We start from the raw sequence: 920,253 nt of genomic DNA, 5'->3' as shown, positions 1-920,253 counted from the left end.
GGGCAACGCCCGGAAGTGACCGCCGCCGCGCAGCGCCTGCAGGCCCAGGTGGTCGAATGGCGCCGCGACTTCCACCAGCACCCGGAGCTGTCCAACCGCGAGGCGCGCACCTCGGCCGAGGTCGCCAAGCGCCTGCGTGCGATGGGGCTGAAGCCGAAGACCGGCATCGCCCATCACGGCGTGGTGGCGATCATCGAGGGCGGCAAGCCGGGCCCGAAGATTGCCCTGCGCGCGGACATGGACGCGCTGCCGGTGACCGAGCAGACCGGGCTGCCGTTTGCGTCCAAGGCCACCGACCAGTACCGCGGGCAGACCGTGGGCGTGATGCATGCCTGCGGCCATGACGCACACACCGCCACCCTGCTGGGCGTGGCCGAGGCGCTGGTGTCGATGAAGAAGGACCTGCCGGGCCAGGTGATGCTGATCTTCCAGCCGGCCGAAGAAGGCGCGCCGCCGCCGGAAGAGGGCGGCGCCGCACTGATGCTGAAGCAAGGCCTGTTCGCCGACTTCAAGCCGGAGGCAGTGTTCGGGCTGCACGTGTTCTCCAGTGTGCAGGCCGGGCAGATCGCGGTGCGCGGTGGCCCGCTGATGGCCGCCTCGGATCGTTTCGGCATCAAGGTGATCGGTCGCCAGACGCATGGCTCGGCGCCGTGGAACGGTGTTGACCCGATCGTGGCCACCGCCGATCTGGTCGGCACCGCGCAGACCATCGTCAGCCGCCGCGCCAACCTGTCCAAGCAGCCGGCGGTGCTGACCTTCGGCGCGATCAACGGTGGCATCCGTTACAACATCATTCCCGACGAAGTGGAGATGGTCGGCACCATCCGCACCTTCGACGAAGGCATGCGCCAGCAGATCTTCGCCGACCTGCGCAACGTGGCCGAGCACACCGCGGCCGCGCATGGTGGCAAGGCGGTGACCGACATCTACGAGTCGGAAGGCAACCCGGCCACGGTGAACGACCCGGCGCTGACCGCGAAGATGCTGCCGAGCCTGCAGGCGGTGGTGGGCAAGGACAACGTGTACGAGCCGCCGTTGCAGATGGGCGCGGAAGATTTTTCGCTGTATGCGAAGGAAGTGCCGGGCATGTTCTTCTTCGTGGGTTCGACCAGCGTGGGCATCGACCCGGCGACGGCGCCGGCGAATCATTCGCCGAAGTTCCTGCTGGATGAGAAGGCCCTGGATGTGGGATTGCGCGCGTTGCTGCAGGTGAGCCTGGATTATCTGCACGGTGCCGGCACTCCTGCTGGCTGAGGGTTTCCGGCAGGGCTTGCAGCCCTGCACCCGCCTAAATCAACGTCAACGACAAAAGCGGGCATTCCGTGGGATGGCGGGGTGGGTCCGGTTGAGGGGGACGCCGTAAACCCATCCCTGGGGGCTTGGCCGCGGCATCCATGCCGCGGACACCCCCTCAACCGGACCCACCCCGCCTTCGACAGTTTCCCGCGGCTGTCGGAACGACATCCTGCTTCTGGTGGGGGTCGACCTTGGTCGACACGGCAGGCGTCAGGAACGTCTGAAGGATCGGTTTTTGATTTTGATTTTCCTGATCTTTCCCGTGGTGGCGCGAGAAATTGTCCGTGGCCGGGAGGGTGGGTTGGCTGGGGGCGTGAGCCGCATGGATGCGGCGACCGAGCTTACATGGACGTACTTGCAGCGGCCCCCAGCCAACCCACCCTCCCGGCCGACCCCGAGATCGTGCCTGAACCACCACGGAGGGGCTCCGCCGTTGGCCGGTCCGGCCGAAGGCCCGCCCTTCGCGCGATACAATGCCCACCATGAACACCCCACAGGATTCCAGCCTCGGTCGCGAGGTCAGTTACCCGTCGCAGTACGATCCCGGCCTGCTGTTTCCCATCCCCCGCAGCGGCGCCCGCGCCGAGATCGGCCTCGACGATGCCGCGCTGCCGTTCGTCGGCCACGACCGCTGGCATGCCTTTGAGCTGAGCTGGCTCGACCCGCGTGGCAAGCCGCAGGTCGCCGTCGCCACCGTGCAGGTGCCGTGCACCTCGCCGCGGCTGATCGAATCGAAGTCGTTGAAGCTGTACCTCAACTCCCTCAACAGCACCCGTATCGACAGCGCCGAGGCGCTGCGCGCGCGCGTCGTGGCGGATCTGTCGGCCTGCGCCGGTGCGCCGGTCCAGGTCGAGTTCGGCCTGCCGGGCCTGCGCGAGACGCCGCTCGGTGAATCCATCGACGGGCTGGAGCTGGAGATCGACTGCTACGGTCCGCCGCAGGCCGACTTCCTCTCGGCCGATGCTGGTGAAGTGGTGGAGGAGACCTTGGTCTCGGCACTGCTGAAGTCCAACTGCCCGGTGACCGGCCAGCCGGACTGGGCGACAGTCAGCCTGCGCTACCGCGGGCCGAGGATCGATCGTGCTGGCCTGTTGCGCTATCTGGTCAGCTACCGCGAACACGCCGAGTTCCACGAGCAATGCGTTGAGCGGATCTTCAGCGAGGTGTCTGCGCGCTGCCAGCCGCAATGGCTGGAAGTGGAAGCTCGCTATACCCGCCGTGGGGGCCTGGACATCAACCCGTGGCGCGCCAGCCCCGGCATCGTCGCCCCGGCGGCGACGTACCGCGAGCTGCGCCAGTAACCGCCACAGGCGGTTACGGCTGGCGCCGGGCCACGCCCGGCAAGCGCAGCGGCCACCGTCCGCCCCGATTGTTCAGCCGCCCCCCGGGGCGGCTTCACATCCGCACCATCCCCGTTTAACAACCGCCATGGCACCGTGCGAGCCACGTAGTCATGCAGACGGGAGTTGTGGATGAGTACCGAGAAGAAAGCCGATTTCTCCGGCGTCAGTGCCAGCGTCGACAGTACCGCCGAGCAGGTGCCGAAGGCGGACTTCTCCGGCGTCAGCGCTTCGGTGGACAGCACCGCCGAGATCGTCAGCGGTGGCACCTACACCGTGCAGAAGGGCGACTCACTCTCGAAGATCGCCAAGCAGCATCTGGGCGACGCCAACGCCTGGAAAAAGATCTTCGAAGCCAACCGCGACGTGCTCGACGACCCGGACAAGATTTTCCCGGGCCAGACCCTGAAGCTGCCGCCGAAGTAAGCCGGCGATCGAACGCCGTCCGACAATCCCTGGGAGGAACCCCGAATGATCAAGACCACCCCGCTCCAGACCGCCCTGATCGCCGCCCTGCTGGGCAGCGTTGCCCTGGTCGGTTGCAAGAAGAAGGAAGAGTCGACCGACACCAACGCGGCTCCGGCCGCCACGGCCCCGGCCGAGCCGGCAGCGCCGGCACCGATGACCGGTGCACCGCCGCCGATGGCGGAAGCTGCTGCGGTCAGCGTCTCCACCGTCACCGTGGGCAAGACCGCGGCCGCCGACAAGTCGGTCGCTCCGGCTGCACTGTTCTCGCCGAAGGATGACGTCATCGTCTCGGTCAAGACCGATGGCGCCGCCAACAACGTCAATGTCCGTGCCAAGCTGACCTTCCAGGACGGCCAGGTGGCCGGCGAACAGACTGCGACCCTGAATGCCAGCGGCGCGGAGACCACCAACGTTACGTTCAAGAATGCAAAGGGCTGGCCGGCCGGCAAGTACCGCGCCGAGGTCATGGTCGATGGCAAGGCGGCTGGAACGCCGCAGGAGTTCGAGGTCAAGTAAGTCCTGCCGACTCTCTCCCGGCAGGACTCACGATGGACGCAGCCGCGAGGCTGCGTCCTTTTTTTATTGGGCGATGGCTGGCGTCATCATCCACGCCATGCGTGAATGCGTGAATGCGTGAATGCCTGGATGCGTGGGCAGGCGTGCATCCGATGCATGTGGCTGGATCACAGCGTTGCTGCCGTGCAGTACCGCCGCGTATGGCGCGGCTTTGCCCCGCGCGGCTGAAAACGCGACAATGCAGGGGTTTCCCCGCCGCGCGCCCACCCTGACCGCGGCGGGGGAAAGCGACACGGTTGCACGTGGCCCGGCGCTGGCGCCGGCCTTCCCCTGAGCATTGCTACAGAGTCCAAGTCCCCCATGTCCAAGATTCTCTACACGCTGACCGACGAAGCCCCGTTCCTGGCGACCCAGTCGCTGCTGCCGATCGTCGACGCCTACACCGCCACCGCCGGCATCGTGGTGGAAACCCGTGACATCTCGCTGTCCGGCCGCATCCTCTCGCAGTTCCCGGAACTGCTGTCCGATGCGCAGAAGGTCAGCGACGACCTGGCCGAGCTGGGCCAGCTGGCGACCACGCCGGACGCCAACATCATCAAGCTGCCGAACATCTCCGCCTCGGTGCCGCAACTGAAGGCGGCCATCAAGGAACTGCAGGACCAGGGTTACCCGCTGCCGGATTACCCGGAAACCCCGGCTGACGACCAGCAGCGCGACTACAAGGCGCGCTACGACAAGGTCAAGGGCAGTGCAGTGAACCCGGTGCTGCGCGAAGGCAACTCCGATCGCCGGGCACCGCTGTCGGTGAAGAACTACGCGCGCAAGCACCCGCACCGCATGGGCGCCTGGGCGTCGGATTCGAAGTCGCACGTCGCGCACATGGCCGCCGGTGATTTCTACGGCAGCGAGAAGTCGGCCACCCTGGCCAACGCCGGTTCGCTGAAGATCACCTTCCACGGCAAGGATGGCAGCGCCGTCGTGCTGAAGGAAAAGATCGCGGTCAAGGCCGGCGAGATCGTCGATGCCGCGGTGATGAGCCGCAAGGCGCTGGCCGCGTTCATTGGTGAGCAGATCGCCGATGCCAAGGCCCAGGGCGTGCTGTTCTCGCTGCACCTGAAGGCGACCATGATGAAGGTCTCCGACCCGATCATGTTCGGCGTGGCCGTCAACGAGTTCTACAAGGACGTGCTGGCCAAGCACGCCGACGTGCTGAAGCAGGCCGGTTTCGATGCCAACAACGGCATCGGTGACCTGGCCGCGCGCCTGCCGTCGCTGCCGGAAGCCACCCGCGCCGCCATCGAAGCCGACCTGGCTGCCGAGTACGCACAGCGTCCGGGCGTGGCCATGGTCAATTCGGACAAGGGCATCACCAACCTGCACGTGCCGAGCGACGTGATCGTCGACGCCTCGATGCCGGCGATGATCCGCGACTCCGGCAAGATGTGGAATGCCGAAGGCAAGCTGCAGGACACCAAGGCGGTCATTCCGGACCGCTGCTACGCCGGCGTGTACCAGGCCGTCATCGACGACTGCAAGGCGCACGGTGCCTTCGACCCGGCCACCATGGGCTCGGTGCCGAACGTCGGCCTGATGGCGCAGAAGGCCGAAGAGTACGGCTCGCACGACAAGACCTTCCAGATCGCCGCCGACGGTGTGGTCAAGGTCACCGACGAGGCCGGCACCGTGGTGTTCGAGCACGCCGTGGAAGCCGGTGACATCTGGCGCATGTGCCAGACCAAGGACGCGCCGATCCAGGACTGGGTGAAGCTGGCCGTCGAACGCGCCCGCCTGAGCAGCACCCCGGCCGTGTTCTGGCTGGATGCCGCCCGCGCGCACGACGCCCAGGTCATCGCCAAGGTCGAGACCTACCTGAAGAACCACGACACCAGCGGCCTGGACATCCGCATCCTGCCGCCGGTGGAAGCGACCGCGTTCTCGCTCGACCGCATCCGCAAGGGCGAGGACACCATCTCGGTGACCGGCAACGTGCTGCGTGACTACCTCACTGACCTGTTCCCGATCATGGAACTGGGCACCAGCGCCAAGATGCTGTCGATCGTGCCGCTGATGGCCGGTGGCGGCCTGTTCGAGACCGGTGCCGGTGGTTCGGCCCCGAAGCACGTGCAGCAGTTCGTCGAAGAGGACTACCTGCGCTGGGATTCGCTGGGTGAATTCCTGGCGCTTGCCGCATCGCTGGAACACCTGGGCAACCGCTACGACAACGCCGCCGCCCGTGTGCTGGCCAAGGCGCTGGACGAAGCCAATGGCCTGTTCCTGGACAACGACAAGTCGCCGTCGCGCAAGCTGGGCGGCATCGACAACCGTGGCAGCCACTTCTACATCGCGCTGTACTGGGCCCAGGCCCTGGCCGCGCAGGACGAAGATGCTGCGCTGAAGGCTCGCTTCGCACCGCTGGCCAAGGCACTGACCGACAACGAGCAGAAGATCGTCGACGAGCTGATCGCGGTGCAGGGCAAGGCCGTGGACATCGGCGGCTACTACCGTCCGGACCTGGCCAAGGCCGGCAAGGCGATGCGCCCGAGCGCGACCTTCAACGCCGCGCTGGAGCAGCTGCGCGGCTGATCCCCCGTCGCCCGCTTGACCCCGGAACCCGCGCTTCGGCGCGGGTTTCTTTTTTGCCTCCGGGGGGCGGACCCCGCTGCCCGCAGAGGGCTCCGACCCCATCCCCCCAGCGTCCAGAACCGTGAAATCCGTCAGCCGTCGTAATGCCGTCAAGAGGGCATGAAACTTGCCCGCGATGGCCGTCGCAGAACCGATAGGACACGGTCTGCAACCGCCCTCAATCTGAGCAGTCGATCACGACGGCTGCCGCTGGCGATGTCCTAGCCTTGGCGACGCGAGGCCACCGGGGAGGTGGCCGCACGGGGAACACCGATGGCACGCGTGCTGGTAGTGGGAACCGACATCCAGGGCGAGCAGGCCCTGCTGCAACGGCTGCGCGTGGCGTCGGCGCTGCCCGATGGGCAGATCCGCCGCAGCCAGGATCTGGATGACTGCGATCTGCTGGTCATCCGCGATACGCCGGCGCTGCGCAATGCGGCCCTGCGCATGCGCCAGCAGCGCCCGCGGTTGCAGTGCTGGATCGAGGACCTCGGCGGCCAGCTGCGCGACGGCGATGGCCACCAGGACGTACTTGATGACGGTGCCATCGGCCGCGCGCTGCGCGGCATGCAGTTGCCCACGGAGCCGCTGGCCATGCACGCACCTGCACCGATCCGCCTGGCCGATGGTGCACACGCCATCACCCGCCTTCTGCGCCAGCGGCTGCCGCTGCGCCAGGGCCAGGCATTGCTGGGTGACGCAGGCGAGCCGCTGCTGCTGATGGATCTGGAACAGGACCAGGCCGTGTTGCTGCAGGAGCCTGCCGCTGCGCTGGTGGAACGCTTGGCTGATGCCTTCGAGCGCCTGCAGCTCGATGCTCTGACAGCGGCGCGCCTGCAGGCCCTGGGTGGCGAACGGCCACGCCAGCCACTGCGGCCGTTGCTGTGGCAGTGGGCACAACGCAGCCGCCATTGGCAGGCGCTGGACGAGCGCCTGCGCAGTGCTGCGGTGAAGCTGCTGCGCTGGCCCGACTTCCGCGTGCTGGGCCATGACCACGATGGCTTCCGCCTGTGCTCGCTGCTGCTCAAGCGCGCGTGCACGGTGGACGAGTGCGCGATGCTGCTTGATCTGCCGCCTGCGGCCGTGCGCGACTTCATCCATGCCGCTTACCTGTGCGGTTACGCGCAGCTGCAGGCCGCCCCAGCGACGCCCATGGCTGTGCGCACCGCCGGCACGGAAAGCGGCCTGCTCGCCCGCCTGTGGCGGCACCTGCGCGGGAGCGAGCGCAATGCGTGAGCACAAGGTGGTGGTGCTGGGCGGCATGGGCAGCGGCAAGTCGACCCTGGTGCGCAGCATCGCGGCCGGCGCAGTGGTGGATACCGATGTGGCCAACAGCGATCGGTTCGGTGCCGACAAGGCCTCCACCACCGTGGCGCTGGACTATGCCGACATCGACCTGCCCAACGGCGAGCGGCTGCGCCTGTATGGTACGCCGGGCCAGCAGCGCTTCGACTTCCTGTGGCCGATCCTGCTGCAGGGCGCACGCGGCGCCGTGCTGCTGCTGGATGCGCGCCGCGCGGGCGTGGCTGCCGAACTGGAAGACTACCTGCAGGTACTGCGCCCGTTCGCATCGTCGTTGGCGCTGGTGGTGGCCATCACCCACCTGGACCAGGCGCCGCAGGCGGCCGTGGACGACTGGGCCGCACGTGCCCGCCTCGATGATCAGCCGCTGCCCTTGCTGGCGGTGGATGCCCGCGACCGCGAACAGGGATTGCTGCTGATGGATGTATTGATGGGCGAGATGGAAGCGCACGCACTGGTGGCCGCGCATGGCTGACGGGCAGGTGGCGGTACTGCCTGACGCCGGCCAGCGTGAGCGCCTGCAGCCGCTGCTGCAGGACCTGCGGCAGCGGGTCGAAGGCGTGCGCACGGTAGTGCTGGCCAGTGTCGATGGCTTTGCCCTGGTCAGCGCCGGTGCCGAGGGGCGCGGCGAGCGGCTGGCGGCGATGACCAGCGCGATGCTGGCTCTGGCCGCAGCGGTAGGGCGCGAACTGGTACTGGGCGATCTGCAGACGCTGATGCTGGAGGCCGCAGGCGGCAAGGTGCTGATGCTGGCGGTCCAGGCCGAAGGACGCGCGCCGCTGCTGCTGATGGCGGCCTGCGACCAGCGCACCGTGATCGGCCAGGTGCTGTGGCAGAGCAGGGAATGTGGCCAGGCGATCCTGGCCGAACTCGGCGGATCGTGAGCCCGTCCGCAGGGAAACGTGGGGCTCGAACCATTCCTGAAAGGGGAGCGACGTGGCTGGATTGACTGAATCGTTGAACGCACTGATGGGCATCGACGGCGCGCAGGCCGTGGCGCTGGTCGACTACGAAAGCGGCATGCTGCTGGGCGAAGCCGGTGCCGGCATGGACATGGAAGTGGCCGCCGCCGGCAACACCGAAGTGATCCGCGCCAAGATGAAGACTGCTGCATCGCTGAACCTCAACGACACGATCGAGGACATCCTCATTTCGCTGGGCAAGGCGTACCACATCATGCGCCCGGTGGCGAAGAAGAAGGGACTGTTCTTCTACATCGTGCTGGACCGTACCAAGTCCAACCTGGCATTGGCCCGGCGCAAGGTGCAGGACGTGGAGGCCGAGCTGGCGATCTGAGCCACCGGCTTCCGTAGAGCCGGGCCCACCCGGCTGCGCTTTGCAACTGTAGAGCCGAGCCATGCTCGGCTGCTCCTGCCTGGATCAGCCGAGCATGGGCTCGGCTCTACACAAGCCACCCCACGCCAGCGTATGGTGAAGCCGGTCCTACCGGGTGAGCCACGCATGTCCGAGCCTGACATCGCTGCCGAGCTGGCGACGCGCATTGCCAACGTCATCCGCGATGGTTTCGAGCAGTACCACGCCCGCTTCGCGGCGATCACCGCCCGTGCGCGGCAGCGCTTCGAGCAGCGCGACTGGGCCGGTGCCCGCCGGGATGCAGTCGAGCGCATCGCGCTGTACGACCTGTGCGTCGCCGAGCAGATGGATACGCTGCGCCGCCTTGCCGGCGAACGGATCGGCGAACGCACGCTCTGGCTGCAGGTGCATGCACAGTACAGCGCGCTGCTGCAGGGCCCGATCGATGCCGAGCTGTACAAGACCTTCTACAACACACTGTCACGGCGCCTGTTCGCCACCCGTGGCGTAGATCCGGCGCTGGAGTTCATCGCCTTCGATGTCGAGCCCTCGGACGCCATCACCCATCCGGTCGCGCGGCATACCTACGCCGTTTCACCGACGCGGCCGGTGGAGGCGCTGCAGCGGGTGCTGGCCGATTACCGGTTCGATATCCCCTATGCGCACCAGCTGCGCTGTGCCGCGGCGATCGCGGTGCGCCTGCAGGATGACCTTGCCCATTGGGGCGATACGCCGGTGCGCAGCATCGAGCTGCTCGACACCGTGTTCTATCGCGAGCGCCGCGCCTACCTGGTCGGCCGCGTGTTCGGCGAGCATCGCTTCTCGCCGTGCGTGATCGCGCTGGTCAACGACGAGCGCGGCCTGCGCGCCGATGCGGTACTGACCCGGCGCCGCGACGTGGCCCATCTGTTCGGCGTGTCGCGCAGCTATTTCCAGGCCAACCTGGCCACGGTCGGCGACGCGGTGGTGTTCCTGCGCAGTCTGCTGCCGGGCAAGCCCATCGATGAGATCTACACCGTGCTGGGCCGCGCCAAGCAGGGCAAGACCGAGCGCTACCGCACCTTCTTCCGCCACTTCAACGAGCATCCGCAGGAGCGGCTGGTGCATGCCGAGGGCACGCCGGGCATGGTCATGGCGGTGTTCACCCTGCCCAGCTATCCGCTGGTGTTCAAGCTGATCCGCGACCGTTTCGCGTGGCCCAAGGCGATGTCGCGGCAGCAGGTGGAAGAGAAGTACGCGCTGGTGTTCAACCTCGATCGCGTCGGCCGCCTGCTCGATGCACAGCCCTATCGCCACCTGCGCTTCCCGCGTGAGCGCTTCGCACCAGCGCTGCTGGAGGAACTGCTGCAGCAATGCGCGCAGAGCGTGCGCGTCGATGGCGATGAGGTGGAGATCGCGCTGTGCTATGTGCAACGCCGCTTTCGTCCATTGAACCTGTACCTGCGCGAGCAGGGCGGTGAGGCGGTGCGCGCGGCGGTACTCGACTACGCGCAGGCGATCACCGACATGGCGCGCAACAACATCTTCCCCGGTGACATGCTGCCGAAGAACTTCGGCGTATCGCGGCATGGTCGCGCTGTGTTCTACGACTATGACGAGCTGTGCCTGGTCAGCGACTGCGTGTTTCGTGCCTGGCCGCAGCCGCGCACGCCGGAGGAGGCGATGGCCGACGAGCCCTGGTTCCATGTGGGGCCGCGCGATGTGTTCCCCGAACGCTTCGGCCCGTTCATGGGCCTGCCTGCCGGCGAGCTGGCGGCGCTCCGCGAGCACTACCGGCACCTGTTCGACCCGGCCTGGTGGCAGGGTCTGCAGGGCCGTTTTGCCCGTGGTGACTATCCGGATACGCCACCCTATGCAGGCACGCACCGGTTGGCGTAGCCACGCCGAACTGTCCCGGATGTGAAGACTGCGCTACGCTCAGCACTCATCACCAAGGATCCGGCAATGATGCGTTCCCCCCTGTTCCTCGCTCTCGCGTTGGCCGTTGGTGCCGGCGCTCCGCTGCTTGCCGGCGATGCCAGTGCGCAGACCACGCGTGCCGTGCGTGCCACCGCAGAGATGAGCATGGTGCTTTCCGGCAGTATCGATGTCACTCCGGAGGGCGTGGTCAGCGCGCTCGTGCTGGACCAGAAATCGACACTCACGCCGAGCATCGCCTCCTTCGTCGAAGGCACCATCGGTGGCTGGCGCTTCGAGCCCACGCTGCGCGATGGCAAAGCGGTCGCGACCCGTTCGCCGATGCGGGTGCGCCTGCGAGGGAAGTCGATGGCCGACGGCGGCTACGAAGTCAGCATGACCAGTGTCGATTTCAGTGAATATGATCCGAAGGCCACCGACTCGGTGACCCGCAAGCGCATGACCCCGCCGCGCTATCCCGAAGACGCGTATCGCAACGGCGGGCAGGGCGAGGTGCTGCTGGCGCTCAAGGTGGCGCGTGACGGTACGGTGGCCGATGTGATCGCCGAGCAGGTGAACATGACCGTGGTCGGCCCGGAACGGACCATGGCCAAGATGCGCGACATCCTGGCCAAGGCCAGTATCAGCAGCGCCCGCGGCTGGACCTTCAATCCGCCGACCACCGGCGAGGACAGCACCCGCGACAGCTGGACGGTGCGCGTTCCCGTGAATTTCGCCCTGGGCGACGACCGCAACGCAGGGCTGGAGCGCTATGGCCGCTGGCGTGCCTTCATTCCGGGCCCGCGACAGACCGTACCGTGGCGCAAGGCGGACGCGATCGAACAGGCCGGCAGCGATCTGCTGCCCGAGGGCGGCGTCTACATGGTGGACGGTGCCAAGCGCGGGCTGCGCCTGCTGACGCCGCTGGAGCAGGGTTGACGATCATTGCAGGGCCGGGCAGCCCGGCTCTGCGTCAATCGGCGTAGGGGTAGACCACCACCCGGTTGCGGCCCTGCTCCTTGGCCATGTACAGCGCCTTGTCGGCCAGCCGCAGCGCCTGCTCGGCGTCGGTGTGGAAGCTTGGGAAATGGGCCACGCCCAGCGAGACGGTGATGGTGCCGACCGGTTCAAACGGATGGTCGGCAATGCGCTGGCGCAGGCGCTCACCGGCCTGTCGCGCCGACTCGGCGCTGATGCCCGGCAACAGCAGCAGGAATTCCTCGCCACCGGCGCGGCAGAGGATGTCGCTGTCGCGGGAGTAGCGGCGCATCTGGTCGGCGATATGGACGATGGCGGTGTCGCCGACATCATGGCCGTGGTTGTCGTTGATCGACTTGAAGCGGTCGATGTCCAGCGCCAGGATCGCGAACGGGATGCCCTGCACCTGCAGGGCGTCCAGCGCCTGCTGCAGGCCGCGGCGGTTGAGCAGGCCGGTCAGCGGGTCGGTGCGGCTGGCGCGGTTGAGCGTGCCGATGCGGTCCTGCAGCGCATTGAAGCTGTGCAGCACCGCCTGCTTGAGCTGGGCCACCTCGAAATACCACGCGCGGATGCCGCTGACGTGGCTGATCGCGTTGCCGGTATCCTCGCCGCCCTGCACGTTGCGTGCGAGCTGCCACAGCGGCATCGAGATGCGACGGGCGAACCACCAGGTGATCAGCAGCGACAGCAGGCCCAGCGGGATCGCGTTCCAGATCACGGCGGTCATCAGCCTCGAAAGCGGCTGCAGCGTGGCCTCGGTCGGCCGCTGGGCGATGATGCCCCAGCCGGTGGCCGCCACCGGTGCATAGCCGGCCAGCATCGATACGCCCAGGTTGTTGCGCACCTGCTGCGCGCCGCGCTCACCACGCACCACGGCCTTCACTGCAGGATTGCCGACCACGTAGTCGCCCACCCGCTTGCCATCGGCGTGGTACAGCAGCCGGCCATGACGGTCGACCACGTACAGGTAAGAGCCGTCGCGGTAATAGTGCTTGCCCAGCAGCGTGTGCAGCGCGCTGCGCTGGCGCAGGTACAGGGTGCCGCTTACATAGCCGCGATAGCGACCCTGGCGGTCGAAGATCGGGTGCGACAGCGACACCAGCAGCTTGCCGGTGGCCGACTGGTACGGGTCGCTGATCATCGGCTGGCGCGCGGCGAGCGCGGCGTTGTTGCCCACGCTGTGCAGCACCTCGCCCTGCAGCTGCAGGGTCTGCGGCGAGGTGGCGATGACCAGGCCATCGGCATCCACCACCAGCGAGGAATTGAAGCTGTTGGTCTGCAGCTGCAGGCGGCTGGCCTCGTCCTGTGCCTGCGCCGGATCGAGGTTGCCCTGGCCGAGCCGGGTGGCGGCGTAGGCCAGTTCCTGCTGGGCGGCCAGCAGGAAGTTCTGGGTGGTCTCGGCCAGCTTGGTGGCATAGACGCGGTTCGCTTCAAGGGTGTTTCCAACCAGCTGGTCGCGCTGTACCCGGTAGCTGGCCAGCAGGGTGTTGGCCAGCGCGATGATGGCACTGAGCAGGGCCAGGGCGAGGATCAGCTTGCCCAGGTTGAGGCGGGGAGACAGCGTTCGCATGCGTCGACGGATCCGGCAGGAGGCTGGACCCGACCGGTACTCCGGAAGGGGCGACAGCGGGAATCGGTGGCCAGGCCCTCGGGGCCGAACAGGGCATCGGGCGGATTATCGCCAAAACCGGGCGGCGGTGAAATGAAGTGGGTCACCCTGCAGGCAAAAAAAAACCTGCCGCACGCGGCGGCAGGCTTCTTCAAGCGCAGCGTTGGGTTCAGCGCTTCATCGAACCGAAGAACTCGTCGTTGGACTTGGTGTTCTTCATCTTGTCCAGCAGGAATTCCATCGCGGCCATTTCATCCATCGGATGCAGCAGCTTGCGCAGGATCCAGATCTTCTGCAGCAGCTCCGGTTCGATCAGCAGGTCTTCGCGGCGGGTGCCGGAACGGTTGATGTCGATGGCCGGGAACACACGCTTTTCAGCGATGCGACGGCTCAGGTGCACTTCGCTGTTGCCGGTGCCCTTGAACTCTTCGTAGATCACCTCGTCCATCTTCGAGCCGGTGTCGACCAGCGCGGTGGCGATGATGGTCAGGCTGCCGCCTTCTTCCACGTTGCGCGCGGCGCCGAAGAAGCGCTTCGGGCGGTGCAGGGCGTTGGCGTCCACGCCACCGGTCAGCACCTTGCCCGAGCTCGGCACCACGTTGTTGTAGGCGCGGGCCAGGCGGGTGATCGAGTCGAGCAGGATCACCACGTCCTTCTTGTGCTCGACCAGGCGCTTGGCGCGTTCGATGACCATTTCGGCCACCTGCACGTGGCGCGCGGCCGGCTCATCGAAGGTCGAGCTGATGACCTCGCCGCGCACGGTGCGCTGCATTTCGGTCACTTCTTCCGGGCGTTCGTCGATCAGCAGCACGATCAGGTGCACGTCCGGGTGGTTGGTGGTGATGGCCGTGGCGACCTGCTGCATCATCATGGTCTTGCCGGCCTTCGGCTGGGACACGATGAGCGAGCGCTGGCCCTTGCCCTGCGGTGCCATCAGGTCGAGGATACGGCCGGTGATGTCTTCCGACGAACCGTTGCCGCGCTCCAGGGTGAAGCGGCGGCGCGGGAACAGCGCCGTCAGGTTCTCGAACAGAACCTTGTTCTTCGACGCTTCGATCGGCTCACCGTTGATGGTGTCGACGATGTTCAGCGCGAAGTAGCGCTCGCCGTCCTTCGGGAAGCGGATGCGGCCGGAGATGTGGTCGCCGGTGCGCAGGTTGAAGCGGCGGATCTGGCTGGGCGAGATGTAGGTGTCGTCCGGGCCGGCCAGGTAGCTGGCTTCGGCCGCGCGCAGGAAGCCGAAGCCGTCCGGCAGGATTTCCAGCACGCCGTCGGCGGCAACGCCGTCACCATGGCGGGTCAGCACCTTCAGCAGGGCGAAGATCACATCCTGCTTGCGGGCGCGGGCCACGCCTTCGGAGATCTGCAGCTGCTCGGCGATTTCCAGCAGCTTCTGTGCCGGCATGCGCTTGAGGTCGCTCAGCGAATAGACCGGGAAGCCTTCCGGCACGTTGGCGTGCGGGCGCGGCACGAAGGGCTGCTGCTCGCCGCCGTCGTTGGGCATGCCGTCGTCGCGGAAGCGGTTGTTGTTGCGGTCACGGTCGCGACGGTTGCGGAAGCGGTCACGGCGGTTGCCCTGGCCTTGCCCCTGGCCCTGCTGGCCGTTCTGGTTGTACGGGTTCTGACCCTGGTTCTGGCCACCGCCCTGGTGGTTCTGCTGCCGCGGCTGGCCGGATTCGCGACCTTCACCACCTTCGCCGCCGCCACTGCTGGCAGGGGCCTCGGCGGCGGGCGCGCTCGGTGCGGGGGCGGGGGCTGGTGCCTCGGGCGCGGCGGCCAGCGGCAGGGTCGGCTGCGCCGGAGCGGCGCTGGTTTCGGCGGCTGCCGGGGCGGCGGCCTTGCTCACGCGGGGCTTGCGCACGCGCTTTTCGGCGGGCGCATCGGCGCTGCCGGTTTCGGAAGTGTTATCGGACAAGAGCGTTATTCCTCGCTTGAAGGTGCGAGCGCCCGGCTGGGGCGGCGAACGTTGGGAATGGGTCTGGAAGAAACTGCGTCCAGAGGGTGCGGCACGCGAACGCGGCCGGATGTGCCGACACTATCATCGGCCTGCGGCGCCGTGCAAGGGCTGCCGGGAACAACATTCATCATGGACGCGGGGCGTCCGCCGGCAGCCGCGGGCCGCGGCTGCCGGAAAACGGCAGGATCAGGCCAGGGCCTTGTCCAGCAGGCCGGCCAGCTGGGCCTTGCCCACCGCACCGATCTGCTCGCCGACCTTCTCGCCGTCCTTGAACACGACCAGGTAGGGGATCGAACGCACGTGGTACTTGGCGGCCAGCGCACGGTTGTGATCGACGTTGACCTTGGCGATCTTGGCGCGGCCCTGGTAGGCGTCGGCCAGTTCGTCCAGCGCCGGGGCGATCATCTTGCACGGGCCACACCACTCGGCCCAGAAATCGACCAGCACCGGTTCCTTGGAATTCAGCACTGCGCTATCAAAGTCGGCGTCGCCGACATGTACAACCTTGTCGCTCATCTTGGTTTCTCGTCTTGGATTGCACCCGGCCATGCCGGAGGTGGGTGAACTGGGCCATGCCCGGTGGCGCGACCCTCGTCGTTGCCTCGCGGCACACTGCCGCGGTGCGTTCGGCGTGATGCCTGGACGCTCACGGCCGGCAGTGTACCCCTATCGCAGGGCGGGGACAGGCGCCGGCTGGAACCCAGCGTATCGTGATCGCTTCGAAGCTCGGTATGTGTCGGATTTCACTGTCTTCCCGAAGATGGGGGTGGCAGCGGGCGACACCAGTAGGCCTGGCCAGACCGTTCAAGTCCGGTGTGGCTGGGTGAAGGCTAGGCGTCTCCTGGCCTGCTGAGACGCGCCATTCCGGTTTGCCGGCCCGAGTGCGTTAAACTGGGCCATTGTGCGGCGTGCGGACCGGGTGGTCCCAGCCTGCCAACCCGCCGCAGGGGCCGCAGTTTGCGACGGTGCCCCTAGACGATGAAGTGCCAGCCGCCCCACGGGCCGGCGGCCATACCAAGACGGACTCATGAGCGACAAACCGCTGACCGATTTGACCTTCTCCTCCTTCGAGCTGCATCCGGCCCTGCAGGCCGGCCTTGAAGGAGCCGGATTCACCCGCTGCACCCCGATCCAGGCGCTGACCCTGCCGGTCGCGCTGCCCGGCGGTGATGTTGCCGGCCAGGCCCAGACCGGCACCGGCAAGACCCTGGCCTTCCTGGTCGCTGTCGTGAACCGCCTGCTGACGCGTCCGGCGCTGGCCGACCGCAAGCCGGAAGATCCGCGCGCCCTGATCCTCGCCCCCACCCGCGAGCTGGCCATCCAGATCCACAAGGATGCGGTGAAGTTCGGTTCCGACCTGGGCCTGCGTTTCGCCCTGGTCTACGGCGGCGTGGATTACGACAAGCAGCGCGAACTGCTGCAGCAGGGCGTGGACGTGATCATCGCCACCCCGGGCCGCCTGATCGACTACGTCAAGCAGCACAAGGTGGTCTCGCTGCATGCCTGCGAGATCTGCGTGCTGGACGAAGCCGACCGCATGTTCGACCTCGGCTTCATCAAGGACATCCGCTTCCTGCTGCGTCGCATGCCGGAGCGGACCACCCGCCAGACGCTGCTGTTCAGTGCCACCCTCAGCCATCGCGTGCTGGAGCTGGCCTATGAGCACATGAACGAGCCGCAGAAGCTGGTGGTCGAAGCCGAGACCATCACCGCTGCCCGCGTGCGCCAGCGCATCTACTTCCCGGCCGACGACGAGAAGATCCCGCTGCTGCTGGGCCTGCTGTCGCGCAGCGAAGGCGCGCGCACCATGGTCTTCGTCAACACCAAGGTATTCGTCGAGCGCGTCGCCCGCGCGCTGGAAAAGGCCGGCTACCGTGTCGGCGTGCTGTCCGGCGACGTGCCGCAGAAGAAGCGCGAGAGCCTGCTCAACCGCTTCCAGAAGGGCCAGCTGGAAATCCTGGTGGCCACCGACGTGGCCGCGCGCGGCCTGCACATCGACGGCATCAAGTACGTCTACAACTACGACCTGCCGTTCGATGCCGAAGACTACGTGCACCGCATCGGCCGCACCGCGCGCCTGGGTGAAGAGGGCGACGCGATCAGCTTCGCCTGCGAACGCTACGCCATGGGCCTGCCGGACATCGAGGCCTACATCGAGCAGAAGATTCCGTCCGAGCCGGTCACCAAGGAACTGCTGACGCCGTTGCCGCGTCCGGAACGCCCGGCCCCGGCGGCAGGCGAGGAAGGCGAGGACAACGAAAGCGTCGGCCAGATCTTCCGCGAGGCGCGCGAAGCCCGCGCCGCCGAGGAAGAGCGTCGAGGCGGTGGCCGCAGTGGCGGCCGTTCCGGTGGCCGCGGTGGTCGCGACGGCGAGCGCAGCGGCGAGCGCCGTCCGCGTGGCCCGCGCAAGCCGCGCGTGGAAGGCGAACAGGGTGCAGCCGCGCCGGTCGCCGGTGCCGAAGGCGCCGCTGCCCAGGCCCCGCGTCCGCCGCGCCCGCCGCGTGCCGAAGGCGCACCGGAAGGTGCAGTGGACGGCGCGCACAAGCCGCGCAAGCGCCGTCGTCGTCGCCACGGCCGTCCGGTCGAGGGTGCCGAGGGCGTGCAGGCCAATACCGGCAACGGCGCCAGCCCGGTCACCCCGGTGCAGGTGGTGGCCAAGCCGGTGCGCACGGCCGCTGATACCGGCGATTCGTTCCTGACCCGCATCGGCCGCAAGATCCGCCGGATGCTGTCGGGCAGCTAAGCCGCCGGGGGTGGGTGCGGACCTTGGTCCGCACTGGGCCGAGCATGGGCTCGGCTCTACAGCCCCCATGCCGCCCTGCAGAGCCGAGCCCTATGCTCGGCTGCTCCTGCGGCTACCGCCAATCGCCCCACCATCTCCACGACGTCGCGCCGCTCCTGCATAATCGGGGCATGAGTGTCCTGCGCTTCGACAATGTCAGCAAACAGTACGCCGGTGGCCACGAGGCGCTGACCGATGTCAGCTTCGAGGTTGCGCCGGGCGAGATGCTGTTCGTCACCGGCCATTCCGGTGCGGGCAAGAGCACCCTGCTCAAGTTGATCCACCTCGACGAGCGGCCCAGCCGCGGCGCGGTGGTGTTCGATGAGCGCAACCTGCTGAAGGTGCGCGGCGGCGACATTCCGCGCCATCGGCGTGCGGTCGGCGCGGTCTACCAGGACCATCGCCTGCTGATGGACCGCTCGATCGCCGAGAACGTGGCGCTGCCGCTGATCCTGCGCGGCACCCGCCGTGGCGACATCGGCAAGCGCGTGCGCTCGGTGCTGGAGCGGATGGGCCTGGGCCATCGCGAGAAGGCGCTGCCCTCGCAGCTGTCAGCCGGCGAGCAGCAGCGCGTCGGCATCGCCCGCGCCATCGTCGGCGAACCCAAGCTGCTGGTGGCCGACGAGCCCACCGGCAACCTCGACCCGACCCTGGCGGCGGAGATCATGGCCCTGTTCGCCGAGCTGCCCTCGCGCGGCACCAGCGTGCTGGTGGTCAGCCACGACCTGCCGCTGCTGCGCCGCATGCGCAAGCGGGTGCTGATCCTCGACCACGGCCGGCTGGTGGATGACATCTCGCCGCAGGACCTGGCGGAGTAACACATGGCGAAGAACGAAAACAGCGAAGCCGCCGCCCCCTCGCGCGTGGGCGTCTGGTTCCAGCACCACGCGCACAGCGTGGTGTTCAGCCTCGGCCGTGCCTTCCGCAAGCCGTGGGCGACCCTGCTGACGGTGATGGTCATGGCGCTGGCGCTGGCCCTGCCGCTGGGCCTGTCGATCGCGCTGGACAACCTCAAGCAGTTCGCCGGCAGCGTGCAGCAGTCGCGTGACATCAACGTGTTCCTGAAGGGCAACGTCGATGGCCCCGGCGCGCTGCGTCTGGCCGGCCAGCTGCGCGACCGCGATGACGTGGCCGAAGTGAACGTGCGCACGCCCGAGCAGGGCCTGCAGGAACTGCGCGATGCCGGCCTCGGCGAGGCGATCGACGCCCTCAACGACAACCCGCTGCCCTCGCTGCTGGTGATCACCCCGGGCCAGGGCAAGGACGACGCACGCCTCGCGCGCGCGCTGGAAAGCCTGCCCGAGGCCGACCTGGTGCAGCACGATGCACTGTGGCGCCAGCGCCTGGATGCCTGGCTGGCATTCGGTGCACGGCTGGTGCAGGTGCTGTCGGTGCTGCTCGGCGTCGGCGCCGCGCTGGTGGTCGGCAACACCGTGCGCCTGGACATCCAGGCCCGCCGCGAAGAGATCGGCGTGCTGCAGCTGCTCGGCGCCAGTGATGGCTTCATCCGCCGCCCGTTCCTGTACCTGGGCGCGTGGTATGGCCTGGGTGCCGGTGCGGTGGCGCTGGCCCTGATCGGCGCCGCCGGTGCCGCGCTGCGCGTGCCGCTGGCCGAACTCTCGCGCAGCTATGGCAGCCCGTTCGTGCTGCACGGCCTGGACCTGCTGCATGGCGGCCTGGTCCTGCTCGGCACGCTGCTGCTGGGCTGGCTGGGTGCGTGGCTGGTGACCGGCCACTTCCTGCGCCAGACACGCCCGACCGACACCTGAGACCGGCATGCAACCGCAAGCGCTGAAGCACCTTGAAGGGCCCGCGACGCGGGTGATGGTGGTCGATGGCTCGAAGCTGGTGCGCAAGCTGATCGCCGACGTGCTGAAGCGCGACCTGCCCGGCGTGGACGTGATCGGCTGCGACAGCATCGAGGACGCGCAGCAAGCGCTGGCGCAGGGCCCGGTGGACCTGGTGACCACCTCACTGACGCTGCGTGATGGCGACGGCCTGGCGCTGGCGCGGATGGTCCGCGAAGCCGCTGGCCAGGCCTATGTGCCGGTGATCGTGGTGTCCGGCGACGCCCAGCAGCACCTGGAGCAGCGCCGCTTCACCGAGTACGTCACCGACTATTTCGACAAATCGCTCGGCCATGAAGCGCTGGCGACCTTCATCCGCGGCTACGTGCAGCCGCAGACCATTCCCGGCGCCACCATCCTCTACATCGAGGACAGCCGCGTGGTGGCCGAAGCGACCAAGCGCATGCTGGAACGCCAGCAGTTGAACGTGCTGCACGTGGTCAGCGCCGAAGAGGCGTTCACCCTGCTCACTGCCGAGTCGCTAGGCCGCAGCCGCCACCGCATCGACCTGGTGCTGACCGACGTCACCCTGAAGGGCGAACTGAGCGGCCGCGATGTGGTGCAGCGCGTGCGCGTGGACTTTGGCTACGGCAAGCGCCGCCTGCCGGTGCTGGTGATGACCGGCGACGGCAACCCGCACAACCAGACCGGGCTGCTGCAGTCCGGTGCCAACGACCTGGTGCTCAAGCCGATCGAAGAACGGCTGCTGGTCACCAAGGTGCTGTTCCAGCTGCGGCTGGCCCGATTGAACGATGGACCCCTGATTCGATGATGGATGAAGTAGCCGACACCCCGACGATCCAGCTGGAACCGAGCTGGAAGCAGCATGTCGGCGATTACCTGCTGCAGCCGCAGATGCGCGAGCTTTCCAGCTTCCTGCGCCAGCGCAAGGCCGCTGGTGCGGCAGTGTTCCCGCCTGGCCCGCAGATCTTTGCTGCGTTCGACGCCACGCCGTTCGAGCAGGTAAAGGTGGTCATCCTCGGCCAGGACCCGTACCACGGCCGAGGCCAGGCCCATGGCCTGAGCTTCTCGGTGCCGCCGGGCGTACCGGTCCCGCCGTCGCTGCTGAACATCTACAAGGAGATCGAGAGCGATCTCGGCCTCCCGCGCCCGGACCACGGCTGCCTGATCCCGTGGGCGCAGCGCGGCGTGCTGCTGCTCAACGCCGTGTTGACGGTGGAAGAGGGCAAGGCCGGCGCGCACCAGGGCCGTGGCTGGGAAGGCTTCACCGATCACGTGGTGGACGTGCTCAACTGCGAACGCGAAGGCCTGGTGTTCATGCTCTGGGGCGCCTATGCCCAGCAGAAGGGCAAGGTGATCGACACCCGGCGCCATCGCGTGCTGAAGTCGCCGCACCCGTCGCCGCTGTCGGCCCACCGTGGCTTCCTTGGGTGCCGGCATTTCTCGATGGCCAACGAGTACCTGCAGCGCCGCGGGCAGGCCCCGATCGACTGGTCGCTTCCGCCGCGCTCGGCGCTCTGAGCACGGGCGGGGGCCAAGCCTGAACACCGGGCAACGTTTCTGGTCCTGAATGGGCCTTCTGGACGGCCCGTTCAGCTCCGCTTGACCGGAATCGGCCGGTTTATGGTGGGTAATTGGTTGAATTCCAAGGGATTGTGAATCCCGAAAAGCGTGCTCGCCACTGTCATCAAATCGCGCTACGGTAGGGCTCTGTTTGGGACCAGTGTTGCATCAATAGGATGCTGGAACTTTTTCCTCCTTTAGCAGTCCAAATCCCGGACTGCTAAGATGGGTGCCTATGAGCCAGAACACCTCTACTGCCCTTGTGGCAAACAATCTCCCGATTCCCAGTGCGCTCGGTTCGCTGGACGCCTACATCGGTGCCGTGCACCAGATCCCGGTGCTGTCGGTCGATGACGAACAGGACCTGGCCCGTCGTTTCCGCGACGGTGACGATCTGGACGCCGCACGTGAGCTGGTGCATTCGCACCTGCGCTTCGTGGTGCACGTGGCCCGCGGTTACAACGGCTACGGCCTTGCGCTGGGCGACCTGATCCAGGAAGGCAACATCGGCCTGATGAAGGCGGTCAAGCGCTTCGACCCCGACATGGGCGTGCGTCTGGTGTCCTTCGCCGTGCATTGGATCCGTGCCGAAATGCACGAGTTCATCCTGAAGAACTGGCGCATCGTCAAGGTCGCTACCACCAAGGCGCAGCGCAAGCTGTTCTTCAACCTGCGCAAGTCGAAGACGCGCCTGGGCTGGATGAACGCGGCTGAAGTCAGCGCGGTGGCCAAGGACCTGAACGTGTCCGAGCGCGAGGTCATGGAAATGGAATCGCGCCTGTCCGGTCGCGATATCGGTTTCGATGCGCCCACCGACGAGGACAACGAACATGCGCCGCCGTCGCCGGCCGCGTTCCTGGTTGCCAACGACGAAGACCCGTCGATGGCCTATGAGCGTGCCGACAGCGAAGACAACCAGATGCAGCTGCTGCGCGAAGGCCTGGCCGAGCTGGATGCCCGTTCGCGCGACATCATCCGCCGCCGCTGGCTGGATGCCGACAGCAAGGTGACGCTGCAGGAACTGGCCGACGAATACGGCGTGTCGGCCGAGCGTATCCGCCAGGTGGAAGCGAACGCGCTGAAGAAGATGAAGGCGCTGTTCACCGCGTAAGGCGGGGTGGCGTTGAAGCAGAGAAAAGGCCCGGCACTGCCGGGCCTTTTTCGTTTGGTTGGGTTCATCCACGCATGGCGTGGGTCTAAGGTAGAGCCGCGCCATGCGTGGATGCCGGGCACTGATACTGCGTCATGGCATCGGCTTTCCCGTCGTTTGCATCAGAGCCCAGACCGGGATAGAGGCGTGCTGCCGGAAGTCGATCGTGTTGAAGGTCGCCAGACCCGCCAGCACCTGCAGTTCCCGGCTGAGCGCCGAGCGCTGAATGGCCAGAGTAGGGGTGGCAAAGCGCGCGTAGCCGCCGCGGTTCCAGTCGTACACATGGATGCCGCGCGAAGCCATGGCCACACCGTCATCGTCCCGGGGAACCTTCATGTGCGTGATGGCCCTGCCAACCACCGGCAGCTCCATCAACATCATTTCGATATCGAAGATGTCCACCGCCGCTTGACTCAGAAGCGCGGCAGGGATGTCTCCCTCGCCTGCGGTGACGAATGCCGCCACGGCGCCGGTCTGGTCCACGCCCAGCCAGACGCAATCAAAGCCATCCGGATATTCCTGATGTTGGCGCATTCTGCTTCCTCCCGTCCCTGAAGCCGCGACACTTCTAAACCTGATCGACCGGAAGGGTCTGGGCGCTGTTCTTTAGAGCAAAGGCCCGGCATTGCCGGGCCTTCTCGTCGGTGGAACTCACCCAGAGCCACGCCACGCGTGGCTGCACCCCACACCTCACCCCTCGCGTGCGATCGCGCGCCAACCGATGTCGTTGCGGTGGAACTCGTTGGCCCAGGTCACCTTGGCCACGCCGGCATAGGCATTGGCCTGTGCGTCGCGCACGCTGTCGCCCAGTGCCGCCACGCACAGCACGCGGCCGCCGGCGCTGAGCACTTGGCCCTGCGCGTCCAGCGCGGTGCCGGCATGGAACACCTTGGCGCTGGCCGGCACATCGGCCAGGCCGGAAATCACGTCACCGGTGATCGGCGATTCCGGGTACGGCTTGGCGGCCAGCACCACGCCAAGCGACGGGCGCGGGTCCCACTGCGCCTCCACCTGGTCCAGGCGACCGTCGATGGCCGCCTCCACCAGGTCGACCAGGTCGGACTGCAGGCGCAGCATCACCGGCTGGGTTTCCGGGTCGCCGAAGCGCACGTTGAATTCGATCACCTTCGGCGCGCCGCTGGCGTCGATCATCAGGCCGGCATAGAGGAAGCCGGTGAAGGGAATCCCGTCGGCGATCATGCCCTGCACGGTCGGGTTCACCACTTCGCGCATCACGCGGACATGCACCTCCGGGGTGACCACCGGGGCCGGCGAGTACGCGCCCATGCCGCCGGTGTTCGGGCCGGTGTCGCCGTCGCCGACGCGCTTGTGGTCCTGCGAGGTTGCCATCGGCAGCGCATGCACGCCGTCCACCATCGAAATGAAGCTGGCTTCCTCGCCATCGAGGAACTCTTCGATCACCACGCGCGCACCGGCGTCTCCGAAGGCATTGCCCGACAGCATGTCACGCACGGCGTCCTCGGCTTCGGCCAGGGTCATCGCCACGATCACGCCCTTGCCGGCGGCCAGGCCATCGGCCTTGACCACGATGGGGGCACCCTTCTCGCGGATGTAGGCCAGCGCCGCGTCCACGTCGGTGTGCACGGCATAGAACGCGGTGGGGATGTTGTGGCGGGCCAGGAAGTCCTTGGCGTAGGCCTTGCTGCCTTCCAGCTGCGCGGCGGCGGCGGTCGGCCCGAAGATGCGCAGGCCGGCGGCACGGAAACGGTCGACCACGCCGGCCACCAGCGGCACTTCCGGGCCAACCACGGTCAGCGCCACGCCTTCGGCCTGGGCCAGCGCCAGCAGGCCGTCAATGTCAGTCACTTTCACTGCCACGTTGCGGCACTTGTCTTCGCTGGCGGTGCCGGCGTTGCCGGGCGCCACGATCACTTCGGTGACACGGGAGGACTGGGCCAGCTTCCATGCCAGGGCGTGTTCGCGGCCGCCAGAGCCGATGACAAGTACGTTCATCACGAGATTCCAGATTGCGTGGGAAGGGAAGGGCGATGTCCCCGGCGGCGCGCGTGGTTCACTCGCAGCCTTCGCGTTGCAGCGCGTCGGGGAAGGAATAGGTCCAGGTCTTCGGGTCCAGCGTGAAGCGGTGCGTACGGCGCACGTTGCTGCCGCCACAGCTGCTGCCCGTTTCCTCGATCAGCAGCGGCCAGGTGCGCGCGCTGCGGTTGCTGTCGTCCATGCGCAGTTCGAAGTCGACGTCGAACATGCGGGTGCGGCAGTCTTCGGCCTGCTCGGCGTCGTCGCAGTCGTAGGCCGCGGTGTTGTCGATGTGGCTGCGCACGCTGCCGGCATCCACCAGACCGTTCGGGCCGGGCAGGATGAAGCTCTGCGTCTGCAGCGAATAGCCCTGGCCGTACCAGCCGCTGACGTTGCGGAAGCCGTAGAAATCGCTGCCGAAGCGCAGGATCTCGACGCTGCCCGGACGGCCGCTGCTGCCATAGGTGCCGCCGGTCAGCTCGGCCGCCACGTCGAAGCCATCGCCGGCCGGGCGCAGCACGTAGTAGTCGATGGTGCCCGCGTCGGCATGGCCAGCGTCGACCACTTCGCCGCACACCGCCAGCAGCTGCTGCCAGCTGTCACCGCTGACCACGGGTTGCTCGGCACAGACCGCCCAGTCAACCGGGCGGGTGTCGCCGCCCTGCGCCCAGTTGCCGCGCCAGCCGTCGGACAGCTGCGCGTCCTCGCCGTAATGCGCGGTCAGGAAAGCCTGCAGTCGCGCGGTGCGGCTGACATGCCCGGCCGCTGCGGTGCTGGTTGCGGCCGGCGCCTCTGCCTGCAGGGCAGCGGCGGGTGCCGGTTCGGCGGCCGGCTTGCAGCCGGCCAGCAGGGCCGCGCCCATCAGGGCGGGCAGAACGAGGGGCTTGATCGAAACTGCGGACATCCGTGTCGCTCCAGCATCAGTGGCGGAAGTGGCGCACGCCGGTGAACACCATGGCCAGGCCGTGTTCGTCGGCGGCGGCGATCACTTCGGCATCGCGCATCGAACCGCCCGGCTGGATGACCGCCTTGATGCCGGCGGCAGCAGCGGCATCGATGCCGTCGCGGAACGGGAAGAACGCATCGGAGGCCATCACCGAACCTTCGACCACCAGGTTCGCGTCAGCGGCCTTGATGCCGGCGATGCGCGCCGAGTACACGCGGCTCATCTGGCCGGCGCCGACACCGATGGTGCGGTTGTCCTTGGCGTAGACGATCGCGTTGGACTTCACGAACTTGGCCACCTTCCAGGCGAACAGCAGGTCGGTGAACTGCTTGTCGGTCGGTGCCAGCTTGCTGACCACCTTCAGTTCGTCGCGGGTCATGCCGCGGTTGTCCGAGGACTGCAGCAGGAGGCCCGAGCCCACGCGCTTGCTGTCGAAGTTGTTCAGGCCGTCGCCGTGCGGGATGCGCAGCACGCGCACGTTGGCCTTCTTCTGTGCGTACTCCAGCGCGGCCGGCTCGTAGTCCGGGGCGATCAGCACTTCCACGAACTGGCGGTCCAGGATGACCTTGGCGGTGGCGGCGTCCAGCGGCGTGTTGAAGGCGATGATGCCGCCGAAGGCGCTGGTCGGGTCGGTGGCGTAGGCCAGCTCGTAGGCATCGCCGTTGCCGGCACCGACGGCCACGCCGCACGGATTGGCATGCTTGACGATCACGCAGGCCGGCGCGCCGAACTGGCGCACGCATTCCCACGCCGCATCGGCGTCGGCCAGGTTGTTGTAGCTCAGCTCCTTGCCCTGCAGCTGCTGGAAGGTGGCCAGCGTGCCCGGCACCGGGTACAGGTCGCGGTAGAAGGCGCCGCTCTGGTGCGGGTTCTCGCCGTAGCGCAGGTCCATCACCTTCACGAAGGTAGAGTTCATCTGCGCCGGGTACTCGGCGCGGGCCGGCACGGCGGCGTCGGTGGCGGTCACCGCCGACAGGTAGTTGCTGATCGCGGCATCGTACTGGGCAACGCGATTGAACGCGGCCACCGAGAACGCGAAGCGGGTGGCAGCCGTCAGCTGGCCATCGTGGGCGTCCAGCGAGGCCAGCAGTTCGGCGTACTGCGACGGGTCGGTGGCCACCGCCACGCGGGCGAAGTTCTTGGCCGCCGAGCGCAGCATGGCCGGGCCGCCGATGTCGATGTTCTCCACCGCATCGGCCAGGGTGCAGTCGGCCTTGGCGGTGACCGATTCGAACGGGTACAGGTTCAGCACCAGCAGGTCGATGGCGCCGATGCCATGCTCGGCCATCACCGCATCATCCAGGCCCGAACGGCCCAGCAGGCCACCGTGCACCATCGGGTGCAGGGTCTTGACCCGGCCATCCATCATTTCCGGGAAGCCGGTGACCTCGGCCACGTCCTTCACGGCCAGGCCCACATCGCGGATCGCCTTGGCAGTGCCGCCGGTGGACAGCAGCTCCACGCCGCGTGCCGCCAGCGCAGTGGCCAGCTCGACCAGACCGGTCTTGTCGGAAACGGAGAGGAGGGCCCGGCGGACGGGCAACAGATCAGCAGTCATGGGACAGAATCGGCAGCGGAGCGGGGCCGATATTGTAGGCGGTGGGGGCCGGTGGCGGGCGCCGCGGGGCGAAATCGGCCGAGGGCAGGGGCCGGTGGCCGCCTTCGGCACAGCCCGGTCGGCCGCAGACGGCACACAATCCGATGGGGCGGCAGCGCCCTGATCGGGTAGGCTGTGCCCGGACTGCCAAGGATCAGCAGGTACAGATCGTGTCGATCTATGCATTGAAAGGACGTTTCCAGGACCTGTTGCGCCCGGCCGTAGGTGGCCTGTATCGCATGGGCATCACCGCCAATACGGTGACCGTGGCCGCTGCCGTGGTCTCGCTGCTGGTGGCCGCAGCCGTGGGGTGCTGTGCGCCTGCCCGGCCGCTGCTGTACCTGCTGCTGCCGCTGTGGATGCTGCTGCGCATGGGGCTCAACGCTGTGGACGGCATGCTGGCCCGCGAATTCGGCCAGCAATCGCGGCTGGGCGCCTATCTGAACGAAGTGTGCGATGTGATCGCCGATGCGGCGCTGTACCTGAGCCTGCTCAGCGTACCGGGCGTGCGCCCGGAGACGCTGTGGCTGCTGGCCTGGACCGCGGCGCTGAGCGAGTACGCCGGCGTGCTGGGGCTGATGGTCGGTGCCAGCCGCCGCTACGACGGCCCGATGGGCAAGAGCGACCGCGCCTTCGTGATCGGTGTGCTGGGCCTGTTGCTGGCCTTCGGCTGGGTCGGCGCGCTGACGGTCAGCGGCGTGGCCGCAGCCATGGCAGCGTTGTGCGTGCTGACGATGATCAATCGCGTACGGCGCGGGCTGAAGGAATCCGCGGCGACGCCGCAGCGATAGACACACCAAGACAACACGCCACATCAGTCAGGAGATTGCATGCGTCAGGCGCAGGAACGGGAATTCCACAGCTTCGACCAGGTACCGCTGTTCTACCGGTACTGGGCGGGCACCACTGCAACCCCGGCCACCAGGGCCATCGTGCTGCTGCATCGCGGCCATGAACATTCCGGCCGGGTCACCCACCTGGTCGATGAGCTGGACCTGCCCGACACCGCCTTCTTCGCCTGGGATGCGCGCGGCAATGGCCGGTCGCCGGGCGCGCGAGGCGATGCACCGGGCTTCCCGGCGCTGGTACGCGACCTGGACAGCTTCATCGCCCACATCGGCGCGGCGCATGGCATCGCGGTGGAAGATATCGTGGTGATCGCGCAGAGCGTGGGGGCGGTGGTCGCCGCGACCTGGGTGCATGACTACGCGCCGCGCCTGCGCGCGCTGGTGATGGCTTCGCCGGCGTTCAAGGTGAAGCTGTACGTACCGTTCGCGCGGCCGGGCCTGGCATTGATGCAGAAGCTGCGCGGCAACTTCTTCGTCAACAGTTACGTCAAGCCGCAGTGGCTGACCCACGATCCGGCGCGGGTGGAAAGCTACCGCACCGATCCGCTGATCACCCGGCCGATCTCGGTGCGCGTGTTGCTGGGCCTGTACGAAGCGGCAGATCGCATTGTCGCCGATGCGCAGGCGATCAGCGTGCCGGTGCAGCTGCTGGTGTCCGGTTCGGATTTCGTGGTGCACCGTGGCCCGCAGGATCGCTTCTACGAACGCCTGTCGAGTCCGATCAAGGAGCGCGTGCACCTGCCGGGCTTCTTCCACGACACGCTGGGTGAGCGCGACCGCGCACCGGCACTGGCGCGTATCCGCAGCTTCATCCAGGCGCGCTTCGCCGAACCGCTGCACGAGCTGTCGCGTCGTGACGCACATCGGCATGGGCCGACCTTCGAGGAATCGGAGATCCTGGCCTGGCCACCGGAGCGCAACAGCCTCGCCGACCTGCGCTGGCGCGTGGTGCGCGGCGGCCTGCGCGTCGGCGGCACGTTGTCCGAAGGCATCGCACTGGGCCTGCAGACCGGTTTCGATTCGGGCAGCACGCTCGACTACATCTATCGCGACCAAGCGCGTGGCAAGGGCCCGCTGGGCCGCATGGTCGACCGCAATTACCTGGACGCAATCGGCTGGCGCGGCATCCGCATCCGTGGCCAGCACCTGCAGGAACTGCTGCGCGATGCTGCCCAGCGCCTGCGCGGGCAGGGCACCCCGGTGCGCGTGCTGGACGTGGCCGCCGGCCATGGCCGCTATGTGCTGGAAGCGCTGGGCCAGGGCCAACAGCGCGCCGACCGCATCGTGCTGCGTGATTTCAGCGATCTGAACGTGACCCAGGGCCAGGGCTTGATCGAGCGCCTCGGTGCGGCCGACATCGCACGCTTCGAGCAGGGCGATGCGTTCGATCCGGCGCAACTGGCGGCGGTGGACCCGGCGCCGACGCTGGCGGTGGTATCGGGCCTGTACGAACTGTTCCCCGACAACGATGCCGTGCTGCGCTCGCTGAAGGGTATTGCCGCAACGGTGCCGGTGGGCGGCTACCTGGCCTACACCGGCCAGCCCTGGCACCCCCAGCTGGAATTCATCGCGCGCGCGCTGACCAGCCACCGCGGCGGCGCCGCGTGGGTGATGCGCCGCCGTACCCAGCAGGAGATGGATGAGCTGGTGCGCCTGGCTGGGTTCGAGAAGGTGGCGCAGCGTATCGATGACTTCGGCATCTTCACCGTGTCGCTGGCGCGCCGGACCGCGTGATGGCGACGCTCGCCGCCACCCCGCTGGCCGCGGAAGGGCGCCCCTGGCGGCGCGCCCTGCTGTGGCTGGCCCTGCTGGGCCCGTTCTTCTTCGCCAGCTATGGCTTTGCCAACTGGATGGCCGGTCGCCATGCCGAACTGCCGGTGATGGCGTTCGCCTGGGAGACCCGCATTCCGTTCGTGCCGTGGACGATCGTGCCCTACTGGTCGATCGACCTGTTCTACGCGGTCTCCTTCTTCCTGTGCAGGCAACGGTTGGAGCTGGACCGGCATGCGCTGCGGCTGTTCAGTGCACAGCTGATCGCCGTGAGCTGCTTCCTGCTGTGGCCGCTGCGCTTCAGCTTCGAGCGGCCGGAGATCGGCGGCGTGTTCGGTTGGCTGTTCGATGTGCTGCTGGGCTTCGACAAGCCGTTCAACCAGGCGCCATCGCTGCACATCGTGCTGCTGATCGTGCTGTGGGTGAAGTTCGCGCAGTACCTGCACGGCGTGTGGCGTTGGGTGCTGCATGTGTGGGCACTGCTGATCGGTGTCTCGGTGCTGACCACGTTCCAGCATCATTTCATCGATATCCCGACCGGGCTGCTGGCCGGGTGGCTGTGCGTGTGGCTGTGGCCGGAGCAGGGCACGCCACCGTTGCGGGCCTGGCGCACCGTGCGTGATGCCAAACGGTGGCGATTGGCAGCGCTGTACCTGCTGGGGGCCGCCGTATTGCTGGTGCCGGTGGTGCTTCTGCGTGGCGCGGCGTTGTGGCTGCTGTGGCCGGTGGTGTCGCTGCTGCTGGTGGCGCTTGCCTATGCCGGGCTGGGTACGGCGGTGTTCCAGAAGCGCGCCGATGGTCGCTTGACGATGGCGGCACGCTGGCTGCTGGCTCCATATCTGGCGGCAGCGTGGATCAACTCACGGCTATGGACCCGGCGCGCGGCGCAGCCGGTGCCGGTGCTGGATGGCGTGTGGCTGGGCCGGATTCCCTGCACGGCGTTGCCGACACCTTTGGGGGGCGTGGTCGATGCCTGCGCCGAGCTGTCCTGCTGCGCGCCGGGTGCGGCTTACGCCGGTGTGCCGATGCTGGACCTGGTGGTGCCGGAACCGGAGCAGCTGCGCGAGGCAGCCGAGGCCATCGCGCGCCTGCGGGCGCAGGGGCCGTTGCTGGTGTGCTGTGCACTGGGCTATTCGCGCAGTTCGGCCAGCGTGGCGACCTGGTTGCTGCGCAGCGGTCGTGCGGCGGATGCCGATGCGGCGGTGGCGATCGTGCGTGCCGCGCGTCCGGGCATCGTGCTGGGCAAGGCACACCTGCGCGCGATCACCGTTGCCGCCGGAGACCCTGCATGAGCACGACGCCTGACATTGCGACCATGCAGCTGCTGTTGCGGCAGGGGCGTTGGCCGGCAGGCCTGTCGCTGGGGCTGCTGCTGGTGGCATTGCTGCTGCTTGGCACCGAGCCGGGCCTGGCGATGATCGCTGCAGGGTTGCTGCTGGCCAGCATGTTTGCGGGGGTGGCACAGACGTACCACGCGTGGCGGGTGGCGCTGGACGCCAGCCTGCTGCAGCTGCTGCGCGATGAGGGCCTGGACGGCGATGCCGCCGCGCGCCGCACCGATCAGCTGCTGCGGGACAGCGGCCTGCGCCGCGCGTCGCCCGATGCGCCCCTGCGCGGCTGGGACGCGCGCTGGGCCGGCATGCGCCGCCTGCTGCTGCGCCAGTACCTGCTGACCGCGGTGCAGTTCGCGCTGCTGGTGCTGGCCGTGTTGTGGCCGCAGACGTGAACGGGAGGGACACATGTTCGCCGAACTGATTGCCCGCGCCTGCAGTGGCGCGATCCATGTGGTGACCGGCGCGCGTGCGCTGTGGATCGGTTGCGCGCCGTCCAGCGAGCGTCGCGTGTACTACGGCAACCACGCCAGCCATGGTGACTTCGTGCTGATCTGGTCGTCGATGCCGCCTGCGTTGCGGCGCCAGGTGCGCCCGGTTGCTGCTGCCGAGTACTGGCAGCGCGATGGCCTGCGTCGCTACCTGATCGATGCGGTGTTCAACGGCGTGCTGGTCGAGCGCGAGGCCGGGCATCGCCAGCAGGATCCGCTGCAGGCCCTGCGTGATGCCGTGGACGAGGACTGCTCGTTGATCCTGTTCCCGGAAGGCACGCGCAACGTGGGCGATGAGCCGTTGCTGCCGTTCAAGAGCGGCATCTACCACCTGGCCCGGCAACGCCCGGAGCTGGAATTCGTTCCGGTGTGGATCGACAACCTGAAGCGGGTGATGCCCAAGGGCCGCTTCCTGCCGCTGCCCTTGTTGTGCACGGCTACCTTCGGCACGCCGCTGCGGTTGCAGGCCGACGAGGACAAGGCTGCATTCCTGGCCCGCAGCCGCCAGGCGCTGCTGGACCTGGCGCCGAACGGAGGGCGCGCATGAGTTTTCTGATCGATGTGTCCGGCGACCTGGCAGCGCAGAGCGTGGGCCAGCAGACCGGGCTGCTGTTCGCCGGTGTCGGTGCGGTGCTGGTACTGGCCACGCTGGTGGCTGAAACGTTGCGCTGGCGCCAGCGCGGCCAGCCCAGCCCGGTGATCGCCAACCTGGTATCGCGCATCCGCGCGTGGTGGGTGATGGCGATCGTGGTCGGGCTCGCGCTGTTCTTCGGCCGTACCGGGGTCATCGTGCTGTTCGCGATCATCTCGCTGTTCGCGCTGCGCGAGTTCATCACCCTGGCGCCGACGCGCTCGGGTGATTACTACGCACTGCTGGCGGCGTTCTACATCGTGCTGCCGTGGCAGTACTACCTGGTGTGGATCGACTGGTACGGCATGTACACGCTGCTGATTCCGGTCTATGCGTTCCTGTTCCTGCCGATCCTGTCGACCATCGGTGGCGATACCACGCACTACCTGGAGCGCACGGCGAAGGTGCAGTGGGGGCTGATGATCTGCGTGTTCTGCATCTCGCACGTGCCGCTGCTGCTGAACCTGCACGTGCCCGGCCATGATCCGTCGCGCAACGTGCTGCTGTTCGCCTTCCTGGTGATCGTGGTGCAGTCCTCGGACGTGCTGCAGTACATCTGGGGCAAGCTGCTGGGCAGGCGTCTGATCGCACCGAAGCTGTCGCCGTCGAAGACGGTGGAGGGCTTCGTCGGCGGCGTGCTGAGTGCCAGCGCGCTGGGCGCAGCGCTGTGGTGGATCACCCCGTTCACGCCGCTGCAGGCGTTCGGCCTGTCGCTGCTGATCAACCTGATGGGGTTCTGGGGTGGCCTGGTGATGTCGGCGATCAAGCGTGACCGTGGCATCAAGGATTGGGGCCACATGATCGAGGGCCATGGCGGCATGCTCGACCGGCTGGATTCGGTGTGCTTCGCCGCGCCGGTGTTCTTCCACGTGGTGCGGTATTACTGGAAGGCGGGCGGTGTGGGGTGATCACCGCCGGGGGCGGATCCCTTCGCACAGCGAAGGGCTCTGACCCTGATTGCCATCGTTCATGCGGTTGCCGGCCAGCGGCCGGCACTACCCACACGCGCGTTTACGCGCTGATGCCGTATTCCTTCAGCTTCTTGCGCAGGGTGGCACGGTGGATGCCCAGCATCGCTGCGGCACGGCTCTGGTTGCCTTCGCAGTGGTTGAGCACTTCCACGAACAGCGGAATCTCCATCTCGCGCAGCACGATCTCGTAGACATCGTCCGCGTCGCAGCCATCGAGGTCACGCAGGTAGCGGCGCACGGACTGGGCGACATGTTCACGCAGCGGTGGCCGGGGAGCGCCACGACTGTTGTCAGGACGAGAAAGGACAGCGTTCAAGGAGGTTCCCGATTCGGTTGGCCCGTGCGCGCGGAGCGCGCGGCCGGACGAGGTGGTGGCGGCCAGTCTAGCGCGAGCGTGCCCGGCCTGCCACGGCCGGTCGCCTTTCCACGGTCAGAGGAAGTCGAAGGTGAATGCGACGGTGGATGCGGCGGGTTCCTGCACGCGGAAGGCGACGCGTGCGCTCTGGCCCGGGTCCAGCAGGCCCGCACCGGGGTTCTCGCCCAGATACTGTGCGGGGGTGAACACGCCGCTGCCGATCACCCGGCCATCGGCATCGGACAGCGACAGGCGGAGGTTCGGCCAGGCTTGTGCCCAGCGTGCATCGTTGCGGATACTGGCCTGCACCTGCAGCACACCGGCCTGCCCGGGCAACGGTCGGATTTCGCGGCTGGTCATGGTGAAGGCGGTGGGTTCATGCCAGGCCGGCAGGCTGCAGCGCAGGACGCCACAGAGCGTGCCCAGCCATGCACGGTTGCCGGCGTCTGCGGCGAGCCGCGCTCTATCGGCAAGCACGCTCTGCAGCACCAGCAGCAGCGCCAGCCCCGCGACCAGCAGCCAGTGCCAGCGGGGTGCAGGCAGCGTGCGGGCACGCGCGCTGCCGAGGAAGCTGGGAGCATCACTGGCGGCCGCTGCTGCCTGCACCGCGAGCGGCGCCGGCTCGATAGGCGCGGCGTCGTCAACGATGACAGCGTCATCGTCCTGTCGCGTCTTCGGCGTCCGCGGCAGGTCGATGGGCTCGACCGGCATCCGCTGCACAGGCGTTGTGTGCCCGGCGTCATCCTGCGTGCGCGCATCGGTCGCAGGCACGGGCTGACCTTCCGGCGCGGTGCGCAGGAAAGTCGCCAGGGGGCGTCGCGGTGGGTTCGGCTCGGACATGCTCAGGGTGCGGGCTCGGATCCAGCGGTCATTCAACCACGATCAGGCGCGGCGCACGCCGGTGATGCGCATCCAGTCGCCATCCTGGGTGGCCTGCAGGTCATCGAACCATGCGGCATAGCGCTGCAGCAGCTCACCTTCCTGGCCGTGCAGGATGCCGGACAGGGCAATGCGGCCACCGGCGGCCACGCGCGCGGCCAGCAGCTCGGCCAACGCGTCCAGGGCCGAGGCAAGAATGTTGGCGACCACGATCGGGTAGGTGGCGACCGGCTCGTCCTGCGGCAGGTAGACGTGCATGCGCGCCTGCTCGCCGTTGCGCTCGGCATTGTCGGCGGTGGCGACCAGCGCCTGCGGATCGTTGTCCACGCCGATGGCTTCGGCGGCGCCCAGCTTCAACGCGGCAAGTGCGAGGATGCCGGAGCCGCAGCCGAAATCGAGCACACGCTGGCCCTGCAGCAGGCCATCCACGGCCAGCTGGTCCAGCCAGCGCAGGCACAACGCGGTGGTGGGGTGGGTGCCCGAGCCGAACGCCAGGCCCGGGTCCAGGCGCACCACGGCGGCGTCGGCGGCCTGCGCGGCCTCCGGCAGTTCATGGTTCCACGGCACGATCCAGGTGCGGCTGCCGAAATCCATCGGCTGGAACTGGTCCAGCCAGGCGCGTTCCCAGTCTTCGTCCTCGACCGCACGGAAGCTGCCGCTGCTCCAGTCCAGCTCCGGATCGAAGGATTCCAGGGCGGCCAACAGCAGCAGCGCATTGCTGTCGGCCGGGAACAGCGCGCTCAGCACCAGGGTGTCCCACAGCGGGGTCTCGCCCACGCCCGGCTCGAGGATGGCCTGTTCGTTGCTGGTATCGGCCTCGGCATCAAGCAGCGTGACGGCCAGTGCGCCGACGTCCTCCAGCGCATTCTCGTAGCGGGGCTGGGTGGCTTCGGTGCAACGCAGGGTCAGTTCCAGGAACGGCATGGCGGTGGGGGCGATCGCGGGAAAGGGGCCATGCTAGACCATCGGAGCGTCTCCGTATTGCTTGAGATGCGGAGCCGAGATGAACGGAGCCGGTTCAGACAGCCCTGTCGGGCCTTGCTAAACTTGGTGCTTTACTGTGCGCCGCAAGAGCTCACTGCCGCGATGGCCTTCGCTCCTACCCTGAAAACCTGGTTGCTCGTGCTGCCGGCGGTGGCCGTGCTGGGCGTGGCCGGGTATCGGGCCAGCGGCCACGTGGGATCGGTACCGGTGACCGCCGGCGAGCCGCCGACGGCGCAGGTTGCGGCGGCGGACGATGCCGCGCCCCTGCCGGTCGTGCCGGAAGCGCTGGCGCGGCGCCTGGCGGCGTTCGAGCGTGGCAATGCGCTGCCTTCGGGCCTGCCATTGGACCTGCGCGCGGACATCGAAGATGCCACCGATCTGTATGCCTACGCCCAGCGCCTGCGCGTGCAGGCCGACGACGGCAACCACGAAGCCCGCTGGATGCTCAGCCGGGTCTATGACTACTGCGCGCAGTACGCGATCGATCCGGGCGGCTATCGGTTGGACAACAACGTGCTGGCCGGGCTGGGCCTGACCGCCGCGCCGGCCATGGTGCAGGCCCGCGAGCGCGTGGCACAGCGCTGCGGCGGCTTCGTACCCGGTGACAAGCTGGGGTCCGCGCTGGTGCTGGCCGAGCGTCGCAAGGCGGCCGCACAGGGCAACCTGGCTGCGGAAGCATCGCTGTTCGCCGAGGGCGAACCGCTGCATGACAGCCCCGAGTACCGCCGCGACCTGGTCGAGCGGGTGCGCACATCGCGCGATCCGGAGGCCTTCATGGCGATCGCGCCGGGCATGGGCGCGCGTGCGGCGGGGGACAGGGCGCTCGATGGCCTGGTGGCGGGCGAACAGCTCAGTGAACTGGCATGGCGGCTTGCCGCCTGCGAACTCGGTCTACCGTGTGGTGCCGACAGTGTGCTGGTCAACAGTTTTTGTGCGAACGGAGGGATCTGTTCGCAGGATGAGACACAGGATTTCCGGGATTTCGTGTATGACGCTGCGCTGTCGCGGCAAGGTGCGGGGAAAATGAAGCAGTGGATCAAGCGATTGGTTGGAAAGAGGGACGGGCAATGAATTACCGTCGATTCCTGCATGGGGCCAAGTTCTGGTTCTGGGTGGCGCTGTTCGTGGCCTATTCGGCCGGCGCGGTCGGCCTGCTGATGATCGATACCTACGAGGATCGCTATCGGCACCTGTCGAAGGTGGAACTGACCACGGTGAAGGCGCAGGAAGATGTGCGCCGCGTGGGTGCCAGCCAGGTCGCAGCGGTCTACCGCGCGCAGAGTGGCATGCCGTTCGCTTCGCTGCCGGCCGGCAGCACGTTCCAGGTGGTGTGGCCGGATGGTTCCACCGAAACCATGGTGATCGTCGACCCGACCTCGCCCAATGGTGTCCGCCCGCTGGCGAATTCGCAGATCCCGGCGCAGGCGGCCAGCAAGCGCTGAACCTGCATCTGTAGCGCCGAGCCATGCTCGGCTGCTTTTCCAGCAGGCCGGGCGTGCGCTCGGCTCTACAGCAACAGAAAAGGGCGGGGAGATCCCCGCCCTTTCCATGTCCAGCATCTGCTGCCGATCAGGTCAGTGCGATCGGTTTGTTCTTGCGCTCGGCAAGACGCTTTTCCAGGTAATGGATGTTCTGGCCACCGGCCTGGAAGCCCTTGTCGCGCATGATCCGCTGCTGCAGCGCGATGTTGGTCTTGATGCCGTCCACCACCATCTCGCTCAGCGCCACCCGCATGCGGGCGATGGCGGTTTCGCGGTCCGGGCCGTGCACGATCAGCTTGCCGATCATCGAGTCGTAGTTCGACGGCACGCGGTAGCCACTGTAGATGTGGGTATCCACGCGCACGCCAGGGCCACCCGGCGGATGGAAGCCGGTGATGGTACCCGGGCTCGGCACGAAGGTTTCAGCGTCTTCGGCGTTGATGCGGCACTCGATGGCGTGGCCGGTCAGCACCACGTCGCTCTGCTTGATCGACAGCTTCTGGCCGGCGGCGATCTTCAGCTGCTCGGCCACCAGGTCGATGCCGGTGACCATCTCGGTGACCGGATGCTCCACCTGGATGCGGGTGTTCATTTCGATGAAGTAGAAGCGGCCGTCTTCGTACAGGAACTCGAAGGTGCCGGCGCCGCGGTAGCCGATGCGCACGCAGGCTTCGGTGCACACCTTGCCGATCTGCTCGCGCTGTTCGGCGCTGATGCCCGGTGCCGGGGCTTCTTCCACCACCTTCTGGTGGCGGCGCTGCATCGAGCAGTCGCGCTCACCCAGGTGGATGGCATTGCCCTGGCCGTCGGCCAGCACCTGGATCTCCACGTGGCGCGGGTTCTCCAGGAACTTCTCCATGTAGACCTCGCCATTGCCGAACGCGGCCTTGGCTTCGCTCTTGGTGGTTTCGATCGAGGTCTTCAGGGAGGCTTCGGCGTGCACCACGCGCATGCCGCGGCCGCCGCCGCCACCGGCCGCCTTGATGATGACCGGGTAGCCGATCTCACGGGCGATCTTGGTGTTGGCCACGATGTCGTCGCCCAGCGGGCCGCCCGAGCCGGGCACGCACGGCACGCCGGCGGCCTTCATCGCGCGGATGGCTTCGACCTTGTCACCCATCATGCGGATGGTGTCGGCCTTGGGGCCGATGAAGATGAAGCCGGACTCTTCCACGCGTTCGGCGAAGTCGGCGTTCTCCGACAGGAAGCCGTAACCCGGATGGATCGCCTGCGCGTCGGTGACTTCAGCGGCGGCGATCAGCGCCGGGATGTTGAGGTAGCTCTGCGGCGACGGCGCCGGGCCGATGCAGACCGACTCGTCGGCCATGGCCACGTGCTTGAGGTTGCGGTCGACCGTGGAATGCACGGCCACCGTGCGGATGCCGAGGGTGTGGCACGCGCGCAGGATGCGCAGCGCGATTTCCCCTCGGTTGGCGATGACGACTTTGTCGAGCATGGCGTGCCCCTCAGCCGATCACGAACAGCGGCTGGTCGAATTCCACCGGCTGGCCGTTCTCGCCGAGGATGGCGACGATGGTGCCGGACGTGTCGGCTTCGATCGGGTTGAACATCTTCATCGCTTCGATGATGGCCAGGGTCTCGCCTTCCTTGACCTGCTGGCCCACGGTGACGAAGGCCGGCTTGTCCGGAGCGGACGAGGCGTAGAAGGTGCCGACCATCGGCGAGCGCAGCACGTGGCCTTCCGGCAGCGCCGGGCCCGGCTTGGCGCTGCCGCCGGTGGACGCTTCGGTCGGCGACTGCATCGGCATCGCCTGCGGTGCCGGGGCGGCCGGGGCGGCGTACACCGGGGCGGCGACCGGCGCGGCATAGCCAGCGACCGGGGCGCGCGACAGGCGCACCGACTCTTCGCCTTCCTTGATTTCGATTTCAGCCAGGTTCGACTCTTCCAGCAGGTCGATCAGCTTCTTGATTTTGCGGAGATCCATGGTGGCCTCTTTGCTCTTGATGTCAGTGTGGTGGGAAGCGCAGCGCGCTCGGGTCAAAGCAGTTCGTAGAACTCGCGCAGCTGCCGTGTGCGGTCGCGCGCGAGTGTGGTCAGGCAGCGCATCTGTGCGCCGTTGCGCGCCGTGCCATCGGAACTGAGGGCATAGACGGCGTTGCAGTCGTGGTCGCGCAGCTGCACCCAGGCGCGCTGCGCCAGCACCAGCTGCTGCTCGGCATCGCCGCAGTAGCTGCAGCTGCCGCCTTTGGCCGGCGAGCGCAGTTGCTTGCGCGCCAGGGCGTATACGGTATTGAGTTCGGCGTCAGCGGCCGCGGCCACGTCAGAGGCGCACAGGTCGCTCTCCATCGTGGTGGCAGGGTGCGCACAGTCGATGCCTTCGTCCTTGCGGTCGAAGGCCGCGGCGGCACCGCACAGGCCAGCCCACAGCAGGATGCTGGCAAGCACGTGCGGCAGCATCTTCACGCGGCGGCCGCCTGTACGCGCAGCAGAGCCGCATCCATCGCATAGCGGTAGCTGTCGGCACCGAAGCCGCAGACCACGCCCACCGCCTTGTCACTGAAGTAGCTGTGCTGGCGGAACGGTTCGCGGGTGTGCGGGTTGGACAGGTGGATCTCGATGAACGGCAGCGCCACCGCCGCCAGCGCGTCGCGCAGGGCAACCGAGGTGTGGGTGAAGGCGGCGGGGTTGATCAGGATGAACGCGGTTCCGTCGTTGCGTGCCGCCTGCACGCGATCCACCAGTACATGTTCAGCGTTGGACTGCAGGCTCTCCACGGTGTGGCCGGCGGCGGCGGCCTGCGCGGTCAGCGCCTGGTCGATGTCGGCCAGCATGGTGTGGCCGTAGACCTCCGGCTCGCGGGTGCCGAGCAGGTTGAGGTTGGGGCCGTGCAGGACCAGCAGCTTCGCCATGGGATCCGGAAGACGGGAAAGGGCGGCAGTCTGGCGGAACCGGCGGATGCTGTCCAGTTCGGCGAAGTTTGCTGCGTTTCAATCGATTGTTTGAAATCTGTCGAAGCGCTTGCGGCCCTATGCGGAGCGGCGGATCAAGGCGCGCTGAACGGCGTGCGGGCAGGGGATGCGTGCACGTAGGCCGACGATGGCGCCAAGCGCCTTGTCGGGGGACCCGCGCCATGTGCGGGTGAAGGGCCACCGATCGGTAGATCCACGCCACGCGTGGATGAAGGAAGTTCGGTGCGCAGCAAGCTACGCACCCTCGGACGGCGGGTCAGGTCTCCAGCGGCACCGTTGGCACCACGTTCGGGAACACTTCTTCCAATGCCTCGCGCTCGCCCGGCTTCGGCATCGGCCAGTTGTAGGCGTTTACCGGCTGCGCGCGGTTCACCCACAGCGCGTAGTACAGATGGTCGGCTCGGCCATCGCCGGTGTTGGGATGGACCAGGATGGTCAGCCCCAGGCTGTTGAGCTGCAGCCACGGCACCAGCACCGGCAGCAGATCGTTGTTGAAGCCGAAGTAGAACGACGGCGTGACATGCGGGCCGCGCGGCTCCAGGTTCCAGTTGCCCAGCTCCACCGGGAAGCGCTCGGCGGCCCAGCGCCGCAGCAGGGCCGCCTTCTCGAAGTTGTCCTCGTCGAAGTAGATGTGGGCGTGATAGCTCTTGATGTCGGTATAGGCGCGCGGCCTGGCCGGCAGCGTGGCCTCGCCGGGGCGCACGCTGGCCGGCCGCGGGGTGGGTTCGCTGGCCGTGGCCTCGCCCCAGGGGCTGCGACCCGTCGGCGCCGGCGGCACGATGGCTCGGAAGCCGGGACGTCCAGGCTCGGTGGTGTTCGCCGCGGCGTGCGGCGATGCCGTGGTCGTCGACGCACTGGCCAGGCCTCCGGCGGCCAGCCCGGCCGAGGCGATCAGGCGTCGCCGTGCCGGCGAAAGCAGGTCGGCCCAGTGGGCGTCATCATCGGCAGGAAGGTGTGGATCGGTGGGCATGCGGGGCTCCGTGGCAGGGTGTGGCAAGGGCAGACAGGCACGCTCGGGCAGTGCTGCCGGTGGCGTCCAATAAGCAGGCGGCATCACTTCATGCCGGTTTGCTCCCGTCGTCATTGAGCGCGTCCGCCGGGCGGGCTAGGGTGCAGGCCTGCCGCCCCGGAACCCGTCATGACCCCGCCCGACGCCGACACCCAGCGCAAGCGCGCAACCTTCCGCCAACTGCATGCGCAGGGCTGCTTCGTGCTGCCCAATCCGTGGGACGTGGGCAGTGCCCGCTACCTGCAGCGGCAGGGCTTCCTTGCATTGGCCACCACCAGCGCAGGCTGTGCCTGGAGTGAAGGACGACCGGATGGCGCGGTTTCGCTGCAGGCCACGCTGGCGCACCTGCGGCTGATCGCCGCGGCAACCCCGCTGCCATTGAATGCCGATTTCGGTGATGGCTTCGGTGCCACACCGCAGCAGGTCGCCGAGGCGGTGGCTGCCGCCATCGATACCGGCGTCGCCGCACTGTCGATCGAGGACGCCAGCGGCGTGGCCGATGCGCCACTGCGCCCGGTCGACCAGGCCGTCGAGCGTCTGCGTGCAGCGCGTGCGGCCATCGATCGGTCCGGCGGCGATGTGCTGCTGGTCGGGCGCGCGGAGAACTTCTTCGTTGGCGTGCCGGACCTGCAGGACACCCTGCAGCGCCTGCGTGCCTATGCCGAGGCTGGCGCCGACGTGCTGTACGCACCCGGTATCACGACCCCGGAGCAGATCCGCGCGGTGGTTGCCGCTGCGGGATCGAGGCCGGTGAACCTGCTGGTGGGTGGGCCGACGCCGCTGCGCCTGCAGGACATCGCGGCACTGGGCGTGCGCCGCGTCAGCCTGGGGGGTGCGCTGGCGCGCGCTGCCTGGGGCGGCTTGATGCAGGCCACCCAGCCGATTACGCAGGAGGGACGTTTCGATGGCCTGCAGCAGGCGGCCTCGGGCGCGGCATTGAACGCGTTGTTCCGCTAGCGGACAGCCGGTGGATTCACGCCATGCGTGGATGGAGGGGCCGGAGCGTACCGACGCCCAGCAATCGCGCTACAGCGTTTCCACTCCGCCCTTGGGCAGGGTCACGCCCGGCTCCAGTGCCGGCAGCAGTTGCCAGAGCAGCTCCGGGTTGTCGAGCAACCCGGCGCCATCCAGATAGCTCCATTGCGCGGTGCCGACGCGCCGCACGGCGACCATGAACGAGGTGCTGCGGATAGGGGATTCACGTACGCGCAGCAACGAGTAGCGCGGGACGAAGCAGACCTCCTCGTCGCCGGCGGCATAGGTACGGGTCGGCACCCCGGCTTCGTCGCTGATGATGGTGACGCCGGCTTGGTGCAACGCCTTGACCGTGTCGCGGGTCGATCGGGCGTAGACCTCATCACCGCCGGCCAGGCGTTTCAGGCTGGGATGCGTGCGGGCGATGATCAGCTCGGCATCGCCGCGCGCGAACGCGGCCAGCATCCCCTGCACGTCCTGGCGCAGGACGGCCGATTCGGATGGGGTGAGCGCGCCGGCCACGGCCGTCGGTGCCATCGTGGCCAGCAGCAGGAACAGCAGGGGAGCAAGCAGGCGTCGGTGCATCGTCGGGGACCTCCACGGGATGCGGCGCACTATACGGTGAACACAAAAACAGCGTCCCACCGGTGGCGCTGGTGATCCGTGAATCATTACTTACCATTGGTAGTTAATGGTTCCTGGAGAGTCACTCATGCACAGTCTCATCGTCACCACCCACCCGGAAACCGGATCGCTCACCCATGCCATCGCCCAGCGCATCGGCGACGCCATCCGGGCCACCGACGCCGGCAACACCGTCATCCACGCCGACCTGGTCGCCGAAGGCTTCGATCCGCGCTTCAACCGCGAGGACCAGGCCCTCTTCCGCGGGACCGGTCCGGTTCCGTCCGATGTGGCGGCCGAGCATGCGCGGCTGGATGCCATCGATACCCTGGTGCTGGTCTACCCGCTGTACTGGTGGTCGTTCCCTGCCCTGCTGAAGGGATGGATCGATCGCGTGTTCACCCAGGGCTGGGCGTACCAGGACGGCGCCGATGGCAAGGTGCAGAAGAAGCTGCAGCGCCTGCGCGTTCATCTGGTCGGCATTGGCGGTGCGGGCGCGGACATGATCGAACGGCGCGGCTATGGCACGGCGATGAAGACCCAGATCGACATGGGTATCTTCGACTACTGTGGCGCACGCGTGCTGTCGTCCGAACTGCTGCTCGACGCCGACAGCGATGCCGCGCAGGTGCATCTGCAGACCGCATTGGAAATCGGCCGTAAAATCGGTGCTCCAATGAGTTGATCACCGTGTTCCGCCGATGCCTGCCAACGCCGCTCCCACGCGCCGCCGCCTGACCCGAGCGCAACGCGCCCGCCAGTTGCTGGAGGTGGCATGGACGCTGGTCGGCGAGGAAGGCACCGATGCGCTGACGCTGGGGCGGCTGGCCGAAGCGGCGGGCGTGACCAAGCCGGTGGCCTACGACCATTTCGTAACCCGCAACGGTCTGCTGGCGGCGCTCTACGATGACTACGATGCGCGCCAGACCGTGGTGTTCCACGAGCGTATCGGCCGTGCCAGGGCGCAGCTGGCCGACCGCGCAGCTGCGATCGCGTCCGGCTACATCGACTGCATCCTCAGCCAGGGCAGTGAGGTGCAGGGCATCCTCGCCGCCCTGGTAGGCGCGCCGGAACTGCATGACGTGCGGCGGCGTTACCAGCAGGATTTCATCGACAACTGCGAGGTCTGGCTGGGACCGTTCGCTGCCGACGGCACGGTGCCGTTGGCCGGGCGCTGGGCAATCCTCGGTGCGGCCGAAGCCCTGTCCGAAGGCGTGGCCGCCGCGGCACTGGCCAAGGCCGACGCCGAGGCCGAGCTGCAGCGGCTGATCGTGGCGACCGTCAAACGACGTTGACCCACCTCACGCTTCGAGAGCGGAGCCGGCACGTGCGACGAAGCCGGCAGCCAGCTGCTCGCGCACCCGCGCATCGCGCGCTTCGCGGCTGTCCGAACCGAGCACGACCGTGATCAGGCGCACCGGCTGCGCCTGCCCGGGCAGCACCCGGCAGGCGGTGGCGGCCAGGCAGAAACCGGCAGCCTGGGTGTAGCCGGTCTTCAGGCCGTCCACGCCGTCATCGCCGAGCAGTGCGTTCTGGTTGTTGCGGCGGAAGCTGCCATGCGCGAACGCGCGCTGCGCGGTGATGGCCAGGACCTGCGGATGATCGGCCAGCAGGGCGGCTGCCAGTACGGCCACGTCGCGCGCGCTCGACGCATGCTGTGGCGTGGTGATGCCGGATACGCTGGCAAACCAGGTATCGCGCAGGCCGAGCAGGCGCGCGTGGTGGTTCATGCATTCAAGAAACGCGGGCTGCGATCCCCCCAGATGCCGCGCTATGGCCAGCGCGGCGTCGTTGCCGGAGACGATCATCAACCCTTCCAGCAGACGCCCCAGGGTGACGGTCTCTCCGGGGACAAGCCCCATGCGCGTTTCGTCATCGGCCACCGCATGCACATCATCGGCAGCGATGGTGACCGTTTCGTCCCACGAGCGCCCGCTCGCTCCGATGCATGCATAGGCTGCGTAGGCCGTCATCAGCTTGGTCAGTGACGCGGGTTGCCGTGCGATGTCGGCGTTGTGCTGGTGGATCACCGCGCGGGTCGCGGCATCGAGCGTGATGGACGACAGCGGTGCGCGCGCAGGCGGAGACGACGGCATGGATGCGGCGGTGGCGAAGGGGAGTGCGCAGGGTATCGCGCGCTGGCTGCATGAAGCTGCAATATTGCGATGCTATAACGTAACGAAATTCCGGCCCGCCGTCGGCCCGACAGGACCCCTGATGACTGCCCCCTCGAAGCGCCGCGGGTGTCTGCTGCCGTTGCTGTTTGCACTGTCCGCGCTCGCCGCCTGCCAATCGGACCTGCGCGCCGGCACGGCACCTTCCGACGAACGCGCGCCTTACAACGTGATCGTGATGATCAACGACGGGGCCGGCTGGGGAACCTGGGATGCCGCAGCCTTCTGGCAGTACGGCAGCCGCGAAGGCGCCCCCTATGCGGATTTCCCGCAGCGCCTGGCGGTCACCACGTTCCCGCTGAACGCCAGCAGCCAGCCGACCGGCGACAACGCGCAGACCCTCGGCTACGACGCGGGCAAGGCCTGGGATACCGAGCCGGTGCCGGCGCAGGACTTGCCGTTCGCGGGCTACCAGTACCTGGCCGCGGTGGCGACCGACAGCGCCGCAGCAGGCACCGCGCTGTCTTCGGGCATCAAGACCTACAACAACGCCATCAACGTCAACAACGATGGCGACGCCGTCGAGTTCAACACGCTGCGCGCCAAGCGCCTGGGCATGGCCACCGGCGTGGTTACCTCGGTGCCGTTCGCGCACGCCACGCCCGCAGCGTTTGCGGCGCAGAATGCATCGCGCAACAACTACCACGCCATTGCCCACCAGATGCTGTCGCAGGGCCACATGGACCTGGTGATGGGCACCGGCGGCCCCGGCTACAGCGTCGACGGCCGCGCCTGCACTGAAGGCACGGGCACACCACTGGAAGGCTGCGCGAACCCGTGGGAGTGGGTGTCGCAGCAGGACTGGCAGCAGCTGGAAGCGGGACGCACCATCGGGGAAAACCCGGCCGGTCCGTGGCGCCTGGTCCGCAGCAGGGAGGAATTCGCCGCATTGGCGCAGGGACGGTTGCCGGCTGATCGGCCCCTGATCGGCGTGCCACGCGTGGCCAACACGCTTCAGCAGGCGCGCCAGCTGCAGGTGCTGGGCAAGGACGCAGGCACCCCCTCCGGCGTGCGGAAGATCGACAGCGTGCCCGACCTGGCGACCATGGCCCGTGGCGCGCTGCAGTTCCTGCAGCAGCGTTCACCCCGCGGCCTGTTCCTGATGGTGGAAGGCGGTGCCACCGACTGGGCCGCGCACACCAGTGCCTGCGGTACCGAATGGCACTACGGCCAATGCACTGACCAGCCGCAGTATGGTCGGCTGATCGAGGAAACCGTGGAGTTCAACGACGCGGTAGCGGCGGTGGTCGAATGGATCGAACGCAACGGTGGCTGGGAACGCAACCTGCTGATCGTGACCACCGACCACGACAACAGCATGCCGATGGGCCCGGATGCGCAGAACGTGGCCTTCGATCCGGTAAGGAACCATGGACGCGGCCGCATGCCGGGGATGAGCTTCCGTCCAACCGGCAATCATTCCAATGCGCTGGTGCCGCTGTGGGCCAAGGGCGCGGGTGCGGAGCTGCTCGGCCAGCGCGTGCGTGGCGTCGATACGGGTTACCAGAAGCACGTGGGCTGGAATGACGGCAGCTACATCGACAACACCGATGTGGCGGCGGCGGTGCAGCAAGCCCTGCAACGCTAGGGTAGCGCCGGCCGCTGGCCGGCAGCCGCGGGATGCCGGGTCGGCGAGGTTGCCGGCCAGCGGCCGGCACTGCCAGCTGTACCGCTGGGCGACGGCGACGGCGACGGCGTCGGGGAAGGGCTGGCCAGTTGCCGCGCCAGCTCGGCGCTGGCGATGTGGCCGTGCAGGAACAACAGGCTGCTGAAGAGGTTCATGAGCGTGCCTCCACTTGAGTGGGTTGCACGATACGGGCAGCATGAGGTGGCAAAAAGCGACATTTCCGCAAGGTGGCCTTGAGAAGGATTCAAGTCTGATGTCTCGTCCGCCCCTCCACGCCCTGCAGGGCTTCGTCACCGCTGCCCGCCTCGGCAACCTGTCGCGCGCGGCGGCGTCGATGAACCTGACCGTCAGTGCGCTGAGCCATCAGATGCGTCAGCTGGAGGAGCGCCTCGGCCAACCGTTGCTGATCCGCCAGGCGCGTGGCGTCACCCTCACCCTGGAGGGCCAGCGCCTGCTCGATCAGGTCGGCCCGCACCTGGATGCGATCAACGAGGCGTTCCAACCCTATGCGGCGCGCGCCGAGCACGTACTGACGATCAGTGCGGTGCCGTCGATGGCCTCGGCCTGGCTGGTGCCGCGGTTGGGGCATTTCGTCGCCGCGCACCCGCAGATCGAAATCAACCTGCAGTCCAGCGAACGCCTGGTCGATTTCGAGCGGCAGCGGCAGTTCGACGCCGCACTGCGGCTGGGCACCGGCAACTGGCCGGGGCTGGTGGTGGAGCCGCTGTTCGACGAATGGCTGCTGCCGATGGCCAGCCCGGCCTTGATCGAGCGCATGGGCGGCATCGACCGCGTGCCGCTGGACCAATGGCCGCTGCTCGGTGACCCGGACGGTGCGTGGGGCGCGTGGTTCGCGTTGAGCGGGCAGAGGCCACCGTCGCGCTTCGTGGCGGTGCTGGATGATTCGGAGGCACACCACAGGGCCGCACTGGACGGGGTGGGCGTGGCGCTCGGGCGGATCACCCGCGCACGCCTGCTGCTGGACTCCGGCCAGCTGGTCGCGCTGTCCAGCCAGCGCCTGAAGACCGACTGGCCGCACTGGCTGGTGTACCCGCCACGCTCGGCCCGCCATCGCGGCTTCCTCGCCTTCCGCGACTGGCTGCACGCGCAGGCCGCCGAGCATGTGCGGCACATGGCAGGCGCGCATCTTTAGCATCGCGCCATGCCCGACGCTACCGTCACCGCACCAGCGTGACGGCCTGCCCGGCGCGTGCGAACGCTTCGCCCAGCAACGGGCCGGCCTTGATCGCTTCCACTTCATCGAACAGCGCCTGCAACGCCTCGACCGGGCGCGAAGCCGGCGCCGCTACCGCCTGCCGGATCGCTGTGAAGCGATCGGCCAGCACGCGGTGGCCAGGATGCGACCGCGCCCAGGCTTCCAGTGGCTGGCGTACACCGGCTGCGGCATCAAGATGGTGTTGCTCGAACAGGTCGATGGCCGCCGCAGACGTGTCCGCGCGCTCGATCGTGGCGTGGCGCAGCTCGCGGCTCAGGAACAGGTCGTAGGCTGCGCCACGGCCGACCGCGATGCGCAGGCCCTCGCGGTCAAGATCGGCCACCTGCTGCGCCGGGCTGTCCTCACGCACCAGGTAGGTGCCTTCGATTTCCACATAGGGCGCGCTGAAGGCGATACGGTCGGCACGCGCCGGATCGATCGCCAGGAAGGCCAGGTCCCAGGCGTCTTCGGCGGCCGCAGCAACGACCGAGGCCGCTGCGTCGTGGCAGGTGAAGCGGGCCTGCACGCCCAGTCGCTGCGCCAATGCGGTGGCCAGTTCCAGCGACGGCCCGCGCGGCGAGCGTGCATCGCCCTGTGCCAGTACAGGATTACCGAGGTTGATCGCCACGCGCAGGAAGCCCTGCGGTGCCAGCGCACTTCGATGGTCGGCCAGGGACATGCAGGGCTCCGCGGTGCAGGGGAGCTCCAGCATGCCTGCCAGGGTGTCCGCGCGGCGTGGACTCAGCCGCGCGCGGCGAAGGTGCCGTGGAAGCCCAGTGGCACGGCATACGGCAACCACGCCTGTGCCAGCGGGCCGTCATCCACATGGCACGCATCCAGCACCGCCAGGCCGCTGCGCTTGTTCACCGGGTCGAGCAGGGTGCCGACCAGCCAGCCGTCATCGGCGTTGCGGCTGCCCGGGCGCGGTACGAAGACGTGCTCCTCGGCCATGATGTCCGGCCCGTAGTGCCACAGCTGGCGACGCCCGCGCTCGATATCGAACGCGGCCACCGCGTTGAAGTACGGTGCATGAGCCGGGCCGTCGATGGTGGGGGCGTACAGCCGCGCGCCACGCGTGTTGGCGGAGCGCGGGTCGAACAGCGGGAACTCCACCGCGCTGATGCCCAGCGTCTCCCAGCGCGCGCGGCGCTGGCGCAGGTCCAGGTGCAGCTCGACCAGGCTGGCACCACTGTTCGCGGCGTGGGCGCCGTCCCCGGCCATCGCCTCCTTCATCGGCGAGCGCGCCTCGTTGATATCGTCGTGACGCACCGCACGCAGCACGATGCCGCCATCGCGGGTGAAGGCATCGCCGAAGTGGTAGATCGCCGCGAACGGTGCCTCGAACCATTGCGCCTTGTCCGGCGCGTCCTTGGCCACCACCGCGATGCGCGCGGGGCGCTGCGGCGCGAACTGCATGCGCTCGAAGAAGCTGCCGCCGGTGCCGGTGAAGTCGAACGGCATCAGCACGAACACCAGGTGCTGCCCGGTCATCGCGAACGCATGCAGGTAGCCGTGTTCCGGCGTTTCGATCACATTGGCGCTGCGCAGCTGGCCGTCCCCGCCGATGTGCCAGACCAGCAGGCCATGGCCTCCCATCAGGCTGATCGAGCCGAAGTTCCACACACTGCCATCGCGATCGGGCAACGGATGCGCGGAGAACGGCAGCGCCGCCAGGTCCGGGCGCCAGGTGACCGGGCCGAGCGTCTGCAGTGAATCGGGGTCCACTTCGAACGCCGAGCCGGATTCGCAGAGCGCGAACAGCCGGCCGTTGATCATCGTCACCGAGGTATTGGCCACGTTGGCGTCATCGTTGTTGCGCACGGCCAGTGCGCCGGGAACGCTGGTGCCGGCGGCCGGGTACTGGAAACGGCCGGCCTTCTGTTCGCGGGTGAACTTCGGCGTGGCGACCATGCGCCCGTGGTGGGTCAGGCTGCCATCGCCGTTGAAGCGCCAGCCATGCACCATGCCGTCGCCGTCGAACCAGTGGTCGTAGCGGAAGCCATCACGCTCGGTCCAGGCCGGGCCATTGCGGTACAGCGTTCCGGCGAGGCCGGCCGGCAGCCGGCCCTGCAGTTGCACGGTGGCCGGGCCGAGGCTCTCGCTGGTGGCGCTGCGCCAGCCCAGCAGCCACGGGTGCTCCTGCAGGCCCTGCGCGAAACGGGCCGGGTCACCGGCGAAGGCCGGCGCACTGCGCAGTGCGGTGGCGCCCAGGGCCAGGCAGGCGCTGCTGCTGAGCAGGGTACGGAGGAAGCGGCGACGGTCCATGATGGCCTCGGGTCTGGATGCAGGAATCAGCGCAGGGTGATGTCGATGGCAGCGCCGGCGGCCGGCACGTCGACGCGCGCCTCGTCGAAGGTCGGCTTGCGCATCACCTGCGGGTTGTTGCTGAAGCCGTAGCCTTCCACCGGCATGCCGACCAGGTTGGTATCGAGCTTGCCGTTGTCGTTCTCATCGTGGGTGAGCAGCACCGCGTAGCTGCCGGCGGGCACGCCCTTGAACACGAAGTGGGCGCTGTCGCCGCTGGGCTTGGCCTGCTGTGCCTGCACCGGTGCGGCCTTGCCGTCCCAGGCGGCCGTGCTGTTGACCAGAGCGACCCGCAGGGTGCCGGTCTGCACGCGGACATCGTGCACGGTCACCGCCAGGTCGGCGGCATGGGCACTGCCGGCCAGGGCCAGGGCAGTCAGGGCGGTGCTGAGCAGGGCGATTCGGATCATGGCAGTAGCTCCGGAAGAGGACGTGGTGGTGTGCCGCGGTGTGGGGCCAGTCTGCGCGGGGCACGGCGCCGGGTTCAGGGCCAGAGGTCATCGATCCGACGTGCCAGAAGTCACTTTCTGCATCGGACCCATTGCCGGTTGCAGTCGCGGCCGTCAGCATCGGGTCATGCCCAGCCTGTTCCGCCACCTGTTGCGTCCCCTCAGCCTCGCTGGCCTGGTCACCGTGCTGGTGGTGGGCCTGTCATTCGGCGTGCAGGGCCCCGTTGCCGGCCGCAGCCAAGCGTTGCTCGGCATGTTCCTGCTGCTGTTCGTGGTGCACGGATGGGCGGCAATGCCGACCCGCGTGCGTGCACTGGCTGCGGTGCTGCAGGCTGTGCTGGCGATCGCGCTGGTCGCCCTGCAGCCGCGTACCGGGACCGCGCCGGTGCTGCTGGTGGTGCTGGTCGCGCAGCTGGCCGAGCACTGGCCGCCGCGCTTCGTGCTGGGGATTGCACTGGTGGCCAACCTCGCCATGTATCTCGTGCTGCGCCACAGTGGCTTCACCCAGCCGTTGCTGGTGGTGCTGCTGTATGGCGGCTTCCAGGCGTTCGCGGCACTGACCGCACACTACGCACGCAGCACCGCGTTGGCCCGTGACGACCTGGCCCGCGTCAATGCCGATCTACTGGCTACGCGTGCGCTGCTGGCCGACAGTGCTCGCGACGCCGAGCGCCTGCGCCTGGCCCGCGAGCTGCACGATGTGGCCGGCCACAAACTCACCGCGATGCGCTTGAACCTGCGTGCGCTTGCGGCCGATCCGGTGCTGGCCGGGCGCGAAGGGTTGGTGCTGGCCGAGCAGCTGTCCGGTGAGCTGCTGGCCGACATCCGCCAGGTGGTGCAATCGATGCGTGACGACCGCGGCCTCGATCTGGCGACCGCACTGCACGCCCTGGCCGCGCCGTTCCCGCGTCCGACGCTGCAACTGCGTATCGGCGAGGGCGTGCGCGTGACCGACCCGCTGCTGGCAGAGACCGTGCTGCGCCTGGTACAGGAAGCGCTGACCAATGCCGCCCGGCATGGCAACGCAGACACCGTATGGCTGACGATCAACGAAGAGGACGCCCGGTTGCGTATCGACATCCGTGATGACGGCCAGCGCGCCGAGCGTATCCGCGAGGGCAACGGCATCGCCGGCATGCGTGAGCGCCTGGCGGCGGTGCGCGGCCAGCTGGAACTGGCCCGCACCGCACAGGGTGGCATGCACCTGACTGCCTGGGTGCCGGCATGAGCGGCGCCGCGATCCGCGTTGCCCTGGCCGATGACCAGGCGCTGGTGCGTGCGGGTCTGCGTGCGCTGTTGCAGGGGCTGGGCGTGGACGTGGTGCTGGAAGCTGAAGACGGCCAGGCGCTTTTGGATGCGCTGGCCACCCAGCCGGTGGACGTGGTCCTCAGTGACATCCGCATGCCCGGGATGGATGGCATCGAAGCGTTGCGCCAGCTGCGTGCACGCGGTGATGGAACCCCGCTGCTGCTGCTGACCACCTTCGATGAAAGCGATCTTCTGCTGCGCGCAAGCGAGGCAGGAGCGCAGGGGTTCCTGCTCAAGGACGCGGCGCCGGCCGACCTGCGCGAGGCGATCGAGCGCGTCGCCGCCGGCGAAACCCTGCTGTTGCCGGTCAGCACCGAGCCCGTGCGCGCGCGCTACCGCTTCCATGATGAAGCACCGCCCACCGACACCTTCGGCGAGCGCGAAGTGGCGATCCTGCGCCTGCTGGCCGGTGGCTACAGCAACAAGGAGATCGCGCGCAGCCTGTTCCTGGCCGAGGGCACGGTGAAGAACTATGTCTCGGCCATCCTCGACAAGCTCGGCACCCGCGACCGTACCCGCGCGGTGCTGAAGGCGATTACCCTGCGCATCATCTGAGTTGCCGGAACCTGGAAAGCGCGTGGACCCGATTCTGAACGCTGAGATCCCCGCCAGTGACCTGGCCCGTGCCATCGCGTTCTACCAGCAATGGCTGCGGGTGAACCAGGGCGTGCGCATCTACCTCGGCGTCGACAACCTTGAGACCCGCCTTGCGCGCGCACTGGAGGCAGATGCCGAACTGCGCTTCGGTGCCGAGATCCGCGACAGTGAAGGCAACCGCATCGCGCTGCAGGCCCGCGCAGTTCTGTAGAGCCGAGCCCACGCTCGGCTGCTGCTGGCCCCGCCGGCCAGGCTCAGCCGAGCATGGGCTCGGCTCTACAGGTCGGCTCTACAGGATCGCGGCACGCGAGCGCTGAGACCCGCTTTGCGCGCGCCCTGGACGCAGATGCCGAACTGCGCTTCGGTGCCGAGATCCGCGACAGTGAAGGCAACCGCATCGCGCTGCAGGCCAGCGCAGTTCTGTAGAGCCGAGCCTACGCTCGGCTGCTGCTGGCCCCGCCGCCCAAGCTCAGCCGAGCATGGGCTCGGCTCTACAGGATCGCGGCACGCGAGCGCTGAGACCCGCTTTGCGCGCGCCCTGGAGGCAGATGCCGAACTGCGCTTCGGTGCCGAGATCCGCGACAGCGAAGGCAACCGCATTGCGCTGCAGGCGCGCGCAGCTCTGTAGAGCCGAGCCCACGCTCGGCTGCTGTTGGCCCCGCCGCGCCAAGCTCAGCCGAGCATGGGCTCGGCTCTACAGGATCGCGGCACGCGAGCGCTGAGACCCGCCTTGCGCGCGCCCTGGAGGCAGATGCCGAACTGCGCTTCGGTGCCGAGATCCGCGACAGCGAAGGCAACCGCATTGCGCTGCAGACGCGCGCAGCTCTGTAGAGCCGAGCCCACGCTCGGCTGCTGTTGGCCCAGCCGCTCCAGCTCAGCCGAGCATGGGCTCGGCCCTACAAGGTCGCGGCGCGCGAGCGCTGCAGCCAGTCATTGATGGCCGGGTCCAGTCGCGGGTCGTCCGGCAGCTGCATGCCGAAGCGCTGCTGCAGTACGTCACGCACATCACCCACATCATGCAGCGGGCGCTTGTCCGGCGCCTGCCCGGGGCGGTACTCGGTGTAGTTGCCGCTGCCGATGGTGCGGCGCCAGTCCGGTCCGGTCAGCGACACGCGTAGCTGGCCCGGGAAGCTGGAATCGGGGTGGGTGCATACGTACCAGTTGCCCACCACGTTGTCGATCGGTGCAGGCGCCTGCAGATCGAAGCGGTACATCGCCCGCCAGCCGTCGCTGGATTCGGCTGACAGCACGAAGTCGCCCTCGTCAGGCAGACGCTGCAGCAGATAGCGCTCATGCGGCGTGGCCTGCGGCTGCGCATCGTGCAGGCGCAGCGGTACGGTCGGGGTCAGGCTGCCGAATCCGGCATCCACCAGCCAGTCGTCCCCATCCACATGCACGCGCAGCAGCAGATGGGTACGCGCGGTCAGTTCGCCGTCATGCGCTGCCAGCAGCACGCGCGCACTCAGAGGCTGCGCATCAAAGCCCAGTGCCTGCAGCAGGGCCAGCAGGCCGCCATTGAGTTCGAAGCAGTACCCACCGCGGCGGTCGTCGAGCAGCTTGCGCTGCACGCTGTCCAGGTCGATCGGCACCGCATCGCGCAACAGGCAGCTGAGGGTCTCGAACGGCAACAGTGCGTTGTGACGCTGCTGCAGCAGTGTCAGGCCCGCCAGCGTCAACGGTGGTGGCGCATCCAGCTGCAGGCGCTGCAGGTAGCGGGGGACATCAAGCGTCGTCATGGCGGCACCGGGCGGGGGAGGGAGGTCCACTGTGTTCCCCCAACCGGGGTTGAGGTCAAGCGCGGCGGCGATGTCATCCCCCCGTCGCCTGTGCCCGGTACAAAGGCCGTGTCCGCCAGCGATCGGCGCGGTCGAACCAAAGAATTCCTAAAGTTGCTTCAGATCTGGCCGATACAGATGCGTCTTTCCGCCTGGAGTCTGTCATGTCGGCCGTTGTTTTCCACCTCCGGTCCCTGCGCACGCGCCTTGGCACGTGGCGCTCGGCGTCCCCCGACCTGCTGTTGTGGCTGCAGCCGCACCGCCTCAGCGTGGCCAACAAGCTGAAGGCGACCCTGTGGGTATGCGGCCTGGGGCTGGTCGCGATCGCCGCCGTCTACGCCTGGACCGGCCACGCCAGCGCACAGGCTGCACGCGACCAGGCCAGCTACCAGCACGGCAGTGATCTGGCCGCCAGCCTGGCCACACGGGTGGCCGAAGCGCGCCGCCTGCAGACCCAGTATGCACGCAGTTTCAATGATGCCGACCGCGACCAGCTGCTGGTGACCCAGAACGCCCTGCAGGCCGACCTGCGGGCGCTGCGCGCGATGCCGATGGATGCCAGCCGGCGCAAGGCCCTGCAGGCGCTGACCGAAGCCGCCGATGCGTTCTCGCAGGGTGTGGTGGCGCTGTTCGAACGTGTCGATGAAATGGGGCGCGGTGACGCTGGCCTTGCCGCGCAGCTGCAGCAGGCGGCCGATGCCCTGCAGACCCAGGTGGACGCCCAGCAGCGGCCGTCACTGGCGCTGTCCCTGCAGAAGATGCGCCGTCAGGAAGCGCTGTTGCTGCTCGATGGTGATTCCACACATGCCGATCGTGCGAGCGAAGAAAAACTGCCGTTTGATCTGGCGCTGGCGGGCCTGTCCACCGATGTGCAGGACACCCTGCGCAGCGGAATGGACAGCTACCAGATCGCATTGCTGGGCTATACCGCGGCCCGTGTAGGCCTGGACGTGGAGGCACAGTCACTGCTGGAAACCGCCGCTGGCGTGGCACCGGCACTGGCCGCATTCCAGCAGGCGCAGGTCGCGGCGCTGGCCAGTGCGCAGGCACGGCAGCAGACGGGCGCGCGCACCATGAGCGTGCTGTTCGCACTGACGCTGCTGCTGGTTGCCGGTGTATTGATCACCAGTCTGGTGCTGGTCCTGCGCGCGGTGCGCCAGCCGATCCAGGACACCCTGCGCTTCGCCAGCGACATCGCTGACGACCGCCTGGACACCACCTTGCGCGTTTACAACACCAACGACGAGATCGGCCAGCTGGCCCAGCGCCTGGTCGACATGCAGCAGCGCCTGCGCGCGCGCATCGAGACCGAGCGCGCGGTGGCGCGCGGCAACACCCGCGTGCGCCGGGCATTGGACAGCGCGCAGACCGGCCTGATGGTGATCGATGCGGAAGGACAGGTCGCCTACGCCAACCCGGCACTGCTGCAGCTGCTTGGACTGCGGTACGAGGATCTGGTGGGCAGCGACGCGGTACACCTGCATCCGGCCCTGGCCGGCCTGGCCGGTGTGCGCCAGCGCGAGGAGCGCGAGATCGGCCATGCCGGCGTGCGCTACCAGCTGATCGCCAACGCCATCATCGACGAAGCGCAGTTCCTTGGCGTGGCGGTGGAATGGCGCAGCCGTGCGCTGGAAACCCTGTTGGAAACCGAAGTGGCCGCGCTGGTCGATGCCGCCGCGCACGGTGACCTGCACGGCCGCATCGCGCTGGAGGGCAAGCAGGGCTTCGTACGCACCCTGTCGACCAGCATCAACCGCCTGCTGGCGACGTTTGAAACCAATCTCGGCGACCTGCAGGCGCTGCTGGCTGCGTTGGCCCGCGGTGACCTCAGCGTGCGCATGGAGGGTGAACTGCAGGGGGTGTTCGCACGCATGCGCGACGATGCCAACGCCACCGTCGCACAGCTCGGCCGCATCGTCACCCGCATCCAGCACGCCACGTCCAGCTTGGATACCGGCGTCGGCGAGATCGTCGCCGGCCATCACGACCTCTCGCAGCGTACCGAACAACAGGCGGCCAACCTGGAAGAGACGGCCGCATCGATGCATGAGCTGACCGACACCGTTGGCCGCAATGCGGATGCCGCAGGGCGTGCCGACGCGCTGGTCAAGGGTGCCGCAGCGGTGGCGCAGCGCGGCGGCGAGGCGGTTGGCCAGGTGGTCGCGACCATGCAGGGCATCAGCGAGGCCTCGCGACGGATCGGCGACATCACCCAGCTGATTGATGGCATCGCTTTCCAGACCAACATCCTTGCGCTCAACGCGGCCGTGGAGGCGGCACGCGCGGGCGAGCAGGGCCGCAGCTTTGCCGTGGTGGCGGCAGAAGTACGCCTGCTGGCCCAGCGCAGTGCCGAGGCGGCGAAGCAGATCAGGGGATTGATCGAGGATTCGGTGGCGCGGGTCGGCCAGGGTAACCGGCAGGCCGAGCAGGCGGGTACCACCATGGGCGAGATCGTTGGCAGCGTGCAGCAGCTGGCCGAGCTGCTGGCCGGTATCCGCAGTGCATCGCAGGACCAGCATGCTGGCATCGCGCAGGTGAACCAGACCATCGTGCAGATGGAAGCCAGTACCCAGCGCAACGCCAGCCTGGTGGAAGAGGCTGGTGCCTCGACCGCGCAGATGCAGGTGCAGGTGCATGCGCTGGCGGAAGCCGTTGGCGCGTTCCGGCTGCAGCCGGAACAGCGGGCGGCACGCGCAGCGGCCTAGGCGGTGCTGTTCTGTGGGCCGGCGGGGAATCAGCCGAGCGCAGGCTCGGCTCTACATCATCAGGCCCGGGAAACGCTGTAGAGCCGAGCCCATGCTCGGCTCACGCCAATGCGCGCTGGCAGGAATCAATACACGTCGCGGCGGTAGCGGCCGTTCTCCAGCAGTGTTTCCACTGCTTCATCGCCCAGCGCTTCGCGCAGCACCTGGTCCACGCCTTCGGCCATGCCCTGCAGCGAACCGCACACGTGGATGACGGCACCACACTGCATCCAGTCGCGCAGTGCATCGGCCGCCGCACGCAGGCGATCCTGTACATAGCCACCGTCGCCATCGCGCGAGAACGCCAGGTCCACCCGCGCAAGATGACCCTTGGCCTGCCAGGCCTCGATCTCGTCGGCGAACAGGAAATCGTGCGCACGCTGGCGTTCGCCGAACAGCAGCCAGTGTCCTTGCTCGCCGGCGTGTGCGGCTTCGCGCAGCAGGCCGCGCAGGCCGGCGATGCCGGTGCCATTGCCGATCAGCACCATCGGTGCACCCGCAACGCGGTGGAAGCCGGGATTGCGGTGCACGCGGGCGACGATGCTGGCACCGATCGGTGCATGCAGCGACAGCCAGCCCGAACCGAGCCCGGCGCGTCCCGTGTCGTCGTGCACCAGCCGCACCACCAGTTCCACCGCGCCATCCTCGGTGCACGAGGCGATGGAATATTCGCGTCCGGGCAGCATCGGCAGCCCTGCCAGCCACAGGCACGGATCCTGTACCGCCAGCGCAGCATCGGCATCGGGCAGTTCGCGTTCGCTGGCCAGGGCCAGCAGCGTGCGTGCTGCGCCGTCGGCCAGCAGTGGCTGCAGCGGGTCCAGTCCATGTGCCTTCAGCACCGCACTGGCGTGCCGCGCATCGTGGCGGGGCGCGATATGCAGGATGTCGCCCGCCTGCCACCGCACCTCCGCCGGCGCCGCAAGGCGGATGCGCCAGATCGCACCGCCGACGCTGCCCGGGTTGAGGTGGTCGCGGCCGAGCAGGCGCCACTCGTGCATCTGCGTGGCGGGCGGCAGCACGCTGTCATCGGTGGCGATGCCGGTCAAAGCGCCCAGCTGTTGCTGCCACTGGCGCAGCGCCGGTACCGCAGCGGCATCGACATCGATGCGCTCGAACAGTGCACGCGCACCGTTGCCCTGCAGCCAGCCATCGACCTGGCGGCCAAAACCGCAGTAGTGCGGGTACTGGCGGTCACCGAGGGCGAGCAGGCCGAACTGCAGGCCCGACAGATCGGGCGCTTGTGCCAGCAGCCGTCGCGCAGCGCCCCGCGCCGCATCCGGAGGTTCGCCATCGCCAAAGGTGCTCAGCACGAACAAAGCCTGCGTAGTGCGCGCGAGCTGCGTGGCATCGACCCGGGCCAATGGCAGTACCTGCACGGCATGGCCAGCGGCCTGCAGCTGCGCGGCCGCACGCCAGGCCAGCTGTTCGGCCAGCCCGCTCTGGCTGGCATGCACGAGCAGCCAAGGCGCGCGGCCATCATCGGCGGCGGCAGTCGGCAGCGACTGGCGCAGCCCGCGCGCAACGCGCTGGCTGCGGCGACGGTCCAGGTACAGCATCCAGCCAGTGATGAAGAACAGGCTCATGCCCAGGCTGCTGAGCATCACCACCACGCGGCCGGGTGTGCTGAAGTAGCTGCCCGAGTGCAATGCGAACACGCTGGTGGCCAGCTGTGCGCCGGCGCCCTGTCGCGCGTAGGGGCGTGAATCAAGGATCGCTCCGCTGGCCGGATCCAGCTGCAGCAGGTCGTGTGCACGGTCATGGTGGCCGCCACGCTGCGACGGATCACCGGCCATCACCCGCACGTTGAGCGCCTGGCCGGGCTTTTCCGGCAGGCGCAGGTCGATGAAGCCGGTACGCACGCCGGGCAGCGCGTACAAGGTGGTTTCGACGCGGCGCAGGTCCAGCGTCGCGTCGGTGGCCACCTTGTGCTTGGCCGCCGGCGCGACGCCCAGCAGGATGTTGGCGGCGCTGCGGTACCAGTCAAACGACCACCACAGGCCGGTCAGTGCGCTCATCAGGTAGATCAGCAGTACCCAGGTGCCGACCACCGAGTGCAGGCTCCACAGAAACCCGCGGCCGCTGCGTTTCCACTCCACCGCCAACCAGCTGCGCCAGTGCCACCAGCGCCGCGGCCAGCGCAGATACAGACCGGACAGGGTGAAGAACAGCAGGGCGATCGCACAGCTGCCGGTGATCCATTTGCCGCGCTCGCCTGCGGCGAGGTGGCGATGCAGGTCTTCGACGAAATCGAAGAAGGCCTGTCCGCGCAAGGCGCTGAAGCGCTCACCGCTGTAGGGGTCGAAATACACCCAGTGTTCTTTGCCGCCGACGAAACGTGCCACTGACGGTCGCTGTCCGGTGGCATCGATGCGCAGGCGTTGCAGGGGGCGCTCGCTGCCTGCCTGCAGCAGCGGCACCAGTTCCGTGAGCGCCAGCGGATGCTGGCCTTCGGAATGGTGTTCGGCAATTTCGGCGAAGCCGGGGTTGGCGGCACGCAGCAGCTCGTCCTCGAAGGACAGCACGGCGCCGCTGAGGCCCATCACGGCCAGGACAGCACCGGCAGTGATGCCCAGCAGCCAGTGCAGTTGGAACAGGACGTTCTTGAACATCGAAGGAGAGGGGCCCGGACGGCTGCCGCCCGCATCCTGCGCAACAGCAAATGAGAATTAGTCGCGGAATTGTCCGGGGCGCCCTGCCTGCGGTCAAGCAGGGGTATCGGCCGGGCGCCGCCCGGCCGAACCCTCACTTCACCCAGCGTTCGATCTCACCGTGGGCGAACGGCCCCAGCTTCGCCTTGACCATCCGCCCCTGTGCATCGAACAGCACGCTGTAGGGCAGCAGGCCCTGCGCGTTGCCCAGCTGCACGCTCGCGTCGCGCGGGCCCGGTGTCTCGATCACGATCGGGTAATCCACCGGCACCTGCTGCAGGAAACGGCGCACGTCCTCCGGGGTATCCAGCGCCAGGCCCAACACCTGCACACCGTCCTCGTCCTGGACATGTGCGAAACGCGCCAGTTCGGGCATTTCTTCCACGCAGGGTGCGCACCAGCTGGCCCAGACGTTGACCAGCAGCGGGCGGCCGGCGAAGCGCTGGCGCAGGTCCAGCGGTTGGCCCTCGAGGTCGGGCAGTGAAAGTGCCGGCAGCGGGTCACCCACCTGCAGGGCCGGCGCCGCGGGAGCCGCTGCGGACGCATCTGGCGAAGCAGCCGGTACAGCTGGCGCCGGTGCCAGCCGATGCCCAGCCCACAGGCCGAGGCCGGCGGCCAGCACCGCTGTCCACAGCAGCGCTGGCCGTTGCCACTTCATCGTGCGGTGCGCAACAGCGCTTCCTCCACCACCGCCTGGGTCAGCAGGGTCGGCAGCACGGTCGGCGGTGCGCCGGGGCCGTACACCACGTACAACGGCACACCCACCGCCTTGTGCTCTTCCAGGAAGGTGGTGATCTGCGGATCGACGTTGGTGTAGTCACCGCGCATGTACACCGCATTGGTGCGCTTGAGCAGGTCCTTGAACTCCGGGCGCGACAGCACGGCGCGCTCGTTGGCCTTGCAGCTCACGCACCAGTCGGCGGTCATGTTGACGAACACCACGCGGTTGTCGGCGCGCAGGCGGTCAAGCAGTTGCGGCGAGTACTCCACCACGTTGTCGCTGGCCGCCTGTGCGGCGCGTGCCGGCGGTGCCAGCTGGGTCACGCCCCAGGCAGGCACCAGCGCGCCGATCGCCAGCAGCACGCCGAGCAGGGTCACTGCACGGGAGCCGGTCCAGCGGTTGCGCTCGAACAGCCACAGGCCGAAGGCGAGCAGCAGCAGGCCACCCAGCACCAGCGCCATGCCATCCACGCCACGCTGCTTGCCCAGCACCCACAGCAGCCACAGCGCGGTGGCGTACATCGGGAAGGCCAGCACGTGCTTGAGCGTTTCCATCCACGGGCCCGGCTTGGGCAGGCGGCGCGCCAGCGCCGGCACGAAGCCGATCAGCAGGAACGGCAGCGCCAGGCCCAGGCCGAGGAACAGGAAGACGGTCATCGCCTTCAGCGGCGGGGCAATGAAGGCGTAGGCGATCGCGCCACCCATGAACGGGCCGACGCAGGCACTGCCGACCACGCAGGCCAGTGCACCGGTGAAGAAGTCACCGGCCGGGCCGCTGCGGCTGGCCAGCGACTGGCCAAGATTGCCGATGCCGCCGCCGAGGGTGAACACACCGGACAGGCTCAGGCCCACCGCGAACATGATGTAGGCCAGCGCAGCCACCACACCCGGATGCTGCAGCTGGAAGCCGATGCCGACGGCGTTGCCGATTGCGCGCAGGCCGACCATCAAGGCGCCGATCACCGCGAAGGCGACCAGCACGCCCAGCGTGTACCAGAGCGCGTGGCTGCGCGCGCGCTGCGGGCTCTCGCCGCTCTGCGCCAGGCTCAGCACCTTCAGCGACAGGATCGGCAGCACGCACGGCATCAGGTTCAATACCAGGCCACCGGCCAAGGCCAACAACAGCACCCACACGAACGAGCGGTCCGGGTTCGGCGTGGTTGCCGGCGGGCGCGTACGCAGTGCGTTGTCACCCTGCGCATCGGCGGCGAATTCATTACCGCTTCCGGCGCCTGCAACGGCCGGGGTGGTCGCATCCGTATTGGGCACCGTCGGCATCAGGCGCAGGGGGGCGCCGTTGGCGCCTTCGCGTGGCGCCGCAGCCAACGGGCTGATCACCTCGTTACGCGGCGGTGCCTGGTCGGCGCTGGCGCTGACCTTGCCGGCGGGGATCGACAGCTTCACCCGGCGGGTCATCGGCGGGTAGCAGATGCCATCGGTCTGGCAGCCCTGGAAGGTCACCAGCAGGGTGCCGTCAACCGCGTCGGCAGCGGAACGACGCAGCGGCAGTGGTACTTCCACCTGGTTGAAGTAGACCGAGACATCACCGAAGTGTTCATCACGATGCGACTGCGCAGCCGGCCAGCGCGGCGTGCCGGCCTGCACGCCGGTGCTGCCTTCCAGCTTCAGCGAGGTGCGGTCGCGATACAGGTAGTAGCCCGGCGCCGGGCTGAAGCGCAGCAGCAGGGTGTTGCCGTCGCTGGCGATGGCATCGAAGCCGAATGCCTGCTCGGACGGAAGCGGCAGCGCCTGGCTGTTGCTGGCGGCACCCGGCAGGCGCAGCCCGCCGCTGTTGCCGGCACCGGCCAGCGGGTTGTTGAACGGGCTGGTGGCGCCGGCACGCGTGGCCGGAGCCGCGGCCTGGGCACCGCCACCGGGCAGGGTGACCTGAACCACGCGCTTCTGCGGTGGATAGCAGACACCGGCATCGGCGCAGCCCTGGTAACGCACTTCCAGGCTGATGGTGCCGGCGGCGTCGGTCGGCGTGCCGGGCAGGGTGGCCTGCAGGCGTTCGCGATAGGTTTCGACTTCGCCGAAGAAATCATCGTGGTGCCTGTCACCCTTGGGCATCTGCAGCGCGCCGGCATTGAACGCCGGATCGGCCTTGACGCTGGTGCGGTGGCGATACAGGTAGTAGCCGGGTGCGATCGTGAACTGCAGTTGCACCTGGCCGCGCTCGGGGGCAGTGGCGGTCAGCGCGAACGCCTGGTCCACCGGCAGCAGGTCCTTCTCATCCAGCGCGGACGCTGGCAGCGAGAACCACAACAGAGCGCACAGGGCGGCGCCACGCGCAAACAGAGTCTTCAATCAGCTTCCTCCCGGGTCTGTGCCCGGATCCAATCCAGATACGCCGGCAGGCCGGCCCGGGTTTCGACCGCGATGCACTCCGGGAGTTCATACGGATGCAGTTCGACGATCCGGGCAATCGCGTCATCGACGCGGCTTGCGGTGGTCTTCACCAGCAGCTGCAGCTCGGCGTCGGTGGTCACCTCGCCCTGCCAGCGATAGGTCGACTGTGCGCCCTCCAGGCGGGTCACGCACGCGGCCAGGCGCTCGCCGACCAGTGCGTGCGCGATGCGCTCGGCACTGGCCCGGTCCGGGCAGGTGGTCAACAGCAGCAGGACGGGATCGACGGTCGACATGGCCGTCGAGTATAGGGCCGCCGCCGGGTCAGGACCCGGCGGCGGCAGTGGACCGCTGCGTTGCGCGGTCAGTTGGCCAGCTGGCAGGTCGCCGGCCTGGCCGAGGTGAACAGGCCCGGGGTCGCCCACTCGGGGTGGTCGATGAACGGATTGCGGTTGCCCTGGAAGCTGTAGATCACGTCATTGCGCGCACGTTCGGCGTCATCCGGCGGGTCGGACAGGTGCCAGTCGATCAGCGTGGACAGCAGGCCCATATAGGCCGGCGAGCTGCTGGTCTTGACGATCTTGCTGCGGTCGTCGGTCAGCTCCAGGTCCGGCTCGGACTGGCCGGTGGCCGCATCCTTGCCGCCTTCATAGCGGATGGCCATGTACATCACCGCACGCGCCATGTCGCCCTTGCGCTTGCCCCACACCTCGAACGTGCCGGTGTTGCCGTCCGGCGTGCGCACCCAGTTGGAATTGCCCGGATAGCCACCGCTGCCGCCGCCCTGGCCGGTGTTGGCTTCGGTGGCGCGCTCGCCGCAGCTGGCGTCGCACTTGGCGAACGGCTTGTTGCCACGGTCGGCATTCCACTGTGCATCGGTCAGGTACAGCATGTGGGTGTCGGTGTACGGCGCGTACGGCAGGCCCTTGTCGCCGGTGGTGCTGGCGAAGCCCAGCGAGTTCGGCCAGGTGTGTTCGCGGTTGTACTTCAGGCCACTGCCGCTGCCGGCGCGATCGGTGACCTTGGCATAGCTGCGGTTGCGATACGCGTCGAGGATGCGGTTCGGGTTGTTAGGGTCCTCGTCGGCAATCTCCAGGATGGTCCAGGTGCTGGTGCCCGAGCCGCTGTACGGATAGGCGGTGTGGCCCTTGATGGTGGCGTGCAGCGAGCAGCGCAGCTGGCTGGGGCTGGAGGTGTTCACCTTCGAGTAGTAGCCGGCCGGCACGCCCGGGTTGCCCGGGTCCGGATTGCCGCCGGTGCTGGCCACGGTGAAGGCGATGCGGCTGTCGGCGGCCGGATGCGCGCCCTGCAGGTCGGTGATGCGCGCGGCGCGGATGTCGAAGCGGCAGGCCTCACCGGCCACCAGCGCGGTGTTGGTGGACAGCTTCACGCTGCGCCCGCTGGCCGGGAAGGTCAGCGGCACGCTGCCGGAAGTGCCGCAGCTCAGCGCGAACGCGCCGCTGGCCAGGTTCACGGTTTCGCTGAACACCACTTCCAGATCGGCGGCGGCCGGGAAGGTGCTGCTGCCCTGCGCCGGGGTGGTGGTGGACACCGAAGGTGGCGTGTTCGGGCCCGGGGTGCCGCCGCCGATGAAGGTCTGGCCGTTGTTGCAGCTGCCGAAGGTCTGCCTGGCCGATTCGGCCCAGGTGAAGTGGGCGTACTGGCTGCCGCTGCCGGTCAGCTGCAACGAGGTACCTGGCGCCGTGCTGTTGGTCTCGGCCACCGGGATGTTCTGGCTGGTCATGCCGGCGGCAGGGCCACCGGAGGCGGTGATGGCGCCCTCGTAGCTGAGGAACTGGACCACCTTGCCGCTGGCATCGACCAGGGCGATGCCGTCGTTCGGACCGTTTTGGATGCCGTTGGTCGGGTAATTGACCACGGCGATGGTGGCGCTGCCGCAGCCGGCGGCGCTGCCGGCCGGAACCGGGTTGTTGGCGTAGACCGTGGCGGCCGACGGAGTGCTGCCGTTGTACAGGTACAGGCGGTAGCCGGACAGATCCTCACCGGCGGTGGCGACGACCTCGATCGCTTCGCCGACGTCACCGGCGGCGGTGCTGTCGTCGTAGTGCAGTTCGTTGATGAAGACCTCGGCCTGGGCCGGCGCGGCGGCCAGCGCCAGCAGGCAGGCGGCGGCAAGCGGGGACAGCAATCGCATCGACAACTCCTTGTGATTGGGAATGCGCGGCCGAGCCTAAGGCCGATCCGATGACACTTTGTCGTAAATGAACGTCAGATATCTGACAGTGGGACATCTATCACTAAATGGCCCCCCTTCCCCCTTGGCTTGCCGCACTGCATCCCTATACAGCCGTCCACCCAGGGAGGGAGGTTTCCTGGCCCGGAGAAAAATTTCGGGATCAGCCCTTGAAAGGCCTGTGGAGGTCTCCATCTCTGTCGTGCTCCCGACTTGTCGGGCTTTTTCACGCGCGTTGCTGGCACTCGCCTGGTGCGACTGCTAACATCGCCGGACTTTTTTAGACCAATCAATAACTTAAGAGGTCTCTCATGAGCATCAAGCCGCTGCACGACCGCGTTGTGGTCAAGCCGATCGAAGCCGACGAAATCTCCGCCGGTGGCATCGTCATTCCGGATTCGGCCAAGGAAAAGTCCACCAAGGGTGAAGTCGTGGCCGTCGGCCCGGGCAAGCCGCTGGACAACGGCAGCGTGCGCGCTCCGTCGCTGAAGGTTGGCGACAAGGTCATCTACGGCCAGTACGCCGGCAGCTCGTACAAGAGCGAAGGCGTCGAGTACAAGGTCCTGCGCGAAGACGACGTGCTCGCCGTCATCGGCTGAGCCTCGGCGCGACCTGCTTTTCTGTAAGACATCCCTTTTCGTCGCCGGGCCCGGCCCGGCGCAAACATCGAGGTAATCGCAATGGCTGCCAAGGATATTCGTTTCGGTGAAGACGCCCGTTCGCGCATGGTGCGCGGCGTCAACGTTCTCGCCAATGCCGTCAAGGCCACCCTGGGCCCGAAGGGCCGCAACGTCGTGCTGGAAAAGAGCTTCGGCGCGCCGACCATCACCAAGGACGGCGTCTCCGTCGCCAAGGAAATCGAACTGGCTGACAAGTTCGAGAACATGGGTGCGCAGATGGTGAAGGAAGTTGCTTCCCGCACCAACGACGACGCGGGCGACGGCACCACCACCGCCACCGTGCTGGCCCAGGCCCTGATCCGCGAAGGCGCCAAGGCTGTGGCCGCCGGCATGAACCCGATGGACCTCAAGCGCGGTATCGACAAGGCCGTTTCGGCCGCCGTGGCCGAGCTGAAGAACATCTCCAAGCCGACCGCCGACGACAAGGCGATCGCCCAGGTCGGTACCATCTCGGCCAACTCGGACGAGTCGATCGGCCAGATCATCGCTGACGCGATGAAGGAAGTCGGCAAGGAAGGCGTCATCACCGTTGAAGAAGGCTCGGGCCTGGACAACGAGCTGGACGTGGTCAAGGGCATGCAGTTCGACCGCGGCTACCTGTCGCCTTACTTCATCAACAACCAGCAGTCGCAGACCGCTGACCTGGATGACCCGTTCATCCTGCTGCACGACAAGAAGATCTCCAACGTCCGCGACCTGCTGCCGGTGCTGGAAGGCGTCGCCAAGGCCGGCAAGCCGCTGCTGATCGTGGCCGAGGAAGTTGAAGGCGAAGCGCTGGCCACCCTGGTCGTCAACACCATCCGTGGCATCGTCAAGGTCGTGGCCGTCAAGGCGCCGGGCTTCGGCGACCGTCGCAAGGCGATGCTGGAAGACATGGCCGTGCTGACCGGCGGCACCGTGATCTCCGAAGAAGTCGGCCTGTCGCTCGAGAAGGCCACCATCAAGGACCTGGGCCGCGCCAAGAAGGTGCAGGTCTCCAAGGAGAACACCACCATCATCGACGGCGTCGGCGACAAGGCCAACGTTGATGCACGCGTGGCGCAGATCAAGACCCAGATCCAGGACACCTCCTCGGATTACGACCGCGAGAAGCTGCAGGAACGCGTGGCCAAGCTGGCCGGCGGTGTTGCCGTGATCAAGGTCGGCGCCTCGACCGAAATCGAAATGAAGGAAAAGAAGGATCGCGTCGACGACGCCCTGCACGCCACCCGTGCGGCCGTTGAAGAAGGCGTGGTTCCGGGCGGCGGCGTTGCGCTGGTCCGCGCGATCACCGCGCTGGCCGGCCTGAAGGGCGCCAACGAAGACCAGAACCACGGCATCCAGATCGCCCTGCGTGCGATGGAAGCCCCGCTGCGCGAGATCGTTGCCAACGCCGGTGACGAGCCGTCGGTCATCATCAACAAGGTCAAGGAAGGCACCGGCAGCTTCGGCTACAACGCCGCCACCGGCGAGTTCGGCGACATGCTGCAGTTCGGCATCCTGGACCCGACCAAGGTGACCCGTTCGGCGCTGCAGAACGCAGCCTCGATCGCTGGCCTGATGATCACGACCGAAGCCATGGTTGCCGAAGCTCCGAAGAAGGACGAGCCGGCCATGGGCGGCGCCGGTGGCATGGGCGGCATGGGTGGCATGGGCGGCATGGACTTCTAAGTCCCCGCGTTACCGATGCAATGAAAAACCCCGCCGGAAGGCGGGGTTTTTTTGGGGCCGGTCGGAATCGAAGCAGATCCACGCCATGCGTGGATACCGCTCCCAGGCGGGTATCTACGCGCGGTCCTCGCGCCGCTGCAGCCAGAGGTGGGCCGCCAGCAGGGCCAGCGCGCCACCCGCGATCATGCCCTGTACCCACGGCAGCTCCGTGATCGGCGCAAGCAGCAGGCCCGCCGCCATGCCGATCAGGCTGGCGCCGGCGCCCACCCGCTGCCGCCGCTGCCGATGTGCAGCCTGGCGATGGCGTGCGGCGATGCGCAGGCGCCGTGCATCCGGCTGCAACACCGCTTCGGCAATGGCATCGATCTCTGGGCGATTCATCCTGTCTCCTGCATTGCGTCCGTGTCTGCATGCTGCACGACTGCGGGACCTGTGTGCAATGGCAACGCTTCGATCATCTGACGAACGCCTTCGCCGCGCCGTACTCCCACTGCCACGGCACGCCGGTGTCGCCCAGCACAAACGCTACCAGGGCCGGGAAGGCCGCCTCTGCCCGCACATCGTTGCCCAGGATCACCACGCAGCGCTGGTGCTGCTCCACGCATACCAGCGTGTTGCCCACTGCATCGTCGTGGCCGCCCTTGTAGAAGCCTGCGCCCTGCGGGCCGAGAAACGTCACCACGCCCAGACCTGCCGCCAGGTCCTTGCGTTGCTGCGCCTTCGGCAACTCCGGTTGCAGGGTGGGGAACTGGCTGGCCGTGGTGATCGGCAGCTGCGGCCGCACCAGCTCCCTGCGCATCGGTGCGGATAGCCCGTCGCCACGCACGTAACCGGCGGCGAAGCGGGCCATGTCGGCAATGGTGGTATCCATGGACCCTGCCGCACGTACGCGGCTGCGCTCATCATGCGGTTCGGGCACACCTTCCACCGTCCAGCCATCGGCCAGGTTGGCGGCGAAATCCTCGCGCCACATCATGCTGGTGCGGGTCATGCCGAAGCGGTCGAACACCCGCTGCTGCATCAACGCGCCCACATCCTCGCCCAGCCGCCCGCGTTCGATCACGAACTGCAGCAGGATCAGTCCCTCTCCGGAATACCCATATCGACTACCCGGATCAAAGTGGAACTTCAGGCGCCCATCGGGCTCCAGGAAGCCGAAGTTGGCAAAGCCACTGGAATGGTTGAGCAGCAGGCGCGGGGTGAGCTGGCGCCAGCGCGCATCGTCGGCCAGCACACGGTAGTCGGCGTACTTCTTCGGCTCCGGCGGATATTCCGGCAGGGGCGTGTCCAGCGCCGCAGCAATGCTGGCATCCAGCTCGATCCTCCGGTCCTGCGCCAACTGTGCGACCAGATGGGCGAACGCCATCTTGGTCAGCGACGCGGCGTACATCACGGTATCGGTGCGCAGCGGTTCGCCTGCGGCATTTCGCTCGCCGTAGGCGGCCACATGCACCACCTTGCCGCCATCTATCACCGCCAGCGCCATGCCGCGCGCGTGGGCGGCATGCATCAAGCGCTGGGCTTCGGCGTCGATGTGGGCCGGGGTGGGTAACGGGGGCGGCGCGGCCAGCGGGAACAGCGTCAGCAACAACAGGGCAGCACGGTGCAAGCGTGAACCTCCTGGTGGGACGTGGCGCGATGCTACGCCGGCCCGCCGCACACGTCATGGCCCCAGGATCACGTGGCCGCTTGGCGGCGCAGGCAGATCCGCGCGGCACCCGTGCTGATGTCGACCTGGCCGCCACGCATGGCATCGGCGCCAAGGATCAGAGCCGGGCGGGTGTCCAGGCCAATAGCCTTGAACACGGGCAGCTCGCTGATCCTGACCTCCATGGCCGGTTGCCGCCAGGCGGTGCCGCGCATGCCGGGCAGCGTGTACAGCCAGGTCGGGTGCGGCTTGCCGCCGAGGCCTTCGGTGCCCTTGCTTCGCTTGCGCAGGCGGGGATCGCTTCCATCAGTACGCAACCCGAGCGCGTGCGCGGCGGCATTGTTGAGTACGGTCTGCGCCGCGCCGGTATCGACCACGGCAACAGCGGCGACGTTCGTTCCGTCCAAGGTGAGGGTGATGAATCCAAAATCGCGCAGGCCTTCAGTGCGGTCCTGCAGCGCGTTGGCCTGGCAGCTGTCATCGTCGAAGCGGAGAGTGCCGGTCCTCGACAGCGATAGCTCACCTCGAGCGAAGTCCCAGCGGGTGTCCCAGCGCGCGGTCAGGTCGTTGCCGACGAGGCCGTCGATGGCGGGGTCGTCGCCCCCGGACAGTGACCCCAGATCAGCCTGCAGTGCGCTGGCCCGCAGCTGCCAGCTACCCAGCTGCCAGGTGGTAGTGCGCGTGCGCCTCAGCTGTGCCCCCGAGGCACTGGCGCCTTGGGCAGTGGAAACGTCGGCCTTTCCATCGACCAGGCCGTAGCGGCGTGCCACACGCCCATCGATGAGCGTGGCCCCGGCTGCACTGTCGACCACGAAGCGCAGCGGCTCGGCTTGACCATCCAGCGAGAGCGCTACCGTCGGGTGGCCGCCCTGCATCCACATCGGCAGCACATGTTCGGGGGTGTCGGCGGCCAGCGTGGGGAAGGCGGCAGCAAACAGGGGCAGCAAGGTGAGGCGCACAGGAAACTCCAGAGTGAATGCGGAGGTCCATTGGCGCGCAGCGGCGTATCACCGGAACATCGGTGTTGATACCGTCCTGATACACGCCTGCACGATACTGGCCGCATGAACACTCCCGCCCGGGTCATCGTTGTCGATGACGATGCCAGCATCCGTGATGCCATTGCCGACTGCCTGCTGCTGCATGGCTACCACGTGCGAGTGGCTGCCGACGCGGCGGCGCTGGATGTGCTGCTGCAAGTCGAACGTCCGGACCTGATCGTGCTCGACTGGATGATGCCCGGCGAGGACGGCCTGTCGGTGTGCCGCCGGCTGCAGGCGCGGGCCATCCCCATCCTGATGCTGTCGGCGATGGGAACAGCACCGGACCGGGTGATCGGTCTGGAAATGGGAGCCGATGACTATCTGGCCAAGCCCTTCGACCCACGCGAACTGCTGGCGCGGGTCCGCGCCCTGCTACGCCGCCAGGACAAGCTGCGTACCCAGGTGGCCAGCGAGCTGCGCTTTTCCGGCTGGCGATTGCTGCCCGATCAGCGCCGCCTGCTTGCACCCGATGGCAGCGAACTGGCGCTCAGCCGCGGCGAGTTCGCTCTGCTGCTGGCGCTGGCCGAGCGCGCCGGGCGCGTGTTGGGGCGCGAGCAGCTGATGTCCCTGACCCGCGGTGAGGACAGCGAGAGCGTCGACCGTGCCGTTGATCTGGCGATCAGTCGCCTTCGACGCAAGCTGGGCCACGCCGCACCGGGTGCCGAGGCACTGGTACAGACGCTGCGCGGCGAAGGCTATCGCTTCGACGCTGAGGTGCAGGTGCTGTGAGGGCGCGCTGGTCCACCGCGCGCTGGATCGCGATGCTGGCGCTGGCAAGCCTGGTGCTGGCCACCTTGGTCAGTGTGGCGGTGGTCGGCTGGATGCCGCGGCCGCCACCGCCGCCGATGCGCCTGGACCAAGCCATTCAGGTATTGCGCGGTGAACGGTCGGCCGCGGCGCTGGGCCTGCATCTCGAAACCCGCGCGTCTGCGCCGGAGGGCACCAGCAATGACTGGCTCACCCACCTGGTTGCCGCGCAGCTGCGCCAGCCGCTGGAGCATGTGAAGCTGGTCTGGGGCAGGCGGAGCAAGGCGCCGGAGGTGCAGGTCATCGAAGGCGGGGCCGTGCTTGACGCCAAAGCGCGCGCGGACGCGTTGCAGGCACAGGTCGCGGTGCTGACCGCAATGCAGTGGACGCCGTTCGAACTGGCCGTGCGCCAGGCAGATGGTCGGTGGCAGGTGGTGGGCAGCGACCACAGCGATCTGGCGGCATGGCGCCGGCAGGTCGTGCTGGCGCTGGTGGCAGGAACCGTGCTGCTGGCACCACTGGCGGCATGGGCGTCAATCCGCCTCGGCCGGCCCCTGCGGCGGCTGGCCGAGGCCAGCGCCAACGTGGACCTGCAGGCCAGTACACCGCTTCCGGACGATGGTCCGTGCGAGGTGCAGGTTCTGGCCCGCGCGATCAGTGCCGGGCGCGAGCGGCTGCACGAACAGGCGCAGGAGATGACCCGCATGCTGGCCGCCGTCGCGCATGACCTGCGCACACCGTTGACCGGCCTGCGCCTGCGTGCGGAGTTCGCGCCACCGCAACAGGCGGCGCGGATGGTGGCCGACATCGAGCGCATGGACGCGATGATCGAGCAGGTTCTCGACTACGCGCGTGGTGAGCTGCAGCCCTTGCAGATGCATCCGCTGGATCTGGCCGTGTTGCTGGAGGAGTGCGTGCAGAGCGCACTGCTGCGGGGCATCGACATCTCCTTCGACGGGCCGGATACGTTGCGGTGGCAGGGGGATGCGCTACTGCTGCGACGGGCGATCGACAATCTCATCGACAACGCCGATCGCTACGCGGGGGCGGTACAACTGCGGGCAGCCGTGTGCGGCAACGTGGCGCACCTTGACGTGATGGATCGCGGTCCAGGCATCGATGAGGCCGACCGCACCCGCCTGCTGCAGCCCTTCCAGCGCAGCGAGAGCTCACGCAGCCGCGCCACGGGTGGGGCCGGGCTGGGCTTGGCGGTCGCCGCCAACGTGGCGCGGCGGCATGCGGGCGAACTGCAGCTGCTGCACCGGGAGGGTGGTGGACTGATCGCGCGCCTGCTGCTGGGAAGCGCTTGCTGAAACGCCTTCCCGGCTTGCCTGGATCAGATGTCCCGATTTATGATTAGGCGCCTAATCATACGTTGTTCATAGGATGATCGAACCCAAGCACCATGCCCTGATGGATGAGGCGCAGCGACGCGGGCAAGCCAACATCGCGCAGCTGCGACTGTGCTTCCAGCTGCTTTCCCTGTCCACGGCCATCGACCGCGACTGCGCCACCCGTCTCGCACCGCACGGGCTCAGTGAAGCCCGCTTCATCGTGCTGTTCCTGCTGCATGGTGCCGGCGGCACGTTGCCCCCGCACGAACTGGCCGAGCGCGCCGGCGTGACCCGCGCCACCATCAGCGGCCTGCTCGATGGCCTGCAACGCGAAGCCCTGCTGCAGCGGCGCAGCGATGCCGAAGATGGCCGTCGCCTCCAGATCGTGTTGACTACGCAGGGAACGCGCCTGGCTGGGACGTTGTTCGAGCAGCACACGCAATGGATCGGTGGCCTGTTCAATGGGTTGGATACGGATGAACAGCAACAGCTGTCGCAGTTGCTGCACAAGGTCTGGCAGCACACCGATGCTGGACGAGAACGTGCAGCATGAGCCCGGCGATCGCGGCGCAACGGCTGCATGCACTCAACACCGGCCATGCCCCCACCACCCATCTGGCCGAATGCCTGGCAGTGGATTTCGCCGCGCTGCTGCAGGTGGTGGCGCCTGCGCTTGCACCGGAAGCGCTGCAACGCATGCAGGATGCCTCAGGCAGGGGCATCACACTGCGCATGGCCTTGGCTGCGCAACTGCTGCGTGAGGCGGGGCACGGTGATCCCGTGCAATGGCAGGACCATGTGTCCGACACCGTGCGCGGCTGGGCCTGCTATCTGATCGGCAGCGATGTCCGCGCGACGTTGGCAGAGAAGCTGCAGCAGATGCGCGCGCTGGCCGATGATCCACACTTCGGTGTGCGCGAATGGGCGTGGCTGGCGCTACGCATGAACATCGTTGCCGCGCCGATGCAGGCGCTTGAGTACCTGCAATCGTGGACACAGGAAGTATCGCCGCACCTGCGACGCTTCGCCTGCGAAGCGCTGCGTCCACGCGGTGTATGGGCCACGCATATCGCACTCTTCAAGCAGCACCCGGAGCATGCATCCGCGCTGCTGGAAGCACTGGCTGACGACCCGGAACGCTATGTGCAGGATTCGGTCGGCAACTGGCTCAATGATGCCGGCAAGACGCAGCCGCAGTGGCTGCGTGAGCTGTGCACGCGTTGGCAGCACGAGCGCCACAGCGGCGCCAACGCCTACATCCGCCAACGTGCACTGCGCTCGCTGCGGTAGTGCAGGTTGCCGGCCGCCTCCGCCCAACTTCGTAAACCTCAAGGAAGAACCACCATGTCGCACACCTTCATCGAGCTCTATACCGCCACGCCTGCCTGGACCACACTCCCGCCCGAGCAGCGGAGCGCTTTCTTCGCCCGCATCGGAGCCGGCATGCAGCAGTTCGATCCAGTCCGCATCACTCCGCTGGCGATGGGCCGCATTGCCGCGGGCGTGCCGCACAGCAGCGATGCGCAGTTCTATGCGGTCTGGCGCTGCGCGGGCCGCGAGGAGGTCGATGCGCTGGTGGCTGGCATTGCCGCTACCGGCTGGCATGAGTACTTCACCACCACCCATGCGGCAGGCGCGATGGACAGCATGGCCCAGCACCTGGCCGACCTGGCCGCCTTGTAGCAGGATGGCAGATGCCGGTGGATGCCGGTCCTCGGCATGGGGGGGCACATGCGCCTGTCACCCGGACGCGGTAAACAGTGCATTCCCCCTGTCATCCGCGCGGAAGTCGATCATGCAGAGCACGCTCCAGATAACGCTGTACGGCCCGCTTGGCGACACCCCGGCACTGCAGCTGCCGGAGGCGGAAGGGCCGTCGGTGGCCATCCCTGAGCCCGTCCTGCGGCGGCTGGTGTCCGACCTCTACACCGCCCGGTCCCTGCTCAACCCGGAACAGCTGGAGGAAGCGCGGCAGGAACTGGGCCGCGTGCTGGAGCGTTGGGCTGACATCCATGAAGGCCTGCTGCTGGACGTGGAAGTGCATGGCAAATGAGCGACTTCGCGTGCCAGCTGCCGCAGGGATGGGCCGGGCGGGCCCCACGCTGCACCGCGTGCCCAGTTGCGGATGAAACATTTTGCACTGCGCAAAAGCTGTGCTATCAATACATCCCATGAACGCAGCCCCCACCAGCTTTTACTGGTATTACTTTCCGAAGCCACTGGCGGAGGAAGGACTGCGCTCACCCTGAAGAAAGCTTCAGACGCATTCCCGAAAGCCGCCAGCGAACCTGGCGGCTTTTTTCATGTCGCCACGCTGGGGACCCCCAACGTTCCGGAGATCTCCCCCAATGCCCCCGCACACCGACGACCTGCGTATCCGCACCATCGAACCCCTGACACCGCCGGCCCAGCTGCTGGCGATGCTGCCCTGTGACGATGAAGCCTCCGACACCGTCAGCGCCTCGCGCGCGGCTCTGCACCAGATCCTGCATGGCCGTGATGACCGCCTGGCCGTGGTGGTGGGCCCGTGCTCGATCCACGACCCGAACGCCGCCATCGAGTACGCACAGCGCCTGAAGCCGCTGCGCGATGCGCTGGCCGGCGAACTGGAAATCGTCATGCGCGTGTACTTCGAGAAGCCGCGCACCACGGTGGGCTGGAAGGGCCTGATCAACGATCCGGACCTGGATGGCAGCTTCAGGATCGACAAGGGCCTGCGCATCGCCCGTGGCCTGCTGCGCGACATCAACAAGCTCGGCCTGCCCGCCGGTGTCGAGTTCCTTGACGTGATCTCGCCGCAGTACATCGCCGATCTGGTGGCATGGGGTGCCATTGGTGCGCGCACTACTGAAAGCCAGGTGCATCGCGAACTGGCGTCGGGGCTGTCGTGCCCGGTCGGCTTCAAGAATGGCACCGACGGCAACGTGAAGATCTCCGCCGACGCGGTGGGTGCCGCTTCGAATCCGCATCATTTCCTGTCGGTGACTAAGCAGGGTGGCACCGCCATCGTTTCGACCACCGGCAACCCGGATTGCCATGTGATCCTGCGTGGCGGCAAGCAGCCGAACTACGACGCGGGCAGTGTGGCCGAGGCCTGCCAGGCACTGGCCAAGGCCAGGTTGCCGACGCGCCTGATGATCGACGCCAGCCACGCCAACAGCCTGAAGAACCCCGAGAACCAGCCGAAGGTGATCGAGGACATCGCCGTTCAGTTGGAAGACGGGGAACAGCGCATCGTGGGTGTGATGATCGAGAGCCATCTGGTGGGTGGCCGCCAGGAACTGGTGGAAGGCCAGCCGCTGGTCTACGGGCAGAGCATCACCGATGGCTGCATCGACTGGGACACCACCGTGACGGTGCTGGAGCGACTGGCTGCGGCCGTGCGCGCCCGTCGCGAAGTGAAGGTGTCCGAAGCGGCCTGATGAAAGCCGCCTCACGGCGGCACGAGTGTGGATGGCGGCCAGCGCCTGCGGGGGTGCGGCCGCGATCAGGGCCGGTCGGAGTTGGAGACCGGCCCATCTGCACCGGCGATGCGCCTGGCGCTGCGCATGAGCGACAGCGCCAGGTACATCGCCGGGGTGGTGCAGGGCGCGAAGGGTAGCGCCGGGCCATGCCCGGCGAACACGCTATCGTTCAATGCACTTCGTCGTGATACACGAACTTCGGCATTTCCCAGCGGTAGTGGATCGCCAGCAGGCGCAACGCGAAGCCGCCGCCCAGGCAGCACAGGATCGCGGTGGCGTCGGCCACGCCCCAGTGCAGCAGCAACAGGTACGCCGCGCCGGTCAGCAACGCGATGATCGCGTACAGCTCCTTCTGGAAGATCAGCGGCACCTCGTTGCAGAGGATGTCGCGCAGCACGCCGCCGAACGCGCCGGTCAGCATGCCGGCGATCAGCACGATCGGCATCGCATGGCCCGCTTCGCGCGCAATCGAGCAGCCGATCAGGGTGAAGGCGATGAGGCCCAGGCCATCGAGCACCAGGAAGGTACGGCGGAAGTGGTGCATCCAGCGAGCCACCCATGTGGCGATCAGCGCCGCGCACACGGTGAAGCCCAGGTACTCGGGATGCTTCACCCAGCCCAGCGGATAGTGGCCGAGCAGGATGTCGCGCAGCGAACCGCCTCCGAGCGCGGTGACGCAGGCGATCATGACCACACCGAACAGGTCCATGCGGCGGCGGCCGGCGGCCAGGGCGCCGGTCATGGCTTCGGCGGAAATGGCGATCAGGTAGATGATGGACAGCAGCATGGGGCAGGCTCCGGGCGCGGTGGGGCCGGCCATGCGCCTATACCGCCACTGCCTGCGCAATGACGGGATGACGATGACCGGTGCCGCTCCCGCTGTCCTTTTGCCTGAGAGTTCAGCGGCGTAGGCCGCGTGCCCCTTCGGCGGATCGTCCCGGGCGTGCCCGGTGACCTCTCTCCAGCTCGGCGAGTCGAATGCATGGTTGGTGGGATTCCAGCCCACCGGCCTGAGCGATCATGGGAGCCTGCGCCTTCGGCGGGCGCCAGCGCGGCGCCTCTCTCCTGCATTCGGGCGCCAGTATATCCGCTGCAGTGCAGCACGGCATAATCCGGCCATGGCCCCGTCCCTCCGCCCGTGGTTCCTGTACCTGCTCGAATGCCGCGACGGCAGCTTCTACGCCGGTATCAGCACCGACGTGGACGCGCGTTTCGCCGCCCACCAGGCCGGCAAGGGCGCCCGCTACACCCGCGCCCGGCCGCCGCTGCGCATCCTTGCCGTGCGCGAGTACCCGGACCGCGCCGCCGCCTCGCGCGCCGAATGGCAGCTCAAGCAGCAGCCGCGCGAACGCAAGCTGGCCTGGCTGCAGGCGCCGGATCCCGCGCTTCTGTAGAGCCGAGCCCACGCTCGGCTTCTGTTCCGTCTGCACGATGCGGGGCCCGGGCATGGACTGGGCTCTACGGTAGATCCACGCCGTGCGTGGGTAGGCCTTGTCCATGCCATGATCGCCACACCCATCGACACATGGATCCGTCCGATGAAGAACCGCGGGATACTGCAGTTGGCTGCCTGCGTGGCCCTTCTGGCCTGCACCCAGGAACCATCGCCACCGCCACTGCAGCAGGGGCAGATCGGCACCGCCGCTGAGCTGGCCGCGTATGGCCCGAGGACACCCGAACCGATCCACCTGCGTCGTGACCGGGTCCCTCCCGATCTGATCGATCTGATCCCGTTCGCAGAAAGGTGGGGGATCGGCGATGACGTGCTTCGCAACGAAATGCAGGAGCGCGCCACTGACGCGGAAAAGCAGGCATTGGCGGATGCGCTGGCGGGGCGCCATGCGCGCATCACCACCTGGTTGGACAGCTTCCCGCAGGGGCAGCCCATGTCTGTAGAAGCCGCTGCGTTCATGTACATGCAGCTGGGCACCGACGAAATGGGCCTGATGCCGTAGATCCACGCCATGCGGGGATGCGGCTTGCACATGCCACGATCGCCCAGCCCTCAGCGCTGGAGACCCGGATGTCCACGATCGCCCTGTTGTTCGCCCTTTCCGTAGCCACAAGTCCTGCCGCCGACCCAGCCACCCTCGCGCCCACCGAAGCCACCTGCCACGACTACGTCGATGGCCAGCTGGAAGCCGACCCGCAGCGCGTCGCCCGTTCCCTGCATCCGGACCTGGCCAAGCGCGCGGTGCTCGGCGATACGCCCGACGAGCGGCTCAGGCCTGCGCCGCATGTCGAAGGAGGAACTGGTTTCGCTGACAAAGCAGGGCGCGCTGAAGACGCCGAAGGATCAATGGGACCGTCGCTGCACGGTGCTGGACTTGACCGGCAACGCGGCCTCGGTGCGGTTGGAAACCCCATGGTTCGTCGATTACTTCCACATGGGGCGCTTTGACCAACGCTGGGTCATCGTCAACGCGTTGTGGTACCCGAAGCCGAAGGCACAGTGAGCGATGCGTGCCGCCGGCAAAGCATGGATCTCCGTCGTCGTGCTAATCGCCGGCATCGCGCTGCTGCCTGGCCTTCTGTACCTGCTCGGGCTGACGCTGGCCGAAGGCCGGCCGCAGCCGGCAGACCGTGTGCCGAGTGGTGTGGCTGCGTGCACCAGTGAACCACGAACGGGATACCAGCCGGTGGACCCGTGGCGTTTCATCGCCCGGTTCTTCGACAAGGACGTGATGAAGAAGAAGGTGCCTGAAGTGGAGCGGGAGGCCTTCTGGATTGCCCGACGCCACCTGTGGCGGCAACCGCAGCAAGACATGCTGCGCTGGCATCTCAGCAGCACCGCATTGACGATCTGGATCACCCGGCATTGGAGTACCGCGCAGATTGCCGACACCGCGAGAAAAGAGGATTTCTGCCGGGCATGGTCGAAACGGCGGGTGCCGGGCGGCCCGATGAGGAGGTAGAGCCACGCATGGCGTGGATCTACTGCAACAAGGGGTCAGAGCCCTTTCCTGCGGAAAGGGATCCGACCCCGTTGCGTGCAGCCCTACCGCTTCGGCCGCCGGTCGTCGCGGTCATCACCGAAGATGATGCGTGCGCTGCGCTGGTAGCTCCAGTACGCCACCGCCCAGTTCAGCAGCACCACGATGCGGTTGCGGAAGCCGATCAGGAAGAACACGTGCGCGGCCAGCCAGAACCACCACGCCAGCACACCGGACAGCTGCAGGCGGCCCAGGTGCACGATCGCGGCCATGCGGCCGATCGTGGCGAGGTTGCCATAGTCGGCGTACTTGAACGGACCGGGTTCGGGCTTGCCGTGCAGGCGAGCGCGGATCACCTCGGCCACGTACTTGCCCATCTGCTTGGCCGCGGGCGCCACACCGGGCACCGGCTTGCCATTGGCCTGGCTCAGCGCGGCCAGGTCGCCGGCCACGAACAGCTCCGGGTGACCGGGCAGGGTCAGGTCCGGTTGCACCTGTACGCGTCCGGCGCGGTCCAGCGGCACCTCCAGCGTGCGCGCCAGCGGTGAAGCAGCCACGCCGGCGGCCCACACCACGGTGCGCGCCGGCACGAACTGATCGCCGAGCGTGAAGCCGTGGCTGTCGATGTCGCTCACCGGGGTGCCGGTCAGCACTTCCACGCCAAGCTTTTCCAGCTGTCGGCGCGCCTTCAGCGAAAGCACTTCCGGGAACGAGGACAGTACGCGCGGACCGGCTTCGACCAGCCGCACCTTGGCACTGGCCGGGTCGATGTGGCGGAATTCATTGCGCAGCGTATGCCGCGCGATTTCAGCCAGGGTGCCGGCCAGCTCGACGCCGGTAGGGCCGCCGCCGACGATGGCGAAACTCAGCCACGCCGCCTTCTTTGCCGGGTCCGGTTCGGCCTCGGCGCGTTCGAAGGCCAGCAGCAGCTTGCGGCGCAGCGCGATGGCATCGTCCAGTGTCTTCAGGCCGGGCGCGTCATCGGCCCACTGATCGTTGCCGAAGTAGGCGTGGGTGGCGCCGGTGGCCAGCAGCAGGCTGTCGTAGTCCAGCGTGCTGCCGTCGGCCATGCGTATCTGCCGGGCCTGCTTGTCGATGGCCACCACTTCGCCCAGACGGACTTCCACATTGCGCTGGTGGCCGAGGATGTGGCGCAGCGGTGCGGCGATATCCGGCGCGGACAGGCCGGCGGTGGCCACCTGGTACAGCAGCGGCTGGAACAGATGATGGTTGCGGCGGTCGACCAGGGTGATGCGTATGCGTTCGCGGGCCAAGGCACGGGTGGCCCAGAGACCGGCAAAACCGCCGCCGACAACGACCAGATGCGGAACGCGCTCACGACTCATCGACTCACTCCAGTGGGGGCATTGGGGGAAGCGCCTGGCATCTTCGCACGCTGACCGCCTGTCACGTCAGCGCCCGCGTGGATCGGCGATACTCGGGTTCAGGCAACCGCCCTTGAGGAGCCCATGAGCGAACCGGAAAAGCGCATCGCCCTGTTGATCGACGCTGACAACGCGCCGGCCTCGAAGATCGACGAGGTGCTGGCCGAAGTGGCCCGCTACGGCGTGGCCAACGTGCGCCGCGCCTATGGCAACTGGAAGAGCCCGCGATTGAAGGGCTGGGAAGCCGTGCTGCACGAATACGCGATCCGGCCGATCCAGCAGTTCGCCTACAGCAAGGGCAAGAACGCCTCGGACATGGCGATGGTGATCGATGCCATGGACCTGCTCTACGCGCGCAACCTCGACGGCTTTGCCATCGTGTCCAGCGATGCGGACTTCACCCCGATGGTGATGCGCCTGCTGACCGATGGCGTGAAGGTGTATGGCTTCGGCGAGAAGAAGACGCCGGAACCATTCGTCAACGCGTGCTCGAAATTCACCTATCTGGAGGCACTGGGCCAGACCCACGCCAGCGTGCCGGATACCGAACAGGCGTCCAGCGAACAGGCCTCGAGCGAGTCGGTGGCCAACGACGATGCGCGGCCGCGCAAGAGTGGTGCGGAAATGCGCAGCGACACGCGGCTGGTGAAGATGCTGCGTCGCGCGGTGTCCGCGGCCGAGGGTGAGGATGGCTGGTCGCACCTGGGACCGGTCGGCAGCCAGATCGGCAACCAGGCCTCGTTCGACCCGCGCAACTACGGCTACGGCAAGCTCAGCGATCTGCTGGCGGCGATCGGCCTGTTCGAACTGAAGAAGGACGGCAAATCCTCCTACGTGCGCGCGCTGCCGAAGAAAAACCGGTAGTGCCGGCCGCTGGCCGGCACATCACCCAAACGGGTCAGATCACCCGTGCTTCCGAATTCGCATAGCCGTCGGCGAACCCGGCGGCGAAATCCTCAACGCCGTTGAAGGCCAGCAGCAACAGGCCCGCACACAGCAGCAGATTGCGATTGGAGCGGCGGTAGCCCAGCACCAGCATCCCCAGCCCTGCTGCCAGCAGAACGTAGTTCAAAGCATCCCATGCAGTCACGTCGTCTCTCCCTTTGGATGGGCGTATCGTAGCGTTTCCGCGCCACCGTGGCGCACCGCTGCAGGCAAGGAAATCCGCAATGTTGAAGATCTGGGGCCGCCGCAATTCCAGTAACGTCCGCAAGGTGCTGTGGTGCGCCGAGGAGATCGGCCTGCCGTATGAATCCATCGAAGTCGGTGGCAGCCACGGCGGCACGCAGACGCCGGAGTACCAGGCGATGAATCCCAACAGCCTGGTGCCGGTGATCGAAGACCATGGCCTGCCGCTGTGGGAATCGAACGCCATCGTGCGCTATCTGAGCGCACGCTACGCATTGGGCACGCTGTACGCCGAAGACCCGATGGAGCGTGCCCAGGCCGAGAAGTGGATGGACTGGAGCACCTCGCGGATGGCGCCGCTGTACAGCGACCTCATCTGGGGCATCATGCGCACCGCCCCGGCCGACCGCGACGAATCGCGGATCAATGCCGCGATCGTCCGCACCGGTGACTACCTGGCCATGGCCGACGCCACCCTGGCCAAGCAGCCGTGGTTGTCCGGCGACAGGTTCGCAATGGGCGACATCCCGCTGGGCTCGCTGATCTACGCGTGGTTCGAATTGCCGATCCAGCGCCCGGAGCTGCCGCACCTGGCCGATTGGTACGCCCGCCTGCGCGAGCGCCCCGCCTACCAGCGCGGCGTGATGTCGCCGCTGACGTAAGCGAAAGCATTCGGGATCAGGGCCATTTTCTGCGAAAAGGAGCCCGACCCCAGGGCATCGGGGTCGGATCCCGCCCGACGGGTGGGCTCTGACCCCTCAATACAGATCCGTCGGATCCACATCCAGGGACCAGCGCACCTTGCGTGCTTCCGGCAGCGCGTACAGCTGCGGTACCAACTGCCCGAGCATGCCGTGCAATGGCGGCCGCTGCGTCGCCGACAGCAACAGCTGCGTGCGCTGGTAGCCGGCCCGCCGCGGCATCGGCGCCGGCATCGGCCCATACGCCTCCACCACGTTCTGCTCGCCCAGCAGCTGCCGCGCAGCCAGCAGGAACGCGTTGGCATGCTCCACCTGCTGCGCTTCGGCGCGCATCAGCGCCAGGTGTGCGAAGGGTGGGAATCCGGCAGCCTGGCGCTGGTTCAATTCGGCCTGCGCGAACGGGTGGTAGCCACCGCTGACCAGGGTTTCCAACAGCGGATGCCCCGGATGATGGGTCTGCAGCCAGACCTCGCCAGGATCACGTGCACGGCCCGCGCGGCCCGCCACCTGGATCAGCTGCTGTGCCAGTTTCTCGCTGGCACGGAAGTCGGCCGAGAACAGCCCTTCGTCGATGCCGACCACCACCACCAGGGTCAGCTTGGGAAGATCGTGGCCCTTGGCCAGGATCTGCGTGCCGACCAGGATGCCGGGCTGGTCGCCCAGTTTCGCCAGCTGCTGTTCCAGTGCATCGCGACGAGACGTGGTGCCGCGGTCGATGCGCACCACCGGGAAATCGGCGAAGGCGGCGGTGAGATGTTCTTCCAGGCGCTCGGTGCCGATGCCCTGCGGTTGCAGCGCCAGGCTGCCGCACGCGGGGCATGCCAGCGGTGCCGGTTGCCGTGCGCCACAGTGATGGCACTGCAGGCGACGGCCGCCGCCATGCACGGTCATCGGTGCATCGCATCGGTTGCACGGTGCGGTCCAGCCGCAGTCGTGGCACAGCAGCACCGGCGCGTAGCCACGGCGGTTCTTGAATACCAGCACCTGCTGGCCACGCTGCAGATGCTCGCCGATGCCGGCCAGCACATCGGCCGACAGGCCGTCGTGCAGCGGTCGCTTGCGCACATCGAGGATGCGCACGCGCGGTGGCCGCGCATCGCCGGCGCGCTGCTTCAGTCGCAGGTGGGTGTAGCGCCCGGCATAGGCGTTGTGCAGCGTTTCCAGCGAGGGTGTAGCGCTGCCCAGCAGCACCGGGATGCCCAGCGCCTTGGCCCGCACCAGAGCGAAATCACGGGCGTGGTAGCGGATGCCGTCCTGCTGCTTGTAGCTGCCATCGTGTTCTTCGTCGACGATCAGCAGGCCGGCCTGCGGCAACGGCGTGAACACTGCCGACCGTGTGCCGACGATCACCCGTGCCTCGCCACGCGAAGCCGCCGCCCAGACCCGAGCGCGCTCGTTATCGTTCAATCCCGAATGCAGGGCATGCACGGCAATGCCGAGGCGGCCACGGAAGCGTGCCAGGGTCTGCGGGGTCAGGCCGATTTCCGGCACCAGCACCAGCGCCTGCTTGCCTTGGGCCAGGCAGTGGATGATGGCCTGCAGGTAGACCTCGGTCTTGCCGCTGCCGGTTACGCCATCCAGAAGGAACGGTTGGAAGCCCTCGACTGCGTTGATCGCCGCCACGGCCTCGGCCTGGTCCGGATTGAGCGTGGGGCCGGGCAGCGGCTGCGCGTGCTGCGGCGCCACGCTCAACGCGACGCGTTCGGCCAGCGCGCGCTTGGCCAGGCTGCGTGCGGCGGTGCGCCAGTCCTCCATGCGTTCGCCCAGTACGTCTTCATCGACGATGGCGTCGGCCAGCAACTCGGCCAACTGCCGGGGGCGGCTGCCGGCGCGCAGTTTTTCGCGCTGGGTGCGGCCTTCGGTCGTCAGCTGCCAGCCCCAGTGGTGGGTGTCGGGCAGGGCGTCGCCATGGCGCAGCGGGCCGGGCAGGGCGGTGCTCAGCACCTCGCCCAGTGGTGCATGGGTGTAGCGCGCCAGCCACTGCAGGCTCTGCCACAGCTCGCCCTGCAGCAGCGGTTGCGGATCGCACCAGGCCAAGGCCTGGCGAAGTCCCTGGCCGTCATCGGTCTGGCCGTGGCCGACCACCACGCCGACCAGCTCGCGGTTGCCGAACGGCACCTTCAGGCGGCAGCCGACCGCGACCGTGGGGCCATCGCCCTCCGGCGACAGGTAGTCGAACAGGCGCGGCAGCGGGACGGGCAGGGCGACCTGCAGGGTCGGAATGGGTGAAAGCATCGGGCCAGTGTAACGGGCCATGCGCGCGCCAATGGCAGGGGGCAAAGGCAGTCGGGGAGCCTCCGTTGAATCATAAATGTCACCTAAATATCGGTGTCCATTGGAGATTCAGTCTTATCCACATGTTCTGTGGATAACGTTGTGCGTTACCAGCTGGCGGACGCGCAGAAGGCCGATGGCGACGGCCTGCCACTTGAGTTGGTCAAAAAATAGCCACACATCAAAAGCAATTAAAATCAATAACTTGAGTGTGAAACAATGTTGAAACAGAGTGGATTCAGCCGGATGCCCCAGTTTTTCCCCCGGGGGGCGTGGTGCTGTGCACAACCTGCAGCACGAAGTGCCCGTGGGCGCAAGTCCTACGGGTGCCGATGGGCTGCCGCTATCATGCCGGCAGACCTTTGGAGTGACCGATGACGGCTGTGCCCGCCCCTGTTTCCTCGACCGCGGCCGGCGCGCTGTCGGCGTTCCTGCGTGGCGTCGAGCGCCGCGCCCTGGTGGTGGCTGAACTGCAGTGCGGCGATGCCGCGCGTGCCGAGCAGACCCTGGTGGCGGTGATGCGCGCCTTTGCCGCCGTCGCCAGCGACCTGCCGATGGCGCAGTGGCCGACCCGCTTCTGGACCCTGCTCGGCCAGCGCCAGGCACTGCGCGAACCCGCGGGCGGGCAGTGGGCCGCACCGTTGACCGCGCTGGGCGAGATGGGGCCGCTGCCGCGTCTGGCGCTGCTGCTGCGGGTGGGCGGCAGCCTGGACGAAGGCATTGCCATGCGCGTACTCGACCAGGACGAGGCCGGTTATCAGCACCTGCTGGCCGATGCCTGCCCGCGCGATGCACACGGCCAGCCCGATGCCTCGGCCTGGCGCCAGCTGGCCGAGCAGGTGCAGCTGCGCATCCGCGACCTGCCGGCCAAGCGTCTGCAGCAGCTGCAGCAGCCAGCCGCACCGGCCGCCAGCAATGAAGCGCCCACGACCAGCTGGCGCGCACCGCAGCGCGATGAACGTGCGGCCGCCCCTGCCAAGCGCCGGCGCGCGAATGCCAAGCCACGCTGGCGCGGCCCGCTGATCCTGCTGGTGACCGTGGCTGTGCTGCTGGTTGCCGCGCTGGGCTGGCGCCACTGGCAGGGCCGTTCGTTGGGCAGTGATGCACCGTTGCCGGAAGGCGTGGTGGGCGAGGCCGGTCCGGTGACCGTGGAAGCTCTTCCGCCAAGCAAGGTCAACGCCACGCCGGATGCGACCCCGGCCCAGGCCGCCGACGACGCCACCATGCTCGCAGACCGTGATTATCCCTTGGTGGCCGATGCCGATCTGTACGCCTGGACTGCCGCCGGCGGCCCGCTGCCGGTGGATGAATCCCAATCCAAGCCGAGCCGGCCGGAGCCGGCCAGCGCCACGCTGGAAACCGCTGCTGCCGATGAATAAGACCGTGTTCGCCAGCGTGCTGCTGGCCCTGCCGTTGTCGCTTTCGGCCGCGCCGCAGACCTTGAACGTGCCGTTGCCGCCGCCGGTGCCGGCCACTGCATCTGCCGCGCCAGCCCCCCCGGCCGCACCCACATCGTTTGCCCAGCTCGATGCCCCGCAGCAGCGTCAGCGCCGTGCCGATTACGCAGCCTGGCGCGCCCTGCCGGAGAGCGAGCGCGAGCGCATCCGACAGGCCGCGGCGCGATTCAATGCGTTGCCGACGGACCAGCAGCAGCGCCTGCGCCAGCAGTTCCAGGCGCAGGACCAGGCGTTCCGTGAAGGCTGGCGGCTGGGCCCGCAGCTGGGGCTGGAATTCCCCAAGCTGCACGGCCTGTTCGGCTTCGTGCCACCGGAACAGCGCGAGGCCGCGCTGGCCGTGCTGCGCCAGCTCAGCCCGGCGCAGCTGGCCCAGCTGACCCTGGTCGCGCAGCGCACGCCACCGCAGGAACGCGACGCGGTGCGCGGCGCGTTCCTCGCCGTCCCGGCCGCCGAGCGCGACACCTGGCTCAAGCGCCAGGCCGGTCAATAGACCCCGAGGCGTAGCGTCGACGGGTAGAGTCGACTTCCGCGCGCAGCGCGGGGTTTTCGCGGTTCTGTATGAAGCGCAGTCGACCCAAAGCGCAGTCGACTAACAGTCGACTCTACTGCACCGAGGTCTGCCGGGACCCGGTATTCACGCCATGTCATGGGAATGCGCGCGCGGCGCGCGTAAGATGACCGGCCGCAACCCGGTGTCTGTGCCCTTCGCGCGCAACCGTAGTTCGCGTCAAGCACCTTATGTCTACTGCAACCTCCACGCCGCGCTTCAGCAAGGAAGTCGGCGCCACCGGTCTGCTCGCCCTGCCGCTTGTGCTCGGGCACGTGTCCACCGGTCTGATCTCCTTCGTCGACAATGTGATTGCCGGCCACCACGCCACGGCGACCCTGGCCGCGGTGACCATCGGTACCGCGCTGTTGTGGCTGCCGATGCTGATCCCGATCGGCACGCTCATCTCGCTTACCGCTTCGGTCTCGCAGCTGCATGGCGCCGGCCGCGAGCGCGAGATCGGCCCGCTGTTCCGCCAGGCGCTGTGGTTGGCGCTGGGCCTGGGCCTGATCATGTTCACCTTCCTCACGGTGGTGCCGCCGCTGCTGCCGGCCTTCGGCATCGCGCCGGACATCGTGCCGGGCGCCACCGCGTTCCTGCATGCAGTGCGCTGGGGTGGCCCGGCGCTGACCCTGTACTTCTGCATGCGCTACCTCAGCGAGGGCATGCACTGGACGCTGCCGACCATGCTGCTCGGTTTCGGTGGCCTGCTGGTGCTGGCCCCGATGGGCTATGTGCTGGCCAACGGCAAGCTCGGCTTCCCGGAAATGGGCGCCGAAGGGCTCGGCATCGCCTCGGCGGTGATGATGTGGCTGCAGGCGATCGCCTTCGCCACCTACCTGTGGTTCACCAAGCGCTTCGCCCACCTGCAGCTGTTCTCGCACTTCGAGGGGCCGCGCTGGAAGGCGATCTGGGAATTGCTGCGCACCGGCCTGCCGATCGGCATTACCGTGCTGATGGAAGGCGGCCTGTTCATCGTCACCGCGCTGCTGATCGGCCGCCTCGGTGCCAATGAAGCGGCCGCACACCAGATCGCGATCAACGTGGCGCAGCTGTGCTTCATGATCCCGATGGGCGTGGCCGAGGCCACCACCGTACGCGTCGGCCATGCGGTCGGCCGCGGCGATGGTTTCGGCGTGCGCCGCGCGGCGTGGGCCGGCTACGCGATCATCATGGGCACGCAGACGCTGTCGGCGGCGGTGCTGCTGTTCGGCCACGACGCCATCGTCGGTGTCTACACCAATGACCTGGCGGTGGCCGGCCTGGCCTCGACCCTGCTGCTGTACGCGGCCACCTTCCAGTTCCCGGACGGCATCCAAGTGCTGTCGGCCGGTGCGCTGCGTGGCCTGAAGGACACCCGCGTGCCGATGTTCATCGCCATGTTCGCGTACTGGGGCCTGGGCATGCCGCTCGGCGCCGGGCTCGGCCTGGGCCTGGGCATGGGCCCGCAGGGCATGTGGATCGGCCTGATCGTCGGCCTGACTGCCGCCGCCATCCTGATGGGCTGGCGCCTGCGCCGCAGCAGCCTGCGCATCGGCCAGTCGATGCTGTCCTGATCCTCCCGCCTGCCATGCCGACCCATGGCGGGCGATCCCCTGACTTGTGTCCGATGCCGCATCACGCGGCACCGGCTATGCTGGTACCACGGCAAGAAGCCATCCGGAGCGCTCCATGAATCAACCCGTGCCCCCACTGCCCCCGGCGCGTCGCAATCCCGTCGCCAGTTTCTTCATCGGGCTGTGGGACGTCATGAACTTCACCCGCCGGTTGATCCTCAACCTGGTGTTCTTCGGCCTGCTGTTCCTGCTGCTGGTGATGTTCGTCATCGCCGCCGGCATGGGTGCCGGCGCCAGCAAGTCGCTGCAGGACCGCACCACCCTGGTGATCGCGCCGGAAGGCCGCCTGGTCGAGCAGTTCAGCGCCGATCCGGTCAGCCGTGCGCTGGCCAAGGCGGTGGGCGACAACGGCGCCGAAGAGATCCAGCTGCGCGACCTGCTGCGGGTGATCGAGTCGGCCAAGGAAGACAAGAAGATCGAGCGCGTGGTGCTGGAGCTGGACAAGCTGCAGCCGTCGGGCTTTGCCTCGCTGCGTGAAGTCGCCGCCGCGCTGCAGGACCTGCGCGCCTCCGGCAAGCAGCTGGTGGCCTACAGCGAGAGCATGGGCCAGTCGCAGTACCTGCTGGCCGCACAGGCCGACGAGGTCTACCTCGACCCGATGGGGTCGGTGGTGCTCGAGGGCCTGGGCCGCTACCGCCAGTACTTCCGCACCGGCCTGCAGGACAAGCTGGGCGTGGATGTGCACCTGTTCAAGGTGGGCGAGTACAAGTCCGCTGCCGAGCCGTACGTGCTCGACGCCGCCTCGCCGGCCTCCAAGGAAGCCGACCTGTTCTGGATGAACGACGTGTGGCAGCGCTACCTGGCCGACATCGCCAAGGCCCGCCGCTTGGATCCGGCGCAGCTGGCGGCTGGCATCGACACCCTGCCGGAAGGCATCGCCGCCGCCGGTGGCGACCTGGCCAAGTTCGCCCTGCAGCAGAAGCTGGTGACCGCGCTGAAGACCCGCGAGGAATTCGAGGATCTGATGATCGAGCGCGGCGTGGCCGACGACGATGCCGACGGCGGTTTCCGCAACGTCGACTTCGGTCGTTACCTGGCCCTGCTCGACGCGCGCCGCAACCCGGTGGACTCGCGTCCGCAGGTGGCGGTGGTGGTGGCCGAAGGCGAGATCAGCGGTGGCGACCTGCCGGCCGGCCGCATCGGCGGCGAGTCGACCTCGGCGCTGCTGCGTGCCGCGCGTGACGACGAAAACGTGAAGGCGGTGGTGCTGCGCGTGGATTCGCCGGGCGGTGAAGTGTTCGCCTCCGAGCAGATCCGCCGCGAAGTGGTTGCCCTGCAGGCTGCCGGCAAGCCGGTGGTGGTGTCGATGGGCGACCTGGCTGCTTCCGGTGGCTACTGGATCAGCATGAACGCCGATCGCATCTATGCCGATCCGTCGACCATCACCGGTTCGATCGGCATCTTCGGCATGGTGCCCAACTTCAGCCGCGCGCTGGACAAGATCGGCGTGCACACCGATGGTGTCGGCACCACCCGCTTTGCCGGCGCCTTCGACGTCACCCGCCCGATGGATCCGGCCGTCGGCCAGGTCATCCAGACGGTGATCAACAAGGGCTATGCCGACTTCACCGGTCGCGTGGCCGATGCCCGCAAGAAGCCGGTCGAGGCGGTCGATGAAGTGGCCCGTGGCCGCGTGTGGAGCGGTGCGCAGGCCAAGGAACGTGGCCTGGTCGATGCCTTCGGTGGCCTGAAGGACGCCGTGGCCGACGCCGCCAGCCGTGCCAAGCTGGGCAAGGCCGATGCCTACCGCGTGCGCTACATCGAGAAGGCGGCGACGCCGTTCGCGCAGTTCGTCAGCGGTTTCGCCGGCAGCCGTGCCGGCGCCTGGATGCTGTCCGATTCGGGCATGGCGCGGATGATGCTGGCGCGCACGATGCCGGAAGTGGATACGCAGCTGCGCTTCGTCGAGAACGCGGCCCGCGAGAAGGGCAACGGCGCGCCGGTGAAGGCGCTGGCGTATTGCTTCTGCGGATTCTGATCGGAAAGCATCCACGCATGGCGTGGATCTACTGGAAACGCCCGGCTTCGGCCGGGCGTTTTCGTTCATGGGGTAGGAGCCCTCTGCGTCGCAAAGGGCTCTGACCCCACAGGCCACCCGTCATTGCGTCGCGTCGGCCTCGGCCTTGCGCTCGCGTGCGGCCGCTTCGTCCACGGCCTTCTGCGCGCCCTTGGCACGGTCCAGCGGCTCCTGCATCGCACGCGAGATCGCTTTGGGCACCGGTGGCTTCTCCGGGTTCGGTGTCGGCGGACGCTGGCAGGCCACCAGCAGCACGCTGGCCAGCAGGGGCGAGGACAGGATCAGGATGCGCATGGCGGGTCTCCGCGGTGGGCGTACGTGCAGTGTCGCATCCCCGGCAGGGCGCGGCCGTGAGCGCGTATCCTTGCCGCATCGAAATGCAGCGGGCGCGGCCCCGGAGGACACATGACCCAGCAACGGTGGCGCCTGGATGGCCAGACGGCTCTGATTACCGGCGCCAGCGCCGGCATCGGCCTGGCCATCGCGCATGAACTGGCCGGCTTCGGCGCTGACCTGATGATCGTCGGCCGCGATATCGACATGCTGGAGACCGCGCGCGACGAACTGCTGGACGTGTATCCGCAGATGCAGGTACACGCGCTGGCCGCCGATGTCTCCGACGACGAGGACCGCCGGCAGATCCTGGACTGGGTGGAAGACCACAGCGATGGCCTGCACATCCTGGTCAACAACGCCGGCGGCAACGTCACCAGGGCGGCCACGGAGTATTCCGAGGACGAATGGCGCAAGATCTTCGAGACCAACCTGTTCTCGGCGTTCGAGCTGTCGCGCTACGCGCATCCGTTGCTGGCACGCCACGCATCGTCGTCGATCGTCAACGTCGGCAGCGTGTCCGGCCTGACCCATGTGCGCAGCGGCGTGGTCTACGGCATGACCAAGGCCGCGATGCACCAGATGACCCGCAATCTGGCCGTCGAGTGGGCCGAGGATGGCATCCGGGTCAATGCGGTGGCGCCGTGGTACATCCGCACGCGGCGCACGTCCGGGCCGCTGTCCGACCCGGATTACTACGAGGAAGTGGTCAACCGCACACCGATGCGCCGCATTGGCGAGCCGGAGGAAGTGGCCGCGGCCGTAGGCTTCCTGTGCCTGCCTGCCGCCAGCTATGTCACCGGCGAGTGCATCGCGGTGGATGGCGGTTTCCTGCGTTACGGGTTCTGATCTCGGGTGGTCTTTTCGCCGGGCATGGCCCGGCGCCACCGGGACCGTGCCCGGTCATGCCCGGCGGAGGTAGCGTAGATCCACGCCACGCGTGGAAGCGGTCACCCTGGTACCGGGCAGTTGCTCGCCTCCAGCACACCCTGCAGCCGTTCGCGCTCCCCGCGTGCGGCGTCGCGCTTCTCCGGCGTGGCGAACCGCTCGCGGCCGCGTGCGTCGCGGAAGCGTTGCTGCCAGCCGCCGCATCGCTGTGCTTCGGGCAATTCCTCGCAACGGTCGCGCACGACTTCGCAACCGGCCGCATTGGCCGGCGTGACACCGCCCAGCCCCTGCACCGTCATCGGTTCGCAGCGACCAGGCGCGGCCTCGTATTCGTACAGGTAACCACCGCCCTGGCTGTCGGTGCACTGGAAGATCGAGGGCAGCGGCGGCTTCGGTGGCCCGTTGCCCGCTTCGGCGCGGGCCTCGGCGTCTCGACGCAGGGTCGCGCTGTCGAGAATCTGGTTGCCGCCTTCGCGTTCGACCATTCCCGCTTCCATGATGGTGCGCCCTTCGTCCGCGCGCCTTGGAGCCGCTGCGGCCGCAGGCACTGCAGCGGACCTGGTCGGCGCTGCGGCGGGCATCTCGGCGACCGCAGGTGGTGGCGCCGCCGTCGGCACGACCACCGCTGGCTGCGCGTTGGACGGGTCGGGCACGCGCAGCACCTGCTGCTTGCTGCCGGACGGGCAGGGCGTACGTTGCAGGGTCGGAATGTCGCTGCTGCTGGACGTGCAGCGGTAGATCACACTCTCCTCAGCCAGTGCGCTGCCAGGCAGCAATGCCAGGGCCAGCCAGATCAGTCTCTTCATGCCTACAGCGTACAGGCTGCGATGCCGGGCTGCGCTCAGCGCTGGCAGTCGCGCGACAGGCGCGCGTCGATGCCACGCTGTTCATTGCTGATGGCGGTGCGCTCGCTCTGCAATGCGCTGTTGTAGCGACGATCCAGTTCCCAGCGGCGATCGCGCAGCCGCGCGCACACCTCCTGTGGCGGCAGCGCATGGCAGCTGTCGCGCACCAGCACGCTGCCGGCCGGGACCTGCACGCCTACGCCGACCGCAGGCGGCCGGTAGCCTGCGCCTTCGCCGACGGGTGGACCGATCGGTGTGCCGATGGCCGGGCGTGGACCAGGGTAGGCCGGGCCACGATGCCCGTGCGGCAGCCAGACGCTGGTCCACAAGGGCACCCAACGCGGATTGCCTTCGTTGTTGTCGCTGGTATAGCGCTGCCCGTCGTCGCTCACGCACTCGTACATCGGCTGCGGCGGCTGGATGTAGACGTGGCGGACTTCGCGATCGCGCACGGCCGGAACCGCGTCCGGCGGTGCGGGTGCCGCATCGCTGCGCACCACGCGCGGCGCCGGATCGCGTGGACGCTGCAGGTCGCGAACTTCCTGGCGGCCGCTGTTGCAGGGTTTGTCCTGCAGGGCGACGGCACCGTTGCTGGCCACGCAGCGGTACACGCGCACGTCCTCGGCGTCCGCAGCAGGCGCCATCCACGGCAGCAGCAGGCTGAGACTGAGGGCGGCGCGCAACAGGTTCATGGCGGCAGGGTGCGTGATTGTCCGGGGCAGCGCAATCGGCCGCTCAGGAGCGCAGCACGTTGCCGCTGAGGGCGTCGCGGATCGGCGTGGGTTGGGCCAGGCCGCCGGTCTCCCCATCGAGGATGCCGTCGAGCAGGCGCAGCAGGCGCGGATCAAGCTCTTCGCGGCTGCGTGCCGGGGGCTCGCCGGCCAGGTTGGCGCTGGTGGACACCAGCGGGCCTCCCCAGGCGCGGCAGAGTTCGGCCACCAGCGGGTGGGCGCTGATGCGTACCGCGATGCCGCTGTGTTCGCCGGTCACCCAGGGCCGCGCACGCGGGCCCGCCGGCAGGATCCAGGTATTGGCGCCGGGCCAGCTGGCCAGCACCGCGCGCTGGCGGGCATCTGGCAGGGCCTGCAGGCGCACCCAGCCTTCCAGTTGCGGCAACTCGGCGGCGACCAGGATCATGCCCTTCTCGATCGGACGCTGCTTCAGCCGCAGCACCATGTGCACGGCCGCTTCGTGCGAGGGATCGCAGCCCAGGCCCCAGACCGCTTCGGTCGGGTAGGCGATCACGCCGCCCGCGCGGAGCGTGGCGACGGCAGAGTCCAGGGTGAGTTCTTTCATGGCGGAGACCGGCCCGGCGTGGGCCTTCATTATCCCCCTGCAGCGTGCAGATGGGGTGGAACCCGCACCCCCGGTGGGTGCGGACCGTTGGTCCGCACACCTTGACCCTCATCCACGCATGGCGTGGATCTACTTCTTTGCAGCGGCCTTCTTGGCCGGCGCCTTCTTCGCGGCGGCCTTTTTCACCGCCTTCTTTACCGCTTTCTTGGCCGGGGCCTTCTTGGCAGCAGCCTTCTTCGGCGCGGCTTCCTTCTTCACTGCCGCCTTCTTGGCCGGTGCCTTCTTCGCTGCGGCCTTCTTGGCGCCGAAGCCCTTGCGCACCGGCTTGCCGGTTTCTTCCATCAGCTGCTGCACTTCAGCCAGGGTCAGCGATGCCGGCTCGCGATCCTTGGGGATCTTGCCGTTCATCCTGCCGTCGCTGATGTACGGCCCGAAGCGGCCGTTCAACACCTGGATGTCGCTGCCGTCGAATTCCTTGATGATCCGGTTGCGCGCGATTTCTTCCTTCTCTTCGATCAGGAAGACGGCGCGGGCCAGGTCGATGGTGTACGGGTCGTCTTCCTTCTTCAGCGAGGCATAGGTGCTGCCGCGCTTGGCGAACGGGCCGAAGCGACCGATGCCGACGCTGACTGGCTCGCCGTTGTCCTCGCCCAGCGCGCGCGGCATCAGGAACAGCTCCAGCGCGTCTTCCAGCGAGATGGTGTGCATCGACTGGCCGGGGCGCAGCGAGGCGAACTTCGGCTTCTCCTCGGCGTCCTCGGCGGTGCTGCCGATGGCGGCGTAAGGCCCGAAGCGGCCGAGGCGCACGCTGACCGGCTTGCCGGTCTTCGGGTCGGTGCCGAGCTCGCGCGCGCCACTGGCCTCGGCGCGGTCGACCGATTCCTTCTTGTCTTCCACCAGCTCCTTGAACGGTTCCCAGAAGCGGGCCATCAGCGGGATCCACTCTTCCTCGCCGCGCGAGACGGCATCGAGCTCGTCTTCCAGCTTGGCGGTGAAGTCGTAATCCACGTACTGGGTGAAATGGCTGGACAGGAACTTGGACACCGCACGGCCGACGTCGGACGGGCGGAAGCTGCGGCCTTCCATTTCCACGTACTTGCGGAACAGCAGGGTCTGGATGATCGAGGCGTAGGTCGAGGGACGGCCGATGCCGTACTCTTCCAGCGCCTTCACCAGCGCCGCTTCGGTGTAGCGCGGCGGCGGCTGGGTGAAATGCTGTTCGGCCAGGATGCGTTCCAGCGGCACGCGGTCGCCCGGCTTCATCGCCGGCAGCTTGCGGCCTTCGTCCTCGTCCTCGGCGCTCTTGTTGTCCTTGCCTTCCTCGTACACGGCCAAGAAGCCGGGCACCACCACGGTGGTACCACTGGCGCGGAACACGTGCTCGCTGCCGGCCGACAGGTCGACGCTGACGGTGTTGAGCGTGGCCGGGATCATCTGGCAGGCGACGGCGCGCTTCCAGATCAGCTCGTACAGGCGGCGCTCGTCGTCGGTCAGGAAGCGCGCGACCTGGGCGGGGGTGCGCAGGGCCGAGGTCGGGCGCACCGCTTCGTGCGCTTCCTGGGCGTTCTTCGACTTGGTCTGGTAGGTGTTGGGCTGGTCCGGCAGCGAGGCGATGCCGTAATCACGGGCGATCACGTCGCGGATCTCGGCCAGCGCGTCCTGCGACAGGTTCACCGAGTCGGTACGCATGTACGAGATCAGGCCGACGGTGCCTTCGTCACCGATCGCCACGCCTTCATACAGCTTCTGCGCCACCTGCATGGTCTTGCGGGTGGTGAAACCGAGCTTGCGCGAGGCTTCCTGCTGCAGGGTGGAGGTGGTGAACGGCGGCGCCGGGCGGCGCTTGCGCTCCTTGCTGGCCACGTCGGTGACATGCAGCGAGCCCTGCGCGGCCTGCTGGATGCGCAGGCGTGCCGCTTCAGCGGTGTCGCCGTCGGTGACGGTGAACTGCTCGAATTTCTGCCCGTCCAGCTTGATCAGCTTGGCGTTGAAGTGCTGGCTGGGGTGCGCGCACTCGGCGGCGATCGACCAGTACTCACGGGCGACGAAGGCTTCGATCTCTTCCTCGCGCTCGACGATCATGCGCAGCGCCGGGCTCTGCACGCGGCCGGCGGACAGGCCGCGCTGGACCTTGCGCCACAGCACCGGCGACAGGTTGAAACCGACCAGGTAATCCAGCGCGCGGCGCGCCTGCTGGGCGTCCACCAGGTCGCTGGCGATGGCGCGCGGCTGGTTGATGGCTTCCTTGATGGCGCGCGGGGTGATCTCGGTGAAGACCACGCGCTGCATCGGCTTGTCCTTGACCAGCCCACGCTCCTTCAGGATCTCGGCGATGTGCCAGCTGATCGCTTCACCCTCGCGATCCGGGTCGGTCGCCAGCAGGATGTCGTCGGCGCCCTTGGCGGCCTTGGCGATGGCATCGACGTGCTTCTCGTTCTTGTCGATGACGTCGTAATGCATCGCGAACCCGTTGTCCGGGTCGACCGCGCCTTCCTTCGGGATCAGGTCGCGCACATGCCCATACGAGGCCAGGACGGTGTAGTCCTTGCCGAGGTATTTGTTGATCGTCTTGGCCTTGGCCGGCGATTCGACGATGAGCAGGTGCTTGGGCATGTCGGGAAAGGTCTGTGGGCGGACCGGGGGAAGGGGCCGCTAGGGTGGAGCAAACGGCCGCATTAGTGAAGCGGCCACGGGCAAATCCATAAACTGAACGCCCGGTAGTGTGCCGGGCGTTCAGGTTTCACCTTGCTAGAGGAATCACGCCCGGCCCGCCCATGTCAAGCAGCGGGGCGTGAGGATGGTCGCTCAGGAGGCCATCTTGGCGATGAAGCCGACGGCGAAGACCAGCAGGGCCAGGCCTGTCAGCGTCAGCAGGCCGGTCACCACCAGGATCGCGATGGTGACCGCGCCCAGTTCGCGCCGCTGCAGCTGCGGCTGGTCGGTGAAGGCCCAGCGGTCGACCACCAGGGTGTCGCAGATCATGTCGTGCAGGCCCTGCTTGCGCTCGGTGAAGGCCGCCATCAGGAAACCGATGCCGAGGGTGAAGCTGCTCAGCAGCATGGCCCAGTAGCGACCGAACGCGCGGGCCTTGGTCAGGCGCTCGCCATTGCTGCGCACGACCTTGATGCCGACCGCCATCTTGCCCAGCGTGGCCCCGCCCTTCGACGCATGGAACCAGGTGTAGTACGCCATGCCGATGGCGAAGTTGATCAGCGCGCTGGACAGCTGGGCGACGACTTCGATGGTCGATTCACCACTGCCGATCGCGCCCATGCTGGCACCGAGCACCACGCCGATGATGGCGCCGATGATGCTGCCGGGAATGACCAGCACGAAGTAGTCGATCATGTATGCCGCGACGCGCTTCCAGAAGCCTGCGTAGACCACTTCGCCGCCCACCACCGGTTGTGCGTGGGTGCCAGCGCCAAGCGCCGCCGGGGCGCTGTAGGGCGAACTGCTGAGGGCGCCGGTGCCGGGCAGCGGCGCGGTGCCGTTGTCGATGGCCGCATAGTCGTTGCGCAGGTCGAAACCGCTGCTGCCGGCCGCTGTTGCATTGGCATCGGCCAGTGTCTGCAGGCCGAGCTCATCGACCACCTGGCGCAGTGCAGCCCACTGTGCCATGCCTTCGCGCCAGACCAGGGTGTCCAGGTTCAGCTGGCCGCGCTGGAAGCGCTGGCGGATCTCCTGGACCGGCAGCGGGCCCTGGCGTTGCTGTCCTTCGGCGTAGTACCACTCAGTCATTGCATGTTTCCTGTTGGATCGTCCTTGGAGGTACCGGCGTGCATGCGGCTCAGCCGCGGCACGACGGCGGCAGGTACTTGTCGTCGCTGGCGCCGCTGCATTCCCAGCGGCCACTGTCGCGGTCGTATTCCAGCCACAGCAGATCGCCGTCGATGCTCTTGCCCGGCACGGCCAGGGTCGCTTCGATGCCGCAGTGGCCGTTGTTGAAGCGGCCGATGTTCACTGCCGACAGGCCGGCATGGGCGAAATCGCCCGGGGCCGGGAAGCCGGCGTCATTGGCGCCCGGGCAGCGGCCTTCGTCATCGGCGAAATGCTGCACCTGGTCCTTCAGCGGCTGCAGCGCGGCTACGGCGCCGGCGACTTTGCTGCGCACGGTGTAGTCCTTGTACGCCGGCAGCGCGATGGCGGCGAGGATGGCCAGGATCGGCACCATCACCAGCAACAGGCCACCCCCGATGATGGCGGTCAATGCACAGCCGGACAGCTTCTTCTTCGGCGGCGGCAGCACGCCGGCCGATGCGCTGGTGGCATAAGGCGTGGGCGCCGGCAGTACCGGAGGCTGTGGCGGAGGCGGTGCGACTGGTTCGGGATCCGGTTCGACCGGAGGTACAGCGGCGTCCAGCGCCGGCACGATCAGGCCCAGTTCGTCAACGACGGTACGCAACGGCTGCCATTGCGGCAGGCCGTCGCGCCAGACCAGGGTGTCCAGGGAGATCTGGTTGTTGCGGAACAACTCCACCAACTGTTCCGCCGGCAGCGGACCTTGCTGCCGGTTGCCTTCTGCATGGAACCACTCGCTCACGGGGACGCTCCTGAATGCGCTATGCCCCCAAGTGTACGGTCAGTGCAGGGGTTCTGGCTCGTCCATGAACATCTGCGTCTCCATCCAGGCATACGCCGCCTCGGAGCCGGGCTGGTTGAACAGCACCATCAGTACGACCCATTTCAGGTCGTCCAGGTCCAGTTCGTCCTGGTCCAGGGCCATCGCCCGGTCCAGCACCAGCTCGCGCTGGTCGGCGTCGAGGATGCCGTGCTGTTCCAGGTACAGCAGGAAACCGCGGCATTCCACGTCCAGCTTGTCCAGCTCGGGGCCGTGGTAGACGCGCACGGGGCCATCGACCCTCGCCTGGGCCACGCTCGGCCGCTGCGCGGCCAGGGCATCGAGCCAGTCGAACGCCTTGTTGATCTCGGTTGGGCTGAAACCGGCCTGGATCAGGCCGTTCTGGAGCGAATCGCGGTCACGGATCAGGTCCGCATCTTCGCTGAAATAGTGTTCAAACAGGTACAGCAGTACGTCCAGGATGCTCTCTTTCATTGCCCCTCGGCCTGCGTCGCGCGACGCTGTGGAGGTGAAGAAACTAGGGAGTTCGACAGTAGCGGCCGTGTACGCACACCACGATTCCCGCCAGTTCCATGGCCAGCAGCATGGAGGACACCTGGGGCGCCGTCAATCCACAGCACGTGATCAGTGAATCCATACTGCTTGGGTTGTGGTCCAGGGCCCGCCACAAGCGCTGGTAGTCAGGGGCGTCGGCCCAGCGCGCCGGCAGGAGTGCCGGCGGTGCCTGTTCAGTGGGGGTGGCCAGCCGCGATTGCAAGCCCGGAAGCTGCTGGCGAAGGGCGGGGGCGAGCAGTTCCAGTACTTCCTCGGGGCGTTCGACCAGCGCGGCGCCTTCACGGATCAGCCGGTGGCAGCCGGCCGCGCGCGGATTGAGCACCGAGCCGGGCAGGGCGCAGACCTCGCGGCCGGCCTCGGCAGCCAGCCGTGCGGTGATCAGGGCGCCGGAGCGTTGCGCGGCCTCGACCACCACTGTCGCCAGCGCCAGCCCGGCCACCAGCCGGTTGCGCGCGGGGAAGTGGCCCGGGCGTGCCGGTGTGCCCGGCAGGTACTCGCTGAGCACCGCGCCTTCGGCAGCGATGCGTGCCTGCAAGCGGGCGTTGCTGTCCGGATAGGCGCGGTCAGGGCCGGTCCCGATCACCGCCACCGTACAGCCGCCGGCCTCCAGCGTGGCCAGGTGGGCGGCCGCGTCGATGCCGGCCGCCAGGCCACTGGTTACGGCCAGTCCGGCATCGACGAAGCAGCTGGCAAAGCGCGCGGCCAGCGCGCGTCCTCCCGGGGTTGGCGAGCGGCTGCCGACCAGCGCCACCGAGGGGCGCCAGGCCAGGCTCGGATCGCCCGCAACGAACAGCGCCAGCGGCGGGTTCGGGACGTCCAGCAGGGGCGGCGGAAAGGCTGCGTCGGCGAAGGACAGCAGATGGTGGTCGTCGTCTTCCAGCCAGTGCCGTGCCACGGTCCAGGCCCGGACGTCAGGGCGTTCCAGTGCAGCGCACTGCTCTGGCGTACAGCCGTGTGCGCGCCAGTTCGCAGCGCCCTGCGTGATCGCAATCTCTGCGTTGCCCGCGGCCTGCAGCAGGGCCCGCCGTGGCGCCAGCGCGCCGCCTGCCATCACCAGGCGCAGCAGCGCCTCATCCACCTGTCTGGTCATTCCCCCACTATCGGCCGGATACAACGAAGGCGCCCTAGGGCGCCTTCGCATGTGATTGTCAGGGTTTGCCGGAGACCGCCCGTGTAGGGTCGACTGTCAGTCGACCATCGCACGCAGTGCGGGCGTTTCCGGTGGCCGGGTGAAAAGCAGTCGACTAACAGTCGACTCTACCGAGAGCATGCAACAAAGGCGCCCTAGGGCGCCTTCGCATGTGATTGTCAGGGTTTGCCGGAGACCGCCCCTGTAGAGTCGACTGTCAGTCGACCATCGCGCGCAGCGCGGGCGCTTTCACGGGGAGGTGAAGAGCAGTCGACCAACAGTCGACTTTTTACCGCGCATCCGGGTGCAGTGCGTTGTACCCCACGCGCACCGGCTTCACGCCCTGCATCACCAGTGCGTAGCTGACGTTGTCGAAGGTGCGGAACACCATCGCGTGCGCGGCGTACTCGTCCGGCAGCACCACCCGGCCGACGCTGCCGGCGAGGGCATCATCCGTGCGCGACGATGTCGGGTACTTCAGGCGGTCCGCCACATGGCGGCCCGGCCGCCACAGCGAGAACACGGTGCCGTTGTCCACGCCCTGGATGCGGCCTGCCGAGATTGCGATCACGTCGCGCGGACCACCGGTTGTGAACATGTCGGTGACCGCCAGCACACGTACATCGACGCCTTCGACGCTGGCTGCCGGTACATGCGGCACGAACTGCAGGTCGTACGGCCTGGCCTCGATCGGGACCAGGCGGTCGCCCGCGCGGACTTCACGGCCGCCTTCGTTCTTGTCCAGCACCAGCGTGGACGCCTGGACCTTGCCGCCGGCGACCTGGGTGATGGTGCCGGTGGCGACCTGGGCAAGTTCATAGCCGAGCACGCCGCGGCGGTGGTTGGGGGCGTTGTAGTCCCGCCACAGGTTGCCGCTGCCCGGGGTGACGCTGCCGTTGGCGGTCAGGTCCTCGGTCGGCTTGGGCTGGGCGTAGCGCACGGTGGGACGGACCACGGCCCAGCGCTGGCCCAGCTGGGCCTCGGCCAGGCGCACGTAGACGGCGTGGCCGCTGGTGGCGCGCAGGCGTTCCTCTTCAAGGCCAACCACGGACGGCAGCTGCTCGATGCTGTCGACCACGCTCAGCTGCTTCAGGAACGGCTCGACCTGGGCCAGCGGAATGGCGTCGATCGGCGCCTCCTGGCGCGGGCCCGGCCGGGCAGCCACGGTCACCCGGTCCAGATAGGCCAGGCTGAGCACGTCACCGGGATAGATCAGGTGCGGATTGGCGATCTGCGGATTGGCCTGCCAGATCTCCGGCCACAGCCACGGCTTCTGCAGGAAACGTGCGGCGATATCCCACAACGTATCCCCTTTTCGGACCACATAGGTGTCCGGGTGCCCGCCATTCACTTCCACGGCGGTAGCATAGGCAGCCACGGTCAGCATCGCCGCGGCGACGACCGTACGAAAACGAAGCAACATAGGTGTGAAGCCCTGATTCCCCAACAGGTCCGCGCACTATAGTCCAGAAACCGGGGCGCAAGGCAAGCGTTGGAGCTAGAATCTGCGACGTATGCCGGCGTGCCGGCCCCCTATCCGGAAACAGCCATGGCCCTTCTCCCCATTCTCGAGTTCCCCGATCCGCGTCTGCGTACCAAGGCCGCGTTGATCGAAGCTGCCGAAGTCACCACGCCGGCCTTCCAGGAACTGATCGACAACATGTTCCTGACCATGTACGACGCCCCGGGCATCGGCCTGGCCGCCACCCAGGTGGACGTGCACAAGCGCTTCATGGTCATCGACGTCAGCGAAGAAAAGAATGAACCGCATGTGTTCATCAACCCGGAAATCGTCGCCAGGGACGGGGGCCGGGTGTACCAGGAGGGCTGCCTGTCGGTCCCGGGCATCTTCGCCGACGTCACCCGTGCCGACACCATCACCGTGAAGTACCTGGACCGCAACGGCCAGGAACAGCAGATGGAAGCCGGCGAAGTGCTGGCCACCTGCATCCAGCACGAGATGGATCACCTGGACGGCAAGCTGTTCATCGACTATCTGTCGCCGCTCAAGCGCGAGATGGTGCGCAAGAAGCTGGCCAAGCAGCGCAAGCACGTGGCGTGATCGCCCATCCGGGCCGCCCTCCGGGTGGCCCTTGCCCGCGCCGCACGCGTGGGCTGTACGGCGCCGGCCGACGGCGCCGTTTTCTTTCCTGCACGAATCCATCCTGCAAGTGGGGTAGCCATGAGGATTGTCTTTGCCGGTACGCCGGAATTCGCGGTGTCGTCGCTGCGCGCGGCTGCGCGCCACCATGAGGTCGTGGCGGTCTACACCCAGCCGGACCGCCCGGCCGGTCGTGGCCGTGGCCTGGCGCCTTCGCCGGTCAAGCTTGAGGCCGTGGCCCGTGGCATTCCGGTCTACCAGCCGGAGTCGCTGAAGGGCGAAGCCGCCCAGCAGCAGCTGCGCGAGCTGCAGCCGGACCTGATGGTGGTGGTGGCCTATGGCCTGATCCTGCCCAAGGCGGTGCTGGCCATCCCGACCCATGGCTGCTGGAACGTGCACGCCTCGCTGCTGCCGCGCTGGCGCGGTGCCGCGCCGATCCAGCGTGCGATCCAGGCCGGTGACACGAAGACCGGCGTGTGCCTGATGCAGATGGAAGCGGGCCTGGATACCGGCCCGGTGCTGCTGCACCAGGAACTGCCGATCGCTGCCACCGATACCGGTGGCCAGCTGCACGACAAGCTGGCCGAGCTGGGCGCACAGGTGCTGTCCGATGGCCTGGGCCTGCTGCGTGCCGGCATCAAGCCGATCGCGCGGCCGCAGCCGGAACAGGGCGTGACCTACGCGCACAAGCTGGACAAGGCCGAAGCCAAGCTGGACTGGGCGCAGGACGCCGGCGCGCTGGCGCGGACCGTGCGCGCGTTCAATCCGTGGCCGATCGCCGAGGCGACGCTGGCCGGCGAACGCGTCCGCATCCATGGTGCGGTGGCGCTGGAGGCGGACCACGGCCAGGCACCGGGCACCGTACTGGCCGCCAGCCGCGATGGCATCGACATCGCCTGTGGCCAGGGCGCACTGCGCCTGCGCGTGCTGCAGCGTGAAGGCGGCAAGGCGATCACCGCCGCCGACTATCTCAACGCTCGCCGCGACCTGCGCGTGGGGGCATAAGCGGTGTCCAAGCAGAACGATTTCTCCGTCGCCAGGGCGGCGCCGGGTGCGGCCACGCGCATGCTGGCCGCGCGCGTGCTGGCACAGGTGTTCACCCGTGGCCGTTCGTTGAAGGCCGAACTGGCCTGGGCGCTGCCGAAGCTGGCCGACAGCCGCGACCGTGCGCTGCTGGAAGCCCTGTGTTTCGCTGTACTGCGCCGTCGCAGCACCTACGACGCGGCCTTGCAGGCCTGGATGCAGAAGCCGCTGTCGGCGCGCGATGCCGACCTGCGTACGTTGCTGATGGTCGGCTTCGCCCAGCTGGACGTGCTCGAACTGCCTGCTCACGCTGCGCTTTCGGCTACGGTCGATGCGGCGCGCGCGCTGGGTCGTGAGCGCCAGGCCGGCCTGGTCAATGCGATCCTGCGCCGCGCCCAGCGCGAAGGGTTCCCCGAACAGCCTGCGCGCGACGCCTTCCCGGAATGGTTGGCTGATGCGATCGAACGCGACTGGCCGGCGCAGGCCGAGGCGATCTTCAATGCCAGCCTGCAGCCTGCGCCGCTGTGGCTGCGCGCCAACCGTCAGCACGGTGGCCGCGACAAAGCCATGGCGGCGCTGGCCGAGGCCGGCATTGCCGCTGAACCGAGCGCGCTCTGCACCGATGCATTGCGCCTGGCGGCTCCCGTTGCCGTCAACCAGCTGCCGGGTTTCGCCGATGGTGCACTGTCGGTGCAGGACCTGTCGGCGCAATGCGCGGCCGACGCGCTGGCGCCTGCAACCGGCGCGCGCGTGCTGGATGCCTGCGCGGCACCTGGCGGCAAGTCGGCGCACCTGCTGGAGCGCGACCCGAGCCTGCGCCTGCTGGCACTGGATATCGACGCGCGTCGCCTGGCCCGTGCGCGCGACACCTACACCCGCACCGGCGTGGGCGAGCATGCGCAGACCCTGGTCGCCGACGCCAGCGATCCCGGCGCGTGGTGGGATGGCATGCCGTTCGACGCGATCCTGCTGGATGCGCCGTGTTCGGCCACCGGCGTGATCCGTCGCCAGCCGGATGTGATGTTCCACCGCCGTGCCGAAGACATCGATGCACTGGTGGGCGTACAGGCGCGCCTGCTGGAGGCCTGCTGGTCGATGCTGCGCCCGGGGGGCGTGCTGCTGTATGCCACCTGCTCGATCCTGCGCGCGGAAAACATCGACCAGGTGCGCGCGTTCCTCAAGTGGCATCCGGACGCCGTGGCGCAGCCCCTGGGTGACGCATTTGGCGTGGATTGCGAGGGCGTGGCACGCCAGCGGCTGCCCGGTGACAACGATGCTGACGGTTTCTTCTACGCGCGTCTGATAAAAGCAGGCTGACCCCCGTTGCCGTTTCGAGTCCCATGCTGAAAACCCACGCGTCGCGCCAGACGTGGTTGTTCGTGGTGGTGGCCCTGCTGGTGCTGGGGGCCGGTCTCGGTCTCCGCGATCCGTGGCCCTCTGACGAACCACGCTTCGCGCTGGTGGCCCGGCAGATGGTCGACAGCGGTTACTGGTTGTTCCCGCACCGTGGCACCGAGCTCTACTCGGACAAGCCACCAATGCTGATGTGGTGGCAGGCCACGCTGTACGGCCTGGTCGGCCACTGGCGCGTGGCCTTCCTGCTGCCCTCGCTGCTGGCCGCGCTGGGCACGCTGTGGTGCGTGGTCGACCTGGGGCGCCGGCTGTGGACGCGCCAGGTCGGGCTCTACGCTGGATGGGCACTGCTGTTCGCGCTGCAGTTCACCTTCCAGGCGAAGAAGGCGCAGATCGATCCGCTGCTGGTGCTGTTCATCACCCTGGCCAACTATGGCCTTCTGCGCCACCTGCTGCTGGGCCCCGCCTGGCGCTGGTGGTGGCTGGGCTGGTTCTTCGCCGGCATCGGGGTGATCACCAAGGGCGTGGGCATGCTGGCGCTGCTGATGATCGTGCCGGCTGCCATCGCAGCGGCCCTGCACTGGCCCCGTGTCTGCCTGCATGCGCGCGACGGCCGCTTCTGGCTGGCACCGCTGGCCTTCCTGCTGGCGGTATCGCTGTGGCTGGTACCGATGCTGCTGGCCGGCTGGGGTACCGGTTCGGACGCGTACCGAGCCTACATCGACGACATCCTGTTCCGGCAGACGGCCCGACGCTACACGCAGTCCTGGGACCACCACCAGCCATGGTGGTATTTCCTCGGCGTGATGCCGTCGATGTGGATACCGGCGTTCCTGGCGTTGCCATGGGCGATCCCGGCGTGGCGCCGGCGCCTGAGCCGCCGCGACCCCCGTTACCTGCTGCCGCTGGCCTGGTGGGGGCTGGTCGTACTGTTCTTCTCGATTCCACAGGGCAAGCGCGATGTCTACATCCTGCCGGCGTTGCCGATGTTCTGCCTGGCGCTGGCCCCGCTGCTGCCCGGGCTGCTGAAACGGCGCGATGTGCAGGCGGTCCTGGCAGGGTTCACCGCGCTGCTGGCGATCGGCCTGGGCCTGGCCGGGGCGCTTGCACTGCTGGGTGATCCGCACTTCGAGGTGGGCCTTGCCCATGGGCGCGGGCTGCCGCCGGGCGCGACCGATACATTGGCGTGGGCGCTGTTGGCGATGGGGCTGTGGGGCGGGTTGAGCCTGCTGGCCTGCGGCCGTCGCCGGCATCATGCGCTGGTGTCGACCCTGGCCATGGTATGGGCGCTGTACAGCCTGGTCGGCTACCCCCTGCTGAACGATTCCAGTTCCGCCCGCGGCCTGATGCGCACGGTCGGAGCACGCCTGCGCCCGGATGCCGAGCTGGGGCTGGTGGCCTGGAAGGAACAGCATCTGCTGCTGGCCGACCGCCCCGCGGCGACCTTCGGCTTCGAGACCGCCTGGGACGAGCAGCTGATAGCCGCCACGCGCTGGCAGCGGCTGGCGCCCGGACGCCGTTGGCTGCTGGTCCACGAATACGCAATGCTGTCGTGCATCGATCGCAACCGCGCTGAACTGGCCGGCGTGGCCAACCGGCGGCGCTGGTGGCTGGTACCGGCGGCGGCGGTCACGGTGCCCTGCGTGGTTACCGCAGAAGAGCGCGAACGTGAACGGCGTTTACAGGAACATGACTAGCCACCGCGATTTCTCCTTGTCCAGTCTGCCCAAGCGTGGCCAAAGGCAGTAAAACAACAGGCTGGGACCGGCCTCGATGGGTCCCCCGTTTTCCAGCAGATCGCAGCGATACTTCCCGACGTGCCAGCTTCACCGGACAACCTGAACCGCATGGCCGGCGATCCGCTGGGCGTTCCCGTCGGTGGCCGCCACGGGGCCGCACACGCGCTGGCCCAGCTGGGCCTGTTCTGCCTGCCGGCACTCGTGCTGACCGTGCCGATCAACCTCTTGCCGTATGGGGTCCTGCTGCTGCTCAGCACCCTGCTGGCGCCGGAGCTGCTGTGGCGCGCGCGGGGCATGGCCGGTCAGCCGGTGAAAGTGCTGGCCTGGCTGATGCTGGCGGTGCTGGCGCTCGGCGTGCTGTCGGTGGTGTTGTTCGAGCAGGGCCTGCGCGACGTCGACAACCGTTCCCGGTTCGTGGTGATCCCATGGATTGCGCTCTGGGTCTGCGCGCTGCGCCCTAACCTGCGGTGGCTCTGGTACGGGTCATTGACCGGCCTGCTCGCTACCTTCGCGATGTCGCTGTGGCAGGTACTCGCTGGTGCCCCGCGCGCGGAACTGTTCACCAATGCCATCGTGCTGGCCGACATCGTGATGGTGCTGATGGTGCTGCTGGTGTTCTGCCGCCCGTCGCGGCGCTGGTCGCTGGTGATCCTGGGCATGGCTGCCGGCTGCGTCACCATTGTGCTGACCGGCAGCCGCGGCGTGTTCGCCGCCTTGCTGGCGCTGCTGGTGGTACTGGCACTGAGCCTGCGCTGGCGCACCGGCGCGGCGCGCCTGTCGGTGCTGGCCGGCATGCTGGCGATCGGTGCGACCCTGCTGCTGTCAGTACCGGAGCTGCGCCACCAGGTCCGCCTGAGCGAGCTGCACAGTGACGTGCAGCGGATGGAGCTGGGTGACAGTGATTCTTCCGCCGGCGCCCGCGTGGAGCGCCTGCAGGTAGCCTGGCAGACCTTCCTCGATCACCCGCTGGTGGGCGTTGGCATCGGTCATTTCGACAGTGCGATGGAACGCGTGCCGGTCTGCCGCGAGAACCCGGCAGAGGCGCGCTGCCACCTGGGGCATGCACACAATGACGTAGCCGAATGGGCAGCGACCCAGGGCGTCCCCGGCCTGCTGCTGTTGCTGGCGGTGTATGGCATCCCGCTGGGAGTGTTCGTGCGCCTGCACCGCCGCAGCGGACGGCCGACCTTCCGTGGGCCGGCCGCAGCCGGCATCATGCTGGTGACCACCTACGCGTTGTGTGGACTGACCCAGTCGATGTTCGCGCATCAGATGACCGCCAGTTTCTACGTGACTCTGGTCGGTCTGCTGACCGGCCTGTCGATCGTCGAAGGCACGCGCCACCGGGCCGTCACCGGGTCGTGACGCACCGGCGCGCCGGGCAGGCCCCGGCGATCACGGATTCGGCGGGTCAGCCACGGCCTGGCCGTTGCCCAGCATCCACAGCATGATGGTCTTCTGGCGCACGTAGTTGGCGCGAACATAGGCGTAGACCAGGCCGTGCCAGCCATCGCGGAAGCCGCCGCGGAACACGAAGCCGCGCCAGAACCGCCACGCCGGGGCCAGTACCAGCTTGCCCAGGGTGGCCCGCTTGCCACGTGCGAACTCGTGTTCGGCCATCATCCGTGCGTACTTCTCGGTCTTGGCCAGCTGCTGCTGCAGTGAGCGGTACGGGTAGTGGATGAGATCGCCGCGCAGGGTGCCGACGCTGCCGTCCACGCTGGCCGCTTCGTGGATCTCGCGCTTGCCGCGCCAACCGCCGTGGCGCCGGTCGAACAGACGCAGCACGCGGTCGGGGTAGGCATTGCCGTGGCGCAGGAACCTGCCGAAATACTCGGACAGGCGCGCGAAGCGGAAGCCTGCGTGGCCGCTGAATCCGCCGTCGCGCGCGGCCTCGATGGCCGCGCGCAGTTCCGGGCTGATGCGTTCGTCGGCGTCCAGGCACAGCACCCAATCGTGCTGCGCCTGCGTCACGCAGAACGCCTTCTGGCTGCGGAAACCCTCGAACGTGCGCTGCAGCACGCGGGCACCGGCGGCCTCGGCGATGGCCACGGTGGCATCGGTGGAATACGAGTCCACCACCACGATCTCGTCGCAGAAGGCCAGCGAGGCCAGGCAGTCGCCGATGCGTCCGGCCTCGTTGAACGCGATAATGCACGCCGAGATGCGAGGCCGTTCGATGGGAGCGGTCGTGGAGGACATGATGGCCGGGTACCTGTTGTTTGCGACGGAGCGTTATGCGCTGCCTATTCTCGCCCCGTTGGCGCAGGCCTTGCACGCCTCCGGGCAGGAGGTGGCGGCCTGGTTCGAGGGCGGCGCGGCCGGCAGCAGCCTTCCGGGGGTGCCCACGGTGGGCCTGAAACAGGCGCTGGCAATGCGCCCGCGCGCGGTGTTCAGCGCCGCCAACTGGGTGCCGACCTTCCTGTCTGGAGCCAAGGTACAGCTGTTCCATGGCTTCAACGTGGAAAAGCGCGACAGTGCGCGCGGCCACTTCCGGGTGCGCGGCATGTTCGACCTGTACTGCACGCAGGGGCCGGCCACCACCGTGCCGTTCCGTCAGATCGCCGAGCAGCAGGGCCATTTCGCGGTGGCCGAAACCGGCTGGCCGAAGCTGGACCCGCTGTTCCGCGATGACGGTGGCGAGAGCGTCGCACTGCGCGCGCCGGCCGGCGACCGCCCGGTGATCCTGTTTGGTTCCACCTTCACCGAGCGGCTGAGCGCGGCCCCGCACCTGCTGGAACCGATTGCCGCCGACATCGCTGCCGGCGAGCGCTACTGGCTGCTGACCCTGCACCCGAAGTGCCCGCCGGAACTGTTCGAGCGCTACCGCGCGCTGGCCGGTGCCAATGCGCGCTTCATCGAGCCCGAACAGGTGATGGCCGCGCAGCGCGCGGCTGACGTACTGGTGTCGGACACCTCGTCGATCGTTTCGGAGTTCATCGTCCAGCACAAGCCGGTGGTGACCTTCCGCAACCGCGTGCCGAAGCCGCACATGATCGACTTCGACGATGCCACTCAGCTGCCGGCGATGCTGCAGCGCGCGCTGCATCCTGACGCCGCGCTGCAGGCGGAGATCGTGCGCTATGCCGATGCGATCCACCCGTACCGCGATGGCCTGTCCAGCGAGCGTGTGATCACCACCACCGAGGATTTCCTGTCTGGCGAAATGGGAGCATTGCGCCGCAAGCCGTTCGGCAGCTGGGTGCGTGACCTGCAGATCCGGAAGGATCTGGGCTATTGGGGACCGTCGCGACGTTGACGGAAGGCGACAGGTCTACTGCGTGGCGTCCACCGGGTAGCGCCGGCTGGGTAGGGTCGACTGCACTTCCATCGGCCGCGGAAAACCCCGCGCTGCGCGCGCCAGTCGACTGACAGTCGACTCTACCGTCGGGCGTCCACGCAGGCAGTGATGTCCGGTAGATCCACGCCATGCGTGGATGCCCGCCTCACCAGCGCAGCTTGCGCCGCGCCAGCGCTGCCGCCAGCTGCTCCATCAGCTGCTGCGCCTGTGCCTGCGGAAGGTAGTGCAGGGTCAGCGCCACATCGCCATGTGCACCTGCGGTATCCAGCTGCAGGCTGCTGGTGCCCAGCAGCTTGTCCAGCGGCGAGCGCTGCAGGCGCAGCCCCTGCACCTTGTCCAGTTCGGCCCAGCGCCACCAGCGCTTCCACCAGCCGCCACGCACCGCCACATAGTGCGCATCCAGATACCAGCCCATGCGCGCCATCTGCTGGTATGCGACCCACAACGCCACCGGCAGCCATGCCAGCACGATCAAGCCCCACGTCCCCCATCGCCAATACGCGGCTGCAGCCAGCACTGGCACCAGCAGCAGTACGCCCAGGCACAGCCGCCACCAGCCGCGCTGCGGAACGGCCTGCCACTGCGCCGGGGGCCAGTGCAGCTGTGGGAGCAGGTGCTGCACCAGCTGTTCGCAGTGCTCCCGGGTTGCCAGCGGGGCCAGTTCGCGCAGGGCACGATCCTCATCGCGCGATGGACCACCGGCGGCGCTGTCGATGCGTAGCTGGCGCAGGCCGAACCAGCGCTGCAGGGTGCCTTCGCGCAGCGTCCAGGCCTGGATGCGGCGGCGCGCCACGCTGCTGCGGGTCCGGCTGAGCAGGCCGGCCGACACCGTCAGGCGGCGCTCCTGTTCGCTCAGGGTGAAGCCGTGATAGCGCAGCAGGGTCAGCACCACCGACAGTGCGCGCAGCGCCAGCCAGCCCAGCAACAGCGCCGCGGCCAGCAGCAGGGCGCCGCCAGTCACGCCCGGGTGCAGATTGCTGGCATAGCCGAAGATTTCGCGGCCACCGCGCTGGAGGGCGTCATCCATCACCGGCCGCGGCACGGTCTGGAACAACACGCCGAAGGCGGCGATCGCCAGCGCCCAGCCACGGTTGGACAACAGGCCCATGCGCACCACGTCCCAGCTGGACAGGCGCAGCAGCACGTGTTCGCTGTCGACATCGGCAATGGGCGGCGCATCCACCGCGTCGTCGGCGTGCGGCGCCTGCCCTCGCTGGCGGACCAGCCGTTCCAGTGCCAGCGCCTGGTCCAGCTTCAGCACCCGCATCTCCGCTTCAGGGCGCACACCGCCGGCCGATTCCAGGCGCAGCTCGGCCACGCCGAACAGGCGGTGCAGCGGGTTCTGCCGCACCTCGACGTTGTGGATGCGGGCGAACGGGATCTCGCGACGGTTGCGCGCCAGCAGGCCGCTGCGCACGGTGATCGCATCACGGCCGATGCGGTAACGGTAGCTGAGGTACTGCAGCACCGATACCAGCACCAGCGCCGCGATTGCGGTCAGCGGGATCAACTGCGCCCACATCGGGTCGCGGTCGCCGCGCTGGCCGAACACCAGCAGCGCGACCAGTGGCAGGAAGTAATGGCGCAGCTGCATCAGCAGCACGAACAGCCACGACCACGGGTGCAGACGTTGATCCTCGCCACCGGCAGGCGACGGTGCAGGCAGGGGAGGCGGCAGGCTCACAGGGCGTCGGCGTCCTGGTCCAACTGGTGCGAGAGGGTGTCGCGCAGACGCTCGGCGTCGGCTTCGTCCAGGCCACTGACGGTGACCGCGCTCATGCGGGTGCCGGCGGTGTGCACGATCAGCGTGGCCAGACCGGCGCGGCGCTCCAGCGGCCCCCGGCGCAGATCCAGGTGCTGCACGCGCGAAATGGGAATGCGCGTTTCCAGCTGCCACATCAGGTCGCGGCGCAGGCCCAGGCCCTGTGCGTCCAGCCGCCAACGGGTGCGGGTCAAACGCCGATGGCCCAGCCATGCACCGAAGGCGACGCCCAGCACCAGCCCGGCCGCAGCGGTCCACAGGCTGCCGGGCAGATCGAAGAACCATGCCGCCGCCGCCAGTGGCAGGCCCGGGACGAACAGGCCGCCAAGGGCGCCTTCCAGCGCGGCCAGGCGGGCGGCGCGTTGCGGCAGTGTCTGCCAGTCAGAGGGGGGCGGTGCAGGAATCGATGCGTCGGTCACGCGGGCTCCGTCAGGCGGCAGGGCGGGCTGGGGCGGCCGTGGCCACACCGCGCAGACGGTAGCAGGTCGGCTGCGTTACTGGGCAGCCTGGATCAGCGCATCGACATCCAGCATATGGCCGGCACGGTCGGCCTTGGTGCGCAGGTAGTGCTCATTCTCGGCGGTGATCTCGCCGGTGACCGGAATGCAGTCCAGCACCTCGATGCCGGCATTGCGCAGGCGCTGCGCTTTGGTCGGGTTGTTGCTGAGCAGGGCCACGCGCGAAATGCCCAGGCCGTGCAGCATCGCCACCGCGCTGCCGTAGCGGCGCTCGTCGGCACCGAAGCCCAGCTGGGCGTCGGCGTCGATGGTGTCCAGGCCGTCGTGCTGGTAGCCGTAGGCGCGCATCTTGGCGGCGATGCCGGTGCCACGGCCTTCCTGGTCCAGGTACAGCAGCACGCCGCCGCCCAGTTCCTTCAGCTTGCGCAGGCCGCGTCGCAGCTGGTCGCCGCAGTCGCACTTGAGTGAGCCGAACAGGTCGCCGGTCAGGCACGAGGAGTGCACGCGTACCGGCACCACCGCCGACAGGTCCGGCTCGCCGACGATGATCGCCACCTGGTCGCGCTGCGCCACGCCGCCGCGGAACACCGCGAAGGTGGTCATGCCGACGTCGCGCAAGGGCACCGGCGAACGCGCCACCAGTTCGTAGTCGTGGGCCGCATGTGCTGCGCCTTCGGCCAGGTCGCACAGCGCCACGTCGGCAGCGTCGTCGAAGGTGCGGTCATCGGCATCCAGGCGCACCGCAACCATGGCCGGCAGCAGCAGGCCCAGGCGGGCCAGCTCCACCGCGCCGGCATCGAAGGCGTCACCGGCGCTCCAGCCCTCCGGCATCGGGCCCGGTTCGCGCAGGTAGCCCAGCGAGGGCAGGGCATCGAAGGCGACGCCGGCCAGCGGCAGGCGCGCGCCCTCGGGAGCCTCCACCCCGAGCACGCGGGCACGGGTGGCGGTCAGGAACAGGTAGTGGCGCTCGCGGGCGGCAGTGGCGAAGGCGGCGAAGCTGCTGGCCGTGGCGCTGTCCAGCGCGATCACCGCCAGGCGCTGGCCCTGGCCATCGTGGAGCAGCACCGGGCGACCGGCGCGCAGTTCGGCAACCGCGCGCTCACAGCGGATCGCGGCCGGATCGCCGAACAGGGAAGAAGCAGACATGGCAGGACCGGGGGAGGCGGACATCGCAGTCTCTATGGGGGCGACGGCGTCGTATTCAACGTGGTGCGACCGCGGGTCGCAGGGACCGGGCGGCTTTGGGCGGGCGGCCGTCAGTGAGGATGCTCTTCGGTCGCGTAGGGGTCTTCCTCGTCGCTGCCCGGTGGCCGCAGCGTATAGCGCTTGTAGGTCCACTGGTACTGCGCCGGGTCGCGGCGGGCGATGCGTTCGATGCCGGCGTTGAGGGCGGTGGCCGCCACCAGCGGGTCCGGATCGGCCACGGCCGGGTCGGTCGGCTCGATGTGCAGGGCGAACTCCATGTCCGGCCCGATGCGCTCGCACCAGCCATAGAGCACGGTGGCACCGGTGCGCTCGGCCAGGCGGTTGACCAGGGTCATGGTCAGCGCCTGCACGCCGAAGAACGGCACGAATACGCCATCACCGGCCTTGGGCTGCTGGTCGGGCAGGATGCCGGTGGCACCGCCGTCCTTGAGCACCTTGAACAGCTGGCGCACGGCCGGGCCTTCGGCGCGCACCTGCTGCACGTTCTGCCCGCCGCGCACCAGCTGCAGGAAGGCATCGCTGGCCTCGTCCTCCGGCGGCTTGTAGACGATGGCGATCTGCCCGCGCGAGGCCAGCCACTGGTTCAGCAACTCCCAGTTGCCGAAGTGGGGCGCGGCCACGATCACGCCCTTGCCGCTGGCCAGGGCCGCGTCATACAGGGCCTCGCCATGGCGCTGCTTCAGGTGCAGGCGCAGGTTGTCGGCCGGCGCCTGGCTCCACAGCCGCAGGGTTTCGATGGCCTGCAGGGCGGTGGAGCGCAGCAGCTCCCGGTGCAGGCGGTCGCGGGCAGCGCCGTCCAGCTCGGGGTAGGCCAGCTCCAAATTGCGCCGGGTGACACGGCTCTCGCGGGCATTGAGGGCGATCCACGCCCACGCCAGGGCGCGCGCGAACGCCCGCAGGAGCGGCCAGGGCAGGCGGGCGAACAGGGTGGTGGCGCGGTAGACCAGCCGGGCTTTGCGTTGCGGATTCATCGGCGCCAGTTTAGCCAAGGGCGCTGCTATCGTGACCGGCCCTGTTCATTGGAAGCCTACGATGCTCGTCCTGATCCAGCGTGTCAGCCAGGCCGCCGTCCATGTCGACGATGAGGCCGTGGGGCAGATCGGGCCCGGCCTGCTGGCCCTGGTCGGCATGGAGCCGGGCGATACCGAGGCCCAGCTGCGGCGGATGGCCGAGCGCCTGCTGGGCTACCGGGTATTCGCTGACGAGGCCGGGAAGATGAACCGCTCGCTGCGCGATACCGGCGGCGGCCTGCTGCTGGTCAGCCAGTTCACCCTGGCCGCCGACACCCGTTCGGGCATGCGGCCGAGCTTCACAACGGCCGCGCCGCCCGACGAGGCTGAACGCGGGTTCAATCGTTTTGTCGAGATCTGTCGTGAAAATCACGCACCCGGGGTGGAAACGGGCCGATTTGGTGCCCATATGGTCGTCAGCCTGGTCAATGACGGTCCCGTGACCTTCCTTCTCCGGCCCTGAGCCTGCGGGACCACCGCCCGGCAGGCGGGGCCCCGGGCTGGTATAATGCTACGTTCCCTATTTCTCCCTAGCCGGTGGCGCGAGCACTACATGGCCAACGAACGTCCTGCCCAATCCGAAATCAAGCAACTGATCAGCAAGGGCCTGGAACAGGGCTACCTGACCTACGCCGAAGTCAATGACCATCTGCCCGACGACATGGTCGACCCGGAACAGATCGAAGACATCATCGGCATGATCAACGGCATGGGCATCGATGTCCATGAAGTTGCGCCGGATGTGGAAACCCTGCTTCTCAACGACGGCAACACCGGCAACCGCGAAGTCGATGACACCGCGGCCGAAGAAGCTGCCGCCGCGCTGAGCGCGCTCGACACCGAAGGTGGCCGCACCACCGACCCGGTGCGCATGTACATGCGCGAAATGGGCACCGTCGAGCTGCTGACCCGCGAAGGCGAAATCGCCATCGCCAAGCGCATCGAGGAAGGCCTTTCGCAGGTCCAGGCGGCCCTGGGCCAGTTCCCGGTCTCGGTCGAGTCGCTGCTGACCGACTACGAAGCCCACAAGGAAGGCAAGAAGCGCCTGGCCGAAGTGATCGTCGGCTTCAACGATCTGACCGATGAAGAGCCGGCTCCGCCGGCGGCCGCTGCCGATGACAGCAGCGATGCGGACGCCGAAGGCGACGAGGACGAGGACGACGATGTCGACGGTGCCGATGAAGAAGCCGCACCGACCGGTCCGGACCCGGAGGAAGTCGCTGCGCGCATGCAGGCGCTGAGCGATGCCTTCAACGCCTTCAAGAAGGCCGCGACCAAGGGCGACAAGAAGAACCTGCCGCGCCTGCGCGAAGAAATGTCGGCGGTGTTCGTCACCCTGAAGCTGCCGCTGCCGCTGACCGATGTGCTGACCAAGCAGCTGCGCGACACCATGGCGTCGATCAAGGCCCATGAGCGCCGCGTGCTGAACCTGGCCACCGTCACTGCCCGCATGCCGCGCAAGGACTTCATCCGTTCCTGGGAAGGCAACCAGACCAACCTGGAGTGGGTGGAAGACGCACTGAAGCGCAAGCAGAAGTGGTCCTCGGCCCTGCGCGAAGTGAAGGACCAGATCATTGCCGAACAGCAGGCGACGATCGACATCGAGACGCTGACCCAGCTGGACCTGGAAGAGCTGAAGGAAATCAGCCGTGCCATGGCCTACGGTGAAGCAAAGGCGCGCAAGGCCAAGAAGGAAATGGTCGAGGCCAACCTGCGTCTGGTGATCTCGATCGCCAAGAAGTACACCAACCGTGGCCTGCAGTTCCTCGACCTGATCCAGGAAGGCAACATCGGCCTGATGAAGGCCGTGGACAAGTTCGAGTACCGCCGCGGTTACAAGTTCTCGACCTATGCCACCTGGTGGATCCGCCAGGCGATCACCCGCTCGATCGCTGACCAGGCACGCACCATCCGTATTCCGGTGCACATGATCGAGACGATCAACAAGTTGAACCGCATTTCCCGCCAGATGCTCCAGCAGTACGGCCGCGAGGCTACGCCAGAGGAGTTGGCCAAGGAAATGGACATGCCGGAAGACAAGATCCGCAAGGTGATGAAGATCGCCAAGGAGCCGATCTCGATGGAAACCCCGATCGGCGACGACGAGGATTCCCATCTGGGCGACTTCATCGAGGACACCAACGTGGAGTCCCCGATCGAGAACACCACCAACATCAACTTGTCTGAAACCGTGCGCGACGTGCTGGCCGGCCTCACCCCGAGGGAAGCCAAGGTGCTGCGCATGCGCTTCGGCATCGACATGAACACCGACCACACGCTGGAAGAAGTCGGCAAGCAGTTCGACGTGACCCGCGAGCGCATCCGCCAGATCGAAGCGAAGGCCCTGCGCAAGCTGCGTCACCCGAGCCGTTCGGAGCAGCTGCGCAGCTTCCTGGATATCGATTGATATCCGGCGACCGCTGATGTGTTGAGGAAAACCCCGCTTCGGCGGGGTTTTTCTTTGGTCGCGCCGGGCCATGCCCAGAGGATTCGTCACGGGATTCGTATTGGTTACGTAACACTATTCCGGCGGCGGAACGCTCGGAGTTGGGAGAAATCCATTTCCAAGCAAAGGTTTGTGAAATGCTGCCGGCGTTGGGAAGGCGGTGACTGCTGGAAATTACGTAACACTATTCGTCCCATAACGCCCGCCCGGTCGCGCCGGGCCACGCCCGGCGAACTGCCCTGTGTCGCATCTGCCATTTGAACTCTCTCAATGGCGGACGCAGTCTGGACGGACAGATGCTCAACCATCCCGTAGGCGGGCCGGACATCACCGGCACCGATGCAGACGCGCAGTGCAACGCACATCGCGGGCGGCCTGCTGTACCGCCCCTTGTGCATCTGGAGTTACACCATGAACGATGTGGAGCACGACACACTTGAGATAGCGGAGGTGCGGCTGGAGCAGGTGGCCAAGGCACTGGCCGTTGATGCCTGAGTAGCCGGGCAGGGGCGCGCTCCACTACACTGTGGCGCGGCGCAGGGCCTATAGCTCAACGGTTAGAGCAGGGGACTCATAATCCCTTGGTTCCAGGTTCGAATCCTGGTGGGCCCACCATATTGACGTCCTTCAAAGTCCAAGGACGTCCGATGCTGCAGCATGAACAACACGTATGGCCCAAGCCCTGATGGCTCCCGGTTGTTGCATCAGCGGCAGCAAAGGGCAGCACCCTACGGCGATGCCCTTTCGTTGCAGTGCCCTCAGGATCGCGGAAGATTCTCGATCGGGCCCACGCGACCGGGCGGAGGCGGCTGACAGTTGCCGAAGCATCCGCCACCACCGGGGAACCAGCCGCCGATCCCGCCACCACCGCCAGTGCTGCCACCGCCGCCGCCGCCGCCTGACGGGGGAGTCGAGGCGAAGCTGTCTTCAGTGCCGCCAGACTCTTCTGCCGACTTCCCGCACGGCTTGCTGACGGTGATCATGCTTGAGCCGGTCATCATCATGATTTTTGTCTTGTACATGACGTTGCCGACGAAGGACGTATTGCGCCAGGCATCCGCACCGAAGGTCCTTTCAGCGGTCTCATCCAGCTTCTTCAGGAATGCCCGGTTGGGTGCCTCTGCGGACGAGGCCCCGGCTTGCTTGGCCGCCGCGATATCCTTCAGGTCGACCGATATCGAGAACGGGAGCATTGGAAGAACGGTGCAGGCCAGAGCAACACCGGTAACGGTGAAAGCTGCGGCGGCCAGGGCGAATTTACTTACAGGTTTCATTGCCATCCTTGCGAGTTGTCAACGGGGAACGGGCGGTAGTCGGGAACGAACGCGTTGCCGGTTCTTCCCTGGTAGAGCTGATTGAAAGTAGCGTTCAGACGAAGCGCTTCGGCCTCCCCCTGCATCCGCTCCTCGATAGTGAGTGGCGCAGAGAACATGATTTCCCTGCCAAGCGCAGCGGAAGGGTCTGCGCGCATCTCCAGGACGCGCGAAATCGCGTATGCGTTGATGTTTCCCGCTCGGCCGGTGGATGCAAAATGAGTCGCAAGCAACTGCAGCGCAAAGTAGTTGCCGTCCACTGCGGACGACATCATCTGGTCCAGGGCCGCTCGATCGGGGAGCCGTCGCGAGTCCAGCATCGTGCGGGCAAGCTTGTCGCCGTTATTGGCGGCCTGTTCCAGCAACGCATCGGGCGCGCTGGAGTAGGAAGCCCATTGCGCGGTATTCGGATAGCCGTGTTCGTCCAGCCAGCGCTGCTCTTCGCGGCTACGCCCATCAAATGGATCATCTTCCTTCGGTTCCATGGCGTCGCGATTCTGCGGAACACCAGGAAACAGCATGTTCGTGCTGCTTGCAGGCCGTGACGCGGTTGATGCCACTGGGGGGGTCGAGCTGACGGGGCCGCTGCGTTGCCTGCCGGCCTGTTCAACACCCGGTGCTGCCTGCGAGGACTGTGACGCAGGGCGGAAGAGAAGAAATGCCGTTGCTGCCCCCGTGACGAGCACGGCAACGATGAGCGCTGCGGCGAACTTCTGCGATGTACTTCGGTTTTCCATGATGCCGGGAGGAGTTCCTTGCGTTGAATTCGGATTGCGCATATCTGGATCGCCTGCAAAGAACGGACAAGGGGTGCACCCTCCCCCAGTCCCCCGTGGCCCGGATTCATTTTCTGTTTACATTGTTGTGGTCTGGTCATTCAGCTGACTTCGAAGATGCCCTGCGCACAGGTGCATTCCGGCACACTCTGCGGGCCCGATGGCGGGTGGCTCGCATGCAGGGATCGACCATGCCCAACACCGATACGCCGGTAGAAGACTTCACCACCGAGATCGAAGACAGCCGGCACCGGTTTGCCTGGTGCCTGATGCGCTACGGGCAGGTTGCCGAAGAACTGGCAATGGAACACGCGCGCCAACGCTATCCCGACCAGACCCCCGGCTGCGAGTACGAACACGCGCTGATCTTCCACGACGAGCCCTGGCACTGGGCGATGCTGCACGTGAAAGGCGAAGGGTATTGGCAGCAGCACCCGGAACTGGCGGAGCCGTCGCTGGACTACGAAGCCGAATCGGACGCACTGTCCCTGGCCCGCGGTGAGCAGGTGCCACTGCTGGATGAGGACGAGTACCTTGGCGCGCTCGCGCATGCACGCCACATGCGTGCATGGACGCTGGTCCATCAGGCGGGTCGCTCGCCGGATGAAGCACGCCAGGAGGCGCTTGGCCACTACGCGTATCATCCGCGCCATCATCGCGGACGACTTCAGGTTCACGATCCGCGTGACGGCTGGTGCCATGTGATGAGCACACTGCATGGCAACGATTACTGGTCACGACCAGAGCTGCGGGAACCGCCACAGGCCTATTGGAGCGAGTCCCGCGCCTTTGTTTCGGCGCAGGGAATCCGCTTGCCGGACCCTCCGGGCTGAGGCCTGCTCAGCCAGCGAAGGCGCAGCTCCATCGATCACCGCACTCTGTGCCGAATGACACATGCCGCGCCATTTCTGCTGGCGGGAAGATGGCGGCATCCTGAAGTGGAGTGATCTGATGCTTGGTACGCTCAGCCGTCGCACCTTCCTGGCCAATGCCGCGGCTGTTCCGGCGGCCGCGCTCATGCCCACCGGCGTTGCTGCGGTGGCGCAGCCAACCGTCACCACCGGGAACCTGATCGACGCGGAACGCGGCGTGATCCGCTCGGCCATGGCCGGCAGCGGCATCGGAGCCGCTGCCGTCTGCCTGGTCGAAGGCGGGCAGGTGCGCTGGACTGAAGGCTTCGGTCACGTATCAGGCCAGGGCAGCGTGCCCGTAGACGCCAGCACGATGTTCAGCATCCAGTCCACCTCGAAGAACTTCGCGGCGGTGGCGGTGCTGTTGGCCGTGCAGGACGGCATCCTTGATCTGGACGCGCCCATTACCCGCTATCTGCCGTCGTTCACGGTGCGCAGCCGCTTCGAGCATGCTCCACAGGAGCGCATCAGCCTGCGCCTGCTGCTTGCCAATCGCGCGGGATTCACGCACGAGGCGCCACTGGGCAACAACTACGAACCGGCGTCGCCGGGCTTTGATGCGCACGTCCGCAGCATCTCGCAGACATGGCTGCGCTTTCCAGTGGGTGCGCGCTATCGCTACTCCAACCTGGGCTTCGACCTTGCCGGTCATGTCCTTGAGCATGTTGCGGGCATCAGCTATCCGGCCTGGCTGCAGCGCCGGATCTTCGAGCCGCTGGGAATGCACGACAGTACAGCCGATGCGTCGGTCTACCTGGCAAGCAAGGGACGAGCACTGGGAACCCTGGAAGGGTTTGCGCAGGTGCCGCCAGTGACGCCGCTGTTGGTGTCGGGAGGCGTCTGGACCAGTGCCGCCGACATGGCGAAGTATCTTGGCTTCCTGCTCGGTGGCGGCCGATCCGGTGCGCAGCAACTGCTCGAGCCACACCTTTGGGACGAGATGCATGGTTTCGGCCTGGGCGGTGACTACGGGCTCGGTGTCATGCGCAGCGAACGCCTCTACGGCAGTACACCGGTGCGGCTGCTGCACCACCGCGGCGGGGGCTTCGGATTCGGGTGCGTATTCACCTACTGCAGGCAGGCAAACGCTGGATTTTCCGCAATGTTCAATCGCGCGACGTCTGCGGGGTACGGCATCGGCGAGCGTCTGCTCGATCAGCTGTTGTCGGCGCGTTTCGGGACCCGTCAGCCGCGTGTGCCCCTGTCTTCCCTGGCGCCGATCAGGTTGAACCAGGACCAGGTGCAGCGGATGGCGGGAAGCTGGATCGGGCGCAGCGGCAAGGCGAAGATCGGGGTTGCTGGAAACGGCGAGCTGCAACTGCATCGAGGGGCGCACGCCGAGGGTACCCGCTTTGCGGCCATCGACGGCGATCAACTGTTCACTGTGGACACCGATGGAGAGGTTGCGACGTATCGTTACCATGCGGCGACGGACATGCTGCCGGCGCACCTGGAATGCAGCAACGGCGAGGATGGCCTGGACCAGAACGATCCCATCGATGGGCCCACCGGGTCGCAGGCGCCCCATTGGCAACCCTGGCTTGGACGCTATCGCGTTGACCAATGGGGCAAACCATCGATGTTCGTTGTGCTGGAGCAACGACACGGCTGGCTGTACATCGATGGCATCCGCCTGGTTGCTGAGGTGGAGCCCGGCTTGTTGTTCACCAGCGATGGCGAAGCGGTGGATTTTCGCGGCTCCCAGCCGACATGGCGCAACCTGCGCCTGCAGCGCGTCGCGCCCGTGGGCCAGGGGTGATGGCGGCATGCCGCGTGCTCATCCGCGTCGCCCACGCCCATCAACGCTGTACCGCCCGGCCCCGGTGCAGGCCAGCAGCAGGAACCCACCGGCCAACCCCAGATTCTTCAGGAACATGATCTGCTGGGTCTGATCGGCGACGTTGTGGTGGAAGATGAAAGCGGTGACCAGGCTGAAGCCTGCCAGCACGATCGATACCAGCCGGGTCTGAAAGCCGAGCAGGATGCACAGGCCGCTGCCGATCTCGAAGGCGATGGTGGGCCAGAGCAGGATGCCGGGTACCCCCATGGCCTCCATGTAGCCCTGGGTACCGCTGAGATCGCCGAGCTTGCCCAGCCCGGAGACCAGGAACAGCGCCATCAGCAGGATGCGCGCAAGCAGGTAGGCGAGCGAATGCGGTGAGTTGCTCACGTCCGGTTCCTCGGAGACGGCTGGCGAAGGCGATCGGAGCCCACCGGCAGTGAAGCCCGTGTCTACGTACCGGGTGAGGCGCCTTGACAGCTGACCGCCCGCAGGAGACCTTTCCACCATGACGATCGATATTGAATCGCTCAGCCTTCGGGAGCTGGGCGCCTTGGTGGTTGCCGCTGAACAGCGGAAACAGCTCATTTCCCGCCGCCGTCCGGCCAGTGCGGTGCGGCGGATCTTGAAGGCCGCCGCGGCGGAAGCCGGTTACACCATTGAAGAACTCTTTGGTGACGAAACCCCGGAAGCACCTGCGCCGTCCCGCAAGCCCGCCCGCCGTAAATCCGGCAAAGTCGCGCCAAAATATCGCGATCCGGAATACAAGCGCCTGACCTGGACCGGTCGCGGCCGCATGCCGCGCTGGTTGGCGTCCAAGCTGTCGATGGGCCACAAGGTCACCGATTTCCTGATTCCTGGCCTGGCCAGGCCGACCGCTGGCAAGACCAGCACCATCGGCAAGCGGACCGTCATCAAGAAGGGATGAGGCTGCGGCACTGCTACCCTGCACGGGTCTTCCAACCAAGGAGCACGGGATGGCACACGAGGGCGGCGTGACGATCACGCCGAAAGTCCTGTACACCGCCGCAGGCGCGGCCGTGCTGATCAGCTTGCTGGCCTGGTCGGTGGAGTGGAGCGGGTTGGCCTACGTCTGCCCCTATTGCCGCGTGCAGCGCACAGCCATCGGCCTGCTGGGCCTGCTGACGTTGTTCGCGCGGCCGGGGGGCCTCATCGTGCCGTGGCTGGCGTTCACCACGGGCGGCTTCGCCTTCGTGGTCGCGGCAATGCAGCATTTCAACGGCTGGAAGCGCATTTCCGCCGGTGATTTCAGTTTCAACGCGCAATGGTATATCGACCCATGGCTGCTGTCCGGCTGCGCGATGCTGATCCTGGTGGCGCAGTTGATGCTGGTGCAGGCCGCCTGCCGGCGCAGGCTGCGCTGAGTGTTTCCACGCATGGCGTGGTGATTACGCATTCTGGAACACCGCCAACTGCGCCGCGAACGCTCGCTGATAGGCGGGACGCTGCGTCGCCCGTGCCACATAGGCCACCAGCAGCGGGTACTCATCGAGCAGGCCACTGCTCTTCAGGCGCAGCAGCACCGAGACCATCATCAGGTCGCCCGCGCTGAACGTGCCGTCCAGCCACGCCGCGGTGCCCAGCCACGCAGACAGCTGCGAGAGACGCATCCGCACGCGCTCGTCCAGCATCACCAATCGCTGTGCATACCAGGGCTGCTCGCGCTCCAGCACCCACGCCATGGAGCGCTCGACGATGGGCGGTTCCACCGTGTTCAGGGCGGCGAACACCCACATGATCGCGCGCATGCGCGCGTCCGGGTCGCGCGGCAGCAGGCCAGGGTGCAGCTCGGCCAGGTGCAGGACGATCGCTCCGGATTCAAACAGCACCTGGTCGCCATCCTGCCAGGTGGGAATCTGCCCGAACGGGTTCCGTGCCAGATGCGCGGGCTGTTTCATCTCGGCGAAGCTCAGCAGCTGCACGTCATAGAGCACGCCAAGTTCCTCCAGTGCCCAGCGCACGCGCATGTCGCGGGCCAGCCCCTGGCCGCGGTCGGGGGAGGTGGCGAAAGCAGTGAGAACCGGCGACATCGGGACGCTCCTGCAGGACGAAAGGCCTGCCTTTACTCCTCCGACGAATGACGGTCCTCGGAATCGACATCGCCGATATCGATGTACACGTGGCCTGCACGGACTCTGCACGCACACGCTGGCGCACATCCATCAGGCTGCCGGGGTCATCCGTACAGACAGGCAGGCAGACATGAATACTCCAGGCAAACCCACGCCCAGCTGGCGCCAGCGAAACGTACTGATGGGAGCGCTCGCCGCGGTACTGGTGATCGTGCTGATCATCCTCTTCGTGCCGTGGTGATGCAGGCAAATGTGAACGGCCCAACGCTATGGCGTGAAGCAGTCAGTGCGGGTTGGGTGAAGTGACGTGCGCATCAATCGGTACTCACCCGCGAACCACGCCGAGGTGTCCACAGTGGTCCCACAGGCAGCGTCGCGATGCTGCTTTTCTCCCCCGCATATCGATCACACAGGAGCAATGACATGAGCACCCAGTCGACCATCGAACATCGCCTCAACGACCTGATCGAGATCGCCCGCGATGGCAAGTCCTTCTATGAAGAAGCGGCGACCAAGGTCAAGGATGCCGAGCTGTCGGCACTGTTCACCCGCATCGCCGGCGTCAAGGGCCGCATCGTGGCCGCACTGAGTGGCTCGGTTGCTGCCAGCGGCGGCAAGCCGGCCGAGCACGGCACCGTGGTCGGTTCGATGCAGCAGTTCTACGGCAAGGTCCGCGCTGCGTTCGGTGATACCAACTACGGCTACGTGGCCGAACTGGAGGAGTCCGAGGATCGCCTGCTGGGCGCGTTCAAGGACGTGCTGAAGGACAACGAGCTGCCGCCGGCCGTGCGCCAGGAAGTCACCCAGCTGTTGCCCGAAGTGCAGGAATGCCATAACGTCATGCGCGCCCGCAAGCACGCCATGAAGGCGGCTTGATCAAACTGCACCGAGCATAAAGAAAAAAGGGGCGGCCGCGAGGCCGCCCCAAACCGTCAAGAGAGCACGCGCCCGGAAGGGCGCGCGTGTTCAGAAACGAACCGACCAGCGCACGTTTGCGGCGTGATCGCGGCTCTCACTGCCGAACTGGCCGCTGTAGCCGAGCTCCAGCTGCTGGCGCGGGGTCAGCCATGCCGACAGGCCCAGCTCGGCGACCACGGCGCCGTCGGCGATCGGCGCGCCTTCGACCCCGAACGTGTTGCTGCTGTTGGCGAAGGCGAGGTTGCCCACTTGGCTGCGGTCGCCCGAGGCGTGGCGATAGCCCAGGCCGCCGCGCAGGTGCAGCCAGCTGTCCTGCTGGAACGATGCCTTCAGGCCCTTGTCGAAGCGCACGCCGGCCGTGGCGACTGTGGTGGCAGTGTCCTCGACCTTGCCGTGCAACGCTGCAGCGCCGCCTTGTTCGTTGATCTGCTTCAGGTCCACCTCCACGCGTGCAACCTGCAGGTAGGGCTCCAACCCGGCCTCCGGGCCGCCGAAGCGGTAGCCGGCTTCGACGAAGGCCTGGCGGGTACGCGCGTCGTAGCGCGCACTCAGGCTGTCGCTGAACCCAGCAAAGGCGATATCACGCGTGCTCTTCACCTTGTGCTGGCTCCATGCCAGGCCACCGCGCAGTCCGAAGCCGCCCCATGCGTGGCTGGCATACGCACCGAAATGGGTGTTGTCGATCTTCGACTTTGCGCGACGTTCCTGCTGCTTCACGTCGGTGCGCCCCGTGCCGGCCAGAACGCCGATCTGCCAGCCACCAAACTCGCGGTCGATGCCGGCCAGCAGACCAGTGCTGTTGGCTTCGGTACGCGCAGTATTGGCGTTGCCGTCCAGCTTGCTGTTGCCGCCAAGGGCCTGCACCCACGCGCCGCTGGCGTCGCCCGTATCGGCCCCCGGTGACGCTGCACCGGCACGACGTGACAGTGCGGCATCGCGCACATAGCGGCTGCCTTCAACCAGGGCCAGGGCCGTGGCAGGATGCAGCTCGCCACCGAGGCCGTCCAGTACACCGCCAAGCTGCTGCGGGAACAGCTGGGTCAGCGGCCTGGGCAGGCCCTGGTTGATTGCCAGCAGGTCCGCCGCCGTGGCCACCGCGCGCTGGTTCGGCGTGGTGGCGGCGCTGGCCAGCGAGGCACCGCGTGCCACGTCGATACGGGTGCCATTGGCACCGTAGGCGAGGCTGAACTGCAGGAACGGCGAGAATGCACTGAAGTCGGTCTTGGCGAACTGGCCGCTGACACCGCCGTCGGCGCGGATGAAGTTGAACTGTTCGCCCAGATAGTAGGTGCCCGGTTCCGGCAACGCGACCAGCGTACCGCCGAGGGTGGCGGTACCGGTCACGTGCAACTGGTCACTGCGCCCGCCCGGAGCAAGTTCGGCGGCATAGACGCCGGTTGCACCCTGTACGTAGTTGCCGTTGATGGTCAGCGTGCCGATCGAATTGCCGGGCGCGATGATGCCGTCGACGTGGGTGCTGCCGAGCGTACCGACACCCTTCAGCAGGCCGTTGGCACCGACCGTGGTGGTACCGCCGGTCTGCGTGCCGTTGAAGGACACCACGCCACCGTTGACGGTCAGGTTGCTGTCCTTCAGCACGCCGCTGGCGCTGACCGTACTGACGCCACCGGTGGTGGTCAGTGCGGTGGAAACCAGGCTGCCGTTGAGCAGGAACTGCCCCGCCTGCACCTCGACCGCAGACGTGAGGGTGTTGGCGCCGTTCAACTCCAGCGTGCCCTCACGAAGCACTGCGCCGTTGAAGCTGTTGTCGCCGCTCAGGCGCAGCCAGCCGATGCCCGACTTTGTCAGTTTTCCGGGGCCACCGATGTCGTTGGTCCAGTCATCCCAGGCGTCGCCTTCCCAGACCTTCAGGCCACCGGCCTTCTGGTTCATCACCACGTTGGTATCCACGCGCAGCGAGCCGTAGCCTTCGATGGCCTTGCGCAGATCCATCAGGCCCCAGCCGTAGATCTCGTCGATACCCGGTGCGCCAAGGTCGCGTGCGGTGGTCAGCAGCACGTCGCGCACCTGCGCGCTGTCCAGGTAGGGGAAGCGTTCGAACAGCAGGCCGAGCGCACCGGTGACGTGCGGTGCGGCCATCGACGTGCCGCTGAGCAGCCCGTAGCTGTAGGTCGGCACGCGCTGGGTGACGTCGAGCGACAGGTTGCCGTTGGCATCAACGCCCAACGACGCCGCAACCGCGGAGTCATCGCCGTAGACCGTGGAGTTGATGTTGGAGCCCGGGGCAGCCAGGCACCAGTTGGCGCTGAGGCCGCACTTGTTGGAGGTCAGGCTGAGGGTGAAATCCTGTCCAACGTTGACTACGCTGAGCCAGTATTTTTCGATGTCGGCGAAGGCACGCGGCAGGGTGGCGTACATACCGGCGATAGGGCTGGCAGATACAGGAGCGGCAGCATCCCGTGCAGGTGAATTGCCCGCGGCCCAGACCTGGATCATGCCCCTGGCGCGGGACCCGTCTGCATAAGTGGCAAGGTAGTCGCGATAGTCTGGATCGTTGTAGATCTGATCCATCAGTACTGCATTGGGCTCCTTGGTCAGGCCCCAGCTGTGGTTGACCGCGCGAACGCCCTGGGCGTTCATCTGCGCGTACATGTCGACTACGGCGGACGAGTCGGGACCTACGCCGCCCAGCGAGACCACGGAATAGCCGGTCGCCGTACGCTGCCATTCGCTGGCGCTGTTGAAGAACAGGCGGGCGACGCTGAGATCTGCCCCGAAGGCGACGCCATGCATGCCGTTGCCATCGCGATTGGCGGCAATGGTGCCGGCCACATGGGTGCCGTGTACTTCGTAGCCGATACCGGGCTGTACATAGGGACCCGCCACGATCAGATCGCGGATGTTCTGGGGGACGTTTGCGTTGAACCCGACGTAGCTGACCTGCACGTCGTCGCCATCACTGGAGAAGCAGGCGCCGGGACCCGTGAGCTGTGCAGTGTTGGTGCAGCGCGTGCCATCAGCGAGCACGTCGGCGATGTGGATGCTGCGATGGTTCTTTCCGGCGAACTCCGGATGATCCAGGCCGGTGCCACTGTCGAACACGCCAAGGCGAATGCCGGTACCCGTCAGGCCGCGCGCGTAGGCGTCGTCGGCATGGGTCGCGGCCAGGCCCCAGTCGGCGTTGAATTCTTCCGTGCGCCAGCTGGCCGGATCACCCGGATTACCGAGGATCGAGGTGGTGCTGGCTGCTGCTGCGGGCGTTGCGGCCACCCGGTTCGCGCCGGCCGGCGAGCTTGCCAGCGACGCGGGCTGCGCCCACGCGGCCTGCAGTTGGCGCTGCTGCTGCCAGGCGTCGAGTGAGTCGCTGGCCATGGCGGGCAACGCGGCAGCCAGCAACAGGGAACTGGCTACGGCCAACGCCAGGCGGCTGTGCAGCGGGGAGCGGGAGTGGGACGAACGGCCGTGCAGCGGGTGATTCATCGGACAACATTCCTTGGTTGACGGACAACAACGCCGTTAACCCCGCAGCGCGCCGATCACCCCCAGTGATGTGAAGGAATTTTTATGAACGCGTTAAGGTGGCGTGACACGGGTATTCACCTGGCCTCCCGGCTCCCCGGCTACCGTGAGCCGGCCTGGGCTCACCAGGCTTATCAGGGAGTGATGTCGATGCGTGTTATCAGGAAGGTGATCGCAGTGGCGGTGTTCGCGTTGGCGTGTACCGGTTCGGTGGCAGTGGCGGGGCCGGTAGAGCCTTGCGACAAGCCGTGCTGGCGGGCCTATCAGATGTGCCTGGCCAGTAGCGCCGATGCTGGGGAATGCGAGCAGGCGTACAACACCTGCGTGGTCGATCTGTGCATGGGCGTGTGAGTCGCGCCGATTGAGCCGTGGGGGAGCCCCGCCATCGGCGGGGCTCTTCTGTTTCCGCCGAGGGTGCCAGCCTCGATACGGTAGGCTCGGCATGTCTTCATGGTGAGGAATGTCATGGCCGTCAAACGCATCGTTGCCAACATCGCCACACCGGAACCCGAACGGGCCGCTGCCTTCTACGGCGAGCTGCTCGGCATGCCAGTGGTGATGGACCATGGCTGGATCGTCACCCATGGCGGGCAGGGCAGTGCACTGGCGCAGGTCAGTTTTGCCAGTGAGGGCGGTTCCGGCACGCCGGTGCCGGACCTGTCGATCGAGGTGGACGACCTGCAGCAGGTGCTGGAGCGCATGCGTGCGGCTGGTGTCGCGCTGGAGTATGGCCCGGCCGACGAACCCTGGGGCGTGCGCCGCTTCTTCGTCCGCGATCCCTTCGGGCGGCTGCTGAACATCCTCGCTCACGCCTGAGCGGGAAGCGTCGCTTCAGCGTCGTCTGCCGCCGCGCGTTGGCGCTGCCGGAACGCCGACCATGCGCAGGCAATCGCCCACCACCGCTGCGATGAAGGCCTCTGCATCCTGCGCTGGCATGGCGATCAGGTCATCGGTGCCGCCGTGCACGCCGGCCTGGATCCTCGCCTTGCTGGGCAGCCTGATGGGTCAACACGCCGTGCAGCAGTTCGCCGCATCCGCGCAGGCCCCAGGTCAGCAGTGGCTTGTTGCGCAGGCGCGTGATCTCATCCTGCGCCCGGGCTCGCTGCACGCCGCGCCGCAGGTGCTTACCGGGTATCGCAGTGCCATGGCCGCCGGCTTCGCCTGGGCGATGGCAGTGGCAGGCACGCTGGTCCTGCTCGTGGCTGCGGAACTGTACCGTCGACGGGCCGCGGCCTGAGGGCGCGGTATCACCGCTGCTGGTGATGTGGATCCTCTGCGCCATGCCCGGCTTGCTGTTGCTGTTGCTGCTGGCGGGCATTGGCGTGGCGGGCATGCCCACCTTCACGTCCGATCGCGGCCATGTGCTGCCGATCACGGCTGATCGCCTCGCCGCCCTTGCGGCCTGCCGCGCGTGCCTCGTCGGGGCTGAACTCATGCGCATTGCCGGAAGCATGCGCGGCACGCCCGCCTTTGGCAGCGATCGCGCGCTGCTTGGCCTGGTCCATCGAGGCGAAGCCCCGGTTGGAGCGGTGATTCTGCTCAGTCATGGGAAGTCTCCTGCTGCATGGGTGGCGCCGTGGTCGGCGACGGCGCCCATGCTTGGCCAACGCGTGCTAAGTCCAGGTCGCCATCGCGGTCGTGGCCTTCACGCGATGTGCGCACCTGGTTGATGGCGGCGCCATTCAGGCGAACGCTGCGGCAGGCATCAGCGAAGACGCGGGGCGTCATCGAGACGGCGCTGTGTCAGCGCCGACGGGCGTCGCCAAGGCGTTGCGCGATCGGTCGTTGCTCCAGCGCCTGCAGTGCATCGCGCAGCACCTGCTCCAACGACTGTCCGAGATCCGCATCGAGGCTGCGTGCGGCACGTGCGGTGGCCTGCCATTGCGCCTGCAGCGCCGGCAGTGCCTGCAGGGCAAGCGGGCTCAACTGCAGGATGCGTTCGCGGCTGTCGCGAGGTGCGGGTGCTGGAGGGCAACATCGACTACCTGCGGCTGAGCACCTTCTATCCGCTCGATCTGGCTCGCCCCAAGCTGGCGGCGGCGTTCACCCTGCTGGCCGACACCGATGGCCTGGTGCTGGACCTGCGCCAGAACGGCGGCGGTGACGACGGCAGCGCGGACCTGCTGGTACGCACGCTGCTGCAGCCCACCGTCACCCAGGTGCAGGCCGTTGAGCATCGCGGCCAGCGCACGGCGGTACCCCTGCCGCCGGTGAGCCTGCCGCTGTACCTGAAGCCGCTGGTCGTGCTGATCGACCGCCGCACCGGCTCGGCGGCCGAGTTCGTTGCCTGTTCGCTGCAGGCCCTGGGACGTGCGCGCATCGTCGGCGGCCGCAGTGGTGGCGCCGCACATATGTTCGATGATCCTGTGCTGCTGCCGGACGGTTATCAGATCAGCATTCCGGACCGCCAGCCCATCAACCTGCGTACCGGCGGCAACTGGGAGCGCACCGGTGTGACGCCCGATGTTGCAGGTGGCGATGATCCGTTGTTCATCGCACGGCAGTTGCTGGCGCCCTCGAAGTCGTCAGGATGAACGCACATCTGCAACACCGCCCTATCGCAGATGACATGCAGCATGCCTAGAATCGAGGCATCCCGGTAGTTCCCGGGCGCTTCGAGTGAATGGACTCAATGAAGATTCTGTTGACCGGCAGTTCCGGGCGGATCGGGCGCGCGATCTTCGGTGCGTTGGCGGCTGCCCATGAAGTGGTGGGCCTGGATCGCAGCCCGTTTGCCACCACGCGCATCATTGCCGATGTCACCGATCATCAGGCCGTCGTACGCGCGGTGCAGGGCGTCGACGCGGTCATCCATACCGCGGCCCTGCATGCCCCGCACGTTGGCCTGGTACCGGATACGGTGTTCCAGCAGATCAACGTGGACGCCACTGCGCACCTGCTGCAGGCGGCGCGCGAAGCCGGTGCTCGGCGCTTCGTGCTGACCAGTACCACGGCGCTGTACGGCCATGCCGTGGTGGCGGGGGGGTGCCGATGGATCGACGAGGATACCGAGCCGTTGCCGCGCACGATCTACCACCGCACCAAACTGCAGGCCGAGGCCCTGGCTGAAGCCGCCGCTGCGCCGGAGTTCAGTGTGCGCGTGCTGCGGATGGGGCGCTGCTTCCCGGAACCGCCGGAGCGGATGGCGATGTTCCGCCTGCACCGCGGCATTGACGCGCGTGACGTGGCCAGCGCGCATGCGGCGTTGCTGCTCGATGAGGGCGCGGCCTTCGACCGCTACATCGCCTGCGCGGCGACACCGTTCCGGCGCGAGGACTGCCTGGAGCTGGCCACCCAGCCGCGCAACGTGTTGGCCCGGCGCGTGCCGCAGTTGCTGGCCGAGTTCGAGCGCCGTGGCTGGCCGTTGCCGCTGAGCGTCGATCGCGTCTACGACAGTGCCCGTATCCGCAGGGAGCTGGGCTGGCAGCCGCGCTTCGGGCCGGACGACGTGCTGCAGCAGTACGCCTCAGGCAGCATCGAAGTGTTGCCACGCGCGGAGTGGATCAGGGACCGGGTGGCCGAGTAGGGGAGACGGGACGGGTTTCTGGCCCGTCCCTGAGCGGATTCAGGAATGTGCACGCCAGGCGCCTCAACCTGGTGGGCTGGCGGCCGCTAACCCGGTGCGCTTCCAGCGCCGGGCGGTCCCCGGCGGCCGGCAGCCTGCGCGATGGATCGCGCGCCTGCGCGGTGCCCTTGCGGTGCCGGTTGTCCTGAACTGCCTTGCGGATCCTTCCATGCCTTCTTCCCGTTCCGCCGCTGCCCGCCGCCCGGGCAGCATCGCCCACAAGCTGATGCTGGGTACCGCCGTCATCGCGCTGCTGTGCTTCGGCCTGACGGCGTTCCTGATCTATCGCCAGGCCAGCGCCAGCCTGATCGATGCCTCGCGCCAGACCATGACCAGCGAGGCCAATGCCGAGGCGCGCCAGGTCGCGGCCGACCTGGGCACCGCCTTCGCCAGCAACGATGCGATGGTTGAAGCCGTGCTGGCCCAGCGCGCGCGCGGCGACGTTCCCGACCGCGCCAGCCTGGCCGCGGTGATTGGCGAGCAGCTGCGCACCCACCCCGAATGGCTGGGCAAGAGCACCATGTGGGAGGCCAACGCCTTCGATGGCAAGGATGCCGAGTTCGCCAATACCGAGATGCACGATGCCAGCGGCCGCTACATGAGCTACTGGGCCTGGCACGACGGCAAGCCGCAGCAGTCGACCATGACCGACTACACCGAAGCCGCCGACGGTTCGGCCGACTGGTACGTGGTGCCCAGCCGCGACAAGCTGCCCAAGGTCAGCGAGCCCTACGCCTACGACATCGCCGGCCAGCAGGTGCTGATGAGCACGTTGAGCACGCCGATCGTGGAGAACGGCACGTTCCTCGGTGTGTTCACCGTGGACTTCTCGCTGGCGGCGCTGCAGAAGCATCTGGCGACGCTGACGCCGATGGGCGCTGGCCGCGTCGAACTGCTCTCGCCCAAGGGCGTAGTGCTGGCATCGGCCAATGCGGCCGAGATCGGCAAGCCGCGCAGCGACGCATTGACCCGCAGCATGCTGGCCGACATTGCCGCCGACCGCAGGTTTGAAGCCTTCACCCCGGACGCGGCCGGCAACGTACGCGTGTACGTGCCGCTGCGCGTGGGCGATGCCCCGCAGCGCTTCGCGCTGGGCGTGGTGATGCCGCATGCGGTGATCGTTGCCGAGGCCCGCCAGCTGCTGTGGCTGACCCTGCTGGTTGGCGTGGTGGCCGCGCTGACCCTCAGCGCCGGTGTCTACGTGCTGCTGCGCCGCCTGGCGATCCGCCCGCTGGCCGAAGCCGTGCGCGTGGCGGGCGACGTGGCCGCCGGCAAGCTGGACAGCACGCTGCCGGCACGCAGCAACGATGAAGTGGGCCGCTTGCTGGAGGCGATGCAGGGCATGCGTGGCCAGCTGCAGGCCGTGATGGCCGCGCAGGCGGAAATGGCGCGCCGCCACGATGCCGGCGAGCTCAGCTACCGCATGGACGCCTCGGCGTTCCCGGGCGAGTACGGCCGCATGGTGGCCGACAGCAACCAGCTGGTGGCCTCCAGCAATGCGGTCACCCAGCGCCTGGTCGAGGTGATGCAGCGCTACGCCGTAGGTGACCTCAGCGTGGACATGGAAGCACTGCCGGGCGAGAAGGCAGTGTTCACCGCCGCCATGGCCACCACCAAGCACAACCTGGCCGCGATCAATGAGCAGATCCAGCAACTGGCGGCTGCGGCGGCCGCCGGCGACTTCGCGGTGCGCGGTGATGCGCTGCGCTTCGACCACGATTTCCGCCGCATGGTGCAGACCCTCAACACCATGATGGAGGTGAGCGACCACAACCTGGCCGAGCTGTCGACGCTGCTGCGCGCGATTGCCGCAGGCGACCTGAGCGCGCGCATGCAGGGCGACTTCCACGGTGTGTTCGCGGTGATGCGCGATGATGCCAACAGCACCGTGCAGCAGCTGACGGGGATCGTCGGGCAGATCCAGCAGTCGGCGGCCAGCATCCGCCTGGCGGCGGGTGAGATTGCTGCCGGTAACAGCGACCTGTCGCGCCGCACCGAACAGCAGGCGGCCAACCTGGAAGAAACGGCCGCGTCGATGGAGGAGTTGACCTCCACCGTGCGCCAGAACGCCGACCACGCGCTGCAGGCCAACACCCTGGCCGGCTCCGCAGCGGGCGTGGCCAGCGAAGGTGGCCAGGTGGTCAGCCAGGTGGTGCAGACGATGGAGCAGATCGAAGCATCGTCGCAGCGCATCGCCGAGATCATCTCGGTGATCGACGGTATCGCGTTCCAGACCAACATCCTGGCGTTGAACGCGGCGGTGGAAGCCGCGCGGGCCGGTGAGCAGGGCCGCGGCTTCGCCGTGGTCGCCAGCGAGGTGCGCGCGCTGGCCCAGCGCTCGGCGGGTGCCGCGAAGGAAATCAAGGAGCTGATCGATGCTTCGGTGGCCCAGGTCGGTGCCGGAGCGCAGCTGGTGCACGGCGCCGGCCGCACGATGCAGGAGATCGTCGGCCAGGTCGGGCGGGTCAACGAGATCATGGCCGAGATCTCGGCCGCCTCTCGCGAACAGTCAGCCGGCATCGAGCAGGTCAACCAGACCGTGGTGCAGATGGATGAGACTACCCAGCAGAACGCCGCGCTGGTGGAGGAAGCCAGCGCTGCGGCACGCGCGATGGAAGAGCAGGCCGAGCAACTGGCGGTGGCGGTCTCGCGCTTCCGCCTGCAGGCCGAGCCGGTGGCCGTGGCACGCCGCGCGGCCTGAGGTCCGCTACGCGCACACATGAAAACGCCCGGCCAAGGCCGGGCGTTTTCGTTTCAGCCGGTCACAGCGCACCGGATCCAGGTCCGGTGACGGCTTGGGTTCAGAACATCCCTTCGAAGGGGTTCCAGCTGGCGCGACCCTTCACCTGCTCCAGGTAGTAGCTGTAGTTGGTGCTTGAAGCAACCAGGAAGTTCATGGCGATGAACAGTGGACGCGCGACGACATCCGGCAGGAACAGCGAGACGATGGTCAGCACGATGCCGATGCCGATCACCACCAGTGCCTTGCGCCACATGCCCAGGATGAGCAGGTAGATGAAGCCGAAGAAGAAGGCGAAGAAGTTGATGTTGACCTTCAGGCGGTCGCCGAAGGACAACGCCTTCCAGGCCTGCTTGAAACCCGGTTCCTTGGGTGCGCCGTGCTGCTGGAAGAAGTTGAAGCGGAACTGCCACTTCGGGCTGAAGCGGGAGAGGTCGACTGTGTTCATTGACGTACACGTCCTTGTGGGAAAACGTTTACATGATACGGTGCGGCCGGTTCAGGAATCCACCCTGCAGCGTCGGAAATGTGACGCTCTATCCTGCATGGTGGTGCGGCGCAGGGGCGCACCGTCACCCACCCGCCTTGTTTTTAGGATAGGGTGCGCAGTTCCGCTGCCGCACCCGCTGAGTCCGTGCGGCGGCGGGATGTCCATGGAGGCTGCATGACCACACCTGCTACACCGGAAAACGCACCGGGACCGGTGCTCCTGCCGACACCTGAAGTGGTGCAGGCACAACAGCTGCTCGCACGCCAGCAACTGGCGGTAGCGATGGACCGTGCACGCACGGCGGCTGTGCAGAGCGCGGCGCCGGCCGCCGCACTGGAAAGCGAGTAATCCGCAACACCGCCGATCGCGCTGGCCCGTCGCCAGCGCGATCGCGGCGGATGCTGCTGGTCAGAACCGCGCGGTCATGCTGAGGAAGTAGCTGCGCCCGGCCACGAAGTAGTCGGTGGAGCCTTCCGCATACAGCTTCTTGTCGGCCAGGTTGCTGACACCGCCACGCAGGGTCAGCACCTCGTTGACGTTCCAGGCCGCGGTCAGGTCATACAGCGTGTAGGCCTTGAGGAAGGTCGTCGCCGTGCCGGTCTGCTTGCCGGTGTACTGCGCCGACAGGCTGCTGGAAAACACCGTGCCGGGCGTCCAGTCCAGCGACGAATAACCAGAGAATTCCGGTGTGTCGATCAGGTTGCGGCCGGTGGTCAGGTTCTTGGCTTCCTTCATCCAGGTGGCCGAGGTGCGCCAGCGCCAGTGCTCGCCGAAGCGGAAATTGAGGTTGCCCTCCATGCCGCTGGTGCGCGCGCGCTGCACGTTGCTCATGCGCGTCCACCAGATGCCGTTGAACCTGCCCAGCGGGGCGTACTCGATCTTGTTCCTGAAGTCGGTATGGAAGTAGGTCAGGCCGGCATCGACCAGGTCGTTGTCGAAGCTGATGCCGATCTCGCGGTTGGTACTGGTTTCCGGGTCCAGGTCCGGATTGCCGGCCATGTAGCAGCCGCCGCGCGTATAGCCCAGTGGGATCAGCGAGGTGCAGCCACGGCCACCGGACTGGGTGGCGGCGGTGGCGGAGTTCTCGGTCAGGCTGGGCGCGCGGAAGCCCTTGGAAATGCCACCACGGATCGTCCATTGTTCGGCCGGGTGCCAGACCAGGTAGGCGCGCGGACTGACATGGCCGCCAAACTTCCCATGATGGTCCAGGCGCGCGCCCAGGGTCAGCGCCAGGGTGCGGTGCAGTTTCAGCTCGTCTTCGACGAACAGGGCCCACGTATCCACTTCCAGATCGGAGCCGCTGACGGCATTGCCGGCATAGTCGATCGGCGCGCGGCCGATGGTGTCGGTGTTGGTCAGCTCCTGGCGCTTCCACTGGCCGCCCACGGCGAACTGATGTTCAACACCGAGGGTGAATGGCGTGGTCAGGCTGCCTTCGATGATCGTATCGGTCGCTTCGGAACGGCCGGTAGCACCGATGTCGTTCTTGTACTTGGTCCAGTACGCACTGATCTTCGAATTGCCGAAGCTCCACTTGCCATCGTGGTTGAGCGCCAGCGAGCTGCGCTTGAGTTCGCTGGCACCCCAGGCGCCTTCATCCTGCTTTTCCAGCGAGGCGTCGATGAAGGCCTGCTGCACGCCATGGCCGGCTTCCAGCGACAGTTCCTGCGCGTCGCTGAGCGTCCACTGCAGCAGCGCGTCGACATTGCGATCCTTCTCGCCGGCGTAGGCGTTGCCGTAGACACCACCGTTGGACTGGTCCGAGTCGCGGCGCATGCTGTTGGCACCGACGCGCAGGCCAAAGCGTTCGCCGAGCGGGCCGGAGAACGTGGCGCCGATCTGCTGGGTGTCACCGCGCTTGTCATCGGCGGGGCGGGTATAACTGTGCGTCGCGCTGCCGTTCCATTCATCGCCGATGCGCCGGGTGATGATGTTGATCACGCCGCCCATGGCATCGGAACCGTACAGCGACGACATCGGCCCGCGCACCACTTCGATGCGCTCGATCTGGTCGGGCGAAATCCAGTTCAGGTCCTGTCGGCCAAGGTCCGGCCGGTAGTGGGTCGACGCCGAACTGCCCATGCGCTTGCCGTCCACCAGCACCAGCGTGTAGTTGGACGGCATGCCGCGCAGCTTGATCTTGGACTGCTCGCCGACGGCGCTGAGGCCGCCGGTCACGCCCGGCACACGGCTGAGCAGGGTGGCCAGGTCGTGCACCGGCTGGCGCGCGATGTCCTCGCGGCTGATCACGCTGATGCTGGCCGGCGCATCCTTGATCCATTGCTGGTTGCCCGAAGCGGTCACCACCACGGTATCCAGGTCCTTGGTGGAGGCATCGGCGCTGGCCTCGGCGGCGGCAAGGCCGGGCACGGTCAGCAGGCAGGCGGTGGCCAGGGCACTGGCCAGGCGAGTGCGCGGCAGGCGCGCGGAACGGGAACGGGACAGCTGGGACATGACGGCTTCCATCGGATGAGAGGGACCGGATGGAAGCGACGGGCGCGCGCAGACAAGCAGGCAGGCCCCCCTTCCATGGGTCGTAGGGCGCTCGGTTCGGGCCGGCGCAGCTGGGTGGGTCTCAGCCGTCCGGAAGACGGTGACCTGCCTGGTTAATGAAATGATAACCGTTCGCGTTTGTTACGATCCAGTACGCCATGCAAAGAAGCGACATCGCGCCGCAGGGCGCGGCGTCGCCTGCTGTTTGCTGAATGGGGATAAATCCCGGCGTAGACCTTCGCACTCGGCTTACATCCGGCGCCCTAGACTGGGCCGCATTTTCGATTCCGCCCCGTTGGAGATCGTGTGGGTTCCGGTAGTGACAGACAGCGACTGTGCGGCCAAGGGCCGGCACAGCCAGGACAAGTGCGGGCGCCGGGAAGGCGCGCCGGGAACCTTCGTGCATGCAGCCCGGCCGGGACGGCCGGCCATGCCGACCGTGGGGAGTAAGCGGTGATGGGGGGGCAAACCATCCACGCAGAAGCGGATGCACCCCGGCTCGACGCCGGCTGGGCGCTGCTGCCCGCCGAATCACCGCTGCCGATGCCCGAGCAGACCCTGCGCGAGGGTGCGCTGAAGGTCCGTCGCCACCGAACCTCGCCACGCCTGATCGGCCTGCGCCGGTTCTACATCTTCGGCGGCACCCTGGCCATGACCGCCATCGCCACCCGCATGATGTGGCGGGTGCTGTCGGCCAATGGCATCAGCGTGCTGGAAGCGTGCCTGCTGGTGCTGTTCGTTGGCCTGTTCGCCTGGATCGCGCTGTCCTTCGCCAGCGCCCTGGCCGGCTTCCTGACCGCCGTGTTCGACCGTGGCTATCGCCTCGGCATCGACCCGGACAAGCCGCTGCCGACCGTGCACAGCCGCACCGCGCTGCTGATGCCCACCTACAACGAAGATCCGCGGCGCCTGCTGGCGGGCCTGCAGGCGATCTACGAATCGGTGGCGGCCACCGGCCAGCTCGAACGCTTCGACTTCTTCGTGCTCAGCGATACCCGACGCGAGGATATTGCCGCGGCCGAGGAACAGGTCTTCGCCGAACTGCGCGACCGCGTGCCGGACGGGCAGACGCGCCTGTTCTATCGCCGTCGCGGCGACAACAGCGGACGCAAGGCCGGCAACATCGCCGACTGGGTGCGCCGTTTCGGTGGCGCCTACCCGCAGATGCTGATCCTCGACGCCGACAGCCTGATGACCGGCGACAGCATCGTGCGCCTGGTGGCCGGCATGGAGCACAACGCCGATGTCGGCCTGATCCAGACCCTGCCGTCGGTGATCGGCGGCCGCACCCTGTTCGCCCGCATGCAGCAGTTCGGTGGCCGCGTGTACGGCCCGGTGATCGCCCGGGGCGTGGCCTGGTGGCATGGCGCCGAGAGCAACTACTGGGGCCACAACGCGATCATCCGCACCCGTGCCTTCGCCGACCACGCCGGCCTGCCGGCGCTGCCGGGGCGCAAGCCGTTCGGCGGCCACGTGCTCAGCCATGATTTCGTCGAAGCGGCGCTGATGCGGCGTGGCGGCTGGGCCGCGCACATGGTGCCGTACCTGGGCGGCAGCTACGAAGAAGGCCCGCCGACGCTGACCGACCTGCTGGTGCGCGACCGCCGCTGGTGCCAGGGCAACCTGCAGCACGGCAAGGTGGTCGGCAGCCGCGGCCTGCACTGGATCAGCCGCACGCACATGCTGATCGGCATCGGCCATTACTTCACCGCGCCGATGTGGGCGATGCTGATGCTGATCGGCATCGCCATTCCGTTGTTCCAGGAGGGCATCGACTTCAACGCCCTGCTGCACCTGTCCCCCAGCGTGTACTGGCGTGCCCAGGACGAGGAACAGGTGGTGCGCCTGTTCGCCGCGACCATGGCGGTGCTGCTGCTGCCCAAGGTGCTGGGCTACCTGGCGATGCTGCTGGACCCGGTCGACCGCCGTGGCTGTGGCGGCGCGATCCGCGCGTTCGTGTCGATGCTGGTGGAAACCGTTCTGGCCGCGCTGATGGCGCCGGTGGTGATGTACGTGCAGTCGCGCGGCGTGGCCGAAGTGCTGTCCGGGCGCGATTCCGGCTGGGACGCACAGCAGCGTGACGATGGTGGCATCTCGTGGATGGCCCTGGTCCGCGGCTACGGCGGGCTGGGCGTGTTCGGTGCCTTCATGGGCCTGGTGGCCTGGGCGGTATCGCCGTCGCTGGCGGCCTGGATGGCGCCGGTGGTGATCGGCATGGTGCTGGCGGTGCCGGTGGTCGCCCTGACGTCCTCGCGCGGCCCCGGTGCCTTCCTGCATCGCCTGGGCCTGCTCGACATTCCCGAGGAGAACATTCCGCCGACGGTGCTGGTGCGCGCCGCCCAGCTGCGCCGGGAAGCGGCCGAGCAACCGCCGCTGTACTGATCGCCCCGCGCCAGCGGCATAATGCGGCTCGAACTTGAAGGAGCCGCATCATGCTGCAAACGGTCGAACAGGAAACCGGCGTATCGCCGCAGTGGTCGGTGATCTGGCTGCACGGCCTCGGCGCCGACGGCAATGACTTCGCGCCGATCGTGCCCGAACTGGTACGCCCGCACTGGCCCGCGCTGCGCTTCGTGTTCCCGCACGCACCGGTGCGGCCGATCACGATCAACAACGGCGTGCCGATGCGCGGCTGGTACGACATCGTCGGCATGGATTTCCGCTCGCGCGCCGACATGGCCGGGGTGCGGGAATCGGTGGCACAGCTGGATGCGCTGATTGCGCGTGAGATCGAGCGCGGCATCGCGCCGGAGAAGATCTTCCTGGCCGGCTTCTCGCAGGGCGGCGCGATCATCCTCACCGCCGCACTGTCGCGCACTGCGCCACTGGCTGGCCTGATCGCACTGTCCACCTATCTGCCGGAAGCCGAGAGCGCCAAGCGCGTTGACGGTGCGGTGCAGGTGCCGGTGTTCATGGCCCATGGCAGCAGCGACCCGGTGATTCCGCAGGCGGTGGCCGTACACAGCGCGCAGGCCCTGCAGGCGCTGGGCCTGGACGTGGAATGGCACAGCTACCCGATGGCCCACCAGGTCTGCGCTGAAGAGATCCAGGCGCTGGGTGACTGGTTGCAGGAACGGCTGGGCGCCGCCTGAGCCATGCCCCCGGCCAGCACACCGCCGTGGATGCCGGAACTGTGCCGCCTGCCGCGGCTGGCGGCGATGCTCGGCCTGGCCGAGCTGGTGGTGGTGGTGCTGGCCCTGGCCCCGGATGGCAGTCGTCATTGGACCTTCGGCGAACTGTTGTCGGCCAGCGGCTTTGCGCTGTGGCTGGCGCTGGCGGTGACCGCCAGCCTGTGCCTGCTGCGGCAGGCGTTGTCGAGGCTGCCGCAGATGCTGGGTGCCATCGCGGCGATCGCGCTGGCGACCCTGATCGCGGTGGTCTGCGCCGGCATCGTGCACGCACTCTACGCGGTGCTGGGCGACAGCTTCGCCCGCGGCATCAGCTTCTGGCGCTTCACCCTTGGCAGTGCGGCGACCACGGCACTGATCGCCGCGCTGGCCCTGCGCTACTTCTACGTGAGCGATCGCTGGGCGGCGCAGGTGCAGGCCAACGCGCGCGCGCAGGCTGACGCGCTGCAGGCGCGCATCCGCCCGCATTTCCTGTTCAACAGCATGAACCTGATCGCCAGCCTGCTGCATCGCGATCCGGCGGTGGCCGAACGCGCGGTGCTGGACCTGTCCGACCTGTTCCGTGCCGCGCTGGGCGCGGGCGAGGGCGACTCCACCCTGCGCGACGAATGCGAGCTGGCCGAGCGCTATCTGTCGATTGAATCGCTGCGCCTGGGCGAACGCCTGCAGGTGCGCTGGCAACGCGACGAGCCGCTGCCGTGGGACCTGCCACTGCCGAGGCTGGTACTTCAGCCACTGGTGGAAAACGCCGTGCTGCATGGCATTTCACGCCTGCCCGAGGGCGGCACCATCGAGCTGCAGCTGCACCGCGACGGCAATGAACTGCGGATCCAGGTGCGGAATCCCGCGCCGGACCCGCAGGCACCGGGGCTGGCACTGGCGCGTGGTGCCGGACATGCCCAGCACAGCATTGGTCATCGGCTGGCCTGGCGCTTCGGCAGCGCCGCGCGGATGACGGCTGGCTGGAGCGAGGGCTACTATGCCTGCCAGGTGACAGTGCCGATCCAGTGAGGGAACGATCGTGAGGGTAGTCATCGCCGATGACGAACCGCTGGCGCGCGAGCGTCTGCGCAGCCTGTTGGCCGCGCAGGAGGGCGTGGATGTGGTAGCCGAGGCCGGCAACGGCGAGCAGGCCCTGCATGCATGCGCGGAGCTGCAGCCGGACCTGGTCCTGCTGGATATCGCGATGCCCGGGCTGGACGGCCTGGAAGCGGCGCGCCATCTGGCCAGCTTCGAGCCGCGTCCGGCGGTGGTGTTCTGCACGGCTTACGACGCGCATGCGCTGTCGGCGTTCGAGGCGGCTGCCATCGACTACCTGATGAAGCCGGTACGTGCCGAGCGCCTTGCTGCAGCGATCGCACGTGCACGCACGTTTCTGGCCGGCCGCGATGGCCAGCCGCAGGACAGCGGCGGGCAGCAGGCCCGCAGCATGCTGTGCGCACGCCTGCGCGGCAGCCTGCGGCTGATTCCGCTGGATGACATCCACTACCTGCAGGCCGAAGAGAAGTACGTGGTGGTGCACCATGCGCGCGGCGAGGACCTGATCGAGGAGTCGCTGAAATCGCTGGAGGAGGAGTTCGCCAGTCGTTTCATCCGCATCCATCGCAACTGCCTGGTGGCGCGCCACGAGCTGGTGGAGCTGCGTCGTGGTACGGGCGGGCAGGTACAGGCGGTGCTGCGGCATGGCAAGCAGCCGCTGGAAGTCAGCCGCCGCTGCGTGGCGACGTTGAAGCAGGAACTGCGGCATCTGTGAGTGTTCCGCGCGGCCTGCGGCCGCGACTGCTTCGAGATCAACAGCAACAGCAACAGCAACAGCGTTTCATGGCTCGGTGTTGCTACGTGCTGGGTCGGGCCGGGGTGGGGTGGCGGGACACGCTGCAAGTACATCCCTGTAAGCTCGATGGCGCCATCCATGGCGCCAACGGTCCCGCCACCCCACCCCGGCCCAACCCTCTTGTTGTCTACTGCGTCGGACAGCAAGATCATTGGTGTTATCGGGTGGGAAATAGGGTCAGAGCCCTTTTCCTGCGGAGAAGGGCTCTGACCCCGGAAGCCGCCGGCTGTTGCTCTTGCTTCTGCTTTTTTCTTTTGATCTTCCGTGGCTGACGCGCACGGAAACTGTCAGAGGTCGGGCGGGGTGGGTTCGCGGGGGTGTCCGCGGCATGGATGCCGCGGCCAAGCCCCCAAGGATGGGTTTACGGCGTCCCCCGCGAACCCACCCCGCCCGGCCAGGCCCATGGACCCAGCCGTTCGCGCCAGCCACGAGGGGCTCCGCCGTTGGCCGTATCCGCGCCGAAGGCGCGATAATGACCGGATGGAAACCGTCCGCATCGCCACACGCAAGAGCCCGCTCGCCCTCTGGCAGAGCGAACACGTCGCCGACCGCCTGCGCCAGGCCCACGCTGGCCTGCATGTGGAACTGGTGCCGATGAGCACCCGCGGTGACGAAGTGCTCGACCGCTCGCTGGCCGCCATCGGTGGCAAGGGCCTGTTCCTGAAGGAACTGGAGCTGGCGATGCTGCGCGGCGAGGCCGACTGCGCGGTGCACTCGTTGAAGGACGTGCCGATGGAACTGGACGCGCCGTTCGCGCTGCCGGCGATGCTGACCCGCCACGATCCGGCCGATGGCTTCGTCTCCAACCTGTACGCCTCGCTGGATGCGCTGCCGATCGGTGCGCGGGTCGGTACCTCGTCACTGCGCCGCCAGGCCCAGCTGCGCGCGCTGCGCCCAGACCTGGAACTGCTGGACCTGCGCGGCAACGTCAACACCCGCCTGGCCAAGCTCGACAACGGTGGCTACGACGCCATCGTGCTGGCGGTGGCCGGGCTGGAACGGCTGGGCCTGGGCGAGCGCATCGTCTCGCGCCTGCAGCCGCCGCAGTGGCTGCCGGCCCCGGCGCAGGGCGCAGTGGCGGTGGAGTGTGATGGCGGCAACGCGCGCCTGATGGCGCTGTTCACTGGCTTGGATGACGCCGCGACGCGTGCCTGCGTGGAAGCCGAGCGGGCGATGAACCGCGCGCTCCATGGAAGCTGCCACGTGCCGGTGGCGGCCATCGCGCAGTGGCAGGGCCAGGACCTGCACCTGCAGGGGCTGGTCGGCAGTGCCAGCGATGGCCGCGCGGTGCGCGCCGAGGCCGTGGGCCCGGCCAGTGACCCGGAAGCGTTGGGCCAACGCGTGGCGAAGCTGCTGCTCGATGCCGGCGCCGGCGAACTGCTGGACGTCTGAGATCCCGATTTCTGTAGAGCCGAGCCATGCTCGGCTGCTCTTGGTCGGGAAAACCCCGCGCTTCGCGCTCAAGTCGAGCATGGCTCGACTCTACAAAAACGAAACGGGCGCCCTGGGCGCCCGTTCTGCTTACTTGAACTTGTAGACCACGTTCATCGTGGTCAGCGTATCGGTCTTGCGCTTGTCCTCGGCCACGTCACTGTTGTAACGCGCCTGCCAGCCGGCCTTCAGCGCCAGGTGCTCGTTCATGCTCACCGAGACACCGAAGTCGTTCTGGCCGAAGGTGTTGTACGAACCGGATTCGACCAGCAGCGTGTTCACCAGGTCGGTGTTGTCGGTCAGCGAGTACTTCAGGTCGAACAGGCCACGGCCGATCATGCCGGTGCGGGTGCGGTCGTCCTCGGTGCTGTGGGTGCGGCGCACACCGGGGCCGATCTGCGCATCGAAGGAGAAGCGCTCGGTGTTCCACAGGCGGGTGCCGTAACCCAGACCGAACGAGCTCTGGCGGTCGTAGGTGGCGAAGTCGTCGCGCTCGGTACGTACCGTGGCGGTCAGCTGGCGGTGCTCGCCCAGCTGCAAGGCGCTGCCGGCGCTGCCGGTGTAGCGGTTGGCGGTGGTGTTGTTGCGGCGGGTGGTGGTGCCGTCATCGTTGGTCTCGGTCACCTTGGAGCTGGAGCGCAGGCCGAACAGGTCCATGCTGTGTACCCAGTCGCCATCGGTGTAGCGCAGGCGCAGGCGGCCGTTGAAGCTCTCGGTGCTGCTGTTGCCACGGGCCGACGCGAAGCCGAGTTCGCCACCACTGCCACTCCACGGCGAGGACATCGCCGCCAGTTCGGAGGCATCCTGCGCATACGCCAGCGGGGCGCAGAGCAGCAAGGGGACCAGCAGGGACACGCGCAGGGACATCGAGGCTTCTCCGAAGCGGTTGGCAGCCGGTGATGATACTGGAAGCGTGATGGCGGTCCGAATCGATCCAAAGCGCGCTTCAGCGAACGTTGCCGCGATCGCCCATTCAGGGCAGATCGACGCGCAATGCCGGGTCGTTGAAGCGCGAATAGCGCAGGCGCAGCTGGAAGCTGCGGCCATTGCTGCTGCCGCTGCGCACGATCTGCCGTGGCAGGCCCTGGGCGTCCACCCAGTAGTCCAGGCGCTCGCCCGGCTGGGCACCGCGCAGGCGATACCGGCGGGTCTCGACCCCGTCCAGCGACTGGCTGCCCAGGTCCTCGGCCTGCAGGTCGGCGGGCAGGGCATCGGCCGGCAGCGGGTTGCGCCACTGTTCGAGCAGGCCCGGCGGGGTCGGTACCTGGCGGACTGCACCGTCGGCCTGCAGGAACAGGGTGTCGCCGATGATCGTCTGCGGTCCCGCCGGCGTCTGCACCCGGAAGCGGTCGGGGGCGACGAAGTCCATGGCGCTGCGCACCGGCTGCGCCGCGCCCAGCACTTCAAGTTCGGCGTGGAAGCTGCGCAGGGCGGCAAACCGCTGGCTGGCGCCCAGCACCGCCTGTGCCGGATCGGCCGCGGGTACCGGGGCTTCGGTGCTGGCCGGCGCCGGTGCGCGATCGCAGGCGGCCAGCAGCAGGCAGGCCAGCAGGGACAGGGCGGGCAACCGGCGCATCGGGCGTTCCATGGGGTGGGGGCGACCACGATAGCCCAAACGTCCCACACAAGACCCGCGACTCGGACATAATCGGGGGTATGGACCGATACGAACGCATCACCGCCCTGCATCGTCTGCTCAAGTCCGCGCGCTATCCGGTGACGGTGGCGACCCTGCAGGACAAGCTCGGTTGTTCCCGCGCCACCGTCTACCGCGACTTGGCCTTCCTGCGCGATGCGCTGATGGCACCGATCGAGGGCGACGGCGAGGCCGGCTTCCGCTACCAGGCCGACGAGAGCGACCGCTTCGAGCTGCCCGGCCTGTGGCTCAGCTCGGAGGAGCTGCATGCCCTGCTGGCCTCGCAACACCTGCTGGCGCGTACTGGCGGCGGCGTGCTGTCCTCGGTGCTGGCGCCGCTGCAGCAGCGTATCGAGAGCCTGCTGGCGGCCCAGGCCGGTGTCTCCAACTGGCCGGTGGACCGCGTCCGGGTGATCCCGCACCGCGGCCGCAAGTTCGATGAAGGCAGCTTCCGCAGCGTGGCCTCGGCGGTGCTGGAGCGCCGCCAGCTGGCGTTCGAGTACCGTGCCCGCTCCACCGATGAGCCGACCAAGCGTACCGTCTCGCCGCAGCGCCTCACCCACTACCGCGACAACTGGTACCTGGACGCGTGGGACCATGACCGCGAAGCCCTGCGCAGCTTCGCCGTGGACCGCATCCACAAGGCGCGGGTCGTCGACAGCACCGCCCGCGACGTGGCCGACAGCGAGCTGGACGAGCAGCTGGGGGCCAGCTACGGCATCTTCTCCGGCGCACCGAAGGGCTGGGCGACCATCCTGTTCAGTGCCAAGGCGGCGCGCTGGGTGGCCGACGAGCACTGGCACTCCAAGCAGCAGGGCCGCTTCCTGGCCGACGGCCGCTACGAACTGAAGGTGCCGTACAGTGTCTCGCGCGAGCTGCTGATGGACGTGCTGCACTACGGCTCGGATGCCGAGATCGTCGAGCCGGTGATGCTGCGCGAGCAGGCCAAGGCACTGCTCGAGCTGGCCCTGAGCAACTACGACAACGCCTGACACTCCCCCACGAGAACCCCACCGCCCATGAAGAAGACCCTGTTGCTGCCCCTGCTTGCCGCTGCGCTCGCCCTGACCGCCTGTGGGACGTCCGGCGAACCCTCGCAGAAGCTGGTGGTGGCCGCCACGGCCGTGCCGCACGCCGAGATCCTCGAGGTGGTCAAGCCGATCCTCAAGCAGGAAGGCGTGGACCTGGACGTGCGCGTGTTCAATGACTACGTGCAGCCCAACGACCAGTTGGTGCAGAAGCAGGTGGACGCCAACTACTTCCAGACCGAGCCGTACCTGGATGCCTACAACCGTGATCGCAAGACCGACCTGGTCAAGGTGATCGGCGTGCACATCGAACCGTTCGGTGCGTACTCGCGCAAGATCAAGTCGCTGGCCGAGCTGCGCGAAGGCGCCGACGTGGTGATCCCGAACGACCCGAGCAACAACAGCCGCGCGCTGATCCTGCTGCACAAGGCCGGCGTGATCGCGCTGAAGGACCCGACCAACGCGCTGGCGACCCAGCGTGACATCACCGCCAACCCGAAGAACCTGAAGTTCCGCGAGCTGGACTCGGCGATGCTGCCGCGCGTGCTGGACCAGGTCGATCTGGCGCTTATCAATACCAACTACGCGCTGGACGCCGGCCTCAATCCGACCAAGGACGCACTGGCGATCGAGAGCAAGGATTCGCCGTATGTGAACTTCCTGGTCGCACGCCCGGACAACAAGGACGATGCGCGGGTACAGAAGCTGGCCAAGGCCCTGACCAGCCCGCAGGTGAAGGCCTTCATCGAGACCAAGTACAAGGGCGCGGTGCTGCCGGCGTTCTGATTGCGGCTGGTTTGTTGATTTGAATGGTGGGTGTTGACCTTGGTCGACACTGCCTTCCCTGTAGAGCCGAGCCCACGCTCGGCTCTGCTTTTCTGCGGCGCCCCAACAACGGCAGCCGAGCATGGCTCGGCTCTACAAGGTCAACCCAGATGTCGCAGCAGGGCGGGGGGACGCGGTTTCAATCGACGTGGAAGGCGAGGGTAGCGGCCACGGCCTGCTGCCAGCCCGCATACAGTTTTTCGCGCCGCGCCACCTCCATCTGTGGCTCGAAGCGGCGGTCCAGACCCCACTGTGCGGCGATCTGCTCGCGGCTGGACCAGAACCCCACCGCGAGCCCGGCCAGGTAGGCCGCGCCCAGCGCGGTGGTCTCGGTCAAGCGCGGCCGCAGCAGCGGTACGCCGAGGATGTCGGCCTGGAAGCCGGCCAGGAAGTCATTACCGATTGCACCGCCGTCGGCGCGCAGCTCGGTCAGCGCGATGCCCGCATCGGACTGCATCGCATCAAGGACGTCGCGGGTCTGGTAGGCCATCGCCTCCAGTGCGGCACGCACGAAGTGCGCCTTGCGGGTGCCGCGGGTCAGCCCGAACATCGCGCCGCGCACGTCGCTGCGCCAATAGGGGGCGCCCAGGCCGACGAACGCCGGCACCAGGTAGGCGCCACCACTGTCAGGTACCTGCGCGGCCAACGCCTGGCTGTCACCGGCACGCTCGATCATGCGCAGGCCGTCGCGCAGCCACTGCACCACCGAGCCGGCGATGAAGATCGAGCCTTCCAGCGCATATTCCACGCGGCCATCCAGGCCCCAGGCAATGGTGGTCAGCAGGCCGTTGCGGGATCGTACCGCCTGCGTGCCGGTGTGCATCAGCATGAAGCAGCCGGTGCCATAGGTGTTCTTGACCATGCCCGGTTGGAAGCAGGCCTGGCCGAACAGCGCCGCCTGCTGGTCTCCGGCGATGCCGGCGATCGGAATCGGGTGGTCGAAGAAGAACTGCGGCCGGGTGTGTGCATACACCGCGCTGGAATCGCGCACCTGCGGCAGCATCGCGCGGGGTATGTCCAGCAGGGCCAGCAGGTCGTCGTCCCAGTCCAGCGTGTGGATGTTGAACAGCAGGGTGCGCGCCGCGTTGCTGTAGTCGGTCACATGCGCCTGGCCGCCGCTCAGGTTCCATACCAGCCAGCTGTCGATGGTGCCGAACAGCAGCTCGCCACGTTCGGCGCGCTGCTGCGCACCCTCCACGTGGTCAAGGATCCAGCGCACCTTGGTTGCAGAGAAATAGGCATCGATCAGCAGGCCGGTCCGCTCGCGGATCAGCGCCTCATGCCCTTCCGATTTCAGTCGTTCGCAGATGGCGTGGCTCTGCCGCGACTGCCAGACGATGGCGTTGTGGATCGGCTGGCCGGTGGCCCGGTCCCAGACCACGGTGGTTTCACGCTGGTTGGTGATGCCCAGTGCGGCGATATGGCGCGGGTCGATCTGCCCGCGGCTGAGCAGTTCGGTCAGCGTGGCATAGACGCTGGTGAGGATCTCGCGTGGATCATGCTCGACCCAGCCCGGTTGCGGAAAGATCTGCGCGAACTCGCGCTGCGCACTGCCGACGATGTCGCCGGCACGGTCGAACAGGATCGCGCGCGAACTGGTGGTGCCCTGGTCGATGGCCAGCACGTAGCGGGGCGTCATGCAGCGTCTCCGGTAGCGATGGGGAAATCCTAAAGCGTCGGTAGGGCCGGGCCATGCCCGGCGCTACCGTTGCTCCATCCACGCCTGCAGCCGTGCCACCTGCGCAGCATCCAGCCGCAGGCCCAGCTTGCTGCGTCGCCACAGCACGTCGTCGGCGCTGCGCGCCCATTCGTGGTCGCGCAGGAAGGCTACCTCGCGCGCATGCAGGCCCGCACCGAAGTCCTCGCCAAGATCCTCCGGCCCCTGCACATCCCGCAGCAGCGTCGCGCTGCGGCTGCCGTAGGCCGCAGCCCAGCGTCGCGCGGTATCCAAGGGCAACCACGGTGCCAGTGCCCGCAGGCGCACGCAGGCCTGTGCGGCATCGCCCCAGTCGCTGCCGGGCAGCGGGTCGCCTGTGGCCGTCCACGCTGCTCCCATCTGTGGCAGGGCGGGGCGCAACCGTGCCAGTGCTTCCTCGGCCAGCACCCGGTAGGTGGTGAGTTTGCCGCCCAGCACGTGCAGTGCGGGTGCCGGGTCGGACTGCAGCTGCAGGCGGTAATCGCGGCTCAGCTTCGCCGCACGCGGGTCCGGGTCGGCCAGCAGCGGGCGAATCCCTGCGAACTGCCAGACCACATCGCCGGGGCTGATCGGTTCGCGCAGGTAGCGGTTGGCGGCCTCGCACAGGTAGGTCACCTCCGAAGGCAGCACGCTGCAACGCGCCGGATCGCCGTGGTAGTCGGTATCGGTGGTGCCGACCAGCAGATGGTCGTGGGCGAAGGGCAGCAGGAACACCACGCGGCCATCGGGCTGCTGCAGCAGGCACGCACTGTCGTCGGGCCAGGGCCGACGCAGTACGATGTGGCTGCCCTGCACCAGGCGCAGCGCGGAGCCACCGCTGCGCGCCTGCATCCGCTCCAGCAATCCGCCCGCCCACGGGCCTGCGGCATTGGCCACGGCACGCGCAGTCACGCTCTGCCGTCGGCCGTCGCAGGTTTCCAGCACGGCCTGCCAACGGCCCTGCACGGGGCGCAGTTCGATGCAGCGGCTGCCCACCTGCACCTGTGCACCCCGCTGGGCGGCATCCAATGCGTTGAGCACCACCAGCCGTGCGTCATCGACCTGCGCATCGGCGTAGCTGAAGGCTTGGCGCGACGTGGCGGAGAGCCAGTGGCCGAGCGGGTCACGCTGCAGGTCGACGCCGCGCGAGGGTGGAAAGGCGGGACTGCGCCGCCCCAGGTGGTCGTACAGCCACAGCCCGATGCGCAGCATCCAGCGCGGGCGCAGGTGCGGTTCCCAGGGCAGTACGAAGCGCAATGGGTGGACCAGATGCGGCGCCTGCCGGCGCACCACCTCGCGTTCCCCGAGCGCCTTGCGCACAAGGCCGAGTTCGCCCTGTTCCAGATAGCGCAGACCGCCGTGGATCAGTTTGCTGCTGGCGCTGGAGGTGTGCGCGGCCAGGTCGTGCTGTTCGCACAGGATCACCCGCAGGCCACGGCCGGCCGCATCACGGGCGATGCCGGCACCGTTGATGCCGCCACCGATCACCAGCAGGTCGACGTCGTCCATTGCGCCTCCGTGTCCTGTTTATGTAGAGCCGAGCCCATGCCCGGCTGCTTTCCGGGTGGCCGGGCAAGCTCGACTCTACAAAAAAGCAGCCGGGCATGGGCTCGGGCCTACAGGCGGAACGCGGGTGACGGAAACGACGACGGGCCCCGCAGGGCCCGTCGCGTTACATCAATGACGCATGTGCAGCCTGGATCAGAAGCGGGCGCCGATGCCGAAGCCGACGGTCCACGGATCCATCTTGGCTTCGCCGATCTTCTCGCCGCCCACCTTGATGTCCGGGCGGGCGCGCATGTAGCGGGCATCAGCACGGGCGAACCAGGTGGAATTGATGTTCATGTCGACGCCGACGGTGCCGATCACGCCCTTGGCATCCTTGAAGCGGATGTCGGTGTCGGCGCCGTTGCCCAGCTTCTCGTTGCTGAAGCTCGACTGGTAGTAGCCCACGCCCACGAACGGACGGAACACGTTGTCAGCCTGGCCGAAGTGGTACTGGCCGCTCAGCGCGATCGGCTGCTGCTCGACCGAGCCCAGGCGGGCATTGTTCGGGCCCTTGAACTTGTTTTCGAACTTGTCGGCAGCGCCCCACAGTTCAACGGCCCAGTTGTCGTTGATGTAGTAGCTGAAGCTGACGGTCGGCGCCGGGCCGCCATCGGTCTTCTTCACGCCGGTGATCGGGTCGTTCTTCGGTTCCAGCAGCGAGATGCCGCCAACAACGGCAAAATGCTTGCCCGAAGCGGTATCGGTGCTGCTGCTGTCCTGGGCGAAAGCGGCCGGCGCGAACGCGGCGGAGGTCAGCAGGGCGAGACTCAGGATACGGATGGAGCGCATGGGGGTATCTCCTAATGTTTCTTGTTTTGGGCCCCCGGTTGCGGGGCGAGCACACCGTAGTCGCCTCAACATGAATCGAATCCGACGCGCGTTAAAAATTGGTTTGCCTTGTTCAGCGAGCAGCGCGGGAAGCCTCTATTCATGGTGTTTTCGGCGATGGGTGACATTCATTCAGTTGGAGAAGATGTGAGCGCGGCGACGATGTGCATCGGCCTGCAAGCGCAGGTGAAACCAGATTGCCGGGTGCTGCTGCTGGGCTCGATGCCGGGCGCGGCGTCATTGCAGGAGCAGCGCTACTACGCCCATCCACGCAATCGTTTCTGGCCGTTGCTGGCCGATATCTGCGGGTTTGATGCGGCCCTGCCGTATGCACAGCGGCTGCAGGCATTGAACGCCGCGGGCATCGGCCTGTGGGATGTGATCGGCCGCTGCGAGCGACGCGGCAGCCTGGATGCGGACATCGTGCGTGGCACGGAAGTGGCCAATGCGTTGCCGGAACTGATCGCTTCCCTTCCTGAGCTGGAGCTGATCGGTTGCAATGGCGGCGCCGCATTCCAGGCCTTGCAGCGCTGGGTGCTGCCACGGTTGGACGCCGCGCCGCAGCTGCTGGCGCTGCCCTCCACCAGCCCGGCCAATGCGGCATGGTCATTGCCGCGCCTGCGCCAGGCCTGGCAGCCGGTGGCCGACGCACTGGCGACATGAAGCGGACATCGTCCGGACAATACGCCACCGACTGGTCGTGGCCGCACCCCATGGGCAACAGCGTGTCCCGGCTGCGTGCGTACTGAAAACACCTGTAACGGTTGGCGCTGGCCCCCGCTGGCCGCACAATAGACGTTTCCCTACACCAGATTGCCGGAGTTATCCCCATGGCCGAAATCAAGGAAGCACTTGTCCCCGATATCGGTGACTACAGCGATATCCCGGTAATCGAGGTGCTTGTCGCCGTTGGCGACACGGTCAAGAAGGACCAGGGCCTGGTGACGCTGGAAAGCGACAAGGCCACGATGGAGGTGCCGTCCTCCGTCGCAGGTGTGGTGAAGGAACTGAAGGTCAAGGTCGGTGACAGCCTGTCCGAGGGCAAGGTCGTGGCGCTGATCGAAGTGGCTGAAGGCGAAGCCGAAGCCGCCAAGCCGACGGCTGCCGCGCCGGCGCCGGCGCCGGCCAAGGCCGCTGCCCCGGCTGCCGCTACCCAGAGCGCGCCGGCCCCGGCCGCAGCTGCTCCGGCTGCCAGCGGCGGTGCCGTTGAAGCCCTGGTCCCGGACATCGGCGATTACACCGACATTCCGGTCATTGAGGTGCTGGTCGCCGTGGGCGACACGGTGAAGAAGGACCAGGGCCTGGTCACGCTGGAAAGCGACAAGGCCACCATGGAAGTGCCGTCCTCGGTTGCTGGCGTGGTCAAGGAGCTGAAGGTCAAGGTCGGCGACACTCTCTCGCAGGGTGCCGTGGTTGCCATCATCGAGGCCGAAGGCGCCGCCGCGCCGGCCCCGAGCAAGGCCGCCGCTGCCGCCGCACCGGCCGCTGCCGCCGCACCGGCCGCTGCCGAGACCGCCACCAAGGTCGAGCCGGTCGCCGTTCCGGCGCAGCCGGACAAGCTCGCCGCCCGCGAGATCGCCTCCGCCGGCGCCCCGTCCAGCCCGCCGGTGCAGTTCAACGCCGATGGCGTGCTGCCGGCCAAGGTGCCCTATGCCACCCCGGCCGTGCGCGTGTTCGCCCGCGAGCTGGGCGTGGACCTGCTGCAGATCAGCGGCACCGAGAAGGGCGGCCGCATCACCAAGGGTGACGTGCAGAAGTTCGTCAAGGCCGCACTCAGCGGTGGCGTGCCGGCTGCCGGCGGTGCTGCTGTCGCTGCCGGTGGTGGCCTGAACCTGCTGCCGTGGCCGAAGGTCGACTTCAGCAAGTTCGGCGAGACCGAAGTTCAGCCGCTGTCGCGCATCAAGAAGATCTCGGGTGCGAACCTGGCCCGCAACTGGGCGATGATCCCGCACGTCACCCAGTTCGAGCAGGCCGACATCACCGACCTGGAAGGCCTGCGCGTGGCACTGAACAAGGAAAACGAGAAGGCCGGCATCAAGCTGACCATGCTTGCCTTCCTGATCAAGGCCAGCGCCGCGGCGCTGAAGAAGTTCCCGGAGTTCAACGCCTCGCTCGATGCCAGTGGTGAAAACCTGACCCTGAAGAAGTATTTCCACATCGGCTTCGCCGCCGATACGCCGAACGGCCTGGTCGTGCCTGTCATCCGCGACGTGGACAAGAAGGGCGTGGTGCAGATCGCGCAGGAAACCGGCGAACTGGCCAAGAAGGCACGCGACGGCAAGCTGGGCCCGGCCGACATGAGCGGCGGCTGCTTCTCGATCAGCTCGCTGGGCGGCATCGGTGGCACCGCGTTCACCCCGATCGTCAATGCACCGGAAGTGGCCATCCTGGGCGTCTCCAAGTCGTCCATCCAGCCGGTCTGGAATGGCAAGGAATTCGCGCCGAAGCTGATGCTGCCGCTGTCGCTGAGCTACGACCACCGCGTCATCGACGGCGCTCTGGCCGCACGCTTCACCACGTACCTGTCGCAGGTACTGGCCGACATGCGCCGCGTGCTGCTGTAAGGCACCGCTTCGCCCCCCACCGTGCGGCCGCTGCCCCTGGCGCGGCCGCGTGAACAGATGCAGTGACAGCCCGCCGGCCACGTCGGCCGGGCACGAGGAAAACCACCATGGCCACGATTGAAGTCAAGGTTCCCGACATCGGCGATTACAGCGATGTGCCGGTGATCGAAGTGTTGGTCGCCGTCGGCGACACGGTGAAGAAGGACCAGGGCCTGGTGACCCTGGAATCGGACAAGGCCACCCTGGAAGTGCCGTCCTCGGCCGCCGGCGTGGTCAAGGAAATCAAGGTCAAGCTGGGTGACACCCTCTCCGAAGGCGCCGTGGTCGTGGTGCTGGACGCTGAAGGCGCCGCTGAGGCCCCGGCCAAGGCCGCTGCGCCGGCCCCGGCGGCAGCCGCCCCGGCCAGCAAGCCGCCGGTGACCCCGTCGCACCGCGCCCCTGCCGAGCCGGCGGCACCGAAGCCGGCGCTGTCCAGCGGCAAGCCGGCCGACATCGAATGCGAAATGGTCGTGCTGGGCTCGGGCCCGGGTGGCTATACCGCCGCCTTCCGCGCCGCCGACGTCGGCCTGGATACGGTGCTGGTCGAGCGCTACGCCAGCCTCGGCGGCGTCTGCCTCAATGTGGGCTGCATTCCGTCCAAGGCCCTGCTGCACGCTGCAGCGGTGATCGACGAAGTGGCCCATGCCGGTGATTTCGGCGTCGAATTCGGCAAGCCGACCATCACTCTGGACAAGCTGCGCCAGTACAAGGAAAAGGTCGTCAACCAGCTGACCAAGGGCCTGGCCGGCATGGCCAAGCAGCGCAAGGTCCGCAGCGTGCAGGGCGTCGGCAGGTTCGTGTCGGCCAACGAGCTGGAAATCACCGCCGCTGACGGCAGCACTCAGCTGCTGCGCTTCCAGAAGTGCATCATCGCCGCCGGTTCGCAGGCGGTGAAGCTGCCGAACTTCCCGTGGGACGACAAGCGCGTGATGGATTCCACCGACGCGCTGGAGCTGGCCGAAGTGCCGGGCTCGCTGCTGGTTGTCGGCGGCGGCATCATCGGCCTGGAAATGGCCACCGTATATGGTGCGCTGGGCAGCAAGGTCACCGTGGTCGAGTTCATGGACCAGCTGATGCCGGGTGCCGACAAGGACCTGGTCAAGCCGCTGGCAGACCGCCTGAAGAAGCAGGGCATCGAAGTGCACCTGAAGACCAAGGCCTCGGGCGTCACTGCCGATGCCAAGGGCATCACCGTCACCTTCGAAGCCGCCGAGGAAGGCCAGACGCCCGCGTTGGTGCAGGGCACCTTCGACCGCGTGCTGGTGGCCGTGGGCCGCTCGCCGAACGGCAAGAAGATCGATGCCGAGAAGGCCGGCGTGCAGGTCACTGACCGTGGCTTCATCCCGGTTGACCGCCAGATGCGCACCAACGTGCCGCACATCTTTGCCATCGGTGACATCGTCGGTAACCCGATGCTGGCCCACAAGGCCACGCACGAAGGCAAGCTGGCCGCTGAAGTGGCGGCTGGCCACAAGAAGGAGTGGGTGGCCCGGGTGATTCCGTCGGTGGCCTACACCAACCCGGAAATCGCCTGGGTGGGCGTGACCGAGACCGAAGCCAAGGCCAAGGGCCTGAAGGTGGGCGTGGCCAAGTTCCCGTGGGCCGCCAGCGGTCGCGCGATCGGCATCGGCCGTACCGAAGGCTTCACCAAGCTGATCTTCGACGAAGAGACCCACCGCATCATCGGTGGTGCCATCGTCGGCGTGCATGCCGGTGACCTGCTGGCCGAGATCGGCCTGGCCATCGAGATGGGTGCCGAAGCCGAAGACATCGGCCACACCATCCATGCCCACCCGACGCTGAGCGAATCGGTGGCGATGGCCTCGGAAATCTACGACGGCACGATCACCGATCTGTACATGCCGAAGAAGAAGTAAGGCGCCCGCGTGATGTAGACGAAAAACCCGGCGAAAGCCGGGTTTTTTGTGCGTGGCCTCGGCGGGATAGAGTCGACGGGGTAGAGTCGACTGTTAGTCGACTGCTCTCCCATCAGATCGCGAAACCCCCGCGCTGCGCGCGATAGTCGACTCTACCCAGAGCTCCGCGTTGCAAACAAAAAACGCGGCCCCGATGTTCCGGAGGCCGCGTCAGGAGAGAGAGTGCCGTGGAAGGGACGGGGATCAGAACACGAAGCTGATGCCGGCCACCGGACCCTTGAATTCCTGCTTCAGGCCGACGGTGCCGTCGCTGCCCTTCTTGTCCACGTCCAGCTTGAACCAGTCGTAGCCGGCGAACACGCCGAAGTTCTTGGTGAAGCGGTAATCGACGATGGCATTGGCGCGGCTCAGGTCGCCCTTGTAGTCATCGAAGCTGCCCCAGCGGGTGTTCAGGTACTGGCCCTGCAGCGTGATCATCCAGCGCTCGGACGGGGTGAAGGTCATGCGCGCACCCACCACAGGTGCGATGCCGTCGGCCTTCTCGTTGAGGAACTGGCCTTCGTACACGGTGCCCAGGTCGGCATAGCCCTTGGTGCTGACCTTGGCGTACTCACCACCGATCTGCAGGCCCAGGTCGAAGGTGTCGGTATCAACGACAGAGTAGTCGTAGACCAGGCTGGCCACCTGGTACTTCAGCTCACCCTTCACGAAGCTGCCGGCCGGTACGTTCTCACCGCCGAAGGAAATGCCCTGATCCAGCGTCTCCCGACGGTCCTTGTCGTACTTGAAGTAGTTGAACAGCAGGCGCTGGCGGTTGCTGATGCGGAACATGCCGTCGATGCGCGGCTCCCATTCCTTGCCCCCCAGCTTGAAGTCCTGGTCCAGGGCGATGTCCTGGCCGGCCACATTGGTCCTGCCGCGGAGCGTGTTGTCCGAGTCGATGTTCATCGCACCCAGGCGAATGGCGAAGCGGTCATCGCCTTCGGCGGCGTGGGCGGCACTGGCGAACGAAGCGCCGGCGGCAAGCAGGGAGAGGGCGAGCAGGGTGGGAACGGAGCGCATCGAAGAGTCCTTGCAGTGGTTCATCAGAATGAAATCCACTGTGCCGGACAGGCGCGTCCACCATCCGTGAACGTATGGTCCACGCGATGTGCACGGTTCAGCGCTGTCGCCACGATGCAAAAAGATGGCCCCGGAGCCGGGCTTCGGGGCCATCGTGGGACCTGCGGGGCGAAGCGTCGACGAGGTTGCTGCAGGCAGGTCGAAAGATCGGACCGGCGCACCCGGCGAAAGTTCCTCGGCCTGCGACCAAAGTTCAATACTGCACCGCAACATGGCGCGGACGTCATTGTCCCCCGGGTGGTACGCAAAAATGTAACCGTTACCGCAACTTGCGGCTTCCCGGGATGAACAGGCAGCGGTTGTCTCGCAAATTGTCCCATTGCTATAATTTGGCGGCTCGATGAGGCCCCCCTGCTGTAGCCGCCTCAGCCCTCCACTTGCAACCACGCGGGACGTCCTGTGCTGAACTCCGTTGATGCGGGTCGGCGACTGATGCTGCGCGCCGCGGTCTACCCGCTGGCCGCGGTCGCTGTCCTGGCCCTGGCCTTCCTGCTGGTGGGTCCGAAATATGCCCTCGGCGCGCTGGCGTCCGGTGTGGCCATTTCGGCCGGTGGCTGGGTGGCGGCGCGGATGGCACTGAGCGGGGGAGCGGTGGCAGCAGGATCGGCGATGGCTCGCCTGATCATTGCGATCGTGGCCAAGTGGGTCGTGGTATTCGGCGTCCTGCTGGTGGGGTTCCTGGTCTTCAAGCTGCCTGCGTTGGCGCTGTTGGCCGGTATCGCCGTCGGCTTGATGTTCCAGGTCCTGGCGATGGCCAGGCGTTGACAGAATTCAATTAACTAAGGTTCCGGACACATGGCGGGCGAGGCTCTAACCCCTACCAGCTACATCCAGCATCACCTGCAGAACCTGACCGCACCGGTCGGCAAGGGCGAGGGGATGTTCTGGCATATCCACGTCGATACCTTCCTCACTGCGGTCCTGATGGGCCTGGTGATCGTGGTCGCGTTCTGGCTGGGTACCCGCAAGGCCACCGCCGGTGTGCCGGGCAAGTGGCAGGCCTTCGTGGAAATCTGCCTGGAGTTCGTTGACCGCCAGGCCAAGGACACCTACCACGGCAAGAGCAAGCTGGTCACGCCGATCGCCATCACCATCTTCTTCTGGATTCTGCTGATGAATCTGCTGAAGATGATCCCGGCCGATTTCATCGCCAAGCCGCTGGAATGGGCGGGCGTGCACTACTGGAAGCCGGTGCCGACCGCTGACGTCAATGCCACCCTGGGCATGGCCATCAGCGTGTTCTTCCTGATGCTGTTCTTCGCGCTCAAGTCCAAGGGCCTGGGCGGCTTCATCAAGGAATTCCTGACGGCGCCGTTCGGCAAGTGGATGATGCCGTTCAACCTGATCCTCAACATCGTCGAGTGGCTGAGCAAGCCGATCTCGCTGGCGATGCGACTGTTCGGCAACATGTTCGGCGGCGAAATCGTGTTCCTGCTGATCTGGGTGCTGGGTGGTGCCGGTTTCTTCGGTGCCATTGCCGGTGGTGTGTTCGGCCTCGGCTGGATGCTGTTCCACCTGCTGGTGATCCCGCTGCAGGCCTTCATCTTCATGATGCTGTCGATCGTGTACCTGAGCCTGTCGGAAGACGCTCACTGAGTTTCAAGCTTCAACGCGTTTCAACCTTCATCCGTTTCATCACCCTTAGCAACTTAAGTTCCTGGAGATAACCATGTACTTCGCCGTCCTGACCAACTTCGCGCAGATTCAGAGCTCCACCGCCCTTGCCGTCGGCATCATGATCGGCCTGGCCGCGCTGGGCGCCGGTCTGGGTCTGGCCATCATGGCTGGTAAGTTCCTGGAGTCGGCCGCCCGCCAGCCGGAACTGATCCCGGTCCTGCAGGTCCGCATGTTCATCACCGCCGGCCTGATCGACGCCGCGTTCATCATCTCGGTCGCCGTCGGCCTGCTGCTGGCCTTCGCCAACCCGCTGTCGGCTGCCTTTGCTGGCGCCGTCACCAAGGCTCTGGCCGGCTGATACAGCGGTTTGAGACGACCGGGTGCTGATGCACCCGGTTTCGGATGAAGGCCGGATGCGCCGCTATGGCGGCGCGTCCACCCCGAAACCAGCGATCGAGCTAACCATGAATATCAATTTCACCCTTCTTGCGCAGGCGCTCGCCTTCGCTGGTCTGATCTGGATCATCGCGACCAAGATCTGGCCGCCGCTGATGAACGCGATCGAAGAGCGCCAGCAGAAGATTGCTGAAGGCCTCGCTGCTGCCGACCGCAGCCAGAAAGATCTGGCCCAGGCGCAGGAGAAGGTCAACGAAGCGCTGAAGGAAGCACGCACCAAGGCCAACGAGATCATCGATCAGGCCCACGCACGTGCCAACCAGATCGTCGATGCTGCCCGCAACGAAGCGATCACCGAAGCCACCCGTCAGAAGGAACTGGCCCAGGCTGAAATCGACGCCGCCGCCAACCGTGCCCGTGAAGATCTGCGCAAGCAGGTGTCCGCGCTGGCCGTGACCGGTGCCGAAAAGCTGCTCAAGCGCGAAATCGACGCCAACGCCCACAAGGCGCTGCTCGACGAGCTGGCCTCGGAGATCTAAGGATGAGCCAGGCCCTCACGCTTGCCCGCCCGTACGCCCGCGCCGCGTTCGCGACCGCGCGCGACGAAGGCGCGTTCGCGCCGTGGTCGGACGCCCTGGCGTTCTCCGCCCACGTCGCCGCCGACCCGCGCGTGGCGGCCCTGCTCGCCAACCCGGAGCTGGGTCGTGACGACGCCGTCGCCCTGCTGGCGCCGGTGTCCCACGGCGAGACCTACTCGCGCTTCCTGGCCGTCCTGGCCGAATCGCATCGTCTGCCGCTGCTGCCGGAAATCTCCGGCATGTTCGACGCCCTGCGCGCCGAAGCCGAGCACGTGGTCAAGGCCACCGTCACCTCGGCCGCAGAACTGTCGGCCGGTGAGCTGGACGCGATCAAGGCCGCGCTGCGCAAGCGCTTCAACCGCGAGGTCGACGTGACCACCGCGGTCGATGCCTCGCTGATCGGCGGCGCCGTGATCGACGCCGGCGACGTGGTCATCGATGGTTCGCTGAAGGGCAAGCTGGCCCGTCTGCAGACCGCGCTCGCTAACTGAATTCATTTAACGTCCGGCCCCGCTGCCGGCACTAGGACTTGACGATGGCAACCACGCTCAACCCCTCCGAAATCAGCGAACTGATCAAGAACCGCATCGAGAAGGTCAAGCTGGCCGCGGAATCGCGCAACGAAGGCACCGTGACCAGCGTGTCCGACGGCATCGTGCGCATCTTCGGTCTGGCCGACGTGATGCAGGGCGAAATGATCGAACTGCCGAACAACACCTTCGCACTGGCCCTGAACCTGGAGCGCGACTCGGTCGGCGCCGTGGTGCTGGGTGACTACGAGCACCTGCGCGAAGGTGACGTCGCCAAGACCACCGGCCGCATCCTGGAAGTGCCGGTCGGTCCGGAACTGCTGGGCCGCGTCGTGAACGCGCTGGGCGAGCCGATCGACGGCAAGGGCCCGCTGGGCACCGACCTGACTGCTCCGGTGGAGCGCGTTGCTCCGGGCGTGATCTGGCGCAAGTCGGTCGACCAGCCGGTGCAGACCGGTTACAAGTCGGTTGACGCCATGATCCCGATCGGCCGTGGCCAGCGCGAGCTGATCATCGGCGACCGCCAGACCGGCAAGACCGCGATGGCGATCGATGCGGTGATCAACCAGAAGGGCACCGGCATCAAGTGCGTGTACGTTGCGATCGGCCAGAAGGCGTCGACCATCGCCAACATCGTGCGCAAGCTGGAAGAGAACGGCGCGCTGGCCCACACCATCGTGGTGGCCGCGACCGCTTCCGAATCGGCTGCCATGCAGTACATCAGCGCCTACTCGGGCTGCACCATGGGTGAGTACTTCATGGACCGCGGCGAAGACGCGCTGATCGTGTACGACGATCTGTCCAAGCAGGCCGTCGCCTACCGCCAGATCTCGCTGCTGCTGAAGCGCCCGCCGGGCCGTGAAGCCTACCCGGGTGACGTGTTCTACCTGCACTCCCGTCTGCTCGAGCGCGCTGCCCGCGTGTCCGAGGAATACGTCGAGAAGTTCACCGAAGGCAAGGTCACCGGCAAGACCGGTTCGCTGACCGCGCTGCCGATCATCGAAACCCAGGCCGGCGACGTGTCCGCCTTCGTTCCGACCAACGTGATCTCGATCACCGACGGCCAGATCTTCCTGGAAACCGACCTGTTCAACGCCGGCATCCGCCCGGCCGTGAACGCCGGTATCTCGGTGTCGCGCGTCGGTGGCTCGGCCCAGACCAAGATCATCAAGAAGCTGTCGGGCGGCATCCGTATCTCGCTGGCCCAGTACCGTGAGCTGGCTGCGTTCGCGCAGTTCGCCTCGGACCTGGACGAAGCGACCCGCAAGCAGCTGGAGCGTGGCCAGCGCGTTACCGAGCTGATGAAGCAGAAGCAGTACGCGCCGATGTCGATCGCCAACCAGGCGCTGTCGATCTACGCCGTCAACGAGGGTTACCTCGACGACGTGCCGGTCAACAAGCTGCTGGCGTTCGAAGAAGGCCTGCACGCCCACTTCGCCAACACCCAGGGCGAGCTGGTCAGCAAGGTCAACGCCACCGGCGGTTGGGACAACGACATCGAAGGTGCCTTCAAGAAGGGCATCGCCGAGTTCAAGACCACCGGCAGCTGGTAATCCAGCGCTCGTAGAGCGGGGCTCGCCCCGCTCAGACGGTTGAACAACGCGGGGCATCAGCCCCGCGCCACGGGAAACAAGAGATGGCAAGCGGACGCGAAATCAAAACCAAGATCAAGAGCGTGCAGAACACCCGCAAGGTGACGCGCGCCCTGGAAATGGTCTCGGCCTCCAAGATCCGCAAGGCGCAGGATCGGATGAAGACCTCGCGTCCGTACGCGCAGGCGATGAAGCAGGTGATCGGCCACCTGGCCCAGGCCAGCACCGATTACCAGCATCCGTTCCTGGTCGAGCGCGAGCAGGTCAAGCGGGTCGGGTTCATCGTGATCTCCTCCGATCGCGGCCTGGCTGGCGGCCTGAACAACAACCTGTTCCGCAAGATGCTGGGCGAAGCCAAGGCATGGCAGGACAAGGGTGCCGAAGTGGACCTGGTGACCATCGGCCAGAAGGCATCGACCTTCTTCCGCCGCGTGAAGGTCAACATGGTCGGCAGCGTGACCCACATCGGCGACGTGCCGAAGCTGGAATCGCTGATCGGTGTGATCAAGGTCATGCTCGACGCCTTCACCGAAGGCAAGGTCGACCGCGTGTACCTGGTCTACAACCGCTTCGTGAACACCATGACGCAGAAGGCCAGCTTCGATCAGCTGCTGCCGCTGCCGCCGGCTGAGAAGCAGGTCGCTCACCACGACTGGGATTACCTGTACGAACCCGATGCCGCGACCGTGCTGGAGCACGTGATGACGCGTTACATCGAGTCGCTGGTGTACCAGGCACTGCTGGAAAACGTCGCCTCCGAGCATGCAGCACGCATGGTTGCGATGAAGGCGGCGAGCGACAACGCCAACAAGCTGATCGGCACCCTGCAGCTCGTCTACAACAAGGCGCGCCAGGCAGCGATCACCCAGGAAATCTCCGAAATCGTCGGCGGCGCGGCAGCAGTCTGACCGCGTTCGTTCAAAGCACACATTTAGAGGATGCAGCAATGAGTCAGGGCAAGATCGTTCAGATCATCGGCGCGGTCGTCGACGTCGAATTCCCGCGTGAGTCGGTGCCGAAGGTGTACGACGCACTGAAGGTCGACAACACCGAAATCACCCTTGAAGTCCAGCAGCAGCTGGGCGACGGCGTGGTGCGTACCATCGCCCTCGGTTCCACCGACGGCCTGAAGCGCAACCTGGTCGCCACCAACACCGGTCGTGGCATCTCGGTGCCGGTCGGCGCCGGCACCCTGGGCCGCATCATGGACGTGCTCGGCCGTCCGATCGACGAAGCCGGCCCGGTGGCTGCCAGCGACAACTGGGAAATCCACCGTGCGGCGCCGTCGTACGAGGACCAGTCCCCGGCCACCGAGCTGCTGGAAACCGGCATCAAGGTCATCGACCTGATGTGCCCGTTCGCCAAGGGCGGCAAGGTCGGCCTGTTCGGCGGCGCCGGCGTCGGCAAGACCGTCAACATGATGGAGCTGATCAACAACATCGCCAAGGCGCACAGCGGTCTGTCCGTGTTCGCCGGCGTGGGTGAGCGTACCCGTGAGGGCAACGACTTCTACCACGAAATGAAGGACTCCAACGTCCTCGACAAGGTGGCGATGGTGTACGGCCAGATGAACGAGCCGCCGGGCAACCGTCTGCGCGTCGCCCTGACCGGCCTGACCATGGCCGAGTACTTCCGCGACGAGAAGGACGAAAACGGCAAGGGCAAGGACGTCCTGCTGTTCGTCGACAACATCTACCGCTACACCCTGGCCGGTACCGAAGTGTCGGCACTGCTGGGCCGTATGCCGTCGGCCGTGGGTTACCAGCCGACCCTGGCCGAGGAAATGGGCGTCCTGCAGGAGCGCATCACCTCGACCAAGAACGGTTCGATCACCTCGATCCAGGCCGTCTACGTTCCCGCGGACGACCTGACCGACCCGTCGCCGGCGACCACCTTCGCCCACCTGGACTCGACCGTCACCCTGTCGCGTTCGATCGCCTCGCTGGGTATCTACCCGGCCGTCGATCCGCTGGACTCCACCAGCCGCCAGATGGACCCGCTGGTCATCGGCCACGAGCATTACGACACCGCCCAGCGCGTCCAGCAGACCCTGCAGAAGTACAAGGAACTGAAGGACATCATCGCGATCCTGGGCATGGACGAGCTGTCCGAAGAGGACAAGCAGGCCGTGTCGCGCGCCCGTAAGATCGAGCGCTTCTTCAGCCAGCCGTTCCACGTGGCCGAAGTGTTCACCGGTTCGCCGGGCAAGTACGTGCCGCTGAAGGACACCATCCGTGGCTTCAAGGCCATCGTCGATGGCGAGTACGACCACCTGCCGGAGCAGGCGTTCTACATGGTCGGCGGCATCGAAGAAGCGGTCGAGAAGGCCAAGAAGATGGCCGAGAAGGCCTGATCCGGGACGGGCGGGAGCGATCCTGCCCGACCTGACGCCGGCGCCGGGCAACCGCCCGCGCCGGTGGACCCCCACGGTGGCATTGCGCCGCCGCGAACAGCGAAGAGATTTGCATGAGCACGATCCGTTGCGACATCGTCAGCGCCGAGCAGGAAATCTTCCGTGGCGAAGCGACCCTGGTCGTGGCCACCGGTGAGCTGGGCGAACTGGGCATCGCGCCCAAGCACGCGCCGCTGATCACCCGCCTGAAGCCGGGCAAGGTGGTGGTGACCACGCCGAACGGCGAGCAGCTGGATTTCGCCATTTCCGGCGGCATCCTGGAAGTGCAGCCGCAGGTGGTGACCGTGCTGGCCGACACCGCGATCCGCGCGCAGGACATTGACGAAGCCTCGGTCCGCAAGGCCAAGGAAGAAGCCGAGCGCATCCTGGCCAACCGCGGTGAAGCCATGGAAGTGGCCGAAGCCCAGCAGAAGCTGGCTGAAGCTGTTGTCCAGCTGCAGGCCCTGGAACGCCTGCGCAAGACCCTCAAGCACTGAGGTTCACGCGCTGCATCCACGAAGACGCCGGCCTTGTGCCGGCGTTTTTGTTTGGAGCGGGGAAGAGCCGATTGGGTAGAGTCGACTGTTAGTCGACTACCGCGCGCAGCGCGGGATTTTCGCGACCTCACGGAAGAGCAGTCGCCCAACAGTCGACTCTACCGTTCCCGATCCCAATCCGGCATCCCGAATCCCGCCTCGTCTCAGCGATACACCACGTAGCGCATCAGCAGGAACGACACGAAGGCCAGCGCACCTTCCACCAGTGGCTTGGCCAGCCAGGTGTACTGCAGGCCCAGCGCATGATTGACCAGGCTCACCAGCAGCGTGCTTGCCGCCGTCATCAGCAGCCACAGCCCGAAGAAGCGTGCAAAGCGTTTCCAGCCCAGTTTGTGGGCGCCCGCCTCGGCAAAGGTATAGCGGCCGTTGAGCCAGAAGCCCAGCAGCATGCCGGCCAGGCGTCCGATCACGTTGGCGGGAGCAACCGGCATCCCCAGCGCGGTGGCGGCCACGAACACCAGCCAATCGAGCAGCAACTGCACGATTCCGATGGCGAGATAGGCGCTTCCCTGGCGGACGAGGCTCATCAGCTTGGCGAAGGAAAAGGGATGCCCATGTTAACGGCCCACGCTCTAGAATCACCGGCAACGAACCACGGACCGCCGCTCCCATGACCCAAGCCCTGCACGTCATCATCCTCGCCGCCGGCGCTGGAAAGCGCATGAAATCCGTGTTGCCCAAGGTGCTGCAGCCGATTGCCGGCCAGCCGATGCTGGCCCACGTGATCGCCGCGGCGCGCGAACTGCAGCCGGCCGCCATCCACGTGGTGCATGGGCACGGCGGGGAAGCCGTCCGCCAGCATTTCGCCGACCAGCCCGACCTGCTGTGGGCCGAACAGGTGCAGCAGCTGGGCACCGGCCATGCGGTGGCGCAGGCGATGCCGGAAGTGCCGGATGCGGCGCAGGTGCTGGTGTTGTACGGCGACGTGCCGCTGATCCGCGCGGACACGCTGCGCCACCTGCTGGCCCAGCCAGGCCGCCTGGCCGTGCTGGTGGCCGAAGTCGATGATCCGACCGGCTACGGGCGGGTGCTGCGCGATGCCGAAGGCAAGGTCGGCTCCATCGTCGAGCAGAAGGACGCCACCGACGACCAGCTGCGCGTGCGCACGATCAACACCGGCATCATCGCCGCCGAGTCGACTGCGCTGCGCCGCTGGCTGTCGCAGCTGTCCAACCACAATGCGCAGGGCGAGTACTACCTGACCGACGTGTTCGCATTCGCCGCGCACGAGTACACCCCGGCCGAGATGGCGCTGGTGGCCGACGCGCAGGAAGCCGAAGGGGCGAACGATCCGTGGCAGCTGTCGCAGCTGGAGCGTGCCTGGCAGCGTCGAGCGGTACGTGCGCTGTGCGCGCAGGGCGCACGTGTGCGCGACCCGGCGCGGCTCGACATCCGTGGCACCGTCACCGTCGGCAGCGACGTGCTGATCGATGTTGATGTCGTGCTGGAAGGCCACATCGTGCTGGGTGACGGCGTCACCGTCGGCCCGTTCAACCGGCTGAAGGACGTCAACCTGGGGCCCGGCACCGAGGTGCGCGCGCACTGCGACCTGGAAGGCGTGGTGACCGAAGGTGCCGCGCAGATCGGGCCGTTCGCACGCCTGCGGCCGGGTACCGTGCTGGCCGATGGCGTGCACGTCGGCAACTTCGTCGAGACCAAGAAGGTCACCCTCGGCGTCGGCAGCAAGGCGAACCATCTCACCTACCTGGGTGACGCGGTGATCGGCAGCAAGGTGAACATCGGTGCCGGCACCATCACCTGCAACTACGACGGTGTGAACAAGTCGACCACCACCATCGGCGACAACGCGTTCATCGGCTCCAACAGTTCGCTGGTAGCACCGGTGACCATTGGTGACGGCGCGACCATTGCCGCCGGTTCGGTCATCACCCGCAACGCGCCGGACGGCAAGCTGACGTTGGCCCGTGCACGACAGGACACCGTCGATGGCTGGAAGCGCCCGATCAAGAAGTCCTGAGCCACGGGTTCCAAGCGCCGATGAACTCGGCGTGCTGCCGGGGATCGAACAGCGCGCCGGTGAGCTGCTGAAGGGCCATGAGGCCTATCCGCTATTTGCCGGTCATGGCCTGGACCTGCCGACGCTGCAGGAAGGCCTTGAGCGCCGGCAGCTGTGGGTGGTGGATGCGGCTGGCGGTGGGATCGCCGGCTATCTGCTTGCCGGCGAACTGGCCGGTGAGTTCCACGTGCTGCAGATGGATGTGGATCCTGCGCACGCGCGGCAGGGTCATGGTCGCGCGTTGTTGCGCCATGCGTTGGCGCAGGCCAGGGCCGAGGGCTACGCGGCAGCGGTGCTGACTACCTTGTCTGACGTGCCCTGGAATGCCGACTTCTATGCCAGCGAAGGGTTCGTCACCGTGCCGGAGGCAGCATGGGGTGCCGGACTGCAGTCGGTGATGGCCGAAGAGGCCGTGCTGGGGTTTCCGATGCACCTGCGGGTGGCGATGCGGCAGGTTTGGTAGGTGCCGACCTTGGTCGGCACATCCACGCACGGCGTGGATCCACCCGATCGGCCCGCTCAGCCCACCGGCAGCAGGATCGACACGCACAACCCACCATCGCCGCGGTTCTGCAGCGACACGCGCCCGCCGTGTGCTTCCACGATCTCGCGGGTCAACGCCAACCCCAGCCCGGTGCCGTTGCGCTTGGTGGAATAGAACGGCATCAGCGCGTTCTGCAGCACCTGCTCGTTCATGCCCTTGCCGCGATCCAGCACGTCCAGGCGCAGCCACTGCGGCAGCCGCGTCAGCTGCACCTGCACATCGTCGTTGGGTGGATCGGCTTCGGCGCACGCTTCATGCGCGTTCTTGAGCAGGTTCAACAACGCCTGTCCGAACTGCGCGATGTCGATGCGACTGCTCAGCTCCTCGTCCGGCTCGCGCTCCATGGTGAACGGAATCTGCTGGCGCAGGCTGGACAGGAACGGTGCCCAGTGCACGGTCTGCAGTTGCGGCTGCGGCAGCTTGGCAAAGCGTGCGTAGCCGCGGATGAAGCCTTCCAGATGGCGCGCGCGGTCCTCGATGGTGGTGAAGATCTCCGGCAGCCGGTCGAAGCGTTCACGCTGCACCAGCACGCCGCCGGAGTGGGCGAGCGAGGCGATCGGCGCCAGTGAATTGTTGAGCTCGTGGCTGATCACCCGGATCACCTTCTTCCAGGTCTGCACCTCCTGGCGGCGCAGTTCGGCGGTCAGCAGCCGCACCAGCAGCAGGTCGTGCGGGCGGCCGTTGAGCTGGAAGGCGCGGCGCGAGAGGTGGTAGACCTGCTCGTCATCCTCATCGCCGTCCTCGCCCTCGGCATGCACCGCGAACAGGCTGTCGCCGCCGCGGGCGATGGCATCGCGCAGTTCCACCGGTACCTGTTCCAGCACATCTTCCAGACGCTGGCCTTCCAGCTTCCAGCCGCCGTGCAGCAGTTTGCGCGCGGCCAGGTTGGAGAACACCACGCGGGCGATGCCATCACCGCCGGAGGCGATCAGCAGCATGGCCACCGGCGTGTTCTGCACCATCGTGTCCAGCAGCAGCTCACGCTGCACCAGCCCCTGCCGCTGCTCACGCAGTACATCGCCCAGTTCGCGGTGTGCCTGTACCAGGTCGCCGAGCTCGTCATTGCCGGGCCAGTGCACACCGAAGTTGTATTCGCCGTCGCGATAGCTGCTGGTCGTGCCCGCCAGGGCCCGCATCAATGACCGCACCGGGGCGGTCGCCCGGCGCAGGGTCCACCACATCAGTGACAGCAGGATCAGCGCCGATACCGTGGTCACCACCCAGCCATGGTCCATCCAGTAGGCCAGCAGCCACGGCAGTGCCGCAGCCAGTGCCAAGACCGGCAGCAGGCGCAGGAACAGGCGGAAAGTGAACGAGCGCCGTTTCATTCGCGCGGAATACCGTGGCGGTCCATGCGCCGGTACAGCGCCTGGCGGCTCAGGCCGAGCTCGGCGGCAGCCTGGGCGATGACGCCATGGTTGCGCGCCAGGACATCCTCGATGCGTGCGCGGTCGGGATCATTGCCTGCGCTGGGTGCCGGGCGCGGAGCGACGGCCGCGCGCGGCAGGTTGAGATCGGCCACGTCGATGCGGTTGCCGGTGGCCAGCAGTTCGGCGCGCTGGATCACGTTGCGCAGTTCGCGCACGTTGCCCGGCCACGGGTGCCGCTGCAGCGCCGCGGTGGCAGCACTGGACAGGGGCTTGCCGGCGGTCAGGAAGCGCTCGGCCAGCGGCATGATGTCGCCCGGGCGTTCGGCCAGCGGCGGCAGCACCAGTTCCACCGTATTGAGGCGGTAATAGAGGTCTTCGCGGAAGGTTCCGTCGCGGATCATCGCTGGCAGGTCCGCATTGGTCGCGCTGACCACGCGGACTTTGACCTGGCGCTCGCGGTTGGAGCCCAGGCGTTCGAAGCGGCCGGTCTCCAGCACGCGCAGCAGTTTCATCTGGCCGCCCAGCGACAGGTTGCCGATCTCGTCGAGGAACAGCGTGCCGCCGTCGGCAGCTTCGAACTTGCCCTCGCGCGCCTTGTTGGCACCGGTGTAGGCACCGGCTTCGGCGCCGAACAGTTCGGCTTCGATCAGTTCGGAGGGCAGCGCGCCGCAGTTGACCGCGACGAACGGCCCCTTGGCGACCAGTGAGTTGGCCTGGATGATCTGCGCGATTTTTTCCTTGCCGGCGCCGTTGGGGCCGGTGATCAGCACCGGCAGTTCCGAACGTGCAACCTGGCAGGCCAGGGTGACCACACGCTCGCTGGCGGGGTCGGCGACCACCGCACCGCACAGGTCGTACTTCGCTTCCAGCGCATTGCGCTGGCGCAGTTCACGCGCGCGCCGGCGGTCCAGTTCGCGGCGTGCCTCGGACAGTTCCAGCAGGTTGTTGACCGTGGTCAGCAGCTTGCGGTCGTCCCACGGCTTGGCCAGGTAGTCGGCGGCACCGGCCTTGACCAGGTCCACGGCGCTGCTCAGATGGGTCCACGCCGTGAGCAGGATCACCGGCAGGTCCGGATGGCGCGCGCGGATCTGCGCGAACAGCGCCTCGCCTTCCTCGCCGGAGGTGGTGTCCTCGCTGAAATTCATGTCCTGGATGACCAGGTCGACCGGCTGTGATTCAAGCAGCGCCAACCCGTCGGCGGGCGTCTGCGCCTGCAGGGTGTCAATGTCGTGCAGGGAGAACAGCACGTCCAGCGCGGTGCCCACGCTGGCGTTGTCGTCGATGATCAGGATCGCAGGCATCAAGCGGTTCTGCAGAAAGGGAGGGGCGGCGCCGTTGGAGCCGTTCGTGTCCGTACGCCGGGAGAGCCCGGCGCCACCCATCAAGCATAGCCAAAGCCGTGGCCATGCAGGCGTTGCCGCTTCTCACGGGCGGGGCGGCGGCGGCGGCGGCGGCGGAGCGTCCAGTGCCTGGCGCCAGGCGTCCACATCCACCGCGACGCTCACCAGCCGTCGCTCCCGCCGCAGCAGCAGGTAGGCCCGCGCGGCGGGGGAATCGATCAGCGCCCGGGACAGGTGATCGATCTGGTACACGGGCGTGTCATCCACGCGCAGGATGCGGTCCCCGCGGCGGACACCGAATCGGCGCTCCGGGCGCGCGGCCTCCACCTGGATCTGCCCTTCGGTCGAGTTCAGCGCCAGCCGGGCCTCGCCCTGCTGCCACTGCAGGCTGCTTGCGCTGCCACCGCCGGCAACTGCCGGCAGTGGGAGGAGCATCAGCAGGGTCATCAGACGTGTGCGCATCTCAGGCTCCGCGCGTGGCGACTGCGGGGGGGACCGCCGCAGCGCGGCGCGCCGGGCCGAACACCGCGACCTGGCCCAGCGTCCACAGCAGCAGGGCGCCCAGCGGCAGGTACAGCAGCGGCATGCGCGGCAGCTCGTACAGGTTCATCAGTGCCAGGTTGATCGCGTAGGCGGCCAGCATGCCCAGCACGATGCCCAACGTGGCCAGCAGGAAGTTCTCGGTCTGGAAGTAGCGCAGGATCTGGCCACGGGTGGCGCCGAGTGCGCGGCGGATGCCGATCTGCTTGCTGCGCTGCTGCACCCAGAAGCTGGCAAGCCCGACGATGCCGAGCGCAGTAACCACCAGCAGCGCTACGCAGACGGTGATCAGCAGGCCGACCATTGCCCGGTCGTTCTTGAAGAAGTCCTCGCGCTGGTCGGTGAACGACTGCTTCTCGCGGATCAGGCGGTTGGGGTCGTTGCGGTCCAGGGCGGACAGTGCGGCCTTGAGCACCTCATCGCGGCGCGCAGGATCGGTGCGCAGCATGTAGATACCATCGCCGAAGACGCGGCGCACCGGCATGATCATGGTGTCATCCCAGTTGTTGCCCCAGCCATTGGGCGTGGCCAGCGTATCGACGATGCCGACCACGTTCACCGTCTGCTTGCCCATGTAGTACGTCTTGCCCAGCGCATTGCCGTCCGGCGCCATCTTGTGCGCGGCGGCCTGGCTGAGGATCACCGGCGTGCCGTTGGCCTTGCTCAGGTTGTCGAAGTCGAAGTACTCGGCCGGCTGGAAGTCGCGGCCGGCAACCAGGTTGAGGCCCAGCGTGCGCAAGGCATCTTCGGAGAACGTGTACATGCCGACGCTGGCCGTCGGCCGTTCCTGGTTCATTTCGCGCGAGATGCTGGTGTTGGACGAGCTGTTGCGGAACGGCACCTGGTTGATCACGCTGACCGCAGTGACCCCGGGGATGGCGCGCAGCGACGCCAGATCCTCGCGGGTGCGGGCGGCGGCATCGGTCTGCTTGCCGACGCCGGTCACGCGGACCAGGACCAGCTCGTTTTCGGCCATGCCGCTGGTCCGGCTGATGCGCTCCACGCGCTGGCTGACCAGGAACAGGGCATTGCAGACGATGGCGCAGGTCAGGGCGATTTCAAGCACGATCAGCGCGGCAGCGGTCTTGTGCCGGCGCAGGGTGCTGAGGATGGGGCGGATGTCCATGGGAGGTCCTCGTTCTCGTGCTTACTGCGACTTGAGCTGGATGGCGGGAGTGACCTGCATCGCGCGCCAGGCGGGCAGGAAGCCGGCGGCGAGGCTGGCGAGCAGCGTCAGCCCCAGCGCGAGCACCAGCATGCTGCCATCCAGGTGGGCCAGCTGCGCGTAGCTGACGGGCTGCTGGCGGACCGCGTACAGCCCCAGCAGGGCCAGTCCGATGCCGAGCACGCCGCCGACCACACCCACGGCACCGGCTTCGACCAGGCACTGCAGGAAGATCTGGCCGCGGCTGGCGCCCAGCGCGCGGCGCACACCGATCTCGCCGCTGCGGCGCAGGAACTTGGCCAGCAGCAGGCCGACCGTGTTGACCAGGCAGACGCCGAGGAAGCCCAGGGCCAGCCACAGCTGCAGCCGCACGTCGCTGGGTACCGCGCCCTTGAAGTCCAACCACTCCATCACGTTGCGCAGGCGGACGTTGACCGGGCGTTCGAAGCGGCCGGCCTGGCGCTGCAGGCTGGAGTAGTTCTCCAGATAGCGCCGGTAGTCGCCGGCCTTGGACGGATCCATCTCTGCCCAGTACTGCAGGTAGGCGCAGGGCGCGTTGACGGAGTAGCTGTTGGCGCCGTCGGGATTTTCACCGAAGCAGTTCATGTTGCCATTGCTGCCCAGCTGGAGATCGAACGAGGTGGAGATCGGCGCCAGCAGATCCTCTTCCTTGCCGAACGCGCCGGTGGTGAGGTCGAAGAAGTGTGGCTCCGGGTTCCAGGCATTCATGACGCCGACGATGCGCAGCGCATTGCCCTCGAGCCGGATTTCGCGACCGACGCTGTTCGCGCCCTGGAACAGCTTCTCGTTGAGCGCCTTGGAGATGACGGCCACGCGGGCCCGCCCGTTGTCGTCCTCGCGGGTCCACGGCCGTCCGTATTGCATGGGCACGTTGAACATCGGGAAGAAGTCGGCCGAGGTCCAGCGCGTATCGATCGAGAACGGCTTGAGCGTACTGTTGTCCGGTTCGATCGTTGCATCACCGGCAGTCATCATCACCTGGCGCTCGGCTTTCGCTTCGCGCAGCAGCGTTTCGGCGTCATAGCGCGTCATCTGCTCTTCCGGTTCCTCCTCAAGGCCGAAGCCGTTGCGGGGCCGTGGGTCGATCTGCGCGTAGAACAGGCGCTCGCTCTTGTCCGGAATGGGGTTGCCGGACAGGACGTGGAACACGGTCAGGGTGGTCATCGAGGCGCCGATGCCGAGCGCGATGGCGATCACCATGAGCGCGGTCAGGACCTTGTTGCGGCGGAAACTGCGCGCCGCCAATCGGGCGTAGTAGGCGAACATGGTCGGGCCCTCACTCGTTGACGGCGACGATGTGGCGCGGCGGCGTGGCCAGCACCGGCTCGCGCACCAGGTCGGTGACCTGGCCATCGACGATGTGCACGTTGCGCTGCGCGCGTGCGGCCAGTTCCGGGTCGTGGGTGACCATCACGATGGTGGTGCCGGCGGCGTTGATTTCCTCCAGCAGTTCCATCACACCGCGGGCCATCTGCGTATCCAGGTTGCCGGTCGGTTCGTCGGCCAGCAGCAGGCGCGGGCTGCCAGCCAGGGCGCGTGCGATCGCCGCGCGCTGCTGCTGGCCGCCGGACAGCTCGTTCGGGTAGTGCTTCATGCGCGAGCCGAGGCCGACCTGGGTCAGCGCCTTCTCGATGCGTTCGCGGCGCTCGTTGGCGCTCATCTTCCGATAGCGCAGCGGCACGTCGACGTTGTCGAACAGGTTCAGGTCGGGGATCAGGTTGAAGCCCTGGAAGATGAAGCCGATCTTCTGGTTGCGCAGGCGGCTGCGGGCATCGTCGCCCAGTGTGCTCACATCCTGGCCGTCGAGCATGTAGGTGCCGCTGGTGAAGGTTTCCAGCAGGCCGGCGATGTTGAGGAAGGTGGTCTTGCCGGAGCCGGACGGGCCGGTGACGGCGACGAACTCGCCTTCCTTGACCTGCAGTTCCAGTGAGCGCAACGCGTGGGTTTCCACCTGTTCGGTGCGGAAGACCTTGGCGACCGAACGCATTTCGAGCATGTACATGGGGTGTCCTCTCTCCAGGATTCAGGTATCAGGTATCAGTTGACGGAGACGCGTTCGGCGTCCTTGAACAGGTCGCTGCCGGAGACCACGATGCGGTCGCCTGGCTGCACGCCCGACTTGATTTCCACTTCGCCCAGGCTGCTGACGCCCAGTTCCACCGGACGCCGCACGGCGGTGCGGCCATCCATCACGTAGGCCACGCCATTGCCCTGTTCGACGAACGGGCCGCGCTCGACCTTCAGCACGTTCCTGCGGGTATCGAGCAGCACGCGCACCGACATCCGCTGGCTTTGGCGCAGGCCTTCCGGCTGCGCGCTGGCGAAGCGCACGCGGGCGGTGACCTCGCCGTTGACCACTTCGGGCGACACTGCGCTGATCTCGCCCGGGAACGGCTGGCCGTTGCCGCCGGTCAGCTGTGCCGGCATGCCGATCGCCAGGTCGCGGGCGAAGCTTTCCGGCACCTTGATCTCGACCTCGAACTTGGACAGATCGACCACGCCCAGCACCGGCGCGTTGGCGGCCAGATTGGTGGACTGGACCGCCTGCACCTGGCCGACCTGGCCGTCGAACGGTGCACGCAGGGTCAGTGCATCGACCTGGCGCTGCACTTCGGCCACCACGGCCTTCTGGCGATCGGCCAGCAGGCGCTTGTTGCGGGCATCCAGGTCTGCGCCCTGGCTCTGCAGGCGGGCATCGGTGGTGGCGTTGGCCAGGGTGATGTCGGCCTTCTTCAGCGAGTCCTTGGCCTTGGCCAGGTCGATCTGCGGCACCGCGCCGCCGTCGTAGCCGCGCTGGTAGCGCTGCAGGTCGCGGTCGGCGGCCTGCCGTTCGATGGTGGCCTGGTCGGTTTCCTTGCGCGACTTGGCGCGGGCGAGGGTGGCGTCCAGCGCGGCACGGCTGGCCTCGGCTTCCAGGCCGGCCAGGGTGGCCTGTTCCTGGGCCAGCTTGCTGCGCAGTTCGGGGCTGTCGATGATCGCCAGCTCCTGCCCCTTCTTCACCACATCGCCGGCGACCACCTTCAGGTCCACGGTGCCCGCGGAGATGGCATACAGGATCGGGCTGTTGGCGGCGATCACGCGGCCATCGGCGGCGATGTCACGGACCAGATCGCCACGCTTCACTTCGGCGATGCGCACGCGGCTGCTGTCGAAGGAGCGGCTGGCGTTGGACCAGGCGTGCACGGCCCAGCCGATGCCGGCGAGCAGGGCGATCGTGCCCAGCGCTGGCCAACGGTAACGGAGCCAGTTGGCGCGCGGGGCGCTGGCCGGGGCGGAGGAAACGATCTGGTCCTGGGCGGAAGTGTCGCGGATCATCGGGTGCGTGCCTGACGGTGGTAGCCAGTACCAAGCACGTAGCGTGCCAACTTTAATTCCTTATGGGTCAATGAGTTGGGCTGTTATGTGAAGTGTCCGGGTGTCCGCGGACACCTTTCCGGACACTTTCATTAAGCGGACAGGAGGGGGAAGGCGGACACGCACGCTAGAATGCCGCGATCGTCTTCAAGGAAACGCGTGACATGTGTGGAATCGTGGGTGCGATCGCCGATCGCGACGTGGTGCCGGTGCTGATCGAGGGTCTGAAGCGCCTTGAGTACCGTGGTTACGATTCCTCGGGTATCGCGGTGATCGACCATGCCGAGCGGTCGGAGGTGCGTCGCGTGCGTCGTACCGGCCGAGTGTCGGAAATGGCCACGGCGGCCGAGGCCGAGGGCTTCAACGCGGTGCTGGGCATCGGCCATACCCGCTGGGCCACCCACGGTGGTGTCACCGAGGCCAATGCGCATCCGCATATCAGCCAGGGCGTGGCGCTGGTGCACAACGGCATCATCGAGAACCACGAAGAGCAGCGCGAGAAGCTGCGCGCGATGGGCTACACGTTCGAGTCGCAGACCGATACCGAAGTCATCGCGCACCTGATCCACCATCACCTGAAGAGCGGCGACGACCTGCTGGTGGCGCTGCAGCACACGGTGAAGGAACTGACCGGTGCCTACGCGCTGGCCGTGGTCAGCCGCGCCGAGCCGGAGCGCTTCGTCTGTGCGCGCATGGGCTGCCCGCTGCTGATCGGCCTGGGCGAAGGCGAGAACTTCGTCGCCTCGGACGTCTCGGCCGTGATCTCGGCCACGCGCAAGGTGATCTTCCTGGAAGAGGGTGACACCGCCGAAATCCGGCGTGACGGCGTGCGCATCTTCGACGAGCACGACCAGCCGGTCGAGCGCGACGTGCATCTGTCCGACGTGTCGCTGGCATCGCTGGAGCTGGGCCCGTACCGCCACTTCATGCAGAAGGAAATCCACGAGCAGCCGCGTGCGCTGGGCGACACCATCGAGGCGGCGATCGATGCCGGTGGTTTCCCGGCCGAGCTGTTCGGCAAGAACGCCGAGGCCGTGCTGTCGGGCATCGAGGGCGTGCAGATCATCGCCTGCGGTACCAGCTATTACTCCGGCCTGACCGCGCGCTACTGGATCGAGGCCATCGCCGGCCTGCCGTGCAGCGTGGAAATCGCCAGCGAATACCGGTATCGCGCCGCGTTTGCCAACCCGAAGCACCTGATCGTCACCATTTCCCAGTCCGGCGAAACGCTGGATACGATGGAAGCGCTGAAGTACGCCAAGTCGCTCGGCCACAAGCACACGCTGTCGATCTGCAACGTGCCGGAAAGTGCGATTCCGCGCGCCAGCGAACTGGTCTGCTACACCCGTGCCGGTGCCGAGATCGGCGTGGCCTCGACGAAGGCATTCACCACCCAGCTGGCGGCACTGTTCCAGCTGACCATGGTGCTGGGCAAGCTGCATGGCCGCATCGACGCGGCGCAGGAAGCGGACTACCTGGAGCAGCTGCGCTTCCTGCCGGGCAGCGTGCAGCATGCATTGAACATGGAGCCGCAGATCGCTGCCTGGGCCGAGCGCTTCGCGCGCAAGAGCAGCGCGCTGTTCCTGGGTCGTGGCCTGCACTACCCGATCGCGCTGGAAGGCGCGCTCAAGCTCAAGGAAATCTCCTACATCCACGCCGAGGCCTACCCGGCGGGCGAGCTGAAGCATGGCCCGCTGGCGCTGGTGGACGAGGACATGCCGGTGGTGGTGATCGCGCCCAACGACAGCCTGCTGGAAAAGGTGAAGTCGAACATGCAGGAAGTGCGTGCGCGTGGCGGTGAACTGTTCGTGTTCGCCGACCAGGACAGCAACTTCAACGCGTCCGAAGGCGTGCATGTGATCCGCACGCCGCGCCATGCCGGCGTGCTCAGCCCGATCGTGCACACCATTCCGGTCCAGTTGCTGGCGTACCACACCGCGCTGGCACGTGGCACCGACGTGGACAAGCCGCGCAACCTGGCCAAGAGCGTGACGGTGGAGTAACACCCGTCGGCTTGTTTGGATGCTGCAAGCGAAGGGGCCCCGCGTGGGCCCCTTTCGTTTGCGTCGGTAGCGGTGGCAAGTGGGACAGCCGCCGGGTGTTCTGTCCGCGTTCGGCAGGACGCACTCAATCTTTAACGCGTGGCACCGCCAGTATTCAGCGGCGGTTTCAGCCACGGTGCCATTCTCTGGATCGTCGGTTGGTTCCCACGACGGACTGTCCCATCGATGCCGGTAGCGACCGAGGGACGCAGTCGTAGAATCGATTTGACCGAGATACGGGCTGTGCTGTTGAACCCGCCTCGTTCGCGTTGCAGCACGTCGCCTGTCGATGCATTCCACCGGCAGCCGGGTGCGCCAGACGTGCGCTGAAAGGTCTGTTCCCGGGGAGGGGGCGTATCGGAAGAGCACACTTTTTTGACTTCAGTGACCTGCACCAGGAAACAAGAATGAACGTCCGCGAACTCCTGCAATCCAAGAAAGAAGCTGTCATCACCATCGACGCCGAAGACACCATCGGTGCCGCCGCCCACAAGATGAGCGCGAACAGGATCGCTGCGCTGGTGGTGATGAAGGACGATGCCCCGGTGGGCATCATTTCCGAAAAGGACATCGTGCGCACGCTGGCCGACGACGGCCCTCAGGCTGGCCGTCGGGTGATTTCCAGCGTGCCGACCACCGGCCTGGAAGGTATCGCGCCGGAGGCCACCCTGAAGCAGGCCATGTCGCTGATGACGTACTCGCGGCGTCGCCATCTGATGGTCACTGAAGGCGCCCGCCTGGTCGGCATCCTCAGCCTGGGCGACATCGTGAAGAACCTGCTGGGCGAGCTGGAACTGGAAAAGGCCGTGCTGCAGGACATCTACATGGCGGCCCACTGAGGGCAGCATCGTTGGAAGCAGAGAGGCCGGGCATTGCCCGGCTCCTTCGTTCACGGCTTCGGTGATATCAGAAAGTGACCTTCACCGAGTCGGCGCTGTAGTTGGCCGGGCCGTGGTAGACCACTTCAATGTTGTTGCCGTCGGGATCGAGCACGAACGCACCGTAGTAGCCCGGGTGGTAGGGGCGTTCGCCGGGCGCGCCGTTGTCGATGCCGCCGGCGGCAATCGCGGCGCTGTGGAAGGCATCGACGGTGGCAGTGTCGCGGGCCTGGAACGCGAGGTGGTGGCGTCCGGTCAGCTGGCCGGCTGCGGCCTCGCTGCTGGCGCTGGAAATGAACAGCTCGTCGGCCCAGAAGTAGTCATCGCCCTCACCGGCCACCGGGATGCCGATGGTGTCGAACACCGCCTGGTAGAAACGGCGGCTGGCGGCCAGGTCACGCACCACCAGCTGGATGTGGTCGATCAGGCGGCCACGGTGCAGTTCCATCGTTTCCATACGAACCTCGCGAAAAAGGGGACGGAGTCGGTAGCGCCGGGCTGTGCCCGGCGAGCACGCAGCGCGGCCTGCTCAAGGCCGCCGGGCATGGCCCGGCGCTTCCGGAATTGTGCCCTTTTCCGGGTCAGGCGTTGGCGATGATCTCGACCCAGTAGCCGTCCGGGTCCTTGATGAAGGCCAGGTTCTTCATGCGGCCGTCGGTGAGGCGCTTCTGGAAGGTCACGCCGAGGTCCTCGAAGCGCTGGCAGGCAGCCTCGATGTCCGGCACCGACACGCAGATGTGGCCGAAGCCGCGCGGATCGCTGTTGCCGTCGTGGTAGACCGCGCCATCCTGGGTTTCGGTACCGTGGTTGTGGGTCAGTTCCAGCACGCCCGTCAGGCCGGCCATCCACAGGCGGCGGGCGTTGTCATCTTCCGGCACCGTGACGTTGGCCGGCACGTAGGCCAGGAAGTACAGGCTGAACTGGGCCTCCGGGAAGTCGCGCTTGTCGATCAGCTGGTAGCCGAGCACGCGGGTGTAGAAGTCCAGCGAGGCGGTGATGTCCTTCACCCGCAGCATGGTGTGGTTGAACACGAAGCCGGTGGTTTCGGCCGGGGCCTGGGCGGCGACGCCGGGGACATCGCGCAGGGCGGGAATGGTCATGGGGAGGTCCTTCAGACAGGGCCGTTGCCGGCCGGATGGCGCCATTCTACCGGCCAGCACCTGACGGCACTGCGACGTACAATGACCGGATCGCACCGTTCCGTCCTGACAACGATTGCCCGCCATGTCGCAGCGTGAATGGGTGGCCGCCGCCATCCGCAAGATCGAAGCCGATTTCAACCGTTCCGCCGATACCCACCTGATCCCGTTGGCGCTGCCCGGGTTCGAGGGCATCGATGTGTACCTGAAGGATGAATCGAGCCATCCCACCGGCAGCCTGAAGCATCGGCTGGCGCGCTCGCTGTTCCTGTATGCGTTGGCCAATGGCTGGCTGCGCGAAGGGCGGCCGGTGATCGAGGCGTCCAGCGGCTCGACCGCTGTCTCCGAAGCCTATTTCGCGCGACTGCTCGGTTTGCCGTTCATTGCGGTGATCCCGGCCACGACCTCGCCGGAGAAGATCGCGGCGATCGAATTCCATGGCGGTCGCTGCCATCTGGTCGAGCGTGCCTGCGACCTCAACTGTGATTCGGAAAAACTGGCCCGTGAAACCGGCGGCCACTTCATGGACCAGTTCACCTATGCCGAGCGCGCCACCGACTGGCGTGCCAACAACAACATCGCCGAATCCATCTTCAAGCAGATGGCCGAGGAGCCGAGCCCGATTCCGGAATGGATCGTGTGCAGCCCCGGCACCGGCGGCACCGCCGCCACGCTGGGCCGCTACGTCAGCTACCGCCGGCATGACACCCGCATCCTGTGCGCCGACCCGGAAGTGTCGGTGTTCTTCGATGGCTATCAGGCGGCGGTGGCCGGTGAGCAGGACTGGCGGGGCCTGACCTGCAGCGGTGGTTCGCGCGTGGAAGGTATTGGCCGCCCGCGGGTGGAGCCGAGTTTCATCCCTACCAGCGTGGATGCGATGGTGAAGGTACCCGATGCGCTGAGCCTGGCCGCGATGCGCCATGTCAGCCGCCAGCTGGGCCGCCGCGTCGGTGGCTCCACCGGCACCAACTTCATCGGCGTGCTGCAGGCCGCGCAGTGGATGCGCGAGGCGGGCCGCCAGGGCAGCATCGTCAGCATCCTGTGCGACAGCGGCGAGCGCTACGCGCACAGCTATTACGACCCGGCGTGGTACGTGCGCCAGGGCATCGACGTGGACGGCGCCGATGCGCAGCTGGCCGCGGCGGTGGCCGGGCAGGGGCTGCCCGAACTGCCGTGGCGCAGCCTGGAAGCGTTGTAGGACGGTCGACGTTGTTGCCGGGCCACGCCCGGCGATCACGATGGCGTCTCAATACCCCGCTGCGGTGAACGCATCCAGCACCGCATCACGCAGGGCATCGGGCAGCGCCTCGATGTCCATCGCGCGGTCATCAAGATGCAGGCTCGGGTCCAGCGTGCTGGCGCGGCCCTGCGCCAACGCCTGCAGCCACAGCAGCACGCAGATCACGAACTCGCGCTCATGGCCCAGCCTCAGCTGGCTGGCGCCGCGTTCGATCACTTCGAACGGGTACCACTCCTGGGCATCGCTGAACGTGCCGCCCTGCTGCAGCACTGCCTGCAGCTGATGCAGGTGACGCGGGGCGTCGTCGCCGGCATCGCACAATGCGGCGATCCAGGCCAGTTCGGCCGGGCTGGCGGACAATGCCAGTGACCGGGCAGGTGAGGCGGATGCAACTGCAGCCAGACCTTCCATGTAGGGCCTCGTTCGGTGCGTACCGCTGCGGACTCCCCCGCAGCCACAGCTTCGGTGCGCGACCGTAAGGCCGACGTGAATGCCGGGCCGAGACCCCTTGTCAGCCACGCCTGCCAGCGCCATATCTATCGGGCTGCCCGCCCGCCGGGCCCGTACCCTGGAGACCTGCCGTGACCGTTGCCAACCCCCTGCTCGATTTTTCCGGCCTGCCGCGTTTCGAGGCGATCCGCCCGGAGCACGTGGCGCCGGCGCTGGATGTGCTGCTGGCCGAGGCGGAAGCCGCAGTCAGCGCCGCCGAGCAGGTGCAGCCGGTCACCTGGCAGACCTTCGTGACCCCGCTGGACGATGCCACCGAACGCCTCTGGCGCGCCTGGGGCCTGGTCGGCCACCTGCAGGGCGTGGTCAACACGCCGGAACTGCGCGAGGCCTACAACAGCAACCTGCCGCGGGTGACCCGCTTTGCCAGTGCACTGGGCCAGAACCTGGCGTTGTATCGCCAGTACCAGGCACTGGCCGGCAGCCCCGAGGCGGCGACCTTCGACGAGGCCCAGCGCAAGGTGCTGGACAACACCCTGCGCGATTTCCGCCTGGGGGGCGCCGAACTGGCGCCCGAGGCCCAGCAGCGCTTCGCCACGATCAAGGAGGAACTGTCGGCGCTGTCGGCAAAGTTCTCGCAGAACGTGCTGGACGCTACCGATGCGTGGTCGCTGATCATCGAGGACGAAGCGCGCTTGGCCGGCCTGCCCGATGACGTGAAGGCCGCCGCGCACGCGGCGGCAGAAAAGGATGGGAAAGCAGGCTGGAAACTGACCCTGCAGATGCCGTGCTACCTGCCGGTGCAGACCTGGGGCGAGGACCGTGACCTGCGCGAGATCCTGTATCGCGCCAGCGCGCAGCGCGCATCCGAATTCGGCGACGACGCGCTGGACAACAGCGGCAATATCGACCGCATCCTCGCCCTGCGCGCGGAACTGGCGGCGCTGCTCGGCTTCGGTTCGTACGGCGATTATTCGGTGGCGACCAAGATGGCGCAGGACCCGGCCGAAGTACTCGGCTTCCTGCGTGACCTCGCTGCACGCGCCAAGCCGTTCGCGGACAAGGACCGCGCCGAGCTGGAGCAGTTTGCGCGCGAGCAGCTGGGTATCGAGTCTTTGCAGGCCTGGGACCTGGCCTTCGCCGCCGACCGCCTGAAGCAGGCGCGCTACAGCTATTCCGAGCAGGACGTGAAGCAGTACTTCACCGAACCGAAGGTGCTGGGTGGCCTGTTCTCGGTGATCGAGCAGCTGTACGGCCTGCGTGTGCAGGAGGACAGCGCACCGGTGTGGCATGACGACGTGCGCTTCTTCCGCCTGGTCGACGGACAGGGCGCGCTCGTTGGCCAGTTCTATCTGGATCTGTACGCGCGCGAAGGCAAGCGCGGTGGTGCGTGGATGGATGATTGCCGCAACCGCCGCGTGCGCGCAGACGGCAGCGTGCAGACGCCGCTGGTCTATCTGGTGTGCAACTTCGGTCGTGGTGCCAATGGCAAGCCGGCTACCTTCAGCCACAACGAAGTGACCACGCTGTTCCATGAGATGGGCCATGGGCTGCACCAGCTGCTGACCCGCATCGGCGAACTGGGCGTGGCCGGTATCAATGGCGTGGAATGGGATGCAGTGGAGCTGCCCAGCCAGTTCATGGAGAACTTCTGCTGGGAGTGGGATCACCTGCAGGCGATGACCGCGCACGTGGACAGTGGCGAGCCGCTGCCACGCGTGCTGTACGAACGGATGCTGGCTGCACGCAACTTCCATAGCGGCATGGCGACCGTGCGCCAGTTGGAATTCGGCCTGTTCGACATGCTGCTGCACAGCCAGTTCGAGCCGGCGCAGGACAGCGTGCTGGCGCTGCTTGATCGGGTGCGCGCGGAGGTGGCGGTGAACCATCCGCCGGTCTGGAACCGCTTCCCGCACCAGTTCAGCCACATCTTCGCGGGGGGCTATGCGGCCGGCTACTACAGCTACAAGTGGGCCGAGGTGCTGAGCGCCGATGCCTACGCCGCGTTCGAGGAAGCGCCGCAGGCGCTCGCGGAAACCGGTGCACGCTTCCGCGATGAGATCCTGTCGCGGGGTGGCAGCCGCCCGGCGGCTGAGAACTTCAAGGCCTTCCGCGGCCGCGCACCGCAGATCGACGCGCTGCTGCGCCATTCGGGCATGGCGTGAACCGCTCTGGTAGGTGCCAACCTTGGTTGGCACTTTCCGGCAATGGTGCGGACCAAGGTCCGCACCCACCGGAAAGCGGTGCTTATTCGGCGTAGATCATCTTCCGGGTCATGCCGCCGTCGACGATGAAGTCCTGTCCGGTGGTGAAGCCGGACAGCGAGGACAGCAGATACACCCCCAGTGCACCGATATCTTCAGGGCGGCCGACCCGGCCGACCGGATGCTGGGCGTGGTCGGTGGCCGAGTAATCGGGCTCGTGGCGGCGCGAGGGTGCCTGCCAGGCCGTGGTACCGATCCAGCCGGGGCTGATGCTGTTCACCCGCACCGCGGGGCCGGCGCTGATCGCCAGCGCATGGGTGAACGCGACCAGCCCGCCTTTGGCCGCCGCATAGGCCTCGCTGTGCGCCTCCGATTGCCAGGCACGGGTCGAAGCGATGTTGATGATCGCGCCGGCGGCACTGGCCGACAGCGCGGGCAGCGCGTGCTTGCTGCACAGGAAGGCGCCATGCAGCGACGACAGGCGGCGCTGCCACTCGTCCCACTCCATGTCCTGCAGCCGCGTGCCGTGTGGCCCTGCGATGCCGGCATTGTTGACCAGCCCGTCGATGCGGCCGAAGCGACGCAGCGCCACGGCGATGAACGCGCGCACGCTGGCTTCGTCAGTGATGTCCAGGCGCTGGAACGCGGCGTCATCACCGCGCTGCCATTCCACCAGACACGCTTCGCCGGCCTCCACGTCCAGGTCGCCGATCAGCACGCGGCCACCGGCACCGAGCACGGCCTGGGCGATGCCGCGGCCGATGCCGTTGGCACCCCCGGTGACAATCACCACCTTGCCCGACAGCGGCGCGGCCGGCCATGCGGCAATCGGCGGCACGCCGCTCATGACAGGTCGTCGCCACGCAGGCGGCGATGCCAACCGTCCACGCCGATGCGGTCCAGGGTCTGGATGTTGCGCTCGACGATCACGTCCGGGTCCGGATAGACGTCCACCGCGCGCGCCACGCTGTCCTCGCGCAGCAGGTGCAGGGTGGGGAAGGGGGCGCGGTTGGTGTAGTTGCTGGCGTCGTCGGCGGCCACGCCCTCGAACTGGTAATCCGGATGGAAGCTGGCCACCTGCAGGATGCCCTGCAGGTCCAGTGCCTCGATCGCGGCGTCGGCGTTGTCGAGGAAGTCGTTGTAGTCGAGGAAATCGGTCAGCACCTGCGGATGCACGATCAGCGTGGTATCGATCTGCTCGGCCGGCGTATCGCGCAGCAGCACCAGCTCCTCGGCCAGCTGTTCGACCAGCGCTTCGGGCGTGGTCGCATCGCTGAGCACGAGGCGGACCTGGTCCTTCACGTACACCGCCTTGGCGAACGGGCACAGGTTCAGCCCGATGACGATGCGCTCCAGCCACAGGCGGGTGGCGGCGATCGGGTCATCGGTGGGCAGGTGGGCATCGGTCATGGCGGGCACGTCGGCTGGCGGGGCGGACATTGTAGGCAGTGTGCCGCCGCCGCGCTGTTCACTGTGCAGGAACTGGACAGTCGTCATGCTGGAAATGCCCGCCGATTCAAGCCCTTGCGGGCGGCCGGTGGATGGCCGATTGCCTGCCGCGGACGGCGGGCGTGGAATGGGCGCACGACACAGGAGGACACCCATGACTGCATCTTCTCCGTGGCTGCCGGATGCCCTTTGGGCCGGCGCCTTCTTTGATGGTCACTGGCAGGTGGCCGCGCAACGGCAGCCGGTGATCGAGCCGGCCACCGGCCAGACGCTCGGCCAGATCGGGCTGGCCGACCCGGCGCAGGTGGCGCGCTCGGCGGCGACCGCTGCCCAGGCGCAACTGGCGTGGGCGTCAGCGCCCTACGAGCAGCGCGCTGAGGTCATGCGCAAAGCGGCGCGCCTGGCAGAAGAAAACATCGACACCCTGGTCGAGTGGCTGGTGCGCGAAAGCGGCTCGACCCGGCTCAAGGCCGGCTTCGAGGCCAAGGTCACCATCAAGGCGTTGCACGAGGCCGCCGCGCTGCCGTCGCGCAGCACCGGCGAGATCCTGCCGTCCGAGCCGGGTCGGCTGAACCTGGCGCGGCGCCGGCCGCTGGGCGTGGTCGGCGTCATCTCGCCCTTCAACTTCCCGCTGTACCTGGCCATGCGCGCGGTGGCGCCGGCCATCGCGCTGGGCAACGCCGTGGTGCTAAAGCCGGACCCGCGCACGGCGGTGTGCGGCGGCGCGGTGATCGCACGCCTGTTTGAACAGGCCGGTCTGCCGGCGGGGGTTCTGCACATGCTGCCCGGTGATGGCGCAGCGGGTGCAGCGCTGACCAGCGATCCGCACGTGGCGATGATCCAGTTCACCGGTTCCACCGCAGCTGGACGCAAGGTCGGCGAAGCGGCGGGCAAGCACCTGAAGAAGGTCTCGCTGGAGCTGGGCGGCAAGAACTCGCTGATCATTCTCGACGATGCCGACCTCGACCTGGCGGTGGCCAACACCGCATGGGGCGTGTACCTGCATCAGGGCCAGATCTGCATGGCGACCGGCCGCGTGCTGGTGCAGCGGAAGATCCATGCCGCGTTCTTGCAGAAGCTGGTGGCCAAGGCCAATTCGCTGAAGGTGGGCGACCCGGCGCGCGAAGACGTGGCGATCGGCCCGCTGATCAACGCCGGCCAGCGCGACCACGCCGCGCGCCTGGTCGAACAGGCGGTGCAGGCCGGTGCCTCGCTGGAGGCGGGCGGTACCCATCGCGATCTGTTCTTCGCGCCGACCGTGCTTGGCAACGTCTCTGCCGACAATCCGGCGTTCAACGAAGAGATCTTCGCACCGGTGGCGGTGGTGGTGCCGTTCGACGATGACGACGATGCCGTGCGCCTGGCCAATGACAGCGAGTACGGCCTGTCGATGGCTATCGTGTCCAGCAATGTCGGGCGCGCGCTGAAGCTGGGTGAGCGCCTGCGCACCGGCCTGCTGCACATCAACGACCAGACCGTGAACGACGACGTGATCAATCCCTTCGGCGGCGTCGGTGCGTCCGGCAACGGCACCAGCATCGGTGGCCCCGCCAACGGGGAGGAGTTCACCCAGTGGCAGTGGTTGACCGTCAAGGGCGAAGCGCCCGCTTACCCGATCTGATCGAAGGAGCCATCACGATGAACGACAAGACCACAACCCACGAGATCACCGCTGCCGTGGTCCGCGGCAAAGAACAGCCCTTCGTCATCGAGCAGGCCCGGCTGCGTGGCCCGCAGGACGACGAGGTATTGGTGAAGGTGGTGGCGACGGGCCTGTGCCACACCGACCTGATCGTGCGCGACCAGTACTACCCGGTGCCGCTGCCGGCAGTGCTCGGCCATGAGGGGGCTGGCATCGTCGAGGCGGTGGGCCCGAACGTGCGCGACCTCAAGGTGGGCGACCATGTGGTGCTGACCTATGGCGCCTGCGGTCACTGCAATCCCTGCCGGGGCGGCCACGGTGCCTACTGCAATGACTTCTTTGCGCTGAACTTCGGTGGCGATGATGGCCACGGCCATACCGCGATCACCGATGCGCAGGGCCAGCCGCTGCACGACCATTTCTTCGCGCAGTCTTCGTTTGCCACCTTCGCCATCGCGCGCGAGATCAACGCGATCAAGGTACCCGACGATGCGCCGCTGGAACTGCTGGGCCCGCTGGGCTGCGGCATCCAGACCGGTGCCGGTGCGGTGCTCAATTCGCTGCAGGTGCGGTCGGGCAGCAGTTTCGCCAGCTACGGTGCCGGCGCGGTGGGCCTGAGTGCGGTGATGGCGGCGAAGGTGGCCGGTGCCACCACCATCATCGCCATCGACGTGGTGCCCTCGCGGCTGGAGCTGGCGCTGGAACTGGGCGCCACCCACGTGGTGAACAGCCGCGAAACCGACGTGATCGAGGCCGTACGCGCGATTACCGGCGGTGGTGCGGACTTCGCGCTGGAATCGACCGGTCGCCCTGAGGTGCTGTCGGCGGGTATCGAGGCGCTGGGCGGCTTGGGCATGATGGGCGTGGTCGGCGCACCGAAGCTGGGCACCACCGCCAGTTTCGATGTGAACAACCTGCTGCTCGGTGGTCGCAGCATCCGCGGCATCGTGGAAGGCGACAGCGTGCCGCAGGTGTTCATTCCGCAGCTGGTCACGCTGTTCCTGCAGGGCCGCTTCCCGTTCGACAAGCTGGTGAAGTTCTATCCGCTGGAACAGATCAACCAGGCGGCGGAGGACAGTACGAAGGGAATCACGCTCAAGCCGATTCTGCGCATCGCGGCCTGAGCAGAGGGTGGGATTGCAGGGCTGCGCCCTGCACCCGCCGAAGCAACGGCAAAAGCAAAAGCGGGCATTCCGTGGGATGGCGGGGTGGGGCCGGTTGCGGGGGACGCCGTGAATACGTCCGTGTAGGCTCGGTCGCGCCATCCGTGGCGCTCACGCCCCCGCAACCGGACCCACCCCGCCTTCGACAGGTTCCCGCGGCTGTTGGTGGGTGCCGACCGTTGGTCGGCACGGGGTCGGATCCGTTTTCCAAAGGAAAACGGCTTTGACCCCTTGTTTGAACCGCTGGCGGAAACATTCCGTTGTCGGAACGTAACGTGGCGTTGCCGCCGACGGGTGTACGCTGCCTCCATGATGGCCACGACAGTCGGGCAGCAGCAGTTGATGGCGGCACGTGCCGCCTTCGCGGAGGGCGATCCGCGCTCATTGGGCGTGTTGCCGCTGCCACTGCAGCAGTCATGGCTGCGGTCACGCGCGGCAGGCCTGCTGCCCGGGCAGGAGCCGGAGTACCGTCCGTTGCTGGGCGATGGCCGGCATCTTTCCGATCCCGGCGACCGCCGGCTGGCGCGCTGCGTGCGGCCGGAGCTGGAACAGTTGTGGGCTGCCTTTGGTGGGCGTGGATGGACGATGTTCTGCGCCAATCGCGAAGGCGTGGTGATCGCGCAGCAGGCCCATGGCCTGGAAGATGCGCCCCTGCTGCGACCGATCCAGGTCGGTCGGCGGCTGGGGGAGACGGAGATCGGTACTACCGCCCCGGCGGTGAGCCTGGCTGACGACGTGCCGGCGCTGGTACGCGGCAACGAGCACTACCTGCAGCGCTTTGCGCCGGTGTTCTGCCTCAGCGAGCCGCTGCATGATCTTGAGGGGCAGGTATGCGGAGTGATCGATATCACCGGCCTGGGTGAGCGCGATCCCTCGTTGCTGCAGGGCTATTTCCGGCAGGCCGCTCTGGCCAGCGAGAACCGGCTGTTCCACACGCTTGCCGACGTGCACCTGTTGGCGCTGCAGCACGATCCACGTTGGCTGGCGTCACCGTTGCAGGGCCTGTTGGCGGTGCAGGAGGACGGCCAACTGCGCGCGGCCAACCGTGTTGCGCGGCGCCTGCTGGGCCTGCCGCGTCGGGGGCCGTTGCCGTTGTTGAACCTGGAAAGCCTGTTTGCCGGCGCCAGTGCCGCGCAGCGGCGAAGCCTGCTGCAACCCGGGGCGCCGCATCGGGTGCGGGTGGGCGAGGGCAGTGCGGTTTACCTGCAGCACCTGCAGGCGCCGCGGAAGGTCGCTGGCCGCAGTGCGCAACGGCCTTCAGCGGTGGCGATGGATGCACCGCTGCTGCGTGATCAGCAGCGTGACGCGGCGCGCCGTGCCGCGCAGGCGGCGGACGGCAATCTGAGCCTGGCCGCACGCCAGCTGGGTATCTCGCGCACCACGTTGTACAAGCTGCTGCGCGGTTGACGTTGCAGTCCGCCGGGCCATGCCCGGCGGGCAGATCAATCGCGGAAATTGTTGAACTGCAGCGGCAGCTCGAACTTGCCGGCCTTGAGCACGGCGATGGCGTCCTGCAGGTCATCGCGCTTCTTGCCCTGCACACGCAGCTTGTCGCCGTTGATCTGGCTTTCCACCTTCAGCTTCGCCTCCTTCAGCGCGGCGGCGATCTTCTTGGCGATCTTCTGCTCGATGCCCTGCTTGACGGTGATCTTCTGCCGGGCCTGGGCCAGGTTGGTCTCGATGTCGCCGAACTCCAGGCTGAGCACATCGATGCCGCGCGCGGCCAGGCGTGCACGCAGGATGTCGTTCATCTGCTTGAGCTGGAATTCGGTCGGCGCGAACTGGTTGATCACATCGCCATCGCGCTCGAACTTCGCGTCCACGCCCTTGAAATCGAAGCGGGTGGCCAGTTCGCGGTTGGCCTGGTCGATGGCGTTGGTCAGTTCGTGGGTGTCGACTTCAGACACGACGTCGAAGGAAGGCATGGGCGTGGCTCCGCGGAATTCAGTGGCGGCCATTCTATCGCGGCGCCCATGCCCGGCGCCCGGCGGGGCGCGCGGTCGGCGATAATGGGCCATGAACGTGCAACGCTCCCCTTCGCGCGCGGTGGCCTGGATGGTCGCGGCGGTCGCCTGTTTCTCGCTGATGGACGCTGGCATGAAGCAGCTGTCGGCCAGTTATCCCACGCTGGAAGTGACCTTCCTGCGCGGTGCGGCCTCTTTGCCGTTCGTGCTGGTGTGGGTGCTGGTCAGTGCCGGGCCACGCTCGCTGGTGCCGCGGCGCTGGGGCCTGCACCTGCTGCGTGGCGCGCTGGGCATGGCGATGATCGGCTGCTTCGTGTTCGCCCTGCGCGACCTGCCGCTGTCCACCGCCTACACCATCTACTTCGTTGCGCCGCTGCTGATCGCGGCGTTGTCGGTGCCGCTGCTGGGTGAGCGGGTCGGGCCGCGCCGCTGGGTGGCCATCGGCATCGGCCTGATCGGCGTGCTGGTGGTGCTGCGACCGGGCGTGGACGGCTTCATCTCGGTGCCCGGCCTGATGGTGCTGGCGGCGGCGACGGCCTATGCCGTGGCCGCGATCACGGTCAGCCTCCTGACCCGCACCGACACCTCGCAGTCGATGGTGGTCTGGTTCCTGGTGATCATGGCCATCGGTGCCGGGCTGCTGGCCCTTCCCCGCTGGGTGCCGCTGCAGCTGGCGCATGCGCCGCTGATCGCCGGCATGGGCCTGGCCGGGGCGCTGGGCCAGATCGCCCTGACCAAGGCCTTCCAGCTGGGCGAGGCGTCGATGATCGCGCCGCTGGAGTACAGCGGCCTGGTCTGGGTGATCGGCTGGGACTTGGCCTTCTGGGGCCAGCTGCCGGACGGCTACACCTGGGTGGGGGCGGCGATCATCGTGGCTTCGGGCCTGTACCTGCTGCACCGCGAGCGCATGAACCGGGTGCAGCCGCCGAAGCCCCTGGACCATCCCTGAATCTGCCCGGGATGGGGTCAGAGCCCCTTCGGGGATCCGACCCCGGGGGCAGACCCTCGCAGGGGCTCTGACCCCCACCGTCATCCCCGTTACACGCGACTTAGAACCAAAAGGAATAACATTCTGGCCCATGGCGCGGGCGCGCGAGCGCCGGCGCTGGTAGGCTGCACGCCCCCTTCCGTCACCCAGCCGGTGAGCCACGCCCGTGATCGAGTTCCAGCGCCTGCACAAATCCTATGCCGTTGCCGGCCGCGAAGTCAGCGCGCTGCAACCGCTGGACCTGACCATCGAAGCCGGTGAGGTGTTCGGCATCATCGGCCATTCCGGCGCCGGCAAGTCGACCCTGATCCGCATGATCAACCGCCTGGAAGAGCCCAGCGGTGGCCGTCTGCTGATCGGCGGCGAGGATGTCACCGCACTGGACGCGGATGGCCTGCGCACGCTGCGCCGGCGCATCGGCATGATCTTCCAGCACTTCAACCTGCTCTCCTCGCGCACGGTGGCCGGCAATGTGGCCTTCCCACTGGAGCTGGCCGGCACGCCGAAGGCGGAGATCGACGCGCGTGTGGCCGAGCTGCTGCAGACCGTTGGCCTGGAGGCGCACGCGCAGAAGTACCCGGCGCAGCTGTCCGGCGGCCAGAAGCAGCGCGTGGGCATTGCGCGCGCGCTGGCGACCCGTCCGCAGATCCTGCTGTGTGACGAAGCCACCAGCGCGCTCGACCCGCAGACCACGGCCTCGGTGCTGTCGCTGCTGTCGAAGATCAATCGCGAGCTGGGCCTGACCATCGTGCTGATCACCCACGAGATGGATGTGATCCGCCGCGTCTGCGACCGCGTCGCGGTACTCGACGCTGGGCAGATGGTCGAGACCGGACCGGTCACCCGCGTGTTCCTGCACCCGCAGCACCCGACCACGCGCCGGTTCGTCAGTGAATCGGAGCATGTGGACGAGGGTGCGCTGCACCGCGATTTCGACGTGGTCGGCGGCCGCATCGTGCGCCTGACGTTCCTCGGTGGCGACACCTACGAACCCCTGCTCGGCAGTGTCGCGCGGCAGACCGGCGTCGACTACAACATCCTGTCCGGCCGCATTGACCGGATCAAGGACACCCCGTATGGCCAGCTGGTGGTCGCCCTGGTGGGCGGCGACCAGTCCGCCGCGCAGGCCGCGTTCGTGGCCGCCGGCGTGCATGTTGAGGAACTGCGTCGATGATCATCGCTACTGCCGGCGGCTTCTTCCGCCACCTGGATGCGGGCAAGTGGGCCGACATCGGCCAGGCCACCATCGACACCCTGCTGATGCTGCTCGGTTCGCTGCCGCTGACCCTGGCCATCGGCCTGCCGCTGGGCGTGCTGCTGTACCTGTTCGGCGCACCGCAGATGAAGCGCCGTCCGTTCGCCTATGGCGTGCTGGCGCTGGTGGTGAACCTGCTGCGCTCGGTGCCTTTCATCATCCTGATGATCGTGCTGATTCCGGTCACCCTGTTCCTGATGGGAACCTCGCTGGGCGTGCGTGGTGCGATCGTGCCGCTGGTCATTGGTGCCGCACCGTTCTATGCGCGCCTGGTCGAGACCGCGTTGCGCGAGGTTGACCGCGGCGTGATCGAAGCGACCCAGGCGATGGGCGCCACCACCTGGCAGCTGGTTACCCGCGTGCTGCTGCCGGAAGCGCGCCCGGGCCTGATCGCCGGTGCGACGGTGACCACCGTCGCGCTGATCGGTTTCACCGCGATGGGCGGCGCCATCGGTTCCGGCGGCCTGGGCGATCTGGCGTTCCGCGACGGCTACCAGCGTTCGCACACCGACGTGGCGCTGGTCACCGTGGTCCTGCTGCTGGTGCTGGTGCAGCTGCTGCAGATGCTCGGCGACCGTCTGGTCGCACACTACAGCCGCAGATAACAGAATGCCGGGCGGCGCCCGGCATCTCGTTCGGGTAGTGCCGGCCGCTGGCCGGCAATCCCACGCGCGATCAACGCACGTTCGGCACTTCGTAGCCCAGCTTGCCGACCTGCTCGGGATGCTGCGGTACGCGCTTGAGCTTGTCGGTATTCACGCCGTACTCGTCGCGCAGGCGCTCGGCCAGCTCCTTGTACAGCGCCTTGTCCATGTCCGGCGTGCGCGAGAAGATCCAGGCCATCTCGCGGCCCGGGTACCCGATCAGCGCCCAGGAGTAATCCGGTGCCACTTCCAGCACCCGCGAATGGGTCGGCACTACGCGGTAGAACCAGGTGCGCCAGCCGTGGTTGCCGCTGTCCGGGTCGACGCTGGCGCGGGCACGCACTTCCTGCAGCGGTTCACCGAAGCCATCGCGATAGCGGTAGGTGATGCCGACCTTGTGCGCGTCGCGCAGCTCGTACTCGTTGACGCTGGCGACATGGCCACGTTCGATGAAGTTCGGCACGCGGCCGATCACATACCAGGTGCCCATGAAGCGCTTCAGGTCAATCGGTGCGTCCAGGGCGGCCGCACCAGAGGCGCTGGTACGGGGCGACGGCGGCTCACTGGCGGCCACGGCGGGGCCGGCCAGTGAAAGGGCCAGCAGCACGGCGCAGAACGGGCGGATCGAAGTCATGCGGGAGCGGGCTCGGATGGGCTTTGCCCGAGCATGGTCGACTGTGCGTGCGGGATCCGTCAATGGTGTCGCAACCTGTGAGAAGGGACAGGCCCAAGCTGTGTTGCATCGTCCACCGGAGAAGCCCCATGAACGCACGTTCCGTCCGCCGCCCTGCAACTGAACGCGTCAGCCTGGAGCGCACCGACCCGCGCCTGCTGCGCAGCGTGCGGCAGGTGGCCCTGGCCGGCCTGGCCCTGGTACTGGTATGGCCCGCCGCGCGTGGCAGCAACGCCTGGCTGGGCTGGCTGCCGATGTGGCTGGTGGGCATGCCGCTGGTGGCATGGTGGGCGCTGCTGCGCTTCCCGCTGCCACGCCTGTCGTGGTTGCGGCTGGCGCGTCGCACCGGTGGACAGGCGCGTCGCCGCAGCCGTGGCGCGGCCGGTGGCCGCCGCGGCTCCACGGCGGCGGCCTGACCTTCGACACGGGGGCGGCCGTGGCGATCCATGCTAGCGTTCCTCGGCTTATGACTGCCTGGAGCTGCAATGTCACGATTCGCTTCCGCCTGCCTGCTGGCCGGCATGATGACCGCTGCCTCGGTGGGGACCGCCGTGGCCGCTGAAGACACCGATCGCTACGCCTGGCTCGAGGACGTCACCGGCGACAAGCCGCTGTCCTGGGTCAAGGAACAGAATGCCAAGTCCGAGGCGCGCCTGGCGCAGACCCCGGCCTTCAAGCAGATGGAGGCCAGCATCCGCGAGGTGCTCGACTCCGACGCCAAGATTCCCGCCGTGCAGAAGATCGGCGACTACTACTACAACTTCTGGAAGGACCAGCAGCACGAGCGTGGCCTGTGGCGGCGCACCACGCTGGCCGAGTACCGCAAGGCCTCGCCGCAGTGGGAAACCGTGCTCGACCTGGATGCGCTGAACAAGGCCGAGGGCGAAAACTGGGTCTGGCACGGCGCCGACTGCCTGCGCCCGGACTACAGTCGCTGCCTGATCGCGCTGTCGCGCGGCGGTGCTGATGCCGACGTCACCCGCGAGTTCGACCTGGCCAACAAGACCTGGATCAAGGACGGCTTCTTCCGTCCCGAGTCGAAGGGTGGCCTCAACTGGATCGATCGCGACACCGTGTTCGTCTACACCGACTTCGGCGCCGGCACGATGACCACGTCCGGCTACCCGCGCGTGGCCAAGCTGTGGAAGCGCGGCACGCCGATGGCCTCGGCCAGCGTGGTCTATGAAGGCAAGCCGGAGGACATGTACATCGCGGCGATGCACGATGACACCCCGGGCTTCGAACGCAACCTGGTCAGCCGCACGCTGGCGTTCTACAACAACGAGATCTACCTGCGTGGCGACGATGGCAGGCTGACCAAGATCGACGCGCCGAACTCGGCCGAGAAGGGCCTGCACAAGCAGTGGCTGACCCTGGAGCTGCGTGATCCGTGGACCGTCGGTGGCAAGACCTATGCGTCCGGTTCGCTGCTGGCGACCCGGCTGGACGACTTCCTGGCCGGCAAGCGCGAGTTCGACGTGCTGTTCACCCCGACCGCGACCACCTCGCTGGCCAGCGCCACCTGGACCAGGAGCCACCTGGTGCTGAACGTGCTGGACGACGTCAAGAACCGCCTGTCGGTGCTGACTCCGGGCGCCAATGGTTGGCAGACCAGCCGCTTTGTCGGTGCGCCGGCCTTCGGCACGCTGGGCGTGGCGGCGGTCGACAGCAATGACAGCGATGCGGTGTGGCTGACCGCCACCGACTACCTGACCCCGACCACGCTGGCACTGGCTGAAATCGGCCAGGCCCCGGAAACGCTGAAGACCATGCCGGCCTTCTTCGATGCCAAGGGCAAGGTGATCGAGCAGCACTTCGCCACCAGCAAGGACGGCACCCGCGTGCCGTACTTCGTGGTGCACGACAAGGCGATGAAGCTCGACGGCTCCAACCCGACCCTGCTGTACGGCTACGGTGGCTTCGAGATCTCGCTGACCCCGAGCTATTCCGGTGGCATGGGCCGCGCCTGGCTGGACAAGGGCGGCGTGTACGTGGTCGCCAACATCCGTGGCGGTGGCGAGTATGGCCCGCGCTGGCACCAGGCGGCGCTGAAGCAGAACCGTCACAAGGCCTATGAAGACATGGCCGCGGTGGCGCGCGATCTGGTCAAGCGCAAGATCACCACCGCCAAGCACCTGGGCGTGCAGGGCGGCAGCAACGGTGGCCTGTTGACCGGCAACATGCTCACCCAGTACCCGGAACTGTTCGGTGCGGTGGTGGTGCAGGTGCCGCTGCTGGACATGAAGCGCTACAGCCACCTGCTGGCCGGCGCCTCGTGGATGGCCGAGTACGGCAACCCGGACACCAGCGACTGGGAGTTCATCAAGACCTTCTCGCCGTACCACCTGTTCGACGCGAAGAAGAACTACCCGCCGGTGCTGTTCACCACCTCCACCCGCGATGACCGCGTGCACCCGGGCCATGCACGCAAGATGGCGGCGAAGATGATCGACGCCGGCAAGGACGTGACCTACTACGAGAACATCGAAGGTGGCCACGGCGGCGCAGCCAACAACGCGCAGGCTGCACACATGTCGGCGCTGGCCTACAGCTTCCTGTGGGAACGCCTCGGCGGTAAGTGATGGAATGAAAAACGCCGCCTTCGGGCGGCGTTTTTCGTTGGGTCCGCGTATCCACGTGGCGTGGAGCCAGTAGATCCACGCCATGCGTGGATGCTGTTCGAGCAGGGTGATCAGGTGCCCCAGCTCTTCAACCCACGCGCGATCCGCTCCACCGCCTCCTCCAATCGCGGCACTTCCTGCGTATAGGCCAACCGCACGTGCTGGTTCGAACGGTGGAAACCGAAATCCAGCCCCGGCGTGAATGCCACGTGCTCGGTTTCCAGAAAATGCGCGCAGAACGCCTGCGCGTCGTCGGTGAACGCGCTGACATCGGCGTACAGGTAGAACGCGCCCTGCGGCTCGACTTCGATGCGGAAGCCCAGTTCACGCAATGCCGGCAACAGGAAGTCGCGGCGCTGGCGGAATGCCTCCCGGCGCTGTTCGAAGATCGCCATCGCTTCGTCGCTGAAACACGCCAGCGCCGCATGCTGGGCAATGCTCGATGCGCTGATGTACAGGTTCTGCGCCAGCTTCTCCAGATCCGGTACTGCCGCCGGTGGTGCCACCAGCCAGCCCAGCCGCCAGCCGGTCATGCCGAAGTACTTGGAGAAGCTGTTCAGCACGAACGCACTGTCATCCACCTGCAGCACGCTGGGGGCATCCACGCCATAGGTCAGGCCGTGGTAGATCTCGTCCACCACCAGATGGCCGCCGCGCGCGTGCAGTGCCTTCGACAACGCCGCCAGTTCGTCGGCGGACAACACCGTGCCGGTGGGATTGGCCGGTGAGGCGACCAGCGCGCCGACGCTGTCCGCGTTCCAGTGCTGTTCGACCAGCGTTGGGGTGAGTTGATAGGCGGTCTCCGGCCCGACCGGCACCAGCTGCGCGCCGCCTTCCACCAGGCGCAGGAAGTGGCGGTTGCACGGGTAGCCGGGGTCGGCCAGCAGCCAGTGGCGGCCAGGGTCCACCAGCAGGCTGCTGGCCAGCAGCAGTGCGCCCGAGCCGCCGGGGGTGACCAGGATGCGTTCGGGGTCGATGTCCAGCGCGTAGTGGCTGCGATAGAAGCCGCTGATGGCCTGGCGCAGGGTCGGCAGGCCGCGTGCCGCGGTATAGCGGGTGTGGCCGGCAGCCAGTGCGGCCTGGCCGGCGCGCACGATCGGTTCGGCGGTGGTGAAGTCCGGCTCGCCGATCTCCAGGTGGATCACATCGTGGCCCGCCTGTTCCAGCGCCTGGGCGCGGGCCAGCAGGGACATCACGTGGAACGGGGCGATTTCATGGCTGCGCCGGCTGTAGCCCGGCGTGTGGGGCAGGGTACTCATGTGCCCATGGTACGCCGCGCGCCGGGCGAGGATCCCGTTTGCATGCAAAAGGGCTCCGACCCCAGCAGGAACCGCACCATGACGATCCGCAGGGTTGCTGCATCGCCGCGATTGGGGTCAGATCCCTTTTCGGGAAAAGGGATCTGACCCCGTCGAAGACCATTGCATTGAAGCGCCTGGAGCCTTATTTCATGAAATCCACCCTCTGCCTGTTGCTCGCCAGCCTGATGACCACCACTGCCAACGCCGCCCCCCTGCCTGTTCCGCCGGACGCCGCCAAGCATCCGCATGTGGTCAAGGCGCCGTTTGGCGCGACCCGCAACGATGACTACTACTGGCTGCGTGACGACAAGCGCGAGAACAAGGACATGCTGGCCTACCTGCAGGCCGAGAATGCCTATGCCGACCAGCTGCTGGCGCCGCTGAAGCCGCTGGAAGACACCCTGTACAAGGAGATCGTCGGCCGTATAAAGCAGGACGATTCCAGCGTGCCGGCGCGCGAGCGCGGCTACTGGTATTACAGCCGCTTCGAGACCGGCCAGGACTACCCGATCCATGCGCGCCGCAAGGGCAGCATGGACGCGGCCGAAGAAATCCTGCTGGACGTGAATGCGATGGCTGCCGGCAAGGGCTACTTCAGCGTCGGCTCGATGGAAGTGAGCCAGGACAACCAGCTGCTGGCCTGGGCCGAGGATGACGTCGGCCGTCGCCAGTACACGATCCGCTTCAAGGACCTGGCCACCGGCAAGGTGCTGCCCGATGTGATCACCGGCAGTTCCGGTGACCTGGTCTGGGCCGACGACAACCGCACCGTGCTGTACGTCGAGAACGATCCGGAAACGCTGCTGACCGTGCGGGTGAAGAAGCACGTGCTGGGTACCCCGGCCAGCGCCGACACCGTCGTCTACGAAGAGAAGGACGACAGCTTCTACATGGGCATCGGCCGCACCCGCGACGATCGCTTCATCACCATCGGCGTGCACAGCACCGTGTCCTCGGAAGAGCGCTACGCACCCGCCAGCGACCCGACCACGTTCACCGTGCTGGCGCCGCGCCAGCGCGACGTCGAGTACGACGCTGACCACTACGATGGCCGCTGGGTGATCCGCACCAACGACGGTGCGAAGAACTTCAAGCTGGTCACCGCACCGACCGATGCGACCTCGCGCGCGCAGTGGAAGGACTGGATCGCGCACGACGATGCCGTGTTCATCGAAGGCTTTGAGCTGTTCGACAGCTACACCGCCATCGCCGAGCGTTCGCAGGGCCTGGAACGCATCCGCCTGCTGTTCAAGGATGGCCGCAGCGACTACGTGAAGGCCGACGAGCCGGCCTATTCGATGGGCCTGGGCGACAACACCGAGGCCGACACTCCGTGGCTGCGGTATGTCTATACCTCGATGACCACCCCGACCACGGTGTTCGAACTGAATACCGCCACCGGCGAGCGGCGCCAGCTGAAGGTGCAGCCGGTGATCGGCTATGACGCCTCGAAGTACGAGACCGACCGCGTCTGGATCACCGCGCGCGATGGGGTGAAGGTGCCGGTGTCGCTGGTCTACCGCAAGGGTTACCAGAAGGACGGCAAGGGCGCGCTGTTCCAGTACGCCTACGGCAGCTACGGCATGTCGATGGACCCGTACTTCAACCAGACCGCGGTGAGCCTGCTCGACCGTGGCGTGGTGTATGCCATCGCCCATATCCGCGGTGGCCAGGAAATGGGCCGCGACTGGTACGAGAACGGCAAGCTGCTGCACAAGCAGAACACCTTCAACGACTTCATCGACGTCACCCGTGGCCTGGTGGCGCAGGGCTGGGCGGCGAAGGATCGCGTGGCGGCCTCCGGTGGCAGCGCCGGTGGCCTGCTGATGGGCGCGGTGGCCAACCAGGCGCCGCAGGACTACCGCGTGATGGTGGCGCAGGTGCCGTTCGTCGACGTGGTCACCACCATGCTCGACCCGACCATTCCGCTGACCACCAACGAGTACGACGAGTGGGGCAACCCGGAGCAGAAGCCGTACTACGACTACATGCTGTCCTACTCGCCCTACGACAACGTCAGGAAGCAGGCCTACCCGGCGCTGTTCGTGGGCACTGGCCTGTGGGATTCGCAGGTGCAGTACTGGGAACCGGCCAAGTGGGTGGCCAAGCTGCGTGACGACAACACCGGCCATTACCCGATCCTGTTCCGCACCAACATGGAAGCCGGCCACGGCGGCAAGTCGGGGCGCTTCCAGCGTTACCGCGAACTGTCCGAGTCGTATGCGTTCGTGCTGCAGCAGCTGGGCATCGCCCAGCCGTGACGGTGAACGGGGTGCCGGGCGTTGCCTGGCACCCTGAACCGGTATCCTTGCGGCCATGAGCGCGCCAGATCCTTCCGCCCCTCGCGACGCCACCACGACGTCGCGCGTGGTGCGTTTCCGCTGGGCGTGGTGGCTGCTGGCCTACGTCAGCCTGGGCACCGGCATCGTCGGCATCTTCGTGCCGGGCCTGCCGACCACCGTATTCATCCTGATTTCGGCCTGGGCCGCTTCGCGCGGCTCCGAGCGCCTGCATGCCTGGCTGCTGCAGCATCCGCGCTTCGGCCCGGCCATCGCCAACTGGCAGGCCCATGGTGCGGTGAGCCGCTACGGCAAGTGGATGGCCACGATCACCATGGCGGTGTGCGCCGGCATCATGCTGTGGTGCGTGCCGATCGCCTGGGTGAAGTGGTTCTCGATCGGCAGTATGACCGTGGTGGCGATCTGGCTGTGGACCCGGCCGCTGCCGCCGCCAGAAGGCTGAACATGGCCCGCCGTGGGCGGCCCGTGGCGGGTGGTCAGGGAGGGTAGACTCGACTGTTGGTCGACTATCGCGCGCAGCGCGGGTTTTTCACGGCCGTTGCAAGAGCGGTCGACCAACAGCCGACTCTACCAACCGCTCAGCCGCCAATGGCTATACTCGGGGCATGAAGATCCCCCATCGAAACGCCATCCTGATTCCGCTGGCAGCGGCCTCGCTGCTGTTCCTTGCCGCCTGCGGCAACAAGGGCCCGCTGGTACTGCCGCAGAAGCCGGTGCCGGTGGAAGAAACCGTTGAACCGGCAGCTGCGCCTGAAGCGACCCCGGCGACCACCCCGGCCGCCACCCAGCCGACCAGTGACGGCAGCCCTTCGGTCACTCCGGACCCGATCAAGCCGGTGGACGGCGGGAATGAGTAAGGGCGGTTCCAAGGCCCTGCGTTTCAGCAAGATGCATGGCGCGGGCAATGATTTCGTAGTGATCGACCTGCGTGACGGTACCTTGCCGCCCACGCCTGAACTGGCCGCGCGCCTGGCCGACCGTCACACCGGCGTCGGTTGCGATCAGATCCTGACCATCGAAGCGCCGCGCGCGGAAGGCTCGGTCGCCTCGTACCGGATCTGGAATGCCGACGGCTCCAATTCCGAACAGTGCGGCAACGGCGCGCGCTGCATCGCGGCCTGGCTGGTGCGCGAGGGCAGTGCACAGGGGGAGCAGTTCGTCATCGACAGCCCGCTGGCCAGCCACGAAGTGACGGTGCTGGGCGATGGGCAGTACGCAGTGACCATGGGCGTGCCCGCGTTCGAGCCGGCCAACGTGCCGCTGATGGGCTTTGCCCATGCGCGCGAGGAATACCTGCTGCCGCTGCAGGGTGAGAGCGTGCGCTTCGCCGCGGTATCGATGGGCAACCCGCACGCGGTGATCGAGGTGGGCCTGATCGATGCTGCACCGGTCGAGCGCGTCGGTGCGCTGCTGCAGCAGCACGCGTCGTTCCCGCGCTCGGTGAACGTGGGCTTTGCCCAGGTCATGGGCCCGGAGCATGCGCGCCTGCGCGTGTTCGAGCGTGGCGTCGGTGAGACGCTGGCCTGTGGCAGTGGCGCCTGCGCCGCCGCAGTGACCCTGATGCAGCGTGGACGCCTGCAGCGCGATGCACGCATCAGCCTGCCCGGTGGCGACCTGCGCATCCAGTGGCCAGGCGATGGCCAGCCGGTGGTGATGGCCGGCCCGACCGCATTCGTCTTCGAAGGGGAGTGGATCGCATGACCGAAACCGTCGACAAGCTCGGGGCCCACGAAGTCGCTGCCTGGTTGCGGCGTCATCCGGGCTTCCTGAAGCAGTTCCCGGACCTGGCATTGACCCTGGTGGTGCCACGCGATGACGGCCCGACCGCGTCGCTGGCCAGCTACCAGCTGGAAGTGCTGCGCGAGAAGAACCGCGAGCTGTCGCGACGGTTGGCCGATCTGGGCGCGACTGCCCAGGTCAACGAACGCCTGGCGGTGCGCACGCACCAGCTGACCCTGGCGTTGATGAAGCAGGACAACGCCGCCGACACCCTGCGTGCGATGGCCGCGTCGCTGCAGGAAGATTTCGCCGGTGATCTGGTGCGGCTGGTGGTGCACACGCCGGTGGCCGGGCTGGAACAGGCCGACTGGCTGCAGGTGATCGCCGCCGATGATCCGCAGCTGGGTCCATTCCGCGATTGCCTGAAGGACGGCGAACCGATCTGCGGCCGCCTGCAGCCGGAAAAGAACGCCGTGCTGTACGGCGTGCGCAGCGAGGAAGTGCAGACCACCGCGCTGCTGCCGCTGCCGGGTGTGGGCCTGATCGCGGTCGGCAGCCATGACCCGAACCGCTTCTATCCGGGCATGGGCACGTTGTTCCTGCGCATGATGGGCGACGCCCTGGTCGCCGGCCTGAAGCGCTTCGCGGGCTGAGCAGGACACGACGATGAGCGCGGTGCAGGCCTTCCTGCAGCACCTGCAGGTGGAGCGGCGGATGTCGGCGCATACGCTCGACGCCTACCGACGCGACCTGGACGCGCTGTCGCTGTGGGCCGAGCCGCGCGGTGTGGCGGTCGAGGCCCTGGATGCCGACGCGCTGCGCCAGTTCGTTGCCGACGAGCATCGGCGTGGCCTGTCGGCCAAGAGCCTGCAGCGCCGCCTGTCCGCCTGCCGCAGCTTCTACGCGTGGCTGCTCAAGCATGGCCGCATCGAGGTCAGCCCAGCCGCGACGCTGAAGGCGCCGCGTGCGCCGCGCCGGTTGCCGGAGGTGCTCGATGCCGACGAAGCCGTGCAGCTGGTCGAGCTGGAGCCGGAAGGCGAGCTGGGCCGCCGTGATCGCGCGCTGCTGGAGCTGTTCTATTCGTCGGGCCTGCGCCTGAGCGAAGTATGCGCACTGACCTGGCGCGACCTGGATTTCGACAGTGGCCTGGTCAACGTACTGGGCAAGGGCAACCGCCAGCGGCGGGTGCCGTTCGGCCGGCCGGCGCGCGAAGCGCTGCAGGCGTGGCGCGCGGAAAGTGGCGGTGGCCCGGCCTCGCCAGTGTTCCCCGGCCGCAACGGGCCGATCAGCCAACGCGCGGTGCAGATCCGCATCCGCCAGCTGGCGCAGCGCCAGGGCCTGTTCAAGCACGTGCACCCGCACATGCTGCGACACAGTTTCGCCAGCCACATCCTGGAATCCTCCGGCGACCTGCGTGGTGTGCAGGAACTGCTCGGCCATGCCGACATCGCTACCACGCAGATCTACACCCACCTCGACTTCCAGCATCTGGCCAAGGTCTACGATGCCGCGCACCCGCGCGCCAAGCGCCGCAACGGCAACGTGGGCGGCGGAGAAAGCTGAACGTTGTCCCTGCGGCAGCCGGTTGCGGGTGGCTTGAAGGACGCGGGGCAGTCCCCACCTCTGGTTCTGTCACCCCGGAGGCACCATGGACCCCAGTCAGAACCCCAACGTTTTCCACGCCACCACCATCGTCTGCGTCCGTCGCGGCGAGCACGTGGCCATTGCTGGCGACGGCCAGGTCACGCTGGGCCACACCGTGATGAAGGGCAACGCGCGCAAGGTGCGCCGCCTCGGCCGCGATGGCCAGGTGCTGGCCGGCTTCGCCGGTGCCGCCGCCGATGCCTTCACCCTGTTCGAGCTGTTCGAGGCCAAACTGGAAAAGCATGGCCAGCTGCAGCGCGCCGCCGTCGAGCTGGCCAAGGATTGGCGTACCGAACGCCGCCTGGGCAAGCTGGAAGCCCTGCTGGCCGTGGCCGACAAGGAAACCTCGCTGATCATCAGCGGCACCGGCGATGTGATCGAGCCGGAGGACGGCATCATCGCCATCGGTTCCGGTGGCTCCTACGCCCTTTCGGCTGCGCGTGCGCTGATGGCACACACCGAGCTGGATGCACGCACCATCGCCAGCGAGGCGATCGGCATTGCCGGCGACATCTGCATCTACACCAACCGCAACGTGGTGGTCGAGGAGCTTTGACCGCTCTTCTGTAGTGCCGAGCCATGCTCGGCAGGGCTGCCCGTCAGCCGAGCATGGCTCGGCTCTACATGCATCTGAATTCGTGAGCACATCCATGTCGAAGATCGAAGTTTCCTCCGCCACCATGACCCCGCGCGAGATCGTGCAGGAACTGGACCGGCATATCGTCGGCCAGCACGACGCCAAGCGCGCGGTGGCCATCGCCCTGCGCAACCGCTGGCGCCGCATGCAGCTGGTCCCTGAGCTGCGCAATGAAGTGATGCCGAAGAACATCCTGATGATCGGCCCCACCGGCGTCGGCAAGACCGAGATCGCGCGCCGCCTGGCCACCTTGGCCAACGCGCCGTTCGTAAAGGTCGAAGCGACCCGCTTCACCGAAGTCGGCTATGTCGGCAAGGACGTGGAGCAGATCATCCGCGACCTGGCCGATACCGCAGTGAAGCTCTATCGCGAACAGGCCAAGGTGCGCGTGCGTACCCAGGCCGAAGAACGCGCCGAAGACCGCATCCTTGATGCGCTGCTGCCACGCCGCAGCGGTGGCATCGGTTTCGATCCGGAAGTGGCGCGCAACGAGCCGTCGGCGCAGGACAACGAGACCCGCATCAAGTTCCGCAAGATGCTGCGCAACGGCGAGCTGGATGAGCGCGAGATCGAGCTCGACCTGGCCGCGAACGTGAGCATGGACATCATGACCCCGCCGGGCATGGAGGAAATGGGCCAGCAGCTGAAGTCGATGTTCGCCAACCTCGGCGGCGGCGCCAAGGCGCACAAGCGCACGCTGACCATCAAGGCCGCGCGTCCGCTGCTGATCGAGGAAGAGGCCGGCAAGCTGGTCAACGAAGACGACATCCGCACCGCGGCGATCGAAGCCTGCGAGCAGCACGGCATCGTGTTCATCGACGAGATCGACAAGGTCGCCAAGCGCGGTGACAACGTCGGTGGTGGCGACGTGTCGCGCGAAGGCGTGCAGCGCGATCTGCTGCCGCTGGTGGAGGGCTCCAACGTTTCCACCAAGTACGGCACGATCAAGACCGACCACATCCTGTTCATCGCCTCCGGCGCGTTCCACCTGGCCAAGCCCAGCGATCTGATCCCGGAGCTGCAGGGCCGCTTCCCGATCCGCGTCGAGCTGGGCGCGCTGAGCAAGGGTGACTTCGTGCGCATCCTGACCGAGCCGAAGGCCGCGCTGACCAAGCAGTACGAAGCGCTGCTGGCCACCGAAGGCGTCAAGGTCAGCTTCACCGCCGACGCCATCGAGCGCTTGGCCGAGATCGCCTTCCAGGTGAACGAGCGCCAGGAAAACATCGGTGCGCGTCGGCTGCACACGGTGCTGGAGCGCCTGCTGGATTCGCTCAGCTACGAGGCACCGGACCGCGATGGTGAGACCCTGGCCATCGACAGCGCCTACGTCGATGCACACCTGGGTGAGCTGGTGCAGGACCCGGACCTGAGCCGCTACATCCTGTAATGCCAGGTTCCCCACAGAAGGCCGCCGAAAGGCGGCCTTTTTTGTTTGTCCGTTCGCATCAACGCATGGCGTGGATCTACCACGGCAGCGCCGGGCCACGCCCGGCGACCCTCACACCTCCGGCAGCGGCTCGGGCACCGTGCCCGGCACGAACACGCCTTCCTTCACGTAGGCGGCCAGGGTCATGTCCAGCGCGAGCATGCCGTCGCGCTTGAGGTCCATCAGCTCCGGCTCGACCATCGCGCCATGCAGCACGCCCAGGATGGTGGCGTGCAGCATGCGCGCAGCGATCTTCGGGTCGGCGCCGTCGCGCAGCTGGCCCAGATCACCCGCACGTCGCAGGGCGCGCTCCATCCGCTCAAGGGCGTCGCGGAATCCCGCCTGCTGCAGTTCGGTCAGTACCCGGGTATCGGCGGAGGCATCGCTTCGCAGCATGATCTCCATGGTCTTGCGCAGGCGCTCGTCCTCGGACAGCTCGATGAACGAGTGGATCATCACCGCGCGCAGGTCGTGCACGGGGGTATCGCGCTGGTCGGTCGAGGTGCGCTCCAGCTCCTGCATGAAAGGCAGGTGCACGCGTTCGACGATCGCGGCCAGCACCTCGCTCTTGTTCTTGAAGTGCCAGTAGACCGCGCCCCGGGTGTAGCCGGCGCGGGCACCGATCATCTCCAGCGTGGTACGGGCCACGCCGTGTTCATGGAAGCAGGCTTCGGCGGCGTCAAGGATGCCTTCCCGGGTTGCCTGGGTGTCCTCTTTGGTCTTGCGGGCCATGGGTGTGAGTACGAGTGCGGGTGAAACGTGGCTGAATTGTACCGATTTACAAACAAACAATCATGTATGTATATTTCGCACCCATCATTCCCGCCGTGTGCGTGGCAGGCCGTTGCCGGCTGCTGCTCCCCGCCGGTGAGCGTTGTCTGCTGGCGCTTTCGGCCTGTATCAGCGCGTTTTGAGATCCCTTCCCCCAAGAGCCTTTCCGTCATGTTGCTGAGCCGAATCCGACCCATCGCGCTGTCGCTGGCCATCGCCGCGACCGTGGCTGCCTGTGGCGGCCAACCCCAGGCCCCCGAGCAGGGACCTGGCGACGTCACCGTGGTCACGCTGAAGTCCGAGACCGTGGGCCTGACCCGCGAACTGCCGGGCCGTACCAATGCTTTCCTGGTGGCTGAAGTGCGCCCGCAGGTCAGCGGCATCGTTGCCAAGCGCCTGTTCACCGAGGGCGGCATGGTCAAGGCCGGCGAGCCGCTGTACCAGATCGAGGACGCCAGCTACCGTGCCCAGGCCAACAGCGCCCGCGCCCAGCTGGCCCGCGCCGAAGCCACCGCCAATGCCGCCCGCCTGAGCGCCAGGCGCATCACCGAGCTGGCGAAGGTCGATGCGGTCAGCCAGCAGGATCTGGAAAACGCCGTGGCCGCGCAGAAGCAGGCCGAGGCGGATGTCGGTGCCGCCAAGGCCTCGCTGGATGCGGCCAACGTCACCCTCGGCTATGCCCGCATTACTGCGCCGATCAGCGGCCGCATCGGCAAGTCCAGCGTTACCCAGGGTGCGCTGGTCAGCGCCGGCCAGGCCAATGCACTGGCCACCGTGCAGCAGCTGGACCCGATCTACGTCGACCTGACCCAGTCCTCGGCCGAGTTGCTGCAGCTGCGCCGCGAGCTGGCCGCCGGCCGCCTGCAGGACAACCAGACGTTGCCGGTCAGCATCCTGATGGAAGACGGCAGCACCTTCGAGCACAAGGGCACGCTGGAGTTCTCCGAGGTCAGCGTCGATCCGACCACCGGCAGCTTCAGCCTGCGCGTGAAGGTGGACAACCCGGACGGCCTGCTGATGCCGGGCATGTACGTACGCGCGGTGATCGGCGGCGGCGTGCGCAGCGATGCGGTGCTGGTGCCGATGCAGGGCATCGCCCGCGATCCGAAGGGTGATACCACCGCGATGGTGGTCGGCAAGGACAACAAGGTTGAGGTGCGCCCGGTCAAGGTCAGCCGCACGGTTGGCGACAAGTGGCTGGTCGAGGACGGTCTGAAGGCCGGCGACAAGGTCATCGTCGAAGGCCTGCAGAAGATCGGCCCCGGCATGCCGGTCAAGGCCACCGAGAAGGGCGCTGCTCCGGCCAAGCCGGCAGCTGCCGCCCAGCCTGCCGCCCCGGCCGGCGACGCGAAGTAAGCGGAGAACCCCATGGCACGCTTTTTCATCGATCGACCCATCTTCGCGTGGGTCATCGCCATCATCATCATGCTCGCCGGCGGCCTGGCCCTGTTCAAGCTGCCGGTCTCGATGTACCCCAACGTCGCACCGCCGGCGGTTGAAATCAGCGCCACCTACCCGGGTGCATCGGCCAAGGTGGTGGAGGACTCGGTGACGCAGATCATCGAGCAGAACATGAAGGGCCTTGATGGCCTGATCTACTTTTCCTCCAACAGCTCGTCCAACGGCCAGGCCACCATCACCCTGACCTTCGAGAGCGGCACCAACCCGGACATCGCCCAGGTCCAGGTGCAGAACAAGCTGCAGCTGGCCATGCCGCTGCTGCCGCAGGAAGTGCAGCGGCAGGGCATCAACGTAGCCAAGTCCAGCTCGGGCTTCCTGAACGTCATCGCGTTCGTGTCCGAGGACGGCAGCATGGACGCCAACGACATCGCCGACTATGTCGGTTCGAATGTCGTTGATCGTCTGAGCCGCGTGCCGGGCGTGGGCAACATCCAGGTGTTCGGTGGCAAGTACGCGATGCGCATCTGGCTGGACCCGAACAAGCTGCACACCTACGGCCTGTCGGTTGCCGAAGTGACCGCGGCGGTGAAGGCACAGAATGCCCAGGTGGCCATCGGCCAGCTCGGCGGTGCGCCGTCGGTGAAGGGCCAGCAGCTCAACGCCACCATCAACGCGCAGTCGCGCCTGCAGACCCCGGAGCAGTTCCGCAACATCATCGTGCGCGGCGCGCAGGACGGTGCCGAACTGCGCCTGGGCGATGTCGCCCGCGTCGAACTGGGTGCCGAGTCCTACGACTTCGTCACCCGTTACAACGGCCAGCCGGCCAGCGGCCTGGCGGTGACCCTGGCCACAGGCGCCAACGCGCTGGATACCGCCGCCGGCGTGGATGCGGCGCTGGAGGACATGAAGGGCTTCTTCCCGGCCGGGCTGAAGGCCGAGATCCCGTACGACACCACCCCGTTCGTGCGCGTGTCGATCAAGGGCGTGGTGCAGACCCTGATCGAAGCGATCGTACTGGTGTTCGTGGTGATGTACCTGTTCCTGCAGAACTTCCGCGCCACCCTGATCCCGACCATCGCCGTGCCGGTGGTGCTGCTGGGTACCTTCGGCGTGCTGGCCATGCTGGGCTTCTCGGTGAACATGCTGACCATGTTCGCGATGGTGCTGGCGATCGGCCTGCTGGTGGACGATGCCATCGTGGTGGTGGAGAACGTCGAGCGCATCATGTCCGAGGAAGGGCTGTCTCCGCTCGAGGCTACCCGCAAGTCGATGGGCCAGATCACTGGCGCGCTGGTGGGCATCGGCCTGGTGCTGTCGGCGGTGTTCGTGCCGATGGCCTTCATGAGCGGTTCCACCGGCGTGATCTACCGTCAGTTCTCGGCCACGATCGTGTCGGCGATGGCGCTGTCGGTGCTGGTTGCGATCGTGCTGACCCCGGCGCTGTGCGCGACCATGCTCAAGCCGCTGAAGAAGGGCGAGCACCATGTTGCCCATCGCGGCCTGGCCGGCCGTTTCTTCAATGGCTTCAACCGCGGTTTCGACCGCACCAGCGAAAGCTACCAGCGTGGCGTGCGCGGCATCATCCATCGTCCGTGGCGCTTCATGGGCATCGTTGCGGCGCTGTTCGTGCTGATGGGCGTGCTGTTCGTGCGCCTGCCCAGTTCGTTCCTGCCCAACGAAGACCAGGGCGTGCTGATGGCGCTGGTGCAGGCGCCGGTCGGTGCCACCCAGGAACGCACGCTGGAATCGATCGCGGCGCTGGAAAACCACTTCCTGCAGAACGAAAAGGATGCGGTGGACTCGGTGTTCTCGGTGCAGGGCTTCAGCTTCGCCGGCATGGGCCAGAACGCGGGCATGGCGTTCGTCAAGCTGAAGGACTGGAGCGAGCGTGACGCCAACAATGGCGTGATGCCGATCACCGGTCGCGCAATGGCGGCACTGGGCCAGATCAAGGATGCCTTCATCTTCGCCTTCCCGCCGCCGGCCATTCCGGAACTGGGTACCGCTTCGGGTTACACCTTCTTCCTGAAGGACAACAGCGGCCAGGGCCACGAGGCGCTGGTGGCCGCACGCAACCAGCTGCTGGGCCTCGCTGCGGGCAGCAAGAAGCTGGCCAACGTGCGCCCGAACGGCCAGGAGGACACGCCGCAGTTCCGCATCGACATCGACGCGGCCAAGGCGACCTCGCTGGGGCTGTCGATCGACCAGATCAACGGCACCCTGGCTGCCGCATGGGGCAGCTCGTACATCGATGACTTCGTCGATCGCGGCCGCGTCAAGCGCGTGTTCGTGCAGGCCGACCAGCCGTTCCGCATGGTCCCGGAGGACTTCGACCTCTGGTCCGTGAAGAACGACAAGGGTGAGATGGTGCCGTTCAGCGCGTTCGCCACCAAGCACTGGGATTACGGTTCGCCGCGTCTGGAGCGCTACAACGGTGTGTCGGCGATGGAAATCCAGGGCGAACCGGCCCCGGGTGTCGCCTCCGGTGACGCCATGGCCGAGATCGAGCAGCTGGCCAAGCAGCTGCCGGCAGGCTTCGGCATCGAGTGGACGGCGATGTCCTACCAGGAGCGCCAGGCCGGCTCGCAGACGCCGCTGCTGTACACGTTGTCGCTGATGATCGTGTTCCTGTGCCTGGCCGCGATGTATGAGAGCTGGAGCGTGCCGACCGCGGTGCTGCTGGCGGCCCCGCTGGGTATTCTCGGCGCGGTGCTGGCCAACACCTTCAAGGGCCTGGAACGCGACATCTACTTCCAGGTGGCGATGCTGACCACGGTGGGCCTGACCAGCAAGAACGCGATCCTGATCGTGGAGTTCGCCAAGGAGAACCTGGAGAAGGGCGCAGGCCTGATCGAGTCGATCATGCACGCCGTGCGCGACCGCTTGCGCCCGATCGTGATGACCTCGCTGGCCTTCGGCATGGGCGTGGTACCGCTGGCGATCTCCACCGGTGCCGGCTCAGGCGCCAAGCAGGCGATCGGCACCGGCGTGCTCGGCGGCATGATCGTCGGCACGGTACTGGGCGTGTTCTTCGTGCCGCTGTTCTTCGTGGTGGTGCAGCGCGTGTTCAAGCGCAAATCCACGACGTGATGAAATCCGGCAGCGCCGGGCCGTGCCCGGCGGATGCCTCACCGCGTAGCCGCCGGGCATGGCCCGGCGCTACCACCGTGACCCCCAAGGTGTCGCCATGAAATGCTCTTCTCTTGCTGTATCCCTGGCCGCCGCGCTTGCGCTGGCCGGTTGCTCCACCCTGGCGCCGAAAAACACCGCCGTTGCACCTGCCATCCCAGCGCAGTGGCCGGCCGAAGCTGCGCAGGGCCAGGTGGCCGATGTCGCCGCCGTCGGCTGGCGGGACTTCTTCACCGATCCACGCCTGCAGCAGGTCATCGAGCAGTCGCTGCAGAACAACCGCGACCTGCGCGTGGCCGTGCTCAATGTTGAACGCGCACGCGGCCAGTACCGCGTGCAGCGCGCCGATCGCGTGCCCGGCGTGGCCGTCACCGGCCAGATGGAACGTCGCGGTACCGATGCGGGCGTCACCGAGCAGTTCAGCGCCGGTGTTGGCGTGGCCGAGTTCGAACTGGACCTGTTCGGCCGCGTGCGTAATCTCAGCGAAGCGGCGCTGCAGCAGTACTTCGCCGTCGCCGCCAACCGCCGCAACGCGCAGCTGAGCCTGGTGGCCGAGACCGCCACCGCATGGCTGACCTACGGGGCCGACGCGCAGCAACTGAAGATCGCCGAGGCGACGCTGAAGACCTACGAGGATTCGCTGCGCCTGGCCGAAGCCCGTCACGAACGTGGCGGCAGTTCGGCGCTGGAGCTGAGCCAGACCCGCACGCTGGTGGAAACCGCACGTACGGATGCTGCACGCCTGCGTGGCCAGCTGGCCCAGGACCGCAATGCGCTGGCGCTGCTGGCCGGCGGCCAGCTTGATCCGGCGCTGCTGCCGGACAGCATCGAACCGCAGCTGCTGGCACTGGCCCCGCCGCCGGCCGGCCTGCCCAGCGACGTGCTGCTGCAGCGCCCGGACATCATGGCCGCCGAACACCAGCTGCTGGCCGCAAACGCCAACATCGGTGCGGCACGCGCAGCGTTCTTCCCGAGCATCTCGCTGACCGGCAGCATCGGCAGTGGCTCGAATGAACTGTCCAACCTGTTCGACAGCGGCACCCGCGTGTGGAGTTTCCTGCCGAAGATCACCCTGCCGATCTTCCAGGGCGGCAAGCTGCGCGCCAACCTGGCCATTGCCAATGCGGATCGCGATATCGCGCTGGCGCAGTACGAGAAGTCGATCCAGGTGGGTTTCCGCGAAACCGCGGACGCACTCGCGCTGAATGTCAGCCTGGATGAGCAGGTGAGCGCGCAGCAGCGCCTGGTGGAAGCCGCCGAACAGGCCAATCGCCTGTCGCAGGCTCGCTACGACGCCGGCCTGGACAGCTTCGTTACCCTGTTGGATGCGCGGCGTACCGCCTACAACGCGCAGCAGACCCAGCTGCAGGCGCAGCTGGCGCAGCAGGCCAACCGCATCACCCTGTACAAGGTGCTCGGCGGCGGCTGGCACGAGCGTAGCTGAGCAGCCATTCGATAACGGTAGCGCCGGGCTACGCCCGGCGGCGTTTCGTTCCTGCATGACTGACATCTGGGACGGACCGCGCTTCGTGCTCGCCGGGCATGGCCTGGCGCGAGCATCAGATCGCTTCATCATCGCGCGGGGCAGCGCGGCAGGCGCGCACGCGCAGAAGCGCGTCACCGGCCTCGCGGGCCATGCGCTCGTACTCGGCGCGGATCTCTTCCAGTCGCTCCTCGTCCAGCTCTTCCAGATCCAACAGTTCGTTGTTGGCTTCGGCCGTCGCCCGGATCAGCTCGTCCAGCTTGATCTGCATCGCGGCCGTATCTGCGTTCTGCGTGTGCTGGATCAGGAACACCATCAGGAAGGTGATGATGGTGGTGCCGGTGTTGATCACCAGCTGCCAGGTGTCGTTGAAACCGAACACCGGGCCAGTGATGCCCCAGATCACCACGATCGCGACTGCAGCCAGGAAGGTCCACGGCGAGCCGGTGGCGGCCGCGGCCTTCTTGGCGATCGTATTGAACAGGTTTCGTACTTTCATCGTCGTCGCCCCACTCAGGTGACGAGGATGATCGGCAGTGGCCCGTGCAGGCGCCGTGCAACGGCGATCAGGCGCGCATGCGCTGCAACCGCGGTGCCTGCAGGCTGCGCACCGGACTGCTCTGGTAGACGTGCTGCCAGCAACGGTCGACGAACTCGCGCGCCTGGGCTTCACTCAGTCGCGGCATGATCTGCAGGGCGTACTGGGTCTGGAACATCTCGTCACGTTCGGCCTCGCTGGCGCGCGGCTGGGTGATCAGCGAATCGCAGGCGAACTTGATCCACGGCACGTAGGAGCCGAACGAGTTGTGCGGCAGTGCGCCTTCGGCATGTTGGCGGCGCCAGTGGTCAAGCTCGGCGTCTACGTTGATGACCGGAGGAATGGTGGGAACTTCAGCGTGCATGACAATCCAGTTCGGTTGAGTGGAAAGGGAGTGGGGGTTCATCGGAGTGTGGCGTATGTGGCGGTGCATGCCGCGTCAGCGCGATGTGGAGCTGGCGTTGGCATGTCCGACCAACTGCGCATGCTCGACGGCACCGAGATCTTCGGCCAGGTTGGCCATCGCGTTGCACAGGCGCTCGTGGTCAAGCGGATGACGACGGACCAGCTCCAGCTGCATGCGCTGGTAGGCGGTCCAGAACAAGGCGCCGCGGCGGTGCAGCGCATATTGCCGCTGCAGGCGTTCGCGGATCGGGTCGATGATCGAGTCTGGCGTAGGTCGTACGGCGTGCGCGCACATGGCTGGCTCCGCCGGGGAAGGAAGTCCCGGTAACCCCACCCTAGGCGCGGCAGCCGGGCGGGGTGTTATCGCAGCGTGTGCGGGTTGCGCAGCTGACTGCGCACGAGTTCACGGCAATGGCCGCAAACGCTGCCGGCACTAGGGCGTGCCGGCACTGAAGCGTTCATTAAATGGGTTCAACAGGACACTGCGTGGTGATCATTCACCGATGTCTTCGTTCCAGATCTCCGGATGCTGCGCAATGAAACCGCCCAGCAGGTCCACGCATTCCTGGCTGTCCAGGTCGATCACGTTGACGCCGTTTCCGCGCAGCCAGTCGATACCGCCCTGGAAGGTGCGTGATTCGCCCACCACCACGGTGCCGATGTTGAACTGGCGCACCAGGCCCGAGCAGTACCAGCACGGGGCCAGGGTGGTGACCATGATGGTGTCCTGGTAGCGGCGCTGGCGGCCGGCCTTGCGGAACGCGTCGGTCTCGCCGTGCACGGACGGGTCGCCCTCCTGCACGCGGCGGTTGTGGCCGCAGCCGAGCAGGCGGCCGTCGTTGTGGTACAGCGCCGCGCCGATCGGCACGCCGCCTTCGGCCAGCCCCTGGCGGGCTTCGGCGATGGCGGTCTGCAGCAGGGCCTGGTAGTCGGGCGTGGTGATCATGCGGGGGCTCCGGTAAGTCGTGGCCCGCCATGATACGGGCAGGGGGTGCCGCTGGCCCCCGGCGGTGCGATAATCGGGGCCATGAGCGAATCCCCCTACAAAGCCGGTACCACCCATTTCGGGTTCCGCGACGTCGCCGCCAAGGACAAGCAGAAGCTGGTCGGCCAGGTGTTCACCTCGGTCGCGCGCAACTACGACCTGATGAACGACCTGATGAGCCTGGGCGTGCACCGGGCGTGGAAGCGTTACTACGTGGCCACCGCGCAGGTGAAGCCGGGCGACCGCGTGCTCGACCTGGCCGGCGGCACCGGCGACATCGCCGCCCTGTTGAAGGAGCGCGTGGGTGATGAAGGCTCGGTGGTGCTGGGCGACATCAACGCCGGCATGCTGTCGGTCGGCCGTGACCGCCTGACCAACCGTGGCCTGGTGCTCGGCCTGGACTACGTGCAGTGCAACGCCGAAGCCCTGCCGTTCCCGGACAACAGCTTCGACCTGGTGACGATTGCCTTCGGCCTGCGCAACGTGACCGACAAGGACGCCGGCCTGCGCGAGATGTACCGCGTGCTGAAGGTGGGCGGGCAGGCCCGTGTGCTGGAGTTCTCCGAAGTCACCGCCGACTGGTTCAAGCCGATCTACGACTTCCACTCGTTCAGGATCCTGCCGAAGCTGGGCAAGCTGTTCGCCAACGATTCGGACAGCTACCAGTACCTGGCCGAGAGCATCCGCAAGCACCCGCCGCAGGAAGAGCTGAAGGCGATGATGGGGCAGGCCGGTTTCGAGCGCTGCCACTACAAGAACCTGACCGGCGGCATCGTCTCGATCCATTCCGGCTACAAGCTGTAAGCCTTGCCCCTGGGGGCCGACCTTGGTTGGCACTCGGCCGCTGCGGTGATCCGCTCTGGTAGGTGCCGACCTTGGTCGGCACGGGCCTGCCACATGCGATGAGAGATTCGTGCCAACCAAGGTTGGCCCTGCCCGCGGCGCAGCCGCAGGATCGGCCTTGGCCGCATTACCCCGCACCGCGCAACGCCTGCGGGGCCAGAGGGAGGTACCATTGGGGTTTGAACCCCGTAACGGTCCCGATTCATGCGTAATCCGCTGATGCTCCTTCCGCTGGCCGTGGCCCTGGCCGCCGGCTGTTCCCAGGAGGCGGCCGCGCCCGCCGCCGCCCCGACTGCCGAAAAGGCCCCTGCCGCCCCCGTGAACGCCGAGAACCGCAGCCACGACGAAAGCTCGTACGCCGAGCCGGACAAGGTCGTCATCAAGGACATCGCGCTGGATCTGAAGCTGGACTTCGACCAGAAGCAGATCGGCGGCACCGCCACCTACACCCTGGAATGGAAGCAGAAGGACGCCAAGCAGCTGGTGCTCGACACCCGCGAGCTGACCGTGTCCAAGGTCGAGGCCGTCGCCGCCGATGGCGCACGCAGCCCGCTGAAGTTCGAGCTGGCCGCCGCTGACAAGGTGTTCGGCAGCAAGCTGACCATCGAGGCCCCGGAACAGCCGGCCAAGGTGGAAGTGACCTACCACACCGCACCGACCGCCTCGGGCCTGCAGTGGCTGGCACCGTCGATGACCGAGGGCAAGAAGCTGCCCTTCATGTTCAGCCAGTCGCAGGCCATCCACGCCCGTTCGTGGGTGCCGCTGCAGGACACCCCGAGCGTGCGCTTCACCTACAGCGCGCACGTGGTGTCGCGCCCGGACGTGATGGTGCTGATGAGCGCCGACAACGATCCGAAGGCCGCGCGTGACGGTGACTACACCTTCAAGATGCCGCAGCCGATTCCGTCCTACCTGCTGGCCATCGCCGCCGGTGACCTGGTGTTCGAGCCGATCTCCGGCCGCTCCGGCGTCTGGGCCGAGCCGACCATGGTCAACAAGGCCGCCAAGGAATTCGAAGACACCGAGAAGATGATCGGTGCCGCCGAGAAGCTGTACGGCGAATACCGCTGGGGCCGCTACGACATGCTGGTGCTGCCGCCGTCGTTCCCGTTCGGCGGCATGGAAAACCCGCGCCTGACCTTCGCCACCCCGACCGTGATCGTCGGCGACAAGTCGCTGGTCTCGCTGGTCGCGCACGAACTCGCGCACAGCTGGTCGGGCAACCTGGTGACCAACGCCAGCTGGAAGGACATCTGGCTCAATGAAGGCTTCACCACCTACGTCCAGGGCCGCATCACCGAAGCCCTGTACGGCAAGGAGATGGCCGAGATGGAGAAGCAGATCGACCAGACCGACCTGCTGGCCGAAGTGAAGGACATGAGCCCGGCCGACCAGGCGCTGGCGCTGCCGCCGCTGAACGAGCGCGACCCCGACGAAGCCCTCAGCCAGGTGGCCTACGTCAAGGGTTCGTGGTTCCTGGAGTTCCTGGAACAGCGCTTCGGTCGCGAGACCTTCGATCCGTTCCTGCGTGGCTGGTTCGATGACCACGCCTTCCAGAGCGCGAACACCGACCAGTTCGTCGACTACATGAAGAAGAACCTGCTGCCGAAGAACCCGTCGGCCGTGACCGAGGCCGAACTGAAGGCCTGGCTGGACGAGCCGGGCATCCCGGCGTTCGCGGTCAAGGCGCAGTCGCGCAACTTCAGCAGCGTCGATACCGCGCGCATCGCCTTCGTCAGCGCTGGCACGGTGCCGAGCAGCCAGGTCATCGCCGACTGGAGCACGCAGGAATGGGTGCGCTTCATTGACGGCCTGGGCGCGACCCAGCCGCTGGACAAGCTGGCCACGCTGGACAAGGCGTTCCACTTCACCGGCACCCCGAATGGCGAGATCGCCATGCGCTGGTACCCGCTGGCGATCCGCAGCGGCTACGAGCAGGCCAATGAAGGCGCGGCTGCGTTCATCGAGCGCGTCGGCCGTCGCAAGCTGATCATGCCGATCTACGCCGAACTGGTGAAGACGCCGAAGGGTCTGGAGCTGGCCAAGCAGGCCTTCGAAAAGGCCAAGCCGGGCTACCACCCGATCACCACGGCCTCGGTGCAGGACATGCTGGCCAAGGCGGAAGCCAAGTAAGCGGTCGTGCCGGCCGCCGGCCGGCAACCGGTCATTGCTTCACCACCAACGGCGGGGAAACCCGCCGTTGGTGTATCCGCTTTTCGCTGCCGATAGAATCGGGATGCACCCGCAAAGGACCTCCGCCATGAAACGACTGATCCTGCTCACCGCTTGCACCCTGGCCCTGGCCGCCTGCAGCAATCCCGAGGAAGAGCGCAAGGCGCAGGAAGCCGCCGCGGCGGCCGTGCAGGCGCAGAAGGAGGCCAAGGCCGAGGACGTCGCCAAGCAGTACGACATGGCCGTGGCCGCACAGGACTGGGAGCGCGCGCGCCTGCATGGCGCCTCGCTGCTGGACCAGTACAAGGACACCGCCGCCGCCGAGCGCATCGCCGCCGGTTTCGATGATGTAAAGGCCAAGGGCGATGCTGCGCACGACCTGCGCCGCATGCAGGGGCTGTGGCAATACAACCAGATTCCGGTCGGCAGCAAGGGCAACCAGGTCTCGGCGTCGATCTACAGCAAGGAACGGGTGGATGTGGACGGCAGTGGTGCCAAGCCGGTGCAGCTGGTGTTCCGCGATCACCCGGAGTGGAAGCGGCACGCTTACCTGGTGCTGCAGGCCGGTGATTTCCGCTGCCCGCAATGCACGGTGAAGGTGACCGTGGACGACGGCAAGCCGGTGTCGATGGCGGCGTGGCGCCCGAAGACCGATGAAGCCATCGCGATGTTCATCACCGACCAGAAGGCGCTGTGGAAGCTGGCGCGCAAGGGCAAGTCGATCAGCATCGAGTTCCCGGTCAAGGCGGGCGGCACGCGTACGGCCGTGTTCGAGACCGGGGGCGTCGACGCCAGCCGCATGCCGCAGTGGTGGCAGTGATGATCGCGACGGGCAGCGCAGTGCACGCGTTGTCCGCGATCCGGCACTGGGTGTTCGACATGGACGGCACGCTGACGGTAGCCGTGCATGATTTCGCCGCGATCCGCCGCGCACTGCAGATCGCCGCGGAGGAAGACATCCTCGACCATATCGCGGCGCTGCCGGACGCACCGGCGCAGGCCAAGCGTGAGTGGCTGCTGGATCACGAACGCGCGCTGGCCGAGGACGCGCTGCCGGCGCCGGGTGCGGTGAAGCTGCTGCGTGCGCTGGCAGCCGACGGTTGCCGGCTGGGCATCCTGACCCGCAACGATCATGCGCTGGCGAAGCTGACGCTGGACGCGATCGGGGTTGGGGAACTGTTCGACGATGCCGACATCATCGGCCGCGATGAAGCGGTGCCCAAGCCCTCGCCGGATGGTCTGCAGCAGCATCTGCGGCGTTGGGGCATCGGGCCTGCGGAGGCGGTGATGGTCGGTGACCACGCCTACGACCTGGAGTGCGGCCGCGCGGCCGGCACGCATACCGTGCTGGTCAACCTGCCGGAGAATCCGTGGCCGGGTCGCGCCGACTGGCATTTCGCTGATTGCCGCGCCTTGCTGGCTGCCTGGCAGGCCGCATGACCGTGTAGAGCCGAGCCCACGCTCGGCTACTCTGCGGTCAGATCGCGCTGGCGCGCGCAAGCCGAGCATGGCTCGGCTCTACGGAGCGCATGCAACGTGCCGGTGAGAAATTCCGGTAGTGCCGGCCGCTGGCCGGCAGTGTCGACCAAGGTCGACACCTACCAGGGCACAGCTCGCCGATTGCCGAGCGTTGCTGGCGGCCTGGCCGGGCGGCTGACGATGTGGAGCCGAGCCCACGCTCGGCTGCTCTCCGGTCAGATCGCGCTGGCGCGTGCGAGCCGAGCATGGGCTCGGCTCTACACAGCGCAGGCAACGTGCCGGTCGGAGGTCCCGGTAGTGCCGGCCAAGGTCGACACCCACCGAGCAGATGCGCGGGCAGTTCGGCTTACGCGCTCAGCGCGTAACCGAACTGCTGCTTGAACTGCTCGTTGAACTCATCAAAGGTGAAACGCTGGTTCTGCGTGCCCGGGTGCTCGACCTTCAGTGCGCCCATCAGGTTGCCCATGCGGCCGATGGTCAGCCAGTCGTAGCCCTTCTGGATGCCGTAGATCAGGCCGGCGCGGAAAGCGTCGCCACAGCCGGTCGGGTCGACCACGCGGCGCTCGTGCGCCGGCGGGATGTCGTAGCTCTTTTCCGGGGTGTGGATGACCGCGCCCTTCGGGCCACGGGTGGTGATGTAGGCCTTGACCCGGCTGACGATCTCCTTCTCGTCCCAGCCGGTGCGCTCCTGCAGCAGGTTCGACTCGTAGTCGTTCACCACCACGTAGTCGGCCTGGTCGATGAAGGCGCGCAGCTCCGGGCCGTTGAACAGCGGCATGGCCTGGCCCGGGTCGAAGATGAACGGGATGCCGTCTTCGTGGAATTCCTGCGCGTTCTGGATCATGCCTTCGCGGCCGTCCGGCCCGACCAGGCCCAGGGTCACGCCCGGCACGCCGCGCACGTGGTTCTCGTAGGAACGCATCATCGCGCCCGGGTGGAAGGCGGTGATCTGGTTGTTGTCGTGGTCGGTGGTGATGAACGCCTGCGGGGTAAACAGCTCATCGATCACGCGCACGCGCGACAGGTCGATGCCCAGGCCTTCGAAGTACTCGCGGTACGGGCCGAAGTCCGAGCCGACGGTGCCCATCGGGATCGGCTGGCCGCCCAGCAGGTGCAGGTTGTAGGCGATGTTGCCGGCGCAGCCGCCGAACTCGCGGCGCATGCGCGGGACCAGGAACGACACGTTCAGGATGTGCACCTTGTCCGGCAGGATGTGATTCTTGAACTGGTCCGGAAACACCATGATGGTGTCGAAGGCAAGAGAACCACAGATCAGAGCGGACATCGATGTAAGCCTATGCGGTGAATTTTGGGGTGGGCCGGCCCGGTTCGGCGGGCAAGCAAACGGCGCCCTTGGGCGCCCGACGGCGCAAAGGTTACCCGCTGGTGCCGCTCAGGGCCAGAACCGGGTGATGCCCGATCCGGCCGAAAGCCTGTCAAGACGCGGGTTCAGCTAGTTTTTTCCTTGCTCGGCGGCAGGCGGGTTGCTAGGCTTGTCGGCCTCGATTTCTGCCCATTTTTTCGCCATCCCGCGGCGGGCACGACACCCCTCAGGACTCCTTCCTCAGATGTTCAAGAAACTCCGTGGCATGTTCTCCAACGACCTGTCCATCGACCTGGGCACGGCCAACACCCTCATCTACGTGCGCGGGCAGGGGATCGTGCTGAACGAGCCGTCGGTCGTGGCCGTGCGCCAGGACCGTGCCATCGGTGGCACCCGCTCGGTGGCAGCCGTGGGCGCCGAGGCCAAGCAGATGCTTGGCCGTACCCCGGGCCACATCACCACCATCCGCCCGATGAAGGACGGCGTCATCGCCGACTTTACCTACACCGAGGCGATGCTCAAGCACTTCATCAAGAAGGTGCACAAGTCGCGCGTGCTGCGCCCGAGCCCGCGCGTGCTGGTCTGCGTGCCGGCCGGTTCGACCCAGGTCGAGCGCCGCGCGATCAAGGAATCGGCCGAGGAAGCCGGTGCCCGTGACGTGTACCTGATCGAAGAGCCGATGGCGGCCGCGATCGGTGCCGGCATGCCGGTCACCGAAGCCCGTGGCTCGATGGTCATCGACATCGGCGGCGGCACCACCGAAGTGGCGGTGATCTCGCTGAACGGCATCGTCTATTCGGCCTCGGTCCGCATCGGCGGCGACCGCTTCGACGAATCCATCACCAACTACGTGCGCCGCAACCACGGCATGCTGATCGGTGAAGCCACCGCCGAGCGCATCAAGGTCGAGCTGGGCTGTGCCTACCCGCAGGCCGAGGTGCAGGAGCTGGAGATCTCCGGCCGCAACCTCGCCGAGGGTGTGCCGAAGATGATCAAGATCAGCTCCAACGAGGTGCTTGAAGCCCTGCACGAACCGCTGTCGGGCATCGTCAGCGCGGTCAAGCTGGCGCTGGAGCAGACCCCGCCGGAACTGTGTGCCGACGTTGCCGAGCGCGGCATCGTGCTGACCGGTGGCGGCGCCCTGCTGCGTGACCTGGACCGCCTGATCTCCGAGGAAACCGGCCTGCACGTGCAGGTGGCCGACGATCCGCTGACCTGCGTGGCCCGCGGTGGCGGCCGTGCGCTGGAGCTGGTGGACATGCACGGCAACGAGTTCTTTGCGCCGGAATAAGCCGTCCCGGCCGTTCCTGCCCGCCGCGCCCTTCCGGGGTGCGGCCCGCCGTCATGGCGGGCCGGCACCGGCGGGGCGCCCGCGTGTTTCCCTCCCGCCTTCTGCCAGTTGAATCGTTGCCGTGCCGCCCTACGCCGGTCCTCCCGTTGCCTCCCGATCCGGTGATGCCGCCAGCCCCCTGCGGTTGCTGGCCTACCTCGCGCTGGCCATCACCCTGATCGTCCTTGACGACCAGGCCGGCTGGCTGGCGCGCCTGCGTGAGCAGGCCAACAGCCTGGTGCAGCCTGTGTGGGCGCTTGCCGGCCTGCCCGGCAAGCTCGGCAACCAGGTCAAGGATTCCGCGGCCAGCCATACCCAGCTGGTCACCGAGAACCGTGAACTGCGCAACCAGCTGCTGCTGGCCAACGCGCGCCTGACCCGTCTGCAGACCGCTGCGCTGGACAACGCCCAGCTGCGCGAACTGCTGAACGTGGCCGAGCGCAGTGGCCTGGACGTGCAGCTGGCGCCGATCCTGGACATCGACCTGGACCCGGTGAAGCAGCGCCTGGTGCTCGACGCCGGCAGCCGCGAAGGCGTGCACGTCGGCCAGGCGGTGATCGACGCTGGTGGCCTGATGGGGCAGGTGATCAGCGTCACAGGTGGTACCTCCACCGTGCTGCTGCTGACCGACCCTGACCACGCGGTGCCGGTCACCGTGGCCCGCAACGGCGTGCGCCTGATCGTCTACGGCCGCGGCGACACGCTGGAGCTGCGCGACATCCCGCTCAGCGCCGGCGTGGAAGTGGGCGATGAGATCGTCACCTCCGGCCTCGGTGGCCGCTTCCCGGCGGGCTTCCCGGTCGGCACCATCACCGGCCTGCGCCCGGACGACACCCATGCCTTCCTGGTCGGCGAACTGAAGCCGGCTGCCCAGCTGGACCGCGGCCGCGATGTGCTGCTGCTGCGCCCGGGTGCAGCGATCCGCATTCCGCCGGAGTTGCGCCTGCAGCTGGAAGCCGACGCTCCGGGTGGCCCGGCCACCGGTGCTGCTGTACCGGCGGCCACATCGCCCACTGCGGCCCCGGCTTCGGCGGTGGCAACGCCTGCGCCTGCAACGGCGACCCCGGCTGCGACCAACGCGCGCCGCCAGGCCGCGCCGCCGGCCCCATCGCCAGCCGAGGCCGCGTCAACCGTGCCGCAACCGACTGAACCGCCCCCGCCCGCGGCAGAGGCCCAGCGATGAGCCGCCTGCGCGACAACCCGTGGGTGCTGCCGGCCAGCCTGGTGGTGGCCCTGCTGCTGGGCCTGCTGCCGCTGCCTGCGTTGCTGCAGCCGCTGCGCCCGTACTGGCTGGCGCTGGTGCTGGCGTACTGGGTGATCGAGACGCCCGAGCGCGTCGGCCTGGGCATCGCTTTCGCCAGTGGCGTGGTGGCCGACCTGCTGTACGGCGGCGTGCTCGGCGAACAGGCGCTGCGGCTGGTGATGCTGGCCTTCATCCTGCAGCGTTTCCGCGCCCGCATCCGCTTCTTCCCGATGTCGCAGCAGATGCTGGCCATCGGTGGCCTGCTGTTCAACGATCGCATCGTCAGCGCACTGGTGCATATCCTGGTGGGCGAGCCGACCCTGCCGTGGTCGTACTGGTGGGCGCCCTTGCTGGGCATGGGCCTGTGGCCGCTGGTGTTCGTGCTGCTGGACGCAGTGCGTTTCGGCAAGCGCGGGCGCTGAGCCATGATCCCGCGCCGCCAGGTCAAGAATCCGCACGCGGAAGCCGAACAGTTCCGCCGCCGTGCGGCGCTGGGTTTCCTGGGCGTGCTGGTCTGCCTGCTGGGCCTGGGCGGTTGGTACTTCAAGCTGCAGGTGCTTGACCACGACGTCTACGCCACGCGCTCGGAAGCCAACCGCATCAAGCCGCGGCCGGTGGTGCCCGGGCGCGGCATGATCTACGACCGCAACGGTCGCCTGCTGGCCGAGAACGTGCCAGCGTTCCGCCTGGACGTGACCCCGGACAAGGTCAAGGACATGGACGCCACCCTGGAAGGGCTGGCGAAGATCATCAGCATCAGCCCGGAAGAGCTGGAAGCGTTCAACAAGTCGCGCAAGGCGCGCCGCAAGTTCCTGCCGGTCACGCTGAAGCTGCGCATGAGCGACGAGGAGATGGCGCGCTTCGCCGTCGACCGCTGGCGCTTCCCCGGCGTCGAGCTGGAGCCTTACCTGACCCGGCGTTATCCATACGGCGATCTGTTCGCGCACATCATCGGCTACGTCGGCCGCGTCGACGACAAGGATCTGGAGATCCTCGGCGAGGGCAATGCCGCGCTGACCCACATCGGCAAGTCCGGGCTGGAGCGCTATTACGAGCAGCAGCTCCGCGGCAAGGTCGGCTACGAGCAGGTCGAGACCAACGTGCAGGGCCGTGCCATCCGCACCATCGGCCGGGTGGCCGCGCAGTCCGGCGCCGACCTGCGGCTGTCGATCGACGCCGACCTGCAGCGCGCCATGGTGGCCGCCTTCGGCGATCAGGAAGGCTCGGCGGTGGCGATGGATCCGCGCACCGGTGAAGTGCTGGCGATGGTCAGCCTGCCGTCCTACGACCCCAACCTGTTCGTCAACGGCATTTCCCATGCCGACTTCAAAGCGCTGAACGAGAACCCGTCGCGGCCACAGTTCAACCGCCTGGTACTCGGTGGTGTCGCTCCCGGTTCCACGCTGAAGCCGCTGATCGGCCTGGCCGGCCTGGACTCGGGCGTGCGCCGCCCGGAAGACAAGGTGCTGTCCACCGGCATGTTCTACCTGCCCGGCACCAGCCGTGGCTGGGGTGATGCGCATCGCGGCGGCCACGGCTGGACCGACCTGCGCAAGTCCATCGCCGAGTCGGTCAACACCTATTACTACAAGCTGGCGCTGGACCTGGGCATCGAGCGCTTCGACCATTACATGGAGTACTACGGCTTCGGCCAGCCGACCGGTATCGACCTTACGGGCGAGATCGGCGGCATCCTGCCGTCGCCGGCCTACAAGCGGAAGAGCCGCAAGGAAGCCTGGTACCCCGGCGATACGGTCAACATCAGCATCGGCCAGGGTGACTGGAAGGTCACGCCGCTGCAGCTGGCGCGCGGTGTCAGCGGCCTGGCCGACGGCCAGCTGCGCACCCCGCACCTGGTGATCCAGCAGCGCGACGGTTTCGACAGCGACTGGACGGCGACGCCGCCCGGGGAGAGCAAGCCGGTCAGCCCCAACCCCAACAACGTGCAGGCGGTGCGCGAGGGCATGATGGCGACCATGCGGCCCGGCGGCAGCGGCTGGCGCGTGGCGGTCGGTGCGCCGTACGTGATGGCCGGCAAGACCGGTACCGCGCAGGTCATCAGCCGCAAGGGCACCGCAGCCGTGAACCCGAAGAGCCTGCCGATGCACCTGCGCCACCGCGCGCTGTTCGTCGGCTTCGCGCCGGTCGAAAACCCGGTTATCGCGATCGCGGTGGCTGTGGAAGGTGGCGGTTACGGTGGTTCGGCTGCTGCGCCGATCGCACGCAAGGTGTTCGACGCCTACCTGCTGGGCAAGATGCCCGAAGGCATGCAGCCGCTGGACAGCGAGCGTGGCACCACCGCCATCGGCGCCACCGCGTTCGACAACGAAGACGCCGGCGCACGCCAGGCCGGTGACCTGGCGGCCGCGCAGCTGGGCGAACACCCGGTGCAGGTGGGGGCACCCACGCCCGAACCGGCCCCTGTGCCGCAGCCGGGCGCGCCGGCCGCTGCCGCACTGCCGGCCACGCCACGCCCGACGGTTGCGGAGCCCGCCCGATGAAAGTGTTCCTGCGCTGGGCCGGCGACATGCTGCGCCGCTTCTTCAGCACGCTGGACTGGGTGCTGTGCCTGGCCCTGGGCGCGCTGATGGTGATCGGCCTGGCCACGTTGAAGAGCGCCGGTGGCGATGGCCTGGTGATGGCCCAGGGCGCGCGTTTCGCGGTGGGCATGGCGGCACTGTGGGGTATCTCTCGGGTGCCGATCCTGCGCATCCGCTCAGCCACGCCGATGATCTATGCGATCTCGATGATTCCGCTGCTGGCGGTGTTCGTGCTCGGCACCGGCAAGTACGGCCGGCAGTGGCTGGACCTGAAGTTCTTCTACCTGCAGCCGGCCGAGCTGCTGAAGGTCAGCCTGCCGATGATGGTGGCCTGGTACCTGCACAAGATGCCGCTGCCGCCGCGCTTCAACACGGTGCTGGTGGCCTTGGTCATCATCGGCGTGCCGACCGGCCTGGTGATGCTGCAGCCGGACTTCGGTACCGGCGTGCTGATCGCCGCCAGCGGCGTGTTCGTGCTGCTGCTGGCGGGCCTGCCGTGGTGGTGGGTCGGCCTGGGCGTGGGCGGCGTGGCCGCGGTTGCGCCGGTGGCCTGGTTCTGGCTGCTGCGGCCTTACCAGAAGGACCGCATCATGATGTTCCTGGACCCGGAGATGGATGCGCTGGGGGCCGGCTGGAACATCATCCAGTCGAAGATCGCGATCGGCTCCGGCGGCTTCGATGGCAAGGGCTGGGGCGAAGGCTCGCAGTCGCACCTGAACTTCATTCCCGAGCAGACCACCGACTTCGCGTTCTCTGTGCTGAGCGAGGAGTTCGGCTGGATGGGTGTGGCCCTGGTGCTGACCCTGTACCTGGTGGTGATCGGGCGTTGCCTGTGGATTGCCAGCCAGTCGCGCGATTCGTATTCGCGCCTGCTGGCCGGTGCCACCGGCCTGGCGTTCTTCGTCTACGTGCTGGTGAACGGCGGGATGATTTCCGGCTTGTTGCCGGTGGTGGGCGTGCCGATGCCGCTGATCAGCTACGGCGGCACCTCGGCCGTATCGCTGCTGGCCGGCTTCGGCCTGGTGATGGCGGTGCGCAGCCACAACCCGGTGCACGGCGGCTACGGCTAGCCGCCGCGCTTCCTGCTCCTGATTCTTGTAGAGCTGAGCCATGCTCGGCTGCTTCTGCTGTATGAAAAGCAGTCGAGCATGGCTCGACTCTACAAATGCGGCGCCGCGCTGACAGCTTCACGCAAGCACGCATTGCTACCGTGCCCGCGTGGAATGGAAACGACTGCTTGGCGGCTGCCGTGAGGCCGTGCGCACGATTGATCTGCCGTTGCTGGCCGCGCTGTTGATCCTGATGGCGGCGGGCCTGGCGGTGCTGCACAGCGTGTCCGGTCCGGTGGCCGGGCAGGCGGCGCGATTCGCCGGTGGCCTGGCCGCGATGTGGGCGTTGTCGCGTGTTTCGCTGCCACGCCTGCGCGCGTGGACGCCGGCAATCTATGCGCTGTCGATGCTGCCGCTGATGGCGGTGTATGTGATCGGTACCGGCAAGTACGGGCAGCGCTGGCTCAATCTGGGCGTGTTCTACCTGCAGCCGTCCGAGCTGCTGAAACTCAGCCTGCCGTTGATGATGGCCTGGTACCTGCATCGGCAACCGCTGCCACCGTCGGCGCGCACCGTACTGATCGCCGCCGTGCTGATCGGCGTACCGGCGGTGCTGATCCTGCTGCAACCCAACCTCGGTACCGCCACGCTGGTCACCGCCAGCGGCGTGTTCGCGCTGCTGTTGGCCGGGTTGCACTGGGGTTGGGTGGCCACCGGCGCGACAGGCCTGGCGGTGGCTGCGCCACTGGCCTGGTTCGGCCTGCTGCGGCAGTACCAGAAGGATCGCGTGCTGACCTTTCTCGACCCTGCGGCGGATCCGCTCGGCACCGGTTGGAACATCCTGCAGTCGCGCATCGCGATCGGTTCCGGTGGTTGGCAGGGGCGTGGCTGGGGGCAGGGCACGCAGGCCACGCTGGATTTCCTGCCCGAGTACACCACGGACTTTGCGTTCTCGGTGCTGGCCGAAGAGTTCGGCTGGATCGGCGTGGCGACCGTGTTCGCGTTGTACCTGTTCGTGGTCGGGCGCTGCCTGTGGATCGCGGTGCATGCGCGCGACACGCACGCGCGGTTGCTGGCCGGCAGCCTGGGGTTGGCGTTCTTCGTCTATGTACTGGTGAATGGCGGGATGATTTCCGGGCTGCTGCCGGTGGTGGGCATCCCGATGCCGTTGATCAGCTATGGCGGCACCTCGGCGGTGTCGCTGCTGGCGGGTATCGGGTTGGTGATGGCGGTGCGGGGGCACCGGCCCGTGCACGGAGGATAGGTTTCCAGCCAACGGCGCAGCCCCTCGTGGGTGGTTGGGCTGGTCGCTTAAAGCCGGATTGCTGAGGGCTGGCCGGGTGGGTGGGTCGTGCGGGGACGCCGTAAACCCCTCCATGGGGGCTTGGCCGCGGCATCCATGCCGCGGACACCCCGCACTACCCACCCACCCGGCCCCTGACAGTTCACGGGTGTTCTCCATCCACGGAGAAGAAAAAGAAGATCAAAGGCAAAAGCAGCTTGGCCGGTTGCTTCATTGCCTCCTGTAGAGCCGAGCCATGCTCGGCTCACGAGCAAGCGCAGCGCCGCGACCCGCTTTTGAATTTTCTTTTCTTTCCGTGGGGGAACGCGCTCGGCACCCGGCCCCACCCGTGAATTGCTTCTCGCGGGCACTCACGAGGGGCTGCGCCGTCGGCTGGAACCTTCCTGACTCTGCGCAACGCCTGTTGTGGAAGCGTTCTCACAACAACGCGCGCATGCCTGCCCACCGACCAAAGTCCATAAAAATTGTTAATGAGTTCACACTTTTACGCCGCGTTGATCCTGATCAATGGACTTGTCGTAATCGGCCTGCACAATGGCGGCCCGTTCGGCACGGCGCGCCGTCAATCGTTGCAGCGCGAGGGGGCGTCGGGCGGGAAGCAGTACTGATCCAACGGGTACAGGGAGCGCGGGGAACTGCCACTGGGGAGCGGCAGCCGCGCAGGTACCGACCGGATCCGGTCGCCGGTTGCGTCTGCGGGGATGGGGACGCAACCGGCCACCTCTATCTGAATGGGGAAGCCTTATCACGACGTCTTCACATTTCCCGCTGAACGCGGGCAAATCGTTGTGATTCATGGTGTTAGGGGTTTTAATTCATCCATGACCTGCTAACCTGCGACGATGATTCGACGCACTCTGGCCTGCATGCTCACCCTCGGCCTGGTCGCCTGCGCGACCCCGCCGAAGTCCCCACCGTCTTCGCCCCAGGCCAGCAGTACGCCGCGCCAGCCCGCCACCCAGGCCCATGGTCCGGCCGAGGCCGCACCTGAAGCCATCGCCGCCACCGCGCCGCCGGTCGATCTCACCCCGGTGCCGTTCGAGGTCGCGCGGGCCCGTTTCATCGCCGATACCGCCAAGCGCTATGGCCTGAAGCCGGAGCAGATCAGCAGCGTGCTCGACCAGGCGCAGGTGCGCCAGCCGATCATCGCCGCGATGTCGCGCCCGGCCGAGCGGGTCAAGCCGTGGAACGAATACCGGCCGATGTTCATCAGCAAGGCACGCATCGATGGCGGCCGTGCGTTCCTGGCCGAACACCGCGCTGAACTGGACCGCGTGCAGCAGCGCACCGGCGTGCCGGCCGAAGTGATCGTGGCCATCATCGGCGTGGAAACCAGTTACGGAAAGAATGCCGGCAGCCACCGCGTGCTCGATGCGCTGTACACGCTGGCGTTCTATTACCCGCGCAGCGGCGACCCGGCCAAGCTGGAACGCGAAGTGCGCCGCGAGCTGTTCTTCCGCGATGAACTGGCCAAGCTGTTCGAGCTGGGCCGCGAAGAGAAGCTGGACATCACCACGCTCAAAGGCAGCTATGCCGGTGCGATGGGCATGGGCCAGTTCATGCCCTCCAGCTACCTGGATTACGCCGTGGATGGCAACGGCGATGGCCGCCGCGACCTGTTCACCAGCTACGACGACGTGTTCTCGTCCATCGCCAACTACTTCGTCAAGAAGGGCGGCTGGGTGCGTGGCGGCCAAGTGGCTGTGTCGGCCACGCTGGCGCCGGGCCGCGAAGAGTTCAACCCGACCGAATGGATGCCCACCTGGTCGCTGGCCGACCTGGCACAGCGCGGCTACCAGCCCAGCGCGCCGGTGCAGCCGGGCGCCACCGCCACGCCAATCACGCTTGAAGGCAGCACCGGCAAGCAGTACTGGCTGGGCTTCCAGAACTACTACGCGATCACCCGCTACAACCTCTCGAAGATGTACGCGATGGCCGTGTTCCAGCTGTCCCAGGCCATCGCCGGACAGGAGCTGCCCCCGGCATGAACATCAGATGGCTGGTCCCGAGCTTGATCGTCCTCGCGCTTGCGGCCTGCAGCAGCGCGCCGAAGAAGCCGGCCACGGCTGGCCATGGTGGCAAGTCCAGCGGCACGCTGGTGCAGGGCCGCGGTTCGCGCCCGGCGCACTGCCCGGAAGGTTCGCCCTATGCGGCAGCCAAGGAAGACCTGAGCACCCGCGGCAACTACACCGCCGGTGGCCTGTACAAGCCCGGGGTGAAGGACAGCACGCCCACCTACATTCCCAACGTGGCCTGCATTCCCGAGCCTGAAGTAACCGCCGAGGAACGCTCGGCGATCGGCAACAAGTCGCCGTACGTGGTGCTGGGCAAGTCGTACAACGTGCTTGACGACACCCGCAACTACGTCGAGCGCGGCACCGCGTCGTACTACGGCGCCAAGTTCCATGGCCGCCTGACCTCCAACCGCGAGGTCTACGACATGTACCAGTTCACCGCCGCGCACAAGACGCTGCCGCTGCCCAGCTTCGCCCGCGTGACCAACCTGGACAACGGCGAGTCGGTGATCGTGCGCGTCAACGATCGCGGTCCGTTCCATGATGGCCGCGTGGTCGATCTCAGCTACGCCGCCGCCGTGCGCCTGGGCATCACCCAGCGCGGTACCGGCAACGTCGAGGTGCGCGCGCTGCAGCCGGGCGAGAGCAACCTGCTGGCGCAGAAGCCGTCGCGCCGCGAGCGTCGCGCGGCCGAAGCGGCCGCGACCACCGCCGTGGCCAGCGCGCGGCCGGTACCGGCCGCACGTGCGCCGGGCGACAGCGACATCGATCGCCTGGTCAACCGCCTGCCCACCGATGGCGCCCCGGCGCGTGGCCAGCCGGCCACCACCCAAGGCGTGGCCAGCACCGTGCCGGATGTGGCGATCAGCAGCCTGCCGCCGAGCGCGCCGCCGGTGCGCAGTACGGCACCGGCATCGGCCGTGGTGGCCAGTGCTGGCCCGCGCGCGGTGGTACCGCCACCGGTGCGTGCCACCCCGGCAGCACCCAGCCTGTCGCAGCAGATGGTCGGCGCGGTGATGGTGCAGGTCGCCAGCTTCTCCAACCGCGACAACGCCAACCGCGCGATGGGGCAGCTCAGTGCCGCCGGCATCGTCGGCGCGACCATCAGCGACATCGCCGCCGGTGGCCGTACCCTGTTCCGCCTGCGCGTTCCCGCCAGCGACCATGCCAGTGCCGCGGAACTTGTCGGTCGCATCGCCGGTCTGGGCCTGGGTTCGCCGCAGATCGTCAAGGATTGAACCGCCCGGGCCGGTGCTGCCGGCCCGTGCTCCCCCGGCCTTACAATGGCCATTACGTTCCACCCTCCATTCCCGGCCGTCCCCTGGAGCCTGCTGTCCAATGAATTTCCGTTCCGCCGCCACCGCCCTGGCCGCCACCCTGGTGGTGGGCCTGGCTTCCGCCCAGACGCCGCTGCCGACTCCGGCCACGCCGGCGCCCGCCGCCGCCGCTGCCGCCCCGGCCACCGTCGCCACTCCGCCGGCCCCGGTGCCGAGCGTGTCCAAGGCCTGGGTGCTGATGGATTACGCCACCGGCCAGGTGCTGGCGGGCCAGAACATCCACGAGCAGTTGGCCCCGGCCAGCATCACCAAGGTGATGACGTCCTACGTGATCGCCGCCGAGGTCAAGAACGGCAAGGTCCGTGCAGATGACCAGGTGATGATGAGCGAGCGCGCCTGGCGCGAAGGTGGCGCCGGTACCGACGGCAGCTACAGCGGCTTCCCGGTCAACCAGACCGCGCGCCTGGAAGACATGGAAAAGGGCATGGCGATCCAGTCCGGCAACGACGCCGCGATCGCCCTGGCCGAGCACGTGGCCGGCAGCGAAGAAGCCTTTGCCTCGCTGATGAACAGCTACGCCGCCAAGATCGGCATGAAGGACTCGCACTTCGTCAACGCCCACGGCCTGACTGCACAGGGCCACCACAGCACTGCCTACGACCTGGCGCTGCTGGGCCGCGCGATGGTGCGCGATTACCCGGAAACCTACGCGTACAACAAGATCAAGGAATTCCAGGTCGGCAACATCAAGCAGCCGAACCGCAACCTGCTGCTGTGGCGCGATGGCAGCGTGGACGGCATCAAGACCGGCCACACCTCCGAAGCCGGTTACTGCCTGATGAGCTCGGCCCAGCGTGGCGACCAGCGCCTGATCGCCGTGGTGCTGGGCGGTGAGTCGGAGAAGCAGCGTGCCGATGACAGCCTGGCCCTGCTGAACTGGGGCTTCCGCTTCTTCGAGACCCATCGCCTGTACGAGCCGGGCAAGGCCGTGGCCGAGCACAAGGTCTGGAAGGGCACCACCGACAAGGTGCAGCTGGGCGTGGCCCAGCCGATGCTGGTCAGCGTGCCGCGCGGTCGCTACAACGACCTGAAGCCGAGCATCGACGTGCCCAAGACCCTGGAAGCGCCGTTCACCGCCGGCCAGCCAATCGGCACCGTGAAGGTCACCCTGGATGGCAAGGTCATCGCCGAGGCACCGCTGGTGGCCGTGGCTGCCGTCGAGCAGGCCGGCTTCTTCAAGCGCCTGTGGGACAGCTTCTGGATGTGGTGGGAATCGGAATGATCCACGTATCCGCGTGCTGAAGGAAAAGGCCGGCGAATGCCGGCCTTTTCCGTTTCCGGGATGGCGGTTGCGGATGCGGGTAGTGCCCGCCGCTGGCCGACTCCTCATGGCCACAGCCGGATACGCCCGCTGCCGGCCAGCGGCCGGCACTGCCCTCAGCCCCTCGCTTACAGCGATCGATGCAAACCGGTGTGCCGACCAACGGTCGGCACCTACCCGCTTCACCATCAGCCCCTCGCTTACAGCGAGCGGCTGATGGTGAAGCTGCCGAACACCGGGGACTGGCGCTGGCCGTAGAACTCGCGGGTGCTGTGGTAACGCGCGACGGCGAACTTCCAGCGCCCGCGCATCACCGCAATACCGTAGCCGCCTTGGGTGACAACGTGGCGTTTGTCCACGCTGTGGCTGCTGCGGAAGGTGTTGCCGTCCAGGGTGATGTCGCGGATCACCCACGCCGCGTCGGTGGTCGCGAACAGGTGCCAGGACCAGGCGCTGGGGCGGCCGCCACGGGTGGGCGCGGTGTTCTCGCCGGCCGGGCGCAGCGGCGTGCTGCCGAAATCGTCCGGCAGCTTCCAGCCGAAGCGCACTTCGCCACCGGCGTTGGCCTTGGTTTCCAGGTTGCCGATCGCACCGCCGTAGTGGCTGATCGCATCCCAGCCCCAACCGCCGGCGTTGACGCTGGCATCGGCCGGCCAACGGCGCATGCGCTCGTGGGTCAGCATGAAGACCGGCTCGTTGTGCAGCTGGTTGTCCCAGCCCTCGAACTTCTTGTCGCCCAGGATGTTGTGCACCGCATCCTGCACCTGCCTGCCCTGTGCCCACGGCCCGACCACGCCCACCGCCAGCTGGGTGGTCTGCAGGCGGTCGCCGCTGCGTGCGTTGAAGCCGAAGCTGGCCAGCAGCACGCCGGCATACGGCCGGTCATCCTCGATCAGGTCGCGGCGGGTGGGGTCGCTCGGGGTGAAGATGCCCTGGCCGATGCTGAAGATCATGTTCTGCTGCTCGAACTTGCCCGGGTGCAGGCCTTCCAGATACCGGTTCACCCAGCGTGCCATGCGCGGCAGGCACGGGTCGTCGGTGTAGTCGACCAGGTTCGGCGAGACCAGTGTCAGCTGTGCGCCGTTGGTGTAGCCCTGGTCCTGGTGGCGGCCGCCGAACAGGTCGTTGTCGACGCGGAAGTTGACCTGCGGCGGGTGGTCGCGCATCGCGTCCGGGCCACATTGTTCGGCCGCCTGGGCGGCAAGGGGGAGGGCAGCGGCAAGCAGGCTGGACAGCCCGAAGGCTGCAAGGCAGCGGGGACTCATGGGGGGCGGATTCTTTTGTCGTTTTCAGCCGCGACACGGTACCCCCACGTGGCGGCCGAAACGACCACATGCCGCTCACTTGTCTGTTCCGAAAACAACATTGTCCCCCTGACACAATGTGAGACGTGGCGGGGGCGGCGGAAGCCACGGCGCCACGGCACCTGTGTGCCGAGCGTGCCGTCATCGACATTTTCAGTCAGCTGCGGTTGTGGTTGGGGGTGGGCATGCCCTATTCTCTGCGCCGACGCCTGGGGGGCGTCGCAAAGGATTCAGGTCCCAGACCCTTTCTCAACCATGGATTGTGCTTCGCCGTCGGCGAAGCGCTGGATGACTCAAATGAACAAATCGAATTCGCTCGCCCATGCGTTGGCTTGCGCGCTGCTGGGCGTTGGCATGGTGGCTGTCAGTGCCCCGGCGTCGGCTGGCCTGCGCGACAGCTTTGCCAACAGCCGTACGTCCGCCCAGGAGCAGAGCAAGAAGGGCCAGGCCGAGATTCCGGTCTGCACCAAGCCGCTGGGTTCCATCTCGGTGATCGAGCCGGAAGACGTGGTGAACTGGTGGACCGGCCAGCAGCTGCCGGCGCCTTCCAAGCTGATCAAGGTGTTCGTCAACAAGTCCAAGTGCTTCACGCTGGTGGACCGTGGCGTCGGCATGGCCGCTGCCCAGGCCGAGCGCGCGCTGGCCAGTGAAGGCCAGCTGCGTGGTCGTTCCAACATCGGCAAGGGCCAGATCCGCGCCGCCGACTACGTGCTGGTGCCGGACCTGATCTCGCAGAACAGCAACGCCGGCGGCAACGCCATCGGTGGCCTGCTGGGTGGCCTGATCGGCGGGAAGGCCGGTGCTGTCGTCAGCGGCCTGAACTTCCGCAGCAAGACCGCGGACGTGACCCTGACCCTGACCGACGTGCGCTCCTCCGAGCAGGTGGCGATCGTTGAAGGCAACTCCAAGAAGACCGACCTGGGCTGGGGCGCCGGTGGCGGCCTGTTCGGCGGGGGCGGTATCGGCGCGATGGGCGTGGGCGGCTATGCCAACACCGAAATCGGCCAGGTGATCACCCTGGCGTACCTGCAGGCCTACACCAACATGGTGGCCGAGCTGGGCGGCCTGCCGGCCAATGCCTCGGCCGCCAACGCGGGCCAGGCCGTGACCATGCTGAAGGCGGGCCGCCTGCTGGCCAATGCCAAGGGGACCGGCGCGCCGGTGCGCTCCCTGGAGCCGGGCATGCTGCTGTACCCCACCGGCGTCAAGGAAGGCACCATGTGGGAAGTAGAAGACGAAATGGGCAACAAGGGCTGGGTCAATTCCACCCTGATGGAAACGGCCAAGTAAGCCGACTGCGTGCCGGCTGCGTGCCGGCACGCGTCCGCTGCCCGGGCCGGCCTTCGTGGCCGGCCTTGTCGGTTGCGCGGCCCCCTGCAACGCAGCGGCTCGCCGGTGCCGCCTTTGACTTTGATGAATACTCTTGGGTTTGTTGGCCTGCGGCCCGATAATGGGTCCATGGAAATCAAGTCCGACAACCCCGACCACGGCTTCCAGTTCCCCGGCCAGTTCGAGCTCAGCGCCATGGGCCCGGCCAACCGTGGCCTGGAACATGAGCTTCCCCGCCTGCTGCTGGCCGCCGGCATAGATGTCGTGAATGAACGCATCAGCTGGAAGCACTCGTCCAACGGCAAGTACGTGTCCGTCCGCATCGTGTTCAAGGCCGAGAGCCGCGAACAGTACGACCTGGCCCACCAGGCGCTGCGCGACCACCCGGAAGTGAAGTGGACGCTGTAGCCGACAGCTGCCCGGCCGAAGCCGCCCCGGAAAACCGCGCGCCGCGCCCGGCCGTGGTCCGCGACCTTGGGCGCCAGGGCTATGAGCCGGTGTGGCGTGCCATGCAGCGCTTCACCGACCAGCGCTCCGACGAAGACGCCGACGAACTGTGGGTGGTCGAGCACGACTCTGTATTCACCCTGGGCCAGGCCGGCAAGGACGAGCATGTGCTGGCGCCGGGCGACATCCCGGTGCTGCATGTGGACCGTGGCGGCCAGGTGACCTATCACGGCCCCGGCCAGATCGTGGTCTATCCGCTGCTGCGCCTGCCGCGGCTGGGCATCGGTGTGCGCGACTACGTGTGCCGCATCGAACAGGCCATCATCGACACCCTGGCCGAGTGGAACATCGGTGCCGAACGCCGCGAGGGCGCCCCGGGCGTCTACGTGGGGGGCGCCAAGATCGCCGCACTCGGCATCCGCGTGCGCCGCGGCTGCACTTTCCACGGCCTGGCCTTCAATGTGGCCATGGACCTGGAACCCTTCCACCGCATCAACCCCTGTGGCTACCAGGGGTTGCAGGTGACCTCGGTGGTAGACTTGGGTGGCCCGTCCGGGATGGACGCCGTCAAGCCGGTGCTGCTGGACCACCTGGCCCGCCAGTTCGGCCTGCTGCTGCAGCCTACGCCCGAACTGCCCGATCTTTCTGCGGCCGCCTGACCGCCCCCCGGAACTGCCATGACTGAAACCACCGCCCGTTCCATTCCCCTGCAGATCGTGCAGGGCGACTCTCCGTCCGCCGCGCCGTTGCAGGTGGGTGTCAAGCAGATGGGCGGGGACAAGATCAACCGTTCGCCGGTTCAGTTCGCCGATGCGCCGGTGCTGCGCAAGCCGTCCTGGATCCGCGTGCGCATTCCCTCGGGCAATGCCGTGCAGAACCTGAAGGCCAAGCTGCGCGAGAACCGCCTGGTGACCGTGTGCGAGGAAGCCAGCTGCCCGAACATCCACGAATGTTTCAGCCACGGCACCGCCACCTTCATGATCCTGGGCGAGGTCTGCACCCGTCGCTGCTCGTTCTGCGACGTGGCCCACGGCCGCCCCAAGCCGCCGGATGCCAATGAGCCGGCCACCCTCGGCCAGACCGTGGCCGACATGGGCCTGAAGTATGTGGTGGTGACCAGCGTCGACCGCGATGACCTGCGCGACGGTGGTGCCCAGCATTTCGTCGACTGCATCACCGCCATCCGCGCCAAGTCGCCGGGCACCCGCATCGAGGTGCTGACCCCGGACTTCCGTGGCAAGGGCCGCATGGAGCGCGCGCTGGAGATCCTGGCGCAGAACCCGCCGGATGTGTTCAACCACAACATCGAGACCGTGCCGGACCTGTACCGCAACGTGCGCCCGGGTGCGGACTACCAGTGGTCGCTGAACCTGCTGAAGAACTTCAAGGCGCAGCATCCGGACGTGCCGACCAAGAGCGGCATCATGCTGGGCCTGGGCGAAGACTTCGAACAGATCAAGGCCACCCTGCGCGACCTGCGCGCGCATGACGTGGACATGATCACCATCGGCCAGTACCTGCAGCCGACTGCGCACCACCACCCGGTGCTGAAGTACTGGACCCCGGAAGACTACAAGGCGCTGGAAGACTACGGCTACGAGCTGGGCTTCAGCCACGTGGCCTCCGGCCCGATGGTGCGCTCGTCGTACCACGCCGACGTGCAGGCCAAGGGCGCCGGCGTTTCCTGACACCCTGCCGGTGGGTGGGAGCTGCTTCTCCTGTGGGTGCGGACCGTTGGTCCGCACACCTCTGCCTGCCGTAGAGCCGAGCCCATGCTCGGCTGCCTGCTGCCGGCCAGCCGAGCATGGGCTCGGCTCTACATGCATTCACAATTCGCTACACCGGCCCGGCTAGGCTGGTTTTCCACCGAGCGCGGCCGGGTGACAAACCCGGCAACTTTCGGCACTGTCGTGGTGTCTGAACACCACGCAGTCTCCCCCTTGGCAAGGCGCCTTCGAGCACGTCAATGAAATTCAAAGCCCCCGCATTCCTGATGGCCCTGGCGCTGGTCGCGCCGCTGGCGTTGGCGGCCAAGGCCGACTCGCCTGCGCTGCCCGCGGCGGCCACCGCCGACCAGGTGACCACCTCCAAGCTGGTGTACGGCCTGCTGTCCGACAGCCGCTACGCCTACCGCCCGCGCGCGCTGGACGAGGCCACCTCCAAGGACGTGTTCAAGCGCTATCTGGAAACGCTGGATGGCGGCAAGCAGTACTTCACCCAGGCCGACGTGGCGCGCTTCGCGCCGTTCGAGGCCAACATCTCCTCGGCCATCCGTGGTGGCGAGCTGGAGCCCGCGTTCCAGGTGTTCGCCGTGTACAAGCAGCGCGTCGGTGAGCGCGTGGCCTATGCGCGCAAGCTGCTCAAGCAGGAGCCGGACTTCACCACCGACGAGCGCTTCGAGTACGACCGCAAGAAGGTGCCGTGGGCGGCCAGCAGCGCCGAGCTGGACGAGCTGTGGCGCAAGTCGGTCAAGAACGACTGGCTGCGCCTGAAGCTGGCCGGCAAGAAGCCGGATGACATCCGCAAGACGCTGGACAAGCGCTACGCGACGCTGGAGAAGTCGGTCAATGAACTGAAGGGCGAGGACGTCTTCCAGTTCTTCATGAATTCGTACACCAGCGCCGTCGATCCGCACACGGATTACTTCACCCCGCGTACCGCCGAGAACTTCAACCAGGCGATGTCGCTGTCGCTGGAAGGCATTGGCGCGCAGCTGCAGCGCCAGGACGATGTGGTGGTGATCCGCGAGATCATCGCCGGTGGACCGGCGGCGGTGGACGGCACGCTGAAGCCGGGCGACCGCATCGTCGGCGTCGGCCAGGGCAAGTCCGGCCAGGTCGAGGATGTGATCGGCTGGCGCATCGACGATGTCGTGGCCAAGATCCGTGGCGCCAAGGACACACAGGTCAAGCTGGAATTCATCCCGGCGGCCGAAGGTGCCGATGGCAAGCACCACACGCTGGTGCTGACCCGGCAGAAGGTGCGCCTGGCCGAACAGGCCGCCAAGGGCGAGACCATGACCATCCCGGCCGCCAATGGTGAGCCGGCGCGCAAGATCGGCGTGATCAAGCTGCCGACGTTCTACCAGGACTTCGAAGGCCGTCGCCGCAATGCCGCCGACTATGCCTCGGCCACCCGCGACGTGGCCAAGCTGCTGGCCGGTTTCAAGAACGACAAGCTGGACGGCGTGGTGCTGGACCTGCGCAACAACGGCGGTGGTTCGCTGGATGAAGCGATCGAACTGACCGGCCTGTTCATCGAGCAGGGCCCGGTGGTGCAGGTGCGCGAGTCCGGTGGCCGCGTCACCGTCAACAGCGATCGCAACCAGGGCGTGGCGTGGGACGGCCCGCTGGCGGTGCTGATCAACCGCGGCTCGGCCTCGGCCTCGGAAATCTTCGCCGGCGCCATCCAGGACTACGGCCGTGGCCTGGTGATCGGTGAAACCAGCTTCGGCAAGGGCACCGTGCAGAACATCGTCGACCTCGACCGTTGGCCGAGTGGCGAGACCCAGCGCTTCGGCCAGGTCAAGCTGACCATCGCCCAGTTCTTCCGCATCAGCGGAAGCAGCACCCAGCACAAGGGCGTGGTGCCGGACCTGGCCTTCCCGGCCAGCGTCGATGCCACCGAGTTTGGCGAGAGCACCTACGACAACGCCTTGCCGTGGACCCGCATCGCGGCCGTGCCGCACACCCAGTACGGCAACTTCGCGCCGCTGCTGCCGAAGCTGGAAACCCGCCACGACGCCCGCATCGCCACCGACAAGGAGTTCCAGTGGTGGAACGAGGACGTGCAGCAGTTCCGCACTGAAGCGGCGAAGAAGTACGTCTCGTTGAACGAGGCGACCCGTCGCGCCGAGCGCGAGCGCCAGGACACCCAGCGCAAGGAGCGCCAGCAGCAGCGCAAGGAACTGGGCCTGGCCCTGGACCCGCTGGCCGATGACAGCAGCGATGACGGCCTGACCGGCAACGAGCGCGACATCGTCAAGGATGCCGCGCGCGAGAAGGCCGCCGAAAAGCGACCGGACCCGCTGCTGCGCGAATCGGCCTCGATCCTGGCCGACGCGGTGAATCTGCTGGCCAACGACCGCCCGCTGTCGGCGCAGGTGCTGCCGCAGTCCACCGGTGCCGGCCGCTGGGCCGACTGAACCGGCAGGTGCATGTGTAACGGGGGGGGCGGCATTGCCGGCCCTTTCCTGTTTGAGGGCCTCGTTCCCGGCGCTACCGGCGCATGAACCGTCAGCAACGGTGGCAGCTCGTGGCGCCGGTTTCGACCTGCTGCACACGGTGACAGGACTACCCTTGGCGGCACCGTCCTCGCAGGAGTACCCATGCGGGCCTCCCGTCTTTCCAGCGTTGTCGTGGCGCTCTCCGGCGCCCTGATCCTGTCGGCCTGTGGTGGCCGTGCCGCCGACAGCACCCTGCTGCGTGAGTCCTTCGACTCCGGCGACACCTTCTCGCGCACCGTCGATGGTCGCCCGGCAGATGCGTGTGAAGCGGCACGCCGCACCCTGCTCAGCCAGGGCTACGCCATTGCGCGTTCCGATGCGGCACAGGTGGAGGGCAACAAGAATTTCCAGCCCCGCGATGACGACCATGAGCAACTGGTGCTGCGCATCTCCTGTGCGCCGCGCGGCAGCCAGACGCTGGTGTTCGTCAGCGCGGTGCAGGATCGCTATGCGCTCAGGAAGAGCCCGACCTCGGCCAGTGTCGGTGTCGGCGCGTTGGGTTCGGTATCGCTGCCGTTCGGCAGCAACGACGACTCGCTGGTGAAGGTGGCCAGCAGCACGGTCACTGATGCCGAGTTCTATCGCCGCTTCTTCCAGCGCCTGCAGCAGTACCTGCCATCGGACACCGGCACGCTCGCGCCTCCTGCGGCTGCAACTCCCGAACCCGCACCGGCCAGCACGGACCAGGGTTGATCGTGCGCGGCAGATGGATGGGCGTGGCCCTGCTGCTGCCCGCGCTGGGCGCGGCAGCCGCGCCGCTGGACTGCACGCAGGGCCTGTTGCAGCGCCTGGGGTGGCACTTCGAAACACGCGCGATCAGTGCACCGCAGGTGCACGGCGGTCCGGTATGCACGCGCGCGTCACTGGCGCAGGCACAGGCGGCGGGTGATCTGCGCGTGCAATGGCCGGCGGAAATGCCGGCTGCCGCCCGCGAAGCGTGGCTGCAGCAGCTGCTGGACGATCCGGCCACGGTCTGCGCCTATGCCTTCCAGCTGGGCGCCGCCACGCAACGTGCCGCGACCGCACTGCAGGGCAACGAAGGCTTTCGTTTCTCCGGCCCCCAACTGGGCTGGATCGGCTTCGGCGTACGCGGCGCACAGGCGCAAGGCTGGCAGCGCACGCGAAGCTTCGGCCGTGGTTTCGTGCCCACTGCGGGCAACAGCCAGGCGCTGCAGGCGTTCTACAGCGGCAAGGTGCGTGCCGAATGCGGGGTCGGTCGCCAGGTCGCACAACTGGCCACCCAGCGCGAACTGTATGGCGACACGGCATTTGATGCCGAATTTGCTGCAGAGGAACTGTCGATCGGCACCTTCCTCGCACTGCACCAGACCGACAGCATCCTGCTCGGCGCGCATGCCGGTGATTTCTTCGCCGATGGCAAGGCGGTACGCACATCGGCGATGGGCCGGCAGGCCTTCGTCGGCGTGCCCGGTTTCATCGAACATGTCTACGAAAAGGGCACGCTGGACGACCTGAGCAACCAGGCCGAGAATTTCGTGGTGGTGTCGGTGGGCGAGGAGGCCGCGCAGGCCTTGGCTGCGCACGGCGGCCTGGCCTGGTACGACCAGCGCAATGCCGAGGTGTGGAAACTGGCGCAGGGCATTCCGCGCGTTGGCCAGCGCTATTTCGAGCGCCTGCTGTTCGAGCGCGATGCGCAGCTGCGCGCGACGCTGGCACCGCGCTACCGCGACACGCTGGCACGCATGGACCAGCTGCTGGACGATCCGTTCTACCAGCAGTTCGTGATCTACGTGCACCCGCGCGGTATACGTCCCATCGGTTACCACATCGCCCGCCTGCTCGACCGCAATCCGCGAACCCCGTTTTCGATCGATCTGGCGGTGCACAATCTGCATACCACGCTCTACCGGCGTTGGCGCGAGGCGCAGCTGCGCCACTGCGCGGCTACCGGCAGGCCAGGCAGCCTGACCCTAGACCCCAACTGAAGGTGAAACAATGGATATTGCAATGATCGGCCTCGGCCGCATGGGCGCCAACATGGCCCAGCGCCTGCATCGCGGCGGCCACCGCGTGGTCGGCTACGACCCGGGCGAAGGCGCCCGCCAGCGCGCCGCCGAGGCCGGCCTGGAGGTGGTTGATTCGCTGGCCGCGGCCGTGGCCGCGCTGCCGGTGCCACGCGTGGTGTGGCTGATGGTGCCGGCTGGCGAAACCGTCGACCAGACCCTGGGTCAGCTGACCCCGCACCTGGCCGAAGGTGACATCGTCATCGACGGTGGCAACTCCAACTACCAGGACTCGATCCGCCGCGCCAAGGCGCTGGCCGAAGACGATCTGGGCTATGTGGACTGCGGCACCAGCGGTGGCGTGTGGGGCCTGCAGGAAGGCTACAGCCTGATGGTCGGTGGCGAAGCGTCCGTGGTGGACCAGATCGCACCGCTGCTGCGCACGCTGGCACCGGCCGCCGATCGTGGCTGGGCACGTGTCGGACCGTCTGGCGCCGGGCACTTCACCAAGATGGTCCACAACGGCATCGAGTACGGAATGATGCAGGCCTATGCCGAAGGCTTCGCGCTGATGGAGCGCAAGCAGGAGATGGAGCTGGACCTGGCGCAGGTGGCCGAGGTGTGGCGCCACGGCAGCGTGGTGCGTTCCTGGCTGCTGGACCTGAGCACCGAAGCCCTCAAGCGCAATCCGTCGCTGGATGGCATCGCGCCGTATGTCGAGGATTCCGGCGAGGGCCGCTGGACCGTGGCCGAAGCGATCGCGCTGGACGTACCGGCGCCGGTGATCACCCTGTCGCTGCTGGAACGCCTGCGTTCGCGCGAATCCAATTCGTTCACCGACCGCCTGTTGTCGGCGATGCGCAACGAGTTCGGCGGCCATGCGATCAAGAAGTCGTAAGGCTTGCCGGGGTCGGATCCCTTTCCGCATGAAAGGGATCCGACCCCATGAGGCCTCACAAGTGCATTCCGATCATTGCCACGCCATCCCGCAGGAAACCAGCATTTGACGGTGATGTTGCCGTTGCTTCGGCAGGTGCAGGGCGCAGCCCTGCCGATCACCCCAACCGCACCCGCCGCCCCTCGCGCGAACTCTCCATGCCTGCCTGCAGCAACCGCATCAGCTGCAGCGCCTGTACCGGGCTGACCGTAGCTTCGCCATCACCATTCACCGCCGCCGCGAACTGCGCATACAGCCGCCGGTAGTCACCGGGCAGATTGTCGATGGTGCTGCGCTGCACGTTGTCCTCGGCATCACAGCGCACCAGCTCGCCATGCCGCGGGTCGATGCCCCATCCCGGCGCACCCGGGGCAACACCGCGCCGCAACTGTGCTTCCTGCACGTCCAGCCCATGCTTGATCCAGCTGGCCTGGCTGCCATGCACGCTGAAGTGTGGCGTCTGCGCCGCCACCAGCGAACCGGAATGCACGATGGCGCGATGCCGTGGGTAGTGGAGCACGGCGTGGAAGTAGTCGATGCCGGCACCGCCTTCGCGCTGCACGGCCAGATCCGCGTCGATCGCCTCGGGCCAGCCGAACAGCACCAGCATCTGGTCCAGCAGATGCGGGCCGAGGTCGTACCACAGGCCACTACCGGGACCGTCCTGCTCGCGCCAGCGGTCGCGCACCTGCGGACGGTAGCGATCGAAGTGCGCGTGGCATTCGGCTACCTCACCCAGCACACCTCCGGCCAGCAGCGCCTGCAGCGTGAGGAAGTCGGCATCGAAGCGCCGGTTCTGGAACACCGTCGCGATGCGTCCGGCATCGCGCGCCGCAGCCAGCACTGCTTCCGCTTCAGCCACGTCCAGTGCGAACGGCTTGTCGACCAGCACATGCTTGCCCGCCGCCAGGGCTGCGATCGCCAGCGGCGCGTGCTGTCCGTTGGGCGTGGCGATCACCACCGCATCCACGGCCGGGTCGTCGAACACTTCCTGCGGCGTGGCGCGAACGTGCACGTCGCTGAACGCGCGCAGCAGGGTGTCACGCTGCGAACTGACGATGCTGTGCAGTACCAGCCCGGGCGTGTGCTGGATCAGCGGTGCGTGGAAGACACGGCCGGCGAGGCCGTAGCCGATCAGGGCCAGTTGCAGGTCGGGGCGCATGACAGAGCTCCGGCAGTGGGAAGGGCAGGGTAAACGACGGGCCGTTGCAGGCCAAAACTGAACCGTTGCCGTTGGAAACGTTTCGATTCACGGCGGCATGACCGCAGCGCCACGCGTGCTCCACGCCTGCTTGTCCAGACTGGCAGCACATTCCGAAGGAGTACGACACGATGAGCAATACCACCCGCACGCTGATTGCTTCTGCCCTGACCCTGGGCCTGGCGCTGTCCTCCTCGGCCGCATTCGCCAAGGATCCGGCCGCGAAGAGCCCGCCGACCAGCGCACATCCGGCCACGCACGCCGATCGCCATGACTCCAACGAGCCGGTGACCGATACCTGGATCACCACCAAAGTGAAGGCCGACCTGCTCGCCAGCAGCAACGTTCCGGGCACTGAAATCAAGGTGGAAACCGTGAACGGCGTGGTGAGCCTCAGCGGCGCTGTGGCCACCCAGGCCGAGAAAGACAAGGCGGTCACCACCGCCAAGGGCATCAAGGGCGTGACCCGCGTTGATGCTGCCGCATTGAAGGTCAGCGCTGCCGCCAAGCGCTGAGCCCTATCGGGCGCCCCAAGCGGGGCGCCCGCCACCCTGTAGAGCCGAGCCCATGCTCGGCTGCCTTTGGGTTCCAGCCGAGCGTGGGCCCGGCTCTACAGGTGGGATTGCCAACCCGTTCAGCCAACCGGGCCGGAAAGCCCAGTGTTGTGATCGCCTGCGCTATATTGCCGGTTCCGCCGCAGCCGGGCAGGTCCCGGCCGACGCTCCGCGGCCGTGCTGAAGAGGAACTATGGCGCTGGTTTTCAGTGACGACATCTGGGACCGCTGGCGGTTGCCGGCCCTGGCACTGGCGGCTGCCGCGATCATCGTGGTGCCGTGGTTGACCCTGCGCAAACTGCAGCATGACAGCGAGCAGGCGATGGCTTGGGTGAACCATACCCAGGCCGTGAGTGTGGCCCTGCAGCAGCTGCAGGCCGATGTGCGTGACGTCGAGTCGGCGGCGCTGACCCTGTCCAAGGGCGTGGACGCACCGGGCCTGCGCGAGCGCATGGCCAGGGCCAACGAAATCCCCGGGCGCCTGGCCGAGCTGGGCCGGATGACCCGCGACAATCCCGACCAGCTGATCCGGATCGGCCGCATCGAATCGATGCTGGAAGGGCGCATGGCACTTGCCCGTGAGCTCGCCAGATCCGAGCCCAACAGCGACCAGCGCGAACTGGTGCAGGATCTCAGCACGCGCTACCCGATCCGTGGACTGGTTGAAGAATTGCAGGACAGCGAGCAGAAACTGCTGACATTGCGTGCCGAGCAGGCCGCGCGGCAGCGCAAGCAGACCGAGCTGGTGTCGTGGAGTTCGCTGGTGGTGCAGCTGGCGCTGCTTGGTCTCGTGCTGTGGCTGCTGCAGCGGCAGATCGGCCGCCGCCTGCATGCCGAACGGCAGTCGCTGCGCTCGGCCGCACGCGCCGCCTCGGTGCTGCAGACCGTTCGTGAACCCATCGTGCTGCTCGACGGCGACCTGCGCGTGCAGCTGCACAACCCGGCCTTCGCCGAGTTGTACGGGCTTCAGGACGAGCGTGCCGATGGCCTGTTGCTGGAAGCCGTCGGTGACGGCGCCTGGAAGGACGCCGTAGTGCGCCAGCGCCTGTCCGACGTGCTGCTGCGCGGTCGCGAACTGTGGGATTTCGAGCACGAACAGCGCACTGCCGATGGCATGGCGCGTTACATGCTGCTGAACGCGCGCCGCATGCCGTTGCCCGATACCGATGACGAAGTGGTGCTGATGACGGTCAGCGATGTCACCATGCAACGCGCAGTCCAGCTGCGCGTTGAAGAGCTCAACCGCCAGCTGGAAGGCAAGGTTGCCCAGGTGTCCGAGGTCAACCGCGAGCTGGAGGCCTTCAGCTACTCGGTTTCGCATGACCTGCGCGCACCGCTGCGCCACGTCGCCGGGTTCTCCGACAAGCTGTCGCGCCACCTGGGCGATGCTGCCGATGACAAGAGCCGCCACTACCTGGAAGTGATCTCCAGTTCGGCCCGGCGGATGGCGGCGCTGATCGATGACCTGCTGGTCTACTCGCGGCTGGGCCGAGCCGCGATGCGCCAGCAGGCGGTGGACATGCAGTCGCTGGTGGCCGATACCCGCGCCATGCTCGATGCCAACCTGCAGGCCGAAGCCGAGGGCAGCGGCCATGCGCACCAGGTGGAGTGGAGCATCGCGCCGCTGCCGATCGTGGTGGCCGACGAGAACATGATCCGCCAGGTCTGGCTGAACCTGCTCGGCAACGCGGTGAAGTATTCGGGCAACCGCGAGCCGGCAAAGATCCGCGTGGACTACCAGCCGCAGCCCGATGGCGGTCATCAGTTCACGGTCAGCGACAATGGCGCAGGCTTTGACATGGCCTACGCCGGGAAACTGTTCGGCGTGTTCCAGCGCCTGCACAAGGCCAGCGACTACCCGGGCACCGGCATTGGTCTGGCCAGCGTACGCCGCGTGCTGACCCGCCATGGCGGCCGTATCTGGGCGGAGGCCGAACCGGACGTCGGCGCCACCTTCCACTTCTATCTGCCTCCCGCGATCGACGCGGATAAACAAGGTCCCTCTGCATGACGACTCTGCGCACCATTCTTCTTGCCGAAGACAGCCCCGCCGACGCCGAAATGGCGATCGACGCTCTGGAAGAAGCGCGTCTGGCCAATCCCATCGTGCACGTCGAGGACGGCGTGGAAGTGATGGACTACCTGCTGCGCCGTGGCGCCTTCGCCAACCGCGAGGAAGGCCTGCCGGCGGTTCTGCTGCTGGACATCAAGATGCCGCGCATGGATGGCCTGGAAGTGCTGCGGCAGATCCGCGAGCACGAAGAACTCAAGCGCCTGCCGGTGGTGATCCTGTCGTCCTCGCGCGAAGAGAGCGATCTGGCCCGCAGCTGGGACATGGGCGTGAACGCCTACGTGGTCAAGCCGGTGGACGTGGACCAGTTCTTCGGCGCGGTGCAGACCCTGGGCAAGTTCTGGGCGTTGATCAACCAGGCACCGGAACTCGAGTGAGCCCATGCCCCTGACCGATCCCGCCCTGGGAGCGCTGCGCATCCTGCTGGTGGAGGACTCACCGGAAGATGCCGAGCTGATGTCCGAACAGATGCTCGATGCGGGCCTGGAGGCCCGCTTCGAGCGTGTCGAGAGCGAGGCGGAACTGCGCCAGGCACTGGCCGCGTTCCAGCCGGATATCGTGCTGTCCGACCTGAGCATGCCGGGGTTCTCCGGTGACGATGCGCTGCGCATCGTGCGTGAGACCTCGCCGGAAGTGCCCTTCATCTTCGTCTCCGGCACCATGGGTGAGGAGAACGCGGTGGCGGCGCTGCAGAAGGGGGCCAATGACTACATCATCAAGCATCTGCCGGCACGCCTGCCGTCGGCAGTGGCGCGTGCGATCCGCGATGCACGCAGTGCGATCGAGCGTGCACGGGTGGAAACCGAACTGATGCGCGCACAGCGCCTGGAAAGCCTGTCGCTGCTCGCCGCCGGCCTCAGCCACGACCTGCGCAACATCCTGCAGCCGTTGCTGATCATGCCGGACCTGCTGAAGGCGCGCACCGACGATCCGCAGCTGCACCACCTGGCCGATGTCATCGCCGAGTGCGGCCGCCGTGGCCATGAGATGGCCGAATCGATGCTGTCGTTCGTGCGCGGTTCGCGCAAGCCGAGCGAACGCATCGAGATCGATGGCCTGTTCGATGCGGTGGCGCTACTGTTGCGCAGCAACGTGCCCGACGCCGTGCGCCTGGAGCTGCAGGTGCAGGATGAAGGCCTGGTGGTCGATGCCAACTACACCGAACTGCAGCAGGTGCTGCTGAACCTGGCGCTCAATGCTATCCAGGCGATGCCCAACGGCGGTCGCCTGAGCCTGACCGCCAGCCATGCCGGCCAGCGCGATGGCGTGGACTGGATGCACATCCGTGTGGCCGACGAAGGCATCGGCATGGATGCGGACACGCTGTCGCACCTGTTCAATCCGTTCTTCACCACCAAGGCCGACGGCACCGGACTGGGGCTGATTTCCTGCAAGCGCATCGTCGAAGGTGCAGGCGGCAGCATCCATGTCAGCAGCCAGCCGGGGCAGGGCACCTGCTTCGAACTGCGCCTGCCGATGCACGAGGCCATCGATGGCAGCGAGCCGATCGAACAGCTGGTGGCACTGGGCAGTGGCCAGTCGATCCTGGTGGTCGATGGCGAAGCCACGCGTTTGTCGCTGCTTGGCAATGCGCTGTCCAGCCAGGGCTACCAGTTGCAGCTGGCCTCCGACGGCCCGGCCGCGCTGCGCTGGATGCAGCAGGAGGCGATGCCCGCGCTGGTGATCGCCGATGCCGGTTCCAAGCTGCTGCCGGCCAGCCAGCTGCTGGGCGAGATGGCCACGTTGGGCTATCGCGGCCCCGCACTGGTGCTGGAGGACGCCGCGGTGGCGGTGCCGGCCGACGCGTTCCCGGCCGGCGTGGAGATACACGTGCTGCACAAGCCGCTGCAGATGCAGCAGGTGTTCCGCGCGGTGGCCGAAGCGCTGGGCTGAGCAAGCGTCGCCGGGCATGGCCCGGCGATACCCCACCGCCTTCGGTAGTGCCGGGCCGTGCCCGGCAGGTCAGGTCGATCGATCCACGGATTCCCACGGGAACCGCGGCAGCGCGTCCACTGCCTGTTCCAGCCGCCGCGACCAGTTCTGGTGGATGTCCGCATACAACGCTGAATCCGCGCCGAGCCGCAGCTGCTGGCCGATGCGCAGTTCACCATCGCGCAGCAGCGCCAGGTCGATCGGCAGGCCTACCGACAGATTGGAGCGGATGGTCGAATCCAGCGACACGATTGCCGTGCGCGCCGCGTCCTCCAGGCGGGTGGCCGGGCTGAGGATGCGGTCGAGAATCGGCTTGCCGTACTTGGACTCACCGATCTGCAGATAGGGCGTCTCCGGCGACGCAGCGATGGCGTTGCCCAGTGGATAGACCATGTACAGGCCCGGCCGCTCGCCAGCGATCTGGCCGCCGAAGATCAACGTGGCCTGGGTGTTGACCCCGTCATGGCCGTGCTCGCTGTGGCTGCTGTGCACCTGGCTGTCCACGAGCAGCTGGCCGACATACTCGGCCGCCTCGAACAGGTGGGTCATGTCGCGCAGGTTGGGCGTGCGCCGTTCGCTGGCATCGCGCCCAAGGCGCGACACCAGCAGCTGGGTGGTGGCCAGGTTGCCGGCCGCCATCAGCACGTAGGCTGCCTGGCCGGGATACTCGAACACGTGCAGCTTGCGGTGCACGCGCACATCGTCCAGCGAGGCATTGGTCCGGGTGTCGGCAGCGAAGACCAGGCCCTCGTCCACCTCGATTCCAACGCAATAGGTCATGTCGGTGCCCTATCATGTGCGTCCCGGATTGTAGGCAGGCCGCCGTGACGACGGCATGTCCACGCCCCCCAAGCACTGTCACCTGAACCGCATGACCACCGTGCTCCTGAGCCTGGGCAGCAACGTCCAGCCCCGCCGCTACCTCCACGCCGCGGTGACGGCCCTGCGCGAGCGCTTCGGCGCGCTGCGGGTGTCGCCGGCCTACCGTACCGCCGCGGTCGGCTTCGACGGCCCGGCCTTCCTCAACAACGCCGTGGCGATCGACACCGACCTGCCGCTGGGGGAACTGGACGACTGGCTGCACGCGCTGGAAGACGCGCACGGCCGCGACCGCAGCGGGCCACGCTTCTCGGACCGGACCCTGGACATCGACGTGGTGTTCTACGGTGACCTGGTGGTGGAAGGCCCCGGACACCTGCGCATCCCGCGCCCGGAACTGAAGCACGCCTTCGTGCTGAAGCCGCTGGCCGACATCGCCCCGGACTTCATCGACCCCGTGAGCGGGTTGGACCTGGCCACGCTGTGGCGTGCGCACCGGCAGCATGGCGAAGCGTTTGAGATCGTTGATCTGGAATGATCAGGTTGCGTTGCGGTCAGATCCCTTTTTCCGCAGGGAAAAGGGATCTGACCCGGTCGTCCGTCCTGCCCGGTGTCAACTCACCGTGCGCCCGCCATCCACGCGCAATGTGTGGCCGGTGACGAAGCTGGCTTCGGCCACCAGCCAGTACACCGCTTCGGCAATCTCCTCGACCGTGCCGATCCGCGCCAGCGGCGTGCGCGCCAGCAGCGCCTCGCGGGCGAAATCGTCCTTGCCCTGTTCCGGCCACAGGATCGCACCCGGCGCCACTGCATTGACCCGCACCTTCGGTGCCAGCTCCAGCGCCAGCGAGCGGGTGGCCATTTCCAGCGCAGCCTTGGCCATCGTGTAGGCGATGTGGTCGCGCATCGGGTCGGTGCCGTGCAGGTCGGTCAGGTTGACGATGCAGCCCTGCTGGCGGCGCAGGTAGGGCGCTGCCGCCTGTGACAGCAGCAGCGGCGCCCGCGCGTTGACCGCATACAACGCGTCCATTGCTTCGGCGGTGACCTGGCCAAGCGGGGTGGGGAAGAAGTTGGAGGCGTTGTTGACCAGCGCATCCAGCCGCCCGAAGTGAGTGACGGCCTGTTCCACCAGGTCGGGCAAGGCGTCGGCGTCACGCAGGTCGGCCTGCAGGGCCAGCACGCTGCCGGGGCGCACGTTGTCGAAATCGAACGCGGCCTGCTGCAGCTCGGCGCTGGAGGTGTTGGCGTGCAGCACCACCGACCAGCCGCAGGCGTGGAACTGGCGGGCGATGGCCGCACCGATCCGGCGCGCGCTGCCTGTGATCAGGACCACGGGGTGGGTATCGCTCATCGAGGGTCCTCCAAGGCTCGGCTATCCTGTGCACCATTGTCACCGCATTCGAAGACGCCATGCAGCCCACCTTCCCCCAGCCCGAAGCCGATGCCCTGGCCCACAGCGACCAGCTGGCCGCCGCCCTGCGCGCCGAGATCCTTGCCCAGGGCGGGGCAATGCCGTTCTCGCGATTCATGGAACTGTGCCTGTATACCCCCGGCTGGGGCTATTACAGCGCCGGCGCCAGCAAGTTTGGTGGCGGCGGAGACTTCACCACTGCACCCGAGCTCGGCAGCCTGTTCGCCGGCAGCGTGGCCAACGCGCTGGCCCCGGTGTTCGGGCAGCTGGGCGCGCAGTCGCGGATGCTGGAACTGGGCGGCGGTACCGGCGCCTTCGCCGAAGCGGTGCTGCTGCGCCTGGCCGAGCTGGACGCTGTGCCGTCGCGCTATGCCATCCTCGAACCCAGCGCCGACCTGCGCGAGCGCCAGCAGCAGCGCCTGCGGCAGAACCTTCCGGCCGAGCTGGCCGCGCGCCTGGACTGGGTCGACCGCCCGTTCGAAGAGGACTGGGAAGGCGTGGTGTTCGCCAACGAGGTGATCGACGCGCTGCCGACCCCGCGCTTCCTGATCCGCGATGGCGAGGTCTACGAGGAAACCGTTGAACTGGATGGCGACGGCAATTTCATCCGCGGCGCGCAGCCGGCCGATATCCTGCTCAACGGCGCGGTGCGTCACATCGAGCGCTACCTGGAAAAGCCCTTTGCCGAAGGCTACCGTTCCGAAGTGCTGCCGCAGCTGCCGTACTGGCTGCAGGCGGTGGCCGGCGGCCTGCAGCGTGGCGCGATGCTGTTCGTCGACTATGGCTACAACCGTGGCGAGTTCTACCAGCATGACCGCGACGATGGCACGGTGCGCGCGTTCTACCGCCACCACGTGCACAACGATGTGTATCGCTGGCCGGGCCTGCAGGACATCACCGCCTCAGTGGATTTCACCGCGATGGCCGAAGCAGGCATGCACGGGGGCTTCGAGCTGGCCGGTTACTGCAGCCAGGCCAGTTTCCTGCTCGGCAATGGTCTGGACCAGGTGCTGCTGCTGGCTGAGGAACGCACCGATGAAGTCGGCCGCATCCAGCTGCGCGACCAGGTGAAGAAACTGACCCTGCCTACGGAAATGGGCGAGCGCTTCCAGGCCATCGGCCTGCAACGTGGCGTCGACTTCGAGCCAGCCTTCGAACTGGGTGACCTGAGCTGGCGCCTGTGAGCAGTGCGTTGCCGGTGATCAAGCCGCTGCGGCGGCCGCGGTTGTGGACCGTGCTGTGGATGCTGGCGGTACTGCTGGTGGTCGTGGTCTGCCTGATCCCACCGCCGCCGATTCCGCTGCCGGAAAACAGCGACAAGGGCGAGCACTTCCTCGCCTACTTCATCCTGGCCGGCAGCGCGGTGCAGCTGTTCCGTCGGGGCCGCCCGCTGCTGTGCGTAGCCGTGGGCCTGGTGCTGATGGGGATCGGCATCGAGTTCGCGCAGGGTGCGCTGACCAGCAACCGCACTGCCGACCCGATGGATGCCATCGCCAACACGATCGGTGTGCTGGCCGGCATGGCGACGACCCTGACCCCGCTGCGCGACCTGCTGCTGCGCTGGCGCGGCTGAGGTTCCTGTAGAGCCGAGCCCGTGCTCGGCTCCCTCCTGAAAGGCAGCCGAGCGTGGGCTCGGCTCTACAGTAGATCCACGCCATGCGTGGATGCCCCGAGAGCGCAACCTCCGTCACTTCCCCAGCGTCACCTCATCCAGCACCCACATCGCCGGACGCGTGTCGCCGGTGAAGTTGATGCACAGGTCCGCATTGCCCTGGGGGCCCTTCGGCAGCGTTGCACGCAGGGTCACGAAGCCATCGGCATCCGGCTTGGCCGGCAGCGGTACTTCAGCCAGCACCTTGCCGCTGCAGTCGCCGCGACGCACCAGCATCTCGCCATGCGCACGCCTGGCCTTCTCGAAGCGACGTTTGGGTTCGTCGTGGGCCAGCTGGAAGTAGTACGGAATGCGACCGGCACGTACCTGCACGCTGCCGATGCCGTCCAGCTGCGCCTGCGGCCAACGCCAGCACGGCTGGAAGATATCCACGTTGAACACTGCACGGGTACCCTCGCGCGGGCCATCGTCTTCCAGGCGCAATACCAGGCCCTTCGTGCCCACGCAGCTGAGCAGCTCATCGCTGCGACGGCTGAGCAGCGACTGCGCGGTGAATGCCGCCACCGTCGGCTTCGCCGCCAGCATCTGTCCCTGGTAGAACGCCGCTGCCTGCACGGTGGCGGGCAGCGGTGCGGTCAGCGGCTGCTGGTACAACGGCGACTGCGCGCTCACCGGCTGGCCGTCGGTGCTGTAGCGCACCTCATAGCCCAGCGGATTGGCCAGCGACACGGTCACCGTATTGGCAGCGCGGTTGTCGGTGTAGTCCACGCCCACTTCGAACGGGGTCTGCGCATAGGCGAGGCCCCAGGCACGGTAGCGCTGCAGCTGGGAAGGCAGGCGCGCGAGGAAATCGCGGAAGTCGCGATGCTCCGGTGTACTCCAGCCGGTCTCGGCCACGGCGGCCAGGCGCGGGAACAGGTTGTGCTGCAGGCGTGCGTAGGTGCGCGTGTGCTCGGTGAACATGTTGGCCTGCAGGCCGAGGATGTGCCCGCGCCTGTCGGCGGCCAGCTCGGCCGGCACCGGTTCGAAGTTGTACAGCTTGCCGAGGTTGACCTGGGTCGGGCGGCCCGGCGGCTCGTTCGGCGAGGCCGTCTGCAGGTAATCCAGATAGAGGTATCCGACCGGCGACATGACCACGTCATGGCCGGCGCTGGCGGCGGCCAGGCCGCCTTCGGTACCCTGCCACGACATCACCGTGGCCTGCGGCGGCAGGCCGCCTTCGAGGATTTCATCCCAGCCGATCAGGCGCCGGTCGTGCTCCTCCAGGAAGTTCTCCAGTCGCTTGATGATGTGGCTCTGCATGGCCATCTCATCCTTGATGCCCAGCGCACGCATGCGCTGCTGCACCTGCCTGGAGGCTTTCCACTGGTCTTTCACTGCCTCGTCGCCACCCACGTGCACGTACTTCGCCGGGAACAGCGCGATTACTTCTTCCAGCACGTTCTCGAGGAAGGTGACGGTGCTGTCTTCGGTGTTGAACAGGTTCGGGAACACGCCCCATTCGCTGATCGGCTTCAGCGGGGTATTGATCGAGCCCAGTTCCGGATACGCGGCGATCGCCGCGGTGGCATGGCCGGGCACATCGATTTCCGGGATCACCTGGATATGCAGCTTGGCCGCATGGGTGATCACCTCGCGGATCTGGTCCTGCGTGTAGAAGCCGCAGTACGGATGTTCCTGACCGCTGGCCGGATCGATGCCGCCATCGCCGGCGGGCAGCCGGCAGCTGCCCACGTCGGTCAGCTTCGGGTAGCGCTTGATCTCCATGCGCCAGCCCTGGTCATCGGTCAGGTGCCAGTGGAAGGTGTTGAGCTTGTGCGCGGCCATCGCGTCGAGCACGCGCTTGATCTCGTCCAGGCTCTGGAAGTGCCGGGCGGAATCGAGCATGAAGCCGCGCCAGCTGAAACGCGGCGCGTCCTGGATCTGCACGGCGGGCAGCACCCCGCTGCTGCCGCCGGTGGCGAGCTGGGCGAGGGTAGTCGCGCCATAGAAAAGACCGGTTTCGTTGCCGGCCTGGATCACCACGCCCTGCGCGGTGCTTTCCAGCGTGTAGCTTTCGCCGCTGTCGCGGAAGGTGGGCACGATCTCGAAGCGGATGCTGCCCGACTTGGCTGCCGCCGTGCCCTTGGCCGGCGCAAGGCGCGGGCCGCCGCTGCGGGCCAGCAGGTCGGCGAACTGGGCGGCGACGCGTTGCGCGGCTTCGCCTTCGGCCTGCAGCACGGTATCGGCGCGAACGGTGATACCGCTGCCCTGGCTGCGTTGCACGGTGGCCGGGGCGGGAATCAGCATCAGGCTGCCGGCGCGCAGTTGTGGGCCGGGGCGGGCATCCAGTGCCGAGGCCTCTGCGGCGCGGCCGGCGGCGGGAAGCATCGCCAAGCCCAGCAGCATACTGGCAAGGGGGAAGGGTCGCATCATCTCACTCCTGTGGTGGGCGGCTCGCTGTGCCGCGCGTGGCCGCCGCGCAGGCGGCGATTCCGATCTCCCATCGTACGACGGGCCCGGAAATCCGGGCCCGTCGCGATGTGCAGCTGGGTGCAGTCTTAGAACTTGAAGTGCAGGGTGGCCATGTAGCGGCGGCCGCTCTTGTACTTGCCAGCCAGGTGTTCCTTGTCGCCCAGGTACTGGAAGTAGGTCTCGTCCAGCAGGTTCTGCGCGTCCACCGTCAGCGACCAGTTGTCGTTGAAGGTGTAGCCGAAGCTGGCCCCCAGTTCCGCGTAGTCGTCCACGCTGGACGGGGCAGCACCGGCCACGTAGCCGCCGGCCAGGTAGCTGTCACGCCAGTTGTAGGTCAGGCGCGCGTTGATCGGGCCCTTCTCGTAGTACGGGCTGAAGGCGATGGCATTACGCGACTGGTACGGCAGCGGATCGCCGGTGTTGTTTTCGCCATTGGCGTAGGTGTAGTTGGCGGTCAGGCCGAATCCGCTTTCGCCGAAGGGCTGCTGGAAGCTGATGTTGAAGCCCTTGACGTGGCCGCTGCCGGCGTTGCGCGGGCGCTGGATGCTGTAGTCGCAGTAGCCGTCGGCGGTGCAGCCGTTGGTACCGACGAGGTTCGCCCAGGTGGCCGGCGAGGTATCGCGGATCGAGTTGTACTGACGCTCGATGGTGGCCGAGGTATCGATGTAGTTGTCGATCTTCTTGTAGAACACCGACCAGGCCACGACGGCCTGCGGCGCGTAGTAGTACTCGGCCGAGGCATTGAAGTTCCACGACTCATACGGCGACAGATCGGCGTTGCCGCCCGAACCGGTCAGAGTGGTGTCGTTGAGGAAGGTGTTGTTGACCATCTGGTTGTACGGCGCCCAGGCGATCACCTTGGCCGCGGCGAAGCGGAACACCCAGTCGTTGTCGGTGTCCCACGCGACGTTCAACGACGGCAGCACGAAGTCTTCCTTCTTGGTGCGGGTCTGCCACTTGCTGTCCAGATCGGTCAGGGTCGGCGTGCCGCCGTAGACGAAGCCGCTGCCTTCGGTCTTGGAATCGACGTAGCGCATGCCCAGGTTGCCGCGCAGCGGGCCGTTGGAGAAGTTCAACTGCGCGTAGGCCGCGTTGTTGGTCTGGGTCAACGCCCAGCTGTTGTTGAGGTAGCTGGCCGGATCGGGGTTGCTGTAGTCGATCGGGCTGTTGCGCACCCAGTTCAGCACGTTGTTGCGGCCGGCCTGAACGTGGTGGCCCTGGTCGTTGGTGAAGCCCTGGATGTCGGTCAGGCCGATGGTGCCGACGTCTGCCAGGGTGCCCGGGGTGACGCCGCCGTACACGTTGAGGGTGAAGGCTTCATCGTGCTTGCCGTGGCGCACGCCGAACTGCAGCTGGTTGAAGATGCTGTCGAACTGGACGTTGAAGTCGAGCTGGGCGTAGGTGTCCTTGCTCTCGGTGGAGAACACGCCGTTGTTGCCGAACCAGCCGCCGGCCGAACCCCAGTTGGCCGGGTCGCGGGCGCCTGCCGGGTCATCGAAGGTGATGCCCTTGTCCATGTTCCAGCTGTAGCCGCCGTTGTAGAACGGCTCGATGAAGTACTGGGCCAGGTTCTTGTTGTCGGACTTGCTCTGGCCGGCCTGACCGGTCACGCCCCAGCTTTCGCCCTTCCAGGCGCCACGCAGGTCCACGCCCTTGGTGACCACTTCGGACAGGCGCACGTTGTTGTCATAGATCAGCGTGCCGCTGTTGGCGATGGCGCTGGCGTTGGAATGGCCGCTGGTGGCCACACCGTTGCGCACATTGCCGAGCTGGTTGACGGCGTTGACGGTGCCCGGGTTCCAGGTCAGGAAGGAATAGAGCGACTGGTTGTAGTTGTCGAACTTTTCCTTGATGTACATGCCGCTCAGGTTGAACTCGAGCTCATCGGTCGGCTTGAACTGCAGGTTGACCACGGCGCTGTCGCGCTTGCGTTCCTGCTGGAACCAAGCGGCGTTGAACGAGTTCGGCACGTCCACGTCGGCAGCCACGCCGGTGGCATTGGGGAAGGTGCTGGCCTTGGTGTAGCCGAACACTTCCTTGCCCTGGCGGTCGACGGCTTCTTCGTAGTGCTGGGCCGAGACGGCCACGCCGAAGGTCTCGTCGTTGTTCTTCCAGCTGTACAGCATGGCCGCGTTTGGCTTGCCTTCGCTGGCCTGCTGGCTGTAGCTGTAGCCCACCGAGGCGGCCACTTCGTTCTGCTTCAGGTCCAGCGGCTGGCGGGTGTGCATCAGCACGGTGCCGCCGAGGCTGCCTTCGGTCAGTCGCGCTTCGGACGACTTGATGATCTCCGCCCGGCCCAGGATCTGCGGGGCCAGCAGTGTGTAGTCGAAGCCGCGGTTGGGCTGTTCGCCGTACAGCCAGATGGCCTGCGCCACCGGGTGGTTGTCCAGGAAGGACAGGTTGAGGCTGGGGTCGGTGCCGTCGATGCTGACGCGCTCGCCCTGACCGAAGCGGCGGTCCAGGGTCACGCCCGGGATCTGCGACAGCGCTTCAGCAACGTTGGTGCTCGGGAACTTGCCGATGTCCTCGGCGGTGATCGCTTCGGACACGCCGACGTTGTTGCGCTTGGTGTCCAGCGATTTTTCCAGACTGGCGCGGATGCCCACCACCTGCACGGTGTCCAGGTCCTGCGGGGTAGCCTGCTGGGCGTGCGCCGAGAAGGCGAGGCAGCCGACGATGGCTGCCGAAAGCAGAGTCTTGCGGGTGTTCATGATGTCTCTCCTCATCACTGATGTGCGTTGTCGGCGGCGAACGAATGGCGGTCATGCCTGGCGCCAGCAGGGGCTGCCGGGCGCGATGGTGCGATTCCAGTGCGTCGTGCGTACTGCGGTGCTGCGTACTGCTTGCTGCGTAATGCGGTTCAGGCGTTGGGCTGGAGCAGGAACCAGCTGGCGGCGCCGATGACGCCCAGCTGCCCGTGCTCGACCACCTTCACCGGGATGCGTGCCAGCGCTTCGCCCATCGGCCCCTTCTGCAGGTAGCGTTCGACGAAGGTGCTGGCATGCAGGTATTCGCGGATCTGCGGCAGGATGCCGCCGGCCAGGTACACACCGCCCTGCGCGCCATAGAACAGCGCCATGTCGCCGATGGTGCTGCCGAGCAGGCCGCAGAACACATCCAGCGCCTGGCGGGCGAGGGCATCGGTGCCGGCCATCGCTGCGGCGGTCACCGCATCCGGGCTGGCCAGCACCGGGGTCTGCCCCTGCAGGGCGCAGATGGCGTGGTACAGGTTCATCAAGCCAGGGCCGGACAGCGCATGTTCGATCGACACGTGCGCGCGGTCGCGCTGCATGTGGCGGACGATGGCCATTTCCAGTTCGGTGCTTGCGGCCAGCGTCGGCTGGCCGGCTTCGGTGGGCAGGACCACCGGGCCGTGCGCGGTGGGGATCCACAGCGCGGCGCCCAGGCCGGTACCGGGGCCGACTACCAAGGTCGGGCCGCGTGGCGCTGTGCCGGGGCCACACAGGTGGAGCACGCCGCTGGCGTCAACCTGCGCCGCGGCATAGGCCACCGCTTCGAAGTCGTTGACGATGTGCACGTGCTGCAGGCCGACCTCGGCTTCCACCTGCCGGGCCGACAGCGGCCACGGCAGGTTGGCGGTGATCACCGTACCGTCCTCGCGCGCGAAGCCGGCGGTGGCGACCACGCACTGGCTGGGCCGCGCGCTGTCACCGAGGAAGTCGGTGAGGATCGCACTCAGGCCGGCGTAGTCCGCATTGCGGTACTTGCGGTATTCCAGCAGCTGCACCGGGTGGGCCTCGTCGCCGCTGGCCTGTGCCCTTGCCACGCGCACATGGGTGCCGCCGACGTCGGCGGCCAGGAACGAGGGCGCGACGCGGGACAGGACATGGGCCGGGGCGGGATGGCTAGCGGTCACGCGGGCTCCTGCTGCAGGTGGGAAGCGGACCCACGAAAGGCCCGTCGATGGGGCGGAGTCTGTAACTGCGTTGACAACGATGTCAACGAGTTCGTGACACTTTCGTTGCTGCGCCGCAACGAACGAGAGACACCGTAAACGTTTACATGGTCTTGGCCCTGCTTTAACCCGCAAGCCGTTGCGCCATGGGCTTCTAGGGGCAGAGCGCATTCAGGCCAGATCGCGACGGTGCTGTTGCGCAGTGCAGCACGGCCGCATCGCGCCTGTGCAATCAAGTTGACAAACCGCGGCTGTCCATCGAAAGAATGTGACAACGTTGTTCCCAGCCACTCTCCGACGCCGCGTTCTGCGGCCGTCGCCGCAGGAGCCCTTCCCGATGTCCGCCGTCTCCGCTGCAAGCGTGCGCCCGAACGTGGCCACCTCCATCGCCATCGTCGGCGTGCTGTTCTTCCTGATCGGCTTCTTCACCTGGCTCAACGGCCCGCTGATCACCTTCGTCAAGCTCGCCTTCGAACTCAGCGAGGTCGGCGCCTTCCTGGTGCTGATGGTGTTCTACCTGTCCTACTTCTTCCTTGCGCTGCCTGCGTCGTGGATCCTGCGCCGCACTGGCATGAAGAAGGGCCTGAGCCTGAGCCTGCTGGTGATGGCCGGCGGCGCCGCACTGTTCGGCGAATTCGCCACCCAGCGCTGGTACCCCGGCGCGCTCGGCGGTCTGTTCGTGATCGGCAGCGGCCTGGCCCTGCTGCAGACCGCGATCAACCCGTACATCTCCATCCTTGGCCCGATCGAAACGGCGGCGCGCCGCATCGCGCTGATGGGCATCTGCAACAAGATCGCGGGCATGCTCGCGCCGGTGCTGATCGGTACCGTGGTGCTGCACGGCATCGGCGATCTCTCGGCCAGCGTGGCCGCGGCCGATGAGGCGACCAAGGCACAGCTGCTGAACGAATTCGCCGCCAAGATCCATGCACCCTACCTGGCGATGGCCGGCCTGCTGGTACTGCTGGCGGTTGCTGTGCTGTTCTCGCCACTGCCGGAAATCAAGTCGTCCGAAGCCAACGCCACCCCGGCCGCGGCCGGTGCCGCCGAGCGCCGCAGCATCTTCCAGTTTCCGCACCTGTGGCTGGGCGTGCTGTGCCTGTTCGTCTACGTCGGCGTGGAGGTGATGGCCGGTGATGCCATCGGTACCTACGGCCACGGCTTCGACCTGCCGCTGGACCAGACCAAGATGTTCACCTCGCTCACCCTGGGCGCGATGCTGGTCGGTTACGTGGTCGGCCTGCTGCTGATCCCGAAGGTGGTCTCGCAGTCGCGCTACCTGACCATCTCGGCGGTGCTGGGCGTGGTGTTCTGCCTCTGCGCCTGGGCCACCCACGGCTACGTCTCGGTGGCCTTCGTGGCCCTGCTGGGCTTTGCCAACGCGATGATGTGGCCGGCGATCTTCCCGCTGGCGATCCGTGGCCTGGGCCGCTTCACCGAAACCGGTTCGGCGCTGCTGGTGATGGGCATCGCCGGCGGCGCGATCATCCCGCAGCTGTTCGCGGTGCTCAAGCAGCACATCGACTTCCAGCTGGTGTTCGTGCTGCTGATGGTGCCGTGCTACCTGTACATCCTGTTCTACTCGGTGATCGGCCATCGCGCCGGCCTGCCGCAGGACAAGGCCTGATCGGCGATGATGGACGGCAGCCAACCCCAGGGAAAACCCATGCGCAGAGCGACCATCAAGGACGTTGCGGAGAAGGCCAAGGTCTCGCTGAAGACGGTCTCGCGGGTGATCAACAACGAACCGTCGGTGATGCAGGCCACCCGTGCGCGGGTGCTGCGTGCCATCGCCGAGCTTGACTACGAGCCCGATCCGTCCGCGCGCAACCTGCGCAGCGGCACCACCTTCGTGATCGGGCTGGTCTACGACAACCCGAACCCGTACCACATCATCGGCGTGCAGAACGGCGTGCTCGCCGCCTGCCGCGAGACCGGTTTCGGGCTGCAGATCCATCCCTGCGATTCCAGCTCGCCGCTGCTGGCCGATGAACTGGCCGACTGGGTGCAGCGTTCGCGTCTGGCCGGGCTGGTGCTGACCGCGCCGATGTCCGAGCGCCGCGACCTGATCCAGGCGCTCACCGCGCGCGGCATCAAGCTGGTGCGCATCATCGCCGCTACCGAAGACCCGGCCGACGGCGCCTGCGTGTTCGTCGACGACCGCGAGGCTGCCTATGAGATCACCGAGCACCTGATCCAGCTCGGCCACCAGCGCATCGGCTTCCTCTGGGGCGGCATCTCGCACCGCTCGTCGGGCGAACGCTACGCCGGTTACGAAGCCGCGCTGAAGGACTACGGCATGACCGTGGACAAACACCTGGTGGTGCAGGGCGATTACACCTTCGACGATGGTTTCCGCGGTGCGCGCCGCCTGCTGGCGCTGCGCGAGCCGCCCACCGCCATCTTTGGCTCCAATGACGAAATCGCTGCCGGCGTGCTGGCCGCCGCCAAGTCGGCCGGCATGAACGTGCCGTACGACCTGTCCATCGCCGGCTTCGAGGACAGCCCGTTCTCGCGCCAGTCGTGGCCACCGCTGACCACCGCCAAGCAGGCCACCGAAGACATTGCCCGCCACGCCGCCCGCCTGCTGATCGCACAGCTGCGCAGCGACGCCTACGACGATGCGCCGGCTCCGCTGCACAACCAGGGCTTCGTGCCGCAACTGGTGGTGCGCGGTTCGACCGCGCCGATGCGCCCCGCCGGTGCACGCCCCCTTCCTTCCGATCCTGCCTGAGCCTGCCATGTCGCTGTCAGACCCCACCGCCACCCTGATGTTCGCCGAGGCCGCTGAAGCGGCTGACGTGGTTGCCCGCCAGTTCTCGCGCAACCACGCCACCATGGAAACCCTGGCCGCCAGCCTGCGCGCAGCACCGCCGCCGTTCGTGGTCACCTGCGCCCGCGGCAGCTCGGACCATGCCGCCACCTACGGCAAGTACCTGCTGGAAACCCAGTTGGGCCTGGTGGTCGCCTCCGCGTCGCCGTCGGTGGGCTCGGTCTATGCCGCGCCGCTGCAGTTGCGTGGCGCGCTGTTCATCGTCATTTCGCAGTCGGGCAAGAGCCCGGACCTGCTGCGCAACGCCGAGGCCGCCAAGGCGGCGGGCGCGCGCGTGGTCGCGCTGGTCAACGTCGAAGACTCGCCGCTGGCGCAGCTGGCCGACACGGTCATTCCGCTGCATGCCGGTGCCGAGAAGAGCGTGGCCGCGACCAAGAGCTACCTGGCCTCGCTGGCCGCATTGCTGCAGCTGGCCGCGTACTGGAAGCAGGACAGCAGCCTGCGCAACGCGCTGGACCTGCTGCCCGATGCCATGCGCGAAGCGTGGCAGTGCGACTGGAGCGCGGTGACCGAGGGCCTGGTCGACGCCACCAACCTGTTCGTGCTCGGCCGTGGCCTGGGCCTGGGGGCAGCGCAGGAAGCCGCGCTGAAGTTCAAGGAAACCTGCAGCCTGCACGCCGAGGCCTACAGCTCGGCCGAGGTCAAGCACGGCCCGATGGCGCTGGTCGACCGCGGCTTCCCGGTGCTGGCCTTCGCCCAGCCGGACGAAACCGGCGCCGGTACCCGTGCGGTGGTCGATGAGTTCACCGCACGCGGCGCGCAGGTGTGGCTGGCCGGTGCCGGTGGAAACCTGCCGGTGGCCGCCGCGCCGCATCCGTTGTGCGCACCGTTGCTGACCGTGCAGAGCTTCTACCGCGCAATCAACACGCTGGCGCTGCGCCGTGGTTTCAATCCGGATCTGCCGCCGCACCTGAACAAGGTGACGGAGACCGTGTGATGGCGACCGTGCTGCACAACGCCCGCATCCTGGCGGGCGATGAGTTCCGCGACGACCTGGCGGTGGTGATCGAAGACGGCCGCATCAGCGCGCTGCTGCCCGATGCCGCGCCGCAGCTCGGCCACGCGGCCGAGCAGGTGGACCTGGCCGGCGGCTGGCTGCTGCCCGGCTTCATCGACGTGCAGGTCAATGGCGGCGGCGGCGCGCTGTTCAACAACACGCCGGACGTGGCGGCGCTGCGCACCATCGCGCAGGCCCATCGCCGTTTCGGTACCACCGCGATGCTGCCCACGCTGATCAGCGATGACGTGGCGGTGATGCGCGAAGCCATCGGTGCGATGCGCGAGGCCATCGCGCAGGGCGTGCCGGGGGTGATCGGCATCCACCTGGAAGGCCCGTACATCGCGCCGACGCGCAAGGGCACGCACGATGCCAGCAAGTTCCGCGTGCCGGATGAAGAAGAGATCGCACTGGCCGCGTCGCTGGACAACGGCGTGACCCTACTGACGCTGGCGCCGGAGCGCGTGCCGCTGGAGACCATCCGTGCACTGGTCGAGCGGGGCGTGATCGTCGCCGCCGGCCACACCGCAGGCACCTACGAAGAAATCCGCGCCGGCCTGGATGCGGGCGTGCGCGGCTTCACTCACCTGTACAACGCGATGTCGCCGTTGCAGGGCCGTGAGCCCGGTGCGGTGGGCGCTGCGCTGGAAGACCGCGATAGCTGGATCGGCATCATCGTCGACGGCGTGCATGTGCACCCGGCCAGCCTGCGTGTGGCACTGGCGGCCAAGCCGCGTGGTCGCCTGCTGCTGGTGACCGATGCGATGCCGCCGGTCGGTGCCGACGATCCCAGTTACGTGCTGTATGGCGAAACCATCACCGCCATCGATGGTGTGGTACGCAATGCCGCCGGTTCGCTGGCCGGTTCTGCGCTGGACATGGCCACCGCCGTCCGCAATACCGTGCAGCTGCTTGGCCAACCGCTGGCCGAAGCTGCACGCATGGCGTCGACCTATCCGGCGCAGTTCCTCAACGTCGACGACCGCCTGGGCCATATCGCCGAGGGCTACCAGGCCGACCTGGTGCTGCTGGACGAAGCCCTGCAGGTGCGCGGTACCTGGATTGCCGGACAGTACGAGGCCGCCTGATGAACAGTACGCCGCCACGCCGCCTGGGCTCGATCGATGCCCTGCGCGGCATCACCGTGGCGGCGATGCTGCTGGTCAACAACCCGGGAGACTGGAGTGCGGTGTTCGCACCGCTGCGCCATTCGGAATGGCACGGCTGCACGCCCACCGACCTGGTGTTCCCGTTCTTCCTGTTCCTGGTGGGCGTGTCGATGGCCTTCAGCGTGGCACCGCGCGCGCAGGATACGGCGGCGCGACCGGCGTTGGCGCGCGGCGTACTGGAGCGCGCGCTGCGCATCCTGGTGGCCGGTGCGCTGCTGCACCTGATGATCTGGTGGGCGCTGCATACCCATCACTTCCGCATCTGGGGCGTGCTGCAACGGATTGCGGTGTGCGCAGCGTTGGTGGGTGTGCTGGCGGTGTATGCGCGGCCGCGCGTGCAGGTGGGCGTGCTGGTCACGCTGCTGGTGGGCTACACCGCGCTGCTGCTGGGCATCGGTGACGTGGCGCCATGGACCAACCCGGCCAGCCGCCTGGACACCACGCTGTTCGCCCCCTGGATCTACCAGTGGCAGGCCGATACCGGGCTGGGCCATGACCCGGAAGGGTTGCTGAGCACGCTGGGTGCGCTGGCCAGTACCGTGCTCGGCCTGTTGGCCGGTGGTCTGCTGCGCAGCGGTCGTGCGGCGGCATTGGCTGGCCTGGGTGTGGCAACCGCCGTGCTGGGGCTGCTGCTGGCCACGGTGCTGCCGTTGAACAAGCAGCTGTGGACGCCCAGCTACGTGCTGTGGACCGGTGGCCTGGCCGCGCTGGCACTGTGGTTGGGCCACGTGCTGATCGACCAGAAGGGATGGCCGGCGCTGGGCCGGCGCTTCGGCGTCAATGCGATCACCGCGTATCTGGGGGCCTCGGTGATGTCGGTGGCGTTGATGGCCAGCGGTGCCTGGAGCTGGATCTGGCAGCAACTGGCCGCCGCGATGCCGCAGGCGCTTGAGTTGGCATCGATGCTGCAGGCGCTGGCGTTCGTCGCGCTGTGGTGGGGCGTGGCGGGGTGGCTGGACCGGCGGAAGATCTATCTGAAGATCTGACGGCATCTCATCCACGCCATGCGTGGATGCTTTCCGCGGCGGCCTGTGTTCGCCGCAAAGATGAAGAGTTTCAGCCACGTGGATGTGAGGTGATGCTCCATCAAGTTCGCAACTGAACTGTGATGGCCGCCACGAAATTTCACCTGTCGAAACCGTTCACCACACGGCAGACTGCCTGCGCAGTACCGCATATCCGCAGTTCCTGATCCCCTGTCCAGGAGTGCTGTATGCCCCGTGCCGTTCCGCGCGCTTTCCGTCCATGCCGCCTCACGGTTTCCGTGCTGCAGGCCCTGACCGTCCCGTCCATCATGCTGCTGACCGCCGGCGCCGCCTGGGCCGGCTGTGACACCGTCGCTCCGGTTGCGGGCCAGACCGTCACCTGCGATGCCAATGCACCGAATCCGCAGACGGTGCCGATCACCGCCACGGGCGCGGCCGGCGTCACCGTCAACGTCGACAGCGGAGCGCAGCTGCAGCAGAGCGGCGGCGCCAGCGCCATTGCGCTGGTGGGTGCTGGCGGGCACCTGCTGTCCAACCTGGGCACGATCAGTTCGGTGGGCGGCGTGGCGGTCCAGCTCGGTGGTGGCAGCCGCGTCGAAAATGCGGGCAGCATCAGTACCGGCAACAACACCGCGCTGCAGTTCGTCGGCGCGGGCGACAGCGTGCTGGTCAACCGCGGAACGATCAGCGGGCGCACCGGCGTGCAGTTCGGTGCCGGCAATGACCGCCTGGACATGCAGGCCGGCAGCATCAGCGGCGGCGTCCTGCAGGGCGATGGCAACGACGTGCTGGTGCTGGGCAACGGTACGATCGACAGCGTCGACCAGGGCAGTGGCGATGACCAGATGACCGTCACCGGTGGCACCGTCACCGGCGTGGTGGCGCAGGGCAGTGGCCGCGATGATTTCGTCATGAGTGGCGGCACGATCGGCGCGCTGCAGCAGGGCGACAACATCGATACCTTCCGCATGAGCGGTGGCCGCATCATCGGTGCGTTCGAGGATGGCGACCAGGCCTGGATGACCGCAGGCCGCATCGGCCGCGTCAACATGAAGCTGGACAAGAACCTGTGGGACCAGTCCGGCGGTACCGTGGATGGCAACGTGGTGACCGGCTTCGACACCGACACCATCATCATTTCTGGCACGGCCTATATCGGCGGCAACATCAGCGTCAGCGGCGGCAACGACAGCGTGACCATCACCGACGGCACCGTGCGCGGGCAGGTGCTGCTCAGTACCGGCGATGACACCTTCAACTGGAATGGCGGTGGCATCGTCTACGGTGCGATCGACATGGGGCCGGACAACGACGTGGCCACCCTCGGCAACCTCAACCAGGGCAACCTTGGCGCGGTGCCGCTGTTCGACGGTGGCAGCGGCATCGACCAGCTCAACCTCAGCAACGTCAAGACCGCCGGCGTGGGCCGCTTCCAGAACTGGGAGACGATCAACCTGGCCAACAGCACGGAGCTGAGCTTCGATGGCGACCTGGTGCTGGGCGACAGCAGTACCGGCACCGGCACGCTCACGGTGGATGACACCAGTACTGTGTACGCGGGCAGCGGCGGCCATGCCATCCGTCCGTTCAACAGTGGTGCACTGGTGGAGATGGTCAATGCCGGGCGCATCGACCTGACCGGCACCGGCGCTGGCGACGTGTTCACCGTGCGTGGTAACTACCGCGGAGACGGTGGTGGCCTGTACCTGCGCACTGTGCTGGGCGCGGACAACTCCACCAGCGACCGTCTGGTGATCGACGGCGGTACTGCCACCGGGACCACCGGCATCGGCGTGCTCAACGCCGGCGGCAGCGGCGCGGCCACGCTGGCCGACGGCATCCTGGTGGTGCAGGCCTTGAATGGTGGCCGCACCGCGCCGGGCGCGTTCTCGCTGTTCGCACCGGTCGCGGCCGGTGCCTACGAGTACTTCCTGTTCAAGGGCGGTGTCAGTGCCGGTACCGCAGAGAACTGGTACCTGCGTTCGACGCTGGTGACCGGGCCGACGCCAGCACCCAACGGTGGCGGCAGCGCGACACCGCCACCGCTGACGCCTCCCGTGGCCCCGCCGCCGCCGATCACCCCTGCGCCGCCACCGCCGCCCGAAGGCGCCACCGATCCGGACCTGACCGCGGGCGAGACCGCACCGCCGCCACCGCCGCCGGAACCGGTGCCGGTGGCGCCACCCAGCGATCCGGCCGTGCCGGACGTGCCGGTGGCCGGCGGTGCGCTGCCCGGCACCGGCGCGCCGCCTACGCCGGGTGCACGCCCCGCCGAGGGCACAGTGGTACCGCTGTACCGCGTGGAGACCGCCGCCTATGCGGTGGTGCCGCCGCTGCTGCGCGAGACCTCGCTGGCCAGCCTCGGTACCTTCCACGAGCGGCAGGGCGAGCAGCGCCTGCTGTACAACCAGGGCGCGTTCCGCACCGCCTGGGGGCGGTTGGTGGGGCAGAGCAGCGAGATCCATTGGAAGGAGGATGCGCAGCCGGGCTTCGATGGCGATGTGATGGGCCTGCAGGCGGGTCTGGACGTGTGGGCCGCTGCCTCCGACAACCATCGCAACCAGATCGGCGTGTTCGTCGGTCGCACCCGCGCGCAGGGCAGGACCACGGGTCTGGCGCTGGGCTGGGAGAACGTGCAGGTGGGCCAGAACCGCCTGGACGACAAGCACGTGGGCCTGTACTGGACCTTCACCGACAGCAGTGGCGGCTACATCGACGCCGTGGCGATGCAGAGCCGCTACGACGGCCGCGTGCGTTCCTCGCGTGGGCTCGGCTTCGGCATCAAGGGCGATGGCACCAGCGTGTCGGTGGAGGCGGGCAAGCCGCTGCTGCACGTCGGGCAGTCCGCATGGTGGCTGGAACCGCAGGTGCAGGTGATCTGGCAACGCACGTCGCTGGACGACCGCCGCGATGAGGTGTCGCGCGTGCGTTTCGACAACGACAACGCCTGGACCGGCCGCGTCGGCCTGCGCGTTGCCGGCGATTACCAGCTGGCTGACGACGGCTGGCAGCCGTACTTCAAGCTCAACTACTGGCATGGCCGTTCTGGAGAGGATCGCATCCGCTTCGACGACGACACGATCATCAATTCGCAGCGCTCACGCGCGCTCGAAGCCGGTGTGGGCGTGGTCGGGCGCTTCAACCGCACCATCAGCGCGTACGCGATGGCCGACTACACCCGCGAACTGGGCGGTGACCGCAACGAGAAGCGCCGCATCATCGAAGGCAACATCGGCCTGCGCGCGGACTGGTAGCGCCGGGCCATGCCCGGCGGCATGAACCGCTCTGGTGGGTGTCGACCTGAGTCGACACGAATCCTGCCACCGTCATGACTCTGTAGAGCCGCGCCATGCTCGGCTGCGTCAGTCGTGCTCCTCCAAAGCCGAGCATGGACTCGGTTCTACAACGGCTATCCGCGCAATGGCGAGCATGATCCGCCACGGCTATGCTGTAGATCTGACCCAACGACAAGGAAACGTCGCATGCAGATGCGCAAGGGACTGCGTGGGATTGGTGCACTGATGCTGATCCTTCTGGCAGCCAACGCAACGGCCGCCGCTGCGTCCACCACCGAAATACCTTCGCCGGATGCACAGGTGCAGATCCTGGATCTGCTCGAGCATGAAGCCTTGTATCGGGACAAGGTGGACTGGCCTGCCGCTCGAAAGCGCCTGGCGTCGTTGCAGGCGTACCCGGGTGCGTTGCATACCGCCCTGCGTGAGATCATCGTGGAGAGCACCGGGGGCCATGGTGTCTGGATGACGCTTGCACGCAAGCGTGAAGTCACGGAGCGCTCGAAGCAGGTCGGCGCTGAGGCCGTTGCCAAGGCGAAAGTGGCTGGTGCAGTCGATGCACGCATTGGCTGGGTGGTCATCGAAGGCTATGCCCCTACGCCACGGGCTACGCGGCAGGACGAGTTCAATCAGGACATCCAGCGCGCCCTGCAATGGCAGGATGTCATCCGTGGCAAGGACAGCGGCGATCGCTGTGGCTGGATTGTTGATCTGCGCAGCAACAGTGGGGGCAACATGTGGCCGATGCTGCTGGGTGTTGCACCGTTGCTGCGCACTTCGTCGACAGGCGTGGAAGAGGTCGGGTCGTTTGCTACTGCCCGCGGGCCGCAGCGCTGGAGTCTGACGCCGACCATGGTGCAGGTCGATGGTCGTCCCACGCTGGGATTCGGTCGACCGGGGTATTCCCTCAAGCAGCCCGGCGCGCCCGTCGCCGTTCTGGTCGGGTCGAATACCGCCAGCTCTGGCGAAGCAACGATGCTGTCGTTCAGGGGGCGGCCACAGGCGCGGAGTTTCGGGCAGTCGACAGCGGGCTTCTCGACAAGCAACGTCACGCGCACCTTGGTGGATGGCAGCGTGTTTTCGATGACGACCGCGGTGATGAAAGACCGCACTGGCGTTGGTGCCGGTGCCAGGATTACTCCGGATGAACCGACGACAGGCGATGCGGCCACCCTTGCCGCCGCCCAAGCCTGGCTGCTGGCCCAGCCCGCCTGCCAGGCGCGCTGATCCATGATCCTGATCGGCCAACAGGAACGGGTGCTGATCGTCGGCCCCACCGAAGCCCACCACTGCCTGCGCTGTGGGGCGGAAACCGAGTTCGCCCCGCAGCTGCGCTACAAAATGGCGCGCATCGACCTGCTGTTCGGCTTCACCTACCAGCGCCGCTACGAGCTGGCGTGCACCCGGTGCGAACACGGCTGGGTGCTGGACACCGAGTCCATGGACCAGCAGCTGGGCGGGGTGCCGATCCCGTGGCGGCACCGCTTTGGCCTGCCACTGATGCTGGTGGGCCTGGCTGGGCTGGCCTCCCTGGGCTGGCTGTGGCGGCACGGATTCCTCGGTTGAGGACCGGGCCTGTTAAAGTCTGCCCTGCAATCACGTACCGGAAGCGACCATGGACCACGACACCCCGTTCGACCCCCTCAACGACCTCGAGGTGCGCCTGCTGCAGGCCCAGGACGGCACGCTGACCGCGTCGCAGTTCCTCGACGGCCTGCTGACCTCGACGGCGTTCGTGCTGCTGGACAAGGCCATTGGCGAAGATGGCGCCTGGGACGAGAGCATCTCGCCGCTGGTGCTGACCAGCGAAAGCGGCGAACCGATGTTCGCGGTGTTCACTGCGCCCGAGCGCGCTGGCCTGTGGCATGAGCAGCTGCCGCAGTTCGCCCATGCCATGCCCATCGCGGTGCACGCGCTGCTGGCCGGTATCGGCGACGGCGTCGGGCTTGTGCTGAACCCGGGCCTGGACGTGGGCATGGAGATGATTCCCGATGCGGTGGCGCAACTGAAGCAGCGTGCTGCGGCGATTACCCGCGGCATGGCGCACTGATCCCGCGATTTTCTGGTTGCCGGCCAGCGGCCGGCACTACCAATAGCGGTGGCGACCGTTGCGGATCACCGTGCCGCCGCAATCGCCTTCACCCTCGCCTTGGCCAGCGCCTCGCCAATGGCCGGCCCCTTCAGGTGCGTGGTATCCAGATCCCGCGCCTGTACTGACAACGCCGCCTGGTGCAGGCGCTTCAGCGTCTCGCCCTGCGGGTAGTCGCTGTCCTCAAATCCCAGCCGTCCGCGCTTGTCAGCCTCGCAGCACAGCGCGATGCGGGCCACGCGCTCCGGCCGGCGCAGCGCATCGCAGCGGCCCAGCAGTTCCAGCACGGTGGCATCGCGCAGTTCGTCGATGCGGTGCACGTTCAAGTGCTCGCGGCAGACCGCCTCGGCCAGCTGCTGGTGCTCGGTGGGAACCTTCAGCCGCGCGCACAATGCCTTCAACGGCTTGATGCCGCGCTGCTCGTGCATGATGTGGCGCGGCCATTCTTCCGGTGGCGTCAGACCCTTGCCGAGGTCGTGGGTGAGCGCGGCGAAACCCACCAGGTCATCGCCCGGCGCCAGGCTGGCAGCCATGTCGCTGACCATTTCCTGGTGGATGCCGGTGTCGACTTCCGGGTGGAATTCGGCACGCTGCGGCACGCCGTACAGCGCTTCCAGTTCGGGCAGGATCGGGCCCAGTGCACGCGCATCGTGCAATGTGCGCAGGAACGCGGAGGGCCGCTGACTGACCAGCGCCTTGCGCAGCTCCTGCCAGACGCGCTCGGGCACCAGCGCGTCCAGCTCGCCGCTGGCGGCCACCTCGCGCATCAGTGCCATGGTCTCTTCGGCGACGCTGAAGCCCAGTGGCGCAAAACGGGCCATGAAGCGTGCCGCGCGCAGCACGCGCAGCGGGTCTTCGACGAAGGCGGGGCCGACGTGGCGCAGCACGCGCTGCTCAAGATCGCGCACGCCGCCATAGGGATCGACCAGCGTGCCGGTGTCCTCGTCGCAGGCAATCGCGTTGATGGTGAAGTCGCGGCGCTGCAGGTCCTCTTCCAGCGTCACCGCCGGATCGGCATCGACCACGAAGCCGCGATAGCCACGGCCGGATTTGCGCTCGGTGCGCGCCAGCGCGTATTCCTCGCCGGTCTTCGGGTGCAGGAATACCGGGAAATCACGGCCCACCGCGGTGTAGCCCAGCGCTTCCATCTGCGCGGGCGTGGCGCCGACCACGACCCAGTCGCGATCACCGGCAGGGCGCTGCAGCAGGCGGTCGCGCACGGCGCCGCCGACAAGATAGATCTTCATGGGGGGATGATCGCACGGTAGTGCCGGCCGTTGGCCGGCAACCCCGGAACATCGGCCGATGCTGGCCAGCGCCCGGCACCACCGCAGTGTGATCAGTCCCCGCCCTGGTCGGCGTTGGCGGCGCAGCTGAAATTCTTGCGCTTGTCGACCAGGCGGCCCATCAGGCGGTCGCTCAACGGCAGCGCATCACCATTGAGGCGCCAGTCGTAGATCACGCTGAATGCCAGCACGCGAGCCACGTACTCGCGGGTTTCCTTGTAGCTGATCGTCTCGATCCACAGATCCGGGTCAAAGCCCGGGCGCTGCCCCTGCCAGCGCGCGGTCGGGGTCGGGCCGGCGTTGTAAGCGGCGATGGTCACGTATGGCAGGCCGTCGTACTTGTTCATCAACTGGCGCAGGTAGGCGGTGCCGATGGCGATGTTGGTGTCCGGGTCGTACAGGCTGTCGGCGCCGCCATAGCCGGTCAGGCCGATGGACTTGGCCACGCTGGCACCGGTGGCCGGCAGCACCTGCATCAGGCCCATGGCGTTGGCTGGCGAGCGCGCGCGCGGGGTGAAGGTGCTTTCAGCGCGGATTTCCGCAGCCACCCAGGCCGGGTCGATCGCATTGCGTGCTGATTCACGGCGGATGGTGGCGTCGTGGTGCAGCGGGAAGCGCAGGTCGTACAGGCGCTGCTCCTGCGGCTGCTTGCCCAGTGCGAACACGGCGCGATCAAACCAGCCGTTGTCCTGCGCCACGCGCACGGCGAGCCGGCGCTGGGTGTCATCGAAGCGCGACAGCGCGCTGTTCCACTCAGCCACGGCCCAGCCGGTGCGGTCGATCTGGTACAGCGCCATCGCGCGCTGGATGGCCGGGTCACGCGCGATCACCGCCTGTGCCTGCGCACTGTCATTCGGCTTCCATGGACACAGCGTGTAGCCCTGCTGCAGCTTGTCGGCTGCAAGGAAACCGTGGAAGGTCGGTGCGCGCGCGGCCTCGCGGAACAGCGGCTGCGCCTGCTGGGCCTGGCCGGTCTTCTCCAGCATGCGGCCTTCGAAGTAGCGCCAGCGCGGGTCGCTGCGCTGCTTGCTGCCCATCTTGCGGATCGCGGTCAGCGCTGCGGGCCAGTCCCCGCGTGACATTGCTTCGCGAACACGCCACTCGTGCAGGCGTTCGTCATAGGCCGATTCGGGCACCGCATTGAGGCGGCGCGCCGAATCCGGCAGGTAGGAGGCCACGGTCCACAGGGCGATCTGGTACAGCACCTGGCCCTGTTGGGCCGCACTCAGGCCGAGGGCCTGTGCGTACTGTGGCAGCTGTTGCTCGGTGGCGCCCGGGTCGGCCTTGGCCAGCTTTTCCAGACCATCGGTGGCGATGCGCCGGCTGCGCTCGTTGCGTGGCCAGTTCAATGCGCTGGCGTTGGGCTTGTCAACGAAGGCGGCGTAGCTGTTGGCCTGCGCCAGGTCCGCGGCGGGCAGGCCGCGTGCGGCGCTGCGCATCACGGCCGGCTGCTGTGCGTCGGCGGCGGCATCGATGCGCTCCCAGCGCAGGGCGTCGCTCAGGCCGCCCTGTGCCTGCAGCACGGCGAATACCGCGTCGCAGCCGTCCGGCAGCGACTTGCCGTTCTTGCGCCACAGGTCCTGCGCCTCGCTGATCCACTGCGGATCGATCTTGCCGGTGACCTGGCGCGCGGTCAGCTGCGCACAGCGCAGCCCGACATTGTCGGTGGGCGCCCAGTTGGCCAGCAGGGTCGGCCAGTCCTGGCGGCGTGCGACCGAGGGCAGCCACACGCTGCGGAAGGTAGTAGCCACGGCCTGGCCGTCGTAGCGCTTGAGGAAGGCCTGGGCCTGCGCGGTATCGACGGTGTCGATGTTGCGACGCAGGTTCGCGTACTCCAGCCAGCCATAGGCCGGGTGGCGACTGAGCGCACCGGCCTGGCCGGGATCGAACTGGCCGCGTTCGGCGGCAGCGATCGCGGCTTTCAGCTGCGCGTTCTGGGCGTCGAGGGACTGGGCGTTGGCGCAACCGATCAGCAGCGTGGTGGCCAAGGGCAGCAGGGACAGGGCAGTGGGAGTGCGTCGGGTCATGGCGATGAGCATAGCGGGGGCTGGCTGAATTCAGTTTCGCATCGTGTGCACGCCGCGGATGGAATGGGTAGACGATGGATCCTGCCGGGACGGTGCGCATGCGGGGGGGGCGGCAGAAGCGACAACCCTGGCGCGGATCGCGATCGTGCGATGATTCCCGCACAGCGCGGTCTGCCCGACGTGGGCCGCTGTATCCGCGAAGGAGCGTGGTATGCGCTATTCATCCGTGCAGGCTCGTGCGCTGATGTCCGGGATCAATCTCGCACCGCTGGTGGATGTGCTGCTGGTAGTGCTGGCACTGGTGGTCACCACTTTGCCGATGGCGCAGACGACGGCGGTGCGCCCGTTCCACCAGCGCACTGTCTGTCCTCCGGGGCCCGGGCACACGCCACCGGCATCGATCGCGCTGCGCCTCGACGCGGCCGGTGCCGTCTACTGGAATGACCGCCCCTTGGACGACCCGTCACTGCAGCACGCCCTCGCTCAGCTCCAGCAGTTGCCGCCGGCGCTCCAGCCTTCGCTGCACCTGACCACCGCCGACAGCACCGATTACGGCGACATGGTGCGGGTGCTGCTCGCCATCGAGGGGCGTGGCCTTCGCGTCACAGCGCAGGGTTACTAGCATCGGCACTTGCGAGAGCGCTTGATGACCGCTGGCAAAGTTCGGCGTGTGCTGTCGTGCCCGGCATGAAACCCGTCGCCTCGAACAGTACCGTCCGGTATCCGGCGGCATGCATCTGACGCGATTGGTTGCCAACTACGTCAAATCTGCGTGAAAGAGTGTCGATCATCACGCCATGGCGTTTACCGTTTGTTTACAAAGGAGACGCTGCCGCCATGCAGGGGGGAGCGCGGCAGTCCATGTCCCGACATTCCTTTGGAGAGAGAGCGAATGATTCACCTGCACCACCGCCCGTTGGCGGTTGCCGTTGCGCTGTGCGTGACGGCTCTGGCACCGCTCGGTGCCGCTGCACAATCCACCACCAACCTGGACGCGGTGGAAGTGACCGGCACCCGCATCAAGCGCGCTGAAGTCGAAGGCCAGGTGCCGATCCAGACGTTGACGCGCGGTGACATCGAACGCACCGGCCTGACCTCGATCGGCGAGGTGCTGCAGCAGCTGACCGGCTCCGGCTCGGCGCTCAACGCCAAGTTCAACTCGTCCGGCAACTTCGGTTTCCCGCCCGATGGCAGTGGCGTGGGCGCCGGTTCGGCGCAGGTCGATCTGCGCCACCTGGGGGCCAAGCGCGTGCTGGTGCTGGTCGATGGCATCCGCTGGGTCAATGAATCCTCGGCGTCCGGCGTGGGCTCGGCCACCGACCTCAACACCATTCCGCTGGCCATCGTCGAGCGCATTGAAGTGCTGGAGGACGGCGCGTCGTCGCTGTACGGCTCCGACGCCATCGCTGGCGTGGTCAACATCATCACCCGCCGCGATTTCGATGGTGGCCAGGTGACGCTGAACTACGGCGAGTACAGCAAGGGCGACGGCACGCAGAAGGGCGTGGACCTGGCCTGGGGCAAGAGCGGTGATCGCTTCAGCCTGTTCCTGGGCGCCAGCTGGACCAAGCAGGACCCGGTCTTCGCCAAGGACCGCGAGCAGTCGCGCTTCCCGATTCCCGGTACCGGCCTGGCGTTCGGCAGCGGTGGCATCCCGCAGGGCCGTTTCATGTTCACAGACCCGAACACCGGCGCGGTGCAGAACATCGTGCCGAACACCGGCGTGAGCAATCCGCGTTACGACGGCAGTGCCGGTTGCAGCCGCACGGATGACTACCACTGCTTCACCACCGCCGACCGCTTCAACTTCGCCGAATACAACATGGTGCTGACGCCGTCGGAGCGCAAAGGCCTGTTCGGGCAGTTCCGCTTCGACATCACCGACAACGTGCAGTGGTACGTCAAGGCGCTTGGCAACCGTCGCGAGTCGACCAACCAGGCCGGCCCCGAGCCGCTGTTCTTCGGTCCCGATGGCGCCACCGGCAATCCGCTGGCCGACAACATCACCGTTTCCGCCCTCAACCCGTACAACCCGTTCGGCTTCGATCTGGTTTCCGGCGACAACATGAGCCTGATCGGTCGTCGCCCGGTGGAAGGCGGTGCGCGCGTGTTCAAGCAGAAGGTGGACACCACCTACTTCGCCACCGGCCTGGTGGGTGACTTCCACGCCGCTGACCGCAGCTGGTACTGGGACGTCAACGGCATGTACAGCAAGAACAAGGCCGAACAGACCAACTACGGCAGCTATGACATCTACAAGGTGAACATGGCGCTGGGCGACCCGGCGGTGTGCGCGGCCACGCCGGGCTGCGTGCCGCTGAACATCTTCGGCGGCGCTGGCTCGATCACCCCGGACATGCTGGAGTGGATCCAGCCGGTGGTGCGAGACCGCAGCCAGAACGAGCTGAGCCTGTTCACCGCCAACCTGTCCAGCGAGCTGTTCTCGCTGCCGGCCGGCCCGGTGTCTTTCGCCACCGGTTTCGAGTACCGCAAGTACAAGGGCTCCTACCAGCCCGATCCGCTGACGGTGATCGGCCATTACAACGGCGTGCCGTCGCAGCCGACCTCCGGTTCCTATGATGTCAACGAGGCCTACCTGGAGCTGAGCGTGCCGATCTTCGCCGACTCCCCGTTCGGCAAGAAGCTCGACCTGAGCCTGGCCGGCCGCTATTCGGACTACTCCACCTTCGGCGGCGAGTTCACGCCCAAGTACGGCCTGCGCTGGCAGGTGACCGATGACTTCGTGCTGCGCACCACCTACGCCGAGGGCTTCCGCGCGCCGTCGATCGGTGAACTGTACGGCTCGGCGGCCCGTGCCGACCTGCAGCTGTTCGACCCGTGCTCGGTGGGCCTGGGCGGTACGCCGCCGCGTGGCAGCGCGGCCAACTGCGCCGCGCTGGGCGTGCCGGCCGGCTTCCAGCAGGCCAACTCGCAGATCTCGGTGACCACCGGCGGCAACCGCGAGCTGGACCCGGAACGTTCGCGCAGCTTCAGTGCCGGCTTCGTGTGGAGCCCGTGGTTCGGCAACAACGCCTCGTGGTCGGAGCGCTTCGATGTGGAGGTGACCTTCTACCGCCATGCCATCGACGGCGCGATCCAGGCGATCAACGCGCAGACCCAGCTGGACCTGTGCGTGGATACGCTGGACCCGATCTACTGCAACGGCATTACCCGTGCCAGCACCGGTGCGGTCAGCAGCTTCAACAACCGCCTGACCAACCTGGGGTCGATCAAGACCGACGGCTGGGACGTGGATCTGTTCTGGACGCTGCCACAGACCGCCATCGGCCAGTTCAAGCTGGCGTGGAAGAACACCTTCGTCGGCCGTTACGAGGCCACCGGCGCGGCCGGGCAGAAGCAGCCGCAGAAGCCGGGCGTGGAAGTGGCTGACAGCTCGATTCCGGAGTGGACCAGCAACGCCAGCATCGGCTGGACGATGGACCGCTGGAGCGCCAACTGGACGGTGCGCCACATCTCCGAGCTGACCGAGAACTGTGGCGATGCTGCGGCCTTCCCGGTGTGCAGCAACCAGGCTGCGGGCACCAACACGCTGTCGGCCACCACCTTCCATGACATGCAGGTGGGCTACAAGATCGACTGGATGAAGGGGCTGCAGCTGACCGCCGGCCTGAACAACGTGTTCGACAAGGATCCGCCGATCTGCCTGTCGTGCTCGTTGAACGGCTACGACGCCTCGACGTACGACATCCCGCGTGGCCGTTACTGGTACCTGCGCGCGGATCTGCGCTTCTGATGAGCGAGTGGCGCCGGGCTCGGCCCGGCGCCGCCTTGCGGGTGTAGAGCCGAGCCACGCTCGGCTGATTCTCTGAGCCGAGCATGGGCCCGGCTCTACTGGTGCGGGGCCGATCGTGCCCTGCGCCTGCTCAGAACGACCAGGTGAACGTCAGCGAGCCGTTGCGGCCTTCGCCATAGCCGCCATAGCCGTAGATCTGCGCGTAGTACTTCTTGTCCAGCAGGTTGTTGAGGTTGGCCTGCACGCTGAACTGCGGTGCGATGCGGTAGCGCACGAAGGCACCGACCAGGGCGTAGGCATCCTGGTTGAAGCGGCCATACACCGGGTCGGTGTAGTAGATGCCGTTCTGCCAGTTCACGCCGCCGCCGAAGGTCAGCGCGGTCAGCGACTGCGGGGTGTAGCTGGTGTAGGCCTTGATCGCGGTCTGCGGCAGCTGGGTGTTGATGTCGCTGCCATTGATGTCCTTGGCCACGTAGCGCGAGGCACCGAAGGTGGCATTCCAGCCCGGGGCCAGTTCGCCGTTCAGTTCGAACTCCACGCCACGGCTGACGGTGCCGCGCGCGGCGACGTAGGCGTACTCGTTGGCCGAGCCGTCGACGAAGCCGCCGGTCTGCTGGGCGACGTTGTCCTGCTCGATGCGGAACACCGCCAGCGAGGCGTTCAGGCGGTTGTCGAACCATGCGCCCTTGACGCCCACTTCGTAGCTCTTGCCGTCCACCGGATCGAGGTAGCGGCCTTGCTGGTTGCGGTAGGTCTGCGGCTGGAAGATCTCGGTGTAGCTGGCGTAGGTCGACCAGGTGTCATTGATGTCGAACACCAGGCCGGCATACGGCGTGGTCACCTTGTGGCTGAAGCGGCTGAGGGTTGCGCCTTCGGTGCCGTCCAGGCTCCAGTCGGTGTAGCGCGCGCCAAGGATCAGCTTGAGCGGATCGGCCAGCGACAGGCGCGTGGCGGCGTAGGCGGCCTTCTGCTTGATGGTGCCCTGGCTCTGGGTCGGCAGCGTGGCCGCCCAGTTCGGCTCCGGGAAGCTGCCGGTCCAGGTGAGGTAGTTGTCCAGTGGCGCCCAGGCCGACTGGAAGTCGCCGGTGTTCACGTACTCGCGCTTGTTGTAGCTCAGGCCCGCCATGAACTGGTGCTCGCGGCCAAACAGCTGGAACGGGCCATCAACGTAACCATCGACGCCATCCACCTTGCGGTGGGTCTTGTAGTAGCCGGCCATCGGCAGCACGCCGGCGCCGGTGGTCTTGTTGAAGCCGCCGCCATAGAACGGATAGAACAGCTTGTCGTCGGCATCGGTGCGGTCGTGGGTGGCGCCGATCTTGAACTTCCAGCCGTTACCGAAGGCGTGCTGCAGGGTGGCGAACGCACGCTTGCTGGTGGTGTCCCAGAAGGTCCAGTCCGGCGACGGATTGAACGAGGTCGGATAGTTGGTTTCGGTGCCGTCGGAGAACCACATCGGGAAGCCACCCCAGGTGGGGGCGGTGGCCTTCTTGTGCTGGTAGTCGTAGCCTACGCTCAGCTGCGTGTCCGGGGTCAGGTCGGCGTCGATGACCGCATAGCCCAGCGTCTTTCGCTGGTTGTACCGGTCCATCTGGCCGTCGGTGTCAAGGTAGCTTCCGATCACGCGGCCGCGCACGGTGCCGCTGGCGTTGAGCGCGCTGCCCACGTCAACGGTGGTGCGGGTGCGGCCCCAGCTGCCGACGTTCACCGATACGCTGCCGGCCAGTTCGGCGCTGTCGGCGTGCTTGCGGATCAGGTTCACCGACGCGGACGGATTGCCGGCACCGCTGAGCAGACCGGTGGCACCTCGCACCACTTCCACCCGGTCGTACAGCGCCAAGTCCAGGCCGGAGTCGCCATAGCTCCAGTTCTGCACCATCTGCGTGGGCAGGCCATCGAACTGGTAGGCATCGATGTAGAAGCCACGCGCATAGAACTCGGTGCGCTCGCTGTCGGACTGGGTGCTGGTCACGCCGGTGGTGTTGGCCAGCACGTCGATGATGTCGTCCAGGTTCTGATCTTCGATGCGCTGGTGGCTGATGATGCTGATCGACTGCGGGATCTCGCGCGGGGCCAGGTCGAAGCGGGTACCGGCCGACGTGCGGCGCACCGAATAGCCTTCGGCGCGTTCGCCCTTCACCACCACCTTGTCGAGGGTGGTCGGGTCGGCGGCGGTTTCGGCGAAGGCGGCCGGGGCGACGGCGCAGAGAACGGCGAGCACGGCAACGGACAGCCGTTGCGGCTGCGGGGTACGGAAGGCGGAACGGATCATGGGGGTCCTGGGCGAGCACGCGCCATCAGCCGGCATCCAGGAGGCGAGGCGCTATGGGTAGCGAGAGGGCGGGCAGGCCGTCCTGGCGCTACCGGAAACGAAATAATCGTAATACGAACTATTCCTATTTACAAATCATGAGCACGCAGCCCATCGTTCACGGGACCGGTGGGTCAGCGCAGCAGCGGCAGCGGGTCGCGCGCGCCGTCGGTGCCGTAGATGCCCCAGTGCAGGTGGGGCGGGGTGCCCTTGGCGTTGCCGCTGTCGCCCACGTGGCCGAGAAGGTCGCCGGGCTGCACCACCTGGCCGCGCGCCAGGCCCTCGGCCCAATCCTCCAGGTGCGCGTAGTAGTAGCGCTCGCGGGCCGGACCGATCACCCACACCTGGCGGCCGCCCAGCCCGCCTTCACGGACGTCGGCGATGACCCCGGCGGTTGCGCTGCGCACCGGCGTTCCGCGCTTGGCGAAGATGTCGATGCCGGCGTGGGAACGGTCACGGCCACGCGGCGCACCGAACGTATCGGCGATCTGCCGTGGACGCACGCCGTCCACCGGCACCGGCAGCTGCGTGGCCGGCGGCATCCGGGCCAGCGACCAGAGCATTCTCGGCGCGACGGCCCACGGACTGTTCCACAACGCCATCGCCGCAACGATGGCGATGGCCAGGAACAGGCCGCGCAGCAACCAGCGGCGCAGGCGACGGGCGCGGGACGGTGTTGTGCTCATGGTTTTCGATTGTAGTGTCGAGCCATGCTCGACGGCTGTTGCCATGCAGTCCAAATGCCGTCGAGCACGGCCCGACGCTACAGCAGCGGCACCTCGAAGCTCCGCTTCAACGTGCCCAGCGCCACCGACGTGCGGAACCGCTCGATGTTGTCATCGCCGCCGAACAGGCGCTCGGTGATCGTCTCGTACTCCTCCATCGACGCGGCCGAAAGCAGCAGCAGGAAATCGCCGTCGCCGGTGATCGAGTAGCACTGCTGCACCGCCGGATCGTCCTGCACACGGTGCTTGAACGGTGCCACGCGTTCACGCTGCTCGCTGACCACGCGCACCTCGACGATGATGGTCAGTGGCCGCCCGACCTTGGCCGCAGCGACCACCGCCACGTTGGCGGCAATCACGCCACTGTCCTGCAGGCGCTTGATGCGGCGCTGCACGGCCGGGGTGGACAGGTGCACGGTCTCGGCGATCTCGCGCTGTGGCAGGGCGTTGTTCCGCTGCAGCAGGTCGAGGATGGCGCGGTCGAAGCTGTCGAGCACGGGGGCGGTGGCCATGGTGAGCAGAAGTTGCACGAACAGGCTGCCAATTGAGCCAAGTGCTCGGCGCGGGCGCAATAGACTTTGCGCATGCAGACCTCACGACTTGCGCCGATGTTGCCGGCGCTGGCGGTGCTCGGCTCGGTCACCTCGCTGGCCATCGGCACCTCCTATGCCAAACACCTGTTCCCGCTGATCGGTGCCCAAGGCACCAGCGGGCTGCGCGTGGGCTTCTCCGCGTTGTTGCTGCTGCTGTTCTGGCGGCCGTGGCGCTGGAAGACCAGTCGCGTGGATGCGATCACCATCCTGCGCTACGGCCTCACCCTGGGCCTGATGAACCTGCTGTTCTACATGGCCCTGCGCACCATTCCCTTCGGCATTGCGGTGGCCATCGAGTTCACCGGGCCGCTGACGGTGGCGATGCTGTCATCACGACGTCCGATCGACTTCCTCTGGGTGGGTTGCGCGGCAGTGGGGCTGCTGTTGCTGCTGCCGATCGGCGGTGGCCCGGCGCTGGACCCGGCCGGCGTGCTGTATGCGATGGGCGCAGCGGCGTGCTGGGGCCTGTATATCGTGTTCGGCAAGCGTGCCGGTCATCTGCATGCCGGGCACTCGGTCTCGCTGGGGCTGCTGGCGGCATCGCTGGTGGTGGTACCGGTGGGCGTGGTGCATGCCGGCGCCGCACTGCTCGATCCGACGATCCTGGCGGCGGGCCTGCTGGTCGCGCTGGTGTCGAGCGCGATCCCGATGTCGCTGGAGATGATGGCGCTCAAGCGCCTGCCGAAGGAGACGTTCGGCATCCTGATCAGCATGGAACCGGCGGTGGCCGCGCTGTGGGCGATGCTGCTGCTGCACGAGCACCTGCATGGGCTGCAGTGGCTGGCGATCGGCTGCACGGTGCTGGCGTCGGTGGGCAGCACGATGACGGCAAGGCGGTTGAAGGTGCCGGTGGTGCAGGCCGGGTAGCGCCGGGCCATGCGCGGCCGAGAGCGTGCGGACCAACGGTCCGCACCCACAAGAGCAGCTGTCCGCAGCCCTTGGGCAACATGCCAACCAAGGTTGGCACGCACCAGCAGTGGTCAGCGCAGGGCGTCAGCCGGGACGTCGATCTGCATCGCCAGGGCGAGGTGATCGGAGAACGCGGCCGGTAAGGCTTCCACGGTGCGGGTCTGCAGGCCGCTGCTGACCAGGATGTGATCGATGGCGCGGTCCGGGCGCCAGCTGGGGAAGGTCGGCACGATGCAGCCGGGCGGCTGCAGCCGGGTCTTCTGGTACAGCACCTGCATTTCCGGGCGTTCTGCCAGGCAGTTGAAGTCGCCCATCAGCACCGCGTTGGGGTGATCGGACAGCAGCTCGGCGATGAAGCCCAGCTGCGACATCCGCGAGCCCGCGCCCAGCGACAGATGGGCCACCGCCACGGCCAGGCCGTCGGCACCGTCACCGAACTTGGCCAGCAGCACGCCACGCCCGCCGATGCGGCCGGGCAGGGCGTGGTCCTGCACTTCCACCGGTTCAAGCTTGCTCAGCAACCCGTTCGCGCTGGAGGCGACGCCGCCCATACGCCGGTTCGGCTGGTGGCTCCAGTAGTTGAAGCCGGCGCGCTGGGCCAGGTAGTGGGTCTGGTTGGTGAAGCCCGAGCGCAGGCTGCCCGGGTCGGCCTCCTGCAGGCCGACGATGTCATGTTCGCGCGCCAGGGTGGCGATCGCGTCAAGGCTGCTGCGCTTGCGGCCCGCCGGCAGCGCATGTGACCAGCTGCGGGTCACATAGTCGCTGTAGCGGCGGGTACTTGAGCCGGCCTGGATGTTGGCCGTCAGCAAGCGCAGGGTCCGTGTACGGGGGGAATTCACGGCCGGGAAACGCTTCTCTTGGATCAGTGAGCCTGGGCCGCACCGCGTTCGCGGGCGATCAGGTGGTCGGCGATGCGCAGCATGTCCGGGAAGCTCTTGCCCTTCACCAGGTACTTGCCGTTGACGATGATCGACGGGGTGCCGCTGATCTGGCTGCGCTGCGCGAACTGCTTGGCCGAGTTGGTCTTGGCATTCACTGCGAAGCTGCCCATGGTGGCGGCGAACTGCTTCGGGTCCACACCGTAGGCGCTGTAGAACTTGGCGATGTCCTCCACCGAGTCACGGCCACGCTCGCCCTTCAGGGTCTTCTGCGAGTGAATGGCGGCGTACAGCGCTTCGTGGGTCTTCTCCTGCACGCCCAGGGTCTGCGCGGCGTAGAAGGCACGGGCGTAATCATCCCAGGTGCCGCCGAACATGGCCGGCACGTAGACGAAGTTCACGTCGCTCGGCAGGCCGGCCTTCCACGGGCCGACCAGCGGCTGGAACGCGGCGCAGGCCGGGCAGACGTAGCCGAAGATCTCGGTCACTTCGATCTTGCCAGCGGCCGGCTGGAACGGCTGGCCGTTCGGGATCACCTGGTAGTCGGCGCCTTCCACCGGGGCCGGGCCGGTCAGTGCGGCGGTGGTCGGGGCCGGTGCGGCGGCCGGTGCGGCTTCAGCCGCGGCCTTCTCGCCTTCGGCTGCGGCCGGGGCTGCGCCTTCGGTACCCGCGGTCGGAGCGGCCGGTTCGGAGGTCGCCGGAGCGGCAGCCGGTTGGGCCGGGGCTGCGGTGGTGTTGGTGCTGCCGTCGTCGGCCTTGCAGGCAGCCAGGATCGGCAGCAGCGCTGCGAGGGCGAGGGCGTAACGGATCTTCATGGAAACGTCTCCAGCATCTGGAATGGTGGGGCCGGCGTCATGCGCGGGCCAGGGGGAAATGATGACACGCGGCGGCGACAGCGCCGTGTCGGTGGTGGGTGTTGGTTCAGCGGCCGCGGGCGGCGCGGGCCTGGGCGATCAGCGCCGATGCGATGCGCAGCTGATCGTCGAAGCTGTTGCCACGCACCAGGTACTGGCCGTTGATGATGATGGCCGGGGTGCCCGGCACCTTGGTGCGCTGGGCGAAGGCGCGGGCGGCGTCGACCTTCTTCTGCACGGCGTCGCCGCGCAGGGCCTGCAGGTAACGGTCCGGGGTCACGCCGTAGGCCTTGTAGAAGGTGGCGAGCTCATCGGCCGAGACGTTCTGCATCGGCAGCGAACCCTGTTCGTGCAGGGCCTTGAACACGGCGGCATGGCTGCGCTTGGCCACGCCGACTTCATCGGCAGCGTAATAGGCCAGGGCCCAGGCATCCCAGGCACCGCCGAAGGCGGCCGGGACCGGGGTGAAACGCACGTCGGCCGGCAACTTGGCCGCCCAGGCTTCCAGCTGCGGTTCGAAATGGGCGCAGTGCGGGCAGGTGTAGCCGAAGACCTCGACCACCTCGATCTTGCCGGCCAGCGGCTGGAACGGGCCCGGCTGGGCGATGCGTTCGTAGTCTTTGCCTTCCACCAGCGGTGCGTTGGCAGGGGCGGCGGCACTGGCCGCCAGCGGCAGCACGACCAGCAGGGACAACAGCAGGCGGGAAATCAACCTCATCGACACGCATCTCCGTTGAAAAAAGCAACGCCGGCGCAGCCGCCGGCGTGAACGAAACATACCGCAGGCGAGGGCCGCGGTGGCGGCCCGGGCCGACCAGTGGCGGTCAGGGGGCGGCAGCCGGTTGCGTCGGCGCGACCGTGGCGGCCATGTCGTCGGCCTTGTTGTGCAGGCCCTGCAGGTAGCTCGACAGCGCCTGCACTTCCTGCTCGCTCAGCTTCTGCGCCACCGTGGCCATGATCTGGAAGTGGGCCTTGTCGGTCTCGTTGGTCTGGCCGGCCTGGTATTCCTGCAGGCGGCGCGCGACATAGCTGGCGTGCTGGCCGCCGATGTGCGGGTAGGCCGGGCCGGGATTGCCGGCACCGCTGGGGCCGTGGCAGGCCATGCAGGCCGGCAGGCCGCGCTTGGCATCACCGCCGCGGTACAGCTGCTGGCCGATCTCGTAGAACTTCATGCCCTTGTACGGGCCGTCGGTGACCGCCGTATCGTCGGCGATGCCGGCCGTGGCCTTCTGGGTGGCGAAGAACGCGCCGATATCGCGCATGTCCTGCGGCGTGAGGTTCTGCACGAACGGGACCATCGCCACCGCGGCGCCCGAGCTGCGCTGGCCGTTGGCGATCAGGGCCATCTGCTGGGCCACGTATCGCTCGCTCTGGCCGGCGATGGACGGATACATCTCGACCGTGGAATTGCCATCGGCGCCATGGCAGGCCGCGCAGGCCGAGGCCTTGGTCTGGCCGGCCTTGGCATCGCCCCAGTGGGTTTTGCTGAAGTCTACCTCCAGCGAGGCGGTTTTGATCGGCCCGTTGTCGGGCAGCGGGGTCAACGTGGTCTGCGCGAACGCAGCAGCGGCAACGACTACGGCAGTGGCAAGGGCGGATACGGCAAGAACGCGAGCGTGGCGCATGCTGAAGCTCCGTATGGACCGGGCCGGGCGGTGGCCGCCGGCATCGCCCGGATTATCAACGGCGTTTCCGCGCACGGTCAACGCAGCAGTGCAGCAAAATGCCCGCAGGGGGCCGCCGGCACGGGCGCGCGGCGCCGCAACATGCGATCCTAGGCACATGTCATTGCTCATCGAACGCGCCCGTTACCACCTCTCGGCCCACAACGTGCGGCAGCTGCCGCCCGACGAAGGTGCCGAAGTGGCCTTTGCCGGCCGCTCCAACGCCGGCAAATCCAGTGCGCTCAACGCGCTGACCCGCCAGAACGCGCTGGCCCGTGTCTCCAAGACGCCCGGCCGCACCCAGCAGCTGGTGTTCTTCCAGATCACCCCGGAAGCGCATCTGGTCGACCTGCCCGGTTATGGCTACGCCAAGGTGCCGCTGGACCTGCAGGCCCACTGGCAGGCCTTCATCGACCGCTATTTCCGCACCCGCGAGGCCCTGAAGGGGCTGGTGGTAGTGATGGACATCCGCCATCCGTTGAAGGACTACGACCGGCAGATGCTGTCCTATGCCGTGCAGCGTGGCATGCCCGCGCACGCGTTGCTGACCAAGGCCGACAAGCTCAGCCGCAGCCAGCAGATGCAGACCCTGCAGAAGGTGCGCAAGGAGCTGCAGTCGGCCTACGGCGACAGCGTCAGCGTGCAGGTGTTCTCCGGTGAGGACCGCACCGGCGTGGACGAAGCCCGTGGCGTGATCGGCGGCTGGCTGGGACTGGAATAAGGCTTCCGGTTTTCCTGTAGCGCCGAGCCCACGCTCGGCTGCCGCGCGCAGCGCGGCCAGGCCCCGGTAGCCGCGCATGGGCTCGGCCCTACAAGGGCTCATCGGCTCATTTCAACGGCGAATACTCCGCCGGCACCCACGCATAGGCCTCGCCCTCGGCACGCACATGGCCCAGGCCGGGGAACGGGAGGTGCGCACCGGCCACCCACCAGCCCCTGGTGGTGGCCTGCTGCAGCAGGCCGCGTCGGCTGGCGGTGGCCGCGTTGCGGTCAGAATCCGCTTCGAATGCGGCCTCCGGGTGCGCGAACTGCACCGCATGGAAGTGCAGCACATCGCCCCATACCAGCAGTGACTGGCCCTGGCTGTCGAACCGATAGGAGACATGGCCGGGCGTATGGCCATGGGTATCCATCGCCACGGCGCCGCCAGGCAGGGCATCGCCGGGGTTGAACGTACGCAGATGGCCGCTGGCCTGGTACGGCGCCACCGCGTTGCGCGCCAGCGGGAAGGCGAAGCGCACGCCCTGCGGCGCGGTGGCCTCGCTGGCCGGGTTGAGCCAGTAGTCGGCATCGGCCTTGGACAGCCACACCGTGGCGTTGGGATAGGCCGGCTTGCCCTGCGCATCGAGCACGCCGCACAGGTGGTCCGGATGGGCATGGGTCAGCAGCACGTCGTCCACCTCGGCCGGGTCCACCCCGGACGCGCGCAGGTTGCCCAGCACCTGGCCCAGGCCAGGGCCGAAGCACTGCGCGGTGCCGGTATCGACCAGGGTCAGGTGGTTGCCCTGGCGGATCAGGAATGCATTGATCGCGGTCTGCAGGCCCTTCTTGTCCTCCGGTACGTAGCGGCCATCCAGCAGGCGGCTGACCAGGGTGGGCGGCACGTCCACCACTTCCTGCCGGCCCAGCGCGACCACGCCATCGAACAGGGCGGTGACCTGCAGTGCGCCGACGCGCTGGTGATAGACGCCAGGCACCTGCTGGGTGGGGGCGGGTGAAGTAGCCTCGGCCAGCGCGGCCAGCGGCAGGGACGACAGGACCAGCAGCAGGGCGGAGCGCAGGGGCAGGTGGCGCAGGGTCATGGTGGTTCTCGGTGGATGACGGGTGGTTCCGTTGGCCTAGCGTGCCGTGGCTGGCGTGTGCGCGGCGCTCAAACCACTACGTGGAATGCTCAGGGAAGGGGGGGCTGCAGGGCTGCGCCCTGCACCCGCAGAGGCAACGGCAACGGCAACGGCCGAAGCAAAAGCTGGTTTCCTGTGGGATGGCGGGGTGGGTCCGGTTGCGGGAGACGCCGTAAACCCTTCCATGGGGGCTTGGCCGCGGCATCCATGCCGCGGACACTCCCGCAACCGGACCCACCCCGCCTTCGACAGTTGGCCGCGATCTGTCGGAACGACGTATTGCCTTAGTGGGTGTCGACCTTGGTCGACACAGTAGATCCACGCCATGCGTGGATGACTCATTCGATATCTGACAGATGTGTCGACCAAGGTCGACACCTACCAACAGCCGCGCGGAACAAAGCCGCAGTTGCCAACAGCCGAGTGAACCTGTCGAAGGTGGGGCGGTGTGGGTGGGCAGGACCGTTGGCGCCATGGATGGCGCCATCGAGCCCCCAGGGACGGGTTTACGGCGTGTCCTGCCCACCCACACCGCCCCCCGCCATCCCACGGAATGCATGCTGTTGCTGTTGCTACGGCTCTTGCACTCGCTTCGGCGGGTGCAGGGCGCAGCCCTGCCGAACCCCCTCAGATGTCTGTGGGCGCCAGCCCATACTGCTCGGCGAAGCGCTTGCTGAAACTCGCCGCAGACCGATAGCCCGCGCGTGCGGCCACGGTCTTCAACGGCAGGTCCGTGGTGTAGAGCAGCTGCATGCCATGCGCCAGCCGTGCCTCGGTGAGCAGCTGGCGCAGGCTGGTGTCCTCGGCAGCGAGCCGGCGGCGCAGGGTCGCGCCGCTCAGCGCGAACTGTTCTTCCACATCGCGCGACTGCCAGTCGCGTGCCGGTTCGGCGGCGATGCGGTCGCGGATCTGTTCGCCCAGGCTCGGCGCCTGCGGCAGCAGCAGGTTGCCGTGGCCCTGCCGGCACAGGGTCAGTACCAGCGAGGCCAGGGCCAATCGTGCTTCGCTGTAACGCCCGTCCTGCAGCGATTGCCGCCATTGGCGCAGTACCGCGCCATGTTCGATCAACGGCAACCGCGCCATCGCCTGGCCGGGCGCGGGAAGCCCCTCGCTCCACAGCGTGCGAGCGGCCGCCAGCACTTCGGCACGCAGCGGCACGATGGCGCTGAGGTAACGGCCACTGCGCGGGTCGGGTGTGTTGACCACATCGATGCGGCAACGCTGGCTCAGCAGCAGGATGTCGCCGGGCACGAACTCCAGCGACTGGTGCGCGGTGCGTACCTGCTTGCGGCCTTCCAGCAGGATCGCGAACTGCGGTTGCGGAATCTCCACCGAACTTGCGCCATGCTCGCGGCGTGCGGTGATGCAGGCATAGCCCTCGGCGCGTTCACAGCCGGCCAGGCTGGCCATCTCGGCCAGCAGCGCGGTGGCCGGGGGCAGCATGGCGGTCATGACACGTGGGCACCGAGCAGGCGACCGACGACTGCGGCCGCGGCCATCGCCAGCGCGCCCCAGAACATCACCCGGATCGCGCCGCGTACCGGCGGTGCGCCGCCGGCCTGGGCCGCCATCGCGCCGGTCAGGCACAGGCCGAGCAGGGTGCTGGCCGTGGTCATCACCGCGACCTTGTCCACCGGTGCGAGCAGGGCGGTCAGTACCGGCAGTACGGCGCCACAGGTGAAGGCGCCGGCCGAGGCCAGCGCCGCCTGCAGGGGGCGTGCGCGCAGGGTATCGGTAATGCCCAGTTCGTCGCGGGCGTGGGCACCGAGCGCGTCGTGCGCGGTGAGCTGTTCGGCCACCTGCCGTGCCAGCGCCGGTTCCAGTCCGCGGTGGCGGTAGATCGCGGCCAGCTCTTCCAGCTCGCTATGCGGGTCTTCGCGCAGCTCGCGTTTTTCCATCGCCAGGTCGGCGTCCTCGGTGTCGGCCTGGGTCTGCACCGAGACATACTCGCCGGCGGCCATCGACATCGCGCCGGCCACGGTGCCGGCCACGCCGGTGGCCAGGATCGTGCTGGCCGAGGCGCCGCTGGCGGCCACGCCAACCACCAGGCCAGCCACCGAGACAATGCCATCGTTGGCGCCCAGCACGGCGGCACGCAGCCAGCCGACGCGCTCGGAGCGGTGCAGTTCGGGGTGTCGTGAATGGCGGCTCATGACCCTGAGTGTACGAGGGTCAAGAGGGCGTCGGTAGGATGCTGAAACCCGTCACCGTCGCATGACGCAGCAGAGTGCCACGCTATAGTGCGCCCTTGCGATGGAAGGCCCTGGGCCCCACATCCCCTGCCACTGTCCAGCGAGCCACCCCCTTGTCGAGCCCCAGCCACGTCGCCGATACCCCCATTACCGACCGCTCGCAGCTGGTGGCGGAGATCGCCTCCGGCGAAAAGCCCCGCGCGCGGTGGCGCATTGGTACCGAGCACGAGAAGTTCGGCTTCCGCCTGGATGACCTGCGCCCGCCGACCTTCGAAGGCGAGCGGGGCATCGAAGCGCTGCTCAACGGCCTGGTCCGTTTTGGTTGGACGCCGGTGCAGGAAAACGGCAACACCATCGCCCTGCTGCGCGATGGCGCTTCGGTGACGCTGGAACCGGCCGGTCAGCTGGAACTGTCCGGTGCAGCGCTGGAGACCATCCACCAGACCTGCGTGGAGACCGGCACCCACCTCAATGAAGTGGCGCAGGTGGCAGGCGAATTGCAGCTGGGTTTCCTCGGCATGGGTTTCCAGCCGAAGTGGAAGCGCGATGAGATGCCGTGGATGCCGAAGGGCCGCTACAAGATCATGCGCTCGTACATGCCCAAGGTCGGCTCGCTCGGCCTGGACATGATGACCCGCACCTGCACGGTACAGGTGAACCTGGACTACGCCACCGAAGCGGACATGGTGAAGAAGTTCCGCGTGTCGCTGGCGCTGCAGCCGATCGCCACCGCGCTGTTTGCCGATTCGCCATTCACCGAAGGCAAGCCGAATGGCTACCTGAGCTACCGCTCGCACATCTGGACCGACACCGACGCCGACCGCACCGGCATGCTGGACTTCGTGTTCGAGGAGGGCTTCGGTTACGAGCGCTATGTCGATTACCTGCTCGACGTGCCGATGTACTTCTCCTACCGCGATGGCATCTACCACGACGCCAGCGGGCAGAGCTTCCGCGATTTCATGCAGGGCAAGCTCCCGGTGCTGCCGGGTGCGCTGCCGACGCTGCGCGACTGGTCGGACCACATGACCACTGCGTTCCCGGAAGTGCGCCTGAAGAAGTACCTGGAAATGCGCGGCGCCGATGGCGGCCCGTGGAGCCGCCTGTGTGCGCTGCCGGCGTTCTGGGTGGGCCTGCTGTACGACGACACCGCGCTGGATGCCGCCTGGGACCTGGTGCGCGACTTCACCCTGGCCGAGCGCCATGCGCTGCGCGACGGTGTACCGAAGCATGCGATGAACCTGCCGTTCCGCAACGGCACGGTGCGCGACCTGGCCCGCGAGGCGGTGAAGATTTCGGTGGAAGGCCTCAAGCGCCGTGCCGCGCGCAATGCCGATGGCCAGGACGAGAGCAAGTTCCTGGACGTGCTGCAGGAGATCGTCGAATCCGGCCTGACCCCGGCCGAGCGCAAGCTGGCGCTGTTCCATGGCCGCTGGCACGGCGATGTGGATCCGGTCTTCCGCGAGTTCGCGTATTGATCGCCTTGCGGTAGTGCGGGCCGCTGGCCGGCAATCCCAGAAGAAAAACCCCGGCATTGCCGGGGTTTTTCATTTTTTACATCTGCCCTGGATCAGGCTGCGTTCTTCATCGTCGCCATGTCGATCACGAAGCGGTAGCGCACATCGTTCTTCGCCATGCGCTCCCAGGCTTCGTTGACGTTCTTGATGTCGATCATCTCCACATCGCTGACGATGTCGTGCTCGGCACAGAAGTCCATCATTTCCTGGGTCTCGGCCATGCCGCCGATCGCCGAGCCGGTCAGGTGCTTGCGGCCGAAGATCACGCTGCCGCCGGTCAGCGGCGGGTCCAGTTCGGTCAGCACGCCGACCAGGCACATGGTGGCCTCGCGCTTGAGCAGGCCCATGTACGGGTTGGTGTCATGGCCGACCGGAATGGTGTTGAGCAGGAAGTCGAAGCTGCCGGCATGCGCCTTCATCTGCGCGGCATCGCGCGAGACCAGCACTTCGTCGGCGCCCAGGCGCTTGGCGTCGGCACCCTTTTCCGGGGTGGTGGTGATCATCACCACGTGCGCGCCGAGTGCCTTGGCGAACTTCACGCCCATGTGGCCGAGACCACCCAGACCGATCACGCCGACCTTCTGGCCCGGGCCGACCTTCCAGTGGCGCAGCGGCGACCAGGTGGTGATGCCGGCGCACAGCAGCGGGGCGGCCGCCTTCAGGTCGAGGGTGTCGGACACCTTCACCACGAAGCGCTGTTCGACCACCACGTGGTCGGAGTAGCCACCGTAGGTCGGTGCGCCGCTTTCGCGTTCACGGCCGTTGTAGGTCCAGGTCGCGCCTTCGGCGCAGTACTGCTCCAGGTCGTGCTCGCAGGCATCGCAGTGACGGCACGAGTCGACCATGCAGCCGACGCCGGCATGGTCGCCCACCTTGAAGCGGGTGACGTTGCTGCCGACCTCGGTCACGCGGCCGATGATCTCGTGGCCCGGCACCATCGGGTAGATCGAGCCACCCCAGTCGTCGCGGGCCTGGTGCAGGTCGGAGTGGCAGATGCCGCTGTAGAGGATCTCGATGCGCACATCGTCCGGGCCGACCGCGCGGCGTTCGAACTCGTACGGAACCAGCGGGTCGGTATGTGAATGGGCGGCGTAACCACGGGCGAGGGACATGGAGAATCCTTGGCAGGGTTTGTCGAAAGGCGTTTTACAATACGCCCCGTTCCCAGCGGCAAGAAGCGCGGATATCGGCATGATTCATCAAGTGGAACTGCACAATCATGGCCAGTGACAACCTCACCCATCTGGCCGCGTTCGCCGCGGTGGCCCGCCATCGCAGTTTCCGCCGTGCCGGTGCCGAACTGGCCCTGTCGACCTCGGCGGTGAGCTATGCGATCCGCGCGCTGGAGGAGCGGCTGGGCGTCGGCCTGTTCCATCGCACCACCCGCAGCGTGGCCCTGACCGAGGCCGGGCAGCGCCTGCTGGAGCGCCTGCAGCCGGCGCTGGGCCAGGTGCATGACGCGCTGGAGGAGATGAACCAGTTCCGCGCCGCCCCTGCCGGCCTGCTGCGGATCAATGCGACGCGCGCTGCCGTGGCGACCCAGTTGGGGCCGCGGCTGGCCCACTTCCTGCACGCCCATCCGGACGTGCGGGTGGAACTGACCGAGAACGATGGCCTGGTCGACATCGTCGCCGAGGGCTATGACGCCGGCGTGCGCCTGCACGAGTTCGTGCCCGAGGACATGGTGGCGGTGCCGATGGGACCGCCGCTGCGCGGGTTGATCGTCGGCTCGCCAGAGTATCTGCAGCGACGTCCGGCTCCCCAGCATCCGCGTGATCTGGCGGCACACGAGTGCATCCGTTTCCGCTTCGCCAGCGGGCATCTGTACAAGTGGCAGTTCGAGCGCGATGGGCAGGCGCTGGAAATCGACGTGCCTGGACGACTGACGCTGGGCGAGCAGGGCACCGTGGTCGGCGCGGTACTCGATGGCATCGGCCTGGCCTACGTGCTGGAAGACACCGCGCGGCCGTACATCGCCTCCGGGCAGATGGTGGCGGTGCTGGAAGACTGGAGTGAACCGTTCGCCGGCTTCGCGCTGTATTACCCCAAACAGCGGCAGATGCCTGGTGCGCTGCGCGCGTTCGTGGATATGCTGCGCGAGTGAGGTGCTGCAGGCGTGCCGACCAACGGTCGGCACCCACCGGGGCAGGCCATTGCCGACCAACGAATCGGGATCGGCCGGTAGATCCACGCCATGCGTGGATGGAGCAACCCTACGCCCCCTGCAACACCGGCCCCAACAACGCCATGCACTCACGCAGGTGCGCGTCCACCGGCGCATCCTCGGCCACCACGCCGATCACGCGTTCGCGCAGTGGCTCGGCCACGGCCATCGCGAGCAGCAATCGCGCCATGCGAACAGGATCTCCCTCGCGCAGCAGCCCGCGTTGTTGCTGTCGCGCCAGCCAGTCAGCCAGCAGCGCTCGGCCGCGTTCAATGCCGTTGTCCAGGTAGGCCTGCAGCAGCGCATCCTTGCCGGGGAAATCGGTGGCCAGCAGGCGGAACACCTGCACCGCCTGCGCCGACAGCGCCTGTGCGCACACCGCGTGCAGGATGTCCTGAAGCAACGGCAGCACCTCGTCGGTATTGCGCGCATCGCGCTGCAGTTGTGGCGCGAAGCCGTCCGTCCACTCACGCACCGCCAACCCGACCAGTTCCTCGCGGTTGCTGGCATGCCGATAGACGGTCTTCTTCGCCACCCCGGCATGCGCCGCCACCGCTTCGACGGTGGTGGCCTCGTAACCCTGCGCCAGCAGCAGCTCCAGCGTGGCCTGCAGCACGGCGTGGCGGACTTCGGCTTCCGGTCGTGCAGGGCGGCCGCGACGGCGGGTCGGTGATGTGGGTTCGGGCAGGGGGGTGCTGTTCATTGCGCCCATCTTACCGCACCCATCTAATTGCGAAACGATGTACGTTTCCGTATTGTCAGATCTCCCAACCCGTAGGACACCCCGATGGATACCGCTGTGAACGCTCGCGCCTGGCTGGACCACCACGATCTGCTGGACCCGGCGCCGATGCATCTGGAGACCGGCATCCAGCGCCGCGAAGACGGCACCCTGCTGGTGGCGGTGCGCACCGATCTGCACGGCTGCAAGGGCCGCATGCTGGACTGGTGGTTCACCTTCTTCGAGACCACCCAGCACATCCGCTGGTGGCATCCGGTCGATCATGTCGAGCATCGCGGCTGGGACGAGGCCTGGCAGCGCGGGCGCAGCTACCACGGCGCCAGCATCCATGCGGTGGAATCGCTGGCCGACATTCCGCCGGTGGCGGCGCGCCTGAAGTTCCATGACCCGCGCACGTTGCTGGCGCCCGAGCGACTGCAGGCGGTACAGGATGCAGGCGATGTATCGGCGGTGATCGCCGCGCGCATCGGCTTCGGCGACCACGTCCGCCTGGATGCAAACGGTGATCCCTGCGACGGGCAGATGCTGCACGTGGCACGCGATACGCCGTTTGGCTGCGTGCTGCGCAGCCGCTTCGTGCTCGGCCTGGACAGCACCGATCCGCACCGCGATGCCGGCGATGCGGTCGGGCTGGGCCTGCTCAAGCACTGCTACACCGAGTTCAGCTTCCTCTCGCGCCTGCTGCCGTCGCTGTACTACGGCGAGCGTGCCAACGGCGAAGCGGTGCCGTTGCCGTGGTGAGTGGTGCAATGGTCATTCGACCAGCACGTCGTAGCCTTCGCTGCTGAACTGGATCAGGCAGAAGCCATGGCCGAACGGATCGGCCAGCACGGCGATGCACCCCCAGCGACGCTCGCGCACGGACTGCTCGAGTGTCGCCCCGGCCGCAACCGCACGTGCCACTGCAGCTTCGATGTCATCCACCACCCAGTCCAGGTGCAGCGGCGTCCAATGGCGCTCGTAGTCGCGCACGTCGCCGTCTTCGGTGGCAGCGCTGCCGGCGTCGTTCTGCAGCAGGTACAACGGTGTTGGCCCGCCGAGCAGTTCCACGGCCTCCGGCCCGAGACGGCGGCCGATCCGCAGGCCGAAGGCTTCGGTGTAGAAGGTTTCAGCGGCAGCAAGATCGGGCACGTCGAGGTTGACGATGAACGAAGCGGTGACGGAGTTCATGGGGACTTTCGTCATGTTGTTGGGCACGGATGGACGCTCTAGGATCGAACTGTAGTTCAGGATCGGAGTGCCCTCCGTCGTTGCGACCGGCGGCCTCGTTGCCAGGGAGGATTCCATGCGGGATCTGGAAGTGGAAGCGCGCGTACGCAAGCTTGAGCAGCGGGCAGGCCGATGGCGCTCGCTGCTGGTGGCAACGCCCATCCTGTTGGTATCGACCTCACTGGCCGGTCACGGTTTTGCCAGCCCTGAGGCCGGCATCGTTCTGGAGATTCGCACCCAGCGCCTGATCATGCTTGATCACGAAGGACGCAAGCGCGTGGAAATCGGCGAGGACGCGCCGGACCTGGACATCAAGCGCAACGCCCGGGTGGCGGGGTTGATCATCTTCGATGGCAATGAACAGGAGCGCGGAGGCATGGTCACCGCCGACGATGGCAGTGCCACGGTTGCCTTGGATGCACCGCGCGGCGTTGGCTATCGCGTGTCTGATCGCGCCGGGATGAAGGTGGGAGCGGACGGTTCGGCACTCATCGGTGTCCTCTCCAACGCCGGAGGCTTTGCCGCCAGGCTGGTCGCGCAGGGCGCGGAAGGACAGCTGGAGCTGAGCCGCGTGGACGCCGCCGAAGGCGGAGCATCCACCCGTGTGATCCACGTGGAAGCGGATAGCAAGTAACGGAGCAACCACAGACTCAAACCGGGAGCGCAACATGCATGAGCAGGATATAGCCGTACGCTTGGAACGCCTGGAGCACAGGCTGCGCCACAGGAATCTGCTTGCTGCCTCGATGTTCGCGCTGGGCGCATCGTTGGCCCTGATCGGGACCAGTGTGGCCACGCCCGACGCCGGCGTGGTGCCGGAGATCCGCACCTATAAGCTGACCGTGCTCGACAGCGAAGGGCGCACGCGCGTGCAGATTGCCGAGGATGCCAGTGACATTGCCCGCAACTCACGCGCAACGGGCATGACCATCTACGACGCGAAGGGCGATGAGCGCGGTGGCATCGGCACCATGGCCAATGGCAGCGCGGTAATGGCGTTGGATGCGCCGGTTGGCGTGGGATACAAGGTGCGCGATCGGGTGGGCATGAGAGTCGCGCCCGATGGCACCGCCGTGATCACAGCACTGTCCAACGAGGGCAGCTTTGCCGCCAGCCTGGTGGCGCAGGGCAACCAGGGGCGGCTGGAGCTGAGTCGGAAGGACTCGGCCAGGGGCGAGATCAGCACCCGTGTGCTGACCTTTGATTCGGACTCGACCAAGGTAGAAAAGGCGCCGTGATGCGTTCCGCAGCGAGAGTTGCATCGCATCCATGCAGGGCGTGGCTCTACTGTGCGCGCGGGTAATCGAGGTAACCGGCCTCGCCGCCACCGTAATAGGTGTTGCGGTCCGGCGTGGCGAGCGCGACGTCCCGCTGCAGGCGTTCAACCAGATCCGGGTTGGCGATGAACGGCTGGCCGAACGCGGCCAGATCGATGGTACCGGCCTCGACCAGCTGCAGTGCACGTGCGCGCGTCATCCCGCCGGCCAGGATCAGCGTGCCGCCGTAGGACTGCTTGAACTGCTGCAGAAATGCCTCGCCCAGCACCGATTCGCCCTGCTGCAGGTTGTCGTTGAGGTGCACGTAGGCCAGGCCGCGCTTGCCCAGTTCCTCGGCCAAGTACAGATAGGTGGCCTCGTTGCCGTCATAGAACGGCATGTCGAAGGTGAGGTTGTTCGGTGCCAGGCGCACGCCGATGCGGTGCGAACCGATGCGCTGCGCCATGGCGTCGACGGTCTCCAGGATCAACCGCGCACGGTTGGCCAGCGAGCCGCCATAGCGGTCGTCGCGCTGGTTGATGAGTGGGTTGAGGAACTGTTCGAACAGATAGCCGTTGGCGGCGTGCAGTTCGATGCCGTCGAAGCCGGCGGCGATCGCGTTGTCGGCGCCGCGTGCGAAGTCGCCAATGATGCCCGGGATTTCGTCGGTGGCCAGCGCACGTGCCGGGGTTGGATCGGCGTGGCCGCGGCTGCCGTCGTCCAGGTACACGAACGAGGTGTTCTTCGGCGCGCTGGCGACCGGGCGGGTGCCGGCACTGACCGGCTGCCCGCCATCGGGCTGCAGCGAGCTGTGCGACATGCGGCCCACGTGCCACAGCTGCGCGAAGATCGTGCCCTGTGCGGCATGCACCGCCTCGGTGACGAGCTTCCAACCGGCGACCTGCTCGGCCGACCAGATGCCGGGCACATCGATGTAGCCCTGGCCCTGCGGCGATACCGGCGTGCCTTCACTGATGATTAGGCCGGCGCTGGCGCGCTGCCGGTAGTACTGTGCGGTGAGTTCGTTGGCGACCGCACCGGGGTTGCGGGCGCGGGTCATCGGGGCCATCGCGATGCGGTTGCGCAGGGCGGTGCCTGACAGGTCGAACGGCTGGAACAGGGCGGCGGTCATGTAGGTCATCTCGGTGCGGGGAGGCGCCAGCGGCGCGATGCACACAGGATGGCGTTGACAAGCGGGCGCATAAAGCGCTTCGATTTCCCGTAGCTGGGGACTATTTGTCCCCAATGGAGCATGAAAGTTGTTGCCACTGGAATCCTTGAATGGCCTGGTGACCTTCGTCACCACAGCGCGCTCGGGCAGCTTCACCGAAGCCGCCGATGCGCTGGGCATCTCGCGCTCGGCGGTGGGCAAAGCCATCGCCCGGCTGGAAGCGCGGCTGGGCGTGCGCCTGTTCCACCGCACCACGCGGCGCATCGCGCTGACCACCGACGGCGAGGCGTACTACGCATCGTGTGCGGCGGCGCTCGAAGAAATCTCCGCCGCCGAGGCCTGCCTGGGGTCGGCCGGGCTGCCCAGCGGGCGGCTGCGCATCGACATGCCGTCCTCGTTCGGGCGGCTGGTGGTGCTGCCGGTGCTGCTGCGGCTGTGCCGGCAGTACCCGGACCTGCAGCTGACGATGACCTTCACCGATCACTTCATCGATCCCGTCGAGGAAGGCATCGACCTGCTGATCCGCTTCGGTGGGCTGCACCAGGCCGAGCATCTGGTGGCACGCCGGCTGGGGCGCCAGCGGCTGGTCACCTGTGCATCGCCAGCGTACCTGCAGGCACATGGTACCCCGCACATTGTCGAGGAGCTGGCGCAGCACCGCAGCATCGTCGGCTTCCGCCACGGCCAGCCGGTGGCGTGGCGGATCGGTAGCGATGATGCGGAAGGAACCTTCATTCCGAATGCGGCCTACCAGCTCAACGACGGCGACGCGGTGATCGACGCGGCCATCGCTGGGCTCGGCATCTGCCAGATGCCCATCTCACTGGTGCGCCGTCATCTGGAGTCCGGCGCGCTGCACTCGGTGCTGGATGCGCACATGCAGCGGCATATCGACATCCACGCACTGTGGCCACCGACCCGCCACCTGCGACCGAAGGTGCGCTATGTGGTGGATGAACTGGCGCGGCTGGCGGGTCGGGGAGCGTTCGACTGAGGCCCCCCGGATTGAGTCAGGAAACCTGGAGTGTATACTATCCCCTAGTATAGTTCCGAGCTGCCTCCGTCATGCCGCACTCCCCCGAAGAGAAAAAGAAGGTCCTGGCCCGCGTGCGCCGCATCCGTGGCCAGTGCGATGCGCTGGACCGCGCGCTGGAAGCCGGTGCCGACTGCGGGCCGGTGCTGCAGCAGATCGCGGCCATCCGTGGCGCGGTCAACGGCCTGATGTCCGAGGTGATGGAGGCCCATCTGCGCGAGGAATTCGGCCAGCCCGCGGCCTCTGATGAACAACGCGCCGAACGCGTGCGCGACATGAGCGCGTTGATCCGCTCGTACCTGAAGTAAACGGTGGCGCAACATGGCGTCGCCCATCCTGTCATTGCCTGTCTCTGGAGAAACCACCATGAAGTCCCGTGCCGCCGTCGCCTTTGGTCCCGGTCAGCCGCTGCAGATCGTCGAGATCGACGTCGCCCCGCCGAAGGCAGGCGAAGTGCTGGTCAAGATCACCCACACCGGTGTCTGCCACACCGATGCGTTCACGCTGTCCGGCGATGATCCGGAAGGCCTGTTCCCGGTGGTGCTGGGCCATGAAGGCGCCGGCATCGTGCTGGACGTGGGCGAGGGCGTGACCAGCGTCAAGCCGGGCGACCACGTGATTCCGCTGTACACCGCCGAGTGCGGCGAGTGCCTGTTCTGCAAGAGCGGCAAGACCAACCTCTGCGTTGCCGTGCGCGCGACCCAGGGCAAGGGCGTGATGCCCGATGGCACCAGCCGCTTCAGCTACAACGGCGAGCCGCTGTACCACTACATGGGCTGCTCGACCTTCAGCGAGTACACCGTGGTGGCCGAAGTCTCGCTGGCCAAGATCAATCCGGACGCCAACCCGGAACACGTCTGCCTGCTTGGCTGCGGTGTCACCACCGGCATCGGCGCGGTGCACAACACCGCCAAGGTGCAGGAAGGCGACAGCGTGGCGGTGTTCGGCCTCGGTGGCATCGGCCTGGCGGTGATCCAGGGTGCGCGCCAGGCCAAGGCCGGCCGCATCATCGCGGTGGACACCAACCCGTCCAAGTTCGAACTGGCGCGCGAATTCGGCGCCACCGACTGCATCAATCCAAAGGACTTCGACACGCCGATCCAGCAGGTCATCGTCGAGATGACCACTTGGGGCGTGGACCACAGCTTCGAGTGCATCGGCAACGTCAACGTGATGCGCGCGGCGCTGGAATGCGCGCACCGTGGCTGGGGCCAGAGCGTGGTGATCGGCGTGGCCGGTTCGGGCCAGGAGATCTCCACCCGTCCGTTCCAGCTGGTGACCGGCCGCAAGTGGATGGGCACCGCCTTCGGTGGCGTGAAGGGCCGCAGCCAGCTGCCGGGCATGGTCGAGGACGCGATGAAGGGCGATATCGAGCTCGCCCCGTTCGTCACGCACACCATGGACCTGGACAAGATCAACGAAGCCTTCGACCTGATGCATGAAGGCAAGTCGATCCGTTCGGTCGTGCATTACTGAGCCACGGCATGGGCTGGCTGGATGCCCTGCGCGGGCCGCGTGCGGAAGACCCGCGCGCGGCCCTGGTCGCCCCGATTGAGCAGGTGCTGCGCGCGCTGGGCTGGGTCGAAGGCGAGGTCGGTGCCCCGCGCCCGGTGGATTCACCGTTCGGCATCGATGAGATGCCGTTCGAGCACTGGCTGGCGCAGGTCTTCCTGCCGCGGCTGCACGAGGCCCGCGCCGATGGCCGATGGCCACCGCGCAGCGATGTGGCGGTGGCCGCGTACCGCAACCTGGATGGCCAGCCCGGCGTCGAGCCGCTGCTGCGCCTGCTGTCGCAGCTGGATGAGTTGATCAACACACGTGACGGCTGACGCCGGCACGCAGGAGAGTCCCATGGAACGCATTGAACACCGCGCCTGTTTCGGTGGCTGGCAGGACGTCTACCGCCATCATTCGACCACGCTGGGCTGCGACATGCAGTTCGCCGTGTACCTGCCGCCGCAGGCGGATACTCAGGCGCTGCCGGTGCTGTACTGGCTGAGCGGCCTGACCTGCACCGAGCAGAATTTCATCACCAAGGCCGGCGCGCAGCGCTATGCGGCCGAGCATGGGGTGATCATCGTCGCACCCGACACCAGCCCGCGCGGTGACGATGTGGCCGATGCCGAGGGCTACGACCTGGGCAAGGGCGCTGGCTTCTACCTCAATGCCACCCGCGTGCCGTGGGCGACGCACTACCGCATGCACGATTACGTGGCGCAGGAGCTGCCGGCGCTGATCGAAGCGAACTTCGCGGTGACCGATGCCCGCGCGATCAGTGGCCATTCGATGGGCGGCCATGGCGCGCTGGTGATCGCGCTGCGCAACCCGGGGCGCTATCGCAGCGTGTCGGCGTTTTCGCCGATTGTCGCGCCCAGCCACGTGCCGTGGGGTCAAAAGGCCTTCCATGCTTACCTCGGCGACAACCCCGCCGACTGGGCTGCGTGGGATGCCTGTGCGCTGCTGGCCACCGCCGAAGAGCGACTGCCGCTGCTGGTCGACCAGGGCGAGGCCGACGAGTTCCTGCAGACCCAGCTGCAGCCACAGCGCCTGCAGGAGGCCTGCGCGGCCGCCGGCCATCCGCTGACCCTGCGCCTGCAGCCTGGTTACGACCACAGCTACTACTTCATTGGCAGCTTCATCGGCGAGCACATCGCCCACCACGCCCGCGCCCTCAACGCCTGAGGCGTCTGCGGTAGTGCCGGCCGCTGGCCGGCCCACCCAGGGAGACACGGAGCTGCAGGTTGCCGACCACTGGCCGGCACTACCGGGCGGTGCCCGCGGCGTGTTGTTTTGCCGCAGTGGATCACGCCGCTGTAGCGTGCCGGCGCGCTATCGTGCGCCCATACGGCCTTGCGGATGGGGGAAGGCATGCCGGTAGTGCTGGCGCTGCTGTATGTGCTGTGCCATGGCGTGGTGCTGGCCCTGTGGCCCGGTCCCGCCGGGGCGGGTTCCTTCGTTTTCCTGACCGGCGCCCCGTTGCTGGCTGCGGTCGCCTGCCTGTGGCGGGCCCGCCGCGACCGCGCGGCGCTGGGGTGGCGGGCCACGGCGTTGGCGCTGCTGCTGTGGGCCGGCGGCATGGCGTTCAACATGATCGACGCTCTGGGCGCCGGCCGTGCCGATTTCACCCCGCGGGCTAGCCTGTTCCTTTACGTGCTTTACGGTGTGCCCCTGGTGTTCATCCTGGCCCGGGCGCGCCGGGAACGGGTCAGCATCAGCCTGATCGATGCGGCGATGGCGGCGCTGCTGGGTGTGCTGTTCTTCGTGCACGCGCAGTCGTTTGCCGCCCGTGTTGACATCGACGACCACGCGTTGTCCAACATGCAGCGCATGTTCGATATCCAGAACCTGTGCATCGCCATGTTCGCGGTGGTGCGCTGGCTGGCCGGCGACGTTCCCGAGCGGCGCACCTTTTTCCGTGCGCTGGCGATGTATGCGGTCACCTACCTGTTGGTGGCGTACTACATCAACCACTACACCTCCGACGATGCGTTCGGTGCCTATGCCGACCTGCTGATCGATCTGCCGTTCCTGTTGTTGGCGCTGCTCGCACTCAGCCAGGCACCCGCGCGGATCCTTGCGCCGCATCCACGGATGGCGCGCACGGTGCAGGCGGCCGGCCCGATGATCCTGCCGTTGCTGCTGCTGGTGGTCGGCACCCTGGTGGTCGACCATGCGCGACCGCTGGCGGTCAGCGGGTTCGTGGTGGCGACGCTGGGCTTCGGCCTGCGCAGCATCCTGCTGCAGGTGGACCTGATGGAACGGCAGGCGTCGCTGGACCAGCTGGCGCGCCAGGATGGCCTGACCGGCGTGGCCAACCGGCGCGAGTTCGACGCGCTGCTGCTGGCCGAGTGGAACCGCGCACGGCGCAGTGGCACCGAGCTGGGCCTGCTGCTGTTGGATATCGACCACTTCAAGGCCTTCAACGACCAGCACGGCCATCCTGCGGGGGACCGCTGTCTGCAGGCGGTTGCTGCGATTCTGAAGGCAGGCGCGGGCCGTGCGGGCGACAGTGTTGCGCGGTACGGGGGCGAGGAATTCGCGGTGATCGTGCCAGGAAGCCCGTTGTCCAGCGTACTGGCGCTGGCTGAGCGCCTACGCGAGGCGGTGGAAGCGCTGCCACTGGCGGAAGGATCGGTCAGCATCAGCATCGGTGTGGGGTACCTGCATCCGCCAGCGATGGCCAGTGCCGATCAGCTGCTGGCCGATGCCGATGCCGGCCTGTATGCGGCCAAGCGGGCCGGCCGCAACCAGGTGATCCTGCATGCGCACGTGCTGGATGACGAAGGCAGCACGCACGGCACGATGGATTGCTGATCCGGATCCGTCGGTGACGCGCTGACGGCGCATTGCCTCCGGACCGCATCCTGCTCTCGTCGCTCAGAATCGACCTGCTTGAAGTGCCGTCCCCCAGCGCATCACGCTGGACACTCTGGCCGCGCCGGGTAGTGGCTGTGTGCACTCCGTGCAACCTGCATGGGCGGCGGCACGACAGCGCGCTCGACCGGAAGAGTCGAGCGCGCCAAATTTCACCGGCGACGCCGGCGGATGCCTCAACGCACGTCGCGCAGTTCCCAATGGTGGCCGGCCAGCAGGCGCAGGCGCTGCTTGAACACGTCGCTGTCGATGCGGGTGGTGGCCACCAGGTTGATGCGCAGATCCTTCTGCTCGCCGGTCACGGTGGCATCCGGATCGGTTGCCCCCCACTGCGGCTCCACCGCATCCGGGTCGGGCTGCTTGGCCTTCCAGCGCTCGAACAGCGTGCCGCTGCGCAGGGCGTCCTGCAGCTCTTCGGCGAAACCGGCGGCGCCCTGCGAATGGAAGGACAGGTCAGGATCGTTGCCGCGGGCCTTGGACGGGTCGGGCAGGCTGATGTGGTACTGCGCAGGCATGGTGTTCTCCTTGAAGTGCGGCAAGGCTGGCACAGTCGCGGTGGAATCGATGTGCAGATTCCCGCCACGGTCGGCCTTCATTCAAACCGATGCGGCCCATCGGCAAAGCCCACGGTGACCGCACCCTTGCCGACGTTGACCATGCCGGTCAGGCTCATCACCGATTCGTACACGGTCACGCCGTGGCCGGCGCAGACCTCCTTCAGCTGTGCGTAGCCAGGCAGGGTGCGCAGTTCGTCCAGTTCGCCGCCGTAGCTGACGCACACGGTCGGTGTCATCAGCCCCGCACGCACGCGTTGGCCGACCACCGCGAACAGCTTCTGCACGGCGTTGTCGAAGCCCTTGATCTTGGCCACCGGCCCGGTCTCGCCGCGGTAGCCGTGCAGCACCGGCTTGATGTCCAGCGCGCTGCCCAGCGCCGCGCTGAGCAGGCCGACGCTGCGGTCGCCCTTGTGCCGCGCACGTGCGCGCATGTAGTACAGGTCGCGGGTGACCATGTAGCCGTGTACGTTGCCGGCCAGTTCCTCCAGCCGTTCGCGGATCTGCTGCACGCTGGCGTTGCTGTCGCGCAGGCGCACCGCCTCCACCGCGGTCACGGCCTGCGCGGCAAACAGGTTCTGCGTGTCGAGCACGCGCAGCGCGAACGGCGAGTTGTAGCCCGCCGCCTGCCGCACCGGCTTGTAGTCGTTGAGGATGGCGAAACTGGCCTGCAGCGCATTGTCGTGGATCGGGCTGCGGGTCTTGGTGATGGTCATGCAGAATACGTGGTCGTAATCGATCACCAGCTGCTGCAGGAACAGGTCGCGGATCTGGTTGACGCTGAAGGGGATGGTCTCCGCTTCAGCCCCATGTTCGGCCACATGCGCGTGCAGGAAGCTCAGCGTGGCCTGCTCATCGCGGTGATCGGCCAGCACCGCTTCGCCGATGCGTACAGTGATCGGCAGCAGCACGATGTTGTGCTCGGCAATGAAGTCCTGCGGCAGGTCGCAGGCCGAGTCGACGACGATTCCGATGCGCATCCGCAGCTCCCCCTCCAGGGCGGTTGTAGGTTCGGAAATGTGAAAACTATCTCAAAACCTGGCCGGGCGCGCGAGGGAAAGGCGTCGCGCCCTGTTCAGCGATTGCGCTGCACCGCCACAGGCAGGCTGTCCAGGTGCTGCCAGGCGGGCTGCTGCAGCATGCCCGGATCGGCCAGCACCGCGGCCATCAGCGGATGTGCGTCGTTGCCCCAGAACAGTTCGTCGCCGATGGCCAGGGTGGGTACGCCGAACACGCCGGCCGCGATCGCGGTCTCCGTGTTGCGCCGCAGCTGCTCCTTCACCGCAGGCCCGGCAATGGCGGATGCGACATCCTCGATGCCCAGCCGTGCGCCGGGTTCGCGCAGGGCTTCGGCGCTGTCGCCGGCGTGGCCATCGCGCCAGATCCAGTCGAACAGCACGTCCACTGCCTGCGCGCTGGCACCCGCGGCCAGGCACAGGCGCAGCGCCGCCAGTGGATTGAACGGATGGCCGGGCGGGAAGCGCATCGGGGTGCCTTCGGCCTGCGCGGTCCATTGCAGGTGGCGGTAGGCGAAGCGACGCTTGGCCGGAATTTCCGCCGGGCCCAGGTTGCCCAGGTGATGCAGCACCGCACCGAAGGCGATCGGTACGGCCTGGATCTGCGCGAACTGCGGCAGCTGCTTCAGCTTCTGCCAGTGCAGGTAGGAGTAGGGCGAGACGAAATCGAAGTACCAGCGCAGTGTTGTCATGGGTGGGTCATCCAATGCGATCAGGGCTGCGCGTTGCGCTGCAGGTAGCGGTCGCGCAGGTCGGTCTGGCGCGAGCGCATCGGCATCGCGCGGCCGCCCAGCCAGACCTGTTCGGCATAGTGCGCTACATCCAGCGGGTCGCCTTCCCACAGCACCAGGTCGGCGCGCTTGCCCGGCTCGATGCTGCCGATCTGGTCGGCTACGCCGAAGGCCTGTGCCGGCACCCGGGTCAGCCCGGCCAGGCCGTCGGCCCAGGGCAGGCCGTTGGCCACGGCGTTGCCCGCCAGCTGGCGCATCTTGCGCGCGTTGTGGCTGGCATCACCCCGCTGCACGAAGGAAACCGCCACGCCTGCGCGTTGCAGTCGCGCCGCGTTTTCCAGGGTGGCGCCGATCTGGTCGAAACTGGCCGGCAGGTTGGCCAGCACATCGACGAACACCGGCACGTGGGCGGCGGCCAGCTCCGGCGCCACCTGCCAGGCTTCGCTGGCACCGGCGATGGCGATCTTCACCTTCTCGCGGGCGGACCAGCGCAGCAGCTGGCGGATGTCCGATGCGCGGTCCACCTCCACCACGACGCGGCCCTGGCCGGCCAGATAGCGGCTGAGCGTGCGACGCCCGGCCGGGGTCAGCAGCGCGTGCGGCGAATCCGCCGCAACCTGGCCGCGTGCTTCGTCCACCATCTGCTGCAGCAGCATCCATTGCGCGGCACGCGAATGACCGGTCAGTTCGGAAGCGGCTGCGCCGATGCGCAGGAACAGCGCGCGCGGACCAAGCGGGTCAACGCTGCCGTCCAGGCGCATCACGCCGCCCTGGCCGGCCACGAAGCCACCGCCGGTGGCCGCACCCAGTGCAGTGAAGCCGATGCCTTCCAGCCGCGTCACCGGAATCAGCACCGACGCCGGGTTGTAGGCCAGGGTGACGTCGAACTCGGGGCGCAACGGTTGTTCGCCCATCTTCAGGGTGCTGTCGACCGTGCTCGCTTCACCGGAAACCTCTTCGATGCCGATCTCGGTGATGCCCCCGAACAGCGCCGGCGTCAGTGGGCGGCCTTCGGCCTCGATCACGCTGGCCCCGGCCGGCGCGGACAGGCCGGGGCCGACCGCGCGGATGATCCCGCCCTGCACCAGTACATCGGCGTTCTGCAGGCTGCCGCGCGCGCTGGCGGTATGCACCGTGGCATTGCGCACCAGCAGGTCCTGCGCCGATGCCGTGGTTGCCAGCAACAGCAATGCCACTACGGTAGCGCCGGGCCATGCCCGGCGACGCTTGTTCACCGCGCCCATCAGTGCACCTCCTGGCCGAGCTGGAAATCGGAACGCGGCGTCGCTGCCGGCGCACTGCGGTCGTACAGGCGGCGACCGTCGATGAAGACCTGCTCGGCCAGCGCATACGAACTGAAGGGATTGCCGTTCCACACCACCACATCGGCCATCTTGCCGGCCTCCAGGGTGCCCGTCTGGCCTTCGATGCCCAGCGCCTTGGCGGCGTTGGCGGTCATCCAGGTGATGGCGTGCTCGGGCGTGATCTCCGGCATGCGCGCACGACGCGCGGAAGCCATCACCTTGGCCGCTTCCTGGTTCAGTCGCTGGATGCCCTCGGGCGAATCGGAGTGGACGATGGCACAGCTGTTCTTCGGGCGGTCGACCAGCGCGATGTTCTCCTGGATGCCGTCGAAGGCCTCCATCTTGAAGCCCCACCAGTCGGCCCAGAGTGCGCCGCAGACGCCGTCGGCAGCCAGTCTGTCGGCCAGCTTGTAGGCCTCCACGCCATGGTGGAAGGCGGCCACCTTGAATCCGAATTCCTTGGCCAGGTCGAGCATGGTGGCCATCTCGTCGGCGCGGTAGCAGTGGATGTGCACGCGGATGTCGCCTTGGATCGCGCCGGCCAGCGTGTCCAGCTTGAGATCGCGCTTGCCGCCGGCATCACCGGCGCTGTCGCCCTTGTCGCTGCCGAACCAGCCCTTGCGCTTGGCCGGCTTGGGCGTGTTCTTGGCGATGTAGTCGGCGGCATCGATGAAGGCGGCGCGGTAGCCGGCCACGTTGCCCATCCGCGTGGCCGGAGCCACGCCCTTGCCTTCGCCATAGACCCGCTTGGGGTTCTCGCCGCAGGCCATTTTCAGGCCCCACGGCGCACCGGGGAACTTCATCGCCTGGTAGGTGATGGCCGGGACGTTCTTCAGGGTCACGCCGCGACCGCCGACCAGGTTGGCCGAGCCGGGCAGCACCTGCATGCTCGTCACGCCGCCGGCCAGCGCGGTGGCGAAGCCCGGGTCCTGCGGCCACACCGAGTGCTCGGCCCAGACGTTGGCGGTGACCGGCGCGGTCATCTCGTTGCCGTCGCTGTGCGCGCCGACGCCCGGGCTGGGATAGACGCCCAGGTGCGAGTGCACGTCGATCAGGCCGGGGGTGACCCACTTGCCCTGCGCATCGATGCGGGTGACGCCGGCGTCGGCCTGCAGCCGGGGCCCCACGGCCACGATACGGCCGTCGCGCAGCAGCACGTCGGCGTTGTCCAGGCGCTGGCCGGTGCCGGTCAGCACGGTGGCGTTCTGGATCAGCACCGGCGCATCAGGATGGGCCTGGTAGGTGCTGGGGTACGGGTCGACGACGAAGCGCGAGGCCCCCACCGCCGGCACCGTGCTCAATGAAAGCAGTGCCAGTGCCACCCCGGCGCGCAACAACGTCGATGCCATGCAGTTCCCCTTGCAGCTTGGTTCAGCCGTCGACGCTAGCCGGGCGGCGGTGGGCTTGCCAAGTGACCTTCTTCACAGGCTGGCCGACGGCGGCTCGACGGCGCCTCCCGGCTGGCCGAAAATAGCCGCCCCCGCCGTACCGGACCGCCCATGAAGAGCAAGCAGGAAATCGTCGACAACTGGCTGCCGCGCTACACCGGCGTGCCCCTGGACCAGTTCGGCCAGCACATCCTGCTGACCAACTTCGGGGGCTACCTGCACACCTTTTCCGAACTGACCGGCGCCCCCGTCATCGGCCTGGACCGGCCGATGGCCAGTGCCACCATCGATGGCATCACCATGATCAACTTCGGCATGGGCAGCCCCAATGCCGCGATCATCATGGACCTGCTGTCGGCGGTGATGCCCAAGGCGGTGCTGTTCCTGGGCAAGTGCGGTGGCCTGAAGCGCAAGAACCAGCTGGGCGACCTGGTGCTGCCGATCGCTGCGATCCGTGGCGAGGGTACCTCGGGTGACTACCTGCCGCCGGAAGTGCCGGCGCTGCCGGCGTTCGCGCTGCAGCGGGCGGTGTCGACCATGATCCGCGACCTCGGCCACGACTACTGGACGGGCACGGTCTACACCACCAACCGCCGGGTCTGGGAGCACGACGAGGCGTTCAAGGAACGGCTGCGGGCGATGCGCTGCATGGCCATCGACATGGAGACCGCCACGGTGTTCGCCGCCGGCTTTGCCAACCATATTCCCAGTGGCGCGCTGCTGCTGGTGTCGGACCAGCCGATGATCCCCGACGGGGTCAAGACCGAGGCCTCCGATGCCAAGGTCAGCTCCCAGTTCGTGGAAAACCATATCCAGATCGGTATCGAGGCGCTTAAGCTTATCCGGCGCAACGGCAAGTCGGTCCGCCACATGCGCTTCGACGAATGATGATGGCCTGGCGCGGCGCGCCGGCCCTGGGGAGTAGGTGATGGACGTTGCCGCGCAAGTGGTGGAATTCTGGAAGGAAGCGGGCCCTGCGAAGTGGTTCGCCCGCGACGATGTGTTCGACGCGCAGTTCCGCCAGTTGTTTCTGGATGAGCATTTCGCTGCGGCGTCGCGCGCGCGCGAGCATTGGCTGGGCAGTGCCGAAGGGGCATTGGCGCTGATGCTGCTGCTGGACCAGTTCCCGCGCAACTGCTTCCGTGGGACCGCCCATTCCTACGCCACCGATGGCCTGGCGCGGCATTACGCCATGCGTGCGATCGAAGAAGGCCTGGACCTGCAGCTGGTCCCGAAGCTGCGCGCCTTCATCTACCTGCCATTCGAGCACTCCGAGGATCCGATGGACCAGGACCGTTCGGTGGCGATGTTCGACGTGCTGGGTGACAAGGAATACCTGCAGTACGCTGAACTGCACCGCGACATCATCCGCCGCTTCGGCCGTTTCCCGCATCGCAATGCCGTGCTCGGTCGCTTCCCGACGGCGGAAGAGCTGGATTACCTGGCCGAAGGTGGTTTCACCGGGTAGATCCACGCCAGGCGTGGATGCAGAAAACGCCGGCGAATGCCGGCGTTTTCTGTGGTGGGGTCAGAGCCCTTTCCTGCGGAAAGGGGATCCGACCCCATGCTGCGGCCGATCAGTACTTCGGCACGCCGTTATCGACATCTTCCGACCAGGCATTGATGCCGCCGGTGACGTTGAACACCTTGGTGAAGCCCAGTGCACGGAACTGCTCGGCAGCCTGTGCGCTGCGGCCGCCGTGGTGGCACAGGAAGGCCAGTGCGGTGTCCTTCGGCAGGGCTTCCAGCTCGGCGCGGCCATTGCCGTCGAAGCTCTTGAACGGCACGCCGACGGCGGCGATGGCGCGCTCGTCGGCCGGGCGCACGTCCACCAGGGTGATGTTGCCGGCGCGCACCAGGTCATCGGCATCACGCACGCTGATTTCCTGCACCGGCTTCGGCGCGTTCGGGTTGTCGATCGCCAGGCCCTTGCCGCGGATGTCGTCCACCCAGTCGATGGTGATGCCGTTGGCGCGACGGGCGCTGGACAGGTCGAACTGCACGCGCAGGCCGTTGGACTCGGCAGCGATCGCGCCTTCGTCATGCGGGGCCAGCTGGAAGTTCGGCTGGAAGCCGGCATCGATGGTCAGCTGCAGGGCGGCACCCGGGGCGTCGGCCAGCGCGCCCTTGAGCATTTCCACGGCAGCCGGGGTGACGGTGATGCTCGGCGGGGTGCGGTCCGGTGCGGCCAGGCCCAGCACGCTGCTCAGCTCGCCGCTGGCGGCCATCTGCAGCACGATGTCGCTGCCGCCGACCAGTTCGCCGTCGATGTACAGCTGCGGGATGGTCGGCCAGTCGCCGTAGGCCTTGATGCCTTCACGGATTTCCTGGTCAGCCAGCACGTTGACGTGGGCGAACTCGACGCCCAGGTCCTGCAGGGCGCCCACGGCCTTGGCCGAGAAACCACACTGCGGCATCGACGGCTGGCCCTTCATGAACAGCACGACGCGGTTGGCGTTGAGGATGGATTCGATGCGCGAACGCAGGGCGGGATCGAGGGACATGGACGTCGGGGTTCCGGGAATTCGAATCATCAATTCTACCCCCCATGGCATCATGGGGGATGAGCAACGCAGGAACATTGCATCGCATCCCCGGCCGGCCCTGGCGCTGGTTGCCCTGGCTGGTAGCGTCGCAGCTGGCCGTGATCCTGGTCTGGGCCCTGGCCGGTTGGGCCTGGGGGGTAATGCTGATGGTGGCCAGCCATGCACTGTTCATGGTGCCGGTGTTCCTGCCCAACAGCCGTTTCTATGCGCCGGTACTGAGCCGGGTACCGGACCCCGGCAAGAGTGTCTGGCTGACGATCGATGACGGCCCCAGCGCGGAAACCCCTGCCGTGCTGGATCTGCTGGACCGCCACCAGGCGCGTGCCACCTTCTTCCTCGTAGGCGAGCGCGCGCTGGCGCAGCCTGAACTGGTGGCCGAGATCCTGCGCCGTGGCCACGATCTCGGCAATCACAGTCTCAGCCACCCGCAGGCCCGATTCTGGCGCCTGGGTCCAGCGGCGATGCGGGCGGAGATCGAAGGCTGCCAGCATGCGCTGCAGGCCCTGAGCGGGCATCCGGTGCGCTGGTATCGCTCGGTGGTGGGCATGACCAACCCGTTCGTGGCGCCGGTGTTGAAGGCGCTCGGCCTGGTGCGCGTGGGCTGGAGTGCCCGTGGCTATGACGGCGTTGGTTGCACGCCGGAGGGTGTGCTGGCGCGGCTGTTGCCTGACCTGCGCCCCGGCGCGATCGTGCTGCTGCATGAAGGCGCCGCCCACGGCCACAACCTGGTGATCATCGCGCGCGTGCTGCAGGCGCTGGACGAACGCGGGCTGAAAGCGCAGCCGCCGGTCCCGTAACGCCGGCCCTGGTGATGTAGAGCAGTCGAGCATGGGCTCGGCTCTACAAGGGAGGCGCTACTGTAACGCCCGAGCCGATGCTCGGGTGGCGGTACGCAGCACCGGAAAAACGTCGCAGCCCGGCTCTACAGCGCGGGGCGTTCGGCCACCAGCAGCCAGCTGTTGAACGGCGTACGCCCATGCAGCGGCCGGGGGGCGGTCACCTGCAATCCAGCTTCGGCAAGCGTCGTCTGCAGCACGTCCGGATCGGGGTAGTGCCGCGGCCGCGTGCGCATCCAGCCGACCAGCCAGGCCAACCGGTCGGCCACCCGCGTGGTGCGGTCGCGGCCATCGCCGGTGGCCAGTGGCGTACGCAGCAGCAGACGGCCGCCGGGGCCCACCCGCGCACTGGCCACGCGCAGCAGTGCCTGCTGTCGGCCCGCGTCCAGGTAGTGCAGCACGTCCAGCAGCAGGACATGCCCGGCCTGCGCCGGCAGTGGCGCCTGCACGTCCGCGCAGTCGAAGCGCACGTCAGGCAGCTCGACGGCGGCACGTTGCGCGCGGGTGATCTTGCCGGCATCCACGTCCACCCCGACGTAGCCCCGGGTGCCGCCGCGCTGGCGCAGCACATGGGCGAACAGGCCCAGCCCGCACCCCAGGTCCAGTACCGGCTGCGCGTCATCCGGAAGGTGTCGCAGCACGCCGTCGTAGAGTGGGTCGCTGCAGAGCTTGCTGAGGGTGTAGTAGTAATCGCGACGGTTGCCCAAGGCGTGTGCCGGGCGGAACGCCTCGGCAATCGAACGGGCCTGTAGGGCTGACAGTGGCGTGCAGGGCAGGGGCGGGCCGTTCCGTGGCGTGCCGCCCATCGACTCAGTCCGTGCCGCCAAGCAGATGCGCGGCCACCGGCAATGCCCGCGCGCTCCACAACGCGTACATCCGCGCCGAGGGATGCAGGCCGTCGTCGGCGATCATCGCCGGATCGTCGCCCTGTGCACGGCTGATATCGGTGATGTCGACGAAGGCCACGCCCTGCTGGGTGCTGATCACCTCGGCGGCGGCGTTGAACTCGTCGGTTTCGATCTCGATCGCGGCCAGGTCGCGGCCGCTGCCGGCACCGAACGGCGTCGCACCCCAGTCGGGAAACGACAGCACCAGCACACGCTCGGGGCGGCCACCGGCGAAGCCGATTGCCCGCTGCAGCAGGGCCTGGAACTGGAGACGGTACTCGTCCAGCGGACGCCCGCGGTACTGGTTGTTGACGCCGATCAGCAGGCTGACGAAATCGAACGGGCCCTGCGCTGCGGCCGCGTCGATGCCGGCATCGAGCTCGTCGGTCGTCCAGCCGGTGGTCGCAATGGTCTGCGGATCGGACAGGTCGATGCCCTGCGCACGCAGCGCCGCGGCCAGCTGGTGCGGCCAGCGGCCTTCGATCGCAACCGCTTCACCGATGGTGTACGAATCGCCGAGCGCCAGGTAGGACAATGCCACGGCTCAGGCCACCGAACGGCGCGGCTTCAGCGGCACGACCTTGGTCGCATCCTCGGCACGGCGCGCCAGCACACGGTCGATGCGGGCGAACACATCGCGCATCACCGAAGCTTCCGGCATCAGGGTCACGCGGAAATGATGGCGGTAGGGCACGTTGAAGCTCGAGCCCGGCACCACCAGCACGCCTTCGTTGTTCATCAGGTCCAGCGCGAAGTTGTGGTCGTCGAAGCCCTTCGCAGCGGCACCGACCACGGCCGGGAACGCATACAGCGCGCCGGCCGGTGCGACCAGCGACAGGTGCTCGCTGGCTTCGCAGGCTTCGATCACCGCGCGGCGGGTTTCATACAGGCGGCCGCCTGGCGTGCACAGCTCGGAGATGGTGTCCGGACCGTTCACCGCCGCCTCGATGGCGTACTGGCCCGGCACGTTGGCACACAGGCGCAGCGCGCCCAACAGGTCCAGCGCGGCGCGGAAGTCGCCCAGCCGGGCATCGTCACCGCTGAGGTGGGCCCAGCCCACGCGCCAGCCGCAGGCGCGGTGCACCTTGCTCAGGCCGCTGAAGGTCAGGCACGGGTGGTCGCCGGCCAGCGGCGCGACCGGCTGGAACACCGCGTCGTCGTACAGGATCTGGTCGTAGATCTCATCGACCAGCAGCAGCAGGTTGTGGCGGCGCGCGATTTCCACCACCCGCTCCAGCAGCTCGCGCGGATAGCTGGCGCCGCTGGGGTTGTTCGGATTGATCAGCACGATGGCGCGGGTGCGCGAAGAGACCAGCGTCTCGATCTCGCTCGGGTCCGGCTGGAAGCCGTTCTCCGGCGCGCAGCGGTAGTACACCGGCCGTCCATCGTTGAGGATGGTCGAGGCCGACCACAGCGGGTAGTCGGGCGAGGGCACCAGCACTTCGTCGCCCGGGTTGAGCAGCGCGCGCAGCGACAGGTCGATCAGTTCGCTGACGCCGTTGCCGAGGAAGACACGGTCAGGGTGCGCATCGGGCGCGTCACGACGGGCGTAGTAGCTGGCGATGGCTTCGCGCGCCATCGGCAGGCCCTGCTGGTGGGTGTACGGGTCGGTGCGGCCCATGTCGTCGGCGATCGCGCGCTGCAGGTGCTCGGGCGCGCGGAAACCGAAAGCGCCCGGGTTGCCGATGTTGAGCTTGATCAGCTTGCGGCCCTGCGCCTCCAGCTCCCGGGCTCGCCGCGCCAGTTCTCCGCGGATTTCGTAGCGCACTTCGGAAAGGCGCTCGCGGATGGCCAGGGGCTTGGGCGAGTTGGTGGACATGGGCGCTGGGCCGTCAAAAGGCATGGGACTTCCATCCTACCGGAATTGCTGCACTGCATGGCAAGGGCGCAGGGCTTGCCGTTATTGGGCTGGCAGGGCATCGGCACAGGTAGAATGGTGGCGATGACCCAGACCCCCGATTTCACCGCCCTGCAGACCATCGGCTGGCCCTGGCCTGGCCCGGCGCAGCAGGCCGACTGGCAGGCCGCGATGGCCGCGCACCCGCAGGCCCGCCCGGCGCGGGTGATCGAACAGCACCGCACCCACTACGTGGTGGCCGATGGCCCGGACGCCTCGATCAAGGCCGAGTCGCTGCCCGAATGGCAGCGCCCGCGTTTCCCCAGCCATGAACGGCCGGCGGTGGGCGACTGGGTGCTGCTCGACGGCATCCGCATCGTCGCCCTGCTGCCGCGGCGTACCGCGATCAAGCGCGGTGCGGCCGGCGAGCATTACCACCAGCAGGTGATCGCGGCCAACATCGATACGGTGTTCATCGTCTGTGGCCTGGACGCCGACTTCAATCCGCGCCGCATCGAGCGCTACCTGCTGCTGGTCGGCGGTGGCGGCGCGGAACCGGTGGTGGTGCTGACCAAGGCCGACCAGACCGAATACAGCGAGGACGCACTGGCGGTGCTGGAAGAGCTGGAGATGCAGGGCATTGCCCTGCATGCGATCAACGGCCTGGATGCCGACAGCGTTGCCGTGCTGCAACCGTGGCTGGGGCCGGGCCGCACGGTGGTGCTGGTGGGTTCGTCGGGTGCTGGCAAATCCACGCTGACCAACACCCTGCTCGGCGAGCAGCGCATGAAGACCAACGCGGTGCGCGCCAACGATTCGCGCGGCCGCCACACCACTACCCATCGCGCGCTGATGCCGCTGCCGACGGGTGCCTGCCTGATCGACACCCCCGGCATGCGCGAGCTGAAGCCGACCGGTGAAGAAACGCTGTCCGAAGGTGGCTTCGCCGATATCGAAGCGCTGGCCGCACAGTGCCGCTTCAACGACTGCAAGCACCAGCAGGAACCGGGCTGTGCGGTACGTGCCGCGATCGAGGCCGGCGAGATCGAAGAGAGCCGCCTGCTGAACTACTTCAAGCTGAAGGAAGAAGTGGCCGCCGCCGCGGCCAAGCTGGCCGTGCGCCAGGCCGAGACCGCGCAGGAGCGTGGTGGCAGGAAGGGCAAGGGCCAGCAGTTCCGTCCGGCAGGCAAGCCGCGTAGGCGGTAACAAGGCAGCCGAGCATGGGCTCTGCTCTACACTTGGTTCGCGGTGGAATCATTCCCTGTAGCGCCCGAGCCGATGCTCGGGCGGCGGCGCACTGCGCCGGATACGGCAGGGCGCTATAGTCCGCCCATGGAACCGACCGCAACGCTGGATCGTGATGTGGCCCACCATGCAGCGCTCGACGCGCGCCTGGTCGAGGCCGTCGGGGGCATCCGCCTGCTCGGCCTGACCAGCTGGCCGGCCACGCTGCAGGCACCTTTCCTGGAAAGTGTGGCACGTGGGCAACCGGTGCTGCCGAAGGTGGACTACCCGCGACTGGATTTCAGCGAAGAGCGCCGCGCGCTGGCCGCGATCGCCGCCGACTGCGATGACACGCATCCGCTGGGCCACTACGTGCGGCAGTCGGCGCAGAGCTGGGACCTGGCCGCGCAGCTGCTGGAAGGTCTGGGAACCGCGGCGGTCGATACCTGTTCAGTACAGCTGTTCGGCGCGCCCGAGCAGCCGCTGCCGGGCAATGGCCCGAGCACGCGCGAAGCCGCGCGTCACTTCATCCAGATTGCTGCCGAACTCGATCACGAACTGCTGGCGCCGGAAGAGCAGGTGCCGGTCTCGGCCATTGCCCTGCAGCTGCAGCTGCAGAACGACCTCGATGCGTTCTTCGAATCGCGCATCATCCAGGTGCAGCTGGATCCGGAGCTGGTGTCCAAGGCCGCTGCCGGCCCGACCCGCATCCGCCTGCGCACCAGTGCGCGCTTCAGCGCCTACGACCGCGCGCAGCTGTTCCACCATGAAGCACTGGTGCATTCGCTGACCGCATTGAACGGTCGGGAACAGCAGGTGCTGCCCAGCCTGGCATTGTCGTCGCCGCGAGTGACCGCTACCCAGGAAGGGTTGGCGACGTTTGCCGAGCAGATCACCGGCAGCATCGACATCGAGCGCCTGAAGCGCATCAGCCTGCGCACCGAAGCGATCGCGATGGCCCGCGAAGGCGCCGACTTCATCGAGGTGTTCCACTACTTCTGCGATGCCGGGCAGAACGCCGAGGAGAGCTTCGCTTCGGCGCAGCGCGTGTTCCGTGGGGTACCGCCGAGTGGCGGCCTGGCCTTTACCAAAGACACGGTGTATCTGCGCGGCCTGGTGTCCGTGCACACCTTCTTCCGCCACATGCTGGCCGAGGACCGCCTGCAGGTCTGCCGCTGGTTGTTCGCCGGCAAGATGAGCCTGGCCGATGCGATCGCGTTCTCGCCGCTGTTCGAAGCGGGTGTGCTGAAGCCGCCGCGCTGGCTGCCGCACTGGGTGAGCCGGGCGAACGGCCTGGCCGGGATGCTGGCGTTCTCGCTGTTCGCCAACCGGATACGGATGGACCAGCTGGCGCCGGAATGAAATGCGTTGGCGGGATGATGCGCTGGCGCCTCGATTGATATCGCTGGGCGGCGGTGGCGCACCCTGGCCAGGACACGCCGTAAACCCATCCATGGGGGCTCGATCGGCGCATCCATGCGCCTCACGGTCCTGGCCAGGGTGCGCCACCGCCGCCAGACAGTTTCCCGCGCGGGCGGCAGCACATCACCGCGCCGAAGGAATTGCGCTTGAAGAGCTTGAAAAGCAAAGAGCCGGGCAATGCCCGGCTCTTTGCTTTTGCTCTTGCTTTCCATTGCCTCCGCGCCGGCGCAGGGAATTGTCGAGCGAGGTGGGACGGGCCGAGGCAGGACCGTGAGGCGCATGGATGCGCCGACCGAGCCTACATGGACGTACTTGCGGCGGGTCCTGCCTCGGCCCGTCCCACCTCGCCCCGCTGCGGTATTGATGCGCCGCAGCGCCCGCTTTTGATTTAGAACTCCGCCGCCACCGTCATGAACAACTGCCGCGGCGCGCTCGCATGGATCGCATACCGCGTGCCCTTCGGATCGGTCGGCGCGAACGAACTCAGCTGGCCCGCATAGCGCTTGTTGGTCAGGTTGGTCGCGTTCAACGACACCCGCACGTTGCGCAGGCCCAGGCCCGGGCCGAAGTCGTAGCCCGCGCCGGCGTCGAAGGTGGTCACGCCCGGCACCGACTGGTCGTTGGTGTAGGTGTAGTAGCGCTTGCCGGTGTACTTGGCACGCAGGCTGGCGAAGAAGCCGTCGCGGTTCCAGCTGATCTCGCTGGAGGCCATGCGCTGCGGCGTATCCACCGTGATCTTGCCGGCTACCGGCACGATCGCGCCGCCCGAGGTGTAGTCATCCTCGTAGGTGGTCTTGTTCCAGGACAGCGCGTTGTACCACTGCAGGCCGTCGATCGGCTTGAGGATGAAGGTCAGCTCCGCACCGTGGCTCTTCACCGAACCGACGTTGATGAAGCGCGTCACGCACTCCGGACGCGTACCGACTTCGATGCTCGAGCACGGGTTCAGCGACAGCAGGCGATTGTCAAACTTCACGTTGTAGGCGGCGATCGAGGCCTGGTACTTCTCACCGAAGGTGCGGAAGCCGGCTTCCAGGCTCTTGGACTTCTCCGGCTCCAGGCCGGCGCTGGCCGCAAACGATTCCGGCGACACCTGCAGCGGGCCACCGCTGCCACCACCGACGAACGCGGCGATGTTCTCGGCGTACGAGGCGAACAGCTCGTTGTTGGCGTTGAGCTTGAAGCCCAGACCCACCTGCGGCAGCACCGATTCCTTGGCGGTCAGCGTGCCCGAGGCGATGCTGGTTTCCACGCCAGGCTTGGCGGTGGCGCGCATGCGGGTGTTCGGGCTCTTGATGCCGACATCCACGGTCAGGCGCTGGTCCAGGAAGCGCATGCGGTCCTGCACGTAGAACTGGCGCGTGCGGATGTCGAAGTCCTGGTTGAACAGCAGGCGGTCCGGGTTCTTCAGGTACAGGTCGTCCAGGAACGGGCCGCTGATGTAGTAGAAGTTGCGGGAGACGTTATGGTCGTTCTGCTCGTACCACAGCCCGGCCTCCAGCTCGTGGATGCCCACCGTCCACGACAGCGCGGCGGTCAGGCCATCGCGGTTGATCGTGTAGTTGGTGCTGCGGATCGAGATCGGCAGCATTTTGTCGGTGCCCGGGTAGGACGGCTGGCCCGGGGCCCACCAGTGGCCCTGGCCACGGTTGTCATGGTGGTAGGCCAGCAGCTTCAGGCGGCCCTGCTCGCCGAGGCGCAGATCGGCATCGACCGAGTACAGGTTGTCGTCGCGCAGCGCACGGCTCTGGTAGTAGGCATCGTCGATGCTGTTGACGCCGCCGCTGAACTTGCAGCGTGCCTTGTTGTAGGTGCCCGGTGCGCAGTACGCGGCAGCGACGGCGCGGTCCCAGTCCGGTGCATAGATGTTCCAGTCGTAGCCCAGCCCGCGTGCCAGCATGTCCTTGGACAGGTAGGCGTAGTTGGCCTGGCTGGCGCGCGAGGTGGCCACGAACGCACCGAAGCGGTGGTCGCCGACATTCCACACCGCCTTGGCATTGAACTGGCGCGTGGTCTGGTTCTGGTACGGCGCGGCCCACATGTCCTGGTCCTGGTGCACGCCGGAGACATAGGCCGAGAAGCCGTTGATGTCGCCGGTATCCACGCGCAGGTAGCCGCGACGCTGGTTGTTGTCACCCACGGTGACGCTGGCCCGTCCACCGAATTCGGTGGACGGGTCCATCGAGAAGTACTGGATGGTGCCGCCCAGGTTGCTGGTCGACGCCACGCCCAGCGAGCCGATGCCCTGCGACAGTTCGGCGCCGGCCAGGTTCTCGGCGATGATCGCGCGGGCGATGCTCAGGCCGTTGTAGTTGCCGTAGCTGTTGTCACCCAGCGGAATGCCATCGAGCGTATAGCCCAGGCGGCTCTTGTCGAAGCCGCGCAGGCTGATGGTCTGCGATTCCTCGTTGGCGCCGAAGGCATCGTTGGACTGCACCGACACGCCCGGCAGGCGATCGAGGATCTTCTGGCCGCTGGTGCCCGGCGGCAGAACCTGCTTGTCGACGGCGGTGATGCGCTGCACCTGGCGGGTCTCGCCCTGGCCGATCACGGAGACGGTATCCAGCGTCTGCGCGCTCAGCGCGGCGTCGGTGCTGGCGTTGGCGCCGGTGTCGGACACGGTGGCGGCATGTGCGCTGGCGGCGGCGGAGAGCGCGATCGCCACGGCGATCGTCAGGTGTCGGGTCTGCATGGTGGTCCGTTGCATTGGGGGTGGTCACCGGCATGCGTGCGCGGTGCATGGCCACTATGCGAACGGAACATGAAACCTTCTTTACGAAAATCCAACGAACGAGGCACGGCAATCGTGAGAACCACCTGCGAGACGCAACGGTGATCCACGCCGGGGAACAGATAGCTGATCCAGCGATCAGCCTCGGCGTAGCTCAGCGTCAGTACCTGTTCCGGCGCATGACCACTGGGCGGACGTACGCGATCGGGGCGGCCGAAGCGCTGATTGACCTGCTGGCGGGTCACGCAGGCACCGCCGATGCCCAGGCGCACGGACTGCACGCGTTGATGGTCCGGGTGCAGCGTCACCACGCCGGCCGTGACCCGCAGCGGCGGTGAAAGCGGCATCGAAGGCAATGTCAGGTGCGGCGGCGCCGCGCGCGTTTCGATGGCCGCCGCTGGCGCAGGAATGACCGAATGCAGGTCGGCAAGCCGTGGTGTGCGCGGCCATGGCGCCGCCCAGCGCCGGCTCAGTTCCACCAGCCGGTCGGCCTGCATCTCATCAGCCATGGGCATCGCAGCCGGGGTAGCCGCCACGCACAGCGCGGGCAACAGCATCATCGCGATGGTCCACCCCCAGGGCTGCATGCGCACACTCCCGGTGCCTGGCTCGTCGCCGGTATAGCACGGGCGCAGTACAGGCAGAAAAAAGGGGCCGGATCCCCCTCGCATGCGAAGGTTCTCCGGCCCCGGCGCACTCCGTGGGGGAGGGCTTAGCCCATGTACAGGCCACCATTGACGGCGTAGTCGGCACCGGTCACATACGAGGCTTCATCCGACGCCAGCCAGGCGCACAGGCCGGCCACTTCCTCGGGGCGGCCCAGGCGACGCACCGGCACCGACGCCGCCAGCCGGTCCAGCACATCCGGCGGGAAGCTGCTGATCGCCTGGCTGGCGATGTAGCCTGGCGACAGCGTGTTGACGGTGACGCCGCGCGAAGCCACTTCGGCGGCCAGCGCACGGCTGAAGCCATGCATCGCGGCCTTGGCGGTGGCGTAGTTCACCTGGCCGATCTGGCCCTTGTGGGCGCTGACCGAGCCGATGTTGATGATGCGGCCCCAGCCGCGCGTGGCCATGCCGTCGACCACCTGCTTGGTCAGGTTGAACAGTGCGTTGAGGTTGGAGGCGATCACCGCGTTCCAGTCCTCCACCGTCATCTGCCGGAACAGCAGGTCGCGGCTGCCGCCGGAGTTGTTGACCAGTACATCGACCTCACCGACTTCGGCGCGGACCTTGGCGAACGCCGCGCTGGTCGAGACCCAGTCGGTCGCGTTGCCTTCGGAGGCGATGAAGTCGAAGCCCTGTTCGCGCTGCTCGCGCAGCCAGTTGGCCTTGCGCGGCGAGTTCGGCGCGCAGCCGGCAACCACGGTGTGGCCGCTGCGGGCCAGGCTCTGGCAGATGGCAGTGCCGACACTGCCCATTCCACTGGTGACGTAAGCGATTCGAAGCGTCATTGCAGAAGGCTCCTTGGCAAAGGGTCAGGCGGCGAGGGGATACAGGCCGAACAGCAGGCTGCCGATCATCAGCAGCATCGAGATGGCGATGGCCCACTTCAGGGTGAACTTCTGGTGGTCGGCGAATTCGACCTTGGCCAGGCCCACCAGCAGGTAGGTGGACGGCACCAGCGGGCTGAGCAGATGCACCGGTTGGCCGGCCAGCGATGCACGCGCCATTTCCACCGGGGTGATGCCGTAGTTGCCGGCGGCCTCGGACAGGATCGGCAGCACGCCGAAGTAGAAGGCATCGTTGGACATGAAGAAGGTGAACGGCATCGACGCCACAGCGGTGATCACCGCCAGGTACGGTCCCCACGATTCCGGGATCACGGCCAGGAAGCTGTGGGACATCGCTTCGACCATGCCGGTGTTGTTGAGGATGCCGGTGAAGATGCCCGCAGCGAAGATCAGCGACACCACCGACAGCACGTTGCCGGCGTGGTTGACCACGCGGCGGCGCTGTTCGGCCAGGTTAGGGTAGTTGATCACCAGCGCGATGGCGAAGCCGACCATGAACAGCACCGGCATCGGCAGCACGCCGATGATCAGCGCAGTCATCAGCGCTACGGTCAGGGCCAGGTTCACCCACAGCAGCTTCGGCCGCTTGATGTCTTCGGCGTCCTCCACCGACGGCAGCGCGTTGTTGTCATCGGACACGCTGTTGTCCATCCAGCTGCCACCCTGCGGCAGGGTTACCACGCCCAGGCGGCGGCGTTCCTTCAGGCCCAGGTACCAGGCCAGCAGCAGCACGCCGGCACAGGCGATCACCATCGAAGGGATCAGCGGCACGAACACATCGGCCGGGTCCACGTGCAGCGCGGTGGCCGCGCGTGCGGTCGGGCCGCCCCACGGGGTCAGGTTCATCACGCCGCCGGCCAGGATGGTCACGCAGGTCATGTTCAGCGCGTTCATGCCGAGGCGCTGGTACAGCGGCAGCATCGCCGAGACGGTGATCATGTAGGTGGTCGAGCCATCACCATCGAGCGAGATCAGCATCGCCAGCACCGCGGTGCCGAGTACGATCTTCATCGGATCGCCCTTGACGAAGCGCAGGATCACCCGCACCAGCGGATCGAACAGGCCGGCATCGATCATCACGCCGAAGTAGAGGATGGCGAACATCAGCATCACGCCGGTGGGCGCGATCTTCTTGATGCCCTCCAGCATCATCTCGTCGATGCCGGCGCCGAACCCGCCGATCAGCGCGAACAGGATGGGGATGGTGATCAGGGCGACGAGCGGCGACAGGCGCTTGCTCATGATCAAGTACATGAACGTAATGACCATGCCAAAGCCGAGGATGCTCAGCATCATCTGCGGACTCCTTGCGAAAACAGGACGTGGGTGAGTGGAAGGGGCCCGGGCGGCATGCCCGGGAATCCGGGCTTAGAAGTCGTACTGCAGGCGGCCGGTGACCGCGCGCGTGCGATCCACCGTCACCCCGGCCAGGCGGTCGCGGTTGCGGCTTTCGATCAGGTTGAGCATGAAGCGCAGGTTGTCGCGCAGGTACCAGTTGCCACCCAGCGTCCACGCTTCGGTGCTGCCGCGACGCAGGTCCGGTGCGCCATCGAGATGCTGCGCGCCCCACATCTGGTCATAGCGCAGCGCCACTTCGAAGGCGCCGGCCTTGTGGCGGATGTCCTTCACCCGCGCGAAGCGGCCGGTCTTGCGGTCGTAGGCGCGGCTTTCGCCGGTGACGAACCAGCTGACCATGCCGTAGGCGGCCATCACGTCGCCACGCTGCGCGCCGTCATCGAAGGTGGCGCCGCTGAACTCGCCCTGCCACGAGAGCGGGCCGCGCACCTGCGCGTACTCCAGCGACCACTTGTTGACGTCGGTATCGCGGCCGGTGGAGAAGTCGACCAGGGTCAGGCGGCTGTTGTCGGACAGGTGGCCGGCCGGGCGCGGGCGGATCTTCAGGCCCGGAACGCCGTTAGCGCCGGGGTTGTCATAGGCCTCGCGGGCCAGCGACAGGCCCAGGTGCAGCACGTCACCGTCGGCGGGCGAGGGCGCCCAGGTAACGCGACCACCGGCGGCGCGGCCCTTCACCTGCCAGGCATCGATGCTTTCCAGGCTGTAGATGCTGGCCGCCCAGGTGAAGTCACCCGGATTGGCCTGCCACGACGCGCCCAGGCGGTACAGCGGTGCCAGCGTGGTGCCGGCGTTGCCGCGCTCCAGGAAGCTGCCGTAGTTGGAGCTGGTGCGGTCATCCAGCGAGAAATACTGCTTGAACTGGCCGACGGTGAGTTTGCCGGCCTTGCCGAAGCTGCGCGCCAGGTATACATCCTTGGCCTCGACGCGGTCGCCGGAGAAATCGGCCTCCAGCTTGTAGTCGACTACGAAGAACTTGCCGGACACGTCAACCCACGCGCGGCGGATTTCGGTGTCGTCCTTGTTCGGGGCGCCGCGGTTGTCGTTGTCGAAGGTGGCGAAGTCCAGGTGCAGGCGGCCACCCAGGGTGGCGGTGACCGGACGATCGTCTTCGGCAGCGAAGGCCGGCGCCGACAGGGCCGCCAGCGCCATCATGGCGGCAGGACGCCGCCAGGCAAACGTGAATTCCACAAACCCTCCCAGGTGCGCGCCAGGCGCGCGGCAATCGTGGGCACCGGACGGTGCGCGGCCGCAGTCTGGGTCGCCGTAGCTGTCATCGTCCTGTCAGCGGTTTGTGCGGTGCAGCGTAAAAGGCCGCCGGGCACGCCCCGGCGCTACCCATGTGGTGTATCCCGGGAGCGCCGGTCCATGACCGGCGGGCGGACCCGGCGCCATGCGGTAGCATTCGCTTCCCCTCCCACCGTCGTGCCCATGCGCCTGCTGCTGGTCGAAGACAACCCGGATCTGGCCGATGCGATCATCCGTCGCATGCGTCGCAGTGGGCATGCCGTGGACTGGCAGGCCGATGGCCTGGCCGCCGCCAGCGTGCTGCGCTACCAGAGCTTCGACCTGGTGGTGCTGGACATCGGCCTGCCCAAGCTCGACGGCCTGCGCGTGCTGGCCGGCATGCGCGAGCGCGGCGACAGTACGCCGGTGCTGATGCTGACCGCGCGCGATGGCATCGAAGACCGCGTGCAGGCACTGGACGTCGGTGCAGATGACTACCTGGGCAAGCCGTTCGATTTCCGTGAATTCGAAGCGCGCTGCCGCGTGCTGCTGCGGCGCGCGCGTGGCCAGGCCAGCGAAGTGGTGCAGATCGGCGGCTTCCAGTTCGACAACGCAGCGCACCGGGTCACGCTCGACGGCGAGCCGATCGAGCTGCCCAACCGCGAATATCGGCTGCTGGAGATCCTGGTCGGCCGGCTGGGCCAGGTGGTGGGCAAGGACGAGATCGGCAACGGCCTGTTCGGCTTCGATGACGAGGCTGGGCCGAATGCCATCGAGCTGTATGTTGGTCGCCTGAGAAAGAAACTGGCCGGCGCACCGCTGCGCATCACTACCGTGCGCGGCGTCGGCTACCTGCTGGAAGCCAGTGATGGCAGCGCCGACGCCGATGGCTGACGTACGCGCTGCGAACGCGGCACCGGGCTCGCTGCGCCGCACGCTGCTGCTCTACCTCGGTGCATTGCTGGCAGTGTTCGCGGTGGCACTGCTGTTCGCCGCGCGCGACTATGGCCAGCGCGCGGCGAACCGTTCCTACGATCACCTGCTGGTGTCTTCGGCGCTGTCCATCGCCGATTCGGTGGCGCTGGTCGACGGCCAGTGGCAGGTCGATCTGCCCTACGCCGCGCTGGATCTGCTGGCGATGGCCCCGGAAGACCGCGTGTTCTATCGCGTGGCCGACAGCCGCGGCAACCTGATCACCGGCTATGGCGAGCTGCCGGCACCGCCGCGTCGCCCCGGCACGCAGCCGCAACTGTTCGATGCCACCTACAGCGGCGAGACCGTGCGCTTCGTGGTGGTCGGCCGCAGCTTCGCCGCGGCGTCGGCGCAGGGCGAAGTGCAGGTGCAGGTGGGCCAGACCCGACGCGCGCGCGAAGCGGTCGCGCAGGACATGGTCAATCGCGCACTGCTGGCGATCGGCGTGCTGTCCGGCCTGCTGCTGGCGCTGGTGGCCTTTGGCGTGCACCGCGCGTTCCGCCCACTGGTGCGGGTGGAACGCGAGCTGTCGCGCCGCGAACCGTCCGACCTGAAGCCCCTCGACGCGCGCGTGCCGCGCGAGATGGACCAGATGGTGGCAGCGTTGAACCGCTTCATGGAGCGCCTGTCCAGCAGCAACGAGACACTGCGCGCGTTCATGGCCGAGGCCGCGCACCAGATGCGCACGCCGTTGGCGGCGCTGCGTGCGCAGGCACAGCTGGCGCTCGATGATGACGATCCGGACGACATGCGCCGCAGCCTGCAGGCGATCGAGCGCAATGCCACCCATATGAGCCGCCTGCTCAACCAGCTGCTCAGCGATGCCAGTGTGATCCACCGTTCGCACCTGCAGCGTTTTGCCGCGGTGGACCTGGCCGATACCGTGCACCAGGCGTTGCATGAAGCCTTGCCGCAGGCCGGACCGGCGCCGCGCGTGCAACTGGCGATGACCGCCGAGCCGGTGCAGGTGCACGGCGACGCGCTGCTGCTGCGCGAGGCGATCAAGAACCTGGTCGACAACGCACTGAAGTACGGCGGCGACGGTCCGTTGCAGATCGCGTTGACCGTCGACGGCGGACAAGCGGTGCTGACCATCGCCGACCACGGTGCGGGGATCGCGGCCGCCGATGCCGAGCGCGTCTTCGAACGCTTCGCACGTGGCGACGGAGCACCGTCTGGAGGCGCGGGGCTGGGCCTAGCCATCGTCAAGCGCGTGGTCGACAGCCACGGCGGCCGTATCGATCTGAGCAATCGTCCGCAGGGGGGGCTGATCGCCACCATCCGCCTGCCCCGGAGTACGCCATGATCCGCCTGTTCGTCGCTGCCGTTGCCCTGCTGCTGGCCCTGCCGGTATTGGCCGCGCCCGGCGACGTGCGCCGTTTTCCTGCGAAGGGGGCCGCGACGGCGCAGCTGCGCATCCACGGCACCACCGATATCGAAGTGTTCGCGGTGGTGATCGCCGATTACCAGCGCCTGCATCCCGGCACCGAAGTGGTGTACGAGGACATCATCACCCAGGACCTGTACGCGCGTTACCTGCATGACCGCACCGGGCCGGCGTCGCCGGACCTGCTGATCTCCAGTGGCATGGACCTGCAGACCAAGCTGGTCAACGATGGCCACGCCCTGCCGCATCGCTCGGCGCAGACCGCTGCGCTGCCGGGCTGGGCGCAGTGGCGCAACGAGGCGTTCGGCATCAGCTACGAGCCGGTGGTGATGGTCTACAACACCCGCGCGATGGCCGCGGCGAAGGTGCCGCACACGCGCCGCCAGCTGCTTGACCGCCTGCGTGCCGAAGGCGCGCCACTGCGCGGCAGGGTCGGCACCTATGACATCGAGCGCAGCAGCGTCGGCTACCTGCTGGCGACCCAGGATGCACAGCGCGGCAGCATCGCCGGCGCGTTGCTGGGCGCACTCGGCGACAACGACGTGGTGCGCGAGGAACGCACCGGCGTGCTGCTGGACCAGGTTGCCAGCGGCCAGCTGTCACTGGTCTACAACGTGCTCGGCTCCTACGCGCAGGCGCGTGTCGATGCCGGCGCGCCGCTGGCCATCGTCGAGCCCGAGGACTATACGCTGGTGGTACTGCGCACCGCAGTGATCCCGCGTACCGGCCCACACCCGGAAGAAGCCCGGCGCTTCCTCGATTACCTGCTGTCGCCGCGCGGCCAGCAGGTACTGTCGCGCGAAGCGCGGCTGATGCCGATCGTGACCGGCAACGCGCGCGGCGACGATGCCCCCGGCCGCAGCCGCCGCCCGATCCAGCTCGGCCCGGGCCTGCTGGTGTACCTGGATGCGCTCAAGCGCCGCCAGTTCCTGGACGCCTGGCGCAGCAGCGTGGAGCCGGCCGGGCGCTGACCTATCGCTTCATGAATGGAGCTGTCGGCCGATATCCATGATCCTTCCCTTTGAAGCGGAACGAGGATGGATGCAAGCAGGTTGGCCACGATTGCCATCGAGTCCGGCAGAAGGTTCGATGTCCTTCTACGCTGGGCAGCGCTTCATCGTTGGCGGCGTCTGTGCATTGTTTTCGCGTTCGCATCGCTGCTGGTATCCGGCTACTGCGTGATTCTTCTGGTGTCATTCCACCAATCGACTCAGGAAGGGGCTGAAGGGGTAGAGCGGTATGAGCGAGCCTTGCAGGAGGATCTTGTAAAGGCGGGTATGGAATCTGCAGAACAGTGTTCCATCGCACGTCAGTCAGGATCGACAGATGCTGAAGTTCACTGCCCAGCTGCAGAACGTCTATACGCGGAGGCGCGTCTGGGGATACTCGAAGAACGTCGCCAAGAAGTACTGGCTGCGAAGGCTTACTCGGCAATGGTGCTGGACTATCTGCAGCAGTTGCGGCGGATCGAGATGGCGTGGGACAGGGATCACATTTCAGGGGTTCATGGGAAGTGGATGAAAGCCTTGGTAAGTCCTCTCGGTGTGGCTCTGGCAATGGCAGTGCAGCTGCTGCTCTATGTCGCTGTGGTTGTCCGCATTGAGCAGTTGGCGCATACCGCGAGCATGGCCATCTCTCGTCCTCCGGAAACTGATCAGCCGGTGGAGGACGACTTGGTGGTGGGAGACGTGCCAAACTTGCCTCATGAGCGAATACACCATCCTGATCGCCGATGACCACCCGCTGCTGCGTTCGGCGGTGGTGCAGTCCTTGCGGCAGAGCCTGCCGCTGGCGCAGGTGCGCGAGGTCGCCAGCGCCGAGGCATTGGCCGAAGCACTCGACGCGCACCCGGATGTGGACCTGGTGCTGCTCGACCTGACCATGCCCGGCGCACACGGTTTTTCCGCGCTGCTGCACGTGCGCGGCTCGCATCCGGACATTCCGGTGGTGATCCTCTCGTCCAACGATCATCCACGGGTGATCCGCCGCGCCCAGCAGTTCGGCGCCGCTGGCTTCATCCCGAAGTCGGCCCCCGCCGAGACCATCGGCGAGGCGGTGCAGGCGGTACTTGATGGTGGCCTGTGGTTCCCGGCGATGGCCGCTGAACGTTCCGAGGCTGATGCGTTGCTGGCCAGCCGCCTGGCGCAGCTGACGCCGCAGCAGTTCCGGGTGCTGCTGTGCCTGGCCGATGGCCTGCTCAACAAGCAGATCGCCTACACGCTGGGGTTGGCCGAGAACACGGTGAAGGTGCATGTCACCGCGATCCTGAAGAAGCTCGAATGCCACAGCCGCACACAGGCGGCGGTGCTGGTGAAGGCGCTGGAGCCGGAAGGCGACGCCGGCGCGGGGCTGTAGTTTCCAGCCAACGGCGCAGCCCCTTGTGGGTGGTGAGTCGATACAGTCGACTGTTAGTCGACTTGCGCCGTGCGTGGCCATGCCTGGCCGGTCGGGTTGGGTGCGCGGGGGACGCAGCGCTGACAGATTTCGGTGGCCCGTCACCCGCGGATAAGAAAAAGAAAATCAAAAGCAAAAGCAGCCTGGCAGGCCGCCTTTTGTAGAGCCGAGCCCACGCTCGGCTGCTTTGCGGCCGATCCGCGAAGCCGAGCATGGGCTCGGCTCTACACGAGCAAGCGCAGCGCGCGACCCGCTTTTGATCTTATTTTCTTCTTCGTGGGTGCAGGCCACCGAAATCTGTCGGAGGCTGGTCGGGTTGGGTGCGCGGGGGTGTCTGATCTGGCCCCCCGTCAGCGGACGCCAAGAAGCGATACTTTGATCGCACTTGGAGGTCCCTTATGTCCCGTCTCACCCGTCGTAGCTACACCGATGAGTTCAAGCACCAAGCCGTGGAGTTGGCCGAGTCGCTCGGGCCTGCCGCAGCGGCCCGTCAGCTAGAGATGTCGGTCAAGACGCTGGCAAATTGGCTTGACGCGGTCCGTGCTGGCCGGTCGTTGACCTCTGAGGCTCGCAGGCCGGCCACCGATCTGGAAAGCGAGATCAGCCGCCTTCGGGCCGAGAACGCCAATCTGAAGATGGAGCGGGAAATCCTAAAAAAAGCGGCGGCGTTCTTTGCCAGAGAGTCCAAGTGAGGTACGCCTTCGTCGCCAGTCAAAGGACTCACTACCCGACTAGGTTGTTGTGTCGGGTTCTTGGAGTTTCTATCTCTGGATTCCATGACTACCTGCGCCGGCAGTGTGCCCAAACGTGCGATGTCGATTCGGCCCTCCGTACCGAGCTTCGGGCCATTCATGTGACCAGCAAGCGCAGTTATGGGCGACGTCGGCTGGTCGAGGCCTTACGAGCCAGGAATCACCCGGTCGGCCACAAGCGCGTGGCACGGCTAATGGCCCAGGAGCGAATCCAGGGCAAGACCAAAGGCCGATCTCGACCCAAGTCCTCCGGCGGCTCATCTCAGCTCGCCCCCAACCTGCTGGATCGGCAATTTGCCCCCGGAACCGGACCGACGGCGTGGGTCGGGGATATCACGTATGTCCCCACCCGTCAGGGATGGCTGCATCTGGCCGTGGTCATCAGCGTCCAGACCCGGCAGGTGCTGGGCTACAGCGTTTCCAAGCGCCTGACTGAAGAGCTGGTGGTGAAAGCATTTGCCAATGCTTGGGCTCTGCATCCACAACGACCCGGCCTGATCTTCCATTCAGATCGTGGTGGGCAGTACTGGGGGAACCAGTTTCGCCAGCTGCTGCAGTCCCATGACGTGGTCCAAAGCATGAGCCGGCCTGGCAATTGCTGGGACAACGCGGTGGCCGAGAGCTTCTTTGCGACGCTCAAGACAGAAGAGGCTGCCGAGCCTTACGCCAGTAGGGAACAAGCCAGCCAATCCATCGCTGCTTACATCCACGGCTTCTATAATCCAGCCCGGCTACACTCGGCGCTGGGCTATCGCTCGCCTAACAACTACGCCCGGCAGCTCCCGGCTGTCGCATGAAACGGCTTCATGGCGTCCGTTTTCAGGGGGCCAGATCAGTCAGCCGCATGGATGCGGCTGCCAAGCCTCCAGGGACGGATTCACGGCGCCCCCCGCGCACCCAGCCCGACCGGTCCACCCACGGCTTTTGCTTTCCACGACCAACCAGACACCACCCACGAGGGGCTGCGCCGTTGGCTGGAAACTACCCGCGATGGCGGATCAGCAACTGACTCATCAGCGCCCGCAGCGCCGGCGGCTTCACCGGCTTGGCCATCATTCCCCAACCGCGCTCGGCGGCCATCTCGCGCAGCCCGGCATCGCGCTCTGCAGTGACCAGCACTACCGGCGGGCGCGCCCGCCACAGCTCCGCCAAGGTCTCGTACAACACCGGCCCGTGGTGATCACCCATGCGCACATCCAGCAGCACCAGCTCCGGCACCGTTTCGACACTGGCCAGCTGCAACGCGGCCTGCGGGCCATCGGCCAGCATCACCTCGCAGCCCCAGCGCTCCAGCAGTGCACGGCTGGCTGCGCAGACGTGCGGATCATCATCGATCACCCACACCCGGCGCCCGCGCAGTGGATTGTCCGCAGCCGGTTCCTGCACCAGCACCGGCGCCGGTGCCTTGGCAGGAATCGCGCTGGCCTCGCCGAACGGCACGCCCACCGCGAACACGCTGCCCTGGCCCAGCTGTGAACGCAGCCGGATCGGATGGCCGAGCAGGCGGCCGATGCGGTCGACGATGGCCAGGCCGAGACCGGCGCCGCGCTGCTGGCCGTCGTGCAGGCGGCGGAATTCCTCGAAGATTTCGCCCTGCAACGCGTCCGGAATGCCAGGGCCCTGGTCGTGCACTTCGATCCACAGCAACCCTTCACGGCGACGGCAGCCAAGCAGCACGCGACCACGCTCGCTGTAGCGCAGGGCATTGGACAGGAAGTTCTGCAGGATGCGACGCAACAGCGCTTCATCGCTGACCACCACCGCAGCGGTATCGACCCAGTCGACTACCAGGCCACGGGACTGTGCGGCGATGCCGAACTCGCGCGCCAGCGTCTGCAGCAGCGGGCCCAGCCGGAACGCCTGTACGCGCGTGGGCAGGCTGCCCGATTCCAGTCGCGCGATATCCAGCAGGCTGTTGAGGATGGCGTCCTGCGCAGCCAGCGCGGCATCAATGTGGTCGCTGGTCTGCTGCTGCGCCGGGTCGCTCAGCTTGCCGCGCAGCACCGAGACGAACATGCGTGCAGCGTTGAGTGGCTGCAGCAGGTCGTGCACGGCCGAGGCGACGAAACGGGTCTTGTAGCGGTTGGCCTGTTCGGCTTCACGGCGTGCTTCGTCCAGGTCACGGGTGCGCTCGGCGATGCGGTGCTCCAGCGCATCGGCCAGCGAACGCAGTTCGCGCGCGGCGTTCTTGTAGCTGGTGATGTCGGCATAGCTGGTGACGAAACCGCCGTCGGGCAGCGGATTGCCACGGATCTCCAGCACCGTGCCGTCGTCCTTCTCGCTTTCGCGCATGTGCGGGCGACCGCTGCGCAGGTGGTTCAGGCGACGCTCGATGGCTTCGTCCACCGGGCCGGGACCGAGCAGGCCACGGCGTGCATTGAAACGGAACAGTTCCTCGATCGGCCGGCCGACGCGAACCAGGTCTGCCGGGAACCGGAACAGTTCCAGATAGCGCGCATTCCATGCCACCAGCCGCAGCTCGCGGTCGATCACCACCACGCCCTGCGGCAGGTGCGCCAGGCTGCGGCTGAGGCCGCTGTCAGCGTCGGTTGCAGCCTGCAGCAGGCCATCCTGTGCGGTGCGCAGTTCCTGTGCATGCTGCTTGAGCAGGGTTTCGAGTTCGCGGCGGCTGCGCAGGCGGTGTTTGGCCAGGCGCCGGCGCTGCTGCACGAACAGCACCAGGAAGCCCAGCGCCAGCCATGCGGCACCGCCGGTGAGTGCGGCCGCGCGCCCGGCAGATGTGGCTGCACTGGCATCGTGCAGCAGGTGCAGGTTCCAGCCTTCGGCGGGCAGCGGCAGGCTCTGCCACAGCATCGGCTGCGGCAACGTCGGGTCCAGCAGGCGCACCATGCGGCCGCCATCGGCCAGCACGTCTTCGGTACGCGCACGCAGTGGTTGCAATGCGCGGTCGGCGTACTGGCGGGCATCGAGCATCTCGCGGCGCTCGTCGGCGCCCAGCGGGCGCAGCAGCCGGTAGCGCCAGCTGTCGCGATTGGCGAGGAAGACCACGTCGTGATCGTCGCTGGCCAGCACCACGTCCGGACTGCTCAACCATTCCTGTTCCAGTGCGGACAGCTCGACCTTGATCACCACCACGCCCAGCCGCTGGCCATCTTCCTCGATCGCCTGCGACAGGTAGTAGCCGGGCACACCGGTGGTCATGCCGATGCCGTAGAAGCGGCCACGGCCCTTGGCCAGCGCCTGACGGTAATAGGGGCGGTAGCTGTAGTTCTCGCCGACATTGGTGGTCGGCTGGTCCCAGTTGCTCGCTGCGACCGCCACGCCGTCGTGGCCGACCAGGGTCAGGGTCGAGGCCCGGGTGACCTCATTGGCGCGTTGCAGCTTGAGGTTCAGCCGCTGCCGTTCGGCAGGCGAGGGCGGTACGCGCAGGGCATGCAGCAGGTCCGGATCAAGCGCCAGCACCTGCGGCAGCGTGCCGAAGCGGTCGATGCGCTGTTGCAGGCCCTGGCCATACAACTGCAGTTGGCGTTGTACCTGGCTGCTTTCCTGGCCCAGTGCGCGGCGCCAGGCGTAGTGGCCTGCGGCGACGGCACACAGCACGGTGCCGCCGACCATCACCAGGACGGTCAGCAACAGCATCCGATGGCGGTTGAGCCAGTACATGGCGGCAGTCTACGCAGGGCCGGCGGGCGTGGCATGCACGCCCGCCGGGATCTGACGTGGAAGGGGTCAGAAGTGCATCTGCGCGCGCAGTTCGAAGATCTCCGGCGTGCTGTGCACGCCACGGCGGCTGGCGTCGACCTTCACGTAGTTGGCCTGGAACTTGAAGTGGCTGGTCAGGTACCAGTTCGCGCCCAGGGTCAGGTCGTGCTGGCGGCCACCGAGAATGCTGCCGTCGTCCAGGTCCAGGCGGCTGTAGCGGGCCACCAGTTCCAGCGCGCCGTAGTCGTGCGCCGGCTTGATGTTGGCCACGGCACCAGCGTTGTACGGGCGCGATTCACCGGTCAGCACCCAGCTGGCCATCGCGTACTGGCCGCTGCCGGTGTAATCCGGCAGGCCCTTGCGGGTGACGGTGGCCTGCAGCGCTTCGGCCTGCAGCGAGAACGGGCCGCGGATCCAGATGCCTTCCAGGCCGGTGCGACGGATCTGGTCGGCGGTGACCAGCGCGCCGGAATCGACGAAGCGGATGTCGGTCAGGCCAGCTTCCGGGCGTGCGCGCAGGCGTGCGCTGGCCTCATGGTGCACATCACGGCCATCGCTGTAGCCACGCGGATTTTCCTGCGAATAGGCCACGCCCAGGTGGATCACGTCACCCGGCGCCTTCACCGGCGTCCACACCGCACGCACCGCCTGGGTGGTGCCGGGGTTGTCGCCCTGCAGGTCCTTGCCACCGTAGGCGCCGGCCTGCAGCAGGTACTGCGGGCGCTCCAGCACCCATTCCACGCCGGTACGGCGGCCGGCATAGAAGGCCTGCACGGGCAGCGCGGTCTCCAGGAACGTGCCGGCGCGCGAGGACGTGTTCGCATCCAGACCGACCGGGGTCTTCATGTAGCCGAAGCGGAAGCGGCCGACGTCACGGCCGAAGAAGGCCTTGCTCTCGAAGCGCACGAACACGTCCAGCCAGGTGTCGGACTGGAAGTCGTAGTAGACCATTGCGTCATAGACGCCCTTCTTCTTCAGCGTCGCACCGAACTCCTTGCGGCGCACGGCGTCGTCGTCCTCAAGGCCGCTGCCCGAGGAGAAGTCGTTGTAGTCGTAGGCGATGTTGGCGGTGGCGGCCAGTTCGGTGCCGTTGCCGAAGGTGTACTTGGTCGGCCAGTTGTCGAAATCCGCAGCCGAAGCGAAGGCGGGAAGGGCGGCCAGGGACAGGGCCAGCAAGGTGGGAATCGGGCGCATGTTGGGTGCGGCTCTCTCAGATTGCGTGTGGACAGGACAACAACGGCCGTCGGGGCCGAAACTTTCGCAAGGACACGCCCGGCCGTTCAGCCTGGGCCACCGGCCTCCCCCAGGATCGGGCGGTGCGTCGCCAGTGTAGGCATCGCCGCCACCTGAACCGGGGGGCTAGTACCAATAGGTTATCTGCGCCGGCGTGCCCGGCGCGTACAAAGGCGTCCATTGGTCGCACCCGCTGCGCGTCGTGCACAGGGCCTGCGATCAGTTTCCACGGTAACGGTTCCCGCGCTGTCCCGGGTCCGTACGTGCCTGAAAACGCCCCTTCCGGAGTCCGCCATGCACATCCCGTCCGCAGCCCCGGCGCCTGCAAAGCCGTTGCCGATCTATCGCCAGCTGTATTTCCAGGTGATCGTGGCGATCGTCCTGGGCGCCATCCTCGGCCACTACGAACCGCTGATCGGTGAGAAGATGAAGCCGCTGGGCGATGCCTTCATCAATCTGGTGAAGATGATCATCGCACCGGTGATCTTCCTGACCATCGTCACCGGCATCGCCAGCATGACCCACCTGCGCACGGTGGGCCGCGTGTTTGCCAAGGCAATGGCGTACTTCCTGTTCTTCTCCACGCTGGCGTTGATCGTCGGCATGATCGTGGCGCACGTGGTGCAGCCCGGCGCCGGCATGAACATCAACCCGGCCGAGCTGGACCAGACCGCGGTGCACAGCTACGTCGAGAAGTCGCATGACCTGACCCTGGTCGGCTTCCTGATGGACATCATCCCGAAGACGCTGCTCAGCGCCTTCGTCGACGGCAACATCCTGCAGGTGCTGTTCGTGGCCGTGCTGTTCGGCATCGCACTGGCGATGGTGGGCGAGAAGGGCAAGCCGGTGCTGAACTTCCTGGAGGCGCTGGTCGCCCCGGTGTTCAAGCTGGTGCACATCCTGATGAAGGCCGCCCCGATCGGTGCCTTCGGCGCGATCGCCTTCACCATCGGCAAGTATGGCGTCGGCTCGCTGATCAACCTGGCCTGGCTGGTGGGCTCGTTCTACCTCACCGCCTTCCTGTTCGTGGCGGTGATCCTGGGCCTGGTCTGCCGCCTGTGCGGGTTCTCGGTGTTCAAGCTGGCCCGCTATCTGAAGGCCGAGCTGCTGCTGGTGCTGGGCACCTCGTCCTCGGAATCGGCGCTGCCGTCGCTGATGGAGAAGATGGAACGCGCCGGCTGCAGCAAGTCGGTGGTCGGCCTGGTGGTCCCCACCGGCTATTCGTTCAATCTGGACGGCACCAACATCTACATGACCCTGGCCGCGCTGTTCATCGCCCAGGCCACCAACACCGAACTGACTCTGGGCCACCAGATCGCCCTGCTGCTGGTCGCCATGCTCAGCTCCAAGGGCGCGGCCGGCGTCACCGGTGCCGGCTTCATCACCCTGGCCGCCACCCTGGCCGTGGTGCCGGAAGTGCCGGTGGCGGGCATGGCGCTGATCCTGGGCGTGGACCGCTTCATGAGCGAATGCCGCTCGCTGACCAACTTCATCGGTAATGCGGTGGCCACGGTGGTGGTGTCGCGCTGGGAAGGCGCGCTGGACCGTGACCGCCTGAAGCTGGCGCTGGACGGCCGCGAGAGCGAGCTGCCGCCGCCGGTCGATGCCGTGCCGGAGGCTCTGCCCGCCAAGGGCTGACACAGGTGTGTGGTACCGCGGGGCCGATCACGAAAGTGGTACGGCCCCGCGGCGTTTCAAGGCGTCCCACGGCTGTCACGGGAGGCGCCGAAGCTGGTCTCGCGGTACCGTCGCATACGGCACAGGATTGTGCGGTCGCAGCATGCCTGCGACAGGATAGCGACAGGTCCAGACGCTCCAACGGGGGTATCATCCCCTGTCCCTTCTGCCCATTCATGTAACCCACATCGATGTCCAACGAAGATTTCAAACAGGCCGCCCTCGATTACCACCGGATGTCTCCGCCCGGCAAGATCAAGGTTTCCGCTACCAAGCCCATGCTGACGCAGCGCGACCTGTCGCTGGCGTATTCGCCGGGCGTGGCGTACGCCTGTGAAGCGATCAAGGCCGACCCGCAGCAGGCCAGCGAGCTGACCGCGCGCGGCAACCTGGTGGCGGTGATCTCCAACGGCACCGCGGTGCTGGGCCTGGGCAACATCGGCGCGCTGGCCGGCAAGCCGGTGATGGAAGGCAAGGGCGTGCTGTTCCAGAAGTTCGCCGGCATCGATGTGTTCGACATCGAAGTGGATGAAACCGACCCGGACAAGCTGGTCGACATCATCGCCTCGCTGGAGCCGACCTTCGGCGGCATCAACCTGGAAGACATCAAGGCTCCGGAATGCTTTGTGGTCGAGCGCAAGCTGCGCGAGCGCATGAAGATCCCGGTGTTCCATGACGACCAGCACGGCACGGCGATCATCGTCGGCGCAGCGGTGCTCAACGCCATGGCGATCACCGGCAAGAAGATCGAGGACGTGAAGCTGGCGACCACGGGCATGGGCGCCGCCGGCATTTCCTGCGTGAACATGCTGGTGCAGCTGGGCCTGAAGCCGGAGAACATCCTGGCCTTCGACCGCGAGGGCGTGATCCATACCGGTCGTACCGACCTGGATCCGGAAAAGCAGCGCTATGCGCGCGACACCGACAAGCGCACCCTGGCCGAGATCGTCGACGGCGCGGACATCTTCCTGGGCCTGTCGGCCCCGGGCATCCTGACCGCCGAGATGGTCAAGACCATGGCGCCGGACCCGGTGATCTTCGCACTGGCCAACCCGACTCCGGAAATCATGCCGGAGGTGGCGCGCGCCGCGCGTCCGGACGCGATCATCGGCACCGGCCGTTCGGACTACCCGAACCAGGTCAACAATGTGCTGTGCTTCCCGTACCTGTTCCGCGGTGCGCTGGACGTGGGCGCGACCGCCATCAACGAGGAAATGAAGATCGCCTGCGTGCGCGCCATCGCCGCGCTGGCACGCCGTGCCGCCACCGACATGGGCTCGGCCTACGGCGGCGAGACCCCGAGCTTCGGCCGTGAATACCTGATCCCGCGCCCGTTCGACCGCCGCCTGCTGGTGGAGCTGTCGGCCGCTGTGGCCCAGGCCGCGATGGACTCGGGCGTGGCCTCGCGCCCGATCGAGGACATGGGCGCCTACCGCGACAAGCTGGCCCAGTTCGTCTACCGCACCAGCCTGATGATGAAGCCGGTCTACGACCGCGCGCGCAGCGACAAGCAGCGCGTTGTGTACGCCGAAGGTGAAGAGGAAGTGGTGCTGCAGGCGGTGCAGAACGTGGTCGACGACGGCCTGGCGCACCCGATCCTGATCGGTCGCCCGGAAGTGATCGAATCACGCATCGAACGCCTCGGCCTGCGCCTGAAGATCGGCGAGAACGTTGAAGTCACCAACATCAACGACGACCCGCGCTTCAACGAATACTGGCAGTACTACCACGGCCTGACCGGTCGTCGTGGCGTGACCGTGGCCGCGGCGAAGAACCTGATGCGTTCGCGCCCGACCCTGATCGCGGCGGTGATGGTGGCCCGTGGCGAAGCCGATGCGATGCTGACCGGCATCGTCGGCCGCTTCCACAAGAAGCTGGGTTACGTGCGCAGCGTGCTGCCGCTGGAGCCGAAGGTCACCTCGACCTCGGCGATGACCGGCGTGATCAACCAGCAGGGCGTGTTCTTCTTCGTGGACACCCACGTGCAGGAAGACCCGACCGCCGAGCAGCTGTGCGAAGCGACCCTGCAGGCGGCCTACCGCATGAAGCTGTTCGGCATCGAGCCGAAGGTGGCGCTGCTGTCGCACTCCAACTTCGGCAGCCATGATTCGAAGGACGCGCTGAAGATGCGCCAGGTGCGTGAGCTGCTGCTCAAGCGCAACCCGCGTCTGAACGTGGACGGTGAAATGCAGGGCGACACCGCGTGGGACGAAGCGCTGCGCCAGAAGCTGCTGCCGGGCTCGACCCTGCAGGGCCGCGCCAACCTGTTCGTGCTGCCGAATCTGGAAGCGGCCAACATCGCCTACAACCTGGTGCGCGTGTTCACCGACGGCGTGGCGATCGGCCCGATCCTGATGGGCGTGAACAAGCCGGTGCACATCCTGACCACCAGCGCGACCTCGCGCCGGATCCTGAACATGACCGCGATCGCCGCGGTCGATGCGCAGATCCGCAAGCAGATCGAAGCGGAGAAGAAGGCCTGAGGCCTTCTTCCCGATTCGATCTGCAGAAACGCGCCCCACGGGGCGCGTTTCTGTTTCCGCGCAGCGGAAACGGGTAGAGGCGACTGTTAGTCGACTGCTCTTGATTCGGACGCCGAAAACCCCGCGCGATCGCGCGATAGTCGACTAACAGTCGACTCTACCGGTCCCAACGCCGGTCCCAACGCCGGTCCCAACGCCGGTCCCAACGCCGGTCCCGATGCCGATGCCATCGCTGCCACACACGCTACGCAACCCGGTCATTTCCCTGCAACGCCGTTGCGGCCCAATACGCCCACGCGGCCCGGCCGTGGGAAGGGACCGGACCGGCCTTCCCACCCTGGGCCCGACCACCTCCCCATCGGCGAAAGTGTCATGCGCAATCGAGTGACGCGGCGGTATTTCCAGCAGCTTTTCGCGCTGTACGCAGGTTTCGTGCAGTCGCGCTGAGGCAGCGATGCGGTAGCGCCGGGCAATGCCCGGCGAATGCGTGGTGCCTGGGCGTCAGTGCCGCTTGCCGCGGCGTGCCGGGGCCGGCGGTGGTGCATCCGAACGCGGCTTGGCGTACTGCGACCACAATGCCGGGAGTGCCTTTCCGGTGTGCTTCTGCCACAGCGCAGGCGTATAGCGGCCATCACGCAGGGCCTTGTCCAGCGCCAGCACCAGGCCGGGATGCTCGCTCTCCGCCCACTTCAGGAAGGCGCCGGTCACCCGGTAGCCACTGTCGACGTTCTGCCCCTTCTCGACCTTGACCGGCAACGCCCAGCCGGCGGCGGCGTTGTCCATGCCATAGCGGTCGCGTGCGTAGTCGGCGATGCCTTCCACCAGCCAGCCCGGTACCCGTGCATCGCCGTAGCCGGGATAGCCCTGCACGATGTGCATCGCCTCGTGGGTGACCAGGTCGATGTCGTTCGGATGCTGCGCCAACCAGCCGGGATTGATGGTGATGGTTGCGGCCTGGTCCTTGTCGCCGACGAAGGCGATGCCGGTGTAGGCCGGATCGATCACGATGCGCACCCTCGACGGCGCGGTGGGATGGAAGTCAGCCCGCTCGCGCAGGTAGGCGAAGAAGAACGTATCGATCACCCGCTTGCGCTGCGGCGCCGACAGGGCGCCACGCGCGTCCTGGTAGTTCAGTGTCACGCCGTCGCGGGTCAGCTGCGTATCGAACGCCTGGGTCTGGCCGAAGCTGGAGAAGGACAGGGCAACAAGGGCCAGGGGCAGAAGACGGTAGCGCATGCGGCTCATTGTACGGTGCCGACCGCCAGCAGTTCGATCTCCGCCAGTGGCAGCCGCCCTGGGGCTGCCAAGCGCAGGCGGTACTCGCTGTAGCGACCGGGTTTGGCGATGCGGAACGGACGGGTCTGGCGGGCAGATTCGAAGTCTTCGCCACTGCGCTGGTCGAGCACGGTCCAGCTGCCGCTGCCATTGCGCGCCTCCAGCGTCCATTCACCGCCACGGATGCGGCCGTCACCACTGGTCAGCGTGTACATCGTCGCGGTGCCGTCGGCCAGGCCGGTCAGCGCGATGGCCGCGCCGCCGCCGAGGCCCACCGTCGTGGCCGCATCGTCATCGACAAGTGCCGCAAGGTCACGGCCATCGGCCAGCGTGGCCTTCGCGCCGCTGCCCAGCAGGTCGTGCAGCATCTGTGGGCGCTGGCCACGGGCAGTCAGCGAGCGCGGCACGTCATCCACGCCGCTGCCCCAGCGCGAAGGTTGCGGGCCCATCACGAAGTCCAGGGTCGCACCCTTGGCGATCAGCTCGTGCGGCACCCAGGTCTTGGTCCAGGGCTGGCCGTTGATCTTCAGCGACTGCACGTAGACGTTCTCACGCGAGTTGTTGGCCGCGTTCACGGTCAGCACGGCACCGCCCTGCAGTTCCACCCGTGCATGCTCAAATGCCGGCGAGCCGATCACATACTCCGGGGCGCCCATGCGCAATGGGTACAGGCCCAGCGAGGCCAGCACGTACCAGGCCGAGGTCTCGCCGTTGTCCTCGTCACCGGGATAGCCCTGGCCGATCTCACTGCCCACGTACAGCCGCGACAGGATCTCGCGCACGTGCTGCTGGGTCTTCCACGGCTGCCCGGCGTACAGGTACATCCACGGGATGTGGTGCGCCGGCTGGTTGCTGTGCGCGTACATGCCCATGCGCACGTCGCGCGCTTCGGTCATTTCATGGATGGTGCCGCCGTAGGAGCCGGCGAACGCCGCGTCGGCGGTTTCCGGTGTGGCGAAGAAGGTGTCGAGCTTGGCAGCCAGCTTGTCGCGGCCACCGTACAGGGCGGCCAAGCCTTCACCGTCGTGGGCGGCGGTGAAGGCGAAGGTCCAGCCATTGGATTCGGTGTAGTCGTGGCCCCACACGCGCGGGTCGTAATCCTTGGCATCCACGCGCCAGCGGCCGTCGGCCGTGCGGCCCTGGAAGAAGCCTGCCGCCGCATCGAACATCGTCGCGTAGCTGGCGGCGCGGTGGCGGAAGTAGTCGGCCTCGGTGCTGTAGCGTTCGCGTGCGGCGGGCGAGGTTGCGCGCTTGGCCAGGGCGTCGGCCATGTTGGCGATGCCGAAGTCGTTGAGCGCGCCTTCCATCGTCCACGACATGCCCTCGTGCACGTCGGCGCTGGCGTAGCCGCGGAAGGTCGAGCGGTCCATGCCCTTGCGGCCGACATGGCGGTCCGGCGGTACCACGGTCGCGTTCTTCACTGCGGCGGCGTAGGCTTCGGCCGGATCAAAGCCACCGATGCCTTTCAGCCACGCATCGGCAAACGCCACATCCGAACTGGTGCCGACCATCAGGTCGGCGTAGCCCGGCGACGACCAGCGTGCGATCCAGCCACCCGCGCGGTACTGCTCGATGAAGCCCTGAACCATCTGGCCGGCATCGGCGGGCGTGAACAGCGCGTAGGCCGGCCAGGTGGTGCGGAAGGTGTCCCAGAAACCGTTGTTGACGAATACCTTGCCATCGCGCACGGCGGCAAAGGTGCGGGTCGCGCTGCCATCGGTGTTGTCGTCGCTGGCGCTGGCCTGGTTGGCGTAGCGCCAGTCGGGTGCAGCCGCGCTGCCCACGTTCTCGTGGCCGGAGTTGGGGTACAGGTACAGCCGGTACAGGCTGGAGTACAGCGTGGTCTTCTGGTCGTCGCTGGCCGTGCCGATATCGAAGCGGGCCAGGCGCGCATCCCACGCATCCTGCGCGCGGCCGGCCACGCTCTCCAGCGTGTCGGCAGCAGCGATTTCCAGCGCCAGGTTATGTCGTGCCTGCTCCACCGAGATCAGCGACGTGGCGATGCGCATGGTCACCTGCCGCTGGCTGCCGGCCTCGAACTTGATGTAGCCCGTCGGGCGGCCGGTGTCGATGCGACCGCTGCTGCGCCAGGGTTTGTCGAAGCTGGCGACCACGTACATGCGGCTGGCACCGTTGGACAGGCCGCTGCGCGTGTCGGTGTAGCCGGACAGCGTCTGCGTGGCGGCGTCCAGGGTCAGGCCGCCATGTGCATCGACGTTGTCGAACAGCAGGTTGGCGTCGCCGCCCTCGGGGAAATCAAAGCGGAAAAGCGCGGCATGGTCGGTCGGCGCGATCGATGCCGCGACGCCGTTGTCGAAGCGCACGTCGTATCGGTAGGGGCGGGCGCTCTCGTGGGTGCGGTCGAACGACAGCGCGCGCTTGCGGCGGTCGGCCTCGGGTACGCCGCGGCTGGCCGAGGGCATCACCTGGAAGGTCTGGCGGTCGCCCATCCACGGGCTGGGCTGGTGGCTCAGCGCGAGCGCCTGCAGCTGCGGACGGTTCTGCGCATCGTTCTGCTCGTTCCAGCGGTACAGCCAGTTCAGCGCACCGGCATCGGTCACCGGGGTCCAGAAATTGAACCCGTGCGGCACCGCCGTGGCCGGGAAATTGTTGCCGCGCGAGAAGGTGCCGTTGGCCTGGGTGCCACGGGTGGTCAGCACCCAGTCGGAGACGCGCTGCGGTCGCTGTCGCGGCTGAGCATCCAGGCGTACGTCGTCGATCCAGCCGGACACTGGCGCACCATCGGCGCTGGCCACCTCCAGTTCGATCGCCACTACGCGGCGACCCTTCAGCGCGGGCACGTCGCCCAGTCGTACCGCCTTGCGCGCCCACTGCTGCGGGTACAGCGTCTTCGAATCGCCCTGCGCGCGTGCGCCGATCGCCACGCCGTGCTGGTCGCGTGCCGCACCGGCCGACACGCGGCTGCCATCGTCCAGCCGCAGGTCCAGCGAGACATAGGTCGAGGCCACGCTGTCCTTGCCGACGATTTCCGGCAGCACCAGCCACGACAGGGTGGTATCGGCCTCGATCGGCAGGTCGGTCTTGAACAGTTCGCGCCGCGCGTTGCCCCCTGCACTGCTGTAGCGAAGGGCATGCAGCCCGCTGTAGCCGGCGTTGCGCTTGGCGGTGTAAGGCGCGGCCGGACCGTTGCCGATGCTCACCTGCAGCGCGCCAGCGGCCTGCGCCGGTGCAGGTTCGCCGGGTTCGAACGAGGTCTGCAGTCCCTGTGCCAGCACCGGCATCGCAGTGGTTGCACAGGCCAGGGCCAGGGCAAGCGGAAGCAGGGCGCGGCGTGGATCGGACAGGGTCATGCAGGGGTCTCCCGGAAGGGCAGGCGGCGGGCAGAACCCGCATCGGCGGACACCACGGACAGCAACGCTCCGCCCGCCGGGATGGCAGTGGAAGAGACGATGCCGGTCCGGCGGGGGCGGGCCATGCGATCGGGTCGATTGGACGGGTCGCTGCACGACCCGGGCCCGATCCTGCAACAGCGGCAGCGACCTGACAAGTGCCATTTAGTTCGATCCAAATGCAGGAAATATCGCGGTCAGCCGTTTTTCGGCGTGAACCTGCGGGATTGGCCGGGCAATTCCCGTCGATGGCCCGTCTCGCGGTGCCAGCCAATGGCATGGGGAATCGCCCCTGCGCGCCCAAAGACCTGTCGTGGCGCCATGTCCGGGCGGCCCGGATGCTAGAATCACAGGCCTCGCAACCCGTTCATCGACATCTGCCATGAGCCATACCGCCACCGCGCCCGCCAACGCCGAGAAGCGCTACACCGTGCACCGCAGCGATCTTCCGCTGAGCTGCCCGACCCCGGAAATGGCGCTGTGGAACTCGCATCCGCGCGTGTACCTGCCGATCGAAGACGAGCCCAATGGCGAAGCGCAGTGCCCGTACTGCGGTTCCGTGTTCGTGCTGGCCGACTAAGCGGCTGCCCCCTCGATGCGCCGATTGACCGTGGTGCAGTTGCTGCCGGCGCTGCACTCCGGCGGCGTCGAGCGCTCGACCCTGGAAATCGCTGCGGCCCTGGTCGCCGCCGGCCATCGCGCGCTGGTAGTGTCGGCCGGCGGCCGGCTGGTACAGCCGCTGCTCGATAGCGGTGCCGAGCACCTCACTCTGGACATCGGCCGAAAGTCGCTGCTGACCCTGCGCCATCTGCCGACCCTGCGCCGCCTGTTTGCCGAGGTGGGCGCGGACATCGTGCATGCCCGCTCGCGGCTGCCGGCCTGGCTGGGGCTGTACGCGATCCGCGCCCTGCCCGCCGCGCAGCGCCCGCACTGGGTGACCACCGTGCACGGGCTGAATTCGCCCAGCCGCTACAGCGCGGTGATGACCAGCGGTGAACGCGTGATCTGCGTGTCCAACACCGTGCGCGAATACGTGCAGCGGCACTACCCGACCGTGCCCGAACAGACGCTGCAGGTGATCCCGCGTGGCGTCGACGTCGCCCAGTTCCCGCGGGTGGCGCGCGCCGACCGCCGGCCGCGTCTGGCGCTGGCAGCCGATTACCCGTGGCTGGCGCAGGTGGATGGCCCGCTGCTGCTGTTGCCGGGGCGGGGCACCCGCCTGAAGGGCCATGCACATGCGCTGCAGCTGCTGGCCGACGTGCGCGCCGCGGGTGTGCCGGCGCAGCTGTGGATGCTGGGCACCGATGAACCCGGTCGTGAAGCCTACGTGGCCGACCTGCGCCGGCAGGCCGCTGCCTTGGGCGTGACCGACGCCGTGCAGATCAGCACGCCAACCGCGCGCATCGCTCAGGCCTACGCGGCCAGCGATCTGGTACTGCAGCTGTCGGACAAGCCCGAAGCGTTCGGCCGCACCGTGGTCGAGGCGCTGTCGGTGGGCCGCCCGGTGCTGGGCTGGGACCACGGTGGCGTCGGCGAACTGCTGCGGCAGCTGCAACCCGCAGGTGCCGTGCCGCTGGGCGATGCGCACGCATTGGGTGAACGCGCGCTGGCCCTGCTGGCGCAGCCGCCGTCCTTGCCGACCCGCATCCCGTTTACCCTGCAGGCCATGCAGCGCGATACCCTCCGCCTCTATGCCGACCTCGCCGGCTGACCCTGCCGTCATCGTGCGCGACGACCGCGCCGGACGCTGGGCGCCCTGGTGGGTGCTGGCATACGTGGCGATGTGGCCGTTGCCGGGCATCGCCGAAACCATTCTCGGTCTTGGCGCGGTCTACGCCGCCGCGCGCATGGTCATGCGCCGACTGCAGCGTCGTCCGCATCTGTTGAGCACGGCAGCCTGGGCACTGACCTCGATCCTGTTCCTCGGCTACTGGCTGCCGCAGGCGTTTTCCGCGTTCGATGCGATCGATCCGGCGGCGTCGTGGACCAAAGCGGCCGCCGGTCTGCGCTACCTGCCCTTCATGTGGCTGGTGGCGATCGCGGTGGCCACACCGGAACGGCGACGGCTGACCTTCGGTGGCCTGGCGCTGATCACTGGCGCCTGGACGCTGGATGCACTGGTGCAGGCCGTGGCCGGTACCAGCCCATGGTTCTGGTCACTGGAACAGCTGAAGCTGGCAGTGAGCGGCCATGCACTGTGCCCGGCCGACGAGGCCGCCGTGGCCGACCGGCTCAGTGGCGCGCTGGGACCCTGCAACCTGAAGTTCGGCCAGGTGCTGGCCAGCCTGTCGCCGTTCCTGTTGCTGCCCGTGGCGCGCCGCTTCGGCAACGTCGGCTGGCTGCTTGCGGCTGCTGCGCTGGGCAGCGTGCTGCTGCTGGCCGGTTCGCGGGCCTCGTGGATCACCTTCGCGCTGGTGCTGGCCTACAGCGGCGTGCGCCAGTTCGGCTGGAAACGGCTGGCCGTGCTGGCGCTGGTGGCGGTGCTCGGCGCGGGCGCGCTGACCGCCAGCGTGCCACAGCTGCGCGAACGCTTCGCACGCACGGCGATGGCCTGGGATGACGGCGAGCGGAGTGTCGACCAGGCATTGTCCGGGCGCGCGCGGATCTGGGAAGCCGCGGCGTGCATGATCGAGGAACACCCGATCAACGGTGTGGGCGCACGTGGCTTCCGCGACGCCTATCCGGCCTGCGTGGCCGATGAAGGCCCCGCGGTGTGGGGCACTGCCCCTGCGCTGCACGCCCACCAGATCGTGCTGGAAATCCTGGCCGAAACCGGTGTGCTCGGCCTGCTGCTGTGGTTGGCGGCGGTGGCCCAGGCCTGGCGGGCCTGGCGTTATGCGCCGGCGGCTGCGCGTGATCGCGCCCGCCCGGCGATGCTGGCGCTGGCGGTGACCGTGTTTCCGCTCAACACCCACCTGGCCTTCTATTCGGCGTTCTGGGGCGGCCTGACCGTGCTGCTGGCCGCACTGTTCGCCGGCAGCCTGCTGGCGCGGGACGCGGATGACACACCGACGGAGACGTAACGGCACATCCACGCATGGCGTGGCCCTAGCGCCCGTGCCAATCGAACATTGCCAGGGTGAATCCACGCCATGCGTGGATGACGCACCCCGGTCCCACCGTTACTTGTAGAAATCGCTCCGCCCACCCGGCTGCCGCTTGAAGCGGCGGTGGATCCACAGGTACTGGTCGGGGGCCTCGCGCACCATCTCTTCGATGGCCTGGTTGACCCGCGTGGTATCGGCTTCCACATCCTCGCTGGGGAAATTCTCCAGCGGTGCACCGATCTTCAGGAAGTACTTCCCGCCTTCGCGGCGATGGAAATACGGGATCACCGCGCAGCCGGTCATCCGCGCCAGCTGGTGGGTGGCGGTGATGGTTGACGCCGTGTGCCCGAAGAACGGCACGAACACGGTGTCCTTGCCGCGCATGTCCTGGTCCGGCGCATACCAGAGGAACCCGCCCTTTTTCAGGTGGCGCACGGTGGCACGGATGTCCTCGTTGGCGAACATCGCCTTGGCATAGCGCAGGCGACCGAACTTCACCGCCCACTCGTACACCGGGTTCTTGTGCTTGCGGTACATGCCCGAAAGATCAACGTGGTCGCACAGCAGGCGGCCGCACATTTCCAGGGTCATGAAGTGACCCGACACCAGCAGCACGCCACGGCCCTCGGCCTGCATCTGCCGCAGGTGTTCCAGCCCTTCGATCTGCACCTGCGGGCGGATGCTGTCGATGCTGCCCCACCAGGCGCGGATGCACTCGAACACGCCCACGCCCAGCGCATCGAAGCTGTCGCGCACCAGGCGCTGGCGCCAGGCCTCGTCCTTTTCGGGGAAGCACAGCTGCAGGTTGACCTCGGCGGCGCGGCGGCGGCTGCCCAGCAGGCGCCAGGTGATCCAGCCAACGCCCCGGCCCAGCGCGCGCTGCAGCATCCATGGCAGGCGGGCGATGGCGAAGGCGCCGAACATGGCGGCGAACATCGGCCAGTTGCGGGGATCGCGCAGCGACGGGCGGACGGCAGTGGTGGCATCGGACATTGCCCCATTCTACCAAGGCGGCCGCGTGTCTTTCCCGGGGGGCTCCCGTATCCTTGCCGCATGCGTAAAGACCCTGTCGAATGGATCCTGCGCGGCCTGTACTCGGTCGTGCTCTACATCCTGCTGCCGATCACCGTGTACCACCTGGTCTGGCGCGGCTTCCGGGTCCGTGAATACTTCCGGCGCTGGGACGAACGTTACGCCTCCTATCCGCAGCCGACCGGGCAGCCCCGGGTCTGGCTGCACGCGGTTTCGGTGGGCGAGGTCAACGCCGCCGCGCCGCTGGTGAACGCCCTGCGCAAGCAGCGCCCGGACATCCGCTGGGTCATCACCACCATCACCCCGACCGGTTCTGAGCGGGTACGTGCGCTGTGGGGCGACGCGCTGGACCATGTCTACCTGCCGTATGACGTGCCCGGCAGCGTCAACCGCTTCCTCGGCCACTTCCAGCCCAGCCTTGCGCTGATCCTGGAAACCGAACTGTGGCCGAACATGCTGTTCGGCTGCCGTGGCCGTGGCATTCCGGTCTATATCCTCAACGCACGGCTGTCGGCACGTTCGCTGCGTGGCTACCGGCTGCTGGCGGCGCTGATCCGCCGCGCGCTGCGCACGGTGACCTGCGTGGCCGCGCAGTCGCAGGACGATGCCGACCGTTTCGTGCAGCTGGGCGCTGCGCCCGAGCAGGTGCAGGCGCTGGGCAACCTGAAGTTCGACATCGCCACGCCGGAGGTTCAGGACTTCGTCGAGCAGTTCCATGCCCGGGTGCCCGTCGGGCGAGCGGTGTGGATCGCCGCCAGCACCCATGATGGCGAGGAGCAGGCGGTGATCGACCTGCACCGGCGGCTGCGCCAGCAGCATCCGGATCTGTTGCTGTTGTGGGCGCCGCGCCACCCGGAGCGTTTCCCGAAGGTGGAGGCACTGGTGCGCGAGCAGGGCTGGAACGTGGCGACGAGGCGCGCGAAGCAGTGGCCGGACACGGACACCGACGTGTTCGTCATCGACACCCTGGGCGAGCTGATGCCGTTCTATGCGTGTGCGCAGGTGGCGTTCGTCGGTGGCAGCCTGCAGCCCATCGGCGGCCACAACCTGCTGGAGCCGGCAGCCATGGGTACCGCCGCGGTGACTGGTCCGCACCTGCACAACTTCTCCGAGATATCACGGCGCATGCGCGAAGCCGGGGCCCTGCTGATCGGCGAGAACGCGCAGGCGGTCGGCGACCTGCTGCAGCACCTGCTGGATGACCCGCAGGCACGCGAGGACATGGCGCGCGCGGGCTGCACCTTGGTCAGCAACGGCCGCGGCGCATTGCAGCGCACGCTGGCCCTGGTGGCACCGCATCTGCCGCCGCCCCGCAGCTGAGTCCACGGGCCGCACAAGCCTGCGGTCAAGCCGTCGACTGACGTGATCGACTGCATCAATTCTGCTTAGCGAGCGTATTCCTGTCGCGACAGGACCGGGCGCGCGCCATCAAGCGTGTCTGCGGTCACACCGCGGCGTGCGCGGCACCGAATCTGATACCGCCCCTTGGCGCAGGCTGCCAGCCTGCTGTCGACCGCGCTTGGACGGATATCAAGGGAGCTTGCGATGGATGGCGACAGCAGGCCGGAGGGCATCGATGATGTCCGGCCCGGCATGGATCATCTTGCGGTGGTGGCGCTGACCCTGCTGTTGGGGAGCAATGTGATCGCGCTGGTCGGCCAGCACACGGCGGCCGAGGCCGGGCCGGCCATCGTGCTGAGCCTGTTGCTGGCCGCGCTGGGTGCGATGCCGCTGCTGTATTGCCTGCATGCCCTGAGCCGGCAGCTGCCGGCTGCCGATGGCCTGCACGGAGTGTTGCGGGCGCGCTGGGGCCGGGTATCCGCCGGTCTGCTCGGCGGCGCGCTGCTGTTGGAACTGGTGGCGACCCTGGGGGGCGTGGCGCAGTCCCTGGCCCGTCATCTGCGCGCGCTGCTCGCCTGTTGCGACATCGATGCGGGCATCGCGGTGCCGGATCCGCTGATGGCCAGCCTCGCACTGCTTCTGATCGGTGTGGTCGGGTGGCTGCCGCCACGAGGTGCGGCTCTGGCGGCGTGTGCGCTGCTGACGGTGAAGCTCGGCACCGGTCTGCTGCTGGTGGCGCTGGCAGCCCGCCACGTGCAGTACGCGCATTGGATTCCCTGGCTGCCGGAGGCAACGGCACCCTATCGCTTCGGGCCCGGCGGGGTACTGGCAGCGAGCGTGCCGCTGCTGGGGGTGTTCGCCACCGTTGGCCTGGCACTTGGGTTTCCTGGCATGGACGGGCAGGCGAGGGCGCGACAGTCGCTGCTGCTGGCGGGTGTGCTGCTGCTGGCCATGCTGTTGCTGATCGTGGTTGCTGCCTTGCAGGCAGGTCTGGTCGAGTTCCCGGCATTGGGCAGCACGCGACCGCTGTCGGTAGCGCTTCAACAGCACCCGCAACTGCATTGGATGATGCCGTTGCTGCCGCTGGCCGGCGCAGCCGGATTGGCCGCGCTGCTGCTGGTCCTGCTGCGGGTGGCCATGTGCCTGGCGATGCAGCTGTGGACCGCGCTCCGCGAAGAAGCATTCGGCATGCGTGCGCGGACGGTGCCGGTCGCGTTGGTCCTGTCAGCGGCGCTGCTGGCGTTGGGCGTTCCTGTGGGCATCCTGCCGGTGCTGCCCGGCCCGGTCGTGCTGCTGGTGATGGTGGCCCTGTGCCTGGCCGTACTGCGCGGACAGTCACCGGTGGCAGGTGCCCGCGCGGTGCTGGCGCTTGTGGCCGCCGCACTCTGCCTGTTGGCTGCCGTGGCGCGGGTGCTGGCGTGGCCCGGCTGAGGGCCGTGCAGCGCCCACGAAAAAAGCCACCCTTGCGGGTGGCTTCTTCGTTGCCGGCAGGCTGACGACTCAGTGCGTGGTCGTGGCCGGGTTGCCCGCGTCCTGGGTCAGCAGGCGGTTGATGTCCTGCAGCTCGGCCACGTCCAGCGCACCCAGCGACTGGCTCAGCAGGAGGCGGTTCTGCAGGAAAGTGTAGCGTGCCTGGGCGTAGTCCAGCTGCGCCGAGAACAGGATGCGCTGGTTCTGGATCACGTCCAGCACGGTACGGGTACCGACTTCCAGGCCGACCTGCGAGGCGTCGTAGGCGCTCTGTGCCGAGACCACCGCCAGGCGGCGCGCTTCCACTTCGCTGATGCCCTGTACCAGGGTCTGGTAGGCATTGCGGGTGTTGCGGTCCAGGGCACGCTTCTGCTGCTCGTAGCCGTCCTGGGCGATGTCACGCTGGGCCAACGCCTGGCGCACGCCGGACTGGGTGGCACCGCCGGCGAAGATCGGCACGCTCAGGGTCAGGCCGATGCTGTTGGTGCGTGCATCCGGCGACAGCGAGCCGGCACCGGTGCTGTCACCCCAGGTGGCGGACTTGCCCCAGCTTCCGCCCAGCGACAGGGTGGGGTAATGACCACCCCGGGCGGCCTGCACGCCGGCTTCGGCCGCGCTGACCTTCAGTTCCTGCGCCTTCAGCGCCGGATTCTGGGTGGTGGCCTGGTGCACCAGCTCGTCGATGTTGCCGCGGTTGGCCGGCACTTCCGGACGGAAGTCGGCCGGCAGGCCGCGCAGGTTGACCACCGGCTGGCCGGTCAGTTCGGTCAGGGCCTGGTAGTTATCGGCCAGGGTGTTCTGCGCCACGATGGTGTTGGCGCGTGCCTGGTCGTACTGGGCGCGGGCTTCGTGCACGTCGGTGATCGGCGCCAGGCCCACTTCCAGGCGCTTGTCGGCGAAGTCGAACTGCTTCTTCGCGGCCGCTTCATTGGTCTGTGCGGCGTTCAGCGATTCGATCGCCACCAGCACGTTGAAGTAAGCCGCCGAGGTGCGCACGATCAGGCTGTCGTTGGCCGAATCGAGGGTGAAATCCGCCGCCTTGCTCAGCTCACGCTGCGAGCGCAGGTTGTTGATCTGGGTCCAGTTGAACAGCGTCTGGCTGCCATCGATCGTGTAGGTGCGGCGCTTGCTGGTGAAGGAGCCCGAATTGGCATCGGCGTTGGGCTCGCTGCGGGTGCGGTTCAGCGTGGCCTGGCCGTTGATCTGCGGCAGCAGGGCGGCGCGCGCCTGCACGGCACCTTCCTTGTCGACCAGCCGGGTCGATTCGGCGGCGGACAGCTGCGGATCGCCGTTGCGCGCCATCTCGTAGACCTGCAGCAGGTCGGCGGCATGGGCGGACAACGGCAGCAGGGCAGTGGCCAGCGCAACAGCGAGGGATCGGCGGATCATTGCGGCTTCCTTGGACTCAGAGGTGGAACTGGGGTGCCGGGGCGGCACCGCGCAGGTAATCGATATCGGTCTCGAACAGGGATTCGGTGCTGCCGTCGGCCTTGACCAGCAGGGCCTCCATCGCCGGCGAGCGGCCGTGGATCACGAACAGGCGACCCCCCGGACGCAGCCACGAGGCGAACTGTGACGGCACCACGTCGACGGCACCAGTGACACAGATCACGTCAAAGCGGCGTTCGGTCTGCCAGGAGAGGGCGTCGGCCACGTCCACGCGGACGTTGGTGCCCAGGCCGGAGGCGTCCAGGCGGGCACGCGCGGCGGCGGCCAGCTCCGGGTCGATCTCCAGGCTCAGCACGTCGCGCGCCAGCGCGCCGATGCAGGCGGACAGGAAGCCGCTGCCGGTGCCGATTTCCAGCACTTCGTCACCCGGCTGCAGATCCAGTGCCTGCAGGGTACGGCCCTCGATGACCGGCTTCATCATCTTCTGCCCGTTGCCGATCGGCAGTTCGACATCGGCGTAGGCCAGCGCACGGTGTGCATCGGCGACAAAGGCCTCGCGCGGCAGGCGGGCCAGGACGTCGAGCACCTTGATGTCCAGCACGTCCCAGGGACGGATCTGCTGTTCCACCATCAGTTCGCGGGCGTGGGCGTAATCAATCGTCATGAGGTTCAAATCCAGCGCAGTGGGCCGGCCATTTTACCGGTGCCGGAGGCCGGCGGCGCGCCCAGAGCATCAGCTGCCGGGGGGCCGGGGTCGCAGTGCCGGAAGTCATCGCGACCTCCGGTTCATTCAGGTTTGCCGTTTCAGCCGGTTCCCGCCCCTCGTGGCGCATAGGCGCGCAGGAAGAAGTCGATGCTGGCGGTCACATGGGCAAGAGGATCGCATTCCACCGGTGACAGTGGCATTCCGCACATCATATGCATGTGCACTTCGCCCTTCACCAGGGTCAGGAACTGCTGGCCAGCCAGGGAGTAGTCGGGGATCGCCAGCTCGCCGCGTTCGCCACGGGCGCGCAGGAAGTCGGCCAGGGCCTCGCAGGTGCGTTCCGGACCGGCCCGCCAGAACAGCTCGCGCAGGCGTTCGTCGGTCTCCGGCGCCATCATCATGCGCTGGATCGAGATCGCCGCATCGGAGGTGATCAGCTCGAAGAAGGCCAGGCCGATGCCGATCAGCTGGTCGCGCAGCGGGCCGTCCGCGTCGGCCACGAACAGGGCGTCGGGCAGCATTTCAATGCACTTGGACTGCACGGCCTCGGAAAACAGGGTTTCCTTGTCGCCGAAGTGGCTGTACACGGTCAGCTTCGAGACGCCGGCCTGGGCGGCAATGGCGTCCATGCTCACGCCGGTATAGCCCTGTTCGATGAACAGGGCCTTGGCTGCTTCAAGGATCGCCGCGCGCTTGCCCAGATCCTTGGGGCGCCCGGGTCCGGCGGCCTTGGCAGCAGGCTTGGCCGACGGCTTGCGGGAAGTGGAAGAACTCATCGCAACAATACTAGACCAAGCGGTTCGATATTTATACTATACCGGCCGGTTTATTAAATCGGGCCGGCAGTCGCGGCTCCCCCTTGTTGCAACCCTGCGTTTTCAGGACGTTGACCGATGAAGATCGTGCGCTGGATGGGCGGTATGGTGTGGGTGGCTGCGCTGGCAGCCTGTTCGGGACAGGAGCAGGCGCCGCAGGCGGCCGTGCCGGTACTGGTGGTTCACCCCGGCGAACAGGCCGGTCAGGCGCCGGCGGCGTTCCCGGGTACCGTGCGTGCCCGCCAGGAAAGCCCGCTGTCGTTCCGCGTCGGCGGCAACCTGGTCAAGCGCCATGTCGATGCTGGCCAGCGGGTGAAGAAGGGCGACGTGCTGGCCGAACTGGACGTGGCCGACTTCGCGCTTCAGGCGCGTGCCTCGCAAGCCCAGCTGGCGGCGGCGGAAGCCGACCTGGTGCGCGCCCGTGACGATCTCAAGCGCTACCAGGTGCTGGCCGACCAGCAACTGGTCAGCCGCTCGCAGCTGGACCAGCAGTCCGCGGCGTTCAAGGCTGCGCAGGGCCAGGCCAATGCTGCCCGTGCCAACCTTGATGTGCTGCGCAACCAGGCCGACTACGCACAACTGCGCGCACCGGCCGATGGCGTGATCGCCAGCCGCGAGGCCGAGGCCGGGCAGGTGGTGTCCGCCGGGCAGACCATCTTCAACCTGGCCGCCGACGGTGGCCGCGAAGTGCTGATCGACCTGCCCGAAGCCACCATCCGCGACTACGCGGTGGGCCAGCCGGTCGAGGTGGAGCTGTGGAACCGCCCGGGCCAGCGCTTGCCGGGCACGATCCGTGAGATCGCCGCCGCCGCCGATCCGCAGGCACGCACTTATGCCACCCGCGTCAGCCTGGCCGCCGATGCGCTGGCCGATGTCGAACTGGGCCAGAGCGCGCGCGTCTACAGCAGCGCCGGCCGCCACGGCACCCTGCAGCTGCCGCTGGGCGCACTGCAGCGCGGTGCCAACGGTACCGCCAGCGTGTGGGTGGTCGATCCGGCCAACAGCACGCTGAAGGCTGCATCGGTCACCACCGGTGCCTATGGCAGCGAATCGGTGCCGGTGCTGTCGGGCGTCGGTGCCGGTGACTGGGTGGTCGCCGCCGGTGGCCACCTGCTGCGCGCCGGCCAACCGGTGATTGCGGTGGACCGGCAGAACCGCCCGGTGCTGAAGCCGGCCGCGCCGGCTGCCGCCGCCAAGGCCAAGGAGTAAGCCGGTGCGCCGCTTCAATCTTTCCGAATGGGCGCTGGCCAATCGTCCGCTGGTGTTGTTTGCGATGCTCGCCTTCGCCCTCATCGGCGCGTGGTCGTACAAGCACCTGGGCCAGTCCGAAGACCCGCCGTTCACCTTCAAGGCGATGGTGGTGCGCACGCTGTGGCCGGGCGCCACCGCCGAGCAGGTCTCTCGGCAGGTGACCGAGCCGATCGAGAAGGCGCTGATGAACACCGGCGAGTACGAGTTCATCCGCTCGTACTCGCGCCCGGGCGAATCGCAGGTCATCTTCATGGCCCGCGACAGCCTGCGTTCCAGGCAGATTCCTGACCTGTGGTACCAGGTGCGCAAGCGCGTGGGCGATATCCGCGCGACGCTGCCGCGTGAGATCGTCGGTCCGTTCTTCAACGACGAGTTCGGCGACACCTACGGCAACATCTACGCGCTGACCGGCAAAGGCTTCGACTACGCGGTGATGCGTGACTACGCCGACCGCATCCAGCTGGAACTGCAGCGCGTGCCCGACGTCGGCAAGATCGACCTGGTCGGCCTGCAGGACGAGAAGGTGTGGATCGAGCTGTCCAACACCCGGCTGGCCACGCTGGGCGTGTCGATGCAGCAGGTGCAGCAGGCACTGGCCGACCAGAATGCGGTGACCGGCACCAGCTTCTTCGAGACCGCCACCGATCGCGTGCAGCTGCGCGTGACCGGCCAGTTCAACGACATCGAAGCGATCCGCCAGTTCCCGATCCGCGCCGGTGACCGCACCGTGCACCTGGGCGACATCGCCGAGGTCAAGCGTGGCTTCGCCGATCCCGCGTCGCCGAAGATGCGCTTCATGGGTGAGGAGGCGATTGGCCTGGCGGTGGCGATGAAGGATGGCGGTGACATCCTCAAACTCGGCGCCAACCTGGATGCCGAGTTCGAGCGCCTGCAGAAGACCCTGCCGGCGGGCATGCAGCTGCGCAAGGTGTCCGACCAGCCGCAGTCGGTGGAAGAGTCGGTCGGCGAGTTCGTGCAGGTACTGACCGAGGCGGTGGTGATCGTGCTGCTGGTCAGCTTCTTCTCGCTGGGCCTGCGCACTGGCCTGGTGGTGGGCGTGACCATTCCGCTGGTGCTGGCGATGACGTTCTTCGTCATGCACTACTTCGACATCGGCCTGCACAAGATCTCGCTGGGTGCGCTGGTGCTGGCGCTGGGCCTGCTGGTGGACGATGCGATCATCGCGGTGGAGATGATGGCCACCAAGATGGAGCAGGGGTATGACCGCCTGCGCGCGGCCAGCTTTGCCTGGGAATCAACTGCGTTCCCGATGCTGACCGGTACCCTGATCACCGCGGCAGGCTTCCTGCCCATTGCAACGGCGGCATCGAGTACCGGTGAATACACCCGCTCGCTGTTCCAGGTGGTGACCATCGCGCTGGTGGTGTCGTGGATCGCAGCGGTGCTGTTCATCCCGTACCTGGGCGACAAGATGCTGCCGGACCTGTTCAATCCGCAGCCGCCGAAGCCGGGCAGCCTGCCTGCGCGCTGGCACGCCAAGCGCCAGCAGTGGGCCGACCGTTACCCGGCGCTGGCCAATCTGATCGCGCCGCCGCAGCACGGGCATGACCATGACCCGTACCAGCGCCCGTTCTATCGCAGCTTCCGCCGCTTCCTCGATACCTGCCTGCGCCATCGCTGGTGGGTAATCGCGGCGACCATCGCGTTGTTCATCGGTTCGCTGATGCTGTTCCGCTTCGTGCCGCAGCAGTTCTTCCCGGATTCGACCCGGCCGGAACTGATGGTGGACATCGAGCTGGCCGAGGGCGCGTCGCTGCGCTCGACCCAGGCCCAGGCCGAGAAGCTGGAGAAACTGCTGTCCAGCCGCGAGGGCATCGCCAACTATGTGTCCTACGTGGGCACCGGTTCGCCGCGCTTCTACCTGCCGCTGGACCAGCAGCTGCCAGCCACCAACTTCGCCCAGTTCGTGGTGCTGGCCAAGGACATCAAATCGCGCGAAAGCACCCGCGACTGGCTGCTGCAGGAGGTGATCCCGAAGTTCCCGGACGTGCAGATGCGCGTGACCCGCCTGGAGAACGGCCCGCCGGTCGGCTATCCGGTGCAGATGCGGATTTCCGGCGAGCACATCGAGAAGGTGCAGGCGATCGCACGCCAGGTCGAGGCCAAGGTGCGCGGGAACCCGCACGTGATGAACGTCAACCTGGACTGGAGTGAGCCGAGCAAGGTGGTGCGGCTGGTGATCGACCAGGAGCGTGCCCGCGCGCTGGGCGTAAGCAGCGCACAGGTCAGCCAGTTCCTGTCCAGTTCGCTGGCCGGGCAGTCGGTGAGCGTGTATCGCGAAGGCAACCGCCAGATCGAGATGCTGCTGCGTGGCCCGGCCGACGAGCGCAACCAGCTGGAGCTGCTGTCGAGCCTGTCGATGCCCACCACCAACGGCGGCAGCATCACGCTGTCGCAGGTGGCGACGATGGAGTACGGCTTCGAGGACGGCATCATCTGGCACCGCAACCGCCTGCCGACGGTGACCGTGCGCGCCGACATCAGCGATGGCATGCAGCCGCTGGACGTGGTGCACCAGATCCTGCCGACGCTGGACGGCATCCGTGCCGAGCTGCCCAGCGGCTACCTGCTGGAAACCGGCGGTACTGTGGAGGATTCGGCGCGAGGCCAGGACTCGATCAAGGCCGGCATGCCGCTGTTCCTGGTGGTGGTGGCCACGCTGCTGATGCTGCAGCTGCGCAGCTTCTCGCGCGCGGCGATGGTGCTGGTGACCGCGCCGTTGGGCATCATCGGTGCGACGTTGTTCCTGCTGCTGTTCCGCGCGCCATTCGGTTTCGTGGCACTGCTGGGCACGATTGCGCTGGCGGGCATGATCATGCGCAACTCGGTGATCCTGATCGACCAGATCCAGCAGGACATCGATGCCGGGCATGACCGTTGGCATTCGATCATCGACGCCACCGTGCGCCGCTTCCGCCCGATCGTGCTGACCGCGCTGGCGGCCGTGCTGGCGATGATTCCGCTGTCGCGCAGTGCGTTCTACGGCTCGATGGCGATCTCGATCATGGGCGGGCTGATCGTGGGCACGGTGCTGACCCTGGTGTTCCTGCCGGCGCTGTACGCGGCGTGGTTCCGGGTGAAGCCGGACGAAGCCGGGGCGTAATACCCGACCGGGGTCGGATCCCTTTCCCTCGGGGAAAGGGCTCTGGCCCCACCCATGCCGGTTGGTCCCTTCCCGGGGGGGCCGACCTTGGTGGGCACGGGGGCATCCCGCCACGCATGGCGTGGATCTACTTCAATTGCAGGCCGGTTCGCAGCACCGGTAGCAGCCACTCCAGAAATACCTGCACACGTTGCGCACGGTGCTGCCGATGCGGCTGCAGCAGGGTTACCGGCAACGGCTGCGCCACATGCTGCGGCATCACCTCCACCAACGCGCCTGACTGCAGTTCGACCTGCACGTCGTAACGCGGAATCTGCAGCAGCCCCAGCCCGGCCACGCAGCACGCGATCGACGCTTCTGCGCTGTTCACCCGCACCCAGCCAGGCATCGGCAATGTGCGCAGCTGGCCGCCCTCCTGCCACTCCCACGGTTCCACCCGCGCGGTGGTCGGCGACGCATAGTTCACCGCACGGTGCTGCTGCAGGTCGGCAGGCTGCTGCGGCATGCCGTGTTCGCGTAGGTATGCCGGCGCTGCAACGTTGACGAAATCCAGCTGCCCCAGCGTGCGCGCCACCAGGCTGGAGTCACCCAGCTGGCCGACCCGCAGCACGGCATCGCAGCCGTCTTCGATCAGGTTCACCGCGCGGTCGGTCATGCCCAGGTCCACTTCCACCTGCGGGTAGTGGGCGAAGAAGTCGGGCAGGGCCGGGGCGATGATGCGGCGGCCGATGCGGCTGGGCACGTCGATCTTCAGCAGGCCCATCGGCTGCGCATCGTCCTGCCGGAACAGCGTTTCGGCGTCCTCGACTTCGGCGATCAGGCGCAGGCAGCGCGCATGGAACACATCGCCGTCGTGGGTGGTGGAGACGCGGCGGGTCGAGCGCTGCAGCAGGCGGGTGCCGAGCCGCTGCTCCAGGTCCGCCACCGCCGCCGAGACGGTTGAGCGGGGCAGACCGAGCTGATCCGCGGCGCGGGTGAAGCTGGCGCACTCCACCACCCGGGTGAAGATGCGGAAGCGATCGATCCGGTCCATTGTTCGCTGGCTCTGGAAAGTCAAGTCAATGTGGCGGGCTTTATCCGCCTTTTCTGCACGATATCGTCGTCAGGGCAGGGTTGCCACCCCGGGCAGCCCCCTTCCGAGACCTAGGCCATGACCGACCATTCCCTCAAGGGCAAGACCGTGCTGATTGCCGGTGGCGCCAAGAATCTGGGCGGACTGATCGCCCGCGACTTCGCCGCACAAGGCGCCAGGGCCATCGTGGTTCACTACAACAGTGCCGCCACCCACGCCGATGCAGAGGCGACCGTCGCTGCGGTGCAGGCCACCGGCAGCAAGGCGGTGGCCCTGCAGGGCGACCTGACGTCGGCGGCAGCGATGGAGCGCCTGTTCGCCGACGCCGTGGCCGCAGTCGGTCGTCCTGACATCGCCATCAACACGGTGGGCAAGGTATTGAAGAAGCCGCTGCTGGAGATCAGTGAGGCCGAGTACGACGAGATGAGCGCGGTCAACGCCAAGGCGGCGTTCTTCTTCCTCAAGGAAGCCGGCCGTCACGTCAACGACGGTGGCCGCATCTGCACCCTGGTCACCTCATTGCTGGGTGCCTACACGCCGTTCTACTCCAGCTACGCCGGCACCAAGGCGCCGGTGGAGCACTTCACCCGCGCGGCGTCGAAGGAGTTTGGCGAGCGCGGCATCTCGGTGACCGCGATCGGCCCCGGTCCGATGGACACGCCGTTCTTCTACCCGGCAGAGAGTGCCGACGCGCAGGCGTACCACAAGACCGCGGCGGCGCTGTCCGCATTCACCCGCACCGGCCTGACCGATATCGCCGATATCGTGCCGTGGATCCGATTCCTGGTGACCGATGGCTGGTGGATGACCGGGCAGACGATTCTGGTCAATGGTGGGTACACCACCAAGTAAGGCAGCCACGCATGGCGTGGCTGCCTCCTACCTGGCTGCCTGCTATCTGTAGCGTCGAGCCATGCTCGACTGCTGTTGAATGAGCCGAGCATGGCTCGGCTCTACAGGCGTTGCCCGACGGGTCAGCGCAGCTTGGCCAGCACCGCGTCGGTGGCTGCAGCGGTGCTCACGGCCTGGCCCTTGGCGGCCAGGTCGGCGGTGAACACCCCATCGTCCAGCACCGCATGCACGGCGGCTTCCACTGCGGCCGCTTCGGCCTCCAATCCCAGCGAGTGGCGCAGCAGCATGGCCGCGCTGAAGATCGTTGCGTACGGATTGGCGATGCCCTTGCCGGCGATGTCCGGTGCCGAACCATGGATCGGTTCGTAGATGCCGACCGCACCCGGCTCGCCCAGCGAAGCCGACGGCAGCAGGCCCAGCGAGCCGGCCAGCATCGAGGCTTCGTCGGTGAGGATGTCGCCGAACATGTTCTCGGTCACGATCACGTCGTACTCGCGCGGCTTGGCGAGCAGGTGCATGGCCATCGAATCGACCAGCTGGTGCTCCAGGGCAACGTCCGGGAACTCCTCGCGGCCGATGCGCGCGGCCACATCACGCCACAGGCGCGAGGTTTCCAGCACGTTGGCCTTGTCCACCGAGGTGACCTTGCCGCGACGCTGCTGCGCCAGGCGGAAGGCGCTGCGCAGCACGCGCTCGATCTCGGCCACGCTGTAGCGGCACAGGTCGCTGGCGCTGCCGGCATCGCGGGTCTTGTCGCCGAAGTAGATGCCGCCGGTCAGTTCGCGCACCACCACGAAGTCCACGCCCTGCAGCAGCTCGGCCTTGATCGGCGACGCGTGCAGTGCGGCCTCGTGGGTGCGCACCGGGCGCAGGTTGGCGTACAGGCCCAGCGCCTTGCGGATCGCCAGCAGGCCCTGTTCGGGGCGCACCTTGGCGTTCGGGTCGGACCACTTCGGGCCGCCGACCGCGCCCAGCAGTACCGCATGGGCGGCCTGGCAGGCGGCCAGGGTCGACGCCGGCAGCGGCTCGCCATGGCGGTCGATGGCGATGCCACCGATATCGTGCTCGCTGAACGTGAAGGTGTGGTTGAAGCGTCCGGCGACGGACTTCAGTACAGCAACCGCGGCGGCGGCCACTTCCGGGCCGATGCCATCACCGGGCAGGACAACAATTTCAGCGTGCATGCTCACTCTCGTAACGTTCGATTTCAGGGACACGGCCCAACAGATAACCCAATTGGTCGACACCTTCCAGCAGGCAGGTCTGCGAGAAGCCATCCAGCGGGAAGGAATACACCCGGCCATCGGGCGTGCGCAGCTCGCGCGCCGCCACGTCGATGGTCAGTTCATCGTCCGGGCACTGCATCAGCACCTGCACGTCGGCCTCGTCCAGCACGATCGGCAGCAGGCCGTTCTTCAGCGCGTTGCCGCGGAAGATGTCGGCGATCTCGCTGCTGACGATGGCGCGCAGGCCGAGGTCGGTCAGCGCCCACGGCGCATGCTCGCGCGAGGAGCCGCAGCCGAAGTTGCGGCCGGCCAGCAGGATGCTGCGGCCGGCGTTGTGCGGCTGGTTGAAGGCGAAGTCGGTCACCGGCGATCCGTCGGCCTGCCAGCGCCAGTCATTGAAGGCGTTGCGGCCCAGGCCGGCGCGTTCGGTGGTGGACAGGAACCGCGCCGGGATGATCTGGTCGGTGTCGATGTTGGTCTGGCGCAGCACCACACTGGCCGAGGTCAGGGTACGGAAACCGGCCATCACGCCACCTCCTGTGCGAACAGTTCGCGGGTATCGGCAACGTGCCCGTTCACAGCGGCCCACGCCGCGCTCATCGGCGACGCCAGCAGCGTGCGCGAACCGGGGCCCTGGCGGCCTTCGAAATTGCGGTTGCTGGTGCTCACGGCCAGCTGGCCGGGCGCGACCAGATCGCCGTTCATGGCGATGCACATCGAGCAGCCCGGCTCGCGCCACTCGGCACCGGCCGCGCGCACGATTTCGTGGATGCCTTCGGCTTCGGCCTCGCGCTTGACGATCTCCGAGCCCGGCACCACCAGCATGCGCACGCGGTCAGCGACGCGGCGGCCGCGCAGGACCTGCGCGACTTCGCGCATGTCGCTCAGGCGGCCGTTGGTGCACGAGCCGACGAACACCACGTCCACCGGCGTGCCGGCCAGCGCCTTGCCGGCCTGGAAGTGCATGTAGTCCAGGCCCTTCTGTGCGGCCGCATCGTTGGCGGCGGGAATCGGCGCATCCACCGCGATGGCGGTGCCCGGATGCGTGCCCCAGGTCAGGGTCGGGCGGATATCGGCGGCATCGATGTGCACTTCGCTGTCGAAGCGCGCACCTTCATCGCTGCGCAGCTTCTGCCAGCGCGCGACGGCAGCGTCGAAGTCGGCGCCCTTGGGGCCACGCGGCGTGCGGGCCACGAAGTCGAAGGTGACCTGGTCCGGCGCCACCATGCCGGCACGCGCGCCGGCTTCGATCGACATGTTGCACAGCGTCATGCGCTGTTCCATGTCCATCGCTTCGATGGTGCTGCCACGGAACTCGATGACGTGGCCGGTGCCACCGTTGACGCCGATCACGCCGATGATGTGCAGCACCACGTCCTTGGCACCGACGCCCGGCGCCAGCGGGCCATCAACGGTGATCGCGAAGGTCTTGGCCTTGCGCTGCAGCAGGCACTGCGTGGCCAGTACGTGGCCGACTTCGCTGGTGCCGATGCCGAAGGCCAGCGAACCGAACGCACCATGGGTGGAGGTGTGACTGTCGCCGCAGACGATGGTCATGCCCGGCTGGGTGAAGCCCTGTTCCGGCGCAATCACGTGGACGATGCCGCGGTTGTCCGAGGCCATGTCGAACAGCTCGATGCCATGCTCGGCGCAGTTGCGCGCCAGCGTGGCGACCTGTGCCTCGGAGGCGGCGCTGGCGTAGGGCAGCGTGCCGTCGGCTGCGGCTGGCAAGGTCGGCGTGGAGTGGTCCATCGTCGCCTTGGTGCGGTCCGGCCGGCGCGGCGACAGGCCACGCTCACGCAGCTCGGTGAATGCCTGCGGCGAGGTGACCTCGTGGATCAGGTGCAGGTCGATGTACAGCACGGCGGGCGCGCTGTCGGATTCGGGAACCACCACGTGGGCGTCCCACAGTTTGTCGTACAGGGTGCGGGGTGCGGAAGTCATGCGTGTGCCTGGCAGAAGTACGAAGGTGCGGACATCAGGAAAGATAGCGAAAAGTGTTGAGTCAGCGGCGACGGGCGAGGACCCGCAGCCGCACGTAGTCGGCCAGCGGCTGGCCGGCGGCGTTGCGCGGCAGATCGGCCAGCAGTGCAGTGGCGGCGTCGCGCACGGTGGCGCGAGCCTCGCTGGGCAGGTCATCCAGCAGCGGCGCGGCGAAGACGCGCAGCCAGCCGGCCACGCCGGTCGGCAGCGCCGTCGGGCGCGGCGTGCATTCGATCAGCTGCACGTGGAAGCCATGCTGGCGCAGGCGGTCGGCATAGGCATCGGCGGTCGGGAAGTACCACGAGAAGGCGCTGGCGCCATGACCGTGGGCCACACGTGCGGCCTGCACCGCGGCGATGATCGTGGCCACGTTGCCATGGCCGCCGAACTCGGCGACGAAACGGCCGCCGGGGCGCAGGGAACGACGCACGCCCTCCAGCACGCGGTCCGGGTTGCCCATCCAGTGCAGCGCGGCATTGCTGAACACCGCATCGAACTCGGCGTTGAAGGTCAGCGCGTGGCCATCCATCACCTGGGCATCGACGCCGCGCGCGCGGGCGGCATTGACCAGTTCCGGCGAGGCGTCCACGCCGTGGATGCGTGCGCCGCTCAGGGCCAGTTCGGTACTGAGTACGCCGTCGCCACAGCCCAGGTCGAGGATGCGCTCACCGGTGCGCGGGTCGAGCAGGCGCGCAACCGCACCGCCGAGCAGCGGCACGAAACCGGCATCGATTGCATAGTCCTGGGCGTTCCACTGCTGGCCGGCGGCCGTGGTGGCGGTGTCGAAGGCGCTCATCTCAGATTCCTCAGGCAGTGGCGGCGGTCGGGGTTTCGGTGCTGCTGGCGGCGGCCTGGCGCTGGCGCAGCAGGCGGTTGGCCACGTCCAGCCAGGCCAGCGCGGACGCTTCGATGATGTCCTTGCTGGTGCCGGTACCGTCGTACTCCACGCCTTCGTGGCGCACGCTCAGGTTGGCTTCGCCACGTGCATCGGCACCGATGCCGACGCTGTGCACCTGGTAGCTGTCCAGCTGCAGCTGCACGCCGGTGGCCGAGGACAGCGCGCCGAACAGCGCATCGACCGGGCCATCGCCCTGTGCGGTTTCGGCCACGCGGTTGCCTTCCGGGTCCGACAGCTCGACCAGCGCATTGGCGCGGCTGCCGACGTCGCTGATGGTCATCGAGGCCAGGCGGTAGCCCTGGGTGTTGGCGCCACCCTGCATCAAGGTCTGCAGGTCGGCGTCGGTGACCACGCGCTGCTGCTCGCACATCGCCTTGAACTGTTCGAAGACCAGCTTCAGCTCGTCTTCTTCCAGCCAGAAGCCCAGTGCACGCAGGCGCGATTCGACCGCGGCGCGGCCACTGTGGCGGCCCAGCACCATCTGCGAATCTTCCCAGCCCACGTCCTCCGGGCGCATGATTTCGTAGGTGCCGCGGTGGCGCAGCATCCCGTGCTGGTGGATGCCCGATTCGTGGGCGAAGGCATTGGCGCCGACGATGGCCTTGTTGCGCTGCACCGGCATGCCGACCAGGCGCTGCAGCAGCTGCGAGGTGCCGACGATGCGCGGGGTATTGATCGCGGTGTCCTGGTCGTAGAAGGCCTGGCGCACCTTCAGCACCATGGCGATCTCTTCCAGCGAGCAGTTGCCGGCGCGCTCGCCGATGCCGTTGATGGTGCACTCGACCTGGCGTGCGCCACCTTCGACGGCGGCCAGCGAGTTGGCCACGGCCAGGCCCAGGTCGTTGTGGCAGTGCGCGCTGAAGATCACGTTGGCCGCGTTCGGCACGTCGGCCACGCCGGCGATGACCTGCTGGAACATCGCGCGGATTTCTTCCGGCGTGGTGAAGCCGACGGTGTCGGGCAGGTTGACGGTGGTCGCGCCGGCGGCGATCGCCACGCGGGCCACTTCGATCAGGTAGTCCAGCTCGGTGCGGGTCGCATCCTCGGCCGAGAACTCCACGTCGTCCACATAGGTGCGGGCCAGGGTGACGTGCTTGCGTACCGACTCCAGCACCTGCTCGCGGGTCATGCGCAGCTTGTGCTCGCGGTGCAGCGGGCTGGTGGACAGGAACAGGTGCAGGCGCGGGTTGGCCGCGGCTTCCAGGGCACGTGCCGAGGTTTCGATGTCGGCCTGCAGGCAGCGCGACAGCACCGCCAGGGTCAGGCTCGGGCGGCGCAGCTCACGGCCGATCAGGGCCATCGCTTCGCGGTCGGACTGCGAGCTGGCCGGGAAGCCGGTCTCGATGATGTCCACGCCCAGTTCGTCCAGCGCACGCGCCATCACCAGCTTCTGCGGCGGGCTCATGCTGCAGCCGGGGGACTGCTCGCCGTCACGCAGGGTGGTGTCGAAGATGCGGATGCGCGGGGTGGTAATTCGTTCGATGGTGGTCACAGGGAAATCTCCTCGACAGCGGGCGTTGCGGCTTGCAGGTGGGAAGGGGAAGAGGTGGGGGAGGCGGGGGCGCTGGCCTTGCTGGGCGAGCGTGGGGTTTCACTGCGGCGCCGGCGCGGTTTGCGCGGCGGCCGCGGGCGGATATCGGTGAGCAGGCCGGCCAGGACACCGGCATCGATGTTGCCGCCGGAGACCACTGCGCATTTGCGGCGGCCGGCCACGCGGCGCCCGGCGGCCAGTGCCAGCGCACCGGCGCCTTCGGCGATGATGTGTTCTTCCAGCGCCAGCCGCACCAGCGTCTCGCGCAGTTCGGCTTCGCGCACGATCACCACGTCGTCCAGCAGCGAGGTGCACAGGCGGCGGGTCAGGAAGCCGGGAATCTTCACCCGCACACCGTCGGCCAGCGACGGCACCGGTGCGATCTCGCGCACGTCACCGCTGATCGCGCGGGCCATTGAATCCACGCCCTCGACCTGCGCGCCGATCACGCGCACGCCCTGCGATTTCAGTGCCAGCGCCACGCCGGAGGCCAGGCCGCCGCCACCGATCGGCACGATCACCACGTCCGGTGCATGCGGTGCCAGTTCGATGCCGACCGTGCCCTGGCCGGCGATCACGTCGGCATCGTCGAAGGCGGACAGGAAGCGGTAGCCATGGCGCTGCGCCAGTTCGACGGCGAAGGCGAAGGCCTCGTCGTAGCTGTTGCCGTGCTGGCGAACGGTGGCGCCCCAGTGGGCGACACCGGCGATCTTGGTCGCAGGCGCGCCATGCGGCATCACGGTGATGGCCGGCACGTCCAGGCGGTAGGCGGCCCAGGCCACGCCCTGTGCGTGGTTGCCGGCCGAAGCGCAGATCACCGGGCGGGTGTCGCCACGTTCGCGGCCGGCCAGCAGGGCGTTCAGCGCGCCGCGCACCTTGTAGGAACCGGTGCGCTGCAGGTTTTCCAGCTTCAGCCAGGTGCCGAAGCGTTCGGCATGGTGCAGCGGGGTAGGCGGCAGGAAGCGGCGCAGGCGGGCCTGCGCGGCCAGTACGTCGGCAACGCTTACGTCGCCGACATCGCTTTCCTTGCTGGCATCAGCGGCCGGCATGGGCCACCCGCGGGTTGCCGGACTGCGCCGGGTGCGGGCACGGGCGACGAAGAAGACGCCTCCGTGCCGGCACCGTGGTCGCTACGGTACGGGTGTTCATCATGCAGCTCCTTCCACGGGCGTCAGCTGTACCGACACGCAGTCGTAGATCTTTTCCATCTGCCGGCACAGGGTGTCCGGCGGCCGCTGGCCATCGACCACCAGCTGCAGGTGCCAGCGTCCGTCATCGGCGGCCACCGGCGCGCCGCTGATCGCGCGCGGGGCGAAGCCGCGGCGTTCGGCCATGCCGATCACGCGCAGCAGCGCGCCTTCGGCCGGGTGCAGCACCAGGTCAAGCCGGTATTGCATTGGGGGTCTCCTGGCGGGCGTGGGCGGGGTTGCTTTCCAGCATGGTGCTGTTGGCGGTGTTGGGCGGCACCAGCGGCCACACGTTGGCGCGTGCATCGATGGCCACGTGCAGCAGGGCCGGGCCCGGCTCGGCCAGCAGTGCGGCCAGGCCACCTTCGACGTCATCGCGGTTGTCGATGCGGGTGGCGGCAATGCCGAACACCTTGGCCAGGGCCACGAAGTCCGGGTTGTCGGACAGGTCGATCTCGCTGTAGCGCTCAGCGAAGAACAGCTCCTGCCACTGCCGCACCATGCCCAGCGAACTGTTGTCCAGCAGCACGATCTTCACCGGCAGCCGGCAACGCGCGATGGTGGCCAACTCCTGCACGTTCATCATGAAGCTGCCATCACCGGACACCAGCACCACGGTGCGGTCGGGGCAGGCGAACTGCGCGCCCATCGCCGCCGGCAGGCCGAAGCCCATGGTGCCCAGCGCGCCACTGGTCAGGTGGTTGCGCGGGTGGTTGAAGCGGCAATGCTGGGCCACCCACATCTGGTGCTGGCCGACATCGCAGGCGATGACCGTGTCGGCCGGCGCCACTTCGCTCAGGCGCTTCAGCAGCGCCGGGGCGTAGATGTGCTGGCCGGGTGCGTCGTAGCGGGCGGCGAAGCGGTCGCGGTGCTGGGCACAGCGCTTGCGCCATGCGTCCTGCTGGGCCTGGGGGGAGGGGAAGGCCGCACGCAGGGCGCGGATGGCATGGCTGACATTGCCCGGCACCGCGACATCGGCGCTGCGCAGCTTGGAGATCTCGTAGGCGTCGGCGTCGATGTGGACCACGCGGGCGAACGGCGCGAACTCGGCCAGCTTGCCGGTGGCACGGTCATCAAAGCGCGCACCCAGCACCAGCAGCAGGTCGCTTTCCTGCACCGCCATGTTGGCCGCGCGGGTGCCGTGCATGCCCAGCATGCCCAGCGACTGCGGGTGCTGCGGGGGCAGCGCGCCCAGGCCACGCAGGGTCATCACGGTGGGGATGGCGCTGGCCTCGGCGAAGTCGCGCAGGTCCTGCACGGCCTCGCCCAGGGCAATGCCACCGCCAGCGTAGATCACCGGCTTCTCGGCTGCCGCCAGTGCGGCGATGGCCTCGGCGATGGCCGCATCGGCGGCGGCCGCCGGCGGCTCCACGCTGGACGGCACGTGCACCGGCAGGTGGCTGGCATCGGCCAGCTGCACGTCCTTGGGCAGGTCGATCAGCACCGGGCCGGGGCGGCCCTCACGGGCAATGCGGAAGGCGTCGGCCACTACGCGCGGCAGGTCATCGACGCTGCGCACCAGCCAGCTGTGCTTGACGATGGGCAGGGTCAGGCCGAACACATCCAGTTCCTGGAAGGCGTCGGTACCCAGCAGTGGCGTGCCGACCTGGCCGGTGATGCAGACCATCGGCACCGAATCCAGCATGGCATCGGCGATGCCGGTGACCAGGTTCGACGCGCCGGGGCCGGAGGTGGCCACGCAGACGCCAACCTGGCCGCTGGCACGGGCGAAGCCATTGGCCGCCAGCGCGGCACCCTGCTCGTGGCGCACCAGGATGTGCTTCAGCGACGAATCCACCAGCGCGTCGTAGAACGGCATGATGGTGCCGCCGGGATAGCCGAACAGCGTACGGACGCCCTCGGCCTCCAGCGCCTGGGTCAGCCAGCGCGCGCCGTTCGGCGGCGCGCTGCGGTGTGTGGGAGAGTTCATGGGGGAACCTTGCAAAGCGGGTGGGGGAGGCTGCGTGGTTACGCAGCCTGTCCTTGCAACCAGACCATCTTGGCGCGCAGCTCCTTGCCCACCTTCTCGATCGGGTGCTCCAGGTCGGCCTGCTTGTACTTCTTGTAGTTCGGCAGGCCCGCTTCGTACTCGGCCACCCAGTTCTTGGTGAAGGTGCCGTCCTGGATGTCCTTCAGGACTTCCTTCATGCGCTCCTTGGTGCTGGCGTCGATCACGCGCGGGCCGCTGACGTAGTCGCCGTACTGGGCGGTCTCGGAGACGAATTCCAGCATGCGCGAGATGCCGCCTTCGTAGAACAGGTCCACGATCAGCTTCAGTTCGTGCAGCACTTCGTAGTAGGCGATCTCTGGCTGGTAACCGGCTTCGACCAGGGTCTCGAAACCGGCCTGCACCAGCGCCGAGGCACCGCCGCACAGCACGGCCTGCTCGCCGAACAGATCGGTCTCGGTCTCTTCCTTGAAGGTGGTCTGGATCAGGTTGGCGCGGGCACCGCCGAGGCCACCGGCATAGGCCAGGGCGTAGTCAGCGGCCTTGCCGCTCTTGTCCTGGTAGACCGCCCAGATGCACGGCACGCCGCGGCCGATTTCATACTCGCGGCGCACCAGCGCGCCAGGGCCCTTCGGTGCAACCAGCACCACGTCGAGGTCGTCGCGCGGCTTGATCATGTCGAAATGAACGTTCAGGCCGTGCGCGAACAACAGCACCGCACCCTGCTTCATGTTCGGCGCCAGCACGTCGTCGTACAGCTTCTTCTGCACCATGTCCGGGGTCAGCACGGCGACCAGGTCGGCATCCTTCACTGCATCGGCAGGGGCCTTGACGGTGAAGCCATCGGCCTGCGCCTTGACCTCGGTGGGGCCGCCCGGGCGCAGGCCTACCACCACGTCGAAACCGGATTCGCGCAGGTTCAGTGCGTGGGCGCGGCCCTGGCTGCCGTAGCCGATGACGGCGATCTTGGTCTGGGGCAGGTCGTTGGTGCTCATGGGGGAGGTTCCTTGCGGTGGGAAGAAAAAAGAACGGCCGGTCGTCGAGGTGACGTGCCGGCCGGTCAGGGGAAAGCGGTGGGGGAGGCGCCATGCATCGCACACGGACACCCGCCACGGGGTGCCGTGGTGGTGTGGGTCCGGGTTTTGAAGGTGGCGGTGTGCATGGTGGTTGCGTCTGAAACCAGGTCCTGAAATGAAAAAACCCGCACCGGGGCGGGTGCGGGTTTTGATGAGTTCCGGTGTATTTGTTGCTTACACGCTGGCTCGTCCCGCACCTGTTGGCTGGGTAATAAGTACGAGCACAAGAATCGAACGCAGCGAGGCGGCGCCGGTGTCGGCGGCTTCGATGTGGGTTCGCGGTGGCGTGTTGTGATGCAACATGTGATCGAGAGAAACACAGCCATTTCGGCGGTGTCAACCCTGGCGACAGATTTTTTATCGGTTTCCGCTGCATCCAGCGCAATCGCTTGTGGCACAAGGATGGTTGCTGCTGAAAGTGTTTCGGTGAACCCGAATTCACTCTTTTCAGCGCGTTTTTTGCGCGGGAATGAGGGTATCTCTACCGGTTCGCTCGCCGGGCATGGCCCATGACCTCTGCCCGATACCGCGTGAAGTCCGCAGCGGCGAAGATCGGGGAACCACCCTTCCATCGGAACCCGACCGTGTCCCGACGCCTTGCCCGTTCCCTGCTCGCTGCCGCCGTGCTCGCTGCCGTGCCTGCACTGTCCTTCGCCGCCGACCGCATCACCGGCCACACCTTCGCCACCCGTTCGGAGGTGATCGCCCCGCACGCGATGGCCGCGACCTCGCAGCCGCTGGCCACCCAGATCGCGCTCGATGTGATGAAAGGCGGCGGTTCGGCAGTGGACGCGGCGATTGCCGCCAACGCCGCGCTCGGCCTGATGGAACCGACCGGCAACGGCATCGGCGGCGACCTGTTCGCCATCGTCTGGGATCCGAAGACACAGAAGCTCTACGGCTACAACGGCTCGGGCCGCTCGCCGAAGTCGCTCACCCTGGCCGAGTTCCAGCGCCGCGGCCTGAAGGACATCCCGGCCACCGGTCCGCTGCCGGTGTCGGTGCCGGGCGCGGTCGATGGCTGGTTCGCGCTGCACGAGCGTTTCGGCCGCAAGCCGATGGCCGACAACCTGGCGCCCGCCATCCGCTATGCCCGTGAAGGCCACCCGGTCGCCGAGGTGATTGCTTACTACTGGGACCGCTCGGTGCCGAAGCTCTCGCAGTACCCGGGCTTCAAGGAGCAGTTCACGATCAACGGCCACGCCCCGCGCAAGGGCGAGATGTGGAAGAACCCGAACCTGGCCAGCACCCTGCAGAAGATTGCAGATGGCGGCCGCGATGCGTTCTACAAGGGCGAGATCGCCCACACCATCGGCGATTACTTCAAGGCCAACGGCGGCTACCTGAGCTACCAGGACATGGCCGACCACCTCGGCGAGTGGGTCGAACCGGTCAGCAGCAACTACCGTGGCTACGATGTGTGGGAACTGCCGCCGAACAGCCAGGGCATCGCCGCGCTGCAGATCCTCAACGTACTGGAAGGGTACGACTTCTCGAAGATTCCATTCGGCTCACCCGAACATGTGCACCTGTTCGTCGAAGCGAAGAAGCTGGCCTTCGCCGACCGTGCGCGTTTCTATGCTGACATGGCGTTCCAGCCGGCACCGGTGCAGAAACTGATTTCCAAGGAATACGCCGCGCAGCGCCGCGCGCTGATCTCGATGGACAAGGCGTTGAAGGAAGTACAGCCGGGTACGCCGAAGCAGCTGGAGGAGGGCGACACGATCTACATGACCGTGGCCGATGCCGACGGCATGATGGTCTCGCTGATCCAGTCCAACTACCGTGGCATGGGCAGTGGCATGGCACCGCCGGGACTGGGTTTCATCCTGCAGGACCGCGGCGAGATGTTCGTGCTGCAGAAGAACCATCCCAACGGCTACGCACCGGGCAAGCGCCCGTTCCAGACCATCATCCCGGCGTTCATCACCAAGGGCGGCAAGCCGTACGCCAGCTTCGGCGTGATGGGGGGGGCGATGCAGCCGCAGGGCCATGCGCAGATCGTGATGAACCTGGTGGACTTCGGGATGAACCTGCAGGAGGCCGGCGACGCACCGCGCATCCAGCATGAAGGTTCCACCGAGCCGACCGGGCAGGCGACGGCAATGACCGACGGTGGCGAAGTGAATCTGGAAACCGGCTTCCCGTATGAGACGGTGCGTGCGCTGATGCGCAAGGGGCATCGCATCGTGTTCGCCGATGGCCCGTATGGTGGGTACCAGGCGATCATGCGTGATCCGGAGACGGGCGTGTATTACGGCGCGTCGGAGAGTCGCAAGGATGGGCAGGCGGCGGGGTACTGAGTTTCCCGGCCATCGGGCTGAGCCCCCTCTGCGGTGGGGGGCGTAGAAGCTGGATCGCGTGATTGGGCCGGGCGGGTAGGCTGGGCGGGGGACGCCGTGAATCCGTCCATGGAGGCTTGGCAGCCGCTTGCTCGTGTGCGCTGTCCTGCGCACACGGCAAGACCGGGGTTGGGCGTCCTGCCCAACCCGCCCGAGGCATGCCTCGGGCCCATGCGGCTGACACCCCCGCCCAGCCCACCCGCCCGGCCCCTGACAATTTCATGCGGCCGCCACCGCAGGAACAGAAAGAAGAAGATCAAGAGCAAAGGCAACGGCAACAGCCGCGCGCTGTGAGTTGGGGTCGGATCCGTTTTCCGAAGGAAAACGGATCCGACCCCCCTCTTGTTTTCCGATACGCCACATCCACGCATGGCGTGGCGAACCAACCGTCACCGGAAAACTGTCGGAGGCGGGGAGGGGCAGATGGCGGGACCGTCCACGGCATGGATGCCGTGGCCGAGCCTACAGGGACGTACTTGCGGCGTGTCCCGCCATCTGCCCCTCCCCGCCAAGCCAAGTAGTAACCCAGAGCCGCTCTGGCTTTTGAACTTGCACTTGCCTGAAAAAGCGGTGCAGCCGCAGGCTGCAAAACACCCTCAATCCCGATCCTGCGCGCGCGCCGCCTCCGCCTGGGTCTCTTCCTGCGCCGCCATCTCGCGCGCGATCCACGCATCGATCATGTGCCGCTGGCGCTGCGCCTGCCGCCGCTCGCGCGTGTATTCCTGGTCCAGCACCCGGTGCAGCGACACCATCACCAGCACCATCAGCAACGCGAACGGCAATGCCGCGATCGTGATCATCCCCTGCAGCGCATCCAGTCCACCCGCCAGCAGCAGGGCGGCTGCGATCAGGGCCACCGCGATACCCCAGGCCAGCTTGCGCTTCAACGGTGGATCGCCGGCCTCGTCGGTGGACATGCTGGCCAGCACCAGTACCGCTGAATCGGCCGAGGTCACGAAGAAGATCATCAGCAGTACCAGCGCGATGCACGACAGCAACAGCGGCAGCGGCATGCTGTCGAACAGGGTGAACAGCACCGTCTCATAGCCATTGCCCAGCGCCTGCACCAGGTCGGCGTGGCCGAAGATCTGTGCCCACAGCGCGGTGCCGCCGAACACCGCGAACCAGAGGAAGCCCAGCAGCGTCGGGGCGAGCACTACGCCGATCACGAACTCGCGCACGCTGCGGCCACGCGAGATGCGCGCGATGAACGATCCCACGAACGGTGCCCACGAGATCCACCAGGCCCAGTAGAAGATCGTCCAGTCCGCCACCCACGTGCTGCCGGAGAACGGTGACATGCGCAGGCTCATCGTCACCAGCTGGTTGAGGTAGGAACCCAGCGTGGTAGTGAACGTATCGAAGATGAATCCGGTCGGCCCCAGCACCAGCAGGGTCGCCGCAAGCAGCGCGGCCAATGCCAGGTTGAAATTGGACAGCCATTTCACTCCGCGTTCCACGCCACTGGCGGTGGAGGCCATGTACAGCACGAAGGCAACGGCAATGATGATCATCTGCACTGCGACGGTGGCCTGCACGCTGAAGACGCGTTCGATACCGGCGGCAATCTGGATGGTGCCGAAGCCGAGCGTGGTGGCGACACCGATCGCGGTGGCAACCACCGCGGCAATATTGACCACGCGCCCGATCCAGCCGCGATGGTGGCGGCCGATGATCGGCTGCAGCATGTCACTGACCAGGCCGCGGCCATTGCGGTTGAACTGGAACCAGGCCATCGCCAGGCCGATCAGCGCATAGATCGCCCATGGGTGCAGGCCCCAGTGGAAGAACGCGTAGCGCATCGAGGCGCGCGCGGCGTCCATGCTTTGCGGTGCCAGTCCTTCCGGTGGCTTGCTGAAATGCGAGATCGGCTCGGCCGCGCCCCAGAACACCAGACCGATGCCCATGCCGGCGGCAAACAGCATCGACATCCAGCTGGCACGCGAGAATTCGGGCTCGGCATCTTCGCCACCGATGCGCAGGTTGCCGAAGCGGCCGAAGGCCAAGTACATCAGGAACACCAGGGCCAGGAACACCACCAGCAGGTACAGCCAGCCGACACTGCGGATGACCTCCGCCAGCATGGACTGCACCACGGTATTGAAGGGGCCGGGCGCGATGCCGGCCAGCAGCACCAGCAGCAGAACCAGTGCGATGGAAACGCGAAACACCATGAAGGAGCTTCTCCGATCAAGGGGATTGAGGGGAGCGAGCAGAGCTTGCAGCGAGGGGCCGGCGGCATGCAGCGCGAACCGGGCAGGGGCCGCGTCGGCGGCGAAGGAAGCATCGGTCGCGGCAGCGCTACGGACGTGCACCTTACTGAACGCGACGTCATGGTTCCGTTAACGAATGCGGTTTGGGGTCAGATCCGCTTTCTGCAGGAAAGCGGATCCGACCCCGTAGGCGGGCGGTCTATGCTCTAATGCGCAGCAAGAAGCGGGGGTACCGCGGCCATCCGGCCACGGTTGAGACAGTCCCTTGGAACCTGATCCGGCTCATACCGGCGTAGGGAAGCTTTGCAATGCAGCCGTGCCCGGACTCCGCCCAAGGACCGTCCGTGCGCGGGTGCCGTGCGCCGCCGCTTCGTCCCTGACCCTCCTGGACGATGCCCGATGAACGCTCAGCTCTCCGCCCTGCAGCAACAGGCCCAGCAACTCTCCGAATCCGTGACCCGGCCCATTCCCGGTTCGCGCAAGATCCATGTGCCCGGCTCGCGCCCGGACCTGCAGGTGCCGATGCGCGAGATCGCGCTGACCCGCACGCCCACGCTGTTCGGCGGCGAAGAGAATGCACCGGTCACCGTCTACGACACCTCGGGCCCGTACACCGATCCGCAGGCCCGCATCGATCTTTCCGCGGGCCTGCCGGCAGTGCGCCGTGCGTGGATCGAGGAACGCGGGGACACCGAACAGCTCGATGGCCTCAGCTCTTCGTTCGGGCGCGATCGCGAACACGACCCGAAGCTCGATGCCGTGCGCTTCCCCGCGCGTACCCTGCCGCGACGTGCGCGTGCCGGCGCCAACGTCACCCAGATGCACTATGCGCGGCGCGGCATCATCACCCCGGAAATGGAATTCGTCGCCATCCGCGAGAACCAGCGGCTGGACGCGATCCGCGATGCGGGCCTGCTGCAGCAGCATCCGGGTGAAGCGTTCGGCGCGTCGATCCAGAAGATCATCACGCCCGAGTTCGTGCGGGACGAGATCGCCCGCGGCCGTGCGGTGCTGCCGAACAACATCAACCATCCGGAAAGCGAGCCGATGATCATCGGCCGCAACTTCCTCACCAAGATCAACGCCAACATCGGCAACAGTGCGGTGTCCTCGGGCATTGCCGAGGAAGTGGAAAAGCTGGTGTGGGCGATCCGCTGGGGTGGTGACACGGTGATGGACCTGTCCACCGGCAAGCACATCCACGAAACGCGCGAGTGGATCATCCGCAACTCGCCGGTGGCGATCGGTACGGTGCCGATCTACCAGGCGCTGGAGAAGGTCGATGGCCGCGCCGAAGCGCTGACCTGGGAGATCTTCCGCGACACGCTGATCGAACAGGCCGAGCAGGGCGTGGACTACTTCACCATCCATGCCGGCGTGCTGCTGCGTTACGTGCCACTCACCGCCAAGCGGGTCACGGGCATCGTCAGCCGTGGCGGTTCGATCATGGCCAAGTGGTGCCTGGCGCACCACAAGGAGAACTTCCTCTACACGCATTTTGAAGAGATCTGCGAAATCATGAAGGCCTACGACGTGACCTTCTCGCTGGGAGATGGCCTGCGTCCGGGCTGCATTGCCGATGCCAACGACGCCGCGCAGTTCGGTGAGCTGGAAACGCTGGGTGAGCTGACGAAGATTGCCTGGACGCATGATGTGCAGACCATGATCGAAGGCCCTGGCCACGTGCCGATGCAGCTGATCAAGGAGAACATGGACAAGCAGCTGCGCGAGTGTGGCGAAGCGCCGTTCTACACGCTGGGGCCACTGACCACCGACATCGCGCCGGGCTACGACCACATCACCAGCGCGATCGGTGCGGCGATGATCGGTTGGTTTGGCACGGCCATGCTCTGCTACGTGACGCCGAAGGAGCACCTCGGCCTGCCCAATCGCCAGGATGTGCGCGATGGCATCATGGCCTACCGCATTGCCGCGCACGCGGCGGACCTGGCCAAAGGACACCCGGGCGCGCAGGTGCGCGACAACGCACTGAGCAAGGCGCGCTTCGAGTTCCGCTGGGAGGACCAGTTCCATCTTGGGCTGGATCCGGAGAAGGCCAAGGAATTCCACGACGAGACACTGCCGAAGGATGCGCACAAGCTGGCCCACTTCTGCTCGATGTGCGGCCCGCACTTCTGCTCGATGAAGATCACCCAGGATGTGCGTGACTACGCCGAGGCCGGCATGAAGGAGAAGTCCGCCGAATTCCGCGCCGCAGGTGCAGAGGTCTACCACCAGGGGTGATGCCGCGCAGGTAGCGCCGGGCACCGCCCGGTGGGCGCATCGGTCCCGGAAAGCCGCCGGGCGTGGCCCGGCGCTACCCGCTATGCTCCGGCCATCGCCCCGTGGAAAGGACACCATGCCCATTGCTCTGACCACCCGTTGGCTGGCGATCGCACGCCGCCATCCCTCGGCCTGGCTGCTGGGTGCGCAACTGCTGGCGGTGCTGTTGTACCCGGCGCTCGACGACACTGCCGCTGGCCGTGCAGCGCTGGGCATGTTCGGCATGGCGGTACTGGGCCTGGCGCTGTGGGTGGTCCAGCGCAGCCCGCTGGGCACTTGGCTGGCACTGCTGCTGGCCATTCCCTCGGTGGTGTTCTCACTGGCCGGTGCGCTGCTGGACCGCAGCGGGCTGCTGACCACCGCCCAGCTGCTGGAGAGCCTGCTGTACTTCTATACGGCGGGCGCGTTGATCGCCTACATGCTGCAGGACCATAAAGTCACCCGCGACGAACTGTTTGCCGCCGGGGCAACCTTCACCCTGCTGGCCTGGGCGTTCGCTTTCGCGTTCGCGGTGTGCCAGCAGTGGTATCCCGGCAGTTTCCACGGCGCCAGCGGCGGTGATCAGCGCAGCTGGATGGAGCTGCTTTATCTGAGCTTCAGCTTGCTGTCCGGGGTAGGGTTGAGCGACGTGGTGCCTCTCCATCCGCAGGCACGTGCTCTGGTCATGCTGGAGCAGTTCGCAGGCGTCATGTACATCGGCCTTGTCGTGTCGCGACTGGTCGGTTTGACCATGCTTCGGCGAATGTGAAAATGAACGCCAGATAAAAATTTCGCGCCCAAAGGGGCGCGAATAGTGATGCAGATTATGTGAATGCGTCGGCGAGAGAGAGCCTGAGTGTCGACCCCGTCATAGGCGGGGTAACCGGCTTAGGCTAATATCCGCGGGCGTTATTGTTTTTGCGGTATGCGCCGATGCTTTGTGCGGAATCTGGCTTTTTGTTGTCCCCGCAGGGGGGCGGTATTGCTGGTCAAACCTGCCCAGGCCCGTCCCTACTGTATATCGGAAAATGAACAGCAGCGAAATCCAGCCGCCCGACGCTGACCGTATCCAGGTTGGCGAATGCGTCGTCACTTTGTCCTCGCGAGAGGTCGAAGTTGCAGGTGCGCGTCGTCCGCGCCGGCTTACGCCGAAAGCGCTGGGTGTGCTGCGCGTTCTGCTGCGACAGCCGGGCCGCGTGGTCACCCGCGAAGAGCTCTTTGCCGAAGTGTGGCCTGACACGCTGCCGACCAACGACGTGCTGACCCAGGCCGTCACGCAGCTGCGCAAGGCGTTCGCCAACGACGACGACAACGGCCAGGCCTACATCGAGACCATCGCCAAGAGCGGTTATCGGCTGCTGGTGCCGGTACAGGCGCTGGATGCGCCCGAGGCTGCGGTGGACAGCGGTGAGCTGTCCGATCTTCCGCTGTCGCCCGCAGACGCCGGCGGCAGGGCGCAGGTCAATGCTGCGTTGCCGGCGCCGGTGCCGGGGCTTCGCCGGACGTGGCGACAGGTCCGGCGCCAGGTGCTGTTGGCAATCGGCGCGTTGATGCTTGTTACGGTGATCGTGCTGACGATGCTGTTGCTGCGGCGGGCTCCGGAAGTCAGTTCACCGGTCGATGCGGCCGTGGAGAACGGCGTTCGCGTGATCGGCAGCCCGCAGCGGCCTTACCGGCTGATCACCGCGACCAGTGGTTTTGAGACGTATCCAACGCTTTCGCCCGACGGCTCCCAGGTCGCCTACGAAGGTGCCAACGAGGACGGGGAGGGCGGCGGCGCGATCAAGGTGCAGACCTCGGGCAATGCGCCCGCGCGCCAGTTGCTGGCGCCTCCGGCCGGTGCCAACGACCGCTTCCCGAGCTGGTCGCCGGATGGGCGCGAGATCGCGTTTGCGCGGTTCAGCGCGGGTGGCGGCTGCCAGGTGCTGATCGCCAGTGCCACCGGCGGTGCCCTGCGCCAGGCAACCCGCTGCGACGGCACCGAGCTGCTCAGTTTCGACTGGACCCCGGATGGCCGCGGGCTGGTGTTCGGCAGCATGGTCGGACGCTACGCGCATCGCGGCATCCGCGTGCTGGACCTGGCCAGTGGCCAATGGCGTGAACTGGACTACCGCGTTGGTGCCGATGATTTCGACTATGCGCCGCGCTACTCGCCTGACGGCAAGTGGCTGGTGTTCGTGCGCAATCCACAGATGGGTGATCTGTGGCGGATGCCCGCTGGTGGCGGAACCCCCGAGCAGCTGACCAATGAAGCGGCGGAGCAGCGGGGCTGGGCCTGGCTGGGAGATGGACGCACCATCGTGTTCGGCCGTCGCGTGGACAGCGAAGTACGCCTGTATTACCTCGATGTCGAGCGCCGCACGCTGCGCGACGCCGGCCTGGATGATGCGCAGTGGCCCGCGGTATCCCGGCATGGCGATGTGCTGGCGTTTGTCCACCGGCGCGCGCAGTTCGGCGTGTTCAAGGTTCCCATCGAGGGAGGACCTGCAGAACGACTGTTTGCGTCCAGTGGCCGTGATGGTCAGCCGATGGCCGCGCCCGATGGACGCCAGCTGGTCTTCACCTCCGATCGTTCCGGCAGTTTTGCCTTGTGGTGGGCCGACATGCAGCGGCCGGATTCGCTGCGGCTGGTCGAAGGCCTGCGGCCGGAAGGCCGGCAGGCACCGGACTGGGCCGCCGACAGCCGGCACCTGCTGGTGGTTGGCCGCGATGACCACGGACGTACCGTGGTTTACGAGATCTCGCCGCGTGACGAGCGGCTGCAGCCGCTGCCGGTGCCCGCCGAACAACCGCTGCAGGCGCTGTACGGTGCCAGCGATGACCAGCTGCTGGTGGTCGAGCGCGATGCCGACCAGCGCACGCGCTTGAGCCTGTTTGATCGCACCTCTCAACCCTGGCGGCGGCTGGCCAGCATCGATGGCGTGTCGCAGGCACGCTTCGATCGCGCCGGCGGGCGGGTCCTGTTCACACGCCTCGCCGCGGGCGGGCTGTGGTCGGTCGATCCTGCACTGTCGCCGGGCAGTGTGCGACAGGTCACTGAAGACCTGCCGAGTCGCTGGCGCTATCGCACCTGGACCGTTGCCGGGAACGGTGGCATTGGTTACCTCGGCACGTCCACGCAATGCGGCACGACCCTGGTCCTGATCGAGGGCGGCACCGAAGTGCCGGAGCGCTGCCTCGATCCGCAGCGGCTCAGTGCAGGCAATGGACTCAGTGCCAGCGCCGACGGGCGCGATCTCTATGTGGCGCTGGCGGTCAGCGACGGCGCTGACATCGGCATCATGCCGTTGCCCGAGCAAGCCCCGGCACTGTTCCCGGCCTTCTCCAGGATATTGATTCTGAAGAAGAATTTCTCTTCGTAATTCTTTCGTGTGGTTCTCGCCGCGAATTCGTGGCGATCTCGGCAGTCTTTCCTGACGCAGTCCCGCCTGATTGGGCAAAACGGAGGCCTGTACTAGGCAAATCCGTGGTGCCCCCATGCGTCAACTCTCGCTGGCCGATCGCGGCCAAACCATCTCCCTCGACAAGGCCCTCGACGACGTCGCGCCGACCTGCCTTGGCGTTGCCCGGCTGGGCAGCCTGCAGACCGCAGGGACCCACTTCACCGTCTGGATGCAGGTGCGAGGCAGCTCCTGGGTGGAGGCCAAGGAAGGGCGTTTCCGGCTGCGCCAGGGGGAGTGGATCGCCTTCGAGAAGGAATCGCGGCCGCTGGTGCAGGCGGGTCGCAACGGACTCTGCGTGGGCCTGAACCTGAACGTCGAGGCGTTGCGGGTGCTGACCGAAATGGCCGACTGCGGCTTGTACGCGGGACGCGGTCGCCTGGGCCGCAGCGATGCACGGGTGGGCCTGCGGCTGTGGCGCGATGCACTGGCAAGCGGCCAGCCGGCGCATGTACTGCGACCGTTGCTGCTGTATCTGGCCAGCCTTCAGCGTGGCCTGGCGGACAACGTGCAGCGTTGCCCCGGGCGTTCGCGCAGCCGCAAGCGTCAGGTGTTCGGCCGCATGCAGCGCGCCCGCCTCTATCTGGAAGGCAACAGCCACCGCGTGGTGCGAATCGGCGAACTGGCCGAGCTGACCAACTTCTCCAGCTGGTATCTCTCCAAGACCTTCCAGAGCCTCTACGAGGAAAGTCCGCAGTCGCTTTCGGCACGTTTGCGCCTGGAACGGGCGGCCGACCTGCTGCGCGATACCGACATGATGGTCGGCGAAGTCGCCGCCGCCAGCGGTTTCGACAACTGCTGCAGCTTCGCCAGGGCCTTCCGCGCCCGTTACGGGCAGTCGGCGTCGCGATTCCGCGAGAACGGCGGCCTGCTGCCGCCACACTCTGCAAACTCTCCGGTTGGGTCGCGCAAATGCAGGGTCGCAACGCAATCGTAACGTGCTGGGGTGTTTTAACACGCTGCTAACACGTACCTTGGAGAGATAGATGAACGTTTGTAATCCCGCAGTGCGGCTCGGCCTGCTGCCTGCCGGCATCGCGCTGGCGCTGGCGCCGGCCTTTGCTTCCGCCCAGGAAGCAAAGGCGACGACCGACCTGGACCGCATTTCGGTCACCGGCTCGCGCATCCGCCAGGCGAGCATGGAAACCGCGCAGCCCGTGATCGCGCTGCAGCGTGCCGACATCGAGAAGCAGGGCTTCACCAGTGTCGGCGACATCGTGCAGAACCTGTCGGCCACTGGTTCGCCGGCCATCAGCCGCGCCGATGCCCTGAGCTCGGGCGAAGAAGTGGGCGGCCAGTACGTCGACCTGCGTGGCCTGGGCCCGGAGCGCACCCTGGTGCTGCTGGACGGCAAGCGCATGGGCGTCAGCACCGGCGGTTACACCGACCTGGCCTCCATCCCGACCTCGGTGGTCGAGCGCATTGAAGTGCTGACCGACGGCGCTTCGGCAATCTACGGTTCCGACGCCATCGCCGGCGTGATCAACATCATCACCCGCAAGAACTTCGACGGTCTGGAAGCCAGCGTCTACGGCGGCCAGTACAGCAAGGGCGACGGCGAAAAGCAGGTCTACAACTTCGTCTACGGCCAGACCGGTGACCGTGGTTCGATCACCTTCGGCGCCGAGTACAGCAAGGAAGATCCGGTCTGGGCGAAGGATCGTGCCTTCAGCCGCTACCCGAATGGCCCGTTCCACCCGAACCCGACGGATACGGATGCCAACGGCTGGTCGCCGGCATCCAACCATGGCGTGCTGATCGACAGCAACGACAACTGGTACACCCGCGCCAACAACGGCACGGGCAACACCATGGCCGATTTCCGCGAGTTCGGCCCGGCTGACTACACCAATGCCAGCCAGGAAATGTGGCTGCAGAACAAGCTGACCCGTCGTTCGGTGTTCGCCAATGGCAACTACGACCTGACCGACAACATCCGCGCCACCGCGAACGTGCTGTACACCAAGCGTACGGCCACCCAGCAGATTGCCGGCTACCCGTACCAGTCCGAGGTCTATGAGACCCCGCTGTCGGCCAACAGCATCTACAACCCGCTGGGCACGGACGCGAACTTCATCCGTCGTACCTCCGAAGTCCCGCGCCAGACCGAATCCGAGCAGGAGACCTTCCGCTTCTCGGCCGGCCTGGAAGGTTCGTTCGAGTTCGGCGACAAGTTCTGGGATTGGGACGTGGGCTACGTCTACAACCAGAACAAGGGCGTGAAGACCGGCACCGGCAACCTGTTCATTCCGAACGTGCAGAACGCGGTCGGCCCGTCCTTCATGGACGGCGACGTCGCCCGTTGCGGCACCCCGGGCCACGTCATCGCCGGCTGCACCCCGTGGAACCCGCTGGCACCGTACGGCTCGACCGGCAACGGCTCGCTGGCCGACCCGGCCCTGCAGGCCTACCTGTTCCTGCCGAGCCACGACACCTACACCAACACCACCAAGGCCTACAGCGCCAACATCGGTGGCTCGCTGTTCTCGCTGCCGGCCGGTGAGCTGGCCATTGCGGCCGGTTACGAGCACCGCGAAGAAAGCGGTGAGTACAACCCGGATGCGCTGCTGCAGTCGGGCCTGAGCACCGACCTGGCCGGCAAGCCGACCAAGGGCAGCTACAAGCTCGACGAGTTCTACGTCGAACTGAACGTGCCGGTGCTGGCCGACATGCCGTTCGCCAAGGAGCTGTCGCTCGACATGGCCGGCCGCTACTCGGACTACAATACCTTCGGCGATACCATCAACAGCAAGTTCGGCCTGAAGTGGAAGCCGATCGACGACCTGCTGGTGCGTGCGACCTACTCGACCGGCTTCCGCGCCCCGAGCATCGCCGACATGTACGGCGGCACCTCGCAGACCTTCGACGCCTACACCGATCCGTGTGACAGCAGCTTCGGCTCGGCCGCGCGCAACGCCTCGGTGGCGGCAGCCTGCCAGGCGCGCGGCGTTCCGGCCAACTTCCGCCAGATCACCTCCGGCGGTGCGCAGTCGACCGGCCCGGGCACCCAGTCCTACAGTGCTTTCGAGTCGGGCTCCAACCCGGAACTGAAGCCGGAAACCTCCAAGACCTGGACCGCCGGCCTGGTGTACAGCCCGAACTTCGTGCAGGGCCTGGACGTCAGCCTCGACTGGTGGAAGATCCGCATCAACAACGTGATCGCCGCCGAGTCGGTGACCTCGATCCTCAACCAGTGCTACGTGCTGGGCGTGGCATCGGCGTGTGAGCGTTTCGATCGCGGCACCGAAGGCCGTACCGTCAACCAGGTGGTCGACGTCACCCGTACGCTGATCAACGGTGGTTACCAGGAAACCGCAGGTTACGACCTGGGCGTCAAGTACCGTCTGCCGGAGTTCTCCTTCGGCAAGTTCGTCATCGACTGGAAGACCACCTACGTCGATTACCTCGAGTACAAGCGTGACAACGAAGCCGAAACCCCGGTCGAGCAGCACACCAGCTGGGCGACCGGCGATTGGGGTGCCAACTTCCGCGTCCGTTCGAACCTCAACGTCGACTGGACCTACGGCAACCTGGGCGTGAACTGGGGCGTGCGTTACTACTCGGGCATGAAGGAGCCGTGCTCCTACGATACCGAGTGCAACCTGCCTGACTTCAACTCGGCCTACACCCTGGCGCAGCCGACCCGCAAGGTGGGTTCGAACACCTTCCACGACGTGCAGGTGCGTTACAACCTGCCGTGGGAAGCCACTGTCTCGCTGGGCGCCAACAACGTGTTCAACCACGAAGGCCCGGTCATGTACAGCCAGCCGAACTCGAGCTTCTCCTACTACGGTGGCTTCGATATCGGTCGCTTCTACTACATGAAGTACACCCAGCGCTTCTGATTGTTCGAAGTGCGATAGCAGTACCGGGAGGGCGGACCGCAAGGTCCGCCCTCTTTTTTTTGTAAGGGAATTCCGAAATATCCTGGAAGGTGAGCGGAGTCACGTTCCTGTCGTGTCGCAATCAACACAGTTGCGAGGTCCACTTGCGGACACTTGCACATGGAGAGAGCGATGAAGAGCACGCTGTTGCACAAACTGTCTGCCGCTGCACTGATCTACGCAACATTGGTGGGGGCGGTGTTCGCCCAGACCGGTGGTGTCTGTGGGGGCGGGCTGTACTGCGAGGAACTGCGTCAGGAATGCCTGGCTGCAGGCAAGTCGAAGGTTCTGTGCGATCTGCAGTATCGCCACTGCGTGCAGGATGCCTGCGGCGCGCGCTGATGCAAAAAAGGCGCGCCCTTGGGCGCGCCTTCGAGGTTCTTCCTGCGTTGACGGTTCAGACCTCGCTGGGTACCCATCCCATCAACGCGTTGGCATGCTCGCGCCACTGCGGCAGCTTGTTGAGCACGCCCGCGCGCTGCAGGTAGTCCTCATCCACCGGGTCGCCATTGACCAGTGCCAGTGCCACGTGCACCGCGCCGGTCACCCAGAAGCTGCGGGTGTTGGCACGCTGCGGCTGCAGGTGGAACGCCACGGCCTCGATGATCGGCATCGGCAGGCCCCACAGGCCCAGCAGATAAGCGCCGGCTTCGGCGTGGCCGGGGCGCAGGTCGCCGTCCAGCGCCGGTTCGCTGCGCTCGTTGCGCACGCCCGGCAACAGCAGGCCGATGTCGGCCAGCAGCGCTGCCGTCGCGCCCAGTTCGGCACTCGATTCGGGCAGCAGGCGCGCAGCCAGGCGCGAGGCGAGCAGGGCACGCTGCTGCAGCGAGTTGCGTTCGGCGGCCGACAGCGTCGGTGCCGAGAACACTTCGCTGGCCAGGACCAGGTCGCGCAGCGTGGCCAATCCCAGCCGGGTCACTGCGGTGCGCAGGTCGGCGATGGTGCGGCCCTGGCTGAAGAACGCCGAGTTCGACAGCTGCAGCACCTTGGCGGCGATCGCCGGATCGGCGGCGACCAGCTTGGCGACATCGGCGCTGTCGGCATCGTCATCGTGCTCCAGCGCCTGGGTCAGGCTCAGGTACAGGTGCGGCGGCGACGGCAGTTTCTCGATGCGGCCGATGGCATCGCGCAGGCGCGGGCTGTCCAGCACTTCGCGCAGCTCTTCCAGGCTGGTCAGTGCTTCCAGCAGCACTTCCGGCGCCAGCGGCAACGGCAGGAAGCGGTGGGCAACGCCGATCAGGCGTGCCGGTGGCGGCCGGTTGCCATGCTGGGCGTCCACCAGCGCGATGCGGATGGTTTCCGGACGCAGGGTCCGGATCTGGCCGAGCAGCGTGGTGGCATTGAGGTCCGGCAGCTGCGGGCAGACGATCACCGCGTCCACGCCCTGGGTGGCCACCGCAGTCATCGCGGTGTGGCCGTCGGTGGCGGTCAGCGGCTGCCAGTCTTCCCCAAGATCGGCAATGAATTCGGTCAGCTCAGCCGGCAGGCTGGCTGCATCCCCTACAAGCAGAATACGCACGACACATTCCCCTGGCTGTCTCGACGGTGGATGTCGACGACGTGTGAAGTGACGCAATTTACCTAATACGACGGCAAGAGTGATGTGCCGTCATCATGAAACGTGACCCGCATCGCTCCGGCAGGGCATGCCGGAGCGATCCGGTTCAGGCTCAGGCCTTGCTGTCGAGATGGCGCTGGTGCGCCTCGATCAGGATCTGCTTGGCCTCAGCCGCGCCGCCCCAACCGTCCAGCTTGACCCACTTGCCCTTCTCCAGGTCCTTGTAGTGCTCGAAGAAGTGGCCGATGCGCTCCAGCCAGTGGCTCGAGACCTGGGCGATGTCTTCAACGTGGGCATAGCCACTGAAGATCTTCGAGACCGGCACGGCCAGGATCTTCTCGTCGCTGCCTGCCTCATCGCTCATCTTCAGCACGCCGACCGGACGGCAGCGCACGACCGAGCCCGGCACCAGCGGCAGCGGCAGCACCACCAGCACGTCGGCCGGGTCGCCGTCGCCGCACAGGGTGCTCGGCACGTAGCCGTAGTTGCAGGGGTAGCGCATCGGGGTGGACAGGATGCGGTCGACGAAGATCGCGCCGGTTTCCTTGTCCACTTCGTACTTCACCGGCTCCGAGTCCTTCGGGATCTCGATGATGACGTTGATTTCTTCCGGCGGGTTCTTGCCGGGCGAGACGAGTTCCAGACCCATGGTCGTGCTCCAGGTGGGGGATATAGACGGATAGCCCCCCATTTTATGCCTTTGCCGGGCGCTGTGCAGGGGAGGGGCTGACCGCAGGGCGAGGAAGGCGCCGACCTGGCGGGCCGGGGTTGACCGATGGGGCCGGGCGGCGCGCGCGCGCAGGCTGGATGCACCTACCCGAGGAGTTCCCGCATGAAGCCATCCGCCCTGTCACTCGGCCTGTTCTGCGCGCTGCTGATCGCGCCCGCCGCCCAGGCCTTCCCCTACGTTGACCTGATCGATTACCCGCGGCAGGAAGCCAACTGGGATCGCTTCTTTGCCCTGGAGGGCCGTCTGCAACACGGCTTCGACAGGATCTGCGGCGACACCTTCTGCGAGGGCGAGTACAGCGACATCCAGGCGCTGCGCCTGCGGTGTTCGGTGGATGCGGTGCGCGGCACGGTGCAGGAGTGCCTCTGGGCATTTGCCGCCAGTGATCTGGCCGTGTCGCGGCATGACGGTGCGATCGTGGCCCGGCAGCCGACCTGGCTGTGCCGGCTGCCACTGGTGCCTGGTACCCCGGTGGAGGACTTCCATGCGGCGCTGGCGGCCCGCAATCCGCTGCATGATCCGTTGCCTGGCACGTCGGAGAGCGTCTATGACGGGCTGACCGGCTGCATCCACTGATGCGAACGTGACTGATTCTCATTAACGGAGTAGCATGCGCGGCGCCTTCCGCCTGTCGTCCCGGTTCCGCGCATGTCCTCCAATGCCGCCTTCCTCACTGAACTGCTGATCCGCGAGCGCCCTGCGCTGCTGCGCCGGGTGCAGCGCATCCTCGGGGGCGACAACGGCGCCGAGGACGTGATCCAGGCCGTGTGGTTCAAGGCCCGCGGGGTTGACGACAGCCAGACCATCGACAACCCGCGCGCCTATCTGTACCGGCTGGCTGCGAATCTGGCGACCGACCATGGCAGAGAATCGACCCGGCGCAACCGCCTGCTGGCCGACCACTACCTGTGGGGGCCGGACGAGGTGATCTCGACCGAGGAACAGGCGATGGCCCAGGACGAGTTGCAGCGGGTGCTCGACGCGGCGGGACACCTGCCGGAGCCGACCCGCACCATCTTCCGGCTCAACCGCCTGCAGGGCCTGACCCAGGCCGAGATCGCGCGCCGCCTGGGCGTGTCGGTGACCACGGTCGAGAACCATGTGCGCGCTGCCCTGCAGCGCCTGGCCTGGGCGCGCAGCGGCCGATGATCGCCCCGGCTTGGGGCTGGCCCGCGCTGAAACGTCTTGATCACTGGACCGTGGATGCGGTCTAGTTTCCCCGCCCGCGCTTGAACGCGCCTGTCTGCCAGCCGATGAGCCCGCCGAACATGCTGCCCGCTGCCAATGACGATGCCCTGGCCGAACAGGCCCGGGGCTGGATCGCGTGGCTGGCCGCAGGCGATATCAGCGATGTGCGCATGGATGAGTTCGAATGCTGGCTGCAGCAGCCGGGGCACCGTCGCGCCTTCGAGCACGAGCGTGCGCTGTGGCGCAGCGTCGGGCCGCGGCCGCAGGCCGGGCGCGTCGAACGCCGGCCCCCGAAGCGGCTGCGATGGGCGATGGCTGCGGCGGCAGCGCTGGCGATGCTGGTGGCATGGCCGGAAGCCTGGTTGCGCCTGCAGGCCGATCACCGAAGTACGCATGCCGTGCAGCACGTACAGCTGCCCGATGGCAGCCGGGCGGTGCTGGATGCGGACAGCGCGATCGCTGTGCGCTTCGACGCGCACGCACGCCAGATCGAGCTGCTGCGCGGGCGCGCCTGGTTCGAGGTCAGCCCGGATGCGCAGCGGCGTTTCAGCGTGCGTGCGGGCGATGGCGTGGTCGAGGACATCTCGACCGCGTTCTCCGTCGCACGCGACAGCGACCAGGTGGAAACCCAGGTCGGACAGGGCAGGGTGCGCGTGGCCAGTCCGGCTGACGGTGGCTGGACGTATCTGCAGGCGGGCCAGCGTGCGATCTATGGCGAACACAGTGGCGTGACGCGCCTGCAGGACGTGGCTGCCGACAGTGTCGGCGCGTGGCGGCAGGGCGAGCTGCTGCTGGAGCAGGCCAGTGTCGCCGACGCCGTGCAGTGGGTCGGGCGTTACCGCGCCGGCCCGACCTTCGTGCGCGGCGATCTGTCGCGACTACCCGCAGTGAGTGCCGCATTGCGCATTGATCGCCCGGAGCAGGCGCTGGACGCGCTGGCAGCGACGGCCGGTCTCCAGGTCACCCGCCTTCCATTCGGCGTCGCCATCGTGCAGTAGATCCACGCCACGCGCGGATGATCATGGCCGCTGTGCCGACCAACGGTCGGCATCCACCGCTACAACCGGGCGACCAACGGTTGGCAACTGCCGCGACTGCAGATTCATCTTGGGGTTGTCGCGTGCCCAACCGTCTTACCCCGCGAACGTACCCGCCGCCGCCACGTACGTCGCCGTGTCCACGCCCCCCGTGGATGACGCCGCGCCTGCGGCACCGATTACCTGACAGGTTCCCCATGTTCGACTCCCACCGCCCGGGCCGCGTGCTGCGCCCGTCCCGCCTGTGCATCGCCCTGCTGGCCGCCGGCCTGGCCAGCGCCGCACCATCCGTGCTGGCACAGAGCGCCACCGGCAACCACGCTGCCGTGCAGCGCTTCGACATTCCGGCGCAGCCGCTGGACGAAGCACTGCGCAGCTTCATGCGCCAGTCCGGCGTGCAGGTCGTGTATCCGGCCACCCTCGCCCAGGGAGTGACCTCGCGAGCAGTCAACGGCAGCCTGTCGGCCAACGAGGCGCTGCAGCAGCTGCTGCAGGGCAGCGGGTTGGCGATGCGCCGGATCAGCGCCGACGCAGTCACCCTGGAAGCGGCAACGCCGGTACAGGCCGACAGCGGTGTGATCGTCACCGATACGCTCAGCGTGGCCGGCGACCGTGTCGACGGCGGCGCAGGCAGCGACGAAGCGCGACTGCTCGACAGCTATCGCAGCGTGGGGTCCACCACGACGCTCAACCGCACGCAGCTGGAGCGCTTCCGTGGCACCTCCAATGGCGACATCGTCAAGGGCGTGGCCGGCGTCACCGCCGGCGACCCGCGCGTGGGCAATGGCTTCGACGTCAACATCCGCGGCATCCAGGGCCAGGGCCGCGTACCGGTCATCATCGACGGCGGCCAGTCCAGCATGGACACCTACCGTGGCTATGCCGGCCAGTCGCAGCGCACCTATCTCGACCCGGACCTGATCTCCAGCCTGACCATCACCAAGGGCCCGAGCCTGCAGGCCAATGCCTCCGGTGGCATCGGTGGCGTGGTCGAGATGGAGACGCTGAAGATCGGTGACGTACTGCGCGAAGGCCGCGACTTCGGCGTGCGCGTGCGTGGTGGCCTGGCCAATGCCAGTGCCAACAACCTGCCGGCCTACGGTGGCGCACCACGCAGCGACCGCAGCGCCACCGGCAGCCAGTTCTTCAACGTGGCCGGCGCCGGCCACTGGGACCGATTCGATCTGGTCGCCGCCTATGCCTACCGCGACAACGGCAACTACTTCTCCGGCAAGCACGGCTACGATGATTTCCCACAGACCCGTCGCACGCTGGCACCGCTGAATCCGCCGCGTACCGAAGTGTTCAACACCTCGTCGCGTTCGAAGTCGGCGCTGCTCAAGGGCACCTGGCGCATCGATGACGCGCAGACGCTGGAAGCCGGATACCGCCGCTACGAAGGCACCGCCGGCGAGATCATGGCGTCGCAGATCATCCGCGTCGACCGCGATCGCATTCCGCAGTGGGACCCGGGCCATGTCGACATGGACAGCTACACCCTGCGCTACCGCTTCAACCCGGACAGCGATCTGGTGGACCTGCGTGTCAACGCTGCCTACACCGATACCGACAGCGTGATGTACAACAGCCTGACCGGTATCACCCCGTGGTACTTCGACCGCCGCACCGAGTGGTATGACGCCCCCAGCTTCAGCGGCGACCCCGGCTACAAGGATGCCTACCGCAACCCGCTGCGGCAGAAGCGACTGGATCTGGATGCCAGCAACACGTCGACGTTCGTCACCCGTGCCGGTGTGTTCACGCTGGACTACGGACTGTCCTACAGCGATGAAGACATCGCGCCGGGCAGCTCCGGCCCGGTCATGCACGATGACCTGGTCAACAACCGCTTCCTGCGCAACGCTGAGCGCAAGGAATACAGCGCCGTGGCGTCGCTGAAGTGGCAGCCCGACGAACACTGGGAGCTGCTGGCCGGTGGCCGCTGGAACCGGGTGGATGTGCATGACCGCAACCGACTGGCGACGCCGGATGCCTATGAGGTGCAGGGCCAGTACCGCTACACCGAACTGCTCAACGGCAACCCGGCGCTGCCGTCGTGGCGTGCCAAGCGCATCGCGCTGCTGAACTGGTACCCGGACGCCAACGGCAACTTCACCCAGGAATCGCTGCTGGCCTCGCCGTACAAGAAGGGCACGGTCGGTGACATCACCGGTTGGAACTTCTACGACGCCGGCAAGCCGCAGGACCTTGAAGTGCCGGTCAGCTGGACCTGGTCGCAGCCGATCCGCCGCCGCGACACCGCGTTCTCGCCGACCGCCAGCGTCGCCTACCGCTTCAGCGAAGACACCATGGTCTACGTGAAGTACGCCGAAGGCACCAAGCTGCCGAGCCTGTTCGAGACCACGCTGGGCCTGTTCACTGCCGCCAAGCCGGTGGGCGAACTGAAGCCAGAGCGTGCGCGCAGCTGGGAGATCGGTGCCAGCACCCTCCGCTACGACCTGTTCACCGCTGGCGATCGCCTGGCGCTGAAGCTGGCCTACTTCGATACCCGCATCGATGACCTGATCACCCGCGACTACCGCACGCTGTCGGCGGGCCTGATCCGCAATGTCGACCAGTTCAAGGTCTCGGGCATGGAGTTCCAGTCCAGCTATGACAGCGGCAAGCTGTTCGCCGATCTGTCCGCGCACTACTACTTCAAGGCCAAGACCTGTGCGCCGGACATCGCCGCCGAGCGCCGCGCCTATGGCGTGCAGCGCAGGAATGCGGAGCTGGCCGGCACGCCGGACTGCGTGGATGGCGGCTTCGAGGGCTCGTACACCAACACCCAGAACCCGCCGCGCTACATGGTCAACCTGACCCTGGGCTCGCGCCTGTTCGACGAGCGCCTGACCTTCGGCACCCGCGTGATCCACAATGCCGGCCCGATCAGCATGCTGGACAAGGAGTGGAACGTCGGCCTGTCGGCGATCCAGCAGCTGTACCGTCCGACCACGCTGGTCGACCTGTTTGCCAGCTGGAACTTCAACGACCAGTGGTCGGTGGAAGCGGGCGTGGACAACCTGACCGACCGCTACTACCTGGACCCGCTCGCCCTGGGCGTGATGCCGGCCCCGGGCCGCACCGCGCGCCTGGCGTTGACCTGGAAGTACTGATCGACGGGTGATCTGCCAGCGGGGTCGGATCCCTTTCCTGCGGAAGGGGCTCTGACCCCATCGGGCCTGGCCATCCACGCATGGCGTGGAGCTACGGGGTAGCGCCGGGCCATGTCCGGCAAGCGCTTACAGCCCGGTCGCGGCCTTCACCGCGTCTTCGTGCAGCGATTCGTTCAGCTCATCGACCACGGTCGTCCATGCCGCATCGGCCTGCAGCGATTCGGACAGGAACTGGCGCTGGGCGTCGTTCCAGTACGGCGCCTCGACCACTTCCACATCGGTGGCCAGCTGGTGCTCGCGGATGAAGCGGGCGATGCCCTCGGCGCTGGCATCCAGGCCCAGCTGCAGGAACAGGTTGGTCATGCGCGGTTCGGTGGTGATCATCGTCGGTTCCTGCGGGAAGAAGGGATGCCTCATTATCGGCACAGACGCGCTTGGGGAAAGCCCCGCGGCGAACGTCTACAGCACGACCACCCCTTTGGCATCCCCCATGAACGCACACATTGCCCCTGATGACAGCCGCAGCCTGCGGCTCAAGGCTGCCACCCGCGACAGCCACGGCGCCCTGGACAAGCGCATCATGGCCGGCGACATCTTCGCCGACCGCAGCAACTTTGCCCGTTTCCTGCGCGTGCAGTACCGCTTCCACCGCAGCATCGACGCGCTGTACGCCAACCCTGCACTGGACGCACTGCTGCCCGATCTCGGCAAGCGCCGCCGCCTGCCCCAGGTCGCGCGCGACCTCCAGGATCTGGAGCAGACCCTGCCGGGGGCGGACATCGCCGCGCTGCCGTCGGATCTCGCGTTGCCGGTCGCGCTGGGCTGGCTGTACGTGGCCGAAGGCTCCAACCTGGGCGGTACCATCCTGTACAAGATGGCGGCCAAGCTCGGCCTGGACCGTGACTTCGGTGCCCGCCACCTGGCCGCGCATCCGGATGGCGCCGCCCGACACTGGCGCGAGTTCACCGCCGCGCTGGACGCGGTGCCGCTGAGCGCCGAGCAGGAACAGCAGGTCATCGACGCCGCCGATGCCGCGTTCCGCAGCGTGCACGGCCACGTTGAAGTGGAATTCGCCTGATGAACGCCCGCCACCCGCCGGTGCAGTGCTGATGCGCTGGCTCTGGTTCGCGCTGGGCTGGGTGATGGTTGGCCTCGGGGTGATCGGTGCGTTGCTGCCGGTGATGCCGACCACCATCTTCCTGATCCTGGCCGTGGGCTGCTTCGCGCGCAGCTCGCCGAAGTTCGAGCAGCGCCTGCTGGCACATCCGCGCTATGGCCCATCGCTGCGGCTGTGGCGCGAGCAGGGCGCCGTTTCGCGCAAGGGCAAGGCCTTTGCCAGCGTCGGCATGGCGGTCGGCTTCGCGATGTTCTGCTGGGGCGCGCAGCCGTCCTGGCGCCTGCTGCTGGGGGTGGGCCTACTCTTCGCGGTCAGCGCCGGCTATGTGCTCAGTCGACCCGCACCACGCATTGAACCCACGCCGCTGGTGGAAGTGGACGACGCCAGCGATCCGCGCGCGGCCCGCCGCCGTGCCGCATCCCCCCATACCGATGGAACCCGAGACGATGCTGCCTGCTGACCTGGCCCCTGTGGCCGCCCCTGCACTGACCCCGTGGGGCATGTACCTGGCCGCCGACGTGGTGGTGAAGGCGGTGATGATCGCGCTGGCGTTGGCGTCGCTGGCCACCTGGACCGTGCTGCTGGCCAAGGGCTGGGAACTGGCCCGGCAGGCACGGCAGCTGCGTGCGGCGCGCGTGCTGTTGCTGCAGTCCGCACAGCTGCCGGCGCAGAGCGAAGCGGCAAGCCTGCAGCAGGGCACCGCGCGGGCGATGCTGGATGCCGCGCGTACCGAACTGCGCCTGTCGCAGGCGCTGGACGGCCGCGAAGGCATCAAGGAACGCGTGGCCTCCCGCCTGGACCGCATCGAACTGGAAACCGCGCGCGTGCAGCGACGTGGTATCGGCGTGCTCGCCAGCATTGGCGCGGTGGCGCCGTTTGTCGGCCTGTTCGGCACGGTGTGGGGCATCATGAACAGCTTCATCGGCATCGCCCACAGCAACACCACCAACCTGGCGGTGGTCGCACCCGGCATCGCCGAGGCACTGCTGGCCACCGCGCTCGGCCTGGTCGCCGCGATCCCGGCGGTACTGGTCTACAACCACTTCAGTCGCGTGCTGGCCGGTCTGCGTGGCCTGCTCGGCGATCTGTCGGCGGCCGTGCAGCAGCTGGTCTCGCGCGATCTCGACCACGCCGTTCCACGCGCTGCCGCGGCGTCGCTGCGTGCGGTGCACTGAGAGGCGGCGATGGCCATCAGGACCGCGTCCGACCGCGACGACACGCCGGAAGAATCGCACGAGATCAACGTCACGCCCTTCATCGATGTGATGCTGGTGCTGTTGATCATCTTCATGGTGGCGGCACCGCTGGCCACCGTGTCGGTACCGGTGCAGCTGCCGGCCAGCAGTGCCAGTGCCACGCCGCCGGAACAGGCTCCGGTGTATGTGACCGTGCAGGCCGATCTGTCGCTGCGCGTCGGCGAGCAGGCAGTGGCACGCGACGGGCTGGCCGCTGCGCTGCAGGCAGCCACCCACGGTGACACCTCGCAACGCCTGTTCCTGCGTGCCGATACCCGCGTGCCTTACGGTGAACTGATGGCAACGCTGGATGCGCTGCGTGCTGCGGGCTACCTGAAGGTGGCACTGGTTGGACTGGAGCAGGGCGCGCGATGAGCGGACTGCGGCGCTGGGCGACCAGCCTGGCGATCGTGCTGCTGGTGCATGCGCTGCTGGTCGGCGTGGCCTGTTGGTGGGCGGCGCGCGCACCGGCGGTGGCCGCCGCAGCGCCGCCCGCTGCATTGATGCTGGAGCTGGCACCGATGGAACAGGCGCCTCCGGTACCGCCGCGCGAGGTGGCAACCGGGCCCCTGCAGCAGCAACAGCAGCGGCAGGCGCCGAAGCCGGCCGTGCAGGAGCAACCCAAGGCACCGGTGCAACCTCAGGGTGATCTGCCGCCGCCGCGTGCGCCTGAGCCGACGCCCTCGCCGGATCCCGCCGACGCCAATGTCGCGCAGACCCACGCACCGCCACAGGTCGCTGCCGATGCGGCCACGCGCTATACCGCGCCGCAGACCACGGCCGGCGAGCGCAGCCGTGCCGAGGCCACCTGGGAAGGGCGCCTGCTGGGGCACCTGCAGAAGCACCGGCGCTATCCGCGCCAGGCCGAGCGGCTGCGCCAGCAGGGGGTGGTGTACGTGCGCTTCGCCGTCGCCCGCGATGGTGCCGTCTCCGCACTGGCGCTGGGCCGCAGCAGTGGCTTCGCGCTGCTCGATCAGGAGACGCTGGATACGGTGCAGCGCGCCAGCCCCGTACCGGCGCCGCCGGCCGAAGTGGCCGGCGACCCGGTGCAAGTGATGGTGCCGGTGTCCTTCTTCCTGCGCGGGCGTTGACCTTGTAGAGCCGAGCCGATGCGCGGCTGTTCTCCGATCCCGCGAAGCCCAAGAGCCGAGCATGGGCTCGGCTCTACAGAAGGCTTTTACAACAGCGGCACCAGCAGCAGCGCCACGATGTTGATGATCTTGATCAGCGGGTTGATCGCGGGGCCAGCGGTGTCCTTGTACGGGTCACCGACGGTATCGCCGGTCACCGCGGCCTTGTGCGCCTCGCTGCCCTTGCCGCCGAAGTGGCCGTCCTCGATGTACTTCTTGGCGTTGTCCCAGGCGCCGCCGCCGGTGGTCATCGAGATGGCCACGAACAGGCCGGTCACGATCGTGCCGATCAGCAGGCCGCCCAGGGCGCGCGGCCCGAGCAGCAGGCCGACCACCACCGGCACCGCCACCGGCAGCAGCGAGGGCACGATCATTTCGCGGATCGCCGAGCGGGTCAGCATGTCCACCGCTTTGTCGTACTGCGGCTTTCCGGTGCCCTGCATGATGCCGGGGATCTCGCGGAACTGGCGGCGTACTTCCTCCACCACCGCACCTGCCGCGCGGCCGACCGCCTCCATCGCCATCGCACCGAACAGGTACGGAATCAGGCCGCCGATCAGCAGTCCGATGATCACCGTGTGGTCGCTGAGGTCGAAGCGGAATTCCTGCCCGGGATGTGCCGCCTGCAGGTTGTGGGTGTAGTCGGCGAACAGCACCAATGCGGCCAGTGCCGCCGAACCGATCGCATAGCCCTTGGTCACCGCCTTGGTGGTGTTGCCCACCGCATCCAGTGGATCGGTGATGTCACGGATCTCCGAGGGCAGCTCGGCCATTTCGGCGATGCCGCCGGCGTTGTCGGTGATCGGCCCGTAGGCATCGAGGGCGACGATCATGCCGGCCATCGACAGCATCGCCGTGGCGGCGATGGCGATGCCGTACAGCCCACCCAGCGCGAATGCGCCCCAGATCGCCGCACACACCGCCACCACCGGCAGCGCGGTGGACTTCATCGAGATGCCGAGGCCGGCAATGATGTTCGTGCCGTGGCCGGTGGTCGACGCCTGCGCCACGTGCTGCACCGGCTTGTACTGGGTGCCGGTGTAGTACTCGGTGATCCATACGATCAGGCCGGTCAGCACCAGTCCGATCAGCGCGCAGCCGTACAGCGCCATCGGCCCGTGCACGTTGTCGCCCATCAGCCCGGTGGTGATCGGGTAGAACGCGATGGCGGCCAGCACGCCGGACACGATCACGCCCTTGTACAGCGCGCCCATGATCGAACCGCCGGGCTTCACCTTGACGAACAGTGCGCCGATGATCGAAGCGATGATCGATACGCCGCCCAGCACCAGCGGATACAGCACTGCATTGGCACCGGCTTCGGCCAGCATCAGGCTGCCCAGCAGCATGGTGGCGATGACGGTGACCGCATAGGTCTCGAACAGATCGGCGGCCATGCCGGCGCAGTCGCCGACATTGTCACCGACGTTGTCGGCGATCACCGCCGGATTGCGCGGGTCATCCTCTGGAATGCCGGCTTCCACCTTGCCGACCAGATCGGCGCCCACGTCGGCGCCCTTGGTGAAGATGCCACCGCCCAGCCGCGCGAAGATCGAGATCAGCGACGAACCGAAGGCCAGGCCCACCAGTGCGTGCAGCGCCTGCTCCATCGGCAGGCCCATGCGCAGCAGCAGTGCGTAGTAGCCGGCCACGCCCAGCAGGCCCAGCCCGACCACCAGCATGCCGGTGATCGCACCGCCACGGAACGCCACGTCCATCGCTGCGCTGATGCCGTGGCGAGCAGCTTCGGCAGTGCGTACGTTGGCGCGTACCGAGACGTTCATGCCGATGTAGCCGGCAGCACCGGACAGCACTGCGCCGACGGCGAAGCCGATCGCGGTGTACCAGCTGAGGAACGCCCCTACCAGCGCGAACAGCACCACGCCGGCCACGCCGATGGTCAGGTACTGGCGGTTGAGATAGGCACGCGCACCTTCCTGGATCGCGGTGGCGATCGCGACCATGCGTTCATTGCCGGTGGGTTGGCGCAGGATCCAGCGCGCCGAGACGATTCCGAACAGGATTGCGAGGATGGCGCAGCCCAGCGCCAATGACAGCCCGTGACGTTCCAGCATTAGACCCCTCCGCAGAATGGATGTAGGCATCCAGTGGCGATGAACGGCACCACGAGGGGGACGACGGGCTGCAGCCTGGAACCAACCCGTACCGACCTTGGCGGTCGTCCGACGTATGGCGGTGTTCAGCATTCCCTGGTGCCCGCAGTATGCGTGCGCCCGCGTCTGGATGGTAGGGCCGCGCCGCGCCCGGCGAGCACAGCGGCTGCTCGACCCACGCGCCTTTGCACCCCGTTAAGCCAATCTCTGCAAGCCTGCGCTCAGTCCTGAAGGAGATCCCCCATGCGCCTGTCCCTGCTGATGCTTGCCGCCCTGGTCCCGGCGCTGCCGGCCTTCGCTGCAGAAACCCCCGAGCTGCAGCGCGCAGTCGGTGCACCACAGGCGGTAGGCGCGGTGCACACGCTGCGGCAGATCCCCGAGGCCTGTGCGCGCCTGGAAGGTGCGTTCACCGGCCAGGCCGCCGAGCCGTATCGCTTCTCCGCGGTGCGCACCAGCGAACAGTGCCAGCCACGCGCGCGCTTCGTCGACTACGCCAAGGCGCAGCCGAGTGCCGACAAGGGCTGGAAGCTCAATGATGTGATCCGCGTGCCCAACGCCGCGTGCCCGGCGCAGCAGGCGGTGGTGCGCGTGTGGCGGCTGCCGTCAAGCAACAAGGTGGAGCTGGACGGGCAGGGCCAATCGCGGATCTACCTGGAAGAGGCGAAGAAGCAGGCGGCGGCCGGCCAGATTCCGCAGGTGACGATGTTTGCGGCGCAGTTGCAGGTGGAAGGCAAGGCCTGCAATTGAGCCCATGTGGCAGGGTGCATCCACGCGTGGCGTGGATCCATTGCAATCAATCCGCCAGCGTCGCTCCACGCGCCACCAGCAGCTCGCGCAGGGCCTTGCGGTGGCAGTGCGCCTCGTCCTCGCAATAGCACCCCACGCTGATGTCGCTGTGCTGTGACATCGCAGCCAGCAGGTCCAGCGCGTGGGCGGCATCAGGCGCCTTCATCTCGGCCGTGAAGTGGCGGAAGAACGCATGCCAGTCGGCGGCCGTCTTCGCTTCGTGCGCCTGCTTCACCAGTGCCGCGCTGGGTGACAGGGTCGGGAACCAGACGTCGTACCAGTCCTGCCGGGCGAACTCGCTGCGCGGCACACCGCGCGGCGGCCGCCGCACGGTGCCGATGCGCAGGCCCTCGCCGGGCGCACGCGGTGTACCCAATCGAACAACGCGCAGTGCCATGGTGTTCCTCCGTCCCCTTTTTCGGGTCAGCCCTCGAACGGCGGCAGCTTCTGCTTCACCGCCACGTTCTTCAGCGTGACGTACTTCGGCAGGCCGTCGGCGCCGTAGGGCAGCGGCGCTTCGCCCTTGATCAGCGGCGACAGGTAGGCGCGCGCCTTGGCGGTGATGCCGAAGCCATCGCGGCGGATGAAGCCGGCCGGCATCTTCTTCTCATGGTTGGCGATCTTCGACAGCGGCGCCGCTTCGATCTTCCAACGGTAGGGCGCGTCGCTGCTGCGCACGATCACCGGCATCACCCCGTTCTGGCCCTTCAGCGCAAGCTGCACGGCAGCCTTGCCCACCGCCTGCGCCTGCTCCCAGTCGGTCCTGCTGGCCAGGTGGCGGGCCGAGCGCTGCAGGTAATCGGGCAGCGCCCAATGGACCTTCAGGCCCAGCTGGTCCTTGACCCGGCCGGCCAGGTGCGCGGCCACGCCGCCCAGCTGCGAATGGCCGAAGGAATCCTTGCCACCACCGGCGTCGGCGACGAAGCGTCCGTCGGCGGTGGCGATGCCTTCCGAGGCCACCACCACGCAGTAGCCGACGCGCTCGACCACCGCCTTCACCCTAGCCAGGAACACCGCCTCGTCGTAGGCCCGCTCGGGCAGCAGGATGATGTGCGGAGCTTCGTCATCGCCGTTGCCGGCCAGGCCGGCGGCCGCGGCCAGCCAGCCCGCGTGGCGTCCCATCGCCTCGTAGATGAAGACGCGGGTGGAGGTTTCGGCCATCGCCGCCACGTCCAGTGCTGCTTCGCGTACCGACACGGCGGTGTACTTGGCCGCCGAGCCGAAGCCGGGGCAGGTGTCGGTCACCGCCAGGTCGTTGTCGATGGTCTTGGGCACGCCGATGCAGGTCAGGTCGTAGCCGGAGGCCCTGGCCAGCTGCGAGACCTTCAGTGCGGTGTCGGCCGAGTCGTTGCCGCCGTTGTAGAGGAACCAGCGCACGTCATGGGCACGCAGCACCTCCAGCAGGCGGTCGTAGCGGGCGCGGTCGGCGTCCAGCGATTTCAGCTTGACCCGGCACGATCCGAAGGCGCCGCCCGGGGTATGGGCGAGGGCACGGATGGCCGCAGCGCTCTCCCTGCTGGTGTCGATCAGTTCCTCGCGCAGCGCGCCGAGGATGCCGTTGCGCGCGGCCAGGACCTTGATGCCCTTGGCCCGGGCCTGCTCGATCACCGCCGCCGCCGTGGCGTTGATGACCGCGGTGACACCACCGGATTGGGCGTAGAGGAGAGTACCGTTGCGCATGCGTCTACCTGCTCGGGGGAAAGGACATTGCAGGGACATTACCCGGATGCGGTAAAGTGGCGCTATTGCGGTGCAGCGATACCGGTCCGTCCGGGACGCGAACCTTCTTTGTTTTCAACACGTTGGAGTCAGGTCAATGCGATTGGTTCTGTTGGGACCGCCCGGTTCGGGCAAGGGGACACAGGCGACGCGCCTGAAGGAAAAGCTGGGGATCGCCCATATTTCGACCGGTGACATGCTGCGCGCGGAAATCGCCGCGGGCACGGAGCTGGGCAAGCAGGCCAAGACGGTGATGGATGCCGGCAACCTGGTGTCGGACGACATCCTGCTGGGCATGCTGGAGTCGCGCCTCACCCAGGCCGATGTCGCCAAGGGCTTCATCCTCGATGGCTATCCGCGCAATGTGGCCCAGGCCAATGCGATGGACGGCCTGCTGGCCAAGATCGGCCAGCCGCTGGATGCCGTGGTGCAGCTGGACGTGGCCACCGAGCTGCTGGTCGACCGCATCGCCGGTCGCGCCAAGGAGCAGGGGCGCGCCGACGACAATCCGGAAGCGGTGCGTCAGCGCCTGCAGGTCTACAACGACCAGACCGCCCCGGTGGTCGACTTCTACGCCGGCCGTGGCACTCTGGCCCGCGTTGACGGCGTCGGTGAACTGGACGAGATCGAAGCCCGCATCCTGGCGGCGATCAAGGCCTGACCCGGCCGGGCCGGCCTGCTGCCGGCCCTTCGGGCAAAAAAGCACAGGCCTGGTCCGCGAGGATCAGGCCTGTGTCGTTTGATAGGCGCCAGCAGAGGGCTTGCTCAGGGCCCCGCAGCATGAGCTCCCTTGGGGATGGCCTCTTGGGGAGTAGGACCGGTTCGGGTACTGCGGCTGGCAGTTCGAATTGTGTCCGGGTTCACAGAACATCGCTATCGGGAATTCCCTGACAGAAGATTGGAGTTTTCTCACATCCCGTGTAGGACTTGTCTTACCCGGGAGCGGACATTGGCCCTATACAGCCGTCATCGGTCACAATCCTCGGTCATGAGCAGCGTACATATCCTTGCAATCGCCGGCACCTTCATGGGCGGCGTGGCCGCCCTGGCGCGGGAACTCGGCCATTCGGTCAGCGGCAGCGACCAGGCCATCTATCCGCCGATGTCGACCCAGCTCGAGCAGCTGGGCATCACTCTGGACCAGGGCTATCGCGCCGACAGCGTGCCGGCCGGGACCGATGAGGTGGTGATCGGCAACGCGCTTTCGCGCGGCAACGCGGCCGTGGAGGCCGTGCTCGATGCCGGCCAGCGCTACATTTCGGGTGCGCAATGGCTGTCCGAGCAGGTGCTGCCGGGGCGCGATACCCTGGCCGTGGCCGGTACCCACGGCAAGACCACCACCACCACCATCCTCACCTGGCTGCTGGAAAGCGCCGGGCGTTCGCCGGGCTTCCTGATCGGCGGCGTGGCCGAGGATTTCGGCGTTTCCGCGCGCCTGGGCCAGGGCCGCGAGTTCGTGGTCGAGGCCGATGAGTACGACACCGCGTTCTTCGACAAGCGCAGCAAGTTCGTGCACTACCGGCCGCTGGTGGCCATCCTCAACAACCTTGAATACGACCACGCCGACATCTTTCCCGATGTGGCGGCGATCCAGCGCCAGTTCCATCATCTGGTGCGCACGGTGCCGGCGCGTGGCCGCCTGATCGTCAACGGCGAGGATCAGCACCTGGCCGACGTGCTGGCGATGGGCTGCTGGACCCCGGTCGAGCGTTTCGGATTCGATCCCTCGCTCGAATGGCATGCGGAGCTGCTGGCCGCCGATGGCAGCGCGTTCCGCGTGCACCATCGCGGGCAGGCGCTGGGTGACGTGCAGTGGTCGCTGCTGGGCCGGCACAACGTGCTCAACGGTCTGGCTGCGCTGGCCGCGGCGCATGCCGTGGGCGTGGCGCCGGCCGAGGTGATTCCGGCGCTGGCGCGCTTCCGCAGCGTCAAGCGCCGCATGGAAGTGATCGGCAGCCACGAGGGCATCACCGTGTACGACGATTTCGCCCATCACCCGACCGCGATCGCCACCACGCTGGAAGGCCTGCGTGCCAAGGTCGGCGATGCGCGCATCGTGGTCGCGATGGAGCCCCGCAGCAACTCGATGCGTCTGGGTGCGCACGCGCAGGCACTGGCCCCGTCGCTGGCGCTGGCCGACGAGGTGGTGTTCCTGCACCGTCCGGAACTGGCCTGGGATGCCGCCGCTGTGATCGCCGCGGTGCGTGGTGAAGCGCACGCGGTGCCGGACACCGATGCACTGCTGGCGCAGCTGCAGTCCAGTGTGCGCAGCGGCGACCACGTGGTGTTCATGTCCAACGGTGGCTTCGACGGCGCGCCGCGCCGCTTCCTCGCTGCGCTGCAGGCCCGATGAGCGTCGATGGCGCGCTGCCGCTGTTTCCGCTGCACACCACGCTGGTGCCGGGTGCAGCGGTGGGCCTGCGCGTGTTCGAGCGGCGCTACCTGGATCTGGTGCGCGACTGCGGCCGCAGCGGCTCAGGCTTTGGTGTCTGCCTGATCCTCGACGGCGAGGAAGTGGGCGCCCCGGCAACGCCGGCGGCTTTTGGCGTACAGGTGCGCATCGAAGACTTCGATGTCGGCGCCGATGGTGTGCTGCAGCTGCGCCTGCGCGGCACCCGCCGCTTCCATGTCGAGCGTACCCGCGTGCGCGACAACGGCCTGGTGGTGGCGGATGTGCGCTGGTGCGAGGAAGACCCCGATGACGAACTGCGGCCGCAGCATGGCCTGCTGGCCACGGTGCTGGGGCACATCATCGAGCAGGCCGGTGAGGCCTATGCGCCGGCCAATCCGGCGTTGCTGGACCAGGCCAGCTGGGTCGGCTGGCGGCTGGCCGAGCTGCTGCCGCTGAGCGAGCAGCAGCGGCTGCAGCTGCTGCAGATGGACGACCCGCACCAGCGGTTGCAGCAGTTGCTGGGCTGGATGCCGTAGGGCCATCCACGCGCTGCGTGGATCTACTGTAGAGCCGAGCCCATGCTCGCCTTGCTGGACCGCGCGAAAATCAGCCGAGCACAGGCTCGGCTCTACACGCTCCGGAACGCGTTCCGGTAGCGCCGGGCCCTGCCCGGCGAAACCATCACCGCTGCGTCTTCAACCGCAGAACCGGCAACCCGGTTTCGCTGTGCACGTCCTCGCGCTGCGGCAGGTTCTGCACGGCGTCCTTCACGGCATTCAATGCCGGGTCGACGCCACGTAGCGGGTGCCACATGCCGATCCACTCGAAGTGGCGCTCGTAGCGCAGGGTCTGCGCACTGCCAAGCCACAGCGGCGTGTTGCCCGGCTGCAGTTGTGCAGGCGCCGGCCACAGCCGCAGCACGTAACGCTCATCCGGCTGCGCACCCTGGCGCACCATCAGCAGCGCTTCCACGCGCGTATCCAGGGTGGCCGGCAGCACCGGCAGTTCATCGGCGCCGGTGTTCTTGTCCAGCATCAGCAGCGCCTGCTGCCAGCCGGCCTGTTCCTGCCGCTTCCAGCCGCGCGCCTCCAGCTGCGCCTGCAGAGGTGCCAGCGGGCCGGCCACCTGCACGTCCAGCGGCCAGCGTTGATCGTCGTCGAATTCGTTGCGGCGTGCTGGCAGCTGCGCCCAGTCGTGCTGCCACCAGGCCTGCATGTCCATTGCCTGCGGTGCCGGCAGGGTCGGCTCGAAGCGTTCCAGCTTCACCGGGATGTTGCGCGGCGCGTACCACATCGCTGCCACGGCGAAGACGCCGTAGAACAGCCACGCCACCGGCTTCACCCAGAACGAGCGGTTGAAGCGGCGGCGATAGGCGATGCCCAGCACCAGCAGCCAGAACGTGCCGAACAGCATGCCGCCGATCACATCGCTCAGCCAGTGCGCGCCCAGGTACAGGCGCGAGAAGCCGATCAGGCTGACCACGATGCCCGACACCAGGTACGGCCAGACGCGGGTGCGGCCGGGCATCTCGCGCGCGATCAGCACCGCGAAGAAGCCGAAGGTGATGGTGGCCATGGTCACCGACACCGACGGGAAGCCGAAGCCACTGCTGGCATCGACCGGGCGCACCACGTCCACGGTGGCGCCGAGCAGCATGGTCAACGCCAGGCCGAAGGCGAGGGCGGCCAGCCAGTGTGCGGCCGCCATCCAGCGCCGGCGCCAGATCAGGTAGCCCATCGCTGCGGCGGTGGCCGGCAGCAGTACCTGCCACGCCCCCAGCGACGCCAGCGCGGCCATCGGGTAGTCGGCCAGCGGATTGCGCAGCGCCAGCATGGCCTGGTGCACCAGCAGGTCGATGGCCAGTGGCTCGCCGTGTGCGACCACCACGGTCAGCAGCGCGAACCAGCCCCAGCCCAGCAACAGCAGCATCAGCGCCAGCATCGCCAGCGGCACCGATTCGCGGCGCTTCGGGTCCAGCACGCCGACGGTGTAGCGGCCCAGCGTCGGGTGGCGGTTGGACCAGTCCAGCAGGCGTGCCAGCCAGTTGTCCATGCGCGCGGCCGACCAGCGGTAGCCGTACAGCACGATGGCCCAGACCAGGCCAAGGATCACCGCCAGCAGGCCGACCACCACCACCAGCCGCCCGGCCACGGCAGCCACCGCGTCATACGCTTCGCCGAGGATCCAGCCCGGGGCCAGGAACAGTACCGCCCAGGAAATGCTGGCGATGCCGCTGGCCTGCACGTAGCGGCTGGCGGGCATCTTCATCATGCCGGCGATGGCCGGTACGAACGGCCGGATCGCGCCGACGTAGCGCGCCACCAGGATGCTCTTGAACGCATTGCGGCGGAACAGGTTCTCGCCGCGGTCGAGCAGCTGCGGGTAGCGGCTGAACGGCCAGATGCCGCGCAGACGATCGCCCCAGCGGCGGCCGATCCAGTAGCTGATGCCATCACCGGCGAACGCACCCAGTGCCGCCGCCGCCACCGCGTACGGCCCGGAGATCTGGCCCAGGCCGATGAACACACCCACAGCGAACAGCAGCGGCAGGGCCGGCACGATGGCACCGAGAATGATCACCGCATCGCAGAAGGCGATGAGGAAGATAACGGCGCCCGCCAGCACGGGGTGGGCGGCAATCCACGCGAGCGTGGCGTCGATCCATGAAGAGTCCATTGCCCGATTATAGGGGCGTGAAGGTGACTGGTTCCCAGCCGCTTGGTGACCGTTTGCAACCGGCGCCATCGCCTAGAATGGAGCCATGCTGCATACACCAGACGCCCCCCACCGTGCTTTGAAGGCAGACAGTTTCGGCCGGATCCTTCTGGTTGAAGGGCCCAGCGGCCGGTTCGTGCGCCGCGATCTGGGCGCTACGCCGCTGTGGCTGCGGCTGCCCGCGTGGTGGCTGGCGCGGCGTGAAGCACGCGCGTTGCGCCATATCCACGGCATGGCCGACGTGCCGCAGTTGCTTGCATGGGATGGCCGCCACCTCGACCGCAGCTTCATGGCCGGCGATGCCATGTACCAGCGCCCGCCACGCGGCGATGTGGCCTGGTTCCGTTCCGCGCGCCGGCTGCTGCAGCAGCTGCATCGGAACGGCGTGGCCCACAACGATCTGGCCAAGGAGGCCAACTGGCTGGTCACCGAGGACGGCCGCCCGGCGCTGATCGACTTCCAGCTGGCAGTGATCGGCAACCCGCGCTCGCGCTGGATGCGCCTGCTGGCGCGCGAGGACCTGCGCCACCTGCTCAAGCACAAGCGCATGTATTGCCGTGAATCGCTCACCCCGGTGGAGAAGCGCGTGCTCAAGCGCACCTCGTGGGTGCGTGAGCTCTGGTTCGCCACCGGCAAACCGGTCTATCGCTTCGTCACCCGCCGCATCCTGCACTGGGAAGACAACGAAGGGCAGGGACCGAAGCCGTGAGTGCATCGCAGGTGATGAGCGCCCCGCCGAGCGCGGGCAGCGTGCTGCGTACACAGCTGCCCGGCGCCGACTTCGTGCACGCCTGCCAGGCCACCACCCGGCGCGACGGGCGTACCGCACTGCAGGCCTACCGCGACATGGCGGCAATCATTCCCGGCTGGTTCGACGGCCTGATGGCGCTGCGCAACCAGGGCATGCGCCTGCTCGGCATGAAACATCTGGGCTCGCTGCGGGCGGTGCAGGACAGCGTCGATCCGGCCCCCGGCCAGCGGCTGGGCATCTTCACCCTGCAGTCGCTGGATGACGATGCCATCGTGCTGGAAGACGATGATCGCCACCTTCGCGTACAGCTGGCCCTGCAATGGCAGGGCGACGTGCTGGAAGTGGCGACGGTGGTGCATACGCACAACGCGTTCGGCCGCCTTTACATGCTACCGGTCGCGCCCGTGCACCGGTTGATCGTGCCGCATCTGCTGCAGAAGCAGGTGCAGGCCTATCGATGACGCGACACTGCGTCCGCCGGGCCATGCCCGGCGATACGCGGTGTTTCCGGGTTACGGCGTCGCCGGCACCACCTGCTGGCCGATGAAGTTGCGCTTGGCATCGAAGTCATAGGCGATCTGCAGCTGGCCCACGTCCGGGCAGGCGTGGCAGTCTCGCAGCGGCGTGCGGTACAGCAGGCGGATGCCGCCGCCCTCCAGCGGTGTCGCTCCGGCCGACTGCGCAGGGGCAAACGGCGTCGCCTGCGGGTTGGCCTTCAGCAGCTCCTGCACGGTCGGGTCGGCACGCAGCGTGTCGTCCAGCTGCACGGCGTCCACATCGATGCGCTTGCCGCTGGCGTCGACCAGGCGGGTGCCTTCGTTGGTGTTGGCGCGGAAGGGATACTCGACCGTGGCAATGCCCAGCCCCTCGTTCTCATGCCACGCGGTGACATACGCCAGTTCCCCGGCGCTGGACAGTTGCTCGGCGGCGGTGATCGCATCGGCGCTTGCACCGCCGGCACGCATCGCATCGCGCAGGCAGTCACGGGTGGCCGCATTCTCACCCTGGCGGCACGCGTTCAGATCGCCATCCCAGACCACGGCCTCGCTCCAGCGCATCCTGCCGTCGGCGGCAGCCTTCTCCGCGCTGGGCGCGTCACCGGCGGGCGGCGCCTTTCCGGGTTCCGGCGAACGGCCCTGGCAGGCAGTCAGCAGCGCAAGCCCCAGGGCAGGCAGCAACAGGCGGGAACGGCGCATGGCGTGGACCTCGTGCGTTGGCTGGAGGCCAGAGTATCGTCAAGGCCGGGTGAACTCCGCGTCGGCGCGGCATACTAGCGGCTCATTGCATACGCTGGAGTGTGGATCGTGGGCAGTCTGCAGGGCAAAACGCTTTTCATCACCGGTGCCTCGCGTGGCATCGGCCTGGCCATCGCACTGCGCGCTGCGCGCGACGGCGCCAATGTGGCCATCGCGGCCAAGTCGTCGGTGCCGAATCCGAAGCTGCCCGGCACCATCCACACCGCCGCCGAAGCGGTAACGGCTGCTGGCGGGCAGGGCCTGGCGCTGAAGTGCGACATCCGCGAGGAAGAGCAGGTGCAGGCGGCCGTCGCGGCCACGGTCGATACCTTCGGTGGCATCGACATCCTGATCAACAACGCCAGCGCGATCTGGCTGCGCGGCACGCTGGATACGCCGATGAAGCGCTTCGACCTGATGCAGCAGGTCAATGCGCGCGGCAGCTTCCTGTGCGCGCAGGCCTGCCTGCCGTACCTGCTGCAGGCGCCGAATCCGCATATCCTCACCCTGGCACCACCGCCGAGCCTGGAACCCAGGTGGTGGGCACCACACACCGGCTACACGCTGGCGAAGATGGGCATGAGCTTCGTCACCCTAGGCCTGGCGGCGGAGTTCGGCCCGCAGGGCGTGGCGGTGAACGCGTTGTGGCCGCGCACGGTGATCGCTACCGATGCGATCAACATGATTCCGGGCGTGGATGCGGCCGGTTGCCGCACGCCGCAGATCATGGCCGACGCCGCGCACGCGGTGCTGGTGCGCGAAGCGGCCGGTTTCCACGGCCAGTTCCTGATCGATGATGAGGTGCTGGCGCAGGCCGGTGTCACCGACCTTTCGGGCTACGCGGTGGATCCGTCGCGGCCGTTGTTGCCGGATCTGTTCCTGGATTGATATCCCACTGCCGGAAGAGGCCGAGGGCTGCGACACTCGGCCTGCTGCGCTAGAATGCGCGGCTGTAATCGTTTCCAACAGGGATGTGAGCACATGTCACGCACTCTTTCCGTCGCAGCGCTGGCCGCTTCGCTGTCGTTGATCCTGACCGCCTGCGGTGGCAAGGCTCCCACAGCTGCGGGCGGCACCGATTCCTCCGGCACGCCGGACGCCAGCGCGGCCCCGTCCGATGCACAGCAGCAGTTGACCGCCAAGCTCAACGCCTACATCGGTTGCTTCAACGCGCTGGATTCGAAAACCCACGGCAGCATCCAGTCCTACACGCGCTGGATCAAGGATGTCGACGCTGGCCCGACCGGGCGCGAGACGCACGTGTACGGCCCGTTCGAGATCAGCGACTACGACATGAAGCAGTGCGACGCCCCGGTGACCGAGGCGATCGCTGCCAAGCCGGCGCTGGCCGATCTCGATGCTGCTGCGGCCCATTACCAGCAGGCGCTGAAGGCGCTGGTGCCGCTCAGCAAGGACGCGCACGATTACTACGATCGCCAGGACTACGAAGACGACCAGTTTGCCAAGGGCAAGCAGCTGCACGCGCCGCTGATGGCCGCCTTCAAGGATTTCGTGGCTGCAAGCGAAACGTTCAATGCCGAGCTGGAGCGTCAGAACGACGCCGCCCAGCGCGAGCAGCTCAAGGCGCTGGAGCAGGCCGAAGGCCGCACGCGCGCGTACTACCGTCTGGCGATGATGCTGGAGGCCAAGGCCATCATGGATCTGATGAGCGACGATGATTTCGATCAGGCCAAGGCCCGCGAGCGCCTGGATGCCTTCAATCGCATTTCCGATGAAGCGCATGCCAAGGTTGCCGACCAGGAGCCGGGCAAGTCGGACTGGGAAGGCTTCGAACGTGAGGCCGAGAATTTCCGGCGCGAAGGCAAGGAGCGGCTGCAGCGGGTCAGCAGCAAGACGCCCTACAGCGATTTCGAGCGACGCATGCTGGATTCGCCCTCGATGGCGCCGCGCGGTTCGGCTAGCAAGCTCATGCAGGAATACAACACGCTCGTTTTCCAGAGCAACCGCCAGTGACCGGCGCGCCAGCACCCATGCGAGGGACCATGACGACGTCCTGCCTGCGAATCGCGCCGCTGCTGCTGATCGGCGCTGTGGCGGGCCTGAGCGGCTGCAACAAATCGGCAGGGCTGGCTGTGGCCGACCCCAGCCTGGGAAAGGTGAACGCCTACATCGAGTGCTACAACGGCGTTGAACAGCCCGTCCACGAGGGCTTCCAGGCCTACACCCGCTGGATGAAGGACCCCGACGCCGGCCCGACCGGCAAGGAAGCGCAACCTCGTTCGCCCGGCAAGGTGCTGTCGCACCGCGTCGAGTCCTGCGGCCAGCCAGTGACCGATGCATTGGCGAAGACCCCGGCACTGCCGATGGATGGCGCCGCGCGAGACTACCAGCAGGCATTCCAGGCATTGAACACCCTGGTCGAGCGCGCCGATGGCTACTTCACCCGTGAGGACTATCGCCGTGATGGCGGTGAGGGGATGCGCAGCCAGCATGCCCCGTTGATGCAGGCCTATGCTGATTTCTTCAAGGCCAGCGAAGCGATGGATGTAGCGCTGGAAAAGAACGAAAACGAACGCCGGGTGGCGCAGCTGAAGCAGATCGAGGAAAGCGAAGGGCGTTCGCTGGCCTACTACCATCTCCGCCTGCTGGGCGATGGCAAGCAGCTCGCCATGGCGTTCCAGAGCGACGCACCGGATGTTGCAGCGTTGCGCGCGCAGCTGGCTGACTTCCAGGCACTGGTGACGGAGATCCAGAACGGTGGTGTCGGCAAGGATGACCCGATGTGGGGCCACGTGCAGCGTTCGGCGGACAAGCTGGTGCGTACCGCGGGACGTGGGGTCGAGCGCCTGGAACAGCACAAGCCGATCACCGCCGAAGCGCTGGCGGCAGAGCGGAAGGCGTCAGGCAGTTGGCTCACCACCGACCCGGAAGGGGCGCAGTCAACGATCCTTGCCGCATACAACGATCTGGTAACGACCAGCAACCGCATGCGATGAGCCGCGCGCGCATCCATGCGTAAGCGCCAAGAGGTCGTGCCGGCCGCTGGCCGGCATGTGCCTCAATGGCTGAACGCATCCGGCAGCTCACCGCCGCACTTGCGGCAGTGCCGTGCATCGGGCTCGTGGCCTTCCAATCCGCAATGCGGGCAGCCACGTGCGTCACGGCGCGCGGCCAGCTCGGCCTCGCGCATCGTGCTGGCCAGTTCGGCGGTGTAGATGCCGGTGGGCACGGCGATGATGCTGTAGCCGATCAGGATCAGCACCGAGGTGACGAAGCGGCCAAGCACGGTCTGCGGCACGATGTCGCCGAAGCCGACCGTGGCCATGGTCACCACCGCCCAGTACATGCTGGCCGGAATGTTGGTGAAGCCATGTTCCGGTCCTTCGATCACGTACATCAGCGCGCCGGCGATGATGGTGATGGTGATCACCGTGAACAGGAACACCAGCACCTTGCGCCGGCTGCGCCACAGCGACGTCATCAACACGCCGCTTTCCTCGATGTATCGGGTCAGCTTGAGGATGCGGAAGACGCGCAGGATGCGCAGGGCACGCACCACCAGCAGGCTCTGCGCGCCGGGGATGAACATCGACAGGTAGGCGGGCAGGATCGACAGCAGGTCGATGATGCCCCAGATGCTCACCGCATACCGCAGCGGGCGTTTGACCACCGCCAGCCGCAGCACGTATTCGGCGGTGAAGATGAGGGTGAAGGCCCATTCCAGGATGTACAGGCCGGTGGACCATTCGGCATGCAGGTGCTGCACGCTGTCGATCATCACCACCAGGATGCTGGCGATGATGGCCACCACCAGGATCAGGTCGAAATTGCGCGAGGGCCGGCTGTCGTGGCGGTAGATGATGTCGAACCACCGACGGCGCCAGCCGGTTTCGGTGGCGGGGTTCAGCTGGGGGGCGGAAAACGGTCGCATGGGCGCATTGTGCCGCAGGGGTTCCGGCGCGAGAATGGGCATTCCTGAACCCTGCCGACTGCCATGACTGCCGCGACCGATCCGCTGATCTCCCTTTCGCACTACTACCTGCCGGTCTACAAGCCCCGCCAGGTGGTGCTGGAGCGAGGGCAGGGCGCCCGCGTGTGGGACAGCCAGGGGCGTGAGTTCATCGATCTGGCCGCCGGCATCGCCGTGTGCGGCCTGGGCCACAACGATCCGGACCTGGTGGCCGCGCTGGTCGAGCAGGCCGGCAAGCTCTGGCACACCAGCAACGTGTTCTACAGCGCGCCGCCGCTGCACCTGGCCGAGGAGCTGGTGAAGGCCAGCCGCTTCGCCGAGCGCGTGTTCCTGTGCAATTCCGGCGCCGAAGCCAACGAAGTGGCGATCAAGATGGTCCGCAAGTGGGCCTCCAGCCAGGGTCGCCCGGCCGACAAGCGGGTGATCATCACCTTCCGCGGCAGCTTCCATGGCCGCACCATGGGTGCGGTGACCGCTACCGCCCAGCCGAAGTACCAGGAGGGCTACGAGCCGCTGCCCGGTGGCTTCCGCTACATCGATTTCAACGATGAGGTGCAGCTGGAAACCGCGATGGCCGCCGGTGACGTGGCCGCGGTGATGCTGGAGCCGATCCAGGGCGAGGGCGGCGTGATGCCAGCCAAGACCGGCTTCCTCAAGCGCGTGCGCGAGCTGTGCGACCAGCACAACGCGCTGCTGGTGCTGGACGAGATCCAGGCCGGCATGGGCCGCACCGGCACCCTGTTCGCGCACTGGCAGGATGACGTGGTGCCGGACATGGTCACCCTGGCCAAGGCACTCGGCGGCGGCTTCCCGATCGGCGCGATGCTGGCCGGCCCGAAGGTGGCCGAGACCATGCAGTTCGGCGCGCACGGCACCACCTTCGGTGGCAACCCCCTGGCCGCTGCGGTCGCGCGCGTTGCACTGCGCAAGCTGGCTTCGGCGGAAATCGCCGCCAATGTCAGCCGCCAGTCGAAGGCGCTGCGCGATGGCTTCGCGCGCATCAATGAAGAATTCGGCGTGTTCAGCGACGTGCGTGGTCGTGGCCTGATGCTGGGCGCGGTGCTGAGCGAGGGCTTCGCCGGCCAGGCCGGTGCGATCCTCGACCACGCCGCCGAGCAGGGCCTGCTGACCCTGCAGGCCGGCCCGGACGTGCTGCGCTTCGTGCCGTCGTTGAACATCACCGAGGAAGAAGTGGCCGAAGGCCTCAAGCGCCTGCGTGCGGCGATTGCCGCGTTCATTGCCGCGCGCTGACGCCAGCAGAGGCATCTGTAGAGCCGAGCCCATGCTCGGCTCCTGTTGCCTGATACGGCGGTGAGCCGAGCATGGGCTCGGCTCTACAGTGGTTCACGCAATCCGATAGCGCTTCAACACCTTGCCCAGCCCACGGCCATCGCGCACGGTTTCCGCATGCAGGCCGGCGGCGCGTGCACCGCGCACGTTGGCGAACAGGTCATCGACGAACAGCGTGTGCGCAGGCGCCACGCCCAGTGTTTCCAGCGTGCGCAGGAACACTTCCGGCGCCGGTTTGCGCAGGCCGAAATCGGCGCTGCAGAACACGCGACCCAGCAGGGCAGGGAACAGCTCCGGCAGCAGGGACGGCAAGGCCTGCTTCATCATCGCGCCATTGTTGGTCAGCACCGCCATCGGCAGCTGCAGGGCCTGCAGGCGTTGCAGTACTGCGGGCTGCGGATGGCTGGCGGCTTGCCGCGCTGCCGTCCAGGTGTCCACGTCGACGGTCCTGTGCAGAAGCTCTCCCACTCGCAACAGATAGGCCGGGCCATCCAGCGCGCCGCTGTCATGCGCCGCTTCCAGTCCGCTGTCGAACAGCGCGGCCTGCACTGCGGCAGGGGCAACCCCCAGCGCTTGCGCAAGACGCAGCACACGCTCCGCGCGCTGGTACTGCACCAGCACGCCGTCCACATCCAGCAGCAACAGATCGATCCGCATCGGCCGAGCATGCCATTGCAGTGAACACTCGGGAAACCCTGGAGCAGCCATGCGACAGACGGTCGCAGACGTGGCCACAGGGGGCTGCCTAGAATGGCGCTTGAATCCGCAGGAGACGCAACGATGAAGGGTTGGATGGTGGCAGTAGGACTGGGTGCGCTGATGCTGGCGCCGTCGGCGATGGCGCGGGTGTGTGCGGTGAGCATCGACAGCACCGACCAGATGAGCTTCAGCAGCCGCGAGATCAAGGTCGCCGCCGATTGCACCGCCGTAGACCTGACCCTGCGTCACACCGGCAAGCTGGCCGTCACTGCGATGGGCCACAACTGGGTGCTGACCCGCACTGCCGATTACCCGCCGGTGGCGATGGCCGGCATGCGCATGACCCTGGCCGACAGCTACCTGCCGAAGGCAGACAAGCGCGTGCTGGCCCACACCAAGGTGATTGGTGGCGGCGAGACCACGCGCGTGCGCTTCTCCACGCAGGGCCTGCAGAAGGGGGGTGACTACACCTTCTTCTGCTCGTTCCCCGGCCACTTCGCGATGATGAAGGGCAAGTTCGTCTTCGGTTGATGCCGTTTGTAGCGTCGAGCCATGCTCGGCCGCTCTGTGCCAACCAAGGTTGGCACTGCCGGGCGCGGGCTCAGCCCTTGGCAGCCTTGAACGCCACGCGTGCAGCGGCCAGCGTCGCTTCGATCACCGCATCGTCGTGCGCGCTCGACAGGAAGCCGGCCTCGTACGCCGACGGTGCCAGGAACACGCCCTGGTCCAGCATCGCATGGAAGAAGCGATTGAACGCCGGGATGTCACAGGCGGTGGCCTGCGCATAGGTTTCCACCTTTTCACTGGTGAAGAACAGGCCGAACATCGCACCCACGCGGGTGGTGGTCACGGCCACGCCGGCGTCGGCGGCTGCCGCTTCCAGACCGGCGCACAGGCGTGCGGTGCGCTCGGCCAGGTCGGCGTGGAAACCCGGCTGCTGGATCAGCTCCAGCATCGCCAGGCCGGCGGCCATTGCCACCGGATTGCCGCTCAGCGTGCCGGCCTGGTAGATCGGGCCGGCCGGGGCGATCTGCTGCATCAGCTCGCGACGGCCACCGTAAGCCCCCACCGGCATGCCGCCGCCGATGATCTTGCCGAACGTGGTCAGGTCAGGAGTGATGCCGTAGTGCGCCTGCGCACCGCCGAGGGCGACGCGGAATCCGGTCATCACTTCGTCGAAGATCAGCAGCGCGCCATGCTTCGTGCACAGCGCACGCAGGTGCTGCAGGTAACCCTCGCGCGGCGGGATGCAGTTGGCATTGCCGACCACCGGTTCGATGATCAGGCCGGCGATGTCGTCACCCTGCTGCTCGAACAGCGCAGTGGCGGCGTCGAAGTCGTTGTAGGGCAGGGTCAGGGTCAGTTCGCTCAGGCCGGTCGGCACGCCCGGCGAGGTCGGTACGCCCAGGGTCAGCATGCCGCTGCCGGCCTTGACCAGGAACGAGTCACCGTGGCCGTGGTAGCAGCCTTCGAACTTGACGATGCGGTTGCGGCCGGTGGCGCCACGGGCCAGGCGGATCGCCGACAGCGTGGCTTCGGTGCCGGAGTTGACCATGCGCACCATCTCGCACGACGGCACCAGCCGGGTGATGGTTTCGGCCATGGTCACTTCGGCCGCGCACGGCGCACCGAACGACAGGCCGTTGTCGATGGCCTTCTTCACCGCCTGGCGCACCGCCGGATGGTTGTGGCCGACGATCATCGGGCCCCAGGAACCGACGTAGTCGATGTAGCGGTTGCCATCGACGTCATACAGGTAGGCGCCGTCGGCGCGCTCGACGAAGAACGGCTCGCCGCCGACCGACTTGAACGCACGTACCGGCGAATTGACGCCGCCCGGCAGCAGCTGCTGGGCGCGGGAGAACAGGGCGTGGGACTGGTCGTGGTTCATGGGGAAATATCCTGGGCGTTACGCGAACTGGGCGAGGAAGGCGCGCTGGGTCGCGACCGGGTCTTCGGCGGCGAACACGCTGCTGACCACGGCGACCAGATCGGCACCGGCGTCGATGATGGGACTGATATTGTCCGGCGTCAGGCCGCCGATGGCCACCCGCGGCACGCCCAGTGCGGCGCTTTGCCGCAGCAGGTCGGTATGCGCGCGGCTGGTGGTGATCTTGGTGGTGGTCGGGAAAAAGGCGCCGAAGGCCACGTAGCTGGCGCCGGCGGCCACGGCCCTCACGGCATTGGCCAGCTGGTCATAGCAGGAGGCGCCGATGATGGCCTCGGGGCCGAGCAGGGCGCGCGCGCTGGGGATGTCGCCGTCGGTGCCGCCCAGATGCACCCCAGCCGCGCCAACGGCCTTGGCGAGCGCCGGGTCGTCGTTGACGATCAGCGGCACGCCGTATTCCGCGCACAGCGCCTGCAGCGCGATCGCCTGCTCCTGTCGCAGCGCATCGCTGGCGGTCTTGTTGCGGTACTGCAGCCAGGTGGCGCCGGCAGCCAGCAGCGGCGCGGTGCGGGCCAGCAGGCGCGCGGTATCGGGCTCGTCCGGGGTGATCAGGTAGACGCCGCGGGGCGCCGGGGAAGCAGAAGTCATCGATGGCTACCGGTGCGTGGGCCGCGATGGGACAATGGCGGCCCGTGAATCCAGACCTGATTATCCGATGAGCGACGCCACCCCCACCACCCTGCGGACCTGGATGTGCGTGGTCTGCGGCTTCCTGTACAGCGAAGCGGAAGGTCTGCCGGAAGAGGGCATCGCGCCGGGCACGCGCTGGGAGGATATTCCCGAGACCTGGACCTGCCCCGATTGCGGGGTGACCAAGGCCGATTTCGAGATGGTCGAAGTCGATTGAGCGGTGGGGCCTGCAGGCCTTTCCGTGGGTGCGGACCGTTTGCCCGCACACCGATAACCTCAATGCAACCGCGGCACCGGTCCACCCAGATCGATCAGTTTTTCGCGCAGCCACTGCGCGTCGCTGGCCTCGGGATGGCGCTTCAGATACTGCCCCAGGTCGTGGCGGGCACCGGCCAGGTACTCCAGCTGCAGGTAGGCCAGGCCGCGGTCGCGAAGGGCGTCGTCCTGCTCCGGGGCCAGCTTCAACAGGCGGTCGGCGCTGCGCGCGGCGCGGTCCCACTCGCCGGCTTCGGCATAGACACCGTGCAGGTTGCGCAGCATGCGCATGAGGATCGCGCGTGTCGGGGCCGGGTCGAGGATCTGCGCCAGCACCTGGTCATCGGGCATCTGCCCGCCCAGGTGTGACTTGGCGCGTTCACGCAGCTCGTCCACGTCCAACGGGCGGCCACCATTGAACGGGTCCATCACCAGCACGCCATCGTCCACCGGCAGGCGTACCAGGAAGTGGCCGGGGAAGGACACGCCATCCAGTGGGATGCCCAGCCGGCGCGCGACTTCCATCTGCACCAGCGCCAGCGAGATCGGGTTGCCCAGGCGCCGCTCGAAGACCTGGTTGAGGTAGCTGTTGCGCGGGTCGTAGTACTCGTCGTGGTCGCCGCTGTAGCCCAGCTCGTCGAACAGGTGGCGATTGATCGCCGCCATCTTCAACGGGCTGTTGTCGATGCTTTCCACTTCCGAACGGAGGTGGTCGACATGGCTCTGGATCAGCGCGTCGTAGGTGGACGGCTGCAGATCGGGGTATTCATCGCGCGCGATCAGCAGCGCAGTCGGCAACAAGGGCAGCGCCTCGTCTTCGAGGTCGGCCAGTGCATCCCAATCGGGGAGTGTGATCCGGTCCTGCATGGCCACAGACTGGCGGCAATTGCAGACGGTTTCAAGCAGTGTCGCGTGAAAAATTTCGGGGTCGGATTGCCGGCCAGCGGCCGGCACTACCGTTACTTTTACTTTTCGATGCCCGGGCCGAAGGTCAGCGCGGTGCCGTCCTTCAGCTTGAGCTTCTCGGCCTGGCCGGCGTTGAGCTCCAGCACGTACCGGGCCGGGCCACCGCTGGGATAGGGCGGGCACATGTCGCCGGCCGAGCACGGCGGTACGTTGCGCTGCTGGCTGACCAGCCTGCGCTCGCTGTCGAAGTACAGGATGTCCAGCGCGATCTTGGTGTTCTTCATCCAGTACGCCTGCATTTCCTCGCGGTCGTGGATGAACAGCATGCCGTGGTCGGCCGCCATCTGGTCGCGGAACATCAGCCCGCGTGCGCGGGTTTCATCGTTGGTGGCCAGCTCCACCTGGTAGCGGGCACCATCCAACTCGACCCAATGGCGGGCCGCGTCGGTGGCGCAGCCGGCCAGGGCCAGCAGCGGAAGCATCAGCAGCGAACGCAACAGCGACATCGTCAGGATCCTTCGAAAGGGTCAGAGCACGACCGGCGGCTCGCCGCCGACGATCACCACATCGGCGCGGCGGCGCGCGAACAGGCCGACGCAGACCACGCCCGGCAGCTGGTTGAGCTCGCGCTCCAGCTTTTCCGGGTCGGTGATTTCCAGATTGTGGATGTCCAGGATCTGGTTGCCGTTGTCGGTGACCACGCCTTCGCGCCAGGTCGGCTGGCCGCCGGTCATGTCGCGGATCTGGCGGGCGACCAGGCTGCGCGCCATCGGGATCACTTCCACCGGCAGCGGGAACTTGCCCAGCACCGGCACCTGCTTGCTCGGGTCGATGATGCAGATGAAGCGCTCGCTGGCCTCGGCGATGATCTTCTCGCGGGTCAGCGCGGCGCCGCCACCCTTGATCAGGCACTTGTTGGCGTCGCACTCATCGGCGCCGTCCACATACAGCGACAGGTTGCCGCTGTGGTTCAGCTCGATCACCTCGATGCCGTGCTGCTTCAGGCGCGCGGTGCTCTGCTCGGAGCTGGACACGGCACCCTTGATGCGGTGCTGGATGCGGGCCAGGGCATCGATGAAATAGGCCACGGTGGAACCGGTGCCGACACCGACGATCATACCGTCTTCGACGTACTCGATGGCTTTCTCGGCGGCCAGGCGCTTGGCTTCGGACATGGGAAGAACTCTCAGGCAGGGAATCAGGATTTCTTTTCCAGCGACAGCAGCAGCTTCCACTGCGCAGCGGTCACCGGGAACACCGACAGGCGGTTGCCCTTGGCAACCAGCGGGAAGCCTTCGCCGAGCTCATCGGCGTGCAGCTTGATCTCGTCCAGCGCGATCACCTGCTTGAGCTTGCGGTCGAAGGCCACGTCCACCAGCATCCAGCGCGGGTTTTCGCGCGTGCTCTTGGGGTCGTGGTAGTCGGATGTCGGGTCGAACTGGGTGTCGTCCGGATAGGCCGGGCTGGCCACGGTGGCCAGGCCAACGATGCCGGGCACCTTGGTATTGGAGTGGTAGAACAGGATGCCGTCGCCCACCTGCATGCCATCGCGCATGAAATTGCGCGCCTGGTAGTTGCGCACCCCGTTCCAGGGCTCGACCTTGACCTTGGCCAGATCATCGATGGAGAAGGCGTCCGGTTCGGACTTCATCAGCCAGTAGCGCTTGCGGGCGGTCATGCGTTCACGGGGGCAGCGGAGGGGAACAGGGGGCCGTCTTCGGTGCAGATCGCGTCCACCGGCACGTCCCACGACGCCACCGGCAAGGCCTCGACCTGCTGCACCGCGAACGCAGCACCGACCAGCCAGGGCGGCGCCGGCCGATCGTGGCGGAAGGCGAAGCTGCGATCATACCAGCCGCCCCCCATGCCCAGCCGCCGGCACTGGCTGTCGAAGCCGACCAGCGGGGTCACCACCAGCGCCATCTGCGCCGGTTCCAGGGTGTCTTCCAGCGCCACGTCCGGTTCGGGAATGCCGTAGCGGTTGCTGGTCAGCGGCTGCCCCGGCCGCCACGGTGCGAAGCGCAGCACCTCGCCGGCCAGCACCGGCAGGCAGTAGGTGAGTTGCTCGGGCAGCTGCAGCTGCCAGCGGTGCAGGGCGATCTCGCCATCCAGCGCCCAGTAGCCGGCCACGGCGCCTTCGCGCGGGGCGAACGGCAGGGCGAGCAGGGCGTCGGCAAGCGATTCGGCGGCGGCGATGCGCGCAACGGCGGAAAGGTCGCGGCGGCGTTGCCGCAGGTCGTGGCGCAGGGCCTGGCGCGGGTCGGTCATGGCAGCGTGCGGCAAGGATCAGCCGTCATTGTGCCGGAAAGAACAAGGGCGACGCCCGAAGACGCCGCCCTTGCTGGAATATTGCATTCTCCGCAATGTCGATGCATGCGAAACGACCTTGAACCCGGGGGCTCAAGTGGGAACGCTGGAGAACCATCGGGCTTCCCGCTACAAGGCGGACCTGCACTCCCGGCGCTGTCGCGCTCCCGGTGTCGTTCTTAAGGGACAAGGCGAATGTTTGCACATGCCGTCGAGTACCGCAGAGAACGCGTGGCCATTATAGCCAGCGTGCAGAATCTGGATAGGCCGTTCGTCGGCAACAGTCCGTGCCAATTCAGATATGAGAAGACGCGTTCTGCGCGATTTTCAGGCGCCGCCGTCGATGGCGCGGTCCAGGCGCCGGTTCAGGTCGGCCAGCGTCTGCTGCAGGGCCACGGCCTGGCGGGCGTTTTCGTCGCGCAGCAGCTGCAGCTCGTGGGCCAGGTTCAGCGCGGCCAGCACGGCGACGCGGTCGACGGCGGCCATGCGGTTGCTGCCGCGGATCTCGCGCATGCGCGCATCGAGCAGGCGCGCGGCGGCCATCAGGCTGTCGCGTTCGTCGCCACCGACGCCCACCGTGTATTCACGATCGAGGATGCGGACACTGACCGGTTCGGCGCTCATGTGTGCTGCTCCAGGGATTTGAGCCGGCTGATCATCGCTTCCACCCGCGAGCGTGCCTGCTCGTTCTTGGCCAGCAGCGTCGAACGCTCGGCCACCAGCTGTTCCTGCTGGTGGCGCAGGCTGCGGTTCTCCTCGGCCAGGCGCTGGTTGCGTTCAAGCAACGCCTCCACGCGGGCGGCGAAGTCCTGCAGCTGGGCAAGGGGATCGGCGGGTTCCATGCAGGCACGATAGGCAAGCCGGGTAAGGGCGGTCAAGCGTTGTCGCAGCAAGGCTGGACGGCCACGGAGAGGATGCCGTGGGGTTGCTACACTACGGGGTCTCACGGGCGCGCGCGTGCGCGCTCCGGGTTTCCTTTCCGAACGAGCCGCACGATGACCGAACTTCCCTCCGTCGACGACGTTTCCCACGCCAGCCAGGCGCTGGGCCTGGGCGCCACCGCTGCCGAGCTGCACGGTGCGCTGTGCGGCTGGTTGGCCGCCGGCGGCGCTCCCGGCAACGACTGGCCGGCGCGCGTACTGGCCGACGACAACCTGCCGCCGGTGGCCGCCGGCAGCGTGCTGGAGCAGCTGCTGCAGGCCACCATCAAGCAGCTGGAAGACCGCGATTTCGCCTTCGAGCTGCTGCTGACCGACAGCGACGACGTGTCCGCGCAGGCCGATGCCATGTTCAGCTGGACCCGCTCGTTCCTGGGCGGCTTCGGCCTGGGCAGCGGCGGCCGCCGCCCGACCCTGTCCGAGGAGGGCGAAGAAGCGCTGACCGACATGGCCAGCCTGGCCCGTGCCTCCAGTGAGGATTTCGAGGCCGGTGGCGATGATGATGATGAAGCCCTGTCGGAGATCGAGGAATTCATCCGGGTGGCGGTGCTGCTGCTGCATGGCGACGTGGTGCTGGCCTCGCGCCATCGGCAGCGCCTGAACTGATGGACATCAAGCAGCGCACCGGCATCGCGGCCGGCGAGTACAAGCGTCGCCGTCGCCAGCTGATGGACATGGCCGGCGAAGACGCGATCCTGGTGCTGCCGGCCGCGGCCGAAAAGGTGCGCAGCCTGGATACCCATTACCCGTTCCGCCAGGATTCGGACTTCCAGTACCTCAGTGGCTTCCCGGAGCCGGAAGCGGTGCTGGTGCTGATCCCGGGCCGTCGCCACGGCGAGGCCATCCTGTTCTGCCGCGAGCGCGATGCCGAGCGCGAGGCATGGGATGGCAGCCGTGCCGGGCAGGAAGGAGCGGTGGCGCAGTACGGCATGGACGATGCCTACCCGATCGACGATCTGGACGACATCCTGCCGGGCCTGCTGGAGGGACGCTCGCGCGTCTACTACCACTTCGGCCGCGATGCCGACTTCGACCTGAAACTGATCGGCTGGGTCAACCGCGTGCGTTCGCAGGTGCGCCACGGCGCGCAGCCGCCGCATGAGTTCCTCGAACTGGGCCATCTGCTGCATGAGCAGCGCTTGTTCAAGTCGGGCGCGGAGGTGGCGCTGATGCACCACGCCGCGCAGATCAGCGTGCGTGCGCACCTGGCGGCGATGCGGGCGGCCAGGGCGGGTATCCATGAATACGAACTGCAGGCCGAGCTGGAGCGCGTGTTCCGCGCCAACGATGCCGTGCCGGCGTACTGCAGCATCGTCGGCGCCGGCCGCAACGGGTGCATCCTGCACTACCGCGACAACAATGCGCGTTCGCGCGATGGCGAGCTGGTGCTGATCGATGCCGGTGCCGAGTACCGCGGCTATGCCAGCGACATCACCCGCACCTTCCCGGTGAATGGCCGCTTCAGTGCCGAGCAGCGTGCGCTGCACGATCTGGTCGGCGACGCGCAGGCTGCTGCACTGGCCCAGGCCAGGCCGGGCGTGCCGTACGAGGCCGGCCACCTCGCCGCGGTGCAGACCCTGACCGAGGGCCTGCTGCGGCTGGGCCTGCTGAAGGGCACGCTGGAAAAGAACCTGTCCGAAGGCCTGTACCAGCGCTTCTACCGGCACAAGACCGGGCACTGGATCGGCATGGACGTGCACGACGTGGGCGATTACCGCCTGGCGGGCGACTCGCGCCTGCTGGAGCCGGGCATGGCCTTCACCATCGAGCCGGGGCTGTATGTGGGCGTGGATGACACGACGGTGGAACCGCGCTGGCGTGGCATCGGCATCCGCACCGAGGATGATGTGCTGATCACCGACGACGGCCATCGGGTGCTGACCGAAGGCCTGGCGCGCAGCGCCGACGAGATCGAAGCGGTGATGGCGGGGTAAGGGGGTTCGGCAGGGCTTGCAGCCCTGCACCCGCTACAAGCCAGAGCAACAGCAGGCTGTCCGTGGGATGGCGGGGCACTGTGGGTGTGCGGGGGCGCCGTAAACCCATCCATGGGGGCTTCGTCGCGGCATCCATGCCGCTCACACCCCGCACACCCACAGTACCCCGCCTTCGACAGGTTCACGCGGCGGTGGGTAACGGCGGTAGTTGGGACGTGCGGCTGTTGGTAGGTGTCGACCTGGGTCGACACGGAGCGAGCGCAGCGGGCGACCCGCTTTTGCTTTTCTTTCTTTCTTCCGTGGTTGGACGCACACCGAAACTGTCAGAGGTGGGGCGGGGTGGGTTCGCGGGGGTGTCCGCGGCATGGATGCCGCGGCCAAGCCTCCAGGGATGGATTCACGGCGTCCCCTGCGAACCCACCCCGCCCCGCCAAGCGCGGCTTTTGCTCCAAGCGCCCAACCACGAGGGGCTCAGCCGTTCGCCGCCGCAAACACCGGCCGCGTCAGGTTGTCCGCCTCGCCCTCGGTGCACAGCACTTCGTCTTCGATGCGGATGCCGCCATACGGACGGAAGAAGTCCACGCGCTCCCAGTTGATCGCATCGCCGTGGCCGGCGGCCTTCACTTCGTTCAACAGCATGTCGATGAAGTACAGGCCCGGCTCGATGGTCACCACCATGCCCGGCTCCAGCAGGCGGGTCAGGCGCAGATAGGGGTGGCCGGCCGGGCGTTCGATGCGGCCGCCTTCGTCGCTGGCCGCGAAGCCGGCGACGTCGTGCACCTGCAGGCCGATCAGATGGCCGATGCCGTGCGGGAAGAACGCGGCGCTGACGCCGGTTTCCAGCGCAGTCTGCGGCGAGACCTTGATCACGCCGAAGTCCTTCAGCACGCCCATCAGCGAAAGATGCGCGTCCACGTGCAGCTGCTTGTAGTCGAAGCCCGCACGTACCGCCGCGCACATCTGCTGCTGGGCGGCATCCACGGCCTCGATCATCGCGGCGAATTCGTCATGCCCCTTGGCGGCGTAGGTGCGGGTGATGTCGCTGGCATAGCCGTGCGCGCTGGCGCCAGCATCGATCAGGAAGCTGCGCAGCGGCTGCGGTGCAGTGCGGCCCAGTTCGGTGTAATGCAGCACCGCGGCGTGCTCGTTCAGTGCCACGATGTTGCCGTAGGGCAGTTCGTTGGCATCCTGGCCCACGGCCTGGCAATACGCCATGTGGATGTTGAATTCATCGGCACCGTTGCGGAACGCGACCTCGGCGGCGCGGTGGCCGCGCACGCCCAGCACCTGCGCCTGGCGCATCAGCGCGATTTCATATGGGGTCTTGCTGCCGCGATGCCAGTCGAGATAGTTCACCACCGGCGCCGGGTTGTTCGGCACGAAGGCGCCCAGCGCGCTCTGCGGCTCGCCCAGGATCGCGCAGCGTGCTGGATCGGCCGGCAGCAGGGCCAGCGCCTCTTCGGGCGTGCGGATGATGTGGATGTCGAAGTGCTCCACCCACCAGCCGCTGGGCGCATCCGGCACCACGTGCCAGTAGTCGAAGGGCTGGTGGAAGATCACCGCCGGGCGCTTGCCGGGGGTGAACACGATCCAGCTGTTGGGCACGCGGGTCAGCGGCAACCAGGCCTTGAACTGCGGATTCACCGCATATGGGTAGTCGCGATCGTCGAACACCTGGTAGTGCAGGGTGCCGCTGGGCACCACCAGGTGGTCGAAGCCTCCGCGGGCCAGCGCCTGTTCGGCGCGTCGGCACAGCACGGCCAGGTGGTCGGAATACAGGGCGCCGGGGTCTTGCTGGATCATTGCGGTGGCTCGACACGGGAAACGGTCCTAGATTCTGCCGCATACCGCAGAAAACCGCTGTGCCGGAACCGGCACTCAGGCCGTCGAAACCGGTCCCTCGTCGCAGTCCTCACCCACCCACTGCCGTAGCAGCTGCCGATGTTCGCGCGACAGGGTCAGGAAGCGGAAGCCGGTCCAGCTCTGCCCGGGGGCGTGCGCAGGCTCGCTCCACAGCAGGTGCACGCCCACGTCGATGACTTCCTGGCGGCCGTCGACCATCGGCAGCGGGAAACGCAGCTGATACAACGCGTCCTCGCGCAATGGCGCACTGGCCAGCATCAGCATGCCGGTTTCGGACACGTTGCCAAGGCGACCCACCACGCATTCGCGCATCTGGTCTGTGACCGGCACCAGGTCCGAAACCTGGCGGCGGGGCGCGCGACGGGTGTCCTGTGGCGGTTGGGTGTTCATGCGGACGCCTCCCCGGCGTGGCCGTCGGCCAGTGCACGCAGTGCATCGAGGCTGGCCTGCCAGGCGCGATCGACCAGCCGGCCCTTGTCTTCGGTGACCAGTTGCGCGCGGCCCGCGCTGATCTGCCGGGCCAGCGTATCCAGGTCCGTATCGGCGATCTTCTGCCCGCGCGGATTGACGAACAGGGCATGGCCGGTCAGCAGGCTGTACCAGGACAGGCGCTGGCGGCGCAGCGTGCCATCGCCATTGTCGATGTCGAACCAGCTGCCGAACGGCAGGGCGGACAGTTGCTGGTAAGCGGCTTCCTCGGCAGCGTTGCGCGGGCTGGAGGGGGCCGTGTTGGTGAGGCCCGCGTGCTCTCCCAGCCGTGCGCGCGCCTTCAGGCGTGCACTGAGTTCGGTGCGCGAGGTGCTCTCATCCTCGCCGCCGGGCGTGGCCAGCCTGCGTGCGACCGCAGCGGCTTCCTCGGCGTGGTAGCCCACCTGCACCAGTGCAGCTTCCACATCGGCGGCCAGCGCGGCATCGGTGCCACCGGGGGTGTCCACGGCCTGCGCGGTCACCGCTGCAATGCGCTGGGTCTGCTGCAGGCGTTCCTGCCATTGCGGTGAATCATCGCCGTGGCGCAGGCGGGTGAGGGTGAGAGCATCGGCCCAGGCCTGGCGCAGCAGCGTCTGCACGAAGCGCGGCGGCGCCCGCGTATCGCAGCACTGGTCGATCTGCGCATTGGCCTGGCGCCGGGCGAGTTCCAGGCGCTCCTTGCCGCGCGCGGCTTCAACGTGGCGGCGCTCGGCCAGCTCCGCGCGATGAACCGCCGCACGCTGGTGCTGCTGCACGTCCTCGTTGGCGGTGGCAAAGACGTCCGGCGTGCGTACATCCTGGGCGAGCAGATCCTGCACGCTCTGCGCCATGCGCTGCAGCAGCTGCGGGTCAACGTCATCATCGTCCAGCCAGCTGGCGCCGGTTTCGGCGATCTGGTTGAGCAGCTCGCGGGCGGGATGTTCATCGCGCACGAAGAAGCCCGGGTCCGCCATCGCTGCGCGCGCCAGGGGGACCTGCAGCCGCGCCAGCAGGGCGGCGGGTACCGGGTCGGGGCGTTGCTGCTGCTGCACCTGCTGCATCAGCAGGCGCAGCAGGTCGAGGTTGTCGCGGTCGTGGTTTGCCAGCTGCGCCTGGTCGCCATGTTCGCTGCGAAGCTGGGCGACCACGGCTGTCTGCAGGTCGGCAACCCCGGTAGCGGCGCTGGACTGCGCCTGCAGGCGCGCGAGCACGGCATCCACTGCGGCGCTGGGCACGGCAGCACTGGGCGCCGCCGACGCGGTGGCATGCCGGGCCTGCTGCAGCAGCGTGTGCAGCGCACTGCCAGCGGACGTGGTCAGCCCCGGAACGGCGGGGCCGGTATCACTCACCGCCTCCTGCAGCAGGTTCGACCATGAGCCGGTGGGGGCGGGTCCTGTCCAACCCGTCAACGGCGCCGCGGCGCGCTTGGCCGGCTGCGTGGCGCGGCCACCGCCGACGGTCTGGGTGATGATGCGTCGCGTGCTCGACGAACGCGCCAGGTACGGCGTATAGACCAGGCCCGGCATTACGCCATGCTGGGCCAGCAGGGCATTGGCGCGGTCGAGTACATCGCCCAGGCGCTCCAGTACGTGGCGTTCGAAGCTGCGGTAAAGCGCCAGCTGGACGTCGATGCCGAGGGTGTCCTGCTCGGCCAGCCTGCGCACCATCGCGCACAGGGCCTGCGGAGCCAGGGGCAGCGTGTCGGTGTCGAATGCGGGTGCGGCCGCCAGCACCCCCAGCCGCTGCCCCAGCAGGTTCAGCGTGTTGGTCGAACGCAGGGTTTCGCGTCGCACCATCTCGGTCAGCAGCAGGTCGCGGTCGACGTCGTGTTCGGCGACCAGCGACAGACCCAGCATGCCGGGCAGCGGTGGCGGTGTGGAAATCGTCGGGGGGGCCGCCGCAGGGTCGCGCAGGCGCGTCAGGGCCTCGGCGATGGCATCGAGCATGCGGTCGGGAAAATGACCGGCGAAGGCTTGCAGCTGGCCACGCTGCGCCATCAGGTCCGCCTGCTGCGTGGGATTGCGCGCACGATCAGCGTCGTGCAGCAACGCCTGCTCCAGCGCTTCGACGGTGAGGATCAGGGGAGCGGCCAGCGTCTGCCGGCACAGACCGATCAACGCGCCCAGCAGCTCGCGCACCCGTGGCGGCAGGTCGGTTGTGGCCAGGCGGGCCTTGTCGGCAGCGGTGGGGGAAAAAACAGCTGACATCGGCGAGCGGTACCCGGATTCCCGCGGATCGATCTGGTGAATCTACCGTGTCGGCCGATGTCGGCGCTACTTTAGGCTGAACGTGAACCGCATCCGCCGGGCATGGCCCGGCGCTACCGGACGGGAGAACATGCCCGGCGGATGCAAGGCAGCAGGATCACTCCTCCAGGAACAGGCTCACCACATCGTTGGTGAAGCGGCGGCCCAGTTCGGTCGGGTGTACATGGCCGTCGGCCTCCTGCAGCCAGCCGCGTTGGACAGCCTCGGCGAGGGGCGCGTCCAGCACGCTGCGCGGCAGCCCGGTACGCGATTCGAAATCGCGCAGGCTGAAACCTTCGTGCAGGCGCAGCAGGTTCAGCATGTACTCGAACGGCAGGCGCTCGGCCGCGATCACATCGTCGCCACCGAACGAGGCCGGGGTACCCGCGCTGTCCAGGTAAGCCTGCGGGTGTTTCAGCTTCCAGCGACGCAGCACGTGTTCTTCGGCGCCTGAACTGATCTTGCCGTGGGCACCGGCACCGATGCCCAGGTAATCGCCGAAGCGCCAGTAGTTCAGGTTGTGCGCGCTCTGCCGGCCGGGGCGCGCATAGGCGCTGACTTCGTACTGGTCGAAACCGGCCTGCGCCAGCAGCGCCTGGCAGTGTTCCTGCATGTCCCAGGCGTTGTCTTCATCGGGGATGCCCTGCGGCGGCCGCGCGAAGAACACCGTGTTCGGCTCGAGCGTGAGCTGGTAATGCGAGATGTGCGCCGGCTGCAGCGCGAAGGCGCGCTCCAGATCGGCCTCCGCACCGGCCAGGGTCTGTTCCGGCAGCGCGTACATCAGGTCGATGTTGAAGTTGTCGTAGCCCGCGTCCTGCGCCATCTTCACCGCACGCTCGGCTTCGCCGCTGTCGTGGATGCGGCCCAGGCGCTTGAGCATCGCGTCGTCGAAACTCTGGATGCCGAAGCTGAGGCGGTTCACGCCGGCCGCGCGGTAGCGGTCGAAACGGCCGTGCTCGGCGGTGCCCGGGTTGGTCTCCAGGGTGATCTCGGCATTGGGCGCGAAACGCAGGCGCGCGCTGGCCTGCTGCAGGAAGCGGTCGATGGCGTCCGGCGGGAACAGGCTGGGCGTGCCTCCGCCGAAGAACACGCTGTGCACCACCCGGCCCCAGACCAGCGGCAGGTCCTGGTCCAGGTCGCGCAGCAGGGCATCGATGTAGGCATCGAACGGCAGCTCGCCCTTGGCCTGGTGCGAATTGAAATCGCAGTACGGGCATTTGCGCACGCACCACGGCAGGTGCACATACAGCGACAGCGGTGGCGGCACCAGCCGCGGTGGCGTGTCGTGGTCAGCGGAGCAGGCTTCGCCGGGCAGATGGTTGCAGTGGTCGTGGGCGTGCGGCATGGGCTTCTTCGGTAGTGCCGGGCGCTGGCCGGCTTCCCTGGTTCGATCGGGCAGGGCGTCAGTACAGCGTCGCCAGCTGCTGCTTGAGCTGCTGCAGGGCGAGGGCGCGGTGGCTGATGGCGTTCTTCAGCGCCGGCTCCATTTCCGCGGCGGTCAGGCCGTGGGTGGTGTCCAGGAACAGCGGGTTGTAGCCGAAACCATTCGTGCCGCGCAGCTCGCGGATGATCTGGCCTTCCCAGCGGCCTTCGCAGATCAGCGGCTGTGGGTCGGTGGCGTGGCGCAGCAGCACGATCACCGCATAGAAGCGCGCGCTGCGCTGGCCATCGGGCACTTCGGCCATGGCATCGAGCAGCTTGGCGTTGTTGGCCGCCGCGTTGGTGGGGTGGCCGGCGTAGCGCGCGCTGTACAGGCCCGGCGCGCCGCCAAGGGCATCGACGATCAGGCCCGAATCATCGGCCAGTGCCGGCAGTCCGGTCGCTTCACTGGCCGCGCGCGCCTTCAGCAGCGCGTTCTCGACGAAGGTCAGGCCGGTCTCTTCCACATCACCCAGGCCCAGTTCGGCGGCCGAGGTGATCTGCAGCGGCAGATCGGCGAGGATCTCCTGCATCTCCACCAGCTTGCCGGTGTTGTGGCTGGCCAATACCAGTTTCTTCATTGACGGGGCTCCAGCAGGTCCCAGGTGTTGCCATACAGATCGCGGAACACCGCGACCGTTGCATAGGGTTCTTCGCGCGGCGCTTCCAGGAACTCGACGCCGGCGGCCAGCATCGCCGCGTGGTCGCGGTGGAAATCGTCGGTGTTGAGGAAGAAGGCGACCCGGCCACCGGTCTGGTTGCCGATGCGGCTGCGCTGTTCCTCGTCGCTGGCACGGGCCAGCAGCAGGGCAGCGGCACTGCCGTCGGTCGGACCGACCACCACCCAGCGCTTGTGGCCCTGGTCGATGTTTTCCAGCAGCGTGAAGCCGAGCTTGCCGGTGTACCAGGCGATGGCTTCGTCATAGTCGGCCACCACCAGGGTGGTCAGGGCGATCCGGCGGTTCATGCCGACAGTGCCGCCTGCTGTGCGTCCAGCAGCTCGCGTACGCCCTTTTCGGCCAGGCCCAGCAGCGCGTCCAGCTCGTCGCGACGGAAGGCATGGCCTTCGGCGGTACCCTGCAGCTCGATGAAGCCGCCGCCGTCGTTCATCACCACGTTCATGTCGGTGTCGCAGTCACTGTCTTCGGCGTAGTCCAGGTCCAGCACCGGGGTGCCGCGGTACACGCCCACCGACACGGCGGCCACCGCGCCCAGGATCGGGTTGCGCTTGATGTCGCCCCGCTTCATCAGCACGTTCACCGCATCGACCAGGGCCACGTAGGCACCGGTGATGGCGGCGGTGCGGGTGCCGCCGTCGGCCTGCAGCACATCGCAGTCCAGGGTGATGGTGCGTTCGCCCAGCGCATTGCGGTCCACGCAGGCGCGCAGGCTGCGGCCGATCAGGCGCTGGATCTCCAGCGTACGGCCACCCTGCTTGCCGCGGGCCGCTTCACGGTCGCTGCGGGTGTGGGTGGCGCGCGGCAGCATGCCGTACTCGGCGGTGACCCAGCCCTCGCCCTTGCCGCGCAGGAAGCCCGGCACGCGGTTCTCGACGCTGGCGGTGCACAGCACGCGGGTTTCACCGAAGCACACCAGCACCGAACCTTCGGCGTGGCGGGTGAAGCCGCGTTGGATGACGACCGGGCGGAGCTGGTCGGGCTGGCGGCCGCTGGGGCGGGAATCGGACATGGTGCGGGTTCCGTAATGGCGAGGGAGTACGCCGCCACGCCCGCGGCCTTCACGGGGCGGGCGAGGGGGCTCTGGTGAGGTCGCTAGGGTACCATTCCCCCTTTGCACGCACCGGACACAATCCATGATTCGAAGCATGACCGCCTACGCCGGCGGCGAGCGGGTCACCCCGTGGGGCACGCTGGGCTGCGAGCTGCGCTCGGTCAACCACCGCTTCCTGGAGGTCGGCACCCGCCTGCCCGAGGAACTGCGCGCGCTGGAGCCGCAACTGCGCGAGCGCATTGCCGCGCGCCTCAGCCGCGGCAAGCTGGATCTGGTGATGCGCCTGCGCGCGCCGGAAGCGGCTGCCAACCTGCAGGTGGACGAGGCCCTGCTGGGCCAGCTGGGACGCCTGGCGCACCGGCTGACCTCGGATTTCCCCAACCTGCAGGTCAGCTTCACCGACCTGCTGCAGCTGCCGGGCGTGACCCGTGGCGAGGCCACTGATGCCGCTGCCCTGCAGGTCGAGGCACTGGCCCTGCTGGACCAGGTGCTGGACGGCTTCGTCGAGGCCCGCGAGCGTGAAGGCGGAAAGCTGTCGGCCGCCATCAGCGAGCGCGTGGACGGCATCGAACGCATCGCCAGCGAAGTGCGCACGCTGATTCCGGCCATTCGCGACGGCCAGCGCGCCAAGCTGGCCGCACGCCTGGCCGACCTGCCGCACCCGGTCGACCCCGGCCGCGCCGAGCAGGAACTGGTACTGTGGCTGCAGAAGCTGGACGTGGATGAAGAACTGGACCGTCTTGGCAGCCACATCGTCGAGATCCGCCGCGTGCTCAAGCAGCGTGAGCCGGTCGGCCGTCGCCTGGATTTCCTGCTGCAGGAGTTCAACCGCGAGGCCAATACGCTGGGCTCCAAATCGGTGGACAGCCGCACGTCCAATGCGGCGGTGGAGCTGAAGGTGCTGATCGACCAGATCCGCGAACAGGTGCAGAACATCGAGTGATGTTGCATCCAGCGCTACAGCAGGGGCGCCTTGGGGCGCCCCTGTCGTTTCAGCGCTTCAGCGCACGCTGATGCCCGGCGCTCCTTCGCCCAATCGCCCGACCACGGCCGCCTGGCCGAACCCCGCTTCGTGTAAGCAGGCGAGAACCGCCTCCACCGCTTCCGTGGCACAGGACACCAGCAGGCCGCCGCTGGTCTGCGGGTCGGTCAGCAGTGGTTGCCAGTGTGCTGGCAACCCGTCGGCGAAGCGCACCTCGGCGCCATACGAGGCCCAGTTGCGGTGGGAGGCACCGGTCACGCAGCCGCGCTGCAGCAGTTCCAGCGTCTGTGGCAGCAGCGGCACCTGGGCACTCTCCACTTCGGCGGAAACCCCACTGGCGCGGCACACTTCCAGCAGATGACCGAGCAGGCCGAAGCCGGTGACATCGGTCATCGCGTGCACGCCGTCCAGCGCAGCCAGTGGCACGCCCACGGTGTTAAGTCGGGTGGTCGATTCGAGCATCTGCTGGTAACCGTCGGCATCCAGCACTTCCTTCTTCAGTGCCGACGAATACACGCCTACGCCCAATGGCTTGCCCAGCACCAGCACATCGCCGGCACGGGCATCGGCATTGCGCTTGAGGCGTTGCGGATCGAGCACACCGATCGCGGCCAGGCCGTAGATGGGTTCCACCGAATCGATGCTGTGGCCACCGGCGACCACGATGCCTGCGTCGGCGCAGGCGCGTTCGCCGCCCTGCAGGATGCCGCGGATGGTGTCCTGCGGCAGGGTGTTGATCGGCATGCCGACGATGGCCAGTGCGAACAATGGCCGTGCGCCCATCGCATACAGATCCGACAGCGCGTTGGTGGCGGCGATGCGGCCGAAGTCGAACGGGTCGTCGACGATGGGCATGAAGAAATCGGTGGTGGCGACGATCGCCTGGCGGTCATCAAGGCAGTACACCGCCGCGTCGTCGCTGGTCTCGCGGCCGACCAGCAGCTCGGCCGGCGCGGGAAGTGCTGGAACGCCACGCAGCAGTTCGGTCAGCACGCCCGGCGCGATCTTGCAGCCGCAGCCGCCGCCATGCGCGAGAGACGTCAGTCGTTGCGGAGCGTCGGCCGTCGAAGGGGCGAGGGACTGCGCGTGCGTGGCCATGCCGACATCTCCTGCGGAAACACGAATGGCGGAAGGCAGCAGGAGTCGAACCTACCAGGGAACGATCGACGCCCCCTACTGGGTTTGAAGCCCAGCCGCATGCCCGGATGCGCATGCCTTCCGAAAGTACCGCGGTACCGGTCGACTCAGTCGCGGGCTGGGTTCCACAGCAGGTCGCCACGCGGCCGATGCTGGTCACCGACGCGTCGAGTGTAGCCAACGCGATTGAAGAACTCCAAGATCTGGATGCTGCGCTTGCGGCCCAGGCCGATGGCATCGCGGAATGCGGCCGCATCCACCGTGCCGGTGGCCTGCGACAGCTGCGCGACGATCGCGGCGAGTTCCGAAATGCGCGTGGGTGCATAGAACAGGTCCGGCACCACCTGGAACAGTTCACCGCGTGCAGCGGCCCGGCGCATGACCCCGCGGACCCCATCCTCGGTCAGTCCCAGGTCGGTGGCCAGGGTGCGCACCCATGGCGGATCGAAACCGCCGGCATGCAGCTGCGGCAGCACGCGTTCGAGCAGCAGGCGCTCGCGTTCCGGTGCCGCGTGGTCATGGCCGGGCAGGCGCCACCACGCGCCCACGCGCTGCACGCTGCCGCCGTCCAGAAGATTCTGGAGAAGCGCGTTCCACAGGCCCGTTGCCAGCGCGGGCAGGGTGCTGCGCTGCAGGCGCCCGCTGTCGACACCCGGTTCGTCCGGGCGTCGCTGATGCCAGCCGCGTAGCGAGGTGACTACCTGTTCGCGCAGCACCTGCCAGTGCGCGGCGAGGATGACCACCGTGTCGTCGCGGGTGACGATGCGCTGCGCGCCTGCAGGAAGATCGATCTGCTCGGTGGCGCGCCGACAGTAGCGCTGCAGTGCCGCCAATGGAATTCCGGCAGGCGCCTGCTGAAGCAGCGGGCCAATATCTGCGCTGGTGGCCAGCTGTTCCAGCGCCGCCAACCACGCCAGACGTGCAGGGCTGCGCCGACGCCGCTGGGGCGGGTCCGGATCGAGTACGACACCGCCACCCAGCGTACGGGTTGCTGCCGAATCGCGGGCAATGAAACGATCGCCGCACATCGCGCAGACCGGCGTGTCGAACACCAGCTGCACGAGCTGGCCATTGCCGTGGTCGCGGTCTTCCAGCAGTACCACATGGGCCTGCTGGTGCATCGTGCCCCAGTGGATGTGCAGCGGCGCCCAGTCCCGCAGCGGCGGTGCCAGCGCAGAGAGCCGCAGGCGCACATCAACGCGGGTGGTGGCCAGCAGTGCGCGTGGGTCGGCGATCCAGTCGCCGCGGTGGATGTCGTCGCGGGCGATGGCGGCCAGATTCAACGCGCAGCGTTGCCCGGCCATCGCGTGGTCGCTGGCCTGGTTCTGCGCGTGGATGCTTCGCACGCGTACGTCGGTGGCAGCCGGCATCAGCTGCAGATGCTCGCCAACAGTGGCGGTGCCACCGTGCACTGCGCCAGTCACCAGCGTACCGTGGCCGGCCAGCGAGAACACACGGTCCACCGGCATGCGGAACAGTTCGCCGCGCAGCGTGGCTTGCCGCGCGCCGGCATCGGCTGCGGCCCAGGCATGCAGGTGGGCACGCAGCGCGTTTATGCCGGCATCGTCGGGTGCGGTGCTGTTGCATGCGAACACGGAGGCATCCTGCAGCGGCGTGCCGGCCAGCAGGGCAGCGATCTCGATCTTGACCCGGGCCAGGCGCGCGGCATCCACGCGGTCGATCTTGGTCAGCGCCACCGCGCCGCGGTCCACGCCCAGCAACTGCAGGATCGCCAGATGCTCGCGGGTCTGCGGCATCACGCCGTCGTCGGCAGCGATCACCAGCAGGGCAACATCGATACCGGTCGCACCGGCCACCATCGTATGCACGAAGCGCTCGTGGCCGGGCACGTCAACGAAGCCCAGCGTGGTTGCAGGGCTTTCGCCATCCGCGGCTTCGACCGGCACATAGGCGTATCCCAGCTCGATGGAAATGCCGCGTGTACGCTCTTCCTGCAGCCGATCGGTTTCGATGCCGGTCAGCGCGCGCACCAGGCGGGTCTTGCCATGGTCGATATGCCCGGCGGTGCCGACGATCATGCCCGCAGCGTGCTCCACTGGTCGACGAAGCGCGCTTCGTCGTCGGCTTCCAGGCAGCGCAGGTCCAGCCACAACGCATCATCGGCGATGCGCCCCAGCACCGGCTGTGGCAGCTGGCGCAGGCGCTTGGCCAGGCTATCCAGGCCACCACGGCGCGCAGTTGTGATGTGCAGCCCGGCACTGGCCAACTGCGCCTGGGGTTGCGCACCGCTGCCGATCTGGCTGTGCATCACTGCGCATTCGACTGTGTAGTCCACGGGCAGCCCGGTGCGCACCGGCTGCAACAGGCGCTGGGCCTGTGCGGATACATCTCCCTGCGTACGGGACAGGGTGCGCAGCGTTGGCAGCCGTTGTGCCAACAGCTCCGGTTCGCGGTACAGGGCCAGCACGGCTTCCAGTGCGGCCAGGCCCATCTTGTCCATGCGCAGCGCACGCTTCAGCGGATTGCGGTTGATCCGCGCAATCAGGTCGGCGCGGCCGGCGATGACGCCGGCCTGCGGCCCTCCCAGCAGCTTGTCGCCACTGAACGACACGAGGTCGGCGCCAGCGGCCAGCGCTTCCTGCACGGTGGGCTCGCGCGGCAGGCCGAAGGCCGCCAGATCGCACAGGCTGCCACTGCCCAGGTCCACCACCAGCGGCAGACCGTGCTCGTGCGCGATCGCAGCCATCGCCGCAGTGTCGACCTTGGCAGTGAAGCCGGTGATCGCGTAGTTGCTGGCATGCACTTCCATCAGCAGTGCGGTGCGGGTGCCGATGGCGTCTGCGAAGTCAGCCGGGTGGGTGCGATTGGTGGTGCCCACTTCCCGCAGACGCGCGCCGGCGCTGCGAATCACGTCCGGGATGCGGAAGGCACCGCCGATCTCCACCAGTTCGCCACGCGACACCACCACCTCGCGACGGTTGGCCAGGCTGTTGAGCAGCAGCAGGACCGCCGCGGCATTGTTGTTGACCACGGTGGCGGCTTCGGCCCCGGTCAGCTCGCAGACCAGCGCCTGCACCCGCGCATCGCGGTCGCCACGGCGGCCCCGGCTGAGGTCGAATTCCAGATCGACCGGCGCGGTCATCACGCGGGTCACCGCCCGTAGCGCGGCCTCGGGCAACAGGGCGCGCCCGAGGTTGGTGTGCAGCACCGTGCCGGTGAGGTTGAACACCGGCTGCAGGTCCAGACACGCGTCGGCGGCAAGCCGGGCATCGAGCGCGGCGACCAGCGCCGGGCCGTCGATGGCCTGTTGGAGCTGCTCGGCCGAGAGCTGCGCGGTGCTGATACGTTCGCGCAGCGCCTGCAGGTGTGCGCGCAGCAACCGGGCGACGCGGCTGTGGCCATGGCCATCAATCAAGGCCGACAACGCAGGCAGGCGCAGCAGCCGGTCCAGCGAGGGCAGGGCAGCGGCCGATGCAGCGGTGGGAGGCGTGCGTGTCATCGCCCTACTCGCCGTCGGATTGCCACAGCAACGGATTCTGGCTGGCGCGCGCATAGCCTTCCTCGCCCAGCAACAGGTCCAGTGCCAGTGTGCCAAGGTCATCGGCCACCGGCTCCAGTGACGGGTCTTTTTCCAGATACAGGATCTTGCGATAGCTATGGCAGTGGTCGCAGGTCTCGGCACGCACCGCGCTCTCACGCACGGCCTCGCCGGCGTCGCCATCCACATCGGCCAGCGCGCGGTAGGCGATGTCCTTGCCGGCGGCGCCACACTGGCTGCACTGCACGCGCACGAAGTGCCACTGGCACGCGCACAGCGCGCACGACAGGTATCGGTAGGAGGCATACGGTGCGCGCGCCTGCACTACACTGGCCACCGGCAGCGTGCCGCACAACGGGCACAGCCCCGGTGCGTCGGCCAAGGGTTTCAGATCGGTGGCGCGGAAGCTGGCCGCGAGTACGGCCCAGTACACCTGCAGCGTGTTCATCACCAGCAGCGCAGCCACCGGGTCCACCGACGGCGCGTCATCGCGCTCCAGCACGGCATGGGCCTGCGCATCCAGCCAGGCATCGTCGCCAGCGGCAACGCGCAGCAGTTCCTGCCGCGTTTCCACCGGCAGCCCGGCTTCATCAGCGCAGTGCTGGCACAGCGTGCGCAGCCATCCACGCCAGCGCTCATCAAGATGAAGCGTGTTGGCCGGTCGCAACGGCATGCCGGCACCGGCCGCCGCACTCGACTGCTGTGCACGCGCCTGCGCCTGCAGTTCTTCGCGCTGCTGCGGCGTCAGTTCCTCGAGCACAGCCTGCTGCGCATCGGCCAACGCCGCCAGCAGCTGCAGGTAACCGCTGATGGCACTGCGCGCCGCCAGGCTGCGCAGGCGTGCGGCGCGTTCGGCGAACAGGGATGCCGCATCGGGGAGGATGATGCGCGGAACATCGCGCGAGGCGAGCGTCTCGATTTCACCGGGTTCAAGGATGCGTTGCGCCATGCAGGGCCAGCCGGAAGAACCAGGCTCCATCCTCGCCGTTGTCGGCGCTGGCGTCCAGCGTGTTCGAGGCAGAGCAGTCGAGCATGGTTCGACTCTACAAAAGTCGGTTTCGGTCGTTCCCGTGTTCATCGTGTCGACCAAGGTCGACACCCACCAACAGCGGCAGGAAGCCCGCGTTTGACGTTGACGTTGATTCTGCGGGTGCAGGGCCGCAGGCCCTGCAGCTACCCCTCTTCCCGCCGCCCGCGCAGGATGTCGCGGAACCACTGCCGGTGGTGCTTGTACGCCCACCCATAGGTCACCTTGCCCTGGGTCATCGCCCGCACTGACCCCTTGATCCAGAGCGCCGCATAGATGTGCACCACGATCGCGCAGATCAGCACCCAGCCGAACAGCGCATGGGCAAGCACCGAGAAGCGGATCACCCCGATCGGGAAGAAGTGGCTGAAGTACTGCCGCCAGATCACAAAGCCGGTCAGCAGCAGCGCCGAAAGGCAGCCGATGATCGCCCAGAACAGCAGCTTCTGGCCGGCATTGAAACGGCCCACCGGTGGCAGCCGCTCGTCCTCGTTGCGCAGCACGTCACGCATGCCGCGCATCCACGCGCGGTCATCGGCCGTCGGCAGATTGTCGCGCCACATGCGGAAGGCCAGCAACGCAAAGCCCACCACCATGGCCAGGCCTACGAACGGGTGCAGGATGCGCGTCCATGGCCCGCCACCGAACAGTTGGGTCAGCGGGAACAGGGCGGGGTGGAACAACGCCAGCCCGGACAAGGCCGTCAGCACGAAGCAGATCGCCACGATCCAGTGGTTGATGCGGGTCGGCGCACGGTAGCGGATGATCTGTCGCGGGTGCGGTGCGTACTTCATGGCCGCTGCTCCTCTTCGATCTTCTTCGCCTCGTGCTCGGCTTCCTCTTCTTCCTCGTCATTCACCGTATTGCGGCCGATGCCGATGTAATGCAGGAACCCCGCGAAGGCGGTGGCGGCGATCGCCAGCACGCCCAGCGGCTTGGCCACGCCCTTCCAGACTTCCACCATCGGGCTGATCCGCGGGTCCTTGGGCAGGTCGGCGTACAGCTCGGGCTTGTCCACATGCTGCAGCACGTACATCACGTGGGTGCCACCCACGCCCTGCGGGTCGTACAGCCCGGCATTCTCGTAGCCGCGTGATTTCAGGTCTTCCACGCGGCCGGCGGCATGTTCGGTCATCGCCTGCTTGCTGCCGAAGGTGATCGCGCCGGTCGGGCAGGTCTTCACGCAGGCCGGCTCCTGGCCCACCGCCACCCGGTCCGAACACAGCGTGCATTTGTAGGCCTTGTGGTCCTTCTTGGAGATGCGCGGCACGTCGAACGGGCAGCCGGTGACGCAGTAGCCACAGCCGATGCAGTTCTCCTCCTGGAAGTCGACGATGCCGTTGGCGTACTGGATGATCGCGCCGGGCGACGGGCAGGCCTTCAGGCAGCCCGGGTCGCTGCAGTGCATGCAGCCTTCCTTGCGGATCAGCCACTCCAGCTTGCCCTTCTCGTCCTCGTACTCGCGGAACTTCATCACCGTCCACGACTGGTCGCTCAGGTCCGGTGGATTGTCGTAGCTGCCGACGCAGCTGCCGACCTCGTCGCGCAGGTCGTTCCACTCCATGCACGCGACCTGGCAGGCCTTGCAGCCGATGCATTTGCTCACGTCGATGAGCTTGGCGACCTGTCCGGTGTGGGCGCTGCGCGCCTGTGGCGAGGGCGTGGTGGTGGCCGAGCGGCGGATGATGTCCAGCGATTGCAGTGACATGGCGTGTCTCCTACACCTTCTCGACCTTGACCAGGATGCACTTCGATTCGGGCGTCTGCGAGTTGCCATCACCGATGGCGTTGGTCAGCGTATTGGCGATATAGCCGGGCTTGGCTGCACCGAGGAAGCCCCAGTGGATCGGAATGCCCACCTGGTGCACGGTCTTGCCATCGATCTGCAGGGCCTTGATGCGCTTGGTCACCATCGCAACGGCTTCAATATGACCGCGCTTGGAACTCACGCGCACGCGGCTGCCGTTGTTGATGCCCAGCTCGTCGGCCAGTGCGGCGCCGATCTCGACGAACTGCTCGGGCTGGATGATGGCGTTGAGCTTGCCGTGCTTGGTCCAGAAGTGGAAATGCTCGGTCAGGCGGTAGGTGGTGGCCACATGCGGGAACTCGTCCGGCGACCCGATCTGCGCACGGTCGCTGGCGAACACGCGGGCGGCCGGGTTGTTCAGTGTCTGGGCCTGGCCGGGGCTGAGCGGATTGCTGCGCAGCGGGGTGTCGAACGGCTCGTAGTGCTCCGGGAACGGGCCTTCGGCCATGCCGGCCTTGGCGAAGAAGCGGGCGATGCCTTCCGGGTTCATGATGAACGGGCCCATGCCACCGGCCGGGTCTTCGTCGGCCTTGAAGTCCGGTACGTCCACGCTGCCCCAGTTCTTGCCGTTCCAGGCCAGCAACGTGCGCCGCGGATCGAACGGTTGCCCAGCCACGTCGCACGAGGCGCGGTTGTACATCACGCGGCGGTTGGCTGGCCACGCCCAGGCCCAGCCCAGCGTATTGCCGATGCCGGTCGGGTCGCTGTTGTCACGCCGCGCCATCATGTTGCCGGTCGGGCCCCAGGCGCCGATGTAGATCCAGCAGCCGGAGGAGGTGCTGCCGTCGTCGCGCAGGTCGCCGAACGCGGCCAGCTGCTCGCCGGCTTTGCGGACCAGCCTGGTCGGGTCCTTCGGATCGAACACATCCACCAGCGCCTTGCCGTTGTATTCCATCGCCAGTTCTTCCGGCGTTGGTGCCTCGGGGTTGGAATACTTCCAGGCCAGGTCGCGCACCGGGTCCCACCACGCACCGCCGTCCTTCTCGTACATCGCTTTGATGCGGTGGAACAGCTCGGACATGATCTCGATGTCGCTGCGCGCTTCGCCCGGCGGATTGGCACCCTTCCAGTGCCACTGCAGCCAGCGCGAGGAATTCACCACCGCGCCGTTCTCCTCGGCGAAGGAAGTGGTCGGCAGACGGAACACCTCGGTCCGGATCGCGCTGGGATCAACATCATTCAACGCACCGTGGTTCTGCCAGAACGCGATGGTCTCGGTTTCCAGCGGGTCCATGCTGACCATGAACTTCAGCTTGGAGAACGCGCTGATCAGCTTGCCCTTGTTCGGTGCCGAGGCCAGTGGGTTGAAGCCCTGGCAGATGTAGCCGTGGATCTTGCCTTCGTTCATCAGCTCGTACGCCTGCAGCATGTCGTACGGCTTGTCGAGCTTGGGCAGGTAATCGAAACACCAGTTGTTGTCGGCAGTGGCGGCGTCGCCCCACCACGATTTCATCAGACTGACGTGGAACTTCGGGTAGTTCTGCCAGAACGACATCTGGTTGGCGCGAAGCGGCTTCTGCGTGCGTTTTGCGATGTAGGCGTGGTAGTCCTGCTCGTCCTGTTTCGGCAGCGTGAGGTAGCCGGGCAGCAGGTCGGACATCAGGCCGATGTCGGTCAGGCCCTGGATGTTGGAATGCCCGCGCAGTGCGTTCATGCCGCCACCGGCCACGCCGATGTTGCCCAGCAGCAGCTGCACCATGGTGCCGGCACGCACGTTCTGCGCGCCGATCGAGTGCTGCGTCCAGCCCAGCGCGTACAGGATGGTCATCGCCTTGTCCTTGCCGGCGGTGGACGCGATCATGTCCCAGATCTGGCGGATGCTGTCGGCCGGCGTACCGCAGATGCGCTCGACCATTCCCACGGTGTAGCGCGCGTAGTGCTGCTTGAGCAGGGTGTAGACGCAGCGCGGGTCCTGCAGCGTCGGGTCGCTGCGGACGAAACCGTCATCGCCGTACACGTAGTCCCAGCTGGAGCGGTCGTAGCTGCGCTTCTCGGCGTTGTAGCCCGAATACAGGCCGTCCTTGAAGGCGAATTCGTCCTTCACCAGGAACGACATGTCGGTGTAGTTCAGCACGTACTCGTGCTGGATGCGGTCCTCGGTCAACAGGTAGTTGATCAGGCCGCCCAGGAACACGATGTCGGTGCCGGTGCGGATCGGCGCGTACACGTCGGCCACCGCAGCCGAGCGGTTGAACCGCGGATCGACCACGATCAGCCGGGCCTTGTTGTGTGCCTTGGCTTCGGTCACCCATTTGAACCCGCACGGGTGCGCCTCGGCGGCATTGCCACCCATGATCAGGATCAGGTCGGCATTCTTGATGTCGACCCAGTGATTCGTCATCGCACCACGGCCTAGCGTCGGGGCAAGACCTGCCACCGTCGGGCCGTGTCAGACACGTGCCTGGTTGTCGAATGCCAACATGCCAAGGGAGCGGACGACCTTGTGGGTCAGCACCGCGGTTTCATTGCTGGTGGCCGAGGCCGCCAGCATGCCGGTGGTCAGCCAGCGGTTGACCGTCTGCCCGGCTTCGTTCTTCTGCACGAAGTTGGCGTCGCGGTCTTCCTTCATCAGCCGCGCGATGCGGTCCAGCGCATCGTCCCAGCTCAGCCGCTTCCATTCGTTCGAGCCCGGCGCGCGGTACTCGGGGTAGAGCAGCCGCGACTTGCTGTGGATGATGTCGGCCAGGCCGGCCCCCTTCGGGCACAGCGTGCCGCGGTTCACCGGATGGTCCGGGTCGCCTTCGATATGGAAGATGCTGGGCTCGGCGTTCTTGGCACCATCGCCGAGGCTGTACATCAGGATGCCGCAGGCCACCGAACAGTAGGTACAGGTGTTGCGGGTCTCGGTCGCGCGGGTCAGCTTGTATTGCCGGACCTCCGCGAGCGCGATGCCGGGCGCGAAGCCCATCAAAGCCAGGCTGGAGCCCACCAGGGTTGTCCCGGTGACCTTCAGGAACTGGCGGCGACTCATCGAGGGCATGCCGTTCTCCTTGGATGGCGGGGCGGCACGCAGACCACCCGGCTGTCGGTAGGTACGGCCCGGTTATAGCACAGGCCCCCGGATGCCCATGTGGCACAAGGGCCGGCGCCCGCAGGACGGGCGCGCAAAGGGGCCGCTCTGGTAAAGTTGCGTGCCCGCACCCCGGGGAAGCGTCTGCCGGGCCTGGTTCCAGGATGTTCCGCGCAGCCCCCGCCATCCTGGCGCGATCCTCCGCGCCGGATCTGGAACACCGAGGAAAAATTTTGCGAAATCAACCCGTTGGATCCCCCGCATGAGCGCCCCGTCGAAGCCGTCGGACGCCGTTGCGCGCGGCACGCTGTACATCGTTGCCGCCCCTTCAGGCGCCGGCAAGAGCAGCATCGTCAACGCCACCCTGGCGCGTGATCCGCAGATCGCCCTGTCGATCTCCTTCACCTCGCGCGCGATGCGTCCGGGTGAAGTGAACGGGCAGCACTACCATTTCGTCTCTGCGGAGAAGTTCGAGGAAATGATCGCCGACGGCGACTTCTTCGAGCATGCCTGGGTGCACGGCGACTGGAAGGGCACCGCCCGGCAGTCGGTGGAGCCGCAGCTGGCCGCCGGCCAGGACGTGCTGCTGGAAATCGACTGGCAGGGCGCCCAGCAGGTGCGCCAGCTGGTGCCGGGCACGGTCACCGTGTTCATCCTGCCGCCGTCCAAGCAGGCCCTGCAGGACCGCATGCGCAAGCGCGGCCAGGACAGCGAGGCGGTCATCGCCCAGCGCCTGGGCGCGGCCCGCGATGAAATGCTGCACTTCAACGAGTTCGACTACGTCATCGTCAACGAGGTGTTCGACACTGCCGTGGACGAGCTGTGCGCCATCTTCACCGCCAGCCGCCTGCGCCGGGAGGCCCAGAAGGTCCGCCATGCCGGCCTGATCCAGGCCCTGTTGACCCCCGATCCGGGCGCAACTGACTGATTCCAAAAGAATCGGGTGGGGGTTGGCTTGATTTTGTCCAGCCCCTGCCAGTACACTCCGTCCCCTTTCCCTCATTCGACTGAGCGGCCGACCGGTCGCCGGGAGCCCGTATGGCCCGCATCACCGTAGAAGATTGCCTGGAAGTCGTTAACAACCGTTTCGAACTGGTCATGATGGCGTCCAAGCGTGCCCGCCAGCTCGCCAACGGCGTGCAGGCCACGCTGGACAACAGCGAGACCGAGGACAAGCCGACTGTGCTGGCGCTGCGCGAAATCGCCGCCCGCAAGATCGACAACGCGCTGATCGACGAAGTCGAGAAGGCCGAGCGTGAGCGCGCCGAGCGCGAAGCGCTGGAGTGGGCTGCCGCGGAAGTGGTCGCCGACGAAGACATGTCCAAGAACGACGATTGATCGCATCGATCAACGTAATCGTTGGATGTGCCGAACAGCCCGCCCCGTGCGGGCTGTTTCGCATTCAGGATTTGCCGTAAACGCCGCGCTGGAATAGGCTTCGGGCATGAACCCAGGCCCCACTGCCAAGGTCGCCGCAGCCCCCGCTGCCGCCGTACCCGACTACGTCCTCCAGCTTGAACGCGCCGCCCACTACCTGCCGCCGGAACAGCTGCCGCTGCTGCGCCGTGCCTGGGAAGTCGGAGCCGCCGCGCACGCCGGGCAGACGCGCAAGTCGGGCGAACCCTATATCACCCATCCGGTGGCGGTGGCGCAGGTGCTGGCCGAGCTGGGCCTGGACGTGGAAGCGCTGATCGCCGCGATCCTGCATGACACCATCGAAGACACCCCGCTGACCCGCGAGGCACTGGCCGCCGAGTTCGGCGAAGCCGTGGCCGAGCTGGTCGACGGCGTGACCAAGCTGGACAAGCTGAAGTTCCGCGATCGCCAGGAAGCGGCCGCCGAGAGCTTCCGCAAGATGCTGCTGGCGATGTCGCGTGACCTGCGCGTGATCATGATCAAGCTGGCCGACCGCCTGCACAACATGCGCACGCTGGGTGCGCAGAGTCGCGAAGCACGCGGCCGCATCGCCCGCGAGACGCTGGAGATCTACGCGCCCATCGCCCAGCGCCTGGGCATGAGCCTGGTCAAGAGCGAGCTGCAGAACCTGGGCTTCAAGGCGCTGTACCCGTGGCGCCACGCCATCATCGAAAAACACATCCGCAGCCAGCCGGTGGTACGCCGCGAGGCGATGGCGCAGGTGGAAGTGCAGCTGTCGCAGCGCCTGGCCAAGGAGGGCATCGAGCACCGCCTGGTCAGCCGCATCAAGACGCCGTGGAGCATCTACAACAAGATGCGCGACGAGAACAAATCCTTCGACCAGGTGATGGACGTGTTCGGCTTCCGCCTGGTCGTGCGCAGCGTGCCCAGCTGCTACCACGCGCTGGGTTCGGTGCATGCCACCTTCAAGCCGCTGGATGGCCGCTTCCGCGATTTCATCGCCATTCCCAAGGCCAACGGTTACCAGTCGCTGCATACCGTGCTGTTCGGGCCGTATGGCTCGCCGATCGAAGTGCAGATCCGCACCGAGGAAATGGACCTGATCGCCGAGCGTGGCGTGGCCGCGCACTGGACCTACAAGTTCGGCGGCGATTCGCCCAACAGCGCGCAGAGCCGTGCACATGCCTGGATCGTCGAACTGATCGACTCGCAGCGCGCCGCCGGTTCCTCGCTGGAGTTCCTCGACAACGTCAAGGTCGACCTGTTCCCGGACGAGGTCTACCTGTTCACGCCGAAAGGCAAGATCCTGGCCCTGCCGCGCAACTCCACCGCGCTCGATTTCGCCTACGCCGTGCATACCGACGTCGGCAACATGGCGGTGGCCTCGCGCGTGGACAAGAAACTGGTGCCGCTGCGCACCAAGCTGGTCTCGGGGCAGTCGGTGGAGATCATCACCGCGCGCTCGGCCACGCCGAAACCGCAGTGGCTGGAATTCGTGGTCACCAGCAAGGCGCGCACCGCCATCCGCCACCAGCTCAAGCAGCTGGAGCACGAAGACGCCGTGCAGCTGGGCCACCGCATGCTGGACCGCGCGCTGGAAGCGATGGATTCCTCGCTGGAGCGCCTGCCGAAGGGGCGCCTGGACGCGTTCCTTACCGAACACCGCTTCCCGCGCCTGGAAGCCCTGCTGGCCGAGGTCGCACTGGGCAACTGGATGCCGACCCAGGCCGCGCAGGCACTGATGGCCTACGCCGAACTGCGGGGCGGCCCGCATTCGCGCCACCATTCGCAGGAAAAGATCCTGATCAACGGCAGCGAGCGCGGCGTGGTCACCTTCGCCGGCTGCTGCCAGCCGATTCCCGGCGACGAGATCATGGGTTACCACACCGCCGGCAAGGGCATCGTGGTGCACCGCATGGACTGCCCGAACCTGGCCGAGCTGCGCAAGTCGCCCGAGCGCTGGGTGCCGATCGGCTGGGACACCACCGTTTCCGGCGACTACGACACCTCGCTGGTGGTGGAAGTGGAGAACGGCACCGGCGTGCTGGCGCAGCTGGCCGCGGCGATCGCGCAGAGCCACTCCAACATCGAGCGCGTGGATTACCTGGACCGCGACTTCAACGCCGCCGTGCTGGCGTTCAACATCCAGGTACGCGACCGCAACCACCTGGCCGAAGTGATGCGGCGCCTGCGCCGCCTGTCGGTCGTGCAGTCGGTACGCCGCCAGTAGAGCCACGCCATGGGTGGATGCTTTCTGTAGAGCCGAGCCCATGCTCGGCTGCTCCAGCCCGAGGCAGCCGAGCATGGGCTCGGCTCTACAGACGGCGCATCACATGACCGGATTGCCGTAGATCCACGCCATGCGTGGATGCACCCCCAGCCGGTACAATCACCGCTCTGTTTTCCCCCAACCCACCGGAGCGACCATGTCCCGCCAGATCATCAACACCGAAAAGGCTCCCGCCGCCATCGGCCCGTACTCGCAGGCCGTGCGCGCTGGCAACACCGTGTATTTCTCCGGCCAGATTCCGCTGGACCCGGCCACCGGCGACATCGTCGGCGTGGGTGACGTGGAAGCGCAGGCCCGCCGCGCCTTCGACAACCTCAAGGCCGTGGCCGAAGCCGCCGGTGGTTCGCTGGACAAGGTCGTGCGCCTGGGCCTGTACCTGACCGATCTGGGCGAGTTCGCCAAGGTCAACGCGGTCATGCAGGACTACTTCCAGGCCCCGTACCCGGCCCGTTCCACCATCGAAGTCTCCGGCCTGCCGAAGGGCGCCAACTTCGAGGTCGACGCGGTGATGGTCATCGACTGACCGCAACGTGGCACGCAAGGCGGCGGTCACCCCGGTCCTGTCACCGTCCGGCGAAGCATCCCTGGCGATGCTCGCTGGCGTCGGTCCGGCCGTGGCCGCCAAACTGCAGGCGCGTGGTCTGGCCACCCTGCAGGATCTCTGGCTTCACCTGCCGCTGCGCTATGAAGACCGCACCCGGCTGACCCGCATCGAAGACCTGCGCAACGGCGTGCCGGCGCAGGTGGAGGGGCGGGTGGTCGCGGTCGAGCGCGGCATGCGCTACCGGCCGATGCTGAAAGTGGCGGTGGAAGACGAAGGGCAGGGCACCCTGGTGCTGCGCTTCTTCCATTTCCGCCAGCAGCAGGTCGGCCAGTTCGCGGTCGGCAACCGGCTGCGCTGCTTCGGCACGCCCAAGCCCGGCCACCTTGGCCTGGAAATCGTCCACCCCAGCTACCAAGTGCTGGGCCGCAACGACGATCCCGAACTCGGCGACCGCCTCGACCCGGTGTATCCCACCGTCGAAGGCGTGGGCCCGATGACGATGCGCAAGCTGATCGGCCAGGCGCTGGACCGCCTGCCCGAGGAAAGCACGCTGGAACTGCTGCCCAGTGGCTGGCTCGATGGCCTCGGCCTCCCGTCGCTGCGCAGCGCGCTGCTGACCGTGCACCGGCCGCCGCCGGATGCCGATCTGGCCGCGCTGGCCGCCGGCACCCATCCGGCCCAGCGCCGCCTGGCGATGGAAGAACTGCTGGCCCACCACCTCAGCCTGCGTCGCCAGCGCATCGCGTTGCAGGCACACCATGCACCGCCGCTGGCGGGTCCGGGCAAGCTGGCCAAGGCGCTGCTGAAGCAGTTGCCGTTCGCACTGACCGGCGCACAGGCGCGCGTGTTCAAGCAGATCCGCGAAGACCTGTCGCGCCCCAGCCCGATGCTGCGGCTGGTGCAGGGCGATGTCGGCTCCGGCAAGACCGTGGTCGCCGCGCTGGCGGCGATGCTGGCGGTGGAGCAGGGCAAGCAGGTCGCATTGGCCGCACCCACCGAGCTGCTGGCCGAGCAGCACCTCAACAACCTGCGTGGCTGGCTGGAACCGCTCGGCGTGCGCATTGCGTGGTTGGCCGGCAAGGTCACCGGCAAGGCGCGCGCCAAGGTGATGGAACAGGTCGCCACTGGCGAAGCGCAGGTGGTGGTCGGCACCCACGCGCTGATGCAGGACGCGGTGGTGTTCCAGGACCTGGCCCTGGCCATCGTCGACGAGCAGCACCGCTTCGGCGTGCACCAGCGGCTTGCCCTGCGCGACAAGGGGGCAGGCGCAAACAGTGTGCCGCACCAGCTGGTGATGACCGCTACACCGATTCCGCGCACGCTGGCGATGTCCGAGTACGCAGACCTGGATGTCTCGGCCATCGACGAACTGCCGCCGGGGCGTACGCCGGTGCAGACCGTGGCATTGAACAACGACCGTCGCCCGGAGCTGATCGAACGCATCGCCCTGGCCTGCCAGGAAGGGCGGCAGGTGTACTGGGTGTGCACGCTCATCGAGGAAAGCGAAGAGCTGGATGCCACGCCGGCGCAGGCCACCTACGAATCGCTGCAGGCGCTGCTGCCCGGCGTGCGCGTGGGGCTGGTGCATGGCCGCCTGAAAGCCGCGGAAAAGCAGGCCACGATGGTGGCGTTCAAGGCCGGCGAGATCGATCTGCTGGTGGCGACCACCGTCATCGAAGTGGGCGTGGACGTACCGAATGCCTCGCTGATGGTGATCGAGAATGCCGAGCGCCTTGGCCTGGCCCAGCTGCACCAGCTGCGCGGCCGCGTCGGTCGTGGTTCGGCGGTGTCGCGCTGCGTGCTGCTGTATCAGGCCCCGCTCTCGCAGATGGCACGCGAACGCCTGCAGACCATGCGCGAAACCAACGATGGTTTCGTCATTGCCGAAAAGGATCTGGAACTGCGCGGCCCCGGCGAACTGCTGGGCACGCGCCAGACCGGCCTGGCTGGCTTCCGCATTGCCGATCTGGCCCGCGACGCTGGCCTGCTGCCCGGCGTGCACGATCTGGCCGAGCGCCTGCTGGCCCAGCAACCCGCGCTGGCCGACCGCGTGGTGCAGCGCTGGATCGGCACCGCCGTGCGCTACGCCTCGGCGTAACAGCCGAAGGGGTCAGACCTCTTTGCTGCGCAAAGGGCTCTGACCCCCTCCACGACGAAAGTGCACGCCCCGGTAGCGCCGGGCCATGCCCGGCGGCCGTTCGCGCAGGGGGGGCGCAACGGCGTGGATCTACGGCGCGGCCACCTTCGCTTCCGCATCGCGCGGGGTGCCGTAATCGTCCAGCCACTGGAACGCGACCGTCGCGGGGGTGCCCGCACCGGCCGGCAGCGGCAGCATGGCCTGTCCCCCCGGTGCGATCATGTCCACTTCCAGCGTGCGGCCATCCGGCAGCGTCAGCGTGCTCAGCGTCACGTGGTAGGCGCTGGGGTTGCTCACCTGAAGCGCATTACCCTCAGCACGCCACTGCAGCTGGCCCGCCGCCTCGCGGGCGCTGCCCGGCAACCCCGCCGGCCGATGGAACAGCTTCACCCGCGTGCGCACGGCAAACTGCAGCAGGTTCTTGCCGGCGGCGTCGCTGGGCTTGGGAGGAATATCCAGCAGATTGAAATAGAACACCGATTCGCGATCGGTTGGCAGCGGCTGTTCCGAAGGCCGCGGTGCATAGGTCACGCGGTAGGCCTGGCCCTGATGCGCCTGCAGCAGGCGCGGCTCGGCGGGCGTCAGCCGGAACGGCGTACGCACATTCTCCGGGCGGGCATGGCTGTCGCCATCATCGATCCAGACCTGCACCATGGCCGCCTGCTCGCCGCCGTTGGTGGCCTTCACCGTGACATCCCGGCCCTGCGCGGCGTCGTGCACGATACGCGTGCCCTGCAGCGTCACCGCTGCCGATGCCGGCAGCGCCAGTGCGCCAGCCAGCAGCGCGGTTGTCCACGTCATTGCACGGATCTTCATTCGATCATTCTCGGGTAATGAACGCGCCGCCGCGGCGGCGCGCGGGGGCTTACTTGTAAAGCACCACGAAATCGCCGGATGCGTTGGCGGTGCCGGCCTTCGCATCCTTGCCGGGCGAGGAGTACCAGGCGGTGTAGTCCAGCTGGCCCTTGCCGGCGGCCGGGATGTTCACCCACTGCAGCGGATCGTCGCCCAGCTTCTGGTGGTTGCCGGCAGCGTCGTACAGCGCCACGCCCACGTTGCTTGCGGTGGAGGCCGCCGTCAGTGCTAGGTTGCCGGTGCTGCCATCGGGCGTACCGCCAAAGCGCACCCCCACGTCCTGCGCGGCACCGGCACCGGTGCAATCCAGCACGATGCTGAAGTTCTTCATGCCGGCACGCTCAGCGCCATTCACCCACGCCACATCCACCTTGCCCATCGGCACGGTGATGGTGCCGCCGGTGGCATCCACCGCGCAGGTGCTTGCCATCAGTTCGCCGGTGATTTCCAGCTTCTCTGCGAACGCAGTGGGCGACAGGGCCAGCGCAAGCGTACCAGCGGTGATCAGGTTCAATCGCTTTGACATGGGAATGTCCTTAGGTTGGGAAACAGAAGGGCCACACGGGGTGGTCCAGTCACGGTGCACACTGTTCCCGGACGCTGGACGCGTTGAAATGCAATTAGTTGCAAAACGCTTGTGCGTTCATTGCATTCGTGCTTTCGGTAAAGCGGTGGGTCAGAAAACGACGTGTCGGGCCGGGTGCGTCACTAGCCTCAGGGTGCAAAGCAAGCTGCAAGTCATTCGATTGACAGCCGGATCTCGAGTGCACGAGCCTGAATTGCCCTGAAACAAGCGCATTGGTGAATTCCACGCGCCGCAGCGCCCCGCTGTCGTTTTGCAACAAATTGCATGTGATCATGCCAAGGCGCTGCCTACGATGCGGCCTCCTCGAACACGAGCGATGTCGGTTTTGCCCGCATCGAATGACCGCCGCCATGCTTCAGCGCCCCTTGCATCTCCATGCGTTGCACGCCCCTTCCAGCTGTCCGCTGGGGCTGGCCATTGCCATTGCCCTTGCGATGGCGATCGCCAGCCAGGCGGTTGCCAATGAAGTGGCGCCTCTGGAGTTCAGTGAGGGCTTCCTGATCGGTGGCAAGGCCATCGACATGCAGCGCTATGCGCACGGCAACCCGATGGAGCCGGGCGTGTATCCGTTGGACGTCATCATCAACGGCCAGTACCTGGACACGCGCGATATCACCTTCGTGCAGGCGCCGGAACCGCTGGGGGCTACCCCGTGCCTGCCGGCCGGGCTGGTGCGTGGTCTGCCGTTGAAGGCGGCCTATCTGGATGCGCTGGACCCTGACGATGAAAGCTGCGTCGCGCTGCCGGCGCTGGTCGAAGGTGCCACCGTCGAATTCGATGCCGGCAACCTGCAGCTGCTGGTGAACGTGCCGCATGCGGCGCAGGCGCGCAACGCGCGCGGCTACGTGGCGCCGGCGCAGCGTGACCATGGTGTCACGGCCGCTTTCTTCGATTACAGCCTCAACCACAGCCGCAGCCACGGCCAGCAGGACACCTATCTCGGCCTCAATACCGGGGTGAATCTGGGCGCATGGCGGCTGCGCCACCGCGCGTCCTTCAGCCAGGGCACCCATGGCTCGCGCCACGATGTCATCAGCAGCACCCTGCAGCGCGATCTGCCGGCATGGAATGCGCAGCTGCTGCTGGGCCAGGGCAATACCGGTGGCGAACTGTTCGAGTCACTGTCGTTCACCGGTGCACGCGTGGCCAGCGATGAGCGCATGCTGCCCGATTCGCTGCGTGGCTTTGCGCCGGTAGTGCAGGGCATTGCCGAGACCAATGCCGTGGTCACCATCCGCCAGAACGGCCACGTCATCCACGAGGTGAGCGTTGCGCCGGGTCCGTTCTCGATCGAGGACCTGTACCCGACCAACTTCGGTGGCGACCTGGACGTCACCGTCACCGAGGCCGATGGCCGCCAGCAGCAGTTCAACGTCAGCTTCTCGGCGGTGCCGCAGGCGCTGCGCCCTGGTGCCAGCCGCTTCAGTGCCACCGCCGGTGAACTGCGCGACGCACGCGGCACGCGCCAGGCCCTGCGCTTTACCGAAGCCACCTATGCGCGAGGCATCAGCAACCACTTCACCGCGCTGGGCGGCGTGCAGATCGCCGAAGGCTTCCAGTCCGCGCTCTTCGGCGGCGCCATCAACACGCCCATCGGTGCCTTCGGTGCCGACATCACCCATGCACGTGCGCACCTGGGTAACGGAACGCAGATGGCCGGCAACAGCTTCCGGCTGAACTACCAGCGCTACATCGCTGAAACCGGTACCAACGTCGGCCTGGCCGCGCTGCGCTACAGCACCCATGGCTACCTGGGCCTGAATGATTTCGCCCAGGTATACAACGATGACTGGGGGTTTGCCGGCCGCGCGCGGCAGCGCTTCCAGATCAACTTCTCGCAGCGTCTGGGCGAACGCAGCACGCTCTCGCTCAGCGGCGGGCACGTGCGCTACTGGGACGGCGCGCAGCAGCAGAACGATCTGCAGCTGCGCTTCCAGACCCGCATCGGCCGCGCCAACCTGGGTCTGTCGGCCATGCGCCTGCGCGTGGGCGAGGGCCGCCAGGACACCCGCTATGCCGCCACCCTCAGCCTCCCGCTGGGCACGGCACCGCGTGCGCCGCGCCTGAGTGCGCAGCTGGCCCAGTCCGACCGCGGTCAGCAGGCGCAGTTGGGTGTCAGTGGCAGCGCCGGCGCGGATCAGCAGTTCAGTTACAGCGTGTCCGCCAGTGAGGCCAGTGACGCTGCGGGCAGCACCAGCGCCTATGCGTCCTACCGCGGCGGCCATGGCACGGTCACCGCCGGCTACAGCCGCTCGGGTGATTACAGCTCCGTCAATGCCAGCGCTGCCGGCAGCGTGGTGATGCACCGCGGCGGCGTCAACTTTGGTGCGCCGGTGGGCGATGGCTTTGCCCTGGTGCAGGCTGACGGCGCGCAGGGCGCCCGCATCGGCTACGGCAATGAGGCACGCGTCGGCCGCAACGGCTATGCCCTGCTGCCGCATGTCAGCCCTTACCAGTGGAACCAGATCGAGCTGGACCCGTCCGGCCTTTCGATGGACGTGGAACTGTTGCAGACCTCGCAGCGGGTGGCACCCACGGCCGGCAGCATCGTGCGCGTGGCCTTCAATGCCACCCGCGAGCGCACGCTGTTCATCGATGCCACCGATGCCCTTGGCCAGCCGCTGCCGTTTGCCGCGCGAATCGAGGATGAGAGCGGCCGCAGCTACGGCGCCGTGGGGCAGGGCGGGGTGATCCAGCTGCGCGGCGCGCCCGAGCAGGGCCAGCTGATTGTCGATCCAGAGGGGCCGCACCGCTGCCGCCTGCACTACACCACGCCGGCTGCGCCCGATGCCTACGGCCTGTCGTGGAGCCAGTCGGTCTGCGCGCCGCTGCCAGCCCCCAGCCCTGCGTTGCAGGCCGCCCTGGACGCGGTTGAGCCCACGTCCTTCTGATGTCCTGACTTCATTCTTCTGATCCAAGGAGCACCTGCATGAACCTGTTCAATCGCCTGGCCCTGTGCACCGCGCTGCTGGCGGCTGCACCGCTGGCGCTGGCCGACACCGCCACCCTCACCATCAGCGGGCGGGTGCTGCCGGGCACCTGCACACTCACCGATGCGACGATCGCACTTGATGAGGTCAAGGCCAGCGACCTGACCCCGGGCACCGACAGCCAGATCAAGGCCGGCGCACTGGAATTCACAGGCTGCGTGGGTGTCAGCAAGGCGGTGCTGTCCTTCGCCGGCACCGCCGCCGATGGCGATGCTACACGTTGGAAGAACACCGCCACCGCAGATGCGGCCGGTGGCGTATCGATCTCGCTGCTGTCCGGCACCAGCGGCAGCACCTACCTGAAGGACGGCGACACCGGCATCGACGTGCCGGTTACCGGTGCCACGGCGCGCTACGACCTGCGCGCAGCGTACTTCCTCCCGACCGCGCAGGCGCCGAGTGCAGGCCTGGTCTCCACTGAAATCCTTGTTACGGCGGATTACGAATGAGCATCAGGGCAACAATCGCGGCGGCGGGAAGTTCAAGTCCGGCACGCCGCATTTCGCATCTGAATCGCATGCGCCTGGCTGCAGTGAGCAGCCTGCTGTGCCTGCTGGGCATCAGTGCCACGGCTGCGGCCTGCACGGGAGGCACCGCCCGCCCATTGAACTTCGTCAGGACTTACACATCCTCGCCACCGTACGAACGACGTGAGATGGATTATCGCGCGGGGGTTGCGTGGTACGACAACTGCGGTCCGAGGATGTCGGACATGATACTTACCCTCGACATGCCTGGACTGAGGGCCGCCGGTACCATCGTCTACCAAGGAAAGACGGTGCCGGTGTTCGATTTCGCAGATGATTCGCCGCTGTTCGGGTTCGTGTTTTTCCAGGCTCTGGCATGGCCAGAAGTGGCCCTCACGCCGGGTACTGCCACGGCCTACGTGCTGGATGCAGGCAGCGGCCCCATGACGGCCACGTTCAACCTGCGGGTGGTAGCGTTCTCGCGCAAGGCCCCGATGCGGACCTACGCGATGGCCGGGAGCCTGCAGATGGAGACGCCGGATTTTCCATCGCTCAACATGACAATGCCGATCCAGATCGAGCTGACCTTCCCGCACGCGACATGCCCCCTGCAGGACGCCACGGAAAGCCTGCGCGACGTCAACTTCGCCGAACTGACGTCGCCAGGCAGCACCGCAGCAGAAAAGGTGGTTGCGATACGCATGGACTGCGGCGCCAGCGTGCCCCGGGCGAGGATGTCGCTGCATGACGCTGCAGATGCGTCGAACACCGGTAGTCAGCTGACCCCGGTGGCGGGCTCCAGCGCCGGCGGCGTGCGTGTGCAGCTGCTGCGTGCCGGCAAAGAAGTGCAGTTCGGCCAGCAGTGGGATTTCGACCCCGGCGTCGGCGGCACCCATGATCATGCGTTCACCGCACGCTACTACCGCACGACCGATGCGCTTACGCCCGGCATCATCAACGGTGAGGCTGTGCTCGACGTCGACTACTGGTAGTGGGTGACCGTCTGGCATCCACGCATGGCGTGGATCTACCCCTCAGTAGCGCCAGGCCGCCCACGACGGCCTGACGCACCTGCTTCACCAAGCGTAGGAAACACTTATGCTGCCGCCAACCTCCCGGTAGCCATGGTCCCCGCGCATCAGGCCAAGGCCGCCCCAGGCACTCAGGCCGGATCGGAAGTCGAGCCGTGCGCCAGCTTTCAGCTCATAGCGGTTGCGCGGAATACCGGCCTTCAGCACTTCATCGTCGAAGGCCATGCCGTCGTTGGCCCCGTCGCGGTACCAGTTGGCCAGCAGATAGGGGCTGACCGAAGCGCCGGCCGTGCTGTGGCCCTGGCCCTGCAGACGCACGCCCAGCCGGCCAGACAGGCCGCTGTCGCCCAGGCTGCGGACCACCGTGCCATTGTCCTCTTCGTGGCGGTCGGTGCGGGCGTCGGTGTACACCAGCTGCACTTCCGGCTGCAGGCGCAGTGTGGTCGTACCGATCTGGCCGATATCGAAGCCATAGCCTGCTTCCAGAGACGACTGCCAGAGATCGGCGTCGTAGCGTTCTTCGGCCAGGCCGTCACCCTGCACACGGTTGCGGAACTGCCCGCGCTGCACGCTGGCATCCACATACAGGGCGTCGCTGGCCCAGTTGCCATACACGCCCAGCGCACCGCCTTCCACCTTGCCGCGTGCGCTGAATCCGGTAATGTCCGAGCGCGAAGTGGCGCTGCTGCGTGCAGCGGTGCCCATCACGCCGATGCGGCCACGGCTGTCATCGAACACGCCGATGTCCGCGCCCAGCTGCAGGCGCGAGCGGTGCACCCGCAGGTCAAGCTGGTCATCCACGGCGCCCAGTCGGCTCTGGGCAGACTCCACCCGTGCCCAGCCGCGGATGCCATCGGGCGCTGCAGCGTCGCCCTGGCGGTCGCGGTAGGTGTGGCGCAGCAGCCGGTCCAGCGCAAACTGGTTGGCCAGGTAGGCGCCGGTTTCCGGTCGCAGGATCGGCGGCGGAGGCTCGATCGGGTCCACCGGATCAATCGGCGTGCACTCGGGCAGGCTCGGGTCAATCACGCACGGGTCCGGCTTGGCGGTCAGTTCCGAGCGCAGATACCAGTTGCCATTGGCATCCTTGACCAGGAAGTACTCGTATTGCCCACCCACTGCGCGGCCGACCAGGTCGAACTGCGCATTGGAGGCACCGCCGATATCGATCAGTTCGATACCGCGGTCGGTCTTCGCGCCTGCACCGCCGGCATTGAGGACGCGCACGTTGGCCTGGCCGCTGGCATCGCCCGCGATCACCAGCCGGTCGGTGAGTGCGCTGTCGTCACCCAGCTGGGTATTGAACAGCAACGTGCCGCCATTGCCAGTGAAGGTATCCAGGCGCAGCGTGTTGAACGCGGTGCCGTTGCCCAGCGCCACCGTGCCGCCCGCACCGAGCGTGAGCCGGCCGACGGTGCTGTCGCCGGTCATCAGCCAGGTGCTCTCGCTGCCGATATCGGCCGAGGTCACATTGATGAAGCGGCCATCGATCTGTGCACTGTTGCGCAGGACGACATTGACGCTGGCGGCAACGTCGGCCGCATCAAAGCGCACGTTGCCCGCCAGGCGGGCGTCATCCACGGTGAAATTCACCGTGCTCTCGCCCGGCAGGGTGGCGCCGTTTTCCGTGTTGACCAGCAGCAGGTTGCCGTCTCCGCCACGCAGCTGCGAGTCATTGGCGACGGTAATATCAAACACGCTGGGCGCATCCACGGCAACGCGGATCGCGGCGCCGCGCCCCGATTCCACCGTCGATCCGTCCACGCCCAGGCGGATCACCGGCGTGGCGTAACGGGTACCCCACAGCAGCGCGCCAACGTTGGCCGCCTCGATCCGCGATCCATTGATGAGGTCTGCCTGGCCATGGGTCATGCGCAGGCCAAGACCACTGCCGATATCGCGGGGCGTCTCCGTATCGGCCACCCTGATCAGGGTGGAATCGATCCTCGCTTCGCCATTGAACGAGGCCGAGCTGGCGGCGCTGTATGCCATGTCGACGCCGATGGACAGCAACTGTCCCGGCCGCATGCCGTCGGGCGCAACCAGGATCTGGCTGTCAACCAGATGTACCCGCGCACGATCATTTACATGGATCCCGCCGCCGCGGAACGTGGTAGAAATTGCCTGCAGACCCGCATCTCCGTTGAGGCTCACCGCATGCTGGGAGGTGCCGCTGCGGTTGACGATGGCGCGCTCCAGATAAACGCGTGACGTGTCCTGGGCGCTGATTGTGTTGGCTTCGCCGCCCAGCACTTCCAGCAGGGAGTCATTGATCAACCGCCATTCCTCGACCGGGTCTCCCGGCTGCACCCGCGCGAAACCATCGTCCAGGTCACCGGCCCACGCGGCAGTGATCGGCGTCAGGGAAAGGGCGGTAATCAGGCTGCGTACCAGCAGGCGGACTGAAGGGGCGTGGGCCCCGCCGTTGTAGACGCGCATGGATCTCTCCTCTATCCCAGAAATGGCCAGACAGTGGTGCTGGATGGTCGCAAGCGTGCGTTCAGGCGCGTTCAGGCTTGTGACGTATACCCTGACCGTGTGAAAAAAATGAAAAATGATGCCCGCTGATCCCCAACAGATACGGGTTGAACCCGCCGTGGCATGTCTTGATCGGCACGAAGTCTGGGCTGACGGGAGGCGCCTGCCCATGCAAAAAGTTGCAAACCTCCGGTCACCCGGCTGCCGGGTAGGGGGATGTTCAGAGCATTGAACCCGGTAGCGCCGGGCCATGCCCGGCGGCATTTCACTGCCATCCCTGTAGAGCCAAGCCCACGCTCAGCTGCGTTTCGCGCAGGGGTCGGATCCCTTTGGGCAGCAAAGAGCTCTGACCCCATCTCCGTCGCATTTGCCCCCGGGGCAGGGTGGTCTTGCAACGGTCATCAACCCGGTCCACACTTCGTTGCCGATCTGAAGACGGCAACGATGACCCACAAGATCCCGCTGTTGATCGACACCGACCCTGGTGTGGACGACGCCCTGGCCCTGCTGATGGCCTTCGCTGATGAACGGCACGACGTGGTCGCCCTGACCATCGCCGCCGGTAATGTCGGCCTCGAGTACACCGTCCGCAACGCCCTCAAGCTCTGCGACATCGTCGGCCGCACCGACGTCCCGGTGTTTGCCGGCAGCCCCGATCCGCTGCTCCATCCCTCCGTCGACGCTGCCCACGTGCATGGCCGTGATGGCTACGGCGACGTGGACCTGCCGCCGCCCAGCCGCCAGGCCGAAACCGAGCACGCCGCGCTGGCCATCCTGCGCCTGTCGCACGAGCACGCCGGCGAACTGATGCTGGTGATGCTCGGCCCGCTGACCAACCTGGCGCTGGCGCTGAAGCTGGATCCGACCCTGCCTCAGCGCATCAAGCGCATCGTGGTGATGGGCGGTGCCGTCACCTGCCACGGCAACATCACCCCGGCCGCCGAGTTCAACATCGCCTTCGACCCGGAAGCGGCGCACGTGGTGTTCACCTCGTTCAAGCACCTGCTGGTGTCGGACTGGGAAGCCACCGTCGCCCACGGCCTGCCGCTTGAGCAGGCCGAGCAGTGGCTGCAGGCCGATTCCGATCGCGCCCGCTTCTACGAGCTGATCTCGCGCAAGACCCGCGCGCTGTCCGAAGACGCCAAGGGCGGCCGCTGGTACACCGCCGATGCGGTGGCCATGGCCTGGGCGCTGAACCCGGAAGGGCAGCTGCAGGTGGAATCGCGTCCGCTGAACGTGGAACTGAACGGTACGTTCAGCCGCGGTGCCACCATCGTCGACTGGAACCGCCAGACCGGCCAGCCGGACAACTGCGATCTGCTGATGGCCTACGACCAGCAGCGTTTCGAGGCGCTGGTGCGCCAGGCCCTGGGCGCGGACTGAGGTCGATTGACCGGCAACCGGTTGCCCCGGGCGGCAACCGGTGCTTATAATGCCGCTCTTGACCACCAGCCCATTTACGGTGTGAGCCCATGAAGGCCGATATCCATCCGAACTACCGCGACGTCGTCTTCCATGACGTCACCTCCGATTTCAAGATCCTGACCCGCTCGACCATGGCGACGAAGGAAACCATCAAGTGGGAAGACGGCAACGACTACCCGCTGGTGAAGGTTGAAATTTCCTCGGCTTCGCACCCGTTCTACACGGGCAAGCACAAGGTCATCGACACCTCGGGCCGTATCGACAAGTTCCAGAAGCGCTACGCGCGCTGATCTGTCGATCCAGCTTCGAACCGACGGCCGCGCTCTGCGCGGCCGTTTGTTTTTCCCCAACGCCAACCCAACGGGCGTTTGGATGGACGGAACACTGCGTTCGTGTGACAACGCGTTTGCCGATCCGGGCCGCTCAACGGCCGGCGTCTGGCCGCCTGTCGTATACGACTTCTGTCTAGCGCCGGGCAAATGCTGCTGTGCGATAATGACCTGATCCCCGGCACAGGCCGAGGACGTCATTCACGTGCCTGACCAATGCGCTTGGGCAGGCGCCTTCCCATGAAGGAGCGCACACAGTGTCCGATCTTGATCAGGTCACGCTCAACGCCGGCGATAAGTCGGTCGTTCTGCCCGTCATCAAACCCACCCTTGGCAACGACTGCGTCGACATCGCGAAGCTGACCAAGGAAACGGGGTATTTCACCTACGATTCCGGCTTCACCGCGACGGCCAGCTGCAAGTCCGCCATCACCTACATCGACGGCGACAAGGGCGTGCTGCTGTACCGCGGCTACCCGATCGAACAGCTGTCGGAAAAGTCGAGCTACGTCGAAGTGGCCTACCTGCTGATCAACGGCGAGCGCCCGAGCGCCGAGCAGCTGAAGGCCTTCACCGATGAGCTGGCTGCCGAAGCCAACGTCGACGATTCGATCAACACCCTGATCGGCAGCTTCGCCAAGGATGCCCATCCGATGGCGATCCTGGCCGCTGCGATCGCGCAGCTGTCGGCCATCTACCACGACTCGCTGGACCTGTCCGACGCCGAACAGCGCCGCCAGGCTGCCGTGCGCCTGATCGCCAAGGTGCCGACCCTGTCGGCGCTGATCTATCGCCACGGCAAGGGCCTGCCGGCCAACAAGCCGGACACCTCGCTGGACTACGTCAGCCGCTTCCTGAAGCAGACCTTCGAGTCGGCTGACGGCCAGTACGATCTGAACCCGGACGTGGTCAAGGCGCTGGACCTGCTGTTCATCCTGCACGCCGACCACGAGCAGAACGCCTCGACCTCGACCGTGCGCCTGGTCGGTTCGACCGGTGCCAACCCGTACGCGTCTGTCGCCGCTGGCGTCACCGCGCTGTGGGGTCCGGCCCACGGCGGTGCCAACGAAGCCGTGCTGAAGATGCTGGAAGAGATCGGCACTGCCGACAACGTCGAGTCCGCCGTGGTCAAGGCCAAGGACAAGACCTCCGGCTTCCGCCTGATGGGCTTCGGCCACCGCGTGTACAAGAACTTCGACCCGCGCGCCAAGGTCATCGGCGAGATGACCAGCAAGGTGCTCAAGCAGCTGGGCGTGCAGGATCCGCTGCTGGACGTGGCCGTGAAGCTGGAACAGGCCGCGCTGCAGGACGAGTACTTCGTCGCCCGCAAGCTGTACCCGAACGTCGATTTCTACAGCGGCATCATCTACAAGGCGCTGCAGATCCCGACCGAGATGTTCACCGTCATGTTCGCCCTGGGCCGTACCTCCGGCTGGGTGTCGCATTGGCTGGAACAGCAGGTCGACCCGGAAATGAAGATCGGCCGTCCGCGCCAGGTCTACACCGGCAGCGACGTGCGCGACTACCAGGGCTGATCGCCCGAGGTCATTCGTGAGAAGAACGCCCCGCATCCGCGGGGCGTTTTTTTTTTTGCCGCCACCCCGGTGGGTGCCAACCTTGCTTGGCACGCGCTTCACCGCGCAAAGACCGCGTGATTCAAGGGTCTCGCCAGCTTCACAACCGCTCGCGCAGCCTCAGGACGCCAGCTGCATCCGCAGCACCTGAAATGGAGCGTCCACCCCATGAGTACCCGATTCGACCCACCCGAGCGCGGCCCGCTCGGTCCCGATGTCGCCACTGTCGTCACCGCCCCCATCGTCGCCCCTCCCAGCGAAAGCGCCGTGTCCTGGGGCGCGATCTTCGCCGGTGCCGCCGCTGCCGCCGCACTCTCCCTCATCCTGCTCATCCTCGGTGTCGGCCTTGGCCTGTCCTCGGTATCGCCGTGGTCCTTCGAGGGGGTCAGCAAGGAAACCTTCGGCTGGTCCAGCATCGCCTGGCTCACCTTCACCGCGCTGGCCGCCTCCGGCCTGGGGGGCTATCTCGCTGGTCGCCTGCGCACCAAGTGGACGCAGATCCACGGTGATGAAACCTACTTCCGCGATACCGCACACGGCTTCGTGTCGTGGGCCGTCGCCACGCTGTTGACTGCGGGCCTGCTGACCTCGGCCATCGGCGGCGTGCTCGGCACGGGCGCGAAGGTGGCCGGCGCCACTGCAGGCGCCGCTGCGTCCACGGCCGGCGTAGCCGCCGCAGGTGCCGGTAGCGCCGCCGCGGCCGCACCGGAAGGCGACCTCAACTATTGGGTGGATTCGCTGTTCCGCAACGCCACCCACCCGGGCGCGGATGTCGCAGATGCACCGCCGGCGCCGCCCGCACCCGGCACGGCGCCAGGCAACGGCCCAATGGACCCGGCCGCGCCGCCGCCGGTCGCCAGCCCTGGCCCGCGCGATGCGCGCATGGCGCAGCCGCCGCGCCCGATGCCGGGCGGCGGCCCAATGGGCGACCGTCGTGAGGTGCGGGCCGAAGTGAACCGCATCATCGTCAACAGCCTGCAGGGCGATGGCCTCGATCCGGCCGACACCCAGTACCTGTCGCAGCTCATCGCGCGCGAGACCGGCATGAGCCCGGCCGAAGCGCAGGCCCGTGTGACCGATGTGCAGACGCGCATGCGTGCCGCGCTGGAGAAGGCAAAGACCACCGCCAAGCAGGCGGCCGATGATGCGCGCAAAGCAACGGCTTACGCCGCACTGTGGCTGTTCATCACCCTGCTGATCGGCGCGTTCTTCGCCAGCCTCAGCGCCACCTGGGGCGGCCGCCGCCGCGACCTGTAACCCGCATTCCATGCAAGGAGACCTGCCATGAAAATGATTCTGCTCTGGCTGTTGGGCGTGCCGATTCCGCTGCTGATCCTGTACGCGATTTTCTTCTGATCGCACGTGTTTGAATGCTCTGACCATCAGGCCGCCGCAAGGCGGCCTGATGCGTTTGGCATCCGTGTAAACAACCCACGCATGGCGTGGATCTACTGGGCGCTCGCTCTCCATCCGGTAGCGCCGGGCCATGCCAGCCGGTTGTTGGCGCAATCGACCACTCTCCACGCCTTCCTCGCAAACGCGCAATGCATCTTCTTGCATTCTGTAGTGAGGCAAGTTGCATTCAGTCGGATCATTGAGCCGCGTCGAGGAATGCGCTTAACAATCCGCGATTTAGGAATCGTTGAATGGATTCGGAATAGGGCGGATTTCTACCATTGTCTCCGTCGCCACTTTCCCACCCGGAAGTCGCGGCGCTTCCCTCCCTCCTCCTCCTCCTCCTGGGAGGGAAGCTCTCCCTTTACTGTCCGAGAGAGACAACCCGATGAACGCCATTCTGAAGAAGGCCGCGCTCGCTGCAGCGCTGGTCACCGCGTCGCTGTCCGCGCACGCCGCTGAATCCCACATCCAGGTCTACGCCGATGTCGACCTGACCCTGGCCCTGCTGAAGGAAGACGGCAGCGCGCTGCCCACCGAAGTGCGCCTGAACCATGTGCCGGGCCTGGGCCTGACCCCCTACACCGAGCGCGTGCGCATCTACACCAACGACGAAGACATGGACGTGGGCGTGCGCTTGATCACCGCGCCCAGCTTGGTCCGTACCACCGGCGCGGCACCGGCCGTGCCGCTCACCGTCAGCCTCATGGGGCGCGCGCTCACCGTGGCCGAGCAGGACTTCCTGGCTTCGGATCTCTATAGCGGTGCGCTGGAAGGCCATTCGGTTGTGCTGGATCTCACTATCGGCCAGACCAGCCAGGCCCCGTTGACCGTGGCTGGCAAGTACGAAGGCATGGTCAGCATCGCGATGGTGCAGAAGGCCGGCACCCCGTAACACCCTGTGCCGGCCCGCACGCCGGGCCGGCCTTTCCAGGCCATTCCCCATGAAAGCCCACGCACCCGCCGTCACCCGGCTGGCGATGGCGCTCGCCTTGTCGATGGCCACGCCGCTGGTCGCGGCACGCGGCGTCCCCGCCGGTTTCGAAGATCTGGTCGAAGGCCAGACCGAACAACTCGACATCCGCCTGTTCGGCCGCAGCGCCGGGCTGTCGCCCGTGCGCGTCACTCTGGAACATGTGCAGGTGGAAGATCCCGCACGCGTGTTGCAGGCGCTCGATCTTCCCGCCGAGGCGCAGGCCGTGCTGCTGCCGGCGCTGTCGCAGCCGCTGCCGCGCAACAGCCACCTGGCCTGCCGCTACGGCAGCGGCACCGCCGGCTGCGGCTATCTGGATCCGCCGGAAGACCCCGCGGCCGTGCGCGCGCTGTACGACGAAGGCGAGGGCGCATTGCGTCTGTTCGTGGCCCGGCAGTGGATCCGCGGCGAGCCCGCCAACGATCGCTTCCACCAGATCAGCCGCAACGCCGAAAACGCCTTCCTGCACCAGCAGACCCTCAATTTCAGCGGCGGCCGCGGCTATCAGGCGCTCACCGCGCAGGGCGCCGGCACGCTGGGATTGTTCCAGCGCGGCCACGCCAAGGTCGATTGGAACTTCAACAGCCAGCAGTACCGCGGTGGCCGCCGCCGCCAGGATTTCCAGTTCGACAATGCCTATTACCGCCACGACCTGGGCCAGCAGCACTACCTGCAGGCCGGGCGCATGGACCGCCGCAACCTGTCCAGCCCGCAGGGCGGCACCTTCAGTTTCAGCATGCTGCCGATGGACCGCTTCCAGGGCCTGCGTGTGGGCACCACCCAGGCCTACGTGGATGCTGACGCTGCCGTGCAGGCTACGCCGCTCACCGTGCTGCTGGCACGCGATGCCCGCGTGGATGCCTTCGACGGCGAACGCCTGCTGCAGACCTTCTACCTGCAGGCCGGCATCAACGAACTGGACACCCGCCGCTTTCCGTTCGGCAGCTACACCGTGATGCTGCGCATCTACGAAGACGGCGTGCTGGTGCGCAGCGAAGACGCGCCGTTCGACAAGGGCGGCAACTGGGCCAACGGCAGCGTGCAGTGGTTCCTGCAGGGCGGCCGCCGCAACGAGCGCCGCGATGATCGCTTCAACGATGAACTGGCGGCCATGGCCGGCCTGCGCGTGCCGCTGGGGCGCGATGCGGCAGTGACCGCTGGTGTGGCTGACCTCGGCGGCTTCAGCTATGGCGAGCTGCGCCTGGACCTGCGCCGGCAGTTTGAGACCCAGGATATACGCGCCACCTTCAGCGGCCTGCGCGGCAGCGATGGCAGCAGTGGCCAGCAGCATCAGCTGTCGTACCGCCGCCATGCGTCGTGGAATGTTTACCACCAGCGCCTGCGTGGGCAGGCCTGCCAGTTCAACGATGATGCGCGCGACCGCCTGGGCTGCGCCGATTCACTCAGTGCTTCGGTGTCGCTGCCACTGGCAGGCGGCAGTGCCTACTTGGCCTACACCAAGCGCCAGACCTGGAGCCGTGGCGCGCTGCTGCGCGACGAATGGGACGACCCCATGGCCGGCCTTGACCCGCTGCTGTCGTGGCAGCCGCGCTACCAGCGCGAACCACGGCAGAGCCGCACCTGGCAGGCCAGCTACAACCGCATGCAGCGCTGGCAGGAATTCAGCGTGTCCGCGCGCGTGGGCGTGTGGCAGCAGCACAGCCGCAGCCGCCTTAATGGCGATCGCGACCGTGGTGTGTTCCTCAGCCTGTCCTTCAGCCGCCTGCAGCGCCGCGATATCGGCTCATCGCAGCGGCGCTACAGCGTGGACATGCGCCAGCCGCAGCACGCGCGCCCGGAAGTGAACTACAGCGCCTCGCAGACCCTGCGCCAGGAAGTGGATACGCAGTTCCGCGAGGCCACGCTGGAAGTGCGCGGCAACAACAACGAACGCTACAGCGCATCGCTGGGCGGGCAGCTGCAGAACCGCCTGGGCCACACCTCGATGGCGGTGGCGCACTACGCGCAGCACGGCCGCGATGAACTGTCCTACAGCGCCACGCACAGTTCCGGGCTGGCGCTGGGTCGCCACGGCTTCTACTGGGGCGGCGGCGTGGGCGCCGATGCCGGCCTGGCCGTGCAGGTGGATACCGTGGACGACCTGGAACTGACCGGCGTGGCTGCCGAACTGCAGGTGGGCGGCATGCGCCGGCAGAAGCTGGCGCTGGGCGAGCGCCGCCTGCTGCCGCTGTCGGCCTACCAGTCGCACCGCGCCGAAGTGCAGGACGCCAGCGCCCTGGGCAGTGATGCCGCCATCCGCGTGAGCGGCGTGGGTGGCGCGCGCCCGCTGTTCCTGGCGCCCGGCCGCCTGCTGCGCCTGCCGGTGCCGATCGAGGTGACCTACACCTTCATCGGCAACGCCCGCGACGTGGCCGGCGTGCCGCTGGGCGGCGCCCGCATCCTCAACGCACCGGTGCCCGGCACCGGCGCCAACGGCGGCTTCGTCGCCGATTTCCCGCGTCGCGAACGCACGCTCTACCTGCTGCAGGACGACCGCCTGCTGCACTGCCCACTGCAGGTGCGCGAGCGCCGCAGCGTGGTGATGCTGGTCGGCGCCGTGCACTGCGAACCGCTGGCCGTGGCCCAGCTGCCGGCGGAAATCCGCCAGCAGGCCCGCGTGACCCGGTTGCTGCAGGAACAGGCGCTGATGGCCGCCACGCCGCAGACCGCAGCAGCAGGAGGTACGCCATGAACCGGCGTGGAGTGTGGGTGGTGATGGTGATGAGCGCACTGATGGTGCTGGTGTGCGTGCCGAAGGCGTGGGGGCAGAGGCCGGCGGACGTCGAGCCTCTACGAGGCACCGTCGAGCAGAAAGTGGTGCAGGCATGGGACAGAGCTTCAATCCCTGGCGAGATAGTGCTGCTTCCCGCAAGAACAGTCCTGGGTAATGACTTGGACGTGACCAAGCACTATCGCTCGCTACATCTTGTTTGTGACTCCGAACATGACTCGCGTAATGGTCGATGCTTGGCGGCAGGTAATGATGAGAACGGATCTGGGCACAGTCGCGTGCTGCTTGAGTTCGTTGAGCAGAGAAGTGGGTTGACCACGGCCATAGATGTTGTCGGATACCTGCAGCGAATTGAATCGGTCAATCGTTGTGAGCCGAGCTTCTGGAGCAGATACGAGCGCCCTATTTGGACTAGGTACGGGGCCGTCTGCGGAGCTTCACTTCAGTCCGGCACGGGAGTAGCCCTATCTGTGCCCGCAAGTTCGCTTGAAGCGCTTGTTGCTGGGCGTTGGACGGCTTCGTTGCGATTGAATCTGCGCAGTTCAATCGAGAGCTTCGCCACATACATCTTCAACTTTGACTTCACCATCACCGACCACAATGCCGCATCCATCTATTTCCCCCAATTCGAAAGCACCACCCCGCTCGTAAACCTCGACGCCCGCTACGACCCCATCCAACAAACCGTGGGTGGTCGCACGGTCGTGGACATGTGCCTCTACGACGGACTCGGCTCGCAAGCCTCCTACCTGGCCGTAACCGCGCGCGATATAAGCCCGCGCTCGGCAGGCAACAGCGGCTTCTCGCTCTGGCACGACAGTAGCGGCAGCGACCCCAGCCAACGCCTGGATTACACCGTCACGCTGGATCACAACGGCGCACGCGTACCGCTCAACAACGGCGTCGAAGAACAACTGACCGGTATCGACAGTTCGCAACTGCGGCTGGTGATGCTGCCCGGCATGAGCCAGCCGGTGTTCTGCGTGAACACGCCGATGACGCTGGACATGCCGCGCGTGCCGTCGACCTCCAAACGCTCAGGCATCTATTGGGGTGACCTGCAGCTTGAACTCCGTGTGCCTGCCGGCACGCCCTGATCCCAAGGAGATTCCATGAAAGCCCTTGCCCTCTTCCTGTTGCCGCTGTCATTGCTGCTGGCGCTGCCTGCGCAGGCCAATCTGACCGTGCACCCCATGCGTTCGTCGGTGGACGCCAAGCGTGGCACGCAGATCCGCATCTACTCGCAATCCACAAAGCCGCAGTACATCCAGGCGTCGCTGAAGCGCATCGACGACGCGGCCGACCCCGGCGAGCACGAAGTAGACGTGGAATCCAGCGAAGCCGCCATCGCCATTACCCCCGGCAAGTTCGCGCTGGCCGGTGGCGGCAACCGCCTGATCCGGGTCATCCCGCTACAACCGGTGCAACAGGAAACCGCGTACCGCGTGTACTTCGAAGGCGTGCGTGGCCCGGAGGAATCTGGCGTGGATTCCACCGAGAGCGCGCAGGCCAACGTGGGCGTGAATCTGGTCTGGGGCGCACTGGTGAATGTGCTGCCCGCCGACGGCACCGTGCTGCCGCGCGTGCACGGCCGAACCCTGCGCAACGAAGGCACCCTGCGCCTGGGCATCACCAGCATCTCCGACTGCGAAGGCACGCGCTGCACCGCCCATGCGGTGTCGCGAAGCCTGTACCCGGGAAGCGAACTGACCCTGCCGTTCGAAGTGTTGCCCGGCCATAGCGTGCAGCTGCGCTACCGGCTCAGCCGCGATGGCTACCGCGAGCACGTACAGACCCTTTCCCCCTGATCCCCACACCCCGCCGCGCGCAACGGTGCCGGCGGGTCGCTTTTCCTTCCATTGTTAAGGAGAACCACCATGAACAAGATCTACCGCAAACTCTGGTCCACCGCCCGGCAGTGCTGGGTGGTTGCCAGCGAACTGACCACCGCGCGTGGCAAGGCCGCACCTGCAATCCGCGTCGGTGCCAGCCCGATCCTGCTGGCGGCCCTTGCTGGTGCACTCGTGCTGCCAGGTGCACAGGCCTCGCACTTCCTGGGCTGCGACACAAGAGCCGGGGGCCAGCTGGTTCGCTGCGCGCCGTTCGCAGGACATACCGATGGCGTGAACTACGCCGATGCTGCCAACGGTAGCGAGAACTACATGGGATTCGGCGCGGGCAACTACACTGACGGTTCCTACTCGACCAGCTTTGGCAACAGCAGCTATGCCAAGGGTGACTACGTGGCAGTGTTTGGTCACGGCGCCCGTACTACAGACGGCTATTCGGCCGTGTTTGGTGCCCGTGCGCTGGGTGACGGGTTGGGCACCAGCGCATTTGGCAACGATGCCAAAGCGCGCGGAAAGAACAGCCTTGCTTTCGGCAGTGGCGCGCAGACGGCCGATGGTGGGGGGGAAGATCGCATTGCCATCGGCGGCGATGCCCATGCTGGCAACAGCGGCTATACCGGTGCTATTTCCATTGGTGGCAGGGCCAGATCGGCCTATGATGGTGTCTCCCTTGGCTTCCAGGCGAACGCACAGGCAGCTGGCGCCGTAGCACTGGGCAAGGGCGCGCAGGCGCAACAGACTGGATCGGTAGCCTTGGGCCGCGATTCGATAGCCACGCAGACCGACACAATCTCCGTTGGCAATGCAACGAAGAAGCGCAGGATCGTCAATGTCGCCGATGGCGCAGTGAGCAGCAGCAGCTACGACGCGGTCAACGGTCGTACGCTGCAGCGCGAGAAGGACACGCTGAACGCCAGCATTGGAACGGTGCGCACCGCTGCCAGCACCGCCAAGACGGCTGCCGACAACGCACGGTCGGTCGCAGACCGCGCGCTGGCGCAGGCCACCACCAACGGCTATGCCGTGGCCACGGGCTCGCCCATCACTGATACCAACAAGGCTACCGCCAGCGGCGACGTGTCGGTGGCGATGGGGCATTCGGCACGCGCCGAGGGTTTGGCGGCCGCCGCATTCGGCAACGGCGCAAAGGCGCTGGCCAACAATGCCATCGCCATGGGTAGCGTGGCCGAGGCCAGCGGCGCCCATGCCATGGCACTGGGTGGCAACAGCAAGGCGACCCACGACAATTCCGTCGCGCTGGGTGAGCGTTCGGTTACCACCGGGACCGACCAGATTTCGGTGGGCAACGCCACGTTGAAGCGCAACATCGTCAATGTGAAGGATGGCCGCCTGGCCGCTGGCAGCAGCGAGGTTGTCACGGGCAACCAGCTGCATGCCACCAACACGCAGGTCAATGCGGTGAAAGCCCGCTTGGACGCCGCTGCCGTGGCATTGGGCAGTGCCGCGGCCGCTGAGGGCGGTGGTGCAAGTGCCAGTGCCGCGCTCGGATCCGGCGCCAAGGCGTACAACAGCAACGGCATCGCGCTGGGTGCCGACGCACGTGCCAATGTCGATGCCGCAGGCAACAAGAGCACGGGCACCGGGGGCGTGGCGTTGGGCGCAAACAGCCGCAGCGGGAATGGGGCTGTCGCTGCCGGCCTGCGTGCATCTGCGGTTGGCGACCGCGCTGTGGCGATGGGTAACGGTGCTGCAGCCGACGCCACGCACGCCACTGCCGTGGGACACAACGCGGTGGCCAGTGCCAACCAGTCGACCGCAATCGGTAGGGAGTCAGCTGCTTCAGGTTCGTTCTCAACCGCACTCGGAAACATTGCCAAAGCAAGCGGTGCCAGTGCGGTCGCCTTGGGAGACCGTGCCCAGGCAACGCATGCTGGCAGTGTGGCCCTGGGCAATGGCTCAGTCACCACAGGCAACAACCAGGTGTCAGTTGGCACCACCACCAGCCAGCGGAAGATCGTCAATGTGGGCGATGGCGCGTTGAACGCCACCAGTACCGATGCGGTGACCGGCCGCCAGTTGCACGACACCAACCAGCGCATGAGCGGTCTGGTGAAGCAGGCATCGGCCAGCGGTAACCTCTACCTGGGTGCGGAGAACACCGGCAATGTACTGACGGTGAGCAACAAGGACGGCGGCAAGCGCTATCTCAATGGCGTGCAGAACGCCACGCTCAGCGCATCCAGCAGCGATGCCGTGACCGGCCAGCAGCTGTTTGCCACCAACAACAACGTAACCACCGCACAGAACACCGCGACGGCAGCGCGGACCGCCGCTGGTAACGCCCAGACCACGGCCAACTCTGCCGTGGCCAAGGCCGATGCGCTGGGCGGCTTGGTCAGCCAGGTGTCGGCCACGGGCAATGTGCGCCTGGGCGGCGAGAACACCGGTACTACCTTGGACATGCGCAACAAGTCCAATGCCAACCGCAAGCTGAGCGGTGTGGCAGATGCCACGCTCAATGGCACCAGCACCGAAGCAGTGACCGGCCGCCAGCTCAACACCACCAACACCAACGTGACCACGGCGCAGAACACCGCCACGGCGGCACAGACGGCCGCAGGTACAGCACAGACCACGGCCAATTCCGCCGTGGCCAAGGCCGATGCGCTGGGCGGGTTGGTCAGCCAGGTGTCTGGCAGTGGCAATGTGCGCCTCGGCAGTGAGAACACGGGCAATGTCGTGGATGTGGCCAACAAGAACGGTGGTAAGCGGCGGGTCTACAACATCGCCGATGGCGTGGTGTCGCGCGGTAGCACCGATGCGGTGACCGGAAGCCAGTTGTTCGCGACGAACGAGCTGGTGCGGGTGCAGGGCGAGACCCTGGCCGCGCATGACGGGCGCATTGCTGACAACCGCAACGAGATGCAGAAGCTGCGTGGTGAGTTCGACAACTTCGACCCGGATCTGGATGGGGTGGTGAAGTTTGATGCCGATGGCCATGTGGATGTGGCAGGCGGCAAGGTGAAAGGTGTTGCTGCGGGGGATATCAGTTCTGCGGGGAGCACGGATGCGGTAAATGGTGGGCAGTTGTTTGCGACGAATGAGCGAGTGGCGGCAGTGGAACGCAAGGCCGTGTTCCTGTCGGTCGGCTCAGGAGTGGGAGCAACCCCCGCAGTCGCAGGGCAGGCTGGCCTTGCTTTGGGGGATGGAGCCATTGCAGCAGTCAAATCGGATGGTGCTACTGCAGTTGGCAACTATGCAGAGGCGCTGGCATCAAATTCAGTTGCTGTAGGTCGAGCTTCCTTTGTGGACGAGCATGCTGACATGGGATTCGCTATGGGAGCACGGTCTCGAGTCTTGGAGAAGAATGGCGTTGCCATCGGTGCGGCCAGCGTAGTGGAGGTTGGGGCAGTTAACTCTCTTGCCCTCGGCAGCGAGTCTGTTGCTCGGGACGCAAACGCTGTGTCGTTCGGCAATGACACTTTGAAGCGAAGGCTGACTAATGTCGGTCTTGGGTTCAGATCGGACGATGGCGTCGTTGTCGAACAGCTTTCCGAATCAATCGCTGCGCTCGGTGGAGGGGCACGTCTTGATGGAGGTGGAAAGCTCGTTGCGCCTTCCTACAAAGTCCAAGGCGGGACGCAGAACAACGTTGGCGATGCTCTGGCGGCACTGGACAGTGCCGTCGTAACTGGTGGTGCACGCGTAGACCGCGTGGAGGATCAGCTCCGCTCAGTGTTCCAGGATAGGCCATCCGTACGCGCTGATGGCTTGGGCCAGCTCAACCTCTCCGGTGCCAATGGCATGGTGCTGTCCAACCTGGCTGACGGCCGCGTTGCAGCGGGTAGCCGTGATGCGGTGACTGGCAATCAGCTGTTTGATGTCAAGCAGGACATCGAGAGGAATCGTGCGGGTCTTGAGGACCTCCGGGCTGGTAGTGGCGGAAATCCGTTGTTCGGTTCCGTGTCTACAGCACAGGGGGGCGTGATCGACTTCGGAGATTCGCGCTTGACGGGGGTTGCTGATGGTTCGCTTTCAAGCGAAAGCCGCGATGTGGTGAATGGCCGGCAGCTGTTCTCGGCAAACCAGCGAATCGATGCTTTGGCCAGAGATCAGAAGTACGTCGCATTTGGCGATTCCTTCGATAAGGTGGCTGCGAGGGCTGGTCAATTTGCCGTGGCAATCGGTGATTCTGCGGAGGCATCGTTGAAGAGCGAGGGTGCGGTTGCTGTCGGTGCCTATGCTTTGGCTCGCGGCGAGAACTCTGTAGCGCTCGGCAGAGGCTCTCACGTCCACGAAAGCGCGGCGAGAGGATTTGCGTTGGGCGCTGAGTCGCAGGTGAAGGCGACAGGAGGTGTCGCACTAGGAAGTGGGAGCGTCATTGAATCCGGTGCGAACAATGCGGTGGCTATTGGCATTCTGTCCGTCGCCAAGGAGGCAAACACTGTGTCGTTTGGTAACGACGGCCTTCGCCGGCGTCTCGTTGGTGTCGCCAACGGCCGCAACGCCACAGACGCCGCCACCGTCGGCCAGCTCCGCGGGGCGCTCGCCTCGCTCGGCGGCGACGTCGACGCCAACGGCAACATCATCAATCCCACCTTCAACGTGCAGGGCGGCCAGCAGTCCACGCTCAACGATGCCCTGGCCACGCTCGATTCGGCCGTCATCACCGGTACCCAGCGCGTGGACCGCGTGGAATCGCAGCTGCGCTCGGTGTTCCAGGATGGCCCCTCGCTCCGATCCGATGGCCTGAACCAGCTCAACCTGGCCGGTGCCAACGGCATGGTCCTGTCCAACGTGGCCAACGGCTACGTCGGTGCCGGCAGCCGCGATGCGGTCAACGGCGGCCAGCTGTACTCGTTGCAGCAGCAGCTCAATGGCCGCGTGGATGGCCTGGAGCAGCGTCTGGACGGCCAGCCGCAGGCACCGCAGTCGCGTGCGCTCACCATCGCATCGGCTGATGCCGGTGCGCCGGCCGCCGTACCTGCTGCATCGCCCGAGCCGGAGACCCCCGCCACGCCGCCGCCGTCTGCCGCCGACAACAAGGTGGCCGACAACGGCGCGCCGCCGCCGCCCACCCCGCAGGCCGATGCACCGAAGCCGGAAGCGCCCACCCCGCAGGTGGACACCGCGGAGCTGGAGAAGATGCTGGCCCGTGCCAACGAGTACAGCGATGGCATCAGCCGCGAGGTCGACCGCCGCCTGGACAAGATGGACAGGCGCTTCAACCGCATGGCCGCGATGAGCAGCGCGCAGAGTGCGATGGCGATGAACACCGCCGGCTTGAACACCTACAACCGCCTCGGCGCGGGCGTGGGCTACAGCGAGGGTGAATCGGCCATGGCCGTGGGTTACCAGCGTGTGTTGAACGACAAGGGCTCGGCCACCTTCAGCCTCAATGGCGCGTTCACCAACAGCGGCGAACGTACCGTGGGCGTGGGTGTGGGCATCGGCTGGTAAGCCATGACGCCCCGGCGTGGTGCGCGTAACGAGCCCCGCCGCGCCGGGGCACTGGCCGAGGAGATGGCAATGTACGGTTGGGTACGTCGATTCATGAGCTACCGCAGCTTCTATCTGTGGCGTGCGCGGTACTACTACTACACCCGGCACCTGAACGGCTGGATGCTGGCCAGTCTGCTGTGCCTGTCCGGTGTGGTCATGCTGCTCTGGTACTACTGGCGGTTCACCAATGTGCCTCCGCCGCGCATCCACCCGCAGGCGGCCGCGTTGCGGGTGGAGGGCATCGGCAAGGAAGCGATTCACCGCATCGTGCTGGTGCGTCATGGCAGCAACACGCCCGGGCAACCGTATGTCACCGCGGAGGAGATCCGTGCCAGCACGCGGAGAACCATGCGGGTACGGCAGGCGATGGAAAGCGAAGTGGCGTGGCGGTTGAAGGCCAACCTGCTGGCGGACATCGCCGACTACATCGAGACCACGGGCGGCTGTGCGCCCTATCGCTGCACGCGTGTGGTGGACCACATCGCCTCCCTGCGTGAGGCGGCCGAGGAGAACGCCGGCATCAACCGCGCGCTGCAGACCATTCTGGATGGGCCCCACGATCTGGTGCCGAGCCTGGAAAGCAGCGATCGCCAGCGGGTGAAGAGCGGCTGGTCTGATTCGTTCAGCGATATCTATCACCAGGCGTGGTTGTTGAATGACCTGCAGACCATGCACGCGCAGATGATGGACGAGTATCCGAAGCGTGCCGCTGCACCCTGGCTGGCCGAATGGATGAGTGACCCCGAGCCGCTGCGCGGCACCGGATTGCCACTGTAGCGCCGAGCCAGGCTCGGCTGCTCTTCGGCCAGGCATCCGCACCATCTGAAGCACAATGCGGACCAACGGTTCGCACCCACCCAGGGAAGGTGCCGCTGCGCTCGCCGGCCAAAGGCCGGCGCGGCCGTCGTCATCCGCCGATGTACGCGGTGATCTCCGCTTCCGCCAGCACCTGCCGCAACTGCGCGACAGACGCGCGCCGCATCGGCTTCTCATCCACCGGCGACAACGGTGCCTGGCGCAGGGCGTCGTACGGCAGTACGGCCAGGTCGAAGGTCAGTTCCTCGGCACTGAACACCCACACCGGCACGTCCAGGCTGCGCTCGCGGTCCATGCGCAGGCGGCGTACCCGCGATTCTGCAGGAATGCCATGCTCGTCCAGGAAGCGATGCACGGCCTCCGGGTCGTCGCTGTGCAGGTGCAGCTGCACGGGGCTGTTGGCGTCGGCGGTGCCGTCCAGCACCGGGCCGGCCAGGCGCGGGGAGAAGCCGTGCAGGAACTCCAGCGCACGCATTGCAGCCTCGCGACGACGCTGCAGTTCGTTGCCGTGCTGGGGCCCGGAGAACAGCCGCTGGTACTCGCGCAGGGCGTCTTCGATCTCGGTGTTGCGGGGCAGGGAGGCATCGTCGTGGATGCCGAGCCGGCTGGCGGCCTTCAACTTGGCCTGGTGGTAGTCGCGGATGCCGCCTTCGGCCATCAGGCGGGCGGCTTCGTGGGCGAGGCGGTGGCGCCGCTCGCGGGTCTGGCTGGCAGCATGCTGACGGGCGCGGTGCATGCGATGACTCCCTGTTGCGACCTGGCTACAGACTAGCGCACGGATGTGACATCGGCGTGGGTATGACCAATGTTGCTGCTCTGGCAGGTGCCGACCAAGGTTGGCCGCTACCGGGGCAGGGCAGGCCGTTGATCCTGTGGAGCCGAGCCGCTCGGCTCCGGGCCCCGCGGTAGAGCAGCCGAGCATGGGCTCGGCTCTGCAAAGGCGGGGCCAACCAAGGTTGGCACCCGCCCCACCTGCCTCTTAGAAGATATCGAACGCGGCGGCGTCGGCCTGCGGCGTATTGAGGTTCAGGTCGTAGTCGGTCAGGCGGTCCATGTCTTCCACCTTCACCCACTCGGTCGCGCCGTTGAGGGTGGCCTGGACCATGCCGCTGGGCGGATCGTTCTGCGCGATCGGGGTGTCCTTCAGCGCGGTGCGCATGTAGTCGATCCAGATCGGCAGGGCGGCCTTGCCGCCGTATTCGCGGTAGCCCAGCGAGCGGAAGTCGTCGCGGCCCACCCACACGGTGGTCACGTACGGGCCACCGAAGCCGGAGAACCAGGCATCGCGGTGGTCGTTGGTGGAGCCGGTCTTGCCACCCACGTCCTCGCGGCCAAGTACCTTGGCCTGCACGCCGGTACCGCGCTGCACGACGTCGCGCATCATCGACACCAGCTGGTAGGCGGTGCGGGCGTCGATCGCGCGCGGGGCGGTGCGGGCGTCCGGGTTGGCCGGCGCGGCCGGGGTTTCGGTCTTGGCTTCGGCCTTGGCCGCAGCGGCCGGGTCCACCTTCGGGGCCGGGGCGCCGAAGTTGAAGCCGTCCACCACCTGGTTGACCGGCTGGTCGCTGCTGCCGGCGCACTCGCGGCAGGCCAGCGCCGGGTTTTCCTTGAATACCAGGTTGCCGTCGCGGTCGTTCACCTGGTCGATCAGCCAGGTGTCCACGCGCGAGCCGCCATTGGCGAACACGGCGTAGCCGCGGGCCACCGACAGCGGGGTGAGCGACGCGGTACCCAGCGACATCGACAGGTTCGGCGGCAGTTCCGATTCGGCAAAGCCAAACTCGCTGATGTACTTGCGCGCGTAGTCCACGCCCATGCCGTCCAGCAGGCGCACCGAGACCAGGTTGCGCGACTGCACCAGCGCTTCACGCAGGCGCATGGGGCCGCGGAAGCCGCCGCCGTCGTTCTGAGGTGCCCAGGTCTTGCCGCGGCGGTCGCGGAACACGACCGGGGCGTCGAGCACGATCGAGGCCGGGTTGTAGCCCTTGTCGAAGGCGGCCGCGTAGACGAACGGCTTGAAGCTCGAACCCGGCTGGCGACGGGCCTGGGTGGCGCGGTTGAACTTGTTGCCGGAGAAGCTGAAGCCACCGACCAGCGCCTTCAGCGCGCCGCTGTGGGCATCCAGCGAGACCAGCGCGGACTGGCCGCGCGGGATCTGGTCCAGCAGCCACTCACCTTCCTTGGCACCGGCCCGCACGCGCACGATGTCACCGCGCTGCACCAGCTTGCCCGGGGTCTTGTTGGTCCACTTGGCGGCACCGGCCGGCAGCACGATCTCGGTGCGGTTGGCCAGCACCACGGTGGCGCTGCCATCGGCGCCGGTGCTGGCGACGATCGCGGGCAGCAGGCCGGCTTGGCCGAACATGCCGCGCAGGTGCTCGGCCAGGGCGGCGGCGTCTTCACCGGGGCCCACCTGCACCTGCTTCTCCACGCCGTGCCAGCCGTGGCGGTGGTCGTACAGCAGCAGGCCGTCGCGCACCGACTGGTTGGCGGCGGTCTGCAGGGTGGAGTCGATGGTGGTGGTGACGTGGTAACCCTTGTTGACCACGTCACCGCCGAAGCGGGCGATCATTTCCTGGCGCACCAGCTCGGCCACGTACGGGGCATCGACCTGCACCGGCGGCTCATGCGCGGTGGCGTGCATCGGCACGGCCTTGGCCGCGTCGGCCTCGGCCTGGCTGACGAACTTCAGGTCGGCCATGCGCTGCAGCACGTAGTTGTCGCGGCGCTGGCGGGCACGTTCCGGGTTGGAGATCGGGTTGCCCGACGAGGGGAACTTGGGGATACCGGCCAGCGAAGCCATTTCATCCAGGTCCAGCTCGTTCAGCTTCTTGCCGTAATAGAACTCGGCGGCGGCGGCCACGCCGTAGGCGCGGTTGCCGAAGAAGCTCTTGTTCAGGTACAGCTCGAAGATCTCATCCTTGCTCAGCTCGGACTCGATCTTCCGCGCCAGCAGGATCTCGGCCAGCTTGCGGGTGTAGCTGTACTCGGAACTGAGGAAGAACTGGCGGGCCACCTGCTGGGTGATGGTGGAGCCACCCGGCACGCGCTTGTCGCTGGTGGTGGCCAGCAGCCACACCGCACGGCCGATGCCCATGTAGTCCACGCCGCCATGCTCGTAGAAACGGGCGTCCTCGGTGGCCAGGAACGCCTGCTTCAGCTTCTCCGGCACGTCCTTCATGGTGATCGGGGTGCGTCGGGTCTCGCCGAACACCGCCATCAGCTTGCCGTCGGCAGCATAGACGTACATCGGCTCCTGCATTTCCACGTCGCGCAGGGTCTGCACGTCGGGAAGCTTGGAGGACACAGCGTAGTACAGACCGCCCACGGCGGCCGCGCCGATCAGCGCCAGGACCAGGACAATCAGGAAGATCCAGCGCAGCCAGCGGCGGAGTCGAGTCATCGGGTTCAGATTCCGATTGCGAATTTCGTGGTCGCAGAGTATAGATTACGCAAGGTGGCGGCTGGGGTCGGCACCGGGGAGCGCAAGGGGAACAGTCAGGGGCTGCATCGTGAATCCGTGAGGAACTTCACAGCAGGGCCGTTGCCATTTGCTAAGAATACGTTATTAATGCTCGGACGCAGGTCTTGCGTCCAAGTGCCCGTCGGCAGGGGAGAAACCGTGGGGCTCATCCCAAAAAGTCAGTCGCCGCTTGTAGGCGTCGACATCAGTTCGACTGCGGTAAAGCTTTTGCAGCTGTCCCGCAGCGGCAATCGTTTCCGTGTGGAACACTACGCTGTGGAACCTCTTCCGCCGAATGCGGTGGTGGAGAAGAACATCGTGGAAGTGGAGGCCGTGGGTGAGGCCATCCGCCGTGCGATGAACCGTTCAGGCAGCAAGGCCAAGCTGGCCGCTGCCGCCGTCGCCGGGTCGGCGGTGATCACCAAGGTGATCCCGATGCCGGCCGAGCTCGACGAGAACGACATGGAAGCCCAGATCGAGCTGGAAGCGGTCAACTACATTCCGTACCCGATCGAGGAAGTGAACCTGGACTTCGAGGTGATCGGGGCGATCCCGAACAACCCGGAGATGGTCCAGGTGCTGCTGGCCGCGTCGCGTTCGGAGAACGTGGAACTGCGCCAGTCCGCGCTGGAGCTGGGTGGCCTGCAGGCCAAGGTGATGGACGTGGAGGCCTTCGCGGTCGAGAACGCCTACGCCCTGGTCGCCAGCGAGCTGCCGGTATCCATCGACGGCGTGGTCGCGCTGGTCGACATCGGCGCCACCATGACCACCCTCAATGTCCTGCGCGGTGGCCGCAGCCTGTACAGCCGCGAACAGGTGTTCGGTGGCAAGCAGCTGACCGACGAGATCATGCGCCGCTACGGCCTGAGCTACGAAGAGGCCGGCCTGGCCAAGCGCCAGGGCGGGTTGCCGGAAAGCTACGAGATGGAAGTGCTGGAGCCGTTCAAGGAGGCGACGGTCCAGCAGATCAGCCGCCTGCTGCAGTTTTTCTATGCCGGCAGCGAATTCAACCGCGTCGACCACATCGTGCTGGCCGGCGGCTGCGCCGTGCTGGGGGGGCTGCCGGAGATGGTCGAAGAACAGCTGGGCGTGCCGACCGTGGTCGCCAACCCGCTGGCACAGATGACCCTGGGCCCGAAGGTGAACGCCCATGCGCTGGCCCAGGATGCCCCCGCGCTGATGATCGCCACCGGTCTGGCGCTGAGGAGCTTTGACTGATGGCACGCATCAATCTATTGCCCTGGCGCGCCGAGCGGCGCAAGCAACGCCAGCGCGAGTTCTACGCAATGCTGGGCATGGCCGCCATCGGTGGCCTGCTGCTGTCGCTGCTGATCTGGTTCTACTACGACCGGCAGGTGAGCGGCCAGATGGACCGCAACACCTATCTGGAAGCCGAGATCGAGAAGGTCAAGGAACAGAACAAGGAGATCGACCGCCTCGATGCGCAGAAGGACCGCCTGCTGGCCCGCAAGAAGGTGATCGAGGAACTGCAGGCCAAGCGCTCGCAGATGGTTCACCTGTTCGACGCATTGGTGCGCACGATTCCCGACGGTGTGGTGCTGACTGCGCTGAAGCAGGAAGGTGACGTGCTGACCCTGGAAGGCCGCACCCAGTCCAATGCCCGCGTTTCGGCCTACATGCGCAATCTGGAGACGTCCGGCTGGATGACCAACCCGGAGCTGTCGATCATCGAAGCGCGTGACCCGGAGAAGGACAAGGACGGCAAGGCCGGCCCGCTGGCCGACACCAAGGCGCTGCCGTATGTGTTCGTGGTGAAGGTGAAGCTGCCGGCACAGAGCGAGGAAGTGGCCGGCACGCCAGGCCTCAATGCCGATGGCTCGGTTGCGACGGCCCCACCGGCGCCGGTGGCACCGCTTGCCGCTGGCCCGGATGCCGCCACGCCTGCCGTACCGGCGGCTCAAGCCGCTGGCCCGGCAGCGACCCCGGCGGCACCGACGCCGGCAGCACCGGCAGCGGCCCCTCCGGCGGCTGCCCCGGCCAAGCCGAACCAGCCGGCGGCACCGGCCGCACCGGCTGCCAAGCCCGCTCCGAGACCTGAGGGCAGCCGCCTGGCGCAGCCGCCGCAGGCCCTCCATGCCCCGCTGCAGGGGGATCGCGCATGAGCCAGAAAATCGATCTGAAGAACCTGGATTTCAACGACATCGGCAACTGGCCGCAGAAGGCCAAGATCGTCTTCTGCTCGTTGCTGGCCCTGGTCATCATGTTCGTTGCGTGGATGCTGCTGATCAGCGGCAAGCGCGAAGAGCTGGCCGGCCTGGAATCGAAGGAAACCGAGCTGCGCGCCGAGTTCTCCAAGCAGCAGGAACGCGCGGTGAACCTGGGGCCGCTGAAGCAGCAGCTGGCACAGATGGAGCAGGTACTGCAGCAGATGCTTCGGCAGCTGCCCAGCAAGACCGAAATGCCCGACCTGATCATCGACATCTCGCAGACCGCGCTGTCCAGCGGCCTGACCAGCCAGCTGTTCGAACCGGAACAGGAGCAGGTCAAGGAGTTCTACGCCGAGAAGCCGATCAAGCTGAAGATGGTGGGCAGCTACCACCAGTTCGGCGCGTTCGTCAGTGGCGTGGCCTCGTTGCCGCGCGTGGTGATCCTGACCATGCACGACATCAACCTGAAGCCAGCGGACAAGACCGGCGGCAGCGTGCGCGCCGGTGCGCTGGAGCTCTCCGGTACGGTCAAGACCTATCGCTATCTCGACGAAACCGAGGTGCAGGAACAGCAGAAGGCTGAAGCCGGCAAGGAGGGCAGCAAGTGATCCGTTCCTTCTTTGCACGTTGCGCAATGGTTGCTGCGGTGTTGCTGCTGGCCGCCTGTGGGCGTGGCGTGACCAGCACGCCGGGCGACGCGCCGAATCTCGAGAAGTGGGTGGAGGGCGAACGTGCCCGGCCGGCGCAGCCGCTGGAGCCGTTGCCTGTGATGCAGCAGTTCGAGACCTTCGAGTACTCCGCGCAGGGCCTGCGTGATCCGTTCACCGATGCCTGGACCAATCCGCAGGGGAATGGCGGCTTGCGGCCGGATCCGAACCGGCGCAAGGAGCCCCTGGAGGGCTTCCCGCTGGATGCGCTGGACATGGTCGGTACCATCGGTACCGGCGCCGGCACCGTGGCGCTGGTGATGGGGCCGGACAAGGTGACCTACCGGGTGCGCCCGGGCGGTTACCTGGGGCAGAGCGACGGGCGGGTCACCGCGGTCTTCGAAGACCGTGTGGAGCTGATCGAACTGGTGCCGGATGGCGCGGGTGGCTGGCTGGAACGGCCGGCAACGCTCTCGCTTGAAGATCAATGATCGTTTACTGGGGATAGCACGATGACCTTTCACCAAGCCAAGGGGCTGCGTCCCATCCGGCGCTCTACCTTGAACCGTGTCAGCGCGCTGGGAGTCGCGCTGATGCTGGCCTGCGCTCCGGCGCTGGCCGCCGCACCGGCGGAGAAGCCGGTGGGCACCACCGTCGCACCGGCCGCGGCACCCGCCGGCCTGTCGGTGGCCAAGATCGATTTCAAGCGCGGCGATGATGGTGCAGGCCGCCTGATCGTGCAGTTTGATGGCCAGGGCGCGATGCCGGACCTGCGCACGCAGGGCAACAGCGTGGTGGTGGACGTCGGCAACGCCCGCCTGCCGGCCAACCTGCAGAAGCCGTTGAACGTGGTCGACTTCGCCACGCCGGTGCAGCGCATCGACGCCAAGCCGTCCGGTGCCGGCACCCAGCTGGTGCTGAGCACCGGCGGTGCCGTGGAGTCGCTGGCCTACCAGAGCGGCAACGAGTACGTGGTCGAGATCAGTCCGCGGCAGGCACCGGCCGCCGTCGGTGCAGTCACTGCCGGCAGCGTCACCCAGGCGGCCAAGGCCGTCGGCCAGCGCGGCTTCACCGGCAAGCCGGTGACCTTCAACTTCCAGGACGTGCCGGTGCGCACCGTGCTGCAGTTGATCGCCGAAGAGTCCAACCTCAACGTGGTCGCCTCCGATTCGGTGCAGGGCAATGTGACCCTGCGCCTGGTCAATGTGCCGTGGGACCAGGCACTGGACATCGTGCTGCGTGCCAAGGGCCTGGACAAGCGACGCGACGGCAGCGTGATCTGGGTCGGGCCGCAGGCCGAACTGGCCAAGTTCGAGCAGGAGAAGGAAGACGCGCGCATCGCCATCGAGAACCGCGAAGACCTGGTGACCGATTACGTCCAGATCAACTACCACAGCGCGACCCAGATCTTCAAAGCGCTGACCGAAGCCAAGGGCATCGGTGGTGGTGGCGCTGGCGGTGCAGGTGGCGGGGGTGGTGGTGGCTCATCGCAGGAGGAAAGTGGCTTCCTGTCCGGCCGTGGCCGCATCGTCGCCGATGAGCGCACCAACACGCTGATGATCAGCGACATTCCGAAGAAGATCGCGCGCATGCGCGAGCTGATCAACGTGATCGACCGCCCGGTCGACCAGGTGCTGATCGAGAGCCGCATCGTCATCGCCACCGATACGTTCGCACGTGAGCTGGGTGCGCGGTTCGGCATCAGCGGCAGCCGCGACAACGCGTATTTCAGCGGCAACCTGGAGGCCAATGAGGCGACCCGCAAGTCGCAGGTCGAAGCCAATGCGACCAATGCCAAGGCGTATCGCGACTGGGTAGCCGGTGGCAGCACGGGCCCGGCGCCGGTCCCGGTCGGCTCGGCGATCACCCGTGGCCTGAACTGGGCCATGCCGGCGGCGTCCACCAACCCGGCGGGCTCGCTGGCGCTGTCGATCCTCAATGCCGGCTACCTGCTGGACGTGGAGTTGTCGGCCATGCAGGAAGAGTCGCGTGGTGAAGTGATCTCCAACCCGCGCGTGGTGACCACCAACCAGCGCGAAGCCCTGATCAAGCAGGGCAAGGAAATCGGCTATGTGACCATCAGTGCCGGTGCGGGCGGTGTCGCTACGCCGAACGTGCAGTTCAAGGAAGTGGTGCTGGAGCTGAAGGTCACCCCGACCATCACCAACGACAACCGCGTGTTCCTCAACATGCAGGTGAAGAAGGACGAAGTGGATCGGCTGATCCAGCTGGAAGGCTACGGCACCGTGCCGTCGATCAACCGCCGCGAAGTGAATACCGCGGTGCTGGTCGAAGACGGGCAGACCGTGGTCATCGGTGGTGTGTACGAGTTCACCGACCGCAACAGCATCAGCAAGGTTCCGTTCCTGGGCGACGTCCCGTTCCTGGGCAACCTGTTCAAGAAGCGTGGCCGCAGCAAGGACAAGGCCGAGCTGCTGGTGTTCGTCACCCCGAAGGTGCTGCGCGTGGCCAAGCAGAACTGAGCCAACGCCACCTGCAACACGAAGGAGGGCCGCCATGTGCGGCCCTTCTTCGTTCATGCAGGTAGATCCACGCCATGCGTGGATGGAATAGCCGTTCAGCCGTCCTTGATGCCAATCGCAAGGCACCCTGCGATGATGTCGGGAACCCGTGCCGTCCTGCGCCGGTCAAAGGCCCCCATGAACCTGCCACCGCCGATGCCCGAAAACGTCTCGCCGCCGCCCGCGCCGGCCACCTCCCGCCTGCATGGCGCCTTCAACCAGTTGCGCGACGCGCTGTCGGCCGAAATCGTCGGCCAGGCGGCCTTGGTCGAACGCCTGTTGATCGCATTGCTGGCCGACGGGCATCTGCTGGTGGAGGGCGCCCCGGGCCTGGCCAAGACCACGGCCATCCGCGCGCTGGCCTCCCGCCTGGAAGCGGAGTTCGCGCGCGTACAGTTTACCCCCGACCTGCTGCCGGCCGACCTGACCGGCACCGAGATCTGGCGCCCGCAGGAAGGCCGCTTCGAGTTCGTACCCGGCCCGATCTTCCATCCGATCCTGCTGGCCGATGAAATCAACCGTGCGCCGGCCAAGGTGCAGTCGGCGCTGCTGGAAGCGATGGGCGAGCGCCAGGTCACCGTTGGCCGACACACTTACGCATTGCCGCCGCTGTTCCTGGTGATGGCCACGCAGAACCCGATCGAGCAGGAAGGTACCTTCCCGCTGCCGGAGGCGCAGCTGGACCGTTTCCTGATGCACGTGCGCATCGGCTACCCGGACCAGGCGGCCGAATCGGAGATCCTGCGCCTGGCCCGCGAGCGCGCCCGCGGCGCGTTGGGCGAGGCCGCACCCGCACCGGAAAAGATGCCGATGCAGGATGTGTTCGATGCGCGCCGCGAGGTGCTGGACCTGCACATGGCACCGGCACTGGAACGCTATCTGGTCGAACTGGTGCTGGCCTCGCGCGACCCGTCGCGCTACGACGCCGGCCTCGGCCGCCGCATCGCGTGGGGTGCCAGCCCGCGCGGTTCCATCGCACTGGAACGCTGCGCGCGCGCGCGGGCCTGGCTGGCTGGCCGCGACTTCGTCACCCCAGATGATGTGCGCGCGGTGGCCGCCGACGTGCTGCGCCATCGCGTGCTGCCCAGCTACGAAGCCACCGCCGAGGGCTGGGACGGCGAGCGCCTGGTGCAGGAGCTGCTGGCCCGGGTGCCGGCACCCTGAGCCTGCGCATGACCGATCCGTCCCTGGAACCGGCGTCCACCGTCAGCGATGGCGACGGGCTGCGCCCACAGCTGTCCGAACTGGTCGCCCTGCGCCGCCTGGCGCAACGTCCGCCGCCGCCGCGCCGTGGCCGCGCCGGCAACGCTGGGCAGGCGCCATCGCCATTGCGTGGCCGTGGCATGGAATATGCCGAGTCGCGCGAGTACGTGGCCGGTGACGACGCGCGCCATATCGACTGGCGCGTGACCGCGCGCACCGGCCGTGCCCATACCAAGCTGTTCCAGGCCGAGCGCGAGCGGGTCAGCCTGATCGTGGCCGACACCTCGCCGGCGCTGTACTTCGGCACCCGCGTGCGCTTCAAGTCGGTACAGGCCGCACGCGCCGGCGCCGTCGCCGCGTGGTCGGCGCAGCGTCGCGGCGATCGTGTGGGCGCGTTGCGTGGCAGTGATCGCGAGGCACCGATCGCACCGGCGGGTGGTCCGCGCGGCGTACTGCGCGTGCTCGACGCGCTCACCCGCTGGTACGCGCAGCCGCCCGCCGACGATCTCGGCCTGGAGCGCGCGCTGGACCATGCCGCCCGCGTGCTGCGTCCCGGGGCGCGCATGCTGGTGCTGGCCGATCCGCAGCAGGCGGCGCGGATTCCGCCGGTGCGCTGGAGCGCGCTGGCCCAGCACCATGACCTCAGCCTGGTGCTGCTCGTCGATCCGCTCGAACTGCAGCCGCCCTCGGCGGCCCTGCAGTTCCAGGCCGCGCAGCAGCGCATCGGCCTCGACCTGCGCCGCAGCGACGTGCAGGCGCACTGGCAGGCGCACTTTGTCGAACCGCTGCAGGCACTGCGCCGCCAGCTCGGTGCACGCCGTGTCGACGTGCAGGTGCTGTCCACCGATGCGCCCAGCGACGCGTGGCTGGCAGCGTCACCGACCGAGGTGCCGGCATGAGTGCCACCCTGCCGCTGCGCGATGTGCAGCTGCCGCCGGCACCGTCGTGGTGGCCACCGGCACCCGGCTATCTGATGATCGGCGGCGTGGTGCTGCTGGTGGTGCTGGTGCTCGCTGTCATCGGATGGCAGCGCCGCCGCCGTCGCCAGCGTTGGTTGCAGGCATTCGACCAGGAACTGGCCACCACCACCGATGCCACCGCGGAACTGGCGGTGATCGCCGGCCTGCTGCGCCGCGCCGCGCGGCAGGCGCAGCCGGGCAGTGAATCCCTGCGCGACGCTGCGTGGTGGCAGCGTGTGGATCCGAAGGGCACGTTGCCCGATGCGCGGCGCAGCCTGTTGGCCGAAGGCGCCTATCGCCCCCGCGTGGACGCCAGCGAAGTGGCGGCCGTGCGCTGCTGGGCCCGCGAGCGCTACCTGGCGATGCTGCTGGAGCGCCGCCGATGAACCTGCTGGCAAGTTACTGGCCGTGGCCGGACCTGCAGCTGGCGTGGCCGCTGGCCCTGCTGGCGTTACCGCTGCCGCTGCTGATGCGCTGGTGGAAGCGTCGCGCCGATGCGGGTGCGGCATTGCGCGTGCCGTATGCCGCCAGCGAGCTGGAAGCGTTGTCCGGTGGTGGCCGGGTGGACGTGTCGTGGCTGCGCACGGTGCTGCTGTGGCTGGCGTGGTGTGCGCTGTGCATCGCGCTCGCGCGCCCGCAGCAGCTGGGTGAAGCCATCACTCCACCGCAGCAGGGCCGGCAGATGATGCTGGCGATGGACGTGTCCGGCAGCATGGGCGAGGGCGACATGGTGCTGGGTGGGCAGGCGGTCGATCGACTCACCGCCGCCAAGGCGGTGCTGGCCGATTTCCTCGACCGCCGTGTGGGGGATCGAATCGGCCTGCTGATCTTCGGTGATCGCGCCTACACGCTCACGCCGATCACCGCCGATCTGGCCAGCGTGCGCGACCAGCTGCGCGACAGCGTGGTTGGCCTGGCCGGCCGCGAGACCGCCATCGGTGACGCCATCGGTCTGGCGGTGAAGCGCCTGCGCAGCCAACCCGAAGGCCAGCGCGTGTTGATCCTGCTCACCGATGGTGTGAGCAACGCGGGTGTGCTGGAGCCGCTGCGCGCGGCCGAAGTCGCGCAGGCCGAGGGCGTACGCATCCACACGGTCGCGTTTGGTGGCGATGGCAGCATGCGCTTCCTCGGCATTCCCATTTCCGCCGACCAGGACCCGGTCGACGAGGCCACGCTGAAGAAGATTGCCAGCTTGACCGGCGGCCAGTTCTTCCGTGCACGCGATACCGCGCAACTGGCCGGCATCTATGCCGAACTGGACCGGCTGGAGCCGATCGCGGCGAAGGGGCCGAGCCTGCGCCCGCGCGAGGAACGTTATGCGTGGCCACTGGGGCTGGCAGTGTTGCTGGGTGCGTTGGCCTGGCTGTGGCCGGAGCGTCGCCGATGATCGCCCTCGCTTCGAATCTTCCCGACTGGAACGCGCTGCACTTCCTGCGCCCGGAGTGGCTGTGGGCACTGCTGGCGTTGCCGGTGATCGTCGCCGTGGCGTTGTACCGGCAGCGGCGCAGCGACGCGTGGCGTCAGGCGGTGGATGCACACCTGTTGCCGCATCTGCTGGCGGCCGGTGTGCGCCGTCGCGTGCGACTGCCGTGGGCGATTGTGCTGGGCTGGACGCTGGCATCACTGGCCATGGCCGGACCGAGCTGGCGGCAGCAGGCACAACCGATGTTCCAGCCCAGCGCACCGCTGCTGGTGGTGCTGGATCTGTCCAGCCGCATCACTGCCACCGACCTGCCACCGTCGCGCCTGCTGCAGGCACGGGCCAAGGTCGGTGAGCTCCTGCGCGCACGCAAGGGCGGGCAGGTCGGTCTGGTGGTGTACGCCGAAGATGCCTACACCGTGGCGCCGTTGACCGATGACGGCAGCAACGTTGCGCTGTATCTGGATGCCTTGTCGCCGGATGTGATGCCGCGTGACGGCCAGCGTGCCGACCGTGGCATCGACTGGGCCACGCGGCTGATGCGGCAGATCGCTGCACCGCAGGGACAGATCCTGCTGGTCACCGATCAAACCGATGGCGAAGCTGCGCTGGCTGCAGCGCAGGCGCGCGGTCTTGGCCTGCAGGTGTCGGTACTGGGCCTGGGCACGCCCGCGGGCGCGGCCTACCGTGATGGCAGTGGGCAGATCCGCCAGGCCGCGCTGGATGAAGGCAGCCTGCGCGCGGTGGCCACCGCAGGCGGCGGCCGCTATGTGCGCATCGCCGCCGATGACAGTGACCTGCGCGCGCTGGGCGTGCTTGATGCGCGCGAAGGCAGCGCCGCGCAGCGGCCCGGCGAGGGCAAGCAGTGGCGCGATGAAGGGTTCTGGCTGCTGCCACCGGTGATGCTGCTGGCGCTGCTGGCCTTCCGACGCCGCGCGGTGCTGGCGGCGCTGCTGGCGGTGGGCCTGCTGCCGTGGATGAGTGACGTGCACGCGCAGATGCCTGCGGCGCCCGCCTCGCCGCCGGTGCAGGGCTCGCTGTGGAAGCGTGCCGACCAGGTACAGCACCAGCGTTTGGCCGAAGGCGTGCAGGCCTACCGTAACGGCCACTTCGCCACCGCGCGCAGGCAGTTCGAAGGCATCGACAGCGATGCCGGTTGGTATAACCTCGCCAACACGCTGGCGCGCCAGGGCAACTACGACGACGCGATCGCCGCTTACGATCGCGCACTCGCGCTGCATCCCGGCATGGCCGATGCGGTTGCCAATCGTGCGGTGGTCGATGCCGCGCGCAAGCGCAAGCCCCCGGGTGGCAAAGGCCAGGATCAGCAGAAGCCACCGCAGAACGGGCAGCAGAAGCAGCAGAACGATCCGCAGGGCCAGCAGAATCCGCAAGGCCAGCAGCCGCAGCAGGGCCAGAGAGACCCCGGGCAGGGCCAGCCTTCGCCGGGTCAGCAGGGCCAGCCCAAGCCGGGTGACGACAGCACGCAATCGAAGCCGCAGTCTGGCGAACGCAGCCGCGATGGCCAGCAGGCGCCGCCGCAGGTCGAGGATGCCAAGGCCCAGGCGCAGGCCGATGAGCAGCAGCGCCAGCGCATGCAGCAGGCGATGCAGCAGGCGCGCGAAGGCGAAGCGGACAAGGACGGCAAGCCAGTGCCGGCCGGTGACGGCCGCACACCGCGCCAGCGCGAAGAACAACAGGCCGTGGAGGCCTGGATGCGACGTGTGCCGGATGATCCGGGTGCGTTGCTGCGGGCCAAGTTCCAGCTGGAAAACGAACGCAGGAAGAGGGAAGGGCGATGACGCGGGCGATCAACATGCACGGGCACTGGCCACGGCGGGTGCTGGCAACACTGCTGTTGTGGCTGCCATTGCTGGCCTGGGCGCAACCGCGCGCCTGGCTCGACCGCGACCGCATCGCGATGGGCGATACGGTCACCCTCAATGTCGAGAGCGACCAGGGCGCGCCGGACTTCACGCCGCTGCGCACCGACTTCGACCTCAGCGGGCAGACCAGCAGCCGCCAGGTGGAGTGGAGCAACGGCAGCATGCAGCAGCGCAATCTGTATGGCGTAGCGCTGACGCCGCGACGCAGCGGCGCGCTGGTGGTGCCTGGCCTGCAGGTCGGCAGTGTGCGCACCGCGCCGCTGACCCTGCAGGTGGACGCCGCTGCCGTCGCCGGCCCTGACAGCAATGCGATGGCCTTCATCGAGACCGTTGTCGACGATGAGACGCCCTATGTGCAGCAGAGCGTGGGCGTGGTGGTACGGCTGTACTTCGCATCGCAGCTGGCGTCGGGTGAACTGGTGCTGGATACCCCGGCCGGTGCGTCGTTGCAGCGGGTGGGTGATGACCGCACCGACGTGCGGCAGGTCAATGGCCGCCGCTACAACGTGGTCGAGCGGCGCTTCCTGCTGATTCCTGAGCGCAGCGGTGCACTTCGGCTGGCCGGTGCGCGTTTCAGTGGGCGCAGTGCCGGTGGCTTCTTCGACGACTTCTTTGGCGGCGGCGACGGGCGGATGAATGCCACCGGCGCCGACCGCACGTTGCAGGTACAGGCACAGCCGGCACAGGCGCCGCAGCCGTGGCTGCCGTTGCAGGGCCTGCAGCTGCGCTACACCAGTGCACCGACCAGCGCCCGTACGGGCGAAGCGGCCAATGTGGTGGTCGAAGCGATTGCCGAAGGGGCGACCCGCGCGCAGTTCACCGACCTGCCGGTGCCCGACGTCGGCAGCGCCGCACAGGTGTTCGCCGAACCGGCGCAGTACGAAGAGACCTTCAACGGCAGCACGCCGCGGCTGAAGATCACCCGCCGTTATTCGATCGTGCCGCGCCAGCCGGGTTCGCTGGTGGTGCCGGGGCCGCGCCTGCCGTGGTGGGATGTTCGTGCGGGCAAGCCACAGGAAGCGAAGCTGCCGGACCTGACACTCGCCGTCGCAGCCGGTAATGGCGGCGGCAGTGCTTCACCTGCGCCGCTGCCGCCGATCGACACCGATGCCGCGCTGCCGGGGGGCGATGGCCAGGACAGCCGTATCGCGGCCACCGATCCGCGCGCCAGCGGCCTGGCCGAGCGTCCGTGGCCATGGATGGGCGCCACCATCGGCCTGGCGATGCTGTGGCTGCTGACCCTGCTGTGGGGCTGGCAGCGTGGCCGCCGCCCCCGTGAAACTGCGCCGGTGGCAGGCACGCCGGCTGTGCCGACTGTGGCGAGCGGACGTGCCGGCCTGGCCGACCTGCGCCGCGCACTGGATGGCGAAGGCTTCGATCAGGTAGAAGCGCAGTTGTGCGCGATGGCCGGTGTTGAGCGCATCGAGCAGGTCATCGCGCGGTTGGATGACCCGGCCCAGCGCCAGGTGCTGCAGGACCTGCAGCAGGCCCGCTGGGGCGGGCAGGGCGATCTGGCATCGCTGCGTTCGCGTCTGCGCGAGGTCTTCCGTGACGGACCGCACTGGTCGGCAGCTGCCGGCCCCGCCGACACTGGCCTGGCGCCGCTGTATCCACCGCGGCGAACCTGAACCGGCGTCGCTTGCGCGCTTTGTTAGAGTGCATTCATTTTTCGAGGAAACCCGCGTATGACAGCAGCTGCTGCCGACAAGAAGAAGTTGCCCCTGCATTGGAAGATGGGCATCGGCTTTGCGATCGGCCTGGTCCTGGGACTGATCGTGCACGCCCTGGGCGGCAGCGTCGATGGTCTGCAGGCCGGTGCCAAGTGGGTCATGGACTACGTCACCACCCCGGCGTCGGGCCTGTTCCTCAACCTGATCTTCATGCTGATCGTGCCGCTGATCTTCTCGGCGCTGATCATGGGCGTGTCGGAGATGGGCGACATCCGCGCCCTCGGCCGCATCGGCTGGAAGACCCTGGCCTACACCGTGCTGCTGTCCGGCATCGCCGTGGGCATCGGCCTGGTGCTGGTGAACGTGCTCAAGCCCGGCGCGGGCGTCGACCCGCAGACCGCGGCGCTGATGCTGTCGGAGAACGCCGAGCGCAGCAAGGAGATCGTGGCTGGCATCCATGGCACGCCGAAGGGCATGGACATGCTGCTGTCGATCGTACCGAGCAACGTGCTGCAGGCGGCGTCGGACAACGGCGCGATCCTGTCGCTGATGTTCTTCGCGCTGATGTTCGGTATCGGCATGGTGCTGACCGACAACGAGAAGGTCGCCCCGCTGCGTCGCGCCATCGAAGGCGTGTTCGAAATCTCGATGACCCTGATCAACCTGGTCATCCGCCTGGCCCCGTACGCGGTGGCCTGCTTCATGTTCAACCTGGCCGCACTGTTCGGCTTCGAGCTGATCATCCGCCTCGGTGCCTACGTGGGCGTGGTGGTGCTGGCGCTGGGCCTGCACATGATCGTGACCTACGGCACCGCCGTGTGGCTGTCCGGCCGTTCGCCGCTGTCGTTCTTCCGCGATACCCAGGAAGCGACGGTGATGGCGTTCTCCACCGCCTCCAGCAACGCGACCCTGCCGACCGCGTTGCGCGTGGCCGACCAGATGGGCCTGCCGCAGCGCGTGTCGCGCTTCGTGCTGACCGTGGGCGCCACCGCCAACCAGAACGGCACCGCGCTGTTCGAGGGCGTGACGGTGATCTTCCTGGCCCAGTTCTTCGGCGTGGACCTGAGCATCGGCCAGCAGTTCATGGTGATGGCGGTCTGCATCCTCGGTGGCATCGGTACCGCTGGCGTGCCATCCGGCTCGCTGCCGGTGGTGGCGATGATCTGCGCCATGGTGGGCGTGAACCCGCTGGGCATCGGCCTGATCCTGGGCGTGAACCACTTCCTGGACATGTGCCGTACCGCACTGAACGTGACCGGCGACCTGGCCCTGACCACCCTGGTGGCCAAGGGCGAGCCGCACGACGGCCCGGCGCTGGCACCGCACCAGGACTGAGCCGGGCGCCACTGCTGGCGACCCGATCGGGGTCGGATCCCATTCCGCACGGAATGGGCTCCGACCCCTTTTCACATGCGGCATCGAGCGGAAATCCTCACGTTGCCGTCCAGCGGCCGCCACGACCGGGCAGAGTGGGCTGACCCCCCGCCCGGCGACTATGGGACAATAGGCCGCCCGCACGTCCGCGGCCGCCTCCCGATTCCGACAGAACCATGACGCAGCCTACCCGTCGCCAGTTGGCCAACGCCATCCGCTTCCTTGCCGCCGATGCGGTTGAAACCGCAAAGTCCGGCCACCCCGGCATGCCCATGGGCATGGCCGACATCGCCGAAGTCCTCTGGAACGACTACCTCCGCCATAACCCGAGCAATCCGCACTGGTTCAACCGCGACCGTTTCGTGCTGTCCAACGGCCACGGTTCGATGCTGCAGTACGCGCTGCTGCACCTGAGCGGTTACGACCTGCCGATCGAGCAGCTGAAGCTGTTCCGCCAGCTGGGCAGCCACACCGCCGGCCACCCGGAACGCCACGAGACCCCGGGCGTGGAAACCACCACCGGCCCGCTGGGCCAGGGTTTCGCCAATGCCGTGGGCTTCGCCCTGGCCGAGAAGCTGCTGGCACAGCGCTTCAACCGCCCGGAGCTGGAAGTGGTCGACCACCGCACCTGGGTGTTCATGGGCGATGGCTGCCTGATGGAAGGCGTGTCGCATGAAGCCGCGTCGCTGGCCGGCACCTGGGGCCTGCACAAGCTGGTCTGCTTCTGGGACAACAACCACATCTCCATCGACGGCAATGTCGAGGGCTGGTTCACCGACAACACCCCGGAGCGTTTCGAAGCCTATGGCTGGAACGTGGTCCGCGACGTCGACGGCCATGATCCGGAAAGCATCAAGGCCGGCATCGAGGCCGCGCTGTCGCAGAGCGACAAGCCGACCCTGATCTGCTGCCGCACCACCATTGGTTTTGGTTCGCCGAACAAGGCGGGCAAGGAATCCAGCCACGGCGCGCCGCTGGGCAAGGACGAGCTGGAAGCCACCCGCAAGCAGCTGGGCTGGGAATACGGTCCGTTCGAGATCCCGCAGGCGATCTACGACGGCTGGCGCGCCAATGGCGCCGGCACCCTGCGCCAGGCCGAGTGGGAACAGCTGTTCGACAAGTACGCCAGCCAGTACCCGGCCGAAGCGGCCGAACTGACCCGTCGCTCGCACGGCGAACTGCCGGCCGACTTCGTGGCCAAGGCCGATGCCTACATCGCCCAGGTGGCCGCTGAAGGCCCGACGATCGCCTCGCGCAAGGCCTCGCAGCTGGCCATCGAAGCCTACGCCCCGCTGCTGCCGGAAATCGTCGGCGGCTCGGCTGACCTGGCGCACTCCAACCTGACGCTCTGGAAGGGCAGCACGTCGGTCGCCAGCGACGACGCCAACGCCAACTACGTGTACTACGGCGTGCGCGAGTTCGGCATGACCGCCATTGCCAACGGCCTGGCCCTGCACGGTGGCTTCATTCCGTTCGACGCCACCTTCCTGGTGTTCAGCGACTACGCCCGCAACGGCGTGCGCATGAGCGCGCTGATCCCGGCCCATGCCATCCACGTCTACACCCACGACTCGATCGGCCTGGGCGAAGACGGCCCGACCCACCAGCCGGTGGAGCACCTGGCCTCGCTGCGCTACATCCCGAACAACGACGTGTGGCGCCCGTGCGACGCCGTTGAATCGGCAGTGAGCTGGAAGGCCGCGATCACCCGCCAGGACGGCCCGAGCTGCCTGGTGTTCAGCCGCCAGAACCTGCCGCACCAGCCGCGCAACGCCGAGCAGATCGCCCAGATCGAGCGCGGTGGCTATGTGCTGGCCGATGCCGCCGGTACCCCGGACGTGATCCTGATCGCCACCGGTTCGGAAGTCTCGCTGGCCACCGAAGCCAAGGCCCAGCTGGATGCGGCCGGCCTCAAGACCCGCGTGGTCTCGATGCCGTCCACCGACGTGTTCCTGCGCCAGGATGCGGCCTACCGTGAATCGGTGCTGCCCAACGCCGTGCGCAAGCGCGTGGCGGTGGAAGCCGGCGTGACCGGTTTCTGGCGCCAGTTCGTCGGCCTGGACGGCGCGGTGATCGGCATCGACACCTTCGGTGCTTCGGCCCCGGCCGACCAGCTGTACAAGCACTTCGGCATCACCACCGCCCACGTGGTGGAAGCGGCCAAGGCGCTGTAAGCAGCATCGCAAAGCAGAAAAGGGAAAGGCCGGCGCAAGCCGGCCTTTCTCGTTTTCCTGGGTAGATCCACGCCATGTGTGGACGAGGAAAGGGGACGGCATGTTCCGCCCGGCGGCGGCGCTGTCGCGTTGGCCTCTTCATCTGACCTGCGTTCCTTGCGAAAAGGAGAGTCTGCCGAGGCACCCTCTATAGTAAAAATGGTCAAGAAGCGCGGCGTAGAAACCTGTACTGGATTTGCGGAGTGTAAGGTGTTGCCTTACACTGATGCTGCATGATCGTCAGCTTCAGGCATAAGGGTCTGAAAGCGCTCTATGAGCGGGGCGATATTTCAGGAGTTCGTGCCGATCATGTGGCTCGGTTGCGGCGTTTGCTTCTGCAGTTGGATCAAGCCCGGCTGCCTGGAGACATGGGGCTGCCCGGAAATCGCCTGCACCCCCTGCGCGGAAGCTACAGCGGCTACTGGGCTGTAAGTGTCTCGGCGAGTTGGCGATTGGTGTTCCGCTTTCGCGGGCTGGACGTCGAACTGGTCGATTACCTTGATTACCACTAGGAGGCCGTTCGATGCCGTTGCATGATCCGCCGCACCCCGGAGAATCGCTGCGCGAAGACATCCTGCCGGCGATCAGCATGTCGATCAGTGCGCTGGCGCAGCATCTTGGCTATTCCCGCGGACAGCTGTCGACCATCATCAACGGGCACGCCGGCATCTCCGCGGAGCTGGCATTCCGCCTCGAGCTTGCGGGTCTGGGCAATGCCCGCATGTGGCTGGCGATGCAGGCGGCATACGATCTGTGGCAAGTCGAGCATCGAGCGCATCCACCCATTGCCCGCCTGTACCTTGAGGATGCAGTGAGGATGGAGCGGTAGATCCACGCCATGCGTGGATGAGCGCCGGTGCGTCGGGCGCGTCTCGGAAGCTGTTTCAGCTGGTACGCGCCAACGCCAGGCGCAGCAGGCGCGCATCCAGGCGCTCTGCGAAATCCTTGGGCGCCTGCAGGCCCATGCGCTGCAGGTACACCGCATCGCCGTCGCCGGCCGGTTGTCGCAGCGCGGCCCAGACCGTGCGCAGCTTGTCGCCCCGGGTCTGCGTGTTGGCCTTCAGCCAGCCCAGTGCCTTCACCAGTACCTGCTCGATCTCGTTGAAGTCGCTGCCGAGCGGGTAGTCCGGCAGGCTGCCATCGGCGCGGAACGGGGCCAGTGCCGCGGCCAATGCCTGCGGCGTATTGCGCTGGAGGCGCTGCGGGTCCGGCTGGGACACCGCCAGAAGCTTGCGCGCGGCCTGCGCCTGCTGCAGCAGGCCACCCTGGAACGGGGCTTCGGCGATCGCGGTCATCGCCTGCACGCAGTCCTCGTCGGTCAGCCCGCGCAGATCGGCGATGCCGTACTCGTTGAGGTAGATGTCGCGCAGGTGGCGTGGGATGGTGGTGTGCCCGTAGTTCCAGCGCACGTTGGATTCGCGGCGCCCCTTGTCATCGCGCGCGGCGCGGAACATCAGCACGCTGCGCGCTTCCGGCAGGGCATGTGCCATCGCCACGAAGTTGTACTGGCCACCCACGCCGGACACCACGCGGCCATCGTCCAGCGCATCCGACACCGCCGCGCCCAGCGCGGTGGCCATCATGCAGGAATTGAAGAAGCGCGCGTGCCGGCGCTGCAGGCGTTCCAGCGTCTCGTTGCCACCGTACAGCTGGTTGATCTCGCTGATGCGGCGCATGCCGATCGCACGGCATTCGTCTTCCGGCAGCGTGCGCAGCCACTCGTAGAACTCCGGGGAGCCCAGGTAGAACGCGCCGTGCAGGTACTCGCCCTCGGCGGCCAGGGTGGCGTGGTCGATGGACAGCGTGCTGCCGTTCTCGATGCGCTGCATCAGCGCCAGGTCGTCGTGCACCTTGCGCTTGATCACCCCAGTCTGCACCAGCCGGCGGAAGCCCTCGTTGAGCATTTCGCTGCAGCCGTACAGGCCGACCTCGAACGGATCCAGCCCGCCGATTTCCTTCACCAGTGGGTGGCTGGCCAGCTGCGGATCCAGCGCGTGCAGCACGCGGCGGTAGCGCGCGTTGTCGGTGTGGCGCAGCACCAGCGCATGGCTGAGCGCATCGGCCAGCGTGCCGATGCCGATCTGCAGGGTGCCGCCGTCGCGGACCAGGGTGCTGGCATACAGGCCGATGGCGTAGTCGGCATCGCCGACCGGCTGCCGCGGCAGGCCGAACAGTGCCGGGTACGGCGGTTGCGGAGTGATCACCAGATCGAAGAACGACACATCGACCGTGGCCGAGCCACCCAGGTAGGGCAGCTGTGGGTCGATCTCGGCGATCAGCAGGGGCCGCGGCAGGCCACGCGCTGCGATGGCATCGAGCGTGTCCTGGGTGATGTCGTTGTTGCACGACAGCGACAGCCGGCGATCATCCGGCCGCATCGCCACCTTCTGCACGATCACCTGCGGCGCGCGCTGGGCGACCGCATCGGCGGCATGGGTGTAGTTCAGGCTGGTATAGCTGGACTGCGCCTGGCGCGAACCGAGCAGAGCGCCGGACTGCATGTAGAACTCTTCCACCTGCACATGTGCCGGTAGCGCGTCGCGTGCGATCGCATCGGCATAGGCCAGGCGCGGGAAATCGTCGCCGAAGTGGCGCTGCGCGAACGGTGCCATGAAGCGCGCTTCCAGGCCGTTGCCACGCGCCTTGGGCGGGTTCAGCGACAGCGCGGTGTAGAGCTGCAACGGCCGCGACGGGTCGTGCTCGACGCGCGCGTACAGGGCATTGAGCAGCCGGTGCGGCTTGCCCAGCGCCAGCGGTGCCCCGATCCGCAACGGCCCGTCCACGCGCGCAAACAACCAGTCGACAGCGGCGTCCAGGTCGGTGAGGTGTTCGGTCATGCGGGGCGGTCCTGCGTGTGGGGGAGTGCTGGCATTACAGCATGTCGGGCTTGAACCGCCGTCGACGCGAGACTTCGGCGCCGGCCACCATGAACTGCCCATCGCCGCGGTAGTGCACCGTGCGCGGCAGCTTCGGCCGTGGCGCTACGTGTGCGTGCACGATTTCCCATATGAACAGGTTGTTCGATGCCACCTGGCTGTCGTCGTACAACCGGCATTCGAAGTTCGAGTGACATTGCCCGACCAGTGGTGCGCCGACCTCGCGTGCGGGCAGCGCGTCAAGCCCGAACCGGGCGAACTTGTCGACCTCGCGACCACTGCAGTTGCCGATGTCCACCACGGTATCGAGCAGCTCCACGCCGGGTACGTTGATCACGCACTCGCCGCTGCCGACGGCCAGTGCATGGCTGTGGTTCTCATTCCACAGGTAGGTTGCGACCAGTGAGGGCGAGAAGCCCATCACCATGTGCCAGCCCATCGTCATCAGGTTGCGCTGGCCGCGCCAGGCGGTGCTGACCAGCACGATCGGGCCGGGTTCGAGGAAGCGGCGGGCCTGCTCGACCGGGAAGTCCTTCTTGGGCAGTGCTTTCATCCGAAGCCTGGGGCGGGAGGAACCGATGCTGGCGCAGCCGGGATGAACCGCGAGTCGAGGGGCTTGACAGGAATGTCGATTACGCGCGTAATCAAACCGTCGATTACGGATGTAAACCATGACCCCGATCAGCGAAGCCGAAGCCGTTGTGATGGAGGTGCTGTGGCAGCAGGCACCGCGCAGTGCCGACGACGTGGTGGCCGCGCTGGCCCATCGCGACTGGGCCGAGCCGACCATCAAGACCCTGCTCAACCGCCTGCTGACCAAGGGCGCGATTGCCGCCGAGCGCGATGGACGACGCTATCTGTACCGGCCGCTGCTGCAGCGCCAGGCCTGGGTGGAGGCGCAGAGCCAGGACTTCATCGGGCGCGTCTTCGAGGGCCGCGTGGCGCCACTGGTGGCGCACTTCAGCGAACGTGGGCAGCTGAGCGCGCAGGACATTGCCGAACTGAAGAAGCTGATCCAGGAGCTGGACCATGACTGAGCTGCTCGACGGACTGTGGCGGGCCAGCCTGTGGCTGGCGGTGGGCGTGCTGCTGCTGGCGGCGCTGCGACCGGTGCTGGTGAGCCTGGGTGGCGCCGGGCTGGCCTATCGCAGCTGGTGGCTGCTGCCGTTGCTGCTGGTGACCTTGCTGCTGCCATTGCCACAGGCTGCAGTGTTGCAGCACGTGCCGACAGTGCCGCTGAAAGTGGTGCCTGGGGCCGTGGATGGACTGACCGGGCAATCACTGCCGTGGACCCTGCTGTTGCTGCTGGCATGGGTGCTGGGGACAGGCATCTGCCTGCTGCGCGACCTGCGTGCGCAGCGCCGTTTCGAACGCAGCATGGGCCCACTGCGTGCGCGTGCCGATGGCAGCTGGCAGGCCAGCGGCGATCCCGGGTTGCCGGCACTGGTCGGCCTGTGGCGACCGCGCATCGTGGTCGGCCCGGCATTCGACCAGCGGTTCACCGCACAGGAGCAGAACCTGATCCTGCAGCACGAGCGCAGCCATCGCCGCCATGGCGACCACTGGGCCAACGGCGCGCTGCTGCTGGTCCGCGCGGTGTTCTGGTTCCACCCGCTGCTGCCGTGGGCCGCACGCCGCTTCCTGCGCGACCAGGAACTGGCCTGCGATGCCCGCACCATCGGCCCGCAGCCTGCGCTGCGGGGCCTCTATGCCAGCACGCTGCTGAAGGCGCAGCTGGTCCACCCGGTTGCGCCAGCGGTCTGCCATTGGCGCAGCCAACCCGTGTTGAAGGAGCGTATCGCCATGTTGAAGCAGTCCAAGCGGAAGGCATTGCCGTGGGTGTCGGGGCAGGTGCTGGTGGTCGGGTTGTGCGTGGGAATGGGCGCGGTGGCGTGGGCCAGCCAGGGCGGTGCGGCCGGTGGCACCCGGATCGGTGTCGAGCCGTTCGAACATGCGCAAGAGGATGCGGCAAAGGCGGGGCTGGACCGTCCCATCCAGGTGGACAAGATGCCGCCACCGTCCTACCCGAAGTCCGCCTTCGAGCAACGCCAGGTAGGCGTGGTCAATCTGCGCATCGAAGTGGATGCACAGGGCCAGCCGACCGATGTGCAGGTGCTCAGTGCGACCAATCCGGGGGTGTTCGACGCCGTCTCCATCGCCGCCGCGCGCAGCTGGACCTATCGCCCCGCGGTGAAGAACGGCAAGGCGGTGGCGGGTGCCGTACGCATTCCGATCACCTACGCCATGGATGACACCGAGGACGCGAAGTGAGGTCCGCGCCGCTGTTGATGATGGCGGCGCTGCTGATGGGGTGTGCAACCCAGGATCGCCTGACCACCGTCGATACCCGCAGCGAGAATGTCGGTCACCAGCGCCTGCGGCCCGATGCGGGGGGAGGGGGCGGCCAGATCCAGCCCTACACGCTGGCCGCCAGCGAAGGCTACCGCATGCCGCAGCTGCATACGGCACCTGACCCGGTGGTGGGCGAGCGCGATCCACGTACGTCGTTGCCGCCGACCACGGTCTGCCTGCAGGTGGTGGTGGATGCGCAGGGCAGCGTTGAGCGCAGCATGCCGCTGACCGACCGCAGCGAATGCAGTGCGGGTCGGGCGCCGGAGAACGCGCCCCTGCTGCAGGCCGCGCAGGAGGCGGTTGCGATGTGGAAGTACTCGTCCGCCGCGGTCTGCCACTTCGCAGCGGGCAAGGTACCTGCCGATCGCGGTGACTGCCGCGGCGCCGAGCGGGTCGAGCCGGTGGCCGTTACCCTGCAGTACGCCTTCACCTTCGAGGTCGTGAAGGGCCAGCATGTGGTGCGTGCACAGGGCCGGTAGTGCCGGGCCATGCGCGACCAGGCAGGCGCCGTCGCCCGCACAGGCGTACAGTGCGGGCGTCACGGCAACGGAAGCTGGGGATGAAGATCTGGACAGTCATGCTGGCCGGGCTTTCCTGTGTACTGGCCGGTTGCACGCCGCATGGGCAGGACAACCACGACCTGGACGCATATCGAAATGGTCCACCGGCCTGCTCGGCCGGCAGCTACCTGGCAGCGCTGGGCGAGCCCGCACGCGTGGCGTATCTGCGGGGAGCGCTGCAGGTCCGCCCGCGACCGCCCTGCATCGCCGAACTGCTCGCCGCCCAGCCGCCGGCCTTCCTGCCGGTTGCACGGCAGGCGATCCTCGATGGGGGAGAGCGCAGTGATCTTTCGCTTCTGGCCGGCGCGGTGGCAATGAAGGTCGATCGCGGCGAAATCACCGCTGCACAGGTGGAGGCGCTGCAGCTGCAGGCGGTCTGTACCGATTCCCCAGGGGCACCGGCGAAATGCGTGGAACAGCTGCAGCGCCTGCGGCAGGCCTTGCAGGAACTGAAGGACCCCTCCTCGCGTGTATTGACGCAGAAGTCGAAGGTACGCCTGTCAGATGCGTCTGCCACCAGGCGGGTGGAAGCCACGCTTGCCATGCGCACGGCCGATGCACCGGCCGCAAGCGGCGTTGCGTGCGGCGGGACCACCGCGCCATGCCGTGAGGTCACGCATCTGGAACTGCGCGTGGACGGCCAGCCGGTTCCCGTGGCGTACTCGGTGTACCGCGATCTCTTCGATCTGCATCGCGGAACCCTGAAGGCAGATGCTGGCGGCGGTGTGCTGGACCTGCAGGGCGGCGACGCATCGGAGAGTTACAACGTGCGCATCCGCTTCGCTGCGCAGCGCGTGCTGTCACGGCAGATGTATGTGGGCACGACGCAGGATGACCTGCTGCAGGAAACCGTCTATCACGAGGTGATCTACGAATGATCAGAGCGCTCGGTACCATCGTCCTGGTGTACCTGGGGCTGCATATGACGCCTTGCCTGGCCATGGAGCGGGACCAGGGCGCCGATATGGTGGTCATCGCAACCCGGTTCATCGCCGTCCTCGACGCGCGTGCCGACACAGCGCGCAATGCAGACGAACCCTTCATCGAAGACCGTGTGATCCCTGCTGTACACGCGATGGTGGAACGCGATGGTGGTCGACTGACGCGGGCGCAGCTGCAGGCACTGATCGATTTCATGATCGTGGCCGATGGCATGGCCAGTGAAGAAATCAGCGAGATGGCTGCGACGCTCTACCGCAGGCAGGGGCCTGCAGTGTGCACCTTGCTGAAGAACACGCCTGCAACCCGCCGCAGCGTCGTCATTGCGCGCATTCGCAGTGGCATTGCGCCCACTGCAGCACGGAACAGCCCTGCAGTGTGCGGGTGATGTCCGGCTCCGGGGCGAAGGCTTACGCCCCGCCCTGGATGTTGGCCTTCACCGCCGGCTGCATCAGCGCCGGCTCGGCCAGCGTGGCATCGCGGGCCTGGCGCACGCTGACGAACTCCGCTTCGGCCACGCCGTCATGCACGTGGATGTTGTGCGCGCGCTGTTCGCCGATGGTGGTTTCGTTGGCGAAATCACGACCGCCCGGACCGTAGTCGTGGCAGACGAATACGCGGGTCGCATCGGGCAGGGCCAGCAGACGCTGGATCGAACGGTACAGCTGCGCGGCATCGCCGCCCGGGAAGTCGCAGCGGGCGGTGCCGCCGTCTGGCATGAACAGCGAGTCGCCGGTGAACAGTGCATCGCCGATCAGGTAGGCGACGCTGTCGCTGGTATGCCCGGGCACGGCGATCACGCGTCCATCCAGTCCGCCAAGGGCGAAGGTTTCGCCATCGCTGAACAGGTGGTCGAAGATGTCATCCGCAGCAGGAAGCCGCAGGCCATAGCGCGGTGCAAACGTCGCCTGCACCGCACGGATGCCTTCGCCGATGGCGAGCGTGGCCTGCGGGAAGCGCTGCTTGAGCCGACGCCCCGCCGACACATGGTCGGCGTGGGCGTGGGTTTCCAGCAGCCAGCGCAGCTGCAGGCCCTGCTGTTCGATGGCCTGCAGCACGTCGCGCAGCGGTGACTCGCTGCTGGCGTCGGTGTCCGGGTCGTAGTCCAGGACCGGGTCGATCAGCGCTGCCTCGCCGCTGGCCGGATCGCTGGCCAGGTAGCTGAAGGTATTGCTGTCACGGTGGAAGAACGACTGCACCTGGACTGACATTGGAACGCTCCTCAGCGCGTGCCGAGCACGCGGTTCAGCAACTGCGCCAGGTTCTCGCCGGCCAGTCGCAGCTGCGCTTCGGCCAGCGGCCGGTAGCGCTCGGTGTATTCATCACCGATCTTACGCGTGGCCGGATAAACGCCAGCTTGCATGGAAATGCGGCAGCTGGCCTCGGCCCAGGCCTGCGGGTCGCGCTGCGGGTTGGACTGGCGTGCCAGCTTCGGCGCGCGCTGGCTCTGCAGCAGCGGCAGGTAGCCGGCATCGTCCAGCTTGCGGGTGTTGAGCATGCCGCTGTCCCACAGCGAGTGCAGGTTCGTACCGCGGTTGCCGAACTGCAGCTGGAAATCGTTGCCGCCCTTGTCATGGGCGTAGCCGGCGTGCATCGGCTGGTGGATGTCACCCACCAGGTGCACGACGAACTTCAGCGCCTGCAGGCGCTCGCCGTCGGTCAGGCTGCGCTCGCCGAGGATGGCACTCTGTGCTTTCAGTGCCTCGACAATGCAGTTGCCGCTCTTGCAGTGCTTCGGTGCTTCGTAGTGGCAGCTGTCTTCGGCGATGTTGACGTAGTGCCAACCGGCCGAGCGACGGCCCAGGCCGGGGTCCTTGGCGCGCAGCTGATCGGCCCAGGGCGCGATGCTGGCCAGGGTGGCGTCTGGCTCGGTGGCCAGCAGACGGTCCACTTCGGCGCGGGCGGCGGGGTTGAGGCGGGCGTCGGCGACTTCGGCAACCAGGCGGTGGCCTTGTGCGCCCCAGGCATGGGCCGGGGCGGAAGCGGACAGCAGGGCCGGCGCCAGGGCGGCGGCGAGGAACAGGGAGTGCAGGGCTTTCATGCGCACATTCTAGCGGGCCTCGGCAGGCCCGGGCTTGATCACGCCTGGTGTTCGCCACGCGGCCTTGATGCGGCGGGCGCTAGGGTGGCCCGTGCACATGCGGGGAGGGGCCGATGGCGATCACGGACAGGCGCATCATGGCCGGGCATCCCGATGACGACGGGTTCGCTGCCGCGTTCGATGCCCAGGTGGTCTGGCGCATGCGCTGGGCCTGCGCCGTGGCCGGGGCGTTCTCGCTGGGCTTTGCCGTGCTCGATACCTACTGGTTGCCGCCGGACGTGCACGCGCCGGTGCTGCGCTGGCGGCTGGGCGTTCTGCTGCCGGCACTGCTGCTCGGCGTCGCGCTGACCTTCGTGCCGGTGCTGCGGCGCCACCTGCAGTGGCTGGGCGGCAGCGTCGTGCTGGTCAGCGGGCTGGCGCTGGTGACCATGATCTGGACCGCGCACCGTGCCGGCGTGGACTACCCCTACGAAGGCATCAGCCTGTTCCTGTTGTTGAACTACTTTCTGTGCGGGCTGCGCTTCGGGGTAGCGACGCTGACCGGAACCCTGATCGCGCTGGCCTTCGTGCTGGCCGAGCTGCAGGTGGGCCGGCACTGGGCGCAGATGCTGCAGAGCGTGATGTTCGTGCTGGCCAGCAACCTGGCCGGCATTGTCGGCAGCTACATTTCCGAACGGCAGGCGCGTGCAACGTGGCGGGCCGAGCAACGCCTGGATGCATTGGCCAACCACGATGGGCTGACCGGACTGCTGAACCGGCGCGCCTTCGATCGCCAGGCCAACCAGATCTTCCAGCGCTATCTGCGTACACCGCATGCGCATGGCGCACTGCGCATCGCCATGATCGATATCGACTACTTCAAGCGCTACAACGACCACCACGGCCATCCCGCCGGTGACACCGTGCTGCATGCGGTGGCGACGACCCTGGCTGCTCAGCTGCGTGGTAGCGACTCGGTGGTGGCGCGCTACGGCGGCGAAGAGTTCGTGGCGCTGGGGCACTGGGCGCCGGGACAACCGGAATCAGCGCCGTTCGAGCAGCTTCGGCAACAGGTGCAGGCGCTGGCGATCGCACATGCCGATTCGGATGCGGCCCCGGTGGTGAGCGTGAGCATCGGTGTGGCACGCTGGCATGACGATGGTGGCGATACGCTGGAACAGGCATTGGCGCGGGCCGATGCAGCGCTGTACCGCGCCAAGGAAGGCGGCCGCAACCGGGTGGAAGTGGCGCCGGATCAATAATCGACTGAAAGCGAGCCGTGCTCGGCTGCTCTTCTTCGGGTACCTGCGCGCTCCGCGCGATAGCCGAGCATGGCTCGGCTCTGCAGATGAGCGCGCCTCTGCATGCTTTCCAAAAAAAAGCCCCGGCAAAGACCGGGGCAACATGCTGCGAGGGTTTTGCGTTCAGCGGGGGAGCGGGGGGAAGCCCCCGCGCCCGGCACACGCTTAGAACTTGAAGACGTACGACGCGCCGTAGACCAGCGGATCGATGTTGACTGTGCCGATCTTCTCGCCGTTCAACTTCACCTTGCTGTCGATGTCGATCCAGCGCATGTCCACGCGCAGGGCGACCTTCTCGCCGATCGCGAAGTCGATGCCGGCATGCGCGGCCAGGCCCCACGAATCCTGCAGCTTCAGCTTGCTGCCGGCCAATGCGCCGGTGGTGTCTTCGCTGAAGAAGGTCGTGTAGTTCACGCCGGCGCCGACGAACGGCGAGACCTTGCCCTTGCTGTTGAAGTGGTACTGCAGGGTCACCACCGGCGGCAGCTGCTTGGTGCTGCCCACGCGGCCCAGGCCGTTGATGTTGATGTCGTGCTTGAACGGCAGCGCGGCCAGCACTTCGATGCCCAGGTTGTCGGCGATGAAGTACTCGCCGGTGATGGTCGGCTTGACGTCGTTGTCGACGTCGACCTTCAGGGTGTGGCCGGCCAGCCAGCCGTTGTTCGACTTCGGCGCCACCTGGTGGACGCCGGCCGAGACGGTCCAGTCACCCTTGGACTGGGCCATGGCCGGGGCGGCGGCGAGGGTCAGGGCGGCGGCCAGGCCGGCCAGGATCAGGGGGGAGGTCTTGCGCATGGGGGTGATCTCGTTGCTGGGTGGATGGCGACAGTCTCGGCCTCACGCCGCGCTAACGCTTTGATCCGGATCAAATCCTGTCCGCCCGCCCTCTGGCGCGGCGGCTGGCCCACGGTGGCCAGCCCCGGTTTGCTAGACTTGTGGGCCCTATCCATCCCGCCGCACCCGTCGCGGCCGCAGGAGCTTGAGAACATGGCAATCAAGGTTGGTATCAACGGTTTCGGTCGCATCGGGCGTAACGTCCTGCGCTCGGCGGTGCTGAACTTCGGCGACGACATCGAAATCGTGGCCATCAACGATCTGCTGGAGCCGGATTACCTGGCGTACATGCTCAAGTACGACTCCGTGCACGGCCGCTTCAAGGCCGACGTGGCCGTGCAGGGCAACGACCTGCTGGTGAACGGCAAGAAGATCCGCCTGACCCAGGAACGCGACCCGGCCAACCTGAAGTGGGACGAAGTCGGCGCCGACGTGGTGCTGGAAGCCACCGGCCTGTTCCTGACCAAGGAAACCGCGCAGAAGCACATCGATGCGGGCGCGAAGAAGGTCATCATGTCGGCCCCGTCGAAGGACGACACGCCGATGTTCGTGTTCGGCGTGAACGACAAGACCTACGCCGGCCAGGCCATCATTTCCAACGCGTCGTGCACCACCAACTGCCTGGCCCCGCTGGCCAAGGTCATCAACGACAAGTGGGGCATCAAGCGTGGCCTGATGACCACCGTGCATGCGGCCACCGCCACCCAGAAGACCGTCGACGGCCCGTCCAACAAGGACTGGCGCGGCGGCCGTGGCATCCTGGAAAACATCATTCCGTCGTCCACCGGTGCGGCCAAGGCCGTCGGCGTGGTCATCCCGGAACTGAACAAGAAGCTGACCGGCATGAGCTTCCGTGTGCCGACCTCCGACGTGTCGGTGGTCGACCTGACCGTCGAGCTGGAAAAGGAAGCCACCTACGCCGAGATCTGCGCCGAAGTGAAGGCACAGAGCGAAGGCGCGCTGAAGGGCATCCTGGGCTACACCGAAGACAAGGTGGTGGCCACCGATTTCGTCGGTGAAACCCACACCTCGGTGTTCGACGCCGACGCCGGCATCGCCCTGGACGGCACCTTCGTCAAGCTCGTGTCGTGGTACGACAACGAGTGGGGCTATTCCAACAAGTGCCTGGAAATGGCCAAGGTTGTCGCCGCCAAGTAAGGCCGGCGAAGATCGCACGCGGACCCCGGCCTGGCCGGGGTTCGTCGTTTATGGGGCCGGCCCTGTCGTAGCATGGCCCGGTCGACCGCTGCCGCTGGGGCGCGGGATTGCAATGGAAGCATGCAATGGAAGCATTGATAGCCCTGGTGGTACTGGTTCTGCTGGCCATCCCGCTGCTGCTGGTGGTGGCGCTGGTGATGATTGCTGGCCTGCGCCGCCGTGTGGCCGCGCTGGAAGGTGCCCTGGCCACCATGCCGGCCGCCCGGCCTCCCGCTGCGGCCACCGCCACCGAAGCGGCGCCTGCTCGGCCGGTGGCGACGCCTTCGGCCAGCGCCGATCCGCCGTTCCTGCGGCCGGTGGCGGCGACACCACAACCGCCGCCGGCGCCGCCGGCGCCGCAGCCGCCGGCGCCGGAAGCCCCGCCTGCCGACACGCCTGCGCCCCGTGCCGTCACGCCGCCGCCGGTACCGGTGGCGCCACCGCTGCCGGCCGAACCGGCATTGCCGAATTTCATCGAACGCGGCATCGGCGCGGTCAAGCGCTGGTTCACCGAAGGCAACGTGCCGGTGAAGATCGGCATGCTGGTGCTGCTGGCCGGTGTCGCCGCGCTGCTCAAGTACGTCAGTGACCAGGGCTGGCTGGTGCTGCCGATCGAACTGCGCCTGGCCGGTGTCACCGTGGGTGCACTGGCACTGTTGGCGTTCGGCTGGCACCAGCGCGAGCGCCGGCGCCTGTTTGCACTGGCACTGCAGGGCGGTGCCATTGGCGTGCTGCTGCTGACCATCTTCGCCGCGTTCAAACGGTTCGAGTTGCTCAACCCCGGGTTTGCCTTCGCCAGTTCGATCGCGCTGGTGGCAGGCCTGTGCGTGCTTGCGGTGGTGCAGAACTCGCGAACGCTGGCGGTGCTGGGCATCCTGGCCGGCTTCATGGCGCCGTTGTGGCTGTCCACCGGCCGCGGCAATCACGTGGGGTTGTTCAGCTACTACGCGGTCCTCAATGCCGGCGTCTTCGCCATCGCCTGGTTCCGTCCGTGGCGCGCGCTGAACCTGCTGGGCTTTGCCTTCACCTTCGGCATCGGCACGTTCTGGGGCGTGCTGCAGTACGCGCCGGACAAGTTCAGCAGCACCGAGCCGTTCCTGCTGCTGTTCTTCGCCTTCTACCTGCTGATCCCGCTGCTTTACGCACGCCGGCAACCGGCCGGCCGGCGCGACCTGGTCGATGGCAGCCTGGTGTTCGGCACGCCGCTGGTCGCGTTCTCGCTGCAGGCGGGCATGCTGCATGAGGCGCCGATGACGCTGGCACTGTGCGCGCTCGGCCTGGCCGCGGTCTACGCGGTGCTGGCGTGGGCGTTGATCCGGCGCGCGTCGTACACCGTGCTGGCGCAGTCGCATGCCGTGCTGGCGGTGGGCTTTGCCACGCTGGCGGTGCCGCTGGCGCTGTCGGCACGCGCCACCGGTGCGGTGTTCGCGCTGGAAGGTGCCGGCCTGGCCTGGTTGGGCCTGCGCCAGAAGCGCTGGTTGCCGCAGGTGTCCGGTGCACTGTTGCAGATCGGCGCCGCGTTCGCCTTCGTGGCCGGCGGCGACCACTGGCACGAGGACCTGCGCTTCCTGATCAATCCGACCGCCATCGGCGCGCTGCTGCTGGCGCTGGCAGGTTTCGCCTCGGCATGGAGCTACCAGCGCCGGCCGCGCCATGAGATCGCACTGGTCTACTACCTGTGGGGCCTGCTGTGGTGGCTGGGCGGCCTGGTACACGAGATCACCCGTTTCTTCCCGTACCGCATCGAAGTGGATGCGCTGCTGGTGCTGGCTGCGGTCACGGCCTGGCTGGCCGCCGAAGTGCAGCGCCGCCAGCCGGCCCGTGCGCTGGGCGTGACTGCGCTGGCGATGCTGGCGCTGGGCTTCCCGCTGGCGCTGATGCAGAGCGACGCGCACCAGCAGCCGTTCGCCGGCTACGGTGCGTTGGCCTGGGCGGTATTCGCCGTGCTCGGTGTGCGCACGCTGCTGTGCCTGCGCCAGGGCGGTGACAGCGTGGCGCGCATCGCGCAGTTCCTGTGGTGGCTGCTGTGGCCCTCGCTGCTTTCGTTGCTGGCCCTGTGGGGCGGCGGCGAGGCCGGTCTGGCACAGGGCTGGACGACGCTGCTGGTGACGCTGCCGTGGCTGCTGATGGCGTCGCTGTCGCTGTGGCGCTGGAATACGCTGCGCTGGCCATTGGGTGAAGCGTTCGATCCCATGCGCACGCCGCTGCAGTGCGTGCTGTTCGGCCTGCTGTCGATCGGCTGGCTGCTGGGCCAGCTGTTGCCGGGCGATGCTTCCCCGTTGCTGTGGCTGCCGGTGCTGAACCCGGCCGAGCTTGGACAGTGGCTGAGCCTGTTGCTGCTCGCGCGCTGGCTGTACAGCGATCAGGCGCCGAAGGCACTGCTGGGTATCCGCATGCCGCTGCTGTCACTGGCAACGTTCGTTGCGCTGACCAGCGTGGTGCTGCATGGCGTGCACCAGTGGGGCGGCCTGTCGTGGAACGCGTCGATGATGCGCTTCAGCCTGGCGCAGACCAGCCTGACCGTGCTGTGGAGCGTGCTCGGCGTGATCGCCTGGGTTTGGGGCTCGCGCCGCGGCCAGCGCGTGTTGTGGATGGTCGGCGCCGTGCTGATGGGCGTGGTGCTGGCCAAGCTGGTCATTGTCGATCGCCAGCACCTGGGCAACCTGCTGGGTATCGCATCGTTCATCGCCTACGGCCTGCTGTGCACGGTCGTGGGTTATCTGGCACCGGCACCGCCCAGCGCGGCGCCGACCGTGGAGGAAAAGCAATGAAGACGTGGAGCAGGGTGCTGCTGCCGGCGATGTGCGGCCTGCTGGCCGCCGTCGCGGTGCAGGCCGCCGATTACCGCACGCAGTACGCCGAACAGTGGCCGCTGACGTTGTCCAGTGCACAGTCCGGTGCTTATCGCGTCGTGCTGGAACCGGCGATCTACCGTCGCGCCGGTACCGCGGACCTGAGCGATCTGCAGGTGTTCAATGCCGCGGGCCAATCGCTGCCGTCGGCATTGCTGGCGCCCGATCAGCCGCTGGCGCAGCCACCGGTGCAACGTGAACTGCCCTGGTTCGCACTGCCGCCGCTGGCCGAAGCGCAGCGCAACGATCTGCAGTTGCTGACCGAGCGCGATACCGATGGCCGCGTGCGTCGCGTCGAAGCACGCGTGAGTGGCGGTGCGGCGGCGAGCGGGCAGGGGGGCTGGCTGATCGACGCCAGCGTGCTCGGCCAGCAGCCGGTGGCGGCGCTGGTACTGGATTGGGCCGACAGCGGACAGCCGCTGCAGGCACAGGTGCAGCTGGATGCCAGCGACGACCTGCAGCACTGGCGCCCGATCGGGCGCGATATCCCGCTGGTCGATCTGCAGCGTGCCGGCAAGCGCCTGCTGCAGCGCCGCCTGCAGGTGGACGGCGAGGCCCGCTACCTGCGCGTGCTGGCGCAGGGCGATGCGCGCCTGCCGACGCTGCGCAGCGTACTGGCCGAGCTGCCGCCGGCGCCGGCCACACTGCCGTGGGAGTGGCTGTCGCTGGAGCCGACCTCGCAGGGCAAGGGTGAATACACCTTCGAAATGGATGGCCGGTTCCCGGTTGCGCGTGCGGACGTGGCCAGCACCGACAACAGCCTGGTGCAGTGGACATTGTTCAGCCGCGACGACGAGAGCGCGGAGTGGCAGCGCCGCAGTGCGCCTTGGATTGCCTACCAGCTGCAGCAGGGTACGCAGGGCCCGCGCCAGCAGTCGGCGGCACAGCCGCTGGGGGGCGTGCATCGCGACCGCTACTGGAAGCTGGTTGCGAATCCTGCCGAAACCGCGACTGCGCCGTCCCTGCGCCTGGGCTACCAGCCGGAAGTGCTGGTGTTCCTGAGCCAGGGCGCGGCGCCCTATGCGCTGGCGGTGGGCAGCACCACTGCACGCAGGATGGAGGCGCCGATCGGCGTGCTGATTGAAGAGCTGCGCCAGCGCAATGACCCGTCATGGCAGCCGACGCTGGCGCGCCTGGAGGGCAGCCCGGAGCCGCTGGCGGGTGACGCGGCGCTGCAACCGCAGCGTGACTGGAAGGCGTGGTTGCTGTGGGCCTTGCTGGGGCTGGGTGTGCTGGTGGTGGGTGGCCTGGCGGTCAGCCTGCTTCGGCAGAAGCCGGCGCCTTCGGCGTAGGTTCCGGCGAACGGCGCAGCCCCTCGTGGGTGGGCGGTTGGTCGCGTAAAGCAAAAGCCGTGCTTGGCCGGGCGGGGTGGGTTCGCGGGAGACGCCGTGAACCCACCCCGCCCGGCCTCTGACAGTTTCCGGTTGCTTCCACCCACCGAAGAGAAAGAAGAAGAGCAAAAGCAAAAGCAAAAGCAGCTTGGCTGCGCGCTTCTTGTAGAGCCGAGCCCACGCTCGGCTGCTGTTCGCGGTAGATCCAGCCGAGCATGGGCTCGGCTCTACAGAACAGCTGACCCCTTCCTCCTTCATCCGACACCGTCCCGGCCCACCCCCAGCATCATGAAGCGCCAGCGCTTTGGCAGTTGCTGTTGCCGTTGCCGTGCGCCTCTGCCTGCCGCAGGCATCGCCCCCCCCCACCACCCGCACCCGATACAATGGCCGTCTGCCGTAGCCCGGCATCCCGTCCCTGAGCCAAAGAGTTGCCCATGTCCATCGTCCGCATGACCGACCTCGACCTCTCCGGCAAGCGCGTGCTGATCCGCCAGGATCTGAACGTGCCGATCGAGAATGGCCGCATCACTTCCGAACAGCGCATCACCGCTTCGCTGCCGACGCTCAAGCGCGCACTGGAGCAGGGCGCCGCAGTGATGGTCACCTCGCACCTGGGGCGCCCGAAGGAAGGCGTGTGGAGCGAAGCCGAGTCTCTGGCGCCGGTCGCCCAGCGCCTGTCCGAGCTGCTGGGCCGCGAGGTTCCGCTGGTGCGCGACTGGGTCGACGGCGTCGACGTGCAGCCGGGCCAGCTGGTGCTGCTGGAAAACTGCCGCATGAACGTCGGCGAGGGCAAGGACGATGAAGCCCTGTCGAAGAAGTACGCGGCGCTGTGCGATGTGTTCGTGATGGATGCCTTCGGCACCGCGCACCGTGCCCAGGCCTCCACCCACGGCGTCATCCGCTTCGCCCCGGTCGCTGCCGGTGGCCCGCTGCTGATGGCCGAACTGGACGCGCTGGCGCAGGCGCTGGATGCACCGGCCAAGCCGCTGCTGGCCATCGTGGCCGGCAGCAAGGTCAGCACCAAGCTGGAACTGCTGGCCAACCTGGTCGGCAAGGTCGATCAGCTGATCGTCGGTGGCGGCATCGCCAATACCTTCATCGCCGCCGCCGGCTACAACGTCGGCAAGTCGCTGTACGAACCGGACCTGCTGGATACCGCGAAGAAGATCGTGGCCGATGCCAAGGCGCGTGGCGCCGACATCCCGCTGCCGGTGGACGTGGTCACCGCCAAGCAGTTCCTGCCTGATGCCGCTGCGGAAGTGAAGGCGGTCGACGCCGTTGCCGAAGACGATCTGATCCTGGACATCGGCCCGCAGACCGCCGCGCAGTACGCGCAGCTGATCGAAAAGGCCGGCACCGTGGTCTGGAACGGTCCGGTCGGTGTGTTCGAGTTCGAAGCTTTCAGCAAGGGTACCGAAGCACTGGCCCGCGCCATCGCCAGCTCGCCGGCCTTCTCCATCGCGGGCGGTGGCGATACCCTGGCGGCGGTCGACAAGTTCGATATCGCCAAGGACGTCAGCTACATCTCCACTGGTGGCGGCGCGTTCCTGGAGTTCCTGGAAGGCAAGACCCTGCCGGCAGTGGCGGCACTCGACGCGCGCGGCGCATGAGTGCCGACCACGGCAAGGATGTCCTGTTCTTCGACCTGGACGGCACGCTGATCGATTCGCAGGTGGGCATCACCGCCTGCATCGCCTATGCGCTGCAGAAGATGGACCATCCGGTACCGGCGCAGGAAACGCTGCTGGGCTGGATCGGTCCGTCGCTGCGCACCACCTTCGCGCCGCTGTTCGGTGAACCGGCGCGGGTGGAGCAGGCGGTGGACTATTACCGCGAGCGCTTCGACGCCGAAGGTTGGCGCGAGCACACGGTGTACCCGCTGATGGAAGACACGCTGCGCACGCTGCATGGTCGTGGCCACCGCCTGGCGGTGGTTACGGCCAAGAACGAGCCGCACGCGCGGCGCATCCTCGCCCATCTGCCATTTGGCGGATTGTTCGAGGAGATCGTCGGTTCGACCCTGGATGGCTCGCGCAGCCACAAGCCGGAGCTGGTCGGTGAAGCGCTGCGTCGGCTGCAGGTGCAGCCCGCGCAGTGCTGGATGATCGGTGACCGCCGCATGGACATCGAGGGCGCGCGCCACCACGGTCTGCGAAGCGTGGGCGTGCTGTGGGGTTTCGGCGGTGAAGCCGAACTCACCGAAGCCGGTGCCGGCCAGCTGGCCCGTGAGCCGGCGCAGCTGACCACGCTGTTGGCCTAGGCGCCTGTAGAGCCGAGCCCATGCTCGGCTGCTTCGGCGTGTGGCCAGCCGAGCATGGGCTCGGCTCTACAGAATGCCCTGCGCCAGCGTATGTCCGGACCATGTCCTCTCGATGACCCGCGGAGTCAGGCAGCACAAGGCTGTAACCGTATACATGCGGCGTGAAGGATGTGCTAATTTCCGTTCTTTATCGGGAGAGGCCCATTCACCATGTTCGAGCGTCAGCGTCGCACCAAGATCCTTGCCACCCTCGGTCCGGCCACCGATCCGCCGGGCGTGCTGGAGGATCTGTTCCGCGCCGGTGTCAACGTGGTGCGCCTCAACTTCAGTCATGGTGACCCCTCCGGCCAGGCCAAGCGTGCCGCCGAAGTGCGTGCCGCCGCCGCCCGCGTGGGCGTGGAAGTGGGCATTCTGGCCGACCTGCCGGGCCCCAAGATCCGCATCGAGCGCTTCGCTGAAGGCAAGGTGCAGCTGAAGGCGGGCGACCGCTTCGACCTGATCGCCAGCGAGAACGCCGGTCCGGGCAATAGCAGCCAGGTCGGTGTCAGCTACCTCGGCCTGCCGCAGGACGTGGGTCCAGGCGACGTGCTGCTGCTCGACGACGGCCTGATGCAGCTGCAGGTGGTGGAAGTACAGGGCGATCGCATCGTCAACACCGTGCTCAACGATGGTGTGCTGTCCGACCGCAAGGGCCTGAACAAGCAGGGCGGCGGCCTGTCGCTGGGCGCGCTGACCGAGCGTGACAAGGAACTGATCGGCATCGTCGCCAAGATCGGTGTCGACTTCATTGCCGTGTCGTTCTGCCGCAACGCGCAGGACATGAACGATGCGCGCGACATCGCACGCTCGCACGGCTGTGATGCGGCCCTGGTGTCGAAGATCGAGCGCACCGAGGCGATCGAGAACCTGGAAGAGATCGTCGAGGCCAGCGACGTGGTGATGGTCGCGCGTGGCGATCTGGGCGTGGAAATCGGCGATGCCGAGCTGCCGGGCCTGCAGAAGAAGATCATCAAGGCCTCGCTGGCGCAGAACAAGGTGGTGATCACCGCCACGCAGATGCTGCAGTCGATGGTGGAAAGCCCGATCCCGACCCGTGCCGAAGTGCTGGACGTGGCCAACTCGGTCATCGATGGCACCGATGCGGTGATGCTGTCGGCCGAAACCGCCGCCGGTGCCTATCCGGTGAAGGCCGTGGAAGCGATGGCGCGCATCTGCCTGGGCGCCGAGCGCCAGTTCCAGACCGAGACCGACTTCAACGCCTCGCCGCGCAACCTGGAACGTGCCGACCAGGCCATTGCGATGGCCACCATGTTCCTGTCGCAGCACGTGGGCGTGCGCGCGATCGTGGCGATGACCGAATCCGGTGGTACCGCGCGCTATCTGTCGCGTTTCCGCGCCAAGGCACCGGTGTTCGCGGTGACCCGCCATGACGGTGCACGCCGACAGATGGCGCTGATGCGCGATGTCTACCCGATCAACTTCGACAGCCGTGGCCTGACCCCGCGCGAAGCCGCGCGTGGCAGCATCCGCCTGCTGGTCGAATCGGAACTGCTGCAGTCTGGCGACCGCGTGGTGTTCACCAGCGGCGAACACATGGAAACCCTGGGCGCTACCAACACGCTGCGCCTGCTGGAAGTAGGCGACGACGGCCGCGCCATCGGCCTGGGCGACCTGTAAGCGGAACCGCCGGGCCAGGGTCAGAGCCCCTGCGGGGATCTGACCCCGGGGCCGGATCCCCGCAGGGGCTCTGATCCCATGGCACAGGACACACGGTGTCCTGTGCGGACATTGGAATCGTTTCCATCCTGACCTCGACACCGGGGCAACGGGTGGCGGGGCTATACTTACGTTTTTCCCGCACCCGCCACAGGAAATACATGAGCATCGAACAGCTGGCCGAAACCGCCCAGGCCATGGTCGCCCCGGGCAAGGGCATCATCGCGATCGACGAATCCACCGCTACCATCGCCAAGCGTTTCGCCGGCGTCGGTATCGAGAACACCGAGGAGAACCGTCGTGCCTACCGCGAGCTGCTGCTGACCACGCCGAAGCTCAACGAGCACATTTCCGGCGCCATCCTGTACGACGAAACCATCCGCCAGTCGACCAAGGACGGCGTGCCGTTCGCCAAGTACATGGCCGACCACGGCATGATTCCGGGCATCAAGGTGGACAAGGGTGCGCACCCGCTGGCCGGCTGCCCGGGCGAGCTGGTCACCGAAGGCCTGGACGGCCTGCGCGAGCGCCTGCAGGAGTACTACAAGCTGGGCGCCCGTTTCGCCAAGTGGCGTGCGGTCATCAACATCGGCGAGAGCATTCCGTCGGGCACCTGCATCGAATCCAACGCGCACGCGCTGGCCCGTTATGCCGCCCTGTGCCAGGAATGCGGCCTGGTGCCGATGGTTGAGCCGGAAGTGATCATGGACGGCGACCACGACATCGAGACCTGCTACGAAGTCACCGAAGCCACCCTGCGTTCGCTGTTCGACGCGCTGTACCAGCAGAACGTGCTGCTGGAAGGCACCATCCTGAAGGCGTCGATGGTCATCTCCGGCAAGAACTGCGATGAGCAGGCCGACGTCGAGGAAGTGGCCGAATCGACCGTGATGTGCCTGAAGAGCACCGTGCCGGCGATCCTGCCGGGCGTGGTGTTCCTGTCCGGTGGCCAGAGCGACGAGCAGTCGACCGAACACCTGAACGCGATGAACCAGCTGGGCAACCTGCCGTGGCCGCTGAGCTTCTCCTATGGCCGCGCCATGCAGCAGGCCGCACTGAAGCTGTGGGCCAAGGACATGAAGGGCAACTACGCCGCTGCCCAGAAGACCGTGTACGAGCGCGCCAGGGACAACGGCCTGGCTGCGCTGGGCAAGTGGAACGGTTGATCCGTCCCATCGCTGGATGAACAGGGCAACGCCGGCATCACGCCGGCGTTTGCTTTTGCGGGTATCGTTTCCGGCCCCGCGCGCCTGGCCGGCACGCGGGAACTACATGGAAGGCCAAGGAGAAACAACATGCGTTTGGCAGCACTCACACTGACCGTTGCTGCGGTCCTGGTCGCCGGCGGTTGCAACCGCATCGGCAGCAGTGGTGACGCAGGCAAGGCCGCGTCCCTCGATTTCGACAAGCCGGTGTCTGGCGAGATCACCTCGCGCAGTGGCATCAACTTCAACGACGGCAGCCATCACCAGCTCTACCAGATCAAGCTGGAAGACAAGGACCTGGTCGGCCTGAAGCTCACCGGTGCGCTCAGCGGCTCGATCGCCGTGTTCAACAACGGCAGCCTCGTTTCCACCAGCAACACCGGTTACGAGCGCGAAGGCGACGTCTCGCTGGCGTTCCGTGCCAATGGTGGCGGCACCTACCAGGTAGCGGTCAATGCCGATGGCCCGACCGCCTTTGGTCCGTATCGCCTGCGCGCCGAGAAGCTGAAACCCTACGACGGCAAGCCGTTGGCGGGCAGTGGCGAAATCGTGGACATGCTGGCCAGTGACTCGCAGGACTACACCCTGCAGGTGGACAAGGCCGGCCTGTACGAAATCCGCCTGGTGTCGGATGTGTTCGATCCGGTGCTGAAGCTGTCGGGCCAGGGCGTTGAAGCAGAAAACGACGATGGCAACGACAGCACCAACTCGCGCCTGAGCCTGTCGCTGAAGCCGGGCAAGTACACCCTGACCGCGCGTGGTCTCGGCAACGGGGTCAATGGCATGTTCACCCTGTCGGCCAACCGCATCGAGCTGCCGGGCAACCTGGTTGAGCGCGATGGCACTGCGCTGCCGAAGTCGGGCAGCGTGTACACCATGCTGGACAACGAAGGCCGCCGCCGCTTCCTGCTGACCCTGGATCGTCCCGCCGACGTGCGCATGGATGCGATCTCCAGCCAGGTCGATACCGTACTGCGCGTGGTCGGTGGCGATGTCGAACTGACCGACGACGACGGTGGCAACGGCACCAATGCGCGCCTGGAAGAGACCCTGCCAGCCGGTCACTATACCGTCGACGTGTCGAGCCTGAACGACGCCGCCGGCCTGGTGGAAGTGCGCGTGCAGGTGGATGGTGCCAGCGCTGACGGTGCTGCGGCCTCCGCGGCCCGCGCTGCTGCCGACGCTGCAGCCGCCTCGGCCGATGACGCTGCTGCGGTGGAGGCTGCCAGCCGTTGAACGTGATCCACGCCACGCGTGGATGACATCAACGGTGCAACGCAAAAAGGCCGGGCAATGCCCGGCCTTTTCTTTTCCATGCTGCGTCGGATTTCAATGCGCAGCGGCAAGGCCTGCATCGCTGAGCGGCGGCAGCATCGTGCCGCGTGGCTCGTTTTCCGTGCTCTGGCCGGCGACGGCCAGCGCCTGCTGGTAGGCCTTGGCGGTGGCCGTGTTGAACGCGACCAGCACGATGCGCATCGGTTGCGCGTGGCTGCGCTGCCATGCCAGCGTTTCCGTCACTGCGATCTGTGCGGCCTGGTACAGCGGATAGCCATACACGCCGCAGCTGATGGCCGGGAATGCGATCGACTGCACGCCCAGCGACTCGGCCAGCTGCAGCGACTTCCAGTAGCAGTTGGCCAGCAGTGCCGGTTCATCGCGCTGGCCGTCGTGCCAGACCGGCCCGACCGTGTGCAGCACATGGCGTGCCGGCAGTGCATAGGCACCGGTGGCGCGCACTTCGCCGGTCGGGCAACGCACGCCCGGGCGCAGCTCCGGCAGCCGCTCGCATTCGGCCAGCAATGCGCGGCCGGCTGCACGATGGATCGCGCCGTCGACACCGCCACCACCGAGCAGTGTTTCGTTGGCCGCGTTGACGATCGCATCCACCGCCAGGGTCGTGATGTCGCCCTGCCAAACTTCGATCTTCATGCGTCCGTCTCCTGCCTGTGAGGTGATCCGCGCAGCATCTGCGCCGGCTGTTCCCACGGTAGGGGACAGGGCATCGATACTGCGTCATGACCGTCTCACGCGCTGCGATCCGACGGCTTCCAGGCACGATGGCGGGCGGCGCCTTCACGCAGGCTGAAGCAGAACGGGGTCAGAGCCTTTTCCGGATGGAAAAGGCTCTGACCCCGGGTGTCACGGCAGGCCGGCCAGCCAATCGTCGTCGGAGCCCTCATTCACATCAGCAAACAGCGGCGTGGAGAAATAGCGTTCACCGGTGTCCGGCAGCATCGCCAGGATCACCGAGCCCGGTTCAGCGCGGGCAGCGACGTCCAGCGCGCTGGCCACGGTGGCGCCGGCGGAGATGCCGACGAAGATGCCTTCCTCCGCGGCCAGTCGACGTGCCGTAGCGATCGCGCGGTCATCGTCCACCGACACCAGCTCGTCCACCACATCGCGGTTGAGTACATCCGGCACGAAGTCCGGCGTCCAGCCCTGGATCTTGTGCGGCTTCCAGTCATCGCCCTTCAGCAGTGCGGCGCCGGCCGGCTCGGTGGCGATGATGCGGGTCTGCGGGCGCGCAACCTTCAGTACATCACCGACGCCGGTGAGCGTGCCGCCGGTGCCCCAGCCGCTGACGAAGTAGTCCAGCCGCTTGCCGGCGAAGTCGCGCAGGATTTCGGCGGCGGTGGTGTTGCGGTGATACTTCGGATTGGCGGGGTTGGCGAACTGGCTGGCCAGGAACCAGCCATGCTGCTCGGCCAGTTCGCGCGCCTTGCGCACCATGCCGCTGCCGCGTTCGGCGGCCGGGGTCAGGATCACCTTCGCGCCATACGCGCGCATCAGCTTGCGGCGTTCCACCGAGAAGGTCTCGACCATCGTCGCCACGAACTTGTAGCCGCGCGCGGCGGCCACCATCGCCAAGGCAACGCCGGTGTTGCCGGAGGTGGCCTCCACGATCGTGTCGCCCGGCTTGAGTACGCCGCGCGCTTCGGCGTCGAGGATGATCGCCAGCGCCAGGCGGTCCTTCACCGAGCCGCCCGGGTTGAACGACTCGACCTTGGCGTAGAGGCTGACCTGCGGCGGCGCCAGGCGCTGCAGCTTGACGATGGGGGTGTTGCCGACGGTATCGAGGATGGAGTCGTACAGGGCCATGGAAGCGCTCCGGAAACGGGGCCGCGCCGGGCTTCGGCGGGCGAAGGGGGAGGGCTGGCTGTTCAGGCCAGCGGCTGCCGGCTGACCGTAGCGCCGGCATATGACGCCCGGAAATGACCAGATACCTTTCTTAAACAACCTTTGGTTATAAGCTGGTGACGGCAATTGACCCTAGAGTGGACCTCCGCCCCACGCCGCCCGCCTGCCCATGACGCTGACCCAGCTGCGCTACCTGGTTGCCATCGCCGACGCCGAGCTGAACATCACGCTGGCCGCCTCGCGCGTGCACGCCACCCAGCCCGGCCTGTCCAAGCAGCTCAAGCAGCTGGAGGACGAGCTCGGCTTCCTGTTGTTCGTGCGCAAGGGCCGCAGCCTGGAGTCGGTCACGCCGGCCGGCACCGAGGTCATCGCCCGCGCCCGCGCGGTGCTGGCCGAGGCCAACAACATCCGCACCTATGCCGCCAACCAGCGCCGTGAAAGCCAGGGCCAGCTGATCCTGACCACCACCCACACCCAGGCACGCTTCGTGCTGCCGCCCGCGGTGGCAGCAATCAAGCAGGCCTACCCGCAGGTGAGCGTGCACCTGCAGCAGGCCGGCGAAGCCGACGCGCTGGACCGCCTGAACCAGGGCGATGCCGATATCGCGATCATCAGTACTGCCGGTGGCGAACCCACCGATGGCATCGCGGTACCGCTGTTCCGCTGGCGACGGCTGGTGGTGGTGCCCAAGGGCCATCCGCTGGATCGCGCCGGTCGTGCACCGGACCTGGCCGCGCTGGCCCGCCAACCGTTGATCAGCTACGAATCCTCGACCCGCCCGAACTCGTCGTTGCAGCGCGCCTTCGCTGCTCACGGTCTGGTGCCGGACCTGGCACTGACCGCGCTCGACGCCGACCTGATCAAGACCTACGTGCGCACCGGGCTGGGCGTGGGGCTGCTGGCTGAGATGGCGGTCAGTTCCAACGACGAAGACCTGAGATCGTGGCCGGCGCCGGACCCGATCAGCGAGTGCATCGCCTGGGCGGTGCTGCCGCGCGACCGGGTGCTGCGTGATTACGCGCTGGAACTGGTGCATGTGCTGGCGCCGCAGATTGATCCGCGCGACCTACGGCGGGTGCTGGATGGCAACCAGACCGCCGCGTGGCCGGTGCCGCCGACGTGGGAATCGCTGACCCAGACCATCACGGTGTGATGGGTTGGTCGAGCAGGGCTTGCAGCCCTGCACCTGCTGCGGACCAAAGCAACAGCAACAGCAACAGCAGAAGCGGCATTCCGTGGGTTGGCGGGGCGGTGTGGGCAGGCAGGACACGCCGTAAACCCATCCATGGGGGCTCGATGGCGCCATCGGTCCTGACTGCCCACACCGCCCCACCTCTGACAGATTCCGGCGGCTGTTGGCATGTGTCGACCTTGGTCGACACATCTGTCAGATATCGAGATACATCTGGGGTCAGATCCGTTTTCCTTCGGAAAACGGATCTGACCCCGAGAGTCGTTCTGACAGATCGCTGAAAACTGTCAAAGGCGGGGTGGGTCCGGTTGCGGGAGTGTCCGCGGCATGGATGCCGCGGCCAAGCCCCCAAGGACGGGTTTACGGCGTCTCCCGCAACCGGACCCACCCCGCCATCCCACGGATTGCCCGCTTTTGACGTTGACATTGACGTTGATTCGGCAGGTGCAGGGCTGCAAGCCCTGCCGACAAACCTCCTCCTGCGACGGTTCGTCGCACGGGCAACCCTGCACCCGCCTCTACACTAGCGGGGTGACCCGCCAGTCCCGCCCGCAGCGCCTTCTGCTCCAGCTCGCCATCCTGGCGACGCTGCTGATGGTGCTTGCGCCACTGGTCAGCCGCGCGCTGCAACCGCAGCCGATGGATCACGCGGCGATGGCGGGCATGGACCACGCCGCGATGGGCCATGACATGCACGACATGCCCATGGCCGGGCACGATCAGCACGGCGCTGCGCCGGCAGCGCCCAACCGCCCGGCCGATCCGCACGCCATGCACGGCGAAGCCTGCGAGTACTGCGTGCTGGCGATGCGCCTGCTGCCGTGGCTGGCGGTGCTGGTGCTGCTGTTGCCGCTGTTGTGGCGGCCGCGCCTGGTGTTCCCGTGGTCGCAGCAGGTACTGCCCGCGCTGCACTGGCCAGCACATGCGGCACGTGGGCCACCACGCGTCTCCATCGTCCGCTGATATTCCCGTGAATCTGTCGCACGACGCCTGACCGGGCGCCATGCGCGCGTGCGTACCTTGGAGCTGTTCCGATGAAGATGACTTCCCGCCCTGCGGGCGCCTGCGTGCGCCTGCCGGTTGCCTTTGGCCTGGCCGTGGCCACGTCACTGGCCCACGCTGCGCCCGCCGAAGAAGCGCGCACCCTCGACACGATGGTGGTCACCGCCGCCGCACCGTCCTCGCCGCTGCACTGGGTGACCGATCCGCGCCTGCCGCGGCAGCCGGTGCCGGCCAGTGATGGCGCCGATTACCTGAAGACCGTTCCCGGCTTCTCCGCCATCCGCAACGGCGGCACCAATGGCGACCCGGTGCTGCGCGGCATGTTCGGTTCGCGCCTGAACATCCTCAGCAACGACGGCAACCTGATCGGTGCCTGCCCGTCGCGCATGGACAATCCGCTGTCCTACATCGCGCCGGAGAGCTTCGACCGGCTGACCATCATCAAGGGGCCGCAGAGCGTGCGCTGGGGTGCAGGTGCGTCGGCCGGTACCGTGCGCTTCGAGCGCGACACGCCGCGCTTCGAAGAACCGGGCCTGCGTGCCGATGCCAGTGCGCTGGTCGGTTCGCGCAACCGCAACGACCAGGTGCTGGACCTGACCCTGGGCAACCCGACCGGGTACGTGCGTGCCAGCGGCAACCGTTCCGAAGCCGATGACTACAAGGATGGCCACGGTGACGTGGTGCCGTCGAAGTGGCGCAAGTGGAACGGTGACGTGGCCATCGGCTGGACGCCGGACGCCGATACGCTGCTGGAAATCTCCGCCGGTGCCGGCGATGCGATCGCGCGCTATGCCGGGCGTGGCATGGACGGCGCCGCGTTCGAGCGCACCAGCTACGCGGCACGCTTCGAGAAGCGCAACCTGCCGGGCGCGTGGGACACGGTGCAGGCCAACGTGTACTACAACGAAGCCGACCACGTGATGGACAACTACACGCTGCGCACGCCGAATCCCGACAGCATGATGCCGATGCCGATGGCATCGAACGTGGACCGCCGTACCCAGGGCGGCCGGGTCAGTTCCGAGTGGCGTTGGCAGGACGTGCAGCTGGTGGCCGGTGTGGATGGCGAGGACAGCCGCCATCGCGGGCGCATGGGCATGGGCCGCGATACCTACCGCCAGGCCGCGTGGGCGACCGATGCCGACTTCCGCCGCTATGGCGTGTTCACCGAACTGACGCTGGGCGCCGGCACCGACCAGCGCTGGATCAGTGGCCTGCGCATCGATCGCGCCAGCGTGCGCGATGAGCGGCAGTCGATCCGCGGCATGATGGGGAACATGCCCAATCCGACGTCGGGCCAACGCCGCAAGAAATGGCTGGGCAGTGGTTTCCTGCGTTACGAACAGGACCTGGCCGATGGCTTGACCGGGTATGCCGGTCTCGGCCACAGCCAGCGCATGCCCGACTACTGGGAGCTGTTCTCGCCCGATCACGGCCCGGCCGGTGCACCGAACGCGTTTGCCGGCATCCAGCCGGAGCGCACCACCCAGCTGGACGTCGGCCTGCAGTACAAGGGCCCGCGCGTGCAGGCCTGGGTCTCGGCCTACGCCGGGCAGATCCAGGACTACATCCTGTTCACCTATCACGGCAGCGGCATGATGGGCATGAGCCAGGCCGGCAACATCGATGCGCGCATCGCTGGTGCCGAGGCGGGGCTGGAAGTGAGCCTGGCCGAACAGTGGAAGCTGGGGGGCACGCTGGCCTACGCCTGGGGCGAGAACCGCGACCAGCAGCGTCCGCTGCCGCAGATGCCGCCGCTGGAAGCGCGTCTGAGTGCGAACTGGGAAGGCCAGCGCTGGAGTGCCGGGGCACTGCTGCGCGCGGTGACCCACCAGCACCGCGTGGCCGACGGGCAGGGCAACGTGGTCGCGCAGGACCTGGGGCCCAGTGCCGGCTTCGCCACGTTCGCGCTCAATGCGGCGTACCGTTTCAGTTCGCAACTGCAGCTCAGTGCGGGCGTGGACAACGTGTTCGACCGCGCCTACAGCGAGCACCTGAACCTGGCCGGCAGTGCCGACTTCGGCTTCCCGGCCGACCCGCTGCGCATCAACGAGCCCGGGCGCAGCCTGTGGATGAAGGTGAACTACCGGTACTGATCCGCCGGGCATGGCCTGGCGCTGCCCACGCGCCGGGCAAAAAAACGGGGCCGGATCCCCGCCAGGATCCGCCCCCTGCCCAACGCCCTCGGTCGGGCAGCTTCGACTCTACGACGGCAATGCCTGCGGTGCACGGCTGGATACACCCCGACACACGCCGACACCGCCGCCATCAGCCTTGCATGGAACGGGTTCAAGGCGCCATCGCGGTGCCGGCTCCACGCCGGTAAACGCTTGGCACATACCGCTTTTGCAGGCCCTTGCCTACACTCGGCGGCCGTGGATCAATCAGGACCGTTCATGTTGGCTCGTATCGCTTCGACCCTGGCCCTTGGCCTCAGCCTGGCCGTGCTGGCCGGGTGCGCAGGCAAACAGGAGGCCGCCGCGCGTCGGCAGGGCGAAGCAGTGCCGGTTACCGCGCAGGTCGTGCAGCCCACGCAGTGGAACGACACCCTGCAGGCACTGGGCACCGCCAAGGCGCGCGAGTCGATCAGCGTCACCGCCAAGGTCAGCGAGATCGTCGAGAAGGTGCATTTCGAAAGCGGCCAGCACATCGCCGCCGGTGCGCCGATCGTGACCCTGCGCGGCCAGGCCCAGGAAGCGGCGCTGGTGCAGGCGCAGGCCACCTTCCACGAGGCCGACCAGCTGTACAAGCGCCAGCGCGAGCTGGCCTCCCAGCGGTTGGTGTCCAGCGCCACGCTGGATACGCAGAAGTCGATCCGTGATGCCGCTGAGGCGCGCGTGATGCAGATGCAGGCCGACATCGGTGATCGCCGTGTGCGCGCACCGTTCGCCGGCGTGCTCGGCATCCGCCAGGTCAGCCCTGGCTCGCTGGTGACCCCGACCACGGTCATCGCCACGCTCGACGACATCGAGCACATGCACATCGATTTCCAGGTGCCGGAAGTGGAACTGGCCGCGCTGGGCGTCGGTGACAAGGTCAGTGCCACCAGCGTGGCGTGGCCGGGCCGTACCTTCGAGGGCGTGGTCAGCACCATCGACGCACGCATCGATCCGGCCACCCGTGCGGTGACCGTGCGCGCCGACTTCGCCAACGGCGACCACGCACTGCGCCCCGGCATGCTGCTGGACGTGCGCCTGTTCCGTCCCGAGCGCCCGGCGCTGGTGGTGCCGGAAATCGCCGTGGTGCAGGTCGGCCGCGATACCTTCGTGTACCGCATCAAGAACGACGACAGCGTCGAGCGCGTGGACGTGGTGACCGGTGCGCGCCGTGCCGGCGTGGTCGAGATCAAGCAGGGCCTGGAGGCCGGCCAGCGCATCGTGGTCGACGGCACCGGCAAGCTGCGCCCGGGCCTGAAGGTCGCGGCCAAGGATGCGGCACCGGCCAGCGGCGCGAAGCCGGCTGACGCGCCGGCACCGGTCGCGGCCGAGGGCCACGGCGGATGAAGCTGTCCGACGTCTCCATCCAGCGGCCGGTGTTCGCCGTGGTGATGAGCCTGCTGTTGCTGGTGCTGGGCGTGATGTCCTTCACCCGGCTGACCCTGCGCGAACTGCCGGCCATTGATCCGCCGATCGTGTCGGTGTCGGTGGACTACACCGGCGCGTCGGCGGCGGTCATCGAAAGCCGCATCACCCAGGTGCTGGAAGACGCACTGGCCGGCATCGAAGGCATTGATACGATCAACGCGCGCAGCACCAACGGCCGCTCGCAGGTCAGCATCGAGTTCACTTCCAACCGCGATATCGAAGCGGCGGCCAATGACGTGCGCGATGCGGTCAGCCGTGTCGCCGACCGCATGCCGGAAGAAGCGCGGCCGCCGGAAATCGCCAAGGTCGAAAGCGATGCCGACCCGATCATCTGGTTCAACATGGTCTCCTCGACCATGGACACGCTGGAACTGAGCGACTACGCCGACCGCTATGTGGTCGACCGCTTCTCCAGCCTCGACGGCGTGGCCCAGGTCCGCATCGGTGGCCGCCAGCGCTACGCGATGCGCATCTGGCTGGACCGTGACCAGCTGGCCGCGCGTGGGCTGACCACCGGCGATGTGGAAACCGCACTGCGCAACGAGAACGTGGAACTGCCGGCCGGCCGCATCGAGTCGACCGACCGCGATTTCACCCTGCGCGTGGAGCGCAACTACATCAAGCCGGAAGACTTCGCGACCATCCCGCTGGGCAAGGGCCGCGATGGCTATGTGGTGCGCATGGGCGACGTGGCGAAGATCGAGCTGGCCTCGGCCGAGCGTCGCGCTTACTACCGCAGCAACGGTGAGCCGGGCATCGGCCTGGGCATCGTCAAGACCTCCACCGCCAACTCGCTGGATGTGGCGCGCACCGCGCGTGCTGAAGCCGAGCGTGTGGCGCTGTCGCTGCCCAAGGGCACGCAGATCTTTGTTGCGTTCGACAACACCACCTTCATCGAAGCCGCCGTGGACCGCGTCTACGCCACGCTGGTGGAGGCGATGATCCTGGTGCTGGCGGTGATCTGGCTGTTCCTCGGCAGCTTCCGCGCCGCACTGATTCCGGCGGTGACCGTGCCGGTCTGCCTGGTGGCCGCGTTCATCGCACTGTATGCGTTCGACTTCTCGATCAACCTGCTGACCCTGCTCGCTCTGGTGCTGTGCATCGGCCTGGTGGTGGACGACGCGATCGTGGTGGTGGAGAACGTGCAGCGCCGCATCGATCTGGGCGAGCCACCGCTGGTGGCCTCCAAGCGCGGCACCACGCAGGTCGCCTTCGCGGTGATCGCCACCACCGCAGTGCTGGTTGCGGTGTTCCTGCCGGTCGGTTTCCTGGAAGGCAATACCGGCCGCCTGTTCCGCGAACTGGCGGTGGCGCTGGCGGCAGCGGTGGCGCTGTCCGCGTTCGTGGCGCTGACGCTGACGCCGATGATGGCGTCCAAGCTGCTCAAGCCGCACACGGGTCAGGCACCGCGTGGCCTGCATGGCTTCATCAACCGCAATCTGGAACGTCTGGCCTCGGGCTACGGGCGCGTGCTCGACCATCATGTGGACCGCACCTGGATCTACCTGCTGGTGATGGTGGCCGCGCTGGCTGCCAGTTGGGGCCTGCTGAAACTGCTGCCGTCGGAGCTGGCGCCGGCTGAAGACCGCGGTTCGTTCCAGATCATGATCGACGGCCCGGAGGGCGCCGGCTACGACTACACCGTGCAGCAGGTGCAGCAGGTGGAAGCGCTGCTGGCCCCGCATGTCGGCCCGGACAAGCCGATCGTGCGCGCCAACCCGCGCGTGCCGGGTGGCTGGGGGGCCAGCGAGGAAATGCACACCGGCCGCGTCAGCATCTTCCTGCAGCCGTGGCGCCAGCGCAGCGAGGCCACGCCGGATGTGGCCAATGAACTGCAGAAGGAACTGGACACGATCCGCGGCGTGCGTGTGCGTACGCAGGTGGGCGGCGGACTGGTGCGCAGTGGTGGCCAGCCCTTCCAGATCGTGCTGGGTGGGCCGGAATACGCGGAAATCGCCCAGTGGCGCGACCGCGTCCTGCTGCGCATGGCCGACAATCCGGGCCTGGTCGGCCCGGATTCGGACTACAAGGAAACCCGGCCGCAGATGCGGGTGAACATCGACCGCCAGCGTGCGGCGGATCTCGGCGTGCCGGTCACCGCGATCGGTTCGGCGCTGGAAACCATGATGGGCTCGCGCCGCGTCACCACCTTCGTCGACAACGGCGAGGAGTACGACGTGCTGGTGCAGGCCGGCCGCGATGGTCGCGCCAGCCCGGCCGACCTGGCCGCGATCCGCGTGCGCGCCACCTCCGGCGAGCTGGTGCCGCTGTCCAACCTGGTCACGCTCAGTGAAGTGGCCGAGGCGGGCACGCTGAACCGCTTCAACCGCCTGCGCTCGATCACCATCACCGCCGGCCTTGCGCCGGGCTATCCGCTGGGCGAGGCCATTGCCTGGGCGCAGAACGTGGCCCGCGAAGAGCTGCCGCAGTACGCGCAGGTGAACTGGAAGGGCGAATCGCGCGAGTACCAGAGCGCCGGTGGCGCGGTGCTGCTGACCTTCGCGATGGCCCTGCTGGTGGTGTACCTGGTGCTGGCCGCCCAGTTCGAAAGCTTCATCCACCCGCTCACCATCATGCTGACCGTGCCGCTGGGCGTGCTCGGCGCGCTGGTCGGCCTGTGGGTGAGCGGGGGCACGGTGAATCTTTTCAGCCAGATCGGCATCGTCATGCTGGTCGGCCTGGCGGCGAAGAACGGCATCCTCATCGTCGAATTCGCCAACCAGCTGCGCGACGACGGGCGCACCGTGCGCGAGGCGATCATCGAATCGGCGATGGTGCGCCTGCGCCCGATCCTGATGACCTCGATCGCCACCGTGGTGGGTGCGATCCCGCTGGTGGTGGCCGGTGGCCCTGGCTCGGCCAGCCGCGGCACCATCGGCATCGTGATCATCTTCGGCGTGACCCTCTCGACGTTCCTGTCGCTGTTCGTGGTGCCGGCGTTCTACGCGCGGCTGGCCCCGTACACCCGCTCGCCGGAAGCAGTGAAGCGCGAACTGGAGAAGCAGGAAGCCGAGTCGCCCTCGGTGGGCGGGCATGCCTGACCCTCGCGCCGACAGGATCGGACCGGGGGGCGGATCCCTTTCCCAACGGGAAAGGGCTCTGACCCCAGACCTCGACGGCAATGGCTTCCGATTGCGCCCCTGGCACCCAGACGACCTCGCGTCCCTGCTGCGCCACGCCAACGACCCGGACGTTTCGCGCGGCCTGCGTGACCGCTTCCCTTACCCGTACACCCGCGAGGACGGCGAGGCCTTCCTGGCCGGCCGCGTGCTCGCCCCCGGCACCCTCAACCTGGCCATCGTGATCGATGGCCACGCCTGCGGCAGTATCGGCGCGCAGCCGGGCACGGCCGAGCGCGGGCATGCAGCCGAATTGGGATACTGGTTGGGTCAGGCCCATTGGGGCCAGGGCGTCATGACCCGCGTCGTGGCCCTGTTCGCCCCCTGGGTGATGGACGAGCTGCGCCTGTTCAGGCTGCAGGCCGAGGTCCTGGATTTCAACGAAGGCTCGGCCCGCGTGCTGCTGGCCAACGGCTTCAGTGAAGAGGGCACGGCCCGCTGCGCGGTGTACAAGCGCGGCCAGCTGCACGACCTGCGCCGCTTCGCCCGGGTACGCACGCAGCTGCCCTGAGCGCGCAGGCTGGTCGCTGTAGAGCCGAGCCCATGCCCGGCTGCCCTCGGGGGCCCAAGCCGAGCATGGGCTCGGCTCTACAAGACAGCGCTACCGCAGCGGCCTTCGATCAGGGAGAATCGACCGGTCCCCTCCAGCCGACGGGACGTCCTTACAACCCGCCGACTGGAGAGAGCGCGCGTGGAAGCTACCGTACATTTCATCAACAGCATCATCTGGAGCAAGGCACTGATCTTCATGTGCCTGGCCGCCGGCCTGTTCTTCAGCCTGCGCACCCGCTTCATGCAGATCCGGGGTTTCCTCGAGATGTGCCGCCTCACCGTCAGGGGTGAGAAATCCGATGCCGGCGTGTCCTCGTTCCAGGCCCTGGCCATGTCGATGGCCGGCCGCATGGGCATCGGCAACATCGCCGGCGTGGCCACCGCCATCGCCTTCGGCGGCCCCGGTGCGATCTTCTGGATGTGGGTGATGGGCTTCCTCGGCGCGTCCACCTCGTACGTGGAATGCACCCTGGCGCAGATCTACAAGACCAAGGATGCCGAAGGCCGCTACCGCGGTGGCCCGGCCTACTACATCGAAAAGGCGATGGGCCTGAAGTGGTACGCGCTGGCCTTCGCCATCGCCACGATCATCGCCGCCGGCTTCCTGATGCCGGGCGTGCAGGCCAATGCCATCGCCGACAGCATCATCAACGCCTGCCGCGGCACCGCCCTGTGCGGCCCGCTTGATGGCCAGGCCTTCGGTATGGAATCGGTGCAGGCGCTGAAGCTGGGCATCGGCATCGTGGTGGCGCTGCTGCTGGGCGTGGTGATCTTCGGTGGCGTCAAGCGCATCGCCAACTTCGCCGAAGTGGTGGTGCCGTTCATGGCCGCCGGTTTCATCCTGACGGCCATCGTCATCATGATCATCAACTACGACCGCGTGCCGGACATGTTCGGCATCATCTTCAAGAGCGCCTTCGGCACGCACGCGGCGTTCGGCGCGATGATGGGCCTGGCAGTGGAGTGGGGCATCAAGCGCGGCATCTATGCCAACGAAGCCGGCCAGGGTTCGGGCCCGCACGCGGCGGCCGCCTCGGAAGTCTCGCACCCGGCCAAGCAGGGTTACGTGCAGGCCTTCGCCATCTACTTCGACACCATGATGGTGTGCACCGCCACCGCGTTCCTCATCCTGGCCAGCGGTACCTACAACGTGTACTCGCCGGTGCCCGGCGCCGCGCCGATCTTCCAGGGCCTGGCCGGCATTCCGGAAGGCGCGGGCTACGCGCAGGCCGGCGTTGAAGCGGTGCTGCCGGGCTGGGGCTCGGCGTTCGTCTCGATCGCCATCTTCTTCTTCGCCTTCACCACCATCATGGCGTACTACTACATGGCCGAGACCAACCTCAGCTATGTGAACCACAACAAGAAGCGCCCGCTCACCGTGCTGCTGCTGCGCCTGGGCATCATCGGCATGGTCGTGTTCGGGGCGTTCCACAATGCCACCCTGGCCTGGGCGCTGGGTGACATCGGCGTGGGCCTGATGGCCTGGCTGAACATCATTGCCATCCTCATCATCCAGAAGCCGGCCATGCTGGCCCTGCGTGATTACGAACGACAGAAGAAGCTCGGCCTCGATCCGACCTTCGACCCCGATGCCCTGGGCATCAAGAACGCCGATTTCTGGCGTCAACGCAAGCTGGAGTTGTCCCGTAGTGAATGATCCCTGGAAGAATGCCCGCCGCCCGTCGTCGCGACCGCCGCGGGCCACCCCGCTGCCACCGCGTGAGGGCGGCACCCCGCCGCCGCCGGGGCGCGGCAACGACGAACTGCGCCTGTATGGCTGGAACGCCGTGCAGGCGCTGTTCGCCAAGCGCCCGCAGGCGTTGCGCAAGCTGTACCTGGTGGACGCGCTGATTCCGCGCATGCAGCCGGTGCTGAAGTGGTGCGTGGCCAACCGCGTGGGCTACCGCGTCGTCGAGGAAGGCGACCTCAACAAGCTGGCCGCCACCACCCATCACGAAGGCCTGGTGGCCGACGTGCTGCGCGCGCCGGTGGTGCCGCTGGCACAGTGGCTGGCCGATCTGGGCGAAGGTCCGGCGCTGGCGTTGTGGCTGGACGGTGTCGGCAACCCGCACAACTTCGGCGCGATCCTGCGCTCGGCCGCACACTTCGGGGTCAAGGCGCTGCTGCTGCCGGCCGGCAGCACGCTGGCGCTGTCCGGTGCCGCCGCACGCGTGGCCGAAGGCGGTGCGGAATCGGTGCCGCTGGTGCAGTTGCCGGAGGCCGCGGAGGCGATGGCACAGCTGCGCGCTGCTGGCTTCGGCCTGGCCGCAACGCTAGTCGACGGTGGTGATGACGTGTTCCGCGCGTCCCTGCCGGACCGGCTGGTGTACGTGATGGGCGCCGAAGGCGAGGGCATGGACCGTGGCCTGGCGAGCCAGTGCGATCTGCAGGTCTCGATCCCCGGCAGTGGTGCGGTGGAGAGCCTGAACGTGGCCTCGGCCACGGCCGTGCTGCTGGCGCAGTGGGCCAGTCGACGCGATTGAGCCTCTGAGCGGTCAGATCCCTCGCCTGCGCGAGGGTTCTGACCCCGCCGGTTCCGGATTCAGGACCCGCCGTGGTGGGTGCGAACCTTCGTTCGCACCGCTCCTGCCGCTGCGCTCGCCGGGCAGCGCCCGGCGCTACCGCATCATTCGTTCGGCGGCGTGGTCGCCTTGGCTTCGCTGCCGAAGTTGCCATCAGCCTCCGCCGCCAGATACGCGAACACGGTGTAGGCGGCCACATTCTGCGCAAGCGCCTTCGGGTCGATCTTGTCGAGCGTGTCGTCGGCGGTGTGGTGCAGGTGGAAGTAGTCCGAGCCGTCCTGCGCCAGCCACGCCCACGCACCGCCCTTGGCAGCCAGCGGGCCGACGTCCGGGCCCGGGCCCCCCTTGTCGGCCTGGTACTCGATGCCCAGCGGCTTCATCACTTCGGCAATCTGCTTCGTCGCTTCACGCGAGCCTTCCGGGTTCGGCGAACCGGTATTGAAGGCGTAGATGCGGCCGGCGCCGAAGTCGCTCTCGGCGGCCAGCTGGTGCAGCGCCACGTCCTTGGCGTGTGCCTCGGCGTAGGCCTTGCCGCCATACAGGCCCTGTTCTTCGTTGGCGAAGGCAATCACGCGGATGGTGCGCTTCGGTGCCTGCTTGAGCTGGCCGATCAGATGGCCTGCGGCCATGGTGATGCCCACGCCCGCGCCGTCATCCACCGCGCCGGTGCCCAGGTCCCACGAATCCAGGTGGCCGCCGATGACGACCACTTCCTTCGGCAGCGTGCGGCCGGTGATCTCACCGATCACGTTGTACGAGGTGGCGGTGCCATCCCAACCGCAGTCCAGTGCTACCTTCACGGTGGTCGCGCCACGCGCCAGCAGGCGCGCCAGCTGGTCGGCATCGGGTACCGACAGCGCCGCCGACGGCACCGGGGTCAGGCCCTCATCGAAACGGGTGATGCCGGTATGTGGCACACGGTGCGAGTCGGTACCGGCTGAGCGCATCAGGAAGCCCACCGCGCCCTTGCGGATCGCCTCGGACGGGCCCTTGCTGCGGATCGCGCCGCCACGGCCGTAGTCGCGGCCATCGCGGAACGGCAGCATCTGGTAATCGACAAAGGCGATCTTGCCCTTCAGCGAACCGGCCGGTGCGGCCTGCAGCGCGGCCAGGTCGGCGAAGCGCACCACCTCGGCTTCCACGGTGCCGCCCGGGCTGCCCCCCAGTGCGGTGATCTGCAGCGGCTGCGGGTTCCTGCCGGTCACAGCGGCGTGTTCACTGCGGCGCTCCCACTTCGGGAAGGTCACCGGTTCTTTCCACACCTTGTCGAAGCCCAGCGCCTTGAACTTGGCTTCGGCCCAGGCCACCGCACGGGCGTCGGCTTCGCTGCCGGCAATGCGCGGACCGATTTCGGTGGTAAGCGATTCGACCACCTTCCAGCCAGTGTCGTCGGCCAGCGCCTGGTCGCGCAGCTGCGCGGCCGTGGCCAGCGAGGCCGGGGGCAGGGTGGTGGTGTGCGGTGCTGCAAAGGCCGGAGCGGCCAGCAGGGCAAGGGACGATGCGATGGCAAGGACGCGGCGACGCATGGGCAACTCCGGAAGGGACCAAGCCTTGGAGCTTAACAGTCGTTCAGGCCCGCGCATGGGCGGGAGGTCATGGCTGGCGCGCACGCAGTTTTCCGCCACGTCCGGCAAAGCGAAAGCCGCGCCGGAGCGGGGCTTTCGCCTGCTTCTGTAGAGCCGAGCCCATGCTCGGCTGCCTTGCAGATCAGCCGAGCGTGGGCTCGGCTCTACAGGTGGGAGGGGCGCCGATGGCGCCCGGTGCCCTTATTTCTTCAGGCTGTCGCGGATCTCCCGCAGCAGCACCACTTCCTCGGCCGGCGCTGCCGGTGCCGCTTCCTTCTTGCGCGACAGGCGGTTGATCACCTTGATCACCAGGAAAATGGCGAAGGCCACGATCACGAACTGGATCAGCGTGTTGATGAAGTCACCGTAGCCGATCACCACCGCCGGAATCTCCTTGCCGTCCGGCCCGATGCGGGCCGGCGACAGCGTCCACGCCAGCTGCGAGAAATCCACCTTGCCGATCAGCAGGCCCAGCGGCGGCATGATGATCTTCTCCACCAGCGCGGTCACGATCTTGCCGAAGGCTGCGCCGATCACCACGCCGACGGCGAGGTCGATGACGTTGCCGCGCATCGCGAATTCCTTGAACTCGGTGAGCATTCCCATTGTTGTTGTTCTCCGGTGGGGAAGTGGACAGCGCGCAGGGTAGCGCAGGTGATGTCAGCCCGCGATCACGCCATGGCGTTCGGCCACGTTTTCCAGGCGCGCACTGAAGCGATCGCCCGGCTTCAAAGCGGCGACCCCGGACGGCGTGCCCATGAACACCAGATCGCCCGCGCGCAGCTGCCACAGCTTGGACAGCTCGTGCAGGATCTCCGGCACGTTCCAGATCATCTGGTCCAGCAGCGCCTGCTGGCGCACCTCGCCGTTGACCTCCAGCGACAGGTTCAGCGCGGCCAGGTCGCCGACTTCCTCGGCGTGGACGATTTCGCTGATCGGCGCGGAGGCATCGAAGCCCTTGGCGGCGTCCCACGGATGGCCCTTGTCCTTGGCCGCGGCCTGCAGGTCGCGGCGGGTCAGGTCCAGGCCAACGGCGTAGCCGTAGACCAGCGCATCGGCATCGGCCACGGCCAACTCGCCCGCGGGCGCATCACGGCCGATCGCCACCACCAGCTCCACTTCGTGGTGCAGGTTGGCGGTTGCCGGCGGGTAGGGGATCACGTCGTCGTGGCCGACCACGATGGCATCGGCCGGCTTGCTGAAGAACATCGGGCGGCCGCGGTCATCGTCCGCCGGTACCGCCGCGCCCATTTCACGGGCGTGGTCAGCAAAGTTGCGGCCGACGCAGTAGATGCGGTGCACGGGGAAGCTGCCGCCACCGGCTACCGGCACACGCGGCAGGGCTACGGCAGGGATCACATCGGAGACATCGGACATGCGGGCATCCAGGAAGGGCGTGCCCGCAGTCTAGAACGCATGGCGCCCGCCGTCAGCGGGCGCGGAAGACGTGGATCAGCGCGAGGCCGGCAGCACCGGCTTGCGCACTACGCGGTACTCGCCCTCGACCACGGTCGGGTCGACCGGACGCGCGGCGCCGGGCTTGCGCGAGGCCAGCAGCTTCCACGCCAGGCCGACCAGGATCATCGCCGCACCGACGAACACACCGATGAACACCATCGCGGCCAGGATCGCCAGGCCGAGCAGGCCCACGGCAACGCGCACCAGCGGGTGGCGCGGCTTGCGCGGCGCGAACAGGGTGCGGAACTGGGTGAAGGCGGATGCGCGATTGAACATGGCGGCTCGATAGGCTGGGATCAGCGAAACCAGAGTATCGGGACGCGCCACCGTCATTGAGTGAAAAACTCGTTAAATATAGCCTGTGCTTATTACGGATCAATGACTTGTGTTCATGTCGCAGCCAGTCACCTGAGCAGGCATGCGACAATTCCGGTTTACCGTCCGAGCCTTCGCCATGACTACCGCCGCTGCCCTGATCGCCCTTGATGCCATTGCCGATGGCGCCTTTGCCGAGGTCGAAGCGGTGGTCGAGGGCGATGCCGAGTCGCTGGTGCTGTACCGCGACGGCGCGCAGGTGCGGGCGTTCCTGAACATCTGCCCGCACGCCGGCCGCCGCTTGGACTGGGCCCCGGGCCAGTTCCTGAAGAGCCGCGAGGGCCACCTGGTCTGCGCCGCGCATGGCGCCTCGTTCGCGCTGGACAGCGGCGACTGCATTGCCGGCCCCTGCAAGGGCGACCGCCTGCGCGCAGTGCCGTTGGACGTGCGCGACGGGCAGGTGTACCTGGCCTGAGGCCGGGCGATGTTGCCTGAGGTGGGTGCGGACCGTTGGTCCGCACGCTCCGCTGCAGGGAAGCTTCGTGCGGACCAACGGTCCGCACCTACCGATTGCAATCCCGCAGGTGCAGGGCGCAGCCCTGCCGATCAACTCACTCAGAACATCAGGTTGATCATCAACACCACCACGCAGGTGTAGATCAGCGACAGCGGCCCGCCCACCCTCCACATCTCGCGCGGGGTGTAGTTGGCCGGGCCGGTGATCATCGAGATCACCGGGTTGGAGGCCGTCATCAGGTTGTTGGACGCCGACAGCGCCACGATCAGCGCGAACGCGGTCGGGTTGCCGCCCGCTGCCAGCGCCAGGTTCACCGCAATGGGCACCATCACGATGGTCGCGCCCACATGGCTGATCACCAGCGAGAACGCCGTGGTCAACAGCGCCAGCGCCACTTCCAGCACCCAGATCGGAATGCCGGTGGGCAGCTTGTCGATGGTGTGGCCGGCTACCCATGCCGCCGCACCGCTGGAATCCATCGCCCAGCCGAGTGGAATCAGCCCGGCCATCATGAACACCGTCTTCCAGTTGATCGAGGCATAGGCCTCGTCCATGCGCAGCACGCCGGTCAGCAGCATGCCGGCCACGCCGGTCATCAGCGTCAGCGCCACCGGCAGCTTGCTGGTCAGCGCGATCAGGATGGTCAACGCGAAGATCGCCATCGCGATCTTGAACTTGTGCGGGCGCTGTTCGCCCGTCGGGTAGTCGGTGACCACCACGAAATCGCGGCTCTTGGCGGCCTGCGCCAGGTCGGTCCAGATGCTGTGGAAGACCAGCATGTCACCGGCGCGCAGCTGCACGTCGCGCACGTCCTCGCGGATCACCTGCTTGTCGCGGTTGATCGCCAGCAGGCTGATGCCGCGCTCCTTGCGCAGGCGCAGGTCGGCCGCGCTTTTGCCGATCACGTTCGAGGTCGGCGGCACCACCGCCTCGGAAATACCGGCCCGGCTCGGGTTGAACAGGTCGCCCAGGTGCTTCAGGCGCGAAGACATGCGCAGGAACTGGTTCTGCGCGAAATCGTTGATCTGCTGGCGCGGGCCCATCGCACCGAGCACGCTGCCGACCCAGATGCGCATTTCCGCCGGCGGCGCCAGGCGGGTGTCGTTGCCGGTCTTCAACGCCAGCAGCAGCGGGGCATCGTGCAGGTTCTCGGCCTCGCCCAGCGTCATCCCCACCAGCGGGCTTTCGGCGGTGACCACCAGTTCGAATACATCACCTTCAATGCCGTAGGTCTTGGCGAAGTAGCTCTCGGTGCGCGCCGGGGTGACACCGTCGTTGACCAGGCTTTCTTCTTCAACCAGCTTGCGGTCGCCGTAGTAGCGGAAATACAGCAGCGAGGCGATCAGCAGGGCCACGCCGATCGGCAGCGGCGCGAACATGCGCAGCGGCTCGATGGTGGCCAGGCCCGAGGGCAGGTTGTTGTTGGCCGAGGCCAGCAGATCGTTCAGCAGGATCAGCGGCGAGTTGCCGACCATGGTCAGCGCGCCGCCCATCACGATCGCCGCCGAAATCGGCAGCAGCAGGCGCTGCATCGTCAGCCCGGTGCGCGCCGCCAGCCGCGAAGCAACCGGCAGGTACAGCGCCATCACCGACGGGTTCTGCATGAAGGACGAGTTCAGACCGGCGATGGCGGTGGTCATCATCAGCAGCCGCTGCTCGACCCCATGGCCACGCCGCAGCAGCCACGCGGCCAGCCGGTTCAGTGCCCCGGTGCGGTCCAGGCCCGCACCGAGGATGGTGGTGGCGATGATGCTCATCACCGCGTTACCGGAGAAACCGCCGAAGATTTCCTCCGGCGCGATCAGGCCGGTGACACCCAGCACCACCAGCACCACCAGCGCGACCACGTCGGCGCGGATGCGCTCGAACAGGAACATCGCCATCGTGAAGCCGACCAGCCCGAGCACGAGCTTCATGTCGTTGGTCAGCGTCAGCGCGGTGTCCATGTGGGGCGCGGTGTCCTCAGGCGATCGTCAGGTGCGGTCGTACAGCAGGTCCCAGACGCCATGGCCGAGCTTCTGGCCGCGGGTCTCGAAGTGGGTCTGCGGGCGCCAGTCCGGGCGCGGCACGCTGCCACGCGGGCCGGCACGATTGACCAGCCCGGCGGTGGCATCGAGCACGTCCCACATCTGCTCGGCGTAGTCTTCCCAGTCGGTCGCGCAGTGCAGGCGGCCGCCCGGGCGCAGCTTGCGCACCAGCAGGTCGGCGAACGCCGGTTGCAGCAGGCGGCGCTTGTTGTGGCGCTTCTTGTGCCACGGGTCCGGGAAGTAGATGCGCACTTCATCCAGCGCGCCGTCGGCGATCTCGTTCTGCAGCACCTCCACCGCGTCGTGGTGGTACAGGCGCACGTGGTCGGCGTTGTCCTCGGCCAGCGCGTTCAGCAGGCGGCCCACGCCTGGGGCGTGCACTTCAATGCCGATGTAGTCGCGCGACGGGTCGTGCTGGGCGGCGAAGCGCAGCGCGGCACCGTTGCCGAAGCCGATTTCCAGCACCTTGTGCGCCGGGCGGCCGAAGGTGGCGTCCAGGTCACGCGGCTGGCCGTTGTAGTCGATGCCGAAGCGCGGCCAGCGTTCGTCGAACGCGCGCTGCTGGGCGGGGGTGAAGCGGCCCTGGCGCAGCACGAAGCTGCGCACCTCGCGGCGGCCCTCGCTGACGGTGAAGGGCTTGGGCGGAGCCTTGGAGCCGGCGCTGTCAAAAGGATTGGTCATCAGCCGATCAGCCCATCCACCGGAGAGGAGGCGCTGGCGTAGCGCTTGCGCGGGATGCGCCCGGCCAGGAAGGCCTCGCGGCCGGCCTCGACCGCCTTGCGCATGGCGCTGGCCATCAGCACCGGGCTGCGTGCGCCGGCAATGGCGGTGTTCATCAGCACGCCGTCGCAGCCCAGCTCCATCGCAATGGCGGCATCCGACGCGGTACCGACGCCAGCGTCGACAATGATCGGCACCTTGGCGTCTTCGATGATCTGCAGCAGGTTGTACTTGTTCTGGATGCCCAGGCCCGAACCGATCGGCGCGGCCAGCGGCATCACCGCGGCGCAGCCGATCTCTTCCAGGCGCTTGGCCAGGATCGGGTCGTCGGAGGTGTAGACCATCACCTCGAAGCCGTCCTTGACCAGCTGCTCGGCAGCCTTGAGGGTCTGTACCACGTCCGGGTACAGCGACTTCTGGTCGCCCAGCACTTCCAGCTTGGTCAGGTTGTGGCCGTCCAGCAGCTCACGGGCCAGGCGGCAGGTGCGCACGGCATCTTCGGCGGTGTAGCAGCCGGCGGTGTTGGGCAGGATGGTGTAGCGCTCCGGCGGCAGCACGTCGAGCAGGTTCGGCTCGCCCGGGTTCTGCCCGATGTTGGTGCGGCGGATCGCCACGGTGACGATCTGGGCGCCCGCGGCCTCGGTGGCCAGGCGGGTTTCTTCCAGATCCTTGAACTTGCCGGTGCCGGTCAGCAGCCGCGAGCCATAGGTCTTGCCGGCGATCACCAGCGAATCGGGGGAGACATGAACGTTCATGGCGCGATTATCGCTTATCCGCCTGAAGATGGGGTCACGCCGGAAACGGGTTCGGATCCCTTTGCCAGCGGCAAAGGACTCTGACCCGTGGCGCGATGCGTGGGGTCAGAGCCCCTCGCGGTGCGAGGGGATCCGACCCCTTGGCCTCAGCCCCCACCCAGCGCGTGCACGATCTCCACCACGTCGCCTTCGGCCAGCACATGCTCGCTGTGGCGGCTGCGGCTGACGATCTCGCCGTTGACCTCCACCGCCACACGGCGCTGCAGCAGCTGCTCGGTTTCGAGCAGGTCATGGAGGGTCGCCGAAGCGGGCAGGGTACGGGGTTCACCGTTGAGCTGGATGTTCATCCCTGCATTGTCGCTGATGGCCCGCCAGGATCGGAACCTTTGCAATCTGCGCCGGATGCCAGCTCCAGCACAGCAGGGCCAGGCGGGATGAGGCGACAATCCATGCGGCGGCGCAGCGTGAGCAAAAGGCGGCACGGTGAAACCATTCACCGTGCGCCGGCGTACGTGTGCCGGGTCCTTTTCTATTTTTCCCCACAGGAGTTTCCAGATGCAGCTCAGCAAACACCCGATCCGCTCCCTGATGGCGGCCGCGATCGCGCTGGCCGCGCTTCCGGCCATGGCAGGCGAGTCCCCGTTCACGCGCACCGTGTTCTTCGGCGACAGCCTGACCGACAGTGGCTACTACCGCCCGCTGATCCAGCCGGCCGACGCCCGCCCGGTCTCCGGCCAGTTCACCACCAACCCCGGCCTGGTCTGGGCCCAGTTCGTGGCTGACTACTACGGCACCAACGCCAATCCGAACGGCAACGGCCAGAGCGGCGACAACTATTCCGTGGGCGGTGCCCGCGTGGGCGTCGACCTCACCCAGCCCGCCTTCGGCAACGTGCCGGTGCCGTCGCTGAAGACGCAGACCGCCCAGTACCTGGCCGCCAATGGCGGCAAGGCTGACGCCAATGCCCTGTACACCGTCTGGGGCGGCGCCAACGATCTGTTCTCGATCACCGCGCCGGCGCAGGCACCGGCGGTCATCGGCGCTGCCGTGACCAACCAGATCGGCATCGTGGCGTCGCTGAAGCAGGCCGGCGCCCAGTACGTGATGGTGCCCAACCTGCCGGACGTGGGCACCACCCCGGGCTTCATCGATCGCGGCGCAGCCGGCCAGGCGCAGGGAACCGCCCTGTCCACGGCCTACAACAACGCGCTGTATGGCGGCCTGAAGCAGGCCGGCATCGATTTCATTCCGCTCGATACCTATACCCTGCTGCACGAGATCATCGCCAACCCGGGCATGTACGGCTTCAGCAACGTCACCGGCCGCGCCTGCCTGGTGCCGTCGTCGCTGGCCTGCAGCCCGTTGGCCTATGTGCGCCCCGATGCGGCAAGCAGCTACCTCTTCGCCGATGACGTGCACCCGACCACGGCGGCCCACCAGATGCTGGGCCAGTACGCCATCTCGATCCTGGAAGGCCCGCGCCTGCAGCAGGTGCTGAGCCACTCGGCACAGACCATCGGCCGTTCGCGCGCCGACCAGGTCAGCCTGCACCGCAGTGGTCGCCCGGCCGACGGCCTGTCCTGGTGGGGCGGCGTGCGCGGTGATCTGCAGCGCTACGACCATGCCGACCTGTACGACGGCATGGCGCCGGCCGGCCTGTTCGGCGTTGACTGGGCCCGCGACGGCATGGTCTTCGGTGGCTTCGCCGGCTTCGGCCGCCTCAATGCCGACTTCGGCAACAGCCGTGGCGATTTCACCCAGAAGGACACCACCGCCGGTCTGTTCGCCGGTTGGTACGGCGACCGCATCTGGGTCAACGGCCAGGTCAGCTACACCTGGCTGTCGTATGACGTGAACCGCAAGGTCCAGCTGGGCCCGGCGACGCGCGAGCACAGCGGTTCGCCCGACGGCAGCAACCTGACCGCAGCACTGAACGCCGGCTATGAGTTCGGCACCGAAGGCGGCTTCCGCCACGGCCCGATCGCTTCGGTGATCTGGCAGAAGGTGAAGATCGACGGCTACACCGAAGGTGCCAGTGCCGGCACGATGGCCACCGCTCTGGGCTACGGCAAGCAGGACGCCGATTCCACCGTCGGCCGCATTGGCTGGCAGGCGCGCTTCGATGGCGGCACCTTGAAGCCGTATGTGCAGCTGACCTACGACCACGAGTTCGAGGACACCAAGCAGGCCAGCGCCTGGGTGCAGAGCCTGCCGGCCGTCGGCATGTACCGTGTGCCGGGCATGGACTTCGACAAGAACTACGCCACCGCCATCCTCGGTGCCCGCATGGAGCTGTTCGGCCTGCAGAGCAACGTGGGCCTGAGCGCCACGGCCGGGCAGAAGCGTGCGCAGGACGCGACGCTGTTCGCCAGTTTCAGCGGCAGCTTCTGATCCAGGACGGGGTCAGCGCCCTTTCCTCGCGGAAAGGGATCTGACCCCATTGCGCCAAGGGGTCGGATCCGTTTCCGCCAGGAAGCGGCTCTGCCCCCATTGCGGCATGCCGCCATTGCACAACACCGGCAGCTCCGCATAGACTTTCACCCTGCAACGCGGGCGTAGCTCAATGGTAGAGCTGTAGCTTCCCAAGCTACTGACGTGGGTTCGATTCCCATCGCCCGCTCCAATCAACACCGAGATCCGCGCTAAGTGTCTGGAGGCGCGAGGGTTTCGGGATTGGATAACGGCCTCTCAAACGACCTTCCTGGGTATCGTTTGAGGTATCGCCAAAATCGCCAAACATGCCAAAGCCATTGCTTTTGGCCAGGCCAAGCGGGGTCTACGCCCGTTTTCTCGTCCCAAAAGACTTGCTAGCATTGGTCGGCTCGCGCTTCCTCGTTCGTCCGTTGCACGCTCCTTTCGGAGACGTGGCCAGGCTGGTCGCTGCCCGCATGGGCATGGCACTCTCTCAGGCATTCCAAGCATTGAGACAGGGGCAGGCGGTGGACATCGACGAGGTGTTACGCAGGGTGCGGCGGAATGGTGTTCAGCAGCTGATCTTGAAAGGGATCACCTTCCCCAACGGCGCGGGCGTGACCGAGGTGGAGATCAGAACGCCGGAAGACATGGCGTTCTGGCGCGAGACCCTCGAAAAGATGGCCAGCGCCGATCCAGTAGAAAGCATCGGCCTGCTTCCTGAGCATTTTCTGCTCAAGCAGCAGGAGGCGCATGCGAAGAGGGAGGCGACAGGTCGTTCGGTTGGACTGTCGCTGTCTAAAGCCATCGAGAACCACCTGACGGATTTGACCAACGCGAAGTTGCAGCCAAAGACGGTTCTGGAGAGCCGTCACACGTTGCGGCTGTTTGCTGGCGTGGTAGGGGAAAATCTGCCTGTGTCCGAGCTTTCGCAAGATCACGTGCGCGAGTTCTTCGGTGCAATTCGATGGTGGCCTTCGAATGCATCCAAGCGGCCTGCTTACCGAGGAATGCCGGTGCTGGAGGTGATGGCCCTGGCAAAGGCCAACGATGAGCCCGAGCCGGCCGCCTGGACCATCAAAAAGCACCGCCAGCGTCTGTCGGTGTTCTTTATCTCCTTGGTCGAGGCCAAACGGCTGGACGTCAACCCCTTGGCAGGCGTACGAGCGGTGGCGACCCCGGACGAAGAAGACAGGGGATCTCCCTTCACCGACAGCGAGTTGGGCGCCATTTTTGGAAGCGCGTTTGTTCCCTGAGCGTCGAAGTATCCGCATCGGTGGTTTGGTCCGATGCTCGGGCTCTACAGCGGTGCACGGGTCAACGAAGTGGCTCAGTTGCAAGTGGATGACATCGCAACGGTCGATGGCGTTCCCGGATTCTACGTCCGGGTGGTGGCCAGGGGTCAGCGGATCAAGGGCAAGCATTCGCGCGGTTTTGTTCCCTTGGCGCAACCCGTGCTGGAGGCCGGGTTCCTGGACTACGTGGAGGAGGCCAAGGCCGCAGGCCATGTGCAGTTGTTCCCCAATCTACCGAACAGCACCGGCCTGGGATTTGGCAGGCAGCTGTCACGCCAGTTTTCCACCTACATCAAGCGGCAAGGCGTCGAGGAAAAGGGGCAGGGCTTTCACGGTTTTCGCCACACCTTGGCCGATCGCCTCGACGCCGCAGGTGCGTCGAGGCGATCGGCGCGGTCACCGGCCATGCTGCGGGGCAAACGGTTTTGGAGAAGCACTACATTCACCGCTCCACCCTGCCGGACCGCGTGGCGACGTTGGGCAGGTTCTCGCCTCCGGTTGTGTTGCCGCGCTATCAACCGGGGCAGTTTGACTTGGCGTTGCGCTCGGCCGAGCAGAAGCTGCGGGAAGTTGGTCGGCGTGGAGGAAAGAAAAAGGCCCCCCAGGTGAGTGGGGGCCTTCCCGAAGCTGCACTGGAGCTTCTACTCACTTGCTGGCGTTGGCGGTGAGCAGAGCGGTTACCGCTCTACAAGCCCATGCTTACTCCAGCGGGCGAGGAGAACGTTCCACGCCGCCTGAGAACGTCTCTAGCAGCCCTGCCGCTCGCTTGTCTGCTGACAACAGTTCAGCGGTGCCAAGTTTCGGACGATCCAGCAGTTCCGACGCCCTTGAGTCACCCAGTAGGTAGGCGACCTTGAGATACGCGGCGCTGTCCACCAAGGAGCCATGGCTGGGGTCGTCGTAGTAGATCTTGGAAAGCCCATAGTAAGCGAACAAATTGCCTGACTTGGCTTGCTCATAGAGAAGCACGGAGCCTTCCGTGAACTTCCCGGCCTCCAGGGCAATTCTCTCCGCGTAGACAACGGCGGCCGGTCTGTTGCCAGACGCTGCCATCTCTTGGAGGGATTGCAGGCTAGCTGCATGCAACTTGGCGTTCTCCTGTTCGGAGGGATAGCCATGCTGAATCAACCACTGGGCCTCGGCCGGAGAGCGAGCGCTCAGCGGGCCGGCGCTCGCACAGGACGGATCCACCGCAGGGCACAGCCTCTGCTGAACTTCAGCAGAGCGCTCGGCTGCGTTTGCGCCGGCGTTGGAGGATTGCGTGGGGCGTGGGGTCCCGCTTTTGGGTGTATGGTCGTCCCGCTGGGCTTTCTGTTCGGTCGTTTGAACGTCCGCTGCGGGGGGGGACTTATCCGCGCAAGCGGAGAGTGCGCAGGCAAGCATGGCCACGATTGCGAAGTTTTTCATGCGCTCACCTGTCAAGGAATTGAACATTGCTGTTGGTCCAGTTGCGTCCACCATGTTGAGCACTGGGCATCTTCAGAAACAAATTTCCATTTCTCTTTCAGGGATTTCTCCAGCTCAACCGCACCTGCCCCTTGCGGGGTGATGTATTCCTCCACGGGCACGCCGTAGCGACGTGCCCATTCTACGAAGGTCTCGACGAGGCCTGGTGCCCCCACCTCATCGTCTATCGCCTTAAGGATGCCGAGACAGTATGACTCAGGAATGGTGATGTTTATGCCCGCCCTGGTCGCGCTTGATGCTTGAAGCTGCTGTTCGCATGCATGCATAACCGCGTAGCGAAACTCCCCGGTTGCGCTGTTGAAGTCCTTTGTCAGGTTGGCGTAATTCTGGGTTTGGCGTTCCAGGGCGTCCTTCATGGAAGCCTGAGCGTTCGGATCAGGCGGCACGGTTCGACCAAACCCGTGCGTTCGGCCTTCGCTGAAGGAAATCGCCATCAGGACAGTAGACTTTGCCCCCCAAGAAGCGCCAGGCAAGCGATCTTTCGCGTAGCTGGCCCCCGACGGGAACGGGATGCGTGCAGGGCAGGAGGCGGGCTTCCTGGCAATGTGTTCTGCGCAAACCCGCTGTTTCCAAGTGTCTGCCGAGGGGGGGGAGGAACTGCCCCCCCCACCACCTCCCTCGCCTGGATCGTAGCCCCCAATTCCGGGAACCGAAGGAGGATCCATGGGGGGGGTGTAGGGGGGGACGTAGGGAGGCGGTATCGCATCAACGGGGGGAAGGTTGGTCGTTCCTCGATCGTTGGTGGTGTCGGCCATGCCTGATTGGGCTGCGAGCAAGGACCCGCCCACGATCAGTGAGATGCGAAGGATGTCGCGGATCTGGCGTTTGAGGTTCTGCGATCTAGAGATGTCTTCGGGAGTTAATGTCGGTTTGTTCTTCATGAATCACCATCAGTCCTTGGGGGCTTCAAAGCGGGCGATGCGAGCTTCTTGCACGTTCCAATGCATGTTTGAATGGCTTCTTCGAGGTCTCTTTTGGAGGGGAGGGGGGATGCGGCGTAGGTCGAGGCAATTCGCCGGGCCAGCGGTGGGGAACAGTTCTCGCTGACGGCGCGCACGGCGTCTTCGGTCACGGCTCCTGTGAACAGCAGGGCGTCAGTTGCCCTGACGTCCAATTCTTTTCGTGCTTCTCGCCACGCGGAGACTAGGGCGCGCGCCGCTGCCAACCACCGCTCCATCCTTGCGGGCTCGGGCGTGTGCTGCCCGGTGAGGGAGGCATCGTTCCACGAAGCAACGGTTGCCAACTTGTCAAACATCAGCAGCCAGCAAATGTAGAGCGGGAACAAACAGCGTTTGCGAGCGGCGAGCTTGATCAGCAAGGAACGTGTGATCCGTCCGTTTCCATCGGCCAATGGGTGGATCGTCAGCAGTTGGTGCGTCAGCGCCTCGTCGAGGTGCTCATTGCAGTTGGATTGGTGCTGGGAGAGGGTGGTCAGGAGATTGGCGAGCAGTGGAGCGACGACCGCGACCGGTGGCAGCACGAGCACCGCCTCCTTGGGGCCTCGTCCTGCCACCCATGCGCGATCTGATCGAAGCGAGGGTGCCTGGAGGCCTGCTGCGGACGTCAGTGAGGCGATCAAGGCGTCGGTTGTGCGCAGATCCGCTGGGCTCAGGGGCGCGATTGCCTTGTGGGCTTTTTCAACGGCGCTGACGGGCAGCAGGAAGTCCCCGTTGTAAGCTTGGCAGTGAACCCGATTCAGTCGTGACGAAAGCAGCAGGAGCGGGTGAAGGTCCGGCTCCAGGAGCTTGGGCTCGTAAGCCTGCCTCAGCTCAAATGCTTCGGAGCGCAGTGGTTGGGGTTGCGAGACCACGACGCCGTGGGTGCCCCAGATCTGTGCTTCGCCCGCAGATCGAATCAGGGGAGGAGGAATGTAGTGCAGTGTCACGGCGCGTTCCAGGCGAGTGAGGTCCAGCGCGTGAGCGTGCACTGCCGTTCGTTACAGTCGTCACCGTCTTGGCTGAGGTGTCAGTGGTTTGCTTCTCCGCGCAAGAGATCGCAGACCTCGGCGTTCAACATTCTGTCCAAAGCAGTGAACATCCTCACGCCGGGCGGGGCCGACGGCTTTGAGCTGACCAATGGTTACCTGCGTGTTTGGGCAGGTAACTCTCAGCGCACAATCGGCAACAACTTCGGTGCTGATGGCTTGGTCGACTACTTCGGACCGAATGTGGGTGCTTCCAACGCGAGCAAGGCCAGCGCAACCATGTGGATGGATCGCGACGGCAACGCGTATTGGGGCGGGGCGATCGCTGCTGGCATTCTGCGCAACGCGGCGCAGTCCACGACTACGCAAACCATCGGTACCAGCGTGCTGGTCGGTCCGTTCGATACCAACGGGCGCAGCAAGCAAGTGGTGGTCGGCTACAACCGACGTCATACGCGCATCAAGAACGGCTTTGGCTCTGACGGTTTCGTCGCAGGTGTTGGTAGCAACAGCGGTGTGATCAACCTGTATCGCCAGTTGATCGGTCAGAACGAGACGTTGTGGCAGCAGATCCCGATCAGCGGCCGAGTAAAAATTTTCAACGAAACTGACTCGAATGATCGGGCCGTGTCGTACTGGACGGCGTCGGTCACGCTTAACGACAGCGGCGACGGAGCCGCGCGCCGCAGCTACCGTGCCGAGATCGTCAGCTACTCCGAGCAAAGTGTCACTCACCAGTCGGGATCGTTCACGAGCCAAACGATCACCCTGAGCGTGGTGACCGTGCCGTATGAGGACGCGGTTGCGATGCGGGCCGGGCGCTACTGCCGGCTCACCGCGACCGAAGAGGCGGCAGAAGCCACCGGCGGGCGATGCTTTTAGGGGGGGGCGAGCCGCTACTTGGACGCAAGGATGGGTCGGAGTAGCGACAAGCGTCAACGGATGCTTGCCCATCACGTTGGGAAAACGCCAGCTGTGGTCAGACTGCGCCCATGCGCTATTCCGCCCAGATCTCCGCCGCGTATCAGAAGCTGGCCCGCATGATCGGCGCCACGCTGTCTCTGCAGGAGTTCGCCGCACCCTACGCCTACGATCCTAGGAAGAAGCGGCCCCAAGACACCGAAGGGGGTGGACGACGCCATCCGAGCGGGCTGCTTTAGCCAAACGGAGCTAGCAATGTTTTCTGAGCTAGAGCAGTGGAAACGGGCCGAGGTCGCGGTGCTTTAGTAATTAAGGGACGGGTCTATGAGCCACACTACTAGCAAAGCCCCAAGCCGGCGGATGCCGGCCTGGAGATGTGCTATCGACGAACCTATCGCTGCATGCGTCGGACAGAGCACTTCGACGAGGCGCATACAACCTCAGTTATATAATTCCCAACGCCGACATTCTCGACAGGTACTCCGAGCTGGCTCAAATAGTCGACCAGCTGGCCCAGGTTCTCGCCAGTGCCATTCCATACGCCTCGTATGTTTGACTGACTTGCTGGAATCAGCTGTCCTGTCGGTGTACGTGCAGATTCCTCTTTTGCGTCGGCAGTCGTATCCTCAATCTGCAACGAGTAGTCCATGTACGAGCCGTCAGACATCACTACGCGGAATAGCAGAAAACTCTTTTCCTTTAGCCCGAGCACGTTTGTCGCATTTTGCGCCACGTCGATCAAGGACGAAAGAACGTTCGCATTGACGATTGAGTTTAGGGTTCTGGTGTCACCCAGTGCTGACTCGATCTGCGCTTTCAGATTGTTGTCGAGTAGCACGTCATAGGTTGACTTGCCATTCGCAGCGGGAAGAGAGAGATGTTGGACGGGAACGTTGTAAATGGGGCGAAGGCTATTGCCACCGATCACATAGAGTTTGTGGGCCTTGTCTACCTCGACCCTTACGTGGCTCTCCACCGGCGACTGAGTTGCTGTGGCTGCTGCGGATAGAGCACGGGGCTTGACGCCACCTCCTCCCCCGCCACTACTTCCATTGATCCACCACTTTTGAACAACATTCGCTCCAAGGTTGTACACGTAGAAAAAGCCGCCACCTCTACCGTTCAACGCCGCGATGTCGCGAGCCTTTGCTTGAAACTGCGCGTCAGTCACGCACGTCTCGCACTGTATCGAATAATCATACGCGTGTGCGTTGTTTGCGAACGCTGCTCCGATTAGAGCAGACACCAATGCAATTGTCTTCTTCATGTGGCTCCTCCTTGAGTCTGGGATCGTAACACGCCCCCGCCAATCAACAGAGGAGCAGATGCATGCTCGCAGGTATCTAGATCTTCAACCCTGCCGGATCGTTGGAGATTGATTGCGCGACCCGCTTAGGGTTGTTCATCGGCGCGGTTCAGACCGACGCTGTGCACGGAAATTCGACTTGGGGAGAGTCGCTGCCGCCAAGGGATTTCCTTTCTACGTGGTGCATCCGCCAACACAGTCTGGCCGCACGCCAGCGGTTTGGTATGGTTCGTGCCAGCGGATCGAGCGTGGTGTGGGGTTCCGGTTGACCGGACCGCAGGTGGATGGGACGGGCTCAAAGGGTTCGGGGCGCTTCTATTATTCCCCCGCCACTGCCCGGTCTGCCGCCGACCCGCGAGCAGCAGCAACAGGTCCGGCGCCTGGCTGAGGCTGGCGCGAAGGAAATCGAGCGGATCAAGGCAGCGCTGGAGCCGCGTAAGCCGCCGGCGGAGACCAAGCCCCGAGCGAGGGACGCCCGCAGCAAGGCGTGGCTGAGGCCGGGAGCTGCAGCAGCTGCGTCGCGGTGTTTAACCGCTTAGCCTCCAGAGAGCTTCTGCATAGCTCCTTGCGACACAAGGGCTACGTCATGTCTGCTCCAGAAATCAGTTCAATGCAAGCCTTTGATTCGCCTCCACAGTCAGGCAGGCTTTTAAGCCGCCCCTTCGTCAGGCGGCGAGGTGGTCCTTTCAGGCTGAGAAAGCCTAACTTTCAACTCTCCTTCCGAGACCAACTCACTCAGCCGCCTCGATAGCTCTGTCTGAGCGCTCTGTGCGTCTTCGTCGATGGGGAAGCTGGCAACGTTCATCGTGATAGGGTTCCTTACCTCAAGCACCCCAATAGCTAAGCGGCGAAGTTGCTTTTGCTCGTGTTCTTCGACGCCATGGGCTTCCGGGTTATATGCGCCCTTACGGAGCACGACTCGATCAAATTTGTAGCCCACGTCATCCGCGATCGCCATCATTAGTTCGACATGGGAGTCCTGCAGCTTAGTGATCCAGGTGTCAATGTCTCGGTCTTGAAGAGCTCGATCCGATAGTAGGTCGAGATGCTCTTTCCAGAGATCCAGGACCCGCGCCCGCTCCACGTTGTCCCACGGATTCGGGCTCGCCCGCGCCACTGCCGCACGCCATCGCCTGTTCCGATACGGAATTCCCCTGCGGCACGTGTCCAGCCCCGAATGCGTTTGCACCGGATGCCTGTCTGTTTTCGGTCCTGCATGTCGTGCCGCGAGACGAAGGCGCGCCAACGGACGCCTGCGCTAGACTCCGCTGAACCCAACACGGAAGTTCTCGCATGCGTCGTCCGATTCTACTGATGGCTGTATTCCTGGCGGGGTGCGCGACAAGTCCCAAAGGGCTTGAGCGCCCGGAATACGCCTCTGTGTTTACGGTGGAGCAGGGATATCAGCTGACGCTGAAGCGGATTGTTGCGGCCACCGAGGAATGCCGGCCTGTGCAGCTCCTGCCCGTCGGTCAGCTGATCAACGATGTGCAGAACTACAACGACCTGAAGGAAGCCAGGATTGTCCATGGGGCATCCGGCGTCGGCACCCAGATCTACAAGGTGATCGCACTCAAGGAAGTGGAGGGCGTCACAACCGTCACCTTGTACACCAAGGCGCGGGCAGGCGAAGAGCTCACCAGGCTGAAGAAGTGGGCGGCTGGAAGCACCGAGTGCAAATGACGCTGTTCCTGATGCGCTCAGGCCTGCGCGGTCGCCAGTGACTGCGCATACCCTTCGGTAAAGAACTCCGACAACGCCTGCCGCTGCTTAGTGCTGATCGCGCACGACGCATTGGCCGCATAGTCGAAGTGCACCATCACGCAGCGCCCGCTGGCGACCAGCACGTCGTGCTGAAACGCCTGCTGCACGATCGACAGCGAGGAGCGGCCGATGTTCTCGATGCGGGTCTCGATGCACACGTCGTGGCCCGGCTGGATCTGCTGCAGGAAGTCGATGTCGTAGCGGCGCAGGATCAGCGTCAGGTCCCGCATGCTGGCCTCCCGGCTGAAATGCCGGAAGATCTCCTGGCGGCCTTCTTCGAACCAGACGGGCAGGGCGGTGTTGGTCACGTGACCCAGTACGTCCACTTCGGAAAAGCGGGGAGTGACCTTCAGCGGCATGGGGCCTCCTGGAGCGTTGCGGGTGAAGTCCCCGGCGACGGCATTTCCATCGCCGGAGACAGGACGGCGGCTCCCCGCTGTCAGTCGGAGTAGAAGCCGTTTCCGAGCGTGCCGGGCAGGCTGGTTTCCGGCCACGGCATCAGTGACGTGCAGGCGTCATACAACGTGCAGAAATCCTGTCGCAGCTGCGCAGGTACCCAGCTTCCGTAGGAAACGTCAGTGGAATCTCCCACGCAAGCGTAGGACACATCGATCCAGCGCGTATTGGCATGTGAGGCAATGCCCTGGTGCTGGGTCTTGCCCGTGCAATAGCGCAGGCCCTGGCCGATCAGCGTGTTGTTGGCGTCGAAGTAGAGCCGGGAGACTGCATGGGTCGGCGCAGCCTGCACTTGGGCAGCGCCTCCCACCAGGCCAAACAGCAACAACAGCGGAATTCCCATTCGCATCTGTGGTTCTCCTTGGATTGTGTAAGCCGGCCGTGTCCTGTCCTGTAGCCGGCAGGGCATCTTCGCACAGCCCTGCGCAGCCCGCAGATATGGGCGCCGGCACGGCATCATCCACCCGCCACACGCCCGCGCTATGCTGCGCGCCTGCCGTCCGATCCCGCCGCGATGAAGCTCGCCATCCTGTCCCGCAACAGCTCCCTGTACTCCACCCGCCGGCTGGTCGAGGCGGCGCGCGCGCGCGGCCACACCGTGCGCATCCTGGACCCGCTGCGCTGCTACATGCGCATCGCCGCCGATGGCTTCTCGATGCACTACAAGGGCCGGCCGATGACCGGCGTGGACATGGTCATCCCGCGCATTGGTGCCTCGATCACCCGCTACGGCACCGCAGTCCTGCGCCAGTTCGAACTGATGGGCGCGCGCACGCCCAATCCGTCCGATGCGATCCTGCGCTCGCGCGACAAGCTGCGCGCGCACCAGCTGCTGGCGGCCAAGGGCATCGACATGCCGGTCACCGTGTTCGGTGACAACCCCGATGACACTGTCGACCTGCTGTCCATGCTGGGCCCGCCGCCGCACGTGGTGAAGCTCAACGAGGGTACCCAGGGGCGCGGCGTCATCCTCACCGAGAAGGCCAGCGCCTCCCGTGGCATCGTCGAGGCGCTGCGTGGGCTGTACGCCAACTTCCTGATGCAGGAGTTCATCGGCGAGGCCAAGGGCGCCGACCTGCGCTGCTTCGTGGTCGGCGACCAGGTGGTGGCTTCGATGCAGCGCCAAGCACCGGAGGGCGACTTCCGCTCCAATCTGCACGCCGGAGGTACCGCCGTGGCGGCCAAGGCCAGCCGCGCCGAGCAGCAGGTGGCGGTGCGATCGGCCAAGGCACTGGGCCTGTCGGTCTGCGGGGTGGACCTGATCCGCTCCACGCGCGGCCCGCTGGTGTTGGAAGTGAACTCCACGCCGGGGCTGGAGGGCATCGAGGCCGCCTGCGGAGTGGACGTGGCCACGCGCATCATCGAGCACGTCGAGAAGCTTAAAAAGCCCTGACTAATCAATGTCTTGAAATTCTCATGGGTGGATGAGGCGGCACTTAACATGCCTTTAATCGGCCCGGGCGTAGGCTTCAGCGAACCGCAGCTCTGCCTCTCAGCAGGATCGGTATCGGGATACAACTTCAGACCCAGGCGGGGGCACCGCCTGGGTCTTTTTTATGCCGGTCTGTGGTCCGCGCCATCCCTGCCGGAAGTCCCTTGTGGTGAAACAGGCGGACTCGTAGAGTTGGGCCTTCGTTCCGGGATGGATCGGGAGGTTGGCGATGTACCGCATCACGATGATCGCGCTGTTGCTGGGCCTGTCTGCTGTAGCCCAGGCCAAGTCTGAAAAATCCGTGGTCCAGATGGACCGGCAGGCCCCGGTGGCCGAGCAGGTACGCAAGGTCGAAAAGGCCCTGGACGACGGTGATTACAATGAAATCTCCGCCGATGACCGCAATACAGTACGGCAGGCACTGGCGCGCATCAGCCAGCGCATGGGCGACCGCCAGACCGTGCAGGAACTGCCCGGCGCCTCGCAGAACGAAGTCTTCAACGACCAGGAACGGATCAACACCATTCTGGCCCGCGCCCATGATGACAGCCGGCAGATCTGCCAGTACACGCGTGCGACCGGCAGCAACATGCCCAAGAGCCGCTGCCTGACCGTGGCCGAGCGCCGTCGCATCGAGGAGAAGGGCAAGGCGCTGATCCATGACCAGCGGACCTTCAACAACCTCAGTCCGCCCGGCAACCGCTAGGCCGTCCGCCGCCCCGGCGGTTGGCACTTGCTGGCGTGAAGGCGGTGCGAATACAGTCGGCATTCAACCCAAACAAGGATTCGTTTGTCATGAAGCCTCTTCTGATACCTGCAGTCCTGATCCTGGGACTGACCCTGGCCACCACCACCACCAACGCCGCCACCAAGCGGGCCGGTGAGGTCTTCATCCCGGGCAAGCCACTCCAGCAGCAGATCGAGCGCATCGAAGTCGAGCTCAATGATGGCGAGACCTACAGCGAACTGAAGCCGACCGAACGCACCCGTGTGCGCGAGGCGCTGGTACGCATGCGCACCGCTGTCGAGCAGCATCCGAACCGTGATTCGATGCCTGAACAGGTGCGAACCGATGTCTTCAACGACCAGGAGATCGTGAACACGGTTTTGACACAGGCGCGTGAAGATAGTCGTCTAATATGCCAACGTGAAAAGGTCATCGGTTCGAACCGATCCACGACACAGTGCATGACCGTCGCCGAGCGTGAGCGGCAGAAGGACAGGGCACAGCACGATCTGAGCAAGGCTCAGCACGTCGGCAAAATCGTCAATTAGAGGTGACAGTGAGAATCCTGGTAATCGAAGACAACAGCGACATTGCGGCCAACCTGGGCGACTACCTGGAGGACCGGGGGCACACCGTGGACTTCGCGGCTGACGGGGTTACCGGTCTGCACCTGGCCGTGGTGCACGAGTTCGACGCGATCGTGCTGGATCTCAATCTGCCAGGCATGGACGGCATCGAGGTCTGCCGCAAGTTGCGCAATGAAGCGCGCAAGCAGACCCCGGTACTGATGCTCACTGCCCGCGATTCGCTGGACAACAAGCTGGCCGGCTTCGATTCCGGTGCCGACGACTACCTGATCAAGCCGTTCGCGCTGCAGGAAGTGGAAGTGCGTCTGAACGCCCTGTCGCGCCGCGGCAAGGGCGTGCAGACCCGCGTGCTGGAAACCGGCGATCTGGAATACAACCTGGATACGCTGGAAGTGCGCCGCCAAGGCAAGTTGCTGCAGCTCAACCCGACCGCGCTGAAGATCCTGCAGGCGCTGATGGAAGCGGCCCCTGCCGTGGTGACCCGCCAGGAACTGGAAACCCGCGTGTGGGGCGAAGAGCTGCCCGACTCGGACTCGCTGCGCGTACACATTCATGGCCTGCGTGCGGTGGTCGACAAGCCGTTTGAAGTGCCGCTGATCCAGACCCGCCATGGCATCGGATACCGTATCGCCACCCCGGAAGCCTGATTCCGTGGCAGCCAAGGGGGAGCGCCGGCGCACGCCCTATCGGCGGCGCCTGCGCAGCCGCATCATCGTGTCGTTCGTGTTGTTGGGCTTCTGCCTGACAACACTGTTCGCGTTCGCCACCAACTGGGCCCGCCTGCGCGTGGAAAACCAGCTGGTGGAAGAGCTGATGAACCGCAACATCGATGAGTACGCGCGGCGCTACTACGAACACCCGGGCCACAACCCGGACGCACCGGTGCTGCAGATCCGTGCGTATGCTTATTCCAAGGACAAGTTCGACCGTGTGCGCGAAGAGCGCGCGCAGTGGGCGGGCTTTTCCGATGGCATCCACAGCGTCAGCGGCGACGAACACGGCGAACCCTATTCCTACAAGCTGGCCGTGCGGAAGACGCCAGACGCCTGGTTCTTCCTCGCCTATGACATGACCGACAGCGTGCGCGGCGGCAAGCAGCTCAACCGCGCGCTGGTGTTGTCGGTGCTGGTGTTCAGCGTGCTGTCGCTGGTGCTGGGCTGGTGGTCAGCGTCGAAGGTGATGAAGCCAGTGTCGGATCTGGCCGCGCGTCTGCGTGCCTATCGTGGCGGCACCAGCGATCCCGAGCCGTTGGCACCACGCTTCCCGGACGACGAGGTGGGCCAGCTGGCCCAGGCGCTGGACGACTATTCGTCGCGGCTGACCGAAGTAGTGCAGCGCGACCGCGAGTTCAACGCAGACGTCAGCCACGAACTGCGCACGCCGCTGGCGGTGATCCGTGGCGCCACCGAGCTGCTGCTGACCCGGCCCGGCCTGGACGAAAAGGTGCTGCAGCGCCTGCAGCGCATCCAGCGTGCCGAGCAGCAGTGCAGCGACCTGATCGGCGCGTTGCTGCTGCTGTCGCGCAACGAGCGCGGGCAGGGCACCAGCAACGTGGCCCGTGTGGCAGAACAGCTGCTGGACGCGCACCGCGCGCAGCTGGGCGGCAAACCACTGGAACTGGCGCTGGAGGGTGAGCGTGATCTGGTGATCGATGCGCCGGAAGCGGCGTTGTCGGTGGCGCTGGGCAACCTGATCGGCAACGCCGTGAAGTACTCGCAGGATGGCGAGGTTCGCGTGCACGTGGGCGCCAACGCGGTGTCGGTGACCGACAGCGGCCCGGGCCTGAGCGAAGAAGACGCTGCCAAGCTGTTCCAGCGCGGCTATCGCGGTACCCACGCCGGCCATTCGCAGGGTGGCGGCATCGGCCTGTCGATCGTCAGCCGCCTGTGCGATCTGTACGGCTGGCAGGTGAGCGTGCGCCCGGGTGGCGAGCGCGGCGTGATCGCCACCCTGACGTTCTCGCCGAAGCCCTTGTAAGCGCCTGCCTCGTGTAGAGCCGAGCCTACGCTCGGCTGCCTTGCATTGCCTTGCCTTTCCGGAGCCGAGCATGGGCTCGGCTCTACAGTAGATCCACGCCACGCGTGGATGAGCACACCAGTAGATCCACGCCACGTGTGGATGAGCGCACCAGTAGATCCGCGCCACACGTGGATGCATTCCGGTGATGCCGGCCGCTGGCCGGCAACCCGGCCTCAGCCCCCAGCCAGCCCCAGGTACCGTGCGTGCAGGGCTTCCACCTGTGCCTGCAGGTCCTCCGGCTGCCCATCATTGACCACCACGTCATCGGCCAGCGCAAGCCGCTGCGCGCGGCTGGCCTGGGCGGCAATCATCCGGTCGGCCAGCGCGGCATCAATGCCGTCGCGCTGCATCAGACGGGCGTGTTGCACGGTTTCGGGCGCATCCACCAGCAGCACCCGGTCCAGCCATGGGTAGGCCATTCGCCCACCGACCTCGGTCAGCAGCGGAATCGCGGCAATCGCATAGGCGCTTTCAGCCTGTTCGCACTGCTGCTGCATCAGCAGGCGGATGGCCGGGTGGGTGATGGCTTCCAGCGCCGCGCGTTCGGCCGGGTCGGCGAAGACGTGGGCGCGCAGGCGGGCCCGGTCAAGGCCGCCATCGGCCAGCAACATATCGGCGCCGAAGCGCTCGGCGATACGGGCCAGGGCGGGGCTGCCGGCGGCGACCACGGCCCGGGCGGCCAGGTCGGCGTCGGACACCACGATCCCCAGCGCCTCGAAGCGCCGGGTCACCTCACTCTTGCCGGCGGCGATGCCACCGGTCAGGCCAACCACATAGCGGCTCATGGGGACTCCCCTCAGCGCAGCCCGCTCATCACCATGTACTGCTCTACCAGCGGTGCACCCCACATGAAGTACAACCAGCCGGCAATGGCCAGGTAGGGGCCGAACGGAATCGGCGTGGCACGGTCACGGCCGCGGCTGTACAGCCAGATCGAGCCGATGATGGCGCCCAGCACCGACGACAGCAGGATGATCGGCAGGATGCCCTTCAGGCCGCACCAGGCGCCGAGCGCCGCCAGCAGCTTGAAATCGCCGTGGCCCATGCCTTCCTTGCCGGTCAGCTGCTTGAACAGCCACCAGACCATCCACAGCGACAGATAACCCACCGCCGCACCGACCAGTGCGGGCTTGGCCGGCATGTACAGATTGTCGATGTTGCCTATCAGCCCCAGCCACATCAGCGGCAGGGTGAGCTGGTCGGGCAGCAGCTGCGTGCGCAGGTCGATGCCGGAAAGGGCGATCAGGAAGCAGGTCAGCACGATGGCGCCGAAGCCCTGCCAGCCGAAGCCGAACTGCCACACGCAGGCCAGCACCAGCACCGAGGTCAGCGCCTCCACCAGCGGGTACTGCAGCGAGATCGGTGCCTTGCAGTGACGGCACTTGCCACCCTGGATGATCCAGCTGAACAACGGGATGTTCTCGTACCAGCTCAGCTTGTGCTTGCAGTGCGGGCAGTGCGACGGCTCGACCACGATCCCCGGTGGGGGCGGTTCATAGAAGTCCGGTTCCTCCAGGACCTCGCGCGCATCGCGCTTCCACTGCCATTCCAGCCGCTTGGGCAGGCGCAGGATGACAACGTTCAGGAAACTGCCCAGCAGCAGTCCCAGGGCGGCCGCGGCAGGGTAGCCGAGGCCGGGATGCTGGTCGAGAAAAGCCATGTATGTGTTATCCGACGACGGCGCCGAGTTTGAAGATGGGAAGATACATGGCAATCACCATGCCGCCCACAATGGTACCAATGAACACCATGATCATCGGCTCCAGCAGGCTGCTCAGGGCATCCACCGAATTGTTGACCTCCTGCTCGTAGTACTCAGCCACCTTGAACAGCATGGCGTCCAAGGCGCCGGCTTCTTCGCCGATGCCGGTCATCTGGATGACCATGTGCGGGAACAGGTTGGTCTGCTTCATCGACATGTTCACCGGGTAACCCACCGAGACGTCGTCGCGCATGCGCAGCACCGCCTCCTCGTACACGGTATTGCCGGTGGCGCCGGCCACGATGCCCAGCGCCTCCACCAGCGGGACGCCGGCCTTGAAGGTCACCGCGGTGGTACGCGAGAAGCGGGCGATGGCGCTGTTGTGCATGATCTGCCCGATCACCGGAACCTTCAGCACGAACCGGTCCATCGCGTGCTGCATCTTCGGTGAGCGCTTGTAGGCCATGATCGCACCGACCGCGGTGCCGATCGCGATCAGCAGCATCAGCCACCACCACGACACCATGAATCTCGACAGGTTCACCACCATCTGGGTGAAGGCGGGAAGGTCAGCGCCGAAGCTCTTGAACACGTCCTCGAACTGCGGCACCACGAACACCAGCATGATGCCGCTGACCAGCATGGCCACCACCACCACCATGATCGGGTAGAACAGCGCCTTCTTGATCTTGCCCTTCAGCGCTTCGATGTTTTCCTTGTAGGTGGCCACCGTGTCCAGCACGGTTTCCAGCACGCCAGCGCCTTCGCCGGCCCGCACCAGGTTGCGGTACAGCTCATCGAACTGCACCGGATGCTTGCTGACCGCCTCGTACATGGAGGAGCCGCCCTCGATGTCGGTGCGGATGGTATCGACCATCTTCTTCATCCGCGGGTTCTTGTGCCCGCTGGCGATGATGTCCAGCGCCGACACGATCGGCACGCCGGATTTCATCATCGTGGCCATCTGCCGGCTGAAGAAGGCGATGTCCTTGGGCTTGACCGGGCTGCCGGCGGCACCGAACAGCGGTTTCGACTTGGGCTTGACCTGGCCCGGGTTTATGCCCTGGCGGCGCAGTTCGGCGCGCAGCAGGTTGGCGTTCTTGGCCAGCTGCTCGCCCTTCATCTTCACGCCCCGCTTGTCGGTCCCCTCCCAGACAAACGGCTGCAGCTCCATGGTGGCGCGCGCCACCGGCTCTTTCTTGATCGCACTGCGACTGACAGACATGTTGGCTCCCCAAGACCCGCCATCCCCAGGCGGGTAACTAGCCATCGATGGTAGCGGGTTCAAGGCCGGATGGGCAGTTGGCAGGCGGCCCAGCGTGCGATTTCGTGCCGGGTGCCGACCAAAGGTGACGCACTGCGTCACATTGCCGCGTCCATCGCAGATTCGGAAGCGGGGGGTTCCCATCCTCGAAATTGCTGCCATCATGGGCGCGGGGAAATCCAGGGGGAGGCGTGCCGGGGTTGGCACGCAACCTGCGTTGATCCACCCGCAGGGCATGGGGCCCGCTCAACCGGCGCTGTCCGGTCCGATCCCGTGCACTGAACTCAACCACCACTATCTTGGGGATGTACCAATGAAGAACCAGAAGGGCTTCACCCTTATCGAACTGATGATCGTCGTCGCGATCATCGCCATCCTGGCCGCCATCGCACTGCCGGCTTACCAGGACTACACCTCGAAGTCGAAGGTCACCGCTGCGCTGGCCGATCTGGCCTCGCACAAGACCCAGTTCGAGATGGTCGTCAGCGACGGTGGCACCCCGACCGTGGCCAACTCTGGCTTCCAAGCCGACAACACTGGCGCGTGCTCGAAGATCGCTGTTGCCGCGACGGGTATGACCTGCACGATCCGCGAGCCGGGCCGTATCGGTGATGCTTCCAGCATCGCGCTGAACTACGCAGAAGCCTCTGGCTCGGGCGCAACAGCTACTGCAGGTGGCTTTACTTGCGTCACCACCGACGTCAAGGAAAAGTTCAAGCCGAAGGGCTGCAGCTGATCCATACCATTGACGAAAGGCATGTGGGCTATTGGTCCTGGGTCTTTCGTACGATGAACACAGGGCCCGCTTCGGCGGGCCTTGTGCTGACTGGAGCACGAGGTCCAGTCATGACGCAGCAATGGGGATTGCTGGATCAAACAGGGGGAGTCATGAACACACAGAAGGGCTTCACGCTCATCGAGCTGATGATCGTGGTGGCCATCATTGCCATACTTGCCGCGATCGCAATGGTGGCATTTCAGCCTTACATCGTTCGCACCCAGTTGACGGCCGCGCTGGCCGACATCAGCCCTGGCAAGACGCTGGTGGAGATCGTTGTCTATCAGGGACGTCCTGTCAGTGAGGTCACACCTCAACTTATCGGCGGTGCCCAGAACGCCCACTGCTCCAAGGTCGAAGCCGAGCTCAGCGAATCCGGCGTCGGCCACATCAGCTGCACCTTGAAAGGCCACAGCGCGCTGGACGGCAAGGACCTGATCCTGCGCCGCTCCGCCGAGGGCATCTGGAGCTGCGATGGCAGCGCGTTCGAAGCGCGCTATCGTCCGACCGGCTGCTGATCACATTTCAGCGCTTCAATGGGATGCTGGCCGGCCCTTGACGGGGCTATCATCCCCGGGGGAGTCAGGATCGTGCCTGCCAGGCCGGGAATGCCGGGCAAGGCAGTGTTGCTCATGGATTGGCGATGCCGGTGGCCGTTGGGTCGCGGCGGGTTCTGCTGCCCCGTGCGGTGTCCGTGCAAGACGCACGGCATGGCATGACCCCATGAGCCAAGGATTCATATGAACGCTGTCACCACCGCCAATCTTGTCGGCATCACCGGCCTGGCCCGTCGCCTGGTGCAGGACGGGGCCCTGGACGAGGCCTCCGCCCGCGACGCCATGGCCAAGGCCGCGGCCGCCCGCCAGCCACTGCCAACGTGGTTCGCGCAGAACAAGCTGGTCAATGCCTCGCAGCTGGCCGCCGCCAACGCGGTCGAGTTCGGCATGCCGCTTTTCGACGTGTCCACCTTCGACGCCAGCCAGAACGCGATGAACCTGGTCAGCGAGGAGCTGCTGCGCAAGCACAACGTGCTGCCGCTGTTCAAGCGCGGTGGCAGGCTGTTCGTCGGCACCAGCAACCCGACCCACTCGCTGGACGAGATCAAGTTCCACACCAATCTGGTGGTCGAGCCCATCCTGGTCGATGAAGACCAGATCCGTCGCACGCTGGAGCAGTGGCATGCCAGCCACGACGCGATCGGCGACGCGCTGGGGGGCGACGACGAGGGCATGGGCAATCTGGACGTGGCGGCCGGCGACGAGGATCTCGGTGCCAGCAGCGACGCCGGCATCGACGCCAAGGGCGACGACACCCCGGTGGTGAAGTTCGTCAACAAGGTGCTGGTGGACGCGATCCGCAAGGGTGCCTCGGACATCCATTTCGAGCCCTACGAAGACGACTACCGCGTGCGCCTGCGCATCGACGGCCTGCTGAAAATGGTGGCGCGCGCGCCGGTGAAGTTGAACCAGCGCATTGCCGCGCGCCTGAAGGTGATGGCGCAGCTGGACATCGCCGAGAAGCGCGTGCCGCAGGACGGGCGCATCAAGCTCAACCTGTCCAAGACCAAGCAGATCGACTTCCGCGTCAGCACGCTGCCGACCCTGTTCGGCGAGAAGGTGGTGCTGCGTATCCTCGATGGCAGTGCGGCCAAGCTGGGCATCGACAAGCTGGGTTACGAGCCGGACCAGCAGAAGCTGTTCCTGGATGCCATCCACAAGCCCTACGGCATGGTGCTGGTGACCGGCCCGACCGGTTCGGGCAAGACCGTGTCGCTGTACACCGCGCTGGGCATCCTCAACGATGAGACGCGCAACATTTCCACTGCCGAAGATCCAGTGGAAATCCGCCTGCCCGGCGTCAACCAGGTGCAGCAGAACAACAAGCGCGGCATGACCTTCGCTGCGGCACTGCGCTCGTTCCTGCGACAGGATCCGGACATCATCATGGTCGGCGAAATCCGCGACCTGGAGACCGCCGAGATCGCGATCAAGGCGGCGCAGACCGGCCATATGGTGCTGTCCACGCTGCATACCAACGACGCGCCGCAGACCATCGCGCGTTTGATGAACATGGGAATCGCGCCCTACAACATCACCAGTTCGGTGACGCTGGTGATCGCCCAGCGATTGGCGCGCCGGCTGTGCGGCAACTGCAAGAGGCGTTCGGAGTTTCCCGCACATGCCCTGCTGGCCGAAGGCTTCACCCAGGCGCAGCTGGATGCGGGTATCGAACTGTACGAGGCCGTTGGCTGCGACGAATGTACCGAGGGCTACAAGGGCCGAACCGGCATCTACCAGGTCATGCCGATGACCGATGAGATCGCCACCATCGTGCTGGCCGGGGGCAATGCGCTGCAGATTGCCGAGGCGGCGCAGCAGATCGGGGTGAATGACCTGCGCCAGTCGGCATTGAAGAAGGCCGCGGCAGGTATCACCAGCCTGGCCGAGATCAATCGCGTGACCAAGGATTGAGGTGGAGCCGGGCCATGCCCGGCTGATGGCCCGGAGAGCAGCCGAGCGTGGGCTCGGCTCTACAGTAGCTCCCCATGCGTGGATGCCCCGCAGTGCAAAGCAGATCCACGCCATGCGTGGATGGCGCGGCGGCGCAACCCCAAGCAGGGTTGGCGCCTGCCCGGGCCGTTCGGCCCTTACTCCATCCCCAGTTTTTTCAGCTTGTAGCGCAGCGCACGGAAGGTGATGCCCAGCTGCGCGGCGGTACGGGTCTTGTTCCAGCGGTTCTCTTCCAGCGCACGCTGGATGGCGCTGCGTTCAAGCTGCTCGATATACGAGGGCAGGGCGGCGCTGCCCGGCTGCAGGTCCGCTACCGCTTCGGCGGGCGCGGCACTGCCCGGCGTACGCGGCGCGTGCTGCGGCAGGCGCAGGTCATCGGCACCGATGCGGTCTTCTTCGGCCAGTGCCAGCGCGCGTTCCAGGATGTTCTCCAGCTCGCGCACATTGCCCGGGAACGCATAGTGGGCCAGCGCCTCCAGCGCGGACGGCGCCAGCAGCGGGGTGGCGCGGCCGTGGCTGCGGGCCAATCGGGCCAGCACGGCGGCGGCCAGTTCCGGCAGGTCCTGGCGGCGCTCGCGCAGCGGCGGCACTTTCAACTCGATCACGTTGATGCGGTAGTACAGATCGTGGCGGAAGCGCCCGTCCTCGACCAGTTCGGCCAGGTCCTTGTGGGTGGCCGAGAGGATGCGGACGTCCACCGGCTCTTCGTTGGCCGCGCCCACCGCGCGCACCGACTTCTCCTGGATCGCGCGCAGCAGCTTCACCTGCATCTGCAGCGGCAGTTCGGCCACTTCGTCCAGGAACAGGGTGCCGCCGTGTGCCGCCTGGAACAGGCCGGGCTTGTCGGCGTGGGCGCCGCTGAAGCTGCCCTTGCGGTGGCCGAAGAACTCGCTCTCCATCAACTCGCCGGGAATGGCGCCGCAGTTGACCGGCACGAACGGCCCTGCCGCACGCGCACCCTGGGCGTGGATCGTGCGAGCGACCAGCTCCTTGCCAACCCCGGATTCACCGAGGATGTAGACCGGCGCCTGGCTGCGCGCGACCTTGCTGATGGTGGTGCGCAGTACGTCCATGGCCGGCGAAGCGCCGAGCAGGCGCGCTGCCTGTTCGGTGGCGGGGCCGGGCGCAGGGCGTTCGCTGTTGTTGAGTTCCAGCGCGTGCTTGACCAGCCCACGCAGCACCGAGATGTCCACTGGCTTGCTGACGAAGTCGAAGGCACCGGCCTTCAGCGCCTCCACCGCCAGATCCATGCTGCCGAAGGCGGTGATCATCGCCACCGGCGTGCGCGGGTAGTGCTGGGCGATTTCGCTGACCAGCTCGATCCCGTTGCCGTCCGGCAGGCGCATGTCGGTGATGCACAGGTCGTACGGATTGCTAGCCAGCAGCTCACGTGCCTCGGCCAGGTTGGCGGCGGTACTGATGCGCAGCCCCATGCGGCCGAGGGTCAGCACCAGCAGTTCGCGGATGTCGCGTTCGTCGTCGACGACGAGGGCGCTGCGGGTTTCATTCATGGGCGTGAAAGATAAACGAGGCGGTTGGAAGCGACAAATGTTTGACGCACAGAGTGGGAATCAGCTGGGCAGCAGCGTATGCGGGCCGGGTAGCACCAGGCGGAAGCAGGAGCCACCGGCCGGCACCGCGATGTAGTCCAGGCGGGCCTGGTTGGCGCGGCACAGCTCGCGTGCGATGTACAGGCCCAGCCCGGTGCCATGCTCGGACGTGGTGAAGAAGGGCCGGAACAACTGCGCGGCCACGCTCTCGGGGATGCCCGGGCCACGGTCCATCACGTCGATCACCGCGCTGCGTTCGTGCTGGGCCACGCGCAGCCGCACCCGCGCCGGTTGCTGGCCGATGCGGCCGTACTTCAGTGCGTTGTGCACCAGCACGGTCAGCACCTGGTAGAGATGCTTCGCGTCAACCTGGGCCATCACCGAACTGTCATTGATGATCGGTTCGATGCTGTCGGTCTCCAGGGTCTGGCCCTGCTTGTACTCCAGCACGAAGCGGCGCACGAAGGCGGCCAGGTCCACGTTCTCGGGCGTGGCGCGTTCGCGCCGAGCCAGGCCCAGCACGCTTTCGACGATGCCGTTGGTGCGCTGGCACTGCTGGCGGATGATCTGCAGCAGGCGGCGGTCACTCTCGTTGAAGCCGGTACCTTCCTCAAGCAGCTGCACGGCATAGTTGATCGCCGCCAGTGGGTTGCGGATCTCGTGGGCGAGGCTGGCCGAGAAGCGGCCCATGGCCGACAGGGTGAGCGATTCGGCGCGGCGCGACACCACGCTGGAATCATCCAGGAACACCAGCGCAAGGTCGCTGCCTGCCAGCAGGCGGGCGAAGCGCGGCTGCACTTCCGGCTGGTCGGGGTTGAGCTGCAGCGGCAGTTCGTCCTGCGCCCAGCCATTGCGCCAGCGCTGCAGGCGGCGCGCCAGTTCCGGCGCGGCGCTGGCCAGGTCCAGGCGTCCGCTTTCGCCGTTGCCCTCATTGTCGCCCAGCAGCATCGAGGCGGCTTCGTTGGCCAGGGTGATGCGGTTGTCGGCGTCCACCACCAGCACGCCGGTGCGCATGCGGCGGATGATCAGTTCGTTGATCTGGAACAGATTGGCCACTTCATCGCCGCGCTGATTGGCCAGCTGCTGGTTGCGGCGGGCGCGGTTGCCCACCTGGTAGCTGATGAAGGCCAGTGCCAGGTAGCTGGTGGCGAACATCGCCAGTTCGGCCAGGGTGCGGGTGGGGTCGCCGCCTTCCAGCAGCTTCCAGGTGTACTCCACGCCGGTGGCCAGGCTGGCGGCCAGTGCCAGGCCCAGCCCCAGGCTGAGCGGCAGCAGGGTGGCGGCCGCGGCGATGTTGAACAGCAGCGACATCGAGATGCCGGCACTGGCGCCGGGCAGGGCGTGCGACAGCAGGGTGGCGGCGACGATATCCACCAGTACGCCGCTGACCACGATCGGGCGCAGCCAGCGTTCGTTGCGGCCGACCACCAGGGCCAGCAGCGACAGGGCCAGGTAGATGACCGCAACGACATCGGCCAGCCGCGGGTGATGAGCTTCCCCGACAAGGGCCGACAAGGGGCTGTAGAGCAGGGCGGCGATGACCGTAGCGATCAGCACCCGGTACAGCGCGAAGAAATACAGCTCACGCCGCGGAATCGATTCGATGCGGTCGATCAATGAAGCACTGGGTGACACGCCGGAACTCCCCTTCTGGCTGCCTGGGTGTGGATTCTGCGGCGGGCCTGGCCGGCGTCCCCTGATGCCGGGCCGGCACGTCGCGTTTGCGAAGGCCAGTATAGGGCCCCCGGCCGGGTGCCGCCGACGTGAGCCGGATCGCGCATTTGGCACGGTGCGGACACTGGTGGCCAGCCCCGGCCTGGGCGCAACTGCCTGAATGACCGCGAAAATCCGCCCGCGTCTGGCGTTTTGTACAGACTTCTTTGCGCCCCGGCGCTGGCTCGGCCACAATAGTGGGCCCGCCGCGGTCCATGCCGGCGCCCCGCCGGGGCCCTGAGGAATTGCGTGCGGTCGTTCCTATTCCCACGGTGACGCATGAATTTCCACGAATACCAGTCAAAACAACTGCTTGCCGAGTACGGCATCCCGGTCCCGGCCGGCAAGGTCGCTGCGACCCCGGACGAAGCGGTTGCCGCTGCCAACTCCCTGGGCCAGGGCCCCTGGATGGTCAAGGCGCAGATCCACGCTGGCGGCCGCGGCAAGGCTGGCGGCGTCAAGTTCTGCAAGACCACCGACGATGTGAAGGCCGCTGCGGCCAAGATGCTCGGCACCAAGATGGCCACCTACCAGACCGCAGGCGTTGAACTGCCGGTCAACCTGGTGCTGGTGACCACCGCCGGCGAGATCGTCAAGGAACTGTACCTGTCGGTGCTGGTCGACCGTGGTACCAAGACCATCACCTACATCGCCTCTTCGGAAGGCGGCGTGGAAATCGAGCAGGTCGCTGCTGAAACCCCGGAGCTGATCCACTCGCTGAACGTCGACTTCGTCGAAGGCGTGCAGGGTTACCACGGCCGTGATTTCGGCTTCAAGCTGGGCCTGACCGCCAAGCAGGCCGGCCAGTTCGCCAGCATCATGGTGAACCTGTACCGCCTGTTCAACGAAAAGGACCTGGCCCTGGTTGAAATCAACCCGCTGGCCATCCTGGACGACGGCAACCTGTACGCGCTGGACGGCAAGTTCGACAGCGACGACAACGCCGCGTTCCGCCAGAAGGCCCTGGTCGCCATGCGCGACAAGACCCAGGAAGATCCGACCGAAGTGATCGCTTCGGAGCTGGACATCAACTACGTCACCATGGACGGCAACATCGGCTGCATGGTGAACGGCGCCGGCCTGGCCATGGCCACCATGGACGTCATCAAGCTCAACGGCGGCGAGCCGGCGAACTTCCTGGACGTGGGCGGCGGTGCCAACAAGCAGCGCGTCATCGAAGCCTTCAAGCTGATCCTGTCCTCGGACAAGGTCGAAGGCATCTTCGTCAACATCTTCGGCGGCATCGTCCGCTGCGACATGATTGCCGAAGGCATCATCGCCGCCGTGAAGGAAGTGGGCGTCAAGGTTCCGGTCGTGGTGCGCCTGGAAGGCACCAACGTGGAAGAAGGCAAGCAGCTGCTGCGTGACAGCGGCATGGCCATCATCCCGGCTGACAACATCAACGATGGCGCCAAGAAGATCGTTGAAGCTGTCAAGAACGCCGCCTGATACCGACACCAAGGAATTCCAATGTCTGTTTTGATCAACAAGAACACCAAGGTGATCGTGCAGGGCTTCACCGGCCAGCAGGGCACCTTCCACGCCACTCAGATGATCGAGTACGGCACCCAGGTTGTCGGCGGCGTGACCCCGGGCAAGGGTGGCACCACCCATATCGACCTGCCGGTCTTCAACACCGTGGCCGACGCCGTGCAGAGCACCGGCGCCAATGCCTCGGTCATCTACGTGCCGCCGCCGTACGCGGCTGACGCGATCCTGGAAGCCGCTGCTGCCGGCATCAAGGTCATCGTCTGCATCACCGAAGGCATCCCGGTGCTGGACATGCTGCGCGTCAAGAACGTGCTGACCCGTTCGCATCCGGACACCGTGCTGATCGGGCCGAACTGCCCGGGCGTCATCACCCCGGGTGAGTGCAAGATCGGCATCATGCCGGGCCACATCCATCAGCCGGGCAAGATCGGCATCGTGTCGCGTTCGGGCACCCTGACCTATGAAGCGGTCAAGCAGACCACCGAAGTCGGCCTGGGCCAGTCCACCTGCATCGGCATCGGTGGTGACCCGATCAACGGCCTGAACTTCGTCGACTGCCTGAAGCTGTTCAACGAAGACCCGCAGACCGAAGGCATCATCATGGTTGGCGAAATCGGCGGTGACGCCGAGGAAGCCGGTGCCGAGTACATCAAGAACCACGTGAAGAAGCCGGTCGTCGGTTTCATCGCCGGTGCGTCGGCTCCGGCCGGCAAGCGCATGGGCCACGCCGGTGCGATCGCCTCGGGCGGCAAGGGCACGGCCGAAGGCAAGTTCGCCGCCATGGAAGCTGCCGGTGTCGTCACCGTCCGCTCGCCGGGCGACCTGGGCGCTGCCATCGCCAAGCTGGTGAAATAAGAACGACTGCCTCTGGCAGCCGATTCTGTAGAGCCGAGCCCACGCTCGGCTTGCTTTGGAAAAGCCGCCCTCGGGCGGCTTTTCTGCGTCTGGCGGCCGCCTGGTCGGCCCATCCACGCACGGCGTGGATCTACTGAGCCGGGGCTGTCCACGCAGTGAACGCCCCCGGCGGGCGCATGGCGCAGCGTTACAATGGCGGCATTGCAACCACAGGCTGGATTCCCATGGCTTCGATCCGCATCGCGATGGCGCAGTTCGACTTCCCGGTCGGCGATGTCGCCGGCAACACCGAGCGCATCATCGAGATGATCGGCCAGGCGCGCGATGAGTACGGCGCCGAGCTGGTGATGTTCCCCGAGCTGGCGGTGAGTGGTTATCCGCCGGAAGACCTGCTGCTGCGCCCGGGCTTCCTGTACGAGTGCGAGCAGGCGATGACCCGCATCGCTGCGGCCTGCCGTGGCATCACCGCCGTGGTCGGCTGGCCGCAGGCGGCTGGCGCGGTGGTCTACAACGCGGCCAGCGTGCTGCGCGATGGCCTGGTCGAGCAGACCTACCGCAAGCGTGAGTTGCCCAATTACGCCGTGTTCGACGAACGCCGCTACTTCGATATCGATCCGGACGGCGGCAGCTGCGTGTTCGAGGTCAATGGCATTCCGGTCGGCCTGCTGATCTGCGAAGACCTGTGGTTTGCCGAGCCGCTGGCCGACACCGTGCGCGCCGGTGCGCAGCTGGTGGTGGTGCCCAACGCCTCGCCTTACGAGCGCGGCAAGCACGCCCAGCGCGACGCGGTGCTGGCCGCACGCACCCGCGAGAGCGGGGCGGCGATCGCCTACCTCAACGTGGTGGGCGGCCAGGACGCGCTGGTGTTCGATGGCGCCTCGGTGGTGGCCGATGGCGACGGTACCGTGCATCCGGCGGCGGCGGCGTTCGTCGACCAGTGGCTGGTGGTGGAGTACGACGGCGAAACCCGCCGCTTCATGCCGCATGTGTGGATGGACGACGGCGACGAGAGCATGGACGCGCTGGCCTGGCGCGCCGTTACCCGTGGCATCCAGGACTACTGCCGCAAGAATGGCTTCAGGAAGGTGTGGCTGGGGCTGTCCGGTGGCATCGATTCGGCGCTGGTGCTGGCGTTGGCAGTGGACGCGATGGGCGCCGAGAACGTCACGGCCGTGCGCCTGCCGTCGCGCTACACCGCCGGCCTGTCCAATGATCTGGCCGCCGAGCAGTGCCGGGCGCTGGGGGTGAAGCTGGAGGCGGTCTCGATCGAGCCGGCGTTCAAGGGCCTGATGGAATCGCTGGCGCCGATGTTCGAAGGCACCGCGCCGGACGTGACCGAAGAAAACCTGCAGTCGCGCAGCCGCGGGGTGATCCTGATGGCGTTGGCCAACAAGTTCGGCGGCCTGTTGCTGACCACCGGCAACAAGAGCGAGTACGCGGTCGGCTACGCCACCATCTACGGCGACATGTGCGGTGGCTATGCGCCGCTGAAGGACCTGTACAAGACCGAAGTGTTCGGCCTGTCGAAGTGGCGCAATACAGTGGGTGGTGCACCGGTCATCCCGCCGGCGGTGATCAGCCGCCCGCCGTCGGCCGAACTGCGCGAGAACCAGCTGGACCAGGACTCCCTGCCGGCCTATGACGTGCTGGACGGCATCCTGTACCGCTACATCGATCAGGAACAGTCGCGCGGGGAGATCGTCGCCGCCGGTTACGACGCGGCCGTGGTTGACCGCGTGCTGCGCCTGGTGCGCATCAGCGAGTGGAAGCGGCACCAGGCCGCACCGGGGCCCAAGGTCTCGCGTCGCGCGTTCGGCCGCGAGCGTCGTTACCCGATCAGCAACGGCTACAAGGGGTAAGGGTGGCCCGGCCCCCCTTCCCGGGTAGGTGCGGACCTTGGTCCGCACGGTGTTCGACGATCATCCACGCAGGGCGTGGAACTACTGCGCGGCGTCCAGCAGTTTTTCCAGGCCGATGCCTTCGGCGGCTTCGTCGAAACGGGCATCCGCCAGGCGAGCGCGTACGAACGCCAGCCCATCCGCAGCCGCTGCATCCAGCGTGCCTCGATGGTCAACCGGATATCGACGGAATGCTACCGGCTCGCCTCGCAGGGTCAGGCCTGCGGCATACAGCAGGGTGGTCAGATAAGGCACATCGCGGTCTTCGCTGCCATGGCCCAGCATCAACGGCTGGCTGAAACCGCGGCGTGGTACGCCCAGATAGTCGTAAAGCAAAACCCAGATGCCGGGCACGCTGGTCAGTGGTGCGCTGAACATCGACCCGGTATCGGCCCCCTCCAATGTGGCCGCCAGCTCGCCCAGGCATTGCTGGCGCGCCAGCGCAACCCGCGCGCGGCCTTCATCGCTGAGGACGCGGTCGACCTGCGGTGCAACCTGCAACAGGCCGTCGAGCAGATAAGCGTGATACGCGTTGAGCGCGCCGGGATTGGCGACGCGGTTGTCCGGCTTCATCACCAGGGCGGTCAGCTCCACGGCGGTGGGTGTTCCCGTGGTGAAGCTGCCGCGGTAACGCAACGACGCCCCACCGTAGGTGGGCGCGAGGTAGCCTGCAGTGAGCGCGGCGGCGCCGCCCTGTGAATGACCCACCGAGACCCAGCGGGGGGAAAGGCGGTTGCCGAGTAACTGGTGGCTGGCCTTGACGAGATCGATGGCGTTGCGCGCGGCAGTGCGCACGTGCAGGTAGGCATGGTCGCCTGGAGTTCCGAGGCCTTGGTAGTCCGCGGCGACGACGGCGTAGCCCTGTGCCAGGAACTGATCGAGGAAGCGCCCGTCGCGTTCGGGTTGGTAGGGGCCGGAGACCGAGGGCGCGCAGTGATCGGCGATGCCCTGGGTGCCATGTGCCCAGGAAACAACCGGCCAGCCGCCCGCTGGCGCCGTGCCTGCCGGCAGGTAGAGCAGACCGGTGCCCTGCGCCAACCGGCCGTGATGATCGGGCGTGCGGTAGCTGAGCAGGTACGCCTGGGATGCCTTGGAGGGCACCCAGGCGGCACGATAGGGCGCTGCGCTGAGCAGCTCGCCCGGCTCTGCGGCCTGGACGGCGATGGGCAGGCCCAGCAGGGCAGCGGTGACGGCGGCCAGCAACGGGCGGGTGCGGAAAACGGATGGGGACATGTGGACTCCAGACAGGCGGAAATGGCCGTGCGCCGGAGTGTGGAGGGCGGTGCGCGTGCGGTCTGGGAACGGCATCGCAACGGCAGGGAATTCGTAGTATTCCTAGCGCCAGCGAACCATTCACGCATGGCGTGGACCTACCCACAAAGAAAGGGCCCCTTGCGGGGCCCTCTGCTTTCTTATTTCTTTTCCAGTCGCGCGTTGCGCTGGCCGGTGCTGGCGGACTTCTCGCCGGCGAACGGGTTCAGCTTGCGGATCATCCACGGGTACTTCGGCCACTTGCCTTCCAGCCACGGGTGGTCCGGCTGGTTCAGCTGCAGGACGCGGCGGGCGTCGTCGGCCAGGGTCTTGTTGCCCAGGTGGGTGTAGGAATCGGCCAGGACGGCCACGGCGTCGTACTGGAACGCGCTCTGCGGATAGGTTTCCAGCAGGTAGTTGGCGCGGCCGACGGCCGAGACCCAGGCGCCGCGGCGCATGTAGTACAGGGCGTTGTCCAGCTCGTGCTGGGCAAACACGTCACGCAGTTCCAGCATGCGCTGGCGTGCATCGGCGGCGTAGCGGCTGTTCGGGTAACGGTCAACCACAATGTTGAAGTCCGAATACGCCTGGTGCGGCGTGGACAGATCACGGCGGCTGGCGTCCAGGGACCATACGCGACGCAGGAAAACCGTACTGCGGTTGGAGTTGGCCAGGCCGCGCAGGTAGTACATGTACGCGATGTTGCGGTGGGTCGGGTAGGTACGGATGAAGCGGTCGATGCTGGACACCGCATCATCGTGCTTGCCGGCCTTGTACTGCGCGTAGGCGGTTTCGATCATCGCCTGTTCGGTGTACGGACCGTACGGATACTGGGCCACCAGGCGGCGGAAACTGGATTCAGCCCCGCTCCAGTTGCCACCCTGCATAAGCTTGTGGCTCTTCTCGTACAACTGTTCGACCGGCGTCCCTTCATCGGGCCGATCGCCCTTCTTGGCGCCACGGTGGCAGCCGGTGGCGGCGATGACCAGCACCAGCAGCAGGGCGGTGAGGCGGACGGGCGCGGAGAGCATGGAGGAGCGTCGGATCATGAGGTCGAGGCGGGACGCGGCTGGAATACGAAGGGTCGATGATAGCCTAGTGTCCTGTCCAGCGACTGAAACCGGCCGCCGGGACCCCAAAATTTCAAAGAATGCCCCCTGCCATGTCTGAACAACCCTCTGAATCGGCCCGCCAGGCCATCGTCCCCGACACCGCTGCCGGCCGCCGTTTCGACGCCGTCGTGGCCGAACTGTTCCCCGAATACTCGCGTTCGCGCCTGACCGAGTGGATCAAGGCCGGGGAGGTGCTGCTGGATGGCGCCCAGGTGCGCCCGCGCGATCCGCTGCGCGGCGGCGAGGTGGTGACCCTCAACGTGGTGCTGGAAACCCAGACCGACGCCCAGCCGGAGGACATCCCGCTGGACGTGCTGTTCGAGGATGAGCACCTGCTGGTGATCAACAAGCCGGTCGGCCTGGTGGTGCATCCGGGGGCCGGCAACCACAGCGGCACCCTGGTCAATGCCCTGCTGTTCCGCGACCCGTCGGTTGCGGTGCTGCCGCGCGCTGGCATCGTGCATCGCCTGGACAAGGACACCAGCGGCGTGATGGTGGTGGCCAAGACCCTGGAAGCGCAGACCGCGCTGGTCGAGCAGCTGGCCGCACGCGACGTGCATCGCCAGTACCTGGCGATCGTGATGGGTGCGCTGGTGGCCGGTGGCACCGCCGATGCCCCGATCGACCGCCATCCGCGCGACCGCCTGAAGATGGCGGTGCGCGAGGACGGCAAGGAGGCGATCACCCACTACCGACTGCGCGAGCGCTTCCGTGCGCACACCGCGCTGGAGTGCCGCCTGGAAACCGGGCGTACCCACCAGATCCGCGTGCACATGGCGCACGTGCGCCATCCGATCATCGGTGACCCGCTGTACGGCGGTGCGCTGAAGCTGCCCAAGGGCGCAAGCGACGAGCTGGTGGCCGCGCTGCGCGGCTTCAAGCGCCAGGCCCTGCATGCCGAGACCCTGGAGTTCACCCACCCGATCACCGGTGAGCCGGTGCGCAATACCGCGCCGGTGCCCGAGGACATGCTGCACCTGATGAAGGTGCTGCGCGAAGACAGCGAAGCCTTCGCCGCGCGCGAGCGGGACCGCTGGTGACCACCGCGCTGCCGTTGCTGCAGGCCGACTGGCCGGCGCCTCCGGGCGTCCACGCGCTGACCACGCGCCGGCATGGCGCGGGCATCTCGCCGGCACCGTTCGCGCAGTTCAACCTGGGCAACCGGCACGCGGCCGAGGGTGACACCCCGGCCAACGTCGAGCACAACCGCCAGCTGCTGCAGCAGGGGCTGGCGTTGCCGTCGGCACCGCACTGGCTGCGCCAGGTGCACAGCAGCACCGTGCTGCGCTTCAACGCGCCGCCGGTGCCGGGTGCCGCCGAGCCGGTGGCCGACGCCGCGGTGACCTCGGTGCCCGGCGTGGTGCTGGCGATCCTGACCGCCGACTGCCTGCCGGTGGTGTTCGCCGCCGCCGATGGCAGTGAGGTGGGCGCGGCGCACGCCGGCTGGCGTGGCCTGGCCGACGGCATGCTGGAGGCCACCGTGGCGGCCATGCAGACGCCGCCGGCGCAGTTGCGCGCCTGGCTGGGACCGGCCGCCGGGCCGGCCGGTTACGAGATCGGTGAAGAGGTCTACCACGCCTTCGTCGGACACGATCCGGCCGCCGAGGTGGCGTTCGCAGCGACCCGCGCAGGTCATTGGAAGGTGGATCTGTTCGCGTTGGCCCGCCAGCGCCTGCAGGCGGCGGGCATGGACCCGGCGCAGGTATACGGCGGCACGGTGTCGACCATGGCCGATCCGGACCTGTACTCGCACCGGCGCGACCGCCGCACCGGACGCATGGCGACGTTGGCCTGGATCGCACCCTGACTACGCCCCTGTTTGCACGGGTGCTGGGGCCGGCCTTCGCCACCCTGGCACCGCCGGTGCAGGCGCTGCACGCCGCACCACAGCCGTGCCGCTACGTGGGGAAGGCGCGGATCCAGCGCGGGCGTCACGGGCTGGTGCCGCTGCTGGCCGCAGTGGCACGGTTGCCGAAGAGCGGCGACGCGCTGCCAACCGAAGTGGTATTCAGCACACACGGGCAGGGCGAACAATGGGCGCGGCGCTTTGGTCGCTTGCCGATGGTGTCGCGGCTGTGGGCGCATGAGGGATACCTGCGCGAGCATCTGGGCGCGGTGCGCTTCGAATTCGACCTGCAGGCCCGCGAGGGTGGCATCGACTGGTCGGTGCGCCGGGTCTGGGCGTTCGGGCTGCTGCCGCTACCGGGGCGCTGGTTTGGTGGCGTGCGCTGCCGTGAAGCCTGGCAGGGTGAGCGCTACACTTTCCTGGTCGATGTGACTTTGCCCTGGGTGGGAGCGCTGATCCGCTATGAAGGCTGGCTCGAACCGCAGTGAGGCGGCTGCCGATGGCGGCAGCGCGGTGATCGTGTTCGACGGCGTCTGCGCGCTGTGCAGCCGATGGGTGCGGTTCCTGCTGCGTTTCGACCGCAACGGGCGCTACCGCTTCGCAGCGATGCAGGGCGCGCAGGGCAGCGCACTGCTGCGCACGCACGGGCTGGACCCGCAGGACCCGGCCTCGTTCCTGCTGCTGGATACGCAGGGCGCGTGGACCGATACCGGTGCGATCCTGCGCGTGTTGGCGGGACTGGGCGGTGCCTGGCGCCTGACCTGCGTGCTGCGGTCAGTGCCGCGCGGCTGGCGGGATGCCGCGTATCGCGTGCTGGCGCGCAACCGCTACCGCTGGTTTGGCAGGCATGATGCGTGCCACCTGCCGGCGCCGGAACACCTCGCGCGGCTCCTGGATTGATCGCCTGTCTTCTGTAGCGTCGAGCAAGCTCGACGCTACAGGGGCGGCCTCGTCAGCCCTCCAGCACGTCCAGATAGCTGCGCCGCCAGTGGTTGATGTCGTAGGTGCGCAGGTGCTCCATCATTGCGTGCCAGCGTTCCTTGCGCCTGTGCAGCGACATCGTTGCGGCCGTGGCGATGGCGTCGGCCACGCCGTCCAGATCGTGCGGGTTCACCAGCAGCGCCTGCTTCAGTTCGTCGGCGGCGCCGGCCAGCAGCGACAGCACCAGCACGCCGGGATCGTCCGGGTCCTGCGAGGCCACGTATTCCTTGGCCACCAGGTTCATGCCATCGCGCAGCGGGGTGACCAGGCCCACCGCCGCCGCCCGGTAGAAGCCGGTGAGGGTGGCATGGGTGAAGTTCTGGTTGACGTAGCGCAGCGGCGTCCAGTCCGGCTCGGCGTGGCCGCCGTTGATGTGGCCGGCGATCTGCTCCAGCTGGCTGCGCAGTTGCCGGTACTCGGTGACATCACCCCGCGAGACCGGGGCGATCTGCAGGTAGGTCAGCGAACCGCGCTGGTCCGGATGGCGCTCCAGGTAGCGCTCGAAGCCGAGGAAGCGTTCGGGCAGGCCCTTGGAATAGTCCAGGCGGTCGACGCCGATCGCCAGCTGGCGGTCGCGCAGGCTGGCGCGCAGGTTCTTCACAGCCGCCTTGGCCGCGGCGGTACCTGCCTGCCGCGCGATCAGCTCGGTGTCGATGCCGATCGGGAAGGCGGCCGCACGGAACCGGCGCCCACCGGGCGCTTCCAGTTCGCCGTTGTCGAGCACGCGGCCGCCGCCGAACAGGCGCAGGTAAGTCTGGAAGCGATCGGCATCGCGCTGGGTCTGGAAGCCGACCAGATCGTAGGCGTACAGCGCGGAGAACAGCCGCAGGTGATCGGGCATGGCCTGCAGCAGGTCGGCCGAGGGCATCGGGATGTGCAGGAAGAAGCCGATGCGGCAGCCGATGCCACGCTCGCGCAGCAGCGCGCCGAGCGGGATCAGGTGGTAGTCGTGGATCCAGAGGATGTCGTCTTCGCGCAGCAACGGTGCGAGCTTGTCGGCGAACAGCGCGTTGACCTTGTGGTACGTCTCGCGGGTACCGCGGTCGTAGTCGACCAGGTCGAGGCGGAAGTGCAGCAGCGGCCACAAGGTGCGGTTGGCGAAGCCGTTGTAGTAGCCATCCACCTCGCGCTTGCTCAGGTCCAGGGTGACGAATTCGATGTCGCCGTCCTTCTGCGTGTGCAGCGTGCCACTGCCATCGCGCACGCTCTTGCCGCTCCAGCCGAACCACATCCCGCCGCGTTCCTTCAGCGCGGCAAGCAGGCCGACCGCCAGGCCGCCGGCACGGTTTTCGCCGGGCACGGCTACACGGTTTGAAACCACAACCAGACGGCTCACGACGCCTCCTGCCAGGATCGCGACAGGCGCATCGCGGCGGTGATCAGGCCGACGTGCGAATAGGTCTGCGGGAAATTGCCCCAGGCCTCGCCGCTGTCGAAGGCCAAGTCCTCCGACAGCAGGCCCAGGTGGTTGCGCTGCTTCAGCAACGTCTCGAACATCTCGCGTGCCTCATCCAGACGCCCGATCGCGGCCAGCGCATCGATGTACCAGAACGTGCAGATGGTGAAGCTGGTTTCCGGTTCGCCGAAGTCATCCGGTGCCACATAGCGGTACAGCGAGTTGCCATGCTTGAGGTCGCGGCCGATGGCTTCGACGGTCGCGATGAAACGGGCGTCCAGTGCATCGATGAAGCCGATATCGGCCAGCAGCAGCAAGGAGGCGTCCAGTCGGTGACCACCGAAGGTATCGGTGAAGTGGCCAAGCTCGTCGCTCCAGGCTTCAGCCATGATGCGCGCGTGGATGGTGTCGGCGCGCTCGCGCCAATAGTGCGCCCGGTCGTCGCGCTTCAGGCGCACGGCGATCTTGCACAGACGGTCGCAGGCCGCCCAGCACATCGCGCTGGTATAGGTGTGCACCTCGGTACGGCCGCGGAACTCCCACAGGCCTGCATCGGGTACGTCATGCAGGGCGAAGGCCTGCTCGCCGAGCGGTTCAAGGCGGGCGAAGGTGTGTGCGTCACCCGGGTCCTGCAAGCGGCGGTCGAAGAACAGCTGGGTGGAGGCCAACACCACGCTGCCGTACACATCGTGCTGGCGCTGCACCCAGGCCAGGTTGCCACGGCGCACCGGGCCCATGCCGCGGTAGCCGGACAGCGTGGGCACCTCGTCCTCGTCCAGCTTGGCCTCGAAGCCGATGCCATACAACGGCTGCAGCGTGCCGTCGGTGGTAGCCAGGTTGAAGATGTAGCCGAGGAACTGCTCCATCGTGCGCGTGGCGCCAAGACGGTTCAGTGCACGCACCACGAAGGCGGCATCGCGCAGCCAGCAGTAGCGGTAATCCCAGTTGCGCACGCTGCCGGGCGCTTCCGGAATGGAGGTGGTCATCGCCGCGATGATCGCGCCGCTGTCCTCGTACTGGCACAGCTTCAGCGTGATCGCACTGCGGATCACCGCGTCCTGCCATTCCAGCGGAATGGACAGGTAGCGCACCCATTCGCGCCAGTAGTCGCGGGTGCGCTGGAAGGCTTCCTGCACATAGCCGCTGATCGAACGGTTGAGCGATTCGTCCACGCCCAGGATCAGATGGATCGGATGGTTGAGCACAAACGGCAGGCCATCACGCACGAAGCGCACCGGCACGTCGGTGGTGAGCCGCAATACGTGTTCGGGCAGGATCCAGCGCACATGGTTGCTGCCCCAGGTCGACTCGGGAACGCGTGCGCCCCAGTCCGCCAGCGGTCGCGCACGCACGGTGATGCGTGGGCTGCCGGACAAGGGGCGCACCTGGCGGATCAGACTGACCGGCCGGTAGAAGCGGTCGTTCTGGCGCCAGCGCGGGGCGAAGTCCAGGATTTCCAGTGCGCCGCCGTGCGTGTCACGCAGCACGGTGCGCAGGATCGCGGTATTGGTGAGGTATTCCTGCTCGCTGTCGGCGAAGTCCTCCAGCTCGATGGCGAAGTCACCACCGGTCTGCTGGTTGGGACCCAGCAGGGCGCAGAACGTCGGGTCGCCGTCGAAGGTGGGCAGGCAGCTCCAGACAACACGGGCATGTTTGTCGACCAGGGCGCCGAAGCTGCCGTTGCCGACCACGCCCAGATCAAGATCGGGTTGGGTCATCACGCGGTACATCTCGGTTGCGGCCGTGGGGGGGGGGGGCCGGGTCAATAGGCATTCTCACGCAGCCAGGCGTGCACGCTGCGTATGTCGGGCAGTGCGAACACCGCCGCGCTGGGTTCACGTTCACCCACCAGCACGCTCCAGCCATGCTGGCCGTTGGCAGCATCGAAGCCGAATTCATCGGTGAGGTCATCGCCCATGAACACAGGCAGGCGGCCGCGGAACGGCAGGTATTGCATCATCCTTCGTATCGCGCGGCCCTTGTCGGTGCCGACGGGAACGAACTCGACCACGTGGTCACCGGGCTGCAGGCGATAGCTGGTGCGGCCGCGCACGTGGCGGTCGGCGAATGCGCGGACATCGCGGGCGGCGTGTGGCGCACCGCGCCAATGCAGGGCCAGGCCCACGCCCTTGTCCTCGACCAGTACGCCAGGATGCCCATGGGCGAAACGCATCGCTTGCTGGTGCAGGGCGTGCAGCCATTCGGCGGTGTCGTCGTCGTGCTCGTCGCGCAGGACGCGGCCATCCTGGCCACGCAGTTCGTGGCCATGCAGGCCGGCGGCGGGCAGCTGCAGCGGAGCGAACAGCTGGTCCAGCTGTTCAAGCGGGCGACCACTGACCAGTGCCACGGCACCTTCCAGGCGGTCGCTGATGCGGCCGATGGCTTCACGCACATCCGGCAGCAGCTGCACGGCATCCGGGCGCGCAGCAAATTCGATCAGGGTGCCATCGACATCGAGGAACAACGCGCAGGCGTCGTCCAACAAGGGCGGTGGCGGACGCAGGGGGAGCGGTTCAGCCATGCCCCCACCTTGCCAGCGTGGGCGTGTAGGGCAGGTCGAGGCAGGGCGACAGTTCACTGACCTGTCGGCCCTGGACCCGGCGGCGGGGTAGTGCCGACGGGGTAGAGTCGACTGTTAGTCGACTATCGCGCGCAGCGCGGGATTTTCGCGATCTGCGCGAAGAGCAGTCGACTAACAGTCGACTCTACCCCGCCGGCTCTACCGGGTCGATTCTGTGAATCAGAACGTATAGCGGACGCGGCCGTAGTAGTACGCGCCGTTGCTGCCGATCGGCGACAGCACGTCGTACGGCAGGTTGCCGAAGTAGTGGATATCGCTGTTGGATCGATCCGGGTAGTTGTCCGTCAGGTTCTGGCCGCCAATGGCCACGCTCCACTGCGGGGTGATGCGGTACTCCACCTCGGCATCCAGCTGCCATTCGGCCTGGTAGGTCTGGCGAGGGATGTAGCCGTCACCGAAGTTGAACACGCGGGTGGCGCTGCCATAGCGGTTCACGCGGGTGCTCAGCGACCAGTGGTCGTTGCTCCAGGCTGCCGAGAAACTACCGCGCGTACGCGGCGTGGCATCGGTGAGCGTGTTGGTCTCTTCGATGCCGAACAGCACGTAGTCCGGGTTCAGTGCGCGCAGCTGCGCCGGCGTGGCCAGCACGTTCTTCAGGGTGGTCCTGGTGTAGGCGTAGGTGCCGGTCAGGAGCAGCTGGCCATCGCCCAGCGACTGGCGCCAGTTGGTCACCAGTTCGGCGCCACGGGTGCGGGTGTCGGCGGCGTTGACGAAGAAGCTGGCGCTCTGCAGGCCGGTGACGCCGTAATTGGCCGCCACATAGTCGGTCAGCGCATCACCGGTGATGCTCTCCGACAGCGCGATGCGATCGTCGATGTCGATCTGGAAGAAGTCCAGCGACAGGTCGAAGTGCTCGCCGATGCGGCTGGTGAAGCCCAGCGAGGTGTTGATCGACTTCTCAGGCTTGAGGTTCTGCGCACCCAGGCCACGCGCGATCGGATTGTTGACCGACAGCAAACGGCCCTGCACCAGCTGGCCGCCGGCGTTGTAGCCGGTGGAGGTGGATTCGTAGCCGATCTGCGCCAACGACGGTGCACGGAAATTGTTGGAAATGGCACCGCGCAGCGCGAAGGCCGGCGTGAACGCGTAGCGCAGGCCGAGCTTGCCGGTCAGTTCGCCACCGAAGTCGTCGCTGTGCTCGTAGCGTGCGGCCAGATCGGTGGAGAACGTTTCGCCGAACTGGCTGGACAGGCTGGCATAGGCACTGGCCACATCGCGCGACAGGCGCGCCGCATCCTGCGGGGTCAGGCCGCCACCGGCCTGCGAGCCGGTCGGGCGATCGGTGTACGGGCCAGCGGCGAAGCTGGCCGGGTCACCCGGACGGGTCTGGTAGCGCTCGTGGCGCGCTTCTGCGCCCAGTCCCAGGGTGTGGCTGATGCTCTCGCTCTGGGTGAACACGCGGCTCAGATCGAGGTTGCCCACGGTCTGCGCGTACGCGTAGTCGGCAGTCTTGAAACGGGTCGGGCTGGTTGGGCCCAGCGAGGCGTTGAGCGAGTCGCGCAGGCGGTAGGTGAAGTCGTTCTGGCCGTAATCCACGCTGCCGTCGTAGCTCCACTCGCCCCACTGGCCGCGCACGCCGGCCACGGCCTGCACGTCGCGGTTCTCGCCTTCGGAGATCGGGCGGTAACCGTTCGGATAGACCTGCTTCCAGTTGGCATCGCCATCGGGGTAGCGGAAGTAGTTCGCGCCTTCGGTATCACGCTGGTTGAAGGTGCCGAACGCGTAGAACGTCGAGGTCTGGCCGACCGGGATCTCGGTGTTCAGCCACAGGTTGATGTCCTTGCTCTTGCCATCGCCCAGCACGTAGTTGCGCTTGCCCTGCAATGCCAGGTTGTCGGGGGTCTGGTCCCACGGCGGAATCTGGTCGAAGCCGGCGCGGTTGGTGCCGTTGCGGTGCTTGTATTCCAGGCCGACGCGCAGGAAGCCGCCGTCCTCGCCCAGCGAGGTGCCGACCTTGGCACTGATGTTGCCGGTCTGGCCGTCGGTGAGGGTGCGGCCGATCGGCTTGAGGTCGGTGTGGTTGGCGCCGTAGCTGGCCTCGATCTCGCCGCCGTCGCCGCCGTTGTCGAGGATCACGTTGATCACACCGGCGACCGCATCGGAGCCGTACAGCGCACCGGCGCCATCGCGCAGCACTTCGATGCGCTTGATCGCGCTGACTGGAATCGAGTTGAAGTCGACCGGCGTGGTGCCCTTGCCGATCTTGCTGTCGGTGTTGACCAGCGCGGTGTGGTGGCGGCGCTTGCCATTGACCAGCACCAGCACCTGGTCCGGCGACAGGCCGCGCAGCTGCGCGGCGCGCACATGGTCGGCGCCACCGGAGTTGGACTGGCGCGGGAAGTTGAACGACGGCAGCAGTGCCTGCAGCGCGCTGCCCAGCTCACCGTTGACCACGCCGGCCTTGCGGATGTCCTCGGCGGTGAGCACATCCACCGGCGAGGTGGATTCGAGCACGGTGCGGTCGGCGGCACGGGTGCCGGTGACGATCACCGTGTCCAGGTTGGTGGCGTCCTGGGCCAGGGCCGGGACGGCGGCGGAGGAAAGCGTGAGGGCGATGGCGAGGCCGAGCGGCGACGCGGGCAGGCGGGCGGACATGGGGGCTCCAGCAACAACGACGACGGGGAAGGGGGAGATGGTTTCACTTACATCCATCCGGATGAAGCGATATATTATCTTCGCGTGATGGCCGGTGCCGATGCAAGCCCCTGCCGGTCCGGCATGAGTTGATGCCCTGTTGGCATCAGCACGCCGGGCCGGTGGCGCTGTACGCTGCCGGCTCGCCCTGTCCCCCTTCCCCGGAGCTGTACCGATGAAACACCTTGGTCTCGTCTTTGCCGTGCTGCTGGCCACCAGCGGCTGCGCCAGCCTGTCCTCGCAGGCGCCCAGCGCCTATGCCACCGCCACCACCGCCGACCTGAAGGGCGATGCCGCACGCCCGTCCGATGGCCACGGCTGGGTACGCAGCGAGCTGTACTTCGGCGTGGGCGAGGAGCAGGGCGCGGGCAACCGTCCGCAGGCCGACACCATCAGCGAGGCGCAGTGGCGCGCCTTCCTGGACAAGCAGGTGACCCCGCGCTTCCCGGATGGCCTGACCGTGTTCGATGCCTACGGCCAGTGGCTGTTCCGCGGCGATGCCGCGCCCAACCGCCTGCGCACCAAGGTGCTGGTGGTGCTGCATGAGGACACCCCGCAGCGTCGCGCCGATATCGAAGCGATCCGCCTGGCGTGGAAGCAGCAGACCCAGCATCAATCGGTGCTGTGGTCGCGGCAGCCGGTCGAGGTATCGTTCTGAGTTGAAGGTGCCGCCGCGGTGCCGCAGGAAGCGATGATGAAACTCAGGGAATGCGTGCTGGGCCTGGTGCTGGCAGGACTGCTGGCACCGTCGGCGCAGGCACATGGCGACGACGGCGAAACGCTGCGGTTCCAGGTGGCCGCGCACGTGCAGGCGCATGCCGATCCCCAACTGGATGGCAGCATCGCAGTGCAGCTGTCGCCGTCAGGCAAGCGCCAGACGCTGGCGGGCGCGGCGGATGCAGACGGCAATTCGCGGTGGGGTCTGGAGGACGTCGATTTCGATGGCTACCCGGAACTGGTCGCGCGCGCATCGGTGGGCATGGTCAACGAAGCGGTGGCGGTATACCGGTTCGATCCGGCCAGCGCTTCGTATCGCGTGCTGCAGGCCGAAACCCACGGCAAGGACAGCTGCGGTGACCTGATGGGGCTGAGCGTGGACGTTGCCACCCGCACCCTCAGCAGCAGTTGCCGCAGCGGGCCGATGTGGTACGCAGACCAGTACCGGTTCGCGGGTGCGAAGCTCTACCTGTACCGCGCCGAGAGCCTGTTGATGCTGGGCGATACGTTGAACGCCGCGCTGCAGTGGGAACAGACCGAAGAGCAGGGCCCTCTGGCGGTCTGGCGCACCTATGATCCTGCCGGCCGTGTGCTGGAGAGCGCGATTGCCGATGGCCTGGGTGCACCGCCCGATGGTCCGCTGCGTGGCCAGCAGGTCACCGTGATTCCAGCACGCCTGTTCCTGTTCGACCGCCCGGGCGCGCCCAGCACCAAGCGTTACCTGGTGCAGGGCGACCACGTGGAAATGCTGGATGAACAGGACGGTTGGATGAAGCTGCGCTACCGCAACCCGAAAAGCGGCGCGGTGGAAGGCTGGATCAACGCCAATGATTGACGAGACGCCTGCCCTCGGTTTGCACATCGTGGCGACGGGCGGCGTGCCCACGGGGGCATCACTTCATCAGGTCTAGCCTCGGACGTTCCCCCGTTCGAGGATGTATCCAATGAGCAAGCGCGTGGCCGAAATCGTGGTGGACGCCCTGCAGCAGGCGGGAGTCCGCCGTTGCTACGGCATCGTGGGCGATACGCTCAACCATGTGACCGATGCGATGCATGGCAGTGACATCGCCTGGGTGCACGTGCGCCATGAAGAAGTGGCGGCGTTTGCCGCCGGCGCCGATTCGCTGGTGAGCGGTGAGCTGACCGCCTGCGCCGGTTCCTGCGGCCCCGGCAGCCTGCACTTCATCAACGGTGTGTTCGAGAGCAACCGCAATCGTGCGCCGATGGTGCTGATCGCCAGCCAGGTGGTGACCAGCGAGCTGGGCATGGAATTCCCGCAGGAAGTGGACTTCAAGGCGGTGTACGCCAGCTGTTCGGTGTTCTGCGAGCAGGTGCACAGTGCCGAGCAGGCGCGGCGCGTGGTCACCCTGGCCTGCCAGGCGGCGATCAGCCGCCGCGGCGTGGCGGTGGTGATCCTGCCGGCCGACATCAGCCAGGCCGAAGTGAAGCACGATGTGCCGTTCTCGGTGCACTACACCCAACCGGTGCTGCGTCCTTCCGACGCCGAGCTGCAACGCATCGCCGAACTGCTGGGGCAGGGCAGGCGCATCGGTATCTACGCGGGTGCCGGTTGCCAGGGCGCGCACGCGCAGCTGCTGGAACTGGCCCGGCGCCTGCAGGCGCCGATCGCGCACACCTCGCGCGCCAAGGACTTCGTCGAGCCGGACAACCCGTACAACATGGGCATGACCGGCATCTTCGGCATCGAGTCCGGCTTCCACACACTGATGGAGTGCGACACGCTGCTGCTGCTCGGCGCCGATTTCGCCTGGGGCCAGTTCTACCCCGACAAGGCCACGATCATCCAGGTCGACCGCGATGGCAGCCACCTCGGCCGGCGCCATCCGGTGAACCTGGGCGTGGTGGGCGATATCGCGCCGACGCTGGATGCGCTGCTGCCGATGCTGCCGCCGCGCGAGGACAGCACGTTCCTGGACGAATGCATCGAACGTCGCGACAAGGCGCTGAAGAAGCGCGAGCAGGAAGAGCAGCCGGGCGAAGGCGAGCTGATCCATCCGCAGCACCTGACCGCATTGCTGTCGAAGTATGCGACGGACGATGCGCTGTTTACCGCAGATGGTGGTTCACCGATGGTCTGGGTGCTGCGGCATATCCGCGTCAATGGCCGCCGCCGTACGCTGACCAGCCTGCTGCACGGCACGATGGCCAACGCGATGCCGCAAGCACTGGGCCTGCAGAAGGCGTTCCCGGGCCGACAGGTGATCTCGCTGTCCGGCGATGGCGGCCTGGCGATGCTGCTGGGTGATCTGCTGACCGCAGTGCAGGAAAACCTGCCGATCAAGGTGGTGGTGTTCAACAACGGCTCGCTGAACTTCGTCGAGCTGGAACAGAAGGTGGAAGGCCTGCTGGACAACTACACCGATCTGAAGAACCCGGATTTCGGCCGCCTTGCCGAAGTGATTGGTTTCCACGGACGCACCGTGACCCGCAGCGAGGATCTGGAAGAAGCGGTGCAGGACTTCCTGTCGCAACGTGGCCCGGCATTGCTGGACGTGCATACCAGCCGCGCCGAACTGGTGATGCCGCCACAGATCGAGGCCAAGCAGGTGGCCGGTACCGCGCTGTATGCCGCCAAGGCGGTGTTGAACGGCCGCTTCGACGACGTGAAGCATCTGCTGGTGGACAACTTCCTGAAGAAGTAGGGGTTGGTCGATGCAGGGCTGCGCCCTGCACCCGCTACGAGCCAGAGCCAGAGCAGAAGCGGGTTTCCTGAGGGATGGCGGGGTGGGTCCGGTTGCGGGGGACGCCGTAAACCCGTCCCTGGGGGCTTGGCCGCGGCATCCATGCCGCGGACACCCCCGCAACCGGACCCACCCCGCCTTCGACAGCTTCCTGCAATCTGCCGGAACGGGATATTGCACTGGTGGGTGTCGACCTTGGTCGACACGGTAGATCCACGCCATGCGTGGATGAACGAAAGAATGATCGGAATGATCTTCTGTAGAGCCGAGCCATGCTCGGTTCGGAGGTTTCGCGTACAGCAGCCGGGCATGGGCTCGGCGCTACAACGAGAGCCTGCCTTTGCCTTTGCCTTTGCCTTTGATCTTTTGATTCTCTTCCGTGGCTGGCACGCGCAGGAAACTGTGGGAGGCCGGTCGGGATGGGCTGCGCAGGACCGTTGGCGCCATGGATGGCGCCATCGAGCCCCCAGGGACGGGTTTACGGCGTGTCCTGCGCAGCCCATCCCGACCGGCCCAACTCGCAATGCCATTCGACTAACAGTCGACTCTACCCGCGCCCAGCCACGAGGGGCCCCGCCGTTGGCTGGAACCCATCATTCCACCGCGGAATTGGCGCCCGGGCCCCGCTGGGCCTACCATCGGCGGTCCCCACCCCCACCGCCCCTTCCATGTCCGCTCCCGCTTCCGCCGCACCGCGTCGCTGGTTCGTCTCCGGCGACTTCAACGGCTTCTTCGGCCTGGTCGTCGACAACCTCTCCATCCTCGGCTTCATCGCCATGGCCCTGGTCGGGATCTTCCAGTTCCCCGCCGACGTGGTGTTCGGCCGCATGTTCCCCGGCACCGCTTTCGGTGTGCTGGTCGGCAACCTGCTGTACACGCTGATGGCGCGGCGCCTGGCGGCGCGCACCGGCCGCGACGATGTCACCGCCATGCCGCTGGGCTTGGATGCACCGACCAGCATCGGCATGGCGCTGCTGGTGCTCGGCCCGGCCTTCCTCGCCTTCAAGCAGCAGGGCATGGACCCGCACGCGGCCGGCATCGCCACCTGGCAGCTGGGCATGGCCGCGCTGGTCATCATGGGCGTGCTCAAGTTCGTGCTGTCGTTCTTCGGCGAAGCGGTCACCCGCGCGTTGCCGCGTGCGGCGCTGCTCGGTTCCATCGCGGGCATCGCGCTGGTGCTGATGGGCCTGCTGCCGCTGCTGGAAACGCTGCGTTCGCCGCTGGTGGGCTTCACCACGCTCGGCCTGCTGCTGTACGTGCTGATCGCCAAGGGCAAGCTGCCGGTGCGTGGCCCGGGCGTGCTGCTGGCCTTCGTGTTCGGCACCGTGCTGTATTACGGCCTCGGCGTGGCCGGACTGGGTGCACCGGGCTTCCATGTGCCGGAATGGGTGCCGCCGCAGGTGGTGCTGCCGCTGCCGACGCTGGGCTTCCTTGAAGGCCTGCCCACGGCGATGACCTACCTGCCGTTGCTGCTGCCGTTCGGCCTGCTGATGGTGGTCGGTGGCATCAACGTGTCCGAGAGCGCACGTGCGGCCGGCGATGACTATCGCACCCGCGACATCCTGCTGGTGGAAGCGGTGGCGACGCTGGTGGCCGGTGTCTGCGGCGGCGTTGCGCAGACCACGCCGTACATCGGCCAGCCGGCCTACAAGCACATGGGCGCACGCAGCGGCTACACGCTGCTGACCGGCCTGTTCGTTGGCATCGGCGGCATGCTCGGCATCATCTCCGGGCTGGTGCAATGGCTGCCGCTGGCGGTGCTGGCTCCGATCATCGTCTACGTGGCCATCGACATCACCACCCAGGCATTCCAGGCCACGCCGCGCCACCACGCCGGTGCGATGGTGTTCGGCTTCCTGCCGTCGGTGGCCTACCTGCTGGCGATCAAGGCGCCGGGCTGGATCGCACCGGACCAGCTGCCGCAGCTGCTGACCAAGCTCGATGGCCATGGCCTGCCGGAACTGGCGGTGATCTTCACCCTCGGCAATGGCTTCATCATCACCTCGATGCTGTGGATTTCCGCCGTGGCAGCGATGGTCGATGGCCGCCTGCGCCGCGCCTGTGGCTTCCTGCTGGTGGCGGCGCTGCTGACCCTGTTCGGCCTGATCCATTCGGTGGACCCGCGCGGCGGCATCTACCTGCCGTGGGATCTGGAAGGCCTGGCGCGCATCATCAGCTGGCAGTTCGCGGGCGCCTACGTCGCACTGGCGGTGCTGCTGGGGTTGTTGTCGCTGCAGAAGCAGCCGGTGAAACCGCTGGGTGACGGCACCGATCATTGACCGGGGACGCCGCGCATGGCCCGGCGCTACCGTTTTCTTTCCGCCTCGGGATGTTGTAGAGCCGAGCCTGCGCTCGGCTGCTCCGAGCCGAGCATGGCTCGGCTCTACAACAGGAGTTGCAGGCGGCGGTATCAGCGCGCTCCATCCAGCTCGGGGTAGTGGCGGAAGATGCCTTGGGTGTTGAACGCCAGCCGCCGTTCCGAGCGCAGGTAGGCGGCGATGTTCGGCCGCTTCGCCACCCGCTCCTGCAGCGCACGCAGCAGGGGCAGGGTGGGGCCGAGGGCCTGCATGCGGCGCGGGAACATGTAGTCCAGCCCGCTCAGCAGCTGGAACAGCGACAGATCCACATAGGAATGCTCGCGCAATGCATGTCGGCCTCCGTTGGCGGCCAGTACCTGTTCGAAGTAGCCAAGGAACTTCGGCAGGCGTTCATCGCGCAGCGAGACCGCCCGCGCCTTGGCTTCGGTCTTCTGTTCTTCGTAGTACTTCGAGGCCGCGATGGGGTGGTGGGTGTCGTGCACCTCGGCCACCAGGTCGGCGATGGTCAGCTGCAGCTGCAGCGCCTGCATCCGGCGTGAGGCCGCCTGTGGCACCAGGTCCAGCGTCGGGCCGAGGAAATCCAGGATCGCCGCAACCTGCGCGATGACCTGCCGGCCGGCCTTCAGGAACGGCGGCGCGAACGGTTGTGCGCCTTCGCTGCCACCGTCGAGGAACGGCTGCATCACCGCATCGCCGTGCACCCGTGCCATGTCGATGTAGTCCGCCTTGGCATCTTCCAGGGCCAGGCGCACGAATTCGCCACGGCCCTGGATGCCGGTCCAGTAGAACAGCGCGTACTGCATGCCCGTTTCTCCAGAAGACGAGGGCACAGCCTCGCGCGTGCGGTGCAAAGCGGGCGTGAGCGTTGCCTGCGTGCAGGCTCCAACCCCAACGGTAGCGGAACAGACCGGGAACCCGCTGCAATCAGCGAGGTCACACCTTCTCCATGCGTGTGAAACGAGGTGCTGCATCATGCAGACTGGCAAGGCGGTATGGCCCTGGGTGTTGGGTGTGGTGGTGATTGGTGGCGCGGGCGGTTGGTTGTTCCGCGATCAGCTGAAGAGTCTGGCAGACGGTATCCCGGTGCCGGTGCAATCAACTCCCGCCAGTACCAGCGCACCGCCACAACCGCAGGCGGCAGCGGAACCCGCGCCAGCGCCGCCGCCGATCAAGCATCCGCTGGATACCGAAGCCGCCGCCGACCCGGCGCTGCCGAAACTGGCTGACAGCGATGCCGCTGCCTGGGGTGCACTGAGCCAGCTGTTCCAGAGCGAGGGGCCGCTGACCCTGCTGCTGCGCGATCACCTGATCCAGCGCCTGGTCACCCAGGTCGACAATCTGGACAAGCCCAGTGTGCCGTCCACCGCGCTGGCCGCACGGCCGCTGCCGGGCAGTCTGCAGGTCGAGTCCGCTGAGGACGGCGAGCGGATCGCTGCCAGCAACGGGGCACGCTACGCGCCCTATGTGCAGGCATTCACCGCGGTGGACCCGGCGGCGACGGCTACCGCGTACAAGCGCTTCTATCCGCTGATCCAGCAGGCCTATGTGGACCTGGGGCGGCCTGAGGGTTACTTCAACGACCGCCTGGTCGCGGTGATCGATCACCTGCTGGAGACCCCGGACCTGGCGCAGGCGCCGCTGGTGCAGCGCGATGAGCGCGGCCGCTACCGCTTCGTCGATGCGACCCTGCAGTCGCGATCGATCGGCCAGAAGGCGCTGCTGCGCATGGATCCGGCGCAGGCGCGGGCGGTCAAGCAGCAGCTACGGGCAATCCGCAGCGCGATCACCCACTGAACCCGTCCACCGCACGCAACTGATCGGGATCAACGCGCCGACCACACCCGTTCCGGCATGCTGGCCACTGGCTGACTGGCCTCGGAGTGCCGTCGCAGCCACCCTTGAAACCGGGTGGGGCAACCGCATCTTTCCAGCATCGCCGGCACCGGCCGGCACTGATGACCGATGAGGATTCGCAATGCGGATGGACAAGCTCACCTCGCGTTTCCAGCAGGCGCTGGCAGACGCACAGTCGCTGGCCGTGGGCCGCGACAACAGCATCATCGAACCGGTTCATTTGTTCAGTGCGCTGCTGGACCAGCAGGGCGGCAGCACGCGCCCGCTGCTGGCCCAGGCCGGCGTGAACGTACCGGTCCTGCGCGAGCGCCTGACCGAAGCACTGGACGCGCTGCCGAAGGTGTCCGGCCAGGCCGGCAATGTCTCGATGGGCAACGACCTGGGGCGCCTGCTGAACCAGACCGACAAGCTGGCCCAGCAGCACGGTGATGCCTTCATTGCCAGCGAGTGGTTCGTGCTCGCGGCGCTGGACGATGGCGGCACGCTGGGCATGGCACTGCGCGCCGCCGGTGCCGACAAGACCCGCCTGCAGGCTGCGATCGACAAGCTGCGTGGCGGCGAGAACGTGCAGTCGGAGAATGCCGAGGAACAGCGGCAGGCGCTGGAGAAGTACACCATCGACCTGACCGCGCGTGCCGAGAGCGGCAAGCTCGATCCGGTGATCGGACGTGACGAGGAGATCCGTCGCACCATCCAGGTGCTGCAGCGCCGGACCAAGAACAACCCGGTGCTGATCGGCGAACCCGGCGTGGGCAAGACTGCCATTGTCGAAGGGCTGGCCCAGCGCATCATCAACGACGAAGTGCCCGAAGGCCTGCGCGGCAAGCGCGTGCTGTCGCTGGACATGGGCGCGCTGATCGCCGGTGCCAAGTTCCGCGGTGAATTCGAAGAGCGCCTGAAGGGCGTGCTGAACGACCTGGCCAAGAACGAAGGCCAGATCATCCTGTTCATCGACGAACTGCACACCATGGTCGGCGCCGGCAAGACCGACGGCGCGATGGATGCCGGCAACATGCTGAAGCCGGCACTGGCACGCGGCGAGCTGCACTGCATCGGTGCCACCACGCTGGATGAGTACCGCAAGTACATCGAGAAGGATGCTGCGCTGGAGCGCCGCTTCCAGAAGGTGTTCGTGGGCGAGCCGTCGGTGGAGGACACCATTGCGATCCTGCGCGGTCTGAAGGAGAAGTACGCGCTGCACCACGGCGTGGAGATCACCGACCCGGCCATCGTTGCCGCCGCCACGCTGTCCAACCGCTACATCACCGACCGCCAGCTGCCGGACAAGGCCATCGACCTGATGGACGAAGCCGCCTCGCGCCTGCGCATGGAGATCGACTCCAAGCCGGAGGAACTGGACCGCCTGGAACGCCGGGTGATCCAGCTGAAGATCCAGCGCGAGATGCTGAAGAAGGAAAAGGACGAAGCCTCGCGGCAACGCCTGGCCGACCTGGAAAACGACATCGATGGGCTGGAGCGCGAGTTCTCCGACCTCAATGAAATCTGGAAGTCGGAGAAGGCCGCGCTGCAGGGCGCGACGAAGATCAAGGAGCAGGTCGAACAGGCCAAGCTGGAGCTGGAGGCCGCGCAGCGCCGCCAGGATTTCGCCAAGATGAGCGAAATCCAGTACGGCCTGCTGCCGCAGCTGGAAAAGCAGCTGGCCGCCGCCCAGGAAGCCGAACACAAGGACTTCAAGCTGGTGCAGGACCGGGTCACCGACGAGGAGATCGCCGAAGTCGTGTCGCGCTGGACCGGCATCCCGGTCAACAAGATGCTCGAAGGTGAGCGCGACAAGCTGCTGCGCATGGAAGAGGTGCTGCACAACCGCGTGGTTGGCCAGGAAGAAGCGATCAAGGTCGTCTCCGATGCGGTGCGCCGCTCGCGTGCCGGCCTGTCCGACCCGAACCGTCCGGCCGGCTCGTTCCTGTTCCTCGGCCCGACCGGCGTCGGCAAGACCGAACTGTGCAAGTCGCTGGCCGAGTTCCTGTTCGACAGTGCCGACGCGATGATCCGCATCGACATGAGCGAATTCATGGAGAAGCACAGCGTCGCCCGCCTGATCGGTGCGCCCCCGGGCTACGTCGGCTACGAGGAAGGTGGCTACCTGACCGAGGCCGTGCGTCGTCGCCCATACTCGCTGATCCTCCTGGACGAAGTGGAGAAGGCGCATCCGGATGTGTTCAACATCCTGCTGCAGGTGCTGGACGATGGTCGCCTGACCGATGGCCAGGGCCGCACCGTGGACTTCCGCAACACCGTCATCGTGATGACCTCGAACCTGGGCTCGCACCAGATCCAGGACATGAGCACCGACGACAGCCCGGAGGCCTACACGCAGATGAAGGCGGCGGTGATGGGCGTGGTGCAGGCGCACTTCCGCCCGGAGTTCATCAACCGCCTGGACGACATCGTGGTGTTCCACCCGCTGGACAAGCAGCAGATCAAGCAGATCGCGCGTATCCAGATGCGCGGGCTTGAGAAGCGCCTGGCCGAGCGCGGACTGAAGCTGGCGGTGTCCGATGCGGCGTTCGACCTGCTCGGCAACGTCGGTTTCGATCCGGTGTATGGCGCCCGCCCGTTGAAGCGTGCGATCCAGTCGCAGTTGGAGAATCCGCTGGCGCAGCAGATCCTGTCCGGGGCCTTCGTCAACGGCGACACCATCGAAGTCGGCAACGACGGCGGCCACCTGGTGTTCGCCAAGGCGTGAATCATGCGGGGCGCTGCCTGATCGCAGCGCCCCGTTTTCTCCGGTAGCGCCGGGCCGTGCCCGGCGATTTCTCAAAAGCGGTGCGTGTACCCGCTCATCAAGCCGAACTGGTTCGCCTTCTGCACGATCGGGCTGTCGGCGGCATCGCCAAGCAGGCGCGTGCCTTCGGCCGAGATGTACCAGTTGCCGTTGCGGCCCACGCGGTGGCTCCACTTCAGGCCGATACCGGCACTGACCAGGCCGGCCTTTGGCTTGTGCTGGGCAAAGCCGGTACGCGCCGCCTGTTCCGGGCTGACGCCGTACCAGGTCTGCATGTAGCCGCGGTTGCCGTAGTCGGTGCACACGCTGCCGCTGACCACACCGCCTGCCAGGTCGAACAGCGGCATGCTCAGGTTCAGATGGATCTGCTGGGTGGCCAGGCCGTTCTCGCCCTTGTCCTCGTCCTTGCGGGTGAACTGCCAGGAGCCGCTCAGCACGGCTTCGCCCAGCGTATAACCAGCCGAGACGCCGACCAGGGGACGGGTATCGATATCACCCATGCCGCGCAGGAAGTCGGAACCGCCGAGCAGCGAGTCCTTTTCCTTGCGGATGCCGCTGGCGCCGACATACGCGCGCACGCGGGTGTGCTCGCCGATGGAGGTGCCCCAGCCGATGCCACTGGTGCCCAGAAACCATCCCCCCGGCGAGGTGACATCAAAGGACAACGACGGCGTCGCACGATACTCATCGCTGCCGCTGTAGCGCGGCGCCACGCCACCGCCGGCAGCGACCTCGAAGGTCCAGTGGTCATCCTTGGCGTGGGCGATCGGGGTGGCAAACAGCGGCAACAGGGCCAGGCAGAACAGGGCGGGGGAACGGCGATGCTGGGGCATGGAAACTCTCGACAATGGGAGGAAAGCAGCGCGCGCATCCGGCGAGTGCTGCAGGGTCGCTAGCGTGGCGATACGCCGGCGACCGATCCGTCCGCAGTTGTGCGGGAGTTGTAATCAACTGTAATCGTGCCCGTGGGCGTTCAGCTGGCAGCCAGCGGCCAGTGCATTTCCAGGCGCGCGCCACCCAGCGGGGCGCGGCTGATACGCAGCTCGCCGCCGTGTCGGGCGGCGATGCGGTTGACGATGGCCAGGCCCAGGCCAAAGCCACCGGTATCGCGGCTGCGACTGTCGTCCAGGCGGGTGAACGGACGCATCACCTTCTCGCGATCGGCGTCGGCAATGCCGGGACCGTCGTCATCCACGCGCAGGCAGGCGCGGCCGCTGACATCGACCAGCGAGACGTCCACCTGCGAACGTGCATGGCGCAGCGCATTGCCCACCAGGTTGCTGAGTGCCAGCTGCAGCAGGCGCGGCTCGGCATCCACCCGTGGCAATGCACTGGGGTGCACGCGCAGGACCACTCCGGCACGTTCGGCATCACGGCACGCATCGGCCAGGCAGGCCTGCAGCCAGTCGTTGGCTTCAATCCGCTGCATCGGCTCGCCTTCGCTGGGATGCTCCAGACGTTCATACGCCAGCAGTTCGCTGACCAGCCGGTTGAGCTCGGCGAGGTCTCCGTGCAGGCCTAGCGCCAGGCGCGCACGGCGCTCGGCGTCATCGCTGTCCTGCATCAGGTCCAGGCCGAAGGCCACGCGTGCGATCGGCGTGCGCAGTTCGTGCGAGATCGCATGTGTGAGGTCGCGCTGGCGCTGCACCAGCTCGGCCACGCGTGCCGCCATGCGGTTGGAATGGTCGACGATGACCCGGATCTGCGAACGTGGCGAGACTTGCGCGCGTGCCTGCAGATCGCCGGCGCCGATGCGGTCGGCGTGCAGGCGCAGCGCTTCCAGGTCGCGCCAGAGCAGGCGCACCCACGCATACAGGCTGGCACCGACCAGCAGCAGGATGCTGAGGTAGGCGGCAATGGTCATGTACGTTGTCATCTGCACCGCGCCAGGCAGGCGCAGGTGCAACCAGCGCCCATCGATGCCCTCGATGGGCAGCAGGACCTGCTGGTACTGATCGCGCACGATGAAGCCATCGGCCTTTACGGCTGCCTGTTCCTGCGCGTCGAGCGCGGGAGGCGTGGCGAGCAGCGTCAGGGCGATGCCATAGTGGGGCTGCCACTGCTGCAGGCGCTCACGCTGCTGGCCGGCGTCCAGGCCAGCCAGGCCACTGCGCAGGGCGTATACCTGTCCGCGCACCTGCTCGACGAACACGCGATCCTGCACGGGCGTGTAGATGCCGTCCAGGATGTGGTTGAGGAAAAACACCGACACCAGGAAGCAGGCACCGGTGACAAACCACAACCACAGGAACAGCCGCTTCATGCCGTCCAGGCCGACGGATTGAACTGGTAGCCACGGCCCCACACGGTCTTGATCCGCCGCGGTTCGCGCGCATCATCGCCAAGCTTGCGGCGCAGCTTGCCGATGCTGACATCGACGCTGCGGTCCAGGCCGTCGAAACCGATACCGCGCACCGCCTGCAGGATCTGGTCACGCGACAGGATCTGCCCGGGCTGGCTGGCCAGCAGCCACAGGATCTCGAACTCGGTGGTACCCACATCCACCGCCGCACCATGCAGATGGACTTCACGCTGCATGCGATCGATCAGCAGTTCGCCATGCATCAGCCGGCTGGGCGTACCGGTGTTGCCGCTGCCATGGCGACGGCGCAGCAGGGCGCGCAGGCGCGCCAGCAGCAAGCGTGGTTCGATCGGCTTGTGCACGTAATCGTCGGCACCCGATTCCAGGCCCAGTACCTGCTCGATGTCGTCCTCGCAGGCGGTCAGCATCAGGATCGGCACATCGGAGAAGCTGCGGATCTGCCGGCACACATCGATGCCGCCCAGGCCGGGCAGCATCAGGTCCAGCACCACCAGCTCCGGGGCATGCTGGCGGCAGGCCGCGCCGGCAAGGTCACCGCGGGCCACATGCTGCACGGCGAAGCCGTGTTCGTGGAGATAGTCGCTGACCAGTTCGGCCAGGCGACGATCATCTTCCACCAGCAGGACCGGTGTCGGCGTGCCGTTGGCGGTGGGTGTCCAAGGGGATGGCTGCATGCGCGTAGGGCCTCCGTGCCCGGGCAGGAGCGCCCGGCGGCGCAGCCTAGCAACGGCCCATGACGGCTGCCTGAATCGCGGCCAACCTGATAACCGGCGGTACGGACGTCATCGCCAGCGGCTCTCAGCGCCACGCCGAGGCTGGCCTATCGTGGCGGTTTCCCCGGATGGAGCCTGGTGCAATGAGCGACCCGCAGTGGCAACTGGAAACCCTGGCCGTGCACGGCGGCTATCGTCCCGACCCGACCACCCGCGCGGTGGCGGTGCCGATCTACCAGACGGTGGCGTATGCCTTTGATGACACCCAGCACGGCGCCGACCTGTTCGACCTGAAGGTGCCCGGCAACATCTACACCCGTATCATGAACCCCACCACCGACGTGCTGGAGCAGCGCCTGGCCGCACTGGAGGGTGGCATCGGCGCGCTGGCGCTGGCCTCGGGGCAGGCCGCGATCACCTACGCGATCCAGACCATCGCCGAGGCCGGTGACAACATCATCGCCTCCGGCGCGCTGTATGGCGGCAGCCTCAACCTGCTGGCGCACACGCTGCCGCAGTACGGCATCCAGGCGCGCTTTGCTGATCCGGCCGATCCGGCCGCGTTCGCTGCGCTGATCGACGACCGCACCAGGGCGGTGTTCGTCGAATCGATCGGCAACCCGCGCGGCAACGTCACCGACATCGCCGCCATCGCCGAAGTCGCTCACGCGGCCGGCGTGCCACTGATCGTCGACAACACGGTGGCCACACCGTTCCTGCTGCGCCCGTTCGAGTACGGCGCCGACATCGTGGTGCATTCGCTGACCAAGTACCTGGGCGGCCACGGCAACAGCCTGGGCGGTGCGATCATCGACTCGGGGCGTTTCGACTGGGCTGCGCAGCCGAAGCGCTTCGCCCGCCTCAACCAGCCCGACCCCAGCTATCACGGCGTGGTCTACACCGAAGCCTTGGGCCCTGCCGCCTACATCGGCCGCGCGCGGGTGGTGCCATTGCGCAATACCGGCGCGGCGCTGTCACCGTTCAACGCGTTCCTGATCCTGCAGGGCATCGAGACCCTGGCCCTGCGCATGGAACGCATCAACGCCAACGCACTGGCCGTCGCGCAGTTCCTGAAGGCGCACGCCAAGGTGGCCTGGGTGCGTTACGCCGGGTTGGCCGGCGATCCGGAACATGCTGCTGCACAGCGCTATCTTGGCGGGCACGGCTCGGGCGTGTTGACCTTCGGCCTGCCGGGCGGCCGCGAGGCAGGCGCACGTTTCCTGGATGCGCTGAAGCTGTTCACCCGGCTGGTGAACCTGGGTGACGCCAAATCGCTGGCGACCCATCCAGCGTCCACCACCCATCGCCAGCTGGATGCCGCTGAACTGGCCAAGGCGGGTGTGAGCGAGGACACCGTGCGGCTGTCGATCGGCATCGAACACATCGGCGACCTGCGCGCGGACCTGGAGCAGGCCCTGGCCGGTGCCTGATAGCCGCGCGCTTGGTGCATATCGCCACAGGCGATCACCATCGGCGGCGCGATGCGCTACGGTGGAACTGCCTCTCCAAGGCGTGGCAACGTGGCGATCCAGATCCCCGGTCGATGCGGGTCGACCGGGGATTTTTTTGTTTCGGGGTCGGATCCGTTTTCCTGTGGAAAACGGATCCGACCCATGCGCCGACGTGTCGACCCAGGTCGGCACCTACCAGAGCAGAACGCCGTTCCGACAGATCGCAGGAATCTGTCGAAGGCGGGGTGGGTCCGGTTGCAGGGGCGTGAGCGCCATGGATGGTGCGACCGAGCCTCCATGGACGGATTCACGGCGTCCCCTGCAGCCGGACCTACCCTGCCATCCCACGGATAGTCAGCTTTTGCCTTTGCCTTTGCTTTTGCCTTTGCCTTTGCCGTTGCCTTGGCAGGTGCAGGGCTGCAAGCCCTGCCGCACCCACACCCCTCACACCACCGGAATGCTGTGCTGCCCCAGGTTCCGGTACGGCGGCGTGGACATGATCATCTCCGCCAGCGAATAGGCCAGCTCGCGCTCGGCCATCACCGTGCCATCGGCACCATGTTCCAGCAGATGCTTCACTTCCGCATCGCTGTGCGCGCGCGCCAGCAGGGTCAGGTCCGGGTTGATCGCCCGCAGCTTCGCCAGCGCCTCACCGGCCTCCAGCGGCTGAGGAATGGCCAGCACCGCGATCTTGGCGCGCTCCGGATGGGCCTCGGCCAATACCCGGTCGGCGGCGGCGCTGCCGCGGATCGCCGCCAGGCCCTTGGCGTGCGCCTGTTCGACGTGTTCCTTGTTGTCATCGATCACCAGCACCGGCACGCCACGGTCGCGCAGCACCTGCGCCAGTTCGCTGCCGACCCGGCCGTAACCAATGACGATGGCATGGTCATGCAGGTCGCGCGAGGGACCGGTGGCCTCTTCGGGTTCGGCGGCCTGGGGCGATTGCTCCTGTTTGGCCTGCCAGCGATCGAGCAGGCCGAACACCAATGGGTTGAGCATGATCGACACCAACGCACCGGCCAGCACCAGCGACTGGCCTTCCTTCGGCAGGATCTGCAGCGCCACGCCCAGGCCGGCGATGATGAAGGCGAACTCGCCGATCTGCGCCAGGCTGGCCGAGATGGTCAGCGCGGTGCTGGTCGGGTGACCGAACGCACGCACGATGAAGAATGCGGCGGCCGACTTGCCGAACATGATGATCAGCACCGTGGCCAGCACCTGCCACGGGTGCTGGATGAGGATGTTGGGATCGAACAGCATGCCGACCGAGACGAAGAACAGCACCGCGAACGCATCGCGCAGCGGCAGCGAATCGTGCGCGGCCTTATGGCTCAGCTCTGATTCGTTGAGCAGCATGCCGGCGAAGAACGCGCCCAGCGCGAAGGAGACGCCGAACAACATGGCCGAGCCGAACGCCACGCCCAGCGCGATCGCCAGCACCGACAGGGTGAACAGCTCGCGCGAGCCGGTGCCGGCGATACGCTCCAGGATCCACGGAATGACCCGGCGTCCGACCACCAGCATCACCGCCACGAACAGGCCCAGCTGCACGAAGGTCCAGCCGATGTCGGCCAGCACGCTGCCCAGCGAGTGCGATTCCTTGGCTGCATCGGGGCCGAACACGCCGGCCATCACCGGCATCATCACCAGTGCCAGCACGCAGGCCAGGTCTTCCACGATCAGCCAGCCGACCGCGATCTTGCCGCGCATCGTCTCCAGCAGACGGCGTTCCTCCATCGCCCGCAGCAGCACCACGGTACTGGCGGTGGCCAGCGAGAAACCGAAGATGACGCCATGGATCGCCGGCCAGCCCATCAGCGAGGCCACGCCCCAGCCGAGCAGGGTGGCCACCGCGATCTGGCCGATGGCGCCGGGGATGGCGATGGCCTTGACCGCCATCAGGTCCTTCAGCGAGAAGTGCAGGCCGACGCCGAACATCAGCAGCATCACGCCCAGCTCGGCCAACTGGTTGGCCAGCGCCTGGTCGGCGACGAAGCCGGGGGTAAACGGGCCTACGCAGATGCCAGCAACCAGGTAACCGACCAGGGGAGACAAGCGGAGCTTGTTGGCCAGCGCGCCGAAGATGAAGGCGAGCCCCAGGCCAACGGCAACGATGTTGATCAGGTCGGTGTCATGGTGCATCGGCACTCGCAGGAAATCGGGGGTGTCCCGATTTTCACCGATGAGGCCAGATACGGCAAACCCTAAATGCGAATGGGGTCAGATCCTTTTTCCCGAAGGAAAAGGGATCTGACCCCACCAGGGAGTTGCCGGCCAGAGGCCGGCACTACCAAGGAACCGCCCGCCAGCACTTACCAGGTGTACTTGATCCGCCCGTACACATACGCGCCGTTGAAGCCGAACGGCGAGTAGTTGCTGTACGGCAGCATGCCGAAGGTCGAGTTCTGCAGGTCTTCGGTACGGTCCGGGTACTTGTCCAGCAGGTTGTCTGCGCCCACGGTCAGCGTCCAGTTGCTGCTCGGCTTGTAGCTGGCCGAGGCATCCACCACCCAGGCATCGCCGTAGGTCTGGTCGCGCAGCGCGGTGGCCGAGTTGCGCACGGTGAACTTGCCGTAGCGGGTGGCGGCCAGGCCGAGTTCCCAGTGGTCCGAACGCCAGGTGCCGCTCAGGATCGCCTTGTCGCGCGGATAGCTGTCCTCGATGCGGCCGATCTCATCACGGCCGATCAGCGACTGGGTCAGGCCCAGCGTGCCAAACACCGCCGGGGTGCCGCCGATGCGGCGCACTTCGGTGTCGTTGTAGCTGTAGGCGGCGGTCAGTTCCAGGCTGCTGGCACTGAAGGGCACCGTGTAGCTGGACACGAAGTCGACGCCACGGGTGCGCGTATCCAGGCCGTTGGTGAAGTAGGAGAACGCGGTCACCTGCGGCAGGCCGAGGGTGCCCAGCAGCGCGCTGGTGGCGGCGTTGGTGGTGATGCTGGACGACAATGCGATGCGGTCATCAATGTCGATCTGGTAAGCATCGACGGTGATGTACAGGCGGTCGACCGGCTGCAGCACCAGGCCCAGGCTGTAGGAGGTGGAGGTCTCGGCCTTCAGCGGCGAGGCGCCCAGCGCCTGAGCGGCCGGGCTGGTGGTCGGGAAGGTGCCACGCTCGACGAACACGCCGTTGAGGAACTGGCTGGTGACCGCCTGGTAGCCCTGCTGCGCCAGCGATGGTGCACGGAAGCCGCTGGAGGCAGTGGCCCGCAGCGCGACCTTGTCGGTGAGTGCGTAGCGCGCCGACAGCTTGCCCGAGAAGCGGTCGCCGAAGTCCGAGTAGTCCTCGTAGCGGCCTGTGATGCCGGCGGAGAACTTCTCGGTCAGGTCCGCTTCCAGGCCGGCATAGACCGCGTAGTTGTGGCGGTCGGCATGCACTTCATTGGTCGGGGTGAAGCCCGCGAAGCCCTGCGCGCCACTGCCGGTGTACGAGTTCAGTTCGCCCGGATTCTGGTCCCACTTCTCCTTGCGGTACTCACCGCCGAAGGACAGCGTGACCGGGTAGGCCAGGCCCCAGTCCAGCGACTTGGTCAGGTCGGCGTTGAAGATGTCCTGCTGGTACTTCAGCGTGCCGTCGTAGAACGAGCGCGGGCTGGTCGCGCCGAGGCTGTAGTTGATGCTGTTGCGGGTGTGGAAATCGAGGGTGTTCTCGCCATGGTTCAGGCTCAGGTCCCAGGTCCAGCCGTTGTCGGTGTTGCCCTTGACTCCGGCCACCAGCGAACGGTCCTTGGAATACTGGTTGATCTCCGGCACGTAGCCATCCGGGTAGGTCTGCGCCAGCAGTGCGCTCTGCCCGCTGTGGTTGCGCGAGCGGTAGAACGCGAACGAGGTGATGTCGCGGTTGCTCAGCAGCGCGCTGGCGTAGCCTGTCACGTGGTCGCTGAAGTCGAAGCTGGCGTTGGCCGAAGCGGCGGTGGCATCCACGCGCGGGTCGCCGACGATGAAGGTCTTCTGGCCGATGCTGGGGAAGTTGCCGGTGTTCGGCGTGGCGCCGCGGTACGGGCCGGCGCGGTTGCTCTCGTCCTGCTGGCTGATCTGGCCAGCCACGTGCACGCGACCACGGCCGTTGCCGAACTCGACGCCGGTATCGCCGGAGAGCTGGTACTTGTTGCCGTCACCGGCCGAGTACTGGCCGTAGTCCACGGCCAGGCTGCCGCCACGGCCGCTGCCCTTGAGCACGATGTTGATGACGCCTGCAATGGCGTCCGAGCCGTACTGTGCCGACGCACCGTCGCGCAGCACTTCCACGCGCTCGATGGCGGCGATCGGGATCGCATTGATGTCCACCGCCGACGAGCCACGGCCGATGCTGCCGTTGACGTTGATCATCGCCGAGGTGTGGCGGCGCTTGCCGTTGACCAGCACCAGCACCTGGTCCGGCGACAGGCCGCGCAGCTGCGCCGGGCGCACGCCACTGGTGCCGTCGGTCAAGGCCGGGCGCGGGAAGTTCAGCGAGGGCAGGGCGCGCGACAGTGCGGTGGCCAGCTCACTGGTGCCGGTGGACTGCAGCACTTCAGGGGTGATGATGTCGATCGGCGACTGCGATTCGGCGACCGTGCGGTCGGCCACGCGGGTGCCGGTGACGATCACCGTGTCCAGGGTATTGGCGGCGGTGCCGGCCTGCTGGGCAGCGGCAAGGAACGGAGAGCCACCGAGTGCGACAGCGACGGCGGCGGCGATCAGGCTGGTCTTGCGGGTCATCGGGATGGGGCTCCGGTTGGCGGGGGCGGCACCGGACTCGACATCACGGGGGTGAGGCGGACGGCGGTTGTTGCGGTGCGCAATACAGCAATTAACGGGATATTCAGTGCCTGTCAAATGCCGGTCACCGAAAAAAACGTTGCAGCAGCAACAATTTAGCCAGGACCGGCACCGGCGGGGAGGAGACCCGGGACGCGCGCGGCGAGGACGTGGGAGAGAGGAACGTCGGCCACTGCGCATCCCGGGGCGCGTCAAGTATTCGTTAACGTTAGAATTGCGTCGCAGGAACAGTGCTCACCAGCACATTCCATTCGGTTATATGGACGCCTCCCCCGATGATCTCCCTTCGTAATTTCGCCTTGCGCCGCGGCGAGCGGCTGCTGTTGTCCAATGTCGACCTGACCCTGCACGCCGGTTACCGGGTGGGTGTAGTCGGCCGCAATGGCGCTGGCAAGTCCAGCCTGTTCGCGGCGGTGAAGGGCGAGCTGGAGGCCGACAAGGGCGACGTCGACCTGCCCGGCAAGGTCCGTATCGCCAGCGTGGCGCAGGAAACCCCGTCGCTGCCGGACCCGGCGCTGAGCTTCGTGCTGGGCGGCGATATCGAGGTGGCCGCGGTGCTGGCCGAAGAGGCGGAGGCGACTGCCCGCGAAGACTGGGAGGCGGTGGCCAACGCGCACACGAAGATGGCCGAGATGGGGGCCTACGACGCCGAAGCGCGCGCCGGCAAGCTGCTGCACGGCCTCGGATTCCCGGCCGAGACCCACCAGCGCGCGGTATCTTCGTTCTCCGGTGGCTGGCGCGTGCGCCTGAACCTGGCGCGCGCGCTGATGATGCCCAGCGACCTGCTGCTGCTGGACGAACCGACCAACCACCTCGACCTGGACGCGGTGTACTGGCTGGAACAGTGGCTATTGAAGTACCCGGGCACCCTGCTGCTGATCTCGCATGACCGCGAGTTCCTCGACAACGTGGCTACCCACACCCTGCACCTGCACGGTGGTGGTGCCAAGCTCTATCCGGGCGGCTACACCGATTTCGAGCGCCAGCGCGCCGAGCAGCTGCGCCAGCAGCAGATCGCGCACGAGAAGGAACAGGCCGAGCGCGCTCACCTGCAGAGCTTCATCGACCGCTTCAAGGCGCAGGCCAGCAAGGCCGCGCAGGCGCAGAGCCGCATGAAGCGCCTGGCCAAGCTGGCCGGCACCGAGGCGGTGCGTGCCGAGCGCGAGTTCCGCATCGAGTTCGCGCCGCCGGCCAAGCTGCCGTTCTCGCTGATCCGCCTGAACCACGTCGAGGCCGGCTACGGCAAGGACGCGGTGATCCTGCACAATGTCGGCTTCGGCCTGGAAGCGGGCCAGCGCATCGGCCTGCTCGGCCCGAACGGCGCCGGCAAGACCACGCTGGTGAAGACCCTGGTGGGTGAACTGGCACCGATCGTCGGTGAGCGCATGGCGCACCCGGACCTGAAGATCGGCTACTTCGCCCAGCACACGGTGGAGTCGCTGCACGAAGGCCAGTCGCCGATGGAGCACTTCCGCGAGATCGCCCCCGATGCGCCGAACCAGTCGTTCCGCGACTTCCTCGGCAAGTGGAATTTCCCGGGCGATCGCGCGTTCGAGCCGGTCGATGGTTTCTCCGGTGGCGAGCGCGCACGCCTGGCGCTGGCCCTGATCGCCTGGCAACAGCCGAACGTGCTGCTGCTGGACGAACCGACCAACCACCTTGACCTGGAAATGCGCGAAGCGCTGGCCGAAGCACTGGCCACCTTCGAGGGCGCGATCGTGATGGTCTCGCATGACCGCCACCTGATCGGCCTGGTCTGCGATACCTATTGGCGCGTGGCCGATGGCGTGGTCGAGCCGTTCGACGGCGACCTTGACGCCTACGCCGCGTGGCTGCGCACCCGCCCGCAGGCGCAGGGCACCAAGGCCCGCATGGAGCAGGTGGAAGAGCCGGTGGTGGTCAAGACCGCGCCGGTGGCGCAGGTGGTGCAGAAGAAGCCGGTGAACCCGCACAAGCTTGCTGCGGCTGAAGCCAAGGTGGCCGAGCTGGAAGGCGCGCTGGCCGAGCTGGACCGGCAGTTGGCCGACCCGGCCAACTACGCCGATGCCTCGCGCATGGCCGTGATTGGCCGTGACCGCGAAAGCGCTGCCGCGCAGCTGGAAAAGGCCGAAGCGGCGTGGATGGAACTGCTGGAGTCCTGACCGGTAGTGCCGGCCGCGGGCCGGCTGGCTTTCTTGTAGAGCCGAGCCATGCTCGGCTTGCGCGCGCAGCGCGGCATTGAACACGAAGCAGCCGAGCGTGGGCTCGGCTCTACATCACCCCTGCGCCTGCAACCATTCGCGAAAGCGCTTTGCCGGCTCGCGCTCGGCGCGCGAGCGCAGCCGCGTCAGCCAGTAGCGCCCCAGATCCAGCGTGGTGCTGAACGGCTGCAGCAAACGACCTTCGGCAAGTTCCTGCTCGAACATGCACAGCGGCAGCAGCGCTACCCCAGCTCCGCCAGCGGCGGCCATCGCCACCGTCAACGAGGAATCGAACACCGGCCCGCGCGCTTCCACGCCACTGACCCCCGCCGCCTGCAACCAGCGCGGCCATTCGTCGCTGCGGTAGGAGCGCAGCAGCGGCAGCGTGCCCAGGTCACGGGGCTGCTTCAGGCGCCGTGCCAGTGCCGGTGCGCACAGTGGCGCGAACGGCGCATCGAGGATCGCGGTGCAGGCCTGGCCCTGCCAGTCGCCATCACCGAAGCGGATCGCCAGGTCCAGCCCTTCACCGGCCAGGTCGATGCGGTTGTTGTGGGTCTGCAGGCGCAGCTCGATGTCCGGATGCGCGCTCTCGAACGCGGCCAGCCGTGGCAGCAGCCAGCCGGTGGCGAAGGTGCCGACCACGCCCAGGGTCAGCACCTCGCGCGCCGGGCCACCGGTGTAGCGGGCGATGCTGGCCGAGATGCGCTCGAACGATTCGTTGAGCACCGGGTACAGCGCGGCACCTTCATCGGTGAGGGCAACGCCACGTGGCAGCCGATGGAACAGGCGGATGCCGAGCCGGTCCTCCAGCCCGCGGATCTGGTGGCTCAGCGCGGCCTGGCTGACGCACAGCTCCAGCGCGGCGCGGGTGAAATTCTGGTGGCGTGCAGCCGCCTCGAAGGCGCGCAGCGCATTCAGGGGCAGGGTAGGGTGCAGCATGGGTGAGTCGTGAGCCAGGATGATGACGGATCGTACTCTCTGCAGCGGGTTGTCTGGAATCTCAATGGATTGATTGCCAAAGGCATGAGATTTCCTGATGGCTCCCGCTGAAATTTCGTGCTGGTCACCCCGGTAACCGATTTCAATAATCGAGCGGTCATCAGGAGAACCCCGCATGCTTGCCCGTCGCCGATTCCTGCACTCCAGTGCTGTTGCCGTTGCCTCTTCGCTTGCCCTGCCATTGCTGGCGCGCGCGGCGGTCACGCCCCCGGCCGCCGCCTCGGCCGATACCGCCATCACTGCCGCCACCGACTTCGCGGCGCTGGAAAAGGCCTGCGCCGGTCGCTTGGGCGTGACCCTGCTCGACACCGCGAGCGGTCGCCGCGTCGGCTATCGCCAGGACGAGCGTTTCCCGATGTGCAGCACCTTCAAGAGCATGCTGGCCGCCACGGTGCTCAGCCAGGCCGAGCGCGCGCCGGCGCTGCTCGACCGCCGCGTGCCGGTGCGAGAGGCCGACCTGCTCTCGCATGCGCCAGTGACCCGGCGCCACGTCGGCAAAGACATGACCGTGCGCGACCTGTGCCGGGCCACGATCATCACCAGCGACAACACTGCTGCCAACCTGCTGTTTGGTGTGATCGGTGGCCCGCCTGCGGTGACTGCCTTCCTGCGCGCCAGCGGCGATACGGTGAGCCGCAGCGATCGTCTGGAGCCGGAAATGAACAGCTTTGCAGAAGGCGATCCACGCGACACCACCACGCCGGCGGCGATGGCTGGTTCGCTGCAGCGCGTTGTCCTGGGTGAGGTGCTGCAGCCGGCATCGCGACAGCAGCTGGCTGACTGGCTGATCGACAACGAGACCGGCGATGCCTGCCTGCGCGCGGGCCTGGGCAAGCGCTGGCGGGTGGGCGACAAGACCGGCAGCAACGGCGAGGATGCACGCAACGATATTGCCGTGCTGTGGCCGCGGGCAGGCGGCGCACCATGGGTGCTGACTGCCTATCTGCAGTCCGTTGCGATCAGCAACGAGCAGCGCGCCACGGTGCTGGCCCAGGTGGGCCGGATCGCCGATGGGCTGATCGGATGAGGTAACCGGGGGCCATTCATGGGCGGCTTGCCGGATCGGTTCGGCGCGCGCATCCTGCGCGCGTTCGAAACCCACGGAAGACCCCGATGAGCCATGAGTTGATCTACCTGCTGCTGATCTTCGCGCTGCTGGTGATCCCGCGCGCGCTGCAGCGCTTCAGCCTGCCCGCACCCCTGACCTGCCTGCTGTTCGGCATCATCGGCATGCTCTGGCTGGGCGACCAGGCCCACGATGCTGTGATCGGCCTGCTGGCCACGCTGGGTATTTCCTCGCTGTTCCTGTTCGCTGGCCTGGAAGTGGACCTGCAGGCGCTGCGCCGGGGCATGTGGCCGCTGCTGGCGCACCTGGTGATCCGCAGCGCGACCTTGTTCGGGGTCGGCTGGCTGGCCTGGCGCTACGCAGGATTGCCGTGGCAGGCTGCCGGCCTGTTGGCGCTGGCGCTGCTGACGCCCTCCACCGGTTTCATCATGGATTCGCTGTCACGGCTGGGCCTGAGCGAAGACGAGCGGTTCTGGGTGACCAGCAAGGCCATCGCCGGCGAACTGCTGGCGCTGGCGGCGTTGTTCATCGTGCTGCAGGCCGGTGACCCGGGCCACATGGCGCTGTCCAGCCTGGCCCTGCTGGCGATGATGGTCGGCCTGCCCCTGCTGTTCATCGCACTGGGGCGTTGGGTGGCGCCGCACGCCCCCGGCTCGGAATTCTCGCTGCTGGTGATGGTAGGCATGGTGGCGGCCTACATCACCTATCTGCTGGGCGTGTATTACCTGGTCGGCGCGTTCATCGCCGGGCTGGTCGCGCGCCTGCTGCACCAGCGCATGCCGCTGCTGGCCTCGCACGAGAACCTGCACGCGCTGCGCCTGTTCGCGTCGTTCTTCGTGCCGTTCTACTTCTTCAACGCCGGCACCAAGGTGCCCAGTGAAGCGCTCAGTTTCGAGGCGCTGGGGCTGGGCATCGTGGTCACCCTGGTGGTGCTGCCGCTGCGCATCGGCGTGGTCTGGTTGCAGCGCCGGGTGATGTTCGGCGAGAGCTTCCGCAGCAGCCTGCGGGTCTCGCTGGCGCTGGCACCGACGCTGATCTTCACCCTGGTGCTGGCGGCGATCATGCGCGAACGCTTCCAGATTCCTGCAGTGCTGTTCGGCGCGCTGCTGCTCTACGCGGCGTTGACCACGCTGCTGCCGTCGCTGGTGTTCCGTACCCCGTTCGATGTTGATCCGGTGGAACAGGAGCCGGCGGGTGAGGGCGCGGCTGCGCCGGTGGCGGCGACCGAGGTCATCCCCGCCGATCCGCAGAAGGCACCGCTACCACCGCAGGCGTGAGCCGCCACCACGTGCAGCGGCTTGCACTTGCCTGCGGCAACGCAGACACTGCGCGCCCGTGAAGCGCGCCCTGTGAGCGGCCGCCACCGTCAGGAGCAACAGGCGTGACCCAGGAAACCCATCCAGACCGCCGCGTGCTGCCGGGCAGGATCCTGCTGTGGTTTTCAGCGTTCGCGCTGTTGATCCTGCTGGTCTGCAGCTGGTCGATGCCGCCGGTCGATGCGTCTGGCTTCCGGCAGACGCAGACCGCGCTGTCGATCGACTGGCTGCTGCGCGGTGGCCCCTGGCTGGACTACATGACCCCCGTGCTGGGCGCGCCCTGGTCGATTCCCTTTGAATTCCCGTTCTACCAGTGGCTGGCAGCACTGCTTTCCAGTCTCACCGGCATGAGCGCGGACAACAGCGGGCGGCTGGTCTCCACGCTCTTCCACGCCGGCTGCATCTGGCTGGTCTACCGTGCGCTGCTGGCGTGGCGTCCTGATCGCACGCTGGCGGTGTGTGTCGCCGGTGCGTTCGCGGTATCACCGTATGCCCTGTTCTGGGGCCGCTCGGTAATGATGGAATCCAGTGCGGTGTTCTTCGGCCTGCTCTTTGTCTGGGCGATGGCACGTCTGAGCAGCCAGCCGCGCGTGTGGGTGGGACTGGTCGCCGTCGTCGCAGCGGTGCTGTCGGCGGCGATCAAGGTCACCTCGTTCTTCGGCTTTGCCGTGTTCGTTGCACTGGCGTTCGCGTGGCTTGCCGTGCGCGAGCATGGCTGGCGTCCGCAGTGGCTGCGGCGGCACTGGCGGCTGATGTTCTGGGGTGGCCTGTCCGCGCTTGCCGTGCTGGCCACGCTCAGCCTGTGGCTGCAGCATGCCGATGCCCTGAAGGCACAGTCGGCGCTGGGGCGGCAGATCACCTCCGATGCGCTGTCCACCTGGAACTATGGCACGCTGCAGCAGCGCCTGGATCCGGCCACCTGGTGGGGCACGGTGTTCAAGAAGCGCTTCTCCGGTGCGATCGGCTCCAACTGGATTTTCCTCATCTTCCTCATCGCCGGGCTGTGGCAGGCACGCACGCGCACGGCGGTGGCGGTGCTGCTGCTGGCCTACCTGGCGCCGTTCCTGGTCTTCACCAACCTGCACATCGCCCATCCGTACTACCAGGCGGCCAACATCGTGTTCGCCACGTCGATCATCGGCCTGGTGCTGTGGTCGACGGTGCTTGCGGCCGAGGCGGCGGGCAGGCCGCGCCGCGGTGTCTTGCTGGCGATCTTCCTGTGTGTGCTGTCGCTGGGTTTCGGTCTGGTGAAGTCGCTGAAGGACATCAGGGAAGCGCGCGCGCTCACGCCGGTTTCGCAGATTGCCGAGGCCATCCGCAATGGCACGACAGCGCAGGGGGTGGTGGTTGCATTCGGCCAGGACTGGTCCTCCGAACTGGCCTATTTCTCTGGCCGCCGCGCCTTGATGGTTCCGGATTGGGCATCGGACGAGGTGCTTGCATCGTTGGCTGCCGATGATGCCGCGCTGGGGGGGCTGCCGCTGGCCGCGCTGGTCAACTGCCCGAACCACTTGGGCAGCACCGCGCAACGCATGCAGTGGCAGGCCATGATCACGGCGCGTTACGCCGCCGGTGGCCAGAAGCAGGATGTGGGAGGGTGCGAGGTCTGGTTGCATCGCTGACGAGCCGTGGCCGATCCGCACGGTTTGCGCGCGCCGGCCATGGCCGTTAGGGTTGGGGCATGAGACCCATTGCCGTTGCCACTGCTTCCGTCCTCCTGCTCAGCCTTGCTGCGTGCACGCAACCCGCCGAGACGGTCACCCATGATCTGGCCACCGCGCCGGCCGATGCGTTCATGGCGGCAATCGCCGCGCACTGCGGGCAGGCCTACGCAGGCAAGGTGGTGGAGGACACGCCTGCACCGACCGGCGAGGATCCGTTCGCCGGGCAGCGCCTGGTGATGCATGTGCGCGGCTGCGCCGATCCGGCGCATGAGCTGCGCATCCCGTTCCATGTCGGCGATGACCACTCGCGGACCTGGGTGCTGACCCGCACACCGAACGGGCTGCGCCTGAAACACGACCATCGCCACGAAGACGGCAGCCCCGACGCGATCACCCTGTACGGTGGCGACAGCACGCCGCCAGGAACTGCCGAACGCCAGCAGTTCCCGGCCGATACCGATTCAGTGGCGATGTTCCGCCGCGCCGACATGCTGGCCTCCACGCACAACACCTGGGCGATGGAGATCGATCCGGACCAGACGTTCGTCTATGAACTGACGCGCCCGGAGGGCCGGCGGTTCCGCGTGCAGTTCGACCTGAGCAAGCCGGTCGACCTGCCGCCGCCACCGTGGGGCGACGACAAAGCGCCCGCACCGTGATCGCGGGGTCGGATCCCTCCTGCGGAGGGCTCGGACCCCGGAAAGACCCCCAGTAGATCCGCGTCATGCGTGGATGCGGAATACCTGATCGGGGGCAGAGCCGTGGCCGCTGGCCAGGGGGCCTCCCCCGCAACTCAACGCGTACCGAAGCGCGCGCGGCAGCCGTTGCTCACCCACACCTGGCCGCGTGAGTAGCCCCAGCTGCGGCCTTCCTGGCAGGCGCTGCCGGACAGCTGCTGCTGCAGCACCGGCCGGCCCTGGCGATCATCCCAGTCGCAGGTCTGCGAACGGTTGTTGTTGCTGCTGCAGGTGACGGAATAGTTGCTGTTGCCACCGCCCCAGCCGCCACCGCCACCGCCCCAGCCGCGGGCCTCGGCGAATTCGGCGCGGCAGCCATTGCTGACCCAGACTGCGCCGTTGCGCACGCCCCAGGTGCGGCCTTCCTGGCAGGGGCTTCCAGACAGCTGGCGGACCAGGCGGGCGTTGCGCCAGCCGACCGGGCAGCTGCGCTCGCGGTTGTTCTGGCTCTCGCAGCGGATGGTCTCGCCGGGGCGGCCGTTGTTGCCACCCCAGCCACCGCCGTTGCCGCCGCCCCAGCCGCCACGGGCCTCGACGAACTCGGCACGGCAGCCATTGGTGACCCAGATGCTGCCGTTGCGGCTGCCCCAGGTGCGGCCTTCCTCGCAGGCCGAGCCGGACAGCTGGCGGACCAGTTGCGCGTCGCGCCAGCCGGTGTTGCAGACCCGTTCGCGGTTGCTCTGGCTCTCGCAGCGGACCACGCCGTTCTGCGCGTGTGCAGTGGGCGCGGGCAGGGCCACGCTGGCAAGGCAGCCCAGGCTGAGGGTCACGGCCAGGCTGGCCAGGGACGGCAGGTTCATGGCAAATCCCCATACGGTAGGTGGTGCGCGACTATAGGGGCCAGGCAGATAAAGCCGGTGTGACTGACCACATTTGCCCCGGCCGGGGCCTCGGCCGCAGAATACGAGGCTTTCCGGCCCCCATCCGGTGCCGGCGTTCTCCAGCGGAGCTTCCCCCCATGCGTACCCACTTCTGCGGCCTGGTCGACGAGACCCTGATTGGCCAGACTGTCACCCTCGCCGGCTGGACCGACGTGGCCCGTAACCAGGGCGGCGTCTGCTTCATCGATCTCCGCGATCATGAAGGCATCGTGCAGGTGACCGTTGAGGTCGACAACGCCGAAGTGTTCGCCGTGGCCGCCTCGCTGGGTTACGAGGACGTGCTGCAGGTGGAAGGCGTGGTGCGCGCGCGCCACGCGGTGAACGACAAGATGCGCACCGGCAAGGTCGAGGTGATCGCCACCTCCATCACCGTGCTGAACAAGGCCGCGCCGTTGCCGTTCCACGCCCACGAGAACCCGGGCGAGGAAACCCGCCTGAAGTACCGTTACCTGGACCTGCGCCGCCCGGAAATGCAGCGCATGCAGCGTACCCGCATCAAGCTGGTGCAGGCCCTGCGCCGCCACCTGGACGAGCGCGGCTTCCAGGACATCGAAACCCCGATCCTGACCAAGGCCACCCCGGAAGGCGCCCGCGACTTCCTGGTGCCGGCGCGCATGCACCCGGGCGAGTTCTACGCCCTTCCGCAGAGCCCGCAGCTGTTCAAGCAGATCCTGATGGTGGCTGGCTTCGACCGCTATTACCAGATTGCGCGCTGCTTCCGCGACGAGGCCCTGCGTGCCGACCGCCAGCTGGAATTCACCCAGCTGGACATGGAGTTCGCCTTCGTGCGCGAGCGCGACGTGCAGGATTTCGTCGAGGACATGATCCGCGCCATCTTCAAGGAAGTGGTGGACGTGCAGCTGGACGCCAGCTTCCCGCGCATGACCTGGGCCGAGGCCATGCGCCGTTACGGTTCGGACAAGCCGGACCTGCGCATCGCGCTGGAACTGGTGGACGTGGCCGAGCTGGTCAAGGACAGCGAGTTCGCCGTGTTCACCGGCCCGGCCAATGACGCCGAAGGCCGCGTGGCCGCGCTGCGCATCCCGGGGGGGGCGTCGCTGTCGCGCAAGCAGATCGACGAGTACGCCGCGCATGCCGCCAAGTACGGCGCCAAGGGCCTGGCCTACATCAAGATCGCCGACAACGGCGAAGTCAGCTCGCCGATCCAGAAGTTCTTCAGCGAAGAGCGTTTCGCTGCGCTGGTGGCCCACGTCGGCGCCGGCAACGGTGACATCGTGTTCTTCGGTGCCGGTGGCTACAACAAGGTCTCCGACTTCATGGGCGCGCTGCGCCTGAAGGCCGGCAAGGACTTCGGCCTGGTCGCCGACGGCTGGGCACCGCTGTGGGTCACCGACTTCCCGATGTTCGAGTGGGACGAGGAAGAACAGCGCTACGTCGCCCTGCATCACCCCTTCACCGCACCGGCCGTGGACGACATCGCCGACCTGCGCGCCAATGCCCGTACCGCCGTGTCGCGCGGCTACGACATGGTGCTCAACGGCAATGAAATCGGCGGCGGCTCGATCCGTATCCACCGTCCGGACATGCAGAGCGCGGTGTTCGAGCTGCTCGGCATCGGTGCCGAAGAAGCCCGTGCCAAGTTCGGCTTCCTGCTCGATGCGCTGAACTACGGCGCGCCGCCGCACGGTGGCATCGCCTTCGGCATCGACCGCATCGCCGCGCTGATGGCCGGCACCGAGTCGATCCGCGACGTCATCCCGTTCCCGAAGACCACCGGTGCACAGGATCTGATGACCGACGCGCCGTCGCCGATCGTCGACGCGCAGCTGGCCGAAGTGCACATCCAGGTTCGCCCCAAGACCAACTGATCAGGAGATCCAGGCAATGACCGAGTTCGCGTTTTCGCTGGAGTGGGAAAAGCTGGGCAATGAAGGCGCCGAGGCCAATCTGGTCACCGAGCGTGCACGCGTGTTCGGGGGGTGGCTGGTCCGCGTCGGTACCAACCCGGCGGCGATGGCCCTGACCTTCGTCGCCGACGGCGAAGGCCGTTGGGACGGTGAAGACTTCGGCGTCGAGGATTACGAAGACGACGAAGAGGAAGAGTACGACGAGGACGAGGAAGGCGAGGAGGAAGAGGACGAAGAGGAATACGAGGAAGAGGACGAGGAAGACGAAGAAGCGGAATCGTCGGAAAAGGCTTGACCGCCCCTTCGCGCTGACGTCAACTTCCTGCATGTATTCGATCCGCCGCGCCACTGTGGACGACGCGCCGACCCTGTCGGCGCTGGCCGCCCGCACGTTCACCGAAACCTTCGGCCATCTGTATCCGCCGCAGGACCTGCAGGCCTTCCTCGATGAGGCTTACGCGGTCGAGCGCCAGCGCGTGATCCTGGCCCACCCGGATTACGCGGTGTGGCTGCTGGAGCTGGACGGGGAGGCGGTCGGCCATGCCGCCGCCGGCCCCTGTGGCCTGCCGCACCCGGACGTGAAGCCCGGTGACGGCGAACTCAAGCGCCTGTACCTGATCAAGACCCAGCAGAGCTGTGGCTGGGGCAGCCGCCTGCTGGAAACGGCGCTGGCCTGGCTGGAACACGAAGGCCCACGCACCCTGTGGCTGGGCGTGTGGTCGGAAAACTTCGGCGCACAGCGCTTCTACGCCCGCTACGGTTTCGAGAAGGCCGGCGAGTACCTGTTCCCGGTGGGCGACACCAACGATCTTGAGTTCATCCTGCGCCGCACACCGCGCGCTGCCTGACGTTCACCGCCGCTTGCTGCGCGCGCGTGTTCAATCACCGTACGTTCCTGCCCCGCTGACTGCCAGGCTGTTTGCATGACTCCCCCCGTATTGCTGCTGCACGGCATCTGGAACGCCCGCGCCTGGGTCGGGCCCCTGGCCTGGCGCCTGCGCGCGCGTGGCTTCCAGGTGCACGCATTTGGTTATTCCTCGGTCTTTGGTGGTCCGGACGTGGCCGTACCGCAGCTGCTGGAGCGGCTGGCCGATGCCGGCCCGCTGTCGCTGGTCGGGCACAGCCTGGGCGGGCTGCTGGCACTGGAAGCCCTGCGGCGGCAGCCGCAGCTGGATGTGCAGCGCGTGGTCTGCCTGGGCTCGCCGCTGCGCGGCAGCGGCACCGCACGCTCGTTGTCCGATCATGGCTGGGGCCTGGCGCTGGGCCGTAGCAGCGAGCTGCTGCTGGACGGCCTGCCGGACTGGCAGGGCAAGGCCGAGGTTGGGCTGATCGCCGGCTCAGTGCCGCATGGGTTGGGCAGCCTGCTGGGTGCGATGGACGAGGCCTCCGATGGCACGGTGGCCCTGGCCGAAACCCGCCTGCCGGGCTTGGCCGACCACTGCGTGGTGCGTACCAGCCACAGTGGCCTGGTGGTGTCGCCAGACGCCGCCCGGCAGACCGCGCATTTCCTGCGCCACGGCCAGTTCGACCACAGCCGCGACGCCGCCGCCGCGTAAGGTCCGGCGGTGGGACCGTTTTGTAGAGCCGAGCCCACGCTCGGCTGCTGTTCGGTCAGGCACCGCTGAGCCGAGCATCGGCTCGGCCCTGCAACAATGCTCCCCTAGACACGGTTGCAGCGCCTGATCAGGTAGAATCCGCGCCTTGATCCTGAAGCAGCCAGACGGTAGCACCCATGGGTAGAGGCCCCTCCATCGAAGCCCGCAAGAACGCGTCCGACGCGAAGCGTGGCAAGATTTTCACCAAGATCATCCGTGAGATCGGCGTTGCCGCGCGCGGCGGTGGAGGCGACCCCAACAACAACCCGCGCCTGCGCACGGCGATGGACAAGGGCCTGGCCGTGAACATGTCCAAGGACGTGATCGAACGCGCCATCAAGAAGGCCACCGGTGAACTGGAAGGCGTCGATTACGAGGAAATCCGCTACGAGGGCTACGCCCCGGGTGGCGTGGCCGTGATCGTCGACTGCCTGACCGACAACCGCGTGCGCACCGTGGCCGATGTCCGCCATGCGTTCAGCAAGTGCGGCGGCAACATGGGCACCGAAGGCTCGGTGGCCTTCATGTTCAAGCGCCTGGGCGTGCTCAGCTTCGCCCCCGGCGCCGACGAGGAAGCCATCACCGAAGCGGCCATCGAGGCCGGCGCCGATGACATCGTGGTCTACCCGGACGACGGCTCGATCGACGTGGTCACCAGCCCTGACGCGTTCAACGCGGTGAAGGATGCGATGGTCGCCGCCGGCCATGTCGCCGACCACGCCGAAATCACCTTCCGCGCGGACAATGACATCAAGGTGGAAGGCGACGTCGCCCTGCAGGTCAAGAAGCTGCTGGACATGCTGGAAGACCTGGACGACGTGCAGGACGTGTACTCCAACGCCGAACTCGGCGCCGACGCCTACGCCTGAGCCGTCTTCGACGGCCTGGGCGCGGGCCGTTGAACGGTCACCGCGGACAGTCATGAGCCCATACGCCTGCCAGCGCATCCCGTTCCGCCCCGCCAGGAGTGCAGCATGACCCGCATCCTCGGCATCGATCCCGGTTCGCAGCGGACCGGGGTCGGCATCATCGATGTCGACGCCGCCGGCCGCGTCAGCCATGTGCATCACCAGCCGCTGGTGCTGCTGGGTGCCGACGACTTCCCGCAGCGCATGAAGCTGCTGGTGCTGGGCCTGGCCGACCTGTGCCGGGAGTACCAGCCCAATGAAGTGGCCATCGAACGCGTGTTCATGGCCCGCAACCCCGATTCGGCACTGAAGCTGGGCCAGGCCCGTGGCGCGGCGATCTCGGCCGTGGTGCTGCGCGACCTGCCGGTGCACGAATACGCTGCCAGCGAGATCAAGCTGGCGGTGGTCGGGCGCGGTGGCGCCGAAAAGCAACAGGTTCAACACATGGTCGGGCTCATGCTCAACCTGAAAACCAAGCTGCAGGCCGACGCGGCCGACGCGTTGGCGGTGGCGATCACCCATGCCCACGTAAGGGCAACGGCCAACCGCCTGGGGCTCAGTGCCCGCCAGGCGTGGGGCCGCAAATGAGGAGCTGCACGCGATGATCGGTCGACTGCGCGGCATCGTCGCCTACAAGGCGCCGCCGTGGCTGGTGGTGGACGTGAACGGAGTGGGCTACGAGCTGGAGGCGCCGATGAGCACCTTCTACGACCTGCCCGAGCTCGGCCGCGAGGTCACCCTGTACACCCATTATTCGCAGAAGGAAGACAGCGTCTCGCTGTATGGCTTCCTGCGCGAGGGCGAGCGGCGCCTGTTCCGCGACGTGCAGAAGGTCAGCGGCATCGGCGCCAAGATCGCGCTGGCCGTGCTGTCCGGCGTCACCGTCGAGGAGTTCGCGCGCATGGTCCAGGCCGGTGACATCACCGCGCTGACCCGCATTCCGGGCATCGGCAAGAAGACTGCTGAACGCATGGTGCTGGAGCTGCGCGACCGTGCGGCGCAGTTCGGTGCCGGCGGCGCGCTGCCCACCGGCAGTGGCCCGGCCCCGGCCGACCCGCTGTCCGATGCCACCGTGGCGCTGCAGCAGCTGGGCTACAAGCCGGCTGAAGCCGCCCGCATGGCCCGCGACGCTTTCAACGAAGGCGATGAAGTGGCCACCGTGATCCGCAAGGCGCTGCAGTCGGCGCTGCGCTGATCCGCCTTCCTTTCCTTCAACAAACCCCCTGAGCTTCGCCAGGAGTCCCATGTCCAGCAGTCAAACCCCGCACGCAGCTGCCCCCGGCGGCCACGGTCACGCTCCTCCAGCCGGAGGCATGGCGCTGATCATCGGTGCGATCGGCGTGGTCTTCGGCGATATCGGTACCAGCCCGCTGTACACCCTGAAGGAGGCGTTCTCGCCGCACTACGGGCTCAACAGCGACCACGACACCGTGCTGGGCGTGCTGTCGCTGGCGTTCTGGGCGCTGAACATCGTGGTCACCCTGAAGTACGTGACCATCATCATGCGCGCCGACAATGACGGCGAGGGCGGCATCATGGCGCTGATGGCGCTGACCCAGCGCACGCTGCGTAACGGCTCGCGCTCGGCCTATGTGGTGGGCATCCTCGGCATCTTCGGCGCCTCGCTGTTCTTCGGCGACGGCGTGATCACCCCGGCCATTTCGGTGCTGGGCGCGGTTGAAGGCCTGGAGGTGGCCGCCCCCGGGCTGCATGCGTTCATCGTGCCGATCACCGTGGTGGTGCTGCTGATGGTGTTCGCCGCGCAGCGCTTCGGAACCGAGAAGATCGGCAAGGCGTTCGGCCCGATCACCTCGGTCTGGTTCATTTCGCTGGCGGCGATCGGCATCTACAACATCGTCGACGCCCCGGAAGTGCTGAAAGCCTTCAACCCGTGGTGGGCGATCCGCTTCTTCATGGAGCACAGCTGGCACGGCATCTTCATCCTCGGCGCGGTGGTGCTGGCAGTGACCGGCGGCGAAGCGCTGTACGCCGACATGGGCCATTTCGGCGCCAAGCCGATCCGCCATGCCTGGTACTTCTTCGTGCTGCCGTGCCTGGTGCTGAACTACCTGGGGCAGGGCGCGCTGGTGCTCAACCACCCCGAGGCGCTGAAGAATCCGTTCTTCGAAGCCGTGCCGTCGTGGGCGCTGTACCCGATGATCATCCTGGCCACGATGGCAGCGGTGATCGCCTCGCAGTCGGTCATCACCGGTGCGTTCTCGGTCTCGCGCCAGGCCATGCAGCTGGGCTACATCCCGCGCATGCGCATCAAGCACACCTCGCACGACACCATCGGCCAGATCTACATCCCGGGCATCAACTGGGGCATCGCGGTGATGGTGATCGGCCTGGTGCTGGCCTTCCGCAGCTCGTCCAACCTGGCCGTGGCCTACGGCATCTCGGTGTCGGCCACCATGCTGATCGACACCCTGCTGCTGGCCCTGGTCGCCCGCTCGCTGTGGCCGAAGGCGCGCGCCTGGATCCTGCCGCTGTGCGTGGTGTTCTTCATCATCGATCTGGGCTTCGTCATCGCCAACGGTGCCAAGCTGCTGCAGGGTGCCTGGTTCCCGGTGGTGCTGGGCATCTTCCTGTTCACCATGATGCGCACCTGGCGCCGTGGCCGCGAGCTGCTGCGCGACGAGATCCGAAAGGACGGCATCCGCCTGGATACCTTCCTGCCGGGCCTGATGCTGGCGCCGCCGGTGCGCGTGCCGGGCACCGCCGTGTTCCTCACTGCCGACCCGACCGTGGCCCCGCATGCGCTGATGCACAACCTCAAGCACAACAAGGTGCTGCACGAGCGCAACGTGTTCCTGCACGTGGAAACCCTGCCGATCCCGTATGCGATGGAAGGGCAGCGGTTGAAGATCGAATCGGTGGGCGACGAGTTCTATCGCGTCTACGTGCGTTTCGGCTTCATGGAAACGCCGGACGTACCGCTGGCGCTGATGCGCTCGTGCGACCACGGCGGCATCTACTTCGACCCGATGGACACCACCTTCTTCGCCAGCCGCGAAACCATTGTGGCCACCGCCAACCGCGGCATGCCGATCTGGCGCGACAAACTGTTCGCGCTGATGCATCGGAATGCCGCGCCGGCCACGGGCTTCTTCCGGATTCCAGGCAACCGTTTGGTCGAGCTGGGCGCGCAGGTGGAGATCTGACGTGCGCGGGGTCGGATCCCTTTTCCACAGGAAAAGGGCTCTGACCCCATGTCTTGAGCCATCCACACATCCATCCACGCATGGCGTGGATCTACCGTGTCGACCAAGGTCGACACCCACCAACAGATCGCGGCGATCTGTCGAAGGCGGGATGGGTCCGGTCGAGGGGGTGTGAGCGGCATGGATGCCGCGACCAAGCCCCCAGGGATGGGTTCACGGCGTCCCCCTCAACCGGACCCACCCCGCCATTTCACGTAATGCCTGCCTTTGCTTCGGCCTTTGACGTTGCCGTTGCCTCTGCGGGTGCCGGGCGCAGCCCGGCCGAAACCCGTACTTTTGCCGCATAATCAGCGCATGACCGACGACCGCATCATCGGCGCCGGCGCCACCCGCGAGGATGACGCCGCCGACGCCAGCATCCGCCCCAAGCGCCTTGCCGATTACCTCGGCCAGGTGCCGGTGCGCGAGCAGATGGAGATCTACATCCAGGCGGCCAAAGGGCGTGGCGACGCGCTCGACCACGTACTGATCTTCGGGCCGCCGGGCCTGGGCAAGACCACCCTCAGCCACGTCATCGCCAACGAGCTGGGCGTGGCGCTGCGGGTTACCTCCGGCCCGGTGATCGAGAAGGCCGGCGACCTGGCCGCGCTGCTGACCAACCTGCAGCCGCACGATGTGCTCTTCATCGACGAGATCCATCGCCTGTCGCCGGTGGTGGAAGAAGTGCTGTACCCGGCGATGGAAGACTTCCAGATCGACATCATGATCGGCGAGGGCCCCGCGGCGCGCTCGATCAAGATCGACCTGCCGCCGTTCACCCTGATCGGCGCCACCACCCGCGCAGGCCTGCTGACCGCGCCGCTGCGCGACCGCTTCGGCATCGTCCAGCGCCTGGAGTTCTACAGCGTCGAAGAGCTGACCCGGATCGTGCGCCGCTCTGCCGCCATCCTGGGCATCGACTGCACTGCCGATGGCGCCGGCGAGATCGCGCGCCGCGCGCGGGGTACCCCGCGTATCGCCAACCGCCTGCTGCGCCGCGTGCGCGACTACGCCCAGGTCAAGGCCGGTGGCCACATCGACGAGCCCGTGGCCCAGGCAGCCATGAAGATGCTCAAGGTCGACCCGGAAGGCTTCGACGAGCTCGACCGGCGTCTGCTGAAAACGATGGTGGACTACTTCGACGGTGGCCCGGTCGGTATCGAATCGCTGGCTGCGGCGCTGTCCGAAGAGCGCGGCACGCTGGAAGACGTGGTCGAGCCGTACCTGATCCAGCAGGGTTTCCTGGTGCGCACCGCGCGCGGCCGCATGGCCACCCACAAGGCCTACCGGCACATGGGCCTGAAGCCGAAGAACCCGCCGCAGGACCTGTTCGCGGAGGTTCCCGATGTCGGTTGAGCCGCGATTCAGTTGGCCGACACGCATTTACTGGGAAGATACCGACGCAGGTGGCGTGGTCTACCACGCCCGCTACGTGGCCTTCATGGAACGGGCCCGGACCGAATGGATGCGTGCGCTGGGCTACGGCCAGGAGCGCATGCGCGCCGAGCACGGGATGGTCTTCGCGGTGCGCTCGATGCAGATGGATTTCATCAGGCCGGCACGGCTGGATGACACCCTGCAGGTGAGCGCCCGCCTGGTCCAGCTGAAGAAGGCCAGCATGGTCTTCGACCAGCAGATCCTGCGCGACGGCGAACTGCTGCTGTCGGCCCAGGTCCGCATCGCCGCACTGGAAGCGGCCAGTTTCCGACCGAGTGGCATGGACGACGCCGTCCTTGCCATGCTGCAACCCCACCTCCACCCCGAATCCGAACTTTGAGGAACAACGGATGATCGCAACGCTCCTGGCCCTGCAGGCCACGGTCACCGAGGCACTGCCGGCCGATGTCAGCAACGCCGCGACCCAGACCCTTGCCCAGGCCACCACCGGCGGCGGCATCAACTACCTCGAACTGATGGCCAAGGCCAGCCTGCCGGTGAAGATCATCGTGCTGCTGCTGCTGGTCGGCTCGTTCGTCAGCTGGGTGATCATTTTCCGCAAGGCCCGCGTGTTCAAGCAGGCCACCCGTGAAGCCGACGAGTTCGAGAACCGCTTCTGGTCCGGTGCCGACCTGGGCAAGCTGTACAGCTCGGCCACCGACCGCAGCCGCAACGTCGGCGGCCTGGAAGCCATCTTCGAAGCCGGTTTCCGCGAGTACACCCGCCTGCGCGACAAGCGCCGGCTGGACGGTCGTGCGCAGCTGGAGGGCGCGCAGCGTGCCATGCGCACCACCTACACCCGCGAAGTCGACCAGCTCGAGCGCAACCTGGAACTGCTGGCCAACATCGGCTCGACCGCCCCGTACGTGGGCCTGGTCGGTACCGTGTTCGGCATCATGGTGACCATGCACGACATGATCAGCAGCGGTGCGCAGGCCGGCATCGCCGCCGTCGCGCCAGGCATCTCCGAAGCGCTGTTCGCCACCGCCATCGGCCTGTTCGTGGCGATTCCGGCAGTGTGGGCCTACAACCGCTTCACCACCCGCGTGGAACGCATGTCGGTGCGGTTCGAGACCTTCGCCGAAGAGTTCAGCTCCATCCTGCAGCGCCAGAGCGCTGGCGACGAGTAAGCGCCTGACCCGGGAGTCCAAGCCATGTCCGCTGCCATCGGTCGCCGCAAGCGCCGCAAGCTGAAATCGGAAATCAACGTCGTTCCCTACATCGACGTCATGCTGGTGCTGCTGATCATCTTCATGGTCACCGCGCCGCTGCTCACGCTGAGCTTCGACGTCGACCTGCCGCAATCCAACGCCAAGGCGCTGGAGAGCAAGCAGGACCCGGTGATCGTCTCGGTGCGCCAGGACGGCCAGCTCAGCCTGAAGCTGCCCGATGCCAAGGAACCGACCGCCGTGTCGGCCGAGGAACTGGAAGGCCGCTTGGCCGGGATCGCCGCCCAGGACAAGGGCGTGCGCGTGATCGTCGCCGCCGACCGTGCCGTGGCCTATGAAAAGGTCATCGCCGCGATGGATGTGATCAAGCGCGCCAAGGTAGACAAGGTAGGCCTGGCCACCGATGCACGCTGACGCCCTGCCACCTCCACAGCAGCGCGAACCCGGCTGGGGCCTGCCCCTGGCGCTGGCGTTGCTGGTGCACCTGCTGGTTGCGCTGGTCTTCATCGTGGCCTGGTTCTGGTCGCCCGAGCGCAACACCGATGCCGCCGCCGGTGATCCGTCGGTCGAGGCCAGCCTGGCGCTGTCCGCGTCCGAGGCCTCCGCCGCGCGCCAGGCCCTGCGCCAGTCGGAAAAGCTGGAGGACCTGCCGCCGCCGGTGGCCGAGCCGGTCCCGGTGCCGGAAGACACCATTCCGCCGCCGCAGCCGATCCCCGAGCCGCGCCCGCAGGACGCTCCCACGCCGCAGCAGCAACAGGCGCAGGAGCGCGTCGCGCAACCGGACACCAAGGACCAGGAAGCGGTCAGCGCGCTGGCCATCTCGCAGGAGAAGGCCAAGCAGGAGCAGGAAGCCAAGCGTCGCCAGGAGCAGATCGACCTGACCGAACGCAAGCGCCAGGAAGAAGCGGAGCAGAAGCTGCGCCTGGCCAAGCAGCAGGAAGCGGACGAGAAGAAGAAACAGGCCGAGCAGGAGCGCGTGGCCGCTGACAAGGCCGAGGCCGAGAAGCAGAAGAAGATCGCCGAGATCCGTGCCCGCCGCGAGCAGGCCGAGAAGGAAGCCAAGCTGGCCGAGCAGAAGCTGCGCCAGGTGGCCGCCGCGCGCAACGCGGCCGGCAGTGCCGCAGCCGGTGCCAGCGGTGCGTCCCAGCCGGCCGCCGGCGGGGGTGGCAACAGCGACGATCTTTCGGCCAAGTACGCCGCCGCGATCCAGGCCAAGGTGCTGTCGCAGTGGGTGCGCCCGGATACGGTGCCGCTGGGCCAGCGCTGCCAGATCACCATCACCCAGATTCCAGGTGGCACGGTGATGCAGGCGAAGGTCAGCCCGAATTGTCCGTACGACGAGGCCGGCAAGCGTTCGATCGAGGCCGCCGTGCTCAACGCGCAGCCGCTGCCGTATCGCGGCTTTGAATCGGTGTTCGCGCGCACGCTCAACTTCACTTTCACCGCCCAGGATCGCTGAGGCGGCCGGGCAGGGCGGCCAGCATGGCCGCCTGCTCCCGTGGATGCCGGGCTTGCCTCTGGCAGGCCTGGATATGGCGAGGCAGTCTGTGGGCTGCTGTCGAACGCTACCCAGCTGGAGGCGTGACGGGGCCGGCGGGCGCGATGTTAGCCACGACGTTAACGGTGCGTGAGAGGACGGGCTGGAACTGACCCGGAATTCACGTACCCTTGGTTCATGATTGCGAAGCGGTTCACTTCCGCTTTGCTATCCCTCGTTCCGGTTTCCCCCTATTGAGCGCTCCATGAAAAAGATGCCTCGCTGGCTTGCCGTGTTTGCGGCCCTGTTGCTGCCCTTTGCTGCCGTCGCGCAGCAGAAGGGGCTGGATATCGACATCATCGGCGGCAATGCCTCCGCGCTGCCGATCACCATCGTGCCGATGCCTTACCAGGGCTCGGCGGCTGCACCGCAGACCGACGTGGCCGGCGTGGTCCGCGCCGACCTCGAGCGCTCCGGCCAGTTCCGTACGCTGCCCGAAGCGCAGATCGTCGAGAAGCCGGTGCGCGGCGGCGACATCCAGTTCGCCACCTGGCGCGCGCTGAAGCAGAACTACATCGTGGTCGGCCGCGTGCTCGATGCAGGTGCTGGCGCCTATCGCGTCGAGTACGAACTGTTCGACGTGCCGAAGGGCGAGCGCCTGCTCGGCCTGGCGATGACCGCCCGTGGCAATGCCATGCGCGACGTCGCCCACCAGATGGCCGACGCCATCTACGAGAAGATCACCGGTGTGCGCGGCGCCTTCTGGACCCGCATCGCCTACGTGACCGCCAGCGGCAAGGGTGATGCCATGCGCTACGCGCTGATGGTGGCCGATTCCGACGGCTTCAACCCGCAGACGATCGTGCGCTCGGCCGAGCCGCTGCTGTCGCCGTCGTGGAGCCCGGATGGCAGCAAGCTGGCCTACGTCAGCTTCGAGCGTGGCAATTCGGCCATCTACATCCAGAACATCGGCACCGGCGCGCGTGAGCTGGTCACCAGCTTCCGTGGCATCAACAGCGCCCCGGCATTCTCCCCGGATGGTCGCAAGCTGGCCCTGACCCTGTCGCGTTCGGGCAATCCGGAAATCTACGTGATGGACCTGGGCAGCAAGCAGCTCACACAGCTGACCAACCACTTCGCCATCGATACCGAGCCGACCTGGGCGCCGGACGGCAGCGCGGTGTACTTCACCTCCGACCGCGGCGGTCGTCCGCAGGTCTACAAGGTCGGCGCGGGCGGCGGCAGCGCCGAGCGTGTCACCTTCCAGGGCAATTACAACGCCAAGCCCTCGGTGTCCTTCGACGGCAAGAAGATCGCCGTGGCCCAGGGCTCGGGCAACAGCTACAAGATCGCGATGATGGACAGCTCGCTGGGTTCGCCGCGCTGGAGCACGCTGTCCCCGGGTTCGCTGGATGAATCGCCGAGCTTTGCGCCCAACGCAAGCATGGTGCTGTATGCCGCCCGCGAAGGTGGCCGTGGTGTGTTGTATGCCGTCTCGGCCGATGCGCGGGTCCGTCAGCGCCTGGTCCTGGCCGATGGTGATGTGCGCGAACCGGCATGGTCCCCATACCGTACCCAGCGCTAAAAGAGTGTTAATATTTTCGTTGTCTTGAACCCCTCATCGGCCTAGGAGCCACAAAGGTATCGCCATGAACAAGTCCACCCGCGTTCTGCTTGTTTCCCTGCTGTCTGTGGCCGTCCTGGCCGGTTGCTCGAAGAAGGTGAAGGAAGAGCCGGCAGCGCCGGTTGACACCGGCACCTCGACCACCACCCCGACCGGCCCGTCGACCTCCGGCCTGTACGGCCCGGGCGACCTGGACACCGACGCTTGCCTGCGCCAGCGCGTTGTCTACTTCGACCTGGACAAGGAAGACGTGAAGCCGGAATTCCAGGCCATCATGGCGTGCCACGCCAAGTACCTGCGTGACCGTCCGTCCTCGCGCATCACCCTGCAGGGCCACACCGACGAGCGCGGTTCGCGCGCGTACAACCAGGCCCTGGGCGAGCGTCGTGGCAACGGCGTCAGCTCGGCCCTGCAGGCCAACGGTGGCTCGGCTTCGCAGCTGACCGTCGTGTCCTACGGTGAAGAGCGTCCGGTCTGCACCGAGTCGAACGAGTCCTGCTGGTCGCAGAACCGTCGCGTCGAAATCGTCTACACCGCGCAGTAATCCATGCGCATTGGCATCAAACTGATGCTGGTCGTTGCGGCAGCCCTCGTGGCTGCCGCACCGGCGCATGCACAGCGACAGAGCCTGGCCGACCGTGTCGGCGCGCTCGAGCAGCAGATGTACAACAACAGTGCCAACCAGGACCTGTTGAACCAGATCAACCAGCTGCGGCAGCAGGTCACCAGCCTGCAGGCCTCGATCGAGCAGTTGCAGCACGACAACGCCCAGCTGAAGCAGTCCGCCCAGGACCAGTACCTGGATCTGGACAGCCGCCTGAACCGGTTGGAAGGGGGCAACGCCGCCCCGGCCCTGCCGCCCGTTCCGGCGAGCGCGCCGAAGGCCGCCCCGGCCCCGGCAAAACCTGCAACGGCGGCCACTTCCGAGCGGCCGCCTTCCGTCCATGGTGACGCCGGCAGCCTGGCCGCCACCGGCGACGAGCGCACCTCCTACAACGTCGCCTTCGATTCGCTGAAGGCTGGCAAGTACGATGATTCGGCGCAGCTGTTCCTGAGCTTCCTGCAGCTGTACCCGAACGGCGTCTACGCGCCGAACGCGCTGTACTGGCTGGGCGAGAGCTACTACGCCACCCGCAATTTCCCGATGGCCGAGACCCAGTTCCGTGAACTGCTCGCGCGCTATCCGACCCACGACAAGGCCGCTGGCGGCCTGCTCAAGGTCGGCCTCTCGCAGTATGGCGAGGGCAAGGTCGACCAGGCCCAGCAGACGCTGGAGACCGTCGTGGCGCAGTACCCGGGCTCGGACGCCGCCCGCACCGCCCAGGACCGCCTGCAATCCATCCGCCTCGGCAAGCAGATCCGCTGATCCGCTGACCCGGCGTACAATAGATGCCCTGTAGAGCCGAGCCCATGCTCGGCTGCTTTCGTTTCCGGATCGGCAAACCCGCCCGGATCCGGTAGAGCCGGGCCATGCCCGTCCGGTTGCTGTTGTAGAGCCGAGCCAGGCTCGGCTGCTTTCGTTACCGGCCACGGTAGCCCACCTGCCACGTGTCCCACCAAGAAGTGCCCGCCATGACCGCCGTTACCCCGTCCAACGCCGTCGCCACCCCCAGCGACATCGTGCAGTCGCCGCTGCCGCGCCTGAAGATCACCGAGATCTTCACCTCGCTGCAGGGCGAAGCCGATACCGCCGGCTGGCCGACCGTGTTCGTGCGCCTGACCGGCTGCCCGCTGCGCTGCCAGTACTGCGACACTGCCTATGCGTTCCATGGCGGTACTTGGTGGGACATCGACGACATCGTGGCCGAAGTGCTGGCCCAGGGCGTGCGCCACGTCTGCGTGACCGGCGGCGAGCCGCTGGCGCAGAAGCGCTGCCTGGTGCTGCTGCAGAAGCTGTGCGACGCCGGCATGGACGTCTCGCTGGAGACCTCCGGCGCGCTGGACGTCAGTGCGGTGGACCCGCGGGTGTCGCGCGTGGTCGACATCAAGACCCCGGGTTCGGCCGAAGTGGCGCGCAACCGATGGGACAACCTGCCGCTGCTGAGCGCCCGTGACCAGATCAAGTTCGTCATCTGCAGCCGCGAAGACTACGACTGGGCCAAGGCCCTGCTGGCCGAGCACGATCTGGTCAAGCGCTGCACGGTGTTCTTCTCACCCAGCAAGGGCGAGATCACCGCACGCCAGCTGGCCGACTGGATCGTCGAAGACCGGCTGCCGGTGCGCTTCCAGATGCAGTTGCATAAAATCCTGTGGAACGACGAGCCGGGCCGATGAGCCCAGGCAACGTTCCCTGATGTAACTCCGGCGCGGGACAGCGTGCTGGCTTTCCCCCTCCCAACCGGATGTTTTACCCATGAAGAAGGCAGTCGTGCTTCTCTCCGGCGGCATGGATTCAGCCGCCGTCATCGCCATGGCCCAGGAACAGGGCTTCGCCGTGCATGCCCTGAGCGTGCGCTACGGCCAGCGCCACACCTCCGAACTGGACGCCGCCGCCCGCGTGGCCAAGGCCCAGGGCGTGGTCGCGCACAAGACCGTGGACGTGGACCTGCGCAGCATCGGCGGCTCGGCACTGACTGACGACATCGACGTGCCCGAGGCCGGCGGTGCCGGCATCCCGGTCACCTACGTGCCGGCGCGCAACACCATCATGCTGTCGCTGGCCTTGGGCTGGGCCGAAGTGCTCGGCGCCAACGACATCTTCTGCGGCGTCAACGCCGTGGACTACTCCGGCTACCCGGACTGCCGTCCCGAGTTCGTAGCCGCGTTCCAGGCGCTGGCCAACCTGGCCACCAAGTCGGGCGTGGAAGGGGCGGGCATCAAGGTGCATGCCCCGCTGCAGTTCCTCAGCAAGGGCCGGATCGTCAGCGAAGGCGTGCGCCTGGGCGTGGACTTCGGCCTGACCGTGTCCTGCTACAACGCCGACGCCAACGGTGCCGCCTGCGGCCACTGCGACGCCTGCCGCCTGCGCGCGCAGGGCTTCGCCGAAGCCGGCGTGCCGGATCCGACGCTGTACGCCTGAGGTGATGGGGGGGCGATGTCCCCATGGTAGGTGCCAACCGTGGTTGGCACTGAGCGCCGGGCACGGCCCGGCGCTACCGTTGCCGCAACCACCCCGACGCTTCAATAAACACCCGCACCGCCTCGGCATCGTCATAGTCCAGCTCGATCATCCGCGCGATCCCCGCCTTCTCATCCGGCTGCTGCCGCATGTACTCCTGCGCGATGCGATACCCGGCGTAGTACCCCACATCACTCACCCCGAACGCATTGCCGGCGTTGTTGTACAGCCAGTTGTCGAGGTCGGCCCCGTCCATCTCGGCAATGAAGCGTGCGCGGATATCCGCCTCGTGCGCGGGCCCGTAGGTGTATAGCGGCAATGCCGGCCGACGCCCGCTCAGCCGCTCGGCCACATACTCGGCCACACCCTCGCGCACCGCATACTGGGCCAGGCTGCCGGTGGTCTCGCGCTGCTGCGTGTGCACGTATTCGTGCAGGTTGTTCTGCGCGTTGTTCGCACCTGGCCGGCTGTCGTAGAAGATCCGCAGGCGCCCGCGCATTCTCTCCGGCAGCTCGCTCACGTCCACGCGCGCGTCGCCCAGCGCCATCTCCGCCCCGATCAGTACCTTGTCGCCCAGCGTGGTGCCGCCGGTGCGCAGCACGCCCACTGCGTAGGTGATGGTGGCCGGTCGCAGCGCCGGGTAAAGCGCACGGAAAGCGGCCAGATCGCGCTCCAGCGTGGCACTGGCCTGCTGTGCGTTGGCGGTGAGCGGCCGCACCGAGGTCCAGAAGCGCGGCCACGCCTGCATGGCCTCTGCGTACTCGCGGGCGGTGTAGTGGCGCACCTGCATCAGAGCATGCAGTCCGGGGCTGCCCGGATCGATGTAGCGCTGCTGCACCAGCGTCACGCGGCGCTCGGCATCGGGCTCGGCGCGCACCGCATCGTAGGTGGCCCAGAAGCGGGCAATGTCGTCGGTGACGACCTGGGACGGGGCGGCCAGGGCCGCACAGGGCAGCAGGGCGGCAAGCAGGCTGACGATCAGACGCATCCATGGCTCCAGGAAAGGATCGCAGATGGGATGCGCCAGTGGCCCGAAAGGTTTAAGCGCATTGCCGGGATCGGGGGCGGGCCGGTCGCTGGCCGGCAATCTCGACACACCGGGGTTTCACGCGGCCGGCCAAAGTAGGGTAGAATGCCCACCCCGCCGAAAGGCTGGGGCAGTGCAATGGGCCGTTAGCTCAGTCGGTAGAGCAGAAGACTTTTAATCTTTTGGTCGAAGGTTCGAATCCTTCACGGCCCACCAATTGCATCAACGACTTAGGCGCCCCTGTGGCGCCTTTTTCGTGTCTCCGGAAAAATTGCCGGAAAAATTAAGTGGTTCCACGCTCAAGTGCGTTCCTCCTTCCGGGCGGTTGAACGACCGGCAGTTCATGGTCGTAGCGCTGCCGCATCGTTTCGGTAACGTGGCCGCCTGCAGCCTTGTTGTCTCCGTCCGTGATGCCCCGGTGTTTGAGACCGTGCAGTGCGAAGCGCTCGCTCTTGGAGATCAGCCGCTTCCCGGCGTGCGGATCACACGGGCAACAGGTGATCAGCACCGCTACAGCGTCGCCGACCGCGAGAAGTTCACCGGCGTTCGTGCCTACTGGGGTGATCGCAAGGCAGCGCGCCGCACGGGCGTGCTGGTTGGCACATCCGACAACGAGAAGAAGCTGCAGGCGACGTATGCCAGCGCAGACGAGGCACGGCAGCACGCCGAAGCCGAGTTCAAGCGGCTGGACCGTGGCACCGCGCAGCTGAGCTACCGGCTCGCCGTTGGACGCGCCGATATCTACCCGGAGCAGACGGTTAACGTCAGTGGCTTCAAGCCAGAGATTGATGGCACCGACTGGTTAGTAACCAAGGCGACCCACACCATCGACGGGAGCAGCGGTTTCGTTACCGCCTTGGAACTTGAGTGGGACACATGATCAACCACTGAACGTGTACTCAGTGCGTCCGGCGTTCAAGAAGTGGCCGACGAATACCTGGGGCGCCACGGTCTGAAGATCCAATCCCTCAGCCAACGAGCGGGCGGTTTTCAATGCATGAGCCATGAGCTCGGGCTGGTTCTTTGGAAGTATCACGTACAACTCAAGACCACCGATCTCGTCGAAGAGACTCAAGAGGTCAACCGAACTCTTGAGATCATCCAGCAAGGCCATCCCCCTAGTCAGAATGGCTTGAGGATCGATCGCGACAATACCAGTAACGCCCTTGCCTTGTGCGCGCGCCAATCCAATTCCAATGTGTCGACCAACACTTATTAGATCATCCGCCTGCCCCGCAACAACTGTGCGGAGATCATCGTTTCCAACCCGACGCAGCCTCGCATCAGCTGGGGTTGCGGCTGGAGCCTCACGGCGCGGGCCGGACTCCGCTTGGCGCGCATCGGAAATTGCACGCTGAGTTACCTTCGTGCGAAGGAATGTTCCCGCGTTCTTGATGAAGTCCGACAGCGTGTACATCCAGAAGCATTCCACAGCCGCCTCACGCAACATCTCCATTACCAACTCAGGCTGAGGGCGCTTCCCAGAAAATGTTCTCGAGTCAAGCCACCAATCAGGCTTGACATCCGATGTAACGAACATTACCCGTTTCGTCTTGGTCTCTCTGCTGTGGGCAATAAGTTCACGCCACACCATGTAGTCTCCGTACTGACGGTCGTAGATCAGCCCATCAAAAACGTACTTATCACCAGCCTTTTCCTGATCGTAGTAACCCGGCCCAATCTTCGCCTTGAATCTCTCAGCCGCAAGCTCTTCGGCACTGTCAACGATGGCCTGGCTTCCTGGCCGTGAACCTATCCGGCCTTCAAGTAAATTCTCCACAAAACTGAGTACCGAGTCGGGCGCATTTGGGGAGATGTAATGACCGCTTTCGGAATTAGTTACCTTGAAGAGTTCCTCTGCCTTCTTTTCAATTTCCGCAAGCTTTTCCGCAATTTGTGGCCAACATGCTCGGTCACGAACACGATCATTCGAGATTGTCGCCTTGAAGACGTCATAAGCGTTTCTCGCATCCTTGCCCAATTGCTTGGCGGCCGCGAACTCCGCTTTCATGGCCTGCTGCCTATTCCGATGGAACTCCAACAGGACGTGATATGGAACCCATAGCCGGTCTTTCAATCGAGTAAGAAGCTCGACGACCTCTTCTCTTGTGGCCGCAGGCATGCGGTACAGACCCAACAGAACGTTGGTATCGAGTGCGATCATACTGTCATGCCCCCCCCACAGCGCCTCCAGCTGATCGGGGGTCGGATCGAAATAGCCAGAGAACTGTGCCCGCATATCTGTCACTCCTTTGCGCTCAACTTGGCGACTAGCAACCATTGCATTTCTACGGTACTGGAAGTGTCTTGGAGGACCATCGAGAAATATCTGCACGTCACCCGTAAACACCTGGCCAATTACGGCCCCTTCAAACACGGTCTGACCCTTGCACACGCACATCGCCGCTCCACGCTTCACACCATCACCGTAGCTCATAAGCCATCACACCGTATAACGCGCCACACCGGCGCCTCTTGCGATGTGACTTAGCGGCCTGAATACAGCGCGGCGTAAGCGTTATCGGCTGGGTTTCTTTGATGCTTTAGGCGGCTTGACAAAGATCTTTTGCCCACGCAGATCCACATCGCCGCTGATCTGCTGGCCGATGCTGGTGTTCTCGAACGAGGTGCGGGGCGCTGCTGCTGTCGTCGCAGGTGCAACGCCGCGCAATGCCGCCATGACAGCCGCGCGTGCCGAAGCCGACGCCGAGCGCCAAGCATCAAGTAGATCCGCGTCCGCCTCGGCCAAGCGATCACGCCGGCCGACTAGCACATAGGTCACATCAACGCCGAGTTCATCGGCCGCAACGAAGTAGGCGCCACCGGGCAGGTGTGCGTCTTGCTCGAACAGGATCTGCGTGCGCTTGGCAACACCGCAGGCCAGTCCCATGGCCTCCTGGGTCAGACCCAGCCGCTTCCGTTCTTCTTTCAGGCGAATACCTACAGACACGCAATTTCCCCCTTGACAGGTGCAGTTAACTTCACCACCATTCCACCTAGAAATACACAGGGGAAACGGAATGAAAGCCCAACGACGTACCACTGCGCTGCGCACTGCCGAACAAGCCCGGCAGTGGCTCATCGACAACGGCCTGTCCGTTCCCGCGTTTGCGGAGTTGCATGGACTGGACCGGCACGCCGTCAACAACGCTCTGCGCAGCACCAGCAAGTGCCGGATCGGAAAGACCCACGATGCTGCCGTCGCGCTCGGCATGAAGGCCGCCAGTGATTCTCACACAGATTCACCCGTTTCCACCCGTATTCGCACGGTCAAGAAGACTGCCGGCAAAGCCCCGGTTAAGTCGAAGGCTACGAAGAAGGCGCAGGGTAAGGCATGAGTGCCACAGTCGGACAACGCGCTGTGTTCTGCTGCCCTGCCTGCAAGGCCCGGCTGGTAAAGCGCACCAGTGCGTTGCAACACCCCTTCCTGCGCACTGACGCCTATGTCTGCCCGAACCCCATGTGTGGTGCTACGTACACCGGCAGTTCCGAACTGACCAACGTGGCCAGCCCCAGCGGCCTCCCCAGCGCTCCGGCCTGCGAACTGCCGCCTACACCCGGATATCAGCGGACGATGCTGCAGACGCGTTGGAAGCAAGACCAGGGCGAACTGCAAACCGACTGGATCGACGCAATCGAGTCCTGTCCCCCTGACGGCGAACAGCCCTCGGTCTGATCCACCTTTCCCCTTCCACCACCAACTGACCTGGCGCCATCTGGCGCCAGCTAGGGAGTGCTGCGCCTGTGATGCGCCACAAGACACAATTTGACGGCTGGTCCTCGGCAATGGAGCCGAGTTTCGTCACTGCTCCGGTGCGTATCGAGTACGTGCCCTATGCGCAGAAGCAGGGGGCGCCATCAGTGCACCGCCTTGTCGTCGGTGCTGGGTGCGCTGCCGTTGGCATCACACGTGGCGTAGTAGGCGGCAAGCACGTCACCCAGGGTGATTGCGAGCGGGCACACGCCGACGGCGAGCAGGCGGGCGATGAATGCCTGATACGCATCGTGGGGCCATTCGAGGGTGTCGGCGACCAGGCCGAAGGAGAGCGAAAGCTGACGCGCGGCAGAGTTACCGGGCGTGGAAGGGGCACCGTGAGGCACGGAGACGTCTCCTGTTGACGAGATTGGAAACCTCGGCGAGACGTTTCTACGCGACGCACCGAGGGTGTCGGGAGGGTAGAAACCGGTCAACAGTCCGGCGGGCAGTTTTCCCCTTGCGGGTGTTGTATGGCTGCCGCCCTCCCGACGCAGGAAAGCGTCGGTGCGCTCGAAAAGCAGGCGCAAAAAAACCGCGATGCTGACGGGCGCGGATACCGCTGTTGACTCGGAGTTTCTACGCTCCTTGCGGCAAATCCTGCTCCCCGTCCTTGGGGAAGTCAAGTAAAACTGTGTAGAAGTGTGCAGATTGGTTGCAGCTGCGGACAGGTTCATGCGGACACCTGTGCAGCGGTGTGCGAAGTCAGCACCTCATAGGCGCCGCCACGTGCAATGTGGGCCTTGACCAGTGCGCCAAGCTCTGCAGCGTCGCGCTGCCGACCTTGCCGGCCAACAGCTTCGACGCCCTCATCACTGACCCGCCGTATGCAAGCGGCGGCGTCCATGCGTCTGCTCGCCAGCGCAGCCCCAACGAGAAGTACATGCAGAGCAGTGCGCCATATCTGCATGCTGACTTCCCCAGCGATGAACGCGACCAGCGCTCGCACCTCGCGTGGATGCAGCTGTGGTTGGCGCAATGCAACCGCGTGCTGCGGGATGGTGCGCCGGTGTTGCTGTTCAGCGACTGGCGGCAGCTGCCGCTGACCACCGACGCGCTGCAGTGCGCCGGCTTCACCTGGCGCGGTGTGGCGGTGTGGGACAAGACGGGCGGCGTGCGTCCTCAGCGCGGCCGTTTCGCCAACCAGGCCGAGTACGTCGTATGGGGTAGCAAGGGCGGGATGCCGCTAAACCGCGCGGCACCAACGCTGCCGGGCGTCTTCCGCGAGGCCGTGCGCAAGTCTGACAAGCACCACCTTACCGGTAAGCCGACCGACCTCATGCGCCAGCTGGTGCGGATCTGCGAGCAGGGCGGGCGCATCCTCGATCCGTTCGTCGGCTCCGGCACCACGTTGGTAGCCGCGGACGCTGAGGGCTACAGCTGGACGGGGATCGAGATGACCGGGCACTACCATGACGTTGCCCGCTCGCGTTTGGTGCGTCACACCGAGTGACTGATGCTGTTCCGTGTCCCACAAGGCCGCCCACGAGGCGGCCTTTTTTCGTTACATAGCGGGTGAGTGATCAGACGTCGTACTTGACTTCAGCCTTCACGGATGTCACCGCCGTGCAGGCTCTAGCGTCGGGCCACTCCAGCGCGATCCTTTTTGGGTCATGGTTCACGCCGGTCACCTGAAGGACTAGTCGAACTTCCGCTGCGCCACCTGCAAGTATTGATTCGAGGCGATCAAAGGTCTGTGCCGAAGCAGCGTACGTCACCCCGACGTACTCCGGTTTACCAGCATCCGGAAGGGCGCAAGCGGAGCCTCGGTCCTCCGGATGGGTATCGATCTTCTCGAGACTTTCATCCTCGTCCTGACGGTCGATGGTGATCTTCCATGGCAGCTTGGTCAGATCCTCGCCATGTTCACCATGCAGTGTACGGCCGTTATCGAGCTCCCCCTGGAGTTCCAATTGGGGTTGATTGCCAGGTTCCAGAGGCATCAGGAGTGAGGCAGCGCTGATCTTTACGGTGAGTCGGTTGGCCAAAGGTGAGGTCTTCATGCGGCTCCTTGCCGGGGGTGTGAGTCCATCGTACGACGACGGGCGCGTTTCTGGTACAGACAATACGATGGTCAGCGCCAGCGTATGTCTATGATGACCATCACCCTGCGCGCGCACACGTCTCCCCGCCACGCCTGCGCACTTCATCGGGTGCTTTTTCTGCACCCCCTGCGGAGAGGCCCAAGCTCGGCCCTGTATGGCGTTCTCCGGGCGTCGCTGGCACCGGCTGGCCCTGCGGTTTCCTGCGCGGTAAGGGGGTGCTGCGAGGCGTCAGGTGCGTCATCTGGGAACCATCGGCCGGCGCTGATTTTTCAGGTGACCACGGGAAGAGGGTAACCAGGTAACACGCATCCCCAAACTATCGGTAAGTGATTGCCAGAAAAGGAAAAGTGAAGGTTACCTTTTGGGGTGATCTGAGGTAATTTCCTGACCCCGGCAGAGTAATGGCATTGATTTATCAGGAAATTTTGCATTGCTGATGTTACCTCTGGAAAAGGTAATGGGATTACTCGCAGATTACCCTATTGTTACCTTTAAATATCTCATGTAACCCATTGATTCTATGTATTTATTCGGTTGATTTGTCGGGGGGTTGCCTTTATTACCTCTTCCCCGTGGTCACCTCAAAATTTGCATCTAATCGCGTGTAAGAGGGCCATCAGCATGCCCGCCGCCGCACACGCTCACGCCTGCGGCCCGCTCCCTTGTCGCAGCGTTTGCGACGCCCAGCCGTATCCTGCCGGCCATGCCGCTGCCCCCCGACTTCTGCTGGACGACGCGCTCTGCGAGCCTCCCCGACGATGCTCCCACGGTCATCGCCTGCGGCGGCGTGTGGGTGGTCGTCCTGATGCAACGGGTGAACGACGGGATCTGGATCGCCAGTCTCGACCGGCACCGGCATGGCCCTGGCGGGCCGTTCCGCTGGTGTACCAGCTACGAGCAGGGTCGCGTCGGCGCCGAGATGTGGGTGACCAGGCAGGAGACCCGCCTGCGCGAGGATGTGGCCAAGATCGAGGCCTATCGAGAGGCGGTGCGGGCGAACAGGTTGGCTAGGCTGCACCTCAAGCCACCGTTCGGCTGGGAGGAGTAACCGCCTGCCGGCACTCGTTCAGCTGGCAGGCCGCAGCAGCTGTTCGGTGTTTACGGCTCGGCTGACGAGATACGCTTCCATGGCAGAAGTCTTGGACGCCAGGAGCATGGCCATCGCGTCCTCCGGCTCGGCGGCGAGCCACGCATCGAGCTGGCTAAGGTCGATCCAGACAGGCATCCCGTCGTGGATCTCGGCCGACACGACGCTGCTGTCGCCGTTGATGATGGTGAACGTGCCCAGGTTGCCGTCCGGCAGCAGCGGGGTGGCGTCCTCCCGCAGTCGTGCAGACCATAGGGGCCATCGGCGTGGATGAACCAGGGGCCCTTCTTGCAGTCCACGTCGCTGATCGGCCACTCGTAGAAGCCTGCAATCGGCACCAGGCACCTTCGCTTCTTGAACGCGGCGCTGAAGCTGTTCTTAGTGGCAACCGTCTCAATGCGGACATTGATGGCGCAGCCCTGCAGATTCTTGGCCATGGCCCAGAATGGCAAAAGGCCCCGCCCGAGCCAGGATACCCGGCGGCCTGTTCGCCGATCGAGGATTGCCGACGCTTATTGCGTGGGCGCCAGGTTGTAGCTGGGCGGGATCTCGGCCAACGCCGGCGCAAGGTCAATCAACGACGGCGTTCCGGAGTCGAGGACGGGACGTTGGACGAAACGACCACACATACACTCAGGCTAGGGGCGGCGCGCGTCGCAGAAGTGTGTAGAGACGCGCCCGCGTTCATCATGCAGCCCTGCCCAAGAGGGATTATTGAACATTGCTAGAACGGGAAGTCTACCCATTCGGCGTACTCACGTAGCTCGGTCGCGTATTTGGCATTTCCTCGCTTCTCTTGCAGATCGGCGAGACGCAAGAGGTGCTTCTTCGCCTCGGGCTGGACATCCTCAGGAAGAGAGATCAGGTCGACACTAAGGTGATTTCTAGCCAGTTTGGACGGTCGACTCGAAAGCACATGGCGCAAAAGCGGTGCCAAGAACTGACCGAAGTTTTGCACTGTTAGGAACGGCCCAATTCCCAGTGTTTGAGCGAAATCATCATCTTCATCTTGGACGGGTAGTACGCTGCAGATGAGGTAGTCGACGACCGCAGCCCTTTCGTGGGCTTCCAGGTGCTTGGCGTCTGGAGCGCGGAAGAATGCCTTGCTGTGCCGATAAATCTCCGCTGAGTCGCCGCTTAGCAGCAGCGTGTAGAACATTCTTGCAGCGCTTGCCGCATGCTCAGGGGCTTCGCTGAACACAAGGCGGTAAGCCGCTGAAATGCGAGAAAGAAGGGATTCATCAAAATAGATGTCGTCATACGCGCTGTGTCTGGCATAGGCGGCGGGCAGAACATCAAGGAGCAGTCGCGCCTTCTCTTGCGTCCGAACTCCGCGCAGCATGTGCGGAAGAATTGCGATGGCACCGGTGTCGCGCTCGACCTTGCGGAGTAGCTGCTCCGCCGTGAAGCCACTTCGGGCACTGCGTTTTGCCGCGACTTCTTGCGTGATCTTTCCAACAAGTGCCGTCACGATCACGGCGTTGTTCTGATCTGGGGCTGCTACGCTATCTCGCACGACCTTTCCAGGGTGGATTAGGTTTCGATAGTCCTTCACGGCACTGCAGAGCTTCGCTGCTGTTTCGCTGATTTCCTCAGCCGCCTCGCAGCGAGCGATGGCTTCGGTCAGCATGATCTTACGCAGCCGTTCTTCATCGCCCGGTGACGAAAGCCATTCCAGATGCTCGACGAGAATGGCCTCAATCAGGCTGCCGGCCATCACCATTGCAGCTTTCCATGCGCCTGCCTGCAGACAGATCTGCATTTCTGCGAAGTCCGCCTCAAGAATGGCGCGATAGTGGGGAGCGGTGATGTAGTCAAACGGTGGAGCTTGGGTCGCAGATTCCATGCCTGTCGCCTGAGATGCCGGAAAAATTGTTGGTTGAGCATAAGGCAACCAAGGGTTTCACGCTTCGTGGCCGGAAAAATTCCCTGGCTTAAGTCTCTGTATATAAAGGTATCGGCAGTGTTCTTTTAATCTTTTGGTCGAAGGTTCGAATCCTTCACGGCCCACCATTGCACTCAAGGACACCAGCGCCCATTGGGCGCTTTTTTTTTGCTCCGCAGAACACCGGTTGCTGCGCAATGCAACGCAACCGGATGAACCGCAGGGGCTCAGCATTCACGCCACGTGGTTCTTTGGCCCGGCGCTCTTCTTCTTTCGCGTCGAGGGCCCTGCGGCCTTGGGCGCCACCAGATCCACTTTGATTCGATAACCCAACGCCGTAGCCGTCCGGCTGAGCGTATCGAGCGTGAGACCGGTATCGGCTTCATCCAATACTCGATCCAGCTGTGAGCGACTGGTATGCATGCGCTTGGCCAATGTTGCCTTGCTGATGTTGACGGCCTTCATCGCCTCGGCCACCTGCCAGGCAATCACGCGCTTGACCGCCAATGATGCCGACTCCTGCAGCAGGCCTTCAGACTCAAGGAAGTCATCAAAGCTTGATCCAACGTGTTTGTTCTTGCTCATCTGATTACCTCATCCCGGCGCTTCCTGGCCAGTTCCAGGTCTGACGTGGGCGTCTTCTGTGACTTCTTCACGAACCCGTGCAACAGCACCATGTCCCGCTGTACGGTCGTGAACATGACGCGTGCGATGCCCTCAGGGATTGAACTTCGAATCTCCCACAACCGGTCATCCATCTTTCGCACCAGTGGCATACCCAAGGGCCAACCCAGCTGAACGGTCTTGATGTCTCCGCCGATAGCTTTGCGGGCGTCGGCGGAAACCTCCTCCTTCAGCCAGACCCGGACCGGCTCATCGGCCGCGGATGAGCGGTAGAACTTCACATTCAGGATCGCTTCCATGCGCATACCTGTTGACCTCGCGTTGCTGGCTTGGCAGCAACGGCATCAGTGTACCAATGTGTACATAAATTTGTACATATCCCGGGCAATCCACTGGGGCTGGCGCTACTGCCGGTGCACTTACTCCGGCCGGACATCCCGGCACACCAGTTCCGCCAGCCCGCGGCAGGCGAAGAACAGCCCTTCAACAACGCCGGCATCCAGATGCCGGTCCGGCGTGGCCATTGCCCGGCAGCGGTCGGCGGCGTGCAGCATTTCCGCCACGGTCAGCATGCCGATGGCGGCCCGTTCCACCCGCGACAGGGCAACCCCGCGCCCTGAGGAAACGTTCGTTTCAGGCCAGGGCAAGCCATCGGCGCCTTCGCCCGCGCGGATGCGTCTGAGGCAGCCCAGAAACGTGCTCAGTTCGGGTGAAGGGTTGTCGTCGTCATCGTTCGTGCTGGCGGCGTATGAAGCATAGGGCGGACGGTCGGTCATCTCGGCTTCCTCGGCTCTGGAGTGGGCGTGCCACCGCGCAGGGCGGGTGGCGGGCGATGCGTGGCTGCAAGCCGGGATGACGGTAAGCAGTTAACCGGCGGGCCAGAAGGCCCCCACGCAGCGCCCGCCATGAAGGCCGACGGATCACCCGCCGGCATGGTCCAGTGACAGTGCCGACGGGTGAGCGCAAACAACATGCCTACAGTCATCACGGGCTTGCAGGCCCGCTGCCACCTGTTGTCGGCGGCGCTGCATGGTGTTTACGCCTGCGCTTGGAACTCAATGAGGATTTTCCGAAGAACAATGCGGAACCCAGGCGCGCGACGATGGTGGCGCAGGCTGCGCCGATGCAGCAAGCGACAGGGCGCGACGCATGTGCTCATGCGCTTGGTCAATCGCGTTGGAGAATGTCGGAATTTACTGGCGACGGTGAGTACTTCGTGATGTGATACGTGGGAAATGAGCTCCACTCTCTTCAGCCGTGGTGGCTCGGAACAGCGGTTCATGCGCTAAAAGAGCGGTGCATCTGCGACGGCCAAGGTGTTGTAGAGCCGAGCCATGCTCGGCTGCGGTTTGCACCAAGGCCTAGCCGAGCGCGGGCTCGGCTCTACAGTGATCCATCCGCGCTTGGCGTGGATCTACGCATTTCGCAGGGGTGTTGGGCGTGCCGAAGCCGCCAATGCCTGCGGCAGGGCGGTATCCTCGGCATCTTTCCCAGGATGGGTTTTCCCATGCGCTTGATCATGCTGTCGCTGTTGTTGTCCGCCGCGTCCGCTACGCCGTTGATGGCTGCCGAACCGCCGCCGTCCGCGCAGACAACGCCGGCCACGCCGCTGGTCATCGGCGAAACCTTCACCATCGAATCGAAAACGCTGGGCGAGACCCGCCGCATCAATGTCTACCGCCCGCAGCCGTGGGGCCTGGACCCGAAAGCACCGCTGCCGGTGCTCTACATGCCCGACGGCGGCATCGGCGAGGACTTCCTGCATGTGGCCGGGCTGGTGCAGGTGCTGAGCGGCAACGGCAGCATGCGTCCGTTCCTGCTGGTCGGCATCGAGAACACCGAGCGCCGCCGCGACATGACCGGCCCCAGCAGCGATCCGCAGGACCAGAAGATCGCGCCGCGCATTGGTGGCTCGGCGGCCTACCGCACCTTCCTGCGCGATGAACTGATGCCGCAGGTGCGCCAGCGCTACCCGACTACCGACGAGCGCGCGTTGATCGGCGAGTCGCTGGCTGGCTTGTTCGTGGTCGAAACGCTGCTGCAGGAGCCGACGCTGTTCGACAGCTACATCGCGCTGGACCCCAGCCTGTGGTGGAACCGGGGTACCATGCTGGCGGGCGCGGCCAAGCAGCTGCCGGCGGTGACGCGCGCACAGCCGCGCGTGTTCCTGGCCAGCAGTGGGCAGCCGGAGCTGGCTGCGTCCGCCGCGCAGTTGGCCACGCTGCTGCAACAGGCGTCGCCGTCGCCGCTGGTGAAGTACCTGCCGCTGCCGGAGGAAACTCACGCCACGATCTATCACCCGGCCGCGCTGCAGGCGCTGCGGACGCTGTTCCCGGCACCGCCGCCGGCCTCGCCCTGAGAGTGGCTTGGCGTACGGCAACGCGGCGTGTGAGGATGCGGTAGCGGCGCCACCTGCGTGCGCCGCCCGCAACGGGAGAGCGAACGGATGCAGCGTGTGCATGGATGGAGTGTGGCGGTCTGCCTGGCCGTGAGTGGCTGTGCGATGTCGGTGGCACCGCCGGCAGCGCACAGTGAAGCGAAGGAGCGCCCGGCCGCCGCCGTGCCGGGCGTGGTACTGCCGGATACCGAAGCGCTGCGCGTGCACGATCCGGTCGGCCGCGATTACCCGGTCTGGGTGGCGTTGCCGGCCGACTACGCCGCACATCCGGAAAAGCGCTATCCGGTGCTGTACGTGACCGACGCGCTTTACAGCTTCCCGCTGGTGCGCAGCGTGCGCAACATGGTGGGCCAGAAGGGCGTCAACCTCGAGGATTTCATCCTGGTCGGGCTGCCTCCGCAGGAGGGCCTGACGTCCAAGCAGAGCCGCTCGCGTGATTACACGCCCAGCGACCCGGCGCGTACCGATCCGCGTGACTACAGCGATGACGTCAGCTACGGCGGCGCGGCGCACTACCGCGATTTCCTCGCCGAGCGGGTGCTGCCGGTGATCGATGCGCGCTACCGCACTGATCCGGCGCGGCGTGCCTATGCGGGGCATTCCTATGGCGGCCTGTTCGGCGCCTATGTGCTGACCACGCGCCCGGACATGTTCCGCACCTACATCCTGTCCAGTCCGTCGCTGTGGTTTGACGGTCATCGGGTGCCGCGCATGCAGGCCGAGGCCAAGGCGCCGACGCAGCCGACCACGGTGGTGCTGTCGGTGGGCAGCTTTGAAACGGTCAAGCCGGAGCCGCGCTATTTCACCCGCAACGATATGCTGCGCCACAACGCCGAATTCGCCGAGCAGCTGCGCAACAGTGGGCGATCCTTGAAGGTGGAGAGCATGGTGATCGATGACGAGGACCACTTCACCGTTTACCCGGACATGATCACCCGCGCGCTGCTGAAGGTGTTCCCGGGTACCGGGCCGTACAGCAGCGGTTGATGGAGGATTCCATCCACGCCATGCGTGGATGAGTGCATCAGGCTGCCTGCGCATCCGGCCCGGTCAATACGCCGACATCGGCATGCCGGAAGCACAGCCGGATGGCGTCGAGCAGCTCGCTCATGTTGTAGGGCTTGGGCAGGAAATGGATGCCGTCGCGCAGCTGCGGCAACACCTGGTGCTGGTCCATGCCCGAGGTCACCAGGATCGGCAGGTGCGGGTACAGTCCGCGCACTTGGTTGGCCGCTTCAATACCGCTGATCGCACCCAGGTTGACGTCGGTGAACAGCAGGTCAAAACGCTCACCAGCGGCCAGCAGGCCCAATGCTGCTTCGGCAGAGCTCACGCCCACCACGTGGCAGGCCTGGCTTTCCAGCGCAAGACGGCTCAGCTCGCGGGTTTCCTCGGCATCCTCGATCAGCAGGACGCGGGGTTCAACGTGGCGCTTGGACAGCAACATGACGCTACAGCTCCGGAAAGCAGCAATGAAAAGGCGCGCAAGTATGCGCAAGCCGGGGGTGATCCCGGCGTGCACGCCAGGCTAAGCGGGCGTTACAGCGGGCGTGGGCGTCGCGGGCGTACCTGCCAGGCCAGCACTGCCACGGCCAGCAGCGCGGTGCCGATGCGCAGGCTGGTGGCTTGCCAGCCGAGCGCGACGGCGTCATCGAGGCTGAACACATTCCAGGCCAGGTTCATCGATACATGCAGGACCAGGCCACACCACAGGGTGTCGCCGTCCAGGTGATCCAGCCAGGCGAAGATGAAACCGCCCAGGGCAATCACCGCGCCGACGAACAGGGCGGTCCCGCCACCGTCGAAGCCGCCAAAACCCAGCCAGTGCACCCAGCCGAACAGCAGCGCCTGCGGCAGCGCGAGCAGGGGCCATGGCCCGCGCATGAGTTTCACCAGCAGCACGAAGCCGAGGCCGCGGAACAGCACTTCCTCGGCCAGCGGGAACAGCACGGCGAGCATCGTTGCATCCAGGGGGGTCAGTGCGGTGTTGGGCGTGCCCAGCAGCGCCAGGCCCAGCCAGCACGGCAGGCTGGCCAGCAGTACCCACATTGGGCCACGCCAGCCGTTGCCGCGCAGTCCCAGGCTGGCCATCAGGCCCGTCCCGCGTGGACGCATCAGCGCGGCCAGCAGCAGCGCCACGAGTGCGGCCAGTGCGTTGTCGAGCAGGCTGCCGCCATAGGCAATGGGCAAGGCGGGAATGGGCGTGCCGGCGGCCGCCGCGATATCGCGCAGATTCAGGCCAACGCCGACGCCGAGCAGCACCAGCACCCCTCGCACGGCGTTGGGCAGGCGGGAAAGAATGGTCATGCGCGCACTCCCTGCGGAACCAGCGCGCAGTGTGGATGGTGGCGAGGGACGCTGGCACGCGCCGGAAGTCCCTGTGCCATCGGTCATGTGTTGCCGCACAGTCATCGCAGTGCAGGTAGAGTCGAAACCGGACCGAGAGGAGCAATGCCGATGCTGTGCCCCGTGTGCAAGACCCAGACCCTGCAGATGGCCGAGCGCCATGGCATCGAGATCGATTACTGCCCGAGCTGCCGCGGCGTGTGGCTGGATCGTGGCGAGCTGGACAAGATCATCGAGCGCGCCGGTGCCGGTGCAGCGGTGCCGCCGCCTGCACCTGTGCAGGCACAGCCGGCTGCCGCGCCGCCGCCGCCGGTGATGCACCGTGACACCCGCCATCTGGGCCAGCGCTACGAAGACAGCCGTGGCCAGCAGTACGGCCACGGCTACAAGAAAAAGAAGAAGGACAGCTTCCTGTCGGAGCTGTTCGACTTCTAGCCGCTTCGCTCTTTGTAGCGTCGAGCCATGCTCGACGCTACAGGCGCGGCATGATCACGGCCGGCGCAGAATGAACTCGCGGTCGTGGGTATCGCCGACGATGAAGTCGTACTCGCCAACCTTGCTGCAGCCATAGCGCGCGTAGAAGCGCTGCGCGCCGAAGTTTTCTTCCCATACGCCCACCCACAGGGTGCGGCGCTGCGGCTGGTCCAGCCACTCCATGAACGCATCCATCAGGCGTGCGCCGTGGCCACCGTTCTGATAGTCGGCCAGGATATAGAACCGCTTCAGTTCGATGTCGCCCTCGCATGCATCCGTGTGCGGCAGGGTGTTCGCACCGGCGGCCAGATAGCCGACCACGGCGTCACCATCCATCAGCAGCCAGACCGCACTGCGGGGGTCGGACAGCTCGGCGCGCTGCGGTTCGCTGCTGTAGTGCGCCTGCAGGAAATCCTGCAGCTCCTGCGCCGGATACGAGTCACCCCAGGTTTCGTTGTAGGTGGCGATGGCGATGGCCGACAACGCGTCGACGTCGGCGAGGGTGGCGCGGCGGATCTGCAGCGACATGGCGGGGCCTGCAATGGAACGAGGCGCAGTCTAGCCGGCCCCGGCGGCTGCCGGGGCTGGCAGTTGCTCACGATCCGCTGCTCAGAACCACATCCGCACGCCGGCCATCCAACGCGTGTCGCGTGCGTGGTCGCCAGCATAGTCGGCGGTGTCGCCGAAACTGCGTTCGTGGCTGATGCCGATGTATGGCGCGAAGCGGCGGCTGAACTCGTAGCGCAGGCGCAGCCCGGCCTCGAACTTGTTCAGGCCGCGGCCGATGCCGTACTCCGGTTCATCCTTGGCCGCGACGGTGGCTTCCAGCAGCGGCTGCAGGATCAGGCGGTTGGTCAGCAGCACGTCGTACTCGACTTCGGCCTTGGCCAGCACCTGGCCACCGGAGCCCATGTACAGCGTGGCCGAACTTTCGAACTTGTACGGCGCCAGGCCCTGGATGCCGATTGCCGCCCAGGTGCGCGAGTCGGCGGGGCGGAAGTCCTGGCGCACGCCGACCAGCACGTCCCACCACGGCGACACGCTACGGCCGTACAGGGCCTCCAGCGATGACGACTCGGTGCGGCCACGGCTGCGCTCACCATCGGTGCGCAGCCACAGGCGATTGATGTTGCCGCCGATCCAGCCGGTGGCTTCCCAGGCCTGGCCGTTGCTGCTCTTGCCATCCCAGTGTTCGAGGCGGTCGATCAGCAGCAGGCTGTTGATCTCCGGCGCGTGTTCCATCGCGCCATGCGCGATCGGGGGGAAGGCGGCAGCGCGGTCGGCGTCGGTCGGGACCGGGATCGGCTCGCGCGGCTCGGTGGGTGCGGGCGTGCCGTGACCCATCGCCGCGTGGTCCATGCTGGAGTGATCCATCGTGGAATGGTCCATCGTCGCTGGCTGCATTGCGGCGTGGTCCATCTTCGAGTGATCCATGGTCGAGTGGTCCATCTTCGAATGATCGACCGGTTCGGCAGGCGTCTTCGCGGACTTCGTGGCCTTCTCAGGCGCGTTCATGGCGCGCATGTCATGGCCCGCGTGCGACTGCGCGAACACCGGCAACGCGGCGGCCAGGCCCAGGGCCAGCAGGCTGGGGGAAAGCAGTGAGCGGCTCATTCTTCGATCCTCACTTCGCGCATCATGCCCGCTTCCATGTGGTACAGCAGATGGCAGTGGTAAGCCCAGCGACCGAGTGCATCGGCGCGCACGCGGTAGCTGCGGCGGGTGCCCGGCGGCATGTCGATGGTGTGCTTGCGGACCTTGAACTCACCTTGCGCGTTTTCCAGATCGCTCCACACGCCGTGCAGGTGGATCGGGTGCTGCATCATCGTGTCGTTGACCAGCACGATGCGCATGCGCTCGCCGTAGTTCAGCCGGAGCGGCTCGGCGCTGGCGAACGGGATGCCGTCGAACGACCAGGAGAATTTCTCCATGTGGCCGGTCAGGTGCAACTCGATCTCGCGGCTCGGCTCGCGGCCATCCGGGTCTTCGAACAGGCTTCGCATCGCGCCGTAGGTCAGCACCTGCCGGCCGTTGTCGCGCAGGCCGATGCCGGGGTCGTCCAGCTTGGGGTCGGTGGCCGAGCTCTGCATGTCCACCAGCGGGTTGCTGCGCTCGCTGGCCGGATGTTTCGGTGCCTTGCTGGCGGTTGTGCCGCCGCCATGTGCGCTGTGATGCATGCTGCCGTGGTCCGTGCCCATCATCGTGGACATGTCGTGCCCGCCATGGCCGCCCGCGCCCATGTCATGCCCCATGTCGCTCATCGTCAACAGCGGGCGCGGGTCGCGCGCGGGAATCGGCGCCTGCAGGCCGTGGCGTACCGCCAGCGTGCCGGCGGCAAAGCCGGTGCGGCCCATGTCCTGGCAGAAGATGGTGAACGCGTCCTGCCCGGTCGGCTCCACCAGTACATCGTAGGTTTCGGCCGGGGCGATGCGGAACTCGTCGATGCTGACCGGATGGATGTACTGGCCATCGGCGGCCACCACGGTCATCTTCAGGCCGGGGATGCGCACATCGAAGTAGGTCATCGAGGCGCCGTTGATGAAGCGCAGCAGCACCTTTTCGCCGCTGCGGAACAGCCCGGTCCAGTTGCCGGCCGGGGCGGTGCCGTTCATCAGGTAGGTGTAGGTGTGCGCGTTGATGTCGGAGATGTCGGTCGGCGTCATCCGCATCCGGCCCCACATGCCACGGTCCGACAGCGCGGCCGACCAGCCCTCGCGCTTCACGTCACGCAGGAAGTCGGGCAGGGTGCGCTTGTAGTAGTTGTCGTGCTCGGCGAGCTTCTTCATGCGCCGGAACAGCGCGCCCGGGTCCATGTCGGTCCAGTCCGAGAGCATGATCACGTGCTCGCGGTCGTGGTGGTACGGCGCCGGTTCGGCCGGGTCGATGATGAGCGCGCCGTACAGGCCGGCCTGCTCCTGGAACATCGAGTGGCTGTGGTACCAGTAGGTGCCCGACTGCTTGAGGTCGAAGTGGTAGTGGTAGGTCTCGCCGGGGCCGATGCCGTTGAAGCTCAGCCCGGGCACGCCGTCCATGTTGGCCGGCAGCAGGATGCCGTGCCAATGGATCGAGGTCGGGTGGCGATCGAGCGTGTTGCGCACGAACAGATCCACGGTCTGGCCTTCGCGCCAGCGCAGGATCGGTGCCGGCAGCGATCCGTTGACGGTGATCGCCGGGCGGGTACGGCCGGTGAAGTTGGCCAGCGATTCGCCGATGGACAGTTCCAGACGGGTATCGCTGAGTACGGCAGGGGCGCCGGCCAGGCGTGGGGTGGCAGTGGCCGCGGCAAGCGCGCGCTGCGGCACGCCGACGGCGGTGATGCCGGCGACCACGCCACCGGCGGACAGGCCTTGTACGAACAGGCGGCGCGACGGCATGGGCAGGGCGCCCGGGCCGGGGGGAGTGCGGGTATTCATGGTGGAGACTCCAGACACGGAAAGACGCCGGCAGGCGGCCGGCTGTGGTGCGCAGGGCGCACGGTGCGTGTGGAATCAGCCGATGGGAGGGCGTGAGATGGGTGGCAGCGCCGGCGCCGGGCGGCCATTGGCCGGCATCGGCTGCGGTGCCAGCGACAGGCCTGGACCCGTCAGGTACGGCAATGGCTGCACCGCCAGCAGCGGGTGCTGCGCGCAACTGCGCACGCAGTCCTTGATCTGGCAGTGGGCGTCGTGGGCGGGGGCCTTGGCCTGCGGGGCCTCGCCGGCCTGCATGGCGGCGTGGTGGTGGCAGTCGGCATCGCCGCCTCCAATCGTGGCGGCCATCGCATGGGCCATCCGCCCCATTTCCTCATGACCGCTGGCCATGGCCGCGTTCAGCCCGTTGAGCAACAGGCTGAGCATGAGCACGACACGGAGCAGGGTCGAGGCGAGGGACATGGCGTCAATTTAGCCGCAAGTGGGCGCGGATGCACTTCTTGCTGAATGGCGTGTTCAAGGTTGGAGCGGCATCAATGTAGAGCCGAGCCCACGCTCGGCTGCCGCTCGCGTAGAAGCAGCCGAGCGTGGGCTCGGCTCTACAGGGGGCGCCCGCGCGCCGTTGGGGCCACGCCCGGCGAGCGCGCAGCGCGGCCGATCAGCGGGCCGCCGGGCATGGCCCGGCGCTACCCCTCTTCGCGCACGATCTCCACCAGGCGTGGGCCGTAGCGGCTCAGCTTGGTGCCGCCGATGCCGCCGACCCGGGCTAGTTCGTCCAGGCTGGTCGGGCGTTGTTCGGCGATGTTGCGCAGGGTGCTGTCGTGGAAGATCACGAAGGCCGGCACATTCTGTTCGCGCGCCAGTTCGGCACGCAGGCCACGCAGGGCGTTGAACAGGGCCAGATCCTGCGGCAGCACCGACAACCCGGTGCGCTGCGCACTGCGCTCGCGCCCGCTGGTGCTGCTGGCCGGGTCGCGGCGCATGCTGATCTGGCGGCGGCCGGTCAGCACCTCGCGGCTGGCATCGGTCAGGCGCAGGCCACCGTGGCCCTCGCTGTCCACTTCCAGCAGGCTGGCGGCGACCAGCTGGCGGAACACGCTGCGCCAGGTGCGCGCATCCAGGTCGCGGCCGATGGCATAGGTACTGAGCTTGTCATGGCCCTGCTGCTTCACCTTCTCGTTCTCGCTGCCACGCAGGACGTCGATCAGGTGACCGACGCCGAAGCGCTGGCCGCTGCGGTAGACGCAGCTCAGTGCCTTCTGCGCCGGAATGGTCGCGTCCCACGAGGCTGGCGGCGTCAGGCAGTTGTCGCAGTTGCCGCAGGGTTGGGGATAGGTCTCGCCGAAACCGGCCAGCAGCACCTGGCGGCGGCACTGCATGGATTCGCAGTAGCCCAGCAGGTGGTCGAGCTTGCCCCGCTCCAGCTGCTTGCGTTCTTCGCCGGCCTCGGACTGCTCGATCATTTGTTTGAGCAGGACCACGTCGCCCAGGCCGTAGCACAGCCATGCTTCAGCGGCTTCGCCATCACGGCCGGCGCGGCCGGTTTCCTGATAGTAGCCTTCCATCGACTTGGGCAGATCGGTATGCGCCACGAAGCGCACGTCCGGCTTGTCGATGCCCATGCCGAAGGCGATGGTGGCGCACATCACGATGCCGTCCTCACGCAGGAAGCGGCGCTGGTTGTTCGCGCGCACTTCCGGCGGCAGGCCGGCGTGGTAGGGCAGGGCATTGAAGCCCTGGCCGCAGAGGAATTCGGCGGTCTCCTCGACCTTGCGCCGCGACATGCAATAGACGATGCCGGCCTCGCCACGGTGGCCGCGCAGGAAATCGGTCAGCTGCTTGCGGGCATTGTCCTTCTGCACCACGGTGTAGCGGATGTTGGGGCGGTCGAACGAGCTGACGAAGTGGCGCGCTTCCTGCAGATCGAGGCGTTCGGCGATCTCGCGCTGGGTCGGCGGGTCGGCGGTGGCGGTCAGCGCGATGCGTGGAATCTGCGGCCAGCGCTCGTGCAACACGGTCAGCTGCCGGTACTCCGGGCGGAAATCATGGCCCCACTGCGACACGCAGTGCGCTTCGTCGATGGCGAACAGGGCAATCTGACTGCGCGACAGCAGCGACAGGAAGCGGCCGGTCAGCAGTCGCTCGGGGGCGACATAGAGCATGTCCAGTTCGCCGGCCAGCAGCTCGCGCTCGACGCGACCGGCGGTCTCGGCATCCAGGGTGGAGTTCAGATATTCAGCGCGGACGCCGAGCTGGCGCAGGGCTTCGACCTGATCCTGCATCAGCGCGATCAGCGGCGAGATGACGATGCCACAACCGTCACGCAGCAGGGCCGGCACCTGGTAGCACAGCGACTTGCCGCCGCCGGTGGGCATCAGCACCAGGGCATCGTGACCGGCAGCCACATGCTCCACGATGTCCTGCTGGGGACCACGGAAATCGTCGTAACCAAAGACGCGTTGGAGCAGGTCGTGCGCGGGACGGGAAGCCATCCGCTTAGTTTACCCCGGCGGGGGAGTCGGCAGGGCTGCGCCCTGCACCTGCTACAAGCCAGTGCAACGTCAAAGGCAACAGCCGGCTCTGGGGTGACTCGTGGTTTGGCGGGGCGCTGTCGGATTGCGGGGACGCCGTGAACCCGTCCATGGTGGCTTGGCAGCCGCATCCATGCGGCTGACACCCCGCAATCCGACACCGCCCCGCCTTCGACAGTTTCCCGATGACGGTGGGGCCATCCACGCCATGCGTGGATGAAATCTGTCAGATATCGACAAGCGAAATGGGGTCAGATCCGTTTTCCTGCGGAAAACGGATCTGACCCCAATGGCCTTGCCGGCAGATCGCGGGGACCTGTCGAAGGCGGGGTGGGTCCGGTGGCAGGGGTGTCCGCGGCACGGATGCCGCGGCCAAGCCCACAAGGACGGGTTTACGGCGTCCCTGTCACCGGACCCACCCTGCCACCCCACAGGAAACCAGCTTTCGCTCTGGCTCTGGCCTTGGCTTCAAGGCCTCTGCGGGTGCAGGGCGCAGCCCTGCCGAACACCCCCAACCCTTACTGGAGCAGGGAACGCAGCATCCAGGCGTACTTCTCGTGCGTCTGCAGCCGCTGGGTCATCAGGTCCTCGGTCGGGGCGTCGTCGCCCTTGGCCGCCACATCCAGCACTTCACGTGCCGTACGGCAGACCGCTTCGTTGGCGACCACCAACTGGCGTACCATTTCACGCCAGTCCGCACTGTCGGTCAGGCCCGGTTCCTCGACGATCGAGGTCAGCGCAGCGAATTCCCGGTAGGAGCCCGGGGCATTGAAGCCCAGCGCGCGGATGCGCTCGGCCACGTCGTCCAGTGCCGCCCACTGCTCGGTGTACTGCGTCTCGAACATGGTGTGCAGCGAGTTGAACATCGACCCGGTCACATTCCAGTGGAAGTTGTGCGTCTTCAGGTAGAGCGTGAACGCATCAGCCTGGAAGCGCGACAGACCGTCGGCGATCTTCTTGCGGTCGCCCTGGGTGATCCCGATATCGATGTTCGGCGCCGACGGTGCCGCCGCTGCAAGCTTCTGCTTGCCGGTCTTGGCCTTGGTCGTGCTCTTGGTCTTCGCCATGGGGTTCCTCCTTGTGGAATCGTTGGCCTTCACAATAAACCGGTCGTGATGACTGGTCGCTTTCAAAGTTTTGAACGAACCGATTGATGAACTCTATCGATAAAAATCCATCGCCCCGCCTGCGCCAACAGCGCGCCGCCATCGACGGCGCCATGAGCCGCGACCGGGGCCGTTTGCTGGGGATGCTCTCGCGGTGCCAGTCCAAGCCGCAGGATGCGGCGCTGGCCGCCACCTTCGAGCAGGCCTTGCAGGCGTCGGTGCAGCGCCGGCAGGCGCGGGCGCAGCAGCAGCCGTCCATTACTCTGGACCCGCAGCTGCCGATTGCGCGTGAAGCCGACGCGATCATCGATCTGATCCGCAACCACCAGGTGGTGGTGATCGCTGGTGAAACCGGCTCGGGCAAGACCACACAGCTGCCGAAACTGTGCCTGGCCGCCGGTCGTGGCCAGGCCGGCATGATCGGCTGCACCCAGCCGCGACGGATTGCCGCACGCGCAGTGGCCAGCCGCGTGGCGCAGGAACTGCACAGCGAACTGGGCCAGCTGGTGGGCTACCAGGTGCGCTTCAACGACAAGGTCAGCGACGACAGCCGCATCAAGTTCATGACCGACGGCATCCTGCTGGCGGAGACCGCCAGCGACCGCTGGCTGTCGAACTACGACACGATCATCGTCGACGAGGCGCACGAACGCAGCCTCAACATCGATTTCCTGCTGGGCTACCTGAAGCAGCTGCTGCGCAAGCGCCCGGACCTGAAGTTGATCGTCACTTCGGCAACCATCGACACCGACCGCTTCGCCCAGCATTTCGACGATGCGCCGGTGATCAGCGTCGAAGGCCGTACCTACCCGGTGGAAGTGCGCTACCGCGCGCTGGAAGGCGAGGGCGAAGACCAAGGCGAACGCACCGTCAACGATGCCATCGTGTCGGCTGTCGACGAGATCACCCGCTTGGACGCACGCGGCGACGTGCTGATCTTCCTGCCGGGCGAGCGCGAGATCCGCGATGCGCACCAGTCGCTGGAACGGCGCAAGTACCGCAACACCGAGGTGCTGCCGCTGTACGCGCGCCTGTCCAACCAGGACCAGGACCGGGTGTTCAATCCCGGTCCGAACCGACGCATCGTGCTGGCCACCAACGTGGCCGAGACCTCGCTGACGGTGCCGCGCATCCGCTACGTGGTCGATCCCGGTTTCGCCCGCGTCAAGCGCTACAGCCCGCGCAACAAGCTGGACCGCCTGCACATCGAGCCGATCTCGCAGGCCAGCGCCAACCAGCGCAAGGGACGCTGCGGCCGTATCGCCGAAGGCATCTGCTACCGCCTGTACGCCGAGGCGGATTTCCAGGCGCGGCCGGAGTTCACCGATCCGGAAATCCGCCGCTCCAGCCTGGCCGGGGTGATCCTGCGCATGCTGCAGCTGGGCCTGGGCCGCATCGAGGACTTCCCGTTCCTGGAAGCACCGGACGAACGCGCCGTTGCCGATGGCTGGCAGCAGCTGACCGAGCTGGGCGCGATCGACGCCGAGCGGCGCATGACCACTATCGGCAAGCAGATGGCGCGCTTGCCGGTGGACGTGAAGCTGGCGCGCATGCTGGTGGCCGCGCAGGCCGCTGGCTGCCTGCGGCCGATGCTGGTGATCGCCTCGTTCCTGGGCATCCAGGATCCGCGCGAACGCCCGCCGGAGGCGCGCGGTGCGGCCGACAGCGCGCATGCGCAGTTTGCCGATGGCCGCTCCGAATTCGTCGGCGTGCTGCGCCTGTGGGATGCCTACCGGCAGGCCCACGAGGACCTGACCCAGTCCAAGCTGCGTGATTGGTGTGGTCGCCACTTCCTCGGCTTCCTGCGCATGCGCGAATGGCGCGAACTGCATCGCCAGCTGCGCCTGTTGTGCGAGGAACTGGGCTGGAAGGAAGAGGCTGTCGATGCGTCGATGGCACCCTTGCTGGCCGGCAGCAGTGCGCCGGCCCCGGCGCGTGATGACGCGGCCGCAGTAAAGGCCACCCGCGGCCAGTTGCACCGTGCTGCACGCCTGGCCCGCGAAGGCAAAGCGGACGCGGCCCCCGCACCGGTGGCGGTGCGCGCGCAGAAGGAACAGGCGCCCGCCGGAGGCGGCTTCAGCGAACGCGTGCGCGCCGCCGCCTACCAGACCCTGCACCGGGCGCTGGTGGCGGGCCTGCCGACGCAGATCGGCCACCGCACCGAAAAGGGCGATTTCCAGGCACCGCGCCAGCGTCGCTTCCTGCCATTTCCAGGTTCGGCGCTGTCCAAGCGGCCGCCGCCGTGGCTGCTGGTGGCCAACCTGCTGGATACGCAGAAGGTGTGGGGCATGACCCTGGCCGCCATCGAACCGGACTGGGTGATCGCCGAGCTGCCGCACCTGTTGCTGCGCAAGCATTTCGATCCGCACTGGTCGCGCGCACAGGGCCAGGTGCTGGCGTCCGAGCAGATCAGCCTGTTCGGCCTGGTGCTGGCGCCGAAGAAGCCGGTGCACTACGGCCGCATCGAACCCGTTGAAGCGCACGACATCTTCGTGCGCCAGGCGCTGGTGACCGGGGAGATCAACACCCGCGCCAGCTTCGTGGCCGACAACCAGAAGCTGCTGGAAGTCGCGCGCGAGGAAGAGGCCAAGCTGCGCCGCGCCGGAATCGTTGCCGACGAGGACTGGCAGGCACGCTGGTACCTGGACCGCGTACCGCCGCAGATCCATTCGGCCGCGGGCCTGGATACCTGGTGGAAGGGACTGGCGCCGGAACAGCGCAAGACCCTGCACTGGTCGCTGGCAGACCTGCTGCCCGGCGAGGGCAGCGAGCAGGAGCGCTACCCGAAGTACCTGGCGCTGGGCCAGGCGCGCTTGCCGTTGCACTACCGCTTCGAGCCGGGTGCCGACGATGACGGCGTGACCCTGGACGTGCCGCTGCACCTGCTCAATGCACTGGATCCGGTGCAGCTGGGCTGGCTGGCGCCGGGCTTCGTGGCCGACAAGGCCTCGGCACTGATCCGCAGCCTGCCCAAGGCGATGCGCCGCAACTACGTGCCGGCGCCGGATTTCGGCCGCGCATTCTACGAGGCGTTCCCGCAGCCCAGCGCCGACGCCATCACCGGCGAACTGGCGCGTTTCCTGTCACGCGCGACCGGCGCCACGGTGACCGCGCTCGATTTCGAACCCGGCTCGATCGAACCGCACCTGCACATGAACCTTCGCCTGCGCGACGAGCAGGGCAAGGTGCTGGCCACCTCGCGTGACCTGGACGCGCTGCGCGCAAGGTTTGGTGGCCGTGCCGGTGATGCCTTCGCGGCGCGTGCCGGGCGCGAGATGGCGGCCGATGGCCTGCGCACGTTCCCGGCCACGCCGATTCCGCTGCAGGTGCCCGGTGAAGCCGGCGTTCCGGCCTACCCGGCGCTGCTGGACGAGGGCGACAGCGTGGCGTTGCGCATCTTCGCCGACCGCCAGCAGGCACAGGAGGCGCACCCGCTGGGCGTGCGTCGCCTGTTGGAAATCGCCCTGGCCGAGAAGGTCAAGCAGGCACGCAAGCAGCTGCCAGTGGGTGCCAAGACCGGTCTGCTGTATGCCGCGATCGAATCGCAGGAACGCCTGCGCGGGGACCTGGTCGATGCAGCGATGAACGCGGTGCTGGCCGAAGGCCTGGACGACATCCGCGATGCGGCGGCGTTCGAGCAACGCCGCGAGCATGCCGCCAAGGCCCTGTTCGGTGAGGCCATGTCGCGGCTGAAGCTGGCCGAAACCATCCTGGCACTGGTAGCGGAACTGAAGCCGATGCTGGAAGCGCCGTTGATGGGCTGGGCGCGCGGCAACCTGGACGACATGGAAGCGCAGCTGGCCGGCCTGATCCATCCCGGCTTCCTGCGCGATACGCCGGCAGATGCGCTGGCGCAGTATCCGCGCTACCTGAAGGCGATGATCCTGCGCACCGAGCGTGCCAAGCGTGATCCGCCGCGTGATCAGGCGCGCATGCTGGAACTGCATCCGTTCCTGGAGGCGCTGGAGGTGGGCGAGCAGCAGGGGCTGCGCGATCGCCCGCAATGGCAGGCCCTGCGCTGGGATCTGGAAGAACTGCGGGTATCGCTGTTCGCGCAGGAGCTGGGAGCACGCACCGGCATCTCGGCCAAGAAGCTGGCGCAGCGGGTGACGGCACTGCGCCAGGCCTCGTAATCCCGGCCCGACCCCGCCGGAACGATGACCGGCGGGGTGCGGTGGAATGTCATCCACGCGTGGCGTGGATCTACTACTTGGTACGCTGAACCTTCGGCTGGGTGTTGACGCCGTCGACCTTCATGTACCAGACGCCCATCACGCCGGGCTTGATGCTGACCCTGGGCGACTGCTTGCGCACGCCGACGACACTGGTGGCGTCGGTCTGTTCCCACTCCTGGCCGTTGTCCAGCACGTAGACGCGGCCCTTGCTGAAGCCGCGGAATTCGCCCTGCAGCACGCCGGTGATCGGCTCGTTGCTGCCGAAGTCGAAGAAGCCGCGGTTCTTCACGATCACTTCCTGGCGGCCTTCCTCGCGCGCCTGTTCGCGCACTGCTGCCACCGCCTCGGTGGTTGCCGCTTCGACCTTGCCCTGCAGCCAGCGGTTGAGCGTGGCCAGTTCCTGTGCGCTCAGCTTGTCCAGACCGGCCGCCTTGAATTCGGTGGGCGACATCTGCTGTTGCAGGTCACCGCCGACCACGCGCTGTGCCAGCGCAGGCGTCGACAGGGACAGCAGCAGCGCGGCGCAGGCCAGCAGCCGTGGGCGGAAATGCGGGGCGATCGAGGGCATGGCGGGACTCTCCAGGGTTTGCCGGCGAGTGTAGCGGCATGTCTTCATGCCGGGTGATGGTGGCCGTGGTGATTGTCCCTGAACGACGCCGGCGCTAGTGTAGGAACCTCTGTCTTGCCTGCTCGATGCTGTGAACCGCGCTTCCGTCCCCGGCCTGGATGCCTTGTTGAACCGTCCTTCGGCAGCCGTGCTGCCTGCTCCGCTGCGCCAGGCCCTGCGCGAGCACTGGGAAGCGCCGGAGTGCGATCAGCAGATGCGCGCCACCTGGTCGGTGCTGGGTGACACCCTTGATGCCCTGTCGATGCTCTCGGCCGACGAAGGTGCCGTGGTCGCCGCGCTGCTGTTCGACCTGCCCGGCCTGCGCGCAAGCCTGGACCAGCTGCCGTTGGGCAACCACAAGGCGGCGGTGCTCGGCCTGCTCGATGGCCAGGACGCCGCCGACCCGGTGTGGGCCCTGCATGCCGGTCGTGAGGCCGGACGCAACAGCGAAGGCCTGCGCCGGCTGCTGCTGGCGATCATCCGCGACCTGCGCGTGGTGCCGATCCTGCTGGCGCGGCAACTGGCGCGGATGCGCGCAGCCGACAAACTGGACGACGAGCAGCGTCGCGCGCTGGCGCAGCTGACCCGTGACATCCACGCACCGTTGGCCAACCGCCTGGGCATCTGGCAGCTGAAGTGGGAGCTGGAGGACCTGGCCTTCCGTCACCTGGAACCGGAGACTTACCGGCGCATTGCCCGTGAGGTGGACGAAACCCGTATCGCGCGCGAGCGCTACGTCGAGAACGTCAAGAAGGTGCTGTCGCGCGAACTGGTCGCACAGGGCATCAAGGCCGAGGTGAGTGGCCGCCCGAAGCACATCTACAGCATCTGGCGGAAGATGCAGAAGAAGCGGCTGGCGTTCGACCAGCTGTACGACATCCGCGCGGTTCGCGTGATGGTGGACGACGTCGCGGCCTGCTACGCCGCGCTGGGTGTGGTGCATGCGCTGTGGGCACCGGTGCCCAGCGAGTTCGACGATTACATCGCCCGGCCCAAGGCGAACGACTACCGCTCGCTGCACACCGCCGTGGTCGGCCCGGAAGGCCGCACCATCGAAGTGCAGATCCGTACCCACGAAATGCATTCGCAGGCCGAGCTGGGCGTGGCCGCGCACTGGAAGTACAAGGAAGGCGGCAAAGGCGCGGAAAAGTCCTTCGACCGCAAGATCACCTGGATGCGCCAGCTGCTGGAGCAGGCCCAGGACGGGCAGGGCAACGAGCTGGCCGGGGCGCTCGATGCCGAGCTGACCGAGGACCGGGTCTATGCGCTGAGCCCGAAGGACGAGGTGCTGGACCTGCCGCAGGGCGCCACCCCGCTCGATTTCGCCTACCAGGTGCACACGATGGTCGGCCACCGTTGCCGTGGCGCCAAGGTCAACGGCCGCATCGTGCCGCTGACCTACCGCCTGCGCAGCGGCGACCGGGTCGAGATCCTGACCGGCAAGGAGGCCGACCCGCGCCGCGACTGGCTGATGCCGGCCAACGGCTTCCTGGCCAGCAACCGCTCGCGCGAGAAGGTGCGCAGCTGGTTCCACAAGCTGGACCGCGCACGCAACGTGCAGGCCGGCCGTGAACTGCTCGAGCGCGAACTGAAGCGCCTGGGCCTGCAGCATTCGGACCTGGCGGTGGCGGCGAAGAAGTTCCACGCCGACAGCGTCGATGATCTTTACATCCAGGTAGCGCTGGGCGATACCGGCCCCAACCAGGTCAGCCGTACCCTGCTGGAAGCGGAACGTGCGGCCAGCCAGCCGGCCCCCGCGCCGACCCTGCCGCGCCCGACCGCGCGCCGCGAGAACCTGGGCAAGTCCAAGTTCACCGTGCAGGGCGTGGGCAACCTGCTGGTGCAGCTGGCGCGCTGCTGCCAACCGGTGGCCGGCGAACCGATCGTCGGCTATCTGACCCGTAGCCGCGGTGTCACCGTGCATCGTGCAGACTGTGCCGCGCTGGCCCGGCTGGCGGCCACCAGCCCGCAGCGGATCCTGCCGGTGGAGTGGGGCCAGGCCGGTGGTGGCTACGAAGTGGACGTGGTGGTCACGGCGGTCGACCGCCGCTGGCTGCTGAAGGACATCACCAACCTGATTGCCCAGGAAGACGCCTACGTGCTCGACATCCACAGTGACAACGTGCGCAACAGCGGTCGCGCCCATCTGCGCCTGCGCCTGAAGGTGAGCGACTATGGCCAGCTGTCGACCCTGCTGGGCAAGCTGGACGCGCTGCCGGGCGTGAGCGAGGCGCGTCGCCTCGGCTGAGCTTCACGCTGCCCCGGCTACCCTGCACGCATGGAACGCGAGCCCCCGCATCGCCTGCATGGCGCTGAACATCCAGCGCTGGACCGCGTCCGCCGTGAAGGCCGTTGGTGGTGGCTGCAGGCCCGCCATGCGCGCCGGGTCTGGCGCTGGGCGCTGGTCGCGGCGGTGGCGGTGTTCGTGCTGCTGGTGCTGCTGCGCAAGCCGCTGGCCGACTGGTTCTGGGATGAGCCGCAGATTGAACAACTGCTGGCGGAAGGCGATCGCGCATTGGCGGCGGGCCGGCTGAGCGAAGCCGATGGCAGTGGTGCACGCGAGCGCTACCAGGCGGTACTCGCGCTGGACGGGGATCGTCCGCAGGCCCGGGAGGGCCTGGCACGCACGGCGGCGGCGGCGCTGCAGCAGGCACGCGACAGACTGCAGAACGACGACCTCGACGGGAGTGCACAGGCGTTGGCCCTGGCCCGCGACCTGCAGGTACCGCAGGGCGATGCCGATGCCGTGGCGCGCCAGCTGCAGGCCCGGCGCAGTGCCGGGGCGGGCATCGGTATCTTGCTGGCGCAGGCACGCAATGCCTTCGCCGCGGGTCGCCTCGATGAGGGTGACAGCAGTGCCTTGCCGCTGTTCCAGCGCATCCTGGGCCTGCAGCCAGACAACCTGCCGGCGCTGGAAGGGCGCGAGGATGCCCTGAGCGATCTGCTGCAGCGTGCACGAGAGATGGCCGCGCGCGGCGAGCTGGCACAGACCGCCGCCCTGCTGCAGCGTGCGCGCCAGTTCGATGCCGGGCACACCGATCTGCCGGCCAGCCAGGAGGCACTGGCGCGCGCGGTTGACCAGCGCCTGCGGCAGGGCCAGCGTGCGCTGAAACAGCAGAAGCTGGAGGCCGCCTCGGAAGCATTCGAGGCGGTGCTGGCGGCGGCCCCCGATGATTCCAGTGCCTTGCGCGGTCGCGAGCAGACTGCGCAGGCGCTGCTCGCGCGCAGCCAGCGCCATGCGGCTGATTTCGAGTTCGAGGCGGCCGAAGCCGATCGCGCACGGGCGGGCGCGCTGGGCGCATCTGCGGCAGCGATTCAACAGGCGGCCCAGCGCATCCAGCGCGCCCAGCAGATGCAGCAGGCCCAGCAGCATCCGGCAGTGAGCGTGGCCCAGCGCGAACGGCAGCTGCGCGACCGCCTGCGCCAGATCGACCGCGCCGAGCGCGAAGGACGATGGATCAGCCCGCCCGGCCACAGCGCCTTCGACGCGCTGCGCGAGGCACAGGCGCTGGCCCCGCGTGATGCACGGGTCAGGGCGGCAGCGTCGCGCCTGTTGCCGGCCAGCCGGCAGTGCTTCGATGACAACCTGCGGCAGAACCGGGTGCAGGCCGCCGGCGCCTGTCTGCAGGCCTGGCAGACGTTGGCGCCGACCGCACCGGGCCTGCCCTCGTCGCGGGTGCGGCTGGCGCAGCGCTGGCTGGCCATCGGCAGCGAGCGGCTGGGCCGCGGTGACGTGGCCTTCGCCGAGGCGGCCGTGGCCCAGGTGCGCCAGCTGCAACCGGACCTGCAGGAGCTGGCCGCGTTCGAGCAGCGCCTGCGACAGGCCGGCGGGCGGCTGGATTAGTCGAAGAACACCCGCTGCACCGTGGCCCGCGCCGCATCCAGCGAGAAGTGCAGGGCGACGTTGGCCAGGCCGGCATCGGACAGCTGCTGCCATAGCTGCGGATCCTGGTACAGGCGCACCACGGCGGCCGCGAACGCGGCGGCGTCATCGGCCACCAGCACGTCCTGGCCAGGCTGCAGGTGCATGCCCTCCACCGCACAGGTCGTGCCGACCACCGGCTGGCCGTGGGCCATGCTCAGGTTGATCTTGCCCTTCACCCCGGCGCCGAAGCGCAGCGGCGCGATGGCGATGCGCGCACCGTCCATGTACGGCACGATGTCCTCGACGAAGCCATGCATCTCCACCCCGGGCTGGCCGGCGGCCAGTGCCAGCAGGCTGTCCGGCGCGGCCGCGCCGATGCAGTGCAGGCGCACCTGCGGCAGCTGCGCGCGGATGCCGGCGAAAACGTCGCCGATGAACCATTCCATGGCGTCCAGGTTCGGCGGGTGGCGGAAGCCGCCGACGAAGACCAGGTCGTGGCGCTGTGCATACGGTGCGCCGGCACCGGCCACTTCATGCAGGTTGGAAATCAGCTCCACCCGTACACGCGGTGCATCGGCCTGCAGCTGTTCGCGCTCGGCGGCACTGACCAGCACGGTGACATCGCACTGCTCCATCACCGCCAGTTCGCTGCTGCGGGTGCGATCTGCCGCGCGCAGCAGGCTGGCGTCGCCGGCCACTTCGGCGCCGCGGCGCTCGCGCAGGTAATGCAGGTCCACCGTATCGAACACGGTGCGTGCCTGCGGCGCGTAGCGCTTGAGCAGGGGCAGGCATTCGTTGGCGACGTGGTGCCGCACCAGCAGGGCGACATCGAAGCGCGCACCGTGGCTGCGCAGCCAGCCGGCCACGCCCTCCAGGAACGGCGCGTACCAGACTTCCACGCCCATGCGCTGCAGGGCCTCGGTGGCCGCGCCGCCGTGCTCGCGCCGGGTCGGCACGAACACCACGTGGGCACCGCCCTGCAGCAGCAGGCGGATCAGGTTGACCTGGCGCAGCGAGGCGGAATCACGCTCCGGGCGCGGCACTTCCTCGTCCAGGATCAGCACCTGGCGGCGGCTGCGGCACAGCAGGGCGGGCGAGGGCACTTCACCCACGGCCGGATGGCGGGCCAGCTCGGTGGCCCATTTTGCGGCGAAGATGCCCTGGTTGCGCACCTGGTAGGCCTTCACCCCGCTGCCGGTATCGGTGCCGTTGCTGGTGCCTTCATCGTGGATCACCCGGCTGGCAGGCTGCACCACCACGCGGCGGCCCAACGCACGCACGCTGAAGGCCAGGTCGGTATCTTCGTAGTAGGCCGGTGTGTAGCGGGTATCGAAGCCGCCCAGCTGCTGCCACAGGGCACGCGGCAGCATCAGCGCCGCACCGGAGCAGTAGTCGACATCGCGCAGGCTGGCATAGCGCGGGTCGTCGGCGGCCTCGAAGCGGCCATAGCTCCAGCCGCTGCCGTCGGCGAAGATCACCCCGCCCGATTCCTGCAGGCGGCCATCGGGGTAGAGCAGCTGGCTGCCGACCAGGCCCGCTTCCGGCACTGTGTCGAACGTCTCCAGCAGCGCGTCCAGCCAGCCTGGCTGCGGCACCGTATCGTTGTTGAGCAACACCACGTAGCGGCCGCGTGCGCGCGACACACCATCGTTGCAGGCTTCGATGAAGCCGCCGTTGCGTTCGCGCACTTCGTAGCGCAGGCCGGCGATCTGCGGCATCCACTGCACGGTGGCGTCGCTGCTGCCATCATCCACCACCAGGATCTCGCAGGCGGTCGCCGGCGGATGCGCCGCCAGGGCACGCAGGCAGGCCAGGGTGTGATCGGCGTGGTTGTAGACCGGGATGATGATGCTCGCCACCGGCGATTCGCTGAAGGGCACGCTGAACGGCGCGAACGCCTGCGCCGCCGGAAGGTACAGCGGGGCGCGCGGGGCAGGCACCGCGCGCTGGGTGTGCACCCGGATGCGTTGCCACGTGGCCCGCCAGCCGCGGGTACGCAGGCTGGCCAGGCTCCGGCGGGCCAGGCCCGTGAGGCGGTTGATCAGGTATCGGATCTCGGCCAGGGACATCGCCATCCGGTTGCAACTCCAGCTTAAGCAGGGGAACCCGGGAGAATTCGCCAGCCACGGTGGCTGGGGTAGACTCGCCAGACTCTACATTCTCGCATTCCCGTGCCCCGACGCTACGATTCCGACGACATCGACGATTTCGACGACGACGACCAGCAGGACAACGGCCCGCTGTGGCGGCGCCGGCTGATCACCTGGAGCATGGCTGTGGTCGCGTTGGGATTGGGTTTCCTGATCCCCTATACGCTGTACCTGAACCAACAGGTGACCCAGCGCTTCGGCGAACTTCGCTGGCAGATCCCGACCCGCGTGTACGCACGCCCGCTGGTGCTCACGCCCGGCAAGGCGATGGACGCGGCGACCCTGAAGACCGAGCTCGCCGCATCCGCCTACCGCGATGACGGGCAGGGCAAGGAGCCGGGCACCTACGCGGTGAACGGCGGGCGCTTCGTCATTTCCAGCCGTGGCTACAACGATGTGGATGGCCGGGTTGCCCCGCGCCGGCTTGAGTTGTCGTTGTCCGATGGAGCGGTCGGCTCGCTGCGCGACGCCGGCGACCGCAAGGCGCTGAAGGCCGCGCGGCTGGACCCGGCCCGCATCGCCACCCTGTACGGCCAGAAGCAGGAAGAACGCCGCCTGATCCGCATGGATGAGGCGCCGGACCTGCTGGTGACCGGCCTGCAGGCGGTGGAGGACAAGGACTTCAATCGCCACCACGGCATCGACCTGTCCGGCATTGCGCGCGCGGTGTGGGTGACGATCCGCTCCGGTGGCCAGAGCCGCCAGGGCGCCTCCACGCTGACCCAGCAGCTGGCCCGCAGCGGCCTGCTCGGGATCGGCAAGGAGCAGACGATCACCCGCAAGTTCAACGAAGTGCTGTACGCGCTGATCATGGAAGCGCGCTACGACAAGCGCACCATCTTCGAGGCCTATCTCAACCAGGTGTACCTGGGCCAGCGCGGCAGCCAGGCGATCCACGGCATGTCCTCCGGGGCCGAGTTCTGGTTCGGCCGTGACCTGCAGTCGCTGGAAACCGAGCAGATCGCGCTGCTGATCGGCCTGGTCAAGGGGCCGTCCTTCTACGACCCGCGACGGAACCCGGAACGGGCGCTGGACCGCCGCAACTTCGTGCTGGGCAAGCTGCACGAGGCTACGCTGATCGACGATGCCGAGTACCAGCGTGCGCTGAAGGCACCGCTGGGCGTACCGAAGACCCCGGGCCTGGTCGCAGCCAACCGCTTCCCGGCCTATGTGGACCTCGTCCGACGCCAGCTTGGCCATGACTATCCGGAATCGGCGCTGCAGGGCGCGGGCCTGAGCGTGATGACCGGTATGTCGCCGTCCGCGCAGGCCTATGCCGAAGGCGCGGTGACCCGCACCATCAAGTCGCTGGAAAGCAAGCGTCGCCCTGAACTGCAGGCCGGCATGGTGCTGACCGACGTGCACAACGGTGACGTGCTGGCGGTGATCGGCAGCCGTGAAGTTTCCGAGGTGGGCTTCAACCGCGCGATCGAGGCACAGCGGCCGGTCGGCTCGCTGCTGAAGCCATTCGTGTACCTGCTCGCGCTGGCGCAGCCGGACCGCTACTCGCTGGCCAGCTGGGTCGACGATTCACCGGTGACCGTGCAGCTCGGCCGTGGCCGCAACTGGAGCCCGGGCAATGCGGACAACCGCAGCCATGGCACGGTGCGCCTGATCGACGCGCTGGCCCATTCCTACAACCAGGCCACGGTGCGCGTGGGCATGCAGGTCGGCCCGGAGCGGGTGACCCAGCTGATCCATGTGCTGGCCGGCATCAAGGCCGAAGCGAATCCGGCGGTGATCCTCGGGTCGACCGACCAGAGCCCGTATGCGATGGCGCAGCTGTACCAGTTCCTGGCATCCGGTGGTGAGATCCAGCCGTTGCATGCGGTGCGTGGCGTGCTTGATCCGCAGGGCAAGCTGCTCAAGCGTTATGACAAGACCCCGGCACCGGCGCAGGAGGGCGATTCGATTGCCGCCAACCTGATCAGCGTCGGCCTGCAGCAGGTGGTCGCCAGCGGTACTGCCCAGCGTTTGAATGCTGATGGCCTGGGTCGCCTGCAGCCCGCTGGCAAGACCGGCACCACCAACGATGGCCGTGACAGCTGGTATGCCGGTTACACCGGTGATCACCTGGCAGTGATCTGGATCGGCAACGACCAGAACGAGCAGGCCGGCCTGTACGGCGCCACCGGTGCGATGCGGGTCTGGTCGGGCATCTTCCAGCGCCTGCCAAGCGCACCGTTGCGTGTCAGCAACAAGGGGCTGGACTGGCAGTCGGTGGCGCCCACCGGCCTCAACACGACCGATGAAGGCTGCCCGGGCGCCCGCCGCTTCCCGTTCGTGGTCGGTTACGCGCCAGCGTATGCGCCGTGCGCGCCGGCGGTGCCGCCGGACGGGCAGGGCGGTGCCGAAGGTGAAGGCGGTGGCTGGCGCAGCTGGTTCGGCCTGGACCGCAAACCGGATACACCCGCCGAACCTGCCGCCGCCACTCCTCCCCCAAGCCGATGATGCCGATGAACATGCGATCCCTGCTGCAGCCCTTGGCCCTGACCGGCCTCAGCCTGGCCCTGGCCGCCTGCGTGACCAGCGCGCCGCCGGTGGTCAAGCCGGTCGATACCACCACGCCGGCGCAGCGCCTGGCCGCCGTGGACGCGGCCGCTGGCCCGGACGACAAGGAGTTGTCGGTGCAGCCGTTGCGTGACTCGCAGGTGGAAGATCTGCGCGTGACCGCGCAGGCGCAGCGCCAGGCCGGCGATCTGGCGGGTGCTGCCAGCAGCCTGGACCATGCGCTGGAGATCGTGGCCGGTGATCCGGCGGTGCTTCAGGAACGTGCCGAGCTGGCGCTGCTGCAGGGGCAGTGGGCGCAGGCAGAGACGTTCGCACGCAAGGCGGTCGACCTCGGCTCGAAGACGGGGCCGCTGTGCCGCCGGCACTGGGCGACGATCGAGCAGTCGCGCCTGGCGCGGAGTGAGAAGGAGAATGCGGTGTCGGCGCATGCGCAGATTGAAGGCTGCACCGTGCCGGGGATCAAGCGGTACTGAGTTTTCGGCCAACGGCGCAGCCCCTCGTGACTGTGGGTGGGTCGCTGAAGCCAGAAGCAAAAGCCGCGCTTGGCCGGGCGGGGTGGGTTCGCGGGGGACGCCGTGAACCCGTCCCTGAAGTGACCCCCGCGAACCCACCCCGCCCGGCCTCTGACAGTTTTCGTGTGCGTCCAGCCACGGAAAAGAAAAAGAAGATCAAAAGCGGGGCGCGCGCTGCGCGCACTTGCCACTTTCCTTTTCCTTCCCCGTTCCACCAACCGCTTCTGAAATGGCAGTTGAGCAAGCTCGACGCTGCGCCGCGCGCGCATCCGTCACTGGGAAACTGTCGAGGGTGGGGCGGGAGGGGCAGGCAGGACCGTTGGCGCCATGGATGGCGCCATCGAGCCCCCAGGGATGGGTTTACGGCGTGTCCTGCCTGCCCCTCCCGACCCGCCCAGCACGTAGAAACCCAGAGCCATGAACCAAGCTGTTGCTGTTGCTGTTGCTTTTGCTTTTGCGGGTGCTCTGGCTTGAAACGGGTGCCGGGCAGCGCCCGGCCGGGTATCCTTTCCCTCTGATGTCCGACCTCGTTCATGCCAGCCGCGAAGCCCTCAGCGACGGCGGCGCGCTCGCCTCGCACCTGGATGCCTTCAACCCGCGTCCCGCACAGCTGCGCCTGACCGAGGCCATCGCCGACGCGCTGCAGCAGCGCGATCTGTTGCTGGCCGAGGCCGGTACCGGCACCGGCAAGACCTTCGCCTATCTGGTGCCCGTCCTGCTGTCCGGCCTGCGTACCATCATCTCCACCGGCACCCGCGCGCTGCAGGACCAGCTCTACCACCGTGATCTGCCGCGCGTGCGCCAGGCGCTCGGTGTCGGCCTGCGCAGCGCGCTGCTGAAGGGGCGGGCGAATTACCTGTGCCGCTACCGCCTGCAGCAGGCACGCGGCGAGCCGCGTTTTTCCAGCCCGGAACAGGCCGCGCAGTTCCAGCGCATCCTGGCCTGGTCCGGTCGTTCGGAATTCGGTGACATCGCCGAACTGGACGGCCTGGCCGATGATTCACCGCTGCTGCCGATGGTCACCTCCACTGTCGACAACTGTCTGGGCACCGACTGCCCGTTCTGGGAAGACTGCTTCGTGGTGCGTGCGCGGCAGCGCGCGCAGGCGGCAGACGTGGTGGTGGTCAACCATCACCTGCTGCTGGCCGACCTGGCACTGAAGCAGGATGGCTTTGGCGAGTTGCTGCCGGGGGCGCAGGCCTTCGTCATCGACGAAGCGCATCAGCTGCCCGAGTTGGCTGCGCAGTTCTTCGGCGAAGGTTTCGGCATGCGCCCGTGGCAGGAACTGGGTCGCGACTGCCTGGCCGAAGCGCGCGGCGTAGGCGGCGCGCAGTCGGCGCTGCAGGAACCGGTCGACCAGCTGCAGCAGTCGCTGCTGGCGCTGCGCGCGGCGATGGAAGGGCTGCCCCCGCGTGGCACGCAATGGCGAGCGCTGGCGATGCCACAGGTGCGGGACGGATTCGATGCGGTGATGGCGGGGTTGGTGACCCTGGAGCAGGCGCTGCAGCCGCTGCGCGAGGCGGCTGCCGGCCTCGATGCCTGCCATGCGCGTGCGCGCGAGGCCGTTTCGCGGCTCAGCCGCTGGCTGGGGGAAGACGAGCCCACACTGGATTTCGATACCGATCCTGCAGAAGCGGCAGGTGCTGCCGATGTGCTCTGGTATGAGCTGACACCACGCGGGTTCCGTTGCCAACGCACGCCCATGGATGTGTCCGGCCCGCTGCGCGAACACCGCGAGCGCAGCCGGGCAGCATGGATCTTCACCTCGGCGACGCTGACCGTTGGCGGGGGCTTCGATCACATCGCTACGCGCCTGGGCCTGGATGATCCGCATACGCTGGTCCAACCCAGCCCGTTCAACTGGCCGGAGCAGGCGTTGTGCTATCTGCCCGAAGGCCTGCCTGATCCGGCCGCGCGTGGTTTCGGGACCGCGCTGATCCAGAGCCTGCGCCCGGTGCTGCAGGCATCGCAGGGCAGGGCGTTCCTGCTGTTCGCTTCGCATCGCGCCCTGCGTGAGGCTGCCGAGGCACTGCGCGATGGGCCATGGCCGTTGTTCGTGCAGGGTGAGGCACCGCGCGCGACGCTGCTGCAGCGCTTCCGCGAATCGGGCAATGGCGTACTGCTGGGCTCGGCCAGTTTCCGCGAGGGCGTGGACGTGGTCGGCGAAGCGCTGAGCGTGGTGATGATCGACAAGCTGCCCTTTGCCGCCCCGGACGACCCGGTGTACGAGGCGCGTCTGGAGGCGATCCGCAGCCAGGGCGGCAACCCGTTCCGCGACGAGCAGCTGCCACAGGCGGTGATCGCGTTGAAGCAGGGGGTCGGCCGCCTGATCCGCAGCGAGAGCGACCGTGGTGTGCTGGTGCTGTGCGACCCGCGCCTGCTCAATCGGGGTTACGGCCGGGTCTTCCTCGATTCACTGCCGCCGTTCCGCCGCACCCGCAGCCTGGCCGATGTGCAGGCCTTCTTTACGCCACAATGGGCGCCCGTGGCCGATGATGCCGTTCCAGCCACCGCCCCGCCGGCGGGCCCGGAACCGGCGCCCGGTGCCACGTTCCCCCTGTTCTGACCTGATCCGATGAAACTGCTCGCCTTTGAAACCGCCACCGAAGCCTGTTCCGTTGCCCTGCATGTCGATGGGCAGGTGCTGGAACGCTTCGAGATCGCCCCGCGCCGGCATGCCGAACTGAGCCTGCCGTGGGCCGAGGCGCTGCTGGCCGAAGCCGGCATCAGCCGCCGCCAGCTGGACGGCATCGCGCTCAGCCGCGGCCCTGGTGCGTTCACGGGCGTGCGCCTGGCGATCGCCATCGCGCAGGGCATCGCACTGGCGCTGGACCGTCCGCTGCTGCCGGTATCGACGCTGCAGGTGCTGGCGCTGCGGGCACCGGCAGAAGAAACGCAGATCCTGTCGGCGATCGACGCACGGATGGGGGAGTTGTACGTTGCGCGCTTCGAGCGTGTTGACGGCCTGCCGGTCGCGCGCGACGGCGAGCGTGTGTGCGCACCGGATGCAGTGGCGTTGCCGGAAGGTTTGTCGGCCTATGGCGTGGGCACCGGCTTCGGTGCGGCCGACGGCGCGCTGGTGGCGCAGCTGGGCAGCGGCCTTCGTGGATTCGATGCCACGGCATTGCCGCGGGCGTCGGACGTGCTGGCACTCGCGGTGCCGGCGTTCGCGCGTGGCGAGGCGATTGCGCCGGAGAAGGTCGAGCCCGCGTACCTGCGTGACAACGTGGCACTGACCCTGGCCGAGCAGCAGGCCGCGCGTGAGGCGAAGGCGAAGGCCAACGGCTGAGCCCCTCGTGGCGGGGCGTTGATCGCGGATTCGTGAGGTTGTCCGAGCGGGTGGGCTGCGCAGGGGGCGCTGCAAGTCCCCCTCTGGGGTCCGGCCCAGCCGCCAGCGGCTGGGCCGGACCCCAGAGGGGGGTTTACGGCGTGTCCTGCAAGCCCACACCGCCCCGCCAAGCCCAACATCCCGACCGCTGCTTTGGCTGTTGCCGTTGCTCTGGCTTTGCAGCGGGTCCCGGGCCGCAGGCCCGGGCAACGAACCCCTACCGGTCGTCGTGCAGGGTGCCGCCCGGCAGGAACACCCAGGTGCGGGTCACCTGCAGGATGTCGATCTCGTCTTCGGTCTTCGGCAACGGCGGGAACGGCTGCGCCAGTTTCACCACCCGCAGCGCCGCCTCATCCAGCAACGGCGTCCCGCTCGAACGCAGGATCCGGCTGCTCTCCACGCTGCCATCGCGGCGCACTCCCACGCTGATCACCACCTGGCCACCGAGGCGGCGCTGCCGCGCCTCGTCCGGATAGTTCAGGTTGCCCACCTTCTCGGCACGGTCCACCCAGGCGCGCAGGTAATTGGCATAGGCATATTCGCGCGTGCTGGCCGACACGAACTTGCGGTTCGGACGCTTGGCGTACTGCGCCGAACGCAGGTGCACTTCAGCCGCCAGCCGCGCCATCTCCACGTCGCGCTGCTCGCGTGCGGTCAACGGTGCGTCCGGCTCGGGGCGTTCCGGGGTGGGCTGAGCCTGCGCCTGTGCCACCGTGTCCTGGCCGTTGCGGCTGCTGACCACCCGTGCCTGCGGCGGCGGAACCGGCGCGGCCGATTGCTGTTGCTGCGGAACCGGGCTCAGCCCGGACTGCGCCTGCGGCACGATGCCGGCCTGGTTGTCGCGCGGGCGCTGCGCGCGGTCATCCTCGCCACCGCCTTCCTGGCTGGCGGCGGCAAGAAAATCAGCCTGCTTCGGCGTCAGCGCGGTGCGGGTCTGGCTGAAGATCACCTCCAGCGTCGGCACCAGCGGCGCATCGCCTTTCACCGCAAAGCCCACGCCCAGGATCAGTAGGGCGTGGACCAGTACCGACAGCGCGATGGTCGCCCCCAGCCGTTGCGCTTCGCGCGGCGCCGGGGGCAGGACGGCAGGTGCGGCTTCCATCAGCGCAGGCCGGCCTCGAGCGCGTCGAACAGGGTGCCGGCAATGTTCAGGCCATACTGCGCGTCCAGTTCGCGCACGCAGGTCGGGCTGGTCACGTTGACCTCGGTCAGGTAATCGCCGATCACGTCCAGGCCGACGAAGCGCATGCCGCGGCGCTTCATCTCCGGGCCAACCTGGGCGGCGATCCAGCGGTCGCGCTCGCTCAGCGGGCGGCCTTCGCCGCGGCCGCCGGCGGCGAGGTTGCCGCGGAACTCGTCGCCCTGCGGAATGCGGGCCAGGCAGTAGTCCACCGGTTCGCCGTCCACCAGCAGGATGCGCTTGTCGCCGGCGGTGATGTCGGGGATGAACTTCTGTGCCAGGGCCAGCTTGCGGCCGCCGTCGGTCAGCGTTTCCAGGATCACGTTCAGGTTCGGGTTGCCCTGGCCGCTGCGGAAGATCGAGCGCCCGCCCATGCCGTCCAGCGGCTTCAGCACGGCCTGGCCATGCTCAAGGGCGAAGGCCTTCAACGCCTTGGCGTCGCGGCTGACCAGGGTGGGCGGGCAGCACTGCGGGAACAGCAGCGCGGCCAGCTTCTCGTTGTAGTCGCGCAGCCCCTGCGGGTTGTTGACCACGCAGGCGCCGGCCGCTGCGGCCACATCCAGCACCTGGGTGTCATAGATGTACTCGGCGTCGACCGGTGGGTCCTTGCGCATCAGTACGATCTGGCCGGGGCCGAATTCGGTGCGGCTGAATGCGCCCAGCTCATACCAGCCGGCCGGGTCGTCGCGCACCTGCAATGGTGCGGTCTGGGCCACCGCCACGCCGCCCTCCAGGGCCAGGCCGCCCGGGCGCACATAGTGCAGGGCATGGCCGCGGCGCTGGGCTTCCAGCAGCATGGCGAAGGTGGTGTCCTTGGCGATCTTGATGTGGGCGATGGGGTCCATCACCACGATGACGTTCAACGGCATGGGCGCACCTGTCAGGCAAGGCGTTGATGGTAGCGGCAACGCCGGTCGCGCGCCTCCCCGCCGTACTGCAACGCTGCGTCCGCCCGGCGCCCGCGCACTCATTGCGAAACCCGTCACGTTCAGGAGGGTGCCATGCCCTGCGCCATGGGGCGGCCTTGAAGCGGGCGCGGAAAGTGCGATATAGATACGCTTTCGTAGCGGCCCCCGCCTGAGATCGGGCCGTGCGCTTGGGGATAGGCAATGACTGAAAACACGACTGCGGGCGGGGAACTCGCAGGACTCCGGGTGATGGTCATCGATGATTCGAAGACCATCCGCAGGACTGCGGAAACGCTGCTCAAGCGCGAAGGCTGCGAGGTGGTCACCGCCACCGACGGCTTCGAAGCGCTTGCGAAGATCGCAGACCAGCAACCGCAGATCATCTTCGTCGACATCATGATGCCGCGCCTGGACGGGTACCAGACCTGCGCGCTGATCAAGGGCAACCAGCTGTTCAAGGCGACCCCGGTCATCATGCTCTCGTCCAAGGATGGCCTGTTCGACAAGGCGCGGGGACGCATCGTCGGCTCGGAGCAATACCTGACGAAGCCTTTCACGCGTGAAGAACTGCTGGGTGCCATCCGCACATACGTCAACGCCTGACCAGGGGGGAAAGGCACAATGGCTCGTATCGTTCTGATCGAGGATTCACCGACCGACCGCGCGGTGTTCACCCAGTGGCTGCGCCGTGCCGGCCACGAGGTGCTGGAAGCGGACAACGCCGAGGATGGACTGCAGCTGGTGCGCGACCAGGTGCCGCAGCTGGTGCTGATGGACGTGGTCCTGCCCGGCATGAGCGGCTTCCAGGCGACCCGGGCGATGGCCCGTGACGCAGCGATCAAGCACATCCCGGTGATCATCGTCAGCACCAAGGCGATGGAAACCGACAAGGCCTGGGGCCTGCGCCAGGGCGCGGCCGATTACATCGTCAAGCCGCCGCGCGAGGATGAACTGATCGCGCGGATCAACGAGCTGGTGGCCTGATGCGCTCGCCCTTCGACATCCTCGAAGCCTACGAGCGGCGCAGCCTGGCCCACGCGGTGCAGCTGCCCGAGCGGCAGTTCGCGCAGGACCTCTGGCGTGGCGTGGGTTACCGCGTCGGGCAGCGTCGGCTGGTGTCCGATTTCCGCGAAGTGGTGGAAATCGTGCCGATGCCGCCGGTCACCCCGGTGCCGTGCGCTCAGCCGTGGCTGCTGGGCGTGGGCAACCTGCGCGGCAACCTGTTCCCGGTGGTCGACCTGAAGTACTTCCTGGAAGGCACGCGTACCGTGCAGCAGGAAGGCCAGCGCGTGCTGATCATGCGCCAGGCCGGCGGCGACGTCGCGCTGACCATCGATGAGCTGTTCGGCCAGCGCAGTTTCGAACTGGACCAGCAGATCGAAGCCGGCATGCTTGCCGAAGGGCGCTACGGCCATTTCGTTGACCGCGCCTTCCATGCCGACGGCCATGACTGGGGCGTGTTCTCGCTCTCGCTGCTGTCGCGCACCCCTGAATTCCGGCAAGCCGCGGCCTGAGGCCGGGCATCGCCCCCTGCATTGAAGATCGAGGTTGAACGATGAGTACTGCTTCGGACGCCACCAAATCCGGCAAGCTGCGGCTGGGCGGCAGCAACCTCTGGCTGTTCCTGCTGCTGGCATCGATGATCCTGTTCGGCGTCAACACCGGCGTCGCCACCTGGCAGGGCAGCCGCTTGGCCGATGCCGGCTCCAAGGCCGCCGACCTCCAGGTGCTGTCGCAGCAGCTGGCCAACCAGGGCCGTGATGCCGTCGGCGGCAACGCGCAGGCGTTCACCGCTTTCAAGGCGACCCGCAACGCGATCGAACAGAACGTATCGATCCTGCAGGGGCGCTACGGCAAGGAACCGGGCGTGTCCGGCGCGATCACCACGCTGGCTGAAACCTGGGCGCCGCTGGGCAAGCAGGCCGGCCAGCTGGTCGCCAGCGAGCCGGCGGTGCTGGCGCTGGCCGGCAACGCCAACAACTTCAGCGGCGCGGTGCCGGGCCTGCAGGCCCAGCTGAACGAGTTGGTGCGCGCGATGTCCGCCTCCGGCGCACCGTCGGCGCAGGTGTACAGCGCACTGCAGCAGGTCGTGGTAGCCGGTTCGATGGCGCGCCGCGTGACCGAGATGCGTGCCGGTGGCAGTGCCGCAGCGACTGCCGGCGATGCGCTGGCGCGCGACATCACCGTGTTCTCGCAGGTGCTCGACGGCCTGCGCAACGGCAACGAGGAACTGGGCATCACCGCCGTGCGCGGCGCCGCCGCCATTGCTGCGCTGGAACAGTCCCAGCAGAAGTGGCAGGCGATGAAGCAGGACGCCGATGCGATCCTGGCCAGCTCGCGCCAGCTGTTCGCCGCGCAGTCGGCCGCCACCGCGCTGGGCCAGGGGTCGGCGCACATGCTTGACGACAGCCGCAAGCTGTTCGAAGCGTTCTCCTCGTTCGGCTCGGTGTCCGATACCCGCCTGTTCCCGAACTTCTGGATCGGCGTGGTCTCTGGTGCGCTGTCGCTGATCGCGATCATCGGCTTCGTCTCCACCAACGTGCGCAGCCGCTCGCGCGAGCAGGAACTGCGTTACCAGACCCAGGTGGAATTCAACAGCCGCAACCAGCAGGCGATCATGCGGCTGCTGGACGAAATTTCCTCGCTCGGTGAAGGTGACCTGACGGTGAAGGCCTCGGTGACCGAGGACATGACCGGCGCCATCGCCGACGCAATCAATTACGCGGTCGACGAGCTGCGCCACCTGGTGACCACCATCAACGACACCTCGGCCAAGGTTGCGGTGTCCACCCAGGAAACCCAGGCCACCGCCATGCAGCTGGCAGAGGCGGCGGGCCACCAGGCCAACCAGATCACTTCGGCTTCGGACCGCATCGGCGAAATCGCGGCGAGCATCGAACAGGTGTCGCGCAACTCGGCCGAGTCGGCCGACGTGGCACAGCGCTCGGTGGTGATCGCCGCCGAGGGTGCAGGCGTGGTGCGCGAGACCATCCAGGGCATGGACCAGATCCGCGACCAGATCCAGGAGACCTCCAAGCGCATCAAGCGCCTGGGCGAGTCGTCGCAGGAAATCGGCTCGATCGTGGAACTGATCAACGACATTTCCGAGCAGACCAACATCCTGGCGTTGAACGCGGCGGTGCAGGCGGCTTCGGCCGGTGAAGCGGGCCGCGGCTTCGCGGTCGTGGCCGACGAAGTGCAGCGACTGGCGGAACGTACCTCCGGCGCGACCCGACGCATCGAAAACCTGGTGCAGGCGATTCAGGCCGATACCAACGAAGCGGTCACCTCGATGGAACAGACCACCGCCGAAGTGGTGTCCGGTGCACGCCTGGCCGAGGACGCCGGCACCGCGCTGACCGAAATCGAGCGCGTGTCCAATGCACTGAACACCCTCATCAAGAACATCTCCATCGCCGCCCAGCAGCAGTCGGCCGCCGCCTCGGACATCACCCGTACCATGGGCGTGATCCGGCAGATCACCGGCCAGACCTCGCAGGGTGCCGGGCAGACCGCCGAATCGATCGGCCACCTCGCGCAGCTGGCGGCGGACCTGCGCCGTTCGGTCGCCGACTTCAAGCTGCCGGCGTGACGCGGGCAGGCGGCGAGCAAGGAACCCCTCGATGAAGCATTTCCATTCCCCACGTCAGAACTCGCGCGGCCTCCGCGCGGCGGCGAACGGAGCGCGTCCATGAACAGTCTGCGCGATGCGATGAGCCACGCAGCGCTGGGCTGGGTCAAGCCCGAGCTGGACGAGACCCTGCGCCAGGTGCGCAACGAGGTCGAGTACTACGCGGAAGACCCGACCGACGCCAGCCGCATGCGCATCTGCGCCGGCTACCTGCACCAGGTGCAGGGCACCCTGCGCATGGTTGAACTGTATGCCCCGGCGATGGTGGCCGAAGAACTGGAGCAGCTGGCCAACGCCATTGGCGGCGGACGCGTGTCCGATCGCGATGAAGCGTGCGCGACCCTGATGCGCGGCAGCGTGCTGCTGCCCGACTACCTGGAGCGCCTGCAGAACGGTCATCGCGACATTCCGATCGTGCTGATGCCGCTGCTCAACGAGATCCGCGCCGCGCGTGGCGAGGAAGGCGTGCATGACAGCGTGCTGCTGGCCTTCGCGCCGGACAGCGTCACCGCCACCGAGGCCGAGCTGGACCACGCGCGTGGCAGCCTGAGCGGGCGCAACCGCGAGCTGCTCGATACCGTGGGCAGTGCGGTGAAGGAAGAACTGCTGCGCATCAAGGATGCGCTGGACCTGCACCTGCGTACCGGCGGTGCCCCGGAACAGCTGCAGACCCAGGCCAACGAACTGGGGGCGGTGGCCGATACGCTGGGCATGATGGGCCTGGGCGTGGCCCGTGGCGTGGTCGTGCAGCAGCGCGACGCGCTGCGTGGCGTGGTCGAAGGCCGCCAGCAGATCGACGAGAACCTGCTGCTGGATATCGCCGGTGCGCTGCTCTACGTGGATGCCTCGCTGGATGACCAGGTGGCCCATCTGGGCGCTGGCGGCAGTGGCGAGGACGATCCGAGCGCCGTGGAGAACCGGCGCACGGTAGAGGTGCTGGCCCATGAAGCCATCGCCAACTTCGCTGCGGCACGCGAGCACTTCGTCGCCTTCATCGAAACCAGCTGGAACCATGCCGAGCTGCAGGACGTGCCGCGCCTGCTGGGTGACGTTGCCGGTGCGCTGCGCATGCTCGACCTGGGCACCGCGGCCGATTACCTGCGCGGCGTGCAGCAGTACATCGAGGCCGAGCTGATCGGCCGCCAGCGCGTGCCCAGTGGCCGCCAGCTGGACACCCTGGCCGATGCCATGGCCAGCCTGGAGTACTACCTGGAAGCCCTGCGCGACCGCCGTCCTGGGCGCGAGGACATCCTTGAAATCACGCGCAGCAGCCTTGAGGCGCTGCGCTACTGGCCGCTGCCGGACCGCGATGCCGCCGAGCCGGCCGCGTCTGCGCCGCCGTCGATCGAGCGCGAGCCGGTCGTGCTGCAGGTCGAGGCACTGCAGCCGGAGCCCATCGAGATCGCGGTACGGCCGGCCGCGCCGGCACCCGGCGATGTGCCGGTACCGCTGCCGGACTTCACCTTCGATCCGCCACCGGCCACGCCTTCGCCGGCAGCGGCGGACAACAGATTGGTGTTCGGTGGGCTGGGATCCGTCGCCTCCGCGCCGCTGTCGCTGCGTGACGAGTCGGATGCACCGCTGGTCTTTGCCGCTTCCAGTGCACCTGCACCCGAGGTCCCGCAATGGGATCTGGCATCGTTCCATCCGGAGGCCGATCCGCTCGATCCAGCGGACGATGAGCGCAGTCCGACGTTTGCCAGCTTCGATCCGGTCAGTTTCGAACAGCTCGATGCAGGGCAGGGGGCCGCCACACAGTGGACGCTGTCGGAGGCAACTCTGCCAGTGCAGTCCGATGCGACAACCGGCCTCGACGTCGGGGACGCCGTCGACGCGACGCTGGCCATCGATACCGGGACGGATGCCGCGCCGGTGTTCGACCCCGTGGCCGCCGAACATGATGCGGTTTCTGCAAACGACGACGTCGTGTTTCGTTTCGACGCCGATGCGCTGGACAATGCCGACGACGTGCTGTCGCTGCATGCGATGGAAACGTTGTCGCTGGACGCCGCCGCGCTGCATCCCGCGCTGGAGCTCGATCATGCCACCGCGCCGGCGGCGGTGGATGACGCGCCGGTGGCTGCAGAAGCGGACACCCCCGCAGTGGATGCGGCGCTGGACATGCCCGTACCGCTTGCCGATGCGCCGGCAGCGGCAGTATCGGTGATCGACATCGACACCATCGCGCCGATTGATTTCAGCGAAGCCGACGCGCAGTTCTTTGCCGAGCTGAGCGCGGCCGCCGCGGACTTCAATCCGCAGGCAACCGCGACGCCGGCCGATGCGGAAGCGCCGGTCGCCGTGGGCGACGCGGACGGTGCAGAAGCAGGCTTCGAGGCGGGGTTCGACGACGATGCCGAGAACATCGACGAGGACATCCGCGAGGTGTTCCTGGAAGAGTTCGACGACGAACTGGCCAACCTCGGAACGCTGCTGCCGGCATGGCGCATGCAGTCGGACAACATGGACCGGCTGCGGCCGATCCGCCGTATCTTCCACACGCTCAAGGGCAGTGGCCGACTGGTCGGTGCACGCACCCTGGGTGAGTTTGCGTGGAAGATCGAGGGCATGCTCAATCGCGTGCTCGACGGCAGCCGCCCGGCGACACCGGCGGTGCTGGCCATGGTCGACAACGCGCATGCCGCGCTGCCGCAGCTGAACGCCGCACTGCGCCATGGCCAGCGGATCAGCGTGGACCTGCAGGCGATGCAGGCCATTGCTGATCGCGTCGGTGCGGGTGAGGAAACCTATTACGTACCGTTGCCCGCTGCGGCCGCCCCCGCCGCCCCGCTGGTCGAAGCCGACGGCGAGGACGAGATCAGCCGCATCCTCGAAGCCGAAGCCGTCGCATCGGTGCAGGCCGAAGATCACGCTGCGCCCGAGCTGCCGGGCACGCCGGCCAACATCGACAGCGTGCTGCGCGAGATCCTGGAAGCTGAAGTGGAAGTCCACCAGGCGACCCTGCAGGACTGGCTGCGCTCGGCGCAGCAGGCGCCGCAGCCGGTGAGCGATGCGCTGCTGCGCGCGGTGCACACCATGAACGGCGCCTTCGCGATGACCGAAGTGCCGGAAATCACCGCGGTCACCGGCGGTGCCGAGTCCTACATCAAGCGTGCGCTGGCCGCCGATGTGGTGCCTGGTGACGAGGGCGTGGCTGCACTGGACGCGACCGCGCAGGCGATCACCGCGACCATGGAAGCACTGCAGGCCGAGCAGCCGCGGATCGCGCCGCAGGAAGCACTGGTTCAGCGCCTGCAGGCGCTGGCCGGGGAACTGCCGGAAGCGCGCTGGCCGATGGTCGGGCTGGAAGAGGACGAAGAGGATCTGGCGCTGGAAGCCGAACCCGCGTTCGACGCTGCGCCCGACGCAACCGATGCCCTGTCACCGGCACCCGACGATGCAGTGACCGGATTTATTGGGCCGGAGCCGGAGCCAGAGCTGCGCGCGGCCGAGGTCCGGGTACCGGAGGCGACCGACGCCGGGCGTGATGTGGGTGAGCTGACCGCCAGCGATGATCTTTCGCGCTACTTCGATGCCGGATGGCCGTTGGTGCCGGGCGAGGGCGAACCCTCGACGCCGGATACCGGATCGGTTGAATCGATCCAGCCGGACGAGCGCGCGCCGGGTGTCGCAGCGGACGACGGTGCTGCTGAGCCGTCGAGCGCGGTGCTCGACAGCGCCGATCTGACCGTGGCTGACGACCTGTCGCCGTACCTCGATGCCAGCGCGCTGCCGGTGGACGACCGCGACGCGGATGAGATGCCGGTATCCGCGGAGTTTGACGCGATCGACCTGAATACGCTGCAGCCCTTGGACCTGGACGATGCCGACGGCAACGTCTTCGACGACGCTGCTGCACTGCCACTCGACAGCGGGCTGTCGAGCCTGCAGGATGAAATGGCTGCGCCGGGCTTTGCAGAACCGGTCACGCTGGCAGCCGCGCTCGAGGCCGGCCTGCACGTGATCGACGAAGAGCAGGCCCCGGCCGACGACGGGCAATGGCCCGTGCTCGGCCTGCAGGCCAGCGAACTCGCGCCGGGCGAGGCGGAAGCCTTCGCCATGGATGCGGACGTCGGCGGGGAGGCGGCGGTCGGCGAAGGAGAGAGCGCTGGCCAGCCGTCCCCGGCGACGGTGGATGAGGAGATCGCTGCGGACGCGCCGCAGGCCTCCAATGAGCCGATGCGCTTCTTCGAACTCGAAGACGCACCGGGGCAGGGCACGGCGCATGCCGATGCAGCGCCCATCGAGCCCGAAGCCGCCGCCAACGCGCCGACCCACGATGAAGCCGGCGCTCTGGAAGACAGCGCGGACGGTGCCGATGCGCTCGACTTCAGCGTGTACGACCGCGAGCTGGTCGACATCTTCGTCGAGGAAGGCAAGGACCTGCTCGACCACTGCGATGGCCTGATCAGCGAGCTGCGCGATGCGCCGCAGGATCGCGAAGTACTTGCCGGCCTGCAGCGTGACCTGCATACCCTGAAGGGTGGCGCACGCATGGCCGGCATCAACGCCATCGGCGATCTGGGCCACAGCATCGAATCGCTGCTGGAAGCGGTGGCCGCCGGGCGCACCGAAATCGAACGCCGCGATGTGCAGCTGCTGGAGCGCGGTTTCGATCGCCTGCACCAGCTGCTGACGCGCACCGGTGCGCACCGCGTGGTTGAACCGGCGCAGGATCTGGTGGAGGCCTTCGAGGTACGCACCGCCACCGATATCGCGGTTGCAGCCAGGGCGGCGACCGGCGCGGCTGACGTGGCGCCGGTGCAGGCCGCCGCGCCGCCGCCGCTCGCCGTGGCCGACGCACCGTTGTCGGCGCCGTTGCCGGCCGAAGGTGCGGTCGAAGAAGACCCGCTCGCCCGTCCGCAGCAGGAGCAGGTGCGCGTGCGCGCCGACCTGCTGGATCGCCTGGTCAACCATGCCGGTGAAGTGGCGATCTACCGCTCGCGCCTGGAACAGCAGCTCGGCGCATTCCGCGGCGCGATGGGCGAACTGGAGCGCACCAATGCGCGACTGCGCGACCAGCTGCGCCGCCTCGACCTGGAAACCGAAGCGCAGATTGTCGCCCGCTACCAGCGCGAGCAGGACCAGGCTGACCAGAAGTTCGACCCGCTGGAGCTGGACCGTTTCTCCACCCTGCAGCAGCTCAGCCGCGCGCTGAACGAGTCCGCCGCCGACCTTGGCGGCCTGCAGGGCGTGCTGGACGATCTGTCGCGCCAGTACGACTCCCTGCTGCAGCAGCAGTCGCGCGTCAGCTCGGAACTGCAGGACGGCCTGATGCGCGCGCGCATGGTGCCGTTCGATGGCCTGGTGCCCCGCCTGCGCCGCGTGGTCCGCCAATCCGGCATGGATACCGGGAAGCAGGTGCACCTGACCCTGGAAGGCACTCACGGGGAACTGGACCGCAATGTGCTCGACCGCATGGTCGCGCCGCTGGAACACATGCTGCGCAACTCGGTGGCTCATGGCCTGGAAGCGCCGGAACAGCGCCGTGCCGCCGGCAAGCCGGAGGAAGGCGAGATTGCCATCCGCCTGCACCGCGAAGGCTCGGAAATCGTGCTGGAAGTGGCCGACGACGGTGCCGGCCTGGACCGCGAAGCGATCCGTCGCCGCGCCATCGACCGTGGCCTGCTGGCGGCCGATGCACAGCCGGGCGAGCAGGAACTGGACAACCTGATCTTCGCCTCCGGTTTCTCCACCGCCGACCAGGTCAGCCAGCTGGCCGGCCGCGGCGTGGGCATGGACGTGGTGCGCAACGAAGTGCGCCAGCTCGGTGGTTCGGTCGACATCCAGTCGGTGCGTGGCCAGGGCGTGCGCTTCACCCTGCGCCTGCCGCAGACGCTGGCCGTCACCCAGGCGGTGTTCGTGCAGATCGGCGAAACCACGTTCGCGGTGCCGGTGGCCTCGGTCAGTGGTATCGGCCGCCTGTCGCGCGAACGTTTCGAAGCCGCCGACAGCAGCTATCGCTACAGTGGCGAGGACTATCCGCTGTACGACCTCGGCAGTCTGGTCGGGCAGGCGCCCGCCCGTGCCGATGGCCAGGACCAGGTGCCGCTGCTGCTGGTCCGCGCCGGTGACCTGCGCGCCGCCGTGGCGATCGACCAGGTGCTGGGCAACCGCGAAATCGTGGTCAAGCCGGTCGGCCTGCAGATCGCCTCGGTGCCGGGCATCTATGGTGCGACCATCACCGGCGATGGCCGCGTGGTGGTGATCCTGGACGTGGCACCGCTGGTGCGTCGCTTCCTGGCCAACCCGACACTGCCGGTGCTGGCCAGCACGCCGCGCCAGGAGCGCCAGGTGCCGCTGGTGATGGTGGTCGACGACTCGCTGACCATGCGCAAGGTCACCGGCCGCATCCTCGAACGCCACAACTTCGAGGTCAGTGTCGCCCGCGATGGCGTGGAAGCACTTGAGCGTCTGGAAGAGCGCGTACCGGATCTGATGCTGCTGGATATCGAGATGCCGCGCATGGATGGCTACGAGCTGGCCACCGCAATGCGTGCCGACCCGCGCTACAAGGATGTGCCGATCGTGATGATTACTTCGCGCAGCGGCGACAAGCACCGCCAGCGCGCCTTCGAGATCGGTGTCCAGCGTTACCTGGGCAAGCCGTACCAGGAACTGGACCTGATGCGTAACGTGTACGACCTGCTGGGGATCGCCCGTGTCCGTGAGTGAAACCCATCCGGCCCCGGCCGTCGCCCTGCTGGCCCGCCCCGGTGCAGCGCGCGAGCGACTGCGCGAAGCGCTGTCGCATGCAGATGTGCAGCTGGTGCTGGAAGATGACCCGAACGGGCTGGAGCCGCAGCTGCTGCAGGACGCCCAGCCGCAGATCGTGGTGATCGCGCTGGAGGCGGCCATCGAAGACGCGCTGGAACGGCTTGAGACCGTGCTGTCCGCGCCAGGCCTGACCCTGGTCTTCGACGAAGCCGAACTGGCGGCCCGCCGTGATGGCTGGGAGGCGCAGCGCTGGGGCCGTCATCTGGCCGCCAAGCTGCATGGTCACCAGCAGGTGCTGCCGCCGGGTGCCGAAGACGAACCCGCCCTGCAGCTGGAACCGGGGCACCCGGCACCACCGCCGGCCCCGCAGGAAGAAGCGCTGCGGCCGCATCTGGACCAGGCATTGAGCTGGGCTGACGAGGTGCCGGCGGACGGCCTGTACGCGCCGCCGGCGCAGCTGCACGAACCGATTGCCCTGGAGCAGGCGTTGGCCGCACTGCAGCCGGTCGTGCCCGAGCCGCTGGAGGCCGCGCCGCGGCCCATGCCGCCCGAAACCGCTCCGGCACCGCCGGTCTCTTTCGATCACACCGCGTGGTCGCTGGTCGAGGACGCTGCCGATGCGCCGGCGCCCGCCGCCCATATCGCGGCGATGGAAGCACCGCTGCCGTCGTTCGATACCGATCACCTGAGCCTGGTCGATCTGGATGCCGCCGCGCCTGCCGGTGCACGCGCAGGATCGCTGCTGGTGTTGGCAGGTATTGGTGGCCCGGATGCGCTGCGTCGCCTGCTCGGTGCGCTGCCGTCGTCGCTGAGCGTGCCGGTGCTGGTGCACATGCGCCTGGATGGCGGCCGCTACGGCAACCTGGTCAAGCAGATGGCCCGCGTGTCGCCGCTGCCGGTGCAGCTGGCCGAAGCCGGCCAGCGTGCGGTTCCCGGCGAGGTACATGTGCTGGCCGACGACATCGGCGTCAGCGTGGCCAGCGATGGCCTGCATTTCCTCACCGATGCACAGGGCATCTCGCTTGCCGCGCTGCCTGCCGAACACACGGCACTGGTGCTGCTCAGCGGCGCCGACCTGGCCCATGTCGGGCCGGCACTGGACCTTGCGGCGGCCGGTGCCTGGGTGGCCGGCCAGGTCGGGGAAGGCTGCTACGACCCCGCCGCGGCGACGGCCGTGGTGGCTGCCGGCATGGTGGCCGGCGAACCGCAGGACCTGGCGCAGGCCATCGCCGCGCGCTGGGGCGAGCAGGACGACAACGGAGACGCACCATGAGCTATGCCAGCAATGACGAAATCCGCGGCGTCCTGATCCAGGCCGGCAACGAGCGCGTGCTGCTGCCCAATGCCACCGTGGCCGAAATGATGTCGCGCGTGCCGGTGCAGCCGGTCGCCGATGCGCCGCGCTGGCTGGTCGGCGAGATCGGCTGGCATGGCTGGCAGGTGCCGTTGGTGTCGTTCGCGCGCCTGTCCGGACTGGGTGAGGAAGCGGCAGGCGGTCACAACAAGGTGGTGGTGCTGAAGGCGCTCAGCGGCAACGCGCAGCGCCCGTACTACGCGCTGCTGACGCAGAACTTCCCGCAGTTGATCTCGGTGCCGCGCGATGGCCTGCTGGCTGATGCCTCCGAGGAAACCCTGCCGCAGATCGTGCACATGCGCGTGCTGCTGGGTGAGCAGAGCGCGCTGCTGCCGAACCTGGACGCGCTGGAAGCCGCACTGGATTCGCTGGCGGCCTGATCTACCAAACGGTAGTGCCGGCTGCCGACCGGCACCGAGCCGAGCATGGCTCGGCTCTACAAGGAAACTGCAATCTGGCGCGGGCCCTGTAGAGCCGAGCCTAGGCTCGGCTGCTGCCCTGGACGCGCTCGTCGCGGTAGTGCCGGCCAGCGGCCGGCACCACCACGAATCAGCCTTATCCCAGATCTCCCAACCGCGCCTGCAACGCCGCGATTGCAGCCAGGCCTGCCGTCTCCGTACGCAGGATGCGCGGGCCGAGTTGCAGGCCCTGGAAGCCTGCTGCCGCCAGCTGATCACGGTCGCGCGGCGACCAGCCGCCTTCCGAGCCGATCGCGATCACGATGCCGCCTGCCGGCGCCGCGTCCAGCGTCGACAGGCGATGGGCACCGAGCGGGTCCAGCGTCAGCCGCAACGTGTCGGCCGGCAGTACCGCCGCTGCCTGCGCCAGTGACAACGGCGATCCCACCTGCGGAATGCGCGCGCGACCGGACTGGCCGCAGGCCGAGGTCACCACGTTGTTCCAGTGCGCCACGCGTTTCTCCGCGCGCGCGGCATCCAGCTTCACTTCGGTTCGCTCGGCGTTGACCGGAATGATCGCGGCCACGCCCAGTTCGGTGGCCTTCTGCAGGATCAGGTCCATCTTCTCGCCGCGCGCGATGCCCTGCAGCAGGGTGATCGCCAGCGGCGATTCGTTGCCCACAACCTGCACGGCGGCGATGCGCACCTGTACCTCACGCTTGCCGGCTACGGTCAGCGTGGCGCTGTAGTCGTTGCCGTCGCCGTTGAACAGCACGCAGGTATCGCCTTCGCGCAGGCGCATCACCCGCACCAGATGGTTGGCGGTCTCTTCCGGCAGGGTCACGGTCTGGCCGCTGTGCAGCGCCAGGTCGATGGGGCAGCGGGTCACGCGCATGCAATCGCCTCGTCGATGGCTGCCAGCGTGGTATGTGCCAGCAGCTCCAGTTGTTCGTCATCCACGCAGTAAGGTGGCATCCAATACAGCACGTCGCCCAGCGGGCGCAGTACCACGCCACGCTTCAGCGCGGCCTTGTAGGCGTGTAGGCCCAGTCGCAGCGCCGGGTCGAACGGGGTGCGCTTGTTGCCACCACGCGACAGCTCGAAGGCCACCACCATGCCGGCCTGGCGCACATCGGCCACATGCGGATGGTCGCTGAATGGCGCTGCCAGCGTGCCCATCACCGAGGCGATGCCACGGTTGCGGGCGATCACATCGTCGTCACGGAAGATGTCCAGCGTCGCCAGCGCAGCCGCACAGGCCAGCGGATTGCCGGTGTAGCTGTGCGAATGCAGGAAGGCGCGCTCGCGCGAATCGTCAAGGAAGGCGTCGTACAGTGCCTGCGTGGCCAGTACGGCGGCCAGCGGCAGGAAGCCGCCGGTCAGACCCTTGGACAGGCACATCAGGTCCGGCATCACGCCAGCCTGCTCGCAGGCGAACAGCGTGCCGGTACGGCCGAAGCCGGTGGCGATCTCGTCGGCGATCATGAATGCGCCGTGTGCGTCACACAGCTCGCGCACCCGCTGCAGGTACACCGGGTCGTGCATGCGCATGCCACCGGCGCACTGAAGGCGCGGTTCCAGGATCACCGCGCAGATCTCGCCCGGATGCTGGTCGAACAGGGTCGCCAGGCCATCGGCGGCCTGGCGTGCACGATCAGCCGCACTCTGGCCCGGCTCGGCCAGGTAGGCATCGGGCGAGGGTGCGAACAGGCTCTCGGCCAGCAGCGGTGCGTAGACGCGGCGGTACAACGGGATGTCCGCCATCGCCAGCGCACCCAGGGTCTCGCCGTGGTAGCCGTTCTCCAGCGCGACGAAGCGGGTGCGCCGGGGTTCGCCACGGTTCTGGAAATACTGGAAGGCCATCTTCAGCGCGACTTCCACGCCGGCCGAGCCGTTGTCGGCGTAGAACACCTTGGCCAACGGCGCGCGGCCGGGCTGGCGTGGCGCCAGCGCCAGCAGGCGCTCGGCCAGGGTGATCGCCGGCTCGTGGCCGAAGCCCGCCAGCATCACCTGTTCCAGCTGCCCGGCCTGCGCCGCGATGGCGCCGCCGATGCGCGGCTCGGCATGGCCGAACAGGTTGGTCCACCAGCTGCTGACGGCGTCCAGGTAGCGGTTGCCGTCGTGGTCGATCAGCCATGCGCCTTCACCACGGGCGATCGGTACCAGCGGCAAGGTGTGCGGGTGCTCGCGCATCTGCGTGCACGGGTGCCACAGCACCTGCAGGTCGCGTTGCCGCCAGTGCTGGGCCAGCGGGGAGGGGGTTGGGTCTGCTAGCATTTCGGGCTCATGAACATGTTGCTGCCTGCACATTCTATCGGCCCCGGCGCTGGCGCCGGCCGCCGCGGAGATTCCGCATGAACGATGACCGTGCCGGCCGTCGCTTGCCGATCATCCATCGGATCACCGATGAGGAAAACGGCCCCTTCCAGCGCCAGCACCTGGACCTGGAGTTCTCCAACGGCGAACGCCGCCGCTTCGAACGTCTGGTCAGCCGTGGCCATGGCGCGGTGGTGGTGGTACCGATGCTCGACGACGAGACCGTGCTGCTGGTACGTGAATACGCCGCCGGCATGCACCGTTACGAACTGGGCCTGGTGAAGGGCCGGATCGACGCCGGCGAGAGCCCCGAGCAGGCCGCCGACCGCGAACTGAAGGAAGAGGCCGGTTATGGCGCGCGCCGGATCGACGTGCTGCGTGCGATGACCCTGGCCCCCACCTACATGAGCCATCAGTCGTGGCTGGTGGTGGCACGCGATCTGTACCCGGAAAAGCTGGCCGGCGATGAGCCGGAGGAACTGGAAGTGGTGCCGTGGAAGCTGGCCGACCTGGACCAGCTGATGCTGCGCGAGGACTTCTCCGAGGGACGCTCGCTGGCGGCGCTGTTCATTGCTCGCCAGTGGCTGCAGGGAACGCGATGATCAAACTGACCACGGACCTGCGCGAGACCGCCATCGCCATCGCCCAGGAAGCCGGACAGGCCATCATGCAGGTCTATGCCGATGGCTTCGAGGTGCAGATCAAGGGTGACAACAGCCCGGTCACGGCCGCCGACCTGGCCGCCAACCAGGTCATCGAACAGGGTCTGCAACAGCTGACCCCGGACCTGCCGATCCTGTCCGAGGAATCGGTGCAAGTGCCGTGGGAGCAGCGCCGTCACTGGGGCGCCTACTGGCTGGTCGATCCGCTCGACGGCACCCGCGAGTTCGTCAAGCGCAATGGCGAGTTCAGCGTCAACATTGCCTTGATCTACCAGGGCGCACCGGCCTTCGGCGTAGTGTTGGCACCCGTCACCGGCATCGTCTGGCATGCCATGCGTGGCGAGCTGGCCTATCGACGGCAGGGCCTGCACGACACCGTGCTGCGCACCCGTACGCCGGCCACCGCCCCGCTGCGCGTCGCTGCCAGCCGCTCGCACCGCTCGCCGGAAACCGAGGCGCTGCTGGCGCGCATGGGCCGCATCGAGACCATCGCGCAGGGCTCGTCATTGAAGTTCTGCCGGATCGCCGAAGGCGGCCTGGATGTCTACCCGCGCTTGGGCCCGACCTCCGAATGGGATACCGCCGCCGGCCAGTGCGTGCTGCATGCCGCCGGCGGCGCGGTGCTGTCTGCCGCGACCGGCAAGCCGTTCCGCTACAACCGCCGCGAAACCCTGTTGAACGGCGATTTCATTGCCCTCGGCGACACCAGCCTGCCGTGGCGCGACTGGTTGTCCGATTGACCCTGGAGGCCGCATGAGCGCGCACGACACCCCCATCACCGGCAGTGCCGCAAGCAGCGAACTGGAGCGCCTGCTGGCGATCATGGCGCGCCTGCGCGACCCGCAGGGCGGCTGCCCGTGGGATCTGGAGCAGAACTTCGCGACCATCGCGCCGTACACCATCGAGGAAGCCTACGAGGTGGCCGATGCGATCGACCGCGGCGACCTCGACGACCTGTGCGACGAACTGGGCGACCTGTTGCTGCAGGTGGTGTTCCATGCGCGCATGGCCGAAGAGCAGGGCAGCTTCGCCTTCGCAGACGTGGCCCGCGCGATCAGCGACAAGATGCAACGCCGCCACCCGCACGTGTTCGCCGAGGTCAGCGTCGATGATGCCGACGGGGTGATGCGCAACTGGGAGGCGATCAAGCGCGCCGAGCGTGCCGCCAAGGGCGAGCAGGACACCTCCGCGCTGGCCGGCATCTCGCGTGGCCTGCCTGAATGGCAGCGGGCGGTGAAGCTGCAGTCGCGCGCGGCCAAGGTCGGGTTCGACTGGCCGGGCCCGCTGCCGGTGCTGGACAAGGCAGCCGAGGAACTGCAGGAGCTGCGCGAGGAGTTCGAGCGCGGCGACATCGCCGGCAACAAGGCGCGCCTGCAGGAGGAGCTGGGTGACCTGCTGTTCGTCTGCGCCAACCTGGCCCGCCATGCCGACATCGACCTGGGCGCGGCGCTGCGCGGTGCCAACCACAAGTTCGAACGCCGCTTCCGTGCGATGGAAGCGCAGGCCGACGCGCAGGGTGAGGCGTTGGCCGCGATGGACCTGGAGGCGCAGGAAGCGCTGTGGCAGCACGCCAAGGCAGCGGAGAAGGCGTGAAGACACTCGGCCTGTTCCTGCTGACCGCGCTGGCCGAGATCGTCGGCTGCTACCTGCCGTGGCTGTGGCTGCGCAAGGGCGGCAGCATCGGGTTGCTGCTGCCGGCGGCCGCCAGCCTGGCGCTGTTCGCCTGGCTGCTGACCCTGCATCCCACCGCCAGTGGCCGCGTCTATGCCGCCTACGGTGGCGTTTACATCGGCACCGCGCTGTTCTGGTTGTGGCTGGTCGATGGCATCCGGCCCAGCCGCTGGGACATGCTGGGTGCGGCGCTGTGCCTGGCCGGCATGGCAGTGATCATGTTCGGGCCGCGCACCTCATCGGTGTAGGGCCGGGCTTGGCGGTTCTGTAGAGCCGAGCCCACGCTCGGCTGCGCTTGCTTCCGACCACGCTGGCACGCGCAAGCCGAGCATGGCTCGGTGCTGCAAGGCAGCGCAGCGCCCCCCGAAAGGCGCATGATGGGCCCGACCATGGCCCCGGAGCACGCGCATGTCCAGCTTCGCCAGCTTCCGCGAGTTCTATCCGTTCTACCTCAGCGAGCACCGTCATCCGGTGTCGCGCCGGCTGCACTTCGTCGGCAGCTGCGGGGCGCTGCTGCTGGTTGCGGCGGCGATCCTGCGCGGGCAACCCATCCTCGTGCTTGCCGCCCTGTTCTGCGGTTACGGCTTCGCCTGGGTCGGTCATCTCTTTTTCGAGAAGAACCGTCCGGCGACCTTCCAGCATCCCCTGTACTCGTTCATGGGCGACTGGGTGATGTTCACCGACATCCTGCGCGGGCGGGTGCCCTGGTAGCGTCGCTGTACCTGCCGGCTTCACGCGCTATGCTGGGGACTGGGCGACATAGATAAGGAAAGCGCGATGTTCCCGACCATGTTCTTTACCGTGGTACTGGCCTTCGTGGCCGTGGTGATCCTGTTCAAGGCGGTGCGGATGGTGCCGCAGGGGTACGAATGGACCGTCGAGCGCTTCGGGCGCTACACGCACACCATGACCCCCGGCCTGCACTTCCTGATCCCGATCGTGTACGGGGTGGGACGCAAGGTGAACATGATGGAACAGGTGCTGGATGTACCCAGCCAGGAAGTGATCACCAAGGACAATGCCGCCGTGCGCGTGGATGGCGTGGTGTTCTTCCAGGTCCTGGATGCTGCCAAGGCGGCCTATGAGGTGGCCAACCTGGAAGTGGCGATGATCGCCCTGGTGCAGACCAATATCCGTACCGTGATCGGCTCGATGGACCTGGACGAATCGCTCAGCCAGCGCGAGGTGATCAACGCCCAGCTGCTGAGCGTGGTCGACCATGCCACCAACCCGTGGGGCGTGAAGGTCAACCGCATCGAGATCCGTGATATCCAGCCGCCGCGCGACCTGCTGGATGCGATGGCGCGGCAGATGAAGGCCGAACGCGAGAAGCGCGCGCAGATCCTGGAAGCCGAAGGCTCGCGGCAGTCGGAAATCCTGCGCGCCGATGGCGAGAAGCAGGCCACCGTGCTGGAAGCCGAAGGCCGCCGCGAGGCTGCGTTCCGCGATGCCGAGGCCCGCGAGCGCCTGGCCGAGGCCGAAGCCAAGGCAACCCAGATGGTGTCGGCGGCAATTGCCGAAGGCGACGTGCAGGCGATCAACTACTTCGTGGCCCAGAAGTATGTGGAAGCATTCAAGGAGCTGGCCAGTTCGCCGAACCAGAAGCTGGTGCTGATGCCGATGGAGGCCAGCGGTGTGATCGGTTCGATCGCCGGCGTGGCCGAACTGGCCAAGCAGGCACTGGGCGACCAGAACAACAAGGCCGCGGGCAAGCGACCGCCGCCGATCGGAGGCTGACATGCGCTGGGAGGTCGTAGGCTGGGGCGCGCTGGCACTGCTGCTGTTCGCCGCCGAGGCGCTGGCGCCGGGTGCGTTCATGCTGTGGATCGGCATCGGCGCGGCGGCGGTGTTCGTGCTGGTGGCGGTGTTCAGCGGCATTCCATTGCTGTGGCAGGTCGTTGCCTTCGTCGTGCTGAGCGTGGTCGCGATCCAGTGCTATCGGCGCTGGGGCAAGGCAAGGGCGCGGCCCAGCGATGCGCCCTTGCTCAACCGCCGTGCCGAGCAGCTGGTCGGCCGGGTGGTGCCCTTGCAGCAGGGCATCGTCGATGGGCTGGGCCGGGTCAGCATCGATGATGCGTACTGGCTGGTCAGCGGCCCGGAACTGCAGGCCGGCAGCCTGGTGCGGGTGGTGGCGGTGCAGGGCACGGTGCTGGTGGTCGAGGACGCAGGCCGCCCCCTGTAGAGCCGAGCCCACGCTCGGCTCCCCCACGAAAAGCAGCCGGGCATGGGCTCGGCTCTACAGCGCCGGCGCTGCGCTGCGGCACGCCTGCGGCCGACCGATCTGGGATAATGGGGATTCTTGTTTCCTCTGCTGCCGGACCCGGTCATGACCCAGAAGACGCTGCTCAACGATACCCACCGCGCCCTCGGCGCCAAGATGGTCGATTTCGGGGGTTGGGACATGCCCATCCACTACGGCTCGCAGCTGGACGAGCACCACCTGGTGCGTCGCGAGGCGGGTGTGTTCGACGTCAGCCACATGACCGTGGTCGACCTGCGCGGTGACCAGGTCAAGCCGTTCCTGCGCCGCCTGCTGGCCAACTCGATCGACAAGCTGAAGGTGCCGGGCAAGGCGCTGTACTCGTGCATGCTGAATCCGCGCGGCGGCGTCATCGACGACCTGATCGTCTACTACCTGGGCGACGATTTCTTCCGCATGGTGGTCAACGCCTCCACCCGCGAAAAGGACCTGGCCTGGCTGCGTGAGCAGGCCGCGCCGTTCGGCGTCAGCGTCGAGCAGCGCCCGGACCTGGCCATCCTGGCCGTGCAGGGCCCGCAGGCGCGCGACATCGTGATCGGCCTGGCCCGCGAATCCGAGCGCGAGGCGCTGACCAAGCTGGGCCGCTTCGCTGCCCTGCAGGTGCAGTCCGACGACGGCATCGAGCTGTTCGTTGCCCGCACCGGCTACACCGGCGAGGACGGTTTCGAGATCCTGCTGCCGCAGGATGCCGTGGTCGCGTTCTGGAACCGCCTGCTGGCAGCGGGCGTGAAGCCGGCCGGCCTCGGTGCGCGCGACACCCTGCGCCTGGAAGCCGGCATGAACCTGTACGGCCAGGACATGGACGAAGAGATCAGCCCGTACGAAGCGGCGCTGGCCTGGACCGTGTCGCTGGACGAAGGCCGCGACTTCATCGGCCGCGACGTGCTGGAAGTGCAGAAAGCCGCCGGCACCGCGCGCCAGATGATCGGCCTGGTGATGGACGAGAAGGGCGTGCTGCGCCACGGCCAGGCGGTGACCACCGCGGGCGGCCAGGGCGAGATCCTGTCCGGCACCTTCTCGCCGACCCTGGCCAAGGGCATCGCTTTCGCCCGCGTACCGGCCGGTGAACTCGGCGAAGTCACCGTCGACATCCGCGGCCGGCAGGTGCCGGTGCGCGTGGTCAAGTTCCCGTTCGTGCGCGAAGGCCAGGCCCAGCCCGGCGTGCTCGCCGACGCCTGATCCGAACATGCCGGTCGTCACTGACAGCAGTGACGGCCGGTTGGTTACACTAGCCCCGTTTTTTCCACCCCTGCATATCTCTGGAGCAGTCCCATGAGCGAGATCCCCGGCGACCTCAAGTTCCTCAAGTCCCATGAGTGGGCCCGTGTCGAAGGCAATGGCCGCGTCACCGTCGGTATTTCCGACCACGCCCAGGGCCTGCTGGGTGACCTGGTCTACGTCGAACTGCCGGAAGTCGGCGCCGACGCCAAGGCCGGCGAACAGATCGCCGTCGTCGAGTCGGTGAAGGCCGCCTCGGACGTCTACAGCCCGGTCAGCGGCAAGGTTGTCGAGGTCAACTCGGCCCTGTCCGACAAGCCGGAAACCATCAACGAAGATGCCTACGGCGAAGGCTGGATGTTCGTGGTCGAACTGACCAACGCCGAAGAGGTCAACGAGCTGCTGGATCCGGACGCGTACGCCGAAGCCCTGGAGAACGACGACCACTGAGTCGTCGTTTCCGGGTTCTGCAACGGCCACCATCGGGTGGCCGTTTTTGTTTTGGCGAGTACGTTGGACTCATGACGCAGGGTTTGCTGCGCGCCCTCGACGCGGCATCAGCAGACCCGCGAACGGTACCGAGGAATGTGCGCAGTTTTGCGCAAATCCGCGTTTCCACCCCGCGCCGGCGCGTCCGGATGTGAAAACTTTCCGCCCCCCGTTGCGGTGCCGTTGTGCTGGCGTTGGTGCGGGCGGCGACCGCTGCTGGCGATGCGTGCATGCAGTGGCTGCCAACATGCATGCATCTGCGCGGAGTGCTTATTTCAAGTGCTTTTTGTTCAACGCGTGCGTTGTTGTTGTTGCAGGCAACGTGCGTGCGTGGCGCTTTGCTGGTCGTCGAACGCGGAGCGTGGCGACCGTGCGGGCACCACCGTGGATGGCGCGGATGTGAAAATTTTTCGCGGGGGTTGTTGACAGTAAAAAAAACCGTGATTAGGTTTCGCCTCAGCAGACCTTGCCTGCCCAACCGAGTGCGCAGAATCAATCGTCCGATGCGAAGCAGCCCCTTCAAGACCACCGCGACCCAGATGACGGTGGACATGGCCCCGCTTCCCCCGGAGAAATGCAAGGCACCTTCCGTTCCGATGCCCGCTCCGCCGATCGAGGCGGGCATTGCCGTATCCGTAACGGCGCGCCTGACGCGCCGGCGGTCCCCGCACGCAGCATCCGCGGGTTTGATCCACCTGGGCGTTTCAACTCCCTATCACTGACGAGGAGCCATCCCATGGCAACCAAGAAAGCTGCGAAGAAGAAGCCCGCCGCCAAGAAAGCGGTGAAGAAGGTCGCGAAGAAGGCCGCTGCCAAGAAGGCAGTGAAGAAGGTCGCGAAGAAGGCGACCGCCAAGAAGGCAGTGAAGAAGGCTGCGAAGAAGGTCGCCAAGAAGACCACTGCGAAGAAGGCAGTGAAGAAGGCGGCAAAGAAGGTAGCCAAGAAGTCCACTGCCAAGAAGGCCGTCAAGAAGACCGCGAAGAAGGCCGCCAAGAAGGTAGCCAAGAAGGCCACCAAGAAGACTGCCAAGAAGGCAACGGCCCGCAAGCCGGCAAAGAAGGTCGCCAAGAAGGCCACTGCCAAGAAGGCCGTCAAGAAGACCGCCAAGAAGGCAGTCAAGAAGACCGCGAAGAAGGCCACCAAGAAGGCTGCCCCGAAGAAGGCAGCGAAGAAGGTTGCCAAGCGCAAGCCGGCCGCCCGCAAGAAGAAGGCCGCTCCGGTCGCTCTGCCGGCAACCCCGGCGCCGCTGATCTAAGTACTTCCCGATAGCCGCATCCTGAAACCCCCTTCCCTGGCTGCCCAGCGGGGAGGGGGTTTTTTTATGGGGTGATTTCTGGCGTCGAGCCATGCTCGACGGCCTTTCTGATGATTGACGCTAGCGGTGCGGCACCGGTGGAAAGCGCTCAACCAGGAAATCGATGAAGCTGCGCAGGCGGGTCGAGCGATAGCGGTCATGGGCGTAGACCACGTGCATCGGCCGCCCAGCCTGGCCGTGCTCCGGGAACAGCTGCACCAGACGCCCGGCACCGACGTCCTCGGCCAGGAGCAGCGCCGACTGCAGGACGATGCCCATGTCACGCAACGCCGCTGAGCGCAGCGCTTCGCCGTTGTTGATCCGCAGGCGACCCGAGGGCACATGGTCGAGCCCGCCAGCATCGGCGCGCAACCACTGCGCCAACGCGCTGGGTTCGAAGGACAGGCATTGATGCCGGGAAAGTGCCTGCAGGTCGGAAGGCGTACCGTGCCGGGCGAGGTATCCGGGCGAGGCGCACATCATCAATCGATACGGCGTCAGCGCACGTGCGACCAGCGCGCTGCTGTCGGCCAACGTGCCGATTCGCAGGGCGGCTTCGAAACCTTCCTCGGCGAGGTCGACGACGCGGTCGGTCAGCTCCGCGTCGACACGCACGTCGGGATGGCGCGCCATGTAATCGGCCAATGCCGGTACCAGCGCATGCGTGCCGAAGATCACCGGTGCGCTGATGCGCAGCGTGCCTGCCGGTGCCAGGTGCTGGTGCTGGGCCTGCGCATCGGTTTCCTCCACCAGCCGCAGGATCTCCCGGCAGCGGGCGTAGTAGTCCTCGCCGAACGGCGTCATGTGCTGGCGCCGGGTGGTACGACTGAGCAACTGCATGCCGAGCCGCGCCTCCAATGCACGCAGGTGTTTGCCGGCCATCGTCGCGGAGATGTCCAGTGCTGCTGCCGCAGCGCTGAGACTGCCCTTGTCCACGATCAGCACGTAGACCTGCATGCTTTCCAGCAGGTTCATCTGACACCCCAGGTGTTGAATGCTGGAACCTGTGCGGAGTTTATCAATCAGGGGTGATCAAACAGCATGCATCGCACGGGCCGGAGGCACCGGCCGTGCTGACAGGAGAGCACCATGGATCTGAAACTTGAGGGACGTACTGCACTGGTCACCGGGGCGGGCAGCGGCATCGGTGCCGCTGTCGCCAGGCAACTGGCCGCACAGGGCGTGCGTGTCGCCCTCTCGTCACGGCGGCAGCCACCGCTGCAGGCGCTGGCGGCAGAGATCGAAGCGACGGGCGCACCCGCGCCGATCATCCTGCTGGGCGATGTCACCGACGCCGGGGACGTGCGCCGCATCGCCGACGCCGCGCTGGCAGCGTTGCAGCGGGTGGACGTCCTGGTCAACGCAGCTGGTGGCTCGCGGCCAACAACCGTCGATGCCGCCGACATGATCTGGGAGGAGGCAATGGCGCTGAACTTCTCTGCCGCACGACGGCTGACCCAGGCACTGCTGCCGGCGATGCAGGCGCAGGGATGGGGGCGGGTGATCAACTTCAGTGGCTCGATGGAGCCGCGCGCAGTGAACGCGGCCACGGCGGCCAAGGCGGCACTGCATCTGTGGAGCAAGGGTCTGTCGTCCGAGGTGGCCGGGCAGGGCATCACGGTGAACGCAATCGCGCCAGGACGGATCAACAGCCCGCAGATTCTTGATCGCCTGCATCCCACCGAGGACAGCCGGCGCGAATTCATTGCGCGCAACATTCCGATCGGGCGCTTCGGCGAGCCGGATGAAGTGGCGCCGCTGGTGGCCTTCCTGGCTTCGCCGCTGGCCGGCTACATCACCGGTGCGGTGATTCCGGTGGACGGCGGCATGCACTACTTCGCGCACTAGCCCTGCGGAGCTGTAGAGCCGAGCCCATGCTCGGCTGCCTTGCGCCAGAATTCCGCTCAGCCGAGCACGGCTCGGCTCTACACAACAACAAAAAGGGCGGCCCATGGGCCGCCCTTCATGCTTACGGTCGAGCCCGCCTGATCAGCGCGGGGACGCCACCGCGCGGTTGCTCGAGGCACCCTTGCCCTTGCGCTTGTCCTGCTGCGCCGGGGTTGCGCCTTCGGCCATCAGGTTGTCGCTGCCGAAGTCGGTGTCCACATCCAGCCAGCGCTGCGCCGGCAGGCCGAGCGCGGAATCGAGCACGGTCGGCAGCAGGCCGCTGGGCAGGCCGCTTTCGCCGTTCCACAGGATGGCGATGCCGAGATCGCGTTCCGGCACCAGTGCCACCAGGCCGCGGTAGCCCTGCACGGCACCGGCATGGAACACCACGTCGTGGCCGGCGTAGTCGAAGGTGCGCCAGCCCAGTGCGTAGCCGGCCGAGTGCAGGCGCTCGCGGCGCCAGCCCGAACGCATCTCGCCGGGAGTGTTGATCAGGCTGGAGTGCAGGGTGGCCAGCAGCGGCGCCGGCAGCACGTCAGGGCGGTGCCCGGTGTGGGCGAGCAGCCACTGCGCCATGTCGCTGGCGCTGGCATTGACGCCGGCCGCCGGGGCGACGCGGTAGTAGGTCGGCTTCGGCGTCAGCGACACCCAACCGTTGCGGCTGCGCACGTGCGGACGCGCCCAGCGCGAGCTGGCCTGGATGCCAGCCAGGCCGAGGCTGGCGTCGTTCATGCCCAGCGGCTTGAAGATGCGGCGCTCGACCGACTGCTCGTAGAAGCTGCCGGAAGCGGCGTAGACAACGTCGCCGATCAGGCTGAAGGCCACGTTCTGGTAGGCGTAGCAGTCGCCCGGCAGGCATTTCAGGCTGGTGTTGGCCAGCTTCTGGGTCAGCGAGTAGTACTCGGCGTTGCCTTCGATGTCGCGGTCGTAGGCGTTGTAGGGCAGGCCGACGCGGTGGCTGAGCACATCGGCCACCGTCAGGCGGTCGGTGGCTTCGGGCGAGTTCAGGCGGAAGCCCGGTACGTAGTCGGTGACCTTGCTGTCCCAGCGCAGGGTGCCGTCGTTGACCAGCAGGCCGGCCATGGTGCCGGCGAAGGCCTTGGACAGCGACGCCAGGCGGAACACGGTGTGCGCATCGACCGGCAGCGGATTGTTGACGTCGGTAACGCCATAGCCGCGCGCGCTGAGAATGCGGCCGCCCTGCACGATCGCCACCGCCATGCCCGGCACGCGCTCGCCATAGGTGAGCTGCTGCGCCATCGACTCGATGTTGGCGACGTTGAAGCCGGCAGCCGGCGCCTGCACCTGCGGTACCAGGCCGGTGCGGTAGGCCGCGGGCTGGGTGTGGGCAACGGCGGTGGCGGCAGCGGACTCGATGTTGGCCGGCATCGGCGGCAACGGCGGCGGGGTCTGCGCGGTGGTGGACAAGGCAACAGGCATCAACATGCCCAGCAAACCGGTGGCCGCCGAACGGATCGGACGACGCAGGCTGTTCTTTTTCATCGGTTGGACCCGTGCGCGACTGCTTATGGCGATTCTAGCGCCGCTTTTCCTCTATGCACAAACAAAGCGAAGATGAATGCGCATCTCGTTGAAAAAGTTGGAATTTTGACGCTCCGGAAGCGTGTGTCGGAACGTGTCATCCGGGCCCGGTCATGACACTGCGTTGCAGCCTTCAGACGGCCACCTGCTGGCGATGTTGCAGTGCATTGGATAACGTACGCGCTTCACCGCCCCCGGAGCCTGCCATGCCGCTGTCCAACCGCCGTCTTCTGGCGAGGGACACCGCGTGAGCGCGGTGAAGGGCAAGGGGCCGCTGCGTGGGCTGATGGCGGCACTGCGCGAGTCACCGGCGCTGTGGTGGTCGTTCCTGTATTTCTTCTGCCTGCTCAGCGGCTACTACGTGCTGCGCCCGGTGCGCGAGGCAATGGCCGCATCGGCCGACCTGGAGACGGTGTTCCCACCGCTGCTGATCGCCTGGTTCGGAAGCCATGGCATCGCACTGAAGGACTTCGTGCTGCAGTTCCTGTTCACCTGCGTGTTCGTGATCATGCTGGTGCTGCAGCCGGTCTATGGCTGGTTGGTCAGCCGCTTCCCGCGGCGGGTGTTCCTGCCGGCGGTGTACGGCTTCTTCATCGTCACCCTGCTGGGTTTCTACGCGTTGTTTGATAGCGACGTGCCGGGGCGAGGCATGGCGTTCTTCTTCTGGATCAGCGTCTTCAACCTGTTCGCGGTGGCCGTGTTCTGGAGCTTCATGGCCGATGTGTTCTCCAATGCGCAGGCACGGGCCTATTACGGCTACATCGGCGCAGCGGGCACGATCGGTGCCTTCCTCGGTCCGTTCATCACCAGCGTGCTGGTGCAGCGGGTGGGTATTGCCAACCTGATGCTGGTATCCACCGGATTCCTGATGGTCTGCCTGTTCTGCATCTGGCGCCTGCGGCACTGGGCGGTGCTGCGCGAGCGTGAGCAGCGGCTGATGTCGGGAGAAAAGCCGATGGGCGGTAGTGTGCTCGATGGCCTCAAGCTGATCGTTCGCGAACCCCTGCTGCGCTGGCTGGCGATCATGGTGCTGTTCGGTGTGGGCATTGGCACCCTCCTGTACAACCAGCAGGCCACGATCGTGCGTGCCTCATTCAATGATGCAGGCGCCGCCACCGCGTTCTTCTCGCGCATCGACCTGGCCGTGAACGCGCTGGCGCTGTTGATGCAGCTGGGGCTGACCCGCTGGCTGCTGTCGCGCCATGGCATTGCACCGGCGCTGCTGATTCCCGGCTTCGCGATCCTGATCGGCTTCTCGGTGCTGGCCGCTTCGCCGATGCCCTTGCTGGTGGCGGTGGTGCAGGTGATGACCCGCGCCAGCGAGTTCGCCCTGGCCAAGCCGGCACGCGAGACGATCTACACCCGCGTGGACCGCCAGTGGCGCTACAAGGCCGGTGCGGCGATCGACACCGTGGTCTACCGCGGTGCGGACCTGAGCTTTGCCTGGGTGCACAAGGGCCTGTCATTGTTCGGCTCGCACGTAGTGTTCATCGGCGGCATGCTGGTGGCCGCGTGCATGACCGCCGCCGCGTTTGGCGTGCTGCGCGAAGAAAAGAAACTGCCACGCGACCGCTGATTTTCCGGGGTCAGATCCCTTTCCCGCGGGGAAAGGGATCTGACCCCATTCTTCTTCCCCGTCCAAGGAACCGCCCATGTACTGGATCGCACTCGCCCTGACCTTGCTGGTCGCACTGCTGCACGTCTATTTCCTGGTGCTGGAGATGTTCCTGTGGACCCGCCCGCTGGGCCTGAAGACGTTCCGCAACACAGCGGAGAAGGCCGAGATCACGCGCGTGCTGGCGGCCAACCAAGGGCTGTACAACGGCTTCCTGGCGGCGGGCATCGTGGTGGGACTGGTGATCGACCAGCCGGTGCTGGTGACGTTCTCGCTGGCGTGCGTGGTGGTGGCCGGGTGTTACGGCGCGTACAGCGTAAGCCGCCGCATTTTCATGATCCAGGCGCTGCCGGCGATCCTGGCGCTGGTTCTTCGCGCGGTGGCGTAGTTTCCAGCCAACGGCGCAGCCCCTCGTGGGTGGTCGCGGAATGCGGGTCATGGGTTGGGTGTGGCGGATGGGCCGTGCAGGGGACGCTGCAAGTACGTCCCTTTAAGCTCGATGGCGCCATCCATGGCGCCAACGCCCCTGCACGGCCCACCCGCCACACCCCTGACAGGTTCCGCGTGCGGCCAGCCCACGGAGAAGAAAAAGAAGAGCAACAGCAACAGCGGATCGCTGCGCTCGTGGGTTCTGCGCGCATGAAAAAGCGGCCGGTGGGCCGCTTTTGCTTTTGCTTTTGCTCTTCTTTTTTCTCTTGCGTGGGTGGACGCCACAGAGATCTGTCAGAGGTCGGAGGGGTGGGGCCGGGCGGGGTATCCGCGCCATGGATGGCGCGGCTAAGCCTACAGGGGTGAGGGCGCTTTGCTTGCGAAGCATTGCTTCGCAAGCGACCGAACGCACAGCCGCCAGCGGCTGGGCCGGGCCCCGGAGGGGTACTTGCGGCGTCCCCGCATGGCCCCACCCCTCCGGCCCAACCGATAAACCGCTTTCGCCGTCCACCCACGAGGGGCTGCGCCGTTCGCGGGAACTTACTTCGCCGGCGACATCCACATGTCGATGACCGCGCTGAACACTTCCGTCTCCGCGCGGTCGCGCACGCTCACCGTCACCGGCAGCGCATAGCCCTCGGCCGCGACGACAATCGGTTGTGCCGGCAACGCCACCGCCTGCAGCGTGCCACGTGCCTTCGCCAGGTACTGCACCTGCATCCCCTTCGGAATCCAGCGCATGCCCTTCGGCAGCGATGCATCCACCATCAGCCCGGCGGTCAGCTCGGCCAGGTTGCACATCGCGATCGCGTGCACCGTGCCGATGTGGTTGCGCACCTTGCGGCGGTCGGCCAGCGTGCCTTCGCAGCGGCCGTGTTCCAGGCGGGTGATGCGTGGCGCGATGCTGGCGAAGTAGGGCGCCTTGAAACACACCGCGCGCGAGAACAGCCAGGGGCCAGCGGGCCAGCGCTGCAGGCGGTGATAAAGCGAAAGCAGGGGCGTGGACATGATCGGTTTCCGGTCGGCGGATAGAACGACGGCGGGCCGAGGCCCGCCGTCGAAGGCAACGCGTGTCGCGGGCGATCAGGCCGCCTGCGAATGCGGGTCCTTGTGCTGGCGGTCGTAGTAGCTGGCCGCGCGCAGTTCGTGGGTGTCGAAGTCGTCCACGGTGATGGTGTCCAGGGTCAGCGTGCGCAGCTCTTCCAGCAGGCTGCGCTCGTCCTGGGTGATCACGCCTTCAGCCACGGCCTCGTCCAGCTGCGCCTTGAAGTCCAGCGCTTCGATGCCCTTGCTCTTCAGCGCCTTCAGGAACTTGCGCTCCACCGGCTCGGCCATGATCGCCTTGCTCAGGTAGCTGTTGATGCGGCCACCCGGGTTGTTCTCGCACGGGGTCAGGAACACGCCACTGGCCAGGCGGTCGCGGGCTTCGTTCGGCGCCATCAGCAGGGCGGCGACGCGGCGGCTCAGGCGGTCGCCCGGGGCTTCGGCACGACGGCCCAGCGGGAAGATCAGCGCCCACATCAGCCAGCCGATCGGACGGATCGGGAAGTTGCGCAGCGCCGCCGACAGCGACTCTTCGATCTTGTGCACGCTGTCATGGAACGCCCAGGCCAGCAGCGGCTGGTCGGCCTGCGGTGCGCCTTCGTCGTGGTAGCGCTTGAGCATGGCGCTGGTCATGTAGACATGGCTCAGCACGTCGCCCAGGCGCCCGGACAGCGATTCCTTGAACTTCAGCTTGCCGCCGAGGGTCATCATCGAGATGTCGGCCATCAGCGCCAGGTTGGCCGAGTAGCGGTCCAGCTTGCGGAAGTAGCGGCGGGTGTAGGCGTCGCCCGGGGCGGCACCGAAGCGCGCACCGGTCAGGCCGAACCAGAACGAACGCACCGCATTGGAGATGCCATAGCGGATGTGGCCGAACAGGCTGCGGTCGAAGTCCTGCAGGCCGGCACGGGTGTCCGGATCCTGCGCGGCCTTCATTTCCTTCAGCACCCACGGGTGGCAGAGGATCGCACCCTGGCCGAAGATCAGCAGGCTGCGGGTCATGATGTTGGCGCCTTCCACGGTGATCGCGATCGGCGCGGCCTGCCAGCTGCGGCCAGCGAAGTTGCGCGGCCCCAGGATGATGCCCTTGCCGCCGATCACGTCCATCATGTCCGAGATCACTTCGCGGCTCATGCTGGTGCAGTGGTACTTGGCGATCGCCGAGGGCACCGACGGCACGTCGCCACGGTCGACCGCTGCAGCGGTGGCCTGCGACAGCGCGCTGATCTTGTAGGCCTTGCCGCCGATGCGGGCCAGCGCTTCTTCCACGCCTTCGAAGCGGCCGACCGACAGGCCGAACTGCTTGCGGATGCGTGCGTAGGCGCCGGTCACGGCAGCACCGGCCTTGGCACCGCCGCTGGCGGTGGAGGGCAGGGTGATCGAACGGCCCACGGCCAGGCACTCGTTGAGCATGTTCCAGCCCTTGCCGGCCATGGCTGCGCCACCGATCAGCTGGGTCAGCGGAATGAACACGTCCTTGCCGCGGATCGGGCCGTTCTGGAACGTCGAGTTCAGCGGGAAGTGGCGACGGCCGATCTCAACGCCGGCAGTGTCACGCGGCAGCAGGCCCAGGGTGATGCCGATGTCGCGGGTATCGCCGATCAGGCCGTCCGGATCGTACATGCGGAAGGCCAGGCCGATCAGCGAAGCGACCGGGGCCAGGGTGATGTAGCGCTTGTCGAAGGTCAGCTTGACGCCGAGCACCTGCTCGCCGTGCCACTCGCCCTTGCAGACGATGCCGTAGTCCGGAATGGAGGTGGCGTCGGAACCGGCGAACGGACCGGTCAGGCCGAAGCACGGCACTTCGCGGCCATCGGCCAGGCGCGGCAGGTACTGGTCCTTCTGTTCCTGGGTGCCGTAGTGCACCAGCAGTTCACCCGGGCCCAGCGAGTTCGGCACGCCGACGGTGGAGCTGACCACCGAGGACACCGAGGCCAGCTTCTGGATGACCTTGTGGTGGGCCAGCGCGGAGAAGCCGAGGCCGCCGTATTCCTTCGGGATGATCATGCCGAAGAACTTGTTCTTCTTGATGAAGGCCCACAGCTCCGGCGGCAGGTCGGCATGGACGTGGGTGATTTCCCAGTCGTTGACCATCGCGCACAGCTCTTCGACCGGGCCATCGAGGAAGGCCTGCTCTTCAGCGGTCAGCTGCGGCTTGGGGTAATTCAGCAGGATGTTCCAGTCCGGGTCACCGGTGAACAGCTCGCCTTCGAAACCGACCGAGCCGGTTTCCAGCGCGATGCGCTCGGTCTGCGACAGCGGCGGCAGCACCTTGCGGAACACCTTCATCATCGGACCGGTCAGCAGCGGCTTGCGGATGAACGGCAGCAGCAGCGGCACGGCGATGACCGCCAGCACGGCGGCCGCAACGATCGTGGCGGTCTGGTTGACGTAGGGCACGAACCAGCAGACGGCCAGCAGGGCCAGGCTGATCAGCGTCCAGGTCAGCAGGCGCATGCGGTGGTAGGCGACGAACGCGCCTGCCAGCAGCAGGGCGAGGAAGGGAAGAACGATGCTCATGAGCGTGCTCCGGTGACGTGCTCGTTTGTGGCGGACGAAGCTGCAGCATCCGCTGCGGGCAACACGTCCAGATAGTCCAACACAGTAGCGGTAAAGGCGTCGTTGTCATCGCCTGCGACCATGTGCGTGGCCTGCGGCAACTGTACGTGGCGCGCGTGCGGCGCCAATGCCAGGAATTCGGCGACGGTCTGCGGGGTGACCAGATCGCTGCGGCCACCACTGACCAGCAGCAGCGGGCACTTCACCTGCCGTGCGGCCTCGGCCAGCGCGTCCTGGTGCTGCTCGCTGTCGCGGGCCAGTTCGGCCACCAGGCGCGGATCCCAGTGCCAGCGCCAGCGGCCGTGGCCATCCTCGTGCAGCAGTGCACGCAGCGACTGCTCGGACTTGCGCGGGCGGTGCGGCATGTACGCGGAGATGACATCGGCGGCCTGGGCCAGCGAGGCAAAGCCATCGGGATGGGCGGTCATGAAGGCGAGGATGCGCTCGACGCCGGCGGTATCCCAGCGCGGGGTGATGTCCACCAGCACCATTGCCGAGAACAGGCCCGGCCAGCGCGATTCGGCCAGCAGGCCGAACAGGCCGCCCATCGAGGCTGCGACCAGCACCGGCGGACGCGGCTGTTCCCCGGCCAGCACGATCAGGTCATCAGCGAACTGTTCGCCGTGATAGGGCAGTTCGGCGGCATTCCAGTCGGAATCGCCGTGGCCGCGGGCGTCGTACGCCAGGGTCTGCAGCCCAGCGGCGTTCAGTGCGCGCGCAGTGGCATTCCATGCGTGGCGGGTCTGGCCGAAGCCGTGCGCGAACAGCACCCGGCCACGTCGGCCATGGTCGCTGACGGTCGCGGCCAGGCGCGCGCCATGGGCGGCGTCCAGGCGCAGATCATGGAACGCAGCGGGAGTAGGGGACGTAACCATACTTGATAGTATGGATTGCTTGAAGGGGAAGTCAATACTGTACGGTATGGTGCAATGCGGCAGGCGGTCGGCAGGGGGCGCGACGGTTTCGGCCGTAACCGCGTACTGCAACGAACCCCTGCGTATGGTTAAATCAGCGCATGAATCAACCTGACGCTTCCGCCGGCGAACCGCGCGCCGGCCGCAACAGCCGCCTGAGTGCCGAAGACTGGGCCCAGGCCGCTCTCGATCTGATTGCTGAACAAGGTGTGGGTGCCGTCGCGGTGGAACCGTTGGCGCGGCGCCTGGGCGTGACCAAGGGCAGCTTCTACTGGCACTTCCCTTCGCGGGATGCCTTGCTGCAGGCGGCCCTGGAACGCTGGGAGCTGTTCGAACAGGAGCAGGTGTTCGGCAGCCTTGAGGATGTGCCGGATCCGCGCGTGCGCCTGCGTCAGCTGTTCCAGATGGTCGCGCATGAAGTGCAGCCGCACATCATCTACAGCGAGCTGCTGAAGGCGCTGGACCACCCGATGGTGCGCCCGGTGATCGACCGGGTGTCGCAGCGCCGCCTCGACTATCTGATCGCCTCGTTCCGCCAGGCCGGGCTCAGCTCGACCGATGCGCGCCACCGTGCACGCCTCGCCTACGCCGCCTATGTCGGCTTCCTGCAGTTGTCGCTGCAGTTGCAGCAACCCAAGCAGGCGCGCGAGGATTTCGAAGCCTACGTCGAGCACCTGATCGAGACGCTGATTCCGAACGGTTGAGGCCGCCGCACGGGAACATGCAAAAGGCCGCAGCCCAGCTGCGGCCTTTTTGTTTTTGCATTGCGCTGATCCTGGCTGCCGGCCGCACAACGGAAACGGGGCCCCGAAGGGCCCCGTTTGCAGTTCTGCTGCTTACACCCGTGCTTCCATCAGAAGCGCTGGCGGTACTCCATGTACATGTAGCGCCCCGGGGTGTCGTACTGGTAGTCGAAGGAGTTGGCGAAGGCCTGGGTGGCCACCGGCGGTTCCTTGTTGAACACGTTGGTCAGACCGACCGAGACGGTACCGTTCCACGGCAGGTTATAGCGCACCTGCAGGTCGTGGTAGGTGGTAGCGGCCAGGTGGTTTTCCGGATCCGCACGGCCTTCCAGGCCGATCTTGTCCGGATTGCTGCACAGCTCAGCCACGCCCGGGAACTTGCAGTTCTCGTTCAGGCCCGAGAAGTAACGCACCGTCCAGCTCACGCCGAAATCACCGTAGGTCCAGTTGGCGGTCAGGTTCGAGCGGATGCGCCACACCGGCGTGTCGCGGGTGTAGGTGCCGACTTCAGACGGATCCCAATCCGAGTCCGGGGTGGCCTTCTGGCGGTAGTTGCTCATGTAGACGCTGTCCCACACGAACGAGAACGAGCCATAGCGGGTATCCGGCAGCTGGTAACGCATGGTCAGGTCGTAACCTTCCACTTCCAGCTCACCCAGGTTCTGCAGGTAGCGGGCCATGTAGGTGATCTGGCCGAGTGCATTACGGGTCAGGCCCGAGTTGCCCAGCACGTTGCACCAGCCGGCGTTGCCCTGCACATAGCACTGCTCGAGCATGTAGTCGGCGGTCGGACGGCTGATCACGTCCTTGATGTTGATCTTCCACCAGTCCAGCGACACGTCGAAGCCGCGCACGAAGCTTGGGCTGTAGACGATGCCCAGGCTCTTGGAGGTCGAGGTTTCCGGGCTCAGCTCCTGGTTCGACTTCCACTCGAACGGCCATGCGGTCTGGCCGCCGTAGCCCTCGCGCTGCTGGTAGCTGGCCGGAATGCCTGCTGCGGCACAGCGGGCAGCAACGGCGGCGTTGCTGATGTACGGGCTGCCGATCGAGCACGGATCGCCGTAGCTGTCGTAGGCCTCACCGGCACCACCGAACAGGTTGGAAATGGACGGGGCACGGAAGCCCTCGGCCCAGTTGCCGCGGACCATCAGGTCTTCGATCGGCTTCCACTTGAATCCGAACTTGCTGTTCAGGGTCGAACCGAAGTTGCTGTAGTCCGAACGACGGGTGGCGGCGCTCAGTTCCAGCGACTTGGCACCCGGCAGGTCCTTCAGCAGCGGCACGGCCAGTTCCAGGTAGACGTCGGTCAGGTCGTAGGCGCCGGAGGTCGGCTTGCGGCCATTGCCCGAGCTCAGACCGGCCGCCACGAACGCGTCGGGCATGTCGTAGCCCGATTCCTTGCGGCGTTCCACACCGGCGGCGAAGCCCATCATGCCGCCCGGCAGTTCGACGATGTCGCCGGACAGGTTGGCGGTGAACGACTTGGACTTGTTCTGGAACTTGTCCTTGGCGTTGAACAGGATGTAGTCGAGCTGGTCCTGCGGCATGGTGCCGGCGCTGGTGAACGGGTTGAACGGCACGCAGCCTGCGATGACAGCACCCGGTGCGCCGCACTTGACCACGCCGTCGGTATCCAGGAAGGACGCACCGGTGGCCTGGTACAGGTTGCCCATGTTCACGTCGCCAACCTGGGTGTCGACCTGGTCGGACACGTTGTAGGCGGCACCCGCATCCCAGTTGAAGTAGCGGCCGGCCACTTCGAACGAACCTTCAAGGCCACCATACCAATGGAAGGTCTTGACGTCCTGCTCGTAGTAACGGTCCTGTTCGACCAGACGACGGTTCCAGTTCAGTTCGCGCGGATTGTCGGTCAGGCGGGTCGGGTTGTAATAACTGTCGGCCGACAGGCCCTGGTTGCCACCGAGGTAGCTGCCCGCGCTCAGCGGGTAACCAGCCAGCTGCTGGGCCGACAGGCGCTGGTTGTACAGCGCGTCGGTGCGCAGGGAGATCGAATCGGTCAGGTCGTAACGACCCTGGATGTAGATCGACTTGCGCTCCTGCGGCGTGCGCAGGTAGTTGTCCTTGGCGTAGTTGTACGAGTCGGCCGAGCTGAAGTTGTGGAAGTTGGCCAGATTGGTGCCGTCGGCACCCGCATTGATCACGCGGCGGTTGAGCCCCGCACGCGCAGCGGTAGCCGGGTCGTCGCTGCCGGCCAGGTCGCTCCATGCATCGTAATTGTCGGTGCCGACGCCATCGATGGTCAGGTCCCACAGGCCGCCGGAAGAGGTCTGGCTGCTGTACTGCGAAGCGCCCAGGCCGTACACCGGATCGCGCGAGATCTTGCGCGCACCGGCCATGACGGGTTTTTCCTTCACGTAGCTGGCGCCGAACACCAGGCTGCTGCGGTCGTTGCTGCTGCCCAGGGTCAGGTCCAGCGCCTGGCGCTCGCCGTCACCCTTGCTGAACTGGCCGTAGTAGACGTGCGCTTCGCCACCGTTGAAGTTGTCGCGGGTGATGATGTTCACCACGCCGGCGATCGCGTCCGAACCGTAGATCGAAGAGGCGCCGTCCTTCAGCACTTCAATGCGCTCGACGATGGCGGTCGGGATGGTGTTCAGATCGACGGTACCGTCCAGGGCCTGGACCCAACGACGGCCGTTGACCAGCACCAGGGTGCGCGAGGAACCCAGGTTGCGCAGGTCGACACCGGCCGAGCCGTCGCCACCGTTGTTGAACTGGGTGTTGATGGCTGCACCGTTGGTGGCGATCTGCTGCAGCACTTCGGCAACGTTGGTACGGCCGGTCTGCTGGATCGTTTCGCGGGACAGGGTCAGGACCGGCTGCTGCGTTTCCAGGTCGACCGAGCGGATGCGCGAACCGGTGACCTGGATGCGATCCAGGTTGGTCGCACCTGAGGCGGCCTCCTGGGCCTGGGCGGTCGCGATGGAGGCACCGGCGACCAGCGCGATGACAACTGCATCGCGCAGCGTGTTGGACTTCAAATTCATTGGCTCTCTCTCTCCAAGGAAATCTTGGCTGGGTGATTGCCTGCGTGCGGAGCGAAAAAAGTGGCTCCAAAAAACGCGAGGCTGAACCGATAGTAACGGCGCCCCTTGGAAAATTAAAGCTGCGTTAATTTTGGGTGTTGACTATCTTTACACCGCACTGAATCGTTGCGATTCAATGATTTGCACGGCCTGCTTGGCACCGTTTCGTGATCACGACCGTGTTTTGTGATCATATTCGTTTCTTTTGATACATTTCGCTGTGTTTCGGAATGTATCAAATCGGGTGTATTCCGCCGCCTGCGGTACCTGCAGAAACAGGAAAGGCGCCCGGAGGCGCCCTGCGTCGGTTGCAGTGATGCTGCGCGCTGATGGCCCGATTACAGATCCTGCTCGTAGCGCACGTACGGCACGGTGCCGTCGTCGTTGCTTTCGTTGCGCGGCGAGAACGGGTTCTTGCCGCGGCTGATCACGTTTTCGGCGCCCACCGTCAACTGGCCGGACCACGGCGTGCGCCAGGTCAGGCCAATACCCAGCCCTTCCCATTTGCCGGGCTTGCCGGGCACGTCGATGACGCGGCCGATGATGCTGCCGGTGAAGTTGCCGTAGCCGGCGCCGATGCTCAGGCTCTTGCTGTCCCAGCGATCAGCGATCGCCGGCGAAGCATCGGCCAGCGGCACCAGGCGCGCCTTGGCGTAGGTGCCGGCAATGGACACGAAGCCTTCGCGACCGATGTTCTTCTGCGCGAAAACCGTCAGGTCATTCTGTTCGGCACGCAGGGCCGGCGTCTTGTTTGGACCGGCCAGCCAGGCCGGCAGGGTTTCACGGCCGGTGCCAGCGGTGATGCCCAGCCGGTTGTTGCCACGGTTCAGCGCGGCGGTGCCGGTGAAGCGGCGGCTGTTGAGGTCATCGTCGTCGCCGAGGCTGGCCAGCATGCAATGACTGGCCAGGCCGCTCATGCTGGTTCCGCTGCTGCTGTTGCAGAGCAGGCCCAGCGAATCGCCGGAGGACAGGCCGAAGGCCGCATCCAGCGAGTTGCGGCCGAAGTGCCAGCGGGCGCCGGCGGCCTGTTCGCCGGTGGGCTCCAGGTACAGCAGGGCCTCGACCTTGCCGCTGCCCTTGTTCCACACCGGCAGGACGGTCCGGGTGTCCTTGCTCTGCGCGTGCACGCCCGTGATCGCGCCAAGGGCGATCATCAGGGCCAGCGGTAGACGCAGGAAGGTACGCATCGGACCAGTTCAGACAGGGACGGACAACGGAAGTTCCCGCAGAAACGGGAACCTGATCGTAGGGTGTTTATGAATTCTTAACAAGCCTTGATCCCCCCAGATGCAAGACAAGCCGTTACTGAAGCCGTTCAGGCGCCGGTACAGTCCCCTCGGCACCGTGGAACAGTATGCCGAACTCCGTCAAAGGAAAGTGATACTCCCGCCCGCAGAATTCGCAACGGACCTCGACGGCGCCGGTGTCCAGCGCCGCGGCACGGGCCTCGTCCTCGCCCAGCGACTGCAGCATCGATGCGACCCGCTCGCGGGAACAGGAGCAGGCGAAGGACAGCGGCTTGTCGCCCATCAGTTCCGGCTTCTCTTCGTGGAACAGGCGGTGCAGCAGCTGCTCGGCCGGGGTGGCCAGCAGCTCGGCCTTGGCCAGGGTCTCGAACAGGGCGCTGGCACGTGCCCAGCCGTCCTCGTCGCCCTCGTCGCCCGGCAGCTTCTGCAGCAGCAGGCCCGCGGCACCGTTGCGGTCGGCGGCCAGCAGCAGGCGGGTCGGCAGCTGTTCGGACTGGCGGAAGTAGTCCTCGAAGGCTTCGTCCAGCTCCGGCGCGGTCAGCGCGACCAGGCTCTGGTAGCGCTGCGGCTCGCGCGGGTCCAGGCCCGGGTTCTCGATGGTGATCGCGAGCAGGGCGTCATCACCCAGGCTGGACAGGTCGCGCGGCGCATCGGCGCCCTCGCTGAGCTGGGCGATGCCGCGCAGGGTGCCGGCGGCGGTGCATTCGGCGAACAGGGTGCGCAGGGCGGTGCTGCTGCGCAGCTGGATCGACAGGCGCCCATCGATCTTGGTATGGCCAGTGAACAGCGCCGAGGCAACACAGGCCTCGCCGAGCAGTTCGGCAGCGGTGTCCGGGTACGCGGCGTGGGACAGGATTTCCTGCCAGGTGGCCTGCAGGCGCACGTGGACGCCACGGACGCCAGCGTCGGGCAGCAGGAAGCGGATCAGGGAATCGGGGTTGGCGGTCATCGGCTCACATCGCGCGTAAACGGGGGCGGTTGCCGGATAATGCGCCGACAACCAGATAGAAGAAGGATGCACCAGTAATGGGGGCAGGGGGAGAGCAGCACAAGGTGGAAGCCGTAGCAGAAGGCCCACGCCGCAGGCGCTGGCGCTGGAAACGGCTGCTGTGGCTGCCGGTGCTGCTGGCTGCTTTCAGCTGCCTGCAGGTCCTGGTGCTGCGGTTCATCGACCCGCCGGTGTCCACGGTGATGCTGTGGCGCTATGGCGAGGCGCTGGGCGAGGCCGATTGGTCCTATCGCCTGCATTACCAGTGGCGCGACCTGGACCAGATGGCGCCGAGCCTGCCGATCTCGCTGGTGGCGGCCGAAGACCAGCGCTTCCCCGACCACAACGGTTTCGACCTGCAGGCCATTGAGAAGGCCCGCGACCACAATGCCAAGGGCGGGCGCCTGCGCGGTGCCAGCACGATCAGCCAGCAGGTGGCCAAGAACCTGTTCCTGTGGCAGGGCCGCAGCTGGATCCGCAAGGGCCTGGAAGTCTGGTACACGGTGCTGATCGAAGCGTTGTGGCCGAAGGAGCGTATCCTGGAGATGTACGCCAACATCGCCGAGTTCGGCGACGGGGTGTACGGCGCGCAGGCGGCGGCCCGGAAATTCTGGGGCAAGGACGCGGCGCGGCTGAGCCCGGCCGAGAGCGCGCGGTTGGCGGCGGTGCTGCCGGCACCCCGGCGCTACAACGCGGCCGCGCCCGGGCCTTACGTGCAGCGGCGTGCCGCCTGGATCCAGCGCCAGGCGTGGCAGCTGGGTGGCGCCGCGTACCTGTCGGACGAGTGAGCGCGCGCTGCCTGATCTGCGGGCGGCGGCAACGTACAATCCGGGCATGACCCGCGAACGGCTTACTTTCGTCATCGCCGCCTACAACGAGGCCCTGGCATTGCCGTTGCTGCATCCGCGGTTGTGCGCGGTGCTCGATGCGCTGCCCGACATCGACGGCCACATCCTGTACGTGGACGACGGCAGCCATGACGGCACCTGGGAGGTGATCGCCCGCCTGGCCCAGTCCGATGCGCGGGTTTCCGCACTGAAGCTGTCGCGCAATTTCGGCAAGGAAGCGGCACTGACCGCTGGCCTGGACCTGGTGCGCGAGGGTGCGGCGATGATCCTCGACGCCGACGGCCAGGATCCGCCCGAACTGGTGCCGCAGTTCGTCGCGCGCTGGCGCGAGGGCCATGACAACGTCTATGGCACGCGCATGGCGCGCGACGGCGAAGCCTGGGTGAAGCGTGCCACGGCAGCGATGTTCTACCGGGTGATGGGGCGCCTGTCGCGTACGCCGATTCCGGCCGACACCGGGGATTTCCGCCTGCTGTCGCCACGCGCGCTGAGTGCGCTCCGCGAGATGCGGGAGCGCCACCGCTTCATGAAGGGGCTTTTCAGCTGGGTGGGTTTCAAGCGGATCGCGGTGCCCTATCACCGCCATGCGCGCGTGGCCGGCACCAGCAAGTTCAGCTTGTGGCGGCTGTGGAACTTCGCGCTGGAGGGCATTACCGGCTTCTCCACCGTGCCGCTGCGGGCGGCGACCTACCTGGGGCTGGCAACGGCGGCGGTGGCCTTCGTGTTCGGCGTGTGGGTGATCGTCAAGGCCGCGCTTTACGGCGACCGGGTAGCAGGCTGGCCGACGATGATGGCGGTGATCCTGTTCCTGGGCGGCGTGCAGCTGATCGCGCTGGGCCTGATCGGCGAGTACCTGGGGCGGCTGTACGAAGAGTCCAAGCAGCGGCCGTTGTACCTGGTTGACGCGTGGCTAGCATCGTCCGTGGCAGACTCGGCGCTGCAACCCACCCTCGGAGGGCAGGCGGATGACCACGGTACGGCAACTGTTGGACGGCAAGTCTCCTGAAGTGCATGCGGTCGCGCCGGATGCGGCGGTGATCGATGCGATCCGGTTGATGGCGGAAAAGGGCATCGGTGCGGTGCTGGTGATGGACGGGCCGAAGTTGGTCGGCATCCTGTCCGAGCGCGATTACGCGCGCAAGATCGTGCTGCGTGATCGCTCCTCACGCGATACGGCGGTGGCGGAGATCATGACGGCGCAGGTGGTGACGGTGTCGCCGGGTGAGCAGGTGGAGCACTGCCTGCAGCTGGTGACCGACTACCGCATCCGCCACCTGCCGGTGGTGGAGGGCGCGCAGGTGCTGGGGGTGATCTCGATCGGTGACCTGGTGAAGTCGGTGATCGATGCGCAGCGGCGCGAGCTGGATCAGCTGCAGCAGTACATCGTCGCCGGGTGAGGGTATCGCTGGCGGGCCTGCGGCCCGCCGGCCCGCTTTTTGAAGCCAGAGCCAGAGCTGAGAGCAGCGCCTTCCTGATACGTTGGGAGGCGAAGGGTGCGGCTGGGCAGGACACGCCGTAAACCCATCCATGGGGGCTCGATGGCGCCTTGCTCGTGTGCGCTGTCCTGCGCACACGGCAAGACCAGGGTTGGGCGTCCTGCCCAACCCGCCCGAGGCATGCCTCGGGCCCATGGCGCCAACGGTCCTGCCCAGCCGCACCCTCCGCCTCTGGACACATTTCTGCGAGCGCGGTGCGTACATGCGCGGTGCCTCGCCCTTGGTAGCTGCCAACCTTGGTTGGTAACAGCTTTTGACTGTGCTTTTTTCTTTTGACTTTGAATTTCCGCTCTCGTTCCGCGCGCGGGAGACTGTCCGGAGCCGGAGCAAGGCGGCAGGCAGGACCGTGAGGCGCATGGATGCGCCGACCGAGCCTACATACAGGGACGTATTTACGGCGTGTCCTGCCTGTCGCCTTGCTGCGGCTCTATGCGCGGAAAAAGAGGCGCCGCGAACAACGCTGTAACCCTACTTCGCATACTGCCCACCGCAGTCGGCATCCTTCCCCGGCCCCAGCTCGATCGTTGCCAGCAATGCCGCCGGCGGGGCAATGCTGCCCAGCGCCAATGCCACGGCGCCTCGAATGCCCAGCGCCTTGAAGTCCGGACGGAACGAGGGGTCCTTGAACGTGCCCGTGATGTGCAGCGGCGAGCGCAGCACCAGGATGCTCTTGTCCTTCGGGCGGGGCTTCAGCAGCAGATCCAGCGTCTCGTCGTGCAGGCTGACCGTGCCTTCACCGATGAGGATCGTGTCGGTGGTATCCACCGCCAGTGCCTGGCTGGTCATCAGGCCGTCGCGCACGCCGAAGTCGGCGAAGGCACAGCGCAGCGGAATCTGCTTGTCGCCGGTCACCAGGAATTTCAGCGACTCGGTGATGTCCAGCCCGGCCAGTTCCATCACCAGGTTGCCGACGTGGCCGCGACCCATCGCCAGGCCGACCTTGCCACTGCTGCTGCCCAGCATCGCGGCGATCGAGTTGCCACGTCCGCTCAGGTCCACTTCACCGCCGATGCCGCCCTTGGCCTGCTCGGCCAGCTTCGCATCGGGGAACAGCTGGCCCAGCTGCACGCCGCGCACGGATGCCTTCAGCGCGGTGCGGATCTGCGGCTGGCGTGCATCCATGCGGATCGTGCTGCGGATATCGCCGCCGGCCACGCCGAAGTTCAGCGGGTCCAGCCGCAGCACGCCGTCATCCAGCAGCAGGTGCGCGTCCATGTCGTCCAGCGGCAACGAGGGTGCGTTGATACGGTGGGCCTTCCAGCGCACGTCGGCGTCCATCGCGCGCAGCTTGCCCAGGTTGTAGGGCGTGTCGGGCAATACCCGGCTGCTGGCGGCGACACGCGCGGCCTGCGCCTTTTGTTCGGCATTGGCGGTTTCACCGCTGCCGGTCTTCGGTGGCGCGCCGACGAAGCCGGCCAGGTCATCGAAGTCCAGACGCTTGGACTCCAGCGTCGCGGTCAGTCGTGGACGGTCGCGTCCCACCTCGAACTGCAGGTTGCCACCCAGGTCGCTGTCGCCAACCTTGCCGGTGAAGCTGTCGTAACGCCAGACGTTGTGGTCGCGCTTCAGGCGTCCGTCCAACGCATAGGGCGGTGAGGGCGGGATGGCGATGCCGAGCAGCGGGTAGAGGTCGGCCAGATCCTGGCCGCTGAGCGCGAACTGCAGGTCGAACACGCGCAGCTGGAACGGATTGGTCAGCGTGCCGCGGGCTACTGCGTGGGTGGCACCGGCGCGGCCGTCGAGGTGGATGCGGAACGGGTGATCGCTGTCGGTCAGTTCCAGCGGTGATTCGGTACCGCCCTGCAGGGTGAACGGGTTGCCTTGCCAGTGGCCCTTGCCCTGCACCAGCAGCGGCGGCGAGGCATCGGCCTGTTTCGGTTGGCCGCTGCGCACGCCCACGCGGATGTCGGTGCGGCCGAGTGCGTCGAGGAACTGCAGCCGGCCGTCGTCGATGCGCAGCCGCTTCAGCTGCGGGCTTGTTCCGCCGCTGCCGTCACCCAGGAAATCCCAGTTGCCCGGCTCGCCCTTGCGCGGGGCGGTTTCCAGCAGCACGTCCGGTCGGGTCAGGCGCACTTCCGGCAGCTGCACGCTGCCGCGCAGCAGGGGCCACACCCGCACGTCGATCTCGACGCGGTCGGCCGTGGCCATGTTCGGCTGCTTCGCCCAACCGGCGTTGGCGAAGGTGATCGCATCGGCGCGGATGGTGCTGGTGCGACCGAGGTCGACATCCAGGTGGCCGATGTGCAGTGCACGACCGGTGCGTGCCTGCACCGCGCGCTCGACCGGACCCTTGAACCAGTTCCAGTCCCACAGCGCGATCACCACCAGGATCACCGCCAGCACGAAGACCAGGACCGTCAGCCAGTGCCGGCCGCGCGGGCCAGGTCTGCGGAGGCGCCAACGGGAAGCGCGCGTTGTGGCAGGGGAAGCGGCAGCATTCACGCCGCCATGGTTGCCCCTTCATCGTGGACAGGGCGCGAAGCGTCCATGTGCGCGGTGTGCACAACCCGCGCGCCGTTACAGCACCTGCATGGTCACCGCGACGAAGTGGCAGACGCTGCCGCCGATCACGAACAGGTGCCAGATCGCATGCGAATAGGGGATCGATTCGCGGTGATAGAAGTAGGTGCCCAGCGTGTACGACAGGCCGCCGGCCAGCAGCCAGCCCAGCGTCCAGCCGTCGATCGAAGCCAGCATCGGCTTGATCGCCACGATCACCAACCAGCCCATGGCGATGTAGATGCCGGTGGAAAGCGCCTTGAAGCGGCCGGTGTAGAACAGCTTGAACACCACCCCGGCCAGGGCCAGGGTCCAGATCGCGGCGAACAGGCCCCAGCCCCACGGGCCACGCAGGCCGATCAGGGTGAACGGGGTATAGGTGCCGGCGATCAATACGTAGATCGCGCAGTGGTCGAACACCTTCAGCCGGCCCTTGGCGACCGGGTGCTGGATGGCGTGGTACAGGGTGGAGGCGGTGTACAGCAGCAGCAGCGCAATGCCGAATACGATCGCGCCGGCCAGCTGCCAGCCATCGCCGTAGATGGCGGCCAGCGTGATCAGTACCGCACCGGCGCCCAGGGCGAGCACGGCACCGAGGCCGTGGGTCAGGGCGCTGGCGATTTCTTCGCGGATCGAAGCAACGGAAGTCGTGGACATGGCGTAGGCATCGTTCGCGGGGAGGGGGACCCGCGCCCCCCTATCATCGCCGCGATGGGCGGCCCGTGCACGCCGGTCACCGTATCGTGGATGAATCCCCGGGTCGCACGGATGAACCGGCGACGGGTGCTGGGGTCAGAGCCCTTTACTGCGGAAAGGGATCCGACCCCGTGGCATCAGCCCACCGAAGCCGTATGCGCCGCTTCGCGGGTGGCCGAGAAGCGCACGTCCGGCGAGCGTTCCTGCGCCAACTGCAGGTTGACCCGGGTCGGTGCGAGATAGACCAGGTGTCCGGCCGCATCCAGTGCCAGGTTCAGCGCGTTCTTCTCGCGGAACTCTTCCAGCTTCTTCTCGTTGCTGCAGTGGACCCAACGCGCCGTGGTCACGCTGACCGGCTCGAAGGTGGCTTCCACGCCGTACTCGTCCTTCAGGCGGTAAGCGGCCACGTCGAACTGCAGCACACCGACCGCACCCAGGATCAGGTCGTTGCTGGTCAGCGGGCGGAAGAACTGGGTCGCGCCCTCTTCGGACAGCTGGGCCAGGCCCTTCTGCAGCTGCTTGAGCTTGAGCGGATCGCGCAGGCGTGCGCGGCGGAACAGCTCCGGGGCGAAGTTCGGAATACCGGTGAAGGTGACCGCTTCGCCTTCGGTGAAGGTATCGCCGATGGAGATGGTCCCGTGGTTGTGGATGCCGATCACATCGCCTGGCCACGCCTCGGCGGCGATCTCGCGGTCGCTGGCCATGAAGGTCAGCGCGTTGGCCAGCTTCATTTCCTTGCCGGTGCGCACGTGGAAGGTCTTCATGCCGGCGCTGAAACGGCCCGAGCAGACGCGCATGAACGCCACGCGGTCACGGTGCTGAGGATCCATGTTGGCCTGGATCTTGAACACGAAGCCGGTCAGCTTGTTCTCTTCCGGGGCAATCTCGCGGCCGGTGGTGGAGCGTGCCTGCGGCGACGGCGCATGCTCGACGAAGAAGTCCAGCAGCGGCTGCACGCCGAAGTTGTTCACGCCCGAGCCGAAGAACACCGGGGTCTGCTTACCGGCGCGGTAGGCCTCCAGGTCGAACGGGTGGCTGGCGCCCTGCACCAGTTCCAGTTCGTCGCGCAGGTCGGCCAGCATCTGTGCACCGATCTTCTCGGCCAGGCCGGGCGCATCGATGGACGGGAAGATGGTCGAGTCCTGGCGGGTGAAGTTGCGGCCCGGTTCATACAGGTGCACTTCGCCGGTGAGCAGATGCACCACGCCCTTCAGGCGCTGGCCCATGCCGATCGGCCAGGTGACCGGGGCGCACTGGATGCCCAGCACGGTTTCCACTTCATCCAGCAGCTCGATCGGGTCCTTGCCCTCGCGGTCGAGCTTGTTGATGAAGGTCATGATCGGGGTGTCGCGCAGTCGGCAGACTTCCATCAGCTTGATGGTGCGCTCTTCCACGCCCTTGGCCACGTCGATCACCATCAGCGCCGAGTCCACCGCAGTGAGCACGCGGTAGGTGTCCTCGCCGAAGTCGGCATGGCCGGGGGTGTCGAGCAGGTTGACGATCTTGCCTTCGTAGGGGAACTGCATCACCGAGGAGGTGACCGAGATGCCGCGTTCCTTTTCCAGCGCCATCCAGTCGGACGTTGCATGGCGGGCGGCCTTGCGGCCCTTGACCGAACCGGCCATCTGGATCGCGCCTCCGAACAGCAGCAGCTTTTCGGTCAGCGTGGTCTTGCCGGCGTCAGGGTGGGAGATGATGGCGAAGGTGCGGCGACGCGACGCTTCGTTGGCGACTTCGGACATGGCAGTGGCGCCCGCCCGGGGCGCTTTTCAAAGAGATAAGCGCCCGATTATACCGGCCGGGGCCGGTCAGCGCCCGGTGCCACCGTCGGCCTCGCCCTGGCGGGCGAACTGCAGCTGGCCCTGTTCGGTGAAGATGCGCGCCGGCACCGAGCGCAGGCCCATGCCGCGGTTGACCTGTACCACGAAGTGCAGGTGTGGGGCGCTGCTGTAGCCACTGTTGCCGGACAGGCCGAGGGGTTGCCCGGCTCCCACCGCCTGGCCACGGCGCACGCGCATGCCGCCCGCCTGCAGGTGGCCGTACAGGGCCATGCTGCCGTCGCTGTGCAGCACGCGGATGAAATTGGCACGGGCGCCATCGCGTTCGCGGTCCTGGCCGTTGCCACGGAAGCCATCCTGGATCTGCATCACCGTGCCCTCGCGTGCGGCCATCACCAACGTGCCTTCAGGCAGCGCGAAGTCGACCGCGTCGCGGTTCTCTTCGTCATCGTGGCTGAACCGGCCTTGCGGGGCCTGGTCTACGCGCGGGCGCGCATCATCGAAGGGCAGGCGATAGGCCACGTCCTCGGCCTGTGCGGCAGGGTTGCCCGGCACCGACTGCAGGCGCAGGTCCAGCATCCGGCCGTTGACCGGCGCGGGCAGGTGGCCGACCACCAGGCTGCCGTCACCCTGGATCAGCGTCTGCACCGGCAGGCCGTCGACCGGGTGCCCGGGGGCCGCGCGCAGCTCGACCTGCAACGGGCCGGCCAGGGTGTTGTCCACGCGGGCCTGCCATTGCTCGCCGATCGGCTGCAGGCGCAGGTGGGCCATCGGTGCGGCAGCCTCGGAATCGCCTGCGCGGGCGGCAGAAGCAGGAGGAGGCACCAGTCCCCAGCCCTGTCGCCAGTCGCCGGCGCTGGCCGTCGCACTCGCCAGCAGGGGCAGCAGCAGGCAGGTCAGGGGCAGGCGTGGCATCGGCGGTTCCAGCGGCAGGGACCGCCGGGACTGTACCGGATCCTGAACGGAACGACCGCGACGCCCCTCGCATACCTGGGATGAAAATATTCATCGCTTTATCCGCATGAAGGGATTGACAGTGCCCGGAAGGGCTGGCATCGTGGCCTCACCATCGAGACCGGCAGAGGGACAGGCCCTTTGAAGCCGGGGCAGCCCGCGGATGCGCAAGCGTCCGCGTAGGTGCCAAATCCTGCGGGGACCGTGGCGTCCACCGAAAGATGGTTCGAACCATGCACCACACGTGCATCTCGAACGCGGGCCCCGCGAAGGCTCGATGGCCGATTCCCCAACCGGATCCCGCCATGAGCTTCGCCGCCAGTACTGCCGTTCGCCCCGAACCCTTTGTCCCCGTCAGCGTGCCGGTCGAAGACCGTGTGCATGCCGAGCGCGGTGAGTTCGCCGCGGTGCTGTCGATGCGTCATGCCGGCCCCAGCCCGGTGCGCCTGCGCTATGAGTGGGTCGGCCCGGCCAACGCGCCGGTGGTGGTGCTGGCCGGCGGCATCTCCGCGCATCGCCATGTGGCCTCCAACGCACAGTTCAGCGAGAAGGGCTGGGCCGAAGAGCTGGTCGGCAGTGGCCGCACGCTGGATCCGCAGCAGCTGCGCGTGCTGGCGTTCGATTTCATCGGCGCCGACGGTGCGCTGGACGTGCCGATCGATACCGCCGACCAGGCCGATGCGCTGGCACTGCTGCTGGATCATCTGGGCATCCGCACGCTGAAGGCCTTCGTCGGCTATTCGTATGGCGCCCTGGTCGGCCAGCAGTTCGCGATCCGTCATCGTGCCCGCGTGCGCCAGCTGGTGCTGGCCAGCGGTGCACACCGACCGCACCCGTATGCCGCCGCCTGGCGCGCCCTGCAGCGCCGCGCCGTCGCGCTGGGCCAGCTGCAGTGCGGTGAAGACCATGGCCTGGCGCTGGCCCGGCAGTTCGCCATGCTCAGCTACCGCACTCCGGAAGAGTTCGGCGAGCGCTTCGACGCCGCGCCGGAAGTGATCAACGGCCGCGTGCGCGTGGCCGCCGAAGACTATCTCGACGCCGCCGGCGCGCAGTACGTGGCGCGCACACCGGTGACCGCCTACCTTCGCCTGTCCGAATCGATCGACCTGCACCGCGTCGACCCCGCCGCCATCCTGCCGCCGACCGTGGTGGTGGCCGTGGAAGGTGACCGCCTGGTGCCGCTGGCCGACCTGGTCGGCCTGGTCGAGGGGCTGGGACCGCGCGGCAGCCTGCGCGTGCTGCGTTCGCCCTACGGCCACGACGCCTTCCTCAAAGAAGCCGATCGCATCGACGCGATCCTGGCCACCGCCTTCCGCACCTCTGGAGAGTCCGCATGAGCCTGCACGCCAACGAGCCGTCCTGTAGCCGCACCACTGCCGCCGTCCGTGCCGGCATCGATCGCGACACCGCGCATGGCGCGGTCACGCCGCCGATCGTGCTGTCGTCGAACTTCAGCTTCGCAGGCTTCGGCAACAAGCGCCAGTACGACTACACACGCAGTGGCAACCCTACCCGCGACCTGCTGGGTGAAGCGCTGGCCGAGCTGGAAGGCGGCGCGGGTGGCGTGATCACCGCCACCGGCATGGGTGCGATCAACCTGGTGCTGAACGCACTGCTGCAACCGGGCGATACCCTGGTGGTGCCGCACGATGCCTATGGTGGCAGCTGGCGCCTGTTCAATGCGCTGGCAAAGAAGGGCCACTTCGAACTGGTCACCGCCGACCTGACCGATCCGCGCGCGCTGGCGCAGGCGCTGGCCACCCAGCCGAAGCTGGTGCTGGTGGAAACCCCGTCCAACCCGCTGCTGCGCATCACCGACCTGCGCTTTGTCATCGATGCCGCGCACAAGGCCGGTGCCCTGGTGGTGGTCGACAACACCTTCCTGTCGCCGGCCCTGCAGCAACCGCTGTCGTTCGGTGCGGATCTGGTGCTGCATTCCACCACCAAGTACATCAACGGCCACAGCGATGTGGTGGGCGGCGCGGTAGTCGCGCGCGATCCGGCAGTGCACGAGCAGCTGGTGTGGTGGGGCAACGCGCTGGGCCTGACGGGTTCGCCGTTCGATGCCTTCCTGACCCTGCGCGGCCTGCGCACGCTGGATGCGCGCCTGCGCGTGCACCAGGAGAACACCGCGTCGATCGTTGCGTTGCTGGACCAGCATCCGGCGGTCGGCCGCGTCCATTATCCGGGTCTGGTCGATCACCCGGGCCACGCCATCGCTGCCCGCCAGCAGAGTGGTTTCGGCGCGATGCTGTCGTTCGAGCTGGCTGACTGCGAAGGCGACGATCCGTATGCCGCAGTGCGTGCCTTTGTCGATGGCCTGCGCTGTTTCACCCTGGCCGAATCGCTGGGCGGCGTCGAAAGCCTCGTCGCGCATCCGGCCACCATGACCCATGCGGCGATGACGGCCGAAGCGCGTGCCGCCGCCGGCATCAGCGAAGGCCTGCTGCGCCTGTCGGTGGGCATCGAGGCCGAGCGTGACCTGCTGGCCGATCTGGGCGCCGCGCTGCAGCGCGCCGAAGCGGTGATTGATGCGGCTGCGCGCCGCAAACAGGTGGTGGATGCATGAGCGCGCTCGCCGCTGACATTCCTGCGCTGGGCGTGGGACGCCTGGCGCTGCTCGGTACTGGCACGGTCGGCTCGGCCTTCGTGCAGCGTTACCAGGCATTGCGGGCGCGCGGGCTGGAACTGCCCAGCGTGCAGTGGCTGGCCAATTCACGCACTGCGCTGGAGATCGATCGTGATCTGGCGTTGCCGCTGGAGCTGGCACGGCGTGCACCACGCGATGGCCAGAGTTCGCCGCCGTGGGCGAGTGCCGAAGGACTGGAGCGTGGCGACGTGGTGGTCGACGCCACCGCCAGCGAGGACGTGGCCGCGCGCCACGTGCAGTGGCTGGCGCGCGGCGTGCACGTGGTGACCGCCAACAAGCTGGGCCGTGGTGCGCAGCTGGCACGCGCGCAGGCGATTGCCGAAAGTTGCGCCGACAGTGGCGCGCGTTATGGCGACAGCGCGACGGTGGGCGCGGGCCTGCCGCTGTTGAGCAGCCTGCGTGCACTGGTGGCCGGGGGCGATCACATCCATGCCATCGAGGGTGTGCTGTCCGGTTCATTGGCATGGCTGTTCCATCGTTACGACGGCCAGTCGCCGTTCTCGGCGGCGGTGCGCGAGGCGCTGGCAGCCGGCTACACCGAGCCCGATCCGCGCCTGGACCTGTCCGGCGAAGACGTGCGGCGCAAGCTGCTGATCCTGGCGCGCAGCAGCGGGCTGGCGCTGGATGCCGCGCAGGTGCAGGTGGATTCGCTGGTACCCGCGGCGCTGGCAGCATTGCCGCTGGAGGAAGCGGTGGGCGCGCTGGAACAGCTGGATGCGCCGCTGCAGGCACGTTGGCAGCAGGCGCGCGACAACGGCCACGTGCTGCGTTTCGTTGGTCGTGTCGATGGCGAGGGTGCGCAGGTGGGCCTGCGCGAGCTGCCGGCCAATCATCCGCTGGCACAGGGCGCAGGCACCGACAACCGCGTGGCCATCCACAGTGATCGCTATCAGCGCCAGCCGTTGTTGATCCAGGGCCCGGGTGCGGGCGCTGAGGTGACTGCGGCTGCGTTGCTGGATGACGTGCTGCGGATCGTGGGATGAGCGCACCGCTTCTGTAGAGCCGAGCCCATGCTCGGCTGCCCCTGACAGAATCCCCCTCCTGCCGGATGAGCCGAGCATGGGCTCGGCTCTACAGGGGGGCTGCCGTTCAATGCGCCTTCAATGCCTTCAGCAACGCGGCATTGAACTGCTTCGGGTCCTGCACCTGCGGCGAATGGCCCAGTTCGGCGAACTCGACCAGCGTTGCGCCGGGAATGGCGGCCGCTGCGGCCTTGCCGAGCACCGGGTAATTGCCCAGCGTCGCCTTCACCGTCGGCGGCGCCAGGTCCCGGCCGATCGCAGTGCGGTCCTTCTGGCCGATGAACAACGTGGTCGGTACCTGCACGTTCTTGAGTTCGTAGACCACCGGCTGGTTGAACACCATGTCCGAGGCCAGTGCCTGGCTCCACGCAACGGCCTGTTTGCCTGGGCCTTCGTACATGCCTGACTGCATGCGTGCCCACGGCTCGTAGGCTGGCTTCCATTTGCCATCGTAGTACACCTCCAGCTGGTAGCGCCGGATGCTGTCATAGCTGATGTTCAACTCGCCGGCATACCACGTATCCACGCTGCGCCATGGCACACCCAGCGCTTTCCAGTCTTCCAGTCCGATCGGGTTGACCAGCGACAGGCTGCGCAGGTCCTGCGGGTACATCAGCGCGTAGCGCACCGCCAGCATGCCGCCCATCGAGTGGCCGACCAGGTGCACCGGCACATCACCCAGCTGCAGCTGCTGCAGCAACGCATGGGTGTTGGCGGCCAGCTGCGCGAACGTGTACTGGTAGCGCTCGGGCTTGCTGGACTTGCAGAAGCCCACCTGGTCCGGGGCAATCACCCGGTAGCCGGCGGCGATCAGTGGCTTGATCGATTCCTTCCAGGTGGCCGCACAGAAGTTCTTGCCATGCAGAAGCACCACGACGCCGGCCGGTGCCTTTTTCGGCGCGATATCCAGGTAGGCCATTTCCAGCGACTGCCGCTGCGACTCCAGTGCGAAGGTCTTCACCGGATAGCCGTAGTCGAAGCCCTCCAGGCGTGGCCCATAGGTGGGCGCGGCGAGGGCGGACAGCGGAAGGCAGGCAAGCAGGGCGGCGGCGATCACGCGCATGGGGCAATCCGGGGCGGGGGAGCCCCGAGCCTAACCGGAACGCAGTGACGGTGTTGTCCGACCCGGCAAGGGCGACTGGGTAGCGTCGACTGTTAGTCGGCTACCGCGCGCAGCGCGGGATTTTCGCGGCCTGAGGGAAGAGCAGTCGACCCACGGTCGACTCCATCTGCGGCCCGGCGCCATTGCGCCGGGGCCCGCCACCCTCAGCACTCGATGACGTTCACCGCCAGGCCACCACGGCTGGTTTCCTTGTACTTGTCCTGCATGTCACGGCCGGTATCGCGCATGGTCTTGATCACCTTGTCCAGCGACACCTTGTGCTTGCCGTCGCCACGCATGGCCATGCGCGAGGCGTTGATCGCCTTCACCGCGCCCATCGCATTGCGCTCGATGCACGGAATCTGCACCAGGCCTCCGATCGGGTCGCAGGTCAGGCCGAGGTTGTGCTCCATGCCGATTTCCGCGGCGTTCTCGATCTGGCTGGGGTTGCCGCCCAGCGCGGCGACCAGGCCGCCGGCCGCCATCGAGCAGGCCACGCCCACTTCACCCTGGCAGCCCACTTCGGCGCCGGAGATCGAGGCGTTCTCCTTGTAGAGGATGCCGATCGCTGCCGAGGTCAGCAGGAAGTCGAACACGCGCTGCTCGTTCGCACCCGGGCAGAAGCGATCGAAGTAGTGCAGCACCGCCGGCAGCACGCCGGCCGCACCGTTGGTCGGCGCGGTGACCACGCGACCACCGGCGGCGTTTTCCTCGTTCACCGCCAGCGCATAGAGGTTGACCCAGTCCAGCGTGGTCAGCGGATCGCGCATCGCCGCTTCCGGCTTCGATGACAGCTCGCGGTACAGCGCCGGCGCGCGGCGGCCCACCTTCAGGCCACCCGGCAGCACGCCTTCCTCGCGGATGCCCCGTGCCACGCACGACTGCATGGCGCTCCAGATCTCGCGCAGGTTGGCGCGGATCTCGTCTTCGCTGCGCCAGCACTTCTCGTTCTCGAACATCAGCTGGGCGATGCTCAGGCCGCTGCGCGCGGTCTGCGCCAGCAGCTCGTCGCCGCTCTTGAACGGATAGGGCAGCGGGGTCTCGTCGGGCACGATGCGGTCATCGGCCGCGTCGTCCTGGTTGACCACGAAGCCACCACCGACGGAGTAGTAATCGCGGGTGGCGATCACTTCGTCCTCGGCGTTGTACGCGGTGAAGCGCATGCCATTGGTGTGGTACGGCAGCTTCTGGCGCTTGTTCATGCCCAGGTCGCGCTTCTCGTCGAAGGCGATCTCGTGCTGGCCCATCAGCTGGATGCGCTTGCTGCTGCGGATGCGCTCCAGCGTGGCCGGGATGATGTCCGGGTCGATCAGGTTGGGCCGCTGGCCTTCCAGGCCCAGCAGGATCGCCTTGTCGGTGCCATGGCCGCGGCCGGTCAGCGCCAGCGAGCCATAGACATCGGCGCGGATGCGCGCGACCTCGTACAGGCGACCCGGGTCGAGCAGCCAGCGGTGGATGAATCGCTCGGCGGCCTTCATCGGCCCGACGGTGTGCGAGGAGCTCGGGCCAATGCCGATCTTGAAAACGTCGAACGTGCTGACAGCCATGGTTGCCGTACTGCGGGTACCGGAAGAGACCGCTATTCTAGCGGTTCATGCCGCACTTCCATGGCTGCGGCGCAGCATTTCGGCAGAGGGAGCCAAACCGGTGTTGACCCTGTTCCAGCGCGACGACTGCCATCTGTGTGACATGGCCCTGGCCGAGCTGGCCAAGGCGCGGGCACCGGAGTTCGAATCGGTGTTCCTGGATGACCAGCCGGCGCTGGAAGCACGCTATGGCGCCCGCGTGCCGGTGTTGCGCGACGAGGCAGGCGGCCGCGAACTGGACTGGCCGTTCGACGCGGCCCGCGTGCGGGCCTGGCTGGCCGCGGGTTGAATCCGCCGGGCAGGGCCCGGCGGCAGATGCGGTCGCGGCGCGCGCAGCAGCCGAGCGTGGCTCGGCTCTACAGAATGCGGCCGGGGCGGTGCCCCGGCCCAGTGCTCATTTCGCGTCAAACTTCACGATCGTGCTGATCGCGGTTTCGTCCGGGATGGTCTTGGTGTCGGCCCAGTCGCCGCCGCCGACGCCGAAGTCCAGGCGCTTGACCGTGGCCTTGCCGGTCAGCACCGGCTGGGTGCCCGGCTTCCAGGTGAAGGTGAGGGTGACCGGCTTGCTGACGCCACGCAGTTCCAGGGTGCCATCGGCGGCGAACTGGTCATTGCCCACCGCGCGGAAACCCTTTGCGGTGTAACGCGCGGTGGCGAACTTGCCGACGTTGAAGAAGTCGGCACCCTGCAAGGTCGAGTCACGGTCGCTGTTGCCGCTCTTGGCGCCTGCAAGCGGGATCACCACGTCCAACGAACCAGCGGCCGGATTGGCCGGGTCGAAGCTGAGCTTGGTGGCAAAGCCCGGGAAGCTGCCGGTGAACACTTCGCCGTCGTACTTGGTGGCGAACACCAGGATCGAGCCCGCGCCGGGGGCCTGCGCATAGTCGGCGGCGAGCACCGGGGCGGTGGCCAGCATGCCGGACAGGGCGGCGGCCACGGCGGCCGGAGTGGTCAGTTTCAGGTTCATCGGTCAGTCCTTCTGAGGGGAGGCGAGCCAGCCGCGCGGCAACATGCGGGACAACGTCGCATCGCGCTGGAAGAGGTGGTGGTAGAAGGCAGCGCCGGCATGGGCCAGCACCACCGCGATCAACAGCCAGAAGCCGTATTCGTGGATGGCATGCGATACCGCCACCACCTGCGGATCGGGGCCGCTCAGCTTGGGCACGTCGACCAGGCCGAACCAGCGGAACGGGCGCAGGCCACTGGCCGAGTCGTACAGCCAGCCCGACAGCGGGATGGCGAACATCAGCACATACAGCAGCACGTGGGTGGCACTGGCGATGCGTTCCTGCCAGCTGGGCACGCCCGGCACCGGCTTCGGCGCGCCGGCATACAGGCGCCAGCCGAGGCGGAACAGCACCAGCGCCAGCACGGTGATGCCGATCGACTTGTGGGCGGTGTAGACCCAGAAGTACTTCGGGGTCTTGGGCAGTTCACCCATGGTCAGGCCGACCACGCCCAGGGCGAGGATCAGCAGTGCGATCAACCAATGCAGGATCTGGCTGACACTCCCCCAGGCGGCGGGGGTGTTCTTGGCGGTCATGAAGGGTCCTCTAGCGGGCCGTCTTGGGGTCGGAGTGCGGAACGGGAGCGGGAGTTCCCGGGGCGTCGCTGCGGTCGAGGGTGGCTTCAGCCTCGATCCTCAGCTGTACTGCATCACCGATGACGCCCGGCCAGGCGGTGATGCCGAACGCGCGCCGGCTCAGCGTGGTGCTGGCGGAAAAACCGGCGGTGCGTCGGAACGGTGGGAGCGGGTAGCGCTTGATGGCATTGAGGGTCACCTCCAGCGTGACCTCCTGGCTGACCCCGCGCAGGGTCAGCGTGCCGATCACGTGCGCGCGCCTGGCATCGATCGGTTCGACCCGGCTGGAGACGAAGCGCGCGTTGGGGAAGCGCTCGCCGTCCAGGAGGCTGCGGGCCAGGGTGGCCTCGTTCCACTTTGCATCGCCCAGGTCCAGTCGCGACACCGGTACGCTGACGTCCAGTGTGGCGCCGCGCCAGTTGTCGGGATCGAACTGCAAGCGGCCCTCGCTGCCGGAAACCGTCCCCATGGCCTGCGAATAGCCGGCATGGTCGATGCTGAACAGCACCCGCGTGTGCACCGGATCGATGCGATAGGTATCGGCGTCCGCCCAGGCAGGGGCGGTGGCGAGCAGCATCGGCAGCAGGGCCAGGCAGGGACGCATCGATGGCGGGCTCCGGAAAGGGACGCTGTGATCATACGCACAGGCCCCTGCCAAGGATGCGTGCATGGCTGCAACAGTTCGTGGTGGCCTTGCGCCGGCAACAGGCTGTTGCAGCCATGGACCCGGCCTGTGTGACAATCGGGCCAGGACAGGGGGTTCAGGATGACGAGCGGCTGGCGCCTGTGGTGCCTGGGCATCGCGGGAACGGGGCTGCTGCTGTTGGCGTCCGCCACAGCGGCTGCGGCCCTGGACATGGCAGAAACACCGCGCCTGCGGCGCTTCGGTGCCGCCGAAGGCATGCCGTCGCGCATGGTGCTGGCGCTGGCCGAGGACCGCCAGGGCCATATCTGGGCTGCAACCGATGGTGGCCTGGTGCGTTACGACGGCAGCTCGCTGCGGGTCTGGGAGCACGATCCGGAGCAGCCTGGCTCGTTGCCCGGCAACGAGATCGAGACCCTGCTGGTCGATCCGCTGGACCGGGTATGGGTGGGCATCAATGGCAAGGGCGTGGCCCGCCTGGATGCCGACCGCGAGCGCTTCAGGACCTTCGATGCGGTCAATGGCCCCTGCATGAGCCAGTTCTGGACACTGGCGTATGCCGCGGACGCGTTGTGGATCGGCACCAGCAGCCAGGGCATCTGCCGGTTCGGCGAGGACGGCAGCCTGCGTTTCTTCAAGCACGACCCGGCCCGCGCCGACGGCCTGCCCAGCAACACCATCTACAGCAGCCTGGTCGATGCCCGCGGCCGCCTGTGGATCGGCACCGAGGCCGGGGTCGCGCGCTGGAACGGCGTTGGCTTCGAGCCGGTGGCACCGCACGAACTGGGCGCGCTGAGCGTGCTGCGGATGAGCCGTGATCCGGACGGTTCGATCTGGCTTGGCAGCCAGAACGACGGCCTGTACCGCATCGATGCGCAGGACCGGGTCAGCCGTCCGCGCTGGAGCGACAGCGCCCGCCTGCGCTCGGCGCTGGTGCTGGCCGATCGGCGGGGTGGCTACTGGGCCGGCACGTCCGACGGCCTGCTGCGCGGCGACGCCAGTGCGCTGTGGCGCCTCGAGGGCGACCGCGGCAGTGGTTTCCTCACTGCACAGAGCGGTGTGCTCGACATGCTGCAGGACCATGAGGGCGGACTTTGGGTGGCGTTGTTGACCCAGGGCCTGGCTTACCTGCCGCCGGACTGGCGCCGCTTCTCGATCTGGAACCAGCTCGATGGCAAGCCGCTGGACAGCCAGTACCTGCTGGGCGCGGCCAGTGATGGCCACAACTACTACGTGGGTTCGGCGCATGGCGTGTATCAGCTGGATGCGAAGGGCACGCTGCGCCTGCTCGCCAGCGACCGCCAGATTGGCAGTGGTGCGGTGTGGTCTGTCCTGCCGCGGCCGGACGGGCGCCTGTGGCTGGGGCGTGCCGGCCGTATCAGCGTGTATGACCCGGCCACCCGCGCGCTGCACGATTGGCATATCGATGGAGGCGCCGACCTGCGCCAGCGCATCGACCTGATGCGGCAGGCACCCGATGGCACGGTCTGGCTGTCGGTGATGAATCTGGGCCTGCAGCAGCGCAGTGCGGATGGCCGGGTGCTGCGCAGCTATCCACTCGATGATTTCCGCAAGGCGGCCGATTCACCCATCGAGCAGATCCGCTTTGATGCCCATGGCAAGGCGTGGGTGATGGGCGACATGGGTATCTGGCGCGAGCAGGCCGGACGCTTCGAAGCGGTGCCGGGTGTCTCGCGTGGTCTGATCTACGACCTGGTGTGGGTGGATCCGCAACAGTTGTGGCTGGCCCGCCAGGGCGCGCTGGAGCGCTACCAGTGGGATGGCATGAGCCTGCGCCTGATCCAGCGCATTGATGGAAGCGCCGGAGTGCCGCCGGTCAGCATGGGCGGCCTTGCATTGGCCGACAATGGCCGGGTGTGGGCAACCACGCCGCGCGGCCTGCTGCGCTGGGATCCGAAAGCACGGCGCCTGCAGTTGTTCAACGAACGCGACGGCCTGTCCGATGCCGAGTTCACCAGCCGTCCGCCGGCGGTGAATGCCGATGGCCGCGTGCTGGCCGTGGCCCAGACCGGCCTGGTCGCTTTCGACGTGAATGCCGACGACGTCGTGCTGCCCGGGTCGTCGCTGGTGATTGCCGAGGTGCGCGTGCGCCGCGACGACGCGCGCGGCTGGCAGCCGCTGCCGAACACCGGCACCCTGCTGCTGGGACCGGATGATCGCGATCTGCAGATCGATGCGCGGCTGCTGTCGTATGCCAACCCCCAGGGCAACCGCTACCGCTTCCGGGTACGCGGGTATGACCAGAACTGGGTGGAGCAGGGCGGCGACGGTCAGCGCACACTATCGAGACTGCCCACCGGCAGCTACGTCATCGAAGTGCAGGCGGCCACCGCCAATGGTGCGTGGACGCCTTCGCAGCAGCTGCAGGTGAAGGTGCTGCCACCGTGGTGGCGCAGCGGCATGGCGATCTTCGGCTACATCCTGATCGGTTCGCTGCTGCTGCTCATCCTGGTCTGGTCGATCCGTGCGCGCCTGCGCCGTCGCCAGCAATGGCAGTTGACCGTGCACAAGCAGGAGCTTGCCGAACAGGCCTCGCAGGCCAAGAGCCGGTTCCTGGCCACGCTGGGGCACGAAGTGCGCACGCCGATGACCGGCGTGCTCGGCATGAGCGAGCTGCTGCTGGCCACACCGCTGGACCCGGTGCAGCGCAGCTATGCCGGCTCGATCCAGCAGGCCGGCAGCCATCTGCTGCGGTTGGTCAACGATGCGTTGGACCTCGCGCGCATCGAGGCGGGCCGGCTGGAGCTGGATCTGCGCCCGTTCGACCTGGCCGGCCTGCTCGACCAGGTGCAGGCGCTGATGCAGCCCATGGCGAGGCAGCGCAGGCTGGATTTCCAGCGTGGCGACGATCCGCCTGGCCCGATCAGCGTCAGTGGCGACGAGATGCGTGTGCGGCAGATCCTGCTCAACCTGCTGGGCAATGCGATCAAGTTCACCGAGCGCGGTCATGTCGGCCTGGCCGTGCACCTGGAAGCGAACGGCGGCGGGCTCTGTTTCGAAGTGCATGACAGTGGCCCGGGCATCAGTGCCGAGCAGCAGGATCGCCTGTTCCATCGCTTCGAACAGGCCGATGGTCCGCGCACGGCATCGCGTTATGGCGGCAGCGGGCTGGGCCTGGCGATCTGCCAGGAGCTGGCCGTGGCGATGGGTGGGGGCATCGAAGTGGACAGCCAGCCAGGCAAGGGCGCGCGCTTCCGGGTGCGGTTGCCGCTGCCGTGGACCCGGCAGGCAGCGGCCGCTGCAGGCGAAGCGACGGCGCCGCTGGTGCTGCCGCCATTGCGCATCCTGCTGGTGGAGGACGATGCCACCGTAGCCGAGGTCATCGCAGGCCTGCTGCGTAGCCGTGGCCATGACGTGGTGCATGTGCTGCACGGCCTGGGAGCCTTGTCGGAGATCGCGACCGACGGCTTCGATGTCGGCCTGCTCGACCTCGACCTGCCGGCGCTGGACGGTACTGCGATTGCACGCCAGCTGCGCACTCTGGGCTACGAGCTGCCACTGGTGGCGGTCACCGCACGCTCCGATGCCTATGCTGAATCGCAGGTGCTCGCTGCCGGTTTCGATGGCTTCCTGCGCAAGCCGGTCACCGGCGACATGCTGGTGACAGCGATCATCCAGGCGCGCACTAAACGACAGACCACGACTTGAAAACGTCGGCGCCGGGCGTGAACGGCGCGACTTTCGGTTTACCATGCCGACGCCCGCAGCGCGGGAATCATCAGGGCAGCGTGAGGAGGCAATCGGTGGCGTATCTGCGGGCGGCGATGCTGCTGCTGATCCTCCTGTGCTGCCTGTCACCCGCTGCCGCGCAGCCGGTGCCCCCGAGCCCGCGCCAGGTGACGGTGTTCGACGGCCTGCCCTCCAATACCGTCAACCGCATGGCCGAAGACCGCTACGGCTACCTGTGGATCGCCACCAACGACGGTCTGGCTCGTTACGACGGGCGCAACTACCGGATCTGGCGCTCGGAGGATGGCCTGCGCGACAACCGCATCTGGACGGTCCTGGTCGATGCGCGCAACCAGCTCTGGATCGGGACCGAGAACGCGGGCCTGGTACGGATGTCGGCCGACCGCCGCCAGCTGCATTTCTACGACCGCAGCAGCCAGCCACTGATGGGGACCAACACGGTCTGGAGCCTGGCCACCACCCCCGACGGTGCGATCTGGTTCGGCACCCACGAAGGTGGCCTGTACCGGCTGGACAGCCAGGACCGCCTGCAGCGTTTCCTGCCCGAGGCCAACAATCCGCGCAGCCTGCCCGCCGCCTCGGTGCCGTACCTGGCCACGCTGGCCGATGGCAGCCTGTGGGTCGGCACCAAGCATGGCGTGGCGCGCTGGACCGGCACCGACTTCGAGCGGGTCGGCACGGATGTCATTCCCAGCCTGCTGATCAATGGATTGACCAGCGAACCCGATGGCAGCCTGTGGATCAGTACGACGGCCGGCGCCACGGTGCGTCGCCCCGACGGGCGTTTTGAATCGCCGCCATGGAAACTACCGTCGGGCGAGCAGGTGCTCGGCATGATGCTGCGCGATGAACAGGGCGGCCATTGGCTGGATACCCGTACCGGGCTGGGTCGGGCCGTGGATGGGCAGTACCAGACCGTTCCGCTGTACAGCGCCGTTGCGCGCGGGCCGGTGCGGCCGAACTGGACTGGCGCCTACGAGGACCGCGAAGGCGGCATCTGGCTGGCCAGTACCAATGCCGGCCTGTGGCACCTGCTGCCGCGCTGGTGGCAGTTCTCGGTGCTGTCGCGGCTGGAGGATGACGCCGGTTCGCTGCGCAATGCCTTCGTGCTGGGCACCAGCCCTTCCAGCAATGGTGGCATCTGGACGGTCGGCAGCCACGGCGCGCTGGACCGGTTCGATCCCAGGACCGGCAGGATCGAGCAGCACCGCACCTGGGTCAACGGCATGTACTGGCTGTCCTCGGTACGCGAGGATCGCCGCGGCCAGGTCTGGATCGGCTCGACCGATGCATTGCTGCGCTATGACCCGAAGCGACGTGAGCTGCGTCGCTGGGGCCGTGATGCAGGGGCCGACGCGGCCATGGAAGGGGTCATCGAGTCGATGATGACCTGCGACGGCGACAGTCTCTGGTTGATGTTGCCTGCAGGCCTGCAGCAGCGTGACCTCGACGGTCGCCTGCGCCGCCAGCTGGAAAACGGCCAGCGCGGCCTGCAGCAGGGCCAGCTCAACCTGGATGTGGAATGCGGGCCGCAGGACCACATCTGGCTGGCCAGCAGCCGTGGCCTGCTGCAGTGGCTGCCGGAAAGCGAGCGCTTCCAGCCGGTGCCGGGTGCGCCGGCGACCGCGATCCATGCGTTGCACGTGGGCCGCGATGGCCAGGTCTGGCTGTCGGAGGACGGCCGCCTGTCGCGCTACCGCTGGAGCCACGGCCGGTTGGAGCGGCAGGCCGTTGTCGGCGCGGAGCAGGGCTACCCGGCGATCTCCGCCTCCGGGCTGGTGGTCGATGCACAGGGCGTGGCCTGGGCCACCAGTGCGCGCGGCCTGGTCCGGGTGGGCGCCGACGGGCAGAGCGTGCGCCTGTACGGCGTGCACGACGGCCTGCCCAGCCAGGAGTTCCGCGAGCACACGTTGGCGATGTCCGGCGATGGCCATCTGGTGGCCGGTACCCCGGCCGGCGTGGTGGTGTTCGACCCGGAACAGGTGCGGCCGTCGGTGCGGCGCGCGCCGCTGGTGATCGAGCGGGTTGAAGTCCGCCGCAACGAGCAGGTACTCGACCTGACCCACGACACGCCCCTGCAGATTGCCGATGGTGATCGTGACCTGCGCATCGTCGCGCGGTTGCTGTCATTCGCCGATTCGGCGTCCAACAGCTATCGCTACCGCCTGGCGGGCTACGACCCCGATTGGGTGGAAGTAGGCCCGGCCGGTGAGCGCCTGTTCTCGCGCCTGCCGCCGGGCAGCTACCGCCTGGAAGTACAGGCGCGCTCGGCCGACCACGTCTGGTCGCGGGTGCAGAGCCTGGAATTCCGCGTGCAGCCGCCATGGTGGCGCAGCCTGTCCGGACTGCTGGTATTGGCTTCGATCGCACTCCTGTTGACCAGCTGGTTTGCCTGGCTGTACCGCCGCCGCCTGCAGCGGCGCCATGCCTATCAGCTGGCATTGCACAAACAGGAACTGGCCGAACAGGCCTCGGCGGCCAAGACCCGCTTCCTGGCCAATCTCGGCCACGAAATCCGCACGCCGATGACCGGCGTGCTCGGCATGAGCGAACTGCTGCTGGCCTCGCCGCTGGACCCCCAGCAGCGCGGCTACACGCAGTCGATCCGGCATGCCGGCGAACACCTGCTTCACTTGGTCAACGATGCCTTGGACCTGGCACGGATCGAGTCCGGACGGCTGGAACTGCAGTCAAGGCCGTTCGCGCTGAGCTGCCTGCTGCAGGATCTTGCCGCCCTGATGGGACCGCTGGCAGCACAGAAGGGCCTGCGCTTCACCCTCGACAACCAGCTGCCGCCGGGCCTGCAGGCCACCGGCGATGCAATGCGGGTACGGCAGATCCTGCTCAACCTGCTCTCCAACGCGGTCAAGTTCACCAGCCGCGGCACCATCACCCTGCATGCGCGCAGCGACGGCGAGCTGCGCGCGCTGCATTTCGAAGTGCGCGATACCGGTCCGGGCATCAGCCAGGAACAGCAGCAGCGCCTGTTCCGCCGCTTCGAACAGGCCGACGGCGCCCGCACCGCCGCGCAGTACGGCGGCAGCGGCCTGGGCCTGGCGATCTGCCGCGAACTGGCGCAGGCGATGCAGGGGCGTATCCAGGTAGAGAGCCAGCTGGGTCGCGGCACGTGTTTTGGCGTGACCCTGCCGTTGCCGCTGGTGGTCGATGCAAGTACTGAAGCAGACGGCCAGGCGCACCGTGAAGAGGCGGCCAACATGCCGCCGCTACGCGTGCTGCTGGTCGAGGATGACGCGACCGTGGCCGACGTGGTACGCGGCCTGCTGAGCGCGCGTGGGCATGAGGTGGTGCATGCGGGGCATGCGCTGGCGGCGCTGCGCGAGATCAGTGCCGGTGATTTCGATGTCGGCCTGCTGGATCTGGACCTGCCGGGCCTGAGTGGTTTCGAGCTGGCCCAGCACCTGCGCAACCAGGGCTACATGCTGCCGCTGCTGGCGGTGACGGCGCGGACCGATCCGGACCTGCAGCAGCAGGTGGAAGCAGCCGGCATCGGTGGTTTCCTGCGCAAGCCGGTGACCGGTGAGCTGCTGGTGGAAGCGATCGCCCGGGTGATGGGGCGGTAGGGTTCATTGCAGGACTTGCAGCCCCACCACCCACGGAATGCTCGCTGTTGCTGTTGCTTCGGCCTCTGCGGGTGCAGGGCCGCACGCCCTGCAGAACCCCCTCACTCCGCGACGTGCTCGACCTGCCGTGGCTCAGGCTTGGTATCGGGCAGCTGCCAGAAGATCATCGTCGAGGTCAGCGTGATCGCGCCCACACACAGGAAGGTGGCATGCAACGCCGCTGTGGCATCGGTGCTGTCCAGATGATTTCCGAATGCGGCCAGCAGGCTGCCGGCGGCAGCAGCACCGAAGCCGGCCGCGAGCATCATCACCATCGACAGCAGGCTGTTGCCGGAGCTGGCGAACTCGCGGTCCAGATCACGCAGGGTCACGGTGTTCATGACGGTGAACTGCAGCGAATTGACCGCGCCGAAGAACGCCAGCTGCAGCAGGCGCCAGGCCAGGTGCTGGCCCGGTGTCATCAGGATGAAGCTGGCCATCGCAAGGCCCACCAGCACGGTGTTGACCATCAGCACGCGGCGGTAGCCGAAGCGTTCGACCAGCTTCACCGCCAGCTGCTTGGAGACCATGCCAGCGGCGGCCACCGGCACCATCATCAGGCCGGCGTTCATCGGGCCCAGGCCCAGGCCGACCTGCAGCAGCAGCGGGATCAGCATCGGCATGGCGCTGCTGCCGATGCGCGAGAACAGGTTGCCGAGGATGCCGATGCGGTAGCTGGGCACGCGGAACAGCGCCAGCGAGAACAACGGTGCGGTCGAATTGGCCGCATGCAGCCAGTACCCGACCAGCGCGGCCAGGCCGGCCACGGTCATCAGCATGATCAGTGCGTGCGGCGTGCCCAGTCCGGAGATGCCATCCAGTGCCAGCGACAGCACCACCATCGCGAAGGCCAGCATGATGTAGCCGCGCAGGTCGAAGCGGGTGCGATGGCTGGCGTAGTGGTCCGGCATGATCTTCATCGCAGCGATGAAACCGATCACGCCGATCGGCAGGTTGATCAGGAACACCCAGTGCCACGAGGCGATTTCCACCAGCCAGCCGCCGAGGGTGGGGCCGATCAACGGGCCGACCAGGGCGGGGATGGCGATGAAGCTCATCGCGCGCAGGAAATCCTCGCGCGGCACCGAGCGCATCACCGCCAAGCGGCCGACCGGCAGCAGCATCGCGCCACCGATGCCCTGCAGCACGCGCGCGCCGACCAGCTGGTGCAGGTGCTGGGCCAGCGCGCAGGCCAGCGAGCCGAGGGTGAACAGGATGATCGCTACCAGGAAGGTGCGGCGGGTGCCGTAGCGGTCGGCGATCCAGCCGGAGGCGGGGATGAAGGTGGCGACCGCCAGCGCGTAGCTGAACACCACCGACTGCATCTGCAACGGGCTTTCGCCCAGGCTCTTGGCCATCGCCGGCAGCGCGGTGTTGACGATGGTCGAATCGAGCATCTGCATGAAGATCGCCAGCGAAACCAGCCAGAGAAGCGGGCGGAAACGGGCGTATTCGGCGGCGGATGCGGCGGTGTCGGGTGCGGGCGCGCCTGCGGGCGACGGTTCGGACATGGCGTGGGGGCCGGTGCAGCGTGGGGCGCCATGATCGCGCAATGCGGGTCACGGCGCGATCAATGCCGCGCCGTGGCCCGTGCCGGGGTTCAGCGCTGGCTGTGCGCGTGCACTGCGTCGACCAGCACCTGCACGTGCGCCGGGTCCATGTCCGGCGACATGCCGTGGCCGAGGTTGAATACATGGCCCTCGCGCGAACCACCATTGCCCGCGGCATAGGTATCGAGCACGCGCGCGGCAGCGGCGGCGATCGCATCCGGCGATGCGTACAGCGTGGTCGGGTCGAGGTTGCCCTGCAGGGCGACGCGACCACCGGTGCGGCGCATGGCCTCGTCCAGGTCCAGTGTCCAGTCCAGGCCCAGCGCATCGGCGCCGGTCTGCGACAGCGCTTCCAGGTGCAGGCCGGTACCCTTGCCGAACAGGATCAGCGGCGTGCGCTCGCTGCCTTCGCCGCGTTCCAGGCCTTCGGCGATGCGCTGCAGGTAGCGCAACGAGAACTCGCGGTACATCGCCGGCGACAGCACGCCGCCCCAGGTGTCGAACACCTGCAGGGCCTGCGCGCCAGCTGCGCGTTGCGCGCCGAGGTAGGCGATGACCGCGTCGGTGGTGACCTCCAGCAGGCGGTGCAGGGCCTGCGGGTGGTTCAGCGCCATCGCCTTGATGCGCGCGAAATCCTTGCTGCCGCCGCCTTCCACCATGTAGCAGGCCAGCGTCCACGGGCTGCCGGAGAAACCGATCAACGGTACCTGGCCGTCCAGCTCGCGGCGGATCAGGCGCACGGCGTCCATCACATAGCCCAGGTCCTGTTCCATGTCCGGCACCGCCAGCCTGGCGATGGCGGCTTCATCGCGCACCGGGTGGCGGAACTTCGGGCCTTCGCCCTCAACGAAGTACAGCTCCAGGCCCATCGCATCGGGAATGGTGAGGATGTCCGAGAACAGGATCGCGGCGTCCAGCGGGAAGCGGCGCAGCGGCTGCAGGGTGACTTCACAGGCGATCTCCGGGTTCTTGGCCATGGCCAGGAAGCTGCCGGCCTTGGCCCGGGTCGCGCGGTACTCCGGCAGGTAGCGGCCGGCCTGGCGCATCAGCCAGACGGGGGTGCAGTCCACCGGTTCGCGGCGCAGGGCGCGCAGCAGGCGATCGTTGCGGAGAGGGCTGGTCACGATGGGCATTCCTTGGACGAAAGTTGGCAGCGGCGTCAGTCGCCGTGCGAAAGGATCTGGAAGCCGCGATGCAGTTCGGCATCGCGGGCTTTCTCGAAGGCATGGCGGGCTTCGTCGGCCTGCAGGAACAGCTCGCGCCGCAGCTGCGAGCGGCTGCCGACACGGCCGCTCTCGCGCAGCAGCTCCCAGCCGCCGAACAGGTCCGGCTGCAGGCTCAGGCGCAGGAAGCGCGGTGCCTGCGCACCGGCGTCGGGATGTTGCAGGTAGACGTGCATGGCGCCGATTGTATCGCCCCGGGGCGGCACGGACCTGTAGAGCCGAGCCCACGCTCGGCTGCGCTTCATGCCGCGGCACAATCCGTTAGCGCCGGGCCATGCCCGCCGAACGCGGAAAGGTCAGCCCGCGCCCAGCACCTTCAGCACCGCCGCCTCATCCACGTCCGGCACCACTTCGGCGCGGCCCATGCCCCGCCACAGCACCAGGCGCAGGCGGCCGGCCACGTTCTTCTTGTCCAGCCGCATGCGGCCGAGCAGGGCCTGCGGGTCCAGTCCGGCCGGGATCGCCACCGGCAGGCCGAGGCGTTCCAGCAGCGCCTGCAGGCGCAGGCGGTCGGCATCCTCGGCCAGGCCCAGGTGGGTGGACAGCTTCGCCGCCAGCACCATGCCCACCGCCACGGCTTCACCATGGTTCAGTGCATCGCGGCCCGGGGCCGAATAGCCCTGTTCGGTTTCGATGGCATGGCCGAAGGTGTGGCCCAGGTTGAGCAGGGCACGCTCGCCCTTCTCGAAGGGGTCGCGTTCGACAATCGCGGCCTTGTGCCGGCAGCTGCGCGCGATGGCTTCGGAAAGCACGTGGTCTTCACCGGCGACCAGCGCATCGGCATGCTGCTGCAGCCATTCGAAGAACACCGCGTCGCCCAGCGCACCGTACTTCACCACTTCGGCCAGGCCTGCACGCAGTTCGCGCGGCGGCAGGGTGGCCAGCACGCGGGTATCGGCAATGACCGCACGCGGCGGATGGAAGGCGCCGACCAGGTTCTTGCCGGCCGGGATGTCGACGGCGGTCTTGCCGCCCACCGACGAATCGACCATCGCCAGCAGGGTGGTCGGCAGCTGCACGCAGTCCACGCCGCGCATCCAGCAGGCGGCAGCGAAACCGGCCAGATCGCCAACCACGCCGCCGCCAAGGGCGAACACGCAGGCGTCGCGGGTGGCGCCGAGCGCCGCAAGCGCTTCGATCGCGCGGCCGAATTCGGCCAGCGTCTTGGAGGCCTCACCGGCGGCCAGCACGTGCTCGCCGATGATCAGGTCGGGGCGCGCGGCCAGCAGGGTCTGCTTCACGGCATCCAGATAGCGCGTGGCTACTTCGCTGTCGCTGAGCAGCAGCACATGGCGGCCACGAACGTGCGCGGCCAGCGCGGCGCCATCGGCCTGCGCACCGGCGCCGATGGTGATGGTGTAGGGGCGGTCGCCGCCAACGGCGACCTGCAGCAGGGCGGGGGAAGTCATGCAGTCAGGTCCTGGCGCTGCCATTGCGTGGCCAGCTTGACCACCAGCTGGGCAGTCGCATCGGCAGCCGTGTACGGGTCGGTATCGAGGGTGAGGTCGGCCAGTTCGCGGTATAGCGGGTCGCGGTGTGCGGCCAGGTCGTGCAGCACCTGCTCGCGGTCCGGGCGTTGCAGCAGCGGCCGGCCCTTGTCGCGGGCCAGGCGCTCCAGCTGCGCGGCTACGCTGACACGCAGGTAGACCACGAAGCCTCGCTGGGCGATCAACGCCCGGTTGTCCGCATCCAGCACCGCGCCGCCACCGGTGGAAACCAGTTGGCCGCGACCGGCCAGCACCTGGGCCAGGGCTTGGCGTTCATGGCTGCGGAAGCCGGCTTCGCCGGAGTGCTCGAAGATGGTCGGAATGCTCGCGCCGGCGGCATCGACGATGGCCTGGTCGACATCGACGAAGTCCAGCGTGAAGCGCTCGGCCAGGCGGCGGCCGATGCAGGTTTTGCCGGCGCCCATCGGGCCGATCAGGATCAGGTTCGGAGCGGGATTCATGCCCTCTGATGCTAACACCTCCGTGCCCCGGCCTTTACGTTCTTCACGTCAGGGTGGGCGTTCCTGCGGGGTTTCCCGCGCCAGCCGGAGTACAGGCCATGACGGTCGCCAAGGTCATCGAAATCACCGCCTCCTCGCCGAAAAGCGTAGAGGACGCGGTACGCAGCGGGTTGAAGAAGGTCTCCGAGACGGTCAAGGGCATCCAGGGTGCCTGGGTGAACGAGACCAAGGTGGTCACCAACGGCAGCGGCGAGATCACCGAATGGCGGGTCAACCTGCGGGTGACCTTCCTGGTGGAGTAGGCGTGCTCAACGCACTGCCTGCACCTGTCGCTGTCCGTCCAGCATCACCACGTGGTCGGCGAGGGCGGGCAGGGCACGCAGCGCCTGGCGGCTGACCCGCTCGTAGTACTGCACGAACCGCTCCAGCTGTGGCCGGCTCATGCCGTGCCGGCCCGGCTGCGCGGCCTGCAGGTTCTGCTCCTGCTGCCAGCGCCAGCGCGGCACCACTGAAAAATCCGGCGGCTGCAGGAACCACAGGCGGTCGCAGCGCTGCCAGAGCGCGGGGTAGTCACGGGCCAGCGCCTGGTTGCACCAGCGACGCCAGCGGCCGTCGGCGTCGGCTTCGCGTTCCAGCGCGTTCAGTGGGCTGTCCAGTGCGTCGTCGTTCTGAGCGGGCGTGCCCAGGAACCAGCCTTCGAACACCAGCAGGTCGAGGGGCTGCTCGATACGTGGCCATTGCGCTTCGGGCAGTCGTTCGTCGGCCAGCTTGTCGAAACGGGGCAATGCGAAGGGGTGGCGCGCGGCTACCGCGTCCAGCACGCTGTGGGCCAGCGACAGGTCATGGGTGCCGGGTGGGCCGCGGGTGATCAGCAGCGGGTGCACCTGTCGGGCCAGCCGCTGGCGCTGTGCGCGGGTCAGGTAGACGTCATCGATGGACAGCGTCGCCGCGTTCAGGCCGCGCGCCCGTGCACGTGCCACCACCTGCGCGGCCAGCGTCGATTTGCCGCTCCCCTGCAGGCCGCTGATCGCCAATACTGGAACCGCTGCGCCGCTGCCCAGCGCATCGTCCAGCGCCTGGTCGGCCAATGTTTCCGGGAATCCTTTCACCTGGGGCATATACGCAGCAGCGGCCATGAAGCCACAATAGCCCAATACGTGTGAGAAGAACGCAATCATGAGCGACCTGTACGCCGAAGCCCTGTCCACCTTTGCCGCCCTGTTCGACGAGGCCAAACAGAGCCGCGAGGTCGAGCCGAATGCGATGACCGTGGCCACCGCCGATACGCACGGTCGTCCCTCGGCGCGCACCGTGCTGCTGAAGGCGTTCGACGAGCGTGGCTTCGTGTTCTACACCCACCTGGACAGCCACAAGGGGCGGGAACTGCAGGCCAATCCCCAGGCTGCGCTGTTGTTCCTGTGGCGCAGCCTGCGCGAGGCCGGCATCCAGGTACGCATCGAAGGCCGCGTCGAGCAGGTCGCCGATGCTGAGGCCGACGCCTATTTCGCCAGCCGGCCGCGCATGAGCCAGATCGGCGCCTGGGCTTCGCAGCAGTCGAAGACGCTGGCAACGCGCGAGGAATTCGACGCGCGCGTGGCCGAGGTCGAAGCGCGCTTCCAAGACAAGGACGTGCCGCGCCCGCAGGGCTGGAGTGGCCTGCGCGTGGTGCCCGACCGCATCGAGTTCTGGTACGGCGCGCAGTTCCGCCTGCACGAACGCTGGTGCTATGAAGCCGGCGCCGAAGGGCACTGGAGCAAGCGCCTGCTGTATCCGTAAGGCAACCCGATGCAACGCCTGCCGCTGTACCGCGTGGTGGTGTTCGTGCCGCCGGCAGCACTGGACGCGGTGAAGCAGGGCATCCTCGCAGTGGACGCACTGGCGGCCGGCGACTACGAGCACGGTATGTGGTGGTCGGCGCCGGGGTTCGAGCAGTTCCGCCCGCGGGTGGGGGCGTCGCCCGTCCAGGGGGAGGAAGGACGCACCGAAGTGGTCGACAGCGTGCGCCTGGAGTTCTGCCTGCCTCGGGATACGCAGCGGCTGCAGCGGATCTTGGAGCAGGGCATCGTGCCGCATCATCCGTGGCGAGTGCCGGTGGTGCAGGTGGAGGAGATCGAGCTGCTGCTGGCCGGCGGGCTGCCGTTGTAGAGCCGAGCCCATGCTCGGCTGCTTCCGCGGGAACATCAGCCGAGCATGGGCTCGGCTCTACAACCCCTCCGCGCGCAGCCAGCGCCACAGCGTGGTGCGTGATACGCCCAGTGCCTGCGCCATGCCCTCGCGGTCATTGCGGTGTTCCTGCAGCAATGTTTCCAGCTGCACACGTGGCGGGCGCTTGCCGTTGCTTTCCAGTGGCAGTGCTGTCGCGCCTTCGCTTGTCAGCTCGGGCGCAAGCTGCAGCAGTCGCGCGGCATCAATAGGCCCTTCAGCCGGCTGCCAGTGAATGCGCAGGCGATCCACCAGATTGCGCAGTTCGCGCACGTTGCCGGGCCACTCGGCGGCGGTCAACACTGCCATCGCAGCGTCATCCAGTGGCGCGTCGATACCGCGCAGTTGGCGGAAGAAGTGCTGTGCCAGCACTGGAATGTCGCCACGCCGCGCACGCAGCGAGGGCAGGGCGATGCGCAGCGCGGCCAGGCGGTAATACAGATCGCGGCGGAAGCTGCCAGCCGCTGCGCGCTGTTCCAGCGATTGCAGTGTCGCGGCAACCACGCGCAGGTCCACCGGCGTCGGTTCGGTGGCACCCACGCGCAGGACTTCGCGCTCCTCCAGCACCCGCAGCAGGCGGGTCTGCAGGGGCAGCGGTAGTTCGCCGATCTCATCCAGGAACAGGGTGCCGCCGTCGGCGGCTTCAACCAGGCCGACGCGTCCGCCACGGCGGGCACCGGTGAAGGCGCCATCGCTGTAGCCGAACAGCTCGGCTTCCAGCAGCGATTCGCTGATCGCGCCGCAGTTCAGCGCGACGAAGCGCCCACGACGACCACTTGCGGCATGCAGCTGGCGCGCGACCAGTTCCTTGCCAGTGCCGGTTTCGCCGGTGACCAGTACGGTGCTGTCATGCGGCGCGTACAGCGCGATCTGCGCGCGCACCTGCGCCATCGCGTCGCTGTCGCCGAGCAGATCGTGAGCATCGTTGCGCGGTGTGGCGCGGCGACGCGGCGCCAGTCGGCTGCCGCCGGAGCGGGCCAGCGCCTGCGTCAGTTCCAGCGCATGTTCGAACGCCTGCCGCACCGAGTCGGCCGAGTACAGCAGCACGCCGGGCAGGCCGGCCTGTTCGGCGTGGTCGATGGCCATGCCGGTGCCCACGATCACTTCGATGCCATTGGCGCGCAGGTCAGCGATGCAGTCGCGCGCATCCTCGCGGGTGACGAAACGGCGATGCTCGATGTCCAGGCCGAAACTCTGCTGGAAGTTGCTGAACACCGGTACGTCGCTGGCGTGGGTGACCAGGCCGATGCGGCTGGCGATCCGTCGTGCCCGGGCCAGCGCTTCCATCAGGTCGAAGCCGTTGGCCTGGATCGGCACCAGCGGCAGTTCCAGCCGCCCGCGCAGCCAGGCGGCATTGGAGCCGCCGGCGATGACCACGTCGCAGTGCTCGCGGCGTAGGCGCTGGCCGATCACATCCACCGCTTCCTCGAAACCCAGGTTGATCTGCTCGATGCGTGCGCGGCGGTCGAATTCGGGGATGACATCGCCGAGCAGGCCGGTCAGGCGCGAGACGCTGACGGTCCAGATGACCGGGCGTCCGGGGTCGGCATCGGCATGGCGCAGGGGCGAGCGGGGCAGGTACATGGCAGCCGCAAGGGGTAGGGGTGTTTCATGATACATCTGTTTCAGTGTTTCATTTGTTTCATCGTTGCAATGCGGTCATGCCTTTGAAATCAACCGCTTGCAGCTTGGCATGGTGCTTGCGCCCTCTATCCCGTTCCCAACCTGGATTGCCGCATGACCGCTTCCACTCCTTCTTCCGCCGGTGCCCGCTTCCGTGAGGCACTGGCTGCCGAATCGCCGCTGCAGGTGATCGGCGCGATCAACGCCAACCACGCCCTGCTGGCCAAGCGCGCCGGCTTCCGCGCCATCTATCTGTCCGGCGGCGGTGTTGCCGCCGGCTCGCTGGGCCTGCCGGACCTGGGCATCAACACGCTGGAAGACGTGCTGGTGGACGTGCGCCGCATCACCGATGTCTGCGACCTGCCACTGATGGTCGACATCGACACCGGCTTCGGCCCGAGCGCCTTCAACATCGCGCGCACCGTGAAGTCGCTGATCAAGGCTGGCGCAGCGGCCTGCCATATCGAAGACCAAGTCGGCGCCAAGCGCTGCGGCCATCGCCCGGGCAAGGAAATCGTCTCGCAGGGCGAAATGGTCGACCGCGTGAAGGCCGCCGCCGATGCCAAGACCGATCCGGACTTCTTCCTGATCGCGCGTACCGACGCCATCCAGGTGGACGGTGTGGACAAGGCCATCGAGCGCGCCATCGCCTGCGTCGAGGCCGGTGCCGATGGCATCTTTGCCGAGGCCGCCTACGACCTGGAGACCTACCGCCGCTTCGTCGACGCGGTGAAGGTGCCGGTGCTGGCCAACATCACCGAGTTCGGCGCCACCCCGCTGTTCAGCCGCGATGAACTGGCTTCGGCCGGTGTTGCGATCCAGCTGTTCCCGCTGTCGGCCTTCCGCGCCGCCAACAAGGCGGCCGAGAACGTCTACCAGGCGGTGCGCCGCGATGGCCACCAGCGCAACGTGGTGGAGACCATGCAGACCCGCGAAGAACTCTACGACCGCATCGGCTACCACGCGTTCGAGCAGCAGCTCGATGCACTGTTCGCCGCCAAGAAATAAGCAGTACCCTGCACCATCAAGTTTTCGGAGGGAAACATGAACGATACGACCGCAACCCCGACCTTCAAGCCGAAGAAGTCCGTCGCCCTGTCCGGCACCGCCGCCGGCAACACCGCGCTGTGCAGCGTCGGCCGCAGTGGCAACGACCTGCATTACCGCGGCTACGACATCCTGGACCTGGCCAACACCAGCGAATTCGAGGAAATCGCCTACCTGCTGGTGCACGGCAAGCTGCCGACCCGCGCAGAGCTGGTTTCTTACAAGGCCAAGCTGAAGTCGCTGCGTGGCATTCCGGCGGCGGTGAAGGCGGCGCTGGAAGAACTGCCGCCGTCGGCACACCCGATGGACGTGATGCGCACCGGCGTGTCCGTGCTCGGCTGCGTGGCGCCGGAAAAGGATGACCACAACCATCCGGGCGCGCGTGACATCGCCGACAAGCTGATGGCCTGCCTCGGCTCGATGCTGCTGTACTGGTACCACTGGAGCCACAACGGCCGCGCCATCGACGTGGAGACCGACGACGACTCCATCGGTGGCCATTTCCTGCACCTGCTGCACGGCGAGAAGCCGCAGGATTCGTGGGTGAAGGCGATGCACACCTCGCTGATCCTGTACGCCGAGCACGAGTTCAACGCCTCGACCTTCGCCTGCCGCGTCATCGCCGGCACCGGCAGCGACATGTACAGCGCGATCTGCGGTGGCATCGGCGCGCTGCGCGGCCCCAAGCACGGCGGCGCCAACGAAGTCGCGTTCGAAGTGCAGAAGCGCTACGACAACCCCGATGAAGCCGAGGAAGACATCAAGGCCCGCGTCGAGCGCAAGGAAGTGGTGATCGGTTTCGGCCACCCGGTCTACACCGTGTCCGATCCGCGCAACAAGGTGATCAAGGACGTGGCCCGCGAGCTGTCCGAAGAACAGTCCAGCATGAAGATGTACGACATCGCCGAGCGCCTGGAGACGGTGATGTGGGACATCAAGAAGATGTTCCCGAACCTGGACTGGTTCAGCGCCGTCAGCTACCACATGATGGGCGTGCCGACCGCGATGTTCACCCCACTGTTCGTGATCGCCCGCACCGCCGGGTGGAGCGCGCACATCGTCGAACAGCGCATCGACGGCAAGATCATCCGACCGAGCGCCAACTACATCGGTCCGGAAGATCGCGAGTTCGTCGCCATCGACAAGCGCGCCTGATCCACCTGCTGTACCCATCCGGCCGGCCGCGCGCCGGCCGGATGCCTTCGTTGCCGCTTCGACGGCACCCGGCCCGCCTCAAGTACTCCGCCAGCCCATGAATACCGATTACCGCAAGAACCTCCCCGGCAGCACGCTGGACTATTTCGATGCGCGCGCCGCCGCCGACGCGATCCAGCCCGGCGCCTACGCCACGCTGCCGTACACCTCGCGCGTGCTGGCCGAGAACCTGGTGCGCCGCTGCGACCCGGCCACGCTCAGTGACTCGCTGGCGCAGCTGATCGAGCGCCGCCGCGACCTGGATTTCCCGTGGTTTCCCGCACGCGTGGTCTGCCATGACATCCTCGGCCAGACCGCGCTGGTGGATCTTGCCGGCCTGCGTGATGCGATCGCCGACAAGGGCGGCGACCCGGCCAAGGTCAATCCGGTGGTGCCGGTGCAGCTGATCGTCGACCACTCGCTGGCGGTGGAATGCGGTGGTTTCGACCCGCAGGCATTCGAGAAGAACCGCGCCATCGAAGACCGACGCAACGAAGACCGCTTCCACTTCATCGACTGGACCAAGCTGGCGTTCGAGAACGTGGACGTGATTCCGCCGGGCAACGGCATCATGCACCAGATCAACCTGGAGAAGATGTCGCCGGTGATCTACGTGCAGGACGGCGTGGCCTTCCCGGATACCTGCGTGGGCACCGACAGCCACACCCCGCACGTGGATGCGCTGGGCGTGATCGCCATTGGTGTTGGCGGTCTGGAAGCAGAGAACGTGATGCTGGGCCGCGCCTCGTGGATGCGCCTGCCCGACACCGTCGGCGTCGAACTGAGCGGCCGCCCGCAGCCGGGCATCACCGCCACCGACGTGGTGCTGGCCCTGACCGAGTTCCTGCGCAAGGAGCGCGTGGTCGGCGCCTGGCTTGAATTCTTCGGCGAGGGTGCGGCGGCACTGACCATCGGTGACCGCGCCACCATCTCCAACATGTGCCCCGAATACGGCGCCACCGCCGCGATGTTCTACATCGATGCGCAGACCATCGATTACCTGCGCCTGACCGGCCGCGAGGAATCGCAGGTGGCGCTGGTGGAGAACTACGCACGCACCACCGGCCTGTGGGCCGATGACCTGGCCACCGCGCAGTACGAGCGCGTGCTGCGCTTCGACCTGTCCAGCGTGGTGCGCAACATGGCCGGCCCGTCCAACCCGCACAAGCGCGTGGCCACCGCCGAGCTGGCCGAGCGCGGCATCGCCGACGAAGCCAAGCTGGAAGCGGGCAGGGCCGAGCAGGCGCAGGGCCTGATGCCTGATGGCGCGGTGATCATCGCCGCCATCACCAGCTGCACCAACACCTCCAACCCGCGCAACGTGATTGCCGCCGCACTGCTGGCACGCAACGCCAATGCGCGCGGCCTGCAGCGCAAGCCGTGGGTGAAGTCGTCGCTGGCGCCGGGTTCGAAGGCCGTGCAGCTGTACCTGGAAGAATCCGGCCTGCTGCCTGACCTGGAGCAGCTCGGCTTCGGCATCGTGGCGTTCGCCTGCACCACGTGCAACGGCATGAGCGGCGCGCTGGACCCGAAGATCCAGCAAGAAATCATCGACCGTGACCTGTACGCCACGGCGGTGCTGTCGGGCAACCGCAACTTCGACGGCCGCATCCACCCCTACGCCAAGCAGGCCTTCCTGGCCTCGCCGCCGCTGGTGATCGCCTACGCCATCGCCGGCACCGTGCGCTTCGACATCGAGAAGGATGTGCTGGGCCTGGACGCTGACGGCAACGCGGTGCGCCTGAAGGACATCTGGCCGAGCGACGCCGAGATCGACGCGGTGGTGAAGGCTTCGGTGAAGCCGGAGCAGTTCCGCAAGGTCTACAACCCGATGTTCAATGTGCGCGTGGAGCACGGCACGGCGGTCAGCCCGTTGTACGACTGGCGCCCGCAGAGCACCTACATCCGCCGTCCGCCGTACTGGGAGGGCGCACTGGCCGGTGAGCGCACGCTGGCCGGCATGCGCGCGCTGGCGGTACTGCCGGACAACATCACCACTGACCACCTGTCGCCGTCCAACGCGATCCTGGCCTCCAGCGCCGCCGGCGAGTACCTGGCGAAGATGGGCCTGCCGGAAGAGGACTTCAATTCCTACGCCACGCATCGCGGTGACCACCTGACTGCGCAGCGCGCCACCTTCGCCAATCCGAAACTGTTCAACGAGATGGTGCGCAACGACGACGGCAGCGTGAAGCAGGGTTCGCTGGCGCGCGTGGAGCCGGAAGGCAAGGTCATGCGCATGTGGGAAGCGATCGAGACCTACATGGAGCGGAAGCAGCCGCTCATCATCATTGCCGGTGCCGACTACGGCCAGGGCAGCTCGCGCGACTGGGCCGCCAAGGGCGTGCGCCTGGCCGGCGTGGAAGCGATCGTGGCCGAGGGCTTCGAACGCATCCACCGTACCAACCTGATCGGCATGGGCGTGCTGCCGCTGGAGTTCAAGCCGGGCACCACCCGCCTGACCCTGGGCATCGATGGCACCGAGACCTTCGACGTGGTGGGCGAGCGTACCCCGCGCGCCGACCTGACCCTGGTCATCCACCGCCGCGACGGCCAGGACCTGATCGTGCCGGTCACCTGCCGCCTGGACAGCGACGAGGAAGTGGCCATCTACGAGGCCGGCGGCGTGCTGCAGCGCTTCGCACAGGACTTCCTGGAAGGCGCCAAGGTAGCGTGACGCAACCGACGGCCCGGCAACGGGCCGTCTTTCATTGCAAGGGATCTTTCATGGCATTTCTCCCCCAACTCCGCATTCCCGCCACCTACATGCGCGGTGGCACCAGCAAGGGCGTGTTCTTCCGCCTGCAGGACCTGCCCGAAGCCGCGCAGGTGCCGGGCGCCGCACGCGATGCGCTGCTGATGCGCGTGATCGGTTCGCCCGATCCGTATGGCAAGCAGACCGACGGCATGGGCGGCGCCACCTCCAGCACCAGCAAGTGCGTGATCATCTCCACCGCCTCGGTGCAGGACCACGACGTGGACTATCTGTACGGCCAGGTCTCGATCGACACCGCTTTCGTCGACTGGAGCGGCAACTGCGGCAACCTCAGCACTGCGGTAGGCCCGTTCGCGATTGCCAATGGCCTGATCGATCCCGCCCGCGTGCCGCGCGATGGCCTGTGCACCGTGCGCATCTGGCAGGCCAACATCGGCAAGACCATCATCGCCCACGTGCCGATGCGCGATGGCGAAGTGCAGGAAATCGGCGATTTCGAACTGGATGGCGTGACCTTCCCGGCTGCCGAGATCCAGCTCGAATTCATCGATCCGTCCGATGACGGCGATGCGGGCGCGATGTTCCCGACCGGCAATCTCGTCGATACCCTGGAGGTGCCCGGCGTGGGCAGCTTCGAGGTGACCATGATCACGGCCGGCATCCCGACCATCTTCCTCAACGCCGCCGACCTGGGCTACACCGGCACCGAGCTGCAGCCGGCGATCAACGAAGACAAGGCAGCGCTGGAGCGCTTCGAGAAGATCCGCGCCTACGGCGCCTTGCGCATGGGTCTGATCAGGAACCTGGAAGACGCGGCGACCCGCCAGCACACGCCGAAGGTCGCCTTCGTGGCGCCGGCGCAGGACTACGTGTCGTCCAGCGGCAAGGCCATCCCGGCCTCGGCCATCGACCTACACGCGCGTGCCCTGTCGATGGGCAAGCTGCACCACGCGATGATGGGCACTGCCGCCGTGGCGATCGGTACCGCGGCGGCGATTCCGGGCACCCTGGTCAATCGCGCGGCCGGTGGTGGTGAACGCGAAGCGGTGACCTTCGGCCATCCCTCCGGCACGCTGCGCGTGGGTGCGCAGGCCGCGCTCGTTGACGGCCAGTGGACGGTGACCAAGGCCATCATGAGTCGCAGCGCCCGTGTGCTGATGGACGGCAAGGTGCGGGTGCCGGCCGAATAGCGCTCTGGTAGATGCCAACCTTGATTGGCACGGTGCACGGGCAACCGTGCACCCCCGACGAGGAGACCTGCGATGCCCGACAGCCACACCCCATCCAACGAACGTGCAGCGTGGGATGCGCTGCTGGTGGACATCGTCGATTACGTACGCGACGCCCGCATCGACTCGCCGCTGGCCTTCCAGACCGCACACCATTGCTTGCTCGACACGCTCGGTTGCGGGCTGGAGGCGCTGTCCTTCCCGACCTGCAGCAAGTTGCTCGGGCCGCTGGTGCCTGGCATCAGCGTGGTCAATGGCGCGCGCGTGCCCGGCACGCATTACGTGCTGGACCCTGTGCAGGCCGCCTTCAACATCGGCGCAATGGTGCGCTGGCTCGACTTCAACGATACCTGGCTGGCCGCCGAGTGGGGCCATCCTTCCGATAATCTCGGCGGCATCCTGGCCGTCTGCGACTGGCTGGGGCGCAACGCGCCGGCCCTGCGTCGCCCGCCGCCGACCGTGCACGACGTGCTGCTGGCGATGATCAAGGCGCACGAGATCCAGGGCGTGCTGGCGCTGCAGAATTCCTTCAACCGGGTCGGGCTGGACCACGTGGTGCTGGTCAAGGTCGCCACCACTGCGGTGGTCTCGCAGCTGCTCGGTCTGGACCGCGAGCGCATGCTCAATGCACTGTCACTGGCCTGGGTCGATGGCCAGGCGCTGCGCACCTACCGGCACGCGCCGAACACCGGTTCGCGCAAGAGCTGGGCGGCCGGTGATGCGACGAGTCGAGGCGTGCGCCTGGCGCTGATGGCGGCCAGCGGCGAGATGGGCTATCCCAGCGTATTGAGTGCACCGACCTGGGGTTTCGAGGCCGTATCCATGCGCGGTCAGGCGTTGACGCTGGGGCGGCCGCTGGGCAGCTATGTGATGGAGAACGTGCTGTTCAAGATCAGCTATCCGGCCGAGTTCCACGGCCAGACTGCGGTGGAGGCAGCGATCAGGCTGCACCAGCAGCTGCGCGCGATGGGGCGACGGGTCGAAGACATCGCGCATATCGCGATCCGGACCCAGGAAGCCTGCATCCGCATCATCGACAAGCAGGGCCCGCTGCACAACCCGGCCGACCGCGACCACTGCGTGCAGTACATGGTGGCCATCGCGTTGCTGCACGGGCGGTTGACGGCGGAGGACTACGAGGATGACGTCGCCGCCGACCCGCGCATCGACGCACTGCGCGCGAAGATGGCCTGTCATGAGGATCCGCAGCTCAGCGCCGATTACCTGGACCCGGACAAGCGCAGCATCGCCAACGGCCTGAGCGTGCGCTTCAGCGACGGCACTGAGCTGACCGAGGTACTGGTGGAATACCCGCTGGGCCACGCCCGTCGCCGCGCCGAAGGCATTCCGTTGCTGATGGACAAGTTCCGCCGGCACCTGGCCCACCGCTTCCCGACCACCCAGCAGCAGCGCATCCTGGCGGCATCGCTGGATCCGGTGGCGCTGGCGGCGATGCCGGTGACCGATTACGTGGACCTGTTCCTGCCAGGGTAGGGAGCGCTTGGCTGGGGACCGGCCCGCCGGGCATGGCCCGGCGCTACTGCCCCGATGCATTCCTGCCGAATCCGCGTCAACACCTTGACGCGGCCTGCCTATAATGGCCACTTCGATCAAGGAGTGACGACATGAGCGGTCCGGCACGGCGGAAGCGGTGGGGATGGGCGGCGGCGGTACTGGCAGGAGGCCTGTTGCTGGGCCTGGCCGGCTGCCGCAACGACAGCGGGCAGCTGCCCAAGGCCAGTGGTGAAGCGATCACCACCAAGGCCGAACAGGTGAAGGAGTTCACCCTGCTGCGCGCCTACCCGGACCAGAAGAATGACGGCCTGTCGCTGGCGCTGGAGTTCTCGCGCCCGCTGGTCGGCACCCAGGACTTCGACACGCTGGTGCGCTTCGAGGAAAAGGTCGGCACCGACGACAGCAGCTGGACGCTGTCCGATGACGGCCTGACCCTGCGCTACCCGTTCGTTGAGGCCGGCAAGGAGTTCAGCCTGGTGGTCTCGCCGGACCTGCTGGCCGCCGATGGCAGCCGCCTGGGCAAGGAACTGAAGCAGAAGGTGTTCAGCGGCGAGCTGAAGCCGGTGGTCGGTTTCGCTTCGCAGGGCAGCGTGCTGCCCGCCAAGGACAGCCGTGGCCTGCCGGTGGTGTCGGTGAACGTGCCGGAGGTCGACGTCGAGTTCCTGCGCGTGCGCGAGAAGGACCTGCCAACCTTCTTCAGCCAGTACCAGCGCGGTGGCCGCCGCGGCAGCTGGGAGCTGAGCAGCGACTACGAGCGCACCCCGATCAACAAGCTGGCCGAGCCGGTCTACGTCAACCGCTTCATCCTTGGCGGCAAGCAGAACGAGCGGGTGCTGACCTACCTGCCGACCCAGGACATCAAGGAACTGCAGGAGCCGGGACTGTACTTCGCCCTGCTCAAGCGCACCGGTGACTACGAGGGCGAGTTCGATACCGCGTTCTTCTCGGTCAGTGACATCGGCCTGCATACCCGTGCGTACAAGGACAAGCTGTTCGTGCACACCGCCGGCCTGAAGGACGGCGCGCCGCTGAAGGGCATCGACCTGCGCGTGCTCGACGCCAAGGGCGAGGTGGTGCTGAAGGGCAGCACGGATGGCAATGGCAACGCACTGCTGAACTACACCCTGGACGCCACCCACGTGCTGGTCGCCAGCAGCGGCAAGGACACCAGCTTCCTGCCGTTCAACCAGCCGGCGCTGGACCTGAGCGAGTTCGCCGTGGCCGGCCGTGACAATGCCTGGTTCGACGTCTACGCCTGGTCCGGCCGCGACCTGTACCGCCCGGGCGAGACCGTGCGCCTGTCCGCGCTGCTGCGTGACAACGATGGCAAGCCGGTCAAGGCGCAACCGGTGTTCCTGCGCCTGAAGCAGCCCGACGGCAAGACCTTCCGCGAGACGCGCCTGCAGCCGGGCGACCAGGGCTACATCAACTTCGAGCAGGTGATCCCCGCCGAGGCGCCGACCGGGCGCTGGCAGGTCGAGTTCCGCACCGAACCGGCCAGCAAGGAAGCGATCCAGGGCATGACCCTGCGTATCGAGGAGTTCCTGCCCGAGCGCATGAAGCTGGACCTGGACAGCGCGCAGAAGACGCTGAAGCCGGGCGAGGAGCTGCGCCTGCAGGCCAATGGCGCCTATCTGTATGGTGCGCCGGCCGATGGCAACCGCTTCACCGCGCGCATGGCAGTGGCGGCCGAGCAGCAGCCGGTGGAGGGCCTGCCGGGCTACTTCTTCGGCGACCCGACCCTGCAGCTGCCGCGCGAAGCCAAGGACGTGATCGACACCACGCTGCCGGCCAACGGCCAGTTGCGCGAGGACGTGGCCCTGCCGGAAGAGGCCGCCAAGGCCAAGGCGCCGATCGCGGTGGTGCTGTCCGGCAGCCTGTACGAGACCGGCGGCCGTACCGTCACCCGCACCCTGAAGCGGGTGATGTGGCCGGCCAATGCGCTGGTGGGCGTGCGCCCGCTGTTCAATCCCGAAGACGGTGCCGATGCCAACGGCAATGCGCGCTTCGAGCTGATGCGCGTGGATGCAGCGGGCAAGCCGCAGCCGGCCAAGGGCTTGAAGATCACCCTGGTGCGCGAACTGCGCGATTACCACTGGACCTTCAACGACAATCGCTGGGACTACGACTTCACCCGCCGTTTCGAGAACAAGGAAACGCGCACCGTCGATGCCGGCGGCAGCGCGGTGGCCTTCGATGTGCCGGTGGAGTGGGGCGAGTACCGGGTGGACGTGTTCGATCCGTCCACCGGCCTGACCAGCCGCTATCCGTTCCGCGCCGGCTGGAGCTGGGGTGATGACAACCGGGGCCTGGATGCACGCCCGGACAAGGTCAAGCTGGGCCTGGACAAGACCGGCTACAAGGCCGGTGACACGCTGGAGGTGACGGTGACCCCGCCGCATGCCGGCAAGGGCATCCTGATGGTCGAGACCGACCGCATGCTGTACGTGCAGGACATCGAGGCCAAGCCGGGTTCGACCTTCAAGATTCCGGTCACCGCTGACTGGGAACGCCACGACGTCTACATCACTGCGCTGGTGTTCCGGGGCGGCAGCGCGCCGAGCAAGATTACGCCGGCCCGTGCCGTGGGCGTGGTGCATGTGCCGATGGACCGCAAGGGCCGCACCGTGGCCGTCGGCCTGGCCGCGCCCAAGCAGATGCGCCCGGAGCAGGATCTGCCGGTGACGGTCAGCGCACCACAGTTGGCCGGCAAGATGGCGCACGTCACCGTCTCGGCGGTGGACGTGGGCATCCTCAACATCACCCGCTTCCCGGTGCCCGACGCCGGTGCGCACTTCTTCGCCCAGCGTCGCCTCGGCATCGATGCCTACGACATCTACAGCCGGGTCATCGAGAGCTTCGACGGCAGCAGCGGCAAGCTGAAGTTCGGTGGCGACATGGCGCTGCAGGCGTTGCCGCAGGCCAAGCGCCCGACCGCGCGCGTGCAGACCGTGGACCTGTTCTCCGGCCCGGTGCCGCTGGATGCCAAGGGCAATGCCCGCATCCGCCTGAAGGTGCCGGACTTCAACGGTACACTGCGCGTGTCGGCGCTGGTCTACAGCGATGACCAGTACGGCAAGCGCGACGTGGAAACCATCGTGCGTGCGCCGATCCTGGCCGAAGCCAGCATGCCGCGCGTGCTGGCCCCGGGCGACCGCAGCACCGTGACCCTGGACGTGCAGAACTTCACCGGCAAGCCGGGCCAGTTCAACGTGAAGGTGGAAAGCGAGGGCCCGCTGAACCTGGGCGAGGGCAGCCGCAGCGTGCAGTTGAATGCCGATGCCAAGACCACGTTGAGCTTCCCGTTGTCCGCACGCGAGGGCCACAGCGTGGCCAAGGTGCGGGTGCGCGTGGACGGCAACGGCTTCAAGGCCGACCGCCGTTACGACCTGCCGGTGCGTGCTGCGTGGCCGCAGGTGCTGCGTTCCCAGGTGCGCACGCTGGATCCGCTGGCGGCGGTCAGCCTCGACAACAGCCTGACCGAGGGCCTGATGTCCGAGTCGGTGAACGCACGGCTGCTGGTCAGCCCGTTGCCGCCGATTCCGTTCGCCAGTGCCCTGCAGGGCGCGTTGAACTACCCCTACGGCTGTGCCGAGCAGACCACCAGCAAGGGCTACGCCGCGCTGATCCTGGACCAGGCGACGTCGTCGATGCTTGGCGCCGATGGTCTGGATGCCAAGACACGCCGCGAACGCATGGAAGGCGCGTTTGGTCGGTTGGCGTCGATGCAGGTAGCCAATGGCAACTTCTCGATGTGGGGTGACGACGGTTACGTGAACCCGTGGCTGACCCCGTACATCACCGAGTTCCTGCTCGATGCCAAGGACGCCGGCTTCGCCGTGCCCGACAACGTGCTGCAGAAGGCGCTCAACCGCCTGAGCGAGGATCTGCTGTCCGGCGGCAACCAGTTCTACGGCCAGGATGACCGCGAGAAGCTGAAGTTCGCCAACCAGGCGTATTCGGGTTACGTGCTGGCGCGGGTCAACCGCGCACCGCTGGGCACCCTGCGCACGCTGTACGACAACGAGCGCAGCAAGGCGGTTGGTGGCCTGTCGCTGGTCCATCTGGGGGTGGCGCTGTCGCTGCAGGGCGATGCCAAGCGTGGCCAGGCGGCACTGGCGGCGGCGTTCGCCAAGTCCAGCAGCGAGCGCCCGTCGTACTTCGGCGACTACGGCAGCGCGATCCGCGATGACGCACTGATGATCGCGCTGACGCACGAGAACAAGCTGGCCAAGCCCGCCTGGGACGCGCGTGCTGTCGATCTCGGCCGTGGCCTGGATGCGCGCCGCAATGCCGGCTGGATGTGGCTGAGCACGCAGGAACAGATGGCGATCGCCCGCCTCGGCAAGGCGCTTGCTGCCAATCAGAAGGCGCTGGTGGCCGGTGAGCTGGTGATCGGCGCCAACAGCGAAGCCATCGGCGAGCGCAAACTGTTCGGCCGCAACTTCAGCGCCAGCGAACTGGCCAGCGGCGTGCGCTTCACCCCGCAGGGCCAGCCGCCGATGTTTGCCAGCATCGACGTGGCCGGCATCCCGCGCAGCGCACCGGCGCCGGACAACAGTGTGCTGGGTGTTGAACGCAGCTACTTCGGCACCGATGGCAAGCCGTGGACGCCGCGCCCGCTGAAGGAAGGCGAAGCGCTGATCGTGCGCGTGACCGTCACTGCCGACACCACCATGCCGGATGCGCTGCTGACCGACCTGCTGCCGGCGGGCCTGGAGATCGAGAACTTCAACCTCGGTGATGCCAAGCAGTGGGCCGACGTGGTGGTCGATGGCATCACCATCAGCGACCGCAGTGAAGCGGCCGATACCAAGCACGAAGAGTTCCGCGACGATCGCTACGTGGCCGCGCTGAAACTGTCGCGTGGCAGCAAGGCCAACGTGTTCTACCTGGTGCGTGCGGTGACCCCGGGTACCTACTCGGTGCCGCCGCCGCAGGTGGAGGACATGTACCGGCCGCAGCTGCGTGGCGTTGGCCGCAGCAACCCGACCACGATCACGGTGGTGCAGCCGTGATCCCACGGATGGGCCGCGCAGGCGCGGCCCGTCCTGCGGGCAATGTGCGATGAAAGACGCAATGAAAAACCGGCTGGCGGCCCTGCGCCGCCGGCTGCAGCCGCTGTGGCCGTGGCTGCGCTGGGGTACCGCGGCGCTGCTGGCGCTGCTGCTGGTGCTGGATTTCGCCTTCCCGCCGCCCTTGCCGAAGCAGCGCGACACCAGCACTCTGGTGGTGTCGGCGGACGGCACGCCGCTGCGCGCGTTCGCCGATGCCGAGGGCGTGTGGCGCTATCCGGCCTCGATCGACAGCGTGTCGCCGCTGTACCTGCAGGCGCTGCTGACCTACGAAGACCGCTGGTTCTGGAATCATCCGGGCATCAATCCGCTGGCGATCCTGCGGGCAAGCGGCCAGCTGCTGCGCGGCGGCCGCATCGTGTCCGGTGGCTCGACCCTGACCATGCAGGTCGCGCGCATCCTCGACCCGCATACGCGTACGCCGTGGGGCAAGCTCAAGCAGATGCTGCGCGCGGTGCAGCTGGAAGTGCACCTGAGCAAGCGGCAGATCCTGGCCCTGTACCTGGAGCGCGCGCCGTACGGCGGCACCATTGAAGGCGTGGAAGCGGCCAGCTGGGCCTATCTGGGCAAGCCGGCGGCGCAGCTGTCGCATGCCGAGGCCGCGCTGCTGGCGGTGCTGCCGCAGGCGCCGAGCCGGCTGCGCCCGGACCGTCATCCGGAAGCGGCGCAGAAAGCGCGCGACAAGGTGCTGTCACGCATGGCCGAACTGGGCGCGTGGACACCGGGAGAGGTGGACGACGCGCGCATCGAGAACGTGGTGGCACGCTCGCTGCGTCCGCCGCTGCACGCCGCGTTGCTGGCGCAGCGCCTGCATTCGGCGCATCCGGGCCAGGCACGCATCCAGAGCAGTATCGACATTGGGCTGCAGCGCACGCTGGAGGAACGCGTGGCCAGCTACTTCTCGACGCTGCCCGAACGCACCTCGGCCGCGCTGCTGGTGGTCGACAACCAGACCCTGCAGGCGCGTGCCTACGTCGGCACGCTGGCGTTCGGCGATCGCCAGCGGCTGGGTCACGTCGACATGGTGCAGGCCTGGCGCTCGCCGGGGTCCACGCTCAAGCCGTTCCTGTATGCGATGGCGCTGGACGATGGCCTGATCCATTCGGAAAGCCTGCTGGTCGATGCGCCGCAGAGTTTCGGTAGCTACCGCCCTGGCAACTTCGACATGGCCTTCAACGGTCCGATCGGCGCTTCCAGTGCGTTGCGCCTGTCGCTCAACGTGCCCTCGGTGGACCTGCTGCAGCGGGTCGGTGCGGCGCGCTTTGCTGCGCGGCTGTCGCACGCCGGCATCCAGCTGCGCTTCCCGCCGGGCAGCACGCCCAACCTGTCGCTGATTCTGGGGGGTACCGGTGCGCGGCTGGAAGACCTGGTCGGTGCATTCGCTGCACTCAACCGCAATGGCATCGCCGGGCGCGTGCGCTACTCCGATGACGAGCCGATGATCGAGCGGCGCCTGGCCTCGCCGGGTGCCAGCTGGATCGTGCGCGAGATGCTGGAGTCGAATCCACGCCCGGGGTACAGCATGGGAACCTTCGATGTCGGTGGCCGCCCGCGCGTGGCGTGGAAGACTGGCACCAGTTACGGGTACCGCGATGCATGGGCCATCGGCAGTACCCGACACTACACCGTGGGCGTGTGGGTAGGCCGGCCGGATGGCACGCCACTGCCGGGCCAGTACGGTGCGGTCACCGCATTGCCACTGATGTTTGAAGTGGTGGACAGCCTGCCGCGCCAGCGCGGCGATTCGGCGGCCGCGCCGATGCCGGCCACTGTCAGCCAGGAGGATGTCTGCTGGCCCACCGGCGAACGTGCGGAAGGGCTGCCAGCGGCACTGTGCCAGCGGCGGATGTCAGCGTACCTGCTGGATGGCGCAGCACCGCCGACCTTCCCTGAACGCGAGGCGCGGCGCTGGCAGCCAGGCCGGCAGCGCTACCTTGCCGACGCGCATACCGGGCTGCGCGTGTCGGCCGATTGCCGCTTGCCGCACGACGAAGTCGCGCGTGAGATCGCGCGCTGGCCGGCGTTGCTGTCACCGTGGCTGCCCAAGGCCACACGCGAGGCCTCGCAGCTGCCCGCGCTGTCGCCGGATTGCCGTGATGATGGACGCGAGGCCAGCGTCGCGTTGCACATTGATGGCCTCAATGATGGTGCCGCACTGGCGCGCGCACCCAACTCCGAACATGGCGTACGCCTGCAGCTGCGCGCGCTGGGCAGCGAGCAGACTGTGGACTGGTTGCTGGATGGTCGCTGGATCGCGCAGACCCGTGGGGCGCAGCTGATGCAGCGCGAGTTCGCCGAACCGGGCGCGCACACCCTGACTGCGTTGGCCGCTGATGGCGCGTGGACGCAGGTGCGGTTCACCGTACTCCGGTAGGTGCCAACCTCGGTTGGCACGTTCCGTATGTTTGCCACGCTGTTGTAGAGCCGAGCCCATGCTCGGCTGACCGCTGCACGCACGTCGCAGGAGCAGCTGAGCATGGGCCCGGCTCTACAGGGAGCGTCAGGCCGTCATTCCCCGATCCACCCATCCAGCAGATCGGCGAATTCATCAGCGTGTTCCTCTTCCTGCGCCAGGATTTCCTCAAGGATGCGCTTGGTGGTGGTGTCGCGGTCGCCGATGAAGTTGATCATTTCGCGATAGCTGTCGATGGCGATGCGCTCGGCCACCAGGTTCTCGCGGACCATGTCGCGCAGGTCGCTGCCTTCCTTGTACTCCGCATGCGAACGCGCGGTCAGCGTATCGGGGTTGAAATCGGGTTCGCCGCCGAGCTGGACGATGCGCTCGGCCAGCTTGCCGGCGTGTGCCTGCTCCTGCTGTGCGTGCTCCAGGAACTCGGCCTTGACCGCGTCGGCCAGCATGCCCTTGGCCATGAAGTAATGCCGGTAGTAGCGCAGTACGCAGACGTACTCGGTGGCCAGCGCGTCGTTGAGCAGCTTGATCACCACCTTGCGGTCGGCGCTGTAGCTGTCGGTGATCGCGCCGTCCTCGATGTTGCGCCGGGCGCGATCACGCAGGGTCTTGCGGTCGCTGATGCCGGGAACCTTTTCGGCGGGCGTGGGGGTTTTGGCTGGCTTGCTGGACATGGCTGGCCGTTTCCTTTTGCGGTGGAAAATCAGGTGGGCAGATGCTCCAGCACGTACTCGGCTGAAGAGACTTCGAATTGGCCGGCTTGTTCAACCCAGGCTGCGCGCACCACGCCATCGACCACGTACAGCGCGAAGCGACGCGAGCGGATGCCCATGCCCGAGGCGCTGGCGTCGAGCTCCAGGCCGAGCGCGCGGGTCAGTTCGGCATTGCCGTCGGACAGCATCAGCAGCCCGTCGGGCACGTGCTGGTCGGCGGCCCAGGCCTTCATCACGAACGGATCGTTGACAGCCATGCAGTAGACGTCGATGCCGCGCTGGCGGAATGCCTCGAACTTTTCGACGTAGCCGGGCAGGTGACGGGCCGAACAGGTGGGGGTGAACGCACCGGGCACGGCGAACAGCACCACCTTGCGCGCGTCGAACAGCGAATGCGTATCGAGCGTTTCTATACCCTCGCGGATGCGCTTGAGGGTCACTTCCGGAATGCGGTCGCCAACGTGGATGGTCATGGTGGACTCCTTGCAGGGGCAGGCTAGAGGCCGGCGTGGGACAGGGGCGTCAAGACATTGGAAAACGGGCGTGCAGGCCCCATCTTCAGGCCTGGCGGGGCAGGCTTCCAGTCACAGCCTGGGGCATGGGGATGGCAGCCGCATTGCGCAGGATCAGTCGGCCTCACCAGGGCCGCACGAGGGGCGGCGTAGCATCGCCGGCGCGTAGAATGAACCCGGGGCGGCGCCACCGGCGCGGCCGAAGCGAATCGAGGTAGCTGGATGGAATTCAAGGATTACTACGCCACCCTGGGGGTGGAACCGAGCGCGGGCGAGGCGGAGATCAAGACCGCCTACCGCCGGCTGGCACGCAAGTACCACCCGGACGTCAGCAAGGAGGCCGGGGCCGAAGACAAGTTCAAGGCGGTCAACGAGGCCTACGAGGCGCTGCGTGACCCGGAAAAGCGCGCGGCCTACGACCAGCTGCGCGCGCAGGGCTATCGCCCGGGCGAGGAGTTCAACGTGCCGCCGAACTACGGCGGCGCCGGGGGCTTCAATTTCGAGGAAGTGTTCGGGGGTGGTGGCCCCAATGGCGGCTTCAGCGACTTCTTCGAAAGCCTGTTCGCGCGCCAGCGTGGTGGCGCCGGTCCGGGCCCGGGCTTCAGCAGCCAGGGCCATGCGCCCAACCGCGATACCCGCGCCAAGCTGTCGGTACCGCTGGAGGCGGCCTACAACGGTGAGAGCCTGCGCATCACCGTCAACGGCAAGCAGCTGGACGTGCGCGTGCCCAAGGGCATCCGTCCGGGCCAGGTGATCCGGCTGGCCGGGCAGGGCAACCATGGCGGCAACCTGCTGCTGGAAGTGGAGTACGCCGCGCACCCGCAGTTCGAGGTCGATGGCCGCAACATCCTCTATACGCTTCCGGTCACCCCGTGGCAGGCCGCATTGGGCACCAGCATCAGCGTGCCGACCCTGGGCGGTGCGGTGGAGCTGAAGATCCCGGCCGACTCCGACGCCGGCCGCAAGCTGCGCCTGCGCGGTCGTGGCCTTCCGGGCAATCCGGATGGCGATCAGATCGTCGAAATCGAGATCGTGGCCCCGGCCGCAACCGACGAGGCGCAGAAGAAGGCGTACCGGAACCTGGCCAAGGCGTTTGGCGAGACGATCTGAGACCGATTGTGGTGGGTGCGGACCTTGGTCCGCGCGCCTTTTGGCCGTTCAAAGCGTGCCAACCAAGGTTGGCACCCACCGGAATGTTTCAGCCCTGCCCGGCGAACACGCGCTCCAGCACCTCGGACAGTTCGTCTTCCGAGAATGGCTTGGTGATGTAGGCCTTGGCGCCCTGGCGCATGCCCCACATGCGGTCGGTATCCTGGTCCTTGGTGGTCACCAGGATCACCGGAATATGCCGGGTCGCCTCGTCGCGGGCGAGGGTGCGGGTGGCCTGGAAACCGTTGAGGTTCGGCATCACCACGTCCATCAGGACCAGGTCGGGCAGCTCGGCCTTTGCAGTTTCGACCCCGGCGGCGCCATCGGTGGCGGTCAGGATCTGGTGCCCGAGCTTCTCGACGATGCGCTGTATCCCCAACAGCTGCGACGGTGAGTCGTCGACGATCAGAATGCGTGCCATGTTGTTCCCCATGTAATGCCCGCAGTGTAGTGCGGGCACATTACCGGCGGGAGGGGCGCATCTGCCGTCCGTCGCCTGCCTGCGACGTTCAGTCGATCCGCACCACCGTGCGCCCCAGCGAGCCGCCGGCCAGCATCCGCTGGAATACAGCGGGCAGGCCATCAAGGCCGACTTCGGCAGTGCAGATGCGTTCCAGGTGCTGCGGCTTCCATTCGTTGCCCAGCCGCGCCCAGACTTCCTCGCGAAGTCCGCGTGGCGCATTGGCTGAGGACACGCCCAGCAGTGAGACACCGCGCAGGATGAACGGCATCACGGTCATGTCCAGCGTCGGGCTGGCGGCCAGGCCTGCACTGACCACGCTGCCGTAGGGCACGGTCTGCGCCAGCAGGCTGGCCAGCATGTCGCCTCCGGCATTGTCGAGGCCACCGCCGAAGCGCGCCGACTGCAGCGGGCCGGTGTCGGCCAGCGCGTCGCGCGGCAGTACCTCAGTGGCGCCGATGCCGCGCAGGAAATCGGCCTGGTCCGGCTTGCCGCTGACCGCGTGCACGCTGTAGCCGGCACGGCTGAAGATCGACAGTGCCAGCGCACCGACACCGCCGCTGGCACCGGTGACCGCCAGCGGGCCGAGTTCCGGGGTCTGCCGGTTGTCCTGCATGCGCAGCAGGGCCAGTGCCGCAGTGAACCCAGCAGTGCCCAGCACCATCGCCTCGCGTGGGGTCAGCCCGGCCGGCTGTGCGATCACCGCGCGGGATTCCAGCCGCACGTACTGGCTGTAGCCGCCGTCGCGGGTCTCGCTGAGGCCGCAGCCCGTGGCCAGCACTTCGTCGCCTTCACGCCAATCCGGATCGGTGCTGGCGACCACGGTGCCGGCCACGTCGATGCCCCCGACCAGCGGGAAGCGGCGCAGGATCTTGCCTTTGCCGGTGCCGGCCAGGGCGTCCTTGTAGTTGACCGAGGACCAGTGGGCGCGGATCAGCACCTGGCCGGGGTTGAGGTCGTCGACACCCAGCTGGGCCAGGCCGCTGCGGTAGCCTGCGTCGTCGTTTTCGATGCGGAAGGCGGTGAACGGGGTGGTGGGGGCCATCGGCGTTGCCTGACTTCGAGGAAAACGTCACCTTACCCCGTTGCCCCCCTTTCGATCCTGCCGATCCGCCCCATCTTGTATGATCGGTGATGGTTTCACGGCTGGCGGTGCGGGAAGGGCCCGCGCCGCAGCCCACATCTTGATGGAGCGTGCATGGCCTGGAATACACCCGGCGGCAACAAGGGCGGACAAGGCCCCGAGGACAATCGACGCGGGCCGTTCGGGTCACGCGGCGGTGGCAATGGTGGTGGCTGGGGCGGACTGCCCGGACCACTGAAGGACCTGTTCGACGGCGGCATCGTGCGTTGGGTGGTGGCGGCCGTGGTGCTGCTGGTGCTGTTCTCCAGCTTCCAGCTGATCGGCGAACAGCAGCGTGGCGTGGTGCTGCGCTTCGGCCAGTTCTCGCGCATCCTGCAGCCCGGCCCGAACTTCAAGCTGCCGTGGCCGATTGAGTCTGTCACCAAGGTCAACGCCACCGAGATCAAGACTTTCTCGATCCAGGTGCCGGTGCTGACCCGCGACGAGAACATCGTCAATGTCTCGCTGAACGTGCAGTACCGCATCGACGACCCGCAGCAGTACCTGTTCGGCACCGTGGATGCCGACCAGGTGCTGGAGCAGTCCGCGCAGAGCGCGGTGCGCGAGGAAGTCGGCCGCGCCGACCTCAACGCCGTGCTGAACAACCGTGGCCCGCTGGCCGTGGCCGCCGAAGAGCGCCTGCAGGCGCTGCTGAAGGCGTTCAAGACCGGCCTGACCGTGACTGGCCTGACCCTGCAGGACGCCCGTCCACCGGAAGAAGTGAAGCCGGCCTTCGACGAGGTCAACGGCGCCCAGCAGGTCAAGGAACGCCTGATCAACGAAGCCCAGGCCTACGCCGCCAAGGTCGTGCCGGAAGCCCGAGGCCAGGCCTCGCGTGCCCGTACCACCGCCGAAGGCTACAAGCAGGCCGTGGTGTCCAAGGCCGAGGGTGACGCGCAGCGCTTCAGCCTGTTGCAGGCCCAGTACAAGGACGCCCCGGAAGTGACCCGCAAGCGCCTGTGGCTGGAGACCGTGCAGCAGGTGCTGAGCGAGAACCGCAAGGTGATTGGTGGCGATGGCCGCCAGCTGATCTACGTGCCGATGACCGGCGATACCCGTCCCACCACCTCGGCCCCGCCGGGGGTGACCAACCCGGAGGTGGTGATGCCGTCGCTGCCGGGCGCAGCGGTGGAACAGTCCCGTGATCCGGGCCGGCCGGTGGGCCGCCCGACCGGGCGACCGAGCGGCCGTGAGGAGGGCAGCCGATGAAGAGTCCTATCTGGATCGCCGTGATCGTGGCGGTGGTGCTGGGCCTGCTCGGCTCGGTGTACGTGGTCCGTGAGGACCAGACCGCCATGGTGCTGAACCTGGGCAAGGTGGTGCGTTCGGACATCAAACCGGGCCTGCACTTCAAGGTGCCGGTGGTGGAAACGGTGAAGGTCTTCGACCGCCGCTTCCAGGTGCTCGACACCGCGCCGGCGCGGTACTTCACCGCCGAGCAGAAGGACGTCAGCGTCGACTTCTTCGCCATCGGCTACATCTCCAACGTGGGTGACTACTTCCGGGCCACCGGCGGCGATCCGCGTATCGCCAACGCTCGCCTGGCGCCGATCATCACCGACTCGCTGCGCAACCAGATCAACTCGCGCACCCTGCAGCAGCTGGTGTCCGGCGACCGCAGCGAGCTGATCGCCGAGCAGCTGAAGGGGATCAACGAAGCCGTGGCCGGCCTGGGCATGCAGATGATCGACCTGCGCATCAAGCAGGTGGACCTGCCGACCGACAGCCAGGTGATCAACGACGTGTACGAGCGCATGCGCGCCCAGCGCAAGCAGGAAGCCGCCAAGCTGCGGGCAGAGGGCGAGGAGCAGTCGCTGACCATCCGCGCCCAGGCCGACCGTGACAGCACCGTGCTGATCGCCGAAGCCGAGCGAGATGCCCAGCGTCTGCGCGGTGAAGGCGATGCCGACGCCGCCCGCATCTACGGCAAGGCCGGCTCGGCCGACCCGTCGTTCTATGCGTTCTACCGCAGCCTGGAGGCCTACCGCGGCTCCATGAGCGACGGCAATGGCGTGATCGTGCTGGACAAGAACGACCCGTTCCTGCAGTACCTGAAGAACGACCGCTGAGGTCGCAGGGCATTACCCCACGGGGCCCGGCTGAATGCCGGGCCCCGCGCTTTTTCTGGAGTTCCCCCATGAAAGATCTGTTCGCCGCCGTCTGCCTGGTCGCGGTGCTGGAAGGCCTGTTCCTGTTCGCCGCACCGTTCGCCTGGAAGCGCATGGCCGAACGCCTGCTGGACCTGCCCAGCCCGGCCCTGCGCAGCTTCGGCGGGCTGGTGCTGCTGGCCGGCCTGAGCCTGCTGTGGTGGGCACGGCACTGAACCCCGCCCTGTAGCGTCCGAGCCCATGCCCGGGCGGCGCCGCGCAGCGGCGGGAAGGCAGCCGAGCGTGGGCTCGGCTCTACATGAGACGCCTGACCGGCCGGTGAAGCCGCCCGTCGGAAAGGTGGCACCGGACCCCGGAAACCCGGATAATGCACAAAAGCCGGACGGGCCTCCCCGTTCGGCTTTTTCCGTGTCTGGGCCTTCCATCACCGGCCGCTCCCCGTTTGGAGCCGCCCTCCAGGTGCTGGCCAGCCCCGCCACGGTTTACCCGTCCGCGGCCCCGATGGCCGCAACATATGAGGAGCCCGTCATGGGTCAGTCTGTCGTAGTGCTTGGTGCCCAGTGGGGCGATGAAGGCAAGGGCAAGATCGTCGATCTGCTCACTGAGGAGATCGGCGCCGTCGTGCGCTTCCAGGGCGGTCACAACGCCGGCCACACCCTGGTCATCAACGGCAAGAAGACCGTCCTGCACCTGATCCCGTCGGGCATCCTGCGTGACGACGCGCTGTGCCTGATCGGCAACGGCGTGGTGATCTCGCCGGCCGCGCTGCAGAAGGAAATCGCCGAGCTGGAAGCCTCCGGCGTGGAAGTGCGTTCGCGCCTGAAGATCTCCCCGGCCGCCCCGCTGATCATGCCGTACCACATCGCCCTGGACCAGGCGCGCGAGCGCGCTGCCGGCGGCAAGGCGATCGGCACCACCGGCCGTGGCATCGGCCCGGCCTACGAAGACAAGGTGGCGCGCCGCGGCATCCGCATCGCCGACCTGCACTACCCGAAGCAGCTGGAAGAACTGCTGCGCACCGCGCTGGACTACCACAACTTCGTGCTGACCAAGTATCTGAACACCGATGCGGTCGACTTCCAGAAGACCTTCGACGAAGCGCTGGCCTTCGGCGAGTACGTGCAGCCGATGAAGTCCGACGTGGCCGGCATCCTGCACGACCTGCGCAAGCAGGGTAAGCGCGTGCTGTTCGAAGGTGCGCAGGGCGCGCTGCTGGACATCGACCACGGCACCTACCCGTATGTCACCAGCTCCAACACCACCGTCGGTGGTGCGCTGGCCGGTTCCGGCGTCGGCGCCGATTCGATCGACTACGTGCTGGGCATCGCCAAGGCCTACGCCACCCGCGTCGGTGGTGGCCCGTTCCCGACCGAACTGGACGACGAAGTCGGCCAGGGCATCCGCGATCGCGGTGCCGAGTACGGCGCTTCGACCGGCCGCCCGCGTCGTTGCGGCTGGATGGACATCGTCGCACTGAAGCGCGCCGTGGCCATCAACGGCATCAGCGGCCTGTGCATCACCAAGCTGGACGTGCTCGATGGCATGGAAAAGCTGAAGGTCTGCATCGCCTACGAATACAACGGCAAGCGCACCGAGTACGCGCCGCTGGACGCGCAGGGCTGGGAAGAGTGCACCCCGGTGTACCTGGAGTTCCCGGGCTGGAGCGAGAACACCCACGGCATCACCCACTGGGACGACCTGCCGCCGGCTGCACGTGCCTACCTGCGCTCGCTGGAAGAGCTGGCCGGTTGCCCGATCAGCATCGTCTCCACCGGCCCGGACCGCGACCACACCATGGTCTTGCAGGATCCGTTCGCCTGAGTGCGTGACCGGTAGCGCTGGGCCACACCCGGCGTCGCTGCAAGAAGAAGCCCCGCGAAAGCGGGGCTTCTTCGTTACTGTGTCAGCGGGGCCGGCGAGGAAGCAAAGCGATGACCAGGATGTCAGCGTGAAAGGCGAGACCGTGGTTCGGATCACCCTGTGGGTGTTGTGGAGCCTGTGGGGCATCGCCTGCGTGGTTCTGGCGCTCGGCGCCATCGCCAACCAGCTGGCCTCGCGCACCCAGACCCTGCCGCTGCTGCTGAGCCCGGGCGCGACGGCCGAGGTGACGGTCTACCGCTTCATCGATGACCATCTGAGGCTGCGGCTGCGGTATGCCGCAGACGGTGCTGAGGCTGACCCTGACGTGCTGCTGCGCATCGATACTCCCACCAATCATGGAGATTTCCGCGCGGGGGAGCGTTCGGGCGTGGCCGGGCAGGGCATCGATCGCAGGCTGGCGTCGGTTGAATCCAGCGACCTCATGGCGTCCTACTTTGGTTATGGCCGCGGCGATGCGTTGCCACGCGGACGCTCATGGCTGCGGGTAACCGTGCTGGAGGTGGACCCGGCGCTGGCGGGCAGGGCGGCCGTGATCGAACTGCAGCCCCCACTGGACCTGTTGAAGCTGACCGACCTGGACTACGTCTGGCTGTGGCCGTTCTTCTTCTGGAAGCCGGTGGCGATGTTGCTTGTGATATTCGGTGTCGGGCTGGATGTGGCCAGCGTTGCGCTGCGCCGTATCCCCGCCCGGTAGCTGGCGAAGGCACTTGCGGAATACCCAATATGGGCACAATAATGCCCAGTATGGGTATCTCTACCGCCACTGCATCTTCGTCCAGCCCCATCGGCCTGACCGATGCACTGTTCACCCAGACCCAGCAGCGGGTGCTGGCGCTGCTGTTCGGCCAGGACCGTCGAGATTTCAGCATCTCCGAGCTGATCAGTGGCAGCGGTGCCGGCTCTGGCGCCGTGCAGCGGGAAGTGGCCAAGCTGGTCGCAAGCGGCTTGGTGGAGCAACGAAAAGTCGGTAACCAGAAACGTTATCGGGCATTTGCCGGCTCCCCCATCCATGCCGAACTGGTGGCGCTGGTGCACAAGACCATCGGCCTCGCGCAGCCGCTGCGCGAGGCGTTGCAACCGCTGCAGGACCAGATTGCGCTGGCCTTCGTCTTCGGTTCGGTGGCCAAGCGCACCGACAGCGCGCACAGCGACATCGATCTGATGCTCGTGTCCGATACGCTGGGTTATGCTGAGTTGATGGCGGTGCTTGATCCTTTGGAGGAACGTCTGGGACGGCCGGTTAACCCGACGCTGTACACGCACGACGAATTGAATGATCGCCTGCGCAAGGGCAATGCCTTCCTGCAGCGTGTTCTCGAACAACCCAAGGTGTGGGTGATTGGAGGAAAGGATGACCTCGCCATTGCAGAATCTGGTCGGGGCGGGTAAACCGCTTACCGCCGAACCGCCCGATCCGCGGGAGATTGAAGGGCTGCAGCGCTCGGGCCTTGCGCGGCTGCGTGACGCACGCAATGCCACGTTGTCGCTGGAAAGCCGCTTCGACCTTGCCTACAACGCCGCGCACGCCTTGAGCCTGGCCGCGCTTCGCGCGAAGGGATTCCGGCCCAGCAACCGCTACATCGTGTTCCAGTCGCTCAAGCACACGCTCGGCGTTGGTCCCGAGGTGTGGCGCGTACTCGACAAGTGCCACCAGCAGCGCAACATCGCCGAGTACGAGGGCGAACTCGATGTCAGCGGGCGCCTGGTGGAAGACCTGATCACAGCCTGTGAAGCGGTGCGTGTTGCCTCTGGCCTCTGAGCAAAGCGAGGGCTGACGCGTCAGCGTTCGGCCGCCCGCAGCAATGGATAGGGATTGATCGATTCCCCCTTCCACCACTGTTTTTCAGGCCCCAGCACGTGCACCTCGAAGTGCAGGTGCGGCGCGTCCGCACTGGCATTGCCGGTGCTGCCTACATAACCGATCACCTCGCCGCGCCTGATCACCTGCTTTTCGGCCAGGCCATCGGCATAGCGCTGCAGATGCGCGTAGTAGTAGCACCAGCGTCCGCTGGGCTCGAACTGGTAGATCGTCAGCCCACCGCGCTTGCTGTCGAACAGCTTCTCCACCGTGCCGTCGGCCACCGCCAGCACGGGCGTCCCGGCATCGGCCATGATGTCGATGGCATCGTGCACGCGTCCTTCGCTGCGGGCGTCGGTGAAGGTGTCGCGCAGCTGCGAGGGTAGTACGCCCTGCACCGGCAGCAGCAGACCGCCCGGTGCTGCGTCCAGGCTGGCCGGCAGCGGCGCGCTCGGTGTGGTCGGTTCCGCCGTCGGCGTTGCCGACACGGTGGAGGTCATTGCTGGCGAGGACGCCGCCGTGGGTTCGGCGGCATCGCGGCGCAGCCACCAGCCCAGTCCCACACCCAGCAGCACGCCCAGCACGATCAGCTGCGAAAGACGCATGGGCTTACTCCTGCATCACCACGGGGACGGAGGTATCCACCGCATCGGCCACGCGCAGCGCATCCCAGTTGGTCATGCGCACGCAGCCATGCGATTCGGTCTTGCCGACATGGCCGGGCACCGGCGTTCCATGCAGGCCATAGTGGGGCTTGGACAGATCAATCCAGACCCTCCCCACCGGGTTGTTCGGACCCGGAGGCAGCGTAGCCTTCTTGTCGCCCCTGCGCGCATCCCAGAACAGCTTGGGGTTGTAGTGGAACGGCGGGTCACGATACACGCCAAGAATTTTCCATTCACCGATTGGCAGCGGATCGTGTTGGCTGCCGGACGACACTGGCACCTGTGCGATCACCTTGCCCTGCGCATCCAGCAACTGCAGGGTGGAATCGGACTTGTCGACTACGATCTTCGCCGCCTTCAGCAATGCAGCCGGTGCGATGTTGGGTACCTGGATGCGGTTGCCGGCCTTGGCCAGATCGACGCCGGGGTTGAGCGCCTTCAGCAATTCCGGCGAAGCATGGAAACGCTCGCCCAGTGATTCCTCGACGCTGCTGTAGCCCAGTGCCCTCAGCTTTGCCTGCGCGGCGGGCGTCTTCGGTACGGCGACGAACGGCCCGGCCACGTCCTCGGCGGTCAACGTGTAACTGGCAAGCGGTGTGGTCGCATCGGCCTGCAGCGCCTTCCAGGTGCTGTCGTCCAGCTCTCCGCTCACCGTCAGGCCGTGAGCGGCCTGGAACCCGGCCACGGCGCGTCGCTGGTTGCTGCCGACTTCACCGTCGATCTCGCCCGGGGAGAAATTGGCCCGGTCCAGAAGCACCTGGGCGTGCAGCGGCGAGCGCGCCGCCGTATCGGGGCCGGCCTTCTCGGCAATGGGCTCCGGCAGCTGGGCTGGCGGCGGCACCTGCGCGAAGGCGGGGGACACCAGCAAGGACAGGGCGAGCAGGGCGGGGCGGTGTACGGGCATGTAGATCTCCGGCAGATGGCCGCTCCACCCTGCCCGCAGAGGCTGCGCAGCCTCCGTGAAAGCAACCTGATGCCGGCATGAGCAGGGCGGCCCTGGCGTGGCCCGGGCCCTTGTCGCAGAAGCACCGTGCATGGTCTCACCAAGGTGAACGGCTACCGACGCCCATGCATGTTGCCAGTCAAGATTGCCGGTGGCACGGCCGATACGGCCACATCCCCCCGTTTTGGATGAACCCATGAACTACTTGAGGAATGTCAGGGTTGCCTGGCGTCTTGGGCTGGGCTTTGGCCTGTTGCTGCTGCTGGTTGCCGCCGTGGTGGCCACTGGCGCCACCGCCAGTGTCGTGCAGAAGCGCGCGATGCAGCAGGTGGTCGACATCAGCGTGGCCAAGGTGCGGCTGCTGTCGCAGATGCTCGATGCCAACAACCAGATGATGGTGGTGCGCCGCGAGATGCTGATCCGCCAGGGCGAAGACCGCGGACACGACGAGCAGCGCATCGCCGATCTGGTCAAGCGCTACGAGGCCAGCTGGACCGCCTACCAGGCGCTGCCCAGCGACGCCCAGGGCAAGGCCATCGCGGAAACCATCGCGGCCAAGCGTGCCGTCGCGCGCCCGCTCAACAAGCAGACCAGCGCACTGATGGAGCAGGGTGACTATCCGGGCGCCGTGGCGCTGACCCTGGGCCCGGTGCAGGAAGCCGCCAATGGCTGGAACAAGGCGCTGTCGGACGGCGTGGACTTCGAAGAGAAGGAAAGCCGCACCGCCGCAGCCGAAGCGATCCGCCTCGGCGAACGCAGCCTTCTGCAGCTGCTGGTGCTGGGCGGTGTTGCATTGCTTGTCGGCATCGGTGCCTCGGTGATGATCGGCCGCAGCCTGACCGGCCCGCTCGCGCGCGCGGTGAACCTGGCCGAGCGCCTGTCCAAGGGCCAGCTGGACCAGGAATTCCGCCTCGGTGGGCGCGATGAACTGACCCAGCTGGGCGAGGCGATGGCCAGCGTGCGGCAGAGCGTGCAGGCAGCGATCGGCGCGCAGCTGCAGATGGCCGAACAGCATGAGGCCGGCGCGATCCGCTATCGCATGGACGCCAGCGCATTCCCCGGTGATTTTGGGCGCATGGTGCAGGCCACCAACAGCCTGGTCGAATCGCACGTACAGGTGGAACTGCTGATGGCCGAGATGATGCAGCGCTACGCCATCGGTGATCTGAGCCACGATCTGCCGGACTATCCGGGCGAAAAGGGCACGCTGACCCGCACCCTGGCGGCAGTGAAGCAGAGCCTGATGGCAATCAACGCCCAGATCGATGAACTTGCCCGCGCCGCGCGCGCTGGTGATTTCAGCATGCGCGGCGATGCTGCTGCGTTCCAGTACCAGTTCAAGGCGATGGTCGAGCACCTCAACGGCATGATGGCCAGTTCGCAGGCCAGCATCGCCGATGTCTCCGACGTGCTGCGTGCGATTTCGCACGGCGACCTGACCGCACGCATGGATGGCGAGTACGACGGTGTATTCGCCCGCATGCGTGACGACGCCAACACCACCACTGCGCAGTTGACCGGCATCGTGCGGGGCATCCAGGTGGCTGCCGACAGCATCAACAACGCGGCGCAGGAACTGGCTGCCGGCAACAACGACCTGTCGCGCCGCACCGAGCAGCAGGCCGCCAACCTGGAAGAAGCCGCGGCATCAATGGAGGAACTGACCTCCACCGTGCGCCAGAACGCTGAACTGGCGCGGCAGGCCGACAGCGAAGCGCATGCCGCCGGTGCCGCCGTGCGCGAGACCGAGCAGGCGATGGCGCAGATGGCGGCGGTGATGGGCGAGATCGATCAGTCCTCGGCCCGTATCTCGGAGATCTCCACGGTGATCGACGGCATCGCGTTCCAGACCAACATCCTGGCGCTGAACGCTGCCGTGGAAGCCGCCCGTGCAGGCGAGCAGGGCCGTGGTTTCGCCGTGGTCGCCAGCGAAGTGCGCACGCTCGCGCAGCGTGCCGGTGTCGCCGCCAAGGAGATCAAGGAGCTGATCGAAGACGCCGCTGCCAAGGTGAAGAGTGGCCTGGCGGTGACTGTTGAATCCGAAGCCGCGATCGCACGCGTGGCCCAGGCCAGCTCGCGCACCACCCAGCTGATGAGCGACATCGCCGCAGCCAGCAAGGAACAGGCCGCCGGCATCGAGCAGGTCAACGAGGTGGTGGTGCAGATGGACCAGGTGACCCAGCAGAACGCTGCGCTGGTGGAAGAAGCGACCGCGGCCAGTCGCGCGCTGGAGGAGCAGGCGCATGCACTGAGCACATCGGTGGCGGTATTCCAGATCGAGCAGGACGGTGCGGCCCGCGCCGTGGTGGCGCGCGCGGCCTGATCGTCACCGCGTCGGCGCGGCGAAGTGCCGTGCCGACTGAAAAGACCTCAGCGCTTGAACAAGCGCTCGTGCATCCAGCCGTCGTTGGTCAGCACGAGCGTTGCTTTGCCATCGATTTCGTCCTTGGCTTGATCCGCGAGGTTACGGTAGCTGGCCTGGACATCTTTCGATCTGGCCCAGCTGTCCGCATCTTCGACCTTGTAGCGGAAGTTCACCTGAGACAATTTCACGCCCATCATCTCGCTGGGCTCGGTAAAGGTGTGCACCTCTGTCACCCTGAACTTGCCGGTGCAGAACGCTGCTTGACCTGCAAATGTTTCTGCGCCGCCTTCTACGAGGAACTTCTTTCCTTTGGATGTAAGCGCGTACTCGCCAGCCGGTACGGTCGATGTGCCAAACATCGATTTCATTTCAGATGCTTGGCGGTTCAGCAACCCGGCCTCGACCAAGGCGTTGGCCTGCAGGCGCGCGCGCTCTCCCAAGCTGCCATCGTTGGCCAGTTTGAAGGGGAGTTCCCGAGCGGGCAAAGCAGCGCAGAGCCCGTTCTTGGTATCAAGATATTTCTGAATAGCCTTGCCGAAATTGCCCTTGTTGGCGGTCTGGGAACTGCTGCATGCCGCCAGTACAAGCATCAGCGCGCTGGTCGCCAGAACTCGGTTCACATTCTTCATCTCAACTATCCCTGTCAGTGGGTCAATCAACGTAGCCGCTACCACCGAGCGAAGCTACAGGGGGGTGGAAGTCGATGATCTGTCCTTGAGGGAGCCCAGCGAAGAGGCCCTGACGGCGATCAGCAGTGCCAGATGACTTCCGGATTGCTCTGCACGGGATGTAGCCGTTTACGACAAACTGCGCGACGTGCACTGCCTTCATCGGTGTGCCTGAGCCATGAGTGGCTCTGGATGGCAGAGCAGGTGAGTCGCGCTGTCGCCGATGTCGTACGGCCGTTGGGACCGATCCAGCGAAAGTAGGCGCTGCGCCACACATCCCGCGCCTGCGATGCGGGCGCGGGTTGCTCCCCGTTTTCGGGGACGATCAATCTCTGCTCCGCGTTCGGGCAGCCTTTTTCGCTGCGGTCTTGCGTGTCGCTGCCTATCGGGCACGGGTAGCCGCCGCCTTCTTGGCGGCGGCGCTGCGGGTTGCGGCGGTAGCCTTCTTGACCGGTGCCTTTCTGGGAGCGGATTTCTTCCCCGTGCTGGATGCAGGAGCCCTCACGGCAACCGTCCTTTTCGCGGCCGATTTATCGGCGGCCGCTCTGTTCGCCGCAGACTTCTTCGCAGGCGACTTTTTCACGGACGACTTTTTCTCAGCCGGTTTCTTGGCAGTCGACTTCTTTGTAGCAGTCTTCTTCACAGCGGCCTTCTTCGCCGGTGCCTTCTTCGCCGCCTTGCGCCCACTGCCACCGCGCTTGCCTCCACCATCCTGCTTGTTCACGGTGGCCCAGGCGATGCGTTCGGCGGTGCTTTCGCTGGCACCGCGTTCGCGCTCGCTGTCCTCGATATGCTCGGCCTGGCGCTTCTGCTTTTCGGTGTAGGCGGACTTGTCACCACGTGGCATGGCCGGATCTCCGGTAGGGGCTGGGCTCCACGGTGGGCCTGGCGGCGTTAAGCGCAAGTCCCGCAAGGGTGATCGCACCGGCAAGGGGCCTCGGCTATGCTTGCCGCATGCGAGTCGAGCCCGCCGACATCGAAGCCCTGTTCGACGCCATCCCGGATGTGCTGTTCTTCATCAAGGATCTTCAGGGGCGTTACACCCACGTCAACCAGACCATGCTGCGGCGGCTGGGCCTGCGCGCGCGCAAGGACGTGATCGGGCGCACGGCGGCCGAAATCTACCCGACCGGACTCAGCGCGGACTACGTTGACCAGGACGCGCGGGTGCTGTCCGGCGAGGTGATCGAGAACCTGATGGAGCTGCACCTGTTCGCCAACCGCGAACCGGGCTGGTGCCTGACCTGCAAGCGCCCGCTGGTGGTTGATGGGGCCATCGAAGGGCTGATCGGCATTTCCCGCGACCTTGGCCAGAAGGACAGCCTGGGCACCCAGTACGAACAGCTGCGGCTGGCGCTGGCCCACCTCAATGCGCACTACGCCGAGAACGTGCGCATGCAGACCCTGCTGGACATCACCGGCTTTTCGCTGTCCAAGCTGGAGCGCAGCTTCCGCAAGGTGTTCCAGATGACCCCGCAGCAGGTGCTGACCCGGCTGCGGATCCAGATGGCCATGCACCTGCTGCACGGTGACGAGAGCATCGCCAGCATCGGCCAGGCCTGCGGTTTCAGCGACCAGAGCGCCTTCACCCGCAAGTTCAAGGCTGAAACCGGTTTCTCGCCGCGCGCCTATCGCGCCCGTATCGGCGGCAGCGTCGGCGAGCCGGCACTGGCCTGATCCGCCTGCTGCGCTGTGCCTATCCCCGCGGGCATGGGACAGGGTAAGGTGTCGCCCCTGTAGCCCGCCGCCAGCCCCGCCGATGCCCAACTCGATTCCGACCGCTTCGCCGTCCCGCCTCGGACATTCGCTCAAGCCCCGCCAGCTGATCATGATGGGCCTGGGCAGCGCCATCGGCGCCGGCCTGTTCCTCGGCTCGGGCGTGGGCGTGCAGGCGGCCGGCCCGGCGGTGCTGGTGTCCTACCTGGTGGCCGGCGCGCTGGTGATCATCGTGATGAACGCACTGGGCGAGATGGCGGCGGCCAAACCGACCAGCGGCGCGTTCTCGGTGTATGCAGCCGATGCCATGGGGGCTACCGCCGGTGCCACCGTCGGCTGGCTCTGGTGGGTGCAGCTGGTGATCGTGATCGCTGCCGAGGCGGTGGGCGCGGCCGGGCTGCTGGCGACGGTCTGGCCGTCGGTACCGGTACCGATGGCAGCGTTGGCCTTCATGCTGTTCTTCACCGCGATCAACCTGCTCGGCGTGAAGAACTTCGGCGAGTTCGAATTCTGGTTCGCCATCCTCAAGGTGGCGGCAATCCTGGCCTTCATCGCCATCGGCGTGGCGCTGCTGATGGGCTGGCTGCCGCAGGTGACCTCGCCCGGCCTGAGCAACTTCACCGAACACGGTGGCTTTGCACCGAAGGGCCTGGCCGGCATCGGCGCGGCGCTGCTGGTGGTGGTGTTCGCCTTTGGCGGCACCGAGATCGTGGCCGTCGCTGCTGCCGAGACCGAAGACCCGGAACGCAGCATTGCCCGTGCGATCCGCACCGTGGCCTGGCGCATCCTGGTGTTCTACATCGGCTCGCTGAGCGTGATCATCGCCGTGGTGCCGTGGACCAGCGAGGCGCTGAAGTCGCCGTTCGCCGCAGTGCTGGATATCGCCCGTATTCCGGGTGCCGGCACCGCCATCACCCTGATCGCGGTGATCGCGCTGCTGTCCGCACTCAATGCCAACCTCTACGGTGCCTCGCGCATGATGTATTCGCTGGCGCAGCGTCGTGAAGCACCGGCCGTGCTGGGTTGGACCGACCCGCGCCAGGTGCCGGTGATCGCCGTTCTCGCCAGCGTGCTGTTCGGCTTCGCCGCCACGGTGATGGAACTGCTGTTCCCGGACCGGGTACTGCCGGTACTGCTGAACATCGTCGGTTCCACCTGTCTGCTGGTGTGGACGCTGTCGCTGGTCTCGCAGCTGGTGCTGCGCCGCCGTGCTGATCGACTGGGCACCCGACTGCCGTTCCGCATGGCCGGTTTCCCGTGGCTGACGGTGTGCGCGCTGGGCATCCTGGCGCTGATCTTCGGCCTGCTGCTGAGTGAATCGCATACCCGCCTGCAGTTCCTGTCGATGGTGGCGCTGACCGCTACGATCGCCGCAGGCAGCGCCATCGCACGGCGCATGCGCGAAGCATGATCGGGTAGAGCCGACCCCACGGTCGGCTGCGGTTGCCGGACCTTCTGTAGAGCCGACCCTATGGTCGGCTGCCGTTCGCGTGGTCGCCAGGCGAACACGGGCTCGGTTCCACAGCAGGCATACATCCGCCGTGCCATCCTGAGCGCGTAGGCCGTCATCGGCCCGTCGACCGGGAGTACCGCATGCTGCGCAGCCGTCCGTTCCTGATGTTCACCGGCCAGGCCGAGGCCGCCCTGGCCCTGTACGCTGAAGCCTTCGCCGATTTCCGCCTGCTGGCCCTGCAGCGCCACCCGGAGGGCGCCGGTGCCGGTGTGCCCGGGCAGGTCCGCCAGGCCATCTTCCTGCTCGGCGGCACCCACTACCTGTGCTTCGACAGCCTGGACGTGCACGACTTCACCTTCAGCCCGTCGATCTCGCTGTTCGTCGAGTGTTCCGGTGCAGAGCAGTTCGAGCGCGCGGCGCGCGTGCTGGGCGAGGGTGGGCACTGGCTGATGCCGGTGGGCGATTACGATTTCAGCAACCGCTACGGCTGGGTGCAGGACCGCTTCGGCGTATCGTGGCAGTTGAGCCTGGGGCAGATGCCGGACCCGTGATTATTGTGGGTGTGGGCCTTGGTCCACACGCCCTTATGAAAACGGCCCGCTTGCGCGGGCCGTTTTCATTTCCGATGGAGCGAGGAATCACGCCTCGACTTCATCATCCTTGTAGGCATCGACCGGGATGCAGGCGCACATCACGTTCTTGTCGCCGTACACGTTGTCCACGCGTGCCACCGGCGGCCAGTACTTGCTCTGCTTCAGGCTGGCCAGCGGGAAGGCGGCCAGTTCGCGCGGGTAGGCGTGGGTCCACTCGCTGGCGGTCACCGCGGTCGCAGTGTGCGGCGCGTTCTTCAGCGGGTTGTCCTCGCGGTCCAGGCGGCCGTCTTCGATCGCGGTGATCTCTTCGCGGATCTGGATCATCGCGTTGATGAAGCGATCCAGCTCGTGCAGCGATTCGCTTTCGGTCGGCTCGACCATCAGCGTGCCAGCCACCGGGAAGCTCAGGGTCGGGGCATGGAAGCCGAAGTCGATCAGGCGCTTGGCCACGTCTTCGGCGCCGATGCCGCTGGTCTTCTCCAGCGGGCGCACATCCAGGATGCACTCGTGCGCGACCAGGCCGTTGCGGCCGGTGTACAGGGTCTTGAAGTGCGGGGCCAGGCGCTTGGCGATGTAGTTGGCGTTGAGCTGCGCGACCTGGGTGGCCTTGCGCAGGCCTTCGCGGCCCATCATCGCGATGTACATCCAGCTGATCGGCAGGATCGAGGCGCTGCCGAAGCTGGCCGCGCTGACCATGCCGACCGGACCGTTGTCACCCAGCTTGCCCGGCAGGAACGGCGCCAGATGCTCCTTGACCGCGCACGGGCCGACGCCCGGGCCGCCGCCGCCGTGCGGGATGCAGAACGTCTTGTGCAGGTTCAGGTGCGAAACGTCCGACCCCCACTTGCCCGGCTTGGCCACGCCGACCAGCGCGTTCATGTTGGCGCCGTCGGTGTACACCTGGCCGCCGTGCTGGTGGATGATCTCGCAGATCTCGACCACCTCTTCCTCGAACACGCCGTGCGTGGACGGGTAGGTCATCATGATCGCGGCCAAGCGGTCGCTGTACTTCTCGGCGTTGACGCGGATGTCTTCGACGTCGACGTTGCCGTTGGCATCGGTCTTGGTCACCACCACCTTCATGCCGCACATCTGTGCCGAAGCCGGGTTGGTGCCGTGGGCCGAATCCGGGATCAGGCAGATGTCGCGGTGGCCTTCGCCGCGCGAGCGGTGGTAGGCGCGGATCGCCAGCAGGCCGGCGTACTCGCCCTGCGCGCCGGAGTTCGGCTGCAGGCTGACCGCGTCGTAGCCGGTGCATTCCACCAGCATCGCTTCCAGCGTATCGATCAGTTCCTTGTAGCCCAGCGCCTGGTCGGCCGGCACCAGCGGGTGGATCTGCGAGAACTCCGGCCACGTCACCGGAATCATTTCGGCGGTGGCGTTGAGCTTCATGGTGCACGAGCCCAGCGGGATCATCGTGCGGTCCATCGCCAGGTCCTTGTCGGCCAGCGAACGCAGGTAGCGCAGCAGTTCGTGCTCGCTGTGGTGGGTGTTGAACACCGGATGGGTCAGGAACGCGGACTGGCGCAGCAGGCCGGCCGGCAGCGCGTCGGCGGTGCTGGCGTCCAGCGCGTCGACGTCGGCCTGGGCACCGAACACCGCAGCCAGCGCAACCACGTCGGCGCGGGTGGCGGTTTCGTCCAGGCTGATGCCGACCGAGTCGCTGTCGATCGCGCGCAGGTTGTAACCGGCAGCGCGTGCCTTGACGTGGATCTCATCGGCGTGCACGCCGGTGACATGCAGGGTGTCGAAGAAGTCGCCACCGACCTGCACGCCGGCATTGCGCAGCGCTGCGGCCAGGATCGAGGCCAGGCGATGGGTGCGGCGGGCGATGCGGGTCAGGCCTTCCGGGCCGTGGTAAACGGCGTACATCGAGGCCATCACCGCCAGCAGCACCTGCGCGGTACAGATGTTGGACGTCGCCTTCTCGCGGCGGATGTGCTGCTCGCGGGTCTGCAGGGTCAGGCGGTAGGCCGGGTTGCCCTGGGCATCGACCGAAACACCGATCAGGCGGCCCGGCATCGAACGCTTGTAGGCATCGCGGCAGGCCATGAACGCCGCATGCGGGCCACCGAAGCCGAACGGCACGCCGAAGCGCTGGCTGTTGCCGACCACGATGTCCGCGCCCCATTCGCCCGGGGCGGCCAGCAGGGTCAGGGCCAGCAGGTCGGTAGCCACGGCCACCAGGCCGCCACGTGCGTGCACGGCATCGACCAGCGCCTTGTAGTCGCCCACCTGGCCGAAGGTATCCGGATACTGCAGCAGCAGGCCGAAGGCTTCCGCATCCAGCGCTTCGGCCGGGGTGCCGACACGCAGCACGATGCCCATCGGCTCGGCGCGGGTGCGCAGCAGTTCCAGCGTCTGCGGATGCACGGCGTCGTGCACGAAGAAGGTGTCCGACTTGGACTTGGCCGAGCGCTTGGCCAGGGTCATCGCTTCAGCAGCGGCGGTGGCTTCGTCCAGCAGCGAGGCGTTGGCGATTTCCATGCCGGTGAGGTCGGCACACAGGGTCTGGAAGTTGATCAGCGCTTCCATGCGGCCCTGCGAGATTTCCGCCTGGTACGGGGTGTAGGCGGTGTACCAGGCCGGGTTTTCCAGGATGTTGCGCAGGATCACGTTCGGCGTGTGGGTGCCGTAGTAGCCCTGGCCGATGAAGCTGCGCAGCACGGTGTTCTTGTCGGCGATGGCACGGATCTTCGCCAGTGCCTGCACTTCGGTCATCGACTCCGGCAGCGCCAGCGGCGCCGGCGACTTGATCTTGGCCGGCACGATGGCATCGGTCATCGCATCCAGCGACGCGTGGCCGACGACATCGAGCATCTGCGCGATCTCGGCGTCGTTGGGGCCGATGTGGCGCTCGACGAACGCGTTGTGGTGCTCGAGCTCACGCAGGGAAGGGGTGTTCTGGGACATGGCGAAGGATCCGTCAGGAAAGGGCACACGCACGGGCACAAGCCGCCGGTCGGCGGTCTGCGGGGCGCCCCTCTGTCCTTTTGCCTGAGAGTTTAAAAGCGCGGAAAACCGCAGCTTCGTGCCCCTTCGGCGCCGGATCGAACCGGTCTCTCCAGAGTTGTGTTACGGGTGGTATCGGGCCTGAGCGATTACGGGCGTTGCGCCTTCGGCAGCGGTGTTCCGCTTCTCCCACCGTGTTGCCCGCCGATTATAGCCCCTTGCGGGCCCGGCCAGCGGCTGCTGGTCGGTGCCGCCGCGCCTGAATGGCCGATGGCCCGGCCGTGCGTTTTGTGCAGTGCTGCATGGCGTCAGGCGCAATCCCCACCTATGATGGGCGGATACCCGAATTCATCTGGCGCCGTCCCCGTTGCTGCGGGACCGGCGCCCGCCGTGCGTGCCCCGCACGGACCTGCCGGACGCTGCCTCCATGACCGCCGCTGTTGCCCCCTCCACCCGCCGCATGGCCCTGCTGCTTGCCGGCCTGGCCATGTTCGGCCCGTTCTCGATCGACACCATCTTCCCGGCGTTCCCGCAGCTGGCCCAGCGCTTGGCGGTGGACGAGGTGGCGGTGCAGCAGACCATCAGCGTGTACCTGCTGTTCTACGGCCTGATGAGCCTGGCGCACGGCCCGCTGTCCGATGCCTGGGGCCGCAAGCGGGTGATCCTCGGCGGTCTGGTGGTGTTCGTCGGTGCCTCGGTCGGCTGCGCGCTGTCCACCGACCTGCCCACGCTGCTGGCGTTCCGCGCGCTGCAGGGCCTGTCGGCGGGTGTCGGCATGATCGTCGGCCGCGCGGTGATCCGCGATCTCTACCATGGCCATGACGCGCAGCGGCTGATGAGCCAGGTGTCGATGCTGTTCGGCATCGCCCCGGCCATCGCACCGATCATCGGCGGCTGGATCCTGCTCAGTGGTGCAGGCTGGCCGCTGATCTTCTGGTTCCTGGTGGTCTTCGCACTGGTCCTGCTTGCGGCCACCGCGCGCTTCCTGCCGGAAACCCATCCGGTCGAGGCACGGGTGCCGCTGTCGCCGCGCGTGCTGCTGCGTGACTACGTGCGCATCGGCTTCAGCCCGCGCTTCCTGCGCCTGGCGCTGGCCGGCAGCATCGGTTTCGGCGGCATCTTCCTGTACATCTCCTCGGCGCCGGTGTTCGTGATGCAGCACCTGCATCTAGGCGAGGGCGGTTTCGCCTGGTTGTTCATTCCCACCATCGGCGGCATGACCACCGGCTCGTTCCTGTCCGGGCGCATGGCCGGGCACACCACGCCCACACGCCAGGTCGCCATCGGTTTCAGCCTGTGCGCGCTGTCGGCGCTGCTGAATGTCGCCTACGTGGCGCTGTCGCCGCAGTTCGTGCTGCCGTGGGCGGTGCTGCCGATCTTCCTGGGCGGCATGGGCATGTCGCTGATCTTCCCGATCCTGGCCCTGGCGGTGCTGGACATGTACCCGCACCAGCGTGGCCTGGCGTCGTCGCTGCAGGCCTTCGTGCAGCTGATGATCAGCACGGTGGTGGCGGGCGTGGTGTCGCCGCTGCTCAGTGCCAGCCCGCTGCACCTGGCGCTGGGGCAGGCCGCATTCTTCGCTGCTGGCTTCGTGTTCTGGTACTGGGAACACCAGCGTGAACGCGCAGCGCAGGCAGCCTGCACGGGCCATTGAGCAGCGCGCAGGGGTAGGGCGGGCCGCGATGCCCGCAACGCTTGCGACGAGGAACGACCGGACTAGGCTGACGACTCCAGCCAGCCGGTGCGTGGATGCACGACAGCCAGCCGATCCGATGTCGTTGCATGAGGTTCCCATGGCTGCGCAGCAGACCTACCGCCTGTTCGAGGTGGCGCTGAAGGAGCGCCGCGTTCTTTCCCCTTCCCTGGACCGCATGGTGTTCACCGGTGCCGACGTGGCGCGGATGAAGACCGAAGGCCCGGACCAGCGCATCAAGGTGTTCTTCCCCTTGCCCGGCCAGGACGTGCCGCAGGTGCCCAGTGGCGAGGACTGGTATCCGCGCTACCGGGCGTTGCCGGACGACCAGCGTCCGCCGATGCGCACCTACACCATCCGCCAGCTGCGCGCGGAACAGTGCGAGGTTGACGTGGATTTTGTCCTGCATGGCGAGACCGGGCCGGCCTCGCGCTGGGCCATCCACGCCCGCCCGGGCGACCGCGTGGTGCTGCTGGCCCCCGATGCCGACTGTACCGACAGCAGCGAAGGCTGGGAGTGGAAGCCGCCGGCGGATATCGGCCAGGTGCTGCTGGTGGCGGATGAAACCGCGCTACCAGCGGTGGCCGGCATTCTCGAGGAACTGGCCACGCTGGCCGATCCGCCACGCACGCTGGCGCTGCTGGAAGTGGCGCACGCCGGCGATGCGGTGCCGCTGAAGGCCCCGGAAACGGCCGAGCTGGTCTGGCTGCCACGCGGGCAGGCGACCTACGGGCATCCTCTGTTGCAGGCGGTGCAGGCGCGGCTGACAGCGGCCTCGAGCGTGGGCGCAGGCGACGAACTGGAAGAGATCGACATTGACGCGCAGATCCTCTGGGAACAGGCTGATGCCAGCGTGGCCGGGCCGCTGTATGCCTGGGTCGCAGGCGAGGCAGGAGCGGTGATGGCGATCCGTCGCCATCTGGTCCGCGACTGCGGGCTGGACCGCCGCGCGATCACCTTCATGGGCTACTGGCGGCACGGCAAAGTGCTGGACTGAGGGGTGTGAAGCGGCGTGGCGGGCGGGGTGCGCTATCCTTGCGCCCCCTTTCGCAGCGGTACCGCACCATGTCCACCAGCTCCAAGACCCGCCGCGACCAGCGCCGTCGCCAGGAAAAGCAGGCCGCCAACAAGGCTGCCGCGCAGGCGTCGCCGGTGGAACCGCATGCCGAACTGCGCGATGCACAGCGCACCCTGCTGGCCGGTGTCGTGCGCCGCGACGGCGAATGGGTGCTGGGCATGGATGGCCGCATTGCCGGCCACAGCGAGAGCGCTGCGCAGGTGCTGGCGCTGATCATGCAGGCCGGTGAGCTGCACGAACGCAATGGCACGCCGGTACGCCTCATGTACTCCGACGCACTGCGCGATGCCGCACAGGCCGAAGCCAAGGAGAAGGGCCAGACCTTCGAGGAATTCAAGGCCGAGCTGGCCGCGGCGATGGCGGCGAAGAAGAACAGCTGATCGCGCCGAATCTGTAGAGCCGAGCCGTGCTCGGCTTGCCGTGCGCAGCACGGTGGAAACGCAGCCGAGCATGGCTCGGCTCTACAACACGGAGAAGGGGCGGATCCGTGCGGACCCGCCCCTTCTTTCATTTCGCCGCCGGCGCCGCGTTGGCCTGCCAGCCGCACATCTGGCCTGCGTTCTGCTGCTTCAGCCACTCGTTGACCGGTGTGAAGTACTCGATCATCGGGCCGGCATCGAGCTTGTCGGTACCCGTCAGCTCCTTCAGCGTGGCCTGCCACGGCTGGCTGGCGCCCTTGCTCAGCATGGCCCAGTACTTCTGGCCGGCTTCCTTGTTGCCGTAGAAGGTGCACTCATGCAGCGGTCCCTTGTAGCCGGACGCGTCGCACAGGCCCTTGTAGAACTGGAACTGCAGGATGCGCGCCAGGAAGTAGCGGGTGTACGGGGTGTTGCCCGGCACGTGGTACTTCGCGCCCGGATCGAAGAATTCCTCGCCACGGGTGCTGGCCGGGGCCACGCCCTGGTACTTGGCCTTGAGGTCCCACCACGCCTTGTTGTAGTTGTCGGCGGTGATCGATCCGTCGAACACGCCCCAGCGCCAACGGTCGATCATCAGACCGAACGGCAGGAACGACACGCCCGACAGCGCCATGCGCATCTGGTTGTTGATGACCGCCTCGCGGCTCTCGGTCGGCGCGTCGACCAGGCCGATCGAGCTGAGGTACTTGGGCGTCATCGCCAGCACGATGGTGTCGCCGATCGCTTCATGGAAGCCATCGTTGGCACCGCCCTGGAAGAGCGGCGGCAGCGGGTTGTAGGCCAGGTCGTAATAGATGTGGCCCAGCTCGTGATAGATGGTGGTGAAGTTCTCTTCGTTCGGCTTGATGCACATCTTGGTGCGCACGTCGCCTTCCATGTTCATGTCCCAGGCGCTGGCGTGGCAGACCACGTCGCGGTCGTCGGGCTTGATGAACTGGGTTTTCTCCCAGTACGACTGCGGCAGCGACGGCATGCCGAGCGACACGTAGAAGTCCTGCGCGCGCTCCGTCATCTGCTTGGCGGTACGGAGTTCGGCCTCACGCTGCGCCTTGTACTGCGCGGCCACGTTGGCATCCTTGCCGGCCTTGGCCAGCGCGGCGCTCAGGTTGGTCTGGTACTGCTTCTCCAGTGCCGCGGTGATGTCCAGGCTGCCGGCGCCCGGGTAGGGTTCCAGCTGGTCCCACAGGTTCGACCAGTCCTGCTGCCACATGTTGCCGAGCAGGTGCGCCGCGATCAGGCCATTGCCCACTTCGGCCTTGTCCTTGCCGTAGGTCTTGTCCAGCTTGCCGCGCGCGTAGCAGTGCAACTGTTCGTACATCGGCTTGACCTGTTCCCACAGGCGGTCGGTTTCCGGGCCGATCTGCTCCGGCGGCATGTCATAGCCGCTGCGCCACATCTGGCCGGCATCGGTGAAGCCCATGCCCTTGGCGCCTTCGTTCACCAGCCCGACGAACTTCTGGTAGTCGCCGCGCATGCTCTTGGTCGTGCTGTGCCAGCCCTGCCAGGCATCGAGCTGCTTGTCGTAATCGCGGCTGCGTGCCAGCACCTGCTCCAGCTCGCCCAGCTGGCGACAGGAGTTCGGATCATTGGCATCGGTGCAGTACTTGCCGGCCCCGTAGCTGCCTTCCATGCGGGTGGCGATCTGGGTCAGCTCGGCCAGCTTGGCCGGGTCGCGCGGCGCCGGCATCGAGGACATCAGCTTCAGCAGGTGGATGGCGCGCTTGCTGTCCTCGCTCATCGGCTTGCCATCGAATTTGGCAGCCTGTTCGATCCAGCTGTTGAGCTGGGTCAGCGAGCGCTCGTTGGCCTTGGCCGCGATGCGCTCGGAATCACTGTTGATGTAGGTGGAGGACAGCCACTGCGCCGAGGTCATCTCCGGGTAGGCGGCCTTGAATTCGGCATTGATGCGGGCCACGAACTGGTCGGCGGTTTCGCCGGCCGGGGCGCTGCTGCTGGCGGTATCGGTGCCTGGGGTGGGTTCCTTCTTGCAGGCGACCAGGGCCAGCGTGGCGGCGGCGACAGCCGAGGCCAGCAGGAGATGACGATGTTTCACGGGCGGTCCTTGGGTGGTGAACGACGGCCGAAGGCTAGTGGGCAGTCGCTGCCACCGCAAGTGGCGGAAGTCGGCCGGGCGGCGCCCGGCACCCGAAGAGGCCTTCAAGCAAGCGCAACGTCAACTTCAAAAGCAACGATTCCATGGTTTGGCGGGGCGGTGTGGGCTTGCAGGACACGCCGTAAACCCGTCCATGGGGGCTCGATGGCGCCATCCATGGCGCCAACGGTCCTGCAAGCCCACACCTCCCCACCTCCGACAGATTCCGTGTGCTGTGGGTAGGTGTCGACCTTGGTCGACACATCTGTCAGGTATCGACAATCAAAATGGGGCCAGATCCGTTTTCCTCCGGAGAACGGATCTGACCCCAAGGTCATTCCAGCAGATCGCGGAAAACTGTCGAAGGCGGGGTGGGTCCGGTTGAGGGGGCGTGAGCCGCATGGATGCGGCGACCGAGCTTACATGGACGTACTTGCAGCGTCCCCCGCAACCGGACCCACCCCGCCAACCCACAGGATGCCAGCTTTTGCTGTTGCTTCGGCTCTGACCTCTGCAGGTGCAGGGCTGCAAGCCCTGCCGAACAAACCTCAACTCTCGCAGTTGGCGAACACGTCGCGATCGCGCTCGTACAGCGCCGTCTTCACCTGCATCAGGCCCAGCACCGACGGGAACAGGTTGTCATGGTCGGTGTACGCCGCCGAACGCTTGCGCACGCACTGCAGGTCCAGCCCACGGCTGCTGGCGAAGCCCGGCGAGAACCACATCGTCATCGGCACGCGGGTCTGCTCGGCCGGGGCGATCGCGTACGGCACGCCATGCAGGAACAGGCCCTTCTCGCCCAGCGACTCGCCGTGGTCGGACAGGTAGATCATCGCCGTGTCGTAGTCCTGCATGCCCTGCAGCGTGCCGATGGTCTTGCTCAGGAAATGATCGGTGTACAGCACGGCGTTGTCGTAGCTGTTGGTGATCTCCTCGCGTGAGCAGCGGCCGATGTCACGGGTGTCGCAGGTGGGCTTGAAGCGCGCAAATGCGGCCGGGTAACGCTCGAAATAGGCCGGGCCATGGTTGCCCAGCTGGTGCAGCACCACCACGCGGTCGCCGGGCTTGGCGCGCACCTGGGTGGCCAGGTCCTGCAGCAGTATCTCGTCCATGCAGCGGCCGTCCGCGCACAGGCCCGGGGTGGTCGCATCGGACAGCGACTGGAAGTCCAGGCCTTCGCACACGCCCTTGCATCCGGACTGGTTGTCACGCCACAACGGTGCAATGCCGGCACGGTTCAGTACGTGCAGCAGCGACTGGTGCGCGCGGATCTTCTTCTCGTCGTAGTCGTGGCGACCCCACGGCGAGAACAGGCACGGCAGCGATACTTCGGTGCTGGTGCCGCAGGAGTGCATGTCGGGGAAGTTGATCACCGATGCCTGGGCCAGCTCCGGGGTGGTGTTGCGGCCACCGTTGAGGCCCCAGTTCTGCGCGCGCACGGTCTCGCCCATCACGATCACCAGCAGGCGCGGCTTGCTGGCCGGGGCGCGTGGCGTGGCCTTGGCGTCGGTGCCGATCGGCAGCTTCGGCGCGCGCTGCACCGGGTTGTCGCCCCGCAGTGCACGCGGCAGGCCCAGCAGCACGTTGGCCGGGGTGGCCAGGTAGCGCACTTCACGCTGGTTGCGCATCAGCGCCGAGACATCCTGGAACGAAATCAGCGCACCGCCCACCGCGGTCACCGCCGCCACCAGCAGGAACCCGAGGCGCCACAACAGGCTGCGCCCCCAGCTGCGGCGGCGCAGCTGCACGCGCCACAGTACGATCATCGGCAACACGGCCAGCAGCAGGACCGGCCACAGCAGCGACACGGTCATCAGTTCGCGGCTTTCCTTGGGGTCGGTCGCCAGCACGTTGCGCAGCATGTCCGCATCCAGGTAGATGTGGTAGCGGCTCATGTAATGCGCAGCGAATGCGGTCACCAGCAGCAGCAGGCTGATCACCACCTTGGCGTTCCAGCGCCAGACCAGGATGCCCAGCAGCACGCCGTGCGCACCCAGCAGCAACAGCAGCAGCGACAGCGCGTAGCGCAGGCTGCCCGGATGGCTGGCCATCGCGCTGTGCCAGAACAGGCCGTTGCCGGCCACCGCAAAGAACAGGCTGGTCAGCGCGATCAGTGCTTCGGTGGAAAGCTGCGGCCGCCAGTGGCGAATACCCGCGAGGGCGGGGAGGCGGGCGGGGCGTTGGACCGATGCACTCATGCGTTTGCCTCCTGGCGGTTGGGACGGTCCAGCTGACGGCGGATCAGAGCATACAGGCCCAGCGAAAGCAGCCAACATATCAACGCGGTGGCAACGTCATGCGAAAGGAAATGGGCGCCCCGCAGCTGCTGGCTGATGCCGAACACCAGGCCGGTGCCGAGGCCGATCCACAACCCGGCCCAGCGCCAGGACGGGCGCCACAGCAACCCGAAGAAGTACAGGCAGAGCCATGCATAACCCGCGCTGGCGTGCCCGGCCGGGAAGCATGCCTGGGGGGCCATGCCGCTCGGGCGCAGGGTGAACAGTCCGATGAAGGGTTCGTGGCCGCCGTAGCGCAGCAGGTCCCAGGGGCATTCCATCGGCACCAGCGACTTCAGCAGGGAGATCACGCCGGTACCCAGTGCCATGGCAATCACGACATAAAGCAGCGCCCACTGCAGGGTGCGATCGCGACCCTTACGCCAGTGATGGAAGCACAGCAGGATCGCAACCAGCGCCGCTGCCGTGCTCAGCCATTTGCCGGCCTTGTGCACCAGCGTGCGGGTGACCCAGGCGTCCTGCAACGCCCAATGGCCGCCCTCAAGACGGAACAGGTGGTCGGCCACCCATTGATCGCCGCCGAATCCCATCAGCAGCGTAAACACGGGCAGACCGATTGCGACAGGCAGCCAGAGGTGAGTTACGGCAAATCGTGACGCCAGTGGCGATGTCGCAAGCGGCGCTACCGAATCAAGGGGACGGACGGGCATGCTGGGAACGAGCGGTTCGGGAATCCGCGGTCATGCTCGTCACCTTGATGTCGGAGAAGGGTCGGACGCTCGTTCGTGCTGGGTTAATGGTTGCCCGACGGGTGTCAACGTTCAGTCTTCTTCGGCGGTCGATCCTGTCCGCTCGGCATGGCAGTCCGGGTTCCATGCGGTACCGGGAAGCAGTTGCCAACGATTCCTGTTGGCAACACCGATATCGATCACCTTGGCCGGGTCAACACAGGGGCTCATCGCGTCGTCCAGCACCAGCAGCCAGCGCTTTCCAGGCGCCTCGGCCAGCCACGGGCCGGCGTCATGCCATTGCTCGGCCCATGGGCGCTTGAAGCCGAACTCGCGTACCGGGCGGTCGGCCTGCAGCAGGTTCTGCTCGCGCCAGGCCACCAGCGCCAGTTCCGCATCCGGACCGATCCGTGCGCCAACCCGGCGCATCAGCGCCGACGCCGATGCGTACGGGTCCAGCGCCGGGATCAGTACCAGGCCGTAGAGCATCCACAGCATGCCGTGGGTCAGCAGCACCAGCGTCGCCGCGCGGCGCACCCGCAACCAGACGATCAACGTAGCCAGGGCGATGGCGAAGGTCAGCAGGCCATCGCCCAGCACCGGAAGCAGGGTGTCGGGCATGGCCCTCCGTTCCAGCTGGGCCAGGGCCCACGGGTGCTCGGTCAGCAGCATTACGCCCAGCACGCCGGTGGCCAGCATCAGCACCACGCTGTAGCCGAACAGGTAGCGACGCACGCACAGGCGGCGCAGCAGGCCGGGCAGCAGCGGCGCCACGGCCAGCGCCATCGCCGGCAGCATCGGCAGCAGGTAGACCTCGCGCTTGCCCGGGCTGGCGCTGAAGAACACCAGCACCAGCACGGCCCAGCCCAGCAGCAGCCACTGCCTGCGGTCGCCACGGCGGATGCGGCGCCACCAGGGCTTGAACAGCATCGGCAGCAGCAGGCTGCCCGGCAACCACAGGGTCAGGATCACCTGCAGGTAGTACCAGGCGGGCTGCCGGTGGTGCCAGGCGTTGGCATAACGGGTGCCGGTCTGCTTGAACAGCAGCTCATGCGCGTAGGCCTGCAGTTCGGCCGTGGGCGTGTGCAGCAGGGCCCAACCCAGTGGCGCCAGCCACACCCCCACGCCCAGCAGGAAGGCCGGGATCAGCCACAGCAGGGTGGCCGGGTGCGGGCCATCCACGTTGTGCCCGCGGCGGCGCTGGTACAGCCACCAGCCGAACCAGGGCAGCACCATCAGCAGCGGCAGGAAGCCCACGCCCTTGGTCACCGTACCCACGCCGGCGGCGAAGCCGGCCAGCCACAGCGCCGGCAGGTTGCGGCGTTCGCACAGGTGGCGCATCAGGCCCCACAGGGCCAATGTGGTCATGCCCACCAGCACCATGTCGATCTGCGCGCGCTTGGCCATCAGCCCGAACTGCAGGGTGCAGAACAGCGCCGCCAGGGCGTAGATGGAATGCCGTGGCGACCACAGCCGGCGGGCCAGGTCCGACACCAGCCACAGGCTGAGCAGGGCACCCAGCAGCGAGGGCAGCAGGAACGACCACTGCCAGCTGCCGACAATCTCGTAGGCGGCGGCCTGCAGCCACATGAAGACCGGCGGTTTCTCCGCGTACAGCTCCACGCCGCGGTGCGGGAGCAGCCATTGCCCGCTCTCGACCATGGTCCGCGCCGCCAGCACGAAGCGTGGCTCGTCCGGCGGCTGCGGCTGCCGAAGGCCGATCCCCGCTGCCAACGCAGCAATGATCAGCAGCCACAACAGGGGCAGGCGCCAACGGCGGGGCAGGGCTACGGGCACGGCAGGCTCCGGGAGCAAAACGGCCATTCTGAGGTGGCGGGGGTTGGAAAAGCGTCAGAGGAGGCCGGGGCGACCGCATTCCGACATGCGCAGCGCTACCATGGTACGAACTTCCGTGGATGTTTCGTGCATGCGTCTGTTGGTGATCGAGGACAACCGCCAGCTGGTGGCCAACCTGTTCGACTATTTCGAGTCGCGCGGGCATGTGCTCGACGTGGCGCCCGATGGCATCACCGGGCTGCACCTGGCCGGAAGCCATCCGTATGACGCGGTCATCCTGGACTGGATGCTGCCGCGCATGGAAGGCCCGGAGGTGCTGCGCCGGCTGCGTGCGGAGCATGCGTCGGAGGTGCCGGTGATCATGCTGACCGCGCGTGACGAACTGCCGGACAAGATTGCCGGTTTCCGCGCGGGCGCCGATGACTACCTGACCAAGCCGTTCGCACTTCCCGAGCTGGAAGTGCGGCTGGAAGCGCTGCTGCTGCGGGCGCAGGGCCGCAACCCCCGCAAGCGCCTGCAGGTGGGCGACCTGGTGCTGGACCTGGCGACCCTTGAGGCCCAGCGGGGCAACCAGGTGCTGCACCTGTACCCGGCCTGCCGCAAGCTGCTGGAGGTACTGATGCGCGCCAGTCCGGGCGCGGTCACGCGGCAGCAGCTGGAATTCGCCCTGTGGGGCGACGAGCCACCGGATGGCGACCTGCTGCGCTCGCATGTCTACGAGCTGCGCCGCAGCGTTGATGGCCCGTTCGCCGACAAGCTGATCCACACCCTGCCGCGGGTGGGCTACCGGCTGGCAATGACCACAGCCAGCGATGCGGGCAAGGTTGACGATGAAGGCGCGTAAGCCGGGACCGCTGTACCGGCGCGTGGTGTGGTGGTTGCTGGGCTACCTGGCGCTGCTGTCGATCGCGGTGTTCAGCGTGGGCAACTACGTGCACGAGCACGCCGAGCATGCGGCGTGGCGCGCGCTGCTCAACTCCGAACTGGACAGCATCGTCGAACATACCGAGCACGAGCCGCACTATCGCTGGCAGGACTCGGACACGCTCAGCCTGTTCCGCTTCGGTGAGGGGAACATGCCCGAAAGCGTGCGCTCGCTGCACCCGGGGCTGCACGACGGCGTGCCGATCAAGGACCGCCAGACGGCGGTGATGGTGCGTGACACCGGCTCGATGGGACGGGTCGCGCTGGCACTGGACATCTCCGACTTCCATGACCTGGAACAGTTCGCCACGCGCTGGGTGATGCTGGCCGGGGTGATCATGATCTTCGTCACCGTGCTGATGGCGTCGTTCGGCATGGAACGCATGGTGCGCCCGCTGAGCCTGCTGGCACAGCACATCGCTGCATTGCGGCCGGGCGTGCAGGGCCAGCGCGTCGAGGTCGACCCGCGTGGCAGCTCGGAGCTGCACACCATCGCCGATGCGCTGAACGACTATCTGGATCGCAACGAGCAGTTCGTCGAACGCGAGCGGGTCTTCATCAGCACCGCCAGCCATGAACTGCGCACGCCGATCGCGGTGATGACCGGCGCTGCCGAGCTGGCGCTGGAGCAGCCGGGGCTGCCCGAACGTGCACGTCAGCAGATGCAGCGCGTGCTGCGCACCGCGCAGAGCGTGGAACAGTTGATCGAGCTGTTGCTGGTGCTGGCCCGTGATCCGGCCCGACTGGCCGCGCGTGCCGAGCGTATCGCGCTGGACCAGCTGCTGCCGGAGATCGTCGATGACCACCGCCACCTGCTGGGTGACAAGGATCTGAGCATCGGCATCCAGGCTGCGCCGGTGGACATCGTCGCGCCGCTGGCCGTTGTGCAGGCGGCGATCGGCAATCTGCTGCGCAATGCCATCGAGAACAGTGGGCGCGGCCATATCGAACTGCGGCTGAGTTCGTCGGCGGTGCTGACCCTGCAGGATCCGGGGCATGGCATGAGCCCGGAGGAGATTGCGGCGATCCACGCGCGCATGGCCCGTGGTGAACGCGCGGACCGGGGCGGTGGCATCGGCCTGGACCTGATCGCACGCCTGTGCGAACACCTCGGTTGGACCCTGCAGCTGGATCCCTGCGAGCCGCGAGGCACGCGCGCCACGCTCGACTTCAGCGCCTCACGTCCGGCCTGAACCGGCTGTCCTGCTGGATACCAACCCTGGTTGGCATGCCGTCCGCGTCAACGTCCGTGCGGCCGCGCCACGTGCTGGTCGATCAGGATCACGTTGCCATCCGGATCGGCCAACTGCAGATAGCCGGTGCCCTGTCCACCAGGGTCGGTACGGACTGCCAGTTCTAGGCCCTCCGCATCCAGCGCCGCCTGCAGTTCACGCACATCCTGGAAATCAGGCAGTTCCTGCCTGTACTGGTCCCAGCCCGGGTTGAAGGTCAGCAGGTTGCCCTCGAACATGCCCTGGAACAGGCCGATGACGATGCCGTTGCTGCGCATCACCAGCCAGTTGTGCGCCGGCTCGCCACCGGTCACCGAGAAGCCCAGTGCCTCGTAGAAGGTGCGGGAGGCCTGGAGGTCTTTGACCGAGAGACTGACCGAGAAGGCACCGAGCTGCATGGGACGGGCTCCGGGATGGACAGCCGGCACTGCAGCATGACCCGGCGTGAAGACAATGTTAATCTCGGGGTGCGCCGCTTTATGCGGCGCTTTTTTTTCCCGCTCTTTCGATCGACAGAGGATCCCATGCCGACCGAACCCGCTACTGCCCTGATCAGCAACGACATCGTTGGACTGGGCCTGATTGCCGCCACCCTGGCCCTGATCTTCTGGGCTGCCAGCGGCCCGACCCCACTGCTGAAGAAGATCTTCGCCTGGGTGCCGGCGCTGCTGCTGTGCTACTTCATCCCCGCCATCTACAACACCGCCGGTGTCATCGATGGCCACAACACCTCGCTGTACAACCCGGTCGCACGTGATGTGCTGTTGCCGGCCGCGCTGGTCCTGCTGACCCTGTCGATCGACCTGAAAGGCATCGCCAAGCTCGGCCCCAAACTGCTGATCGTGTTCTGCGCCGGTACCGCCGGCATCATGCTCGGCGCTATCGTCTCGTTCCAGCTGATGAAGCTGATCCATCCGGAAACCGTGGCCGGTGACACCTGGGCCGGCATGGCCGCGCTGGCCGGCAGCTGGATCGGCGGCGGCGCCAACATGGTCGCCATGCGCGAAGTGTTCGGTACCGATGCCACCACCTTCGGCCAGTTCGCCGTGGTCGACGTGGCCTGCGCGAGCCTGTGGATGGCGATCCTGCTGTTCCTGGCCAACCGTGCGCAGCAGATCGACACCCGCAACGGGGCCGACACCCGCGCCATCGACGAGATGAAGGCGCGCATCAGTGCCTACGAGGCGCAGAACGCACGCATCCCCAGCATGACCGACCTGATGGTGATCGTTGGCGTGGCACTGGGCGGCGTCGGTCTGGCCCATGCAATCGCCGCGCCGCTGTCCGGCTGGTTCAAGGCCAATGTCAGCTGGGCCAGCCAGTTCAGCCTGGACAGCCAGTTCGTGTGGGTGATCCTGCTGTCCACCGCGATGGGCCTGGGCCTGAGCTTCACCCGTGCGCGCAGGCTGGAAGCGGCCGGTGCATCACGGCTGGGCACGGTGTTCCTGTACTTCCTCATCGCCTGCATCGGCATGCAGATGAACCTGCTGTCGCTGCTGGATCGGCCGTGGCTGTTCCTGCTGGGTGCGATCTGGATGGCCACGCACGTGCTGGTGCTGTGGGTCGTGGCCAAGCTGCTGCGCGCACCGTTGTTCTTCTTCGCGATCGGTTCGCAGGGCAACATCGGTGCGGCGGCGTCGGCACCGGTGGTGGCAGCGGCGTTCCACCCGACGCTGGCGCCGGTGGGCGTGCTGCTCGGCACGGTGGGCTATGCCACCGGCACCGGGCTGGCCTATGTCACCGGCCTGATCCTGAAGTGGATGGCCGGGGCCTGAGTCCTGAGCTGACGATCATGTTGCGTGTTCACGGCAATTGCCGTGAACACGCTTTCCCCGTGTAGAGCCGAGCCCACGCTCGGCTTTCTTTTTGCCTGCCACCGGGTAGATCCACGACATGCGTGGATGCATTTCATGGAGATCCATGAACAAAGAAGGGGTCAGATCCGTTTCCCGGAGGAAACGGATCTGACCCCTGATGCTTCTCGCCGTCACCGGAAATCTGTCGAAGGTGCGGGCGCCGGGCTGCAAGCCCAGCGCCCAACCCTCAACAGCAGCGACCGCCGTTGCGACCGCCGTAGCGCGCTTCCTGGCGCTCGCGGAAGAACGTCTTGTAGTCCATCGGCTCCTGGTCCGGATGCTTTTCCAGCATGTGCCGGACGTAGTTGTCGTAGTCAGGAATGCCACAGCACAGTCGTGCGGTCTGCACCAGGCGCCGCCAGATGCGGCGGTGCGCCTGGTACTGGCCAACGGGAACCAGTTGCGTGCTCATCACAGATCCACCATCTCATGCGGCTTCAGTGCCACGTACGGGGTCTCGCGGTCGCTGCGCTGCGGATTGCGGCGGGCCGCCAGGATGGTCTTGATCGAATACACCAGCACTGCGCCCACCACCAGCAGGAACAGCGCGGTCAGGCCGGTGTTGACGTAGGCGTTGACCACGATCTGCTTCATCTGCGCCACTGACTTGGCCGGTGCGGTGATGGTGTCGCTGGCGAGGGCGGCCTGGAACTTGTGTGCCTGTGCCAGGAAGCCCTGCGCCGGGTTGCTGTCGAAGATCTTGATGAAACCAGCGTAGGTGGTGCAGATCAGCAGCCAGATGGCCGGTACTGCGGTGACCCACGCATAGCGGTCACGCTTCATCTTGAACAGCACCACCGTACCCAGCATCAGCGCGATACCGGCCAGCATCTGGTTGGAGATGCCGAACAGCGGCCACAGTGTCTGGATGCCACCGAACGGATCGACCACGCCGGTGTAGAGCAGGTAGCCCCACAGCGCCACGCAGCCGGCGGTACCGATGATGTTGGCGGTCCACGACTCGGTCTTCTTCAGCGCAGGCACGAAGTTGCCCAGAAGATCCTGCAGCATGAAGCGGCCTGCGCGGGTACCCGCGTCCACTGCGGTCAGGATGAACAGTGCTTCGAACAGGATCGCGAAGTGGTACCAGAACGCCATCATCGCGTCGCTGCCACTGGGAATCGCTTCGTGCAGGATCTGCGCGATGCCCACCGCCAATGTAGGTGCGCCGCCTGCGCGATGCAGGATGGTCGGTTCACCGATGGCGGCCGCGGTCGCGGTCAGCTGTTCGGGCGTGATGGTGAAGCCCCAGGTGTTGGTGATGTAGTGCGCCGCCGACGCAGCATCGGCACCGATCACCGCGGCCGGGCTGTTCATCGCGAAGTAGATGCCCGGGTCGATGATCGACGCTGCGACCAGTGCCATCACCGCAACGAACGATTCCATCAGCATGCCGCCATAGCCGATGTAACGCATGTGCGCTTCATTGGCCAGCAGCTTCGGCGTGGTGCCCGAGGAAATCAGTGCGTGGAAGCCGGACACCGCACCGCAGGCGATGGTGATGAACAGGAAGGGGAACATGCCACCCTTCCACACCGGGCCATCACCGCTGGCGGCGAACTGGGTCAGCGCCGGCATCTTCAGTTCCGGCATCACCACCAGGATGCCGATGGCCAGCGCGATGATGGTGCCGATCTTGAGGAAGGTCGACAGGTAATCGCGTGGCGCCAGCAGCAGCCACACCGGCAGCACCGAGGCGACGAAGCCGTAGCCGATCAGCATCCAGGTGATCTGGGTGCCGGTGAAGGTGAACGCAGGGCCCCACACCGGATCGGCGGCGACCTTGCCGCCGTACCAGATCGCGGCCAGCAGCAGGATCAGGCCGACCACCGAGATCTCGCCGATCTTGCCGGGGCGGATGTAGCGCATGTAGACGCCCATCAGGATCGCGATGGGCATCGTCGCGATCACCGTGAACATGCCCCATGGGCTTTCGGCCAGCGCCTTGACCACCACCATGGCCAGCACCGCCAGGATGATGATCATGATCAGGAACGCCCCGAACAACGCGATGGTGCCGGGAACCTGGCCCATTTCTTCTCTTACCAGGTCACCCAGCGAACGACCGTTGCGGCGGCTGGACAGGAACAGGACCATGAAGTCCTGTACCGCGCCGGCCAGCACCACGCCCACCACCAGCCACAGCAGGCCCGGCAGGTAGCCCATCTGCGCGGCCAGCACCGGGCCGACCAGGGGACCGGCACCGGCAATGGCAGCGAAGTGGTGGCCGAACAGCACGTGCTTGTTGGTCGGCACGTAGTCCAGGCCATCGTTGTTGATCACCGCCGGGGTGGCCCGGGTCGGATCCAGCTGCATCACCTTGTTGGCGATGAACAGGCTGTAGAAGCGGTAGGCCACCAGGTACAGCGAAACCGCGGCGACGACGATCCACAGCGCATTGATGTGTTCGCCGCGGCGCAGTGCCACGGTGCCCAGACAGAAGGCGCCGAGCAGGGCGAGGGCCGCCCAGCCTATTTTGGAAAACCCTTTCATGAGGTGCTCTCTCCCGGAAAGACAGTCAAAGAGTCCCGCGTGCCCTCGACAGGGTCAATTGGCACAGGACGAATCGGCGGTAGTACTTTGGTCGTACGTTTGTTGTGCTGACGTGCAGCGAACATCAGGGATGGAACAATCGGTTGCGGCGCCGTCCATTGGCGCGCGGCCGTGTGGCGTCCATCTTCAGTGGCATCCATCCAACAGGAGTCGCCATGAGCTTTCCCGAACCGGTCCGCGTGCTGCGGACCATCCGTGGCATGCCCACCTCCGACGGTGCCGGCGTGCGCCTGACCCGCGTCATCGGTGGCCCGACGCTGCCCGACCTGGATCCGTTCCTGCTGCTTGATGAATTCGGCACCGACCGTGCCGAGGACTACATCGCCGGCTTCCCGGAACATCCTCATCGCGGCTTCGAAACGGTCACTTACATGCTCGACGGTCGCATGCGGCATCGTGACAACCACGGCAACGAGGGCCTGCTGACCCCGGGCAGCGTGCAGTGGATGACCGCAGGCCGCGGCTTGGTGCATTCGGAGATGCCCGAGCAGGAAAGCGGGCAGATGCGCGGCTTCCAGCTGTGGGTGAACCTGCCGGCGAAAGAAAAGATGACGGACCCGAAGTACCAGGAATTCGCCCCTGAGCGGATTCCGGTGGTGCACCCGGAAGCGGGCGTGGACGTGAAGGTGATTGCCGGCAGCGTGGATGGCACACAAGGCCCGATCGTGCAGCCGGCCACCGAGCCGCTGTACCTGGACATCACGCTGGCCCCGGATCGCGCCTGGACCTATGCGTTGCCGGAAGGGCACAACGCCTTTGCATACGTGTTCGAAGGTGGCGTGACCGTGGGTGAGCAGGACGCCGCGCGCAATGTCGCCCGCCAGGAGCTGGCAGTGCTGGGCGGTGGCGAGCAGCTGCATCTGTCGGCCGGCAGCGAGGGTGCGCGGCTGATCCTGGTCGCCGGTCGCCCATTGCGCGAGCCGGTGATGCGGCATGGTCCGTTCGTGATGAACACGCGGCAGGAACTGATGCAGGCCTTCGTCGATTTCCAGGAAGGCAAGTTCTGAGGAAGTGCGCCGGGCCATGCCCGGCGAAAGAAGCCAACAACGCCGTCGGGTAATACCCGGCGGACGTTCCGCGCGTCGGATCCTGCGGGGATGCTGCCAGGCAGTCATCCCCGTCACCTTCAGCGTCCGGCGGCCACGGCCGACGGGGTCAGGCTCATGCCCTGCGCCAGCTGCTGCAGCGAGCCCAGTTCCTGCGCGTTGTCCGGATACAGCGAAATCTGCGCGTAACGCCCTTTGTCGAGCTTGACCACGCTGATGCGGCGCTCGGCATAGCCGGGCGGCTGCTGGCCCCCCAGGTCGGGCTGGTACCAGTACAGCGATTCACCGCCGAAACTGCCTTTCTCCTGGCGCAACGAGCGGTTCAACGGCAGATTGGGATCGCGCGTGCTGAGCATCAGGCTCAGTACCTCGCGGCCGTCGTTGGTGCTGGCGCGGCAGACCAGGAAATCGGCCTGGGTCTGCTGTTGCCACTGCAGGCCGCTGCTGGCCGGCAGGGAAGGACATTCGGTGGGTGCCTGCGCGGCGGCCTGGGCCGCAGCGAACAGCAGGCTCGTCAACACTACAGGCGCGAACTTCATGCATCCCCCAAGGTGGTGTGTCGTTGGCGCCGCCGGATGGAACGGCGGCCATGGCATCCCATCCCCGGATGCCCCCCGCCGGCATGTGCACGGCAGGTCAACTCAACCTTAACGGAACGTGAGCGATCGCACAAATTGCGGTTACAAGCGTAACCATTGCGGCTGAAGGTCGGCCGCAATGGTCCGCACGGGCCTCAGCGGTCGTTGCCGATCCACTTGTAGATGATGCCGCCGATCGCACCGCCGAGCAGCGGGGCGACCCAGAACAGCCACAGCTGGCTGACCGCACCGCTGCCGGCGAAGAAGGCCACGGCGGTGGAGCGGGCAGGGTTCACCGAGGTGTTGGTGACCGGGATGCTGATCAGATGGATCAGGGTCAGCGACAGGCCGATCGCCAGCGGCGCGAAGCCGGCCGGCGCCTTGCCGTGGGTGGAGCCCATGATCACGATCAGGAACACTGCGGTCAGCACCACTTCGCACAGGAAGGCCGCTGCCACGCTGTAGCCGCCAGGCGACAGCGCGCCATAACCATTGCTGGCGAACGCACCGGCCTGGCTGCCATCAATGGCGAAGCCGCTGGCACCGGACGCGATCTGCAGCAGGATGAAACCGGCCACCAGTCCACCGGCGACCTGGGCGATGATGTAGGGAATCAGGTCCTTGGTCGGGAAGCGACCACCGGCCCACAGGCCGACGCTGACTGCCGGATTGAAGTGGGCGCCGGAGATATGGCCGAACGCATAGGCACCGGTGACCACGGTCAGGCCGAAGGCCAGCGCCACGCCGAGGAAACCGATACCCAGCGGGTTGCCGTCACCGCCGAACTTGGCTGCCAGCACCGCACTGCCGCAGCCCCCCAGAACCAGCCAGAACGTGCCGAGGAATTCGGCGGACAAGCGTTTACCCATGCTCATGTGTTGCACTCCTTTGACGGCTAAAGTGTGATTTATGTCACATTTCAGTGTTCAGCGGGTGACTGTGGTGTCAACGCCGGGTGCAGGAGTACACCTTCGGATGTGTGCAACACGCGATGTTCAGTACTGCGGCAGCGGGATGAACTCCTTGTCGTCGCCCGGGATGGTGCCGAAGCGACCGGCCTCCCAGTCGTGCTTGGCCTGCTCGATGCGCTCCTTCGAGCTGGACACGAAGTTCCACCAAAGGTGACGCGGGCCATCCAGCGGCTCGCCACCGAACAGCATCGCCTTCACTGGCGTCTTCGCGCGCAGGCGGCCCACGGCACCGGCTTCGGGAATGATCAGGTGCTGGGCGGGAATGTCCACGCCGTCCAGCTGGGCCTGGCCTTCGAGGATGTACAGTGCGCGTTCGCGATGGCCGTTGTCGATGTCGATCTCCGCATCCGGGTCGAGGTCGATCGCCACGTTGAGGGTGTCGGCGAACACCTTCACCGGCGATTCCTCGCCGTAGGCGCGGCCAGCGATCACCCGCAGCCAGGCGCCGTTGCGGCGCTGCTCGGGTAGGGTGGCCGCGGCGTGGTGGTAGAACGCCGGTTCGATTTCCTCGTGCGACTTCGGCAGCGCCACCCAGGTCTGCATGCCATGGATCGGGTTGTCATGGTCGCGGTCCGGCTGCGGCGTGCGCTCGGAATGGGCGATGCCGCGGCCGGCGGTCATCCAGTTGACGTCACCGGGACGGATCACCTGGTCCGAGCCGAGCGTATCGCGGTGGCCGATCGCACCCGACCACAGGTAGGTCACAGTGGCCAGGCCGATATGCGGATGCGGGCGTACGTCGATGGCGGTGCCCGGGTGCATGAGTGCCGGGCCCATCTGGTCGACGAACACGAACGAACCGATGCTGCGGGCCTGCAGGGTGGGGACGGCGCGACGGACTTCGAGGCCGCCGATGTCGTGCACGCGCGGGGCGATGATGGTGGTCATGCGGGCGTTCTCGCTGGCAGGGATCAGGGCGTCAGCATCGCATGCAGCTGTGACGGGGACATGCCCCGTCTGGGTAACAGGTTGTTCCAGCCAACGGCGCAGCCCCTCGTGGCTGGACGCGCAATGCATATCTCGTGTTTGGCCGGGCGGGTGAGTTGCGCAGGACACGCCGTAAACCCGTCCATGGGGGCTCGATGGCGCCATCCATGGCGCCAACGGTCCTGCGCAACCCACCCGCCCGGCCTCTGACAGTTTCCGTGTGCGTCCAGCCACGTAGAAGAAAAAAGAAAATCAAGATCAAACACCGGTCGCTTCGCTCGCATCCACGCATGGCGTGGATCTACTGCGGCAGCCAAGGTCGGCACGCTCCGGAATCGGAGTTCACCCACCGTCACCGGGAAACTGTCGGGGGTGGGGCGGTGTCGGGTTGCGGGGTGTCCGCGGCATGGATGCCGCGGCCAAGCCCCGGGGGTCACTTCAGGATGGGTTTACGGCGTCCCCGCAACCCGACACCGCCCCGCCCAACAAACAGAAAAGCCAGAGCCGGCTGATGCTCCGGCTCTGGCTCTGGCTCTGGCTTCGGCTGTTGCTGTTGCCTCTGCGGGTGCCGGGCCGCAGGCCCGGCCGACAAACTCACACCACCGGTTCGCGCAGGGCGGGGTTGTCCCAGCCCGGGCGCGGGGCGAAGCGGTCGCCGTGGCGCTGCTGCAGCGCCTTCAACCGCTCGACGATCGCATCGGCACCCACCGCACGGATGTGCTGGATCGGACCGCCACGGAACGGGGCAAAACCGGTACCGAAGATCACGCCCGCATCCAGCAGGTCCGCATCGGCCACCACGCCTTCGTGCAGGCATGCCACTGCTTCGTTCAACAGCGGCAGGATCAGGCGGTCCTCCAGATCGGCCGGGGCCTGGTAATCGCTGGCCACGTCCGGCTTCTTCGGCTTGCCGTTCTCCCAGGTGTAGATGCCCTGGCCATCCTTCTTGCCGCGCTTGTCCGGCTCCACCGTCTGCAAGGCCGCCGGGATCTGCAGGCCGAGGAACGGCGCCAGTTCGCGGCCCACGCCCGCAGCCACGTCCAGGCCGACGGTGTCGATCAGTTCGATCGGGCCCATCGGCATGCCGAACTTCACGGCGGCCTTGTCGATCACCGGGCCCGGAATGCCTTCCGCATAGGCGGTGGCCGCTTCCAGCATGTACGGGAACAGCACGCGGTTGACCAGGAAGCCCGGGCTGCCGGCCACCGGCACCGGGAACTTGCCCAGCGCCTTGCAGAACGCGGCCAGGCGGCGTTCGGTCTCCGGTGCCATGCCGTCGTGGTGGATGATCTCCACCAGCGGCATCTGCGCCACCGGGTTGAAGTAGTGCAGGCCGGCGAACTGGGCCGGACGCTGGATGTGGTCGCGCAGTTCCACCAGCGGGATCGACGAGGTGTTGGTGGTCAGCAGCGCGTCCAGCTTCATCTTCGGTTCCAGCGTCTGGTACAGCGCACGCTTGGCTTCCGGATTCTCGATGATCGCCTCGATCACCAGGTCGGCGTCGGCCACGCCGTTGCCTTCCAGGTCGGCGCGCAGGCGTGCGGCCACCGTCGGGCGCTTGCTCTCGTCGCGCACCTTCTTGGCGAACAGCGCCTGCGCGCGTTCCATGGCGGGGTCGATGAAGCGCTGCTCGCGGTCCTGCAGGGTTACGTCGAAGCCCTTGTAGGCCGCCCACGCGGCGATGTCGCCGCCCATCACGCCGGCGCCGACCACGTGCACGTGGCGGATGCCGGAATCGCCACCACCCAGGCCCTTCAGGCGCTCGGTCAGGAAGAAGATGCGGATCAGGTTGCGTGCGGTCGGCGTGCTGGCCAGTTTGACCACCGCGCGGCGTTCGGCATCCAGGCGTGCCTGGATCGGCTTGCCACCGCTGCGTTGCCAGGTGCTGATCAGCGCGTAGGGCGCCGGGTACTGGTCCTTCTTGGCCTTGCGCGCCACCTGCTTGACCATCTGCGGTGCCAGCAGGGTACGGGCCAGCCAGGTGTTGGTCGCCCACGCCGTGGCGCGCTGCTTGAACGGGCGCGTGGTGCCGGACAACGCCAGCGCCACGGCGGTATCGAGCACCACCGCCGGTGCCACCACCTTGTCGACCAGGCCGATGCCACGCGCGGCCGAGGCCGACAGGGTGCGGCCGGTCAGCATCATGTCCATTGCCGCCGGGGCGCCCACCAGCTGCGGCAGGCGCGCGCTGCCGCCCCAGCCGGGGAAGATGCCGAGCTGGGTTTCCGGCAGGCCGATGCGGGTGCTGCTGTCATTGGAGGCCACGCGGTAGCGGCAGGCCAGTGCCAGCTCGGTGCCGCCGCCCAGGCAGTGGCCGTGGATGGCCGCCACGGTCGGGCAGGGCAGCTCGGCCAGCTTCTGGTAGGTGGCCTGGCCGCGGCGGATGGCATCGTTGACGGTGCCGCGGCGGTCGAATTCCTGGAACTCCTTCAGGTCCGCGCCGGCAATGAACCCCGCCTTCTTCAACGACTGGATCACCACGCCCTTGGGCGGGTCCAGCGCGATGCGTTCCAGCAGGTCCCCCAGTTCCAGCAGCACGTCCTGCGACATCGCGTTGACGCTGCTGTCCTGACGATCCAGAGAGAGAACCACCACGCCGTCGTCGCGGATCTCGGGGTGCCAGTGGCTGAAGCGGAGACCATCGAAGCCTGAGAGCATGGACGTTCCATCCGGTTGTGTATGGAGAAGCGGCTATGATCCAGAGGTTGTTTCCCCCGCGTCAAATCCCAATAGCAGGGGAGTGGCGACCCCGGATCCATGGCCGTGGACCGGGACGCTAACGGAACGGTGGTTAAAAGCTGGTGCGGCGCCGGGTGATCGGCGACTGAACTTTTCCCGGGATTGGCAGTCTCATTGCCCGACGTCGGTTGGGCTGACAGGAGTGCGGCCCCTCATGGCCGAGGTTGATACACCACAGGAGCTGGATCTGGAACTGGTCCGGCGCGTGCAGCACGGCGAGAGCGCCGCGTTCGATGTCCTGGTGCGCAAGTACCAGCATCGCGTGGTGGCCCTTGTCGGTCGCTACATCGCCGACTGGAGCGAATGTCAGGACGTCGCCCAGGACACTTTCATCCGTGCCTACCGCGCGATCGGAAGTTTCCGTGGCGACGCCCAGTTCTCAACCTGGTTGCATCGAATCGCCGTGAATACCGCCAAAAACTACCTGGCTTCACACAATCGACGGCCACCGACCGATGACATCGACATCGGCGATGCCGAACAGTTCGACAGTGGGACGCGCCTGCGCGACACCGACACGCCCGAACGCGAGTTGATGCGCCAGGAGCTGGAACAGACGGTGATGAAGGCCGTCAACGCGCTGCCGGAAGAGCTCCGGTCGGCGATCACCCTGCGCGAGGTGGAAGGCCTGAGTTACGAGGATATCGCGCAGAAAATGGGGTGCCCGATCGGCACCGTGCGCTCACGGATCTTCCGGGCGCGCGAGGCGATCGACACCGAACTCCGGCCGCTGTTGGACATCGGCAGCGCCACCCGTGAGAAGAGCCGCGTATGACCAGTAAACCGTTCAACGAATCGCAGAACCATCAATCGCCCGCCGGGCAGCGCCTGGACCAGCGCCATCGCGAGCAGCTGTCGGCCCTGGTCGATGGCGAGCTGGGCGCCGATGAAGCGCGCTTCCTGCTGCGCCGCATGGAACACGACCCCGAGCTGGCCGGATGCCAGGAGCGCTGGCAGCTGCTGGGCGATGTGATGCGCGGGCAGGCGTCGGCACTGGCGCCGGCCGGCTTCAGTGCCGCCGTGGCTGCCGCCATCGCCGCCGAGCCTGCGCCGCAGGCCGAGCCGCGCCGTCAGGTGCGTCGCAGTGGCTGGCGTGCCTGGGGCGGTGGTGCCGCACTGGCCGCTTCGGTGGCGGCGGTGGCGTTGTTCATGGGCGGCGAGAAGCTGAAGGAGGCCACCCCGGGCGAACCGTTGGCACCGCAGGTGATCGCCAGCCAGGCCGAGCTGCCGGCCGCGCCGACCGATCCCGCCCCGGTGACAGACGCCTCGGCGGACACTGCCGCGATGGCCGTGGCGGCGGCACCCGCCCTGGCGATGGCCGCTGCCAGTCGCCGCCAGGACACCCGCCGCGCGAGTGCCACCCGCAGCCAGCAGGCCGCGCGTGCCGCCCAGCGTGAGGACGTGCCGCAGCGTGCGGTGGCAACAGTACAGGCGCCGCTGACCCCAACCGTGCCGGCCAACGCGACCCGCAACCTGCCGTTCGGCGAGGTCAGTGGGCTGCAGGCCCGGCCGTGGCCGCGCTCCAGCCTGGCGCCGGCCGCCGGTGGCGCGCTCAATGCCAGCTTCCCGGCCCATGCCGGTGGCGCCGCGTTCTACCCGTTCGAGCCGCGCCTGCAGGATGACCTGCCGGTGCCGCCGCGCCCGCGCGACTGAGCCGGGCGCTTTCACGCCCCGCCGTCGGCGGGGGCCGTATTCCTCTTTCCATCCGTTCCGGAGGTTGCCGTCCGATGACTCCCCGACTCCGCACGCAGGCCATCGGCCTGCTGGCCCTGACCCTGCCGCTGGTGGCCTGCGCGCAGGCCCCGGCTCCGGCCGCTCCGCCCCAGGCTGCACCGGCCGCCGCGCCGAGGGCACCGGCACAGCCGCTGGTCACCGGCCTGCCCGATTTCACCAACCTTGTTGAACAGGTCGGGCCGGGTGTGGTCAACGTCGACACCACCATCGTCCGCAACAACCGCCAGGCTTCGCGGGGCCCGATGGGCGGTGACGATGACATGCCGGAGTTCTTCCGCCGCTTCTTCGGCCCGGACTTCCCGATGCCGGGACAGGGGCCGGGTGGGCAGGACCGCGGCCCCAGCATCAAGGGCCGTGGCATGGGTTCGGGCTTCATCATCTCGCCCGATGGCTACGTGCTGACCAACTACCACGTGGTGGCTGATGCCAGTGACGTGAAGGTCAAGCTGGGCGATAGCCGTGAGTTCAACGCCAAGGTGGTGGGCAGCGACCAGCAGTACGACGTGGCGCTGCTGAAGATCGATGGCAAGAACCTGCCGACCGTGCGCGTGGGCGATTCCAACACGCTGAAGCCCGGCCAGTGGGTTGTCGCGATCGGCTCGCCGTTCGGCCTCGACCATTCCGTCACTGCCGGTATCGTCAGCGCACTGGGCCGCAGCACCGGCGGTGCCGACCAGCGCTACGTGCCGTTCATCCAGACCGACGTGGCGATCAACCAGGGCAATTCCGGGGGGCCGTTGCTGAACACCCGCGGTGAGGTGGTCGGCATCAATTCGCAGATCTTCTCCGCCTCCGGCGGCTACATGGGCATCAGCTTCGCGATCCCGATCGACCTGGCGATGAGCGCGGTCGAGCAGATCAAGAAGAGTGGCAAGGTCACCCGCGGCCAGCTCGGCGCGGTGGTCGAACCGATCGATGCGCTGAAGGCGCAGGGCCTGGGCCTGCCGGACAGCCGTGGTGCGCTGGTCAACCAGATCGTGCCGGGCAGTGCCGCGGAGAAGGCCGGTGTGCAGATCGGCGATGTGGTGCGCTCGGTCAATGGCAGTCCGGTCAACAGCTGGTCCGACCTGCCGCCGCTGATCGGCGCGATGGCGCCGGGCAGCCGGGTCACCCTGGGCGTGATCCGCGACGGCAAGCCGCGTGACCTCAGCGCCACCCTTACGGCGCTGAACGAAGACGGGCAGGGCAATGCCCGTGCGGCCGCTGCCGCCAAGGCTGATGCGGCACCGCAGGCCGGCGCCAATGCCCTGCTGGGCCTGGACGTGAGCGACCTGACCGCGCCGCAGCGCAAGCAGCTCGGCCTGGATGGCAACGAAGGCGTGCGCATCACCGGGGTCAAGGGCCAGGCCGCGCGTGATGCCGGCCTGTCTCCGGGCATGGTGATCCTGCAGGTCGGCCGTACCCCGGTCGGCAGCGTGGAGGGCCTGAACCGGGCGCTGTCCAGCTACAAGAAGGACGATGTGGTAATGCTGCTGGTGCGCACCGGCAACGGCAACAGCGCCTTCGTGGCGGTCAAGGCCGGCCAGTAAGGCCTGCCCGGGCCGCGCCCGCGGCCCTTGTTCGTCCCCCGAAGCCCCGCCCTGGCGGGGCTTCGGCCGTTCCCGGCCCGCCCCGATGAGGCTGCTTTCGCGGCGGGGCGCCGGGCATGCGATAATCGACCGTTACCCTGACGACGCCGCGCGCCGCCGCCACCTATGTCTTCTGATTCGATGCGGAACATCCGCAACTTCTCCATCATCGCCCATGTCGACCACGGCAAGTCCACGCTGGCCGACCGCATCATCCAGCTCTGTGGTGGCCTGCAGGCCCGCGAGATGGAAGCGCAGGTGCTCGACTCCAACCCGATCGAGCGCGAGCGTGGCATCACGATCAAGGCACAGTCGGTGTCGCTGCCGTACCTGGCCAAGGACGGGCAGACCTACCACCTGAACTTCATCGACACCCCCGGCCACGTCGACTTCTCCTATGAAGTCAGCCGCTCGCTGGCCGCCTGCGAAGGCGCGCTGCTGGTGGTCGATGCGGCCCAGGGCGTGGAAGCGCAGTCGGTGGCCAACTGCTACACGGCAGTGGAGCAGGGCCTGGAAGTGGTGCCGGTGATCAACAAGATCGACCTGCCCACTGCCGACATCGAGCGCGCCAAGGCCGAGATCGAGGCCGTGATCGGCATCGACGCCTCCGATGCCGTGCCGGTCAGCGCCAAGACCGGCCTGAACGTGCAGGACGTGCTGGAAGCGATCGTGCATCGCATCCCGCCGCCGGCACCGCGCGACACCGAGAAGCTGCAGGCGCTGATCATCGACTCGTGGTTCGACAACTACCTGGGCGTGGTCTCGCTGGTGCGCGTGATGCAGGGCGAGATCAAGGCCGGCGACAAGCTGCAGGTGATGTCCACCGGCCGCAACCACCAGGTCGACAACGTCGGCGTATTCACGCCCAAGCGGAAAGTGCTGCCCGCGCTGCGTGCCGGTGAAGTGGGCTGGGTCACCGCCAGCATCAAGGACGTGCACGGTGCGCCGGTCGGCGACACCCTGACCCTGGCCGGCGATCCGGCACCGAAGCCGCTGCCGGGCTTCCAGGAAATGCAGCCGCGCGTGTTCGCCGGCCTGTTCCCGGTCGACGCCGAGGACTACCCGGACCTTCGCGAAGCGCTGGACAAGCTGCGCCTGAACGATGCCGCGCTGCGCTTCGAGCCGGAAAGCTCCGAGGCGATGGGCTTCGGCTTCCGCTGCGGCTTCCTGGGCATGCTGCACATGGAAATCGTGCAGGAGCGCCTGGAGCGCGAATACAACCTGGACCTGATCAGCACCGCGCCGACGGTGGTGTATGAAGTCCTGAAGACCGATGGCTCGATCATCAACATGGACAACCCGGCCAAGCTGCCGCCGGTGAACCAGGTCGAGGAGATCCGCGAGCCGATCATCCGTGCCAACGTGCTCACCCCCGAGGAGTACATCGGCAACATCATCAAGCTGTGCGAAGAAAAGCGCGGCAGTCAGATCGGCATCAACTACCTGGGCAGCCAGGTGCAGATCAGCTACGAGCTGCCGATGGCCGAAGTGGTGCTGGACTTCTTCGACAAGCTGAAGTCGGTCAGCCGTGGCTATGCCTCGCTGGACTACCACTTCGTACGCTTCGACGCCGGCCCGTTCGTGCGCGTGGACGTGCTGATCAACGGCGACAAGGTCGACGCGCTGTCGCTGATCGTGCACCGCAGCCATGCTGATCGCCGCGGCCGCGAGCTGTGCGAGAAGATGAAGGACCTGATCCCGCGCCAGATGTTCGACGTGGCCATCCAGGCCGCGGTCGGCTCGCAGATCATCGCCCGTACCACGGTCAAGGCCATGCGCAAGAACGTGCTGGCCAAGTGCTATGGTGGCGACGTTTCGCGCAAGAAGAAACTTCTGGAAAAGCAGAAGGAAGGCAAGAAGCGCATGAAGCAGGTCGGCCGTGTGGAGATCCCGCAGGAAGCGTTCCTGGCCGTGCTGCAGATGGACAACAAGTAATCCCGCACCGGCCCTGCGGGGCCGGTCGTCCGGTGACGTTGCAAAGGACCCTGAATGAAACTGTTTGAGATCCTCCTGGTCGTGCTGACCCTGGCCTCGGGCCTGATCCTGCTCGCGGACAAGCTGTACCTCGCCAAGCGCCGCGCCCAGCGCGCGGGCCTGCTCGATTCCGAGCCGGTGCTGGTGGACTATTCGCGTGCGTTCTTCCCGGTGCTGGCGATCGTGCTGATCGTGCGCAGCTTCATTGCAGAACCGTACAAGATCCCGTCCAGCTCGATGATGCCGAACCTGCTGATCGGCGATTTCATCCTGGTCAACAAGTTCTCCTACGGCCTGCGCCTGCCGATCAGCAACACCAAGATCGTGCCGTTCGGCGAGCCCTCGCGTGGTGACGTGGTGGTGTTCCACTTCCCCGGCCACAGCGACAACGACCCGGCCAAGGGCGAGAACTTCATCAAGCGCGTGATCGGCGTGCCGGGTGACACCGTGGTCTTCGAAGGCGACGGCGTGATCCTCAACGGCGAGCCGCTGAAGTACGACAACAAGGGCATCTACGCCGGCCACAAGGGCCAGGGCGAGGGCGCCAACCTGCTGGTCGAGCACCTGCCGGGCCGCACCCACACCGTGCTGGAGACCGACTACCCGCGTGGCCAGGGCCAGTGGACCGTTCCGGCCGGCAAGTACCTGGTGATGGGCGACAATCGCGACAACAGCGACGACGGCCGTTTCTGGGGCCTGCTGCCCGAAGAGAACCTGCGCGGCAAGGCCTTCCTGATCTGGCTGAACTGCCAGGGCTGGTTCTGCAAGGATGGCTTCGAGCCGTCGCGGATCGGCTCGAGCATCAACTGACCGGGCATCAACCGAGTACCTTCACATCCAACGCGTATCTGGGGAGAACGCAATGAAGACGATGAACACGCAGCGTGGCATGACCCTGACCTCGTTCCTGACGGTCCTGATCGTGGTCGGTTTCTTCCTCTACATCGGCATGAAGCTGTTCCCGATGTACCAGGAGTACTACGCCGTGCGCTCGGCGATGAAGAGCCTGGCCAATGAGCCGGGCGTGGGCAGCATGGAGCCGTCGCGGATCCAGGACCTGTTCTTCAAGCGTCTGTACATCAACTACTCGGACAATGTGAAGCCAGCCAACGTGAAGTTCGACCGTCGCGACAATGGCTGGACCCTCAAGGTCAACTACGAAGTGCGCCGCCCGCTGATCGGCAACCTCGATGTGGTTGGCAAATTCGATTCATCCCAGGACCTGACCCGAAGCGGTGCCGAATAAACCTTTCCAACGTGGCGACCTGATCGGTCATCCCTTCCGCGATGAAGCCCTGCTCAAGCAGGCGCTGACCCATCGCAGTGCCGGCGCGCCACACAACGAACGCCTGGAGTTCCTGGGCGACAGCATCGTCAACATGATGGCGGCCGAGGCGCTGTACCGACGCTGGCCCAAGGCCGACGAAGGGGCGATGACCCGTGCCCGTGCCGAGCTGGTGCGTGAAGGCGCGTTGGCGGTGATCGCGCGCACCCTGCAGCTGGGCGAGCGGCTGACCCTGGGCCCGGGCGAAATGAAGTCGGGCGGCCATCGCCGCGACTCGATCCTGGCCGATGCGGTTGAAGCCGTGGTGGCCGCGATCTACCTGGATGCCGGCTTCGAGGCCTGCCGGGCGGTGGTACTGCCCTGGTTCAGTGCTTCGATCGAGGCACTGCCGGCCTCCGGCCGCCCCGAGAAGGACCCCAAGACCCGTCTGCAGGAATGGCTGCAGGCCCGACAGAAGGCGTTGCCGCAGTATGAACTGGTGTCAGAATCCGGTGACGACCACGCCAAGCACTTCCGGGTACGCTGCAACGTAGCCGACCCGGCCGCCAGCACCGAGGGCGAAGGCGCCTCGCGGCGGCTTGCCGAACAACAGGCGGCTGCGGCCGTCCTAGAACAACTGGATTCCAAGTGAGCGAACAAACTCCCCATCATTGCGGCAGCGTGGCCGTCATCGGCCGCCCGAACGTGGGCAAGTCGACCCTGACCAATGCCCTGGTCGGCGCCAAGGTCAGCATCGTTTCCAACCGCCCGCAGACCACGCGTCATCGCCTGCTGGGCATCGCCACCTACCCGGAAGGCCAGCTGGTGCTGGTCGACACCCCCGGCCTGCACAAGGTGCAGAAGCGGGCGATGAACCGGGTGATGAACCGCGCCGCGCGCGGCTCGCTGGAAGGCGTCGATGCCGGCCTGCTGGTGATCGAAGCCGGCCGCTGGGACGAAGAGGACAGCCTCGCCTTCAACGTGCTGCGCGATGCCGGCATCCCCGTGGTGCTGGTGGTCAACAAGATCGATCGCCTGAAGGAAAAGGGCGCACTGCTGCCGTTCCTGCAGCAGGTGACCGAGGGCCGCGATTTCGCCGCCGTGCACCCGATTTCCGCGCAGAAGCGCAACGGCCTGGAAGCACTGGTGCGCGACGTGCTGAAGCTGCTGCCGGAAGCCCCGCCGATGTTCGGCGAGGACGAGATCACCGATCGCAGCCAGCGTTTCCTGGCCGGCGAACTGGTGCGCGAGCAGCTGATGCGCCAGCTGGGCGAAGAACTGCCCTATGCCACCACCGTGGAGATCGAGCGTTTCACCGAGGATGGCAACCTGCTGCGCATCGGTGCGGTGATCTGGGTCGAGCGCGAAGGCCAGAAGGCCATCGTGATCGGCAAGGGCGGCGCCCGCCTGAAGGAGATCGGCGCCAAGTCCCGCTTGCAGATGGAACGTCTGTTCGGTGCCAAGGTGTTCCTGGAGACCTGGGTGCGCGTGCGTGAAGGCTGGTCCGACGACGAGGCCGCACTGAAGGCCTTCGGTTACGAGTAAGCCATTGCAGTCGCTTCGATGATGATCGAGGACGACACCGGCTTCGTGCTGCATGCACGGGCCTACCGCGAGACCAGCCTGCTGGTCGAAGTGCTGAGCGCGCAGCACGGCCGTATCGGCCTGCTCGCGCGTGGCGTATCCACGGCCAAGGGCCAGGTGCTGCGCGCCGCCCTGCAGCCGCTGCAGTGGATCCGTTTCAGTGCCCAGCAGCGCGGTGAACTGGCCCAGCTGCGTGGCGCCGAGGCGCTGGATGCCGCACCGCGGCTGGTCGGCCAGGCGATGCTGGCCGGCTTCTACCTGAGTGAGCTGACCCTGCGCCTGGCCCCGCGCCAGGACCCCCTGCCTGAGTTGTACCTGGCCTACGGCGAAGCGCGCGCGCGGTTGGCGGTGGGCGCCGGCCTGGCCTGGACCCTGCGGCGCTTCGAGCGTGAACTGCTGGCCGCACTGGGCCTGGGCTTCGAGCTGGACAGTGCCAGTGATGGCCAGCCGATCGACCCGGCGGCACGTTACGAACTGGACCCGCAGGAAGGGCCGCAACGACTGCTCAGCGAGCGCGGCGGCGAGCGCCGCGCCGCCGCCACCGGCTCGGCATTGCTGGCGTTGGCGGCCGACGAGGAGCCCCAGGCAGCCGACCTGGCCAGCCTGCGCCTGCCGATGCGGCGGGTGCTGGCCCATCATCTGGGGGCCAAGGGCCTGAAGTCCTGGGAACTGCTGGAGCAGCTGGCTCCCCGACGGTAGGGGGTGTTGGGCAGGGCTTGCAGCCCTGCACCTGCCGAAGTCGAAGCAACAGCAAAAGCTGGCTATCCGTGGGTAGGCGGGGTGGGTCGGGTTGCGGGAGACGCCGTAAACCCGTCCCTGGGGCTTGGCCGCGGCATCCATGCCGCGGACACTCCCGCAACCGGACCCACCCCGCCTTCGACAGATTCTTGCGAGCTGTTGGACATGCCGACAGGGTCAGATCCGTTTTCCTTCGGAAAACGGATCTGACCCCAGTTTGAATTTCGATATCTGACGGATGTGTCGACCAAGGTCGACACCTACCAACAGCCGAGTGAACCTGTCGAAGGCGGGGCGGTATCGGAGTGCGGGGTGTCTGATCTGGCCCCCCGTCAGCGGACGCCAAGAAGCGATACTTTGATCGCACTTGGAGGTCCCTTATGTCCCGTCTCACCCGTCGTAGCTACACCGATGAGTTCAAGCACCAAGCCGTGGAGTTGGCCGAGTCGCTCGGGCCTGCCGCAGCGGCCCGTCAGCTAGAGATGTCGGTCAAGACGCTGGCAAATTGGCTTGACGCGGTCCGTGCTGGCCGGTCGTTGACCTCTGAGGCTCGCAGGCCGGCCACCGATCTGGAAAGCGAGATCAGCCGCCTTCGGGCCGAGAACGCCAATCTGAAGATGGAGCGGGAAATCCTAAAAAAAGCGGCGGCGTTCTTTGCCAGAGAGTCCAAGTGAGGTACGCCTTCGTCGCCAGTCAAAGGACTCACTACCCGACTAGGTTGTTGTGTCGGGTTCTTGGAGTTTCTATCTCTGGATTCCATGACTACCTGCGCCGGCAGTGTGCCCAAACGTGCGATGTCGATTCGGCCCTCCGTACCGAGCTTCGGGCCATTCATGTGACCAGCAAGCGCAGTTATGGGCGACGTCGGCTGGTCGAGGCCTTACGAGCCAGGAATCACCCGGTCGGCCACAAGCGCGTGGCACGGCTAATGGCCCAGGAGCGAATCCAGGGCAAGACCAAAGGCCGATCTCGACCCAAGTCCTCCGGCGGCTCATCTCAGCTCGCCCCCAACCTGCTGGATCGGCAATTTGCCCCCGGAACCGGACCGACGGCGTGGGTCGGGGATATCACGTATGTCCCCACCCGTCAGGGATGGCTGCATCTGGCCGTGGTCATCAGCGTCCAGACCCGGCAGGTGCTGGGCTACAGCGTTTCCAAGCGCCTGACTGAAGAGCTGGTGGTGAAAGCATTTGCCAATGCTTGGGCTCTGCATCCACAACGACCCGGCCTGATCTTCCATTCAGATCGTGGTGGGCAGTACTGGGGGAACCAGTTTCGCCAGCTGCTGCAGTCCCATGACGTGGTCCAAAGCATGAGCCGGCCTGGCAATTGCTGGGACAACGCGGTGGCCGAGAGCTTCTTTGCGACGCTCAAGACAGAAGAGGCTGCCGAGCCTTACGCCAGTAGGGAACAAGCCAGCCAATCCATCGCTGCTTACATCCACGGCTTCTATAATCCAGCCCGGCTACACTCGGCGCTGGGCTATCGCTCGCCTAACAACTACGCCCGGCAGCTCCCGGCTGTCGCATGAAACGGCTTCATGGCGTCCGTTTTCAGGGGGCCAGATCAGTCAGCCGCATGGATGCGGCTGCCAAGCCCCCATGGACGGGTTTACGGCGTCCCCGCACTCCGATACCGCCCCGCCAACCCACGGAATGCCAGCTTTTGCTGTTGCTGTTGCCGTTGCCTTGGCTTGAAGCCTCTGCGGGTGCAGGGCGCAGCCCTGCCGAACACCCCTCAGTGCAGGAGCGCTGCCACCGCGGCGCGGAACCCGTCCTGGGCCTGCCCGGACTCCGGCGCATGATGCAGCTGCCGCACCGCGCGTCCCAGCCGTGCCGCCCCGACAAAACCACAACTGGCCTGCAACCGGTGCAGCTGGCTGCGCAGCTGGCGCTCGTCGTGCTGGTCCACCGCCTGCTCGACCGCGTCGCGTACCCCCGGCAACTCGGCCAGGAACAGCTCGCGCAGGGCGATCAGGTGGTTGCGCTGGCCATTGAGCGCGGCCAGTGCCGCGGTCTCGTCCCAATCCTGCACCTGCAGCTCGACCGCTGCCGGTGCCTGGGCAACGAAGATCCCCGCCGGGCTGTTCACCAGCGCGCGCCGCACCGCCTTCAGCAGCTGGTCACGGCCCAGCGGCTTGACCAGCGTGTCGCTGAAGCCGGCTTCGCGCAGGCGGGCATGAATGGAGGTGTCGCCGTCGGCGGTATGCGCCAACGCCGGGGTATCGGGATGCGAACGGCGCAGCTCGCGCAACAGTTGCGCGCCATTGCCGTCCGGCAGGTTGACGTCGATCAGCCACAGGTCATGCGCGCCGGGCTCGGCGCTGGCCAGGGCACTGGCCAGGGAATCTGCGGTGTCCACGTCAGCCGGTAACGTTTCCAACGCCGCTTTGAAAAAACCGCGGCTGATGATGTCGTCCTCGACAAGCAGGAAGCGGGGCCGGCTGGCCCGCGGGGTCATCTGCATCAGGGCTGCCTCCATGTCAGCTGGTGCAATCATCAAGCACGGCGGCGGCGGGCGCAAGCGGGTCCGGACCCTGCCGGTCAGGATCTGCGACAATACGCCCCCTTTTTTGCCCGCAGCCAGTCGCCACGTGGCCCGATCCCGCTCCCGCATCGACCGTACCCCGTTCCAGACCGAGATCCTCGACCTCAGCCATGATGGTCGCGGCGTCGCCCGCCGTGAAGGCGAGGGCGGCAAGGTCACCTTCGTCAGCGGCGCCCTGCCGGGCGAGGTGGTCATGGCGGAACAGACCGCCCGCAGCCGCCATTTCGACGAGGCGCGCACCATCGAGGTGCTGCAGGCCTCGCCGCAGCGCGTGGCCCCGAAGTGCCCGCACTTCGGCACCTGCGCCGGCTGCGTGCTGCAGCATCTGGACGAAGACCAGCAGATCGTCGCCAAGCAGCGCGTGCTGATGGACAACCTGGAACGCATCGGCCATGTGAAGCCGGGCGCCGTGCTGCCGCCGCTGGTGGGCGAGAGCTGGGGCTACCGCCGCAAGGGCCGCTTCTCGGTGCGCCGGGTCGAAAAGAAGGACAAGACCCTGGTGGGCTTCCGTGAACAGGATCCGCGCTTCGTCGCCGACCTCAGCCAGTGCCTGACCGTGATCCCCGAGATCGGCACCAAGGTCGAGGCGCTGTCCACCTTCATCGAATCGCTCGATGGCAAGCGTGACATCCCGCAGATCGAGTTCATCGCTGGCGACCAGGCCGTGGTGCTGACCGTGCGCCACCTGCAGCCGCTCAGCGATGCCGACCGTGCGGCCTGGGCCACCTTCGGCCAGCAGCATGGTTTCGTGATCTACCTGCAGTCTGGCGGCGTGGACACCGTGCAGCCGCTGGACGGGCAGGGCGTGCCGCTGTCGTTCCGTCTGGCGCCGTGGGACGTGGAACTGGCATTCCGCCCGCTGGACTTCATCCAGGTCAATGCCAAGCTCAACGAGAAGATGATCGCCCACGCCCTGGACCTGCTGGAACCGGGTGAGGACGAGCGCGTGCTGGACCTGTTCTGCGGCCTGGGCAACTTCACCCTGCCGCTGGCGCGCCGCGTGCGCGAAGTGGTCGGCGTGGAAGGCGACGCCGGCCTGGTCGCGCGTGCGCGTGAGAACGCCGAGCGCAATGGCCTGGCCAACGCGCAGTTCTTCAGTGCCGACCTGACCCAGGACCAGCGCAGCACCCCGTGGATGCGCCAAGGCTTCGACAAGCTGCTGCTGGACCCGCCGCGTTCGGGCGCGATCGAAGTGCTGCAGCAGCTGCCGCTGAAGCAGTTCAAGCGCATCGTCTATGTCAGCTGCCATCCGGGCTCGCTGGCGCGCGATGCCGGCTATCTGGTCAACGAGCAGGGCTTCACCCTGGTCAGTGCCGGCGCCATGGACATGTTCCCGCACACCGCACATGTGGAAAGCATCGCGGTGTTCGAGAAGCGCTGACAGGCTGTCATGCCCATCGCGCATAATGGCGCGATGGGCATCGAAATCGAACGCAAATTCCTGGTCAGCAGTGACGGCTGGCGCACCGCCGCGCACCGGGTGATCCCGATGGCGCAGGGCTACATCAACGACATGGGTGCGCTCGACCGCGGCACCCAGAACGCCTCGGTGCGGGTGCGCATCGAAGGCGATCACGCTGCGCTGAACCTGAAGTCGCGCACCATCGGCCACACCCGCCAGGAGTTCGACTACCCGATCCCGGTGGACGATGCGCGCGCATTGCTGGCGCTGTGTGTCGGCGGCCTGATCGACAAGCGCCGTCATCTGGTCGAACACGCCGGCCTGACCTGGGAAGTGGATGAATTCCTTGGCGACAACGCCGGTCTGGTGGTAGCCGAGGTCGAGCTGGACAGCGCTGACCAGATCATCGACCTGCCGGACTGGGTGGGCGCGGAAGTGACCGACGACGCCCGCTACTACAACGTCGCGCTCGCCAGCCACCCCTATTCACAGTGGTGAAACCCTGAGAAGGGGGACGGAGGGGATTAGCTCGTCTTTACCCCGCCTGTGTGGAAAGCGACTTAATCCCCTCCGTCCCCTTTATTCGGCGGGAGCGGGCCCCATGTGGCTGGGATGAGAATCGACATCTACTCTGACGTGGTCTGCCCCTGGTGCTGGATCGGCAAGCATCGTTTCCAGCAGGGCGTGCAGTTGCTGGGCGCCGATGCGCCTGAACTCGACGTCCATTGGCAGCCGTTCCAGCTGGATCCGGACGCGGACGCCACCCCGGTACCGCTGCGCGAGGCTTATGTGCGCAAGTTCGGCGGCACCGAACGTACCGAGCAGATCCTCAGCCAGACCCAGACCACCGCGCGGGCCGAGGGCCTGCCGATGGATTTCAACCAGGGCCAGGTGCGGGTGACCACGCTGCCGGCGCACCGGGTGCTGTGGCTGGCCGGGCAGCACGACGTGCAGGACGCGGTGAGCGAGGCGCTGTTCCGCGCCCACTTCGAGCAGGGCCAGAACCTGGCTGACCCGGCGGTGCTGATCAAGGCCGGCGTCGCTGGCGGTCTCGATGCGGGTGAGATCGCGCAGATGCTGGCCTCCGATCGCGGCCTGGCCGAGGTCGACGCCAAGCTGGCACAGGCCCATGCGCTGGGCATTTCCTCGGTGCCGACCTTCGTCATCGATGGGAAGTGGGCCATTTCCGGCGCGCAGCCGCCGGAGGCGTTCGCCAATGCGCTGCGCCAGATCGCCGCCGAGCAGGGGGCCCCGGCAGCTTCGGCTGACGGCGACGAGGCCTGCGGCCCGGACGGCTGCAAGGTCTGAGCCGGGCGGGGGCAGGGCCCCTGCGGGGATCCGACCCCGGGGTCAGACCCCACGCGTTCCTTGTGCCTTGACCACTGCGCCTGTCGGCCGGTTCTGCGACAATGCGGCACTGCGCCATGCGGGCGCGCGTTGTGGAGATCGACCATGCTGCTGATCGGCGTTGCCGGCACCGAACTGACCGCCCAGGAACGTGACTGGCTGCAGCACGATGCCGTGGCCGGAGTGGTGCTGTTCAAGCGCAACTTCGCCTCGCGCCAGCAGGTGACCGATCTGAGTTCGGCCATCCGCGCCGCCGCGCCGCGCCCGCAGCTGATCTGCGTGGACCAGGAAGGCGGCCGCGTGCAGCGTTTCCGCGAGGGTTACAGCGATCTGCCGCCGCTGCAGGACATCGGTGCGCTGTACGCCACCGACCCGCAGCAGGCCTTGGCACTGGCCGAACAGCACGCCTGGCTGATGGCCAGCGAGGTGCGCGCCAGCGGCCTGGACCTGAGCTTCGCCCCGGTGGTCGATCTCGGCCGCGGCAACCGCGCCATCGGCAACCGTGCCTTCAGTGAAGACCCGCAGGTGGTGGCCGCGTTCACCGCCGCCTATGTGCGCGGCATGCACGCGGTCGGCATGGCCGCCACGCTCAAGCATTTCCCCGGCCACGGCACCGTGCTCGAAGACACCCACGTCGATACCGCGATCGACCCGCGCGCGCTGGACGAACTGCGTGCGCAGGACCTGGTGCCGTTCCAGGCCGGCATCGCCGCCGGTGCCGATGCAGTGATGATGGCGCACGTGATCTACCCCCAGGTAGCGCCGGAACCGGCGGGCTATTCGCCGCGCTGGATCCAGGACATCCTGCGTGGCGAACTCGGCTTCCGTGGCGTGGTGTTCTCTGACGACATCGGCATGGCCGCCTCGCACCGCGCCGGCGGTGTTTCCGCGCGCGTGCACGCCCATCTGGACGCCGGCTGCGACGTGGTGCTGGTCTGCCACCCGGAGCTGGTCGATGAAGCCCTGCACGCGGTGCAGGGGCGCTCACTCAATACCGCTGCGCTGCTGGGCCTTCTCGGCCGCGGCGCGCTTGGCTGGGACGGCCTGCTGGCCGATGTCCGCCATGGCGACACTCAATCCCGTCTGCTTGAAACCCTTGGAAGAACCGTCTGATGCCCAACCTCACCATTTCCCAGGCCCTGGCCCAGGCTGACCTGCTGGTCGACCGTCCCACCATCGACAAGGCCATCGCCGGTATCGCCGACGCCATCGCGCGCGATTACAAGGGCGAGGTGCCGCTGTTCCTGTCGATCATGCACGGTGCGTTGCCCTTTGCCGGCCAGCTGGCGCTGGAACTGGGCGCACGCGGCCAGGACGTGCAGTTCGATTACCTGCACGCCACCCGCTACCGTGGCGAAACCACCGGCGGCGACCTGGTCTGGAAGCACAAGCCGGCCACTTCGCTGTTCGGCCGCCGCGTGCTGCTGGTCGATGACATCCTCGACGAGGGCTACACCCTGCAGGGCGTGCGCACCTGGTGCCTGGAGCAGGGCGCGACCGACGTGCGCATCGCCGCGATGACGGTGAAGAAGCACGACCGCGCGCTGCCGGACGTGACCGCCGACTATGCCGGCATCGAACTGCCGGACCGCTACGTGTTCGGCTTCGGCATGGACGTCAATGAAACCCTGCGCTGTGTGCCGGCCATCTACGCAATGAAGGAATAACGGCGCAGCCGCCCGCGGCGCGTCCTTTCCACCGCCGGCATCCTCGGGTGCCGGCGTTCGTCTTTTCATGGAGTGCTTCGAATGCAAGAAATTGCCCTGGCCGTGATCGGCGGTACCGGTGTCTACAACCTGGCCAAGCTCGACGACGTGCAGACCCACGAGGTCGATACGCGCTTTGGCCGCCCGTCCGGCCCGGTGCGCGTGGGCACGCTGCTGGGTCATCGCGTCGCCTTCCTGGCGCGCCATGGTGAAGGCCACTCGCTGCCGCCGCACAAGATCAACTACCGCGCCAACCTGGCCGCGCTGCAGCAGCTGGGCGCGCAGCGCGTGCTGGCACTGAACACGGTCGGCGGCATCACCGAACACTTTGGTCCGCGCGTGCTGGCCTGCCCGGACCAGATCATCGACTACACCTGGGGCCGCATCAGCACCATCTGTGAAGAAGAAGGCACCGACGTGGTCCACGTCGATTTCGGCCACCCCTACACGCCCATGCTGCGCAGCAAAATCCTGGCAGCGGCCAAAGTGACCGGTGTCACGGTCCGTGACGGTGGCTGCTACGGCGCAACGCAGGGCCCGCGCCTGGAAACCATCGCTGAAATCGCCCGCATGCGTCGTGACGGCTGCGACCTGGTGGGCATGACCGGCATGCCCGAAGCGGCGCTGGCACGGGAGCTGGGCCTGGATTACGCCTGCCTGGCGATCATTGCCAACTGGGCGGCGGGCTGCGGTGATGGCGAGGAGATTACGATGGCCGAAGTGCTGGCCAACGTGCAGGCGGCCAGCAACGGACTTCCGGAACTGGTGGGCGAATTGGCACGGGGGTGATTGTCTTCCCCGAGCAAGCTTTGCATACTCAGCTTGTGCGCGGGTTCAGCGTACACCACCCATTCATTGCATAAGGTCTCGCATCACCATGCCGAACGGTACCGTCAAGTGGTTCAACGACGCCAAGGGATTTGGCTTCATCTCGCCGGAGGATGGCAGCGCCGACGTGTTCGCGCACTTCTCCGCCATCAACTCCAAGGGCTTCCGCAGCCTGCAGGAAGGCCAGCGTGTCACCTATGACGTGACCCAGGGCCCGAAGGGCGCCCAGGCTTCGAACATCACGCCGGCCGAGTGATCCACTCGACAGTGCGTTGAAAACCCCGCTCCGGCGGGGTTTTTTTTGCGCGGCATGCCCGCGGCCCGTTCACGATCCACCCGCCTCGGGCACAATGCAGTCATGACGGAACGACTGCGCATCGCCGTGATCGGCTACGGCACCGCTGGACAGGCAGTGTCCATCCTGCTCACCCGTGATGGCCACGAGGTGGAGATCTTCGAACGCGTGCCCACGCCGGGGCCGGTGGGCGCCGGCTTCCTGCTGCAGCCCAGCGGCCTGCAGGTGCTGTGGCAGATGGGCCTGCTGGATGCGGTGCGCGCGTATGCCGCGCCGGTGCACCGCCTGTATGGCGACACGCCGTGCGAGCGCGCGGTGATGGACATGCGCTACGACGGCCTGGATGCGCGCCTGCATGGCCTGGGCATGCAGCGGGGCGCATTGTTCTCGCTGCTGGATCAGGCGCGCGCGGGCGCAGGCCATCTGCATGCGGGCGTCACCATCACGGCGGTGGACGCTGGGCAGGGCCGCCTGCGCGACAGTGAAGGCCGCATGCACGGCCCGTTCGATCTGGTGGTGGCCGCCGATGGCGCGGCTTCTACGCTGCGCGGCACGATCGCCGGTGGTGCCGGGCTGGATCGCGTGTATCCGTGGGGAGCGCTGTGGTGCCTGTTGCCGGCCGAAGACTGGCCGCACGTGCAGGAGCTGCGGCAGCGCTACGTGGCCGCGCGCAAGATGATTGGCCTGCTGCCGGTTGGTACGCGCCCGGGCGATGACACGCCGCGCCTGAGCTTCTTCTGGAGCCTGCCACGTGCTGATTTCGAGCGCTGGCAGGCCGATGGCATGACGCCTTGGCTGGACGAGCTGCATGCACTGTGGCCGCAGGCCAGCGCGCGCTTCACCCACTTGCGCGATGCCGGCCAGCTGGCGCGCGCGGTCTATCGCGATGCAGTGATGACGCGTTGGCACCAGGGCCGCATGGTGCTGGCAGGCGATGCCGCGCACGCGATGAGCCCGCAACTGGGGCAGGGCGTGAACATGGCACTGCTCGATGCGTTGGCATTGCGCGATGCCGTTCGCACGCATGGCGGTGGTGCCGAAGCGTTGCAGGCGTATCAGGCGCAACGCAGGGCACACGTTGCGGTCTACCAGCGCTGGAGCCGTTGGTTGACGCCGCTGTTCCAGTCCGACCGCGACGCTTGGGCGAAGGCGCGCGATGTGCTGCTGGGCCCGATGGGGCGCCTGCCCGGAGGCCGTGGCCACATGCTGCGTGTGCTCAGTGGCACGCAGCATGGCTGGTTCGGTGCGCTCGCATTGCAACCGGCCTTTGTCGACGCAATGGCGATGGTGGCGACGCCTCGCATCAGCGCGATCACCGCCAGTGCGTGAAGCATGCCGTCACGTGAATTAACGGTTGCCTCACCGCAGGTGTGCGAGAAGTAGGTTGCACGCGATCGCGCGTCGCCCGTTTTCCTTTCCGTGATCAACATCGCGCGTGGCCCGGGCTGCGCTGCCGTTGCGGCCTGTTGCGGCCCGGACGTGCCGCCTGATGTTGAAGAGGAGGATGCCATGTTGTTCGCGGTCCAGGAGCTGGAATCGGAAATCTGCAAGCTGCGCGGCCTGCTGCAGATGCTGCACGAGGACCAGCCCGACGTACTGGAAGACGTGTTCGAGTTCCACGTTGGCAGCCTGATCAGCCATGCGTCACCGGAACACCACGCACGCATCCGCACCTGCGCGCAGGAGATGCTGGCGACGGTCCAGTCCCTGCCGCGCCGGCGCGAGGATGACACGCCCGATTTCCAGCTGATGCCGCAGCTGGACATCCGCCCGGCCTGAGTCAGGCGACCGGCAGTTCCACCAAGCCGCTTTCCACGCAGGCGACCATCTGTTCGCCGCGAGCGGGCACAGGCACGATTCCGGCAGTGAATGCGGAGAACGCCGGCAGGATCGTCGTCCGGTCACGCAACCAGAATGCGGGGAAGCGCCTTCGCAAGGGCGCCAGAGCGATCTGCGGATGCAGATGTCCTGCGATCACGTGCAACGCTGCATCGGGCGCCGGCTCATGGCGAAGCAGGAACGGTGGCAGCTGTACGTCATCGTGGATCTGAACCTGCAGCTGTGCATGCGGCAGCTGCCGGTCGTGGTTGCCGCGAATGACGTGTACGTCCAGCGATGCGTTGCGTTCGCGCCATCCCAGCCACTGCTGGTACCACGCGGCGCGATGCGCCGGTCCATGCAGGATGTCGCCCAGGATCCACAGTTCGCGGCAGGCATGCAGGTCCAGAAGCCGCTGCAGGCGTTGCAGGTCTTCGCCGGTGCCGCCGCTGGGCAGCGCGATGCCGGCACGTCGGAATACATCGGCCTTGCCAAGGTGCAGGTCTGCGATCAGCAGTGCCTGCCGCGCGGGCCAGTACAGCGCACGCGCGCCCAGCAGAACCACGGACTCTCCGGCAAGCCGCAGCGGCAGTTCATCGGCCATGGCGGCGCTCCAGCTGCTGCGCCGCGCGTTGTACGCGTGTACGCCAGTCTTCGTTGCTGAACTGGCCGCGCAGGCGTTCGGCCCACAGTGGAAAGCCCAGTGGCGTGAGTGAGGAAGGGCGCTGCACCGACAACCGTTGCGTGCCGATGCGCTCCAGTACCTGCTGCAGGCCCGGCAGGTCGAGGCTGTCGTACAGCACTTCACGTTCCGCCAGCGCCAGCAGCAGGTGATCCGGATCGTGTTCGCGCAGCACGTCGTACAGCAGGCCTGCGGACGCCTGCAGCTGGCGCAGTGACCGTGGCATGCCTCCGGGCAGGCTGGGTACCAGCAGGCCCGCCACGCGCGCGATGCCACGGAACTGGCGTCGCGCCAGCTCGCCCAGGTTCACCGCCGCGCGCAGATCATCCAGCAACTGGTCGTTGCTGAACAACGCGCGCCACTGCGCCGCATCCAGATCGATGGTCTGCGCCGGTGCCAGCACCAGGCCGTGATCGTTCACCGCATAGCCGATGCTGTTGCGTTGCTGGCGGGTGCAGCGCAGCGCCAACAGTGCCGCCAACGCTTCGTGCAAGTGGCGGCCGGCAAAGGGATAGACGAACAGGAACTGGCCGTCGCGGCGCCTCACGTCTTCCAGCAGCAGATGATCCGCACCGGGGCGTGCGGACAGGCGTGCCTGCAGTGCCAGCAGGGGCGCCAGCCAGCGTGATTCCGCGCTGTCATCGCGACCGGACAGTACCGCTTCCAGTTCGCGGCCGAGCGCCATCGACAACGGCAGCTGGCCCCCTTGCCAGCGCGGCACCACACCGTCACCGCGCCCGCGTGCCAGCCGCACGAACGCAGTCATGTCGCGCAGCTGCACCAGTTCCAGCAGGCGCCCTGCGAACTGGAAGCGGTCGCCGCGACGCAGGCGGCTGGCGAACTGTTCTTCCACTGCGCCCAGGCCGCCTCCACGCAGGAACTGCACGCGCACGCTGCCATCGCTGCTGATGGTTCCGATCGACAACCGGTGCCGCAGCGCCTGCCGACGATCGTGCATGCGGTAGCAGCCATCGGCGTCACGCACGACTTTGTGGAAATCGGGGTACTGGGCCAGGGCCTGGCCGCCTTGCACGATGAACGTCAGCACGGCCTGCCATGAGGCATCGCCGAGCGACGCGAAGGCATGCGTACGCCGCACCTGCGCCAGCAGCGCGTCACCGTCGAAGCCGCCGGCCAGTGCGCGGCTGACCGCATGTTGGGCCAGCACATCCAGCGACAGCGTCGGCGGCCTGCGTGCTTCGACCACGCCTTCGGCCAGTGCACGGCGCACGGCGGCGTACTCGGCCAGCTCCAGCGCATGGCTGGGGATGCACAGGATGGCGCCGCGGGCGCCGGGGCGGTGGCGTGCACGCCCGGCACGCTGGCGCAGCCGGGCAACGCCCTTCGGGCTACCCAGCTGCAGCACCTGGTCGACCTCCGGGAAGTCGACGCCCAGGTCGAGGCTGGACGTGGCGACGACGCAACGCAGCGTGCCCGCGCGCAGGCCGTCCTCCACCTGTTGGCGCAGTGCCGGGTCCAGCGAGCCGTGATGCAGTGCCAGCGTATCGGGGGCTTCCGGCCAGACCGCCGCCAATGCCTGGTGCCACAGTTCGGCCTGCGCCCGGGTATTGGTGAACAGCAGGCTGCTGCGCGCCTGCATCAGCGCATCCAGCACGCGCGACAGCTGTGCCAGCCCCAGGTGCCCGGCCCACGGAAAACGTTCGCCGGGTTCCGGCAGCAGGCTGCGCACGCTGATCGCGCGCGGGCGAACGCCCTGCACGATCGGTGCATCCGGCTGGTCAGGCAGCAGCACGTCGCGGGCCTGGGGCAGATTGCCCAGCGTGGCCGACAGGCCCCACAGCTGCAACGAAGGGGCGGCTTCGCGCAGCACGGCCAGGTTCAACTGCAGCAGCACCCCACGCTTGTTGCCCAGCAGTTCGTGCCATTCGTCCACCACTACACAGCGGAGCTGGCGCATGCGGGGCAGCGTATCGGGATAGCTCAGCAGCAGCGCCAGCGATTCCGGCGTGGTCACCAGCACGTCGACGCGGCCCTCGCGTGCCTGTCGTCGCTCGCGGCTGCTGGCATCGCCGCTGCGCAGGCCGACCCGCCAGCCCAGCCCCAGTCCATCGACCACCGTCTGCAGCGCGCGCGCGGTGTCGCTGGCCAGTGCGCGCAGCGGCGTCACCCACAGCACCTGCAGTGGCCGCACTGCACTGGCGCGGCGGAGTGGCGGTGGCGGATCGATCATCGCCTGCAGCAGCGGCCCACCGAACATCGCCAGTGTCTTGCCGCTGCCCGTAGGCGTATGCAGCAAGCCGGATTCGCCAGCGAGATAGTGACGCCACATCGCGCGCTGGAACGGCAGCGAACGCCAGCCGCGACCGGCGAACCAGTCTTCCAGCCGGCGCAGCGCCTGGCTGCGCGTCATCGCGCCAGGGCCTGCAGGGCGGCGAGCTGGTCGGCTTCGCTGGCCGGCTTGTCGTGGCGCCAGCGCAGGATGCGTGGAAAGCGCACGGCGATGCCCGACTTGTGCCGTGAGCTGCGGTTGACCGCCTCGAAGCCCAGCTCAAACACCTGCTCGGCACGCACGCTGCGCACCGGGCCGAAGCGCTCGCGGGTATTGGCGCGGATCCAGCGGTCGAGCGCGAGGATATCCTTGTCATCCAGGCCCGAGTAGGCCTTGGCGACCGGCACCAGCGTGTCGCCGTCCCAGACCCCGAAGGTGTAGTCGGTGTACAGCGTGCTGCGCCGCCCATGGCCGGCCTGGGCGTACAGCAGCACCGCATCGAGGGTGAGCGGATCGACCTTCCATTTCCACCAGTCGCCGCGGCGGCGTCCGCTCTGGTAGGAGGACGTGCGCCGTTTCAGCATCAACCCCTCCACGCCGCGTTCGCGTGCAACATCGCGCATCGCGGCGGCCTGCGGCCAGTCGTCTGCTGCGACGTCGGGCGAAAGCTGGATCCGCGCATCATCCAGCGCACCGATGACCTCGGCCAACTGTGCACGCCGTTGCTGAAGCGGCAGCCCGCGCAGATCCTCGCTGTTGCGTTCCAGCAGATCGTACGCCAGTACGCGCACCGGCGTATTGCGCAACGTCGCCGCGCCCGGCTTGCGGCGCTGGATGCGGGTCTGCAGTGCAGTGAACGCGCGCGGCAGGTTGCCTGCTTCGTCCCACGCCAGCAGCTCACCGTCCAGCACGCAGCCCTCCGGCAGCGCCAGCGCTGCGTGCTCGATCTCGGGAAAGCGGCCATCCAGTCGTTCCTCGCCGCGCGACCACAGCGCCACCTCGCCACGGCGGCGCAGCAGCTGCAGGCGGATGCCGTCCCATTTCCACTCCAGCAGCCAGTCGTCGATGGGCCCGAGGCGCTCGGCCGGATCGCCTTCGAGCGGCGAGGCGAGGAAGAACGGGTAGGGCTGCTGCCGGTCCGATGGCAGCTCGCCCGGCGACAACAGCTGGGACAGCACGCCCGGCGAGGGCACCCACTCGCCGAGCATGCGCTGGGCAATGCGTGCGATGTCCAGGCCGGACCATTCGGCCAGTGCCTGCTGTACCAGGCGTTGCGAGACACCCACCCGCAGGGCGCCTGTCAGCAGCTTGTTGAACACCAGGCGTTCGCTGGCCGGCAATTGTCGCCACCCCGCGAGCACGGCGGCCCGGCGTTCCTCCTCGGGCCGGTTGGCGACGGCCAGCAGGTGCTGTTCGATCCAGTCGGCCAGCGGGCGGTCGGGGGCAACCTGCGCCGGATCATCCAGCAGCAGGGTCAACGTTTCGGCCAGGTCGCCCACCTGCGCATAGCTGTCCTCCACCAGCCATGGCGGCAGGCCCGATTCCTCGCTCACCCACGCGCGCAGTTCGCCGCTGGCGGCGATCTTCCGGCGTGCGCCGCCCACCTTGCCGCCGCTGAGCAGGTACAGCGCCCAGGCCGCGTCATGCGCGCGCGCCTGGCGGAAGTAGTCGACCAGCGCCGCACGCTTGTCCAGCGTGGCGGTGCTGCGGTCCAGACGCTGGTAGAGCGCGGCGAAGCTCTTCATTCCTCGCTCCCGAAATCGGTGCGGAAGGCTTCAGCCGCCACGCCGCGCTCGCGCAGGAACGGGATCAACGCATCGGTATTGCCATGGGTGGCGATGACCCGCCGTGCGCCGGTCTGCTCAATGGTCTGCAGCAGCGCGGGCCAATCAGCGTGATCGGAAATGACGAAGCCACGGTCGACGTTGCGTCGCCGCCGATTGCCGCGCAGCTGCATCCAGCCCGAGGCGAAGCCGAGCTGATGGCGGCCGAAGCGGCGCATCCAGGGCGTGCCGGCCGCCGAAGGAGGGGCGAGGATCAGCTGGCCTGCGGCATCGGGTTGGCGCCCCTGCTCGGCAACGGTGAGCGTTTCCAGCATCGGAATGCTGGCCTGCCGGTACACCGCCACGCCGTTGGCGATGGCGCCATGCAGCCAGGCTGGGCGGTCGTCCAGTGGCAACAGCTCGCCCAGCACCCGCTGCGCCTTGCCGAGTGCATAGCACAGCAGGATCGCCGCTTCGCCACGTTGCTCGCATTCGCGGCGCCACGCCACGATTTCCGCAGCCACCGCAGGCGTGTCCGGCCAGCGGTAGATCGGCAGGGCGAACGTCGCTTCGGTGATGAACGTGTCGCAGGGCACCACTTCGAAGGGTGTGCAGGTCGGGTCCGGTTGGCGCTTGTAGTCGCCGGATGCCACCCAGACCTGTCCGCCATCGTCGATGCGCACCTGCGACGAGCCGAGCACATGACCGGCAGGATGCAGCGATACCTGCACCTGTCCCAGCCGGAAGGGCACGCCCTCGGCATGCACCTGCACCGGCACATCGCCCAGCCGCCAGCGCAGGATGGGCAGGCTGCCTTCGCTGCAGTGGTACTCGCCCATGCCCGGGCGCGCGTGGTCGCCGTGGCCATGGGTGATGACCGCGCGCGGAACAGGGCGCCACGGATCGATATGGAAATCGCCAGCTGCGCAGTACAGCCCTTCCGGGCGCAGCACCACCAGATCATCATTGCCTGCCATGCGGCCACTGTGGCGTGCGCCTCGTGCACGGGGTGAGAACCGGCCTGAACACGGGCTTGGCGGGGCATGCGGCACAATCGGACCGCATACCTCTTGCCGCCAGGATGGACCGGATGAGTGGACCCAGCTTCAGCAGCAGCGCGCCGTTTGAAACCCACGTGGTGCTGAACCAGCCGCCACCGTTCGCGGGCCGCCAGCTGTGGACCGACGACGTGGCGTTGATGGAGGCGGTGCAGCGCGAGGGGGCCGGAGCCTTTGCGCCACGCCTGGCCGTGTACGGGGCCCTGGCCGGCGACGAGTTGTACCGGCTCGGCTTCGACGCCAACCGTGATCGCCCGCGGCTGCGCACGCACGATGCGCAGGGCCATCGCATCGACACGGTGGAGTTCCACCCTGCGTACCACCAGCTGATGGGCGCCGCGAAGCAGCATGGCGTGGCGGGATTGTCCTGGCACGAGCCGCAGCCTGGCGCGCACGTGGCGCGTGCGGCACTGAGCTATCTGCATCACCAGGCCGAAGCCGGCACCAGTTGCCCCTTGACCATGACCCATGCGGCAGTGGCGGTGCTGCAGTCGCAGCCGCACCTGGCCGAATGGGCGCGCAAGGCGGCCGCGCCGGTCTACGACCCACGCGATGTGCCGGCAACCGACAAGACCGGCATCACCCTGGGCATGGGCATGACCGAGAAGCAGGGCGGTTCGGACGTGCGCGCCAACAGCACGCGCGCCGAACCGATCGATGGCGAGCGCTATCGCCTGGTGGGCCACAAGTGGTTCTTTTCCGCGCCGATGTGCGATGGCTTCCTGGTGCTGGCGCAGGCACCCGGCGGACTGACCTGCCTGCTGATGCCGCGCCGGCTGGCCGATGGCGACCGCAATGCGTTCCGGCTGATGCGGCTGAAGGACAAGCTGGGCGATTGGGCCAATGCGTCCAGCGAGGTCGAGTTCTGTGGCGCGCAGGCCTGGCGCGTGGGCGAGGAGGGACGCGGCGTGGCCACCATCATCGGCATGGTGATGATGACCCGCCTGGACTGCATGCTCGGTGCGGCGGCGGAGATGCGCATGGCGCTGGCGCAGGCGTTGCACCATGCGCGCCACCGGCGCACGTTCGGCAAGCTGCTGGTGGAGCATGCGCTGATGGCCAACGTACTGGCTGATCTGGCGCTGGAGTCGGAAGCGGCCACGGTGCTGGCCATGCGCATCGCGCGTGCGGTGGACCGTGCCGGCATGGATGCCAACGAAGCCGCGTTGGCACGATTGGGGACGGCACTGGGCAAGTACTGGCTGTGCAAGCGCGCGCCGGCGTTCGTCAACGAAGCGCAGGAATGCCTGGGTGGCGCAGGCTATGTGGAGGAGTCGATGCTGCCGCGGCTGTACCGCCAGGCGCCATTGAATTCGATCTGGGAGGGCAGCGGCAACATCCAGTGCCTGGACGTTCTGCGCGCGCTGGCGCGTGAGCCGGAGGCGATGGCGGCGCTGCGCGGTGAGTTGGCGGCGGTGGCCGATCGCGATGCGCGCTATGCAGCGGCATTGCAGCGCTGGGCAGCGGCGCCACCGCCGGAGGAGGCGCAGGCGCGGCAGTTCTGCGAGCGCACTGCGCTGCTGCTGCAGGCGGCACTGCTGCTGCATGCGCGCAGTCCGATGGCGGAGGCGTTCGTGCGCAGCCGGCTGGACGGTGAACATGGGCTGGCATTCGGGACGTTGCCGGCCGGGTTGGATCTGTCGGCGATGCTGGTGCGTGCGCTGCCGTAGGGAATGGCCGACGGCGGAGCCCCTCGTGATGGGCGCTGATAGCGGCGGTGACCGCGCGAGTGGGTTGCGCAGGGGGCGCCGTGAACCCGTCCCTGGGAGCTTGGCCGCGGCACCCACGCCGCGGACACCCCTGCGCAACCCACCCGCGTGGCCTTGGACGGTTTCCGTGCCGTCCACCACGGAGTAAACAGGAAAAGCGGAGAGCGAAAAGCGAAAAGCCGCGGCAGTGCCGCGGCTTTTCCTGTAGCGCCGAGCCGATGCTCGGCTGGCTGGTAGCGCCGGGTCATACCCGGCGAACGCGGAGACCTCAGTGCTTGGCTTCTTCCTTGGCGGCATTGGCCTTGGCGTCATTGGCGACATCACGTGCCTTGTCGGCGACCTTCTGCGCAGCGTTGGCGGTGGCGTCGCTGGCGTGTGCGGCGGCGTCGGTTGCAGCGTCCTTGGCCTTGTCGGCGGCGTTGGCAGTGGCGTCGGCGGCCTTGTCCAGCGCCTGCTGGGTATCGGCGGCGGCCTGTTCGGAAGCGGCGGCGGTCTTGTCGGCGGCTTCCCGGGTGGCAGCGGCGGCCTTGTCGACGGCATCGCGGGCGGCAGCACCGGCACTGTCAGCGGCCTGCTGCGCGTCCTGCTTGGCCTGTTCGGCTTCCGGGCCCTTGCAGGCGGCCAGGGCCAGCAGCAGGGAGGCGGCCAGCAGGGTGGTGGTGATCGGACGAATCTTCATGGCGGTCTCCGGTGCTGCAATGGATGGGGACGCCAGCCTATTCATGCCATTGTGAAGACCGGGCAAAGAAAAAGCCGCTGGCGAACCAGCGGCTTTTCCAGAACAGCGTGAAGAAAGAAGTTATTACTTCTTGGCTTCTTCAGCAGCGTCCTTGGCCTTCTCGGCGGTGCCTTCAGCAGCCTTGGCAGCGTCAGCAGCGGCGCCGGCAGCAGCGTCGGTGGCAGCACCGGCGGTCTGGGCAGCGGCGTCGGTGGCAGCGTCAGCAGCGGTGGCGGCGGTGTCAGCGGCCTGCTGGGCAGCGTCGGCGGTCTGGGCGCCGGCAGCGGCGGCCTGGTCGGCAGCAGCCTGGGCTTCGGTGGCGGCTTCGTTGGCCGAAGCAGCGGCGTCCTGGGCAGCTTCCTGCTTCGAGCAGGCGGCCAGGGCCAGAGCCAGGGACATCGCGACCAGCAGCTTGTTGATGCTCATTGTGTGAATCCTCGTCGTTAGATTAGGCAACGCGCAACTGCGCGCCGGCAACATGATGACAAGCCAAGATTGGGTGTCAAGCGATCCCGCATTCATTTTTGCGAAATCATCGTTAAATCTTTTTAAATCAACTCGATGGCAATTGCAGTTGCTTCGCCGCCGCCGATGCAGAGGGTGGCAATGCCGCGCTTGCCACCGCGCGTGCGCAGGGCATTGACCAGGGTCACCACCAGCCGTGCACCGGATGCACCGATCGGATGACCCAGCGCGCAGGCGCCACCATTCACGTTGAGCTTGTCGTGCGGGATGCCCAGTTCGCGCATCGGTGCCATCGCGACCACGGCAAAGGCTTCGTTGATTTCGAACAGGTCGACCTGGTCGAGCGACCAGCCGGTCTTGGCCAGCAGCGTGTGCAGCGCGCCGATCGGGGCGGTGGTGAACCATTCCGGTTCCTGCGAATGGGTGGCATGGCCAACGATGCGCGCCAGCGGGGTGATGCCACGCGCGGCCGCATCTTCCTCGGTCAGCAGGACCACCGCGGCGGCGCCGTCGGAAATGCTGGAAGAGCTGGCTGCGGTCACGCTGCCGTCCTTCTTGAAGGCCGGACGCAGGGTCGGGATCTTGGCGATGTCGGAACGGCCCGGCTGCTCGTCGGTGGCGACCTCGACCTCGCCCTTGCGGGTGGCGACCTTCACCGCAACGATCTCGTCGGCGAACGCACCGTTGGCCTGCGCCGCCTGCGCGCGCCTGACCGACTCGATGGCGTAGGCGTCCTGCTCTTCGCGGCTGAACTTGTACTTGTCCACCGCGCACTCGGCGAATTCGCCCATGGCCTTGCCGTCATAGGCATTGACCAGGCCATCGTGGGCCATGTGGTCGACCGCCTGGAAGTTGCCGAAGCGGTTGCCGGTGCGCGAATTGGGCAGCATGTGCGGGGCGTTGGACATCGATTCCATGCCGCCGGCGACCACGACCCTGGCCGAACCGGCCTTGATCAGGTCATGCCCGAGCATGATGGTCTTCATGCCCGAGCCGCACACCTTGTTCAGCGTGGTGGCACCGGTCGACAGCGGAATGCCGGCGGCGATCGCGGCCTGGCGGGCGGGCGCCTGGCCGAGGTTGGCCGGCAGCACGCAGCCCATCAGGACTTCGGAAACGTCGCTGGCCGGCACACCCGATTGTTCCAGGGCGGCGGCGATGGCGGCCGCGCCGAGGGTGGGGGTGGGCACGCCGTTGAACTGGCCGAGGAAGGAGCCGATGGCGGTGCGCTTGGCGGCGGCGATGACGATGTTGGACATGGCAATCTCGTTGATGCGTAAGCAATGTTCGGAAAGGAGACCGGGGGCCGTTGGATACGTCCCGGTTTCCCGGCAGACTGCGTGGGGGTCGGCCCCAGTATAGAGGGTCGCGAAGGGCCGCCGCTGGGCGCGGCCGCACACCTGCCAGGCCGAGGGCAGGACAACGTTCATGGGAAGGAATCGATGGAACGCATGATGAAGGTGAGGTCCGGGCTGGCAACGGCGCTGGCGGTGGCACTGACGGCCTGTGGCGGCGGCGGGGGCGGCAGCAACATCCGTGTCGACCCGCCACCGACCACGCCGCCCACCCCGCCTCCGCCGACGACACCACCGCCGGCCAAGCCGCAGGAGCCGGCCTTCGATGCGCATCTTTCAGTCACCAACGCGCGTGCTGCTCAGGCGGCCGGCCTGACCGGGCAGGGCGTGCGCATCGGCATCGTCGATTCGGGCGTGCAGCGCAACGCGGTGGCGCTGAATGGACGGGTGCTCGCGAACCTGAACTACATCGATCCCGCCAGGAACAATCTGGCGGTCGACGACGTGGTCGGTCATGGCACCGCCGTGGCCAGCCTCGCCGCCGGTGCGGCGGTGGGATCGTGGCCGGGCGGCATCGCGCCGGGTGCGCAGATCGTCTCGGCGCGGATCATTTCCGACAAACCGCCGAGCGATGACGGCAGTGGCCAGGGCAATGCCTTCAGTGGGCCGCTGGGCGTGGCCCAGGTTCACCAGGACCTGATCAACTACAACGTGAAGGTGATGAACAATTCGTGGGGCGGCCTGTACTGGACCGACCTGCCGACCACCGCGCAGGTGGCCGCCGAATACCGGCCGTTCGTGATCAACCACCGTGGCCTGGTTGTCTTCGCTGCCGGCAACGATGGCCGCAGCGAGCCGAGCAGCCTGGCCGCGCTGCCCAGCCAGAAGGGCGTGGCCGGCACGCTGCCGGCGGCTGATCTGGAACGCGGCTGGCTGGTGGCCACGGCGGTGGATCCGTATACGCCGGGCGCATTGGCCAGCTATGCCAATGCCTGCGGCCAGGCGGCACGCTACTGCCTGGCAGCACCGGGCAGCGCGGTTTACCCGGATGCCAACGGTGGCAGCTACTACTGGAACTACGGCACCTCGTTCGCCGCGCCGCTGGTCTCCGGTGCGGCGGCGCTGGTCTGGCAACGTTTCCCCTACTTCAACAACGATCTGGTGCGGCAGACCCTGCTGGGCACCGCCAAGGACATCGGTGCGCCCGGGGTGGATCCGGTGTTCGGCTACGGCCTGCTCGACATCGGCCGCGCGATCAACGGACCCGGCCGCTTCGACTGGGGCGATGTGGTTGCCAACGTCGATGCCGGCTCGACCAACTCGATGTGGAGCAACGACATCACCGGCAACGGTGGCCTGGTCAAGCAGGGCGGGGGCAAGCTGGTACTGGCCGGCAACAACAGCTATTCCGGCGCCACCCGCATCGAGCGCGGCATCCTGTCGCTGCAGAACGGCGGCGTCATCCGCTCCAACGTGACGATCCTGCCCCAGGCCGACCCGGACTCCACCGGCCTGCAGTTCAATGGAGGCACGCCACGGGTGATCGGCAACGTGATCAACGGCAGCAGCGTGTTCCTCACCACCGGCAACACCACCGGCACCATCGAGGGCAACTACACCCAGCAAGCCGGTGCACAGCTGGTGATCGCGCTCGGTGCCAACGCGCTGCAGGTCACCGGCAACGCCACGATCGACGGTGGCGTGCGCGTACACGGCTTTGTGTCCGGCTACGTCCCGCAGAACGGCACGCGCCAGGACCTCATCCACGCCGCGGGGGGCCTGAACGGCACCTTCAGCACCCCGGCCAGCTCGACCGGTCTGCAGGGGCTGTCCCTGCTTCAGAGCAGCTATGGCTACGACAGCAACAACGCCTGGTTGAACGTGACCCAGGTCAGCGTCACCGCCGCGGCCAGTGGACTGGGCGCATCTGCGCAGGCGGCGGCGCAGCGTCTGGAAGGCGCATTCGCGGTGCTCGACGGCAACCCCGGCCTGCAGGGATCGCCCTTCGGTACGGCGGCCGGCGCGCTGCAGTGGGCCGGCGGGGGCCAGCAGGGCCTGGCGGACAGTCTGCAGAGCCTGTCCGGACAGGCGCATGCGCGTGCCGAGGCCGCCACGTTCGACAGCATCGACATGTCGCGGCGTGCGATTGCCGAGCGCTTCGATCGCGTACAGGCCACGCCACGGCTGCGCGGCAGCTGGCAGGAGGCGCTGGGCGAAGCCGGGCAGGGCAGCTTCGCCGGCAACAGCGCCGACAGCCGTGGCTGGATGGCCGGCCAGGACCTGCCATTGGGCAGCAACGGCCTGATGGGCGTGGCCTTCGGCGAGACCCGCAGCAATGGAGGCAGCAGCTTCGGTGGTGATCGCGGGCGTGATCGTCAGGCACAGGCGCAGCTGTACGCCGGATGGAGCCTGGGGCGTGGCTATGCGCTGGCCCAGCTCGGCAGTGGCCAGTTCACCCGCGCGCTGGATCGCCAGCTGCTGCTGGGCGCAGGCGCGTACGGCGTTTCTTCGCGCTATGGCGGTCGTTTCAGCAGTGCCAGCGTCGAAGGCGGATATCGCCTGGGCCGCGCCGGCGCTTCATTGACCCCCTACCTGGGCGCCAGCACCACGCGTGTCGATACCGATGCCTTCAATGAACTGGGCGGTTTCGGCTTCGGCCTGCGGGGAGATGCCACCGGCGTGCAGCGCAGCCAGATGCTGGCCGGCATCCGGGGGGAGCGTGGCTGGGGGCGTTGGACGCTGCGTGGACATGCCGAGTGGCAGCAGCGGCTGGACGGCGGTGACGCCGATTGGCAGGCCAGCTTTGTCGGCGTGGATGCCTGGGCGCCACTGGCAGGCTGGAATGCGCCGCGCGGCAGTGCGTTGATCGGCGTGGCGCTGGAATCGTGGTGGGGCCGCAATGGCCGCCTGAGCGTCGGCTTCGACCAGCGCGTCGGTGGCGAGGGCGCGCGGCAGGCCGCGTTGCGCTACAGCACCGGGTTCTGAGCCATCGGTCGCGCCGGGAAGACTCCCGGCGCGACACCTGCAGGCTCAGCCGCCGCGCAGGTTGCCCAGGCGCGGCGTGCTGCGGCCCAGCGGCATCTTCAGCTTGCCGATCGACAGGATGCGGCTTTCGGCGATGCGGTCGGCTGCGCGCTGCGGCGCGATGTTCTCGCGCTGCGACAGTTCGAAGATGCGGGTAAGGTTGTGGTAGATGCTGCGGATCAGGCGCATCGCGCGTTCGCGGTTGTAGCCGTCGATCTCCAGCGACACGTTCATCACGCCGCCGGCGTTGACCGCGTAGTCCGGCGCGTAGAGAATGCCGCGCGCGTGCAGTTCGTCGCCGATCTCCAGGCTCGACAGCTGGTTGTTTGCGGTGCCGCAGATGATCTTCGCCTTGATCCGCGGCAGGGTATCGGCGTTGATCGCGCCTTCCAGCGCGCACGGCGCGAACACGTCGGCGTTCACTTCATGGATCTCGTCCGGCTTGACCGCTTCGGCGCCGAAATCGCTGACCGCGCGATCCACCAGCGCACTGTCCAGGTCGGTGACGTACAGCTTGGCACCGCGGTCACGCAGCAGCTTCACCAGTTCCATGCCGATATGGCCCAGGCCCTGCACCGCGATGCTGGTCTTGCCCACTTCCTCGTGGCCGAACTTGAAGCGCATCGATGCCATCAGTGCCTGCAGTGCACCGTAGGCCGTGAAAGGCGCCGGGTCGCCGGAGCCGCCATGGACCTGGTGCACGCCGGTCACGAACTGGCTCTCCAGGTAGATGTTTTCCATGTCGTTGACGTCGGTGCCGACGTCCTCGGCGGTGATGTAGCGCCCGCCCAGCGAATCGACATAGCGGCCGAAGGCGCGGAACAGCACCTCGGTCTTGTCCACCTTCGGGTCGCCGATGATGACCGCCTTGCCGCCACCCACGTTGAGGCCGGCCAGCGCATTCTTGTAGGTCATCGTCCGGCTCAGCCGCAGCACGTCGGCCAGCGCCTCGTCGGTACTGGCGTAGGGGCGCATGCGCACGCCGCCCAGGGCCGGGCCCAGGGTGGTGTTGTGGATGGCGATGATCGCCTTCAGGCCGGCATCGTGGTTGTGGCAGAACACCACTTGTTCGTGGCCGGTGGTGGCGAGGGTTTCGAATAGCATGGCGTCTCCGATGGCGCGAACAGCGGCGAACTGCAGCGAACGGCCAGTGAACGGTAGGGTCCCAAAACAAAAAAAGCGACGTCGTCGGTGCAGGGGGACGGGTCGCGCGGCGCCATTCTAGTCCATTCGCCCGGTCGCTGCCGTCGACATCGGCGACCGTCCGGTTAAAGAAGATGAAAGTGCGGCCGATGCTGCGACGACGGCGGGTGGCCGGATTCGCGTGAAGAGGCAGGGCGGTCAGTGACGGCAAGGGCACCACAACGACAGGGCGGGCGGCGATGACGCCGGCCTGGTGGCGAAGGTTGCGCGGCTGGCTGGCGCGCTCGACCGGGGCAGCACCGTCACGCTTGGCGGCCGTATCACGACAGGCCGTGGCGGCCGCTGCGGCCAGCCTGCAGGGCGAGGCGTTGCCGGCCGGCGAGATCGCCGCACATCTGCAGCGCGGTCTGCATGCGCTGGCGCTGTATCCGCGGCTGGCTGGCGAGCCCGCCCCGCTCCAGGCGTCGGCGCTGGGCGAGGCGGTGGCGCGTGCGCTGCAGGACCGCGACTGGGCGGCCCGGCAGCTGCCGCGCCGCCCGCAGCTGCTGCCGCAGCTGATCCAGACGGTGAACGACGATGCGGCCTCGGCGCGGGTGATGGCGGCCATCATCGGCCAGGACCCGGTGCTGACCGGCAACCTGCTGCGCATCGCCAACAGCCCGGCCTACAAAGTGCATGAGCGGCCGGTGGAAAGCCTGCAGCGGGCGGTGACCCTGGTCGGTACCGAAGGCGTGCGCCAGATCATCAGCGCGGTGCTGGTGCAGCCGGTGATGCAGGTGCAGTGCGAGGTGTTTCCGCAGTTCAGCACGATCATCTGGGAGCACGCCCTGCTGGCGTCGCGTGCGGCGGCCGATCACGCGCGCACGGTCACCTTCGGCGACGCTTTCGCCGCCCAGTGGCTGGGGCTGGTGCAGGGACTGGGCTCGGCACTGGTGATGCGGCAGTTGCTGCAGGAAGCGCAGGCACGCGGCGAAACCGTAGAGCCGGCGCTGGCCCTGCAGCTGCTGCAGCAGTGGTCGTTGCCACTGGCACAACGCGTGGCTGCAGCCTGGGAGCTGCCCGAGCCGGTGCACCAGGCGTTGGCGCCGGAGGCGGACGGCCCGCTCGCCGACAGCCTGCGCCTGGCCCGTGCGGCGGCAGCGGCCAGCCTGCTGTGCCGGCATGGCCACGCCAGCCAGAACCGCATGCTGGCGCTGCTGGAACAACTGCCGTCGGCACCGCCGCATGCACTGCGCTGGATCTGGCGGCGCCTGCATGGGCGCAGCGTGGAAACGCTGGACGAAGCCGGGCAGGCGCAGGGCCGTCCGGTACCGTGAGCGCTACAGCTGCGATTCCACCGGCAGCCAGCTGATCACCCGTGCGGTCCAGCGTTTGCCGAGGCTGGCACCGGGCTCGGTCTCCACCCAGTGAGGAGGCGGTTGCCGTTCCAGCCAGCGCAGCGCATCGTTGTGGCCCAGGGCCAGCCACCAGCTGTACGCAGGGCTGGCCAGGCGCAGGTACTCGTCGCGCAGCTGCGCGCCGAGCACCGGGTCATCGAACAGCACGCCCATTTCGGTGTTGAGATAGGCCGAGCGCGGGTCGAGATTGAACGAGCCGACGAAGCCACGGCGGTTGTCGACCACGAATGCCTTGGTGTGCAGGCTGGCGCCGCTGCTGCCGAACAGGCTGGCATCGGGCCGGCCATGCGCCTTCAGTTCGTACAGCTGCACGCCGGCCTGCAGCAGCGGCACGCGGTAGCCCATGTAGCCGCCATGCACGGCCGCCACGTCGTTGGCAGCCAGTGAATTGGTGACCACGCCAACCTGCGCGCCACGTGTGGCCAGCGTCGAAAGTGCCTCGACGCCGTCGTGGCCGGGCACGAAATAGGGCGAAATCAACAGCGCACTGCGGCGGGTGCTGCGCAGTTCCTCGCTGAGCGTGCTGACCAGCCAGCTGCGGCGATCATCGTCGCGGTGCTTCATCGGTGGATCGGACGCGATCCGCACGTGCGCGCTCCAGTGCAGCGGTTCCGGGCTGGGCCGTTGCCGCTGGCGTGATTCGGCCACGCGCTGCAGGTAAGGCTGCGCCTTGGCATGCATCGCATCCAGGTCCGACTGGCGCACCAGCTGCCGCAACTGTGCATCGGTGTAGGACGCCAGCGCGGAAATCGGGATGGCCGCGCTGCTGTTCCAGTAGTCGTCGAAGATCCGGTTGGCCTGCTGCACGGCCGGCCCGGCCACGACCAGGTCCAGATCCTGGAAGTTCACGTCGTCACGCGCGCTGAAGTACTCCTCGCCGATGTTGCGGCCACCGACGATCGCAATGCGGCCATCGGCGATCCAGCTCTTGTTGTGCATGCGGTGGTTCACGCTGAAGGCGCGTTGCACCAGCTCCAGCGTGCGCGCGATGCCGCTGCGGTTGCGGAACGGGTTGTACAGGCGCAGCTCGATGTTGGGATGTGCATCGAGCGCCATCATCAAGGCGTCCTTGTCCTTGGCGTTCATGTCGTCGAGCAGGATGCGCACACGCACCCCACGCTCTGCGGCGTCGTACAGCGCCTTGGCCATCAGGTGGCCGACCAGGTCGTCGTGCCAGATGTAGTACTGCAGGTCCAGGCTCCGGCCAGCCTGTGCGGTGATCATTGCGCGTGCGGCGAAGGCATCCATGCCATCACTGAGGAAAGCCACGCCGGACTGCCCGGGATGGGCCTCCTGCAATGGCACGATCTGCTGGTCGATGCGGGTCTGCGCCGGCTGCAGTGGCAGCACCTGCGAGGGTGTGCCCCGTGCCTGCGGCGTGAGATGGTCGGCCAGCAGCAGGCCGGACAGCACCAGCAGCAACAGCGCAGCGAGAATGATTGCAGCGATGCGCAGCAGGCGTCGCCAGAAGGGCTTGGACAGGCTCATGCCCCGATGGTAGATCCACGTCATGCGTGGAAGAAGATCTGCAGGATCAATCCGGGCTCAGAGCCATTGCCTGCGGCAAGGGGGCCGACCCCGGCGGGCGTCACGGATGGGGTCGGCCCCCTTTTCACAGGAAAGGGCTCTGACCCGGGAGCCTCAGAAGCGCTCGTCGCTGCCCAGGTAACGCCACTGACCCGGCGACAGCGGCCCCAGCGCCACGCGGCCGATACGCAGCCGGCGCACCCCGATTACCTGCAACCCGGCGGTTGTCACCGCCGAACGCAGGCCCTTGGCGGTCAGCCCCTTGCCGGCGAACCGCAGCCGCTGCTCGCTCTGCCAGCTGACCTTGCCGCCGCCGGCCTCCTGCTGCAAACGTGCCATCAGCCATGGCCCACGCTCCGGGCCGCCCTCGGCCACTTCGATCAGGTATTCCTGCTCAGTGCGGCCCAGATTGCGCTGCAGATGCGCCAGCGTGGCCGGATCCTGGCTGACCACGACCAGGCCGCTATCGGCCGCAGGCAGTGATGCGGCCAGCTGCAGGCCGTGGAAATGCCGCTGCAGCGGTCGGATGTCGCTGGCATCGAGCTCGCTGCGGCTGTCACTGCTGACCAACGCGCACAGGGTTTCAGCGGCGACACCGGCCGGCTTGTTCAACAGCATGCTGACCCGTTCGGTCTTTTCGTCACTGGCCTGCTGGGCCACCACGATCACCGCGCTGTCATCGACCGGGCGCTGCGGCTGTTCCACCACCTCGCCATTGACGGTGACCCAGCCACCTTCGATGTAGCGCCGCGCTTCGCCGCGCGGGATGCCGAGCAGGGCGGACAGGCGTTTGTCGAGACGGATCGGTTCCATGGCGGGCAGGTCGGGCAGGGGGCGCGCAGTGTAGCTGCTGCGGCCGGTCAGCGCTGGCTGCGGTTGGCCAGCTCGGTCAGGTACAGGCGGGTATCGAACTCCAGTTGCAGGTAATCCGGCTCCATGTGCTGGCACAGCTGGTAGAAGGCCTTGTTGTGGTCGGCTTCCTTCAGGTGGGCCAGTTCATGCACCACGATCATGCGCAGGAACGCCGCCGGGGCCTGGCGGAACACGGTGGCGATGCGGATCTCGCGGCTGGCCTTGAGGCGGCCACCGTGCACGCGGGAAATGGCGGTGTGGGTGCCCAGCGCATGCTTGATCACTTCCAGCGTGTTGTCGTAGCAGACCTTGTTGAGCGGCACCGACTTGCGCAGGTAGCGGTCCTTCAGGTCCTGCGTGTAGTCGTACAGCTGGCGGTCGCTGCGTACCTCGTGCGGGTCGGGGTAGCGCTGTTGCAGCCAGGGGCCGAGCTTGCCCTGCGCCAGCAGTTCGCTGACCTGGGCGACCAGGGGTTCGGGATAGCCGGTGAGGTACTTCAGGACTGCCATGCAGGGGCGGCGGGGCGTCGGTAGAATGGGGCATCCAAGATTACACGCGGTACACATCGACCATGGCAAAGCCCAACGCGCTGCAGGAACAATTGCTCAAGGCCGGCCTGGCCAAGAAGTCCCAGGCAAGCGCCGCCGCGAGCGCGCAGGCCAAGGCCCGCCAGGGCAAGGCCGAATCGACCTCGGCCGAGGTCCAGCGCGAGGCCGAGCGGGCCCGTGCCGAGAAGGTCGAGCGTGACCGCGCGCTGGCTGCCGAGCGCAATGCGCAGGCCCGTCAGGCTGAGCAGAAAGCCCAGGCCCGGCAGATCATCAGCGCCCATGCCGTGCCTCACAAGGGCGATGACGAGTATCGCTTCAGCGATGGCGCAGCGATCCGCACCCTGCTGATCGACCCCAAGCTGCGCAAGGCGCTGTCGGTCGGTGTACTGGTCATCGTTGCCCACGGCGACGGCTACGCCCTGCTGCCGCGTGCCGCCGCCGAGAAGGTACGTGAACGCGCCCCGGAGGCGATCATCGTCGACCACGGCCAGCCGGGCTCGACCGCTGAGATCTCCACCGGCAACGCCGAGGACGACGCCTACTACGCCCAGTTCCAGGTACCCGACGACCTGGTCTGGTAAGGCGCGGCTGAACCGGCCGCTACGCCCGCCGGGCACGGCCCGGCGCTACCGTTTGCGGCGCAGTGTATCGTCCCCATATCAGGCGACACACCTGCGGAGGATGGCCATGGCCACCGGTTGGGCGGGAGACGGCGCGGTCCAGGACCAGATCGACGCCACCGTCGACGATGCGATCGCCCGCGCGCGGCGGCAGCTGCGCGAGGGCCCCGGTCTGGAACACTGTGAGGAATGCGACGCGCCGATCCCGTTGGCGCGGCGCCAGGCCGTGCCCGGTGTCCGGCTGTGCGTGGCGTGCCAGCAGGCGCGTGACGACGAAGAACAGGCGCATGCCGGCTACAACCGGCGTGGCAGCAAGGACAGCCAGTTGAGGTAAAGGTTGTTCGGCAGGGCTGCGCCCTGCACCTGCCGAAGCAACGTCAACGTCAACGTCAAAAGCGGGCATTCCGTGGGTTGGCGGGGCGGTGTGGGTAGGCAGGACACGCCGTAAACCCGTCCCTGGGGGCTCGATGGCGCCATCCATGGCGCCAACGGTCCTGCCTACCCACACCGCCCCACCTCTGACAGATTTCCGCGATCGGGTGGATCCACGCCATGCGTGGATGAAATCTGTCAGATATCGAAATAAATCGGGGTCAGATCCGTTTTCCGCAGGAAAACGGATCTGACCCCATCGGCATGTCCAACAGACCGCAGGAAACTGTCGAAGGCGGGGTGGGTCCGGTTGCGGGAGTGTCCGCGGCATGGATGCCGCGGCCAAGCCCCCACGGATGGGTTCACGGCGTCTCCCGCAACCGGACCCACCCCGCCATGCCACGGATAGCATGCTTTTGCTGTTGCCTTTGCCTTGGTTTGAAGCATCTGCGGGTGCAGGGCGCAGCCCTGCCGAATCCCCCAACCTTAGCCGTCGCCCTGGATGCCGCCTGGCGCTTGTCCCGGGTCGCGCCAGCGGCGCACCGTGCGCTGGAAGAACAGGTTGTTCGGCAGCTGCAGCACCGTGCCTTCGTGGCCGTCGCCGGTTTCCTGCAGCGTCGTGTAGATCAGGTTCACGTCGATCACCCGGCCCTTCAGGCCCGGCTTCTCGCCGTTCTCCAGCACTTCGATGTAGTCATGCAGGCGGAACGGGCGGGTGGTGAAGATCAGCAGCGTGCAGAAGATGTTGGACAGCACGCTCCACGCTGCGAAGAAGGCCACCGCACCCACGGCCGCGAAGCCGGTGAACGCGGTCCACAACACCGACGGCGAGGCGCCGAGCAAGCTGAGGATGTACAGCACTGCGCTGAAATAAACCACGAAACTGCTGATCCGGCGCGCGCCCATCGCCATCTCAGGCGGCAGCGTGTAGTGCTCGGCGAAGCGGCGGATCAAGCGCCGCGCCATCACCCGCAGCAGCCACGCGGCCAGCAGGGTGAGCAGGATCTTCACGGCGATACCCGCGTCGTGGAGCCAAGGGTAGGTCCAGGCCGGCAGGTGATCCTTCAGCGACAACATCATGGGGGCGACAACAGGTGGCAGTAACGACCTTCGATGTTACCCGGCGCGTGCCGTGGATTCGACCGCCGGGGCCCAGGCCAGGCACACCAGCTCCTGGCGATGCTGCTGCAGGCAGGCGCGGCCGTTGTCGGGGCGCAGCTGCAGCGACAGCCCCAATGCCTGCAGCACGACGCAGGCGGCGATCACCAGCAGGGCGGCGCAGGTTGGGCTGGACATGGCAGGACTCCCGGACGGTAGTTTCGCGAAGGACCATCCATGGATGCGGCAGCGGCAAAAAAGGTTGCATGCCATCGATCATCGATCGGTTCTAAACCTTTTCCCGGGTCGCCGCATCCAAGCGATATGCTCGACACCACCATGCCCGCGCCGCCTGCCGCCAACGACGCCGCCGACGAACCCGCCCTGGTGCGGGCGGCGGCCGCGGGCGACACCGCTGCCTATGAACTGCTGTACCGGCGTCACGCGCCGCGTGTATTCGCTGTGCTGTGGCGATTGTGTGGCGGCCAGCAGGCACGTGCCGAGGATGCGCTGCAGGAGGCTTTCCTGCAGGCCTGGAAAGCACTGCCGGGGTTCCGTTTCGAGAGCAGCCTGTCCACCTGGCTGCATCGGCTGGGCGTCAACGCCGCGCTGATGGAACTGCGCGGCCGGGCGGCCGGGCAGGATCACGACAGCCTGGACAATGTCGACGGCGGCCTGCAGGAACTGGCGGTGCATGACCGTTGTGCCGGGACCGAGCGCGATCTTGAGCGCGCGCTGTCGACACTGCCACCACGGGCGCGTGCGGTACTGGTGCTGCACGACATCGAAGGCTGGAAACACCAGGAAATCGCCGAGCAGCTGCAGATGGCCGTCGGCAGTTCCAAGGCACAGCTGCATCGTGCGCGCGGCCTGTTGCGCGCACGGCTGGGAGACATGACATGAGTACACACGAACACGATTCCGATCACGACCTGCTGGCCCGGCTGCGCGGGCTGCCGAACGAGCGCGATGTCCCCACCGATGGTTGGGCGCGCCTGTCGGCACAGCTGCCGCCGCGCGAACCGCAGGCAGCACCTCCGCCAACGGGCAACGTGGTGGCCCTGCCAACCCGTTCGCGGCGCCGCTTGTGGCTGCCGGTGGGCGCCGCGCTGGCCGCCAGCCTGGCACTGTATGCGGTGGCGCCGTGGCGCCACGCGCAGCCGGACACGCCGGTGCCGTCCGCGCTGCAGCTGCAGGCAGCGGCGATGACCGAACAGTACCAGCAGGCCGTGGCCGCGCTGCCCGATGGCCGGGCGCCGGAATGGCAGCCGGCCCTGCATGAACTGGATGAAAGCGCGGCGCAGATCCGTGCCGCCTTGGCGCAGGACCCGCGTGCGCCGCACCTGCTTGGCCAGCTCAAGCGCACCTACGCGCTGCGGCTGGAACTGACCCGGCAGGCGGCCTATGCCGCCGAGTCCGGCCTGACGACCTGAGGAGACCCCCCATGACCCGAACCCTGATTTCCTGCTGCGTCGCGCTGCTGCTGGCCCCCGCCGTGGCGCTGGCCGACACCCGTATCGACGAGCGCCACACCCTGGCCGCGGGCGGTCGCATCGAGCTGAGCAACGTCGCTGGCAAGGTCACCGTGCGTGGTTGGGACCGCAATGACGTGCAGCTCACCGGTACGCTCAGCGACGGCCTGCAGCTGCGCCAGGAGAAGAGCGCCAACCGTGTGCGCTGGGAGATCGAATACCCCCGCCGCAACAACAACGGCGGCGCGACGCTGGTGCTGAACGTGCCGCGTTCGGTGGAGTTGCTGCTGAGCACGGTCAGTGCCAGCCAGGACATCAGTGGCATCGATGTGCGACGGCTGCAGGCCGACACGGTCAGCGGCAGCCTGAGCGCGGCTGGCCGCAGTGGCGACAGCAAGCTCAACACGGTCAGTGGCAGCGTCAGCGCACGCCTGCAGACGCCGAAGCTGGATGTGAACACGGTCAGTGGCCGGATCCAGGCCGGCGGCGGCGTGTCCGGTGATATCGGTGCGCAGACGGTGTCCGGCCGGGTCGAGGTCGACGCCGGGCGCGTGCAGCGGCTGGGGGTGGAGACCGTCTCAGGCAGCATCGACCTGGCAGCAGCCGGGTTGGCGCCCGGCGGCCGCATCAATGTTGAATCGGTCAGTGCCTCGGTCACGCTGAGCCTGCCGCGCGCAGTGTCGGCACAGCTGTCGGTGAACAGCTTCAGCGGCTCGATCAACAGCGATGCCGGCCAGGTGGAGCGGCCACGCTACGGGCCGGGCAGCCACCTCGACACGCGGCTGGGCGGCGGCGACGGTGACATCCGCATCCAGTCGCATTCGGGCAGTGTGCGGGTACGCCTGGACCGCTGAGCACGGTCCGGCAGGCCGCGGCGGCAGCGCCGCCGCGGTCGGGGCTGGGTCAGCTGGCTTTCTTCAGCGCCCAGGTGGTGCCGAGGACTTCGATCTTGCCACCGGCCTTGCGGAACGCTGCCAGGTCCGAAGCGATCGAATCGCTGCTGACCACGGTGCTGGCGGCCGCGCCCTTGCGTTCGCTGCGGATGCTGTTGCTGGCCTTCGCGGGGGTCTTTGCCTTGCGGGGCATGGTTGCTCCTGTCAGGTGGAAGGGGAGGAAAGCGCGCAGGCATCGGCCTGGCGCAGGTAGTCCTGCCGCTCGCGGCGGCAGTCATCGCCGCCCATTGAGAACTGGCGGCAGATCGCCGGGCGCTGCGAATAGATCGTGCAGCGCAGGTGATAGGGATCGATCGCCGCGCACCAGCCTTCCTCGTTGCGCGCCATCACGGCACGGCCGTGCGCGTCGCGCGCGAGGAACTGGCCGGGTACCTGGTCGCCGGGCTGCAGCAGCACGGGCAACCGGCAACAGACCGCGTCACAACGGCGGCAGTCGATGGGTGCAGGTGCTGCGTCAGGTTGTAAGGCCTCAGGGGCCTGGCGGGTGCCCAAAGCGGGTCTCGATGGCGGCTCCGGTAGTGCGCGGACCATGAACGAGCCAGGAAGGCATGGCCGCTAGGCCCGCAGGGCGGGCCGGGCTGCAGGGTGGACACACCGGCGTGGCCGGTGGAAGGTGCAGCTGGAATCTAGCCGACCAAGAGTAACTTAGACCGCGTAACGTTTTGTTAATCCTGGCTGGCCGCAGCCAGCGCCAGGCCCTGGACCACGCCCAGCGAGGGCTCGCCGTGGACCATGCGGGCGCCCGGGAATGCCTCGGCCACGGCCTGGCGCAGGTAGCCGGCACGGGACATGCCGCCGGTCAGGAACACCGCATCCGGGTCGCCACCGATGTCGCTGCGGACCTGGGCCAGGAGTTCGCGGATCTGCTCCAGGTAGCCATGGGCGGCGGCGGCCAGGCCGTCGGCGCTGCTGTCGGCATGCAGGTCGCGGGCGATGTAGTCCAGCGTGCTGCGATGCTCGCTTGCAGCACTCAGGGCGATCTTGGCGCGTTCGACATCGCGGTACAGGCGGGCGGTATTGCCGGTGTCCTGCAGCGCCTGCAGGCGGTCGCCCCACGGTGCGTCCACATGATCGTACTTGTGCAGGCGGAACTCGCGCTGGCGGGTCATGTCCTGCACCGTGGCCGCTTCCACGTAGTGGTGGGCGGGCACGCGGGTGATGCCGCGACCGAACAGCGGCATGTAGCTGGACAGGCTCAGCGCCAGATCGATGTCGGTACCGCCGCGGGCGATACCCCAGGCGCGGTGGATGCGCGGGGCGTCGTCGCCGCCGACTTCGGCATGCGCGATGTCGGTGGTACCGCCACCGATGTCGACGATCACCGCCTGGTGCCGCTCGCGGCTTTCGGCGTGGTAATGCATGGCCGCCGCAGCCGGTTCCTCGAGGAAATCGATCTGGTCGAAGCCGGCCTGGGTGGCGGCCTCGCGCAGGATGTCCAGCGCCTGGTCGTTGCCGGCCGCACCGATCGAGCTGCGGAACTGCACCGGGCGACCGAGCAGGGCCGCGCGCAGCGGCTGGCCGAGCTGGGCGCTGGCGGTCAGTCGGATATGTTCGAGGATGTGCGCCGCGATACCGGTGATGGTCTGCTTCGCACGCGGGTGGAGGTTGTAGCCCAGCATCGACTTCGGGCTCTGCACCAGGTTGCCTTCGTGTTCCTCGAAATAGGCTTCCAGCGCTTCGTCACCGTAGACCGCGTTCTGCAGCAGGTCGCTGGCGCTGCGTTCCTTGCCGGCGCGGGCTTCCATCCATTCACGGCGCAGGGCACGCAGGGCTTCGCGGCGCAGCGCCTGCGGCGTGCGTTCCTGGCCGGCGGCACGGGCTGCGCGCGCGGCACTGTCGATCATCTGCTGCAGCTGGTTTTCCTGGCCGTCATCAAGCTGGAAGTCGTCCGGGTCGGGTACCACGCCAGGGAAATACACGCTGGTGCGGAACTGCTCGGCGTCGCCGAAGCGGATCGGCAGCAGTTTCCCCTCATGCACGATGGCGGCGGCGGAGTTGCTGGTACCGAAGTCGATGCCGAGGCGCATGGGTGAGTTCCGGGGGCGATCAGGGGCCGCGCACTCTGCTGCAGTTCGCCGCCGACTGCAAGTTCCGGCATCACGCTGCTCCCACTGCGGCCATTGCGGCGGCAGCGCACCGGCGGGGAAAGGGCGCCGAGGGCTGGCCGGTTACAATAGCCACTGTTGATTCACTTTGAGGTACTTGCCGATGTCGTCTGTTCCCGCCTGCCCGCAGTGCACCCTGGAAAACACCTACGCCGATGGCGCGCTGTGGATCTGCGCCGATTGCGGTTTCGAATGGACCGTCGAGGAAAGCGCCGGTTCGGCCCTGGTCGTGCGTGACAGCAACGGCAATACCCTGCAGGCCGGCGACACCGTCACCGTGATCAAGGACCTGAAGGTGAAGGGCTCGTCGATCCCGCTCAAGCAGGGCACGGTGATCCGCAACATCCGTCTGGTCGAGGACGATGCCGAGCACATCGAAGGCAACTCGGACAAGATCAAGGGCCTGGTGCTGAAGACCTGCTTCCTCAAGAAGGCCTGATCGCCTTCAGCGTCGCGCCTGTTGCTGGCTGCGCAGGCGCGCCAGGCTGTCCAGCTTGGCCTGGTAACGCGCCTGTTCAGTGGTTCCACCCAGCGACCGCGCGCGCAGCAGCTCGCGGTCGGCACGGGCGACCTGGCCGCTGAGGAAGTACGCGCGCGCCAGCCCGAAATGGAACTGGTGCGCGTTTTCATACAGTTGCACCGCGCGCCGGTAATAGCGGATGGCCGTGGCCAGATCGCCACGACGCTCGGCCGCCGCCCCCTGCATGTACTGCACGAAGGGATCTTCCCGCTGCACCGACGCCAGGCGCCGTTCCAGTACCAGTGCCTGCGTGGTCAGGCCCATCCGGCGGTACAGCACGCTGGCATTGGTCAGTGCCGCGTCCTGGCGGTCGTCCACGCGCAGCGCCTTTTCCAGCGCTGCCCGTGCGCCGGCCAGATCGCCCTGGCGGCTGTCGAGCACGCCCAGGTTGTTCCAGGTTGCCGAAAAGTCCGCATCCTGGGCCAGCGCCGCATCGAAGAATGCACGCGCGCCCGCCAGGTCGCCCACGGCCATGCGTTCGGCGCCGCGGTTGTTGTAGAAGTGCGCCAGCGCCCGCTCACCACTGATCGGGTGTGGGCCGCGGCGGTCGTACAGGATGTTGCGGTCCAGATCGACGGTGCCGTTGCGCCCCTCCACGAGCACGCCCACGTTGACGTGCCCCACGCTGTAGACCACGCCCTGGTTCTGGTCCTGGTACCAGGACACCACCCGGTCCACTTCCTGTACGCGCGCCTGGATGCGTGCCTCGCGTGCCAGGGTCACGAACAGCAGGGTGAAGGCCAGGCAGTTGGCGCGCCGGTGCTGCCAGATCTCCGACACGGTGTAGGTCGCGTTGGGGTCGTACTGCAGGTCCAGCGCCTGCGCACCGAAGATCATTTCAACCAGCGCCTGCAGGCGCTGCTCGCGCGCGTTGTGGCGGGCGATCACCTGTTTCTGCAGCATCTCACGCAGTTGCGGCGGAATGGCCAGTACCTGTTCCGGCGTTGGTACGGTCGCCACGCTGGGCGGCGTGGCTGGCGCCACGTAGGGGGCCGGCGGTGGCGGCTCCTGGGCCTGGGCGATGGGCGTGCAGGCGATCGCCAGCAACGGGGCAAGGAAGCAAGCGGCAAGACGGCGCATGGCGGTTCCCGGCGACGGCGGGCGCTCCCGCCTGGCGGCAGTGTAGACCCGCGGCAGGGGCCCCGCATCTACCGCCGGTCGGTCGCCGGTTCATCCACACGTGGTGTGGACCAGCCCTCGACAAAGCTGTGGACAACCGCATCGCAGCGTTGCCCCGCAAGCGATGTGAGGGGCTGGTGAAAAATTGTCCAGCTTGCCCGGCGCGGTCGCTGGCAGGATGATCGCCGCATGGACTTCGCCCCGATCCCGATTGCACCGGCGCAATGGCAGACGCTGCAGGATGCCTATGCCACGCCGCCACGCGCCTACCACCACTTCGGACACGTGCGTGCTGTGCTGCAGCACTGCCAGGACGTGGCCGATGGCCCGGGCTGGCAGCAGCCGGCCGAGGTCTACCTGGCCGTGCTCTACCACGACGCGATCTACGAGGCCGGCCGCAAGGACAACGAGGCGCGTTCGGCGGCGCTGGCGTTGCAGGCGATCGCCCGGGCGCCGGAACTGGCCGGGGTCGACGCGGCCCGGGTCGAGCAGTTGATCCTGCTGACCGCCCGGCATGGCGCGCTCGGCGCGGCGGATGTGGATGCCGAGGCCGCCCTGTTCCTGGACTGCGACATGGCGATCCTGGCCGCGCCCGAGCCGGTGTTCGCCGCTTACGATCGTGGCGTGGCCGAGGAATACAAGGGCGTGGTGCCGGGTTTCCTCTACCGCGCCGGCCGTCGTCGCTTCCTGCAGGGCCTGCTGCGTGCGCCGCGCATCTTCCTCAGCGACTTCTTCCACCAGCGCCTGGACGCGGCCGCGCGGGAAAACCTGCGCCGCCAGCTGGGCGCCTGAGCCGGGCCGTTACACTGGGGCCTGTCTCCCTATTGTCGCTTCCAACCGTGTCCGTTCCCGATCCCGATCCCCGCCCGCTGCCACCCGAAGAGCCCGGTCCCAACGAGTGCTGCGGCAGCGGCTGTCCGCTGTGCGTGCTGGACCTGTATGCCGATGAGCTGCAGCGCTATCGCAAGGCGTTGGCCGAATGGAAGGCACGGCATCCGGAGGCAACGCCATGAGCCGTGCACGCCTGGCGGCAGTGCTGGCACTGGTGGCGTTGCTGCTGTTCGTGGCCACTGCGCTGTGGACCCAGTTCGCACGCACCGACCTGGACTGGATGCGGGCCACGCTCAGCCTCTACCTGCATGGCCCGTGGGGGCTGGCGTTGCGCGCGGCGTACTGCGTGCTGGCGCTGGCCATCGCGGTACTCGGCATTGCGCTGTATCGCGGCAGCATCGGCCCACGCCGCAGCGCCGCCGCACCGCTGCTGTTCACCCTTTCCGCGCTGGGCCTGTCCACCGTCGCCATCGGTGACAGCTGGCTGCCGGAAGCAACCCCGCTGCTTGCACCGTTCATCCATGGGTTGGCGGCCAACACCGCGTTCCTGTGTGCCAGCGTGGGCATGCTGCTGCAGGCCTGGTACCTGCGCCGCGAACCGGGCTGGCAGTCTGCCGCCGGCCTGCTCTGGGGCTGGGCCTGGCTGGCGTTCGTTCTGTTGTGGCTGCATGTGCTGTGGCGCGCCGGTCCGCCACGCGGGCTGGGCCAGAAGGCCGTGATCGTCGTGATCGTGGGCTGGCTGTCGTACCTGGCGCTGGCGCTGTACCGGCGCAGTCGCCGCACCGTGGCCCACTGAATCCCCAACGGCCTGCGCCGGTACGTGCCGTGCACGCGGCGGCGGCGTATCGTGTGCGCATTCCATCGGGGACGCGATATGAAGCGTGCAGGGCTGGGCAGGGCAATGGGTGTGGTTCTGGCGCTGGCGGCGCTGCCGGCAATGGCGGCGGCCAACGTGCAGCAGTTCAGCCACGGGCGGTTCGAGCAGATTCCGGTGCACATGCCAGCCGGCACGCCGCAGCGGGTGGTGATCTGGTTCCATGAACCCACCGCCGGTGGTGATACCAGCCGCCTGCCGATCGAGGCCCTGCGTGCTGATGGCGCGATGGTCGCGGCCGTGGACATCGCGCATCTGCGCGGCGTGCTCAAGCGCGAGGGTGATCCGATCTGTTCGTTCGGTTCCGGCGACGTCGAGAACTTCTCGCGCTGGCTGCAGGCGTCCTTGCATCTGCCCGGCTACCACCTGCCGCTGGTCGGTGGTGACGGCGAAGGCGCCGAGATGGCCTATTCGCTGGCGGCACAGGCCGATACCCAGGTGTTCGCCGGCCTGCTGACCACCGGCTTCTGCCCGGACCACAGCCACGAGCGCATGGTCTGCGGCGACGGTGTGAAGCGGAACAGGCTGCAGCCGGCCGAACTGAACTTCCCGTGGTTGAGCGCCGCCGGCGACCACGGCTGCAAGGTGGGTGAAGCCGCCCGGTTCGTACAGCAGGTGGCGATGGCGCGCGAGTTCAAGCGCACCGCGCGCGGCGATGCTTCACCGGGGCTGGTGGCGGCGGCGCGGGTGATGGGCGCGCAGGCGGGCGTCAGCCTGGCACCGCCCCCGGCCGCGCTGAAGGGCCTGCCGGTGGTAGAGGTGCCGGCTGCCGGCAATGGCGACACGCTGGCCGTATTCGTTTCCGGCGATGGTGGCTGGGCGGGTTTGGACAAGGACGTGGCATCCTCGCTCAACGAGCATGGCGTGGCCGTGGTCGGCATCGACTCGCTGCGCTACTTCTGGAGCGAGCGCACGCCGAAGGGCTTCGCCGCTGACCTGCAGAAGATCATCGACCACTACCGCCAGCAGTGGCACCGCGACAAGGTGATGCTGATCGGCTTCTCGCAGGGCGCCGACGTGCTGCCGGCCACCATCAACCAGCTCGATGCCAGCACCCGCGAGGCGCTGGACCGTATCGTGCTGCTGTCGGTGGGGAAGAAGGCCGACTTCGAATTCCATGTCAGCAACTGGCTGGGGGGCGGCGGCGACGGTCTGCCGATCGCGCCGGAAGTGGCGAAGCTGCCGGCGGCGAAGACCCTCTGCGTGTATGGCGACAAGGATGACGACGCGCTGTGCCCGGACCTGCCGGCCAACGACGGCGTGCAGAAGGTGAAGCTGCCGGGCGACCATCACTTCAATGGTGATTACGACCGCCTGGCCGAGGTGATCCTCAAGGGCGGCGCGTAAACCGGAAAGCGGGCGAACCAGCGGTTCGCACCCACCAGAGCGAGCCGGTAGCGCCGGGCCATGCCCGGCGCCTCCGGGGGCGTCAGTTACGCCGCGGGTCCAGCGAGATCAACCGCGTGGCATCGAGCAGCGCGGCCGGCAGATGCATGCCGCCCGGTGCGGCCAGGTAGCGCGGCCGCCACTGCGGGTCGAACTTCGACTTGAAGCGGCGCAGGCCACTGAACCCGTAGAAGCGTTCGCCGTGCCGCGCCAGCAGGCCGGCCAGCCGGTTCCAGCGACCGGCCAGGCGATGCTGGGCCAGGCCGGACAGTGGGGCCATGCCCAGCGAGAAGCGCGCATAGCCCTGTGCCCGTCCCCACAGGAACAGCTCGATGAACAGGAAATCCATCGTTCCCTTCGGCGCCTCGCTGACGTGGCGCATCAGGTCCACCGACAGCTCGGCACCGGCCGGGGCCTGCCACAGGTTGGCGAAGGCCACGATCTGGCCCTCGGCTTCGACCAGTGCCACCGGGAAGCGCGCCAGGTAATCCGGGTCGTAGCTGCCCAGCGAGAAGCCCTTCTCGTCGCCGGCCTTGTCTTCCAGCCAGGCATTGGAAATTGCATGCAGGCGCGGCAGCAGGCTGGGAATCTCCTCCACCGGCGCCACGCGGAACGACAGGCCGCTGCGCTTGCCGCGGTTCCAGGCCTGGCGCAGGTCGGCACGTTCGCGGCCTTCCAGCCCGAAGTCATGCAGCGGCACTATGGCTTCCTCGCCCAGCTTGACCAGGCCCAGGCCGAGGTCGAGATAGGTCTGCCAGTAGGTCTCGCCAACCTGGTAGAACACCGGGCGAAGACCGAGCCGATCGGCTTCCTCGCGGAAGCGCCAGATCAACGCGCGCGCGACCTCCGGCGGCCCGACCGGATCGCCCATCGCGATCAGCGAGCCGCCATAGCGCTGCATCATCACGAAGCCCTGTTTGGCATCGTCGCGCAGCACTGCCTTGTCCGCGGTCAGCACCAGGCAGGCCTGGGTATCGGTGGCACCGGCCAGGACCAGCGCCAGCGATTGCAGCGTGGGTTCGTCGGCCGCCGGCAGCGGGCTGCGCGTGCTGTGCAGCAGCCGCGCCAGTCCGAACATCACCAGTGCGATGGCCACCACCAGCAGCGCACGCAGCGCACGTGGCGCGTTGCCGGACAGGGCGAATTCCCACCACAACTCGTTCTGGTATTCGACGTGACTGTAGGTGAAGAACAGCAGCCACGTGACCGCCACCAGCACCAGGCCGAGGTTGCGCAGCCACGGCCATGACCAGGCCTCGTCCAGCAGCGCACCCTGGCGGTAGAACTCGCGGCGTGCGGCCCACAGGGCCATTGCCACCAGCAGTGCGGACACCGCGATCAGCGGCTGGCCACCGCGCAGCCACAGCGGCAGCGGGGTGATCACGCACACCGCCATCGCCAGCATCCACGCCGCATGGCTGCGGCGGGCCAGGCCCTGGCCGATCAGCAGCAGCGCCACGCCGCTGAGACTGCCGATCAGATGCGAGGTTTCCAGGATCGGCAGCGAGGCGTTGACCAGATGACGGCGTGGCGTCGGCAGCGTGCCGTCGATGACCAGCGCGGCGCCGATGCTGAACGCTGCCAGCGCGATGATCTGCGGCAGCCACGGGCGCAGCGCGTTCCAGCCGGCCCGGGTTGCCCCGGCGCCAGCCTGCAGCGGCTGCCGCAGTGCGGGTGCCAGCGCAAGCAGCGTGGCCAATACCAGTGGCAGCACGTAATAGGTGACGCGGTAGATCAGCGCAGCGGCGAGTACCGCCGCCGGTGCCACCTGTGGCAGCAGCTTCAGCAGGCTCCATTCGAACACGCCCAGGCCGGCGGGAACGGTCGAGACCAGGCCGGCCAGCACCGCAACCAGGTACAGGCCGACGAAGCCGGGCAGGCCGGTCGGTGTCGAGTCCGGCAGCAGTACGTAGAACGCGGCGCTGGCCAGCACCAGCTCGATCACGCTGAGCACGGTGACGCCGATCATGGTGCGACGGTCAGGCAGCCACAAGGCGTGCCCGAGGACGCTGAACTGACGCCCCTCACGACCGACCAGCAGCAGGGTGGCCGCATAGGCGAGCAGCGCGACGATGCCGACCACGCGCACCGCTTCCGGATCGAGGGGTAGCGCCAGCGCCGCGGCCGCCGGTTCCATGCACAAGGCCACGCTGATCAGCAGCCACGCACCGAACACGAAGCCGAGCGTGCTCATCAGCACCACCTGGCCGATCTGCGCAAGGTCCAGGCCGGCGGTGCGGTAGCCGCGCAGGCGCACCGCGCCACCGGTCAGCGCGGCAAAGCCCACGGTCTGGCCGAGCGTGTGTGCAAGAAACGCCGTAATGCCGATGCGCGCCGGATGCACACGGATGCCGCTGCGGCGCAGGCCGATGGCATCAAAGCCGATCAGGCAGGCATAGCTGGCCAGGCCCAGCACGACGGTGAGCGCGATCTGCGTGCCACTGAGGTGGTGGAAGGCATGGCGGATCGCGCGGTAGCCGTTCTCATCGAACTCGTTGGCCAGGCCGTGCAGCGCCAGGGCGAGAATCAGCAGGGGGACGACGATGGTGAGGACCCGCTTCCATGCCGGGGTGGAGGGAGCGGTGGCGGGGTCGGTGGTTTCGGTCATCGGCGCAAGCGTGCGTCAGGGAGGGCGAGGGCGGTGTCAATGCAGCCGTGGCGCATCGTGCGCCTGTCGCTGGCATTTGACCAGCGTCGCTGTCGGAAGCCGGTAGTGACCGTGCGTGGATGGCGGCCCTGCACCCACCGTCGACCGGTTTGGAGGACAATGCAGGCCTGATCACCCGCAGGAGCCACGCCCATGATGGAGCGTTACGACGTCGGACCGCGCATGTCCGAAATGACCGTGTACAACAAGGTCGCCTACCTCTCCGGCCAGATTCCGGAAGACACCAGCCAGGACATCACCGGGCAGACCCGGCAGGTGCTGGCCGAGATCGACAAGCTGCTGGCGCTGGTGGCCAGTGACCGCCAGCACGTGCTGCGCGCCGAGGTATTCCTGGCCGACATCGCCGACTTCGACGGCATGAACAAGGCGTGGGACGAGTGGGTGGTCGAGGGTGCGACCCCGGCCCGCGCGACGTTCGAAGCCAAGCTGGCCCACGCCGAGTGGAAGGTCGAGATCGTGGTGACAGCGGCCGTGCCGTAACCCTTGTACGGGGCCAGATCCCTTTTTCCACGGAAAAGGGATCTGGCCCCTTGTTACAGGGGCAGCAGCTCGATGCAGTCCACCGGGCACGGCGGGATGCACAGCTCGCAGCCGGTGCACAGGTCGGCAATCACGGTGTGCATGTACTTGGCGCCGCCGACGATGGCGTCCACCGGACAGGCCTGGATGCACTTGGTGCAGCCGATGCAGTCGGCTTCCACGATCAGCGCCACCTGCGGCGCCTTGTGCGCGCCGCGCGATCGATCGAAGGGAATGGCAGGTACGCCCAGTACCTGCGCCAGTGCGCGCGCTCCCGCATCGCCACCGGGCGGGCAGCGGTCCACGCCCGCCTCGCCACGCGCCATCGCCTGCGCATACGGTCGGCAACCCTCGTAGCCGCATTGCCCGCATTGGGTCTGCGGCAGCAGGCGGTCGAGGCGTTCGGTGAGGGGCGGGATCAGGCTCATGCGTGGCGAAGGCTGCGCGTTGGGTTACTTCAGGGGTTTGCCGCGGAACCAGCGCTCGTGGGCCAGCGCCAGCATCGGCTTGTCTTCGGAACTGTCACCGTAGGCATGGATGCGCACGTAACGCGACAGATCGAACTGGCGACGGATGTGCTCGACCTTGCGCGGGCCACAGTCGCCACCGGCGTAGCGGCCGGTCAAGCGTCCGTCCTGGCTTTCCAGCCGGTTGCAGATCAACTGCAGGCCCAGCTGCTCGCACCACGGCCGCAGGTACAGGTCCAGCGAGCCGGACACGATCACCACGGTGTGCTGCTGTTCCTTGTGCCAGCGGATCTGCTCCAGCATTTCCGGGCGCACCACGTCGGGCAGGAACTCGCGCGAGAAGCCGGCGGCAAGGGTGGCGATGTCGTCACTGTGGCGGTCGCTGAAGGTCAGGCGGGTGACCCGCGCACGGATACGTTCGGCCGAGATCAGCTTCAGCTTGTACGCGAGCAGCCACGGGCCGACCTTCCACCAGGCCTGCGCCAGCTGTTCGGCAGTGGCCACGCGGCGCAGGAAACGGCCATAGGTATCGCAGGTGGTCACGGTGTGGTCGAAGTCGAACAGCGCCAGTTCCATTCCGTTGCCTCCCATCGCGTTGCCCCGTGGCCGGTGCCGCCGGCGGGCGTGGCCGCAACCACGCCCGCTGCAGGCATCAGCGGACCGGCATGCCCGGCTGCGCGCCGCTGTCGGCGTCCAGCAGCGCCAGCGCGCCACCGTCGAAACCGGCCGACAGGATCATGCCTTCGCTCAGGCCGAAGCGCATCTTGCGCGGGGCCAGGTTGGCGATGAACACCACGCTGCGGCCCACCAGCTTCTCCGGCTCGCCGTAGCTGCCACGGATGCCGGAGAAGATCTGGCGCTTGCCCAGCTCGCCGGCGTCCAGTTCGAAGCGCAGCAGCTTGTCCGAACCGTCCACGAACTCGCAGACCAGCACCTTGCCGATGCGCAGGTCGAGCTTGGCGAAATCGTCGATGCCGATGTAGGCCGGGGCGTCGGCGCCCTTGGCTTCGTCCTTGGCCGGTGCCGGTGCGGCCGGCTTGACCGCTTCGGTCCTGGCGGCGGGGGCGGCGGCAGCGGCCGGCTGCAGGGTGTCCTTGGAGGCGTCGATCATGGCGTCAATCTTCTTCGGGTCGATACGGGTGAACAGGGGGGTGTAGTCGGTGATGCGGTGGCCCAGCAGCGGCTGCGCCAGCTCGGTCCAGTCGTTCACCGGCGCGGCCAGGAAGGCCTCGGCCTGCGCGGCGGTGGCCGGCAACACCGGCTTCAGGGCGGTGACCAGCACGCGGAACAGGTTCAGGCCCTGGCTGCACACCGCCTGCAGCTGCGCGTCGGCGCCTTCCTGCTTGGCGATCACCCACGGCTTGACGTCGTCGATGTAGCGGTTGGCTTCGTCGGCCAGGGTCATGGTCAGTCGGATCGCCGCGGCCGGGTCGTTGCGCTCGTAGGCTTCACGGATCGGCGCCAGCCCATCGACGAAGCGCTGGTACTGCGCGGCATCGGGCAGCTGCGCGGCCAGCTGGCCGTCGAAGCGCTTGCTGATGAAGCCGGCGCAGCGGCTGGCCAGGTTGACGAACTTGCCGACCAGGTCGGCGTTGACGCGGGCGATGAAGTCACCCAGGTTCAGGTCGAGATCATCGACGCCACCGCCGGACTTGGCTGCGTAGTAGTAACGCAGTGCTTCCGGTTCCAGCCCCGCGTCGAGGAAGGTGCGCGCCATGACGAAGGTGCCGCGCGACTTGCTCATCTTGGCGCCGTCCACGGTCAGGTAGCCGTTGACGTGCAGGCGGGTCGGCGCGCGGTGGCCGGTACCGTGCAGCACCGCCGGCCAGAACAGGCCGTGGAAGTTGACGATGTCCTTGCCGATGAAGTGGTGCAGCTCGGTGCTGGTACCGGCACGCAGGTGCGATTCGAAGTCTTCGCCGAGATTGCCGCACAGGGTCTGGAAGCTGGACAGGTAGCCGATCGGCGCGTCCAGCCAGACATAGAAGTACTTGCCCGGCTGGCCGGGAATCTGGAAACCGAAATACGGTGCATCGCGCGAGATGTCCCACGCGCGCAGGCCACCTTCGGCATTGAGCCACTCACCCAGCTTGGCCTTCACGCCCGGCAGGGCGACGTCGCCGGCCAGCCATTCGCGCAGGAACGCATCGAAATGGCCCACCTCGAAGAAGAAGTGCTCCGAATCGCGCATTTCCGGCGTGGCACCGGAGATCACCGAACGCGGCTCCTTCAGGTCGGTCGGCGCATAGGTGGCGCCGCAGACTTCGCAGTTGTCGCCGTACTGGTCGGGGCTGCCGCAGTTCGGGCAGATGCCCTTGACGTAGCGGTCGGGCAGGAACATGCCCTTGGCCGGGTCGTAGAACTGCGCCACCGAACGGCGGCTGATGTGGCCGGCCGCTTCCAGCTTCAGGTAGAACTGCTCGGTCAGCGCCTTGTTGGCTGCCGAGTTGGTCGAGTCGTAGTGGTCGAAGGCCACGCCAAAGGCGGCGAAGTCACGTTCGTGGCTGGCCTGGATGTTGGCGATGAAGGTTTCCGGGGTGACCCCGGCCTTTTCCGCGGCCAGCATGATCGGCGTGCCATGGGTGTCGTCGGCGCACACGAACCAGGCCTTGCCGCCGCTCATTCGCCGCGCGCGCACCCAGATGTCGGCCTGGATGTAGCCGACCAGGTGGCCCAGGTGCAGCGGGCCGTTGGCGTAGGGCAGGGCGGTGGTGACGAGCGCGGTACGGGTCATGGTCGCGGGGTGAAGCCGAGGGGAACCGCAGAGTATCGCATGCCCGCAACGAGGTGACCCGGCCGGGGCCGGGTCACGGGGGTTCTGCGCGGGCCGGGGCGGTTACTCGCGCACCCAGGTCTGGGTACGGCAGATGAAGGCGATGCAGCCGGCCACGTCCAGCTTGGTGCCGCCGGTCTGCAGTTCCATCTTCGATTTGTAGGTCTTGCCGTTGGCCGGATCGAGGATGGTGCCGCCGGACCACTTGTTGCCGCCGTCGGACTTCAGGTTCCAGAGGATGGTCATGCCCTTGACCGGCTTGTTCCTGTTGGCGCCTTCGCAGCCATCGCAGATCGGGTTCGGGCCCTTGTCCGAATGCAGGATCTCGACCACCTTGCCGGTCAGGGTGCCATTGGCGGCCTGGCTGATCTCGACGATCGACTTCACCTTGCCGGTCTTGTCATCGATGGTCTTCCAGCGGCCGGCGGCACTGTCGGCGGCCTGCGCGGAGAGCGCGGCCAGGCACAGCGGCAGCGCCAGCAGCAGGGTCTTGAAGGTCTTGCGCATGGTCCCCTCCCAGGGTTCATTCCGGCACGATGCCGGTACAGGTCGACTGTATACCCATTCGGCGGGGTATGGGGAAGGGGGCGTTGGCCGGGTTGCACCCGGCACCCGCAGAGGCGAAGGCAACAGCAACAGCCAGCACTCCGCGGGATGGCGGGGTGGGTGCGGTTGCGGGGGACGCCGTGAACCCGTCCCTGGGGGCTTGGCCGCGGCATCCATGCCGCGGACACCCCCGCAAACGGACCCGCCCCACCTTCGACAGAGTCCTGCGATCTGCCGAAATGGAACGGCCTGCTCTTGGTGGGTGTCGACCTTGGTCGACACGTAGATCCACGCCGTGCATGGATGAATCACGATTGAAGAACGCTCAACCGACTTCGTAAAGCTCCAGCGGCAGACCATCCGGATCGGCCAAGAAGGTGAAACGGCGGCCGGTGTATTCGTCCACCCGGATCGGTTCGCAGTCCACGCTGTGCTCTGCCAGGCGCTGGATGAACGGTTCCAGTGTGGCCACGCGGAACGCGAGGTGGCGCAGGCCCTGGGCTTCGGGGCGGCTGGGGCGTGGCGGTGGCGAGGGGAAGGAGAACAGTTCCAGCTGGCCGCCGTCGGGCAGGGCCAGGTCCAGCTTCCAGGAGTCGCGCGCGGCACGGTAGTTCTCGGCCAGCACGCGCAGGCCGAGGATGCGCACGTAGAAGTCCTTCGAGCGCGCGTAGTCGCTGCAGATCAGGGCGGCGTGGTGGATGCCCAGCAGGGTGTCGGACGCAGCGGTCATTGCAGGATGTCCAGCCAGCGCTGGGCGATCTTCTGCGCCAGCGGATAGGGTTCGGGGTCATTGCGGTTGGTCAGCACGATCACGGTCAGGTGCTTTTCCGGGTGGCGCACGATCACGTTGCGGAAGCCGATGCTCTCGCCGCTGTGCCATTGCACCTGGCCGTTCAAGCGCCAGCCGAAACCGTAATGCGGCACGTCCGGTTCCGACGTGGTCGTGGCCGGGCTGAACATCGCGCGGCGCGAAGCTTTCGACAGCAGGCGGTCGTCATACAGTGCGGCGTCCCAGCGGGCGAGATCGTCCAGCGAGGAATAGATGCCGCCGTCGCCGAGCACGGCGCTGGTGGTGCTCTGGTCGGTGCGCTGCCAGCGGCCGTCAATCAGGCTGTAGCCATAGGCACGTGCCGCCACTGTATCAATACCGTCCTGGTGGGCCACGGTGCGGGCCATGCCCAGCGGCGCGAAGATGCGCTGCTGCAGGAAGGCGGCGAAATCCTGGCCGGACGCGCGGCCGACGATGAGCGCGAGCAGTGCATAGCCGCTGTTGCTGTAGCGGTACTGCGTGCCGGGTGCAAAGTTCAGGCGATCCTGGCCCGACAGCAGGGTCAGCACATCGGCGTCATGCACCTGGCGGGTGTCGGCCGGGTCCATCAGGTCTTCGTAGTCGAGCAGGCCGCTGGTATGCGACAGCAGCTGGCGGACGGTGATGGCCGCCGCTGCCGGCGGCAGCTCGGGCAGCCACTGGCGGGCGGTCTGGTCCAGCCCAAGCCGGCCGTCTTCCACCAGCAGCAACACCGCTGCGGCGGTGAACTGCTTGCTGACCGAGGCCAGCCGGAAGTTGCTGGCGGCGGTCACCGCAGTACCGTCTTCCACCACCGCCAGGCCGTAGCCGCGGCGGAACACCGGTTGTCCGTCATGCAGCACCAGCACTGCGGCGCCGGGCACCTGGCCATCGTAGGCCCGCATCAGGCCGTCGATACCCGCATCCGGTGGGGTCAGCACCGGTGCGGCGGAGGCGGCCAGCGGCAGCAGGCCCAGCACGACGGCGAACAGGGCGACGGCAGGGCGCATGGCGGCTCCGGACGGGTCAGGGCGAAGGGGCGGGGGGGCTGCTGGCGGGCTGCGCCATCCAGCGGTCCATCTTGCGGCCCAGCACATCCAGCGGCATCGAGCCGTCCTTCAGCAGCTCGGCGTGGAAGCGACGCAGGTCGAAGGCGGCGCCTTGGCGGGCCTTGGCCCTGTCGCGCAGGGCGACGATGGTGGTCAGGCCGGCCACGTTGGACAGCGCCTGGCCGGGCTGGGCCATGATCCGCTCGACTTCGGCGTTGGCGTCATCGCTGCTCATGTCCACGGTCTTCTGCAGGTAGGCCACGGCCTGCTGCTTGCTCCAGCCCTGGGCATTGACGCCGGTGTCGGCCACCACGCGCGCGGCGCGCAGCAGTCGCGAGTACAGGTAGCCGATACGGTCGTAGGGATCGGTGTAGACGCCGAGGTCTTCGCCCAGCGTTTCGGCGTACAGTCCCCAGCCTTCGACGAACGCAAGATCGCCACCGAGGCGACGGAAGCGCGGCAGCTTGGCCAGTTCCTGTTGCAGGCCCAGCTGCACGTGATGGCCGGGAACCGCTTCATGCAGGTACTGCACCGGCACGTTCCAGCGCTTGCGGCTCGGCAGGTCGCGGGTGTTGATGTACAGCACGCCCGGTTGCCCGGCCGCCGACGGCTGGTAGGCGGCAGCAGCGGCGGTCAGTGCGCGCTCCGGCTCCACCGCACGGACCTCCAGCGGTGCCTTCGGCAAGGTATCCAGCACCTGCGGCAGGCGCGCGTTGACCTGTTGCTGTACCTGGCGGTAGCGGTTGATCAGCGCATTGGCATCGCCGTACTGGAACTGGCGGTCGTTGCGCATGCTGCGCAGCAGCTTGGCCGGCGTGCCACGCAGCTTGGCATCCTTCATCACCGTGGCGATCTGCGCCTGCAGTTCCTGCACGCGCTGCTCGCCCAGCGCGTGCAGCTGCGCGGCGGTCTGGTCGCTGGCGGTGGTCTGCACGATCAGGTTGGCGTACCACGCCTGGCCATCGGGCAGCGCGCCCAGGCCACTGCTGGCGCGCGTGGCGGGCAGGTACTCGGTGGCGATGAAGCCGCGCAGGGCGCGGTAGGCCGGCATGATGCGCAGTTCGATCATGCGCTTGTACTCGGCGCTGATGCGGGCCTTGTCTTCAGCCGCGATGGTGTTCGGCATGGTGCGGATCGGCGACCAGAAGATGCTCTCTTCCGCGGTCGGCTTGATCACCGCATCCAGCTGCGGCAGCACCTTTTCCATCAGGTCGCGCGGCTGGACCACGCCCGCCTTCATGCCCTGGCGCATGTTGTCGATGGCCTGGTCGAACAGCTCGGGAATGCCGAGCGAGCGGCGCGACCAGGTGTCGTAGTCCTGCACGGTGTTGAAGGGCTGCGCGCCGGCGCCGGCACCGAGGATCGCCATGATGCTGCCGATGTTGTAGTACTGGCTGATCGGCATCATCCAGCTCGGGTAACGCTCGGCGGCGAGCGAGGCGCGCGCGTCGCGCACGAAGATCTCGTAGCTGAGCAGGTCCTGGCCCTGCAGTCCGTCGCTACCGACTTTTTCCACTTTGCCCAGCCATTGGGTGGTGAAGTCGTGCGACTGCTGGCGCCAGGCGGCGGACAGGATGTTGGGCAGCTGGTCGTTGTAGCGGGTCTCGCCCTGGAAGGTGGCCTGCAGCGGGTTCAACCGCATCGAGGCATCCCAGTATTCGTCGTACAGGCGTTCCAGCTGCACCTGCTTGGGTACGGCGCGGGCCGGCGCGACCGGACGCGGCGCGGCGCGGCGCGCCGAGCTGCCGCGGGCCGGCGCGGTGGCGCGGGCGGGCCTGGCCTTGGGTTTGGCAGCCTGGCGGGTCTGCGCGGCGGCAGGGCGGCTGGCCTTCTTCTTCGCTGCTTCGGCCGACGGCACGGCGCTGAACAGGAACAACGCGGCGATGGCGGCGGCCAGGACGCGAGTGGGATGCGGCATCAGGAGCTTCCGTGGAACACAGACGTGGAGCTTGCACGATCCGGCCGCGTACGGCCAGCGTGAAGGCGCAGTCAGCGTTTCGCTGCTGGGCCTTCAGTCAGCCGCGGCGGCGGCACGCAGCGCGCCCGCGCGGTCGGCGCCCAGATAGCGGGTGATCGCGCGCCGCATCAGGTACAGCAACGGAATCAGGGCGATCGCGAACCCCATCTTGTAGACGTAGTTGACGCTGGCGACCGCCAGGAACAGCGAGGTCGGCCAGTGCTGCGGGCCGAGCACAAAGGCGATCCAGATCACCACGAAGCTGTCCACCACCTGCGAGATCGCGGTCGAACCGGTGGCGCGCAGCCACACATGGCGTTCGCCGGTGGCCTGGCGGATGCGATGGAACACCGCCACGTCGATCAGTTGGCCGAGCAGGAAGGCCACCAGCGACCCGGCGATGGTCCACATGCCCTGGCCGAACACGGCGGCGAACGCGGCCTGGTAATCGGGCACGCCGTGGGCATCCATCGAGGTGACCCACCAGCTGGCCGGCGCCAGCGAGATGGCCGCGAACGCGAACAGGAAGCCGTAGCCGATCAGCACCACCGCCAGCCACGAGATGAAACGCACCCCGCGCTTGCCGAAGAACTCGTTGATGGTGTCGGTCATGATGAACACCACCGGCCACAGCAGCGTACCGGCGGTGAAGCTGAGCGAGCCGGTCTGGCCGAACAGGTTCCAGTTCAGCGGGTCGATGCCGAGGGTGTCTTCCAGGGCGAAGATCTTCACCCCGATCAGTTCGGCCAGCACCGCGTTGCCGCAGAAGAACGCAGCCAGCACGATGAACAGCAGGACCGCACGATCCTGCAGCGGGCGCTCGATCGGCGCCGGTGTCATGCGGTGCGTTCGCCAGCGCGGGTGAACGGCACGCTGGCCGGTGCCACGGCGCCACCGGAAATGATGAAGCTCATCGCCTGGTCCACGGTCCAGTCGGTGGGGGTGAGCAGCTCCACCGGCACGATTTCCAGATAGCCCGAGGTCGGGTTCGGCGTGGTCGGCACGTATACCGCGGCCAGCTCACGGTCGGTGCCGTGTTCCTTGATGACGCGGGTCACCAGGCCGACCGATTTCATGTCGCGGTGCGGGAAGTCGATCAGCACCACGCGCTGGGTGCTGCCCGGTTCGGTCTGCAGCATGTCCAGCAGCTTCTTGGCGCTGTCGTAGATGATGCTGGCCAGCGGAATGCGCTTGATGACCGCGCCGACCCAGCGCAGCAGGCGCTGGCCGAGCACGCGGCGGCTGGCCACGCCCACCGCCAGGATCACCAGCAGGGTGGCCAGCAGGGCGATGGTGTCCTGGATCCACTCGGCACGGACCCAGCCGAGGTAATGCGGGAAGCTGGTCGCGATCTGTTCGGACAGCGGCACCACCAGCGGGCTGGAGATGCCCGACAGCAGCACGAACACGAACTTGACCACGACCCAGGTCAGCCAGATCGGCAGCAGGGTCAGCAGGCCGGTCAGGAACAGGCGCTGCAGGGAGGGACGGGGAACCAGGGCGGGGGCTTCGAGCGACATGTGTGCATTGTAGCGGTCAGTACCGGTCGATTACGCTGGGCAATCGACAGCGGCAACGGCACATGGAAGGGAAGCTGTGTTGAGGATTCTGCGCGGACTGGGCTGGACCCTGGCGGGCGTGCTGGTGCTGGCCATCGTGGTGTGGTGCGCCTCACGCATGTGGCCGGTGCCCGAATCGCGGCTGCAGGCGCAGCAACGGCTGGAAGCGCGGCTGCCGGCGATCGGGCGCAATGGCTATCCGCTGCTGTGGACGCTGGCGTTTGACGACCTGGATAGCCGCCAGCGCGAGCAGGCGCTGGCCGAGGACGTGCGGCGCTGGGAGGCCGACCCGCGCGGTGACAGGCTCACGCCGTCGCACCTTGCGGCGAACCATCGTGAACTGCGCGCGCGGGCGTCCGCCAGCTGCGGGCCCAGCGCCCGCGACTGCCTGGCACAGGTGCGGGCCGACCCGCAGCGGTTTGCCGACGCCCATGCCGGCCACCACCAGCTGCACGCACGGCTGGACGCGCTGGCCGACGCGGACCACTTCGTGTCGCCGTTCCGGCCGAAGGGCGACGGGATGATGGTGCCGCTGCCGACCTACGGGCTGATGCTCGATGCCACCAGTGCACGTGCGCTGGCCTATGTGCAGGGCGATATCGATGGCGCGCTGCGTGGCAGCTGCCGTGGCCTGCAGCTGGGTCGTCGGCTGGTGCCCGGTGGCAGCTATCTGGTCGAGAGCATCATCGGCGCCAGCCTGGTGCAGGCCAATGCGCAGCTGCTGGCCGACATGCTGGTGGAATTGCCTGCCGACCACCCGCTGCCGGACGAATGTGAACGTGCCATGCAGCCGATGCTGGCCGACGAGCAGAGCCTGTGCCGTGCAATGCAGGGCGAGTACGCGATGAGCCGCGCGGCAATCGAGTCTTCGGCCCGGGAATTTGGCGGGGTCCTGGTGCTGGACCGCAGCAGCACGCTGGCGCGCGCGGCCGGCAATCTGGGTTGGGCCTGTGGGGCGGCAGCGACCGTGGCACTGGAGGCGGATCGCCCACTGCCGGTAGCGGCACCGCTGCAGCATGACTTCGGGTGCCTGTCGAACGTGATGGGCTGCGTGCTGACCGACATCGCTGGCCCGGTCTATCCCGCCTATTCGTCACGCACCCAGGATGCCGCGGCGATGCTGCGCCTGCTGGGCGCGCAACGCTGGCTGCGGCAGCAGGCGGGAGACCCGATGGATGCGCTGCAACGGTTGCCGGCGCAGTTCGCCTCGCCGGTGCGGGTGCCGCAGCTCGCCGCCGACGGGCGTTCCCTGCAGGTGCCGCGTCGCTCGCCCACCCGCGGCAACGACGAAAGCCCATGGCTGTCGGTGCCACTGGTGGCCGCTGACGCCGCAACAGCAACCGCAACCGCCCGCGCCCGCGACTGAGCAGAACCCTGGTCGGCGCCGGCCAGCGGATCGAATGCCCAGCCATCGCCCACGCTCTGCAGCGTCCAGCGCTGGCTGCTGCGCAGTGGGTGCCAGCGCACGCTCTCCTTGTCGTCCTCGATGCTGCCCTCGGTACGTTTCACCTTGCGCGTGGAAAAGTTCACGCTCACCGAGGTGGTCTGTCCGGAATTGCGCATCACCGAGTTCTGGTCGTAGCCGATCAGCGCGAAGGCATCGTCCTGCCACCGGAAGGTGAAGGCGGTGGTCCCCATCGACCAGCTTCCCGCGCTGGAGAAGGAAAACAGGGCTACCCTCAACGTGCCGCGCTGGATGCTGACACCGCCATCCTCAAGCGGGTCGCTCATCACCGGGTTGTCCGGGCGCGGAATCAGCTGGTGGTCCTGCACCGCCAGCACATAGCCGGCCGGGCGTGACCACGCAACGGCGAGAATGCGGGGGTTGCTGTCGTACGGCGATGGGCCGAAGCCATCGTGCTCGATGACGTTGCGCGGGTCCTGCTGGCGCAGTACCAGGACCAGATCAGCGCGGCCATCCTGGTCGAGATCGCCTTCGATGCTGGATTCAAGCGTCCAGCCGTTGGGCACGAAGCCGGCCGCATTGGCGGCCTGTGCCGGCAGCGTCGGGTACTGCACAGGCGGCAGGTCGAGGGAATGGGCCGCAAAGGGCAGGGCGGTCAGCAGTGCGGCAACGGCGGACGGGCGCATCGGAGCCTCCATGGCAGGGAGGCAGAGGATAGCGCCCGCGCACGGGGTCAGCGCGCGTGGGGCTTCAACCGCAGGTAGACCTGCTTGCGCACCTGGGCCACCACCTCGCCGCTTTCATCAACCACGTCGTTGCTGAACCAGCGCAGCACCTTGTCACCATTGGCGGCTTCGGCACGCAGCTCATCCAGCAGCGTGTCGTCGATGCGGAAGGAGGTGCGCACCGTGCCGCGGCCGGGCTTGAGGAAGTCGATGGCGCCTGCGCGGTCCCACACGTAGTAGTCGCGGCCGAGGATGTGCAGCAGGCCCAGCATCCAGAACGGATCGGTCATCGCGAACAGGCTGCCACCGAAGTGGGTGCCGACGTAGTTGCGGTTCCACGGCCTCAGGCGCAGCGCGACGTCGATCTGCCGATAGTCGGGCGTGATGCGGGTGACGTGGATCCCGGTGAACAGGAACGGCGGCCAGAGGTTGATGCCGAAGCGGAACAGGCGGGCGTTCATGCGGATCCGGGGCGCTGGGCGAGGCGCCCAGTCTAACCATTCGCATGCGTATGTTGCGCCCCGGTGACGCCGGTCACGCTTCGCCGTCGACCACATACCCGTCGCGGCCATTGGCCTTGGCCTGGTACAGGGCGGCGTCGGCGCCTTCGACGAAATGGTGTGGCTGCAGCTCGGCGCCGGGCACGCGGGTGAACACGCCGATGGTGAGCGTGACCCGGTCGTCGCTGCCATCGCCATGGGCGGGCAGCGTACGCACGCAGTCGATCAGATCCTGGATCACCTGCCGCGCACCTTCGGCCGGGGTATCGGGCAGCACCAGCGCGAATTCGTCGCCGCCGTAGCGTGCAGCCATGTCGCGCGGCCGGCGTGCATGCGCGCCAATCAGCTGGGCAACGTCCCGCAGCACGCGGTCGCCGACCTGGTGGCCGTGGCGGTCGTTGTGGCGCTTGAAGTGGTCGACGTCGATCAACGCCAGGCTCAGTGGCTTGCCGCTGCGTCGTGCGGCATCGCACTCCTGCTGCAGCGACTGCTCGAAGCGCAGCCGGTTGCCAAGGCCGGTCAGGGCATCGCGGTTGGCCTGGCGGTGCCAGGCCGAGATCCTCCAGATCGCCCAGCACAGCAGCACCAGCACGATGCCCAGCAGGGCGGTGGCCGGCGCCCACCACAGGTCACCGGCCCGCAGCAGCAGCCAGCTCAGCAGCGGCGCCGCGGGCAGCGACATCAGCGCCACCAGCCAGGGCAGGCGCAGACCGAGCAGGATCACGCACAGCGCCACCAGGACGGCACTGATCACGTGTTGCCAGGGGCGTGGCAGCACGTCGATCTGCTTGTGCTGCAGCAGCATCGAGGCGATGTTGGCCTGGTACTCGCTGCCGCTCATCCAGAACTCGCGGGTGGTCGGGGTCAGCAGCCGTGGTGCGATGCCGCTGGCGGTCATGCCCACCACGATGCGGCGGCCATGCAGCATCGCCATGTCCACGTGACCATCCAGTACGTCGGCATAGGACACCTGTGGCAGCCGTTCGGGTGGCCCGGCATAGCGCACCCGCACGTAGTCGTCCCGCCGCCATTGATACGGGGAATCCACCTCCGGGTCTGGGTCGGGCAGCCCGCGTGCGGCGCCGGCCGGCAGTCCGGCAAGGGCCAGCCCCAGCGCCGGCCAGTGGGCCTTGCCGATGCCAGCGTGCAGATAGACGCCGCGGGCCACACCATCACCGTCCACTTCCACGTCGGTATGGCCGATGGCGGCCGCACTGGCGGCGATCTGCGGGATCGGCAGCATTTCCTCGGCCATGCGGTCGCCGGCCGCGGGCGCGGCCAGCACCGGCAGGACAACGCGCCCGTTGCGCCGTATCGCGGCAGCCAGCGTTTCGTCCTGGCGATTGTCGCGACGGTCCGGCTCGGACAGCATCAGGTCCAGTGCCACGCGTTCAACGCCGGCATCGGTCAGCCGGTCCAGCAGCCGTGCATGGACCGAGCGCGGCCACGGCCACTGGCCGATGCGCTGCAGGCTGCCTTCGTCGATCGCCACGATCAGCACGCTGGGGTCGGGGCGGTACTCCCAGCCACCGACCATCGCGTCGTAGGCGGTTTCGTCCTGGCGCCACAGCCACTGGCCCTGGCTGGCCACGGCCGTCAGTATTCCGGCCAGCGCCGCCAGCAGGATCCGCTTCGACCACGGCAGCGGTGAGCGCCTCACAACAACAGCCACAGCAGCAGTGCGCCGCCGCCGGCACCGTAGCAGAGACGGCACGGCAAGGTGATCTGCTGGGCGGGCGAGAATTCGCCGGCGTGGCCGTCATCGTCGATGTACTGCACGCGCACATGCAGCGTGCCGCGCCACGGGCGCTTGAACCTGATCTGCGGTTCGGTCAAGGTTTCGTCGACCTGCGGCGCCTTGAAGTCGCCACGGCGGTCAACCTGCACCCGGTAGCGCTGGCCTTCGCTGCCGGCCTGCCAGCGCAGGGTCAGTTCGCCGTGCGCGGCTTCGGGCGGCTGCAGCGCGGGATCAACCGGTTCGTTGCTGAGCTGCAGCGGCAGTGCCTGGCCATAGCGTCCCTGGTGGCCGTTTGCATCGCGCGAGGCAACCCGCCAGAAGTACTGGCCAGGCGGCAGTGGCTGCGCCAGGCGCAGGTCGGTTCCGGCGCTGGCCTGTTCCTGCAGGGGCTGTGCGAAGGTGGCATCGGCCGCGATCTGCAGCACGCTGCTGCGCGCGCCGGGGGCCTGGGTCCAGCGGAAGCGGGGACGATCGCTGTTGACGGTCTGCCCGTGCAGCGGCGATACGGTGATCGGCGGTGGCGGCTGGTCGCTGAGTTCGAAATCGGCGCTGGCGTCGAGGCCTTCCACGCCCTGCGCATCGACCGCGCGCAGCAGGACGCGCAGCTGGCCCGGCGGCAGGTCGCCGATGGCCAGGCGGGTATCGGTGGTGGTGGCAGCAAACAGCAGGATTTCCGGTGTGGTTGCCTGCACCACTTCCACGCGGTAGTGCGCGGCGCCGGTGACCGGCGCCCACGCCAGCAGTGCCGGCAGGGGCGCCAGGCGCAGTTCGTCGTTGCGCAGCTGCGGTGCCGGCAGCAGCGGGGAGACCGCGTCCGGTGCGGCATCGGCGCTGCCGCTGAGCGTGGCCTGGCCCGGCCGGACCAGGCGCTGTCCGTGGGTGTTGCCGACCTGCACCTTGCCCTGGAGCACTTCGGTGGCGCCCACATGGCCGGCGTCTCCGGCACTGACGCGGAACACGGTGCCGCGCACGCTGCTGGTGGCGGTGGGCGCATCGATGATGTAACGCGATGCCGGACCGCGCGCGGGCGTCACCCGATTGCTGGCGCGGCCCTGCTGCAGGCGCAGGCGGGTGTCCACCATGCCGGTGTGGCCATAGCGGCTGAGCTGGTCCAGGCGCAGGCGCGAGTACTCACGCAGCTGCAGGCGCGATGCATCGGCAAACTCCAGCGTGACGCTGGATTCGCCCTCGGTCTGCACGGTGTCACCGATGTGCAGCTGCTCGCCGGCCTGGATGGCGCGGCTGGCGCTGCCGTCGCCGGCGGACAGTTCGACCTTGCCGCGGACCGAGAGCACCCGCGCCGGCGCCGGTTCGGTGCGCAGCCAGCTGATCGGAAAGCGCAGCAGCTGGCCGGGCGGCAGCCGGTAGGGGTTGTCGATGCGGTTGTGCTGCTGGAGCTGTTGCCAGCGCACCGAGGGCTTCAGGTACACGCCTCCCAGGTCCCACAGGGTATCGCCGGGGCGGACCCGGTAGTTCCAGTCCTGCGCGGCCGCGATGGCCGGCAGCAGAAGGAGGGCACAGAGGACGGCGCCCCTGGAGCGCATGGCAGAAAACAGCGAGCGGACGAAGGTCACAGTTTTGCAATCCCGGCAATGCGGGGGTGCAGCTGCAAGACCCCATGGCCCCGACCTCATCCCCCCGAACGGATCGTGGCGGCCGTACGGCCGCCATCGCACGCATTATTGCCCGCGTCCAGTGCAGGGATTCTGAACGAACCCGGCTGCCGTTCAGAACAGCAGGGATGCCATCCTGCGCCGGTACTGGCCGACCAGGTCCTCGTCGGAGATCACATTGAAGGCATCGATCAGCGCCTTGCGCGGCAGGCCGTCCTCGAAACTCCGGTCGATCCGCAGCATTTCCAGGAATTGTGCCAGCGCGGCTTCGTCATGGCCGCCCAGCAGCAGCTGCACGCCGCGCAGGTGGCGGGCCCTGAGGTCGTTGCCGTCGGCGGCGATACGCGCGTCCAGCACCTCGGCGGCCGGGGCGTCCTTCAGCGCCGCGGCAAAGGACAGGCGGGCGCGGGCGCGCACGGCGCGGTCGTCGGTGGCCAGGTTGGCGGGGAGGCCGTCGATCAGCGTGCCGGCTTCGTCCACGCCGCCGATCTGCAGCAGGGCCAGGGCCAGGTCGAGCTTCAGTTCGTCCTTGTCCGGCTCGGCGGCGATCTGCGCACGCAGTACATCCACCTGCGCCTGCGGATCCAGCGGCGCTTCGTCTTCGGCGGCGGTGTCACCGACATCAGCCGGCACGATGCCGTGCTGGGCCAGGAATTCACGCAGCTGGCCTTCCGGAATGGCACCCGGGAAGCCGTCCACCAGCTGCCCGCCCTTGACCAGGAACACGGTCGGCACCGAGCGGATCTGGAAGGCGGCGGCGATCTGCTGTTCCTTGTCGACGTCGACCTTGGCCAGCTCGAAGGCGCCGTTGTACTCAGCGGCCAGCTTTTCCAGCATCGGGCCCAGGGTCTTGCACGGCCCGCACCACGTGGCCCAGAAGTCGACCAGCACTGGCGTCTGCAGCGACTTCTGCAGGACTTCGGCCTCGAAGGTCGCAGTGGTGGCGTCGAATACGTAGGTCGTTTCGGTCATGGGGGAGGCATCGTTTGGCATCTGGAGACCGATTCTATGGTGACGATCGCTGCCGGTCTCAACCCGGGGTGCGGCAAATGCCCGACAATGCGGTCTCCCCGTTGCCGTTGTTCCGGAGCCCGCATGTCGTCACTGTCCCCGTTGTTGCGCCTGTCCGGCCTGGTCGCTGCGCTGCTGTTCGTGCTGGCGGTACTCGGCTTCGGTGCCGGCCTGGACGGTTATGCACAGGTCCGCCATCCGGTGGCCCTGCTGGGCGCGCAGGGCGTGCCGCATGCCCTGGCCTTCAATCTGCTGGGCTTCGTGCTGCCGGGCCTGCTGGCGGTTGTCGTGGCCGAGTGCCTGCGCCGTGGACTCCCCGCAACGGCAGGGTGGGCGCCGCGGGTGGGCAGCCAGATGCTGCTGCTGGCGGGACTGGCCTTTGCCGCCATGGGCCTGCTGCCGCTGGACGTGGACGACCTGCATGGCCCGGCCAGCCAACTGCACGCCAGCGCCTGGATGATCTGGGTGCTGGGCTTTGTCGCCGGCACCCTGCTGCTGGGCATGTCCCGGTTGCGCCAGGCGCAGGGCCGTGGCCTGGGGGGAATGGCGGTGGCCTGCGGCGCGCTGGCGGGGCTTGCCGCCTTCGCCCTGCAGGGATTGCTGCCGGCACCGCTGGCGCAGCGGATTGCGTTCGCCTGCTGGGCGGGCTGGCTGGCGCTGGCCCTGCCGCTGTCGCGGCCACGCTGAGACCGCTTCCGGGTGCCCGTGGCACCCATGGCCGGCGGACAGGATTGGAGCCATTTGCCGCACTGCGGTACGCTGTACCGCTTTGCCGCCGCATCCGCGTGTTCCATGACCAGCGCTGAAACCAACGCCTACGACCCGCAGCAGGTTGAATCCGCCGCCCAGCAGTACTGGGACGCCACTCGTGCCTTCGAAGTCGACGAGACTTCGGACAAGCCGAAGTACTACTGCCTGTCGATGCTCCCGTACCCGTCCGGTGCGCTGCACATGGGCCACGTGCGCAATTACACCATCGGCGACGTGATCAGCCGCTACAAGCGCATGACCGGCCACAACGTGCTGCAGCCGATGGGCTGGGACGCGTTCGGCCTGCCTGCGGAAAATGCCGCGATCAAGAACAAGACCGCACCGGCGGCGTGGACGTACAAGAACATCGAGCACATGCGTGGCCAGTTCAAGGCCATGGGCTATGCGGTGGACTGGTCGCGCGAATTCGCCACCTGCCGCCCGGACTACTACGTCCACGAGCAGCGCATGTTCACCCGCCTGATGCGCAAGGGCCTGGCCTACCGCCGCAACGCGGTGGTGAACTGGGACCCGGTCGACCAGACCGTGCTGGCCAACGAGCAGGTCATCGACGGCCGTGGCTGGCGCTCCGGCGCGCTGGTCGAAAAGCGCGAGATTCCGCAGTGGTTCCTGCGCATTACCGATTATGCCCAGGAGCTGCTGGACGGCCTGGATGAACTGGATGGCTGGCCGGACTCGGTCAAGACCATGCAGCGCAACTGGATCGGCCGTTCCGAAGGCCTGGAGATCCAGTTCGACGTGCGTGACGTCGACGGCGGCGTGCTGGACCCGCTGCGTGTGTTCACCACCCGCCCGGACACCGTGATGGGCGTGACCTTCGTGTCGATCGCCGCCGAGCACCCGCTGGCGCTGCACGCGGCGAAGAACAACCCGGAACTGGCTGCGCTGCTGTCGGAAATGAAGCAGGGCGGCGTGTCCGAGGCCGAGCTGGAGACCCAGGAAAAGCGCGGCATGGACACCGGCCTGCGTGCCATCCATCCGGTCACCGGCGAGAAGGTGCCGGTGTGGGTCGCCAACTTCGTGCTGATGGGCTATGGCACCGGTGCGGTGATGGCTGTTCCGGGTCATGACCAGCGCGACAACGAAGTGGCCAACAAGTACGGCCTGCCGATCGTGCAGGTCATCGCCCTGAAGGACCCGCGCAACGACGACGAGCGCACCTGGGACGGTGCCCGCTGGCAGGACTGGTACAGCGACAAGAGCCGCCAGACCGAACTGGTGAACTCGGCCGAATTCGACGGCCTGGACTTCCAGGGCGCCTTCGAAGCCCTGGCCGAACGTTTCGAGCGCAAGGCCCAGGGCCAGCGCCGCGTCAATTACCGACTGCGCGACTGGGGCGTGAGCCGCCAGCGCTACTGGGGCTGCCCGATTCCGGTGATCTACTGCGCCAAGTGCGGCGCGGTGCCGGTGCCGGAAGAACAGCTGCCGGTGGTGCTGCCGGAGGACGTGGCGTTCTCGGGTACCGGTTCGCCGATCAAGACCGACCCGGAATGGCGCAAGACCACCTGCCCGGACTGCGGTGGCGCGGCCGAGCGCGAGACCGACACCTTCGACACCTTCATGGAGTCGAGCTGGTACTACGCGCGCTACACCTCGCCGGGTGCCCGTGATGCGGTCGACAAGCGCGGCAACTACTGGCTGCCGGTCGACCAGTACATCGGCGGCATCGAGCACGCGATCCTGCACCTGATGTATTTCCGCTTCTACCACAAGCTGCTGCGTGACGCGCGGATGGTGGACAGCAACGAACCGGCGCGCAACCTCCTGTGCCAGGGCATGGTGATTGCCGAAACCTACTACCGCCCGAACCCGGATGGCTCGAAGGACTGGATCAACCCGGCCGATGTGGAAGTGCAGCGCGACGAGCGCGGCCGCATCACCGGCGCCACCCTGATCGCCGACGGCCAGCCGGTGGTGGTCGGTGGCACCGAGAAGATGTCCAAGTCGAAGAACAACGGCGTGGACCCCCAGGCGATGGTCGAAAAGTACGGTGCCGACACCGTGCGCCTGTTCTCGATGTTCGCTGCGCCGCCGGAACAGTCGCTGGAGTGGAACGAAGCCGGCGTGGACGGCATGGCCCGCTTCCTGCGCCGCCTGTGGGCCCAGGTGCAGAAGCACGCGGCCGATGGCCCCGCCCCGGCGCTGGATGTGGCCGCGCTGGATGCCAACCAGAAGGCGCTGCGCCGCAAGACCCACGAGACCATCGGCAAGGTCGGTGACGACTACGGCCGCCGCCACAGCTTCAACACCGCCATTGCCGCGGTGATGGAACTGATGAACGCGCTGGCCAAGTTCGATGACGGCAGTGCTCAGGGGCGCGCTGTGCGCCAGGAAGCGCTGCAGGCCATCGTGCTGCTGTTGAACCCGATCACCCCGCATGCCAGCCACGCCCTGTGGCAGGTGCTGGGTCATGACGAGACGCTGCTGGAAGACCAGCCGTTCCCGCAGGCCGACGCCGGTGCCCTGGTGCGCGACGCGCTGACCCTGGCGGTGCAGGTCAACGGCAAGCTGCGTGGCACCATCGAAGTGGCCGCCGATGCCGCGCGCGAGCAGGTCGAGGCGTTGGCGTTGGCCGAGCCGAACACTGCCAAGTTCATGGAAGGCCTGACGGTGCGCAAGATCATCATCGTGCCGGGCAAGATCGTGAACATCGTCGCCGCTTGATGTACCCCGCATCCGCCGCCTGCAGGGTGGCGGGTGTCCTCCCGGTGCAGGGCCACTCAGTTGATGGCCCTGCATTCACGCGGCTTCGGGCAGGCTGTGTGTTGCCGTGATCGCCCGGCTCCGCCAGACTGTCCTCATGACCCGAATCCTGCTTGCCCTCGTTCTCGCCCTCGGCCTCGCCGGCTGCGGCTTCCATCTGCGCAACAAGCTGATGCTGCCGACCGACACCGCGCCGGTGAAGGTGGTCTCCACCGCGCCGTACAGTGAACTGGTCAAGCTGCTCAACCGCAGCCTGCTGGCGTCGGGTGCCAAGCTGGCCGACGAAGACAGCAAGGAACCCAGTACCCAGCTGCAGGTGTTGTCCGAACGCTGGGGCGACCTGCCGATCGCCATCGACTCGCAGGGCCGTGCCCAGGAATACAGCCTGCGCTATGCGGTGATCTTCATCTTCCGTCGTGAGGACGGCAGCGAGCTGGTGCCGCAGCAGGTGATCGAACTGTCGCGCGATTACGTGTCGCCGCCGACCGACGCCACCGGTACCACCACCGAACGCGAGATCCTGGCCGATGAACTGCGCCGGGAAATGTCCGCATCGATCATCCGCCGCATCGACAGCGTGGTCCGTGCCGAAATCGAGAAGGGCGGCAGCCTGTCGGCGCCGAAGGCCAGGCCGGTTGAAGGGGCGGTGCCGGCCGAGCCGGTCCCTGCAGCCAAGCACTGAGCCGCGGCGATGGAACTGCGTCCGGAGCAGCTGGCCAGCCAGGGCGCTGATACCGCGCTGGCGCCGGTCTACCTGATTGCCGGCCCGGAAACCCTGCGTGTGCTGGAGGCGGCCGACGCCATCCGCGCGCGCGCGCGCGCCGCCGGTATCGGCGAGCGCGCCGTGTTCGACGCCGATGGCCGCGACTTCGACTGGAACCAGCTCGACGCCAGTTTCAATGCGCCCAGCCTGTTCAGCGCCCGCCGCCTGGTCGAGGTGCGCCTGCCCAGCGGCAAGCCGGGCAAGGACGGGGCCGAGGTGATCAGCCAGTTCTGCGCCAACCCGGCGCCGGACGTGGTGCTGATGATCACCGCCAACGAATGGAGCAAGGCCCACCAGGGCAAGTGGGCCGAGGCAGTCAGCCGCATCGGCGTGCTGTCGGTGGCCTGGGCGATCAAGCCCCACGAACTGCCGGACTGGATCGAGCGCCGCCTGCGTGGCAAGGGCCTGCGCGCCGACCCGGCCGCCGTGCAGCGGTTGGCCGAGCGGGTGGAAGGCAATCTGCTGGCCGCTGCCCAGGAAATCGACAAACTGGCGCTGCTGGCCGATGGCCAGCCGCTGGACGTGGAACGGATGGAGTCACTGGTGGCCGATGCTGCCCGCTACGACGTGTTCCGCCTGGTGGAGGCCGCGTTCTCGGGCCAGCCGCCGGCGGTGCTGCGCATGCTGGCGGGCCTGCGCGGCGAGGGCGAGGCGGTGGCCGCGCTGATGCCGATGGTGATCCGCGAGCTGCTGGCCGGGGCCGGCCTGGCCCGGGTACAGGCGCGCGGCGGCAACCTGGCCGCCGAAATGAAATCGCGCGGTATCTGGGAATCGCGGCAGGCACCCTACAAGCGTGCGCTGCAGCGGCACCCGGAAGGCAAGCGCTGGGAGCGCTTCGTGGCCGAGGCGGGGCTGGTCGACCGCATCGCCAAGGGGCGCGCTGACGGCGATGCCTGGCTGGCGCTGGAACGCCTGCTGGTGGCGGTGGCCGAACCGCGTGCCGTGCGCCTGCTGGCGCGGGCCTGAGTGATGAGCCTGCGGATCTATTACGGGGGCACCTTCGATCCGGTGCACCTCGGCCACCTGGCGATCGCGCGCGCCGCCCGGGATGAGCTGCAGGTTGCCGTACGCATGCTGCCGGCGGCGGATCCGCCGCATCGCGCAGTGCCGGGCGCAAGCGCTGACCAGCGCTTTGCCATGCTCTCGCTGGCCATCGGCGATGAACCCGGCCTGCTGCTGGATCATCGCGAGCTGGACCGGGCGCTGCGTTTCCCGGGCCGCCCGTCCTACACCGTCGACACCCTGCGCGAGCTGCGCGGTGAACTCGGCCCGAGCCGGCCGCTGGCCTGGCTGGTCGGTGCCGACAGCCTGCTGGGCCTGACCCGCTGGCACGAATGGGAGGCCCTGTTCGGTCTGGCCCATTTCGTGGTGGCTGAGCGGCCGGGCAGCCCGCTGCGCACTTCGGTGGATGGCGAGCTGGGGCGCGCGCTGGAAGGGCGCTGGGCCGACAGCGAACAGGCCCTGTTCGCCAGCCCGGCCGGGCGCATCCTGCGCCTGCACCATCCGCTGCGCGAGGAGTCGGCCAGTGCCGTCCGGTCGCAGATCGCCACCGGCGGCCCCTGGCGCGCACTGCTGCCGCCGGCCGTTGCGGACTATGTCGCTGCACATGGGCTGTACCGCCCGGCATCGCCGTGAATGGCGCCGCCGCGCCATCCCCGTATAATCGCCCCCACGTTTATCGAGTCGATCCACTTTGAGCAACCAGACCCAGCCCCAGACCATCAAGGTCGATCTGCCCAGCCCGCCGCCGTCCGTGCCGGAACTGCTGGCCAGCGTCCGCCAAGCCACCGAAGACCTGAAGGCCAAGGACCTGGTCGAGATCGACGTGCGCGGCCGGTCCAGCGTTGCCGACTACATGATCGTCGTTTCGGGCACCTCGACCCGCCACGTCAAGTCGATCGCCGATGAAGTCGTGCGCTTCGCCAAGAACATCGACGTGATGCCGCTGGGTGTTGAAGGTGAGCGCGAAGCCGAATGGGTGCTGGTCGACCTGGGCGACGTGATCGTGCATGTGATGCTGCCGCGCGTGCGTGAGTTCTACGCCCTCGAGCGCCTGTGGACCGTCGGCGACCAGCCGCCGTCCAGCGACGACGAAGTGGCCTGAGCCGCACGTTGATGCATCCCTTCGACGGCGCCGATGGCGCCGTCGACGTTTTGGAGGACCGTTGATGAAAGCCCGCCTGATCGCCACCGGTGAACGCGCGCCCAGCTGGGTGGCGCAGGGTTTTGCCGAGTACCAGAAGCGGCTGTCGCACTGGTTGCCGTTCGAGCTGGTGGAAATCGAGCCCGGCCTGCGCGGCAAGGGCCGCGATGCGCGTCGCGCCACCGAGGACGAAGGCAAGCGTGTGATCGCCGCGTTGCCGAAGAATGCCTACGTGGTGGCGCTGGATGTGCCCGGCCGGCAGCTCAGTTCCGAACAGCTGGCGCAGCGCCTGGAACACTGGCGTGGGCAGGGCAGGGACCTGGCGTTCCTGATCGGTGGCCCGGAAGGACACTCGCCGGAAGTCTCCGCGCTGGCCGATGAAAAGTGGTCGATCGGACCGCTGACGTTGCCGCACATGCTGGTGCGGCTGGTGGTGGCCGAGCAGTTGTATCGGGCAGCGGCAATGATTGCCAATCACCCCTACCATCGCGCGTGAAGAGTGGTTATACTAGTCGTCTGCCCGAATAGCTCAGCCGGTTAGAGCACTTGACTGTTAATCAGGGGGTCGTTGGTTCGAGTCCAACTTCGGGCGCCACCTTGAAGAGACCTGCATCGCAAGATGCAGGTCTTTTTTTTGCGTTGTTGCAGCGCCGAGCCCGTGCTCGGCTTCGAGGGTGCAGCCGAGCATGGGCTCGGCTCTACAATCTGCTGTATCCAACCACGGATGTTGATCGTTCGCGCACTCCTGTCCGTCGTCCTTCTGCTGCTTGCACAGCCAGCCTTCGCCGCAGCGAATGCCGCACCACCGACCTGGCATCCGCCGCAGGGCACCACCGAGCTGCCATTGTGGCCGCAGGGCACGGTGAAGCCGCCGCCAAAACTGAAAGGCCCCGAGCAGGTTGGCGAAGCGGTTTCCAAGGCCAGCGGAGAACGCTGGACGATGCTGCAGAACGTGGCCGTGCCGACCCTCACCGTGTTTCCGCCGAAGGGGCCGGCCAATGGCACCGCGGTGATGGTGGTGGTTGGAGGGGGTTACCGGGTGCTGGCGATGGACCTGGAAGGCAGCGAAATCTGCGACTGGCTGAACGCGCAGGGCATCACCTGCGCGCTGCTGAAGTACCGCGTGCCGGCGTCCGGCCCGAACTGGGATCCCGACTGCAACTGCCGCGACATTCCGTCGGTACCGATGGCGCTGCAGGACGCACAGCGCGCCATGGGGCTGCTGCGTGCGCAGGCACAGCGCTGGAACATCGACCCGAAGCGGGTGGGGGTGATCGGTTTTTCTGCGGGTGGTCATGTGGTGGCGGGACTGAGCACGCACGCACGTCGTAGCTACACCGCGGTCGACGCTGCCGACTCACAGTCCAGCCGCCCGGATTTCGCGATGGTGATGTATTCCGGGCACCTGTGGGCAGGGCACGGCAACGGGCTGTCGCTGGTCAAGGACATCGTTGTTGATGGAACGGTGCCGCCGACGTTCATTGCGCAGGCCACCGATGATCGCACCGATGACGTGCGCGAATCACTGGCCTACTACCAGGCCCTGATCGACGCCGAGGTGCCGGTGGAAATGCACCTGTTCGCACGTGGCGGCCATGCGTTCGGGCTGCGCGTGAAGGATGCACCGGTCGCGGCGTGGCCGCGGCTGGCCGAGCGCTGGATGCAGGACATCGGCATGCTGCCGCAACGCCAGCTGTAGAACCAGACCATGCTCGGCGTGCCTGTGCGAAGCCGAGCGTGGGCTCGGCTCTACAGTGCCAGCGCACCTCTGGAGAACGCCACCAGCGTAGCGATCGCCACCACCACAATGGCGCCGAACAACACCCACTCCCAGCGCGTGAACACCTTCTCGCCGCGCTGGCGTCGGGTCAGCGCGAACAGCACCACGCCGGGCACGTACAGCAGCACCGACAGCAGCAGGTTGTCGAGGCCGCCGGCATACACCAGCCACAGCGCATAGGCACTGGCCAGCAGCGCGACGACGAAATCGCGCCAGCGCACACCGGGTTCACCGGCATAGGCCTGGCCGCGCCAGGCCAGCTGCACGCCGAACGCGGTGGACAGGAAGTAGGGCACCAGGCTCATCGATGCGGCCAGTAGCACCAGACCGGTGTAGCTGCCGGAACTGACCAGCACCAGCAGCAGGAACAGCTGGATCAGCCCGTTGCTCAGCCACAGTGCGTTGGCCGGCACGCCGCGCGCGTTCTCGCGACCCAGGAACGCCGGCATCGTGCCGTCACCGGCCGCAGCGTACAGCACTTCAGCACACAGCAGCACCCAGGCCAGCAATGCGCCCAGCACCGAAATGATCGAACCGATGATGATCACCGTCGCGCCCCACTCGCCGACGATCGCGCGCAGCACATAGGCCATCGACGGATTGGGCAGCCCGGCAAGTTCCGCCTGCGACAGCACGCCCATCGACAGCAGGCTGACCAGCACCAGCAGCAGCCAGACGCCGAGAAAGCCGATCACCGTGGCGCGGCCGACATCGGCACGTCGCGCAGCGCGGCGCGAGTAGATGCTGGCGCCCTCGATGCCGATGAATACCCACACGGTCACCAGCATCATGCCGCGCAGCTGCTGGCCGAGATCGCCCAGTGCAGGCGTACCGAAGAAGTCGGCACGGAAGACATCCATGCGGAACGCGCCGGCGGCCAGGATCAGGAACAGCGCGATCGGCAGCAGTTTGGCCACCGTCACCAGTCCATTGACGATGGCGGCGGTGCGCAGCCCACGCAGCACCAGCAGGTGCACGGTCCACAGCAGCAGTGACGAGGCGGCCACGGCGGCCGGCGTATTGCCTTCGCCGAAGACCGGCATGAAGTGGCCGAGGCCACTGAAGATCAGCACGAAGAAACTGGCGTTGCCCAGTACCGAGGCGACCCAGTAGCCCCATGCGGCGGAGAAGCCGATGTAGTTGCCGAAGCCCTCGCGCGCATACGCGTAGATGCCGGTATCAAGGTCCGGCCGGCGGTTGGCCAGGGCCTGGAACACGAAGGCCAGCATCAGCATGCCGGCGCCACTGACCGCCCAGCCGATCAGCGCAGCGGCCGGGCCGGCGCTGCGCGCCACGTTCTGCGGCAAGGAAAAAATGCCGGCACCGACCATCGAGCCGACCACCAGTGCGGTCAACGCGGGCAGGCCAAGGCGTTGCGATGTCGCGGCCATGGAGATCCCCTGCGGCGGTGATGCCGCGTGCACACGGTAGCGGTGTACCCGTGAACATGCGCGCAAGAGGCGCCGCAACGACGAAGGCCCGGGCAGGTGCCCGGGCCTTCGAAGGTGATGCTGCAGACGGTATTACTTGAACGTGTACTTGGCACCCACGGTGAAGTAACGGCCCAGTGCACCGGAGAAGTGCATCGGGTTGTAGTTCACGCCGCCGTAGGTGGTGGGATCGAGCGGTGCGATGCGGTCGAACACGTTGGCCACCGAGGCATTGAGCTCGAAGGCGTCGGTGATGTTCCAGCGGCCGGACAGGTCGAAGGTGGTGAACGAAGAGATCTTCGTCACCGGCGTGCCATCCTCATAGAACGCCTGGTAATCGCCGCCACGCTTGTCGGTGTTGTCCATCTTGCTGATGTAGTTGGCAACACCGCTCACGCTCCACGCGCCCTGCTTCCAGGTGGTGCCGAAGTTGATCTTGTCCTTCGGTGTGCCGATGCAGTTGGTCACGTCGCAGTTACCGTGCGTGCCGGCATAGTCAACGGTCTCACCGCCTTCGGTGCGCTCGAACTTCAGGATGTGGCTCCACTGCAGGTCCAGCTCCAGCTGGCCCGGACCCATATCGAAGGTCTGGCGGATATCGGTATCGATACCGCGGACCCGCGACGAGCTGGCGTTCACGTAGCCGGTGTTGACGGCCAGGATGCTGCCGGAGTTAGGCACGCCACCAATGTTGTTGGAGTCACGCAGCACGTTGCCGGCCAGGATGGCGGCCGCGGTGTTGCCCTGCACGATCTCGTTGGTGCGCTTGATCTGCCAGGCATCAACGGTCATCGAGGTGGTCGAGGTCGGCTGCAGCACCAGGCCCACCGAGTAGCTCTTGGACTCTTCCGGCTTCAGGTCCTTGTTCGGGCGGGTGATGATCGCGATCGAGCGCGGCGTGCATTCGCCGGCATCGATGGCGCAACGCACCGGGTCGCGGGCGTTGGAGAAGGCAGCCAGGCCACCGTCACCGTTCTCGGCCGGGTTCGGCGCGCGGAAGCCTTCGGCGTAGCTGGCGCGCAATGCGATCCAGTCGGCCGGGGTCCACTTCACGCCCAGCTTAGGCGTGGCCTTGCCCTCACCGCTTTCGTACTTGTCGTAACGCACCGCGCCGGACAGTTCCAGCTGCTCCAGCACCGGTGCCGACAGTTCGACGTAGCCGGCATAGACGTTCTGGGTACCGTCATAGGCCGAGTAGCCCAGGCCGATGATGTCGCCCTGGTCGGTGTAGGTCTGCGGGGTCAGGCTGTTGCTGGTCTTGCGCCACTCGGTACCGATGGCCAGGCCCAGCGGGCCACCCTTCAGGTCCATCAGGCTGCGCGACACGGTGAAGTCGAACATGTCCAGGCTGGACTTGGCGCGCGCGCTGATGGTCGGCGAGATGTAGTCGTACAGCGCCTGCGAGTTCAGGTTGGCGTTGTCGCCGATGCGCCACGTACCGCCGGCGCAGTTCGGGTTGCCCAGCGCGCACAGCACCGAGCTGTAACGCAGGAAGCCGGTGCGCTTGTTGACCAGGTCGGTGCCCGAATGCAGGTAGGCGGTGTCATAGCTCCAGTCGCCCCAGTTGCCCTTGGCGCCAACCAGGAAGCGGTTGAACTCGTTGGTGTTGTTGGTCACGCGTGGGCCGACGTCCCACGCGCTGTAGCGCAGGCGCGCCGCGTACGGCAGCGGGTTGTCCGGATGCCCGGCATAGAGCATCGTCGCGCCGGCACCGCTGCTGGCGTTTCTCGGACCGCCGGGGAAGCCCCAGCCACCGGACACGCTGGAAGGGGTATTGCTGAAGATGGTTTCCTTCTTCGAGTAGCCGATCTCGGTGTAGATCTCGCCGCCTTCGCCGAAGGCGAACGTGGCGCGGCCGAACACGTTGATGTACTTCTCTTCCGGGGTCAGGTCGCGAAACTGCTGTGCCGGATCCCACAGGCAGCCCTGCGCCGCCGAAGAGGCTTCGGTCTGGCCGGGAATGGTGCTCAGGTTGGCGCAGCCCGGCAGGGCGACCAGGTGCGGCGACGGTGCATCATTGTTGAACACCGAGCCGTTCGGGCCGACGCCGCCGTTGGTGCGGCCGCTGAGGTAGGCGCCGCCGAGGAACTGCGCGTCGGTGGCGTCATAGCCCCACTGGCGCGTGTCGCCGGTGCCGATCCACTTGCGGTTCTTGCGGTCGCTGATCTTGATCGCGTCGGACTTGCCGACATCCAGGCTGAAGAATGCGTTCCAGCCATCCTTGGACAGGTCACCGGTACCGGCGGTCAGGGTGGCCTTCTTGGTATCGCCGTCGCTATCGCCGGACAGGCCGTAGGACGCGCGCAGGATCGCACCTTCGAAGTCGGTGCGCAGGATGATGTTGACCACGCCGGCGATGGCGTCGGAGCCGTAGATCGCCGAAGCGCCGTCCTTCAGCACTTCCACGCGCTCGACGGCATCGAGCGGAATGGTGCTGAGGTCGGTGAACACCTTCTGGCCGTCATCGGCCAGGCCATAGGTCGCCATGCGGCGGCCGTTCAACAGCACCAGCGTCGAGCCGGCACCGAGGCCGCGCAGCGAGATGCCGGCGCCGCCACCGGCGAAGCCGTTGCCAAAGGTCTTGGGAATGGAGCCGGCGCCATCGGCGGTGATCGTCTGCAGGTACTCGGCCAGGGTGGTCTTGCCACTGCGGTCGATTTCCTGACGGCTCACCACCTGCACCGGGGACGGCGTCTCGGTGTTGGTACGCGGGATGTTGGAGCCGGTGACCGTGATGCGGTCGAGGTTGGTGGCTTGTTCCTGCGCGAAGGCGGAGGAGGAAGCCACGGCGCCGACCAGCAACAGGGCGCCGCCGGTGAGGATGTGGGTGATGGACGATGCCAGGGTGTTGCGGCGGCGGCTGGCGGGCCGTTGGATCAGGTGTTTCACAGCTTCTCTCCTAACTGGAAAACCGTAGCGTTGAGGGCTGTCTCCGGACTATCCGGGACGCGTCAATCTAGGTTTCCGACGGGTGACGAAGTCGTGAAATTTTGCTTAATTCGTAACGTTTGGATCTGGACTTTGCCGAGTTTGGCGTTTTGGCCCCGGGGGCCGGTCCGACGGACGGTCGGACCGGCTCCGAATCGTCAGTCCGGCAACGAGAACTGCACCGGCACCAGGCCGATGGCCGGGACCGCTACGCCATCACGCTGGGCCGGTTCAAAGCGCCAGCGCTTGAGCACCTGCTGGCGCGCGGCCTGGTCCAAGTGCCGCGAGCCGCTGCTGCGCTCGATACTGACCGCCACCGGCTGGCCACTGCTGTCGACCTCCACCCGCAGCAGCACGGTGCCCTGCTCGTGGTTGCGCAGGGCCGGCACCGGATAGTTCGGCGGCGGTGCGCTGCGGTACTGCAGCTGGGCGCCGGCCAGCGGCGTGCTGCTGTCGATGCTCGGTGCGAGTTGCGGCGCGGCCTGTTCGGCGGCCGGCAGCGCGATGCCCTGGGTTTCTTCCGCGGTCGCGGTAGGGGCGGGCAGTGGCGGTGCCGCCGGCTGTGCCTGCGGTTTCGGCACGACCCGGGCGACTTCCTTCGGTTCCTGCAGCACCGGCGGGGGCGGTGTTGGCGGGATCTTCTCGATCAGCCTGACCGTCGTCTTGTCACGCGGGACCTGCACGGCCTGGTAGGTCGCCGGAATCAGCAGCAACAGGAACGCGAGCAGGTGCAGGGCGATGGCCGCGCTCCAGGCGGCAACGCGGGCGGGGTCGAAGTGCGGGGATGCAACGGGATACGTACGAACCATGGTCCACCTCCATGCCAGTGACGAAGTCCTCAACGCACCAGAGTCCGTGGCGGGGTTGCCGCACGCGGCTGGCAGTCCATCAGTAGCGCGGTGGGACGGCCACTGCCTAGAGGCAGGGTCAGGATCGTTGGGCTGGCCTTCAGCCAGCGCCGGCTGCACGCATGAAAAAGGCGGGCCCCTGCGGGGCCCGCCTCTGTGCACCGGACCAGGAGGCGATCAGCGGCCCAGTTCGAATACCACGTCCAGATTGACCGACACGGTGGATTCGCCTGGGGCGACCGGGGTGGCCTTGTCCATCGCAGCGCCAGCGGACATGGTCCGCATCATCGGCATCGGGCGGTAACCACCACCGGCATTCTCGGAGATGCTGACGATGCGGCGCACCTGCAGGCCCAGCGACTTGGCATAGGTCTGGGCACGGGCCTGTGCCTTCTTCAGCGCGGCCAGGCGGGCTTCGTCATACACCGGCTCGGGCTGGTCGATCTCGAAGCTGGGGCCGTTGATCTGGTTGGCGCCCTGGGCGGCCAGCGCATCAAGCACCTTGCCGAGCTTGGCGATGTCGCGCACCTTCAGGCTGACCGTGTTGCTGGCCTGGTAGCCGGTGATCTTCGGTGCTTCGTTGTCGGTATAGCGATACTGCGGGTTGAGGCTGACGCCGCTGGTCTGCACGTCGCGCTCGGCGATGCCGGCGGCCTTGATCGCGGCCAGCACCTTGTCCATCTGCTGGGCATTCTGGCGCATCGCGCTGTTGCCATCGGCGGCCTGGGTCACCACACCGGCCGACAGGGTGGCCACGTCCGGCACGCGGGTCGCTTCGGCGTTGGCCGAGATGTTCAGCAGCGTGCCTTCGGCCGCGGCGGCGATCGATGGCGACGACGGGGCAGCATGGGCAGTCATCGAGGTTCCAAGGGCGAGGGACAGGGCAAGCAGCATCGGGGTGGCAGTCAGGCGCATGGGAACTCCTTGTTGTGTGATGAGGGTGGTGTCGTAGCGATGAACGCGCTGTGAGCCTGATCGGGGTCGACCACGTTCCGGAGCAGGTTGCCGACGATTCAGGTGGCGGCCTCAGGTTATGCTGTGCCGATGCTCTATCTTGCTTCCCGCTCCCCCCGACGCAACCAGTTGCTGGCCCGACTCGGACGCCCCTTCCAGGCCCTGGACCTGGAGGTCGTCGAGCAGCGCGCCGCATCCGAGAGCGCCGAACAGTATGTATGCCGGGTCGCCGCCGACAAGGCGCGCGCCGGGCTGGCCCGGGTGCTGGCCGATGACCCGCAGGCGCGGGTGCTTGGCTCGGATACCGAGGTGGTGCTGGACGGCGAGGTGTTCGGCAAGCCTGTCGATGCTGCCGACGCGCGCGCGATGCTGGCGCGGCTGGCCGGACGTACCCATCAGGTGATGACCGCCGTAGTGGTGGTGGGCGCCGACGGCGTGGACACCGAGCTGGTCGTTTCCGAAGTGACCTTCGCTCCGATCGCCGACGCCGACATCGCCGCCTACGTCGCCACCGGCGAACCGCTGGACAAGGCGGGGGCCTACGCCATCCAGGGCGGGGCCGAGCGTTGGATCGAACACCTGTCCGGCAGCTACTCCGGCGTGATGGGGCTGCCGCTGCTGCATACCGATCGTCTGCTGGCGCGCTGCGGCGTGCCGGCCCCCACTGCCGATGCCGCCAGGGAGGCTGCTGATGTCTGAGGAAATCCTGGTCAATGTGACCCCGCGCGAAACCCGGGTCGCGGTGATCGAAAACGGCATGCTGCAGGAACTGCACATCGAGCGCGGTTGGCGCCGGGGTGTGGTCGGCAACATCTACAAGGGCAAGGTGCAGCGGGTCATGCCGGGCATGCAGGCGGCCTTCGTGGAGGTTGGGCTGGAGCGCGCCGCGTTCCTGCACGCCAACGACGTGGTGCGTCCGGCGCCGGTGGCCAGCGCCGATACCGAGAACACAACCCTGCCGCCGCCGGCCAGCGTGCCGATCGTCGAGCTGCTGCGTGACGGCCAGGACATCGTGGTGCAGGTGGTGAAGGACCCGATCGGCACCAAGGGCGCCCGCCTGACCACGCAGATCAGCATTCCCTCGCGCTACATGGTGCTGCTGCCGCAGTCCAAGGTGGTGGGGGTGTCGGCGCGCATCGAGGACGAAACCGAGCGTGCGCGCCTGAAGGCGCTGGTGACCGAACTGTCGGCCCAGCATGGTGGCTACGGCTACATCGTGCGCACCAATGCCGAAGGCCAGCCGGCCGAGGCCATCGCCGAGGACATCGCCTACCTGTCGCGCGTGTGGAACGTGGTCGAGCGCCGGGGCCGCGAAGCCCCCTCGTGCAGCAACATCTATGAAGACCTGAGCCTGCCGCTGCGCTCGGTGCGCGATCTCATCCGCAAGGACGTTGACAAGGTGAAGGTGGATTCGAAGGAGACCTTCGCCCAGCTGCAGGCCTTCGTCGCCAAGTACATGCCGGTGCTGGCCGAGAAGATCGAGCTGTATTCCGGCGATCGTCCTATCTTCGACATGTTCGGGGTGGAGGATGAGATCGGCCGCGCGCTGGACAAGCAGGTACCACTGAAGTCCGGTGGCTACCTGGTGATCGACCAGACCGAGGCGATGACCACCATCGACGTCAACACCGGTTCGTTTCTCGGCCAGCGCAACCTGGAAGAGACGGTGTTCCGCACCAACCTGGAAGCGGCGCAGGCCGTGGCGCGCCAACTGCGGCTGCGCAACCTGGGCGGCATCATCATCATCGACTTCATCGACATGGACGATGCCGAGCATCGCCGCCAAGTGCTGCGTACGCTGGAAAAGGCGCTGGCCCGCGACCATGCCAAGACCACCGTGTACGACTTCTCGCCGCTGGGCCTGGTGGAAATGACCCGCAAGCGCACGGTGGAAAGCCTGGAGCGCCAGCTGTCGGAAACCTGCCCGCAGTGCAGCGGCCGCGGCAGCATCAAGACCGCCGAGACGGTGACCTATGAAATCTTCCGCGAGATCACCCGTGCCGTGCGCCAGTTCGATGCCGCGCGCCTTCTGGTGATCGCCTCGACCAAGGTCGTGGCGCGCATCACCGACGAGGAATCCGCGGCGGTGGCCGAGCTGGAGGAATTCCTTGGCAAGAGCATCCGCTTCCAGGCGGACGAGCAGTACCTGCAGGAGCAGTTCGATGTGGTTCTGCTCTGATCCTCGCCGGCTGCAGGCCGGCGGTGGCCGATGAGCGCGCCGCCGCGCCTGCGACTGCGAAGGATCCGCCGTCATTTCATTTCCGCCTGCGCGGTGGGCCTGGTCGGGCTTGCACTGCTGGTGGGCTCGCTCAGCCAGCTGCTGCCGCTGGCCGAGCGCCATCCCGACAGGATTGCCGCCTGGCTGAGTGAGCGTGCCGGCCAGCCGGTGCGTTTCGACCAGCTGCAGACCGCGTGGACCCGTCGTGGCCCGCTGCTGCAGCTGAAGGGCCTGCGCATCGGCGCGGGGCAGGGCCTGGCGATCGGCGAGGCCGAAGTGCTGGTGTCGATGTACAGCGGCCTGCTGCCCGGCCGCTCGCTGACCGAACTGCGCCTGCGCGGGCTGGCGCTGGACCTGCAGCAGGGCGAGGACGGCCGCTGGTCGGTGCGTGGCCTGCCGCAGTCCGATGCCGGTGGCGATCCGCTGGATGCGCTGCGCCGGTTGGGCGAGCTGCAGGTGATCGAAGGCCGTCTGGGCGTGCATGCGCCGGCGCTGGGCATCGACACCACGCTGCCGCGCATCGATCTGCGCCTGCGCGTCAACGGCGACCGCCTGCGTGTGGGCGTGCGCGCCTGGGCGCAGACCGATGCCCTGCCACTGACCGCGGTGCTGGACGTGGACCGCGGGCGCGGCAACGGCCAGGCCTGGCTGGGTGCCGATCCTGTCGATTTCCATGCCTGGTCGCCCCTGCTGGCGGCCGGTGGCGTGCGCCTGCGCGAGGGCAAGGGCGAACTGAACCTGTGGCTGACCCTGCGCGATTTCGCACCGGTGGCATTGACCACCGATTCGGACCTGCGCGACGTGCGCGTCGACGGTGCACCGATGCCCGACGTGGCGACGCCGCAGTTGCAGCTGCAGCGCTTGCAGGCACGCCTGCGTTGGCAGCGCCAGGCCGATGGTTGGGCGCTGCAGGTGCCGCGCCTTCGTCTGAAGACGGAAGACGGCGAACAACAGCTCGATGGCCTGCAGGTGCAGGTCGGCAAACAGCTGCGGGTGAGTGCCGGCGATGTGCAGGCCGGTACCGCGCTGCGGGCGCTGGCGCTGAGTGATCGCCTGGAGCCGGGCCTGCGTCATTGGCTGTTCCTGTCCAGGCCGCAGCTGGAGGTGCGTGAGCTGCAGCTGGCCGGTGAACGCGATGGCCCGTTGTGGGCACAGGGCGAACTGGCGTCGCTGGGCTTTGCCAGCGTGGGGCATTCCCCGGGCCTGCGCGGCCTGGGCGGGCGCTTCGAGGGCGATGCCAATGGCTTCAGCCTCCAACTGCAGCCGCAGCGCCAGTTGCAGTTCGACTGGCCAACCGGTTTCGGCGTGCGCCATGACCTGCACCTGGCGGGCCAGGTGGTGGGTTGGCGCGATGAAGGCGGCGGCTGGCGCATCGGCACTGCAGCGATGCGCGTGGAAGGCACCGACTATGCGGCCGACGTGCGTGGCGGCGTCTGGTTCCAGGGCGACGGTACGCGGCCGTGGCTGCAGCTGGCGGCCAAGCTGGACGATGTGCCGATGACCGCGGCCAAGCGCTTCTGGATCCACTCCAAGATGAGCAAGGGCGCCACCGACTGGCTGGACATGGCACTGGCCGGTGGGCAGGTGCGCAACGGTGTCGGCCTGGTCAGCGGTGACCTGGATGACTGGCCGTTCGACAACAATGATGGCCGCTTCGAGGCCACCGGCCACATCAGCAACGGCGACATCCGCTTCCAGCACGACTGGCCACTGATGCGCCAGGTGGACGCCGACATCGCCTTCATCGGCCCCGGCTTCGACATGCGTGGGCGCGGCGATCTGGCCGGGGTGGCGGTGCAGGCCTTCGAAGCCGGCATTCCGGACTTCGGTCACCAGCCGCTGTACGTGCGCGCCGATGCCCCCAGTGACGCCGCCAAGCTGCTGGCGATGCTGCGACAGAGCCCGCTGCACAAGGACTATGGCGATACCCTGGACAACCTGGTCGCCAGTGGTCCGGCGCACGTGACCTTCGACCTGCTGCAGCCGCTGCACGAGGATGAAGGCCAGGGGCATCTGCAGGGCACGGTTGACCTGAGCGGCGTGAAGCTGGTGGACAAGCGCTTCCAGCTGACCTTCGACAACATGCACGGGCAGGCGCGCTACAGCAACGGTGGCTTCGGTGCCGAAGACCTGGCCGTGCGCCACCTCGGACAGGACGGTCGCTTGAGCCTGCGTGCCGGCGGTTACGTGCACGACAGCAAGCTGGCGTTCGAGTCGCAGCTGACGGCCCGCCTCGATGCCGGCGTGCTGATTGACCGTGCCCCGGAAATGGCGTGGCTCAAGCCCTATATTGCGGGTACCTCGCCGTGGACGATCGCGGTCAACCTGCCAAAGGCCGCGCCGGGAGCCCCGGCACCGCCAAGCGAACTGCGGTTGAGTTCGGACCTGGTCGGCACCCGGCTGGACCTGCCGGCGCCGCTGGACAAGCCTGCGGGTGAGCCGCTGGCGACCACGGTGGCTGCGCAGCTGCCGATGGGCGCGGGCCGCATCGACGTAGCCTTTGGCCAGCGCCTGGCCCTGGCCGCGCGTAGCCACAACAACCAGACCGGTGTGCAGGTCACCCTGGGCAGCGACCATGTCGATCGCGAGCCGCCGCCGAGCGGGCTGTCCGTCGACGGCCGCAGCCCGACCCTGGATGCGCTGGAGTGGATCGGCCTGGCCCGTGGTGGCAATGACGATGACGGCATGCCGCTGCGCGCGGTGGACGTGCAGGTTGGAAAGCTGATGCTGATCGGTGGCGTCTTCGAACAGACCCGCCTGCAGCTGCAGCCGGGCCCGCAGGCACTGGATGTGCGGCTGGATGGACCTTCGCTGGCCGGGCGCCTGACCGTACCCAATGCCGAAGGGGGCACCATCAGTGGCCAACTCGACCGCGTGCACTGGCAGTCGCTGCCGCCGGCACCGGGCGCGGCCGCGCCAGCGCGGGTGCAGGCGGGCGCCAATGACATGGATCCGGCCAAGCTGCCGCCGTTCGCACTGGACATCGCCGACCTGCAGTTCGGCAAGGTCGTGCTCGGCCAGGCGGTGCTGCGCACGCGGCCGCTGGCCAACGGATTGAACGTGGACGAGCTGCGCTTCCGTGCACCGGACCAGGAGATCGACATCAGTGGCCGCTGGCTGGGCCGCACCGGTGGCGCCCGCACCGAGCTGACCGCGCAGGTGCGCAGTGAAGACCTGGGGGGCCTGATGCAGAACCTCGACTACGGTGGCCAGCTGCGGGGCGGTTCCGGCCAGGCACAGCTGCAGGCGTCGTGGAGCGGGGGTCCCTCGGACTTCCAGCTCGCCAACCTGCAAGGGCGCCTGGACCTGCACGCACGCAACGGCCAGCTGCTGGAACTGGAGCCCGGCGCCGGCCGCGTGCTCGGCCTGCTCAGCGTGGCCCAGCTGCCGCGTCGCCTGATGTTCGACTTCCGCGACTTCTTCTCCAAGGGCTTCGCGTTCAACCAGGTGGATGGCAGCGTGCAGTTCGGGCAGGGCGTGGCGCGCACCGACAAGGTACTGATCGAGGGTCCGGCGGCGAACATCACCATCCGTGGCCAGGCCGACCTGCGCAACCAGCAGTTCGACCAGACCATCGACGTGAACCCGCGCGCCGGCAACCTGCTGACCGTGGTGGGGGCCGTCGCCGGCGGCCCGGTCGGCGCGGCGCTCGGCGCGGCGACCAATGCGGTATTGTCCAAGCCACTGGGCGAGATCGGCGCCCGCACCTACAAGGTGACCGGTCCATGGAAGGAGCCGAAGGTGGAAGTGATCGAACGCAGCCGCGACAAGACGCCGCCCGCACCCACACCGGCACCGGCGGTTCCGCCGACGGTGACCGACCTGCCACGCTCGCGTTCACGCTGAGCATGGTGTTCCCGTTCACGGGGCTTGCCTGAGCGCCCCCGCACCCCCAGATCGAGACCATGACTGATATCGCCCTGACGCTTGCCCAAGACCGCCTGCTGCGCCCTGGTGGCCTGGATACCGCTGGCCTGGAGCGCACCTTCGGGCAGTTGCTCGGCCCCGGTGTGGACTTTGGTGACCTCTACTTCCAGCACGCCCGCCGCGAGAGCTGGAGCGTGGAGGATGGCATCGTCAAGGACGGTGCCCATTCCATCGAGCAGGGCGTGGGTGTGCGCGCGATTTCCGGTGAGAAGACCGGCTTCGCCTACTCCGATGACATCCATGCCGACGCGCTGCTGGCTGCGGCGCAGTCGGCGCGTGCGATCTCGCGCGAAGGTGGCGCCCAGACCGGGCGTTCGCTGCTGCGGGGCAATGCGCGCGCGCTGTATCCGGCGCTGGACCCGATCGACGGCATCGGCAACGAGGCCAAGGTCGAGGTGCTCAAGCGCCTGGACGGCTATCTGCGTGCCGCCGACCCGCGCGTGAAGCAGGTGATGGTGAGCCTGTCCGGTGGCGTTGACACGGTGCTGATCGCCCGCAGCGACGGTGTGCTGGGCGCCGACGTGCGCCCGTTGGTTCGCCTGAACGTGCAGGTGATCGTCGAGCACAACGGCCGTCGCGAGTCCGGCTATGCCGGTGGCGGTGGCCGCTATGGCTACGAGGCGCTGTTCGCCGATGGCCGCCCGGAAGCCTTTGCCCGTGAGGCGCTGCGCCAGGCGCTGGTGAATCTTGAAGCGGTACCGGCACCGGCCGGCGTGATGCCGGTGGTACTGGGCCCGGGCTGGCCCGGCGTGCTGCTGCATGAAGCGGTCGGCCATGGCCTGGAAGGCGACTTCAACCGCAAGGGCACCAGCGTCTACGCGGGCCGGATCGGCGAGCGCGTTGCCGCCCCGGGCGTGACGATCGTCGACGACGGCACGCTGGACGGACGCCGTGGCTCGTTGAACATCGACGACGAGGGTCATCCCAGCCAGTGCACCACGCTGATCGAGGACGGCATCCTGGTCGGCTACATGCAGGACAGCCTCAACGCGCGCCTGATGGGCGTAGCGCCGACCGGCAACGGCCGCCGCGAATCGTTCGCGCACATGACCATGCCGCGCATGACCAACACCTACATGCGTGCGGGCCAGCACGACCCGCAGGAGATGATCCGTTCGGTGAAGAAGGGCCTGTACGCGGTCAACTTCGGTGGCGGCCAGGTCGACATCACCAGCGGCAAGTACGTGTTCTCGGCCACCGAGGCGTACCTGATCGAGGATGGCCGCATCACCACGCCGGTGAAGGGCGCGACCCTGATCGGCAACGGTCCGGAAACCATGCAGAAGGTGCGCATGGTCGGCAACGACCTGGCCCTGGACGAGGGCGTGGGCATCTGCGGCAAGGACGGGCAGAGCGTGCCCGTGGGTGTCGGCCAGCCCTCGCTGTTGATCGAGGGCATCACCGTCGGCGGTACCCAGGCCTGAGCCGGGCGATGGCCAGCGCCACCACCCCGACCGGCGCGGACTCAGCCCTCGTCGGCCTCGTCGGTCTCGACGTGGCCAGCGTCTTCGCCGCTGGCCTTCAGGCCCAGCGCCGCCGGCAGCATCAGCGCGCGCAGCACCTGGTAGATCTCGCGGTAGGCACGCGGCGGCTTGTTCTTCGCCTTCTCGGCCTGCGCGTTGCGCACCAGCGTGCGCAGCTGCTGCCGGTCGGCCTGCGGGTAGTCGTCCAGCAGGGCGGCCAGCGCCTTGTCACCTTCGGCCAGCAGGCGTTCGCGCCAGTCTTCCACGCGGTGCATCATCGCCACTTCGCGGCGGCCGGTTTCGCTGTTGGCATCCAGCGCATCGCGGATCGCATCCAGCGTGGCGTCCTCCTCGCGACGCATGTGCTTGGCCAGGAATGCCAGCTGGCGCTTGTGCGCGATGTGGGCGGTGATGCGCTTGCACTCGGCGATGTGCGGCAGCAGGTCTTCCGGGATCGGCAGGCGCGCCAGCTGGGCCGGGGTCAACGACACCAGCTTCTCGCCCAGGGCCAGGACGTCGAGCGCGTCGCGCCGGTTCTGGCTGCGGCTCTTGTCGTGGAATTCACCGGTTTCTTCGTCGCGTCCGCGCATCGTCCCTACCTGATCTCAAAAAAAGTCGCCCGGCGTGATGCCGGGCCCAACCTGTACAGGATAAAGCATTGAACGTGATCGCCCCTGAAGCCGCCGTTGGCGACGACAGCCCGGCCCGGCTGGAACGGCTGGCCGACCTCTCCCAGCAGCTGCTCGACCGCGCCCGCGCGCTGGGCGCCAGCCAGGCCGAGGTCAGCTGCAGCGAGGACCGTGGGCTGGAGGTCAATGTCCGCCTTGGCGAGGTCGAGACCGTGCAGTCCACCCGCGACCGCGGGATCGCTGTCACCGTCTATTTCGGCCAGCGCAAAGGCAGTGCCAGTACTGGTGACCTGAACGAGGGCAGCCTCGCAGCCACCGTCGAGCAGGCCTGCGCGATCGCCCGCCATACCGAAGACGATCCGGCCGCCGGCCTGGCCGAGGCCGGCCTGATGGCCACCCACTTCCCGGACCTGGACGGCTGGCACCCGTGGTCGCTGCAGGCCGACGAGGCGGTGGACCTGGCCCTGGCCTGCGAGACCGCAGGCCGTGAGGCCGATGCGCAGATCCGCAATTCCGACGGTGCCTCGGTGTCGAGCATGCAGAGCCTGTCGGTCTATGCCAATTCGCATGGCTTCATCGGCCGTGAGCGCGGCACCCACCACTCGGTCGGTTGTGCGCTGATCGCCGGGCAGGGCGATGGCATGCAGCGTGACGGCTGGTACACCAGCGCGCTGGCTCGCGAGGACCTGGAGGATGTCGGCCTTGTCGGTCGCCGTGCCGCCGAGCGCACTGTCGCCCGCCTGCAGCCCCGCTCGATGGCCACCGGCAGCATGCCGGTGCTGTTCGCCCCGGAAGTGGCACGCAGCCTGGTTGGTCACCTGCTGTCGGCGGTGTCCGGCGGTGCCCTGTACCGCCAGGCCAGCTTCCTGCTGGACAGCGTTGGCCAGCGCCTGTTCCCGGAATGGATGCAGATCGACGAGCTGCCGCACCTGCGCCGTGGCCTGCGCTCGGCGGCGTTCGACGGTGATGGCGTGGCGACCCGTGCCTCGGCGCTGGTCCGTGACGGCGTACTGCAGCGCTACGTGCTGGGCAGCTATTCGGCACGCAAGCTGGGCCTGCAGACCACCGCCAATGCCGGTGGCGTGCACAACCTGCAACTGGCCGCCAACGCAGGCTCCCGGCAGGAGATCGCGCGGCAGATGGGCGATGGCCTGCTGGTGACCGAGTTGATGGGGCAGGGCGTGAACGGGGTGACCGGCGACTATTCGCGCGGCGCCGGCGGCTTCCGTGTCGAGAACGGCGAGATCCAGTACCCGGTGGACGGCATCACCATCGCCGGCAACCTGCGCGAGATGTTCAGCAGCATCGAGGCGGTCGGCAGCGACGTTGACCCGCGCTCGCACATCCGGACCGGCTCGATCCTGCTGGGGCGGATGACCATCGCGGGTAATGATTGATGGCATTGATGGCGTAAGCTATGCCCGCCTGACGCAGCCAGCCTTGCGCTGGTGGGTCAAGACCACCCAATGAAAAGGAGTTTTGTCGTGAGTGAATTCGATAACGTCCCGCCGCCGCCGGCCACCACCAACGCACCGGCCGACCAGCGCACCATGGCCCTGGCTGCGCACCTGCTGGGCATCTTCACCTGGTTCATCGGCCCGCTGATCATCTGGCTGATCAACAAGGACGATGCCAGCAAGTCCTTCGTGACCGACCAGGCCAAGGAAGCGCTGAACTTCCAGATCACCATCACCATCGCGATGCTGATCTGCATCGTGCTGGCCATCGTGATCATCGGCGGCATCCTGGCCCCGATCGTCGGCCTGCTCAACCTGGTGTTCTGCATCATTGCAGCAGTGAAGGCCAACAACGGCGAAGCCTACCGCTACCCGTTCGCGCTGCGCCTGGTCAAGTAAGAGCGTCCGCACGCGGATACGAAAACGCCCGGCACTGCCGGGCGTTTTCCGTTGCGCGGTAACGCCGGGCCATGCCCGGTGAGCGCGCCTCGCGCCAGCGATCAGTGATCGCGTTCCACCGCCAGCGTGGCCAGCGCACGCAGCGCATCGGCCTCTTCGCCGTAGCCGGCCAGGAGGGACTGCATGCGCGCAGCGAGCTCATGCAGCTGTGCCTTCGCACCGTCCATGCCGAGCAGGGCGGGGAAGGTGCTCTTGTCCTGCGCCTGGTCCTTGCCGGCGGTCTTGCCCAGTTGTTCGGAACTGGCCTCGACATCCAGGATGTCGTCGCGTACCTGGAACGCCAGGCCGAGCGCATCGGCGAAGCTGTCCAGCTGGGCCAGCTGTGGCTCGTGGGCCTGGCCGCACAGCGCGCCCATGCGCACCGCCGCACGGATCAGTGCACCGGTCTTCAGCGCATGCATGCGGGTGAGTGCCGCCAGCGTCTGCTGCTGGCCAGTGGCATCGATGTCCAGCGCCTGGCCGCCACACATGCCGGCGGCACCGGAGGCATGGGCCAGGGTCTGCAGGCAGGCCACGCGCAGGGTGGCCGGCAGCGGTGCATCGGCCAGCAGGCCGAAGGCGCGGGTCTGCAGGGCGTCGCCGGCGAGGATCGCGGTGGCTTCGTCGAAGGCGATGTGGGTGGTCGGCTTGCCGCGGCGCAGGGCATCGTCGTCCATCGCCGGCAGGTCGTCATGCACCAGCGAATAGGCGTGGATCAGCTCGACGGCCATCGCCGCCGCATCCAGGTGTTCCGCCTGCGCGCCGAACAGGTGTCCGCTGGCGTACACCAGCAGCGGGCGCATGCGCTTGCCACCGCCCAGCACCGAATAGCGCATGGCCTGGTGCAGGCCCTGGGGAGGGTCAGCAGGCGAGGGCAGGGCAGCGTCGAGCTGGCTTTCGATACGGTCGCGCCAGCGCGCGAACAGCGCCTCAGCCGTCATGGCTGGGCGGATCGAAGGGCTCGGCAGTTTCCGGCTGGGCGGGATCGCTGAGCAGGCGCACGCGCAGTTCGGCCTGCTCCAGTGCCTGCTGGCACTGCCGGTACAGACCGACGCCACGTTCGTAAGCGCTGAGTGATGCTTCCAAGCTCAGCTCGCCGGTTTCCATCTGCTCCACCAGCTGCTCCAGCGATTCGAGCGACTGCTCGAACTGGGCGACCGGGGAGGCGTTTTCGGGGGACTTCTTGGCCATGCGGCAAGTGTGGACGGGCCGCGCGCGGGGGTCAATTCACCAGCCGCCGGGATGCCACTGCAGCTGTGCCTCATTCGCCTGCAACCAGGCCTGCAGGGGCGCGGCGATGACCACGTCGGCGGCGGCCAGCAACTGCGGACCATCGAAGATCAACGGCAGCTGCATGCGTCGCCACGGCGCGAGATGTTCGCGCTGCAGGCAGTCCTTCAGCGCGTGCGAATGCTGGCGGCCGGGCAGCAGGATGCGCTCGCCGCCCACGCGTGCACGGACCTGCAGTGGCTGTTCGAAAGCGGTCGCGCCCTGCAGCCGAAGTTGGCCGCCATCGGGCAGTGCGAGTGGTACCTGCCCATCCCACTCGGTCTGCCAGTCGCTCGGCAGGCTGGGAAGTTGCGCAGGCAGCAGATAGGCGTGGTCACGCCATTGCTGGATCACGTGATCGTGCCAGCGTACCCGTGCCTGGCGATCGTTGCCGGCCGGCAGCAGTTCATCCAGTGCCTGTTGCAGCACTGTGGCCGGCAGCGGTGCTGCGCCATGGCCGATCACCCAGGTGCGCAGCACGCGTGCCACGCGAGCCGATGATACCTGGCGCAGCAACTGCAGCGACAGCACGCGCGGTGCCACTTCCAGGTGCGCGATCAGTTCGGCGTCTTCCTCATCCAGCAGTTCGCGGGTCTGCCGGCAATGCAGGGCGCTGCCGGCCAGCGCGGCGGCGGCGTGCGGCCAGCGCTGGCGCAACAGTGGCAGCACCTGCAGGCGCAGGAAGTTGCGATCGGCGTGGTCTTCGGCGTTGCTGGGATCCTCGATCCAGTGCAGCGCGTGTTGCCGGGCATAGTCGAGCAGCGTGCTGCGCGGTGCGTGCAGCAAAGGACGCCACAGGCGATGCGTACCGAGCCGACCATGTTCGGCCATCGCGGCAAGGCCATCGACACCGGAGCCGCGCAGCGCGCGCAGCAGGAAGGTCTCGGCCTGATCGTCCTGGTGCTGTGCCAGCGCAAGTGTTTCCCCCTCGCGCAACTCGGTGGCGAACGCCGCACGCCGTGCCTGGCGCGCCGCGCCTTCGAGGCCCAGGCCTGTGGAGTCGTCGACCTGGACGTGGTGCACGGCCAGCTCGACGCCCAGCGCGGCGCACTGCTGCTGGCAATGCCGCACCCAGTCGTCGGCGGCGGGCTGCAGACCGTGGTGTACGTGCACCGCACGCAGCGGGGTGCCGGTGGCCTGTGCGCAGCGCCACAGCCAGTGCAGCAGTACGGTGGAGTCGACACCGCCGCTGTAACCCACCAGCAGCGGCGCATCCAGCGGAACGAGGGCGGGGAAGGCAGTCACGGCGGCAAGTATAGGGTGGGGTTTGCCTGGCAGGGCTGCGCCCTGCACCCGCTACGAGCCAGAGCAACAGCAACGGCAGAAGCTGGCTTCATGAAGGTGGGCGGGGTGGGTCCGGTTGCGGGAGACGCCGTAAACCCGTCCTTGGGGGCTTGGCCGCGGCATCCATGCCGCGGACACTCCCGCAACCGGACCCACCCCGCCTTCGACAGATTCCTGCAGTCTGTTGGAAATGCCGATGGGGTCAGATCCGTTTTCCTGCGGAAAACGGATCTGACCCCGGATTCAATTCGATCTCTCACAGATCTGATCCACGCAAAGCGTGGATGGTCCAGCCGTCACCGGAAATCTGTCAGGGGTGGGGCGGTGTGGGGGGCAGGACCGTTGGCGCCATGGATGGCGCCATCGAGCCCCCAGGGACGGGTTTACGGCGTGTCCTGCCCCCCCACACCGCCCCGCCCAACTCACAGAAAACCAGAGCCGCTTTGGCTGTTGCTGTTGCTCTGGCTCGTAGCGGGTGCAGGGCGCAGCCCTGCCGAAACCCCTACTTCACCCGACGGCCCGCGCGGTCGATCCGGAACCACTCTCCGCCTTCCATCGGCGAGTGGCCATCGGCATCCGGCGTGCCGCGACGGCAGCCGTTGCAGACCTCGGCCACGCCGTCGCGGAACGGCCAGGCGAAATCGAAGGTGCCCGGCACCACCTGGCGGAATGCCAGATCGAAGTAGCCCACGCGATTGCCGACGCGGCCGCGCAGCAGGCCTTCTTCCGGTATCTCCGGGCCGTTGTCCCAGGTCAGTACCGGCAGGCTGCGGCCCTTGCGGTCGACGTAGTGGAAACCCTGGTCGGCATACACCACGGCCAGGCCGTGGTCATCAAAGTTCAGGTCTTTCAGGGTGTCCGGCTGGATCTTCGGCCGGTGGTCGACCACTTCGCAGTTGGGCAGCGGCCATAACCCATGCTCGTCGGTCAGCAGCTTGCACGCCGGTGCCTGTGCCAGCGCGTTGGCACTGGCCAGCATGCCGAACAGGGCCAGCGACCGCGCGAGGCGGCCGCCGGCGGGGGCAGCGCAGGCCTGCCGTTCGATCACTTGGCTTCGGCCTTGCGCTCGAACGCGGTCGGCACCGGCAGCTGCACCGGCACGCCCTTGTCGTCGCAGGTGCCGGCCTGGCACAGGCGCTCGCGCAAGGCCGGGGTAGCCTGCACGATCATGTGGTAGATCGCGTTCTGTTCCAGCGTACCGCGGATCGCCTTGCTGCCCGGGCCACGTGCCCAGATGCCGACGTCTTCGCCGCCGTGCGATTCGGACTTCATCGGCACCAGTGCTTCCTGCATGTAGTCCGGATGCTCGGTGTCGACCTCGCGCAGGTTCGGGCGGCCGTTGGCCGGTTCGAAGCTGCTCGGATTGTGCGGGTAGCGCTTCGGGCCGGCCGGCTGCTGGTTGCTGCTGCCGGTATGGCCCGGGCCATTGGCGTAGCTCAACGTGGTGTACGGCTGGCCGGTGCCGTCCAGCGCGTAATCCAGCTTGCCGGCGCCGTCTTCGCCGCCCTTGTCCTTCACCTTGCCCAGGATCGGGTTGCCGCGTGCCGGGTAGCCGACGAAGTTCAGCGTGTGCGAGTGGTCGGCGGTGACGATGATCAGGGTGTCATCGGCCGAGGTCAGCTCGTTGGCCACGCGCACGGCGTCGGAAAGGGCCACGGTTTCGGTCAGCGCACGATAGGCGTTGCCGCTGTGGTTGGCATGGTCGATGCGCGCACCTTCGATCATCAGCACGTAGCCTTCCTGGTGCTGGGACAGGTTCTTGATCGCCGCTGCGGTCAGTTCGGCCAGGCTCGGCTCGCCGCCCGGATCCTGCGGACGCTCGTACTCGTAGCGCATGTGGTCCGGTTCGAACAGGCCCAGGATGGCCGGCGCATTGGCGGCGGCTGCCAGCTGCTTGCTGTTCCACACGTAGGCGCCCTGCGGATGGGCCTGCTGCCATTCCTGCACCAGGCTGCGGCCATCCAGGCGCTGGCCGACCTTGTCGTCGTATTCCGGATCGCGTTCTTCCACGGTGGTGAACTCACCACGGCCGCCGCCAAGGGCAACCAGCGGGCCGCGGCCATAGCGAGAGGTCGACAGCAGCTGCTGGGCGATGTCCTTGCAGCCGGCGGCCTTGGCGGCCTCGGTCAGGTCGGTGTCGTTTTCCCAGTTGCGCTCGGGCGAGTGCGCATAGGTGGCGGCCGGGGTGGCATGGGTCAAGCGCGCGGTGGAGACCACGCCGGTAGCCAGGCCGGCGCTGTCGGCCAGTTGCAGCCAGGTCAACAGGCCCTTGGACAGGCTGTCGGCGCAGTCGGTGCGGCTGCCGGCACTGACGCCGATCGCGCCCATGTGGGTCTTCACGCCGGTGGTGATGGCGGTCATGGTGCCTGCAGAATCGGGCGTCTGCGAATCGGTGTTGTAGGTCTTGCTGAACGCCGTGGCCGGGAAGCGTTCCCAGGACAGCAGGTTCTCTTCGCCCGAGCCCCCCTTCTGCTGGCCTTCGTAGATGCGCGAAGCGGCCACCGTGGTCAGGCTCATGCCGTCGCCGAGGAACAGGATGACGTTCTTGGCCTTGCCGGACATCGCGCCGTTGGCGGCGGCCTGGGCGGCGCCGCTGCGGTACCACCACTGCGGCGTCTCGCCGGCCGGGTGGGCGACGGGATCGACGGCGACCTTCAGGCCGGCCGGAGCGGACGCGGGGGCGGTGCTGGCGCAGGCGCCCAGCAGCAGGGTGGTGGCGCAGGCGGCCAACAGGGAGACGGAACGGCGCATGGACGCTGGGATCTCACAAACTGTAACGGGACGTTCATTATGCCCGCCCCTGCAAGGCACGCCGATGACACACTGATTTGTCGGCGTGGCGGTCGTTCCGCGGCCCCCGTTGGGCTATCGTGCCAGCATCCCTTCCTTCCCTCTGGATTGCCTATGAAACTGGTCTCTGCCTGGCTGCGGATTCCATTCTGGCAGCGCGTGGTCGGTGGCTTCGTGCTCGGCGCGCTGGCCGGCTGGGCGCTTGGCCCGGCCGCGGAAACGTGGTTCGGCCCGCTCGGCGAGCTGTACGTCACCCTGATCAAGATGATCGCGGTGCCGCTGGTGTTCTTCGCAGTCATCAATGCGATCTCGTCGCTGCACGGCCAGAAATCGGTCGCCGCGCTCAGTGGCCGCACCTTCCTGTGGTTCGTGATCACCGCTGCGCTGGCGGTGTGCGTGGGCCTGGCCGTAGGCAGCGTGCTGCAGCCCGGCGCCGGTGGCCTGCAGCTGTCGATGGCCAGCAACTACGTGCCGCGCGAAGTGCCGAGCGTCGTCCAGGTGCTGTTGGACGTGGTGCCGGCAAATGTCTTCTATGCGCTGTCCGGCATCGGCACCAAGGTCAATGCCGCCGGTGAGACCGTGCTGGCCGCGGGCCGTGGCTCGATCCTGCCAGTGATCTTCTTCGCCGGCCTGGTGGGCTTTGCCATCGTCAAGCTGGGCGAGAAGGTGACCGAGGCGCGCAAGCTGGTCGGCCAGATGAGCGACATCATGATCCAGGTGACCCGCTTCGTGCTGGAAGTCACCCCGATCGGCACCTTCGGCCTGATTGCCGGCCTGGTTGGCAGCTACGGGTTCGAGAAGCTGCTGCCGCTGGGGCACTTCGTGCTGGCCCTGTACGTGGCCTGCGCGCTGCATATCGTGGTGGTCTACAGTGCGCTGCTGCTGGCGCACGGCCTGAACCCGCTGAAGTTCTTCCGTGGCGCGGCGCCGGGCATGCAGGTGGCCTTCGTCAGCTCGTCCAGCTTCGCCGCGATGCCGGTGGCGCTGCGCTCGATCACCCACAACCTGGGCGTGAACAAGGACTACGGTTCGTTCGCGGTGCCGCTGGGCGCCAGCATCAAGATGGACGGCTGCGGCGCGATCTATCCGGCGCTGTGCGCGGTGTTCATTGCACAGTACAGCGGTGTGCCGCTGACCCCGGAACAGTACGTGGTGGTGCTGATCGCCTCGGTGCTGGGCAGCTTCGGTACGGCCGGTGTTCCGGGTACCGCGGTGATCATGGCTACGGTGGTGCTGAGCGCGGCCAATCTGCCGCTGGAGACCATCGGCTACCTGTATGCCATCGACCGCATCCTGGACATGATGCGCACGATGACCAACGTGACGGGCCAGATGCTGGTGCCGGTAATCGTGGCCAAGGAAACCGGGCTGCTCGACCAGGCGGTGTATGACAACCCGTCCAGCAACGTGGGCGTGGATGATCCCGACCCGACGCCGCCACAGCGCTGAGCTGCGTGGAGATGAAAGGCCCGCCCTGACCGGCGGGTCTTTTGTCTGGGGGATCGTTGATGCGGTGCCGGCCAAGGGCGGCCGCTGGTAGATCCACGCCATGCGTGGATGGCGGCGGTGCCGACCAAGGTCGGCACCCACCGGGGCGCAAACGAAAAAGCCGCTGCAGGGCAGCGGCTTCTCGCATCAGGCGGCGCGATGGCGCCAACCGGTCAGAGGTCGACCCGGCGGGCCTGCATGAACTTGTTGCCCCAGTAGCCGCTGAGCAGGGTGTCCACGCGCACGTCCTTGCCCGAGCTCGGCGCATGCAGGAAGCGGCCATCACCCACATAGATGCCGACGTGGTCGACGCGGCCCTTGCGGCCGAAGAAGACGAGGTCACCGGCGGCCAGCGCGGTGCGGTCGTTGATCAGTTCGGCGTTGTCGTCGTGTGCCATCTCACGCGAGACGCGCGGCAGCTCGATACCCAGGGCCGAGCGGAACACGTAACCGACCAGGCCACTGCAGTCGAAGCCGCTGTCCGGGTTGCTGCCACCCCAACGGTACGGGGTGCCCAGCAGGGTCATCGCGCGACGCAGCAGCGACTGCACCTTGCCGTTGTCGGCAGCGGTACCGACAACGCTGCCATTGGCGGCGCTGCTGGTGTCGTAGTTGGCGAGCAGGCGGCTGAGGTCACCGGCCACCACGGCCGAGCGGTCCATCAGCGGAATGGTGTCGTTGGCGGCCAGGTGCGGCAGCAGGGCGGCCAGCGTGGCGCTGGCGGCGGCATCGACGCGGCTGCGCTGGGGAGCGGCAGCCTCGGCCTTGGCGGCCGGTCGGGCGGTGCTCTCGGCCACCGGGGCCGGGGTCACATCGGAGCGGTTCGGAGCGGTCTGCGACCAGGCCGGAAGGCTGGTCAGACACAGTGCCAGGCCAAGCAACAGCGGGCGGGCACTACGTGAAGATACGGAAGTCTGGCCTTCGCTTTTCAGGTCGTCAGTCGTCACGCGTCGGTCACAGGAAAAAAACGATGGGGCATCATGCCCTGTAAAAGCGGCAATAAGTTAAAAATTCCGTTAGTAAATCGTTAGTTTGCGAGTGATTGGCGTCACAGTTTTGAACATATCGCCTGTTCATTTTAGCGAAGGACACGTTTCGCCCCTGTGTAGTGGTCTCTCCAGTAGGGACCGCTGAGCGAGTCGAGGCGTACCGTGCCGCCGGTGCTCGGCGCGTGCACGAAGCGCCCTTCACCCACATAAATACCGACATGGGTGACGCTGCCGCGGCTCCCGAAGAACACCAGGTCGCCGGTGGCCAGGCGCTGCGGATCGATCTTCGGGCCCTGTACCGCCGCCAGGTCGCGCGAGGTGCGCGGTAGTTTCAGGTCCAGCATCTCGCGATAGACATAGGCGACCAGGCCGCTGCAGTCGAAGCCGGAATCGGGGGTGTTGCCGCCGTAGCGGTAGGGAGTGCCGACCAGGCTGATGGCGCGCATCAGCACCGAGTTGGCCGCCTCGCGGTTGTCCGGCACGGTCTTCGGCCAGTTCGCCGTAGGCGGGCTAGGTGCAGTGCGGGTGGCCTTGCCGCCGCCGCAGGCGGTCAGCAACAGGGGCAGGGCCAGCAGCAGGGCCGGGGCGAAGCGCCGGCGCAGGCCGGACGAAACTGGCGTGATGTGCATGATCTCCGGATAATGCGCCACCTTGGATTGGCCGTCATGATGGCGGCGTCCCCGCCGGGCGACAACCCGCCCCAACCCGCCTGCCTCCGGCAGATCCAGACAGAGTTGCGCATGAAGATCGAAAAAGACCGCGTTGTCCGCTTCCACTACACCGTTTCCGAAGTCGGCCAGGAGCCGATCGAATCGTCCAAGGACCGCGGCGAGCCGCTGGCGATCCTGATCGGCCACGGCAACATCATCCCGGGCCTGGAAAACGCCATGATGGACAAGGAAGCCGGCGCGACCTTCAGCGTCGACGTCAATGCGGCCGATGCCTACGGCGAGCGCCGCGAGGGCCTGTCCCAGCGCGTGCCGAAGAAGCACTTCGGCAACACCAAGCTGGCCCCGGGCCAGCAGGTCGTGCTGCAGACCAACTTCGGCCCGCGTGCAGTGACCGTGCAGAAGGTCGGCATGAGCGTGGTCGACGTTGACCTGAACCACCCGATGGCCGGCAAGGACCTGCACTTCGACGTGGAAATCGTTGATGTGCGTGAAGCCGGCCAGGAAGAGATCGACCACGGTCACGTCCACGGCGACGGTGGTCACCACCACTGATCGCAGCGCGATCGTGATGGCAGCAGCGGCCCGCTTCGGCGGGCCGTTGCGTGTCTGGAACACGGCGCGGCCATCCATGGCGCACAGGCGGGCTGCATAATGGCGGACCTGCCCGACGGATGCCCCGTGAACGCCGCTTCTTCTTCCCTGCAGCCGATGGCCTCCGGCGAACGCATCGCCGTGCTGGATGTGCTGCGTGGTGCCGCGCTGCTGGGCATCCTGCTGATGAACATCGAGGCCTTCAGCGGACCGCTGGACCTGGCCTTCACCGGCATCGACACGCACTGGCAGGGCATCGACTACTGGGCTGATGCGTTCGTCTACGTGTTCGTGCAGGGCAAGTTCTTTACCCTGTTCTCGCTGTTGTTCGGCGCCGGCTTTGCGGTGATGGCGCAACGTGCCGAGCTGGCCGGGCGTGATTTCACCCCGTTCTATCTGCGTCGCAGTGCCGGCCTGCTGCTGATCGGCCTGTGCCATGCCCTGCTGGTCTGGTCCGGTGACATCCTGGTGCTGTATGCGCTGGTGTCGTTGCCGTTGCTGGCCTGCCGCGAGGCACCACGGAGCTGGCTGCCGTGGATGGGCGCGATCGTCTATCTGGGCGGCGTGGCGATGATGCTGCTGGTCGGCGCGATGGTGTCGATGGCCTCGGCCGAGGACGTGCAGAAGATGCTCACCGACGCGCAGCAGAGCATCGACCTGCAGCGGCAGGTGTATGGGCACGGCAGCTGGATGCAGGCCACAGCGCAGCGCCTGGGTGAATTTGGCGCGTCGATGGGCGCGCTGCTGATCACTGGCCCGGAAATACTGGGCATGTTCCTGATCGGCAGCTGGTTTGCCGGCAGCGGCGCGCTGTCGGCGCCAGAACGCTTCCCGCGGCTGTACGCGGTGTTGCGTTGGGTGGCGCTGCCCCTCGGCCTGCTGGTCACGCTGCTCGGCGTGGCCTGGAAGCCGTATCTGGCCCCGGGGGCCTACGATCTTCCGGTGACGGCAGCGATGGCGCTGGTGTCGATCGGAGGGTTGCCGATGTGCCTGGGCTATCTGGCGTGGATCGTGCACTGGCGCGCGAGGCTTGCGTGGCTGGCACCGGTCGGGCGCATGGCGCTGACCCACTATCTTGGCCAGTCCGTGTTGTGCACCTGGCTGTTCTACCACTACGGTCTGGGCGCGTTCGAAATGATGCCACGCAGCGTGCAGCTGCTGTTCGCGCTGCTGCTGTTCGCCGCACAGGCAGGCCTCTCGCACGCCTGGCTGCGCCACTTCCGCTTCGGTCCGATGGAATGGCTGTGGCGCGCGATGACCTACCGGCAGTGGCCGCCGATGCGGCGCGAGGCCGGGCAGGGCTGAACGATGCAGGGCGCGCGCGAGGATGTGATCGTGGTGGGCGCCGGTGCCATCGGCCTGGCCACTGCGCTTGCGCTGCGCGCGCACGGGCGGCAGGTGCGTGTGATCGAGCGGGGACGCGTGGGTGCGGCGACTTCGCATGGCAACTGCGGCACCATCACGCCGAGTCATGCGCCACCGCTGGCGGCCCCCGGCGTACCGCTGCGTGCGCTGCGCTGGATGCTCGACCCGCGCGCACCGCTGTATGTGCGCACGCGGCTGGATCCGGCGCTGTGGCGCTGGTTGCTGCAGTTCGGTGCGCGCTGCAACGCGCGTGACTGGCTGCAGTCCACGCGGGCACGCGGCGCACTGTTGAATGATTCACGGCTGCGCTTGGCGCAGTGGGTGAAGACGCATGCGCTGGACTGCGAATTCGAGGCGCGCGGTCTGGACTATGTGTTCGGTGACGCCCACACCTTCGACCGTTACGCGGCCGAGTGTGAGGCATTGAACGCGCAGGGTATCGCCGCGACCTGCATCGCGGGCAGTGACTATGCGCGCGACAATCCTGCGTTCCATGATCGCCTTGCCGGTGCCGTCCACTTTTCCGGCGATGCACAGCTTCGCCCGGACCGCTATACCGCCGAGCTGGCGCGCGTGCTGCGTGCGCAGGGCGTGGTCATCGAGGAACACGCGGATGTGCAGGATTTCAGTGCCGATACGCAGGGTGTGCGCGTCCACGTCGGCGAACGCACGCTGCGGGCGCGCGAGCTGGTGCTGGCCACTGGCCCGTGGTCGCCGCGCTGGGCACGACAGCTGGACCTGCGCGTGCCGATCCAGCCGGGCAAGGGCTACTCGCTGACCTGGTCGCGACCGGCGCAGGTGCCGCAGCGTCCGGTGGTGCTGAAGGACCATTCCGTGTTCGTGATCGCCTGGCGCGACGCGTTGCGCCTGGGCGGCACCATGGAATTCGCGGGTGCCGACCCGCAGCTGCGTGCGACCCGCCTGCAGGCGTTGCAGCGCGCCGCCGACCACTACCTGCGCACGCCGCGTGGCGCGCAGCTGCAGGAGCAGTGGTGCGGGTGGCGTCCCATGAGCGTGGACGATGTGCCGATGATCGGCCGCGCGCCCGCGCATCCTCACGTCTGGCTTGAAGCAGGGCATGGCATGCTCGGCATCAGCATGAGCGCCGGCAGCGGCCAGCTGATTGCCGATCTGGTCTGTGGCTGCACGCCGGCGATCGATCCTGCCCCTTACCGACCCGAGCGATTCCGATGAGCACTGCACCCTATGATTACGACCTGATCGTCCTTGGCGGCGGTTCCGCCGGCCTGGCCGGTGCGATCCGCGCGGCGCAGCATGGGAAGCGGGTGGCGATGCTGGAGCCTGGCGAACTGGGCGGCACCTGCGTCAACGTGGGCTGCGTGCCGAAGAAGGCGATGTGGCTGGCGGCCGACCTGCACGAGCGCATCGGCCTGGCCAGCGCGATGGGCTTCGATGTCGAAGCGCGCCCGGCGCTGTCGTGGAAGGAGCTGGTGATCCATCGCCAGGCCTACATCAGCAACATCCACACCAGTTATCACAAGCGCCTGGATGAAACCGGCGTGGTGCGCATTCCTGCGCGTGGCCATCTGCTGGATGCGCACACGGTGGCCTGCAGCGACGGCGTGCGTTACAGCGCCGAACACATCCTGATCGCCACTGGCGCGCATCCGCTGCGCCCGGACATTCCTGGTGCGGAACTGGGCTTGGTTTCCGATGACTTCTTCGATCTGCGCGCGGCACCGGCCGAGGTCGCGATCATTGGTGGTGGCTACATCGCCGTGGAACTGGCCGGCCTGCTGCAGGCACTGGGCAGCCGGGTGAGCCTGCTGGTGCGCGGCAAGCGGCTGCTGGAGCGCTTCGACTTCGAACTGACCGATCAGCTGGCCGAGAACCTGAGGCAGCAGGGCGTGCGGATCCATTTCGACTACCGCCTGCGCGAACTGCAGCGCGATGGCGAACGCGTGCGTGCGTTCGGCCATGACGGCCCACTCGACAGCGTGTTCGACGCGGTGTTCTTTGCTACCGGTCGCCGCGGCAACAGTCGCGATCTTGGACTGGAAGCGCTGGGCATCGGCATTGGCGAGCACCAGCAGGTGGAGGTGGACCAATGGCAGACCACGAGCGTGCCGAGTGTGCATGCCGTGGGTGACATCGCCGGCAAGGTCGGCCTGACGCCGGTGGCGGTGGCTGCATCGCGGCGCCTGATGGATCGCCTGTTCGGCGGACGCCCGCAGTCAAAGATGGATTATGAGAACGTGGCCAGCGTTGTGTTCTCGCACCCGCCGCTGGGTGCGGTGGGCATGAGCGAGGAAGAGGCGCGAGCGCGTTTCGACCAGGTGAGCGTGTACCACAGCCGCTTCCGCCCGATGCTGCAGGCGCTGGCCAATGGTACCCAGCGCAGCCTGTTCAAGATGGTCTGCGCGGGCCCGGAAGAACGCGTGGTGGGCATCCATCTGCTGGGTGAAGCGGCGGACGAGATCCTGCAGGGCTTCGCGGTGGCGGTGAAGATGGGCGCGACCAAGGCCCAGTTCGACGACACCGTGGCGATCCACCCGACCTCGGCCGAGGAAGTGGTGCTGATGCGCTGAGCCGGGCTGTTGTAGAGCCGAGCCCACGCTCGGCTGCTTTCCGTGCAGTCCTGTTGCAGCCGAGCGCAGGCTCGGCTCTACAGGGCTCCTGTCGCACCCATGCGACAATGAGGGTCCCCACGCCTTACCGGGCCGCTCTGCGCGGCCCGCCGTCGTCCTGATGTCCACTCCCGCTTCCCGCATCGCTACGCTTTCCCCCCGCATCGCGCTGGGGGGTATCGGCCTGGCCGCGATCGGCGCCATTGCTGCTTCCGGCAAGGCCATCATCGTCAAGCTCGGCCTCCGTCATGGCGTCGATGCCACCACGCTGCTGGCGCTGCGCATGCTGATGGCGCTGCCGTTGTTCGTGTTGATGGCACTGTGGGCCGCGCGCCGGGCCGGGCCGCTGTCCTGGGCCGACCGCGCCCGCGTGCTGTGGCTGGGCTTCACCGGCTACTACCTGTCGAGCCTGCTCGATTTCCAGGGCCTGCAGTACATCAGCGTGACGCTGGAGCGGTTGATCCTGTACCTGAACCCGACCCTGGTGCTGCTGATCAACGTGCTGCTGGCACGGCAGCGGCCGGGCCGCTGGCAGATCGGCGCGCTGGTGCTGAGCTATCTGGGCGTGCTGCTGGCCTTCGGCCACGATCTGCAGCGCGAAGGTGGGCAGATCATCGTCGGCAGCCTGCTGGTGCTGGGCAGTGCGCTCAGCTACGCGCTGTACCTGTTCGGCAGCGGGCAGGTGGTGGCACGCATCGGCGCGGTGCGGTTGACCGCCTACGCCAGCTGCGTGGCCAGCGTGCTGGTGCTGCTGCACTTCGCGGTGACCCACCCGCTGCCCTTGCTGTGGCAGGCGCCGGCAGCAGTGCAGTGGCTGTCGCTGGTCAATGCCACCGTGTGCACGGTGCTGCCGGTGCTGGCGATCATGCTGGCGGTGCAGCGCGTGGGTTCGTCGCTGGCCGCGCAGGTCGGTATGCTGGGCCCTGTTTCCACCATCGTGATGAGCCTATGGCTGCTCGAGGAACCGATGGGGCCGGCGCAGATCGCCGGCACCGTGCTGGTGCTGATCGGCGTACTGCTGGTGACCCGCCTGCGGCGCTGACGCCGGAGCAGGCACGTGCGCGCATCCTGGCGGTGATCCGCGCTATCCCGGCGGGGCAGGTGATGGGCTATGGCCAGGTGGCGATGCGCGCCGGCCTGCCGGGGCGTGCGCGTTTGACCGCACGCATCCTCGGCCAGAACGACGACCCGGACCTGCCTTGGCATCGCGTGCTGCGTTCGGATGGGCGCATCGCCATGGAAGAGGGATCGGCCGGCTGGCGCGAGCAGTCACAGCGGTTGCGCGCGGAGGGCGTGGTGGTCGAGAACGGCCGGGTGCGGATGCCGGCCACCGATCCGGCGGCCGCACTGGATGCCGCCGTGTGGGGCCCGGGCTGAGCGCCGCTGGCGACTGAACGGGCTGCGCCTGCCGGTCGCCAACAAGACGCGGTGCTGCGGCTATGATGGAGGTCGTTCCATGCCGGTACTCCCATGTTCCCGCGACTGCCCACCGTCACCAAGGCCCTGCTGATCGCCAATGCGATCCTGTTCCTGCTGCAGCAGCCGTTCCTGCTCGGCATGCAGACCTTCGAGCCGTTCATGCTGCAACCGCTGCAGCAGGGCTTCGATGCGTTCTCGCCGGGCGGCAACTTCCAGCCGTGGCAGCTGCTGACCTATGGCTTCCTGCACGGCAGTTTCGGGCACCTGTTCTTCAACATGCTGGCGGTCTTCATGTTCGGCGCGCCGCTGGAGCAGACCTGGGGCGAGAAGCGCTTCCTGCTGTATTACCTGGTGTGCGTGGCCGGCGCCGGTGTCTGCCAGCTGCTGGTGGGTACCCTGCTGGAGAATCCGGCCACGGTGCTGGGCGCCTCCGGCGGCGTGTTCGGCCTGTTGCTGGCCTACGGCATGCTGTTCCCCAACCAGCGGGTGATGCTGCTGTTCCCGCCGATTCCGATGAAGGCGCGGACCTTCGTGATCCTGTTCGGCGTGGGTGAGCTGGTGCTGGGCATGACCGGCTGGCAGCCGGGCGTGGCCCACTTCGCGCACCTGGGTGGCATGCTGTTCGGTTGGCTGCTGATCCGCTACTGGCGCGGGCAGCCACCGTTCAACAAGCGCCGCCCGCCCGGCCCGCCGAACCGCCCGAACCATCTGCGAAGCGTGAAGTGAGGCGCGATGCGCCTCGCTTCACGCGGGTAGGTGCCAACCTTGGTTGGCACGCTTTGAATGGGATCCTTTGATGCTGTAGGTGCCGAACGTTGCTCGGCACACCTCTACAGATCCTGCAACACCACCTGCGCGGCGTTGTGGCCCGGCGCACCGGTGACACCACCACCGGGATGGGTACCCGACCCGCATAGATACAACCCGGGCAGGGCGCCGCGATAGCCGGCCTGGCCCACCATCGGCCGCGCCGAGAACAACTGGTTGGCACTGAGCGCACCGTGGAAGATGTCGCCGCCGAGCAGACCGAAGGTGCGCTCCAGATCCAGCGGTGACAGCACCTGCCGACCGAGCACGCTGGCGGTGAAGCCGGGCGCATACCGTTCGACCGTGGCGATCATCAGGTCGGCCACGGTCTCCTTGTGATCATCCCAATGGCGGCCTTCAGGCAACACCGGTGCCACATGCTGGCAGAACAGGCTGGCCACATGCTGTCCGGGCGGCGCCAGTGAATCGTCCAGCGTGCTGGGAATGAGCATTTCCACGATCGGTTCGCGTGACCAGCCATCGCGGCGCGCATCCAGCCAGGCGCGGTCCATGTAGTCGAGGCTGGGCGCCATGATGATGCCGGCGCTGAGGTGATCGCCGAAGCCGGGCAGGGAGCGGAAGTCCGGCAGCCGCGACAGCGCGAGATTCATCCGGAACGTGCCGGAACCGCAGCGCCAGTGTGCCATCCGCTCGCGCGTCGCCGCCGGTACCTGCGCCGGTTCCAGCAACTGCTCGTACAGCAGCTTGGGGTTGACGTTGGCGATCACCGCGCGTGCGCGCAGGGTTTCGCCGCTGGTCAATACTACGCCGACCGCCTGGCCGCCCTCGATGAGCAGCCGCTGCACGCCGGCATCCACGCGCAGTTCGGCCCCGGCTTCGCGCGCCGAAGCGGCAATCGCCTGGCTGATCGCGCCCATGCCACCGATTGCATGGCCCCAGGCACCCTTGATGCCATTGCACTGGCCGAACACGTGGTGCAGCAGCACGTAGGCGCTTCCGGGCGTGTAGGGGCTGGCATAGTTGCCGACGATGCCATCGAAACCGAACAGCGCCTTGATCGGCGCGCTCTCGAACCAGCGGTCCAGGTACTCGGCCGCTGAAAGCGTGAACAGGTCCAGCAGCTCCTGACGCAGCGAAGCGTCCAGCATTGCCAGTTCGCGGCCGAGTTTCCCCATCTGCCACAGTGCGGGAAGCGCACGCCAGCCACCGGCAACGCCAATGTCCGGCGGCGCACGCAGCGCCCACGCACGCAGCACGTCGGCGAAGACCTCCAGGCGCGCTTCGTATGCGGGCAGGCGTTGTGCATCCCGCTCGGAAAACTTCGCCACCTCGGCCCGGGTGCGGCCGGGCGCCGACAACAGGTAGCGGCCGTCCGGCAATGGCAGGAAGTTGTTGGCCGGGCGCGCGACAATGCGCAGCCCATGCGCCTGCAACTGCAGGTCGTCGATCACCTTCGGCTGCAGCAACGACACCGTGTACGACGCCACCGAGTTGCGGAAGCCGGGATGGAATTCCTCGGTGACCGCGGCGCCGCCGAGCACGCCACGTCGTTCCAGCACCAGCACCTGCTTGCCGGCGCGTGCCAGATAGGCTGCACAGACCAACCCGTTGTGGCCACCACCGACGATGAGTGCATCCCAGGTCATCAGCACCTCTGAAGAAAGGGGACGGAGGGGATTGCGTTGCAATCAGCATCTGAGCACAGACCCGTGCGGGAAGCGACTTAATTCCCTCCGCCCCCTTCTTGGATGGCGGCTTCGATGGTGGCGCTGTCGATCTTCTTCATCGGCATCATCGCGTTGAAGGCGCGCTTGGCCAGTGCCTTGTCCTCGCTGGTCACTGCTTCGATCAGCATGCGCGGGCTGATCTGCCAGGAGATGCCCCAGCGGTCCTTGCACCAGCCGCATTGGCTCTCCTGTCCGCCGTTGCCAACGATGGCGTCCCACAGGCGGTCGGTCTCGGCCTGGTCCTCGGTCTGGATCTGGAACGAGAAGGCTTCGCTGTGCTTGAACGCGCTGCCGCCGTTGAGGCCGACGCAGGGAATGCCGCAGACAGTGAATTCGACGGTCAGCACGTTGCCTTCCCTGCCGTCCGGGTAGTCGCCCGGCGCGTGATGCACGGCGGTGACCGCGCTGTGGGGCAGGAGGCTGGCATAGAAGGTGGCGGCCTCGAGCGCGCCGTTGTCGTACCAGACACAGATGGTGTTCTTGTGTGCCATGTCGGGGCTCCGCGATGGACGAAGCCGCAGCGATAGCACGCCCGGTGTTAACCCCGGATCGTGCTGCACATGCAGAAAGGGCGCCCGAAGGCGCCCTCTGCACTACCTGTCCATCAGCAGGCTCAGCGCCAGACCTTGATCTGGTCGGCGTCGCTGCGCTGCATCGGCTGGCCGGCCTTGCAGCTGAACGTGGCGCCAAATGCCGGCAGGTTGGCCAGCGTGCCGTTGCTGCGCCACAGGCCCGGTGCACGGATGTCGGCGGTCAGGCGACGCGCGGCCTCGTTCGGCGACAGCTGCTGCGCCCACAGCGCCGACCACGCGCGGAAGAAGCCCTGCTGCTGTGCCTGCTTGGCCTTCGGTTCCTGCGCGGTGTAGGCTGCCCAGGCCAGTTCCAGGCCTGCGATGTCAGCCAGGTTCTCTTCCTGGGTGAGCGTACCGTTGACCTTGGCGCCCTTCACGCCCGGGAAATCGTAGGCGCTGTACTGCGCAGCCACGCGGCTGCCGAGCAGGGTCCAGGCGGTCTTGTCGGCCGGGGTCCACCAGCTGCGCAGCTCGCCCTTGGCATCGACCAGCGCGCCCTTGGCATCGATCGCGCGGGTCAGCTCATGGCCGACCAGGCCACCGAAGCTGCCGAACTTGTCGGCGGCGTCGGCCTTGGCGTTGAACACCGGGCCCTGCAGGATCGCGGCGGTAACGATCAGGCGGTTCTGCGCCAGATCGTAGGCCAGCGACGGCTGCTGCGGCAGCACGTCCCAGCGACGGTCGGCGTTGCCCTTGCCGATTCGCTTCATTTCCTCACGATGGCGCCAGGTCGAAGCGATCAGCATGTTGCCGCCGAACGAGCCGCGCCCCATGGGCTGCACGCTGTAGTCGAGGTCACGCAGCGGGGTGCCGATTTCGATCTTCAGCGCGGCCAGCTTGGCCTGCGCTTCAGTCTTGGCCTCGGCGCTCATCCAGCTGCTGTTCTTCACCGCCTCGATCTGCACTTCGCGCACCTTGTCGACGATCCACGCCGCCTGGCGACGATCTTCGGCCGACAGATAACGGGCGGCGTACTCGCGACCGACCATCGGGCCGGCGGCAACGTTGATGGCGTCCAGCACGTCTTCCCAGCGCTGCGGCGGCAGGGTCTCGCCGCGCAGCACACGACCGCGGAATTCGAACTCGGCGTCGCGGTAGGCCTTGGACAGGTACGGCGCCATCGAGTCGCCCACGCGCCAGCGCAGGTAGGCCTTCCACTGGTCAGGCTTGAGCTTGGTGACCATGCCGTCGAGCTGCTTGAACAGGCCCGGGTCGGCCAGAGAGACCAGGTCGTCGTCCACGCCCTGTGCCTTCAGGAAGGCATCCAGCTGCAGGTTGCGGTAGCGGCTGTTGAGCTCCTTGGTGGAGATCGGCGCGTAGTTGTTGAACGGGTTGTTGATGCCGGCCAGCGACTGCGCGTTGCGCGCCAGTTCGGTTTCCAGCGCGATCACCGACTGCGACTCGGCATCCAGCTTGGCGGCCGGGGTGCCGGTCAGCGCCAGGATCTGCTTGACGTAGTTGCGGTAGCGGCCCATCAGGGCAACCGTGTCGGCATCGGTGCGGGTGTAGAACGCCGGGTCCGGCAGGCCCATGCCGCCCTGCATGAAGTAGCCGATGTGGCGGTCCAGCGCCTTCAGGTCGACGTCGGGACCGAAGTTGAAGGCCACCGGGATGCCGACCTGGTGCAGCGCGGCGATCGAGGCCGGCACATCCTTGGCCTTCTTGATGGCGTTGATGCGGGTCAGCAGCGGGGCGATCGGATTGGAACCGTCGGCTTCCACGGCAGCTTCGTCCAGGCCGCTGGCCCAGAAATCGCCGAGCAGCTTCTGCACGTTGCCCTGCGGCGACTTCATCGCTGCGTCGAGCAGTTCGCGCTGCTGCTGGCGGCTGCGGTCGACCAGCTGGCCCAGCGCGGTGGTGGCACCGGTCTGCGGCACCGGATTGGCCTTCAGCCAGCCTGCGTTGGTGGCGTCATAGAAGTCGCTGCACTGGGCACTGACAGCCGGGGCGCGGGCGGCCTTCTTCTTGGCGGCGGCGAACGCATCGTGGGTCGGAACCAGGGTCGCCAGGCTGATGCCCAGGGCGACGGCAAGCGGACGGAAATTGGGCATGTGGAACGAATCCGTGATGGATTGAGGGCGCGCGCACTATAGCAAGCCGGGCATGGACGCGGCATGCACGCGTTGCGGTGCTGCGGTGGGTCCACGTCCCGTGTGGATGACGGACGCCGACCAATGTCGGCAGCAACCGGAGATCGCCGGCATCAGTAGATCCACGCCGTGCGTGGATGGCGCTCTCTGCAAACAACAAAGGCCCGGGAAATCCCGGGCCTTTGCAGGTCTACCTTGGCGTCAGCCGTGGCTTACCAGATCACCACCTGCTGGTCGCCAGTGCGGACCATCGGCGAACCGGCCTTGCACTGGAAGGCCGCCGCGAAGGTCGGCAGGTTCGACGGTGCACCCATCGCGCGGAACTGCGCCGGGGCGTGCGGGTCGGTCGCCAGGCGGACCTTGGCGTTTTCCGGGGTGTACTTGGTGCGCCACACGGTGGCCCAGTTGAAGAAGAAGCGCTGGTCGCGGGTGAAGCCGTCGATCTTCGCATCTTCCTTGCCGGCGGTGGCCTTCTGCAGGGCGTCGTAGGCGGTCGCCAGGCCACCCAGGTCGGCGATGTTCTCGCCCAGGGTCAGGTGGCCGTTCACCGGCTGCCCGTCGACCTTGTACTGGTCGAACTGCTTGACCAGCTTGCCGGTCAGGCCCTCGAAGTTCTTCTTGTCGGTCGGGGTCCACCAGTCTTCCATGTTGCCGGTCGGCCCGAAGCGCGCGCCCTGGTCGTCGTAACCGTGGGTCATTTCGTGGCCGATCACCGCACCGATGCCGCCGTAGTTCAGCGCGTCGTCGGCCTTCGGGTCGAAGAACGGCGGCTGCAGGATGGCGGCCGGGAACACGATCTCGTTCTGCAGCGGGTTGTAGTAGGCGTTGACCGTCTGCGGGGTCATGCCCCACTCGGTCTTGTCCACCGGCTTGCCGATCTTGGACAGGTTGAACTTGTAGTTGAACTCGTTGGCCGCGCGCACGTTGCCCAGGAAGCTGTCGCGCTGGGTCTGCAGGCCCGACCAGTCACGCCACTTGTCCGGGTAGCCGATCTTCGGGGTGAAGGTCTCCCATTTGGCGATGGCCTTGGCCTTGGTTTCCTCGCTCATCCAGCTCAGGCCCTGGATGCGTTCCTTCAGCGAGGCGGCCAGGTTCTTCACCAGCTCTTCCATCTTCGCCTTGGCTTCCGGCGAGAAGGCGACCTTCACGTACAGCTGGCCGAAGGCTTCACCGGCGTCGTTCTCGATGGTGCCCAGCACGCGCTTCCAGCGCGGCTTCTGCTCCTTCTGGCCGTTGAGGGTCTTGCCGTAGAACTCGTAGTTCTCCTGCACGAAGGCGTCGGCCAGGTACGGCGAGGCGCTGTCCACGGTGTGGAAGCGCAGGTAGGCACGCCACACCGACGGATCGGTGTCGCCCAGCGCCTTGCTCACTTCTTCATGGAAGGACGGCATGGCCAGCGAGAACCTCTCCGGCGCGGCCACGCCCTGCGACTTGAAGAACTCGGTCCAGCTGAAGTTCGGGGTCAGCTTGTCGGCGTCGGCCAGGGTGACCGGGTTGTAGAACAGCTCGACGTTGCGCGACAGCTCGACGCGCGACTTGGAGGCCTTGGCCAGGCGGGTCTCGAACTTCACCACTTCCTCGGCCTGCTTGGCGGCGTCGGCTGCCGCGACGCCGGACAGTTCCAGCACCTTGGCCACGTGTGCCTGGTAGGCCTTCAGCTTGTCGGCGTTCTTGGCATCGGTGTAATAGGTGGTGTCCGGCAGGCCCAGGCCGCCCTGGCTGGCGTAGGCCATGTTCACGGCCGAGTTCTTGAAGTCGGCTTCGGCGCCGAAGCCGAACAGGATGTTGTCACCCTTGGCCGCGCTGGTGCGCAGGTAGTTGGCGATGGCAGCCTTGTCCTGCAGGCCGTCGATCGCGGTCAGGTCGGCCTTCAGCGGCTCGATGCCCTGCGCGTTGATCTTGGCTTCGTCCATGCCGGTGGCCCACAGGTCGCCGACGATCTTCTCGATGTGGTTCGGGTTCTTCACCTGCGCCACCTGCTCGGCCAGCTGGTGCTGTACGGCCACCGAGCGCTCGTCGAGGATGGTGAAGGCGCCCCAGCTGGTGCGGTCGCCCGGAATCTCGTTGGCGGCCAGCCACTTGCTGTTGACGTAGTCGCCGAAGGCGCCGCAGGCGTCCTTGCTGGTATCCAGGTCGCTGGGCTGGAAGGCGTTGTAGGCCGGCAGCTTGCTCTCGTCCAGGGTGTAGTGGGTGGCTTCGGTGGCAGCCGGCGTGGAGGCGGTGGCGTCCTTTGCCGGGGCTTCGGTCTTGCCGCAGCCGACCAGCGCGGCCGAAACGGCCAGGGTCAGCAGCACGATCTTGGGAGTACGGGTCACTTGAATGGCCTCCAGGCCGAGTGAGTCAGGGAAGGGCCGTGGGCCGGCCGTGGGCCGAACGATACGCCGCCGGCCTGCCCTGCAAGGGTGTCGAAGGTCATGGCCGGGCGCAAGGGGGCAGGGCTGCGGCCGGAAAAGACAGACCCGGCAAAAGCCGGGTCTGTCGGGGTGTTGCGGTTCTGGACGGATCAGAACTTGTAGGTGATGCCCATGTACATGTAGCGACCGATGCTGTCATACAGCGCCGCACCGGCGTCCGCGCCGAAGTAGTTCACCGGCGGATCCTTGTCGAACACGTTGTCTACGCCCACGTAGACGTCGATGCCCGAGCCCGGGAACTTATAGCCAACCTGCATGTTGTGGTACAGGTACGACGGGTTGCGGATCGGGCTCTGCGAACCCGGGTTGGAGTTGTAGCTGTCCGGGGTCACGCGCAGGTTGCCGTCGACGTAGGTCATGTCCCAAGACGCGCGCCAGTCACCACGCTTGTAGCTGGTGCTGAACTGACCGCGCCAACGCGGATCGGTGTAGTAGGTCACGTACTCGGAGTATTCGTCCGGGAAGGACTGGAAAGCCCACTCACGCGACTGGATCAGGCGGGTACCGACCAGGCGGAAGGTGGTGAAGCCGCCCAGCAGGTCGAAGCGGTAGTCCATTTCCAGGTCGACACCGACGCGACGCGACTTGGCCAGGTTCTCCGAAATCGCAGTCCAGTTGTAGATGCTGTAGTCCGGGAACGGAGTGCCGGACGGCGAGGTGTAACCGCCGACCGGGGCGCGCTTGATCGAGTCGCAGAACGAGTTGTTCTGCACGCCCCCGGGCGAATCCACGCAACGGGTGGCCAGGGTCTGGGCGGTCACGGCTCCGATTGCATCGGTCAGGGTGATGCGCCAGTAGTCCATCGACATGCCGAAGCCCGGGAGGAACTCAGGCTGCCATACGAAGCCGAACGAAAGGGTCTTGGCTTCTTCGGCCTTCAGATCCGGATTGCCGCCGCTGACACCCGGACGGGTTGCGGTGTAGGTATCCACCCAGTTGTTCGGGATGCCCAGCGCGGCGCAATTGGCGGCGCGCAGGGCCGGGTCCTTGGCGGTGGCCGGACGATTGCTGTTGGTGGACAGCGTGTTGCACGGGTCGTTGATGGTGGCGAAGTTCTGCGACTGCGGATTGTAAAGTTCGCCGATGCTTGGGGCACGCACCGCGCTGGCGTAGGAGCCGCGGATACGCAGCGAGCTCAGCACTTCCCAGTCCAGGCCAACGTTCCAGGTCTTGGTGTCACCGATGGAGCTGTAATCCGACCAGCGGCCGGCCAGGTCCAGGTTCAGGCGGCGGATCAGCGGCAGATCAGCCAGCAGCGGTACGGTGGTCTCGGCGAAGACTTCACGCACGGAGTACTCGCCACCGCGGCTCGGGATCGCGTTGAGGAAGGTCAGGCCCAGTGCCGCCAGCGGGTCGGTGTTCTCCTGGCTCTGCTCCTTTCGGTACTCGACACCACCTGCGATGCCGACGTCACCGGCCGGCAGCGAGAACAGCGAGTTGTTGGCCGCCGATGCGCTGAACACCTGCTGCTTGAGCTTCGACTGGTTCTGCGAGGAGGTGTTGAACCATGCGGCGGCATCGGCCGGGATCGCGCCGTTGCCGAACACGCTGAACGGAACGCAGCCCGCGATCAGCGCCTGGTTGTACCGCTGCCCGGTGTTCGGGTTGATCGCGGTCGGATCCACCGAGGCACGGCAGACCAGCTTGCCGCTGGCGTCACGGATGACGTCCATGCCAGCGTGCCAGCGCTCGTTGATGCGGTTGTTCAGGTTGAGGCGATCAATGGTGGTCTGGCCGAAGTTGGCCGAGGTTTCGTACGTCCAGTTCTCACCCAGGTTGCCTTCCAGGCCGAACACCACGCGGCTGGTCTGGCGCTCGATCTTCTCACCACGACGGCCTGCGTCGACATTGAAGCGATTCAGCACCAGGTTGCTTTCAGCAGCATTCGGATCGCGCGACACTGCACGGACAACGCTGGTGCCATCGCGGTTCTGCACCCGCACCGTGCGCGCGTCGAGAATGGCGCCCAGCTCGTTGGAGATGTAGGCATTGTCGCGACGCAGGCGCAGGCCGGTGTCGAACGCGGGCTGGCCGTAGAACTCCGACTCGGTCTTGGTGTACTTGCCCTCGAAGAAGAAGCGATGGTCATCGTTCAGGTCGAAGTTGACGATCGTGTTGAAGCTGAAACGATCGAACGACGGCTGCAGATCGGCCACCGCGTTGAGGTCGGTGAAGTCGCAGTCTACGCAGCTGCTGGCGCTGACGATGGTGCCATCGTAGCGGTTGCGACGGAACGTGCCATCGTTGTTGAACAGGTAGCGCGAGGCCGGGTTGAAGGCGATGGAGCGGGTGCCGGTCGGCGAGATGGTGATCTGGCCCAGGTCCATGGTGCCGCCGTAGGACGTGGAGTGATTGCCACCCGGACGGTCAAGGATGGTCTGCGGGTTGCTTTCGCTCGGCGGACGGGTCGGATCGAAGTTCGGGTTCGGCACCGAGACTTGATAGCGACGGCCGATTTCACGGTCGCCACGGCCGAAGCGGCCCTGGGTACTGTATTCCATGGCGATTGCCGCGTTGCCGCGACCGTCGGCGAAGGGCTTGCCGGCCGAGAAGCTGGCGAAGCGACGGTCGAAGCCGCCTTCGTTGGCCTGGCCGGTCTGGCCACGGAATTCATAGCCGTCGAAGGACTTCTTCATGATGAAGTTGACCACGCCGGCCACGGCGTCGGCACCGTAGACGGCAGACGCGCCACCGGTGATCACTTCCACGCGCTCGATCCATTCCACCGGGATGGTGTTGACGTCGACGGAGGTGGAGCCAGGGCTCGCGCCCACATGGCGGCGGCCGTTGACCAGCACCAGGGTGCGCGATGGGCCCATGCCACGCAGGTCCATCAGGCCAAGGCCGGCGGTGCCGATGAAGCGGGTCGAGTTGCCCAGCGAGTAGCTCGGGGTCAGCTGCGGCATCTTGTTCATCAGGTCGCCGATGTTCAGCGCACCGGTGGTACGGATTTCTTCGGCGGTGATGGCCGTGACCGGCGAGGGGGTCACGAAGCCGGTGCGCGCGATACGCGAACCCGTCACGCTGACGCGATCGAGGTCGATCGGGTTGGAACCTGAGCTGGCTTCCTGGGCCAGGGCCGGGCCGGCAGCGGCCATCATCAGGCCGACCAGCAGGGCATTGGTCAGCGGGTGGCGGCCGGGAGTGCGGTGGTGCGTCATCAAGTGAATCCCCCTAGTGGACAGAATGCTGTCGCTTCCGTGCAGTTGTTATGTTGGTGTTCAGATGTCGTCCTGACTTGACGCGAACCTAACACGCCCTTAACGCAAATTGTCCAATTGAGGTATGCATTGACACACTCCGTGTCCACTCGCTACATAAAACTGCAACAAATACAGGCACTTGGTATCAGTTGTAATTTCGTTGTCGAGATAGCGGGATGAATGCTGAATGGGTCGTTAAGTTCAACTTTGCGCAAAAAGGCGGTTCGCTATGCCTTGGCAAGGGCTTTGGAGAGGGGCAGACCGATCTTTTCCCTTTGCTCTTTTCCCGCATTCAGCTGCGGGACGGCAGTGGTCAAGGTGTGGTCGAGCTTTCCTGCAGTGCGCGCATCTCGAGATGCGCATCCGGTTCGCACGGGTAGCGCCATGTGTGGCGTCAACTGGGTCTCCAGGACGCTCCAAGGGCCTTCAAGTCGTCGGTGGCCGATCCGGTCGAACGCGGGGAACCGGCCTGCAGAAAGGCGTCAGGGAACCCTGTGGGATCCCGGGATCCAGCACGGTGCTGGCGTGGCTTCGCCGACATGGCCGGCAAGCGGGGTCAGGGCAGGCATCATGGCCTCCCATGACGACTGCCCCGGAAACGGAACAGCCAACGCAAACGCCCGATGCGGTGCATCGGGCGTCCTTGGCCACCTGAAGGCGGCAGGACCCTCCACGCCACAGGTGCAAACCCATGGCGGGAGGAGTCATACACTGCAGGATCAGAACTTGTAGGACACGCGCGCGAAGAACGTCCGGCCGTACCAGTCGTACTGCGAGGCGTAGAGCGGCACGTTGCCGTAGCGATCACCGGCACCGGCGGAGATAAGGTCCGGCGCCTTGTCGAACAGGTTGCGCACGCCGACCATGATGTTCCAGTCGTCCATGTCGTAGCCGACCGAGACGCTATGACGGAACTGCCAGCTGGCCTTGATGTCGCGGGTGGCGTTCTGGTAGCCGGAATAGGTGAAGTTCGGGCTCAGGTCCTTGTTCTGCGTGCTGCTGACGTAGGTGCCCTGCCAGTTGAACGTCCAATCGCCGCGTTCCAGGCTGACGCTGGCCAGGCCGACGGTCTTCGGGCGGCCGATGTAGCCAACCTGGTCGGAGGTGCTGATTCCGCTTTCAGCAGCCGAATCGAACAACTGATAGGTGTCCTCCAGGGTATAGGTCACCTGTGCTTCAGCGGAGAGCTTGCCGAACGAGAAGTCGTTGTCGTAATTGATCTGCAGGTCGTAGCCGCGGGTGCGCTCGCGGTTGATGTTGATGTACTTGTTGTAGATCGTGGTGATGTTGTTCGGCGCCGTTGGATCCGTGGGGCTGTTGCGGACCAGCTGGTTGCAGAACGCGTTCGGGAAGACCGCCGAACCGTAGCAACCGGCGACGATGTCGTACTCGTCAAGCTGGGTGATTTCGCCACGCACGTCGTAATCGAAGTAATCCAGTGCGACGTTGAGGTTGGCGAAGGTCGGGCTCCAGACCAGGCCCAGGGTCTTGGCCTTGGAGGTCTCCGGCTTCAGGTTGTTCTTGCCGCCACCACCCGAATAGATGGTCGCGCCGGTGCCGCCTCCGACATACGTGTCGGGAATGCCAGCAGCAGCGCAGTTGGCACGGATGAAGGTGTTGTTGCTGTCGGCCCACTGGATGCACGGATCGATCTGATTCTGTGCCTTGAAGCCCGTCTGGTCACCCAGGTACAGCTCGTACAGCCCCGGTGCGCGGAACGAGGTACCGATGGTGCCTCGAACGCGCAGTGACGGCACGATCTGCCAGTTCAGGCCGGTCTTCCAGACATGGTCTGAACCGGGTACCGAGTCGTACTCGAACACACGACCTGACAGATTGACAGACAGCGACTCGATGCCGGGAATGCCCTTCAACAGCGGCACATCCACCTCGGCGAAGGCTTCCTTGACCTTGTCCGTGCCACGGGTCACGCCTGCCGAGGTCGAGTTCCAGGAACGATCGGCCAGCGCAAAGTCAGACGGGGTGTCGTTGATCTTGTAGTGACGGAATTCGACGCCGAACGCAGATGCGACATCACCCGCAGGCAGCTTGAACAGGTTGCCGCTGAAAATGGCATTGGCACTGGACTGTTCATAGGTCGTCTTGCCGGTATGCCATTGGCCGACCGCAGCGATCAGCTCGTCCATGCGGGCACCGCTGAGGAAGCCCGGGTCGAAGTAATTCACCGGCATGTCGTCGTCGGTGTAGTTCAGGTCACCCGCACGATCGACGTCGATCGAGAGCGCGCTGTACTTGCCGCTCGAACGGCTGTAACCGGCATTGACTTCCCAGGACCAGCTGTCGGTGGACTTGAACTGGCCATCGAACTTGGTGGTGCCGTAGAAGTAGTCGACCGTGACCTTCTGGTCGCTCGGGAACGGCATGATGGTCTGGAAGTAGTCATCTGCCGCTTCGTTGTACACGGTCGGATAGAACTGGCGCCAGCTGTGGGCCTTGGTCTCGCGACGGTTGTACAGGAACTGGGTCTTCCAGTTGAAACTGTCGAAGCTGAAGTCGGTTGCCCCGTAGAACGATGCGCGCTCCCGCTGGTTGATCACTTCCTGGTCATGGAAGAACGGGAAGTTCAGCACATCCTGGTAGTACGCGGTGCCGCCATTGGCGTAGGTCGGGGTCGGTCGCGGGCGCGGACGATAGCCCGGGAAGGGGCCGACCGTGCTGCCATCCGGCGAAGGCACATAGCGGATCGCCGAGTTGCTCAGCCGGATGATGGTGTTGGCGTACAGGTTGCCGGAGCTGCAGCCGGCAAGATTGGTGCCGGCCAGAATCGAGCGGTCTTCGCGGTCGATGCGCTGGCCGTCCGTGCCCCACACCCGATCCTGGGCACAGCTGAAGTAGTCGCGGTCACCCACGGTCAATGCGTTCAGCCGGTCCCACTGCACCGCAGCCACGATGCTCCCCTTGTCGAAGTTCCAGCCGTTGGCGATCGACGCCGAGAACTGCTCGCCACCGCCGTGTTCGGGCACGCTCATCGCGTACGTCATTTCCGGGCGATCAAGGGTCTTGCGGGTGATCAGATTGACCACGCCGGCCAGCGCATCCGAACCATAGATCGAGGAAGAGCCGTCCTTGACGATTTCAATGCGTTGCAGGATCGACTGCGGGATGACGTTGAGGTCGAACGCGGCGACCTGGCCGCGGGTACCGGCAGGGCCGGGGCGCTGGCCATCGAGCAGGATCAGGGTGCGGTTTGCGCCCAGGCCACGCAGTGAAACGGTCTGCACGCCGGTACCGCCTTCGACGACATAGCCGCCGAACTGATTGTTCATCTGGGTGGAGCCGGCCGCGATCGCCGAAGTCTGCAGGAAGTCGGCCGTATCAAACTGGCCAGCAGCGACGCCCTTGTCGATCGAAATGACCTGGACCGGCGATGTGCTTTCGTACTCCGGGCGCTTGATCAGCGAGCCGGTAACCGTGACGGTGTCAAGGTTGGTGGCACGCTTGGACGCGGTATTGGTCGTTGACGGGGGCGGATCCTGCTGGGTGGATTCCTGGGCGAATGCCGGCACGGCGGCAAGGGTGGCCAGGACCGCAAGAGTCAGCGGAACACGCTTCGGAGTGGAAAGACGGAAAACGTCGCGCATCTTGAAAATATCCTTATTTGTTACGCTTCGGTTAACTGAGTGTATGGTTCTCGTAAAGTAAATGCAACATGAACAAATGTGGCTTTCCTGCCTCAATTGTTAATGTCGGATTCACCATATTTAGTTTTCGCCCCCGCCGGATTGGCGGGAGCGAACAACGCCGGTGTGCGTGCTCAAAGTCCGCCAGGTCCGCAATCGTTCTTCAGGAAGCTCTCGATCAAGTGGAGCGTTTCCCGTTGCTGGCGCGGATACCACGGCATGCTGTGCTGCTGGTCTGCAATCAGGTGCATCTGCGCCGGCACTTTGCCCTTCACTGCGTCATAGAACCCCTGTGCATGGAAGGAGGGCGTACGTACGTCACGGTCACCGACAAACAGCATCACCGGGATGTTGGCGCTTGCGGCATTCCGCATGGGATCCATGCCCTTGACCGTCTGTCCCTGCAGGATGCGCTGCAGTCGGTTGTCACTCCAGGTTGTACCCAGGCGCGCCAGATCGGTGACCGGTGCGCCGGCGATCGCGCACTGATACGGCGAGTTGGGCCGCACGGTGGCTGCTGCGGCCGCAAAACCGCCGTAGGAATAGCCAAAGATTGCGATCCTGTCCTTTGCGGCCAGTCCCTGTGCTACCAGCCACGCTGCGCCATCGTCATTGTCATCGGACATTTTCTGGCCCCATTCGCGGTCGCCTGCGATCCACAGCTCACGACCCAGCCCGGATGAGCCCCGATACTGCGGGCGCAGCACCGCATAGCCACGCGATGTCAGCAGCGCGACCCATCCGGAAGGGTCCCACTGCATGTAGTCGCGTGCCCAGGGACCGCCATGGGGGTGGATGATCGCCGGTGGCGCGGCGTCACCTTCCTTCCATCCGGCAGGAAGGTCCAGGATGGCGGGTATCTCCCTGCCATCGCGCGCCTTGAAAGAGACCCAGCGCTGTTCACCCACCGCGGTTCTGCTGATCCACGGTCGTTCGCTGCCCAGGTTCACCACCTTCTTCCGATCGAGCAGCAGGTAGTGGGTGGGAGGTGCATCCGCACTGGTCGCGCGGAACAGAATGCGCGAGAAGTCGTCGTTGAGCCGGGTGATTTCGATCTGCCGGCCAGGAGCCGCCTGCTGAAGGGATTCCTGGATGGACTTCATGGTCGGATCGACATAGACCGTCTGCAGCGCCGGTCCATCAAGGGTGAATCCCACCACCTGGTTGAATGTACTCGGCCGGGTGCTGAACACCAGGCCGGCGATCGAGAAATTCGGGTTGGCCAGCACCGGTTCCTGGTCGAATGCCTGGGTCCTGGCATCGTAGAGGTGCACCTGCACCTTGTCCGAGAACAGATCGGTCAGCACGTAGTACTTGCCGGTGGCGTCGTCCACGCCCGCCACTTCCACGGTGTGCCGGTTGGAAAGACGTGACAGCAGGGGCTTCTGAAGGACGTACTGGCCACTGGCCGGGTCGAGGATCAGGATCTGCTGGTCGTAGTCGCCACTGACCGGTTCAATCTGGGTCTTGGCCAGCACCTTGCCGGTTCGTGGATCGAACAGTGCTGGCTGGGCGCGCGTTCCGCCACGGAACAGGAGCTCGGTTTCTTTCGTCTTGAGGTTGTAGAGGTAATAGTTGGAGGTCAGTGAAATCTCGCTGAGCTGACGGATGATGACCCTGTCGGGATCCAGTGGCAGCATGTTGACCAGTGACGCGCTGCCACCCAGTTCGAGGCAGCGCTGAGTCTGTTCGCTGACGCCGAGTTTGCGCGTGTTGTCGGCGAACGCCTCGTTGAAGTTCTTCTGGCTCTGGTCGGTCAGGTAGGTCTTGACCACGAAGGTCTTGGTTGCCCCCGACACACTGCCTTCGCCGCACCCCCCCAGTTGTCCGGTCCATTCCTGACGGCCCACCGCAAGAATCTGATCCGATTTCAGTGCGCCGACGGCGATGAATTTCATGCGTTCGCCGGAGGGGGTGATGACCTTCGGGGCGCCGCCCAGGGCGTCGGTGTCCCAGCTGGCCAGTGCGGTCTCTTCCGGATTGCCCGGCGAGGGGATCAGGGCCACCAGATGTTTGCCATCCGGGCTCATCGATACCGATTGCAGGGCCGGCAGCCGTGCCAGATCTTCGATCGGGATGGGGGCGGCGTGCGCGGCCGTGGCGGCCAGGGCCAGCGAGAGGGCGGCGCACAGCGTGCGGCCATTAATCACGTGCATGTCTTGTCCTTTAGCAGCGCGCTGATTGAGTGAAGCTGACTGTAATGTGAACGAAATCGGAAGTTACCAGATGTTCCCCAGCCGTGGCAGTGCCGCACAGGCAAAAAAAGACCCCGCCGAAGCGGGGTCTTCCATGCAGTACCGGCCGGCCTCAGTGGCTGCCGAACTCGTACTTGGCCTGCACGTAGATGGCACGCCCATAGGCGTTGTACAGGTAGTTGTTGTACGGCTGGCCACTGGTACCGGCGTAGCTGAAGCGCTGGTTGTCCGGCATCTTGTTGAACACGTTGTTGACCATCAGCGACAGGGTCAGGTTGTCCATCGCGCGATAGTTCACGCTCAGGTTGTAAGTGGTGTAGGAACCCCACTTGCCCGCCTTGTAGCCGGAGCTGTGGACGTAGTCGTAGCCATTGCCCACGTATGCCATGTAGTTCGGCGTCTTGCCGATGTAGTTGGCATACAGGGTGGTGGTCCACTTGTCCTTGGCCCAGCCGATCGAGCCGTCCGCGCGCACCTTGGCGTAAGAGTCGTACACCCACATCGCGTACGGGTCACGCAGCAGGTCCAGGAAATCATCACCCGGCTGCGGCTGCAGTTCGCGCTTGAGCATGTCGGTGTAGTTGGCCGAGAACTGCAGCGAACCGAAGCGACCGATATCCTGCACGTACTTGAAGCTGGCAGTCAGTGCTTCCAGGTTCTGGCGGGCAACGTTCATCTTCGGGGTGTAGATCTCGTCCAGCACACCGGAGGCGTCACGGGTGATCCAGTCGTTGACGTTCTGGCAACTGGCAGAGGTGTTGTTGGCCTGGTTGTTGCGGCAGTAGTACTCGGCCAGCAGCAGCTGGTCGGAGCTGAGCGTATCGACCTCGTTCTTGATCTTCCAGTTGTAGTAGTCGACCGACAGCGACAGGTTGTTGATCGGTGCCCACACCACACCCGCATTCCAGACATCGGCGGTGATCGGCTCCAGGTCCGGGTTGCCCGAGCGGGTACCGAACACCGACACGCTGTCGTACGGGCAGCCGGTGGTGTTGGCCGGGTCGTAACCCAGCTGGCCGCAACGGTAGTAGTCGGTGGAGCCGTTGGCGTAGTAGCCGCTGCGGCCCTGGAACGCATCGGACAGGGTCGGCGCGCGGAAGGCCGTGCCGTACTTGCCACGGAACAGCAGGCTCTCGATCGGGCGGAACTCGATGCCGATGCTGTAGGTGGACTTGTCGACGGTGTTGCTGCCGATCTTGAAGGCGTCGTAGCGGCCGGATCCGGTCACCGTCAGCGTGTCATGCAGCGGCAGGCGCAGTTCGCCGGTCACGGCATAGTTGCTGCGGTGGCCGGCACCGGAGACTGCGGTCGTGCCCCACACGCTGCCATCCATCAGGCCCGGATCGGGGGTGTAGTCCCAACCTTCGCTGCCCCCTTCAACCACCACCGCCAGACCGGCGTCGCCACCGGGCAGCTTGAACAGCGACCCGTTGGTGACCTGGGCCCGGGCCAGGTTCTGCCAGGTACGGCTCTGGCTGTAGCTGTAACCGGTGAAGCTCTGGAAATCACCGCTCGGCAGTGGCGAGTAGAACGCTTCCCAGTTCGGGCTGTAGATGTTGTAGCCGGTGCTGGTGGTGCCCAGCACCGGGCCCAGCACGCGCTGCTCGAAGTAGTCGTTGATCGGGTCGTTCCAGCGCACGAAGTTGCGCTCGGTCAGCTTGTACTCGCCGCGGGTGAAGCTGAGGCTGTAGTCCCAGTTGCCGGCCGTGCCGCGGCCGCCCAGTGTCACCTGGTAGGCCTTGTTTCGATCGGTGTTCATGATGTCGCGGTAGCCGGCGCCGCCGATGTCTTCCGGCGCGAACACGCGCTGCAGGTTCATGTACTGGCCGCTGGCCTGGTCGTAGAAGCGACCCCAGCCGGACGAGGTGCCCCACCAGGTGTAGTTGGAGCCGGTCGCATACTTGACCTCTTCCAGGCTGTACAGCGCATCACCGAACAGCTGGAGATTGTCATTCACGTCAAAGGTGGCAGAGCTGTAGATCTGCGCGCTTTCCTTGCCGTTCTTGATGGTCTTGTAGCCGGTGCCGTATGCAGAGCCGCAGGCCTGGCCGGTCGGGCGGGTGCCCAGCACGGTGGTGCCGTCGAACTGGCCCGCCACGTTGGCGCACAGGTTCGGGTCCATCATGGCGTAGCGGTTGTTGGCGGCCGGCAGCAGCACCAGGAAGTCATTGGAAACGTACTGCGGGCTGTAGCCGTCCGGATTGTTGACCTTGGTCAGGTCGCGCTGGTAGCCCCAGATCGGGCTGGTCTTTTCGTATTGCACGTTGACCAGCGCGTGGAAGCGGTCATCGACGCCATTGAACCCGTGTGCGCCGCTCAGGCGGAAACTGTTGCCACCACCCTCGCTGTAGGCGCCGCCACGGACATTGAGCACGCCGCCGTCCATGCGCTCCTTGAGGATGATGTTGACCACGCCGGCAATCGCATCCGAGCCATACAGGGAGGACTGGCCACCCGGCAGGATCTCGATGCGCTCCACGATGTCGATCGGAATGCCGCTGATGTTGTTGAACGTATCGCCGCCGTTGTAAAGCGCCGGATACGAAAGCATCGGGCGGCCATTGATGAGGTACTTGGTGTAGCCCGGGCTGAGGCCGAACATGCCGGCCGCTTCAGCGCCCTGGGTGAACGAGGCCGAAGTCTGGCCGCCCTGCAGGCCGCCCGTGGACAGTGAGGACTGCTGCAGCACGTCGGCCACGCTGGTGAAACCGCGGGTCTGGATGTCCTCGGCGGTCACCGTCAGGACCGGCGTGTGGTTCTCGATTTCGGTCTGCGGAATCAGCGAGCCGGTGACGGTGACGCGGTCAAGCTGGGTCGGCCCGTTGCCGCTTTGCGCCAGCGCTGTACCGGAGGCGAGCAGGGTACCGAGCAGGGCGAGGGTCAAAGGGTGGCGCGAGAGTGTGGAACGATGGCGAGACATGGAAAATTCCCGTAGTGAGCAATGTCCTGGCGACCGGCCTCCTTGTCGGTTTAACGAACTGTTCAGTTGCATTCCATTCAGCTGGACCGTAACACGCGTTTAACGTTACGAACACATGGCCGTCATCTCGCCAAATGGCCTTGCGGTTGAAAAGCGCTGGAGAATCAATGGGTAGCGGCAATTGTTTTGGTGTGTTTCAAAACATGCCGATGTACGGGGCAACTTGTCGTACTACAGGGAATGCTTTTGCATCAATGGTTTGCGTCATCCCCAGGCGGGGTTGACGCGCGTGGCGATCCCGTCGTCAATCGCCCGCCGGAGGCAAAAAAAAGGCCCCGCCGAAGCGGGGCCTGGTCCGGAATCAAACCCGGAAAACGACGGGATTACTTGCCGAAGTCGTACTTGGCCTGCACGTACACGGTGCGGCCGTAGACGTTGTACAGGTAGTTGTTGAACGGCGTGCCGGAGGTGCCCTGGTAGCTGTGGGCCTGCTGCTCGGGCATCTTGTTGAACACGTTGTTGACCATCAGCGACAGGGTCAGGTCATCCTGCGCGCGGTAGTTCACGCTCAGGTTGTACGTGGTGTACGAAGCCCACTTCCCTGCCTTGTAGCCCGACGCGGCGTGGGTGTACTCGTAGCCGTTCAGGCCTGCCAGGTAGTTCGGGGTGTGGCCGATGTAGTTCGCGTACAGCGTGGTGGTCCACTTGTCCAGCGACCAGGCCACCGACGCATCGGAACGGACCTTGGCGTAGCTGTCGTAGTTCCACATCGACTTCGGGTTGCCCAGCAGGTCCTGGAAGTCCTCACCCGGCTGCGCCTGCACTTCACGCTTCAGCATGTTGGTGTAGTTGCCCGAGAACTGCAGCGAGCCGAAGCGGCCGATGTCCTGCAGGTACTTGAAGCCGACGGTCACGGCCTGCAGGTTCTGGCGGGCCACGTTCATCTTCGGGGTGTACAGCGAGCTCAGGTTGCCGGCCGAATCACGGGTGACCCAGTCAGCCACGTTCTGGCAGGTGGCCGAGGAGCCGTTCGGCAGGCCGTTGCGGCAGTAGTACTCGGCCAGCAGCAGCTGGTCGGTGCTGGCCGTATCGACTTCGTTCTCGATCTTCCAGTTGTAGTAGTCGGCCGAGATCGACAGGTTCGCCATCGGCGCCCAGACGATGCCCGCGTTCCAGACGTCGGCGGTGATCGGCTCCAGGTCCGGGTTGCCGGCACGCTCGGAGTAGACCGAGACGCTGTCGGCGTAGCGGCAGGCGTCGGTGTTGCCCGGGGTGTAGCCCAGCTCGCCGCAACGGTAGTAGTCGGTCGAGTTGGCAGCGTAGTAGCCGCTGCGGCCCTGGAAGGCGTCGGGCAGGGTCGGCGCGCGGAAGGCGGTGCCGTACTTGCCGCGGAACAGCAGGCTTTCGATCGGACGGAACTCAACGCCCACGCTGTAGGTGGCCTTGTCGACGGTGTTGTCGGCGATCTTGAAGGCGTCATAGCGACCGGAAGCGGTCACCGTCAGCGACTCCAGCAGCGGCATGCGCAGCTCGCTGGTCACCGCGTAGTTGCTGCGATGGCCATTGCCGGCAACAGCCGACGAGCCCCACACGTCGCCGTCCAGCAGGCGCTGGTCGGGGCTGTAGTCCCAACCTTCGCTGCCGCCTTCGACGACCACGGCCAGGCCGGCATCGCCACCCGGCAGCGAGAACAGCGAACCGTTGGTGACCTGTGCGCGCGCCAGGTTCTGCCAGGTGCGGCTGTGGTTGGTGGTGTAACCGGTGAAGCCAGCGAAATCTTCCGGCGAGATCGGCGAGTAGAACGCGCCCCAGTTGGTGTTGTAGATGCCGAAGCCATCCTTGGTGCCCAGCTGCGGGCCCAGCACCTTGTCGGTGAAGTAGCTGTTGATGGCATTGCCGAAGCGCTGGAACTTGCTTTCATCCAGGCGGTATTCACCGCGGGTGAAACTCAGGCTGTAGTCCCAGTTGCCGACTGCGCCTTTGCCGCCCAGGGTGACCTGGTAGGCACGGCTCTTGTCGTTGTTCAGGATGCTCTTGTAGCCTTCGCCGCCGATGTCTTCCGGAGCGAATGCGCGCTGCAGGTTGACCAGCTTGCCCGACGCCTGGTCGTAGAAGCCGCCCATGGTGCTCTTGGTGCCCCACCACAGGTAGTTCGAGCCCGAGGTGAATTCGGTCTTTTCCTTGCTGTACAGCACGTCGGCGAACAGCTGGAAGTCGTCGTTCACGTCGAAGGTCATCGACGAATAGAACTGGCCGCTGTCCTTGCCGTTCTTCAGGGTCTTGTAGCCGGCGCCGAACACCGAGCCGCAGGACTGGCCGGTCGGGCGGTTGCCCAGCACGGTGGTGCCGCCGAACTGGCCGGCGACATTGGCGCAGTTGCCCGGATCCATCATGTACAGCGCATTGGTCTTGGCGTCGATGACGGCGAAGTCGTTCGACGGCAGCTGTGCGGTGTAGCCGTGGGTGTTGTTCTGCTTGGTCAGGTCACGCTGGTAACCCCAGATCGGGTTGCTGCTTTCGATCTGCACGTTGACCAGTGCATTGAAGCGGTCGTCCAGCGCCGAGAAGCCGTGGGCACCACTGATGCGGAAGCTGCTGCCACCGCCTTCGGTGGAGGTGCCGCCACGCACGGACAGGCTGCCGCCTTCCATGTGGTCCTTCAGGATGATGTTGACCACGCCGGCGATCGCGTCCGAACCGTACAGGGAGGACTGGCCACCCGGCAGGACTTCGATGCGCTCGACGATGTCGATCGGAATGCCGCTGATGTTGTTGAACGCGTCGCCGCCGTTGTACAGCGCCGGGTAGGACATCATCGGGCGGCCGTTGATCAGGTACTTGGTGTACCCCGGATTCAGGCCGAACATGCCAGCGGCTTCGGCGCCCTGGGTGAACGAGGCGGAGGTCTGGCCGCCCTGGATGCCGCCGGTGGTCAGCGAGGACTGCTGCAGCACTTCGGCGACGCTGTTGAAGCCGCGCGACTGGATGGCTTCAGCGCTGATGGTCATGACCGGGGTCTGGGTCTCAACCTGGGTCTGCGGGATCAGCGAACCGGTGACGGTGATCTTGTCCAGGTTGGTGGCCTTGTCCTGGGCCATTGCCGGCGAGGCGGCGACCAGGGCGGAGATCAAGGCGACAGCGAGGGTGTTGCGACGTGCGGAATTGCGAAGGTCTTTCATGTAGTTCCGTTCAAAGAGCAAATACGAATACGGCACTGCGCATGCGCCATCGTGCGCGCCGTGAAACAGCGACGCAGCCCAAAACCAGTGCTCAGCGAACGTAACATGAACTTAACAAGCTGTGCACGAATCTGTAGCAATCCTGAATTTCAGTCAGGCTACGTCCAGCTTGTATGATGTTGGGTTATCCCCCTCGATACCGCTGGTGCCCGTTGTGAACAGTTCTCCCCGCCGTCCCCATGCCAGCCAGGTCCAGAAGGGACTGACGCCACATGCCCGCATCCGCAATGTCATTGCGGTCGGCTCGGGCAAGGGCGGTGTCGGCAAGTCGACCACGGCGGTCAATCTGGCGGTCGCACTGCAGCAGCTGGGCGCCCGGGTGGGTGTGCTGGATGCGGACATCTACGGCCCCAGCGTGCCGGCCATGCTGGGCCTGTCAGGTCGCCCGGAAAGCCCGGACAACAAGAGCATCGAGCCGCTGCGCGCGTTCGGCGTGGACACCATGTCGATCGGCTACCTGATCGAGGAGGACACGCCGATGATCTGGCGCGGGCCGATGGCCACCTCGGCGATGACCCAGCTGTTCAACGACACCCTGTGGGACGATCTGGACTACCTGCTGATCGACCTGCCGCCGGGTACCGGTGACATCCAGCTGACCCTGACCCAGAAGATTCCGTTGGCCGGTGCGGTGATCGTCACCACGCCGCAGGACATCGCCACGCTGGATGCGAAGAAGGCGCTGAAGATGTTCGAGAAGGTCGAGGTGCCGGTGCTGGGCATCGTCGAGAACATGGCGGTACATACCTGCAGCAACTGCGGGCATGTCGAACACCTGTTCGGCGAAGGTGGCGGCGAACGCATGGCCGCCCGGTACGGCGTGCCGTTGCTCGGCTCGCTGCCGCTGCAGATCGGCATCCGCGAACAGGGCGATGCCGGCACCCCGATCACCGTGGCCCAGCCCGATTCGGTACCGGCACAGGCCTACCGCCACGCCGCGCAGCGCCTGATCGAGGAAGTGGGCAAGCGCCCGCGAGCCTCGATTCCGATCCTGTCGTCGCTGCTGTAAGCACCTCGGCGGGGCCGGCGGCGACGCCCGGCCCCCTGCTAGAATCCTCGCGCCCCCTCGCACCCCCAGGACAGAGCATGAGCATCAAGAGTGACCGTTGGATCCGCCGCATGTCCGAGCAGCACGGCATGATCGAGCCGTTCGAGGCCGGGCAGGTCAAGCAGGCCAACGGCGAGCGCATCGTCAGCTACGGCACCTCCAGCTACGGCTACGACGTGCGCTGCTCGCGCGAGTTCAAGGTGTTCACCAACATCAACTCGACCATCGTCGATCCCAAGCACTTCGATCCGGGCAGCTTCGTCGATATCGTCGGTGATGAGTGCATCATCCCGCCGAACAGCTTCGCGCTGGCACGCACCGTGGAGTATTTCCGCATCCCGCGCGACACCCTGGTGGTGTGCCTGGGCAAGAGCACCTACGCGCGCTGCGGCATCATCGTCAACGTGACGCCGCTGGAGCCGGAATGGGAAGGCCACGTCACCCTGGAATTCAGC

Annotated in this window: 802 protein-coding genes, 5 tRNA genes, 1 other RNA gene, 9 pseudogenes and 5 riboswitches (2 of these 822 only partly in view); of the genes and pseudogenes, 471 read left to right on the top strand and 346 right to left on the bottom strand. The window is 67.1% G+C overall.

The genetic code is table 11. From position 1 onward, the window contains the following. From QP512_RS18470 to QP512_RS18420, 11 genes are all read left to right on the top strand, one after another. A protein-coding gene (locus tag QP512_RS18470) for a M20 family metallopeptidase (protein ID WP_286070157.1) crosses the window boundary here: on the top strand, positions 1-1,254 show its 3' portion. 66 nt of this gene lie to the left of the window's left edge; the window shows 1,254 of its 1,320 coding nt (coding positions 67-1,320); the start codon falls outside the window, past its left edge; its stop codon occupies positions 1,252-1,254. Between the two features lie 524 nt (positions 1,255-1,778). Further along, complete coding sequence (gene queF, locus QP512_RS18465; protein WP_286070156.1) at positions 1,779-2,597, top strand: NADPH-dependent 7-cyano-7-deazaguanine reductase QueF; 819 nt, start codon at positions 1,779-1,781, stop codon at positions 2,595-2,597. Positions 2,598-2,768: 171 nt separating this feature from the next. Continuing rightward, on the top strand, positions 2,769-3,062 hold the full coding sequence (locus QP512_RS18460; RefSeq protein ID WP_005411287.1) for a LysM peptidoglycan-binding domain-containing protein: 294 nt from the start codon (positions 2,769-2,771) through the stop codon (positions 3,060-3,062). Between the two features lie 45 nt (positions 3,063-3,107). Further along, complete coding sequence (locus QP512_RS18455) at positions 3,108-3,620, top strand: hypothetical protein (protein ID WP_286070154.1); 513 nt, start codon at positions 3,108-3,110, stop codon at positions 3,618-3,620. 360 nt (positions 3,621-3,980) lie between these two features. After that, complete coding sequence (locus QP512_RS18450) at positions 3,981-6,203, top strand: NADP-dependent isocitrate dehydrogenase (protein WP_286070153.1); 2,223 nt, start codon at positions 3,981-3,983, stop codon at positions 6,201-6,203. 312 nt (positions 6,204-6,515) lie between these two features. Beyond that, positions 6,516-7,478, top strand: a complete 963-nt coding sequence (locus QP512_RS18445; protein WP_286070152.1) for a hypothetical protein — start codon at positions 6,516-6,518, stop codon at positions 7,476-7,478. Continuing rightward, on the top strand, positions 7,471-8,019 hold the full coding sequence (locus QP512_RS18440; RefSeq protein ID WP_286070150.1) for an ATP/GTP-binding protein: 549 nt from the start codon (positions 7,471-7,473) through the stop codon (positions 8,017-8,019). Before QP512_RS18445 ends, QP512_RS18440 begins: the two co-directional genes overlap by 8 nt. After that, positions 8,012-8,428, top strand: coding sequence for a roadblock/LC7 domain-containing protein (locus QP512_RS18435; RefSeq protein ID WP_286070149.1), 417 nt, complete (start codon positions 8,012-8,014; stop codon positions 8,426-8,428). Before QP512_RS18440 ends, QP512_RS18435 begins: the two co-directional genes overlap by 8 nt. Positions 8,429-8,480: 52 nt before the next feature. Then, positions 8,481-8,840: a hypothetical protein gene (locus QP512_RS18430; RefSeq protein WP_006473505.1), complete on the top strand. Its 360-nt coding sequence runs from the start codon at positions 8,481-8,483 to the stop codon at positions 8,838-8,840. A gap of 165 nt (positions 8,841-9,005) precedes the next feature. Next, positions 9,006-10,736, top strand: coding sequence for a bifunctional isocitrate dehydrogenase kinase/phosphatase (gene aceK, locus QP512_RS18425; protein ID WP_286070146.1), 1,731 nt, complete (start codon positions 9,006-9,008; stop codon positions 10,734-10,736). A 66-nt stretch (positions 10,737-10,802) separates the two neighbouring features. Further along, entirely contained in the window at positions 10,803-11,693 is an 891-nt protein-coding gene (locus QP512_RS18420) for an energy transducer TonB (RefSeq protein ID WP_286070145.1), read from the top strand. A 34-nt stretch (positions 11,694-11,727) separates the two neighbouring features. On the opposite strand, the gene QP512_RS18415 is transcribed toward QP512_RS18420, so the two are convergent. The 3 genes from QP512_RS18415 to trxA (QP512_RS18405) all read right to left on the bottom strand — a co-directional run bounded on the left by QP512_RS18415 (position 11,728) and on the right by trxA (QP512_RS18405) (position 15,814). Then, entirely contained in the window at positions 11,728-13,302 is a 1,575-nt protein-coding gene (locus QP512_RS18415) for a sensor domain-containing diguanylate cyclase (RefSeq protein ID WP_286070144.1), read from the bottom strand. A 208-nt stretch (positions 13,303-13,510) separates the two neighbouring features. Continuing rightward, a complete protein-coding gene (gene rho / locus QP512_RS18410; RefSeq protein WP_005414668.1) occupies positions 13,511-15,256 on the bottom strand; it encodes a transcription termination factor Rho in 1,746 nt (581 codons plus the stop codon). A gap of 228 nt (positions 15,257-15,484) precedes the next feature. Further along, a complete protein-coding gene (gene trxA / locus QP512_RS18405; RefSeq protein ID WP_005411275.1) occupies positions 15,485-15,814 on the bottom strand; it encodes a thioredoxin in 330 nt (109 codons plus the stop codon). Between the two features lie 511 nt (positions 15,815-16,325). Between trxA (QP512_RS18405) and rhlB the strand changes: the two genes are divergently transcribed. The 6 genes from rhlB (at position 16,326) to rpoH (ending at position 22,562) form a co-directional block, all read left to right on the top strand. Then, positions 16,326-18,041 carry an ATP-dependent RNA helicase RhlB gene (rhlB, locus tag QP512_RS18400; RefSeq protein ID WP_286070140.1) on the top strand — a complete coding sequence of 572 codons (1,716 nt, stop codon included), beginning with the start codon at positions 16,326-16,328 and terminating at the stop codon, positions 18,039-18,041. 170 nt (positions 18,042-18,211) lie between these two features. Continuing rightward, positions 18,212-18,898 (top strand): cell division ATP-binding protein FtsE, encoded by a 687-nt coding sequence (gene ftsE / locus QP512_RS18395; RefSeq protein ID WP_111112972.1) that lies wholly within the window; start codon positions 18,212-18,214, stop codon positions 18,896-18,898. 3 nt (positions 18,899-18,901) lie between these two features. Continuing rightward, positions 18,902-19,849 carry a permease-like cell division protein FtsX gene (ftsX, locus tag QP512_RS18390; RefSeq protein WP_099555248.1) on the top strand — a complete coding sequence of 316 codons (948 nt, stop codon included), beginning with the start codon at positions 18,902-18,904 and terminating at the stop codon, positions 19,847-19,849. A 7-nt stretch (positions 19,850-19,856) separates the two neighbouring features. Continuing rightward, positions 19,857-20,699 carry a response regulator gene (locus QP512_RS18385; RefSeq protein ID WP_049428991.1) on the top strand — a complete coding sequence of 281 codons (843 nt, stop codon included), beginning with the start codon at positions 19,857-19,859 and terminating at the stop codon, positions 20,697-20,699. After that, a complete protein-coding gene (gene ung / locus QP512_RS18380; protein ID WP_286070135.1) occupies positions 20,696-21,409 on the top strand; it encodes a uracil-DNA glycosylase in 714 nt (237 codons plus the stop codon). Before QP512_RS18385 ends, ung begins: the two co-directional genes overlap by 4 nt. 277 nt (positions 21,410-21,686) lie before the next feature. Beyond that, positions 21,687-22,562, top strand: coding sequence for an RNA polymerase sigma factor RpoH (gene rpoH, locus QP512_RS18375; RefSeq protein WP_286070133.1), 876 nt, complete (start codon positions 21,687-21,689; stop codon positions 22,560-22,562). 132 nt (positions 22,563-22,694) lie between these two features. Here rpoH and QP512_RS18370 read toward each other — a convergent pair whose 3' ends face one another. The 4 genes from QP512_RS18370 to purH form a co-directional block, all read right to left on the bottom strand. Further along, a complete protein-coding gene (locus QP512_RS18370) occupies positions 22,695-23,135 on the bottom strand; it encodes a hypothetical protein (RefSeq protein WP_286070132.1) in 441 nt (146 codons plus the stop codon). Between the two features lie 156 nt (positions 23,136-23,291). Beyond that, positions 23,292-24,575, bottom strand: coding sequence for a phosphoribosylamine--glycine ligase (gene purD / locus QP512_RS18365; RefSeq protein ID WP_286070131.1), 1,284 nt, complete (start codon positions 24,573-24,575; stop codon positions 23,292-23,294). Positions 24,576-24,633: 58 nt separating this feature from the next. Then, the gene (locus QP512_RS18360) at positions 24,634-25,500 is read right to left on the bottom strand and encodes a hypothetical protein (protein WP_286070130.1); all 867 of its coding nucleotides are present in this window, start codon (positions 25,498-25,500) and stop codon (positions 24,634-24,636) included. A gap of 16 nt (positions 25,501-25,516) precedes the next feature. Further along, on the bottom strand, positions 25,517-27,100 hold the full coding sequence (gene purH, locus QP512_RS18355; protein ID WP_286070129.1) for a bifunctional phosphoribosylaminoimidazolecarboxamide formyltransferase/IMP cyclohydrolase: 1,584 nt from the start codon (positions 27,098-27,100) through the stop codon (positions 25,517-25,519). A gap of 209 nt (positions 27,101-27,309) precedes the next feature. On the opposite strand from purH, the gene QP512_RS18350 reads away from it, so the two are divergent. From QP512_RS18350 to QP512_RS18325, 6 genes are read left to right on the top strand one after another with little or no spacing between them, the layout of a single operon-like run. Further along, the gene (locus QP512_RS18350; protein ID WP_286070128.1) at positions 27,310-27,930 is read left to right on the top strand and encodes a CDP-alcohol phosphatidyltransferase family protein; all 621 of its coding nucleotides are present in this window, start codon (positions 27,310-27,312) and stop codon (positions 27,928-27,930) included. 39 nt (positions 27,931-27,969) lie between these two features. Continuing rightward, positions 27,970-29,721 carry a bifunctional alpha/beta hydrolase/class I SAM-dependent methyltransferase gene (locus QP512_RS18345; protein ID WP_286070127.1) on the top strand — a complete coding sequence of 584 codons (1,752 nt, stop codon included), beginning with the start codon at positions 27,970-27,972 and terminating at the stop codon, positions 29,719-29,721. A gap of 23 nt (positions 29,722-29,744) precedes the next feature. Next, on the top strand, positions 29,745-31,049 hold the full coding sequence (locus QP512_RS18340) for a phosphatase PAP2/dual specificity phosphatase family protein (protein WP_286072066.1): 1,305 nt from the start codon (positions 29,745-29,747) through the stop codon (positions 31,047-31,049). After that, on the top strand, positions 31,046-31,483 hold the full coding sequence (locus QP512_RS18335) for a hypothetical protein (RefSeq protein WP_286070126.1): 438 nt from the start codon (positions 31,046-31,048) through the stop codon (positions 31,481-31,483). Before QP512_RS18340 ends, QP512_RS18335 begins: the two co-directional genes overlap by 4 nt. 13 nt (positions 31,484-31,496) lie before the next feature. Continuing rightward, on the top strand, positions 31,497-32,126 hold the full coding sequence (locus QP512_RS18330; protein ID WP_005411260.1) for a lysophospholipid acyltransferase family protein: 630 nt from the start codon (positions 31,497-31,499) through the stop codon (positions 32,124-32,126). Continuing rightward, positions 32,123-33,118: a phosphatidate cytidylyltransferase gene (locus QP512_RS18325; RefSeq protein ID WP_286070124.1), complete on the top strand. Its 996-nt coding sequence runs from the start codon at positions 32,123-32,125 to the stop codon at positions 33,116-33,118. Before QP512_RS18330 ends, QP512_RS18325 begins: the two co-directional genes overlap by 4 nt. 103 nt (positions 33,119-33,221) lie before the next feature. Here QP512_RS18325 and fis read toward each other — a convergent pair whose 3' ends face one another. The 3 genes from fis to prmA all read right to left on the bottom strand — a co-directional run bounded on the left by fis (position 33,222) and on the right by prmA (position 35,339). Then, on the bottom strand, positions 33,222-33,497 hold the full coding sequence (gene fis, locus QP512_RS18320; protein WP_005419706.1) for a DNA-binding transcriptional regulator Fis: 276 nt from the start codon (positions 33,495-33,497) through the stop codon (positions 33,222-33,224). Positions 33,498-33,611: 114 nt separating this feature from the next. After that, on the bottom strand, positions 33,612-34,376 hold the full coding sequence (locus QP512_RS18315; protein ID WP_286070122.1) for a DUF3426 domain-containing protein: 765 nt from the start codon (positions 34,374-34,376) through the stop codon (positions 33,612-33,614). Positions 34,377-34,418: 42 nt separating this feature from the next. After that, positions 34,419-35,339 carry a 50S ribosomal protein L11 methyltransferase gene (prmA, locus tag QP512_RS18310; RefSeq protein WP_071229373.1) on the bottom strand — a complete coding sequence of 307 codons (921 nt, stop codon included), beginning with the start codon at positions 35,337-35,339 and terminating at the stop codon, positions 34,419-34,421. 162 nt (positions 35,340-35,501) lie between these two features. On the opposite strand from prmA, the gene QP512_RS18305 reads away from it, so the two are divergent. Both QP512_RS18305 and QP512_RS18300 read left to right on the top strand, forming a co-directional pair. Then, positions 35,502-36,470, top strand: a complete 969-nt coding sequence (locus QP512_RS18305; RefSeq protein ID WP_286070119.1) for a hypothetical protein — start codon at positions 35,502-35,504, stop codon at positions 36,468-36,470. After that, positions 36,467-36,841 carry a hypothetical protein gene (locus tag QP512_RS18300; protein WP_286070118.1) on the top strand — a complete coding sequence of 125 codons (375 nt, stop codon included), beginning with the start codon at positions 36,467-36,469 and terminating at the stop codon, positions 36,839-36,841. Before QP512_RS18305 ends, QP512_RS18300 begins: the two co-directional genes overlap by 4 nt. A gap of 127 nt (positions 36,842-36,968) precedes the next feature. Here the strand turns inward: QP512_RS18300 and accC are convergent, their stop codons facing one another. The 5 genes from accC to QP512_RS18275 all read right to left on the bottom strand — a co-directional run bounded on the left by accC (position 36,969) and on the right by QP512_RS18275 (position 40,781). After that, complete coding sequence (accC, locus tag QP512_RS18295) at positions 36,969-38,336, bottom strand: acetyl-CoA carboxylase biotin carboxylase subunit (protein WP_286070117.1); 1,368 nt, start codon at positions 38,334-38,336, stop codon at positions 36,969-36,971. Between the two features lie 10 nt (positions 38,337-38,346). Next, complete coding sequence (accB, locus tag QP512_RS18290; protein WP_005419696.1) at positions 38,347-38,826, bottom strand: acetyl-CoA carboxylase biotin carboxyl carrier protein; 480 nt, start codon at positions 38,824-38,826, stop codon at positions 38,347-38,349. Between the two features lie 53 nt (positions 38,827-38,879). After that, positions 38,880-39,299 carry a lysozyme inhibitor LprI family protein gene (locus tag QP512_RS18285; RefSeq protein WP_286072065.1) on the bottom strand — a complete coding sequence of 140 codons (420 nt, stop codon included), beginning with the start codon at positions 39,297-39,299 and terminating at the stop codon, positions 38,880-38,882. Between the two features lie 2 nt (positions 39,300-39,301). Further along, positions 39,302-39,751, bottom strand: a complete 450-nt coding sequence (gene aroQ, locus QP512_RS18280) for a type II 3-dehydroquinate dehydratase (protein ID WP_286070116.1) — start codon at positions 39,749-39,751, stop codon at positions 39,302-39,304. A 316-nt stretch (positions 39,752-40,067) separates the two neighbouring features. Beyond that, positions 40,068-40,781: a DOPA 4,5-dioxygenase family protein gene (locus QP512_RS18275; protein ID WP_286070115.1), complete on the bottom strand. Its 714-nt coding sequence runs from the start codon at positions 40,779-40,781 to the stop codon at positions 40,068-40,070. A 168-nt stretch (positions 40,782-40,949) separates the two neighbouring features. Here QP512_RS18275 and QP512_RS18270 point away from each other — a divergent pair, with 168 nt between their 5' ends. After that, positions 40,950-41,777 carry an isocitrate lyase/phosphoenolpyruvate mutase family protein gene (locus tag QP512_RS18270; protein WP_286070114.1) on the top strand — a complete coding sequence of 276 codons (828 nt, stop codon included), beginning with the start codon at positions 40,950-40,952 and terminating at the stop codon, positions 41,775-41,777. A gap of 69 nt (positions 41,778-41,846) precedes the next feature. On the opposite strand, the gene QP512_RS18265 is transcribed toward QP512_RS18270, so the two are convergent. Beyond that, positions 41,847-42,380, bottom strand: a complete 534-nt coding sequence (locus QP512_RS18265) for a hypothetical protein (protein WP_286070113.1) — start codon at positions 42,378-42,380, stop codon at positions 41,847-41,849. Between the two features lie 127 nt (positions 42,381-42,507). On the opposite strand from QP512_RS18265, the gene QP512_RS18260 reads away from it, so the two are divergent. Beyond that, entirely contained in the window at positions 42,508-43,104 is a 597-nt protein-coding gene (locus QP512_RS18260) for an NAD(P)H-dependent oxidoreductase (protein ID WP_286070111.1), read from the top strand. A 16-nt stretch (positions 43,105-43,120) separates the two neighbouring features. After that, positions 43,121-43,714, top strand: coding sequence for a TetR/AcrR family transcriptional regulator (locus QP512_RS18255; protein WP_286070110.1), 594 nt, complete (start codon positions 43,121-43,123; stop codon positions 43,712-43,714). Positions 43,715-43,720: 6 nt separating this feature from the next. Here QP512_RS18255 and QP512_RS18250 read toward each other — a convergent pair whose 3' ends face one another. Next, the gene (locus QP512_RS18250; protein WP_286070109.1) at positions 43,721-44,515 is read right to left on the bottom strand and encodes a serine hydrolase; all 795 of its coding nucleotides are present in this window, start codon (positions 44,513-44,515) and stop codon (positions 43,721-43,723) included. Between the two features lie 121 nt (positions 44,516-44,636). On the opposite strand from QP512_RS18250, the gene QP512_RS18245 reads away from it, so the two are divergent. Next, complete coding sequence (locus QP512_RS18245; protein WP_286070108.1) at positions 44,637-46,181, top strand: alkaline phosphatase; 1,545 nt, start codon at positions 44,637-44,639, stop codon at positions 46,179-46,181. Here QP512_RS18245 and QP512_RS18240 read toward each other — a convergent pair. Continuing rightward, positions 46,178-46,375, bottom strand: coding sequence for a hypothetical protein (locus QP512_RS18240; RefSeq protein ID WP_286070107.1), 198 nt, complete (start codon positions 46,373-46,375; stop codon positions 46,178-46,180). The two genes, QP512_RS18245 and QP512_RS18240, sit on opposite strands and share 4 nt — an antisense overlap. Before the next feature lie 98 nt (positions 46,376-46,473). On the opposite strand from QP512_RS18240, the gene QP512_RS18235 reads away from it, so the two are divergent. Beyond that, the gene (locus QP512_RS18235; RefSeq protein WP_286070106.1) at positions 46,474-47,373 is read left to right on the top strand and encodes a LysR substrate-binding domain-containing protein; all 900 of its coding nucleotides are present in this window, start codon (positions 46,474-46,476) and stop codon (positions 47,371-47,373) included. Positions 47,374-47,398: 25 nt separating this feature from the next. Here the strand turns inward: QP512_RS18235 and QP512_RS18230 are convergent, their stop codons facing one another. The 3 genes from QP512_RS18230 to QP512_RS18220 all read right to left on the bottom strand — a co-directional run bounded on the left by QP512_RS18230 (position 47,399) and on the right by QP512_RS18220 (position 50,150). Continuing rightward, complete coding sequence (locus QP512_RS18230) at positions 47,399-48,115, bottom strand: transporter substrate-binding domain-containing protein (protein WP_286070105.1); 717 nt, start codon at positions 48,113-48,115, stop codon at positions 47,399-47,401. Between the two features lie 62 nt (positions 48,116-48,177). Next, positions 48,178-49,701, bottom strand: a complete 1,524-nt coding sequence (locus tag QP512_RS18225) for a carotenoid oxygenase family protein (RefSeq protein ID WP_286070104.1) — start codon at positions 49,699-49,701, stop codon at positions 48,178-48,180. 26 nt (positions 49,702-49,727) lie between these two features. After that, positions 49,728-50,150 carry a DUF2141 domain-containing protein gene (locus QP512_RS18220; RefSeq protein WP_286070102.1) on the bottom strand — a complete coding sequence of 141 codons (423 nt, stop codon included), beginning with the start codon at positions 50,148-50,150 and terminating at the stop codon, positions 49,728-49,730. A 166-nt stretch (positions 50,151-50,316) separates the two neighbouring features. On the opposite strand from QP512_RS18220, the gene QP512_RS18215 reads away from it, so the two are divergent. The 4 genes from QP512_RS18215 to QP512_RS18200 are packed head-to-tail and all read left to right on the top strand — an operon-like array spanning position 50,317 to position 52,520. Beyond that, positions 50,317-51,417: a histidine kinase gene (locus tag QP512_RS18215; RefSeq protein ID WP_286070101.1), complete on the top strand. Its 1,101-nt coding sequence runs from the start codon at positions 50,317-50,319 to the stop codon at positions 51,415-51,417. Next, a complete protein-coding gene (locus QP512_RS18210) occupies positions 51,414-52,052 on the top strand; it encodes a response regulator transcription factor (RefSeq protein WP_286070100.1) in 639 nt (212 codons plus the stop codon). Before QP512_RS18215 ends, QP512_RS18210 begins: the two co-directional genes overlap by 4 nt. Positions 52,053-52,074: 22 nt before the next feature. Beyond that, positions 52,075-52,305, top strand: a complete 231-nt coding sequence (locus QP512_RS18205) for a hypothetical protein (protein WP_286070099.1) — start codon at positions 52,075-52,077, stop codon at positions 52,303-52,305. Positions 52,306-52,358: 53 nt separating this feature from the next. Continuing rightward, on the top strand, positions 52,359-52,520 hold the full coding sequence (locus tag QP512_RS18200) for a hypothetical protein (protein WP_286070098.1): 162 nt from the start codon (positions 52,359-52,361) through the stop codon (positions 52,518-52,520). A 470-nt stretch (positions 52,521-52,990) separates the two neighbouring features. On the opposite strand, the gene QP512_RS18195 is transcribed toward QP512_RS18200, so the two are convergent. After that, positions 52,991-53,830: an arylamine N-acetyltransferase gene (locus tag QP512_RS18195; RefSeq protein WP_286070097.1), complete on the bottom strand. Its 840-nt coding sequence runs from the start codon at positions 53,828-53,830 to the stop codon at positions 52,991-52,993. Positions 53,831-54,033: 203 nt separating this feature from the next. Between QP512_RS18195 and QP512_RS18190 the strand changes: the two genes are divergently transcribed. Then, positions 54,034-56,574, top strand: coding sequence for a methyl-accepting chemotaxis protein (locus QP512_RS18190; protein WP_286070096.1), 2,541 nt, complete (start codon positions 54,034-54,036; stop codon positions 56,572-56,574). Between the two features lie 125 nt (positions 56,575-56,699). Here the strand turns inward: QP512_RS18190 and QP512_RS18185 are convergent, their stop codons facing one another. The 5 genes from QP512_RS18185 to QP512_RS18165 all read right to left on the bottom strand — a co-directional run bounded on the left by QP512_RS18185 (position 56,700) and on the right by QP512_RS18165 (position 64,482). Beyond that, positions 56,700-59,222, bottom strand: a complete 2,523-nt coding sequence (locus tag QP512_RS18185; protein ID WP_286070095.1) for a sulfite reductase flavoprotein subunit alpha — start codon at positions 59,220-59,222, stop codon at positions 56,700-56,702. Between the two features lie 133 nt (positions 59,223-59,355). Then, positions 59,356-59,919: a TlpA disulfide reductase family protein gene (locus tag QP512_RS18180; protein ID WP_286070094.1), complete on the bottom strand. Its 564-nt coding sequence runs from the start codon at positions 59,917-59,919 to the stop codon at positions 59,356-59,358. Continuing rightward, positions 59,916-62,288, bottom strand: coding sequence for a protein-disulfide reductase DsbD (locus tag QP512_RS18175; protein ID WP_286070093.1), 2,373 nt, complete (start codon positions 62,286-62,288; stop codon positions 59,916-59,918). The genes QP512_RS18180 and QP512_RS18175 overlap by 4 nt, the downstream gene beginning before the upstream one ends. Continuing rightward, entirely contained in the window at positions 62,285-62,623 is a 339-nt protein-coding gene (gene cutA, locus QP512_RS18170) for a divalent-cation tolerance protein CutA (RefSeq protein ID WP_286070092.1), read from the bottom strand. The genes QP512_RS18175 and cutA overlap by 4 nt, the downstream gene beginning before the upstream one ends. Positions 62,624-62,691: 68 nt before the next feature. Next, positions 62,692-64,482: an endonuclease gene (locus tag QP512_RS18165; RefSeq protein ID WP_286070090.1), complete on the bottom strand. Its 1,791-nt coding sequence runs from the start codon at positions 64,480-64,482 to the stop codon at positions 62,692-62,694. 350 nt (positions 64,483-64,832) lie between these two features. Between QP512_RS18165 and QP512_RS18160 the strand changes: the two genes are divergently transcribed. Continuing rightward, entirely contained in the window at positions 64,833-65,120 is a 288-nt protein-coding gene (locus QP512_RS18160; protein ID WP_006396661.1) for a co-chaperone GroES, read from the top strand. Positions 65,121-65,201: 81 nt separating this feature from the next. Then, the gene (groL, locus tag QP512_RS18155; RefSeq protein ID WP_005411226.1) at positions 65,202-66,851 is read left to right on the top strand and encodes a chaperonin GroEL; all 1,650 of its coding nucleotides are present in this window, start codon (positions 65,202-65,204) and stop codon (positions 66,849-66,851) included. Between the two features lie 114 nt (positions 66,852-66,965). Here groL and QP512_RS18150 read toward each other — a convergent pair whose 3' ends face one another. From QP512_RS18150 to QP512_RS18140, 3 genes are all read right to left on the bottom strand, one after another. Then, positions 66,966-67,232 carry a hypothetical protein gene (locus QP512_RS18150; protein ID WP_286070087.1) on the bottom strand — a complete coding sequence of 89 codons (267 nt, stop codon included), beginning with the start codon at positions 67,230-67,232 and terminating at the stop codon, positions 66,966-66,968. Between the two features lie 73 nt (positions 67,233-67,305). Beyond that, positions 67,306-68,460 carry a serine hydrolase domain-containing protein gene (locus QP512_RS18145; protein WP_286070086.1) on the bottom strand — a complete coding sequence of 385 codons (1,155 nt, stop codon included), beginning with the start codon at positions 68,458-68,460 and terminating at the stop codon, positions 67,306-67,308. A 68-nt stretch (positions 68,461-68,528) separates the two neighbouring features. Next, a complete protein-coding gene (locus QP512_RS18140) occupies positions 68,529-69,458 on the bottom strand; it encodes an aspartyl protease family protein (RefSeq protein WP_286070084.1) in 930 nt (309 codons plus the stop codon). A 105-nt stretch (positions 69,459-69,563) separates the two neighbouring features. Here QP512_RS18140 and QP512_RS18135 point away from each other — a divergent pair, with 105 nt between their 5' ends. The 7 genes from QP512_RS18135 (at position 69,564) to QP512_RS18105 (ending at position 75,045) form a co-directional block, all read left to right on the top strand. Further along, complete coding sequence (locus tag QP512_RS18135; RefSeq protein ID WP_049413046.1) at positions 69,564-70,271, top strand: response regulator transcription factor; 708 nt, start codon at positions 69,564-69,566, stop codon at positions 70,269-70,271. A 32-nt stretch (positions 70,272-70,303) separates the two neighbouring features. Next, the gene (locus QP512_RS18130) at positions 70,304-71,602 is read left to right on the top strand and encodes an ATP-binding protein (RefSeq protein WP_049413048.1); all 1,299 of its coding nucleotides are present in this window, start codon (positions 70,304-70,306) and stop codon (positions 71,600-71,602) included. A gap of 73 nt (positions 71,603-71,675) precedes the next feature. Then, positions 71,676-72,176 (top strand): MarR family transcriptional regulator, encoded by a 501-nt coding sequence (locus QP512_RS18125; RefSeq protein WP_286070082.1) that lies wholly within the window; start codon positions 71,676-71,678, stop codon positions 72,174-72,176. Next, positions 72,173-72,913, top strand: coding sequence for a DNA alkylation repair protein (locus tag QP512_RS18120; RefSeq protein WP_286070081.1), 741 nt, complete (start codon positions 72,173-72,175; stop codon positions 72,911-72,913). The genes QP512_RS18125 and QP512_RS18120 overlap by 4 nt, the downstream gene beginning before the upstream one ends. A 54-nt stretch (positions 72,914-72,967) precedes the next feature. Continuing rightward, positions 72,968-73,306, top strand: coding sequence for a DUF6616 family protein (locus QP512_RS18115; protein ID WP_286070079.1), 339 nt, complete (start codon positions 72,968-72,970; stop codon positions 73,304-73,306). Between the two features lie 112 nt (positions 73,307-73,418). Continuing rightward, a complete protein-coding gene (locus tag QP512_RS18110) occupies positions 73,419-73,676 on the top strand; it encodes a hypothetical protein (protein ID WP_286070078.1) in 258 nt (85 codons plus the stop codon). A 295-nt stretch (positions 73,677-73,971) separates the two neighbouring features. Beyond that, positions 73,972-75,045, top strand: coding sequence for a 3-deoxy-7-phosphoheptulonate synthase (locus QP512_RS18105; RefSeq protein WP_286070076.1), 1,074 nt, complete (start codon positions 73,972-73,974; stop codon positions 75,043-75,045). A gap of 211 nt (positions 75,046-75,256) precedes the next feature. Here QP512_RS18105 and QP512_RS18100 read toward each other — a convergent pair whose 3' ends face one another. Next, positions 75,257-75,874, bottom strand: a complete 618-nt coding sequence (locus tag QP512_RS18100) for a trimeric intracellular cation channel family protein (protein ID WP_033835258.1) — start codon at positions 75,872-75,874, stop codon at positions 75,257-75,259. 84 nt (positions 75,875-75,958) lie between these two features. Continuing rightward, a riboswitch (glycine riboswitch) is annotated at positions 75,959-76,062 on the bottom strand. A 13-nt stretch (positions 76,063-76,075) separates the two neighbouring features. Next, a riboswitch (glycine riboswitch) is annotated at positions 76,076-76,165 on the bottom strand. A gap of 40 nt (positions 76,166-76,205) precedes the next feature. On the opposite strand from QP512_RS18100, the gene QP512_RS18095 reads away from it, so the two are divergent. The 4 genes and pseudogenes from QP512_RS18095 (at position 76,206) to QP512_RS18080 (ending at position 78,002) form a co-directional block, all read left to right on the top strand. Then, entirely contained in the window at positions 76,206-76,481 is a 276-nt protein-coding gene (locus QP512_RS18095; protein ID WP_107231869.1) for a GIY-YIG nuclease family protein, read from the top strand. A gap of 144 nt (positions 76,482-76,625) precedes the next feature. Beyond that, complete coding sequence (locus tag QP512_RS18090) at positions 76,626-77,042, top strand: hypothetical protein (protein ID WP_286070073.1); 417 nt, start codon at positions 76,626-76,628, stop codon at positions 77,040-77,042. A gap of 68 nt (positions 77,043-77,110) precedes the next feature. After that, a pseudogene (locus tag QP512_RS18085) lies at positions 77,111-77,543 on the top strand (nuclear transport factor 2 family protein). A gap of 3 nt (positions 77,544-77,546) precedes the next feature. After that, positions 77,547-78,002 (top strand): hypothetical protein, encoded by a 456-nt coding sequence (locus QP512_RS18080; protein ID WP_286070071.1) that lies wholly within the window; start codon positions 77,547-77,549, stop codon positions 78,000-78,002. 83 nt (positions 78,003-78,085) lie between these two features. Here QP512_RS18080 and QP512_RS18075 read toward each other — a convergent pair whose 3' ends face one another. Next, positions 78,086-79,366: an NAD(P)/FAD-dependent oxidoreductase gene (locus QP512_RS18075; RefSeq protein ID WP_286070070.1), complete on the bottom strand. Its 1,281-nt coding sequence runs from the start codon at positions 79,364-79,366 to the stop codon at positions 78,086-78,088. 123 nt (positions 79,367-79,489) lie between these two features. Between QP512_RS18075 and QP512_RS18070 the strand changes: the two genes are divergently transcribed. Continuing rightward, a complete protein-coding gene (locus QP512_RS18070) occupies positions 79,490-80,269 on the top strand; it encodes an NYN domain-containing protein (RefSeq protein ID WP_286070069.1) in 780 nt (259 codons plus the stop codon). A gap of 34 nt (positions 80,270-80,303) precedes the next feature. Here the strand turns inward: QP512_RS18070 and QP512_RS18065 are convergent, their stop codons facing one another. Further along, positions 80,304-80,495: a hypothetical protein gene (locus tag QP512_RS18065; protein ID WP_152906551.1), complete on the bottom strand. Its 192-nt coding sequence runs from the start codon at positions 80,493-80,495 to the stop codon at positions 80,304-80,306. A gap of 79 nt (positions 80,496-80,574) precedes the next feature. Between QP512_RS18065 and QP512_RS18060 the strand changes: the two genes are divergently transcribed. Then, positions 80,575-81,195, top strand: coding sequence for a glutathione S-transferase (locus QP512_RS18060; RefSeq protein WP_286070067.1), 621 nt, complete (start codon positions 80,575-80,577; stop codon positions 81,193-81,195). Positions 81,196-81,291: 96 nt separating this feature from the next. On the opposite strand, the gene QP512_RS18055 is transcribed toward QP512_RS18060, so the two are convergent. Then, on the bottom strand, positions 81,292-83,469 hold the full coding sequence (locus QP512_RS18055) for a primosomal protein N' (RefSeq protein ID WP_286072064.1): 2,178 nt from the start codon (positions 83,467-83,469) through the stop codon (positions 81,292-81,294). A 413-nt stretch (positions 83,470-83,882) separates the two neighbouring features. Between QP512_RS18055 and QP512_RS18050 the strand changes: the two genes are divergently transcribed. From QP512_RS18050 to sppA, 4 genes are all read left to right on the top strand, one after another. Next, positions 83,883-84,887 (top strand): hypothetical protein, encoded by a 1,005-nt coding sequence (locus tag QP512_RS18050; RefSeq protein WP_286070065.1) that lies wholly within the window; start codon positions 83,883-83,885, stop codon positions 84,885-84,887. Then, positions 84,880-85,455, top strand: a complete 576-nt coding sequence (locus QP512_RS18045) for a DUF3106 domain-containing protein (protein WP_286070064.1) — start codon at positions 84,880-84,882, stop codon at positions 85,453-85,455. The genes QP512_RS18050 and QP512_RS18045 overlap by 8 nt, the downstream gene beginning before the upstream one ends. Positions 85,456-85,703: 248 nt before the next feature. Further along, entirely contained in the window at positions 85,704-87,068 is a 1,365-nt protein-coding gene (locus QP512_RS18040; protein WP_014038646.1) for an MATE family efflux transporter, read from the top strand. A gap of 115 nt (positions 87,069-87,183) precedes the next feature. Then, positions 87,184-89,106: a signal peptide peptidase SppA gene (sppA, locus tag QP512_RS18035; protein ID WP_049427515.1), complete on the top strand. Its 1,923-nt coding sequence runs from the start codon at positions 87,184-87,186 to the stop codon at positions 89,104-89,106. Positions 89,107-89,226: 120 nt separating this feature from the next. Here the strand turns inward: sppA and QP512_RS18030 are convergent, their stop codons facing one another. After that, the gene (locus QP512_RS18030) at positions 89,227-89,439 is read right to left on the bottom strand and encodes a hypothetical protein (protein WP_286070060.1); all 213 of its coding nucleotides are present in this window, start codon (positions 89,437-89,439) and stop codon (positions 89,227-89,229) included. Positions 89,440-89,550: 111 nt separating this feature from the next. On the opposite strand from QP512_RS18030, the gene QP512_RS18025 reads away from it, so the two are divergent. Beyond that, positions 89,551-90,327, top strand: coding sequence for an SDR family oxidoreductase (locus QP512_RS18025; protein ID WP_286070058.1), 777 nt, complete (start codon positions 89,551-89,553; stop codon positions 90,325-90,327). 101 nt (positions 90,328-90,428) lie between these two features. Here the strand turns inward: QP512_RS18025 and QP512_RS18020 are convergent, their stop codons facing one another. The 9 genes from QP512_RS18020 to QP512_RS17980 form a co-directional block, all read right to left on the bottom strand. Beyond that, positions 90,429-91,172, bottom strand: a complete 744-nt coding sequence (locus tag QP512_RS18020) for a hypothetical protein (protein WP_286070057.1) — start codon at positions 91,170-91,172, stop codon at positions 90,429-90,431. A gap of 35 nt (positions 91,173-91,207) precedes the next feature. Next, positions 91,208-91,903 carry a DUF4124 domain-containing protein gene (locus QP512_RS18015; protein ID WP_286070056.1) on the bottom strand — a complete coding sequence of 232 codons (696 nt, stop codon included), beginning with the start codon at positions 91,901-91,903 and terminating at the stop codon, positions 91,208-91,210. Between the two features lie 43 nt (positions 91,904-91,946). Then, positions 91,947-92,537: a Sua5/YciO/YrdC/YwlC family protein gene (locus QP512_RS18010; RefSeq protein WP_286070055.1), complete on the bottom strand. Its 591-nt coding sequence runs from the start codon at positions 92,535-92,537 to the stop codon at positions 91,947-91,949. 99 nt (positions 92,538-92,636) lie between these two features. Next, positions 92,637-95,120 carry a DNA topoisomerase I gene (locus tag QP512_RS18005; protein WP_286070054.1) on the bottom strand — a complete coding sequence of 828 codons (2,484 nt, stop codon included), beginning with the start codon at positions 95,118-95,120 and terminating at the stop codon, positions 92,637-92,639. 192 nt (positions 95,121-95,312) lie between these two features. Continuing rightward, positions 95,313-96,248: an RDD family protein gene (locus tag QP512_RS18000; protein ID WP_286070053.1), complete on the bottom strand. Its 936-nt coding sequence runs from the start codon at positions 96,246-96,248 to the stop codon at positions 95,313-95,315. Between the two features lie 49 nt (positions 96,249-96,297). Further along, entirely contained in the window at positions 96,298-97,050 is a 753-nt protein-coding gene (locus tag QP512_RS17995; protein WP_286070051.1) for a pilin, read from the bottom strand. 39 nt (positions 97,051-97,089) lie between these two features. Further along, positions 97,090-97,563 carry a DUF494 family protein gene (locus QP512_RS17990; protein ID WP_005411195.1) on the bottom strand — a complete coding sequence of 158 codons (474 nt, stop codon included), beginning with the start codon at positions 97,561-97,563 and terminating at the stop codon, positions 97,090-97,092. A 43-nt stretch (positions 97,564-97,606) separates the two neighbouring features. Then, complete coding sequence (gene dprA, locus QP512_RS17985; RefSeq protein WP_286070050.1) at positions 97,607-98,734, bottom strand: DNA-processing protein DprA; 1,128 nt, start codon at positions 98,732-98,734, stop codon at positions 97,607-97,609. 328 nt (positions 98,735-99,062) lie between these two features. After that, positions 99,063-100,196: a LysM peptidoglycan-binding domain-containing protein gene (locus QP512_RS17980; protein WP_286070049.1), complete on the bottom strand. Its 1,134-nt coding sequence runs from the start codon at positions 100,194-100,196 to the stop codon at positions 99,063-99,065. Between the two features lie 126 nt (positions 100,197-100,322). On the opposite strand from QP512_RS17980, the gene def reads away from it, so the two are divergent. The 5 genes from def to QP512_RS17955 all read left to right on the top strand — a co-directional run bounded on the left by def (position 100,323) and on the right by QP512_RS17955 (position 106,354). Continuing rightward, positions 100,323-100,835 carry a peptide deformylase gene (gene def / locus QP512_RS17975; protein ID WP_286070048.1) on the top strand — a complete coding sequence of 171 codons (513 nt, stop codon included), beginning with the start codon at positions 100,323-100,325 and terminating at the stop codon, positions 100,833-100,835. Between the two features lie 120 nt (positions 100,836-100,955). Continuing rightward, entirely contained in the window at positions 100,956-101,879 is a 924-nt protein-coding gene (gene fmt, locus QP512_RS17970) for a methionyl-tRNA formyltransferase (RefSeq protein WP_286070047.1), read from the top strand. Between the two features lie 3 nt (positions 101,880-101,882). Beyond that, a complete protein-coding gene (gene rsmB / locus QP512_RS17965; RefSeq protein WP_286070046.1) occupies positions 101,883-103,214 on the top strand; it encodes a 16S rRNA (cytosine(967)-C(5))-methyltransferase RsmB in 1,332 nt (443 codons plus the stop codon). Between the two features lie 23 nt (positions 103,215-103,237). Then, positions 103,238-104,947: a glycosyltransferase family 39 protein gene (locus QP512_RS17960; protein WP_286070045.1), complete on the top strand. Its 1,710-nt coding sequence runs from the start codon at positions 103,238-103,240 to the stop codon at positions 104,945-104,947. Positions 104,948-105,097: 150 nt separating this feature from the next. Next, positions 105,098-106,354: an O-antigen ligase gene (locus tag QP512_RS17955; protein WP_286072063.1), complete on the top strand. Its 1,257-nt coding sequence runs from the start codon at positions 105,098-105,100 to the stop codon at positions 106,352-106,354. A gap of 30 nt (positions 106,355-106,384) precedes the next feature. On the opposite strand, the gene QP512_RS17950 is transcribed toward QP512_RS17955, so the two are convergent. After that, positions 106,385-107,191, bottom strand: a complete 807-nt coding sequence (locus tag QP512_RS17950) for a glycosyltransferase family 2 protein (protein ID WP_286070044.1) — start codon at positions 107,189-107,191, stop codon at positions 106,385-106,387. On the opposite strand from QP512_RS17950, the gene QP512_RS17945 reads away from it, so the two are divergent. Then, on the top strand, positions 107,190-108,248 hold the full coding sequence (locus tag QP512_RS17945) for a CDP-glycerol glycerophosphotransferase family protein (RefSeq protein ID WP_286070043.1): 1,059 nt from the start codon (positions 107,190-107,192) through the stop codon (positions 108,246-108,248). The genes QP512_RS17950 and QP512_RS17945 overlap by 2 nt on opposite strands. 187 nt (positions 108,249-108,435) lie before the next feature. Here the strand turns inward: QP512_RS17945 and QP512_RS17940 are convergent, their stop codons facing one another. The 4 genes from QP512_RS17940 to QP512_RS17925 form a co-directional block, all read right to left on the bottom strand. Continuing rightward, a complete protein-coding gene (locus QP512_RS17940) occupies positions 108,436-109,974 on the bottom strand; it encodes a PH domain-containing protein (protein ID WP_286070042.1) in 1,539 nt (512 codons plus the stop codon). Continuing rightward, entirely contained in the window at positions 109,971-110,471 is a 501-nt protein-coding gene (locus QP512_RS17935; protein ID WP_286070041.1) for a PH domain-containing protein, read from the bottom strand. Before QP512_RS17935 ends, QP512_RS17940 begins: the two co-directional genes overlap by 4 nt. Positions 110,472-110,546: 75 nt before the next feature. Further along, positions 110,547-111,680: a GTP cyclohydrolase II RibA gene (gene ribA, locus QP512_RS17930; RefSeq protein ID WP_286070039.1), complete on the bottom strand. Its 1,134-nt coding sequence runs from the start codon at positions 111,678-111,680 to the stop codon at positions 110,547-110,549. An 86-nt stretch (positions 111,681-111,766) separates the two neighbouring features. Next, positions 111,767-112,687, bottom strand: coding sequence for a lauroyl acyltransferase (locus QP512_RS17925; protein ID WP_286070038.1), 921 nt, complete (start codon positions 112,685-112,687; stop codon positions 111,767-111,769). Positions 112,688-112,748: 61 nt separating this feature from the next. Between QP512_RS17925 and dtd the strand changes: the two genes are divergently transcribed. From dtd to QP512_RS17905, 4 genes are all read left to right on the top strand, one after another. Continuing rightward, positions 112,749-113,189 (top strand): D-aminoacyl-tRNA deacylase, encoded by a 441-nt coding sequence (gene dtd / locus QP512_RS17920; protein WP_043034581.1) that lies wholly within the window; start codon positions 112,749-112,751, stop codon positions 113,187-113,189. Positions 113,190-113,279: 90 nt separating this feature from the next. After that, entirely contained in the window at positions 113,280-115,133 is a 1,854-nt protein-coding gene (gene rpoD / locus QP512_RS17915; protein WP_125426734.1) for an RNA polymerase sigma factor RpoD, read from the top strand. A 378-nt stretch (positions 115,134-115,511) separates the two neighbouring features. Next, entirely contained in the window at positions 115,512-115,667 is a 156-nt protein-coding gene (locus QP512_RS17910; protein WP_286070035.1) for a hypothetical protein, read from the top strand. Positions 115,668-115,711: 44 nt separating this feature from the next. Then, positions 115,712-115,787 (top strand) — tRNA-Ile (locus QP512_RS17905). Positions 115,788-115,930: 143 nt separating this feature from the next. On the opposite strand, the gene QP512_RS17900 is transcribed toward QP512_RS17905, so the two are convergent. Both QP512_RS17900 and QP512_RS17895 read right to left on the bottom strand, forming a co-directional pair. After that, positions 115,931-116,446: a hypothetical protein gene (locus QP512_RS17900; protein ID WP_286070033.1), complete on the bottom strand. Its 516-nt coding sequence runs from the start codon at positions 116,444-116,446 to the stop codon at positions 115,931-115,933. Then, positions 116,443-117,264: a hypothetical protein gene (locus QP512_RS17895; protein WP_286070031.1), complete on the bottom strand. Its 822-nt coding sequence runs from the start codon at positions 117,262-117,264 to the stop codon at positions 116,443-116,445. The genes QP512_RS17900 and QP512_RS17895 overlap by 4 nt, the downstream gene beginning before the upstream one ends. 188 nt (positions 117,265-117,452) lie before the next feature. Between QP512_RS17895 and QP512_RS17890 the strand changes: the two genes are divergently transcribed. Together QP512_RS17890 and QP512_RS17885 are read left to right on the top strand one after the other, a co-directional pair. After that, complete coding sequence (locus tag QP512_RS17890) at positions 117,453-118,094, top strand: hypothetical protein (RefSeq protein ID WP_286070029.1); 642 nt, start codon at positions 117,453-117,455, stop codon at positions 118,092-118,094. 61 nt (positions 118,095-118,155) lie between these two features. Continuing rightward, positions 118,156-119,931 (top strand): serine hydrolase domain-containing protein, encoded by a 1,776-nt coding sequence (locus tag QP512_RS17885; RefSeq protein ID WP_286070028.1) that lies wholly within the window; start codon positions 118,156-118,158, stop codon positions 119,929-119,931. A gap of 18 nt (positions 119,932-119,949) precedes the next feature. On the opposite strand, the gene QP512_RS17880 is transcribed toward QP512_RS17885, so the two are convergent. Further along, positions 119,950-120,342, bottom strand: a complete 393-nt coding sequence (locus QP512_RS17880; protein ID WP_286070026.1) for a DoxX family protein — start codon at positions 120,340-120,342, stop codon at positions 119,950-119,952. Between the two features lie 118 nt (positions 120,343-120,460). On the opposite strand from QP512_RS17880, the gene QP512_RS17875 reads away from it, so the two are divergent. Continuing rightward, positions 120,461-120,880: an H-NS histone family protein gene (locus QP512_RS17875; protein WP_286070025.1), complete on the top strand. Its 420-nt coding sequence runs from the start codon at positions 120,461-120,463 to the stop codon at positions 120,878-120,880. Between the two features lie 49 nt (positions 120,881-120,929). Continuing rightward, positions 120,930-121,337 carry a hypothetical protein gene (locus QP512_RS17870; protein WP_286070024.1) on the top strand — a complete coding sequence of 136 codons (408 nt, stop codon included), beginning with the start codon at positions 120,930-120,932 and terminating at the stop codon, positions 121,335-121,337. Between the two features lie 24 nt (positions 121,338-121,361). Here QP512_RS17870 and QP512_RS17865 read toward each other — a convergent pair whose 3' ends face one another. Then, the gene (locus tag QP512_RS17865; RefSeq protein ID WP_286070022.1) at positions 121,362-122,003 is read right to left on the bottom strand and encodes a glutathione S-transferase family protein; all 642 of its coding nucleotides are present in this window, start codon (positions 122,001-122,003) and stop codon (positions 121,362-121,364) included. Positions 122,004-122,468: 465 nt separating this feature from the next. Here QP512_RS17865 and QP512_RS17860 point away from each other — a divergent pair, with 465 nt between their 5' ends. Further along, the gene (locus QP512_RS17860; RefSeq protein ID WP_005419568.1) at positions 122,469-122,921 is read left to right on the top strand and encodes a PA2169 family four-helix-bundle protein; all 453 of its coding nucleotides are present in this window, start codon (positions 122,469-122,471) and stop codon (positions 122,919-122,921) included. 90 nt (positions 122,922-123,011) lie between these two features. Here QP512_RS17860 and QP512_RS17855 read toward each other — a convergent pair whose 3' ends face one another. Further along, the gene (locus QP512_RS17855; protein ID WP_286070020.1) at positions 123,012-126,404 is read right to left on the bottom strand and encodes an autotransporter domain-containing protein; all 3,393 of its coding nucleotides are present in this window, start codon (positions 126,402-126,404) and stop codon (positions 123,012-123,014) included. A gap of 189 nt (positions 126,405-126,593) precedes the next feature. On the opposite strand from QP512_RS17855, the gene QP512_RS17850 reads away from it, so the two are divergent. Beyond that, on the top strand, positions 126,594-126,794 hold the full coding sequence (locus QP512_RS17850; protein ID WP_286070019.1) for a hypothetical protein: 201 nt from the start codon (positions 126,594-126,596) through the stop codon (positions 126,792-126,794). Between the two features lie 114 nt (positions 126,795-126,908). Further along, positions 126,909-127,259 carry a VOC family protein gene (locus QP512_RS17845; protein WP_286070017.1) on the top strand — a complete coding sequence of 117 codons (351 nt, stop codon included), beginning with the start codon at positions 126,909-126,911 and terminating at the stop codon, positions 127,257-127,259. A gap of 15 nt (positions 127,260-127,274) precedes the next feature. Here the strand turns inward: QP512_RS17845 and QP512_RS17840 are convergent. Beyond that, positions 127,275-127,433: pseudogene (locus QP512_RS17840) on the bottom strand (TetR/AcrR family transcriptional regulator); the annotation flags it as partial. On the opposite strand from QP512_RS17840, the gene QP512_RS17835 reads away from it, so the two are divergent. Beyond that, positions 127,378-127,680: a hypothetical protein gene (locus QP512_RS17835; protein WP_286070016.1), complete on the top strand. Its 303-nt coding sequence runs from the start codon at positions 127,378-127,380 to the stop codon at positions 127,678-127,680. The pseudogene QP512_RS17840 and the gene QP512_RS17835 overlap by 56 nt on opposite strands. A gap of 10 nt (positions 127,681-127,690) precedes the next feature. Here the strand turns inward: QP512_RS17835 and QP512_RS17830 are convergent, their stop codons facing one another. After that, entirely contained in the window at positions 127,691-127,990 is a 300-nt protein-coding gene (locus QP512_RS17830; protein WP_286070015.1) for a KGG domain-containing protein, read from the bottom strand. Positions 127,991-128,186: 196 nt separating this feature from the next. Next, positions 128,187-128,393 (bottom strand): annotated as a pseudogene (locus QP512_RS17825) (MarR family transcriptional regulator); the annotation flags it as partial. Here QP512_RS17825 and QP512_RS17820 point away from each other — a divergent pair. The 3 genes and pseudogenes from QP512_RS17820 to QP512_RS17810 all read left to right on the top strand — a co-directional run. Then, a pseudogene (locus QP512_RS17820) lies at positions 128,393-128,977 on the top strand (S41 family peptidase); the annotation flags it as partial. The pseudogenes QP512_RS17825 and QP512_RS17820 overlap by 1 nt on opposite strands. Before the next feature lie 98 nt (positions 128,978-129,075). Beyond that, positions 129,076-129,969, top strand: a complete 894-nt coding sequence (locus QP512_RS17815) for an NAD(P)-dependent oxidoreductase (protein ID WP_286070012.1) — start codon at positions 129,076-129,078, stop codon at positions 129,967-129,969. A gap of 208 nt (positions 129,970-130,177) precedes the next feature. Beyond that, entirely contained in the window at positions 130,178-132,709 is a 2,532-nt protein-coding gene (locus QP512_RS17810; RefSeq protein ID WP_286070011.1) for a methyl-accepting chemotaxis protein, read from the top strand. Between the two features lie 100 nt (positions 132,710-132,809). Here the strand turns inward: QP512_RS17810 and QP512_RS17805 are convergent, their stop codons facing one another. Next, positions 132,810-133,196 carry a DUF2628 domain-containing protein gene (locus QP512_RS17805; RefSeq protein ID WP_286070010.1) on the bottom strand — a complete coding sequence of 129 codons (387 nt, stop codon included), beginning with the start codon at positions 133,194-133,196 and terminating at the stop codon, positions 132,810-132,812. A gap of 216 nt (positions 133,197-133,412) precedes the next feature. Here QP512_RS17805 and QP512_RS17800 point away from each other — a divergent pair, with 216 nt between their 5' ends. After that, positions 133,413-133,586, top strand: coding sequence for a hypothetical protein (locus tag QP512_RS17800; protein WP_286070008.1), 174 nt, complete (start codon positions 133,413-133,415; stop codon positions 133,584-133,586). A 60-nt stretch (positions 133,587-133,646) separates the two neighbouring features. On the opposite strand, the gene QP512_RS17795 is transcribed toward QP512_RS17800, so the two are convergent. Then, positions 133,647-135,692 carry a TonB-dependent receptor gene (locus QP512_RS17795; protein ID WP_286070007.1) on the bottom strand — a complete coding sequence of 682 codons (2,046 nt, stop codon included), beginning with the start codon at positions 135,690-135,692 and terminating at the stop codon, positions 133,647-133,649. 495 nt (positions 135,693-136,187) lie between these two features. Between QP512_RS17795 and mdoH the strand changes: the two genes are divergently transcribed. The 5 genes from mdoH (at position 136,188) to hemC (ending at position 142,085) form a co-directional block, all read left to right on the top strand. Then, positions 136,188-138,113: a glucans biosynthesis glucosyltransferase MdoH gene (gene mdoH, locus QP512_RS17790; RefSeq protein ID WP_286070006.1), complete on the top strand. Its 1,926-nt coding sequence runs from the start codon at positions 136,188-136,190 to the stop codon at positions 138,111-138,113. 50 nt (positions 138,114-138,163) lie between these two features. Further along, complete coding sequence (locus tag QP512_RS17785) at positions 138,164-138,823, top strand: alpha/beta hydrolase (protein WP_286070004.1); 660 nt, start codon at positions 138,164-138,166, stop codon at positions 138,821-138,823. 3 nt (positions 138,824-138,826) lie between these two features. Then, a complete protein-coding gene (locus tag QP512_RS17780) occupies positions 138,827-139,870 on the top strand; it encodes a sensor histidine kinase (RefSeq protein WP_286070003.1) in 1,044 nt (347 codons plus the stop codon). A gap of 10 nt (positions 139,871-139,880) precedes the next feature. Continuing rightward, a complete protein-coding gene (locus tag QP512_RS17775; RefSeq protein ID WP_286070002.1) occupies positions 139,881-140,612 on the top strand; it encodes a LytTR family DNA-binding domain-containing protein in 732 nt (243 codons plus the stop codon). 561 nt (positions 140,613-141,173) lie between these two features. Then, on the top strand, positions 141,174-142,085 hold the full coding sequence (gene hemC / locus QP512_RS17770; RefSeq protein ID WP_286070001.1) for a hydroxymethylbilane synthase: 912 nt from the start codon (positions 141,174-141,176) through the stop codon (positions 142,083-142,085). Between the two features lie 129 nt (positions 142,086-142,214). Here hemC and QP512_RS17765 read toward each other — a convergent pair whose 3' ends face one another. Further along, the gene (locus QP512_RS17765) at positions 142,215-142,991 is read right to left on the bottom strand and encodes a DUF481 domain-containing protein (protein WP_286069999.1); all 777 of its coding nucleotides are present in this window, start codon (positions 142,989-142,991) and stop codon (positions 142,215-142,217) included. 106 nt (positions 142,992-143,097) lie between these two features. Beyond that, entirely contained in the window at positions 143,098-143,700 is a 603-nt protein-coding gene (locus tag QP512_RS17760) for a hypothetical protein (protein ID WP_286069997.1), read from the bottom strand. Positions 143,701-143,780: 80 nt separating this feature from the next. Here QP512_RS17760 and QP512_RS17755 point away from each other — a divergent pair, with 80 nt between their 5' ends. Then, positions 143,781-144,752 (top strand): YafY family protein, encoded by a 972-nt coding sequence (locus QP512_RS17755; RefSeq protein ID WP_286069995.1) that lies wholly within the window; start codon positions 143,781-143,783, stop codon positions 144,750-144,752. Between the two features lie 27 nt (positions 144,753-144,779). After that, the gene (locus QP512_RS17750) at positions 144,780-145,574 is read left to right on the top strand and encodes a MetQ/NlpA family ABC transporter substrate-binding protein (RefSeq protein ID WP_286069994.1); all 795 of its coding nucleotides are present in this window, start codon (positions 144,780-144,782) and stop codon (positions 145,572-145,574) included. A 178-nt stretch (positions 145,575-145,752) separates the two neighbouring features. Here QP512_RS17750 and glpK read toward each other — a convergent pair whose 3' ends face one another. The 3 genes from glpK to QP512_RS17735 all read right to left on the bottom strand — a co-directional run bounded on the left by glpK (position 145,753) and on the right by QP512_RS17735 (position 149,625). Beyond that, positions 145,753-147,252 carry a glycerol kinase GlpK gene (gene glpK / locus QP512_RS17745; RefSeq protein ID WP_286069993.1) on the bottom strand — a complete coding sequence of 500 codons (1,500 nt, stop codon included), beginning with the start codon at positions 147,250-147,252 and terminating at the stop codon, positions 145,753-145,755. Between the two features lie 63 nt (positions 147,253-147,315). Beyond that, on the bottom strand, positions 147,316-148,797 hold the full coding sequence (gene glpD, locus QP512_RS17740) for a glycerol-3-phosphate dehydrogenase (RefSeq protein WP_286069992.1): 1,482 nt from the start codon (positions 148,795-148,797) through the stop codon (positions 147,316-147,318). Positions 148,798-148,989: 192 nt separating this feature from the next. After that, positions 148,990-149,625 carry an OmpW family outer membrane protein gene (locus QP512_RS17735; RefSeq protein ID WP_133935633.1) on the bottom strand — a complete coding sequence of 212 codons (636 nt, stop codon included), beginning with the start codon at positions 149,623-149,625 and terminating at the stop codon, positions 148,990-148,992. A gap of 186 nt (positions 149,626-149,811) precedes the next feature. Here QP512_RS17735 and QP512_RS17730 point away from each other — a divergent pair, with 186 nt between their 5' ends. The 3 genes from QP512_RS17730 (at position 149,812) to lpdA (ending at position 154,144) form a co-directional block, all read left to right on the top strand. Then, on the top strand, positions 149,812-150,327 hold the full coding sequence (locus QP512_RS17730; protein ID WP_286069991.1) for a DNA-deoxyinosine glycosylase: 516 nt from the start codon (positions 149,812-149,814) through the stop codon (positions 150,325-150,327). A gap of 167 nt (positions 150,328-150,494) precedes the next feature. Continuing rightward, positions 150,495-152,228: a dihydrolipoyllysine-residue acetyltransferase gene (aceF, locus tag QP512_RS17725; RefSeq protein WP_286069990.1), complete on the top strand. Its 1,734-nt coding sequence runs from the start codon at positions 150,495-150,497 to the stop codon at positions 152,226-152,228. 107 nt (positions 152,229-152,335) lie between these two features. Further along, complete coding sequence (gene lpdA / locus QP512_RS17720) at positions 152,336-154,144, top strand: dihydrolipoyl dehydrogenase (RefSeq protein WP_286069989.1); 1,809 nt, start codon at positions 152,336-152,338, stop codon at positions 154,142-154,144. Between the two features lie 243 nt (positions 154,145-154,387). On the opposite strand, the gene QP512_RS17715 is transcribed toward lpdA, so the two are convergent. After that, a complete protein-coding gene (locus QP512_RS17715; protein ID WP_286069988.1) occupies positions 154,388-155,206 on the bottom strand; it encodes a hypothetical protein in 819 nt (272 codons plus the stop codon). Positions 155,207-155,665: 459 nt separating this feature from the next. Here QP512_RS17715 and QP512_RS17710 point away from each other — a divergent pair, with 459 nt between their 5' ends. The 9 genes from QP512_RS17710 to QP512_RS17670 all read left to right on the top strand — a co-directional run bounded on the left by QP512_RS17710 (position 155,666) and on the right by QP512_RS17670 (position 162,868). Beyond that, positions 155,666-156,031 (top strand): hypothetical protein, encoded by a 366-nt coding sequence (locus QP512_RS17710; RefSeq protein ID WP_006471338.1) that lies wholly within the window; start codon positions 155,666-155,668, stop codon positions 156,029-156,031. 30 nt (positions 156,032-156,061) lie between these two features. Continuing rightward, positions 156,062-156,862, top strand: coding sequence for a F0F1 ATP synthase subunit A (atpB, locus tag QP512_RS17705; RefSeq protein ID WP_057500511.1), 801 nt, complete (start codon positions 156,062-156,064; stop codon positions 156,860-156,862). Between the two features lie 73 nt (positions 156,863-156,935). Further along, positions 156,936-157,241: a F0F1 ATP synthase subunit C gene (atpE, locus tag QP512_RS17700; RefSeq protein ID WP_005411133.1), complete on the top strand. Its 306-nt coding sequence runs from the start codon at positions 156,936-156,938 to the stop codon at positions 157,239-157,241. A gap of 106 nt (positions 157,242-157,347) precedes the next feature. Further along, complete coding sequence (locus QP512_RS17695) at positions 157,348-157,818, top strand: F0F1 ATP synthase subunit B (protein WP_005419512.1); 471 nt, start codon at positions 157,348-157,350, stop codon at positions 157,816-157,818. A 2-nt stretch (positions 157,819-157,820) separates the two neighbouring features. Next, positions 157,821-158,348 carry a F0F1 ATP synthase subunit delta gene (locus QP512_RS17690; protein WP_286069985.1) on the top strand — a complete coding sequence of 176 codons (528 nt, stop codon included), beginning with the start codon at positions 157,821-157,823 and terminating at the stop codon, positions 158,346-158,348. A gap of 44 nt (positions 158,349-158,392) precedes the next feature. Then, entirely contained in the window at positions 158,393-159,940 is a 1,548-nt protein-coding gene (atpA, locus tag QP512_RS17685; protein WP_008266965.1) for a F0F1 ATP synthase subunit alpha, read from the top strand. Positions 159,941-160,023: 83 nt separating this feature from the next. Then, entirely contained in the window at positions 160,024-160,887 is an 864-nt protein-coding gene (gene atpG / locus QP512_RS17680; protein ID WP_006471334.1) for a F0F1 ATP synthase subunit gamma, read from the top strand. Between the two features lie 38 nt (positions 160,888-160,925). Further along, on the top strand, positions 160,926-162,332 hold the full coding sequence (gene atpD / locus QP512_RS17675) for a F0F1 ATP synthase subunit beta (RefSeq protein WP_049429233.1): 1,407 nt from the start codon (positions 160,926-160,928) through the stop codon (positions 162,330-162,332). Positions 162,333-162,445: 113 nt separating this feature from the next. Next, positions 162,446-162,868, top strand: coding sequence for a F0F1 ATP synthase subunit epsilon (locus QP512_RS17670; protein WP_005411127.1), 423 nt, complete (start codon positions 162,446-162,448; stop codon positions 162,866-162,868). Positions 162,869-163,071: 203 nt separating this feature from the next. On the opposite strand, the gene QP512_RS17665 is transcribed toward QP512_RS17670, so the two are convergent. Further along, positions 163,072-163,455: a GtrA family protein gene (locus tag QP512_RS17665; protein WP_286069983.1), complete on the bottom strand. Its 384-nt coding sequence runs from the start codon at positions 163,453-163,455 to the stop codon at positions 163,072-163,074. 83 nt (positions 163,456-163,538) lie between these two features. Between QP512_RS17665 and glmU the strand changes: the two genes are divergently transcribed. Both glmU and QP512_RS17655 read left to right on the top strand, forming a co-directional pair. Further along, positions 163,539-164,906 carry a bifunctional UDP-N-acetylglucosamine diphosphorylase/glucosamine-1-phosphate N-acetyltransferase GlmU gene (gene glmU, locus QP512_RS17660; protein ID WP_286069982.1) on the top strand — a complete coding sequence of 456 codons (1,368 nt, stop codon included), beginning with the start codon at positions 163,539-163,541 and terminating at the stop codon, positions 164,904-164,906. Further along, positions 164,875-165,408 (top strand): GNAT family N-acetyltransferase, encoded by a 534-nt coding sequence (locus QP512_RS17655; RefSeq protein WP_286069981.1) that lies wholly within the window; start codon positions 164,875-164,877, stop codon positions 165,406-165,408. The genes glmU and QP512_RS17655 overlap by 32 nt, the downstream gene beginning before the upstream one ends. A 56-nt stretch (positions 165,409-165,464) precedes the next feature. On the opposite strand, the gene QP512_RS17650 is transcribed toward QP512_RS17655, so the two are convergent. The 7 genes from QP512_RS17650 to QP512_RS17620 all read right to left on the bottom strand — a co-directional run bounded on the left by QP512_RS17650 (position 165,465) and on the right by QP512_RS17620 (position 173,240). After that, positions 165,465-166,817: a HAMP domain-containing sensor histidine kinase gene (locus QP512_RS17650; RefSeq protein ID WP_286069980.1), complete on the bottom strand. Its 1,353-nt coding sequence runs from the start codon at positions 166,815-166,817 to the stop codon at positions 165,465-165,467. Then, positions 166,814-168,160, bottom strand: coding sequence for a sigma-54 dependent transcriptional regulator (locus tag QP512_RS17645; protein ID WP_286069979.1), 1,347 nt, complete (start codon positions 168,158-168,160; stop codon positions 166,814-166,816). The genes QP512_RS17650 and QP512_RS17645 overlap by 4 nt, the downstream gene beginning before the upstream one ends. 123 nt (positions 168,161-168,283) lie before the next feature. Then, positions 168,284-168,661, bottom strand: coding sequence for a PDZ domain-containing protein (locus QP512_RS17640; protein WP_286069978.1), 378 nt, complete (start codon positions 168,659-168,661; stop codon positions 168,284-168,286). A gap of 1 nt (position 168,662) precedes the next feature. Then, the gene (locus QP512_RS17635) at positions 168,663-169,865 is read right to left on the bottom strand and encodes an FtsX-like permease family protein (RefSeq protein WP_049466609.1); all 1,203 of its coding nucleotides are present in this window, start codon (positions 169,863-169,865) and stop codon (positions 168,663-168,665) included. A gap of 21 nt (positions 169,866-169,886) precedes the next feature. Beyond that, positions 169,887-171,191, bottom strand: a complete 1,305-nt coding sequence (locus QP512_RS17630; protein ID WP_286069975.1) for an ABC transporter permease — start codon at positions 171,189-171,191, stop codon at positions 169,887-169,889. Positions 171,192-171,201: 10 nt separating this feature from the next. Further along, positions 171,202-171,927 (bottom strand): ABC transporter ATP-binding protein, encoded by a 726-nt coding sequence (locus QP512_RS17625; RefSeq protein WP_014038558.1) that lies wholly within the window; start codon positions 171,925-171,927, stop codon positions 171,202-171,204. Between the two features lie 35 nt (positions 171,928-171,962). Continuing rightward, on the bottom strand, positions 171,963-173,240 hold the full coding sequence (locus QP512_RS17620) for an efflux RND transporter periplasmic adaptor subunit (RefSeq protein ID WP_286069973.1): 1,278 nt from the start codon (positions 173,238-173,240) through the stop codon (positions 171,963-171,965). 203 nt (positions 173,241-173,443) lie between these two features. On the opposite strand from QP512_RS17620, the gene glmS reads away from it, so the two are divergent. Both glmS and QP512_RS17610 read left to right on the top strand, forming a co-directional pair. Next, on the top strand, positions 173,444-175,282 hold the full coding sequence (gene glmS, locus QP512_RS17615) for a glutamine--fructose-6-phosphate transaminase (isomerizing) (protein WP_286069972.1): 1,839 nt from the start codon (positions 173,444-173,446) through the stop codon (positions 175,280-175,282). A gap of 446 nt (positions 175,283-175,728) precedes the next feature. Beyond that, positions 175,729-176,160, top strand: coding sequence for a CBS domain-containing protein (locus tag QP512_RS17610; RefSeq protein WP_279939423.1), 432 nt, complete (start codon positions 175,729-175,731; stop codon positions 176,158-176,160). 67 nt (positions 176,161-176,227) lie between these two features. On the opposite strand, the gene QP512_RS17605 is transcribed toward QP512_RS17610, so the two are convergent. After that, positions 176,228-176,656, bottom strand: a complete 429-nt coding sequence (locus tag QP512_RS17605; protein ID WP_286069970.1) for a VOC family protein — start codon at positions 176,654-176,656, stop codon at positions 176,228-176,230. Positions 176,657-176,780: 124 nt separating this feature from the next. Beyond that, on the bottom strand, positions 176,781-177,299 hold the full coding sequence (gene gloA / locus QP512_RS17600; protein WP_286069969.1) for a lactoylglutathione lyase: 519 nt from the start codon (positions 177,297-177,299) through the stop codon (positions 176,781-176,783). A gap of 124 nt (positions 177,300-177,423) precedes the next feature. On the opposite strand from gloA, the gene QP512_RS17595 reads away from it, so the two are divergent. Next, complete coding sequence (locus tag QP512_RS17595; RefSeq protein ID WP_286069968.1) at positions 177,424-178,536, top strand: PLP-dependent cysteine synthase family protein; 1,113 nt, start codon at positions 177,424-177,426, stop codon at positions 178,534-178,536. 48 nt (positions 178,537-178,584) lie between these two features. On the opposite strand, the gene QP512_RS17590 is transcribed toward QP512_RS17595, so the two are convergent. Beyond that, positions 178,585-178,989 (bottom strand): hypothetical protein, encoded by a 405-nt coding sequence (locus tag QP512_RS17590; RefSeq protein ID WP_345783089.1) that lies wholly within the window; start codon positions 178,987-178,989, stop codon positions 178,585-178,587. A 170-nt stretch (positions 178,990-179,159) separates the two neighbouring features. On the opposite strand from QP512_RS17590, the gene QP512_RS17585 reads away from it, so the two are divergent. Beyond that, positions 179,160-181,190, top strand: a complete 2,031-nt coding sequence (locus QP512_RS17585) for a M3 family metallopeptidase (protein WP_286069966.1) — start codon at positions 179,160-179,162, stop codon at positions 181,188-181,190. An 82-nt stretch (positions 181,191-181,272) separates the two neighbouring features. Here the strand turns inward: QP512_RS17585 and QP512_RS17580 are convergent, their stop codons facing one another. After that, a complete protein-coding gene (locus QP512_RS17580; protein WP_286069965.1) occupies positions 181,273-182,076 on the bottom strand; it encodes an SDR family oxidoreductase in 804 nt (267 codons plus the stop codon). Beyond that, a complete protein-coding gene (locus QP512_RS17575) occupies positions 182,073-182,639 on the bottom strand; it encodes a DUF1415 domain-containing protein (protein WP_286069964.1) in 567 nt (188 codons plus the stop codon). The genes QP512_RS17580 and QP512_RS17575 overlap by 4 nt, the downstream gene beginning before the upstream one ends. A gap of 193 nt (positions 182,640-182,832) precedes the next feature. Here QP512_RS17575 and QP512_RS17570 point away from each other — a divergent pair, with 193 nt between their 5' ends. From QP512_RS17570 to QP512_RS17560, 3 genes are all read left to right on the top strand, one after another. After that, on the top strand, positions 182,833-184,299 hold the full coding sequence (locus QP512_RS17570) for a benzaldehyde dehydrogenase (RefSeq protein ID WP_286069963.1): 1,467 nt from the start codon (positions 182,833-182,835) through the stop codon (positions 184,297-184,299). A 17-nt stretch (positions 184,300-184,316) separates the two neighbouring features. Continuing rightward, a complete protein-coding gene (locus QP512_RS17565) occupies positions 184,317-185,444 on the top strand; it encodes an NAD(P)-dependent alcohol dehydrogenase (protein ID WP_286069962.1) in 1,128 nt (375 codons plus the stop codon). A 351-nt stretch (positions 185,445-185,795) separates the two neighbouring features. Then, positions 185,796-186,890, top strand: a complete 1,095-nt coding sequence (locus QP512_RS17560) for a helix-turn-helix domain-containing protein (RefSeq protein WP_286069961.1) — start codon at positions 185,796-185,798, stop codon at positions 186,888-186,890. Positions 186,891-186,925: 35 nt separating this feature from the next. Here QP512_RS17560 and QP512_RS17555 read toward each other — a convergent pair whose 3' ends face one another. Then, on the bottom strand, positions 186,926-187,408 hold the full coding sequence (locus QP512_RS17555; RefSeq protein WP_005419468.1) for a YajQ family cyclic di-GMP-binding protein: 483 nt from the start codon (positions 187,406-187,408) through the stop codon (positions 186,926-186,928). A gap of 91 nt (positions 187,409-187,499) precedes the next feature. Between QP512_RS17555 and QP512_RS17550 the strand changes: the two genes are divergently transcribed. The 3 genes from QP512_RS17550 to QP512_RS17540 all read left to right on the top strand — a co-directional run bounded on the left by QP512_RS17550 (position 187,500) and on the right by QP512_RS17540 (position 190,295). After that, positions 187,500-188,396 carry a DMT family transporter gene (locus QP512_RS17550; RefSeq protein ID WP_286069960.1) on the top strand — a complete coding sequence of 299 codons (897 nt, stop codon included), beginning with the start codon at positions 187,500-187,502 and terminating at the stop codon, positions 188,394-188,396. Between the two features lie 205 nt (positions 188,397-188,601). Beyond that, positions 188,602-189,609: a methionine ABC transporter ATP-binding protein gene (locus QP512_RS17545; protein ID WP_014038545.1), complete on the top strand. Its 1,008-nt coding sequence runs from the start codon at positions 188,602-188,604 to the stop codon at positions 189,607-189,609. Further along, positions 189,606-190,295 (top strand): methionine ABC transporter permease, encoded by a 690-nt coding sequence (locus tag QP512_RS17540; protein ID WP_032961215.1) that lies wholly within the window; start codon positions 189,606-189,608, stop codon positions 190,293-190,295. Before QP512_RS17545 ends, QP512_RS17540 begins: the two co-directional genes overlap by 4 nt. A 70-nt stretch (positions 190,296-190,365) precedes the next feature. Here QP512_RS17540 and QP512_RS17535 read toward each other — a convergent pair whose 3' ends face one another. Then, positions 190,366-190,968 carry a lipocalin family protein gene (locus QP512_RS17535; protein WP_286069959.1) on the bottom strand — a complete coding sequence of 201 codons (603 nt, stop codon included), beginning with the start codon at positions 190,966-190,968 and terminating at the stop codon, positions 190,366-190,368. Positions 190,969-191,096: 128 nt separating this feature from the next. Between QP512_RS17535 and QP512_RS17530 the strand changes: the two genes are divergently transcribed. Further along, the gene (locus tag QP512_RS17530; protein WP_286069958.1) at positions 191,097-191,423 is read left to right on the top strand and encodes a hypothetical protein; all 327 of its coding nucleotides are present in this window, start codon (positions 191,097-191,099) and stop codon (positions 191,421-191,423) included. A gap of 69 nt (positions 191,424-191,492) precedes the next feature. After that, positions 191,493-193,589: a prolyl oligopeptidase family serine peptidase gene (locus QP512_RS17525; protein ID WP_286069957.1), complete on the top strand. Its 2,097-nt coding sequence runs from the start codon at positions 191,493-191,495 to the stop codon at positions 193,587-193,589. 110 nt (positions 193,590-193,699) lie between these two features. Here QP512_RS17525 and QP512_RS17520 read toward each other — a convergent pair whose 3' ends face one another. Further along, positions 193,700-194,887, bottom strand: a complete 1,188-nt coding sequence (locus tag QP512_RS17520) for a pyridoxal phosphate-dependent aminotransferase (protein WP_286069956.1) — start codon at positions 194,885-194,887, stop codon at positions 193,700-193,702. Between the two features lie 191 nt (positions 194,888-195,078). Here QP512_RS17520 and QP512_RS17515 point away from each other — a divergent pair, with 191 nt between their 5' ends. The 8 genes from QP512_RS17515 to hslU all read left to right on the top strand — a co-directional run bounded on the left by QP512_RS17515 (position 195,079) and on the right by hslU (position 202,616). After that, on the top strand, positions 195,079-197,190 hold the full coding sequence (locus QP512_RS17515; RefSeq protein WP_286069955.1) for a S9 family peptidase: 2,112 nt from the start codon (positions 195,079-195,081) through the stop codon (positions 197,188-197,190). A 55-nt stretch (positions 197,191-197,245) separates the two neighbouring features. Continuing rightward, positions 197,246-197,671, top strand: coding sequence for a YbaN family protein (locus QP512_RS17510; RefSeq protein ID WP_286069954.1), 426 nt, complete (start codon positions 197,246-197,248; stop codon positions 197,669-197,671). A 163-nt stretch (positions 197,672-197,834) separates the two neighbouring features. After that, a complete protein-coding gene (locus QP512_RS17505) occupies positions 197,835-198,086 on the top strand; it encodes a lipoprotein (RefSeq protein WP_286069953.1) in 252 nt (83 codons plus the stop codon). After that, a complete protein-coding gene (dapF, locus tag QP512_RS17500) occupies positions 198,079-198,930 on the top strand; it encodes a diaminopimelate epimerase (protein WP_286069951.1) in 852 nt (283 codons plus the stop codon). The genes QP512_RS17505 and dapF overlap by 8 nt, the downstream gene beginning before the upstream one ends. Beyond that, on the top strand, positions 198,927-199,601 hold the full coding sequence (locus QP512_RS17495) for a DUF484 family protein (RefSeq protein ID WP_286069950.1): 675 nt from the start codon (positions 198,927-198,929) through the stop codon (positions 199,599-199,601). Before dapF ends, QP512_RS17495 begins: the two co-directional genes overlap by 4 nt. A gap of 13 nt (positions 199,602-199,614) precedes the next feature. Next, complete coding sequence (gene xerC, locus QP512_RS17490) at positions 199,615-200,511, top strand: tyrosine recombinase XerC (RefSeq protein WP_286069949.1); 897 nt, start codon at positions 199,615-199,617, stop codon at positions 200,509-200,511. Between the two features lie 85 nt (positions 200,512-200,596). Beyond that, on the top strand, positions 200,597-201,148 hold the full coding sequence (gene hslV / locus QP512_RS17485; protein WP_005411093.1) for an ATP-dependent protease subunit HslV: 552 nt from the start codon (positions 200,597-200,599) through the stop codon (positions 201,146-201,148). 94 nt (positions 201,149-201,242) lie between these two features. Continuing rightward, the gene (gene hslU, locus QP512_RS17480; protein WP_087924230.1) at positions 201,243-202,616 is read left to right on the top strand and encodes an ATP-dependent protease ATPase subunit HslU; all 1,374 of its coding nucleotides are present in this window, start codon (positions 201,243-201,245) and stop codon (positions 202,614-202,616) included. A 111-nt stretch (positions 202,617-202,727) separates the two neighbouring features. On the opposite strand, the gene smeT is transcribed toward hslU, so the two are convergent. Then, positions 202,728-203,387, bottom strand: a complete 660-nt coding sequence (smeT, locus tag QP512_RS17475) for an efflux transporter SmeDEF transcriptional repressor SmeT (protein ID WP_286069945.1) — start codon at positions 203,385-203,387, stop codon at positions 202,728-202,730. A gap of 210 nt (positions 203,388-203,597) precedes the next feature. Between smeT and smeD the strand changes: the two genes are divergently transcribed. From smeD to smeF, 3 genes are all read left to right on the top strand, one after another. Beyond that, a complete protein-coding gene (gene smeD, locus QP512_RS17470; protein WP_286069943.1) occupies positions 203,598-204,782 on the top strand; it encodes a multidrug efflux RND transporter periplasmic adaptor subunit SmeD in 1,185 nt (394 codons plus the stop codon). A 12-nt stretch (positions 204,783-204,794) separates the two neighbouring features. Beyond that, a complete protein-coding gene (gene smeE, locus QP512_RS17465; protein WP_286069941.1) occupies positions 204,795-207,917 on the top strand; it encodes a multidrug efflux RND transporter permease subunit SmeE in 3,123 nt (1,040 codons plus the stop codon). A gap of 97 nt (positions 207,918-208,014) precedes the next feature. Beyond that, positions 208,015-209,400 carry a multidrug efflux RND transporter outer membrane subunit SmeF gene (gene smeF, locus QP512_RS17460; protein WP_286069939.1) on the top strand — a complete coding sequence of 462 codons (1,386 nt, stop codon included), beginning with the start codon at positions 208,015-208,017 and terminating at the stop codon, positions 209,398-209,400. A gap of 115 nt (positions 209,401-209,515) precedes the next feature. Here smeF and QP512_RS17455 read toward each other — a convergent pair whose 3' ends face one another. The 4 genes from QP512_RS17455 to QP512_RS17440 all read right to left on the bottom strand — a co-directional run bounded on the left by QP512_RS17455 (position 209,516) and on the right by QP512_RS17440 (position 211,328). Further along, on the bottom strand, positions 209,516-209,938 hold the full coding sequence (locus QP512_RS17455) for a low affinity iron permease family protein (protein WP_286069938.1): 423 nt from the start codon (positions 209,936-209,938) through the stop codon (positions 209,516-209,518). 67 nt (positions 209,939-210,005) lie between these two features. Beyond that, positions 210,006-210,341, bottom strand: a complete 336-nt coding sequence (locus QP512_RS17450) for a hypothetical protein (RefSeq protein ID WP_005411085.1) — start codon at positions 210,339-210,341, stop codon at positions 210,006-210,008. Between the two features lie 75 nt (positions 210,342-210,416). After that, positions 210,417-210,677 carry a hypothetical protein gene (locus QP512_RS17445; RefSeq protein WP_286069936.1) on the bottom strand — a complete coding sequence of 87 codons (261 nt, stop codon included), beginning with the start codon at positions 210,675-210,677 and terminating at the stop codon, positions 210,417-210,419. A gap of 198 nt (positions 210,678-210,875) precedes the next feature. Then, on the bottom strand, positions 210,876-211,328 hold the full coding sequence (locus tag QP512_RS17440) for a nucleoside deaminase (RefSeq protein WP_107231974.1): 453 nt from the start codon (positions 211,326-211,328) through the stop codon (positions 210,876-210,878). 81 nt (positions 211,329-211,409) lie between these two features. Between QP512_RS17440 and ubiE the strand changes: the two genes are divergently transcribed. The 4 genes from ubiE (at position 211,410) to QP512_RS17420 (ending at position 215,822) form a co-directional block, all read left to right on the top strand. Beyond that, positions 211,410-212,171, top strand: coding sequence for a bifunctional demethylmenaquinone methyltransferase/2-methoxy-6-polyprenyl-1,4-benzoquinol methylase UbiE (ubiE, locus tag QP512_RS17435; RefSeq protein ID WP_286069933.1), 762 nt, complete (start codon positions 211,410-211,412; stop codon positions 212,169-212,171). A 243-nt stretch (positions 212,172-212,414) separates the two neighbouring features. Further along, a complete protein-coding gene (locus QP512_RS17430; RefSeq protein WP_286069932.1) occupies positions 212,415-214,343 on the top strand; it encodes a M1 family metallopeptidase in 1,929 nt (642 codons plus the stop codon). A gap of 127 nt (positions 214,344-214,470) precedes the next feature. After that, positions 214,471-215,202 (top strand): hypothetical protein, encoded by a 732-nt coding sequence (locus QP512_RS17425; protein WP_286069931.1) that lies wholly within the window; start codon positions 214,471-214,473, stop codon positions 215,200-215,202. Next, positions 215,202-215,822 carry an HAD family hydrolase gene (locus tag QP512_RS17420; RefSeq protein WP_286069930.1) on the top strand — a complete coding sequence of 207 codons (621 nt, stop codon included), beginning with the start codon at positions 215,202-215,204 and terminating at the stop codon, positions 215,820-215,822. Before QP512_RS17425 ends, QP512_RS17420 begins: the two co-directional genes overlap by 1 nt. A 385-nt stretch (positions 215,823-216,207) precedes the next feature. On the opposite strand, the gene QP512_RS17415 is transcribed toward QP512_RS17420, so the two are convergent. Next, positions 216,208-217,146 carry a carbohydrate kinase family protein gene (locus QP512_RS17415; RefSeq protein WP_019660686.1) on the bottom strand — a complete coding sequence of 313 codons (939 nt, stop codon included), beginning with the start codon at positions 217,144-217,146 and terminating at the stop codon, positions 216,208-216,210. A gap of 283 nt (positions 217,147-217,429) precedes the next feature. On the opposite strand from QP512_RS17415, the gene QP512_RS17410 reads away from it, so the two are divergent. The 10 genes from QP512_RS17410 to QP512_RS17365 all read left to right on the top strand — a co-directional run bounded on the left by QP512_RS17410 (position 217,430) and on the right by QP512_RS17365 (position 229,224). Further along, positions 217,430-218,476, top strand: coding sequence for a rod shape-determining protein (locus tag QP512_RS17410; RefSeq protein WP_005411077.1), 1,047 nt, complete (start codon positions 217,430-217,432; stop codon positions 218,474-218,476). 121 nt (positions 218,477-218,597) lie between these two features. Then, positions 218,598-219,698: a rod shape-determining protein MreC gene (gene mreC / locus QP512_RS17405; RefSeq protein WP_286069928.1), complete on the top strand. Its 1,101-nt coding sequence runs from the start codon at positions 218,598-218,600 to the stop codon at positions 219,696-219,698. Then, positions 219,695-220,180: a rod shape-determining protein MreD gene (gene mreD / locus QP512_RS17400; protein WP_005411075.1), complete on the top strand. Its 486-nt coding sequence runs from the start codon at positions 219,695-219,697 to the stop codon at positions 220,178-220,180. Before mreC ends, mreD begins: the two co-directional genes overlap by 4 nt. A gap of 3 nt (positions 220,181-220,183) precedes the next feature. Then, positions 220,184-222,259: a penicillin-binding protein 2 gene (gene mrdA, locus QP512_RS17395; RefSeq protein WP_286069927.1), complete on the top strand. Its 2,076-nt coding sequence runs from the start codon at positions 220,184-220,186 to the stop codon at positions 222,257-222,259. Then, entirely contained in the window at positions 222,256-223,368 is a 1,113-nt protein-coding gene (gene rodA, locus QP512_RS17390) for a rod shape-determining protein RodA (protein WP_286069926.1), read from the top strand. Before mrdA ends, rodA (QP512_RS17390) begins: the two co-directional genes overlap by 4 nt. Positions 223,369-223,516: 148 nt before the next feature. Next, positions 223,517-224,611, top strand: a complete 1,095-nt coding sequence (gene rodA, locus QP512_RS17385; RefSeq protein WP_286069925.1) for a rod shape-determining protein RodA — start codon at positions 223,517-223,519, stop codon at positions 224,609-224,611. A 509-nt stretch (positions 224,612-225,120) separates the two neighbouring features. Next, the gene (locus QP512_RS17380; RefSeq protein ID WP_286069923.1) at positions 225,121-225,258 is read left to right on the top strand and encodes a hypothetical protein; all 138 of its coding nucleotides are present in this window, start codon (positions 225,121-225,123) and stop codon (positions 225,256-225,258) included. Between the two features lie 234 nt (positions 225,259-225,492). After that, positions 225,493-226,638, top strand: a complete 1,146-nt coding sequence (mltB, locus tag QP512_RS17375) for a lytic murein transglycosylase B (protein ID WP_286069921.1) — start codon at positions 225,493-225,495, stop codon at positions 226,636-226,638. After that, the gene (locus tag QP512_RS17370; protein WP_286069920.1) at positions 226,635-227,903 is read left to right on the top strand and encodes a septal ring lytic transglycosylase RlpA family protein; all 1,269 of its coding nucleotides are present in this window, start codon (positions 226,635-226,637) and stop codon (positions 227,901-227,903) included. Before mltB ends, QP512_RS17370 begins: the two co-directional genes overlap by 4 nt. 100 nt (positions 227,904-228,003) lie before the next feature. Continuing rightward, complete coding sequence (locus tag QP512_RS17365; RefSeq protein ID WP_286069919.1) at positions 228,004-229,224, top strand: D-alanyl-D-alanine carboxypeptidase family protein; 1,221 nt, start codon at positions 228,004-228,006, stop codon at positions 229,222-229,224. Positions 229,225-229,463: 239 nt separating this feature from the next. Here the strand turns inward: QP512_RS17365 and QP512_RS17360 are convergent, their stop codons facing one another. Next, positions 229,464-230,528: a lipid A deacylase LpxR family protein gene (locus QP512_RS17360; RefSeq protein ID WP_286069918.1), complete on the bottom strand. Its 1,065-nt coding sequence runs from the start codon at positions 230,526-230,528 to the stop codon at positions 229,464-229,466. A gap of 336 nt (positions 230,529-230,864) precedes the next feature. On the opposite strand from QP512_RS17360, the gene QP512_RS17355 reads away from it, so the two are divergent. The 8 genes from QP512_RS17355 to gnd all read left to right on the top strand — a co-directional run bounded on the left by QP512_RS17355 (position 230,865) and on the right by gnd (position 239,430). After that, positions 230,865-231,857, top strand: coding sequence for a CsgG/HfaB family protein (locus QP512_RS17355; RefSeq protein ID WP_286069917.1), 993 nt, complete (start codon positions 230,865-230,867; stop codon positions 231,855-231,857). A 168-nt stretch (positions 231,858-232,025) separates the two neighbouring features. After that, positions 232,026-232,304, top strand: a complete 279-nt coding sequence (locus QP512_RS17350; RefSeq protein WP_005411067.1) for a YbeD family protein — start codon at positions 232,026-232,028, stop codon at positions 232,302-232,304. Beyond that, positions 232,292-233,002, top strand: coding sequence for a lipoyl(octanoyl) transferase LipB (gene lipB / locus QP512_RS17345; RefSeq protein WP_286069916.1), 711 nt, complete (start codon positions 232,292-232,294; stop codon positions 233,000-233,002). The genes QP512_RS17350 and lipB overlap by 13 nt, the downstream gene beginning before the upstream one ends. Before the next feature lie 18 nt (positions 233,003-233,020). Then, a complete protein-coding gene (gene lipA, locus QP512_RS17340) occupies positions 233,021-234,031 on the top strand; it encodes a lipoyl synthase (protein WP_286069915.1) in 1,011 nt (336 codons plus the stop codon). Positions 234,032-234,309: 278 nt separating this feature from the next. Beyond that, the gene (locus tag QP512_RS17335) at positions 234,310-236,487 is read left to right on the top strand and encodes a carboxy terminal-processing peptidase (RefSeq protein ID WP_286069914.1); all 2,178 of its coding nucleotides are present in this window, start codon (positions 234,310-234,312) and stop codon (positions 236,485-236,487) included. Positions 236,488-236,670: 183 nt separating this feature from the next. Continuing rightward, complete coding sequence (locus QP512_RS17330) at positions 236,671-237,261, top strand: DUF2242 domain-containing protein (RefSeq protein ID WP_286069913.1); 591 nt, start codon at positions 236,671-236,673, stop codon at positions 237,259-237,261. A 17-nt stretch (positions 237,262-237,278) separates the two neighbouring features. Then, entirely contained in the window at positions 237,279-238,514 is a 1,236-nt protein-coding gene (locus QP512_RS17325; protein ID WP_286072062.1) for a hypothetical protein, read from the top strand. A 10-nt stretch (positions 238,515-238,524) separates the two neighbouring features. Then, entirely contained in the window at positions 238,525-239,430 is a 906-nt protein-coding gene (gene gnd / locus QP512_RS17320; protein ID WP_286069912.1) for a phosphogluconate dehydrogenase (NAD(+)-dependent, decarboxylating), read from the top strand. A gap of 157 nt (positions 239,431-239,587) precedes the next feature. Here the strand turns inward: gnd and QP512_RS17315 are convergent, their stop codons facing one another. Next, positions 239,588-240,631: an oxidoreductase gene (locus QP512_RS17315; protein ID WP_286069910.1), complete on the bottom strand. Its 1,044-nt coding sequence runs from the start codon at positions 240,629-240,631 to the stop codon at positions 239,588-239,590. 170 nt (positions 240,632-240,801) lie between these two features. Between QP512_RS17315 and QP512_RS17310 the strand changes: the two genes are divergently transcribed. The 4 genes from QP512_RS17310 to QP512_RS17295 all read left to right on the top strand — a co-directional run bounded on the left by QP512_RS17310 (position 240,802) and on the right by QP512_RS17295 (position 245,188). Continuing rightward, complete coding sequence (locus QP512_RS17310; RefSeq protein ID WP_049429380.1) at positions 240,802-241,185, top strand: BON domain-containing protein; 384 nt, start codon at positions 240,802-240,804, stop codon at positions 241,183-241,185. 232 nt (positions 241,186-241,417) lie between these two features. Further along, positions 241,418-243,235, top strand: coding sequence for an ATP-binding protein (locus QP512_RS17305; protein ID WP_286069909.1), 1,818 nt, complete (start codon positions 241,418-241,420; stop codon positions 243,233-243,235). Continuing rightward, complete coding sequence (locus tag QP512_RS17300) at positions 243,232-243,672, top strand: response regulator (protein ID WP_005411057.1); 441 nt, start codon at positions 243,232-243,234, stop codon at positions 243,670-243,672. Before QP512_RS17305 ends, QP512_RS17300 begins: the two co-directional genes overlap by 4 nt. A gap of 4 nt (positions 243,673-243,676) precedes the next feature. Continuing rightward, a complete protein-coding gene (locus tag QP512_RS17295) occupies positions 243,677-245,188 on the top strand; it encodes a hybrid sensor histidine kinase/response regulator (RefSeq protein ID WP_286069907.1) in 1,512 nt (503 codons plus the stop codon). Positions 245,189-245,257: 69 nt separating this feature from the next. On the opposite strand, the gene QP512_RS17290 is transcribed toward QP512_RS17295, so the two are convergent. Then, entirely contained in the window at positions 245,258-246,007 is a 750-nt protein-coding gene (locus QP512_RS17290; protein WP_286069906.1) for a 20S proteasome subunit A/B, read from the bottom strand. 91 nt (positions 246,008-246,098) lie between these two features. Here QP512_RS17290 and folK point away from each other — a divergent pair, with 91 nt between their 5' ends. After that, complete coding sequence (gene folK / locus QP512_RS17285) at positions 246,099-246,584, top strand: 2-amino-4-hydroxy-6-hydroxymethyldihydropteridine diphosphokinase (protein WP_286069905.1); 486 nt, start codon at positions 246,099-246,101, stop codon at positions 246,582-246,584. A gap of 75 nt (positions 246,585-246,659) precedes the next feature. Here folK and QP512_RS17280 read toward each other — a convergent pair whose 3' ends face one another. Beyond that, positions 246,660-247,397, bottom strand: coding sequence for a pteridine reductase (locus QP512_RS17280; protein WP_286069904.1), 738 nt, complete (start codon positions 247,395-247,397; stop codon positions 246,660-246,662). 59 nt (positions 247,398-247,456) lie between these two features. Here QP512_RS17280 and QP512_RS17275 point away from each other — a divergent pair, with 59 nt between their 5' ends. Both QP512_RS17275 and QP512_RS17270 read left to right on the top strand, forming a co-directional pair. Further along, on the top strand, positions 247,457-248,641 hold the full coding sequence (locus tag QP512_RS17275) for an SAM-dependent methyltransferase (RefSeq protein ID WP_286069901.1): 1,185 nt from the start codon (positions 247,457-247,459) through the stop codon (positions 248,639-248,641). Further along, positions 248,638-249,030: a VanZ family protein gene (locus tag QP512_RS17270; RefSeq protein ID WP_286069899.1), complete on the top strand. Its 393-nt coding sequence runs from the start codon at positions 248,638-248,640 to the stop codon at positions 249,028-249,030. Before QP512_RS17275 ends, QP512_RS17270 begins: the two co-directional genes overlap by 4 nt. Positions 249,031-249,144: 114 nt before the next feature. Here the strand turns inward: QP512_RS17270 and QP512_RS17265 are convergent, their stop codons facing one another. The 3 genes from QP512_RS17265 to QP512_RS17255 all read right to left on the bottom strand — a co-directional run bounded on the left by QP512_RS17265 (position 249,145) and on the right by QP512_RS17255 (position 255,400). Further along, entirely contained in the window at positions 249,145-251,484 is a 2,340-nt protein-coding gene (locus QP512_RS17265) for a family 20 glycosylhydrolase (protein ID WP_286069898.1), read from the bottom strand. Between the two features lie 125 nt (positions 251,485-251,609). After that, on the bottom strand, positions 251,610-254,234 hold the full coding sequence (locus tag QP512_RS17260) for a TonB-dependent receptor (protein ID WP_286069897.1): 2,625 nt from the start codon (positions 254,232-254,234) through the stop codon (positions 251,610-251,612). 149 nt (positions 254,235-254,383) lie between these two features. Then, positions 254,384-255,400, bottom strand: a complete 1,017-nt coding sequence (locus QP512_RS17255; protein ID WP_286069896.1) for a glucokinase family protein — start codon at positions 255,398-255,400, stop codon at positions 254,384-254,386. A 376-nt stretch (positions 255,401-255,776) separates the two neighbouring features. Between QP512_RS17255 and QP512_RS17250 the strand changes: the two genes are divergently transcribed. The 9 genes from QP512_RS17250 to QP512_RS17210 all read left to right on the top strand — a co-directional run bounded on the left by QP512_RS17250 (position 255,777) and on the right by QP512_RS17210 (position 266,767). Next, positions 255,777-257,066, top strand: a complete 1,290-nt coding sequence (locus QP512_RS17250; RefSeq protein WP_286069895.1) for a sugar MFS transporter — start codon at positions 255,777-255,779, stop codon at positions 257,064-257,066. Positions 257,067-257,105: 39 nt separating this feature from the next. Continuing rightward, a complete protein-coding gene (locus tag QP512_RS17245; protein ID WP_006391719.1) occupies positions 257,106-258,173 on the top strand; it encodes a LacI family DNA-binding transcriptional regulator in 1,068 nt (355 codons plus the stop codon). Between the two features lie 7 nt (positions 258,174-258,180). Beyond that, the gene (locus QP512_RS17240; protein WP_286069892.1) at positions 258,181-259,209 is read left to right on the top strand and encodes an SIS domain-containing protein; all 1,029 of its coding nucleotides are present in this window, start codon (positions 258,181-258,183) and stop codon (positions 259,207-259,209) included. After that, positions 259,209-260,357, top strand: a complete 1,149-nt coding sequence (gene nagA / locus QP512_RS17235; protein ID WP_286069891.1) for an N-acetylglucosamine-6-phosphate deacetylase — start codon at positions 259,209-259,211, stop codon at positions 260,355-260,357. Before QP512_RS17240 ends, nagA begins: the two co-directional genes overlap by 1 nt. Further along, positions 260,357-261,424 carry a heparan-alpha-glucosaminide N-acetyltransferase domain-containing protein gene (locus QP512_RS17230; RefSeq protein ID WP_286069890.1) on the top strand — a complete coding sequence of 356 codons (1,068 nt, stop codon included), beginning with the start codon at positions 260,357-260,359 and terminating at the stop codon, positions 261,422-261,424. The genes nagA and QP512_RS17230 overlap by 1 nt, the downstream gene beginning before the upstream one ends. A gap of 227 nt (positions 261,425-261,651) precedes the next feature. After that, positions 261,652-264,678 (top strand): autotransporter outer membrane beta-barrel domain-containing protein, encoded by a 3,027-nt coding sequence (locus tag QP512_RS17225; protein WP_286069889.1) that lies wholly within the window; start codon positions 261,652-261,654, stop codon positions 264,676-264,678. Positions 264,679-264,906: 228 nt separating this feature from the next. Beyond that, a complete protein-coding gene (locus QP512_RS17220) occupies positions 264,907-265,944 on the top strand; it encodes a S41 family peptidase (RefSeq protein ID WP_286069888.1) in 1,038 nt (345 codons plus the stop codon). Between the two features lie 3 nt (positions 265,945-265,947). Next, positions 265,948-266,283, top strand: coding sequence for a hypothetical protein (locus tag QP512_RS17215; RefSeq protein ID WP_286069887.1), 336 nt, complete (start codon positions 265,948-265,950; stop codon positions 266,281-266,283). Positions 266,284-266,332: 49 nt separating this feature from the next. Next, positions 266,333-266,767 (top strand): SseB family protein, encoded by a 435-nt coding sequence (locus QP512_RS17210; protein ID WP_049429399.1) that lies wholly within the window; start codon positions 266,333-266,335, stop codon positions 266,765-266,767. Between the two features lie 65 nt (positions 266,768-266,832). Here QP512_RS17210 and QP512_RS17205 read toward each other — a convergent pair whose 3' ends face one another. Together QP512_RS17205 and QP512_RS17200 are read right to left on the bottom strand one after the other, a co-directional pair. After that, a complete protein-coding gene (locus QP512_RS17205) occupies positions 266,833-268,053 on the bottom strand; it encodes a multifunctional CCA addition/repair protein (RefSeq protein WP_286069886.1) in 1,221 nt (406 codons plus the stop codon). A gap of 92 nt (positions 268,054-268,145) precedes the next feature. Beyond that, positions 268,146-270,131, bottom strand: a complete 1,986-nt coding sequence (locus tag QP512_RS17200) for a transglycosylase SLT domain-containing protein (RefSeq protein WP_286069885.1) — start codon at positions 270,129-270,131, stop codon at positions 268,146-268,148. Between the two features lie 199 nt (positions 270,132-270,330). Between QP512_RS17200 and QP512_RS17195 the strand changes: the two genes are divergently transcribed. Then, the gene (locus QP512_RS17195; RefSeq protein ID WP_286069884.1) at positions 270,331-270,741 is read left to right on the top strand and encodes a biopolymer transporter ExbD; all 411 of its coding nucleotides are present in this window, start codon (positions 270,331-270,333) and stop codon (positions 270,739-270,741) included. A gap of 270 nt (positions 270,742-271,011) precedes the next feature. Next, the gene (locus QP512_RS17190; protein ID WP_286069883.1) at positions 271,012-273,873 is read left to right on the top strand and encodes a TonB-dependent receptor; all 2,862 of its coding nucleotides are present in this window, start codon (positions 271,012-271,014) and stop codon (positions 273,871-273,873) included. A 130-nt stretch (positions 273,874-274,003) separates the two neighbouring features. Here the strand turns inward: QP512_RS17190 and fhuE are convergent, their stop codons facing one another. The 3 genes from fhuE to QP512_RS17175 form a co-directional block, all read right to left on the bottom strand. Next, the gene (fhuE, locus tag QP512_RS17185) at positions 274,004-276,145 is read right to left on the bottom strand and encodes a ferric-rhodotorulic acid/ferric-coprogen receptor FhuE (RefSeq protein WP_286069882.1); all 2,142 of its coding nucleotides are present in this window, start codon (positions 276,143-276,145) and stop codon (positions 274,004-274,006) included. Between the two features lie 173 nt (positions 276,146-276,318). Beyond that, positions 276,319-276,870 carry a M23 family metallopeptidase gene (locus QP512_RS17180; protein ID WP_286069881.1) on the bottom strand — a complete coding sequence of 184 codons (552 nt, stop codon included), beginning with the start codon at positions 276,868-276,870 and terminating at the stop codon, positions 276,319-276,321. 77 nt (positions 276,871-276,947) lie between these two features. After that, positions 276,948-277,421, bottom strand: a complete 474-nt coding sequence (locus tag QP512_RS17175) for an Lrp/AsnC family transcriptional regulator (RefSeq protein ID WP_286069880.1) — start codon at positions 277,419-277,421, stop codon at positions 276,948-276,950. Positions 277,422-277,493: 72 nt separating this feature from the next. Between QP512_RS17175 and QP512_RS17170 the strand changes: the two genes are divergently transcribed. Continuing rightward, a complete protein-coding gene (locus QP512_RS17170) occupies positions 277,494-278,369 on the top strand; it encodes an EamA family transporter (RefSeq protein ID WP_286069878.1) in 876 nt (291 codons plus the stop codon). A gap of 113 nt (positions 278,370-278,482) precedes the next feature. Here the strand turns inward: QP512_RS17170 and QP512_RS17165 are convergent, their stop codons facing one another. The 4 genes from QP512_RS17165 to QP512_RS17150 form a co-directional block, all read right to left on the bottom strand. After that, positions 278,483-279,220, bottom strand: a complete 738-nt coding sequence (locus QP512_RS17165) for an endonuclease/exonuclease/phosphatase family protein (protein ID WP_286072061.1) — start codon at positions 279,218-279,220, stop codon at positions 278,483-278,485. 53 nt (positions 279,221-279,273) lie between these two features. Further along, entirely contained in the window at positions 279,274-280,104 is an 831-nt protein-coding gene (locus QP512_RS17160) for a thiol:disulfide interchange protein DsbA/DsbL (protein ID WP_286069877.1), read from the bottom strand. A 106-nt stretch (positions 280,105-280,210) separates the two neighbouring features. After that, entirely contained in the window at positions 280,211-280,861 is a 651-nt protein-coding gene (locus QP512_RS17155; RefSeq protein WP_286069875.1) for a thiol:disulfide interchange protein DsbA/DsbL, read from the bottom strand. A 106-nt stretch (positions 280,862-280,967) separates the two neighbouring features. After that, a complete protein-coding gene (locus QP512_RS17150) occupies positions 280,968-281,768 on the bottom strand; it encodes a c-type cytochrome (RefSeq protein ID WP_286069874.1) in 801 nt (266 codons plus the stop codon). Between the two features lie 157 nt (positions 281,769-281,925). On the opposite strand from QP512_RS17150, the gene yihA reads away from it, so the two are divergent. Further along, the gene (yihA, locus tag QP512_RS17145) at positions 281,926-282,528 is read left to right on the top strand and encodes a ribosome biogenesis GTP-binding protein YihA/YsxC (protein WP_286069872.1); all 603 of its coding nucleotides are present in this window, start codon (positions 281,926-281,928) and stop codon (positions 282,526-282,528) included. Positions 282,529-282,634: 106 nt separating this feature from the next. Here the strand turns inward: yihA and QP512_RS17140 are convergent, their stop codons facing one another. From QP512_RS17140 to QP512_RS17130, 3 genes are all read right to left on the bottom strand, one after another. Continuing rightward, positions 282,635-283,609, bottom strand: coding sequence for an MBL fold metallo-hydrolase (locus QP512_RS17140; protein ID WP_286069871.1), 975 nt, complete (start codon positions 283,607-283,609; stop codon positions 282,635-282,637). 666 nt (positions 283,610-284,275) lie between these two features. Continuing rightward, positions 284,276-285,100 carry a helix-turn-helix transcriptional regulator gene (locus QP512_RS17135; protein WP_286069869.1) on the bottom strand — a complete coding sequence of 275 codons (825 nt, stop codon included), beginning with the start codon at positions 285,098-285,100 and terminating at the stop codon, positions 284,276-284,278. Then, positions 285,097-285,801: a VIT family protein gene (locus tag QP512_RS17130; protein ID WP_286069868.1), complete on the bottom strand. Its 705-nt coding sequence runs from the start codon at positions 285,799-285,801 to the stop codon at positions 285,097-285,099. Before QP512_RS17130 ends, QP512_RS17135 begins: the two co-directional genes overlap by 4 nt. Before the next feature lie 152 nt (positions 285,802-285,953). Here QP512_RS17130 and QP512_RS17125 point away from each other — a divergent pair, with 152 nt between their 5' ends. Further along, positions 285,954-287,318, top strand: a complete 1,365-nt coding sequence (locus QP512_RS17125) for a glutamate--cysteine ligase (RefSeq protein ID WP_286069867.1) — start codon at positions 285,954-285,956, stop codon at positions 287,316-287,318. Between the two features lie 92 nt (positions 287,319-287,410). Here the strand turns inward: QP512_RS17125 and QP512_RS17120 are convergent, their stop codons facing one another. Next, entirely contained in the window at positions 287,411-288,469 is a 1,059-nt protein-coding gene (locus QP512_RS17120; RefSeq protein ID WP_286069866.1) for an NAD(P)-dependent alcohol dehydrogenase, read from the bottom strand. A 107-nt stretch (positions 288,470-288,576) separates the two neighbouring features. Here QP512_RS17120 and QP512_RS17115 point away from each other — a divergent pair, with 107 nt between their 5' ends. After that, on the top strand, positions 288,577-289,461 hold the full coding sequence (locus tag QP512_RS17115) for a LysR family transcriptional regulator (RefSeq protein ID WP_286069865.1): 885 nt from the start codon (positions 288,577-288,579) through the stop codon (positions 289,459-289,461). Positions 289,462-289,570: 109 nt separating this feature from the next. Here the strand turns inward: QP512_RS17115 and QP512_RS17110 are convergent, their stop codons facing one another. Next, a complete protein-coding gene (locus QP512_RS17110) occupies positions 289,571-290,233 on the bottom strand; it encodes a TetR/AcrR family transcriptional regulator (RefSeq protein WP_286069864.1) in 663 nt (220 codons plus the stop codon). Between the two features lie 75 nt (positions 290,234-290,308). Here QP512_RS17110 and QP512_RS17105 point away from each other — a divergent pair, with 75 nt between their 5' ends. Further along, positions 290,309-291,004: a hydrolase gene (locus QP512_RS17105; RefSeq protein ID WP_286069862.1), complete on the top strand. Its 696-nt coding sequence runs from the start codon at positions 290,309-290,311 to the stop codon at positions 291,002-291,004. Between the two features lie 12 nt (positions 291,005-291,016). Here the strand turns inward: QP512_RS17105 and QP512_RS17100 are convergent, their stop codons facing one another. Next, the gene (locus QP512_RS17100) at positions 291,017-291,433 is read right to left on the bottom strand and encodes a VOC family protein (RefSeq protein WP_286069860.1); all 417 of its coding nucleotides are present in this window, start codon (positions 291,431-291,433) and stop codon (positions 291,017-291,019) included. A gap of 115 nt (positions 291,434-291,548) precedes the next feature. Here QP512_RS17100 and QP512_RS17095 point away from each other — a divergent pair, with 115 nt between their 5' ends. Then, complete coding sequence (locus QP512_RS17095; RefSeq protein WP_286069858.1) at positions 291,549-292,106, top strand: hypothetical protein; 558 nt, start codon at positions 291,549-291,551, stop codon at positions 292,104-292,106. Positions 292,107-292,167: 61 nt separating this feature from the next. Further along, positions 292,168-292,710, top strand: a complete 543-nt coding sequence (locus QP512_RS17090) for a hypothetical protein (protein WP_286069856.1) — start codon at positions 292,168-292,170, stop codon at positions 292,708-292,710. Between the two features lie 46 nt (positions 292,711-292,756). Here QP512_RS17090 and QP512_RS17085 read toward each other — a convergent pair whose 3' ends face one another. Continuing rightward, on the bottom strand, positions 292,757-293,860 hold the full coding sequence (locus tag QP512_RS17085) for an alkene reductase (protein WP_286069855.1): 1,104 nt from the start codon (positions 293,858-293,860) through the stop codon (positions 292,757-292,759). 127 nt (positions 293,861-293,987) lie between these two features. Here QP512_RS17085 and QP512_RS17080 point away from each other — a divergent pair, with 127 nt between their 5' ends. From QP512_RS17080 to QP512_RS17055, 6 genes are all read left to right on the top strand, one after another. After that, positions 293,988-294,893, top strand: coding sequence for a LysR family transcriptional regulator (locus QP512_RS17080; RefSeq protein WP_286069853.1), 906 nt, complete (start codon positions 293,988-293,990; stop codon positions 294,891-294,893). A gap of 71 nt (positions 294,894-294,964) precedes the next feature. Continuing rightward, positions 294,965-295,240 carry a formaldehyde-responsive transcriptional repressor FrmR gene (frmR, locus tag QP512_RS17075; protein WP_005411009.1) on the top strand — a complete coding sequence of 92 codons (276 nt, stop codon included), beginning with the start codon at positions 294,965-294,967 and terminating at the stop codon, positions 295,238-295,240. Positions 295,241-295,298: 58 nt separating this feature from the next. After that, positions 295,299-296,408, top strand: coding sequence for an S-(hydroxymethyl)glutathione dehydrogenase/class III alcohol dehydrogenase (locus tag QP512_RS17070; protein WP_286069851.1), 1,110 nt, complete (start codon positions 295,299-295,301; stop codon positions 296,406-296,408). A gap of 8 nt (positions 296,409-296,416) precedes the next feature. Continuing rightward, positions 296,417-296,761 (top strand): YqcC family protein, encoded by a 345-nt coding sequence (locus QP512_RS17065; RefSeq protein WP_286069849.1) that lies wholly within the window; start codon positions 296,417-296,419, stop codon positions 296,759-296,761. 22 nt (positions 296,762-296,783) lie between these two features. Further along, positions 296,784-297,614: an S-formylglutathione hydrolase gene (gene fghA / locus QP512_RS17060; RefSeq protein WP_286069847.1), complete on the top strand. Its 831-nt coding sequence runs from the start codon at positions 296,784-296,786 to the stop codon at positions 297,612-297,614. A gap of 186 nt (positions 297,615-297,800) precedes the next feature. Next, on the top strand, positions 297,801-299,246 hold the full coding sequence (locus QP512_RS17055; protein WP_286069846.1) for a GGDEF domain-containing protein: 1,446 nt from the start codon (positions 297,801-297,803) through the stop codon (positions 299,244-299,246). 236 nt (positions 299,247-299,482) lie between these two features. On the opposite strand, the gene QP512_RS17050 is transcribed toward QP512_RS17055, so the two are convergent. From QP512_RS17050 to QP512_RS17030, 5 genes are all read right to left on the bottom strand, one after another. Beyond that, positions 299,483-299,821, bottom strand: a complete 339-nt coding sequence (locus tag QP512_RS17050) for a hypothetical protein (protein ID WP_279945304.1) — start codon at positions 299,819-299,821, stop codon at positions 299,483-299,485. A gap of 77 nt (positions 299,822-299,898) precedes the next feature. Continuing rightward, positions 299,899-300,840, bottom strand: coding sequence for a DegV family protein (locus QP512_RS17045; protein WP_286069841.1), 942 nt, complete (start codon positions 300,838-300,840; stop codon positions 299,899-299,901). Between the two features lie 95 nt (positions 300,841-300,935). Then, positions 300,936-301,568: a DsbA family protein gene (locus QP512_RS17040; protein WP_286069840.1), complete on the bottom strand. Its 633-nt coding sequence runs from the start codon at positions 301,566-301,568 to the stop codon at positions 300,936-300,938. Positions 301,569-301,588: 20 nt separating this feature from the next. Further along, positions 301,589-302,851: an amidohydrolase family protein gene (locus QP512_RS17035; protein ID WP_286069838.1), complete on the bottom strand. Its 1,263-nt coding sequence runs from the start codon at positions 302,849-302,851 to the stop codon at positions 301,589-301,591. After that, positions 302,851-304,260, bottom strand: a complete 1,410-nt coding sequence (locus QP512_RS17030; RefSeq protein WP_286069836.1) for an amidohydrolase family protein — start codon at positions 304,258-304,260, stop codon at positions 302,851-302,853. Before QP512_RS17030 ends, QP512_RS17035 begins: the two co-directional genes overlap by 1 nt. Positions 304,261-304,410: 150 nt before the next feature. On the opposite strand from QP512_RS17030, the gene QP512_RS17025 reads away from it, so the two are divergent. Further along, positions 304,411-305,187, top strand: a complete 777-nt coding sequence (locus QP512_RS17025) for an AMP nucleosidase (RefSeq protein WP_286069834.1) — start codon at positions 304,411-304,413, stop codon at positions 305,185-305,187. A 40-nt stretch (positions 305,188-305,227) separates the two neighbouring features. Continuing rightward, positions 305,228-305,767 (top strand): DUF924 family protein, encoded by a 540-nt coding sequence (locus tag QP512_RS17020; RefSeq protein WP_286069832.1) that lies wholly within the window; start codon positions 305,228-305,230, stop codon positions 305,765-305,767. 109 nt (positions 305,768-305,876) lie between these two features. On the opposite strand, the gene grxD is transcribed toward QP512_RS17020, so the two are convergent. Beyond that, positions 305,877-306,803: a Grx4 family monothiol glutaredoxin gene (gene grxD / locus QP512_RS17015; protein WP_286069831.1), complete on the bottom strand. Its 927-nt coding sequence runs from the start codon at positions 306,801-306,803 to the stop codon at positions 305,877-305,879. A gap of 59 nt (positions 306,804-306,862) precedes the next feature. Between grxD and QP512_RS17010 the strand changes: the two genes are divergently transcribed. Next, positions 306,863-307,642 carry a polysaccharide deacetylase family protein gene (locus QP512_RS17010; protein WP_286069830.1) on the top strand — a complete coding sequence of 260 codons (780 nt, stop codon included), beginning with the start codon at positions 306,863-306,865 and terminating at the stop codon, positions 307,640-307,642. 125 nt (positions 307,643-307,767) lie between these two features. On the opposite strand, the gene QP512_RS17005 is transcribed toward QP512_RS17010, so the two are convergent. From QP512_RS17005 to QP512_RS16995, 3 genes are read right to left on the bottom strand one after another with little or no spacing between them, the layout of a single operon-like run. Beyond that, positions 307,768-308,487: a class I SAM-dependent methyltransferase gene (locus tag QP512_RS17005; protein WP_286069829.1), complete on the bottom strand. Its 720-nt coding sequence runs from the start codon at positions 308,485-308,487 to the stop codon at positions 307,768-307,770. A gap of 4 nt (positions 308,488-308,491) precedes the next feature. Beyond that, positions 308,492-309,109, bottom strand: a complete 618-nt coding sequence (locus QP512_RS17000) for an SGNH/GDSL hydrolase family protein (protein ID WP_286069828.1) — start codon at positions 309,107-309,109, stop codon at positions 308,492-308,494. Positions 309,110-309,112: 3 nt separating this feature from the next. Further along, positions 309,113-310,387 carry a pyridoxal phosphate-dependent aminotransferase gene (locus tag QP512_RS16995; RefSeq protein WP_286069827.1) on the bottom strand — a complete coding sequence of 425 codons (1,275 nt, stop codon included), beginning with the start codon at positions 310,385-310,387 and terminating at the stop codon, positions 309,113-309,115. Positions 310,388-310,501: 114 nt separating this feature from the next. Here QP512_RS16995 and rsgA point away from each other — a divergent pair, with 114 nt between their 5' ends. Both rsgA and QP512_RS16985 read left to right on the top strand, forming a co-directional pair. Beyond that, complete coding sequence (rsgA, locus tag QP512_RS16990) at positions 310,502-311,611, top strand: ribosome small subunit-dependent GTPase A (RefSeq protein ID WP_286069826.1); 1,110 nt, start codon at positions 310,502-310,504, stop codon at positions 311,609-311,611. A gap of 126 nt (positions 311,612-311,737) precedes the next feature. Then, the gene (locus QP512_RS16985; RefSeq protein ID WP_286069825.1) at positions 311,738-312,991 is read left to right on the top strand and encodes a flavohemoglobin expression-modulating QEGLA motif protein; all 1,254 of its coding nucleotides are present in this window, start codon (positions 311,738-311,740) and stop codon (positions 312,989-312,991) included. 448 nt (positions 312,992-313,439) lie between these two features. Here QP512_RS16985 and QP512_RS16980 read toward each other — a convergent pair whose 3' ends face one another. From QP512_RS16980 to QP512_RS16960, 5 genes are all read right to left on the bottom strand, one after another. Beyond that, positions 313,440-315,743 carry a TonB-dependent receptor gene (locus QP512_RS16980; protein WP_286069824.1) on the bottom strand — a complete coding sequence of 768 codons (2,304 nt, stop codon included), beginning with the start codon at positions 315,741-315,743 and terminating at the stop codon, positions 313,440-313,442. After that, entirely contained in the window at positions 315,725-316,279 is a 555-nt protein-coding gene (locus QP512_RS16975) for a hypothetical protein (RefSeq protein WP_286069823.1), read from the bottom strand. The genes QP512_RS16980 and QP512_RS16975 overlap by 19 nt, the downstream gene beginning before the upstream one ends. A gap of 215 nt (positions 316,280-316,494) precedes the next feature. Further along, entirely contained in the window at positions 316,495-317,235 is a 741-nt protein-coding gene (gene phbB / locus QP512_RS16970; protein WP_286069821.1) for an acetoacetyl-CoA reductase, read from the bottom strand. Between the two features lie 24 nt (positions 317,236-317,259). After that, positions 317,260-318,588: a CitMHS family transporter gene (locus tag QP512_RS16965; protein ID WP_088480529.1), complete on the bottom strand. Its 1,329-nt coding sequence runs from the start codon at positions 318,586-318,588 to the stop codon at positions 317,260-317,262. Between the two features lie 75 nt (positions 318,589-318,663). After that, positions 318,664-319,803: a porin gene (locus QP512_RS16960; RefSeq protein ID WP_286072060.1), complete on the bottom strand. Its 1,140-nt coding sequence runs from the start codon at positions 319,801-319,803 to the stop codon at positions 318,664-318,666. Positions 319,804-320,079: 276 nt separating this feature from the next. Here QP512_RS16960 and QP512_RS16955 point away from each other — a divergent pair, with 276 nt between their 5' ends. The 8 genes and pseudogenes from QP512_RS16955 to QP512_RS16920 all read left to right on the top strand — a co-directional run bounded on the left by QP512_RS16955 (position 320,080) and on the right by QP512_RS16920 (position 326,177). Next, the gene (locus QP512_RS16955) at positions 320,080-320,769 is read left to right on the top strand and encodes a response regulator transcription factor (protein WP_049435331.1); all 690 of its coding nucleotides are present in this window, start codon (positions 320,080-320,082) and stop codon (positions 320,767-320,769) included. Between the two features lie 127 nt (positions 320,770-320,896). Next, positions 320,897-321,205 (top strand): annotated as a pseudogene (locus QP512_RS16950) (sensor histidine kinase N-terminal domain-containing protein); the annotation flags it as partial. 57 nt (positions 321,206-321,262) lie between these two features. Next, positions 321,263-322,153 (top strand): HAMP domain-containing sensor histidine kinase, encoded by an 891-nt coding sequence (locus QP512_RS16945; protein WP_345783121.1) that lies wholly within the window; start codon positions 321,263-321,265, stop codon positions 322,151-322,153. Continuing rightward, on the top strand, positions 322,150-323,205 hold the full coding sequence (locus tag QP512_RS16940; protein WP_286069820.1) for an ABC transporter substrate-binding protein: 1,056 nt from the start codon (positions 322,150-322,152) through the stop codon (positions 323,203-323,205). Before QP512_RS16945 ends, QP512_RS16940 begins: the two co-directional genes overlap by 4 nt. 81 nt (positions 323,206-323,286) lie before the next feature. Continuing rightward, the gene (locus tag QP512_RS16935) at positions 323,287-323,970 is read left to right on the top strand and encodes a hypothetical protein (protein WP_286069818.1); all 684 of its coding nucleotides are present in this window, start codon (positions 323,287-323,289) and stop codon (positions 323,968-323,970) included. Then, on the top strand, positions 323,939-324,589 hold the full coding sequence (locus QP512_RS16930) for a response regulator transcription factor (RefSeq protein WP_008268765.1): 651 nt from the start codon (positions 323,939-323,941) through the stop codon (positions 324,587-324,589). The genes QP512_RS16935 and QP512_RS16930 overlap by 32 nt, the downstream gene beginning before the upstream one ends. A gap of 437 nt (positions 324,590-325,026) precedes the next feature. After that, positions 325,027-325,320, top strand: coding sequence for a transposase (locus tag QP512_RS16925; protein ID WP_286069090.1), 294 nt, complete (start codon positions 325,027-325,029; stop codon positions 325,318-325,320). Further along, complete coding sequence (locus QP512_RS16920; protein WP_286069091.1) at positions 325,317-326,177, top strand: IS3 family transposase; 861 nt, start codon at positions 325,317-325,319, stop codon at positions 326,175-326,177. The genes QP512_RS16925 and QP512_RS16920 overlap by 4 nt, the downstream gene beginning before the upstream one ends. A 184-nt stretch (positions 326,178-326,361) precedes the next feature. On the opposite strand, the gene QP512_RS16915 is transcribed toward QP512_RS16920, so the two are convergent. Continuing rightward, on the bottom strand, positions 326,362-329,004 hold the full coding sequence (locus tag QP512_RS16915) for a PAS-domain containing protein (RefSeq protein ID WP_286069817.1): 2,643 nt from the start codon (positions 329,002-329,004) through the stop codon (positions 326,362-326,364). A gap of 66 nt (positions 329,005-329,070) precedes the next feature. Then, positions 329,071-330,237 (bottom strand): porin, encoded by a 1,167-nt coding sequence (locus tag QP512_RS16910; protein WP_286069816.1) that lies wholly within the window; start codon positions 330,235-330,237, stop codon positions 329,071-329,073. 333 nt (positions 330,238-330,570) lie between these two features. Here QP512_RS16910 and QP512_RS16905 point away from each other — a divergent pair, with 333 nt between their 5' ends. Together QP512_RS16905 and QP512_RS16900 are read left to right on the top strand one after the other, a co-directional pair. Further along, on the top strand, positions 330,571-331,914 hold the full coding sequence (locus QP512_RS16905; protein ID WP_286069815.1) for a dicarboxylate/amino acid:cation symporter: 1,344 nt from the start codon (positions 330,571-330,573) through the stop codon (positions 331,912-331,914). Positions 331,915-332,144: 230 nt separating this feature from the next. Further along, positions 332,145-334,436: an NADP-dependent malic enzyme gene (locus tag QP512_RS16900; RefSeq protein ID WP_021204353.1), complete on the top strand. Its 2,292-nt coding sequence runs from the start codon at positions 332,145-332,147 to the stop codon at positions 334,434-334,436. A 501-nt stretch (positions 334,437-334,937) separates the two neighbouring features. Here the strand turns inward: QP512_RS16900 and QP512_RS16895 are convergent. Together QP512_RS16895 and QP512_RS16890 are read right to left on the bottom strand one after the other, a co-directional pair. Then, on the bottom strand, positions 334,938-335,681 hold the full coding sequence (locus QP512_RS16895) for a basic secretory protein-like protein (RefSeq protein ID WP_286069811.1): 744 nt from the start codon (positions 335,679-335,681) through the stop codon (positions 334,938-334,940). After that, the gene (locus tag QP512_RS16890) at positions 335,678-339,022 is read right to left on the bottom strand and encodes a GH92 family glycosyl hydrolase (protein ID WP_286069810.1); all 3,345 of its coding nucleotides are present in this window, start codon (positions 339,020-339,022) and stop codon (positions 335,678-335,680) included. The genes QP512_RS16895 and QP512_RS16890 overlap by 4 nt, the downstream gene beginning before the upstream one ends. 421 nt (positions 339,023-339,443) lie before the next feature. On the opposite strand from QP512_RS16890, the gene QP512_RS16885 reads away from it, so the two are divergent. From QP512_RS16885 to QP512_RS16875, 3 genes are read left to right on the top strand one after another with little or no spacing between them, the layout of a single operon-like run. Then, positions 339,444-339,641 (top strand): zinc-finger domain-containing protein, encoded by a 198-nt coding sequence (locus QP512_RS16885; protein ID WP_005410967.1) that lies wholly within the window; start codon positions 339,444-339,446, stop codon positions 339,639-339,641. 15 nt (positions 339,642-339,656) lie between these two features. Further along, positions 339,657-340,772 carry a glycosyltransferase gene (locus tag QP512_RS16880; protein ID WP_286069808.1) on the top strand — a complete coding sequence of 372 codons (1,116 nt, stop codon included), beginning with the start codon at positions 339,657-339,659 and terminating at the stop codon, positions 340,770-340,772. After that, positions 340,753-342,084: an O-antigen ligase family protein gene (locus QP512_RS16875; RefSeq protein ID WP_286069807.1), complete on the top strand. Its 1,332-nt coding sequence runs from the start codon at positions 340,753-340,755 to the stop codon at positions 342,082-342,084. Before QP512_RS16880 ends, QP512_RS16875 begins: the two co-directional genes overlap by 20 nt. A 99-nt stretch (positions 342,085-342,183) precedes the next feature. Here the strand turns inward: QP512_RS16875 and QP512_RS16870 are convergent, their stop codons facing one another. Then, positions 342,184-343,101, bottom strand: a complete 918-nt coding sequence (locus tag QP512_RS16870; protein ID WP_286069806.1) for an LpxL/LpxP family Kdo(2)-lipid IV(A) lauroyl/palmitoleoyl acyltransferase — start codon at positions 343,099-343,101, stop codon at positions 342,184-342,186. Between the two features lie 60 nt (positions 343,102-343,161). Between QP512_RS16870 and waaA the strand changes: the two genes are divergently transcribed. Together waaA and QP512_RS16860 are read left to right on the top strand one after the other, a co-directional pair. Next, the gene (waaA, locus tag QP512_RS16865) at positions 343,162-344,460 is read left to right on the top strand and encodes a lipid IV(A) 3-deoxy-D-manno-octulosonic acid transferase (RefSeq protein WP_286069805.1); all 1,299 of its coding nucleotides are present in this window, start codon (positions 343,162-343,164) and stop codon (positions 344,458-344,460) included. Positions 344,461-344,685: 225 nt separating this feature from the next. Beyond that, positions 344,686-345,912, top strand: a complete 1,227-nt coding sequence (locus tag QP512_RS16860) for an amino acid transporter (protein WP_286069804.1) — start codon at positions 344,686-344,688, stop codon at positions 345,910-345,912. Between the two features lie 69 nt (positions 345,913-345,981). Here the strand turns inward: QP512_RS16860 and QP512_RS16855 are convergent, their stop codons facing one another. The 3 genes from QP512_RS16855 to QP512_RS16845 form a co-directional block, all read right to left on the bottom strand. Continuing rightward, positions 345,982-347,340, bottom strand: a complete 1,359-nt coding sequence (locus QP512_RS16855) for a TolC family outer membrane protein (protein WP_286069803.1) — start codon at positions 347,338-347,340, stop codon at positions 345,982-345,984. 16 nt (positions 347,341-347,356) lie between these two features. Then, positions 347,357-348,004 carry a protein-L-isoaspartate O-methyltransferase gene (locus QP512_RS16850; protein ID WP_286069802.1) on the bottom strand — a complete coding sequence of 216 codons (648 nt, stop codon included), beginning with the start codon at positions 348,002-348,004 and terminating at the stop codon, positions 347,357-347,359. Between the two features lie 140 nt (positions 348,005-348,144). After that, positions 348,145-348,822 carry a TetR/AcrR family transcriptional regulator gene (locus QP512_RS16845; RefSeq protein WP_286069800.1) on the bottom strand — a complete coding sequence of 226 codons (678 nt, stop codon included), beginning with the start codon at positions 348,820-348,822 and terminating at the stop codon, positions 348,145-348,147. A 117-nt stretch (positions 348,823-348,939) separates the two neighbouring features. On the opposite strand from QP512_RS16845, the gene QP512_RS16840 reads away from it, so the two are divergent. After that, on the top strand, positions 348,940-350,070 hold the full coding sequence (locus tag QP512_RS16840) for an efflux RND transporter periplasmic adaptor subunit (RefSeq protein ID WP_286069799.1): 1,131 nt from the start codon (positions 348,940-348,942) through the stop codon (positions 350,068-350,070). 4 nt (positions 350,071-350,074) lie between these two features. Next, complete coding sequence (locus tag QP512_RS16835) at positions 350,075-353,236, top strand: efflux RND transporter permease subunit (RefSeq protein WP_286069798.1); 3,162 nt, start codon at positions 350,075-350,077, stop codon at positions 353,234-353,236. Positions 353,237-353,363: 127 nt separating this feature from the next. Here QP512_RS16835 and QP512_RS16830 read toward each other — a convergent pair whose 3' ends face one another. Then, positions 353,364-354,269 (bottom strand): LysR family transcriptional regulator, encoded by a 906-nt coding sequence (locus QP512_RS16830; RefSeq protein ID WP_286069797.1) that lies wholly within the window; start codon positions 354,267-354,269, stop codon positions 353,364-353,366. A gap of 117 nt (positions 354,270-354,386) precedes the next feature. Here QP512_RS16830 and QP512_RS16825 point away from each other — a divergent pair, with 117 nt between their 5' ends. Continuing rightward, positions 354,387-355,160, top strand: coding sequence for an SDR family oxidoreductase (locus tag QP512_RS16825; protein WP_286069796.1), 774 nt, complete (start codon positions 354,387-354,389; stop codon positions 355,158-355,160). A gap of 122 nt (positions 355,161-355,282) precedes the next feature. Here QP512_RS16825 and leuB read toward each other — a convergent pair whose 3' ends face one another. The 9 genes from leuB to ilvC all read right to left on the bottom strand — a co-directional run bounded on the left by leuB (position 355,283) and on the right by ilvC (position 364,928). Next, complete coding sequence (gene leuB / locus QP512_RS16820) at positions 355,283-356,344, bottom strand: 3-isopropylmalate dehydrogenase (RefSeq protein ID WP_286069795.1); 1,062 nt, start codon at positions 356,342-356,344, stop codon at positions 355,283-355,285. After that, on the bottom strand, positions 356,334-356,912 hold the full coding sequence (leuD, locus tag QP512_RS16815; RefSeq protein WP_286069794.1) for a 3-isopropylmalate dehydratase small subunit: 579 nt from the start codon (positions 356,910-356,912) through the stop codon (positions 356,334-356,336). The genes leuB and leuD overlap by 11 nt, the downstream gene beginning before the upstream one ends. Beyond that, positions 356,912-358,330, bottom strand: coding sequence for a 3-isopropylmalate dehydratase large subunit (gene leuC, locus QP512_RS16810; RefSeq protein ID WP_286069793.1), 1,419 nt, complete (start codon positions 358,328-358,330; stop codon positions 356,912-356,914). Before leuC ends, leuD begins: the two co-directional genes overlap by 1 nt. Before the next feature lie 61 nt (positions 358,331-358,391). After that, positions 358,392-359,165 carry a class I SAM-dependent methyltransferase gene (locus QP512_RS16805; protein WP_286069792.1) on the bottom strand — a complete coding sequence of 258 codons (774 nt, stop codon included), beginning with the start codon at positions 359,163-359,165 and terminating at the stop codon, positions 358,392-358,394. A gap of 10 nt (positions 359,166-359,175) precedes the next feature. After that, positions 359,176-360,759, bottom strand: coding sequence for a 2-isopropylmalate synthase (locus QP512_RS16800; protein ID WP_286069791.1), 1,584 nt, complete (start codon positions 360,757-360,759; stop codon positions 359,176-359,178). Further along, positions 360,756-361,847 (bottom strand): threonine dehydratase, encoded by a 1,092-nt coding sequence (locus QP512_RS16795; protein WP_286069790.1) that lies wholly within the window; start codon positions 361,845-361,847, stop codon positions 360,756-360,758. Before QP512_RS16795 ends, QP512_RS16800 begins: the two co-directional genes overlap by 4 nt. Positions 361,848-361,946: 99 nt before the next feature. Next, positions 361,947-362,195: an ACT domain-containing protein gene (locus QP512_RS16790; protein WP_200751343.1), complete on the bottom strand. Its 249-nt coding sequence runs from the start codon at positions 362,193-362,195 to the stop codon at positions 361,947-361,949. After that, positions 362,179-363,915 (bottom strand): acetolactate synthase 2 catalytic subunit, encoded by a 1,737-nt coding sequence (gene ilvG / locus QP512_RS16785; protein WP_286069789.1) that lies wholly within the window; start codon positions 363,913-363,915, stop codon positions 362,179-362,181. Before ilvG ends, QP512_RS16790 begins: the two co-directional genes overlap by 17 nt. A gap of 38 nt (positions 363,916-363,953) precedes the next feature. Then, positions 363,954-364,928 carry a ketol-acid reductoisomerase gene (gene ilvC, locus QP512_RS16780; protein ID WP_286069788.1) on the bottom strand — a complete coding sequence of 325 codons (975 nt, stop codon included), beginning with the start codon at positions 364,926-364,928 and terminating at the stop codon, positions 363,954-363,956. A 665-nt stretch (positions 364,929-365,593) separates the two neighbouring features. Between ilvC and ggt the strand changes: the two genes are divergently transcribed. Beyond that, on the top strand, positions 365,594-367,312 hold the full coding sequence (gene ggt / locus QP512_RS16775; protein WP_286069787.1) for a gamma-glutamyltransferase: 1,719 nt from the start codon (positions 365,594-365,596) through the stop codon (positions 367,310-367,312). Positions 367,313-367,947: 635 nt separating this feature from the next. Here the strand turns inward: ggt and QP512_RS16770 are convergent. Continuing rightward, positions 367,948-369,525 carry a BCCT family transporter gene (locus QP512_RS16770; protein ID WP_286069786.1) on the bottom strand — a complete coding sequence of 526 codons (1,578 nt, stop codon included), beginning with the start codon at positions 369,523-369,525 and terminating at the stop codon, positions 367,948-367,950. A gap of 254 nt (positions 369,526-369,779) precedes the next feature. Beyond that, a riboswitch (TPP riboswitch) is annotated at positions 369,780-369,881 on the top strand. Between the two features lie 82 nt (positions 369,882-369,963). On the opposite strand from QP512_RS16770, the gene thiC reads away from it, so the two are divergent. From thiC to QP512_RS16740, 6 genes are all read left to right on the top strand, one after another. Beyond that, positions 369,964-371,808: a phosphomethylpyrimidine synthase ThiC gene (gene thiC / locus QP512_RS16765; protein WP_286069785.1), complete on the top strand. Its 1,845-nt coding sequence runs from the start codon at positions 369,964-369,966 to the stop codon at positions 371,806-371,808. A gap of 115 nt (positions 371,809-371,923) precedes the next feature. Next, complete coding sequence (locus tag QP512_RS16760) at positions 371,924-372,595, top strand: ion channel (protein ID WP_286069783.1); 672 nt, start codon at positions 371,924-371,926, stop codon at positions 372,593-372,595. A 259-nt stretch (positions 372,596-372,854) separates the two neighbouring features. Continuing rightward, a complete protein-coding gene (locus QP512_RS16755) occupies positions 372,855-375,188 on the top strand; it encodes a winged helix-turn-helix domain-containing protein (protein ID WP_286069782.1) in 2,334 nt (777 codons plus the stop codon). A gap of 115 nt (positions 375,189-375,303) precedes the next feature. After that, positions 375,304-376,203 (top strand): helix-turn-helix transcriptional regulator, encoded by a 900-nt coding sequence (locus tag QP512_RS16750; protein WP_286069780.1) that lies wholly within the window; start codon positions 375,304-375,306, stop codon positions 376,201-376,203. Positions 376,204-376,252: 49 nt separating this feature from the next. After that, entirely contained in the window at positions 376,253-379,111 is a 2,859-nt protein-coding gene (locus QP512_RS16745) for a TonB-dependent receptor (protein ID WP_286069779.1), read from the top strand. Positions 379,112-379,282: 171 nt separating this feature from the next. Then, positions 379,283-379,492: a hypothetical protein gene (locus QP512_RS16740; RefSeq protein WP_010483987.1), complete on the top strand. Its 210-nt coding sequence runs from the start codon at positions 379,283-379,285 to the stop codon at positions 379,490-379,492. 55 nt (positions 379,493-379,547) lie between these two features. Here the strand turns inward: QP512_RS16740 and QP512_RS16735 are convergent, their stop codons facing one another. Beyond that, entirely contained in the window at positions 379,548-380,669 is a 1,122-nt protein-coding gene (locus QP512_RS16735; RefSeq protein WP_286069778.1) for an HDOD domain-containing protein, read from the bottom strand. 151 nt (positions 380,670-380,820) lie between these two features. Then, complete coding sequence (ppa, locus tag QP512_RS16730) at positions 380,821-381,357, bottom strand: inorganic diphosphatase (RefSeq protein WP_005410935.1); 537 nt, start codon at positions 381,355-381,357, stop codon at positions 380,821-380,823. 183 nt (positions 381,358-381,540) lie between these two features. Between ppa and QP512_RS16725 the strand changes: the two genes are divergently transcribed. The 4 genes from QP512_RS16725 (at position 381,541) to QP512_RS16710 (ending at position 386,779) form a co-directional block, all read left to right on the top strand. After that, on the top strand, positions 381,541-382,014 hold the full coding sequence (locus tag QP512_RS16725) for a hypothetical protein (protein WP_286069777.1): 474 nt from the start codon (positions 381,541-381,543) through the stop codon (positions 382,012-382,014). Between the two features lie 72 nt (positions 382,015-382,086). After that, the gene (locus QP512_RS16720) at positions 382,087-382,587 is read left to right on the top strand and encodes an RNA polymerase sigma factor (RefSeq protein ID WP_286069775.1); all 501 of its coding nucleotides are present in this window, start codon (positions 382,087-382,089) and stop codon (positions 382,585-382,587) included. A gap of 104 nt (positions 382,588-382,691) precedes the next feature. Continuing rightward, the gene (locus tag QP512_RS16715; RefSeq protein WP_286069773.1) at positions 382,692-383,624 is read left to right on the top strand and encodes a FecR domain-containing protein; all 933 of its coding nucleotides are present in this window, start codon (positions 382,692-382,694) and stop codon (positions 383,622-383,624) included. A gap of 236 nt (positions 383,625-383,860) precedes the next feature. Continuing rightward, positions 383,861-386,779 carry a TonB-dependent receptor gene (locus QP512_RS16710; protein ID WP_286069772.1) on the top strand — a complete coding sequence of 973 codons (2,919 nt, stop codon included), beginning with the start codon at positions 383,861-383,863 and terminating at the stop codon, positions 386,777-386,779. A gap of 126 nt (positions 386,780-386,905) precedes the next feature. Here the strand turns inward: QP512_RS16710 and QP512_RS16705 are convergent, their stop codons facing one another. Then, complete coding sequence (locus QP512_RS16705; RefSeq protein ID WP_006390068.1) at positions 386,906-387,163, bottom strand: DUF2789 domain-containing protein; 258 nt, start codon at positions 387,161-387,163, stop codon at positions 386,906-386,908. Positions 387,164-387,269: 106 nt separating this feature from the next. Here QP512_RS16705 and QP512_RS16700 point away from each other — a divergent pair, with 106 nt between their 5' ends. From QP512_RS16700 to QP512_RS16680, 5 genes are read left to right on the top strand one after another with little or no spacing between them, the layout of a single operon-like run. Further along, positions 387,270-387,857 (top strand): biliverdin-producing heme oxygenase, encoded by a 588-nt coding sequence (locus tag QP512_RS16700; protein ID WP_286069771.1) that lies wholly within the window; start codon positions 387,270-387,272, stop codon positions 387,855-387,857. 31 nt (positions 387,858-387,888) lie between these two features. Beyond that, positions 387,889-388,356, top strand: coding sequence for a YbaN family protein (locus tag QP512_RS16695; RefSeq protein WP_286069770.1), 468 nt, complete (start codon positions 387,889-387,891; stop codon positions 388,354-388,356). Beyond that, the gene (exbB, locus tag QP512_RS16690) at positions 388,343-389,071 is read left to right on the top strand and encodes a tonB-system energizer ExbB (RefSeq protein WP_286069769.1); all 729 of its coding nucleotides are present in this window, start codon (positions 388,343-388,345) and stop codon (positions 389,069-389,071) included. Before QP512_RS16695 ends, exbB begins: the two co-directional genes overlap by 14 nt. Before the next feature lie 9 nt (positions 389,072-389,080). After that, on the top strand, positions 389,081-389,506 hold the full coding sequence (gene exbD / locus QP512_RS16685) for a TonB system transport protein ExbD (RefSeq protein ID WP_286069767.1): 426 nt from the start codon (positions 389,081-389,083) through the stop codon (positions 389,504-389,506). Continuing rightward, positions 389,503-390,222 (top strand): energy transducer TonB, encoded by a 720-nt coding sequence (locus QP512_RS16680; RefSeq protein WP_286069766.1) that lies wholly within the window; start codon positions 389,503-389,505, stop codon positions 390,220-390,222. Before exbD ends, QP512_RS16680 begins: the two co-directional genes overlap by 4 nt. 86 nt (positions 390,223-390,308) lie before the next feature. Here the strand turns inward: QP512_RS16680 and QP512_RS16675 are convergent, their stop codons facing one another. After that, positions 390,309-392,336 carry a sodium-translocating pyrophosphatase gene (locus QP512_RS16675; protein WP_286069765.1) on the bottom strand — a complete coding sequence of 676 codons (2,028 nt, stop codon included), beginning with the start codon at positions 392,334-392,336 and terminating at the stop codon, positions 390,309-390,311. A 282-nt stretch (positions 392,337-392,618) separates the two neighbouring features. On the opposite strand from QP512_RS16675, the gene QP512_RS16670 reads away from it, so the two are divergent. Continuing rightward, positions 392,619-393,122, top strand: coding sequence for a hypothetical protein (locus QP512_RS16670; protein WP_286069764.1), 504 nt, complete (start codon positions 392,619-392,621; stop codon positions 393,120-393,122). A gap of 46 nt (positions 393,123-393,168) precedes the next feature. Here the strand turns inward: QP512_RS16670 and QP512_RS16665 are convergent, their stop codons facing one another. Continuing rightward, complete coding sequence (locus QP512_RS16665; protein WP_286069762.1) at positions 393,169-393,558, bottom strand: DUF488 family protein; 390 nt, start codon at positions 393,556-393,558, stop codon at positions 393,169-393,171. A gap of 26 nt (positions 393,559-393,584) precedes the next feature. Further along, a complete protein-coding gene (locus tag QP512_RS16660; RefSeq protein ID WP_286069761.1) occupies positions 393,585-394,841 on the bottom strand; it encodes a 6-phosphofructokinase in 1,257 nt (418 codons plus the stop codon). Between the two features lie 136 nt (positions 394,842-394,977). On the opposite strand from QP512_RS16660, the gene QP512_RS16655 reads away from it, so the two are divergent. The 3 genes from QP512_RS16655 (at position 394,978) to QP512_RS16645 (ending at position 397,808) form a co-directional block, all read left to right on the top strand. Continuing rightward, complete coding sequence (locus QP512_RS16655; RefSeq protein WP_014038375.1) at positions 394,978-395,541, top strand: adenylate kinase; 564 nt, start codon at positions 394,978-394,980, stop codon at positions 395,539-395,541. A gap of 327 nt (positions 395,542-395,868) precedes the next feature. Next, on the top strand, positions 395,869-397,233 hold the full coding sequence (mpl, locus tag QP512_RS16650) for a UDP-N-acetylmuramate:L-alanyl-gamma-D-glutamyl-meso-diaminopimelate ligase (protein ID WP_286069760.1): 1,365 nt from the start codon (positions 395,869-395,871) through the stop codon (positions 397,231-397,233). Next, positions 397,230-397,808, top strand: coding sequence for an LON peptidase substrate-binding domain-containing protein (locus tag QP512_RS16645; protein ID WP_286069759.1), 579 nt, complete (start codon positions 397,230-397,232; stop codon positions 397,806-397,808). The genes mpl and QP512_RS16645 overlap by 4 nt, the downstream gene beginning before the upstream one ends. A 145-nt stretch (positions 397,809-397,953) precedes the next feature. Here QP512_RS16645 and QP512_RS16640 read toward each other — a convergent pair whose 3' ends face one another. Further along, a complete protein-coding gene (locus QP512_RS16640) occupies positions 397,954-399,948 on the bottom strand; it encodes a bifunctional DedA family/phosphatase PAP2 family protein (RefSeq protein ID WP_286069758.1) in 1,995 nt (664 codons plus the stop codon). 85 nt (positions 399,949-400,033) lie between these two features. Here QP512_RS16640 and QP512_RS16635 point away from each other — a divergent pair, with 85 nt between their 5' ends. Together QP512_RS16635 and QP512_RS16630 are read left to right on the top strand one after the other, a co-directional pair. Next, positions 400,034-400,696, top strand: coding sequence for a serine/threonine-protein kinase (locus tag QP512_RS16635; RefSeq protein WP_286069757.1), 663 nt, complete (start codon positions 400,034-400,036; stop codon positions 400,694-400,696). Beyond that, on the top strand, positions 400,693-401,199 hold the full coding sequence (locus QP512_RS16630) for a DUF2867 domain-containing protein (protein WP_286069756.1): 507 nt from the start codon (positions 400,693-400,695) through the stop codon (positions 401,197-401,199). The genes QP512_RS16635 and QP512_RS16630 overlap by 4 nt, the downstream gene beginning before the upstream one ends. A gap of 51 nt (positions 401,200-401,250) precedes the next feature. Here QP512_RS16630 and QP512_RS16625 read toward each other — a convergent pair whose 3' ends face one another. Then, positions 401,251-401,934 (bottom strand): hypothetical protein, encoded by a 684-nt coding sequence (locus tag QP512_RS16625; protein ID WP_286069755.1) that lies wholly within the window; start codon positions 401,932-401,934, stop codon positions 401,251-401,253. Positions 401,935-402,042: 108 nt separating this feature from the next. On the opposite strand from QP512_RS16625, the gene QP512_RS16620 reads away from it, so the two are divergent. From QP512_RS16620 to QP512_RS16610, 3 genes are all read left to right on the top strand, one after another. Next, positions 402,043-402,861 carry an NAD(P)-dependent oxidoreductase gene (locus QP512_RS16620; protein ID WP_286069754.1) on the top strand — a complete coding sequence of 273 codons (819 nt, stop codon included), beginning with the start codon at positions 402,043-402,045 and terminating at the stop codon, positions 402,859-402,861. A 93-nt stretch (positions 402,862-402,954) separates the two neighbouring features. After that, complete coding sequence (locus tag QP512_RS16615; RefSeq protein WP_286069753.1) at positions 402,955-403,947, top strand: YiiG family protein; 993 nt, start codon at positions 402,955-402,957, stop codon at positions 403,945-403,947. Positions 403,948-403,964: 17 nt separating this feature from the next. Continuing rightward, positions 403,965-404,930 (top strand): YiiG family protein, encoded by a 966-nt coding sequence (locus tag QP512_RS16610; RefSeq protein ID WP_286069752.1) that lies wholly within the window; start codon positions 403,965-403,967, stop codon positions 404,928-404,930. Positions 404,931-404,992: 62 nt separating this feature from the next. Here the strand turns inward: QP512_RS16610 and QP512_RS16605 are convergent, their stop codons facing one another. Beyond that, positions 404,993-405,865, bottom strand: coding sequence for an ion transporter (locus QP512_RS16605; RefSeq protein WP_286069751.1), 873 nt, complete (start codon positions 405,863-405,865; stop codon positions 404,993-404,995). A gap of 63 nt (positions 405,866-405,928) precedes the next feature. On the opposite strand from QP512_RS16605, the gene QP512_RS16600 reads away from it, so the two are divergent. Beyond that, on the top strand, positions 405,929-407,155 hold the full coding sequence (locus QP512_RS16600; RefSeq protein WP_286069749.1) for an acetylornithine transaminase: 1,227 nt from the start codon (positions 405,929-405,931) through the stop codon (positions 407,153-407,155). Between the two features lie 93 nt (positions 407,156-407,248). On the opposite strand, the gene QP512_RS16595 is transcribed toward QP512_RS16600, so the two are convergent. Then, complete coding sequence (locus QP512_RS16595; protein WP_286069748.1) at positions 407,249-407,851, bottom strand: HAD-IA family hydrolase; 603 nt, start codon at positions 407,849-407,851, stop codon at positions 407,249-407,251. 123 nt (positions 407,852-407,974) lie between these two features. Here QP512_RS16595 and azu point away from each other — a divergent pair, with 123 nt between their 5' ends. Then, positions 407,975-408,424 carry an azurin gene (gene azu / locus QP512_RS16590; RefSeq protein ID WP_286069747.1) on the top strand — a complete coding sequence of 150 codons (450 nt, stop codon included), beginning with the start codon at positions 407,975-407,977 and terminating at the stop codon, positions 408,422-408,424. Between the two features lie 70 nt (positions 408,425-408,494). On the opposite strand, the gene hemL is transcribed toward azu, so the two are convergent. After that, positions 408,495-409,784: a glutamate-1-semialdehyde 2,1-aminomutase gene (gene hemL, locus QP512_RS16585; RefSeq protein ID WP_286069745.1), complete on the bottom strand. Its 1,290-nt coding sequence runs from the start codon at positions 409,782-409,784 to the stop codon at positions 408,495-408,497. Positions 409,785-409,802: 18 nt separating this feature from the next. Further along, positions 409,803-410,429, bottom strand: a complete 627-nt coding sequence (gene thiE / locus QP512_RS16580; RefSeq protein WP_286069744.1) for a thiamine phosphate synthase — start codon at positions 410,427-410,429, stop codon at positions 409,803-409,805. Between the two features lie 34 nt (positions 410,430-410,463). Here thiE and QP512_RS16575 point away from each other — a divergent pair, with 34 nt between their 5' ends. Then, on the top strand, positions 410,464-410,688 hold the full coding sequence (locus QP512_RS16575; RefSeq protein WP_080347542.1) for a rubredoxin: 225 nt from the start codon (positions 410,464-410,466) through the stop codon (positions 410,686-410,688). 59 nt (positions 410,689-410,747) lie between these two features. Here the strand turns inward: QP512_RS16575 and QP512_RS16570 are convergent, their stop codons facing one another. The 8 genes from QP512_RS16570 to QP512_RS16535 all read right to left on the bottom strand — a co-directional run bounded on the left by QP512_RS16570 (position 410,748) and on the right by QP512_RS16535 (position 414,781). Then, a complete protein-coding gene (locus QP512_RS16570; protein WP_286069743.1) occupies positions 410,748-411,593 on the bottom strand; it encodes a SirB1 family protein in 846 nt (281 codons plus the stop codon). Between the two features lie 98 nt (positions 411,594-411,691). Beyond that, a complete protein-coding gene (locus tag QP512_RS16565) occupies positions 411,692-412,138 on the bottom strand; it encodes a DUF192 domain-containing protein (protein ID WP_286069741.1) in 447 nt (148 codons plus the stop codon). Between the two features lie 21 nt (positions 412,139-412,159). Beyond that, a complete protein-coding gene (gene rpiA, locus QP512_RS16560; protein ID WP_286069740.1) occupies positions 412,160-412,807 on the bottom strand; it encodes a ribose-5-phosphate isomerase RpiA in 648 nt (215 codons plus the stop codon). Positions 412,808-412,830: 23 nt separating this feature from the next. Next, a complete protein-coding gene (locus tag QP512_RS16555) occupies positions 412,831-413,310 on the bottom strand; it encodes an EVE domain-containing protein (protein WP_099588704.1) in 480 nt (159 codons plus the stop codon). Beyond that, complete coding sequence (locus tag QP512_RS16550; RefSeq protein ID WP_286069739.1) at positions 413,307-413,900, bottom strand: 5-formyltetrahydrofolate cyclo-ligase; 594 nt, start codon at positions 413,898-413,900, stop codon at positions 413,307-413,309. Before QP512_RS16550 ends, QP512_RS16555 begins: the two co-directional genes overlap by 4 nt. Before the next feature lie 83 nt (positions 413,901-413,983). Further along, a non-coding RNA gene (gene ssrS, locus QP512_RS16545) (6S RNA) lies at positions 413,984-414,169 on the bottom strand. A gap of 97 nt (positions 414,170-414,266) precedes the next feature. After that, positions 414,267-414,563, bottom strand: coding sequence for a cell division protein ZapA (locus QP512_RS16540; protein ID WP_006467013.1), 297 nt, complete (start codon positions 414,561-414,563; stop codon positions 414,267-414,269). After that, a complete protein-coding gene (locus QP512_RS16535; protein ID WP_005410898.1) occupies positions 414,560-414,781 on the bottom strand; it encodes a TIGR02449 family protein in 222 nt (73 codons plus the stop codon). The genes QP512_RS16540 and QP512_RS16535 overlap by 4 nt, the downstream gene beginning before the upstream one ends. Before the next feature lie 153 nt (positions 414,782-414,934). Between QP512_RS16535 and QP512_RS16530 the strand changes: the two genes are divergently transcribed. Further along, positions 414,935-415,483, top strand: coding sequence for a YecA family protein (locus tag QP512_RS16530; protein WP_286069734.1), 549 nt, complete (start codon positions 414,935-414,937; stop codon positions 415,481-415,483). 5 nt (positions 415,484-415,488) lie between these two features. Next, the gene (locus tag QP512_RS16525; protein ID WP_286072058.1) at positions 415,489-416,811 is read left to right on the top strand and encodes an aminopeptidase P N-terminal domain-containing protein; all 1,323 of its coding nucleotides are present in this window, start codon (positions 415,489-415,491) and stop codon (positions 416,809-416,811) included. A gap of 471 nt (positions 416,812-417,282) precedes the next feature. Here the strand turns inward: QP512_RS16525 and pepQ are convergent, their stop codons facing one another. The 7 genes from pepQ to rph form a co-directional block, all read right to left on the bottom strand. Further along, the gene (gene pepQ / locus QP512_RS16520) at positions 417,283-418,614 is read right to left on the bottom strand and encodes a Xaa-Pro dipeptidase (protein WP_286069733.1); all 1,332 of its coding nucleotides are present in this window, start codon (positions 418,612-418,614) and stop codon (positions 417,283-417,285) included. Positions 418,615-418,689: 75 nt separating this feature from the next. Beyond that, the gene (locus QP512_RS16515) at positions 418,690-419,064 is read right to left on the bottom strand and encodes a PilZ domain-containing protein (RefSeq protein ID WP_286069731.1); all 375 of its coding nucleotides are present in this window, start codon (positions 419,062-419,064) and stop codon (positions 418,690-418,692) included. Next, positions 419,061-421,328, bottom strand: a complete 2,268-nt coding sequence (locus QP512_RS16510; protein WP_286069730.1) for a DUF1631 family protein — start codon at positions 421,326-421,328, stop codon at positions 419,061-419,063. Before QP512_RS16510 ends, QP512_RS16515 begins: the two co-directional genes overlap by 4 nt. A 157-nt stretch (positions 421,329-421,485) precedes the next feature. After that, entirely contained in the window at positions 421,486-422,712 is a 1,227-nt protein-coding gene (gene hemW / locus QP512_RS16505; RefSeq protein WP_286069728.1) for a radical SAM family heme chaperone HemW, read from the bottom strand. Positions 422,713-422,770: 58 nt separating this feature from the next. Then, positions 422,771-423,367 carry an RdgB/HAM1 family non-canonical purine NTP pyrophosphatase gene (gene rdgB, locus QP512_RS16500; RefSeq protein WP_286069727.1) on the bottom strand — a complete coding sequence of 199 codons (597 nt, stop codon included), beginning with the start codon at positions 423,365-423,367 and terminating at the stop codon, positions 422,771-422,773. After that, entirely contained in the window at positions 423,364-423,753 is a 390-nt protein-coding gene (locus QP512_RS16495; RefSeq protein ID WP_286069725.1) for a VOC family protein, read from the bottom strand. The genes rdgB and QP512_RS16495 overlap by 4 nt, the downstream gene beginning before the upstream one ends. After that, positions 423,750-424,475 (bottom strand): ribonuclease PH, encoded by a 726-nt coding sequence (gene rph / locus QP512_RS16490; RefSeq protein WP_012512000.1) that lies wholly within the window; start codon positions 424,473-424,475, stop codon positions 423,750-423,752. The genes QP512_RS16495 and rph overlap by 4 nt, the downstream gene beginning before the upstream one ends. Before the next feature lie 124 nt (positions 424,476-424,599). Here rph and QP512_RS16485 point away from each other — a divergent pair, with 124 nt between their 5' ends. After that, positions 424,600-425,460, top strand: coding sequence for a YicC/YloC family endoribonuclease (locus QP512_RS16485; protein WP_071306604.1), 861 nt, complete (start codon positions 424,600-424,602; stop codon positions 425,458-425,460). A 57-nt stretch (positions 425,461-425,517) separates the two neighbouring features. On the opposite strand, the gene selD is transcribed toward QP512_RS16485, so the two are convergent. The 8 genes from selD to fdnG all read right to left on the bottom strand — a co-directional run bounded on the left by selD (position 425,518) and on the right by fdnG (position 435,949). Further along, complete coding sequence (gene selD / locus QP512_RS16480) at positions 425,518-426,597, bottom strand: selenide, water dikinase SelD (RefSeq protein WP_286069722.1); 1,080 nt, start codon at positions 426,595-426,597, stop codon at positions 425,518-425,520. A 26-nt stretch (positions 426,598-426,623) separates the two neighbouring features. After that, positions 426,624-426,719, bottom strand: a tRNA-Sec gene (locus tag QP512_RS16475). Between the two features lie 24 nt (positions 426,720-426,743). Beyond that, a complete protein-coding gene (gene selB, locus QP512_RS16470; protein WP_286069721.1) occupies positions 426,744-428,675 on the bottom strand; it encodes a selenocysteine-specific translation elongation factor in 1,932 nt (643 codons plus the stop codon). Then, complete coding sequence (gene selA / locus QP512_RS16465) at positions 428,672-430,096, bottom strand: L-seryl-tRNA(Sec) selenium transferase (RefSeq protein ID WP_286069719.1); 1,425 nt, start codon at positions 430,094-430,096, stop codon at positions 428,672-428,674. The genes selB and selA overlap by 4 nt, the downstream gene beginning before the upstream one ends. A gap of 4 nt (positions 430,097-430,100) precedes the next feature. Then, complete coding sequence (gene fdhE, locus QP512_RS16460; protein ID WP_286069718.1) at positions 430,101-431,084, bottom strand: formate dehydrogenase accessory protein FdhE; 984 nt, start codon at positions 431,082-431,084, stop codon at positions 430,101-430,103. A gap of 224 nt (positions 431,085-431,308) precedes the next feature. Beyond that, positions 431,309-431,956 carry a formate dehydrogenase subunit gamma gene (locus tag QP512_RS16455; RefSeq protein ID WP_286069716.1) on the bottom strand — a complete coding sequence of 216 codons (648 nt, stop codon included), beginning with the start codon at positions 431,954-431,956 and terminating at the stop codon, positions 431,309-431,311. Further along, positions 431,953-432,870, bottom strand: a complete 918-nt coding sequence (gene fdxH / locus QP512_RS16450; RefSeq protein ID WP_197633721.1) for a formate dehydrogenase subunit beta — start codon at positions 432,868-432,870, stop codon at positions 431,953-431,955. The genes QP512_RS16455 and fdxH overlap by 4 nt, the downstream gene beginning before the upstream one ends. Before the next feature lie 10 nt (positions 432,871-432,880). Next, positions 432,881-435,949 (bottom strand): formate dehydrogenase-N subunit alpha, encoded by a 3,069-nt coding sequence (gene fdnG / locus QP512_RS16445; protein ID WP_286069714.1) that lies wholly within the window; start codon positions 435,947-435,949, stop codon positions 432,881-432,883. A 292-nt stretch (positions 435,950-436,241) separates the two neighbouring features. Between fdnG and gmk the strand changes: the two genes are divergently transcribed. From gmk to recG, 5 genes are all read left to right on the top strand, one after another. After that, positions 436,242-436,907, top strand: a complete 666-nt coding sequence (gene gmk, locus QP512_RS16440; protein ID WP_111111360.1) for a guanylate kinase — start codon at positions 436,242-436,244, stop codon at positions 436,905-436,907. A gap of 110 nt (positions 436,908-437,017) precedes the next feature. Continuing rightward, positions 437,018-437,317, top strand: coding sequence for a DNA-directed RNA polymerase subunit omega (gene rpoZ / locus QP512_RS16435; RefSeq protein WP_005410877.1), 300 nt, complete (start codon positions 437,018-437,020; stop codon positions 437,315-437,317). 106 nt (positions 437,318-437,423) lie between these two features. After that, positions 437,424-439,586: a bifunctional (p)ppGpp synthetase/guanosine-3',5'-bis(diphosphate) 3'-pyrophosphohydrolase gene (locus tag QP512_RS16430; protein ID WP_110713471.1), complete on the top strand. Its 2,163-nt coding sequence runs from the start codon at positions 437,424-437,426 to the stop codon at positions 439,584-439,586. A gap of 196 nt (positions 439,587-439,782) precedes the next feature. After that, positions 439,783-440,169: a RidA family protein gene (locus tag QP512_RS16425; protein ID WP_286069712.1), complete on the top strand. Its 387-nt coding sequence runs from the start codon at positions 439,783-439,785 to the stop codon at positions 440,167-440,169. A 7-nt stretch (positions 440,170-440,176) separates the two neighbouring features. Then, complete coding sequence (recG, locus tag QP512_RS16420; RefSeq protein WP_286069711.1) at positions 440,177-442,288, top strand: ATP-dependent DNA helicase RecG; 2,112 nt, start codon at positions 440,177-440,179, stop codon at positions 442,286-442,288. Positions 442,289-442,417: 129 nt separating this feature from the next. Here the strand turns inward: recG and QP512_RS16415 are convergent, their stop codons facing one another. Beyond that, the gene (locus tag QP512_RS16415; protein WP_286069710.1) at positions 442,418-443,128 is read right to left on the bottom strand and encodes a fimbria/pilus periplasmic chaperone; all 711 of its coding nucleotides are present in this window, start codon (positions 443,126-443,128) and stop codon (positions 442,418-442,420) included. 64 nt (positions 443,129-443,192) lie between these two features. After that, entirely contained in the window at positions 443,193-443,708 is a 516-nt protein-coding gene (locus QP512_RS16410) for a fimbrial protein (RefSeq protein WP_286069708.1), read from the bottom strand. 410 nt (positions 443,709-444,118) lie between these two features. On the opposite strand from QP512_RS16410, the gene QP512_RS16405 reads away from it, so the two are divergent. From QP512_RS16405 to QP512_RS16395, 3 genes are read left to right on the top strand one after another with little or no spacing between them, the layout of a single operon-like run. Then, positions 444,119-446,659 (top strand): fimbria/pilus outer membrane usher protein, encoded by a 2,541-nt coding sequence (locus tag QP512_RS16405; protein WP_286069706.1) that lies wholly within the window; start codon positions 444,119-444,121, stop codon positions 446,657-446,659. 38 nt (positions 446,660-446,697) lie between these two features. Continuing rightward, the gene (locus tag QP512_RS16400; protein WP_286069705.1) at positions 446,698-447,207 is read left to right on the top strand and encodes a fimbrial protein; all 510 of its coding nucleotides are present in this window, start codon (positions 446,698-446,700) and stop codon (positions 447,205-447,207) included. Beyond that, positions 447,204-448,217, top strand: coding sequence for a fimbrial protein (locus QP512_RS16395; protein WP_286069704.1), 1,014 nt, complete (start codon positions 447,204-447,206; stop codon positions 448,215-448,217). The genes QP512_RS16400 and QP512_RS16395 overlap by 4 nt, the downstream gene beginning before the upstream one ends. Positions 448,218-448,301: 84 nt before the next feature. Here the strand turns inward: QP512_RS16395 and QP512_RS16390 are convergent, their stop codons facing one another. Continuing rightward, positions 448,302-450,692: an autotransporter outer membrane beta-barrel domain-containing protein gene (locus tag QP512_RS16390; RefSeq protein ID WP_286069703.1), complete on the bottom strand. Its 2,391-nt coding sequence runs from the start codon at positions 450,690-450,692 to the stop codon at positions 448,302-448,304. Between the two features lie 483 nt (positions 450,693-451,175). On the opposite strand from QP512_RS16390, the gene QP512_RS16385 reads away from it, so the two are divergent. The 10 genes from QP512_RS16385 (at position 451,176) to QP512_RS16340 (ending at position 467,248) form a co-directional block, all read left to right on the top strand. After that, positions 451,176-452,114, top strand: coding sequence for a nucleoside hydrolase (locus QP512_RS16385; protein ID WP_286069701.1), 939 nt, complete (start codon positions 451,176-451,178; stop codon positions 452,112-452,114). A gap of 89 nt (positions 452,115-452,203) precedes the next feature. Then, a complete protein-coding gene (locus QP512_RS16380) occupies positions 452,204-452,446 on the top strand; it encodes a type B 50S ribosomal protein L31 (protein ID WP_010484049.1) in 243 nt (80 codons plus the stop codon). A 296-nt stretch (positions 452,447-452,742) separates the two neighbouring features. Continuing rightward, the gene (locus QP512_RS16375) at positions 452,743-454,020 is read left to right on the top strand and encodes a citrate synthase (protein ID WP_049404024.1); all 1,278 of its coding nucleotides are present in this window, start codon (positions 452,743-452,745) and stop codon (positions 454,018-454,020) included. Between the two features lie 207 nt (positions 454,021-454,227). Then, a complete protein-coding gene (locus QP512_RS16370; protein ID WP_286069700.1) occupies positions 454,228-455,316 on the top strand; it encodes a hypothetical protein in 1,089 nt (362 codons plus the stop codon). Positions 455,317-455,842: 526 nt separating this feature from the next. Continuing rightward, complete coding sequence (locus QP512_RS16365; protein WP_286069699.1) at positions 455,843-456,349, top strand: CS1 type fimbrial major subunit; 507 nt, start codon at positions 455,843-455,845, stop codon at positions 456,347-456,349. A 49-nt stretch (positions 456,350-456,398) separates the two neighbouring features. Further along, entirely contained in the window at positions 456,399-459,119 is a 2,721-nt protein-coding gene (locus QP512_RS16360) for a TcfC E-set like domain-containing protein (RefSeq protein WP_286069697.1), read from the top strand. Next, positions 459,116-460,255, top strand: a complete 1,140-nt coding sequence (locus QP512_RS16355; protein WP_286069696.1) for a CfaE/CblD family pilus tip adhesin — start codon at positions 459,116-459,118, stop codon at positions 460,253-460,255. Before QP512_RS16360 ends, QP512_RS16355 begins: the two co-directional genes overlap by 4 nt. Before the next feature lie 15 nt (positions 460,256-460,270). Continuing rightward, positions 460,271-460,966, top strand: a complete 696-nt coding sequence (locus QP512_RS16350; protein WP_286069694.1) for a pilus assembly protein — start codon at positions 460,271-460,273, stop codon at positions 460,964-460,966. A 69-nt stretch (positions 460,967-461,035) separates the two neighbouring features. Then, complete coding sequence (locus tag QP512_RS16345; protein WP_286069692.1) at positions 461,036-466,429, top strand: ESPR-type extended signal peptide-containing protein; 5,394 nt, start codon at positions 461,036-461,038, stop codon at positions 466,427-466,429. Positions 466,430-466,498: 69 nt separating this feature from the next. Continuing rightward, positions 466,499-467,248, top strand: a complete 750-nt coding sequence (locus QP512_RS16340) for a hypothetical protein (protein ID WP_286069691.1) — start codon at positions 466,499-466,501, stop codon at positions 467,246-467,248. Positions 467,249-467,378: 130 nt separating this feature from the next. On the opposite strand, the gene QP512_RS16335 is transcribed toward QP512_RS16340, so the two are convergent. Both QP512_RS16335 and QP512_RS16330 read right to left on the bottom strand, forming a co-directional pair. Then, on the bottom strand, positions 467,379-468,023 hold the full coding sequence (locus QP512_RS16335; protein ID WP_049432633.1) for a hypothetical protein: 645 nt from the start codon (positions 468,021-468,023) through the stop codon (positions 467,379-467,381). A 243-nt stretch (positions 468,024-468,266) separates the two neighbouring features. Continuing rightward, positions 468,267-470,690: a penicillin-binding protein 1A gene (locus tag QP512_RS16330; protein ID WP_286069690.1), complete on the bottom strand. Its 2,424-nt coding sequence runs from the start codon at positions 470,688-470,690 to the stop codon at positions 468,267-468,269. Positions 470,691-470,909: 219 nt separating this feature from the next. Between QP512_RS16330 and QP512_RS16325 the strand changes: the two genes are divergently transcribed. The 15 genes from QP512_RS16325 (at position 470,910) to QP512_RS16255 (ending at position 487,641) form a co-directional block, all read left to right on the top strand. Further along, a complete protein-coding gene (locus QP512_RS16325) occupies positions 470,910-471,968 on the top strand; it encodes a pilus assembly protein PilM (protein WP_005410860.1) in 1,059 nt (352 codons plus the stop codon). After that, on the top strand, positions 471,968-472,873 hold the full coding sequence (locus tag QP512_RS16320; protein WP_286069688.1) for a PilN domain-containing protein: 906 nt from the start codon (positions 471,968-471,970) through the stop codon (positions 472,871-472,873). Before QP512_RS16325 ends, QP512_RS16320 begins: the two co-directional genes overlap by 1 nt. Next, positions 472,870-473,526 carry a type 4a pilus biogenesis protein PilO gene (gene pilO / locus QP512_RS16315; RefSeq protein WP_286069687.1) on the top strand — a complete coding sequence of 219 codons (657 nt, stop codon included), beginning with the start codon at positions 472,870-472,872 and terminating at the stop codon, positions 473,524-473,526. The genes QP512_RS16320 and pilO overlap by 4 nt, the downstream gene beginning before the upstream one ends. Next, positions 473,523-474,056, top strand: a complete 534-nt coding sequence (locus QP512_RS16310) for a pilus assembly protein PilP (protein ID WP_286069686.1) — start codon at positions 473,523-473,525, stop codon at positions 474,054-474,056. Before pilO ends, QP512_RS16310 begins: the two co-directional genes overlap by 4 nt. A gap of 21 nt (positions 474,057-474,077) precedes the next feature. Continuing rightward, positions 474,078-476,048 carry a type IV pilus secretin PilQ family protein gene (locus tag QP512_RS16305; protein ID WP_286069685.1) on the top strand — a complete coding sequence of 657 codons (1,971 nt, stop codon included), beginning with the start codon at positions 474,078-474,080 and terminating at the stop codon, positions 476,046-476,048. 177 nt (positions 476,049-476,225) lie between these two features. Beyond that, positions 476,226-477,251, top strand: a complete 1,026-nt coding sequence (locus QP512_RS16300; RefSeq protein ID WP_286069684.1) for a MoxR family ATPase — start codon at positions 476,226-476,228, stop codon at positions 477,249-477,251. An 8-nt stretch (positions 477,252-477,259) separates the two neighbouring features. Further along, on the top strand, positions 477,260-478,189 hold the full coding sequence (locus QP512_RS16295; RefSeq protein ID WP_286069682.1) for a DUF58 domain-containing protein: 930 nt from the start codon (positions 477,260-477,262) through the stop codon (positions 478,187-478,189). After that, positions 478,186-478,635, top strand: a complete 450-nt coding sequence (locus tag QP512_RS16290) for a DUF4381 family protein (protein WP_286069681.1) — start codon at positions 478,186-478,188, stop codon at positions 478,633-478,635. The genes QP512_RS16295 and QP512_RS16290 overlap by 4 nt, the downstream gene beginning before the upstream one ends. Further along, complete coding sequence (locus QP512_RS16285; RefSeq protein ID WP_286069680.1) at positions 478,632-479,636, top strand: VWA domain-containing protein; 1,005 nt, start codon at positions 478,632-478,634, stop codon at positions 479,634-479,636. Before QP512_RS16290 ends, QP512_RS16285 begins: the two co-directional genes overlap by 4 nt. Further along, positions 479,633-481,471, top strand: coding sequence for a VWA domain-containing protein (locus tag QP512_RS16280; RefSeq protein ID WP_286069679.1), 1,839 nt, complete (start codon positions 479,633-479,635; stop codon positions 481,469-481,471). Before QP512_RS16285 ends, QP512_RS16280 begins: the two co-directional genes overlap by 4 nt. After that, on the top strand, positions 481,468-483,183 hold the full coding sequence (locus QP512_RS16275) for a BatD family protein (RefSeq protein ID WP_286069678.1): 1,716 nt from the start codon (positions 481,468-481,470) through the stop codon (positions 483,181-483,183). Before QP512_RS16280 ends, QP512_RS16275 begins: the two co-directional genes overlap by 4 nt. A 57-nt stretch (positions 483,184-483,240) precedes the next feature. Next, complete coding sequence (locus tag QP512_RS16270; RefSeq protein ID WP_286069676.1) at positions 483,241-484,560, top strand: dicarboxylate/amino acid:cation symporter; 1,320 nt, start codon at positions 483,241-483,243, stop codon at positions 484,558-484,560. Positions 484,561-484,775: 215 nt separating this feature from the next. After that, a complete protein-coding gene (gene tkt / locus QP512_RS16265; RefSeq protein WP_286069674.1) occupies positions 484,776-486,773 on the top strand; it encodes a transketolase in 1,998 nt (665 codons plus the stop codon). Between the two features lie 272 nt (positions 486,774-487,045). Next, positions 487,046-487,324 carry a type II toxin-antitoxin system RelE/ParE family toxin gene (locus QP512_RS16260; RefSeq protein WP_032962148.1) on the top strand — a complete coding sequence of 93 codons (279 nt, stop codon included), beginning with the start codon at positions 487,046-487,048 and terminating at the stop codon, positions 487,322-487,324. An 11-nt stretch (positions 487,325-487,335) separates the two neighbouring features. Beyond that, positions 487,336-487,641 carry a HigA family addiction module antitoxin gene (locus QP512_RS16255; RefSeq protein ID WP_286069673.1) on the top strand — a complete coding sequence of 102 codons (306 nt, stop codon included), beginning with the start codon at positions 487,336-487,338 and terminating at the stop codon, positions 487,639-487,641. Between the two features lie 55 nt (positions 487,642-487,696). Here the strand turns inward: QP512_RS16255 and QP512_RS16250 are convergent, their stop codons facing one another. Next, on the bottom strand, positions 487,697-489,649 hold the full coding sequence (locus QP512_RS16250) for an acetyl-CoA hydrolase/transferase C-terminal domain-containing protein (RefSeq protein ID WP_286069672.1): 1,953 nt from the start codon (positions 489,647-489,649) through the stop codon (positions 487,697-487,699). A 34-nt stretch (positions 489,650-489,683) separates the two neighbouring features. Next, positions 489,684-490,241: a flavin reductase family protein gene (locus tag QP512_RS16245; RefSeq protein ID WP_021203685.1), complete on the bottom strand. Its 558-nt coding sequence runs from the start codon at positions 490,239-490,241 to the stop codon at positions 489,684-489,686. A gap of 118 nt (positions 490,242-490,359) precedes the next feature. Here QP512_RS16245 and QP512_RS16240 point away from each other — a divergent pair, with 118 nt between their 5' ends. The 5 genes from QP512_RS16240 (at position 490,360) to QP512_RS16220 (ending at position 493,927) form a co-directional block, all read left to right on the top strand. After that, the gene (locus QP512_RS16240; RefSeq protein WP_010484077.1) at positions 490,360-490,725 is read left to right on the top strand and encodes a BlaI/MecI/CopY family transcriptional regulator; all 366 of its coding nucleotides are present in this window, start codon (positions 490,360-490,362) and stop codon (positions 490,723-490,725) included. Beyond that, positions 490,718-491,959: a TonB family protein gene (locus QP512_RS16235; protein WP_286069671.1), complete on the top strand. Its 1,242-nt coding sequence runs from the start codon at positions 490,718-490,720 to the stop codon at positions 491,957-491,959. The genes QP512_RS16240 and QP512_RS16235 overlap by 8 nt, the downstream gene beginning before the upstream one ends. Beyond that, positions 491,956-492,519, top strand: coding sequence for a hypothetical protein (locus tag QP512_RS16230; protein WP_286069670.1), 564 nt, complete (start codon positions 491,956-491,958; stop codon positions 492,517-492,519). The genes QP512_RS16235 and QP512_RS16230 overlap by 4 nt, the downstream gene beginning before the upstream one ends. Before the next feature lie 80 nt (positions 492,520-492,599). Further along, positions 492,600-493,478, top strand: a complete 879-nt coding sequence (locus tag QP512_RS16225; RefSeq protein WP_286069669.1) for a hypothetical protein — start codon at positions 492,600-492,602, stop codon at positions 493,476-493,478. Continuing rightward, complete coding sequence (locus tag QP512_RS16220; protein WP_286069668.1) at positions 493,475-493,927, top strand: hypothetical protein; 453 nt, start codon at positions 493,475-493,477, stop codon at positions 493,925-493,927. The genes QP512_RS16225 and QP512_RS16220 overlap by 4 nt, the downstream gene beginning before the upstream one ends. Before the next feature lie 22 nt (positions 493,928-493,949). Here QP512_RS16220 and QP512_RS16215 read toward each other — a convergent pair whose 3' ends face one another. Continuing rightward, the gene (locus QP512_RS16215; RefSeq protein WP_286069667.1) at positions 493,950-494,750 is read right to left on the bottom strand and encodes an MBL fold metallo-hydrolase; all 801 of its coding nucleotides are present in this window, start codon (positions 494,748-494,750) and stop codon (positions 493,950-493,952) included. 11 nt (positions 494,751-494,761) lie between these two features. Beyond that, positions 494,762-495,580: a S1/P1 nuclease gene (locus QP512_RS16210; protein WP_286069666.1), complete on the bottom strand. Its 819-nt coding sequence runs from the start codon at positions 495,578-495,580 to the stop codon at positions 494,762-494,764. Between the two features lie 113 nt (positions 495,581-495,693). On the opposite strand from QP512_RS16210, the gene QP512_RS16205 reads away from it, so the two are divergent. Then, entirely contained in the window at positions 495,694-496,821 is a 1,128-nt protein-coding gene (locus QP512_RS16205) for a GGDEF domain-containing protein (RefSeq protein WP_286069665.1), read from the top strand. 204 nt (positions 496,822-497,025) lie between these two features. Here the strand turns inward: QP512_RS16205 and QP512_RS16200 are convergent, their stop codons facing one another. Beyond that, complete coding sequence (locus tag QP512_RS16200) at positions 497,026-497,655, bottom strand: OmpW family outer membrane protein (RefSeq protein WP_286069664.1); 630 nt, start codon at positions 497,653-497,655, stop codon at positions 497,026-497,028. Between the two features lie 192 nt (positions 497,656-497,847). Between QP512_RS16200 and gap the strand changes: the two genes are divergently transcribed. From gap to QP512_RS16160, 8 genes are all read left to right on the top strand, one after another. Then, the gene (gene gap / locus QP512_RS16195) at positions 497,848-498,852 is read left to right on the top strand and encodes a type I glyceraldehyde-3-phosphate dehydrogenase (RefSeq protein WP_019660012.1); all 1,005 of its coding nucleotides are present in this window, start codon (positions 497,848-497,850) and stop codon (positions 498,850-498,852) included. Positions 498,853-498,977: 125 nt separating this feature from the next. Beyond that, positions 498,978-501,662, top strand: coding sequence for a DUF2339 domain-containing protein (locus QP512_RS16190; protein ID WP_286069663.1), 2,685 nt, complete (start codon positions 498,978-498,980; stop codon positions 501,660-501,662). Continuing rightward, positions 501,659-503,035, top strand: coding sequence for a DUF3999 domain-containing protein (locus QP512_RS16185; protein ID WP_286069661.1), 1,377 nt, complete (start codon positions 501,659-501,661; stop codon positions 503,033-503,035). The genes QP512_RS16190 and QP512_RS16185 overlap by 4 nt, the downstream gene beginning before the upstream one ends. A gap of 473 nt (positions 503,036-503,508) precedes the next feature. After that, the gene (locus tag QP512_RS16180; RefSeq protein WP_286069660.1) at positions 503,509-504,684 is read left to right on the top strand and encodes a phosphoglycerate kinase; all 1,176 of its coding nucleotides are present in this window, start codon (positions 503,509-503,511) and stop codon (positions 504,682-504,684) included. Next, a complete protein-coding gene (locus QP512_RS16175; RefSeq protein ID WP_286069659.1) occupies positions 504,681-505,334 on the top strand; it encodes an HAD hydrolase-like protein in 654 nt (217 codons plus the stop codon). Before QP512_RS16180 ends, QP512_RS16175 begins: the two co-directional genes overlap by 4 nt. Positions 505,335-505,544: 210 nt before the next feature. Further along, positions 505,545-507,011: a pyruvate kinase gene (gene pyk, locus QP512_RS16170; RefSeq protein ID WP_286069658.1), complete on the top strand. Its 1,467-nt coding sequence runs from the start codon at positions 505,545-505,547 to the stop codon at positions 507,009-507,011. 200 nt (positions 507,012-507,211) lie between these two features. After that, complete coding sequence (locus QP512_RS16165; RefSeq protein WP_286069657.1) at positions 507,212-508,216, top strand: class I fructose-bisphosphate aldolase; 1,005 nt, start codon at positions 507,212-507,214, stop codon at positions 508,214-508,216. A 129-nt stretch (positions 508,217-508,345) separates the two neighbouring features. Then, on the top strand, positions 508,346-509,491 hold the full coding sequence (locus tag QP512_RS16160) for an ABC transporter substrate-binding protein (protein WP_286069656.1): 1,146 nt from the start codon (positions 508,346-508,348) through the stop codon (positions 509,489-509,491). 93 nt (positions 509,492-509,584) lie between these two features. Here the strand turns inward: QP512_RS16160 and QP512_RS16155 are convergent, their stop codons facing one another. Next, positions 509,585-510,184: an O-acetyl-ADP-ribose deacetylase gene (locus QP512_RS16155; RefSeq protein WP_286069654.1), complete on the bottom strand. Its 600-nt coding sequence runs from the start codon at positions 510,182-510,184 to the stop codon at positions 509,585-509,587. A gap of 210 nt (positions 510,185-510,394) precedes the next feature. Beyond that, the gene (gene cysK / locus QP512_RS16150) at positions 510,395-511,354 is read right to left on the bottom strand and encodes a cysteine synthase A (RefSeq protein WP_286069653.1); all 960 of its coding nucleotides are present in this window, start codon (positions 511,352-511,354) and stop codon (positions 510,395-510,397) included. A gap of 208 nt (positions 511,355-511,562) precedes the next feature. Here cysK and QP512_RS16145 point away from each other — a divergent pair, with 208 nt between their 5' ends. The 8 genes from QP512_RS16145 to QP512_RS16110 all read left to right on the top strand — a co-directional run bounded on the left by QP512_RS16145 (position 511,563) and on the right by QP512_RS16110 (position 523,325). Further along, positions 511,563-512,546, top strand: a complete 984-nt coding sequence (locus tag QP512_RS16145; RefSeq protein ID WP_286069652.1) for a LysR family transcriptional regulator — start codon at positions 511,563-511,565, stop codon at positions 512,544-512,546. A 570-nt stretch (positions 512,547-513,116) separates the two neighbouring features. Then, on the top strand, positions 513,117-513,548 hold the full coding sequence (locus tag QP512_RS16140; protein WP_286069651.1) for a DUF2946 domain-containing protein: 432 nt from the start codon (positions 513,117-513,119) through the stop codon (positions 513,546-513,548). A gap of 71 nt (positions 513,549-513,619) precedes the next feature. Beyond that, positions 513,620-515,683 carry a TonB-dependent copper receptor gene (locus QP512_RS16135; RefSeq protein ID WP_286069650.1) on the top strand — a complete coding sequence of 688 codons (2,064 nt, stop codon included), beginning with the start codon at positions 513,620-513,622 and terminating at the stop codon, positions 515,681-515,683. Between the two features lie 300 nt (positions 515,684-515,983). After that, a complete protein-coding gene (locus tag QP512_RS16130) occupies positions 515,984-517,090 on the top strand; it encodes an efflux RND transporter periplasmic adaptor subunit (protein ID WP_286069648.1) in 1,107 nt (368 codons plus the stop codon). After that, positions 517,087-520,212 (top strand): efflux RND transporter permease subunit, encoded by a 3,126-nt coding sequence (locus QP512_RS16125; RefSeq protein ID WP_286069647.1) that lies wholly within the window; start codon positions 517,087-517,089, stop codon positions 520,210-520,212. The genes QP512_RS16130 and QP512_RS16125 overlap by 4 nt, the downstream gene beginning before the upstream one ends. Continuing rightward, a complete protein-coding gene (locus QP512_RS16120; RefSeq protein WP_286069646.1) occupies positions 520,205-520,801 on the top strand; it encodes a GNAT family protein in 597 nt (198 codons plus the stop codon). Before QP512_RS16125 ends, QP512_RS16120 begins: the two co-directional genes overlap by 8 nt. A 180-nt stretch (positions 520,802-520,981) precedes the next feature. Then, the gene (locus QP512_RS16115) at positions 520,982-522,499 is read left to right on the top strand and encodes an alanine/glycine:cation symporter family protein (RefSeq protein WP_286069645.1); all 1,518 of its coding nucleotides are present in this window, start codon (positions 520,982-520,984) and stop codon (positions 522,497-522,499) included. 52 nt (positions 522,500-522,551) lie between these two features. Then, the gene (locus tag QP512_RS16110) at positions 522,552-523,325 is read left to right on the top strand and encodes a TrmH family RNA methyltransferase (RefSeq protein WP_286072057.1); all 774 of its coding nucleotides are present in this window, start codon (positions 522,552-522,554) and stop codon (positions 523,323-523,325) included. A gap of 143 nt (positions 523,326-523,468) precedes the next feature. Here the strand turns inward: QP512_RS16110 and QP512_RS16105 are convergent, their stop codons facing one another. The 4 genes from QP512_RS16105 to QP512_RS16090 all read right to left on the bottom strand — a co-directional run bounded on the left by QP512_RS16105 (position 523,469) and on the right by QP512_RS16090 (position 526,663). Then, positions 523,469-524,890: a M28 family peptidase gene (locus tag QP512_RS16105; protein WP_286069644.1), complete on the bottom strand. Its 1,422-nt coding sequence runs from the start codon at positions 524,888-524,890 to the stop codon at positions 523,469-523,471. 240 nt (positions 524,891-525,130) lie between these two features. Further along, positions 525,131-525,535, bottom strand: coding sequence for a large-conductance mechanosensitive channel protein MscL (gene mscL / locus QP512_RS16100; RefSeq protein ID WP_049447393.1), 405 nt, complete (start codon positions 525,533-525,535; stop codon positions 525,131-525,133). Positions 525,536-525,589: 54 nt separating this feature from the next. Then, a complete protein-coding gene (locus QP512_RS16095) occupies positions 525,590-526,306 on the bottom strand; it encodes a fumarylacetoacetate hydrolase family protein (protein WP_286069642.1) in 717 nt (238 codons plus the stop codon). Between the two features lie 75 nt (positions 526,307-526,381). Next, positions 526,382-526,663, bottom strand: coding sequence for a hypothetical protein (locus QP512_RS16090; RefSeq protein WP_286069641.1), 282 nt, complete (start codon positions 526,661-526,663; stop codon positions 526,382-526,384). 178 nt (positions 526,664-526,841) lie between these two features. Here QP512_RS16090 and QP512_RS16085 point away from each other — a divergent pair, with 178 nt between their 5' ends. Then, positions 526,842-527,177, top strand: coding sequence for a Rieske (2Fe-2S) protein (locus tag QP512_RS16085; protein WP_286069640.1), 336 nt, complete (start codon positions 526,842-526,844; stop codon positions 527,175-527,177). Between the two features lie 140 nt (positions 527,178-527,317). Here the strand turns inward: QP512_RS16085 and QP512_RS16080 are convergent, their stop codons facing one another. The 4 genes from QP512_RS16080 to thiS all read right to left on the bottom strand — a co-directional run bounded on the left by QP512_RS16080 (position 527,318) and on the right by thiS (position 531,068). Then, the gene (locus QP512_RS16080; protein WP_286069639.1) at positions 527,318-529,165 is read right to left on the bottom strand and encodes an SLC13 family permease; all 1,848 of its coding nucleotides are present in this window, start codon (positions 529,163-529,165) and stop codon (positions 527,318-527,320) included. Positions 529,166-529,192: 27 nt separating this feature from the next. Further along, positions 529,193-529,927, bottom strand: coding sequence for a tRNA (guanosine(46)-N7)-methyltransferase TrmB (gene trmB, locus QP512_RS16075; protein ID WP_049429900.1), 735 nt, complete (start codon positions 529,925-529,927; stop codon positions 529,193-529,195). After that, entirely contained in the window at positions 529,927-530,721 is a 795-nt protein-coding gene (locus tag QP512_RS16070) for a thiazole synthase (RefSeq protein ID WP_010481470.1), read from the bottom strand. The genes trmB and QP512_RS16070 overlap by 1 nt, the downstream gene beginning before the upstream one ends. A gap of 146 nt (positions 530,722-530,867) precedes the next feature. After that, the gene (gene thiS / locus QP512_RS16065) at positions 530,868-531,068 is read right to left on the bottom strand and encodes a sulfur carrier protein ThiS (protein WP_286069638.1); all 201 of its coding nucleotides are present in this window, start codon (positions 531,066-531,068) and stop codon (positions 530,868-530,870) included. A 208-nt stretch (positions 531,069-531,276) separates the two neighbouring features. On the opposite strand from thiS, the gene QP512_RS16060 reads away from it, so the two are divergent. The 3 genes and pseudogenes from QP512_RS16060 to QP512_RS16050 form a co-directional block, all read left to right on the top strand. Continuing rightward, positions 531,277-533,112, top strand: a complete 1,836-nt coding sequence (locus tag QP512_RS16060; protein ID WP_286069637.1) for an autotransporter domain-containing protein — start codon at positions 531,277-531,279, stop codon at positions 533,110-533,112. A 158-nt stretch (positions 533,113-533,270) separates the two neighbouring features. Further along, positions 533,271-533,344 (top strand) — tRNA-Gly (locus QP512_RS16055). A gap of 115 nt (positions 533,345-533,459) precedes the next feature. After that, positions 533,460-534,958 (top strand): annotated as a pseudogene (locus QP512_RS16050) (site-specific integrase); the annotation flags it as partial. Between the two features lie 169 nt (positions 534,959-535,127). On the opposite strand, the gene QP512_RS16045 reads toward QP512_RS16050, so the two are convergent. The 3 genes from QP512_RS16045 to QP512_RS16035 are packed head-to-tail and all read right to left on the bottom strand — an operon-like array spanning position 535,128 to position 537,780. Beyond that, complete coding sequence (locus QP512_RS16045) at positions 535,128-535,862, bottom strand: hypothetical protein (protein WP_286069636.1); 735 nt, start codon at positions 535,860-535,862, stop codon at positions 535,128-535,130. After that, positions 535,847-536,776 (bottom strand): hypothetical protein, encoded by a 930-nt coding sequence (locus tag QP512_RS16040; protein WP_286069635.1) that lies wholly within the window; start codon positions 536,774-536,776, stop codon positions 535,847-535,849. Before QP512_RS16040 ends, QP512_RS16045 begins: the two co-directional genes overlap by 16 nt. Beyond that, positions 536,773-537,780, bottom strand: a complete 1,008-nt coding sequence (locus QP512_RS16035; protein ID WP_286069634.1) for a Fic family protein — start codon at positions 537,778-537,780, stop codon at positions 536,773-536,775. Before QP512_RS16035 ends, QP512_RS16040 begins: the two co-directional genes overlap by 4 nt. A gap of 144 nt (positions 537,781-537,924) precedes the next feature. Here QP512_RS16035 and QP512_RS16030 point away from each other — a divergent pair, with 144 nt between their 5' ends. Both QP512_RS16030 and QP512_RS16025 read left to right on the top strand, forming a co-directional pair. Beyond that, positions 537,925-538,701: a hypothetical protein gene (locus QP512_RS16030; RefSeq protein ID WP_286069633.1), complete on the top strand. Its 777-nt coding sequence runs from the start codon at positions 537,925-537,927 to the stop codon at positions 538,699-538,701. 110 nt (positions 538,702-538,811) lie between these two features. Beyond that, positions 538,812-538,979, top strand: a complete 168-nt coding sequence (locus tag QP512_RS16025; RefSeq protein WP_345783088.1) for a hypothetical protein — start codon at positions 538,812-538,814, stop codon at positions 538,977-538,979. Between the two features lie 152 nt (positions 538,980-539,131). On the opposite strand, the gene QP512_RS16020 is transcribed toward QP512_RS16025, so the two are convergent. Then, positions 539,132-540,007, bottom strand: a complete 876-nt coding sequence (locus tag QP512_RS16020; protein ID WP_286069632.1) for a hypothetical protein — start codon at positions 540,005-540,007, stop codon at positions 539,132-539,134. Between the two features lie 1,332 nt (positions 540,008-541,339). On the opposite strand from QP512_RS16020, the gene QP512_RS16015 reads away from it, so the two are divergent. After that, entirely contained in the window at positions 541,340-541,729 is a 390-nt protein-coding gene (locus QP512_RS16015) for a hypothetical protein (RefSeq protein ID WP_286069631.1), read from the top strand. A 17-nt stretch (positions 541,730-541,746) separates the two neighbouring features. Here the strand turns inward: QP512_RS16015 and QP512_RS16010 are convergent, their stop codons facing one another. Together QP512_RS16010 and QP512_RS16005 are read right to left on the bottom strand one after the other, a co-directional pair. Further along, on the bottom strand, positions 541,747-542,169 hold the full coding sequence (locus tag QP512_RS16010) for a thioesterase family protein (RefSeq protein WP_286069630.1): 423 nt from the start codon (positions 542,167-542,169) through the stop codon (positions 541,747-541,749). Positions 542,170-542,249: 80 nt separating this feature from the next. After that, positions 542,250-542,615 (bottom strand): hypothetical protein, encoded by a 366-nt coding sequence (locus tag QP512_RS16005; protein ID WP_286069628.1) that lies wholly within the window; start codon positions 542,613-542,615, stop codon positions 542,250-542,252. A 165-nt stretch (positions 542,616-542,780) separates the two neighbouring features. Here QP512_RS16005 and rimK point away from each other — a divergent pair, with 165 nt between their 5' ends. The 5 genes from rimK to QP512_RS15980 all read left to right on the top strand — a co-directional run bounded on the left by rimK (position 542,781) and on the right by QP512_RS15980 (position 546,989). Then, positions 542,781-543,659, top strand: coding sequence for a 30S ribosomal protein S6--L-glutamate ligase (gene rimK, locus QP512_RS16000; RefSeq protein ID WP_286069627.1), 879 nt, complete (start codon positions 542,781-542,783; stop codon positions 543,657-543,659). 268 nt (positions 543,660-543,927) lie between these two features. Then, positions 543,928-544,404: a hypothetical protein gene (locus QP512_RS15995; RefSeq protein WP_286069626.1), complete on the top strand. Its 477-nt coding sequence runs from the start codon at positions 543,928-543,930 to the stop codon at positions 544,402-544,404. A gap of 89 nt (positions 544,405-544,493) precedes the next feature. Beyond that, positions 544,494-544,973 (top strand): hypothetical protein, encoded by a 480-nt coding sequence (locus tag QP512_RS15990; RefSeq protein WP_286069625.1) that lies wholly within the window; start codon positions 544,494-544,496, stop codon positions 544,971-544,973. Positions 544,974-544,981: 8 nt separating this feature from the next. After that, positions 544,982-545,659 carry a response regulator transcription factor gene (locus QP512_RS15985; protein WP_005410804.1) on the top strand — a complete coding sequence of 226 codons (678 nt, stop codon included), beginning with the start codon at positions 544,982-544,984 and terminating at the stop codon, positions 545,657-545,659. After that, complete coding sequence (locus QP512_RS15980) at positions 545,622-546,989, top strand: HAMP domain-containing sensor histidine kinase (RefSeq protein WP_286069622.1); 1,368 nt, start codon at positions 545,622-545,624, stop codon at positions 546,987-546,989. The genes QP512_RS15985 and QP512_RS15980 overlap by 38 nt, the downstream gene beginning before the upstream one ends. 215 nt (positions 546,990-547,204) lie before the next feature. Here QP512_RS15980 and coaE read toward each other — a convergent pair whose 3' ends face one another. The 3 genes from coaE to QP512_RS15965 are packed head-to-tail and all read right to left on the bottom strand — an operon-like array spanning position 547,205 to position 549,958. Further along, on the bottom strand, positions 547,205-547,816 hold the full coding sequence (gene coaE, locus QP512_RS15975; protein ID WP_286069621.1) for a dephospho-CoA kinase: 612 nt from the start codon (positions 547,814-547,816) through the stop codon (positions 547,205-547,207). An 11-nt stretch (positions 547,817-547,827) separates the two neighbouring features. Continuing rightward, positions 547,828-548,691 (bottom strand): A24 family peptidase, encoded by an 864-nt coding sequence (locus tag QP512_RS15970; protein ID WP_286069620.1) that lies wholly within the window; start codon positions 548,689-548,691, stop codon positions 547,828-547,830. Positions 548,692-548,698: 7 nt separating this feature from the next. After that, positions 548,699-549,958 carry a type II secretion system F family protein gene (locus QP512_RS15965; RefSeq protein ID WP_286069619.1) on the bottom strand — a complete coding sequence of 420 codons (1,260 nt, stop codon included), beginning with the start codon at positions 549,956-549,958 and terminating at the stop codon, positions 548,699-548,701. Positions 549,959-550,310: 352 nt separating this feature from the next. Between QP512_RS15965 and QP512_RS15960 the strand changes: the two genes are divergently transcribed. The 3 genes from QP512_RS15960 (at position 550,311) to pilB (ending at position 553,246) form a co-directional block, all read left to right on the top strand. Next, on the top strand, positions 550,311-550,733 hold the full coding sequence (locus tag QP512_RS15960; protein ID WP_049403031.1) for a pilin: 423 nt from the start codon (positions 550,311-550,313) through the stop codon (positions 550,731-550,733). A 152-nt stretch (positions 550,734-550,885) separates the two neighbouring features. Beyond that, positions 550,886-551,293 (top strand): pilin, encoded by a 408-nt coding sequence (locus tag QP512_RS15955; protein WP_286072056.1) that lies wholly within the window; start codon positions 550,886-550,888, stop codon positions 551,291-551,293. A 222-nt stretch (positions 551,294-551,515) separates the two neighbouring features. Continuing rightward, positions 551,516-553,246 carry a type IV-A pilus assembly ATPase PilB gene (gene pilB / locus QP512_RS15950; protein ID WP_286069618.1) on the top strand — a complete coding sequence of 577 codons (1,731 nt, stop codon included), beginning with the start codon at positions 551,516-551,518 and terminating at the stop codon, positions 553,244-553,246. Between the two features lie 176 nt (positions 553,247-553,422). On the opposite strand, the gene QP512_RS15945 is transcribed toward pilB, so the two are convergent. Together QP512_RS15945 and QP512_RS15940 are read right to left on the bottom strand one after the other, a co-directional pair. After that, positions 553,423-554,796, bottom strand: a complete 1,374-nt coding sequence (locus tag QP512_RS15945) for a sigma-54 dependent transcriptional regulator (RefSeq protein WP_286069617.1) — start codon at positions 554,794-554,796, stop codon at positions 553,423-553,425. A 60-nt stretch (positions 554,797-554,856) separates the two neighbouring features. Then, positions 554,857-556,470, bottom strand: a complete 1,614-nt coding sequence (locus QP512_RS15940; protein WP_286069616.1) for an ATP-binding protein — start codon at positions 556,468-556,470, stop codon at positions 554,857-554,859. Positions 556,471-556,827: 357 nt separating this feature from the next. On the opposite strand from QP512_RS15940, the gene sucC reads away from it, so the two are divergent. From sucC to QP512_RS15925, 3 genes are all read left to right on the top strand, one after another. Continuing rightward, positions 556,828-557,997, top strand: coding sequence for an ADP-forming succinate--CoA ligase subunit beta (gene sucC / locus QP512_RS15935; RefSeq protein ID WP_004154430.1), 1,170 nt, complete (start codon positions 556,828-556,830; stop codon positions 557,995-557,997). A 21-nt stretch (positions 557,998-558,018) separates the two neighbouring features. Continuing rightward, positions 558,019-558,894, top strand: a complete 876-nt coding sequence (gene sucD / locus QP512_RS15930; RefSeq protein ID WP_005410793.1) for a succinate--CoA ligase subunit alpha — start codon at positions 558,019-558,021, stop codon at positions 558,892-558,894. A gap of 224 nt (positions 558,895-559,118) precedes the next feature. Then, complete coding sequence (locus QP512_RS15925) at positions 559,119-560,753, top strand: NAD+ synthase (protein ID WP_286069613.1); 1,635 nt, start codon at positions 559,119-559,121, stop codon at positions 560,751-560,753. 81 nt (positions 560,754-560,834) lie between these two features. On the opposite strand, the gene QP512_RS15920 is transcribed toward QP512_RS15925, so the two are convergent. Both QP512_RS15920 and QP512_RS15915 read right to left on the bottom strand, forming a co-directional pair. After that, complete coding sequence (locus tag QP512_RS15920; RefSeq protein WP_286069612.1) at positions 560,835-562,025, bottom strand: lipase family protein; 1,191 nt, start codon at positions 562,023-562,025, stop codon at positions 560,835-560,837. A 179-nt stretch (positions 562,026-562,204) separates the two neighbouring features. Beyond that, positions 562,205-563,092 carry an outer membrane protein assembly factor BamD gene (locus tag QP512_RS15915; RefSeq protein WP_286069611.1) on the bottom strand — a complete coding sequence of 296 codons (888 nt, stop codon included), beginning with the start codon at positions 563,090-563,092 and terminating at the stop codon, positions 562,205-562,207. 113 nt (positions 563,093-563,205) lie between these two features. Here QP512_RS15915 and rluD point away from each other — a divergent pair, with 113 nt between their 5' ends. From rluD to QP512_RS15895, 4 genes are read left to right on the top strand one after another with little or no spacing between them, the layout of a single operon-like run. Then, complete coding sequence (gene rluD, locus QP512_RS15910; protein ID WP_019660164.1) at positions 563,206-564,195, top strand: 23S rRNA pseudouridine(1911/1915/1917) synthase RluD; 990 nt, start codon at positions 563,206-563,208, stop codon at positions 564,193-564,195. Next, on the top strand, positions 564,192-564,962 hold the full coding sequence (pgeF, locus tag QP512_RS15905; RefSeq protein ID WP_286069610.1) for a peptidoglycan editing factor PgeF: 771 nt from the start codon (positions 564,192-564,194) through the stop codon (positions 564,960-564,962). The genes rluD and pgeF overlap by 4 nt, the downstream gene beginning before the upstream one ends. A gap of 20 nt (positions 564,963-564,982) precedes the next feature. Then, the gene (locus tag QP512_RS15900; protein WP_286069609.1) at positions 564,983-565,489 is read left to right on the top strand and encodes a DUF4166 domain-containing protein; all 507 of its coding nucleotides are present in this window, start codon (positions 564,983-564,985) and stop codon (positions 565,487-565,489) included. Beyond that, positions 565,464-565,901, top strand: coding sequence for a thiol-disulfide oxidoreductase DCC family protein (locus QP512_RS15895; protein ID WP_286069608.1), 438 nt, complete (start codon positions 565,464-565,466; stop codon positions 565,899-565,901). The genes QP512_RS15900 and QP512_RS15895 overlap by 26 nt, the downstream gene beginning before the upstream one ends. Before the next feature lie 52 nt (positions 565,902-565,953). Here QP512_RS15895 and otsA read toward each other — a convergent pair whose 3' ends face one another. The 4 genes from otsA to QP512_RS15875 all read right to left on the bottom strand — a co-directional run bounded on the left by otsA (position 565,954) and on the right by QP512_RS15875 (position 572,554). After that, positions 565,954-567,318, bottom strand: coding sequence for an alpha,alpha-trehalose-phosphate synthase (UDP-forming) (gene otsA, locus QP512_RS15890; RefSeq protein ID WP_286069607.1), 1,365 nt, complete (start codon positions 567,316-567,318; stop codon positions 565,954-565,956). After that, positions 567,315-569,096 carry a glycoside hydrolase family 15 protein gene (locus tag QP512_RS15885; RefSeq protein WP_286069606.1) on the bottom strand — a complete coding sequence of 594 codons (1,782 nt, stop codon included), beginning with the start codon at positions 569,094-569,096 and terminating at the stop codon, positions 567,315-567,317. Before QP512_RS15885 ends, otsA begins: the two co-directional genes overlap by 4 nt. Positions 569,097-569,140: 44 nt before the next feature. Further along, complete coding sequence (gene otsB, locus QP512_RS15880; protein WP_286069605.1) at positions 569,141-569,899, bottom strand: trehalose-phosphatase; 759 nt, start codon at positions 569,897-569,899, stop codon at positions 569,141-569,143. 219 nt (positions 569,900-570,118) lie between these two features. Continuing rightward, on the bottom strand, positions 570,119-572,554 hold the full coding sequence (locus QP512_RS15875) for a TonB-dependent receptor (RefSeq protein ID WP_286069604.1): 2,436 nt from the start codon (positions 572,552-572,554) through the stop codon (positions 570,119-570,121). A 214-nt stretch (positions 572,555-572,768) separates the two neighbouring features. Between QP512_RS15875 and QP512_RS15870 the strand changes: the two genes are divergently transcribed. The 4 genes from QP512_RS15870 to QP512_RS15855 all read left to right on the top strand — a co-directional run bounded on the left by QP512_RS15870 (position 572,769) and on the right by QP512_RS15855 (position 578,291). Then, positions 572,769-573,251, top strand: coding sequence for a DUF3574 domain-containing protein (locus QP512_RS15870; protein WP_286069603.1), 483 nt, complete (start codon positions 572,769-572,771; stop codon positions 573,249-573,251). Between the two features lie 36 nt (positions 573,252-573,287). Then, positions 573,288-574,145: an SH3 domain-containing protein gene (locus QP512_RS15865; RefSeq protein WP_286069602.1), complete on the top strand. Its 858-nt coding sequence runs from the start codon at positions 573,288-573,290 to the stop codon at positions 574,143-574,145. Positions 574,146-574,254: 109 nt separating this feature from the next. Next, positions 574,255-575,973 (top strand): thiamine pyrophosphate-dependent enzyme, encoded by a 1,719-nt coding sequence (locus QP512_RS15860; protein WP_286069601.1) that lies wholly within the window; start codon positions 574,255-574,257, stop codon positions 575,971-575,973. Between the two features lie 707 nt (positions 575,974-576,680). Further along, positions 576,681-578,291: a hypothetical protein gene (locus tag QP512_RS15855; protein ID WP_286069600.1), complete on the top strand. Its 1,611-nt coding sequence runs from the start codon at positions 576,681-576,683 to the stop codon at positions 578,289-578,291. Positions 578,292-578,422: 131 nt separating this feature from the next. Here the strand turns inward: QP512_RS15855 and QP512_RS15850 are convergent, their stop codons facing one another. Then, on the bottom strand, positions 578,423-579,133 hold the full coding sequence (locus QP512_RS15850) for a glutathione S-transferase (protein ID WP_286069599.1): 711 nt from the start codon (positions 579,131-579,133) through the stop codon (positions 578,423-578,425). A 169-nt stretch (positions 579,134-579,302) separates the two neighbouring features. Between QP512_RS15850 and QP512_RS15845 the strand changes: the two genes are divergently transcribed. Both QP512_RS15845 and clpB read left to right on the top strand, forming a co-directional pair. Then, positions 579,303-580,124, top strand: coding sequence for a DUF3014 domain-containing protein (locus tag QP512_RS15845; RefSeq protein ID WP_286069598.1), 822 nt, complete (start codon positions 579,303-579,305; stop codon positions 580,122-580,124). 181 nt (positions 580,125-580,305) lie between these two features. Beyond that, positions 580,306-582,891, top strand: coding sequence for an ATP-dependent chaperone ClpB (gene clpB / locus QP512_RS15840; protein ID WP_286069597.1), 2,586 nt, complete (start codon positions 580,306-580,308; stop codon positions 582,889-582,891). Positions 582,892-582,962: 71 nt separating this feature from the next. Here the strand turns inward: clpB and QP512_RS15835 are convergent, their stop codons facing one another. The 3 genes from QP512_RS15835 to QP512_RS15825 all read right to left on the bottom strand — a co-directional run bounded on the left by QP512_RS15835 (position 582,963) and on the right by QP512_RS15825 (position 585,927). After that, complete coding sequence (locus QP512_RS15835) at positions 582,963-583,763, bottom strand: MipA/OmpV family protein (protein WP_286069596.1); 801 nt, start codon at positions 583,761-583,763, stop codon at positions 582,963-582,965. A gap of 140 nt (positions 583,764-583,903) precedes the next feature. After that, positions 583,904-585,193 carry an ATP-binding protein gene (locus QP512_RS15830; RefSeq protein ID WP_286069595.1) on the bottom strand — a complete coding sequence of 430 codons (1,290 nt, stop codon included), beginning with the start codon at positions 585,191-585,193 and terminating at the stop codon, positions 583,904-583,906. Beyond that, positions 585,190-585,927: a response regulator transcription factor gene (locus tag QP512_RS15825; RefSeq protein WP_286069594.1), complete on the bottom strand. Its 738-nt coding sequence runs from the start codon at positions 585,925-585,927 to the stop codon at positions 585,190-585,192. Before QP512_RS15825 ends, QP512_RS15830 begins: the two co-directional genes overlap by 4 nt. Before the next feature lie 182 nt (positions 585,928-586,109). Here QP512_RS15825 and QP512_RS15820 point away from each other — a divergent pair, with 182 nt between their 5' ends. Continuing rightward, positions 586,110-587,396, top strand: a complete 1,287-nt coding sequence (locus QP512_RS15820; RefSeq protein ID WP_286069593.1) for an aminotransferase class V-fold PLP-dependent enzyme — start codon at positions 586,110-586,112, stop codon at positions 587,394-587,396. 465 nt (positions 587,397-587,861) lie between these two features. Here the strand turns inward: QP512_RS15820 and ybaL are convergent, their stop codons facing one another. Next, positions 587,862-589,559, bottom strand: a complete 1,698-nt coding sequence (gene ybaL, locus QP512_RS15815; RefSeq protein ID WP_286069591.1) for a YbaL family putative K(+) efflux transporter — start codon at positions 589,557-589,559, stop codon at positions 587,862-587,864. A gap of 170 nt (positions 589,560-589,729) precedes the next feature. Next, the gene (locus tag QP512_RS15810; RefSeq protein WP_286069590.1) at positions 589,730-592,117 is read right to left on the bottom strand and encodes a TonB-dependent receptor; all 2,388 of its coding nucleotides are present in this window, start codon (positions 592,115-592,117) and stop codon (positions 589,730-589,732) included. Positions 592,118-592,452: 335 nt separating this feature from the next. Here QP512_RS15810 and QP512_RS15805 point away from each other — a divergent pair, with 335 nt between their 5' ends. Then, positions 592,453-594,318 (top strand): ABC-F family ATP-binding cassette domain-containing protein, encoded by a 1,866-nt coding sequence (locus QP512_RS15805; protein ID WP_286069589.1) that lies wholly within the window; start codon positions 592,453-592,455, stop codon positions 594,316-594,318. A 114-nt stretch (positions 594,319-594,432) separates the two neighbouring features. Here QP512_RS15805 and ampR read toward each other — a convergent pair whose 3' ends face one another. Beyond that, complete coding sequence (gene ampR, locus QP512_RS15800; RefSeq protein WP_286069588.1) at positions 594,433-595,296, bottom strand: LysR family transcriptional regulator AmpR; 864 nt, start codon at positions 595,294-595,296, stop codon at positions 594,433-594,435. Positions 595,297-595,471: 175 nt separating this feature from the next. Here ampR and blaL2 point away from each other — a divergent pair, with 175 nt between their 5' ends. The 4 genes from blaL2 (at position 595,472) to QP512_RS15780 (ending at position 600,061) form a co-directional block, all read left to right on the top strand. Continuing rightward, positions 595,472-596,383, top strand: a complete 912-nt coding sequence (gene blaL2 / locus QP512_RS15795) for a L2 family extended-spectrum class A beta-lactamase (protein ID WP_286069587.1) — start codon at positions 595,472-595,474, stop codon at positions 596,381-596,383. Positions 596,384-596,469: 86 nt separating this feature from the next. After that, entirely contained in the window at positions 596,470-597,699 is a 1,230-nt protein-coding gene (locus QP512_RS15790) for a cation:proton antiporter (protein ID WP_286069586.1), read from the top strand. Positions 597,700-597,803: 104 nt separating this feature from the next. Beyond that, complete coding sequence (locus QP512_RS15785) at positions 597,804-599,360, top strand: glycosyltransferase family 39 protein (protein ID WP_286069585.1); 1,557 nt, start codon at positions 597,804-597,806, stop codon at positions 599,358-599,360. Between the two features lie 59 nt (positions 599,361-599,419). Continuing rightward, on the top strand, positions 599,420-600,061 hold the full coding sequence (locus tag QP512_RS15780) for a hypothetical protein (protein ID WP_286069584.1): 642 nt from the start codon (positions 599,420-599,422) through the stop codon (positions 600,059-600,061). A gap of 134 nt (positions 600,062-600,195) precedes the next feature. On the opposite strand, the gene QP512_RS15775 is transcribed toward QP512_RS15780, so the two are convergent. Continuing rightward, complete coding sequence (locus tag QP512_RS15775) at positions 600,196-600,939, bottom strand: DUF3011 domain-containing protein (RefSeq protein WP_286069580.1); 744 nt, start codon at positions 600,937-600,939, stop codon at positions 600,196-600,198. 158 nt (positions 600,940-601,097) lie between these two features. Here QP512_RS15775 and aspS point away from each other — a divergent pair, with 158 nt between their 5' ends. The 18 genes from aspS (at position 601,098) to queC (ending at position 617,320) form a co-directional block, all read left to right on the top strand. Then, a complete protein-coding gene (gene aspS / locus QP512_RS15770) occupies positions 601,098-602,849 on the top strand; it encodes an aspartate--tRNA ligase (RefSeq protein ID WP_286069578.1) in 1,752 nt (583 codons plus the stop codon). A gap of 16 nt (positions 602,850-602,865) precedes the next feature. Further along, positions 602,866-603,183 carry a DNA primase gene (locus QP512_RS15765; protein WP_099552810.1) on the top strand — a complete coding sequence of 106 codons (318 nt, stop codon included), beginning with the start codon at positions 602,866-602,868 and terminating at the stop codon, positions 603,181-603,183. Between the two features lie 31 nt (positions 603,184-603,214). After that, entirely contained in the window at positions 603,215-603,736 is a 522-nt protein-coding gene (locus QP512_RS15760) for a GNAT family N-acetyltransferase (RefSeq protein WP_286069576.1), read from the top strand. A gap of 75 nt (positions 603,737-603,811) precedes the next feature. After that, the gene (locus QP512_RS15755) at positions 603,812-604,444 is read left to right on the top strand and encodes an alpha/beta fold hydrolase (RefSeq protein WP_286069575.1); all 633 of its coding nucleotides are present in this window, start codon (positions 603,812-603,814) and stop codon (positions 604,442-604,444) included. A 176-nt stretch (positions 604,445-604,620) separates the two neighbouring features. Further along, on the top strand, positions 604,621-605,352 hold the full coding sequence (locus tag QP512_RS15750) for a YebC/PmpR family DNA-binding transcriptional regulator (RefSeq protein WP_286069574.1): 732 nt from the start codon (positions 604,621-604,623) through the stop codon (positions 605,350-605,352). A 105-nt stretch (positions 605,353-605,457) separates the two neighbouring features. Next, positions 605,458-605,979 carry a crossover junction endodeoxyribonuclease RuvC gene (gene ruvC, locus QP512_RS15745; protein ID WP_286069573.1) on the top strand — a complete coding sequence of 174 codons (522 nt, stop codon included), beginning with the start codon at positions 605,458-605,460 and terminating at the stop codon, positions 605,977-605,979. 13 nt (positions 605,980-605,992) lie between these two features. Next, the gene (ruvA, locus tag QP512_RS15740; protein ID WP_005410756.1) at positions 605,993-606,586 is read left to right on the top strand and encodes a Holliday junction branch migration protein RuvA; all 594 of its coding nucleotides are present in this window, start codon (positions 605,993-605,995) and stop codon (positions 606,584-606,586) included. Between the two features lie 118 nt (positions 606,587-606,704). Next, positions 606,705-608,555 (top strand): potassium transporter Kup, encoded by a 1,851-nt coding sequence (locus QP512_RS15735; RefSeq protein ID WP_199155950.1) that lies wholly within the window; start codon positions 606,705-606,707, stop codon positions 608,553-608,555. 354 nt (positions 608,556-608,909) lie between these two features. After that, positions 608,910-609,950, top strand: a complete 1,041-nt coding sequence (gene ruvB, locus QP512_RS15730) for a Holliday junction branch migration DNA helicase RuvB (protein ID WP_286069571.1) — start codon at positions 608,910-608,912, stop codon at positions 609,948-609,950. After that, positions 609,940-610,371, top strand: coding sequence for a tol-pal system-associated acyl-CoA thioesterase (gene ybgC / locus QP512_RS15725; RefSeq protein ID WP_286069570.1), 432 nt, complete (start codon positions 609,940-609,942; stop codon positions 610,369-610,371). The genes ruvB and ybgC overlap by 11 nt, the downstream gene beginning before the upstream one ends. A gap of 10 nt (positions 610,372-610,381) precedes the next feature. Continuing rightward, on the top strand, positions 610,382-611,161 hold the full coding sequence (gene tolQ, locus QP512_RS15720) for a protein TolQ (RefSeq protein ID WP_006438802.1): 780 nt from the start codon (positions 610,382-610,384) through the stop codon (positions 611,159-611,161). 24 nt (positions 611,162-611,185) lie between these two features. Then, positions 611,186-611,614 carry a protein TolR gene (gene tolR, locus QP512_RS15715; protein WP_005410751.1) on the top strand — a complete coding sequence of 143 codons (429 nt, stop codon included), beginning with the start codon at positions 611,186-611,188 and terminating at the stop codon, positions 611,612-611,614. After that, positions 611,604-612,659 carry a cell envelope integrity protein TolA gene (tolA, locus tag QP512_RS15710; RefSeq protein WP_049428717.1) on the top strand — a complete coding sequence of 352 codons (1,056 nt, stop codon included), beginning with the start codon at positions 611,604-611,606 and terminating at the stop codon, positions 612,657-612,659. Before tolR ends, tolA begins: the two co-directional genes overlap by 11 nt. A 283-nt stretch (positions 612,660-612,942) precedes the next feature. Beyond that, positions 612,943-614,262 (top strand): Tol-Pal system beta propeller repeat protein TolB, encoded by a 1,320-nt coding sequence (gene tolB / locus QP512_RS15705; RefSeq protein WP_286069566.1) that lies wholly within the window; start codon positions 612,943-612,945, stop codon positions 614,260-614,262. A gap of 64 nt (positions 614,263-614,326) precedes the next feature. Continuing rightward, entirely contained in the window at positions 614,327-614,845 is a 519-nt protein-coding gene (gene pal, locus QP512_RS15700; RefSeq protein WP_005418510.1) for a peptidoglycan-associated lipoprotein Pal, read from the top strand. A gap of 3 nt (positions 614,846-614,848) precedes the next feature. Next, entirely contained in the window at positions 614,849-615,667 is an 819-nt protein-coding gene (gene ybgF, locus QP512_RS15695) for a tol-pal system protein YbgF (RefSeq protein WP_241873104.1), read from the top strand. Positions 615,668-615,873: 206 nt separating this feature from the next. Continuing rightward, positions 615,874-616,575 (top strand): 7-carboxy-7-deazaguanine synthase QueE, encoded by a 702-nt coding sequence (gene queE / locus QP512_RS15690; RefSeq protein ID WP_286069564.1) that lies wholly within the window; start codon positions 615,874-615,876, stop codon positions 616,573-616,575. Positions 616,576-616,654: 79 nt separating this feature from the next. Beyond that, positions 616,655-617,320 (top strand): 7-cyano-7-deazaguanine synthase QueC, encoded by a 666-nt coding sequence (gene queC / locus QP512_RS15685; protein ID WP_286069563.1) that lies wholly within the window; start codon positions 616,655-616,657, stop codon positions 617,318-617,320. Positions 617,321-617,393: 73 nt separating this feature from the next. On the opposite strand, the gene QP512_RS15680 is transcribed toward queC, so the two are convergent. Beyond that, a complete protein-coding gene (locus QP512_RS15680; RefSeq protein ID WP_286069561.1) occupies positions 617,394-618,347 on the bottom strand; it encodes a DUF2268 domain-containing putative Zn-dependent protease in 954 nt (317 codons plus the stop codon). 179 nt (positions 618,348-618,526) lie between these two features. On the opposite strand from QP512_RS15680, the gene QP512_RS15675 reads away from it, so the two are divergent. Further along, positions 618,527-618,602, top strand: a tRNA-Lys gene (locus QP512_RS15675). A 67-nt stretch (positions 618,603-618,669) separates the two neighbouring features. Here the strand turns inward: QP512_RS15675 and QP512_RS15670 are convergent. Next, positions 618,670-618,849: pseudogene (locus QP512_RS15670) on the bottom strand (integrase); the annotation flags it as partial. On the opposite strand from QP512_RS15670, the pseudogene QP512_RS15665 reads away from it, so the two are divergent. Continuing rightward, a pseudogene (locus tag QP512_RS15665) lies at positions 618,847-619,266 on the top strand (phage late control D family protein); the annotation flags it as partial. The pseudogenes QP512_RS15670 and QP512_RS15665 overlap by 3 nt on opposite strands. Here the strand turns inward: QP512_RS15665 and QP512_RS15660 are convergent. Together QP512_RS15660 and QP512_RS15655 are read right to left on the bottom strand one after the other, a co-directional pair. Then, a complete protein-coding gene (locus QP512_RS15660) occupies positions 619,267-620,823 on the bottom strand; it encodes a PIN domain-containing protein (RefSeq protein WP_286069559.1) in 1,557 nt (518 codons plus the stop codon). It lies immediately after the preceding pseudogene. An 81-nt stretch (positions 620,824-620,904) separates the two neighbouring features. Then, complete coding sequence (locus tag QP512_RS15655) at positions 620,905-621,336, bottom strand: helix-turn-helix transcriptional regulator (protein ID WP_286069558.1); 432 nt, start codon at positions 621,334-621,336, stop codon at positions 620,905-620,907. A gap of 70 nt (positions 621,337-621,406) precedes the next feature. Here QP512_RS15655 and QP512_RS15650 point away from each other — a divergent pair, with 70 nt between their 5' ends. Both QP512_RS15650 and QP512_RS15645 read left to right on the top strand, forming a co-directional pair. Beyond that, on the top strand, positions 621,407-621,724 hold the full coding sequence (locus QP512_RS15650; protein ID WP_286069556.1) for a DNA-binding protein: 318 nt from the start codon (positions 621,407-621,409) through the stop codon (positions 621,722-621,724). After that, positions 621,721-622,062 carry an ogr/Delta-like zinc finger family protein gene (locus QP512_RS15645; RefSeq protein ID WP_099562809.1) on the top strand — a complete coding sequence of 114 codons (342 nt, stop codon included), beginning with the start codon at positions 621,721-621,723 and terminating at the stop codon, positions 622,060-622,062. Before QP512_RS15650 ends, QP512_RS15645 begins: the two co-directional genes overlap by 4 nt. A gap of 182 nt (positions 622,063-622,244) precedes the next feature. On the opposite strand, the gene QP512_RS15640 is transcribed toward QP512_RS15645, so the two are convergent. Further along, positions 622,245-622,817, bottom strand: coding sequence for a hypothetical protein (locus QP512_RS15640; RefSeq protein ID WP_286069553.1), 573 nt, complete (start codon positions 622,815-622,817; stop codon positions 622,245-622,247). A 59-nt stretch (positions 622,818-622,876) separates the two neighbouring features. On the opposite strand from QP512_RS15640, the gene QP512_RS15635 reads away from it, so the two are divergent. Continuing rightward, on the top strand, positions 622,877-623,593 hold the full coding sequence (locus QP512_RS15635) for a DNA methyltransferase (protein ID WP_286069552.1): 717 nt from the start codon (positions 622,877-622,879) through the stop codon (positions 623,591-623,593). 70 nt (positions 623,594-623,663) lie between these two features. Here the strand turns inward: QP512_RS15635 and QP512_RS15630 are convergent, their stop codons facing one another. Then, positions 623,664-624,143 (bottom strand): hypothetical protein, encoded by a 480-nt coding sequence (locus QP512_RS15630; RefSeq protein ID WP_286069550.1) that lies wholly within the window; start codon positions 624,141-624,143, stop codon positions 623,664-623,666. Positions 624,144-624,888: 745 nt separating this feature from the next. Between QP512_RS15630 and QP512_RS15625 the strand changes: the two genes are divergently transcribed. After that, positions 624,889-625,233: a hypothetical protein gene (locus QP512_RS15625; protein WP_286069549.1), complete on the top strand. Its 345-nt coding sequence runs from the start codon at positions 624,889-624,891 to the stop codon at positions 625,231-625,233. An 18-nt stretch (positions 625,234-625,251) separates the two neighbouring features. On the opposite strand, the gene QP512_RS15620 is transcribed toward QP512_RS15625, so the two are convergent. The 6 genes and pseudogenes from QP512_RS15620 to QP512_RS15595 form a co-directional block, all read right to left on the bottom strand. Further along, the gene (locus QP512_RS15620; RefSeq protein ID WP_286069548.1) at positions 625,252-625,587 is read right to left on the bottom strand and encodes an SOS response-associated peptidase family protein; all 336 of its coding nucleotides are present in this window, start codon (positions 625,585-625,587) and stop codon (positions 625,252-625,254) included. Between the two features lie 8 nt (positions 625,588-625,595). Further along, positions 625,596-625,709, bottom strand: a pseudogene (locus QP512_RS15615) (SOS response-associated peptidase family protein); the annotation flags it as partial. Positions 625,710-625,996: 287 nt separating this feature from the next. Next, positions 625,997-627,118 (bottom strand): hypothetical protein, encoded by a 1,122-nt coding sequence (locus tag QP512_RS15610; RefSeq protein WP_286069547.1) that lies wholly within the window; start codon positions 627,116-627,118, stop codon positions 625,997-625,999. Positions 627,119-627,391: 273 nt separating this feature from the next. Then, a complete protein-coding gene (locus QP512_RS15605) occupies positions 627,392-627,742 on the bottom strand; it encodes a helix-turn-helix transcriptional regulator (RefSeq protein WP_286069546.1) in 351 nt (116 codons plus the stop codon). Continuing rightward, positions 627,739-628,080 (bottom strand): type II toxin-antitoxin system RelE/ParE family toxin, encoded by a 342-nt coding sequence (locus QP512_RS15600; RefSeq protein WP_286069545.1) that lies wholly within the window; start codon positions 628,078-628,080, stop codon positions 627,739-627,741. Before QP512_RS15600 ends, QP512_RS15605 begins: the two co-directional genes overlap by 4 nt. Positions 628,081-628,200: 120 nt before the next feature. After that, complete coding sequence (locus QP512_RS15595; protein WP_286069544.1) at positions 628,201-628,557, bottom strand: hypothetical protein; 357 nt, start codon at positions 628,555-628,557, stop codon at positions 628,201-628,203. Positions 628,558-628,727: 170 nt separating this feature from the next. On the opposite strand from QP512_RS15595, the gene QP512_RS15590 reads away from it, so the two are divergent. From QP512_RS15590 to QP512_RS15580, 3 genes are all read left to right on the top strand, one after another. After that, positions 628,728-629,006: a hypothetical protein gene (locus QP512_RS15590; RefSeq protein ID WP_286069543.1), complete on the top strand. Its 279-nt coding sequence runs from the start codon at positions 628,728-628,730 to the stop codon at positions 629,004-629,006. A gap of 282 nt (positions 629,007-629,288) precedes the next feature. Continuing rightward, the gene (locus QP512_RS15585) at positions 629,289-630,140 is read left to right on the top strand and encodes an alpha/beta hydrolase-fold protein (RefSeq protein WP_286069541.1); all 852 of its coding nucleotides are present in this window, start codon (positions 629,289-629,291) and stop codon (positions 630,138-630,140) included. 87 nt (positions 630,141-630,227) lie between these two features. Beyond that, a complete protein-coding gene (locus tag QP512_RS15580; protein ID WP_286069539.1) occupies positions 630,228-631,166 on the top strand; it encodes an alpha/beta hydrolase-fold protein in 939 nt (312 codons plus the stop codon). Positions 631,167-631,203: 37 nt separating this feature from the next. On the opposite strand, the gene QP512_RS15575 is transcribed toward QP512_RS15580, so the two are convergent. Both QP512_RS15575 and QP512_RS15570 read right to left on the bottom strand, forming a co-directional pair. Then, on the bottom strand, positions 631,204-631,626 hold the full coding sequence (locus tag QP512_RS15575; RefSeq protein WP_057496965.1) for a response regulator: 423 nt from the start codon (positions 631,624-631,626) through the stop codon (positions 631,204-631,206). Between the two features lie 92 nt (positions 631,627-631,718). Next, a complete protein-coding gene (locus QP512_RS15570) occupies positions 631,719-632,486 on the bottom strand; it encodes a CPBP family glutamic-type intramembrane protease (RefSeq protein WP_286069537.1) in 768 nt (255 codons plus the stop codon). Between the two features lie 150 nt (positions 632,487-632,636). Here QP512_RS15570 and QP512_RS15565 point away from each other — a divergent pair, with 150 nt between their 5' ends. After that, positions 632,637-632,960, top strand: coding sequence for a zf-TFIIB domain-containing protein (locus QP512_RS15565; RefSeq protein WP_286069536.1), 324 nt, complete (start codon positions 632,637-632,639; stop codon positions 632,958-632,960). A gap of 54 nt (positions 632,961-633,014) precedes the next feature. On the opposite strand, the gene QP512_RS15560 is transcribed toward QP512_RS15565, so the two are convergent. The 6 genes from QP512_RS15560 to QP512_RS15535 all read right to left on the bottom strand — a co-directional run bounded on the left by QP512_RS15560 (position 633,015) and on the right by QP512_RS15535 (position 640,007). Then, positions 633,015-633,527, bottom strand: coding sequence for a GNAT family N-acetyltransferase (locus QP512_RS15560; RefSeq protein ID WP_286069534.1), 513 nt, complete (start codon positions 633,525-633,527; stop codon positions 633,015-633,017). 81 nt (positions 633,528-633,608) lie between these two features. Beyond that, positions 633,609-634,613, bottom strand: a complete 1,005-nt coding sequence (locus tag QP512_RS15555; RefSeq protein ID WP_286069533.1) for a copper resistance protein B — start codon at positions 634,611-634,613, stop codon at positions 633,609-633,611. After that, positions 634,610-636,412 (bottom strand): copper resistance system multicopper oxidase, encoded by a 1,803-nt coding sequence (locus tag QP512_RS15550; RefSeq protein ID WP_286069532.1) that lies wholly within the window; start codon positions 636,410-636,412, stop codon positions 634,610-634,612. Before QP512_RS15550 ends, QP512_RS15555 begins: the two co-directional genes overlap by 4 nt. A 75-nt stretch (positions 636,413-636,487) precedes the next feature. Then, complete coding sequence (locus tag QP512_RS15545) at positions 636,488-636,871, bottom strand: CopL family metal-binding regulatory protein (RefSeq protein WP_286069531.1); 384 nt, start codon at positions 636,869-636,871, stop codon at positions 636,488-636,490. A gap of 224 nt (positions 636,872-637,095) precedes the next feature. After that, positions 637,096-638,901 (bottom strand): DNA helicase RecQ, encoded by a 1,806-nt coding sequence (gene recQ, locus QP512_RS15540; protein WP_286069530.1) that lies wholly within the window; start codon positions 638,899-638,901, stop codon positions 637,096-637,098. Between the two features lie 557 nt (positions 638,902-639,458). Next, positions 639,459-640,007: a Dps family protein gene (locus QP512_RS15535; protein WP_005418469.1), complete on the bottom strand. Its 549-nt coding sequence runs from the start codon at positions 640,005-640,007 to the stop codon at positions 639,459-639,461. A gap of 86 nt (positions 640,008-640,093) precedes the next feature. Between QP512_RS15535 and hrpA the strand changes: the two genes are divergently transcribed. Then, on the top strand, positions 640,094-644,179 hold the full coding sequence (gene hrpA / locus QP512_RS15530; protein ID WP_286069529.1) for an ATP-dependent RNA helicase HrpA: 4,086 nt from the start codon (positions 640,094-640,096) through the stop codon (positions 644,177-644,179). A gap of 73 nt (positions 644,180-644,252) precedes the next feature. Here the strand turns inward: hrpA and QP512_RS15525 are convergent, their stop codons facing one another. Beyond that, on the bottom strand, positions 644,253-644,789 hold the full coding sequence (locus QP512_RS15525) for a hypothetical protein (protein ID WP_286069528.1): 537 nt from the start codon (positions 644,787-644,789) through the stop codon (positions 644,253-644,255). A gap of 130 nt (positions 644,790-644,919) precedes the next feature. Between QP512_RS15525 and QP512_RS15520 the strand changes: the two genes are divergently transcribed. Continuing rightward, the gene (locus tag QP512_RS15520) at positions 644,920-647,076 is read left to right on the top strand and encodes a bifunctional (p)ppGpp synthetase/guanosine-3',5'-bis(diphosphate) 3'-pyrophosphohydrolase (protein ID WP_286069527.1); all 2,157 of its coding nucleotides are present in this window, start codon (positions 644,920-644,922) and stop codon (positions 647,074-647,076) included. A 30-nt stretch (positions 647,077-647,106) separates the two neighbouring features. Then, entirely contained in the window at positions 647,107-648,672 is a 1,566-nt protein-coding gene (locus QP512_RS15515; protein ID WP_286069525.1) for a hypothetical protein, read from the top strand. Here QP512_RS15515 and QP512_RS15510 read toward each other — a convergent pair. Beyond that, positions 648,669-650,768 (bottom strand): glycosyltransferase, encoded by a 2,100-nt coding sequence (locus QP512_RS15510; RefSeq protein ID WP_286069524.1) that lies wholly within the window; start codon positions 650,766-650,768, stop codon positions 648,669-648,671. The two genes, QP512_RS15515 and QP512_RS15510, sit on opposite strands and share 4 nt — an antisense overlap. Positions 650,769-650,864: 96 nt before the next feature. On the opposite strand from QP512_RS15510, the gene mrcB reads away from it, so the two are divergent. The 4 genes from mrcB to tsaB all read left to right on the top strand — a co-directional run bounded on the left by mrcB (position 650,865) and on the right by tsaB (position 657,155). Further along, complete coding sequence (gene mrcB, locus QP512_RS15505) at positions 650,865-653,294, top strand: penicillin-binding protein 1B (protein WP_286069522.1); 2,430 nt, start codon at positions 650,865-650,867, stop codon at positions 653,292-653,294. Then, positions 653,291-653,827, top strand: coding sequence for a tetratricopeptide repeat protein (locus QP512_RS15500; RefSeq protein WP_286069521.1), 537 nt, complete (start codon positions 653,291-653,293; stop codon positions 653,825-653,827). Before mrcB ends, QP512_RS15500 begins: the two co-directional genes overlap by 4 nt. 556 nt (positions 653,828-654,383) lie before the next feature. Continuing rightward, the gene (locus tag QP512_RS15495; RefSeq protein ID WP_286069519.1) at positions 654,384-656,432 is read left to right on the top strand and encodes an ATP-dependent DNA helicase; all 2,049 of its coding nucleotides are present in this window, start codon (positions 654,384-654,386) and stop codon (positions 656,430-656,432) included. Between the two features lie 9 nt (positions 656,433-656,441). Further along, complete coding sequence (gene tsaB, locus QP512_RS15490; RefSeq protein WP_286069518.1) at positions 656,442-657,155, top strand: tRNA (adenosine(37)-N6)-threonylcarbamoyltransferase complex dimerization subunit type 1 TsaB; 714 nt, start codon at positions 656,442-656,444, stop codon at positions 657,153-657,155. Between the two features lie 256 nt (positions 657,156-657,411). Here the strand turns inward: tsaB and QP512_RS15485 are convergent, their stop codons facing one another. After that, the gene (locus QP512_RS15485; RefSeq protein ID WP_286069517.1) at positions 657,412-658,296 is read right to left on the bottom strand and encodes an energy transducer TonB; all 885 of its coding nucleotides are present in this window, start codon (positions 658,294-658,296) and stop codon (positions 657,412-657,414) included. Next, positions 658,296-659,243, bottom strand: coding sequence for a glutathione synthase (gshB, locus tag QP512_RS15480; protein WP_286069516.1), 948 nt, complete (start codon positions 659,241-659,243; stop codon positions 658,296-658,298). Before gshB ends, QP512_RS15485 begins: the two co-directional genes overlap by 1 nt. 240 nt (positions 659,244-659,483) lie before the next feature. On the opposite strand from gshB, the gene pilG reads away from it, so the two are divergent. The 7 genes from pilG (at position 659,484) to QP512_RS15445 (ending at position 671,364) form a co-directional block, all read left to right on the top strand. Beyond that, a complete protein-coding gene (gene pilG / locus QP512_RS15475) occupies positions 659,484-659,885 on the top strand; it encodes a twitching motility response regulator PilG (RefSeq protein ID WP_005418455.1) in 402 nt (133 codons plus the stop codon). A gap of 18 nt (positions 659,886-659,903) precedes the next feature. Continuing rightward, positions 659,904-660,266 carry a response regulator gene (locus tag QP512_RS15470; protein ID WP_005410717.1) on the top strand — a complete coding sequence of 121 codons (363 nt, stop codon included), beginning with the start codon at positions 659,904-659,906 and terminating at the stop codon, positions 660,264-660,266. After that, positions 660,266-660,796, top strand: coding sequence for a chemotaxis protein CheW (locus QP512_RS15465; RefSeq protein WP_049431795.1), 531 nt, complete (start codon positions 660,266-660,268; stop codon positions 660,794-660,796). The genes QP512_RS15470 and QP512_RS15465 overlap by 1 nt, the downstream gene beginning before the upstream one ends. A gap of 41 nt (positions 660,797-660,837) precedes the next feature. Further along, on the top strand, positions 660,838-662,874 hold the full coding sequence (locus QP512_RS15460; protein WP_286069512.1) for a methyl-accepting chemotaxis protein: 2,037 nt from the start codon (positions 660,838-660,840) through the stop codon (positions 662,872-662,874). A 99-nt stretch (positions 662,875-662,973) separates the two neighbouring features. Beyond that, the gene (locus tag QP512_RS15455; RefSeq protein WP_286069510.1) at positions 662,974-669,588 is read left to right on the top strand and encodes an Hpt domain-containing protein; all 6,615 of its coding nucleotides are present in this window, start codon (positions 662,974-662,976) and stop codon (positions 669,586-669,588) included. Further along, entirely contained in the window at positions 669,575-670,903 is a 1,329-nt protein-coding gene (locus tag QP512_RS15450; protein WP_286069508.1) for a chemotaxis protein CheB, read from the top strand. The genes QP512_RS15455 and QP512_RS15450 overlap by 14 nt, the downstream gene beginning before the upstream one ends. Next, positions 670,900-671,364, top strand: a complete 465-nt coding sequence (locus QP512_RS15445) for a chemotaxis protein CheW (protein ID WP_286069506.1) — start codon at positions 670,900-670,902, stop codon at positions 671,362-671,364. The genes QP512_RS15450 and QP512_RS15445 overlap by 4 nt, the downstream gene beginning before the upstream one ends. A gap of 175 nt (positions 671,365-671,539) precedes the next feature. Here the strand turns inward: QP512_RS15445 and QP512_RS15440 are convergent, their stop codons facing one another. After that, positions 671,540-672,277 carry a 16S rRNA (uracil(1498)-N(3))-methyltransferase gene (locus QP512_RS15440; protein ID WP_286069504.1) on the bottom strand — a complete coding sequence of 246 codons (738 nt, stop codon included), beginning with the start codon at positions 672,275-672,277 and terminating at the stop codon, positions 671,540-671,542. Further along, entirely contained in the window at positions 672,268-673,659 is a 1,392-nt protein-coding gene (gene bioA / locus QP512_RS15435; RefSeq protein ID WP_286069503.1) for an adenosylmethionine--8-amino-7-oxononanoate transaminase, read from the bottom strand. Before bioA ends, QP512_RS15440 begins: the two co-directional genes overlap by 10 nt. 77 nt (positions 673,660-673,736) lie before the next feature. Between bioA and nudE the strand changes: the two genes are divergently transcribed. The 10 genes from nudE (at position 673,737) to QP512_RS15385 (ending at position 681,253) form a co-directional block, all read left to right on the top strand. Next, entirely contained in the window at positions 673,737-674,300 is a 564-nt protein-coding gene (gene nudE / locus QP512_RS15430) for an ADP compounds hydrolase NudE (protein WP_286069501.1), read from the top strand. Beyond that, positions 674,297-675,100 carry a 3'(2'),5'-bisphosphate nucleotidase CysQ gene (gene cysQ / locus QP512_RS15425; RefSeq protein WP_286069500.1) on the top strand — a complete coding sequence of 268 codons (804 nt, stop codon included), beginning with the start codon at positions 674,297-674,299 and terminating at the stop codon, positions 675,098-675,100. Before nudE ends, cysQ begins: the two co-directional genes overlap by 4 nt. A 13-nt stretch (positions 675,101-675,113) precedes the next feature. Further along, complete coding sequence (mazG, locus tag QP512_RS15420) at positions 675,114-675,953, top strand: nucleoside triphosphate pyrophosphohydrolase (RefSeq protein ID WP_286069499.1); 840 nt, start codon at positions 675,114-675,116, stop codon at positions 675,951-675,953. Further along, positions 675,950-676,279 (top strand): YnfA family protein, encoded by a 330-nt coding sequence (locus QP512_RS15415; RefSeq protein ID WP_286069498.1) that lies wholly within the window; start codon positions 675,950-675,952, stop codon positions 676,277-676,279. The genes mazG and QP512_RS15415 overlap by 4 nt, the downstream gene beginning before the upstream one ends. A 160-nt stretch (positions 676,280-676,439) precedes the next feature. Then, positions 676,440-676,742, top strand: coding sequence for a DUF962 domain-containing protein (locus QP512_RS15410; RefSeq protein WP_286069497.1), 303 nt, complete (start codon positions 676,440-676,442; stop codon positions 676,740-676,742). A 66-nt stretch (positions 676,743-676,808) separates the two neighbouring features. Beyond that, positions 676,809-677,768 carry an SPFH domain-containing protein gene (locus tag QP512_RS15405; RefSeq protein ID WP_049431762.1) on the top strand — a complete coding sequence of 320 codons (960 nt, stop codon included), beginning with the start codon at positions 676,809-676,811 and terminating at the stop codon, positions 677,766-677,768. Between the two features lies 1 nt (position 677,769). Further along, the gene (locus tag QP512_RS15400) at positions 677,770-678,213 is read left to right on the top strand and encodes an NfeD family protein (RefSeq protein ID WP_286069495.1); all 444 of its coding nucleotides are present in this window, start codon (positions 677,770-677,772) and stop codon (positions 678,211-678,213) included. A 144-nt stretch (positions 678,214-678,357) separates the two neighbouring features. Next, positions 678,358-679,470 (top strand): glycine cleavage system aminomethyltransferase GcvT, encoded by a 1,113-nt coding sequence (gene gcvT / locus QP512_RS15395; protein ID WP_286069493.1) that lies wholly within the window; start codon positions 678,358-678,360, stop codon positions 679,468-679,470. 93 nt (positions 679,471-679,563) lie between these two features. Next, entirely contained in the window at positions 679,564-679,959 is a 396-nt protein-coding gene (gcvH, locus tag QP512_RS15390; RefSeq protein ID WP_286069492.1) for a glycine cleavage system protein GcvH, read from the top strand. Positions 679,960-680,572: 613 nt separating this feature from the next. Next, positions 680,573-681,253 carry a histone gene (locus tag QP512_RS15385; protein ID WP_286069490.1) on the top strand — a complete coding sequence of 227 codons (681 nt, stop codon included), beginning with the start codon at positions 680,573-680,575 and terminating at the stop codon, positions 681,251-681,253. A gap of 120 nt (positions 681,254-681,373) precedes the next feature. On the opposite strand, the gene QP512_RS15380 is transcribed toward QP512_RS15385, so the two are convergent. Continuing rightward, the gene (locus tag QP512_RS15380; protein WP_286069489.1) at positions 681,374-682,267 is read right to left on the bottom strand and encodes a LysR substrate-binding domain-containing protein; all 894 of its coding nucleotides are present in this window, start codon (positions 682,265-682,267) and stop codon (positions 681,374-681,376) included. Positions 682,268-682,381: 114 nt separating this feature from the next. On the opposite strand from QP512_RS15380, the gene QP512_RS15375 reads away from it, so the two are divergent. Further along, positions 682,382-683,140, top strand: coding sequence for an SDR family oxidoreductase (locus tag QP512_RS15375; RefSeq protein WP_286069488.1), 759 nt, complete (start codon positions 682,382-682,384; stop codon positions 683,138-683,140). Positions 683,141-683,281: 141 nt separating this feature from the next. Here the strand turns inward: QP512_RS15375 and QP512_RS15370 are convergent, their stop codons facing one another. Then, positions 683,282-684,682, bottom strand: coding sequence for a serine hydrolase domain-containing protein (locus QP512_RS15370; RefSeq protein WP_286069486.1), 1,401 nt, complete (start codon positions 684,680-684,682; stop codon positions 683,282-683,284). 325 nt (positions 684,683-685,007) lie between these two features. On the opposite strand from QP512_RS15370, the gene QP512_RS15365 reads away from it, so the two are divergent. Continuing rightward, positions 685,008-686,297, top strand: coding sequence for an MFS transporter (locus QP512_RS15365; protein WP_286072055.1), 1,290 nt, complete (start codon positions 685,008-685,010; stop codon positions 686,295-686,297). A 76-nt stretch (positions 686,298-686,373) separates the two neighbouring features. Beyond that, positions 686,374-686,724 (top strand): DUF1304 domain-containing protein, encoded by a 351-nt coding sequence (locus tag QP512_RS15360; RefSeq protein WP_286069485.1) that lies wholly within the window; start codon positions 686,374-686,376, stop codon positions 686,722-686,724. A 581-nt stretch (positions 686,725-687,305) separates the two neighbouring features. Here QP512_RS15360 and QP512_RS15355 read toward each other — a convergent pair. From QP512_RS15355 to QP512_RS15345, 3 genes are all read right to left on the bottom strand, one after another. Continuing rightward, the gene (locus QP512_RS15355) at positions 687,306-687,773 is read right to left on the bottom strand and encodes a hotdog fold domain-containing protein (RefSeq protein ID WP_286069484.1); all 468 of its coding nucleotides are present in this window, start codon (positions 687,771-687,773) and stop codon (positions 687,306-687,308) included. A gap of 75 nt (positions 687,774-687,848) precedes the next feature. After that, positions 687,849-690,326 (bottom strand): acyl-CoA dehydrogenase, encoded by a 2,478-nt coding sequence (locus QP512_RS15350; RefSeq protein ID WP_286069483.1) that lies wholly within the window; start codon positions 690,324-690,326, stop codon positions 687,849-687,851. Continuing rightward, positions 690,323-691,240: an alpha/beta hydrolase gene (locus QP512_RS15345; RefSeq protein WP_286069482.1), complete on the bottom strand. Its 918-nt coding sequence runs from the start codon at positions 691,238-691,240 to the stop codon at positions 690,323-690,325. The genes QP512_RS15350 and QP512_RS15345 overlap by 4 nt, the downstream gene beginning before the upstream one ends. A 140-nt stretch (positions 691,241-691,380) precedes the next feature. Here QP512_RS15345 and QP512_RS15340 point away from each other — a divergent pair, with 140 nt between their 5' ends. Next, the gene (locus QP512_RS15340) at positions 691,381-691,983 is read left to right on the top strand and encodes a TetR/AcrR family transcriptional regulator (protein WP_006464233.1); all 603 of its coding nucleotides are present in this window, start codon (positions 691,381-691,383) and stop codon (positions 691,981-691,983) included. 149 nt (positions 691,984-692,132) lie between these two features. On the opposite strand, the gene QP512_RS15335 is transcribed toward QP512_RS15340, so the two are convergent. From QP512_RS15335 to QP512_RS15325, 3 genes are all read right to left on the bottom strand, one after another. Continuing rightward, positions 692,133-695,030 carry a TonB-dependent receptor gene (locus tag QP512_RS15335; RefSeq protein ID WP_286069478.1) on the bottom strand — a complete coding sequence of 966 codons (2,898 nt, stop codon included), beginning with the start codon at positions 695,028-695,030 and terminating at the stop codon, positions 692,133-692,135. A 377-nt stretch (positions 695,031-695,407) separates the two neighbouring features. After that, positions 695,408-696,223 (bottom strand): hypothetical protein, encoded by an 816-nt coding sequence (locus QP512_RS15330; protein WP_286072054.1) that lies wholly within the window; start codon positions 696,221-696,223, stop codon positions 695,408-695,410. Between the two features lie 148 nt (positions 696,224-696,371). Next, positions 696,372-697,265, bottom strand: coding sequence for an Hsp33 family molecular chaperone HslO (locus QP512_RS15325; protein ID WP_286069477.1), 894 nt, complete (start codon positions 697,263-697,265; stop codon positions 696,372-696,374). A 77-nt stretch (positions 697,266-697,342) separates the two neighbouring features. On the opposite strand from QP512_RS15325, the gene mtgA reads away from it, so the two are divergent. Genes mtgA through QP512_RS15310 form a run of 3 tightly spaced genes read left to right on the top strand, consistent with a single transcriptional unit; the run spans position 697,343 to position 699,549 of the window. Continuing rightward, on the top strand, positions 697,343-698,092 hold the full coding sequence (gene mtgA, locus QP512_RS15320; RefSeq protein ID WP_286069476.1) for a monofunctional biosynthetic peptidoglycan transglycosylase: 750 nt from the start codon (positions 697,343-697,345) through the stop codon (positions 698,090-698,092). Positions 698,093-698,138: 46 nt separating this feature from the next. Further along, entirely contained in the window at positions 698,139-699,158 is a 1,020-nt protein-coding gene (locus tag QP512_RS15315; protein ID WP_286069475.1) for a glycosyltransferase family 2 protein, read from the top strand. Beyond that, a complete protein-coding gene (locus tag QP512_RS15310) occupies positions 699,118-699,549 on the top strand; it encodes a CBS domain-containing protein (RefSeq protein ID WP_286069474.1) in 432 nt (143 codons plus the stop codon). The genes QP512_RS15315 and QP512_RS15310 overlap by 41 nt, the downstream gene beginning before the upstream one ends. A gap of 567 nt (positions 699,550-700,116) precedes the next feature. Here QP512_RS15310 and QP512_RS15305 read toward each other — a convergent pair. The 4 genes from QP512_RS15305 to QP512_RS15290 form a co-directional block, all read right to left on the bottom strand. Continuing rightward, entirely contained in the window at positions 700,117-702,090 is a 1,974-nt protein-coding gene (locus QP512_RS15305; RefSeq protein WP_286069472.1) for an AsmA family protein, read from the bottom strand. Positions 702,091-702,165: 75 nt separating this feature from the next. Continuing rightward, positions 702,166-702,804 carry a hemolysin III family protein gene (locus QP512_RS15300; protein ID WP_049409061.1) on the bottom strand — a complete coding sequence of 213 codons (639 nt, stop codon included), beginning with the start codon at positions 702,802-702,804 and terminating at the stop codon, positions 702,166-702,168. A gap of 176 nt (positions 702,805-702,980) precedes the next feature. After that, on the bottom strand, positions 702,981-704,585 hold the full coding sequence (locus QP512_RS15295) for a peptide chain release factor 3 (RefSeq protein WP_286069471.1): 1,605 nt from the start codon (positions 704,583-704,585) through the stop codon (positions 702,981-702,983). 66 nt (positions 704,586-704,651) lie between these two features. Continuing rightward, a complete protein-coding gene (locus QP512_RS15290; protein ID WP_286069470.1) occupies positions 704,652-705,536 on the bottom strand; it encodes a M23 family metallopeptidase in 885 nt (294 codons plus the stop codon). Positions 705,537-705,684: 148 nt separating this feature from the next. Beyond that, a riboswitch (SAM riboswitch) is annotated at positions 705,685-705,803 on the top strand. 77 nt (positions 705,804-705,880) lie between these two features. Between QP512_RS15290 and QP512_RS15285 the strand changes: the two genes are divergently transcribed. The 3 genes from QP512_RS15285 to QP512_RS15275 are packed head-to-tail and all read left to right on the top strand — an operon-like array spanning position 705,881 to position 709,208. Next, the gene (locus QP512_RS15285) at positions 705,881-706,912 is read left to right on the top strand and encodes a homoserine O-succinyltransferase (RefSeq protein ID WP_286069469.1); all 1,032 of its coding nucleotides are present in this window, start codon (positions 705,881-705,883) and stop codon (positions 706,910-706,912) included. After that, on the top strand, positions 706,909-708,144 hold the full coding sequence (locus QP512_RS15280; RefSeq protein WP_286069468.1) for an O-succinylhomoserine (thiol)-lyase: 1,236 nt from the start codon (positions 706,909-706,911) through the stop codon (positions 708,142-708,144). The genes QP512_RS15285 and QP512_RS15280 overlap by 4 nt, the downstream gene beginning before the upstream one ends. After that, positions 708,141-709,208: a homoserine dehydrogenase gene (locus QP512_RS15275; RefSeq protein ID WP_286069467.1), complete on the top strand. Its 1,068-nt coding sequence runs from the start codon at positions 708,141-708,143 to the stop codon at positions 709,206-709,208. The genes QP512_RS15280 and QP512_RS15275 overlap by 4 nt, the downstream gene beginning before the upstream one ends. A gap of 106 nt (positions 709,209-709,314) precedes the next feature. Here QP512_RS15275 and QP512_RS15270 read toward each other — a convergent pair whose 3' ends face one another. Both QP512_RS15270 and QP512_RS15265 read right to left on the bottom strand, forming a co-directional pair. Then, positions 709,315-710,310 carry an alpha/beta hydrolase gene (locus QP512_RS15270; RefSeq protein ID WP_286069466.1) on the bottom strand — a complete coding sequence of 332 codons (996 nt, stop codon included), beginning with the start codon at positions 710,308-710,310 and terminating at the stop codon, positions 709,315-709,317. Positions 710,311-710,513: 203 nt separating this feature from the next. Further along, a complete protein-coding gene (locus QP512_RS15265; protein WP_286069465.1) occupies positions 710,514-711,896 on the bottom strand; it encodes an L-serine ammonia-lyase in 1,383 nt (460 codons plus the stop codon). 100 nt (positions 711,897-711,996) lie between these two features. Here QP512_RS15265 and QP512_RS15260 point away from each other — a divergent pair, with 100 nt between their 5' ends. Then, on the top strand, positions 711,997-712,224 hold the full coding sequence (locus QP512_RS15260; protein WP_286069464.1) for a glutaredoxin family protein: 228 nt from the start codon (positions 711,997-711,999) through the stop codon (positions 712,222-712,224). Between the two features lie 105 nt (positions 712,225-712,329). On the opposite strand, the gene QP512_RS15255 is transcribed toward QP512_RS15260, so the two are convergent. From QP512_RS15255 to QP512_RS15245, 3 genes are read right to left on the bottom strand one after another with little or no spacing between them, the layout of a single operon-like run. Further along, positions 712,330-712,902 (bottom strand): YceI family protein, encoded by a 573-nt coding sequence (locus QP512_RS15255; RefSeq protein WP_286069462.1) that lies wholly within the window; start codon positions 712,900-712,902, stop codon positions 712,330-712,332. A 3-nt stretch (positions 712,903-712,905) separates the two neighbouring features. Then, entirely contained in the window at positions 712,906-713,478 is a 573-nt protein-coding gene (locus QP512_RS15250) for a cytochrome b (RefSeq protein WP_005410672.1), read from the bottom strand. Positions 713,479-713,488: 10 nt separating this feature from the next. Further along, positions 713,489-714,121, bottom strand: coding sequence for a YceI family protein (locus QP512_RS15245; RefSeq protein WP_286069461.1), 633 nt, complete (start codon positions 714,119-714,121; stop codon positions 713,489-713,491). A gap of 162 nt (positions 714,122-714,283) precedes the next feature. Between QP512_RS15245 and QP512_RS15240 the strand changes: the two genes are divergently transcribed. Then, positions 714,284-717,829 carry an ATP-binding protein gene (locus QP512_RS15240; RefSeq protein ID WP_286069459.1) on the top strand — a complete coding sequence of 1,182 codons (3,546 nt, stop codon included), beginning with the start codon at positions 714,284-714,286 and terminating at the stop codon, positions 717,827-717,829. Positions 717,830-717,924: 95 nt separating this feature from the next. After that, entirely contained in the window at positions 717,925-721,452 is a 3,528-nt protein-coding gene (locus tag QP512_RS15235) for a hybrid sensor histidine kinase/response regulator (protein WP_286069457.1), read from the top strand. Between the two features lie 101 nt (positions 721,453-721,553). On the opposite strand, the gene mdtD is transcribed toward QP512_RS15235, so the two are convergent. From mdtD to QP512_RS15210, 5 genes are all read right to left on the bottom strand, one after another. After that, positions 721,554-723,002, bottom strand: coding sequence for a multidrug transporter subunit MdtD (mdtD, locus tag QP512_RS15230; protein WP_286069456.1), 1,449 nt, complete (start codon positions 723,000-723,002; stop codon positions 721,554-721,556). Positions 723,003-723,091: 89 nt separating this feature from the next. Further along, complete coding sequence (gene hemE / locus QP512_RS15225; protein ID WP_012481016.1) at positions 723,092-724,174, bottom strand: uroporphyrinogen decarboxylase; 1,083 nt, start codon at positions 724,172-724,174, stop codon at positions 723,092-723,094. A 26-nt stretch (positions 724,175-724,200) separates the two neighbouring features. Then, a complete protein-coding gene (locus tag QP512_RS15220; RefSeq protein WP_032127800.1) occupies positions 724,201-724,440 on the bottom strand; it encodes a WGR domain-containing protein in 240 nt (79 codons plus the stop codon). A 120-nt stretch (positions 724,441-724,560) separates the two neighbouring features. Next, on the bottom strand, positions 724,561-725,673 hold the full coding sequence (gene aroB / locus QP512_RS15215; protein WP_286069455.1) for a 3-dehydroquinate synthase: 1,113 nt from the start codon (positions 725,671-725,673) through the stop codon (positions 724,561-724,563). Further along, positions 725,670-726,212 carry a shikimate kinase gene (locus tag QP512_RS15210; RefSeq protein ID WP_286069454.1) on the bottom strand — a complete coding sequence of 181 codons (543 nt, stop codon included), beginning with the start codon at positions 726,210-726,212 and terminating at the stop codon, positions 725,670-725,672. Before QP512_RS15210 ends, aroB begins: the two co-directional genes overlap by 4 nt. 98 nt (positions 726,213-726,310) lie before the next feature. On the opposite strand from QP512_RS15210, the gene QP512_RS15205 reads away from it, so the two are divergent. Further along, entirely contained in the window at positions 726,311-726,514 is a 204-nt protein-coding gene (locus tag QP512_RS15205; protein WP_005410663.1) for a dodecin family protein, read from the top strand. A gap of 6 nt (positions 726,515-726,520) precedes the next feature. On the opposite strand, the gene QP512_RS15200 is transcribed toward QP512_RS15205, so the two are convergent. Next, positions 726,521-727,348 (bottom strand): kinase, encoded by an 828-nt coding sequence (locus QP512_RS15200; RefSeq protein ID WP_286069452.1) that lies wholly within the window; start codon positions 727,346-727,348, stop codon positions 726,521-726,523. 40 nt (positions 727,349-727,388) lie between these two features. Here QP512_RS15200 and pdxH point away from each other — a divergent pair, with 40 nt between their 5' ends. Together pdxH and QP512_RS15190 are read left to right on the top strand one after the other, a co-directional pair. Next, positions 727,389-727,988, top strand: a complete 600-nt coding sequence (gene pdxH / locus QP512_RS15195; protein ID WP_286069451.1) for a pyridoxamine 5'-phosphate oxidase — start codon at positions 727,389-727,391, stop codon at positions 727,986-727,988. Between the two features lie 9 nt (positions 727,989-727,997). Then, positions 727,998-728,357 (top strand): hypothetical protein, encoded by a 360-nt coding sequence (locus QP512_RS15190; RefSeq protein ID WP_286069450.1) that lies wholly within the window; start codon positions 727,998-728,000, stop codon positions 728,355-728,357. A gap of 57 nt (positions 728,358-728,414) precedes the next feature. Here QP512_RS15190 and prpR read toward each other — a convergent pair whose 3' ends face one another. Further along, entirely contained in the window at positions 728,415-729,998 is a 1,584-nt protein-coding gene (gene prpR / locus QP512_RS15185; RefSeq protein ID WP_286069449.1) for a propionate catabolism operon regulatory protein PrpR, read from the bottom strand. A gap of 153 nt (positions 729,999-730,151) precedes the next feature. Between prpR and prpB the strand changes: the two genes are divergently transcribed. The 7 genes from prpB (at position 730,152) to pbpC (ending at position 745,187) form a co-directional block, all read left to right on the top strand. Next, positions 730,152-731,045, top strand: a complete 894-nt coding sequence (prpB, locus tag QP512_RS15180; RefSeq protein ID WP_286069448.1) for a methylisocitrate lyase — start codon at positions 730,152-730,154, stop codon at positions 731,043-731,045. 36 nt (positions 731,046-731,081) lie between these two features. Then, complete coding sequence (gene prpC, locus QP512_RS15175) at positions 731,082-732,239, top strand: 2-methylcitrate synthase (RefSeq protein WP_108765944.1); 1,158 nt, start codon at positions 731,082-731,084, stop codon at positions 732,237-732,239. A gap of 97 nt (positions 732,240-732,336) precedes the next feature. Then, positions 732,337-734,955, top strand: coding sequence for a Fe/S-dependent 2-methylisocitrate dehydratase AcnD (gene acnD, locus QP512_RS15170; protein WP_286069447.1), 2,619 nt, complete (start codon positions 732,337-732,339; stop codon positions 734,953-734,955). 50 nt (positions 734,956-735,005) lie between these two features. After that, complete coding sequence (gene prpF, locus QP512_RS15165; protein ID WP_286069445.1) at positions 735,006-736,184, top strand: 2-methylaconitate cis-trans isomerase PrpF; 1,179 nt, start codon at positions 735,006-735,008, stop codon at positions 736,182-736,184. 72 nt (positions 736,185-736,256) lie between these two features. Further along, positions 736,257-737,717, top strand: a complete 1,461-nt coding sequence (locus QP512_RS15160) for a bifunctional 2-methylcitrate dehydratase/aconitate hydratase (RefSeq protein ID WP_286069444.1) — start codon at positions 736,257-736,259, stop codon at positions 737,715-737,717. A 131-nt stretch (positions 737,718-737,848) separates the two neighbouring features. Next, entirely contained in the window at positions 737,849-742,756 is a 4,908-nt protein-coding gene (locus QP512_RS15155; RefSeq protein WP_286069443.1) for an alpha-2-macroglobulin, read from the top strand. 61 nt (positions 742,757-742,817) lie between these two features. After that, positions 742,818-745,187: a penicillin-binding protein 1C gene (gene pbpC, locus QP512_RS15150; RefSeq protein ID WP_286069441.1), complete on the top strand. Its 2,370-nt coding sequence runs from the start codon at positions 742,818-742,820 to the stop codon at positions 745,185-745,187. 134 nt (positions 745,188-745,321) lie between these two features. Here the strand turns inward: pbpC and QP512_RS15145 are convergent, their stop codons facing one another. Further along, complete coding sequence (locus QP512_RS15145) at positions 745,322-745,897, bottom strand: ferritin-like domain-containing protein (RefSeq protein ID WP_286069440.1); 576 nt, start codon at positions 745,895-745,897, stop codon at positions 745,322-745,324. Between the two features lie 29 nt (positions 745,898-745,926). Then, positions 745,927-746,409 carry a peroxiredoxin gene (locus QP512_RS15140; protein WP_286069439.1) on the bottom strand — a complete coding sequence of 161 codons (483 nt, stop codon included), beginning with the start codon at positions 746,407-746,409 and terminating at the stop codon, positions 745,927-745,929. Between the two features lie 261 nt (positions 746,410-746,670). On the opposite strand from QP512_RS15140, the gene QP512_RS15135 reads away from it, so the two are divergent. Then, positions 746,671-747,558: a DnaJ C-terminal domain-containing protein gene (locus QP512_RS15135; protein WP_286069438.1), complete on the top strand. Its 888-nt coding sequence runs from the start codon at positions 746,671-746,673 to the stop codon at positions 747,556-747,558. 88 nt (positions 747,559-747,646) lie between these two features. Here QP512_RS15135 and pilH read toward each other — a convergent pair whose 3' ends face one another. Beyond that, entirely contained in the window at positions 747,647-748,018 is a 372-nt protein-coding gene (pilH, locus tag QP512_RS15130) for a twitching motility response regulator PilH (protein WP_005410644.1), read from the bottom strand. Between the two features lie 88 nt (positions 748,019-748,106). After that, positions 748,107-749,102, bottom strand: coding sequence for a YhdH/YhfP family quinone oxidoreductase (locus QP512_RS15125; protein ID WP_286069436.1), 996 nt, complete (start codon positions 749,100-749,102; stop codon positions 748,107-748,109). Between the two features lie 153 nt (positions 749,103-749,255). On the opposite strand from QP512_RS15125, the gene hflK reads away from it, so the two are divergent. From hflK to QP512_RS15090, 7 genes are all read left to right on the top strand, one after another. Continuing rightward, positions 749,256-750,389, top strand: a complete 1,134-nt coding sequence (gene hflK, locus QP512_RS15120; RefSeq protein ID WP_286069435.1) for an FtsH protease activity modulator HflK — start codon at positions 749,256-749,258, stop codon at positions 750,387-750,389. Continuing rightward, positions 750,386-751,249 carry a protease modulator HflC gene (locus tag QP512_RS15115; protein ID WP_088026795.1) on the top strand — a complete coding sequence of 288 codons (864 nt, stop codon included), beginning with the start codon at positions 750,386-750,388 and terminating at the stop codon, positions 751,247-751,249. The genes hflK and QP512_RS15115 overlap by 4 nt, the downstream gene beginning before the upstream one ends. A gap of 68 nt (positions 751,250-751,317) precedes the next feature. Further along, entirely contained in the window at positions 751,318-751,503 is a 186-nt protein-coding gene (locus QP512_RS15110) for a DUF2065 family protein (RefSeq protein ID WP_286069434.1), read from the top strand. A gap of 313 nt (positions 751,504-751,816) precedes the next feature. After that, on the top strand, positions 751,817-753,109 hold the full coding sequence (locus tag QP512_RS15105) for an adenylosuccinate synthase (RefSeq protein WP_142806544.1): 1,293 nt from the start codon (positions 751,817-751,819) through the stop codon (positions 753,107-753,109). Positions 753,110-753,236: 127 nt separating this feature from the next. After that, complete coding sequence (locus tag QP512_RS15100) at positions 753,237-753,863, top strand: hypothetical protein (protein WP_286069433.1); 627 nt, start codon at positions 753,237-753,239, stop codon at positions 753,861-753,863. Between the two features lie 50 nt (positions 753,864-753,913). Then, a complete protein-coding gene (locus QP512_RS15095; protein ID WP_286069432.1) occupies positions 753,914-754,558 on the top strand; it encodes a transcriptional regulator in 645 nt (214 codons plus the stop codon). After that, entirely contained in the window at positions 754,521-754,928 is a 408-nt protein-coding gene (locus tag QP512_RS15090) for a hypothetical protein (protein ID WP_286069431.1), read from the top strand. The genes QP512_RS15095 and QP512_RS15090 overlap by 38 nt, the downstream gene beginning before the upstream one ends. Positions 754,929-754,948: 20 nt before the next feature. On the opposite strand, the gene QP512_RS15085 is transcribed toward QP512_RS15090, so the two are convergent. Continuing rightward, positions 754,949-755,572: a M23 family metallopeptidase gene (locus QP512_RS15085; protein WP_286069429.1), complete on the bottom strand. Its 624-nt coding sequence runs from the start codon at positions 755,570-755,572 to the stop codon at positions 754,949-754,951. Positions 755,573-755,576: 4 nt separating this feature from the next. Then, positions 755,577-756,536, bottom strand: a complete 960-nt coding sequence (locus tag QP512_RS15080; RefSeq protein WP_286069427.1) for a L,D-transpeptidase family protein — start codon at positions 756,534-756,536, stop codon at positions 755,577-755,579. Positions 756,537-756,771: 235 nt separating this feature from the next. Here QP512_RS15080 and QP512_RS15075 point away from each other — a divergent pair, with 235 nt between their 5' ends. Then, positions 756,772-758,898 carry a methyl-accepting chemotaxis protein gene (locus tag QP512_RS15075; protein WP_286069425.1) on the top strand — a complete coding sequence of 709 codons (2,127 nt, stop codon included), beginning with the start codon at positions 756,772-756,774 and terminating at the stop codon, positions 758,896-758,898. Between the two features lie 47 nt (positions 758,899-758,945). Here the strand turns inward: QP512_RS15075 and QP512_RS15070 are convergent, their stop codons facing one another. Both QP512_RS15070 and QP512_RS15065 read right to left on the bottom strand, forming a co-directional pair. Then, on the bottom strand, positions 758,946-759,569 hold the full coding sequence (locus QP512_RS15070) for a hypothetical protein (protein WP_286069424.1): 624 nt from the start codon (positions 759,567-759,569) through the stop codon (positions 758,946-758,948). Between the two features lie 421 nt (positions 759,570-759,990). Beyond that, on the bottom strand, positions 759,991-760,455 hold the full coding sequence (locus QP512_RS15065; protein ID WP_286069423.1) for a hypothetical protein: 465 nt from the start codon (positions 760,453-760,455) through the stop codon (positions 759,991-759,993). Positions 760,456-760,562: 107 nt separating this feature from the next. On the opposite strand from QP512_RS15065, the gene QP512_RS15060 reads away from it, so the two are divergent. The 3 genes from QP512_RS15060 to QP512_RS15050 all read left to right on the top strand — a co-directional run bounded on the left by QP512_RS15060 (position 760,563) and on the right by QP512_RS15050 (position 763,328). Further along, on the top strand, positions 760,563-761,285 hold the full coding sequence (locus QP512_RS15060; protein WP_049463126.1) for an AraC family transcriptional regulator: 723 nt from the start codon (positions 760,563-760,565) through the stop codon (positions 761,283-761,285). An 82-nt stretch (positions 761,286-761,367) separates the two neighbouring features. Next, complete coding sequence (locus tag QP512_RS15055; protein ID WP_286069421.1) at positions 761,368-762,735, top strand: amino acid permease; 1,368 nt, start codon at positions 761,368-761,370, stop codon at positions 762,733-762,735. 182 nt (positions 762,736-762,917) lie between these two features. Further along, a complete protein-coding gene (locus QP512_RS15050; protein WP_005418291.1) occupies positions 762,918-763,328 on the top strand; it encodes a VOC family protein in 411 nt (136 codons plus the stop codon). An 87-nt stretch (positions 763,329-763,415) separates the two neighbouring features. On the opposite strand, the gene gcvP is transcribed toward QP512_RS15050, so the two are convergent. Continuing rightward, entirely contained in the window at positions 763,416-766,283 is a 2,868-nt protein-coding gene (gcvP, locus tag QP512_RS15045) for an aminomethyl-transferring glycine dehydrogenase (protein ID WP_286069419.1), read from the bottom strand. 62 nt (positions 766,284-766,345) lie between these two features. Further along, a riboswitch (glycine riboswitch) is annotated at positions 766,346-766,448 on the bottom strand. Positions 766,449-766,749: 301 nt separating this feature from the next. Between gcvP and QP512_RS15040 the strand changes: the two genes are divergently transcribed. The 3 genes from QP512_RS15040 (at position 766,750) to QP512_RS15030 (ending at position 769,473) form a co-directional block, all read left to right on the top strand. Beyond that, positions 766,750-767,976, top strand: coding sequence for a multidrug effflux MFS transporter (locus QP512_RS15040; RefSeq protein WP_286069417.1), 1,227 nt, complete (start codon positions 766,750-766,752; stop codon positions 767,974-767,976). A gap of 139 nt (positions 767,977-768,115) precedes the next feature. Further along, complete coding sequence (locus QP512_RS15035; RefSeq protein WP_286069415.1) at positions 768,116-769,012, top strand: siderophore-interacting protein; 897 nt, start codon at positions 768,116-768,118, stop codon at positions 769,010-769,012. A gap of 68 nt (positions 769,013-769,080) precedes the next feature. Further along, positions 769,081-769,473 (top strand): hypothetical protein, encoded by a 393-nt coding sequence (locus tag QP512_RS15030; protein WP_008265644.1) that lies wholly within the window; start codon positions 769,081-769,083, stop codon positions 769,471-769,473. A gap of 127 nt (positions 769,474-769,600) precedes the next feature. Here the strand turns inward: QP512_RS15030 and QP512_RS15025 are convergent, their stop codons facing one another. The 4 genes from QP512_RS15025 to QP512_RS15010 all read right to left on the bottom strand — a co-directional run bounded on the left by QP512_RS15025 (position 769,601) and on the right by QP512_RS15010 (position 776,366). Next, positions 769,601-771,565, bottom strand: coding sequence for a M2 family metallopeptidase (locus tag QP512_RS15025; protein WP_286069414.1), 1,965 nt, complete (start codon positions 771,563-771,565; stop codon positions 769,601-769,603). Between the two features lie 587 nt (positions 771,566-772,152). Further along, positions 772,153-773,802: a phosphoethanolamine--lipid A transferase gene (locus QP512_RS15020; RefSeq protein ID WP_286069413.1), complete on the bottom strand. Its 1,650-nt coding sequence runs from the start codon at positions 773,800-773,802 to the stop codon at positions 772,153-772,155. Next, positions 773,799-774,551: a phosphatase PAP2 family protein gene (locus QP512_RS15015; RefSeq protein WP_286069412.1), complete on the bottom strand. Its 753-nt coding sequence runs from the start codon at positions 774,549-774,551 to the stop codon at positions 773,799-773,801. The genes QP512_RS15020 and QP512_RS15015 overlap by 4 nt, the downstream gene beginning before the upstream one ends. 111 nt (positions 774,552-774,662) lie before the next feature. After that, positions 774,663-776,366, bottom strand: a complete 1,704-nt coding sequence (locus QP512_RS15010; protein ID WP_286069410.1) for a glycosyltransferase family 39 protein — start codon at positions 776,364-776,366, stop codon at positions 774,663-774,665. Positions 776,367-776,496: 130 nt separating this feature from the next. Between QP512_RS15010 and QP512_RS15005 the strand changes: the two genes are divergently transcribed. Then, the gene (locus tag QP512_RS15005; RefSeq protein ID WP_286069409.1) at positions 776,497-777,210 is read left to right on the top strand and encodes a response regulator transcription factor; all 714 of its coding nucleotides are present in this window, start codon (positions 776,497-776,499) and stop codon (positions 777,208-777,210) included. Next, positions 777,197-778,483: a HAMP domain-containing sensor histidine kinase gene (locus tag QP512_RS15000; protein ID WP_286069408.1), complete on the top strand. Its 1,287-nt coding sequence runs from the start codon at positions 777,197-777,199 to the stop codon at positions 778,481-778,483. Before QP512_RS15005 ends, QP512_RS15000 begins: the two co-directional genes overlap by 14 nt. 47 nt (positions 778,484-778,530) lie before the next feature. Here the strand turns inward: QP512_RS15000 and QP512_RS14995 are convergent, their stop codons facing one another. After that, positions 778,531-778,920 (bottom strand): VOC family protein, encoded by a 390-nt coding sequence (locus QP512_RS14995; RefSeq protein ID WP_286069407.1) that lies wholly within the window; start codon positions 778,918-778,920, stop codon positions 778,531-778,533. Positions 778,921-779,046: 126 nt separating this feature from the next. Here QP512_RS14995 and QP512_RS14990 point away from each other — a divergent pair, with 126 nt between their 5' ends. Continuing rightward, positions 779,047-780,297, top strand: coding sequence for a DUF819 family protein (locus QP512_RS14990; protein ID WP_286069405.1), 1,251 nt, complete (start codon positions 779,047-779,049; stop codon positions 780,295-780,297). 268 nt (positions 780,298-780,565) lie between these two features. Here the strand turns inward: QP512_RS14990 and QP512_RS14985 are convergent, their stop codons facing one another. Continuing rightward, the gene (locus tag QP512_RS14985; protein WP_049467479.1) at positions 780,566-780,790 is read right to left on the bottom strand and encodes a CstA-like transporter-associated (seleno)protein; all 225 of its coding nucleotides are present in this window, start codon (positions 780,788-780,790) and stop codon (positions 780,566-780,568) included. After that, positions 780,790-782,871 (bottom strand): carbon starvation CstA family protein, encoded by a 2,082-nt coding sequence (locus QP512_RS14980; protein ID WP_049427667.1) that lies wholly within the window; start codon positions 782,869-782,871, stop codon positions 780,790-780,792. Before QP512_RS14980 ends, QP512_RS14985 begins: the two co-directional genes overlap by 1 nt. A 215-nt stretch (positions 782,872-783,086) precedes the next feature. Between QP512_RS14980 and QP512_RS14975 the strand changes: the two genes are divergently transcribed. Beyond that, on the top strand, positions 783,087-783,938 hold the full coding sequence (locus tag QP512_RS14975; RefSeq protein ID WP_286069402.1) for a pirin family protein: 852 nt from the start codon (positions 783,087-783,089) through the stop codon (positions 783,936-783,938). A 119-nt stretch (positions 783,939-784,057) separates the two neighbouring features. On the opposite strand, the gene QP512_RS14970 is transcribed toward QP512_RS14975, so the two are convergent. The 4 genes from QP512_RS14970 to QP512_RS14955 form a co-directional block, all read right to left on the bottom strand. After that, positions 784,058-784,516 carry a hypothetical protein gene (locus tag QP512_RS14970; protein WP_286069400.1) on the bottom strand — a complete coding sequence of 153 codons (459 nt, stop codon included), beginning with the start codon at positions 784,514-784,516 and terminating at the stop codon, positions 784,058-784,060. Between the two features lie 194 nt (positions 784,517-784,710). Further along, a complete protein-coding gene (gene aqpZ / locus QP512_RS14965; protein ID WP_142806529.1) occupies positions 784,711-785,430 on the bottom strand; it encodes an aquaporin Z in 720 nt (239 codons plus the stop codon). Between the two features lie 120 nt (positions 785,431-785,550). Then, complete coding sequence (locus tag QP512_RS14960; protein ID WP_286069399.1) at positions 785,551-786,414, bottom strand: pirin family protein; 864 nt, start codon at positions 786,412-786,414, stop codon at positions 785,551-785,553. 633 nt (positions 786,415-787,047) lie between these two features. Continuing rightward, the gene (locus QP512_RS14955) at positions 787,048-789,111 is read right to left on the bottom strand and encodes a 3-hydroxyacyl-CoA dehydrogenase NAD-binding domain-containing protein (protein WP_286069398.1); all 2,064 of its coding nucleotides are present in this window, start codon (positions 789,109-789,111) and stop codon (positions 787,048-787,050) included. A gap of 235 nt (positions 789,112-789,346) precedes the next feature. Between QP512_RS14955 and rpoE the strand changes: the two genes are divergently transcribed. The 11 genes from rpoE to QP512_RS14900 all read left to right on the top strand — a co-directional run bounded on the left by rpoE (position 789,347) and on the right by QP512_RS14900 (position 799,585). Continuing rightward, positions 789,347-789,967 (top strand): RNA polymerase sigma factor RpoE, encoded by a 621-nt coding sequence (rpoE, locus tag QP512_RS14950; protein ID WP_005418256.1) that lies wholly within the window; start codon positions 789,347-789,349, stop codon positions 789,965-789,967. Next, positions 789,964-790,845: a sigma-E factor negative regulatory protein gene (locus tag QP512_RS14945; RefSeq protein ID WP_286069397.1), complete on the top strand. Its 882-nt coding sequence runs from the start codon at positions 789,964-789,966 to the stop codon at positions 790,843-790,845. Before rpoE ends, QP512_RS14945 begins: the two co-directional genes overlap by 4 nt. A 74-nt stretch (positions 790,846-790,919) precedes the next feature. Then, positions 790,920-792,455 (top strand): DegQ family serine endoprotease, encoded by a 1,536-nt coding sequence (locus QP512_RS14940; protein ID WP_286069396.1) that lies wholly within the window; start codon positions 790,920-790,922, stop codon positions 792,453-792,455. A gap of 180 nt (positions 792,456-792,635) precedes the next feature. Next, entirely contained in the window at positions 792,636-794,429 is a 1,794-nt protein-coding gene (gene lepA / locus QP512_RS14935) for a translation elongation factor 4 (RefSeq protein ID WP_164145992.1), read from the top strand. A gap of 54 nt (positions 794,430-794,483) precedes the next feature. Next, the gene (gene lepB / locus QP512_RS14930; protein ID WP_014038087.1) at positions 794,484-795,278 is read left to right on the top strand and encodes a signal peptidase I; all 795 of its coding nucleotides are present in this window, start codon (positions 794,484-794,486) and stop codon (positions 795,276-795,278) included. A 52-nt stretch (positions 795,279-795,330) separates the two neighbouring features. Continuing rightward, positions 795,331-795,714 carry a DUF4845 domain-containing protein gene (locus QP512_RS14925; RefSeq protein WP_286069394.1) on the top strand — a complete coding sequence of 128 codons (384 nt, stop codon included), beginning with the start codon at positions 795,331-795,333 and terminating at the stop codon, positions 795,712-795,714. Beyond that, positions 795,704-796,384, top strand: coding sequence for a ribonuclease III (rnc, locus tag QP512_RS14920; RefSeq protein ID WP_286069393.1), 681 nt, complete (start codon positions 795,704-795,706; stop codon positions 796,382-796,384). Before QP512_RS14925 ends, rnc begins: the two co-directional genes overlap by 11 nt. Continuing rightward, on the top strand, positions 796,381-797,277 hold the full coding sequence (gene era, locus QP512_RS14915; RefSeq protein WP_005410599.1) for a GTPase Era: 897 nt from the start codon (positions 796,381-796,383) through the stop codon (positions 797,275-797,277). Before rnc ends, era begins: the two co-directional genes overlap by 4 nt. An 18-nt stretch (positions 797,278-797,295) precedes the next feature. Beyond that, positions 797,296-798,015, top strand: a complete 720-nt coding sequence (gene recO, locus QP512_RS14910) for a DNA repair protein RecO (RefSeq protein ID WP_286069392.1) — start codon at positions 797,296-797,298, stop codon at positions 798,013-798,015. Positions 798,016-798,434: 419 nt separating this feature from the next. Then, entirely contained in the window at positions 798,435-798,728 is a 294-nt protein-coding gene (locus QP512_RS14905) for a transposase (protein ID WP_286069090.1), read from the top strand. Beyond that, complete coding sequence (locus QP512_RS14900; RefSeq protein ID WP_286069091.1) at positions 798,725-799,585, top strand: IS3 family transposase; 861 nt, start codon at positions 798,725-798,727, stop codon at positions 799,583-799,585. Before QP512_RS14905 ends, QP512_RS14900 begins: the two co-directional genes overlap by 4 nt. 206 nt (positions 799,586-799,791) lie before the next feature. Here QP512_RS14900 and QP512_RS14895 read toward each other — a convergent pair whose 3' ends face one another. Then, positions 799,792-800,520, bottom strand: coding sequence for a hybrid sensor histidine kinase/response regulator (locus QP512_RS14895; protein WP_286069391.1), 729 nt, complete (start codon positions 800,518-800,520; stop codon positions 799,792-799,794). A gap of 127 nt (positions 800,521-800,647) precedes the next feature. On the opposite strand from QP512_RS14895, the gene rlmD reads away from it, so the two are divergent. The 9 genes from rlmD (at position 800,648) to QP512_RS14850 (ending at position 807,958) form a co-directional block, all read left to right on the top strand. Continuing rightward, a complete protein-coding gene (rlmD, locus tag QP512_RS14890) occupies positions 800,648-801,982 on the top strand; it encodes a 23S rRNA (uracil(1939)-C(5))-methyltransferase RlmD (RefSeq protein WP_286069389.1) in 1,335 nt (444 codons plus the stop codon). A gap of 33 nt (positions 801,983-802,015) precedes the next feature. Continuing rightward, positions 802,016-802,501, top strand: a complete 486-nt coding sequence (locus QP512_RS14885) for a CYTH domain-containing protein (protein WP_286072053.1) — start codon at positions 802,016-802,018, stop codon at positions 802,499-802,501. Positions 802,502-802,615: 114 nt separating this feature from the next. Further along, positions 802,616-803,311: a DsbA family oxidoreductase gene (locus QP512_RS14880; RefSeq protein ID WP_286069388.1), complete on the top strand. Its 696-nt coding sequence runs from the start codon at positions 802,616-802,618 to the stop codon at positions 803,309-803,311. Positions 803,312-803,455: 144 nt separating this feature from the next. Further along, the gene (nagZ, locus tag QP512_RS14875) at positions 803,456-804,463 is read left to right on the top strand and encodes a beta-N-acetylhexosaminidase (protein ID WP_286069386.1); all 1,008 of its coding nucleotides are present in this window, start codon (positions 803,456-803,458) and stop codon (positions 804,461-804,463) included. Further along, positions 804,463-805,017 carry a hypoxanthine-guanine phosphoribosyltransferase gene (locus QP512_RS14870; protein ID WP_005410592.1) on the top strand — a complete coding sequence of 185 codons (555 nt, stop codon included), beginning with the start codon at positions 804,463-804,465 and terminating at the stop codon, positions 805,015-805,017. Before nagZ ends, QP512_RS14870 begins: the two co-directional genes overlap by 1 nt. A gap of 81 nt (positions 805,018-805,098) precedes the next feature. Then, positions 805,099-805,845 (top strand): S-methyl-5'-thioinosine phosphorylase, encoded by a 747-nt coding sequence (locus QP512_RS14865; protein ID WP_286069383.1) that lies wholly within the window; start codon positions 805,099-805,101, stop codon positions 805,843-805,845. 88 nt (positions 805,846-805,933) lie between these two features. Then, positions 805,934-806,140 (top strand): cold-shock protein, encoded by a 207-nt coding sequence (locus QP512_RS14860; protein ID WP_005410590.1) that lies wholly within the window; start codon positions 805,934-805,936, stop codon positions 806,138-806,140. Positions 806,141-806,242: 102 nt separating this feature from the next. Next, the gene (locus QP512_RS14855; RefSeq protein ID WP_286069380.1) at positions 806,243-807,508 is read left to right on the top strand and encodes an NAD(P)/FAD-dependent oxidoreductase; all 1,266 of its coding nucleotides are present in this window, start codon (positions 806,243-806,245) and stop codon (positions 807,506-807,508) included. A gap of 180 nt (positions 807,509-807,688) precedes the next feature. Beyond that, complete coding sequence (locus QP512_RS14850) at positions 807,689-807,958, top strand: hypothetical protein (protein ID WP_286069379.1); 270 nt, start codon at positions 807,689-807,691, stop codon at positions 807,956-807,958. Position 807,959: 1 nt separating this feature from the next. On the opposite strand, the gene pdeM is transcribed toward QP512_RS14850, so the two are convergent. Genes pdeM through QP512_RS14830 form a run of 4 tightly spaced genes read right to left on the bottom strand, consistent with a single transcriptional unit; the run spans position 807,960 to position 813,649 of the window. Further along, entirely contained in the window at positions 807,960-808,601 is a 642-nt protein-coding gene (gene pdeM / locus QP512_RS14845) for a ligase-associated DNA damage response endonuclease PdeM (protein WP_286069377.1), read from the bottom strand. Continuing rightward, positions 808,591-811,050, bottom strand: a complete 2,460-nt coding sequence (locus tag QP512_RS14840) for a ligase-associated DNA damage response DEXH box helicase (RefSeq protein ID WP_286069376.1) — start codon at positions 811,048-811,050, stop codon at positions 808,591-808,593. The genes pdeM and QP512_RS14840 overlap by 11 nt, the downstream gene beginning before the upstream one ends. Further along, on the bottom strand, positions 811,047-812,654 hold the full coding sequence (locus QP512_RS14835; protein WP_286069375.1) for an ATP-dependent DNA ligase: 1,608 nt from the start codon (positions 812,652-812,654) through the stop codon (positions 811,047-811,049). Before QP512_RS14835 ends, QP512_RS14840 begins: the two co-directional genes overlap by 4 nt. Further along, a complete protein-coding gene (locus tag QP512_RS14830) occupies positions 812,651-813,649 on the bottom strand; it encodes a ligase-associated DNA damage response exonuclease (protein ID WP_286069374.1) in 999 nt (332 codons plus the stop codon). The genes QP512_RS14835 and QP512_RS14830 overlap by 4 nt, the downstream gene beginning before the upstream one ends. A gap of 113 nt (positions 813,650-813,762) precedes the next feature. On the opposite strand from QP512_RS14830, the gene QP512_RS14825 reads away from it, so the two are divergent. Next, entirely contained in the window at positions 813,763-815,400 is a 1,638-nt protein-coding gene (locus QP512_RS14825; protein WP_286069372.1) for an acyl-CoA dehydrogenase family protein, read from the top strand. Between the two features lie 307 nt (positions 815,401-815,707). Here the strand turns inward: QP512_RS14825 and QP512_RS14820 are convergent, their stop codons facing one another. The 3 genes from QP512_RS14820 to QP512_RS14810 form a co-directional block, all read right to left on the bottom strand. Next, a complete protein-coding gene (locus QP512_RS14820) occupies positions 815,708-816,118 on the bottom strand; it encodes a hypothetical protein (RefSeq protein WP_006461120.1) in 411 nt (136 codons plus the stop codon). Positions 816,119-816,241: 123 nt separating this feature from the next. Beyond that, positions 816,242-816,583, bottom strand: coding sequence for a hypothetical protein (locus QP512_RS14815; RefSeq protein ID WP_005410581.1), 342 nt, complete (start codon positions 816,581-816,583; stop codon positions 816,242-816,244). 122 nt (positions 816,584-816,705) lie between these two features. After that, positions 816,706-817,881: a thiolase family protein gene (locus QP512_RS14810; RefSeq protein ID WP_286069369.1), complete on the bottom strand. Its 1,176-nt coding sequence runs from the start codon at positions 817,879-817,881 to the stop codon at positions 816,706-816,708. A 183-nt stretch (positions 817,882-818,064) separates the two neighbouring features. Here QP512_RS14810 and QP512_RS14805 point away from each other — a divergent pair, with 183 nt between their 5' ends. Continuing rightward, on the top strand, positions 818,065-820,902 hold the full coding sequence (locus tag QP512_RS14805; protein WP_286069368.1) for an autotransporter serine protease: 2,838 nt from the start codon (positions 818,065-818,067) through the stop codon (positions 820,900-820,902). A gap of 45 nt (positions 820,903-820,947) precedes the next feature. On the opposite strand, the gene QP512_RS14800 is transcribed toward QP512_RS14805, so the two are convergent. Next, complete coding sequence (locus QP512_RS14800) at positions 820,948-822,045, bottom strand: Glu/Leu/Phe/Val dehydrogenase dimerization domain-containing protein (RefSeq protein WP_286069366.1); 1,098 nt, start codon at positions 822,043-822,045, stop codon at positions 820,948-820,950. Positions 822,046-822,323: 278 nt separating this feature from the next. On the opposite strand from QP512_RS14800, the gene QP512_RS14795 reads away from it, so the two are divergent. Next, positions 822,324-823,400, top strand: a complete 1,077-nt coding sequence (locus QP512_RS14795; RefSeq protein WP_286069365.1) for an HDOD domain-containing protein — start codon at positions 822,324-822,326, stop codon at positions 823,398-823,400. A 3-nt stretch (positions 823,401-823,403) separates the two neighbouring features. Here QP512_RS14795 and QP512_RS14790 read toward each other — a convergent pair whose 3' ends face one another. The 3 genes from QP512_RS14790 to QP512_RS14780 form a co-directional block, all read right to left on the bottom strand. Next, positions 823,404-824,993, bottom strand: coding sequence for a phospholipase D family protein (locus QP512_RS14790; protein ID WP_286069363.1), 1,590 nt, complete (start codon positions 824,991-824,993; stop codon positions 823,404-823,406). 129 nt (positions 824,994-825,122) lie between these two features. Next, positions 825,123-825,821: an RNA pseudouridine synthase gene (locus tag QP512_RS14785; protein WP_286069362.1), complete on the bottom strand. Its 699-nt coding sequence runs from the start codon at positions 825,819-825,821 to the stop codon at positions 825,123-825,125. A gap of 47 nt (positions 825,822-825,868) precedes the next feature. Beyond that, on the bottom strand, positions 825,869-826,369 hold the full coding sequence (locus QP512_RS14780) for a M48 family metallopeptidase (RefSeq protein WP_100473548.1): 501 nt from the start codon (positions 826,367-826,369) through the stop codon (positions 825,869-825,871). A 62-nt stretch (positions 826,370-826,431) separates the two neighbouring features. On the opposite strand from QP512_RS14780, the gene QP512_RS14775 reads away from it, so the two are divergent. Together QP512_RS14775 and QP512_RS14770 are read left to right on the top strand one after the other, a co-directional pair. Beyond that, positions 826,432-826,989, top strand: coding sequence for a DUF2058 domain-containing protein (locus QP512_RS14775; protein ID WP_286069361.1), 558 nt, complete (start codon positions 826,432-826,434; stop codon positions 826,987-826,989). A 106-nt stretch (positions 826,990-827,095) separates the two neighbouring features. Beyond that, positions 827,096-827,362, top strand: a complete 267-nt coding sequence (locus QP512_RS14770) for a DksA/TraR family C4-type zinc finger protein (protein WP_019662141.1) — start codon at positions 827,096-827,098, stop codon at positions 827,360-827,362. Between the two features lie 524 nt (positions 827,363-827,886). Here QP512_RS14770 and QP512_RS14765 read toward each other — a convergent pair. Both QP512_RS14765 and QP512_RS14760 read right to left on the bottom strand, forming a co-directional pair. After that, complete coding sequence (locus QP512_RS14765) at positions 827,887-828,480, bottom strand: mechanosensitive ion channel family protein (RefSeq protein ID WP_286069360.1); 594 nt, start codon at positions 828,478-828,480, stop codon at positions 827,887-827,889. A 36-nt stretch (positions 828,481-828,516) separates the two neighbouring features. After that, positions 828,517-828,696 (bottom strand): hypothetical protein, encoded by a 180-nt coding sequence (locus QP512_RS14760; RefSeq protein WP_286069359.1) that lies wholly within the window; start codon positions 828,694-828,696, stop codon positions 828,517-828,519. 126 nt (positions 828,697-828,822) lie between these two features. Here QP512_RS14760 and QP512_RS14755 point away from each other — a divergent pair, with 126 nt between their 5' ends. The 3 genes from QP512_RS14755 to QP512_RS14745 are packed head-to-tail and all read left to right on the top strand — an operon-like array spanning position 828,823 to position 830,824. After that, entirely contained in the window at positions 828,823-829,401 is a 579-nt protein-coding gene (locus QP512_RS14755) for a sigma-70 family RNA polymerase sigma factor (protein ID WP_286069358.1), read from the top strand. Then, on the top strand, positions 829,398-829,931 hold the full coding sequence (locus QP512_RS14750) for a hypothetical protein (RefSeq protein ID WP_286069357.1): 534 nt from the start codon (positions 829,398-829,400) through the stop codon (positions 829,929-829,931). The genes QP512_RS14755 and QP512_RS14750 overlap by 4 nt, the downstream gene beginning before the upstream one ends. A gap of 11 nt (positions 829,932-829,942) precedes the next feature. Then, the gene (locus QP512_RS14745) at positions 829,943-830,824 is read left to right on the top strand and encodes a DUF4097 family beta strand repeat-containing protein (RefSeq protein ID WP_286069355.1); all 882 of its coding nucleotides are present in this window, start codon (positions 829,943-829,945) and stop codon (positions 830,822-830,824) included. Positions 830,825-830,873: 49 nt separating this feature from the next. Here QP512_RS14745 and QP512_RS14740 read toward each other — a convergent pair whose 3' ends face one another. The 3 genes from QP512_RS14740 to QP512_RS14730 form a co-directional block, all read right to left on the bottom strand. Continuing rightward, entirely contained in the window at positions 830,874-831,056 is a 183-nt protein-coding gene (locus tag QP512_RS14740; protein WP_005410566.1) for a hypothetical protein, read from the bottom strand. An 11-nt stretch (positions 831,057-831,067) separates the two neighbouring features. After that, positions 831,068-831,319, bottom strand: coding sequence for a YkgJ family cysteine cluster protein (locus tag QP512_RS14735; RefSeq protein WP_286069352.1), 252 nt, complete (start codon positions 831,317-831,319; stop codon positions 831,068-831,070). A 269-nt stretch (positions 831,320-831,588) separates the two neighbouring features. Continuing rightward, on the bottom strand, positions 831,589-832,950 hold the full coding sequence (locus tag QP512_RS14730) for an Hsp70 family protein (protein ID WP_286069351.1): 1,362 nt from the start codon (positions 832,948-832,950) through the stop codon (positions 831,589-831,591). Positions 832,951-833,131: 181 nt separating this feature from the next. Here QP512_RS14730 and QP512_RS14725 point away from each other — a divergent pair, with 181 nt between their 5' ends. Further along, the gene (locus QP512_RS14725) at positions 833,132-833,467 is read left to right on the top strand and encodes a zinc ribbon domain-containing protein YjdM (RefSeq protein ID WP_286069350.1); all 336 of its coding nucleotides are present in this window, start codon (positions 833,132-833,134) and stop codon (positions 833,465-833,467) included. 6 nt (positions 833,468-833,473) lie between these two features. Here QP512_RS14725 and QP512_RS14720 read toward each other — a convergent pair whose 3' ends face one another. Beyond that, complete coding sequence (locus QP512_RS14720; RefSeq protein WP_286069349.1) at positions 833,474-834,628, bottom strand: tetratricopeptide repeat protein; 1,155 nt, start codon at positions 834,626-834,628, stop codon at positions 833,474-833,476. Positions 834,629-834,856: 228 nt separating this feature from the next. On the opposite strand from QP512_RS14720, the gene QP512_RS14715 reads away from it, so the two are divergent. The 4 genes from QP512_RS14715 (at position 834,857) to QP512_RS14700 (ending at position 837,719) form a co-directional block, all read left to right on the top strand. Continuing rightward, on the top strand, positions 834,857-835,459 hold the full coding sequence (locus QP512_RS14715; RefSeq protein ID WP_286069348.1) for a hypothetical protein: 603 nt from the start codon (positions 834,857-834,859) through the stop codon (positions 835,457-835,459). Positions 835,460-835,506: 47 nt separating this feature from the next. Further along, the gene (locus tag QP512_RS14710) at positions 835,507-835,680 is read left to right on the top strand and encodes an oxidoreductase-like domain-containing protein (RefSeq protein WP_049402330.1); all 174 of its coding nucleotides are present in this window, start codon (positions 835,507-835,509) and stop codon (positions 835,678-835,680) included. After that, complete coding sequence (locus tag QP512_RS14705) at positions 835,677-836,294, top strand: DUF998 domain-containing protein (RefSeq protein WP_286069347.1); 618 nt, start codon at positions 835,677-835,679, stop codon at positions 836,292-836,294. Before QP512_RS14710 ends, QP512_RS14705 begins: the two co-directional genes overlap by 4 nt. Positions 836,295-836,372: 78 nt before the next feature. Beyond that, a complete protein-coding gene (locus QP512_RS14700) occupies positions 836,373-837,719 on the top strand; it encodes an AcvB/VirJ family lysyl-phosphatidylglycerol hydrolase (RefSeq protein WP_286069345.1) in 1,347 nt (448 codons plus the stop codon). An 82-nt stretch (positions 837,720-837,801) separates the two neighbouring features. Here QP512_RS14700 and mprF read toward each other — a convergent pair whose 3' ends face one another. Next, entirely contained in the window at positions 837,802-840,366 is a 2,565-nt protein-coding gene (gene mprF / locus QP512_RS14695; RefSeq protein ID WP_286069344.1) for a bifunctional lysylphosphatidylglycerol flippase/synthetase MprF, read from the bottom strand. 192 nt (positions 840,367-840,558) lie between these two features. Here mprF and QP512_RS14690 point away from each other — a divergent pair, with 192 nt between their 5' ends. Continuing rightward, positions 840,559-840,906, top strand: coding sequence for a RidA family protein (locus tag QP512_RS14690; protein WP_005418155.1), 348 nt, complete (start codon positions 840,559-840,561; stop codon positions 840,904-840,906). 53 nt (positions 840,907-840,959) lie between these two features. On the opposite strand, the gene rnfB is transcribed toward QP512_RS14690, so the two are convergent. The 9 genes from rnfB to QP512_RS14645 all read right to left on the bottom strand — a co-directional run bounded on the left by rnfB (position 840,960) and on the right by QP512_RS14645 (position 850,044). Beyond that, the gene (gene rnfB / locus QP512_RS14685) at positions 840,960-841,373 is read right to left on the bottom strand and encodes an Rnf electron transport complex subunit RnfB (RefSeq protein WP_286069342.1); all 414 of its coding nucleotides are present in this window, start codon (positions 841,371-841,373) and stop codon (positions 840,960-840,962) included. Positions 841,374-841,397: 24 nt separating this feature from the next. Further along, the gene (locus tag QP512_RS14680; protein WP_049426797.1) at positions 841,398-841,988 is read right to left on the bottom strand and encodes an HAD family hydrolase; all 591 of its coding nucleotides are present in this window, start codon (positions 841,986-841,988) and stop codon (positions 841,398-841,400) included. A gap of 76 nt (positions 841,989-842,064) precedes the next feature. Then, positions 842,065-844,146, bottom strand: a complete 2,082-nt coding sequence (gene metG, locus QP512_RS14675) for a methionine--tRNA ligase (RefSeq protein ID WP_286069341.1) — start codon at positions 844,144-844,146, stop codon at positions 842,065-842,067. Positions 844,147-844,248: 102 nt separating this feature from the next. After that, the gene (locus tag QP512_RS14670) at positions 844,249-844,692 is read right to left on the bottom strand and encodes a DUF2147 domain-containing protein (protein ID WP_286069339.1); all 444 of its coding nucleotides are present in this window, start codon (positions 844,690-844,692) and stop codon (positions 844,249-844,251) included. Between the two features lie 364 nt (positions 844,693-845,056). Beyond that, complete coding sequence (locus tag QP512_RS14665) at positions 845,057-845,461, bottom strand: VOC family protein (RefSeq protein ID WP_286069338.1); 405 nt, start codon at positions 845,459-845,461, stop codon at positions 845,057-845,059. Then, complete coding sequence (locus tag QP512_RS14660; protein ID WP_286069337.1) at positions 845,458-846,528, bottom strand: serine hydrolase domain-containing protein; 1,071 nt, start codon at positions 846,526-846,528, stop codon at positions 845,458-845,460. Before QP512_RS14660 ends, QP512_RS14665 begins: the two co-directional genes overlap by 4 nt. A gap of 16 nt (positions 846,529-846,544) precedes the next feature. Further along, the gene (locus QP512_RS14655) at positions 846,545-848,485 is read right to left on the bottom strand and encodes a DUF885 family protein (protein WP_286069335.1); all 1,941 of its coding nucleotides are present in this window, start codon (positions 848,483-848,485) and stop codon (positions 846,545-846,547) included. A 93-nt stretch (positions 848,486-848,578) separates the two neighbouring features. Continuing rightward, on the bottom strand, positions 848,579-849,364 hold the full coding sequence (locus QP512_RS14650; protein ID WP_286069333.1) for a queuosine precursor transporter: 786 nt from the start codon (positions 849,362-849,364) through the stop codon (positions 848,579-848,581). Next, positions 849,361-850,044, bottom strand: a complete 684-nt coding sequence (locus tag QP512_RS14645; protein ID WP_286069332.1) for a DUF502 domain-containing protein — start codon at positions 850,042-850,044, stop codon at positions 849,361-849,363. Before QP512_RS14645 ends, QP512_RS14650 begins: the two co-directional genes overlap by 4 nt. 76 nt (positions 850,045-850,120) lie before the next feature. Between QP512_RS14645 and QP512_RS14640 the strand changes: the two genes are divergently transcribed. Beyond that, positions 850,121-851,449, top strand: coding sequence for a hypothetical protein (locus QP512_RS14640; protein WP_286069331.1), 1,329 nt, complete (start codon positions 850,121-850,123; stop codon positions 851,447-851,449). A gap of 772 nt (positions 851,450-852,221) precedes the next feature. On the opposite strand, the gene QP512_RS14635 is transcribed toward QP512_RS14640, so the two are convergent. From QP512_RS14635 to trxA (QP512_RS14620), 4 genes are all read right to left on the bottom strand, one after another. After that, positions 852,222-852,674 (bottom strand): DUF4442 domain-containing protein, encoded by a 453-nt coding sequence (locus QP512_RS14635; RefSeq protein WP_286069330.1) that lies wholly within the window; start codon positions 852,672-852,674, stop codon positions 852,222-852,224. A 73-nt stretch (positions 852,675-852,747) separates the two neighbouring features. After that, a complete protein-coding gene (locus QP512_RS14630) occupies positions 852,748-854,373 on the bottom strand; it encodes a CHASE2 domain-containing protein (RefSeq protein WP_286069329.1) in 1,626 nt (541 codons plus the stop codon). Continuing rightward, positions 854,370-855,995, bottom strand: a complete 1,626-nt coding sequence (locus tag QP512_RS14625; protein ID WP_286069328.1) for a FecR domain-containing protein — start codon at positions 855,993-855,995, stop codon at positions 854,370-854,372. Before QP512_RS14625 ends, QP512_RS14630 begins: the two co-directional genes overlap by 4 nt. A 183-nt stretch (positions 855,996-856,178) precedes the next feature. Further along, positions 856,179-857,036, bottom strand: a complete 858-nt coding sequence (trxA, locus tag QP512_RS14620) for a thioredoxin (RefSeq protein WP_286069327.1) — start codon at positions 857,034-857,036, stop codon at positions 856,179-856,181. 123 nt (positions 857,037-857,159) lie between these two features. Here trxA (QP512_RS14620) and QP512_RS14615 point away from each other — a divergent pair, with 123 nt between their 5' ends. The 9 genes from QP512_RS14615 (at position 857,160) to QP512_RS14575 (ending at position 865,154) form a co-directional block, all read left to right on the top strand. Next, a complete protein-coding gene (locus tag QP512_RS14615; RefSeq protein WP_286069326.1) occupies positions 857,160-857,762 on the top strand; it encodes a DUF998 domain-containing protein in 603 nt (200 codons plus the stop codon). 105 nt (positions 857,763-857,867) lie between these two features. Beyond that, positions 857,868-860,510, top strand: a complete 2,643-nt coding sequence (leuS, locus tag QP512_RS14610; protein WP_286069325.1) for a leucine--tRNA ligase — start codon at positions 857,868-857,870, stop codon at positions 860,508-860,510. Positions 860,511-860,646: 136 nt separating this feature from the next. After that, positions 860,647-861,231 (top strand): LPS assembly lipoprotein LptE, encoded by a 585-nt coding sequence (gene lptE / locus QP512_RS14605; RefSeq protein WP_286069324.1) that lies wholly within the window; start codon positions 860,647-860,649, stop codon positions 861,229-861,231. 9 nt (positions 861,232-861,240) lie between these two features. Continuing rightward, positions 861,241-862,278 carry a DNA polymerase III subunit delta gene (holA, locus tag QP512_RS14600; RefSeq protein WP_286069323.1) on the top strand — a complete coding sequence of 346 codons (1,038 nt, stop codon included), beginning with the start codon at positions 861,241-861,243 and terminating at the stop codon, positions 862,276-862,278. Beyond that, complete coding sequence (gene nadD / locus QP512_RS14595; protein ID WP_286069322.1) at positions 862,279-862,947, top strand: nicotinate-nucleotide adenylyltransferase; 669 nt, start codon at positions 862,279-862,281, stop codon at positions 862,945-862,947. It abuts the gene before it with no gap. Positions 862,948-863,005: 58 nt separating this feature from the next. Beyond that, positions 863,006-863,416, top strand: coding sequence for a ribosome silencing factor (gene rsfS, locus QP512_RS14590; protein ID WP_005418109.1), 411 nt, complete (start codon positions 863,006-863,008; stop codon positions 863,414-863,416). Between the two features lie 64 nt (positions 863,417-863,480). Then, positions 863,481-863,951, top strand: a complete 471-nt coding sequence (gene rlmH, locus QP512_RS14585) for a 23S rRNA (pseudouridine(1915)-N(3))-methyltransferase RlmH (protein WP_079222687.1) — start codon at positions 863,481-863,483, stop codon at positions 863,949-863,951. A 22-nt stretch (positions 863,952-863,973) separates the two neighbouring features. Beyond that, positions 863,974-864,050 (top strand) — tRNA-Asn (locus tag QP512_RS14580). Between the two features lie 129 nt (positions 864,051-864,179). Continuing rightward, on the top strand, positions 864,180-865,154 hold the full coding sequence (locus QP512_RS14575; RefSeq protein WP_286069320.1) for an alpha/beta hydrolase: 975 nt from the start codon (positions 864,180-864,182) through the stop codon (positions 865,152-865,154). 50 nt (positions 865,155-865,204) lie between these two features. On the opposite strand, the gene arcD is transcribed toward QP512_RS14575, so the two are convergent. The 4 genes from arcD to QP512_RS14555 all read right to left on the bottom strand — a co-directional run bounded on the left by arcD (position 865,205) and on the right by QP512_RS14555 (position 871,356). Then, positions 865,205-866,626, bottom strand: a complete 1,422-nt coding sequence (arcD, locus tag QP512_RS14570) for an arginine-ornithine antiporter (RefSeq protein WP_286069319.1) — start codon at positions 866,624-866,626, stop codon at positions 865,205-865,207. Positions 866,627-866,758: 132 nt separating this feature from the next. After that, positions 866,759-869,554, bottom strand: a complete 2,796-nt coding sequence (locus QP512_RS14565) for a TonB-dependent receptor (RefSeq protein WP_286069318.1) — start codon at positions 869,552-869,554, stop codon at positions 866,759-866,761. A 197-nt stretch (positions 869,555-869,751) separates the two neighbouring features. Continuing rightward, positions 869,752-870,402 (bottom strand): energy transducer TonB, encoded by a 651-nt coding sequence (locus QP512_RS14560; RefSeq protein WP_286069316.1) that lies wholly within the window; start codon positions 870,400-870,402, stop codon positions 869,752-869,754. 216 nt (positions 870,403-870,618) lie between these two features. Further along, the gene (locus QP512_RS14555; protein ID WP_286069315.1) at positions 870,619-871,356 is read right to left on the bottom strand and encodes an SIMPL domain-containing protein; all 738 of its coding nucleotides are present in this window, start codon (positions 871,354-871,356) and stop codon (positions 870,619-870,621) included. Positions 871,357-871,485: 129 nt separating this feature from the next. Here QP512_RS14555 and QP512_RS14550 point away from each other — a divergent pair, with 129 nt between their 5' ends. From QP512_RS14550 to tldD, 4 genes are read left to right on the top strand one after another with little or no spacing between them, the layout of a single operon-like run. After that, the gene (locus tag QP512_RS14550) at positions 871,486-872,094 is read left to right on the top strand and encodes a Maf family nucleotide pyrophosphatase (RefSeq protein WP_286069314.1); all 609 of its coding nucleotides are present in this window, start codon (positions 871,486-871,488) and stop codon (positions 872,092-872,094) included. Then, complete coding sequence (gene rng / locus QP512_RS14545; protein ID WP_286069312.1) at positions 872,087-873,574, top strand: ribonuclease G; 1,488 nt, start codon at positions 872,087-872,089, stop codon at positions 873,572-873,574. Before QP512_RS14550 ends, rng begins: the two co-directional genes overlap by 8 nt. 30 nt (positions 873,575-873,604) lie before the next feature. Then, positions 873,605-877,459: a YhdP family protein gene (locus QP512_RS14540; protein ID WP_286069310.1), complete on the top strand. Its 3,855-nt coding sequence runs from the start codon at positions 873,605-873,607 to the stop codon at positions 877,457-877,459. Positions 877,460-877,518: 59 nt separating this feature from the next. Further along, positions 877,519-878,964 carry a metalloprotease TldD gene (gene tldD, locus QP512_RS14535; RefSeq protein ID WP_286069309.1) on the top strand — a complete coding sequence of 482 codons (1,446 nt, stop codon included), beginning with the start codon at positions 877,519-877,521 and terminating at the stop codon, positions 878,962-878,964. Positions 878,965-879,005: 41 nt separating this feature from the next. Here the strand turns inward: tldD and yjgA are convergent, their stop codons facing one another. Next, a complete protein-coding gene (yjgA, locus tag QP512_RS14530; protein ID WP_049437338.1) occupies positions 879,006-879,593 on the bottom strand; it encodes a ribosome biogenesis factor YjgA in 588 nt (195 codons plus the stop codon). Between the two features lie 68 nt (positions 879,594-879,661). Between yjgA and pmbA the strand changes: the two genes are divergently transcribed. Together pmbA and QP512_RS14520 are read left to right on the top strand one after the other, a co-directional pair. Beyond that, positions 879,662-881,029, top strand: a complete 1,368-nt coding sequence (gene pmbA, locus QP512_RS14525; RefSeq protein WP_286069308.1) for a metalloprotease PmbA — start codon at positions 879,662-879,664, stop codon at positions 881,027-881,029. An 87-nt stretch (positions 881,030-881,116) separates the two neighbouring features. Then, positions 881,117-881,488, top strand: a complete 372-nt coding sequence (locus QP512_RS14520) for a DUF4870 domain-containing protein (protein ID WP_286069307.1) — start codon at positions 881,117-881,119, stop codon at positions 881,486-881,488. 101 nt (positions 881,489-881,589) lie between these two features. Here the strand turns inward: QP512_RS14520 and QP512_RS14515 are convergent, their stop codons facing one another. The 5 genes from QP512_RS14515 to QP512_RS14495 all read right to left on the bottom strand — a co-directional run bounded on the left by QP512_RS14515 (position 881,590) and on the right by QP512_RS14495 (position 886,831). Beyond that, positions 881,590-882,468, bottom strand: a complete 879-nt coding sequence (locus QP512_RS14515; protein WP_286069306.1) for a farnesyl diphosphate synthase — start codon at positions 882,466-882,468, stop codon at positions 881,590-881,592. Next, positions 882,458-882,718 carry an exodeoxyribonuclease VII small subunit gene (locus QP512_RS14510; protein WP_006381978.1) on the bottom strand — a complete coding sequence of 87 codons (261 nt, stop codon included), beginning with the start codon at positions 882,716-882,718 and terminating at the stop codon, positions 882,458-882,460. Before QP512_RS14510 ends, QP512_RS14515 begins: the two co-directional genes overlap by 11 nt. Before the next feature lie 36 nt (positions 882,719-882,754). Beyond that, positions 882,755-884,041, bottom strand: a complete 1,287-nt coding sequence (gene tilS, locus QP512_RS14505) for a tRNA lysidine(34) synthetase TilS (RefSeq protein WP_286069305.1) — start codon at positions 884,039-884,041, stop codon at positions 882,755-882,757. Between the two features lie 541 nt (positions 884,042-884,582). Beyond that, complete coding sequence (locus QP512_RS14500; RefSeq protein WP_286069304.1) at positions 884,583-885,128, bottom strand: WG repeat-containing protein; 546 nt, start codon at positions 885,126-885,128, stop codon at positions 884,583-884,585. Further along, the gene (locus QP512_RS14495) at positions 885,125-886,831 is read right to left on the bottom strand and encodes an alkaline phosphatase (protein WP_286069303.1); all 1,707 of its coding nucleotides are present in this window, start codon (positions 886,829-886,831) and stop codon (positions 885,125-885,127) included. The genes QP512_RS14500 and QP512_RS14495 overlap by 4 nt, the downstream gene beginning before the upstream one ends. Before the next feature lie 153 nt (positions 886,832-886,984). On the opposite strand from QP512_RS14495, the gene QP512_RS14490 reads away from it, so the two are divergent. Continuing rightward, positions 886,985-888,319: a dicarboxylate/amino acid:cation symporter gene (locus QP512_RS14490; protein ID WP_286069302.1), complete on the top strand. Its 1,335-nt coding sequence runs from the start codon at positions 886,985-886,987 to the stop codon at positions 888,317-888,319. A 212-nt stretch (positions 888,320-888,531) separates the two neighbouring features. On the opposite strand, the gene QP512_RS14485 is transcribed toward QP512_RS14490, so the two are convergent. Both QP512_RS14485 and QP512_RS14480 read right to left on the bottom strand, forming a co-directional pair. Further along, entirely contained in the window at positions 888,532-889,239 is a 708-nt protein-coding gene (locus tag QP512_RS14485; protein WP_223224737.1) for a C40 family peptidase, read from the bottom strand. Between the two features lie 197 nt (positions 889,240-889,436). Further along, positions 889,437-889,976, bottom strand: coding sequence for a C40 family peptidase (locus QP512_RS14480; RefSeq protein WP_286069301.1), 540 nt, complete (start codon positions 889,974-889,976; stop codon positions 889,437-889,439). A 111-nt stretch (positions 889,977-890,087) separates the two neighbouring features. Between QP512_RS14480 and QP512_RS14475 the strand changes: the two genes are divergently transcribed. From QP512_RS14475 to QP512_RS14445, 7 genes are all read left to right on the top strand, one after another. Further along, the gene (locus QP512_RS14475; protein WP_099554997.1) at positions 890,088-890,570 is read left to right on the top strand and encodes a peptidylprolyl isomerase; all 483 of its coding nucleotides are present in this window, start codon (positions 890,088-890,090) and stop codon (positions 890,568-890,570) included. 99 nt (positions 890,571-890,669) lie between these two features. After that, positions 890,670-891,914, top strand: coding sequence for a DUF418 domain-containing protein (locus tag QP512_RS14470; RefSeq protein WP_286069298.1), 1,245 nt, complete (start codon positions 890,670-890,672; stop codon positions 891,912-891,914). Between the two features lie 3 nt (positions 891,915-891,917). Then, positions 891,918-893,168, top strand: coding sequence for an FAD-dependent oxidoreductase (locus QP512_RS14465; protein WP_286069296.1), 1,251 nt, complete (start codon positions 891,918-891,920; stop codon positions 893,166-893,168). After that, the gene (gene gorA, locus QP512_RS14460; protein WP_286069295.1) at positions 893,165-894,523 is read left to right on the top strand and encodes a glutathione-disulfide reductase; all 1,359 of its coding nucleotides are present in this window, start codon (positions 893,165-893,167) and stop codon (positions 894,521-894,523) included. The genes QP512_RS14465 and gorA overlap by 4 nt, the downstream gene beginning before the upstream one ends. A 160-nt stretch (positions 894,524-894,683) precedes the next feature. Next, the gene (locus QP512_RS14455) at positions 894,684-895,604 is read left to right on the top strand and encodes a DMT family transporter (protein WP_286069294.1); all 921 of its coding nucleotides are present in this window, start codon (positions 894,684-894,686) and stop codon (positions 895,602-895,604) included. Continuing rightward, positions 895,601-895,939, top strand: coding sequence for an MGMT family protein (locus tag QP512_RS14450; RefSeq protein WP_224329410.1), 339 nt, complete (start codon positions 895,601-895,603; stop codon positions 895,937-895,939). The genes QP512_RS14455 and QP512_RS14450 overlap by 4 nt, the downstream gene beginning before the upstream one ends. 93 nt (positions 895,940-896,032) lie before the next feature. Next, the gene (locus QP512_RS14445) at positions 896,033-896,707 is read left to right on the top strand and encodes a rhomboid family intramembrane serine protease (RefSeq protein ID WP_008267505.1); all 675 of its coding nucleotides are present in this window, start codon (positions 896,033-896,035) and stop codon (positions 896,705-896,707) included. Positions 896,708-896,811: 104 nt separating this feature from the next. Here QP512_RS14445 and QP512_RS14440 read toward each other — a convergent pair whose 3' ends face one another. The 9 genes from QP512_RS14440 to QP512_RS14400 form a co-directional block, all read right to left on the bottom strand. Continuing rightward, a complete protein-coding gene (locus tag QP512_RS14440) occupies positions 896,812-898,395 on the bottom strand; it encodes an NAD(P)/FAD-dependent oxidoreductase (protein WP_286069292.1) in 1,584 nt (527 codons plus the stop codon). Between the two features lie 77 nt (positions 898,396-898,472). After that, the gene (locus tag QP512_RS14435; RefSeq protein ID WP_286069291.1) at positions 898,473-898,967 is read right to left on the bottom strand and encodes a VOC family protein; all 495 of its coding nucleotides are present in this window, start codon (positions 898,965-898,967) and stop codon (positions 898,473-898,475) included. A 122-nt stretch (positions 898,968-899,089) separates the two neighbouring features. Further along, a complete protein-coding gene (locus QP512_RS14430; protein WP_286069290.1) occupies positions 899,090-901,099 on the bottom strand; it encodes a M13 family metallopeptidase in 2,010 nt (669 codons plus the stop codon). A gap of 251 nt (positions 901,100-901,350) precedes the next feature. Beyond that, a complete protein-coding gene (locus QP512_RS14425; protein WP_286069289.1) occupies positions 901,351-903,453 on the bottom strand; it encodes a M13-type metalloendopeptidase in 2,103 nt (700 codons plus the stop codon). 188 nt (positions 903,454-903,641) lie between these two features. Next, entirely contained in the window at positions 903,642-906,713 is a 3,072-nt protein-coding gene (locus tag QP512_RS14420) for a TonB-dependent receptor (RefSeq protein ID WP_286069287.1), read from the bottom strand. A 761-nt stretch (positions 906,714-907,474) separates the two neighbouring features. Continuing rightward, a complete protein-coding gene (locus tag QP512_RS14415; protein ID WP_286069285.1) occupies positions 907,475-910,357 on the bottom strand; it encodes a TonB-dependent receptor in 2,883 nt (960 codons plus the stop codon). 173 nt (positions 910,358-910,530) lie between these two features. After that, complete coding sequence (locus QP512_RS14410; RefSeq protein ID WP_286069283.1) at positions 910,531-912,552, bottom strand: prolyl oligopeptidase family serine peptidase; 2,022 nt, start codon at positions 912,550-912,552, stop codon at positions 910,531-910,533. Positions 912,553-912,703: 151 nt separating this feature from the next. Beyond that, entirely contained in the window at positions 912,704-915,511 is a 2,808-nt protein-coding gene (locus QP512_RS14405; protein WP_286069281.1) for a TonB-dependent receptor, read from the bottom strand. Between the two features lie 383 nt (positions 915,512-915,894). Further along, positions 915,895-918,690 carry a TonB-dependent receptor gene (locus QP512_RS14400; protein ID WP_286069279.1) on the bottom strand — a complete coding sequence of 932 codons (2,796 nt, stop codon included), beginning with the start codon at positions 918,688-918,690 and terminating at the stop codon, positions 915,895-915,897. Positions 918,691-918,904: 214 nt separating this feature from the next. Between QP512_RS14400 and apbC the strand changes: the two genes are divergently transcribed. Together apbC and dcd are read left to right on the top strand one after the other, a co-directional pair. Continuing rightward, entirely contained in the window at positions 918,905-919,759 is an 855-nt protein-coding gene (gene apbC, locus QP512_RS14395) for an iron-sulfur cluster carrier protein ApbC (RefSeq protein WP_286069278.1), read from the top strand. A 77-nt stretch (positions 919,760-919,836) separates the two neighbouring features. After that, on the top strand, positions 919,837-920,253 hold the 5' portion of the coding sequence (gene dcd, locus QP512_RS14390; RefSeq protein WP_286069277.1) for a dCTP deaminase. 156 nt of this gene lie beyond the right edge of the window; the window shows 417 of its 573 coding nt (coding positions 1-417); it begins with the start codon at positions 919,837-919,839; the stop codon falls past the right edge of the window.

Source organism: Stenotrophomonas sp. 57 (genome assembly GCF_030291075.1).
GTDB lineage: Bacteria > Pseudomonadota > Gammaproteobacteria > Xanthomonadales > Xanthomonadaceae > Stenotrophomonas.
This window is presented reverse-complemented; position numbering and strand designations above follow the sequence as displayed.

Coding starts and splice junctions, on each gene's coding strand:
- QP512_RS16210 (WP_286069666.1), bottom strand. CDS start 495,580: ATGAAAGCCCTGCACTCCCTGTTCCTCGCCGCCGCCCTGGCGCCGGCC.
- QP512_RS15350 (WP_286069483.1), bottom strand. CDS start 690,326: ATGAGCATCGTTCTTCCCTTCCTCGCCCTGCTGCTGGCAGGCGCGTTC.
- QP512_RS16915 (WP_286069817.1), bottom strand. CDS start 329,004: ATGTACTGGCTCAACCGCCATCGGATGCTGTTGCTGACCGTCCTGGTG.
- hemL (WP_286069745.1), bottom strand. CDS start 409,784: ATGAACCACGACCAGTCCCACGCCCTGTTCTCCCGCGCCCAGCAGCTG.
- trmB (WP_049429900.1), bottom strand. CDS start 529,927: ATGACCAATCCTTTTGACAGCGCCGGCTCCAAGGCTCCGCCCAAGCCC.
- cysK (WP_286069653.1), bottom strand. CDS start 511,354: ATGGCCCTGTACGACTCCATCCTCGATACCGTCGGCAACACCCCCATC.
- QP512_RS18415 (WP_286070144.1), bottom strand. CDS start 13,302: ATGCGAACGCTGTCTCCCCGCCTCAACCTGGGCAAGCTGATCCTCGCC.
- pbpC (WP_286069441.1), top strand. CDS start 742,818: ATGAAAAACCGGCTGGCGGCCCTGCGCCGCCGGCTGCAGCCGCTGTGG.
- QP512_RS14955 (WP_286069398.1), bottom strand. CDS start 789,111: ATGCTCTCAGGCTTCGATGGTCTCCGCTTCAGCCACTGGCACCCCGAG.
- QP512_RS18185 (WP_286070095.1), bottom strand. CDS start 59,222: ATGTTCAAGAACGTCCTGTTCCAACTGCACTGGCTGCTGGGCATCACT.
- QP512_RS17120 (WP_286069866.1), bottom strand. CDS start 288,469: ATGTCCCTCGCCCGTGGTTACGCCGCCCATTCACATACCGACCCGCTG.
- QP512_RS15640 (WP_286069553.1), bottom strand. CDS start 622,817: ATGAACCTGTCCGCAGCTGCAACCAATCTGCACACTTCTACACAGTTT.
- metG (WP_286069341.1), bottom strand. CDS start 844,146: ATGACCCGTACCGCGCTCGTCACCACCGCCCTGCCCTACGCCAACGGC.
- QP512_RS16790 (WP_200751343.1), bottom strand. CDS start 362,195: ATGCAATACCGGCTTGACCTGGTGCTGCACCCGGCCGAAGGCGCGCTG.
- QP512_RS17280 (WP_286069904.1), bottom strand. CDS start 247,397: ATGAGCGATACCCACCCCGTGGTCCTGATCACAGGCAGCGCGCGCCGG.
- QP512_RS17195 (WP_286069884.1), top strand. CDS start 270,331: ATGCGCTATTCATCCGTGCAGGCTCGTGCGCTGATGTCCGGGATCAAT.
- QP512_RS15240 (WP_286069459.1), top strand. CDS start 714,284: ATGACGAGCGGCTGGCGCCTGTGGTGCCTGGGCATCGCGGGAACGGGG.
- QP512_RS15945 (WP_286069617.1), bottom strand. CDS start 554,796: ATGAATGAAACCCGCAGCGCCCTCGTCGTCGACGACGAACGCGACATC.
- QP512_RS17540 (WP_032961215.1), top strand. CDS start 189,606: ATGATCATCGCTACTGCCGGCGGCTTCTTCCGCCACCTGGATGCGGGC.
- mdoH (WP_286070006.1), top strand. CDS start 136,188: ATGGGGGGGCAAACCATCCACGCAGAAGCGGATGCACCCCGGCTCGAC.
- QP512_RS17655 (WP_286069981.1), top strand. CDS start 164,875: ATGGCTGGAAGCGCCCGATCAAGAAGTCCTGAGCCACGGGTTCCAAGC.
- QP512_RS17440 (WP_107231974.1), bottom strand. CDS start 211,328: ATGATCACCACGCCCGACTACCAGGCCCTGCTGCAGACCGCCATCGCC.
- aspS (WP_286069578.1), top strand. CDS start 601,098: ATGCGTACCCACTTCTGCGGCCTGGTCGACGAGACCCTGATTGGCCAG.
- QP512_RS17645 (WP_286069979.1), bottom strand. CDS start 168,160: ATGCCTGCGATCCTGATCATCGACGACAACGCCAGCGTGGGCACCGCG.
- QP512_RS15060 (WP_049463126.1), top strand. CDS start 760,563: ATGCGAGTCGAGCCCGCCGACATCGAAGCCCTGTTCGACGCCATCCCG.
- QP512_RS17530 (WP_286069958.1), top strand. CDS start 191,097: ATGAACGCACGTTCCGTCCGCCGCCCTGCAACTGAACGCGTCAGCCTG.
- pilG (WP_005418455.1), top strand. CDS start 659,484: ATGACTGAAAACACGACTGCGGGCGGGGAACTCGCAGGACTCCGGGTG.
- QP512_RS15925 (WP_286069613.1), top strand. CDS start 559,119: ATGGCTTCGATCCGCATCGCGATGGCGCAGTTCGACTTCCCGGTCGGC.
- QP512_RS17410 (WP_005411077.1), top strand. CDS start 217,430: ATGTTCAAGAAACTCCGTGGCATGTTCTCCAACGACCTGTCCATCGAC.
- QP512_RS15570 (WP_286069537.1), bottom strand. CDS start 632,486: ATGACCATTCTTTCCCGCCTGCCCAACGCCGTGCGAGGGGTGCTGGTG.
- QP512_RS15055 (WP_286069421.1), top strand. CDS start 761,368: ATGCCCAACTCGATTCCGACCGCTTCGCCGTCCCGCCTCGGACATTCG.
- QP512_RS15645 (WP_099562809.1), top strand. CDS start 621,721: ATGAGTGCCACAGTCGGACAACGCGCTGTGTTCTGCTGCCCTGCCTGC.
- QP512_RS17910 (WP_286070035.1), top strand. CDS start 115,512: ATGCAGACGCGCAGTGCAACGCACATCGCGGGCGGCCTGCTGTACCGC.
- QP512_RS16700 (WP_286069771.1), top strand. CDS start 387,270: ATGAACGCACACATTGCCCCTGATGACAGCCGCAGCCTGCGGCTCAAG.
- QP512_RS18370 (WP_286070132.1), bottom strand. CDS start 23,135: ATGCGCCAACATCAGGAATATCCGGATGGCTTTGATTGCGTCTGGCTG.
- QP512_RS15035 (WP_286069415.1), top strand. CDS start 768,116: ATGGCTGCGCAGCAGACCTACCGCCTGTTCGAGGTGGCGCTGAAGGAG.
- QP512_RS16495 (WP_286069725.1), bottom strand. CDS start 423,753: ATGAACCGCCGGATCGCCCTGACCACCCTGGTGGTGGCCGACTATGAC.
- arcD (WP_286069319.1), bottom strand. CDS start 866,626: ATGGCCGCGACATCGCAACGCCTTGGCCTGCCCGCGTTGACCGCACTG.
- QP512_RS15895 (WP_286069608.1), top strand. CDS start 565,464: ATGAAGGCTGGCTCGAACCGCAGTGAGGCGGCTGCCGATGGCGGCAGC.
- QP512_RS16890 (WP_286069810.1), bottom strand. CDS start 339,022: ATGACCCTGTCCGATCCACGCCGCGCCCTGCTTCCGCTTGCCCTGGCC.
- QP512_RS17690 (WP_286069985.1), top strand. CDS start 157,821: ATGAGCCAGGCCCTCACGCTTGCCCGCCCGTACGCCCGCGCCGCGTTC.
- QP512_RS16250 (WP_286069672.1), bottom strand. CDS start 489,649: ATGACCGAACACCTCACCGACCTGGACGCCGCTGTCGACTGGTTGTTT.
- QP512_RS18275 (WP_286070115.1), bottom strand. CDS start 40,781: ATGCCCACCGATCCACACCTTCCTGCCGATGATGACGCCCACTGGGCC.
- QP512_RS14655 (WP_286069335.1), bottom strand. CDS start 848,485: ATGCCGCATCCCACTCGCGTCCTGGCCGCCGCCATCGCCGCGTTGTTC.
- QP512_RS14430 (WP_286069290.1), bottom strand. CDS start 901,099: ATGCCCAATTTCCGTCCGCTTGCCGTCGCCCTGGGCATCAGCCTGGCG.
- QP512_RS14465 (WP_286069296.1), top strand. CDS start 891,918: ATGCAGGGCGCGCGCGAGGATGTGATCGTGGTGGGCGCCGGTGCCATC.
- rpoZ (WP_005410877.1), top strand. CDS start 437,018: ATGGCCCGCATCACCGTAGAAGATTGCCTGGAAGTCGTTAACAACCGT.
- QP512_RS18335 (WP_286070126.1), top strand. CDS start 31,046: ATGAGCACGACGCCTGACATTGCGACCATGCAGCTGCTGTTGCGGCAG.
- QP512_RS14995 (WP_286069407.1), bottom strand. CDS start 778,920: ATGCAGCTCGGTGCCTTCTCGGTCAGTCTCTCGGTCAAAGACCTCCAG.
- QP512_RS15285 (WP_286069469.1), top strand. CDS start 705,881: ATGAGCTTCGCCGCCAGTACTGCCGTTCGCCCCGAACCCTTTGTCCCC.
- aceK (WP_286070146.1), top strand. CDS start 9,006: ATGTCCGAGCCTGACATCGCTGCCGAGCTGGCGACGCGCATTGCCAAC.
- QP512_RS14690 (WP_005418155.1), top strand. CDS start 840,559: ATGATGGAGCGTTACGACGTCGGACCGCGCATGTCCGAAATGACCGTG.
- purH (WP_286070129.1), bottom strand. CDS start 27,100: ATGACTGCTGATCTGTTGCCCGTCCGCCGGGCCCTCCTCTCCGTTTCC.
- tkt (WP_286069674.1), top strand. CDS start 484,776: ATGACGCAGCCTACCCGTCGCCAGTTGGCCAACGCCATCCGCTTCCTT.
- groL (WP_005411226.1), top strand. CDS start 65,202: ATGGCTGCCAAGGATATTCGTTTCGGTGAAGACGCCCGTTCGCGCATG.
- coaE (WP_286069621.1), bottom strand. CDS start 547,816: ATGAGCCGCTATGTGGTTGGCCTGACCGGTGGCATCGCCGCCGGCAAG.
- QP512_RS16400 (WP_286069705.1), top strand. CDS start 446,698: ATGAACCTGTTCAATCGCCTGGCCCTGTGCACCGCGCTGCTGGCGGCT.
- mrdA (WP_286069927.1), top strand. CDS start 220,184: ATGATCCCGCGCCGCCAGGTCAAGAATCCGCACGCGGAAGCCGAACAG.
- QP512_RS15560 (WP_286069534.1), bottom strand. CDS start 633,527: ATGTCGCTGCAGATCCGCCGCGCCACCCTCGCCGACGTCGACGCGTTG.
- QP512_RS15760 (WP_286069576.1), top strand. CDS start 603,215: ATGTATTCGATCCGCCGCGCCACTGTGGACGACGCGCCGACCCTGTCG.
- QP512_RS16565 (WP_286069741.1), bottom strand. CDS start 412,138: ATGTCGCTGTTGCGTTCGCTGCTGATGCTTCCGCTGCTGGCCCTGGCC.
- QP512_RS17525 (WP_286069957.1), top strand. CDS start 191,493: ATGTCACGATTCGCTTCCGCCTGCCTGCTGGCCGGCATGATGACCGCT.
- QP512_RS17295 (WP_286069907.1), top strand. CDS start 243,677: ATGCCCCTGACCGATCCCGCCCTGGGAGCGCTGCGCATCCTGCTGGTG.
- QP512_RS17365 (WP_286069919.1), top strand. CDS start 228,004: ATGAATTTCCGTTCCGCCGCCACCGCCCTGGCCGCCACCCTGGTGGTG.
- QP512_RS14850 (WP_286069379.1), top strand. CDS start 807,689: ATGTTGTTCGCGGTCCAGGAGCTGGAATCGGAAATCTGCAAGCTGCGC.
- rpoE (WP_005418256.1), top strand. CDS start 789,347: ATGGCCGAGGTTGATACACCACAGGAGCTGGATCTGGAACTGGTCCGG.
- hflK (WP_286069435.1), top strand. CDS start 749,256: ATGGCCTGGAATACACCCGGCGGCAACAAGGGCGGACAAGGCCCCGAG.
- QP512_RS17175 (WP_286069880.1), bottom strand. CDS start 277,421: ATGGCCACCGCCCCCGTGCTCGACAGCTTCGACCGCGCCATCCTCGAC.
- QP512_RS18130 (WP_049413048.1), top strand. CDS start 70,304: ATGCTGGCGCTGGCAAGCCTGGTGCTGGCCACCTTGGTCAGTGTGGCG.
- QP512_RS16340 (WP_286069691.1), top strand. CDS start 466,499: ATGTACGGTTGGGTACGTCGATTCATGAGCTACCGCAGCTTCTATCTG.
- ribA (WP_286070039.1), bottom strand. CDS start 111,680: ATGTCCGCCTCCCCCGGTCCTGCCATGTCTGCTTCTTCCCTGTTCGGC.
- QP512_RS16725 (WP_286069777.1), top strand. CDS start 381,541: ATGAAGCCATCCGCCCTGTCACTCGGCCTGTTCTGCGCGCTGCTGATC.
- QP512_RS15020 (WP_286069413.1), bottom strand. CDS start 773,802: ATGAGTGCATCGGTCCAACGCCCCGCCCGCCTCCCCGCCCTCGCGGGT.
- QP512_RS14790 (WP_286069363.1), bottom strand. CDS start 824,993: ATGACGTGGATCTACCATCGGGGCATGAGCCTGTCCAAGCCCTTCTGG.
- mltB (WP_286069921.1), top strand. CDS start 225,493: ATGATTCGACGCACTCTGGCCTGCATGCTCACCCTCGGCCTGGTCGCC.
- QP512_RS16135 (WP_286069650.1), top strand. CDS start 513,620: ATGAAGATGACTTCCCGCCCTGCGGGCGCCTGCGTGCGCCTGCCGGTT.
- QP512_RS14440 (WP_286069292.1), bottom strand. CDS start 898,395: ATGACCTGGGATGCACTCATCGTCGGTGGTGGCCACAACGGGTTGGTC.
- QP512_RS17565 (WP_286069962.1), top strand. CDS start 184,317: ATGAACGACAAGACCACAACCCACGAGATCACCGCTGCCGTGGTCCGC.
- lepA (WP_164145992.1), top strand. CDS start 792,636: ATGCGGAACATCCGCAACTTCTCCATCATCGCCCATGTCGACCACGGC.
- QP512_RS18125 (WP_286070082.1), top strand. CDS start 71,676: ATGATCGAACCCAAGCACCATGCCCTGATGGATGAGGCGCAGCGACGC.
- QP512_RS18265 (WP_286070113.1), bottom strand. CDS start 42,380: ATGCACCGACGCCTGCTTGCTCCCCTGCTGTTCCTGCTGCTGGCCACG.
- QP512_RS15510 (WP_286069524.1), bottom strand. CDS start 650,768: ATGGCGATGTCCCTGGCCGAGATCCGATACCTGATCAACCGCCTCACG.
- QP512_RS16020 (WP_286069632.1), bottom strand. CDS start 540,007: ATGAAGAAGACAATTGCATTGGTGTCTGCTCTAATCGGAGCAGCGTTC.
- QP512_RS14860 (WP_005410590.1), top strand. CDS start 805,934: ATGCCGAACGGTACCGTCAAGTGGTTCAACGACGCCAAGGGATTTGGC.
- QP512_RS17230 (WP_286069890.1), top strand. CDS start 260,357: ATGAACAGTACGCCGCCACGCCGCCTGGGCTCGATCGATGCCCTGCGC.
- QP512_RS17750 (WP_286069994.1), top strand. CDS start 144,780: ATGAAGAAGACCCTGTTGCTGCCCCTGCTTGCCGCTGCGCTCGCCCTG.
- rdgB (WP_286069727.1), bottom strand. CDS start 423,367: ATGAAGAAACTGGTATTGGCCAGCCACAACACCGGCAAGCTGGTGGAG.
- QP512_RS17045 (WP_286069841.1), bottom strand. CDS start 300,840: ATGCGCATCGGAATCGTCGTCGACTCGGCCTGCGACCTGCCGCAGGAC.
- QP512_RS17715 (WP_286069988.1), bottom strand. CDS start 155,206: ATGCGCTCCGTTCCCACCCTGCTCGCCCTCTCCCTGCTTGCCGCCGGC.
- QP512_RS15845 (WP_286069598.1), top strand. CDS start 579,303: ATGCAGACTGGCAAGGCGGTATGGCCCTGGGTGTTGGGTGTGGTGGTG.
- rluD (WP_019660164.1), top strand. CDS start 563,206: ATGTCTGAACAACCCTCTGAATCGGCCCGCCAGGCCATCGTCCCCGAC.
- QP512_RS16925 (WP_286069090.1), top strand. CDS start 325,027: ATGTCCCGTCTCACCCGTCGTAGCTACACCGATGAGTTCAAGCACCAA.
- QP512_RS16415 (WP_286069710.1), bottom strand. CDS start 443,128: ATGACGTGGACAACCGCGCTGCTGGCTGGCGCACTGGCGCTGCCGGCA.
- ampR (WP_286069588.1), bottom strand. CDS start 595,296: ATGCTGCACCCTACCCTGCCCCTGAATGCGCTGCGCGCCTTCGAGGCG.
- tsaB (WP_286069518.1), top strand. CDS start 656,442: ATGAAACTGCTCGCCTTTGAAACCGCCACCGAAGCCTGTTCCGTTGCC.
- QP512_RS15345 (WP_286069482.1), bottom strand. CDS start 691,240: ATGGTTACGTCCCCTACTCCCGCTGCGTTCCATGATCTGCGCCTGGAC.
- QP512_RS18315 (WP_286070122.1), bottom strand. CDS start 34,376: ATGTCCGAGCCGAACCCACCGCGACGCCCCCTGGCGACTTTCCTGCGC.
- QP512_RS14820 (WP_006461120.1), bottom strand. CDS start 816,118: ATGAAGATTCGTCCGATCACCACCACCCTGCTGGCCGCCTCCCTGCTG.
- QP512_RS16385 (WP_286069701.1), top strand. CDS start 451,176: ATGACCCACAAGATCCCGCTGTTGATCGACACCGACCCTGGTGTGGAC.
- QP512_RS16625 (WP_286069755.1), bottom strand. CDS start 401,934: ATGCGCCGTTCCCGCCTGTTGCTGCCTGCCCTGGGGCTTGCGCTGCTG.
- QP512_RS18070 (WP_286070069.1), top strand. CDS start 79,490: ATGAGCGAACCGGAAAAGCGCATCGCCCTGTTGATCGACGCTGACAAC.
- QP512_RS14415 (WP_286069285.1), bottom strand. CDS start 910,357: ATGCGCGACGTTTTCCGTCTTTCCACTCCGAAGCGTGTTCCGCTGACT.
- QP512_RS17305 (WP_286069909.1), top strand. CDS start 241,418: ATGGCGCTGGTTTTCAGTGACGACATCTGGGACCGCTGGCGGTTGCCG.
- prpF (WP_286069445.1), top strand. CDS start 735,006: ATGGCATTTCTCCCCCAACTCCGCATTCCCGCCACCTACATGCGCGGT.
- leuC (WP_286069793.1), bottom strand. CDS start 358,330: ATGACTTCCGCACCCCGCACCCTGTACGACAAACTGTGGGACGCCCAC.
- QP512_RS15535 (WP_005418469.1), bottom strand. CDS start 640,007: ATGGCGAAGACCAAGAGCACGACCAAGGCCAAGACCGGCAAGCAGAAG.
- QP512_RS14865 (WP_286069383.1), top strand. CDS start 805,099: ATGCAAGAAATTGCCCTGGCCGTGATCGGCGGTACCGGTGTCTACAAC.
- ybgC (WP_286069570.1), top strand. CDS start 609,940: ATGTCGGTTGAGCCGCGATTCAGTTGGCCGACACGCATTTACTGGGAA.
- gcvH (WP_286069492.1), top strand. CDS start 679,564: ATGAGCGAGATCCCCGGCGACCTCAAGTTCCTCAAGTCCCATGAGTGG.
- QP512_RS17990 (WP_005411195.1), bottom strand. CDS start 97,563: ATGAAAGAGAGCATCCTGGACGTACTGCTGTACCTGTTTGAACACTAT.
- fdxH (WP_197633721.1), bottom strand. CDS start 432,870: ATGTCACTGCAATCGCTGGACATCATCCGCCGCTCGGCCACCACCACG.
- QP512_RS17670 (WP_005411127.1), top strand. CDS start 162,446: ATGAGCACGATCCGTTGCGACATCGTCAGCGCCGAGCAGGAAATCTTC.
- QP512_RS14795 (WP_286069365.1), top strand. CDS start 822,324: ATGACGCCGGCCTGGTGGCGAAGGTTGCGCGGCTGGCTGGCGCGCTCG.
- QP512_RS15330 (WP_286072054.1), bottom strand. CDS start 696,223: ATGATCGCCCTTGGCGCGATCACGGGCGTGCACGCGCAGAGCAAGGAC.
- QP512_RS17325 (WP_286072062.1), top strand. CDS start 237,279: ATGGGCGTGGCCCTGCTGCTGCCCGCGCTGGGCGCGGCAGCCGCGCCG.
- tolA (WP_049428717.1), top strand. CDS start 611,604: ATGCACGCTGACGCCCTGCCACCTCCACAGCAGCGCGAACCCGGCTGG.
- QP512_RS15965 (WP_286069619.1), bottom strand. CDS start 549,958: ATGTCTGTCAGTCGCAGTGCGATCAAGAAAGAGCCGGTGGCGCGCGCC.
- QP512_RS16215 (WP_286069667.1), bottom strand. CDS start 494,750: ATGTCAGTCCAGGTGCAGTCGTTCTTCCACCGTGACAGCAATACCTTC.
- QP512_RS14855 (WP_286069380.1), top strand. CDS start 806,243: ATGACGGAACGACTGCGCATCGCCGTGATCGGCTACGGCACCGCTGGA.
- QP512_RS16975 (WP_286069823.1), bottom strand. CDS start 316,279: ATGCAGGCCGACCGGCTGGTGGAACTGAGCCGGCGCTGGGCGGCGCCA.
- QP512_RS17450 (WP_005411085.1), bottom strand. CDS start 210,341: ATGCACGCTGAAGTTCCCACCATTCCTCCGGTCATCAACGTAGACGCC.
- QP512_RS15455 (WP_286069510.1), top strand. CDS start 662,974: ATGAACAGTCTGCGCGATGCGATGAGCCACGCAGCGCTGGGCTGGGTC.
- QP512_RS16275 (WP_286069678.1), top strand. CDS start 481,468: ATGACGCGGGCGATCAACATGCACGGGCACTGGCCACGGCGGGTGCTG.
- QP512_RS17960 (WP_286070045.1), top strand. CDS start 103,238: ATGCTGAAAACCCACGCGTCGCGCCAGACGTGGTTGTTCGTGGTGGTG.
- QP512_RS18010 (WP_286070055.1), bottom strand. CDS start 92,537: ATGAAGGCCCACGCCGGGCCGGTCTCCGCCATGAAAGAACTCACCCTG.
- QP512_RS18215 (WP_286070101.1), top strand. CDS start 50,317: ATGCCCAGCCTGTTCCGCCACCTGTTGCGTCCCCTCAGCCTCGCTGGC.
- pal (WP_005418510.1), top strand. CDS start 614,327: ATGAACAAGTCCACCCGCGTTCTGCTTGTTTCCCTGCTGTCTGTGGCC.
- QP512_RS14925 (WP_286069394.1), top strand. CDS start 795,331: ATGAAGACGATGAACACGCAGCGTGGCATGACCCTGACCTCGTTCCTG.
- QP512_RS17040 (WP_286069840.1), bottom strand. CDS start 301,568: ATGACAACACTGCGCTGGTACTTCGATTTCGTCTCGCCCTACTCCTAC.
- accC (WP_286070117.1), bottom strand. CDS start 38,336: ATGCTCGACAAAGTCGTCATCGCCAACCGAGGGGAAATCGCGCTGCGC.
- QP512_RS14775 (WP_286069361.1), top strand. CDS start 826,432: ATGGCAAAGCCCAACGCGCTGCAGGAACAATTGCTCAAGGCCGGCCTG.
- acnD (WP_286069447.1), top strand. CDS start 732,337: ATGAATACCGATTACCGCAAGAACCTCCCCGGCAGCACGCTGGACTAT.
- atpB (WP_057500511.1), top strand. CDS start 156,062: ATGGCGGGCGAGGCTCTAACCCCTACCAGCTACATCCAGCATCACCTG.
- QP512_RS16085 (WP_286069640.1), top strand. CDS start 526,842: ATGACTACCGCCGCTGCCCTGATCGCCCTTGATGCCATTGCCGATGGC.
- pilH (WP_005410644.1), bottom strand. CDS start 748,018: ATGGCACGCATTCTGATCGTCGACGACTCACCGTCGCAGCTGTTGGGG.
- QP512_RS16095 (WP_286069642.1), bottom strand. CDS start 526,306: ATGTCCGATGTCTCCGATGTGATCCCTGCCGTAGCCCTGCCGCGTGTG.
- QP512_RS17735 (WP_133935633.1), bottom strand. CDS start 149,625: ATGCGCTCCATCCGTATCCTGAGTCTCGCCCTGCTGACCTCCGCCGCG.
- QP512_RS14755 (WP_286069358.1), top strand. CDS start 828,823: ATGCTCGACACCACCATGCCCGCGCCGCCTGCCGCCAACGACGCCGCC.
- QP512_RS15140 (WP_286069439.1), bottom strand. CDS start 746,409: ATGACCATCCACGTTGGCGACCGCATTCCGGAAGTGACCCTCAAGCGC.
- QP512_RS14625 (WP_286069328.1), bottom strand. CDS start 855,995: ATGCGCTCCAGGGGCGCCGTCCTCTGTGCCCTCCTTCTGCTGCCGGCC.
- nagZ (WP_286069386.1), top strand. CDS start 803,456: ATGCTGCTGATCGGCGTTGCCGGCACCGAACTGACCGCCCAGGAACGT.
- QP512_RS14560 (WP_286069316.1), bottom strand. CDS start 870,402: ATGGTTCGTACGTATCCCGTTGCATCCCCGCACTTCGACCCCGCCCGC.
- cutA (WP_286070092.1), bottom strand. CDS start 62,623: ATGTCGACCGTCGATCCCGTCCTGCTGCTGTTGACCACCTGCCCGGAC.
- QP512_RS15750 (WP_286069574.1), top strand. CDS start 604,621: ATGGGTAGAGGCCCCTCCATCGAAGCCCGCAAGAACGCGTCCGACGCG.
- hemC (WP_286070001.1), top strand. CDS start 141,174: ATGGAAACCGTCCGCATCGCCACACGCAAGAGCCCGCTCGCCCTCTGG.
- QP512_RS17755 (WP_286069995.1), top strand. CDS start 143,781: ATGGACCGATACGAACGCATCACCGCCCTGCATCGTCTGCTCAAGTCC.
- QP512_RS18150 (WP_286070087.1), bottom strand. CDS start 67,232: ATGAATCGCCCAGAGATCGATGCCATTGCCGAAGCGGTGTTGCAGCCG.
- QP512_RS15040 (WP_286069417.1), top strand. CDS start 766,750: ATGACCGCCGCTGTTGCCCCCTCCACCCGCCGCATGGCCCTGCTGCTT.
- QP512_RS15095 (WP_286069432.1), top strand. CDS start 753,914: ATGGGTATCTCTACCGCCACTGCATCTTCGTCCAGCCCCATCGGCCTG.
- QP512_RS18030 (WP_286070060.1), bottom strand. CDS start 89,439: ATGCGCATCCTGATCCTGTCCTCGCCCCTGCTGGCCAGCGTGCTGCTG.
- pilO (WP_286069687.1), top strand. CDS start 472,870: ATGAGCCAGAAAATCGATCTGAAGAACCTGGATTTCAACGACATCGGC.
- QP512_RS15410 (WP_286069497.1), top strand. CDS start 676,440: ATGTCCAGCTTCGCCAGCTTCCGCGAGTTCTATCCGTTCTACCTCAGC.
- QP512_RS15860 (WP_286069601.1), top strand. CDS start 574,255: ATGAGCAAGCGCGTGGCCGAAATCGTGGTGGACGCCCTGCAGCAGGCG.
- QP512_RS14740 (WP_005410566.1), bottom strand. CDS start 831,056: ATGCCCCGCAAGGCAAAGACCCCCGCGAAGGCCAGCAACAGCATCCGC.
- QP512_RS14470 (WP_286069298.1), top strand. CDS start 890,670: ATGGCGGACCTGCCCGACGGATGCCCCGTGAACGCCGCTTCTTCTTCC.
- QP512_RS17330 (WP_286069913.1), top strand. CDS start 236,671: ATGCGGGCCTCCCGTCTTTCCAGCGTTGTCGTGGCGCTCTCCGGCGCC.
- leuB (WP_286069795.1), bottom strand. CDS start 356,344: ATGCACGCTGAAATTGTTGTCCTGCCCGGTGATGGCATCGGCCCGGAA.
- holA (WP_286069323.1), top strand. CDS start 861,241: ATGGAACTGCGTCCGGAGCAGCTGGCCAGCCAGGGCGCTGATACCGCG.
- QP512_RS14825 (WP_286069372.1), top strand. CDS start 813,763: ATGAGTGGACCCAGCTTCAGCAGCAGCGCGCCGTTTGAAACCCACGTG.
- QP512_RS17955 (WP_286072063.1), top strand. CDS start 105,098: ATGGCCGGCGATCCGCTGGGCGTTCCCGTCGGTGGCCGCCACGGGGCC.
- QP512_RS15960 (WP_049403031.1), top strand. CDS start 550,311: ATGAAGAACCAGAAGGGCTTCACCCTTATCGAACTGATGATCGTCGTC.
- QP512_RS14895 (WP_286069391.1), bottom strand. CDS start 800,520: ATGCAGATGACCCCGCGGGCCAGCCGGCCCCGCTTCCTGCTTGTCGAG.
- QP512_RS16900 (WP_021204353.1), top strand. CDS start 332,145: ATGTCCAACGAAGATTTCAAACAGGCCGCCCTCGATTACCACCGGATG.
- queC (WP_286069563.1), top strand. CDS start 616,655: ATGAAGAAGGCAGTCGTGCTTCTCTCCGGCGGCATGGATTCAGCCGCC.
- QP512_RS14715 (WP_286069348.1), top strand. CDS start 834,857: ATGGACTTCGCCCCGATCCCGATTGCACCGGCGCAATGGCAGACGCTG.
- QP512_RS18095 (WP_107231869.1), top strand. CDS start 76,206: ATGGCCCCGTCCCTCCGCCCGTGGTTCCTGTACCTGCTCGAATGCCGC.
- QP512_RS16510 (WP_286069730.1), bottom strand. CDS start 421,328: ATGTCAGCTGTTTTTTCCCCCACCGCTGCCGACAAGGCCCGCCTGGCC.
- QP512_RS18165 (WP_286070090.1), bottom strand. CDS start 64,482: ATGCGATTGCTGTCCCCGCTTGCCGCCGCCTGCCTGCTGGCGCTGGCC.
- folK (WP_286069905.1), top strand. CDS start 246,099: ATGACCACCGTGCTCCTGAGCCTGGGCAGCAACGTCCAGCCCCGCCGC.
- QP512_RS17110 (WP_286069864.1), bottom strand. CDS start 290,233: ATGGGCGCAATGAACAGCACCCCCCTGCCCGAACCCACATCACCGACC.
- QP512_RS17210 (WP_049429399.1), top strand. CDS start 266,333: ATGGACCACGACACCCCGTTCGACCCCCTCAACGACCTCGAGGTGCGC.
- QP512_RS15400 (WP_286069495.1), top strand. CDS start 677,770: ATGCGCTGGGAGGTCGTAGGCTGGGGCGCGCTGGCACTGCTGCTGTTC.
- QP512_RS17035 (WP_286069838.1), bottom strand. CDS start 302,851: ATGGGCGCGGTGAACAAGCGTCGCCGGGCATGGCCCGGCGCTACCGTA.
- QP512_RS14810 (WP_286069369.1), bottom strand. CDS start 817,881: ATGTCCAACATCGTCATCGCCGCCGCCAAGCGCACCGCCATCGGCTCC.
- QP512_RS16940 (WP_286069820.1), top strand. CDS start 322,150: ATGATCCGCCTGTTCGTCGCTGCCGTTGCCCTGCTGCTGGCCCTGCCG.
- QP512_RS17170 (WP_286069878.1), top strand. CDS start 277,494: ATGCAGACCTCACGACTTGCGCCGATGTTGCCGGCGCTGGCGGTGCTC.
- QP512_RS16295 (WP_286069682.1), top strand. CDS start 477,260: ATGACCGATCCGTCCCTGGAACCGGCGTCCACCGTCAGCGATGGCGAC.
- QP512_RS16330 (WP_286069690.1), bottom strand. CDS start 470,690: ATGACTCGACTCCGCCGCTGGCTGCGCTGGATCTTCCTGATTGTCCTG.
- QP512_RS15850 (WP_286069599.1), bottom strand. CDS start 579,133: ATGCAGTACGCGCTGTTCTACTGGACCGGCATCCAGGGCCGTGGCGAA.
- QP512_RS15365 (WP_286072055.1), top strand. CDS start 685,008: ATGGCGGCACTGCGCGAGTCACCGGCGCTGTGGTGGTCGTTCCTGTAT.
- QP512_RS18285 (WP_286072065.1), bottom strand. CDS start 39,299: ATGCTGCCGCACGTGCTTGCCAGCATCCTGCTGTGGGCTGGCCTGTGC.
- QP512_RS15825 (WP_286069594.1), bottom strand. CDS start 585,927: ATGCAGCCATCCCCTTGGACACCCACCGCCAACGGCACGCCGACACCG.
- gcvT (WP_286069493.1), top strand. CDS start 678,358: ATGACCCAGAAGACGCTGCTCAACGATACCCACCGCGCCCTCGGCGCC.
- QP512_RS17885 (WP_286070028.1), top strand. CDS start 118,156: ATGCCGCGCCATTTCTGCTGGCGGGAAGATGGCGGCATCCTGAAGTGG.
- thiS (WP_286069638.1), bottom strand. CDS start 531,068: ATGAACATCCAGCTCAACGGTGAACCCCGTACCCTGCCCGCTTCGGCG.
- QP512_RS17020 (WP_286069832.1), top strand. CDS start 305,228: ATGGACGTTGCCGCGCAAGTGGTGGAATTCTGGAAGGAAGCGGGCCCT.
- QP512_RS16160 (WP_286069656.1), top strand. CDS start 508,346: ATGCGTTTGGCAGCACTCACACTGACCGTTGCTGCGGTCCTGGTCGCC.
- QP512_RS14410 (WP_286069283.1), bottom strand. CDS start 912,552: ATGCACGTGATTAATGGCCGCACGCTGTGCGCCGCCCTCTCGCTGGCC.
- QP512_RS17810 (WP_286070011.1), top strand. CDS start 130,178: ATGCCTTCTTCCCGTTCCGCCGCTGCCCGCCGCCCGGGCAGCATCGCC.
- QP512_RS15580 (WP_286069539.1), top strand. CDS start 630,228: ATGCAGCGTGTGCATGGATGGAGTGTGGCGGTCTGCCTGGCCGTGAGT.
- QP512_RS15270 (WP_286069466.1), bottom strand. CDS start 710,310: ATGCGCGTGATCGCCGCCGCCCTGCTTGCCTGCCTTCCGCTGTCCGCC.
- prmA (WP_071229373.1), bottom strand. CDS start 35,339: ATGCCGTTCCTGGAACTGACCCTGCGTTGCACCGAAGCCACCCAGCCC.
- QP512_RS18045 (WP_286070064.1), top strand. CDS start 84,880: ATGAATAAGACCGTGTTCGCCAGCGTGCTGCTGGCCCTGCCGTTGTCG.
- QP512_RS14540 (WP_286069310.1), top strand. CDS start 873,605: ATGAGCGCGCCGCCGCGCCTGCGACTGCGAAGGATCCGCCGTCATTTC.
- QP512_RS14960 (WP_286069399.1), bottom strand. CDS start 786,414: ATGACCACCATCATCGCCCCGCGCGTGCACGACATCGGCGGCCTCGAA.
- ppa (WP_005410935.1), bottom strand. CDS start 381,357: ATGGGTCTGGAACTCGTCTCGCCCGGCAAGAACCCGCCGGAAGAAATC.
- QP512_RS14555 (WP_286069315.1), bottom strand. CDS start 871,356: ATGCGCCTGACTGCCACCCCGATGCTGCTTGCCCTGTCCCTCGCCCTT.
- mtgA (WP_286069476.1), top strand. CDS start 697,343: ATGGGGGCAGGGGGAGAGCAGCACAAGGTGGAAGCCGTAGCAGAAGGC.
- QP512_RS17785 (WP_286070004.1), top strand. CDS start 138,164: ATGCTGCAAACGGTCGAACAGGAAACCGGCGTATCGCCGCAGTGGTCG.
- QP512_RS18305 (WP_286070119.1), top strand. CDS start 35,502: ATGGCCTTCGCTCCTACCCTGAAAACCTGGTTGCTCGTGCTGCCGGCG.
- QP512_RS14725 (WP_286069350.1), top strand. CDS start 833,132: ATGTCGTCTGTTCCCGCCTGCCCGCAGTGCACCCTGGAAAACACCTAC.
- ybgF (WP_241873104.1), top strand. CDS start 614,849: ATGCGCATTGGCATCAAACTGATGCTGGTCGTTGCGGCAGCCCTCGTG.
- QP512_RS14645 (WP_286069332.1), bottom strand. CDS start 850,044: ATGTCGCTCGAAGCCCCCGCCCTGGTTCCCCGTCCCTCCCTGCAGCGC.
- QP512_RS14990 (WP_286069405.1), top strand. CDS start 779,047: ATGCCGACCGAACCCGCTACTGCCCTGATCAGCAACGACATCGTTGGA.
- recQ (WP_286069530.1), bottom strand. CDS start 638,901: ATGGCTTCCCGTCCCGCGCACGACCTGCTCCAACGCGTCTTTGGTTAC.
- QP512_RS18090 (WP_286070073.1), top strand. CDS start 76,626: ATGAAGAACCGCGGGATACTGCAGTTGGCTGCCTGCGTGGCCCTTCTG.
- QP512_RS16350 (WP_286069694.1), top strand. CDS start 460,271: ATGAAAGCCCTTGCCCTCTTCCTGTTGCCGCTGTCATTGCTGCTGGCG.
- QP512_RS17065 (WP_286069849.1), top strand. CDS start 296,417: ATGGGCTGGCTGGATGCCCTGCGCGGGCCGCGTGCGGAAGACCCGCGC.
- QP512_RS16120 (WP_286069646.1), top strand. CDS start 520,205: ATGCCTGACCCTCGCGCCGACAGGATCGGACCGGGGGGCGGATCCCTT.
- QP512_RS17590 (WP_345783089.1), bottom strand. CDS start 178,989: ATGGAAGGTCTGGCTGCAGTTGCATCCGCCTCACCTGCCCGGTCACTG.
- QP512_RS16805 (WP_286069792.1), bottom strand. CDS start 359,165: ATGAGCGCCTTCGACACCGCCACCACGGCCGCCGGCCAGCAGTGGAAC.
- QP512_RS16290 (WP_286069681.1), top strand. CDS start 478,186: ATGAGTGCCACCCTGCCGCTGCGCGATGTGCAGCTGCCGCCGGCACCG.
- sucC (WP_004154430.1), top strand. CDS start 556,828: ATGAATTTCCACGAATACCAGTCAAAACAACTGCTTGCCGAGTACGGC.
- QP512_RS18420 (WP_286070145.1), top strand. CDS start 10,803: ATGATGCGTTCCCCCCTGTTCCTCGCTCTCGCGTTGGCCGTTGGTGCC.
- QP512_RS17005 (WP_286069829.1), bottom strand. CDS start 308,487: ATGGGCGGCACGCCACGGAACGGCCCGCCCCTGCCCTGCACGCCACTG.
- QP512_RS18120 (WP_286070081.1), top strand. CDS start 72,173: ATGAGCCCGGCGATCGCGGCGCAACGGCTGCATGCACTCAACACCGGC.
- QP512_RS15980 (WP_286069622.1), top strand. CDS start 545,622: ATGGCATCGGATACCGTATCGCCACCCCGGAAGCCTGATTCCGTGGCA.
- QP512_RS16895 (WP_286069811.1), bottom strand. CDS start 335,681: ATGAGCCGCATGCGCTACCGTCTTCTGCCCCTGGCCCTTGTTGCCCTG.
- QP512_RS15210 (WP_286069454.1), bottom strand. CDS start 726,212: ATGAATCCCGCTCCGAACCTGATCCTGATCGGCCCGATGGGCGCCGGC.
- QP512_RS16850 (WP_286069802.1), bottom strand. CDS start 348,004: ATGACGATTGATTACGCCCACGCCCGCGAACTGATGGTGGAACAGCAG.
- QP512_RS17815 (WP_286070012.1), top strand. CDS start 129,076: ATGAAGATTCTGTTGACCGGCAGTTCCGGGCGGATCGGGCGCGCGATC.
- QP512_RS16165 (WP_286069657.1), top strand. CDS start 507,212: ATGAGCATCGAACAGCTGGCCGAAACCGCCCAGGCCATGGTCGCCCCG.
- QP512_RS15870 (WP_286069603.1), top strand. CDS start 572,769: ATGAAACACCTTGGTCTCGTCTTTGCCGTGCTGCTGGCCACCAGCGGC.
- QP512_RS15245 (WP_286069461.1), bottom strand. CDS start 714,121: ATGCGTCCCTGCCTGGCCCTGCTGCCGATGCTGCTCGCCACCGCCCCT.
- fdhE (WP_286069718.1), bottom strand. CDS start 431,084: ATGGCGCAACGCATCCTTGAACCCGGTGAAATCGAGACGCTCGCCTCG.
- QP512_RS16760 (WP_286069783.1), top strand. CDS start 371,924: ATGCCCATTGCTCTGACCACCCGTTGGCTGGCGATCGCACGCCGCCAT.
- hemE (WP_012481016.1), bottom strand. CDS start 724,174: ATGCCCATCGTGACCAGCCCTCTCCGCAACGATCGCCTGCTGCGCGCC.
- QP512_RS15335 (WP_286069478.1), bottom strand. CDS start 695,030: ATGAATTTGAAGTCCAACACGCTGCGCGATGCAGTTGTCATCGCGCTG.
- QP512_RS18330 (WP_005411260.1), top strand. CDS start 31,497: ATGTTCGCCGAACTGATTGCCCGCGCCTGCAGTGGCGCGATCCATGTG.
- gmk (WP_111111360.1), top strand. CDS start 436,242: ATGAGCGCCCCGTCGAAGCCGTCGGACGCCGTTGCGCGCGGCACGCTG.
- tolR (WP_005410751.1), top strand. CDS start 611,186: ATGTCCGCTGCCATCGGTCGCCGCAAGCGCCGCAAGCTGAAATCGGAA.
- QP512_RS17275 (WP_286069901.1), top strand. CDS start 247,457: ATGCAGCCCACCTTCCCCCAGCCCGAAGCCGATGCCCTGGCCCACAGC.
- yihA (WP_286069872.1), top strand. CDS start 281,926: ATGTCATTGCTCATCGAACGCGCCCGTTACCACCTCTCGGCCCACAAC.
- rpoH (WP_286070133.1), top strand. CDS start 21,687: ATGAGCCAGAACACCTCTACTGCCCTTGTGGCAAACAATCTCCCGATT.
- hrpA (WP_286069529.1), top strand. CDS start 640,094: ATGAACTCTATCGATAAAAATCCATCGCCCCGCCTGCGCCAACAGCGC.
- QP512_RS15790 (WP_286069586.1), top strand. CDS start 596,470: ATGAGCCATGAGTTGATCTACCTGCTGCTGATCTTCGCGCTGCTGGTG.
- QP512_RS15465 (WP_049431795.1), top strand. CDS start 660,266: ATGCGCTCGCCCTTCGACATCCTCGAAGCCTACGAGCGGCGCAGCCTG.
- QP512_RS14515 (WP_286069306.1), bottom strand. CDS start 882,468: ATGACGGCTGAGGCGCTGTTCGCGCGCTGGCGCGACCGTATCGAAAGC.
- QP512_RS17855 (WP_286070020.1), bottom strand. CDS start 126,404: ATGAATCACCCGCTGCACGGCCGTTCGTCCCACTCCCGCTCCCCGCTG.
- QP512_RS15605 (WP_286069546.1), bottom strand. CDS start 627,742: ATGAGCAAGAACAAACACGTTGGATCAAGCTTTGATGACTTCCTTGAG.
- QP512_RS17860 (WP_005419568.1), top strand. CDS start 122,469: ATGAGCACCCAGTCGACCATCGAACATCGCCTCAACGACCTGATCGAG.
- QP512_RS15830 (WP_286069595.1), bottom strand. CDS start 585,193: ATGAAGCGGCTGTTCCTGTGGTTGTGGTTTGTCACCGGTGCCTGCTTC.
- QP512_RS14665 (WP_286069338.1), bottom strand. CDS start 845,461: ATGACCGCTGCGTCCGACACCCTGCTGGGCATCCACCACGCCGCCCTG.
- QP512_RS16570 (WP_286069743.1), bottom strand. CDS start 411,593: ATGCAGGACCGGATCACACTCCCCGATTGGGATGCACTGGCCGACCTC.
- QP512_RS16980 (WP_286069824.1), bottom strand. CDS start 315,743: ATGCAGACCCGACACCTGACGATCGCCGTGGCGATCGCGCTCTCCGCC.
- QP512_RS18250 (WP_286070109.1), bottom strand. CDS start 44,515: ATGCCGTCGTCTCCGCCTGCGCGCGCACCGCTGTCGTCCATCACGCTC.
- QP512_RS16090 (WP_286069641.1), bottom strand. CDS start 526,663: ATGTTCAATCGCGCATCCGCCTTCACCCAGTTCCGCACCCTGTTCGCG.
- QP512_RS15755 (WP_286069575.1), top strand. CDS start 603,812: ATGACTCCCCCCGTATTGCTGCTGCACGGCATCTGGAACGCCCGCGCC.
- QP512_RS17830 (WP_286070015.1), bottom strand. CDS start 127,990: ATGACTGAGCAGAATCACCGCTCCAACCGGGGCTTCGCCTCGATGGAC.
- azu (WP_286069747.1), top strand. CDS start 407,975: ATGAAGGGTTGGATGGTGGCAGTAGGACTGGGTGCGCTGATGCTGGCG.
- QP512_RS14720 (WP_286069349.1), bottom strand. CDS start 834,628: ATGCGCCGTCTTGCCGCTTGCTTCCTTGCCCCGTTGCTGGCGATCGCC.
- QP512_RS17455 (WP_286069938.1), bottom strand. CDS start 209,938: ATGAAAGTACGAAACCTGTTCAATACGATCGCCAAGAAGGCCGCGGCC.
- QP512_RS17620 (WP_286069973.1), bottom strand. CDS start 173,240: ATGATCCGCGACACTTCCGCCCAGGACCAGATCGTTTCCTCCGCCCCG.
- aroQ (WP_286070116.1), bottom strand. CDS start 39,751: ATGGCGAAGCTGCTGGTCCTGCACGGCCCCAACCTCAACCTGCTCGGC.
- ftsE (WP_111112972.1), top strand. CDS start 18,212: ATGAGTGTCCTGCGCTTCGACAATGTCAGCAAACAGTACGCCGGTGGC.
- QP512_RS17245 (WP_006391719.1), top strand. CDS start 257,106: ATGCGCAGAGCGACCATCAAGGACGTTGCGGAGAAGGCCAAGGTCTCG.
- QP512_RS15500 (WP_286069521.1), top strand. CDS start 653,291: ATGATGCCGATGAACATGCGATCCCTGCTGCAGCCCTTGGCCCTGACC.
- atpG (WP_006471334.1), top strand. CDS start 160,024: ATGGCAAGCGGACGCGAAATCAAAACCAAGATCAAGAGCGTGCAGAAC.
- sucD (WP_005410793.1), top strand. CDS start 558,019: ATGTCTGTTTTGATCAACAAGAACACCAAGGTGATCGTGCAGGGCTTC.
- QP512_RS14870 (WP_005410592.1), top strand. CDS start 804,463: ATGCCCAACCTCACCATTTCCCAGGCCCTGGCCCAGGCTGACCTGCTG.
- QP512_RS17380 (WP_286069923.1), top strand. CDS start 225,121: ATGAGTTCACACTTTTACGCCGCGTTGATCCTGATCAATGGACTTGTC.
- QP512_RS18450 (WP_286070153.1), top strand. CDS start 3,981: ATGTCCAAGATTCTCTACACGCTGACCGACGAAGCCCCGTTCCTGGCG.
- QP512_RS15135 (WP_286069438.1), top strand. CDS start 746,671: ATGGAATTCAAGGATTACTACGCCACCCTGGGGGTGGAACCGAGCGCG.
- QP512_RS17105 (WP_286069862.1), top strand. CDS start 290,309: ATGGATACCGCTGTGAACGCTCGCGCCTGGCTGGACCACCACGATCTG.
- QP512_RS18100 (WP_033835258.1), bottom strand. CDS start 75,874: ATGCTGCTGTCCATCATCTACCTGATCGCCATTTCCGCCGAAGCCATG.
- QP512_RS14660 (WP_286069337.1), bottom strand. CDS start 846,528: ATGCGCCCTGCCGTCGCCCTGTTCGCCGTCGTGCTGGGCCTGCTGCCG.
- QP512_RS17425 (WP_286069931.1), top strand. CDS start 214,471: ATGAAACGACTGATCCTGCTCACCGCTTGCACCCTGGCCCTGGCCGCC.
- QP512_RS15610 (WP_286069547.1), bottom strand. CDS start 627,118: ATGGAATCTGCGACCCAAGCTCCACCGTTTGACTACATCACCGCTCCC.
- QP512_RS15220 (WP_032127800.1), bottom strand. CDS start 724,440: ATGCACGTCTACCTGCAACATCCCGACGCCGGTGCGCAGGCACCGCGC.
- QP512_RS15205 (WP_005410663.1), top strand. CDS start 726,311: ATGACGGTCGCCAAGGTCATCGAAATCACCGCCTCCTCGCCGAAAAGC.
- QP512_RS16320 (WP_286069688.1), top strand. CDS start 471,968: ATGGCACGCATCAATCTATTGCCCTGGCGCGCCGAGCGGCGCAAGCAA.
- QP512_RS17765 (WP_286069999.1), bottom strand. CDS start 142,991: ATGTCCCTGCGCGTGTCCCTGCTGGTCCCCTTGCTGCTCTGCGCCCCG.
- QP512_RS18050 (WP_286070065.1), top strand. CDS start 83,883: ATGACGGCTGTGCCCGCCCCTGTTTCCTCGACCGCGGCCGGCGCGCTG.
- QP512_RS16905 (WP_286069815.1), top strand. CDS start 330,571: ATGCACATCCCGTCCGCAGCCCCGGCGCCTGCAAAGCCGTTGCCGATC.
- QP512_RS17085 (WP_286069855.1), bottom strand. CDS start 293,860: ATGACCGCCGCCCTGTTCCAGCCGTTCGACCTGTCAGGCACCGCCCTG.
- QP512_RS16575 (WP_080347542.1), top strand. CDS start 410,464: ATGGCGGCCCGTGAATCCAGACCTGATTATCCGATGAGCGACGCCACC.
- QP512_RS18020 (WP_286070057.1), bottom strand. CDS start 91,172: ATGAAGAGACTGATCTGGCTGGCCCTGGCATTGCTGCCTGGCAGCGCA.
- QP512_RS14770 (WP_019662141.1), top strand. CDS start 827,096: ATGGCCACCGGTTGGGCGGGAGACGGCGCGGTCCAGGACCAGATCGAC.
- mdtD (WP_286069456.1), bottom strand. CDS start 723,002: ATGTCCGAACCGTCGCCCGCAGGCGCGCCCGCACCCGACACCGCCGCA.
- QP512_RS16960 (WP_286072060.1), bottom strand. CDS start 319,803: ATGATGGCGCTGGCGGCCCTGTCGGCGCCGGCCTTCGCTGCCGAAGAC.
- QP512_RS17925 (WP_286070038.1), bottom strand. CDS start 112,687: ATGAATCCGCAACGCAAAGCCCGGCTGGTCTACCGCGCCACCACCCTG.
- xerC (WP_286069949.1), top strand. CDS start 199,615: ATGAGCGCGGTGCAGGCCTTCCTGCAGCACCTGCAGGTGGAGCGGCGG.
- QP512_RS16185 (WP_286069661.1), top strand. CDS start 501,659: ATGAAGACGTGGAGCAGGGTGCTGCTGCCGGCGATGTGCGGCCTGCTG.
- QP512_RS17250 (WP_286069895.1), top strand. CDS start 255,777: ATGTCCGCCGTCTCCGCTGCAAGCGTGCGCCCGAACGTGGCCACCTCC.
- QP512_RS17635 (WP_049466609.1), bottom strand. CDS start 169,865: ATGGACATCCGCCCCATCCTCAGCACCCTGCGCCGGCACAAGACCGCT.
- QP512_RS17890 (WP_286070029.1), top strand. CDS start 117,453: ATGCCCAACACCGATACGCCGGTAGAAGACTTCACCACCGAGATCGAA.
- rph (WP_012512000.1), bottom strand. CDS start 424,475: ATGTCCGATTCCCGCCCCAGCGGCCGCCAGCCCGACCAGCTCCGCCCG.
- QP512_RS15075 (WP_286069425.1), top strand. CDS start 756,772: ATGAACTACTTGAGGAATGTCAGGGTTGCCTGGCGTCTTGGGCTGGGC.
- nagA (WP_286069891.1), top strand. CDS start 259,209: ATGGCGACCGTGCTGCACAACGCCCGCATCCTGGCGGGCGATGAGTTC.
- QP512_RS15155 (WP_286069443.1), top strand. CDS start 737,849: ATGAGCGGTCCGGCACGGCGGAAGCGGTGGGGATGGGCGGCGGCGGTA.
- QP512_RS16840 (WP_286069799.1), top strand. CDS start 348,940: ATGAAGATCGTGCGCTGGATGGGCGGTATGGTGTGGGTGGCTGCGCTG.
- gap (WP_019660012.1), top strand. CDS start 497,848: ATGGCAATCAAGGTTGGTATCAACGGTTTCGGTCGCATCGGGCGTAAC.
- QP512_RS18210 (WP_286070100.1), top strand. CDS start 51,414: ATGAGCGGCGCCGCGATCCGCGTTGCCCTGGCCGATGACCAGGCGCTG.
- QP512_RS16390 (WP_286069703.1), bottom strand. CDS start 450,692: ATGCGCGTCTACAACGGCGGGGCCCACGCCCCTTCAGTCCGCCTGCTG.
- QP512_RS17100 (WP_286069860.1), bottom strand. CDS start 291,433: ATGAACTCCGTCACCGCTTCGTTCATCGTCAACCTCGACGTGCCCGAT.
- QP512_RS17800 (WP_286070008.1), top strand. CDS start 133,413: ATGACCACACCTGCTACACCGGAAAACGCACCGGGACCGGTGCTCCTG.
- QP512_RS17805 (WP_286070010.1), bottom strand. CDS start 133,196: ATGAACACAGTCGACCTCTCCCGCTTCAGCCCGAAGTGGCAGTTCCGC.
- QP512_RS16665 (WP_286069762.1), bottom strand. CDS start 393,558: ATGGCACTGCGCGTTGTTCGATTGGGTACACCGCGTGCGCCCGGCGAG.
- yjgA (WP_049437338.1), bottom strand. CDS start 879,593: ATGCGCGGACGCGACGAAGAAACCGGTGAATTCCACGACAAGAGCCGC.
- QP512_RS16705 (WP_006390068.1), bottom strand. CDS start 387,163: ATGATCACCACCGAACCGCGCATGACCAACCTGTTCCTGCAGCTGGGC.
- QP512_RS16145 (WP_286069652.1), top strand. CDS start 511,563: ATGACGCTGACCCAGCTGCGCTACCTGGTTGCCATCGCCGACGCCGAG.
- QP512_RS16380 (WP_010484049.1), top strand. CDS start 452,204: ATGAAGGCCGATATCCATCCGAACTACCGCGACGTCGTCTTCCATGAC.
- mpl (WP_286069760.1), top strand. CDS start 395,869: ATGAGCAGCGTACATATCCTTGCAATCGCCGGCACCTTCATGGGCGGC.
- QP512_RS14475 (WP_099554997.1), top strand. CDS start 890,088: ATGAAGATCGAAAAAGACCGCGTTGTCCGCTTCCACTACACCGTTTCC.
- QP512_RS16395 (WP_286069704.1), top strand. CDS start 447,204: ATGAGCATCAGGGCAACAATCGCGGCGGCGGGAAGTTCAAGTCCGGCA.
- QP512_RS18235 (WP_286070106.1), top strand. CDS start 46,474: ATGTCTCGTCCGCCCCTCCACGCCCTGCAGGGCTTCGTCACCGCTGCC.
- QP512_RS16235 (WP_286069671.1), top strand. CDS start 490,718: ATGACTGAGCTGCTCGACGGACTGTGGCGGGCCAGCCTGTGGCTGGCG.
- QP512_RS17870 (WP_286070024.1), top strand. CDS start 120,930: ATGGCACACGAGGGCGGCGTGACGATCACGCCGAAAGTCCTGTACACC.
- leuS (WP_286069325.1), top strand. CDS start 857,868: ATGACCAGCGCTGAAACCAACGCCTACGACCCGCAGCAGGTTGAATCC.
- QP512_RS16245 (WP_021203685.1), bottom strand. CDS start 490,241: ATGAAAGCACTGCCCAAGAAGGACTTCCCGGTCGAGCAGGCCCGCCGC.
- QP512_RS16875 (WP_286069807.1), top strand. CDS start 340,753: ATGCCGACCTCGCCGGCTGACCCTGCCGTCATCGTGCGCGACGACCGC.
- QP512_RS16670 (WP_286069764.1), top strand. CDS start 392,619: ATGCGCCTGTCCCTGCTGATGCTTGCCGCCCTGGTCCCGGCGCTGCCG.
- QP512_RS17850 (WP_286070019.1), top strand. CDS start 126,594: ATGCGTGTTATCAGGAAGGTGATCGCAGTGGCGGTGTTCGCGTTGGCG.
- QP512_RS16015 (WP_286069631.1), top strand. CDS start 541,340: ATGCGTCGTCCGATTCTACTGATGGCTGTATTCCTGGCGGGGTGCGCG.
- thiC (WP_286069785.1), top strand. CDS start 369,964: ATGAACGCTCAGCTCTCCGCCCTGCAGCAACAGGCCCAGCAACTCTCC.
- QP512_RS17865 (WP_286070022.1), bottom strand. CDS start 122,003: ATGTCGCCGGTTCTCACTGCTTTCGCCACCTCCCCCGACCGCGGCCAG.
- QP512_RS14575 (WP_286069320.1), top strand. CDS start 864,180: ATGTTGATCGTTCGCGCACTCCTGTCCGTCGTCCTTCTGCTGCTTGCA.
- QP512_RS17640 (WP_286069978.1), bottom strand. CDS start 168,661: ATGCGCACACGTCTGATGACCCTGCTGATGCTCCTCCCACTGCCGGCA.
- smeD (WP_286069943.1), top strand. CDS start 203,598: ATGTTGCTGAGCCGAATCCGACCCATCGCGCTGTCGCTGGCCATCGCC.
- sppA (WP_049427515.1), top strand. CDS start 87,184: ATGAATCAACCCGTGCCCCCACTGCCCCCGGCGCGTCGCAATCCCGTC.
- ruvB (WP_286069571.1), top strand. CDS start 608,910: ATGACCGACGACCGCATCATCGGCGCCGGCGCCACCCGCGAGGATGAC.
- ybaL (WP_286069591.1), bottom strand. CDS start 589,559: ATGCACCATGACACCGACCTGATCAACATCGTTGCCGTTGGCCTGGGG.
- QP512_RS15440 (WP_286069504.1), bottom strand. CDS start 672,277: ATGCGCGTGACCCGCTGCCCCATCGACCTGGCGCTGCACAGCGGCCAG.
- QP512_RS17760 (WP_286069997.1), bottom strand. CDS start 143,700: ATGCGCCGGTTGCCCGCCCTGTCCCTGCTGGCCTGCCTGCTGCTGGCC.
- QP512_RS17535 (WP_286069959.1), bottom strand. CDS start 190,968: ATGACTTCGATCCGCCCGTTCTGCGCCGTGCTGCTGGCCCTTTCACTG.
- clpB (WP_286069597.1), top strand. CDS start 580,306: ATGCGGATGGACAAGCTCACCTCGCGTTTCCAGCAGGCGCTGGCAGAC.
- QP512_RS16675 (WP_286069765.1), bottom strand. CDS start 392,336: ATGCTGGAACGTCACGGGCTGTCATTGGCGCTGGGCTGCGCCATCCTC.
- lpdA (WP_286069989.1), top strand. CDS start 152,336: ATGGCCACGATTGAAGTCAAGGTTCCCGACATCGGCGATTACAGCGAT.
- QP512_RS15550 (WP_286069532.1), bottom strand. CDS start 636,412: ATGAATACCCGCACTCCCCCCGGCCCGGGCGCCCTGCCCATGCCGTCG.
- QP512_RS16715 (WP_286069773.1), top strand. CDS start 382,692: ATGAGCCCGCCGAACATGCTGCCCGCTGCCAATGACGATGCCCTGGCC.
- QP512_RS14435 (WP_286069291.1), bottom strand. CDS start 898,967: ATGGCACACAAGAACACCATCTGTGTCTGGTACGACAACGGCGCGCTC.
- QP512_RS16365 (WP_286069699.1), top strand. CDS start 455,843: ATGAACGCCATTCTGAAGAAGGCCGCGCTCGCTGCAGCGCTGGTCACC.
- cysQ (WP_286069500.1), top strand. CDS start 674,297: ATGATCAAACTGACCACGGACCTGCGCGAGACCGCCATCGCCATCGCC.
- QP512_RS17155 (WP_286069875.1), bottom strand. CDS start 280,861: ATGAGGTTGATTTCCCGCCTGCTGTTGTCCCTGCTGGTCGTGCTGCCG.
- QP512_RS17265 (WP_286069898.1), bottom strand. CDS start 251,484: ATGATGCGACCCTTCCCCCTTGCCAGTATGCTGCTGGGCTTGGCGATG.
- QP512_RS16485 (WP_071306604.1), top strand. CDS start 424,600: ATGATTCGAAGCATGACCGCCTACGCCGGCGGCGAGCGGGTCACCCCG.
- QP512_RS16060 (WP_286069637.1), top strand. CDS start 531,277: ATGCAGCTCAGCAAACACCCGATCCGCTCCCTGATGGCGGCCGCGATC.
- QP512_RS18000 (WP_286070053.1), bottom strand. CDS start 96,248: ATGACTGAGTGGTACTACGCCGAAGGACAGCAACGCCAGGGCCCGCTG.
- QP512_RS16710 (WP_286069772.1), top strand. CDS start 383,861: ATGTTCGACTCCCACCGCCCGGGCCGCGTGCTGCGCCCGTCCCGCCTG.
- pyk (WP_286069658.1), top strand. CDS start 505,545: ATGTTCGAGCGTCAGCGTCGCACCAAGATCCTTGCCACCCTCGGTCCG.
- QP512_RS17580 (WP_286069965.1), bottom strand. CDS start 182,076: ATGAGCGGCGTGCCGCCGATTGCCGCATGGCCGGCCGCGCCGCTGTCG.
- gloA (WP_286069969.1), bottom strand. CDS start 177,299: ATGACCATTCCCGCCCTGCGCGATGTCCCCGGCGTCGCCGCCCAGGCC.
- QP512_RS16795 (WP_286069790.1), bottom strand. CDS start 361,847: ATGCCGGCCGCTGATGCCAGCAAGGAAAGCGATGTCGGCGACGTAAGC.
- QP512_RS17240 (WP_286069892.1), top strand. CDS start 258,181: ATGTCGCTGTCAGACCCCACCGCCACCCTGATGTTCGCCGAGGCCGCT.
- hemW (WP_286069728.1), bottom strand. CDS start 422,712: ATGCCGCACGCCCACGACCACTGCAACCATCTGCCCGGCGAAGCCTGC.
- QP512_RS15585 (WP_286069541.1), top strand. CDS start 629,289: ATGCGCTTGATCATGCTGTCGCTGTTGTTGTCCGCCGCGTCCGCTACG.
- QP512_RS16530 (WP_286069734.1), top strand. CDS start 414,935: ATGACCGAACTTCCCTCCGTCGACGACGTTTCCCACGCCAGCCAGGCG.
- QP512_RS14880 (WP_286069388.1), top strand. CDS start 802,616: ATGAGAATCGACATCTACTCTGACGTGGTCTGCCCCTGGTGCTGGATC.
- QP512_RS16430 (WP_110713471.1), top strand. CDS start 437,424: ATGAACCCAGGCCCCACTGCCAAGGTCGCCGCAGCCCCCGCTGCCGCC.
- QP512_RS15445 (WP_286069506.1), top strand. CDS start 670,900: ATGAGCTATGCCAGCAATGACGAAATCCGCGGCGTCCTGATCCAGGCC.
- QP512_RS18025 (WP_286070058.1), top strand. CDS start 89,551: ATGACCCAGCAACGGTGGCGCCTGGATGGCCAGACGGCTCTGATTACC.
- QP512_RS15145 (WP_286069440.1), bottom strand. CDS start 745,897: ATGTCCAGCAAGCCAGCCAAAACCCCCACGCCCGCCGAAAAGGTTCCC.
- tldD (WP_286069309.1), top strand. CDS start 877,519: ATGACTGATATCGCCCTGACGCTTGCCCAAGACCGCCTGCTGCGCCCT.
- QP512_RS17630 (WP_286069975.1), bottom strand. CDS start 171,191: ATGTTCGCCTACTACGCCCGATTGGCGGCGCGCAGTTTCCGCCGCAAC.
- frmR (WP_005411009.1), top strand. CDS start 294,965: ATGCCGCACTCCCCCGAAGAGAAAAAGAAGGTCCTGGCCCGCGTGCGC.
- trxA (WP_005411275.1), bottom strand. CDS start 15,814: ATGAGCGACAAGGTTGTACATGTCGGCGACGCCGACTTTGATAGCGCA.
- QP512_RS17845 (WP_286070017.1), top strand. CDS start 126,909: ATGGCCGTCAAACGCATCGTTGCCAACATCGCCACACCGGAACCCGAA.
- QP512_RS15190 (WP_286069450.1), top strand. CDS start 727,998: ATGCAACGCCTGCCGCTGTACCGCGTGGTGGTGTTCGTGCCGCCGGCA.
- rlmH (WP_079222687.1), top strand. CDS start 863,481: ATGAAAGCCCGCCTGATCGCCACCGGTGAACGCGCGCCCAGCTGGGTG.
- recO (WP_286069392.1), top strand. CDS start 797,296: ATGATGATCGAGGACGACACCGGCTTCGTGCTGCATGCACGGGCCTAC.
- ilvG (WP_286069789.1), bottom strand. CDS start 363,915: ATGAACTCTCCCACACACCGCAGCGCGCCGCCGAACGGCGCGCGCTGG.
- QP512_RS14480 (WP_286069301.1), bottom strand. CDS start 889,976: ATGCACATCACGCCAGTTTCGTCCGGCCTGCGCCGGCGCTTCGCCCCG.
- QP512_RS15995 (WP_286069626.1), top strand. CDS start 543,928: ATGTACCGCATCACGATGATCGCGCTGTTGCTGGGCCTGTCTGCTGTA.
- QP512_RS15660 (WP_286069559.1), bottom strand. CDS start 620,823: ATGAGCTACGGTGATGGTGTGAAGCGTGGAGCGGCGATGTGCGTGTGC.
- glpD (WP_286069992.1), bottom strand. CDS start 148,797: ATGGACGACGTCGACCTGCTGGTGATCGGTGGCGGCATCAACGGTGCC.
- QP512_RS16955 (WP_049435331.1), top strand. CDS start 320,080: ATGCGCCTGCTGCTGGTCGAAGACAACCCGGATCTGGCCGATGCGATC.
- QP512_RS15650 (WP_286069556.1), top strand. CDS start 621,407: ATGAAAGCCCAACGACGTACCACTGCGCTGCGCACTGCCGAACAAGCC.
- smeT (WP_286069945.1), bottom strand. CDS start 203,387: ATGGCCCGCAAGACCAAAGAGGACACCCAGGCAACCCGGGAAGGCATC.
- atpE (WP_005411133.1), top strand. CDS start 156,936: ATGTACTTCGCCGTCCTGACCAACTTCGCGCAGATTCAGAGCTCCACC.
- QP512_RS15005 (WP_286069409.1), top strand. CDS start 776,497: ATGCGTCTGTTGGTGATCGAGGACAACCGCCAGCTGGTGGCCAACCTG.
- pdeM (WP_286069377.1), bottom strand. CDS start 808,601: ATGGCCGATGAACTGCCGCTGCGGCTTGCCGGAGAGTCCGTGGTTCTG.
- QP512_RS17780 (WP_286070003.1), top strand. CDS start 138,827: ATGCCCCCGGCCAGCACACCGCCGTGGATGCCGGAACTGTGCCGCCTG.
- QP512_RS16845 (WP_286069800.1), bottom strand. CDS start 348,822: ATGAGTTCTTCCACTTCCCGCAAGCCGTCGGCCAAGCCTGCTGCCAAG.
- ftsX (WP_099555248.1), top strand. CDS start 18,902: ATGGCGAAGAACGAAAACAGCGAAGCCGCCGCCCCCTCGCGCGTGGGC.
- QP512_RS17225 (WP_286069889.1), top strand. CDS start 261,652: ATGCCCCGTGCCGTTCCGCGCGCTTTCCGTCCATGCCGCCTCACGGTT.
- rhlB (WP_286070140.1), top strand. CDS start 16,326: ATGAGCGACAAACCGCTGACCGATTTGACCTTCTCCTCCTTCGAGCTG.
- QP512_RS15780 (WP_286069584.1), top strand. CDS start 599,420: ATGAGACCCATTGCCGTTGCCACTGCTTCCGTCCTCCTGCTCAGCCTT.
- QP512_RS15300 (WP_049409061.1), bottom strand. CDS start 702,804: ATGTCCACGACTTCCGTTGCTTCGATCCGCGAAGAAATCGCCAGCGCC.
- QP512_RS16830 (WP_286069797.1), bottom strand. CDS start 354,269: ATGGACCGGATCGATCGCTTCCGCATCTTCACCCGGGTGGTGGAGTGC.
- QP512_RS17010 (WP_286069830.1), top strand. CDS start 306,863: ATGAGCAACGCAGGAACATTGCATCGCATCCCCGGCCGGCCCTGGCGC.
- QP512_RS17030 (WP_286069836.1), bottom strand. CDS start 304,260: ATGGCATCGACGTTGTTGCGCGCCGGGGTGGCACTGGCACTGCTTTCA.
- QP512_RS18460 (WP_005411287.1), top strand. CDS start 2,769: ATGAGTACCGAGAAGAAAGCCGATTTCTCCGGCGTCAGTGCCAGCGTC.
- QP512_RS18440 (WP_286070150.1), top strand. CDS start 7,471: ATGCGTGAGCACAAGGTGGTGGTGCTGGGCGGCATGGGCAGCGGCAAG.
- QP512_RS15125 (WP_286069436.1), bottom strand. CDS start 749,102: ATGGCCCCCACCACCCCGTTCACCGCCTTCCGCATCGAAAACGACGAC.
- QP512_RS18300 (WP_286070118.1), top strand. CDS start 36,467: ATGAATTACCGTCGATTCCTGCATGGGGCCAAGTTCTGGTTCTGGGTG.
- QP512_RS17575 (WP_286069964.1), bottom strand. CDS start 182,639: ATGACCGATGCCCACCTGCCCACCGATGACCCGATCGCCGCCACCCGC.
- QP512_RS16255 (WP_286069673.1), top strand. CDS start 487,336: ATGCCGTTGCATGATCCGCCGCACCCCGGAGAATCGCTGCGCGAAGAC.
- QP512_RS15360 (WP_286069485.1), top strand. CDS start 686,374: ATGTACTGGATCGCACTCGCCCTGACCTTGCTGGTCGCACTGCTGCAC.
- QP512_RS16910 (WP_286069816.1), bottom strand. CDS start 330,237: ATGCGCCCGATTCCCACCTTGCTGGCCCTGTCCCTGGCCGCCCTTCCC.
- glpK (WP_286069993.1), bottom strand. CDS start 147,252: ATGACGCCCCGCTACGTGCTGGCCATCGACCAGGGCACCACCAGTTCG.
- QP512_RS15370 (WP_286069486.1), bottom strand. CDS start 684,682: ATGAAAAAGAACAGCCTGCGTCGTCCGATCCGTTCGGCGGCCACCGGT.
- QP512_RS16225 (WP_286069669.1), top strand. CDS start 492,600: ATGAAGATCTGGACAGTCATGCTGGCCGGGCTTTCCTGTGTACTGGCC.
- QP512_RS15105 (WP_142806544.1), top strand. CDS start 751,817: ATGGGTCAGTCTGTCGTAGTGCTTGGTGCCCAGTGGGGCGATGAAGGC.
- QP512_RS15090 (WP_286069431.1), top strand. CDS start 754,521: ATGACCTCGCCATTGCAGAATCTGGTCGGGGCGGGTAAACCGCTTACC.
- QP512_RS17150 (WP_286069874.1), bottom strand. CDS start 281,768: ATGCGCCACGCTCGCGTTCTTGCCGTATCCGCCCTTGCCACTGCCGTA.
- dprA (WP_286070050.1), bottom strand. CDS start 98,734: ATGACCAGACAGGTGGATGAGGCGCTGCTGCGCCTGGTGATGGCAGGC.
- QP512_RS16155 (WP_286069654.1), bottom strand. CDS start 510,184: ATGAAGATCGAAGTTTGGCAGGGCGACATCACGACCCTGGCGGTGGAT.
- QP512_RS17360 (WP_286069918.1), bottom strand. CDS start 230,528: ATGAGTCCCCGCTGCCTTGCAGCCTTCGGGCTGTCCAGCCTGCTTGCC.
- QP512_RS14805 (WP_286069368.1), top strand. CDS start 818,065: ATGGAACGCATGATGAAGGTGAGGTCCGGGCTGGCAACGGCGCTGGCG.
- QP512_RS14785 (WP_286069362.1), bottom strand. CDS start 825,821: ATGGAACCGATCCGTCTCGACAAACGCCTGTCCGCCCTGCTCGGCATC.
- QP512_RS18195 (WP_286070097.1), bottom strand. CDS start 53,830: ATGACGACGCTTGATGTCCCCCGCTACCTGCAGCGCCTGCAGCTGGAT.
- QP512_RS16860 (WP_286069804.1), top strand. CDS start 344,686: ATGGATGGCGACAGCAGGCCGGAGGGCATCGATGATGTCCGGCCCGGC.
- exbD (WP_286069767.1), top strand. CDS start 389,081: ATGGCCATCAGGACCGCGTCCGACCGCGACGACACGCCGGAAGAATCG.
- QP512_RS15315 (WP_286069475.1), top strand. CDS start 698,139: ATGACCCGCGAACGGCTTACTTTCGTCATCGCCGCCTACAACGAGGCC.
- QP512_RS15805 (WP_286069589.1), top strand. CDS start 592,453: ATGATCTCCCTTCGTAATTTCGCCTTGCGCCGCGGCGAGCGGCTGCTG.
- rnfB (WP_286069342.1), bottom strand. CDS start 841,373: ATGAGCCTGATCCCGCCCCTCACCGAACGCCTCGACCGCCTGCTGCCG.
- QP512_RS18060 (WP_286070067.1), top strand. CDS start 80,575: ATGTTGAAGATCTGGGGCCGCCGCAATTCCAGTAACGTCCGCAAGGTG.
- blaL2 (WP_286069587.1), top strand. CDS start 595,472: ATGCTTGCCCGTCGCCGATTCCTGCACTCCAGTGCTGTTGCCGTTGCC.
- QP512_RS14815 (WP_005410581.1), bottom strand. CDS start 816,583: ATGAGCATCAACAAGCTGCTGGTCGCGATGTCCCTGGCTCTGGCCCTG.
- QP512_RS15920 (WP_286069612.1), bottom strand. CDS start 562,025: ATGTCCCCATCCGTTTTCCGCACCCGCCCGTTGCTGGCCGCCGTCACC.
- fmt (WP_286070047.1), top strand. CDS start 100,956: ATGAGGATTGTCTTTGCCGGTACGCCGGAATTCGCGGTGTCGTCGCTG.
- QP512_RS15280 (WP_286069468.1), top strand. CDS start 706,909: ATGAGCCTGCACGCCAACGAGCCGTCCTGTAGCCGCACCACTGCCGCC.
- QP512_RS15160 (WP_286069444.1), top strand. CDS start 736,257: ATGCCCGACAGCCACACCCCATCCAACGAACGTGCAGCGTGGGATGCG.
- QP512_RS14495 (WP_286069303.1), bottom strand. CDS start 886,831: ATGCGCCGTTCCGTCTCCCTGTTGGCCGCCTGCGCCACCACCCTGCTG.
- QP512_RS16105 (WP_286069644.1), bottom strand. CDS start 524,890: ATGCGTCGCCGCGTCCTTGCCATCGCATCGTCCCTTGCCCTGCTGGCC.
- QP512_RS14670 (WP_286069339.1), bottom strand. CDS start 844,692: ATGCGCAAGACCTTCAAGACCCTGCTGCTGGCGCTGCCGCTGTGCCTG.
- QP512_RS17695 (WP_005419512.1), top strand. CDS start 157,348: ATGAATATCAATTTCACCCTTCTTGCGCAGGCGCTCGCCTTCGCTGGT.
- QP512_RS17605 (WP_286069970.1), bottom strand. CDS start 176,656: ATGGAAACGATGGAACTGCACCGTGGCCGCCTGATCGACCACATCCAG.
- QP512_RS16515 (WP_286069731.1), bottom strand. CDS start 419,064: ATGAACACCCAACCGCCACAGGACACCCGTCGCGCGCCCCGCCGCCAG.
- QP512_RS17200 (WP_286069885.1), bottom strand. CDS start 270,131: ATGCTCATCGCCATGACCCGACGCACTCCCACTGCCCTGTCCCTGCTG.
- QP512_RS16965 (WP_088480529.1), bottom strand. CDS start 318,588: ATGCTGAGCATCCTCGGCTTTGGCATGGTCATTACGTTCATGTACTTG.
- QP512_RS16405 (WP_286069706.1), top strand. CDS start 444,119: ATGCTTCAGCGCCCCTTGCATCTCCATGCGTTGCACGCCCCTTCCAGC.
- QP512_RS18445 (WP_286070152.1), top strand. CDS start 6,516: ATGGCACGCGTGCTGGTAGTGGGAACCGACATCCAGGGCGAGCAGGCC.
- QP512_RS17130 (WP_286069868.1), bottom strand. CDS start 285,801: ATGAGCCGCCATTCACGACACCCCGAACTGCACCGCTCCGAGCGCGTC.
- QP512_RS15765 (WP_099552810.1), top strand. CDS start 602,866: ATGACCGAGTTCGCGTTTTCGCTGGAGTGGGAAAAGCTGGGCAATGAA.
- QP512_RS17560 (WP_286069961.1), top strand. CDS start 185,796: ATGGCCACGACAGTCGGGCAGCAGCAGTTGATGGCGGCACGTGCCGCC.
- QP512_RS16300 (WP_286069684.1), top strand. CDS start 476,226: ATGAACCTGCCACCGCCGATGCCCGAAAACGTCTCGCCGCCGCCCGCG.
- QP512_RS16825 (WP_286069796.1), top strand. CDS start 354,387: ATGACCGACCATTCCCTCAAGGGCAAGACCGTGCTGATTGCCGGTGGC.
- QP512_RS16045 (WP_286069636.1), bottom strand. CDS start 535,862: ATGTTCAATTCCTTGACAGGTGAGCGCATGAAAAACTTCGCAATCGTG.
- QP512_RS16640 (WP_286069758.1), bottom strand. CDS start 399,948: ATGGACTCTTCATGGATCGACGCCACGCTCGCGTGGATTGCCGCCCAC.
- QP512_RS16605 (WP_286069751.1), bottom strand. CDS start 405,865: ATGCGACCGTTTTCCGCCCCCCAGCTGAACCCCGCCACCGAAACCGGC.
- aqpZ (WP_142806529.1), bottom strand. CDS start 785,430: ATGAGCATGGGTAAACGCTTGTCCGCCGAATTCCTCGGCACGTTCTGG.
- QP512_RS14700 (WP_286069345.1), top strand. CDS start 836,373: ATGAAGCGTGCAGGGCTGGGCAGGGCAATGGGTGTGGTTCTGGCGCTG.
- QP512_RS18160 (WP_006396661.1), top strand. CDS start 64,833: ATGAGCATCAAGCCGCTGCACGACCGCGTTGTGGTCAAGCCGATCGAA.
- QP512_RS16550 (WP_286069739.1), bottom strand. CDS start 413,900: ATGACCGACCCGCGCCAGGCCCTGCGCCACGACCTGCGGCAACGCCGC.
- QP512_RS18110 (WP_286070078.1), top strand. CDS start 73,419: ATGCAGAGCACGCTCCAGATAACGCTGTACGGCCCGCTTGGCGACACC.
- atpD (WP_049429233.1), top strand. CDS start 160,926: ATGAGTCAGGGCAAGATCGTTCAGATCATCGGCGCGGTCGTCGACGTC.
- QP512_RS14945 (WP_286069397.1), top strand. CDS start 789,964: ATGACCAGTAAACCGTTCAACGAATCGCAGAACCATCAATCGCCCGCC.
- QP512_RS16070 (WP_010481470.1), bottom strand. CDS start 530,721: ATGAACGTTCATGTCTCCCCCGATTCGCTGGTGATCGCCGGCAAGACC.
- QP512_RS15250 (WP_005410672.1), bottom strand. CDS start 713,478: ATGACCGCCAAGAACACCCCCGCCGCCTGGGGGAGTGTCAGCCAGATC.
- aceF (WP_286069990.1), top strand. CDS start 150,495: ATGGCCGAAATCAAGGAAGCACTTGTCCCCGATATCGGTGACTACAGC.
- QP512_RS15835 (WP_286069596.1), bottom strand. CDS start 583,763: ATGCCCCAGCATCGCCGTTCCCCCGCCCTGTTCTGCCTGGCCCTGTTG.
- QP512_RS17025 (WP_286069834.1), top strand. CDS start 304,411: ATGAAGAGCAAGCAGGAAATCGTCGACAACTGGCTGCCGCGCTACACC.
- QP512_RS17945 (WP_286070043.1), top strand. CDS start 107,190: ATGATGGCCGGGTACCTGTTGTTTGCGACGGAGCGTTATGCGCTGCCT.
- QP512_RS14970 (WP_286069400.1), bottom strand. CDS start 784,516: ATGAAGTTCGCGCCTGTAGTGTTGACGAGCCTGCTGTTCGCTGCGGCC.
- QP512_RS15600 (WP_286069545.1), bottom strand. CDS start 628,080: ATGGAAGCGATCCTGAATGTGAAGTTCTACCGCTCATCCGCGGCCGAT.
- QP512_RS15070 (WP_286069424.1), bottom strand. CDS start 759,569: ATGAAGAATGTGAACCGAGTTCTGGCGACCAGCGCGCTGATGCTTGTA.
- QP512_RS18325 (WP_286070124.1), top strand. CDS start 32,123: ATGAGTTTTCTGATCGATGTGTCCGGCGACCTGGCAGCGCAGAGCGTG.
- QP512_RS16025 (WP_345783088.1), top strand. CDS start 538,812: ATGCGCTATTCCGCCCAGATCTCCGCCGCGTATCAGAAGCTGGCCCGC.
- mreD (WP_005411075.1), top strand. CDS start 219,695: ATGAGCCGCCTGCGCGACAACCCGTGGGTGCTGCCGGCCAGCCTGGTG.
- QP512_RS17900 (WP_286070033.1), bottom strand. CDS start 116,446: ATGAAACCTGTAAGTAAATTCGCCCTGGCCGCCGCAGCTTTCACCGTT.
- ubiE (WP_286069933.1), top strand. CDS start 211,410: ATGAGCGAATCCCCCTACAAAGCCGGTACCACCCATTTCGGGTTCCGC.
- exbB (WP_286069769.1), top strand. CDS start 388,343: ATGCTGCCTGCTGACCTGGCCCCTGTGGCCGCCCCTGCACTGACCCCG.
- ruvA (WP_005410756.1), top strand. CDS start 605,993: ATGATCGGTCGACTGCGCGGCATCGTCGCCTACAAGGCGCCGCCGTGG.
- hslU (WP_087924230.1), top strand. CDS start 201,243: ATGTCGAAGATCGAAGTTTCCTCCGCCACCATGACCCCGCGCGAGATC.
- QP512_RS15625 (WP_286069549.1), top strand. CDS start 624,889: ATGCCGCTGCCCCCCGACTTCTGCTGGACGACGCGCTCTGCGAGCCTC.
- QP512_RS15955 (WP_286072056.1), top strand. CDS start 550,886: ATGAACACACAGAAGGGCTTCACGCTCATCGAGCTGATGATCGTGGTG.
- QP512_RS16655 (WP_014038375.1), top strand. CDS start 394,978: ATGCGATTGGTTCTGTTGGGACCGCCCGGTTCGGGCAAGGGGACACAG.
- QP512_RS18135 (WP_049413046.1), top strand. CDS start 69,564: ATGAACACTCCCGCCCGGGTCATCGTTGTCGATGACGATGCCAGCATC.
- QP512_RS18270 (WP_286070114.1), top strand. CDS start 40,950: ATGACCCCGCCCGACGCCGACACCCAGCGCAAGCGCGCAACCTTCCGC.
- QP512_RS17300 (WP_005411057.1), top strand. CDS start 243,232: ATGACGACTCTGCGCACCATTCTTCTTGCCGAAGACAGCCCCGCCGAC.
- QP512_RS18255 (WP_286070110.1), top strand. CDS start 43,121: ATGCCTGCCAACGCCGCTCCCACGCGCCGCCGCCTGACCCGAGCGCAA.
- QP512_RS15775 (WP_286069580.1), bottom strand. CDS start 600,939: ATGAACCTGCCGTCCCTGGCCAGCCTGGCCGTGACCCTCAGCCTGGGC.
- QP512_RS16190 (WP_286069663.1), top strand. CDS start 498,978: ATGGAAGCATTGATAGCCCTGGTGGTACTGGTTCTGCTGGCCATCCCG.
- QP512_RS15385 (WP_286069490.1), top strand. CDS start 680,573: ATGCAAGGCACCTTCCGTTCCGATGCCCGCTCCGCCGATCGAGGCGGG.
- QP512_RS15545 (WP_286069531.1), bottom strand. CDS start 636,871: ATGTCCCTCGCCTCGACCCTGCTCCGTGTCGTGCTCATGCTCAGCCTG.
- QP512_RS17520 (WP_286069956.1), bottom strand. CDS start 194,887: ATGAGTACCCTGCCCCACACGCCGGGCTACAGCCGGCGCAGCCATGAA.
- QP512_RS17070 (WP_286069851.1), top strand. CDS start 295,299: ATGAAGTCCCGTGCCGCCGTCGCCTTTGGTCCCGGTCAGCCGCTGCAG.
- prpC (WP_108765944.1), top strand. CDS start 731,082: ATGAACGATACGACCGCAACCCCGACCTTCAAGCCGAAGAAGTCCGTC.
- QP512_RS18200 (WP_286070098.1), top strand. CDS start 52,359: ATGGGCTCGGCTCTACAGGTCGGCTCTACAGGATCGCGGCACGCGAGC.
- QP512_RS18230 (WP_286070105.1), bottom strand. CDS start 48,115: ATGTCCCTGGCCGACCATCGAAGTGCGCTGGCACCGCAGGGCTTCCTG.
- QP512_RS18245 (WP_286070108.1), top strand. CDS start 44,637: ATGACTGCCCCCTCGAAGCGCCGCGGGTGTCTGCTGCCGTTGCTGTTT.
- QP512_RS17350 (WP_005411067.1), top strand. CDS start 232,026: ATGGAAATCAAGTCCGACAACCCCGACCACGGCTTCCAGTTCCCCGGC.
- dapF (WP_286069951.1), top strand. CDS start 198,079: ATGAGTAAGGGCGGTTCCAAGGCCCTGCGTTTCAGCAAGATGCATGGC.
- QP512_RS15110 (WP_286069434.1), top strand. CDS start 751,318: ATGAAAGATCTGTTCGCCGCCGTCTGCCTGGTCGCGGTGCTGGAAGGC.
- QP512_RS15200 (WP_286069452.1), bottom strand. CDS start 727,348: ATGGCCGCTGCTGCGTATATGCCCCAGGTGAAAGGATTCCCGGAAACA.
- ung (WP_286070135.1), top strand. CDS start 20,696: ATGATGGATGAAGTAGCCGACACCCCGACGATCCAGCTGGAACCGAGC.
- rsgA (WP_286069826.1), top strand. CDS start 310,502: ATGGTGGCGATGACCCAGACCCCCGATTTCACCGCCCTGCAGACCATC.
- QP512_RS16595 (WP_286069748.1), bottom strand. CDS start 407,851: ATGCGGATCGATCTGTTGCTGCTGGATGTGGACGGCGTGCTGGTGCAG.
- QP512_RS15485 (WP_286069517.1), bottom strand. CDS start 658,296: ATGGAAGCCGCACCTGCCGTCCTGCCCCCGGCGCCGCGCGAAGCGCAA.
- QP512_RS15310 (WP_286069474.1), top strand. CDS start 699,118: ATGACCACGGTACGGCAACTGTTGGACGGCAAGTCTCCTGAAGTGCAT.
- QP512_RS16645 (WP_286069759.1), top strand. CDS start 397,230: ATGAGCGTCGATGGCGCGCTGCCGCTGTTTCCGCTGCACACCACGCTG.
- QP512_RS16885 (WP_005410967.1), top strand. CDS start 339,444: ATGAGCCATACCGCCACCGCGCCCGCCAACGCCGAGAAGCGCTACACC.
- QP512_RS18180 (WP_286070094.1), bottom strand. CDS start 59,919: ATGAAGTGGCAACGGCCAGCGCTGCTGTGGACAGCGGTGCTGGCCGCC.
- QP512_RS15050 (WP_005418291.1), top strand. CDS start 762,918: ATGCTGCGCAGCCGTCCGTTCCTGATGTTCACCGGCCAGGCCGAGGCC.
- QP512_RS18435 (WP_286070149.1), top strand. CDS start 8,012: ATGGCTGACGGGCAGGTGGCGGTACTGCCTGACGCCGGCCAGCGTGAG.
- lptE (WP_286069324.1), top strand. CDS start 860,647: ATGACCCGAATCCTGCTTGCCCTCGTTCTCGCCCTCGGCCTCGCCGGC.
- QP512_RS14445 (WP_008267505.1), top strand. CDS start 896,033: ATGTTCCCGCGACTGCCCACCGTCACCAAGGCCCTGCTGATCGCCAAT.
- QP512_RS17610 (WP_279939423.1), top strand. CDS start 175,729: ATGAACGTCCGCGAACTCCTGCAATCCAAGAAAGAAGCTGTCATCACC.
- rpoD (WP_125426734.1), top strand. CDS start 113,280: ATGGCCAACGAACGTCCTGCCCAATCCGAAATCAAGCAACTGATCAGC.
- purD (WP_286070131.1), bottom strand. CDS start 24,575: ATGAACGTACTTGTCATCGGCTCTGGCGGCCGCGAACACGCCCTGGCA.
- waaA (WP_286069805.1), top strand. CDS start 343,162: ATGCGTAAAGACCCTGTCGAATGGATCCTGCGCGGCCTGTACTCGGTC.
- QP512_RS17205 (WP_286069886.1), bottom strand. CDS start 268,053: ATGAAGATCTATCTTGTCGGCGGCGCCGTGCGCGACCGCCTGCTGCAG.
- QP512_RS17875 (WP_286070025.1), top strand. CDS start 120,461: ATGACGATCGATATTGAATCGCTCAGCCTTCGGGAGCTGGGCGCCTTG.
- rpiA (WP_286069740.1), bottom strand. CDS start 412,807: ATGTCCGAAGCCAAGCGCCTGGCCGCCGAGAAAGCCATCGAGTACGTC.
- gcvP (WP_286069419.1), bottom strand. CDS start 766,283: ATGTCCCAGAACACCCCTTCCCTGCGTGAGCTCGAGCACCACAACGCG.
- QP512_RS14835 (WP_286069375.1), bottom strand. CDS start 812,654: ATGAAGAGCTTCGCCGCGCTCTACCAGCGTCTGGACCGCAGCACCGCC.
- mprF (WP_286069344.1), bottom strand. CDS start 840,366: ATGACCGAAACCACCGACCCCGCCACCGCTCCCTCCACCCCGGCATGG.
- QP512_RS18260 (WP_286070111.1), top strand. CDS start 42,508: ATGCACAGTCTCATCGTCACCACCCACCCGGAAACCGGATCGCTCACC.
- QP512_RS15265 (WP_286069465.1), bottom strand. CDS start 711,896: ATGGCTGTCAGCACGTTCGACGTTTTCAAGATCGGCATTGGCCCGAGC.
- QP512_RS17355 (WP_286069917.1), top strand. CDS start 230,865: ATGAACAAATCGAATTCGCTCGCCCATGCGTTGGCTTGCGCGCTGCTG.
- QP512_RS14750 (WP_286069357.1), top strand. CDS start 829,398: ATGAGTACACACGAACACGATTCCGATCACGACCTGCTGGCCCGGCTG.
- QP512_RS17095 (WP_286069858.1), top strand. CDS start 291,549: ATGCGGGATCTGGAAGTGGAAGCGCGCGTACGCAAGCTTGAGCAGCGG.
- QP512_RS16285 (WP_286069680.1), top strand. CDS start 478,632: ATGAACCTGCTGGCAAGTTACTGGCCGTGGCCGGACCTGCAGCTGGCG.
- QP512_RS14650 (WP_286069333.1), bottom strand. CDS start 849,364: ATGACACCGGCGCCGATCGAGCGCCCGCTGCAGGATCGTGCGGTCCTG.
- QP512_RS14705 (WP_286069347.1), top strand. CDS start 835,677: ATGAGCCGTGCACGCCTGGCGGCAGTGCTGGCACTGGTGGCGTTGCTG.
- QP512_RS15680 (WP_286069561.1), bottom strand. CDS start 618,347: ATGCGTCTGATCGTCAGCCTGCTTGCCGCCCTGCTGCCCTGTGCGGCC.
- QP512_RS16260 (WP_032962148.1), top strand. CDS start 487,046: ATGATCGTCAGCTTCAGGCATAAGGGTCTGAAAGCGCTCTATGAGCGG.
- QP512_RS17980 (WP_286070049.1), bottom strand. CDS start 100,196: ATGTTGCTTCGTTTTCGTACGGTCGTCGCCGCGGCGATGCTGACCGTG.
- QP512_RS16040 (WP_286069635.1), bottom strand. CDS start 536,776: ATGAAGAACAAACCGACATTAACTCCCGAAGACATCTCTAGATCGCAG.
- QP512_RS17650 (WP_286069980.1), bottom strand. CDS start 166,817: ATGAAACGGCGCTCGTTCACTTTCCGCCTGTTCCTGCGCCTGCTGCCG.
- QP512_RS15355 (WP_286069484.1), bottom strand. CDS start 687,773: ATGTCCACGCCCCTGCTTTCGCTTTATCACCGCCTGCAGCGCTGGCCC.
- QP512_RS17220 (WP_286069888.1), top strand. CDS start 264,907: ATGCAGATGCGCAAGGGACTGCGTGGGATTGGTGCACTGATGCTGATC.
- QP512_RS15495 (WP_286069519.1), top strand. CDS start 654,384: ATGTCCGACCTCGTTCATGCCAGCCGCGAAGCCCTCAGCGACGGCGGC.
- QP512_RS17370 (WP_286069920.1), top strand. CDS start 226,635: ATGAACATCAGATGGCTGGTCCCGAGCTTGATCGTCCTCGCGCTTGCG.
- QP512_RS14405 (WP_286069281.1), bottom strand. CDS start 915,511: ATGTCTCGCCATCGTTCCACACTCTCGCGCCACCCTTTGACCCTCGCC.
- QP512_RS16995 (WP_286069827.1), bottom strand. CDS start 310,387: ATGTCCACCAACTCGCCCAAGCCCCTGGCCATCCGCGAGCGCCTTTCC.
- QP512_RS16125 (WP_286069647.1), top strand. CDS start 517,087: ATGAAGCTGTCCGACGTCTCCATCCAGCGGCCGGTGTTCGCCGTGGTG.
- hslV (WP_005411093.1), top strand. CDS start 200,597: ATGGACCCCAGTCAGAACCCCAACGTTTTCCACGCCACCACCATCGTC.
- rng (WP_286069312.1), top strand. CDS start 872,087: ATGTCTGAGGAAATCCTGGTCAATGTGACCCCGCGCGAAACCCGGGTC.
- QP512_RS15990 (WP_286069625.1), top strand. CDS start 544,494: ATGAAGCCTCTTCTGATACCTGCAGTCCTGATCCTGGGACTGACCCTG.
- QP512_RS18005 (WP_286070054.1), bottom strand. CDS start 95,120: ATGCCCAAGCACCTGCTCATCGTCGAATCGCCGGCCAAGGCCAAGACG.
- QP512_RS16005 (WP_286069628.1), bottom strand. CDS start 542,615: ATGCGAATGGGAATTCCGCTGTTGTTGCTGTTTGGCCTGGTGGGAGGC.
- QP512_RS17115 (WP_286069865.1), top strand. CDS start 288,577: ATGGCCAGTGACAACCTCACCCATCTGGCCGCGTTCGCCGCGGTGGCC.
- QP512_RS15380 (WP_286069489.1), bottom strand. CDS start 682,267: ATGAACCTGCTGGAAAGCATGCAGGTCTACGTGCTGATCGTGGACAAG.
- selD (WP_286069722.1), bottom strand. CDS start 426,597: ATGGCCACGCACGCGCAGTCCCTCGCCCCTTCGACGGCCGACGCTCCG.
- QP512_RS16610 (WP_286069752.1), top strand. CDS start 403,965: ATGCGAGGGACCATGACGACGTCCTGCCTGCGAATCGCGCCGCTGCTG.
- QP512_RS14885 (WP_286072053.1), top strand. CDS start 802,016: ATGGGCATCGAAATCGAACGCAAATTCCTGGTCAGCAGTGACGGCTGG.
- QP512_RS17260 (WP_286069897.1), bottom strand. CDS start 254,234: ATGAACACCCGCAAGACTCTGCTTTCGGCAGCCATCGTCGGCTGCCTC.
- QP512_RS15000 (WP_286069408.1), top strand. CDS start 777,197: ATGAAGGCGCGTAAGCCGGGACCGCTGTACCGGCGCGTGGTGTGGTGG.
- QP512_RS15820 (WP_286069593.1), top strand. CDS start 586,110: ATGAGCGACCCGCAGTGGCAACTGGAAACCCTGGCCGTGCACGGCGGC.
- QP512_RS14975 (WP_286069402.1), top strand. CDS start 783,087: ATGAGCTTTCCCGAACCGGTCCGCGTGCTGCGGACCATCCGTGGCATG.
- QP512_RS15855 (WP_286069600.1), top strand. CDS start 576,681: ATGTCCGCTCCCGCTTCCGCCGCACCGCGTCGCTGGTTCGTCTCCGGC.
- QP512_RS18055 (WP_286072064.1), bottom strand. CDS start 83,469: ATGCTTTCACCCATTCCGACCCTGCAGGTCGCCCTGCCCGTCCCGCTG.
- QP512_RS15405 (WP_049431762.1), top strand. CDS start 676,809: ATGTTCCCGACCATGTTCTTTACCGTGGTACTGGCCTTCGTGGCCGTG.
- QP512_RS16360 (WP_286069697.1), top strand. CDS start 456,399: ATGAAAGCCCACGCACCCGCCGTCACCCGGCTGGCGATGGCGCTCGCC.
- QP512_RS15810 (WP_286069590.1), bottom strand. CDS start 592,117: ATGACCCGCAAGACCAGCCTGATCGCCGCCGCCGTCGCTGTCGCACTC.
- selA (WP_286069719.1), bottom strand. CDS start 430,096: ATGACACGCACGCCTCCCACCGCTGCATCGGCCGCTGCCCTGCCCTCG.
- QP512_RS15375 (WP_286069488.1), top strand. CDS start 682,382: ATGGATCTGAAACTTGAGGGACGTACTGCACTGGTCACCGGGGCGGGC.
- QP512_RS17665 (WP_286069983.1), bottom strand. CDS start 163,455: ATGAGCCTCGTCCGCCAGGGAAGCGCCTATCTCGCCATCGGAATCGTG.
- smeF (WP_286069939.1), top strand. CDS start 208,015: ATGAAATGCTCTTCTCTTGCTGTATCCCTGGCCGCCGCGCTTGCGCTG.
- QP512_RS16600 (WP_286069749.1), top strand. CDS start 405,929: ATGACTGCCGCGACCGATCCGCTGATCTCCCTTTCGCACTACTACCTG.
- QP512_RS17495 (WP_286069950.1), top strand. CDS start 198,927: ATGACCGAAACCGTCGACAAGCTCGGGGCCCACGAAGTCGCTGCCTGG.
- QP512_RS16355 (WP_286069696.1), top strand. CDS start 459,116: ATGAACCGGCGTGGAGTGTGGGTGGTGATGGTGATGAGCGCACTGATG.
- QP512_RS14905 (WP_286069090.1), top strand. CDS start 798,435: ATGTCCCGTCTCACCCGTCGTAGCTACACCGATGAGTTCAAGCACCAA.
- QP512_RS15525 (WP_286069528.1), bottom strand. CDS start 644,789: ATGCCCTCGATCGCCCCGCATTTCCGCCCACGGCTGCTGGCCTGCGCC.
- prpR (WP_286069449.1), bottom strand. CDS start 729,998: ATGTACCTGCCCCGCTCGCCCCTGCGCCATGCCGATGCCGACCCCGGA.
- trxA (WP_286069327.1), bottom strand. CDS start 857,036: ATGACCGAAACGACCTACGTATTCGACGCCACCACTGCGACCTTCGAG.
- QP512_RS14940 (WP_286069396.1), top strand. CDS start 790,920: ATGACTCCCCGACTCCGCACGCAGGCCATCGGCCTGCTGGCCCTGACC.
- QP512_RS16755 (WP_286069782.1), top strand. CDS start 372,855: ATGAACAGCAGCGAAATCCAGCCGCCCGACGCTGACCGTATCCAGGTT.
- QP512_RS17505 (WP_286069953.1), top strand. CDS start 197,835: ATGAAGATCCCCCATCGAAACGCCATCCTGATTCCGCTGGCAGCGGCC.
- rodA (WP_286069926.1), top strand. CDS start 222,256: ATGAAAGTGTTCCTGCGCTGGGCCGGCGACATGCTGCGCCGCTTCTTC.
- dtd (WP_043034581.1), top strand. CDS start 112,749: ATGCTCGTCCTGATCCAGCGTGTCAGCCAGGCCGCCGTCCATGTCGAC.
- leuD (WP_286069794.1), bottom strand. CDS start 356,912: ATGGCCGGTTTCCGTACCCTGACCTCGGCCAGTGTGGTGCTGCGCCAG.
- pdxH (WP_286069451.1), top strand. CDS start 727,389: ATGAGCGACCTGTACGCCGAAGCCCTGTCCACCTTTGCCGCCCTGTTC.
- QP512_RS17135 (WP_286069869.1), bottom strand. CDS start 285,100: ATGACCGCCATGCTGCCCCCGGCCACCGCGCTGCTGGCCGAGATGGCC.
- QP512_RS15460 (WP_286069512.1), top strand. CDS start 660,838: ATGAGTACTGCTTCGGACGCCACCAAATCCGGCAAGCTGCGGCTGGGC.
- QP512_RS15115 (WP_088026795.1), top strand. CDS start 750,386: ATGAAGAGTCCTATCTGGATCGCCGTGATCGTGGCGGTGGTGCTGGGC.
- QP512_RS16535 (WP_005410898.1), bottom strand. CDS start 414,781: ATGGAACCCGCCGATCCCCTTGCCCAGCTGCAGGACTTCGCCGCCCGC.
- QP512_RS16880 (WP_286069808.1), top strand. CDS start 339,657: ATGCGCCGATTGACCGTGGTGCAGTTGCTGCCGGCGCTGCACTCCGGC.
- QP512_RS17055 (WP_286069846.1), top strand. CDS start 297,801: ATGCCGGTAGTGCTGGCGCTGCTGTATGTGCTGTGCCATGGCGTGGTG.
- QP512_RS16180 (WP_286069660.1), top strand. CDS start 503,509: ATGTCCATCGTCCGCATGACCGACCTCGACCTCTCCGGCAAGCGCGTG.
- QP512_RS17445 (WP_286069936.1), bottom strand. CDS start 210,677: ATGTGCGCGCACGCCGTACGACCTACGCCAGACTCGATCATCGACCCG.
- QP512_RS16660 (WP_286069761.1), bottom strand. CDS start 394,841: ATGCGCAACGGTACTCTCCTCTACGCCCAATCCGGTGGTGTCACCGCG.
- QP512_RS17310 (WP_049429380.1), top strand. CDS start 240,802: ATGAGCAATACCACCCGCACGCTGATTGCTTCTGCCCTGACCCTGGGC.
- QP512_RS16870 (WP_286069806.1), bottom strand. CDS start 343,101: ATGTCCGATGCCACCACTGCCGTCCGCCCGTCGCTGCGCGATCCCCGC.
- thiE (WP_286069744.1), bottom strand. CDS start 410,429: ATGACTTCTGCTTCCCCGGCGCCCCGCGGCGTCTACCTGATCACCCCG.
- QP512_RS14980 (WP_049427667.1), bottom strand. CDS start 782,871: ATGAAAGGGTTTTCCAAAATAGGCTGGGCGGCCCTCGCCCTGCTCGGC.
- lepB (WP_014038087.1), top strand. CDS start 794,484: ATGAAACTGTTTGAGATCCTCCTGGTCGTGCTGACCCTGGCCTCGGGC.
- QP512_RS18220 (WP_286070102.1), bottom strand. CDS start 50,150: ATGATCCGAATCGCCCTGCTCAGCACCGCCCTGACTGCCCTGGCCCTG.
- QP512_RS15080 (WP_286069427.1), bottom strand. CDS start 756,536: ATGCCCGTACACCGCCCCGCCCTGCTCGCCCTGTCCTTGCTGGTGTCC.
- QP512_RS16425 (WP_286069712.1), top strand. CDS start 439,783: ATGTCCCGCCAGATCATCAACACCGAAAAGGCTCCCGCCGCCATCGGC.
- aroB (WP_286069455.1), bottom strand. CDS start 725,673: ATGACTTCCCCCGCCCTGCTGCAGGTCGCCGTTGGCGGCGACCGCCCC.
- QP512_RS16335 (WP_049432633.1), bottom strand. CDS start 468,023: ATGCACCGCGCCCGTCAGCATGCTGCCAGCCAGACCCGCGAGCGGCGC.
- QP512_RS17795 (WP_286070007.1), bottom strand. CDS start 135,692: ATGTCCCAGCTGTCCCGTTCCCGTTCCGCGCGCCTGCCGCGCACTCGC.
- QP512_RS17415 (WP_019660686.1), bottom strand. CDS start 217,146: ATGTCCGCTCTGATCTGTGGTTCTCTTGCCTTCGACACCATCATGGTG.
- QP512_RS17515 (WP_286069955.1), top strand. CDS start 195,079: ATGAAATCCACCCTCTGCCTGTTGCTCGCCAGCCTGATGACCACCACT.
- QP512_RS16855 (WP_286069803.1), bottom strand. CDS start 347,340: ATGATCCGCCGATCCCTCGCTGTTGCGCTGGCCACTGCCCTGCTGCCG.
- QP512_RS16305 (WP_286069685.1), top strand. CDS start 474,078: ATGACCTTTCACCAAGCCAAGGGGCTGCGTCCCATCCGGCGCTCTACC.
- QP512_RS15915 (WP_286069611.1), bottom strand. CDS start 563,092: ATGATCCGACGCTCCTCCATGCTCTCCGCGCCCGTCCGCCTCACCGCC.
- QP512_RS17555 (WP_005419468.1), bottom strand. CDS start 187,408: ATGCCTTCCTTCGACGTCGTGTCTGAAGTCGACACCCACGAACTGACC.
- QP512_RS16750 (WP_286069780.1), top strand. CDS start 375,304: ATGCGTCAACTCTCGCTGGCCGATCGCGGCCAAACCATCTCCCTCGAC.
- QP512_RS16410 (WP_286069708.1), bottom strand. CDS start 443,708: ATGTCAAAGCGATTGAACCTGATCACCGCTGGTACGCTTGCGCTGGCC.
- QP512_RS14550 (WP_286069314.1), top strand. CDS start 871,486: ATGCTCTATCTTGCTTCCCGCTCCCCCCGACGCAACCAGTTGCTGGCC.
- lipA (WP_286069915.1), top strand. CDS start 233,021: ATGACTGAAACCACCGCCCGTTCCATTCCCCTGCAGATCGTGCAGGGC.
- QP512_RS17160 (WP_286069877.1), bottom strand. CDS start 280,104: ATGAAGATCCGTTACGCCCTCGCCCTCGCAGCGCTGCTGCCGATCCTG.
- QP512_RS14800 (WP_286069366.1), bottom strand. CDS start 822,045: ATGCTATTCGAAACCCTCGCCACCACCGGCCACGAACAAGTGGTGTTC.
- QP512_RS15970 (WP_286069620.1), bottom strand. CDS start 548,691: ATGGCTTTTCTCGACCAGCATCCCGGCCTCGGCTACCCTGCCGCGGCC.
- queE (WP_286069564.1), top strand. CDS start 615,874: ATGACCGCCGTTACCCCGTCCAACGCCGTCGCCACCCCCAGCGACATC.
- nudE (WP_286069501.1), top strand. CDS start 673,737: ATGAACGATGACCGTGCCGGCCGTCGCTTGCCGATCATCCATCGGATC.
- QP512_RS16455 (WP_286069716.1), bottom strand. CDS start 431,956: ATGAAGTACGCACCGCACCCGCGACAGATCATCCGCTACCGTGCGCCG.
- gnd (WP_286069912.1), top strand. CDS start 238,525: ATGGATATTGCAATGATCGGCCTCGGCCGCATGGGCGCCAACATGGCC.
- QP512_RS15340 (WP_006464233.1), top strand. CDS start 691,381: ATGAATCAACCTGACGCTTCCGCCGGCGAACCGCGCGCCGGCCGCAAC.
- QP512_RS16635 (WP_286069757.1), top strand. CDS start 400,034: ATGCTGCATACACCAGACGCCCCCCACCGTGCTTTGAAGGCAGACAGT.
- QP512_RS16370 (WP_286069700.1), top strand. CDS start 454,228: ATGAGTACCCGATTCGACCCACCCGAGCGCGGCCCGCTCGGTCCCGAT.
- QP512_RS15275 (WP_286069467.1), top strand. CDS start 708,141: ATGAGCGCGCTCGCCGCTGACATTCCTGCGCTGGGCGTGGGACGCCTG.
- QP512_RS17190 (WP_286069883.1), top strand. CDS start 271,012: ATGATTCACCTGCACCACCGCCCGTTGGCGGTTGCCGTTGCGCTGTGC.
- glmS (WP_286069972.1), top strand. CDS start 173,444: ATGTGTGGAATCGTGGGTGCGATCGCCGATCGCGACGTGGTGCCGGTG.
- QP512_RS17315 (WP_286069910.1), bottom strand. CDS start 240,631: ATGCGCCCCGACCTGCAACTGGCCCTGATCGGCTACGGCCTCGCCGGC.
- QP512_RS14455 (WP_286069294.1), top strand. CDS start 894,684: ATGTCCACTCCCGCTTCCCGCATCGCTACGCTTTCCCCCCGCATCGCG.
- QP512_RS16945 (WP_345783121.1), top strand. CDS start 321,263: ATGGTCAATCGCGCACTGCTGGCGATCGGCGTGCTGTCCGGCCTGCTG.
- QP512_RS14765 (WP_286069360.1), bottom strand. CDS start 828,480: ATGATGTTGTCGCTGAAGGATCACCTGCCGGCCTGGACCTACCCTTGG.
- tolQ (WP_006438802.1), top strand. CDS start 610,382: ATGATCGCAACGCTCCTGGCCCTGCAGGCCACGGTCACCGAGGCACTG.
- QP512_RS14510 (WP_006381978.1), bottom strand. CDS start 882,718: ATGGCCAAGAAGTCCCCCGAAAACGCCTCCCCGGTCGCCCAGTTCGAG.
- QP512_RS18225 (WP_286070104.1), bottom strand. CDS start 49,701: ATGGACCGTCGCCGCTTCCTCCGTACCCTGCTCAGCAGCAGCGCCTGC.
- QP512_RS17625 (WP_014038558.1), bottom strand. CDS start 171,927: ATGTACATGCTCGAAATGCGTTCGGTCGCCAAGGTCTTCCGCACCGAA.
- QP512_RS16010 (WP_286069630.1), bottom strand. CDS start 542,169: ATGCCGCTGAAGGTCACTCCCCGCTTTTCCGAAGTGGACGTACTGGGT.
- QP512_RS14420 (WP_286069287.1), bottom strand. CDS start 906,713: ATGACGCACCACCGCACTCCCGGCCGCCACCCGCTGACCAATGCCCTG.
- QP512_RS16130 (WP_286069648.1), top strand. CDS start 515,984: ATGTTGGCTCGTATCGCTTCGACCCTGGCCCTTGGCCTCAGCCTGGCC.
- QP512_RS16555 (WP_099588704.1), bottom strand. CDS start 413,310: ATGACCGCCCGCAAGCGCTACTGGCTGATGAAGTCCGAACCGGACGCC.
- QP512_RS16270 (WP_286069676.1), top strand. CDS start 483,241: ATGACAGCAGCTGCTGCCGACAAGAAGAAGTTGCCCCTGCATTGGAAG.
- QP512_RS17050 (WP_279945304.1), bottom strand. CDS start 299,821: ATGCCTGCGCAGTACCACATCAGCCTGCCCGACCCGTCCAAGGCCCGC.
- tolB (WP_286069566.1), top strand. CDS start 612,943: ATGAAAAAGATGCCTCGCTGGCTTGCCGTGTTTGCGGCCCTGTTGCTG.
- QP512_RS16280 (WP_286069679.1), top strand. CDS start 479,633: ATGATCGCCCTCGCTTCGAATCTTCCCGACTGGAACGCGCTGCACTTC.
- QP512_RS16680 (WP_286069766.1), top strand. CDS start 389,503: ATGAGCGGACTGCGGCGCTGGGCGACCAGCCTGGCGATCGTGCTGCTG.
- QP512_RS16175 (WP_286069659.1), top strand. CDS start 504,681: ATGAGTGCCGACCACGGCAAGGATGTCCTGTTCTTCGACCTGGACGGC.
- fghA (WP_286069847.1), top strand. CDS start 296,784: ATGGAACGCATTGAACACCGCGCCTGTTTCGGTGGCTGGCAGGACGTC.
- prpB (WP_286069448.1), top strand. CDS start 730,152: ATGACCGCTTCCACTCCTTCTTCCGCCGGTGCCCGCTTCCGTGAGGCA.
- QP512_RS18190 (WP_286070096.1), top strand. CDS start 54,034: ATGTCGGCCGTTGTTTTCCACCTCCGGTCCCTGCGCACGCGCCTTGGC.
- QP512_RS14985 (WP_049467479.1), bottom strand. CDS start 780,790: ATGAGCACGCAACTGGTTCCCGTTGGCCAGTACCAGGCGCACCGCCGC.
- QP512_RS18345 (WP_286070127.1), top strand. CDS start 27,970: ATGCGTCAGGCGCAGGAACGGGAATTCCACAGCTTCGACCAGGTACCG.
- QP512_RS14745 (WP_286069355.1), top strand. CDS start 829,943: ATGACCCGAACCCTGATTTCCTGCTGCGTCGCGCTGCTGCTGGCCCCC.
- fhuE (WP_286069882.1), bottom strand. CDS start 276,145: ATGATCCGTTCCGCCTTCCGTACCCCGCAGCCGCAACGGCTGTCCGTT.
- QP512_RS17290 (WP_286069906.1), bottom strand. CDS start 246,007: ATGACCTATTGCGTTGGAATCGAGGTGGACGAGGGCCTGGTCTTCGCT.
- QP512_RS18360 (WP_286070130.1), bottom strand. CDS start 25,500: ATGTCCGCAGTTTCGATCAAGCCCCTCGTTCTGCCCGCCCTGATGGGC.
- phbB (WP_286069821.1), bottom strand. CDS start 317,235: ATGACGCTTCGAATCGCTTACGTCACCAGTGGAATGGGCAGTGTCGGC.
- QP512_RS16930 (WP_008268765.1), top strand. CDS start 323,939: ATGAGCGAATACACCATCCTGATCGCCGATGACCACCCGCTGCTGCGT.
- QP512_RS17595 (WP_286069968.1), top strand. CDS start 177,424: ATGTCGCAGCGTGAATGGGTGGCCGCCGCCATCCGCAAGATCGAAGCC.
- QP512_RS14830 (WP_286069374.1), bottom strand. CDS start 813,649: ATGGCAGGCAATGATGATCTGGTGGTGCTGCGCCCGGAAGGGCTGTAC.
- QP512_RS16985 (WP_286069825.1), top strand. CDS start 311,738: ATGGAACCGACCGCAACGCTGGATCGTGATGTGGCCCACCATGCAGCG.
- QP512_RS16745 (WP_286069779.1), top strand. CDS start 376,253: ATGAACGTTTGTAATCCCGCAGTGCGGCTCGGCCTGCTGCCTGCCGGC.
- queF (WP_286070156.1), top strand. CDS start 1,779: ATGAACACCCCACAGGATTCCAGCCTCGGTCGCGAGGTCAGTTACCCG.
- accB (WP_005419696.1), bottom strand. CDS start 38,826: ATGGATCTCCGCAAAATCAAGAAGCTGATCGACCTGCTGGAAGAGTCG.
- QP512_RS14730 (WP_286069351.1), bottom strand. CDS start 832,950: ATGCGCCTCGGCATCGACTTCGGTACCAGCAACTCCGCCGCCGCCATC.
- QP512_RS17950 (WP_286070044.1), bottom strand. CDS start 107,191: ATGTCCTCCACGACCGCTCCCATCGAACGGCCTCGCATCTCGGCGTGC.
- gorA (WP_286069295.1), top strand. CDS start 893,165: ATGAGCACTGCACCCTATGATTACGACCTGATCGTCCTTGGCGGCGGT.
- atpA (WP_008266965.1), top strand. CDS start 158,393: ATGGCAACCACGCTCAACCCCTCCGAAATCAGCGAACTGATCAAGAAC.
- QP512_RS16740 (WP_010483987.1), top strand. CDS start 379,283: ATGAAGAGCACGCTGTTGCACAAACTGTCTGCCGCTGCACTGATCTAC.
- QP512_RS15295 (WP_286069471.1), bottom strand. CDS start 704,585: ATGTCCGAAGTCGCCAACGAAGCGTCGCGTCGCCGCACCTTCGCCATC.
- QP512_RS17510 (WP_286069954.1), top strand. CDS start 197,246: ATGAGCGCGCCAGATCCTTCCGCCCCTCGCGACGCCACCACGACGTCG.
- QP512_RS17895 (WP_286070031.1), bottom strand. CDS start 117,264: ATGCGCAATCCGAATTCAACGCAAGGAACTCCTCCCGGCATCATGGAA.
- QP512_RS15555 (WP_286069533.1), bottom strand. CDS start 634,613: ATGAGCCGCTCACTGCTTTCCCCCAGCCTGCTGGCCCTGGGCCTGGCC.
- QP512_RS16080 (WP_286069639.1), bottom strand. CDS start 529,165: ATGGACACCGCGCTGACGCTGACCAACGACATGAAGCTCGTGCTCGGG.
- QP512_RS16200 (WP_286069664.1), bottom strand. CDS start 497,655: ATGCGCAAGACCTCCCCCCTGATCCTGGCCGGCCTGGCCGCCGCCCTG.
- QP512_RS16695 (WP_286069770.1), top strand. CDS start 387,889: ATGCGCTGGCTCTGGTTCGCGCTGGGCTGGGTGATGGTTGGCCTCGGG.
- QP512_RS15325 (WP_286069477.1), bottom strand. CDS start 697,265: ATGACCGCCAACCCCGATTCCCTGATCCGCTTCCTGCTGCCCGACGCT.
- QP512_RS15630 (WP_286069550.1), bottom strand. CDS start 624,143: ATGAAGACCTCACCTTTGGCCAACCGACTCACCGTAAAGATCAGCGCT.
- pilB (WP_286069618.1), top strand. CDS start 551,516: ATGAACGCTGTCACCACCGCCAATCTTGTCGGCATCACCGGCCTGGCC.
- QP512_RS17140 (WP_286069871.1), bottom strand. CDS start 283,609: ATGACCCTGCGCCACCTGCCCCTGCGCTCCGCCCTGCTGCTGGTCCTG.
- bioA (WP_286069503.1), bottom strand. CDS start 673,659: ATGCTAGCAGACCCAACCCCCTCCCCGCTGGCCCAGCACTGGCGGCAA.
- QP512_RS16345 (WP_286069692.1), top strand. CDS start 461,036: ATGAACAAGATCTACCGCAAACTCTGGTCCACCGCCCGGCAGTGCTGG.
- QP512_RS17570 (WP_286069963.1), top strand. CDS start 182,833: ATGACTGCATCTTCTCCGTGGCTGCCGGATGCCCTTTGGGCCGGCGCC.
- QP512_RS16615 (WP_286069753.1), top strand. CDS start 402,955: ATGTCACGCACTCTTTCCGTCGCAGCGCTGGCCGCTTCGCTGTCGTTG.
- ruvC (WP_286069573.1), top strand. CDS start 605,458: ATGACCCGCATCCTCGGCATCGATCCCGGTTCGCAGCGGACCGGGGTC.
- QP512_RS17835 (WP_286070016.1), top strand. CDS start 127,378: ATGGCGATCAGGTCATCGGTGCCGCCGTGCACGCCGGCCTGGATCCTC.
- QP512_RS15255 (WP_286069462.1), bottom strand. CDS start 712,902: ATGAACCTGAAACTGACCACTCCGGCCGCCGTGGCCGCCGCCCTGTCC.
- def (WP_286070048.1), top strand. CDS start 100,323: ATGGCCCTTCTCCCCATTCTCGAGTTCCCCGATCCGCGTCTGCGTACC.
- QP512_RS15595 (WP_286069544.1), bottom strand. CDS start 628,557: ATGACCGACCGTCCGCCCTATGCTTCATACGCCGCCAGCACGAACGAT.
- QP512_RS16220 (WP_286069668.1), top strand. CDS start 493,475: ATGATCAGAGCGCTCGGTACCATCGTCCTGGTGTACCTGGGGCTGCAT.
- QP512_RS16205 (WP_286069665.1), top strand. CDS start 495,694: ATGGCGATCACGGACAGGCGCATCATGGCCGGGCATCCCGATGACGAC.
- pepQ (WP_286069733.1), bottom strand. CDS start 418,614: ATGATCCAGCAAGACCCCGGCGCCCTGTATTCCGACCACCTGGCCGTG.
- QP512_RS17420 (WP_286069930.1), top strand. CDS start 215,202: ATGATCGCGACGGGCAGCGCAGTGCACGCGTTGTCCGCGATCCGGCAC.
- QP512_RS18040 (WP_014038646.1), top strand. CDS start 85,704: ATGTCTACTGCAACCTCCACGCCGCGCTTCAGCAAGGAAGTCGGCGCC.
- QP512_RS18385 (WP_049428991.1), top strand. CDS start 19,857: ATGCAACCGCAAGCGCTGAAGCACCTTGAAGGGCCCGCGACGCGGGTG.
- glmU (WP_286069982.1), top strand. CDS start 163,539: ATGACCCAAGCCCTGCACGTCATCATCCTCGCCGCCGGCGCTGGAAAG.
- QP512_RS18075 (WP_286070070.1), bottom strand. CDS start 79,366: ATGAGTCGTGAGCGCGTTCCGCATCTGGTCGTTGTCGGCGGCGGTTTT.
- QP512_RS14760 (WP_286069359.1), bottom strand. CDS start 828,696: ATGTCCAGCCCAACCTGCGCCGCCCTGCTGGTGATCGCCGCCTGCGTC.
- QP512_RS18115 (WP_286070079.1), top strand. CDS start 72,968: ATGTCGCACACCTTCATCGAGCTCTATACCGCCACGCCTGCCTGGACC.
- QP512_RS14780 (WP_100473548.1), bottom strand. CDS start 826,369: ATGGCAGTCCTGAAGTACCTCACCGGCTATCCCGAACCCCTGGTCGCC.
- QP512_RS16720 (WP_286069775.1), top strand. CDS start 382,087: ATGTCCTCCAATGCCGCCTTCCTCACTGAACTGCTGATCCGCGAGCGC.
- QP512_RS15875 (WP_286069604.1), bottom strand. CDS start 572,554: ATGTCCGCCCGCCTGCCCGCGTCGCCGCTCGGCCTCGCCATCGCCCTC.
- QP512_RS15735 (WP_199155950.1), top strand. CDS start 606,705: ATGGCGCTGATCATCGGTGCGATCGGCGTGGTCTTCGGCGATATCGGT.
- QP512_RS15015 (WP_286069412.1), bottom strand. CDS start 774,551: ATGCCCGTCCGTCCCCTTGATTCGGTAGCGCCGCTTGCGACATCGCCA.
- QP512_RS18240 (WP_286070107.1), bottom strand. CDS start 46,375: ATGAACCTCTTCAGCAGCCTGTTGTTCCTGCACGGCCACATCGCCAGC.
- QP512_RS15885 (WP_286069606.1), bottom strand. CDS start 569,096: ATGACCCAACCCGATCTTGATCTGGGCGTGGTCGGCAACGGCAGCTTC.
- QP512_RS17180 (WP_286069881.1), bottom strand. CDS start 276,870: ATGAGCACAACACCGTCCCGCGCCCGTCGCCTGCGCCGCTGGTTGCTG.
- QP512_RS15290 (WP_286069470.1), bottom strand. CDS start 705,536: ATGCCACGCCTGCCCCTGACCTGCCTGCTGCTGCCCCTGCTGGCGAGT.
- QP512_RS14680 (WP_049426797.1), bottom strand. CDS start 841,988: ATGGAACTGGCGCTGTTCGACTTCGACCACACCGTGACCACCTGCGAT.
- QP512_RS14615 (WP_286069326.1), top strand. CDS start 857,160: ATGTCGTCACTGTCCCCGTTGTTGCGCCTGTCCGGCCTGGTCGCTGCG.
- QP512_RS18080 (WP_286070071.1), top strand. CDS start 77,547: ATGCGTGCCGCCGGCAAAGCATGGATCTCCGTCGTCGTGCTAATCGCC.
- QP512_RS17550 (WP_286069960.1), top strand. CDS start 187,500: ATGAACGTGCAACGCTCCCCTTCGCGCGCGGTGGCCTGGATGGTCGCG.
- mazG (WP_286069499.1), top strand. CDS start 675,114: ATGAGCGCGCACGACACCCCCATCACCGGCAGTGCCGCAAGCAGCGAA.
- QP512_RS16540 (WP_006467013.1), bottom strand. CDS start 414,563: ATGAGCGCCGAACCGGTCAGTGTCCGCATCCTCGATCGTGAATACACG.
- QP512_RS18455 (WP_286070154.1), top strand. CDS start 3,108: ATGATCAAGACCACCCCGCTCCAGACCGCCCTGATCGCCGCCCTGCTG.
- QP512_RS15030 (WP_008265644.1), top strand. CDS start 769,081: ATGTCCACCAGCTCCAAGACCCGCCGCGACCAGCGCCGTCGCCAGGAA.
- grxD (WP_286069831.1), bottom strand. CDS start 306,803: ATGTCCCTCGATCCCGCCCTGCGTTCGCGCATCGAATCCATCCTCAAC.
- QP512_RS15565 (WP_286069536.1), top strand. CDS start 632,637: ATGCTGTGCCCCGTGTGCAAGACCCAGACCCTGCAGATGGCCGAGCGC.
- QP512_RS16240 (WP_010484077.1), top strand. CDS start 490,360: ATGACCCCGATCAGCGAAGCCGAAGCCGTTGTGATGGAGGTGCTGTGG.
- QP512_RS15085 (WP_286069429.1), bottom strand. CDS start 755,572: ATGCGTCTTTCGCAGCTGATCGTGCTGGGCGTGCTGCTGGGTGTGGGA.
- QP512_RS15865 (WP_286069602.1), top strand. CDS start 573,288: ATGAAACTCAGGGAATGCGTGCTGGGCCTGGTGCTGGCAGGACTGCTG.
- QP512_RS14400 (WP_286069279.1), bottom strand. CDS start 918,690: ATGAAAGACCTTCGCAATTCCGCACGTCGCAACACCCTCGCTGTCGCC.
- QP512_RS15470 (WP_005410717.1), top strand. CDS start 659,904: ATGGCTCGTATCGTTCTGATCGAGGATTCACCGACCGACCGCGCGGTG.
- QP512_RS17430 (WP_286069932.1), top strand. CDS start 212,415: ATGCGTAATCCGCTGATGCTCCTTCCGCTGGCCGTGGCCCTGGCCGCC.
- QP512_RS14490 (WP_286069302.1), top strand. CDS start 886,985: ATGAAACTGGTCTCTGCCTGGCTGCGGATTCCATTCTGGCAGCGCGTG.
- ilvC (WP_286069788.1), bottom strand. CDS start 364,928: ATGAGCACCAACGACCTGCCCCAGACCAAGATCGCCGTCATCGGCTAC.
- QP512_RS15575 (WP_057496965.1), bottom strand. CDS start 631,626: ATGTTGCTGTCCAAGCGCCACGTTGAACCCCGCGTCCTGCTGATCGAG.
- QP512_RS16770 (WP_286069786.1), bottom strand. CDS start 369,525: ATGGTGTTTCGCGTTTCCATCGCACTGGTTCTGCTGCTGGTGCTGCTG.
- QP512_RS18105 (WP_286070076.1), top strand. CDS start 73,972: ATGCCCCCGCACACCGACGACCTGCGTATCCGCACCATCGAACCCCTG.
- QP512_RS17335 (WP_286069914.1), top strand. CDS start 234,310: ATGAAATTCAAAGCCCCCGCATTCCTGATGGCCCTGGCGCTGGTCGCG.
- rimK (WP_286069627.1), top strand. CDS start 542,781: ATGAAGCTCGCCATCCTGTCCCGCAACAGCTCCCTGTACTCCACCCGC.
- QP512_RS18015 (WP_286070056.1), bottom strand. CDS start 91,903: ATGAACCTGTTGCGCGCCGCCCTCAGTCTCAGCCTGCTGCTGCCGTGG.
- mscL (WP_049447393.1), bottom strand. CDS start 525,535: ATGGGAATGCTCACCGAGTTCAAGGAATTCGCGATGCGCGGCAACGTC.
- QP512_RS14635 (WP_286069330.1), bottom strand. CDS start 852,674: ATGAACGCCCGCCTGTTCCGCTTCGGCATCAACCTCTGGCCGCCGTTC.
- otsB (WP_286069605.1), bottom strand. CDS start 569,899: ATGGCTGAACCGCTCCCCCTGCGTCCGCCACCGCCCTTGTTGGACGAC.
- QP512_RS15515 (WP_286069525.1), top strand. CDS start 647,107: ATGGAACGCGAGCCCCCGCATCGCCTGCATGGCGCTGAACATCCAGCG.
- smeE (WP_286069941.1), top strand. CDS start 204,795: ATGGCACGCTTTTTCATCGATCGACCCATCTTCGCGTGGGTCATCGCC.
- gshB (WP_286069516.1), bottom strand. CDS start 659,243: ATGCCGTTGAACGTCATCGTGGTGATGGACCCCATCGCCCACATCAAG.
- selB (WP_286069721.1), bottom strand. CDS start 428,675: ATGATCGTCGGCACCGCCGGGCATATCGACCATGGCAAGACCCGCCTG.
- QP512_RS15065 (WP_286069423.1), bottom strand. CDS start 760,455: ATGCCACGTGGTGACAAGTCCGCCTACACCGAAAAGCAGAAGCGCCAG.
- QP512_RS14840 (WP_286069376.1), bottom strand. CDS start 811,050: ATGACGCGCAGCCAGGCGCTGCGCCGGCTGGAAGACTGGTTCGCCGGT.
- QP512_RS17215 (WP_286069887.1), top strand. CDS start 265,948: ATGATCCTGATCGGCCAACAGGAACGGGTGCTGATCGTCGGCCCCACC.